Source organism: Pedobacter alluvionis, assembly GCF_003664035.1.
Lineage (GTDB): Bacteria > Bacteroidota > Bacteroidia > Sphingobacteriales > Sphingobacteriaceae > Pedobacter > Pedobacter alluvionis.
On the sequence record NZ_RCCK01000010.1, the window covers coordinates 519,043 to 1,441,788 of the forward strand.

Consider the following 922,746-nt stretch of genomic DNA (forward strand, 5'->3'; position numbering starts at 1 on the left):
AGGCTTTTGAAGAAAAAGGGATTATCCACAAAGTTCTAGATCAACAGGGAACCGCCAATTATGCCATCTGTTCTGATGGCTGCAGTGCGCACGAACATCATGATGAACATGTGCATTTTAACTGCGATAACTGCCACAAAATTTACTGTTTGGATACGGTTAAAATTCCGGCATTAAAAGTTCCAGCAGGCTTTAAAGTAGATCGCCTTAATCTAATTGCTACGGGTTTATGCGCCAGTTGTTCGGATAAGGTAAATTAAGAATTACTGTACCAAAAGATTACATCCCCTGATATCGGCATTGTCAAACCGGCCCAGTACTTCAAAACTTTGATCAGGATTGATCCTGCCCAGATCCTGTGTGGCAATAAATGAGCAAGAATTGAGATTAGCCAGATCAATTACATTAATGCCCCCGGTTCTGCCATTCGCTATCAAACTTAAAGGATCGTTGGTGTCGCGGATTAAAACCTGCATCCAGCTGGGGCAATTGAAAATGCCTTCACCTAAAGAATAAGCCTGAGAAAGTAACTCGGTCATTCCATATTCGCTATGAATGGCTTTTACGCCAAATCCTTTGGTTAATTGCTCGTGAAGTTCTTCACGGACCATTTCTTTACGTTTCCCTTTCATTCCGCCAGTTTCCATTACAATGAGTTCGGGAAAATCGATATCGAACTGTTCTATAAAATCCAGCAGGGCATAAGTAACACCAATTAAAACGGTTTTCTGTTTTTTTGATTTAAGATCCACGAGGGTTTTTAGCAATTCATCATGGTTGTATAAAAAGTAACCACTTTGTGGATGTCTGCTTTTTTCAATCAGATCGTTCACCATGTAGATCAAAGATGAACCAGAACGTTGTTGGTAGGATGGAAGTAGCGCTAAAAAGCAATATTCGGTAACATCTCCATAAAACTCCGTAAAAGCCTGCAGGTAACTTTGTTCGTATAGTTTTACATCGGTTACGTGGTGACTGCTTTGCACCATACCCGTTGTGCCAGAACTGCTAAAGCTAATCTCTACAGGATCACTATTACTCAGAATAGAATGGCCTTTAAAAAAACTGATGGGTAAAAAAGGTATCTGTGCAATTTCGGTTACCGCATCGGCATCAACACCTAAGTGAAAGATATATTCGCGGTAAACATTGCAATTTTGTGCCTGTAGCTTAAAAATACTTAAGGCTAGGGCGTTAAATCTATCTTTATCTTCTACAGAAAATATGTCGTTAGCGGTTAAATTCACAACGCAAAAGTACAAAGCATTATGCTATTTTCTCGTCAGTTTTTTTCGCCAGCATAGCCATCCGGAACTGATAACCACAATAACCGCTAATTCCGGCCACTAAACCACTTAATAGGCCGGTAACTAATAACAATGCCCACCACAGTTTTATACCCGTCATCACCGCTACACGGCCAGCGAGTACATTATCGTTAGGCAGGCTTTTGAATAAGGCATAACCGATCCAGAGTAAGAAAATAGCAAAGAAAGAGTGCCAGAAGGCTATTTTTCCTGTTTTGCCGATAATGCCACAAGTGGCAAAAGATATGACGATGATGATCCACCAGGGGGCAATCATTTGTAGAAGGAAACAGATTATTAATATAACAATGAAAACCATTTTAGCCTATTTAGAAATTTTTAAACGAGAAATAACCGTACCCGATTTATCATCAGGACTTTGCATATAAAACAGATCGTACAATTTACCATTTGCCCAGGTATCGATCATATTATCATAAAATTTACTTCCGGGATTACCCGATTGTCCGCCTGGATAAACACCATGCCCTTTTGGCGTTTTACCCAGTTCAATTACCATCCGCCATGAAGGTCCATTGGTTTCGTTCAGAGCATTAATAGTGCCTTTGTTGCCACCAATCTGTAAAACCTTTGAGCCGAATCCAGGTATTTTGGCCAGGTGTGGTACATTGGTCTGTTTTACATTTGCCCAGTCCCAATCTTTATTTATTGGCCCAAAGCGCCTTTCCAAACTGTCGCAGCTATATTTAAAAGCTTCGTTAACCAGATCAGATAATGTTTCTTTTTTGCTGGTCTTGATATTATCATACCAGGTTGCATTGGGTTCTTTCAAAATCATCTCTACCGTACGGTCTCTTGAGGGATAACGCATCGGAATGCCTTTCACTTCAAATTCATCTGCCCAGATATTGTACGATAAGCGTTTGGTCCATATTTCGAATACGCTGGCTGCAATTTCATCTGCATCATAACGTTTGTTCCATTTTTTCAGGTAAGCCAAAGCTTCTTTTTGTGTGGCATTTAACTGTTCATTGCTCAGTAAAGGCAATAATACAGGCACCAGGTTTTGCGCCACAATACTATAGTTGTCGGTCTGCATCAGGCGGATACTGTCTAAAGTGGCTTTGTTCATCGCCGATAAACGGTCGTTGATACGCTTGCCCCGCTCGTATGGTCCAAATTCCCAGTTAATGTAATATGGATAAGTGGTATCGGTAGAAGACTGGTTGGCTGAACTCACAAAACCGCGTGGCGGATTTTTAACCGTTGGATTCTGTGCATTTGGGATCCATCCCTGCCAATCGTACGCAGGGTCTGTTCCATCCAGTATAAATTTACCCTGATCTTTCCATTTTAAAGGAAATTTTCCATTTGGCGTAATGGCAATATCATTATCTATACTGGCAAAAACGAAGTTCTGAGCTGGTGCTGTATAAAAAGTTAAAGCCTTGCGATAGTCGTTATAGTTTTTGCCGCGGTTGAGGTAATAAAAAGTCATGAGTTCATTCGATTCATCATGCGCTATCCACCTCAAGGCATCGCCAATAGGTACATTGTCTGCCCTGCCGTATTTTGGTTTTTGAAAATATACCACCGGCCCATGATGGGTGTAGTAAACAGTATCGATTTCATCTTTTCCGCCGCGGATTTTAATCGTTTCCAATCTTTTAGTTGTGGCTTTCCATTTATTGTTGTACCAATACTCATTGTGGCTCGAATCCTTAAATTTGATCTGATAGAAATCGAGCACATCAGCAGCAACATTGGTTACGCCCCAGGCTATTTTCTGGTTAAAGCCAATAATTACCCCCGGGGCACCAGGTAAAGAAACACCATAAGTATTTACGCCAGGTGCATGTAGCTGAATCTGGTACCAGATTGACGGAAGTGTTAAATCTAAATGGGGATCGTTTGCTAAGATGGGATATCCTGATGCAGTTTTAGTACCAGATAATGCCCAGTTATTACTGCCAATACCTTCTACTTTTTCAGTTGTTTTAACCTCGCCGGTTTGAGCCTGAGTGAAGCTTTCAGGCGTTTTAGGGATTGGTAATGGAGAGAAATCCCATTTTGTGCCCACAGGTATAATCGGGTCTTCGCGGAAAGGGTAATCCGGAAAAAGATTTTTAGTCACTTCCGGGCCGAATTTTTTCAAGATATTGGTCATGTAAAATTCATCTGAACCCATGGCTAACACTGCCGACATCTGTTTTAACAATAAAGCACATTTTACAGGTGTCCAGTTTTCGGGTTTAAAATCGAGTATTTTATATTCTAAGGGATAATTGGCTTTAGAAAGTGTTTTGATGTAGGCATTGATCCCTTCGGTATAAGCCAAGATCATTTCTTTTGCTTTGGGATCGGCCATCATGCCTTTTAATGAGTTTTCTGCGCCATAAACCATGCCCATCCGGCGTTGATACCGGTCTACCTCTATCGCTTTGTCGCCCACAACTTCACTAATTCTCCCCGCGGCAAAACGGGTCTGGAAATCCATTTGCCAAAGGCGGTGCATGGCGGTTACATAACCTTGTGCCAGATAGAGATCGTGATCGTTCTGTGCAAAAATATGTGGAATCATGCGGTCGTCAAAAACAATTTCGATTTTATCTATGGCACCTTTAATCTTCGCTTTATGGTTAAACATAAAATGATTGTTCTCTGCATTTTGCCAGAAACCCATAAAAGGATTTAGAAATTTTAACAATGGAGGCGTACTGCCTAATTTGGTATTAAATAAAAAACCTAATGCTATCGGAATGACGATGCAGAAAATGGCTTTAATTTTATTCATAATGGCTAGCTAACAAGTCTTTTGCTAAGATAGGGCAAAATGACGGTTTATGTTTACTGCAAAATACAACAAACTGTATATCAATCAAAATTATAATTAAATTGAAAATTATTATGCTTACATAATTTGTTTAATTCAAAAAAAGAATTTAAGTTTATATAACTAATAATACAAATAACCAAATTAAATCGCGTATGAGCAGAGTTTTTACACAGATCTTCTATGTGTTAATATTTGTGTTTGCTGGTAATATGGCAACACAGGCACAGAGTATTACGGTAAGCGGAACCGTAAAGGATAAGCAATCTAAAGAAGGACTAGCGGGAGTTAGTTTAACCATCAAAGGCCAATCCGGCGGTACGGCATCAACAGCCAATGGAAGTTTCAGCTTTAGTACAACGGCAAAAGTGCCCTTTACTTTAGTCGCATCTTATGTAGGATATGGTACAGTAGAACAGCAGATTACCGGAAGTACTTCAGGTATTAATCTGGAAATAGAAACTGCAGTTGTATTAGGAGGAGATGTAGTAGTTTCTGCTTCGCGTACACCGGAGCGTATTTTAGAATCACCTGTTTCCATCGAGCGGATGAGTGCAGCCACCATCAGGGAAATCGCTGCACCTTCATTTTACGATGCTTTGAACAATATGAAAGGTGTAGAAAGCAGTATGCAGAGTTTAACTTTCAGGTCGATTAATACGCGTGGTTTTAATTCTAATGGTAATACCCGCTTTAATCAATATATCGATGGAATGGATAACCAGGCGCCGGGATTAAATTTCTCGGTAGGAAATATAGTAGGTATTACGGAACTCGATGTAGATAATGTAGAGCTTTTACCAGGTGCTTCATCTGCTCTTTATGGTGCGGGTGGTATTAATGGAACTTTGTTAATGACTTCAAAAGATCCGTTTAAATATCCTGGAGCTAGTTTTCAATATAAAACAGGGGTAAACCACGTTAATGACGATAACAGTAGTGTACAGCCATTTAATCAGTTGGATGTGCGCATGGCAAAATCATGGAACAATAAATTCGGGGTAAAGGCTGCTTTTTCATTTTTGCAGGCCAAAGATTGGTTTGGAAACAACTTTTCAAACTTTGATAGAGTATCAAGAACGGTAAAAAGTGGGGATCGGAGCGATCCGAATTATGATGGGATCAATACTTATGGAGATGAGTTAAGCCAAAATATGAGAAATGTGGCGCAAAGTGTGCTGGCTTCAGGAACAGCTGAATTTATTAAGAATTACGGCTTGCAGACAGGAGGAGGTGTTCCAACACAGTCTCAGATTACCAATTTTCTATCAACCAATACAAGGATGAGGCCTTTTTATGCGGGTCTTAATACCCCTGGCTTAATTCCTAATCAGAATATCACTAGAAATGGGTATCAGGAAGCTGATCTTGTAGATTATAACACCAAATCGTTGAAAGCTTCAGGTGCATTATATTACAATATCAGTAGCACCGTTCAGGCAACTTTACAGGCTAATTGGGGAACAGGGACTTCGGTTTACACAGGATCTGACCGTTATTCATTACGTAACTTCAATATCGGTCAGTACAAATTGGAGCTAAAGGGAGAAGATTTCATGTTACGTGGTTATACCACACAAGAACGTTCGGGTGATTCTTATATTTCTTCTATTTTGGGAAGTTACATTAACGAAAAATCTAAAATTTCTCAGGCTTGGTTCCCTGAATACGTAGGTAATTATGTTGGGGCAAGATCACTTGGGCAAACTGATGCACAAGCACAAATTACCGCAAGAACGGCTGCCAACTCTGCTTCAAGTGGTGGTAGTGCGTATTTTGCTCCTGGCTCACCACAATTTTTGCAGGCAAAAGATGAGATTATGAATACGACGATCAGTGCATCCGATCCGAGTAAAGGTATTTACGGTGCTAAATTTGACGATAAATCTAACTTATATCATTATGAAGGATTATATAATTTTACCAACCTTTTCAATAAAGTGGTAGAGTTTCAGGTAGGTGCATCTTATCGTTTATATGATTTAAATTCAGCAGGAACAATTTTTAACGATTTAAATGAGTCTATCGATATTAAGGAATATGGTGCATTTGGACAAATAGGTAAAAAATTCTTTAACGATAAAGTGAAATTTACCTTTGCCGGTCGTTATGATAAAAGTCAGAATTTTGAAGGCCGGTTTACCCCAAGGGTAACGGGAGTGTTTACAGTTGCTAAAAACAACAACATCAGGCTTTCTTACCAAACAGGTTACCGTAACCCAACTACACAGAACCAGTACATTGATCTGTCTGTTGGAGGTGGTTCGCAGAGATTAATTGGAGGCTTGCCAGAAATTATATTCAGCAAATACCACTTAGATACCAACAAACCCTATACTGATGTGAGTTACCGCGCATTCCTGGCTTCGGCAGCAACCACCGGAACACCAAATCCGGCATTATTACAGCAATATAATTTTGATGCAAAAGGCGTTCGTCCCGAAAGTGTTCAGTCTTACGAGTTGGGTTACAAAGGTTTACTTTTACCTAATTTGTTGCTTGATGCATATGGTTATTACAACATTTACAAAGATTTTATTACCGCAGTTGATGTATACCAGAATGTTGGAGGAAGTTTTGTGAAATTCGGCGTTCCGGTTAATGCAGAAGGTAAAGTAACTTCTTATGGTGCAGCTTTAGGTCTTGATTACCTTGTGGGCAAATGGAATGTAAGTGGAAACGTTTCTTACAACCAGATCGGAGATTTGCCGGTTAACTACATTAACGATTTCAATACGCCTAAAATCCGTTATAACCTGGGATTGGGTAATAAAGAAATTATTAAAAACTTTGGTTTCAATGTTTCTTACCGTTGGCAAGATCAATTCTACTGGAATTCTTCTTTCGCCTCAGGTCAGGTGCCTGCATACAGCTCGCTTGATGCACAGGTGAGTTTAAGAATCCCTTCAGTACAATCAGTTATTAAACTTGGTGGTTCTAATGTATTGAACAAATATTATTTTACTTCTTATGGTAACCCATCAGCAGGAGCAATCTACTACGTGGCCATTAGTTTTAATCCATAACCAGTTAATTGAGTTTTTAAAGGCCTTCTATGCTAAAAAGTATAGAGGGCTTTTTTGTGCTGTTTAAAAGGCTCGTTTATCATTATTGCTGTCAATCGCCTCGATAAGATCTTCTTTAATGAACTCCCAAACTTTTCCTTTTAAACATATTGGATCAAAGTCATTGTCTGCAGTGAAAAAATTAGTAAAGTTTCTTCTGATCATATCTTCATCGTGAGTCCATTCAAAACGTTTTTTATGAAGTTCAATCATATCATTTACGCTAGAATTATCTAGCAATTCATGCAAGTCCCAAAAATCTTTTTTTCTTCCGCCTCTTAGTACAATGTCCATCTTCATTGCAATAATTTCTGGTATGGATGCCATCCGGATGTTTTCTTGATACACAATCCATACTTTGCATCAGTAAAAAGTTCTATGTCAACTGATAAACGATGACCAAGATAAAGACTCAGTGCAGTTCCACCAACCAATCTAAACTCTGCTAATTCAGGAGCCTGTATCAGCTCTAGTAAAGTGTTTTTTAATAGTTGATTAACTGTATTCCAATACATAATTATTTATGTTAGGATTTTCTTAGGTTAAAGGCATTATCGGCAATTTTTACTTCATCTACCTTTTGTTTTCCATAAAATCTGATTATTTCATTTTTCTCATTATCATTTCCCCGCTCCATTACCCTTTTAATAACCGCTTGATATTGTTTTTGCCAGTTTATTTTTTCGAACTCAGTGTCCCAAAATAGAATCTGTCTAATAATTGACAAATCAGGTTTATCGTTTGAGGTTTTTTTGTCTTTTTCTTTTTGTATTTCATAATAAGCCTGAAGTAGAAACATCGTGCCTTCTTCCAGGCCGAGACTCTGGTCTAATTTAATCGAAAGAGAAGCAGTTATCCCTCTTTTACCTTTTGTAATGTCATTTAGAGTTTGTGGATATTCATTCAGTGAAAGTGCGAAAGGACCTTTTTTTAATCCTTTTCTTTTAAGTTCACGTTCCAAAATAATTCCAGGGTGGATTCCTTTGAATTTACTGATCAATTTTTCTATATTCAAAAATAAACAAAAATGTTTATAATTTTACATTTATAAGTTGATTTAAACGCTACTTTAATTGCTAAATTAAAATAGGATAAACGATTTTATTTAGTTTATCTTGCTATAAATTTACAGTTTTAAATGCCATGGCTATAATAATTTGATCATTCAGCTCAGCCATTTCCTTATTAAATGCCTTAGCTTAGTGTAAAATTCACACCATTAAACCATCTTTTCAAAAAAAGCTACATCCCTTTTGTAAAATATTTGTATTATAGTACTTTCTTAAGCACATCCCGGTTTAAGAGGTTATGAATTTAAAATTTGAATAAATAAGGATGGAAGCGCAAAACGACAAACCTAACGTGGCAAGTGATCTGATCGAAAAGGAACAGGAAGTACAGCATTTAAACAATCCAGTTGATATATCGGTAAAACCAATTGTTAAACAATACCTTGGTTCAGTTAAAAAGGTAAAAAAAGAGGGCAACCGCTTTTATTTTTCTGATGGTGATGCAAGAGTAGAAATTCGGGTGGTAAGCGATGATATGATCAGGGTTCGCCTGGCACCACATGGCGTTTTTCTTGATGATTTTTCTTACGCGGTACCTGAGGTAGACCAGAAAGTTTCTGTTTTTAAGATGCAGGAACATGATGATCATTATACCGTTTCTACCCATTCGGTAACCTGTAAAATAGAAAAGGCAAATTTCCATATTTCTTTCCACGATAATATTACCAATGTGATGATGGTTGATGAAGCCAACTCCATGCACTGGGAAGAAAATGTAGATTTTGGTGGTTATTATATCTACGCAACCAAAAAATGTCACCCTGAAGAGAATTTCTTCGGTTTGGGAGATAAATCCGGTAATTTTAACCTGCGCGGCAGGCGTTTCGAAAACTGGAATACCGATGCCTATTCTTTTGGCTGGAACCAGGATCCACTTTACCGTACGATACCTTTTTATATCGGTTTGCATAATCAGGCAGCATACGGTATCTTCTTCGATAATACCTTTAAATCGTATTTCGATTTCGGTTCGGAAGATGTAAATAAAACAAGTTTTTGGGCTGATGGAGGTGAACTTCAATACTATTATATCCATGGGCCACATATTATGGACGTGGTTAAACGTTATGCAACTTTAACCGGTACGCACCCGATGCCGCCAAAATGGACTTTGGGCTATCAGCAATGTCGTTGGAGTTATTATCCTGAAACAAAAGTTAAAGAAATAGCCAGGCAGTTCAGGGAGCGTAAAATTCCTTGCGACGCCATTTATCTGGATATCGATTACATGGATGGATATCGGTGTTTTACCTGGAATAAAAAGTACTTTCCAGATCCGCGGAGAATGATTAAAGAACTTTCTGATGATGGCTTTAAAACTGTGGTCATGATCGATCCGGGAATTAAGGTAGATGATGATTACTGGGTTTTTAAAGAGGGAAAAGAGAAAAGATTTTTCTGTCGCCGCAGCGACGATTATTATATGGAAGGGCATGTTTGGCCGGGCCGTTGTCAGTTTCCCGATTTTACCAATCCAAAAGTACGGAGCTGGTGGGGTAATTTATACAAGGAGTTGGTAGACATGGGGGTTGCAGGTTTCTGGAACGATATGAATGAACCAGCTGTGTTTGGTTCAGGAACTTTCCCTAACGATGTTCGTCATAATTATGACGGTTACCGTGGCTCGCACCGTAAGGCACATAACGTTTATGGCATGCAGATGGTACGTTCTACTTACGAGGGATTAAAAAAACTGATGCGCAATAAACGCCCGTTTACCATTACAAGAGCTGGTTATTCAGGCATGCAGCGTTATGCCAGTGTTTGGACGGGTGATAATATTGCTACCTGGGAACATTTAAAGATTGGAAATATTCAGTGCCAGCGTTTGTCGGTTTCTGGCGTACCTTTCTGTGGAACAGATATTGGCGGGTTTAGCGGCGAGCCGGATGGCGAATTATTTACCCGTTGGATCCAGCTAGGTACATTTTCTCCTTTTATGCGTGCACACTCTGCCGGTGATACCGCTGAACGGGAACCCTGGAGCTTTGGTCAGTTTTTCGAAGATATTAACCGTAAGTTTATCGAATTAAGATATCGTTTAATGCCATATCTGTATTCGGTATTTTGGGAACACCACCGTTATGGTTTTCCTATATTAAGGCCGCTGGTAATGCTTGAACAGGAAAATATCAGTAACAGTTTCCGTCAGGATGAGTTCTGTTATGGTGATAAATTGTTAATCTGCCCGGTTTTAGAACAGGGTGCAATCTCCAGAAAAGTTTATCTTCCAAAAGGAACCTGGTATAACTTCTGGACAAATGAAGTGTTGGATGGAGGTAACGAATACACCGTTGATGCCAAAATAGACAGTATGCCGATGTTTGTGCGTGCAGGTACAGTTTTACCAGAATATCCGGTAATGCAATATGTAGACGAAAAATCGATTACTGAAGTGATATTGAATATCTACCATAGCGATTATGAAGTAAATTCGTACATGTATGAAGATCATGGTGATACATTTGCCTATGAGCAGGATATTTATCTCGAAAAGAAATTTACGGTAAAAGGCGATACACAAGCCATTAAGGTTAACCAACGTAATGAAGGTTTGTACACGCCTAATTATGAATTTTACGTTTGTAATGTTATTGGTGTGAAATTCCAGGTTAAAAAGATCATTATCGATAATAAAGAGGTGAAAGATTTTTATAGCGATGATCAGAATATCCTGCATTTTCAATGCAATAAAAACTTTACCGATATACAGATTTTAAGTCTGTAAATCTTTTAGCCCCAAATACTGTTTAGTACTTGGGGCTTCATTTATCTAGCCAGAATACCTATGCCAGCAGTAAAAAAAGTTCCTGTAAAAAAAACATCTCAACCAATAATTGATAAACAGAAATCCGTTTGGGTACACAGTTTATTTACCGATTATGATATTGATCTTTTTCTTGTAGGAAAGCATTTTAGGCTTTATGAGAAAATGGGTTCACATTTAACTACTGTTGATGGGACAGCCGGAACTTATTTTTCAGTTTGGGCCCCAAATGCCATTCGTGTTAGTGTAGTGGGTGATTTTAATAATTGGAACAATAGTTCGCATCCGCTGAATGTGAGGTGGGATAAATCGGGTATTTGGGAAGGTTTTATTCCTGGTATTGCCAAGGGCCATGTTTATAAATATTTTGTTAAAGGCTTTGATGAATCGGAGCATTTAAAAGGAGATCCTTATGCCAGAAGATGGGAACTTCCTCCACAAACCGCTTGCATTGTTTGGGATACCGATTACACCTGGAAAGATAAAGCCTGGCTCAAAAAAAGAGCAAAGATAAATGCTTTGAACCAACCCATCTCGGTATATGAAATACATCTAGGCTCTTGGGAACGCGATCCGGCCGATCCGGAACGTATTTTAACCGCCAGGGAAGTCGCCGGCAGGTTAGTGCCTTATGTTAAGGAAATGGGTTTTACACATGTAGAACTAATGCCGGTAATGGAGTTCCCATATTTACCCAGCTGGGGATATCAGATTACAGGTTATTTTGGGGCAAGTTCACGCTATGGTTCTCCGCAGGATTTAATGTATCTGATTGATGAGCTCCATAAAGCAGATATTGCAGTGATATTGGATTGGGTCCCTTCTCATTTTCCAGGTGACAGGCATGGTTTGTATGAGTTCGATGGAACGCATTTGTACGAACACGCCGATATGCGTAAAGGCTTTCATCCCGATTGGAAATCATACATATTCAATTACGACAGAAATGAAGTGCGTTCTTTCCTCATCAGTAATGCTTTATTTTGGTTAGATCAATACCATGCTGACGGATTGAGGGTAGATGCCGTGGCATCGATGTTGTATTTCAACTTCTCCCGGGAAGATGGAGATGCCGCAACAAACGAATATGGAGGAAGTGAAAACCTCGGGGCAATACAGTTTTTGCAAGACCTGAATGTTGCCGTTTATGGAAATTTTGAGGGCGTACAAACCATTGCAGAGGAAAGCAGCACTTATCCTGGCGTAACCCATCCGGTACATGCCGGTGGATTAGGGTTTGGAATGAAATGGATGATGGGCTGGATGAATGACACATTAAAGTATTTTAAAGTTGAAACGCTCGGAAGGAAACATCACCACCATCAGTTGAGTTTTAGCATGACTTATGCTTTTACCGAAAACTTCATGTTACCTTTCTCTCATGATGAAGTAGTGCATGGTAAATCGCCAATGCTTTATAAAATGCCTGGCGACGATTGGCAGAAATTCGCCAACCTGAGAGCACTTTATGGTTACATGTTTACTCATCCGGGAGCAAAACTGCTGTTTATGGGCAATGAGTTTGGCGAAACCAATGAGTGGAACTTTACGCAATCATTGGATTGGCATTTATTACAATATGCGCCACATAAAGGCATGCAGGAAACAGTTAAGGCTTTGAACTTTCTGTATCGCAAAGAACCTGCATTGTATCATTTTAATTTTAGTTACGAAGGCTTTCAATGGCTTGATGCGGATAACACAAACGAATCTGTATTTGTGTATATGCGAAAAGGACCAAAGCCTAAAGATACTTTGGTTATTGCCATAAACTTAACTCCTGTGGTTCGGGAGAATTATAAAATCGGGGTGCCGTTTAAAACCAAATGGACAGAGATTTTTAATACCGATGATCTTGTTTATTATGGAGGCGGCATAAACAACAGAGGAGATATTATCCCTGATCTGGAAAATTATAATGAACAGGAATATTCAATAATTGTCGATCTGCCACCTTTGGCTGTAACAATTTTTAAGAGCAAGTAAAATCTTATTAACCTCATTTCGATTAATATTTATTCATACTGACTAATTTTAAGCTCATGAAACTAGAGCGATCGTCATGCTGATCCGCGATAGCTATCGGATTTATTTCAGCATCTTTCCTGTTAAACTGCCTTGCTATAAAGACCCTGAAACAAGTTCAGGTTGACGGCTATGAACTAAAAATGGATGTAGTGTGCCTTTAAAGGAATATCTTAATAATAATTACAACATATCAATTCACAAATGATAAATATTATCCGGATTTTGTAAAAAAGGAGATTATGGATGTGCTATTGGTGATTAGTCAGAAAACCGGATCAATTTAAATAAGAAAAGCTTCCCATTGCTGGAAAGCTTTCTTAAACCCTGGAGTGGAAGCTTCCAGAGAGGGTGCAAAGATACAATAACCTTTTTATCTTGCAAGTATTATTTTTAGAATAATATTTATGCTAACAAAGTTGTATGAGGTTTTGCTGTAAAGTGTTGATAGTTAGTGATTAATGTTTCTTTGTGTTAATATTTCTTCTTTCGGTATCGACCGAATATCATCGAATTTGGATTAAGGCTTGTGCCGTTAACCATAATTTGTATCTGTTCTGACAGGCATCAGTAAGTTTTGCATCGATAAACCAACATCTTAACATAATCATGGTTACTTTAACCTGAAAGTGATGCAAGCGGTTTTTCAATGTTCTTAAGTTAAGGATAAATCTGATGACGATCTTTCTATTGAGGCTGTCATTGATAGCTTATTCGAAGGGCATTTATTCGCGATTTGTCAATATTAAGAAGTCTTCGTCTACGCTGCCATTGACGTTATTTACAAATCATTATTAATCAAAATTTTAATTACTTTCGTATTTCCATACAGCTAGGCCATAGCATTGTATCCCCGTTCTACTTTAAATCGGCCTAACAAATTTTTGGGAATCCACAGGCCAGGCCTATGCAGAAACTTCACTACAAAAATTTTCAGCCGACACTTTTGTTTTTTCAAGGGCTTTTATGTTTTTAACGGCATTCAAGCTAGCTACGCTGGTCTTTTGGTGCCAAAAGAAAAAGGCCTGTCCGGCTAGGACAAATAGAACACTCCGTCCTACGGACACCCCTCTAAAAGAGGGGAATTATATACCAGCTGATATTTCAACATCATTTATATTTGGTCTTTATGAAATAAATTATCCCTCAGACTGACGACCGCAGTGCTTAGCTTAATGACATTGATCGGTACACAGGGTACGAAGGTTTAATAGTTGGCTAAAATTTCCATCCCGAAAGTAGACCCAATACCTGTAAGTAATTTATTTTGGTTGATAAATATTTATAAAACAGGTTTTTAGGTGTTGATTGAAAGGCTTTAATGAATAAAGTGAACGGATAATGTAGCGTTGGTTCGCAATACTTTTGTATTGCGAGTAAACAAACAAACTTAATTTTACGTTATCCCAAACTTACATTGAAAAGGCGCTCCGGTCAATTTTTATTGGTATTTGTGTTATTTTTTATGCCTGCGTATTTATATGCACAGTGTGAAAATACAAAGCGTACTTACGCAGATTTTCAGGGATCAATCCAATACGGATTTAAGGTATTGGGTGGGTCTTTAATTATGGGTGCCATTTCAGATGCAGGAAACGCTGTTAATGGACAGGTTAAAGATGCATCAACATTAGGCGTTGGACTTGGCCTGGAAGGATTGGCATCTTCGACCCAATTCTTACAGTTTAGCGCTGCTGGTGGTTCACCCAGATCAATTCCTGCCAATACTCCCGTTACCATAAAAATTTCACTCCCTACTGAAGTCTTAAGCGTTCTAAGCGGTGTAGAGATAGGAACATTTACAGGTTTGCATACTGTTGCTGCTGATTGGCCACTATTGGGATTGCTTGGTCCAGGTCATGATGCGGGATATGCGGCAACTACTGTCCCGATTTATAACTCAACCAATATAGCAGGTGTAATTAGCGGCTCTGGAGAGGTTGAGATTACACTCATGCCCAACCAGATATACAATGGGATTTACGTAAAAGTATCGGGCAATTTACTCTCGGTAGCATTGTCTACAAAGCTGTTTCATGCCTATGTTATGGAAACGACTACTGATAAGATTGATTGTGATGAAGTAATTGATGTTTTATCAGGAGTACAGCCTACTGTTATTGGCGGGGTGTTAAATGCAACCGGAAAGGTAACTGATCCTTTCAATTCGATAGATAACGATAAAGATAGCTATGCGCTGATGGATGTTGGGGCGTCGGTATTAAACAAAATATACCTTACGGCAATATTTAATAAACCTTCTCAGCCGAAAGATTCTGTGAGCATTATAATAGGTAAGCCAGGGGGCGGATTACTTAATCTGAATTTACTTACGGGATTTATCATTCAGCCTTATTTAAATGGGGTCAAAGCGGGCGATGCCTTCGATAATACAGGGACTTTTCTAAATCTTAGGCTTTTTCCGGGGTCAACAGATAAATATGTACTCACCTTTCCGATTACTGAGGTTTACGACCGTTTAGAAATCACTACCGGTGGATTGGCCGGTGTGCTGGGCTCACTTCAGATTTATGATATTAAAAGGAAATTAGCTAAACCACGCACATTGATTGATCCTATCGCTGAGGATACCAGAGCCATCTGTCAGGGAGAAACCACCACCTTTTCCGTTAACAATCCACAGGCCTGTACAGAATATAAATGGTATGATGCTGAAACAGGAGGTAATTTGTTGCATACCGGAGAAAATTATACTCCTCCATCCTCGCTACTTGCCGGAGATTATAGTTATTATGTACAAGGCAGCAGAACGTATTGCGTAACCGGAGTTTCTGAAAGACTCCGTGTAAAATTAAAGGTTAATCCATTACCTCCGCTTGATGTTCCGGGTACAACAATTTGCAGTGGAGCTACGGCTACGTTAGCGGTCAGCAATTCAGATATCGCCCAATATACATACAATTGGTATGCTACTTCCAATGGCGTTGCACCATTTAATACAGGAGCAACCTATACAACGCCCGCCCTTACTGCAAACATTACATACTACGTAGAAGCCATTAATACATTAACAGGCTGTAAGAATGCCGGGGGGCGCAAAGCAGTATTGGTAAATGTTAAGCCTATTGCTGTCGTAAATCCGATTATTGGCGTAAATACCATCTGTGCAGGAACTACCACAACTTTAACCAATAGTAATCCTTTGGGTGTTTGGAGTAGTAGCGATGTGGCCATTGCAACAATAGATGCGACAGGAAATGTCACAGCAATTGCGGCAGGAAGCGTTGTCATCAGTTACACCGTTGCCGATGATGTTACTTATTGTGGGAAGAAAGTGGATTTTAATTTAACCGTAAATCCACAGCCAAATTTGACTTTAGGGTCAGATCCGGGAATTTGCGAAGGACTTACTACAACTAAGATTGCTTATACCAATCCTGTTTTTAACCCGATTACCTATAGCATTTCTTGGGCGGGGAATTTACTCCCTGGCGTTTCAAGTCAAAGCTTGCCAGCAAATGAAATTACAATCAACGTTCCATCAAATACACCGGTAGCTGTATATCAAGGGGTATTGACCATTAAAAATGCAAATGGCTGCGAACGGGCTATCCCTTTTAGTTTTAGGGTAAAGCTTGTGCCACATAAACCAACAGTATCCATTAACTAAAAACAAAATAAATTATTCACTCAAACAAATTAAAATCATGGCAAAAAAAACTAAAAAACGTTATCTAAGAATCTTTGTATTCTTAATGCTCTTATTGCCACTGGGTGCCATTGCACAAACGCCACCAGATGCATATCTGTGCGGAACCGGTACAGTAAAACTTACCCCAACATTTACGGGTTATGCCCCTGCTGCTAACGATAAAATTATCTGGTCGGTCGATGGTACTCCGCAGGCTGCTGTTATATATACTACCGCTGCTGATGCAATTTACAACGTTCCCGCAACACTAGCCACTGGAAGGCATACTTACTCTGTTCAAGTTCAGCCAGCTGATGCGAATCTTTGTCCTAGTGATGCCTCTGATAATACGGTTGTAGAAAAATTACCTACCCCTCTTATCGATGTTGCAGCTCCTGGAAGTACTTATTGTACCGATCAAACAGCGAACACGGTAATTACGGCGAGTAAGGGTGCTTCAATAACATTACCAACTGGTGTAACTATGACTTATGTTTGGTCTGCAACTCTCGGTGGTACCGCAGTGGCTGATATTACAACTTTAGGTGCAGCCTCTGCTTCTGGAGATACTTTTACGCTTAAAGCAGGTGTAACTCCAGGTGCGTATGTTTTCACTGCTACTGGAAGTTATGCTACAGGTGGTGTTCAGATTGTGCCTGCAACAACTTGTACGGCAACTGAAAGTAAAGCCATAACTGTTACTGCTAAACCAGGTAAAGCAACTATCGCGGTAGCCCCATAGGTATTACTGCTGAGCTGGTTTAATCATTCTGATGTTTAACAGATTTGGAATAATTGTATTCAGTGTGCTGATGCTTGCTGCAGTGGCATGCTTTGCGCAATCTTCTAATCCAAACACGCTGAACCTTAAACCAGGTGTTGCCGTTAAACTTCGGGCTAACGGTACAGGTGCTACATCTTATCAATGGTTCAGAAACGGTCAGGCTATTCCTGGTGCTAACTTGCAAGATTATGTGGTAAATGCTGCCGGAAAATATACGGTTATTACTTTTAGTTTAGGTGGCTGTAGTTCAGACCTCTCCGAAGAGATGGAAGTGATTATGGAATCACAGATCTCAGCAGATGTTTCGATTGTTAAAAGGTCAGAAAGTAGGCAGGTAATAAATACAGAGACATTTAAATACAATTTATTGGTTCGCAACAATGGCCTGGGCATGGCTACCAATCTACAGGTGAAAGACGATCTTCCGGAAAATCTAACCTTTGTAAGTGTTGATCCTGCTGTTGTTGGTACTGCAAGTTATAACGATCAAACCAAAACAGTTTCCTGGGCTATACCATCACTTGCTAATGGCAGTTTTGTTGAACTGATTATTAATGTAAGGTCGATGAAACCTGGTAATGTGGTTAATCGTGCCACTGTTACGATTGATGAACCAGATCCCGATCCATCAAATAACATCTCTGTGGATACAAAGGAAATTACCGGACTTAAAATCCCAAATGTGTTTACCCCAAATGGTGATGGAAAGAATGAAACCTTTTTTATTGAGCGGTTGGACCTTTACAGCGAAAATCAGCTTACCATTATTAATCGCTGGGGAAGTACGGTCTATGAAAAGAAAGGCTATTTAAATGACTGGACAGCGAACGGTCTGGTAGATGGAACTTATTTCTATGTGATTAAGGTAAAAACGGCAAGTGCTCAATGGCAGGAATTTAAAGGCTACGTAACCGTAATGAGATAGATGAAAGTTAAAATGTGAGGATATGAAAAAGATAGTTTTAACGACATTGTTTAATTTATTCTGCCTTTGTCTGTTTGCTCAGCAGAATGCACAGTTTGGACAATATATGTTTAATGGTTTGTATATCAATCCGGCTTATGCGGGCTACAAGGAAGAACTCTATATGCAGGCTTTCGTCCGGGCTCAATGGACAGGTATTCAGGGCGCTCCCCAAACGCTTTCCATATCAGTAGATGAAGCAGTTAAAGAAGAAACTCTGGGTTTGGGTTTATTGGTATCTAAAGATAAAATTGGCGCGCAGAACTCGTTAAACTTATCAGGAAATTTTGCTTATCGCATTAAATTAGACCGTACTGAAACCAATGTACTTGCCTTTGGCGTTGGAATTGGTGTAATGCAGATGGGACTGAATGGGAGTTTACTAGATCCGACCGAAACTGGCGACAACCGGATTCCGACCGGATATGAAAGTAGGACTGTGCCGGATGTCAGGGCGGGGGTACATTACTCGAACGAGAAATTCTTTATCGGTTTCTCTGCCAATAACTTGCTTACACAGTATCTTCCAGTTTTTAGGGATAATAATCTCCTTAATATTGCTTCCAGGCCGCATTTTTATTTATCGGCCGGCATGATATTTCCAATGGATAATGATTTTATGTTCAAACCTACTTTTTTGATTAAAGATGATTTGAATGGGCCAACCTCATTAGATCTTAACGCTTTTTTAATGATCAGGGAAAAGCTTTGGTTAGGTGCAGCGTATAGAACCTCTGTAAAACTTTATCCTAAGCCTGTACTGCAAAACAATTTAAGGGCAAGAAGTGCCGTCGGACTGGTTGCCGAGTTCTTTGTCCGCGAAAACCTGCGGATTGGCTATGGTTACGACTACAGTTTAAATAAATTGCGTAACTATGATTATGGCTCACACGAAGTTTCCATCGGTTATTACCTGCAAACTGCAAAAAGCAGAAGACCAAAGTGTTACTTCTGATAGTTAAGCTCCTCTAAGCCTAACTCACTATTTTTTAGGCTAATCTAAATTTCGTTAAAAATATACTGCCTTGCTATTCGCTTTCTCTGGCAATCTTTGTTTTAAAGAGTTACCCTTCCAAACAAGTGTTGGTTATAAGATTGGTTTATCTGGCAATAAGCTCTTTTTACTACAGCAAAAGCGAATGATCATGCTACATTTAAAGCACACTCTACAAGAAGTATTCGGCAGCAATTTATGGTAATATCTTAAGGTGTGTAGGTGACGAAGAAAAAGCTAAATTAATTTTAGAACAAACATTCCGTGAAGCTTGGTATTATTTTCCGCAATTTGATGAGACTAGATTCAGAATTTTTACCTGGATAAATCAGTATGCGCTTAAAAACATTAGAAAATATACATTACAAAGCTTGGAGACAGCATAACGGGGTTATTAATCTACTTTATTTTTATATATCATTTAAAATTGCTATAATTAAGGGTCTAAAGTCTATCTCTGTTTATTTATGCTCGAATCCCGTAAGGTATTTTTGGTGAGCGCTGTATTAAGTTATTTCAGCGGTTTATGTCCAATAACCTCTGGATTTATCCAGGAAATAAAAAAAAATGTAGAGCCTCTTCTAGTCAGGAAGAATAAATACATTTTATCACCTCTCGATAATAATGATTATGTTTTTTTTGTAGTATCAGGTTTGGTAAGAGGTTTTATTAAAGATGGTAATAAAGAGATTACCACCTGGATTAGTTTAGGAAATGAATTGATTGGCGCGATTCAACATCCCGATGAATACCACAAGCCCTCTATTGAATATTTGCAGGCATTGGAAAATTCAGAATTAGTTGCCATTCCGCGCTTATTGATTAATAAGCTTTATGCCAATTACCAGGAAACGAATGTTATTGTCAGAAAGATTTTAGCGCTTCAGTATCATGTCGCCTCTGAGCGGGCTATAATCGCACGGATACCTTCGGCAGAAAGGCGTTATGAAAAATTCCTGGAACTAAATTCCGTTGATATATCTAGAGTACCTTTAAGGTGTTTAGCCAGTTATTTAGGCATGCGCTTAGAAACACTTAGCCGTATACGCAGTAAGTTGGTAAGGCAGCGCTGATGTAATGGGTAAAAATGTTTCTCAGTTGATTTCAATTATAACAGGTTAGGGCGATCCGCGAGGGAAATATACATACTTGAATTTATGCTCGCATATTACTATACACTTTTTTACCGGTTGATATTCAACATTTGTGTTTAGGTTACACGCTTCCCTAAAACCAAAACATATTTAGCGAAGAATTTTCGCTTTTTATTTCATTTAAATTCAAATCTTCATCAAATCTTAATCTTTCTGCCGTAATATTGTAGGCATAAGGGGTGAGAGCCTTATACCAACTTCATAAGTTGAGAGCGTTAATTTAGATAGGGGATGTAGCCAGTGGCTACATCCTTTTTTTGCGCTCATAATATTATTAAACAGAACAAGTCTTGGGCTTTCAATCAAAAATCTCTTATATGCCCATTTCTCAAAATAAAATAGTCAATGCATCAGATTAATGATACCATAATCAGATAAAAGCCAGCTTATTTAATCCATGGTCGTGTTGGTGCTCTGAGAAAGTATGGTGTCGGTGAAACCGAGATTATCTTCAACCCTATGGGTATATCAATAAAAAAATACTATGATTATCCAAAAGAAAACCAAAAACAACTGATAATTGATTTTTTTTAAACTTTTCGGTTGCAGGTTCGTGATTTCAATCATTTGCACTGATTCGCGGATTGTAGATAAGTTTCTTGTAATTACGGAATTTTTAAGGCTATTGGGTTACAAATACTCTTTAAATAAGAAAAGGGACAACTTATCCAAGCTTGTCCCTTTTTTCTAACCAAATATAAACCTGTTATGAGCCAGGCTTTGTCTTTAACTTTCTTTCTAAACCGGGGTCTATCCAGGAAGTGATTTATCTTTTTTCATTATTAACAAACATCGTTCCGTTTATTACTCTACAAATATAGTAAAAAAAATGATAGTGTAAAAAATACACTAAGAAAATTTTAAGTATTTTTTTTGTCATTTTTTATTTCCTGTTCTTTTTTCATGAGCTTTTGGGATTTAAAATGATGGTATTGCAAATATAAGGCTAAAATATGTTAACGAATTGTTAAATATTATCAATTTATGGTATTATTTAGTCAAATATTATTTAATTACTGGTAAAAAGTTTATTTGGCTTGATTTTTTTAAAATTATTTTAGTTTTTCAGTTTTATAAGTGGGTTTTGCAGGTGAAAATTTAATATAATTAATTTTCTTAGTGATTTTGAAATATGATTTTACAGGTGAAAATCTTGTTTAAAACAAAAAAGGCAACATTAATTGAATAATGTTGCCTTTTATATCGTTTGAAAATCGCTTAAAGCATTTTTTCTTTACAAACTTGCATAGTATTCTACAAATTTAGCTAATGCAGAAGAATATCCCCATTCGTTATCGTACCATGATACCACTTTAACGAAATTATCATTCAATGAAATACCAGCTTTAGCATCAAAAATCGAAGCGTGGTCATCACCAATGAAGTCAGAAGAAACAACTTCATCTTCAGTATAAGCCAACACACCTTTTAATTCGCCTTCAGAAGCTGCTTTCATAGCGGCTTTAATTTGCTCATAAGTAGCTGGTTTCTCTAAACGTACAGTTAAATCTACTACCGAAACGTCAGCAACAGGAACACGGAAAGACATACCAGTTAATTTACCTTTTAATTCAGGTAAAACCATACCTACAGCTTTAGCAGCACCGGTAGAAGAAGGAATGATATTAGAAAAACCACCACGGCCACCTCTCCAGTCTTTAGCAGAAGGACCATCAACTGTTTTTTGGGTTGCTGTTACGGCGTGGATTGTACTCATTAAACCTTCAACGATACCGAAGTTATCATTTAAAACTTTAGCGATTGGTGCTAAACAGTTCGTAGTACAAGATGCATTCGAAACAATAGTTTGGTCTGCAGTTAATTTATGGTGGTTAACACCCATTACATAAGTAGGGATATCGCCATCTTTAGCAGGGGCAGAGAAAACTACTTTTTTAGCACCGGCAGCGATGTGTTTTTCTGCATCGGCACGGGTTAAGAATAAGCCTGTTGATTCGATTACCACTTCTACACCTACAGCATCCCATTTCAAATCAGCTGGGTTTCTTTCTGCAGTTACGCGGATGGTTTTGCCATTAACAACTAAATTACCATCAACAACTTCAATAGTGCCATCAAATTTGCCATGTGTAGTATCATATTTTAACATGTATGCCATATAATCAGGCTCGATTAAATCGTTAATCGCTACAATATCCAATCCTCTTTTTAATGCGGCTCTGAAAACCAGTCTGCCAATACGGCCAAAGCCGTTTATTCCAATTTTGCTCATTGTTTTGTTAATTAGTGTAATGTTTTAATAAATTTTGTATTGGTTCTTTAATGATGCTTTTAATTTTTAAATCATATTTGCCAGCCACAAACCTTAAGCGGTCTTCGAGTTCGGCAGCCACTTTGCCTACAATATGCAGTTCACTATCTTTATGTTTCTGCGATGTAGGCAAGACATAGGTTTCAAAATATTTTTCGAAACCTTCGTCAATCAGTTTACTGATGTATTCGTGTTTGCTGTTATGGGTAATGAAATCGAAAAATGAGGTTAGAAATATATTCGCCTGTGGCTTATTATAAATACGTTCTAATATTTGAGGGCGGTCCAGATTGTGTGTTAATATAAATTTGGCCTCAATATCCTGTGGCATTTTTTTGCTTAAAAATTCTTTTAGGAGTATTTTTCCAAAATAATTCGAAGAACCTTCATCGCCCAATATATAACCTAACCCAAAGTTGTTGTTTATTGGCTTTTTCCCGTCGAAGTAAGCACAGTGTGCACCACTTCCCAGCATACCAACAATACCAGGTTGATCATAACAAGCTGCTTTAGCGGCGCCAAATAAGTCATTTTCTACTACAATTTTACTGTATTTAAAAAATGATGCCAGGGTTTTGGCCAATTCCTCTTTTCTGTCTGCTGATGATGCCCCGGCTGCAAAAAAATAAATTTTCTTTATATTTTCTGCATTGTTAACTAAGGTTACTTTTTTGTTTAAAATCTGTAAAATCGTTTTTGGATCAACAAAGCAAGGGTTCAGGCCCGTAGTATTACAATGTGCTACTACCTGTCCATTTTGTGTTATTTTCCAAAATGCTGTTTTCGATCCGCTATAAACAACTGCTACCATATTATATTGAAAGTACCTCTGTCATTTCCATTAAATCGGGCTCGAGTTTAAAAGAATGAGCAGTTAAAGCCTCTCTTATGCTGGTTAATTTTATTTCATTTCCTTTTAAACCGACCATTTGCTCCGTTTCGCCTGCAATTAACGCATTTACCGCGGCAAAACCTAAACGACTGCCTAAAATTCTGTCGAAACTGCTGGGGCTACCGCCACGTTGAAGGTGGCCAAGTATGGTTACTTTGGTGTCGTAATGATCAAAAGTTTCTTTTACCTTTTTAGCAATATCGTAAGCTCCGCCTTGTTTATGGCCTTCTGCCACAATAACGATACTTGATGATTTTTTTGTTGCTGCACCTAAGGCCAGTTTATTAATCAATTCATTCACGCTGGTTTCCCTTTCAGGCAACAAGACAGCCTCGGCACCACTTGCAATTGAACTCCTGAGCGCAATACAGCCAGAATCGCGTCCCATTACCTCTATGAAGAATAAACGGTCGTGCGCATCTGCTGTATCCCTTATTTTATCAATTGCTTCGATTACAGTGTTAATCGCTGTATCGTAACCTAAAGTAAAGTCAGATCCTACTAAATCGTTATCAATAGTCCCTGGTATACCGATCACTTTAACCCCAAAAGTTTCCGAAAAACGTTTAGCTCCGGTAAATGTTCCATCGCCACCAATGACCACTAATCCATCGATATCGTTTTTCTTTAAGTTATTGTAGGCAATCTGCTGACCTTCGTCTGTTTTAAATTCTAAACAGCGTGCAGTTTTTAATATGGTGCCGCCCAAGTGTAAAATATTACTTACAGAACGGGCGTCCATTGGTTTTATGTTGTCGGTTATTAAACCCTGGTAACCTTGCATTACACCAAACATATTAATGCCATGGTAAATTCCGGTACGAACAACAGCTCTGATTGCTGCATTCATTCCAGGGGCATCGCCTCCAGAAGTTAATACAGCTATATTTTTTATATTTGGCTCCATCTTTATAATACGAATATAGTGTGTATTTTTTACACTAAGTAATTTATTTTATTTTTTTTACTTAATATTGAAAGTCATACCTTTATCTGCTTAAAATAACTAAATTTTACTTTGGAACAAATTTTACCTCACTTAGATTCTGTATTCTCAATAGATTGTGTTTTGTTTGGATTTGATGGTAAGGAATTAAAAATCCTGCTAATTGAAAGGAATGAAGAACCATTTAAAGATTGGTGGGCACTGCCCGGTAACATTGTTGGCCCTGATGAAAGTTTAGATCAATCAGCCTCCCGGATTTTGTACGAGCTTACCGGTTTGCGCGGTATTTATATGGAGCAGTACTATGCTTTTGGCGATCCACACAGGCACCCACAAGGTAGGGTAATTACTTTGGCATACTATGCTTTGATTCGTTTGGGTGGAGATAAAGAATTACGCCCGATCAGTACTTATGCCAAACGGGCCAATTGGTTGCCAATCACCGATCTGCCTAAACTGGCTTTCGACCACCAGAAAATTTACGATAAAGGATTAGAAAAAATAAAACGACGGATTAAACACCAGCCTATAGCTTTCGAACTCTTGCCTGAGAAATTTACCTTAACACAATTGCAGCATGTGTATGAGCTTGTTTTGGGTAAAAAACTCGATAAAAGAAACTTTAGAAAGAAGATTGTAAGTTTCGGGGTATTAAAAGAACTCGACGAAAAACAAAAAGGTGTGTCGTACCGTGCAGCTACTTTGTACCGCTTTGATAAGCGTAAATACGCGAAACTTTTTGGTAAGGAGATTTCTTTCTAGCGGAGAGTGTTGAGCGGAGGGCGTTAAGCGTGGAGCGGAGAGTTGAAAGAAAGAAAAAATAATTAAACCTGTTATATAAAAAAATCCCGGTTTGAAATTTCAAACCGGGATTTTTTTTGCTAGTATATTATAATTTATACGACTCTGGACTAAAGACTCCAGACTTAGGACTGAAGCCTAAGCCTTAGGCGCTAACTCCAGGTGGTAATGTACCAGGTCATCTATAGGAGAGCGGATAATTTTACCCACACCCATTTCGTAACGGTCGGCTACAATACTTAAAATATCACGGAAACTATAGCCAACAGAACCCACACAGTTTAATTTATGGTCTTTGTAGTTAGGATAGTGGATGACCAAAGCTTCGAAAAATGCAGTAAAAGCATAATCAATGGTAGCAAAGGCATAATCCTCATAGCTATCTTTAAAATCGTATAAGAATTTACTAAAGCTTGCGCAGAAACGGTTTGGCAATGGCTTATTGTAAATGTTGTCGAAAATATCTTCGTTGGTTAAAGCATAATTATCATAAAAGGCTTCACGTAAGCCTTTCGGCATGTAACCTTTCATGTAATCGCTCAAAACGCGTTTACCGATGTACGAACCACTACCTTCATCACCCAGGAAATAACCTAATGAATCAATGTTCATGGTAATTTCAGATCCATCGTAAAGACATGAGTTGGTACCTGTACCTAAGATAGCGGCAAATCCTGGCTCGTTTCCAAGAAGTGCCCTGGAAGAGGCAAGTAAATCATGGCCTACAAAAATTGTTGCATTGATAAAGATTTGTTGCATGGCATCGGCCACAATCTTAACATTTGCAGGTGTAGAACAGCCGGCACCGTAGTAATAAACTGCTGTTAATTTCTCTCTTTCCAAGTGGTCTGGAAGAGTCTCATTCAAAGACTTTACAATGTACTCTCCTTTGGAAAAATATGGATTGTAACCTTCGGTGTTAAAGTAAATTTTTCTGCCGGCCTCGTTAATCAAACACCAATTTGTTTTGGTAGATCCGCCGTCTGCAATTACTATCATTTTATTTATTTTTGGTTTTAGCACGATAAAAGTATAAAAAGTCTTATATTTTGTATCCTTTTTTTTAATAATTTTTTAACAATTTGTTATTGTCGGAAATTAAGTGTGTAAAAAATACACTATATAGGTTCTTTAATCGCCGAAAAACCTTAAAATTATACCAGAAAAGGCATTGGTCTTTTTTTTAACGTCAAAAATATTTTACAATAAAATAGCGAAATGAACAATAGATTTTTAGATTTCAGGAGCGATACGGTAACCAGGCCAACGGCAGGAATGTTGGATGCGATGATGAATGCAAAAGTGGGCGATGACGTTTTTGGCGAAGATGAAACGGTGCATACATTGGAGACAAAACTGGCCTCGACCTTTAATATGGAAGTCGGATTATTTTGCCCATCGGGAACGATGACCAACCAGATTGCAATCAAGTGTTTTACCCAGCCTATGGACGAGGTAATCTGCGATCAGACTGCACATGTATACCGTTACGAAATTGGGGGCATTGCCTTCCACTCCGGCGCATCGGTAAGGCTGTTGCATGGCGAACGCGGAATTTTGACGCCAGAGCTGATAGAACCTGAAATCAACGAAGATAATATTCACTATCCCAACTCCAGTTTGGTTGTTTTGGAAAATACAGTAAATAAAGGTGGCGGAAGCTGTTATACCTTATCACAGATTGCGCCTATTCATCACCTTTGTAACATAAAAGGACTCAAGCTGCATTTAGATGGGGCGCGTATTTTTAATGCACTAACGGCCACAGGCGACAAGGCAAGCGAATATGGTAAATATTTTGATGGCATTTCTGTTTGTCTATCTAAAGGACTCGGCGCACCAGTGGGTTCGGTATTATTAGGAAGTAAACAAATGATCCATAAAGCACGTAAAATCAGGAAAGCTTTTGGTGGAGGCATGCGCCAGGCCGGATTTTTAGCCGCTGCCGGTATTTATGCGCTTGATAACCATGTAGAACGTCTAAAAGATGATCATGCACATGCGCAAGCTTTGGCTAATGCTTTAACTACCGCAAAATATGTAAAATCAGTAATGCCTGTTGAAACCAATATTGTTATTTTCGAAGTAGAAAAAGGATCAGCAGATAAAATTGTAAGCCAGTTAAAGGAAAAAGGGCTGCATTGCAATACCACCAGCGCGAGTACCATTCGTTTGGTAACACACCTGGATTTAAGCCCTGAAATGATTGATCAGGCTATTGAAATAATATTACATTTGTATTAGTCGGAGGTCCGAAGTCAATAGTTTTATAGTTCATGGTCAATAGTCAGGTAGTTCATTTACAATTTGCATATACACAAAGTCTAACCAAAATGCCCGAAAACTCCAAACTCCAAACCCCAATCTCCAAACTCTTAATCGCTAACCGTGGCGAAATCGCTTTACGTATTATGCGCTCGGCAAAGGAAATGGGGATTAAAACGGTTGCTGTTTTTTCTGAAGCAGACCGGAATGCACTGCATGTACGTTACGCCGATGAGGCAGTTTGTATTGGTCCGGCTCCCTCTAACCAGAGTTATTTGGTCGGTGAGAAAATTATCGATGCATGTAAACTAACGGGCGCTGAAGCCATTCATCCTGGATATGGCTTTTTATCAGAAAATGCAAATTTTGCACAAATGGTTGCCGATGCGGGACTCATTTTGGTTGGTCCTTCGCCGCAGGCTATGGAAACCATGGGTAACAAATTATCAGCAAAGGCAGCAGCACTAAAATATAACATCCCGATGGTTCCCGGAACGGAAGAAGCCATTCAGGATGTAAACGAGGCAAAACAGCGTGCAATTGAAGTTGGTTTCCCGATATTAATCAAAGCCGCTGCAGGTGGTGGGGGTAAGGGAATGCGTATTGTAGAGCGGTCTGAAGATTTTGAAGAACAAATGCAGCTTGCAGTAAGTGAGGCTACTTCAGCCTTTGGCGATGGGGCTGTTTTTATCGAACGTTATGTTACCTCGCCAAGGCACATCGAAATACAGGTTCTAGGCGACACTCATGGCAATATTGTTCATCTTTTTGAACGTGAATGTTCTGTGCAGCGGCGTCATCAGAAAGTTGTAGAAGAAGCCCCGTCAGCTGTTTTAACAGAAGAAATCAGGCAGCAAATGGGAAAATGTGCGGTAGATGTAGCCCGTTCGGTAAATTATACCGGAGCTGGTACGGTTGAGTTTATTTTGGATGAGAACCTCGATTTCTTTTTCCTGGAAATGAATACCCGCTTGCAGGTAGAGCATCCGGTAACTGAGCTGATTACAGGTATAGATCTGGTAAAAGAACAGCTAAAAATTGCTTCAGGAGAAAAATTGAGTTTTAGTCAGGAGGACTTAAAAATCAGTGGACATGCTATAGAACTTCGCGTTTATGCTGAAGACCCGGCCAATAATTTTCTGCCTGATATTGGTGTTTTACAGACCTACAGCACACCTAAAGGCAATGGAGTAAGGGTTGATGATGGCTTTGAGCAGGGCATGGAAATCCCAATTTATTATGATCCGATGATTGCAAAACTGATCACTTACGGCAAAGATAGGGAAGAAGCTATAGAGCGAATGGTGAGGGCTATTGAAGAATATGATATTACGGGGATAGAAACTACTTTGGGTTTTGGTAAGTTTGTCATGCAGCACGAAGCTTTTAAAACGGGTAATTTTGATACGCATTTTGTAGGCAAATACTTTAAGTCTGAAAGTTTAAAGGTACAGGATGAAACCGAAGCCTTAATTGCTGCGGTAATTGCTGCAAAACTGTTTGAAAAAAAGGATGTAAAGTTGGGGGATGCAGTTGTTAAAAGTACTTCGGATTGGAGAAAAAATAGATTGAAATACTAGAATAAAAAGAATCATCACGCGATAGATCGTCATTCCCAACTTGATTGGGAATCGTAATGTCTTAGTCGAGTTTGTATGTAGTATTAAGGTTCCCGCCTGCGCGGGAATGACGTGTAGAAAAAAGAGAAGTATAAAATGTTCACAGGAATTATAGAAACACTTGGCAAAGTTACTGCCATTAAAAACGACCATACCAATATCCACTTTACAGTTTCATCGGCCATCAGTCATGAGCTTAAAATAGACCAAAGTGTTGCTCATAATGGGGTTTGCTTAACGGTTGTGGCTTTAAATGATGGAACACATACGGTTACCGCAATTGATGAAACCCTCAACAAAACCAATTTAGGGGATTTAAAAGTAGGCAGTAAAATTAACCTGGAACGCTGTATGCAGATGAATGCCCGTTTAGACGGCCACATTGTGCAGGGACATGTAGACCAGACAGCAGTTTGTGTTAAACGCGAAGAACTGGATGGTAGCTGGGAATACCGCTTTAAATATGATGCCAGTGCCGGAAATGTAACCGTAGAAAAAGGTTCGGCCTGCGTAAACGGTATCAGCTTAACTGTCGTAAATTCAGCAGACGACGAATTTTCGGTATTTATAATCCCATATACTTTTGAACATACCAATTTACAAGAGGTTGAGATTGGCGATACCGTAAATTTAGAATTCGATATTATCGGGAAGTATGTTGCCAGATTAATGAATCGATAATTTTTATTACCTTTTTTAGGTTAATTGTTTGTTTTGTAGGTAGTTGATTGATAATTGGCGTTATTTTAACGCTTAATTTTTCATGACAGTGCAGGATGGTTGGTTGAATTATATTGCTGAATATAGTAGTGTTAAAATTAAAAAAATTAACGCTAACCATTTATGAACAGAATCTCCCGCATGTTAAGCGCAATGTTTACCATTGCCTTGCTATTTTTATTTACAGTGAACGCTTCAGCTCAAAAAATCTCCTTAAAAGATTTAACTGTTGAGTATTTAGTAAATCCTTTTAGTATTGATAACCCTAAACCCAGATTTAGCTGGAAAATTATTTCAACAGCAAAAAACACCAAACAAAACAATTATGAAATCAGGTTGGGTACCTCGCCAAAAATTGACAAAGTTTTATGGAAAACAGCTGTAAACAATAATCAATCGGTACTGATTGCTTATGATGGTCCTCAATTGTCATCCAAAACCAAATATTACTGGCAGGTTAGGGTAAAAGACAACCACGGAAATGTATCTGCATGGTCGCCTGTTCAGTTTTTTCAAACAGGTTTAAAACCTGAAGACTGGAGCGCGAAATGGATCGCAGTGGAAGGTAAAGATACTTCACTCGCTAGTCCACTGTTCAGAAAAGAATTTAACCTCAAAAAAGAAGTAAAATCTGCAATGGCTTATATTACCGCTAAGGGCTTGTATGAAGCCAGTATTAACGGCGGGCGTGTTAGTGATGCTTATTTTGCTCCAGGTTGGACAAGTTATAAAGATCATATTCAGTACCAGGTTTACGATGTTAAGCAATCGCTGAAGAAAGGCGCCAACGTAATTGGTGTTTCATTAGGCGATGGCTGGTATAAAGGGCGTATAGGCTTTAGTAATCAAAAACAATTTTATGGCGATACCAGGGCATTGTTAATGCAACTGGAAGTGGAATATACCGACGGAAGTAAAGAAACCATCGTAACGGATAATAGCTGGAAAACAGGTTATGGGCCGATACTGACCTCCAATATTTATGATGGTGAAACCTACGATGCCCGATTAGAACTCAGCGGCTGGAATAATATCGGGTTTAAAGAAAATACTAACTGGAAACCTGTGCAAGAACTGGCTATGGGGCCAGAGAAATTGATTGGAATGAGCGGGCCGCCGGTAACCAAACATGAAGAATTTAAAGCTTTAAAAATATTTAAAACGCCTTTAGGTGAAACTGTTGTCGATTTTGGGCAGAACTTAGTGGGCTGGGTAATGTTAAAAGCCAAAGGTGCAGCAGGTACGAAAATTACCATTAGCCATGCTGAAGTATTAACCAAAGAAGGGAATTTTTATACCACTAACCTCCGGTCGGCCAAGCAACAAAACAATTATATTTTAAAAGACGGAACCGAACAGGTGTTCGAACCTCATTTTTCTTTTCAGGGTTTCAGGTATGTAAAAATAGATGGTTATCCTGGTGAACTTAAATTGGAAAACCTTACCGCTGTAGCTGTTTATTCGGACATGAAAACCACTGGGAAATTCAGCACCTCCAATCCCTTACTAAATCAATTGCAGCATAATATTAGCTGGGGACAGAAGGGGAATTTTGTTGATGTGCCAACAGATTGTCCGCAAAGAGATGAACGTTTAGGCTGGACAGGGGATGCGCAGGCATTTGCCTCAACTGCGGCATATAATATGGATGTATCGGGCTTTTTTACCAAATGGCTAAAAGATGTTTCTGCAGATCAGCTTCCGAACGGTAGTGTTCCATTTGTAATCCCAAATGTGCTGAACCAAAATGATGCAGGTTCTGCAGGCTGGGCTGATGTGGCTACCATTGTTCCCTGGGATATGTATGTATCATACGGAGATAAAGGGATTTTGGAAACGCAATATGAAAGCATGAAAAAGTGGGTAAATTATATCTCATCAGTAGCAAAAAATAACCTTTGGAATACGGGTTTCCACTTTGGTGATTGGTTGTTTTACCGGCCAAATGATGATAATGATGGACGTGCCGCAGTAACTGATAAATACATGATTGCGCAAACATTTTACGCACACTCAACCCAGTTGCTGATAAATGCGGCAAAGGTATTGGGTAAAACAGACGACGTAACGAAATACAATGCGCTGTTAGAACAGATTAAAACAGCTTACATCAAAGAGAATATGACACCGAGCGGCAAATTGATCTCTAATACCCAAACGGCATACGTGCTCGCTTTACAGTTTGATATGCTACCTGAAAACTTACGTGCGCAGGCAGCACAACGACTGGTAGATAATGTAAGAGATTATGGAAACCACCTGACTACGGGTTTTTTGGGTACACCATATCTTTGTCATGTATTAAGCCGTTTTGGGCATGAAGATGTAGCTTACGATCTGTTATTGCAGGAAAGTTATCCTTCATGGTTATATCCTGTTAAAATGGGGGCGACCACCATTTGGGAGCGATGGGATGGCATTAAACAGGATGGCTCTTTTCAAACGGCAGATATGAATTCTTTTAACCACTATGCTTATGGCGCCATTGGCGATTGGATGTATAAAAATATTGCCGGGATTAATCCTGTATCAGCTCAACCGGGTTACAAAAACATTTTAATTGCACCGAGACCAGGTAGGAAGTTAACCAATGCTTCAGCAGAACTGGAAACGGTGTATGGTACGGTTAAATCATCATGGACCATTACAGGTGGCGTTTTTAAGCTGGATGTAACTGTGCCAGCCAATGCAAGTGCTACCGTAGTATTGCCTAAAGCAGATAAAAAAGAAGAAATAGGCTCAGGTAGCTATCATTTTGAATGCAAATATTAATCGCTAATATTGCAGCATTGTAAAAAGAACACGAAAGATCGTCATTCCCAACTCGATTGGGAATCTTAATGCGCTGAGTAGTAAGATTCCCGCCTGCGCAGGAATGACGATTTAGATTAATGATGATAAGGCCTCTATAGATGCGGCAAAAATAAATGTACAGTAAAGAAGAAGCAGCCCGTTTACGTCAACAGTTTTGGATCAGTTTTGGGCAATATATGAAACCTGTTCCTTCAGCGAGCGGTTCGACCGTAAACTGGACGAACTACAAGACTGGTGTGAAGAACATCTTCTTTAAAATGGATGTTGATGGTAAGAAGGCATTTATCAGTATTCAACTTTCGCATCCTGATTCCGAAATCAGGCACCTTATCTTCGAACAGTTTGAAGAATTTAAGCTCTTGTTTACCAATAGTGTAGGCGAAGAATGGGATTGGATTAAAGATGCAACCGATGATTTCGGAAAAACGGTATCTCAGATTTCAATTAGCATTACCGGAGTAAGCATTTTTAATCAACAGCACTGGCCAGAATTGATCTCCTTTTTTAAACCCAGAATAATTGCCCTGGATGAATTTTGGGATAATGTAAAACCTGTTTTTGAAGATCTGGTTTAATGCGTCACTTTTAATTGCGCTATCCGGTCTTTCGAAAATTTGATTTCTTCTTTATCATCTGTTAAGCTCGGTTTGCTTTTTAGATAAAGGTTATAATATTTAAGCGCATTTTTACCTTGTTTTAAGCGGGAATCGTAAAATACGGCTAAACGATAATATAGGGTGGGCGTTGCTTTAAACTGCAGTCCTTTCTTGTAGGCGGCGTTCGCGAATGTTAACTGGTTGTTTTCTTCATAAACCAATCCCAATAAAGAATAATAGCTGGAAGTATTGGGTGAAATGGCTTCATCTATGGTTTTCTTAGTGTAAATAGCCGCCTGTGGATAATTCTTTAGTGCGCGGTAACTAAGTGAAGTATAGTATAAAGTCGACTCGTTTTCCATAGCTAACGCCTCCAATAGTTTAAAAAGATCAATCGCTTTCTGATATTTTTTGGTGTAATAATAGGCCTTTGCTACATCTTTTATCACCCCCGCATCGGCTGCATCTTTCAATAATTTCTCTCCCGAGACAATTGCCTCACCGTACTTTTTAAGCTGGTTGGCAATAGGAAGTTTCGCTCTTTGCAGCACCAGGTTGTCACTATCTCCCTTAATGGCAACATTAAGTACATCATAAGCCTTTTCGTATTGCTGATAGGTGGAATGAACTTCAGCCAGATCGGCAGCAACATCCCCCTCTAAGGGATTAATCCGGTTTGCTTTAAGCAGGTAAACGAGTTTCATTGAATCTGTTGGCAATGGATACAGATTGGCTAACAGTTTGTAAACACTAAAATTATTGCTGTCTATCTGCACAATTTCCCCATAATACTTTTTGGCCTTTTCGGTATTCCCCCTTTTGTTGTTGATGCTACCCAAGCTAAAAAGAATAGGCAGGCTTTGTGGCTGCAGTGAATAGGCTTTGCTGTAAAATTTTTCGGCTTCTACATTATTGCCAGCCATTAAAAAACAATAACCAATCTGGCTGAGGGTTTTGAAATCTTTCACTTCTTCTCCATAAATACCCTTGAGGTATTGAGCAGCATCGCCATAGCGTTGGGTCTGATAGAAGTCGAAAAGTTTTTCTTTATCAATTACAGTTACGTTTTGTGCGTAAATACCTATACTTAAACAAAGCAATGCCAGTAATGTGAACAGGTTTTTCATAATGGTTAATATTTTAACTAATTTATTAGTTGTTTTTGATAATTCCAAATCCGTTTTTAAAAAATTAGGGAAACAAAACAAAATAGGGGGTAAGGGGTTTATACAGAATAGTTGAACTAAAAAATAAGACCTATGAATACTTTAAAGAAGTTTGAATTAATGGAAAAGATTGTGCGTGAACTGGAAGATTTACAAAATTCTCAGCAGGCACTTATTCAAAAAATTGGTAAAATTGAAGTAGATAATATCGAACTGGGTGATAGTCGCCTGGAAAAAGATTTACCAGATATTCATCAAAATTTAGCGGATAACTTAGACACTATCTCAGGAATTTTAGATTACTTTGCGGGTAAAACACAAAACTTTGGTGATAAAAACAATGTTGATGCTTTAAAAGAACAAGAAGCCATTAACAATGCCACCAGCTAAATTTAATCGCATATGAAATTTTTATCTTTAACCGTTGCCTTTTTGCTTGTTGGCTTATTTGCCAGCGCACAGGTATTACCGTCTTTCCAGCTGGGCATTAAAGCTGGTGCAAATTTTTCGAAATTTGATAGTGAAAACACTTTTAACAGCAATAACCGCACTGGTTTTTACGGCGGCCTTTGGGCTAGGGTAGGTGCAGCAGGCGTTTATTTTCAGCCAGAGCTTTATGTATCAGGAAAAAAAGCAGATTTAGTAAGTGATGCAACGGGAGAGGTAAATAAAGTGCGCTTTACAAGTCTTGATGTGCCACTATTGGTGGGTACAAAATTTGGTGCTGCCGGTATCGGACTCCGTTTAAACACGGGGCCAATGTTCTCATTGATATTAGATGAAAACCAAAGTTTTGGTCAGGCAGCAGGAAGTGTATTCAAGGCAGACTTTAAAAATCAAGCTATGGCCTGGCAGTTTGGTGCAGGTTTAGACCTGAAAAAACTAAGCTTTGATGCACGTTACGAACTTGGCCTGTCAAAAATAAACAAAGCAGGTTATCCTGGTACCAAGCTAAATTTGTTTACGGTTGGTTTAGGTTATAGGATTCTGTAATAAAAATTATTAAGAAAGAAAGGTGTTCATTAAAAATGGACACCTTTTTTTATGCCTTAGATTTCCTGGAGTGTATTTTCTGCCTATCTGGAAAGGCTATATCAGGATTTTTAAAAGATAAAATTTGCTTTTGTAAAATTGTTAATTACATTTGTATCGTAAACGATATAATCGTTTACGATACAAATAAAAAAATATAATATGAAAACGTTGTATGAAACAAGCGCTACCGTAACCGGCGGACGTAATGGAAAAATAACAAGTGAAAATGGTGTTTTAGAACTTGAAGTAAGAATGCCAAAGGAACTAGGTGGTACTGGTGAGGGTTATACTAATCCTGAACAGCTTTTTGCTGCAGGTTATGCAGCTTGCTTTGATAGTGCATTAAACTTAGTTATGCACCAGGATAAAGTTAAGCCTGAAGAACCATCTACAGTTAAAGCAAATGTTTCGTTGCACCCAGATGAAAAAGGAGGCTTCAAGTTAGGCGTTTCCTTACAGGTGCATATCCCAGGCATTGAAGCCACACAGGCTCAGCAATTGGTAGAGAAAGCGCATACGATCTGCCCATACTCAAATGCGACACGTGGAAACATTGATGTTAAATTGGAAGTAATTTAATTATTGAATTAAGCAGAGGCGTGATGACAGATGGAGGTGGGCCGTCATTTCGACCGTAGTGGAGAAATCTTTAAAATACCTTAAAGATTTCTCTGCTCTGTTCTAGCTAAATTAACAACCGATCTTTGTATTCAAAAGCAAGTTTCGGAGAAAATGATTTACTTAGCTGAATATTTTATTTTTAAAGAAAAACTTGCGATGGAAATAGACGAGTCTTTAAAGCTGGAAAATCAATTGTGTTTTCCACTTTATGCTGCTTCGAGGTTAGTAACCAAATGTTATCAGCCTGGGCTTGATGCCTTGGGCATAACCTATCCGCAATATCTGGTATTAATGGTGTTATGGGAAAAGGATTCGGTTAACCTAAGCCTGCTTTCGCAGAAATTGATGCTGCAATCGAATACTTTAACTCCTTTACTTAAACGCATGCAGGAAACCGGACTTGTAGCACGCGTTAGGTCACTAAAAGATGAAAGAAGCATCGTGATATCGCTTACAGAAAAGGGATTGGCATTGAAAGAAAAAGCACCGGTTTTACGGGCTCAGCTTGGCGATCATCTGGGTATAAACCTTGAAGAAATTATCCAATTGAAAACCCTGCTTGATAAACTGATCAAAAACCTGGCGGTATAAATTAGGTTTACCAATTAAAAAGGCTGCATTAGCCTTATTTTTCTGGTTCAACTTCGGTCAGCTCATAAGCAAACGACCCATTTTTCGGGATAATTGGAGTAGCCCTTCCAACGCTCAATGCTTTTATGAATGAAGCTCCGAAATAGAATATCAATGAAGAGTAGAATACAAAAAGCATAATTACGATAATCGATCCGGCCGATCCATAAATATTGCTGATGTTACTCAGTGGCAATAAAATCCTTAAAATATATTTTCCTACTGTAAAAAGGCAGCCGGTTAACAGGCCTCCGGAAATTGCTGCCCTCCAGGTTGGACGCCCGTTTGTTAAATACCTGAAAAGTATGGTAAACCAGGTGGTTACGATGACTACAAAAACCAATTGGTTGATGATTGAAGTTAAGACTAATCCGAAAGAAGGAGCACCGTCTTTTAGATAGGCGCCAATATAAGCCTGCACACTATCGGCCAGTAAACCGATGAAAAATAATATGCCTGCAAATAAGATAATTGTAACGGATATAGCCCTTGATTTAAGTGTATTAACAATCCCTTTTTTATCTTTCTGGCCTATATTCCAAATCTGTTCTAAAGAGTTTTTAATCACATTGAATAGCGTAGTAGCTACGAAAAGGAAAAATATAAAACTGAACAAAGTAACATACCAGGCTTGATCGATCCCGCGGATGTTTCTTAATGTAGTTCTAATCTGTAAAATACTTTCATTATCTAGAATACTAGCCAAACGTTCGAACAGGTGTGTAGCCAATAGCCGTCTATCAGTAAACATCCCGAATAGCCTGATGAGGATAATTAATATTGGAGGTAAAGCGAAATTGGTAAAAAAAGCAGTAGCACCGGCCAAACGTAAGGGATCATTCTGCTGAAATAAATTAAATGCTTTTCTTACGGTCGAGAAAAAAAACTTCAGATCTTGTATTATCGATGGCATTACTCCTGCGTTAAACTCAAAAGGCCGAAAATAGTAAAAATACTTTGTTCAGCCTTTTTTATAAATGTAAAGATTCTAGTGTGTTTTACTGAAAACCATTAAGGTTTTATCGCCGTTCAACAGATATAGTTTATTATCAGCTATTTTAGCGCTATTAACCTGATTAAGGGCGTGTAAGTATGCGCGTTCAGCAGCATCAGTTTCCTGACAGAACATTTTTGTGCTAAAAACGTTTTTAACGGTTATTTTATTATCAGTAATTTCTCCCTGACCACCGTAACTGTTGCAGAACGATTTTCCACTGATTCTAAGGCTGTCAGCAATGTTTAGCGTTGCTTTTGCTGTTGAGGGTAAAGTTAATCCTGGCAGTGCGGTTAATTCCCATTTAGTATTGGTAAAACTTGCCGGATCTAATTTTTCTTTACAAGAACTCAATAATAAGATCAACAATCCACAGTAGATAAGGTGTTTCATAACAAAAGGTTTATATGATTTCCTTTTTAACATCAAAAACTAAACCATAAAAGATAAAATTGCCTTTTGATTAAAACTATACTGATTCTTCAATCTTCATCCAATGGTGTTTTATGCCGTGGTAATCGAAAATAGAGATACGTTTTAAACCCACTTTTTCCAGCACGTGAATAGATCCGAAATTGCCAACATCCGCTATGCCGACAATCTCATTCAACTTTAGTTCATTAAAGCCATAGTTTCGCGCTGCAATTGCAGTTTCTGTAGCATAACCCTTTCCCCAAAACCGTTTACTAAACCGGTAACCAAGATCGTAATAATTAATATGGTTATTTGTAGCTTCTTTAATGAATTTTAAGCCCGACCAACCCACAAAATTACCTGTTGTTTTTTCGATAACAGCCCATCTCCCGATGCCATTTTCGGTATACTGTTTTCTGATAAATTCGATTTCTGCGATACTTTGTTCGATTGATTTTACAGGCCCGTTGCCAAGATAAAGATGAACATCGGGGTCAGTGTCCATTTCAAACATGCCCTCAGCATCTGTAGGCAATAATTCGCGTAAAATTAAGCGTTCGGTTTCAGCAAAAATCTTCATTTCTATGATCTTTTTTGATTAAAATTAGCATAAAATATGTAATATATGATGAAATGGGCTTTGCCTTGATCTGTGAAATTAGGGTGAAGCCATTAGCGTTTTGTTCCCGCAGATTTAAGAAGATTTGCGCCGATGGTAGAGAATGTAAAATGTAATGTGGATGATGGAATTAAACTTACATTTAACCCTGCGTGCTTGTGTCTCATCTTCGTGTTCTTTATGGTTAAAAAACTTGTACTTAAACTGCTTTTGCAACTATTGGTTTGACTGGTTTTCTTTTTAAGATCATTGAGGCAACAAATGAAATCAAAATACCTACTGGTAAAATTTCCATATAGGTAAACAATACCACCATTATTGGGTTTTTATATAACTCCTGACCTGAAGCCAATTCTTTAGCTTTGTTGGCAAGTTCTGTCGCAGATGCACCACTTTCTTTGGCTTCTCTTAACGCCTGAGCAACATACCTGTCCATAAAATCAGGAATAAATATATAAAAATCGATCAGCCATACTAAAACATATATACTAGAGGCAATCAAACTGATCAATAACCCGATTTTTAATGCTTTACTAAAGGTAATTGATCCATCGTTGTACTTATCACGATAATTTTTAATTCCTACAAAAATAAAAGAGAAAGCCAATATCATTGAAGCATAGCCAATAAGCATGCTGTGCTCAAGGTTCGGGTCGTTATAACACTTTGATATTGAGATTATCATTAATACTGATACTATTAAGCCGGCAATTAATCCGAATACAATTACATTCTTTTTCATGTCTGATTTTTTTATTGGTTTACAAGACAAAATTGGTTCAATTAATCTTTTTCACCTTCATACTTTAGGGTGATTTTTCTGAAAATCGGCTTATTTAGTACTAAAGTACAATGCGATTAAGCTATGAGGTTGAGTTTTTTAGCGGTTTCTACGGCTTGTGTCCGGCGTTTTACTTCTAGTTTTTCGAAAAGCCTGGCATTGTGTGTTTTAATGGTATTCAACGTAACAAATAACTGCTCTGCAATTTCCTGGTTGCTTAATCCTTCTGACATCAATTTTAAAACTTCTAGTTCTCTTTTGCTGATGTTTAGCTTGGCCAATGCTGTTTCGTTAAGAATGAAATTTTCAGGCTGCTCAATAAAAACCTCTTTTTCGATCAGTATAGTTTTTGGTTTGGTCAATTTTAGGGCCAGCCAAATGCCTAAAGCAGTAAAAATAATGGCGATTGAACCTGCGTAAATTTCAAGGGCATGGTTGATAATAAGAAAACGGAGTTCTAACCACTTCAATAAAAAAAGTAATACCGCGAGGAAAACCCCATATAAGATTATACTTTTATTTTTTGTGAGAAAGTTTGTTGAGCCCGGCATTGGATGATCGTTTAATCAAAAATAGGAAATTTAGTTTTAAGTCGGGAGTGTGCAAGTACAACGGTTAGGTTAAGGAGGAAGAATGGAAGATGGGAAATGTAATAGGGATGATGGAATGGGTTCTGCGGTGATCTGCGAAATCAGCTTAAGCCATTAGCGTTTTGTTCTCGCAGATTTAAGAAGATTGGCACAGATGAAATTAACTTGCATTTAACTCTGTGCGCTCTGTGCCTTTTCTTTTTGCTCTCTGTGGTAAAAAATGAGGGATTAGCATTTAGAGTTAATATCTGATTTTCGGTTAAAAAACTCGTCCAGTATCCCGCAAATCAAATTTTAGATGAAAGCCGTAATTTTTTGCTGATTTTAATAACAGAAAAATAATTAAAGATTTTAAATTAGCGAAAATATATAAATAGCTATACCCATGAAAATTACGCTTTATGCACTATTACTTTCCGTTGTTTTATCTGGCTGCGGAGGCAATTCTGAAAAAACTTTTAAAGCACGCGCATTTGCGGCGAGTGATGATTTTAATGTATTTCCAAAATCAACAAAAGACATATTAACCATTGTAAAAACCGATTCAGGAAAACTAGCCGCTGCCGATCGTTTTGCCATTAAATACAAGGATACTGTCATTACGATTGATGATGCGCCAAATGCTGAAACAAAGAAATTTAAGGTTGCTTCTTTTATCAATACGCAAAAAACAGCCGTATTGGTTCAGAGTGCAAATGAAAAAGATAAAATGGATCCTTTCTATATTGTTTATGTAAATGGCGGAAAAACAGAAGTGGTGAGTTTGAACAAGCCATCAAAAGGTGCTGAAGATAAAAAATATACAAATGGATTAGAGGAATTAACCAGAAGTAACCTGTTGGTGAACAACGATTTCTTTATCACAACAATCAACTCAAGGGTTTACCCGGTGAAGCGTCAAAAAGAAGTTGAGCGCATCCAGGGGAAATTCTTTATGTATTCTAGCGATAAAACTACATTGGCATTTTTAACAGCCAATGCTTTATATCAGGTAAATACGAAAACCGGAGAAACTTTTAACCTACCTTTGCCTGCATCGTTAACCAGTCAGCCCGAAACCTTGGTAGCAAATATTCAAAGAGACTATACTTGGGTACCAAATGAGCACGGAACCTCTTTCTTAAAGAAAAATGCTGATGATGACCGTATTGTAGATATTAAGGAATTTAAACACTAAGATTTTTGAAATTTATTGGTTAGGATTATACTATATCTTAACTCAATTAAACTCATTGTAAATTTGAGGGATGATTTGTTGTATGAAAATCGATATAAATTACTAGAGGTTAGTCGATTTTAAGCATCGTCATTTCGACCGTAGTGGAGAAATCTTTAAATTTGACTTCAATAACATAGTTTAAAGATCTCTCCACTCCGCTGTGCTTCGGTCGAGATGACGATTTTTTATTGGATTCTGTCATTTGAGTCTGTCGCAGAGCTTTTGTTAGTCGAGACAAAATATTCAGATACAATATGACAATACTTTTTGCTTCCCTTTTAATAGATTCCATTTAACCTACACCACCATTGTTCTAAAGGTAAGGTTTACCCTTGGCTGATTTACTTTTTTAGTAGGAGGAAGGCGGTGAAGCCAATTCGTTTGCGTTTCATCTTTCATCACCAACAAACTGCCGTGCTCTAAAAATAAAGTAACCGTTTCTTTGCTCTGCTTGTGTTTAAAAAGAAATCTCCTTTCGGCGCCAAAACTTAAAGATGCAATGGCAGAATTTTTCGCCAACGCTTTTTCATCATCACTGTGGTACGCCATGCCTTCATCTCCGTTATGATATAAATTGAGCAGACAAGAGTTGTAGGTCAGGCCTGTTTGTTCTTCCGAAATTCTTTTGAGTTCAAGCAGTTCTTTTGTCCACGGTAAAGCTGTTTTAGATTTATTAGAATAGGTGTACGAATAGGATTCATTCCCATACCAGGCCACTTTTCTTTTGGTAATAATGTGTTTGCCCATAATAAACGCTTCATCATTTTTCCACTCAATCGTATTCATTAATACATCGAAATAATGATCAGCTTCTTTTTTTGAAAATAATTTTCCGAAATAATTAACCGTCCCACCATGAGGAAGCAGGTTTTGGTTAATAGCTATTGTAGTGTTGAATAAATCCATTCTTTATATGCTGTTTTTAAGCAATGCCCACAGGGACGATAGCCATGTTGAATTGCTTCTTCTTCAGAACGAAAAAATATGCGGTTTTCTTTTTTCATCCGCTTTCCCGATCTACATTTAAGTAGTCCGTAAATTTTCAATCTGGCATTTCCGCCGAAGCAAATATCCTTGTTTTTAAAATGTTTTTTTAATTCTTCAGTTGAAATATCGACATGTTTGATCATGCGTGACTAAACATTGGTTTTTGCTGCTTCCCAACCAATCATGGCTGTTTTCCGGTTCACTCCCCAATGGTAGCCGCCCAAAGCACCGCTTGATTGTATTACCCGGTGGCAGGGAATGAGGAAGGCTACCGGATTATCGCCAATGGCTGTGCCCACCGCTCTGGATGCGTTTGGATTTTGTAATTGTTTGGCAATGTTGCCATAAGTAGCTAATTTGCCCATGGGGATTTTTAACAGCGCTTCCCAAACTTTTAACTGGAAATCCGTCCCTTTTAAATGCAGTTTAATCTGCTGCAGTTTGCTCCAATCGTGACTGAAAATGTATAAAGCATTTTGCTGTTCTTTATCCAATATCTGCTGGTATTGAGCCGCCGGGAACTGGCATTGCAGATTTGCAAAAGCAGTATTTTCATCGTCGTAAAAAGCGATATGGCAGATTCCTTTTGAGGTGCTGGCTACAATAACGTTACCAAACGGACTTTCTGCAAAACTGTAATTGATACAAAGGTTTTCGCCACAGTTTTTATATTCGCCGGGTGTCATGCCTTCAATGTTTACAAAAAGATCATGAAGTCTGCTGGTTCCCGATAAGCCTGTTTCTAGTGCGGTATCGAATAAACTTTGGTTTTCTTTCAGCATTTCTTTAGCATAACCAATGCTAATGTATTGCAAAAAACGTTTAGGGGTAGTGCCAGCCCATTCACTAAATAATCTTTGGAAATGAAAGGGACTGAGGTTTACTTTATTTGCAATTTCTTCTAAACCAGGCTGTGTTTTGAAATTCGCCTTGATATAGCTTATGGCTTCGGCTATCCGGTTAAAATTGATTTCTTCTTGTGCTTTCATGGTCTTGAATAATTTATATCCAAAAGTAGTTTGGAAAGAAACGGCAAACCACCCGAAACTTGCTAAGTTTAGATGGATTTTAAAATGCTGTTTATTGAATTCCGTTGTCAATTAATTTCTTCGCCCTTGCAAGATCGGTATTTCCATTGATGTCAATCTGAAGAAAATAAGGCGTTTGCCATTGTTGGGTTTTCTCTGCCTGTTTATTTGTTACTATATCCCAGGGTGGATAAACCCTAATCCCTCTTTTACCTTCTATTCCTTTTGCAGTAATAATTTTATGTTTTGCCAATATACCTTTTGGAAAAATGAACTGGCCTGAGTGTCCGGCACTATTAGCAGATATTATCAATAGGTCAAATTCATCCTGATCTGTAAATGGAGTAGTAATTCCAGCTTCATCCCGCTTCCATATGGTTACAAATTGCCCCGTCTTGGTTGGGGTGATTTTAGAAAGGCGGTGTTTAATTTTTAGTCCGTTTAACTCAAAAGTGCAAGCTGCGTATTCCTGACTTTCATTTTCAATTTGCAGATTGTTTATTTGATAATCAAGCGGGCTATAAACCAAATCGGATGCGGTTAGTAATATAGATGATAGCCGGTTTGTGAGATTTTCTTTTATAAGCATAACAATTGTAGAGAAATCTATTTATAACTAAGCTTATTGCTCTTCAATGATAGATTGTCCTTTCGATTGATCTCCGGATGTCCACTGCCAGGTTTCATGGAGTCTGATTTTGCCATTGGCTAATTGCTCCGGCTTTGAATTGCAGATTCCAGTCATTAATTCTCCTTGTTTATTTACCTGATGGTAGCGCATTTCGATATTGCCATTTTCATCTACCAAGCCAATCAAATGGCCAAAAATAATCTTTCCACCCTCATATTCTGCTGTCAGGATATTTCCTGCTTGTTTATATCTAAAAATGGTTTCATTTGATGTTTCTCCATTTTCTGTATTATTTACCGGTTTAAAAAGCTTGTTATTATAGTTTATCATATTTGATAAAACTAATCATCTCCATTAGAATAAAAAAATCACAGGCCTGGCTTCCGCAAATTTTAGGTGTTTATAGAGTAAACCGAAGCATTTTAATGAGGCTAACCTAACCTAAGCTTTCTTCTCTTTTTACCAGCAGATAGTTATCATCATTTAGCGTTAAATAACCGTATTCATAACAGAAAATATAGGTGTTCCCATTGTGGGTTTCATAACAATAGGTGTGATATTCAAAATTAAAGCCTGCTGAAACCAGCTTTTTACCAGTAGTCTTTGTTTTTCCATTTGGATTAAGCGCAACAAGGATAGCACGATTCTTTTTTAGAATGTTATTTACCCTTTTAATCACGAGGTTATCCTCAATCTTTAAACGATTGTTGTAATTGCTGCGGCAAGAATCATCGCAGTATTTTTTATCGGCCCTTCCTCTAATCAGGGTTCCGCAGTCTAAACATAAACGTTCCATAATAATTTCTTTTTTATTATGGGATGATGTTCTAATTTATAAAATAAAAGTGGTGAATGAAAAAAAATAAAACATCGTATTGAAGGTTCGGGGGTATATTATCCGTGTATAAACGTTTATAAACGACTATAAATGTTTACAATCCGACTAATTTTTGGTGCAGTTTGCAATTTTGTCCTGTCGGTTATCGAGGTGATGACTGTTCGTTAAACATTTAGAAACTTAAAATTTAAAGATCATGGAAAGTGCAACTAACAAAGTAGTATTGAGCGGATTTGCAGGAGCAGATGCAGAGATTAAAACTTTTGGAACTCAAAAATTGGCAAAGGTTAACCTGGCCATAAACGAAACCTATAGAAATTCTGATGGTGAGGAAGTAAAAAGAGTACAATGGTTTAATTTAATTTTCTGGAATGCAAAAGCCGAGCTTGCCGAAGCTCAGGTTAAAAAGGGTACAGGCTTAACTGTAGAAGGCAGGTTACAAACAAGAGTTTATGATGGTACAGACGGTAAAAAGCGCTATGCAATAGAAATAGTAGTTAATGATGTGACCATCAGGGAAAGAGAAAAACAAGAAGCTTTTTAGCTTATAGCATAATCGCATCATATAGATGTTCAATTTATATGATGCGATTTAAAGATTACAATTGAATAGAGAGGCCTGTATAAAAATTAATTCCCGCGGCTGGGTTAAAATACCTTCCATTGGCTGCGTTTAAGTCGTTGCCTAAACTGTATTTCACGTTGAGCAGATTGTTTACCCCCATAAATAGATCTAGATGAATTTTGTTGACGCTTAAATTTTTGATGCCGAATTTGCTTTCAACCAAATGATATCTTTTCGCAAAAACGGTATTGTTATCGTTTAAGGGGATTGAAGAGGTATAATTGTGTTGCACAAAAAGGTAAAATGACTTCGGAAAATTAAACTCCAAACTATTCACTAAAATGCTTTCCGGAACTCCGGTAAGTTTATTGCCGCTAAAATTAATTGTGCCGTTTACAAAATTTTCAAATCTAAAGTGGCTAAAAGTATAATTACTTCTCCATTGTAAACCTGTTAAAAAAGAGGAATTATTTCTGATGATCCAAAGGATAGTTTCCAGTTCAATTCCTTGCTGTTTGGTTCCCCCGGCATTGATAAAATACTCGGTATCGTTTTGATTTAACCTTCTAACAATAGCATCCTTCAAGCGGTAAGTGAATAAGTTTCCGGCAGCGTAAAAACGGTTATTTTTGGTTTTATAACGCAGGCCCAATTCATAATTCCAGCCTAGCTCTGCCTGTAAGTCATTATTGATATTGTTATCCGAAGACCTTACTTCTGCAATGGTTGGTGGCGAATAACCTTTACTGATTGATGCCCTGGCCGAAAAATCAGAAGTGATGAGATAAGATAATGCTGCCTTTGGCATAAACTGGGCATCGAATTTTCTTTGTTTTGAGGAAATAACGACAGGGAAATAACTCTCGTAATTATACCTGTAGAAATTTAAACTCGAAGCAAGTTCGATCAGGAATTTATTGAGGATATCGAAGTTTAACCTCAAATAAGCAAAATCCTGACTGGCTTTTAAGCGGTCTGAAGCTTGCATTGCGGTAGCCTCTCCTCCGTTATTATTGAAATTGTTGATCTGGCTTTTTGTGGCTGAACTTTCTAACCCGATCTGAGCGTTAAATTTGAAATTTTCTTTTGTCTGCGCGTACTCTAAAAATGTTCTTAAGCCAAATGTACTTTCATAGCGCTGTTCGTAATTGGTAATGAAAGGATTTTTGAAATCGGTATAAGAGGTGAATAAAGCAATCACGTGTTTTAACCGTTGGCTGATCTGATAGGAGTTAGCTATTCCTCCGTAAATAGTTTTATTGTAAATGGCAGCTTGCTGTGAAATGGCTCCTGGTAATGTTGATGTTGCGGGGCGGGCCAGTTTAGGGCTTAGGTCTAATTGTGCAGCTGTTAAGCCACCTGGAGTTTCGTAATTTAAATCGCTATAAAAAGCAAAAGCCTTTAAACTACCGGCATTGCTATAATTCCATTGCTGCAAAGTTTGAAAATATTTTCTGTCCATTGCACTGTTTTGTCGATAGCCATCACTTCGCTGATAGCCTTCGCTAAAACTGAAACTGTACTTTTTATATTGCTGTTTGATCGATGCGGTTTGATGGAAGAGACCATATGAACCGCCAGTCGCTGAAACACTAATTTCATTATTGTTTATGGTTGGGGGAGTAATTAAAATGGCACCACCTGTATTTGCACCAAAAATATTGGCTTCCGGCCCCTTATAAATTTCCATCATACCTACTGCAGAAACATCTAAAGCATTTAGGTAGGTATTTCCACCAGCATCAGTTAAGGGGAAATCATCGATGTAAATTTTAATATTTCGAATGCCAAAAGGAGACCGGAGTAAACTGCCACGGAGCGATAAACGATAGCTACCAGGCGAACGTTCTTCCATCCGTACCCCAGGTACAGTGTTTAACATGCTCACTAATGAACTGCTCGGTTGGTTTTTTATTAAGCTACTATCTATAACATTTACAGCCGATACTGATCTTATTAAGGTTTGGTTGTTATAATAGCCCTTAACGGTAACATCTTCGAGTTTTTTGATCGAGTCAGGTTTAAGCGTCTGCGCTAAGCTGGTAAAAAAAAATAAGGTAAACAGTAAGGTAAAGTTCGATTTCAAAATGGAAAGAGATTATTAGTTTAGCCACAAACCGGCAGATAAATTTACTACATATTCTGCTAGTCTGTGGCTGATGATAAATTATTTTGCAGCTACCTTCCAGATCACACCGCTAACATCGTCTGCAACCAGTAAAGCACCATCAGGCGTTAGGGTAACTCCAACCGGACGACCATAAACTTCAGCCTTATCTTGGTCGGCAATAAAACCAGTTAAAAAATCTTCAGGTTTTCCGGTTAGTTTGCCGTCTTTAAAGGGTACGAATGCTACTTTATAGCCAGAAATTGCCGACCTGTTCCATGAGCCATGTTGACCAATAAATGCACCTCCCTGATATTTTTCCGGAAATTTGTTGCCTTTATAAAAAGCCAATCCTAAAGAAGCCGTATGTGCACCAACCGCAACATCAGGAGCGATGGCTTTTTTAACCATTTCAGGATTTTTGCCTTTTAATCGGGGATCTTCATTCTGGCCAAAATATGAGTATGGCCAACCATAAAAAGCACCTTGTTTAACACTCGTAATGTAATCAGGAACCAGGTCGTCGCCTAGTCCATCCCGCTCGTTAACGGCTGTCCAAAGGATATTTGTAGATGGTGCCCAATCAATTCCAACGGGGTTTCGCAAACCACTGGCATAAATCTTTTCACCGGTCCCGTCTGGATTAATTTCTAAGATATTGGCTCTTCTTACCTCATTTTCCATTCCGTTTTCGCCAACATTACTGCCGGATCCAACAGTGATATAAATCTTGCTTTTATCGGCATTGGTAATGAGGTTTCTCGTCCAGTGGTTATTATAGCCTCCTGCCGGAAGGCTCAGGATTTTTTTACCTGTTGCAGTTATTTTGGTGTCACCTGTTTTATAAGGATATTGCCACAAACCATCAGTATTGGCTACATAAAATGAATTGCCAATAATCAGAATGCCGAAGGGTTGGTTCAGGCCATTTAAAAAGGTGGTAACCATTTCGGGTTTACCATCTTTATTTTCATCGCGGTACAGTAGAATGGTATTGGCACTTTTTCCTGGTACTTCTGATTTTGCCTTGCCTGTTACCGTATTAGCAACTGCTTCTACGGCACTTCTTTCTGAGTTGGAAAGTGCTACCAATACATCACCATTGGGCGCTATGTAGGTATTGCGTGGGCTTTTAATGTTCGCTGCAAATTTAGTTACCACAAAGCCTTCTGGTGCAACAGGGGTTTTTCCATCTGGCCAGCCAATTACCTTGCTGAATTTATTTTTAGCAGCATTGGTATCCGGAGCTGGCAAATTTACCGCCCCGGTTTTGGTTGTTATGGTGGTATCTTCTCCCTGTTTTTGTGAATTCGAACTGGATTGGCATCCAAAAAGGACGGCAGTAGAAAGCATTGATGCGTAAAAAATCTTGTTTTTCATGTTAACCGGTTTTTTGATTAAGAATTTATCTGAAAAATTATAACATCAAAAACGACGAGAAGTTTTTAGCTCTGGTATAATTGCCACAAGGCTAAAATAATAAAAGGAAAGCACCCGAGAGCACCTTCCTGGAGAGCGCATGTTATTTTTCCCTGTTTAATGCCATAATAATAACAAGGAAGTACTTTTATATTCCTTTAAATTGAGTTTTTGATTGATCTATAAAATCAGATCAGGAAATGATATAATTTGAGCTTGTGGGAGTGGAGTAAAGGAATTTGATCATAAAATTTTCCGGCGTTAATTTGAAAACCATTAATTAGAACTAAATTACAGTATTACACCTAATTTTTTAGTTAAATTTTGTTAAATCGTTTTTAACGCTAGGTTGATTTTTCCTGGTCTTTATTTAACATTGAGTTAATTTCATACTTCTCGTCCTCTCTAAAAATAAGGCCCCAAAATCTTTCTGAAGATCAAATAGCTTTTGCTCGTTCATAAGGCTTTGACTTTTAGGTATTCAGCCTTGCCACTAACGCTTTGGGTCTTGCGTTTAATTTTATGCGATATAACAGATTGAAGTTGGATTCTCCCTCCAATTTTGGCAAACCACTTGTTAGTGGCAGGTATTCTCGTATTTAGTTATAACACTAAGAAAAGAATTAAATAAATTCCGGTACAGTATTTACTCTAAAATTTGTAAGTATGACTATTGTGTTTGTTTGACAAATAATATATCAGATTTACAGTGAAATATTTGTTGTGTTTTATTCCAAAAGAATTCGGTATTAAGCCTATCTAGATCGATTGTAATAGTGTCTAAATGCTCATTTATTTTTTGTCTTAAAAAAACAATATTTCTCTTTAATTTCCAGCTGTTTGAAATGTCTGTTTCATCAGTTAGTACAAGAAAGAATCTATTTGATGCATCAAATCTTGCTTCACCTTGATTTTCATAAAACCAAATTTTTAATTCCTCAGGGTTAGCTTCAGCTTCTGAAATAATTTCCCTTTTTTGTAATTTTAATTCTGCAATAAATTGTTTTGCTTCATCTCTTTGGTCCTCATTAACTTTATTATATAGGTGAAGCTTCAGTGCTCTGTCCTTTAAATCATTAGGAATAAGTATATTCAATTTGCGGCATATTTGTTTCAATTTGGTTATCTCATTTCCATATCCTCTAATTCGTAATTTTTCAATAAGCAATTGTTCAGGGAAATAGGTCACCTTTAAATCAAACGGGATATTCTGGATAAAAAAATCAATTTTCTTTACTAACCCAACAGTAGGCAATACATTTGGATGATCCTTAAATAAATCCTCTATAAGTATTGATGTCCAATGATTATACCATGAATTTAAAGTATATCCCTTTAGGCTTGTGAGTATGCTTCCCTCGATCTCTTCACTGATTCTATCAAAAGATTGTATCTTTTTTACATAATTATCAACAATATTTTTTTCAAGACTATTGCCAAAAGACCCGCCCCAATCAAAATGTTGTAATCGACTTAATTGATCAACTAAATGTTCCTCGTTTTGAAGTCTACCAAGTCTTTCCTCTTGATATTTCTGATTAATGAATGCATTTATATGTTCATCTGTAATATTAGCAAGCTCAAAGATATGAGGGAAATATTGTCGTGATTGAAGTGTAGATATATCAATGTTGTGGACTGTACAAAATTCTTTCATAGCTTTACTACGAGACATACTTCTTAGTTTTAAAAACCTTGTACCTCGGTTATCCTTTTCTATACTTAGAAAATCATCTTTTCTGAAAAAATCATCCAGTTGCGCAAAACTCAAGTTTGTCATTTAATATCCATTTATTGCTATTGTCAAAACCGAAATTCTTAATTAAAATATCTAACAAATCTATATTTCCTATAATAAATTTTTTAGTGAAAATAATTTTCATAATTCTCAAAAATATTTCGTTTGTATCAAGAGGTTCTTGATACAACCAGCTTTCAATCTCATTTTTAAAAAGCTTTTCAGTTTGTGCTTCTGTAAGAATTATTGAATTCATACTTGGAGATTTTTCTAGTGTGATTAAAACATCACCTTTTATACTTTTCGCGCGATTTATCTGCCGAGGAGTAAACGATTTTTGAACTAACCAATCAAAATCCACTAGTTCAAAACCATTTTCTATGCACGCATTAGTGATGGCTTTCCATTCTAACCCAGACAATGAATGGTAAGTTAAAGAAAAATGGCCTCCTGATTTTAATACTCTTCTAATTTCTGAAAAAGCTTCATTAATTTCTGATTCAAATTTGGCGGTATTCTTGTTTCTAGATTTACTATCTGATATTACAATCTCTTCTTCATAATTTGGAGAAAATTTTAGCCATGAGTTCCAAATTATGCTTTGTTCAAAATATGGAACAGCATCGCCGTAAGGAGGATCCGTAAAAACATAATCTATTGATTCACTTGGTATTTTTAAACTTTTAGCATCATATTTAGTAACTTCATATTGACTATTTGCTTTAGTGAAAAGATGGTTTTCAAAATAACTTAAAAAATCCTTTTTTCCTTTTAATATTTTATTAAATCTATTTTCAAAATATTGGAGAACATTATTCTCCAAATAAGTATCTCCAATATAAAACCCAGTCATCCATGCCCCTTGAGACATATCACCTCTAGTCTTTATAGGAGGAACTAACTTTGAACAATTAGCAAGGTTAGCTGTAAAAGCTAGCTTGAATAAATCCCTTTCATTTCCAGAAGACTTTCTTTCAATTAATGCGAGAAGCCTAGCATGACAGGCTAACGTTCTTTTGGTGAATAAATCAGCAACTGTCATTCCTTTTTTGGCAGAAATTCTTGAGTTTTCAATCAATTTCACTGTTGGATACCAATCTTCAATTTTTTGCTCCTCTTCATACTTAAGATAATTTTCGATTTGGCTTTGCGTGAAAGTAATTTCTTGTGTTTTATTATTTTCAGTAGACTTGTACTTTGCTTTTACAGGAACATCTTTGTTATTTCTAAGAACATTAATAAGCTGGATTTCATTTGCTCCTAGTTTAAATTTAAACCATTCATTTACATACGAGCTAAATTCATTTTTTATTTCTACCCATTCCATTTCAAGTTTATTTAAATCAATTTCCTTTGTTAGCAATTGATTATTGATGAAATTTGCAATAGGGTTTAAGTCATTTGAGATAATGTTTCTATTTAACAAAAAAGCTTCACAACAGAATACACCATAGCCAGAGAACGGATCAAGAACTGTATCGCCTTCAACCGTAAACTTTTCTATTAAATCTTTTAAGTCATTAGATGGCTTTTTACCCCAGTACTTATGCATCTCATATCTATCTCTCTTCTGTTTTTCAGCCATCTTTATTCTTCTTATTAAATAAATTAAAATTAGCCCATCTAAACTAGTGAATAGGTAATTTTAATTTTATGCAATATAGTAGGTTAAGATGATTTTTTGAAACTTTAATTTTTAGATATTGAACCATACAATCTCTAGGTATATTGTAACATTGTGATTGCTTTTTAAATGATTTTATCTGTTTATCTTCAACTATTTAATTATTTATTTGCATTTTTTGCCACGCTTTTAAACTTTGGTTCCATTTAACATCAGTCAGTCTTTTATACGGCATTAAATCTGCGCTCTTTTCAAAAGAAACAGCAGTTCTATTTTGTTTTTTGTTCACAACTACTGCAGCATACCATATAAATTTTTCTTCATTTATCATTTCTCCCTCTGTTTTATCAGTAAAATTTTATCGTTTTCAAGGGGGAGGTATTCATATTCATAAACAAAAAATATAGATTACTATTTTTGGGTTGAAAAAGTATGTATTCGAATAGATTTAAACTTTTTCTAATCAGCTGATCACGTTTAATTAAGTTTTGCTTTCTGCATTTTATTCTTCAAAATCTTCCAATTCTTTTTGTAATCTGGATAATTTGCTTGATATACGAATAATCGTTGATTTTGATCTGTTAATAACAAATACCAATCAGTTTTTAAGTGGTACATTGTTTCAAAATATTTTTTTTGATCGGTATTGGGAAATTTTACTTATCGTAGATTATTTTACCAGGTTTTCCTGTAATTTTTTCTCGATGTCTTTAGCATTTAGTAACAATGCAGAGAATTGTGGATCGGATTTCACCAATAAGAATTTCCCATTAGGAAGCACAATGGCTGAAGTACCGCAGGTGGTTACCTCGTTAAATAATAATTTTTTTAGAAAACCGGAATCGGTTTCTATTTCCAAACCTTTGGATTTAACCGGGCTGAAACTTTTTCCTTCCTCCCGGTATTGGTAAATGGCAACATTTGATCTGGCCTCGGCTTTTTCCTGAATGTTTTTTTGAAAGGTCCATCTTACATTATTCAGGAATTCTGCGTTCTGGTATCTAAGGTCTCTCCAGCAGTCGTCTTTATTGAAATCGTATTTAATAATGATGGTGTCTTTTAAAGCAAGCCTTTCATTTTGTTTTAAGAAAGTATGCAGCGAATCGATCTGGGCTTCGGTTAATGTGCCCGCCTGATAACGTTTTTCTTCATTAATATAAAGTTTTGGGGAACAGGCATATAGAAAAATGGAAAGAAAGATAAAGGTAAATAACTGAGATTTGATTTTAGAGATAGGTTTCATTTTTGTGAGCATTAATGTCGAATTTCCTGATCAGATTTAGATTTCCTGATCAGGAGAATTCTTAAAAATAAATTTAAAACTAAAAATTTATTAGACAATACTTTTCAGTAGAAATTTCGTCATTTCGACTGAAGCGCAGCGAAATGGAGAAATCTACCTCTATAGATATCTCGCAGGCGGGAACCTTAAAGCTTATTGCATTAAGATTATTCACAAGTTTCCCTTGTTTCAAAGGCATTCATGAGCACTTCGTGGTTCCCAATCGTGTTGGGAATGACGCCCCTCGCAGTATGTCAATTCTCTAAAATCCAACTGTCATCCATGTATTTTTATGAAATAAATTGAAACTCAGCATTGACGATACCTTAAATCAATCAGCTACATTGGAGTTTCAACTCAACCTTTCAAAATCTTCACTTTCTCCGCATCAAATTCTTCCTGCGATAAAATTCCGGCGTCTAATAACTCTTTTAAATCTAACAAGGCCTGTTTTTTTGCAGCTATATCATTTTTTGGAGCTTCAGCAGTGTTTTCTGTTGATGCTGTGCTTGCAGTCTGAACACTTGAATTAGCCGCAGGGCCGTATTTCAATAGCAGTTCGGTGATTTCATTAAAGCCTTTAATATTCGAATAATCAATTGCCTTTTGCTCTTTCACATTCACAATGGAGGGATCTGCAGATTGTTCTAGTAAAAATTTAACCACATCTTTTTTACCGTTTGCTGCGGCATAATGTAAAGCTGTGTTTCCGCTTTCATCCTGAATATTCACATTAGCACCTTTTTCTAATAATAACTTTAACATGCTTAAATGCCCGCTTTTGGCCGCAACATGCAGCATGCTCTCACCACCATAATTATAATTATTATCGAAAGAGAAACTGGCCGAAATGGAAATGTTATTGGCGGTTTCTACCCACTCAAGGTACGAATACATTGAATCATCATTACCTGAAAGTGGTTTGGCATAATTTACATCCACACCATTGGCCAAAAACAAATCGACAATTTCTTTCTGGTTATTGGCACAGGCATACCAGATTGGCGATAATCCATTTTTTGAAGAGACAAATACATCTGCTCCTTTTTCTACCAGGATTTTGGTGAGCATCCGGTTGGCATCATAACAGGCAAGCAATAGTGCCGATTCGCCATCGTGGTTAACATGGTTGATGTTTGCACCTTTATCGAGGATCAATTCAACCATCGGTGTATTTTTAGATTTAACTGCAAAAATTACCGGCGAATCTCCATGTTTATTTGTTGTATTGATGTTGGCGCCAAATTCCAGTAGTTTCTGAACCACTTCTTTATTTCTCCAGGCAGATGCGATGAGTAGGGGAGTTTCTGCTTCGTTATTTTCACTGTCAACATCCAGGCCTTTATCAAGCAGCTTTTCCAAAACCTCAATCTGCCCGTTTTGAGCAGTTAAATGCAGCAGACTATTACCTTTAAGGTCTTTGATATCGACCCTTGCACCTTTATTTAACAGATATAGCGCCGTTTGTTTCTGTTTTTGAAGGCAGGCAAAATAAAAGGGTGTTTCGCCATCATGGTCCTCATAGTCTAAATCTGCACCGCGGTCGATTAAAATTTTTACCAGGTCTAAATATCCATGATGTGCAGCGTAGTGCAGTGCTGTTCGGCCTTTTTCATCCGTATAACCTACTTCTACTTCATTATTGGCCAATAAAAGTTCAGCTATTTTCCGTTTGCCGCTTTCGCATGCAATTATAAATGACATCGACATATATTAAGATTGTTTCATGAGCAGTTCAACAGTTTTTATTTTCAGGTTATCATCCGAGGCCAGCATTAAAGCCGTTTGGTCCTTATCGTTGCTTAAAGTAATATCTGCTCCGTTTTCGATCAGGAGTTTCACTTTACGATAGGTTTCTTTTGCCTTTTCAGCTTCGTGATTTACGTTATAGGCGCAAACTTTATGTAACAGGGTATTTCCCTGATCATCCGTTCTGTTGATATCTACCTGTCCACTTTCCAGTACTGCTTCTAAAATATTGGCCTGTTTTTCAGCAATTACATCTAATGGAGTTTTATTTGCGCTGTACCAGGTACTGTTTTGATATAAATCGGCACCATCGTCAATCAGTTTTTTAAGGAAGTTGATGCTACTTTCACTATTCGACATCATGCGTACATATTCGAAGAGCAAAGTTTCTCCTTTTTTACTTATCTGATCAAATGCCGGGGAGTCAAAAGTGCGGAGCGTGTCGTAAATGTTTTCACTTTGCGCATGTGCCACTGCATAAAAGAAAGCTGAATTTCCCTCCTGGTCAGTCTGGTTTGGATCTGCACCATTTTCAAGCAAGTGTGCGATTAAATTTTTCTTGTTAAATTTTATTGCGGTAATTAAAGGCGTTTCCTGTACAATATTGCCTTCGTTAATATCAACGCCTTCATTAACAAGAATATCGATATATCCTTTGAGTAATTCGCTGGTCTGCTCGTCGTTCAGATTGTATCTGCGGAAATTGCTTTTTACTACCTGATGGATGTAGTTTTCTTCGGCATTGTTTTTAAAATTAGTCGTGCATCCGGCATCGATACAGGCTTTTATTACGCCTAAACCAACTCCATTTTCGAAGAGATAGCTCAATAAAGTTTTTGCATTTACTTCATCGTTCAGGTTATCAAATTGTCCAATAAATTCGTTGAAGAAAGCAATGTCTTCATCTTCGTTCCCCAAATTGCGTACGATACTCTGAAAAATACTTTTATCAAAATTGTCGAATTCATAAACATCGGTTTCGATGGTTTTATCCTTCACCATCATGTTTAGGATTTCGTATTGTTTTTCTTTGATGAGGTTGTCGAAAATTGATGATTTCTGATGATCCTGGAGGTTTTTGGAGAGTTTTTCGCCGTTTTGCATTAAGCTTTTGGCTTCGTCAAATTTTCGGACATTTAACTGTTGATCTAAGGTAGTTTCGGTCATTTCAATTAAAAATTTTAAAATAGATAGATATATTTGCTTCACGCTACAAAAGTTTAGCCAAATAATTTGCGTGATCTAAAACTATCGGGAATGTTGCAGTGAATCAGAATGATAAAGAATGTCTTGTTAGTCGCTTATTTTTTGGAAAGCAATTGAAGTGTTCTATAGGTTAATTGCTTCCTGCTCTACCTGCTGCCATGAAAAATGGCATTCGTTCGATCAGGTTTAGTTGGGTAGTTTTCTGCTACTATGCTAATTTTCCGTGCCACAGTCCTAAGTTTCTAGCCCTGATCGGAGCGGGCATCCCGATTTTTCCATCGGGATAAAGCGGAGAGCAGGACTACCTTTAAAAATAGCGAACGACATTGCGCTCAAAGAATAACTGGCAAGCTTAATATAATATTGATAGTTTGTTTATTTTCAGGAAAGCAATTTTAGTATTGCATAGGTTAATTTCTTCCTGCTCTACCTTCTGCCACGAAAAATGGCATTCGTTCGATCAGGTTTAGTTTGGCTCTTCTCTGCTACTATGCCGGTTTTCCGTGTCAAAGGCCTAAGTTTCTAGCCCTGATCGGAGCGAGCATTCCGATTTTTTCCATCGGGATAAAGCGGAGAGCAGGACTAACTTTAAATATGGAGAATGACATTGCGCTCCAAAACAAAATTTAGTCATTAATGTTTTACTTGTCATCTGCAAAATAACGGTACATCCAAACCAGAAATAACATTGCGATGTTCCTTAATTCATTCGATTATTTTATCTTTAGGCGATTTTAAAAAGATCGGTTTACAAAGCCATAAACCGATCGGATCATTAAATAAATAAGCAAAATCAATATAACATGTCAAATACATCAAAAATTATCTACACCAAAACCGATGAGGCGCCAATGTTGGCTACTTATTCACTTTTACCTATCGTACAAGCTTTTACCGCATCAGCAGGTATTGATGTAGAAACCAGAGATATTTCTTTAGCAGGAAGAATTTTGGCCAACTTTCCGGAGTATTTAAAAGACGATCAAAAAATTGGTGATGCACTGGGAGAACTTGGTGCTTTGGCTACCACCCCAGAGGCAAACATCATCAAATTACCAAATATTTCTGCTTCTATCCCACAATTGGTAGGCGCAATTACTGAGCTTCAGGCGCAGGGCTTTACTATTCCAAATTACCCTGATAATGCGCAGAGCGATGAAGAAAAAGCGATTAAAGCTAAATATGCAAAAGTTTTAGGTTCGGCTGTAAACCCGGTTTTACGTGAAGGTAACTCTGACCGTAGGGCGCCTAAAGCAGTTAAAAACTACGCTAAACAAAACCCACACTCAATGGGTAAATGGTCTGCAGATTCGAAAACCAAAGTGGTAAGCATGACTGAAGGCGATTTTTATGGTTCGGAGAAATCTACAACTGTTGCTGAAGCAAGTCAGTTTAAAATAGAATTTGTAGCTGCAGATGGTGCGGTAACTGAATTAAAAGGTTTATCACCATTAAAAGCAGGAGAAGTGATTGATAGTTCTGCATTGAGCTTATCGGCATTGAAAACTTTTGTAGCTAAAGAAATTGCTGAAGCTAAAGCTGAAGGCGTTTTATTATCAGTGCACTTAAAAGCAACGATGATGAAGGTTTCCGATCCGATCATGTTCGGTGCCATTGTTGAAGTTTATTTCGCAGATGTTTTTGCTAAATATGCTGATCTTTTCAAAGAACTTAACATTGATACAAGAAATGGTTTAGGAGATGTATATGCAAAAATTGCTGGCAACCTGAAACAGGCAGAAGTTGAAGCCGCTTTGGCACAGGCCATCGAAAATGGTCCGGCTTTAGCCATGGTAAACTCTGATAAAGGAATTACCAACCTGCACGTACCATCGGATGTGATTGTTGATGCTTCTATGCCGGCAATGATCCGCACTTCTGGACAAATGTGGAACAAAGAAGGTAAACCTCAGGATACCATTGCGTTAATTCCAGACCGTTGTTATGCTGGTGTTTATACTGCAACTATTGATGACTGTAAAGCAAACGGTGCTTTTGATGTAACCACCATCGGTTCAGTACCAAATGTTGGTTTAATGGCTCAAAAAGCTGAAGAATATGGTTCACACGATAAAACGTTCCAAGCTACCGGAGCAGGAATTATCCGTGTTACCGATGCAGATGGCAAAGTTTTTTTCGATCAGAAAGTAGAAAAAGGCGATATCTTCCGCATGTGCCAAACTAAGGATGCACCCATTCAGGATTGGGTAAAATTAGCGGTAAACAGGGCACGTTTATCAGAAACTCCAGCTGTTTTCTGGTTAGATGATCAAAGAGCGCACGACAGAGAAATCATTACTAAAGTAAATACTTACCTAAAAGACCACGATACTGCAGGTTTAGATATCCGTATTTTGGCTCCGATTGAAGCGACTAAGTTTACTTTAGAGCGTATCCGCAAAGGTTTAGATACCATTTCGGTTACCGGTAACGTATTACGTGATTATTTAACCGATTTATTCCCGATTTTAGAGTTGGGAACTTCAGCGAAAATGCTTTCTATCGTTCCATTAATGAATGGTGGCGGTTTATTCGAAACGGGTGCTGGTGGTTCTGCTCCAAAACATATTGAGCAGTTTATCGAAGAAGGTTATTTACGTTGGGATTCGCTTGGTGAGTTTTTAGCACTTCAGGCTTCTTTAGAGCATTTATCTCAAACTCAAAACAATGCAAAAGCGCAGGTATTGGCGGATGCTTTGGATGAGGCTAACGCTAAATTTTTGGCAACAGATAAATCGCCAGGCAGAAAATTAGGAACGATCGATAACCGTGGTTCTCACTTCTATTTAGCCTTATATTGGGCTGAGGCGTTAGCGGCTCAGAGCAAAGATGCTGATCTGAAAGCCAGATTTGCACCATTGGCTAAAACTTTGTTAGAAAATGAAGCCAAAATCAATGAGGAATTGATCGGTTCGCAAGGTAAGCCTCAAAACATTGGCGGTTACTACAATCCTAACGATGAATTGGCAAGCAAAGCCATGCGCCCAAGTGAAACATTAAATACCTCTTTGGCTAGTTTATAAGCTGAGTTGTCAACTTTAATATGCTTCTAGCATGGAAGTTGACAATTCTTGAAATATTTAGCGTCCTGATTTAAAAATTGGGGCGCTTTTTTATGAGTTGTCAACTTTAATGTGCTCCTGTTACGGAAGCTGACAACTCTTTAATACCCATTTCTGTCTTTACGACACTATCTATTGGAGAATGGGTCTATTACTTCAGGCGATCTTGAGCCTCTATTAACCGACAGTTACAAATCACATTTTCCATGCGTGAGGATTTGCTTGTATAGCCCGACGCTTGCGCAGCTTGGAGCACGCCCAGATAATAACAAAATTCTTTTACTAAAGAAAAACCTTATCTACACGGCTTTGTTATAACACTATAAATTAAAGGAGACCCACACCATGGCAATTAACGAAAATAAAGGATCGCAGGATAAAATACATAGCACCACAGAAAATAGCGAAATCAACAAAGAAAATTTATCTTACGATAAAAATAAAGAGAGTTACGAACTCGATGTAAAGGGGACTGACAGCGAATATGATCACCCGATGGGATATGAAACTGTAGCTGCCGGTGCAAAAGATGATGATTCTACTTACGATGAGGCTAACCCTTATATTGGTGATGAATATGCCAGAGATGAAGATATAGCAAACGATGAGCTGGAAGAATTGGGAATGCATGTAGATAACGGAGAAAGTGTTAAACTAAGTCCTGAAGATGAAATTCTTGCCCGTACACCAGAGGATAACCGCGATGATTTAGACGAAGAAGGTTACCCAATTAATGATGAGAAAGAAAAATAGTCAGGAGATCACGTTGGTAAGATACTGATTTGACGAAACAACCATAAATAGAAAAGCAGGGTTATACTAAAAGTGTGATCCTGCTTTTTGCTTTGGTTAAAAAACTATTCATATTTACGGATTAATATCTAAATTAAACCTCCGGCGTAATTCGTCCAGCTTTGGATTTTTGTTTACGAGATAATCGTACTTTTCGCGATTTCCGTAGAGCCTGTTTTCTATCTTGCGCTCCATTAACTTATAAGTAACCTCAACACCAAAGTTTCTAAGCTCGTTCCGTAAAAAATTTAAAAGTTCAACAGACTCTTGTTGTACAAGATGCTCCTGCGTTTTACTCTCTACCGAAATCTCGATTAGCTGAGGACTTAAAAGTGTAGGGGCAAAATTGTTTAAGATGGTAAAAAGATTAATCCGGTCAGTGGCTTTCATCTTTTGGGTAAAGGCATTCCATACCTCCAGTAAACGGTCGTAACTGAATGGTTCTCTGGCATCGCCGGTAACTTTTTTGGGTCCATCATCATCATCTCCCTGGGCTACACGTTCCAAATCATTTAACGAAGGGATGAGTGTACTGATTGCGTTTGTCTTTGGAATATTGATGCTGATGGAAGTGGTAGATGGTGGTGGACCAACCCGTGGACTTTCCTTTGGCTTTTCTGTTACTGGTATATTAGGTGAAACAGGAGCATTAACAACAGGTGCTGCAGCTTGGGCCGTATTTTCAACCTCAACTTTAGGCTTTGGGCTTTCAGCTGGCTCAGCTACGACATTAGTTTTTTTTTTATCCTGATCTACGTCAGTTGCTGTGTTATTAGGGCTTAAAGGCTGTTGAGCTAGATTGACGACCGACCTGATATGGCACATCTTAATCAGTGCCAACTCTACCTGCAAACGCTGGTTTTTAGAATTCTTGTAATTCAGATCGCAGGTATTGGCCAAATTTAATGCCGTTAATAAAAACGATAATTCTGTTTGCCTGCACTGATCAAGGTACTTTTGTTTGATATTTTCACTCACCTCCAACAATTTAATGGTAGCGGCATCTTTACCTACTAATAGGTTCCGGAAGTGACTGGCCAAACCATTGATAAAGTTGTTGCCATCAAAACCATTGTTTAGAATTTCATCGAACAGGAGCAGGGTTTGGCTAACTTCTGCAGCGGTTAGGTAAGAAGTAAGTTTGAAAAAGTAATCGTAATCTAAAATGTTAAGGTTGTCGATTACTGCTTTATAGGTAATGTTCTTATTGGCATAACTGGCAATCTGATCAAACATTGAAAGCGCATCACGCAAACCACCATCTGCTTTTTGAGCAATAATGTGTAAACCATCACTTTCGAAAGCAATATTTTCGCGTTGGGCAATGGTTGACAGGTGGCTGGCAATATCTTCGACCTGGATACGGTTGAAATCAAAAATCTGGCAACGCGATAAAATAGTCGGCAGGATTTTATGTTTTTCGGTAGTGGCCAGGATAAAAATAGCATAAGAAGGCGGTTCTTCCAATGTTTTCAGAAATGCATTGAATGCACTCTGCGATAACATGTGAACCTCATCAATGATATAGATCTTATATTTTCCCGCTTGCGGCGGTATACGAACCTGCTCAATTAAGCTACGGATATCATCAACTGAGTTGTTTGAAGCCGCATCTAATTCGTGAACATTAAAGGAATGTCCGTTCTGAAAAGAAAGACAATTGTCGCATTGACCACAAGCTTCCATATCTGCTGTAGGGTTGGTACAGTTAATGGTTTTAGCAAGGATACGTGCGCAGGTTGTTTTACCCACTCCACGAGGTCCGCAAAATAAAAATGCCTGGGCAAGCTGATTGTTTTTAATGGCGTTTTTTAACGTACCGGTAATATGCTGCTGGCCAACAACGGTTTCGAAGGTGGCTGGGCGGTATTTACGGGCAGAAACGATAAAATTTTCCATCGGCACGAAAATAGGAAAAATTTAGGTGTTGTAAGATTGAAAAGTTGGAATGTGGAAAAGTTGAAATACTGAAATGATTTGTAAAAGATTGCGTAACATTTAATGATAAAATTAATCTAATTGTAAAACTTTATAAATGAGGATATTAATTTTTATTGGCGCGATAATGTTGTCTTTTGCAGGCACTTCGATGGCACAGGTTGATACTATAAATGCACAAAACCATAAATTGGTGATGAGCAATCTGAAAGAGGGAAAAAACAGTTACCTGGTTTATATGACTGATTCTCTTGAAGCGAAACGGACTATTGGAGATATATGGGAGAGAACAACTGCTTTTAAAAAAAGAGATAAAAATGAAGTTGTAGAATTTGGTTGGAAATGGCTTCACAACGATTCACTTTTCGCCACAGTAACAAACATCTGTGACCGAAAAACAATGTCTCCAATTTGTCATTACGCCAGTTATAAACGCAGAGGCGTTTTTGCATACGATTATAAAAATGGCTTGATGCAGCCATCTGACACCGTAAAAAATAATGATGCAATCAAAAAAGGTCCGGTTAAATTAGATATTCCGATCATTTCGTGGGAGCAGGATTTAGAAACTTACCCATTATTGCCAATTAAAAAAGTTGGCCAGCAGTTTGATATTTCCTTTTTCGATCCTAACGAAAAATCAGCATCCTATCATCGTTATGAAGTGGTTGGCAAAGATAATTTGAAATTGAATGCAGATATAACAGCTAATTGCTGGCTGCTTAAAATTAATTACAGCAAAGAAAGTTATGCTATTTTCTGGTTAACCGAGAAATCAAAAGAGGTAATTAAAATGAAAGAATATTATAAAGGTAACTACCGTATAAAAGTGAAGCAATATTGATTATATTAATGATACAGGTTGTAAAACTGTTTATATCTTTCTTCAAACTTGTCAAAACTGCCAAAAGTTAGTTCAATCGATTTTTCGGTATCGTAGCCTTGAGTGTTAAGTTTTATTATTTTTTTAAGCAGGTCTGTTCTTTTCGATTTTATAAAAAAGTAGATCATACTATAGGCTGTGTTGTAATTGTCGTCTATACCATGCCCGTAAAACGAACCGCTATATATTTTAAAGAAATTTTTTAACCTTTCGCTGTCTTTCGAATCTATTCCTGCTTTTATGCTCTTAATTCTGCTGCTTTGCGGGTAAGCGTATAAATTCCCCTCGCTGTCAAAATCCAGCGTTTCGAAAAACTCTGCTAATCCTTCGTTTAACCATTTGGGAGAATTTTTAAAATTAAACTGAAAAATACTGTGACTGGCCTCATGAAGTGCTACCGAAATGAAATCGCTGCTCTTGTATACAAAGGCTTCGTTAATTGCGGCAATATAAAATCCGGCACTATTTATTGGTGCGCTGTATGTTTTTTGCGCTAACCGGTAATCTTTATTTTTTCCATAGAGGTTTATTTTTACCGGGGCGGTAATGTTTTCTCTTGTCTCAAAAATTTCGTTGCAGAACATGCGTTCGTAAGCAATCAGTTTTTCTATTTTCTTTTGCTCGTTGTCGTTTATTTTGCAATTAACCAGATTGATCTCTACATATTGGGCGTAAAGAGATAGGCTGATGATATTTGCTATTACAAGCAGGATAAATTTGTTCATGTTCACCGTCTTAAGCCTCTTTATCACAAGTGTTTTTCTAAAAGTTTTTTGATCTGTCCTTTATCCAAAAATCCCAAAGCGGGGTTTACCACTTTACCTTCTTTATTAATCAGCACTTGATGCGGAATGCCTGTAATTTTAAATTTATCAGCTAAATAACGCCATTCATCATTTTTTAGCCTGTAATGCTGTCCTTTTATAGTGGGTACTAAATTCTGATAAGTAGCTAAAGGTGAGCTTTCATCGGTAATGTAAACAAATACCACATTGCTATCTTTCATTTCTTCTTTCAAAGGCCTGATTTCTGCAATTCCGTTAAGGCAAGGGCCACACCATGTTGCCCAAAAATCAACTAAAATAACCTTGCCTGCATGTTTGCTGATAATGTTATCTAAAATTTTATCCGCTTCTACTTTTGGTGTTTGATTTATAAAATATCCTCCATTTTTTTTATTGGCAATGAGCTGTTTCTGAGTTTCGTTGTTTTGGAGTTTGATATAATCTTTTAGAAATTGATTATTAATATCTGATAGGGCATAAAGTAAATTGTTCCCGTTAATTGGCGACAGTTGGGTAACAATTGGCCCGGAAATATCTTGTGCGTTCATCATGTCAACCAAAATCCCCTTGTTAATGTTAAACGCCGAATCGATTAATTTGAGGTAATAATTTGAAGCATTTTTAGTGTTAAAGATTTTAATAAAATCATCATGTTCTTTGAGCCATGCATCTTGTATGGGTTTCTCAGTACTATCTATTTTCAATGAAAGTCCGTCTGATGATATCAGTTTTTCGAAAGATTTATCCAGCTCGGTAAGCGTTATATTGTTGTCTTTGAGTGTATTAAACATAGCAGCATAATTATAAGTATAACTATATCTTTCAGGATTTATTCCTGGTAAAAATTTAAATCTGTTAATAAAAGTATTGTAGGCTCCGCTGATTACAGAAAGTTCATCGTTGATGATTTTCTGATCGAAAAAATTATAGTAGTCATCGGGATATTTTTCTGCCTTCTTTTTAGTGTCCTTATTCGCAGATTCATAATTCCAGTTGTACTCTATAATATGGCTGGCATAACCGCAAATAATATCTAACCTTTTGATCTGGTATGCTTTTTCTGAAAGGGTTCCAAGTTGGCGTACTGAATCTAATTTGTACAGTTCCGTATTTTGAAGGTCGAGTAAATAAGTTTTATAGTCGTTTGGTTTCATATCAACTATTCTTTTTTGGAGGTCCTCATAGTTGAATAAATCAGTTTTATTTAAAAGCGAAAGATCCTCATTTAATTGTGCCAGCTCACCTGCATATCTGGTTTTTTCATCACCGATAATAACAAAAAGATCTTTACCAGGCTCCAGATAGATGTCATTCTCATTGCCTATATCCGACCTCAGGAAAACTCTTTCGGGGTGATAAATCCCTACCTTGGTTGAAAAATAACCGTTTTTCTGGATTTCTATAATCTGGTTTTCCTGTTCTCCCGATATAATATTGTCTATGTACAACATCAGGGTTTTAGTAGCCAATTTCGGACTGTAGTTTTTAATATAACCACTAAAAATAGCGCTATCGTTTTTGAAGATAGGAAGTTTATAGGTTTCTTTTTGAATGATTCTTTTACAATCTGTCTGGTTTTTGCTTAACTGAACTGTTTTATTATCAATGGTAAGGTTGATCGTGTTGTTTTTTAATCCGCTAATTGAGAGCTGTTTTGTTTCTTTTCCGTTGGTAATAGATATAGTGGTATTAGCGCTGTTGGTTTTTTTAACGATATTTTTATACGACCAAATTTTATTATTGTAAACAATTTCTTTATTAAAAAAAGCAACTTCGAGATTACTGTTGTTTTTGTTATACCAGCTTGTATAAATAGCGTTTGGAAGTAAGCTTTTGCTTTCTGCTAAAGCGATGTCGTAAATCTTCCATGCATTGTCGCCTTCTTCTCCATAATCAATACTTGTGGCTTTTGCATTTACTTTTGGGAAAATGAGCTGATAGGACACTACACCCTCTTTTGGCATAAAATACTGTAATGCTAATGGTATCCCAATTGTTTTTTTGATATAATACTTAGCTGAGCCAACATTGTCCTGGAGGTAAGTATCTTTTGGTATCCTGATCCATTGGCCAGCAGGGTAGGTGATGGTGAACCATAACACAGTAGCGGTATCTGATGTTACTATTTTTGTGATTTTCAGCGTTGAACCGTTGCTGTTGAAGCCAACGGAAGGGCTGTTAATTGTTTTTTGAGCAGATACAGTAATTGTAATTAAAGATAAAAAGAAAGCCAGGGCGGTCTTTTTCAGTAGAGAGCTGTTTTTCATTGTTTTAGATTGAAAAACAAGTATAACTAAAAAACGGGTTATTGTCCGTTAAATTCTGTTAAATAAGAGTTGTAAACTATTTGATCAATGATTTTAATTCATGCCTATATTCTGAAGCACTTTTGCCGGTAAATTCTTTAAATAATTTATTGAAGTGGCTAAAGTTGTTAAAGCCACTTTCATAAGAAATATTGGCAATGCTGATGGGTTTTTCGGCCAGAAGCTTTGACGCATGCACTACACGATATTCGTTTACAAAATGTGTAAAGGTTTTTTTGGTGATTTTTTTAAAATAACGGCAAAAGGAAGGAACCGTCATACTCGACATTTCCGCCACGTGCTGTAAACTGATCTGTTCCTGGAAATGGTCTTTTACGTAGTTAAAAATCATATTAATGCGGTCGTTATCCTGCACCTGCATTTCCATCGAAAATCCGTCAGCATTTAAGATTTTATAATCTTTCGCGTGTTCAAGTTCCTTTAATACGCTGAGTAGCGTTAAAAGTCTTTCAAAAGGCGACTGATCGTCCATCATTTCTATGCTATCGCCAACGGCCCGCATGGTTTCGCTACCAAAGGCAATTCCCGCCTTTGCTTTGTCGAATAATTCATGGATGCCTTTGATTTCCTGCAGACCTAAAAAGATGTCACCCAAAAAATCAGGTTTCATCTGGATAACGGTTTCGTTTTTGTTTCCGGTATTGGTATCGGTAAAGCCACAATGGGGAAGATTGCTGCCAATGAGGATCAGATCACCTTCAGTATAATAGGATACATGACTGCCGATCTGCCTTTTGCCGGCCCCTCCGTTAACAAACACCATTTCAATTTCAGGATGGTAATGCCAAAGGTGGGCCATATTGTTGGCGTTCTCTACATATTTTGAATAATAAAATGAACTTCCAAAAGAAGGCTCAACAACTTCAAAACTTGGCTTCATATTTTGCAAAATTATTGTTCTAAAGTAGATAAAAAATATGCTTTATTATAGGTTTTGTTAAAATACCGAGTAATTAAAGGTAATATAGCATAGATATTGGCAAATATGCAATCGCCTATCTTTCAGAGGCCTCCGTACCTTAGTGGTATCATATAATGATTAACTCTAAAAAAATATTGGTTATGAAAAAGTTCTTAAAAATCGGTTTAATAGCAGCGTTATTTTTTACTGCTACGGGTGTACACGCTAACGATGATGATTTTACTTTAAAAGTAAAAGGTGAAAAAGAAAAATTTATTCGTTTCTCTGTAGATAAAGCAGAAAATGTTAATTTATCACTCATTGATGTATATGATGAAGTTTTATTTGAAGAAAACATCCATGCTTCAGCTGCCTCTAGTAAAGTTTATGATCTGAATGAGCTTCCTGATGGAAAATATACGCTTAAAGTAGAGTCGGATGTAAAAGTTGCAAAATATAATGTGGTAATCAAAAACGGCGAAGCGCTTGTTTCTGAACCGAAAATTTCTAACATAGTTAAACCTGTTTATACTAAAAAAGATCAGGTAATTACACTTAACCTTGAAAACCTGGAGAATAGTCCGGTGGAAGTTAAAGTGTATAACGAATACAATGATGTGGTTTATAATGAGGTATTCCAAGATAAATCGCAGCTGGTGAAGAAATTCAATGTTGGTAAAACAGATTCTAAAGAATTAACCTTCGTGGTGAAGTACAAGGAAGAAAGTTTTGTTAAAACGATAGATACATATTAAACATTTACAGCTAATTGATATGGGGAGATTGTCGGATAGATAGTCTCCCTTTTTCATTACGTAAGATGGAGGGATGTAAGATGGATGATGTGAGATGATTGGGTAGTGTGCATTGTTTACATTTTCCATCTTCCGTTTTACCTTATTACATTATACCTCATAAATTCTCATTAATCATTTGATTTTAAGAAATATATTGTTACTTTTGCATCCCCGTAATATACCTCGGGATTAAAAAATTAAAAACATAATTTATAACAATGAATCAGTACGAAACTGTTATCGTTCTAACCCCGTTGTTATCTGAAGAGGCTGCGAAAGAGGCATTAGCTAAATTCAAAGCAGTTCTGACTGATAACGGAGCCGAAATTATCCAGGAAGATAATTGGGGTTTGAGAAAATTAGCGTATCCAATTGAGAAAAAATCAAATGGATTCTTCAACTTAACTGAATACAAAGCTTCAGGAGATTTGATCGCAAAATTAGAGCTTCAATTAAAACGCGATGAGCGTGTGTTACGTTTCTTAACTATCCGTTTAGACAAACACGCTGTTGCTTACAATGAGAAAAAGCGTAGTGGTGCTTTTAACAAAAAAACTAAGGAGGTTGCAGCGTAATGGCAAGAGAACAAATACAATACGTAACAGCCCCTAAAGTAGAGGATAACCGTAAAAAATATTGCCGTTTTAAGAAAAACGGAATTAAATACATCGATTACAAGGATGCAAACTTCTTGTTGAAATTCATTAACGATCAAGGTAAATTATTACCACGCCGTTTAACCGGTACTTCGTTAAAATTCCAACGTAAAGTGGCTCAGGCTGTTAAACGCGCCCGTCATATCGGTTTGTTACCTTTCGTTGCTGATCAATTAAAATAGGAGGCTAGAGATATGGAAATTATTTTAAAACAAGATATTAAAGGCCTTGGTGAGAAAGATGATGTAGTTACAGTAAAGCCAGGTTATGGCCGTAACTATTTAATCCCTCAAGGATTTGGCGCATTAGCTACTTCTTCTGCTAAAAAAGTTTTAGCTGAAAATTTAAAGCAAGCTGCTTTTAAACAAGATAAAATTAAGAAAGATGCTGAAGGTGTTGCTGAACGTTTAACTGATGTTAAACTTTCAATCGGTGCTAAAGCTGGCGAAAGCGGAAAAATATTTGGAGCGGTTAACACCATCCAGATTGCTGAAGCATTAAAAGCTCAAGGCTTTGATGTAGATCGTCGTCGTATTACTTTCGAAACTGAACCTAAATTTGTTGGCGAATATGTTGCTAACTTAAACTTACACAAAGAAGTTAAAGTTCAGGTTCCTTTTGAAGTAATCGCTGAATAAGCATTCTTTAAAGAATCAATAAAAAGTCCCGATGAAAATCGGGACTTTTTTTATGGAAAATGGATAAGGTAAGAGAAATGATGGAGACGATTGAGTGAGCAATTTTATGTTTGATATTTCCATCGATTTAAGTTTTCTTCAATAGATCGTTTAAATGCCATTTTTGATAATTTTGTAACAAAGTCAACCCAAATTTATGTATTTTTTGTAACAAAGTCAGGGCATTTATTTATTTTGTTGTAACAAAGTCAACCCAATTAGTCGTATATTTTGTAACAAAGTCAGGGCATATTTATTATCAAATAATAATTACGAATATAAAATAGGCTAACATGGCATCAAATTAGCAAAGTCTACGGGAAACAATTAACGCTTCCCGCAGTAAAAAATAATGAACAATTTATTTATGTTGTACAATTAACAACATCTTCCATCATCCATCTCACATCATCCATCCTTACTATCCCTTTGGCGTAGTCGGTCTGATTTCCACTTTGCTTGGTAGTGTTCTTGCTGGCATGGCTAATAAATCAACAATCAATTTGCCCATATCCTCTGGTTGGATTTTCCAGGCATCATCTTCAGCATTCGGCTGATGATCGTTAAAATGGCTGGCAACAGATCCAGGCATAATGGTACTTACCTTTACACCATATTTTCTTAAATCGAGCATAACCGATTGGGTAAAGCCTGTTAAGCCAAATTTACTGGCATTGTAAGCCGATCCTCCGGCGAAAAAGTTCGTGCCTGCCAAACTGGAAATGGTGAAAATATGTCCCTTTGTTTTTTTGATCTCCTCTACCGAGGCTTTAATGCTGTAAAAAACACCTGTTAAATTGGTATCAATGGTTTCTTTCCATAAATTAATATCCAATTCATCAACCGGTTCAAAATGACCAACACCTGCATTGGCAATGAGTACATCCAATTGTCCCCATTTTTCAAGTATCAGATTTACAGCATCCTGCTGAGATTTAAAATCCACAACATCTGCTTCAATAGCCAATACATCACCATGTGCTACCAGCTGAGATGCAGCCTGGTTTGCGCTGTCTATTGTCCTGCTGGTAATGGCTACTTTATAGCCTTCTTTTAAAAGTGATTCGGCAATGCCGAAACCAATTCCTTTGCTTCCGCCTGTAATTAATGCAACTTTCATGTTGTTGTAACGTATGATATCGTAAAATGTTTAATTAGATTTTTTCTTGTTGTGATGAGGAAGCTCCATGATCTGGATATCTTTAAAATCTACCGGCTGTCCTTCACTTTGTAAGGCAATAAAACCCTGATTAAGGGCTTTTCCATCAATTTTAATTTTCGGATCGTAACGGTTAGCTACACCTCCGCCAATTTGTGGCTTGCTGTACTGCAGTACGGTATCGCCGTTGATAATATGTTTAACCAACGAATCGCCTAGAACAATTAATTCTGCAGATATCCATTGGTCGCCATCGTATGTTTTTGATTTGGAGTCCAGGCAATGTCCATCATATAATTTACCTTGATAAAAAATATCTGTACCTGGCGAACACATATTTCCTGTTGGGCGTGGACGGCCATCACTCAAGCCACCTAAAAACTGCATTTCGATCGAAATTGGCCAGTCTTGTTCTTTAGGCATCGTTTTCGGATCCTGTGAATGGAACATCACACCACTATTGCGCAGGGTGTAACTGGGTGCTCCTTTTTGCAGTTCGCCAACAAAACGGTACTTCAGTTTGAGGTGATAATAAGAAAATGGTGTTTTATAATAAAGATGGCCGAACTGATCATTGAAATCACCGTATTGATCATATCGAACCTGTATTGTTCCGTCTTCAACCCTAAAGGTATTTCCGTAATTTACATTGTAATCGTGGTGATGGATTTTAACATTCCAGTCTTTAATATTTTTTCCGTTAAAAAGTTTAATCCACTTTTCTGATTGGTTATTGATGTTCTTGCTTGTACTACAGCCCCACAGTGTTACAGCAATAAAAAGATAGCCTAGTTTTTTCATTTGGTTAATTCTGTTTGCGCTATTTTTAAAATGTGAATCACAAAATACGTAAACAAACTGATTTTAATGCAGGTTAAGGGTTTACCACAGGAATTTTGCATTTTGGTTTTTGTGATGACTAAAAAATTTCGCATCATTCCAGCACTCTGTATTTCCCAACTTCAGTCTCTTTAATTACCTTTGGGCCATGGCCAAAACCCGGACAACCAAAGCTAAAAGCAAGGCAAAACATCCTCTTTTAAAAAAGATTACCAATATTTTTACGAAAGTATTTTTATATTTTTTGTTTGTTTCGGTGTTTTGGGTAATCGCGCTGCGTTTTATCAATCCACCCATTACCCTTTTAATGGTACTACGAAACATTGAACGTAAAGCAGATGGGAAACCTTTTAAAACGGAAAAAAAATGGGTTAAGTTTGATGATATCTCTGATAATATGAAAAGGGCCGCCGTATCTGCTGAAGATCAGCTCTTTTTAACACATATCGGTTTTGATATGAAAGCTATTGAAAAAGCTTTTGCCAGTAACGCCAAAGGGAAAAAAGTAAAGGGCGGGAGTACCATTTCGCAACAAACTGCTAAAAATGTTTTCCTGTGGCCCGGACGATCGTGGATAAGAAAAGGTTTTGAAGCTTATTTTACTTTACTTATAGAGCTGTTTTGGAGTAAAGAGAGAATATTAGAAGTTTACTTAAACGTAATCGAAATGGGCGATGGAATTTATGGTGCCGAGGCTGCTGCACAGGAATATTATGGTAAATCCTGTACAAAATTAACCAAGAAACAAGCCGCTTTAATTGCTTCGTGTTTTCCAAACCCCAGAAGGTGGACACCCAAAAACGCAACCCCATACATCAGGCACCGCCAGTACCTGATTTTAAGAAATATGAATAGGTTAGGGCCGCTTGATTTTTAGTCGATAGTCCAAAGTCCTGAGTCAAAAGTCATTTATCGACTAAGGACTTTAGACTCCAGACTTAGGACTAACACTAATCGTGATCCTTATTCCACCTGATTTTTATTCCGCCTTTTTCGTCATCAATAGCTTTTATGTGCAATACGATTCCACGCATACGGGCTTCCCTTTTTTCCGATCTGGTTAGATTTTCATCTCCTTTCGGGTTTCTCAGTGGAATATCCATCTCTACATTTGTACCACTTCCTAAAGCGTAAATGCCTTTTACGTTAAAGTTTAAGGCGCTGGAGTTTACCTGCATTGGACTGATTTCTACTTTGTCGCCGCGCACGTTTAGTGTTCCATCAAGGTTTTTGATTTCTACGTTTGACAGGTTCCTGTTTGCAAAAGCAAATTTTCCAACCTTAACCAGCGGATCGAAATTAACCAGTGCGGCATTGTTCATATTGAACACCACTTTACCGTTTATTGATCTTGGAAGAATTTTTCCCGTGTGCGATATTTTTCCGGAAATGTTAGCCAACGCTGATAAATAACCTTTTAAATTTTTATTGGTAATGGTATTCTGTCCGAAATTATCAAACGAATAAAAGAAATCTTTCACACTTACATGGCTGATCTTTGAGTTGATCTTAAAACTATTTGAAGCCGTTTCCTGCATAATATTTCCGTTTAGCGATAACTGACCGCCGGCATGTGCCACGCTTATTTTGTTGAAAAATATCCCCCCGCCCCGCAAAGAAATGTCGGCATCAAGGTTTTTAGCCAGGAAATTATCATAAATGGCTTTATCAACCGTTAAACGAATATTCATTTTAGAAAGTTCCAGCACATTGCTCAACTCTTTGGAAACCACTTGCTTATTTCCATTCGATTTTTTCTTTGCTGTTCTCGGTCCTAAGAAAGGTAAAAACTCTTTTAGGTAGAGTTGAGGACTCGACATTTTTAAGTTCACCAATATTTTTTCGGGAGCAGTATAATATAAGTTGGCAAAATTGGCGATGCTACAACTTACATTAAGTTCGCTTTTGCCCAATTGGAAATGCCCGTTCTGGATCGATAAATCGTTCTGGTTAAAATTGATGTTTAAAGCGCTTTTAACCAGATGGAGTTTCCGGGGGATGTAAAGGATGTCGGCATCGGCAATCTGTATTTTACCCGAAACAACTGGTTTGGTGAAACTGAAATTATCAATATCAGCCTTGCAGTATAACCTTAAATTGGCCGTACCGTTTTTAAAATCAAAATCGTTCGTACCTAGTGAATTGTTTAAATTGGATAGGGGGAACTGCGAGGTTACTAATCCGGTGGCAATTGGACGGGCTAAATTATTTACCGTGAATGTATCGATCTTAAGCGGCGCATTAAAATATTTCGCGGTAAGCCTGTGGAACTTGATAGATGAGTTTTCATCACCAATAATACCGCCAACGGTATCCTGGTTGGTAAAGGAACCATCAAAATTACAAGCCGTTAATTTACCTGCCGGGATGGAAACGACATTATCTCTCACCGTTATGCCTACTTTAATCAACGGGTCTCCATATTTGCCTGATCCGTCATCAACAATATTTCCTCTGATATTGATTGGTTTTTCTATCCCGAACTTTAAGAGTTTGGAGGAGATATTGGGTGATAGGAGTAAAGCAACATCTCTGAATAAAATATCATCTACAGCTATACTAATAGCAAAAGCAGATTTATCTAATTCTATTTTAGCACCGATTTTAAAAGGATGGTCACCAATTTTTAAGATTTCGGGATTTAGTATCACTGCGTCAAGATCCCGGCTGTAACGGGCGTTTAAGGTTCCTTCCAGGGTTTTATCTTTCAAAAAGCTACCCTTTCGTGTATTAAAGGCGAAACTGTTTACCTTAGTCATTAACTTGATTTTACCTGTCCAGCCGCTATCAGGGTACTCCATTCTGCCCTTGATCTGATCGATATCGAAATTGAATAACTTGAACCTTTTTTTATTGTCCAATATCAAACTCACCTTGTTAAAATCAATCTTTTTAACCTCTAATGCGGAGGATTTTGGCGACGATTTTTTATCAGTTTTAGATTTACTTTTAAAAATACTGGTGTTGCTATAGCCTGTAGAATCGGTGTAGATGTAAATAGATGCATTGTTAATGGCAATCTGTTTAATGTTGATATTGCCCACAATAAGCGAAAGTACATTTAGCGATACATCTATATCCTGCGCTTTTAAAAGATCGTGTTTATGTTGGTTCCACAGACTATCTCTTAGTAAAACGCCATTTAAGGATACCGAAACGCCTGGAAAGCTTTTTAGAAGCGTAGGTTCCATACTGGTGGCCGTTATCTGTCCATTTAAATTTTTATTGAGTTGCGAGAGGATAGAAGCCAGCACTTCTTTCTTGTTGCGACTAATGTAAAACGCAGCCGCCAGCCAGGTTAATATAATCAGGACAACTAAAACGGATAAGATTTTTAAAGAGATTTTAAGCCAGCGCTTCATACACATTATTTGATTTAACAATATAATGTTTTTTGTTCGCTAATTGTTTGGCTTACAGTAAAAAATAGCTGCAATAGCAACAGGTCTCTTAAATTAGTTAGCCTAAAAGAGATTCCAGATCAGGATGGTACTGTGAGGTTAAGAAATGTGTAATCGTAAAAGCGGCCAAACGGTGTTTATAAAAGGGATCCTCCATCAGGATTTTTTTCAATTCAACCTCATCTTTAGCCAGGGCCAAAATGATTCCACCGGTTCGGGGCACCTTTCTTCCCGAAGCTACAAAAATGTTTTTTTTATAGTATTTCTTCAAATATTGTACATGCGCTTCCATATGTGCATCTAATTCGGTTAGCGGAACAATATATTTAAGATCTACGATGAACACAGGCTTAAAGTAAATGTGCAAAAACGGTAGAATGCCAGCTGTTTTGAAAAGGAACTTCCCACTTAGATTCAAGCTCAGCCAGGTTTTGAACCATATTGTTAAATACAATCGTTTCTGGCGTTACCTGCTTTATATTTACCAGCGTTTCAAAATCTTCCTTGCTGTTTACCACAACTTCTTCATTTACTTTATAGGCGATGTTGAAACGGTTAAAAAGGTCTACATGATACTCTTGCTCAATTTCTTTAATTAAACGAACAGAGCTATCAATAGAGCAACCGGTAACCCCCGCCTGACTTTCATCTACTGTTAGGATAATAAAAAAGCCATAGCGTATTTCTGCTTTTGCAAGCAATTCATTTCCATGCGCTTTCCACTGGTTAGTAAAAGCAGCCAATTTGTTTAAGATCTCAGTTTCTTCAGTAGAAGTAAATTTGCGATCGCTTTGGTATATCCAAACTCTTGATTGTGGAGAAAAACTCATATACAAATTTATGATTTTAATTAAATTGGTAGGATTAAAACGCTAACCTGATGAAAAAGTTTACACTGTGCTTGAAAATATCCCTTCTTTCGGCTTTTTGTATGTTTTTATGTGCTTTTTCAGACCCCGAATCCATGGAGCAGTATGCCATTTACCTTCATAAAACGCTTACCGATCATTATGACAGCAGCCAGGAAAGTGATCAGGTAAAACGTTATGAGTTAAATGTTACTAACAATGGTTTTTGCCGTTACAAGCGGTATTTTAATAACGGTAAAACGGAGTATTTCGCATTTAAGTTATCGAAATTTAAAGATATGGACTATTATGGTACCACTACTTCGGGTAAATTATATATTCATACCAAGGGTGATGACGTAATTGTGCAGACCTATAAAGACAGGGGAGGCGATGTAGACTCAATGGCTACCCAGCTGGTTATTCCGTTAAAAAATATGGAAGCTGAAGATTTAAACCTGATCCGCGATAATTTGAATAAAATTAATGCAGGGGGTTCAATTTCGCAGAAGCTATAGGTGAAGAAATTAACCTATTAAATAAGAGATATGAAGTAAAATCCATTCGCTTTTTTTAAGTTAGTCCTGCTCATCCGCTTTATCCCGATGAAAAATCGGGGATGCCGCTTCGATCAGGGCTATGAACTTAGGCATATGGCACGGAAAATCGACATAGTAGCAGAAAATGACTAAACTAAACCTGATCGAACGAATGCCATTTTTCGTGGCAGCAGGTAGAGCAGGGAGAAATTAACCTATGTAATACTACAATTGCTTTCCAAAAATAAGAAAACACTAAATCTTAATATTATTTAAGATGTAGGTTGATATTACATAAATATTAAGCTTTTCGGTTGTTTTTTGGAGCGCAATGCCATTCGCTTTTTTTATGTTAGTCCTGCTCATCCGCTTTATCCCGATGAAAAATCGGGGATGCCGCTTCGATCAGGGCTATGAACTTAGGCCTGTGGCACGGAAAACCGACATAGTAGCAGAAAATGACTAAACTAAACCTGATCGAACGAATGCCATTTTTCATGGCAGCAGGCAGAGCAGGAAGAAATTAACCTATGGAATACTGTTATTGCTTTCCTAAAAATAAAAAATCATCAAATCTTAATGTCAATAGCGATGAAGGTTGCAACAGTAGTATGTGATATGAATTAAAATATAGGCTACTTTTTTGGAGCGCAATGCCATTCGCTATTTTAAAGGTGGTCCTGCCCTCCGCTTTATCCCGATGGAATATCTTTGATGCCGCTCCGATGAACTCTGGTCTGTGGCACGAAACCCCTGCATATTAACAGCAAAAGAAACAACTTAAAACAGTATGAGGTTCAGGAAATTTTTGAATATAAGTTAAAAGACTTATATTCATTTATATTTAAACCATCTCATCTTGAAACGTAGAAACTTTATTTATTTAACTGGTGTAGGAGCAGCTGCGGCCATGCTTCCTGCTATTCCGGTTTTTGGGAAGGAGATTTCCCCCGAGCAGGCTTTAACGTATGTCGACCCTGCAGCTAAAAAAATCATGTCGGACGTGGCCTTAAATGCGGCACGATCAAAAGGTGCAACTTATACTGATGTGCGTGTAGGCAGATACCTTAACCAATATGTTGTTACACGCGAGGATAAAGTAGAGAATATTGTAAATACCGAATCGTATGGTATCGGCATCAGGGTAATATCGAATGGAAGCTGGGGATTTGCAGCAACCGACAAACTGGATAAGGATAGTATCGCCAAAGCAGCCGAACTGGCGGTAACTATTGCCAAAGAAAATGCCCGTTTGTTAAGAGAGCCTGTAAAGCTAGCCCCGCAAAAAGGATATGGTGAAGTAAGCTGGAAAGCACCGATTGAGAAAAATGTTTTTGAAGTACCTGTAAAAGAAAAGGTAGATTTATTGCTGGCAGTAAATGATGCAGCCATGAAGGGTGGTGCAGATTACATTAATTCCATCTTGTTTGCTGTAAATGAACAAAAATATTTTGCTTCCACTGATGGCTCTTATATCGATCAGGATATCCACCGCATCTGGCCAACTTTCTTTATCACAAAAATAGATAAGGAAACCGGTAAGTTCGAAACCAGAAATGCATTGAGTGCCCCAACAGGTAAAGGCTACGAATATTTAAATGCAAGGCCAGAGGATAAAATACAAACAGCTTCTGGTACGCTTTATAAAGGCCGGTACGATATGCTTGAAGATGCTACACAGGCGGCCAGGCAGGTAGGCGAAAAGATGAAGGCAAAATCGGTAGAGCCAGGCAAGTATGATCTGGTATTGGATCCTTCACATTTATGGTTAACGATTCACGAATCTTGTGGTCACCCAACAGAGCTTGACCGCGTATTGGGCTATGAAGCCAATTATGCGGGAACCAGTTTCCTAACCTTAGATAAATGGGAATCCAAAAAATTTAATTACGGCAGTAAGGAAGTTAATATTACTGCTGATAAAACCGAAGTTGGGTCGTTAGGGGCTGTTGGTTATGATGATGAAGGTGTGAAGTGTGGAAAATGGGATGTCATTAAAGATGGTATATTGGTAAATTACCAGGCCATCAGAGATCAGGCACATATATTAGGTTTAAATGCATCGCAAGGATGTTGTTATGCTGATAACTGGAGCAGCGTTCAGTTTCAGCGCATGGCAAATATTTCTTTGCAACCTGGTAAGGCCAAATTGAGTATAGCGGATCAGATCAAAAATGTTGAAAAAGGCATTTATATTGTAGGCGACGGATCTTTTTCTATTGATCAGCAACGTTATAATTTTCAGTTTGGCGGTCAGCTCTATTACGAAATTAAAGCCGGGAAAATAGTTGGTATGCTTAAAGACGTGGCTTATCAGGCCAATACCCAGGAATTCTGGAATTCGTGTGTGGCCATTTGCGATCAAAGCGATTATCGTTTAGGAGGCTCGTTTTTCGATGGTAAAGGCCAGCCTGGCCAGGTAAGTGCTGTATCTCACGGATCGGCAACCACACGTTTTAATAAAATTAATGTGATCAACACCGCTAGAAAAATCTGATAGAAATTATGCCAATCTTAACAAAAGCAGAAGCAAAGGCACTTTTAACCAAGGTGCTTTCTTACTCCAAAGCAGAACAATGTGAAGTCAATTTAAATTGCTCAGATAGCGGCAACCTGAGGTATGCCAGAAATGCAGTCTCTACCAGCGGTGGAATTAGCGCTAACAGTTTGGTGGTGAATTCGGCCTTCGGGAAAAAACTCGGTACCGCAACTATAAACGAGTTTGATGATGTTTCATTAGAAAAAGTAGTGCGCAGAGCAGAAGAACTTGCGCAGCTTGCACCAGAAAATCCTGAATTTATGCCTTTTCTTGGTCCTCAGGAATATGGTGCTGATTCACCTACATTTTCTCCGGCTACAGCAGCTGTTACCCCAAAAGAAAGAGCTGATGCAGTACAGGCCAGTTTAAAAGAGGCAATGGGTAATAAACTAAATGCTGCGGGATTTTTATCAAACAGTGTAGGCTGCTCTGCAATGATGAACAGTAAGGGTTTGTTTGCCTATAATACCTCAACCGATGTTGCCTTTAACATTACGGTAAGAACTGATGATGGCAAAGGATCGGGTTATGCCACCAGGGGATATAATGATTTTAGTAAGCTAAACGCAAAGGCCGATACGGCTATAGCAGCCAAAAAAGCAATGTCATCAGTAACTGCAAAAGCTATAGAACCAGGTAAATATACTGTTATTTTAGAGCCGACTGCAGTAGCAGTGATGCTGGAAAATTTATTCTTTTCTATGGATGCCAGGCAGGCTGATGAAGGACGGAGTTTTATGAGCAAAACAGGTGGCAAAACAAAGGTAGGGGAACAGTTGGTGGATGAGCGTGTAAATATTTATTCAGATCCCTGGAATCCTGAACTGCCAACTGCAACATGGTCTGGAGACGGACGGCCGCAGCAAAAAGTAAACTGGATAGAAAAAGGAGTGGTTAAAAATTTATACAGCTCGAGGTATTGGGCCCAAAAAACCGGGATTAAAGCGATCCCATTCCCGGGTGGTGCCATTATGCAAGGTGGAACTAAAACTTTGGAAGAATTGATCAAAGGAACAGAAAAAGGGATATTGGTTACTCGTTTATGGTATATCCGAACAGTAGACCCACAAACCTTATTACTAACCGGACTTACCCGGGATGGTACTTTTTACATTGAAAATGGAGAGATTAAGTTTCCGGTTAAAAATTTCCGTTTCAATGAAAGTCCGATTATTATGTTGAATAACCTGGATGAAATTGGAATAGCTGAAAGAACAGTTAGTGCCGAATCGGAAGCCAACTATCTTTTACCTCCATTAAGAATAAGAGATTTTACTTTTACCTCTTTATCTGATGCGGTATAACAAATCAAGAATTAACAATATGATAAAGCCTGAGCATCATCGATGTTCAGGCTTTATTTGTTTAGTTAAAAGTTGATGTTACAGTCCGTTTGCCCTTGCTGTAATCTCGGCAATATCCAACACCTTAACTTCCTGCTCTTTATCTTTTAGTTTAATACCGTCACTTAGCATGGTCATGCAGAAAGGGCAACCTGCTGCAATAACCTGTGGATTGGTTTGTAAAGCCTCGTCAATGCGTTCTACATTAATATCTTTATTCCCCTTTTCTGGTTCTTTAAACATCTGTGCACCTCCGGCGCCACAACATAGGCCATTACTTTTGCAGCGTTTCATTTCTACCAACTGTGCATCAAGTACTTCCAGCGCTTTTCTTGGCGCTTCGTAAATTCCATTTCCACGGCCCAAATAACATGGATCATGATAGGTGATTTTTTTACCTTTAAAACTTTCGCCACCTTCAGCTTTTAGTTTGCCCTCGTTAATTAAATCCTGGATCAATTGGGTATGGTGGATTACTTCGTAAGTGCCGCCTAAACCCGGATATTCATTTTTAATGGTATTGAAGCAATGTGGACAGCCTGTTACAATTTTTTTGATATTGTAAGCATTCAATACCTCAATATTGGTCATGGCCTGCATCTGGAAAAGAAACTCGTTACCGGCTCTTTTAGCAGGATCTCCGGTGCAACTTTCTTCTGTTCCTAAAACAGCGTATTTTATGCCTACATGATGTAAGATCTTGCAAATGTCGCGGGTAATTTTCTGCGCTCTTTCATCGTAACTTCCAGCACAGCCAACCCAAAATAATATTTCCGGTTCTTCACCTGCGGCCATTAACTCGGCCATTGTAGGGACTTTAAATTCCATTTGTCTAGTATCTATTTTCTAGTATCGAGTATCAAGTATCAAGACCTGATGTAATTATTATTTTAATTCAATGCCAACAAAACTGTCAATCTAGCTTTCTTGTGCCCAGTTAAAACGATCGGCTGGAGAGTATTTCCAGGGTGCCTGGTTGTTTTCAATATTTCCCATCATGGCGTTAATGCTGCCTGGTGCCTGCGACTCTTCCATCACGGCAAAACGGCGTAGCTCCATAATAATTTGTAATGGATCGATGTTTACCGGACAGGCTTCTACGCAGGCGTTACAACTGGTGCAGGCCCAAATTTCTTCTCTGCTAATGTAGTCATCCAATAAAGATTTTCCATCCTGATGTTCAGCACCATGTTTGTCAATATTTTGGCCCACTTCGGTAATGCGGTCGCGGGTATCCATCATAATTTTGCGTGGCGATAAAAGTTTACCTGTAATATTTGCCGGGCATACTGAAGTACATCTTCCGCATTCGGTACAGGTATAAGCATTCATCAGGTTTACCCAGCTTAAGTCGGTTACATCTTTTGCGCCAAATTTACCAGGTTCGGTTTCTGCAGGAACAAAAGAAGGATCGAGCATTGCTTTTACCTCATTGGTAACTGAGGCCATATTGGTAAACTCACCTTTAGGCTCCAGATTAGAAAAGTAGGTATTTGGAAAGGCGAAAAGAATATGGAAATGTTTTGAATAGGGCAGGTAGTTTAAAAACGCTAAAATCCCGATAATATGGAACCACCAGCAGCTGCGCTCAACGATTACCAAGGCATTTTCAGATGAAGGCAGGATATTCATTAAATATTGGCTTACCGGAAATGCCCCTGCATTAATATAATGGCTGGCACCCAACAGCTGTAATTTTGCATCGGCTGCATTCATGAGCAGGAAAGCACTCATTAATAAAATCTCAATGATGAGAATGTAATTGGCATCTGATTTCGGCCAGCTTTTCATCTCTACGCCACTAAAGCGCTTAAGTTTCAGGATATTCCTGCGCACAAGGAAAATAGCACACGAAACCCAAACGGTAAAGGCCAGGATTTCAAAAGACCCGATCAGAAAGTTATATAAACCACCCAAACCGTTAAAAATCCGGTGTGTGCCGAATAATCCATCGATCATGATTTCCAATACTTCGATATTGATAATGACGAAGCCGATGTAAACAAAAAAGTGGAGGAAGGCAGGGATAGGGCGAACAACCATTTTAGATTGCCCAAAAGCCACCCGAAGCATCGTCATTAATCTTTTTTGCGGTTGATCTTTTCGATCTACCGGTTTGCCTAAACGGATGTTGCGAATTATTTTACGCAGATTAACTGTAAACAGCGCAATTGCTGCAAGTGTAAGTACTAGAAAAAGGATCTGTGCTACCATGCAAAATTAGATTGTTATGCTAAATTAGGATATTAATCTAAATAAATTACTATGCATGCATAAAAAAATCAATAAAATTGTTTGTTTGTACTCATTCTAAGCAAGTATTAAGGCCTTCATTAAGAATCGTTAAAAATTAATTAATTGATAATCAGTATGGCAATGAAATAATCGAAAAAAAATTTTGCTTTTGAAAAAAGAACACTACATTTGCAATCCCAAACGGATGGTGCCATAGCTCAGTCGGTAGAGCAAAGGACTGAAAATCCTTGTGTCCCTGGTTCGAATCCAGGTGGCACCACTTCCAAAAGCCTTTCAGAAATGAGAGGCTTTTTTGGTTTACGGCATTCTTATTGAAATTGCCCTGGTTTATTTATTTGCAACAGATTAGTATAGTATTCTATTTGTTGACCACCTAAGCCACCTTAGATCATCTAAGTTATGCCATACATTCGAGAGAATCTTTATATTCCACATAAATGTTAAGTATTTTAGCATTTTTGCTTCATGCAGAAATCTACAGATGATATTATAACCCCGAGGCTAATCCTTCGTTTAATGAATAAGGAAATGATATCCAATTTCCTGAAAAATGATTTAGAAGGGGCAACGCTTTTACTGAAAGCTAAAATTCCTGTAGAAATGTTCGATCATCCAGGTAGTTTGCGATATGGTTTAAAGCAATTTGAAGATTCAGATTACTTGCCATGGTCGGCAAGGGCAATTATATTAGTGGACGAAGATCAAATGATAGGATTGGTGAGGTTCCATAGTAAGCCAAATCCTGAATATTTAAAAGAATATGCTACAAACGCGGTTGAATTAGGCTATCGCATTATTAAAGACTACCGGAAAAAGGGTTATGCAACAGAAGCTGCTACGGCTATAATGGACTGGGCAAACATAAATTTTGGAGTTGAAAATTTTATAGCTAGTGTTTCGCCGGGAAATAAAGATTCGCTTAAACTTATTTCTAGTTTAGGATTTGAAAAGATTGGTGAGGTAATGGATGATATAGATGGCCTGGAGTATGTTTTTCTTAGGAATATTATTAAGCATTTATAGGGATATGTTTTTTTTTGATTACCTAAGCCGCCTGAGTGCGTTATATAAAATAAAAATATTTTTTCAGTGCATCTTCTTGCTTATCAAAAAGATGAGGCTTTAAGGTCTTGTTTTGGCGAAAAAAACTGAAATCCTTTTTTGGAATTGAGAAAAAGAACACTACATTTGCAATCCCAAACGGATGGTGCCATAGCTCAGTCGGTAGAGCAAAGGACTGAAAATCCTTGTGTCCCTGGTTCGAATCCAGGTGGCACCACTTCCAAAAGCCTTTCAGAAATGAAAGGCTTTTTTGGTTTAGTGCCATTTAGAGAAAATTCCAAGCAGCACAATTTTATTTTTGGCTTTTGTTTCAAATTGAACTTTACAGGTGCTCACCGGAATTTTCAGCTATCTCTTTAACCTTATCCAGTGCTTTAGGCCATGTTTTTTCGAAATAATCTCTCCATTCATCGCTAATGCCCATATCAATGACGAGTTCTGTCTTGCCATCTCTTTCATTGAGGGTATAATTCTCAAGTGTTTCGCCCCAATTCCCACTGTAGTCTTCCTTGCCGTCTTTTATTTCGCCCAGATGTTTAATAGACATGTACTGGTTTGGGATACTGTCTTGAATCACAGCTACCATTCCATCTCCGTTTTCGCCCAGAAACAAAGCCTTGCTTCCTTTTTTCCAGTCGGTTTCTACACGCGATCCTTCCATAAAAGCAGCTGTCCACTTAGGGTAGGTTTCTACGCCAAACAGCGCATTCCAAACTTTTTCTGCTGTGGTATTAATTGTGGTTTTAAATTCGATCTTTTCCATGGTTTTTGGTTTTTAATCAGATAATTAGTATAACAAATTTACACAGGATCTGATTGACTTAAGCGGTGCAAAGGCGACAATTTGTGGGGGCATAAGGACTAATAGTGAAACACCGTTTAGCAGATCTTGTTAAAAATTGCTAAATATCTCAATGAAAAGTAATTTAATCGGTAGATTTACGTAATTCACCAATATATGCATGAGTGTACAATTTTGAGTTAAATTTTAGGTAGATAAAAGTTTATCTCCGAACAACTTAACGATTGCCTTATTCGTATATAGAGATAAAATTAGTATAATTCCAATGAGAAATAAGAAATTCTTTTACCTGGTAACGCTAGGTTTTTTAAGCTTTGGGGTTATTACCGGCTGTAAAAAGAGCAATACTATGCCTGATGAGCCTGTAACCCCACCGGTTGTGACAACGCCTAGCGGAACGCGGGATGAATTGACTAAAGATTCTATTTTTCTATACGGTAAAGAGCTTTATTATTGGAATACTTCGCTACCCACTTATGAGTTGTTTAAACCACGTGGATTTAGTTCGAATGAAGCGGAACTATATGCCATGACACAATATTCTTTAGATCCGGCAACAGGAAAACCATATGAATATGTAAGCACTTCCGGCGAGCCTAAATATTCGTTTTTCGACTATACTGCAGCTACTACAGGTAAAACAGGAGTGCTTAAGGCAGATGTAAATGGCTCGGCCAATGATTACGGTTTTTCTGTTCAGTATAATAATACTACAGATTTAAGGGTGAAATATGTTTATCCCAACTCGCCTGCAGCCTTGCAGGGTTTAACACGCGGTTGCAGGATAACGAGTGTAAACGGAAGAACAGATCTGACCTTCCCTGGTGCAGTTAATTTTTTAAATAATGCCATTTTTGGCACAAATGCAACGGTGACTCTTGCTTTTAATGATCTAGGCGGTAACCCGAAAACAGCTGTTGTATCCAGTAGCTTTTATAGTGTTAATCCGATCTTATTTACGAATGTTTATACGGTTGGCGCAAAGAAAGTCGGTTACATTGTTTTTAATAGTTTTACCAATAATGCTTCTGCGGCGATAAATACAGCCTTTGCTAATTTTGCTGCACAAGGGGTGAGTGAATTAATTATTGATTTACGTTATAACGGTGGTGGCTATGTTTCAACAGCTACACAAATGATCAATTTAGCGGCGCCAGCAGGCGAAACCGGTAATACAATGTTTACTTCTTATTACAATAACTACCTGCAGTCGATTACTACTGCTCAGCGTAAAGCATCCGTTCTGGCACACCAGCCGCTGTTGGATGATGACGGTAAATTACAGACTTTTACTGATGGGGTTAACAAACAATACGCCACTTATGCAGATTTAGATTATTCGCCTTCAGCTGCTGATAATATAGAGAAATTTGTAAAATCAGGTAGTTTAACATTAAACAGGGTTTATTTTATCGTAACGGGATCAACAGCCTCGGCAAGCGAGTTAACCATTAACAGTTTAAAACCGGTAATGGATGTAAAACTGATTGGTACAACAACTTACGGTAAACCAGTTGGTTTCTTTCCAATCAGAATAGATAAGGTGGATATGTACATCCCTGAATTTGAAACTAAAAATAAACTTGGCGTTGGCGGCTACTATTCTGGCCTAACGGTAGATAAAGAATCGGCAGAAGATTTAACAAAAGCCTGGGGTGATGAAACAGAAACATTGTTGGCCAACGCTCTTTCATACGCCAAAAATGGGACTTTTATAACTACAGCTGCAAAAACAGCTAGTTTAAGTACAACGACGACAGTAATGCCATCAAAATTATCGGTGACACAACTAAGAGCATTAGATGAAAAGTTAGATCCAAAAGGATTTAAAGGTATGGTGATGACGCCGGATAAGAAATTTTAATAAAAGCTAATAACGAAAATGCCCGCTTAACATATTTAGTTAAGCGGGCATTTTTATTGTGACGGTATTTACAATAATATTTTACTGCTGATATCTTTATTAATGGTGATATAACCTGGATATTTAACAGGTGTATTGCCCAGCATGAAGGTTGGCTTAATTTTTATAGTTAATAAACCTAGTTTTTCATCTTTTGACGATGATCCTTTTTGAGCAGCTTTGATAATATCATTAAATACATTGCCATTAGCTATTAATCCGTAAATGTTGCTCACCAATTGTACCGGAACGGTAACCGTTTGGCCTTGTGTAATGCTTACATTTTGATTAACGATGCCTTCTGCCAAATCAGTATTATTAACCAATATTTTATATTCGAACTGGTTTATAGCCGCTAAATTGCCCGACGGATTAGTTATTTCTAAATTCAGATTGGCTTTAAGCGGAATGTCTTTTCTGAGCAAACCCAATGCAACGCCAGGTAAACTGGTTAAACTGAAGCTTTGCTGGCCCATTAACTTTTTAACATCTGTGCCTGCAATCGATACCTGTTGTACCCCTGTAATTTTATAGGTGCAGTCTTCAAGGGCTTTTATCTGCTGTGCCTGCCTGTTTATTCCACAGCCAAAAATGCTTATGGTAAACAGGAAAAGCAATAGTTTTTCTTTCATGTTATTCATAACGCCAAAATAGTAAAACTATTTCAGCTGTAATATGCGTTTAACCAAAATTAACTAAGCACTTGGTGTAGCGGTTTCGATATCATCGCGTTTATCGTCGCTATCAGTTTTGTTTTCTTCGGCAGGTTTCTCCGTAGTATCTGCTTCTTCATCCTGATCATCCAATTTTTTCTCGTCCTTAACTTCCTCAGTTTTTAATGCCTCACTTGGTTTTTCGGTTTCCTTTTCCGTTGAAGGGATTACAGTTTCTATTTCCAGCTGTACATCATCTGTTGGTTTTGGGTGATTTGTGCCTGATGTTGTTACTGTTTTATTTTCTTCGTTTTCCATGGTGTAAATCTGTTTTAATACTTTATAAATGAAATTAGAAGGCATTTTGTTTGCTTTTATTAAAAAGCCACTACTCATTTTTTAACTTTGCATAAAATAATAAAAATAATAGTAATATGGACATCACCATCAGGAAGATAACTGCGCAAGATAACACTGCTACCGCTTCAATGATCAGAACGATTTTAAGAGAATTTAAAATAGACAAGCCTGGTACTGTTTATACCGATCCTACAACTGATGAGCTATCTATCGTTTTCGAACATCCGCAATCTGCTTATTGGTTGGCCGAAGAAGATGGAGTTATTATTGGTGGCTGTGGTATTTATCCAACGGAAGGCTTGCCAGATGGTTGTGTTGAGCTGGTTAAATTATACACCTCGGCATCTTCTCGCGGCAAAGGTATTGGCAAAATGCTCATGGAGAAAAGTATAGCATCGGCACAGCATTTTGGTTATAATGAGGTGTATTTAGAATCGTTCCCTGAGCTCTCTACAGCAATTGGAATGTACGAAAGGGCAGGGTTTAAAAAACTCGCTTCCCCATTGGGTAATTCGGGCCATTTTGCCTGTAATGTTTGGATGCTGCTGGTTTTATAGACGGTTAATTGTTGGGAATGGTTAACTGTCAAAATCGAAATCTCATCCAGTTAACCAATAAACAATTATACAATTAACCTTTCAAACTTAATTTTTGCCGACCCTGTTTTCCTCATCACTTGTTCCGGTTTTTCTACTGCGGGCGGTTTTGATTTTCATATTCCCGAATTTATAGGTAAAACTTAAGTTTATCCTGCGGCTTTCCCATTCGTTCTGCCAATAGGTTTTAATGTTATTGTATTCCAGGTTGGCTCTGAATTTACTGGTATTAAAAATGTCGTTTACTTTTAGGGCTAGTGTTGCATTTTTGTTCCAGAATGATTTTTTAGCACCAATATTTAGCTGGTAACTCCCTAAACTGCGGAAAAGGCCGGAAACAGAAGGAGAATCATAATAAGCATAAGATGATAAGCTATAGTTTTTGGGTAATGTGATCGTATTATCCATCAAGACCGACCAGTTCCACGAGAAAGCATTATAACCATTTCCCTGTACAGCTGATTCGGTGCGGTTAAATCCAGCCGAAACTTCAGTACTGTTGTTCCACCATTTGGTTACATCAAAAGGACTTCCGGTTGCCATGTAAAAGTTGGTGGTACGGCTTAGGTTTTCTGGTCGGGAGATACTTTCTTTAGTCGCATCATTTTGATAAACTACTTCCCATATCGACCCGTTATTAACTGAATAGCTCAATGTTAATATCCTGAAATTTTTAAAGGAGTAGTTAAATTCAAAGCTGTTGGCATACGAGGGCTGTAAAAACGGGTTCCCTTGCAAGGCAGTATAAGGATCGCTATAAAAAGTAAAGGGATTTAAACTGCTGTATGATGGGCGATTAATACTTTTGCGGTAGGCTGCCGTAATCAGGTTGTTCGAATCGAGTTTTAAAGAAATAAAGAGTGTTGGAAAAAGCTTCCAGTATTTTCTGTCAATCAGGGTATTCGTTCCTGATGAACTGCCATTGCCCAATGTCTGCTCCGCACGTAAGCCCGCTTTAATCTGTAAATTTTTGAAGTTTTGATCGAGTGAAAGATAACCTGCATTAATGTTTTCGTTGTATAAAAATAAATTCGTCCTTCCTGGATCGGTGATCCAGCCCGCGGTTTTAAGCGAATCAAAGCGCACATCGCTCTGCGATTTTACCCAACTACTTTTCCAGCCGGTTTCCATTTTTAGTGTTTTGTTAAAGTTCAGCGTGTAATCAGCCTTGATCGAATAGATCGATACTTTGCCCATCCCGTTATTGCGCAGATCAATTGGAATACCAATAAGCTGATCGTTTTCATCAAGGTAATTGTTGGTAAAAGTTTCGTTTTTACTATTGTCATAACGAACATAATCTGCATCAATGCCCAGTTCTCCACCCAAACTATCTGTTTTTAACCGGTAGTTTAGGTTTAAAGCGTGGTTTTTCTCGGTATTGTGCTGCGGATTGAACATGCTTGTTCCGCCCATTTTTGCGCCGGCGGCATTATAATTTACCGAATTACTGTTTACCTTGGTTTCTTCCGGAGCGGTATAACCTTTTACCATGATGCCCAGGGTATTTTTATCATCAATAAAATAATCTGCACCGGCAGAATAATTTAAACTATTCGTAATCGGGTGCCAAAAATTAAGCTGGTTATATTGTTCTTGTCCTATGGTTCTGTTTAAAGTTAACCTGTTGTATGAGTTATAATGTCCGGCGTCTAAGCGCAGATAAGTGCTCACTTTACCGATATTGTAATTCAGGTTGGTACCCGCATAAACTTTTTCATAACGGCCGTAACCACCACCCATATTCATGTTTCCGTTAAATCCCTGCATTTTATTTCTTTTGAGTTTTATGTTGATGATTCCTGCTGTTCCAGCTGCATCAAAAGAAGAAGGTGGATTGGAAATCAACTCTATTTTACTTAATACAGATCCGGGTAGCGATTTTAAATAAGTGGTTAATTCCAAACCCGTCATATAACTCATCTTACCATCAATCATCACATTAATTCCTTTTTTACCTTTTAATACAATGTTATCGTCCTTATCCAGCTTTACACCCGGCGACCTGCTGATTACTTCCAATGCATTATCACCTGCGGTATTCATCTGTTCTACGTTTACAATCACCCGGTCGGCTTTTTGATCAATTACGGGCATTTTTGATATAATGTTTACATCTTTCAGGTTTTGGGCCAAGTCTGTTAGTATAATTCCTGGAACTTTAACAGATACATCTTTCACTTCAAATGGTGCCGATTGGTTTTTGCCGTAACCCATCATTAATGCCTTAACAAGGTATCGGCCAGATTTAACATTGGCAAACTCATAAATTCCCTGTTGGTTGGTCGCCTGTAAGGCAACTGAAGCCGAATCGGGTAGGTGGATTAAAGCAACTGAAGCATAATCTAGTGCTTTATTACTTTTATCGGTAACAGTTCCTGAGATTTTAATGTTTTGAGCAATAGCGCTTTGAAGACTAAAAATAAGCAAAGCAAAAAGAGCAGATTTAAATAAGCGGTTCATCATTGTGTTTGTTTTATAATTGACGATTCAAAGATGAAGATGTCGCGTGGGTCTAAAAATTAAATAATCCCAACCCTTTAAAATATTATCCCAATGCTTTTTTTTGCAATAAAAGGTGTTGATCCTTAAATTGTAGAGGTTGGGATAATTATTTGCCGGTTTGGAATAAGAAAATAGGCAGTTAAAAAAGCTTTACATAGTTTTAGACCATGAAAACAATAAACACCATTTCCATCCATATTCTTTGCTGGATACTCGTATTAGGCTATTTTTATGGTGGTTATTTAATTGATGGTACAACATTTATCAAGGCCGCTTTGAGTATCTCTATGAATTTTATACAAGTGATAGAGTTCTACATCTGTTACTTATGGGTATATCCAAGATTTTTGAAAAAGAATAAAGTACTTCAGTTAATTGGTGGCATTTTGTTTACCATCGGGGTATTTATTGCACTTAGGTATTTAATAGAAGAAGTGCTTTTTTTAAAATGGCTTGGTTTTCATAACTACGACGACGGTACAACTGCCTGGGAATACATCTCAGATAATATTTATTGGAGTATTGGGTTCATTGTAACACCGGCTGCGGTTTATGGTATTGAGCAGAGTTTTAAATCGGAGCAGATGCATAGAAAACTTAAAGAAGAAGTGGTTAAAGCAGAACTCTCATTTCTCAAATCGCAGATCAATCCACACTTTCTGTATAATACTTTAAATTATGTTTATTCCCTGGCTATTCCCGTTTCTGATAAACTGGCCAATGCTATTTTGCGTTTATCAGATTTAATGCGGTATACACTGAACGATAGCCCGGATGGCAAAGTAAGTTTAGATAAGGAAGTGGAATATCTTGAGAGTTATGTGGCATTATTTAAAATGCGTTTTGAACCCAAATTTTATGTTGACTTTACGGCCGAGGGCATTGCCAATCAAAAAATAGCTTCGCTGATATTGATCCCTTTTGTTGAAAATGCTTTTAAACATGGTGTGGTGACTGATGAAGCTCAGCCAGTACGTATTAAACTCAAAGTACAGAACAAAAGATTAAGTTTCGAGGTAAGCAATAAGATCAGTCACGCACAAAAAGACCACTCAAGCGGTGTAGGTATGGTGAATATTCACCGTAGGTTAGATTTGATTTATCCCGAAAAACATGAGTTATTGATTTCTAATAACGGCAATACCTATAAAAGTACTTTGATCTTAAATCTGTAATGAATAATTTGTATCATTGAAACTATTCTAACATTAATTCAAGCTAATCGCCAACCCCTAACCGCTAAACCCTAACCATGATCCGTTGCCTTGCTGTTGATGATGAATCTTACGCTTCAGATATTATTGCTGCTTTTATTAATAAAACCCCTTTTTTAGAATTGGTTGGGACCACTACAAATGCTTTTGAAGCCCTTAATCTGGTTCAGGAGGGTAAGGTTGATCTCGTTTTTTTAGACATACAGATGCCGGAATTAACCGGGATCCAGTTTTTGAAAATCTGTGGCGGTAAATGCAAAGTAATTTTAACCACGGCTTATCCAGAATATGCTTTAGAAGGCTTTGATCTTGATGTGGTAGATTATCTGCTTAAACCGATCTCTTACGAGCGTTTTTATAAGGCAGCTACGAAAGCGCAACAGATTTTAATGCCTGTGGCACCTGTACAACAAGAAGTAGTTATTCAGCAGGTAACACAGGGGAATGATTTTATTTTTATCAAGGGCGATACCAAGAACAAGTTTATCAAGGTTAATTATGAAGACATTCTCTACATAGAGGGGTTGAAAAACTATGTTTCGGTGTATACCGCCAGCCAAAGGATTGTGACTTACCAGGCACTGCGTGAGCTGGAAACCGAACTGCCGCAACCGCCTTTTTACCGCATCCATAAATCTTATATTATTTCTATTGAAAAGATTAAGATGATAGATGGAAATACCGTTTATATTAACGATCAGGCTATTCCAATTGGGGAAACCTATAAGGAAGAGTTTTTTAAAGTGGTGAGGGAAGGGAAGAAGGGTGGTTAAAGGAACAGTTAAATATTGTTGAATTGTTAGATTGTTGGGATTGATCTCTGGTAAACCATTTTCTATCTTTATGTTCTTAATCCCTTAATTGTAGAAAGATAGCTAAAGTAAATTCCGTGTAATCTGTGTTTCCGTGGCAAAAAAATGGTTTAGATAGATTCTGAAATAAATTCAGAATGACTCCTCTCTTGTTTATCATCCATGTAAATTTGTGTTTCCGTGGCAAAAAAAATAGCCTGATAAATCAATCTATTGGCTCTCTGGTTAGTTTTTACAATTCAATAATAAAGCAATTCAACAATCAATTAACCAGTAACAATTCTCACCAGTTTTCAGTTGGAAAATTGCAGATAACAATTTAGCAATCTAACAATTTTAGCAATTACCACGGTACATTAAACCAGTTTCAACAATTAACCGATTAAACCAACTAATGATTAACCAATCTTGTGCACAAATTCTCCCCAATATTTCTTCTGTTTTCTTTAAGTTTGCTGCGTAAAGATTAAAATCAAAAATCACCATGCAAGAAACCAATTCGCTAAACCAGGTTGCAGAATTTCACACTACCTTTAAACATCCTATTTTAGAAAGTCCGGTTATTCCTTCAAAGCAGAGAGCCAATTTGCGCATATCGCTTTTAGCCGAAGAGCTGAAAGAATTACAGGAAGCCGTAGAAAATGATGATCTGGTAGAAGTTGCCGATGCCCTTTGCGATTTGCAATATGTTTTGGCCGGTGCCATCCACGAGTTTGGTTTGGGAGGAAAATTTAAGACTTTATTTGATGAAGTCCACCGTTCTAATATGAGCAAAGCCTGCAAAACCGTAGAAGAAGCTGAACAAACTATCCAGTTTTACTTAGATAAAGACCAGACTGAATCTTACTATAAAGAAATCGACGGGTTGTTTCTGGTGTTCAGAAAATCTGACGATAAGACCTTAAAATCGATCAATTATTCTCCGGCAGATTTAAAATCACATTTGGTTTAACCCATAAATAAGCTCGAATTGAAAAGACTAAAACAGATTGCAAACGAGCTGAAATTGACACAGGCAAATCCTGATGCAGCTTTAATGCGTGAGTTTATTTTTTACTCACCCAAAATGCCATTACGCCTACATCAGGAACAGCTTATTGCTGTATCAAAACAGTTTAGTCTCCAGGTTTTTGATACTTATTTCACCAATAACGAAGTAAGCATTAACTGTTTTAGTTGGGGAAATGGAAAACGTAAAGTTTTACTTACGCATGGATGGGCCTCAAAAGCTTTAGACTTTTATGAGTTAATTATTGAACTCCTGAAAATAGATGACCTGGAAATTATCGCTTTTGATGCACCGGGTAACGGAAGTTCAATCTCTGAATTTTCCAACCTGATGTTATATGCCGATTCGGTAAAATCTATTTCCTTAAATTATGCGCAGCCTGATGTTCTGATCGGACATTCGCTTGGTGGCATGGCCAACGTAATTGCTTTACAGGAATTAGGAATAACTCCCGATCTGTTGATCAGCATTGCGCCATTAATCAGACTGAAAGAAAACTTCGAGCAAAGTTTGGATTCGGTGAACATTGGTGCAAAACACCAGGAGATCTTCTTTTATAATTTTGCTCAAGAATTCCCTGTTCCTGCCAGCCACTTTAACCTGACCGAACTTTATCAGCTAAGTCCGGAGCTTGATCATTTTCTTGCATTCGATCCTGCTGATCATATCTCGCCATATTTATTTCTTAAAGAATTTTTGGATAAATATCCTGCCATCAACTCAAAATCATTCGAAGATGTAGGACATTACAAAATCCTCAGATCTATTAATGTGATCGAAGATATTGTGCAGAAAATATCGTCATTGATATAAGGGATCGTCCTTTCGACCGTAGTGGAGAAATCTATATCTAAAAATTACCACCAATAAATCTTACATGTTCTCAGGTAGCTTAGGTGGTCAAACAAAAAATGAAGCTATATTTTTTTCCATGAGAAGCGTTGTCAACTTTAATAGCAAATACGCTAGAAAGTTGACAACGCTAATACTATTCACTTGATATTCACTAGGTGTCAGATGATAACATCTTACACCACTCAAAAATCGGAAATGCACTAAGACTCGTTTTTTTGCTACACTATTGCTTCCGATCTCCGGACTTATCTAATTCCATCATCCATTTTACGTCTTCCATCTCTCATCCATAACAGTGCATAACAGTTAAAATTACTGTATATTCTATTTTAGAGCAACCAAATATATTAATAGCGCATGCAAGCAATTTTAGGTGTAATTTTTCATTTCTTCGGCGGCTTTGCCTCTGGAAGTTTTTATATTCCATACAAAAAAGTTAAAGGTTGGGCCTGGGAAAGTTACTGGATTGTTGGGGGAATCTTCTCCTGGTTAATCGTTCCGCCACTTGCCGCTTATTTAACCATCCCTAATTTTACGGCAATTATCACTAGTACCAACGGTAGCATTTTATGGTTAACCTATTTTTTTGGTGTGCTTTGGGGTATCGGTGGCTTAACCTATGGTTTAGGCGTTCGTTATCTGGGCGTATCGTTAGGAAGTAGTATCATTTTAGGACTTTGTATGGTTCTGGGTTCAATCCTGCCATCTATTTACTTCGATTTTTTTCCGCAGGCCGGTAAAGATACTTTTACCATGTTTCTACATACCGATTGGGGCCGTATGGTATTGCTTGGGCTTTTGGTTTGTGTTGTTGGGATTATCATCTGTGGTAAAGCAGGTATGATGAAAGAAAAGGAAATGAAATCTGGCATTACCGATCCGCATGGGATGGAGGTAAAAACAGAATATAAATTCGGACTTGGTTTATTCGTAGGGATTGTTTCGGGTGTTTTAAGTGCCTGTTTCAATTTCGGTATCGAGGCCGGAAAACCAATGGCTGATGCAGCGAATGCCATCTGGAAAGCAGCAAATCCTGCTGAAACCGGTAATTTTTTATTCCAGAATAACGTTACTTATGTAATTGTGCTTTGGGGAGGTTTAACTACCAACTTTATCTGGTGTATGGTATTAAATGCAAGGAATAAAACATTTGGTGATTATACCAATGCAAAAACACCGTTATTAAAAAACTATATTTTTTCTGCCCTGGCAGGTACTACCTGGTTCTTACAGTTTTTTTTCTACGGTATGGGCGAAAGTAAAATGGGCAATGGTGCCAGTTCATGGATTCTGCACATGGCCTTTATCATCCTCATCGCCAATATATGGGGCCTGGTATTAAAAGAGTGGAAAGGTGTATCAAGAAAAACGTTGACTACTGTTTTGGCGGGTATTTTAACCATCATCATTTCGGTACTCATTGTGGGTTATGGTAATTCAATTAAAGGTTAATAAATAAAAATTTAAATAGAATATAAGAATGTCAATCGATACGAAAAGTTATAAGCACGTAAGCTATCTATGGGATGAAGAGGAAGCCGCAAAACTGGCTGGAGATGAAGTTGCCCTATTAATTTATCGCTCTAATTTATTGGGTGCAGATTTACGCTTAACCAATTATGGAGGTGGAAATACCTCGTGTAAAGTATTGGAAAAAGATCCGCTTACCGGTTTAGAAACCGAAGTGATGTGGGTAAAAGGTTCGGGCGGCGATTTAGGTACTTTAAAGAAAAGTGGCCTCGCAGCATTATATGTTGATCGTTTACGCAGCTTGAAAAATATTTATCGTGGGGTAGAACATGAAGATGAAATGGTTGAACTGTTTAACCACTGCATTTTCGATTTAAGTTCTAAAGCACCATCAATCGATACGCCTTTGCATGGTTTCCTGCCATTTGCGCATATCGATCACCTGCACCCCGATGCGGCAATTGCTATCGCGGCGGCTAAAGACGGTAAAAAAATTACCGAAGAATTATTTGGAGGAACAATTGGCTGGGTGGAATGGAAAAAACCAGGTTTTGAACTGGGACTACAATTAAAACAGTGTTTAGATGAAAATCCGGGTATCCGTGGCATTATGCTGGGCTCACATGGTTTGTTTACCTGGGGAGATACCGCTTACGAAAGTTACCTGAATACATTAGAAGTAATCGAAATCTGTTCTGAATACCTAAGTCAAAATTATGGTAAAAAAGGCCCTGTTTTTGGTGGACAAAAGATTGAAAGTGCAGCAGCAAATCAGCGTAAACAACAGGCTGCTGCTTTAGCCCCTGTTTTGCGTGGTTTATGTTCTTCTAAACAGCACATGATCGGTCATTTTACAGATGATAGCCGCGTTTTAGAATTTATCAATTCTAATGATCTGGATCGCCTTGCTCCAATGGGAACCAGTTGTCCCGATCACTTTTTGAGAACTAAAATCAGTCCGCTGGTTTTAACACTAGAAAGTAATGCAGATTTATCAGATGTTAAGGCGCTAAAAGAAACATTGGAGCCTGCTTTTGAGGCTTATAGAGCAATGTATACGGCTTATTATGAAGCCTGTAAACATCCAAATAGTCCGGCTATCCGGGATACCAATCCGGTGGTTATTTTATATCCTGGAATCGGCATGTTTACCTTCTCTAAAGATAAACAGACCGCAAGGGTTGCTGCAGAATTCTATATTAATGCCATTAACGTAATGAAAGGTGCTGAGGCCGTTTCAGAATATACTTCGTTACCACACCAGGAAGCTTTTAATATAGAATATTGGTTGTTGGAAGAAGCGAAATTACAGCGTATGCCAAAACCAAAGCCTTTAACAGGAAAAATTGCCCTGATTACAGGTAGTGCGGGTGGCATCGGTAAGGCGATTGCTAAAAAGTTTGTTGCAGAAGGTGGTGTGGTGATCTTAAATGATATGAATGCCGAACGTTTGGAAGAAGCAGGTAAAGAGTTTGCAAACCTTTATGGCAAGGATTCTTATAGCACTGCAATTCTGGATGTAACCAGCGAAAACGATATTAAACAAGCTTTCGATGCTGCTGCTTTGGCTTTTGGTGGGGTAGATATTATTGTTAACAACGCAGGTTTATCAATTTCTAAAACCATTGCTGATCACACCGAAAAAGATTGGGATTTATTATATAATGTTTTGGTAAAAGGTCAGTTCTTTATTACCCAGGCTGCAACAAATACGATGCAAAAGCAGAATATTGGTGGCGATATCATTAATATTGTAAGTAAGAACGCCCTGGTAAGCGGACCTAACAATGCCGGTTATGGTAGTGCAAAAGCAGCGCAGCTACATTTAAGCAGGTTAAACGCTGCTGAATTGGGTGCCGATAATATCCGTGTAAATGTGGTTAACCCTGATGCTGTAATCAGCGATAGCAATATCTGGGCAGGCGGTTGGGCAGAAGGCCGTGCAAAAGCTTATGGAATTACCGTTGCAGAACTACCGGCTTATTACGCCAAACGTACCTTATTGAACCAGATCATATTACCGGATGATATTGCCAATGCCTGTTTCGCCTTTGTAGGTGGCTTGCTGCAAAAATCAACAGGAAATGTTTTAAATGTTGATGGTGGAGTAGCTATGGCATTTGTGAGATAATACAAAGAGAAATAATAACAATTTGTTCCTCGGTCTGTGTCCCCACAGGCCGAAACGAATAATTAAATTAATGGTCTGTGGGGACACAGACCACGGCGGTAAGAGTAGAACGAATTAAAAAATATTAACCACAGATAAAAAAGATTCACACAGATACAAAATCCGTGTTTATCTGTGTGAATCCGTGGCTAAAAAAGATGTGTTAATGGCACACTGACCATGGCAAAAAAATAAGTTTTTTAAGTTGTTTAACCGGTCTATGCCTGGCACAGACCGAAATGACTGTAATTTTATAATCGTCCTCGTTTGAAACGAGGATGAGCGAGAATGGCGATTGTATCGCCACAATGATTAACCTAACAAAAACCAAATATTCTTATGAATATCGAGCAGAACCAGATAGAAAAACATAACGACTCCCTTTTAACCTCGCATCAGCGTAAACTTTCATTTCTAAAAGAAGATTGGTCACAAGTTGACCTGGAAAGCGTAATCCAGAAATTGGTCGATTTTCAAATTGCCATTCCAAGCTGGGCATTAGGTACAGGTGGCACACGTTTTGGCCGCTTTGCCATTACAGGTGGTGAACCACGTACCATTGAAGAAAAAATTGAAGATGTTGGTCTGCTACATGGCCTTAACGGAGCAAGTGGCGCAATTTCGCTTCACATTCCCTGGGATATCCCTCAAAATGCAGAAGCGTTAAAAACTTTGGCATCAGGCTACGGTTTAAAATTCGACGCCATGAACTCAAATACCTTTCAAGATCAGAAAGGTGCTGCACATAGCTATAAATTCGGTTCATTGCAGAATGTAAATAAAGATATCCGCAAGCAAGCCATTGAGCATAATATAGAAGTAATTAAACATGGTATTGCTTTAGGATCTGATGCATTAACCGTTTGGCTAGCCGATGGTTCTTGTTTCCCTGGTCAGCTTAATTTTCGTAAAGCTTTCGAGAATACCTTAGAAAGTCTTCAGGAGATCTATTCAGCACTGCCGGAAGATTGGAAAATGTTTGTGGAGTATAAAGCCTTCGAACCTAACTTTTACTCAACTACGGTTGGCGATTGGGGACAATCACTGTTATACGCCAGTAAACTGGGTAAAAAGGCCTATACTTTGGTCGATTTAGGCCATCATTTGCCAAATGCAAACATCGAGCAGATTGTGGCTTTATTGTTAATGGAAGGGAAATTGGGTGGTTTCCATTTCAACGATTCTAAATATGGCGATGATGATTTAACGGCCGGAAGCATTAAACCATACCAATTGTTTCTGATTTTTAATGAGTTGGTAGAAGGTATGGATGCAAAGGGAATGAACCATGCAAAAGATTTGGGTTGGATGATCGATGCTTCACACAATGTGAAAGATCCATTAGAGGATTTATTGCAATCTGTTGAAGCCATTATGATTGCCTATGCACAGGCTTTATTAGTTGATCGAAAAGCATTAAACGAAGCACAGAACAATAACGACGTGGCAAAAGCACAGGAAATTTTGCAAAATACTTTCCGGAGCGATTTAAGGGCTTTAGTAGCCGAAGCCAGATTAAGAGTTGGAGCAGCTTTATCACCAATCGCTTTATACCGCGGTTTAGAAGTTAGAAACAAGTTAGTTAATCACCGCGGAAATACTGTTGCCACAGGTTTGTAAATAGAGAGATAGAAAATGCCTAAACCTGTTATTGCCATATTTGATGTCGGGAAAACAAATAAAAAACTGTTCTTGATCGACGAAAATTACAGTATTGTTTACGAACGGTCTGCACGTTTTGTAGAAACAGTTGATGAAGATGGCGAACCATGCGAAAATCTGGAAAGCCTGCGTTTATCCGTTTACGATTCCCTGCATCAGGTTTTGCAGTTAAAAGAGTTCGATGTTAAGGCCATAAACTTTTCTACTTATGGTGCCAGTTTTGTTTATCTTGATGAAAATGGCAATCCACTAACACCACTTTATAACTATTTAAAAGAATATCCCGAGGAGCTTAAAAAGGCATTTTATGCAAAATATGGAGGCGAGGAGAAGATTTCCTTAGAAACAGCTTCACCAATTTTAGGTAGCTTAAATTCAGGGATGCAATTGTACCGGCTAAAGCACGAAAAACCCGAAATTTTTAAAAAGGTGAAATGGGCTTTACATCTGCCTCAATACTTGAGTTATTTGATCACAGGTAAGGCCATGGCCGATATCACCAGCATTGGATGCCATACCCAACTTTGGGATTTCAAAAAAAGTGAGTACCACAGCTGGGTTACCACCGAGAAAATCGACCAGAAATTTGGTGCATTTACGCCTGCAGATTCCAGCCTGAAAACGAATTTCGAAGGTAGCAGTGTAAATGTTGGAGTAGGTTTGCACGATAGTTCTGCAGCATTAATTCCTTATCTGGCAAATTTTAATACGCCATTTGTGCTCATCTCAACCGGGACCTGGTGCATCAGTTTAAACCCTTTTAACCAGGAGCGATTAACAGCCGATGAACTTAAACAGGATTGCCTGTGTTACATGCACTTTAAAGGTAAGGCGGTTAAGGCTTCGCGGATTTTTGCAGGCTACGAACATGAAGTACAACTTAAGCGGATTGCAGAACATTTCGATCGTGCGGCTTATCTGTTTAAACATTTGAAGTTTAACCCGTCAATGATTCTGAAGCTGGCTAATAAAATTCCAGAAAACCAACAGGAACAACAGGGTTTTTCAGCAAGCTCAGCTTTTCCTGATCGCGATTTGAACCTCTTTCAAACGGCAGAAGAAGCCTATCATCAACTGATTTTTGACCTGATCAAACAGCAGATTTATTCGTTGAAACTGATTTTAAATGCAGGTGTAAAAAGAATTTTTGTAGATGGTGGTTTCGGTAAAAATGCAATTTATATGCATCTTTTAGCGATTTCTATTCCAAATATAGAGGTTTATGCTTCTTCAGTTTCGCAAGCTACAGCAATAGGTACAGCTTTGGCAATAAATGATGCCTGGAACGAAAACCCTGCACCAACGGATATGATCCAGCTAAAATACTATTCTGCCATACAACGAACCATAGATTTTTAGGGATTTCCGTATATTAGAATTTCCTACATCAATATAGTCAATTTGAAACCAGAAGATTTAATCCCCTATCTTAATGTCGACGAGTATTCGTCAACGCCAAAATACAAGCAGCTAACCAATGCCATTTTGGCGGCTATTGAAAGTGGTAAACTTCTGAAAAATAGCTTGTTGCCTTCTATAAATGAGCTGAGTTTTAGCCTGGAGATGTCGAGAGATACTGCCGAAAAAGGTTACCGTAATCTCCGGAAATTAGGGGTGGTTGATTCTGTGCCGGGCAAGGGTTATTTTGTTATCAATACTGATTTTTCGCGGAAACTGAAGGTTTGTTTGCTTTTTAATAAACTCAGTACACATAAAAAGATCATTTACGATTCCTTCACAAAAACCTTAGGAGAACGTGCCGCAATAGATTTTTATATCTACAACAACGATTTTGCATTGTTTAAAAAAATGATTGTGGCCAAGCGCGACGATTATTCGCACTTTGTGATTATTCCACATTTTTTAGAAGGAGGCGAAAATGCACACGAAATTATCAATACCATCCCAAAAGAAAAACTGGTTATTCTTGATAAATTGCTGCCAGGGGTAACCGGCGATTATGCTGCGGCTTATGAAAACTTTGCGCAGGATATTTATGCAGCTTTAGAGCAGGCTTTAGAACGCCTTTCACATTACCGCACCCTGAAAATTATTTTTCCAAAGAACAGTTATTTCCCTCATGAAATACTAACCGGTTTTTACAGGTTCAGCCAGCAATATGCTTTTGATCATAAGGTAATCCATAATATCAAAGACGAAGAAATTAATCCAGGTGAAGTGTACATTAACCTGATGGAAGATGATTTGGTGATACTGATTGAACGCTTAATTGCCCAAAAACTTAAAATCGGGAAGGATGTTGGCGTAATTTCTTATAACGAAACGCCTTTAAAAAAGATTATTTTAGATGGGATTACCACCATTTCAACTGATTTTAGCAAACTAGGTGTACAGGCTGCTGAATTTATCCTTAATGGAAAAACAGAAAAGATAGCAGTACCTTTTTATCTGAATTTGCGCAAATCGCTTTAATCTAATAGGTTCGTCTTCTCGACTGAAGCGTAGCGAAATGGAGAGATCTATCTAGACAGATTTGACTTCGCTGAGTCTTCGGGTTTTCGGCTGCGTTGCACCCCGCTACAATCTACAAATCTAAATAAAAAGGGTCGTCATTGCGAGACACGAAGGAATCTTAATGCACACAGCTATTAGCGATCGTTGTAAGATTGCTTCGTCGGCTGAAAAAGCCTTCTCGCAATGACGACTTCTCGCATCCTATTATTTCGCTAAAATCCCATTGTCATTTATATTGGTTTTTATGGAATAAACTTTTCCTCGAAATAACAATGCTTTTGATTAATTGTGCATAAAAACCCAAAAAGTCATTTTAGCTAAAACTTATTAATGATTACTTTTATCACTTAGCTATTTTAGTTTAAATGAGTGATCAGGTAACCGCGCATCAAGTATCAGAACAAAATCCTTACGATTATATCTTAAAAGATTTTAATCTGAAAAATCTGAGCCAGATTGTTATCCTTAAACATTTAAGCGGATTGATTCATACTGATGTTAAAGGTTTTTATCAGCTTTTTCCTGAGCAGATTGAAATTGATTTTGCAGCTTTTAGCGATGAAGCTTCCGGATTATCTTTTCCAATTGTTCAGGTACAGCAGAGTGAAAACGCAGTTAAACTTTCTTGTCGTTGTGCTACGCAGAAGCATAAATTGTGTGAGCACCAGGCAAGGGTTTTATACAATATCCTGCAACGGCAGGATCTGCTTATTTTTTTTGACAGCAACCTGAGAAAACAAAAGCTTGCCAAAATTGCAGTCGATTATGGATTGGAAAACGAAGATAATCTTGATCATCTTTTTAATCTTCGCTACGAAGATGGCCAGGTAACCATCCGGCCAAAAATGGATGCTCTTCAACCATTCAACAAAGAAGTCCAGCAAAATTTACAGGAACTTTTACTGCCAATAAGTAAACCCAAGCCAAAAGTGTCGGCCAAAAGCGATCCGGACAAAATGATCCTTGTTTTTGGGCAACACCGCTATTACAACAATTTAACAGTCGAATTATTCAAAGCCAAAACCACTAAAAGTGGCAAGGTTAAAAATCCTATCAAGGGAATCAATCCGGCTGATTTGCTCTTCAAAACAAATGATAATGATCAGGTAAAATTTTATAGTGGTATTACTACTTTTCAGCAGAATTACAATAATGATCAAAGCGAGGTAGAGATTGAAGCCTTAAAAGCAATCGTTAAAAATCCTCAACAGATTCCTTTTTACCTGCAGGATAGTAAACAGTCTGGGGCTATTCAAGCTTCGACCATTACGGCGGTTGATGCACATTTATTGGAGGTAGATCTGCATCTTTCGGTAAACCAGCGCGATGATTATTATGAAATTACGGGGCGGCTGATCATCGAAGGGAAATCCTACGAACTGGATAACCTGGTATTGGTACACCAGTATTTTGTTAAACTTAACCATCAACTTTATTTAATTGGCAGACTGGATTTTCTACGCGTAATTGGTTTTTTCAAAAAGCAGAGCAACAGGTTAATCCTGCATAAAACCAAATATCCGGAGTTTCAAAAAGTTATTCTGGTACCTTTAGAAGGAAGTATTCATGTCGATTATTCTTATTTAAAACCAGCTACCAAAATACAGATCGAAGAAAAAGGTTTCGATCTCGAAAATGAACAGTTGATCTATCTTTCAGAATCAGAAGATTATATTCTCCTTACACCAGTAATGCGTTATGGGAGCCTGGAAATACCTGTACTGTCTAAAAAGAAAATCCAGGCGCAAGATAAACTGGGCAATCTCTTTACCTTACATCGTGATGAAGATGCCGAACTGCAGTTTATTGGGAACGTTTTGAAACAGCACCCTTATTTCTATGATCAGGAAACCAACGATTCTTTTTATTTGCACCGCAAAAGGTTTCTGGAAGAAGCCTGGTTCCTTGATGCTTTTGAAGTATGGCGAAATAAAGGAATTCATATTTTAGGATTCAACCAGCTCAAAAACAACAAATTGAGTGAATTTCAGGCCAAAATCAATATTGAGGTATTGAGTGGAACAGATTGGTTTGAAACCAAAGTAAAAGTAAAGTTTGGCAAACAACAGGTTGCATTGAAACATTTGCATAAATCGATAAGGAACAAAAGTAAGTTTGTAACGCTTGATGATGGAACTCAGGGCATACTTCCACATGAATGGATCGAAAAATTTGTTGCTTATTTTAGTGCTGGTGAGGTAACCGAAGATGCCATTCTTACACCAAAAATTAAATTTGCTTCTATCAACGAACTTTACGAAGATGCTTTATTGGATGGTGATGTAAAAAGCGAATTGAAACTTTATAAGCAAAAATTTGAAGGTACTGATTCTATTCAAGAGGTAGAGGTGCCAAAAGGTTTAACCGCAACTTTACGGCATTACCAGAAAGACGGTTTAAACTGGCTCAACTTTTTGGATGATTTTAACTTTGGTTCTTGTTTGGCCGATGATATGGGATTGGGTAAAACCATCCAGGTTTTGGCTTTTATTTTATCACAGAGCGAAAAAGTAAAACACAATACAAATCTGGTGGTGGTGCCGGCTTCGTTAATATTTAACTGGAAGGCCGAAGTAGAGAAGTTTGCACCATCTATAAAAGTAAAAACCATTTATGCTGGCGAACGGACCAAAACAACTGATACTTTCGATGATTTTGAAATCATTTTAACCTCTTACGGAACGCTGCTTTCTGATATCCGTTTCTTAAAAGATTATCGCTTTAATTATATCTTTTTAGATGAATCGCAGCTGATCAAAAATCCGGAATCGCAACGTTATAAAGCAGTTCGGATGCTGCAGTCGCGAAATAAAGTAACGATGACGGGAACGCCGATAGAGAACAATACCTTTGATTTATATGGACAGCTGTCATTCGCTTGTCCGGGCTTGTTTGGCAGTAAACAGCAGTTTGCCGATTTATATTCAACGCCAATCGATCAGTTTAAGGATAGCAGAAGGGCAGAGGAACTGCAGAAGAAAATAAGGCCGTTTATTCTCCGCAGAACCAAAGAACAGGTAGCGAAAGAACTTCCCGATAAAACAGAAATAGTGCTGTATTGTGAAATGGGAGCCGAGCAGCGCGAAGTTTACGAAGCAAACAAAAAAGAAATTCAGGATTTTATTCTAGGCAAACAGGAAGATGAGCTGCCTAAAAGTTCGATGCACGTGCTGAAAAGTATTACCACCTTAAGGCAGATCTGCAATTCGGCTGCCTTACTGGCTGATGGAAAATCGTATTTGCAGGCTTCCTCAAAAATTGAGGTGTTGATGGAGCAGATCGAGGGTAAGGCTGGGAAACATAAAATTCTTGTTTTTTCTCAGTTTGTTACCATGCTCGATCTGATTAAAAAGCAATTGGAAAGTAAGGGAATACGATATGAATACCTTACCGGGCAAACACGTAAAAGGGCTGAAGCAGTTACCTCGTTTCAGGAGAATGCCGACATTCCGGTTTTTCTGATCAGTTTAAAAGCTGGTGGTACCGGATTGAACCTCACCGAAGCCGATTATGTCTACCTGGTCGATCCGTGGTGGAACCCCGCGGTGGAGAACCAGGCGATTGACCGTGCTTACCGGATCGGACAGCATAAAAATGTAATGGCCGTGCGTTTAATCTGCCCTGACACGATTGAAGAAAAAATTATGAAACTTCAGGCCACTAAAAAAGATCTGGTGAAAGATCTGATCCAGACTGAAGGTAGTTTATTCAAGAATTTAACCAAAAAAGAGTTGTTGGGGTTGTTGAGTTAGTATAAGTTCGCTAAATCCATTCGGATTGTCATCCTGAGCCTGTCGAAGGACCGATGTTCTATTCTCAATTGAAAAAGGTTGATGGCCCATTAACCACCGAGACCGAGTTGTTGGGCGGCCTATTGAATTAATTGTAGGTTCGTCATTGCGAGGCACGAAGATAACCGAACAAAGCGAGCTCATGAATGCCTTTAAAAACAACTGCACAGATGAATAATCTTAATGCGATCGCTATAGCCCATAGAGTGAGATTGCTTCGTCGTTCCTCCTCGCAATGACGAAGCAATAAATTAAATCCCAACCTCAAACGCATAACCCAAAAATTCAGGTACATTTACACTTTCTACAATTTTCCAATCTTTTTTTTCTGCAATAAAATTGGGTTCAGGAAGGCCCGCAGATTTAGCCGCATTAGTGTAAAATTCCATTTTTGCAGGGTGGTCTGGTGAGCAGGCATTATAGGTTCTGCCGAATGCCTGTTTTTCCAAAAGTTTTACCGCCACGCCTACCGCATCTGTTTGGTGAATCAGGTTTACAGGAGCTAAACCATTTGGTACATTACTTTTTCCGGCAAAAAATCTGCCTGGGTTACGGTCAGGGCCAATTAAACCTGCAAAGCGGATCACGGTGTAGTTTTCCGGAAATAGTTCCTTAAATAGTATTTCGGCAGCTAGAACAACCTTTCCCGAATCTGTATCTGGAGCTGTTTCGCTGGCTTCATTTACTGTTTTGTTTTCATCTGCATAAACACTGGTCGAACTGATCAACACCACGTGTTTTGATTTATCTTTTGCGGCTGCTAAAATTGAGTTAACCTTTTGAGGATAATCAAGAAGTTCAGTCGAACTACGCTTTGGTGGAATGCAGATAAACAATACATCTGCATCAAAAAAATCAGGATCTGCTGAAACCTGATCAGCCGTAAAATTGATCAGAAACGGCTGAATACCTTCCGCTGAAAGTTTTGATAACTTTTCGGGAGTTGTGGTAGAGCCTTTAACCTCATAAGACAATTGAATCAGTTTTCGGGCGAATGCCAGACCAAACCAGCCGCAACCTAAAATCGATATGGTTTGAATACTGTTTTTATGTGTTGTATTATCTTGAATCATTTGCGCTAAAGATAAACAGTTGGCTTTATAATTTCCTGTGATTCATGTCAATTCTGATTTTGATACATGGTTTACATATAAACATTATCAATAAATATTAGCCTTTATAAAGATTAATCAATAATGATTATCCCTTGTCAAGATTATAACAGGCCCTGCAACGTGGCTCATAACTTTCCTTTTCGCCCAATAAAACCGTAGCTTCATCAGCAACTGTTCGGTAACTATATAGGGCAGGGTTACCACAACAAACACAAACTGCATTTACCTTGGTAACATGCTCGGCAATGGCCATCAACGCAGGCATTGGTCCAAAAGGCTTACCTGTAAAATCCATATCGAGGCCGGCAACAATAACACGTATGCCCCTAAGGGCTAGTTTATTGCAAACATCAGGCAGTTCGTTATCAAAAAACTGAGCCTCATCTATACCCACCACCTGTGTATTGGTGCCTAGTAATAAAATGGCCGAAGCGCTATCAACAGGGGTAGAGTTTATTGAATTTAAATCGTGCGAAACCACGGCAGTTTCATGGTAGCGCGTATCGGTGCGGGGTTTAAAAATTTCGACATTCAGTTTAGCAATCTGGGCTCTTTTTAACCTGCGGATCAGTTCTTCTGTTTTACCGGAAAACATAGAGCCACATACTACTTCTATACTTCCCGAAAATTCGCCCCTTCTTCTAAAATTTTGTTCGCTAAATAACATGCCTGTTTTTTTATTCCCCTATATCCGTTCTATAATTTTTAAACCGAACAAATATGAGAATTATGTGTTATTTTTGAACACATAGTTACCAACATAAATCGACTAAAATTTCGTTTTAACTTTATGATGAACCAACAGGATATTTTCAGAAAGATCGGCAGCATTTTAACAGAATTAAATGAGCAATATCAGTTTTTAGCTCAAAATCCTCAACAATTGAACGATTTGGAACTGGAACTTTTTCTCGCTAACGCCCATTTTCTTTCTGATCATGTCAATATCGTCAAAAAATTAAATGCTACGTCAGAATATAAGCCAGCTGAAGCCGGAAACCATACGTTATTAGCCGAACAGAATACCATTATACTGCCAGAAGCTGAAAAAAGTTATGCGGCAGATGATGAATGTTTCGATCCGCAGGAACTTGAAGAGGTAGTAACAGCCCAGGAAGAGGAAGAACGTGTGGATGTAAAGCCTGAACAGGAGGTACTGGACGATGAAAGGATTGAAGAAGAAAAAGCTGCTTCGATTTTGGATAAAGATTTCTTTAAACCTGACCAGGACGACCATACTTTTGAGTTTGTACTAGGTACACATGATGAAAATGATCAGTTCGATTATGAAGCAAAATCTGTTGAAGAAATTTTTGATCGTCCTTTAAGCAAAGAAGAAGCAGAGATTTTAGCACGTAAAAAAATAATTCATGAGAAGGAAGAAGCTTCAGCTCTTCAGGAGGAGCCTCTGCCAACTGAAGAAGATGAAATTGGTCCGGAGCCTTTTTTAATTCCTCACGAAGAAGAAGCGCCTGAAATAATTGCAGATGAGGCGCCTGTTGTGGCTGCTCATGTAGAAGAGCCTATACCAGTAGCTGCTAATGAGCCTATTGAGGCACTGAAGGATGTGAAACTGGATGATCCTATTATTTCGCCGCCTGTTGAGCGTGAGCGTCCATTATTTACGCCTGAAGCAGTTCCTGTAAAACCAGCTCCACAACCCGAAGCAGCTAAACCTGCACCAAGTTTAAACGACTTATTAGCCAAAACAAACAGCCAGAATAATGAACCTGTTAAAGCTCCGATTGCTGATTTAAAACAGGCGATTAGTTTAAATGAAAAGTTACTTTTTATAAAAGATCTTTTTAATGGATATAATCTGGCCTATTCGGAAGTGATTGATATCATTAATAAGATGAGCAGCTTCGAAGCTGCAGATAGTTACCTTCAGCACAATTATGCAGCGAAAAATAACTGGGCCAATAAACAAGCAACCGTTGATCAGTTTTATGAGTTGCTTAACAGAAGGTTTAGTAGGTAGGGCGGAGAGCGATAAGTGTTTGGCGGATAGCGTTAAACATTAATTATAGGATCGTCATTTCGACTGAAGCGTAGCGAAATGGAGAAATCTGTTAATGTAGATTTCTCGGCTGCGTTGCACTACGCTCGAAATGACGTATCTTTCTTAATTACGCGAAATATCGACTTCGGACTAAAGACTTCAGACTCTTAAATAAATCCCATCCGGTTAGAATCGAGCTTTAAAAAGATAAACAGCAAGATCGTAAAGCTCCATAACGACGAACCGCCGTAGCTAATAAATGGTAGCGGAATCCCGATTACCGGAATAATACCAATGGTCATTCCGATATTGATGAATACGTGGAAAAAGAAGATGCAGGCCACACTGTAGCCGTAAACCCTCGAGAAGGTAGACCGCTGCCTTTCTGCCAGATTGATCAATCTCAATAATAAAAATATATATAAGCCGATTACAACTGAACAGCCTACAAAGCCCCATTCTTCGCCAATAGTAGAAAATATAAAGTCGGTGCTTTGAGCGGGTACATAACCATATTTTGTTTGGGTACCCTGTAAAAACCCGCGCCCCGTTGCCTGGCCTGAACCAATAGCAATCTGCGATTGGATTACATTATAACCCGCGCCCTTATTATCGGCTTTAAGGCCTAACATCAGCTCGATACGGCTGCGCTGATGCGGTGCCAAAACTTTTTCGTAGGCAATTTTAACCACAAATAAATAAGCAATGGCGATAATGGTTACCAGTACGGTAGAAATAATGATTTTCTGTTTTCGCCTGTTATTGTAGATGAAAAGTCCGCCAATAGTAGTTAGGATAAGAATCAAGATGTAAGTTGGTACCAGGAAATCTGCAACAAACAGTACAATCATCCCCAGAAAAATCAACAGGAAATAACCAGATAAGCCCTCTCGGTATAAAGGGAACATAAAGGCCAGGAAAACCAGTGCAGAACCCGTATCGGGTTGCAGCATGATCAATAAAAGGGGTGCTAATACAATCAATCCGGCAATTACAATTGATTTAATATCCCTGAATTTTGGATTGAAAGTGCTCACATACCTGGCTAAAAGTAAGGCTGTACCAAATTTGGCAAACTCTGAAGGCTGCAGCCTGAATGATCCTATGGGTATCCAGGCCTGGTTTCCACCTACATTTCTTCCTACAAAGAGTACCACAACCAACAGAAAAAGGGTAGCTCCGTAAATAAATGGTGCAAATACGTTAAATAACCTCCCGTCGAACAATAAAATCGATAAACCCAATATCAGCCCGGTAATTGCATAAATTAACTGTTTGCCATAACTGCTTGCAAAATCGAAAGTGGTTGCTCCTTCGTGATGTGGAATAGAGGCATAAACATTAATAAACCCGATAGTGCATAAAGCAATGTAGATTAAAACAGTAATCCAATCCACATTAAAAAAGAAACGGCTTCCCTGTTGTTGTATCATTACTTATTGGTTACAGGTTTACGGTTTATAATGGGTTGATTTACTTTCGGTTTGGTAGCAACGGTTTGTTTTAGTATTGCAGGTTTTATCTTTAAACTGTCTTTAACCCTTTTAAGCGAATCTGCCTTTTTTAGTTTTAAGCTATCTAATTTGGTCGGTTTAACTTTTTTTGTCTTATCGATTAATGCAGGTAAAAGATTGGTTTCGGAGAACGCTTTAACGGTATAACCATTCGAACGTGGCTTAATGCTGTCAGTTAGATATTTTTCAACCATAAAACTCGAGATTGGCGCAGCATACGAACCTCCAAAGCCACCATTTTCTACAATCACCGCAATGGCAATTTTCGGATTATCCATTGGTGCAAAACCGATAAAAACCGAGTGGTTTTTGCCATGTGGGTTTTGTACGGTTCCGGTTTTACCACACATCACAATATTTGGGATCTGAGATTCTTTTGCTGTTCCCCACGGACTGTTTACCGCATCGCGCATCCCATTAATTACAATCGGGAAATATTTCTCGTCTACACCTACATAGTTTTTAACTACATATTCTTTTTTTACTACATTTTTATCGCCTATACCTTTAATTAAGTGGGGCTTTAAATAATAGCCACGGTTGGCAATTGCCGCCATTACGTTTGCCATTTGCAATGGGGTAGAAGTAATTTCACCCTGACCAATGGCCTGCGAAATTACGGTGGTGTAACCCCAGCGTTTACCATAAATTTTATCATAATGATCAGCCTGATAAAATATCCCTTTTTTTTCGAAAGGCATATCTATGCCCAGTTTCTGGCCAAAACCCCATTTGGCAATCTGTTCATGCCAGTGTGTGTAGGTTTGACGCTGGTTTTTCATGCCATTTTTGGTGATGATGTTTTGAAAAACATGGCAAAAATAGGTGTTGCAGGAACGGGCAATGCCCCTTTGCATATTAATGGTTCCGTCTATGTGTTCGCACTTTACTTTGTGATTTCCGGCCATGTAATAACCCGGACAGAAAAAGGTCGTATTTGGATCGATTGCGCCATCTTGCAATGCCACAAGGGCATCAACCGGTTTAAACGATGATCCAGGTGAATATTGTCCTGCAATAGGTCTTACAATCTGCGGACGGTAAGGGTTTGCAATCAAACTCATGTAGTTTTTACCCCAGTCTTTACCTACCAATTGGTTAGGATCGTACCCCGGGCTACTTACAAAAGCCAGAATTTCTCCGGTTGAAGGTTCGATGGCAACAATTGCACCTACTTTATTTTTCATCAGTTCTTCGCCAAGGCGCTGGATTCTGATATCTAAAGAAGAAATTAAACGATCTCCCGATACGGCATTTATATCATATTTTCCATTGGCATAACTGCCCTGGGCAATGTTTTTTGCGTCGTATAACGTATTGATCACTCCCTTTTCGCCCCTTAAAAAATCTTCATAAGAACGTTCCAGGCCACTTTTCCCGATAAAATCGCCTGGTTTATAATATCCTTCCGATTTTTCAATATCATCAGGACTTACTTCTTTTACATAACCAAACAGCTGCCCTGCAATGCTGTCAGGATAATGCCTGATGGTTCTGTCCTGCGTTCTGAAACCCGGAAAACGGTACATAATTTCCTGTAGACGCGCGTAGCTCTGTACAGAAATCTGTCTTTCGAAAAATGTCGCCTGATAAGAAGATTGTGCTTTCGCTTTTTTTAGTTTTTTACGTACATCATCAATGGTGATTTCAAGGGCATTGGCCATTGCCAAAGTATCGAAGGGCTTAACTTCATTTGGGGTGACCATTAAATCGTAAACAGGTTCATTCTGCACAATTACCTTCATGTTACGATCAAGGATGGCACCACGGGCCGGGTACTTGTAAATTTTACGCAATACGTTACTTTCGGCAGAGCTGAAGGCCTTGTCGCTAATGATCTGGATATAAAATAACTTCCCCAGTAAAATTAGGGCGACTACAATAAATAATCCTTGAACGATATATTTTCGGTTAAATAACTGATCCATTAGCGCGGTGTTCTTCTATAGAATATAAACTCTACCAATAAAATAAGAAGCAGTGTAAAGATACAACTTAAACCGCATCTCATTAAGGTATAACCAATTTCGGTTAGCCTAAATGTTTCTAAAAAGAACAGCACCAGGTGGTGAGCAATAACGCAAAGGAAAGCATAAAGAGAAAACCACTGGAAACCCATATAACTTAACGATGGTTCCGGATCGTCAATGGCATCGCGGTTTAAACTGATAGCGATAAAAGAAATCCTTACAAAAGCCAGAACAACACAAGCTGTGGCATGTACGCCCATGGTATCATAAAAAGCATCGAGTGTTAGTCCTGTTATAAAGGCCAGTAAATACAATAAAATATTTGGAATGCCGAATGGAAGCAAGAGCAGAAATAGCACGTAGATAAATGGTGTGGAAAGGTCGTAAAACCCCATATTCTTGAGCAAAAATATCTGCACAAAAAGTAGTAAAAACCACCTGATCACATTTACAATTATGATTCTACTATTCATTCGGTTTAGCGATGCTTTCTAAAGCTTTTTGCTCATCAGCCTTTTTATCTTTAACCACATATACATATTGTAATGTGCTAAAGTCAGTAAATAAATTTAATTCTGCGGATAAGAAATTATCATTCGTGGCCACATTTGCCTTGCTGATCCTACCGACCAAAATCCCCGCAGGGAATGAGCCATAACCAGAAGTAATCACACTATCGCCAACATACATTTTAATGTGGTTGGGTACCTCTTTCACAAATGCCTTTTTAATATCGAAATTTCCGTCGCCCCAAACCAATGAGCCAAGCGCATTATTCTTTTTCAAGGTCACACTAATTTTGGTGTCTTTATGTAGTAATGACTGGATGGTGGCTAAATGTGCAGAAACATCACGGATAAAACCCACTACTCCGCGTTGAGGCGCAATAACAGCCATACCACTTTTAATCCCGTCAACTGTACCTTTATTAATGGTCATGATGTTATTGCGCAAAGTGATCGAATTTTTAATCACCTTGGCTGCCAGATAAGTGTATTGTTGATTGGTAATCGTATCTACCACTTTAACATCTTTAGCCGTATCTACCGTAGTTAATCCCAGTAACTGGCTCTTAAGCTTAGCGTTTTCGGCTGCAAGGCTATCATTAACCATACCCAGATTTAAATATCGTTTAAAAATATTTAACCTGTCGTACGCCGTTCCAATTACCTCATTGCTTGAGTTTAAGGTTACACTCCGCTGATAAGCGTTGTTTTTAACCGTTAGATAGATACCAACGATAAAAAAAATGATAAATAAGAAAAATGCGTTGTATCTGCTGATGAAAATCCAAAGGTTACGCATTGCTCATGAGATATGAGATACGAGATGTGAGATATGAGTTTGATAATTAGTCTCAAATCTCATATCTCACATCTCAAATCCAGGTTATTGCATTAAGAATTTATATCCGCCAATATTTTTAAGGGCGATGCCAGTGCCACGAACTACTGCACGAAGTGGATCTTCTGCAACGTGAACAGGTAATTTAGTTTTAGCAGCTACACGTTTGTCTAATCCTCTTAATAAAGCACCACCACCGGTTAAATAAATACCTGTTTGGTAAATATCTGCCGAAAGCTCCGGAGGAGTAATCTCTAAAGCTTTTAAAATCGCTTCTTCAATTTTAGAGATCGATTTATCTAAACAGTGTGCAATTTCGGTATAAGAAACGGTGATCTGTTTTGGTACACCCGTCATTAAATCACGACCCTGAACCGCGAAATCGGCAGGAGCATCCTGCAATTCAGGTAAAGCTGCACCAACTTCAATTTTAATTTTTTCAGCAGTACGGTCGCCAATCATAATGTTGTGTTGACGGCGGATGTAGTTTACAATGTCAGAGTCGAAATTATCTCCCGCAACGCGGATAGACTGATCGCAAACAATACCTGACAAAGCGATAACCGCAATTTCAGTAGTACCACCACCTATATCGATAATCATGTTACCCATTGGCTCTTCCACGTCAATCCCGATCCCTACAGCAGCAGCCATCGGCTCATGGATCAGGTATACTTCTTTTGCTCCGGCAATCTCTGCAGAGTCGCGTACCGCACGTTTTTCTACTTCAGTAATACCAGATGGGATGCAGATTACCATACGTAAAGAAGGAAACATCCAACCTTTACCACCGTTAAGCATACGGATCATTCCTTTAATCATTGCCTCAGCAGCATTGAAATCGGCAATTACTCCATCTTTTAGTGGCCGTACGGTTTTAATATTATCGTGGGTTTTACCCTCCATTTGCATTGCCTGACGACCTATAGCAATGACTTTGTTTGTAGTACGATCGAAAGCAACGATAGATGGTTCATCTACAACTACTTTGTCGTTATGTATAATCAGGGTATTCGCAGTGCCTAAATCGATGGCAACTTCTTGCGTAAACCAGTTAAATAATCCCATGTATAAGGTATGTTTTCTTTATTTTATCAAATCTATACTATTCCTAATGTAAAAATAGCTTTTTTATTGTTTTAAGTTTTATTTTCTTCAGTTATTAAATTGTTTTTAAGGCAATTAAAATGTTTGGAAAATAAAAAGCTAAAAGACCAAAGCTAAAAGACTAAAGTTTTTAAGTCATTAGGCTTTATCAGGATCTTCGCTTTAAGCTTTAGTCTTTCGGCTTTAAGCTCAAACTAGTGTTTAAAGTGTCTTATTCCAGTGGTTACCATGGCAATACCTTTTTCGTTTGCTTTTGCAACAGAATCGGCATCTTTAATCGATCCGCCTGGTTGCAAAACAGCCGTAATTCCGGCTTCGGCAGCAATTTCAACACAATCAGGGAAAGGGAAGAAAGCATCAGAAGCCATTGCAGCACCTTTAACGCTGAAACCAAATGAAGCAGCCTTTTCAATTGCTTGTCTTAAGGCATCAACACGTGAGGTTTGGCCAACACCACTTGCTATTAAAACATCATCCTTAACTAAAACAATGGTATTCGACTTAGTATGTTTTACAATTTTGTTGGCAAAGAACAAATCTTTTAGCTCTTGTGCTGTTGGTGCTTTATCGGTAACGGTTGTCATTTGCTCCGGACCTTCGATGATTAAATCTTTATCCTGCTCAATTACACCATTTAATAATGTTTTAAATTGTTTTTTACTCAATTCAACCTCATTGCGTTGTAAAATAACGCGGTTTTTCTTTTTGCTGAACAGCTCAACTGCTTCTGGCTGGTAAGAAGGAGCAATCAGCACCTCAAAAAACAAGTTATTAATTTCTTGTGCAGTCTCAAGGTCAACTTCCACATTGGTAATCAGTACGCCACCGAAAGCTGAAACAGGATCGCAGGCTAAAGCATCAACCCAGGCTTGTTTAACGGTAGGGCGTGAGGCAATACCACAAGCATTGGTGTGTTTTAATATCGCAAAAGTTGGATCTTCAAATTCATCGATTAAAGCAACAGCCGCGTCCACATCAACCAGGTTGTTATAAGAAAGCTCTTTACCGTTAAGTTTGGTAAACATGGCATCTAAATCGCCATAAAATACACCTCCCTGATGCGGGTTTTCACCATAACGTAAAGTTTTAGCTTCAGTTACACTTTGTTTAAAAACATCAAGTGGCTCTTCAGTATTGAAATAATTGAAAATTGCAGTATCGTAATGAGAAGAAGTATGGAAAGCCGTTTTAGCAAATGTTTTACGCTGTGCTAAAGTAGTTTCGCCATTTTGTTCTGCCAATTGCGCTTCTAAAGTAGGATAGTCGTTTTTTGAGGCGATAATCACAACATCGTTGAAGTTTTTAGCAGCGGCACGGATTAAGGAAATACCACCGATGTCTATTTTCTCAATAATTTCTTCTGGTGTTCCGCCTGCTTTTACAGTTTCTTCAAAAGGATATAAGTCAACAATAACCAGGTCAATCTCCGGAATTTCATATTCAGCAATCTGCTCCTGGTCGCCAGCCAATGCTCTACGGTTTAAAATTCCGCCGAATACTTTTGGGTGTAAGGTTTTAACACGTCCGCCTAAAATAGATGGATAACCAGTTAAATCTTCAACCGCCGTAACAGGAAGGTTTAAATCTTTGATGAATTGTTCTGTTCCACCGGTAGAAAATAATTGTACACCTTGAGCGGCTAACAATTTTACCAATGGCTCCAAACCATCTTTATAATATACTGAGATTAAAGCGTTTTTGATTTTAATGGATTGACTCATTCGACTGAAAATTTTGAGCCGCAAAGGTAGTAAAACAGGATTGTTTTTTAATGAGATTTACCGATCAATATTAAATTTTATTCCGCTATATATAATAAGGTAGCGTTGCCAGTCAGGTTAACTATGCTAAAGTTTATTTTAATAGCCTTATTAATCTGCGGCGAATCATTTATTTGCTGATCTTTTTAACAATGGTTTCTACCACACGAGGATAATGCTGGTGCTCAAGTTGCTGTCCTTTAAACTTTACCATTTCCAGGTTGTCGTTTTTGTCTATTCTGTAGCGGGCCTGGTAAATGTATTCACCTTCATCATAGCTTTCATTCACGTAATGAATGGTGATTCCGCCTTCGGTTTCGCCTGCAGCCATCACGGCATGGTGTACATGATCTCCGTACATGCCCTTTCCGCCAAATTTTGGAAGGATAGCAGGGTGGATGTTTACAATTCTGCCCGGGTAGGCGTGGATCAGGCTTTTAGGGATCAGCCAAAGGAATCCGGCCAGTACAATAAAATCAATTTCAAGATTTTTAAGCAGGTCTACTACCTCATCTGTGTGGTAGAACTCATTCCTGTCGAAAATATGAGTGGGGATTTCGAAATTATCAGCTCTCTGTAATACATACGCATCGGCATTGTTGGTCAATACCAAAGATATTTCTATTTCATTACTCCGCTTAAAATGCTCCATCAGCTTTTGGGCATTAGAGCCGGAACCTGATGCAAAGATGGCTATTCTTTTTTTCACTCAAAATCGTTTTGCCCAAAAATAGTATTTTTAAGACTGTTTTCTCTATCGAAAAGAATTTTTATTCATTTATGTTAAAGTATTATTAATGAATAATTTTAATGTATTTTTGCTGTTCGGAAATAGGGTTCAATTTTAATGAAAAAAAAGTTGAAAGTGTTTTGTAATTTAAAAACATTAATCCTATATTTGCAACCCGAATTATAGGAAACGAATAAGAAAAATAAAAGGCTAAATAGAAATGGCAAATCATAAATCTTCATTAAAAAGAATTAGAGCAAACGCAACAAAACGTTTACGTAACAGATATCAGGCAAAAACTACACGTACCTTTATTAAAAGATTACGTGCTGCAGAAGATAAAAAATCTGCATCTGATTTATTGCCAAAAGTAATCTCTATGTTAGATCGTTTAGCTAAAAAGAATATTATCCACAAAAACAAAGCGGCTAATAACAAATCAAAATTAACGAAATTCGTTAATGGTTTAAAATAAGCCAATTTTTTTACGATATTAAGGCATCCTAACCAAAAGTTAGGATGCTTTTTTTTGTCTAAAAAAATGAAGAATTACGAACAGAAAGTAGGGATAAAGTTATGGGCTGAAGAAGATCGGCCACGCGAAAAACTTTTATTGCATGGCCGAAGACATTTAACAGATGCCGAACTGATTGCTATTTTAATTGGCTCTGGAAGTAAAAATGAAACCGCTGTCGACTTAAGTAAAAAGATTTTGTCGTTTTACGATCACAATTTAACAAAACTGGGAAAAGCTTCTATTCTGGATCTTTCCAGGTTTAAAGGTATTGGAGAAGCCAAAGCACTAACTATTATTGCCGCTTTAGAGCTAGGTTTGCGGCGAAAGGAAACCACAGAAGAGGTGATTACACATGTAACTACTTCTAACGATGTTTATAAATATTTACATCAAACCTTTGCTAATCTCAATCATGAAGAGTTCTGGATATTACTGCTAAACAGGTCTAACCGGGTAATCGGTAAATTTTTGATCAGTAAAGGCGGGCAGGCAGGTACAGTAGCCGATCCGAAAATTATTTTTAAAACAGCTTTAGAAAACAATGCGGCAAATGTTGTTTTGGCACATAACCATCCTTCAGGAAATTTAAAGCCCAGCGAAAGCGACGATAAGTTAACCAGGGATATGGTTGCTTCAGGGAATTTGCTTAGTTTGTATGTGGTTGATCATCTGATTTTTGCCAATAACCGTTACTATAGTTATCGGGATGAAGATTTAATTTAAAAGATATTCGGTTGTTAAAGTACAATTAACGTTAAATTAGTATAATAGCGGCTTAAAATTAAATATCACTGGTTAGCCAGCATTAATTAAATTGTGTAATTATATTTATGAATACTCTAAAAATCATCCCTGTTTTTCTTTTATTAACGATTATGGCTTTCGCTCAGGAAAAAGCGGTTCCAATTAATATTATTACGTATAATATCCGCTTAAATGTAGCATCAGATGGTGTTAACGCCTGGCCAAACCGAAAAGACAATGTAAAAGCTTTAGTGAAATTTCACGATGCAGATATTCTTTGTGTACAGGAAGCCTTGCCTGAACAGTTTGATGCGCTTTTGGAGAATTCCAATTTCGATGTGGTAGGAGTTGGTCGTGAGGATGGTAAAAGAAAGGGCGAATTTTCTGCCGTTTATTTTGATAAAGATCGCTTCACTAAAAAAGATGGCGGAACGTTTTGGTTGTCAGAAACACCAGATGTCCCTTCAAAAGGATGGGATGCCGCACTGAACCGTGTATGCAGCTGGGTTAAATTGTACGATAAGCTGAATGCAAAAGAATTTATCGTTTTTAATACGCACTATGATCATATTGGGGTGAAAGCGAGAATTGAATCGGCTAAATTGTTGAAACAGAAAATACAGCAGATTGCACCAGCATTGCCTGTTATTTTTACCGGCGATTTAAATGTAACACCTGAAACTGAAGCCATTGCAACCATTAAATCTTTTCTCACCGATGCTAAAGAGATTTCTGTAGAGCCACCTTATGGTCCTGCAGGTACTTTTAATGGTTTTCATTTCGATAGCGACCTGAAAGACCGGATTGATTATGTTTTTGTAAACAAAGGTTTTAAAGTGCAAAAGTTTGCTGTTTTAACCGATAGTAAGGATAAAAGGTATTATTCTGATCACTTACCTGTATTTTGCCGTTTATTCTTTAAATAAATGCTGTTAAAATCTGCATCACCATTTCCTTTTCAATTCGAACTTTTCGGAGAACAATATCATTATCATTATATTTTCGAAACCCTGGCATTTATTGTTGGTGTAAGGATGTATTACTATTATAAAAAAGGCATCGTAGATCAGATTTCTGACGAAAACAGGCTTTGGATTATGTTGGGAGCCATGTTTGGCGCATTGATAGGATCTCGGGTGGTAGCTGTACTGGAAACTCCCGAGGTAATCAATCACCTAACGTTTTCAATTTTATATCAAAGTAAAACCATTGTTGGCGGCTTGCTTGGCGGTTTGTTTGGTGTCGAATTGATAAAAAAGATAATAGGTGTGAATATTGCTTCTGGAGACATCTATGTGATCCCCATTTTAGTGGCGCTGATTATAGGCCGTATTGGTTGCTTTTCCATGGGGATTGATGAACCAACTTATGGCGTTCCCACTCATTTTTTTATGGGTATGGATGTGGGCGACAGAATCCTTCGGCACCCGATAATGCTCTACGAGATGATTTATCTCCTGTTGTTAATTTTTCTTTTTAACAGATTAAAACTGGTGGAAATGATTAACGGGGATCGATTTAAACTATTTATGGTATTGTATCTTCTATTTCGCTTCTTAATCGAATTTATTAAGCCTTACCATTCATTATTTTTAAATTTAAGCAGTATTCATTGGTCTGCATTGTTTATTTTTATTTATTATTATAGATTCATCATCCGGATTTCTAAACAGATAGCTGCTAAAAAGTAAACACTATGGCCAATACCAGAGATTATATATACTACGATTATACCAAGAGCCTTTGTCCGGAATGTTTACAGCTTTGCGATGCGAAAATTGTTTTTCAGGATGCTAAAGTGTTTATGTTGAAAAACTGCAGAACGCATGGTGATAGTAAAGTGATGATTGCCGATGATGTTGAATACTACAAACAGATCCGGAATTACAATAAACAATCGGAAATGCCGCTTAAGTTCAATACCAAAGTGCATTACGGTTGCCCTTACGATTGCGGTTTGTGTACTGATCATGAACAGCATTCGTGCTTAACGGTAATAGAAGTTACTGATCGTTGCAACCTGGCTTGTCCGACATGTTATGCCATGTCGTCGCCAAGTTATGGCAGGCACCGTACGCTGGCAGAAATAGAACGCATGATGGATGTGGTAGTGGCGAACGAGGGTGAGCCTGATGTGGTACAACTCTCAGGCGGAGAACCAACGGTACATCCTGAGTTTTTTAAGATTTTAGATCTTGCCAAAACTAAACCCATTAAACACCTGATGGTGAATACCAATGGAATCAGGATTGCCAAGGATATTAATTTTGTGGAAAAACTGGCAACTTATATGCCTGATTTTGAAATCTACCTGCAGTTTGATAGTTTCAGTCCCGAGGTATTAACAAAGCTAAGAGGCGAAGACCTTACCGAAGTGCGAAGAAAGGCTATCGATCATTTAAATCAGTTTAATGTATCTACTACTTTGGTGGTAACCTTGCAAAATGGGTTGAATGATCATGAAATTGGTGATATTTTAGATTATGCATTAAAGCAGAAATGTGTTCGTGGCGTTACTTTCCAGCCTACCCAGGTTGCCGGAAGAAATGATGATTATAATGATCAGCAGGGAAGAATCACCTTAACTGAGGTACGCAGAAAAATTTATGAGCAATACCCAACCTTTACCCCACAAGATTTAATCCCTGTGCCATGTAATCCCGATGCACTGTGTATGGCTTATGCTTTAAAAATCGGTGATGAGGTGATTCCGATGACACATTTGATCAATCCCGAAGATTTGCTCAACAATTCAAAAAATACCATTGTTTTTGAACACGATGAAAAATTGAAAGAACACATGCTCAACTTGTTTAGTACAGGTGTTTCAGTAGATTGTGCCGAAGATACCTTTGGCGAACTGATGTGTTGCCTGCCCAGGGTAAAATCAGATAGTTTAAGTTATGACAATTTATTTCGGATCATTATCATGAATTTTATGGACCCGCTGGACTTTGATGTACGTGCAGTTAAAAAATCATGTGTACATATTGTGAGCGATAAATACAAAATGGTACCCTTCGAAACCATGAATATTTTTTACCGTGACAATAAAATAGATTTAATCAGGGAAAAATTAAATATGAACTAATATGGATGGTTTATTTGGCTTATTTGTAATTTATTGTCTTACCGCAATTGTACTTTTTGTAGTTGGCCTTATTCAGATTATTATTAAATCGTCCAGAAACGAACCCGTAAAACCCGGGCTAAAATTGCTTATTATTTCAGTAATTATGGTGGTAATCGGTTTTGGTGCTTGTGCAGTATTACTCGCCAACAGTTAATTTCAAAATAAATCATGGAACTTTTTATTGTATACTGGGTAATTGTCGGATTGTTATTTACAATTGGTATCATTCAAATCATTGTAAAAGCAGCTAAAAATCAACCTGTTAAGCCAGGACTTAAATTGGTTATTGCTTCAGTGATTATGCTGGTAATCGGAGCGGGGGCATGCGCGGTAATTCTATCTAATTTAAATATTGGCCATTAGTCATTTTTATTGTGTCAAGATTGCGGGTTTGGCTTTCTCCTTTAACCTTTAAATAATATCTTTGCGTTTTATAGAAATAGAGTATCAGTTCAGATTTGTCTTGATACCTGATACTCAAACTTGATACTCCAAAATGAAAATATCATATAACTGGTTAAAACAATTCGTACAGATTGATAAAACACCTCAGGAACTTTCCTTAATCCTTACCAATGTTGGTTTAGAAGTAGAAAGTGTAGAAAAAGTGCAGCCCGTTGTGGGCGGCTTGGAGGGTTTGGTTATCGGCGAAGTGTTAACCTGTGTTCAGCATCCAAATGCCGATCGTTTGCGCATTACTACGGTAAATGTTGGCGGTAAAGAAAACCTTCAGATTGTATGCGGTGCTCCAAATGTAGGCCCTGGTCAAAAAGTAGTAGTAGCCACAGTGGGTACAACGGTATATCCTTTAGAGGGAGAGCCTTTTAAGATAAAAGAATCAAAAATCAGGGGCGAACTTTCTCAGGGCATGATCTGTGCAGAAGATGAAATTGGCTTAGGAAAGTCTCATGATGGAATTATGATCCTTGACGAGGATACCGAAATTGGGATCCGTGCAAAAGACCATTTCAAAATGGATGATGATTTTGTTTTCGAAATCGGATTAACCCCAAACCGTGCCGATGCGGCTTCGCATTTAGGTGTGGCAAGAGATTTAGCGGCTTATTTCAGAAGTGAATATGAAATGCCTGATCTTTTAACTTTTAAAACAGATAACGAAAATCTGGTAATTTCCGTTGAAGTAGAAGATTTGGCCGCTTGTCCGCGTTACAGCAGCCTTACCCTTTCTGGCGTTACCGTGAAAGAATCGCCGGAGTGGTTGAAAGATAAATTAAAGGTAATTGGTTTACGTCCGATCAATAATGTGGTTGATATTACCAATTATGTACTTCATGGTTTAGGTCAGCCTTTACATGCTTTCGACGCCGATAAAATTACCGGAGGAAAAGTAATCGTGAAAAAAGTTGCTGAAGGAACACCGTTTATAACCCTTGATGATGTGGAGCGTAAGTTAAGTGCAGATGATTTAATGATCTGCAATACTGAAGCGCCAATGTGTATCGCGGGTGTTTTCGGTGGAAAGTCTTCTGGTGTTGACACCAATACCAAAAATATTTTCTTAGAAAGTGCTTACTTTAATTCGGTTTCTGTACGTAAAACATCAAAAAGACATGGCTTAAAAACCGATGCCTCTTTCCGTTACGAGCGTGGCACCGATCCGGAGATTACAGTTACGGCTTTAAAATACGCGGCTTTATTGATTAAAGAACTGGCTGGAGGCGAAATTTCTTCATCAGTTTCTGATATTTATCCAAGTCCTATCAAACCGTTCGAATTTGAAGTAAGTTATACCAATATCAATAAATTAATCGGTGCAAATATTCCTTCAACCGAAATCAAACACATTATTACAGCTTTAGGTATTTCAGCAACCAATACTTCTGATGATACTTTAGCTTTAAGAGTGCCATCGTTTAAAGTTGATGTGACGCGTGAGTGCGATATTACTGAAGAAGTGCTGCGTATTTATGGTTATGACAATATCGAAATTCCGGCAAAGGTAAATGCCTCACTTTCATATAGCGTTAAGCCTGAAAAAGAAAATACGCATAATGTAATTGCAGATATGCTTGCCGCTAATGGTTATGCAGAAATTATGTGTAACTCGTTAACTAAATCGGCCTATTCGAAAAATTTAGATGAAGCCGTATTTATTCTAAATCCTTTAAGCAGCGACTTAAATGTAATGCGCCAGAATTTATTGATGCCGGCATTAGAAAGCGTAGCCTACAACCAAAACCGTAAAAATGCTGATGTAAAGTTTTATGAATTCGGTAAAACCTACCATTTGATCAATGAGCAATATGTAGAGCGCCCAAGGTTGTTATTGTTGATTTCGGGCGCTAAACAAAGCGAGCAATGGAACCATAATGCTAAGTCATCTACTTTCTATAATTTAAAATCAGCAGTTGATGCAATCATATCACGTTTAGGTATTGCAAGCTATCAGTCTGACGATTTAAATGATGAAAACTTTGCTTACGGAATTAAATATTTCCGTGGAGATAAAACACTGGTAAGTTTTGGTGCGGCTTCAAAAGCGGACCGCAAAGTGGCTGATGTAAATGCGGAAGTATTTTATGCTGATTTCGATTGGGCAACCTTATTAGATATTGTAAGGAAAAATAAAATTGTACATAAAGATGTTTCTAAATACCCGCAGGTTCGTCGCGATCTTTCATTGTTGATTGATCAAAATGTAACTTTCGATACCTTAAAGGGTATTGCATTTAAAACCGATAAAAAGCTGATCAAGGAAATTGGTGTATTCGATGTATACGTTGGTGATAAATTGCCGGAGGGGAAAAAATCGTATGCCTTGAATTTTATTTTGCAGGATGAGGAACAAACCCTAACCGATAAGCAGATTGAAAACACGATGCAGAAATTAATCGCGAATTTAACGGCACAAGCTGGTGCAGAAATTAGGAAATAAAATATAAATTCGTATTTTTAGAAATAAATTCATGACTTCTGTTTCAGATCAGTTAGATAAGGTATTACAAAAAACAGCTCAGGTAATTGAGTTATGTAATGCGCTACAGGAAGAAAATGATTTATTAAAGCTTGAAAATCAATCGTTAAAAGTAGCACTCGATACAGCGAAAGGCAAAAATTTGGAACTTGACGAAAAATTAAGGGTTACAAAATTGGCTAAAAGTATAGAGGGAACAAGTGAAAAATCGCTTGACATTAAACAAAAAATTAACGATTTTGTGCGTGAGATTGATAAGAGTATTGCATTATTAAAAAAATAATGATGCAAAGAAATCAGAAACTAAGCTAAACAAATGGGAGAAATCTCGATTAAAATAACCATTTCCGACCGTATTTATCCACTAAAGGTGAATATGGAAGAGGAAGAAATTGTGAGACGGGCAGCAAAAATGATCAATGAACGCATAAAAGATTATCAGGATAATTATGCGGTTAGAGATAAGCAGGATCTTCTTTCTATGGCCGTGTTGCATTATGCAACAGCCGTATTAAGAACAGAAAACAAAGTACAAAGTCAGGATACTGCTGTTGCCGATAAAGTTGAAGAATTGGATGTTTTACTCAATAATTTCTTTTTAAAATAAGGTTCGTTCTTTCGGCAATTCGTCACTCTGAACTTGTTTCAGGGCCTGTTTAATAAGCTCCCGAAATAAATCCGGGAACTATCTGATCAGGATGACAGTGCCAATATTTAGCATTAAAACATAGCCGCGGCTAGTTTTTGAGTTTCAAATTTTATAAAACTTAACACTTCAATATCTATAGGGTTAAGAGGGCGTATTTCATCTGCTATGGCACCTGAAAATGGCTTAAACCCTAATTATGCTTAGTTGAGGTTTAAAATGTATGAGACTTTAAAGATTAGTTGCGGTTTTTTTTTACTTAAAAAACAAAATGGAAATAGTTGAAATATTAGGATATGTATTTGCCGTAATAGCGGGTATAGCTATCGGAGTAGTGGTAGGAAGATTCCTCCTGCGTAACTTGCTTAAACAGCAGGAAGTTGCCGCACAAAACAAAGTGAAAAAGATTTTAAAAGATGCAGAAAACAATGCAGAGATTTTAAAAAAGAATAAACTTTTAGAAGCAAAAGAAAAGTTTTTGCAAATGAAAGCGGAGCATGAGCAAGAAGTGAATGCCAAAAACAATAACATTAACCAACGCGAAAACACCATGAAGCAGAAAGAGCAATCGGTGAACCAGCGCATGGAAAACTTCAATAAAAAAGAACAGGAACTCGATAAGCACAAAAGCAACCTCGAAAAACAAACTGAACTTGCTATTAAAAAGCAAGAAGAGGTAGAAGTGCTTAAAAATCAACACCTAACACAATTGGAAACTATTGCAGGTTTATCGGCCGAAGAGGCTAAAAACCAGTTGGTAGAAAACCTAAAAGAAGTTGCCCGTACACAGGCCATGATCCAGATTAAGGATATTGTTGATGAAGCCAAGCTAACTGCGAGCAAAGAAGCTAAAAAAGTGGTTATCCAAACCATTCAGCGTACGGCCACCGAAGCTGCGATTGAAAACTCTGTTTCTATTTTTCATATCGAAAGTGACGAGATTAAAGGTCGCGTTATTGGTAGAGAAGGTAGAAATATCCGCGCTTTAGAAGCTGCAACCGGTATTGAGATTATTGTGGATGATACACCAGAAGCCATTATTTTATCCGGTTTCGACCCGGTAAGAAGAGAAATTGCCCGTTTAGCTTTACACCGTTTGGTAACAGATGGTCGTATCCACCCGGCGCGTATTGAGGAAATTGTAGCGAAGACCAAAAAACAGATCGAAGATGAGATTGTAGAAATTGGTGAACGTACCGTGATCGATTTAGGTATTCACGGTTTACACCCTGAACTGATCCGCATGGTTGGTCGTATGCGTTACCGTTCATCTTATGGCCAAAACCTGTTACATCACTCTCGTGAAGTAGCAAATTTCTGTGCTACTATGGCTGCAGAGTTAGGTTTAAATGCTAAAATGGCCAAACGTGCAGGTTTATTACACGATATAGGTAAAGTGCCCGATGATAATCCTGAATTGCCACACGCAATTTTAGGGATGCAACTGGCCGAAAAATATAAAGAGCACCCTGAAATCTGCAATGCCATTGGTGCCCACCACGATGAAATTGAGATGACTTCAATGATTTCTCCAATCATTCAGGCTTGTGATGCTATTTCTGGTGCCCGTCCGGGTGCCCGTCGTGAGGTAGTAGAAAGTTACATCAAGCGTTTAAAAGACCTTGAAGAACTGGCTTTATCTTACCCTGGTGTAGAAAAAACTTTTGCTATCCAGGCTGGTAGAGAGTTACGTGTAATTGTAGAAAGTGAACGCATTACCGATGCACAGGCAGAACTTTTAGCCGCCGATATTTCAACACGTATTCAAACCGAAATGACCTATCCTGGACAGATTAAGGTTACCGTAATTAGAGAAACCCGTTCTGTAGCATTTGCGAAGTAAAGAAAGCAATTTGCCGAATCGTCATCCTGAACTTGTTTCAGGATCTTAGTAGTAGGGGATGCTGAAATAAATTTACCTCTAACCTCGGTTCGTGTCCTCACGAAACGATACGGCAAAAAGTTAGTGAAGACACAAACCTTGGCGAATGAATTAAACAATATATTAAGCGATGGAATATCCATCGCTTTTTTTATTTTTACATAATGAGCAAGCAAACCATTCAAATTGAACCAAAGAGACCTGTAGATGTGCTTTTTGATAAGTACGCCGAAAGTCACCAAAATCCGACTAACAAACTGGTACACTGGATCTGTGTTCCATTAATTGTATTCAGTTTATTGGGTTTAATCTGGCAGATTCCTTTTCCGCATATTGGCTTTTTAGGTAGCTATAACGGTTTCTTTAACTGGGCTTCGTTCCTTTTGGCCTTTAGCTTATATTATTATTTCACTTTATCACCTGTATTGTTTTTTCTGATGATCTGGGTGGTCGGCCTAATGAGTTACATCATCGTCAAAATTGAGCAGGCGGTAGGCTTGGGTAGTGGGACGGCCTATGCCATTTATGCAGCAATATTTGTTGCGGCCTGGATTGGTCAGTTTATTGGTCATAAAATTGAAGGAAAGAAACCATCATTCCTGGATGATGTTAAGTTTTTGTTAATAGGTCCAATCTGGTTATTGCACTTCATTTGCAAGAAAGCGGGTATTCGTTACTGATTCTAAAAGTGATTAACATTTAGTTAACCTTAAAGTAAAGTAATATTAATTAATATCTAACTTGCAGTTAACACTGCGGTAATACTTTTGCCCTTATCAAATAAAGGCAAATTGGAATTACTAAACTCTTTTAAAAGAGCGGCACTTACTGTGTTAGCTTTGACGATCAGCATACTTTCGTATGCACAAACCGGAAAAATTTCTGGAACAGTTACCGATAAAAAAACGGGAGAAACCTTAATTGGTGTAACGGTTAAAATTAAAGGAACAACCAAAGGAATGGCCACAGATGTAGATGGTAAATACCTTATTGGTGGCCTTGCAACTGGAAAATATATTCTTACTTTTCAATATGTTGGCTATTCTGGTAAGGAAATTGCTGATATTGAAGTATTAGATAGCAAAATTACATCTTTTAATGTTATTCTGGAAGAGTCTAATTCTCAAACCCTTTCTGATGTTGTTATTCAGGGTTCTTTTAAAAAGGAAAGTATAAACGCTCTTTACGCACAACAGAAAAATAGCATCAGTATTTCGAGTGGTATTTCTGCTGAAATTATTCAGAAGTCACCAGATCGTAATACTTCTGAAGTATTAAAACGGGTAAGTGGTGCAAGTATTCAAAATAATAAATTTGTAGTAATCAGGGGGTTAGCGGATAGGTACAATACCTCAATGCTTAATAACTCAATTTTACCCTCAACCGAGCCAGATAAAAAAGCATTTTCATTTGATATTATACCGGCTAATTTAATAGATAATATTATAGTTTATAAAACAGCTTCTCCTGATTTACCAGGTGATTTTGCAGGTGGAATTATTCAGGTGGTCACTAAAGATGTACCTGATCAAAGTTACTTGAGTTTTTCTACCAGTTGGGGGTACAATACGCAATCTACATTTAATGATTTTACATCTAACAAAAGGGGAAGTCTTGATTATTTGGGTCTGGTTGAAAGCGGTCGAAAATTGCCTTCATCATTTCCAAAGTCCTTCCAAACCTATAATCCATTAACTGGACAAGAAAAGGTTAATTTTTCGAAATTATTGCCAAATGCATATGGTGAACAAACTTATACTGCATTGCCATCGCAAAACCATCAAATTACTTGGGGTAATCGCAAGGATTTTCAAAATGGTGGATCGTTAGGTAGCGTAATATCCTTATCTTATCGTAACTCTCAAAATATTAATCCAATTCAAAGAAATGATTATCAAAATGATTTTAGTGATATCTATTACAATTATAATGATACTCAAAATATTTTTAATACTAGTGTAGGGATATTAGCGAACATAACCTATAAAAAAGGTAAGAATAAGTTCGGATTTAAAAACTTGTTAAATAATGTACTCGAGGATACTTATACAGACAGAAATGGATTTAACACTAATGTTGACGCAAATTTACGATTTAATAACTCTGATCAAACGCGTAAAACTATTTACAATACACAATTAGATGGGGAACATCAATTTGGTAAAGCTGATCAAAAAATTAACTGGAATTTAAGTTATTCAAATATTACACGTGACCAGCCTGATTTGCGTTCAATTTATTATCGCCAGGTTGGTGGGGCTACTTCTAATGTTTATTCATTGGTGGATAGAAACAGTCGCCGTTTCTTTGCCGATTTAAAGGAAGATAACTATTCAGCTTTAGCAAATTATACATTACCATTTATTTTATTTGAAAAGAAAAGCACATTCAAGGCAGGGTATTTAGGTATGTATAAAACTAGAGATTTCAATGCTAGAATCTTTAATTATTTATACAATAGTTCTGGCTCAGCAGCATTTGATGACAGTATACTTACTTTGCCGAAGGGTAGCATTTTCTCTGAAGCAAATATGGCTACGACGGGTGGCTTCTATCTAAATGATTTTACAGGTAATACAGATTCATACAAGGCGCAAACTATGTTAAATGCTGGTTATTTTATGTTAGACAACCATTTGGGTGAAAAATCTAGGTTATCTTGGGGTGCAAGAGTTGAACAGTACTCTCAAAATATAGATTATACAGATTTAAGCGGTGTTTCTAGAAGCTTCGAACAAACATTTATTGATGTTCTGCCTTCTGCTAACTACACTTACTCGATAAATGATAAAAGTAATTTTAGAGTTTCTGCATCCAGAACAGTATCAAGACCTGAATTAAGGGAGTTGTCTCCTTTTACTTTTTATGATTTTGTAAGCCAAACTTCAACCTTGGGTAATCCAAACTTAAAAAGAGGAACGATTAATAATGCGGATTTACGTTATGAGATTTATCCAGCTGCGGGAGAAGCAGTCACCTTTTCCGTTTTCTATAAAGATTTCAACAACGCTATAGAGCAAACACTAGATGAGGGTGGTACACCAGAGCGTCGTCAAATCAATTATACTAATGTTTCAAAAGCCTATTCATTTGGAGCAGAGATTGATGTTAGAAAAAGATTTGACTTTATAAAGGATTCTGGTTTCTTTAACGATTTAACGTTTTTTGCAAATTTGAGCTACATCAAATCTGAAGTTAAATTAAATACTATTGGTCTGGCTGCACGTCCATTACAAGGTCAATCTCCATATTTAATTAATGCAGGCCTACAATATTCAAATACTCCATCAGGTGTTAGTTTAACAGCCCTTTATAATCGTATCGGACAAAGAATCTCATTTGTTGGAAATACTTTATTCCCAAGTATCTGGGAAAATTCTAGAGATGTTGTAGACTTGCAAATCAGTAAAAAACTTTTGAAAAATAGAGCCGAGTTAAAGCTTAATGCAGGCGATATTTTCAATCAAAAAAGTATCTTCTATCTTAATATGGATGATAAAACAAATTTTGATAAAAATATTGATAAAGAGTATGTCTCAACAAGATTTGGCAGCAACATTACTTTGAGTTTTAGCTATAATCTTTCATTCACTAAATAAATTAATTAATATAAATAACATGAATGTTAACGGCAAATTAATTTACTGATAACACAATGTACCTAACTTTTAAAAAATAACAAACATGAAAATTAAAAACTCATTATTAGCACTTGCAGTTATTGCACTTTCTTTTACTGCTTGTAAAAAAAGTGATAATGGAGAAACTGCAACAGGAAATGTAGAAATTGCAAATGGTGGTACACTTACAGGTACTTTCAAGGCAGGACAAAATGTTATTGTTCGCAAAGGTACAGTAAATTTATCTGGCTACACTTTTTTTGAGGATGGGTCAACTTTGACCATTGAGCCAGGTACCATTATTAAATCGAGTGTTACAAATAAAGGTGCACTAATTATTGAAAGAGGTGCTAAAATTATGGCAGAAGGTACCGCTGTTCAACCTATCATTTTTACATCTGGAAAAACTCCAGCCGAGAGAGCTCCTGGTGATTGGGGTGGTATAGTTTTGTTGGGTAAAGCAACTGTTAACGCCGCAAATCCAACAATTGAAGGTGGTATTGGCAAACAATATGGTGGCACAATAGATACCGATAACTCGGGTGTTTTAAAATATATTAGAATAGAATTTGCGGGCATAGCCGCCGACCCAGGCTCAGAAATTAATGGTTTAACATTGGGTGGTGTTGGTTCTGGTACAACAATCGATCATATCATGGTTTCGTATGGTAATGATGATGCTTTCGAGTTTTTTGGTGGAACTGTTAATGCAAAATATTTAATCGCTTATGGAACTGCTGATGATGATTTTGATTTTGATAATGGTTATAAGGGTAAAATTCAATTTGCTATGTCATTAAGAGATCCGAGTTTTGTTGATGGTGGTGATGCAGGTAATGGTATCGAATGTGATAATAATGCCTCAGGTTCTGATGCAAGTCCTAGAACTAGACCTAACTTATCGAACTTTACGATTTTAGGCCCTAATGGAGCAGCTAATACATTAGCCAACCACAATTTCGCCAACAGATGGAGAAGAAATACAGCATTTATCCTTAATAATTCAATTATGCTAGGTCACCCTAAAGGTGGTTTATCTTTAGAGTCAAATGGTACATACAGCGCGTTCATCGACGGCACTTCTCAATTCAATAACAATATTGTTTTTGCTTTAACAGCTCCATTTAAATTAGGAAGCGATGTAACAGTAGCCGGTGCCTCTGCAACAGCTATTGAAACCAAAGCATTGGCTTCGGGAACAGTTAGTATTGCTTCATCTAACGCAGCAGGTTTAACAGATGCATTTAACTTGACTTCACCTAATTTATTACCAGCTTCTGGTTCTATCGCATTAACAGGAGCAGCCTTTACTGGTGATCAAACAGATTCTTTCTTCGAAAAAGTAAGTTACAAAGGTGCATTCGGTACAACTAACTGGACTACTGGTTGGACTAGCTGGACACCCAAAACTAACGTTTACTAAGTAATAAGGTATAAAGAGTTAAACAAATAGGAAAGGCGAGAATTTAATTCTCGCCTTTTTTTATACTGTTTCTTTAACCTCTGCTTTTACTTTCTTTGCTACAGGCTTAACTGTTTTTACCTTCGGAGCTGCATGAGTAACCTTGCTCTTCTTTGATATATGGCGTTATAGAATCATCCTGAGTATGGAAAGTAACTTTTTTAGTTAATTGCTTTGCAAATTTTTCGATTACTTTTTCGATTTTTTTCGCTTTGCCGTACTGGATAACAAGTTCGTTAAATGCAAGGGCTAATTTCGATTTTAAATCTTTACGTAATTTTTTGCTTGTCGAATAATTTAGCTAACTCAATCTTTATCGGCTTTAAATTCGGAATCGATATCCTTGATAAAGAAACAGTTGATGCTTTAACTGATGGAACTTCATTGATCAAAAACAATATTCATCAATTATTTACTACAGGTAAAGATGTTGTTGCTGATGGTTCAACACCTTCATTCGCAAGCGCTGATATATTAAAAGCATATTTAACAGTTTAAGGAAATACAATTATTGATCAAGCTGCAGTATTATTAAATGTTCCTTTCAGCTAAGCTGCTCCTAACTTTACAGTTAAAAGTGGTTCTTCGGCTGCTACTGGTGCAACATTTTAAATTGTCTTATAGACTAATATACAAATTGAAAGTCCTTGTTAGGTCTGAATGAGTTCTATCGAATGTCGGTTGGACAATAGTCTTCCAAATAATTATTTGTTAGCCCTGACCATTAACCATAAAATTAATGGCTTCAGAGGATATAATTACCTTTTATGGTTACCAGATTATCCCCATAATAACTTCTCCTGTACCTCATGTTTACCAATCCTTTACCCTCTAGGTAATAAATAGGTAGAGAAAAGGTAAGCAAAGGGTAACCCTGGGGTTAACTTGGTGTACAGAAAGGGTAAACAACAGGTAAATAAAGGGTAAGCAATTTCATGTTGTTATACACTAATTTTAATCTATCAATGTTGTACTGTATTAAAATAGATGAAATGAATTAATATCTTATTAAAAATGCAGGTATATTGTTTAATTTAATGTATTTTTTGTTTGTTTGTTATTGGTGATATGTGTTGTGTAATTTGTATTTTTTATTAGATAAACTTAATGGTTTATTCATTGTAGCTTAACAATAAGATGGTTAACTTGTTTGAAGGAAAACCTAATTATGAAAAAAACATCTATTTTAAGCTCATTCTCCAGGAAAATGGGCTTGGCAGCGTTGCTGCTAACCTTAAGCATCTATTCATGTAAAAAATCTGAACCCTCTGTTATCGCGACCGAAAGCAAAGCAGAAGTTGACGCTACTGCACTCGCAAAAATCAAAGAAATGGGCTTTCAAACAGATGGTATTAAAGAATCTGGCGATTATTACGTGGTGGAAGGTGATATCCTGATTTCGAAGAAATCACTATCCACAGTTAAAAATATTGAAAAGGGAACAAATGCTGGTGGTAAAATAGCGCAGGGTAATACCAATCAGTTAATTCAGGGAAACCTCACAAATGTTATTATCACTCAGGAAGATTTCGATACCAGATGGTTCTATGCAATTAGGGACGCGATAACTGCCTGGAATGCGATAGGTAATTGCCGCATTAATTTAATCCATTCTTATAATCAATTTTATCCACCTTATACCAGTTCTGTTAGTCCTAATATTACCATTAGAAAAGTAAATATGGGGACAGGTGCATTTGGACAAGCGGATTTTCCAACCGATGCAGGACAGCCCGGAGCTAATATTTGGGTAAACCCTGTTACCAATAATGTTACCAGTACAAATGCTGACAATGGCATACCAAGAAGCCATGAGCAGGATGTATTTATGCTGATACACGAAATTGGTCACTGTTTGGGCTTGCGTCATACAGATTACAGTGGAGAAGTTAACTACGATGCTTATGGTAGGTATGTAGGCGTTAATGCTACACCTGGCACGCCCTCAACAGGCGCTCCGTCGGCAGATCCAAATTCAGTGATGAACTCTGGCAGACTTGGTACTTCAAGAACCTGGACCGATTTTTCATCATATGATGTAATAGCCGCTCAGTATTTATACCCGCCAGTAACCACGCCATTTGTAAGTACCTTTAAAAATGTGATTAATGGGCCATCTTCCAATTCAGCAGGTGCAACGGTGATTAGTACAGCTGGCGCCACATACAATGGTGGTTACTATGAATGGAGAATGTTAGACCAAAGTTTAAATGTTGTATTGCCGGTAAGCAGTTTTAGTGATTTTCCACAGCAGGAATGGTCGCACGGTACTCCTGGAACTTATTATTTAGAGTGTCGTTTGGTTGGTTTAGAGTGTGCAGGAGAGTGGGCAAGACAAACCGTAACTTTTAATTAAGTATCAGCTGATCAAAATAGATCAGTTGCAAAAAAAGCAGGATAATTTCCTTTAGAAAATTATCCTGCTTTTTTCTTTAAAACTGGTTATGCGCTAAAAAGCGATCTATTACCGTATGCGCTTAACTAAATTTTAATTTACTCGCTAACCGGCTCTTTTTTTACTGCTTTCTTTTCTGCAATAGGTTTAGCCGTTTTTGCCTTCGGAGCTGCAGGAGTAATTTGCTCTTCTTTGATATATGGCGTTATAGAATCATCCTGAGTATGGAAAGTAACTTTTTTAGTTAATTGCTTTGCAAATTTTTCGATTACTTTATCGGTTTTTTTCGCTTTGCCGTACTGGATAACAAGTTCGTTAAATGCAAGGGCTAATTTCGATTCTAATTCTTTACGTAATTTTTTGCTTGTCGAATGATTTTTCGACTTAGATTTATTCTTTTTCATTAAAACTTATGGGTTTTTCCAAAGATAAAGAATTGGAAAGTTAAATTAATATTATCATTATGTTAACGCGCAGCTAACTGCTTAACATATAAAATATTTATCATAACTTAGGTTAAATCGCATAGATTAGCATTTAATCGAACAAATATGAATTATCCAATAGTAATCGGCGTTGCAGTTCTGGTCATTATTTTAATTGCTTATCTGATCATCAGAAACCAAAAAGACAAAAAGGAGTTTGAAGAAGAGGTAATCCAATCAGAACTTCCCCCTGAGAAAGACGATAAAGAAAATACTTAAAAAGTATTTCCTGGTGCGATGCCTCCACCCAGATCTAGTGTATTCTGGAACCCTTCGAGGTATTGTAGTAAATGCCGCTCAGCATTTGCGTAAGAAGTAAATGTAGATGCCGGTTCATAGGCGTCAGCATCAGTTTTGCTTTTGTAAAATGAACTGATTTTGAAAACGAAAATTTTGTCGTCATTAATGGGCGACATAATTCTAGCCTTTATTGGGTGGCCGTTTACCTCAACAAAAAATTCTTTTATAACAGTATAGATAACAGCAGGCATAGATAAGATTTTAGATTTAACTTAAAATAAGAGGTCTAAATTACCTTAAATAGCTCATGAATCAACCTGTTATTGATAAGATAACATTTCGTTAACATTAAATTAACTTTTAATTAAGGTGTTGAATACTTATCGCCTGTTTAAAAATTGAATAAAATTATCTCGTATGTCAGTCTGAGCGTAGTCGAAGACCGTTTTCAACACATTGATAAAAGCAATCCATTACGTTCGGCGTGACAGCAAAAGGCTAAGTAATATTGCTATAAAAATTTAAATAGGCGCTAAATCTTTAGCGTTTTATGGGCTCGTAGGCATAAACCACTTCATATTTACTGTTCTTGAAATTTGAAGAAAGTTGCCCGATTTTTAAGTTTTGTGCCTGTGGTGTAGGCTCGCAGTACGAATATTTCCTGCCTTTATAAGTAATGGGTTCGCCAATTGGTTTATCGAACTGTACGGCGATAGTTAAATGTTTAGGGTAGAGCAGGGCAATCATCGGCAGGTTATATATTTCCTTTACCAGATAGAAAAATAATGCAGCCCGGTCATCGCAATCGCTGTAGGTACTTAATAAGGTTTGTTCAGGCGAGAAACGTTTTTCTTTGCCAAAGTTTTCATCGTCATCTTCGTATAAAAAACCATAACGGGTAAATCTCATCAGATAATCAACACCTTTTTTCTGATCCATCTGTTTCAGGTTTTCTTTCAGGGTAGGAATAAGAGAGCTATATGTTTCCCTGCTTAAAGGAATATTAAAATAACTCTCAAAATCTACTACCGGATAATTTTTAAAAATGGTTTGTACATCTTCATTAACTTTTAACTTAAAATGATGGACTTTTTGGCGGTAACTAAATTCGATATCCTTTTCCTGATAACTTTCCGGTTTAAAATCGGGCATTCTGGTGACCTTATAAGAGAAAGGATTTTTAGCCTCTGGTATTATAATTTTAACGGGCTTATAAGCATCAGCCTGTTTAAAAAGTTTGCCATAATCATGGTAATTCAAACACATAAACTTTTTGTTTTCGATCATGAAAAACGGAATATCGCTAATGTCCTCTTCGTTCTTTACATAAAAGATAACCTGATCATTACCCACGGCTAACCTTGCATCGTAACCGCATTTACTCAATAAAAACCATTTGTATAAAGTATAGCCAAAATAATTATCTGCTTTCGGACTAATCTGTTCCGCTGTCTTACGAATCAGTTGATAATAAATCCAGTCGTTTAAATGATATTTTTTCTGGTATTTTTCTAAAGAGGAAATAAGAGGCGCATACTGGCCGGAAGAGATGCGGCTGTAAAAGTTTGAAACGGCTGATGTTGTTGCTGTTTTTGGTATTGGAAAAACAACTGATGAATCTACGCTAAAGTTGAAAGTTCCGTCATAAAAATCGAAAGAATAATGCTGTCCCTTCGAGATAACGGTATTCATCATCAGGCAAACTAACAAAATGGTTCTCAAAACATATGTGTAAATCTCTCTTTTCAAACCGCTCCATATTTGGTTACATTAAATTTACTTATTATTAACATAAAAGCAACAATTTCTTTATGTGAACAATGGGGTAGCGCTTAACGGAAAATTAACATTGGATTTTCGTGAATTCAAATCGGGTTAATTTTTTAGTGCATAAAGCTCTTCTCTTAAATGTTTTAAAAGTGAGCTATTACAATCTTTACACGCTATTTCTTTCAAATGAATAGGTTTGCCGATACTGATTTTTAACTGGTGACCATTTTTGTTGAATAACTCTGAAATCAGCTTTGCTGTTTGTAAAGAAGGGTGTATAAATTTCAGCAGGCTAAAAAAGATGCCATTATTGCCGTGAAAATATACTGGTAGTATCGGTACATTGGCTTTGGAGATGATTTTTCCAACCACGGGATGCCATTCGCGGTCGGTAATCTGATTTTTTCTGAATTTATAAGAAGAAACTTCGCCTGCCGGGAAAATAGCAACCGGACAACCATCTTTTAAAGCTTTTAAAGTTGTTTTTAATCCGCTAATACTTGATGAATCCTGAACTTTTTCGAACGGATTTACCGCGATAATACATTTTTCAAGATTTGGGATTTTCTTTAACAGAAAATTCCCCATAAACTTGGTATCAGGTCGGTGATTGGCAAGGATACTTAATAATGCCAATGATTCTATTGCACCGTAGGGATGGTTTGCAATCGCAATAAATGCACCTTCTTTTGGAATGTTGGCTAAATCCTCATCGCTGATCTGAATAGTAACCCCCAGAACATTCAGGATATGATTGGCAAATTTTTCTCCTTCTAAAGTATTAGCATCTTTAATCATTCCATTAAACTCGTTAATCTTTAAGAACTTCATTAAAAAAGAAGCAAGACCAGGGATTGGAATATTACAAATGCCTGTTGCCTTTGAAAAATTCTCTTTAGAAATGACTGTCATAATTATAGTTCAAAATTGATTCCATTATAGAACCAACCTGATAAATGATTTTTTATTTGAGCTAAATATAAGGGTGGGAAACACTCCGTTCTCAAGAAGAAGAATGTTTATCATAGCTCATACAGAGTACATAAAGATAGAGGAATAATATGAATAAGAGTGTATTAATCAATTAAGAAATTGTAAGGAAGGGAATTCTATAAATAACATTTCATTAACATCAATTTAATAACATGAACCTACTTTTGTGGCATAAATATTTGGTTAGTATTTATAAAGTTTAGGTTAGTTGATAATAAAAAACCCAGATGGATGTCTGGGTTTTTTTATTGAATTAATTTACAGGTTTTTGCCAAGTTTTTCGAGCATTTCTGGTGGAATATTATGCGTATCAACCACTAAGAAACCATCCAGGCAGTCAGAGAATTTAGGATCGATATTAAATGAGATAATCTTTGCGTTCAGGTTCATATACTGCCTCAACAGCACTGGTACTTTAATATGTGAATTTTCAATGTCTCCGATTATGCTATCCAGATCTTTAAAAGACTCGCTGCTATCAACTAATGTATCCGTAGAAATTGGTAAAAGATCGGCTTTAAATTTGTTTCTTGGCTTCACATATTTGGCCATCTCATAATCGAAATGGTTTTTGGTAATATAATCGACAATTAAGGCCTTACTAAATTTCGAGAAATTGTTGCTGATACTTACCGGACCGAACATGTAACGGTACTGTGGGTTATCAATCAGGTATTTTAAAATTCCTTTCCACAGTAAGAACAATGGTAGCGGCTTACCCTGGTATTCTTTTCTGATCCACGATCTGCCCAACTCGATACCCTGCTTTAACATAGGGTAAAACTGATCTTTCATTTTAAAAAGTTCAGAAAGGTAGAAACCACGGCGACCCATGCTTTCTAAAATTTCATCACCTTTACCTATCCGGTAAGCACCTACAATATTTTCTAAATCTTTATCCCATATAAATAAGTGGTTATAGTAGATGTCGTAATTGTCTAGATCGATTTTTTTGTTGGTACCTTCACCCACTTCGCGGAAAGTAATTTCTCGTAAACGGCCAATTTCCCTTAAAATATTCGGGATTTTTAAAGTCGGAACAATATATACCTCATAATTTTTCTCCGTCCAAACCCTGAAATCTTCCAGAAGTGTTACTTCATTTTTAATCAAAAGCCTCGAAGTTTCTTCAATTACTTCGGCAGGTTTCTTTTTAATTTTAAATAAGTTTAATGGGTTAAAGAGTTTTTTCTCTGTATCTAAACCAATACCCAGTGCATATGTACGGGCTCTTAAAAAGTCCATCAGTTTATTGCTGCTGTTCATGTGCGAAATTTCAGATACGGCTATTGGTTTACCAATCCGTACTTTAATGGTACGCCCATGTTTATTTAAAAATTCTGAAGGTAATTTTGCTGTACGCAGGGTAGGGTGTATGAAGCTCAAAATGTTAAAGAAAACACCGTTGTTGCCATGAAAATAAATAGGTACAACTGGTACTTTTGCTTTAGCAATCAGTTTTCCAACAACAGGATGCCACATCCTGTCGGTTACCTGCTGAGCATCTAATTTAAAGGTAGAAACTTCTCCTGCAGGGAAAATACCAATTGGTATTCCATTTCTAAGCAAATCAAAAGTAGTTTTTAATCCGCTGATACTTGATGAATGCTGCACATTTTCGAAAGGATTTACAGCAACAAAAAATTCATCAAGGTTTGGTATTTTTTTCAAAATGAAATTTACCATTACCTTCGCATCCGGCCTAACCGTACACAATAGTTTAACTAAAGCCAAGCCTTCTACACCACCATAAGGGTGATTTGCGATGGCGATAAAAGGGCCTGTTTTAGGAATACTATTTAAATCATCATCATCAAATTCTATAGAAACGCCAATGGTTTCTAGTATCTTGTCTACAAATTCTAAGCCTTTAAAATGTTGATTTTGAGCAAATACATCATTAATGTCGTTCAGTTTCATGATCTCCATCATCAAGCCTGCTAAACCCGGTACACCTAGCTTATCTATCTTCGTTGCTTTCGCAAACTCAGATGTAGTTATGATCTTCATATAAATTCTTAGATTGTTGATAGGCAAAACCTATTCTGTTTTGCAATCCCAAAAATAAGATTTATATTTATAATACACATGTCATATCGCATCAATGAGAATTTGGTTTAACAAAAATTTTGGTGTTAGCAAAAGTGAATTCAACGGATTGTTGTTTCTCTTCTCTATTATTGTTGTAATTAAGGCCATTCCAACGATATATGGCTACTATCAGCCAATTTCGAACGATGATCCGAATCTTTTAGCACAAATTCAGCAGATCAGTATAACAGATCAGGCATATGCCAATGCTGTTCGCGATCGGATTGAAGACGCTAACCCTCGAAAAACAATTAAACTTTTTAAGTTCAATCCCAACACCTTAGATGCAGAAGGTTGGCAAACTTTAGGCTTATCTGCAAAACAGGCACAATCAATTATAAATTATACCAATAAAGGCGGCAAATTTTACAAAGCCGGAGATCTTCAGAAAATGTATACCATTTCGCCGGATATGTATAAAAGGATACTGCCTTATGTTAACATACCCGATCAGCCCGTCAATGCCTCAAGAAAGTACGTACCTTTTGAAAAAAAGGAATATGCTAAAAAAGCTGCGGTGATTGTTGATATTAATAAGGCAGATTCGATGCAATTGGATGAGATTAAAGGTATAGGTGGAACTTTTGCACTAAGGATTATTAAATACCGTGAACGTTTAGGCGGTTTTTACAAAAAAGAACAACTTCTCGAAGTTTATGGTTTAGATTCCGGTAAGTATGCTGAAATTAAAGATCAGATTGAAATCAGCAATACTCCATTAAAAACAATAAATATCAATACCGCAACTTTTAACGATTTAAAGCGTAATCCATATCTTTCTTTTAAACAGATCAATGCCATTATTCAATACCGCAAACAGCATGGTAATTATGCTAACCCATCCGATTTAAAAAAGATCATCATTTTAAATCAACAGGTTATTGATAAGATTACGCCTTATATTTCTTTTTAGCATCTTAAACTTAGCGCCTGTTTAAAATAAATAAAATTTATTTTGTCTGTCAGTCTGAGCGTAGTCGAAGACCATTTCAGCGCATTTATAAAAGCAATCCATTATGCTATCATTGATAGCTTCCAAAAATTCGTCATTGCGAGAAGGAACGACGAAGCAATCTATCATCCAGTGATCCATGCTATAAAGATTGCTTCGTCGGCTGAAAAAGCCTTCTTATAATGATATTTATGTAAACAACTGATATTCATTGTTTTTTTTTTGACCATATAAGACATTTAAGGACCATATAAGCTTGCATTTTCTTATATTCCTTATATGGTAGGATTATTTAATGAATTAGATGTTCTTAGGTGTCTAAGGTGGTTAATTAAACGTTATAAAAATTTAAACAGGCTCTTAAAAGCTTAAATTTAAATGTGATTTGGAAAGCAATGATTGTGCTAATCGGTTCCGAAAGCCCTGCTTTACAATTACTCTCCTGATTGAAGAAAACGAAGTGAAACGGAGTAAAGTGGAGAGCAGGGCTGAATAACGCTAAACGCTTCTGTACCTGATTTCCAAAAAAAGATAGCCAAGTTAAAAATATGTATTTTCTGTACAAGTTAATTATAGGAGTTAATTGTTTGCAAGGTTTAAAAAGAGTCCATTATGCACCATAATTAGCTTATTCGTCTATAGTTGTAAGAAAAATAGAAAAAAACTTTCTCCGTTAATTTCAAGGTTTAAAATTAACCGATAAACTAATTGAACCGAATACCATTTCATTCTGTAATTGCACAAATATTTAATGGTAACTAACTATCAAATAATTGTTTATAATTGCCTCAACTAACTATAAAATATAAATTTAATGAGCGTAAGCTTCGATTTTTCAGAAACAGAAACTCAGCAGAATGTAAAGGCCATGGTCCGCGATTTTGCAGAGAAAAACATTCGTCCACATATAATGGAATGGGATGAGGCACAGCATTTTCCTGTCGAATTGTTTAAACAGCTCGGAGAATTAGGCTTAATGGGCGTTTTGGTTCCGGAAGAATATGGAGGCTCCGGATTAGGCTATCAGGAATATGTTGATGTGATTGTAGAAGTGGCGCGGGTTTGCGGTTCAATCGGCTTATCATTAGCCGCTCATAACTCTTTATGTACCGGCCATATTTTGGCCTTTGCAACTGAAGAACAGAAACAAAGATGGTTACCGAAGCTGGCAACAGCCGAATGGATTGGTGCCTGGGGTTTAACAGAAGCAAACACAGGTTCGGATGCCTTAAGAATGATGACCACTGCTGTTGAAGATGGCGACGATTACATTATAAATGGTGCAAAAAACTGGATTACCCATGGCAAAAGCGGAGATGTTGCGGTTGTGATGGTAAGAACAGGGGAGCAGGGAAGTTCGAAAGGGATTTCGGCCATTGTGGTAGAACGCGGTACACCAGGTTTTACTGCAGGGAAAAAAGAAAATAAACTAGGCATGCGCGCATCAGAAACCACAGAAATGATTTTTGATAATTGCCGCGTACCGAAAGCCAATTTATTGGGCAATGTTGGTGAAGGTTTTAAGCAGGCGATGAAAGTTTTAGATGGTGGACGAATTTCTATTGCCGCATTGGCTTTAGGAATTGCAAAAGGTGCTTTTGATGCAGCAGTAGCCTATTCGAAACAACGGCAGCAGTTTGGACAGCCCATCGCCAGCTTTCAGGCCATTAGTTTTAAACTCGCTGATATGGCTACAGAGATTGAAGCAGCAGAATTATTGATCCGCCAGGCAGCAGATTTAAAGAACAGGCATTTACCTATGACAAAAGAATCGGCCATGGCGAAATATTTTGCCTCAGAGGTTTCGGTAAGGGTAGCAACCGAAGCGGTTCAAATATTTGGGGGTTATGGTTATACCAAAGACTTTCCGGTTGAGAAATTTTATCGCGACAGCAAGTTGTGCACAATAGGCGAGGGAACATCGGAAATACAAAAGATTGTAATTGCCAGAGAAATATTAGCCTAAGCTTAAAGACTAAAGCCGAAAGCTTGGTCAACGAAGAAACAACAAACCAAATATATTATGAGTAATCCGGATGGTTTAACTACCTCCGGATTTTTTGTTTTAAAATTTTCAAAACCAACTTTCAATTGTCGGTGTTTTGACTAAAGACTAAAGACTAAAGACTAAAGACTAAAGACTAAAGACTAAAGTAGTTTGGCGTTTGGCGTCAGTTAACCGATTTAAACAATTAATTGATTAGAGATACTAACTAATTAACTAAAGCTATGGCAAAGTATTCAGAAAAAGCTGGTGAGAAAGTAGAAAAAACCATGCACGAAATGAAAGAAGGTAAGCTAAAGAGCGGATCAGGTAAAAAAGTGACATCCAAAAAGCAGGCAATTGCTATTGGGCTATCTGAAGCCAAAAAAGCAGGGGCAAAGGTGCCTAAGAAAGATTAAAAACTTAAAGACTAAAGACCGAAGCAAATAGGTTTGGTGCGTAAACTATCTTCCCAGCGCTTTAGTCTTTGGGCTTTTCGCTCTAGCTTATTGCGGTATATCTTTCGAAGTTAAAATGCTGTCGACCACATAAACGCTAAATCCCCGCCATGGTAGGGAATGTTTATATTCTTTGTAGTGTAATTCGAAAAATTTACCACTGTTGGCCATCATTTTTTCAGCAATTTCCTGGTTAGCGATAGAGAATTCGAATTCGTTGTTCTGTAGTGTTCCTGTTTGTCGGGATTTTATTCCGCTCTGAATTAATTTGCCTTCATAGGTTTTAAATACGTAGCCTTTTTTTACTACATAGTTTAACTCTCCTGCTTTAACACCTTCACCAAAAACAAAGAAATAACGGTAGTAACAAATTGCGATTAATGCGATAACAACTATAACTGCGATAATTGAACCTACTTTTTTGCCTGTTGTCATATATGATTTTATATATAAATGTAGCTAAACAACACATAAGTTCTACTAATGATTTAAATAAAAATTCTTTTTATAAATCTTTCTATTTTTCAATATTTTGCTTACATTTGCAGCCCCGATAACACGGGAAATTTAAAAACCACGAGAGGAGGTATTTCAGCGTTATGATCATTATCAACATTAAAGACGGCGAATCATTAGATAAAGCCCTTAAACGTTTCAAGAAAAAGTTTGAAAAAACTGGTGTATTGAGAGAACTACGTAGTCGCCAAGCATACGAGAAAAAATCCGTTGCTCGCCGTACTGAAATTAAACATGCTGTTTACATTCAGAACATGAATCTAGATACAACTTCTTAGTTGTTCACGATATAAATACAAAAAGTCCTTCCGATGTTAAATTGGAAGGACTTTTCTTTTTTTAAAGAAATCAAAAACATTTCAATAAACAATTAATTAATGATTTCTTTATATCAAAACTATTTGTAACTTCATATCAATGCCCCGCAAAAAGATATTGAATGCTGCTAAAAAGTTTTATCACCTATTTAACTCACGAGAAGCGCTATTCTCCGCATACCATTACCTCTTATCAGGTAGATTTAGATCAGTTTGAAGTATTTATTAAGGCATTAGAACTGGATTTTCCTGAAGTAAAACATACTCACCTGCGCAGTTACCTGGTTGAGTTAATGGAAAAGAAAAATTCAGAAAATACCATTAACAGAAAAATATCTGCTTTACGAAGCTTTTATAAATTTTTACATCGAACCGGAGCGATTGATCAAAACCCTGCTGTTTTAATTAAGGCGCCAAAAATACCTAAAAGGCTGCCCGTATTTATAGATGCGCAGAAAATGGATCATTTGCTGGATTCTGAGCAATATTTCGATGAAAGTTTTCCTTCCCTTCGCGACCATCTGGTCATCGAACTGCTTTTTGGAACTGGTATCCGTTTAGCTGAACTGTTGCAATTAAAAGATACTGATATTGATATGTATTCAGGAACGATAAAGGTGCTGGGTAAAAGGAATAAAGAAAGAATTATTCCAGTAAATAAACAGCTTATCAATCAGGTAAATACGTATATTGACCTAAAAAAGTTGCAAAACTTTAATAACAATTTGCTTATATTAATCGTTACCAATACAGGTGCAGCGGCATATCCGAAATTAATATACCGTATTGTTACCTCATACCTAAACCATGTATCAACCAATGAAAAGAAAAGTCCCCACGTGCTGCGGCATAGCTATGCCACTAGCCTGTTAAATGCAGGAGCAGATTTAAATGCGATTAAAGAACTTTTGGGCCATGCCAGTTTAGCAGCAACCCAGGTTTACACCCACAATTCGATCGAAAGATTAAAAACAATTTATAAACAAGCCCATCCAAAGGCGTAAAAAAAGGAGGAAAAATGAAAATCGGAGTTCAATCAATCCACTTCAGTGCAGACAGTAAGTTGTTAGATTTTATACAAAAAAAAGCAAATAAGCTTGATCAGTTTTTCGACCAGATCATTAGCGGAGAAGTGTATTTAAAGTTAGAGAACGTAGAGGATGAGGCTAATAAAATTAGTGAGATAAAACTAATTGTACCCGGAGGTACCCTCTTCGCTAAAGAACAATGTAAATCATTTGAGGAAGCCACAGATCTGGCAATCGAATCGTTAAGAAAGCAGATTACGAAACATAAAGATAAAACACGTGCAAAATTAAGTGAGCATAAAGCAATTTTAAGTGAGAGCGAAGCCGCTGACTATTAGCAAAGCACAAAAAAAATATAATGCAAATGGGCGGTACAGTTAAATGTGCCGCCTTTTTTGTTTTGGTGATAACTTTCCTGGTTACCGTCAATCGATGAAAAATTGAAAAGATAATTCCCTTTGGCGGCGTCATCTCGAGCGGAGTGTAACGGAGCCGAGAGATCTATCTTGAGAATACTTTTTATTTAGATCTCTCCGTTTCGCTGCGCTTCAGTCGAGATGACGACTTTCTTTATGTCAGTTTCTTCAAATAATTTAAAGAAATTGGGAGCTATTCGTACAATTTCTATAAACCAATTTTAATTTTCTAAGCAATTCTCCGTGAAAAAATCGGCCTCATGATATAAATTTTAAATTTATTGAGATTAATCCATTTGTTATTTTCTGTTAATTATTGTGATTATAGATCGTAATCATGTTTATAAGGACAATAAGCAAAAAAAAATATTCGATTTTAAGAGATTGATTATTAAGCTCCTTCAGGTGTATGATGAACACTAACTAAAATAACTTCATTATTTTTTTCAAATTTATTTTGAAGTGAAATATAAGTGTGTATATTTGCATTCCCTTTCGGAAACGGTGTTACGCTAAGAAGAAAAGGGTTGTTCTTTAAAAAGATAAAAGTTTTAAAAAAACACGTTAATAGTATGAAAAATGAAGATTTTTCGTATCATTGCACAAAATTTAAAGCCTCCTTAGCTCAGCTGGTAGAGCAACTGACTTGTAATCAGTAGGTCATTGGTTCGATTCCGATAGGAGGCTCTTTTTATTTTAAAGTGTTAACATTTTGAAGTAAAAAATGGGGAGATTCCAGAGCGGCCAAATGGGACAGACTGTAACTCTGTTATCGCAAGATTTCGAAGGTTCGAATCCTTCTCTCCCCACACTTTAAATGAATGACCAAATGTTTTAATGATGGAATAATTCTCTCATTCTTTCATTCAATCAATCACTGATTTTTAAAAGCGGAAGTAGCTCAGTTGGTAGAGCGATAGCCTTCCAAGCTATAGGTCGCGAGTTCGAACCTCGTCTTCCGCTCCAATAAAAATTAGAAAGTGGGCAGTTATTGGTAACAGTTTTGATATAGTTAAAACTAAAGGCTGGAACTGGAAACTAAAAAGCCGACTTAGCTCAGCGGTAGAGCACTTCCTTGGTAAGGAAGAGGTCATGGGTTCAATTCCCATAGTTGGCTCAGGATAATAAAGCTTTGTTAAATCTGTTTAATATGCAGGGTAGACAAGGTTTTTTGTGTTGCATTGCATCAAAACAATAAATAAAAATTAATAAAAAGTTAACCTACTAATTAGTTATAAATAAAATGGCAAAAGAAAAATTTGACCGTAGTAAACCGCACTTAAACATCGGTACAATCGGTCACGTCGATCACGGTAAAACAACTTTAACAGCAGCTATTACAAAAGTTTTAGCTGATGCAGGTTTATCTGAGGCACGTTCATTCGATTCAATTGACTCTGCTCCAGAGGAAAAAGAAAGAGGTATTACTATTAATACTGCGCACGTTGAGTATTCAACTGCAAACCGTCACTACGCACACGTAGATTGTCCAGGTCACGCGGATTATGTTAAAAACATGGTTACAGGTGCGGCTCAAATGGATGGTGCTATTATCGTTGTTGCTGCTACTGATGGTCCAATGCCACAAACTCGTGAGCACATCTTATTGGCTCGTCAGGTTGGTGTACCTTCATTGGTTGTATTCATGAACAAAGTGGATATGGTTGATGATCCTGAATTATTAGAATTAGTAGAAATGGAAGTTCGTGAATTATTATCGTTCTACGATTTCCCTGGTGATGATATTCCTGTTATTCAAGGTTCTGCTTTAGGTGGTTTGAACGGAGATGCTAAATGGGTAGCAAAAATTATGGAATTAATGGATGCTGTTGATAGCTACATTCCAATTCCTCCACGTTTAACTGAGCTTCCATTCTTGATGCCTGTTGAAGATGTATTCTCGATCACTGGTCGTGGTACTGTAGCAACTGGTCGTATTGAGCGTGGTGTAATCAACTCTGGAGATCCGGTTGAAATCTTAGGTATGGGTGCTGAGAACTTAAAATCTACAGTTACTGGTGTTGAGATGTTCCGTAAGATCTTAGATTATGGTGAAGCTGGTGATAACGTAGGTTTATTGTTACGTGGTATTGAGAAAACTGATATCCGTCGTGGTATGGTAATCTGTAAACCAGGTTCAGTAACTCCTCACACTGATTTCAAAGCTGAGATCTATGTATTATCAAAAGCAGAAGGTGGTCGTCACACTCCATTCTTCAACAAATACCGTCCTCAATTCTATTTCCGTACTACAGATGTTACTGGTGAGATTTCACTAGCTGAAGGTACTGAGATGGTAATGCCAGGTGATAACGTTACCATCACTGTAAAGTTGATCAACGCTATCGCAATGGAAAAAGGTCTACGTTTCGCTATCCGTGAAGGTGGTAGAACAGTAGGTGCTGGTCAGGTAACTGAAATTTTAAAATAAAACCCAAAACCCCTTAATGGGGCTTCAGGTAAATAACTGAAAGCAAAGTGTTAGAGTTCACTTAAGCACTTTGCTTTCTAAATACGGGAATAGTTCAACGGTAGAATAGAGGTCTCCAAAACCTTTGATCAGGGTTCGAATCCTTGTTCCCGTGCTCAAAACAATGGTTGAGTAATTGAATGAGTGAATGATTGCATTTGAAAGTTTACTTTCGGATATTATCATTCACTCATTTACTCATTCAGTCATTCAATAAATTAAATATGGCTAAAGTAGTTGAGTTTATAAAAGAATCGTACGATGAAATGACCCAGAAGGTTACATGGCCAACCTGGGGAGAACTGCAAAGTTCTGCAATTCTTGTATTGGTAGCTTCTTTAATTATTGCATTGGTTATTTTTGCAATGGATAAAGGTTCTACATTTGTGTTAGATACTTTTTATAAATCACTTTCTAATTAATATTTACTAATGAGCGATCTAAAGTGGTACGTTGTAAGGGCTGTTAGCGGTAAAGAAAAGAAAGTAAAGCAGTACATTGATGCTGAGATCAGCCGTTTAGGTTTCTCTCATTTGGTTCCACAGGTATTAATCCCGATGGAAAAATACTACCAGATGAAAGATGGAAAAAAAATTGCCAAAGAGCGTAACTTTTATCCTGGTTATGTTTTAATCGAAGCTACTCTTGATGGTGAGCTAGAGCACATCATTAAAGGAATTAATAGCGTTATTGGTTTCTTAGGTGATAAAGCCGGTAATCCAATTCCAATGCGCCAGGCAGAAGTGAACCGTATTTTAGGTGTGGTTGATGAAATGAGCGAACAGGGTGAAACCATGAATGTGCCTTACTATGTTGGCGAAGGTATTAAAGTTATGGACGGACCTTTCAATGGTTTTTCAGGTATTATCGAAGAGGTAAACGAAGAGAAGAAAAAACTGAAAGTAATGGTTAAAATCTTTGGTCGTAAAACACCGCTTGAGCTTAACTACATGCAAGTAGAAAAAGAGTAATAAATGATTTAAAATATTAGAAGGCTTCAGGATTTATTTTCTGAAGCCTTTTTTGTTTTAGATCGATTTTAATTTATTAACCCTAGTGGTTTTAGTTTATCTTTAATATTAATAATAAAGGCTTATTCTTCGTATTCAGAAAGGAAATATTTTACGATAAGCCCATTTACTTGAAGGATTCCAAGATAAACTATACTGTTGAAACACGTTATTATTTGCATGGTAAATGGTAATAAGTTGATAAAAAGTATATCGAAGCCTAAGAGATCAGCAATAATATCCTATAGTGAAATAGAGAAAAGTTTAAAACAATTATTAGGTATATTAAATGGGAAATAGGGTTTAGCTCAAATTAATGTCTGCTGGTTAATTGATCCGGTAAATTTTAACACATTAGATATAATAAAAAATATATTTCTCTATATCTATTGTGTATCTATAAGATTATCCATATCTTTGCAGTCCTTTAAGCTTTATAGGAGCGCTAAGGAATTAAATGTTACATGCTTCCAATATTTAACATTGAGTTTTAAATAAACAAAAAACACAAAATGGCAAAAGAAGTCAGTGCAATGATCAAATTACAGATCAAAGGCGGAGCGGCAAATCCATCGCCACCAGTAGGACCTGCATTAGGTGCTAAAGGGGTGAACATTATGGAGTTTTGCAAACAGTACAACGCTCGTACCCAAGATAAAGCAGGTAAAGTATTGCCAGTTGTAATTACTGTTTATGCTGATAAGTCATTCGATTTCATCATCAAAACCCCTCCGGTAGCTATTCAGTTAAAAGATGCTACTAAATTACAGAGTGGTTCTGCTGAGCCTAACCGTAAAAAAGTTGGGTCGGTGACCTGGGACCAGATTAAAGTTATTGCTGAGGATAAAATGCCTGATTTAAATGCATTTACAATCGAATCTGCAATGAGTATGGTTGCTGGAACAGCACGCAGTATGGGAATCACCGTTTCTGGTGACGCACCCTGGAACAATTAATTAAAAAACAGTTTACAACAGTGGCGAAATTAACTAAAAATCAAAAAAAGGCACACGCTAAAATAGAAGCTGGTAAAGCTTATACTTTACAGGCTGCTGCTGCTTTGGTAAAAGAAATCACTACCACTAAGTTTGATGCATCAGTTGATATTGATGTGTCTCTAGGTGTAGATCCGCGTAAAGCGAATCAGATGGTACGTGGTATTGCTACTTTACCACACGGAACAGGTAAAACTGTACGTGTTTTGGCTCTAGTAACTCCTGATAAGGAAGAAGAAGCAAAAGCAGCTGGCGCAGACTTCGTAGGTTTAGACGAATATGTGGCTAAAATTGAAGGTGGTTGGACCGATGTAGACATTATTATCACAACACCAGCTTGTATGGCTAAGGTAGGTAAATTAGGCCGTGTTTTAGGCCCAAGGAACTTAATGCCTAACCCAAAATCTGGTACAGTAACTAACGATGTTGGTAAAGCTGTAACAGAGGTTAAAGCAGGTAAAATTGATTTTAAAGTAGACAAAACGGGTATCATACACGCCTCGATAGGAAAAGTATCATTCCCAGCAGACAAAATTTATGAGAATGCACTTGAAATTATTCAAGTAATTTCTAAATTAAAACCATCTGCTGCAAAAGGAACTTATTTTAAGAGCATTCACGTGTCTTCTACAATGAGTCCTGGAATTGCAATTGAAACAAAATCAGTAGCGGGGATTTAATCATGAACAGAGAAGAAAAAAACGAAGTAGTTTTAGAACTACAAGGACAAATGCAAGAGTATGGTAATTTCTATATTGCTGATACTTCTAGCCTTTCTGTTGAGCAGATTAATAACATCCGCCGCAAATGTTTTGAAGGTGATATCATCATGAAGGTAGCTAAAAACTCTTTAATCCGCAAAGCGATTGAAGGTTTAGATGGCGATGCTTCTGAGATATACGAAGCCCTTAAAGGTTCGTCATCATTATTATTCTCAAAAACAGCAAACGCTCCGGCTAAGTTGATTAAAGCTTTGAGAAGAACATCTGATAAACCATTGCTTAAAGCAGCATTTATAGATTCATCAGTATACGTTGGCGATGACCAATTGAATAACTTAGTAAGCTTAAAATCGAGAGAAGAGCTTATTGGCGATATCATTGGATTATTACAATCACCAGCTAAGAATGTTATATCTGCGCTTAAATCAAGCGGAGGCAAAATTGCAGGAATTGTTAAAACTCTTCAGGAAAGAGAAGGTTAACGAACACCTTAAGTTCGCAATAAAACAAAATTATTTTTACGTAAATTTTTAAAATCTTAATAAAATGGCAGATTTAAAATCGTTTGCTGAGCAATTAGTAAACTTAACCGTTAAAGAAGTTAACGAATTAGCTCAAATCTTAAAAGACGAGTATGGTATCGAGCCTGCAGCTGCTGCTGTAGTTGCTGGTCCTGCTGCTGGTGGTGATGCACCTGCTGCTGCTGCAGAAAAAACATCATTTGATGTTATCTTAAAAGAAGCTGGTGGCGCTAAATTAGCAGTTGTGAAACTTGTTAAAGACTTAACTGGCCTTGGTTTGAAAGAAGCAAAAGACTTAGTTGACGGAGCACCAAAAGAATTAAAAGCTGGTGTTACTAAAGACGAAGCAGAAGCTCTTAAAAAACAATTAGAAGAAGCTGGAGCAGTAGTTGAGATTAAGTAATCACTTAACTTAGCTAAGCTAAAAATGTATCAGACACCGACTGAAAATGTCGGTGTCTTTACCTGTTTATAAACATCTCATTTTGTTTGGTTAATGAGCATGGTTAGAACGAAACCAAACAAATAGTTTATTCTTAAACTAAAATCTTTTAGTCCATTGGCAAAGACAGTCGAACAAAGAGTAAATTTTGCAACTAGTAAGCACATTATAGACTATCCGGATTTTCTGGATGTGCAATTGCAATCATTCAGAGAATTTTTCCAGATAGATACCACATCAGACGATCGCTCTAGCGAAGGTTTGTTTAAAGTGTTTGCTGAAAACTTTCCAATAACAGATTCAAGAAATATCTTCGTATTAGAGTTTCTTGATTATTTTGTTGATCCACCACGTTACGATATACACGAGTGTATTGAGCGTGGATTAACCTACAATGTTCCATTAAAAGCAAAGCTGAAGCTTTCTTGTAATGATGTAGAACATGAAGATTTTGAAACTATTATCCAGGATGTGTACTTAGGTACGATCCCGTATATGACACCAAAAGGTACGTTTGTTATCAACGGTGCAGAACGTGTTATCGTTTCGCAATTACACCGTTCTCCAGGTGTGTTCTTCGGTCAAAGCCGTCACACAAATGGAACCAAATTGTATTCTGCACGTGTTATTCCTTTCAAAGGTTCATGGATCGAGTTCGCTACAGACGTTAATAACGTGATGTATGCGTATATCGATCGTAAGAAAAAATTCCCGGTTACCACTTTATTACGTGCTATCGGTTACGATTCTGATAAAGATATCTTGGAACTTTTCGATCTTGCTGACGAAGTAAAAGTTAGTAAATCAGGTTTAAAGAAATACATCGGTCGTAAACTGGCTGCAAGAGTATTGAAAAAATGGGTTGAAGATTTTGTTGATGAAGATACCGGTGAGGTAGTTTCTATCGACCGTAATGAAGTGATTCTTGAAAGAGAAACCGTTTTAGAAGACGAACACATTGATATGGTTATCGAAGCTGGCGTAAAAAGCATCATCTTATCTAAAGAAGATGGCGCAAGTCAGGCAGATTATACCATTATATATAATACATTACAGAAAGATACATCAAACTCAGAAAAAGAAGCTGTAGAAAACATCTATCGTGCTTTGCGTAACGCAGAACCACCTGATGAGGAAACAGCCCGTGGTATCATTGATCGTTTATTCTTCTCGGATAAACGTTACGATTTAGGAGATGTTGGTCGTTACCGTATCAACCGTAAATTAAAAATGAATACTCCTGATGAGGTTAAGGTATTAACAAAAGCAGATATTATTGCAATTGTGAAATACCTGATCAAATTGATCAACTCAAAAGAAGAGGTGGATGATATCGATCACTTGTCTAACCGTCGTGTACGTACGGTAGGTGAGCAATTGTACGCACAATTTGGTGTTGGTTTAGCCCGTATGGCCAGAACAATCCGTGAGCGTATGAATATTCGCGATAACGAGGTGTTTACACCAACTGATTTGATTAACGCCCGTACGTTATCATCAGTGATCAACTCTTTCTTTGGTACTAACCAGTTATCTCAGTTCATGGATCAAACGAATCCATTGGCAGAGATCACTCACAAACGCCGTTTATCGGCTTTAGGTCCAGGTGGTTTATCACGTGAGCGTGCCGGTTTCGAGGTACGTGACGTTCACTATACTCACTATGGTCGTTTATGTACTATTGAAACTCCAGAGGGACCAAACATTGGTTTGATTTCATCACTTTGTGTGCATGCAAAAATCAACAATTTAGGTTTCATTGAAACACCATACAAACGTGTTGAAGATGGTAAAGTAGTTGTAGATTCAGATGTTATTTATTTATCTGCAGAAGATGAGGATGGTAAAACCATCGCTCAGGCCAATGCAGAGTATGATGATAAAGGTAACTTTACCACACCACGTGTTAAAGCGCGTTATGAGGGTGACTTCCCGATTATTGAGCCTGAGAAATTAGACTTAATGGACGTTGCGCCTAACCAGATTACTTCAATCGCTGCTTCGTTAATTCCTTTCTTGGAACATGATGATGCGAACAGGGCTTTGATGGGATCGAACATGCAACGTCAGGCCGTACCATTGTTACGTCCTGAAGCACCAATTGTAGGTACAGGTTTAGAAGGTCGCGTTGCACGTGACTCAAGAACTTTGATCAACGCAGAGGGTGACGGTGTTGTAGAGTATGTTGATGCTAACGAAATTACCATTAAATATGAGCGTAACGAGGATGATCGTTTAGTCTCATTTGAAGGTGATAGCAAAACTTACCGTTTAATTAAATTCAAAAAAACCAACCAGAATACTTGTATCAACTTAAAACCAATCGTTAAGAAAGGTCAGAAAGTTACTAAAGGACAAGTGCTTTGCGAAGGTTATGCAACTGAAAATGGCGAATTGGCATTAGGTAGAAACTTAAAAGTGGCATTCATGCCTTGGCAAGGTTTCAACTTTGAGGATGCGATTGTAATTAACGAGCGTATTGTTCGTGATGACGTTTTCACTTCATTGCATATTGAAGAGTTTGAATTAGAAGTACGTGATACTAAACGTGGAGAAGAGGAATTAACACCAGATATCCCGAACGTTTCTGAAGAGGCTACTAAAGACCTTGATGAAAACGGTATTATCCGTATTGGTGCTGATGTAAAAGAAGGTGATATTTTAATTGGTAAGATCACTCCAAAAGGAGAATCTGATCCTTCACCGGAAGAGAAATTACTACGTGCAATTTTTGGTGATAAAGCAGGTGATGTTAAAGATGCGTCTTTAAAAACTCCTCCTTCAATCCAGGGTGTGGTAATTGATACTAAATTATTCAGCCGTGCTAAGAAAACTACAAAAGCTGAAGAGAAATCAGCAATTGAAAAATTAGACAAAGGATATAATAATATCACTGAGAAATTAAAAGCAGAATTAGTTGACAAATTATTCACCATCGTAAACGGAAAAACATCTCAGGGTGTATTTAACATTTACAAAGAATTATTAGTTGCTAAAGGCGCTAAATTTACTCAGAAAATTTTAGCTGAGCTTGATTATAATCACATTAGCCCTAACAAATGGACTACTGATGATGATAAAAACGAGATGATTAAAATGTTGCTTCACAACTACGGTATCCGTGTTAACGAAGAACTTGGTGCTTACAAACGCGATAAATTCGCGATCAGTGTAGGTGATGAGCTTCCTTCAGGAATCGTACAGATGGCAAAAGTTTATGTAGCTAAAAAACGTAAATTAAAAGTAGGTGATAAAATGGCGGGTCGCCACGGTAACAAAGGTATTGTTGCACGTATTGTACGTGATGAAGATATGCCTTTCTTAGCTGATGGTACTCCGGTTGATATCGTGTTGAACCCACTGGGTGTACCTTCGCGTATGAACCTTGGTCAGATCTACGAAACTATTTTAGCTTGGGCAGGCCAAGAATTAGGTGTTAAATTTGCAACACCGATTTTTGATGGAGCTACCCACCAAGAAGTAGAAGAATGGATCGCTAAAGCAGGAGTTCCTGCTTCAGGAAAAACCTACTTATACAATGGTTTAACAGGCGAGCGCTTCGATCAGACTACAACTGTAGGTATTATCTACATGTTGAAATTAGGTCACATGGTTGATGATAAGATGCACGCCCGTTCAATCGGACCATACTCATTAATTACACAACAACCATTGGGTGGTAAAGCCCAGTTCGGTGGTCAGCGTTTTGGTGAGATGGAGGTTTGGGCATTAGAGGCATTCGGTGCAGCTAATATTCTTCAGGAGATCTTAACCGTTAAATCGGATGATGTAATCGGAAGAGCCAAAACTTACGAAGCCATTGTTAAAGGTGAAAACCTACCAACGCCAGGTGTACCAGAATCGTTCAACGTATTGGTACATGAGTTACGCGGATTAGGTTTAGATATTACGTTAGACTAAGTATTAAGTATAAAGTATCGGGTATTAAGAGGGTTAATTCAATCTCGATACCTGATACTAAGTACTTGCTACTAAAAACAAAAAGATATGTCTTACAAAAAGGATAATAAATTAAAAAGCAATTTCACATCAATCACGATTAGCTTATCGTCTCCAGAAATTATTCTGGAACGCTCAAGCGGTGAGGTGTTGAAACCAGAAACCATTAACTACCGTACTTACAAACCTGAGCGTGATGGTTTGTTCTGTGAGCGTATTTTTGGTCCGGTAAAAGATTACGAATGTCATTGCGGTAAATACAAACGTATCCGTTATAAAGGTATTGTTTGCGATCGTTGTGGTGTTGAAGTAACGGAGAAAAAAGTACGTCGTGAGCGTATGGGACACATTGCTTTAGTGGTTCCTGTTGCACACATCTGGTACTTCCGCTCTTTACCAAACAAAATCGGTTATTTATTAGGTTTACCTACTAAAAAATTAGATTTAATTATCTATTACGAGCGTTACGTAGTTATTCAATCAGGCTTAATGGCTGAAGAAGGTATCAACTATATGGACTTCTTAACGGAAGAAGAATATTTAGATATCTTAGATAAATTACCTAAAGAAAACCAATACTTAGATGATAAAGATCCTAATAAATTCATCGCCAAAATGGGTGCTGAAGCATTAGAAGATTTATTAAAACGTATTGATTTAGATACTTTATCTTATGATTTACGTCACCAGGCAGCTAACGAAACTTCTCAGCAACGTAAAAATGAGGCTTTAAAACGTCTTCAGGTTGTTGAAGCTTTCCGTGGTGCTAATACACGTATTGAGAATCGCCCTGAGTGGATGATTGTTAAAATCGTTCCGGTTATTCCACCAGAATTACGTCCGTTAGTGCCATTAGAAGGTGGTCGTTTCGCTACTTCCGATTTAAATGATTTATACCGTCGTGTAATTATCCGTAACAACCGTTTAAAACGTTTGATCGAGATTAAAGCACCAGAGGTAATTTTACGTAACGAGAAACGTATGTTGCAGGAAGCTGTAGATTCGTTATTCGATAACTCACGTAAAGTTAACGCGGTAAAAACTGAAGGTAACCGTGCTTTGAAATCACTTTCAGATATTCTGAAAGGTAAACAAGGTCGTTTCCGTCAGAATTTATTAGGTAAACGTGTGGATTATTCAGCTCGTTCGGTAATTGTTGTAGGGCCTAGCCTTAAATTACACGAATGCGGTATTCCTAAAGATATGGCTGCTGAGCTTTACAAACCGTTCATTATTCGTAAGATGATTGAGCGTGGTGTAGTAAAAACAGTTAAATCTGCTAAGAAAATCGTTGATAGAAAAGATCCGTTAGTTTGGGATATCTTAGAAAATGTATTAAAAGGTCACCCGGTATTATTAAACCGTGCACCTACACTACACAGACTAGGTATTCAGGCTTTCCAGCCAAAATTAATTGAAGGAAAAGCAATCCAGTTACACCCATTAGTGTGTACTGCATTCAACGCCGATTTTGATGGTGACCAGATGGCTGTCCACTTACCGTTAGGTAACGCAGCAATTTTGGAAGCCCAGGTATTGATGTTGGCTGCACATAACATCTTAAACCCTGCAAACGGTACCCCAATTACAGTACCATCTCAGGATATGGTTTTGGGTCTTTATTATATTACTAAAGGCCGTAGAACAGATGAAACAAGGGTTGTAAAAGGACAGGATTCTAATTTCTATTCTCCGGAAGAAGTTATTATTGCTTATAACGAGAAAGAATTAGACTTGCATGCATTTATCAAAGTAAGGGTAAATGTGAAGCAAAATGATGGATCGATCGTTAATAAATTAACTGAAACAACCGTTGGTAGAGTATTATTCAACCAAATGGTTCCTGAAGAAGTTGGTTATATCAATGAGTTATTAACTAAAAAATCGTTAAGAGATATTATCGGTGAGGTAGTTAAAATGACGGGTATGGCACGTGCTTCTCAGTTCTTAGATGATATCAAAGAATTAGGATTCCGTATGGCATTCCAGGGAGGTTTATCGTTCAACTTACAAGACGTAAACATTCCGGTAGAAAAACATACTTTACTAGAACAGGCAGCTGCAGAAGTTGAAGAGGTAAGAAACAACTATAACATGGGTTTCATTACCAACAACGAACGTTACAACCAGATTATCGATATCTGGACCCGTATCAACAACAGGTTAACTACTTTCGTTATGACTCAGTTATCTTCAGATAACCAAGGTTTTAACTCAGTTTACATGATGCTTGATTCAGGTGCACGTGGATCTAAAGAGCAGATTCGTCAGCTTTGCGGAATGCGTGGTTTGATGGCAAAACCTCAAAAATCTGGTTCAGGTGGTGATATTATCGAAAACCCGATCTTATCAAACTTTAAAGAAGGTTTATCGGTATTAGAGTACTTTATCTCTACTCACGGTGCGCGTAAAGGTTTGGCGGATACGGCGTTAAAAACAGCTGATGCGGGTTACTTAACCCGTCGTTTACATGATGTTGCACAGGATATGATTGTTAACTCGGTTGATTGTGGTACTTTAAGAGGTATGTACACTACTGCGTTAAAAGATCAGGAAGATATTGTTGAGCCATTATACGACAGGATTTTAGGCCGTACTTCATTACATGATGTGTATAATCCTTTGGATAACACATTATTAGTAAGTGCAGGCGAAGATATCAACGAAGATGTTGCTAAATTGATCGAAGAGTCTCCATTAGAAGGTATCGAAATCCGTTCGGTATTAACTTGTGAGAACAAACGTGGTGTTTGCGCATTATGTTACGGTCGTAACTTAGCATCTGGTAAACGCGTTCAAAGAGGTGAGGCAGTTGGTGTAATTGCAGCACAATCAATCGGTGAGCCGGGTACACAGTTAACACTTCGTACTTTCCACGTGGGTGGTACTGCATCAAACATTGCTGCAGAATCAAACATCGTAGCTAAGTTTGATGGTGTAATCGAATTCGAAAATATCCGTACTGTTGATACACAAACAGAAGAAGGAACAGTTCAGGTGGTATTGGGTCGTTCAGGTGAGTTCAAAATTGTTGAGCCAGGAACCGGACGTATCATTGTAACCAACAATATTCCTTACGGTGCATTCTTGTTCGTAAAAGAAGGTGATAAACTTACTAAAGGTGATAAAATCTGTTCATGGGATCCGTACAACGCGGTTATTCTTTCAGAATTTGCCGGTAAAGCACAATTTGATGCCATTATTGAAGGTGTAACCTTCCGTGAAGAATCAGATGAGCAAACTGGTCACCGTGAAAAAGTAATTATCGATACACGTGATAAAACTAAAAACCCTTCAGTTCAGATCGTTGATAAGAAAGGTGAATTCATCAAAGGTTATAACATTCCGGTAGGTGCCCACGTTTCAGTTGATGAAGGTGAAGCAATCCAAACTGGTCAGATTATCGCTAAGATTCCTCGTGCAACTGGTAAAACCCGGGATATTACAGGTGGTTTACCTCGTGTAACGGAATTATTTGAAGCACGTAACCCATCTAACCCAGCTGTAGTAACTGAGATTGATGGTGTGGTAACTTTAGGTGGCGTTAAACGTGGTAACCGTGAAATCACAATCGAATCAAAAGATGGTGAAGTTAAAAAATACCTGGTTCCATTGTCTAAACACATCCTTGTACAGGATAATGACTTTGTGAAAGCAGGTATGCCTTTATCAGATGGTTCAATTTCTCCTGCCGATATCTTATCAATTAAAGGCCCTGCAGCGGTTCAGGAATACTTAGTAAATGGTATTCAAGAGGTTTACCGTTTACAAGGTGTGAAAATTAACGATAAGCACTTCGAGGTAATTGTTCACCAGATGATGCAGAAAGTTCACATTGAAGATCCGGGTGATACTATTTTCTTAGAAAACAATGCTGTTGACCGTTGGGATTTTGCTGACGAGAACGATGCCATGTACGACAAGAAAGTGGTTGAAGATGCAGGTGATTCGACAGAAATCAAACCAGGTCAGATTGTTTCATTACGTAAATTAAGAGACGAAAATTCTCAATTAAAACGTAAAGATTTAAAACAGATCACGGTTAGAGATGCAAGACCAGCAACTGCAAGTTCTATCTTACAAGGTATTACACGTGCGTCATTAGGTACTAAATCGTTCATTTCTGCGGCTTCGTTCCAGGAAACTACGAAAGTATTAAATGAGGCAGCTATTGCAGGTAAACGCGATAATATGTTAGGCTTGAAAGAAAACGTGATCGTTGGTCACTTAATCCCTTCAGGTACTGGTGTACGTGGTTACGAAAGAATCATCGTTGGTTCTCAGGAAGAATACGATAAATTATTAGCTTCGAAACAAGAAGAAGTAGAAGCTTAATAGCTAATCTTATTTAAATACTTTAAGTCCTCCCAAATGGGAGGACTTTTTTGTTTGGAATAGAATTTGTAGATTTAAATAAAAATTAGTAGCATGAGTGTTTCCGAAATACAACTCTTCCAGATATTAAAGGCGAAGTTAGGCGAGAATGAAGCAGAACAGCTGGTTTCATTTGTTAAAAATGAAGTGAAGGCCGAATTTGAGAACAAACGTGAAATTTTAGCCACAAAAGAAGACATTTCAGGTATGCAGAAAACAATCTATGTAGTTGGTTTGATTCAGTTTCTAGCTATTGTCGGCTCTGTAATTGGTATTGTAAATTTTATGATCAAATAATTTCCTTCCTCGTTTAATGAATCTTTTTATAAATCCGCTAATACACAGCGGATTTTTTTATTTTTGAGCTATTATGGAAGAACAACAAAACGAGAACCAATTAAATATAGAGTTATCTGAAGAAATTGCTGAAGGAATTTTTTCTAACCTGGCTATTATCACCCATTCAAATACCGAATTTGTATTAGATTTTATCCGCGTAATGCCGGGAATTCCGAAAGCAAAGGTAAAATCGAGGATTATTTTAACCCCAGAACATGCAAAACGCTTATTATCAGCGTTGGAAGATAATATTGAGAAGTTCGAGACGGTAAACGGCCGGATTAAAGCACAAGAGGAACCGCCTTTTCCAATGGGTTTTGGTGGGCCGACTGCCCAAGCTTAAAATGCTTGCAATTCTTACAAACAAATATTTGCTTACTATGTTAGCATAGTATATATTTGTGATATAACCATTTATAAATGAAAAAATTTTTATTGAGCGCATTACTTTCTGCTCCACTTTGGGTTTTGGGGCAGGGTTTCCAGGTTAATTTACAAGGTCAAAAGCAAATTGGTATGGCGGGTGCAGGTTCTGCATTGCCTTTAGATGAAGCGTCTGTATTTTACAATCCCGGTGCAGTAACTTTCTTAGAGAAAAACTCAGTTTCCGCAGGTGTAAACCCACTATTATTTAAATCAGCTTTTAAGCAGTCAGGTTCGAACATTACAGAAAATGTTAAGAATAAAATTGCTCCTCCATTTGAAGCTTATGCAGTATGGGGTCCTAAATCAAATAAATGGAAATTAGGATTAGGTGTTTATACTCCTTTCGGTGGTTTGGTAGATTGGGGCGATAACTGGTCTGGTAAGTATGCACTAACCTCATTAAATTTAAAAGCCATTTATTTCCAACCTACTTTGAGTATTAAAATTACCGATCGTATTGGTATAGGTGCTGGTTTTGTATACAATCATGGTGATGTAAATCTTCAAAGGGCATTACCGGTAAACTATCCCGATGGAAGATCCGGTCATGCGACATTAGAAGGCACAGGTAGTGGTTACGGTTGGAATGCAGGTCTGTACATTAAAACGCTAAGTAATATCACTTTCGCTGTTGTACACAAATCAAAAGTAGTCACCAAATTAAATGATGGAACTGCAACGTTTGATGTTCCTGAATCATTGAGAAGTGCATTCCCTGCAGGAAATACATTTAATGCTGAATTACCTTTACCTTCTACAACGACTTTAGGTATAGGTGTACCTTTGTCAAAAAGCACAACATTGGCCTTTGATGCCAGCTGGGTACAGTGGCATGTTTATCAAAATTTAACTTTTGATTATGCTATTAATACTCCTCAGTTAACGGATAAGCCTTCTGAAAGGAATTATCATGATGGTTCATCATTTAAGTTAGGTATCAATCACCAGGCATCAGAGAAATTGGCTTTAAGAGCTGGTTTAGGTTATGCTTTTTCTCCGGTTCAGGATGGTTATGTAACACCAGAAGCACCAGATGCTGATCGTTATATTTTAAGTGCAGGTTTAGGTTATACGCCTACCCGCCATTTCGAAGTTAATGCATCGTTCTTTTTTGAAGATGTTAAATCGCGTAAACAAAAGAATATCGAAACAGGCCTTGATGGTACCTTTAAAACTTTGGTTTATGCACCAGGTATTTCATTAACTTATAAATGGTAGGAGAAATTACAAATGAAAAAATATATATTAAATAGTTTCGTTGCTGCTGCCATTCTTTTTACCGCAGCCTGCAAACCAGAAATAGAAACACCTGCAGGTACAACTGCCGGACAAGCTAATTTTAGCAAATACATTGCCGTAGGTAACTCTTTAACTTCTGGCTTTGCTGATGGAGGCTTATATTTAGAAGGTCAAAAAGTTGCTTATCCAAACCTAATTGCAGCTAAAATGGCTTCAGTTGGTGGTGGAGCATTCACTTCTCCGTTTTTTAGTGAAGAACATTCAAATGGCTCAGGTTATATTTCTTTAACAGCACTGGTTAATGGTACGCCAACTTTAACTCCCATTATAGATAAATTAGCCTTTAGAGATCCTGCGAAACACTTAGATAAGTATAGTGGTGAAATTCAAAACTTAGGTATTCCGGGCATGCGTGTCGATTTATCTTTCGACCCAACGCTTACTTTTAGTGCTGCCAATCCGTATTTCGAGCGTTTATTAACAGATGCACAAGTGGGTAAAACCAATTACTTTCAGTATATACAAGGCAGAAACCATACTTTTTTCTCGCTTTGGTTAGGAAATAATGATGTATTGGGTTATGCTTTAAATGGTGCTGTTACCGTTACAGGTGATCCAACTACTGTATTAACAGATAAAGTAACATTTTCATCATTGTATGCTAATTTTTTAAATGCATTAACCGCCGGTGGTCAGAAAGGTATTGTGGCAACTATTCCTGATGTAACAGCTGTTCCATATTTTAATACGGTTACCGTAGCTGCTTTATTAAATGCTGCTAAAGCAATTAATCCTGCAGCGGCAGCTATTTATATTCAAACAGGAACAGGTGCGGTAAGGCCTGCAACTGCTGATGATTTAATTCGTTTGCCTTTCCAATCAGCTGGTTTGTTTGGTCAAGGTGCTATTCCTTATGGCTTACATCCCTTAAATCCAATTGAAAATAAATGGGTTTTGGATAAAGATGAAGTTGTTAAAGTGAAGGACTATGTAAACAGTTACAACAGCAGTATTAAATCTTTAGCTACCAGCAAAGGCCTGGCCATTGCAGATACTTATGCTTATTTTAATCAGGTTAAAACTGGTATTAATGTTCAGGGTGTTGGTATCAACGCTTCATTTATTACGGGTGGTGCATTCTCTTTAGATGGTATTCACTTAACGCCGCGTGGAAATGCAGCAATTGCCAATCTATTTATTGATGCCATTAATGCTAAATACGGTTCTACTGTACCAAACATTGATATTACTCAATATAGAGGCGTGAAATTCCCAGATGCGAAGTAAGATTTTAGTATTCATAAAAAAAGGAGCATTTAATGCTCCTTTTTTATTTTCTACCTATTTTGTTTTCAACAAAGTTGATAACTTCCGAGCTTTGATGAGGTTCAAACCAGTTGATTTCTTCATCTCTTCTAAACCAGGTGAGCTGGCGTTTGGCAAAGCGGCGGGTATTTTGTTTAATTGCCGAAACAGCGTCTTCAAGAGATAACTTTCCGTCCAGGTAATCGAAAATTTCACTATAACCTACCGTGTTTAAAGCATTGTATTTTTTAAATGGTATTAGCAATTTTACTTCATCTACTAAACCATCAGCAATCATTTGATCAACTCTTCTATTAATTCTGTCATAAAGTACAGCCCGATCGGTATTTAACCCAATTTTGATTATTTTAAACGGTCTTTCCTTTTTTGTAGCTGAAAGCATTGAGGAAAGTTTTTGACCTGTCGATAAATATACTTCCAGTCCCCTGATCATTCTTTGTGGATTTTGCTGATCTACTTTTGCGAAATATTCGGGATCTAACTCGGCCAGTTGGTTTTGTATAACTGTTAAACCTTCTTCTTCAAACTGTTTGTTTAATTTTTCCCTGATCGATAAATCGATCTCGGGCATTTCATCTAAACCATTTATTAAAGCGTTTACATATAATCCGGAGCCCCCGACCATAATGGCGAGATCATGCTTTTTGAAAATTTCTTCAAGTGTTTTTAAGCCTTCTACCTCAAAATCGCCGGTACTAAACAGTTGCGTTACGGAATGTGAGTCTATAAAATGATGTTTTGCTGCAACCAATTCCGCAGCATTGGGCTTTGCTGTACCAATGGCCATTTCCTTAAAAAATTGTCGTGAATCTGCAGAAATAATTTCTGTACCAAAATGTAGTGCCAGGTGAATAGCCAAAGCTGTTTTGCCAATTGCAGTAGGACCAACAATGGATATTAAGATTTTTGGTTGAGGCATGGGGTTTGTATAAAATAAAGGCTGCCAAATTTAAATATTTGGCAGCCTTTTGTAATATTATTTTGTTGCTAATTAATAGTCGTCTTTATGGCTATCATCTTCGAAGTTATCACTGTCAGAAAATTCATCTCCAAATTCGTCTTCTTCATTTTCTTCATCTTCATCCCGCTCTTCTTCGTTAATACCCATTTCGCCCATGGCTTCTAATTCATCGGTGTCTTCAGGTACAAAGTTCATTTCATTTAAGAAATCAAATTCACCTGCAACTGCACCAACAGCTGCGCCAGGATCGGCAATGGGTGCATTGTTGCTTTCGAAAATTTTTGGTGCTTCGCCAGTGCTTTTAGCTAAAAATGGATATTCGATATTAGGGTCGGCGTCAAGAATAATTTTTACCAGTTCTACATGGAAATCGTAAGGGCGATCGAAATTATAGATATAGTAAAATTTTTGATGTGGATCTTCAATAAAACCGCTCAGTTTAGAATTCTCCATTAAAACTACACGGTCTTTTTTACGTTCGTTTGGTAAATAGGCAATTTCATCACCTTTTAACCAATTGTCAGTACTCACATAAAAAGAAGAAGGTTTCTCGGCATTATAACCTGTAGATCTGTGAATAGCCTTATGGAGGTCTTCAAATGTTTGGTTTGATTTAATGTCGATCTCTCTCACAACATCATCAAAATCTTCAAAAGTAATTCTAAATTTATAAATAGCCATTATTGTATTTTGGAATCGTAAAAATAAAGTTAATTTATAATTACCACAAACATGATATGCCATAAAAACACCATATTCATATTGTTACGGCAATTAAATTATTTATTAACAGGATTTAATCCCATTTGTTTTGCCTGATTGAGCATAAAATTAAACGCTTCCTGATAATCGTTTGTGATCTCACCTTCCAATATGGCCTCACGAATGGCATTTTTAATTATGCCAACTTCTTTGCCTGCATCAAGACCAAAAGTTTCCATAATATCGTTGCCAGAAATCGGAGGTTGCCAGTTTCTGATTTTATCTCGTTCCTCTACGTCCTTTAGCTTTTGTTTTACCAGCTCAAAGTTATTTCTATATTTTGTTTTTTTGTATTCATTTTTTGTTGTTACATCGGCATTGCAGAGTAACATCAAGCTTTCAATTTCTTCTCCGGCATCAAAAAGTAATCGCCTTACAGCAGAATCAGTAACAGTTTCCTGTGCCAGAACAATCGGGCGTAAATGAAGCTGCACCAATTTTTGCACATACTTCATTTTTTCATTTAAAGGAAGTTTTAGCTGTGCAAATATTTTGGGAACCATGCGTGCACCGCGGTCTTCATGTCCGTGAAACGTCCAGCCGTGGCCTTCTTCGAAACGTTTGGTAGCAGGTTTGGCAATATCGTGCAAAATAGCTGCCCAGCGTAACCATAAATCATCGGTATCTGCACATATGTTATCCAGTACCTCTAAAGTATGGTAGAAATTGTCTTTATGTCCTTTTCCTTTAATAATCTCCACGCCATAAAGCTGTGCCATTTGAGGGAAAATGATCTGCAATAATCCGGTATCGAAAAGATGTTTAAAACCTATTGACGGTTTTTTAGATAAGATGATTTTATTCATCTCATCAGTAATCCGTTCCTTGGACACAATGTTAATGCGCTGTTTCTGGGTTTTAATGGCATTGAGTGCTGCCGGATCGATATCGAAATTAAGTTGTGAAGCGAAACGGATCGCCCGCATCATGCGCAATGGATCATCCGAAAAAGTAATTTCCGGATCAAGCGGGGTACGGATGAGCTTATTTTCGAGATCTTTAATCCCATCAAAAGGATCTAGCAGCTCACCAAAGTGATCTGCATTTAAATTGATCGCCAACGCATTGATGGTAAAATCCCTGCGGAGCTGGTCGTCTTCTAAAGTGCCGTCTTCAACAATGGGTTTACGCGAATCAGAACGATAAGATTCTTTTCTCGCCCCTACAAATTCAACTTCTAAATCCTGATATTTGATGTTTGCCGTACCGAAGTTCTTAAATACAGCCACTTTTGTGTTTAATTTTCGACCTACGGCTTCTGCATATTCGATTCCACTACCAACAACAACTACGTCAATATCTTTTGAAGGGCGATTTAAAAATAAATCGCGCACAAATCCTCCGATTACATAAGCTTCGGTATTGTTCTTATCTGCTATTGTTGATAAGGTTTTAAATATAGGGTTTTGTAGGTGTTGTTGCATCAAGTTAGTTATTTTGTCACGCCGAGATAGAAAGCGTCTGCGAGCTATGAAACAGATCCTTCGTGCCTCAGGATGACAATAAGAATTACAAAAGTAATAAAATTACTTGCGAATAAACTCAAACTGTCCACCAGGAGAAAGTTTCATAATAGTTGATGGCTTTTTACTGGTTCGATTTTCCTGTTCGAAATCTACTACATAATCAACAGCATCGATAATTTCAGGATCAATGTCGTCAAAGAATTTTGGCGAAGGTTGTCCACTTAAATTTGCAGAGGTTGAAACAATAGGTTTTCTGAAACGCTGGATTAATGGTGTGCAAAAATCGTGTTTAACAATCCGGATGCCTACACTACCATCAGCATTGATTACATTCTGCGCCAGATTTTTGGCATCCGAAAAAACGATGGTCAGTGGGTTTTCTGCATATTCGATCAGATCGTAAGCTACATCGGGTATTTCGGCAACATAACTTTGCAATTTGCTGTCTACATCCAATAAAACAATTAAACTCTTTTCGGCCGGACGGTTTTTTATTTTAAGCACTTTATTCACGGCTTCAGGATTGGTGGCATCACAACCTATTCCCCAAATGGTGTCGGTAGGATAGAGGATTACCCCGCCAGATTTTAATACTTCAAAAGCTTTGTTAATCTCGTCTCTTAGCATTTTGCAAAGTTAATTTATAAAGCGGAAGTTAAATAATGTTAGTGTGTATTTCCTGTGTTCTCAGATATTTCTATCTGACACTCGTAATATTGATAAAGGCATTTTTATGACCGTAACATATTCTTTATCTCAACTGATGTGTTTTAATGCGATAAACCTGTATTTTAGTAATAGGTTATTAAATAAAACATAAAATGAAACACACACTTAAATGGGGTATGCTGTTTACTATTGTAATGGCATTTACCAGTTGTATTACTGTGCTTACGGCATCAGATTACGACAAAAAGATCGATTTTTCTAAGTTAAAATCCTTTGCTTACTATGAAAAAGGAATTGATCATTTAGAATTAAACAACCTCGACAGACCCAGGATGTTAGATGCCCTTGAAACTGCCATGGTCAAAAAGGGCTTTACTAAAGCTGGCCAACCAGATTTTTTAGTTAATGTAGTGGTTTTGAGCAGCATTAATGCGCGGGCAGACTGGGGTTATAGCGGAGGCGGTTATCAATGGGATGCTGTTTCATCTTCGTACCAATGGAGAGATTCGCAATTCGGACCGCTCAACAGCAGCAAACAGTACCAATCTGGCACCATCATCATTGATTTTCTAAATCCCGAAACCAAAGCAATTATGTGGCACGGGGTAGGATCGGGCTTTAATTTTGATGATTATGAAAATAGAGAAGAAAGAATAAAACTGGCTGTAAAACAGATCTTATCGGAATACCCGCCTGTTTATTGATTTTCATGATTAATCCAATTATAAAATATTTAGTCTGAGTGATATAACGTAAAAACATAATCAAATAAAAATCGTTTTACAGATAACAATCTGATTGTAAAAAATGTTAAATGATTTGTCATTTGGTTTACAATATCGTTATATTTATGTCAGGTTATTTATACAACAGCGCACAAAATGAGAACAGCACAAAAATTATTAATGCTTTTTACAGTAGTATTGGCATTAGCAGGATGTACAACACTCCGCACCGCATCAGATTATGATAAAAATGTTGATTTAAGCGGTTACAAAACTTACAATTTTTACGATAAGGGTATTGCAAGGGTTAAGCTTAACAATTTGGACAAGCGCAGATTAATGGCTGCGGTTGAATCTGAAATGAATGCGAAAGGATTTACAAAATCAGATCGCCCGGATTTGTTGGTTAATTTGGTTGTAGTTGCCCGCGAAAAAACCGATGTGTATGGCCCAGGTTACTATGGTGGCTGGGGATGGGGCTGGCGCGGCGGATGGGGAAATCCTTTCTGGGGCGGCGGAACTTACGTAAATCAATATATTGACGGTACTATTGTCATCGATTTTCTGGATCCGGCTAAAAAGATTTTGTTCTGGCATGGACAGGGATCAGGTTTTAACCTTGATAACTTCAATAAAAGAGAACAACGTTTGTATACTGGTGTAAAGGAAATATTGGCGCAATATCCACCAGCTGCTACAGCTGCTAAATAAGTTGTAAATATTAAATTAAGAGCACTAAGGGGCTGTTGAATTTTTAAATAAATTCCGGCCCTTTTTCTTTTGTGGTTTTATAGCTTGTATTTCTTAATTGTTACTACAGTCTGCTCAATCTAAACCTGACATTCGCGGAAAGCCCGGAATCCGATCCTTCATCGGATGAGGACTTGCAGCATTGGCAGGACTAACGTTAACAGCAGCACTAACCTTGCTTTTCAAATATTAAAACTAAATTTCTGAAAATCGACCTGAATAAGTTACACATTTATTATGCGCTAAGCTATTATGAACGTAATTTAAGGATTATTAAAGAGATAAATAGCAATCCATTAACTGCTGCGTCACTAAATTGCTGTTGAATTTTTGAACAAATTCCAACCCTTTTTCCTTCATTTCTTTTTGGAGCTGAGGACTTTCCAGAATTTGATTAATGGCTTTAGCTAGTCCGTTAGCGTCGTTTGGCGAAATGTATAAGCTATCTGGTCCGCCTGCTTCTTCCAGGCAGGAGCCTGTTGCCGCAACCACCGGAACACCTGAATATAAGGCCTCTATAATTGGGATACCAAAACCCTCATAAAAGGAAGGATAAACAAAAACACTGGCCATCTGGTAAATGCCAGGCAGATCGGCAAAAGGGATGTTTTTTAAGAAGATAATCCTGTTTTTAAGACCAAGCTTTTCGATTTCTTTTTCTACAGTTTTAAAATAAGCCGTTTGTTTGCCTATCACCACGAGTTTATAATCTTCATTAAGCTCTTTTAAAGCCTGCACAGCCAATTTAAGGTTCTTACGCTCTTCGATGGTGCCAACGTTTAGGATGTATTTTTCAGGGAGTTTATAGGTTGCCTTAATGCGGCTTAAGGTTGCTGCAGCAAAAGCTGTTTTGAAACTATCATCGCAGCTTTGGTAAATAACCTCAATTTTTTCAGGACTGATCCCGTATAAATCTATGATGTCTTCTTTTGTTTTTTCGCTGATGGCGACAATTTTATTGGCACGTTTACAGGCTGATTTGCTTTTCCATTGGTATAATTTCCGGTCGATGAATTTATAGTATTGAGGGAAACGGAGAAAAATAAGATCGTGTATGGTAACGATTGATTTGATTCTTGTATGCTGTATGGCTAATGGGATTTCGTGACTGAGGCCATGAAAAATCTGGCAGCCATCCTGATTTAAGTCTTTCAGGATATTTAAAGTTCTCCATAAAAAAGGACCATTTTTAGGGAGTTTAAGTTCGATGTTATCTTTTTCAAAAAATGCATCAATCTGTCTGGCCGTTTTTACTTTTGGAGCATAAACAAGATACTCGTGTTCGGGATACTGACTTGCCAGATGCTCAATTAAAGACCGGCTATAATTGCCCAATCCGGTTAAATTATTGGCGGCGCGCTTGCCATCGTATCCTATTTTAAGTGGAAAGCTTAAAGCCGAAAGACCAAAGCTTGATTGCTCAAGTTCGTTACTTTCGGCTTTTTGTGTTTTAGTTTCGCTTTCAGCTTTCACCTTTGTACTTTCAGCTTAAACAGCTACATTATTTTCTCTCAACGCGTCGTTAAGCGAAGTTTTTTTATCTGTACTTTCTTTACGTTTTCCGATAATTAAAGCACATGGTACCTGAAATTCGCCGGCAGGGAATTTTTTAGTGTAACTTCCTGGTATTACCACCGAACGTGCAGGAACAACACCTTTATATTCTACAGGAGTTGGGCCGGTAACATCGATAATTTTGGTCGATGCGGTTAATACCACATTGGCACCAAGTACCGCTTCTCTTTCTACTTTAACACCTTCTACTACGATGGCTCTTGAACCTAAAAAGGCATCATCTTCGATAATTACCGGAGCAGCTTGTACAGGCTCTAAAACACCACCAATACCCACTCCACCACTTAAGTGAACGCGTTTACCGATCTGTGCGCAAGAACCTACAGTAGCCCAGGTATCAACCATGGTACCTTCATCAACATAAGCACCGATGTTTACATAAGATGGCATCATGATTACACCTTTTGCTAAAAATGAACCGTAACGAGCACTTGCCATAGGCACAACCCGTACACCAGTTGCTTTATAATCAGTTTTTAATTCCATTTTATCGTGGTAAACAAACGGACCGCTTTTAATCTCTTTCATCTCACGGATCGGGAAATATAAAATTACCGCCTTTTTTACCCATTCATTAATGCCCCAAGAGTTTAAAACTGGTTCAGCAACACGGATTTCACCTTTATCTAAACGCTGAATTACGGTTTCGATGGCTTCGCAATAGTTGCTATATTGTAAAAGGGTTCTGTCTTCCCAAGCGGCTTCAATTAATTTCTTTAAATCTGAATACATGATGTTTTTAAATTTTACGCAAAATAAATCAATTTTTGTTTATTAAAGGGCTAATTGTTTAAATTGTTTTGTAGTTGGGTGAGTGCAAAAGATTGTTGAATTTTTCGATTGTTCAGATTACTGGCCTTAACGGGTTTAAAATGATGAGAATGATTTAACAATAAAGCAATAAAACAATTTAACAATTCTTTACTTTTGAACCTTTATGACAGAGACAGAAAAACTTAGGATAGATAAATATTTATGGGCCATCAGGTTGTTTAAAACCCGGAGCCTTGCTACTGATGCCTGCAAAGCTGGAAGGGTGAAGTTGAAAGGGCAGAATATTAAGCCTTCAGCCATTGTAAAAGTTGGTGATGTTTATCAGGTATCGAAAGGGATTGAGAAGAAAATTATTGAAGTGGTAGAACTTTCATACAACAGAACTGATTCGCCAACAGCCCTAACAAAATATAAAGATTTAACCCCTGTTGAAGATACCCATGCCTTTAAATCGATGTTCCATGCGCCAAGCTTAAAACGCGATAGGGGTACAGGGCGTCCGACTAAGAAAGACAGACGTGAAACGGATGACCTGATCGGCGGGATGTTTGAGGAAGAGTAGTTAGTCTTGAGTCCAAAGTCTGTAGTCTGTTTGATAACTATAGACTTCAGATTAAAACCATCAATTTTCTTTCTCCAGTCTGAAATCACTGATTGGCTCATGACTCAAGACTACGGACTGAAGACTAAAATACCTCATTCTATAACTCATTATAGCAGTTTTGCCCAGTTTTTCGATCAGTTTATAATTGGCAACTGCTCCTACCGCTGCGCCAACAAAAGGCAACATCTGGGCAAGTTTAGCCAAATCGATATAATCGCGGTATTGCTGTTGAAAGGTAAGCCAATCAAATTCATCAATGTTGGTCGGTAACTGATGTGCTTTATCATCCCAATTCTGCATTTTATGAAATATATTCTGGCTTTCTTCTTTGCTCGAAAAGGCCAGTTGAAAAATGTGTAATATATATAAACGCTCGCGGTAATCTTTAACATCGTATCCGTAAACCGCGGCAATGTCAAAAAGCATCTTCATTTTTATGCCCAGCAATAACGGGAAATCCGCCAGGCTCATTAAAAAACCACCCGCTCCGGTAATTCCACCCTCTGCTGCACCGGTTTTTTTGTAATTATCAATTTTTTGTTTCACCAACGCTTCCCGGTGCATTAAGGTTAAATCGGTAATGGGTTTCGACGTGGTAAAGGTAGAACCAAAAAGAACCGCCTTAACCATTTGTTTAATCGCAGTAGTAATGGCATTGTGAACTTTATCGGGAATATAGCTGTTTATTTTTTTCTGCACTTTATCCGTCACCTTACTCAAAAGCGAAGGTTTCTGCAGAGTTTTAAACTTCCAGAAATCCAGTTCACTGTTTATTTTTTGTTCATAGGTCATATTCATTATCCTAAAATAATTATTCCTTAAAATTTAACTCAAATTGACGATTTTTTATTTGAATCTCTTTATAATAGCTTGTTAATAATCTACCCGCATTGCCGAAGTTTCCCAAAGCTTAAAAGCCGACAAAGCTTCATCCCGCATCAGTTGAATTACCGGAAGGCTCCTTTTTTCCATCGGTTTATCTAACTCTTCATAAATAAACTTATCACTAAAACCAATGTTTTCGGCATCTGCCTTGGTATTTGCATAATAAATGGTATCAATCTTCGCCCAATAAATAGCACCCAAACACATGGGGCAGGGCTCGCAACTGGTGTAAATTACACAGCCGCTTAAATCGAATGTATTCAATTCGCCACAAGCTATCCTAATGGCCGAGACTTCGGCATGTGCTGTAGGATCATTGGTTGAGGTTACCTTATTGGCTGATTTAGCAATCAATTTACCATCTTTCACCACCACAGCGCCAAAAGGTCCACCAATACTCTCGCTTACATTCTGTACAGATAGATCGATTGCCATCTGCATATATTCCTGATGTTGATTCTCCATTTTATATCTAATTAGCTCCTCTGTCATTAAAATTCTAAAATAACAGCACAAAAAAAATGCCCCGATTATTCGGGGCACCCTGGTTTAAATATCTTTTTAGCTTATTTTTTGCTGTATTCAGCATTTAAGCCTTTAATTACTTCCGATGTTACATCTAAACTTTCGTCAGCAAATAAAATAGAGCTGTTACCTTTTGAGTAAGTTAAAACCATTTTATAACCTTTTCCTTTAGCGTAACCTTTTAAATATTCTGCAACTTTATCATACAATTTTTCGTTTTCAGCAGCTTGCTCATTCTGTAAAGCACCGCCTGCATTTTGTTGGTAAGTTTGCAATTCCTGTTGCTTACGTGCTAAACGCTCTTCAGTGCTTTTACGCTGATCGGCAGATAAAGTTTGTGCCGATTGTTGGTATTGAGCAACTTCTCTTTGAAAAGCCTGACCTTTAGCCTGCATATCTGCCTGTGCATTTTTGGTCTTTCCTTCAAATTTCACTTTAAGATCTTTGAAGTATTCATATTTTGTAAGTAACGAGTCGGAGTTTACATACACAATTTTCTCAGTTGGAGAAACCGCTGCAGTAGTACCCTCTGTTTTTTTAGTTTCAGTAGTTTTAGTGTCTTTGTTCTGGCATGCAGAGAAAGCAGTTATCAAAGTTGCTGTTGCAAGTAAACCAAAGGTTTTAAAGGTTCTTCTTTCCATTCTTGTTTAATAAATTTTAGCAAACTTATATAAATTAGTTTTGATATGCAATTTAAAGAAACGCGTGTTGAGAAATGACATTTTTACGCTTGGCGTTTAATTTACTTAAAGCTGAGCGCCTAACGTGAGCTGCTCAATCTGAGAGAGATGATTTGAAAAGCAAAGCCTGTGTTTCAAACGGCTGTTAGTCCCGCTTTACTGCGTGCCGCTTCCATCGGGTTTAGGTGGCACGGCAGCTGCTACTATTTGGGGCTGCAGGGCGGCAAGAGCAAATTTTAAAACACCAAACGTTCCTACGGAACGAAAACGCTAATTAAACAATTAGCTACCGATGAACCGTCCCTAACGGGACGGCAGGGAAGTATTAGTTTTAAAAAAAACACTGTGGCATTTCATTAAGTTAATTCATCTGCGCAGATAATATATTTAACCACAGATAAAAAGGATGCACACAGCTATAAAATTGTATTTATCTGTTGTTGAAAACCGTTATCGTAATGACACTACGCAATGAAGCGGCGGGCAATTGTTTGTATTGTGAAAAAAAACGTCCCGTAGGGACGTATGCCCGGTAATTAGCTATCGATGAACCGTCCCTAACGGGACGGCAGGGGAGTATTAGTTTTAAAAAAACACTGTGGTATTTCATTAAGTTAATTCATTTGCGCAGATAATATATTTAACCACAGATAAAAAGGATGCACACAGCTATAAAATTGTATTTATCTGTTGTTGAAAACCGTTATCATAATGACACTACGCAATGAAGCGGCGGGCAATTGTTTGTATTGTGAAAAAATACGTCCCGTAGGGACGTATGCCCGGTAATTAGCTACCGATGAACCGTCCCTAACGGGACGGCAGGGAAGTATTAGTTTTAAAAAAACACTGTGGCATTTCATTAAGTTAATTCATTTGCGCAGATAATATATTTTAACCACAGATAAAAAGGATGCACACAGCTATAAAATTGTATTTATCTGTTGTTGAAAACCGTTATCATAATGACACTACGCAATGACGCGGCGGGCAATTGTTGGTATTGTGAAAAAAACGTCCCGTAGGGACGTATGCCCGGTAGAAAAAAAAATGTAATGTTTTTTTCGTTCCGTAGGAACGTTTGGTGGATAATCCGTTCATATTCAGTATTGTTTTGCCCACCTAAACCTGATTGAAATGAAAAGCTCACGCTTCTTCAGCGGGACTTGTAATGGAAAGCGGGAGGAGACATGGATTGGAATGCTGGTTTTGCTTTCCAAACCCCTTTTAATCCAATTAGAGAGGCTTTGTGTCAATCTCTTAACAGCTCAAAACTTATCCACATATTAGTTTAAATGCCAAAATTTCCGTATTTTTGATACTTATTGTTTTTAATTAAAATATGAGCGAAGAACAGGATTTAAAGTCAAATTATTCGGCAGATAATATACAGGTTTTAGAAGGTTTAGAAGCGGTGCGTAAGCGCCCTTCAATGTATATAGGTGATACTGGTGTTAAAGGTTTACACCATTTGGTTTACGAGGTTGTGGATAACTCTATTGATGAGGCTTTGGCTGGTCATGCAGATACCATCGATGTTCGCATTTTAGAAGGTAACTCTATCAGGGTTGAAGATAATGGTCGTGGTATTCCGACAGGAATCAATACAAAAGAAAACAAATCGGCGCTTGAAATCGTAATGACGGTTTTACACGCCGGTGGTAAATTTGATAAAGATACTTACAAGGTTTCGGGCGGTTTACACGGTGTGGGGGTAAGTTGCGTTAACGCCTTATCTACCGATTTAAAAGCAGAAGTGCACCGTGAAGGTAAGATCTGGATGCAGGAGTATAAAATTGGCGTTCCGCAGTATGATGTTAAAGAAGTTGGAACTACCGATAAACGTGGTACGATTGTAACATTCACTCCGGATGAAACCATTTTTACCCAAACTACAGAATACAAATACGATACTTTAGCCAGTCGTTTGCGTGAGTTATCTTTCTTAAATAAAGGGATTAAACTAACGTTAACTGATGAGCGTGAGAAACTGGATGACGGTTCTTATTTTTCGGAAACTTTCCTTTCAGAAGGTGGATTAAAAGAGTTTGTTGCCTTTTTGGATGATACCCGTACTTCTATTTTGGCCGAGCCGATTTATATTGAGGGGATCAAAAATGGGGTTCCTGTTGAGCTGGCTTTCCAGTATAACGATAGCTACTCAGAAAATGTTCACTCTTATGTAAACAACATCAATACCCACGAGGGCGGTACACACATTGCCGGTTTCCGTAGAGGCTTAACCCGTACTTTAAAAAACTATGCCGATAAGGAAGGTTTATTAAAGAACGTAAAAATGGAAATTACCGGTGATGACTTCAGGGAAGGATTAACGGCAGTAGTTTCGGTAAAAGTACAGGAACCTCAATTTGAAGGACAAACCAAAACCAAACTGGGTAACAGTGAGGTAATGGGGTCTGTTGATATTGCAGTAGGAGAGGCTTTAGGTAATTACTTAGAAGAGAATCCGAAAGAAGCTAAAATGATTATCAATAAGGTAATCTTAGCGGCTACAGCACGTGCAGCGGCCCGTAAAGCCCGCGAAATGGTACAGCGTAAGAGTGTAATGGGTGGTTCAGGTTTGCCTGGTAAACTTGCCGATTGCTCAGATAGTGATCCGGAAAGATGTGAGATTTACCTGGTAGAGGGTGACTCGGCGGGTGGTACCGCTAAACAAGGTCGCGATAGAAACATTCAGGCCATTTTGCCTTTAAAAGGTAAAATCCTGAACGTAGAGAAAGCGATGGAGCACAAAATTTACGAGAATGATGAGATTAAAAACATGTTTACGGCTATTGGGGTAAGTATTGGTACGCCAGAGGATAACAAAGCATTAAACATGACTAAACTGCGTTACCACAAGATTGTAATCATGACGGATGCGGATATCGACGGTTCACACATTACTACGTTGATCTTAACTTTCTTCTACCGTTACATGAGGGCATTAATCGAAGCAGGTTATGTTTATATTGCTTCGCCGCCACTTTATCAGGTTAAAAAAGGTAAAGAATTTGAATATTGCTGGAATGATGTACAACGCGATGCTGCTGTACAACGTTTAAAAGGTGCAGGTAAAGAAGATAGTGTGCATATTCAGCGTTATAAAGGTTTGGGTGAGATGAACGCAGAACAATTGTGGGAAACTACTTTAAATCCTGCAACACGTACTTTATTACAGGCTACAATCGAAAGTGCAGCAGAATGTGATCATACTTTCTCAATGTTAATGGGCGATGAAGTTGCTCCTCGTAGAGAATTTATCGAGCGTAATGCAAAATATGCGAAGATTGATGCTTAACCCCTAAATCCCAAAAAGGGGAATTTAAAATACAAACCCTCTTCAGGTTAAAATCTTGGAGAGGGTTTTTTGTTGTTATATTCGTCATCACTTTATCGTGGTGTAAGATGGTAACATCTTACACCATATTAAATTTTTCTAGCCTGGATGAACTATGTTGTCATAAGTCAGATGGAAGCAGCTGACTTCACCTGAAAATAGGTTATTAATTTATCGCTATGTTATGAATATGTCGCTTTTTATTTTGTAAATTTATTTACACACACAAATAAAATCAAAATGAAAAAAGCAGGAATTATTTTACTGCTATTATCGGGCTCGATAATAGTTAGTGCGCAATCACAGCGTAAAAGTCAAAAGGCCCCTCCATCGGCTCAATTGTTGAAATTGAAGGTTAGCCCTAAGCTAAAATCTTCAATGGATTGTAAGAACTCAATAGCGATGCATCCATATATTACACATTCAGTTTTTAGCAGCCCCGGAGATATTTCTACCATTGTTAATGCCAATGGAACCCATTTGACTGTGGTGAATAACGGAAATATGGCAACAATAGTTAATCCGGATGGCACGCATTCAACTGTCATCAAAAATGGTAACACATCTACTATTGTTAATCCAAATGGTTCGCATTCAACCGTGATCAATAATGGGAATACATCTGTTATTGTAAATCCTAACGGAACACATTCTACTGTAATTAATAATGGAAGCACATCAATAATTGTTAATCCAGATGGAACACATACTGTAGTTGTAAATTAATTTAGCAATATAAAAACAAAGCCATTCAAAAAAATGAATGGCTTTTGTATTATACACGATTGCAAATGGCCGCTCTTTATCCAAATAGAAACCACTGCGCTTAACTAACCATCTCAGTACTGAGATTTATTTTTAGGCTTTACGTTGACTACAAGATGTAGTAAGAGCCGACGGGAGCCAATTCTGTTTGAGGTTTGTCCTCATATATTTTATTATCGTCTAACATCTGGCAAAGATCGCGTTCAATAGTTCTGCAGATGGTTGTTGTCGGAGTATCCGTAGGTTTATTCTCGAAAGGATCCTGAAGATGAACGGCCATTTTTTCTACCAATAAAAAGAATGCTGCAATAGCAACCACTAAAGGAACTTCCATGTAACCAAAATATTCGATCAATCCGAAAGGCAACAATACGATGAATAAATGGATAGACATATTGATATACTTGCTATACGTAACGGGGAAAACGGTGTTTTTAATTCTTTCCGATCCACCCATGTGGTTACATAAACCTGTTATCGTTTTGTCTATTTCTATCTGCTGGTATTTATTGATCCAACCTTCCTGTAATGCCTTTTTTAAATCCATGGCATGTAACTCCAATATGGTTGTGGTTACATTTTTACGTTTCTTAACGAAGGCGACTTCTTCTGCAGAAAGGTATTCTTCCAAACCTTTTCGTGCATTAAAACCGCGCAACGATTGACTTAAGGCATAACACCAGGCAATCTGTCGTTTAATAAACCTGGCTTTAAATTCCTCAATTTCATCCAATCCATAAGGATTATCAACGAACGACAATATCTGACGGGAGACAGTTCTCGAATCGTTAACTATGGCGCCCCAAAGAATCCTGGCTTCCCACCACCTGTCATAAGCCTGGTTAGACCGAAATGCCAATAGAAGCGAAATAATTGTTCCTAATAAAGCTGGTACAGCAACAGGAATGGATATGCGGGTAACGTGAAAGTTCTCGTACAATACCACAATACCTATTGAATAACCAATAACAAATAGAAGTTCTTTTTTGATCTTTCCGAATATATAGGTGAGCGGAATATTATTTCGTAATAGCATAATATAAAGTTTGAAGATGATAATTAAGAATTTACTTCTTGCAACTGTGTTTCGTGTATTTTTGTGTCAATTAAGTTTTCGCTGGCATGAACTGTCAATGCGTTTAATTGAATTACTGCACAGCCTGCACGTTCCGTTAGTATTTTAGGGTCGATGCTATATTTGTTGATTGGCGTAAAATTGTATTCTTTTAAATAGGCAATACATTCTACGTCAAAAGCTTCGATAAAGTTTTTGAAAGCCGCTACTGTACTTCCGTAAAAATATTCGATCCCAATCGTATTGATCTGAGTAGGATATTTTGCTTTGGCTTGATTTATTTGCTGATAAAATTCGTCGCTCACATTTTCATAATCGCGGCTACGGCGACTCAACATTAACATATCAGTGATCGAATCTGATAGTTTAAAGGCATGTACAAAAATGATGTTCAGACTTTCATTTTTTTGATGCTGAACTAACGCATCAATAATTTTAATGCTTTCTAATTTAAAGTCGGTTGGAACTAATACTGTTTTCATCGCTATATCTTGTTTAAATGAATTGAAATATTATTTATACAAGTTTAGCAGGATGTTATTATAGCGAAATAAGAGCGAGATTAGAACGAGATTAGAGTGCACTCCTTTTTGGAGTGATAAGTTTATATTAATCGAACTTAGGTTACCAGATTGATTATTAACTAACCAATTTAAACAATTAAACCTATCGGAGAACTAACTGTTCATTGGCAATAAAACCTTAATCTCTGTGCCAACACCTTCTTGTGATTTAATGCCGATACTCCCTCTATGCAAACGGATGATATTGAGTGAAAGTGGTAGGCCAACGCCATAACCTTTAAAATCGGAAGTGTTTGATGCTCTGTAGAAAGGTTCGAATATGTGTTGAATATCAGTTTGTGGAATACCGATACCCCGATCGGTTACAGCGATAGAAAGCATATTGGCATTACTTTCTATACTAATGCTTACCAAATTCTCATTAGAATATTTGCAGGCATTATTTACAATATTGCTGATGGCCAGCTTCATCAGGTTTTTATTTACCCTAATCGAAAGCAGTTCCTCATCATCTGGAAGTTTGCTGAAATCGATCTCTATTTTACTATTGGGATGTACCTGGTTTACTGAATCTTTAATTTCCCATAACAGTTCATCCATTCTTACTTCTTCCCAGGGCTGGTTTTTTCCGTTGAAACCCGATTGTGCCAAACCTAATAAACTGGTTAAGATATGTTCCAGCCTTTCTGCCTCATCTTTAATTTTTGATAATGCCTTTTTCTGTTTTGCCGTATCTTCGATGGTTTTCATGGCCAGTTCTACCTCGCCGCTAATAATGGTTAAAGGCGTTCTCAGCTCGTGTGAGGCATTGCTGATAAAGTTATTCTGCGTTTCGAAAGCTGTTTCCAAACGGTTGAGCATATTATTGAAGGTTTGGGCCAATTGCGACATTTCATCATTTCCCTTTTTAACATCTAACCTTAAGTGTAAATTTTCGGCCTTTATTTTTTTTACACTTTTAATGATGTTTCTAAGCGGCATTAACATGTAATTAGAGAATTTCCATCCCACCACAAATGATAATATTACAGAAAGAAAAAAGCCAATAATTAAAATTCTCTGCAGGTCTTTTAACTCCCGGAAGCCGACAGGATCATTTGCAGAAACGATAACGATATATCCTCCATTCGAATTTTTAAAGAATTTACCGGCATAGAAGTGATTTTCGATGCGATAGCGGGCTACATAACCGGCCTTTATCCGGTTATAAAAACTTGCGGGTAATTCGCGGTCTAGTTTATTGGTTGGTTTGCCTGCTTCAATGATATACTCTTTTTCAGATGGCAAACGTTCCAGGTATCTATTGCGCATTTTTGCATACACCTTATTGTTGTCATCTTCGTATAGTTTAATCTGAGCGGCAATATTAACCCTGGCTTCCAGTCGTTTATAAAAATCTTCGAAGGCGAAGTCGTTAGAAAAATACCAAACAAAACCACTTAATAAAGAAATAATAATTGCCGATAAAATGGCAAAGAGTAAAGTGATTTTTTTTGCTATCTCCATTTATTTTTCCCTTAATATATAACCTAAGCCTACGGCAGTATGGATGAGTTTTTGATCGGAATTTTTATCTATTTTTTTGCGAAGGTAATTAACATAAACATCGACCACATTGGTGCCAAGGTTAAAATCTATATCCCAAACGTTTTCTAAAATATCTATCCTGGATAAAATTTTAGATTTGTTTTTGGCCATGTACTCAATTAGCCGGTACTCTGTTGCCGTAAGTACAATTTCCTGTTGGTTTCGTTTTACTGTTTTTGCACTTAAATTAATCTGGAGATCTCCTACAGAAATAATCTGATCTTGTGAAGCCGCGCCCTGATATCGCCTTAATAACATTCTTACCCGCGCAAAAAGTTCAGCAAATTTAAATGGCTTTATTAAATAATCATCTGCACCATTATCCAGTCCTTTTACCACATTTTCGGTAGTACCCAAAGCCGTAAGCATAATAATTGGCGTATTTGGTTTTTGTTCTTTAATGATTTTGCAAAGTTCCAATCCATTTATTCCGGGTAGCATGATGTCAAGAATAATCAGGTCGAACTGATTTTCTAAAGCCATCTGTTTTCCGATTAAACCATCAGGAGAAATACTTACGGTAAATCCCTCATCAGTTAAACCTCTCGAAATTACAGATACAACACTCGGTTCATCTTCTACAAGTAATAAATTCATTTGCTGGCAAATAATCTAAAAAAAAGGGAATTACAAAATCTTAATAGGTAGTTAGGCGGTTTTTAATGTTTTTTAACGCAAAGCCGACACAATTGTTTGAATTATTGCAAATTGAAGCAAAATGAATCTTACCATAAATAGAGATTTGTCATCCTGAGCTTGTCGAAGGATCTGTAAAATACTCTTTAAGGTGTTTCGACAAGCTCAACATAACAGCATTTGAGATGAAATCAGCATTATGATACAATATCAGTAATATTTTAACCACAGAGGTAACAAAGGGAAGGCACAGAGGACGCCAAGTTTTTATAGGGGCAGAGGTCATCCCGATCTGATAGCGATCGGATTGAAATGACGCCCCTGCATGGGGGCACACCATAGTTTCTACACTTTAGCCTCTGACTTCGGACGTCCGTATTTATGGCTAAAGATTTACTTGGGAGCCACTCAGCATAACAAATATTTCTTCAAAAATACTCCGTGTTTTCCGTGCTTCCGTGGCTAAAAATAAAAGTATTTGACTCATAAGTCTTCGACTTCGCTCAGACTGACAATGCTATATTACCGTGGCTAAAATTTCTAAACCCCTTTTTCCGATTTTTCTTTCAAATATTTTAACCCGTCTTCAAAATCTTTTCCGATCATTTGATCCATAAATAAGCCAAACCATTTATTGATTATTCCTTTGCTTTCTCCGCTCATAGTCCACGTTACTTTACTTCCGTTTCCGGCTTTTTCTATATCGAAACGGGTATCTGCAATACTTTCCATAGGTTTGATAAATTTTAATTCCATATCAACCATTTTATTAATTTCTACTTTATTAATCAGCATTTGTCCTGCGCCACTTTTTTTTCCATTCCATTGATAAAGATGGCCAGGCTGAGCGGTAGTTCCAGTAATGGTTATCTTAGCTTGTGGATCCATTTTCGACCAGGCATTCCACTTGTAGAATTCATTATAATCGGCAATGTTTTTATAAATAACACTGTCTGGTGCAAGAATCGTTATCGTCCGATTAACGGAGTAGCTTTTTGGTAGAAAAAAACTACCTCCAATAATGATTATTGCCAATACAGCAATAATACCGAGTAAGATTTTGAGAAATTTCATAACAATTTAGTTTGGTTAACTAAATTTATTAAGAAAGCAAGATAAATCAAAGTGAAATCAACTAAACAATTTTGATTTTCGATGGAGGCGAATTGATTTTAAAATGCATCAAATCAGCAATAGATTGCGCTTTTTGTTTAATCAGCTCTGCATTGGGACCTTCAAATAAATCGTCGACGTTCTGGAAAAAGAGATTTTTCCATGTCTCAAATTGCTCATGCTGTAGTGGCGTTCGTTCGTTCAGTGCAAAATGGCTAAGCATGGGATTGCCTTTATAAATGGCCTTTCCGAAGAGAATGCTTTCCCAGAAATCGTACATTTTTGGAAGGTGGTGCGACCAGTCTACCTTAGCGATGTCAGTGAATATTGGCCCAATCTGTTTGTTAACCGCAACATTTTGATAAAACGTATCCACTAAAACGATAATATCTACTCTATTGTCAATGTCTTTTTTCATTATACAGTGATTTTAAACTTAAAAAACCCAGAACAATCAATGACAGGAATTTTATCATGTCGATAATGATGTATAAAATATGGTGATAACTTTTGATTGGAGCATTGCCTGCCAAAACCAGTTTTGCCCTTTCATCAAGTACTGGTAAGAGCCAAAAAGTGTCTGCCATTAAAAGTATGGTAACCAAAAAAAGTAGAATACTACGGCTATTTTTTAAAGGTACGGGCAAGGAGCAGGCTAAAATGATGATAGCCAATACGATTTCAACTTTATTAAGGGCTTGGAAAACCAATTGACCGATGCCTAAACCAAGTGGGATTGTGATTCCTGGAGCCTGAAATTTTAAAGGCGCTTCCAAAAAACTAATTCCGGCGAGGAGCCCCGCCCAGAAAATAATGCAGAAAATTCCAATTAACTTTTTCATTTGATTGCAAATATCAGTTAAAGTGACACTCCAAAAATGACTAGCGTCACAAAGGTGAGGTTTTTACCTGTAAAGCCGCAATTGAAGTTTATTGTAATCTATAATCGCTTTGTATTGCATTAAAATATCGCCGCCAATAATGCCCATAATAGGAGGGTGGCCGAACTGTTGATAAGTGTCGCTAACCGATTGCAGGTCAAAAGCAACGGTTTCGTAGGCTTTGATTTTTAAGGTGCCGATTTTTACCTCTGGTATAGTGGCCTGGATGGTGGTTGTGGTGGTAAAAAGTGTGGCTGCGTTTATCTCGTCTGATACCTGAAGCGTTTCAGATAAGTGTTGTTCAATTAAAGATTTATCGAAAACACTCCGCGATGCACCAGTATCCAGAACAGCAAGGTGTTTTTCTTTAAAAACAATAATTTCCACCAAAAGGTGGAAGCCGTCGTCTTGTAAATTTATTAGTTTAAGCGGGATTGAAATTGATCTCATTGTTTTTTGTGTACTTTTATGCTTAGGTACGAAGCTGCTTATATATCCTCATAAATAGATGAATATAAAAGGACGGTTGTCATTCCCGCGCAGGCGGGAATCTTAATACAGTAGGCTTTAAGATTCCCAATCGAGTTGGGAATGACGAATCGAGGAAGGCTATTATTGTAATTTAATGCTTTCGCTAAAAACTAATTTACAGAATGATAATGATGTTAAACCAGCTTCATTTCGGCCAGTACACTATTCATATTTCTTACTGCATCGGCACTTTTATTAAATGCGGCCTGCTCGTCTTCTGTTAGTTTAAAATCAATAATTTTTTCCCATCCGCTACGGCCGATAATTACCGGCACACCTAAGCAGATATCTTGTTGTCCGTATTCCCCTTCAAGCGAAACGCAACAGGTAAACAGTTTTTTCTCATCACGTAAAATGGCTTCGACTAATGCGGCACCTGCAGCACCTGGAGCATACCAGGCCGAAGTTCCGATTAAACCTGTTAAAGTAGCACCTCCAACCATAGTATCTGCCGCCACTTGATCGAGCGTAGCTTTATCCAATAAATTGCTTACCGGTAAACTTTGGTAAGTAGCTAAACGTGTTAATGGGATCATAGTCGTATCGCCGTGACCGCCAATTACAAAACCCTGTAAATCGTTCGGGTTGCAGTTTAAGGCTTGCGATAAATAAAATTTGAAACGTGAACTATCTAACGTTCCGCCCATACCGATAATGCGGTGTTTAGGTAAACCTAACGATTTTAAGGCGAGATAAGTCATGGTATCCATCGGATTACTGATCACGATAAAGATCGCCTCTGGGGAGAATTTTAAAATATTTTCGGCAACACCTTTAACAATACCAGCATTAATGCCGATCAGTTCTTCGCGGGTCATTCCTGGTTTACGTGGCAAACCCGAAGTAATAACCACCACATCGGAACCAGCGGTTTTGCTGTAATCGGCAGTTACCCCTGTAATTTTGGTGTCGAAGCCCAAAAGGGTAGCAGTTTGCATCATGTCGATTGCTTTACCTTCGGCAAAACCTTCTTTAATATCCAATAAAATAAGTTCGTTCGCTAATTCTTTGCGGGCAATATTATCTGCACAAGTGGCACCAACTGCGCCTGCGCCAACAACCGTTACTTTCATATATTTATATTTTTAGTGGTTTGCTATCGTTAAATCTCTATCGAAGGTAGAAATAAATATAAGGTTTAAAAACGCTTTTCAAAACTTTATAATTTAATCGCGGTTTACTTAGTAAATACAAAACTGCGATTTTTTGTTCTAACAAATTATGGAAAACAAACCCATTTCTAATATCGATTACAAAGCCTTTGAGGGTAAATGGTATTCTTTATATTCTATTCCAACCTTATTAGATAAACATTGGAAACAGACTACTGAAACTTATACATTAGTAGATAACGATCATTTTGATGTATATACCACTTACCATAAAGATGGAAAGCCCGAAGAAAAATCGATCACTTCAAAACTATTTTTTGACGACAAAAAATCTGATGGTGATATGAAAGCCCAGTTTTTATGGCCTTTTAAAATCGGTTATTGGATTATAGAGCTGGCTGATGACTATAGTTATGTAGTTGTGGGGCATCCCGACGAAAAATACCTCTTTATTATGGCCCGTGAACCTAAAATGGAAGCTGATTTGTTGGTGCATATTATAGAAAGGTGCAGGCAGAAAGGATATGAGGTGAGTGAGTTGGTGAGCCAGGAGCATTTTTAAATAGTTTTCAGTTGGCGCATTACTAAAATGTTTGTCATTCTGAGCACAGCGAAGAATCTGTGATCATCATTTTAATTTCTAAAGATTTATCCATCTGGTATGGAAAGTAGTTGCAGCAGCATTTAGTTTAATTCAGTCCCGCCCCCGCTTCTGCCGATTGAAAAAATCGGCATCCCGCTACGGTCGGGTTTAGGTGGCGCTGACTGTGCTACTATCCGTAGTAAATAAACCCGATTGCAGTGAACATTCCGATCCTTCATCGGAATGTTCACTGCAATCGGGGCTGGAAACCGCCATGAAAAACCGAACCACTCATTTCCTAAAATAAAAGGATCAAAAAAGAAGAAACCGAATAATGAGTTAGGAATTAATGCTTTGAAAAGACCTCTCATATTTTTTAAGACCCGATGGGTTTGTCAACCGTATTTTGTTGATAAAATCCTGACAACTTCAACCCTCAAATTCCCTATTTTTGAAGAACCGTTATTATTCTAGCAACGGTTAATTCTTTGCCGCACAATATGTACTTAATTTTTGATACTGAAACCACGGGTTTGCCCCGCAATTACAATGCACCGATTACCGATACGGATAACTGGCCGCGTTGTATACAAATTGCCTGGCAATTGCACGATGAGATGGGGAGATTGGTTGAACATCAGGATTATCTAGTTAAACCAGAGGGATTTAACATTCCGTATGATGCAGAACGGATCCACGGTATTTCGACCGAACTGGCCGCAGAGCAGGGTATCAGTTTTGACGAAATGCTGGCCAAGTTTAATGAAGTTTTAAACAAAGCCAAATTTGTTGTGGGCCAGAATGTTGGCTTTGATGTGAATATTATGGGTTGCGAATTTCACCGTTTTGGTGTAGCCAACCGTCTGGCCGAAATGCCTGTTTTAGATACCTGTACCGAAGTTACCGCGCAGCTTTTACAATTGCCTGGAGGTAGGGGTGGTAAATTTAAACTGCCAACCTTAACTGAGTTGCACGCTTATTTATTTGGTGCTCCTTTTAACGAAGCCCACAATGCTACTGCCGATGTGGAGGCAACCACGCGTTGTTTCCTGGAACTGGTAAAAAGAGAGGTTTTTAAAAAAGAAGAACTGCTTGTTGATGTTGAATATTTCCCACGTTTCAGGGAAGTAAATCCTGGCACTATTGAAGGGGTTGGTTTAAAACACATCAACCTAAAAGCCGCATCTGATGAAATCCGCAGACGCCAGCAAAAAACGGAAGGCAGCGGGATTTCTAAACAAACGCTGGCAGGTAATAAACAGGAACTTACGGCAGCAACTTTTGTGCATTTGCATAATCATACCCAGTTTTCGGTATTGCAAAGTACCATCAGTATTCCCGATCTGGTAAAAGCGGCAGCTGCACAAAAAATGCCTGCGGTAGCCATGACCGATCATGCGAATATGATGGGAGCTTTCCACTTTGTTAACAATGTTTTAAACCATAACAAAGCTGCTGAAGCTAAAAACGCAGCTGCTATTGAAGCGGGCGAGCGCCCAACTGAAGTAGTAATGACGCCTATTGTTGGGGTAGAATTTTTTGTTTGTAATAACCATTTAGACCGTACCGCAAAAGACAACGGTTACCAGATGGTACTGTTGGCGAAGAACAAAAAAGGCTATCATAATTTAGCTAAAATGTCGTCTATTGCCTATACCAAAGGTTTTTATTACGTTCCACGTATCGATAGGCAGGTAATTGAACAGTACAAAGAAGATATTATTGTGCTTTCCGGAAACCTTTCAGGAGAGATTTCGAATAAAATATTAAACCTCGGTGAAAATCAGGCAGAAGAAGCTTTACTATGGTGGAAAGCCCAATTTGGTGATGATTTTTACGTAGAGGTAATGCGCCACAACCAGGAAGATGAAGATCGTGTAAACGAAACTTTGATTGCCCTGGCCAATAAACATGCGGTTAAACTGGTAGCCACCAATAATACCTATTACATTAATAAAAAGGATGCCAACGCCCACGATATTTTACTTTGTGTAAAAGACGGTGAAAAACAGGCCACGCCTATTGGTCGAGGTCGTGGTTACCGTTATGGATTGCCAAACCAGGAATACTATTTCAAATCGGGCGATGAAATGAAGGCGCTTTTTGCCGATCTGCCTGAGGCAATCACAAACATTCAGGAAATTCTTGATAAAATTGAAATTTACAAACTTGCCCGCGAAGTACTCTTACCTAAATTCGATATCCCTGAAGAGTTTTTGGTTGCCGAGGATGAAGCCGATGGTGGAAAACGCGGAGAGAATAAATTTTTACGTCACCTTACTTACGAGGGTGCCAAAAAACGCTATGGTACCTTGACGCCCGAGGTTACCGAACGTTTAGATTTTGAATTACAAACAATTGAGAAAACAGGTTATCCGGGTTATTTCCTGATCGTACAGGATTTTATTGCCGAAGCCCGGCGAAGAGATGTTTCTGTAGGTCCTGGGCGTGGTTCTGCTGCTGGTTCAGTGGTTGCCTACTGCCTGTGGATTACCAATATCGATCCGATTAAGTATGACCTCCTTTTTGAGCGTTTCTTAAATCCCGATCGTGTATCCATGCCCGATATCGATATCGATTTTGATGACGAGGGCCGTGGCCGCGTAATGGAATACGTAATCAATAAATACGGTTCCAGCCAGGTAGCGCAGATTATTACCTACGGAACCATGGCGGCAAAATCTTCTATCCGGGATACTGCCCGTGTATTGGATCTGCCACTTTTCGAGGCCGATAAAATTGCCAAGCTGATCCCGAACATGAAGCTGGCCAAAATCTTTACCCTCGATGAAAAGAGTTTAAAAGATGCTTTGCGCCCAGATGAATACGAACGTGTAGTAGAGCTAAAAAACTTAGGCAGTTTAAAAGATTTAAGTGCCGAAACCATACAACAGGCACAGATTTTAGAAGGATCGTTAAGAAATACGGGTATTCATGCCTGCGGGGTAATTATTACACCAAGCGATATTACTAATTTTGTTCCTGTATCAGTAGCCAAAGATTCTGATTTATATGTTACCCAATTTGATAACTCCGTTGTAGAAAGCGCGGGTTTATTGAAGATGGACTTCCTGGGGTTAAAAACCTTAACCCTGATTAAGGATACTGTAAAACTGGTAAAGAAACGACATGGCATCGACCTTAATCCGGATGATTTCCCGATTGATGATGTAATGACTTACGAGCTTTTCCAGCGTGGCGAAACCATCGGTATCTTCCAGTACGAGAGTCCGGGGATGCAGAAGTACATGAAGGAGCTGAAACCAACGGTTTTTGACGATTTAATTGCAATGAACGCACTATATCGTCCGGGACCGATGGAGTATATTCCAAGTTTCGTTCGCCGTAAAAATGGTGAGGAAGAAATCAAATACGATTTAGATGCCTGCGAAGAATACCTGAAAGAAACTTATGGTATTACCGTATACCAGGAACAGGTAATGCTTTTATCGCAGAAACTGGCCGGATTTACCAAAGGTGAGGCCGACGTACTGCGTAAGGCGATGGGTAAGAAACAGAAAGACGTTCTGGATAAAATGAAACCTAAATTTGTAAAGCAAGCGGCCGAAAAAGGTCATGATGCCGCAACTTTAGAAAAAATATGGAAAGATTGGGAAGCTTTTGCATCCTACGCTTTCAACAAATCGCACTCCACCTGTTATGCCTGGATTGCTTATCAAACAGCATATTTAAAGGCACATTACCCTGCCGAATATATGGCTGCGGTACTTTCCAATAACATGAGTGATATTAAACAGGTGGCTTTCTTTATGGAAGAATGTCGCCAGATGAGTGTTACCGTATTAGGTCCGGATGTTAACGAATCTGATCTTAAATTTTCAGTAAATGCCAAAGGCGAAGTTCGTTTTGGAATGTCGGCAGTAAAAGGTGTAGGCGAAAAAGCGGTAGAAAGTATTATAGAAGAAAGACTGGCAAATGGGCCTTATAATAGTGTTTACGATTTTGCCAAGCGATCTAATACCCGCATTGTAAATAAAAAGGCTTACGAGAGTTTTGTATACAGCGGGGCTTTCGATGCATTTGGCGGACACAGAGCGCAATATTTCTATATTGGCCCTAATGATAAAATGAATGGCATTGAAAAGATTATTAAATATGCCAACGATTTTCAGAACAATGAAAGCACTTCACAGGCTTCGCTTTTCGGTGGATCAAAAGCTGATCTGATTTTAGAGCCAAGTTTGCCTGTTTCTCCGGAGTGGGCTTTAATGGACAGATTGAAATATGAAAAAGATGCGATCGGGATTTTCCTTTCCGGTCACCCGTTGGATAACTATAAACTCGAACTCGATAAATTCTGCACCCATGGTGTCAGGCAGCTTAGTATCATTAACAAGGTACGAATGGGAGATAATAATGAAGAGGTTCTGGCCGAATTCGAAAAACTTAAAAACCGTGAACTTTGCGTAGGTGGTTTAGTGGTAGTGGCATCGCAACGCATTACCAAAACCGGTAAACCTTTCGGAACATTTGTTTTCGAAGACTATGATGATGCCAGCGAAATGGCCTTGTTTGGTGAAGATTTTCTAAAATTTAAATCATTTTTAACCGAAGGGTATTTCCTGCAGATCAGGGGAAGGGTAGGTGAACGTTTCGGAAAAGCAGGCGATTGGGAGTTTAAAATTACTGCAATCAACCTGATGTCTGAACTGCGGGATAAATTAGCGAAGAGTTTAACTATCCAGGTGCCTATTGAGCGGGTTAACGATCAGTTAATGAGAGAAATTGAGGCGATATTAGCAGACAATAAAGCAAACTCCGAACAGCAGAACTGCCAACTTAACTTCGCTGTTTTTGATAGCGAAAAGCAGATTATGCTCGATTTACCTTCGAAAAATTTAAAAATAAATCCCAACAACAAGTTCTTAGAACAATTGATGGGAATGAATGTTGTAAATTACAAGCTGAACTAGCGTTTGGTGTTTGGCGCTCAGCGTTTTGGGTTTATCGAACGCCTAGCGCTGTCCGCTTGGCGCTCACCGCTTTTACTAAAATAATGTCAAATTGACATTACAGATGTTATGGCATTACAATTGAATACATATATTTGAACATAAAAAAAATAATTATGGCATTAGAAATCACAGATGCAAACTTCGAGGAGCTTGTATTAAAATCAGATAAACCCGTATTAGTAGATTTTTGGGCAGAATGGTGTGGCCCTTGTCGCATGGTTGGTCCGGTAGTAGAAGAAATCGCAAAAGAATATGATGGAAGAGCAGTAGTTGGAAAAGTAAACGTTGATAACAATCCTCAAATCTCAATGCAGTTTGGTATCCGTAACATCCCTGCTTTATTATACTTTAAAGATGGTCAGGTTGTAGATAAACAAGTTGGTGCTGTTCCAAAATCAGTATTGGCTGAGAAATTAAATAAGCAATTGGCTTAGTTTAAGCTTAAAGCACAAAATCAAAGCCCAAGGGCTTGTAACATATTTAAAACCCAGGTTCATTTGATGGATTTGGGTTTTTTATTGCAAACATAATTTTGTTTCTTTAATAAAAAACTAACAATCATGTCTATTCACTTATTTAACAATAAAACTTTAGGTATTTTATTGGCAGGTTTAGCAATAAACTGTGCAAATATTGCCTGTGTATCGGCGCAGAATCCTGTTGAAACCAATGAGCCCTCGGCTGATTACAAGCCTGCTTTTGTCGGACAAACCAGAATTGCAGGTATAAAAACCAAAACTCCTTTGGATATTTCCATCATCAATGAAAAGTTGGAAAATCCATGGGCAATTTCAGTACTCCCCAATGGTGGTTTCCTGATTACCCAAAAACAGGGTACGATTTTGATCCTTACCCCGGACGGAAAATTAAGTAAAAAAATCACAGGTTTACCAAAGGTTGATCCATCTGGTCAAGGTGGTTTACTGGATGTAACATTAGATCCAAACTTTGCAAAAAATAGAATGATCTATTGGGCTTATTCAGAGCCTCAGGATAAAGGCGTTTTATTGGCCATTGCCAAAGGTAAACTGGCTGCAAACGAAACTTCGATAGAAAACCAGACCATTATTTACCGTGCTACGCCTGCTTATACGGGTAAACTTCAGTACGGATCGAGAATTGTTTTTGATAAAAACGGAAATTTATTTGTAAGTACAGGCGAACGTTCTGGTAACGATATCAGGATACAGGCACAATATTTAAATTCTTCATTAGGTAAAATTTTGCACCTTACCCCAGAGGGAAAAGCGGTTGCAAATGGTCCATTTGCTGGTAAAGCCGATGCCCGACCTGAAATTTATGCCTATGGACTCCGTAACCCGGATGGTTTGGCCATTAATCCCTCGACAGGCGATTTATGGGAGGCAGAGTTTGGACCAAAAGGTGGTGATGAGGTAAACATCATTAAGCCGGGTAAAAATTATGGCTGGCCAATTATTACCTATGGAACGGAATACAGCGGTAAAAAAGTTGGAGATGGTATTCAGCAGAAAGAAGGAATGGAACAACCGGTTTATTACTGGAATCCAAGTATTTCACCTGGTTGTATTGCGTTTTACAACAGTAATAGCATAGCCGAGTGGAAAGGCAATTTATTTGTAGGCGGTTTGGGCGGTTCGCACATTATCCGTTTGGTTATTAAAGATAATAAAGTTGTTGGCGAAGAGCGCTTGCTCGAAGGTAAAGGCGAGCGTTTCCGCGATATGGCAGAAGGAAAGGACGGAGCGCTTTATTCGGTAACCGATAATGGTCATTTGTATAGGATAGCAAAGAAATAATATTTAAGACCTATAAGGTTTTAAAAACCTCATAGTCTTTTAATCGGGTTATTTAGACCTCACAGGTTTCACAAACCTGCGAGGTCTTTTTTTTATCATTTTAAATCGGTAGGTTTTGCGTTAGGGATTGTAAGGGTTCCGTACCGATCCTTCATCGGTACGGGAGCGAAGCGCAGCCCTGCAAAGCCCGCCCCTTGGGTAACGCCCATATCAATTAACCGTTTGCAATTTTCGGTTTGCAGTTGGTTGTTGTTTTGCCTTTGAAACGTTGGAAGTCTTGGCTGATTTTTCATTTTTTTAATAAATCTTTTATTAGCTTTACGATATGCAGGCTGTAAACTACGAGAACGAAACAAGCTATGGTAACTTAGAATTGCTGGCCCAGCAAGTGGTAGAAGGTTTTATTACGGGTTTGCATAAAAGTCCGTTTCATGGCTTTTCGGTTGAGTTTGCGGAACACCGCCAGTATAATAATGGAGATAATGTTAAAAATATCGACTGGAAATTATACGCCAAAACCGATAAACTTTATAGTAAACGTTTCGAAGAAGAAACCAACCTGCGTTGTCAGTTTGTGATTGATGTTTCCTCATCGATGTATTTCCCTGAGCCGAAAAATAATAAACTGATTTTCTCGATACAGGCTGTAGCATCCTTAATGTACCTGTTGAAGAAACAGCGCGATGCCTTTGGTTTGAGTTTATTTACAGATGAAATACTATTAAACTCTCCGGCAAAATCGACTACGGTTCATCAAAAATATTTATTTACCCAATTAGAAGAACTGCTGCAGAAACCAAAGGTAAATGCACAGACCAATTTAAGCGAGGCACTGCACCAGGTGGCAGAACTAATCCACAAACGTTCTTTGGTAATTGTGTTCAGTGATCTCTTCAATACGCATACTAGTGCAGATAAAACCGATCAGTTTTTTGATGCGTTGCAACACCTTAAGTTTAACAAGCACGAGGTTGTGGTTTTTAATGTGGTTGATAAAACAAAAGAGGTGGATTTTAATTTTGAAAACCGACCATACCAGTTTATTGATATGGAAACCGGCGAAACTATTAAGGTACATACCAACCAGGTAAAGGAAAATTATACCGCAGCTGTTTCCAGTTACCGCCAGCAGGTTGCGCTAAAATGTGCTCAATATAAAATAGATATGATTGATGCCGATATGAATGAAGGATTTTATCCCGTTCTACAGTCATATTTGATTAAAAGGCAAAAATTAGGCTAAGCTTTTGTTTCAAAGCAAAAACAACAGTAAGGGTAGACTGTTAATTAATAAACGATTTAATTTAAACTCGATAATATGTTAGAAAAAGGCGCAACAGCACCAGATTTCGAATTGAATGCTACTCCCGATCAGAAAATAAAACTTAAAGATTTCAAAGGCAAAAATGTTATCCTGGCTTTTTATCCTGCGGATTGGAGTCAGGTTTGCAGCGACCAAATGGCACTTTATAACGAAATGTTAAAATATTTCAGCAAATATGATGCACAAATTTTTGGTGTTTCTGTAGACAGTGTCTGGTGCCACCTTGCTTTCGAAGAAAATAGAAAACTACATTTCCCGCTACTGGCTGATTTTGAACCAAAAGGTGCTGTGTCTAAAGCTTATGGTGTATATGATGATGAAGTTGGTGAAAGTAAACGGGCACTGTTTGTGATTGATAAAGAAGGAAAAATTGCCTGGAGTTATTTATCACCAGTAGCCGTTAACCCCGGTGCCGATGGTATTTTGGATGCATTGGAAGAATTAAGCAAGAAATAAAGCGATGAGTGTATTAAAACCCGAAATAAACAGTCAGGATCATATTCAAGGTGATGATTCGGCAAGTATTGCCATTGTTGAGTTTGGTGATTACCAATGTCCATACTGTGGAGATGCTTATCCCATCATGAAGGAAATTGAAGAAACTTTTGGTCATCAGATCAGATTTGTTTTCCGCCATTTTCCTTTGACAAATGCGCATGAATTTGCTTTTCCGGCTGCTATTGCTGCAGAGGCTGCAGCGTTACAAGGTAAGTTTTGGGAAATGCACGATGCCCTTTATGAAAACCAGTATCGCCTTGATGGTGAGCTGTTCGACGAACTGGCCGAAACGATTGGTTTAGATTTAGAGCAGTTTCAGAAAGATAGTGCTTCAGAAGAGATTAAACGGAAAATAGAAGATGATTTTGATAGTGGTGTACGGAGTGGTGTAAACGGAACACCTTCATTTTATGTAAACGGAACCAAGTTTGACGGAGGTGCAACCGATTTGTACCAGATGCTCAAGGAAAGTACAGAGTGATTTTAAAGAAGTGGCTGTCTCATAAATTGTAATTCGCTTCTAATTTGTCACGTTGAGCCAGTCGAAACGCCTTATGAGACATCTCAAATAGGTCCTTCGAATCTGCTACCATTGACGTTATTTTACAAATTATTATTAATCAGGATTTTAACTACTTTCGCATTTCCATCCAGCTAGGCCATAGTACGGTATCTCCGTTCTACTTAAATCCGGCCTAATAAATTTTTCGGGCTGCACTGCTTAAGCCAGCCTACTAGCTTAGAAAGAAAAATTTTCAGCCGGTGTTTTTTGTTTCTTTTTGACACCAAAAAGAAAGAGCCCTTCGGCGGCGGCAAGCCGAGGCAAGACAGCGCGTAGGATAAGAAAAGACAATTGTACGTCACTCATATTGATTTTAAACAATTAACTAATCCTCAGGATGACAATTTTATATTATGATACAGCTTCGACGACTATTATTAAAAATATCTATAAGAAACCTTCAAAATATTTCACTAATTCGAACTGATGTTATTGGCTAATTTAATAAAAAAACCTCATGTATTTTGCAATACATGAGGTATCAGATAAGGGTAACCGGAAAACTAAAAAACTAATTATGAGTTTTTAGAATTTAACAAAAATGAAATCGCTTCGTATTTTGTTATATCAAAGGTGCACTTCATTTATGAAGTTTTAGTGAAGAAACTTCATGCTGCTATTATAGCTTTACTTATGTTACAATTGATGGTATAAAGTCTTTGCAAGGTCAGATTGGTTCTTTTCTGCTTTAGTCTAAAACAATATATCTGCTTCCGCTATTTATTAGCTATATAAAATCCATCATTAAAAAATACTTTCATGGGTAAAAATGTTGCAGAACAACTGGTTGAAATGCTGGTAGAGGTTGGTGTAAAAAGAGTTTATGCCGTTACCGGAGACAGTTTAAATTATTTTAACGATGCTGTAAGAAGAAATGGCAAAATAAAGTGGATCCACGTACGCAATGAAGAGGTTGGAGCTTTTGCAGCGGCGGCCGAAGCTGAACTTGACGGGATTGCCTGTTGTGCGGGCAGCTGTGGTCCGGGCCACGTGCATTTGATTAATGGTCTTTACGATGCACACCGATCACATGTTCCGGTAATTGCCATTGCCTCAACCATACCAACAGGGGAATTTGGAATGGACTTTTTTCAGGAAACAAATACCATAAAATTATTTGATGATTGTAGTTACTATAACCAGGTAGCCACCACTGCGGAGCAAGTACCAAGAATGTTTCAAACGGCTGTTCAGCATGCTGTTCATAAAAAAGGTGTTGCCGTTTTTGGTTTGCCTGGCGATGTGGCACAACTGGATGCGGTAGAGAGCGTAACTGCAATGCAATTGTTCAACAATAAGCCAGTAATCCGCCCTTCCGACCAGGAGCTGAAAGATTTATCAGACCTGCTTAATGGCGAAAAGAAAATTATGCTTTACTGTGGCATAGGTGCCGCCGAAGCACATGATGAAGTGGTAGAATTAGCAGGTAAATTAAAAGCGCCTGTGGGGTTTTCGTTCAGAGGGAAAATGGGGATACAATACAATAATCCTTATGAAGTGGGAATGACAGGCCTTTTAGGACAGCCATCAGGCTATCATGCCATGCACGAGGCTGATGTAGTGCTTCTGCTAGGAACTGATTTTCCTTATGTAAATTTTATGCCTGTAAAAAATAAAATTGTACAGATTGATGAAAAACCCGAGCGATTAGGCAGGAGGGCTAAACTTACTATGGGTTTATGTGGGAGCATCAGCGATTCGATAAAAGCACTATTGCCACTTCTTACCGAAAAGAAAGACGAAGGTTTCTTAAAATCCCAATTAGAATTTTATCAGAAAGTGAAGGAAGCACAGCAGGTTTATGTTAAAGATCAGGGTGAGGAAAATAAAATTCAACCCGAATTTGTAGCTGAAACCATAAATCGTTTAGCAGCCAATGATGCCATTTTTACGGTAGATACGGGAATGTGCTGCGTTTGGGGCGCACGTTTTATCGATGGAACAGGCAAACGTAAAATGCTGGGATCTTTTAACCATGGTTCTATGGCCAACGCCATGCCAATGGCTATCGGAGCAGCCTTGGCGCATCCACAACAGCAGATAATTGCGCTTTGTGGTGATGGCGGCTTATCAATGCTCTTGGGCGATATGGCTACCATTAAACAATATAACCTGCCGATAAAATTGATTGTTTTTAACAACAGGGCCCTGGGAATGGTAAAGTTGGAAATGGAAGTTGATGGCTTGCCCGATAATGAGACCGATATGATTAACCCTGATTTTGCATTGGTTGCACAGGCCATGGGCTTTAAAGGAATAACCGTAGCCAGGCCTGAAGAAGTGGAAACAGCAATCAGTCATGCATTAAGTGAGGAGGGGCCTGTTTTGTTAAATGTGATGACGAATCCGAATGCTTTGGCGATGCCTCCAAAAATAGAATGGGCGCAGATCAAAGGCATGACAGAATCCATGACAAAATTAATGCTGGGAGGTAAAATGAGTGAAGTTTTGGATACGATAAAATCGAATTATAAACATTTGGGGGAAGTTTTGTAAACGTAAAATCTGTCATCTAACCAAGGTGCAGAATTCCATAAAAACGTCATCTCGACTGAAGCGAAGCGGAATGGAGAGATCTATCTAAACAGATCTCTCGACTACGTTGCACTCCGCTCGAGATGACGGAATTACTATAAATTGCCCCTTAATTCCTGCTCACGCTCTAACGATTCGAATAATGCTTTAAAATTACCGGCACCAAAGCTCTGCGCACCTTTACGCTGAATAATCTCGAAGAAAAGGGTAGGGCGGTCTTCAACAGGTTTGGTAAAAATCTGCAATAAATATCCTTCTTCATCGCAATCGACCAAAATGCCCAGGCTTTCCAATAAGGCTATTTCTTCGTCAATTTTTCCTACACGCTGAGGCATCATGTTATAATAAGCTTCAGGTGGAGCACTTAAAAATTCTACCCCACGTGATTTTAGTTCTTTAACGGTTTTAACAATATCTTTTGTTGCTACGGCAATATGCTGCACGCCTTCACCCTCATAATATTCCAGATACTCTTCAATTTGCGATTTCTTTTTGCCTTCTGCAGGCTCGTTAATCGGGAATTTCGAAAAGCCGTTTCCGTTACTCATCACTTTACTCATCAAAGCCGAATATTCGGTATTGATTTGCTTATCATCAAAAGATAGAATATTTACGAATCCCATAACATCTTCATACCATTGTACGGCTTCATTCATGCGGTTCCAACCCACGTTACCCACACAATGGTCGATATATAAAAGGCCCGCATCAGCTGGTTGATAATCACTTTCCCATACCCGGTAACCTGGCATAAATGTTCCGGTATAGTTTTTACGCTCAATAAACATGTGTACTGTTTCGCCATAAGTGTAAATACCGCTCATTTTAACTTCGCCATTTTCATCAGTTAAGGTCTTAGGCTCCATGTATGGTTTAGCACCACGTTTTGTGGTTTCTTCGAAAGCACTATAGGCATCGTCTACCCAAAGTGCAAGTACTTTTACCCCATCGCCATGTTTTTTTACATGCTCTGATATTGGATGATCAGATTTTAATGCTGTGGTTAAGATCAGTCTGATTTTACCCTGTTGCAATACGTACGACGAACGATCGCGTACGCCAGTTTCCGGTCCGGCATAAGCCAGGCTTTGAAACCCAAATGCCGTTTTGTAGTAGTGAGCCGCTTGTTTAGCATTGCCTACATAAAATTCAATATAATCTGTTCCGTTAATAGGCAAAAAATCTGGTGCCTTAGCTATCTTTTCTGCGAATGTTTGTGTTTCCATTTGTTTGTTGTTATTTAAGTCCGAGGTCAGAGATCCGAAGTCGGATGTGATATTGTTAAATATGTTGTTGTTAAAAATGTTTTAAGGTTGAATGTTGTAAAGTTTGAATGTTGGATAATTGCCCGGCATCTATTTCATCTGCACTTTATCTCCGGACTTCCGACTCAAGACTCCCAACTATCCTTCCTGCCAGCTCTTGTGGTAATTTTCGTCTTCAATATCCACGGCGTCCTGTGTAAGCATTAAAGGTTTAAAAGGATCGATCATTACCGCCAGCTCATCTGTTTTTTCTTTTCCAATCGATTTTTCTACAGTACCTGGATGTGGCCCATGTGGAATACCGCCTGGATGTAAGGTAATCTGACCTTTAACCACACTCTTGCGGCTCATAAAATCACCATCTACATAATAAAGCACCTCGTCGCTATCTACATTGCTATGGTTATAGGGTGCGGGAATAGAATCGGGATGGTAATCGTATTTTCGGGGAACAAACGAGCAAACCACAAAATTATGTCCTTCGAAAGTTTGATGAACCGGAGGCGGTTGGTGCAGGCGGCCTGTTATCGGCTCAAAATCGTGGATAGAGAAAGCGTATGGATAATGATAACCATCCCAGCCTACATAATCAAAAGGATGTGTACCATAAGTATAGGGATAAATTAACCCCTGTTTTTTAATGAGTACTTTAAAATCGCCGTACTCATCATGTGTTTGCAGGTTTTCTGGTAGTCTCAAATCACGTTCACAATAAGGAGCATGTTCCATTAACTGTCCAAACTGGTTTAAATATCTTTTTGGCGGTCTTAGCGGACTAAAACTTTCTACAATAAACAACCTGTTTTGTTCGGTATCAAATTCCATCTGATAGATGGTCCCCCTTGGAATGATCAGGTAATCGCCATAAGCAAACTTAATTTCTCCGAATCCAGTTTTCAGCTTTCCAGAACCTTCATGTATGAAGATCATCTCGTCGGCCTGACTATTTTTGTAGAAATAGTCGGTCATTGATTTTCTTGGCGCAGCCAGAACGATATGCAAATCGCTGTTTACCAGAACGGCTTTTCTGCTTTCTAGAAAATCATCTTCAGGTTTAATATTGAAACCGATTAAACTGGTGTGTTTCAGGTGTTTTTCGCGTGCAATTTTTGGCTCAACACTATAAGGCTCGCCCAAATGTTTTACCATGGTTGGCGGGTGACAATGATAAACCAACGAATATAAACTGGAAAAACCTTCGGTTGATACCAATTCTTCGGCATAAAGATTTCCATCAGGTTTACGAAAAACCGTGTGACGTTTAGCTGGAATCTGCCCCAATTTATGATAAATAGGCATAATGATATGATGTTATTATGGTTAGATAAGAAAAATCCTAATGAATTAACAATTAAAACGGCAAGGCGTTTCAATTAAAAAGAAAGGTGAATGAAATTACAGTGAATACTGAGCCATGATCAGCTTGGATAGCATCTTATAGCGACGAGCTGCAATAGCGTCGTTTACCAGATTAATATGTAATGCTTTTAAGATCATGGTTTTAATGGTACTAAGGTAAGTATTTTATTTAAAAGCTGAAATTTTAATGTGATATATATACACCTCAGAGAGAGCCGCACCGTTGGTTATTGCCAGAGGTTAACATTTTGTATTGGCTGTTAGTGCACAATAGGGATGCTGCGTAGGTTATTGATTGATTGATTACGCTCTAACAAAAACTGCAACCAAAGATTTTCCTTTCAATTAAATCTAACCTTCAGAATATATCTTTTTAAAATAATACCGCGTAAGTTTAATTTTGAATAGCCTAATTGCTTAGCTTTACCGCGTATTTAACCAAATCATATATGAAACTAGTATCCTATAAAACCGAAGACAGAGAGCATCTTGGTGTGTTTGTAAATGGGCATATCTATAATTTAAATAGCTGCGATAAGCTTATTCCTGACAACATGAACGAATTTTTGAAGGGAGGAGAGGTATTAATGGAAAGAGCAAAACGCATTGATGATCAGATTAAAGAAGGAAGCCTGGAGGCCAAAGAAGAAATTTTTTATGAGATTTTGGCGCCTGTTCCACATCCAACCAGCTGTCGTGATGGATACGCTTTCAGGCAACATGTTGCTGCTGCACGTAGAAACAGAAAGGTCGATATGATCCCTCAATTTGATGAGTATCCGATCTTTTATTTTACCAATCACAACGCTATTCAGGGTACGGGAGAGATAGAATGCATGCCAGATCATTTTGATAAACTGGATTTCGAATTAGAACTTGCTATTGTTATCGGTAAAAAAGGTAGAAATATTAAAGCTGCTGAGGCTGATGAATACATTGCAGGTTATATGGTAATGAACGATATGAGCGCCCGTACTTTGCAGATGGAAGAGATGTTGTTGAATTTAGGCCCTGCAAAAGGAAAAGATTTTTCTACCGTAATTGGTCCATGGCTGGTAACGCCTGATGAATTATTGCAGTATAAGGTTGCTCCTAAAGAAGGACATGTAGGTAATGCTTACGATCTTAAAATGACCTGCAGAGTAAACGGTATCGAAGTTTCGAAAGGAAATGCTGCTGATATGGACTGGACTTTTGCCGAAATTATAGAACGTTGTGCTTACGGGGTCGACATCCTTCCTGGTGATGTAATTGGTTCAGGAACAGTGGGTACGGGTTGTTTCTTAGAGTTAAACGGTACTGGTTTACTTAACGATCCAAATTATAAAGTACAATGGTTACAGCCAGGTGATGTTGTGGAGATGGAAATAACAGGGCTTGGTGCTTTGACCAATACGATTACGAAGGCTGGTACGGATTTTTCGATTTTAGCGTTGAAAAAAAAATAAAGTAAAGTCGTCTCTATCCGAGAGTTTCGGGTTTAGTTCAAATCTTATATAAAAGTCGTCATTTCGAGCGGAGTGCAACGAAGTCGAGAAATCTATTATAGATATCTCCATTACGCTACGCTTCAGTCGAGATGACGACATTTTTCGAGTTATAACTTCTTTTAAACTATTGCGTTCAACATTTAACTCAATAAAACCTTGCTGACCCTAAATACCTCCAATTTAACGCCTGTAGAGCTACAAAACTACCTGCAGTACGCTATCGCCCCGCGACCGATCTGTTTTGCCTCCACTATTGATGCCGAAGGAAATATAAATTTAAGCCCCTTCAGTTTCTTTAATATGTTTAGTACCAATCCACCCATCTGTATTTTTTCCCCATCGAGGAGGGTGCGCGATAATACGACCAAACACACTTTAGAGAATGTTCATCAGGTAAAAGAGTGTGTGATCAATATAGTAAACTACGATATGGTGCAGCAGATGAGCCTGGCCAGTACCGAATATGCCAAAGGCATAAACGAGTTTGAGAAAGCTGGTTTTACCATGTTGAAATCTGATCTGGTTCGGCCGCCAAGAGTTGCTGAGGCGCCAGTGCAGTTTGAGTGCGTGGTGAATGAAGTAATTTCGTTGGGCGATAAGCATGGTGCAGGAAACCTGATTCTGGCTGAAATAAAAGTAATCCACATCAACGAAGCTATTTTAGACGAAAACGGTAAAATAGATCAGCATAAAATCGATCTGGTAGCCCGTTTGGGCGGTGATTGGTATTGCAGAGTTACAAATGATAATTTGTTTAAAGTAGCAAAGCCCCTGGCTAAATTAGGTATCGGGGTTGATCGTTTACCACAATCAGTCCGCTTTTCTAAAGTATTAACCGGAAACGATTTAGGTATGCTCGGTAATGTTGAGCAAATACCCACTGATGAGGAAATTGATCTGATCAGTACAAATCCCGAAGTAAAAGAAGTACTCGATGCCACCATTGGCGACAGTACCAACCGTGAAAGGGAATTGCATGAACTGGCTAAAAAGTTTCTTTTTAATGGAGATGTAGAACTTGCTTTAAAGGTTGTTTTACTTTAAAAGTTTTAAATATGACTTAGTATTTTGCTATATTGGTACTAAAATTATAGTCGTATGGAGAATTTTTCACTGAATGAAAAGTATATTTCTATTATCTATAAGAAAATACGTCGACAGATTCCAAGTACAAATGAAATTGCATCATGGTCGCCAGAAAGACGTCCAGATGGAGAAGTAAGACTTATTTTTTCGGTTATAAGTAGATATATACATACTGATAGGATAGGCGCAGAAATTGTTACTTACCTGGTAAATCCAAAAAATAATGAACCTGGAATATTGCTAAAAATGGTGAAGTCAGGTATAAATTATACAATAGATGAATTTAAACCTTTTATTTTAAAAAGTTTTGGTTCTATAGGGTTTTCAGTCGGTGCAGAGATTGGTGTTAAAATGGAATGGGCTAAATACCTTAACAAACTGAACAACCGGCCTGATAAATTATTAAGAACTGCAAGTTATATCCGTAAAGGAACTGCAATTTCTAAAATAGCAAAATTTTCAGGCAAAGTAATGAAGAAATCAGGTATAGCATTGGATTTATTAGGTACTGCCTTTATTTATTATGATATTTTTAAGCGCAGGATCACCTTCCATAATTGATGAAGATAAAATAATTCAGTCTACAATAGATGAAATTTCCAAATTATGTCAAAAGAGCCGTCCATACAACCTATAATTTATAAATCTAATTACCCTATTAGCATTTATTTGCTTATTTTTCTACCTATTATAGGTATTTTACTTACAGTTTTTTACAATGCTAATTTTTTTGCATTGATAATCTATTTACCGATTTTCCTTATTATATTTTATACATTTTTCTCACGGTATGCTGCTAGGGTTGAAATAAATAATTCTTTCGAAATGAAAGTATATTATTTTTTTTCCTGGAATAGAAATTTTAGTGTAAATCTGTTTATTGTTAAAAGTTTTGACTATGCAAGAGGTTTTTATGATCCATTTGATGATAGAAGATTAGGCTATTTTGGCTTTTTAAGAAGGTGTTATGATCTGATTATGTTGTTCGAAAGTGATCAAAATAGGCAAAAGGAGTATAAAGTCAATTTTAGGATAGGGGTCTTTAAAAAAGTAATTAATATTTTAAATAAAGAGGCAAAGATTAATCTTATAAAATTAAAGAGTACAGAAAATATAATTTGGTGATTTTTCGGCTATGCACACAATTGCTCAGGTAGACCAGTACATTATCAATTCGGCAGCATTTGCCATACCGATTTTAGATCATTTAAGAAACCTGGTGCATAAAGCCGATGCTCGTATTGAAGAGAAAATTAAATGGGGGATGCCTTTTTTTGATTTCAAAGGCACGGTTTGTCACATGGCTTCCTTTAAGAATCATTGTGCCTTTGGCTTTTGGAAAGGCTCGTTAATGCAAGATGAGTATGGCATTTTTAAAGAACATTCGGAAGCCATGGGTTTATTGGGTAAAATAAAATCTTTTGACGATTTGCCACCTGATGAAATTCTGATCGCTTATATTCAGCAAGCCATTCAATTAAATGAGGATAATGTAAAACTGCCACCAAAAACAAAAGCTACTGAAAAGAAAGAACTGGTTATACCTGAATATTTTATGGAAGCTTTACAAGAAGACCCGGAAGCTTTAACGGTATTTCAGAATTTCAGTCCATCCAATAAAAAAGATTATGTATTGTGGCTTGATGAAGCTAAAACGGAAGCAACCAGAATAAAAAGATTGGAAACCACTCTGGCGTGGCTTGCAGAAGGCAAAACCAGAATGTGGAAGTATAAAAAATAATTAGAGGATACTTACAATTTTCATAAAACGGGCTTTATAATGACCTTCAAGATCGGTAATGGTTACCTGGTGCGCTTTACCTGAAGAGGCATGAATAAATTTAATTCCGTTTTCATCAATAGAATAAACAATCCCAACATGACCGATTCTTCTTATTCTTGAATTACTGCCTGTAAAAATCAATACGTCGCCTACTTTTGCATTTTCTAAACTGGTTTCTTTACCCGCATAGCTAAACTCTCTTGAAGAACGTGGAACTTTAAAGCCAAAATTACTGAACACGTAACTCACAAAACCAGAACAGTCGAAACCAACCTTCGGGTTGCTTGTAGCATAACGATAGGGGATACCTAACATACTTTTAGCAAAATCGATAAGGGTTGTGGAGTTTGTGGAAGAGTTATTTTCCGTAACTGTTGTATTTTTTGGAAGGCTTGCAACTAATTTCTTTACCAGTTCCTGGTATTGCGCGGGTAAGATTGTTTGGGCTTTTCCTGCTGTGGCAGACAAAATGAAAAACAAAATCGGGACTATTATTTTCTTCATATGTGGAACCAAAGATATAAAAAATATCTAAAGTCGGTTAAAATGTTGAAAATGAGTTAAAACAAAAAAGTCCGGGTTAACTTACCCGGACCTGATTAAAATATTTGGCTTCGATTAAATACTTGGGAACATAGTTTGTGCTTTGTCGCCGATTAACGGAAGCGGTTTTTGTTCACTATTATTCGCACTTATAGCACCTATGATGATCAAAATAATGTAGGCAATATAAACTACAAAACTTAAATAACCAATTAGAGCGATTGGCACAATCATGATCAATATAGTTACCGCTACATAAAGTACAATCATACCCAAATGAAGCAATAATGACTGTCTTAAATGATAACTTGACAGCGCTGTTTTGTTGTCTTTGTACATGGCAAAGTACGATATCAACCACCCGAGTAGAAAAATGTAGCTAACAACAGCAGCATTTTTTCCACTGTCGACTGTTTTAAAAGGGGAATTTGTTTCCATAGATTTTTTTAGTTTTTCAATTACTGCCGTAAATTACTAAAAATTATCATACTATGGTGTAGTAACTGCTACTGGTAAAATTTTTCCATTAAAAAATTTATGTCCGGTTTTTGCAAAATCAGCCACATATTTTCCCATTTCAAAAGCCATCACCGGGCTTTGATAGCCAGGGAAAGCTGCTTCCAGCATCTCAGTCTGTGCAGACCCTAATGCAAGGCAATTAATTTTAATTCCGGTTTCAGCTAATTCAAAAGCCAAACATTCTGTTAACGTGTGCAAGGCAGCTTTACTTGCCGAATAGGCAGAAAGCCCGGGGAATTTAACACTCCCTTGAAAACCACCCATACTTCCAATGTTTACAATGTGGCTTCCGCTTTGCATTAAGGGCAAAATATGCTGAATCATCCTAAAATGCGAAATCACATTGCTCTGTAACATCTCGCCCAGATCATTTTCTGTAGTTTCTAAAAAAGGTTTGTTAATTAAAGCACCCGCATTGTTGATCAGGATATCGATTGTACCCAAACGTTCTTTTAAAAAAGGTATCAGGGCAGTATAATCATCGTTTACAATGTCGAATTCTACCGGTAAAAAGGTGCAATCTGGATTAATGCCTTTAGCAATTTCTAAGAGTTTACGCAGCTTATCTGCAGAACGGGCAATGGCAACAATCTTGTTTTCTTTATGTAAGCTAAACTCTAAAGCCGTTTCGAAACCGATTCCGCTGCTGGCACCTGTAATTATAATGTTCATTAAAAGGAATTAAAGTTAAAAGGTTCTTAATTATAGTCCTCGTTTGTAACGAGGATTATCGAGAATGGCGATTTTATCGCCAATTATTGTATCTTATTTTGTAAACGAAAAAATATAACAAACTAAACAAAATCATTCCTTAAATTTTTTGGTAAAATACACTATTTAAGTTTCGTTGTAATTTGCCGAAATGTTTGCGTAAACTAGCAATTGGATGCTTAATTTCAATTATCATATTCTAATTTAATTAAAAAACGGCTTGTTGAATAGTAGTAATCACATTACAAATGTGATTCTCTTCCATCCTCGTTACAAACGAGGACGATAATCAATCTTCCACAAGCAGCTGGCTCACCGGGTTTTTAATCACATGTAAGCCATCATTAATCAGTTTGGTATGATCTAACTCTTTACCCGCTTTAATTTCCAGATAAACCTGAATTTCCTTTTCCAGCTGATGATAAATCTTTTTATGGTAAATAATCTCTAAAATTTCTAAGGTACAAAGCCAATCCTGGCGGTGGTTTGTTTTTAGTTGTAAGAAAATTTCTCCCAGCTGATCCAGGTTTTCATCACTTTCCCTGATCTCTCTAACCGTTTTGTATAAACCGTGTAGTTTTAAGGTTTTATTGTCGTAAGTAATCTGATGCGTTTTTTCCTTGCTAATTAATGTAATCTCCTCGTAAGCATCTTTATCGGCAGCTCCATTAAAAACTGAAACAATGGTTTCGCCTATGGCCATATCATAAATGCCCCATTCGGGTTTAAATAAGATATTCCCATTACGTTCTGTAACCGTACAATCGTTAAAAGCCATTAAAAGGAGCTTGTCGCTTTCCGTAATCATGTCCTTAACTACACCAATCACTTTAATGCCACTTTCGAATATAAGTTCAGCTTTTTCGCCTGTAATTATCCCTAAGGCCTGTAATTCAACTGCGCTATAATCTTCCAGTGCTTTTGCCGCATCTTTTAACCGACCAACGGGAGATGAAAAACCATCGGCATGGTAATCTTTTCCATGGCCCTTTAATTGTTTTCCGTTAAACGCCAATGCCGAAGCACCAGTTGTTTTAATAAAAGTTACCTCATCTTTTGTGCCGACACCTATATCAGTAAATACACCACTTACCTGTAAGCCTGAACTATAAACAGCTGTGGCTACGTTTTTACAGGCAATTGCTTTCATAATACTTTCTGTTCCACCTTTCCTAAAAGCCATGGTATTGGCAAATTCTTCCAAAACATCAATCAGGTTTTGGAATGTTTCGGTTACAAAAAGCTGCGGTTGTGGTTTGGTAATGTCGTAGGCATAATTAATCGTATCAATGTTGTACCAAAGTTTCGCTACATCATTTTGCATGCAGGTTGCACTTTCACCGATAGAGGAAAGCAAACCCGCGCCATAAATTTTTGGGTTTTCTAACGTACCAATTAAACCATATTCAACTGTCCACCAGTGCAAGCGACCAAGTAAAGCCATTTCAGAAGGCTCGCCCATATTTTCACTAATGTAGCGCAATTCTTTTTCTGCCCTGGCAATCTCAAATTCATCAGCATTTACAGCTTCTTTTAAAATCGATAATTTTCTGATGGCTTCGTAAAGTTCAAAATCTTTCGCCGAAAACATGGCTTTTGCACCAATCGAACCAAAATAACTTAAATAATTATTGTAGTCGGTATCGGCAATAATAGGTGCATGGCCAGCACTTTCGTGTATAATATCTGGTGCCGGTGTATATTCGATGTGATTAATCTGGCGGATATCTGCAGCAATTACCAGTACCCGATAGGCCTGATATTCCATAAAAGCAGCTGGCGGAATAAAACCATCAACAGTTACGGCGCCCCAACCAATTTTACCCAGGTTATCGTTCATGGTTTGCAGGTCGGGAATGTGCTCAATACTTAAACCCGCCCGTTGTAAGCCTTTTATATAAGGGTAATAAGCAACATTTTTAAGATAACTGTAATTCTGGCGCATTACATAACGCCACACCGCTTGATCGATTGGTGTGTATTTTTCGTAATTCTGGTCAACAATAAATTGTTTTAAATGATTGGGCAATTTTGCTACCTGCGCATTATTAAAATCATTAAAATGGCTCATGGTTATTTATGAAATAAGTTGGTCGGCAGCTAAGTTAGGATGTTGTTTTTATCTTAACAAGAAAGCAGCCGCATAAATTAACAGGTTAACGTAATAAAGGATTCGGGTGGTTAAAATGATGGATTAATAATTTGGAAAGGTGCTGTAGCATTTTATCGGGAGGCTCCGGTCGGGCTGTTCGCTATATTCCCGATGAAGAATCGGGGGATAGCGCTTCCATCCCGTTTATTCACTAGGGCTCGTGCTGGTTAACTTAGTTTTTTTAACGCTAGCTATATAAAACGAAAATAGAAGTAATGCTGGCCACCTAAACCCGACTGGAACGTAAAGCCCGGAACGAGGTACGTGAGGACTTGAATCGAAGGCGGGACTAAAGAAACCGAAAAGCTTGTGTCGCTGCTTTCCAAAAAGAAACAAGATTAATGATTAGGAAAGGTGCTGTAGTATTTCATCGGAAGGATCCGGTCGGGCTGTTCGCTATATCCCCGATGAAGGATCGGGGGATGCCGCTTCCATCCCGTTTATTCACAGGGGCTCCGTGCTGATTAACTTAGTTTTTTTAACGCTAGCTATATAAAACGAAAATAGAAGCAATGCTGTGGCCACCTAAACCCGACTGGTGCGTAAAGCCCGGAACGAGGTACGAATGAGGACTTGAAGCGAAGGCGGGACTAAAGAAACCTAAATGCTTGTGTTACTGCTTTCCAAAAAAAATAAAATTAATGATTAGGAAAGGTGCTGAAGCATTTCATCGGAAGGCTCTGTCGGGCTGTTCGCTATGCCCGTGGAAAACAATTATTAATCCTTCTTCCCATTTTTACCTCCAATTTTCTTTACACTAAATGTAAAGTAATGCTGGTAGAGGTAGCTGAAAAGCGCCATTAAGACTGAAACCAGTATTCTCGAAAGCATTGCCAAAGTTGGGTAATCTCTCAAAAGTTCCAGCAAAAACTTCAATAAAACATAGTTTGCAAGTATGTTTATAAACTGGAGGTTTAAAAACCTGAAAAGCTGAACCCTTCCCTTTAATTCACTATGTGTAAATATGACATATTTGTTAAGTAAAAAACTGGTTGGAATAGCAATGATATAATCTATTAATAAGGAGGCCGTTTCCCTTTGCAGAACAATTACCCCAAAGTTTACCTCCTCAGTTTTAAAAATGAAAAAGTAAGCAAAATAATAACTTAAAATTCCCAATAATAAAGTGCCACCACCCGTAGCCAGATACCTGAAATTATGGATGGAAATAAACTTTTTAAAAGGGGGGTAAAAAAAATCTATTATTGCTAAAATTGCTATACGCATTACTTAAACTATTCGTTGTTACTATTGGGGATACTACAAATTGCATAAGCGATCGTCATCCTGAATTTATTTCAGGATCTTTCCTGCGATAAAGATGCTGAAACGAGTTCAGCAGGACGTGGTGGCTTTGAAATATGCAATTTGTTGTAAAGCCGTTGTTATTGGGCGCAATTTACAATTAAATTTTTATTGCCGCCGTAATTAGATCATTTAAGCTTTTTATTGATTATTGGTGTAATATGCCGGTTGTGCTATAAAATCGATTACCGCGCACCAGGTGTAGGATGGATGTGGCTGGATGCTCACGCCAACAGTATTCAGTTTATACTTTTGATCGAGCAAATTAAACCGGTGACCAAGCGAAGGCACACCACAATCTAACAATAAATGGCAGACAATATCCAAACTGTTCGAATAGCCAAAGTCGATATTTTCGCTCATGGCCTTATTGGGGAAATAGCTGGATAAACGTTTCGAAAATTTATCGCCGTTGCTGCTTTCGTGTGTATCTAAATTATTCCTGTTTAAATCTTGCGCATGGCTACGGCTTAAAGAGGTCAGTTTATCGTTAGGGTAAAATACCGGTAGATTTTTTATTCCCCTTAAATGCTTTAATAAAGAAGTATAATAGCTATTGTTACGGGTAATCCGCAGTTCGTTATAGTTTCTATATTGCTTTACTTTAGCATTATAATTGTTAATATAATCTTCTAAAAACGTGTAATAAAACTTTTCGCCATCAATGCGGATCAGGTTCATGTACATTACTACATTTTTTTCTTCGTTGGTTAAATAAGAAACATTTGCTGCGGTATTGGCCCTTCTAAATTCGGCATCTGTCCATTTTTGAGCGCTTGCACCAGTAACAAAAGTTAAAAATAAAAGGGTAGGTAGAAATAGTTTAAGCATCTAATGGTTTTCATGGATAACGCCTTTTGATGCAGATTATTTTCTGGTTGTGGATTTGGATGGTGTTTAGCGCACAGCGTTTTGCGGTTAGTGTTGAGAAGCTACAACAAAAAATAACCACGGAGCCACGAAGACACAAAGAAAAATAACCTTCGTGTCTTGGTGCCTTTGTGGTTAAAAAAGTAGTAGATTATAAGAACATACCGCCGGATGCTTCAATGCGCTGTGCATTAATCCATCTTGCATCTTCGGTACATAAAAATGCTACTACACCGCCAATATCGTCTGGTAAGCCCACTCGGCCTAAAGCAGTATTAGCAGCTATTCCGGCGTTAAGCTGGTCGTTATCTCGTACCACGCCACCGCCAAAATCGGTTTCTATAGCACCTGGAGCAATAATGTTCGATCTGATTCCTCTTGCACCCAATTCTTTTGCCTGGTATTTTGTTAAGGTTTCCATGGCACCTTTCATTGAAGCATAGGCCGCATAACCTGGGGTTGCAAAACGTGCCAGTCCGGATGAAACATTAATGATTCCACTACCATCATTTAATAATGGCAAGGCTTTCTGGGTTAAAAAGAAAGCCCCCTTGTAATGGATATTAACCAGGGCATCAAATTGTTCCTCCGTAGTATCAGCAAATGAAGCATGGATCCCAATCCCGGCATTGTTGATCAGGAAGTCGAATTTTTCTGCATTAAAAACAGATTTTAGTACGGTTTTAACTTCTGTAAAAAAGGCATCAAAAGTTTTAGAATCGCCAACATTTAACTGTATTGCTGCTGCTGGTACACCGAGCGCTTTTATTTCGTTAACTGTATCTTCTGCTTCCTCTTTTTTCGATTGATAAGTAACAATTACACTAATTCCTTTTGCGGCAATTTTTAATGCTGCGTTTTTTCCCAGTCCACGGCTACCACCGGTTACCAGGGCAATTTTATTTTGTGTTTCCATTTTCTTTTTATTTGTTAAACAAAATTAGATGGAAATTGGCTGTAAAAATGGTGACAGCTTAAGTAAAAATGGTGACTGTTTAAGTTTTATATGGTGACAATTTCCTTATTGGTAGCTAAAGACTCGAAATAAGCCTCCCGATATTGTTTTGGTGTTTGGCCAGCGAAGTGTTTAAAAAACTTGGTAAAGTTAGATGGGTCATAAGTTAGTGTCCTTGCAATTTCAGCAATAGGCATACTTACATTCTGCAACATCGATTTCGAAATTTCCATTAAACGCTCTTCGAAAAAGAAACATGGCGAATGTCCGGTAGCAGCCTTAATCGTGTTACTTAAATGAGTAGGGTGTACATGGATTAAATCGGCAAAATCTCTTACTTCAAACATTTCTGTAGCACGGCCAGATATGATGTCGTCAAGGTGTTTATCTAATTCTTTTAAATAATCTGCCGCAATTTCATGTCGACGGGCAAAAAACTTCTGTGGAATTTTCATATTAAAGAAATTGCTGTTTAAACAAATATAATATCCGGATAAATGAATATGAAATCTAAAAGTTATTTGTGACCGAAGGATTATTAAAAGTAAAAACCATTGATTTTTAGAGCAACTGCTTTAGATTTTAAAAGTTAATACTTATTTTTTGCTAAAGGGTAGATCAAAAGTACCATCTGTAACCGTTACTGATGTATTAATCGTGGTATTTTCATTTGGTGCTTTAAATGCAAATGTTCCTTTTAATTTATCCCCAGCTTCACTTGTAATCACCAAAGTACCACTTGTAGACGTAAATGAGCCTGTAGGTTTTGGTCCTTCATATAAGCTCCAATTCCCTCGGTTACGAGATCGTATGTGCCAATGCCTTTATAATCTGTTACTGAAAGAATCATTTGTTTATCACCATTTATAGTTGCAATCGTAAGTAAATTTCCAATAATTGGAGTGTTGATTGATATTGCTTCACCGGTAAAACCAATTGTGGTACCATCTCCCTTTGCACTTAAATTATTAGTGCTGTTATTGGTTTTCTGGCAGTTTAACAGTAACCAAACTGATCATAAATTGCCCCTCGCTAATGGTTTTACTTGTTGAAGTCAGGATGTTTTCTCCCTTAAACTCAAAAGTACCTTTAATATACTGTTTAGCCAGGTAACTGGTTATCTTTATTGCTCCTGATGTATTGCCTATGTAATCTGATGATCCGGATGTATCCAAAAGGTAAATCGCCTTGTTATTATCCGATAAATTATAGGTGCCAGCACCTTTAAAATCGCTGATTATTAAACTAAAGACAGTATTAATTTCTTTTTTACCCGAGATTCGGACACTTATTTGTCCATCTTCATCATTAACCTGGGCAGTAGCTAATGTACATTGCACCAAAACACCATCAACTTTAGCACTCATGGTTGACAATTCCCATTTCTGATGATAATCAATTTCTTTTTTGCAGGAAGATGTAATTAAAAGGCATAGAAGTGCCAAAAGCGGTAATTTCACGAGCGTTAATTTATTGGGTTAATTAATATGCTAAGATAAAGAATTTAGTTAGCGCTAATGAAAATGTATGCAGCTTTTTAACGCATTTTCTGATCCTAAGTAATACCAGAACGATTATCTGCTTCTGAATCTATTAAATTGATCTATCGCATAATTTCCGGCAGCTATCTTAGCGGTTGATTCGGTATAAAGTTTATGATAATGCTATGCTGAATTCAGCTTTGATACAAAAAAGTCGCAGGGTTTAAGCCTGCGACTTGATGAAACGGTCGTCATCTCGACTGAAGCATCGCGGAATGGAGAGATCTATCTCGAGGCAGATCTCTCGGCTTCGTTGCTCTCCGCTCGAGATGACGGATTATACTTTATGCCAACAATGCCTTCCAACTCACCGCTGATCCTATGATGTTTCTTAAATCGGCAATGGCTACACGTTCCTGCTCCATGCTATCGCGGTGGCGGATCGTAACCGTATTATCCTCTAAACTCTGGTGGTCAACAGTGATACAGAATGGTGTACCCACTGCATCCTGACGGCGGTAACGTTTACCAATCGCATCTTTTTCTTCGTAAATACAGTTGAAGTCGAATTTCAAATCATCCATAATTTCGCGTGCTTTTTCCGGTAAACCATCTTTTTTGGTCAATGGGAAAATGGCTACTTTGTATGGTGCCAAGGCAGGGTGTAGGCGCAATAAAGTACGGCTATCCTGTTTATCTTCGGTGCTTAAATCCTGCTCTTCAAAAGCATTAATCATGGTTAACAGGAACATGCGGTCTAAACCGATCGAGGTTTCGATTACATAAGGAATGTAATTGCCATAAGGTTTACCATCTTCATTTAAATCGTTATCAAAATACTGCATTTTCTTACCAGAAAACTCCTGGTGTTGCTTTAAATCGAAATCGGTACGGCTGTGGATTCCTTCAACCTCTTTAAATCCGAAAGGGAATTCGAATTCGATATCCGTTGCTGCATTGGCATAATGTGCCAGTTTCACGTGGTCGTGGTAACGGTATTTCTCAGGATTGGTTCCTAAAGCTTTATGCCATTTTAAACGTGCTTCTTTCCAGTATTCGAACCATTTTGTGTCTTCACCCGGGCGAACAAAAAACTGCATTTCCATTTGCTCAAACTCACGCATACGCATAATAAACTGACGGGCAATTACCTCATTTCTGAAAGCTTTACCAATCTGTGCAATACCGAAAGGAATTTTCATCCTTCCTGATTTTTGAACGTTCAGAAAGTTAACAAAAATACCCTGAGCGGTCTCCGGACGAAGATAAACTTCATCACTGCCCTCAGCCATGGCTCCAAACTGTGTGCTAAACATCAGGTTAAACTGACGTACATCTGTCCAGTTAGAAGTTTTAGAAATCGGGCAGATTACTTTATAATCAACAATTAAATCTTTTAGCTGTGCTAAGTTTTCAGATTTAAGCGCAAGGTTCATTTCTACTTCAAGTGCTAAACCTTTTTTTACAAATCTCCAGCTTGCCTCATCAACAAATGGATATTTTGCATTGTCTAAAATGGTCGCCTCATCTTTAAAACTTGGAATCCAGGCGGCTTGCCCTTCATCACTTAAACCCAATATCTCTTGTTGAAACTCCTCAAATTTAGCTTTGTTTTCTGCACTGAAACTGGCTAATTCCGAATATAATTCGTCAATTTTATTCTCTAATAACTGATCGGCACGGTAACGTTTTTTCGAATCCTTGTTGTCAATCATCGGGTCGTTAAAACCATCAACGTGTCCGCTTGCTTTCCAAACCTTTGGGTGCATAAAAATTGCAGAGTCGATCCCCACAATGTTTTCGTGCATCTGTACCATGGCTTTCCACCAGTAGGTTTTAATATTGTTTTTTAACTCGGCACCCAATTGGCCATAATCGTAAACAGCACTTAAGCCATCATATATTTCGCTGCTCTGGAATACAAAACCGTATTCTTTAGCGTGTGATATTACATTTTTAAATTGTTCGTCGTTATTCTTTTGAGCCATAATGCAGCAAAGATAATAAATAAGGTAAAAGGTAAGAGGTAAAAGGTAAAAGGTTTTTGATCAGCGTTAAAGGAACAGTGAAATTATGGTCTACCATAAAACTTAGATGCACTTAGGTGGCTCAGGTGGTCAGGTGAGTCAGAGGGGGGAAGGTATAAGGCTTAAGGTTTTTGATCAAGCTAAAATGGGCTATAAATTTGAAAATGTTGGCATTTAACTCAAGTGTCCTTAGGTAACTAAGGTGTTAAGGTGCGGCAGAGGGTTTAAAGATATAAGACTGAAGTTTTTATAAACACAAAACCGATGCTATCGTCATGCTGAATTTATTTCAGCATCCTTTATGAAAGGAATCAGGTATATGATCAGTCAGCTTATATGTTCTTAAATCTCTTATGTGGTTCAAAAGATTGAGGAAAGCAATAGCAGAGCTTATCCGTTTCAGATTTAACATTCTATTTTAACGCTTCCATCTTCCATTTTTTCCTACTTTTGAAGCATGAAATTCCATCATTTGCTATTTTTGGTTATTGTTGCAGTTTTTATCTCATACAAACCAGAAGAAAAAAAACACCACTATATTAAATTTAATACACCTGCGGAATTACATCAATTCTTAAAATGGTCGCCAGAAAACCGTTTTCCATTAATCAGTGCTCATCGCGGAGGTCCAATGCCTGGTTTTCCTGAAAATTGTATCGAAACATTCGATAATGCTACTACTTATAATCCGGTAATAATCGAATTTGATATTGCTTACAGTAAAGATTCTGTAATGGTGATTATGCACGATGATCGGCTCGATCGGACTTCTACAGGGAAAGGGCCAATTGGCAATTATACTTACGAGGAATTGAAAGCCTTTAACCTGAAAGATGAGGAAGGCAAAGAAACAAAATTTAAAATCCCCACTTTGGATAGCGTGCTGAGCTGGAGCAAGGGAAAAGTTTTGTTAACCATCGATTTGAAAAAAGGCGTTTCTTATGCAAAGGTGATTGAAAAAGTAAGGCAATATAAAGTAGAAAGTAATTCAATTATCATTACCTATACCGCAGATCAGGCAAAAGAAGTGCATCATTTGGCGCCTGATTTAATGATTTCTGCATCTGTTCAAAAGAAAGCCGAATTAAAACGCTTAAATAATATTGGTATCCCAAATAACCGGATTGTAGCTTTTGTTGGTGTTTCTGCTCCAGATAAAGAATTATACGAATACTTACATAATAAAGGTATTACCACTATTTTAGGCACAATGGGCAATATTGATAAAAGTGCCATTGCCAGTCCGGTAAAAAATGTTTATTATCATTTGGTTAACAACGGTGCAGATATTTTATCGGGTGATAATTTACAACAGGCATCAGATGAGTTGGATAAATTTAGGTATAACAAAAAATTAAGTTCACCGCATATTAATTAGCCAAAGATGGGAAAGGATGCACACAGATCGGTTTAACCAATTATTAAATCTGTGTTGATCTGTGTAAATCAGTGGTAAAAAACACAAAATGAGTATTTCAGTTAAAAATCTTTCTAAACATTACGATAATCAAAAAGCGGTCGACTCCATCAGTTTTGAGGCTAGACCAGGTCGTATTTTGGGTTTTCTGGGGCCTAATGGAGCTGGTAAATCTACCACTATGCGTATGCTTACTGGTTATTTGTCGCCTACATCTGGCGAGGCTGAAATTTCTGGTAAAAGCATTCTTTCTGATGGCATTGAAGCTAAAAAGCATATTGGTTACCTTCCTGAAAATACGCCACTTTATACCGATATGTATGTAAAGGAATTTTTAAACTTTGTTGGTCAAACGTATAAACTTGCCAATTTATCGGCGAGGATTGACGAAGTCATCAAATTGGTAGGCTTAACACCAGAACAGCATAAAAAAATTGGGATGTTATCGAAAGGATATCGCCAAAGGGTTGGCCTGGCCCAGGCGATTATTCATAATCCGGAGGTTTTAATTTTAGATGAGCCCACTTCTGGTTTAGACCCAAACCAACTGGTCGACATCAGGCAACTGATCAAAACACTGGGCAAAGCTAAAACGGTGGTTATCTCTACCCACATTATGCAAGAAGTTGAAGCCATTTGTGATGACATTATCATTATTAACAAAGGTAAAATTGTAGCAAGCGATTCACTAGAGGGACTTAAAAAAGCACATCAGCAACAATCATTAGAAGATATTTTTAGAAAACTTACTGCTTAAATTCATGCATAGCATAAAAATCAAAATTACGTTTATTGCCTTTTTGCTTTCAAGTCCGGTACTTTTAAAAGCTCAAAATAGCCCGGGCATTGGCGTTGCGGCCGAAATCGGTTTACCATCAGGTAATTTTTCTAACCTTTCAGGAATTGGATTGGGTGCATCAGTAAAAGCTGATCTTCCGGTTGCAGAAAGTTTTGCCATAACTTTAAATGCAGGTTTTATGAATTTTTTTGGACGAAGTAACCAACTTTTCAATGTGCAGGATTTAACCTATATCCCTGTAAAAGCCGGACTGAAATACCAATTGAGTGAAAGCTTTTATGCGGAAGGTCAGCTGGGAGCAGCACTACCTTTAAATAAAGATCAGAGAACCTTATTTGCCTGGTCGCCTGGTATTGGTAATCAATTCAAACTTTCAGGAGGAAATAAACTCGATTTAGGGATCCGCTATGAGGCATGGACAGGTAGAAACAATATTGCCGGCTTAAACAAATCCGATAGTAAAGGATTTGTGGGAATTAGGTTTGCCTATTTATTTGGGCTGTGAAACAATTATTGCAGGCAATTGTTTGACTTATTTTCGTTAAAACCCTACATTTTTCCATTTCCTTATAACTTAATACAACTTTTTGGAATAAATGTTTTTAATTTAACATTCAGATAATCAATATCTTATAGTTGGTGCTTACTATTTTTTGTTTTGTTTGTAACGTTTTTGGCATCATGCTTGTCTAAAAACACAAAATAATTAAAGAACAATAATTTAAAAAACAATGAAAAAAGTATTACTATCTTTATTAATGGTTGCAGGCTTAGGTTTTGCGGCTTCAGCTCAAACAGAAGGCGCGGTTCAAAAATTAAGCATTGGTGCTGAGTTTGGTTTGCCAACTGAAAAAAATTCTAACACCTTAATCGTAGGTGGTTCACTACAGTATGAGCATCCGGTAGCCAAATCTTTAAGTTTAACTGGCTCTGCTGGTTATTTATCATTAATGCTTACAGGCGACACTAAAGACGTTTTTAAAGCATTAGGACTTCCAACAAGTACAGGTGTGGTTCCATTAAAAGCTGGTGCTAAATACTATTTTGGTGGTAATTTTTATGGTGCTGGTGAATTAGGTGCTGCAATTAGCACTGAAACTGGCGGTAGTACTTTGTTTGCTGTTGCACCAACTTTAGGCGCATCTTTCTCGGTAGCTGATAAATCTAGTTTAGATTTCGGTTTACGCTACGAAAACTGGTCAGGTAATGGCAGTTCTACTGGCTTTATCGGTTTGCGTGCAGCATTTGCATTTGGTTTGTAGTCAAACAACATAATTATTTCAAAGCCTCCAAGAAATTGGGGGCTTTGTTGTTTATCAGCTATTTAAGGTTTCATCGTTTACAAAATAATTTTAACTATCAAGTTAGTTTGTTTATCATTGTACTGTTTTTGCCAAAACAGGCAAAAGCACGGAAAATAAAAAACAATTTTTATAACAACTCTCAAAATTATGAAAAGATTAGTATTATCTTTATTAACAGTTGCTGGCTTAGGCTTTGCAGCTTCAGCTCAGACAGAAAAACCGGTAACTTTTGGCGTAAAAGCAGGTGTGGCTTTTCCAAACATGACCATCTCATCTGGCAGCACCTCGGTAAGTTTTGATGCCAAAACTTCATTTTATGTTGGCGGTACAGCAGAATTTGCGGTATCGGATGTAATTTCAATCCAACCTGGTTTAACCTTTATCAGCAAAGGAACAAAATTTAATAGTGACAGCTTCGCTTTTGAAGATAGCGATTTTGGAAGCACAGAGAAAGTTACCTTAAACTTTAATTACCTCGAATTGCCAGTAAATATATTGGCTAATTTTGAATTGAACGGTTCGGGTAAAATATTTGTTGGCGCCGGCCCTTATTTTGCTTATGCGTTAAGTGCAAATGGCAAGTATGGATCAATGAAAGAGGACATTAAATTTGGTGAAAATGATTCTGAATTTAAACGTACCGATTTTGGCTTAAATTTTCTGGCAGGTTACCAATTAAACAATGGCTTTAATATTCATGCTGGTTACGGATTAGGGCTAAGCAGTATAGCAGATACAGATATCTCAGATGAGATTACCTTTAAAAATAAAGTTTTCTCAGTGGGGGTAGGTTTTTCTTTCTAAACCAAACCGAGAAATAAAGAAGAGGTTGTATCATAAGACAATATCTCCTCAGATTTTGTCATGTTGAGCCTGTCGAAACACATAAAAGTTATTTAACTAAGTCCTTCGACAGGCTACCATTGATGTTATTTTGCAAATATTTACTAATCAGTACTTTAAATTCTTTCGCATTTCCATCCAACTAGGCCAAAGTACTGTATCCCCGTTCTACTTAAACCCGGCCTAACAAATTTTTCGGGCTGCACTGCCTAAGCCAACATACTAGCTTCAAAAGAAAAATTTTCAGCCGGCAGTTTTTGTTTCTTTTTGATGCCAAAAAGAAAGAGCCCTTCGGCGGCGGTGAGCCGAGGCAAGACTGCGCCGTAGGACAAGAGAAAACAATTGTACGTCATTCATATTGATTTTAAACAATTAATTAACCCTCAGCATGACAATTCGAAATATATGATGCGGCCTCTTTTTAAATTTAAATATTGCTGATTTGATAATACATTCATTTAATCAATTCCTTTTAAATTTGCAGGAATAAATGGTTAACTTCGGCGTTTTAATAGCAGATGTACGCAGTTTTTAAACGCGAGTTATTCAGTTTCTTAAGTTCGATGGTAGCATACATTACCATTGGCATTTTTCTGTTGGTTTCTGGCCTGTTGCTTTGGTTTTTTCCTGATACCTCAGTGCTTGATTATGGTTATGCCGAGCTTGATGGTTTTTTCAGTTTGGTACCTTATCTTTTCATGTTTCTCATTCCCGCCATTACGATGCGCTCTTTTGCCGAAGAAAGGAAAGAGGGAACCTTCGAACTTTTAATTACCCGGCCCATCCAAATCTGGCAGATTATTGTGGCAAAATATTTAGCGAGCCTGGTTTTAGTATTATTTGCCTTAATCCCAACCTTAATCTATTATTATAGCATCTCAAAATTGGGTTTTCCTGAAGGAAATATCGATTCGGGATCGGTTATTGGCTCCTATATCGGTTTATTTTTATTGGGTGCAGCCTTTACAGCAATTGGTATTTTCTCCTCTGCATTAACTAAAAATCAGGTTATTGCATTTGTCATCAGCGCGGCCTTATGTGCATTTGCTTTTTTAGGATTCGATTATAGCAGTCAGATTGCCGCATTTCAAAGTATGGAGAATATCATTCGCAACTTAGGCATTAATCAACATTATACTTCGATAAGCCGTGGTGTTTTAGACACCAGAGATCTGATCTACTTTATTTCCTTTTCAGTACTTTTTTTATTGTTCACCAAATTAATAATAGGAGGTAAACGATAATGAAGCTGAAGAATAAATGGATTAATTTAATTATCTTAATAACTACACTGGTTATTATAAATATTTTAGGTCAGTACGTTTTCTATCGTTTTGATTTTACAGCCGATAAACGTTTTACACTGAGCGAAAAAACAAAAACTTTACTGCAGAAAAATGAAAAACCGGTAATGATTACTGTATTTTTAGCTGGAGAGTTGCCACCTGCATTTAAACGTCTGCAAGCTGCCGTGTCGGATATTTTATCTGATTATAAAGCTTATGCTAAAACGGAAGTTAAAGTGGTTTTTGTCGACCCCATAGCAGGGCTTAATCAGGCTGATCAGGATACAGTGATCAATAATTTGTACGAAAGAGGAATTGAAGCGACCAATTTAAGTGTTAAAACAGAAAGTGGGTTAACGCAGAAACTCGTATTTCCGATGGCCATGATGGAAAGTGAGGGTAAGGAATTCCCCATTAAACTTTTTCAGAATTTAGATACCCGTGGGAATTACGAAGACAATATCAACCGCGCCATTGAAAATCTGGAGTATATCTTTACTTCAAGTTTAAAGAAGGTGCTTTCGGGTGATAATCCAAGGATTGGCTTCTCGGAATCAAATGGCGAACTTTCTGATTTGCAACTGGCAGATGCCATTCACACCCTATCCAATAGTTATTTGGTTGGCCGTATTGATTTAAATAGTATTGATAAGGCAGGGCTTGATAAATTGAAAATGCTCATTATTGCCAAGCCCAGGAAACCCTTTACAGAAGCTGAGAAATACAAAATCAACTATTTTGTAATGAATGGCGGGAGGGTACTTTGGAGTATCGACCAGGTAAATGCCGAATTGGATAGTTTACGTGGGAAAAGCGGACAGATAGCTGTTAATAGTAATCTGAACCTGGATGATATGCTTTTTATGTATGGTGCAAGGATTAATTATAATATCATTGCTGATCCGGCGAACAGTGCCGAAATTCCGGTTTCAACAGGAGTTGTAGGCGGACAGAACCAGATGCAACTATTGCCCTGGATTTATTACCCTGTTTTATTGCCTGACACGGCTGAAAGTGTAGTGAAAAAGCTGGATGGTGTAAAATCTGAATTTCCCAGCACGGTAGATACTATCGGGGTTAAAGGTGTGAACAAATCGTACATCTTAAATACCTCTCCTTATAACAAAGTATATAATGTGCCAAAATTGTTTAGCTTGCAAATGGTAAGCGAACAGTTAGATCCGCGTTCTTTCCAAAGTAAATCGCAACATGTTGGTTTGATGCTGGAAGGTCAATTTCCGTCGGTTTTTGCCGGGCGCCCCTTACCAGCTTCCATTACGCAGCCTTATACCTTACAAAGCACCAGTAAACCGGCTAAAATGATCGTGATGGGAGATGGGGATATTTTTAAAAACCAGGTATCAGCGCAAAACGGAACGCCCTTTCCATTAGGTTTCGATCGTTATTCGCAACGTACTTTTGGCAACAAGGCGTTATTGCTCAACATTGTCGATTATTTTACAGATAATGATAACTTAATTGCTCTAAGGAATAAAGAAGTAAAGATCAGATTGTTGGATAAAGCCAAAATTAAGCTCGAAAAAACAAAGTGGCAATTTATAAATGTGGTGGCGCCCTTGCTATTGTTAATATTCTTTGCGATTTTTCAACATTATTACCGCAAATACAAGTACGCTAAATAATTTTTATATTTTTGAAGAAGACTAAATAACATCATGAGATTTATTGTATCCACATCAACTCTATTAAAACACTTACAAACCGTAAATGGTGCATCAAGCAGCAGTACGGTTTTGCCTATATTAGAAAATTTTCTCTTCGAAATTAAAGATGGAAACTTAACTATCTCTGCTACCGATCTGCAAACCAGCATGACAACTGCTTTGGCTGTAGAATCAAAGGAAGAAGGTAAAGTGGCTGTTCCATCTAAAATTTTATTAGATACGCTTAAAACATTACCAGATCAACCGATCGCTTTCAATATCGATGATAGTACTTTTGCGATCGAGATCAGCGCCGGAGATGGTAAATATAAATTGAGTGGTGAAAATGGAGATGATTTTCCGAAGATTCCTGTAGTAGAAAATGCTTCTTCTGTAAATTTACCGGCATCAGTTTTAACCGAAGCCATAACAAAAACTATTTTCGCGGTAAGTAATGATGAGTTGCGCCCGGCTATGACAGGTGTATTTTGTCAGTTATCTCCTCAGCACATTACCTTTGTAGCTACCGATGCCCATAAATTGGTGAGATATCGCCGTATGGATAGCAAAGCAGATAAAGCAACCTCATTTATTCTTCCGAAAAAAGCCTTAACACTTTTAAAAGCTGCTTTACCTTCAACAGATATTAATGTATCAGTAGATTATAATGCAACGAGCGCTTTCTTTAAGTTCGAAAATATCAACTTAGTGTGTCGTTTAATAGACGAGCGCTATCCTGATTATGAGGCGGTAATTCCAACCAATAATCCTAACAAGCTAATTATCGATAGAAGTTTGTTTTTAAACACCCTTCGCAGGGTGGTAATTTTTGCCAATAAAACAACGCATCAGGTAAGATTGAAAATTAGTGGAAGTGAATTAAATATCTCTTCTGAAGATTTGGATTTTGCTAACGAGGCACATGAGCGTTTAAGTTGCCAATATGATGGTGAAGACCTTGAAATTGGCTTCAATGCACGCTTTTTAATCGAAATGTTAAGTAATTTAAGTGGTGATGAAGTTACTTTAGAACTTTCTACACCAAATAGAGCAGGACTTTTAATTCCGCAAACCAATGACGAAAATGAAGATGTTTTAATGTTGGTGATGCCTGTGATGCTAAACAATAGTTATTAAAAAACTAATTCATTAGTTTTGATGAGAAAGTGGCTTGGTTTTTGACCGAGCCATTTTTGTTTTAACCAACCAATCAATTAACACAAACTAATGAAAATCTATAACAATCTCCCGAAATTACTACTTTTGCTCGTGGCCTTATGCAGTACAGGTCTGTCATCCTGTAAAAAGAATAATCCAGGAGAAGTAGTTAATGGCCAGGCCAAGTTAAAAATGGTTAATGCTTCGCTGGCCGGGGATCATCAGGATTTTTATTTAGATAATGAGAAACTAACCACTTCAGCTTTAGCATTTGGCGAAACGAGCGAATATGTAAAAATACCTTCAGGCAGCAGAAGTGTTTCTTACACCGGAACAAATAATGCGAGTACAGATACTTCATTAAACTTTACGCCATCTATTACCTACACTACTTTTTTGGTTACCAATAAAAAAGGCGAACTGGAAATTGTGAATTATGAAGATAATCTGAGCAATACAGAATCAGCAAGGGCGAAAATTAAACTAATTAACCTTACACCCACTTTTGCAACAGGGATAAACGTTATGGTGCAGGGAGGCACACAATTTGTTAACGGATTGGCTTTTAAAGAAGCATCGAATTATTTTACGGTAGATACCAGCGTAAATTTAAGATATTCAGTGGTAGGTTCCGGTAGCATTAAAACGATTGAAAGCACAAACTTTGTAGGTGGTAAAATTTATACAATCTGGTTTAGTGGTACTACCGCTGCAACATTAACGGCACATATCATTACCGATAATTAATTTAAAAGTTTAATATGCTTTCTGCTATCTTTACGTTTTATTAGCATTGGCAATTTTATATGAAAAATACAGTATTGTTTTCCAAAATATTCCTTCTTTTTGCATGCGCTTTTTTAATCAGCTCTTGTATCAAAAACGATAATTTCATCAAAGGAGATGCGAAAATCCGTTTTTTTCAAGCGGCTTCTACCGATACCACTCAAAATTTTTATTTAAATGGAATACAGATTGGAACCTCGGTAGCTTATAATACAAATACAAGTTATGTTGTTATAGCTGGCGATTCTGTTTTTAACATCACAAGCAAAAACATAGGTACAGGTGTAGATGTTACTTCTTTGGCGAATCAGGAATTTAAAATTGGACAGAATTATTCTGTTTTTTATTATAAAGAAAAAACTGACGGTCCTGCAAAATTGAAAGTTTATACCGATGATGTAAAACCAGACCTGGACTCTGCTAAGTTAACTTTTTTAAACCTGGGTTACACACTTGGATCTAAAGTTGTGATTACAGATAGTACAAATACAGCTAACCCAATTGAATCTTTACTTGGTTATGGTGAGACTAAGACTTTTAAAGTAAAAGTCAATAACATCATGAAATATGCATTTAAATTATCTAGCCCTACAGCAACAAATCCACCACCTGTGGTAACACGTTTAGATTCTCTTACGATTAATAATGGAAGAGTTTACCTGATCTTGTTTGATGGTGACAAAAAAGGTGAGCTTAAAAATCGGATCATCTCATCTAACTAATTATTATTTGCTATTTTAAGCATTAATCCCTTTACTATTCATACTTTTGTCCAAAATCAGATAAATTGGAATTACTACATCAGCTTTTAGATTTTATTCTACACATTGACGTTCATTTAGCCGAAATTGTTAATGAATATCGTACCTGGACCTACCTTATTTTATTCCTGATCATTTTTGCTGAAACAGGTTTTGTGGTTACACCATTCCTTCCTGGCGATTCGTTGCTTTTTGCGATGGGTGCATTAATTGCAGGAGAACATGAAACCGGTTTGAATATCTGGATTATGCTCCTTATATTAATTGTAGCAGCGATTTTAGGAAATACAGTTAACTATAAATTGGGAAGCGTTTTGGGCGCCGGGGTATTTAAAGAAAAAAACAAAATCTTAAAACTTAAATATTATCATCAATCGCATGAATTTTTCGAAAAACATGGTGGTAAAGCCATTATGTTGAGCCGGTTCTTGCCGATTTTCCGGACAATTGCTCCTTTTGTTGCTGGTATAGCTAAAATGCCTTTTGGTCGTTTTACCTATTATAATATTATTGGTGGTGTTACCTGGATTTTCGCTTTATTAATTGGTGGTTACCTGTTAGGTCAGATTCCGGTAATCAAAAATAACTTCGAACTTGTTATCATTTTTATTGCTGTAGTTACTTTTGTGCCTGCTATTTGGGCTGCCGTTAGAAGCCGATTAGAGCCTAAAAAGGTTGAAAAAATTATTGAAGGAGAAGATCCTAAATCTTAACTAAAGTTCCCGGCCGATAAGTTTGCCATTTTGGTATTTCTTTTCGGTTTCTTTTTCTTCTTTTTGTTCATCTGGCAATATTTCGGTTTTAACCAGGTTTTTAAGCACTGGCTGTCCGGCATCTACCCAGGCAGAATACCAGAACGAACCTGTGGTTAATATGGCAGCACGCATCTGCTTTTCGACCATATTGTTCATCTTATCGTGATAAGCCTTTGAATATTCTCTGGAGTATTGTTTGAGCACGGCATTGTTCCGTTCTGAAAAACTATACTTTTGCCCGGAAGGAAATGATGTATTTAATTCTGCTTCAAAACTTAGAACGGTATCAACCAAACTATGGGTATGTTTAAGCACTTTCCAGATTTCTTGCAATGGGTTTTCGATATAATCTGCTTGTCCTACAACAAAATTGTAATTTGTAGAAAACAGTTCTGGCAAACGGCTTTCCCAAAAAGCGTGGATGCCAACCTGATTGGTGAGTTGCCCGTTATGGTTGGCTGTAGTGTGTAAAGGAACGTGTGCATCGCCAATATAATGGCCCAGATCTGCAGAATATTTTAAGATTTTTACTGAATCGTGCATTTTAAAGGCTTTAACCAAACTAAAATAGCTACGCTGTATTTGCCAGGGAATAATACCGTCGGTGTTCAGCTTTTTCAATCCATATTTAGCCAGGGCATCATCCCATTTTTTAGGAATGCTATCAATATCTTTCTCATAATTTTCCACATCCAGGTAATGTCGTGGCGCTTCAAGGGTGTCAGCATACCTCCGTTTATCCGGGTCAACAGCATGTTCGGTAATGTATTTGATATTCTTTTTATAGAAACCGATCATGTCAGAAGGCAAAGTGAAAACAGCAAGATTGTTTATCCTTTGATGCGCAAAGAAGCCCCAGGAGGTACAAAGAAATATAGGGATGATTAACGCGGTTAAAATCGTTAATCTTTTCATATCCTAAGATAAAAAAATATTTATTATTTGTCCTGATTAACTTAAGTTAATTTCATCCCGGTCGATATTGAAAATTTCTGATCCGATTTTATTTAACTTTTCACTGAAGGGCTCAAATCCATGATCTGTAATATATTTTCTTTCCTTTTCAGTAATGGGCACCATCCATAATATATTTACCTGACTATCACGGTAATTTTCAAGCTGTATATCAGGTAAGTGATTCAAATGTTTCACCAGTACTACCGAAGTCATTTTTGTGCGTTCAAGAATATTAAAAGTAACGGTGTGGCCGTTCCCAAGCCAGGAAATTCTCTTCCATGGAATGCCTGCCTGCCCGCTGATCCAACTGCCAATAAGGTTAAGTTCTGCCTGAGACAAACCTGCATTTAAGAGCAAGCCCAATTCTATTCTGTTTACCTCATTAGGGTCTTCGCTATACATTTCAGCCACTGGCATGGGTAGTAACGATAGTCCGACAGTCACAAATACATCCCTAATCTCTCCTTTCTTCAAAAATAAGCCTCTTGGCGGCCATTCGTTTCCATCTATTGCAAAATATTGATCACTTTTACCTAAATTATCTTCATATTGCTGGAGCAACTGAGGTTGAATCATCTGAAATGGATTAACTTCCAGATCCCACAATTGCCAATATTTTTTTGCTTTTCTAACCCTTTCTAACAAAATATTAGAAGATTTAAGTTCCCAGCAATATTCTCCTTCGCCGACGCAGTCTCTGGCATAACCCGAGAAACCATTCATACCAGCCCAGGATGGAATGATGGCAATAACTTCTCCCTTTTCTATTAAAGCAGCACCATCACCTTCCTCAAACCAGACAATTTCTAAATCATCTGTTTGCAGAGGTATTTGTCCTTCAGGGAACCTGCAATATGCTTTGATTAACATTGGCGGGATCCCTTCTTCCATTTGTTTTAAATCTGCATTTATCGGGGCTTCATCCAGATTTCTGATCCAGCAGGCTTTAACTCCGAAATCGGAATCTTCATCACCCCACAAATAAAAATAAGCAACCTGATTATCCTGCTCCACAATAGCGGTAATCGGACAAGCTGGACTTCTCAGTTCCATGAGCACTTCTGGTTTTTCCCTTTTAGGAGCGTTTGAACCAAATAACTTTTTTAATAAACTCATCTGATCATCTTAATTTTAAGAGTTAAAAAAACAATTTATAGATATATTAATTCAATCAGTTTAGACTTAAAGCTAAACCTTAAACAATGCATAACTTTTCTATTTCAAGTTTTATGCCAATGCTAAAGATCATCTGGTCTCATTTATTTCTGCAGGGCTTTTCTAACGGCGGGCGCAATCTGATTCCCGAAGAGTTCTATTGATTTCATCATTGCGGCATGAGACGGTCCGCCTACATCCATGTGTGCTGAAAAACGAGTTAAGCCAAATGTTTCTTCCATGGCTAAAATCTTCTCTACCGATTCGTTTACATCGCCAATAATTAAGGCTCCGCTATTGCTTCGGCCAGCGTCGAACTGGTTACGTTGATAAGGTGCCCAACCGCGTGATTTACCAATCCTGTTCATCTGGGCAGAATAAAGCGGGTAATAATAATCTGCAACTTCCTTACTGTTTTCGCCAAATAAGGAATGCATATGAACGCCTACTTCGAACTTGTTCATATCATGGCCATAGGCCTGGTACACTTTTTTGTAATATTCAAAAAGTGGTTTAAACTGTATAGGCTGACCTCCGATAATGGCAAACATCACCGGTAGGCCTAATCTCCCCGCACGCTCTACTGATTCTGGTGTTCCTCCAACAGCTACCCAAATTTTTAAATTATTGTTTACCGCCCTGGGCAAAACTTCCTGATTATTCAGTTCTGGTCTGAATTTACCTTTCCAGTTAATTTTGGGTTCTCTATTTATTTTAAGGAGTAATTCTAATTTCTCTTCATAAAGTTCGTCGTAATCTTGTAGGTTATAACCAAACAAGGGAAACGATTCGATAAAGCTGCCACGACCAGCCATTAATTCGGCTCTTCCATTTGAAATTAAATCTATCGTTGCAAAGTTTTGATACAGTTTAACGGGGTCAGATGAACTTAACACTGAAACTGCACTACTTAATTTAATGTTTTTAGTTACTGTGGCTGCAGCGGCCAGTATAATTTCAGGACTCGATACGGCATAATCAGGGCGATGGTGTTCGCCAATGCCATAAAAATCTAAACCAACTTCGTCCATTAGTTTTATTTCTGCTATAATTTCCTGAAGTCTTTGCTGGGCGGGTTGAATTTCACCTTTTGCATTGATCTGCAAATCGCCAAACATTCCGATACCTAATTCCATAGTGCTAAATAATTTTAACAAAGTTAATGGATAAAGGTGTAATGCTTTTTGATGTATGGTAAGAAAAAAGGGATATTAAACATTCTGTATGCACCCTGCAACCTGAATTTTTTATGCTGGCCCTAGTGAGTTAAACCCGATTATAGCGAGCATCCCGATCTTTTTCATCGGGATAAAGCGGTAAGCGGGGCTTTCGGAGCCGATTAGCATTGGTATTGCTTTCCGAAAAAAATCGGAATGAAGGTCTTAAGCAGATTTGAACCGTATAAGGAACATAAGGTCATATCAGCTTAACTTGGAAAGATTCTGAAACGAGTTCAGAATGACGTATCTATAGAAGCAAGTTCAGGATGGCGCAACCGTTAAAATCGGCAACTGTTAACTGAAAATTGCCAACTGAAATTACTCTATCTTCTTACCTTTCATTGCAGTAGAAATTGCGGCATCCATCACACGTTCTGCAAAAGGACGGGTAAATTCGTTTAACTCATCTGCTTTCTTTAAAATGGTATCTTTTTCCTGTGAGGCTAAAGCTGTTTTTAATGCTTCGATGTGAACTTTGGTATCTGCAATCTCAGTCTCTGTTAAATGCTCAGTATGTTTTTCAATAAAACGTTCAGCTGTGTAAAGCAATTGTTCTCCTTCGCTTCTTGCTTCAATCAGCATCCGTTGTTCTACATCGCTTTTGGCGTGGGTAATGCTGTCGATCAACATTTTTTCTACCGTATCGTCGCTCAAACCATAACTTGGCGTGATTTCGATTTCTTGTTTAACACCAGAACGTAACTCAATTGCCTGCACGGTTAAAATGCCATCGGCATTGAGTAAAAAGTTGATATCAACCTTTGGCAAGCCGGCGGGCATTGCAGGGATTCCTTTTAAATCGAATTCGGCAAGTTTTCTGTTTTCCTTAACTAAATCGCGCTCACCCTGGTAAACAGAAATCTTCATATTCACCTGTCCATCAATAGAAGTGGTGTATTGGCGACCGGCTTTAGTAGGCACTTTGCTGTTACGGGCAATAATTACATCCATTAAACCACCCATGGTTTCGATGCCCAAAGAAAGTGGGGTTACATCCAACAATAAGATATCAGAACGGTTTCCGGCCAAAACATCAGCCTGGATGGCTGCACCAAGTGCTACTACTTCATCAGGGTTGATATTATCTTGTGGTTTTTTACCAAAGAAATTCTCTACGGCCTGTTTTACATATGGTGTACGGGTAGAACCTCCTACCAAAATTACTTTGTCGATATCGGCAGCGGTTAAATCAGCATCTTTCAATGCATTTTTACAGGCTGTGATGGTTTCTTCCACTTTTGCGGCAATCAATTGCTCAAAAGTTTGTTTATCCAAAGTGCACCAGATTTCACCAACCTTTTCATTATATAAATTTTGGGTCGATAACGCTTTTTTAGCAGCTTCGGCCTGTAAACGTAAGGTTTGCATTAAAATGTTATCCTGAGCAACTACCATTACATCAAGATTGTTTTTCTCCAGCCAATAGTTTAAAATGGCCCTATCGAAATCATCACCACCTAAATACGTATTTCCGTTTGTGGCCAAAACCTCAAAAATTCCATTTTGAATCTGTAGAATAGATACATCGAATGTTCCTCCCCCTAAGTCGTAAACTGCAATCGTTTTTTGTTGCGAAGGATCTAAACCAATGCCATAAGCTAAACTTGCTGCGGTAGGTTCGTTCACAATGCGCATCACATCTAAACCCGCTAATTTTCCTGCATCACGGGTGGCCTGGCGCTGACTGTCGTTAAAGTAAGCCGGAACAGTGATTACAGCCCTGTTAACTGGTGTTTTTAAGGCATGTTCTGCTCTTGCCTTAAGTTCTTTTAAAATTTCTGCAGATAATTCTATAGGTGTATAAAAACGGTTACCAGCCTGGATTTTTACCAAAGCATCGGTATCGTCATCGATAATTTTGTAAGAAAAAATAGCGGCGTGTTCGGCTACATCTTTATAAGATCGGCCAAGAAGTCTTTTAACCGAAAAAATCGTGTTGGAAGGATCAGTAGTTAAGTATTCTTTCGCCTCGTTACCTACAATCGCTTCATTTTGGCCATTAAAATAGACCACTGATGGTACCAATATCCCTTTGCCAGCGTCGTTAATTACCTGCGGATTTTTATCTGGATTAATAAACGCCACCAAACTATTGGTTGTGCCTAAATCTATTCCAACTATAATTTCTTCCTTCTGAAACGAACCTGTAGCAAGGTTAATTGATATTTTTGCCATAGGAGCAAAAATATGCTTTTTAAATAAAGGTTATGTCATTCATTTGTTAGCAACAAATATAAACTTAAAGAAATTATGACTGAAAATAGCGTATAGTTTATTTCTAAAAACAAAATAATAACGATGTGATATTTTTGAAATTTATTATTTGTAATAAAATGTTTAATTTTTTTCTATCGGATCTGCTTGTTTGCTCGTTTTACGTTGTTTTTCTTTGAGTTTTAACATGTATTTTGTGTTTTAAGGTGTTTTTATATGAAAATTATCGCTACAATATTTATATTGCCTGTACATTTATCTAAATTAATATGAAAAAACATCTATTTTGTCTATTGCTTGGGCTTTATTTACTCCCAATAACCTCTTTTGCGCAAAATATTATAAAAGGTAAGGTCACAACATTGAAAGGAGAAGGAATTATGGCCGCTTCTGTTAAGGAGAAAGGTACAGGAAAGGGTATTGTTACCGATCAGAATGGAGATTTTCAGATTTCAGTTTCTGATAAAGGAACCTTAGTTGTAAGTGCTATTGGATATGAAACCAGAGAAGTAGTAACAACAGCCGGACCTTTAACAATTATTTTATCTGAAAGTTCACAAAATCTTGGCGATTTTGTGGTGGTCGGAACCCGTGGTAAAGGCCGCTCTTCTATTCTTACGCCTGTTCCCGTTGATGTGATTAAAATTAATCAGGTGAACATGCCTACTGCAAAAATGGATTTAACTTCAATTTTAAATGCTGCTTCACCGTCTTTTAATTTTAACAAACAAAGTGGATCAGATGGTGCAGATCAAATAGATTTGGCTACGCTCAGAGGTTTGGGGCCAGACCAGACATTGGTTTTGGTAAATGGCAAACGTCGTCACCAAACAGCCTTTGTTGCAGTATTCGGAACCAGGGGAAGAGGGAATTCAGGAACAGATTTAAATGCAATTCCGGAATCTTCGATAGACCGTGTTGAGATTTTACGCGATGGTGCATCGGCACAATATGGATCGGATGCAATTGCAGGGGTAATTAACTTAATATTGAAAAAGGATGTTGGTGTATTAAGTGTTAATACCGGGTATTCAGGTTATTATGATCCAAGAAACAACACCCATTATGCTAAAGAACTTGGGCAGTATCGCCACAGTGGCGCAATTGATGGGAATGCGTTTTCGTTAGGAGCCAATTATGGTGTTGCACTAGGCAAAAACAATGGTTTTATCAATTTTTCCGGGAACTTTTTTGCTAATGGAAAAACATTTAGGCAAAACCTGAATACAGATTTAAGTACCAAAGACGGCTTGCCTATTAATACTGTGAGGAGATCTACAGGAGATGGATCAGTAACCTCTGGCGGTTTAATGTATAATATGGAGCTGCCAATTGCAAATACAAAAACAGTCATTTACTCTTTTGGAGGTGGTAATGTAAAAGCTTCGGATGCTTATGCATATACCAGAAATTTATCAGAGCGGCCTGAACGTTTTCCTGACGGGGTTGCAGGAAATCCGATTTTACAAACCACTGTAGATGGAGAAACTTATTTTGATCCGATCATCCAGACTAAAATCCAGGATTTATCTTTTGCAGCAGGTGTAAAAGGTATCTGGGGTAAAGACTGGAACTGGGATTTAAGCAATACACTAGGCCGTAACAATTTCCATTTTTATGGCGATCAAACATTTAATGCCTCTCTTGGTGCGGGTAAAACCCATTTTGATGACGGGGGTTTTTCATTTTTGCAAAATACAGTCAACTTTAATTTGAGTAAGGCAATTCCAACTGTTGCATCGGGATTGAATTTGGCTTTTGGCTTAGAGCATAGATATGAAAACTATAAAATTTACGCAGGAGAAAAAGATTCATATTCTAACTATAACCCAGATAAAGCTACAGGTTCTCAAGGTTTTCCGGGTTATCAGCCAGGAGATGAGGTTAACGCGGGCCGATCTAATGTTGCTGCTTATGTTGATGCAGAATTGGATGCTACCGATAAGTGGCTTATAGGTGTTGCTGTTAGGGCAGAAAATTACAATGATTTTGGCTTCACCAGTAACTACAAATTTGCGACCCGTTATAAATTAACAAACAATTTTAATGTTCGTGGATCGATAAGTACAGGTTTTCGTGCACCATCACTACAACAAATTAATTTCAGCAATACGTTTACAAACGTGCAGGGAGGCAAGGTTTTCGAAGTTAAAATCGCGCCGAACTACAGCCCAATTACAAAAGCAGCCGGAATTCCAGACCTGAAACAAGAAAAATCTGTTAATGCAAGTTTAGGCTTTTCGTGGAAACCGGTTTCTGAAATTACGGTAACCCTGGATGGTTATCGCATTAATATTAAAGATAGGGTGGTTTTGTCAGGTCAGTTTGATGAAAGTATTCCAGCGTTGAAGCCGATATTAAATCAATTGAATGTATCACAGGCACAGTTCTTTGCAAATGCGGTTAACACTACAAATTATGGTTTGGATTTAGTTGTAGATTACACTAAACGCTTTGACAATAAAAGTATTAAGGTCTTATTTACCGGAAACTTAAATCATTTAAATATTGATAAGATTAACATTCCGAACGCTTTAAATGGTTCTTATGAAAATCAGCAGGCATTTTTTAGTGACAGGGAGCAAGCGTATATTAAAGCATCTGCTCCTCCTGTAAAACTGGGCTTAAACTTAGATTATGGGTTTGGTAATTGGATGGTTGGAACGCATTTTCTATACTATGGCAAAATTTCGATTTTAGGTTATGGTTATGCAAACACTTATCCACCATTGGTAGAACTGGATAATGATCCAAGCAAAACAGTTTTAGAACAGTTTAATTATTCAGGCAAAATGGTTACCGATATTTATGGTTCTTACAAAATCTCGAAAAAAGTGACGGTGTTTTTTGGTGCAGATAACGTTTTTAATATTCACCCTGATTATGGTTACGTACAAGGCGCAAAGCTTTCTGCCTACGATGGTGAAACAGGTGGTGCATGGGATGCGGTTCAGATGGGCTTTAATGGTCGGAGGCTCTTTACTAAATTGGCTTTTAATTTTTAAAAGGAACTGAACATAAATGCTAAAGAGGCTTTTGATCAGTTCAAAAGCCTCTTTTTTTTCTTTTTCCCCCACCAGATCAAAAATCCGGTAGTGGGCAAGGTTGCAATAATTAATGCAGCCATAAATGCCAGTATCTTAGTAGGCCAGCCAAATAAGCCACCATCATGAATATCAAGATTTGAATTTCGCCATTTTAAACCCAATGGCTTATTCTGATGTAACATTTGATCCGTAAGCAAACCCGTATTTGGATTGAAGTAGAAATAACTTAATCCCCGCCAGGCATCTCCTGAATTAATAATCTGAACGGTAGCCATCATACTTGCTTTTTCGTCTTCTGGATAATTTAGCAAGATCGCTTTGTAATTCCCTTTATTTAACCTGATCAGGGTATTTAAGGCCAGGTTACTGGCTAAGCTGTTTTTATGTTCAGCCGGAGATTGTACATATTCTCTTAACAGCTTCGGCTTTTTAGCTGTGCCCAATGACTTATAAATGCCCAGTTCCCACCATTTAAATGACCACACCAGGCCTGTGATAACGATTACAAATGCAAATGGAATCACATAAAAACCAAACGTACTGTGCAAATCCCAGTTAAGTCGTTTAAACCTTGCATTCCACTTAACTGTTAAGCGTTGCCTGATGTTTTTTAGCTTCTTAGGAAGCCAGATGATAAAGCCTGTAATAATGATCACCAAAAACAGGAGTACAGAAGAGCCTACGATAAAACTCCCAATAGGCTTCTTAAATAGCAAAAATTGATGAATCAGTCTGACTATACTGAAAAATTCATGTTTAAGATCAATAACACCGAGAACCTTTCCGCTAAACTGATCGATATACACATCTTTATTATATGCTACCTGACCAAGATAAAAAATTGATTTAGCCTTTTTATTGGCTTTAGAAGCTGAAAATATATAAGCGTACCGATCTGATTTTACTTCCACACGATTAAATTTTTCGTCAACTGGAAGTGCCTTCTGTGCCTTTTCTTCTAAGATATACAAAGGCAATGGTTTGCCCGCTGCCTTTGTATAAACAATATCCTGATGGAAAAAATTAAACAACTCCTCTTCGAAAACATATATACAACCTGTAAAGGCTACAATAGTAATGATAACACCACTAATCAGACCAAGCCACAGGTGTATTAAGGCAGCTGTTTTTTTAAATTTTTTCAAGATTTTAATTGAAAGTATAACCTAACGTAAATAAGTAATTTGATGGTGTACCCGGGAAAAGTCTTAAATAATCGTACCCGCCAACCCAGTGCACTTTATTCGTAATATTATTCATGTTAAACTGTACTTGTACCTTACCAACATTATAATAAAGTGCAGCGTTGAATAAAGTATAGCTTGGAATTGTTTGATTAAAATTCAAAGATAAAATTCTGGAATCTACATAATTTGAACCAGCACCAATCCCTAATCCTTTCAAAATACCATCATTAAAGTTATATTTTGCCCAAATATTGGCGGTATGATGAGGTGCATTTGGTTTCTGTATGCCAATTTCTGATGCAACAGGACTATCTGTAATCATTGCCTGATTATAAGAATAAGAAGCCAATATGCTCAATTGAGGAATAACGCGGCCAATAACATCAAATTCGATCCCTCTTGAACGTTCTTCGCCTACAGCACGCAAAAGATCTGGTTGGCCGGTAACATTTGCAGGATAAAGCACATTCGTTTGTTTAATCTGGTAAATGGCTGCAGAGGCTGTTAAGTGATCATCCAGCCAACTTGTTTTTGCACCAAATTCAATCATATTGCTTTTTAAAGGATCAAATGGTCCGCCGGCATTTGGGTTGGAAATTGCTGAAGCAGTTTGTGGCGTATAACCCATTACATAAGTTCCGTAAAGGTTAATGTTTTGTGTGGCTGAATAAACCAAACCGAATCTGGGCAATAGTGCTTTAGAGTGTGCTTTTGCTTCTGTTGGTTTAAGGTAATTGGCGAAATCGGTATAATACTCGTAGCGTAGTCCAATCAAGGCCTGTAATTTACCAAATTTGATATTGTCTTGTACGTAACCGGCGTGCAGAAAATAGTAGGTTGGATCATAAGCCGCCTGGGTAAAAAAGTTTTTGCTATCATCTTGCATGCGTTGTGATCCCATTACATCATTCAGGTTGAAAGCTGGCACGTTCGGAACAAGCTGACCGTTGTTAACTAAAAACCGTGCAATGTATTGAGTCGGATTTTTATCATAATCAGCTTTCACGAAATTTAAAGAACCCGTATTAGCCGCATTTCTATATGATAATGCGGTTAATTGTGATGCACCAACAGGTAGTTTCTCGCTGGCGAAATCATATCCGGCAACAATAGTTTGTTCTATTTTACCAGTTTTGAGCTTGTAGTTAATAAATCCGGAGAAGTTATCAATATATCTTTTACGGATTCGGTTAAAAATCTGCATGGCAACTAAATTGGTATTGGCAACTCCTGATGCATTGTAAACATAGTCATTGGCACTTCTGTGCTCATACAAATCTTCGCTGTATCCTGTCTTCATGTAAGAAGCTGTAAAATTCAGGTTCTCACTAAAACGGTGATTTAAGGAAAGTGCAACATTATAAGTTTTCTCATTCAGCCGATCGTTCCCTGTATTTAGTGAAGTTGATTGTGGCGTAGAATATAGGTTTCCATTTCCGAAAACGGATTGTCCACGATCTAAACGGCTTTTTGAATCATTGTAAACCAGGTCGAAGTTTAAACTGGTGTTTTTCGAAGGTAAAAACGTGAGTGATGGTGCAATAACCACATTTTTATCAAATTGTAAATCGCGGAATGAATTGGCATCCTCATAACCAAAGTTTAAGCGATAAAGCAATGTACTATCTTTATTTGCAGGTCCGGTAACGTCGGCAAGGGCACGGAAAGTATTGTAACTTCCCATAGAAAGGCTCAATGATTTACGGGTTTCTGCCAAAGGTTTTTTGGTTACGCGGTTAATTACACCACCCGGACTCGCATTGCCATAAAGTGCTGATGACGGGCCTTTTAATACTTCAACACGCTCCAGGTAATTGGCCAGGGGCTGTTTCCAGAAACCAGTGCTGGTACGCATGCCGTTGATTAACTGGGTATTGCTGCCGCCATTAATTCTGAAACCACGAATAGTGATGTCATCATAAAATGTGAACTGATTTACGCCGCTGAAGTTTTTAACCACTTCACCAACCCTTACTGCACCCTGATCTGCAATTAGTTCCTTACTTGCATAAGAAACCGATTGTGGTAAATCTTTTAATAAAATTTCTGATTTACTTCCAATAAATGTGGCGGTATTTTTATAGGTTTTCTCTTTCCTGCCAGTTATTTCAACCTGTTGTAAATCTGATTTTGTTGGAGATAAGCTCACATTCAAAGTGATTTTATCACGATTCAGATTAATATTTCTGCTGGTAGTGATGTAACCAACATAGCTGAATTTAATTGTAGATGTGGTTTTGCTCACAGATAAATTAAAATTTCCTTTTTGATCGGTGATTGTTTTTTCATTTCCATGATCAGCATATACATTAACTCCAGGGATCACTTCACCGGATTCATCGGTTACTTTACCATTAATGGTCACCACTTCCTGGGCCGAGGCAAGGGCATAAATACCCGTAAAAACAATCAGAAATAACAGTTTCTTATAAAGATTATACATTGAAATTTGTTTGGTTTTTATTTAGACTTATTTTAAATAATGCGCAAATCTAATATATTTCTGAAATGTTACAAAAGGAAAATAAAATAATTGGAGGATTAGGTGAGTTGGGAAGATGAGTGGTCGGTAAGATATAAGATATTCAAATAGACTATTTCTTGTTTTTTTCTTCAATCCAAAGCGACATGTATTTTGTACTTTGTACGGTGTGGTGATTTAATATCTGTCCGAAAAAGTTATTTTGTCGGTGTGTAGTTAGATCTGAAGCTAATCTTTCGATTTCTTTAATGAACTGATCAGCAAAATATTTTGCCGAATATCTTTGGTTAATGATTTGTACACCGTTCTGCTGTGCAACTTGCCAGGCATTTTTATCCTGATAAAGTTTTAGAGCTTCCTCTATAAAAAGTTCCAGATCATCTTCGATACTGCCATTCCAATCTAAATTACCTTTCATAGCTTCTGCGCCAACAGATGTAGTTACCGACGGTGTGCCAACCTGCATGGCATCTATAAATTTACCTTTTACACCTGCGCCAAACTGGATAGGGGCAAGTAATATCCGATGTTTAGCAATGGTTTTCTTAGCATCTACAGCTCTTCCTTTAATTAAGAACTTTTCGCTTTTGTTATCCAGTTGCAACACTTTTTGCGAGGAATAAGATCCGAATATATTCAAATTTGCACTTGGGAGCCTTTTTCTGAGTAGGGGCCAGACTTTGGTTTTTAAAACCTGAACGGTATTCCAATTGGGCTCATGAAGGAAATTGCCAATGAAAACAAAATCTGCCCGATCTTCAAAGGAATTCCATTTTTCGATCACCTGCTGATTGATTTCTTCTTCCAGAAATGGTAAATAATAAATCAGTGAAGGATCAATTTTGAATTGATTTTTCAGGATATCCATCTCCACTTCCGAAATAATTAAAGAGAAATCGCATCTTAAAATTGAAGCAATTTCTCTTTTAGCAGTATCTGAAAATAAATCTAAAACTTGTTTTTTTTTATCGCTTTGCTGGCGGGCATTTCTCAGGCAATGTAAATCTTCAGTATCTAAAATCCTCAATGCATGAGGGCATTCCTGTTGAACCCGCCAGCCATATTGTTCCTCAACCATAAAACGGTCGAACATGACAATTTCAGGGTTTAGTGTTTTTAAAAATGAATTAAAGCTTTCATCATTCAGCTTTATTTGCTGCTCAATAACAGGAGTTTGTGTGAAATCATAACTGAAATCGCTTTTTGATGCTGCAGAGGCAAAAGTGATTTCGTAATCTTTGTTCAAAAATAAATCGACCAGTTGAATCATCCGTGTTCCCGCTGCCGATGAAGTAGGCTCGGGCCAGACTAATCCAATAATCAATAATTTTTTTACGCTTCTAATCATTTCTACAAAATAAGCTCTTTTTTTTTGCTCCCTCAGATAAATGTGATTTTCGCAAATTAAAATCTAGATCTGCGATTATCCACTAAATCTGCGGGATATATAAACGTATCTTAAATATTCCTAATTTTGCAGCTCAATTACAAAGCACCGGATGTTAGGATTAAAATTATTGACAGACCCACGTTGGGCAAATATTGCAGAATCTAATTTAGAAGAAATTTTATCTGACCATGCCTGGTGTGAGCAAAAAGCAGCATCCAATGCGATTACTTTAATTACTCAAAATTCAGAACATCAGGATCTTGTAGATGAGTTAACAGCGATTGCCATTGAAGAGATGCAGCATTTCCAGATGGTTATTGAAATTATAAAAAAACGGGGTTATACTTTAAGTCGCGAGCGGAAAGATGACTATGTTGGTCGTTTGGTGAAATTCAGTAAAAAAGACGGAAGCCGTAATCAGGCTTTTATAGACAGACTTTTATTTGCAGCGATGATTGAAGCCCGAAGCTGCGAACGTTTCAGGGTACTTTCGTTAAATATTAAAGATCAGGAACTCGCCAAGTTTTATCATGAGCTGATGGTTTCAGAAGCAGGACATTACACCACATTTTTAAACTTTGCCCGTAAATACAGTACTGATGTGGATGTAGACAAACGCTGGAGAGAGTGGCTGGATTTTGAAGGGGAGTTGATTCAGAGTTTTGGAACTAAAGAGGCTATACATGGTTAATTCTCTATAAATGACTGATGAAGAATTAAAAGATTTTTTCAAATCTTATGACTTATTAATATCTGATTTCAAATTCTTAGCTAAAGGTATAATGAAAGATCAAACACCTATTAGCAAAGTAGACATAATAGCCTTAAGTATTATAAATAGAACAATTGCAATAGTTGAAGGATTTAGAACTTTAATTAATAATAATAATACCTACTCTGCACTACACTTGATAAGGATTCAAATAGATAATTTAATCCGCTATTTTTCAATATTGATTGCGGAAGATGATAATTATATAGATTACATTTTGAATGGTAATCAAATAAATAAGTTTAAAGATAAAAATGGTAAAATTTTTTCTGATAGATATTTAGTCGACAAAATTGAAAAATCCTATCAAGGTGTAAATCCTTTGTATTTAAAATACTGTGGGCATATTCATTTCGGAATAGAGCACATAGAACGTATAAAAATGTCATCTGATAATCTCGAAGCACTGTATACTGTTGTCGTTGGAGATTTAGAAAACTATTCCAATGAAGAAAAAAATGAGTATATTATTGATTTTACAGCGGTTTCACTTAAAATCCTAGAGATAATAGGCGATTGGTTAAAAACAAAAGAAAAGTATGTATATTAATTTTATATCTTTAATTCATTCTTATTTATATTCCAAAGCCAAATAACGATATCCTGATAGCTATCGATACCTTTTTTCTGGTTGTTCAGTTTTAAGAAACGATCGAAAGCGGCATCCATATAACCGAACATATCACCATTGTATTTTCTCCAGAATTCTTTTTCAATTTTAAAATCAGCTAAAACCCGGGGTGAAAGTTTTAAATAAAGTAATTTATAATCCTCTGGTGATTTCATCCTGATCTCGAATAAAATATACCGCAACATTTCATAATTAGCAGAATATTGATAGTTTACATCCGTGCTGTTACTTGCGGTCAGGTATCCCAAAAGATTAGCTTCATCTTCGTAAGCAATGCCTAATTGGTGCCCAATTTCGTGGCAGCTTACATAAGGTTTAACAAAGTCAGGCAAATTCATATTCATATTGGCTTCTCCAGAAAGCGGTGCATAATAACCCTCAATGCCAATTTTACTGATGATCCATGAATTTAAAACCGATTTTAAGCAAGGATTGGAATATCTGAATACTGAGTTTTTTTTCTCCATAAATGAGTAAGCAGCTGCAGATTTTGATTCGAGCTCATTAACCGTGTAAGCGGGCACTTTATTTTGTTTCAATTTTAAGGCATTGGTTTTATCAACGAAATAATTACCCAGAACAACCAATTCTTTAACATTATATTTTTCGTTGCCAATCCCTAACTCTTCGCTAATACTTGGTCGGCTATAATTTAAACCCCATACGATTTTGAAAATGATGTAGAGAATTAAGAAAAAATTTAAAATCTGTAAGGGGACAACAATTCTATCCTGCTTTTTTAGTGATTTACGCCTTTTGTAAAATCTAACGATTTTATAAAGTACAAAGCCAATCAATAAGGCATAAATGATATCGCCAATGGCGAAAGGAAAAATTGATGATATAAACCTTAATGCTGAAGAAATATAAGGATAAAAACCTGTTGAATAATATTTTTGGACAAGGGTAGGGAAGAAGCCAAAAAGGTAGATCAGCAAAGCAATTATTAAAACTGCAATGAATTTTAAATAGATAGATTTATTTTTTCGCATTTTATATTACCAGCTAAAAATAGCGACTATCATCAGGATAACAAATATAAATATCTTTCTTAACAGTTGTTGCTGGTTTGCTTTTCTTTCGAAACCATCTTTTCTAAGTTCCCAGGAAACCATAACCTCAAAAAACGTTGTTAAGGAACTAAATATAAAATAGAAGTATCAACCATTATTATTTGGTCCGCCATTCATTGATTGATTTTCTTGCTTCATCGATTTTTTGAATTTGTGTTTCAGAAAATACTGGTCCTTTTAATAAAAGATCTGAAAATTTTGTGCCATATTTTACAGCAGGCTCTTCAACTTTGTTGTCAGAAATTACATTTCTATTCTTCGCTTTTTCTTTCAATTGAGCAACAAAATCAGAAACCTCCTTCTTCATGTTTGAAGGGAGGGCTGAAATCTCCGAAAATAACTGTAAATCTGTCATTGCTAATTTCTTAAGCTAAACAAATTTAACAAATCTATCTCAAAAATGTCAAACGTTTTCCGATCTGATCGGTCGTGAATTTGCCATTTTGGTAAGCCAGGTTGCCTGATACAAAGGTATGTGTAATACTTGCCTGGAAAGTATCTCCGTCAAACGGACTCCAGCCACATTTATAGAAATTATTCAATTTGGTTACTTTCCATGAATCTTTGAGGTCTACCAGCACTAAATCTGCCCAGTAGCCTTCTCGGATGAAACCACGTTTTTCAATATCGAAGCAGATCGCCAGGTTATGTGCCGTTTTTTCAACAATTTTTTCTAAAGAAATTTTACCTTGTAAATGCATTTCTAATAATGCTGGCAAAGCATGCTGTACCAACGGGCCACCAGATGGAGCCTGCGAATAAGGCTGCTCTTTTTCTGCTAAAGTGTGTGGAGCGTGATCTGTCGCAATTACATCAATATAATCTTCCAGGACACCCTTTAATACACCTTTTTGATCATCTTCGGTTTTTACAGCAGGATTCCATTTAATGAAATTTCCTTTTGAAGCATAATCTTTATCGTTAAACCAAAGGTGATGTACACAGGCCTCAGCCGTAATTCTTTTATCCTTTAGCGGGGTAATGTTATCAAATAAGGCTATTTCTTTTGCTGTAGAAATGTGCAGGATATGCAAACGCGTTTGATAAGTTTTAGCCAGTTCGACCGCTAGTGATGATGATTTATAACAAGCCTCTGCACTGCGGATTAAAGGATGCATATCGATTGTTAAATCATCACCATATTGCGCCTTAAATTTGGCTAAGTTTTCGCGAATGGTTGCTTCATCTTCGCAATGCGTAGCTACCAGTATTGGCGCTTTACTAAAGATATTTTCTAAGGTTTTTTCGTTGTCAACCAGCATATTCCCGGTTGATGAACCCATAAAAACCTTAATTCCGCAAACATTTTTAGGATCGGTTTTTAAAACTTCTTCAATATTATCATTACTGGCACCCATGTAAAATGAGTAATTGGCCAGTGAAGTTTGAGCTGCAATTTCGTATTTATCAGCCAATAAATCCTGTGTTAAGGTATTGGGTACCGTATTGGGCATTTCCATAAAAGAGGTAATCCCCCCAGCTACAGCAGCCATACTTTCGGTAAAAATATCGGCCTTATGGGTTAATCCCGGCTCGCGGAAATGGACCTGATCGTCAATCATCCCTGGTAAAAGGTATTGTCCTTCTGCATTAATTTCCTGGGCATCAGGTGCGGATAAATTTTGACCAATTTTGGCAATTAATCTATCTTTTATCAATACATCAGCAACAATTTTTTGTCCTTCATTTACAATTGTCGCAGCTTTTATCAGGTAAGTATTCATGGTTTCAAAGGTAGTAATTTAGTGTTAAGTAGCGAGTATCAGGTATCAAGATTTTGATGCTGCGCTAATGGGGAATTATGTTTAATGCTACTGTTTTGGGTGAAATAAACCCGACAGCAGCGGGCACGAAGTAAAGCGGATGGCGGGACTTGCTGAAAGAAGAATTACTGAACTTGCTTTTCTACTAATTCTTATAAAAGAAACCTTGTTTTTTAGATGTTACTGAAACCTTCTGCCTTACACCTTCAAACCCTCAACCTTAATCACTATCTTTGTACGCTATGGCAAAATCGTTCGAAGAATTTAAGTTAAACAGGCAAATTTTAAATGCAGTTGCCGATGCAGGTTATACCGTTGCCACGCCGATACAGGAAAAAGCAATTGCTCCAGTGTTATCTGGACAGGATATTTTTGGTATCGCTGAAACTGGTACGGGAAAAACTGCTGCTTTTGTTTTGCCAATTTTAATGCAGTTGAAATATGCTCAGGGCGATCATCCAAGAGCACTGATTTTGTCGCCAACACGCGAACTTGCCATGCAGATTGCAGAGCAGGTGAAATTATTTTCTACCTATACTGATTTACGTTCTTTAGTTATTTTTGGTGGAATTGGTCCGAAAACACAGAAAGAGCAGATTGCAAAAGGCATTGATATCCTGATTGCTACGCCAGGAAGATTCTTAGACTTATATTTAGCTGGCGATATTAATACCCAGAGCCTAAAGTTTCTGGTATTAGATGAAGCGGATAAGATGATGGATATGGGCTTTATTGGTTCTATCCACCGGATTTTGGAGATTGTTCCACGTAAACGTCAGAATTTGTTGTTCTCGGCAACAATGAGCGACTTAGTTCAGAAAATTGCAGGCGATTTCTTAAATAATCCGCTTGTAATTGAGGCATCTGCACAAGCAACCCCTGCTGCAAATGTAACGCAGACTTTATATTACGTTCCGAATTTCAAAACGAAAATTAACCTGTTGCAGCATTTGTTGAAAAATGATGAGACTTTTAACCGTCTGATTATTTTTTGTAAAACAAAAACAGTTGCCGATAATATTTTCAGTTTTATTGAACGTAGGTATGGCGCTGAAAATGTTCGTGTAATCCATGCCAATAAAGGACAGAACACCAGGATTAACTCTATAAATAGTTTTAAAGAAGGTAATATCAGGGTTCTGGTGGCTACAGATGTGGCGAGTAGGGGTATTGATGTGAGTGATGTGAGTCATGTGATCAATTTCGATGTGCCGATTATTATTGAAGATTATGTACACCGTATCGGCCGTACAGGCAGGGCTTTTGCCAAAGGTGATGCGATTACCTTTGCAACTGATGCCGAAAAATATTATATCCGCAAGATCGAAAAATTGATTCGCCAATATATTCCTGTGGCCGAAATTCCGGAAGGTGTATTCATTGATGAAACCCCTTACGAAGAGCGCCAGCATATTGCAAAAGAAATCGATATGCAGAAACGTAAGGAAGATCCTGATTTTCAAGGGGCTTTCCACGAGAAAAAACATGCTGCGGCAATAGAAAAAAAGGTGAGGGAGAAAGCCAAAGCAAAGGCTGGTAAACAGGTAAAGAGTTTTAAAAAGGGCAAAAAATTCGATAAGAAAAAGTAATGAACCCGACACAATTAAAATAATTATTAATTTTCTAAATAATTATTTCAATTGTCAAAGGCTCCATCTGACAATTGAAAACAAATAAATAAACACAGATGAACTTTAGGGTTACGCCTTTAAATATTGTAAGTGCCATTGGTTTGGCTTTGGTGGTTGTAAATCTCTTTTCGGAGAAAAGTACAGCACCACGTCATGTAAATATGGATGGTTTTTACCTTCTTGTTTTAGGTTGCCTAATTCTTGTAACCTTTATTACAGATATGATTTTTCGCTTTACTTTGAAAGATATTAAGCGTATTTGGATAGTAGAATTGATATTTATCTTTATTGCAGCAATCTTGATGTTAATATTACAAAAAGTAGTTTAAAGCTGCAATGAAGTAAAACTAATATTAAGCATCTTTGCATCCGTAAAAATTAGTCGGTCTAAATCGGAGGAATCTGTTAAATCGGTGAAATCAATATTAATATGAAAAAAGCAGAAATAAAAATAACCGTTGAGTTAGATGAAGGCAATAACCCGGATAACATACTTTGGGAAAGCACAGATTCTGGTAACGCTGATAAAGTACCTGCAAAGGCGATGTTTTTATCCGTTTGGGACCACAATTATAAGAATACCTTAAAGATAGATCTTTGGACAAAGGATATGCCTGTTGATGAGATGAAACGTTTCTTCTACGAAACTTTGCAAACCATGGCCGACAGCTTTTTAAAAGCCACAAACGAAACTTTAATTGTTGAAGATTTACGCGATTACTGTGCCCACTTTGCAGATAAGATGGGGATTATTGAAGGGCAGTAGTTTTAGTCATTAGTCATTAGTCATTAGTCATTAGTCATTAGTCATTAGTCATTAGTCATTAGTCATTAGTCATTAGTCATTAGTCATTAAAAAATGCCAGGTAAGTTAGCAATTAACCATTAACTTCTATTACAAACAATTGCCAACCGGCGGAATCGTTAAAATCAGTGTAATCATTTTTAACTATGTTAGTATTAAATAAATTCAGGGCCTGGTTAGGCATTTTGTTATGCGTTATTGCAGGTTTCTGCCCCATGCTAAAAGTGCCCATTAAAGGCAATTGGAACTTGTATCAATCAGATGCGCGTTTGTTTTTGATTACTTATGCTATTATCGCCATTTCGGTATTGGTTCTATTTATCAGAAAAGTAGGGGCCTTTAGGTTTATGAGTTTTGTAATGGCTATCTGGTATGTTTTAGCGGTAATTGCTGTTTACTTTACAGCAAACAATTACACTAAATATGGCTTCGCAAATAAACTTATCGGTAAAGTTGTTCATTTCCAATGGGGCTGGATTGTACTTTTGGTAGGTGTTGTATTTATGCTTTTCAGTGTTAAACGTGGCGAAAAAATTACAGCTTAATCTTTTTCGTGTTGTTGCGAGGTTAGTTTACTTACCTCATACCCTTTAGCTTTACATCTGGCTACAATTTCATCATGGGTTTTCTTCGGCATCGTCTGATGGCGGCTCATGATGAACAAAAACTTATGATCGGGATGACCCACGACTACATAAGAATAATCGTCTGCAAGTTCGATAATCCAATAATCGACTTTGATCGGCCAGATAAATTGTCCCTGTAATTCTCCTTTATCACCATCTTCTGACGGAAACATTTTTGAAGTTCTGGAGTAAATCTTGTCATCTCCAGGTTTCTTATAAGTGGTGAGCACTTTGTAATAACCATCTTTATTCAAAGTATACCTGGTAGTTGTTTCACGACTCCCTTTATCAAAAATGGTCGGAATAGAATATAGCGAGTACCATGTTACTGCATATTTTTTTAAATTCAATTTGGCCACTGGAATATTTTTTTCCATCGGCACGTAAGTGAAGAGAACTAGCAGGAGGGAACAGACTGTTTTCATATAATCATAATTTGATATGACTTACAAAATTGACCTAATCTTGGTTTTGAGGATCTTAATCTGCAATAAAATAATCATCGGTATCTTCTTCCAATGGAATATAGATCCTTTCCCATTCATTGCCATCTATAACTTCCCAGGTATGTCCTTCTCCGGCAGTATCATTGGCAATAAGGATAATCCCAGGTTCAATCATAAAAGTTTCGCCATTGCTTACTGTAAACCGGAGTTTACCCTTAAGCGTAATTACAAATTGCCTCCTCGGTGCAGGGTGGGGGATTTTCTCTAAAGTTGATACATCAGTTTGGGCGAAAAAATAATTGGCATTGATATGCTGACGGATAGGGATTTTTCCAATTTCGAATGCACATTTGTTATCTTCTATATTAATTAAACGAATTGCTTTTAGATAATTATTTGGTGTTCCGGCTTGATCGTTATTCATCTGCTAAAATTATGGTTTTAAAATTTTAATTCGGTTTGTCCTTTTTTGGCAACCTCACGTTCATGTTGTAGCAGCCACTGTTTACGCCATAAACCTCCGGCATAACCCACCAGTTTACCATTACTGCCAATTACCCTATGGCATGGTACTGCAATCGCAATATTGTTTTTCCCATTTGCTGCAGCAATAGCCCTGATCGCTAATGGATTGTGTGCAGAAAATTTAGCGTATGAGGTGGTTTCGCCAAAAGGAATGGTCAATAAATTTTGCCAAACCTCCTGTTGAAATTCGGTTCCTTTTTGTTTCATTGGAAAATCGAAATCCCGAAGCTTTCCATTAAAATATGCTTTTAATTGGTTGGCAACTTTTATGGTCAGTTCGTTTTCTGTTAAACCAGCAATATCCTTTTCTTCAAAAGTAACGGCATGCACAAAATCCTCATCAGCCAGGATGCTTAATCTGCCAATAGGCGTTTCTATAACTGATGCGTAGTTCATATTTCTATTTTACCACAGATTTACACGGATGAACACAGATTTACTTTACAGGCTAAATTAAACTTTAAAATAATCTGAATTTTGGTTGGCTTTTAATAAACACCATCTGTGTTTATCCTCTACATCTGTGGTTAAAACTTTTTTATCCATCGCCTAAACCTGAAACAAAATTACAACAATACAACAATTTAAGCATGCAATATTTATCAATAAAAGTATCTTTGCGGTTATGCAATTGGCCAAAGAGGTTAAATATTTAATTCACAAGGAAGTATTGTTAGAGTGGCGCTCCAAATATACCATTAACGGTGTATTGCTCTATGTGGTTTCTACTATTTTTACCTGTTACCTGTCATTTGTAAGCCTTGGCGATAAATTAACCTGGAATGCATTATTCTGGATTATCATGCTTTTTGCCTCCATCAATGGTGTTTCTAAAAGTTTTCTACAGGAAACAAAGGGACAGCAGCTTTACAGTTACATTTTGGCTAGCCCGGCAGCGGTTTTGATTTCTAAAACAGTTTATAATACCCTTTTGATGTTGGTGCTTACCACCATAGCATTGGGCTTTTATACTTTGGTTTTCGATTCCTTTACGCCGCCTGATATGCTATTGTATTACGTGGCCGTGGTATTGGGCAGTATGAGTTTCTCTACTGTGTTTACCATGGTTTCGGCCATTGCAAGTAAGGCTGGTAACGGTGGTATGTTAATGGCTATATTGAGCTTTCCGATCATTATTCCGGTACTGATCCTTTTGATCAAACTGGCTAAAAATGCGGTAGACGGCCTGCCATGGGAGAACAGTTACGATGAAATTGCGATGTTGCTGGTGGTGAATGTGCTGATGGTGGCAACCTCTTTATTGTTATTTCCTTACCTTTGGAGAGATTAATATGGAAGATGTAAAACGGATGATGGAATCTACATTCAATACTCAATCATTCAATAATTAAATATAAATATGCATAAAATCTGGTGGAAAATTTTAGGTTCAATTTTGGTGATTTATACTGCGATTGCAGGATTGTTACTAGGTGTACCTCATTTAGCTATTTTAAATGAAACGATCCGCAACCTGTATTTCCATGTTCCGATGTGGTTTGCCATGATTGTTCTTTTTTCAATTTCAGTTTTTTACAGTGTAAAATCGTTGAGTAGCAAAAGCGAAATAGATGATATAAAAGCCGTAGAAAGTGTAAATGCGGGGATTATATTTGGCCTTTTGGGTTTGATTACCGGTGCGATCTGGGCTAAATATACATGGGGACAATTTTGGAGTTTCGATCCTAAACAGAATTTCGCTGCTATTTCTGTTTTATTATACTTTGCTTATCTCATTCTCCGGAATGCAATTGATGAAGAACAAAAAAGAGCAAAAATTTCTGCTATTTATAATATTTTTGCCTTCCCAATGATGGTGGTATTACTTTTTGTGTTACCCCGTTTAAAAGATTCATTACATCCAGGCAACGGTGGCAATCCTGGTTTTAACAGCTACGATTTGGATAGCCGCATGCGCATGGTATTTTATCCGGCATGTTTAGGCTGGATATTAATCGGCTACTGGGTATATACCATCCGTTTCAGAATTCGCAATATTGAAAACAAACAACAACATAACTAAAATGAAGAAGATATTTTTCTCCCTGATCTTAATGATGGCCACCATGCAGTTATTTGCACAGGATAATGGTGTAGAAATGGCTGATAGCCTTCGCAGCAATGGAAAGATATATGTTGTGGTAATATGTATCGTAATTATACTGGTTGGCCTCTTGGCTTATCTTTTCTCAATTGATAAAAGATTGAAAAAAATCGAAAAAGAAAACCACATCAATAAATAAAACCGGTCGTAATAACGATAGTCCACATGAGATTTAAAAGGAGATCAAAATTATATTGATCTCCTTTTTTATGTCTTATTTCTGATGCAAAATTTATGATATTCGTAATTTTAGGAGTGTTTCGGTTTGTTGATTAATGAGTTTAGCAATAAAATAGTCTTGTGGATATTTTTTTTATAATTTTTTTTTCATCCCGAATAACAATAAGAAAACCTATGAAAATAGTCGTTTTAATCCGGTTGAGGAATCAATATATCCTTGTTTAAACCTGTTTAAATATTGTTTTTGAACAGTTTGGTATAATCGGTATAAAACCTGTTTCAAAGCCTGAATAGGGTGGTGTTAGCTATACACTAAGTCTTTTTGCATTTGGATATGTGCAGATTTTTTAGGCAATTTTGCACTGAAAACTTATTCAATATAAAAAATAAATAATGGCTAATCTAGCAGACGAGAACAAGTTCTTTGCAGATGTTTGTAAAAACTTTGACAGTGCGGCTCAATTCACCAATCATCCGGAAGGTTTATTGAACCAGATTAAAACATGTAATAGTGTATATCGTTTCCAATTTCCAATCCGCCGCGGAAACGGTTTTGAAGTAATTGATGCCTGGCGTGTTGAGCACTCTCACCACATGAGCCCTACAAAGGGCGGTATCCGTTACAGTGAAATGGTTAACGAAGATGAAGTGATGGCGCTTGCTGCCCTAATGACTTACAAATGTGCTATTGTTAACGTTCCGTTTGGCGGTGCAAAAGGTGGTATCAAAATCAACACGAAACAATACAGTGTTGCCGAACTGGAAACCATTACCCGTCGTTATACCACAGAATTAATTAAGAAAAACTTTATAGGCCCTGGTATTGATGTTCCTGCTCCGGATTACGGATCTGGCGAACGCGAAATGAGCTGGATTGCAGATACTTATATGACTATGAATCCTGGTCAGTTAGACGCTTTAGGCTGTGTAACCGGTAAGCCAATTGCTTTACATGGTATTCGCGGACGTAAAGAAGCTACAGGCCGTGGGGTAGCTTACGCCGTACGCGAATGTGTTGAAGTAGCAGAGGACATGGCTAAAATCGGTTTTAAAGCTGGTTTAGGCGATAAAAGGGTGATTGTACAGGGGTTAGGTAACGTAGGTTATCACTCAGCTAAATTTTTAGCCGAATTTGGTGCTACAATTGTGGGGCTTTGTGAGTTTGAAGGTGCTATTTATAATCCTAATGGATTAAACGTTGATGAGGTTTTTGCACACCGTAAAAACACAGGTTCAATTTTAGATTTTCCTGGTGCTACCAGCTTTAAAAATTCGATGGAAGGTTTAGAGCAAGATTGCGATATCATTGTTCCGGCAGCATTAGAAAACCAGTTTACGGAGCTTAATATCCGCAATATCAAAGCAAAAATTATTGCTGAAGGTGCAAACGGACCAACTACGCCAGAAGCTGAAGCCATTTTTACTGAAATGGGCGGCATTATCATTCCTGATATGTATTGCAATGCAGGTGGTGTTACGGTTTCTTATTTCGAATGGCTGAAAAACCTTTCACATGTGGCATTTGGCCGTATGGAGAACCGTTATGCAGCTAACTCAAATGCAAATCTGATCAATACTTTAGAGAACTTAACTGGTAAAACCATCCTTCCGGAGCACCGTTTAATGATTGTTAAAGGCGCATCAGAAATGGAATTGGTAAACTCTGGTTTAGAAGACACGATGATCCATTCCTACCACGAAATCCGCGAAACATTGATGAACAAACCAGGCACGCAAACCTTGAGAACTGCTGCTTTTGTAAATTCAATCGATAAAATTGCCGTTTCTTATATGAATTTAGGCGTTTGGCCGTAATAAGGCCTGGGGTAGGAAGGCAGAAGGTTTAAGGCTTTCCCTCAAATCCATGTTTGGTGGCTCACCAAACAAAAAGGGATGGAATGATATTTCTAATAAGCCTTGCAGATTTAATAACTGCAGGGCTTTTTTATGGAGTAATTGTCATTTCGAGCGGAGTGCAACGGAGTCGAGATAATCTATCCAGATAGATTTCCCTTTTTAGTGACTGCAAGGTCTTTTTATTTGCTCCTGCAGATCTGGGCAGAAATTTTAGTATGCGTAAATCATCTTAGATCAGCGGGGATAAATATAACAGCGCATATTTCTGTTGTTTTATTTTGGAAATGATAGGGCTGTGTTTCATAGGAGTGGGTTAGTCCTGCTGTACCTCCTGCCAATTGAAGGAATTGGCATCCGTCCCATCAGGTTTAGGTACAATGGACAGTTAATCTGCGTAAATCACCTTGAATCTATGGGAAATACTCTACTTGTTTACCGGAATATCCACATTGGAATTAAAATTTAACGAGCTGTTGAATCCATTTTTAAACAAGTTTAAAAGTTGGATCAAGGCGTTACTATCCTCATTTAAAAATAAAAGTTCCGATTCTAGTTTGATTTTGTCTTTTTCTATACTTTTTGCTTTGATCTCCAGTTGACTAAAAGTACCCAGTTTATCCGCAATTAAGGGGATTGATGTTTGTTTGATCAATTTTTTAAAATCAACTTTAAAATAAAAGAAGTCGTCAGATGATGCCCTTTTTAAATCGGGTTTAGCGCTTTGAACTGTACTTAATTGAACAGTACCATTACTGCCTTTAAAATAAAACTGGTATAAAGGAATCATTGCGCTGCTAATCTTTCCGGTAGATTGATCTAATGCGCCAAGCGATTTAAGATAAGTATTCACTGCTTTATCGTCGGCATTTAGATTTATAGTAATCGAGGGAATCTTCCGGTCTTGAAGTATTTTTTTCTCCACCTGCTCAAAGTTATCATTGTACTCGTAGCCGACAATGGTATCTACCTGCGTAATGGTGTTTGTCCATTCAAAATCCACGTAATCTTTGTAAAATCTGAAAAAACTATCTTTTGAAAGTAGAGAAAGACTTCCAGCTGCATTTTTTTTAGACAAAGCAGGTTTAAACTTCCCATTTAGCCACATACTCACTGTACTTTGTGGATTTAAAATCCGATGCTTAGGTTCAGCAGCAGGTTCTATCCATCTATTCATCAATTCACTGTTAAAATCAATTTTTCCATCTGTAAAATTAACCTTGCTTAAAGTTTCTTCATTTTGAAAAGACAGGTGATCGGAAAAGCTGGCCATTTGCTCAAACTTGCTATCGCTAATTTTAACCATGTTTTTCTGAGCCTGTATTTCTTCCAGTATATTTTTTACCGGCTCCTTTTTCAGGGTAAATGCCAGGCTCACTGTTCTATTGTTAAACAGAAGGCAAAATGTTGAATCTGCAGACTGAAAAAAATGCGCTTCCTTTTTGATTAATGCAAGCTTTTTCAGAATAAAGCGGTTAAATGCCAAACTATCGGCTATTTCGAAACACGAGAAAAAAGTATTTTTAGCCCTTCCTTTTAACGTGTATATGTAAATGTTTGCTGGTATTTTTAGGCCTGTGTTTAAATCCGTTAACCTTTCTTTGATCCCTCTCTTGTCTGCTCCAGAATATTGACCAGGATGTTTCAGATAACTAACTGCAATGGTTTTGTATAGTTCATCAACATTAATTTTAAACAAAGCATCGGTAGAAACAGGGATGGATATCTTATTGGCCTGGATTTGTCTGTATTTGAAAAAGCCGAAATAACAAAGCAGCAGCAATATTACTATCGCTGCTGTTATTTTTAAAAATTTTTTCATGGAATATGGTTAACTGTTGCATTGCATACTGAAGGTTCCCAGCTGAAAACCGCAACTGATCTACTTTGCTGCATTTTCAATTAATGAGAATAAATATTTCAATGCATTTTCATGTCCGTTCGGAATTTCGGCGCTAATATCTGCTGAAACCAATCTGCCCTTAATCGGGTTAGATTTCATGTACACATTGCCCATTTTTTCTAAAGTACTGTTAAATTTCTTAGCGGTTTCTTCACCACCAATTTCCGAATCTGGCACTTTACCTACCAGGTTTTTAGCATTAAACAGGAAGCTGAAATTGTTTTTTCTCAAAAGGTCTTTGTGCAGTTTGTTGATTTTCTTGTTGTATTGATTATTACTGATGCTTTGCATCTCGCTTAAAGAATTGCCAAAAAACACAATTCCGTCTTTAATCATAAAGTAAATATCAATCGGGCTTTTCTTCTCCTGGATTTTATAGATATTATTTTCAACCGTTACCATATTTTTATGAATACCATATTTAATCAATTTATTGATCAACCTGGTATCTTCAGAAGAGAACATGAATAGGAAATCAGGTAAAGTTTCATTTTTGGTTTTTGTTACCTCTTTCTGATTATAATCATCATCATACTCATAAGTGGTATAAGTAACTTCTTTGGTTTTTAAACCGTTAATTACAAATAGCGCATCACCTTTAATTACCTTGCTTACTGCTTCTTCATCAAGCAAAAGACCGAATAACTCAGTGCCAAGATCAATTTCCTCTTCCATTTTACCACCCAAAAAAGAACCGTAAGTTTGTTTCATTAACTTCGGAAATTCTTCTAAATAAGCTTTCGTATCAATAGAATAGCTCATAAAACCAAGTGCTTTTTCGCTGTTTACATAATTCAGAAATTTTTTGTTCAATTTCCTGTTCATGATTTTTTTATAAGCGTCAGCTTGTTCCTGGGCCAGTTCCAAACCTGTAGAGATACGGAAACTTTTGTTATCCATAAAAAGTTTAGCGTTTAAGCTGCCATAACCTTTCATCAGTCCGGCTTTGCCATAAGTACCAAATTCTGGCGCAATAGAATTGTAAACATCCTGTAGGCTTGATACCCATAGTTCAGCAATAGCCTTGTTGTCCAAACTTGCGCTGTAAGATTTATTGGTTTCTATGGATTCGTAAGTGCCGTTAAAAATCTGATCGGCCTGTGCTGTCATCCAGGTAAAGGCCAGTCTTTTTTTCTTGGCATCCTGTTCTGCACGTTCTTGCTGATAAGCATCATATTGTTCATCAACCAAGCCATTTACCGGAGTCATGGCTGCCGCTGTATCGATAGCAAATTCCTGTTCTCTCGGTTCTTCAAAATCTGAGTCTATTTTGGCTGCTTTTTTAGATTTTTTAGCTGGTTTCTTTTTGCCGGTTTTTTTCGTTCCGACAGCTTTTTTAACCTTCTTTTTTGTGGTTGATTTTTTCTGAACCTTCGCTTTTTCAATAATCGGGGCTTCAACTACCTCAACCATAGGTTCAGCCGTAGTTGTGTAGGTAGAATCTGTAACTACAACACTACTATCTGCAATGGCTACATCATCATAATTGTTCTGAAACCTGATGTCTTTTATCCCATAACGGGCAGATTTAACCGAATCGGCAAAAAATGAACCCTTGATGCTTCCTGTTACAAAATAAAGCATGTTGTTGTTCCATTTGATGATGCTCGTGCTATCAGGTAAAACCATCGTACGGATATCGCCCTGCTGCGTAAATTTTTTCTCTTTGTTTTCAATTAAACTTTCAAATTTCTTGGCATCCTTTATCGGGATCAAAAAACAGTTGTAGGTAATGCTATCGCTCAACTGGTTAAAGTAATACATGTTTTTCTCCAGGTTGATGCCGAAATCTTCGATACTGGTGAAGTTTTTATCCAATGATTTGGAGGTTTCCGTTAATAATTTCTTGCCTACAAAAGATTCGTTAAAATCTTTTACGAACATAAGTTTAAAAACATTATCGCCTTTTATGGTAGCGACTGTGAAAGCATTTGATGGAATTTTTTTGACTAAATCCTGTGCCTGTGCAAAGTTTAGCGATAAAAATAGGGAGATGGCAATTAGAATTTTTTTCATTTAGATAGATTTTTTAGAGATAAGGATCATGTTTATTTTACCATTGAGGCTATATACATGATTTATTTAGATAGTTGTATAGTGTTTGATACGTTAATTTTTCCGTTAATTAAATCCATAATGCTGCTTTTTAACATCACGGCTTTTTTGGATTTCGACATGTTTGATACCGGATTGTTGCTACTTGTTACAGGAGATTCGAAACGATAGATGCTGGTATAAGTAGCACCGTTAAAAACCGCCTTGTCTTTTGCTTTTAATTTATTGAATTCTGTTTTAGCGGTACCGATTGCCTGGTATTTTCGGCTAAAGGTTTTGGTAGCCTTGTTATAGGTGTAGGATGAAGTATTGGTTGCCTTAATTTTTTGCTGCGCAAGAATATTTTTGGTGATGTTATTGATATTCGAAACGTCTTTGAAAGAAAAGCTGATGGTTGCGATGTAATTATTAAAATCACTCGTGCTTTTTACATTCGAAATTCCTTCTGATTTTCTCAGATAGGCAACCGCTTCATTTAATTCTTGTTGAATTTTCTGTTTACTAGGGACTTTATAGCCCTGTACACTATCTAACAGCATTACAGAAGCCACCTTTGTTTTACTCTGACTTAAGTTTATGGTGAGGATAACATCACCGGTACCATTGTTTTTTATCGAAATCTCTTCAATTACCTCAAAGCAGGAGCTTAAAATGGGTATTAAAATGATAAATAACAACAACTTATAAAACTGTTTCAAGTTCATATTAATCCGGTTTATGTTTACTAAGTGGAATGTAAAAAAGGGACAATTATCTGACAGGCCAAACTTAATAATTTCAGGCCGAACTTTTAAGCGATTTAAGATATTACTTAAGATCGGTTATAAATAGGGATCTAGAACAAATATTTCCCTTTCAAAAATCAGGTGATTGTCAATATAAAGACAAGAAAAATGTAAAAGAATGCTGGCTAAGCCTATTTTTCTATCTTTGTTGCCAGCTTTTACAACAAGTATAACCATGAAGAAAAGTGCAATCATTGGGTTGATTACCATCGCAATTTCCGTAGGGATTTTATTTAGCTTAAATGCAAATACCGACACCTATTCTAATTTCAAACAGGCAGCTCTTTCTGAGAAAGAAGAACATGTTATGGGCTATTGGGTAAAATCAATGGGTACTTACTACGATGCCGTAAAAGACGCGAACCATTTTTCATTCCACATGAAAGATGAAAAGGGAGAAGTGAGAGAGGTAATCTATGCCGGTACCAAGCCACAGGATTTTGAAAAGTCTGAAAAATTAGTGCTTATCGGTAAAATGGATCAGGACAAGTTTTACGCATCGAAAATTTTAATGAAATGCCCATCTAAGTATAACGATAACCTTGTTGAAATTAATAAAGACGGTAAGGTTGATACGGTAGGTAAGTACGGCGAAAAAAAATATAACTAAATTATTTAATGGATATTCAATTTGTAGGCGAACACCTGTTACCAGGTAAAATCGGACAATTTTTTATTGTGCTGGCATTTAGTGCATCATTACTATCAACAATATCGTATTTCTTTGCCAGTCGAGATAAAAAATTTGAAGAAAAATCCTGGAGAAACTTAGGGCGGATTGGATTCTTGGTTAATTTTGGCTGTATAATTGGTATCGGAGCAATTTTGTTCTATCTGGTACTGGGGCATTACAATGAATACAGTTACATTTATTGGCACTCCTCAAAACAGCTTCCAATTCATTATATTATTTCTGCCTTCTGGGAGGGACAAGAAGGAAGTTTCTTGCTCTGGGCTTTCTGGCAATCGTTTCTAGGTACGTTGTTGATTTGGAAAGCTAAAACCTGGGAGCGACCTGTAATGACAGTTGTAGCCTTCTCTCAAGTGTTTTTAACCTCAATGCTTTTAGGTGTAGAGATTTTTGGCGAACGCATCGGAAGTTCACCGTTTATCTTGCTAAGAGATTCGCTTGATTTAAAATCAATGGCTCCTGTTGTTTTCGCAAATCCTGAGAACTTCGCTAATTATTTAAAATTCATTACCGATGGTAGAGGATTAAATCCATTGTTGCAAAACTATTGGATGGTAATCCACCCGCCAACCTTGTTTTTAGGTTTTGCCAGTATGATTGTGCCTTTCGCTTATGGCATTGCTGCTTTATGGCAAAAAAGATATAAAGAATGGATTAAACCAGCTATGCCCTGGGCGCTTTTTGCGGTGATGGTTTTAGGTACAGGTATTATTATGGGGTCTTTCTGGGCTTACGAAGCGTTAAACTTTGGCGGTTTCTGGGCTTGGGACCCTGTAGAAAATGCTTCTTTAATTCCATGGTTAACCCTAATTGGGGCGGTACACGTAATGATTGCGTATAAAAATACGGGCCATGCTTATTTCACAGCTATTGCATTGGTATTCTTAAGTTTCTTATTGGTGCTTTATGCATCGTTTTTAACACGAAGCGGGATTTTGGGTGATACATCTGTTCACTCATTTACCGATATGGGTATGTTTGGCCACCTGATTTTATACAATGTGGTATTTGCTGTTTTAGCAATTGTATTAATTGTATTAAGATGGAAAGAATTGCCAATTACCACAAAGGATGAAGAAACTTATTCGCGCGAATTCTGGATGTTTATTGGCGCTTTAGTGGTAACCATTGCTTGCATCCAGGTCATATTCTCCACTTCGGTTCCTGTATTTAACAAAGCCTTTGGAACAAACTTTACACCGCCAATTGATGCGGTAAAATATTACAACCAATGGCAGGCTCCATTTGCGGTATTAATTACTTTGATTTCGGGTTTCTCTCAATATTTAAAGTATAAAAGAACCGACCCGCGTAAATTTTACAGCAGTTTGGTATCTGCAATCATCTTCTCGATCGTGTTAACAGCAGGTTTGGTATATGTCACAGGTATATACACCAATACCATGTACATTCTGATTACCTTTAGTTGTTTATTTGCAGTACTTTCTAACGCAGCTGTATTATATCAGGCTTTCGGTGGCAATGCAAAATTGGCCGGATCAGCAATTGCGCATATTGGCTTTGCTTTCCTGATCTTAGGTGCATTAATTTCTGCTGCGACCAACAAACCACTATCCATCAACGCGAATAATTTTATCCCGGTAAAAGATTTCGAGAAGACGGAAAAACCTGGTGAGAACATTATGTTATATAAAAACGAGCCCAAAAAGATGGGTAAGTATACTGTAACATACGTTGCCGATACTACTGTATTACCCAATACCATTTATACGCTTAATTTTAAAGTTTTAGATAAAGAAGGTAAGGTTAAAGAAGATTTTAATTTGCATCCACACGTGCAGGATAATGAAAAAATGGGTTTGATTGCTTCTCCTGATACCAAGCACTATTTAACTTACGATGTGTACACACATATTACCAGTGCAGCCATTAAAAAAGAATCGCATGATGACCATGAAGGTCATTCTGATGACGAAAATTATAAGGCACCACGTATTGTTAAGGTTTCGGTAGGGGATACCATTCATACCACAAGTGGTATTGTTACTGTTAAAGATTTAAACAGAAAACCTACTGCGAAAGATTTGGTTTTAGGACAAGGCGATTATGCGGTTGGTTTACCATTAGAAATTAATGCAGCCGGTAAAGTTTACAACACGGAGCCTATTTTCTTAATAAAAGGTAATAATACTTTTGATTTCGCCCGTAAAGTGGATGAATTAGATTTGAAATTCCGTTTTTCGAGGGTTTTGCCAGATGAGAAAAAAGTAGAGCTTCAGATTTTTGAAAAACCTCAGCAAGCTAAAGATTGGGTTGTTTTTAAAGCAATTGAATTTCCTTTCATCAATTTATACTGGGCTGGTACCATCGTAATGGTTGTGGGTTTCTTACTTTCAATTTTTAGAAGAAGAAAAGAGGCCAAAGTCGCATAAAATCATGAAAATTGTTTTATTAGGTTCTGGAAATGTTGCCACACACTTAGCAAAGGCTTTAAAAGGCAAGGGCGAAGAGATCGTGCAGGTGTACAGTCAACACCTGGATAATGCAACCATATTGGCGCAATCGATTGCAACTGAAGCCATCGGCGATTTAAATGAAATTAAGCAAAATGCTGATTTATATATCATCTCGGTAAAAGATGATGCGATTGAAAGCATTGCTAAATCATTGAAAAATGTAACTGGCTTGGTGGTACATACCTCTGGAACTACAGATATTAATATTTTATCATCACAAGTTACTAAAGCGGGTGTTTTTTATCCCTTGCAAACTTTTTCAAAAGAAAAAGAGGTTTCATTTGAAAATATTCCACTTTGTATTGAAGCGAACGATGACAGTCAATTAACGATTTTAAGCAATCTCGCTGCTAAAATTAGCCGGGAAGTATATAAGTTAAATGGCGAGAAAAGAAAAGTATTACACCTGGCAGCGGTATTTGCCTGTAATTTTCCTAACCACCTGTATGCTTTGGCGAATAAAATTTTAAGTCAGAACAATTTGGATTTCGAAATCATCAGGCCATTAATCGCCGAAACTGCCGATAAGGTAATGAGCAACCTGCCTGAAAATGTGCAGACTGGGCCCGCAGTTAGGGCTGATGAAAGCACTTTAAATAAGCATTTGAGCATGTTAACCGATATGCCCGAATTGCAGAACATTTATCAAACATTAAGCGATAGCATAAAATTAACGCTGAAATAGCATAATTACGGCTTCTGCTTATTACTTTTGCAAAATAATTATGAGCATTTTTAAACTAAAAATAAATTTTGAAGAAGCAGATCACGAATCTATTGAATTACCAATAGCAGCCGGCGAATCTGTTTTAGATGTTTGTCTGGATAATGGAATCGAATTACAGCACAACTGTGGTGGTGTTTGTGGTTGCAGTACCTGCCATGTATATGTAACAAAGGGCATGGATAATATCGAAGAGATTTCTGACAAAGAAGAAGACTTTATCGATAGGGCAGTCCGTCCGAAAATTACTTCACGTTTAGGTTGCCAGTGTGTGGTGATTAACGGCGATATCGAAGTGACCATACCAGACCAGTCTGATTTTATGGGACACTAGGTTGAGTCCAAAGTCCTTCCTTAGTCGGGAGTCGGTTAGCCAATTTAAACAGTTAACCGATTAACCAATTTCAACAATTAACTAACAAAACAACATGAATAACGATAAATTTGCTTTACCTTTTTATTGGAACGACTACGAAGATATAGCAATGTCTTTATATGAGAAATTTGGTGATGATTTTACAGAAGCCAAAATTTACCGTATCCGCTTTACTGAACTTTTAGAATGGGTTTTAGAATTGCCAAACTTTAAAGGTACTCGTGAGGAAAGCAGTGAAGGACATTTAGAGCAAATTCAATCTGCCTGGGTGTACGAATGGAGAGATAATCAGTAACTAGTCTTGAGTTCGGAGTCTTTAGTCCTGAGTCGGCGCCGAGCGCTTAACCCTAAACGCCAAACGCGCCAATGTTTCTCCAGAAATTAAAAGAGATTACCACTTTCATTTTTGATGTAGATGGTGTGCTTACAGATGGATCAGTTCAGGTTACTGATAATGGTCAGTCGTTGCGCACTTTTAACATTAAAGATGGCTATGCCATGCAATTAGCCGTTAAAAAAGGATATAACATCTGTATTATATCTGGTGGAGATGGTATTGCCATGGGCAAACGATTTTTTAATCTGGGCATAACAGATGTGTTCCTCGGAACCGGAAATAAGGTTGCCATTTTTAATCAATATCTTCAAGATAAGGGCATTACTTCAGGAGAAGTGCTCTATATGGGCGACGATATCCCTGATTTAAAAGTAATGAAACTAGTAGGGCTCCCAACATGCCCGGCAGATGCGGTAGAAGAGATAAAAGCAATTTCTACATTCATTTCTCCCTACAATGGAGGCAAAACCGCTGTGCGTGATATTATCGAAAAAGTAATGAAAGTACAGGGAAGGTGGCACGATGAAAATCCAAATGCTGCCGATTCGGGGAAATAGGTTTATTGGTTCACTTGTCATTAGTTCATTGGTAATTGCTAGTAGAGCATTGTTTATTACTCCTTCCGCGCTTGTCATCCTGAGCGTAGTAGAAGGATCTCTCTAAAAGTATTTTCAAGAAATAACTTAGCAATAGATTTCTCCGTTCCGTTTCACTTCAGTCGAAATGACGATACTAAGAAACAGAATGACGTTCTCGTTATAAATCTTCAGTTCAAAAATTTGCAATATATCAGATAATATGCGAAATTTACATTGATAAATTAATCAATCGATTGATTAATTTATCAATGTAAAAACATAATTTTTAATCATATGAGTACATACCTTGTACCTGTCGATTTTTCTAAAACAGCTGATCATGCTGCGAAATATGCGGCCAGGTTGAGTTTCGAGATGACGAACTCAAAAATTATACTGCTTAATGCCTACTATGTTTCTGAATATGAGAGCATTCTTCCTACACCTGATATGATCATTACGACTAATGAAAATATCGCCGACGAAATTACAAGAAGGCTCGAAGCACTCGAAAAACTGAAGTCAAAAATGCTGGAGATTAATCCCAATGCCGAAATAGAGGTTTCTTTAACAAGAGAAACCTTATTAAGGTCAATCATCGATCGGGTAAACAGGGAAGAAATCGAGGTCATTATTATAGGAAGTAACGGTAAAAAAGCGAAAGATGAAAGTGATATCGGTTCTAATGCGATTAAAATTTCTAAATCAAGTCCGGTTCCGGTTTTGGTTGTTCCGCCTAAGGCCGATTATCAATCGATCCGTAAAGCCATTTTAGCCTGCGATTTTAAAAAGGTTAAAGAGGTGATCCCTATGCACGCACTCAAAAATATCCTGAGCAAACATGTCCTCGAACTTTTGGTGCTCAATATTAATTCCGGTCATAAGATCGATTCCCAAGAAGAACATTTTTTACATGAGATGCTTAAAGATTTTTCTCCGGCTTATCATTATTCCGATCATCCCGATACGATTAAAGGAATCGTAAAATTTGCCAAAAGTGAAGATGCTCAGTTAATTATTGCACTTCCAAAGAAATATAGTTTTTTTGAAAGTTTGCTGCACGAAAGTGTATCTCAAAGGTTAACGATTAAATCGCATGTGCCGGTGTTATTGTTGAAAGATTGATATATTTTATTTCGCAACAGCTTAGTTACATAGCGACTTTAAACTTTCATTTTCTTTTACACTCCAACAAACTTAATTTGGACCAAAAACAACGAAAGAACAACATGAAAAAATTAATGATGATTTGCGGATTAATGCTAGGTATAGCTGGTTTCGCTAACGCGCAACAAGGTGGTGGACGGGGAAGAATGATGATGAAACCTGAAGAAAGAGTAAAACTGTTAGACGAAAAATTAAAGTTATCTGATGATCAGAAAACAAAGTTAACTACTGTTTTTACTGAGCAGGCTGAAACCATGAAAAAAATGCGCGAAGAAATGCAAGGTGGCGGGGATAGAGATGCGATGAGAGAGAAAATGCAAAAAATGCGTGCTGATAACGACGCAAAAGTTACTGCGGTATTAACTGACGATCAGAAAAAAGCTTACGAAGCCTGGCAAAAAGAGCAACGTGCTGAAATGGAAAAACGCAGACAAGGTGGTGGAAATAACTAATCCTGGTAAAATATGAAATAAGAAAAGCGGCTTTATGCCGCTTTTCTTATTTTAGCAAAAAATTAAAATATGCCTGCCAATTTCCCTCCCATTATTTTAGCCTCTAAATCGCCACGTAGACAAGAGCTTTTAACTCTTATGGGCTTAAATTTCAAAGTCGAGCTTAAAGATGTTGATGAAAGCTACCCTTCGGATTTAAGTCCGGCAGAAATTGCCGTTTACATTTCAGAACAGAAGGCTAAGGCTTTTACTGCCGATGGCGAAATAGTAATAACGGCCGATACCATTGTTGCCTTAAACGGTGAGATTTTAGGTAAACCTGAAGATAGGGCGCATGCTCAAGAAATGTTAAAAAAGCTGTCGGGAAGCAGGCATGAAGTTTTTACAGGTGTAACACTTGTTAAAGGCGATAAAATTCATTCTTTTTATGATAGGACAGAGGTTTACTGTAAACCTGTTACAGCTGATGAAATTGATTTCTACATTGATAATTATAAACCCTTTGATAAGGCCGGCAGTTACGGCGTGCAAGATTGGTGGGGTATTGTAGTGGTAGAGCGCATAGAAGGCTCTTATACTAACGTAATGGGCTTGCCAACAGAAAAGCTATATAATGAGCTGTTGCAGTTTATTTAAAACCTTTTTGTGGAATTCGCCTGAAAGTTTCATCATCTATGAAAATTAGCACGATGAAAACGAGAATTAACGAAGTTATCATAGCCGAGCCATGTTTACAGAACTGGGATGAAATGGATAAAGGAGAAGGTTTCAATTTCTGTAAAGCCTGTAGCAAAAATGTAATCGATTTCTCTGGCTACACCAATGCCGAAATTATCCAGCTATTGGCCAATTCAGGTTCTTCTGTATGCGGTCGCCTGAGCCAAAGCCAATTAAACCAGCTCAACTACCATTTGGCTATTGTTCCAACAAAAAATAGAAACTGGATGAAGTACCTTGGTGTACTAGCTATAGGCATGAATATTTTTGTGATGGATGCCAGGGCCGAAAATTTGAAGGAGCCCATTAAAATAACTAGAAGCATAAATAACAAAACCGCCGATAAAAACCCGGTTGTACCCAAAAAAGTATACGGTTATGTTATCGGTGCAGATAATAAGCCGCTTGCTGGAATAAGGTTATCCATTCTCGATACTAAATATGCCACTTTTACTGATAAAAATGGTCGCTACGAAATTCTTTTGGATAATAAGTTTGATTTCAGTAAAAACCAACTGATGGTTGAAAGCACCCGTTATTCAGCCTTTTTGACACTCGATTTTTCTAATGAGAAACAAAATAACCTCAAACTCAAAAAATCTGAACCCATGATTATGGGTAGAGTACTGATTGCGCCAAAAAAGAAATAATCCTAAATTAATATACGCTAAACTCTCTGTGAGGCTGTCTCATCAATATAGAATTGTCATCCTAAGGGATAATTTATTTATAAAATCAATATGAGTGACGTACAATCGTTTTTCCTTGTCCAACGGCTCGGTCTTGCCTCGGCTCGCCGCCGCCGAAGGGCTCTTTCTTTTTGGCATTAAAAAGAAAAAAAAATGCCGGCTGAAAATTTTTCTTTCGAAGCTAGTAGGTTGGCTTAGGCAGTGCAGCCCGAAAAATTTGTTAGGCCGGATTTAAGCAGAACGGGGATATCGTGCTATGGCCTAGCTGGGCGGAAATACTAAAGTGATTAAAGTGTTGATTAATAATAATTTGTGAAATAACGTCAATGGTAGCTTGTCGAAGGACCTGTTTTAAATGTCTTATAAGGCGTTTCGATACTTCGTGAAGCTCAGTACAGGCTGAGCTCAACGTGACAAATGCGATTGAATTACAATTTATGATACAGCCTCATTTTTTATATCAGGCTTGCCAGTACACCCATTTTCAAATCGTAAGTGGAAAGCGTTAAGCTGTTTATCTTCGATCTGCCCAAAACGTAATTGGTAATTAAAGCAGCAATTACAATCATATCAACCCTTAATGGAATTATTCCAGGCATTTCGGCCCTTTCTTTATGTGTGGCATTTATTAGTTTTATCGAGCTTGCAATATAGTCGTCGAAATTGAATGCAAAGGTTTTGGCTGTGTTGATATCTGCTTTAAGGTAGTTTTCTCTGATGATGAGTTCGGCAAAGGTTTCGAATGCTCCCGCAGATCCGATCAGCATTTTGGGCTGGTGTTTTTCACAGATGTTGAAAAGATCGGTGAGTTGGTTTTGAATATGAAATAAAATGGCGTTTTTATCCCCGTCATTTATGGGGTCTGATTTGAAAAATTGTTGCATTAAACGGGCTGCACCAATATTGTAACTTTTCTTCCAGATCAGGGTTTCTGTATCGCAAAGAATAAATTCTACACTTCCGCCACCAATATCCATAATCAGCGAAAGATCGGTAATGGCACCGCTCAGTTTAACACCCTGGTAAATTAATTCCGCTTCTTCATCACCTGTAATCGTTTCAATGGTTATTCCAGTTCTTTCATTTACCGCATCAACGAAATCTTTCCCATTTTCTGCACTTCTAACGGCAGATGTTGCCGTAGCCCTGATCTTATCAGCCTGGTAATCCGCAATAATTTGACTAAAATCTTTAAGACAATTTATCCCTCTTTCAAAGGCTGCTGGAATGATAATGTTATCGTTAATTCTTCCTTCGCCCAATTTAACGGGAACATTGGTTTTGTAGAGAATTTCCAATTCTTTACCTGCTTTTTCAGCAATAATCAAATGAAAAGTATTGGTTCCAAGATCGATAACGGCAACACGCATATTTTTTGTTTATATTTTTTTGGAAAGCTGAAGCAGTGCTTTATCGGAAACTGCAGTCCGGCTATCCATTAAATTTCGTTAATGTTGGTGCTAAATTAAAGCAAGTTCACCGAAATATCATTGCTATCAGGTTTATTTTAAACGTTAGCAACTTTTGGCAAAATAGCAAAGGGCATAAAATTATACTATTGCCGGGCTCCTTAAATAGTACCGCTAACCTTTCTTAATAAACGGGATAGTAGTGGCAGCCTCAGATTTTTTCAATCTGAGCTATAGCGTATAGCCCGGCTAACATTAAAATATACCACTGTCATTGCTTTTCCAATCCTATTTCACTAACTCCTGCAGTTGTTTCGCGTTACGTAATGCTCCAACTCCCCAGGTATTATTAAAATAAACAAAAACTTCAGTAACACCGTCTTTAATCTGATTTTTGAAGTCCGTAATTGTATTTATTTCATATTCAGATTTATATAATACAGGCTTACCGTGAAAACGGTAATAAACAGTTGCTGTATTTTGAATTACATTATCGGGTAGGGCAGATGGATAGCTTTGTCCGCTGAAGGTGATCTTATTTTTATTCAGTTTTCTATAAACTCCTTCATCAAACCAACTGGTGTGCCGAAATTCTACTACATTGTTAAACGCTGGTCTTAAATTTTCGATCAATAGATTTAACCTTTCAGCACTATAATCGAACTTCGGTGGGAACTGAAAAAGCACACAGCCCAATTTTTCCTTTAGTCCGGTTTGAATAGCCTCGTAAAAATCGTTGATAAGTTGCTCGCATTCATTCAACTGCTTGTAGTGTGTAATTAAACGCGGTGCCTTAATCGTAAACAAAAAATCGTCAGGACTTTCGTTGTACCATTTATCGAACGATTTTTGCGTTGGCATTTTATAAAAAATAGAATTAATCTCTATTGTATTAAAATGCTCGCAATAATACTTAAACCAATCTTTTTGTGCTAAACCTTTAGGATAGAAAACTTCTTTCCATTCGCGGTAATAGAAACCTGAACAACCAATTCTCCATTTCATGCATAGAAAACAGGTTATAAAGGGAAAGGTTTATCATCTGTTATAGATTGCACTGAAAATAATCAACGAGATACCAATGTAACCTGATAGTTTTGTCCGTGGTGTCAGATGTTACCATCTGATACGGTGAAAAATCAATTATCCATTTTATTTATATGGTTTTTATAGTCAGATGGTAACATCTGACTTCACAAAATCGGATCAGCATGACGATTTGCTGTAAAGCAAAAAACCGATACTTGCGGCACCGGTTTTTTAATCTATATTTATTAATTACTCGAAGTATTCTTTCATTCTTTCGAAGAAACTCTTATCATTTTTACCCGGTTGAGGCTTAAAGTTCGGGGATTCACGTAATTTCTCTAAAGCATTACGTTCGTCGCTACTTAAAGCTTTTGGGGTCCAAATGTTGATATGAATAATTTCATCACCTCTATGGTAAGAATTAACTTCTGGCAAACCTTTACCTTTTAATCGTAATAACTTTCCACTTTGGGTACCTGGTTCGATTTTAATTTTGGCTTTACCATCAATGGTTGGCACTTCGATGCTCATCCCTAAAGCAGCATCAACAAAGCTTAAATGTAAATCGTAAACAATATTATTTCCTTCACGTTTTAATGTTTCGTGAGGTGTTTCTTCAATTAAGATAATTAAATCGCCGGGGATGCCGCCATTAGGTGCTGCATTTCCTTTGCCACTCATGCTTAATTGCATACCTTCACTTACGCCTGCCGGAATATTGATGGTAATGGTTTCTTCACCACGTACAACACCATCTCCATGACAAACATTACATTTAGCGGTAATTTGTTGACCACTACCGTTACAGGTAGGGCAGGTAGATGCCGTCTGCATCTGGCCCAAAATCGTATTGGTTACTCTACGCACCTGGCCGCTGCCACCGCAGGTACCACAGGTACTTACCGATGATTTATCTTTTGCGCCAGAGCCGTCGCAGGTTTTACAAACGATTAGTTTATTAACCTTGATTTTCTTTTCGGCACCATGTGCAATTTCTTCAAGTGTTAATTTAACCTTTATACGTAGGTTAGTGCCTTTTGCAACACGACGACCGCCACGTTGCTGACCGCCACCACCACCGCCAAAAAAACTTTCGAAAGGATTGTGACCACCAAATACATCGCCGAAATTGCTGAAAATATCGTCCATGTTCATTCCGCCACCGCCATAACCGCCGCCACTCGCGCCTCCAACACCAGCATGACCATATTGGTCATAACGTTGTTTTTTCTCGGGACTGCTTAAAATTTCGTAAGCTTCAGCAGCTTCCTTAAATTTATCTTCAGCAGCTTTATCGCCAGGATTTTTATCCGGGTGATATTTAATCGCCATCTTGCGATAAGCTTTTTTTATCTCATCGGCGGCTGCGCCCCTGGTTACGCCTAATACGTCGTAATAATCTCTTTTACTCATCTTTATTTATAAAATGATTGAATGATTGAGTGATGGAATGAAAGAATATCAATTCAATCATTCAAAATTCAATCATTCAATAATTATTTCTTACGCCCCAACTACAACTTTAGCAAAGCGGATTACATTATCATTTAAGGTATAACCTTTTTCCACCTCATCGATCACTTTCCCTTTAAGGTCTTCGCTAGGAGCAGGGATATTGGTAATTGCTTCGTGGAAATCGGTATTAAAAGGTTGGTTAATGCTTTCTACATCTTTCAAACCTTTTTGCGCCAAGGTGTTTTTCAGTTTTGTGCTTACCAATAATATACCTTCTTTAACCGGAGCTACCTCAGTAGCCGTTTCCATTGCTTTTAATGCACGGTTAAAATCATCTAAAACAGGTAAAAGTGAAACAATTACATCCTTACCGGCAGTTTGCAATAATTCTACACGTTCTTTTTGTGTACGACGTTTATAGTTATCGAACTCAGCGTATAAACGTAAATATTTGTCATTAAGTTGCTGAACTTCCGCTTGCAATTTTTCTTCTGCAGATAATTCAGTTGCCTGCTCAGTTTCAACTGCAGGGGCATCAGTATTCTCTACATTCTCAGCAGTATTTTCTGATGTATTTTCAGGATTCATTATATTTTCTTCTTTATCGTTATTTTTCTTCTTATTAAACATAATACCGGGCTGAATTTTTTTGTGTTAATCTCAACTATTTTGCCATAAACGGAAATCAGCCAAGCTGTCAGATTTATTTGTATTTATCTGAACAGATTGGCTGATTAGCTGACGGATGTCAGAATTTTTTATACAATTTGTGCATCTTCGTGCACAACTCCATTCTCACATTTAATAATGCGCGAGGGGAAAGTTCGGATGATGTGGTAATCGTGCGTAGCCATTAATACCGCAGTTCCGGCCTGGCTGATTTGTTTTAGAAGGGTTACTATTTCTTCTGATGTTTCCGGGTCTAAATTCCCGGTAGGCTCATCAGCCAGGATTATTTCCGGATCGTTTAACAAAGCCCTTGCAATAACAATACGTTGCTGCTCGCCTCCGGAAATTTCGTGTGGCATTTTTTTTATTTTAGAACGTAAACCAACTTTGTCTAAAACATCTTTAATACGCTCGTTAATTAGTTTTTCATCTTTCCAGCCTGTTGCCTTAAGCACAAATTCAAGGTTTTTTTCGATAGTCCTATCAGTAAGTAATTGAAAATCCTGAAAAACTACACCCAATTTACGGCGTAAAAACGGAACCTGACTTTCTTTTAGGTTTTTAAGGTCGAAACCGGCAATATTGCCTTCACCATTGCCAATATGTAAGTCGCCATATAATATTTTAAGCAAACTGCTCTTACCTGAACCTGTTTGACCAATAAGGAATACAAATTCATCTTTTTCGATATGTAAATTTACGTTTGAGAGCACTAAATGTTTCTGCTGAAAAACATCAACATTACTTAAATGAATTACTGAGTTGCCTGCCATATTATATTTCCAATTTTGCAATCTGCCCGAAAGGCAAATCTTTAACCATTTCCATAATGTAATCTTGCTTGTCGCCAAGTCCGAGCTTTTCCAGCGATTTATCAGGTCTGTCTACCCTAAAATAAGCTAAAAGTGTAAACTTGTCATCTCTCAACTGCACGTAATCTGGAATTTTGGCTATGCCTTTAACTTTAACGATATACATTGTGTCCAAAAATAGCTATTTAAGCTGAAAGCCCAAAGGAGAAAGCTGAAAGACTAAAGTTGAGAAATTCAATTAAGGTTGTTTAAGAACTCAATCGTATTCACATTATCGGCATAATCCCAAAGTTTCGGGTGCTGACTTTGGCCAAAACCAAAAGTGTTAAAGCTTAACGGTGCTTTAGTAATAATGCATTGAATATTTTCTGATTTATCTTTTAACTTTTTTTCTACCTCTTGCAGATTATCATATTCTTCGTAAAAAATCACCGCTAAGGGAGAGGTTAAGCTCTCATCTTCTTTTAACAACAAAAAGCCATTGTCGAAGTGTTTAGCCGCATTAACAAGGTAAATAGATTTGCTATAATCGTAATTGTTATTGTATTTAAAATGGTTGATAATAGGCTGGAAACTTTCTATCCCTTCGTAAAAATTGGCGATATCATAACCTTTAGGGAAATAAAGTTTAGAAACGTTTCTGCAACCCAAACCAAAATAATCAAAAATATCATTGCCAAGGTGTTGAATATCTTCAAAACTTTCGGTACCATCTAAAACCGCCACGCTGTTTCTGTTTTTACGGATGATATTTGGAACTTTACTAAAATAATAATCAAAATAACGGGATGAATTGTTGCTGCCAGTAGCAATAACAGCGTCAAAATCTTTTAAGCGCTCTACATATTCTATTTGACCTTCAAAAGCGGGCTCTATTTTAATCAGTTCAGCAATTACAGCTTTAATCAATTGATCATCAGCTGAAGAAAGTTTAATCAGTGCAATGTTTCCAGTAGCCAATACACTTAAAATATCATGTAAACCCACCAATGGGATGTTGCCCGCCAGGATTAAACCCACCTTTTTTGGCGATGTACTAAACTTAACCGATTTGAACCAAATGGTCAAATCTGCCTCATTTAACATCTTGGCGAAAGATAAAATAGATTTTTTTATATTTTCAGCAGTAAACCATGCATTTGTACTTTCAGCACTATAAAACGCATTTCCTAGTATGTCAGTAGGCTTTGTAAGCAATAAGCCTAGTTTGTTAAACGCGATTATTATTTTTTCTTGAGTTAATGCTGACATATTTAGAATTATTATTAAATGATTATATCTTATATTTGCAAGCGCAAAGGTAAACTAAGCAAAAGAATTAGACGAAAACATGGCGATTAAAATAACAGATGAGTGTATAAATTGTGGGGCTTGCGAACCGGAATGTCCAAATAACGCAATTTACGATGCCGGTACTGCATGGCGTTTTTCTGATGGTACTAATTTAAATGGTATCATTGATTTTGGTAATCAACAAATCGAAGCAGACGCTGCCCAGGAAGCAGTTTCGGATGAAGTGTATTATATTGTATCCGATAAATGTACAGAGTGTAAGGGCTTTCATGACGAGCCTCAGTGTGCGGCAGTTTGCCCGGTTGATTGTTGCGTAGATGACGAAGATATCCGCGAAACGGAAGAAGAATTATTGGCTAAGAAAGCCTGGTTACACCAGGAAGGATAAGCTTATATTATATATTTAACTAGAAAAGTCTCACATAAGTGGGACTTTTTTAGTTAAAAAAAGTTTTTTATAGACCAAAAGTATAATCATGATCAATAAAATTACAATAGTTCCTTGTGGAAAGGAGAGTGTAAGCAAAATTGTTGATGGAATTAATCAATATAACTTAGGCAGGGTTCCTGCTCTTTCAGATATATGGACACCATTGGAATATATGGCTAAAAATGAAAATGGAGAAGAAATAGGAGGGGTTTTAGCGGGTATAGGTTATTGGAATGGGTTAGAAATCAATATTCTTTGGGTAAAAGATGAATATAGAAAGAAAGGAATAGGCACCCAAATTTTAAAATATGTTGAAGACGTTGCAAAAGCAAAAGGAGCAACAGTTGCTATGCTTGATACTTTTGACTTTCAGGCAGAAGAGTTTTATTTAAAAAACGGATATATGCCAATTGGAGAAATACCAAACTTTCCTGAAGGGCATAAAAGAATTTACTTTTCGAAAAGATTAGACCTTTAAATTAGTGTCTGATATATCTTCTGAAAACTATTATTACGGTCTTCAGTTTCCCCCAAACTAATCAACATCGAATTTATTAGGGATAATCAGCACCGGACAAGCCGATTTTCTCGCTACGTGTTCGGCAACGCTTCCCATTAAAAAATGATATAATCCTGTCCGGCCGTAAGTGCCTATTACAATTAAATCAGAACCCCACTCGTCTGATTGCTGGATAATGCCATGTGCAGCAGTATCAATAATGCTTAAATAGGTGGTTTTTATGCCTTTTCCGTATTTTGTCTCCATTTCTTTCAATAAGATATGGCTATTTTCTTCGCTGTTATCGTAGGTCTCTAAAAACACTGGCGCAAGCGTTAAATCGGGGTTTACATTGGCTGGGATAGGTTCGATAATATTTACGAGTGCTACTTCTGCTCCAAATTTTTCAGCCATGTCGTAACCGGCTTTTGCAGCTTTTTCTGAGCAGGTGCTATTATCAACGGCAATTAATATTTTTTTAAAATTCATGGCGCGTATATTTAAAAATTGATGATTATAAAAATAACAAATTTGTATGCAAAATGTTAGGCAATGGATGTATTTTATTAGTTTTACAATAGTTTAACGAGCAAGTTTAAATGGAAAATCAATACGGTATTTGTAGGGTTGCTGTGGCGCCTTTAAGAGCTGATGCATCAGATAAAGCAGAAATTGTTTCGCAACTTTTATTCGGCGATCACGTAGAAATTATTCAGAAGGAAGACCGGTGGTGGTTGATTCAGAATGGTTATGATGGTTATGAAGGCTGGATGGATTTCAGGCAATTGGCACCGATTACCCAAAATCAGTTTACAGAAATGCACGATTGTAAATTACTTGCCCCACTCAGCTTTAATAATGTGTTAACCGCGGTGGATGGAAGTTCTTATCATTTAAGTCCGGCCAGTAACCTTCCTTTTTTAAAAGACGGTTTTTGTTATGCAGGTGAAGAAAAGTTTAAACTGAATTTCGAAGCATACAATAATAGCGCTGTAAATTTTACGGATAGGGTTAGTGAAACGGCCAAATTTTTTCAAAATATCCCATATTTATGGGGAGGCAGGCATTTATTTGGTTTAGATTGCTCTGGTTTTGTACAAACCGTATTTAAAATGTTGGGAATCAAACTAAATCGTGATGCCTCACAACAAGCCGAACAAGGTGAACTGGTAGGTTTTCTGGCTGAGTGCAAAGCTGGCGATGTTGCCTTTTTTGATAACGATGAAGGCAGGATCACTCACGTTGGCATTATGCTGAGCCCAAATGAAATCATCCATTCATCAGCAAAAGTAAAAATCGATCCAATTGATGATCAGGGAATTTTTAATAAAGAACTGGGGAAATATTCGCATAAATTGAGAATTATTAAGCGATTTGTGGAATAGTAGTCAAAAATGTATCCTATATAAAAGATACATTTTTTATGCCATCTAAGTTTAAAATCCAGATCTCTAAACCTTGCCATGAAGAATGGGAGGGCATGCAAACCAATTTAAATGGTAAATTTTGCGGTTCCTGCCAAAAAACTGTAATAGACTTTACTTGCTTCACAGATGCAGCGCTGAAACATTGGTTTAATGAAAATCAGGGAAATAGTTGTGGGAGATTTAAACCTGAGCAGCTTGATCGTTTAATTCATGTGAAATCGGATTTTACAACTAGCCGATTTAAACATAGCCTGGTTGCCGCATCATTATTAGCATTGCTAAGCTTTCCAAAATTGGTTAATGCAAATATTTCTTCCTCGTACCCAACCTTCCAGACCGATAATAAAAAATCTTTAAAAGAGGATATTTTAGAAGGAAATTCTGAAGACGGATTTGTTACGGTACAAGGCAAGATTATCGATGGGGATGATAAACTCCCAATTATAGGTGCAACTGTAATGATAAAAGGCTCGAAAATTACAACGGTTACAGATCGAAATGGAAAATTCGAGTTTAAGCTGAATAGAAAGGAATTTAAGAAGAAGATTTTCCTGGATTTAAGATATATTGGCTATGAAACTAAACATGTAAAAGTAAAGCTGGTGAGAGATGAAGTTATTTTTATAAAAATGAAGATGGATAGTTATGTTTTAGGAGGATTGGCCATTATTAAGCAACCTACATTTTTAGAGCGAATAAGTCAATTGTTAAATGGCTAGGTTAAACCTACTCCATCTCCCAAACTATTACCTGCCGGTCATCACCTGTAGAAATCAAATATTTGCCATCATGGCTCCAGATAATTTTATTGATAGAATGGCTATGGCCAACACCTGCCTTTTCTAAGCTTAAAATTTTATACAATTTAAAATTTTCTGCATCCCAGAGTTTAATGCTTTTATCCTGACTGCTTGTTGCAAAATAAGGAAGGGTAGGGTGAAAGGCAATATCATACACGGTAAACATGTGCGCCGGAACGGTTTCCCTAAGTTCGTAATTCGGCAGATTCCATATTTTTAGTTGTGCATCCCTGCTGCCTGAAATCAAATATTTGCCAGTTGGATGATAAGCTAATGAAGTCACAGGTAAGGAATGGCTTTCTAGGGATTGTTTTAAACTATAATCTGCAAGGTTGTAAATCCTGATCAAATGATCTTTGCAACCAAATGCAACTTCGTTTTCGTTGGGTGCAATTGCAATTGCCCTCACGGTATCGTAAGCTACCGGGAAGCGGTAAATTTCCTTAAAATCATTTAAAGACCAAACCGCAACCGTACCATCTTCGCCAGTAGTTAAAAGCTCATTTTTACTTTTTACTGTTTGTATATTGAAAATAGGTTTGGTATGCGCATTAATCCTTAAAATTACCTTTTGTTCTTTCAGGTCGTAAACACTAAAAGCGCCACTCCGTTCTCCAACAAACAATTGCTCATTGTAGTAATGAAGGCAATAAACAGAACTTTGTACTGGCATTTTCACCTTCACAAAAGCCATGTTAAGTAGCGACCATTCTACCACGCCCTTATCATTTCCAGCACTGAAAAACATGTCGTCTTCACCAGCATTGGCTAAAGCGTAAACAGGGTTTTGATGTCCGGGTAGGGTGTGTAGGTATTTGAGCATTTCTTGAGGTTTATGGGTTTAGAGTTTAGTGTGTAGGGTTAGGCACATAGCACCTTAAACCTTATTTGTGTCTTTTCTCTAAATTTTTCGCTATATCCTGAATAGATAAACCTTTTTCTTTCAATAAAAACAACAGATGGAAAACAAGATCGGATGCTTCTCCAATAAGTTCTTCTTCCGATTCGGCTAATGCAGCAATTACGGTTTCTACGCCTTCTTCTCCAACTTTTTGCGCAATTTTATTTAAACCCTTATTGCGCATTTTGTTGATATAAGAACCCTCAACAGGGTTTTCATATCGATCATTAATGATATTTTCAAGCTCGAAAATAAAATTCTGGTTAAAATCTGTTTTAAAACAGCTGCGGCTACCGGTATGGCAGGTTGGGCCAACGGCATCAGCTTTGATTAGAATAGTGTCGTTGTCACAGTCTACAAAAAGTTCTTTAACAAACAAAAAGTTATTGCTGGTTTCACCTTTTGTCCAAAGGCGGTTTTTAGAGCGCGAAAAGAAAGTTACTTTGCCTTCGGCCTGGGTTTTTTCCAAAGCCTCAGCATTCATATAACCCAGCATTAAAACCTCTAAAGTTTTGTAATCCTGAATAATTACAGGGAGTAAGCCAGCTGTTTTATCCCAATCAAGGGTTGATATATTAATGTTCATATTTATGATGTTTCCATCATTGCTACTACGGAGCAACCTTACAACTTTGCAGGTTTCGAACCCATAGCATTAGGATTGCTTCGTGCCTCGCAATGATGAGTTAACTATTATATTCTAACAGGAATATGATTCCTTTTTAATTCTTGCTTTAAATCAGGAATCAGGATTTCGCCATAATGAAATACCGATGCTGCAAGTGCAGCATCAACATTGGCTTTTTGAAAAACCTCAGTAAAATGCTCCATACTGCCCGCCCCGCCTGATGCTATAATGGGAATATTGATCATCTGGTTTACTTTACTGAGCAATCCGCAATCAAAACCTGCTTTGGTCCCATCATGATCCATAGATGTTAACAGGATTTCACCTGCGCCTAAATCCTCAGCCTGTTTAATCCAGTTTTCGGTTTCCAGTTCGGTAATTAACCTGCCGCCATTTAAGTGGACCATGTTTTTGCCGTTTACATGTTTAGTATCGACTGCTAAAACCACAAACTGTACGCCGAAGGTTTTAGCCAGGTCTTCAATTAACTTCGGATTTCTAACTGCTGCTGAATTGATACTGATTTTATCCGCACCTGCATTTAATAAGGCTTCGGCATCGGCAATTTCAGTTATTCCGCCACCAATGGTAAAAGGAATATTTAATTGCCTGGCAACCGATTTAACCATTTCAGTCATCGTTTTCCGACGCTCGTGGGTAGCGGTAATGTCCAGGAAAACCAATTCGTCGGCACCTTGTTGTGCGTATTGGGCAGCCAGTTCAACCGGGTCACCTGCATCGCGTAAATCAACAAAATTTACGCCTTTTACCGTACGACCATCTTTAACGTCTAAACAAGGGATTATTCTTTTTGAAAGCATATTTTGTTTGGTTGTCATGCTGAGGAACGAAGCATCTTTTTCATTAGGTGCAGATCCTTCATTCTTCAGGATGACATAAATATTTATGGAATTAAATCGAACTCAAAGCCTTCAAATTCCACTCTTTAATTTCTTCGATGGTAATACGGTCTTCGTAAATCGCTTTTCCTACCACCACACTTCTAATCGGGTATTTAGCCAGTTCGTAGATATCGTCCATCGAACTTACACCACCCGAAGCAATTAGTTTGATCATAGGTGAGTGTTCCAGTAGTTTTTGGTACAATTCAATCGCTGCACCACCGAGTTTTCCATCTTTGCTGATATCGGTACATAAGAAACGGAAAAACCCTAACGAAAGACATTTGTCAACGTAATCCATCAGTTTAATTGGCGAACTTTCCATCCAGCCCGAATATTTAATTACCTCATCCAAAACGTCGATTGCAATCACAATGCGGTTGGCGTAATCGTCCTTTTTAGCAAAAGCTTCGCTCAATTGAGGTAAGAAATCAGGATTAGTGATGGCCTGTGTACCTACAATTACCCGGTGTATTCCTGCATCAAGCAAGTTAGTAACCTGATCAATGGTTCTTATGCCTCCACCATATTGCACTTTCATATCTGTTTTTTTGATAATCTCGAAAAGTGCTTTTTGATTGCTAAAATCGCCTTTAGCTCCATTTAAATCAATAATGTGGATGAAATCTGTACCATTTGAACGGTATTTTTCTATCATTTCTGGGATTGAAACGTCATATTCCGTTTTTTGGTTGTAATCGCCTTCACGAAGACGGACAACTTTTCCATCTAAAATATCAATAGCAGGTATTATGTACATTTTATAAGCTTAAGTTTGAAAAATTTTTTAATACTAGTTCGCCGGCTTTTCCCGATTTTTCAGGGTGAAATTGAACACCGTAGAAATTATCTTTTTGCACAGCTGCCGAAAATTTCAAACCATAATCAGCAGATGCGATATCAAAAGTAGGGTTATATTCAATAAAGTACGAATGCACAAAGTAAAATTGTGTATTATCTTCAACACCTTCAAATAATGAATTGTTTTTCGGGTTAACCGCATTCCAACCCATGTGTGGTATTTTGATATTCAGTGACTTATCGAATTTTTTGGTTTTAACCGGAACGACATTCAACAGGGAGGCATCACCTTCTTCTGAGTGTTCCGTAATGAGCTGCATGCCTACACAGATACCAAGAACGGGTTTCGTCAGTTTTTTAATGGCTTCAACCAGGCCCGTCCCCTTTAACTTTTCCATGGCGGCACCAGCATGGCCCACACCAGGAATGATGATATGGCTATATTTTTCGAGGTCATTTTCTGTATTTACCATGCCGTAGGTTACGTTTAAGCGGTCTAAAGCTGCGGTAAGGGAGAAGATGTTGCCTGCTCCGTAGTTTATAATTCCAACCATAGTTTTGTATTTCAGATTCCTTTTATTTATGAGGTTTGAAAATGAACGTCAGTTTTTAATGGGTGCTGTAGTCCCGCTATCGCTTATAGTCCTCTCTACGCTGCGGGCTATTCCGCTCTATCGGGTTTATTTAACAATGTTCCTGCTTTAAGGTTCTTTCCATTATCCATTATCCATCATCCATTTTACCTCTTACAACATTCCCTTTGTGCTCGGTAACACCATTTTCTCTGCATCACGTTTGATTGCCATTTTAATGGCTTTGGCGAAAGCTTTAAAAATAGCCTCAATTTTATGGTGTTCGTTATCGCCCTCAGCTTTTATGTTCAAATTGCATTTTGCAGCATCACTAAACGACTTAAAGAAATGATAAAACATCTCGGTTGGCATATCGCCTACTTTTTCGCGTTTAAATTCAGCATCCCAAACAATCCAGTTTCTTCCCCCAAAATCAATGGCAACTTGTGCCAGGCAATCGTCCATTGGCAAGCAAAAACCATACCTTTCAATGCCCAGTTTATTGCCTAAACCTTTGGCAAAAGCCTCGCCTAGTGCAATTCCGGTGTCTTCTATGGTGTGGTGTTCGTCTATGTGTAAGTCGCCTTTTGCAATTACCTCTAAATCTACACTTCCATGTCTGGCAATCTGATCGAGCATGTGATCGAAAAAGTTTAATCCGGTTTCGATTTTTGCTTTTCCGGTTCCGTCCAGGTCTAAATTAATGGTAATGTCGGTTTCGTTGGTTTTACGCTCGTGGTGAATTTTTCTGCTTCCTGCTTTAAGCAAGTTGTAGATATCTTCCCATTTCCTGGTTTCCAGAATAATCACATCCAATAAAGTTTCATGCTTATCTAGGGCTTCAGTAGAACCTAATGCATCATTCTGGCGGAGAAAAATTGCCTTGGCACCTAAATTCTTGGCCAAAACTACATCGTTCAAACGGTCGCCGATCACGAAAGAGTTTTTCAGGTCGTAATCTTCACTGAAGTATTTTGTTAATAAAGCAGTGCCCGGTTTACGGGTAGGGGCATTGTCTTTTGCAAAAGTTCTATCAATCACAATCTCGCTAAAATGAACGCCTTCCCCTTCAAAAGTATTTAACATGAAATTATGGATTGGCCAGAAATTTTCTTCGGGATTTGAAAGTGTACCCAGTCCATCCTGATTGGTTACCATTACCAGTTCATAATCCAGCTCGGTCGCAATTTTCGACAAATAATATAAAGAACGCGGATAAAATTTAAGCTTTGCAAAACTATCTACCTGCTCGTCATCAGGCTCAATATTTAATGTTCCATCACGGTCTATAAACAATACTTTTTTCATTTTAAAAATTTTCTAGAACAGTTAATAGTTTGTCGTTTTCTTCTTTTGTACCCACTGTAATCCTTAAACATCCTTCGCATAAAGTTACTTTAGAACGGTCGCGTACAATGATGCCTTGCTCCACTAAAGTATCGTAAATTTTTATGGCATCAGTAACTTCTGTCAGGATAAAATTGGCATCAGAAGGATATACTTTTTTAACAATGTTTAGTGCGGTTAGAGCCTTGCTTAAACGGTCTCTTTCTGCAACAGATTCTTTAATCCATTCGTTCACCTGAGCGATGTTTTTTAAAGCTTCAAAAGCTAAATCCTGCGTGGCCTGATTGATGTTATAAGGTGGCTTAATTTTGTTTAAAACATCGATCACTTTTGTTGAAGAAAATGCCATGCCCAAACGTAAAGCGGCAAGTCCCCAGGCCTTAGAAAAAGTTTGCAAAACTACCAGGTTTCCGTACTCGGTTAACTCCTGAATAAAGGTCTTCTGACGGGCGTAATTAATGTACGCTTCATCTACTACAACGATGCCATTAAAGTTGGCTAAAATGGTTTCAATATCTTCGCGGTTTATCGAATTTCCGGTCGGATTATTTGGTGAACAAATGAAGATTAATTTTGTGTTTTTATCAATCGTTTCTGCGATCTTTTCCATATCTAATTGGAAGTTTGGAAGCAAGCTAACTTTGCGTATTTCTACGTCATTAATATTCGCCGAAACTTCGTACATTCCGTAGGTAGGTGGCAGCACAATTACGTTATCTTTTCCAGGATTACAGAATGCGCGAAACAATAAATCTATCGCTTCATCACTGCCATTTCCTAAAAAAGTATTCTCGATTGGTACACCTTTTATTTTGCTGATTGCATCTTTCAAATCAAGTTGCAATGGATCAGGATAACGGTTATAATTAGCGGGTAATGGCGAACCATAACTGTTCTCGTTTGCATCCAAAAAAACAGATGCCTGACCTTTAAATTCGTCTCTAGCGGTAGAGTAGGGGCGAAGGTTTTTTATATTTTCTCTTACTAAATCGTTAATGTCCATGTTAATTAAAATGATTGCACAGATTACTTAATTCTTTTTCCTTCGGTTTGATTACACAGATTAGGTGATTACACCGATTTGCATTTTCTTTTATGTCGTTTTACCTTTGGACTTCGGACTTCCAACTCCGGACTCAAAGTTCAATCTAATACTAACAGCATTTTTATGCGCTTCCAGGCCTTCAGCGGCAGCTAGTATTTCAACTGTAGCGCCAATGTTATCTAATCCCTCTGCAGAAAGATGTTGAAAGGTGATCTTTTTCAAAAAAGCATCTGTAGATACGCCTGAATAAGCTTTTGCGAAGCCGCTGGTTGGTAAAGTATGGTTGGTTCCGGAGGCATAATCGCCAACACTTTCTGGGGTAAAATTGCCTAAAAAAACCGATCCTGCGTTGATAATCAATGGAATAAGGTTCTGAAACTGCTCCGTAGACAATATTAAATGCTCAGGAGCATATTCGTTGGAAAATTGCATTGCCTCATCCAGGTTTTCAACTAAAACGGCATAAGAATTGGCTATTGCTTTAGCAGCGATCTCCTTCCTTGGAAGAATAGCAAGCTGATTTTCAATTGCTTTTAAGGTTTCAGCGATGATCTGATTAGAAGTAGATACTAAAATAGCCTGACTATCAGCTCCATGTTCTGCCTGTGCAAGTAGATCAGCAGCAACAAATGACGGATTGGCAGTCTCATCAGCGATGACCAAAACTTCCGATGGTCCGGCAGGCATATCGATAGCGACTCTATTTTGAACCATAGTTTTTGCAGTAGTAACATAACGGTTGCCAGGACCAAAAATCTTATATACCTGCGGTACGCTTTCTGTTCCGAAGGCCATTGCGGCAACGGCCTGGGCGCCGCCAATTAAGAATACTTTTTCGATCCCCAGCAGCACTGCACAGTAAGCCAGATAACAATTGGTTTTGCCATCACTTTGTGGGGGAGAACACACCACGATTTCTTTACAACCTGCAATGATCGCCGGAGTGGCAAGCATTAAAAAAGTGCTCGGTAGAACGGCCGTGCCGCCAGGAATATACAGACCAACTTTTTCGATTGCCCTCGATTCTCGCCAGCACACAACGCCTGGCATCGTTTCGATTTTGTCCTCAGTTTTTAACTGCGATTGGTGAAAAGTTTTGATGTTTTGATAAGCCGTATCAATTGCATTTTTTGCTTCAGCTGGTATGGTAGATGCAATTGCTTTTAATTCTTCTGCATTTAAAAACAGCTTCTCCAAATCAACTTTATCAAATGCTTTTGCGAAGTTGAAAAGTGCCTGGTCGCCATTTTTTTTTACCGTGTTGATGATGTCGGTTACCCGTTCTTCAACCAGTTTATCGTCTTCAATCTGCCTAGAACAAAGTTCTTCAATTTTTGATTTAGATAAATCTGTATAATTGTAGATTTTCAATGTTTTATAATTTTAAATTAACTAATAGTTAATGTGAATTTAAACGATTTTACTTGATTATTTTCTCAATTGGCATAACCAAAATACCTTCAGCTCCGGCAGCTTTTAAACTGTTTATTTTATCCCAGAAATCTTCTTCGGCAATTACAGAATGAACAGCAACCCAGTTTGGTTCGAAGAGCGGAACTACTGTAGGGCTTTTTACACCAGGAAGTAAATCGACTACTTTTTGAAGGTTGTCTTTTGATACATTTAGTACCACGTATTTGTTAGATTTTGCACTGAGTACAGATCGGATACGTTGAAGCAATTCTGCAACTTCCGGATTGTCGGCTATCGATTTGTTTCCGATTAAAACCGCTTCAGATTGCATCACATCAGCGAATGGTTTTAACCCATTGCTCTTCAATGTTCCGCCTGTTGATACGATATCAAAAATGGCATCACTTAAACCTAAACCCGGACCAATTTCTACCGATCCGGAAATGGTTCTGATATCGGATTTAATACCCTTTTCCTGTAAGAATTTTTCGAGGATTACGGGATAAGAAGTAGCAATCGCTTTGCCGTTCAATTCTTCCAGTTTTTGAATATTGCTGGTGGCCTGAACAGCTATTTTTAAAGTACATTTTCCGAAGCCTAATTTTTGAAGATAATCTACTTCGGCTTTGGTTTCTACAATTACATTTTCACCAACTATACCCAGATCAGCAATGCCGTCTTGTACATATTCAGGAATATCATCATCGCGAAGAAAAAGGATTTCTAAAGGAAAATTGGTAACGGTTGAGATAAGGGAGCTTTTGTAGTTTTCGAAAGATAAACCACAATTTTTAAGTATTTCTACAGATTTTTCGTTTAACCTACCCGACTTCTGGATAGCGATTTTAAGTGTTTTCAAAGTATTGAATATAGAGTGAACAAGAAATTATTTTACGGAAAAAAGTTTTGAAGTACAAAACAAACATATCATATCGCCTATCGGCGATGGTGTAAATGTAAGTGATGGTTCAAAGTTAAATTCATAAATTATTTCTGCCAGTATCAATACGTTAGCTGATAAGCGATGGCAAATATAGTGTTTGAAATGGTAAAACAAAAAATAATGGCACTTAATTTGCCATTATGCTGTTTTTATTGCTAATAACCCATATTTTGTATTAAAATTTTACTCATTTGAAAAAGTTTCGCTTTGTAATTCTGCCATTTATTCTCTTCATTTCTGCCTGTGGGTGGTTTAAAAGCCCACCAGAGATTGGGAAAGTGCTTTCTGAGCATTTTAAGAATAAAATCTATAAAGATTTCGATACTGTAGCTTATGACAGCATTTTTGTGAAAACAATGGACAGTCTTTCGGGCAAGTTCGTTAACCCTAAAACTATAAAAGCATTTTATGCCAATAATAATGCTCAACCTAAGTTGGTTACGCAATTCTATATTAATGGAGAATTAGATTCATTAGTGAGTTATTTAGATCAAAGCAAGGTGCATGGCTTTAACCCAAAGATTTTTAAAGGGGATGAAATTAAAAGCTTGTTAGCAGTGTTAGCAGCCAATAAATTTAAAAAAGTTGAGGAAAGTTATCCTGTAATTGCCAAATTAGAGCTGCTATCGGCAAATGCTTATTTAAACTATAATAATTACCTTAAATACGGAGTCGTAAATCCCCGAACTATCTTTTCGCGTTATTACATTAAAGTAAAACGCCCGGACAGCTTGGGGATGATTAATCTTTTAAGTGGTAAAAGTCTTTTGGATACCTTAAGATCTGTTCAACCAAAATCGGTTCAATATAAAGCTTTACAGCGTGCCTATTTAAATACAGATGTGGAAAGTGATAAGCGGATTTTATTATTGAATATGGAACGTTTTCGTTGGGAAATGCCAGAGACGGGAGACAATTATGTGCAGGTAAATATTCCTGATTTTAGATTAACCTGGCTCGATAAAACAGATACCGTAATTACGATGAAAGTTTGTGTTGGTGGCAAGCGTGAGAATGGTTATGAAGATAAGCTAAAAGCCTTTGCAAAATCGGGTAATTTAGATGACAAACCGAAGAATCATGAGACACCATTATTGTTCAGTAAAATCAATTCCATTCAGGCTAATCCAATCTGGAATATTCCGGTAAGTATTGCCCAAAGTGAGATCTACTGGATGGCTCGAAAAGATCCTTATTATTTATCGAACAGCAACATTAAAGTTTACTATAAAGACAAGCTAATTGGTGAGCCTGATACCATCAATTGGAACAGGTATTCTCGTGATAAATTGCCCTTCAAATTTAAGCAGGGATCAGGTGGTGGAAATGCCTTAGGGAAGTTCAAATTTATCTTCGATAACAGCTCGAGTATTTACCTGCACGATACCAATAACAAGAATGGATTTAACCTGACTAACCGGGCCATCAGTCACGGTTGTGTGCGTATTGAAAAACCACTTGAATTTGCCGAACTTCTGGTGAAAGATTCTTACACTTACGACAAATTAAGAGCGGAAGTTGATTTGCCACCGATAGATAGTACACATGTAAAATGGTATAAAAAACGGATGGCTCAAAAGGCAGATACCACTAAGGCTTTTCAATTAAAACCAGCTTGGTTCGGGCCAAAAAAAGCTGTACCATTAATTATCACCTACATTACTGCCTGGTCGCAAAATGACAGGATCGAATACAGGCCTGATGTGTATGGTATGGATGAGAAACTTTGGACTGCAATGAAAAAATTCAGGTAGAATTTAATCAACAGTTTCGATCTTCTTGGTTAAAACGATTAACTTTGTGTTGTTTTAACACAAATTAAAGGATGATCGATCAAAATATTAAAATTGCTGTTGACGCCATTGTTTTTGGCTACGAAAAAGGAACACTTTATGTGTTGGCTGTTCAGCAGCGATTTGGTAAACTGGCCGATAGATGGGTTTTGCCAGGTGGATTTATTTTAAACGACGAGCCTTTGCTTATGGCAGTTGAGCGCGAACTTAAAGAAGAGGCTGGTATAACCGTAAATTACCTCGAGCAATTGGGTACATTTGGTGATGATATTAACCGTGACGAACGATTCAGGGTAATCTCTGTCGCTTATTTTGCCCTGGTTAATCCTAAAAATTTTGTGTTAAAAGCTGATACCGATGCCAAAGATGCAAAATGGTTTCCTATAACGGAGATTCCACAATTGGGCTACGATCATAACGCAATGGTTAATCTCGCTCATCAACGTTTAAAAAGCAAACTCACATACCAACCGATCGGTTTTGATCTGTTGGATCAGGAATTTCTCTTTTCCGATCTTGAAAATCTGTATTGCTCCATTTTAGAAAGAGATATAGACCGACGAAATTTCAGAAAAAAAATTCTAAGTTTTGGAATTGTTATAGAAACCGATAAAGTAGTTAAAATGGGTGCCAGCGGCAGACCAGGCAAACTTTTTACCTTTGATAAAACTAAATACAATCAACTTTTAAAGGGGAATTTCCAGTTCGATATTAGTTTTGCGTAAAATAAACACAAATTATTCTTTGTATTCTAAAAATGATTTTTATTTTTGTGTAAATAATACGCAAATATATGTTGAATCTTAATCCAAGTTTTACTCCGCTAGGCGAAAATAACTTAATCGAATACAAATCTTTCTTATTTGCAGGTGGCGAACCACACATTAAAATTTCAAATAATTTTGATGCTAGCCTTCCGGTTACCATTACACACCGAATAAATTCTTTTAATGATTTAGGTCTGATCTGCATTACGGTTGATGCCTTGAGAAGAATGGGTGTAAAAGAAATCGAACTTTTTATTCCATATTTTCCGGCAGCAAGGCAAGATCGGGTAATGATTCCTGGTGAGCCTTTATCGGTGAAAGTTTATGCTGATATCATTAATGCCATGGCTTTGGCAAGTGTTACCGTTTTTGATCCGCATAGCGAAGTAACACCAGCCTTGCTCAATAACTGTGTGACAGTTTCCAATCACGAATTTATAAAACAGGTAATTGCAAACATTGGAAATAACGTAAAACTGATTTCTCCTGACGGAGGTGCTTTAAAGAAAATTTATAAAGTATCTGAATTTTTAGGTGGTGCAGAAGTGGTAGAGTGCTCAAAAAGCCGCGATGTGAAAACAGGAAAACTTTCAGGATTTAAAGTATATGCTGAAGATTTAGCTGGTGCCGATTGTTTGATTGTGGATGATATCTGTGATGGTGGCGGTACATTTATCGGCTTGGCAGAAGCATTAAAAGCTAAAAATGTCGGCAAACTTTATTTAGCGATTAGTCACGGCATATTTAGCAAAGGCTTTGATGAATTAGGTAAATATTTCGAGCAAATTTTTACAACTGATTCGATCAAAGAAGTTGATCATGAAGGGGTAACACAAATAAAATTAATGGAAATTTTATAAAATAATATGAGAGCGATACTTCCACCAGCGATTATTGCACCATCAAATGTATCGGTATTCCTCGCAGGAACAATCGATATGGGGCATTCGATTGATTGGCAACAAAAATTTATTGATCGGGCAAATAAAGAAGAAACTTTGAACGATGTAGTCGTTTTCAATCCAAGAAGAAAATCCTGGGATCATACCTGGGCGCAGCGTATCGAAAATAAACAGTTTAGCGAGCAGGTGAATTGGGAATTAGATGCAATGGAAAATGCTGATGTGATTTTGTTGTTCCTTGAAGCGAATTCCAAATCGCCAATTTCGATGATGGAGTTAGGTTTATTTGCTGATTCTGGCAAACTAATGGTTTGTTGTGAAGAGGGATTTTGGAGAAAAGGGAATATCGATATCGTTTGTAAAAGGAAAGGAATTGACCATTACAATACCTTCGATGAGCTTAGTGCCGCTGTAATTGATAAGCTTAAAAAGTTGGCAAATATTAAATAAACTCAAAAAAGATGAAAACCACAGTTATCCATAGTTCAATATTCGGCCTGGTGGTTGGTGATGCATTGGGAGTGCCCGTAGAATTTAAGAAAAGGGATTTTTTAAAAAGATTTCCGGTAACGGATATGCAGGCGTATGGTGTTCATGATCAGCCGTTAGGTACCTGGAGTGATGATAGCTCGCTTACTTTTTGCTTAGCCGAAAGCCTGTGTAGTGGTTATAATTTAGATCATATCGCACAGAAATTCCTTCAGTGGTTTAATGCCGAGATTTGGACCCCTCATGGAAAAGTTTTCGACATCGGTATAGCAACAGCTGAAGCCATTAAAATGATAAAGCATGGCGCTGATCCGATTTTATGTGGTGGAGCATCTGAAATGGATAATGGAAATGGATCTTTAATGAGGATTTTGCCTTTATTGTTTTATTTGTAGGATGAAAAGGATCTTAAAGTTATTTTTAAACGCGTAAAAGAGCTTTCATCCATTACCCATGCCCATTTCCGTTCTGCTTTTGCCTGTTTTATATATATTGTTTATGGCTTAGAATTATTAAAAGGAATTGATAAAAGAGAGGCATATTTTTATATGCAGATTAAGCTTAGGAAGTTTATTGCAGAGAATGATTTTGAACAAAAGGAAATTGATCTGTTTAAAAGGGTTTTGATAAATGATATCTCTATAGTTTCAGAAAACGAGATTTATTCTTCTGGTTATGTGTTGCACAGTCTCGAAGCTGGTTTATGGTGTATCCTCAGTACCGAAACTTATCAGGATGCCGTTCTAAAAGCAGTTAATCTTGGCGACGATACTGATACAACTGGGGCAATTACAGGCAGTTTGGCAGGTTTAATTTATTGTTTTGAATCTATTCCTGAAAAATGGCTTAATACAATTGTTAAAAAAAATGAAATTGAAGAGCTCTGTAAAAAAATGAATGATGTTTATGGAAAAGCAGAAATATAGTGTTGCCGATATAAAAGACAGTACGGAATTCCTATTTTTTTGGGGACATCAAGCTCCGAAAAATGGAACGATTTCTAAAGCTTGTTTAAGCCAATGGTGGTCATCTCCATTTGTTGAAAATGATATCACCTATCAAACAGCAGAGCATTACATGATGGCACAAAAAGCGCTGTTGTTTCGTGATCAAGAGATTTTTGAAAAAATATTAACAAAAAATTCGCCGAAAGATGTAAAAGATCTGGGTAGGCAGATCAAAAATTTTGATGTAGAAAATTGGGATGCGCACAAATTTGATATTGTAAAACAGGGAAACCTGCTTAAATTTTCACAAAATCAGGCATTGAAATTGTTCCTTTTGCAAACCAAAAGTAAAATACTGGTAGAAGCCAGTCCGGTTGATGGAATTTGGGGGATCGGTTTGGCAGAAGACCATGCCGATGCAAAAATACCAAAGAATTGGATAGGGTTAAACCTATTGGGGTTCGCATTGATGGAAGTTAGGGATGAGATATCAACTAATAAAATTAATGATCAATGAAATGTTTTTTTAATCGAGCGTCATCTCGACTGAAGCGCAGCGGAATGGAGAGATCTATTTAGGGAGATTTTAGCTTTGCTGAGCACTTCGTGGTTCTCGACTGCGTTGTACTACGCTCGAAATGACGATGTTTTTAAGAAAGTTTGTGTTGGAACAGTTTATAAATAAAAATTCAAAAAATGATTTTAACCCTAATCAAAGCCGATATAACAACAATTAAAGCCGATGCGATTGTTAACGCGGCAAATAGTTCGTTGCTAGGTGGAGGTGGAGTTGATGGTGCCATCCACAGAAAGGGTGGTAAAGCAATTTTACAGGCCTGCGTAGCCATCAGAAATAAACAAGGGAAATGCAAGACCGGAAATGCAGTAATCACTACGGCAGGCAATTTACCTGCAAAATATGTCATCCATACTGTTGGGCCAGTTTGGAACGGAGAAAGTGAACAAAATAATGCTTTGCTTGCAGATTGCTACCGAAACAGTTTAACCTTAGCAGTTGAAAATGATGTTAAAATTATTGCTTTCCCTAATATCAGTACAGGAATTTATCATTTCCCTAAAGATAAAGCAGCAGATATTGCCATTAATGCAGTAAATAATTTTGCTCAAAAAGAAAAAATAGAAAAGGTCATCTTCGTTTGTTTCGACGATGAAAATTACCAGCGCTATGAAGAAAAACTTAATCGCATTAACTAATGAGATGAGTTGTTAACAGAATTATGTAATGAAAATAACAGTAAAAAAATATAAAGAACAGATATTAGAATGGCCAAAATCAGGATGCCATATTATGGCCCAATATGATGACGAAAAAATAATTGTTTATCAGGCTTACCGAAAAGAAATCGGTGGATTTGCAGTCAAAAATCAATTTTTCGGCGGTGAGTTCAGTTTAAACAGAATGACATGGATAAAACCCAATTTTCTATGGATGATGTACAGAAGTGGTTGGGGAACTAAAGAAGGGCAGGAAATTACTTTAGCCATACACCTTAAAGTGTCTGCATTTCGTAATTACCTGGAAAATGCAGTTTATACTTCATTCGATCAAACCGATGAAATTTCTCATGATGAATGGAGAAATTCTTTGGAAAACACTAATATCAGGTTGCAATGGGACCCAGACCACGATCCTTATGGTGCAAAACAGGTAAGAAGGGCTATCCAGATCGGATTAAGGGATAATTTTATCAGATCTTTTGCGAAAGATGATATTTTGTTAATTGAAGATATTAGTCAGTTTGTAGAAGAACAATATGAATTTGTTCGAAACAGCCAACTGGAAAATTTAATGACCCCTGTTGAAAAACCTTTCATTTTAAACGATGAAATATTGAACAGGAAGTTGAAAATAATAAAAGAGTAAGTCATGGATACTAAAATAACTAAAGGAATCAGCAAGCTGCTGAGCTATATTTTGAGACATTCGCCAGAAACCATAAAACTAAAGCTAGATGAGAATGGATGGGCAGATGTGAACGAGCTGATTGCCAAATTCGACCTTTATGATCTAACATTAGATTTTGAACTGCTTGAATACATTGTTGAAAATAACGACAAAAAAAGATTTGCCTTTAACGCGGATAAAACCAAAATAAGGGCAAATCAAGGACATTCTATTGCTGTTGAATTAAACTTAAATCAAGCAGAACCATTGGCACAACTGTATCATGGTACGGTTGAAAAGTTCCTGACGGATATTAAATTGCAAGGGCTGCAAAAAATGAGCAGACAGCACGTGCATTTAAGTGCCGACAGGGAAACGGCGAATAAAGTAGGTGGGAGAAGGGGAAAACCGGTTATCCTCACCATTAATAGTGGAGAGATGCACAAGGCAGGCTATAAATTTTATTTATCAGATAACAATGTGTGGCTTACAGATGTTGTGCCTGCTGAATATATCACGTTTTAAAATGGGCAGAACATTAGTAATAGGTGATATCCACGGGGGATTAAAAGGTCTCGTCCAGTTATTTGAGCGTGCAGAAGTAACAAAAGACGACAAACTGATTTTCCTTGGCGATTATGTAGATGGTTGGAGCGAATCGGCACAGGTAATCGATTACCTGATGCAGTTAGACAAAAGTCATCAATGCATCTTTATCAAAGGCAATCACGATGCCTGGTGTATCGACTGGTTGGAAAAAGATATTGTAGATGAGGTTTGGTTTGTTCACGGTGGTAAATTAACCATGGAGAGTTATCAAGACTTATCTGATGTGACTAGAAAGGAACAGCTGGATTTCTTTAAACGGATGCACGATTATTATGTAGATGGGCAGAACAACCTCTTTATCCATGCCGGTTTTTCTTCCATGCACGGACCAGAAAAGGAGCGCTATTCTTCCAATTATTCGTGGGACCGCACCCTTTGGGAAATGGCCCTGACCATGGATACCCGGATTAAAAAAGATTCGGCAATTTATCCGAAACGTTTATTGCTCTATCACGAAATCTACATCGGCCATACGCCAACGCTCTATTACAATGTTAATGTACCCATGCAGGGCTGCAATGTTTGGAATATCGATACCGGTGCTGCATTTACCGGAAAATTGACTTGTTTAGATATCGAAACAAAAGTATTTTGGCAGAGCGATACATTACAAAGCTTATATCCGAACGAAAAAGGAAGAAATAAATAATATTTAAATACATCAAAACCATGAATCCATTATTATTAACAGACGGTTATAAAGTTGACCACCGCAGACAGTACCCAGAAAATACCACATTGGTTTATTCTAACTGGACGCCAAGAAAAAGCAGGCTAGAAAACGTAAACCATGTGGTGCTTTTTGGTTTGCAGTATTTTATCAAAAAATACATTATTGAAGATTTTAACCAGAATTTCTTTAAACAGCCAAAGGAAGAAATTTTAAAGAAATATGCTCGCAGGATCAATAATTACCTGGGCGAAAACCTGGTAGGTACGCAACATATTGCCGATCTACATGATCTGGGTTATATCCCAATGGTATTTAAATCGCTGCCAGAAGGCGCAGAAGTGCCTTTGCGTGTGCCGATGTTTACGATGTATAATACCAAACCTGAATTTTTCTGGCTGACCAATTATTTCGAGACATTACTGTCAGCAGTGGTTTGGTTGCCATGCAATTCTGCTACTATCGCAAAACAGTACCGTACTATTTTGGATCGATATGCAGCAGAAACTTCATCCGTTCCCGAATTTGTAGATTGGCAAGGACACGATTTCTCTATGCGCGGCATGGGTGGGATAGAAGCTGCGGTAACTTCGGCAGCAGGGCATTTATTGAGTTTTACAGGTACCGATACCATTCCTGCCATTGATTTTTTAGAAGAGTATTACAATGCAGATTCGGATAAAGAGCTAATTGGTGGTTCAGTAGCTGCTACAGAACATTCGGTAATGTGTATGGGTACAAATACCGGAGAACTTGAAACTTTTAAAAGACTGATTTTAGAAGTGTATCCGAAAGGAATTGTATCTATCGTTTCCGATACCTGGGATTTATGGAAGGTGCTTACTGAATATCTGCCTATTTTAAAAGATGATATTATCGCCAGGCCAGGTAAAGTGGTGATCAGGCCCGATTCAGGAGATCCGGTTGATATTATTTGCGGAAATCCTGATGGCAAAAGCGAAAATGAGAAAAAAGGTGTAATCGAACTGCTTTGGGACGTTTTTGGTGGAAAAACCAACGACAAAGGATTTAAAGAACTGGTACCGCAAATTGGTGCTATTTATGGTGATAGCATCACTACTGAAAGGGCTACACAAATCTGCGAACGTTTAAAAGCGAAAGGTTTTGCCTCAACTAATGTAGTTTTTGGCATTGGCTCATTCACCTATCAATATAATACCCGCGATACTTTTGGTTTCGCGATGAAAGCCACCTATGGAGAAGTAGATGGTGAAGGTCGCGAGATATTCAAAGATCCAATTACCGACGATGGTACAAAGAAATCTGCAAAAGGTTTACTGCAGATTTTTAAAAATGCCAGCGGAGATTACGAATTGAAAGACCAATGCACCTGGGAGGAAGAAGCACAGGGCGAATTGAAGGAAGTTTTCAGAGATGGCAAATTGTTAATTGATTATTCTCTTGCCGAGATTAGAGAAAGGCTAAAGAATAGTTAACTTCGCCAAGTTTTTTAATCGATCGGCCTTTGGTTGGTCGATTAATTTTTTGAAAGATACCATGCAAAACAATTCCACATTTAACCATCAAGCCGATATTGTAAATAGTGCCATCAGATTTATAAACGCCTGGTTTAAACAATCGAAGGCCATTACAGACGAGCTGAATGATTTTTTCATTCTTCCAGGTAATAAAATTATTGGTAAGGATGTTATTATCGGTCGTTTGAAAGGTGTTTTCGGTCGGTCTGATGAATATGTTGGAGGCAGATACGATATCATCGATGTTAATTTTGAATTAATGAATGAGGGTAAAGGCATGGGCTTTGTTGAAGGGGTTGCAGGTTACAGAGATGTTATTCAAAAACAATCGAAAATTGTAAGCGGACCTTTTAAGCTGTATTTCGCGCTGTACAACGGTAGTTGGAAAATTGTAAATATCGAATTTCCGGGATTTAGTTATTGATTTGTTATCACTTAAATTTTTACCAATATTTAAGACTTAAAGTCGTCACCCTGATCCGATAGCTATCGGATTTATTTCAGGGGCCATTTTGTAAGAAAGATGCTGAAATAAATTCAGCATGACGATCGCATAGACTAAGAAACTGAAAAATAAGTCTAGCAGATTAACTCTAATCTATTCTAATTGATAATAATAAATAAGTAATATTATCCCCAATTCCATAATTTTTCTATCTTTGGTTTTTAATGAATTTCCTTTATCCGGGCTTTCTTTTCGCACTAATATCGGCTGCCATCCCGGTTATCATTCATTTATTCAATTTCAGAAAATTTAAAAAGGTTTATTTCTCTAATGTTCAGCTTTTAAAAGAAGTAGAGCAACAAAATTCTTCCAAAGAAAAACTTAAAAACCTGCTTATTCTTATATCGCGGATTTTGGCGATCATCTTTTTGGTGCTGGCATTTGCTCAACCCTATATTCCGGCGCACAACCAAAAAACTACTGCTTTAAAGAATATAGTGAGTATTTATATCGATAATTCATACAGTATGGAGGCCGTTAATAAAGATGGCAATCTGCTCGACGAAGCCAAACGCAGGGCAAAAGAACTGATTAAAGGTTTCGGTATGAACGATCGTTTTCAGCTTTTAACGAATGATTTCCAAGGGAAACACCAACGCTTGTTAAATGAGGAAGCATTTTTAAAGGCACTGGATGATGTAAAAATCTCGGCTGCCAATCGCAATCTCCAGCAGATATTAAACAGGCAAAGCAATGTTTTAACCGGAGGCGAAAATAAATACAGCTTTCTAATTTCTGATTTTCAGAAAAATATTTCATCCACAAAAAAACTCGAAACCAAAGCCGATATTCAGTATTCATTTTTGAAATTGAATGCCAATACCTTACCCAATGTTGCGGTAGATAGCGTTTGGACACTTTCTCCAAACCATCAGCCTGGCACGAATGAACGTTTGGTGATACAGTTAAAAAATTATTCTGAGGAAGAAGCAAAAAATATCCCGCTAAAATTAAGCATCAACAACCAGCAAAAAGGATTAGGCGCTGTAACCATTCCTGCAGGTAAAACTATTAAGGATACCCTAGATTTCTCAGGACTTAATGCAGGCTGGCAAAAAGGCATGGTTACCATCAAAGATTTTCCGGTAACTTTTGATGATACACTATCTTTCAGTTTTAAAGTAGATCAAAATTTCCCGGTTTTAAGCATTAATGGTACTAATGTTGGTAATTATATTAAAGCATTATTCGCAGCCGATGCTTATTATAAACTTACCGAAAACACCGAGAGTAATATAAGCTATAGCAATTTTGCCAATTATGGTTTGATTGTATTGAATGGATTGAAAAACCCTTCAACCGGTTTGGCGCAACAACTTAAAAATTATCTCAATGCGGGTGGCACAGTAGTGCTTTTTCCTGATCTCGATGCCGATATCCAGGGATACAACTCATTTTTAAGTGCATTATCGCTTCCAACAATCAAGTCGCTCAATACCACAGCTACAAAAGTTGACCAGATTGACCTTCAAAATCCTATTTTTAAGACTGTGTTTGAGGAAATCCCTAAAAATTTAGATCTTCCCTCAGTTTCACGTTATTATTCCTTTATAGAAAAAAATAGCTCCAATAAAGAGGATATCATGTCTTTACCTGGCAAGAAATCTTTTTTCTCTAAATACGGTTTAGGCAACGGCCAGGTATATTTATCTGCTTCTGGTTTAAATGCAAATGATGGTAATTTGGCCCGTCACCCGGTTTTTGTTCCGTTAATTTACCGTTTGGCACTGAGCGGAGGTAATGAAACTCCATTGTATTACAATCTGGGCAATGATAATGCATTAGCCAGTAGAAAGATTACTTTGGGTAAAAACCAGACTTTAAAAATCACTACCGACCATTTCGAAGCGATTCCTGAAATCCGTCAGGCAGATGGAAAAACATTGATTTATATTGCCGATCAGATTAAAAATGCTGGTTTTTACAACCTAAAACGTGCAGATTCGTTGCTTGCTGTTTATAGTTTTAACAATGGCAGAACCGAATCTGATATGCACTATTTAAGCAAAACAGAACTTGAGCAATTAGCTGGTAAAAGTAATCTGAAAATATTCGATACCGATAAAGATGCCGTTAAATTAATTGCCGGCGACAATAAAATCGGGCAGACTTTATGGAAACTTTGTCTAATTTTGTCGCTGATTTTTATTGCAGCAGAAATTTTACTCATCCGATTTTTTAACAACAAAAAAAAACAATATGAATCTCCTGGTTAAAAATGTAACCGTTGCCGATCCGCAAAGTAAATTCAATAGTCAACAATGCGATGTCAGGGTAGAAAATGGTAAAATTAAAAACATAGGTAAATTAACTGCCGATAAAAATGAAACCGTTTTCGATGCTCATGGTGCTTTTTTAACACCAGGGTTTTTCGATTTAAACTGTATAGCAGGCGATCCGGGTTTCGAAACGAAGGAAGATATTCAAACGCTAACGGCAACCGCAAAAGCAGGCGGTTTTACCGGATTGGCCTTATTACCACAAACCAGCCCGGTTGTACAGTCAAAATCCCAGGTAGAATATATTATTAACAAAGCCAAAAATAATTTGGTTGATGTTTTGCCTGTTGGTGCCATTAGTCAGAATCGCGAAGCAAAAGAACTTGCTGAATTATTCGATATGCAACAAGCAGGCGCTGTAGCTTTCTCTGATGGAGATAAAGCTTTGCAGGATGATGGTTTTATGAGCCGCGCCTTGCAGTATGCAAAAGGGTTCGATGCGCTGTTAATGGTTTATCCCGAAAATAAATCGATCGCAGGTAAATCGCAGATTAATGAAAGTAAAAATTCTGTGTTGTTGGGGATGAAAGGTTTACCGGCACTGGCTGAAGAAATGCATATTGCCCGCGATATTTTCCTGGCATCTTATAATGAAACTAAAATCCACATCAGCAATATTTCGACTGCAGGGGCTGTAGCTTTGATCCGTAAGGCAAAGAAAGATGGTGTTCAGGTTTCATGCGATGTAACGGCACATCATCTGGTATTTACAGAAGAGCTTTTAAGCGATTTTGATAGTAATTATAAGGTTAAGCCACCATTGCGTGGAAAAGCTGATGTAAAAGCATTAATTGCAGGTTTAAAAGATGGAACCATCGATGCCATTACTTCTCAGCACCGTCCGGAAGAAATCGAATTTAAAAATGTAGAGTTCGAAATTGCCCACTACGGCATTATTGCTTTACAAACCGTATTGCCACTTTTATTAAAAGCCGGACTGGATGTTGCTTTAATTGCAGAGAAATTGGCCATTAATCCGCGTAAATTATTAAATTTAGCTGTTGCGGTAATAGAAGAAGGATCAGAAGCCAACTTTACAGTTTTTAATACAGCCGAAAAATGGTTGTATAATTCCGCCAGCAACCACTCAAAATCGGCAAATAGTCCGTTATTGGGTACCGAGCTTACAGGGAAAGTAACTTTGGTTTATAATAATAATCAGTACTGGGAGAATTAAGGTTGAAGGTTAGAAAGTTGAGGGCATAAGGTTCTTAACCATGTCTCAAAAGATAGTAGTTCAAAAAAATATTGATAAATTAACAGGTTATAAGAATTTAAAGACTAAAGAAATAAATTACAATTTTGTTGTTCAGGTCATACAACTTATCATCCTAAAATCCTAAAAATCTTAATCATGGATAACAGAGTAAAAAAAGCACTAAGTGCAGCCATTAACAAATATGCTGAAGTTTCAGCTACTAATGTAGAAGGCTTTGAAACAGAGTTATTGGCTGCTTTTGAGCTTGATGTTAACTTTTTAGATAAAGCTACGGCTTTCGATGCGGTTTTCGATTCTCACCCAAAATTTGAAGAATTACGTGAAGTGTTTTTTGATTTATTGATGGTGAATTTCTTTAGCAGTGACGTACAGAAACTGGAAGACGATTACTTAGAAAGTGATGAATGGGCAAACATTGAAGAAGAAACTATTGACAGAGGAACCGAACTCTTAAATCTTTTACTTTACATTAAAGAGTGTAAGGACGAGGATTTAGATCCTGAATTGGGCGATTTCTTAAAAGAATTTTTATTGGTAGAAGACGATGAGTTTCAGGATGAATTTGAAATTTACGAAGAACTGATCAGTAACCAACAGCTGCCTGAAAGTAATGTTGAGGAAATTTGCAAAACAGCGATCAAGTTAAATATTAGTGAAGAAATGCAGGAACTGTTTGTGCCGTTTATGGTTTTCTTCCTGGATGTAGACGGTAGCAAAGAAACCGAAAAAGAATTAATTCAGTTTAGCAGTAACAAAGCTTTTGATGCTGCATCTTATACATTGATTACAACAATTAATAACTAAACTAAAATTTAAAATCATGGACAAAAGTGCTCTTATTTCCAAATTATCGCTTAAAAATGGATTTATGCTTGCTGCGGTTTCTATAGTATTATCGTTAACCCTGCATTTTATCGATCCGGTATTAGTATACACCAGTTTTATTGCCCAGGTAGGCATATTTGTGTTGTTTATTGCGCTACTGGTTGTTGTAGGGATTAATATACGTAAAGAAATAGGTGGTTTTTGGACGTTTGGTGAAGCTTTTAAAGCTTTTTTAATTATTTCCCTTATTTTGGCCTTAACTGCAACACTTTATAACGTTGTACTCATGAAATTGATTGATCCTGATCTTCCTGCAAAAGCAGCTGCAGCAATTGGAGATGCACAGCGTGCAATGATGGAAAAATTCGGTATGGCCAGCGAGCAGATTGATGAAGCAATGGCTAAAGCAGGTAATATGCAAGAGAAGCTTGAGCCTACATTTAAGAATATTTTTACAAGTTTTGGTGTTTCACTAGCCTTGTATGGCGTTCTTTCTTTAATCCTTTCGGCTATCTTAAAGAAAAAACAACCAGTTGTATTTGATTCATTCCCGAAAGAAGCTTAATTTCTTTTATAAAATTTTGAACGTGCAGGTTTTATCATTTAATTTGATGAAATTTGCACGTTTTAATTTAAACAAACCTCGCAGGTTTTTAAAACCTGCGAGGTTTATGCTTAAAAAATGGATATATCAGTTGTAGTACCCTTATTTAATGAAGATGAATCTTTGCCGGAATTAACGGCCTGGATTGATAAAGTGATGATTGATAATAATTTCAGCTATGAGGTTATTTTGGTTGATGATGGTAGTACCGATAGATCCTGGCAGGTAATTGAAGAATTAAGATCTCAAAACCCTGCTATAAAAGGCATTAAGTTTAGAAGAAATTACGGTAAATCTGCGGCACTGAACGTTGGTTTCGAAGCCACGCAAGGCAATGTTGTAATTACAATGGATGCCGATTTACAGGATAGTCCGGATGAAATTCCTGAATTGTACCGTCGCATTAAAGAAGAAAAGCTTGATATTATTTCAGGCTGGAAGAAAAAACGTTACGATCCGATTACCAAAACAATCCCGACCAAACTCTTCAACGCGGCTACCCGCAAAATGAGCGGTATAGAACTGAATGATTTTAACTGTGGCCTAAAAGCTTACCGTAGCGATGTAATCAAAACCATTGAAGTTTATGGCGAAATGCACCGGTATATCCCCGTAATTGCCAAATGGGCCGGATTTAGTAAAATAGCCGAGCAGGTGGTAGAACACCGTGCACGTAAATATGGTACAACAAAATTTGGTTTCAGCAGGTTTATAAACGGCTTTTTAGATTTACTATCTATTTTCTTCGTGGGTAAATTCGGCAAGCGCCCTATGCACTTTTTTGGTTCGCTGGGCGTATTGAGTTTCTTTATCGGTATCATTATGGCTTTATACATTTTATTCGAGAAGAAATATTTGATATGGCAGGGCTTAGCTTACCGTGATGTAACCGATCAGCCTTTGTTTTACTTATCGCTGGTTGCCATTGTGGTCGGTTCGCAGATGTTCCTAGCAGGTTTTATTGCCGAACTTTTATCGCGTAACGCACCAGAAAGAAATCAATATTTAATCGAGAAGAGGGTATAAGGTAAAGGTTTAAGGCGTAAGGTTTATGCGCCCAAACCTTCAACCTTTTACCTTCCACCTTTTTACCTCTATAAGCATGTTTTTCTCCATCATCATTCCACTTTACAATCGTCCACAGGAAATTGACGAATTGTTAAACACCTTAACCAAACAGACTTATTTACAGTTTGAAGTTTTGGTTATTGAAGATGGTTCGAAAAATGATGCAAAGGCAATTGTGGCTTCTTATGCAGATAAACTGGATATTAAATATTACTTTAAAGAAAATGCCGGACAGGGTTTTGCCCGTAATTTCGGCTTCGAAAGGGCTACAGGCGATTACTTTGTAATTTTCGATTCCGATTGTTTAATCCCCGCAAACTATCTCGAAACGGTTAAGAACTATTTGTACGAGCATCATTTAGATGCCTATGGAGGTCCGGATGCGGCGCACGATAGTTTTACGCCGGTGCAAAAGGCCATCAGTTATGCTATGACATCGCCTTTCACTACTGGCGGAATCCGCGGAAACAAACAACATGTTGGGCAATTTCACCCACGCAGTTTTAACATGGGCGTTTCACGTCAGGCCTGGGAAAAGGTGGGTGGCTTCATCCTTACCCGATTGGGTGAAGATATCGAGTATAGCATTCGCATTCACGAAAATGGTTTTAAGATCGGCTTGATTCCAGATGCAAAGGTTTACCATAAAAGAAGAACAAGTTTCAGTCAATTTTACAAGCAATTACACTTTTTCGGAAGGGCAAGGATTAATATTTATAAACATTTTCCAAAAGAATTAAAACCTGTACATTTTTTTCCAGCGCTATTTACATTGGGTTTTGGTTTCACCATTTTGTGTAACTTTATGTACCCTCCATTGGCATATGTTTGTAACTTCTTCTTATTGATTTACTTTATGTTAATATTTTTTCACTCCTGGTCAGTGAATAAATCGTTAAAAGTTGCATTTTTGAGCATTATATCTTCATTTATCCAATTAACTGCTTATGGTTTAGGATTTATACAGGATTTATTTAAACGAGTGGTATTTAAACAACAATGATCAATTATTTAAAAGAAAGTACGTTTGCCGTTAATGATGTAATTCAAAAGGCATGGAGCATAACCAAGAAACATTATTTCTCGATTGCTACCTTATGTTTTTTGATGTTTATTACGGCTAGTGCATCAAGTTTAATGGCCTTTTTCATTAAGGACGTAAGCAAAGCTTTAAGCGTTATCATGGTAATTATTTTTGTTTTGCTCTATTTTACCATTAATCTTTCATTGTTTAAGTATATTTTCCATTTAATGGACGATGAAGAAAGCGATGTGAAAATTGTAGATACGCTTCCAACCAGGCAACAGATCATCAGGTTTTTGGTTGCTACGCTATACTTTGTAGGTTGCATTCTTGGTGTTTACCTGGTAGTGATCTTAGTTGCCTTTCCTTTTATTTACACTGGAATTAATGTGTCAATCGTTAAAAATGTAGCCATATCAGTAGGTATAATTGCTATTTTCATTACCTGGTTAAGAATTTCTTTCTTCCCATTTTTTATTATTGATAAAGGTGCAACACCATTCGATTCTATAAAATTAAGTTTGGCTACTACTAAAGGAAATTTCACTAAGATCTTATTGCTATTGGTTGTTTTAGGTGGAGGATATTTAATTTATCTGTTGTTAAACTACCTGCAATGGCCGTTAATCGCTTTCATTGTGAATATTTTAAGTTCATTTATCATTGTTCCGCTTTCCAGTGTAGCTTTAACTGTTGCATACCGTAAAATTTCGAGCGAATATAAAGGCGATAAGCATCCGGATATTTTACATAATATCGTTTAACCCCCAGCCCCTGAAGGGGAGTTAAAAATCAGATTAAAATTTATGGGAAACGAAAAAAACGGTAGAAAGAAAAAGTCCCCAGGAGGGTGGGGGCTTAAGGCAGCATTAAGTAAACCCTTTGCGGCATTTGCAGTCTGGCAGATCAACAAATGGAAAAATAATGCGGTTAATGCCCAAAATAAGATCCTGAAAAATCTTATTGATAAAGCTAAACATACTGCATTTGGAAAGGATCATCATTTCGCTGAGATTAAAACCTATGTTGATTTTAAAAAATATGTTCCTGTTCAGGATTACGAAGGTTTAAAACCCTACATAGATCGTGTTGTAGCAGGTGAAGCTGATGTGCTTTGGAAAGGTAAACCGCTTTATTTTGCCAAAACCTCAGGCACCACTTCAGGTGTAAAATATATTCCACTTTCGAAAGAATCGATGCCAGAGCACATCAAAGCTGCCCGTAATGCCATTTTAACATATATTAATGAAACGGGCAAGGCTGATTTTGTAAATGGAAAAATGATTTTTCTTCAGGGGAGTCCGGTTTTAAATGTAAAACATGGGATCAATGTTGGACGTTTATCAGGAATTGTAGCCCATCATGTACCAGCCTATCTGCAAAAGAACCGTTTGCCTTCTTACGAAACCAATATTATAGAAGATTGGGAACAGAAAGTGGATGCCATTGTGGAGGAAACCATTAATGAGAACATGACTTTAATTTCTGGGATTCCACCCTGGGTACAGATGTATTTTGATAAATTGTCTGAGAAATCTGGAGGAAAGAAAATTGCTGAAATATTCAGAAATTTTAGCCTGTTTATTTATGGTGGTGTAAATTTTGAACCTTATCGCGCAAAGATTGAACAGAGCATCGGAAAAAAGATTGATGCCATTGAAACCTATCCAGCTTCAGAAGGATTTATTGCCTATCAGGATTCGCAAAAAGATAAAGGCTTACTATTATTGGCCGATGCGGGAATTTTTTACGAATTTGTTCCTGCTGATGAATATTACAACGATAAGCCAACGCGGTTATCGCTTGGCGAGGTTGAACTAGATACTAACTACGCATTAATTTTAAATACTAATGCAGGTTTATGGGGCTATAGTATTGGCGATACGGTGAAGTTTGTTTCGAAAAATCCATATAAAATTGTAGTTACCGGGCGGATTAAACATTTTATTTCTGCCTTCGGCGAGCATGTAATAGGAGAAGAGGTAGAACAGGCCATTTTAAGTGTGGCCAATGCAGAACAGGTAGAAATTACAGAATTTACGGTTGCACCTCAGGTTAATCCGGAAACTGGTCAATTGCCTTATCATGAGTGGTTTGTAGAATTTTCATCTGCACCAAAAGATCTGGCTGCTTTTAGCAAAAAGGTTGATGAAGCTTTGCAAAAGAAAAATATTTATTACTTTGACCTGATCGAAGGAAACATCCTTCAGCCATTGATTATACGTACTTTGCAAAAAGATGCTTTTGTAAACTATATGAAAAGTGAAGGGAAGTTAGGTGGACAGAATAAAGTGCCGCGTTTGAGCAATGATCGGAAACTGGCGGATGGGTTGGAGAAATATATTGTGTAATTAAGCTTCCCCGGTCGTGTTTTCACGAAACGAAATGAGAAAAAGTAGTTCGTGGAGACACGAACCACAGCATTGGTATATATTGATTAATTGCTACATTGTTGAATTGTTTAGTACTGGCGCCTTAACCATGGCGGTAGAATATTGTTGGATTGTTTAGCATTGTGCAGATGAAAATTGCTAAATTGTTGTTAATGATTACGTTCAACGATATGGAAAAGAATTATTTACAGTTAAATCAGATAACTGCTTATACAAAATCGTTTCATCTTAGCAATTTTGTATGGGATTTGGTATCTGGTTGGGATAGCTTTGAAAAGTATACCATCGGACAACAGTTTGTTGATGCTGTTGATTCTATTTCAGCTAATATTGCTGAAGGCTTTGGTCGTTATCATAAGAAAGATAAGATCAAGTTTTATTATTATAGCTTTGGTTCGGTTAAGGAGTGTTTAGACTGGAACGAAAAAGCAAGAGTTCGAAAGTTGGTAAATGAGGAAACGTATTCAAAGATTTTTGCAACTTTGGAAACTTTGCCGAAAAAAATTCATCAACTGATAAAATTTACAAACGAAAAATTGAAAATTTAATCGAATGATATTAAACAATTAAATTTTTAATACGAGAGAAAGAAAACAATTGAACAATATAACAATACAGCAATCTGTAAAAAGAATAACCATATTAGGTTCTACAGGGAGCATAGGTACACAAGCACTTGAAGTTGTTAGGGATCATCCTACAATTTTTAAAGTTGCCGTATTATCTGCACTAAAGAATTCAGCCTTACTGATTCAACAAGCAAAAGAATTTAAACCTGCAATTGTTGTAATCTGTGATGAAAGCAAATACAGCGAGGTTAAAGATGCTTTGTTTGGTCTTGATATTAAAATTTTAGCAGGCGAAGACGCTTTATCAGAAGTTGCCGCTTACGCTGATAGCGATGTAGTACTCACTGCATTAATGGGGTCTGTTGGGTTGAAGCCTACTATTGCTGCCATAAAAGCTGGTAAAAACATTGCTTTGGCTAACAAAGAAACTTTAGTGGTTGCCGGCGAACTGATTACACAATTGGCAACTGAACACCGGGTTAAAATTTTACCGGTTGATTCTGAGCATTCTGCCATATTTCAGTGTTTGGTTGGTGAGGAGCAAAATGAGATTGAGAAAATTTATTTAACGGCATCCGGCGGACCATTTTTGGGCAAAACAAAAGACTTCTTAGTGACCGTAAAAAAGGAGCAGGCTTTAAAACATCCCAATTGGGTGATGGGGTCAAAAATCACGATCGATTCTGCATCTCTAATGAATAAGGGTTTAGAGGTAATTGAGGCAAAATGGTTGTTTAACCTCGATGTAGATCAGATTGATGTAATTGTTCATCCTCAATCTATCATCCATTCCATCGTTCAGTTTACTGATGGATCGATGAAGGCACAGATGGGCGTTCCTGATATGAAACTGCCTATTCAGTACGCTTTAAATTATCCCGACAGGCTAAAAAACAATTTTAAGCGTTTTAACTTCTTAGATTATTCAAACTTTAGCTTTCAGAAGGCCGATATGGAAACATTCAGGAATTTAGACCTGGCATTTACTGCTTTACGAAAAGGAGGGAATATGCCTTGTATTTTGAATGCCGCGAATGAAATTGTTGTAGAAGCATTTTTGATGGATAAAATTGGTTTTCTGCAAATGAGCGAGGTTATCGAAAGGTGTATGGAAGAAATTAGTTTTGTTGAAAAACCGCAATTGAGCGATTATTTAGAAACTGACAAACATAGCCGTATCTTAGCCGGCGAATTAGTAACAAAAAGTATAGTTTAACATCTAACATAAAATTTTATAAGAAAATATGAATGGATTGATTATGGCGGGGCAGCTGCTGCTCGGATTGTCTTTATTGGTAATATTACACGAATTGGGGCATTTCCTGGCAGCCAGAGCATTTGGTATTAAAGTAGAAAAGTTTTATTTATTTTTTGATGCCTGGGGGTTCAAACTTTTTAGTTTTAAAAAAGGTGATGTTGAATATGGAGTGGGATGGTTGCCATTAGGTGGTTATGTAAAAATTGCCGGAATGATTGATGAGAGTATGGATACTGAGCAAATGGCCCAGCCAGCTCAACCCTGGGAATTCCGTTCTAAACCAGCCTGGCAACGTTTAATTGTAATGCTTGGTGGTATTATCGTAAATGTAATTGTAGGTATTTTTATCTTCTGGATGTTAACCTTCAACATCGGGCAGAATTATACGGTTAACAGCAAACTAAACGATGGCATTTCTGTAGGCACGATCGGTAAAGAAATCGGTTTGAAAAACGGAGATAAGATTTTGGCCATCAATGGGAACAAATTAATCCGTTTTGAAGATGCGATATCAAGCAAAGTATTGTTTGATGGTGCACAATTAACTATTTTAAGGGATAATAAAGCCCTTTATATTTCTGTTCCGGATACTATTTTAAACAAAATATCGAAAAACGATAAAGAGAATTTTATCTCGCCACGGTATATCATGGAGCGTGTAGATAAAGTAAGCGCACCTGATGAAAAAGCAGATAAACAATCATTTTTTGATAAGTTGTTTGGCAGAAAGTTTGAGAAACCATTATATCCTGCTTATGCTGCCGGCATTAAACCGGGCGATAGTATTTTATCGGTTAATGGAAAACAGATCACTTTTTTCGATCAGTTTAAAGAAGAAGTTTCTACAAATAAGCTAAAACCCGTTACCATTAAGGCATTGCGCAAGGGAAAAGAAGTAACATTCGATCTTAAAGTAAGTAAAGATGGAACAATTGGAATTATTCCTAACTTAAAGATGCCTGAAACTGCACATGTAGATTTTGGCTTTATAGAGTCGTTGCCAGTTGGTGCGAACATGGCATGGAGCACTTTTGTTGATAATGCAAAAGGCATTGGTAAAATGATCACCGGAAAGTTAAGTGCACGTAATATCAGTAGTCCGATTGGGATTGCTAAGGTTTATGGAAGTACTTTCGACTGGGTTAAATTCTGGACTTTAACCGGGTTAATTTCGATGGCGTTGGCATTTATGAATTTATTGCCTATCCCAGGCTTAGATGGAGGCCACGTCGTATTTCTTTTGATCGAAATGGTGCAACGCAAGCCGGTAAGCGAAAAAGTACTGGAAAAAGCGCAGATTGTGGGTTTTGTAATTCTGATCTGTTTAATGGTGTTTGCTTTTGGTAATGATATTCTAAAATCCTTCGGTAAATAAAATCAAATTTATATCATTGCCGCAGATGCGCAGATTTGACCATTCGATCTGTTCATCTGCGGCTTTTTAATTTAATATATAGTATGAGCGAAGCAAAACCAGATACTAATTATTTCGATTTTTACGAGTTACCGATCCAGTTTAATCCAGATCAAAATGCAGTAAAAACAAAGTTTTATGCTTTAAGCAAACAGTTTCACCCCGATTTTTATGCCAATGAAAGCGAAGGGAAACAGCAGGAAGTGCTAAATCTGTCAACTTTGAATAATAAGGCTTACCAGACACTGAGCAATGCTAAAAAACGCTTAAAATACGTGCTCGAGTTGAAAGGGATAGTAGAAACAGATGAAGCTTATCAACTGCCTCAATCTTTTCTCATGGAAATGATGGATGTAAATGAGGCTTTAATGGATCTGGATTTTGAGCCGGATGCAGAAAAGCTGGCACAGGTAAAAGGAGATGTTGATGCCATCGAAAAAGACTTAGCTAACGAATTGAATGATTTGATAGCTCGTTTTGATAGTAATCCAACAGCATCCGATGCACTACTGCCTTCGATTAAGGATAATTTTTACCGACAGAAATACGTTGATCGGATCAGGGAACGCTTGCCGAAATAGATGGAAGATCCCCGAAGCCGGGAGTGCGATGTCCGAGGATAGTGGTGTAAAAGAGATAGCGTCCAACTCTGTGCAATTGTGCCTTTTCTTTGTGTCCTCTGTGGTTAAAAGATGGGAAGCCTTAAACCTTTCGTCTTCAACCTCTTTAAAACACCTAATTGTAAAATCATTTTTTAGTTTTTGCCAGGCAAAAGCTTTGTTTTACTTTCGGAACAAACAATCAGATTTATGAATAGCTCCCTTTCTATTTTTCGTAAAGTAGCCGTAGCAGAAGGCATATCCTACCTGCTTTTGTTATTTGTAGCCATGCCCTTAAAGTATTTTGCAGACCTTCCTCTGTATGTAAAATATACTGGTTGGGCCCACGGATTATTATTTGTACTATACGCAGCTACCTTAGTTTTGGCCTGGCAAGAGCAAAAATGGAAGTTTGGTAAAGTAGTTCTCATTTTTTTAGCATCACTTTTACCATTTATGCCCTTTGTGGTAGATCGCAAATTAAAAGATGAAAGACCAAAATAATTGCTTTTCAGTTAGTTAAAATTAATTGAAAATAATTTTGTGAATTAAGGTTTCATTATCTACATTTGCAACCCCGTCTAAGACGAATGCCCGGATGGCGGAATTGGTAGACGCGCTGGTCTCAAACACCTGTGGGAAACCGTGCCGGTTCGACTCCGGCTCCGGGTACAAATCCCTCTCTAAATCATATAGAGAGGGATTTTTGGTTTTTAAATATCTTGTGATGTGCTTATTTGGCATCAAGCGTGATTCCTGGGATCCAAGCCAGAAAGTTGGGGAATTGAGAAGTTTATTTAATTTTGTACGACATTATTATTTTGGACATCTCATTTGGAACCGTCAAACATCAGATTTTGTAAGCGTTTATATCGTGCTGATGCGTTAATTTTTTTTAAGGAGGTTGTATTTAAATTTTAACCTTGTAACTTGTATGCGCTTAACTTAAATGCCTGCCATATGAAAAATCTGGGACACGGCTTCACGCTTGTAGACAGGAACATTTATCTGTATGATTCGGAAAAATTTACCAGCCTCAAAAAGACAATCGATTATGATTCGTTTGAGATGGTAGAAGCTTTTGAGGACAAGACTTTTTACTTCAGGGATAAAAATAGGGTGTATGTCACCAGCTATATGTGCAACGCTTCTGTTATTGAGGAAGCAAAGCCTGAAACATTTAAAGTTCTAAATGCCGAAGATGGCATTGGTTATGACGGGAACAATTATTATTGGTACGACCGGTGCCTGCCGTATGATTTCAGCAAGGCAGAAAAATATAATGAGTATTATCTGCGGGCAGGTGATAAAGTTTATTTTCTTAAAGATATTGTGGAAGGAGCTGATACAGAGACCTTCAGCATTATCTGGCAAAATGTTGCCCGGGACAGGGAAAGCCTGTTTTTTAGGGGCAGGAATGTGCCTGACGTGGATGTTGACACTTTTAAGAAAGTGCCTGGCTGTTTTGATGCTGATCATCTTGACCAAAGCCACACTTATTATGCAGCCGACCAGAACAATGTTTATTTTGTGAATACCGTAGGCAAAGCCCTGAAGAGGCTGACCGGTGTAAGGCCTTCGGAATTTTCGGTAAGGATTGTCGATAACAGGCTTTACGGTATAAGCGGTAAGGACATTTACTTTTTTGGCATTAAAAAGAAAGGCCTAGTGCTAGGATAAGGATGTTTAGGATGAGCATTTTCAAAAATGGTTATCTCGGATCATTAGTTTGGTCTTAAACTGGCAAGGCGCTAGCAATATACCAGCGCCCTTTTAAACATTAGCGTTTATCTATTTTATAGCATTCGATCTTTTTCATCAATGGCCAAATCATTGATGCTTGCGAACCGTTTCTCCATTAGCCCGAATTTATCAAATTCCCAAAGCTCATTGCCAAAGCTGCGGAACCATTGCCCTTGATGGTCATGCCATTCATATTCAAAGCGAACTGCTATATGGTTGTCAGTAAATGCCCAAAGTTCTTTTTTAAGCTTGTAATCAAGTTCATTCTCCCATTTTTTTGCTAAAAATACTTTGACTTCTTCACGGCCCGAAATAAATTCTGACCGATTGCGCCATTCTGTATTAAGGGTATAGGCCATGCATACTACTTCAGGATTGCGGCTATTCCATGCTTGCTCTGCAAGCATAACTTTCTTCACCGCTGAATCGTAGTTAAACGGTGGTACTGGGTTTTTAATTTCCATCAATCATTTGATTTATTTGTATTTGAAAAAAGAGGCCGTCTCATAAATACGAAATGTCATCCTGAGCCTGTCGAAGGACTCGTAAAAACTACCTTAAGGGCGCGTTTTGATACTTTGGCAAGCTCAGTACATGCTAAGCTCAACGTAACAACATCTAGGATAAATTGATTTATGAGACGGCCTCTTGCTTTATGCGTGTGTTTCCGATTTCTCAAGAGGCTCTACCGCTGTGATTAAATACACATAACCATCCTCTTTCAACCTGCCAACTCCAGGCACTAAGTCTTCACATTTAGGCCGTATTACACCCGAAAATCTTATTTCGGAAGGGTGGATAGAAACTTCAGTATTTCATTTCCTATCTCCTGTGCATGGGTTTCTAACGCAAAGTGGCCAGTATCATAAAATTTTACTATTGCGTTAGGAATATCTTTTTTATAGGCCTCAGCTCCGGCTGGAAGAAAAAATGGATCTTTATTTCCCCACACCGCAAGCAATTTTGGTTTATTGGTTCTAAAATACTTTTGAAACGATGGATACAGATCAACATTTGTTTTATAGTCTTTCAACAGGTCAAGCTGAATTTCTGCAGATTCTGGTCTATCCAGAAAATACTGGTCCAAAATGTAAGCTTCGGGAGCTACAAGCGATGAATCGGTAACACCAGTAAAATACTGGAATTTCGTTCCCTCCTTGCTATAAAAAGACCTTAGCGCATCTCTATTTTCCTGGGTGTCATTTTCCCAATATTTCTGAATTGGATTCCACCCCGTACTCAATCCTTCTAAGTATGCATTGCCATTCTGCGAAATAATCCCCGTAATTTTCTCTGGATTTGCAAGTGCCAGACGAAATCCGGTTGGTGCACCATAATCGAATACATAAATTGCAAACCTTTTTAAACCTAATTCATCAATAAAACCCTGCATTGTTTTGGCCAGATTTTCAAAAGTATAGGTATAAGTTGTACGATCTGGCAAATCTGTATTTCCAAATCCGGGAAGATCAGGAGCTACAACGTGATATTTTTTGTTTAACATCGGTATCAGATCGCGGAACATGTGTGATGATGTTGGGTAACCATGCAATAATAATATGGTGGGTGCTCCTGCCGGGCCTGACTCTCTGTAAAATACGCCAAGTCCGTTTACATTTACTTTGCGGTGATGAACAACTCCAACTTCTAAAGCAGGACTTGTTTTAACTGTGTTTGATTGTGCCATAGTTTCTGTTCTCCCTAATAAGCCAGTCATGATGATCGTGAAGGCTATTTTTAGTTTTTTCATTTTTCCTTTTTTTTATTCAAAAGTAAACCTGATATTTAATCTTTCAAAATGATTTATAAAGATATCATGTATCTCAATTTAAGATTTATGAATACGAATGACCTTAATTTATTTGAAGCCGTTGCACATTATGGCAGTTTTACCAAGGCTGCTGAAGCCATGTTTACCGTTCAATCAAATGTAACTACCCGTATAAAAAATCTGGAAGAGGAGTTTGGCGCACTGCTTTTTACCAGAAACAACCGCAAAGTCGAATTAACTCCGGAAGGCGAAAAACTGATTCGCTATACCAAGCAAATCAACCACATTCTGGATGAGGCAAAAAGGTCGATTGGTAAAAGTGACATTGTAAAGGGCCAGATTAAAATTGGATTTTTGGAAACCATGATGACCCTGAAAGGGCCTGAACTTGTTAATGAACTTGCCTCTAAATTCCCTTTTGTTGACCTTGATTTTAGATCCGCGATGAGAGCCAGCTTAATTAGTGATGTGTTGAATTATAAACTGGATGCAGCATTTATCCCTGCTCCACTTGACATTCCTGAACTCGAACAAATTAAAATAAAGGATGAACAGGTCGTAATTGTTGCTCCGGCAGATTGTGAAAACCTGGATGTTTTACTTAAAAAAAATCCACTTAAAACAATAGTTTTCGATCAAGGCTGCGTCTTTAGAGCTAAACTTGACTCCTGGCTTGTAAGCAAAGGTATTGCCGAATATCATAAAACAGTAATGAATTCCATTGAAGGCGTTGTAAATTTCATTGAATCTGGTATTGGATTTAGTGTTCTGCCAGAAGAAATCATAAGTACGTTTTATGGTAATAGAAATTTAAAAACATTCCCTCTGCCAAAGGAGTTGGGACTTATGACAACGATTTTGGTCTACAGAAAAGATGTGCCACTTTCCCCTGCTTTAAAAGCCTTTATCAGCATCAGTGGTGGAACAAAAAGTAACAATGTCGATAAATAAGATTGCACATTCAAGTTTCAAACTGGGTTTGAAAAGAGGAATCCGCATCGCAATCGTAAAGATATGAGTACTGTTACAATTTATGATTATTAAGCTGAAATGATGGATTCGGAATTACTCAAATAAGCTTATCGACATCACGGACTGCCAGGACAGTAGAAGGCTCTGTCCACTTGCGTCGTTTAACTTAATTTGGTACAACGCAGAAATTCGGAAACAGTTAAAAGCAGCAACAATGAAACTACATCTTTCCTCAAAATAGCGTGGTTATACTAGGGGTTCATAATTTTTTACTCTAGAGTATAGTTTAGGATACCCATAAAAAATAACTAACAAAGTAATTTCAAATTCAGGAAAGGGATGAAGTATTTATTTGTAAAGCAATAGGCCGTTAGCTGCGAAAAGATTACTTCATCAATTTCCAATAGAACATCTCTTGATCTTCTCCAACTTTCTTAAAATTAAGAAAGGTTAATATTTGTTGTGAAGCCAAATTTTCTTTTGAGCAATTCGCAGTAATGGCTTTGATTCCGTTCTGCTTAAATGCCCAATCTATTAGCCCTGAAGCTGCTTCTTTTGCATATCCTTTTTGAGTTTCACTTTTAATAATCCCATACCCTAGATCAATTTCACCATATTCATTAGGAAGGCCCTTAAATCCAATGTCTCCAATTAATGTATTTGTGCTTTTATGGAGAACCATCCAGGACTCAAATCCAGAAGGATATTTTACTTTATTCAAATGATTTAAAATTCTGGGTAAAGTATCCAAAGTCTCCAAATCCGGCCATCCGTACCCGGGTGTAATACCTAAATCTGCAAGAAATGAAGTTGAACAAGACAGTGCTTCCTCGCAAATCTGTATCGTAAACGGCAGCAATTTTAATCTATCTGTCTGGATCTGAAGTGACATAAACCTAAATGCCTTGTTGATGTTGATTAAATTTAATGAAGCACAATGTTAATCAATTATTCCCAATCGACTATATATATGCCATATTTTGTAAGATATTGAAGGAAAAACAAGTTGACTTTCTTCACCGCGGAATCGTAGCTAAACGGTATTACTGGGGGGTACTTCATTGCTACCAACTACAGCAATGAGATCGGTGTCGTTAAGAATAGCAGTATTATAGAACGATTTTACAGAAGCGGAATATACCTTCGCTTTCTATCAGATTAAACCAATTTTAATAACATTCTAGTTTAGTGGAATTGCCTCATTTGCTTCTTATGTGTATAAAATATCCCTAACCTGATTGTCATTTACATTTTAGTTCCGTTTTTTTAGAAAACATCGATTTGTTAGTAATACTATCATTTGTAATTATTTTGTAATTATAAATGATAGTTACGCTTTTTTACTTCTTGTTGTTTTATTTTGTGGTTTACTATTGATAATGGAAGTATTACTTAAATTTAAGCTAAACGAGCATCTCTATCTTCGCGATCCGGAACAGACCGCAATTGGAAAAGCTATTGTGAGTAACGCAATTGAACTCATCTTTGAGATTGGATTTGAGCAGTTTACATTTAAAAAACTGGCCAGCAGAATCAACTCTACCGAGCCTACTATTTACCGCTATTTTACCTCTAAGTATAAATTGCTTACCTACATCCTCAATTGGTACTGGACGTATCTCGAGTATGTCTGTAAAATGCATTTGGTCGAGGTAAATGATCCTACAAAAAAAATGATTTTGATTTTGGAGATCATTACCCACCATATCAATCATCATACCCAACTGCATGATTATAACCTTGATCATCTTCACCTTATTGTAATTTCTGAAAGCAGCAAATCATATCTGGTAAAAGAGGTGGATGAAATTAATAATGACATGATGTTTGCACCCTTGAAAAGCCTGTGCTTGTTTATCAGTGAGGTCATTCTTAAACTCGAGCCTCATTTTCCCTATCCGCGATCTTTAGCGAGTACGCTGTTAGAAACTGCTCACAATCAGCACTTTTTTAGCGAGCATTTGCCTAAACTTACCGATAATGCATCCAGGGAAAATCATAAAGATTATGTGCTTAAATATTTAACCCGATTAACTTTTTATACCGTTAAACCAGCTTAATATGTACCACGAAAAAGATTTTACGGTCAGCAGCAGAGCACTATTTAAATACATTACCAAAGAGAAGAAAGATGTTACAGCCATCTATGTATATGCCATTTTAAGTGGCTTGGTTCAGTTGAGCATTCCATTGGGTATACAGGCCATTGTAAGTTTTGTAATGGGGGCAACCATGGTAACTTCTCTTTACTTACTTATTGGTTTTGTAGTATTGGGCACTTTTTTAGCGGGTTTTTTTAGGGTTAAGGTGATGCAGATTATTGAGAAAATTCAGCAAAAAATATTTGTGGAATACTCCATTGCCTTTGCAAATAAAATCCCAAAGATTAACTTATCGTCTGCAAAAAAATACTTTCTTCCGGAGTTGGTTAACCGTTTTTTCGATACTCAAAATCTGCAAAAAGGAATCTCCAAGATATTGTTAGATATTCCAACGGCGCTAATTCAGATTTCGTTTGGTATTTTACTGCTGTCTTTTTACCATCCGTGGTTTTTGGTTTTTGGCGCATTGGTGGTCATCATTGTTATTGTAATCTTTAGGTTTACCATGAATTCGGGTATTCGCTCTAGTTTAGAGGAGAGCGATAAAAAGTACGAGGTGGCTTCCTGGTTAGAAGATGTAGCCAGCGCTATTAAGACCTTCAAAATTAACGCTAAATCCGATATGCACCTAACAGGTACCGATGAGCGGGTGGTGAGTTATCTCGAACATCGTACCGATCATTTTAAAGTGTTAGAGTTTCAATATAAAGCAATTATAGGTTTTAAGGTTGTTATCACCCTGGTTATGTTGGCTATTGGTACCTATTTATTGGTAGATCAAAAGCTAAACATTGGTGCGTTTATTGCCACAGAAATTGTGGTACTCACCATCATGAATGCGGTAGAAAAACTGATTATAAGTTTAGAAAGCTATTATGATGTAATTGCGGCATTGGTTAAGCTGAATAAGGTTACCGAGTTAGGAGAAGAGAACAGTGGCGAAATTGTACTGGAACAAGAAAACCGCGGCTTATCGGTAAAATTAAAAGATGTAAACTTTGCCTTCAACGATCAAAAACCCATCTTAAAAAATATTAATTTCGAAATTCAGCCCAATACCATTAACGTAATATCTGGTAGTTTGGGCGCAGGAAAAACAACATTGCTTAATGTAATGGCTGGTTTTTACGAAACCATTTCTGGCGTTATCATGTACGATAAGATCCCGTTCAAAAACCTCAATAAAATGGCTCTGCGAGATAGGATAGGACTATACACGCACGATATGGTGATTGTTAAAGGTACTTTGTTAGAGAATATTCTATTAGGCAGAAATGATATCAGTACCGAAGAGATCATGGATTTGTGTGAGCAAATTGGTTTAGAAAACTTATCAAGCCAGTTTAGCAATGGTTTTGATACGCAATTAAGCGAAACCGATACCGAAGTTTCTTACAGCGGGAAGAAAAAAATTACACTCTTGCGTGCTTTACTGGGTAAAAATAGATTAATTATGCTGGAAGATCCATTATATGGTATGGATGATGTATTTAAACGAAAGATGGTTAGTTACCTTAACAGTATCAAACAGCACACTACCGTTATCATTGTATCTAAAGCGCAAGAGCTACTTGCTATTGCAGATCAAAAGCTACGGTTAACCGATGGTACTATTGAAATCGATCAAATCTAATTTATTACATCATGAAAATCCAATCTTTCGATAAGATCTATCACATTCATAAAGATTCCCGTGTAAAGCGATGGTTTTACATTTTCATCATTTTGTGCGTGGTAGTACTTTTTTTACCATGGACCCAGAATATCCACTTAAGGGGTAATGTAAGCACGCTTTACCAAGAACAGCGTCCGCAACAGCTTAACTCACCAATTCCTGGCCGCATTACCAAATGGCACATTAAAAATGGCGATTACGTTAAAAAAGGCGATACCATTTTGCAGCTTGCAGAGGTAAAAGAAGATTATTTAGATCCTCAGTTACTTCAGCGTACCAGGGAGCAAGTTACAGCAAAGAAAGGCGTTAGAGATTATTACCAGGCTAAAATTGGTACAACCAACACACAGCTGGCGGCAATAAATGCATCCAGAACACTCAAACTAGCGCAGTTGAAAATTAAAATTGCCCAGTTAAATAACAAAGTTACGGCAGAATTGGCAGAGTTTGCCGCGGTAAACAACGAGCTTAAGCTTAGCGAAGACCAGTACAACAGGCAGAAGAAAATGTACGATGAGGGCTTGGTTTCACTTACTCAATTCCAACAAAGAAGTGTATCCTATCAAAATGCACTTGCTAAGAAAACTGCTGTAGAGAATAAGTTGGCACAAACACGTCAGGAAATTACTACCGTTAACATCGAGCAGAATGCTACCATTCAGGATTATATGGAGAAAGTAAGCAAAACCGAAGGTGAACGATTTTTGAGCATGGGGCAAATTCAGGGGAGTAGTGGAGAAATTGCCAAGCTGGAAAACCAGGCGGCTAATTATCAGGCCAGACAAGGATTGTACGCTATTGTGGCCTCGCAAGACGGGCAAGTGGTGCAACTAAATAAAGCTGGTATTGGCGAAATTTTAAAAGAAACCGAAAGCATTGGTACCATTGTGCCTAAAAAGGTAGATTATGCCGTAGAAATTTATGTTAAGCCAGTAGATTTACCACTACTGCGCATAGGGCAAAAGCTGATGTGTGTTTTCGATGGTTTTCCAGCTATTGTGTTCTCTGGCTGGCCAGATTCCAGCTACGGAACGTTTTCTGGCAAAGTAATCGCCATAGAAAATAACATTAATGCCAACGGTCTTTTCAAGGCCCTGGTTATAGAAGATAAAGGCCAAAAACCGTGGCCGCCCCAAATTAAGATGGGTGCGGGAGTAAAAGGTATTGCCATCCTTAACGATGTGCCTGTTTGGTACGAGTTGTGGCGGAATATTAACGGTTTCCCACCAGATTATTATGGTTTGAAAACAGAAAAATCGAAATCAGCAGATGAAAAATCTAAATAAAACATGGATCATCTTCCTTTTATGGAGTATTGCCCAGGTTTCTGCTGCGCAGGATACATTACGGCTTTCACACCCCGAGTTTTTATCCATTGTAAAAAAATACCATCCACTTGCTTTTAAATATAGGTTGCAAAATAACATTACAGAGGCAGAGGTTTTAAAGGCAAGGGGTAATTTTGATCCGGTAGTGGATGCCAAAAAGGGCGGGAAAACCATTGATGGAACGAATTATTACGAACAAAGTAATGCCGGATTGGTTATTCCAACCTGGTATGGAATAGAAGTAAGCGGGAGTTACAACTATATTGACGGGCAACGCCTAAACAATAGCGATACGCGTGGCGGATTATATCAATTTGGCTTAACTATACCTTTGGCTAAGAACTTAATTTATGATAAACGCAGGGCAATGCTCGATCAGGCGAAGTTTGCGCAGGTAATGACGGCAGCAGAACAGCAGGTGCTTACCAACGAGCTGTTTAGAGATGCCGAGAATGCCTATTGGCAGTGGGTAAAATGTTATGAATTATATTTAGTACAAAAAAGGGCTGTTGCCATTAACCAAAATCGCTTGTCATTAACTTTAAAAACTTTTCAGTATGGCGAGCGGGCAGCAATAGATACAACAGAAACGTTATCTCAATTGCGTGGTTTCGAACTGGAAAAGGAAGATGCCTATTTGCAGTATGTTAAAGCTACTATGGATCTTTCTGTGTATTTATGGAAAGAAGGTCAGCAACCATTTGAAATTACCAAACCCCTTTTGCCTTCTGAAAGCATTACCGTAAGCGAAGCATACGATCGCTATTCAGCGCTGATTGCGCAATTGAACGCTCAGCCTGTTAATTCGCACTTATCGTTAGTTTACTACCAGCAAAAGCAAAAAATACTGGAAAGCGAACGTAAGTTGAAATGGCAGAGCTTTTTACCAAAGATCGATTTTACCTACAACTTCTTTAATAAGGAAAATTATCAAACTACGCTTTTTCCCCTTTTCCAAAACAACTACCAGTATGGGTTAAAATTAGAAATACCGATATTTTTAAGGCAGGCAAGGGCAGATTATAGTCAGGCAAAAATGAAAGTGATGCAAAACCGGTTAGATGCCGATTTAAAACGCCAGGAGCTTAATGCAAAGATTAGCAATTATAGCAACGAAGTGGTTAATTACCGCAATCAAATTAAGATTGCACAACAAAATATCGGAAATTATAATCGCTTACTACAGGCAGAGGAAACAAAATATCAAAATGGAGAAAGTTCTCTGTTTTTGATCAATAGCCGGGAAAACAAATTGATAGATGCGCAGGAGAAGATGCTCGAGCTGCGGTTTAAATTCCTTAAAAGTTACAACGAACTTAAATTTATGAGCGCTAGTTTTGGCGGCTAGAGTCTTTAAAATACTCAAATTTCAATAACAAGTAAATCCTTTTAGAATTGAAGTCGACATCAGATCCAATGATTATTTGTTGTTAAATTCTTCCCGAAATGGAAAATAGCTCCGTTGATTTGCTTCTGCCTTTTAAAAGGTTATGTCCAACTGATGTTATGATGTAGTTATTGGGGAACTGAATTATTTTTGCCAGATCTTCAGATAAAAGCAGATCGGCATTGAAATGATTACAAAGTCCCTGGATCCTTGCTGAAGTATTGAGTACATCACCGGTAAAAATAATTTCTTTTTTAAGGGATCCGATCTCCCCGGTAGTTACCATACCGTAATGCAATCCCGCTTTGAAGCCTGGCAAACAACCATACCTGTTGTTGTACTTTTCAGTCTCCTTTTCCAAAACAAGTTTCATAGCAAAAAAGCACTCGATGCTATTATTGTTTTTTAACCCGTCTTTCAGCTTCCAGCATATAATCATTTCATCACCAGCATACTGATAAATCGTGCCAGCATATTTAATAACTGCACTTGAGAGGTCGAAGAAATATTCTCTTAACATTTCGAAGTATCGGACATGGCCCAGCTTTTCGGCAATTGTAGTTGATGACTTCATATCCAGAAACATAAATATCCTTTCTTCCTGCACAGGGTGATGGTATGTTCCCAAAAAAAAATTACGCAATGTGCCCTGGCCCAAACTAGCGCTAAATTCTGAATAGAATTGGGTAATCACAATTATTGCACCCATATAGATCATAATACCGATCATTGCGTAGTCAGTTAAAAATGCCAAAGCTGGCGATGAAAGGATTTTGAAAGTATATCCTTTCTGTATGTAAAGGGCATTAATTAGTGTAATGACAGTAAGGAAGATGATAACAATGACGAGATAAATAAATGATTTAGATACAATTTTCCTGGTGAAGCTTTTTTTGATGAACCACTTGCTAAAATAACCAATCTCCAGGATCCCGGTAAGTATCCCCATGAACATTCCTGCAGCCGGGATTGCAATTATACTTCTTCCGAAATTATAGGGGACACCGGTAGCTGGATAAGCGTCTAAATGGCCCAGAATACCTTTTTCCAGTATGCAATAAATGAGGCTAAAAATAAACCACAATACGCCGAAAGGAATAACGCGTCCTATATTTCTTTTCGTTTTTGGTGACAGCATAGAGTAGAAATTTATTTAAGCTTACCTAAAATACCTTTCCGACTCTTATTATATGTCAGAAGTACTGGTGGTAAGTTCAAGTTACTGAAATCTACGGAAAATATTTGTCAGCTGGCCGATATCCCTTAAGATATTGGTTTTTCTTGACTTTTGACAAAAGATGCGTCGGTAATCTATGGCTATTTTCGTATTTTAGATAGTCTGCGGGCAAATTAGAAATCCACTAGTGAGGATAAAAGGTTAAGACAAACATTCTACTGATATATCACAAGGAGATTTGTATAAATACAAAAGTCTGCCCGGCTAAATGCCAGGCAGACCCTGTCTTAAGGTATTAACCTTGCTAATCGAAAAGCTGTATCACTCTCTTAGAAGCTTTAGTAATATTGTACTTTTTCATTTGTGGCCAATTTAGTTAATACGTGCAACCGTAGAAACTTTTACCATTGGAACATCAATTTTTTGCGGACTTTTTATTTCCAGTAAGGTGTTTTTCTGAATTGGAAAAAATACCTCAGTCATCGCGGTAAGTCCATCGTCTGCAAACAGCTCTACAGATGCGGCATCAATAAAGATGACTATTTTTTTATAAGCTGCATTTGAAATCCGCGGAGAGAAATGCTTTTTAGCGAAATTTTTCTCAAATTCACCATTACCTGCATTACTGCGGTCAATAAAATAGCCTTTGTCCTGTTCGAAACCGATAATAAGCTTCTGGTTTTTTCCGTCTCCAAGTTCAATGCTGAAGTTACCCGGGCCATTAACCTGCATCTCAATCTTAGTGCCTTTTCCTTCTTTTAAACCTGCTGAAAGATCAAACGAATTGATTCCAGTCAATTCGTTGCGTTCAAATACCACTTTCTCTAACTTAGATATTTCATTAACAGGAGTTGAAGCAAGATAAATCTCTTCACCAACTTTTTTAAGTGTCAAATCGCGGGGAAGGGTAGTAGCGCCCCGCCAGGTTCCGGTAGGTACAACATTGGCGTAGTTCCAGTTGTTCATCCAACCCATCAGCACTTTTCTTGCTCCTGTATTGGAGAACGTAACACCTGCATAATTGTCGGTGCCATAATCCATCCATTTTTGCTTTTCAGCATCTGGTTTAAAAGTTTTTCCGTCGAAATCACCTGTAAAATACTGTGTGGCTGAACCACCGTTAGGCCCGCCCGGATTGATGCTTACCAGCAGCACCCAATGTGTTTTACCTTCAAGTTCAAGTGGAAATAAGTCAGGACATTCCCAAACGCCACCATGAGCACCCAGTTTTTCGCCAAACTCGCTTTCCTTGGTCCATTTCTTTAAATCAGGAGAGGAATAAAATGTGATCCGGTCTTTCGTGGCTAAGGTCATGATCCATTTTCCGGTAGCGGCATGCCACATTACCTTCGGATCCCTGAAATCCCAGATGCCAGGATTGGGAAGAACTGGGTTTCCAGCATACTTTGTCCAGGTTTTTCCTTCATCCGTACTGTAAGCCAAGCTTTGATATTGATGAAGTCCTGTCTTTTGATCTTCAATTTTCTTGTTGTGATGAGTAAAGATTGCGACCATCGCATTTTTACCAAATCCCGCCGTATTATCCTTATCTATGACCGCACTGCCAGAGAATATTGTGCCCAGGCTATCCGGATAGAGCGCTATCGGCTGCTCTTCCCAGTGAATCATATCCTTACTGGTTGCATGTGCCCAATGCATAGGTCCCCAAATTGTGGAATCTGGGTTATACTGAAAAAATAGATGGTATTTCCCATTCAAATAAACCATTCCATTCGGATCATTCATCCAATGGGCTTTAGGCGTAAAGTGGTATTTTGGGCGATAGGGTTCCGTATCTGAACTTTTTTGTTGCAACATCCTCGTCGATGTGCATCCATAAAAAAAAGATGCAATGATTAAACCGAAGTATAAATTTCTTTTTATTGACATTTCTGTAAGTTTAAAATAGGTTAAAAATTATTAGCGCTTACCATATGCTTTTGAGTTTCCATGCCTGGAGATTTAATTTTGTATTTCCATCCTCGGAAAAAGTTTCCAGACCAAGTTGAGTGTCAGCGGCAAATGTTGTCGCACTCACTACCTTTTCACCATCATTTGCAAATATTTCAATCGAAGAACGATCTACAAAGATATGTAAACGAAGGCTACCCTTATCCATAGCCAGGGGCAAGGCGTACTTTTTAGCGAAAGACTTTGTAAAAGCGGTATCCGTGATGAAGTTGGTACAGTTTCGGCGGTCTAAGGTAAGTTCACCAAGCTGCGGATCGTACCTTAGTTCCAGTTTTCTGCCTTCACCAACAAGCAGGTTAAATCCAAATGCCTTAGCGGTTCCAGGGGTGAATGTGGCGTCGAGTTCATAAGAATTCACGCCGGGCTTAAAGTTTTTTAAAGACTGAACACCTTTTAGCTGTAATTGTTGATGAATACCACTATCACGTAGTTGGGCAAGCTGCGGTATCGGTTGCTGAAAAACCCTCAATCCGGATGGTGTTTCTCTTAAAGTCATCACCCTGGGAATAGATTGAAATCCCTTTCCCCATTTTGATGGTGCCTTACGTGCATAGTCCCAGTTCCCCATCCAGCCTATGGCATGAACGGTGTCGGCCAGGCCATTTTTGTTGTCATAATCCCTCCAGGTTCTGGTGGCATAATAATCAGGCCCATAATCCAGCCATAAAGCATGTTCAAGGTGTTGATTGCTTAACTGATCAGAAAACAGGATATGATCTACAGCGATAAACCCGGTAGTCGTATCTTTGCTCAAATCTACAAGCTCCAGTTGTGCTTTCTTGCCTATCCAGGTGCGGACATCCCATCCGTTCCATTTAAATACCCTGGTATTATCTCCACTGGTTGTCCTTACTACCTTGCCATCTACTAAAAGATTTATACAGGTGCTGTCCGGATGATTTCCGCCCATGAGTAAAAAATTAATGGCTTTACTGCCTACGGTGAAAACCTGTGATTTTGATCGAATGACTCCATTAGAAACATTTGAAGTACTTAAGTAATGTTCACCCAAATAATCAGTAACACCAGATACTTTGTTTTTACTATTTTCAGGAAGCTTCGGCCATTTTGAGTTTTTGCCTTCAAAATCCTCAAAAACAGACCCGTTTATGCCTTTTCCAGAACTGAGGTAATCTTCAAGTTTTTTATCCGTTACGAAGGTCTTTCCGTTAAAATCACCTACAAAATACTGTACTCTATTCGGACCTCGTCCGATGATGAGCACCCATTTCTTCTTATTGCTTCCTTCAATCGGAAGTTCGAAAAGGTCAGGGCATTCCCAAAATGAGTTTTTTGCGCCCAAGCCTTCGAAGCTGCTGCAAAAAGTCCATTTTTTGAGGTCGGTTGACTGATAAATATGAATCTGCTGAACATCAGGTCTGGAAACGACCATTTTCCAACTTTTATCCTGTTCATACCAGAAAACCTGCGGATCCCTGAAAAACACTTTATTAATATCCAGAACCGGATTCTGCTGGTAATAGTCAAAACTCCGTCCCTCATTATTACTGATGGAAATAGCCTGCGTTTCGGGAAGGGAATCACCGGGAAGGTGTTTGGTATAGAAAGCGATCATACTATTCTTTCCAAATCCACCAGTGTTCATTTTGTCTACAACCACCGACCCGCTGAAGTAAGAAAATCCCATTCCCTCTTTCATAGGTCTTGGCATTTCCTGCCAATGGACCAAATCCTTCGAAACAGCATGACCCCACCAAAAAAGATGGTAAGTGCTATTATAATGAACAAGTCCATCCGGGTCGCCCATCCATCCTTTTGCCGGACTGAAATGATACATAGGTCGGTATTCCTGTGCTTTTCTATCGATTTCCTGGGCATGTACGCATCCGCCCACCAATAAAAACAGTCCGAGTATGCACCTCAAATCAAAACGATAACCAGATTTATTGTTCATCATCTTAACAATTAATGGGTTGATACTTTCAGATTAGTAACTTTTAGTTCTAAACTACTAGCAGTCAGCGACCATGGCGTTCCTTTTGCACTATAACTTCTGTTGGTTAGTGCAACCTGATCGTTTAGATAGAGTACGATGATCGATCCATCCACAATAACACTAAAGTCGTATGTTTTTCCCTGTTCGAAAACAAATGGAACACGGGTAACTTCCTGGCCATTATTATAGGCGGCAATACGATTTGATGCCGGTTCGAACCTGATTTGGTACGAGCCGCTAAGATCAGTTTTCGCATTAAAGTTTAAAGAGGCCGTTCCGCTAAGATTGCTTAAAGATAGTTTTCCTTTAACCATAGTTGTTCCGGTAACTGCTGCAAACCTGTATCCTGAAGGTGAAGAGCTTCCCGTTAAGGTATAGTTGCCAGCCGATCCGCTAATGGTGCCGATCTGAGTGCTTACTATAGCATCTGCATCTTTACTGAAGTAACTTTTTACGCTATTTGGGGCTTTCACCGCAAGCTTATCATTGCCCAGCTTAGTAATTTGCTGGCTGATGAGGTTTCCTCCCCAGGTGCGAACGCCATTGTCGTTTTCCGGATTTCGGCGGTGTGCCCAGCCGAAGGCATAACGCTCAGTACCATTACTTGCTGTTTTGCCTGCATAAAACTGATGCCCGTCAAACATATCCATTCCATCTGCCGGCTTTAACCATGGCCCTGCGGAGGATGATGCTACCCTATAATGCGTTCCCGGGCTGGTGCTCCAGTCCTCTGCAAAAAGCATAAAATATTTGTCATCAATCTTGAAAATATCTGCACATTCGAGCATCAGGTAATCGCCTTCTACAGAGAGAGGTCCTTTTAACTGCCAGTTATCACTTGCCGGATCGGTACTGGTGTAAACGAGAATTACACCTTTGTCGTCTTTTTTAGCGCTCACCATCATCCAGTAGGTAGAAAACTCGGTATTATAGAATACAGAGGGGTCTCTAAAGTCGGTTGTTGAATAACCGTCTGGTGCTTTAAGCGCAAAACCCGATTTCTTTGTCCAGCCTGTAGTTGTGCTGCTGGTGGCATACATAATCGCTTCGCGGGTGTTGCCTGAAACCAATGCGCTGTTCGTATTCTGCAACCAGCTGTTGTTTGAATTAAACCCCGTATAATAAAAGTAATTTGTGTTTCCGGCTTTTACCATAGAGCCTGTACCAATGAGGTTATCTTGGGTAGATTTATTGCCATAAGGAATCATTTCGCCATCATAGCTGAAATCGAGCAGGTTTTTAGAACTCAGCTTGTGGATAGCATGCTGACCAGTGCTACTTTGCTTCACTTGATCCGGGTCATCGTGCAGAAAAAACAGTTCGAACTGTCCGTTCACGTAGGAAGGCATCACATCACCAACCCAACCTGTTGACTGGCCTGTAGTGGAATTCGGGCTTATCTGTGGTTTCGGGAAGATGTTAAATTTCTCTTCGCTAAAAGGTTCAGCCGGGGTGTAGGTTTTTTCTTTGGTGCAAGACAGGAAAAGCGAAATCGCCATTCCTGCTAATAATATTCTTTTCAATGCCATATTAAATCACTATTTGATTGTGAATTTATTTTTTTAGATAGTCGATCGCATTTTTGGTGAGTCTGCGAATGTTCGTGATGAATCTATTACTGGTAGGCGCACCATTTTGAGGTTCTGAATACCAGTCATAAGCACCAAAGGTGATTACGACTACATTTCCCGGGCCATTTGTCTGAGGCCACTCAGCAATGCCAACGCGACCGTCGAGGTTATCGTCCCATGCTTCAGATGCCAGGTTTATTCCACCTGTCTGCTGACGCCATCCTGCACCATTCATGTAACCTCCCCAGTCCGGAAGAAACCACCATGCCGTGTGGTTAAGTCTAAATGTTCCTTTTTGCAAAAGATTAGCCTTTCCGGTATCATAAGTCTCCAGCCCTTGAAAGAGGGGATGAGATTCCTTGCCCTTGAAAGAGATACCCCAGTCGCTTCCGTTATCTATAAAACCAGCGCCAAGGGCAAAATCTCCAAAAACATTGTTTGGACCCTTACCGGCCGGCACCACGCCTAATGCTTCTACGTACCTACCCGCCATAGAGGTTAACAGCAAACTTCCGCCTCCATTTCGGTAAGCTTTCAGGGCTGTTAAACTTGCAGCGCTGGTTGCCTGAGCTGGGAGATCTTGTGCAGAATCGAAGTGCCACCAGATCACTTTGTAATTAGAAAGACGCTTTCCGGTTTCCAATGCACCAAATGAAATATAGTCTGCAGTAGGGTAGGTGGCAAAAAACCAGTCACTTGCTGCTTTTTCATCCGGGTTAGTTATTGCCGATCTTGAACTTGCTGTACCTAAAAACGCGTACTCGCTTACAGAATTGCTGATAAAGGTGACCTGGTAACTTGTGGTAAAATTACCCTTGGTAAAAGTGTAGGTTACCGGTTGATTGAAATCCTGTGCTGTGCCACTTAGCGGACTAACCACAATATCTTGCTCTGCTTCTATGATGGGTTTAATTGCAGCTAAATCTGTTCCGTCGGGAAGGATTAACGTTGCGGTACGGTTATCGTGATTTACCGATGCCTTTAAGCTGGCTACGGAAACGCTTTTGAGTGGAGGAGTAATTTTCACCGTTGTTGAATAATCCTTGAAGAGATTTCCATTCACTACCCTGAAATCTACTGCACCAGTAAAATTAACGGGTTTAGTAAAATTCATGGAACTTGTTGCGCCATCTGGCATTTCCACCTTAGGTATCAAATTTGAAATATCTGTACCAAAAGGAACATTAACGCTTATCGCACCCGTTTTTTGGTCGATAGTAGCAGCAATACCATTAATCGAATAAGACACAAGCTGTACCTGGCTGTCAAGTTTAAAATCATTGTTCTTATCCTTTTTGCAGCCTATGAATGGTAAGACCATTACAAAGACTAAAAATACCTTCAATATTTGCTTTAATTTCATTTTCTAATCATTTAGAGGTTTAGTAACCTGGATTTTGAACATAGTTGTTTTCACTGAAGAAGATTTGGTTTTGAGGAATTGGTAAGTATTCATCTCTTCCTTTTGTAAATCTTGCAGTCATGTAAATACTTCTGAAGCTCTTTTCTGAATCAAAAAACGAGTTGATCACCTGATCGGCCACACCCCATCGGATGAGATCAAAAAACCTTTCTCCTTCCAGTGCCATTTCTAAACGGCGTTCAAATCGCAAAGCTTTTCTGGCGTTTGCCTGATCCCAAACGATGTTTGTTCCCGGAACATATTGCTGAACATTGTATTTGGAGGTCGGCTGTCCGTTGGCCATCACCAGTTTTGCCGTACTTTTAGATGCCCGGTCTCTTATTGCGTTAATAATCGGTAAAGCCTCACTCTGTCTGCCCAGTTCAATTAGCGCCTCTGCTTTAAATAACATCACATCAGCTAACCTGATCATGATTCTGGCTTTTGTATTGCCAAAAAATGGAGCAACATTTATAAAACAGTCACAATCAGGTGATACATTTTCTTTCATGGAATTATAAGTTCCGTATAGTGGAATATTCCTGCTCCAGCTTGCTGTAACCACTCTTGCCGGATCATATTTCCATGGAGCGCCAGGTCTTGATATGGTATGATCTACTCTTGGATCGACTGTGTTTGTAGCAAAATCGACATTTTGTTGGTTAAAAGTATCGAATAACGGTATGCCTGTAGTTGTTGTTCTGAAAGCGTTCATCAGGGTTTGTGATGGTTTCTGGAAATCGCAGCATCCGATACCCTGTGGTACCGTGAGCATATCACCAAAGTTTACCCGGCCTCGTCCTGCGCCATCATTACTGGAAAACTGAACAGACATAATCGCTTCAGTACCATTCTCGAATGTTCCGGAGGTGAAATTGTTTGCAAAATCTGCCTGTAACTTATAGGATGAAGCCAGCACCTGATCGGATGCATCAATAACCTGTTGTAACCTGTTCTGGTCGATTCCTGTTACGGCATGTGTTGCATTCTGCGTGTAAGCCTGAAACAAACGTGTTTTCGCTAAAAAAGCATAAGCAGCAAATTTGTTGGCTCTTCCGATTTGTGGTTGGGTTGCTGGTAATGCTTCAGCAGCAGCCTGAAAGTCACCGGCAATCTTCTCCAGAATCTGATCTCTGCTTAGTGCATTGTTCTTTATATTTTTATATTCATCTGAAGGTACTGTATCATCAATATACGGGATATTCTTAAACAGGTTTTCTAACATCAGGTACCAGTATCCACGTAAGAAACGAAGCTCGGCTATACGGGTTTTAACCAAAGGGTATTCAGTTTCGCTAAATTTGCTTAACACCCTGATGCCTTCATTTGCCCGCCTGATGCCAACATAAATATTAAACCAAATGCCATCATAGTTCCACTGGTCAGGTCTGGAGGCGATGAAAGTCTCCATATTATGGAAAACATCCCCATCATTGATGCCACCACCGCCTTTATAGGCATCATCAGCACGGATATTTCCATACTGGTACATGCTAAATGCCCTGTTAATTTCATCGTTTCCTAATTGAGAATAAGCGGCGGTTACAAAACCCTCGGCCTGTGCCGGAGTTGCAACCTGGCTTTCGTTAAGCGAACCTTTAGGGCCAACTTCAAGTGCTTTTTTGCAGCCTGTGGCTAATATTAGCGAGGCAGCAAGGGTGATTATATATTTTTTCATAATAAAATCTTCAATTATTAAAATCTTACGTTAATTCCGGCTGTAACAACCAATGGATTAGGATAGCCAAATCCTGGGGTCTCCGGATCCAGACCGGTGAAGGACTTTGACTTCATTAAAATGGCTAAATTGTCTCCTCCGATGTAAACACGAAGATTCTGCATTTTTAACTTACTAATCAGCTGTTTGTTAAATGTATAGCCGATCTGAGCGTTTCTCAGTTTCAGATAAGATCCATTTTCTATAAAGTAGGTCGAAAGACGAGCCTCGAAATTATCATCTGTTAGCGCTACTGCCGGAATATCGGAGTTCGGATTGGAAGGTGACCATGCGTTTAATAACCTCGCTCCTTTATTTGAGGAAGATTCAACGGCACTCCAGAAATCCGTATAAGATTTGGCATCATTTTGTACGGCTACATCACCTATACCCTGCAGAAGAAAAGAGAAATCAAAATTTTTGTAGCTGATGTTCGCATTAAAGCCATAAGTATATTTAGGTAGGGGATTTCCAATCCAGGTACGGTCATTTACATCGATAACACCGTCATGGTTTAAATCCGCGTAACGGATTCTTCCAAGTCCCTTGTTGGGTTGTGCAGCATGATTATCTACTTCAGCCTGAGTCCTGAAAAGACCATCGGCAACATAACCGAAGAAAGATCCAATGGTTCTCCCCAGGATATTCTGTCCCTTGCCATCACCTCCGTAGGCGTTCACTACTGCCGGAGGCAAATAGGTAACCTTATTTCTAACCATATCGAAATTCCCGTTCACATCAATACTTAAATCATCTGTTAAGCGGCTTTTGTGCCCCAGGGATAGTTCAAACCCACGGTTTTGCATAGATGCACCGTTTACATAGGTATTACCGCCTTCTCCCAACACACCAATGTATGGAGGAAGCAACAATATGCCAGTGGTGTTTTTAAGGTAATAGCCAACGCTACCATAAAGTTTTTGTTTCCAGAGCGAAAAGTCGAGGGCGACATTGCTCATTTCTGTTGCTTCCCAACGCAGGTTTGGATTGGCATTCTGTGATAGATAAAACCCGGAAGGAAGTACGCCACTTTTGTTTCCATTGATATCATAAGAAGTGATATTGTAATTGGAAAGGTAAATGTTATAAATCGCGTTATTGTTAATCTCCTGATTACCGGTTTTTCCCCAGCCTGCATGAAGTTTCAGATCGTCAACAATTGAGGTATTATTCTTTACGAAAGATTCTTCGCTAATTCTCCAGGCACCTGAGAATGCAGGGAACCAACCATATTTATTATTCGCTCCAAACCTGGAAGAACCGTCTCTTCTGATGGTTGCAGATAGGAGGTAACGATCCATAAAAGAGTAATTCGCCCTGCCTATATAAGACATAAGCACGTTTTTTGCGCCACTGCCGCTGTTGTCTTTTATTCCCGTTCCGGCATCTAAATAAAGGTAGTCAGGATCTTCTAAAACAAATCCTTCCCGTGATGCCATAAAAGTATTGTTATTTTCAACAAAGTGTTCCGTTCCTGCAAAGGCGTTAAGGCGATGATTGCCTGATTCCAGGCTGTAATTCAGGGTGTTGGTCCAGGTGGTTTTCACATTGTGTGTCTGGGTGTTGATTACTTTGTTTACATCATTAACCAGGTAACCGCTCTGGTATTTTTTTTGCCAGTTCCGGCTGGTATAATCACTATAATCAATCCCGAAATTAGATTTGAATACGAAACCCTTAGCGATTTTAACATCTGCGAAGAAATTACCAAATAACCTCATGTAATCATAACCATTTTGTTGATTATCTTCCAGTACACGAACAGGATTCTGGCGATCGTTCATCCCGTCTACAGGCCCACCCCAGCCTATGCCGTCTACAGTATGCACCGGTATAATAGGTAATGCCTGTAGCGCAGAATTGATAATGTCGGCAGCAACTTCTTTTGTTTTGGTCACGCTTAGGTTCTGACCTATCGTCAAGCCACCATTAAATAACTTATAGTCTGAATTTATTCTCGCTGAAATACGGTTGAATCCGGTCGTTCTTACAATGCCTTTGTTGTCAAAGTAGCCAAGGGAAAGTAAATAGTGTCCGTTTTCAGTTCCGCTTGAAACCTGCGCATCATAATTCTGAATGATACCAAGCTGGGATATTTCTTTAAACCAATCTGTATTTGAGGTACGAAGGGTTTGTGTAGCGTTTAGAAATTCGGGTAAAAGCACCTTATTTAATACGGGCTGATTGGTGTTTGGATCAACTTTCCAGTCGAATTGATAACGCAATCCATTCGAATTAGGATCGAGGTTTTTGTTAACATAAGCCTGCCACAAAATTTTACCATAACCTTGAGCATCCAGCATATCCAACTTATTTACATAGGTAGAAAGCGATGAGTAAGCGTTCCCACTTAACTGGGTCTTGCCCGTTTTACCCTTTTTAGTGGTAATTACAATTACGCCGTTTCCTGCCCTGGCGCCATAGATACTGGCTGATGAAGCATCTTTAAGAATCTGCATCGATTCGATATCGGCCTGATTGAGTTCATGCATGCCTGACTTGGTAGGTACACCGTCGATTATATACAGAGGGTCGTTGTTATTTAAAGTTCCGATACCCCTGATTCGAATGGTTGCCGGAGCACTTGGCGCACCGTTTCCTGTAATGTAAACACCCGCTACCTGGCCCTGCAATGCTTTCATTGGATTGGCTACAGATTGCTTTTTAAGTTCATCTACATCCACAATGGCCACATCACCCGTCAAATCTTTTTTTCTTTCCGTCTGGTAGCCGGTTACCACCACATCGTTCAGGTTCGTAGCGGAGACTTCCAGTTGTGCGTCTACTACTGAAGTAGGGCCAACCTTGGAACTCACAGTTTGAGCACCCATGTAAATAAAGCGGAGGGTTTGCCCAGCCGCGGCCTGGATTATAAATTTCCCTTTTTCGTCTGTTTGTGTGGATTTACCTGTTTCTACATTATAGACGGAGGCTCCAGGAACAGGTTTTGAGGATTTATCGGTAACCGTCCCGGTAATGTTTCGGATTTGTGCGTATGTACTTGCCATAAAGCAAAACACAAGAACACAGCAAAGTATTACTTTTCTCATAAAATATGGTTTATAATGGTTAGTTTCTCTCTATATAATCAGCATTTGCCGGTTATGTAGTTTATTTGTTTTTTAACTTCTAAGCAGCAGTATGCGTACTGTTACTGGAAGATTTTGCAGTAAATAATTCGTTATAGAAAGCCTGGTATTCGTCAAAATTGTATTCAGGGCATCCGCCTTTCTTGGTTGCAATAAATGCACCCATCGCAATCGCTTTCTTAAGTATTTGTAGTGGCTGATCCTGACGATTATGGGCAGCAATAAAGGCAGCCAAAAAGGAATCTCCACTGCCAATCGTATCCTTTACTTTTACCTCATTTCCCCAAACATTATAGGTTTTATCTAAATTATAGTATGAGGCACCGAACTCACCTTTGGTTACAATAACCTCGGGGACTTTAAACCGGTCTTGTATAAACCGTACCTGATCAGCTTCTCCTTTTAAAGAACCACCAAACATGATTTGTACAATACCCAGCTCCGCCTCATTGAACTTAACAATATCTGCCTTAGATAATAAATGACCTAATTGTGCCTGGTTGATAAAGGGCGCACGAAGATTGATATCGAACACTTTAATCGCGTCATTATCCAAAAGATTATAAAGGGTATTCCTTGAGGTTTCGTTTCTGGATGCTAAACTTCCGAAAATAAAGTACGTTGATGGTTTTATATGTTTGATGAGTTGTTGACTTTGATCGATAAAATCCCAGGCTACCGGAAACACGATTTCATAACTTACTTCATTACCATTGTTCATTTTGGCCAGAACCTGGCTGGTTTCATATTGCTCATCAACTTGTAGCAGCCCGGTATCTATTCCCCAGTTTTCCATCAATTTAATGAGCTTCTGCCCATTTTCATCTTTCCCAATCCGGCTGATCAGGCTTGAGCCCATGCCCAGCTTATTGAGGTGATAAGCAACATTTAATGGTGCTCCTCCTGGCTGTGGTCCGTCTGGGAGTACATCCCACAGAATTTCTCCATAACATGTGGCTGGAGCAGAACTATAGTTTGGGTTATTTATCATATTATTCATATATCATTTAATGCATCAAAACAACATTTTCTCCGATCTGCTCCAGCGACTTGCCTTTTGTTTCCGGCATCATTTTCCATACAAAAATCAGTTGCAAGACCATCATCCCGGAGAAAAAGAAAAATATGTTTGCACCTCCAAATGATTCTGCCAGATAGGGGAAGCAGAATGCAATCAGTGCTGCCATCACCCAATGGGTAGAACTGCCAAGGGTTTGTCCTTTTGCTCTCACCTGATTTGGGAAGATCTCTGAAATGAATACCCAGATCACCGCTCCCTGAGAAAAAGCAAAGAAAGCAATGAAGACCATTACATAAATTGGGATTTCGAAACCGCTGGATGAACCGCCCAGAAAAGCAAATGCAACAAGTCCAAGAGATACGATAAGGCCTATTGAACCGATGAACATTAAAGTTTTTCGACCCACTTTATCGATGATATTGATGGCCAGTAGTGTAAAGATAAAGTTAACCATTCCAATACCTACAGTAGATAAAAGTGAAGAATGTGCACCAAGTCCTGCCATCTCAAAAATTCTTGGCGCGTAATAAATGATGGCATTTATTCCTGATACCTGGTTGAAGAAGGCAAACAGCACGGCCAGGATAACAGGTGTTTTGTACTTCCCTGAAAAAAGCCCGTCCGAAGATTTGTCTTTTTTCATATCCTCACCTGACTTCTGGATAGCGGCAAGCTCTTCATTGCAGTTTAATGGATTTATAATGCGCAGGATTTCCAACGCTTTATCATAAGCACCACGTTTGAGTATAAGCCATCTTGGACTTTCAGGAATAAAATAGATTAAAACCAGGAATATTATTGAAGGAAATGCCTGAACACCAAGCATCCATCTCCAGGATGCCTCGCCTCCCTGGCTGAGCAAATAGTTTGAAAGATAGGATATCAATATACCCAGTACAACATTGAACTGGAAAAGCCCTACAAGCCGTCCCCGTCTGTGTGCCGGAGATACTTCGGAAATATAAATAGGTGCGGTTACAGAGGATATACCTACGCCGAGGCCACCTAAAAAGCGGAATACTAAAAAGATATACCAGTTATCTGCCAGGGCGGTACCCAGCGAAGAGAGTAAGTATGCAGCAGCTACGAAATAAAGTGTATTTTTTCTTCCGAAATAATCAGATGGACGGGATCCTACAAGAGAGCCGATTACCGTACCAATAAGTGCAATGGAGATGGTAAGGCCATGTGAGAAAGCAGAGAGATTCCAAAACTGCTGTATTGATTTTTCAGCACCTGAAATTACTGCTGTGTCAAAGCCAAACAAAAAGCCGCCTAAGGCCACAACCATGGACCACGCCAGGACAGAATGTTTTTTCATAAAAAGTTTATTATTGGTTAACGATCGCAAATTAGGCCAAATGGCTTCGTGGCACTATTAAAAATCTTTCAAAAACGTTAAAAAATTAAATCAACATAAGTTGTTGTACATTAGTGATTTATGTTTGGTCTGCTTCGGCTGTTAAGTGCCACTTTAAATATTGTAACATCAGATGTTAAATTTGGTTACATGATGCCAGGCAAGGATTTACTCCTTATTTCCAATATTGAAAAGTAATCTATAGCTTTATTAAATGAATAATAAAATATTCCGGAAAATGGCTAATATCCAGGGTGTCAAACTTTGGCTTTTGGGTCTGATCACTACGCTGTTTTTCTTTAGTTCCTGTTCGGAAAAGAAACAAGAAAAAAAGTTTACCATCGGTTTTTCGCAATGTGTAGGTTCTGATTTGTGGCGAGAAACGATGCTTGAAGAAATGAAAATGGAACTTTCCCTTCGGTCGGGAACCAACTTCATTTATAAGGATGCTAACAATAGCAGCAAGAAACAGATTGAACAGGTAGAAGAATTGGTCGATAATCATATTGATCTGTTAATCATATCTCCAAATGAAGCATCTCCATTAACAGATATTGTTGAAAAAGTATATAATAAAGGAATTCCGGTAATTGTTCTTGACCGTAAGACTTCTTCTTCCCAATATACCGCCTATGTTGGTGCAGGGAATTACCAGGTAGGCAAGATGGCTGGCCAATACATCACCAAGCTGCTGAAGGGAAATGGCAAAGTAGTGGAAATATTGGGGCTGCCGGGATCTTCTCCTGCCATGGAGCGTGATAAAGGATTTTCTGAAGAGTTAAGTAAATCGCCGGGAATAAAATTGGCAGCCCAGGTTTATGGTAATTGGGTTGCCCGCAGTACACTCCAGGAACTGGAAAAGAATAAAGAAAAGATCCTGCAATCTGATGCTATTTTTGCACACAATGATGTTATGGCCGCGAGTGCAAAAGATTTTCTTCGCCATCACAAAGCCTCAGAACATATTAAGGTAATAGGAGTGGATGCACTTCCTGGTCCGGGTGGCGGACTACAGCTGATCAGTGAGGGGAAAATATCCGCCAGTGTGTTATATCCCACCGGAGGCAAAGAAGCCATTAGTATCGCTTTCAAAGTTTTAAATAAAGAACCTTTTTCAAAAGAAAATATCCTGCAAAGCTTAGTGATCGACAGTTCTTTGGTTCAACTTATGAAACTTCAATGGGCAAAGGTGTCGAGCCAACAAAGAGATATTGAACGGCAACAAACGATGTTATCCGATCAGCTTGAAATCTATGATAATCAAAAGCTGGTGCTCAATTTTATTGTGATCACACTGGTATTGGCCGTGATATTTGGCGGCCTGGCATTTTTCTCCTTATTGGAGAACCGCAAAATTAACAAAAGCCTTGAGCAGAAAAATGTGCAGATACTGGATCAGCGAAATAAGCTAATCGATGCTTCGGCTAAAATTGAGGAAGCGACTGAAGCCAAGCTTAATTTTTTTACCAATATATCCCACGAGTTCAGAACCCCGCTAACGTTAATCTTATCTCCATTGGAAGATCTCCTTGAAAGCGATAAAATCCAGAGCGGGGAAAAGCGGGAACTGACGATGATTCAAAAGAATGCGTATCGGTTACTGAAGCTGATCAATGAACTTATTGATTACAGAAAGATAGAACACCAGAAATTTCATGTGCAACCCACAAGCAATAACGTTCAGTCTTTCATGAATGAAATCATAGAAAGCTTCAGATACGGCGCGCTGAAAAAAGATATTGCCTTAAAATTTTCCTTTCCAAAGCATGATATCGTAGCCAATTTTGACGTAAATATCCTTGAAAAAGTCATTCTCAACCTGTTGAGTAATGCATTGAAATTTACTCCGGCTCATGGAAGAATACATGTGAATTTAACCACTGAGGATAATAATTTCATCATTTCAGTTGCTGATAATGGCAGTGGGATGAATCAAGAGGAATTGCAGCAGGTTTGGGACCAATTTTATCAATCCAATACCAGCGAATCGAGAGGATCTGGCCTTGGCCTTTCCCTTACCCGTGAACTGGTACATTTGCACGGTGGCAGTATTGAGGTACAGAGTAGAAAATGGCAGGGAAGTACATTCACAGTCACAATGCCGTGTGGTGAGCCAATAGATTCAAAGCTTTCTCCTGTAAGCGCAGATGACAGAAGTTTTTCACTAACTGAACAAGTAAAAGTTTATATCACAGAAGAGTTACCGGCGGAGAATAGGCAGATTGATCCGATAGGTGAGTATATCAAAGAATATTCCGTCCTGATTATTGAGGATAACCTCGACCTGTTAAATTATCTTCAGGAGAAATTTTCAGTCAATTATGAGGTTTTTACCGCCACAACCGGTAACCAGGGGCTTCATGAAGCTTTTGAAAAAATTCCTGACATCATTGTTTCTGATGTAATTATCCCCGGGATGTCGGGCAAAGAAATTGCAAAAAAACTTAAAACAGATCTGCGAACCTCCCATATCCCGCTTATTCTGCTCACGGCACAAGCTAGCCCTGAACAGCAGATCGAGGGTATAAACAGTATGGCCGATCTTTATATGACCAAACCTTTTCATTTTGACTTCCTTCAAGCAAATGTTCGAAACCTGCTTGCCAACCGTATGTTACTAAAGGAACATTACATCAGCGATATCAGCTCTGGTGCAGAGAAAAAATCAACGTTAAGCGTTCTTGATAAGAAGTTTCTGAATGATTTTGCAGGTATTGTAGAGCATCACCTGGGGAATGAGACACTTAATGTGGAAGACCTGGCGAAGATGATTGGTATTTCCCGTATTCAGCTTTATAGAAAGGTGAAAGCATTACTTGACTGCAGTATTACGGACTACATTTTGAACCGTAGACTGAAAAAGGCTACTTACCTGCTGACGAATGAAGATTATTCCATTTCCGAAATCGCCTTCAAAATCGGGATTTCCTCACCAACCTACTTTTCAACCTTGTTTAAGGGGAAATATGGAATGAGCCCCAGTGAGTTTAAGAAAAAACAGAATAATTGATGATGCATAGTTCCAGTATTATAAATTCCGGACTCTTTTAAATCATTGGTGAAGAATAATAATGATATAATTTTTCTTTGGTCAGGATGCTAAAACATGGAAAAAACATTTAAGAAGAATGATTTTTTAAAATATCTTCAATAAATTTGATAGGTTTTTTCGATGGATCTTAATCCACAATAATTATGATAAAATCAGCGCACCTGCCTGACCTCTTCACATTACAATCTATTTTTGAAGGCATTCAGGATGCCATATACTGTCATGACCTTGACTTCAGGATTACCAATTGGAGCCCGGCTGCAGAACGTATGTTTGGTTATACCGAACAAGAGATATTGGGCCAATCTGTTTTTATGCTGATTCCTGATGACAAGTATTCAGAGAAGGAAAGGCTGATGCAGGAGGTTTTGAACGATAAGCGTATCAGCCAGTACAGAACAGTGCGTCTTACCCGTTCAGGGATACAAATACCTGTTACCTTATCCCTTTCGCCGATTAAAGATGATAAGGGGCAAATTATTGGCATGTCTCAAATTGCCCATGACGTTTCCTTCGAACACCAGGCAGAGGAAAAACAATCCATGCTTGCCGCTATTATAGAAAGTTCTGAAGACGCCATTATCAGTAAGTCGCTTGATGGAATCATAACGACATGGAATAAAGGAGCAGAGCATATTTTTGGCTATACGGAAGAAGAGGCCGTTGGCCAGCCGATCACAATACTTCTCCCTGCTGATCGTTTGACCGAAGAAGAAACTATAATTGCAAGCCTGCGAGGTGGCGAAAAGGTAGACCACATACAGACCATCAGAAAAACAAAAGATGGGCGCCTACTAAATATTTCACTCACCGTATCTCCTATTAAAAATCGCGATGGAGTTGTTATTGGGGCATCGAAGATCGCCCGTAATATTACTTCGCAAAAGGAGTCTGAAAAATTAATTGCCAAGCATATTGAACGCCTGGAATTGTTAAATGTAGTGGGCAGGAGCATTAATGAATCGCTAGACCTTCAGCAAATATTACAGCAGGTAACTGATTCCACTACCAGGCTAACCGGTGCAGCCTTTGGAGCGTTTTTTTATAATCAGGTTAACCAGGAAGGGGAATCTTACTGGTTATACACCATATCTGGTGCTCGGGGGGAGGCTTTCGCGAACTTCCCGATGCCACGTAATACCGCTTTATTTCATCCTACTTTCAGCGGAGAAGGAATCGTCCGCTCAGACGACATCACCCAGGATGCCCGATATGGTAAAAATGCGCCATTTTTTGGAAAACCTTCCGGACATTTACCTGTGATCAGTTATCTGGCAGTTCCGGTTAAAACCAAATCAGGTGAAGTGATAGGCGGGCTGTTTTTTGGTCATCAGGAAAAGGCAATTTTTAAAGAAGAACATGAGGAACTTGTCCTTACGGTGGCTTCCCAGGCGGCCATTGCTATAGAAAATTCGATGCTTTTTAAAGAGGTACAGGAACTGAGTGCGAAAAAGGACGAATTCATTGCAATGGCTTCCCATGAACTAAAAACACCAATGACCTCTCTTTTTGGTTTTTTGCAGTTGGCCAATCGCAACACGGGTGAAGGTATTGCAAAAAATCTCCTTGAAAGGGCGATCAGACAACTGGAAAAAATGATCGTTCTGGTTAGTGATCTTTTTGATGTCTCCAAAATCCAGTCCGGAAAACTACAACTGAATACGGAATACCTTAACCTGGCCATCCTTATTCAGGAAATGAAAGAATCTTTTTTACAAGCCCATCCGGCGCATATTTTAATTATTGAAATGCCTGAAGAAAGCTTTGTTAATGCTGACCGGATGCGCCTTGAACAGGTACTCACTAATTTATTGAACAATGCAGTTAAATACGCACCTCAGGAAAAAACAATTGAATTGAAGGTTCAACATCTGGATAATGTGGTACTTACTTCGATTAAAGATTTTGGACCCGGTATTAGCGAAGAAAACCAGCGTCATATATTCAGCCAGTTTTACCAGGCCAAGGAAAATAAAGACGGTTCATCAGGATTAGGTCTGGGACTTTTTATATCGAAAGATATTATTGAACGCCATGGCGGCCAGATTTGGGTTGAAAGCGAGCCAGGTAAAGGTGCAACGTTTAATTTTTCTTTACCATTAGCATAAACGATTTGGGCTTAAATATGAAAGCTAACAAAGCCTTACTTCAGTCGAGATGTAATTATAAAGTGAAACCTACAGTATAAACCTGTTTTTTATAGACACTAGGGGACATGCCCGTAATTTTTTTAAAGGACTTTGAAAAGTAGGAGAGATTATCAAATCCGGTTTGTGTTGCAATATCCGAATAGGCAAGCCTGCTTGTGGCTAATAAATATTGCGCCCGTTCAATCCGTTTTTCAAGAATATAAGTAACTGGCCTCTGGCCGGTAAAAGTTTTGAATAAACGGGAGAAATAATCAGGGTGCTGATTTACACGTGAAGCCAGACTGGTTACGGATAATTCCTGCTGTAAATTTACCAGGATATAACCTACTGTTTCAGCTATTTTGGCTGGCGAATGCCGTTCCTCATGTTTCCGATGTAACTGTGGTTGAAGCAAACGTCCCATCAACTGAAGTAGTATACCTTGTGTTTCAAGGTAACTGGCTAAGCCCTGCATATTGTTCAATTCCTGGTATTCTTTATAGAAAATATTTTTCTCATAAATTTTTGGGTCATCAGACCGGTTAATGCCACGACCAGGATTTATTTCGAGCAGTCGCTTAAAAAGATCAATGTCCATCTGTGTCGCCTTAATTTTTGAAACATTGCGGCTTCGTGCAAATAGAGAAGTCCCGTTTGCAGATTCTTCAAAAAACTGCACAAAATACTGACTCAAATATCCGTTGCAATGCAGATTACAAAGTGTGAAACTGGGTATAATATACAGATATCCAGGTTCGAGTTTTAAAGATCCCGACGGGTCAGATACCTCACCGTTTCCATCATCTATATAATAAATCCGGAAATACGGACTGATTACGTTCAGGTAGTTCCATTTTTCTGTTAATTTCACATAATCTACATTGAGCAGCGAAAAGGTATTTTGCAAGACTCTTTTGATCATTTGCTAAATGTCGGATTTTTACAATAAAAAGTCTAATTTATTCAAAAATAGGTCGGATAAGATGTTTATTTTTGATTATAATACCAGGTATAAACCGTTTCGGGAGGCAGGAGTCTTGCAATTATTATTATCTGATTATTGCAACGGGATATTCATCAGCCCGATCTTCACCATATTGAAACCGGAATAGTAGCTTTTAAATGATCAAACAATGAAAAAAAGAATATTCTTAAGCATAATTACAATTTCCATGTTGTTAAATGCACAAGCTCAGCAAAAGACCACTACTACTGAGCAAGATAAATTCAGCCCTACTGATGAATCCTTAAAACAGTATAAATATCCTGATTGGTTCCGTGATGCTAAATTTGGTATCTGGTCGCATTGGGGTCCTCAGGCAGTTCCTCGTCAGGGCGATTGGTATGCCAAAAACATGTATTTACAAGGGAATAATCAGAATAAATATCATGTAGAGCATTATGGAACACCATCCAAATTTGGTTACAAAGACATTATTCCGCTATGGAAGGCAGAAAAATGGAATCCTGAACAATTAATGGCGCTTTATAAAAAAGCGGGTGCCAAATATTTTGTAAGCATGGCTTCGCACCATGATATGTTCTTTTTGTGGAATTCGAAGATACATAAATGGAATTCGGTAAATATGGGGCCGCATAAAGATGTAGTTGGACTTTGGCAGAAAGCAGCTAAAAAAGAAGGCCTCCGTTTTGGGGTTTCTGAGCATCTTGCTGCAAGTTTCAACTGGTTCCAGCCCAGCCATGGATCGGACACAACCGGCCAGTTTGCCGGTGTTCCGTATGATGGACGTGATCCTCAATATTCAGACCTGTATCATTTACCTGCCGACTCGAGCGACATCAAAGAATGGTTAACCAATAATCCTGCATGGCATAAAAAATGGTTAGAAAATGTAACAGAACTCATTGATCTCTATCACCCTGATCTGCTTTATTCTGATAGCAAAGTTCCTTTTGAAGAATATGGACGTAAAATGGTGGCACATTATTACAATCAGGATATGGCTAAAAATAAAGGTAAACTGGAAGCCGTTTACACGCCTAAAGAAGCTTCCGGAGGTAAATGGGCCCAGGATGTAGAACGTGGTGTTTTGGATTCGATCAGCCCTTTTCCGTGGCAGACCGATACATCAATTGGCGATTGGTATTACAGAACAGGGCAACGCTACAAGAGTGCAAATGAAATTGCCCAGCTTTTAATTGATGTGGTGAGTAAAAATGGAAATTTACTGATTAATGTTGTACAGACACCAGAAGGAGATTTAGAGCCTGATGTAATCAAAATAGTAACGGAAATAGGTGAATGGACCAAGACTTATGGCGAAGGGATTTATGCTACAAGGCCTTGGAAAGTCTACGGTGAAGGACCATCTACAATTAAATCGAACCAGAAAAAAGGCGTTTTCGGCGGATTGACAGACACCCGTGAATATGAAGCTACAGATATCCGTTATACAACAAAGGGACGCGACCTTTTTGCATTCTGTTTAGCTGTTCCCAAAACAGATATAAAAATGGAATTGTTGGGGAAAAATTCTAAATATCTGGATAAACCGATCAGTTCTGTTACCCTTTTGGGCAGTAAAGAAAAACTAGACTGGACACAAACAGATTCTTCACTAGTGATCAAAAAGCCGAAAAATTACCCAACCTGGGCGGTAACAGGATATAAAATAGAATTTAAGAAATAACACTATCATATTAAATCCGCTTTGGTGGAAATCGAACGCTCCACACTGGTGAGCTGGGAAGTAAATGAAATTTTATAATTACAAATGAAAAGATACTGTTTGGCTCTTGATCTGGTTGATGATGAAAAACTTATCGCAGAATATGAAGCGTACCATGTTAATGGATGGCCTGAAATTAAACGCAGCATAACTGACTCTGGAATACTGGATATGGAAATCTACCGCATTTCTAACCGCTTATTTATGGTGATGGAAACGCAAGACGATTTCAGTTTCGAAAAAAAGGCACTTATGGACGCTTCCAACCCACGGGTTGAGGAATGGGAAATGTTAATGTGGAAATATCAGCAGGCACTGCCTTTTGCAAAACCAGGTGAAAAGTGGGTGTTGATGAAAAATATATTTCAGTTAAATGGCTAGCGATAATAAAAGATAACCGCGGGCCGAAGTTGCCCCTGGTTATCTTTGGAACTAGTAGTTTGGTTGGTCTATATCAGGCTGTATATTAAGTTTTTAAAACTTGTAAAACATTCCTACAAATGCCAAATCGAATCCAATAAACTTGATTTGCAGTAGGAGGAGCGTTTTAAGCATTAATTTCAAGCCTGTATCCTTTAGACCGTATCACAACAATGTTGATCGCAGGATCGGCCTCCAGTTTTTTTCTAAGTTTTGATATAAACATATCCAGGCTACGGCCTACAATAACACCTTCGTCTTCCCATATTTCTTTCTGCAGCCGGCTTCTCTCTATAAGTTCATTAGGAGACCGCGCGAAGATGAGCAGTAACCTGGTTTCAGTCCCGGTTAATTCTATCATCTTTTCGTTTATGGTGAGTTTACGATTTTTCGCATCAAATAAAACCGACCCCAACGTAATCATGTCTGGATGCTGATCATCAATGGGTAAAGCTCTTCGCGGTTTAACAGATCTGAAAAAAATAAAACCAACAAAAGCTAAAAATGGCAGGCTGCCCAAAAGATATCCATTCTTTGCGGTATTTATGCCTGTCGGTTTCAGTTTAATGTCGATTATGTAACGTGCTCTTGGCTGTTTTCTTCCTATACACGCTATAATTTCATCTTTTTTATTTTTGGATATCGCGTAGGCATAGGCTACGCTGGAGTCGCTAAAGTTCAAAACTTTAACAACATAATCTTCTGCCAATGGGTCATTGGCCAACAAAAGTTTAGTGGTATTCACGAGGGAGATGGGGTCGAAAGTAAATTCCTTCTCAAATCTGATCTGGTACTCATTTTCAGCGACCTTTTTTATCGGAAGCACTCTTGATGTGCTGTCGCCCGACTGTAAAAGTAGTTCATGTCCGATCCGGCGGAGCAAAACTTCTCTTCTGGCGAAATCAAAGTCCTCGTTGCCGGTCATACTGAAAGCCGCACAGGTGACAGCGATAAACAAAACCAGTATGAATCCAAATAGGTATTTACCTTTCGCGTAGAAGTGATTTTGTCTATCAAGCATAGTGTCAGCTTTTTATTTACAAAGTTTACATTTTTATTTACAATTCAAATGTCTCAAGCTGGAAAATGTCAAAGTAATTTTGCTGCATCAACTTTGATAGCACATAAAAAAATAAAAGAATGTCTATCTGATTTGACTTATCAAGAGAATCTATATGTTATTTAGTAAACCCCAAAAATCATGAAAAAATTAATTTATGCACTGATGTTACCACTGGTTGTGGTGAGCGGACTAGTATTTGCTAATCGTGAAATCAAGACTGAAACTGCTAAAAAGCCGTCCTCAAAATCACTTTCTATTGCGGAAAGGAAAGCCGAAAGGAAAAAATGGGAGGCTACACCCGACGGCATAAAGTACAAAAAATGGGAGGCTTCTCCTGAAGGAAAAAAAGTGCTTGCCGGTGCCGTTAAAATAAGGAAGCATATACATGCTTTCACCAATATGGAGGCAGTTGTAACTTCTCTTTCTCTTCCGCCAGGATCAAGATTAGGTTTTGGTGTTATGGCCAGGATTAATGGTGAAGATTACATAGTAAAATTTGAGCCGGAAAAGTCTCAACTCGAGCAATTGCATAGCCTGAAAGTTAACGACAAAATAATGTTAAGGAGCCACAGCGTATCGCATGCGCCTAAGTATTCATATCCAATAATATTTTGCGAATATGTGGAACTTGATGGTAAAGTGATTTTTAAACGTGTTCCCCGAAAAGGAGGTTGCTAAGTAAAAATATATACATTGTTTTTAATGCTTGCTTTTAACATTTCTTCCAGGGGACATCTTAGCAAAAGCATCAGAATCCATAAAAAGTAAGTCCATAAGGTTTTGAACGGAATAGTTTTGGATTAAAGTAACATCGGGTCCATACCAGGAAGAAAGTTTTTCTAAACATTCTTCCTGGTTAACCTATCGAATGGACACATCTGTGCATTTTGGAGCGCCAATTATCCAAAACGCTTTGCTGTTTTCTCTTTCGTGGATGAAAAATACTCGTGCTGAAAAATCACACAATCAATTTTAAATATTTTTATCACTGACTGGGGATATATTGTATATTTGTTTAGCCACATCAAAATATTGCTTAACAGATTATTAACCAGACAATAAACAATATGAAAAAAGTAATTCCACTTACCGAATTATCTACTGAAGAATTATACAAGAAAAAACAGAGCATAAAGGGGGCATTAATCGGGCTTGGTTTGGTAATGCTTGCCGCATTTCTTGTTTTAATTTATCTTGTTATTACGGCTAAAGCGCCAAAAGTTCTGGCAACTATTCCCATATCCTGCATGCTGGCATTGTTACCAGCGTTTATTAGCCTTGGCCAGATTAATACTGAAATTAAAAACCGCAATTCAAAATAACGAATTTAATGTCATCCGATTGCCTAAATTGTACCGCTCCGGTAACACAGAATTTTTGCCCTAACTGTGGACAAAAATCTTCTACACACCGCTATTCTATCAAACATTTCCTGGCCCACGACTTTGTTCATGGTATATGGCATGTTGATAAAGGTATTTTATTTACCCTTAAAGCACTTTTTACCCGGCCAGGCCATAGCGTGCGCGAGTTTATCCAGGGCAAAAGGGTTCCTTATTTTAGTTTTGTTACGCTCATCCTACTTATCTTGACGGTATCAAGTCTCATTTCGCCGTATACCCACTTTAATATGTCTGATCTGATGCCGGAGGGAGGCAAGGCCGTGATGAGTAGTAGTGAAAAATTTATCTCCGAACATCCAAAGCTGATATTGATTGTAACCATTCCCATTTATTCCCTTTTATCTTTTTTATGGTTCAGGAAAGCGAAGCTTAATTATTCCGAACACCTGGTGCTAAATTCAAACCGTGTTATCGTAGAACTGATTGTGGGCCTGCTTATTTCGGTGGTTACTATTTTTTATACCGATACCAAAGTGATTGTTTTTTTTACTTATGGCATGGGTTTGTTTTTAGGGCTTTTTTATAGCATCTGGTTTTATTACCAGTTTTTTTCTGCTTTTAACTATAGCAAAACAGCCTTGATTTTAAGAAGTATTTTTGTTCCGGTATCGTACAACTTATTAACCTTTATAATTGGAATCGTTTTAGCTATTATTTCAAAGCATTGAATTTATTTCAGCATCTTTCCTGCTATATAAAAACCTCTTCCCGAGGTAATAATTGGTTCATATTTTGATAGCTTAAAGTTATGATTAATGTTAGCCCCGAAGTAAAGCAACAAGCGCTGTTATTTCTCTCAAGGAACCAGAAAATAGCTGCTGTTAAGGTTGTTAAAGATCACAGTGGCTGTGGTTTAAAAGAAGCAAAAGATTATGTAGACGACCTGGAAGAAGGAGTACAGCAACCTATAAGCAATCCGGCAGATCTGGATGCAGAGCTATTGGTTATTCTAAGTCAGGGCAATAAGTTAAATGCTATTAAACATTATAAGGATGCAACGGGCGCAGGCTTGGCCGAAAGCAAAGATTATGTTGAAAGGCTAATGCAGTTTAAGCCTGGCAGCAATACGGTGCAACAAAGCAGGGATACCGATATTAAAAATATCATCTCTGATAATTCCGGGAATAACCAAAATCCACTCAAAAATTTTATGATAAAACTGTTGCTCGTTATTTTGATTGCAGCAGCTTTAACCTATCTCATGTTCAAAATTTAGCAGGAACATAGTGCAATATTTCCGTTAGAATTTAAAAGTGGTGTTCAGAAATCTTATCTTGATTTCACACACAAATAAATCTTAAGAATATGAAAATCACATTAGACACAAAATCCCTTTTGCTGGGATTCTTGGGCGCTGGCTTAATGTTTACGGCCATCAGTTTTAAAAACGGACAAGATCAAACCGGGGGAAGGTACCACACCGAAGTAAATGCCAATAATATGGTCGTGATCGTGGATAGCGAAACCGGAAATTACATTATTGCCCCTCCGGTAGAGCAAACTGGAAAAACGACTTGGATAAAAGGCGAGTTTAATAAAACATTTAGTACGGCGGTAGACAATAAAAGAGAGCCAAAATAGTAAAGTTTTATTGTCGCAGTAGATCGTCATTGCGGGCGAACATTCAGCAATTCTTCATCTTAAAGTCGTCATTTCGACCGTAGCGGAGAAATCTATTTTCTAATAGCATAGATTTCTCCATTCCGCTGCGCTTCAGTCGAAATGACGATTTTTTGGATTGTCATCCTGAGCGGAGTCGAAGGATTTTTTAATTGTTTTTTTACCATATAGCTTTAGTTAAATTTTAAGATGTAATCTATGGGTATTTAAAATTAGAGCCGTCACCCTGAATTCATTTCAGGGGCTATTTTGCATAAAAGATGCTGAAATAAATTCAGAATGACGATCGCGTTAAAAAGGGTTACAAAAAATTAATCATTACGAATAACAAAGTCTACCCCAACTTCCTGCCCGTATTAATTACATTAATGCCATTAAAACGGGTAGTTGCGCTACCATGCGAAACAGCACTTGCTTGCCCTGGTTGACCTTTACCATCCGAAAATGTTCCGCCCAGGCGGTAATCGTTTTGATCACAGCATTGTACGCACGAGTTCCAGAATTCCTGTGTATTGGCCTGATAGGAGGCATCTTTAAACATACCAACAATCTTACCTTCTTTAATTTCATAAGCTAATTGTGCGCTGAACTGGAAATTATAGCGCTGTTGGTCGATAGAATAAGAATTGCGGCCAAACATATAAATGCCTTTTTCTACATTTTTAACCATATCGGCCGCGCTTAAAGGTGCATTTCCCGGAGCTAGCGAAACATTGGGCATCCGCTGAAACTGGATGCTGTCCCAACTGTCGGCATAACAACAGCCTTGCGATTCTTTTAAACCTAAAATATGTGCCTGATCACGGATGGTCTGGTAATTCACCAAAATCCCATCTTTTATGATGTCCCATTTACCACATTTTACGCCTTCATCATCGTAGCCCACTGCGCCTAAAGAACCCGTTTCCAATTTATCGCCGATAATATTTACTTCTTTGCTCCCGAAGTTGAATTTTTTCGATTCCCATTTATCCAGTGTTAAAAAACTTGTTCCGGCGTAATTGGCTTCGTAACCTAAAACGCGGTCGAGTTCTGTTGGGTGACCTACCGATTCGTGGATGGTTAAAAACAGGTGCGAAGGATCCAAAACGAGGTCGTATTTGCCTGGTGTTATAGGTTTGGCTTTTAGTTTTTCGTCAACATGCACCGCTGCTTCACGTACATCTTCCAGTATATCGTAGCGTTTTTTGTACATCGTAACCGGACCGCCTTTTATTTTTTCTTCTTCTTTAGGTTTAAGGTATTCAAAACCCATCCCCATTGGGGCGCTTAAGGCATTTCTGGTTTCGAATTTACCGCTTGCTGCATCGGTTTTGGTTAGGGTAAAGGTTGGCCAGATTCTGTGAATATCCTGATCAATGTAAGATCCGTCAGTAGAGGCAAAATATTTTTGCTCGTTGATCATAAAAAGGTTAGAACTGATATACTTTGCACCGCCTTTCATCGCCTCACTGTTTACTTTTAAGAGGAGATCAACTTTGTCGGCAACAGGTACTTCAAAGGCATTAATCTCAACCGGTGTTTTCCAGTTTACTTCGCCATATCCTTTTTGTGCCGCCAGTTGAACCGGTTCTTCCATCAGTTTGGAATTTCCTTTTGCAATGGCTACGGCAGCTTCAGCAGCTTTGGCAATGCTGGTATCGTCCATATTGTTGGTTGCTGCAAAACCCCAGCTTCCGTTGGCAATTACTCGCACGCCTAAACCGTAGGATTCAGAATTGGAGATGTTTTCTACGCGCGTTTCCCTGGTGGCCACAACCTGGTTCAGGTAGCGGCCTATGCGCACATCGGCATAAGTTGCGCCTCTGCTTTTTGCAGCGTTGAGCGCAACATCAGCCATTTTTTTCTTTAAGGCAACATCAACAGGCGTTAAAGATTCTTCAACAGAAATCATTTTGCCAAAGGCAGGAATATTGGGCAGCATACTTGCGCCAAGCCCAACACCTGTCATGTATAGGAAATCCCTTCTTCTCAATTTTTTGATTGTTTTTGTGTACGAAAGAGTTGTCATTCATAGTAGAATCGTCATTGCGAGGAGGAACGACGAAGCAATCTTACGACGATCGCTACCAGCGTGCGCATTAAGATTGCTTCGTACCTCGCAATGACGGATTTTTTTGGTGGGAACTGCTACCTTAAACCGCGTCTGATAATGAAGTAAACGTAAAATCCCTGATTTTCATTGGCGGGATTAATCCGCTTCCTGTTCTTACCGGTTTACCTAAAGCTTCTACATTGTTGAGCATAATTACCGGGCTTTCGTTAAACCTGAAATTTTTGATCGGGAATTTAATTTCTCCGTTCTCAATGTAAAAAGTACCGTCACGCGTTAAGCCGGTAAGTAATAATGTTTGCGGGTCTACAGAACGGATGTACCAAAAACGGGTAACCAATATACCTTTTTCAGTGCTCTTAATCAGGTCTTCCAAAGATTGTGTGCCACCTTCAATAATCATGCTGCGGCTAAATGGAAGTGGTTGAACATTTTTCTGTGCAGCCCAATATCTTGAATAAGACAGGTTTTTAACTACTCCTTTTTCTACCCATTGCGTTCTTGTTACCGGCAAACCTTCGCCGGTGAAGGTCGAAGATGGGATTTCGGTATTCATTGGATCGGAGTATATATTTACGTTTTCTGAGAACAATTGCTCTCCTAAACGGGTACCTCCTCCTTTTTTGCTCATAAAACTCCGGCCTTCGTCGGCACTTCGGGCATCAAATCCCCTGAACATATTGCCAATAATATCGCTGGCAGCAAGTGGTTCCAAAATAACGGTATACTTACCAGGCTCAATGGCTTTTGCGCCTGCAGAACCATTGGCTTTGCTAGCTGCAATTTTGCTAAGTGCCAGCGTATCCATTTTGTCGAGGTCATTAAAACCTTGCTCAACGTAGCCTGATCCTGTTCCTTGTTTGTTCCTAACGGTTACCGAAAAAGAAACATCGGTACCTTTATTGTAGGCGAACAAACCTTTAGAGTTCAAGATCGCGTTAAAACGGGTTGAGTTTTCCAGGAAACCGGCCGCGTCTAAACCAGCTGCTTTTGATACACTTAAACTTTTACCCACCATTTCGGCCCTGGTATCAGGCGTCATGGCAGCGGTTTTAGCATTAAAGGTATTTGATTCGGCAAAAGTCTGTGGACCTAACGGAGGCATAAACTCAGGATTTTCTGGTGCCAGCATGGCCAGTTCTTCTGCTCTTTTTACCACCTTTTGTAAGGAAGCATCATCAAATTCATTTATAGTTGCCGAACCTGTTTTTTTACCAAAAGTTGAGCTAACCCCTAAACTCATGGTACTGATCTGTCCTGCGGTAGAAACGGCGTTACGGGCATAACGGATATTCCCGCCATCAGAACCGTTTAAACCTACTTCGCAGAAATCGGCTTTAGAAAAACCGATTACTTTTTTTAATATCGCTTGGGCTTCTTCTTTACTTAATATGGCCATAATTATATTTTTCTTGCTGTATTGATAACATTAACTCCATTAAACCTGGTGGTGGCACTGCCATGCGAAACGGCACTGCTTTGAGAAGGTTGTCCTTTTCCATCATTAAACGAACCGCCTAAACGGTAGTCACTTTCGTCGCAAATGGCATTACACGAATTCCAGAACTCCTGCGTATTCGCCTGGTAGGCTACATCGTTGAGCATGCCTGCAATTTTACCATCCTTAATTTCGTAGAATATTTGTCCGCCAAACTGGAAATTGTAACGTTGCTGATCGATAGAAAAACTTCCATCGCCAATGATATAAATGCCTTTTTCAATATTTTTGATCATATCATCAACACTCAGTTTTTCTTTGCCTGGTTGTAGCGAAACATTTGGCATACGCTGAAACTGAACATCATCCCAGCCCTGTGAATAACAGCAACCATTCGATTCTGTTAAGCCGATAATGTGTGCCTGATCACGGATGGCCTGGTAGCTTGTTAGTATCCCATTTTTGATCAAATCCCATTTTTTACACTTTACGCCTTCATCATCGTAGCCAACAGCACCTAAAGAGCCTACCTGGGTTTTATCGGCTACAATATTTACTTTATCACTGCCAAATTTGAAATTTTTTGATTCCCATTTATCTAAAGTAAGGAAACTGGTGCCTGCGTAATTGGCTTCGTAGCCTAAAACACGGTCTAATTCTGTAGGGTGGCCAACCGATTCGTGGATGGTTAACCAAAGGTGTGAAGGATCTAAAACCAGATCATATTTACCTGGCTCAACCGATTTTGCCTTTACCTTTTCGCTTGCTACACGGGCTGCTTCTTTTACATCTTCCAGCATATCATAACGACCTTTATAACGCGTTACAATTCCAGTAACCTTATCTTCCGGGCGGGCATGCATATATTCATAACCTTTACCAGAAGGCGCACTTAATGCATTCCGTGTTTTAAATTTACCCGATTCGCGGTCAACTTTAGTTACGTTAAAAGTAGGATAGATGCGGTGAACATCCTGATCGATGTAAGAGCCATCAGTTGAAGCAAAGTATTTCTGCTCATTAACCGCGAAAATAACGGAATTTACAAAATTGGCTCCATTCTGCATGGCCACGTCGTTTACATTCAGAAGCAGGTCTACTTTCTCCTTTACCGGAACTTCGAAGGCATTGATTTCGATAGGCGTTTTCCAGCTTACCTCGCCGTAACCCTTTTGCGGAGCTAGCTGAACTGGTTCCCCCTGTATTTTGGCATTTGCTTTTGCAACGGCAACCGCTTGTTCGGCTGCTTTGGCGATGGCATCTTTGGTTACATTGTTTGTAGCAGCAAAGCCCCAGCAGCCATTGGCTAAAACGCGGATGCCTACACCATACGATTCGGTATTGGCTACGCCTTGAACACGTTTTTCGCGGGTGGCTACAAACTGGTTTAAATAACGCCCGATGCGGATATCGGCATAAGTTGCACCTTTTGATTTTGCTGCATTTAGTGCAACATCAGCCAGTTCTTTTTTAATTTTTACATCTACACCATCTAGCGCCTGTAAGGGATCTATGGGAGTTCCGAATGCAGAAAGGTCGGGAAGGAGCAGGGCACCCATACCCATTCCGGATAAGTAGAGGAAGTCTTTTCTTTTCAATTGGTTGAGTTTAGTTAGTTTACGATTTCAATATAGCCAATTATGAGGTGAAAACTGGAAATGGATTATAACATTTTAGTTTCAAAGGCAGAAAAAGGAGCTGTTTTTTCTATTAAGGTTTTTTTTAACCACAGATGAGCACGGGTAACCACAGATTTTTTGTTTTTTTCTTCGTTGTCATTCTGAACGTAGTGAAGAATCTTTTAATTATATGTTATTCTTGCTTGCGCTCATTTCCAGACTAGTACAGAAATAGTTACACGATTTCATCGTTGCAAACGATGTATTATTAAACGCTCGTTAAAAACGAGCGTGAGCGGAGTTTCGAATGACAGCAAGCGCGCGACTTATTTAACAGCCAAAATCCTGGCCTCGTACCATAAAAAGGCAGCAGCGAGTAAAAATCCGGCAAAAAACCACCAAAGTGATACTTCTTTCTCCAGAACAATGTCTGCTAATTTGTTTTTTGCCTCAGTAGTATTCAGCTTTTTGATAAACTGATGTGTTCCATCCAGCTTCTCCTGGTTTTTGAGTGCTTGCCAATCTGCTTTTCCATAAATATAAATCGACTCAATCGTTTGGTTTACCTGCAAGTTAGTCCAGCCTGATTTTTTAGGCCAATAAAAAGCATCCCATTGAAACGGAAGCTCCATGTTTTGCCTTGGACTGAGTAAAAAGCTATCAATTTTTAATGTTGGTACTTTGTCTGATGTTGCCAGATCTGCAATGATCCTTGTTTTTTGATTCACAACAGGGAATTGAGGAATAATGTTCACCGATTGAATATCGTGTCTTTTTCTTGCCGTATTGGCCAAAAGTTTAGACCAATAGGTTGCATAATCATTTTTTTGTCCTGAAAGTAACCAGTTGTATGTGGAAGAAAGTGTAGAGACCAGTATTTTACCATAACCGTTAATGGTGCTATTGACTATCGTTTTTCCGCTTGCCTCAATAATAACCGACTGCTCATTTTGCTTTGTCTTTAAAAATAATGCTTGTTCGAGCGGCAATGGATTAAACTTGAAATGATCTTCTGCAAGAATTAAATTAAGTGTTTTCCCTTTTAAAGGAACTTCATACCGGTTGGATTTACCACTAAGCGTTGTTAAAGCTTTTGAGCCTGCTACCTTGATCAGTAAGCCCATTCCATTATTAACAGCCATATTTATCGAGGACTTTTCACCTGGGCTTATGGCGGACAATTCTTCTTCATCAATGATCATAATGTCGAATTTTTTCAGGGATGAAGTATTGATCTGATTAAGGTTTACGCTATCCAGATTAAGGAAATTGAAAGCATATTTGTTTTTACTAATCTGACTTCTAAAAGCCAATGGATATTGGTTTTCATAGAGCCAGTTTTTTAAAAATTTATATTCGAAATCTGGAAAAGAAGCCAGTATTAGCACTTTCATAGGTGCCTGGTCACCAACTTGTACAGGAACCGGGTCTTTAGCCAGGGTATCTTTTTTTTGCAAACTGATCAATTCATAAACAGCTTTTCCTGTTTGTTTTGGGGCAGTTTTAAAAGAGAAGGCTTTGTTCGATTTTGCTTCAATAACGGTGGAGTCTACTGTTTTACCTAAACCTTTAAGGAAAAGTTTGACCGATTCATCGCCTGAATTTTGATAAGTGCCCTGAACCTGTAATAATTCGGTGGTTTTTAATTTGGCTGGCCAATTGGCAGCGATAATGCCGTTAGGATTTGGAGATGGATGGAAGTTGATCTGGTATCCTTTAAGCTGCTCCAATTCGGGTGCATTTAATCCATAACCGTAAATAGCCAGTTTTCGGATATTTGGATTCGATTTTAAGAAATAGGAGAGGTCGGAAAGAATTGCTGCCTTTTCATTTTTTAAATCTACCGATGGAAGTGCATATTTTTTCCCCTTTAGTTTTGAAACAGAATCAGGATTTGTGCCGTCGGTGAATAAAATAATTTCATCAGGATTTTGTTTTAGGTGTGTTTCATATCTGATCGGTACAATTAAAAGTACAAAACAGCTTACCGCGATGATATTGACTAAAATACGCCACATTAATCGTGCTCTATTTGCTCTGCGGATTTCTTTGTAAAGCAAAAAGACCAATAAAACTAAGCCAACCAGAACAGCGATGTATTTAAATTCCATATCTATCTGTTGGTTTTGTTAAGGTTATTAAAATAGTTTTGATACAATGCCGAAGCTGGTCCGGCACTTTGTATTTGTGGTTTGGCCAATTCGACATTGATCATTTTCTGTATGGCCTGCTGTACCAGATCAATCTCTTTAAGCATTGGTTTATTTGCTGCACCTAACCTTCTTAACCTTGTTAGGGCATTTAAATAAGTTGAGGGATGATCTGCAGCTGCACCAATCATGTATTTTTCTGTTTCGCTAAGTAAGAATTGATCTTGCCCACTAAACTTCTTGCCTGTTTTTCTGCTTTCCAACAAGGCGAGTGCTGCTTTTAAAGAAGCTGTTCGTTTTTCTTTTTGCTCAAACGACATTTTCTGCACAGGCTGTGTGATTTTGTCCAGCTCACCGCTTAAACGTTTCTCGGGTTTTAAAGCCGAAACTTTAACCGTGGTTTTTGCCACATAGGCCCGCGATTTCTGCTGCAGATCTTTGAGCAATCTCAATGCTTTATATTCGTAAGGTAATGCTTCCTGTGGTTTGTGAGTCCGTAAACGCAGTTCAGCATTCCACATTTCAGTTAAAACGGCTTTTAATTGCGCTTTCATTTCGGGTTCGAAAAAAGTGGCATCTTCAGCAATATCATGTTTATGGGCATATTTGTCCATAATGGCACTTACATCACCAAATTTTTCACCCTCAATTTTATGTTCCGCATGCTCATCGTGGTCGTCGTGATCACCGCCAATTTCAGTTTCATTCTCTTCGCCTAAAAACTGCCCGTAACGCAACCTTAATAACTTTTGATCAATCCCCAAGTCGTTACTTCTGGTTTTAAAAGTTGCAGCAGGCAATGTTGATTGTTCTTTCAATAATTTCTCGGTATCGATAATGATCTGCCTTTCGCTTCTGAAATATTCCGGAACCAGGTTAACGCCATTGGTCATCCCGGCTAAACTCATTAATTCGGTGGTATCAACAATTGAAACAAAATACACATCTGAACGGCTAGATTGGCCGTGGTTATCCATGGCTTTGATGAAAAAGTAAAGCTCATCACCCGGTTTCATACCAAGGCTTTTTAAGTCGATCAGTTTACTTAGCGTAAGGTTCCTTTTGTTATCAAAATTGGCATTAAACGGCAGCTTTTTTTCGGTAAAACTTACCCCTTCGCCTTTGCCACTAGCCATGGTTGCCGATATAAAAGCATCGTTGATCCCATAATCATCGGTGAATGATACATGGAGATTAAATTTTTGCGGCTGACCGATATCAATGGTAGTGTGCTGTTTTGGTTGCGTAATTTTAATGGTTACCGGCAGATCTGGAATCACTTCAATCTGGTAGAGGTCTGATTTTTTGTCATCAAGATCCAATTGGTAAAAACCTGATTTATTGATTGTTTTGCTGAAAGTCCATTGCGTATGTGCTGCATTTAGAGCTTTTAAAGGCACAATTTCTTTATCGTTAAAAATAAGTCTTAACTTTTTAATGCCAATATTCGTTTCGATTTTCCAGTTTATGCTTGCACCTGTTTCCGCAGCAATGGTAAACTGCTTTTGTTTCCGTTCCCCTTTTCTGGTATAGGCGGGCGGAATGATGGTGGCACTAAAAGTAGAAATCTCTGCCGGTATATTTTCTTTTATTGCAGGAACCGGATTTTTGGTTTCCTCAGCTACGGAATCTGTTTTGCTGATTTGAGGAATTTTTGTAATCCCAAAGCTGATCATCAATGCCATAACGAGTATCGATAAGCCAAAATATAACCTTTTAACAGGTTCTTTCGGCTGCGACAAATTCGGGATGATGTTTTCTATTTTGTTGCGCTGCAGTTGTTGCAGCATGGATAATTCTGTTTCGTTTTGAAGCAGTAAATCGGCACTTTCTTCCAATTCGGGGTAACGGTTATTAAGAAACCTCGAAACATCAAAATCAGTAATTTTCCAAACCGGCTTGCTGAACAATAAAATGGCGGCAACAATTGTGAAAATAATCGCAAAAATCCAGGCAGGTAAATGTAGCAGATAAAAACCTGTAACCGATAAAAGTAAAGCAATGCCAAAAGCAATGGCAAGAGTGCCGATCAGGTAAAAACTGATCCACCTTGTTTTCAGGTTACGTATCCAATTTTGTCCTTCAGTTTTTAACATCGTTTGGTTTTTTTCTGAATGATAAAATACGTTCGGTAACAAAAATCAACAATGCAGCGATCCAAAATAAAGTCCCAAGCGCCTTATTTTGGGTGGTTTTGATAGTCGATTTGGTTTTGTCAGGTTGAAAGAGGTCATTTTGCTTGGCCGATAAGCGCCTCTGATCGGAAGGGTGGTTTTCAAATCCGAAATCTGCTGTATTGTCCGCTCTGATTACAATTGGCATCAATGCTTTTACAAACAAACCATCCCAAACTAATTCATTCCATTGTGGATTAAACCGGCTGTAAAAGTGGAAGATGTGTAAAGCATTGGACTTTTCATTTGTTAATATTGCATTTCCAAAACCATCGGTCCATATTTTTTTAGCTCCATTTATTGAGGCAATTCTTTTACTCAATTCAATATGGCGGCCATCCAGGTTTATGAATGAAGATGAGGCGATTACTTTTCCTTTTTCATATTGAAATAAGGCTCCATTTGGCTTGATTGACGATTTAAAGACCGAAGAAACAGGATCATCCGACAACCAGAAACCAATATCTATTTTCCCGGAAGCAGGATTAATGATTATTTTTCGTTTTGTAAAGTTGCCAATAGCTTTTAAAGCAGCAATGAGATACTTGCCATCCGCAATTCCAGCAGCTTCGTGTATGGCAATATTTATCGGTACTTCATCTCCTGAATTTAAAGCCTGATAACTGGTATTGGACGGATTCGATTTTGCTTCATATTTTTTTCCTGCATACTCGGCAATCCAGCTGCTTAAAGTATCAGTTTGGTTTAGCGGAATGTACCTCAGTTTATAGTTAACTGTTGATAGTTCGTTGCCAAAATGGTTTAAGCGCCGATCTGCAAAAAGATAAACGCTTGCACCTACCGGAACAAAATGATTGGCCGCACTAAGTAAGGCTGTATAATTTAGACTATTCGTCTGTTTTGCTTGATTCCCAACGGTATCTTTTAAGGTTAACTGCGTAAAACCCACATTAAAATCGTGGATTTCATATCCCTTTTTTAGCAAGGAGTCAATCGTTTTTTTATGTGTTTTGAAAACCTGTTGAAAAGTAGCTTTATCTGCCAAAATCCATCCATTTTTAATATTCGCAGAAATATTTTTTTTAAAATAAGGCTGAGCCACAAGAAATGCCAGTATTACCAAAAGCAAACAGCGCAGCAATAACAAAAGCCAATCGTTAATTTTAAAACTTTTGGAACTTGCCCTCGAACTTTCACCCAGTAGTGCAATGCTACCAATCTTAACTGTTTTGCCCTGTTTTACATTCCACAGATGGATAATGAGCGGAACAATTAATCCTGCCAGCGCCAGTAAGCCTATGGGGTATAAAAAATGCACTGCTTAAATTCTAAGTTTACTTCTTTGTTTTAAAAAATCCCTTAATGCCTGATCCAGCGGTTCGTCAGTTGTAATTGTCCGGTAAAAAATCCTTCTATCCAGAAGCTTTATCCTGCTTTCTTCCAGGTAATCATTAAGTTTGTTTTGATAGTTGGTCCTTTCTTTCGTTTGATCAATCTGAATGGTTTCTCCTGTTTCCAGGTCTTCGAAAGTCGTATAACCTTTAAAATCAAGGTCCAGCTCATTTCTTGATAATACATGAAAAACCACGATTTCGTGCCTCAAAGTATTTAGCGTATCCAATAATTTGATGATTTCATCGTCTTTCTGGTAAAGATCGGTCACGAAAATCAGCAATTCGCGTTTTTGGGTACCTGCAAGCAACTCTTTATAATGGATAGGTTTGGTAAATGTCCCGTCGGGATGAATCTGCTCCAGCTGGTAAAACAACCGTGCCAAATGCTGGTAATCCTGCTTGGGTGTCATGGAGAAAATTCCCGAGTTTTTCAGTACATACAAACCAATCGCATCGCCCTGTAAATTGGCAAGGTAAGCTAAAGAGGCACCGAGGTATCTTGCATAATCTATTTTGGTAAAATCGCCATCACTATGGTTCATCGAAGCGCTGGCATCAATTAATATGCGCACAGCAATATTGGTTTCTACCTCCGATTCGCGGATATAATAACGGTCGGAACGGGCAAACATTTTCCAGTCGAGCGAGCGCAGATCGTCGCCAGGCTGATAACTCCTATACTGGCTAAACTCCAATCCCGGTCCCTTTACGGTACTTTTATTAATGCCGTTCATAAAACCATCAATCGTCATTTTCGCCGATAATGAAAGGTCTTTGATGGCCATCAATATTTTAGGATCGAGCAGTTTACTCATTAAATGTTAGCTTTTGGTTTAGAAATGGCTTTGATCAGTTCGTCAGTTACTTTGTCTGATGACACATTTTCGGCCTCGGCTTTAAAATTCATTAATACCCTGTGGCGCAATACCGGGTAAGCCATGGCTTGTAAATCTTCCATAATCACCGCATATCTGCCTTTAAATAATGCCCTTGCTTTTGCTGTTAAAATCAATGCTTGCCCGGCGCGTGGACCAGCGCCCCAGCGGACCCATTCTTTTACAAAATTTACCGTGGTGGTATCAGGTCTGGTGGCGCGGATAATCTCGCTTACATAAGTAATCAGATCATCACTAATACTTACTTCGCGGGTAATGGCCTGCAATTCCTTAATTTCTTCTGCACCGATAATCGGGTTGATTACCGCTTTTTTGCTACCTGTGGTACTGCTTAAAATCTGATTTTCCTCTGCCGCTGTAGGGTAACCGATTTTGATATATAAGAGAAAACGGTCTAATTGTGCTTCGGGCAGGGGGTAGGTTCCGGCCTGTTCAATCGGGTTTTGGGTAGCGAGGATAAAAAATGGACGATCCAAAGGATAGGTTTGTCCGCCATAAGTTACTTCAAATTCCTGCATGGCCTCTAAAAGAGCCGATTGGGTTTTTGGAGGCGTCCGGTTTACCTCATCGGCCAGGATAATATTGGCAAACAGCGGACCTTTATTAAACTTAAAAAAACGTTTCCCCGTTACGTGGTCTTCTTCCAGTATTTCGGTACCCACGATATCGGTAGGCATTAAATCGGGCGTAAATTGGATTCTTCTGAACGAAAGGTCTAAAGCCTGCGACATGGTTCTAACCATTAAAGTTTTCGCTAAACCTGGTACACCTTCCAGTAAACAATGTCCGCCCGCCATCAAAGCGATCAGCATTTCTTCAATGATCACATCCTGACCCACAATTACTTTCTGTATTTCGCTTTTTAACAGGGAGATCTTATTGATCAATATTTTTAGGTTGCTTTCTGAACGCTCCAAAACGGTTGATTTTTTAGTATGACGATATTGTGCTTCAATATAGCGCATATTGGCAGATAGTTTTAGTCGTGAGAAAAGAATATCAAAAAATTTACAAGATAATTTGGATTAAAAATGCAATTAATAAAAAATGAAGGTAATTTTAGGCTGTGCGAAGAGCTAAATTTACATTTGCGAGGTTAAAATATAATTCGGGCGATTGGGATACCGATCAGCGCATGCCATCTAATCTGTTAAATTCTCTGCTGGAGTATACCACCATTCCTTTAGACGAAGAAGAGAAAATTGTAGAATTGAGCAGTCGGGATTTATTTAAATATCCCTTTTGTTATTTAAGCGGGCATAAACTGGTTCAATTTAGCCAGCAGGAAGCTGTAAATTTTAAAACTTATGTGCATAACGGAGGCTTCGTTTTTGTGGATGATTGCAACCATGATATTGATGGTTTATTTGCCCGCTCGTTTGAAACACAGATGGGTAACCTTTTTGGCCCTAAGGCTTTAAAGAAAATCCCAAACAACCACGGTATTTACAACGCTTTCTTCAAGTTTGACAAAGGCCCGCCAACTACTTCTTTTGAACTAAACGGCTGGGGCGATGATCTGGTGCACGATTACCTGAAAGCAATTACAATTAATAATAGGATAGGGGTGCTCTACAGCAATAAAGATTATGGCTGCGAGTGGGATTACGATTTCAGGAACAAACGTTTTTTGGCCGAGGATAATACCAAGTTTGGGGTAAATATTATTTTGTATGCTATGGGTATAAACAGTTAATCCAAATCTATTTCGTGCTGTCAGATGTTATAATCTGATAGGTTTAGAACACTACATCAGGTGATAATGATCATCAAAAACCTCCATCACCGATGCTTTTATACCAAAGAATGCCAGTTTTTTACAAAACTCATTGCTGATATCTTTCGCAGAAACAATGCGGATTACTTTGTCGCAATCTTCCAGATCGATAGACCATTCTGAAATATTCTGCAACCCTGCAACGGCCAAAGCAATTAAACTGCTATCGCTGCCCGATTCTATAGTGGTAGAAATGATGGTAATGTATCTGGACATATTTTAGGAATAATAAAGGATTTCAAGATCAATTCATAGCTGCAACTGATCTTTTGTAAATGCAAACGTAGGAATAATTTGTAAACAAACCAAACGTTCGGTATCTTTGTGAAATGGAAAATCCCTATAAAAGAAAAAAAGAGCCTGAGGTAAGTAAACAGCTTATTTTAGAAGCAGCTGCAGAAATCGGCGCGTCAGATTGGCATCGCGTTACTTTTCAGGCCATTGCCGATAAAACGGGTTTGAGCAAGGGGGGCATTATCCATCATTTCCGAAACAAAGAAGATCTGCTAAAAGAATTGATGAACCAAAGTTTGGCAGAGCTTACCGAGTGGATTATAGAAGAAAAAAAGTCATCGGGCAATGAGGAAGGGAGTTTGGCTTACCTACGCTTTATTATTGGTAAAAGTAACGATTTACATTATCGGAGAACCATGAAAATTGTGATGCAGGTTGTACTCATTAACGAGGAGTATCGCAAAACATGGGATGAATGGTCTAATCTGTATATTGGAAATGGCGACGATACCAGACAGGGCATAAAACACCTGATTATGATGCTTGTAGCTGATGGGTTGTGGTATTCGGATAATCTTGGTATTTATAACATCAGCGATAAAAAGAAGCAACAAGTACTGGAAACCCTCATTAATCTTTAAACTGAAATATCTTTTGCTCCCCCAGTTATCAAACTATAATTTTATGGAAGAACCCATCGAAACTACCGTTCACCAAAATAAAACTTTTACCGATATCAATTATGCTGGTAAACAGCTGCTAAAGCGAGAATTTATTAAATGTGAATTTATAAGATGCGATTTTTCTAAAAGTGATCTGAGCCATAACGACTTTGTGGATTGTGAATTTAGCCATTGTGATTTCTCTCTCACTCAGGTAAAAGGCACAGGTTTTAGTAATATTACCTTCAAAGACTGTAAGATATTGGGTATTGATTTTTCTACCTGCAATAAATTTATGTTCTCTTTTTCTTTTAGTGGTTGTATTTTAGATTATTCTGTTTTTTATGGTGCCAAGCTCTGGAAAACAAATTTTATTAACTGCTCACTAAAGGAAGTAGATTTCGAATCAGCCGATTTAACTTCAGCTGTTTTTAATAACTGCGACCTTACCGCAACATCTTTTAACCGGACAATTCTGGAGAAAACTGATTTCCGCACGGCAAGTAATTTTTCTTTCGACCCTGCGCTGAACAAAATGAAAAAAGCCAGATTTTTGTCTGCTAACCTTTCTGGTTTATTGGATCACTTCAAACTGGATATTGAAGATTAGTCCGCTAATTTTGAATTGATTAACCAATTTCAATAATTTACCGGTTAACCAAGCTCCAACGCATAAGCTGTTTCGGCCTTTGATTGATTCAGGACCAAAAAGCTCTGGATATTTACTACATAAGCCAGTGCTCCTACATTGTCTCTGAGGAAATTGTTATAAGAAATCATATCGGGCATGGCGCCGAGCAGGATTATATGCATTGGCTGTAAAGCTGTTATATTGATTTTAACCATGGCGGTATTTCTTTGTTCTGGTTAATCAATTTACCTGTATGTAGAGTAAGTTTTATCTTTAATGATGTCTTTGTTGGTTGATTATAACAATTTCATTATCGTTAAATTTCATACTTTTGGGTTATTAACCAATTACACCCGATATGTTTATGAAATTGCTTTTTAAAGCTTGCACACTTTCTGTTTTAATCTGTTCATCTATTCTGGCAAGTGCACAAACTGTTACTTTAGATTATTTTTTTAATAGTGAAACCCGAAAAAATAAAGCGGGAGAGGTAGAGCGTTTTCATTACCTGTGGAATGAGCAGGCAATGAGTGGTTTTTCCATTTTTGGTAATGTATTTAAAAAAGAAGGATTTAAATTGGATTCGCTTGAAACAGCACCAACAATAGCTAATTTAAAAGGAAGTGATGTTTACTTAATTGTAGATCCCGATCGTCCGAAAGAAAATCCTAAACCGAATTACATAGAAGCTGACCACATTGCTGCAATTTCTGCCTGGGTAAAGCAGGGTGGGGCACTGGTAATGTTTGCTAACGATAGTGCAAACGTAGAGTTACCACACTTTAATAAATTGGCTAATGTATTCGGCATGCACTTTACCAACGAAATGCAAAATCATGTAATTGATGATGCACATTTTGAAGATGGCGGCATCGTGATCAAAAATAATCCGGTGTTTAAAACGGCAAAAAAAATATTCATGAAAGATGTATGCTCAATCGACACCAAAAACGGGGCAAAACCGGTTTTGAAAAATGCGGCTGGTGCAACGGTTATTGCCACTACCAGATTTGGTAAAGGAAATGTAATTGCCATTGCTGATCCATGGCTGTACGATGAATATGTTAATGGCCGTTTACCAAAAGAAATGGGCTTCGAAAACGATAAAGCTGCCTACGATCTGGTGGTTTGGTTAAAAAGCCTCGTTAAAAAATAATTGCTTAAAGTTTATCCAGTTTAAAATAGCCTAAATGAATCTCATCTTCTGGTAATCCTGAAGATGATTTTATTTCGATGTGGTATTTCTGTTTGGCCTCTTCACTTAAAATATCCTCAATTTTATAAATATCATCTACATCGATTCCATATTTTTCGTCGATGTGCGAATTGGCTCCTTCGATTGAATTGGTTTTAAAAAACACCGTTTTTTTGGCATCCTGAATGGCTTTAGCCCTTTCATCATGCACTGATAATACAATATGGTGCTGTTCGTATAATTTGTTTGATAAATAGCCCCCCAGGTTGATAAAGAACAATTTATGTAGCGATGGCGACGTATGCTCATCCCTTAATTTAATGCTGATCCCGTAATCATCAACTTTGGTTACTTCCCGCCATCCATCAATATGCAGGCTTGTACCTGTTCCTGGCCAAAATGCTTTAATTTCGGGCACAAGATCTTTTAGTGAATGGGCGATGCCGAAGAAATAATCGTGCTGCTCTACGTTTCTTTTGGGCGCTTTCGATCCCAGTAAAATCATATATAGTTTTAAATCGTTCATAAGTTTAATTGTTCACTGGTACATTAGCTCGATTAGTCATTCATTTAACACTGGTTGATTGACTCCAAACTCCTAATTCACTCACCTTTTAACAGCATTAATCAAAATAGGTTCTTAGAATTTTGTGATTTCCTTTATTTTTTCACCACCGAGAACACAAAGAAAGGCACAGAGGGCTAAGGGTTGAGGGCGAACTCCAATAGAATGGTCGTCATCTCGACTGTAGCGCAGCGAAATGGAGAGATCTATCTAGACAGATTTCTCGACTGCGCTGCACTCCGCTCGAAATGACGGTAACCCGAGGGGATTTACGAGGAGAAAATAAATTACTCCTCAGGATGACAACCGAGAAAGAGTATTCCTCGTTTCGTGCCTCCACGGCAATCAATTCCATCATTCCTCTTACATTTTCCATCGATTTAAAACAATTTCCTTTTTTTAGGATTGTATAAATTATAAATGGATACGAAAACAGCAAAAAAGAAAATTGCCATCATTGGTGGCGGCCCGAGTGGTCTGTTCATGTATAAAAGATTAATTGAATCTAAAGCTCCCAACTTCGAAATAGAGATATTCGAACGTAAAGATTATTTAGGAGCGGGTATGCCCTATAGTGCTGAAGGAGCAAATGTAGAACACATTACTAACGTGTCTGACAATGAAATTCCAGTCATATATAACTCAATTGAAGAGTGGGTGAAAATTGCACCGAAAGAAATTTTAGAAAAATTTGATATTAATGCGGATAAATTTAACGAGTATAAGGTATTGCCCAGATTGTTTTTTGGTGAATATCTTTCCGCTCAGTTTAAATTATTAAAAGAAGTTGCAGAAAATAACGGGATTAAAACCAATGTGCATTTAAATTGTATTGTGGAAGATATTATTGATTTACCTGGAGATAATCAGGTAGCGGTAAGTGTTAAAGGACGTGATCAAGCTCATTTCGACCAGGTAATCATCTGTACCGGTCATAATTGGCCAAAAAAATACGAAGGTAAAATTCCTCATTATTTCGATTCACCATATCCGCCCAAAAAAATTGCTTTAGAACTGAACCACACCGTTGGCATTATGGGCTCTTCGTTAACTGCCATTGATGCCTTAAGAACCCTGGCGCGACAAAATGGAAATTTTTCCGATAATGAAGATGGTACCTATTCGTACCACCTAAAGAATAAAGGTTTTAAAATCGTGATGCACTCCAGGAGCGGGCTATTACCAGCGATCAGGTTTCACCTGGAAGACTCGCATTTAGGGAAGGACGAAACGCTAAGTAAAACTGAAATCCAAAAAAGTATCAAGGTAAATGGGGGCTTTTTGCCTTTGGATTTTGTATTTGAGAAAAATTTTAAAGAGATGTTCATTGAAAAAGATCCTGTTTTTTATGAAAAGATCAAAGACATGAATCTTGAGCAGTTCGTAAGTGCGATGATGGACTACCGCGAAAAAATGGAACCATTTGATCTCTTCAAAAAGGAATATGAAGAAGCAGAAAAATCGATTGAGAAGAGAAAATCGATCTATTGGAAAGAGGCACTTGCCATTTTAAGTTTTGCGATGAACTACCCGGCAAAATACCTTTCAGCAGAGGATATGGAACGCTTGCAAAAAGTGTTAATGCCACTTATATCCATTGTAATTGCATTTGTACCCCAAAGTTCGTGCAGGGAACTATTGGCCCTACATGATGCTGGTGTATTAAATATTGTAGCTGTTGGCGATGATGCAGAAGTAAAACCCTTAAAAACCGGGGGTGCAGATTACCATTACAAAGTAGATGATAAAAAGGTTACTGTCCATTTCGATACCTTTATTGATTGTATTGGTCAACCGCATCTTTCTTTTGATGATTTTCCTTTTAAAAGTTTAATTAAAAATGGGACCATAAGTCCGGCAAGATTAAAATTCCAGTCGGCTGCTATTGGAAAGGAAGAAATGAAACATAATGATTTCGTGACCAAAAAAGGCGATAATTACCTTTTAACTGTTCCAGGTATCACCATCAACGATTATTTTCAGGTGGTAGATGAGGCTGGGCAGGCGAATAAAAGAATCTATATCATGGCCGTTCCATACATTGGTGGTTATAATCCCGATTATTCCGGAATCGATTTCTCTGAAGCAGCATCTGGAGCAGTGCTGGATCGTATTTTGAGCTAAAAACTTTTATTATTTTTTGGTTAAATATAGATAGTGTCTAATTTTAGACACTATCTATACAATTTTCTCAATACATTCCGGAAAGGTCCTGTTTTTAATTTACAGCTATTTGATGTGTTCTTTTATAAATGCCTGAGGATTATAAAACCTTTCGTTAAGTTGTTTATTATTAAATGTTAACCAGCTTGCACAACCATAATCATCAAATTTTTTCCTGATTTCTAAATGGAGATGGTGATAATCGCCTCCGTACTTTTTACTTTCCTGCGGTGTAAATAACCTGGCCAGTTTAGTGTTTTGATCAACATTTTGTCCGTTGCTAACATAAACCTCTTTAAGGTGTTTGTAGGAGGTAAACATCGTGTGGCCATTAGGGAGTTTATGCTTAACGACCACAGTACGTTGATTTTCGCCTAAATGTACAGAGCAAACTATTCCGTTCGCCATAGCGTAAACATTAACTAGTTTCGCTTTCGGCTGGGCAGGATTAATATCAATAGCGGTGTGGATATGGCCTTTAACATAACTATCCCGATGATCGCCAAAAATGCTGATGATTTTAATGTTATTTGCTTTTTTTCTGTTAGCCACATCAAAGGGTAGAAACCATTGATCTGCTGTTTTAGCCGGAGCAGTATCGGTATAATAAGGTTTCCAGCGATCCCGATCTTTTTCAATGGTCGGTGTTTCGAATAATAGTGTCGATAAAAAGATAAATAATAATGTTTTCATACCAGGGAGTAATTTAATGGCAAGATAATGATTTTATTAATATAAACTATTTTTATAGTTTAAAAAAATAGGGTCGTCATTGCGAGGAGGAACGACGAAGCAATCTTAATGCTCACGATAGTAGCGATAGTTGTAAGATTGCTTCGTCGGCTGAAAAAGCCTTCTCGCAATGACGAACTTTTTTCGTGGTGGCAGATGTATTCGTGATGGCAGATGTTACCATCTGCCACGGAGAAAAATTTATTTGATTTTTATAAAATCGTCTGGATTTACTCAAAGTCAGATCGTAACAGATGACTTCACATTACGCCAAAACATTCTCTTTCAAAGCTTCTGCCGCCGGGTTAACTAACGTACCAATCAATTCCGGAACCGGAACATCGGTGCTTTCGCTATAGCCATGGGTTAACAGTCTAACACGGTTAATACACACCCTGATAAATTCGGGTACAAACAAATCGAATTTTTGAAATTTAGGAGCAAGCTCCGGGTTTTCTTGTTGAAATGCTAAAATTACATCTGCCACCTGGCGCCAGAACTGCTTTTCATCCAGGCCAACATAACTGTGGAAAATATTGCTTAGGTATCTGAAAAGCGCATCAAATATTCCCGATAGGATAAATAAAGGTGCTAACTCATCGTTAATTTCCCTTAAAACATCTACCAGATCATTCGGTAATTTTGCTTTTGATTCTTCAGTCAGCACAATTTCTTCTACAAAATCTTTAATAATAATTCGCTCCGGCACACCGTTTTTCATTACCAAAATAGTGTTTTCGCCATGTGGACTGAAGAAAAAAGCATGTTTGTAAAAAATCCTTAACACTGGTTTAAGATAAGCCGATAAATAAGCGTTTAACCAGATTTCGGCAGTTAAACCCGATTTTTCGATCAGGGCCTCAACCATGCTTTTTCCATTATCATCTACATAAAGCAGGCTCGCCATAGTCATGATGTTTTCACCTTCTACAAGGTAATTTTCAGCACTCTCTCGCCAGATTGCACCTAAAAATTCTTGGTATTGATATGGTGAACCGGGTATTTCGCTATATTGAGGATGGGTATAAGCAACTGTAGCCACCTCGCCTAAGAGTACCACGCGGGTTTGTTTTAAGTATTCATCACCCTGTAACATGTCTTTTGCCCACTGTGTTACCTTTGGTGCAATAGCCAATTTTTTAGGCGAAAGTCCTCTGAAAATGGAGGTGTTTAAAATAGAAATGGCCGTTTTTACATAATGTTTTTTAGGTTCACTTACATTAAAAAAGGTACGGATACTGTTTTGACACATGTATTCATCCTTCCCGACACCAACTGGAATAATCAATTGATGGGCAATGTCATGCGCCAACTGCAATACGATTTTATTATTCCATTGCCATTCGTGCACGGGGATGAAAAAATAATCTTCAGGCTGCAGCTGCTGTTGGATTAATCCTTGATTAAAGTCGTGAACCTGTTTTAAACTCAGTTCTTCATTATAAAAGGAAAATGGAGAAATACTTTCGATACTTTTAAAGGCTGCCCTTGATTTATGAACAGCCAACCAGGCCAATTGCGTTTTCTGTCCTGCTTCTGGCGCATATTTACCTTGATCGCTATGGTTAAAACCGATCCGTCCTTTGTTAATGGTGGCCCATGGGTGACCGTCCATCTGGTGTTCGATGGTCTGGTAATCAGCATTAGCCAATTCATCAGCGGTTAACCGGCCTTTTTCGTGGATATATGCATCCGCATATAACGTATTTAAAGTTTCTTCCACAAAATGGGCCAAGGTAAAAGGTTTAATTCCAAAAGTTTGCTGTAGTTCTGTATAAAATGCCGGGGCGTTGTTAACGATTACACTTTCTCCGTTTACAAATTTTTTGATGCTTTGTTTGTCGATGTGCAAATAATCTAAAGTACGTTGCTGACCTGAAAAAGTATAATAGATCTCCTCAGAATCTGTTGCAATATGGAAATCAGAATTTCCTTGCTCGTCTGTATTGATCAGCGTTGGTTCTGCTAATTTCTCGTGCATCAACTCCACGATTGATTTTGAAATATAGTTTAGGTTTACCTTATCCCAAACTTCTTTTTTTAAAGGTTTTATGTGATTGAAATTGTTGTAATTCATGGTATTTAATTTTTTTATTTGTGTTAGTCCGGATTTTTAATCTGGACTTTTCGTGCTCCGGATTTTAAATCCGGCTCTCTATGATCGGGATTACAAATCCCGACCAGCATGCGGACCAACCTAAAGTTTAAGGCGTTTCGACAGGCTCAACGTGACAGTCCCGGATGAAATCCTGAGCCTGTTCAAGAACCTCTTGCTCGCCATTTACACTAAATTGTTGAAAGGCAATCCGTTTTTCTACCGGATAAATTTCGAAACCTAAAATGGCATTAATAATGGATGCATTGCGATAAGCACCCATACCCAAATCAGGGGTTACAAAACCATGTGTATGCAATTCGGCATTTTGAACAAAAATTTCGTTCCCGTTTACATCGATAGCGTAGTTGCGGTGTACATGAAACAGCCCTTCTGCATTACGTGCGATGCGGTCGTTTATCCCTGATAAGAAACCTGGCTCGTTGTACTTGTAACCAGTTGCTAATACCACAAAATCCGTTTCAACAGTAAAATCCTTTTCACTTTCGATATGAAAAAAATCGAGCTCGTATGTGCCGTCTGCTTTTACCATTAAATTGTTCAGCTGACAATTGGGCATCAATTCGGCATTGATTTTCTCGCCATCAACACTCAATTCATACAATTTATCGAAAATCTGGTTAATGAGTTCGAAGTTTATGCCTTTAAACAGCGAATTTTGTTTTCCTAAAAGCTGTTTGCGTTTGGCATCGCTGAGGTTGTAAAAATGGTCTACATACTCTGGTGAAGTGAGTTCCAATGTTAATTTCGAATATTCCATAGGAAAAAAGCGATCTGGACGTGTAAACCATTTTAGTTTTAAACCATTTTCCGTTTCAGGTAAAAGATCGTAGAAAATTTCTGCAGCACTTTGTCCTGAGCCGATAATCGTTACCGTTTTTTGATTCAACAGCGTGGGTTTGAACTTTAAATATTCTGAAGAATGTATGGTATTTTTATGCTCAGCTGGGCTAATAAAATCAGGTACTTTTGGTGCAGTTCCCGTTCCGAGCACTATTTTTTTAGTGAAAATGGTTTCACTGGTTCCGCTTGATTGATCAATTTTTTCTACCTGATAAACACCGTCAACGTAATTTATACTGATTACTTTTTGTCCGAAATGACAGTTTTGCAGATGGTTAATCGCCCATTTACAATACGCATTATATTCCTTTCGTAATACAAAAAAATCTTCTCTGATATAGAATTTATACAGACGATCTGTTTGTTTAAGATAGTTTAAAAAGCTGTACGGACTGGTTGGATCGGCCATGGTAACCAGGTCGGCCATAAATGGAACCTGTAAGGTTGCATCGCTTAGCATCATACCTGGATGCCAGTTAAATTCGCTTGCCTGATCTAAAAATAAGGTAGATAAGCTATTGATCGGGGCACATAAAGCCGCCAAACCTAAATTGAAAGGACCGATTCCGATCCCTACTATATCGTATGTTTTCTGTTCCTGCATTATATTTCCTCCGTTTCAAATTGTGCTGTTTTCATCATGGCATAAGTTTTGGCTTCAGGAAATTTATCCCAATACCAATCGCGGTAACAGAAAGTTAAATTGGCCATTTTATAAGGCATTTGGATCACTTTTTCTAATTTAAAACCTAGTCTGGTTACAAAAATGTGCATCGCACGACTTTCCACTGCTGCTTCACCGATGCATTTACCTACTTCGGGTTGTTCAAAAATGAAATCCATTAAGGCCTGGCCTGTCTCGAAACTGAATTTTTTATCCTTATCGGTAGGGGCAATCAATAAATGTGCACCGTAATCGGTAGTTAACGCTTCGTAGCAGGCACCCACACCATCACGCATTGGCCAATAAGGCTCAATCGTAAAGGTGGGTTCGCCGTTTATTTCACCAATAAAACTGTGCGATGAATCGTTAGGTAATAAAGTCCTGTAAAATAATTCTAAGTCTTTAATCGGACCATCCATTTTCCAGATCGGTTTGGCATGCTCCTGGTTAAACCAATCGTGAACCATTTCCAGATCGCGGTCGATATTAAAGGGACGGATGTTGATCGTCACATTTTCCTTTGGAAAAAACCTGCTGTACAATACCTCATTGGTTTTTGGTTTGATCAGATTTTCAGAGAAGAAATATTTAGACAGTGGATTTGGAAACTCACGGTAAATAGCCGGATTATCAATCGGCGCACTGGCTTCATCAATATTGCAAAGATTGGTCAGCAGGTTACCCTTTACTTCCCAGCTTCGGCGATTGATGATATAATTAATTAAACCTGTCGTATCGCTGTTTTCGAATTGTTTAAACTCCAGATAAACGAGATCGATTAAGGTTTTTTCATCGGCGAGGTTGTTGCTTGCAAGGGCATTTACTACACCTAATATATTGTTGATGAGCAGGTAATAGGTGAGTTTAGGGATAATGTATTCGTTTGGTACAATCGAACCACTTTCTGCGGCTATACCCGGATAAACCGCTTTTAGTTCCTCCGCTTTGGCATCACTAAAGAAATAACCCTGGTTATCCCTGAAATAAAGTTTGGCAGGATAATAATCTTTATCCAGTTCTACCATCACATTTTGCTGGTGGAACTCAAAAGCCATTCCAAAATTGTTGTACAGGCCAACAATCGGAGTTACACAAAGGTGCAGGTACTGTTTAAACCAGTTTACTGCAGTATAGGCAAGCGCTTTATTTTTGCTGATGGATGCCTCCTCGATTACATGGACAATCCTCGGTTTTTGGCCCAATAAGCCATCCTGACAAAGCGCCGCCAATAAACTTACATTTTTACCAGCATCTTCTCCTTTGAATGGATTATGCCTGATGCTGATGTTGAAACCATCAATAGTTTCACCTTTATAATTTACGGTGATAAAAGCAGGGTCGGTAATGAATTCAATTTCAGGGAATTCTGCTTTGGCTGCCTTACCATATTCTGTTTTCAAAAGTTTACTTACATCGTAACCGCGGTGAAGTTCCCGGACCAGGTTAACCCGTTCTGAATTGGTTATTTTTACATGTAATGAAAATTTAAGCATCCAATCACTCGATGCATTGTAGACCGTTCTTACGGAAGATGTTGGTGTATAGAGTTCTCCAAAATGTCCGAGATAGAAAAGGAGCTTTTCTTCCTGCATCGCTGTTACCTTAGGGAGAGTAAGCAAATATTCGGCTTCCCAAGGGTGCATAGGCACTACCTTATAATTTGGGTGTTTATCCAATAAAGCTATGACCTCAGCATTTCCGCTATCTAAAAGCTCAATCCTGAAAAAATCGGTCATGTCGAAACCTTCTGCATTTTTCTCAACAATATTTTCGGCAGAGATCAGGAAATACGCCAGTTGAAACTTTCCTTGTGTTTCTGGTGAATATTTAAACAGTTCATCCTTTTTGTTAAAACCAGATCTTCCTTTGGGTAGGGGATGGGCGTTATGACCTAAAATTAAAGATTGCTCGGCCTCAATAAAGCTCATTTTCGCAAAATTTACAGGTTTACCGTTTTGCTTAAAATAAGAGAGAAATGCTTCAAGGTTTTCTATACTGTTGGCTAAACGTTGATTTACGATATCAGCATCTGCATGCGGAAACTCCTCTGCACTGAATTGAATGGCGAGTTCCATAAACCTGTAAATACTGATCGGCTTGACCACATCGGTAGCAATATTCCGTTCAATTACCGGGAAATTAAACAGATGGCGGCCACTATCGGCATAAAATTTTAACGGTGCGTATACTTCGAAACCAATGGCTGTAAAGTCAAACCTGATATGCAAACGATCGCTTGTTGTAACCAGGTAATTGGCTAAAGATTCGTCATATTTAGGGATACCGACATAACGGCTCCAGTTGGTAAATTCTCTACAGTAACTGTTTAGAAGCGCATTAAAATTAGTTTCTTCTGAAATCTGCTGAAGCTTGATTGAGTCTAACGTATTCGTTTCCATGTTTTTTAATGATTTTAATAATGTTTTCAATATCGCTGATGGTAGTTAGCGGGTTAAGTAGGGTAAATTTGAGGTAGAACTGTTGGTTAATCTTGGTGCCTGCCACTAAGGCCTTTCCTTCATTAAACATGGCTTTTTTAATGTGCTGGTTCATGACGCAAACATCCAGGCGTACATTTTTTGGCCGGTAACGGAAAACCAGGGCGCTAATATCTGATTCATTCATCAGCTCAAAATCGCTGTCGAAATTTAAGCGATCGGCAATTTGGGCCGCCGTTTCAATAATCGTATCAAAATAACCACCCAGTTTGTTTCTGCCCATCATCCTGAGTGTAAACCAGAGTTTTAAAGCATCAAATCTGCGGGTGGTTTGTATCGATTTGTTCACCTGGTTCGGCAAACCATCCTCATCATGATCCTTTGGATTTAAGTAATCAGCGTGGTGCGTAATCAGGTTGAAAAAGTTTTTATCGCGTACCAGAAAACCGCTGCTGCTTACGGGCTGGAAGAATGATTTATGATAATCAACAGTAACCGAGTGTGCGAGTTCGATACCATTGAGTAAGCCTCTATATTTGTCTGTCAGCAATAATCCACAGCCATAAGCCGCATCGATATGGAACCAGGTATTGTATTTTTGACTTATCGACGCAAGTTCTTTAAGCGGATCAATATTGCCGAAGTCGGTAGTGCCGGCCGTGCCTACAATGGCAATCGGAATATTGCCCTGAGCAATTTCACGCTTAATGGCATCTTCCAGTAAAATGGTATTCATCCTGAAACTGCGGTCGGTTTTAATCTTGATCACCGATTTTTCGCCCAAACCTAACAGTGAAGCATTTTTCTGGATGCTGAAATGTGCCTTTTCTGAAACAAAAACCCTAAAGCGTGAGGCTTCCGGTGGCAAACCATTTAATTTGATATTGTGGTTCAGGGCGGTAATGGAATAATGATCCCTTGCCAATAAAAGCCCCATTAAATTGCTCTGTGTACCGCCGCTGGTAAAAATGCCGTCGGCTTTTTTGCAGTAACCAATCTGATCGCAGGTCCATTCGATTAGTTTTTGCTCAATTAAGGTACCGCCGGCACTTTGATCCCAGGTATCAATGGACGAATTGATGGCCGAAATCATTACTTCAGCAGCTACCGCCGGGATCACAATTGGGCAGTTTAAATGGGCAATATAAGCTGGGTGGTGAAAGGCAACCGCATGGCTGGTATAAAGCTGTTCAACTTCTTTAAGCAAAGCATCGTAGTTGTCGTGTGTTTTTTCAAATTCAATCGAATCAAACAGCGGCCTTAATTCCGACGGCGATATGCCACTAAAAGGTTGTTGATTATTGTTGAGGAATTTTTTTACCGCCTGGGTAACTTTTCCTACTGCATGCAGGTATTCTGCTTCATTTTCGTGGTGAAAAATTTCCTTTGTCGGACTTTCCGTAAGGAAATCAATTAGTTCATGTTTTTCTAGGTCTGATGTAAACATTAGTTTTTCAATTTTTCAAGGATTAAAGGTTTAAGTGGCAATAAACATCTGACCTTTTTAAGTCGATATTTTCATGAATAACTCTGGTTAGGTGAAATTAAACATGAGCTGTTTTTTATTAAAAACTTCGATTGCTAAGGTATATTTTTATTTAGATTGATTAAAAATAATATTCTAAATATTTTCAACATGTTGTTAGTAAGTAGGTAATAGATAGTTTTTGAAATATTTTAAAATCTATGCTGATAATTTTTAATTAAGTTTATTTGGATTTGATCTAAATAAATGATTGCTTTGCGCAAAAAAATAATAACCCTTAATGAAACCAAATAAATAAAAATGAAAAATCTATACTTAATTGCGATCTTAATCTGTGGATTTATCTTTAGCGGTAAAGCACAAACGGTTACCGGAAAAGTAATTGGAGAAACGGCACCGCTTGCAGGAGCAAATATTAAAGTTGAAGGCAAAGATGCCTCAGCTACAACAGGTGCCGACGGTAGTTTCGAACTGAAATTAACCGAAGGATCTTACAAATTACAGGTAAGTTATGTAGGTTATACCACCATATTACAAAAAGTGAGTTTGGCTAAAAATCAAACAGTTAACTTAACAGTTAACTTAAGTCCTACATCAAACATGCAGGAAGTAGTCGTGGTATCGTCACGTAAACCAACCAGAATCAGCGAAATACCGGGTACTGTTTGGGTGGTAGACGGCGCTAAAATCCAGGAACAGACAAGGGCCGGAATTCCGCTTAAACAAACATTAGCACAATTGATTCCGAGTTTGGATGCTGGTCCGGAGGGTCGTACTAACTACGGACAGAACCAACGTGGCAGAGATGCATTGGTGATGATTGATGGTGTATCGTTAAACAGTACCCGTGGCGTAAGTCGCCAGTTCGAATCAATAGATCCTTTCAATATTGAAAGAATTGAGGTTTTATCCGGAGCGAGTGCTGTTTATGGCGGTGGTGCAACAGGTGGTATCATCAATATCATTACCAAGAAAGGACAGGATAGTCAGCCAAGTTTTACCACACAGGTTGGTGTTCGCAGTGGTTTGAAAGAAAAAAGCGATCACGATGTCCGTGTGGCACAAGCTATTTCTGGCGGGAGCAAAGATTGGAATGGACGCATTGGTATGGCTTTCCAAAAAAATAATGCAGCCTATGGCGCCGATGGAAAACAGATTTTTACCGACATTACGCAAACCGATTTACAGTATAACCAATCGTTTGATTTTTTCGGAAGTACCGAATTTAAACTAACTGATTACCAAAAGTTATCGGTGAATGCCCAATATTACAATTCGGGTTACCGTGGTGATAAAGACCTGTTTTTAGGAGCCAATTATGCAGGATTGAGAACAACACCAGCGCTTTTGGAAATGAGAAACGGTTATTCATCAGACGTTGATCCAAAAACGAGCAGGGCGAATATCAATGTCAATTACCAGGCAAGCGACATTTTAGGCGGTCAAACATTATATGTACAGGCAGCTGCAAGAAATGAGCAGTTCAGCTTTCACCCATTTCCAGGACAAGCGTTAATACCTGGCGCACTTTATAGTGGTTCATCTATCCAAAATACCAATTACAGTGCTTTAAAACTGGTATTGAATAAAGATTGGAACAGACTGAATCTTACTTACGGTATTGATGCAGATAATGAGAATTTTAACGCACAGCAAGCTTTGTTTGATAGAGCAAAAGCCTTCGCATCTGGTGGTTTAAACAATACTACAGTGGCTACTATTACACGTTACCCAAACTTCAGGGTAAATGGTTTATCTGGTTTTTTACAGGCGCAGGTTAAAGTAACCGACTTCTTAAGCCTGTCGGGAGGTGTGCGTCAGCAACGTATGTTTGTTAAAGTTGGCGATTTTGTAGGTACTACTGCTTCTGTACCCTTGGCTTATGGTGTTGGCAGAACTGCTACGGCCATTGCTGGTGGTGAAAACCATTACGATGTAAACTTATTAAATGGAGGTTTAGTATTTAAAATCAATACAGCTCAACAGGCGTGGGTTAATTTCTCACAAGGTTTTAACCTGGCAGATCCGGCTAAATATTACGGACAGGGTAGTTATACCTTAGTAGGTACCAACTATAATTTAGGCAACTCAATTAATGTTGGAAGTTCTCCTTTAACAGGTATCAAAACAGAACAGTACGAAGCAGGTTACCGTTACCGCACAGGTGTATTTAATGCACAGGTAGCTGGTTTTTATGCCTTATCTGATAAAAACGTAAAAACGAATAGTACATTCAATATTGAAGTTTTCGATGAAAATGTTAGGAATTTAGGTGTTGAAGGTTCATTATCATTAAACCTGAAAAATGGTTTTGAAGCTGGCGTAAACGGTTTGTACATCAAAACACAAAAACAAAATGCCGATGGTACCTGGTCATTACAGGATGTAACTGTTGCAAGTCCATCAAAAATTGCAGGTTATTTGGGTTATAACGGAAAAGTTTTTGGTATAAAAGCCCAGGCTTTCCACTCATTTGATTCGAAAGGTTATGCTACAGTTGGAAATGTTGTAGTGCAAAATGAGTTAAAAGGCTTCACTACTGTTGATTTGTTGGGATCTGTAAAGTTATTTACCGGAAGTTTATCATTCGGTGTGCAAAACCTGTTGAACAAAAATTATCAGACCATTTGGAGTCAACGTTCGGTATTTTTATACCAGGCTTTGGCTAAACCGGAAACATTTAATTATGCAGGCCGCGGCCGTACGTATAATTTAACGTATACGCTTAATTACTAGGTGAATACATTGGTTGGTGACTCAGCAACCAATCGTTATTTCAATTAGTCTGTGGAATTTTTTTATCGGTCGTCATTTCGAGCGAAGTGCAACGAAGTCGAGAAATCTATCTATATAGATCTCTCCATTCCGCTGCGCTCCAGTCGAGATGACGACCTTTTTGTTGAAAGAATTGTAGGCAATGACGACCTTTTTTATTTCCGCTTCAGTTCAATTACCGTAATTTCCGGCCATATACCAATCCGCCCTGAAAAGCCCAGGAAACCGAAACCTCTGTTTACATTCAGATATCTTCCATTTTCGGTTTTGATGCCCGCCCAATGTTTATAACGGTATTTTATAGGGCTCCATTTAATGCCAAAAGCTTCAATACCGAACTGCATACCATGTGTGTGTCCGGCGAGCGACAGCTGGATTTTAGAAGGATAATTTTTTACCTGTGCATCCCAATGTGAAGGATCATGGGATAAAAGAATCTTAAAATCGTTTACATTCGTATTTTGAAGGGCTTTATTCAGATCGCCACGCTCTCCAAAACCTATACCCCAGTTCTCTATCCCGGCCAATATAATCTTCTCGCCATTTTTATGTAATTCAATATGCTCATCCAGCAAAAGTTTAAAACCCAGTTCTTTGTGATAAGCTTTCAATTGGTTTAAATTTTTGATTTTATCAATTTCGCTTGGCCATTTGATATAATCGCCATAATCGTGATTACCCAATACTGAAAATTGTCCGAAAGGCGCTTTAATCTGCGAGAAATGCCCGATGTAAGGCACAATTTCTGAAGACGCGTTGTTTACCAAATCTCCGGTGAAAACAAACAGGTCACTTTTTTGTGCATTAATCATGTCGATACCTTTTTGTACCGCTTTAGGGTTGGTAAAACTTCCGGAATGTACATCAGAAATTTGTGTTAAGGTAAAACCGTCAAAACTGGCAGGCAGATCATCAAAATACAAAGTATGTTTTATTACGCGGTAAGCATATTTTCCCTGCGTGATGCCATAAGCAAACAGGGCAATGGTTAAACAGAACATCACAAAGGCAAAATCTACCCAGTAATTACTACGGCCTGACAGCTGGAAACCTCCAGGCTGAAAATTAGTAGCCAGCGCGATTAATAAGCTGTAAACATCGCCTAGCAGCAGAAAAAAAGCAAAGACAATTTCTGCAGCAAAAATGATCAAAAATGCGTGACTGACAATCTGGAAAAACTTATTGATGCCCTGAATCCGCATCTGCTGAATGGCGTAAAGTAAAGCAAAAGTTAAACCGATAATAAATACCCAAAAAATTGGACTCAGTAAACTTGATTGATTGATGGTGCCCAAGCCCGATAATACGTACGCATTTAAGGCAAAAAACATAATTGCAACTATTAGGAGCGGCAGTAGATTGAGTTTTCTTTTCATTATTAAAAATCTGTAAATCAGAATAAAGGGTAAAAATAGAATTTAAACACCCGTAATTGCCAACTGTTACGGCTGGCGGTTATTTTTACGCTCGTTTGATTAATGCAATTTCTGTTATTATGCGTTATATTTATAAATATGATAGAATGTTGAATTAAAATCAACTTCCTGTTGCATATTTTATAATTTACTTTCTTTTATTAGCTTTGTGCGAATATGCTGTCCAAAAAAACAAAATATGCCATTAAAGCGCTTGTTGCGCTTGGTAAAAATTTAGATAAACCACCAATGCAGATTTCAAAGATTGCAGAGGAGGAGCATATTCCGAAAAAATTCTTAGAACAAATTCTGCTCGATCTGCGTAATGCTGGCTTTTTATACAGCAAAAAAGGTGCAGGCGGCGGTTATAGCCTAAATAAAAAACCTGAGGAGATTTTATTGGTACACGTGATGCGTGTAACTGATGGTCCTATTGCCATGGTTCCATGCGCAAGTTTAAACTTTTACCACAAATGTGATGAATGTGTAGATGAGAAAACCTGTGGAATTAGAAGTGCCTTTATTGATGTACGGGATGCTACACTTAAGGTTTTAACCGAAACCAGCATCGCAGATGTAATCGGTCGTGAGGATAACCTGAAGATCGGTATCGTTAATTTATAGTCTTTTTCTGTATCTAATCCGTCATGCTGATCCGATAGCTATCGGATTTGTTTCAGCATCTATTATGTATCTCTTAGACCTGTATAGTTTAAAATATTAATTCATTTATTGAGCTTGGTTTTTTTTTGGAAATGAAAGTTCCTTTTTCATAGTGGTTTTCAGTCCCGCTTTCCGTTTTATTCCGATGAAGGATCGGAATGTCCACTTCAATCGGGTTTATTTAACGGAGATGGTAGCACAATGCAGGTTTTTATAGTGATTCTCAAATTAAGATGAGTACCAAAGACTTAACGAATGGGATTAATACACTTCAATTTTTTAACTCGTTCAAAGTCGCTTAAATTGCGGGTATAGATTTCAAGGTTATGTACTAAAGCAGTAGCGGCAATAAGACTATCGCCAAGTTTAAGATTGTACTTTTTCCGAATTTCAATAGCCTTATCAAATATGTTTTGATCAGGAAGAATAATTGGTACATATTCAAAAATATCATTAAAGTACTTTTCTTCTTCTTTCTTCAATGCATGATAACCGAGTACTTCAACGCGAGATATTTCTGATACTATACAGGATTCATCAATAATTAACTCCCTTAAGTATTCGTACTCATTTGAATACGAATAAATAATTAAATTACTATCTAAAAGAAAAGCCATACCTATGAAAAAGGCAATTCACGGTCAGAACGTTGATGTTGTTGCCATTCAGCCGCATCGCCAAAAGACGAAGATGTTGTAGCTTTAAAATTAAGAATACGGTTTTTAAGATTAACCTTAACTGAATTATTAAAATCAATATCTTTCTTTTCAATAATCACATTTAATTTCTTAGCTAACGCAATAATCTTCGCAAGACTTTCTTCGTTATTTGATTTTAAAATGAGCTCCATGCTGAAATATATTATGATGAGATATAAACAAAAATACTAAAAATAAAGTTTTCAGTATATCAAAATAGAAGTAAAAACTTTCTTTCTTGACCCTTCTTTTCTACATGGATCATTATTTTAGATGAATCTGCCATATTGAAAAAATTATAAACATCGAACAGAAAAAACGAAAGTTAAATTTCAACTAATTAATAATTAGTAATTTATATTTTATTTTTAGCGTTTAGCTAATATCTATATCGTCAGGGTACATATATAATATTCTTCCTAAGTTTCAAGTTGGTATAAGTACGGGCTAAATCAATAGTCGAATAACGCGATCATTCCGCGTTAGGGATTGTAAGGGTTCAGTACCGATTTTTCATCGGTACCGTAGCGAAGCGCAGCCCTGAAAAGCCCGACCCTTGCGCCAGCTTGGGGAACGCCCAAATCAGTTAACAATTTTCAATTCGCAGTTTTCAGTTACTCTTGTTTAAGAATTTAATTTACAGATTTCTCCATTTCGCCACGCTCTACTCGAAATGACGTTTCTTTTATGTAAATTTTTTTATAATAAATTACTACTATTCCTATATACTTTATATATTTGATGTATGAACTTCAATTTTATACCTAACAAGTTAATCGTTATGCAAATGATGTATTGTTGTAAAACCCAATAACAGGAGCCTACAGTAATTTTAAGTATAAAATATGGAATGCTTCTCGGTTACAGGGAAGCATTTTTTAAATAAAGCTAACAACATATATGCAAAGTTTCAGAACAGAACTCGAAAATCCGATTGTCGAGCAGGACATTATCGATTTAGAGAATAAGATTAAAGCTTTTAGAGATGGAACCATCCACGACGAAAAGTTTAGAAGCCTCCGTTTGGCCCGTGGTGTTTACGGACAAAGACAACCTGGTGTGCAAATGGTGCGTATTAAATTGCCTTTTGGGAAGGTGACTTTTAAACAGTTATTGCGCATTGCCGATATTGCGGATGAGTACGGAAGCGGCAATTTACACTTAACCACCCGTCAGGATATCCAGATTCATTACGTGAGTTTAGATCGTACACCAGAACTCTGGGCCAAACTCGAACAAGATGATATTACGCTTCGCGAGGCTTGTGGAAATACGGTACGTAACGTAACCGCTTCTCCAAATGCTGGGATAGATGCAGAAGAACCTTTTGATGTTTCGCCTTATGCGCAGGCGGTATTTGCTTACTTTTTGCGTAATCCGATCTGTCAGGAAATGGGCAGGAAAATTAAAATCTCCTTTTCATCCAGCGATAGAGACACTGCGTTTAGCTACATTCATGATTTAGGTTTTATTCCAAAAATTAACGAAAAAGGGGAACGTGGATTTAAGGTGTTATTTGCTGGTGGTTTAGGTGCACAACCTTTTCTTGCAAATGCGGTTCATGAATTTTTACCTGAAGATCAGTTAATTCCTTTTACCGAATCTGTTCTTCGTGTATTTGACCGTTATGGCGAACGTACCAACCGTAACAAAGCACGTTTAAAATACCTGGTTCAAAAACTAGGTTTAGGAGAAGTTTTACGTTTGGTTGCCGAAGAGCGTATTGCCAACAAAGTAAAAACCTTTAAAATAGACATTAATACAATACCTCAGCCAACGTTACCTTTAGAACAAGAATATCCTGCGGTAGAAATATTAAATGAAGCCCATTATAAACATTGGTTAGCCACCAACGTAATTGAACAAAAACAGACCGGATTTTATGGCGTGTATATTAAAGTTCAGGTGGGCGATATCAAAACCGATAAGGCAAGGGCTTTTGTTGATGCTATCAGGTTATATGTGGCTGATGAAATCAGGATTACCCAGAACCAGGGATTGCTGTTAAAGTTTGTACTCAAAGAAGCATTACCTTCATTATATGCTGCCTTAAATAAAATTGGTTTTACTACAGCTGGCTTTGATAGTTTAGCTGATATTACCACTTGCCCAGGAACCGATACCTGTAATCTAGGAATTTCCAATTCAATGACCTTGGCTGAAGTTTTGGAAGAAGTAATCTATACCGATTTCCCTGAGTTTATCTACGAGAAAAGCATCAAGATCAAAATCAGTGGCTGTATGAACTCTTGCGGTCAGCATGGCTTGGCAGAGATTGGTTTCCACGGAAGTTCAGTAAAAGCTGAAGGGAAAGTGGTTCCGGCTGTGCAGGTAATGCTTGGTGGCGGTACTGTTGGTAATGGTGTTGGCCGTGTTGCAGAACGTGTAATTAAAGTGCCTTCTAAAAGAGCAACAAGTGTTTTACACTTCATTTTAAATGATTTTAAAGCCAATAACCTGGAGGATGAAAACTTTCACCAATATTATGATAGAAAAGGTAAAGACCATTTTTATCAGTTGTTAAAACCTTTGGCCGATTTAACCAACCTTAAAACAGAAGAATTTGTAGACTGGGGACACGTAGAAGAGTTTGTAACTGCAATTGGTGTAGGCGAATGTGCTGGAGTGGTGATCGATTTAGTAGCTACTTTATTATTAGAGGCCGACGAAAAATTTGGCTGGGCAAAGCAAAACTTAGATAAAGGTGCTTATGCTGATGCCATTTACCATACTTATAGCACTTTTGTAAGCGCCGCAAAATCTCTACTGTTAGATAAAGGCGTAAACAGTAGTACGCAGGTATGTGTGATTCGCGAATTTGATAACCATTATGTAGAAACCGGAGAATTTAATTTACCGACCAATTTCTCTGACCTGGTTTTACAGATCAATAAAAACGAACCAACAGCTGAGTTTGCACAAAAATATTTTGAAGAAGCCAATCAATTTTTAAATCAGATTAAGGAAAAAAGAGCGGTATTGGTGAAGTAATTGAAGGATAGAATTAGAGAATGATTGAGTTAAAGAATGATGATAAACACTTGCTATTAAACATTCACTCATTCAAAATTCAATAATTCCAAATTAAATATAAAGATGAGCGATCAGAAATTAAATATAGAATCAAGAATAACCCTTTTGGGCGCTGGTCCTGGCGATCCTGATTTGTTAACGTTGAAAGGTGTAAAAGCATTGCAAACTGCAGATGTGGTATTGTATGATGCCTTAACCAACGAAGCTTTATTGGAGCATGCTCCGGCAGAAGCCATTAAAGTTTATGTAGGAAAACGTTCAGGTGAGCATTCTTATCCTCAGGATACCATCAATAAATTAATGATCGATTATGCCTTAAACTATGGTCACGTAGTGCGTTTAAAAGGTGGCGATCCATTTGTTTTTGGCAGAGGTTACGAAGAACTTGATTATGCGGCATCATATAGCATTCCGGTAAGTGTAATTCCGGGTATTTCGAGTTCTATCGGTGTACCGGGTTTGCAGCAGATTCCGGTTACACACCGAGGCATGAGCGAAAGCTTTTGGGTAATCACTGGTACTACCACTTCTGGAGAGGTTTCTGCCGATATTTATCAGGCAGCAAAGTCAAAAGCTACGGTATTGGTACTGATGGGACTTAAAAAATTACCTAAAATTGTAGAGATTTTTAAAGCGGCTGGCAAACATCATTTACCAACTGCAGTGGTGCAGAACGGATCGGCAAAAGATGAAAAATTAGTAGTGGGCGTGGTAGAAACCATAGAAAGTTTAGTGCAGCAAGAAAATATTAAAGCTCCGGCTTTATTAATTTTTGGAGAAGTTGTATCATTACATCCATCATTTAAGAAATTAATTAAACAATATGCAAGTATTGCCTAACCAACCTGATAATGCAGCGTCTTTTTCTGAGGAAGAAAAAGGTAACCAGCTCTTTCCGGTTTTTGTAAAGCTGAACAAGCTGCGTACATTATTAATTGGTGCAGGAAATATTGGGTTAGAGAAATTAACCGCGATTGTAAATAACAGCCATAGTGCTACCATTACTATTGTGGCAGAGCTTGTATCTCCAGAAATTTATACGCTGATAGCAAATTATCCGCTCATAAAAATTAAGCAGAAAAGTTTTGACATAGACGACTTGAACGATATTGATATCGTTTTTGCGGCAACCAATAACAATATTTTAAATGAAGAGATCAGAAAGGTTACGCACGAGCGTGGTTTGTTGATCAATGTGGCAGATAAGCCAGAACTCTGCGATTTCTATCTGGGATCAATCGTTCAAAAAGGCGATTTGAAGATTGCCATTTCTACAAATGGAAAATCGCCAACCATAGCAAAACGTTTAAAGCAGATTTTAAATGAGGGTTTACCAGCAGAACTGGACGAAACCTTACAGAATATGAGTGCCTTGCGTCAAACCTTAAACGGCGATTTTTCAGCAAAGGTTAAAAAACTGAATAAGGTTACCAAAAGTTTAATTAACCCTAGAAAAAGTTTTGCCGAGCGGAACATTAAATGGTTAATCTGGGTGGCATCAGTTTTACTGATTGGAGCAATTGGTTTTTCTTTATGGAATACCGAGCCAGAATTTCAGACTTTCCTGATCAATATTGATCCTTTATTCTATTGGTTTTTAGGCGCCGGATTTTTATTTGCATTAATTGATGGCGCAATCGGCATGTCGTACGGGGTTACTACGGCATCGTTCTCGTTGGCGATGGGTTTACCTCCTGCATCAGCAAGTATGGCGATTCACATTTCTGAGGTAATGAGCAATGGAATTGCCGGCTGGATGCACTACCGGATGGGCAATGTCAACTGGAAATTATTCAAAATTTTAATTATTCCAGCGATAATTGGAGCCGTTTTAGGCGCCTACATCTTATCGTCACTTGAGCATTACAGTGCTTATGTTAAGCCTATTGTAGCGGTTTATACCTTGTTTTTAGGTGGAGTTATTTTAATGAAGGCCTTTAATATCAAGCGTAAAAAAGCCGATCAAAAAATTAAAAAAATTGGTTTATTGGGCTTTGTTGGTGGTTTTATCGATGCTGCCTTCGGCGGCGGCTGGGGTTCGATCGTATTATCGAGCTTAATTGCAGGTGGCCGACACCCCTTATTTTCTTTGGGTACAGTAAAAATCAGCCGCTTTTTTATTGCCACTTTAAGTTCGCTTACATTTTTCACCATGTTAGGTGGCAAACACTGGGAAGCCGTTTTAGGCTTAATTATCGGTAGTGCAATCGCATCGCCGATTGCTGCAAAAGTATCGAACAAAATTTCGGCAAAAACCATTATGGTTGCTGTGGGGATTATTGTAATGATTGTGAGCTTGCGCAGTGTGATTATGTTTATTTTAAAATTAATTTAGTGATGGAGAACCTAGAGGAGATAAAAGTAGCACTGGCAGGTTTAAGTACAGTAGATAAACTGAAATTTTTGGCAGATCAATATGCCGGCCGTATTATTTTTTCGACCAGTTTTGGTTGGGAAGACCAGGCGATTACCCATTTAATTTTTGCCAATAATATTCCAATCAAGGTTTTTACTTTAGAAACCGGACGCTTGTTTCCTGAAACCTATTACGTTTGGAACCGTACCTTAGAAATTTACAACAAACCCATTCATGCCTATTATCCGCTGAACGAATTATTACAGGATATGGTCAATACCAAAGGCCCGAGCAGCTTTTATGAGTCGGTAGAAAATAGAAAAGAATGCTGTTACATCCGTAAAATCGAACCTTTAAAAAGAGCATTAAAAGGAAACGAAATCTGGGTAACAGGCATCAGGGCCGATCAGAGTGCCAACCGTGAGGATATGCACGATTTAGAATGGGATGAAGGGAACCAGTTGATTAAATTTCACCCTATTTTCGATTGGACTTTAGATGATGTGAAAGCATACATTAAAGAAAACAACATTGTATACAATACGCTGCATGATAAGGGTTTTCCGAGTATAGGCTGCGCGCCATGTACAAGGGCAGTACAGCCAGGCGAAGATTTTAGGGCCGGAAGATGGTGGTGGGAAGATCAGAGCAAAAAAGAATGCGGTTTACACGCAGCTTCTTGAGGGAAGAAGTAAGATGGGAGATGGAAAATGGGGTTCAAACCTCCCAGCAATTTAACAACAACAACAAAGACAACATTTGATAATGAGTACATATAATTTTGATTATTTAGACGAACTGGAGGCCGAGGCCATTCACATTTTGCGTGAAGTAGCAGGTCAGTTTGAAAAACCGGCCCTCTTATTTTCGGGTGGAAAGGATTCAATTACTTTAGTTCGTTTGGCAGAAAAAGCTTTTCGTCCGGGAAAATTTCCTTTTCCTTTAGTGCATATTGATACAGGCCATAATTTTGAAGAAACCATCACTTACCGCGATCAGATGGTAGAACGAATTGGCGAAAGATTAATCATCGGTTCTGTGCAAGAATCAATAGATCAGGGTAAAGTTGTAGAGCAGACCGGTAAAAATGCCAGTAGAAATGCTTTACAGACCGTTACCTTACTCGATACCATTGCAAAATACCAGTTTGATGCCTGTATTGGTGGCGCGCGTAGAGATGAAGAAAAAGCAAGGGCTAAAGAACGTATTTTCTCTGTTCGTGATGAATTTGGTCAATGGGATCCAAAACGCCAGCGTCCTGAACTTTGGAACATCTATAACGGTAAAATCCACAAAGGAGAAAATATCCGTGTATTTCCGATCAGTAACTGGACAGAATTAGATGTTTGGAATTATATCCGCAGAGAGAAAATAGACCTTCCAAGCATTTATTTCTCGCACGAGCGGGATTGCATTACCCGTAATGGACAATTGATGGCTGCCTCGCCATTTTTAAACATGGATAGTGATGATATTGTAGAACGTAAACAGGTGCGTTTCCGTACAGTGGGCGATATGTCCTGCACTGCTGCGGTAGAATCGGATGCTACTTTGATTGATGACATTATTTCTGAAATCAGCGCTTCTAAAATTTCGGAGCGTGGTGCCCGTATGGATGATAAAGTTTCTGAAGCCGCAATGGAAGACAGGAAAAAAGGGGGGTACTTTTAAATTGAGTATCGAGTAGCTAGTAGCGAGTATCAAGATTGGATGCAAACTAAAAAACTTAACCTTTAAATAAACTAAGTATGAGTATGGAATTGATAGACTGCAGTATGTCTTGATACTTGATACTAATATCTTAATACTATAAGCATGAACATATTAAAATTTTTTACAGCAGGCAGTGTAGATGATGGTAAAAGTACCTTAATCGGCCGTTTGTTATACGATACAGATTCTATTTTGGCCGATCAGTTAGAAGCTTTACAGAGCTCGAACCGCAAAAATGACGATGGATCAATAGATTTAGCCATTCTTACTGATGGTTTAAGAGCAGAACGCGAACAGGGCATCACCATTGATGTAGCTTATAAATACTTTCAAACAGAGAAGCGTAAATTCATCATAGCCGATACCCCAGGACATATTCAGTACACCAGAAATATGGTTACAGGTGCTTCTACCGCTAACCTGGCGATTATCTTAATCGATGCACGTAACGGTGTAGTGGAGCAAACCATCCGTCATTCTTATATCGTTTCCCTATTGGGAATTAAACATGTGGTGGTTTGCATTAATAAAATGGATATGGTTGGCTATAACGAAACGGTTTATAGTGCAATTATAGAAAAGTACAAAGTTTTGGCTCAGCAATTAAAGCTGTCCGATGTAACCTATATTCCGGTAAGTGCATTAAAAGGAGATAACATTGTACAAAATTCTGGTAACATGGATTGGTATGAAGGAGAAAGTCTATTACATTTCTTAGAGAAAGTTGATACCGACAACCTGGACAAATCGCAATTGGCCCGTATGTCGGTGCAGTGGGTGGTGCGTCCGCAAACAGAAGAATTGCACGATTACCGAGGTTATGCCGGTAGGGTATTAAGCGGCACCTTTAATTTAAATGATAAGGTTACGGTATTGCCAGGTGGTGCAAGTTCTACTGTAGAGAAAATCGATTTTTTTGATCAAACGCTTGATGCCGCACACGCCGGCCAATCGGTTGTCATTCACTTAAAAGATGACGTAGACATTAGCCGTGGCGATACGATTGTAAATGCATCGGCTTTGCCACAGGAAACAAAACTGATTGAGGCTGATCTCTGCTGGATGGATACCCGTACCTTGGATACCTCGATAATGTACAACATTCAGCATAATAGCAAAATTACTAAATGTAAAATCAGCGAAATTCTGCATAAGGTAGATATTAACTCACTAGAGAAACATGCTGCAGAAGAATTTAAACTAAATGATATTGGCCGCGTGATTGTTAAAACCGCTGATGCTTTGGCATTTGACCTATACGACGATAACCGCGCAAATGGTTCTGCCATTTTGGTTGATACCCGTACTAACTTAACTGTTGGTGCTTTAATGTTCAGGGCGGCAGTTGAGTAGGATGGAAAATGGATAAGGGAAAATGAAAATCGACGAGATCATTATTTTATTCATTGATCCTACGATCCTGAAAATATCGATGTAGAGAACCACAACCAAATATAATAATGGAAGCTTTAGGAAAAATCTAAAGTGAAAGCAATTTCGACGGGGCGCCAAATGGTAGCCCCGTTTTTCTTTATAAAATTTTAAATGTTAATTATATTTTATTTAATAAGTTTACTTATTATATTTGTACTTATTAAATAAGTAATTATGATACAGAAAACATTTTCAGTAACCACTAAAGCAATCAGTAAAAAACAAATTTGGAAACTCATGTCGAATGTAGATGAGTGGAAAAATTGGGATAGCTCGGTAGAAAATTCGAAACTTAAAGGCAATTTCGAATCGGGATCGGGTTTTTTATTTAAACCAAAAGGCGGACCAAATGTTAACATCAAACTTGTTGAAGTTAAACCTGATGTTTATTTTAAAGATGAAACCATTTTTCCGTTGGCAAAAATGAATGGTGAGCATTGGTATGAAGAAACACCTGATGGTTTAAAGATTACTACCACAATGACCATGACCGGCGCATTAGCTTTTTTATGGAATAAAATAGTGATGAAAGATATTGTGGCAAACCTGGAAAGCGATATTCATCTGCAGATTAAAAATGCCTCGAAAAATTAAAATGGAAAACAACGAAAGATATTGGATCGTGGCAGCTTCCAAAGATCATGTAAAAAGAGGTGTAAGCGGAGGTTTTATGCAGGCTAATCATGGTAAACTGCCGCCGCTAAAAAGGTTAAAGCCCAACGATTGGGTAATTTTTTATTCTTCAAAACAATCAATGGGTGGAGAAGAAAAGTGCCAGGCTTTTACAGCAATAGGCCAGGTTAAGGTAGGCGAACCCTATCAATTTGAGTATTCTGAAGATTTTAAACCCTTTAAAAGAAATATAAATTTTATGAATTGTAACGAAGTTTCGATATTGCCACTAATTCCGGAACTTCAGTTTATAGAAAATAAGAAATCGTGGGGTTATCCTTTCCGTTTTGGATTTTTTGAAATAAAGAAAACGGATTTCGAATTGATCAATAAAGAAATGTTAAGAAAAGATGCCGGATAAAAGTTTTAGTGTTAAAAGTGCCGATGATAGTTCGGGCTTTTTGTTATGGCAGGTAACGGCATTATGGCAGCGGGGTATAAAAAAAGTGCTGGAGGTGCATAACCTTACCCATTCTCAGTTTGTGTTATTGGCAAGTTTGCTGTGGTTATCTGGCGAGAAAGAAAATGTTACGCAGATAGATTTATCTGCGCATAGTAAAATCGACCCAATGACAACCTCTACTGTTCTCCGTACCTTGCAAAGCAAGGGTTTTTTGGCGCGTAAAGAGCATAGTACAGATACAAGGGCAAAAATTGTTCAGCTTACCGATAATGGCATTTCGGTAACAAGGCTTGCACTGAAAACGGTTGAAAAGTTTGATGTTGATTTTTTTTCGGTATTGAAAAGTAAGCGACTGGATTTTAATGCGCTTGTGATTGATCTTATTGCTGAAAATAAATAGTAGAACTTTGATTATGGAAATAATTAAAACCTTTCATCTTCTTCATATATTGTATAATACAACCCAATTACAAATCACATGAAAAGAAATTTTTTATACCTCGTTTTTGCTACTGTTCCATTTATTTTTGCCTGTAACCAATCAGAAAAAAAGACTGATGCCGCAAAAAAGGATTCCGTGATCAATCAAACCTGTTATGCGGCTTTCTTCGAAAAAGACAGCGCGGCCATGATTGTAAAAACCATGGCATCTGGTAAGGTGACAGGATCCTTATTAGTGAAATATGCTGATAAACCTGAAAATAATGGTAAAATCGACGGCAAGTTTAATGGTGATACTTTATTGGTTGATTATCGCTTTAATACCGGTAAAGATTCCACCAAAGCTTTTACCAATCCATTGGCATTTTTAAAGAAAGATGGTAAACTCATTATGGGCGTTGCGCAGATTGAAACTACGCTGGGCAGGTCATATTTTGTTAAAGGCAAACCCATTAATTATGAAGCTGGCAAGTTTACTTTTGCCGAAGTGAACTGTAATAAGTACTCATATATTTTTTTGCCACGGAAGCACAGAAAACGCGGGTTTTTTTCTTCTTTGCTGTCATCCTGAACGCAGTGAAGGATCTTTAAATTGCTGCATTTCATCGTTAAGAGATTCTTCACTGCGTTCAGAATGAGAGGTAAAATTATTTTAAAATAAATTACTACAATTCCCATAGACTTTATATATTTGTGTAATTAAACAAACGTATAACGAGCATAAATTTTCTGTTATGATTTTGAATAAAGTAGAAAAAGCGAACATTGAACCCAAAATTACTTTAATAGGTGCTGGTCCTGGCGATCCGGATTTATTTAGTTTAAAAGGTGTTAAAGCATTAAAAACAGCCGATGTTGTGTTGTATGATGCAAATGTGAACGAAGCTTTATTGTGTCATGCGCCAGATGGTATTCCGAAAGTTTATGTGGGCAAACGTTCTGATGATGAATCTTTCTCTCAGGATGCAGTAAACAAGCTGATTATTGATTATGCTTTAAATTATGGTCATGTGGTACGTTTAAAAAGTGGCGATCCGTTTTTCTTTGCAAAAGGATATGAGGAAATAGATGCTGCAGAATCGTACAGCATTCCAACCGAGATTATTCCTGGTATTTCGAGCGCAACAGGCGCACCGAGTTTGCAAAAGATCCCGATGATTTATAAAGATCTTAGTGAAAGTTTCTGGGCAGTAACCGGAACAAATGCCAAAGGAGAAATTTCTGAAGATTTATACATTGCGGCAAAAACCAAAGCAACCATTGTTGTTTTAAACGGAATTGAAAAAGTAAAAGAAATCGCAGCAATTTTCCAGGCAGAAAATAAAAATCAGTTGCCTGTAGCCGTCATCCAGAATGGATCTACCCCACAGGAAAAAATTGCTATTGGCATTGTAGATACTATTGCAGAAATTGTTGAAGATAAAAAAATTGATGCACCTGCACTATTGGTGTTTGGAGATGTAGTATCCTTACATCCTCAATTTCAGCCAATACGCGATTTTTACGAAATCATCGCCGAAGAATATTAGCTATTTTTAAACCAAAAAAATATATTTGTTTTGTTGTTAAACCGCTTATGGATTTAAGCGGTTTTTTTAATTTTCAAACTCTGCGTGTATCTGCGACATTAGTAGGAAACTATTGGTCGTATTGTCCCGCAGATTTAAGATGATCATCGCTGAAATTTATGTTTCCTACGTTTGACAGGAACCAACTTTGTTTTTAAGCCAGATTGGAGCGGAAGCCCGGAGCGCAGCGAGGACTTATAGCGTAAAGCAGGGCTACAGGCCGCCACAAAGAATCAAACATTCACTTTCTAATAAAAAAAATACCTGAATTTTATCTCTCCATTCCGCTTTGCTTTAGTCGAGATGATGATTTTTCGTTTAAAATAATCAACTAAAATTATAATTTACATTATTTGCAAAGCTCAAAACAATTAGTAACTTACTTGGGTTATCTACACCAAATAGTTGATGGAAATTATACATATAAGCGCCGAGTGTTACCCTGTTGCAAAAGTTGGCGGTTTGGCCGATGTGGTAGGGGCTTTACCAAAATATCAGAATAAACTGGGCCATATTGCCAAAGTGGTTGTGCCTGCATACGATACCAAATTTATACGCGAAAGCGAGTTCGAAGTAACTTATGATGCATGGGCAAATTACGGTAATCACCACTTTCAGTACCGCATCTTAAAAGAAAAAACCAATAAATTAGGCTTTGATTTATACGTGATCCATATCCAGGGTTTAACAGACCGCCCTAATGTTTATGGTTACAGCGATGATACGGAAAGGTTTGTTGCCTTTCAGATTGCCACCCTCGATTGGATTGTACAATGGGAGCACCGTCCGGATGTGATTCATTGTCATGATCACCATACTGGTTTAGTGCCGTTTATGGTTGCCAACTCCATAAAATATAAGCCAATTAGTAATGTTCCAACAGTTTTGACCATTCATAATGCACAATATCAGGGACAGTTTGGATGGGAAAAACTTTATTATTTACCAGCTTTCGATTTATGGAAAGGCGGTTTGTTGGGCTGGGATGATGCGATTAACCCTTTAGCATCGGCCATTAAATGTGCATGGAAAGTAACCACGGTATCGCCAAGTTACCTGGATGAGATGATGAATAATGCCCGTGGATTAGAAAGTTTGTTAAGGCAGGAGCGCTGGAAATCGGTAGGCATCTTAAATGGAATCGACAGCGAGGTTTGGAATCCTGCAACAGATCCGATGCTGAGCAAAGGTTACAATTTAAAAACAGTTGAATCAGGGAAATTGGCAAACAAAACAGCACTCTGTGATGTTTTTCAATTAGATCCTTCTAAGCCACTGTTTACTTTTATTGGTAGATTAGTTGATGAAAAAGGTGCAGATTTATTGCCTGATATTTTTTATACAGCTTTACAACAGCATGGCGACAATATAAATATTCTGGTATTGGGATCAGGTGATGATTGGGTGGAAGGCCGGTTAAATCAATTGAAAGACATTTTTACAGGTAAATATAATGCCTATATTGGTTATAATGAGCAAGTTTCGCATGAGATGTATGCTGGTGCAGATTTTCTGATCATGCCATCGAGGGTAGAGCCTTGTGGTTTAAATCAGCTTTATGCATTAAGGTATGGAACTGTTCCGATTGTGCGCCGGATAGGCGGATTGAAAGATACGGTAACAGATATAGGTGATAACGGCTTTGGGATTTGCCATGATCAGACCAGTATTTGGGATGTTACCCACGCCATAAACCGTGCTGTTGAATTGTATCATGATAAAAAAGCTTTTAAAGCAGTTAGAAAAACGATGATGAAGATAGACCATTCGTGGGATAACGCAGCATTAAATTATATAGAATTATACCAAATATTAAAATAAGCTTAAACATGACTGACAAAGTTTTAGGCGTTATCCTTGGCGGTGGCCAGGGCTCTAGATTATCGCCACTAACACAAACACGTTCTAAACCGGCAGTTCCAATTGCTGGTAAATACCGATTGGTAGATATTCCGATTTCAAATTGCTTAAATTCCGGTATTCACCGAATGTTTGTGTTAACCCAGTTTAATTCAGCATCGCTAAATAAACACATTAAAAACACCTATCACTTTAGCCATTTCAGTACGGCCTTTGTTGATATTTTGGCTGCTGAACAAACTGTACAAAACTCAGGTTGGTTCCAGGGTACAGCAGATGCCGTTCGTCAGTGTATGCATCACATTGTTTCGCACGAATTCGATTACATCTTAATTTTATCCGGCGATCAATTGTACCAGATGGACTTTAAAGATATGATCGAAAAACATATCGAAGCCAATGCTGAAGTTACCATTGCCACTATTCCGGTAACGGCAAAAGATGCGACAGATTTTGGTATTTTAAAGGCCGATGAGGAAAACATGATTACCTCTTTTATTGAAAAGCCTAAAACGGGTTTAGAGGAATGGGTTTCGGATACCGGACAAGAAATGCAGGGCGAAGGACGGAACTTCTTAGCTTCGATGGGTATTTATGTTTTCAACCGCGAGTACCTGATCAATATTTTAAATGAGAATGAAGAGGAAAAAGATTTCGGTAAAGAGATTTTGCCAAGAGCGATTTCTCAGAGCAGGGTTTTAAGCTATCAGTACGAAGGTTATTGGACCGATATTGGAAATATTTCATCTTTCTTTGAGGCCAATTTAGGACTGACAGATGAAATACCTAAATTTAATATGTTCGATAGCAACCATGCTATTTTTACCAGGGCGAGAATGTTACCACCATCAAAAATTTCGGGTACTACCTTAGATAAAACCATTATTGCAGAAGGCTGCATTGTTCAGGCCAGCAGGGTAGAGCATGCCGTTTTAGGGATCAGGTCGAGAATCGGAAAGGACACGGTAGTTACCAATGCTTATATTATGGGAAGCGATCGCTATCAAACGCTTGAAGAAATTCAGGAAGAAACCAATAAAGGGAATTCATTAATTGGTATCGGAGATCGTTGTCATATCAACAATGCAATTATCGATAAAAACTGTCGCATAGGAAATGATGTTAAAATTAATGGTGGAGACCATTTAGAAGACGGCGACTTTGAACTTTATGCTGTTAAAGATGGTATTGTTGTGATCAAGAAAGGTGCAGTAGTACCTAGTGGAACGGTAATTTAAGATAATCATAACTCATAAATTAGGCCAGCCCCGATTTTTCGGGGCTGGCTTTTTTATTGCCTGATTGTCATACTGAGCGCAGCGAAGAATCTTTTATCAAACCTCTAAGGTTTTAAAACATAATCACAATTAAGGGAATTGCGAATATAAACCAGTAACTGATTTGGGCGTTCCCCAATCCCGTGAAATACTGGAAAAGGTCGGGCTTTTCAGGGCTGCGCTTCGCTCCGGTACCGATGAAGACCTGTGAAACAAGCAAGCATACCGTAATTAAATAAAAACAGATGCTTAATCGGCACTGAACCCTTACAATCCCTAACGCGGAATTATGGTGTATCTGCACCCAACTTCCGATTTGGCCCGAGTTAGTGCCCCTTTTAAACTTCTGAAGTTTTTCCCAATTAAACCTGCTATCGCTGGCCGCCATTAACACAGAACCATACATTTCAAAATGTAACCAGAATTTTCTTTCTGGAATCTTGTATCATAATATAGAATTGTCATTCTGAGCCTATCGAAGGGCCTGTTTTAGATGTCTTACAAGGCGTTTCGACAGGCTCAACATGACAAAACGAAGTGAATACAATTTATCATACAGCCTCTTTTTTAATCTTTACCCAACATTTTCCCAATAAGCTTGTTAGTAAATAAACAAAAAATATAGTCTATGGCCGAACAGCACCTTTATCAAACAGGAATTATAGGAAATTGCGCTTTCATTGCACACGTAAATAAAAATACTGATATCTCATGGCTTTGCTGGCCACGTTTCGATAGTCCGTTTGTTTTTGGGAGTTTATTGGACGAGAAAAAAGGAGGGGAGTTTTCGATTTTACCACAGGGTGAATTCACTTCTGACCAATATTATATCGAAAATACCAATGTTTTAAGAACAGAGATTACCGCCGAAGACGGGAAATACCGGATTACAGATTTTGCACCACGTTTTCGCCTATACGATCGCTATTTTAAACCACTAATGTTGATCAGAAAGATCGAACCTTTGGAGGGTAATCCACGCATTACCATAAAATGCGAACCGGTTTGTGACTACGGAAAAGGTAAAATGAAATCGAGCCGGGGCAGTAATCACATTGATTATCTGGGCTGTGATGAAAATATTCGTTTAAGCACCAATGTGTCGCTTACCTATATCATCGATGAAAAGGCATTTGTACTAAATGAGGCAAAATACCTCGTTATGACTTATGGACAAAACCTTGAAGCACCTGTAGTGAGTACGGCCGAAAATTTTCTTCGTGAAACCGTTTCTTATTGGCGCTTATGGATTAAACACTCTTCAATAGCGGGTTTTTACCAGCCCTTTGTTATCCGATCAGCCTTGGTTTTAAAAATTCACCAATACGAAGACACCGGAGCAATAATAGCCGCAAGTACAACCAGTTTACCAGAATCACCTGGGAGTACCAGAAACTGGGATTACCGCTATTGCTGGTTAAGAGATTCACATTATGTATTAACTTCGCTCAACCATATCGGTCATTTTGAAGAAATGGAGAAGTATTTTAATTACCTTTCTGATATTTCTCACGCGGAAGATACACGCTACCAACCTTTGTATGGCATTGCAGGAGAAAGGCAAATTACGGAGCATACGCTAAGTCATTTAGAAGGCTACAAAGGCGAACAACCCATCAGGATAGGAAACCAGGCTTACGAACATATTCAAAATGATATTTATGGACAGGTTTTAATTTCAATGTTACCACTTTATACCGATCACCGTTTTGTTTTTTCTGAACGAAGCGATTCGGTAAAGTGGATTGAAAGTGTACTCTCTAAAATTGAACGCACCATTGACGAAAAGGATGCCGGAATTTGGGAATTCAGAAATATTGCCAATGTACATTGTTACAGTAACTTATTTCAATGGGCAGGAGCGCAGGCGGCTTTAAAAATGGCTAAAACTATAGGAAATGAAGATTTTGAAAAACGGGCAAAGGTTTTAATCGACAAAGCTGCGGCACACATTGAAGCTTGTTATGATCCGCAAAGAAAGGTTTATACTAATGCCGTTGGAAGTCCACATTTAGATGCGAGTACTTTACAATTGATTATGATGAACTATCTTGATCCGGCTTCAGATCGGGCAAAGGATCATTTAATTGCTTTGGAAAAAGAATTGAAAACGGAGGACGGACTATTTTACAGATACTTGCATGCTGATGATTTCGGGAAGCCGAAAACAACATTTTTAATCTGCGCTTTCTGGTATGTGGAAGCGTTGGCTTGCGTTGGACGTACTGATGAAGCGATTAAGGAATTTGAAAACATCATTAAATATTGTAACCATCTACTGTTATTTAGCGAAGATGTTGATGCTAAAACAGGTAGTCAGTGGGGAAATTTCCCACAAGCTTATAGCCATGTAGGTTTAATGAATGCGGCTTACCGTATTGCTATTAAACTGGACAGGCCGATATTTTTGTAATATGTGGATTGCAAATCCACAATTAGAAGGTCTGGATTGCAAATCCAGACCAACAAAAAGCTTTGACAGCTTTAACACGCGCAACGCATATTAAAGTTGTCAAAGCTATTATAATTTATTGTACCGCAGATAAGAGATTTTCGAGGGCCAATAATCTGCGAAAATCATATTGCATCTGCGGGATTTATTTTTAACCTTATGAGATGAAAAAGGTCTGTGGGGACACAGACCTTGGAGTTAGATTTCAATAAAAGTGTCGTCATCTCGACTGGAACGCAGTGCAATGGATAGATCTATCTCAACAGATTTAGCTTCGCTGAGCACTCCGTGGTTCTCGACTACGTTGCACTCCGCTCGAAATGACGATATACTTCTTAACCCCGCTCCACAAATTCTTCCTTCACCAAACTCCAAAGCAACTTTCTTACTTCCTTAAAATCGTTTAAATAGTACTTCGCTTCAGAGATATTGTTGCCAACTTTTATGGTAAAAGCATCATCTGGTAATACCCTGAAAATATCTTCATCGGTATGGTCATCGCCAAGTGCCAAAATAAAATCTGGTTTCTTATCGTAAAGCCAATTTAAGGCTGCTTTGCCTTTGTTAACCTCCATGTTTTTAAACTCAATTACCTTATTGCCCGGCATCAATTGCAAGCCTTTATCTGCAGCAAGTATTTTCATGTGGCTGATAATTTCATTCGCCCTTAAATCGCCTAACCCTTCTTCTGCTTTTCGGTAGTGCCAAACTAAGGAATAACTTTTTTCTTCAATAAACGATCCTGGGGTGCGGTCTGTGTAGGTTTCTAATAAAGTCTTTATTTCCTGTTTCCATTGGTCGGTAAGTAATGGCAGGCTGTTCCATTTATCTCCGTACGATTTTTGCCAGGCTCCATGCTCTGCAATCAGGTCTACCTTTAAATGCCCAAACCACTGTTCCAGGGTTTCATTTCTTCTTCCGCTTATAATCACCACTTTGTTGGCGTTATCAATGGTTAGGTTTTCTATTAAATCGTAAAGTTCATCATCTGGAGAGGCATCATCAATATTTCCGGTAAAATCTACCAGTGTACCATCATAATCCAAAAACAGTACCCGATCGGTTGTTTTGGCATATTTTGCAGCAATTACTTCATTAATGGTATTTACCGCATGTTTCGTTAGTAACGATTTTTGAGAATCTTTCACTTCGTTTAATCTTAAAATAAAATTGTTTACCCAATGTTTCACATTGAATTTTTCTACAATTACCCGCATGGCTATCATGCGTTGCTGTTGCTCATCCAAAGGCATTTTTAATGCAGTTACAATGGCTTCCATAATGTCGCCAAGGTTGTTCGGATTAACTATTACGGCATCGGTTAATTCTTTAGAAGCACCGGCCATTTCACTTAATATAAGCACACCGTCATTATTGTTCCTACTGGCAATGTATTCCTTGCTTACCAGGTTCATGCCATCACGCATTGGCGTAACCAAACAGATATCTGCGGAGGCGTAAAGTGCCGATAATACCTCAATAGGGAAGGAACGGTAAAAATAATTCACCGGAATCCAATTAATAGAGCGGTAACGTGCATTTAAATTACCTACAAACTGATCAATCTGATCTCTTAACTCACTGTACTGAGGTACTGTATCACGAGAGGGTACCACGATCATAAAAAGTTCTATTTTCCCTATATACTCGGGATGGACCTGAAGCAAAAGTTCTAAAGCTTTTAACCTTTCTAAAATACCTTTGCTATAATCCAGGCGGTCGATAGAAAGGATTATTTTCATCTCTTCTTTTCCGGTCCTGAAATAATCAATTTCTTTTTTTACCTTTTCGGTAGCAGTTAAGCTCGAAAATTTATCATAATCAATTCCCATCGGGAAAGCTTCTACCACAATCTGCCTTTCGTTGCTATTGAGTACGTTTGATGATGAATTTACGGGGAGTAGGCGTGTTGCCGTGCTAATAAAGTGGCGAACATCATCAAAAGTATGGAAACCGATTAAATCAGCACCTATAAGTCCATTTAAAAGTTCTTCCCGCCAGGGGATTAACCTGAATATTTCGTATGATGGAAAGGGGATATGCTGGAAAAAACCGATGGTAGCATTAGGAAGTTTTTCTCTTAAAATTCCAGGTAGAAGGAGCAATTGATAGTCTTGAATCCAGATTTTATCTTTTCTGCCCAATACCTGCATGGCACTTTTTGCAAATTTCTCATTAACAGATTGGTAGCAGTCCCAATAACTTTGTTCGTAATGTGCGTAAGTAACCAGATAATGAAATACCGGCCATAATACTTCATTTGAAAAGCCTTCGTAATATAAATTGATTTCGTTTTGAGTGAGGAAAACCGGATATAGATTTAATTCAGCAAGTTTTTGTGTAACTTCTTCCTGACGTTCTTCCGGAACCTCGATTCCTGGCCATCCGATCCAGATGGAGTTGCCTGATTTGTACACGTCGCCAAGCCCGGTAGCAAGGCCACCTTCGCTGGGAATAAACGTGTATTCGTCGTTCTCTTCGATGATTTTAACGGGTAGTCTGTTCGATATTATAACTGTCTTCATGCTTGTATTTGATGTATCTATATCATTAAAAGCATATCAAATTGGTTTTGTTTGAATTTTTAGGTCAAAAAAACATTCAAATGATTAAACATAGTTAAACACCAATGAAAAAGTGGTACCACTTTCAGGAGTAGAAATTACTTCGATACTGCCTCTATGCATCTTCATAATGTTGCGACTGATCGTTAGTCCGATGCCCGATCCATTTTTCCTGGTGGTGTAAAACGGAACAAATATTTTTTCCAGATCACCGGCATCAATACCTTTTCCATTATCGGTTACATCAATATACAGTTTAGTGTTTTCTAAGCGATAATTCACGTTGATTTGTGGATGTGTACTATTTTCTACAGCATAAATGCTGTTAGTAATCAGGTTGATCAGCACTTGTTCCACTAATTTCAAATCAAGCTGGACCGTAATTTTTGAGGAAGTTTGTTCTACTTCCAAGACCACATTTTTTACCCTGGCAAATGGTTGCATTAATATTTTAATGTGTTTTAAAATCTCGCCGATGGTATGTGATTCGAGGTTAGGCGTTGGTAATTCTGCAATCAATCGATAGTCTTTCACAAAATCCAATAAACCCGAAGATCGTCTCTGTATGGTTTGTAAGGCTGTTTTTAAATCGTCCATTTCATCTTCAGTAAGTATTTTCTTATCGGTTACCATTTTGTTAATGGTATCAGATAATGAACTGATTGGGGTAATCGAATTTAAAATTTCATGAGAAATTACGCCAATTAATCTATTCCATGCTTCTGTTTCTTTTTGTTCAATTTCATCTTTAATGTTTTGAAAGCTGATAATGGTATAGTTTTTCCCGTAAAGGTTTAAGGGGATTACCTCTGTTGATAACTGGATCAGTTTATCCTGGATTTTTAGTTCCAAAAACCGCTTTCCGCCCGTTAAAATCTGCTCTATTTCTGTTCCAAATGCCGGGAGATGCTGTTTCAACCGGTGCCAGTACTTATAAGCGGGTACACCCAAAAGGTTTGACGCAGCCTGGTTGAAAAAGGCAATTTCCTCATCTTTTTCTTCTTTTGTATTGTTCACTACGATTACACCAACCGGAACCTGTTCTAAAATGGTTTTAATCAGTTGAAACATGGCTTCCTGTTCTAATCTGATCTGCTTGTGCACCTGTAAAATATCACTAAACGATTCGTATAATTCAGGAAAGCTTCCCCTCGTTACTTTATTTTTAAAGTTCAAGGTATGATCTCTCGTTTTAACAGCTAAGATAAAACGGTTAATATCCGATCGAATCTGATTGATATAATAGTAAAGTGAAATAATAGTACCCAAAAAAATCATTGCAACTCCTATTATAGTAAACCAGAGTTGAGTATTTTTAATCAGGTAAAACAGGAGATAGCCGAGTAAATTGATAATCAGCAGGCGGAATATTAAACGGAAGGTAAAACGTTGGTAAAACATGTTTTTAAAGCTAAAAGACCAAAGCTAAAAGACTAAAGCTTTAAGCTTTGGTCTTTTAGCTTTCAGCTTAGATTCCAAATTTCTCAATTCTTCTATACAGTGCTGCGCGGGTTAAACCCAATTCGGCTGCAGCTCTTGATATGTTTCCTTTGTGTTTATCAATGGCTTTTTGCACCATCATTTTTTCCATATCCTCGAGTGCCATTTCGTCGGGCATTGAATTGTTCTGTGCAAAACGCTGCGGACTCAACTGTAAATCATCTTCAGAAATTTCGTTTCCGTCGCTCATAATTACTGCACGTTCTAAAACATGCTGCAATTCGCGCACATTGCCCGGCCATTTATAATTTAAAAGTACATCTTCTGTTTTATGACTTAATTTACGGATTTCTTTGTGATATTTTGAACTGAAAACCTGCATAAAATGATTCGCCAACAGTAAAATATCGGTTCCACGTTTCCGTAATGGTGGCAATAAGAGTTCAACAGTGTTGATACGGAAAAGTAAATCTTGCCGAAACGTGTTTTTTGCTACCATTTCGTTTAGTGGCATGTTGGTGGCAGTGATTAAGCGTACATTTACTTTACGTTCTTTGCTTTCGCCCAAACGGGTAACCGTACGGTTCTGTAAAACGCTTAATAATTTGGCCTGAAGCGGTAGCGTTAAATTTCCAATCTCGTCTAAAAAAATTGTTCCTCCATCTGCCAGTTCGAACCGTCCGGGTTTATCTTCTTTTGCATCGGTAAAAGCACCTTTGGCATAACCGAAAAGCTCACTTTCGAACAAATTTTCGTTCAAGGACCCCAAATCAACATGCATAAAAACCTGATTTTTGCGCTGCGAGTTTCCGTGGATTTCATAAGCAAAAACCTGTTTTCCCGTACCATTTTCTCCTAAGATTAATACATTTGCATCAGTAGGTGCAACTTTAACCAAAGTGGCCTGTAGGTGTTTAATGCTATCAGCCTGACCAACGATATTTTCAAAACCACGGGTCAGGTCTTTTTGCAAGGAAGAATGTATTTTTTCCAGTTTTTTAACTTTTCTGGTCGATTCCCGTAGTTTTGAGGCCGCAGAAATGGTGGCGAAAAGTTTTTCATTTTCCCAGGGCTTTAAAATAAAATCAGTCGCACCTTTTTTAATTGCCTTAACGGCCAGTTCAACATTTCCAAAGGCTGTCATTAAAATGACTACATAATCTTTATCAATGGATAAAATGTGTTCGAGCCAATATAATCCCTCACGACCGTCACTCGCACCTTTTTGATAGTTCATATCAAGCAGGATGATATCTACTTCATTTTTGCTCAATAAAACATTGATCTCCTTAGGCGATTTACAGGTAATTACCTGCTTAACCTGCTGTTTTAAAAACAAACGGGCACTAAGCAGGATATCGTCGTCGTCATCGATAATTAAAACTGTGGCGTCTAACATAAATTTAAATTTGATGCGCTAAAGTAATAAAACTGTCCGCTCCCGCACATCAACTGTTCGATAATGAACATATAAAAATAATAAAAACTTTTAAATTATTGATTGCTAGTGTTTTAAATATGTTTTTAGGTTTTGGCACAAGCTTGGCATAAGGGAAATCGAACAGTACAACCGAACACATGGATAAGAAAATAGAGAAAAAAAGATTTAGCACTAAAACCCTGTTAATTATAGGTGGAGCAATTGCTTTTGTGGCAGTTGTAATTTATGGCTATACTTTGTCCCTCAAAAAAGTTTACAGTGCAGATGCCGATAAATTAACCATCAGTAAAGTAGAATATGGCGATTTTGAAGATGTGGTGCTATTAAATGCCAGTGTAGTGCCTTTAACTTCGGTAATTGTAAGTTCCTCAGAAGGAGGAACGGTTGCTGAAATTTTTACTGAGAATGGGGCTTCGGTTGTGAAAGGAACGCCATTATTAAGAATTTCCAACTCAAATGCCATGTTGAGTTATACCTCAAGTCAGACAGCAGCAACCGAGCAGATTAATCAGTTGCGGAAATCGCGGTTGGATCTGGAGCAAAATCAAAGGGTATTAAATCAGGATGTTTTAGATGTAGAAAATAGCTTGAGAACAGCAACCCGTCAATATAGATTAGATAGTTCACTTTTCGCCAAAAAAGTAATTACGCTACAAGAATTTAACAAATCGAGTCAGGATTTTGAATATTACCAGGGCAAGCTTAAAATTGTGCGTCAGGCAGTTAAGCAGGAAAACCAGAGTAGAAAAATGCAGCTGGCCCAGATTGATCAATCGATGGGGCAGATGAACGAAAGTTTGGAAATGATCCGTAAAAACATCGAAAATATGACGATCAAAGCTCCGGTATCTGGTAAATTGTCATCTTACGATCCGGTAATTGGTAAATCATATAATTCTAACGAAATGATCGGAAAGATCGACGTGTTGCAAGGTTATAAACTTCAGGCAGGAGTTGATGAATATTACATCAATCGGGTAAAAGAAGGACAAACCGCAAGTTGTGAATTTAATGGTAAAACTTATAACTTAACAGTAAGTAAAGTAATTCCTGAGGTTACTGCAGGGCAGTTTCAGGTAGAAATGGTATTTAAGGGCGCAGCACCCGAAGGTTTACGTCGTGGATTATCATTACAGACCAAATTGACCTTATCGGATAACAGCAAATCATTACTTCTGGCGCAAGGACAGTTTTTCCAGAGTACAGGCGGCTCTTGGGTATTTGTAGTAAACAATGGTAAAGCCACCAAGAAAAATGTTAAAATAGGGCGTAAAAACTATCTGTACTATGAAATATTGGACGGTTTGCAAAAGGGCGACGAAGTAATTACTTCATCTTACGATCAGTTTAACCAGTACGATCAGGTGGAGATTAATAAATAGGGTTAGCGTTAGACATTTAGCGTCAATTAACCAAATAGACAATAAATTAACAATATAATCGGGTCTCGATACCTGGTACTATATACTTGATACTAAAAAGCTATGATTAAAATAGAAAATCTGGAAAAAGTTTACAAAACAGAAGAAGTAGAAACTACTGCACTTAACGGAATTAACCTTAACGTGGCAGCAGGCGAATTTGTTTCCATCATGGGCCCATCAGGCTGCGGAAAATCTACCCTGTTAAATGTAATGGGTTTATTGGATAAGCCTGAAAGTGGAAGCTACAAATTTATCGATACAGAACTTTTAACGCTTAATGATAGAGAACGTTCAAATTTCCGTAAAAGAAATATGGGATTCGTTTTTCAGAATTTCAATCTGATTGATGAATTAACGGTTTTCGAAAACATCGAACTGCCCTTAATTTATAATAAAATTCCTGCCGCAGAACGCAAGAAATTGGTGAACGAAATTATCGAAAGAATGAATATTGTAAACCGCAGTGGTCATTTTCCGCAACAATTATCGGGTGGACAGCAGCAGCGTGTAGCAGTAGCAAGGGCTTTGGTAACCAAACCAAAACTGGTTCTGGCCGATGAGCCGACCGGAAATCTGGATAGCTCGCATGGTAACGAAGTAATGGAGTTGCTTTGCGAACTAAATGAAACCGGAACTACTATCGTGATGGTTACCCACTCTAGTCATGATGCCAGTTTTTCGAACAGAATCATCAACCTGAAAGATGGACATGTAATATCGGAGAAGATCAATAAAAGCAGGAATGAAGAACTCATATAGAGGCTTAGGGTAAAAGGTTTAAGGCGTATGGTTAAATCACACCTTAAATCTGCAGCCTGTACCAAAAAAGATTTTAGTTTAGTTAATAATAAGTCTGCCCAAAAATCTTCCTGGATGGGAAGATTTGGGAAGGCGAAATAGTAAAAAACACCAGATAGGCATTTTGAACGCCACACGCTGACCACCTATCTCCAAACAATAACAATATGTTCAAATTAAACTTTAAAATAGCCTTACGTAACCTCTGGAAAAACAAGGGTTTCTCTTTGATTAACATCGGGGGCTTAGCCATTGGCTTAGCCAGTTGTATGGTTTTGTTACTTTATGTTGCCTACGAGTGGAGTTATGATAAACAATTCTCCAATCACGATAAGACGTATGTAGTTTATCAAAACATGGAGGCAAGTGGTAAAACTTTTAGCTGGGCGTGGACACCCAATGTGATGGCTAAAGAAGTGCAGGAAAAAATCCCTGGCGTTAAGTATGCCACTCACACTACTTATCCGAGAAAACAACTCATTACCGTTGGTGATAATAAAATAAATAGCAGTGCAATATTTGCCGACCAAAATTTTATTAGAATATTGGACTATAAATTTCTTGAAGGTAATGCGGCCACAGTTTTAAAAAATGTAAACACCATTATTCTGACTAAGTCTTTCGCAACAAAATTATTTGGAAGTGAAGATCCTATTAATAAAATGGTAAAGCTGGAAAATCAGGAAGCATTAAAGGTTGAAGCGGTAATAGAAGATGCACCAGCAAATAGTAGTTTAACTTTTGAATGCATCATGCCTTGGACATTGTTCGAAAAACGAGAACCCTGGATGAAGGAAGGCAATTGGGGAAATAATATGTGTTTAACACTTGTTCAATTAAAGGATAATAATTTTTTTACTGCTGCAAATGATTTGATGCATGGTATTTACAAACGCAATCAGAAAGATAATACGGCCGTAGCTTTACTGCATCCTTTAACCAAATGGCACTTATACGATGATTTTGTTAACGGTAAATCCGTAGGTGGAAAAATAGATCAGCTTAAAATATTCTTATTGCTGGCCTTTTGTATCTTGTTAATTGCCTGTGTAAATTTTATGAATTTATCTACAGCACGTTCAGAGCGCAGGGCAAAAGAAGTTGGTGTTCGTAAAGCAATCGGATCAACACGTAAATCGTTAATTAATCAGTTTTTTTTAGAATCCCTGCTCATCACATTTATTGCCACCGTTTTAGCCTTTATCTTAATTGAGGTGAGTTTGCCATATTTTAATAGTCTGTTAGATATTAAACTAACAATTGATTATCATAACAGCCTGTTTTGGTTAACATTAGTGGGCCTAATGATTTTAACCGGATTAATTGCAGGTAGTTATCCGGCGCTTTATTTATCTTCTTTCGAGCCGATAAAAGTGTTAAAAGGTTTCACCCTTAAATCAGATTCATCCACTTCGGTGAGGAAAGTATTAGTGGTTGGCCAATTCGTTTTTGCTGCAAGTTTAATTATTTGCACAGCAGTAATTTATCAGCAACTTAATTATGTTAAAAACAAGCCTATTGGTTATGATCAATCCAATTTAATTCAGATAGCTGTAGTTGGTAAAATGAACGATGCAGCTAAGTTAGAATTGCTTAAAACACAACTTATAGCAGCTGGCGCAACAACTCATGTTACTTCTTTTAGTACAGATTTTACAGAAGGTGGAGATAATACAACGGGTATAGACTGGGAAGGTAAAAATCCGAATGAGAAAATTTCTTTTAACCATAGAACAATAGGGTATGATTTTGTTGAAACTATTGGCACTAAGATGATTAGTGGCAGGGAATTTTCTGCGAAATTTCCTAATGATACAGCCAGCGTATTGTTAAATGAGGCGGCTGTGCGAATGATGCAATTAAAAAATCCGATCGGCAAAGTAATTACTTTCTGGGGTGATAAAAAGCTAACTATAGTTGGTGTTGTAAAAGATTTCGTGGTAGAAAGTGTTTACCAAAGGGTGGCCCCAATGATTTTTAGGGCAAATGGAAAGTACGATGCGAGGGTTATCATTGCGCGGCTAAATCCAAATCAAAACATCAGTTCATCACTAGCTAAAATTGATGATATAGTAAAGCAAATGGAACCCAATTATCCTGTTAACCGCAAATTTGTGAACGAATCATTTGAAGTGAAATTTAAAAATGAAAAAATTCTAGGTTCACTTTCAAACTGGTTTGGTGGTTTCGCAATATTTATCTCGTGTTTGGGTTTATTGGGCTTAGCGCTTTTTATGGCAGAGCAACGTAAAAAGGAAATCAGTATCCGTAAGGTTTTGGGTGCCAGCACAGGCAATATCCTCGTATTGCTAAATAAAGATTTTATAAAACTGGTAGCCATTGCAAATATGATCGCATTTCCTTTAGCCTATATTATTATCAATAAATGGCTTTCAGGTTTTGAGTACCGTATTGCCATCTCATTTCTACCCTTTTTGCTGGCAATCCTGATTTCCCTTGTAATTGCAGTTTTAACGGTGAGTTTGCAATCGGTTAAAGTGGCCAAGGCTAACCCTATTGATGCGCTTAAATACGAATAACAGCTAAAAGCTTAAAGACCAAGGCTGAAAGCTCATGTCTCGATACCTGATACTAAATACTTGATACTACCATGTTCAGATTAAACCTAAAAATTGCACTACGCAACCTCTGGAGGAATAAAGGATTTACCTTAATAAACTTAGGTGGATTAGCCATTGGCTTAGCCAGTTGCATGGTTTTGTTGTTATATGTAGCTTATGAATATGGTTACGATAAACAATTTACAGATTATGATAAAACTTATGTTGTTTATAATAACTCGATTGCAAATGGTAAAACTTTTAGCTGGGCCTGGACGCCAGGAAAAATGGCTGATCAGGTAAAAGAGAAAATACCTGGAGTTGTTTATGCTGCGCAATCAAGTTATCCTCATCCACTATTAATTGAACATGATGCCAGAAAGCTAAGGGCTAAGGGTGTTTTTGTAGGTGCTGATTTTCTTAAAATTCTTGACTATAAATTTATAAGTGGCCAGCCTAAACAACCCTTAGAAGGACTCAATTCTGTTATTTTAACAAAAACACTGGCAGAAAAATTATTTGGTGGGGAAGATCCCATTAATAAAGTGGTAAAGCTGGATAACAATGATCTCTTAAATGTAGAAGCGGTAATTGAAGATGTTCCGGCAAACAGCAGTGTCAAATTTGATTATTTAATGTCATGGGCATTGTACGAAAAAAGAGAACCTTGGGTGAAAAATTCTCCTTTCGGAAATAATATATGTTTAACCTTGGTACAATTACAGAACCCGGACCAATTAGCTGAAGCCAATGCCGCTATAAGATATATTTATCAAAGAAATGATAAAGATGTAACTAATGAGGGATTTTTGCATCCTTTTGCTAAGTGGCATTTATATGGGGAATTTGCAAATGGTAAATCAATTGGCGGGAAAATAGATCAGTTAAAAATATTCCTGATGCTGGCATTTTGTATCTTATTAATCGCCTGCGTTAATTTTATGAACCTTTCAACTGCCCGTTCAGAGAAAAGAGCAAAGGAAGTAGGTGTCCGCAAAGCAATCGGTTCATCCAGAAAATCATTAATTGGCCAGTTTATGCTTGAGTCGGTTTTGCTTACGTTGATAGGTACCATACTTGCATTTGTACTTGCAGAAATAAGCCTACCTTATTTTAACAATTTATTAGGTATAAACCTGGTTATAGAATACCAGAACTGGAAGTTTTGGTTTGGGCTTTTGGTGTTAATCACTTTTACGGGATTATTAGCCGGCAGCTACCCCGCAATTTATCTCTCATCTTTTGAACCGGTAAAAGTAATTAAAGGGTTTAGTGCAAAAGTTGGCTCATCTGTTTCTATCCGTAAAATATTGGTTGTTTTTCAGTTTATTTTTGCGGTATGTCTAATTATTTGTACCATAGTTATTTATCAACAATTAAGCTATATTAAAAATAAGCCAATCGGATATGATAAAGGAAACCTTATACAGATAGCCGTACAAGGAAATTTAAAAGACCCCAAAAAAGCAGCACTGCTTAAAGAAGAACTATTAAAATCCGGTGCTGCAGCAAGTGTATCTACCTTTAGTATGGACATTAGTGAGGGAGGAAATAATACATCAGATATTACCTGGCAGGGTAAAAATCCAAAAGAAAAATCCCTGTTTAATTTCGGGGCTATAGGGACTGATTTTACAAGAACCATTGGAACTGAATTGATATCTGGTAGAGAATTTTCTGCCCAATTCCCTAATGATACAAATAGTGTATTGCTTAATGAAGCAGCAGTAAAAATGATTGGGTTTAAAGATCCTATTGGAAAAATTGTTAAATGGGGTACATCTGATAATACAGTAGTTGGTGTGGTTAAAGATTTTGTGATGGAATCGGCATATCAGAAAGTGGCACCGATGATTTTCTATGCTGGTATTAAAGATGGATTGGAAGTGATTCTGGTTAGATTAAACACTACAAAAAATATTAGTTCATCACTTTCTGATATAGATAATATAGTTAAGCGCATTGAACCTAACTTTCCTGTTGACAGAAAATTTGTTGACGAGTCTTTTGAAGTAAAATTTCAAAATGAAAAACTTTTGGGCACACTTTCAAATTGGTTCGGTGGTTTTGCTATCTTCATTTCTTGCTTAGGCTTGTTGGGATTAGCGCTTTTCATGGCCGAGCAACGCAAAAAAGAAATCAGCATCCGTAAAGTTTTAGGCGCTAGCACAGCCAACATCCTCACGTTATTGAACAAAGATTTTATCAAACTGGTTGCCATTGCAAACCTGATCGCATTTCCGTTGGCTTATATTATTATCAATAAATGGCTTTCGGGTTACGAATACCGCATTTCGGTTTCTGCACTGCCATTTATTGTGGCCATAAGCCTATCGGTTATTATAGCAATACTTACCGTAAGTGTGCAATCGGTTAAAGTAGCGAAAGCAAACCCTATTGATGCACTTAAATATGAATAAGCCATGCGCTTAGCGTTTGGCGATCAGCGTTGATTTACCGCTAACCGCCAAACGCTTTACGCTAAACCTCAATAATATGTTTAGACTTAACTTAAAAATCGCTTTGCGGAACCTTTGGAGAAACAAGGGATTTTCTTTAATAAATATTGGTGGCTTAGCTTTAGGGTTAGCCAGTTGTATGCTTCTATTATTGTATATATCCTACGAGTTTGGATTTGATAAGCAATTTAAGAATTACAGCACAACCTATGTTGCCCATACCAATATGAAAGCCAATAATAAAGTACACAGCTGGGCCTGGACCCCTGGTTTACTGGCACCAGAGCTTAAAGAAAAATATGCAGGTATTGTAAACGCAGCCAGATCTACTTACCCATTTGAGCAATTAATTAGCTATAAAGATATAAAGATCAAAAATAGAGGTTTGTTTGCCGATCCGTCTTTCCTGAAAATATTGGATTATAAATTTTTAAGTGGTAATGCTGTATCACCACTTAAGGATATTAACAGCGTTATTTTAACTCAATCATTATCCAGAAAATTATTTGCAAACGAAAATCCTGTAGGTAAAATTGTAAAGCTGGATAATAAAGACGGATTAAAAGTTGAAGCAGTAATTGCCGATTTACCTGCGAATAGTAGCATCAGATTCGATTATATCATGCCCTGGAGATTAAATGAAAAAAAGAACGAATGGGTAGCGAAACAGGGATGGGGGAGTAATTTCTGTTTAACCCTGGTGCAATTGCAAAATAGTAATTTGTTGGATAAGGTAAATGCCGAGGTTAAAACTATTTATAAAACCCATGATGGTAAATCGAATACTAACGAATTGTTTTTACATCCTTTATCGAAATGGCACCTGTACGATGAATTTGAAAATGGTGTAACTGTAGGTGGAAAAATAGGACAGCTGAAGATTTTCTTTATGCTGGCTATTTGTATTCTCCTCATTGCTTGTGTAAACTTTATGAATCTTTCTACCGCCCGATCTGAGAAAAGAGCAAAAGAAGTCGGCGTTCGCAAAGCGATTGGGTCCAGTAGAAAATCATTAATAGCTCAGTTTATCCTCGAAAGTACTTTACTCTCTTTAATCGGAACTGTTGTTGCCTTTACCCTGGTTGAAATTAGCCTGCCCTACTTTAACACTTTGCTAAATATTAACCTGATTATTCAATACAACGACTGGAGGTATTGGGCTGTATTAATTGGATTAATTTTATTTACCGGATTACTGGCTGGTAGTTATCCTGCATTTTATCTGTCGTCTTTTGAACCTGTAAAAGTGCTTAAGGGCTTCAGCTTCAGAGCTGGCTCAGCTATCTCAATAAGAAAGGTACTAGTGGTATCTCAATTTGTATTTGCAGCAAGCTTAATTGTTTGCACTGTGGTTATCTATCAGCAATTGAATTACATTAAAAATAAACCAATAGGTTATAATCAAGGTAACCTGATACAGATGGCAGCTATGGGTAATTTAATGAGTTCAAAAAAAATCGACTTATTAAAAACGCAGCTAATCAAATCAGGTGCCGCCCAAAATGTTTCGTTACTCAGTATGAATATTGATGAAGGTGGCAACAATACATCTGCTATTAATTGGAATGGCAAAAATCCCAATGAAAAAGTATTGTTTAACCAAAGAGGGATAGGATACGATTTTATAGCCACTACTGGTACAAAAATGATAGCAGGAAGAGAATTTAGTGTTGAATTTTCAGGTGATTCTAACAAGGTTTTGATAAATGAAGCTGCAGTTAAAATAATGGGACTTAAAAATCCGGTGGGTACAGTAATTGATTATGATGAATCCAAATCTACAATTATTGGCGTAATGAAAGATTTTGTTGCAGAATCTCCGTATCAAAAAGTTGCCCCAATGATTTTTAATCGAATTTATAAAGATGAAGGAGGAGTAATTTTAATTCGGCTAAATGAGACACAAAACATCAGCACTTCGCTGGCACAAATCGATGCGCTTGTAAAAGCTATAAACCCAGATTATCCCGTAGATAGGAAATTTGTCAGCGATTCTTTTGAAGAAAAATTTCAGAACGAAAAACTTTTGGGCACACTTTCAAACTGGTTCGGTGGTTTTGCCATTTTTATCTCCTGCTTAGGTTTACTTGGTTTAGCTTTATTTATGGCTGAGCAGCGTAAAAAAGAAATTAGTATCCGCAAGGTTTTGGGCGCCAGTACTTCAAACATCCTTACTCTATTGAATAAAGATTTTATAAAACTGGTTGCCATTGCAAACCTGATCGCATTTCCGTTGGCTTATATTATTATCAATAAATGGCTTTCGGGCTACGAATACCGCATTTCGGTTTCCGCCCTACCATTTATTGTGGCCATAAGCCTATCGGTGATTATAGCAATACTTACCGTAAGTGTGCAATCGGTTAAAGTGGCGAAAGCGAATCCGGTAGATGCTTTAAAATATGAATAAGCCATGCGCTTAGTGTTTGGCGATCAGCGTGGATTTACCGCTAACCGCCAAACACTTTACGCCAACCCTCAAAAATATGTTTAGACTTAACTTAAAAATTGCACTGCGTAACCTTTGGCGAAACAAGGTGAGCTCCTTTATTAACGTAATTGGCCTGGCCATTGGCTTGGCTGCCTGCCTAATGTTGCTCTTGTATGTTACTTACGAATGGAACTTTGATAAGCAGGCTAAAGAATCGGCTAACGTTTTTACCACCATGACCAATATTCCGGGAGATAACGGTAAGATTTCAGGAACTTTTGAAGGCTCAACTACTGCTTTCGGTCCGGTAATTAAACAAAGTTTGCCCGAACTTAAGTACATGGCGAGGATGGACTATGGGGGCAAGAATTTAATAGCGAACGGACAAAATGCCTTTAAGCGTCAATCTAAATTCGCCGAGCCTGATATCTTAAAAATGTACGATTATGAATTTATTTACGGCAATGCCAATACAGCTTTAAGTAATCCAAATTCTGTTATTTTAACTGAATCTACTGCTAAAGTACTGTTTGGAACTACTGATGTGTTGAATAAATCGGTGCGTTTTAAAGATCACTTCGATTTGAATATTACCGGAGTAATTAAAGACCAAGCCGACAACAGCTCAAACAAATTTGATTATTTAATGCCCTGGGCTTTTTATGAAACAATTGATCAAGGCGCTAAAGATCTCAACTGGAGAAATTATAGTTATGTGACGCTTGTGATGTTAAAAAATGGCGCAAATTTAGATTTGGTTAATCAAAAAATAATTCAGATAGAGAGAAAAAACAACATCGACAACCAGCAAACTCAAGTATTGTTTCCGTTGGCAAGCTTACATTTATATGGCAAGTTTGAGGGTGGCAAAAGTACTGGCGGTGCGATAGAGCAGATTTATCTGTTTGTTGCACTTGCTTTCGGCATCTTGTTGATCGCCTGTATCAATTTTATGAACATGGCTACAGCCAAATCAGAAAAACGAGCAAAAGAGGTTGGCATAAAAAAGACCATTGGTGCCAATAGAAGTTCGCTGATTCTACAGTTCTTAACCGAATCGATGATGCTGACATTTATTGCAGTGGTTTTCGCTGTTGCTATCCTCGAAATATTTTTGCCAACCTTTAACAATTTGCTGAATATAAAACTGGATATATCCTATTTCAATGGCAGCAGTTGGATCGGTATTTTAGGAATTGTTATCGCAACAGGTTTATTTTCAGGTAGCTATCCGGCATTTTATTTGTCGTCTTTCAATCCGATCCAAACGTTAAAAAGAAAAATTAAATCAAAGGGTTTCTTTACTGTTAGTTTGCGGCAGGTATTGGTGGTAGGACAGTTCTGTTTTGCCATTATCCTGATTATTTCCACGTTGGTGATTTACAAACAGATCCAGTATATTAAAAACAGACCTGTAGGTTTTGATGTGAACACCCTGGTAGAAATGCCACAGGATGGCGAACTGAAAACAAAATATGAGCTGCTGCGGTCGGGTTTGTTAAAATCAGGTGCGGTTACTTCGATGTTCCAATCATCAGTTAGCCTATCTCATCATGGTCGCAACTTTTCAGGTATCGAATGGGAAGGAATGTTAAAAGCGACAAATAACCAATTGTTTAACCAGGTAATTACCACTTACGATTTTATCAAAACAAATGGCATCAAATTAACTAAGGGAAGAGATTTTTCGGAAAAATTCGCTTCAGATACAAGTGCTGTAATGGTAAGTGCTTCGGCAGTAAAAATTTTTGACTATAAAAATCCGGTAGGCAAAACAATTACCATTTTTGGCGATAAATTTAACATCATAGGTGTTTTCGACGATTATGTTTGGGATTCGCCTTATAAATCGAATAACCCGATGGTGGTGTTTTTTGACAAGAAACAAACGGGAAACATTACGATGCGTCTAAATGAAAATAACAGCCTTCAAAGTAATATTGAAACCATCAGCAGGATTACAAAAGCTTTAAATCCGGCTTATCCATTAGAGATTAATTTTTTAAATAACGTTTATGCTGAAAAATACAATGCCGAAAAAACTTTGGGCATTCTTTCTAACCTTTTCGGCGGACTGGCCATTTTTGTTTCCTGTTTAGGCCTTTTTGGTCTCGTAGCTTATAGTGCTGAGCAAAGAACAAAAGAATTTGGGGTACGCAAGGTGTTGGGCGCCTCTTTACTTAATTTAATGCAATTGCTGTCGTTCTCTTTTGTAAAGATGATTGTGGTGTCCATCATTATCGCGATCCCTTTAAGTTACTTTTTAATGAATAAATGGCTGATGAAATTCGAATTTCACACCGAAATATCCTGGTGGATTATGCCGATAGCCGGGTTTGGTACTTTACTAATGGCATTGATTACGGTAAGTTTTCAGGCTTATAAAACTGCAAGAGCAAACCCTGTTGACGCACTTAAATACGAGTAATCCAGTTGGCAGTTTTCAGTTAACAATTTAACAATTAACCAGTTTAACAATTTATACAGTTAACCTATCATGTTTAGACTCAACTTAAAAATAGCCCTGCGTAACCTTTGGAAGAACAAAGGCTTTACTTTGATCAATGTTGGTGGATTGGCAATCGGCATGGCTTGTTGTTTGATGCTACTTTTGTACGTTAACTACGAATGGAGCTTCGATAAGCAATATAAAAATGCTGATAAGGTATATATTGCTGCATTAAATTTAAAGTTTAACGGCAAACTGGCTACTACCATGGCGGTTCCAAATAAACTAGCCAAAGCCGGCGCTTCAGAACTGCCGGGCATTAAAAGTGCAGCCCGCATGTCGATGAATAACGGAGAGAAGTTGTTCAGCCGAAATCAACATAATTTTAAACTTTCAGGGATGAATGTTGATCCCGATTTTTTAAAGATCCTCGATCACAAATTCATCTATGGAGATCCAAATACGGCTTTAAACGAACCGAATAACGTATTGATCAGCCAATCTACAGCTAAAAAACTATTTGGCGGGGAGAACCCGATCGGACAAAGCATTAAATATGATAACAGGATCAGTTTAAAAGTGACGGCCGTTATAGAAGACCTTCCCAAAAACCAGAGTATGCAATACGATGTGTTGCAACCATGGGCTTTTTTTGAACAGGAAAATCCTTCTGAAAAAGAAAATGCATGGGGCACCATTACCTGTTTAACTTTATTTCAGCTTAAAGATAATGCTTCTTTAGAGGCTACAAATGCGGCTCTAAAACATTTTATTATAGATAAAGAACCTGATTTAAAAGAAATGACTTATGAACCTTTTCTTTTTCCTTTGAGCAAACTTCACCTGTATGATGATTTTGATAATGGAAAAGTGGTTGGGGGTAAAATCGATCAGTTAAGGTTATTCGTTTTTCTGGCTATATGCGTGCTGTTTATCGCCTGCATCAATTATATGAACCTTTCTACAGCCAAATCTGAAAAACGGGCAAGAGAAGTAGGGGTGCGAAAAGCTTTAGGATCTACACGCAACACCATTATGGGGCAGTTTATGGTAGAATCATTCTTATTGTCGTTTTTAGCCATGTTGATCGCTTTCACGCTACTCGAGGTTTCATTGCCTTATTTTAACAACCTGCTCGATATTTCAATCAAAATTAATTATGGTGCAACCGGCTTTTGGGCGGTATTGCTTGCTATGATTTTGATTACCGGTCTGCTTGCCGGCAGTTATCCTGCATTTTACCTCTCCTCTTTTATCCCTGTAAAAGTACTTAAGGGATTTAAAGGCTCAACAGGTTCATTATCCATCCGTAAAATCCTGGTGGTGGTACAGTTTAGTCTTTCCATCTGCATGATTATTTCGGCAATTGTAATTTATAGCCAGATCCAGCACCTTAAAAATAAGCCTTTAGGTTTTGATGAAACGGCGTTAGCACAGATCGACCTGGAAGGGGAATGGACAAAACCCGAAAAACTCAAAACCTTTAAAAATGAGCTGGAAAGGGAAGGGGCTATTGTTGCCGGAACGGAATATGCTAACTCTTTTACCAATAGCGGTTCAATTACTGGCGATATTCAATGGCCCGGCAAACCTAAAAATGATGTCTCTATTATTAATTATAGAAGTACAGGTTTCGATTTTGCCAAAACAACTGGTGTAAAGATTCTTGCAGGGAGAGATTTTGATTCTAAATTTTCAGCTGATACGGCTACATCTCTGCTCCTCAATCAAAGTGCTGTTAAAATAATGGGGTTAAAAAATCCTGTGGGTACTGTTATCCATTGGGGCGATAACCCACCGCTTAAAGTGGTAGGAGTGGTGCAAGATTATTCTAACGAATCGCTTGCTTCTAAAATACAGCCTACAGTTTATTATTACAATGTTAAAACGAGTCGGGTTTTGCTACTTAAGCTCAATCCGAAACAATCGCTTTCAACTTCTATCGGAAAAATTAAATCGATAAGTCAGAATTTAAACCCAGCTTACCCTATAGAGGTGAAAATGGTTAGCCAGAGCATGGCCGAAAAACTTAGGAGCGAAAGGTTACTTAGTGTCCTTTCGAACATTTTTGGAGGATTTGCCATTTTTATCTCCTGCTTAGGTTTATTGGGTTTAGCACTTTACACCGCTGAACAGCGCAGCAAGGAAATCAGTATCCGTAAAGTATTGGGCGCCAATCTTTCTGATATCCTGGTTCTTTTGAACAAAGATTTTATGAAACTGGTAATCATTTCCAATGTGATCGCTATCCCGGTAGCCTATATTCTTGTTGCCAAATGGCTGGAAAAATATGATTATAAAATTACGATTAATCCATGGCCTTTTTTGCTTGCCCTTTTAACCTCTGTAATTATTGCCATTTTAACAGTAAGCCTGCAAACCTTTAAAGTGGCCAAAGCAAATGCTGTTGATGCACTTAAATATGAATAAAAGCTGAAAGCTAAAAGACTAAAGCGAATTGCTAGAGTCTTGATACCCGATACTAAATACTTGATACTAAAATATGTTCAAATTAAACTTAAAAATCGCATTGCGAAACCTTTGGAGAAATAGAGGTATTACTTCAATTAATGTTGGTGGTTTAGCCATTGCTTTGGCTGCTTTTATTTTAGTTGTGCTTTATTTTACTTACGAAACCAGCTTTGATAAAACCAATCCAAATTACAACAATATTTATGTAGTTGGACGGATTGAGCCTGATTTTAAAACGAATTACACTTCGCCGCCATTAGCCAAAGCCATTAAACAGAACTTCCCTGAAGTAGAAAATGCCGGGATTACCAAACGCGGTTTTTTCGAATTCACCATGAAGAATGGTAACAATACATTGTTTGCCAAAAACTTTATGCAAGCTGATTTCAATGCAGCTAAAATTCTCGATTTGAAACCTACAGGTGGATTAGAAAAACCTGCAGGTGTGGCTGACAGACTTTCTTATCTGAGTGAGGAAAACATGAAAGTGCTTTTTCCAAATAAAACAGATAACAAGCCTGAAATGGTAGGAATGGGACCAAGCAATTCGGGCATTACCAGTAAAATCAATGGTTCAATTGCAAATAATTTACATTCAAATATTACTTTCGACGGCATTTCAATCGGTAATGAAATAGGACAGGGAGAGAATTATGGATATAACAATTACACGACCTATATTCAGGTAAAACCTGGAACTGACGTCGCAAATCTGGAACAAAAAATTACAGACTTATACCGGAAAGAATTATTAAAAGGCGAAACTGACCAAAAAACAATAGAAGAAATAAAGGGTGTTTCAACATTTTTAGACCCGCTTGCAAACTTGCACCTCAGGCCAAAGGCCGGTAATGATGCGCCTTATAAAATACTAATTGCCCTTTTTGTACTTGGAATTCTGATCCTGGTCATTGCCTGTATAAATTTCACCAATCTAAGCATTGCTCAGGCCACAAAAAGGGCCAAAGAAGTCGGCGTAAAAAAAGTAATGGGTGCTTATCGTTTCCAGCTTACCACACAATTTCTTACCGAAATATTTATTCAATGTTTTGTTGCTACAATTCTTGCCTTAACAATAGCAGAATTAGCCCTGCCATATTTCAACAACCTTTTCCAGGTTAATTTATCCATCTGGAATATTGAAAATAACCTATTCTGGCAATTGCCTTTAATTTTATGCCTGATTACATTTGTCGCAGGCACTTATCCAGCCTTAGTATTGTCCGGTTTCAAACCTGCTTTAGTACTAAAAGGTAATTTTTCTACCAGTAAACAAAGCTCATGGCTGCGAAATGGCCTATTGATTTTTCAGTTTAGCATTGCGGTGATTTTTATAATCGGTTTGTTCATCATCAACGCACAATTGAAATATATGCGGACTCAGGATCTGGGTTTTACAGCAAATCAGGTTGTTTACATTAAAAACATAAGTCTTTTCCATAAACCTGAAAAATTTGCTCCGGTTAGAGATAAAATCTTAAAAATCCAGGGAATAAAATCAGTAACTGTAGCTACTGGTGTTCCTGATGGTAGCGAAAATGGAGGTAACGGTTATACAGTAAATGGTGTGCAGAAAAGCATTGATTTTGTCGATGTGGATTTTGATTACTTTGAAACACTTGATATTAAATTAAAAGAGGGGCGGTTTTTCTCAAAGTCATTCAGTACCGATACTACGAATTCTGTTGTGATAAATGAAAGTGCTGTTGCGAAATACGGAATTAAAAATCCAGTCGGACAAACAATAAGAGGCTGTAATATAGATTATAAGATTGTAGGGGTAGCAAAAGATTTTAAAGCACAAGGATTTGAAAGTGCCGTTCAGCCTACTATTTATGCAATTAAAAATCCTTGCGGAAATTCAAAAACGAAAATCATGGTTAAAATTGAGGAAAATAGAATGGCCGATGCTTTGGCTGCTTTGAAAGCACAATGGCCACAAATAAATCCTCAGGACGGCGAAGATTTTCGATATGAATTTTTAGATGAACTTTACGGCAAACTTTTCAAAAAACAGGAACAGTTACAATCGGTGTTTTTTGCAGCCGCATTGCTCACCATCTTCATTGCTATTTTAGGTTTGTTTGCCTTTGCAAAATACATCACCAACGGACGCATCAAAGAGATCGCAGTGCGAAAAATTTTGGGTGCAAGTGATATTCAAATTTTCAAATTAATTAATAGTTCATTTTTTATCATGGTACTCGTAGCTAACGTAATTTCCTGGCCGGTAGCTTATATCCTAACTAAAAAATGGCTCGAAACTTTTGCCTACCGGATTGATTTACCTGTGCTGCCCTTTGTTAGTAGCGCAACAATTACCATTTTATTAGCTGTAATAACCGTAAGCATTCAGGCGAAAAAAGCGGTTAAAGCAAACCCTGTTGATGCGTTGAAATACGAATAATAGCTGAAAACTTAAAGATCAAAGACTGAGGTAACTTGCTGGTGTCTTGATACCTGATACTAAATACTTGATACTACGAAAATGTTCAAACTTAACCTAAAAATTGCCTGGCGAAACCTCTGGAAAAACAAAGGTTATACGTTTATTAATGTTCTAGGCTTATCAATCGGGATGGCCAGTTGTATTTTGATCTTTATTTTTATCCGTTATCAAATGAGTTTTGATGAGGGATTTAAAAATGAGAACAGGATCTTCAGAGTTGTTACCAACTGGAAATACAATTCTTATGAAGACTTTTCCGCAGGTGTTCCAATACCTTTTTCTGCCGCCGCCAGAAATGAGATCGCAGGATTTGAAAAAGTTGGAACCATTTTAAAAAGGGGTGGTGTTATCAGCGTAAAAGATGCAGCTGGTAAAGAGAAACTTAAGTCACGAGAAGCTGTTTATTATACCCAGCCTGATTTTTTTGATGTTTTTAGTGATATAAAATGGATTTATAGTGCTCCGGAATTGGCATTGTCAAAACCAAATTCAGCTGTTTTATCAGAAAAATACGCGATTAAATTTTTTGGTAGCGTAAAAAGTGCTATCGGCAAAACCATAACTGTGGGAGATAAAACCAATTTGCTGGTTGCCGGAATAATTGAAGACCAGCCACAAAACAGTAGTTTTCCGCTTGGTGTTATAATTAGCTACGAAACCTATGCCGGCAGATTTAACGAGAACTGGGACTCTGTAAATTCAAGCACTTCGAGTTATGTATTATTAAAAGATGGACTAACAGCCAAAGATGTTCAGGCATCATTAACCAGGTTTAATCAAAAATATTATCCGATTCAGAAAATAACGGGTAATCAAACAAATAAGCTTCAGCCATTAAGAGATATACATTTTAGTGAGAAATACGACAACTTTGCAGATTCATCGATTAATAAAAGTGAACTCTATGGACTTGCTGTAATTGGCTTATTTCTCATCATCACAGCCTGTATAAATTTCATTAATTTAACCACGGCACAATCAGTTAACCGCTCAAAAGAAGTTGGCGTTCGTAAGGTGATGGGCAGTAAAAGAAAACAACTTGTAAGCCAGTTCCTGACAGAAACTTTCGCCGTGAGTCTGGTTGCCTTGCTCATCGCCTGTGTTATCACTGAACTGGCTATTCCGCCGATGCAGAATTTGTTTAAAGGCAGGATCGAATTCAGCCTGTTCGCTCATCCGGTAATATTCATTTTTATGGCCATTCTTGTTGCGTTTGTGAGTTTTCTGGCAGGTTTTTATCCGGCAATAATTATTTCGAAGTTTAATCCTGCGCTTGCCATCAAAAACAAAATTTCGCTCAATAACGGAGGTTTAAGTCTCCGGAAAATTCTGGTTGTGGTTCAGTTTTCAATAACCGTTATATTGATTATCGGAACTTTAGTAATCATTAGGCAAATGCAATATGTTCAGGAAAAATCCTTAGGATTTAATCCGAACGCTGTAGCGATGGTTGGCATACCGACTGATAGTTTAAGCAAAATCAAATACAATACTTTTAAGGAAAGAATACTTAGAATTCCGGGGGTAAAAGAAATGAGTTTTTGTCAGTCGGCCCCATTATCAAGCAATATTAATTCCAGTGATTTTACCTATAACGGAATAAAAAATGAGGATTTTGAATTGAGAAACATGCGTGCCGATGAAAATTTCTTCAAAGTTTTTGATTTGAAATTGATAGCTGGAAAAATCTTTCGTAAGAGTGATACGGCGAATGCTTGTGTCGTAAACGAAACTTTTTTGAAGAAGATGCACATCCTTAATCCGCAGGATGCGATTGGAAAAGTGATTCGTGCGAGTGGAAACACCGTTCCAATATCTGGTGTGGTGAAAGATTTTAACGACCAGTCTTTAAAAGAACGTATTTCCGGATTAGCAATTTTTCCTGGTAATGATCAATATTGGAATGTTGCGATAAAAATGGATGCTGAAAAATTGGTTTCTTCAATGAAAGAAATTGAAGCGGTTTGGAAAGAAAGTTTTCCCAATGGGATTTTCGATTCGGGTTTTGTAAATGAAAGTATAAATAGCTATTATGAAAGTGAGCAAATCATGGGAACATTATTTAAGGTTTTCGCAGGCGTGATCATCTTCATTTCCTTCATTGGTTTATTTGGATTAATTTCTTTTGTCGCTACACAACGAACCAAAGAAGTTGCCATTAGAAAAGTATTAGGCGCATCAACCATCGAATTGGTAAAAATGCTGAACGGTTCATTCCTGATTATGGTTTTTATCGCAAATCTTGCGGCATGGCCACTTGCATATTTATTCGTTTCAAAATGGCTCTCGGGCTTTGTCTATCGGGTTGATATCAGTGTCTGGCCATTTGCTTTGGCAATGGTAATATCAATGGCAATAACACTGATAACAGTAAGCATCCGCTCATATAAAGCGGCTGTCGCCAATACAATTAATGCACTTAAATATGAATAAAGCCGAAAGCTAAAAGACCAAAGCTGAAAGACTAAAGCGAGAACCAGTCTTGATACTCGATACTAAATACTTGATACTGAATTACCTGATACTAAATACTTGATACTACGAAAATGTTCAGACTCAACTTAAAAATCGCACTGCGTAGTCTATTTAGAAACAAAGTTTATGCAGCCATAAACATTGGTGGTTTGGCTATTGGTTTAACCTCTTGCTTACTACTGTTATTATATGCCGGTTATGAGTGGGGTTATGACCGGCAATTCAAAAACTCACCGCATATTTATCAGGCGATGATTAATTTAAATGACCAGAAAGGAGAGGTGATCAGAACAATAAACCAATCTCAGAATGTGATGTTGGCTGCACTTAAAGAAGAATTTTCTGAGGTATTATACGGGGCCAGAATTACCGATGTTTATAAAAGATTGGTGGCCAATGGACAAGAAAGTTTAAAATTAGATAGCAGGTACGTCGATCCCGATTTTTTAAAATTATTTGATTATCATTTTATCAGTGGAAATCCTACAAAGGCATTAAATGATCCCAATTCTATTGTTTTAACTGAAACAGCAGCAAAACGGATATTCGGTACAACAGATGTGCTTAATCAAAAAGTACGATTTGAAAATCAGGTTGACTTAAAAGTTACAGGTGTAATAAAAGACCTTCCTACCAATATTACCTATGGTTTCGAATCGTTAACCACATTTACTTTATATGAAAATTTAAACCAGTGGCCAAAAAAACCAAATTGGGGTAGTCATGATTATTACACTTTAATAAAATTAAATGAAAATACAGATATAGAAGCCTTTAATATAAAGTTAAAGGGTTTTGTAGGCAAACACTTTGCTGCTGCCAAAGAAGATGTATTTATTTATCCTTTAATAAAATTACACTTATATGGAACATTTTTAAATGGTAAAAGCATTGGGGGCAATATCAGGCAGGTGCAGCTGTTTGTTGGTTTAGCGATAGGCATCCTCCTTATTGCCTGTATTAATTTTATGAATTTGGCAACCGCCAGCACACAAGGCAGAGCAAAAGAAATTGGCGTCAAAAAAACTATGGGTGCATCCAGATCAAATCTGGTTTTTCAGTTTATGTTGGAATCATTCATTTTAACCTTAATAGGCATTCTGTTAAGCATTATTCTACTCGAATTCAGTTTGCCAATGTTTAACCGGCTATTAGGGATTGAAATTGTGTTTGATTACCTCAATCCAACCAATTGGATATTGATTTTTAGTGTTTTGGTTATAACCGGCTTCATATCAGGAAGCTATCCTTCATTTTACCTTTCTGGTTTTAACGTGATACAATCACTCAAAAAATCCTTAAATTTTAAAAAAGGATATGCCTTAACTTTCAGGCAGGTTTTGGTTGTCATACAATTTGGCTTTTCGGTGGTATTAATTGTGGCAACCATAACCATTTATAAACAAATCCAGTTTATTAAAAACATGCCTTTAGGTTACAGATCAAATGGACTGCTGGAAGTAGCTCACGAAGGATTGTTGTATGAAAAATTCAACCTGTTAAAAACAAGATTACTATCCAGTGGCGCTGTTGTAGGCGTAACACAATCATCTGGCAGTATTTCTAACAAAAACAGCAGTGTAAGAGGTCTGGGCTGGGTTGGGATGTCCGAAAGTGATAAAATGATCGATTTTGATCAGATCTACACCACTTATGATTTTACTAAAACGGTAAAAATCAGGTTGTTGGCAGGAAGGGATTTTGATCGGAAATTTGCTTCAGATACAGCGGCAATACTTTTGAGCAAAAAAGCGGTTGAAGTAATGCACCTGAAACGTCCGGTTGGTACCAGCATTGTATACCAGGGAACAAAAAGAAATGTGGTAGGGGTTTTTGATGATATTGTTTGGGATAACCCAAGTAAAGTTGCCGCACCTATGGTTATTGCTTATGCAGATATCAGTGATGTAATTACCATGCGCCTAAATCCCGACAAAAGTTTAAGTGAAAGCACTAGCATTATTAATAAGCTGGTAAAAGAATTAAACCCAAATTTCCCTGTCGAAATTAAATTTATCGATGGTTTAAACGAAATTAAACTAAAAAATGAAAAGATTTTGGGCACTTTGGCAAATCTTTTTGGATGTTTGGCCATTTTCATATCTTGTTTAGGTTTGTTCGGTCTTTCATCTTTTAGTACAGCGCAAAGAATAAAAGAAGTAAGTATCCGTAAAATCTTAGGCGCTTCAATTACAGAGTTGATGACTTTACTTTCTTTAAGTTTTTTAAAATTAATATTTATTGCAATCGTAATTGCACTGCCTGTTGCCTATTATATTATGAATAACTGGTTAATGCATTTCGAACTCAGAACAAGCTTAAATTTGTGGGTGTTTATGGCAACAGCAACACTCACACTGGTAATTTCAATTTTAACAATTACCTGGCAAACCTATCGCGCCGCAAAAACAAATGCAGTTGATGCTTTAAAATACGAATAACACCTGCGGATAGCGTTTGGCGTTCAGCGTGGATTTCTCGCTAACCGCCAACCGCTTTGCGCTCAACCTTAAAAATATGATACAATTAACCAACATCGAAAAATACTACGCAAACAAAGGCGTTAAAAATTATGTACTCCGTTTGGTAACCACAACCATTAAACAGGGAGAATTTGTTTCCATTATGGGGCCATCAGGTGCCGGGAAATCTACCCTGCTCAACATCATTGGCATGCTCGAAGAACCTACCTACGGTACTTACGAATTTTTGGGAGAAGATGTAACTTCACTTAACGAACGTAAACGCATTGAACTTTACCGCAATCACATCGGTTTTGTATTTCAGGCTTACCATTTAATTGACGAGATGACGGTGTACGAAAACATTGAAGCCCCTTTATTGTACAAAAAAATTGGTAGTTCTGAACGTGCCAGTAGGATTGCAGATCTTTTAGACCGTTTTAATATCGTGGCCAAAAAAGATCTGTTTCCTAACCAGCTTTCTGGCGGACAACAGCAATTGGTTGGCATTGCAAGGGCACTAGCTGCTCAACCATCAATTATCCTGGCTGATGAGCCAACCGGCAACTTGCAATCTGCACAGGCAGAAGAAATTATGACGCTGTTTAAAAAGTTAAATCAGGAAGATGGGATTACCATTATCCAGGTTACCCATTCAGAAAAAAATGCGCAGTATGGAAACAGGATTTTGCACATTGCCGATGGAGTGGTGAAGGAAGACTTAGCCGTATTAAGTTAGGCCAACATTAAAATATTAAGGGTAAATACAGCTTTGGAATTTAATAATTTCTATCTGTGTTTACCCTTTTTATCTGTGGTTAAATTAACTTTGCTTCATGCAAAAATCTTTTACCGATCAAATGGGCAGGGAAATTTCTATTAATTTCCCACCCAAACGGATTATCTCTTTGGTACCCTCACAAACAGAATTATTATTTGATTTAGGGTTGGACCAGGAAATTATCGGATTGACAAAGTTTTGTATCCATCCGATAGAAAAATTTGCAGAACGGACCAAGGTGGGCGGTACAAAAAAGCTGAATATCGATTTGATTAAAGATTTGCAACCCGATCTCATTATCGGTAATAAGGAGGAAAATACACAAAGCGATATAGAAGAATTAGCCGCATATTTTCCTGTATGGATGAGTGATATCTTTACTTTGGATGATGCCATGAAAACCATTGCACAGATAGGGGAGCTGGTAAACCGGCAGCCGGAAGCGAGTTACCTTAATCATTTAATATCGGCAGGTTTTAACGATTTAAAAACACTTGCCCTCCAAAATCATATTGATAAAAAGGTAGCCTATCTCATCTGGCGTAAGCCGTACATGGCCGCAGGAAAAAATACATTTATTGACGATGTTCTGCTGATTAATGGTATGACGAATGTGATTAAAGAGGATCGTTATCCTGCAGTAACGTTGGAAAAACTGAAAACCACAAATTGTGAACTTATTTTACTCTCATCAGAGCCTTATCCATTTGGAGAAAAACATATAGAAGAAATCAGGGAGACAATTCCTAATGCCAAAATTATGTTGGTTGATGGTGAGATGTTTAGCTGGTATGGAAGCAGGTTGGTTAAAGCCGTTCAGTATTTTTTCGAATTCCAAAAACAACTTTATTAATCATCCCGTTTTAATTTTTGTAAATTGTAGTATAAAATTAAATCAACCTATTTAAAAAATCATGAAAAGAATATTAGTATTATCCCTATTTGTTGCCGCAATATCTGGTTGTAGTGCGATGAAAGAAGGAAACCACACAGGTTCTGTTACTGCAAGCGGAACTATTGAAAAACTTGGGGTGAGCACCTTTCAATACGGTACACATTTATTAAAAGCCGACAATAAAACCTATGCTTTAAAAAGTGGTTCGATCAATCTTGATACTTATTTAGATAAAAAAGTTACGATTAAAGGAAAAAAGGTTGCTGGTTATCCTGTTGACGGTGGGCCGGAACTGATTGATGTAACGCTGGTGAAATTTTAGGTAAGATGGAATGCGAGAGGGATAGCGGGTTGAGTTTACTGCGTCTCACAGACCATCTCTGATCAAACTTTTATAAGTTATAAAAATTTGATTTTTCAATTTAGTTTCTATCTTTGCAATCCTTAAAACATCCTAACTGCGGAAGTGGCGTAATTGGTAGCCGCACCAGACTTAGGATCTGGCGCTTCACGGCGTGGGGGTTCGAGTCCCTTCTTCCGCACAAAAAGATAAACCGTTCCGATTTAAAAATCAGAGCGGTTTTTTATTGGCCTTAGCCCGTTAATCTTATGATGAGCGTTGCCACTCAGTTATTTTAACCAAAGATGTACACAGATAAACACAGATGGTATATTTTTTATCTGCCGTCAGTTATGTTACGCCTGCCTTTTATGCTTGAGGCTAAATTATGCTTCTTTTCCGTCCCAGAGGAGAATGTCATTATATTAAGGTTTTTAACCACAGATATATATAGATGGTATATTTTTTATCTGCCGTCAGTTATGTTTACGCCTGCCTTTTATGCTGGAGGCTAAATTATGTTTTATTCCCGTCCCAGAGGGACGTCTCATGGGTAGCCAATTGCAAATTGGCGTTTTCGTTCTGTAGGAACGTTTGGTGTTTTAAACATTAATCGCACTACCGGCTCTGCCATCTAAACCTGATCGAAGTGGTTCCGATTTTTCATCGGAAAGAACGGAGAGCAGGACTGCATTATCCTAAATGCCACCAGACCTGCTTTCCAAAAAGAATAAAGGCTTAAACAATGCCTATGTTTTATTCAGCAATCCCCTGCTTTAACCTACACAGTCTTCCGTGGTATGTGCCTCCTTACGCCATCGCAAAAGCGCCCGGCAAACCATCTGGATAAATTTTTCTCCTTAAAAACTAATTAGTTAGCCTTTTTTGATCAAAATAATCAATAAAATATCTTCAATGCCTTTTGATTATTCAATCTTGTTTCTATATTTGCAGTCCTTACAACATCCTAACTGCGGAAGTGGCGTAATTGGTAGCCGCACCAGACTTAGGATCTGGCGCTTCACGGCGTGGGGGTTCGAGTCCCTTCTTCCGCACAACAAGATAAAGGCCGTTCCGATTTAAACATCGGAACGGTTTTGTTTTTAAAAACATTGATTAATAAAAATTGATGTGCTGTGCCGGTTGTGGCGATATATGGTTTCTTCTTAAATCTCATATCTCATATCTCCCGTCTAACTGTACATCTTACTATATCTCAGAAAAAATGAATATTACACAGGAAAAAACCGGCAACTTAAATGCTGTTGTAAAAATCAAGATTGCACCTGCTGATTACACTGGAAAAGTAGAGAAAGCCATTAAAGATCAAGCTAAAAAAGCACAATTACCTGGTTTCCGTAAAGGAATGGTTCCTGCTGCCCATATTAAAAAAATGTATGGCAAAAGTATCCTGGTAGAAGAGGTTAACAACTTGTTAAACGATACCTTATCTAACTATATCGCTGAGCAAAAATTAGAAATTTTAGGTCAGCCACTTCCTAAAATGGACGATGAGCGTGAATTTAAATGGGACAATACAGATGATTTCGAATTTGATTATGAGTTAGGTTTAGCGCCGGCTTTTGATGTAAACCTTTCGTCTAAAGATAAATTTACAGAATACGTAATTAAAGCTGATCAGGAAACTTTAGAAAGCCGTATCAAAAATATCCGCCGTAGTTATGGTAAAATGACTAATCCGGAGGTTTCGGCTGATGATGATGTCCTTTACGCCGAATTAACTCAGGTAGCTGAAGATGGTGCCGTTGTTGAAGGTGGTATTACCAGTAATGCGAGTGTTCGTTTAGATCAAATTAAAGATAAAAAAATCCTTAAATCGCTTATCGGTTTAAAGAAAGATGACGAAGTTACCATCGATATTCAAAAAGCATTTGATGATGCTGCTGTAATTGCAAAAGCTTTAAATATTTCAGAAGAAGAGGCTACCGCTTTAAAAGCAAATTTCAAACTTCACGTTAAAAATGTTAACCGTTTAGAAGAGTCTGACTTAAACCAGGAGTTTTTTGATAAATTATTTGGTGAAGGTACTGTAACTGACGAAGCTGGTTTCAGGGCTAAAATTACTGAAGAAGTAGAAAGTATGTTTAAACAAGATGCTGAACGTAAATTATCAAACGATATTTATGAAGCACTTTTAACTAAACATACTTTTGAATTGCCTGATGAATTTTTACGTCGCTGGTTAAAAGCTACAAACGAAAAATTAACCGACGAAGAATTAGCTGAAGGTTATGATGATTTCGCTAAAAACCTTAAATGGACTTTAATCGAAAACAAAATCATTAAAGATAACAGCATTGAAATTAAATATGAAGATGTAGTTCAGGCGGCTAAAGCTAAATTGGATGCACAGTTCAGAATGTACAGCCCAAGCCCACTTCCTGAAGATCAACTGGCTCAATATGCTGTTCAGTTTTTACAGGAAAAAGAAAATGCAAACCGTGTTTTCGAAGAAGTGAAAGCATTAAAAACTTTCGAACAAATCAAATCTGTTGTTACTTTAGAGCAAAAAGATATTGATTACGATAAGTTTCTGGCGTTAGTGGAGAAAAAATAAAAGCGGTTGGCGTGTGGCGCTAAGCGTTTAGCATAGTGCCTAAGCTGTTTTGGAAATTATTGTGCCATTGCTATATTTAGGTATGGCTCAATTTAAATATCAATCGCTCGAAGTTTGGCAGTTATCAATCGCGTTAACTGATAAATTACTAGATATAGCTGACCGATTGTCAGTTGATAAAAAATATAAATTTGCAGAGCAGCTCAATGGGGCTGCTCTTAGCATATCCAATAATATCGCCGAGGGGTCAGGTTCGGTTTCCAATAAGGAATTCGCTCATTATCTGAATATTGCACATCGTTCTACGTTTGAGAATGCAAATATTTTAGTAGTTTTAGAACGGAGAAAATATATTTCTGACACAGAGTTGAATGATTATCTGGAAGAATTAGATAAATTGGCACGGAAATTAACCAACTTCAGAAAATATTTATTAAAGTAACCAGCGTTTTTGGAGGGTTTAACGCTCACCGCAAAACGCCAAACTCTATAATCATGAACATAGATTCACAAGAATTCAGGAAATTTGCCGTTAAACATCAGGGAATTGGCGGTTTACACGTAGATAAATTTATTGCTCAGGCTAATTTGGATCCTAAGAGCATGACACCATATATTATTGAAGAACGCCAGCTTAACGTAGCACAGATGGATGTTTTCTCAAGATTAATGATGGACCGCATTATCTTTTTAGGTGATGCCATTTATGATCAGAATGCCAATATTATCCAGGCGCAGTTGTTGTTTTTGCAATCTGCAGATGCTGATAGAGACATTCAGATTTATATTAACTCACCAGGTGGTTCAGTTTACGCAGGTTTAGGTATTTATGATACCATGCAGTATATCCAGCCTGATGTAGCAACCATCTGTACCGGTATGGCTGCATCAATGGGAGCCGTTTTATTGGTGGCAGGTGCAAAAGGTAAACGTGCTGCATTGCCTCACTCAAGAGTAATGATCCACCAGCCATCAGGAGGTGCACAAGGTGTGGCGTCTGACATGGAGATCAACCTGAGAGAAATGTTGAAATTGAAAAAAGAATTATACGATATTATTTCAGAGCACTCTGGCCAAACTTATGATTGGGTAGAGAAAGCTTCAGATCGCGATTACTGGATGACTGCCGATGAGGCAAAAGGTTTTGGTATGGTTGATGAAGTATTATCAAGAAACGCAAAGAAAGATGGCGAAACAAAATAAAGAATCCCGTTGCTCGTTCTGCCATTCTGGCAAGCATGAAACTTTAATGCTGATTGAAGGCATGGATGCATTTATCTGTGATAAATGTGTTACCCAGGCCAATCAGTTGCTTGCTCAGGAATTAGGAACCAAAGGGACTAAAAATATTCAAGAGGCGATAAATTTATTAAAGCCTCTTGAAATTAAACAACACCTTGATCAATATGTAATTGGTCAGGATGATGCTAAAAAGGTGCTTTCTGTTGCTGTTTACAATCACTACAAACGTTTAAATCAAAAAGTTGATAAAGACGAGATTGAGATTGAAAAATCGAATATCATGTTGGTGGGTGAAACCGGAACAGGTAAAACGCTTTTGGCTAAAACCATTGCTAAAATTTTGCATGTGCCTTTCTGTATCTGCGATGCAACTGTTTTAACAGAAGCTGGTTATGTAGGCGAAGATGTAGAGAGTATCTTAACGCGTTTGCTTCAGGCTGCTGATTATGATGTAACGGCTGCTGAACGTGGTATTGTTTACATCGATGAGGTAGATAAGGTAGCACGTAAAAGCGATAATCCATCCATTACCCGTGATGTATCAGGTGAAGGTGTTCAACAGGCCTTATTGAAGATTTTAGAAGGTACGGTAGTTAACGTTCCACCTCAGGGCGGACGTAAACACCCGGATCAGAAAATGATCCCGGTAAATACGAATAACATTCTATTTATCTGTGGTGGGGCATTTGATGGTATCGAACGTAAAATTGCCAATCGTTTACGCACGCAGGCTGTAGGTTATAAAGTAAAGAAAGATGAGACAGTTTTAGATCTTAAAAATCTTTATAAGTATATTACACCTCAGGATTTAAAATCTTTTGGATTAATTCCGGAATTAATTGGTCGTATACCAGTTCTTTCTCACTTAAATCCATTGGATAAAGAATCTTTAAGAAACATTTTAACAGCACCTAAAAACTCATTGATCAAGCAGTATGTGAAGCTTTTTGCTTACGAAGACGTGAAGCTTACTTTTGATGAGGATGTTTTAAATTTTATTGTAGATAAAGCAATGGAATATAAACTGGGTGCACGTGGTTTAAGATCGATCTGTGAAGCGATTATGTTGGATGCGATGTTTGATACACCAACGCAGACGGATGTCAGGGAACTGCACATCAATCTCGATTACGCGATAGAGAAATTTGAAAAGGCCGATTTTAAAAAGCTTCAGGCCGCTTAAAAAATCAAATCCTTCCCGTAATTCGGGAGGGATTTTTTGTAATATAGTATTGTTAACGCTATGCGCCATGCGCCAGGCTCTAAACCAAAAAGTATGAACGAAGAAAAAGATGTAAAAAAAAACGAGGAAATTGTAGAAAAATCTAAAAGAGTAAAAGAAGTAGAAAGTCCTGTTAAATCTGGATTAAAATCCAAAGATGAAATTGTTAAAAACTGGTTGCCACGTTATACTGGCAGGACCTTAGATCAATTTGGCGATTATATCCTGTTAACTAATTTCAGTAAATATGTAAGCATGTTTTCGGAGTGGAACGATAATGCGCCGATTATGGGTTTAGATAAGCCTATGCAAAGCGTTACCGCAAACGGCATTACGATTATTAACTTTGGTATGGGAAGTCCGCTGGCAGCAACCATGATGGACTTATTAACGGCCATTAAACCTAAAGCAGTTTTGTTTTTGGGTAAATGTGGCGGTTTGAAAAAGAAAAATCAATTGGGCGATTTAATCCTGCCGATTGCAGCAATCAGGGGGGAAGGTACTTCGAACGATTACCTGCCGGCAGAAGTGCCTGCTTTACCAGCCTTTGCGCTGCAGAAAGCGATTTCTACTACTATACGTGATCATGGTAGAGATTACTGGACGGGAACCTGTTACACTACAAACCGCAGGGTTTGGGAGCACGACAAAGAGTTTAAGAAATACTTGAAAACTTTAAGGGCGATGGCTGTAGATATGGAAACGGCAACGATTTTTACCACGGCCTTTGCGAATAAAATCCCGGCTGGTGCATTGCTTTTGGTTTCCGATCAACCTATGATTCCTGAGGGAGTTAAAACGGCAGAAAGTGATAGCACTGTGACCGAAAAATATGTAGAAACGCATTTGCGCATTGGTATTGATTCGTTAAAACAATTGATCAATAATGGATTAACGGTTAAACACCTGTTGTTTTAGTGTGTATTTAGTGTGTAATTAAGCTGACCACAAAGACTCAAAGCTCGCCAAGAATTTTCTTAGTGTGTTTAGTGTCTTGGTGGTAATTGGCCTATTTAAGCTTTAAAACCTGGCAAGTAGCCATGCGTCACCAGATCATCTTCATTATCGATGTTGTAATTACATTTGTTGTGCAACAGTACAATACGGTCAGAAACATCTAAAATAGACTTGTAGTAATGATCAGTAATAATAAAGCCTTTATCTGCTTTTGCTTTATTAATATGCTTTTTTAACTCTTCTATCCATAAAGGCGATAATTGCGAAAACGGCTCATCAAGAAGTATGTATTCCATATCGCTATAAATCATTAGTAAACATTCCATAAACCTTCGTTCTCCGCCAGATAGATTATAAAATCTGGTATTTAAATTACTGGCAACAAATTCAATTTGCTTTAATTCTGCATGTCCGCGTTTGCAAAAAGTATTAATGGCCTGCAAAATAGAAATCTTGCCTGGGATAAAGTTATCTTGAGGCAGATAGGACAGGTTTTTAGATAGGTAACCTTTTTCGTATACTTTGTTGTTTATATTAAGGTACTTGAAGTTCGCTTTGACGCTTCCAAAAATGATTTTTAATAAGGTTGATTTACCTGATCCATTCCTGCCCAATAAACCAACTACTTCGCCAATTTTACAGTTTAAGTAAACACTGCTTAATACTTCCCGGTCTGCAAAAGATTGGTTAACACTGTCGATAGAAAGTCCCTGCATGTTGATGATACAATTAAAATTCCGATAAAAACTATTAAATCATATAAAACCAGGTTTGTCATGATTTTTTTGAATCCTATGCCCTGATTTTTGAAATAATATGTAGTAGATTGATAAAACATAAAGTAGATGGCTATTGAAAATAACCAGCCAATAAATTTTATGAATAGGGCAAAGCTGTAAATCCCTGGCTCCTTAAAGCCATTTAAAATGAAAAATATCGATGTGAGTAAGCTAACCAATACATTCCATAAAAAAATGGGCTTGTATACAGTTAAGGATTTTTTGAGTAAACCAATCGACATGATTTAAAGATATAAAATCATAACGATAAATTTAGTTTTGCGTTTTAGTAATGGCCTCTTAACGATTGTATTTCTAAAATAATAATTTCGTTTTCAGATAAAATTTCATAGACTAATCTATGTTCTCTATTTATTCTTCTAGACCAAGAGCCTGCAAGATTATGCTTTAATGGCTCTGGTTTACCAATTCCAGCGAAGGGATTTAATTCAATTGCTTCTATCAAAGCTGATATTTTCTTTTGGATTAATTTATTTCCAGATTTTCGCCAATATTCTAGATCTTCAATTGCCTGTGGAGTATAAATTATTTCCACAGATCTGATGTTTTGATTTTAATTCCTTTTCCATCCTTAATGTCTTTTCTACCTTGCAATATCTTTTCTACAAATTCCGGATCATAAGGTGAATCTTCAGCTTTTCTAAAACTTACTTTCATTAGCTTTAATACTGCTTCGACAGCTGTTAGTTGCTCTGTATTTTTTGTTTCTACAATTAGTGTTGCCATATACAAATTTAACTATTATTTTTTAACCTGAGTTAAAAGTTGCTGTTAAACAAAAAAAGACCAGCCTTAGCTGATCTTTTAATACTGTATAAATCTAATCTCTTATCCTAAATAAGATTTTAAGATTTTGCTTCTTGAAGTATGACGTAAGCGTTGTAAAGCTTTATCTTTAATCTGACGAACACGCTCGCGTGTTAAGTTAAATTTCTCACCAATTTCCTCTAACGAAAGTGGGTGGTTAGAACCTAAGCCGAAGAATAAAACGATAATTTCTCTTTCTCTTTCAGTTAAAGTAGATAAAGAACGTTTAATCTCTTCAGATAAAGATTCGTTGATCAATGAACTATCCGTATTTGGCTCATGGTTTTCCAATACATCCAATAATGTATTTTCTTCACCTTGAACAAAAGGGGCATCCATAGATACGTGACGACCAGAGTTACTTAAAGTATCTGAGATTTTATCTACAGTTGTCTCTAAAATATCTGCTAATTCTTCCGGAGAAGGCTCACGTTCGTATTCCTGCTCTAGCTTAGAGAAAGCTTTACTAATTTTGCTTAAAGAACCTACCTGGTTTAAAGGCAAACGCACAATACGGCTTTGCTCGGCAATCGCCTGCAAAATAGATTGACGGATCCACCAAACTGCATAAGAAATGAACTTGAAACCTTTAGTTTCATCAAAACGTTTTGCTGCTTTAATTAAACCTAAGTTACCCTCATTGATTAAGTCTCCTAAAGTTAAACCCTGATTTTGATATTGTTTTGCAACAGACACAACGAAACGTAAGTTGGTTTTAGTTAAGCGCTCTAATGCGGCCTGATCGCCCTCACGGATTTTCCTTGCTAAAATTACTTCCTCTTCTGCTGTTATTAAATCTACTTTACCAATTTCGTGTAGGTATTTATCTAACGACTGACTTTCACGGTTGGTTATGGATTGCGTTATCTTGAGTTGTCTCATTTATACGTTTTGTGTGCTCTTTAATTATTGAAGTGTGCAAAGTTACGAAATTGTATGGCAATCCGAAAGGATAAAATGCTGAAAATGTTACCGTTTGCACATGTTTTTTACACTTTTACTTACAACAAAAATCATTCCAATAAAGTTTTTGACATATTTTCACCACCACAAGGGATTATAGCTGTATTTCGATTATTATTTATTGTAAATCAATAAATATATTTTGATTTGTAATAATTAATTTTTTATGTTTGTCTGGTAAATAATTAAATAAATATGACGTTTCTTAAATTTCTATTTCTCAGGTTAAAAAATGTGCCTGTCAATTATTGGGTGATTTTGGCCCTAAGATTTTTTGTCAGATTACTCGGCGTAATAACTGTGTTTTACTTTTTGGTCTGCCTGGATTCTGAAAGAGCGAATGGGACAAAGTATCTTTATAACTTAATTTCTACAGTTTTTTATGCACTATTTTTTGTGTTTTTAGAATGGTATTTAAAAGCTTCATTAAAAAATGATCAAAAGAATGAGGTGCTTAAATGGCTTAATATTTTAAAATGGGTTCCACTTTGTCTTACAGTAATTTTAGTATGTTTAACGGCGAAACTCAACTCCTTTATCTGGCCAAAAGAAACTGTTGAATATATAATTTATTCTTACACCCGGGTGTGGCCAATGGTTTTTATCCCAAATTTAAGTTTTATCATTATCACCCTGCTAATTTTTTATGCTTCAGCGATACTCGTTAGGAATAAGCAGCTAAAAGAGGAAAACGATTTAACGATATAACTATGAATAAACTTCTTAGAATTTTTAGGTATGCCGGATTTAGCCTGATTTTTATAGGACTGGTTTCTATAGCAAATCATTTAATTAATGCTGTTGATAATTACAACGCCGGACAGCTTTCGATTAACCTAACTGAAAATAGTGTTGTACAGCAAGTAAAAACCATTGGGGCAGCCAAGTTTACCAATAGTCATTTTGGCACTTATGCATTTAAACCGACTTTAAAGCAGGCCATTATTTTATCAGACAAGGGACTTGACGGCATTGGAGCCTATACTGCTTTTTACCTTATTATTGGAAGTGTGATTCTGTTTATAGCTTATACCAGACCAAAATGGCTTGAAAATATTACTGAAAATAGATTATGGCAATTGGTGGGAATAGGGGGGATTTTATTTTTTGCTTTAAAATTTCTGTTTTTTTTCCTGATGAAGGGTTATGTGGAGGATTTGACTGGTAAAGCATTTACATATCAGACTATGGATGCCGGAAATATCAATTTAGGTGTAATCTCGATCATTGCCATATTCAGTATTATTTATGAGTTGCTCTCGTACTCAAGGAAACTTAAACAAGAAAACGATTTAACCATTTAATATGAAAACGCAGAATCAAATTAAACTGATTAAAATAGGTTATCTGGCAACACTTTTAATCGTAGTACTGTTTTCGCTTAAAGATGCATCTAAGAGCTTTGAAGAAGGATATACAGATGCTGGCAAAGGCGGTCTGTTGGGTCTGATAGAGGGTTTATTTATATTGATTATTATGTTCTTTAGCTCAAGAGTATTGGTTTATCTCTATCGTTTTATTAATTCGATAGAGATGGGCAGTGTTTTTAGTGCCGAAAATACAGGACGGCTTACGCGTATGGGATGGTATTGCACTATGATTCCATTTCTGCTGTTTATTTACAATGCTATGGTTTATGCAAATCAATTAAATAATCGCCAGGATGTAGTATTTAAGATAATTGAAAATGTTGATTTTCAGATCTGGCTGTTGATTTTTGGTTTGACTCTTTTAACAATAGCATTTGTATTTAGAAAAGGAATTGAGTTGCAACAAGAAAACGATTTAACAATATAAGCCCATGCCTATAATTATAAATTTAGATGTAATGTTGGCCAGGCGTAAAATGTCGTTAACCGAATTAAGTGAACGGGTAGGGATTACGATGTCTAATTTATCGATATTAAAAACCGGTAAGGCGAAAGCAATCCGTTTAGAGACTTTGGAGTCTATCTGTGCAGTTTTAGATTGCCAGCCGGGCGATATCCTTGAATTTAGAGGAGAGTAAAACCTGCGAGGTTTGATCAAACCAAGGACCACAAACCTTTCTTATTAAACCTGATAGAGCGGAAAGCCCACAGCGCAGCGAGGACTTGAAGAGATAGCAGGACTGTCGTCTGCCATCAGCACTGAACCTTAAATTTCCAGAAAAAATGACCACCTAAGGCACTTTAGTACATTTAGGTCAAATTGCTATTAGATTTAGATCTATCGGGTTTTCTGACAATGATAGTTTAAGGAATACCCCGTCCTGCGGACACCCCTCTAAAAGAGGGGAATAAAAAAACCTTCCAGTTTTCACTGAAAGGTTTATGCGATATGATTAATGCTTTAGTCTTTTTTGCTTTAAGCTTATTACGCTTGTTCAGCCAATACTTTAGTTACTAAATCAGCAGCTTCTTTTAAAGCGATTGCTGAGTAAACCTGTAAGCCAGACTCATCGATTAATTTTTTAGCTTCTTCAGCATTTGTACCTTGTAAACGGCAGATAATTGGCACAGGGATATTACCAATTTCTTTATAAGCATCAATTACACCCTGAGCAACACGGTCGCAACGAACGATACCACCGAAAATGTTGATCAAAATTGCTTTAACGTTTGGATCTTTCAAAATAATGTTGAAAGCTGCTTTAACTGTTTGCGCATTTGCAGTTCCACCAACGTCTAGAAAGTTAGCAGGTTCACCACCAGCCAATTTAATAATATCCATGGTTGCCATTGCCAAACCAGCACCGTTAACCATACAACCTACGTTACCATCAAGGTTAACGAAGTTTAAGTTACTAGCACTTGCTTCAACTTCCATTGGATCTTCTTCTGTTACATCGCGCATTGCTGCGTAATCAGGGTGACGGAATAATGCGTTTTCGTCTAAATTAACTTTAGCATCAACAGCAATTACTTTGTCATCAGAAGTTTTTAATACCGGGTTAATTTCGAACATTGAAGAATCTGTAGCTTCGTAAGCTTTGTATAAAGCAGTTACAAATTTAACCATTTCTTTATGTGCGGCTCCGCTAACACCTAAGTTGAATGCTATTTTACGGGCCTGGAAACCTTGTAAGCCAACTTTAGGATCAATTTCTTCTTTAAAGATTAAGTGTGGAGTATGTTCAGCAACTTCTTCGATATCCATACCACCTTCGGTACTGTACATGATGATATTGCGACCTTTTGCACGATCTAATAATACAGAGATGTAAAATTCTTTGGTTTCAGAAGCACCTGGATAATAAACATCCTGAGCCACTAAAATTTTACTCACTAATTTACCTTCTGGGCCGGTTTGAGGAGTAACTAGTTGCATACCAATAATATCGGTTGCACGTTGTTTAACTTCTTCAAGGTTTTTGGCTAATTTAACACCACCACCTTTACCGCGGCCACCAGCGTGGATTTGCGCTTTAATTACAACCCAGTCAGAATTGTAATCTATTTTAAGTTGCTTAGCAGCCTCAACAGCTTGCTCAGGAGTATCGGCAACTATTCCTTCTTGAACGTTAACACCGAAACTTTTTAATATTTGTTTACCCTGGTATTCGTGAATATTCATTTGCTACAAAATTTGCCCAAAGCTACAATTTCAAACCCTTTAAACAAATAGCAATTGCCGATTTTTTTAGAAAATGAACGTTTTATGTTAATCGGGAAAAAGCCTGAAGTAAGGACGATGGTTATTTTGTTTGAACATCCTTTATTATATTAAATTTTTAAAATCAAAGCATGGTTTCTAGGTGTTCTACAACACTTTTTTAGCCAAATTTTTAATTTCATCTTTAATTTTTTGGTCAAAAACAGCTTTTAAAACTCCGGTTTTCAAGTTGTAAACAAAATATTCAACTTCATCTTTGTCGTTAAATTCTTTATCACCATTCGAATCCTTGACTAGATCCATTAATATTAAATCATGTTTGTCATCAATCTTCCAGCTGCTAAGGTCATAATTGTTTGGAGATATTCTTGTAAAAGACTTTCCTTGCAGGTTAGAGAGGTAAAGTTTTTTTGGATCTTTAGGGGTTAATTTTTTATCTCCATCATTATCCGAATCGGTAATGTTATAATAGATAAATTGGTCGGATAACGTTGTTTGTCGATTGTTGGGATTTTCTGAATGGCCAATGCTGAAAGAATTAATAATTATTTTTGCGTTTGTTAGCAATTCATTTTTACCTGAAATAATGTTGTAAAAGATGAGGTTCCAATGATTTGTACTCACTTCCCTTTTATAGCTTTCGTTGTCATCATTATCATTTAATTTTAGTGGGTATAGAAGGATATCTGTTTTGTTGATAATGATAGGAGAACCATATTGGATTTTGGGCTGACTCTTGGTTTGTGTGTTAGTGGTTTCATGTGTAGAGATGGTTTTGCTGTCTTCGGTACAGGCTGAAGCAAGTATGATTAGTCCTAATAATGTTGTTGTGATTACTTTTTTCATTGTCGTTAATTTTGTGAGTGTAATTTAAACAAAAATAAAGTTGTTGTGAATTTTGTCTCCCAAGGCACATAACATAGCAGAATGATAAAACGATAGTTGCATCACAATCTTAGTTTCCCGCAAACGGTGTCCCAAAAATACCAACCGCCAGTTCTGCCCAGATGAGAAATAGCAAAAGCAAAATGACAACAAGAAATATTGTTCTTAACGCGCCGGCTTTTAAATTTCTAATCACCAGTTCGATGGCCAAACCCGTGCTGAGCAATAAAATTCCTGCGGTTACAAAATCAGGTAGCGTCCAATCCACCTCATCGGTAAATTGCATAGCCACCAATGGAATGACCAATAAAAATGCCGTTACGCTTAAAATGATGATCATTCTTAGTTTACTTGAATTAAGTGTTACTTGATTTTTCATGATTTTTATAATATGATATATGATTTAAATCGTTAATAATTAAACCTTTGCTTCCCGGTGCGAAATTGCACCGGGAAAACTGAATCCAACAAAAGTTTAGTAAAGGCGAGAGGTTAATTGTAATTGTCTGTTAGTAATTTAAGCGATACCAGTTCTTTTCGATTTTAAAATTATTTTCTTTGGCTGTTGATTGAATTTCGTACTCCAGCCGCATAATTTCATTTGGATCATTTGTGTAAACAAATGCGGAATAGTGGTCCAAAAAGCCACGATTAATAAAAAAGGTTACTGTAAACTGATTTTTTGCATTTGCAAATACTAGAATATCGTTCCCCCCATTTGATAATAATGAATATTTGAATTCATCTAAATGAAGGGAAGGCTTTTCAGGATTATATTTGATACTTCGAATTTTAAGTTTTTCAATAATTTCTTCCCGCTGACTTTTTCTAAGGTGCCAATCAATTTTTTCGAAGAAATCCTCACTAAAGAGTGAAATTGTGCCTAAGGTGATACCGAAAATTAAAGCTGTAACATGAAATTTATTTGCTTTCACTCTTTTTGCAACAATCGTGTATAGTAGTAATGCTGAAAGAAAGAATCCAAAAAATATATACGGCACTAAGAATACGATAGCTTCAAACCCCGATATATAGAAGTATATAAATGGTCCTTGAAAAATAGCCAGAAGAATAACTGATAAAGCGAGCAGATTCTTTAACATATTCTATTTTTTTTGAAGATTAAGCCCAAAATATTCTGCAGTATTCCAGTCCTGTAAATTCCAAGATAACCAGCTTTGCTGCTCATAACGCTCTTTAAAATAACCAATCCTTTGATCTAATTTTCTCATCAATGCTTCTTCCGGCTGGTCTACTTTAGCAATTTCCGAGTCGTTATTCTTAGAAGGATGGATCTTTGACCGGTTTTTATCAAGAATAGGAAGTGTTTTTTCTGACAGAGAAGTTAAATAATAAGGATCGATAGAAACGGCATCAACATGATTCAGGTTATATTTCACGATTAAGACATCCCAGTTAATGAGCGTAAAAGTCAGCAATAATGCAAACCAGATATTTCCGTTCACCTTGAAAAGGTAGAATATTGTTTTCTGTCTGGCTACTTTAAAATAAACGGTTGCCAAACCAATGATACAAAGAGTGGCAAATACCAAAACACCGATTCTTTTATGCGTTAAGCCATGAAATTCGATATAATAGCCATCGCGGATGAAGACTGAGATGATCAGGATAAAATTCTGAATCATCCAGGTATAGGCCAATAACCTTAAGGTTTTACTTTTATGATAAAAGTTTAAGTTTCCCCTAAAATAATAGAGGATAACAACCATAGCCATTACAATACTGAAAATCAATGAATTTGTACCCTGATGCAGTTCTCCTGAAAAATTGCCCGAAGGTTCATAGCCAAACCAAAGTGTGGTAATATCAATGGTATTTAACATTAGCAATAAAAGGTTAAGTGCTGCGAATGAGATGATACCCACGATGTACTCCGTTTTTAGTGCCATTTTTCGGGTCAGCAAGTTGCCGGTAAATGTTTCTGCAACATTGTACCATATCGTTTTCTGACCTAAGCTTCTTCTCATCCGTATCAATTGCTCTTTACATTTCAACTCAGCTTTTTCGAGGCTTTTATCAAAAAATGCAAACAGTAAACCTGCAGTTAAAGCCAATCCAAAGCAAAAATGTATGATGCGATCAAAATTCAAGTCTTTAAAAAAGAAGTGAAATGCATTATCTAAAAAGTTGCCAATGCTCGTTAAGATTGTCTCTGCATAATGTGCAAAAACATCACTTGCAGCTGCATACAGACATGAAAATATGATTACAATGATGATGGGTATGAAAATATATTTAATCAAAGTAAAAACGGGCTTAAGGCTCACATTGCCAATACTGATTTGGCTGAGGTGTTTTATCGCATTAAACGGCACCGTTACCATCTGTAAAATGGCCGCTAAAAAAGCAGTAAAAATGGTCCTGATTTGTTGATGATGACCAAAACCAATAAATAATAGTAAGCTGATGTAATAGGTTGCCACAGATAAATCCGAATTGTTAATAACTACCAGTACTGCTGCCAGCAAATGTGCCAGGCCGTAAATTTTCAGTTTGGTGCTTTTGGCCACATCCGGATTAATAAAGGTGCTTACCAAGAGGTATATACTGTAAATAAGCAAATTGAGCGCAAGTCTTTCTTCCCAAAAGAGAAAAGTAAACAGCAGGCCGCCCACTAGGACGGAGAGTAGCAAGAGGTTGGACTTATTTTTCATTTTTAAAAGTTTTGATGATTAGTTTAGGACTAAAAAGCAATAAAATATGCTTAGGGGGATGTTTAGGAGCATGAAGAACATTATAGTCGCAATTTTTCGCCAATGGTTTTGTTGCCTGAAGCACTCGAGGAGGAGGACGAGGAAAAATACACCATTTATTACGGTAGCAAAATAAATGTAGAACAGTCCGACGAACATCAGTTCGTTAACTTTTAGCGCAAAGTATGCCAAAAGTATAATGGTGCCAATCGAGGCAGAACACACGGCCATCCATTTGCCAGTTTCAATGAGTTCAGGTCTTTTTATTTCTTTTTTTTTCATTTTTAAAAGTGCTTTGTATTTCAAAGTAAGTAGTTAAAAAAAAATAGCTTATAGCTTTCTAATCATTTTTTCAAGTGCATCTAAATGTGCTTTAAAGGCTTGTTTGCCCAACGCCGTAATAGAGTAGGTGGTGCTGGTTTTGCGGCCAATAAAACCTTTGTGTACTTTAATAAAATCAGCCTGTTCCAAAGTATTCAGGTGCGAGGCCAGGTTGCCATCAGTCAACTCAAGCATTTGTTTCAGGTCGTTAAAACCAATTTCATCATTTACCACCAGGACAGACATAACGCCCAACCTAATCCGGCTATCGAATATTTTATTTAAATCTGCTATTGGGTTTTTCATCCTTACTGACCTCTCTCATATTTAAAATACATTAAAAGACCATAAACAATGTGCAATACACCAAAGCCAAAAGCCCAAAAAAATAAGCCATAACCCACGTAAAACATGCATATCAATCCAAGTATTACCTCGCAAAGTCCCAGGTAGCGAATGTCGCTGTAGGTATATTTACTGGCATTAATAAGCCCTAAGCCATAAAAAATTAAACAACTCGGCGCAATAATGGCATAAGTGTTCGGATGGTTAATCAATAAGGCAATAATGAATAAACCTCCTGCAAACAATGGAATAAATAAGTTAATTAAAAGTGATTTAGAGGTTTTATCCCAGATGGGAAGATTATTTTTCTGACTTTTTCTATAGGTAAACAGAATGCCGCCGGCTAAAGCAATTACTAAAACAAAGATACCAAGTTTTATCAGGTTAAACTCCAGGTCCATTTCTCCATTTACACCATAACCGTAACCCCGTTTATTAATGAATTTGTTAATCTCATCATTTGCAAAATAAGCCCCGATTAAAGCGATAACGCCTGCAAAAACGCCAGATAATCCACTTAAAGAAATGAATCTTGATGACCTGTCCATCATCTGTCTGATATCTTTCAGGGTATTTAATTGTTCTTCCGGAGTGTTCATTTTAAAAGTGCTTTGTTTTCCAAAGTTAAATAAGAAAATGATATTTGCAAAATTATTTTTTCCCTTCGGTATGATTACACCGATTCAGAGATTACACCGATCCTAATAGCCCGGTCATTTGTGACTGGTTTTTCTAATTTTAGCTTTGGTCTTTAGTCTTTCTGCTTTGGCCTTTTCTCTTTAACCTTTTTTATTAAATTTGAGGCATGCTAAAAGCCACTGGAATAAGAAAATCGTACGGAAATCTGCAAATTTTAAAAGGCGTTAATTTTGAAGTACAAAAAGGGGAGATTGTAAGTATTATTGGGCCTTCTGGTGCAGGTAAAAGTACTTTGTTGCATATTTTAGGAACATTGGATAAACCTGATGAAGGATTCGTAGAATTAAAAGGTACGGTTATAAACAAATTGAGCGGCGATTTATTGAGTACTTTCCGAAATCAGAATATCGGATTTGTATTTCAGTTCCATCATTTGTTGCCCGAATTTAGTGCTATCGAAAATATCTGTATTCCTGCATTTATTGCCAAAACCAATAAAAAACAGGCTGAAAATAGGGCGCTTGAGCTGTTAGATCTGTTCGGACTTAAAGATAGGGGGCAGCATAAGCCCAATCAGCTGTCTGGAGGTGAACAGCAACGGGTGGCCATTGCCAGGGCGCTGATCAATAACCCTTCAATTATATTGGCTGATGAACCTTCTGGGAATTTAGACTCTGAAAATGCAGCAGGATTACATCAACTGTTTGTGACGTTGCGCGATAATTTCCAGCAAACTTTTGTAATTGTTACGCACAACGAACACCTTGCAAAAACCAGCGACCGTGTGGTAAGCATGAAAGACGGTTTAATTGTTTAAGGTCATGATCATTCTCTAATTCAGTCATTCGATCACTTAATCATTCATCAATTACTAATTTATTCATTCAATCATTATACCTTGAAAATACTGATAACAGGGGGGAACAATGCCAAGGCTTTGAAGCTGATGAAAGCTTTCCCCAGCCATTTTGTACTACTGGCTGATTATGGTGATGTGCCGGCGATAGTTACTGAAAACTATGCCTTTTCATCGCTGGGGCTGCTCAATAAAGATAGCATTGCTCATATTCTATTAAATTTTTGCATCACAGAAGCCATAGATTGTATTATCCCTTTACATGAGTATGAGGTTTTGCCACTGGCTAAATCTGCAGTGCTTTTCGGGGAATATGGAATCCAGGTACTTTTGCCCAATGCTGATGTAATTGCTGACTATTTAACTGCAGAAAAGATTACTCGTCAGAATTTTGCGGTGTTTATTCATGGTGACCGGATTTTTTCAACCGAAGAGGAGCTTGTTCCTAAAAATGGTTCTTCAAACCTGAATGGGGTTTTTGGCTTTAACAATGCTGATGATTTAAAACTATTTACAATTTAACATGGATGCAAACCAATACGTTAAAGATAAGCAGATCGTAATTTTTGAATTGGATGATGTGTTATTTCCAGAGAAAGATTATTTACTACAGGTTTATTATCTGTTTGCCCAGTTTATAGAGTACACCGAGCAAAAAAGCGCACAGCCCATTCTCGGGTTTATGCGTAGCGAATATGAAAATAATGGCGCAGAAAAACTTTTTGAAAAAACAGCAAACCAGTTCGGCATTGATCCAAAATATAAGTATAATTTCGACCTCCTGCATCAAAATGCACGCTTGACTTTAAAGCTTTTGCTTTATAAAAATATGCTCGAATTTATGCAGGAACTTATAGTAGACCGTAAACAAATTGTTATTGTAACGGCTGGCAACCCTGAGCAACAACTTAATAAAATTAAGCAAACAGAGTGGAATGGGCTGGAGCAATATCTAACCGTATACTTTGTTGATGAACTTGGTCAATCTAAAGCGGAAATTTTTCAGAACATACTAAACAGTAGTAATTTATCTGCAAATGAAGCGCTAGTTGTTGGTGCAAATAAAATTGATGAGCAACAATCTAAATTAATTAATTTGCCGTATATTGTGTCACTAGAAATTTACAAATAAGTATGCTTAGAAAATTTATTTCGCAAAATGCATTTTTATATGCTTTGCTTATTGTGGTTGGATTTACCTTGTCGTGTAAAAAATCGAATAATAATCCTGATGCCAATACAGATGTTGAATCCAATCTGTTGCAAACACCAACCAGCGATCGGACACTACTCACTAAAGACTCTATCTTTCTGTACGCCAAGCAAACTTATTATTGGAATAAGAGTTTGCCTACTTACGATAAATTCAATCCAAGAGCTTTTTCATCCAATGAGAAATTGCTGTATGCAATGACTCAGATTGCAATTAATCCGCAAACAAACAAACCATACGAGTATGTAGAGCGTTCAACCTCTCCTAAATATTCTTTTATAGATGATGGTTCTGTGGCTGGACAGTTAGGTGGCGTGAATGGTGATTTTGGATTTTCGGTGTTTTTTGCAGGAGATAACGATCTAAGGATTAAATATGTGTATGCTGCATCACCTGCTGCTGGTCAGGGACTAAAAAGAGGGTATCAGATTATAAAAATTAATGGTAATTCAACCATAAATACTAGTGATGCCAGTATTAATTATGTAGTGAATGCGATTTTTGGATCCAGTACTACTGTTGCCTTAACTGTTTTAAAACCTGATCAGACCACTCAGGATGTAACGGTAACTAAGGCTGAATATAATGTTGACCCAATATTATTTAGTAAGACATATACCATTGGCGCTAAAAAAGTTGGGTATATTGTTTTTAACACATTTACAACAAATTCTGCGCCTTTGCTAGATAAGGCTTTTACTCAATTTACTACAGACGGTATTACCGAACTAATTGTAGATTTAAGGTATAATGGTGGCGGATCGGTACAAACATCAGAGGCCTTTGCCAACCTCATTGCACCTTCTGAACAAAATGGAAAAGTAATGTATACCACTTACTGGACACAAACCATGCAGGATGATCAAGCCACAATTCTTCAGAACCAAAAGTTTTATGCTAAAGGCAGCGATAATGTTACCCGTTTGTATTCGTATTTCGATTATTCTTATAAACCTACAGTTGCAGCCGGAAACCAGGAGGTTTTTGCTAAACGTGGTTCGCTTAATGGCTTAACAAGGGTTTACTTTATTGTAACAGGTGGAACAGCGTCTGCCAGTGAGTTGTTAATTAATAATTTGAAACCTGTGATCGATGTTAAATTGATCGGCAAGAAAACTTATGGCAAACCAGTTGGCTTTTTCTCTATCCGTATTGATAAAAATGACTTATATATTCCTCAGTTTGAAACCAAAAATCAATTAAATCAAGGTGGTTACTTCGATGGAATGGCTGTTGATAAAGATATTTTTGATGATGTAACCAAAGATTTTGGAGATACCTCAGAAAAACTATTAGCACAGGCTTTATACTATTCGGCCAATGGAAATTTCTCTGCTTTACTGAAAGACAATGCCATTAGCAGTACCTCACCACTATCTAAAACCCGTGTTGAAGATTTATCTGGTAAAATGGACCATGAATTTAAAGGAATGGTTGAAACCAGAAAGCAGAAGTTTAAATAATTATTAATGTTTTTTTCAAAAGGGCCAGTTTTGTATTTCAAATCTGGCCTTTTTTTTATATTTATTACAATTTTTGAGTAAATAAGTATTGCTTTTTTTATAAAAAATTGATAAGCTTGTTTAACATTAATCGTTAAAGAGACTCATGCCAATAGAAATTGTAGAAAAGGAACATATCAGTTATTTAAATATCATCAATGCTAAGGAAGATCACTCCCGTGAACTGCAAACCAAACTTGATGAAGCGCAAAGGTTAGGTAATGAATTTAAATCAAAAGCCGTCATTACTTTTAATACTACCATCGGTCCAAAACGTGTTGATACCACCGTTTGGGCAGTAACAGAGAAATATATACAGCTAAAAAACAATATTCATATTCCGTTAAAAAGTTTAATTGACATTGATTTTTAAGCTTGCTTTAAGGAAATAAATCATCCCGAATTTATTTAACCTTATTACATTATGAGCACGCTACATAAAATTGCCTTAACCTTTATTAAATCTATTGGGCCGGTAACGGCCAAAAACCTTCTTGCCTATTGTGGAAGTGCTGAGCAAATATTTTCGGCAAATAAAAAGCAGCTTTTGCAGATTCCAGGCATTGGAGAAAAAACAATTGAAGCCATTCGTGGTACCGATGCCCTGGTCAGGGCCAGGCAAGAATTGGATTTTATTGAAAAACATGGGATAGAAGTATTGTTTTTTTCAGACGAGAGATATCCTAAAAGGTTAAAGAATTGTATCGATTCGCCCATCCTGCTTTATGCCAAAGGTACAGTTGATTTTAATCAGCAGCGTATAGTTAGTATAGTTGGAACCCGTAATGCAACAAATTATGGGAAAAATCTCTGTAAGGAATTGTGCGAAGTTTTAGCGCCATATGATGTTTTAATTGTTAGTGGCCTGGCTTACGGTATTGATGTAACCACCCATAAAGAATGCCTGGCAAATCATATTCCTACGGTTGGGGTACTTGGTCATGGTTTAGACCGGATGTATCCAAAAATTCATAAAACAGTTGCTCAGAAAATGGTTTTGAATGGAGGCCTGCTCACCGAGTTTCCAATCCTGACAAATCCCGATCGCTCTAATTTTCCGCAAAGAAACCGGATTATTGCCGGTATTGCAGATGTTACCGTGGTTGTTGAAGCGTCAATAAAAGGTGGTGCCTTGATTACCGCAGAAATCGCAAATTCTTACAATAAGGATGTATATGCTTTTCCGGGTAGAACAAATGACGTTTTTTCAGAAGGGTGTAATTTCCTGATCAAGACCAATAGGGCCGGATTAATCACCAATGCTAATGACCTGATTTATTACCTGGGCTGGGATGATGAGGTGAAGGTAAAGCATCATGTTCAACAAACCACCTTACAGCTAAGCCTTACGCCTAACGAGGAGCGGGTTATTAGCGCCTTAAAAAATGGTCAGCTTTCTATAGATGAACTTTGCATGCACTTGAATATTCAGCAAAGTAAACTGGCAATTGTAATCCTTACCTTAGAGATGCAGGGCGTTATTGTTTCGCTACCAGGGAAAATTTACAAGTTGGTGTAATGGGTCTAGATATTAGATTTCTCCATTCCGTTTCACTATAGTCGAAACGAACCTGATTTTGAAATTGCGTTTTACCCAATAATCAACCTATAATGCCTATCATAATTATAGATTATGCAATTAAATTCTTTTTAATTTTGATTTTCAAAATTATGTTTCAAATAAAATATAGTTTGTAAAATACTTAATGCCATTGCTTAGTTTTGTAATATGTGGTACAATAATATTTTAGAAACGATTGGCAATACGCCATTAGTTAAATTAAATACAATAACAAAAGGAGTTCCGGGAACAATTCTGGCGAAAATAGAGACTACTAATCCTGGCAATTCAATTAAAGACCGCATGGCGGTTAAAATGATTGAGGATGCCGAGAAAAGCGGAAAACTAAAGCCAGGTGGAACAATTATAGAAGGAACATCAGGTAATACAGGTATGGGCCTGGCTATGGCAGCCATTATTAAGGGTTACAAATGTATTTTTACTACAACTGATAAACAATCTAAAGAAAAGGTCGATGCTTTACGTGCTTTTGGAGCCGAGGTAATCGTTTGTCCCACAAACGTTGAACCGGAAGATCCCCGTTCATATTATTCTGTTTCTTCGCGTTTAGAACGTGAGGTTCCAAATTCATGGAAACCTAATCAATATGACAATTTAGCCAACTCACAGGCGCATTATGAGCAAACTGGTCCTGAGATATGGGCACAAACAGAAGGTAAAATTACACACCTGGTAGTTGGTGTAGGTACAGGCGGAACCATTTCGGGAACGGGGAAATATCTGAAAGAAAAAAATCCGGATATTAAAATCTGGGGAATTGATACCTATGGCTCAGTTTTCAAAAAATATAAAGAAACAGGTATATTTGATAAGGATGAAATTTATCCTTACATCACAGAAGGTATCGGCGAAGATTTCCTTCCGGCAAACGTAAATTTTGATGTAATTGACCTGTTTGAAAAGGTTACCGATAAAGATGCTGCTTTAATGACACGCGATATTGCACGCAAAGAGGGTATTTTCGTGGGTAACTCAGCCGGTGCTGCTATTGGTGGATTAATTCAGTTAAAAGATAAACTGAAGCCGGAAGATGTGGTTGTAGTCATTTTTCACGACCATGGCAGCCGTTACATGGGTAAAATGTATAATGAAGACTGGTTACGCGAACGTGGATTTTTACAGGACGAAAAATTAACTGCTAAATCAATTCTGGCTAAAAAAGAAAACACAGAGATTGTAACGCTTGATGCTCAGAAATCAGTACTCGAGGCTATTAATACCATTAAGTCGATGAATATTTCTCAAATTCCGGTAACACAGCAAGGAATGATTGTAGGTAAAATTGCCGAAAGTGATATTTTATCTGCCTTGCTTGAAAATCCTGGGCTAAAATCAGCTCCGATTTCAGAAATTATGACGGCTACTTTCCCATTTGTAGATTTGAATACGTCGATTGATAAAATTTCTTCGCTGATTAATAAAGAAAACTCAGCAGTTTTAGTTGAAGATGAATCTGGAAAGATCGAGATTATCACGCAGTACGATATTATTAATGCGATATCAGGGTAAGTGGATGTAAGATGGGAAATGTGAAATGGGTGATGGTGTAATTCATGCGACCGTCCTCCTGAACTTGTTTCAGGATCTTTCAAGGAGTTATCCCTTTCGATACGTCCTTTAGAGTGGAGTGCAACGGAACCGAGAAATCTGTCAAGTTAGATCTCTCCATTTCGCTGCGCTTCAGTCGAAATGACGAAAAACCATAAAAAAACGTCCGGTAATTATTACACGGACGTTTTTCATTATGCTATTTTCGCTTTAAGCTTTAGTCTTTCTGCTTTAAGCTTAATGACCAGGCGCATCAGCATTTACACGCTTAATTTGCGCACCTAAGGCACGTAAACGGGTGTCGATATCCTGATAGCCACGTTCAATCTGTTCGATGTTATAAATGGTCGATTTACCTTCAGCAGATAAAGCTGCAATTAACAATGAAACTCCGGCCCTGATGTCAGGAGAAGTCATGCTGATTCCGCGAAGTTTATATTTCTTATCAATACCATTAACGGTTGCACGGTGCGGATCGCATAAAATGATCTGAGCACCCATGTCAATCAGTTTATCCACGAAGAACAAGCGGCTCTCGAACATTTTTTGGTGAATGAGGACGTTTCCTTTTGCCTGTGTAGCCACAACCAAAACAATACTCAATAAATCAGGTGTAAAACCTGGCCATGGCGAATCGGCAATGGTTAAAATCGAACCATCAATAAAGGTGTCGATTTCGTAGTGTTTTTGCGATGGTACATAAATGTCATCGCCGCGACGCTCTAGTTTGATACCTAGTTTTTTGAAAACCTCTGGTATTACGCCAAGCTCATCGTAACAAACATTTTTAATGGTAATTTCCGATTCTGTCATCGCGGCCATACCAATGAAAGAGCCAATTTCGATCATATCAGGCAGCATTCTGTGCTCGGTTCCACCCAATACTTTAACGCCTTCAATGGTAAGCAGGTTTGAACCAATGCCTGAAATTTTTGCGCCCATGCGGTTAAGCATTTTACAAAGTTGTTGTAAATAGGGTTCGCAGGCTGCATTGTAAATGGTAGTGGTACCTTTCGCCAAAACAGCGGCCATTACAATGTTTGCCGTTCCGGTTACCGATGCTTCATCTAATAAAATATAAGCACCTTGTAAATTGGTGGCATCAACGTTAAAGAAAGCTTTTTTGCTATCATAAACGAATTTCGCACCCAGTTTTTCGAAACCGATAAAGTGGGTATCCAACCTTCTGCGACCAATTTTATCACCACCTGGTTTCGGGATTGCTGCTTTGCCAAAACGGGCCAACAATGGTCCTACAATCATAATTGAACCACGTAAACCACCACCTTTAGCCTTAAAAGTATCAGATTCAAAGAAATTTAAATCGATGTTTTTGGCTTCGAAGGTATAGGTGTCTTTATTAATGCGTTCAACAGTAACGCCCAAATCGCCCAATAACTCGATCAGTTTGTTTACATCTTTAATATCAGGGATATTGCTGATGGTAACTTTTTCTTCGGTAAGCAATACAGCAGATAAAATCTGTAATGCTTCGTTTTTGGCACCTTGGGGAGTGATTTCGCCTTTTAATTTAATTCCGCCTGTTATTTCAAATGCGTTCATATTTTTTTGTATTTAGTATCAGGTATCAAGTACTGATGTCGGTTTTTAACCTTCCACCTTATGCCTTTTGCCCTTCACCCTTAATATTTAGGTTTATTGTTGTTGTTACGCTGACGATTATTGTTGTTGTTGTTATTGTTCTGACGGTTTTTTCCGTTGTTGTTATTATTGTTGCTTCTGCCCCGGTTATTGTTATTATTGCTTTGACGAGGATTTTGTGCTCTAAATTCTACTTTCGCCAGGTTAACACCTTCATCAAGTGACAACAATCCGCCAGAAAGATATTTTAGATCTTTAATAATGGTATCATCGCTTACATTATCCTTATTCCAGGTAACATAAGCCATTTTCATGAAATTTGCGATGCTCTGAACCATTGCCTTCTTAATTTCGGCATTTTCTTCACGCATGGCTTTTTCAATCAGATTCTCAACCGTTTTACCATAGTGTTTATAGGTAATTCTTTGTTGAGGATAGGCTAGTGGTGCTGGTTTAATGTAAGCATTTTCAATTAATGGCTTAGGATAAGGACTGTCTACATCAATCTGATAGCCAGAAATAATGTGTAAGTGATCCCAAAGTTTATGCTTAAAATCGGCAACATCACGCAAATGTGGTTGCAAAAAGCCCATCAGGTCAATAACCGCCTGGGCATATTTATTACGTTCTTCAATGGTGGGTAATTCGCAAATATACTTCACCATATTTTGTACGTTACGGCCATATTCCGATAGAATTAAATGGCTACGCGTAGTATTATAATCAAAATTCATGTACAGATAAATTAATGGATAAATTTTCTGGCGATACGAATTATGAAATAACCAGAGGAGTTTAGGTTATGAATTCACCGAAATGTCTATTGCCAGATTTTCGTTTTATGTGTTCAAAGTTAATAAAATTATTTGATTTGTGATATTCTTATCGAATTTGTGATAATTTTTAAGTAGGGCGATCATCTATCGTCCTCGTTTGTAACGAGGAAGCAAGAGAATAGCGATTCTATCGCTTCTATGCACTTAATTTGCATTACAAATGCGTCTCTCACTAATCCTCGTTGCAACGAGAACTATTTAAAGATTATTTAATTTGTGATACGCTTATCTAAATTGTGATAATTTTTAAGTGGGGCGATCATCTATCGTCCTCGTTTGTAACGAGGATGCAAGAGAATAGCGATTCTATCGCTTCTATGCACTTAATTTGCATTACAAATGCGTCTCTCACTAATCCTCGTTGCAAAGAGAACTATTTAAAGATTATTAATTTGTGGTATGCTTATCTAAATTGTGATAATTTAAGTGTGGCGATTTTTTTGGAAATGTTCGTTCAGTAGTTCTTGGCTTCTTTAGCCCCGCTGTCCCTGCTGCCGAAGAAAAATCGGCATTCGTTCCCATCGGGTTTATTTAACTCTGGATTGTGCTTATCGCGAAAACATTTCTAGCGCCAATGAGCTAAAGCCGTTTTAAGTATTTATACAGTTGACTAAAGCCAAGCTTTACGTTAATGCAAACTCACAATAATTTCCGTGTAAATCGGTGTTTCCGTGGCAATTAATTAACTGGCTACTTACCTTAATAATCTTAATCCCTTAATGGTAAAAAGCCTTAAACTTCATCACTATTCTTAGGGTAATCAAAAAATACCAATTCTCCTGTTCCTTTGCTTACCATCTGCCACGAATCAAAAGGAAAAGAAATTAATACCATGCCTGCAGTTGGAATGTTGTAGATGTCTGCATCGCATAACTCGTTCGCAAAATCAGTAAAACCAGGATTATGGCCAAACATCACGATATGGTCTGCACCATTATTCAAATCGTTAACCACTTTCAGTAGGGCGGTGGTATTGGCCTCGTAAATAGATTCTTCGAACTGGATCTGATCAATTTGGTAAGCTTCAGCGAAAAATTTAGCTGTAGATTTGGCTCTTTTTGCAGGGCTACTAAGAATCAAGTCTATTTTAAAACCTTTATTAATCAGTCTTTCTGCCATTTCAGGAGCATTTTCTTTGCCACGTTTGTTCAACGGTCTGTCGAAATCTTTTAAATCTAAATTTCCCCAATCCGATTTGCCATGACGGACCAAAAGTAGTTGCTTAGCCATTTAATTTCTCTTTAATTTTATTTACAATTGTTTCAGGATGAATTAAATCTATACAGTTTTCAACACCACAAAGGCAGGGTTTGTTTCCATAAATAGAATTTGGCCTCGAAGGATGATCAACCTGGATACAATCACTTTCCAATTGTCCGTATCCCAAAAAGCCTGCGTAAGGATGTGTTGGCCCCCAAATGGATACCACAGGTACACCTGCAAGTGATGCCATATGCATGCCTGATGAATCCATGCTCAACATTACATCTAAATTAGAGATAATGGCAAGCTCTTCCGTTAAGTTAAAATTACCAATTAGATTATGGGTGTTTGTATATTTCTTCGCCCAATCTTCAGCTATATCCTGTTCGGCTTTTCCACCTCCAAAAATGAAAATTTCGTAACCTACCTTACTTAAGGAAGAAATTACTTCTTCCATTTTTTCTAAAGCATATACTTTATAAATATGCTGTGCGAAAGGAGAGATGCCGATTTTTTTTGTGGTTTTATCACTAAATAAAGCTTCGGCTTTTTTAGGTAGCGCCTGTGCTGATTTATTAATTTGGTGACTGAGTTTAATATTGAAACCCAATTCGCGGAAAACATCAGCATAACGCTCAACTGTTTGACGGAGCGGCTTAAAAACTTTATTGTGCTGGCGAGTCAGCGCTTTTTTCTCCGCCCTTCCTTTATTTATCCGCTTAATTTTTGTGCCTGTTAAACGGAAAAAAGTAGAAATAGCCCGGCTCCTTAAATTGTCATGTAAATCTGCTATAGCAGTTGGTTTATAGCTCCGAAGCTCCTGATAGAGTTTATACAGTCCGTCAATTCCCTTGTGAATGGTTTTAGGGTGGATAGGATGAAAGGTCAGATTGGGAATATGATCGAAAAATGGTTTAAAAGCAGGTCTGCTTACCATGATGATTTCTGCAGATGGGTTTTGCTCTGAAAATTCCCGTAAAACAGAGGCTACCATGGCCACATCGCCCATTGCCGAAAAGCGTAAAACGATAATTTTTTGGGTTGCGGCCATATTTATTGAAGTAGTTCGTTATTGGAGCTTCCTTGTCTGGTGACTCACCAGACATTAGAAATTTCTTTTGGTTGGTGCGCCACCAACCAATTAAAAGATTTGAACTGTTATGCTTTATTATACAACACCGGGTTTAAACTCGGGTCGTTATACATTTTCATTTGTTTATATACTTTCATGTATTTTTTGCCTGCTTCAATATCAGCCAATAATTCGTCAATACTGGTTGAAAGATCGTCGCGTTGCGATAACAATACATTGAGTTTGGTTTGGCATTGTGCACGGTGCTCAGCCGATGCACTTTCGCGTTCAGCTTCTTCCTGCATGTGGTAAATTTTTAGTGCCAATATAGAAAGCCTGTCTATTGCCCATGCCGGACTTTCTGTGTTGATTTTTGCATCTGGTAAAGCCGAAATTCCATGGTAAAGTTTTAAGAAATAACCATCAATAAACTCCACCATATCGGTACGTACCTGGTTTTGTGCATCAATGCGTCTTTTCCAGCTCAAACCTTCAACAGGATCAATCTGTGGATTACGCACTACATCTTCCATGTGCCATTGTGCTGTATCGATCCAGTTTTTAACGTAAAAGAGATGCTCTAAACTTTCAGCATCGTACGGGTTTTCAACCGGGTGGTCAATATCATCAAACTTGTGGTAGTCTGTAATTACCTGATTAAATATGCGGTTGGCAATTTCACTTATCATGGGGCAAAGATATTAAAAGATTCCTTACGGGTTGGTTACAATGATTATAAGATTATATAGGTTTTTCCTTACGGTTTGATTACACAGATTATAAGATTACAAAGATTTGCTCGTAAAATTTAAAACAGGTTAATTTATAGTATGTTTTCCGCCAACCGCTAACCCTTCTTGCTATCAAAATACGCCGTTATCTCTTCCAAAGAAAAAGCATTTAAACATTTATCGGCGCTTAGGCCACCTTTGCGGGCCACTAAAATACCGTAATGCATGTCGTGGAAACCTTCGGTACGGTGGGCATCTGGATTAACAGAAAGTAACACGCCTTTTTCCAAAGCATAACGGTGCCAGCGCCAGTCTAAATCCAAACGTAAAGGATTGGCATTGATTTCGATTACTACCTTATTGGCCGCACACGCATCAATAATCTTTTTATAATCTATCGGGTATCCGGCTCTGCTCAACAATAAACGGCCGGTTGGATGTCCTAAAATGGTGGTGTATGGATTTTCAATAGCTTTTAATAAACGTGCCGTTGCTTTTGCTTCGTCCATGCGTAAATTGCTGTGAACAGAAGCTACCACAAAATCAAATGTTTTAAGTATATCGTCTGAATAATCTAACGAACCATCGCTTAAGATATCGCTCTCAATACCTTTAAAAATTCTAAATGGGGCCAGTTTTTTATTCAGTTCATCAATTTCCTGGTGCTGGCCGAAAACACGCTGTTCATTCAATCCTTTGGCATAAACGGCCGTTTTAGAGTGATCACAAATCCCTAAATACTGAAGATTTAGATTTTCTTTACAATATACGGCCATCTGCTCTAAAGTATGCACACCATCACTCCAGGTAGAGTGATTATGCAAACTACCCTTTAAATCTTCATATTGGATTAAAGTTGGAAGTTTATTTGCTTTGGCCAGTTCTATTTCATCAAAATCTTCGCGTAGTTCGGGTTCGATAAAAGCTAATCCGGCCTTGCTGTAAATTTCTTCTTCATTTGCGAAAGGTCCATCGCCGGCTAAAGCCAACACTTTTTCAACATGTTCGGTGTTTCCGGTGAGTTTGAACCATTGCAAATAAAAATCAGCTTTTTCTACCAGGTAAATCTTGATTCTAAAACCTGCTTCGGTAGTGCAGATGAAAGCATTTTCAGCTTCGATAAGCGAAAGTGGACCGAAAGCAGGTAAGTTTTGTTTAAGGGGACCAATTTGTTCAGCACCGATCACAATTTCCAGTTCGTCGATAATTTCGCACGCCCTGCGGTATTGACCAGCAAACCCCAAAAGTGCACTGTTGTCAATTTTTCCAGTCCAATCAGCAAGTTGCGTAAATAAAGTTTTGGCAAAACCTTCTACCTGCGCATACAAAAACCGTCCGTTGGCTGCGAGTTTAAATTCGATGGCATTTTTAATTTCTTCCTGTGTTTTTAAACCGAAACCTTTAGCCTCAATTAAACGATTTTCGTTGCAGGCGTAGTAAAGTTCACCAATGCTCTCTATGCCTAAAGTACGCCAGATAATGAATATCTTTTTCGGTCCGATACCTTTTATAGCCAGCATTTCCACCACACCTTCGGGTGTTTTCTCCAGAATTTCGTTAAGTTCTTTTAATTCTCCTGTTTGGAGAAGTTCTATGATTTTGGAAGCCAGCCCTTTGCCTATACCATCAATTTTATCCAGTTCATCTAAAGGTTTGTCTTTTAACGCAAAAGGCAGTTTATCTACTTTAAAATAGGCATTTGCGACAGATTTAATTTTAAAAGGATTTTCTTCATGCAGTTCCATAAGCTGCGATAAGAGGCGTAAGGTGCGGGCGATGGTCTTATTTTCCATAAGGGGTAAAATTAGGAAATAATGCCTCAAATCCTTAAGGACCCACAAATTAAAACACAATTTTATTAAAATGTTGTTTTACACTCATGAAAAATATAAAATTTGTCTTTTTAGGATTAACTATAAGTTTTGCAGCATGCCAATCTGCCAATAAAAATGATCAGCACAAAACGGATTCGGTAAGTACCGTAAAATCGGCCACAACACAAGCTATGGATGAACGGTTCCTGATTGTAGCCGGTAAATCCATTGGCGAAATTTCTTTAGGAGAAAATATGGAACAGGTAGGAGAAAAACTTGGAAGACCTGATGCAGGAGATGCCGCAATGGGAAAAGCCTGTGGGATTTGGTACAGTAACGATTCTACTGGAAAACATCCTAACGAAATTGCGGTATATTCTTCTTATCGGGATACCAGTATGCTTGTAAAAGATGTAAAACAGATCAGGATTACCGCTAATAAGTTTAAAACAAAAGATGGTTTGGCAACAGGTACTACCCTTGAAGACACAAAACAGAAATTTCCTGCTATTGAAAAACTATCTTCTTATTTAAATGAAGATAAGGATACGGTTACAGTTTATGATGCCAAAAAAGAGGGGATTGGCTTTGAATTTTTAAAAGGGAAAAGTATTTCCATAACGGTTCATCCTGTAAATACTTCGGTTAACGCTACTTACCTTACTTTGCACCCCGGGTGGAAGTTGATTAATTAGGGGGAGATGTAAGAGGTAAAATGGATAATGGGCTCTTTAGCTCATGGTTTGATAGTTCATGGTTAATTGTTTGGTATGTTATACCTACGTGGCTATTAACCATTTAACTATGAACCATCAACCCTTTTATGCGAATTCTAGCCTTCCATCATCCATCTTACATAATTCCCTATTTAATAATTGCTTCAAATGGCATGCGGGCCTGAATTCCAGAGCTTGCAATTACCTTTTTCATTTGTTGGTAAAGCATATAATTATCGCCAAGTTCCTGTTTGGTATAATAAGTTTTAATCCTGTCTGTACCTTCATCCATTAGCGATTTCCATGGGTCAATTACATCCGGATATTCTACAACCTTATAATTCTTTATTTTAGCTTTTTTAGCTGCTGCTTTAATGGCATCATTAAAACTTCCAATTCTATCAGCCAGGCCAATTTGAACAGCATCAGTTCCAATCCAAACATGGCCACCGCCAATGCTATCAATATAGGCTTTACTTTTCTTTCTGCCATCGGCTACACGGCTTACAAAACCGCTGTAAATTCTGTTTAATTCATTCTGGATGATGAATCTTTCACCTGCAGTCATAGGGCGGTTGGTAGCCATAATATCGGCATATTTACCCGTTTTAACACCGTCAAATGTAATTCCGAGTTTGTTGGTCATTAAATTTTGAAAGTTCGGAATGATACCAAATACACCGATAGAACCGGTAATGGTATTCGGTTGTACAAAAATACTATCGGCAGCGCAACCAATATAATAACCGCCTGATGCGGCCACATCGCCAAAGGATGCGATAACCGGCTTTTCCTTTCTGGTAAGCACAACCTCTCTCCAGATCACGTCTGAAGCTAAAGCGCTACCTCCGGGAGAGTTTACGCGGAGTACAACCGCTTTAATGTCGTCATCTAAACGAGCCTTTCTGATCGCTCTGGAAATACGCTCTGAACCGATCTGGTTATCAGAACCTTCTCCTCCGTTAATTTCTCCATTGGCATAAATTACGGCAACTTTATCTTTTCCTTCGCCTGTGTGGCTATTGTTTTTGGCATAATCATTAATCGAAACTGCGCGAATATTCTCTCCTCTGGTTCTGCCAGACAACCCTTTTAATTCTTCTAAAATCTGATCTTTGTACTTTAAAGCATCAATCATTTTAAAGTTTACTGCATCCTGTGGCTGCTGCACTTTGTAATTATCGGCAATGTTATACAGACTATCTTTTTGGATATTTCTGCTTTGCGCAATATCGGTTAAGAAAGTATTGTATAAACCACCAACATAAGCGGTAACCTGTTTACGGTTGTAATCGCTCATTTTATCCAGGATGAAGGGCTCAACTGCACTTTTGTAATTTCCTACACGGATAACCTGCATTTCTACACCAACTTTTTCTAATGTTCCTTTAAAGAAAGTTAATTCAGAGCTAAATCCTTTGAATTCTAACGCTCCTTCTGGATTTAAATATACTTTATCAGCAACAGAAGCCAAATAATAAGCACCCTGGGTATATACTTCGCTATAGGCGATAATTTTTTTATGCGATTTTTTAAAATCGATCAGTGCATTTCTCACCTCACGCAAAGTTGCATATCCAGCATTCGGACTGCTCACATTCAGGTAAATACATTTAATGTTATCATCTGTTTTGGCTTTTTGCAATGCTTTTAAGAAGTCGTTTAAGCCTATGGCTTCTTTTTCTTCACCTCCAACAATTGGCAGGTTTCCGAATGGATTTTTAGGTGTACGCTCGGTAATGGCTTGATCTAAATTTAGAAATAATACCGAATTGTTAGACACAACAACTGTTTTGTCGCTATCAATTGAAGATATTAAACCCACTACAACTACGAAGCAGATAATAAATACAATTACTATCGATAAGAAAAAGCCCAACATAGAGGCAAATAAATACTTAAAGAATTCTCTCATTTAAATGTTTTAATTTTGTGCTGTAAAGATATAAAAATACATGATGCTTAATCAAGCTTTAGAGTACAGTACGGCTTATTTGTTACTGGGTGGAAATTTAGGTAACAGGGAGGCAAATTTGAAAAAGGCCATCGAACTATTGAACGATAAAATTGGTAAGGTGATAACCAGCTCATCTCTTTACGAAACGGCAGCGTGGGGCAAAACTGACCAGCCTGCATTTTTAAACCAGGCAATAGCTTTGCAAACTAATTTAAGTGCTTTGGAAGTTTTAGATCTTGCATTAAGTATTGAGCAGGAACTGGGCAGGGTTAGGAAAGATAAATGGGGGGAGCGCTTAATTGATATTGATCTGATCCTTTTTGGAGATCAAATCATCAATATTCCAGATAAACTTCAGGTACCTCATCCGCATATGCAAGATAGAAAATTTGTAATGGAGCCATTGGCTGAGATTGCACCAGAAGTGATACATCCTGTGCTGGGAGAAACGATTTTGTCTATCTGTCGCAATATTAATGATCCGCTTGAGGTTAAAAAGCTTTAATGTAACAGATTTTACTGCACAAGGAGGTGAGAAAGGTAATGTAAACATGTTGACACATCTTTTTTAAGTTAGTTTAGGCGTTTTGCTAACCAACTTTAATAAAGCACGGATTTTAACCAAGGACGCTGTCAATCCCAAGAGCCGGAGAAATCAAAAAAACAGGTGCACAAGAGTAAAAATGGTAGTAACAAACCTGAAACGCAGTGGTTTTGTGTTCATAACCGATGATTTAATTTTAAAAAATATTGAACACAAAACTAAGTGTCGCTGTTTTTTTGATGCGCATGGGATTGTGCAAAAGGCTCATTGCTGGATTGACAAAGCGCTTTGGGTACTTTGGCGCTCCAAAGTACCATGCCCCGCGGCATAGAGCGAAAAACAACAACATTTATCTCCAAAGTATAGTTTTTAAGATATCAAAGCTTGCTATTAGCACGAAAGATGCTGACCACGTAGTAGCTACAAGGCGATTGAAAACACTATTTCTACTTGTAAAATAAATTCAGCATGACGATCGACCTATGCAACGACGCTAAAAACAAATGTAAATTAACAGAGATGTGTTCACACGATAGGCGCAGGCGGGAACCACGAAGTGCTCAGCGAAGCTAATCTTAAAGCTTATCGCATTACGATTCCATACAATATATATCAAATTATCCCTTAGGGTAATTTATCTGGCGTTGCTCCCCTAAAATGCAGAAAAGACAAAGCAATATATAATACCAGTACAAAAGGGATTGCCGCAAATTTTAGAAAGGCAATTAATACTGCCGATAGGATGAGGAAAATAAATTTGATTTTGTTTTTCTTCCAGCTTAAATCGCTGAATTTTAAAGAGAATATTTTTATTTCGCTCACCAATAAAAAGCTTGTTATTACTGTAATGGCAATCAGCAACATGCTGGAAGCAATAATCTGTGGATAATCGTGCGCAATAAAAGGTAAAGAGCAGATAAACAAGGTATTCATCGGGGTGTTTAAACCGATAAAGTCTTCTGTTTGCCTTGCATCGTTGTTAAATTTTGCCAGTCTAAGTGCCGAAAAAACTGTAATGATAAAGCCGAAATAAGGAAGGTATTCAGATGAATAATCACTTGCCTTTAACAGGTGAAACATAATTACCCCGGGTAAAAACCCAAAACTTACCATATCTGCCAAAGAGTCAAGATCTTTTCCAATTGCCGATTTTACATTTAATAAACGGGCAACCATGCCATCAAAAAAATCGAAAATCCCGGATAAAATAACTAAATAAGCTGCAGTTTCTAAATTGCCTTTAAATGCAAAAACGATTCCGATACAACCAGATAAAAGGTTTGCACAGGTAATCGCATTAGGGAGATTTTTTTTTAGCATGGGGTTAGGCGCTAAGCGCATGGGGTTTGAAACGCATTACTCCAAACCCCAAACGCCAAACTTATTTAGCTGTTCATCGAAATTAAGAACTCTTCGTTACTTTTTGTTCCTTTTATTTGAGATTGAACAAATTCCATTGCTTCCTGGCTGTTCATATCAGCAAGGTGGTTACGTAGAATCCAAACACGTTGTAAAATATCCCTATCTAATAATAAATCATCTCTACGGGTACTTGAAGCGGTAATATCAATTGCAGGGAAGATACGCTTGTTAGATAATTTACGGTCTAATTGTAACTCCATGTTACCGGTTCCTTTAAATTCTTCGAAGATCACCTCGTCCATTTTAGAACCTGTATCGGTTAGTGCAGTAGCTAGAATAGTTAGTGAACCACCATTCTCTATATTACGTGCCGCACCGAAGAAACGTTTTGGTTTGTGTAAAGCGTTTGCATCCACACCACCAGATAATATTTTACCTGATGCTGGTGCTGTCGTATTATAAGCCCTCGCCAAACGGGTAATCGAATCTAAAAGGATCACCACATCATGTCCGCTTTCTACCAAACGTTTTGCTTTTTCTAAAACAATATTGGCAATTTTAACGTGACGTTCAGCCGGCTCATCAAAAGTTGAGGCAATTACCTCAGCCCTTACACTACGGGCCATATCGGTAACCTCTTCCGGACGCTCATCAATTAATAAGATAATTAAATAAACTTCAGGGTGGTTTTTAGCAATTGCATTGGCAACCTCCTTCAATAAATTGGTTTTACCCGTTTTAGGTTGTGCTACAATTAAACCACGCTGACCTTTACCAATTGGTGTAAATAAATCCATAATACGGGTAGAGTAATTGCTGTTATCCGTAAATAAATTTAATTTTTCAGTTGGGAAAAGTGGTGTTAAATAATCGAAAGGAACACGGTCGCGAACCTCGGCAGGGATTCTGCCGTTAATGGTTTCTACACGAACCAAAGGGAAGTATTTTTCGCCTTCTTTTGGCGGACGGATGCTACCTTTTACCGTATCACCTGTTTTTAAGCCAAAAAGTTTTATTTGAGACTGAGATACATAAATATCATCAGGAGAAGTTAAGTAGTTGTAATCTGCAGAGCGCAAGAAACCATAACCATCAGGCATAATTTCCAAAACCCCCTCATTTGTAATTACATTATCGAAATCCAGGTTAGAATAACTGTTTTCATTTTTGTGGTGATTGCCACCGCTCGGTTGTTTTTGCTGGCGGTTTTCGTCACGCTGCGGTTTTTCCTGTTTTTCTTTAGGCTCTTGTTTTTGTTTTGGAGCAACCGGAAGTACTTCTGCACTTTCTTCTATTAAAGCTGAGATTGGTTTTACACTTTCTTCTCCTTCAACAATCCTGTCAGGCTGTCTTTCCGGCTGTTGTTGGTGTTGAGGCTCGTCAAATAATGTTACCGCATCTCTTCTTCTTTCAACTGGCGCTGCAGGCTCATCTTTCGTTAACCTTGCTCTTTTTTTAACAGGCTTGTCGGCTGTGGTAGCAGCAGGCTTATCGGCTACTACCGTAGAAGCGGCGGCTGCCGCTGCAGTAGCAACTTTTGGTACTTTTGCAGCTTTGGTTTTAGGCGCAGGAGTAGCTGCAACAGGTTCGCTTTCGCTATAAGGGTCTGCACCAGCTTTAGCGGCATTTATAATTTCTTGCTGGTGTAAAAGTACTTCAACAAGGTCTATTTTTCTTAGGGAGTCGGCACCTTCAATGCCATAGCTTTTTGCTAGCTCACGTAATTCTGTTGTGAGCTTATCATTTAATTCTGTTTTACTAAACATTCTAAATATATATGTTTCAAGAAATTTTTCATTTGTTTATAACGGATGTTTTCTGTTATAAATTTGCACAGGCTTAAAAAAAATATTTGTGTTAGCGCAAGCCTGGCTTTTCATTGTGCATAAGTTCTTAAGGCTATAAAACATTAAATGAGTTCATTAGGGAATGCTCAAATTGTTTCATAATTGTTTACAAGCTGAATAAAAAGCAATATTTGCTTTTAAAAAATGGTAACAAAAAACAAGTCTTGATAAATTTTTCTGGGATATTCAGATAAACGGTTGAGAAATTATGGTGCAATTGTATGTATTTGAAACGTAATCTGCAAGCAAAAGTTTAAAATGTTTATAAAAATAATTAATGTGCGCATTATTTTGTCGCTCAGAAAACTTAAAAATCTTCATATTTGCAGCAAATAAGCCCATATATGACAAAGCAGCAACTTTTCGAGCAGATACAAAAAAAACGTTCATTTTTATGTGTCGGATTAGATTCTTCGTTAGATAAAATACCACAACACCTGTTGAAATACGAAAATCCGATTCTGGAATTCAATAAACAAATTATTGATGCCACAAAAGATTTGTGTGTAGCTTATAAACCCAATACTGCTTTTTATGAATGTTATGGCAAAAAAGGATGGGAAACCTTAATTGAAACCTGGAAATATATTCCACAGGATATTTTTTCTATTGCTGATGCTAAACGCGGCGACATTGGAAATACTTCTGCCATGTATGCCGAAACCTTTTTTAACGCTGCATCTTCTGACATGAGTTTCGATTCGGTTACCGTTGCACCTTATATGGGTAGCGATTCGGTAACACCGTTTTTAACTTTTAAAGATAAATGGGTAATTCTATTGGCTTTAACCTCGAATGCGGGGCATGCCGATTTTCAATTGCAGGAAATTGGAGCAGACAGACTTTTCGAAAAAGTGATTAAAACCTCAAAAACCTGGGCAACAGCTGAGCAGATGATGTATGTAGTTGGGGCTACACGCGGTGCGGCATTTGGCGATGTACGTAAACTGGCACCAGATCACTTTCTTTTAGTACCAGGGGTTGGCGCGCAGGGTGGAGATTTAAGTGAAGTGTGTAAATATGGGTTAAACTCGCAATGCGGATTATTGATCAATTCATCAAGGGGGATTATCTATGCCAGCCAGGGAGAAGACTTTGCCGAAAAGGCCAGAGAAGAGGCTTTAAAACTGCAACAGGAAATGGAGCAGATTTTGATTAAAGCAGGGTTGGTATAAAAAAAACTGAATATCGGTTGTTGCTTTGAGAAATAATTTATCGTACAAAATTCAATATTAATGTTAGGTTGATTGCTTTTTCTTTGTGTAAAAAATTCCTATATTTAATTGTTTATGACCAACCCTTTCGATGATATGGACTTTAAATCGTTACTTGAGCATGTAAAAAACCTTTCATCTGCCGAAAAAAAAGAACTGGTGAGGGTTTTAAATGAAGGCCAGCTTCCGGTGGTTAATGAAGAGCAGGTAGCTTATGTAAAGACACCCGCAACGCATAATTCTTTTGATGCGAAGTGGGAGGAAAGTTTATCGGCTTCTGAATTTAAAGCAGCAGCCATTCAGCATATTAATGCCTTGCCTTGGAAATAGTACGCTTCAGTCCCTCGGTTCTGCTTTATCTTAACGAACTGGTTGATGTGCTTTTTTACGAAAACTATTTCAGTATCCGCGAAAGTGCTATAGATTACGTGATCAGATTGATTGATGTCGCTGAAAGCAAAATCGTGAAGAAGCAATATTATAGTGCTCCAAAGGCTATTTCTCATCATGGCAGTTGGCTAATCCATTTTAATATCAGTCAGAAAACAACCTGGTACTTTGTATTCGAAAAAAGTGAGAATCGTTATTTGGTTACCTATGTGTTTAACAACTACTCCAAAGAAGCTCAAAATTTAAACTTATAAGTTAGTTGTAGCCAAATAAATTCATTATCTTCAAGGATGAATTTTCCGGAAGATTTTCTTCATTACGTTTGGCAATTCAGGTCGTTTGATTTTAACGATCTGCAAACCACACGTGGCGAAAATCTGAAAATCATAAACCCGGGCTTGCTTAATAAAAACTCTGGTCCCGATTTTTTCCATGCAAAAATCGAAATGGGTAATACCACCTGGGCGGGGAATGTAGAAATTCATTTAAAATCATCTGACTGGTTAAAACACAACCACCAGGTTAATCCTGCGTATGAAAATGTAATTCTGCATGTTGTTTACCAGCATGATGCCGAAATAACCAGGATGGATGGAACCATTTTGCCGGTTTTAGAACTGAAGAGTCGGATTTCAAAGGATCTGATCAGCAAGTACGAAAACCTGTTCCTCACCCTAACTGATTTTCCTTGCATTGCCCAAATAGGAAGGGTAGATGAGTTAATCGTAGATTCTTTTTTATCAAGAACATTGATTGAGCGTTTTGAGCAGAAAACAAATGCTGTTACGGAAACCTTAAATGAATTAAACGGGAATTGGGATGAGACTTTCTACCGTTTTATGGCACGTAATTTCGGATTTAAAATAAACGCTCTACCTTTTGAGTTATTTGCCAAGGCAGTTCCACAGCATATTTATGCCAGGCATAAAAACAATCCACACCAGATAGAAGCATTGGTTTTTGGTGCTGCAGGCTTTTTGAATGATCATTTTGAAGAAGAATACCCGCTAAAGTTAAAAGCCGAATTTCAGTTTCTACAAAAGAAATATAACCTTACACCCGTTGATGTTTCACTGTGGAAATTTATGCGCATGCGTCCACAAAATTTCCCAACCATTCGTTTGGCACAATTCGCAGCATTAATAGTAAAGGCCAATCATCTTTTTTCTAAAATTATGGAAATAAAGAATGTGGTTGAGCTGCGAACCTTATTTGAAAATCTGCCTGTAAGCGATTACTGGAAAACACATTATCATTTTAAAAAGGTAGCTTCCTCCGTAAATATCCAGATCGGAAAAACATCAGTAGATAATATCCTTTTAAATACCGTGGCGCTGTTTTTATTTACTTATGGAAAACATACGGCAACACAATATTTTATCAGCAGGGCAATAAAACTGTTGGAAAGTTTGCCTGCTGAGCAAAATGCCATTACCAGTAAATATACTGAAGCAGGCGTGAAGATGACGAACGCATTTGCCTCTCAGGGAATTTTGCAGCTAAAAAAGCACTATTGCGATGAGAAAAAATGCTTATCTTGTGGTATTGGAATTAAAATTCTAAAACAGGCCTAAGCTTTTCTGTTTTGTAGTAAAACTTTATACCCTATAATCTGTTTCCATATTATGGAATTTCCACACGAGCTAAAAGAACTATACCCTAATCAAATTATTGAGGTTAGGGGGAATGCAGATGCCTTAACCGTTATTTTAAACAGAGATGTCGATATCCATCAGTTTAAAGCAGAATTGATCAAAAAGTTTTCAGGATTGGAAGAACAACAAACGCTTTTTATAAAACATGAAGATAAGCAGGATTTCGAAAAATTAATTTTGGAATAAATGCGTTTTGGTTTGCCATTAAAATTTAACCAATTAAATTCCCTAAATTAGATTGCTGAAAGCAAATCCTATTTTCGGACAGTTTTAATTTAGTGTAGTGCAATTAAGATTTTTAAATAAGCTTAACATGTTCCAGAGAATTATAACTTATTTTGAACAGCAGAGTTTTGGAGTGTCTACCTATTTAGCCAGTAAGCTGAATATGAGTACTGCTAAAGTGCGTCTGTTTTTTATTTATTCGTCATTTTTGGCGGTAGGTTTTCCTATACTGTTCTATTTTTTGGCTGCTGTAGTGCTCGATATCAGGACGTACATGAAAAGAATGCGAATGCGGATCTGGGAATAAAATGTAAGAGGTATTATGGATGATGGAAAAGGGTTGCCAGATCAGACTTTTGACTAAAGACTCCAGACTAATTAATCATCATCTCTTAAAATTTCGGCAATTTCATTAAAGCCCTTTTCTGCGGCTAAATCTGCCGGCAGTTTTCCGCCTTCCATGCGTAAAGAAACTTCTGCACCGTGTTCCAACAATAAAATTATCAATTCAATATTTCCGAGTTGAGCGGCAGTATGTAAAGGGGCTAATCCTGCTTTCTGGCAAACATTTGGGTATGCACCCGCATCTAAGAGCATTTTAGTGATATTAAAATTATTGGCTGCAACTGCCGAGTGGATTGGAAATACATTGAAGCCATTTTTTGATGCCAGGTTAACCTCCGCGCCTTTTAAAACCAGAAAACGGGCTAATTCTTCATGTCCGAAATAGCAGGCTAAACCAAGCGGTGTAAAGCCATCTTCAGAAAATTCATTGATACTGGCAGGGTTTTGAAAAATCAATAGCGTAGCCGAGTCGAATTTACCAACGGCACAGGCCTCAAACAAGGTTAAGTGATCCACAAATTCAGCAATTAAATCAGCTATTTCTTGTTTTTTGTAATAACAAGCCAATAATAACGGCGAAATGTGATGAGAAGTATCAACATTTGCCAATTTTGGATTTTCAATTAAAATTTCTTTTACTGCTTGTAAATTCCCGGCCTCAATTTGTTGTTCGAGTTGCGCTATACCCATAATATTGTTTCAAAAATCGCTTTAAATTAACTAAAATTAAGGAATTGTAAACTTTAATGCCTAAATATATATAGTGTAAGGCAATCTACCAAGACCTCAACGGTTAAAAAAACTATTATATCTCCAAAAAGAACCGTCGGGTGAAAATTGCCAACTGAAAGCTGCCAACCCATTTGGGCGTTACCCAAGCTACGCAAGGGGCGGGCTTTACGGGGCTGCGCTTCGCTCCGGTACCGATGAAGAATCGGTACTAAGAAGTACCGTCATTGCGAGAAGGCTTTTTCAGCCGACGAAGCAATCTTACAACGATCGCTACTAGCGTGCGCATTAAGATTATTCATTTTTGCAGTTGCTTTTAAAGGCATTCATGAGCTCAATCGTTCGGTTATCTTCGTTCCTCGCAATGACGACAATTTTATTGGATTCTATCTATGATAGCTTGACGAAGGATCTGTTTAAATGCCTTACAGGGCAATTAGATATTTCGTCAAGCCCAGTACAGGCTTCGCAATTAGTCCTTAAGCCCAAGAACAACAGACTCATGTTAAATAAACCTGATAGAATGAAAAGCCCACAGCGAGGAGTGAGGACTTGAAGTGATAGCAGGACAGTCACAACCGAAGTGCACAGAACCCTGCTTTTCAAAATAATATAAATCATCTAAGTTAGCTGGTACCCGAGACCTTCCAGGTTTTTAAACGGCTTCAGCCCTCAACGAAACCGTTAAAAATAAATTAAACGAAGAGTTAAACCTGTAAGATCTGTAAATAAAAAATCCCGTTTAACCTCTCCAGGTAAAACGGGATAAAACCTAAAACAAAATCCGCTTCATTTGATAAAAACGTCACAACTTGTGTGTTGTTAAAATAATAGACAATAATTTCTGTTTAAGGTTTAATGCCTGATGAATATTTTTATTTAATTTAAGGCAGATTAAACATAAGGTAGAAGGATATATTTACTTTGGTTTAATTGCGTTGTTTTAAAAAGAAGAGCGTGACAGAAAGCTTGTAGCCATAATGGTTGCAATTTGTGATTTTTTTTTTTGTCAGGCTTTCGTTAATGCTGCGCAGTTTTATCTAAGTTTGTTCAATATTAAATTATTTAGGATAGAAAATGTCGGTAAGGGGTAACCAGTTTAAAACCAATACATTCAGAGATAAAGGTGCAGAAAGTGCACCCGGCAAATCATCATCAGGCAGGAAACTGAAAGAAAAAATAGATTTTTTGCCAAACTTCGATCTGGCAGATGGCCGTGCAGTTAAAATTGTAGGACTGTTTTTTGTAATATTGTCATTATATTTTCTAATCGCTTTTACCTCGTATCTGTTTACCTGGCAAGATGATCAGAGTTATGTAATTGATGCCAATGGCGGTTGGAGTAACCTTTTTAAAACCACAGAGGAATTAAAGGAAGCTGGCGTTTCCATACCTGTAGTTCAAAATTGGTTAGGTAAATTTGGTGCTTTATTATCGCACCAGTTTATTTACGAGTGGTTTGGTATTGCCTCTTTCCTGTTCGTTTTGGCCTTTTTTATCATCGGTTACCGTTTATTATTTAAAGTTAAAATCCTTTCCATCTCTAAAACATTAGGTTACAGCTTTTTCTTCTTATTGTTTATTTCCTTAACCTTAGGTTTTACACATAGTTTTTGGTCAGAATCGCCGCATTATTTGGAAGGTGAGTTTGGCTATTGGAGCAATAAATTATTAGGTGCTCAAATTGGCGCTGCAGGTGTTGCCGGGTTAATCGCTTTTGCCGGGTTAACCATATTAATCATTGCGTATAACATCGATTTTAAATTTCCGGAGCGCAAATCTAAAGAAGTTTACCTGGATAACGATACGCCAGATTATGTAAACGACATTAGAACGCAAGCTGTAAAAAACAAAACTTTCGAAGAACCTTCAGCATCTATTGAATTCCCTGTACGTGATAAACCGACGGGTGAACGTAAACAACAAAACGTGGTATTACAGCCAAGCCGTCACGAAGAAAAAGAAGAGGAAGAAACTGTAAAACCTGTGGTATTATCTCCATTGGCTGCTAATTTGCCATTGGCTACTGCAGCAGCTTCATCACTGCCTTTAGTGGTGGAACCACCAATTGAAGTAGAAAAGGAACCCGCTTTTACAATAGAAAAAACTGAGGAAGACAAAAAATCGGATGACCTGGTTGAGCAGTTTGGCAATTATGATGAAAAACTGGATTTATCTGGTTATAAATATCCAACCATTGATTTGTTAGAAAATTATGGCACCAATAAAATTTCGGTAAATGCTGAAGAACTGGAAGCCAACAAAAATAAAATTGTCGAAACGCTTAATCATTACAATATCGAAATTGATAAAATTAAGGCAACCATTGGCCCAACAGTTACCCTTTACGAAATTATTCCGGCACCTGGGGTAAGGATTTCGAAAATTAAAAATCTGGAGGATGACATTGCACTTTCGCTAGCTGCCCTGGGGATCCGTATTATAGCGCCAATGCCTGGTAAAGGTACCATCGGTATCGAGGTACCCAATCAACACCCTGAAATGGTACCCATGCGGAGCATTCTAAATACCGAAAAATGGAGCCAAACCACCATGGATTTGCCTATTGCATTAGGTAAAACCATTAGTAACGAGGTGTTTATCGCCGATTTGGCTAAAATGCCTCACTTATTGGTAGCAGGGGCAACCGGTCAGGGTAAATCAGTAGGTATTAACGCAATTCTGGTTTCGCTGCTCTTTAAAAAACATCCCGCGCAACTTAAATTCGTACTGGTCGATCCTAAAAAAGTAGAGTTAACCCTATTTAATAGAATTGAAAGACACTTTTTAGCTAAACTGCCTGGAGAGGCTGATGCGATTATTACCGACACTAAAAAAGTAGTCAATACGCTAAACTCACTTTGTATCGAAATGGATCAGCGTTACGATTTATTAAAAGATGCGCAGGTTAGGAATTTAAAAGAATACAACGATAAGTTTGTTAAACGCAAACTTAATCCAAACAACGGTCACCGCTTTTTGCCTTTCATTGTTTTAGTAGTAGATGAGTTTGCCGATTTAATGATGACGGCAGGTAAAGAGGTTGAGGCACCAATTGCCCGTTTGGCACAATTGGCGAGGGCTATTGGTATTCACCTGGTTCTGGCTACTCAGCGTCCATCGGTAAATATTATAACCGGTACCATTAAAGCGAACTTCCCGGCCAGGCTGGCCTTTAGGGTATTGTCGAAAATCGATTCGAGAACCATTTTGGATAGTGGTGGTGCCGATCAGTTAATTGGCCGTGGTGATATGCTTTTATCTACCGGGAGCGACTTAATCAGGCTACAGTGTGCTTTCGTTGATACACCTGAGGTAGACCGGATTTCTGAATACATCGGTAACCAGCGCGGTTATGCTGACGCCTATCAACTACCAGAATATATAGATGAAGCAGGAGAGGGAAGCAAGGCTGATTTTGATCCTAACGAGCGTGATAAGTTTTTTGAAGATGCAGCAAGGCTGATTGTAATGCACCAGCAGGGTTCAACTTCGTTAATTCAGCGTAAACTGAAACTGGGTTATAACCGCGCCGGCCGTATTATCGACCAACTGGAAGCTGCGGGAATTGTGGGGCCATTTGAAGGTAGTAAGGCCCGCGAGGTTTTATATCCAGACGAATATTCTTTGGAACAATTCTTGAATGGTATGGATAACAAGGATTAGATTAAACCATTTAATAATAATCTACTCTAACGTTTCAAAGAAAAACTTAAAAAAGAAAAGATGAAGAAATTAATTTCAGCATTAATGGTTGTAGTTGCTTTTACAACTTCAACTTATGCTCAAACTGATGCGAAAGCTAAAGCTATTTTAGCTGAAGTGAGTAAAAAATACAAATCGTACAACGTAGTTAAAACAGATTTTAGCTTTACTCTGGATAATCCAAAAGCTAAAGTAAAAGAAACCCAGCAAGGTACTTTATATGTTAAAGCGAATTCTAACAAATATAAAGTAGCCATGACTAACCAGGAATTGTTTAGCGATGGTAAAAGCCAATGGACTTATTTGAAAAAAGATAAAGAAGTACAGGTAAGCAATGTTGATAACAGTGGCGATGCCATTAATCCGGCTAAGATTTTTACAGTTTACGAAAAAGGATTTAAATACGTTTATACTGGCGAACAAAAAGCTGGTGCTAAAACCTATCAAATGATCGATTTAACACCAGTTGATGCTAAAAAATCGATTTTTAAAGTGCGTTTAAGTATCGATAAAGCAGCGAAACAAATTGCCAACGTGGTGTTGTTTGATAAAAACGGAAACAAATACACCTACAATGTAAAAACTTTTTCGCCTAACGTAAACATACCAGAAACTACTTTTGCTTTCGATGCCAAAAAATATCCTGGTGTCGAAGTGGTAGATTTGAGATAACAGATTCAGCAGGCAGCGCACGGTTTTAGCGCTATGCATGTAAGAAGCGATTTAATCAGGACATATCCCTGGTTAAGTCGCTTTTTTTTTATATGCATCTACGTTTATTTACATTAATGCGTACAAGCAAGAGATTGATGTTTGTAATTTTATTCCGTTTTTAGTTACGGGAACGATTGCATAGATATATATGATTTATTATACGTTTTTGTAGTTATATTCCTAATTTCATACTAATTAATAACCAAATATAATTCTACAATCATGAAAAAAAAATCAGGTATTCTCGTACTCGGGATGGCTATTGCATTATTCGGATGCAAGAAAGACAACACTACAATGGCTGATGTTGCAGGTGGTCAATCCATCGTTCAGCCAAACAAACTTGGGCTTGCAACTGCGGCGGTAAGTGCTACAGTAAGCACTGAAGCTGCTTTAAAAGCAGCCATATCAAACGCACAACCAGGTGATGTGATCACCGTGAGCGGTACCATTTACCTCACCAGCACCCTTCAGTTACTTAAAAGCGGTACATCGAGTTCTAAAATTAATTTTACCGGTGGTATATTGGATTGTTCAGGTATTTCTGGTGCCAACTGGGGGGTAAAAGTAAATGGAAGTTACTGGAATATTACCAATATGACCATCAGAAACGCACCCGACTGCGGGATTGTTTTCCAGACAGGTGGTTATAATTATGTTAATAAGGTAACTACAAATGGAAATAAAGACTCCGGACTTCAGATCTATAACGGCGGTCACCACAACAGCATCAATAATTCTACATCGTACGATAATTATGATGTGGCCAATGGTGGTGAAAATGCAGATGGTTATGCCTGCAAATTATCAGCAGGTGCAGGTAATAGTTTTAACTCGTGCAATGCTTACCACAATTCTGATGACGGATGGGATTTATACGGACAACCTTATACTGTTGTAATCAATAATTGTACTGCCACCAATAACGGTTATGGTTCAAACGGTGATGGAAATGGTTTCAAACTGGGTAGTGCCGGACAAAATGTTCCGCATACCGTTACCAATTGCAAATCCAATAACAACAAAGGAAGCGGTTACGACGGAAATGGAAACGCCGGCCACATCACTACCACAGGCAGCGGTGGTTCTGGTAATGTAAAAGGGCTTTTTAACCGAATTAATTAAGCGCGCTCTCTCCGTAAAAGGTTTAGCTGGAAACAGCTGAACCTTTTTTTGTTTTATTGAAGTAGATTTTTAGGTATAGCCTAGGGTATATATTGCCTTATTTCGAAAAGCATATGCAGTAATTCTTAGGTTGTAGCAGTCCCGCCATTCGCTATAGGCCCGATGAAAAATCGGGCGCTGCCGCTGCTGTCGGGTTTAAGTGGCTTGGGCCTTCTAAGGGACAGTGGGTTTCGAGGATCTGGATGACAGGCTACAATGAATCGTCCTCTCGACCGTAGCGGAGAGATCTTTTAATCCAGTTCAAAGATCTCTCCACTGCGCGTTGCTCCGGTCGAGATGACGCCGATTTTGGAATATTTCATTTATAGGAATGAGTCGGCGAGGGCTTTCGTAACCGATTGCTAACAGCATGCTAATTTTCTAGATGTTTTAGAAATGAACATTGCGCTACATTTTTTTTACTGCGGTATTTATGAATGCTGCGCAGATTTATCTAAGTTTGTTTCCAATGTCATTACCACTAACAAACCATACTTTAGAGAAATTAGAAGCCCTGCTTTTTGCCATGGGTTATAAGGTTCGTTATGAGAAAGGGAACTTTAAAACGGGTTCTTGTCTGCTCGAACACAATAAGGTTGTTGTAGTCAATAAGTTTTCAAATCTGGAAGGAAAAATTGCCGCATTAGTTACATTGGTAAAACAGACCAATGCCGGCGAAAACCTATTGGACGAGAAACAAAGGCAATTTTATCAATCTTTACAACAAACCGAATTATTTTAATGAAGATACAAAGCAAGGATTACTTATCTAGAAAGGAAAGTTTAAGCAGATGAAAGTTACTTTTTTAGGTACCGGCACATCACAAGGCGTTCCTGTAATTGCTTGTAATTGTGAAGTTTGCAGGTCTTCAGATCGGAGAGACAACCGCTTAAGAACATCTATTTTAATAGAAACAGCTGATAAAACCATTGTAGTAGATAGCGGCCCTGACTTCCGTTACCAGCTTTTGCGCGAAAAGGTAAAAGACCTGGATGCCGTTCTGTTTACGCACGAACACAAAGACCATATTGCAGGTTTGGATGATATCAGGCCATTTAATTACCTGCTCCATAAGGTAATTGATGTTTATGCTACCGAACGGGTGCAAACAGCATTAAAAAGAGAGTTTTATTACATCTTTGCCGAAACCAAATATCATGGTTTACCGCAGATTAATTTACACACGGTAACCAATGGCGAAGATTTTAAGATTGGCGAAACTACCATTATTCCATTTGAGGTAATGCACCATTTATTACCCATTACCGGATATCGGATAGGTGATTTTACCTATATTACCGATGCCAAAACGATATCGGAGCAAAGTTTTGAAAAAATAAAGGGTACAAAAATATTGGTGCTTAATGCTTTGCAGAAAGAACCACATATTTCGCATTTTACCTTGGGCGAGGCCATTGCCTTTGCAGAAAGGGTAGGGGCCGAAACCACCTATCTTACGCACATTAGCCATAATTTGGGTAAACACGCAGATGTAGAGCAAGAATTGCCGGCAAACATCAGGCTGGCCTATGATGGTCTTAGTTTTGAGCGTAATTAGATAAAGCCTATTTAAAATTAAGTAAAATTATTTCGTATGTCAGTCTGAGCGTAGTCGAAGACAATTTTTTATAGTTAAGAAAAGCACTTCGACTTCGCTACCACTGACGTTATTTTATAATTACTTATTAATGAGTGGATTAAAGCATTATGCATTTCCGTATAGCTTGGCCATAGCACCGTATCACCGTTCTACTTAAAACCGGCCTAATAAATTTTTCGGTCTGCACTGTTCTAGCCATAACACTGGCATTAAAAGAAAACGGCGAAGCCCTCATGAATGCAGCTGAAAACTATAACCACAAATGAATAAATTTTCAGCCGGCATTTTATTAATGGTTGTCTATTGTTTTTATCTGTATTAATGAGCTCGGCAATGCCTCGGTTTTGTTACTTTTTGATGCCAAAAAGTAAGAGCCCTTCGGCGGCGGCGAGCCGAGGCAAGACTGAGCTGTATGGCATAAGAAATCAGTTACGTCATCTATATTGGTTTTTATAAAATAAATTATTTCTTAGTGTGACAAACTAGTAGAAGTAATGTAATTTAATAAAATTTGAACAGGCTCTAAATTATTACCATTATTAAAAAACGAAACTGCCACAATAGGTACTCATTGATATTTCCATTCTATCATCTGAAATAAAAGCCATCCAGGTGTGAAATGCCCTTCCTTTATAAAAGGATGGAATTTCCAGGCTTTCCTTTTCTTTAAACCGCCTGGCTCCACCTGTTTCATAGATGGCCGTTTTGTTGTCCACATCATAAACCATTAACATCACCTGGTCATATTTCCTGGCATAATCGCCGTTAGCATTATCCGTCCAGCTGAAATGTACACCCGCATCGTCGTGTTCCAGCTTAACACCCTCCGCACCGCTGAGGTTTCCAAAGCTTAAACGCACAGCGGCATAGTCGATTTCGCCGGCGGCATTCTGGGCATTCAGCATGTTATAGGATTTTGCAACATTATGGGTGGTCATCATGCGTTTTTTCGACTCCAGGTTAAAACCAATCCGGATAAAAGCAATAATAGGACTTAAGAAGGTCTGCATCATGGTAAAACGGGATCTGCAGACCTTTTGATCAGCACTACCGGTTTTGTTTTTTATGGATTTTCTGCGTTTGCTCCTGATCACCCATTTCCCGTTCAGGTAATAACCGGTCACGGCGCCCACCGTCCCGGTGAAGCCTCCGTTAATTCCGTTTTCTATTTTTCCCATGATTGCATTAGCTGATGTTATGCAATATAATAAATTGCTGATTTATAAACAAATAAGTTGTATTTGCTTTTAATTTACGTCGGCTTTTATTCGGGTACAATTGTCATAAGTCCGACGAAACCCCGGCTTAAGTGCGTCGAAAGTCCGGCACAATGGTGTAACCGTTGTGCCGGTACCCAATACTGGAACAAGTTTACAATTGCCCCGATATTGGAAAAGGTTTACCATGTTAAGATTTGCTTTCCGGAATTTCAGTTCAAAAAATATTTTATGAATGTTGCATAGCACTATGGTTAATTTATATATTTGCAATTCTTCAAACCCAGGTGGCGATCCCGATAGTTATCGGGATGGTAGACGCCTTCGGGAATGATTATTAAATAGTAAATACCCAGGTGGCGAAATCGGTAGACGCACCAGCTTGAGGGGCTGGCGCCCGTACGGGTGTGGGAGTTCGAATCTCCTCTTGGGTACTTATCGGGATCTTGTCCGAAAATCGAAAGGATTGCTCATAATCGAGCAGTCCTTTTTTATTCATTTACAGTGCGTTAGTTATGAAGGTCGGGTCGATGAAATTAGTTCTAAATGCACCCCCACAGTAAGCAAGATTGTTTGAACAAGGCTCTGACTATTGAATGCTTCTGATATATATTACAAAGTTCGTAGATTTCAAAAAGATTTCTAAGACTTGGCAATACTCTCAGAATAGAGCTTTCGGTCTTGTCGTTTTTCTTATCCCTTGATTGCATGGTCAATTCAATAGCTGCCTTTTCTTTAAGTTTTTTGAACCAAGTCTTGTAAGTGATGTTTCAATTTCATTGTCCATATAGCGTTCCTCAAGTTTGAAGATTTTATCCTTAACAACCTTTATTGATTGGCTGATAAGCAAATGTCTTGTTCTCTATCGCAGTCCCGATGATATTTAACCCTTTACACATAAGGATACTATTTTTTGGAGTAATATTAATCAGATATATGTGTATATTTCAAGTCGTGATTCATTTCACCACTATTAAAAGTGGTTAATGAAAATTCCACAATTTGCCGGAATCTTTTTGAATTGTCCCGGACATAAACCCATAATATCTTGTATTAACATCAAATGGGAAAGCTAAAACTGTAAATTTTTAGATTTTATGCTAGATCATTTCAAGAATACTAGCGTCCCGATACACCTTAGTTTCGTCATTTAATTTTAAATCGAATTCTGAAGAAAATGCATTGACAAACATCTCTAAATCCGTGATAATATCATTTTCGATTAAATTCACTGAGGAAATATCTACATCAACGTAAGTCCCGAATCGCTTAGATGATAGTGATTGTGCAACTACCTGATCTATATTTATGACGAATACTTCACGGTAATCTTCTCCATCTTTTTTGTAAACTCCAAACTTTTCTCGGAAGGTAGTATGTTCGATAACTGGTTGTAAATTTCCCGGAAAAATAAGATTGTTTTGCCAAAGAATGTTGAACGGACTTTTTGAGACGGTATTGTCTTCATATTCTATGAAAGCTTCATTCCAACATCGTGAGATTTCGCCTAACCAATTAAATTCCAGTCTGATAGATATCTTGCTGTTTTTGTAAATCATAAATGGCATTTCTAAATTAATTGCAAATAGTTCTGACGTGGTTGCCGACCAGGTCATGAATGGACTGGTTTTAATTCGTTGTCTTATCGTGAACATTTTCTTGGTAAACGTTAAATCATCGAAATCGAAATAATGATCTATACTTTGGAAACCAGAAGGACGTAGATAACGTCTCAATATCAAGTTATTAAGGTTAGGTTCTTTTGAAAGAATAAGATCATCTAAGACTTTTCCCTCTAATCGATAAAGCTTATTTCTTAATCTCGAAAGTCCTTTGTCGTTAGATGGCTTGAGCCTTGCTTCATGTTCGAGGGATAGTTCATTAGGCTTTTCCTGGCTATTCCAAATTGTAGCAGGCCATTGGATGAGTTGATATCCACGTCGATCGATGTCCATTTTTGCATCGGCGATATTATGTAAGACCCAGTTACGATAGAACTCTAGTTCCTTAGGTGTGATTTCTGTCGTTATCTGTCTAGTTTTCATTTTTTAATTCTTGTAAACTCTTGCAAAAACGATCTAACCAAATAATTCCTTCTGCATAACATATCGCTGCAGATTCTAATCTATTTATTTTTTGCAATCTTCCAATAGGTAACCCTAATAAGTTTGACGCCATCCCAAGCTGATATCTTATCTCCCAATTTTCGTCACCGTTTTGGTTAGCAAATTTTTCAGCCTCGCCAAGACAGACGCTGACAATTTCATTCGTCCAATGCTGGTAGTCAGTCTTATAATCAAACGAATAACCACCCTCAATATCACTGATCAATACTTTTGGAGTATCATTTATAGGATGTTCAACAGGTCCGGTTACCGATATAAAGTGTGTCAGTTTGCATAAGTCGAAAAGATAATCTCCCGTTAACCAGTCTTTTGGATCAATCATCTTTAGATCCAAATCTGAACTATTAAGGTTTAATAGTATATTGCCTGGATTTGGATCGCCATGAACTATCGTGCTGAAAGGTGGATGTATCAATTGAAGTTTAGTTTGAGAAGATTCAATTAAATCTAAGTAATATCTCCATGGATTATATTCTACGTTGTTGATTATTAATCTGACCGATCTGAATCGGTTATCTTTGTTTGATGCCATAGTTAGGCGTTCCTTGATCCGCGATATGTAGTCTTGGTTTATATTAGGTATAAGTCGATTATTGATTGAACTCCTAGCACCGATAAATGAAATGCTCAGAAACCTTTCGACGCATTTACGGATAAAGATAACATCGCCTGTTTTTCCAAATTTCTTGTCATACATTAAATTTTCCATCGATACCCAGCCATCCGAAGGGTGGAAGTATTCCATAAGGTAAGCATAAGGTGCTTCGTACCTTATTGCATATATTTCTGGCCATGACTGCCTGTATTGAACTGGTAAATCTAAATTATTTTTTATGGTTCTGATGACTTTAGCTTCCTCAGATAATTTTTTCGTATTGGAGTCTACTTTCAATACAAATGGAACACTTAATGTGATTTCACCAACGAATTCTGCTGTGTTTCCTCCAGTTAATGATCTGTCTTTAAATTTTAATACACTAAGCTGAAGACCAGATGCCAAGGCCTCCCTGATCAAATCTTCCGCCACTATTCGTCCGCTTGCTTCGAGATTGATTTGTTTCGATTTACCGGAACTTGTTGGTGCTATGTCGGAATTTGGTACTGATGAATTGGGGTTGAATTGTTGATCTAATAAAACTCTAGATATTTGCTCCGCTAAAATTGAGACAATGTCGGCCATATGTATAATTATTAGATAGGTTTTTTATTCATTTATTCTCATGCCATTTGTAAATGTATGAAGAATGCACACAAAAACATAGATGTTGTAATCTTATTTGATCAGTTAAATAAATTTTTGGAAATGATTGACTGTTAGTAACTTAAATTTATCAACAATTTGATATCAACACAAAAATTGTGTTAATTTAGTTTTATCAACTAGCTCTCATCAGTCCAATGATTTTGGACATTACATGTGTAAAAATGGGTTTTATTGTTCCAAATGCATAATTAACTATATAATACTAAAACAATAATGAACAGTCTCATTGGTAAACTAGTTTTACCCTCGCAATTAAACGAACCGGAAAAATTTATTACTGCATGGATCTTCACAGATGACGGTCACCTTATAACAGCAGGCCATTCTTTTGATGAAAACCATTCCAGACTTGGCGATATTTTCCAAATTATTTTTCAAAATGATACCCTTTTTGAAGCGGAGCTTGTCGAATTTACATATGACCTTAACAAAGGTTTAGACTATGGTATTTTAAGGATTAAATCGGAAAATCCTTTTAAGAGATTTGATTTTATACCTATTGATAATTCTTGGTTTCATAAGGGTGAAAAATTTGAATTACGTGGGTATAGAGAAAATTTTCGTCCGGGTTTGATAACAACCGTTGTTGGAGAATTTATGGAGCCGATTGGATCGGGTAATTGGCGTTGGGCCCATCTTTCTCTTGCGGGTAGCAGGAAACTTGGTGGCATGAGCGGCGGAGTTGTTTTAAATATTAAGAGTGGAAAAGCGGTCGGTATTCAGGCACAACAAATTACTGATGATCAACACCTTGATTCATTAGCAACAATGATAAGTTTGATTCCTTCCGCAATCACTAAACAGGCAATTTCATCTGGTTTTCTATTTAAAAGCAAAGTTGCTCTGACGAATCCGAAACTTAATAGTTTTGATACTTCTGATCTGATCAATAGAATTTCGTTTATAATTCAAGATTTAAAGTCAACTGATATTGGTTTAAAGCAAGTTGCAGAAAGCCATGCCAATAGTTCACATCACAAAGAATTTGTCGAGGGTCTAGAATTAATGCTCAGCAATTTCGCTAGATATTTTAACAACATATTTCCACATGTCAAGTGGGACCTTACGCGTAGATCTACTGATGACCTGCAAAGAGCAAGCAAAAAAGGAGTAAATGAGTTGCTAAATAGCGATATAAGAATTTTAACAGATCTGTCTAATCATTTTATCCAAAAAGCAGATGCGGCACTAGTAGATATTGGTATAAATAACTCTCATATTCTGGCAATCACAACTGAAAAGGGTGATAAAAATTCGATAAATATAACTTCTGGCAATGGATTCGATTTGTTAATTGAAATTACTTATTATAACCCAAAATATGCGATCAATGCTTTAACGAACATTGTAACTGACGTATCTATTGATATCTCTGTTTTTTACTCGAATTATTTTCAAACAAGTCGTTTTTTATCTTTAATGCAAAAGAAAGACTTTTCATTTCAGAAAGTAACCTTTGTATTAAAATATGGTAAAGATTTAAAGTTTTACGGAAAAGATATTCCGAAGGGTATTTCATACCTGTCATTTGCATTTTTAGCGAGACCATCGATAGACGTTGATAATGCACACTTCGACATCAAAAAATACCTCGCTATATGGGAAGAATTTTATCTTGAAGGACCAAGCCCTTTAGCAGAACCTAAATCCACGACATCTGTTGTAACAGAAGCTGATGATTTAACCTCGCTAAATGGGGAGCCGGTAACAGAAGATGAATTGTTTAGAAGGATTAAGGCACAAAGGAAGTGGGGCAAACAAATTTCAGAGGCTAAACTACGCTCTCATATCCGCGCTCTTAACCACCAGAATTATGTGTTTGCGGTTTTAGTCAAGAAACCACAAAATAGGAAACAGGAAGATATGATTAGGGCAACATTTGGCGGAAAGCATTATAAGCTTTATATGTGGGCTTTTCTTCCTGGTACTTTAGCATTAGGTATAAAAAAATGCGTTCATTTATTTAAATTGTATAACATTAAAATTTATTAGTATGGCATTTTCAGGTATAATTGAGCTATTAGGCATAAAAGAATTAGCAGAATACAACACTGATGCCTTCACTAAGGAAGTAACTGATTTTAAATATAAAGTTAACCAGTGCGCCCAATTATATCCACCGCAAGAAGTAGGCAATATTTTTGTTTATAACTTTAGAGATTATTGCTATATACAGTCAATATCTTTAAAGAACTTAATAACGTTCCTTCGTCAGTTACAAATTGAAATATTAAGACTAACAGATTTTAATATCAGATGTGCATTAACTGAAGGGCAGTTGGGTTTTGAGGTAATAAAAGAAGGTGGTTTAAGTGATAGTCTTGACGACCTCATTACCACAGAAACAGTTGAAAATATCAATCAAGAAAACATAACCTATATAAGAAACATTGAGTATAGTGACACACCTGCTAGACTTTATGGTATTATAGAGAGGTTTAAGGGCATTGGCATATTCCTCGATCAAGACTTGATTGAATCACGAATTTCTCAAGAATTTTTAAATAAAGTAAAGAAGGAATTTTGCTTCGACAATTACTATTTGTCGGAAGCTCACAAGTTTAGGTACGAACATTTTATTGATTGCTGTATAAATTCTACTCAGTATTCAGAGGTGTTTGATTTAGAGAGTATTATGCAAAGAATACCGCAATCTGCTGCAAAACAACCGAAATTTAGCAGATATTATATTCCATTGTTGATAAATTTCGTCATCAGTTATGATCTTGAAAACTTTACACATCAAGACTATAAGAAATTTTTTGAACCGCTTCTTACAAAAATAAAGGGAATTGTTGGCCACGAATTAGTACTTGGTGCCATACTAAACAAATTTTTTGAGCCGGCATATCTCCATGAGTTTAAAATGGATACAGAACCTAAGCGCTTGGTTTTTGAAATGCAAAAGAAAATTGCTTTTTCAAAGATAGCTTACGCTATATTGAACGATGAGTCAAAAAATATCCAGGTACCACGCGAAATTCTACCATATTCGCGCAAAAAAAATATTAAGCAAAGATTATTTGAATTGGCTGGTTGAAATGTTAAAATAAGTATACTTTGCAAAATTGAGCCTGGTTTATAATGTCGTACCGCCTTTTAAAAATTCTACAGATATTTCAGTACGATGGTTGATCTACGGCTGGTGATGTAAAAATTTTTGATTTTTGTAATTCCATTAGGAGTTTTGCAAGAACTGTTTAATTTAGGAAATTTCAATAAAGGGGGGGCATCTATCTTTCCGTATTTCAGGAAATTGAAAAACCTGTGAAAACAGTAAAGATGTCTGGTCTTTCTGCATCTAAAGTGCTTATTCTCATTCTAAATCATTTTAGTGCCAGATTTATTCATTGTGATAAAATCTGGGAGTTTTTTAGCTCTTATTTTTAATAATTCAGCTGGTTTAATGAAAAAGATGCAGTTTGTCAACAAACTTACAGATCTTAAAAGCCGTTGAAAATTCTAGCCTGCCCGAAGGTATGACGGTTTTGAAAAATAAATCTCCAGAAGGACGCATTAAGCATTGACTTTTTAATAGCGTGTTGGTAATGTCTGGCATTTCAGCAAAAATGTCTATCCGTTCCACATTTAAGCTGTCGCCCTGAATAGTGGTGTTATTGGTCCAACTCAATGTCTGAGTCAGCCAAAACTCAGCCATCATATTTTATCAAAGATAATTTGGATAGTTAATAATTAATCGTAATATTGCAATGCATTATGGGACTTACAAAATCAGAAATATTCACCGATGAGCAGAACCAGCTTTCGACTTTGCTGAAAGCGATTGCACATCCTGCGCGTATCGCTATCCTGCAACGGATCATCATTTCCAATACGTGTATTTGCGGGGATCTGGTAGGAGAGCTGGGCTTGGCGCAGGCAACAATTTCTCAGCATTTGAAAGAACTTAAAACTGCTGGAATTATACAGGGTACAATTGAAGGGGTTAGTGTTTGCTACTGCATCAATCCCAAGACCTGGAAATTACTGGAAGATCAGCTGGGCGCATTTTTAGGCTCCTATAAAGGCGAAACCAGCTGCTGTTAACCTTTTTTTATTTACATTAATCGTTAAATTGCAATATTATGGAGACTACAGAACTAACCAATTGGCAAACGTTTAAAGCCACATTAGAACAACATCCGGAGCTGACCCTGCAATTCCAGTATGCGGAAGGCAAATGGGTAGATGCGTCTTATCACATTACTGAGATTAAACAGGCGCCGATTGTATCGGTTGATTGCGGAGGAAAGATGAATACCTGGACGGAGATCATCGTACAGCTTTGGGAGCCATTGGTACAGGAGAGCGAAAGAGCCATGCAGGTAAGTAAAGCGCTATCCATTGTAACGCTCGTTGAAAAATCCTTACCACTTAACCCGCTGGGTACAGTTAAAATAGAGTTTGGAAACTCTCAGTTTGATACCAGACAGATGTATCCCGGTGAATTCATCATTGAAGGCGACAATTTGATCGTTAACCTTGTGCCTGATTTTACGCAGTGTAAAGCCATCGGTCGCGGGGGAAGCTGCGGAACAACCGATACTGGTGAAGAGTGTTGCACTCCGTTAGTGAAGCAAGAAAAACCAAAGTTACAAATGCTGAACCTTGCCGATGCCGGACAGCGTTGTGAACCGGGTTCAGGCTGCTGTTAAATAGCGTATGGAGATCATCGAGTTACTACAGGGCCATTGGGAATCGGTAAGGACTATTTACCTGCATGGCATTGCGACGAAGCAGGCAACCTTTCAGACAGCAGCGCCAAGCTGGGAAGAGTGGGACAAGGGCCACTTGCCCAGCCTTCGATATGTTGCTGTCATTGAAGATGATATTGCCGGCTGGGCGGCGCTTTCTCCGGTTTCTTCAAGATGCGTGTATGCCGGAGTAGCGGAGGTAAGTGTTTATATCCATGAAGGACACCGGGCTAAAGGGGTTGGTACAGCGCTTTTACAAAGGCTGATTAGCGAAAGTGAGCAGGATAACATCTGGACATTGCAGTCGGGCATTTTTCCGGAGAATGTGGCGAGCATAGCCTTGCATGAAAGGCTTGGCTTTAGAAAAATAGGGTACAGGGAAAAGATCGGTAAAATGGACGGGGTATGGCGGGACACGGTGCTGATGGAAAGAAGAAGTAAAATAACAGGACAAGATTAACAATAAAATGAAGAAAATATTAGTACTCTGCACAGGAAACAGTTGCAGGAGCCAGCTGGCAGAAGGTTATTTGAGGCATTTTGCCGGAGATCAGGCAGAAATTTACAGTGCCGGAATTGAAACCCATGGTGTTAACCCAAAAGCCATACAGGTGATGGCTGAAGACCATATCGATATTTCAGGGCATACCTCTAACCATGTAGATGAATACCAGGAGATTGACTTTGATGCGGTGATCACCGTTTGTGACAATGCCAACGAAGCCTGTCCTTTCTTTCCCGGAAAAGTGGAACGTTTCCACTACAATTTCCCTGACCCGGCAAAAGCTACGGGAACACCTGAGGAAGTAATGGATGAATTCCGGCGCGTGCGCGATATGATCAAGGCCTATTCCCTGGATTTTGTCAATCAGTACTTAAACAAATAGCCATGAGTGCAAACAATTGCGCTCCGGTAGCTGAACGTAAGAAACTGGGTTTTTTGGACCGTTATTTAACGCTGTGGATTTTTATAGCGATGGCGATTGGTGTAGGTATCGGGTATTTTATCCCATCCTCATCGGGCTTTATCAATTCCTTTTCAAGCGGTACAACCAACATTCCACTAGCGATTGGCCTGATCCTGATGATGTACCCGCCGCTTGCCAAAGTGAAATACGAAAAGATGGGGGAAGTATTCAAAGACACCAGGGTGCTAAGCGTTTCTCTGGTATTAAATTGGGTCATCGGCCCGCTATTGATGTTTTTTCTGGCCATTACTTTTTTAAGGGATTACCCGGAATACATGGTGGGGCTGATTCTGATCGGTCTTGCGCGCTGCATCGCTATGGTAGTAGTATGGAACGAACTGGCGGAAGGCAACCGGGAATATGCCGCCGGACTCATTGCGCTGAACAGTATTTTCCAGGTGCTGTTGTATAGTGTTTTCGCCTACGTTTTCATTACCGTATTGCCCCCTTATTTTGGACTTAAGAGCCTTGAAGTGAATATAACCATTGGTGAAATTGCGAAAAGCGTGGGCATTTACTTAGGACTGCCTTTTGCCATGGGTATCATCAGCAGGTATACACTGATCAAGCTCAAGGGAGAAGATTGGTTCCAGAACAAGTTCGTGCCATTCATATCGCCCATTACTTTGATTGCTTTGCTGTTTACCATTGTCATCATGTTCAGCTTGAAAGGTAACCTGATCGTGCAGATACCAATGGATGTAGTTCGTATTGCGATACCACTGGTGATCTACTTTTCGATCATGTTTGTCATCAGCTTTTTTGCGGGCAAATACTTCGGGGCAGATTATTCCAGAAGTACTTCCATAGCTTTTACGGCAACCGGGAATAATTTCGAGCTGGCCATTCCTGTGGCCATTGGCGTATTCGGCATCAATTCCGGTCAGGCTTTTGCCGGTGTCATCGGGCCTTTGGTTGAAGTTCCTGCACTCATCGCCCTGGTAAACCTGGCTTTTTGGTTCAGGAAAAAGTATTATACAGTTCAGGAAACTACAAACTAAATTCACTCAGAGACATTTATCACGATGAAAATCGCACTCTTTTCAGATATCCATGCCAACCTTCTGGCTTTTCAGGCCATGTTGCAGGATATGGACGGCCAAAAGCCAGACGCAGTCTATTGCCTTGGGGGATTTGGTTGGATACCACATTTATCCCAATGAAGTGATCGATGAGATCCGAAGACGCGGGATTGCGACTTTAAAAGGGAATCACGATGAAAAGGTCGAAAATATCATTAGCCGGCCTGATCGCTTGAACGAGTCGGGTAAGAAATATGCCTATCACCTGATTCGGGAGGATAACAGGGAATACCTGAAAACACTTCCGGCTCATATTAAGTTGGAATACGTGTTGAACGGTGAAAAATTAAACCTTGTTTTTGCGCACGGCAGTACCAGGAGTATCGACGAGTATGTGCTTATCGATACGGATGAACAATATGTGATAGACATGATGGAAGAAGCCGATGCCGATCTGCTTTTCGTTGGACATTCACATAAGCCATATCATCGTACCATACCAACTTCAGATTGAGCCTTCAGGCATGTAGTCAATCCGGGCTCTGTTGGCAAGCCTAAAGATGGCGATCCAAGAGGGTGTTATGCAATACTGAGCATAGATAAAAATTCTTCGAACTCAAATAGCGAAAGCATTAAAGTTGAGTTCAGAAGAGTTGAATACGATGTGGAGACATCTGCAAAATCTATTCAAGACAGTCCGTTGCCAGATGAGTTTGCACAGGCATTAAGAATAGCAAGATAAAAGCCACGCCTGGCTTATTTACCAGTAAATATAGATCAATATGCACAGGAGCTGAGCTAAGGTTAGTATCGCTCATGTGAATAAGACCAGATTATCCGGACAACATAATCTAATCTCACAGATAGCCCCTGGGATTTGAAATAAAAATGAATCCGGTTTTTCAATAAGAAGTACGAACTTTAACCAAACCTTCGATAACCATGTTTCAAAAGATCGTAAATACTGATACAGATCGCACCACAATCATCATCCGATTAATGGTGGGAGCGGTTTTTTTTATTTCCTATTGATTTGCGCTTTATTAAGAATAATTAATTTATTGATTTGATTAATAGTGTTTTCTAGATTAAACAGAAAAGCCGTATCAATTTTTTTTGATACGGCTTGTTTATGGGATGCAACTTTCGCCTTTGTAGGGATAATAGCTATATCCTTAAATTAATAATTGGTTTTAGTTGCCAGGATCTTTCACTTTCTCCACCACATCCTGTATGTTCTGCGGTAAATTTGAAAGTAAATTATAACCCGTTGTACTTTCTATATCGCGAACAGACACAATATAGTTCTTCCAGCTTGGATTTGTGCTGTTGATGTTGGGTGTGTTGATGGCAATAACCCTTGTCGAACTACTCACGCGGCTGATATCATGATCTCCCGTTTTTAGAAGTACTGCCACTTTCCATACGTTTGCCGGAACGGTTACTTTGCCATTGTTGATGGTGTTCACTACCGATGCGCTTGCCGAACCGATGCCGCCTGTGCCATAACTTCCCATGATCACATAAACCTCGTATCCGTTCAATGCCTGGGTGCGGAGATAGCTTTCAAAAGATTCCCATGTTTTCTGGTTGTTTTTCGGCGCCTGAGGGATCATGTTGGTCATCAGGAAAGTTGCTGAATTGGCAGTATTTGAGCTTGTACGGTCACCGCTTGGACAGTTATGCCCCCTGTCAAAACCGGAATCTGAATAGCTGTTGCTCTGTACCTGGTACCAATTTGCCGGCAGGCCTGTAAATGAAGCGAAATCGTTTTTTCTGCTTGCTGCACCAGTAAAGTTGTTCGGATCCAGGTGCCAGCTTACCCAGTTCGGTGTTCCGCGGGTCATGCTGTAACTCTCGGTATAATATTTTTGATCGATCAGGTAATTTTCTGCTGAAACCAGGTTGGCCGTAGCGCCTGATGGGTTGCCGAAAAGTAGGTTGGAATTATCGCCGCCTGCCGGTGGTGCGTCCGCACCTGCATCCGGTGTGCCTCTTCCGGGGCTTGCTGTGGAGCCATCGTTATCCACAGGATCCGTATCCGCTCCACCTACGGTAATGCCCGGATCACCTGTACCTTTAAAGATGATATCATCGATATTGATCCTGGTTGTACCGGCTTTTTTGATCTGAAAGCGTATTTTGCCTGTTGTGGCCACTTTGAATGAATCGGTCACCAGTGTGGTGCTGGTTTCTGTAATATCCGTACCTAACTGCGTGAAGGTTTTACCGCCATCGGTAGAAGCCAGAAGCTGCCAGGTTGAAATGGCGTCTGTTCCATATTTAGCATGCGAAACGTAAATCATTTGAGTGCCTGCGATATCAAAGTTCATGGACAGGTAACCTGTTCTTAAGCGGACAGACTTCGCTCCGTCCCTGGCATCAGCTGCAAGATTGCCCAGCAGCGCATCGCTTAATGTCCATTTGCCGGTTAGTAGCTGAACACTATCTAATGTATAAGAGCCTTTGCTGCCGGATTCGAAAGTCTCCGTTATGGCATAAGCCATTGGCGCTTTTGGTGTTGTTGTTGGTGTTTCATCTCCGATGCTTGTTTTTTTTGAACAGGAGGATAGGATCAGGATGCCGATAAATCCTGAATAGGTAAGGATGTTTTTTAATTTCATGCTTTGATTTTAATGTCTAGTTGTTCGCGTTAACATAGATCATTTTTCAATGCGCCGCGAATGTATGGAGAAAAGATGTCTGTTGTGTTATGTTAATGTTAACATAAGGTGGGGTAATTGCAATTGGGTAGAATTCTGGTGTTTAATGCTCGTTTCGCCACGGTAACTACCTGTTTCACTACGTTCGATGATTGGTGTTGATTTCTTTGCCTGATTTCTTTGGCTAAATTGATGGGGAAGTCTCTATTAATCGGTACTTCACTGGAGTCCAAGTTTTTTAATCTTGGCTCCTGTTTTTTATTCTCTATTGATTTATGCTTTGATAAAATGATTATTATGAATAATTAATTTATTAAGTTTTGGAAAGCCCAAGTCAGCCACAACAGTTCCCAAGTGGCTAAGACTTGCGCCCAATGTCATTAAGTTAAGAGTTTTTAACACAAATGAGCACAGATAAACACGGATTTTCAAATCTGTGTGCATCCTTCCTATCTGTGGTTAAATTATTTTCTTGTGCCGTATGGCTTAACTTAATGACATTGGACTTGCGCCAGGAAAGGGTGGTAAAATGGTTTATAAGATGCGAAAAGCATATAAATATTGCTATTTTTATAAACTTAAACGATATCAATTGAAAAAAGGGAAAGAATACGAATTATTGATAGAGCAAATATACCGTGAACTCGGCGACAGTACCATTATAAAACAAGATGATCATGTTTGGGGTGAGGAAACGAATTCTTTCAGACAAATTGATTTGAGTATAAGATATAACGTTTCGGATATTGAGCTTTTAGTAATCGTACAGGCAAAAGACTGGAAGCACCCGGCCGACATCAAAGTGGTCGGAGAATTTAAATCAGTCATAGATGATGTTAAAGCACAAAAAGGAATCTTAATCTGTCGATCAGGATTTACTAAAAAGGCAATTGAGTATGCAAAAAAACTAAGAATAGACCTTCTATCTGCGCATACATCCATTAATGACGACTGGTCGTATAAACTATCCATCCCAGTAATAAATAAAAAACAGATTTTTGCTACAACATCTGATATAGTGTTACCTTGTGCTGGTGGAGAAAATATAACCGTAAATTCGAAAGGTGCGGTTTATAAAATTGGTGAAAAAATTTATGATTATGGTGGATTTTTAAGTGAAAGTATTGGAGGAACGGGCAATTTGGTAAAAAGTGGAAAAGAAATAAAAATTAGAATTCCACTACAGAACTGTTCCTCAAATTTATTCAATAATGAATGGCGAGATATGGTTGAATTGAATTTTTCTTATACTTACCTGAAAACAATATACCTAAAATCAGATCTTAAGCCAGAGGAATATAGAATTCTAAAAAGCCATACATCAGAGAAAGTTACACATTCCTTTGTCAACTTCGATAAACTGATGCCACTTATAAAAGAAAAGGAAAAGTGGAGAAGAATAGACAAATCGGAATATGAAAATTTTAGTAATAAAACCCATATTCGAATGAATTCAATTGAAATGGATTATTTCGGAACTTTCAATTTCGAATTTTTTAAATAACAGTATCTTTTATAACATTATTAATCTTATTTGCAAAATCTAACCAATTAATATTTTCTTCTAGGTTTTTGTAAATGCGATCTGCTTGAGACTAAGATTAGCCCGTTCAATAATTATATCGGAAATTAAATCCCAAAGCGTTTCTGGTGCTATAATATATTTTATCATACTAATTTTATTTGTTAAAACAAATCTGCTGCACTGATCACTTCCATTTTAAGTTTTTATGACATTAAAGACTCTTTTAAAAGCAAGTCAAAGAGTAACTTCAAATTACGTTTCTATCAGTTGTCTGTACAAGCGTGGCGTACTCCATTTCGACAACCATGATTAGAACGGGATCAGCATTATCAACCAATATGGCTACCTCTCTGGCAAACTCAATCCCTTTTTACCGACCTTCAGAGCCCTTAGAAACAGAGGGGGAGTAAATGAACTCATCAGGGATATGATGATTGATAACCAAAAGGCATCCGATAGATCCACGAAGGTTCCATACAATATCACCAAATCCACCTTCAGACTTTGTTTTGGCTCTGGCCAAGTCAATTACTTTACAGCCAGTTTTAAACAATGCCTTAGCCATATCATAAATAACTGAGTTAACATCATCCGACATCCATTTCTTTAATTCCGATTCTAAGAAGTCATTTGATAACATTGATTATTGCGTATTAAATTGTATGTTAATTTATTAATCCAGTTTTTTGTACTCTTGTAAAGAGTAGTGCGTTAGAAATCTTTTTGAATTTGTTAAATCGTTAATGTCTTACTAGGTAACATGTTAAGTGTTCCGCTCAGCAGGTAATTGAATTTTGGCATATTTTAAGCCCTCACCATCCGTAAGGGCTTAAATTTAGTTCAACCATTCCTCACTCAAAACTTCCTTTCCCATCAACACTATAACTGTAAATCACCATATATTCGGTTCCATTCTTTTGGAAATGTCCGATAGGAATATCACCTTTTTCAAAATAGGCCGATTTGCTTTCGAATGGAATACCGCAAAGCATTTTATTCGGTTCTGTTTGATGATAAACAACATCGTTTCTATGGTTTGCAATGGCGATTAATGCTGATAAACTTTTGCTCGATCCTTTTTGGTTACACTTTGGATGGTGCGGGTGCTGATTGGCCGATACCCAGGCACCAGGCACCATTGGTTTATAAAATTTGCCAAGTGGTATATCGAATCTGCGTGGCAAAAAACAAGAGGCTATTGTTCCATTTTTAGTAATGGTTCCGGTTTCTATAAAGAAATGGGTAATTCGAATCCAATGCCGGGTGAGTTGATACACATATTCCCTTATGGAATTTTGTCCATCTTCTAAAAATTCTGCCCAACCAGTGTAACGTGGCAAAGTCATCATGATTTCAGAAACATGGCCATCAATATGATGTAAGGTAGCCTTTACTGCACAAATTGCAGGTAATACATTCATGTTGGCTGTTTCAGCTGCAACCTGAGCAGGGAGCTGTGTGTTTTGATTTTTACTTTTGGTAGTTCGCATAACCGTAAAATAAAGTATCCTGGTCGCTGCGAACTACCAAATAACTCTTCACAGAGAAATTGAAAATGTGGGGCTACCACTCGACCAGGAATATTGTTAAAGAAATTTAATTGATTTTAGCTCTGTGTTTAAGTGAATGATGATATTAATTAGTAATTCGCATAGGCAATTTAGAAAAAACATCTCAAATCACAAAGAACTTTAATTATTAATTTGGTTTCTCATTAGCGTTCAAAGTAGCTTCGGTTATCCCATACTTTTTGTCCTATTGTAATCTTGCACTTTCAGTGCATAGTGGCCTAGTTTCTAATAATGAATTGGGAAAACAAATTGCAATGAAAGTCCAAAAAGACAAAGGAACGAATTCCGCTCCCTTTGTCTTTTGACTGCTCATCGGTTCTCGAAAAACCTTTTCTGTGCCATTAAGGCTTCATCTAAAGATTTTTGAATATATGCAATACCTTGTACGGCTTCCGGAGTAGAAGCTATTTGTCCAATTTCCTCTGGTTTGGTAAAGTCGATTTCCTCAATGCGTTGATTTATCCACCACAGGTTCCCAAATGGATCGAGAATCCTGCAAACCTTTTCTCCAAACCAAAGGGCGGTAATGTCGGTAACTGATGTAGCTCCAAGCTTTAGAGATTTTTGATAAACATCTTCAACATCGCTGACGTACAAATTTAGAAAACCTGGGGTCGGAGGCCAGCCTTCTCTTGAGTCAAAAAGCATAACTAATGCATCTCCAATTTTTACGACTACATGAATGATGGCTCCTTGTTCATTTGTAATTCTGCTATGAGGAACCTCTTGCGCATCAAAAGCAGTTGTTAAAAAATCAATTAACCTGGCTGAGGATGGAGAAATAATCCAGGGTGTTACTGTTGTGTAGTGCTCAGGCACTATATTAAGTTTTTTCACTTCCATAATACTCATTTTTTTATTCAAAGATATTTGCTCATACTGACAACCCTATGTCAGTTGTAAATCTTAAAGTGTAATTAAAGCAATGTTATTAACGCTGTATTTTGCTTGATCAGTTGTTAGCCTGGTTCTGGGAAGAATGAAATAAATGGAAATTAGGGTATAAATTACGATGGCTAGCCAGCTATTAACCCAGCTTAATCCAGCGCCTATCAAATAAACCACAGAAACATAAAATTACGAAAAGCTTACTAACGGTTTGCTGTTAAGTGCCTGTACCAGGCAGAAAAGCGCCAAAGCTCCGTAAACTAAGCCTAAGACTATAACCCATTTAATATCTTTGAGAAAATAATAAGCCACCAGCGGTAATACCTGCAGGGCATGCATCCCTACAAAATGCGCGATACGCAGATCGCCATATTTACGGCTCCAGTTAAGCAATGGTAAACCATCGCCATCGCCTGAACCGCCAACACTATGTGAACCGTTGGCCCCCATAATAGCGCCCTCAAACGCAAATATGACAAATAAAAATATGCCTAAACGGATAGCCCAGAGATAATAGTTGGGGAGTTTTGGAAATTCTCCCGTAAAAAATAAAATGCCGATATAGCCGTTGTACAAAGTGGCCGCAATGGCGGCAAAAGCCATGGCCGCGGTAAGCGAAGTATAAAGCGATGAACTCACATTATAGTGTGACAACTGACCACGGGCCGCCTGAAAAGTGATGTAGAACAATTCGAACCCCAGCAGGACAATGGTTGCAACAGGAACAACCGGAACAGGTTACTAGCTTGATTGTTGAATTTTTGCAAAACTCAAAATAGATGGCATATGATACTATTTCGCAGTATTTAAAGACTGATGAGACGCTAATGGCATGCAAACTTTTTCTCCAAATCGTGGACTTGGGGTTAGTGGAACCCTGTGCATGAAATCGGCTATCAATTAGATTTTGAATATCCGCAGTTGTTCAGTAAATTATAGGCTAAACCAACCTAACTCCAATGGAGTATAGGCAATCATTTAATTAAATTATTAGGGTTATGGGACTAACATCCTCCTTCTATTAACATTTGTGCTTATTATTCCCCTTCTTTGCAAGTCGCAAAACCGTTAAAGGGCATTTTATTCCCTCCGTTAATAAATGAAAAAGAAATCGAAAAAAAACGATAATGCAAAATAGCAGCCCAGCGTATACCAACTATCGCATCAATATTCCTGAAGGTTATGAAAAGGTATTTACCCACTTTTATTATGCCAAAAATAACACAGGTGAGATAATCACCAAAAAATTGATACCATCCTATCAAACTATTTTGATATTCAGTTTTGCAGAAAGCCCATATTTCAGATCGAAACAAAATCTATATTTAGAAGTAAACAAATATCTGATGCTGGGGCCTATCAAACATATCATCGAGTATGCTCTGCCCCCAAATGCAGAAATGCTATTGGTTAATTTTAAAGATGATGCCTTCTTTCGTTTCTTCGGAAATGCGACTATTGCCGAGCATTTACCTATGGTGCCAAATGAATCGGTGAACGAAGATCCTTTTATGATTTTGTGGCATGAACTAAATAACATCAATGATATTCAGGCAAAAGTTAACCATATCCTACAGTTCAGTGCACCATATTTTGAAAGCCAAAGTAAAATTGCAGAACAGCTAATAAACTTTAATGATGAAACATTAAGTCCCATCAAATCTATTGCCGGTCAAAATAAACAAACAGAACGCAATACCCAGCTTAACCATCAAAAACACTTTGGATATTCTGCCAAGGAATACAACCGATACACAAGATTTATAAAAGCCATAGCACTCATAGACCATATTGCTTTTACAAATGCTAAAATTGATTGGTTCGAAGTTGTTGGGCACTGTGGGTATTATGACCAAAGTCAGCTTATCAATGATTTTAAACACTTTATCGAGCTTAGTCCAACTAAATACCTTAAGTTTCAACAAGACATTTGCAATGCTAAATCCTGATTTCGTTTTCTTACAATTTTAACGAATAGCACTAAACTACCTTTGGTTCATCAATTAATAATAAAAACAATTTAAAAAATAAACTCATGAAACAGACAATTTTAGGCGCAGGTGGTGCAATAGGCATTGAACTTGCAAAAGCATTGGCCCAATATACCTCAGACATCCGCTTGGTTAGTAGAAATCCTGAAAAAGTAAATCAGACAGACAACCTGTTTCCGGCTGACCTTAGCAAAAGGGAGGAAGTGTTTAAAGCCGTGCAAGACTCAAAAATAACTTACGTGGCCATCGGATTTCCCTATAAAGCAAGTGTATGGAAAGAAAATTGGCCATCATTTATACAAAATGTGGTAGATGCCTGCCTTGAATATAATTCAAAGCTTGTATTTTTCGACAATGTGTATGCCATCGGTGGTAACAATGTTAACCATATTACAGAAAGCTCTCCAATAAGCCCAACAAGCAAGAAAGGTGAAGTTAGAGCAGAAGTTGACAGGATTATTTTGGAAAATATGGAGAAGAATAAATTGCAGGCACTTATTGCAAGATCACCCGATTTTTTTGGAGGTACGGCAAGACAAACCAGTGTAATGATGAACCTTGTTTATGACAATCTTATCAAAGATAAAAAAGCACAATGGTTTTGTAACGCCAAACATTGTCACAGTATGGGCTATGTACCAGAACTTGCCAAAGGAACGGCTATGTTAGGGAATACAGATGAAGCCTACAATCAAATCTGGAATTTACCCACTAGCCCAAAGCGGATAACTGGTGAAGAATGGATCAACCTTTTTGCCAAAGAACTGGGAAAAGAAAATAAATTTTCGGTTCTGCCAAATTGGTTAGTAAAAGGATTGGGATTGTTTGTGCCTGTTATGAAAGAATTGGCCGAGATGAATTATCAATATGACAGAGATTATTTTTTCGATAGTTCGAAGTTCAACAATTACTTCAATTTTACTCCGATAACCCATGCTGTTGCTGTTAAACAGGCAATAGCACAAATGAACGACATTAACAATAAAACAACGACAAGATAACAGCAACCTGGTGATATGGTAGCAACCTTTTCTAAAACCCTGCTCATCTTTTGGTAATTTATCAAACCACCACCATTCGCAAATATTTAAGCCATTTTTACCTGCAACCCTAAAAAGACCAGGATCTAACAGGTAAAATTTAAATTATTTGCCATTTGACAACTTCTAACAATAAGACACTAGCTATCTTGAGACAATGGAAAATCTGATAAATTATTTACTTCAATTTGGACAACTTAATCAGCAACAAATTGAACTAATTAAAAGCAAGGCGAAAGTAATTGAACTTAAAAAAGAAGATTATTTTTCAGAAGCAGGGAAAATCTCCCGACAGGTTGCATTCGTTGACGGTGGAATTTTACGGGTTTGCTATTACAATAATAAAGGCGAAGAAATTACAAGGTATTTTATAGACGAAAACAATTTTGCTGTTGACTTAAATAGTTTTTCTTATCAAATTCCATCTTCTGAATATGTGCAGGCGGTTACAGACTGCAAACTTTTAGTTTTTTCGGCAGAAGCTTTAAAAGACTTATCACTTACAATCATTGCTTGGAACAGCATTATTAGCGCAATAACGGCAAAGTCATTAATTGAGAAAGTAAATCGGATTAGTCCGATGCTTGCTGAAGATGCTAAGGCTCGATATATAAGTTTTCTTGACAAATTTCCCCAGCTTGCAAACCGAATACCACTTTCATTATTGGCTTCGTATTTAGGAATAACACAATCATCCTTGAGTAGAATAAGAAAAAATATTCGTTAGTTCAGTTTTTGCCATTTGGCAAATGTTGTTAAAAATTATGTTGTGAATTTTGCATTATAATTAAACTTAAATACAATGGCAACATTCTTAATGACAATCGGCATCGCAGGAATTGCTTTTGCTCAAAGCAAAAAGTTTCCACAGGCAAAAATCGTAGTGACGATTAACACACCTATTGACAGTGCTTTTAATTATATTGTTCCTGTTGAGTTATCACACATTTTTAAAAAACATAAAAATCTGCCGGCAATAATAAAGACAGATGAAAAAGAAAAGTGGTTTAAAGCAGGGTTGACAAGAACGGTTTACTTTGAAGATGGTTCTACCTCGAAAGAAACACTTTTGACAGTTGTTCCTCATACTTCATTCTCATACAGAATTGAAGATTTCACTTCTCAACTTCGCTTTTTAGCTAAAAGAATTGAAGGGGATTGGATATTTACAGACCTTGGTAATGGACAAACTAAAATTGAGTGGACTTATAAAATAGTCCCAAAAAATTTTTTTGCTCGTGGTATTATAAACTTAGTCTTGCTAAAAAATATAAAGGAACTTTTGAGAAACGCAATGACAATTTTAAAAACAGACCTGGAAGAAGACGAAAAAAAAGGTAGCAGGTAACAGCCGTTTTGCAAAAGCGGTGGTTTGGGATTTATGACAATGATTGCTAAATTTAATTTTTGTGCATCTAAGAAGTTTAGTGCTAAAAATCCCCACATTTAATATTAATTATAAGAAATGATTAGTTCTGTATGGCCGTATAATGGTCGGATAGTTGGGCATGGATGCAAAAGTATTTTGCCAAATTTTTTGTTCCGTTATAATCTGGTCAAGGTGATCTAAGTTAAAATCACCTTGATTTTTGATGCCAGACTAAATGAATTTTTTTCTCTCTAAATCTTCAATTATTGGTTCAATAAGTTATAAAAAGCGATTTAAATGTTCAAAATATTCTTTCTAAGGGCTGTTGCAATTAAGGGAGGATTAGCAGATTGTTTGAACGCTTTTGACCAGAAGATATATTGCGGAGACTATAGTATTTCGCTCGATATAGATTAATATATTCAACATTAGTGTTAAACCTTCATTTCAATATCTAAATCAGCCAAAGTCTGCCTCTTTTATATTTTGTTAAAAATAATTGGATAGTTAATCATTACAACATTGCCCGATAATAGCATAGTGAAAGAAAACCGCCTATCTTAGATGCGGCGGTTTTCTGATGTTGTGTGTCATCGTGCCATATATAGCCCAAAATATTATTCGGTCACATTTAGGGAATCGATAAGGTTGTCCTTAAAGCCAAAATTGAAATTCAGCTTTACCGGACTTCCCGGAAAGGTGCCCGAAACATTTGCTGTCAGTACACCGCTTAAGCCAGTCTGCTTATAGCTGAGTGGTTCCAGCTCAGATTTGTACGCATCCATTGCATGCTGGATCCATTGATGAATTTCTTGTTTGCCATTATGGGTTTTCCCCTCGTCATGAACGGTGGCAGATTCGGTGAAACAATCCGCAAAAGCCTTGCTATCGCAATTGTGCTGCGTTTCTATGAAACGCGATACTACTTGTGGTAATTCCATGATGATATGTTTAAGTGGTTAAATAGTTGGTACGGTTCCGCCATCGATGACGAAGTTTGTTCCTGTTAGGTAATTGGCTCTTGGCGAGACCAGAAAGCCGACCAATTCGGCCACTTCCTCTGGTTGGGCCGGCCTGCCGAAAGGTATTCCTCCCAATGCATCCATAACACTTTGCTGAGCCTGCTCTATAGTGCTATTGGAATTTCTGGCAATCTCACCCAGCCAGGCTTCCGATGCAGTAGTATTTATCCATCCCGGCGAAACGGTTAGCACACGTACACCTTTTGGCGTAACCTCATTTGATAAACTTTTACTGTAATTGATCAGGGCTGCTTTTGAAGCTGCATAGGGCAATGTGGAATCGTATAGCGGCAATTTGCCCTGGATGGAAGCGATGTGAATGATAACACCATCTTTACGATCGATCATCTGTGGTAAAAATCCCTTGTCAAGTCTCACTGGCGCAAGTAGGTTAGCTTGCAGGGTCGATATCCAATCTTCATTACTCAATGCTGAAAACCCACCGGCTGGTGTTGTTGAACTGCCAAGGTTGTTTACCAGGATATCCAGCCTGCCATAGGTTGACAGTACCTCGCTGATTACTTTTTCCGCATCTTCTGATCTGCTCAGGTCAGCAGAAACAAAATAAAGTTCCGGATCTGGTTGTTCGGCTTTGTTCCTCGCCGTAATGATTACTGTGGCACCAGCGGCCTTTAAACGTTCTGCAATTGCTTTGCCGGCACCTTTGGTGCCCCCTGTTACAAGGGCGATCTTTCCGGAAAGTTCATTGCTGTAATTGATTTGCTGTGTCATAATTTTAATGTTATTTTTGACTAAATGGCTTTTGTTTTTGTTTACAATACAAATCTAGGAACTGTGAATGCTTAGAAACATGGCCAGATACGGCCGAAATATGTTCAGATTTCCTTGCCATATTGATATCTTATTTCAGATGATATGATAAATTATTGTTATCTATGTCAACCTGCAGCAAATAGGAAAAACGCCTGGGATCTAGGCATATTGGTAATCATGAAAAATAAGAAAAAACGTATTGAGGAACTGACGCTTGATTTTCTAAAGTCCCGGCTGGATATCAATACCAAATTTAGGGGCCTGTACGTTTTTGATACCGATTCTCAGGAAATGGATACATCCTTTATCTCGCCATATCGTGCCGATCATAATTCGATTCACCTGATTACTGATGGAGAGGTGAATGTAAAGATCAATCTGCTGGACTACACGCTAAGAAAAAATGATCTTGTATTGTTTACGACCAATACTATCCGTCACTTTGGTACGGTTACCCCAGATTGTAAAGCGACCAATCTACTATTCTCAAATGACTACTTATTAAACTCAGCGATCCCGTCGAAGACCGCAGAGGCTTATGATTACCTGACAGGTATCATTAGCCCGGTGTCCAGGCTCAGCGAAGATCAGGTCGACTTGTTTAAGGCTCAACTCTCCGTACTAGCGCTAAAGATGAAGGACACGCGAGCGAATAGGTTTTATGCGGAGGATATCTTGCGGCACCTTTTTTCAGCGCTTATTTTCGAGGTTGGTGCATTGTATCAATCAGAAGTCCAGCCATACGTAGTACCTGGCAGCCGGAAGGAATATGTGGTTCATCAATTCCTTAAGCTTGTTATGAAGAAATTTAAAGAGGAAAGAAGTGTACAGGCTTATGCTGACATGCTAAATATCACCCCAAAATACCTGACTACTGCTACACGGGGGCTTACGGGTAAAACCGCGGGAGAACTAATCGATGAAATGCTCATTGTCGAGGCAAAGGTATTATTAAATGAGTCAGGGTTGCCGATCGCACATATCGCTGAATCATTGAACTTCAGTGACCAGTTCGTATTCAGTAAATTTTTCAAGAAACATTGTGGCCAAAATCCAAGCAGCTATCGTCGTAATGCCTGAGCGCATTCAATCGATTTCTAATTTACGTCGTCATTTCGACCGCAGTGGAGAACCCCAAGGCGCTGCGAAGCAAAATCTTTTAAGTAGAATCTAAATCAAAGATTTCTCCATTTCGCTACGCTACATCCGACAGCTATCGGATCGAAAGGACGATTTGACTAACGCCTCGCTTCCTGCCCATGAATTGAAAAATGTAGACGTAATGGTTCGTGACACCCTTTCCGTAGTCTTGTGTGATTACATTGTGTGTGGGCTGACTACGGATAGCTTTCACTGCACAAATGGCAGGTAATACATTCATGTTGGCTTATTCAGCTGCAACCTGAACAGGGAGCTGTGTGTTTTGGTTCTTAAAATTGTTGTTTCGCATAATAATGTTAAAAAGATCCTGGGGGCTGCGAAACAACAATAAACTCTTTTTAGGGAAAATTCAGATACGGTGCCAAACCTATAACCCAGGAATATTGTTAAAAATTGATTTACTTACTTAATTGCTTCTCTGTCTAAGTTGAAAATTCTGTTTATTATTATTTCGCATAGGCGATTTAGAAACAAAATCTCAAAACACAAAGAAAAATCTTAATTATTAAATTAATTCCCGGTTGCTGCAAACTGCCAGTTAAATTATTGAAAAATTAATTGGTGCGTCATCCCGAGGGTTAGTTTATTGCTTAAAATCAATGACAGAATATTTGACTTAAGCCGTATTTTATAATTAAAATAGCGGTTTAAGAAAAAAAGTTGCTTTTTTAGGAGCAACCTTTTCTTATTGGCTAGCCATTTAATGTATCTTTAGGATACAGGGGGCACGTATTATTTTTCAGATTTTGCAACTTCCTGGGCTTTATAGTATTGTTCGATAACAGCCTGGAAATTAGGCACCATTTCTGCCAGTATTTTTGCAAAATCTCCGGCCTCTTTCCTTCTCCAGTCTTTCATCAATTCAGGAAGCAACTCCACAATTCCAACTAACATCTAAATCATTTTTCTTCGATACTTAGGTCAAGGAATTTATTTATTAAAAAAATCCTCAGACCATGTCATACTATAAGGATCATATGAGCATTTTAGCGGCTTAAAAAATTCATCACCATCATCTTCTTGGAATGCCCTACAATCTGTACAAATGTACCTGAACTCACAGTCCTTACACGTTCGAATGTCATCTTTCTTTATCGACCATTTATTTATAAATCTATCATCTTGTAATACATCTGACAGATTAACCTGCTTGAAATGACCAAAACTTTGTTTGAGTGCTGGACAATTTTTAATGTTGCCTTTTACATCAATTGAAATTTTCCTGTTTAAACAACTATTATAGCTTTGAGACTCTAGAAACGTGCTCTTATTAATTGTGAAATATCCTGGGCTTATATATCCACAGTGAGTCTCATTGGAAACTTTTTGTTTAATGTAGTTAATTCTCTTAGTTTCCTCTTGAAAGGGATGAGATTCGTTAATGGGAGACGAATGAATTGTAATGCTTGTTAATCGGGACACTTTATTTAATAAATCTGCATACTTACTCTCTTGCACAGTCCTATCATAGCAAATCAATAACTGCACATTTCTAACAACACCTAGTCCGTTCTGAATTAAAAAGATTAAGTTACTTATAATAGATATAGGCAAAATTTGGAAGCATCTGATTTCTATCGTTTGGCATCCCATATTTTCAAGTTGTAGAATTACATTGGCTACTTCATAGTCAGAATCCGCGTCAAAGTCCAAAATTGCGTTGGTAATTAGATTGTGAACCTTAAATTCTTTTGAGATTTCAGGAAATAATTCAGGCTCCATTGTATAAAATGCATATTCTTGATCAATGAGGTGTTGAAAAAAAATTATTATCTCAGATTGATCTTCCGTACTATACGGAATCAAAAGATCATTTATGCTAGATTTATTTTCACTTGAAAGTAAAGATGCGATTTCAAGAGGTATAAAAATATAACTTCCTCTTTGTATATCGACTATAGTGGCTCGACTTGCGCCTTTCACAATTAAACAACATGCGAATAGGGATATGTAGTGATCATTCTTGTCCATAATCTACATATTTTGAAACAGGCCTATGAAACTTTATTACAGCAGACCCTTTATTGTGATAGAAATTACTCTTAAAAGTATGGGGATACTTTGATTTTCTAATATCTTTAGGAGTGATAGACAATATATTTATTGGCAAAAACCGGCGGAAAATTTTTGTAAGGTTATTCAACATCAATTTTTAATTTTTGAATAAGTGAAAGAGCAATTTTTTCTTCTAAATAATAATTGCAAGGCAATGAAACCATTCCAAACTGTCCTTTTGGATTAACCTCTAAAAAAACATACCTATTATCTATTGTTTTAATCATGTCAATCGAACCTGTATTTAAACCTACGGCATTCATAAATTTTATAACTTTATTTTCAATACTTTTCGGTAACTTAAACGGAACTACTCGATTTGGTTTTTCCTTATTATAATGTCTAAAATCAATCTTTGTCTTTTCATCTAATTGTGAAAAAATTGCCATTGTGTAGCAAATATCATCAAGGAAGAAAATTCTTAATTCAACATCTTTGTCCAAATACTCTTGTAAGAGCGAAGGAAAAAATCTTTTAGAAAAAATTTTTTTAAAAACATTCTTGTCTAGCAGTTTTGGTGTGATTTGGTATTGTTTTCGTTCATGCTTAATTATTTCGCTTTCTCCAATAGGTTTAGTTAGACATGACTTATACTTATTAAAAAACGTTTTAGCTATTTGCTTGTCATTTGTAACTAAAGTCGCTGGTATATCTAATTCTACTTCTCTTGCAATTAATAGTTGTTTGATTTTCGTTAGCCCTTTAATATGATTTGGGTCACAAAGCCATTTAACGTTATTGTGAAAATTCATATCAAAATAGCTCATAAATGCATTAAATTCAAGATTAAAAAAATCATGTAGCTTTCCTCCTAACTCATTCTTCGACAGTTTATCAACCGTAGATTCAACCATTAGTCCAAATTTCCTGTACCATACAGCTTTTGTATCTAGTAAATTAATCTTGTCCGGGAATTCAATTATTGTTCTTTCGTTATTTAAAAGGAAGTTTAATTTTTCATCCAGGATAATGTCATTATCATTTAATCTGACATGCTTTGCGCCGTAAAAATTTAACCAATCTATAACCACGTCACTGGAGTGGTCATGATGACCTGTTAAAATTAAAATCATTATAGGATACTTATCTTATGTTTTCTTATAATACGACCATTATTATCGACAACATGAACATTATATTCTCCAGCTTGCAAGGCGACTCCATATTTATAGATTTCATGTTTAACGATAAATTGATCTAAAGGGATATTATCATTTGGATTCAATGCCATAATCTGCACTAACTTTCCTTCGTCTCTTTTAGTAACTGTTATGATGGAAAATTTAGTTCCTTCTTTGGAAAGGAGATAATCTTTTCTGCCATATTTTTCCTGAGGTGTTGGCCACGTCACTAACATATCATAAGCTCCTTTAGCATCACCTCCAGAAACTCTAGGATTTTTATCCTTATCTAAAACGATATAAGGAACATCAGTATGCTTTAAGTTTATTGTAGAATCAAGTTTTTCCTTAAATTCATACATACTATTAATAGCCTGATTTATAGTGACTGGATCAATTCCGGATATAATCCTAAAATATTCAGCCATAAATATAATATTTCCACCTTTTTCCCAGATGTGACCATGGCCAGCATGCACGAGGATTTTTGCTTTAGGATCTTTTAGTAAAATATCATTCAAATTTTTAGCCTGATTAACTTCCCGGATATTATCCAAATATGATTCACTGTCACCCGTATATTCAGTTCTATCTTTACTTTCATATCGAATGAGCTTAAAACCTAATTTTATTGCTTTTTTCATTAAGTTACCCATATTTGGCTCTGCAGTATACATACCTGAATTAATTTGAGGGAAACCGAAATTTCTATATGCCAGGTCACTTTCTAAAGCTTCAACAGCCAGATATCTAAACCCCATCTTATAAAACTTATCTAAAAGATTATAAGTTAAAATTCTATGCTTTGGAGTGTTATGATCTTCGTTTATCATAACAACTTGTTTATTTGCACAATAATTAATTATATATGGAATTGCAGGAGTGAAATTGACTTGTTCACCTTTCGTAGCCCTTAACTTGCTTTTTTTCCAATTTAAATCTAATGTTTCGCCTAAAAAAGATTCGAATAAAGCTAATGATTGATCAACCAGGGTTGGTGGACTAATGCCTTCTATAAGATGATTCTCCTTATAGTAATTTTGCTTCATTTTTAAAACGGTATCTCTCGCGCCCAAATAGTTTCCCGAATCTATTAATTTGAATCCGATTTGAAATGGGTCTGCCACTTGTTGCGCAACAGTTTTAAAAGAGATAAGAGTTGTTAAAATAATTGATAAATTTTTTATATTTAATCTAATCATATCAAAATAATCCTAATTATTAACTATAAAATTAATATACCTTATAATTAATATAGTAACGTTTGTAACTGACAAAAAAGTTGTTTAACATATTGACTATGTAGTACCTTAATAAGACAATGTTTTGATAATTAATTGTTATTAAATAAAAGTTAATAAACACATTTAATTGCCAAAGAATCAGGTGGAGGGTTTAACTAAATAATAACAAAAGCAAAGTTTAGTTAAGAGCTGTTTATTATTTTTTTTAACACAAAGGGTCGTAAAATTAAAAGAAAAATTACGACCCTTTAGCATCAATGATCTACAGTGTTTGGCGAACCATCTCTGTGACCTGTTACTGATAGCTCAGTTTCAGCGGGCGGATCTACTACTGCATTGCCGCCTAAAATGTTCTTCATCTTATTCGCGTCTAGTGGCGAAAGATTTTCCAAATCGAATTTTTCGATTTTTTTCGTTGAGTTTTTCATATAGATTATTTTGAACTAAAATATGGTTTATATATTTAAAGGGTTTTAAAAAAAAAGTAACATAAGTGTTACTTTTCAATTTTTGCTTTTTCTCTTTAACCTTATCCATCGACCTAAATTCTTCTAAAAATCACTTGCAATTTATATTGTTTTAAATATCTACAGATGATAGCGTATCTCGTTGAGTTTAAATTAAACAATCCTGTTTGTCTACCGACTGAAAGGAATAAGCTTGCAGAACCTTTTTTTGATATATTTAAAACTTATTTCCCCGGACGAAACCACCTCGCCCTCTAACTTATCAGTAGATATTGTATTTGAGACGGATCCAGTGTGGCCATTGGCATTAATTTTGGACTCATTGATAGTAATTTTACTGGGAAAGCTGGTGCCATTCTTATATTGTATGTTTTAGTCCGAAGATCCAGATTGTTGGTTTTAAACAGGTTGGTGCCGATTTGCACTTTGAAAGTGCCTTTCTCAAGGTAGACTTGTGCCACACTTTTTGTATTATAAAAGCTGGCCTTCGCCAGTATTGTAATTAATACGACATATTGTGCTTTCTTAAGAGCTGTTGATGTATGCAAATATTGTGAAATATTTTAAAAGAAACGGGGAATGAACAATGCCCAATTCCCCGCTATCTAAATTAGCGCTCTCTAAGGCTAAAGTAGTATTACTAATTCTCAAAAAAGAACTTTATACATCACATCTCGAATGGGAGGCGATCGATTTTCCCATTTTACTGAAGGATCTAAAGATCGACGATCTCTCTCTTCAAGTGGAGGATGATGCGCCCAGAAAAGAACACTATCACTCTTTATACCTAATCTGCGCATCAGCCTGGCCACCCTGGGCCTTGAGATAATGATCCCTCTGGAACATAATTCGGCAGTAATACGCGGACTCCCGTAACACCCTTTACTCTCTGCGTAAATCTTGCTTATCTCTATCATAAGATGATTATCATCGATAAGCCGCTTACCCTGAGGGTTTTTTAACCAGTAATAAAAGCTACTGTTGCTTACCCTAAATACCCTACACATCCTTTCAACAGAAAATATCCTTCGGTGATCTTTTATAAATCCGAATATCTCCCGTCTCCCTTGGAAAAGATGCCTACAGCCTTTTTTAATATATCACGTTCTAGCTGGGCTTCTTTAAGCTCCTTTTGAAGCTTCCGGATCAATTGCTGGTCTTCGCTAAGGCTTGTAGCATCAGTTTTTGCAATGCCTTCGCGATCTTTCCATTTACTTAAAAGGTTCGAACTTATACCTAATTCTATTGCAACATCCTTTATCGAACCCCGAGCATGGGCCAGATCCAAAGCCATTCTTTTAAAAGGCTCATCAAATATTCGTCTGCTCATATTTTCAAATTTAAAGTTTAATATTTAAATCTGACAAATAAAACCCTCCAGTCAAATGTAGCAACTCCAGTACCTGCTGTGGTGATTGATGCAATTGTAATGGTAGTGGTATTCCGCAGGACACACCGGAGGAGGGGAAATAATTTACTTCATGTTGCCTTTAAAGATAGGGTTATCTGGAGGTGACAAATGCCAATGGCCTTACAGGTATCGAATATCAGAACTGTAGTATTCAATCTGGTATTAAAATATTTACACCAGATCGAAATAATAGCTAGCCGCTAAAAGAAAACTTTAAAAAGGATGAATCGTTTATAGAAATTTTTTAATCAATGAGTTGGCTATCTGTTAATGAAGTGGGCAAGAACAGCAAAGCTATAAATGTGAATATCTTAATGATTAATAATACATTTTTGTGTTATAATAATTACCGAGTATTAAGTATTTGAAAGTCAATAGTTAATGTTTATTTTTAATGGATTAATCACTCTACGTTATGGATAGCCTTGCCCTGGATGTAATCATCGGAGCCGTATCTGTTTGTTTCTTCTGCACTGTGCCTGAAATAGCCATTCAGGAATTTGTTGCAGGATTATTTGGTTTGCGGGCCAAAATACTCGAGAGAGGTATGGTACGCATACCTGGAGATCCATCAGGTAATAGAATTTTACCCAATAAATTCCATCGACATCGATCAACAACGTATCTCCTCCAAAATGATACTTTTTTAAGAAACACTCCCTTATATGATACGATGTTTGGTCAAACCTTCATTTATCTTTTCAGGGAGAATGAACGTAGTAGGTTTTTAGACCAGAGTGTTGTGATTGATGAAAGAAAAAAATAACAGAGCTCTGTACAAAACACAGTTCTGGGAAAGGCACGGGGGGGATGAATGAAGATATCTGTCACAATATTGGTATGATGAGACCATGTTTCAGCAGAGCAGAGCGTAAAAGTGGAATTAATATCCTCTAAATTTTAATAGCTATGAATTGGAAATACAGTGAACTTGCGAAAACACTTTCAGGATTATATTATAACCAATTAAAGATTGTACAGTTGTTGATCCGGGCAAGTTTGGCTCCGGGTGACTATGACCTAAACGAATCCGCATATATTTCTATTGTCCTGCTTTTAAAAAAATTGGATGATCAGGGCCTTATCAAGACTTTATTAACTGAAGTCATTAAAGACTATCCCAAGAATGACATTATACTGGATGTATTAGAAGATAAACCGATCCAGAACTGGCATGCAAGTGTTTATGCGGGAGTCGAACCACAGATAAATGCAGAAGAGCGGGACTTCAATTATGAGGCTCTAACCCAGAACCTAAGCACGCTCCTTCCCATTAGTTTTCTGGCTAAAGGATTAATTATGGCCAAATCTGTTGTAAGGATAGTCACAGCCGATAAAATGGGAACCGGGTTCTTGATAACAGCATCAAATATTCTACTTACCAATAATCATGTCATCCCTTCAGCCAAATCCCTTTCTGAAATTGATATCTACTTCAATTATCAGAAAGATATAAACGAAAGAACAGAACCGGTAGAAAAAATGAAACTCGATCATAATTTTTTCCATACCTCCGTTGCTGATGATTGGACTATCGTAAAGCTTTCGGGAAATCCGATCGGCTCTTATGGCTATATTGATCTATTGTCGGTTGACATCAGGAAAAATGATTTTGTTAATATTATCCAGCATCCGGGTGGAGAATACAAACAAATTAGTTTATACCATAACATGGTTTCATATACTGATGACAGTAGGATAAGATATCTAACAGATACGCTTCCAGGTTCTTCCGGGTCGCCCGTATTTAATTCAAAATGGGAGGTAGTTGCACTCCATAATAGCGGTGGATATTTCCCGATCAGGGATGGATCAAAGATTTTGTGTAACCAGGGTATAAATATCAATAGGGTTATTGATGGAATTAAGGATTTAATATGATGAGGAAACATCTTAAACCTGTTTTTTACAGCAGGCTTGTAGTTAAGCTGGCCGCATTTTATCCGACCCAGTTGACTGTTAGGCAGGTTCTAATCAATAGTGAGATACCTGAAGGGGCGATCAATCTCCAGGGAAGCGCAGTCAACATGTGGGATTCAGTTATTGGCTATGTTGAAAGCTGGGAAATGCTTACAGTTTTACTTTTTAATAGCTTGAGCAAATATGAAAATGACCAGGAGGTTTTTGAACTGCTGGATGCTGTCAAAACTGGCTGGGCCTTCCTGCCTGAACTGGATGAGTGGCAGTTTCTTCCCGGTAAGGTATCTAAAGATACCGTGAAAATTGCTATCATCAATTCCGCAGAAGATATTTTAGATTGCTCCGGATTGGTAAAACAGTTAAAAGTTTTGCAGTTGGAGGGGTTAGTGGAAGTAAATCAGGTTATTGTAGATTTTGAACCAGGTTCAGACGAAGTGGGTAGCTATCAAAAGCATATAGCTGACTCCTGCATCGTCCTGCTAATGTTATCACCTGCTTTTTTTAGTGCCGAGGATTGTCTCAAGCAGTGTTTCTTTGCTTATAAAGTTAAAAAACTGGTGGTTCCGATATTGCTAAAGGAATGTTTATATGGGAGGGTCAGGTTTTTGAAAAACATTATCCCGTTGCCCAAAGACCGCACCTTTATTCAATCATCTCCAAATAAAAACAAAGTTGAAATGGAAATATGTCAGGAGCTCGCTCTGCTGAGCGAAAAATTTATAAGGGAGGGCCTATGTCTTTAAATGCAGTTCAATGGGATTATTTTTTAAGGGAATTAAGCTTAGGGAATTGTTGTCTTATCATTGGTCCGGAGATAAAATGCCTGTTGGATTCCAAGGGCGAACTGACAACTGTTCTAAAAGAGTTCTCGATACACTTAAAGGGGAAAATGAACGAAAATGAAATCCTTAATGGCGATGAAGATGATTTTCATTTCCGTGCCAATCAGTTCCGGTCATTACGGTATACCAACAATCCCAATAGATTTGATGATGATATAAATGAATTTGTAAAACACCGCCTTAATTCTGTGCCGGATCTTTATAAATTATTGGCAAAATTACCTTTCAAAACAATCTGCAACTTGGTTCCCGATTTTTTTTTAGAAACCGCATTGTACAATACCGGACGTTTTTTTGAAAAAGAACATTACGATTTCAAGGTTCAGACAGAAAGGACAGTTTCACTCGAGAATGAAACCCAGTTTATCTACAATATTTATGGCACTTACAAGCATCCCGAATCGATAGCTGTAACCCATAAGGAACACCTGGAACAAGTTCGTAACATCGTTTCTGACGTTCCTAAAATCCCCAACGCAGTTATTAACAGGTTCACTGGTACAGGTAAAACATTCCTCTTTATCGGTTTTGATTTCAACGCATGGCATCATAGGCTTATCATGGAAAGTTTAAAGATCAAGAAACCGGAAATTGCCTATTTTCCCGAAAGCGGTCATTATCAGGTTGCGGTAGTGGCTAAAGATTTTTATGCCGGAAACTACGGTATGACTTTCCTGCCCATAGATACCGATGCTTTTATAAAAGAGATCGTGGATAAGTATGAAGATTTATTCGGAAAAGCCGATAGGAACCTCAATATATTCATTGATTATAGTGATCAGGAAGAAAAGCAATATTTAGCCTTAATACGCAATATGAAAATTGCCTGTAATGGACGGAATTTTACTTATTTCTCAAAGAATGATGGCTTTGGGGGATCGGTATTCAATATTGATGACATCTTTGCCATGACTGATGTTTATATACCTCTTTTAAGTGTTGATTTCTTGAGTGAGGAGTCCAATAACAACCGTGTTAAGCAAGCTGTTGGCAACACTAAGATTAAGACCATTTTGATTAACGCGAAGTTTGTGGCCTTAGAACGTTTATTGAATAATTTCACTAAAATGCCTAGTATTCTCCCCAGCCTCAAGACCCCACTATCCACATACAGTGAATCGGATAACAAAGTCTATGATCAGATATCAAATAAAATAAACTCTATTTTAATATAATGGAAGGTATAAAAGAAAAGGTCGTACAAACAGATCATGAAATTGACCGTTATCCAGGCCCTAAGCCATTTGACGAAAATTCAAACGCACTTTTTTTTGGCCGTTCTGCAGAGATTAAGGAGCTGTTCGAAGCAATAAATGTTCATCAGGTTTATCTTATACATGGAGAATCCGGATTGGGAAAATCATCACTGATCAATGCCGGTCTGATTCCTAAACTTAAAGAGGAAGGTTACCTTCCACTGCTCTTTAGGTTTAAACAGCGGGATAAAACGCTGATAGAAAATATTTTAAGCGAGTTGCATATAAGCTTTAACGGTGTTGAAGCCATAAATTCAGAACCGCTTCCAGCATTTCACATGTTGTGGTACTATATCAAACAGTACAATTTTGAAGGGAAAATACCTGTTTTTATATTTGATCAGTTTGAAGAGTTTTCGATATTTTCAAAGGATGAGCAACAGGAGTTTTACTCAGAGGTGGCCTCTATATTTTCCCCAGATAATAAACAGCTTATTGCAAAATTGTCAGATGGGGAAGATAAAGATCAGGATTGGTTCCTTCCGGCAAATGTAAAACTGGTATTCAGTCTGCGTTCAGATAATCTGATGGTGGTTGAAGATCTTTATAAATACTTGCCAGCCCTTCAGCGTAACCGCTTTAAACTGAAACCTATCCTTTGGGAATTTGCAAGACAATTGATTGTGCAGCCAGCCTTAATTGAATCAACTGAAAATCTTAAGTTTTATTCGCCACCTTTTATCATTGATCAGGAGGTTACCGAGAACATCCTTAAAGTTACACGGGATGGGAAAGCAGACTGTATTGAAACCACGCAGATGCAAATGATCTGCCAGGAAATTGAGTTGTTTGTTAAAGATAAACCAAATAAGAACCAAGGTAACAGCATTACCAATGATGATTTTTCTCTGGAAAAACTGTATGAAATTACCAGTCGCTTTTATCAGCGACAACTAGGTAAAATAAAGGATCTGCCGGAAGTATCTGAAATCGAGTTTAAGGCGATCAGGTTGATCATAGAAAGTAAGTTATTGGTTCGTGGTAAACGTACCCCCTTAACAAAAGATACCTTAACCGATTGCTTTATCGCTTATTTCAAGGAGAGAAAAAAAAGAACACCAGAATCAGGTGAACCTGATGAGTTGATCCTGATATATTCTCAGGATGAGAATAGGAGCATAGATAATATTATACTCAAACTATTAGAATTCCGGATTATAAGGGATCAGCCCTATGGAAACCAGGTATTTTATGAAATCAGCCACGATACGTTAATACCAGGGATATTAAATGAATTAGATGCACGGTTAAAGGAGGAGCACTTGGATCTGTTAAGGCAAGAAAAAGAAAAGATAAGTGAAGAAAATAGAGCCAAACAGGCATTTACCGACTTAAATAACAAAAAAATATTTTTAAGACGATGCCTTATTGCTTTTGCCGTATTAACAATTTTTTCTTTTGCTTTCTTTATTATTCGTAGCATAATAACCAGAAAAGAAAATGATCTGGTATTGACAGAGAAGAAAATTCTGCTTGGAGATGGTCTGATCAGAGAGGGTAAGCAGCATTATGAAAATAAGGTGCTTTCTCAGGCATTTAATTCCTTTCGAGATGCCGGACAAACCTACAATTCATTGCACGCTTATAAAATTATAGATTCCCTTCCATTTGCAGAACTCACCGCCAGGACCTTTTTTCCAAGTAGTGACAATAAGATCGTTGTTTCTTTTCTGCCGGGAAAAGCTTTCACCGTTTATGACATCATTAAGGCCATACCGAAGAAGATATTCTCTTCAAAAGGTATTGGTTATAGCCAGCCCAGTATTTCTCCCAAAGGCAAGTATCTTTATGTAACAGACCCAAGAAATACATCTTATCTGATCAGCCTCAAAAATGCCCATGTTTATGATGTTAATACAAAGAAAATTTCCGATTGGGGATATTTCAAAAATGAGTCGTGCTTTTACTATAAGACCGACCTTGGATATAGTTTTTATACTCTGCCTGGCTTTAATAAATCTTGGATAGCTGGTTTAGAGTTTTTAGGCAAACTTAATCCAATAGATAATCTGAATTTCTCATCTAACGGAAAGTATGTTTATGTGAAAAAGGGAAATCAGAATATCATTTATAATGTCGGTACATCCCAAAAAATAGCCACATTGCCAAAGAATATTTATGGCTTCAACTTTCACGATAAGCAGCCAGTATATTATTATTTCGAAAGCAATAATACATTGGTGGTCCATAATTTTGATACCAATTATGAAATGAAACTCCCAACGGCCAAGCATAGTTATGTTGGGGTTATTGGCGACCGTTTAATTGTAAAAAACAATAAAACCAGCCGAATATTCGGAATTGAACATGCATTCCAATTTTCTTACGCAATCAACCTTGCAACAAACAAGATATTTAAAGTACCCGACAACATATACAGGTCAAACATCATTGGCTTTTCGGGCGAAAAATATTTAGTCTATAAGAGGTTAAAGTCCAGGGTCTTATATAATGTAAGGAGCGGTAAAAATATTGAAATTGATTTAGCATCCAGCATCTATACAGATAACGAATCAAATTTGGTTTACTATTTAGATAGTGAAGGTTATTTAAATCAGTATAATCTAAATAACGATAGCATTCATGTATTCTCAGGGCACAAAATGGAAAAGTTCACTATAAATAATCTACGGACAAAAGTAGCTTTTCAGGATAAAGTAGGTGAAATCAAAGTCCTAGACCTTAAAAGTGGAGCAGTGAAATTAAGTGATTTTAAAGGTGAGGTCATAAGTTTTCTGGGGCCACTGGTCGAGATTCAGCCGGCCGTGGAACCATTTTCGGAATATCATGTTCTTGTAAATCCTGAAGGCTTTCAGCTTAAAGGTAAGGCGAAAGTAGATTTTTGGAGCAATGTATATAAAAAGAGGAATGACTAGTACAGTGTCGATTTCGTTTACACCTTACTGTCGGGTATATCAGTATTACAGACAAAAGTATCCTTGGCGGTGTATTTAAAATTCTCCAAACCATTCCCCAGCGCTGTCAACTATAAAACACGGGCGGCTGGACTGTTTGAAAGTAATTTGATACCATTTGTAAAAGGCTATTTTTTTAAAGCCTGATATTGCATTTTTACATAACCGTAAATAACATTTATATGGCATCTATCAACGAAAAAGATTTTATTATCAATGTAGGGCCTGGGGGCACCTTCCAAAAGTCAGGTAAGTACCAAACTGTCCCTGAAGATATTGATCGCATGTTCGAAAAATTTCAGCGCGAAGATGCAGGCAAAATTGCTGTTTTTTTTCACGGAGGACTGGTTGACGAAGCCAATGGTGTAAAAGCTGCTCGGAATATGTACCCGGTAATTTCGGAAGCCGGTTGTTCACCCGTCTGCTTTGCCTGGGAGACAGGGCTTGTGGAAACAATCGGTAACAATCTCACCAAGATCTCCGAGACTACTTTATATAATAAGTTGATAAAACTTATCCTCAAACGGGTGACAAAGAAATTGGGAATCATATCGGTTGTGGGCCGGGGCGGGCAAAATGGATTCACTGAAGAGCAGATACAGGTGGAGCTCATGAAACAGGAACCTTTTGCTGATTATAATCAGCCAGGCACTGCCGGGCGCTCTGGTAATATAAGTACCCCAGAGGAGCTTGCGGGCAGAGAGCCTTTCCTGGAAGCTGAGCTTGCACAGGAATTTGAAGCAGATGTAGCGGGTGACCTCGAATTACAACTCGCGATCCAGAAAACACAGGTTACCACGATGGAAACAGAATTGGTTACAGGGGGCAGGGGAGTAATTAGTTTTGTCGGTTTCGTTGCTCACGCCGTCAAGATTGCTTATCGGATCATCAACCGCTTTATCCAAAAACGTGATCACGGTCTGTTTCCTACCTGTGTGGAAGAAATTTTGCGCGAATTTTATATTGCCGAAATTGGGGCATGGGTATGGAAAGGCATGAAAGATAAAGCTGATGGGATGTGGGAATCTAATGAAGGGCGTACAGGTCTCAACCAGTTAGCAGGGCGCTATTTTCTGGATAAACTTGCCGCGTATAAAAAAGCTAAGCCCTTAACAAAAATTCATCTCATTGGCCACAGCGCCGGATCAATTGCCATCTGTCATCTGCTCCGTCATACCAGTACGATCAATGATAGTTTTAGATACAATCAGTTATTGTTCTTAGCACCGGCGTGCCGGGCTGATTTGTTTAAGAAAGAAGCAATTGATCATTTGGGACGTTATGATGATCTGCGAATTTTTACAATGACTGACGATAATGAATGTAGAGATAAGATGGTCCCATATTTTTATACCCATTCTTTATTATATCTGATTTCAGGGGTACTGGAAGATGAGGGCAAATCATTTGATGCCCACATCCTGGGCTTACAACGGAATATCGGGTTTGCTGATCCATATAATGTTCCAGAATTAAGTGCAATCCATGATTATTTGTATGAAGATGGGGCTTATCGTGTGTCATTTTCTGAAAACTTGGCAACTACACCTGCAGGCATGGGTACTTCAGCCCTGAAGCATGGGGATTTTGACGATGATGCGGCTACAAAGAACAGTATCACCACGATTTTGAGTTTATAATAGCTATGGCAAATTACGCGATTATTATTGGGATTAACCACTACACCGCGCCTGATAAGCAGGGGCTGAAAGCGTTGAAAGGTGCGGTAAACGATGCGCAAAAAATTTATGAATGGATTATCGGCCCTGGAGGTGTACCACCTGAGAACTGTCGGCTCATCCAGTCAGTTGCAGACCCGCTTAATCCAATAAAGAACCAGGTTGACCACGCGATCGCCGATATCGTCCGGATGGTTGTGACAAAGGATAATAAAAATGCAGACCGTTTGTATTTTTATTTTGCCGGACATGGGATGGGCGTGCAGATCGACCGTGAAAATAATGGGCTGTGTATGGCTGATTGGGATGAATACATGCGTGATTCCGCAACTTTGTCTTCCAGTGAATACAAAAAAAAGTTCATCAACGAAGGACTCTTTAAGGAAGTTGTTATATGGCTGGATTGCTGTCGTACGACTAAACTTTTCCTCTCTCCACAGCCTGGACCGGGCATTGTACCTCTCGGTCAAAATAATAATCCGCGTATGATGCTTGCTTTCGGTACCGAGTTCAAAAATGAAGCTTTTGAGGCAGAGTTTTCCATAGGCAATGATCTGGAAACCAGGGGGGTATTTACCAGGGTGCTTTTGGATGGTTTGATAGATCTTGCCCGCAATGAGAGGGGTAAAGTAGACGCAAATGATCTTATGGATTATCTGGATTTTTTTGTTCCCAGAGCAGCGCAGCAGGCAGGCTTCAGTCAGGAACCTGAGTTTTACACCAATTTAACAAAGGTCAAAACAATTATGTTTTAAAAGTTGAAATTATGTTACAGCCAACTAGTCCATTAAGACAAAGTAACCAAAGCACCTGTATTTCTTCAGAGAATAAGGAACTAACCGGAGAAGTCAACATCAGGATTTATCTTTCTGAAACATTTGCATATGTTACCCAGGTTACCCTCTTTACGGCGGGATTGAAAAAGATCGATGAACGTAATAATCATTATGGTTTTGATGATATCTTTGTCGACTATCGCGGTAAGCCAGGTCATTATGTTATCAGGCTCCAGGTCAACGGTAGGATAACAGACACAGATCTCTTGGTAGATGGGGACACAATATGTGCGGTCGGCACAATCAGGTATAAAGCTGATGTTATACTTCGGACCCCGGAACTTTATTCTGCAGCACTCTTAAATGGGGAAATGAGTTATGCCTCCTCACATGAATACTTCATGCAGCCTGCTGTCTCAATGAGCGACAGCGACACATTTACGAATTTCGACGACCCAAAACCTAATTGCGGACTTTTTATATTCTTGCGTTATCCAAATAGCGAGAGGTACAGTCAGGTGCCTTTAGCAGATGAGATCTGGTCCAAGTTTGAACTATTGGATTACAGGGGACTGCCACTGATCAGATTCCCTAACCACACCACGCAGCATGATGGACTAGGTGATTCACCTAACCAGGGCTGGCTGGCTTTTTCTGCTTTGCTGAGACCTGGTATGTATTTTTTGAAATATTCGGGAAGTGATCCACGGACAGTTCCCATCTATATTTACGAAAATTGGTATACACAGTTTTTTATGACCGTTAACGAAGCACCGCTCTATGGCTCTATCCGGATCTTTCTTGCTAAAAAACGCAAATTTAATCCCAATGATAAATTGCATTTTTACATTGATGTTTGCCTAGATAAGATTAGTAATGGTGACTTTAGCCTGAATCCGCATTTGCTAGATAAGATTGCTTATGGGAAATGGGAATCGCCTATGCTCGGAATGCTTGGTGCCTACCTTTATTTAAGCGGTAATGAAACCAAAAACGATAATTTATTTCAAAAGATCGTTTACAATCTTGAAAATGCCATCTTAAAAAATAGTAGCAATAGCCCTGATATCTGGGCGCTTAATCTTCTTAGTTACCAGCATTTCAATAAAACGTTACCCGGAGATCAGCCTGTGGCCTGTCCTGGCCTTCCCATGCTTCGTGTAGCTTTTGACACAACCCGACGCGCAGCAGCAATCTATCCCAGTCTAATTAAACAAGGTGATGTCAAGGATTTTGTAACAGAAAACCAGGTATTTGATTCACCTTATAACACATTTACCAGTCTGCCACAGCAACAGTTTAGCACGTTATTGGCGGATGAGAATTCGCTGGACATTTCTTTTGAAAATCTTAAATTAAATGCCTTTCCAGTCGTCAATAACTTAAAAGATTATCTTGATCAGCGGAATGACTCCGTTATTACATTAGAATCTATTTCACCACCTTCCAATTCAGATATTAATGAAAAGTTGCCTCAACTGTTAAAAAACCGTTCGAAGATTGGAAGATTTGGCGGCGCTGTTATCAATGCCTTGGTAAAGGATCCGTCTTTGAGCACTGAACAGATCGCTGAGCAATTGATGTTGCCTGTCAATACTGTGGCAAGGGTCCGTGAAAAATTAGGTATATAAGACTTGAACATCGTTATAGCTAGATAAACCATTGTTGTCGTGAAAAGGATTCCAAGCAAAAGCCCAACTATCAAATTGCTAGTTACTTATTCAAATACCGCCTAAAAATTTAAAGACTTATGTTCAAAGGTACCATCGCTCGAATAAAACGTTGGTATTTCGAGACAGTGAAAATAGATCTCAAAAAAATCTAATCATCCTGAATATTAATCAACTATTTCTTGAATTGAAATTTTTCTCGATTTTCTTTTTTGCGCTAACCTTTTTCTTTTTATCGACTATTTTTGGAATCGAAGCTTCATTTTCTTTTCTCAATTTCATCAATTTTCCAAGGTCATCATACTCTGTTATTTTAGTGTCTAATTCCGCAGTTCGCTTCAAATCAGCAAAAAATTTATTGCTGATTTTTAGTGTTGTTGATGCTTTATTGGGTAAAGACTTTTTAAGAAGTTTTTGACTGTTTTTTAAAAAAAAAAATATTTGTTTTTCAGATAGATATGTTCGGTGATTTCGTTTGCTAAAAATGCTCGATATCGACCTCCATCGTATTCCATTTTTTCTGGAAAGAGGCAGCTAACCAGGTATCTTTTGCATTCAAGGCTGGAATTTTTATAAAATAAATCAAGATTCGTTAATTTTTTATTGCCCTCCCTGCAATTGGCTTTATGTTCAAGATTGCCTTATTGTTGGTGTTAATCTCTGCGTGCGAAAATCTACCGTGTCAATTCAACTTCTTTTACTTTTTTTGGTCATGCCTTCGGCGAGGAAGAAGGAGATAAGGTCACCGTCCTTGAGTATCACAAATTTAATATCGGTAAAGACAATAAACTTCTGAAAGCTAAAATAAAAGAAGCGGTCGAAGAGCTGGTAATTAATGAAGTTTTAAGCAATCTCCGTGTTTCAGAAGTTCTTAGCAATATCGAGGCTCTGGAAAGCAATATCACTTCATCCAAGCGCTCGGAAGATTATAAGCAATATCTGGCTGCCGCAGGAAAAATGCTTTCAAAACTTTCACTCACCAGTTTTGCCGATGAAGTAAATGCCAGGTATTCATTTACCCAGCATGAGCACGCAGTAGAATCCAGATTTGAAACCCTGGAAACAAAATTTGCCGCATCCCCCGATAATGTATCTCCCAGTGAGGAATCGGTAGATTTTACGGGGAATAACGCAGGTTTTGAGGCTCAGATGGATGATGCGAAGAATTATTCAAAAGCTTCAACTGACTGTGCAGAGGAGATTTTTAGCGCAGTTAAAAACAGCAATGGCAGCAGATACTCATCTTTTTATGCAAAATACAAAGATGTAGTCGACAAGATTATTAAAAAAGGTTACAAGGAAACCGCAGGAAAGCTTGTGACAGAATTTTTCGATATGATTGGTGTCGATTTTCCTTTTCTCGATAAATTCATTGATCCGATTATCAATGAACCGATTGTGGCTTATATACAGGCTAAGACAGAAAAAATTTTTAAATATGCAGCAACCGACCAGGGTGAAAAGGCAGATGCTGAAATGAAGAATGTGGCGCCAGAATTCACCGAGCAATTCTCTCAGACGATAAACAACAGTTCAAAGTTCTCAGAGCTCGAAAGTGCAGTTTCTGCTGACCTCAGCCGGTCTGCGCGATTAAGTGAAATCACAAAAGCCCAGCTAAGAACAGAAGTAGCACGCGCAGATGCTCATCTTAAAATCATTTGTACTGAGAGCAGATGGGAGGGGCTTCGTCGCCAGTTTTCCCAGTTGCTAAAGGATGGGGAAGATTTTGGTTCCTTTACAAATGAACAGCTTAATCACTTTAACGATAACCTGAAAGCTTGGGAGGATTTTAAAAACAACCACAAAGTTGAGTGGTATCTATCAAGAGAAAATAACATTGAAGATCTCTTCTACACCTATTCAAGAGATAAAGCCACGATGAAAGCATGCTGGGGGGTCATTCTGCAGCAGCTTGACTTTGATAAAGCCGGATATTATTTTAGTATTATCAGTCCGGAAAAAGGAGTCATAGCCAAACCTTATAATCTTCTACGATACTACTATGGGAGTACCGGAAAAATTTCCCAGATGAATACCCTTTATGATGATGCGACCGATAATGCAGTAGGGATTGTCTGTCCTCCACACTAGACAAACGTTTTTTTCGCGATAAACTACTATCAGTTAGAATGTCAACTTTTTTGGTTCAAAGTTTTACGGTGATGGTTTCATTGAAGAGGTTATTTTCTAAAATTTTAGTTCAAATCATATAAATCCTTTCAACTTTAAATCGTCCACTGTGGGCTCAATAAGCAATAAAAAGGCTTTTAAATATTGAAAGTATTCCCGATTATCGGTACTTAACGGGAAATCAAGTTTTTTAATCCTGGCTCCGGTTTTTTTATTTCCTATTGATTTGTGCTTTAGTAAATATGATTACTAAAAATCATTAATTTATTAAGTTTTGAAAGCACAAGTCAGCCATAGCAGTTCCCCAACGACTAAGACTTGCGCCAGGAAAGGATAGATTTGCCTGCCTTAGCAGCAATCAACCAGATCTATGGGCTAAACCCGCAGTACCTATTCAAGATAAGCTAAATGTTTATGAAGAAAACAAAGCAGACTTTTTATTAGTTTAGCGTTATTAAAATCAAATCTCCGCAGATATCTTAACAACTGCTATTTATCTGATGGGCACAGACTTTATGAAAGAGCTTCTCAAACAAAATATCTCCAGTCACATATCCATTTCAGAAGATGAAAGAGATCTGTTCTGCGACCTCTTTGAGCATAAACTGATCAAAAAAAAGAGTTTTCTACTGGCAGCGGGTGAAATCTGCAAATTTGAAGGATTTGTGGTGAAAGGACTTTTTCGTGTATATCACTTAGATAAAAATGGTTTTGAAAATGTACTGTATTTTGCAATGGAGAATTGGTGGATCACCGATATTGATAGTTTTACCAATGAGAAACCTTCCCAGCTTTATATAGAAGCACTTGAAGATAGCGAAGTACAGCTCATTTATAAAAAGGATAAGGAATTTGCCTATACCAATCTTCCTAAAATAGAAAAACTATTCAGGATCATGACCCAAAAAACCCATGTTGCCCTGCAAAGGAGGATGATTGATAATTTAAGTAAAACTGCCGACCAACGCTACCTGGATTTTATTGAGAAATATCCGCAGTTATTGCAACGACTGACCAATCTTCAGATTGCTGCATATTTGGGCATCAGCCATGAATTTTTGAGCAAAATCAGAAAGAAAATAGTCAATGCCGGTTAGGTGCCGGTACATACCTTGAGGCTTGCCTCGGGGATAAAAGCGGAAAGTTTGAAAACGAAGAGTTTTCATAAAACAAAAAATTAAACGCTGTTCCACCGATACCTCAGGACTCAATGCCGTTATTTAAGCCATTGGCACAGGTAAAAAACCTTAAATAATAACATTGCCCCGGGGCTTGCCCGGGGTTATTTATTGAACTTGTTCAATCTTTTTGACCTGGGAAGGAGCGCATCTTTGTATTGTCAATTAAACAAAGGTATGAAATCAATTATCACAACATTATTCTTAACAATTTTAATCTCATCTACAATGGAAGCAAATGCACAAAGTTTCAAAACTGTTGAAACCCCTAATTTAAAACTGGAAGTTTATAACGCATCAGAAAATGCTTTTGGTGTAGCATCGGTAATCGTTTCGGGCAAAACAGATGCCGTATTGATCGACGCACAGTTTACCCTGGCAGATGCCGAAAAAGTAGCTTCGGAAATCAAAAAATCTGGAAAGAAATTAACCGTTATTTATGTTTCCCACGCCGATCCGGATTACTATTTCGGACTGGAAGTATTTAAAAAATATTTCCCGGAAGTTACTGCTTATGCATCACCTGCAACAGTAGAGGCGATCAAAGCCACTTCACAAAAAAAACTGGACGTTTGGGGTGAGCGGTTGGGTAAAGCCATTACTTCTAATGTGATACTGCCTCAGGTTTTAAAAGGAAATAACATTGACTTAGAGGGGCAGAAACTTGAAATATTAGGATTGGATGAATTTCCAGCCAAAACTTTCGTTTGGGTTCCTTCCATCAAGGCTGTAATAGGTGGTATTAATGTTTTTGGAACTACTTTTAACCTTTGGATGGCCGATGCGCAGACAGCAGATGCCCGCAAAAACTGGATTACTGTTTTAGATAAAATCGAAGCTTTACATCCTTCAATCGTTATTCCTGCACATGCCAACAATGCAAGCCCATTTGACGTTAGCGCAGTAAAACATACCAAAAGCTATATCCAGTTCTACGAAGAAGCATTAAAAACCAACAAAACTTCTGAAGAATTGATCAAAGCGATTAAGGCGAAATATCCGGCGCTTACTTTTGAAACTGCATTGCAAATTGGCGCCAAAGTAAATACTGGCGAAATGAAATGGTAAAACTTAAAATCATATTCAGCCTGATGGTGCTTTTTGCAGCGTCAGGCTGTTTATCAAATCAAAAGAAAATGACAAATCTTGAAATTGTAAAAAGCACTTATGAAGGTAAAACTTCGGAAGAAAATGGCAACAATCTTGCTAAATATGTAGCGGATGATATCTCTTGGACCGAAGCTAAGGGTTTTCCCTATGCAGGCACCTACATCGGACTGGCAGAAGTAACCAAAAACGTTTTCAGCAGATTAGGAAGTGAATGGATCGATTATAAATTCACACCTGAAGAATATGTAGCCAGCGCAGACAATGTAGTGGCCTATGGAACCTATACCGGAACCTATAAAATTACTGGTAAACCATTTAAAGCAAGAGTGGCCCACGTTTGGAAACTGAAGGACGGAAAAATAATCAGTTTCGAGCAGTTTGTAGATAGCCAGCTGGTAAATGATGCAATGAAATAAGCTCAAAATAATGGGCATTGTTCAATTATTCCTACTCATGCTTAGTTGGTAAGGGCGAATAGCAAATTAGTTTAGAACAACTTAGTTATTGTTGTAAATGAAGCTTATAGTTCAGCTATACGAAGCCTGTAAAATTGGAATTAATATTAATTACGGATAGCAATTAACCTTTGGGGTAGGGCTGTTAATTTAATGTTGGCTGGTGTCTTTAAACTGCCATAACACATTGATTATTTTCCAGCTTCCATTTAGTTTGACGATGTGCAGGTAGTCTATCCATTGATCAGCAATTAATTTTACGGATGCAGTCCGTTCTGAAACATCCAGCAATTTTACTTCTTTTTTTGGGGAGGGCGGAAACTTATCATTGTTTTTATTATAGCTTTCGGCCAGTAGAACCATAGATTCTGTGGTTGTTTCCCGAATATAGTCTTTTCCTGTTGCCTTATCTTTCCAAAATGTTCTCTTTACCATTCTTGGATGCAAGGCACCTTCCATTTGTGCTGGGTTTGGTTTGTGCTGTGATTCGATATAATCGAGGGCTGTTTGCCTTATTTCGATGCTGTCTTGTTTCGTTTGCGAAAAGATAGCGTTGCTTATGAAAATAAGTGTAATGGTAAATAAGAGGGATTTTACAGTCATTTATTTTGGATTTTTTGTTTAACAAACGGTTTTCATCAGTTCTGGCTTATTGGTCAGCATTCATCTTTAAATTTAATTTGTTGCAACTGGATGCAATACTGCCGGAAGAATATATTTTTCCAAAATCTGATCTGCCTGTTGATGGGCAAAAGAAGTTCCATACGCCGATGCATTAACCACTACCACCAGGTCAATTTGCTTAAAGATGTAAATTTTATTTCCACCATTTCCGGAGCTGTACCAGACTTCCAGATTTTTGCCGTCGATTTTAATGGTCTTATTCCAGAAAAGAAACCCATAAAAGCCCGGCCTATCCGCAGGGAGGGTTTGCAAATGGCGGAAGGACTTGTTTACCCACGATTTGGGAACAATTTGCCTGCCTTTCCAGAGGCCCTCATTGCAGTAAAGTTGCCCGAACTTCGCAAAATCTAATGCTTTTAGGCGTAGTCCTCCACCGGTGAATGGTTTACCCATAGGCGTACGTGCCCATTCGAGCGAGTCGATCCCCAGTGGGTCAAATAATTTCTTTTTCGCATAAGGCTCCAAACCGCCTGGTATCACTTTATCCATGATATCTCCGAGAAGCATTGTGCCAACAGTGAAATAAGACCATTGTTTCCCATTCTGCTTGTTTACTGCCATTGGCAGATCAAGCGCAAATTTGACGTAATCGGCAGTAGGATACATATTTTCTTCATTGCCGGGAGATTCCATCACTTCGTCATTTCCATCAAAAGCAGCGCTCATTGTTAACAGATCAACAAGTTTTACACTATCCTTTTTCGCAGATGGGTGGTCGTATTGCTTTAAATTGTAAAATTCACCCAATTTCTGCTGTTCTGATTTAAGGTACCCGTCTCTAATGGCCAAACCAAGTAAAGTACTTGTAAAGGATTTGCTAACTGAACGCGGATCGTGAAGGCTTGATCTGGAAGAACCGTTAAAATACTCTTCCAATAATAGGGAACCATTTTTTATCACAACAATTGAATTGATTTTTTTGTAAGACTGATCGAGTATTCTGGTATTGAGCTGTACAATTAGCTCCTGATTATACTTTCCTTTATACAACGGCCAACCGCTGTCTAGTTTAATCGGTTGGGGTTTTATTAATTCTGCATCAATGGGAGGAAGGATTCTGGTCATGTTAATATCTGCTGCAAGCAAAATCGGCGAATAGATTCTATGGCCTGCATCGATATAGACCCTGATTTGGATGCTCAGTTTTTTTGGTGTCTGTCCGAATAAACTTATGCCCGAATTAATCATAAAACGGTCCCACATATTCAGGCTCCACAGCCCGGATCTGCTCCCGCTAATTAAGACTACCGGGAGTGGTTTTCTAACGATTTTATCCTGTAAAAGAATGGCGCCGGGATGTAAATCTTCCTTATAAACGGGTTTGCCCTCTATCAAAAAGGAAAACTGAAAATTTCCGATTTTTAAGGCCGAATCGGCGGGTAGGCCGGGCGCCAGCTTTTCGAGTTCCTCAGCAAGTGATTTTCCGGTATTAAGCTTGAGGTAAAGGTCTTTATTACTTCCAATATTATAACTGGTAATAGCGGATTCTTTTGATATAGAATCAGTTAGGTTAGGCCGATGATCGAGAAACTCCAGGTTTTTTAATTGAGCGCTTGCGGTAAAGCAAAGGCCAATGGATGCGGCAAATACGGTTAAAAATAAAAATTGCTTCATAAGAAAATATTACCCGGCAAGGTTAGCTTTTTTGGATTCTAAAAAATAGTACAGAATTAACATGCAAAAACTTATTCTATTTTCATTTTAAGTAACGCTGATATTGATGTGGGGTAAACTGAAACTCTTCTTTGAAACACCGTATAAGATGAGCCTGGTCGTAAAAGCCACATTCAAAAGCAATCTGGATAGCAGATTTTTTTCCGGCATTGAGTTCGGCAGCTGCCCGGCAAAGCCTGATGCTTCGGATATATGCTCCAAGGTTACATCCAAAATACTTTGGAAAGTATCTGGATAGATGGACTGGGTGTATGCCTATGGTGCCGGACAAAGATTCGAGAGAATGACTTTGATTAGAAGTATCATGAAGGATTTGGTTAATTTTATCAACCCATTCCGGAGGTTGTTTATATCTGTGGTAATTCGTATTGCTGGAAAGCCTGTCTACCACATTAAGGGCGAGCGCATGAAGCGATAGTGGTGTGGTATCATCGGGGTTTTTAGTAGAAATTAAGATTTGATGGAAGAGTGATTTTATCAGGGGATTGATTACTTCAAGGCTGCCTTCGGCCATATTTTTGCCAGCAAATTCCAAAAGCCATTTAGCAGACAATTCCAGGTGCATTCCCCTGGTGTAGCCCTTAGGCTTTACATTGTAATGCGGTTCCTGGCAATTATGGAAAAGTAAAGTGCCCGGAACACATTTATGGTGATCTTTTTTATTTATTTCAGAAACCTTGCCAGCGATTAGGAAAGTAAAGTAAGCATTGTCATGATAGTGCCAATCAACGAATTCGTGAGTGTATTCCGTGTTGGTGATGATGAGCCCATCCAATTCGATGGTTTGATCAGTATTACCAAAAAAAATTCCCGATGTGAGCTGTTTCATTAATGATTTTAGCTTTAAGACACAAAAAACAGGTTGGAGTTACAAGTGATTTCTGTCTGTCAATTCCTACTGCCCTGGAGCTATGCCGTTCGAGAGTGATCTAAACGAAGATCACCTTGACAAGTCGTCGTTTTTTTAATGAACCTGCTCCTCTCCAAATCTTCAATCACAGGCTTTATAAGCAATAAAAAGCGATTTAAATGTTCAATTATTCCTGCTGACCGGTATAATCTTATTGGGTAAATCAGCTCCCCTCCTTATTTACAAGGAGGGGCTGGGGGTGGTTTTTTGAAATATGTTCTAATCGTCTCGCATATCAATTCTTCAGATTCAAAAACTTCAGCATTCTCAAATCTGATTACACTAATTCCCTTACTGTTTAAAAAATCAGTTCGTTCTTTATCGTATATTTCTGCTGAATAATCATCATGACTACTGCCATCAACTTCAATAGCTAATTTTTCTGATGGACAGTAAAAATCTAAAATATAATTTCCGACACTGTGCTGGCGCCTGAATTTTTTGCCATCAAGTTTTGAATTTTGCAGATACATCCACATGGTAGCCTCAGCAGGAGTGAGGTTGTTTCTCAGCTCCTTTCTTTTCTCTTTTAGCTGTTTAAGATTATGGATTGCCACATCACAATATAATCATTTTTAAATTAATTTTGCTCATTTACCACCCCCTTGCCCCTCCTAAACTAGGAGGGGAGTAGGAACTGCCGGGGCATGATTAGTTCCTGTTAATTGCGTTTGTATTTTGAACCCTTTAGGCTATACATTTTACAAGATAAAATAGCGTTACTCTTTATTATAAGGATGTGCTGAATAAAGGTTGGTTTCTGGTAATAAGATTTGTAGTTCGAATCTTTTGCTGTATTATCTTACTAGGTAAATCAGCTCCCCTCCTTATTTACAAGGAGGGGCTGGGGGTGGTTTTTTGAAATATGTTCTAATCGTCTCGCATATCAATTCTTCAGATTCAAAAACTTCAGCATTCTCAAATCTGATTACACTAATTCCCTTACTGTTTAAAAAATCAGTTCGTTCTTTATCGTATATTTCTGCTGAATAATCATCATGACTACTGCCATCAACTTCAATAGCTAATTTTTCTGATGGACAGTAAAAATCTAAAATATAATTTCCGACACTGTGCTGGCGCCTGAATTTTTTGCCATCAAGTTTTGAATTTTGCAGATACATCCACATGGTAGCCTCAGCAGGAGTGAGGTTGTTTCTCAGCTCCTTTCTTTTCTCTTTTAGCTGTTTAAGATTATGGATTGCCACATCACAATATAATCATTTTTAAATTAATTTTGATCAGTTACCACCCCCTTGCCCCTCCTAAAACAGGAGGGGAGTAGGAACTACAGGGGGTTGATATGCTAAATTGACCTTTTTTTGTGCTTCTATCGAAATTTGTATATTTACTGAACTAAGGTATCAAATCCCGCCCTTTGGCGATAACTGGCCCATTACCGGCAATTTTAAAGAACATGTTATGAGAAGAACATTTTTTCTGATTTCAATTGGACTGTTATTGTTTAATCTCACATTTGGTCAATCTGCGCAATATAAGCAACTTGACAGCTTATTTGGCGCGCTCTATAAACAGCAAATGTTCAATGGGAATGTGCTGATTGCAGACAAAGGGAAAATCGTATTTGAAAAAAGTTATGGCCTTGCCAATGAGCAAACCGGGCAAAAAATTAATAACCAAACCATATTTGAGTTGGCATCTGTTTCCAAACAATTTACTGCTATGGGAATTGTTTTGTTAGAAAAACAAGGAAAACTGAACTATGACGACAAAATTTCAAAATATATTCCCGAACTAGCTTTCTACGGAAATATTAGCATCAGAAATTTACTTAATCACACTGGCGGGCTTCCCGACTATATAGAATTTTTTGAACAAAAGTGGGATAAAACAAAAATTGCTACCAATCAGGATATTGTAAATGTCTTCGCGAAATACAAACCGGAAGTTATTTTTCAACCCGGCGAAAAATACGAGTACAGTGATACAGGTTATACTTTATTAGCGTTGATCATAGAAAGAGTATCAGGCAGGACATTTGGACAATTTTTGAGTGAAAACATCTTTCAACCATTAAAAATGAAAAATACGTTGATCTACAGAAGTAGATTTGAACCAAAAAAAATAGATAACTATGCTCTTGGTTATGTTACAGATAGCTTAGGACACAAAGTGCTTCCCAATAGTTTTGGGAAAGAATTTTACACTTATTATCTGGATGGAATCGTGGGCGACGGAACAGTAAACGCTACAACAGCAGACCTGTTAAAATGGGACAGAGCACTTTATACCGATAAATTGATAGATTCAAAAGATAAAGAACTCCTATTTAATTCTGTAAAAACCAACGATGGAAAAGAGACCAATTATGGATTTGGGTGGTTCGTAGGGAATTCGAAAAAATATGGCAAAATCGTCTATCATTCCGGAGGTTGGCCAGGGTATTCCACTTATATAGAAAGGCATTTAGATAATGATAAAACGATAATAATCCTGCAAAATCATTCGGAAGCAAAAATAAATTCATTTTTGCAAAAAGTAAGAACGATCTTGTATAATTAATCTTAAAACAAGAAAATGTATGCTTTTTAAGAGACGACCAGGATCGTTGATTCATCCAAATTTTAGTTTTTAGCACTTTCAAATACGCAACTCCTTTTTTTTGTTCGATATTCATCATCCATAATCTTTTACCCTGGTTGTATCCTGTAAGATACCTGAGCTTTTTCATCATTATCTTATCAATTCCGATGTCATATTTCTGCGTTATATGGTGGTATAAGGACTATTTTACCAGATCTTCCATAAACTAAAGGTTCGATCTGATCTTCTTTACATCATCGGGTGCCTCTGTCATTATCGTGCCTATATTGGCCATCACAATGACTGGTAGCTGTCTGCGCCAATTTCATCCTTTGTTGCCTCGGTGCTACTTCCCCCGTGCCGTGTTTTTCTCTGGCAATGGTAAACAGCGGGGAAGCTTAACTAGCAATATATCAATATTTTGCCGCTTTTAGTTAATATACGATCAGAATGGCCGCCTTTTGTGTTGTATATTTAAATATTACATATTTTTTATACAGCACTGTAATAAAATCCGGAATGAAGTGGGCCCACGCCTTACCAATTTATTCTGAATGCGGACGTGTATTGTAAAATCTTTTATTTAAGTATTAACACATCATAAAAATATTTTTCACGAACAGCCTGTCGATCTTCTGAGGGAATCAACCCCATAAAGATGAGTACGCTGTGTGATGAAATTTAATTAATCTATAAACCTAATCAACTAAAAAACCAAAATGAAAAAACAAATTTTATTCTTCCTGATCATTGTATCGTTATCAGGCTGTAAAAATGAATTCAACGCCATTCAGCCCACTAAGCTGCAAAATCAGGCCAGAATGGCAGCAGTTGCGCCCCAAGTTTATATTCCGCAGGCACTGAGCTCGAATGATTTTAATAATTCGGCCAGCACATGGAGTTGGTCAAGATCCCGCACTTCGGATCACTTTATTGTTTTCTGGGCCAAAGGCTATGGCAGTAACGACCCAAATTCAACTGCCGTGCCGGCAGCATATCGGGTGAACATTACTGATCTGCTGACCAAAGCGGAAGGCTTTTTTCAATTAAATGTAACTGAATTAGGTTTTGCTAATTTAGCTACATCCAATCTGAATACATATAAGATGATGATCTTTATCAATTATCAAACGGAATGGCTGGCTACTGGTTCTGGCTATGATAACGTAATTGGCGCCCTGTGGGTTAGCCCAGCTACCATGCAGCCGGTTGGTCATGTAATCGGTCATGAGATTGGACATAGTTTCCAATACCAGGTTTTTGCTGATCAGGGTGTTGGCGGGTTCCGCTATGGGTTTGGTGGCAATGGCGGTAATGGCTTTTGGGAGCAAACAGCTAATTTCCAGGGATTCCAGAGTTATCCGTCGACGGTTTTTACCGCTTATGATTTCACCGTTTATAAGGATAATTACCACCGCCATGTTCACCATGAATTTTACCGTTATGCCAGTTACTTTATCCTCTATTATTGGGAATTTAAAAGAGGGCGCAATTTTATCGGAAGATTATGGCGCGAGTCTCTCCAACCGGAAGATCCTATCCAGGCATATATGAGGCTCAATGGTATTAATATGGCTACTTTTAATGGAGAAATATATGATCAGGCTGTAAGATTTGTGACCTGGGATATTCCTTCACTCCGGACTTACGGTACCAATTACCATGGTGCTCAAACGTGGAATTATACCACGCTAAGTGACGGAAGCTACAAGGTAGCCTATAATCGTGCCCCGGGTACTACAGGTTACAATGTTATCCCTTTAACCGTTCCTGCCGCAGGTACGGTTGTATCAACCTTGTTTACCGGTATGGTTAATGCGGCCGGGTATAATCAGGTGGCAAATCCGGCAAGAGCAGGTTGGCGCCATGGATATGTTGCACTTTTAAATACCGGAGAACGCAGGTATAGCGGCATGTGGACCAACAACGCCACCAGTAGCTTTACTGTGCCGGCTGGTACTGTAAAATTATGGTATGTAGTAACCGGAGCGCCGACTACCTACGCACCACATCCATGGGATGAAAACGAAGCCAATGATGACCAATGGCCTTACAGGGTAAAATTTACGAACAGTTCCGTGTTGTAAGGCATCGCTAAATAATACGTTTTATGTAAATTAAGATTAGGCCGTCTCAAATTCGTTGAGGCGGCTTTTTTTATGTTAGCCTGGTAAATCTTTAAGAATGCTCAACCGAACACATATACACTAACTTGAGTTCGATTAATATTTGACTGTTTTTTTGATTTCTCTGGCCCTTGGGATTGACTGCGTTCTTCGGTAAAACCTGTAATTTATTAAAGCAAGCTAGCAAAACGTATAAAAAACCAAAAGATGTGTCCACAGGATAGGCCTGCGCGGGAATGACGACCATGCTAATGGATTCTGTCAATGAAGAGATTAGAATTTTTCAAATACATCGGAGGATTGATGACCGATATACAAGGGGCGTAATTTCGACCGCAGTGGAGAACCCGAAGGCTCTGCGAAGCAAAATCTTTTACATAGTTCAAAGATTTCTCCATTTCGTCCTAATAAGGTACATTAATTTTTAAACATTAATCGAACTCAGGTTAGTATGATTGTATTTAAATCCGGAACAAAAAAGGGGCAAAATTCTTTTAAAGATTTTTGCCCCTTTTTACTTTTCAAATCGCTGTTTATTTTTCTGGATCCAGCACCTGGTTTATTGTCCGTACAATATCCTGCAGGTGGTATTTCTCTAAACCCTCGCGTTTTGGAAGCACGGCTTCAATATCACCTTTGAGCGCTGTAAAATGCATTTTTACGAGTGTAGAAATGTCATTTGCCTGCACATCAACGATATTGTATTGCTGCATTTGTTGTGCGGTGTAGCCTCCTGCAGCTGTTGCTGTCAGCATTTTTTTCAGGTTATCTACATAAGCTTTCTGGAGGTTACGCCGGTAAAGGTCAATTTGCTGACCATCATAAAGCTCAGACCACACGCCTTTTTTCATATCAGAAAAAAGTTCGTCTATGGTATAAGTTGGGGTTTTGCTTAGCGTGGCATTGAGCAATTTATTTAATGAGCTTACTCCCATAACACTGCCGAGCATATCTTTTTGATAATTTAATATCAGCCGGGTCGGATCGGCAGCGATTTTGCCCGATAACGAACCCTCAATTAACCAGGTTGGGGTGCGGAACAACTGCTGGTTCAAAAAGGAAACGGCCTGCTTTTGAATCTGGGCCGGTACATTTTTATACACCAAACCTGGCTCATCAACAGTCTTTATATCCGTATAAACGCCGGCGATGTTTTTTGCCACGTGTCCCAGGTAGCGTCTGTACTGACTGGCGACTTCGGCATACATTTCTTTTGCATTTCCATAACCTTCATTTTCCTCTTTTGTCCATTCTATCAAATTGGGCAAAATGCGTTTCAGGTTTCTGATGCCGTACTCACTGGCCAGCATGGCATTGTCGCCCAAATCTTCGTTCTGGCTACGCGGATCATTTGCATCCATCTCATTTCCGAACCATAATCTCGGATTTGCAGCCACACGTTTACTGATCAGCTTGCTTAAAGGCCCGTGTTCATCCGCAGCTTTGGTGTACTGGGGCATCCATTTGTAGCCCCATTCAATTGCCCACTTGTCGTAATCTCCAATCCTCGGATAAATCCCTGCTTTCCCAATGTGATCTTCTGGCTGTGCCACGTAGTTAAAACGTGCATAATCCATAATCGAGGGGGTATGTCCATTGGCTTCTACCCATTGCTTGTTGCGCAATAGCTCAACAGGAACAGTAGAGGAAGAACCGTAGTTGTGCATCAAGCCCAAAGTATGGCCAACTTCATGCGAGGAAACAAAACGAATAAGATCACCCATCAGTTTATCGTCAAACTTCTTTCTAGCCCTTGGATCTACTGCTGCGGCCTGGATAAAATACCATTTACTAAGAATGCTCATGACGTTATGGTACCAGTTCACATGGGTTTCCAGGATCTCGCCACTACGCGGATCGTGCACATTAGGTCCGCTGGCATTTGCAATTACCGAAGGTTTATAAACGATGGCACTATGGCGCGCATCATCAATGCTCCAGGTAGAATCTTTCGGCGCTTCCTTTGCGATGATGGCATTTTTGAAACCTGCCTTTTCAAAGGCAACCTGCCAATCGTTCACACCTGCAATCAAATAAGGAACCCACTTTTTAGGGGTGGCAGGATCAATGTAGAAAATAATCTGTTTTTTAGGTTCTACCAGTTCTCCTCTTTTGTATTTTTCTACATCTGCAGCTTTGGGCTCCAGGCGCCAGCGTGTGATCATCACCTCACGTTTGATCCCTATCGGATTGGCATCAAAATCGACATAGTCGGCCGTAAAATAGCCAACCCTGGAATCTGAAAATCTTGGCTTCATAGGTATTTTAGGCAACAGCATGATAGAACTGTTCAGTTCCAGTGTAGCTGCTGAAGCACCGATTACTGCATCGCCGATAAGCGGGGATTTAGTATAGGTCTTTACGGCACGTACCTCAACATTAAGCGGGAAGGCTTTTACGCTTTCCAGGTACGACCTATCGGCGATGAGTGCACCTAGTGATAAACCTCTTTTCGTAATGGTGTTAAAGTAAAAGAGCTCATTGTCACTGTTAAGGATGTCTGTCATCTCTATTACAGTGCCTTTCATTCCTGAAATTGAATCCTTTGCATAAGCTTTGATGTCAAATGAACTCAGTATAGGTTGGATATTAGAATTCATGACAGACCGGTACATGCCGATACTGTCATTTGATCTTTCTGCAAAGGAGATGCTCCTGATAAATAATTTATGGTTTGGGCCCTTTTCAAATCTGATCACATTTTCATTAATCTGATCGCCTGCATATCCCATCATTAAGCCCCGTACGCCAGCGCCTGATTTACTGATGCGGCTAACAATCAAAATATCTCTCCCCAATAGGGAATCAGCAATTTCAAAAAAATACTTTTGCTCAATTTTGTGGACCTTAATCATGCCAGCGCTTGTGATCGCCTTATCTGTAATGATTTCTTTATAAGGTTTAGGTTCACTTACGGGTTTTGCCGCCTCTATGGTCTTCTTCGCCGGAATAGTGTTCTTCAGGGAGTCTTTGGTTGTTTTCGGAATCTTTTCCTGCCCTTTTACCAGGCTTGCAACCATCAGTAATGTTAAGCAGAGTATTGAAAATTTTTGCATCTAAATATAAGTAATTGGTCTATTGGAATTTAAAAGTAATTGCTCTGAAATATACTGAAGGCATTTCTCCCTGTTCCGCCAGGTACTCCCTTAACCACCAGCGAAATGTTCTTGAAATAGCCGGAAGTTGGCGTAAGTGTTAAGCTAAAATTTGCAATCAGCAATTCACCGGTTGCTGCATTTCGCACTTCAAAATTGTATACCGTTCTGGTGGCAGCTTTGGTTGGGTATTTACTCCATGGGGAAATTTCCCGGTAACCCAATGCTACAGGTGCTGTAACCGACGGAACATTTGCCCGGATAGGGGAGTCTGGCACATTTAACGCATCTTTTAAAATGACTTTCAGCACCGTGCTTTCCGACGACAGGTTCACAAACCGGATGTGCGAAACGCTGTCAGCAGCTACAGGTGTTCTATCCGTCTGGATATAAGGAATATCCACTTCCGCCCGCAATATTGTGTCAGGTTTTAAGGCCGTACCACAAAGATACATGGAGTAATTCATCGGTTTGAGGGTATAAGTCCCGGATAAAAGCACATCCTTACCATCTTTAGAGGAAACTGTTATCATTGCAGGAGATTCTGCCTTAGGGTAAATTAAAACACTGTTTGCAAAATTTAGCGGAGCGTTCAATTTTACGGCATCTTGCCCGGTCCATGCATTTACCACCCTTACTGTTGCAAACCTTTCTTTGCTTTCCTCCTTTTTGCAGGCTCCGATTGCCAGTACAAAAAGAAACATTAAGCTTAAATATCTTATATTCATTTTCTATCTCTTAATTTGACTTCGTGATTAATTTTGTGAAATGCCGGATTTCGTAATTTCATCTAATGGAATCGGCATAGCGTAACGCTTATCATTTGGTGGAAGCGTATAAACCACACCATCTATTTCTCTTGACAGGGTGATATTAGCGCCCTCTACATTCAGGCGCCGCACATCAAACCACCTTGCGCCGCGGTACAACAATTCCCTTCTACGCTCGAGTAAAACGAGGTCAAGTGCTGCTTCCGGAGTTGAGGCGCTGAGTACGGGAGCCAATCCTGCAGGAAAACGCTTTGTAGCCATCATATTCAAAATTTCAAGTGCCGGTTCTACTTCTCTCTTCCGTGCCAGGCACTCTGCCAAAATCAGGTAAACCTCGTCAGTTGCCAAACCGTTAAAGGGCACATAGCGTAAGGCTATATTCTGGTACAAAGCTTTGATATACTTAGCCGGATCGTTAGCACTCCTGATGAAAAAACACAGTTTTAATCTGAGGTCATCTTTATCGTAAAGGGCCATTTGCTTCGCACTCACCTTCGACTTGAAGGTATAACCGTAATCGGAGTAGTTTAAGGCATAAAAATCGTAGCCAACAGAAGCGTCGCCATGAAAAGTAGTATAAATCACTTCCGGATTCCCGCCCTCAAATGGCGTATTGGAATTTACGTCAAGGTTATTGTAGTCAAGCAGTGTTCCCTTGATCTTTAAAGCCTCCCGCGCGCTTTCCATCGCCTTATCGTAGTTCATCATGCCCAAATGAACCCTTGCCAGCAAAGCCAGGGCAGCCACTTTAGAGCCTAATGTCGGTTTTGTAGTGGACTCAGAACTAAAACTCATTTTTGCGGTTTCCAGATCAGACAAGATCTGAGCATAAGTAACCGCTAAGGATGAACGCTGCAAGGGATTATTGGCATTTACCTCCAAAGGCAAAGGGATGCCCGGTGTAACTGCTGCATTTTTCGGATCATAAGGCATTGCAAAAGCCTGTGCAATCTGAAAAAAAGTATGGGCGCGCAGAAAGTAGGCCTGCCCTTTAACATCCCCATATTTTGCCGCATTAGCAGGTGTTTTTGCCAATTCATTTAATCCTGTAATGATGGTGTTGGCGTATAGGAGCGTTTTGTAGGAATTGTTCCAGTCTAAAGAGGTTTGATAAACAGTCGGATTCCAGTTGTAACTGTTGCGAATGGGTTCATCTTTCGACTGCCAGATACTGGTAGATAAATATTCGTATTCATCGCCACAGAACATGGAAAAGCTCTGGGTATTGTTGATTACCGTGAAGTTGTTTAATAGGCCTTCAAAATCGGCCAGGCTTTCCGGGATCAGGTTGGCCATTACCGGCTTTTTATCCAGAAATTCCTTTTTACAGCTTCCTAACAAAACAGATGCGACCAGTACAATAACAAAAAGTGATTTATTATAAAAAAAAGGCTTTTTCATATGTGTAAATTTGTTTTTAATGGTTATGAAGCTATCATGATTTTTTCACAAGTTTCTATCGTGCTTTAGTGTTCAAGAACTCGCAAGCTCGGTTTACTAATTAGTGTTTGTGATTGGCAAAATCATGATGGTTTCATATCTAATTTTTTAATGGAGTAATTGATTACAATGTGGTTCTTAAGCCAAACGAATATTGTCTTGGTGATCTTGCTGAAGTCGGGAAATCCGGATCAATGGGAAGCTTTGTCGACTTCCACAACAGACCAATATTATTGGCATAGGCGTACACCTGGAGACTTTTGAAAGGCAGTCTTTTAAACTTTGTTTTGCTGATATTGTACGAAAGCTGGATATCCTGTAGCCTGAAACTGTCTCCTTTTTCTACCAGTGCATCCGACGAATCATAAGTGAGTTGTGCGTAGTTATTATAAGGATAATTCGTCATTGCCGGAACATTAGTGATCAATTCATCACCGGGTTTTTGCCATCTGTTCGCAAAATCAGAGAAGAAATAATTGCCAAAGAAAAGGCTGTTGTAGTCCAGCGCCTGACGTTTAAAATAATGACCCAGGCGGTAGGCAATTAAAAATGATAAGGATAGATTCTTGTAGTTAAAATCATTTCGGATACCGCCCGAAAATTTTGGAATATTATTTCCGATATATACAATATCCTGCTCATTGGCCGCATTAATTACTGAAGCGAGGTCAGTCGTGGCCACGCCATTGGAATAAATCATAGGTTGACCAAGTCCGTTTAAACCTGCGTAACGGTAAGTGAACAATGCGGAATAGGCATAACCCAACCTTGGAATAGTAGAATTGTTCAATACTGAATTTCTCGGGTTTTGTTTGAGGTCGAGTTTAGTGATCTTATCTATTGCAGAACTGAGATTCAAACTTGTTGACCATGAAAAATCTTTACCGGATATTTGTCTTGAATTGAGGGAGAGGTCGAAACCTTGTGTCTTTACGTCAGCAAAATTCCCGGTAAAATTTATTACACCAACCTGAGGGGCAACGCTCTGTCCGGATATCAAATCGCGGGCATTCTTCCTGAAAAACTCAATACTACCGCTAATCAGGTTGTTCTTGAATCCGAAATCTAATCCCAGGTTCGTTTGTTGTACTTTTTCCCATCTCAATTCTGCATTGGGTGGATTGTTGATCTGATAAAACGATCCCAAACCTGAATTATTTCCTGCTGATAGGCTGGCAATTGTTTTTGCTGAAGCACTAGGACTGGTATTTCCGCTGTAGCCATTAGTGAGGCGTAGCTTTAACATCGGAAGCCAGTCTATATGGTAAAATGATTCGCGGTTAATTATCCAGGCCACACCAGCGGACCAAAGCGGTACCCCTTTTTTATTTGACGCTACACCAAAAAGATTGGATTCGTCTTTACGGGCACTCGCTGAAATAATGTATTTATCGCGATAGGAGTAAGATGCGTTCGCAAATAGTGAAACAAACCGATTGGTGGTATTGTTATTTGCAAATTGTATAGGTATAGTGCTGTTTGCACCACTAAATATAGTTTGATAAATCATATTTTGGTTCACACGCTGATAGGTATCAAACTCTTTAATATAACCAAGCTCTTGCCTTATAGAGCCTACAGTGTTGGTGTTTCGGACTTCCGCTCCCGCCAGCGCCGAAATCTGATGATCAGCCCCCAATGTCTCATTATAAACCAAATTCGCCCTTACGTTGTTGTTATTGTATTTACTGTTTCTAATCAAATTGGTTCCACCATAGGGAAAATTCTGCGTAATTACTCCGGTGGCTGAATTGTAGGTGGTAAACATGTTGATCATTTCGCGTGTTTGAAACGATTCAACATCAAAAATGCTATTAGAGTTGGAAATTCCACTTCCATATTGATAAATGGCACTAAACTGTAAGGTCGGTGTAAAACTATAATTTACATCTGTTTTAATGCTATAATCCTGAATATGATTGGCATTCCTGCCATAATTATATTCATCAAGCGGGATAAAAGTCATATCAATCAGCTTGCCGCCTGCTAAGCCGGAAATTCGTGTTTTTGAATACTTATAAGGAATTTCCAGAGGATTTCCCTGGTCATCTGCCAACCTGGTATAGGGAAAAATTGCACCGGCAGGCAAGCTAAAGTTAGATCCATCCCGTCGCGTGTCAGAAAAAGAAATATCTGCACCAATTTGAAGTTTATTGTTGAAAAAACGGAATCGTTCGCTCAGCATAAAATTCTTCCGGCTTGAGTTGGATTTTTCTGCAGAATGCCCCTTATCAAAACTTCCCGATAGGTAGTATTGATTTTGTGGACCACCGCCCCTGATGCTTAAATTGTATTGCTGATTAAAAATATTATCCTGTGTATAACGGGTCAGGTCATCACGGATATCAGTATTTCTCAGTTGAGCGATCTGCCTTTCTGCTTCAATGGCGCTGATTTTATTACTGCGTTGCTGATCTAAGATACTGACCAATGGGGAAACCACACTCCCGGGATCTGAAAGGGAATAATCATAATAGCCTTTGCCGAACAAAAAGCTTTCTACATCAATAAATTCTGAAGAACTCAGCTGTGGAACAGAATACAGGTCGGACTTGCCAGCCATGGTAAAACTGGTATTTAAGGATACTTGTGGTTGTTGATTCAGTTTACCCTTTTTCAAAGTGATGACCAATACCCCATTTCCTCCTCTCGCGCCCCATATCGAAGTGGCTGCAGCATCTTTCAGAATGGTGACGCTTTCTACATCATTTGGATTGATGGAATTGATGTCTCCTTCAAAGGGATAGTTATCAACTACAACCAGAGGTTCTACTGCAGACCGAATCGTGCTTCGGCCACGAATAGAAAAACTTGCTTCATTGACAGAGTTGGAGGGATTACGCAGCGTCAAAATTCCAGGCGCCATGTTTTCAATCCTATCGATAATATTAGGACTAACCCCCCTGTTAATTACGCTGGAATCTAAAAATTCATAGGATCCTGTAGCCCGCTCTCTGGATATTTTCTGATAACCATTGGATACTACTGCAACTTCCTGTAAGCTTTCTGTATTTACAACCAAAACAATAGGTTGATCGGTAATCGCTTTAGCTGCGATCGTTTTAGCGGTATAGCCCGTGTAAGAAATGATAACCAGGGCATCTTCATCGACATTTTTAATTTCGAAAACGCCCAGTTGATTGGTGATCACACTTCTATTCAAATCTTTCAATTTTACACTTGCACCAGCCAGGGGATTTCCTTTCTCATCCACAACCTTGCCTCTGATGTCCATATTTTTAAAGACATTTATGAATGCGTCGAGCACAGTTTTTTTCTTTTCGGCTACTACGATGGTTTTGTCTTCAATAACATAGTTCATCACAGTGCCTTTTAAGCATACTTCCATGACTTCATCAAGCGATGCACCGCTAAATTTAGCCTGAATGGTTATTCCGGCGTTCAACTTATCGGGTTCCCAAAGCACATGGAAGCCGGTTTGTTTCCCAATTTCTTTAAACACCTGGGCAAGTGTGATTTTGTTTTGGTTTAAAGTAACCTTTTGAGCAAGTGCAGAGGCACTTACCTGCATGATGAAAGCCAATAATAATACAGCAACGAGTTTAATTCGCATGAGCCATTTTCTAAAAATGTGGCACGGAGGACCACATAAAACTTTAGTGGAAATTTTATACATTTGAGTAGGTTTGGTTTAGAAGTGCTTATACTTTAGCGAGCAGCGCACTTCATCTGTAGTTGATTAATTTATTAATCTTATAAAGCCAGATTATTAGGATTCCGATGGCCATCGGAATCCTTTTTTGTTGAGGCGTCGTGATTAATAGCTTTACATTTCCGTAGGTAGTTCTTTTTTCATGTTTGTTGGTTTGTTTGGTTTGGTTATGTTGATTTTGGTTATTTCATTAAAATTATAGTGTTGCCTTGTATCTCAAATCGAACGGAGCGGGTTAAGCTCAGCTTACTCAATACATGCGAAACTTTAACATACTTGGAGATGCTTCCACTAAACATCTTTTTCTTTAATTCTTCATCTTTAAACTTTACGTCTAAATCGTACCAACGGCCAATGTCGTTCATGATCTGTTCAAGTGGCTCATTGTCAAAATTAAAAAAGCCATTCTTCCAGGAAACAGCGTTGTCTGTATCCACATTTTTCACATCAATCCTGCCCGCTGTTAAAGTTGATTCCTCACCGGGTTTCAAAATGACCTGATTTACTTTAACACTTCCTTCCAGTAAAGTAGTGCTGGTACGCAAACCATTTTCATATACCTTCAGGTTAAAATGTGTTCCAAGCACCTCCACTTCCTGATGGATACTTTTAACGATAAAAGGATGTGCCTTATCTTTCGCTACTTCAAAATAAGCTTCTCCCTGAAGTTCTACATTTCGTGTTGATCCTTGAAACGATACCGGGAATTTAACGGATGATGCTGCATTAAGCCATATTTTTGTACCATCAACCAGTTGCAGCTGATATTGGCCGCCACGAGGGGTTGTGATCTGGTTTTGCTCCATTTCTGAATGTTTGCCCTGATCTCCAATAAAAGTATAAACCAGTTGTCCCGCCGCTGTAGTCGTAATCTTCACACCATTCTGTTCCGCCAATGAATCATTTACACCGTCTGCCAAAGAGATTTGTTTCCCGTTCGCAAGGGTAAGCACGGCTTTATTTGTACCCGGATCCACATCTTTTTCCATGCTCAGCGATGGAAGGTCTTGTTTAGATCTAAGGTAAATGAAAAGTGAAACTGTGAGGACCATCAGGGTCAGACAGGCTGCGGCAAGCCGGAGAAACCATATGCGTTTGTAGAGCGGAACAATTTTAGGCAGAGTCTGTTGATTGATGCGTTTTACGGACTTGAAAATCTGGAGCAGTTTAATTTCCTCTTCAACAGTAGGAGATCCTTCTTCAAAAGGAACCAAAAGCTCAGCATAGATCAAATCTTTCAATAAAAATTCATCTGCAACATCAAAATATGTCAGTAACTCCGATATTTCAGTTTCGGAGCATTGATTTTTGAGAAAATTTGAGTAAATACGCTTTAGCTTGTTTTGATCTTCCAAAATAATTGGCCTTTTTAAAGCTATTACGTTTCAAAAGTGATCAACATCTAGTCTAAACGAAAAAATATTTACTATTTATCCAGAAATGCGCTGCTGATGGCAACAAAAAACACAAGTGTGCCTGACTTTTTAAGATATTCTGCTACAGTTTTTGTTGCTTTAACAATGTGGTTATTCACTGTAGAACTGGAAATATTAAGCTCACGGGCAATATCATCATAACTTCTACCTTCAATTTTACAAGCCTGAAAGACACGCTTTTGCTGAGGTGGCAAAAGTTCTATCGCTTTTTGTATCATTTCTCCGGTCTCCCGGTAATAGATGTCTTCCTCGGTATGGGTATAAGCGTTAGTGCTGATCAATTGAACTGTTTTGGCAAGTAATTCATCCCGCGAAATTTTACGATAGGTATCATAAACCAGGTGCTGGGCGATACTGAACAAATAAGATCTGAAGGATTGATTGGAGTCGAGGAGGTGCCTTTTGGTCCAAACCTTCACAAAAACGTCCTGCGTAAGTTCATGAGCAATCACATCAACTTTTACCATTTTTAATAACTTTCTGTAAATCCTTAAGCTATAGATTTGATAAAGTTTGTCGAAAGCATACTCGTCCCCATTTCTCAGTTTAATGAGTAATTCCTTTTCAACCGTATTTTCAACAAGTGCTTCCTCCACTAATCCTAAAAAAATTTACCAGAGATGGTTATCAGGTTTATAAACAATAAGGCGGGCAAATTAACAAAAGATACTTATAATACCATATTTGTTTTTGTAGTATAAACTCGTCAAAATAAGTCTGATACAGCTTTAACAACTACTTCGGGCACCTCCTGCAAAAGAGGCTCAGTTCCAATCGCCGGAAGAGCGGGGCGGGCATGAAGCGCTTGGAAAAACCGCGTATTTCAATCAGCTCGTCTACAAAATGGTTCGAATTAAGTACCGCCACTGATCCCAAGTAGGACAAAGATTTTTTCGAAGGTCTTTGTCTCATTTTTTTGCTCCTAATTATTTGTCTTTAAGCATATATGCTCCGCGACTTCGTTGACTAAAAGTTTCCTATATCGATCCCCATTAATCAGCTGAAATAGGATTATTTTTTAACTAAATGGTAACAGTATGAAAAAGTTAAATTAGAAGAAGTAACTTTAGAGAGCGGAGAAGTACTTTCAGGAAATGAACTAAAAGACATCCTTTCAACCAGTGACGGTGGAAGTGGCGGAAGCTGCAGTGGAAGTAAGCCACCTCATTCAAAATATACCTATGATGATAATACGGGTGTAGTTCAAAGAGGATGCTGTATTTCATATCAGTTCTCTGATTTTTTTTTGCGCTAGCCCAGAAAACTAGTTGCTGGCCTGCGTAATAACAGACTAAAGGCTAAGATTGCGAACTTATCCGCAGACTTAGTATTAATAAATAATAACTTCCAGCATATTTGCGAAAATCTGCTGGAACCAATTAAAAATTACGATGTCCAGAGTATTTAAATCAAATCTATTTTACATGTTTAGCTTATTGTGTTTGCTGTTATGCAAACAATCTGTAAGTAAGATAGTTGATGTGCCCAAATTAGCGTTTGGCAAAGCGAAATTAACAGGAAGGTTAAGGGTGCCTGACGGAATAAATATAGACAGTGCATTCGTGAAAATCACCGTTTCTCATCCAATTTCGGGTGAGTTTGTCAAATATAAAGCGCTTGTCGACCGGTCGGGCAATTTTTCCATTGATGCTGATGTTGAAACAGCAGTTTCTTACATACGTTTTTCCACAAGTCTAAATCCCGGGAAACCCCTATTTGTCAAATTGAAATGCGCAGCTAATACCCGCCTTGATATTACTTATAATTCAGATTTAGATATCGAAAATATTACTGTTGAGCCTAGTATCGATCAAAATGATATGACCCGATATTATGGTCTCATTCGCAAAATGATTGAATATTCACCTACCAGAAAAAGGGAACCACTTTATGATAAAGGTACCGAGGATTTCTTGGAATATGCCAGATCTCTCTTGTCAGAAATATTAACAGTTGTAAAAAATGATACCTTGATATCAAAAGAATTAAAAAGTATGTTGAATAATGACTTTCGCCTATTTTTTTATAAAGGGGCAGTATTTGATTATGACAAAGCAATGATGGCTAACTATAGTATAACTAATGGTGATAAAGAAAAGAAGTTTGTTATCAAAGAGATTGACAGATCATATTACCGTTTTTTGAAGGAGTTAAAACTGAATGACCCCCAATACCTTTATACTTCTACATTCCTTGAATTTCAAAAACAAATTCTCTTGGACAAAACCCTGGCTGTTACCCAAATAGGAGAAACCGATATCTCCAATTGGTTGTCAAAAACAAAAATTATTTTATCTGACTTAGTTGGTTTTAAAGATGGCTTATACTATGATATTTTAGCAGCAAATGCTTATGGTAGACAGCTGACTGAAGAATTAAGGCCTTTAAGTGAAATACAGAAAAAAAATATTTTGAAATATTGGGGGAACAAAGAAATCGCGAAAATCCTATTTCGAAAAAACAAAGAGGTTGTGGTACTGGATAAATTGAAATCCCCGGCAGTTATAAACGATGCATCTCAAATTGCAGAAGATAGGATTATAGAAAGTATTGTCTCCAAACACAAAGGTAAAGTTATTTTGATCGACCTTTGGGCTACGTGGTGTGGACCTTGTTTGGAAGCAATGCAACGGTTCAGAACCACAAAAAATGAATTTCACGATAAAAATGTTGTGTTTGTATACTTAACAAACAGTTCGTCTCCCCGAAATCTGTGGGAAGAGAAAGTTAAAGGCATAGGTAACCAACATTACTATTTGAATGATGCGCAATGGACCTACGTTATGACATTCTTCGATTTTCAGGCAATTCCATCATATTTACTATTCAACAAAGAAGGGATACTCGTCAAAAAATTTACAGCTTTCCCAGAAAATGAATATGTGAAAAAGATGATTGATGAGCAACTAGATAGACCTAATAATTGACGCAACGTTCTCTTTACCCAAACTGGTCTTAGCATTCCATATGTAATTAATATAACAAATTTTCTACTTTTATTATCGTATCGCTAGTATTCTGACAGTGGTTGATTCCCTAAAACCAAAAAAATAATTTTAGCATGAAGATATATTTATCTAAATGTTTTGCATTTTTTCTAATTTTAAGCGGTAGCAGTTCCTAATTACATGCCAGAGCGCCTAAAGTACAGGTATTGGAAAGTTAGCCCTCACCATCCGTAAGGGCTTAAATTTAAATTATCAATTTCATTTTACCTCACTCAAAATTTCCCTTCCCATCAACACTATAACTGTAAATCACCATATATTCGGTTCCATTCTTTTGAAAATGCCCGATAGGAATATCGCCTTTTTCAAAGTAGGCTGATTTGCTTTCGAATGGAATGCCGCAAAGCATGATATTCGGTTCTGTTTGATGATAAACAACATCATTTCTGGTTCCTGCAATAGCCATCAATGCTGATAAATTTTTGCTCGATCCTTTTTGGTTACACTTTGGATGATGCGGGTGCTGATTGGCTAATACCCAGGAACCAGGCACCATTGGTTTATAAAATTTGCCTAAAGGGATATCGAACCTGCGTGGTAAAAAACAAGAGGTTACTGTTCCATTGGTGGTAACGGTTCCGGTTTCTATAAAGAAATGGGTAATTCGAATCCAATGCCGGGTGAGCTGATACACATATTCCCGAATGGAATTTTGCCCGTCCTCTAAAAATTCTGCCCAACCGGTGTAGCGTGGCAAAGTCATCGTGATTTCAGAAACATGGCCATCAATATGATGTAAGGTAGCCTTTACTGCGCAAATGGCAGGTAATATATTAGTGTTGGTTGATTCAGCTGCAACCTGAGCAGGGAGCTGTGTGTTTTGATTTTTACTTTTGGCAGTTTGCATAACCTAAAAATTAAAAAGCATCCTGGTCGCTGCAAACTGCCAAATAACTCTTTTCAGAGATATAGGAAATGTGGGGCTACCACTCGACCAGGAATATTGTTAAAAATTAATTGCTGTTTTTGGATCTCTGAGATTAATTGAAAAAATATATTATTTAACAGTTTGCACCACTAATTTAGAAAAATTATCTAAAATCACCTAGAAAAATCTTAATTATTAAATTAATTATACCGGTTGCTATAAACCGCCAGTTAGATTATTGGAAAATTAATGTTGTGCATGGCAGGATTACCAGCATGATAGATTGCTTCGTCGTTCCTCCTTATAATGATGTTTATGTAAACAACTGAATATTTATTGTTATTTTTTTGACCATATAAGACATTTAAGGACCGCATAAGCTTACATGTTCTTTATGGTGGAAAGCCTAAAGGATTATTGAATGAATTAGATGCTCTTAGGTGTCTAAGGTGGTTAATTAAACTGCCTGGTTTTTAATTTTTACAACCACCTTAGACATCTTAGCTCAATGAGTTTTACAGGATGCAAATTTTAAACCTAATAAGTTAGAAAGCACATATAGGACGTCATTCCTGTTTTTTTTAGGCCACAGACCTGATGGTTACTCGCAACGACGACCGGTTTTTACAATCGGTTATTGGCAATTTATTTCGGGATCTATTTAAGATGCTGACCAGAAAGTAGCTATTGTGCCTCTTTGTTTTTGCGGCCATCTCCCAAAAGTAATGTCTATCCGTCTGTTAGGTGCTTTTAAGTGTTTTAAACACCGTCTTAAAAATAAATAAGGGACGGCCTTTTTTGGGCGATACATTCATTTCGTAAATTCATTGTTTTTAACTAATTATGTGATTCAATAAATGCTTTATTTGCTTTACTGAATATTTTTCCTTTACCCTATGCTGAGTTCACTATCAAAGCGCATTTTTGATTTAATTAATGGAAGGAGAAGATAGTACAACACTCAATATCGATCAATTCGAAACGATGTTTCGCAGAAACCATCAATTTCTGTGTGCTGTGGCTATGCAATATGTTCATGATCAGTTTGCAGCGGAAGATATGGTGCAGGACTTTTTCATAGATTTCTGGCAGAGGCGCCATACCATTCAACTGACCACAGGTTTCGAAGCCTACGCGCGCAGGGCAGTAAAATATAAATGCATTGATTTTCTGCGTAAAAGTGCAGTGACTGAAAAGAGGAATTCTATGCTGGCCGCTCTGGAAGAGGAACAAGAACATCATGATGAGCAGGAATATAACGAAATCAGACATCAGCGCTATATCAAAATCGTAGAATTGATTCAAAAATTGCCGGAAAACAGGCAAAATATATTTATTATGCATGCGGTTGATAAAATGAGCTATGCAGAAATCGCTAAAAAGCAAAATATTTCAATCAATACGGTAAAAACACAATTAAGCAGGGCTTATTCAGCGCTTCGTAATCATGCAATTCTTGTTTTTATTGCCTTTTCTTCATTATCAGGGCGCTTTTAAATTTATTCTGAAAAAAAAGTAGCCATTTTATCTGTTTGCTGTCACCCATTTTCGATATAGCTACGACAGTGTATTGATATGGATAAAAATCTCAGTCCTTTTACTCCTGACTGGAACCAGCTTTTAGACAAACTGGAAGCAGATGAACAGTCATCAAATTCCTTGAGTGCCGATGAACAGGTGCTTTTAGCGGAACTTCGTGCCATCAGGGATGAATCTGCTGACGCATTGAAAACATACTCAACTTTTAATACCGATAAAAAGTGGGAGGAATTAAAAGTGCAGATTGACGTAACATCTGCTGTGCGGAGTAGGGGCAAGCTGCGTAAACTTTGGATCAGCATCGCGGCTGCGGCAGTTTTGCTCGTTATAGGGGGCAGCCTTATTTATCACAGCAATCAGCCACAGCCACAAAATATAGTTAATATCATCAGGAACGATATCGCTCCTGGCAAAAACACAGCAACACTCACCCTTGATAACGGCAAAAAAATAGTATTGTCTGCTGCTAATGAGGGTAAACTGGCGAGTGAGGCGGGGATAGTGATCAGTAAAACTGCTGATGGACAAGTTGTTTATACTGTGAAAGATGGTAAAACGGCCGCAGGTACACACATCCATACCTTATCGACTGCCATGGGCGAAACTTACCGCCTCCGGCTGCCAGACCAAAGTGAAGTATGGCTGAATGCATCCTCCTCTATCAAATTTCCTGCATCATTTGCATCGGCGAAATTACGCGAGGTTGAACTTACAGGTGAAGCCTATTTCCAAATTGCAAAAGACAAAACACACCCTTTTATTGTAAAAACCAACCTTCAGGAGGTACAGGTACTGGGTACACATTTCAATATCAACAGCTACGCTGATCATCACACAACAGTAACTACGCTGCTTGAAGGAAGCGTGCAGGTATCAAATCATGCGGAACAGGGAAAAATCATCAAACCGGGAGAGCAATCGATAGTACAGGATGGGCAACCTATTGCTGTTGCGCCTGCTGACATTAAAAATGTGATGGCCTGGAAAAATGGTTATTTCCGTTTCAGAAATGAATCGATTAAGGAGGTGATGGCAAAAATCATCCGCTGGTACAATATTGACGTAGTATATACAGGTAAAGTAACAGATGAGAAATTTAATGGTAATATTTCACGTCAAAAAAATATAAGCGAAGTACTAACTATGCTGAGCTATTCTAATGATGTTAAATTTAAAGTTGAGGGAAGGAGGGTGACAGTTATACAATAAAAATCTACTATATCTACTCTATAGGAAATTCAAAGTACATCCCTGGAACCACAGGAGGATGTGCTCCAGAATAAAATACCAGTCCGACGCTAATCGAACTGGCAAAAAAAGGCTGGGAATTAACAAAAATTGTCAAACTAACCGCTAAAAGCCGCGATCTCGAAAATACAAGGCTTGAAGCAACAACCTAACTTACCAAATGTACCAAATTTGCACTAAACCGGTGCGCTTTTTCAGCGCGCAAAATAACCTATGGAGAGTTATGAAGCTAACCACTTTACTCATGCTTGCTTTTTTTATGCAGGTAAGTGCGGGCACCTACGCACAGAAAATTACTTTGTCAGCCAGAAATGCTGAATTGTTTACCATTTTTGATCAGATCAGCGACCAGAGCGGTTACGATTTTGTGATTACGAATTCTATATTAAAGAATTCCAAAAAAGTGACGATAGATGTTAAAAATGAGGAATTAAGTGATGTTCTGGATCAGATATTTAAAAACCAGTCGCTGGAGTTCACCATCGCTAACAAATCTGTACTGGTTAGAAAGAAAGAGCCTGCATTCCTGGAAAAAATTATCAAACGATTTCAATCGATCGATATTACCGGAAAAGTGCTGGATGAAAAAAATCTGCCGCTTCCCGGCGCTACTGTAAGCATAAAGGGATTGAAAAAACAGGTAGTGACCAATAAAGATGGCGAGTTTACATTGAAGGATGTTGATGAAGATGCTGTGCTGATGATTACATTTTTAGGCTATCAAACCAGGGAAATCAAAGCTTCGGGAAACCTGGGCAATATCATCCTAACCATTCAAACAGGTCAGCTGGATGAAGTGACCGTTTCCACAGGATATCAAACCCTGTCAAAAGAGCGTGTAACAGGATCATTTTCTACGTTATCATCCAAACAACTGGATCAACAGCGTTTAAGCAGTATGCAATCGCTGCTGGAAGGCAGGATACCAGGTTACAACAATGGTCTGATCAGGGGAACCACTTCAATGAACAACGACTTGGTACAGCCTTTATACGTGATCGATGGCTTTCCTGTGGAAAACCTGAAACTGGATGCCAACAATAAGGTAGCCCAAGGCATACCGGGGCTTAACCTGGAAGATATTGAAAGTATTACGGTACTGAAAGATGCTGCTGCAGCATCTATCTATGGGGCACGTGCTTCCAATGGTGTCATTGTTATTGTTACCAAGAAAGCAAAAAAAGGCAAGCCACAAATTTCTGCTTCCAGTACATTTACGCTTTCTCCTTACAGGCAATACACGGATAACCTTACCAATTCTGCAGATATTGTTGAACTGGAGAAGGAATGGGCTGCCAATAATCCGAATTTACGAGGTGCAAATGCAGGCACCTACGCGGCCAACTTATTACAGAATGTGGCCTACCCAAGCCAGGGCATTAATGCCATTCTTAGAAATGCTGCAGGCACACTTTCACAGGCAGATCTCAATACAAAATTAGGCCAGTTGGCCTCGGGGGGATACCAGTATTATGATGATGTTGAAAAGTATAGTAAACGCAGTCCTTTTTATCAGCAATACAACCTGAGTATTGGCAATGCGACAGAGAAAAATGCATTGTACACTTCCGCTACCTACCGCAATAACAAAACGCAGGATAAATATGCGGGTGATGAATCGCTAGGCATCAATATCAACAATACCACTCAGATCAATACATGGCTGACCATGGAGTTGAGCACATTCCTGTCTTATAATGAAGGTACAACCCAACCTTACAACACCTTGTCGCCAGGTTATACCTTTTTACCGTATGACAGGCTGGTGAATGCAGACGGAAGCAACTTTACCTCTACTGCTGCATCCCGTTTATCAGCAAATAACATGGCACTGATTAATAACAACCGGCTGTACAATATGGACATTACGCCATTGGATGAACAGGCATTGAACATTGGTAAAACAAAGAATTTTACCAGCAGGTCGTTTGTCCGCCTGGGCGCAAAAATAACGGACTGGTTGTCTTACAAATCAAGTTTTCAATACGAGTATGCCACCAGCAGGCTCGATCAGTTGTATGATAAAAACTCCTATTTTGTTCGCAGCAAGGTAAATAGTTTTGCTTCTTTCAATCCTGTGAGTGGCGGACAGGCAATTTTTAATCTGCCTTACGGAAATATCAATTACAAGGAAAATCAGTTCAATAATGCCTATAACTTCCGCCAGCAGTTAAACGTTGATAAAACTTTTGGGGAGAAACATAGCCTTACCGCAATTTTAGGTTCTGAGATCAGGAACAGAAAAATTGAATATGATAATCAGTCGCTTTACAACTATAATCCAAATACATTAACCTACAGCCTGGTCAACCAGCCCTTATTGGGCAGCTACCCCGGTAATATTCTCGGCGGAGGAAATTTCACCGACAGGGATGCGGCTGTTAACAGGATCAGTACAGAGCGTTTTGTATCTTTCTACAGTAATGTTGGCTATGCCTATGATGAAAAGTATCTCTTTACAAGTAGTATCCGCTGGGACAGGTCGAACCTTTGGGGTACGAGCTCCAAATACCAGAATACACCAATCTGGTCATTTGGTGCCGGCTGGAATATCAATAAGGAATCTTTCTTTAATGCAGACTGGGTAGACAGGTTGAAATTACGTGCTTCGCATGGTATCGGCGGTAACGTTTACACCAACAGCGCACCGTTTACTACTTTCAATTTCAATCCGAACTACAACGTAGGCGGTTTGCAGGCTATTATAGGTAGCAGGCCAAACCCGTTGCTGTCATGGGAAAAAACTACGACCACCAATGCCGGTCTGGATTTCGCAATTTTCAAAAACCGTCTCTCAGGATCGGTTGATTACTACCATAAAAATGGCAAGGATCTGCTGGCCAACACTCAGGGTGTGCCAACCGAAGGCTTCGGTTATTCAACCTACGTGATCAATAACGGAGAGATGCTGAACCAGGGAGTTGAACTGGTCTTGTCTGGTGATATCATCCGTGGCAAAGACCTGACCTGGAATTTGGGGATGCAGTACGCCTTTAATAAAAACAAAGTTACCTATGTTAACGTAGAGGCACCTTTTTATGTTCTTCAGCTTGATTATCCGCAATCATTCCCACGTATCGGAAATCCATACAATGCCATTTACAGTTATCAATGGGCTGGTTTGAGTAATACAGGATTGCCACAGGTTTACAATGAAAAAGGAGAGAAGGTGCTGGCCTCACCAGCTACGCTGCAATCTATTGTGTACAGCGGATCGACCGTTCCAAAATACAGCGGATCATTAAATAGTACGCTTTCCTATCAAAACTTCAGCCTGTCTTTCCTATTGACTTTCGAGGGCGGTCATAAAATGAGGGATACATTTTTACCTGTGCTGGGATCGAGCTATAACAGTGCCCTGAACGGATACGTCACCCAAATTTCATCGGTAAATAAAGATATCGTAAACAGGTGGAGAAATCCCGGAGACGAGCTGAAGACTAATATTCCTAAAGTTGTTTTTGCTGAAGATCCTACTTATAACAGCCAGAGTGCCGATATCTACAGAAATGCTGACATCAACGTACTGGATGCGACTAATATGCGCTTGAGAAATATTTCCCTGGCTTATAACGTACCACAACTGATCGCTAAAAAAGCAGGATTGAGCAATATCCGTTTCCAGTTTAACGTGGAGAACGCCTTTACATTGGCCAAATCCAAAACTGCAAAATACCTGCTCAACGGATACCTTACTCCTAATTATGTATGGGGTGCTTATCTTAATTTCTAGGAAACCATTTTATACTGCATTTAGCAGCAAACAATATTTAAAGACATAAGTGATGAAACCGTCATGATTTTAAAAATCACAAAGTGGAATAAGTAAATCATGACAGCTTCATCACCATTAAAAACAAATTTATAAGGATGAAAAATATATTTTCAAACACCATAAAATTAGTTGCCCTCGCTTTAGTACTGAGCTTTAGCAGCTGCAAAAAATTTATTGATATCCTTCCTGTAGGAAATGGCCAAATCCCTACTACGCTGTCAGACTATGAAGCCCTGATCCGCGACGAGTATGGTAACCACCGTTCAGATATCACCCAGGCAGTGCTCTTGCTCAATGATAAATTTGAAACCAGCAGCAACCTGAATTACTATCCCCTTTACAAGGCGAATTACAACTGGAACGAATCGGCCGACAGGATTGCACTGAACAATGCCGATGAAGGTGCTTATTATAACAATTACAAAGGGATTAATACCAGCAACCTGATTATTGAAAAGGCAGCGGGAACAACAGAGGGGACGGAGGCACAAAAAGCGGAACTGATTGGACAAGCGAAAGTATTAAGGGCGATGGATTATGACATCCTGGCCAATTATTATGCAGATACTTATGAAGAAGCAAATGCAGCCACCAAATTATCTGTGCCGCTGATCCTCAGTGCTGATATTGGCGCGGCTTACACCCAGGTATCGATCAAAGAACTGTATGATTTTATGCTGAAGGATATCAATGAAGCCATTCCTGCTTTGAGCGCCACCAGCGCAACAGTACTGCATCCCAATCTCGGATCTGCGAATGCGCTGAAAGCAAGGATTCTTCTGCAAATGGGAAGATATGCTGACGCACTGGCTGCCGCAAATGAAGCCCTGAAGTACAACGATAAACTGTTTGACTGGACAGCATTTTATAATACCTACAAAACGCAGATAGAGGCTGTTAATATCTATAACAATGCGCCTTCGCCAATGGGCTTTAATTACGTGGAAAATTATTATTTCCGTCACGGTGCATCTAGCAATGCCGGACGGGAACAGGCGATCCGTGTTGACCGGGCAACCCGATTTGAACAGGGGGATGCAAGATTTGCTTCCCGCTGGAAACTCAGGACAGTTGGTGCAGATACCTATTATACCAGCATCACAACGGGTTTTTTCAACGTGGGTGGTTTAACAACCACTGAAGTGTACCTGATCAAAGCAGAATGCCAGGCACGCCTCAATGATGTTCCCGGTGCAATGTCTACATTGAACGCTGTGCGGGTGAAAAGAATCTTTGCTGCGAAATATGTACCGCTGAGCGCATCTAACACCATAGAGGCTGTAAAACTCATCCAGCGAACCAAAGGAAACGAGCTTATTTTAGGGATTACTCCTTTTGCTGATGCACGCCGCCTGAATAAGGATCCGAACTACGCTGTTACGCTGAGCAAAACAGAAGCCGGACAGGCCTTAACACTTGCCCCGAATTCCCATCTCTGGACGATGCCATTTCCACAGGGCGCCTCTAAAAATCCGGGTAATGGTACCATTAAACAAAATGTAGACAAGTAGGGAAAGTATCACTGGACAATATGAGCCTTGAAAATGTAATCACCAAGTTAAAAACAATATAATATGAACAGTTTATTTAAAAGAATATTAACCATGGTACTTGTAGCGCTGGCATGTTATGCAGGCCCGCTATTGGCCCAGAACGGAAAATATGTGTTGACCGGTAATATACCTGCTGTAAAAGATAAGATCTATCTGGGTCACGAAGTTGGAGATAAATATGTCGTTACAGATTCAGCCAAAGTTGTTAACGGTACCTTTATGTTTAAGGGAATGGTTAAACAACCGGGATTTTATAAATTGGAAAGCAAGGGCCTGAAAAACCCAATACTTTTTATATTGGAGAATTCTGCTATCCATGTGGCCAAACCAGATAGTTTGTCTCAGGCGGTTATTAACGGATCTGCTGCGCAGGATGTATATATGGGTTTTTATAATGGTCCCTGGAAAGCAATTACTGCTAAAGCAGGGGACATTTACGGCCGGCTTGATCAGGCTGAGAAAGCGGGCAAAAAAGACACCGCTACCCGTGCAGGTTTCGACCGGGAATTCAGGATCCTGGATACACTGAACATTGCAGCTGTAAAGGAGTATATTCTCAAACATCCTGCTTCGGCCGGATCTGCAGCAATCATTTATGACCGCTTTATCGGTTATCCGAATTTTCCGGTGGCCGAAGCGTTTTTTGGGCTGCTGACTAAAGACGCGCAGCAATCAGAAATTGGCGAACAAATAAGCACAGCGTTAAAAACTAATGCGAAAACCGCCAAAGGAAAAGTTGCTCCTGCCATTGCGATGGCTGATAAGAATGGAAAAATCGTGAAGTTGTCTGATTTTAAAGGTAAATATGTATTGGTTGATTTCTGGGCAAGCTGGTGCGCACCCTGCCGGAGAGAAAACCCCAATGTAGTGGCCGCTTACAAAAAATACCATGATAAAGGCTTTGAAATTTTAGGTGTATCCCTGGACTCCAAAAAGGATGCCTGGTTAAAAGCCATCGAGGCTGATGGCCTCACCTGGACGCATGTGTCTGATCTGCAGGCCTGGTCTAACTCCGCTGTTAAAGCTTATGGTGTAAAATCTGTGCCGGCAAGCTTTCTGCTTGATCCGGAAGGTAAGGTGGTAGGTAAAGATTTAAGAGGTGAGGAACTGAACAAAACCCTGGAAGGCATCTTCAAATAGGATTTACGTACACAATATAAAATAGCTGCGGCCTTTGGGTTTGCAGCTATTTTTGTTTTTAAGAAGGTTATAGGGATAAACATCTCCATGAATTTTCATTTAAGATGATCAATAATCTGCCTGATTGTGATAAAAAAATCAATCGCATCATGTTTGAAACTGCATTCAGGATACGCGAATTCGGATGGCATGGTGGTAACTCTGGCCTTAATTTTGAAAAAAATCAACTCAATTGGAAACCCTACCTGATCGGATAATTGAAATGTAGTAAGCCCTCTTTATGATCTGGGTCATAAAGAGGGCTTACTACATATATTATATTTGTCAAATAACTGAATTCCTAATGATGGTCGATAACTAATAAATCTGCAATTTAAACGCAAGTATAATCCGTGCATATAAAAAGCGTTATCGACATAAAAAGCAATCAAGTTGGCAGGCTAAGCGCTGGACGACAATGATTTATGTGTTTAAATAGGTTTACAGAGATTTATTATATTATTGAATTATAAATAAAACATTGGTGGTATTCTAAAAAAGAAATATGAAAAAAATTACATTTTTACTAGGTATGTTTTTTATCGCTTTAATGTCCTTTGCGCAAGAGAAAGGAAGCTTTGACGATTCTAAAGTAATAAAAAGTAAAATCTTGAATATGGATCGTAAATATTCGATTTATCTGCCACCTGGCTATGAATCTTCTAACCGTAGTTACCCAATACTTTACTTATTACATCCCGCTGGTCCTGCCAACACCATACCAAATCACAAATCGTGGGTTTCATACGGCGCGTTAGACCAGTATTTAAATACGGCTATTGCAAAGGGAGAAATCGTTCCGATGATTGTCGTTACACCTGATGCTAATTTCGAAAACAAACGCATCAGCTATTTTAATGATCCGGGAAATGACTTTAATTTTGAGGACTTCTTTTTCCAGGAATTTATACCACAAATAGAGAAGATGTACAGGGTAAAAACTGACAAGAATAACAGGGCTATTGCCGGTGCATCGCTGGGAGGAGCGGCAACGTTGCAATATGCTATCCGACACAAGAGTTTGTTTACGACAGTATGTGCATTGAGTGCAGCTGTAAGAGACTATGAAACGGATTACATGATTAAAAGATATCCGGGTATTCCTGAAAATAAACTCGTAGAGTGGTACAAGCCTTATAATGTTAAAAGTTATATAGATAATTTACCTTCGAAAGAAGAACTTGGACAAAAGTGGTATATCGCATGTGGCGATGATGACAAGCTATCGGTAAACAATTGTAATCTGCACATCAGCCTGGCGAATAAAGGTATCGCTCATGAGTTCAGGATACAAAACGGTGCCCACGACTGGAAGTACTGGATATCGGTAACACCTGATTTTTTGAACTTTGTTTCGGAAGGATTTAAAAAATAAACCATGGAAACACAAAGTAGTATTTAAGTCCTAAACTTCAGTTTTTTTATATCTAGCTTAAAACAGCTTTTATTGGACAAATCGCTAAGCGCTAAACAATATCGCTGAGAAAAGACCTTTACCTATTAATCAGGTTGCTATTTTAATCCGAGGGAATCGCATGATCTCCTGCTTTAACACGTACACTGCTCTGGCTTCAGGTGCATATAATGTGCATATTACCAGATCAATCACTATTTTATTACCTTTCATCATAAATCCAGGTGTTAAAAGAGAAACAAAAGAAGAGTTGATAACATATCAATTTGACCGGCCGGAAGTTTATAACAATTGCTGCTGGTGGGCAGCTGCTATCAGTTCGGCGACATTCTTGACTTCAAATTTCTGCATCAGGTTCCTCCGATGGGTATCTACTGTCAGCGAACTTAAAAAGAACTCCTGGGCAATATTCTGACTGGTCTTTCCCTGTGCCAGGAGCGATAGGATTTGCTTTTCCCTTCTGGTGAGCTGTGGCGTATTGCGCAACTGGTTTTTAGTTGGGCGGCTGATAATTTCTACTACTTCCTTACTGTAACATATATTTCCTTTTACTGCCGCAGCAATACACTGCCGAAGCTCCTCAAGTGAACTGTTCTTAAGGAGATAGCCACTGGCACCATTCTGTATGGTTTGCATAATAATGCTCCGCTCGGTATGGTTGCTGAGGATGAGTATAGTGGTAGCAGAGAATTGCGCTTTGATCATCTGGCAAAGTTCCATACCGCCAATATCCGGCAGTGTAACATCCAGGAGGACAAGATCTACAGGGTTTCTGTTTAAATAAGAAAGGAGCTGTGCACCATTTGAAAAGCCGCCTACAATTTCCAGATTGTCTTCATTTTTAAGTAGCGTCTTAAGCCCTTCAATAACAATGGGATGGTCATCTACGATAACAGTAAGCAGTTTATTCATCGATATTGGTTTTAAGTTCTATATCTATACTTGTTCCTTCGCCAGGAGCGGAATGCACTTCAAATTTCCCTTGCAGAAAGGCGATGCGGTTCTTAAGATTATCAAGGCCCATTCCTTTTTTATCAGAAAGGGTGTCCATATCAAAGCCCTGGCCATTATCTTCAAAAGTAATAAAAATAGTATTTTCGTTCTGGCTGCATTGCAGTATAAGATTGTCTGCATGGGCATGCTTGATCGCATTTGATATGAGTTCCTGCACGATTCTGTAGATGTTTAGCTGCACATTCATCGCAATATTTTTCTGAATGCCGAACATTTCTGAAGTGATACGTAAACCATCACGCATATAGAATTCGCAGAGGTCTTTTAGAGCGATTTCAAGACCAAACTTCAGTAAAGTCTCAGGCACCATATTGCGGGCAATGCGGCGCAGTTCCGTAACCGAGGTGTCCAGTTGTCCGATAATGCGGTGAAGGTCTTTATCTCCGGACATGCCGGGCTGTGTATCTGTCCAGCCTGAAAGCCCTATCTTAACTCCTGAAAGCATGCCGCCAAGTCCATCGTGAAGATCTCTTGCAACACGTTCCCTTTCAAGCTCTTCACCTTCAAGCATGGCTTTTGTAATCTTGAGCTGTTGCTTTTTTTCCATTTCGCTAAGCTGTTGCTTGTAATTAATCTCTTTTTGCTGTGCCAGCTTGCGCCGGCTCCGGGCTGTTAAAAGAACGAAAACGAGTAAAAGGAGCAGAAAAAGACATCCCAAACCAAGTATAAGCCTATACAAGTGGTCATTACGGGCATTAAGCTGTGCCTGCCTGTTCTCTGATTGAAGGGCCTGTATTTTTTGCTGGTTTCTTGCACTTCTGTATTTTGTCTCCAGCTCATTGATCTTTACTTTTGTTTGGTCGCTGTTGATACTGTCATTGGTCTGCCTGTATTTGTTCAGCCAGTGGTATGCCTCTTTATAATCCCTTAACTTTTCGCTCATTTTCGCCAGTTCCAAATAAATCTCTGCCCTGTCATTAATTTTAGCGGTCAAAGTTCCTTCCTTAACAATATCCAGTAAGATCTGTCGGGCTTCGGCATATTTTTTCTGCTGCTGATAGATGTCATATCTGCGGAAAAAAAATTGTTGGTAGATCTGTTTCTGGTTATACTTTTTAGCTAGCGGAATCCCCCTGTCTATACTCGCAAGTGCCTTATCGTATAATGTTTTAGTGGAATAGTAAAGCGCCTCATTATAATAGTATATCGGATAGTTTAAAGAGGAGGGGTATGGCTTCAGCAGCCGTTGTGCTTTTTGCAGAAGTACCTGGGCTTTGTCGGTTTTGTTGTCATAACAATAGATGCTTACCCCTGAAAGATAGGAAAACAACAGATCGGTAGAACCAGGGTTTTTGGTTTCCAGTAAGGCGATGGCTTTTTCATTATAGGCCGTCGCTTTTGAAAACTGGTAGTTGTTCATCAGAATAGTGGCGAGCTGCGTATAATAGTAAGCGATGCGTGCCGGATCGCCCGTCTTTTCTATAATAGGAATAGCTTTTTCCAGGGTTATTTTAGTCATAAAACCATAGCCCATTTTGTCTATATTCATCAAGGCATAATTAAACCATGATGCAGCCTGCTTTGCATAGGCGATTTTAGTGTTGAATGGAGAAAGTGCTTCTGCAGCTTTTTTAAAAGCATCGGATGCCTTCGCTTTGTTCCAGTTGAAATAATACTGCCCTTTAGAGAAAAGTGCTAGTGCATTTAAAAATTTATCGTTTTTAGCGGCAGCTGTACCTGCCTCAAGGTAGGCTTTACTCTTTAAGGTGTCTTTATATTTCCAGTATTCTACCAATAGAAAATTGGTGCTCGCTCTTGAGCTATCTGTAATTTTTTTCTGTAGAATGTGCTGCAGGCTGTCCAGATAATGCTGCTCATTAAGGGGAACCTGCTGTTGGCCAACAGATTTAAATGAAACCAAAATACCTATCAGGAATAGAAAAAATTTTGTCATGGTTAAAAAAGAAGTTTATTCATTGGCCGTAGATCAGGTTATATTTTCGGTAAGGAAAATTTACCTGTAAATATCAGACATAATTCCCAACTCATTGTCATTTCATCCATCTGTTATAGAAAATACCTAAAAACCAGTAGAAAAAAAACGATAAAAACCGGTATTTCTTTTGGTGGCCACATCCAATAGCTTTGCTCTTATACCAAAATTAGCATGAAACTATGAAAACATTACCCTCGAAAGAAGCTTTTTTAGCTAAATCTACCATTGTCCGACACGACAGCACTTAAACAGTGCTTTGTCTATACTATGTTTTATATTCATCTCCATGTGTCTTTCGGCAAGTAGGCAACAGGGCAGGAGAGGCAATTGACATTACCGATGGTACATTTAATCTTCCTTATGAAACCACTATTAATCCATAAAATGAAAATCATGAAGCTAAAAAAATATGTCCTTACACTTTTCTATGTGGTATCAGCAACAGCTATAGTTTCTGCACAATATAAAGAGCCTGAAAAGAAAGATAAGGTCGAGATCTTCCGTCCGGAGATCGCATTCGACTCCCTGCAGGCAAAAAAAATGCTGGCAAAAGGTACAGGTACGATAAAGGGAGTTGCTTTTACCAAAGCTAAAAACAATATGGGCTTTAAAGCCGGTCAGCGGATCTATGCCAATAAAATCAAAGTAACCCTTTTTCCCGTTACCCCTTATTTTGAGGCCTGGTACCAATTAAGAAAAGACAAGGAAAGCCTTAGAAGGAGGCGCTATGTTTATCTTTCCGACCAAGCCTACAGATATAGGCTCGAAGCAATTACCAATAGTGATGGAGAATTCACTTTTCCCGAGATGAAGCCGGGAAAATATTTTCTACAGGGGGTTCTTGGCTATACTCATTATGGTACATATAACCAATATACAGGCAGTGGCTACAATGGCTATGGACAGACAGATTATTATCAACAGAAAAACTATTCGGTTGACCATGAAGACAGGATTGAAGAGTTTGTTGAGGTAAAAGAAAACGGCGAAATCGTTAAGATCAAACTGCATTAATTTCACAAAACAATAAGCCTATATTATGCGAACAGATAAAAAAATTACAGGCGTGCTGCTCACACTAATGTTGATTTCCGGAATTGAGGCGCATGCACAGCTCGGCGGACTGCTCGACAAAGCAAAAGAGAAAGCCACAAAAGCCATTGAAAAAAAGATTGACACAAATAGTGCTTCAGGAAAATCCGGAGCTACCGTTAACTCAGGCAAAAGCAATATCGTGACTGGTGATTCGCTGGTTTTCGCGGAAGATTTTTCGGCATTTCAACCAGGGGCTACTGCCACAAGTTTCAAAACCAATGGAGCGGCTAATGTCGTTACAGTAAGGGGGCAAAAAGGGAAATGGCTTGATTTAAGGGATAAAGCGATCTACAAATTTTCCCACCAGCTCAACTATCTCCGTCGCTTTACCTTATCTTTTGATATTATCGCAAAAGCGGACCAGATTAAGGACATTGCTCCACTGTCGTTTGGTTTTGCAAGTGATAACAGCGTCAGGCAGTATGCAAGCAATATTGGTACCTACGTACAGCTGCATTATTACGATGCCAACCAGGTTAACATAGGCAGTAATAAGCCTGAAAAATTCGTAAATACGACCTTTGATCTTGAACCCTGGATTAACCGTCCGCTTCATATTGTTCTCTCGGTTGATGGAGAACGAATGGCTGTATATCTCAACAATATCAAACTTGCTGATACCGTTTTGTTTAGTCATGCTGCTGCTAAAAACTTTTATATAACGGCACCCTGGGAATATGCTAATGATGCGGGGGTGCTGGTTAGTAACTTTAAGGTTTCAGGATTTAGGAAGTAGACCTAAAATATAGCTCCAGTCTGTGCAAATTCATCAATCTATTGATATTTCATTGATAGGGAAGGGGTATCGTTGTAACCTCAATTTCCTTTTCTGCGTCTTAATCATAAATATCTATTATGACAAAATGTAAGTATTCCCTTTGCCGGATGGTGTTTCTGTTTTTGCTGATCAGCTCTGCGCTATCCTTACGCGCACAGCACCTTGAAAAGGGGATTGATAGTTTGATTGTAAAGGATTTTAATGATCCAAACGGACCAGGAGGTGTATTTATGGTTTCCAGGAAGGGAAATCCGATCTATCAAAAGGCTGTTGGTAAAGCGAACCTGGAACTGGGCGATAACCTAAGCCCTGAAAATGTTTTTGAACTGGGATCTATGACCAAACAGTTTACAGCAGTAGCTATTCTTATGCTGGAACAAGCGGGTAAACTTAAAGTGGAAGACCCTGTTCTAAAGTACATTCCGGATTATCCAAATGGAGAGAAAATAACCATACACCATCTTTTAACGCACACTTCGGGAATAAAAGATTTTACAAAAATGAAAGCGTTAGCAGATATTGCGCAAAAGGAAATGACGCCTAAAATGATGGTTGATTTTTTTAAAAATGAACCTGCCGATTTTGCACCAGGAGAAAAGTTTGAATACAATAATTCCGGATATGTACTTTTAGGTTATCTGATAGAAATCATTTCCGGAATGCGTTATGAAGATTTTATCAAAAATCAAATTTTCGATAAAGTTGGAATGAGCCGGTCATATTATGCAAGCGACAGGAAAGTTATCAATAAAAGGGCGTACGGGTACCACAAAAAAGAATCCGGATATGTCAACAAAACCATGATCAGTTTTAGTGTACCCTTTTCATCGGGTTCACTAATGTCGACAACAGGCGATATGTTGAAATGGCAAAAGGCATTAAACGGTCATCTCCTCCTTGATGCGAAAGAAACAAATAAGGCATTCAGCAAATACAAACTGAACAATGGAACGGAATATACTTATGGTTACGGATGGCATATCCGCGATATAAACGGAACTCCAACCCGTGAACATGGAGGCAGCATCTTTGGCTTTAAAACTATGGCGGTTTATATCCCTGGCGAAGATATTTATGTAATAGGACTGAGCAATTGCGACTGCAATTCGCCGACGAGGTTAGTAGGAGAGATAGCTGGATTTGTATTAAAGGGCGTTAAAGAAAAGCGCTGGTAATTAAATAGGCCACGCGCCATAAAAAAGTATTGGATGGATAAGACCGATCATAAAATTCTTAATTTAACATGAAATATAATTTTTATGAATAATTACAAGCAAATACTACTGCTTTGTGTTGGAATAATGGTTTTCACTATATCTGTTTACGCCCAACGCAATGCCGGAAGCAATAACATTGATAGCCTGATCGGTAAAAAGATGTCTGAAAGTGGGATTGTCGGACTCGCTGCAGCCATTATTGTTGATAAAAAAGTTGTCTGGAAAAAAGGGTATGGATTTTCCGATAAGCAAACTGGTGCAACTTTCACCACATCAACTTTGATGAATATTGCATCGGTTTCCAAAACGGTAACTGGTGCTTGTCTCATGAAAGCGGTAGAACAGGGGAAAATTTCACTGGATGATGATATTAATAGTTACCTTCCCTTCAAAATTCATAATCCTTATTTTGCGGAAGAAAAAATAACCCTTCGAAACTTATCAACCCATACTTCAGGGCTTACCGACAGGTATCCCTTCTATACCGATAGCCTTTACTTTAATGGTAAAGACTCGCCGGAGGCATTGGGTGATTTCCTAAAGAACTATTTTATTCCCGGTGGAAAGTACTACTCAAAAGAAAACTTCCTCAACCATAAACCAGGAACATTCCGTGAATATTCCAATATCGGAGCAGCACTCGCGGGTTATATCGTTGAAGTAAGGACAGGTCTAAAATTGAACGAATACAGTAAAAATTATCTGTTCGATCCCTTGAAAATGGAAGATACCGGATGGTTTATGGCTGAGGTAAACCTGAAAAAGCATACAAAACTTTACGAAAAGCAAGATGATAAAGTCAGGGAAATACCACTGTACGGTTGTACCACTTATCCGGATGGAGGTGTGCGCACATCTGTAGATAATCTTAGCAAATTTTTTATCTGTTTGTTAAACAACGGGAAGTTTAAAAACAGGCAGATATTAAAAGCTGAGACCGTAAAGGAAATGCTCAGGTTCCAGTTTAATGATGCTAACAAGCCGGAAAATGTAAAACCGCAATCACTCAATTCGGGTATTTTCTGGGCAACTAAGATGGGCGGTACCAGGATCGGGCACAATGGATCGGATCCCGGGGTAAGGGTTTTTATGCTTTCTGATTTAAAAAAGGAAGTTGGCGTCGTCCTGTTTATGAATACTTCGTTGAGTGAAAAGGAAGAGAATAAATTCTTTGAAATCTATGAAGATCTTTATCAATACGGCGTCAAACTTAAAAATAAAGATATACGAAACCGGTAAAAATAATGATAACTGAAATTTGTACAATCAAGATGAAACAAACATATAAACAGTTGATTAATTATGCTCTATTACTGTTTATGCTGGCCATTAGCAGTTGCAAAAACAGTGTGCGTGAAAATACTGCGGTAGATAAACGCGAAAAGAAGCTGCTAACAATAGTTAAGGAAAAATGGCATTGGAACAGTGGTAAAGATCAAGATACAACGGCGGGATATGCCCAGGTTGTTAAATCCGGTAAGGTAATTTACATATCAGGCGTTCCTACAAATGACCTGAGTCCAAAAGGGATCAGCGAGGTTTATGAAAAGCTCAATCAATGCCTCAAAGCCTTTGGTGCTTCCTCAAAAAACGTTGTTAAAGAAACGCTTTACACTACTGATATTGAAGCGATGAAAAAGTATAATGGTGCAAGAAAAGCGTTCTATAAAGACGACTTTCCTGCTGCAAGCTGGGTTCAGATAAACAGGTTATATGAGCCCGATGCAAAGTTGGAAATCGAACTAATTGCGCATCTTGAAGGTGCAGAGGAATAACTATAAATAATAGTCATTTCTTTGCAATGGCTTCAACGTTTATTATAAGTTGCCGGCCATTTGCAGCATGCTAAAATGCAAGCTTAAAAAGCCACAATACTGCTTTATCCGATATGATGAGGAAATAGAAAATCCGACTGTATCAGAAAAATCCCTGCTAAAACAAACACCATTTTTAATAAAAAAATATGAAGACTTTTCTAAAATGGACCAAACGTATAGGCTTGGGCTTAGTTACTTTGTTAATATTGTTACTCCTGATCGGATTTATTTTTGAAAGAATCTCACGGAATGCTGCTGAAAAAATTAAACCTGATGGCCAGTTTGTAGAAGTTGACGATCATCGTCTTCATGATTACAAAAAAGGGAACGGCGGACCAACGATTGTATTTGAAACTGCATTTGATCCTGCCGGACATCTGCAATGGTACAATATTCAACAAGAATTACCAAGCTCATACACGAGCATCTCCTATGACAGAGCCGGAATTTTATGGAGTGAGCGAGGCAAAAATCCAAAATCAGGTGAGGAAATGGCTAAAGAATTACATCTTTTACTGGAAAAAGCCAAGGCCCCAAAACCGTATATTCTTGTAGGCCATTCCTTTGGAGGCACATTGGTTCGTTTTTTTGTTAACAAATACCCTAAAGATGTCGCAGGTGTAATATTTGTAGATAGTCAATGCCCTGATGATGAAAGATATTTATCTCCTGAACTATTTAAAATGGTCAATCAGGGGCTGCCAGGTGGCTTTCTGAAATTCGCGAACACTTTTGGACTTGTGAGATTGATGTTTAAAGGTATGTTTCCCAATAACAAACAATATGAATATCAAAACACCATAATGCCGGCTTTGCTTTACAAAAGCGCTGATGCAGTGCTGGAAGAGCAGGATCAGATGCGTTCCATCAAAAAAGAAGCATCAAAAATAAAATCTTTTGGCAATATTCCGCTTTATGTATTGACCGCAGCAGATAAAAAGCGCTTTGATTCTTCCATTAAGGATCGAAAACTAAAGACAGAAATGCTAAGTGCATGGAATAAAATGCAAAAAGATTTTCTGCTACTTTCCACGGAAAGCAAACAGATCCTGGTACCGAACAGTGGTCATTATATTAACCAGGAACAGCCAAAAGTGATCGAATCTGCCATCAATGATATGGTGAATAAAATATTACCGCAAAAATAATCAGCAATTCAGAACAAAAAGTCATAATGGAACAAGGCTAATGAAGTAGACGTCGTTTCATTTAATAGCGTACAATACAGAAATCATTTCCGGGTTGCGATAAGGTTATTTATTGGAATTGCTTTGCCTGGCAGTCAATATACTTATTGCTAATTACAAAACATATACTCAAATCTGTCAAAAATAAGAACCCTTATAAGACCATGTATCAAGGTTAATTAGTATCTATGGTTTTGTTTTAGTGTCAAACTTCAATATGTCTTCAGTATCTTATGCCATATTTGCATATCATGAAGATTCTCATTATCGAAGACGAACCTGGCCTGCAGCGAAGTATAGCACAATATCTCCTGTCAGAAGGCAATTTGTGCAGTATGGCCTCAACCTATATTCAGGCACTGGAAAGACTTGGTGTATATGAATACGACTGCATTTTACTCGACCTTACGCTGCCCGATGGTGAGGGGCTTCAGATACTGAACTACCTTAAACGCATGAACCGGAACGAGGGGGTAATCATTATATCAGCGAGAAACTCCATAGATCAAAAGATAGAAGGTTTGAGTCTCGGTGCTGATGATTACTTAATCAAGCCCTTTCACCTCTCGGAGTTAAATGCCAGAATACTGGCCGTTGTTCGTCGCAAAAGCGCTCATGGCGAAAGGCATATTGAATTTAACGAAATCAGGATAGATCTGGATGCTAAGGAGGTGCTTGTAAATGGTAAAGTGCTTTACATGACCAAAAAAGAATTTGATCTGCTACTCTATTTTGTTTCCAATAAAGGTAAAGTAATCTCGAAATCTGCGGCCGTTGAGCACATCTGGGGCGATGATTCGGACATGGCCGACAGTTTTGATTTCATCTATACTCATATTAAGAACATCAGGAAAAAACTTACCGATGCCGGAAGCAGGGATTACTTTCAGTCAGTATATGGTATTGGTTATAAATTCACAGAAGTATGAAGTTATTTACCAGATATAACAGAATATTGGTAGTCATTAGTCTTTCGGGACTGCTGCTAATCGGATTTCTTTTTTACCGGATGCTTGTCTATTATCTCGACAGGCAGATTGACCATGACCTTGTGGAAGAGATCATGGAAGTAAAGGAATATTCGGCAAAAGGCAATTTCTACCAGCCGCATGAATTTGAGGATCTTATTGTTCAGTATAAAAAGGTAGAAAAAGTTAATTCTTCCAGCAGCTATGCCGATACCGTATTCTATAATCCGCTTAAGCACCGGAAAGAAACCGCGAGGTACCTTAAAACCGAATTCGAATTGGTTGGACAGCCTTACCAGGTCCTGGTCATCGCTTCGAAATTTGAACGGCAGGAGCAGATCAGGAATATCTGCCTCATTATCCTCATTCCGGTGCTGCTGCTTTTTGCCCTGGTACTATTGGTGAATAGGATTTTGCTCAAAAAAATCTGGGTACCCTTCGAGCAGCTCTTAGAGAATATTACGGCATTCAATATTAATCATGAGCGGCCGTACGAGCCTGTAGAAATGCCCGTGGCAGAATTCAGGCAATTAAACGAGGTTTTGGTAGCGCTTTCAGGAAAGGTGAAATCTGATTATAACGAAATCAAGCTTTTCACCGAAAATGCCTCTCATGAAATGATGACGCCCCTTGCTGTGATCAATTCGAAGCTCGATAACATGCTCCAGTCAAATGTACTGGGGAAAGAAGATGGCGAAACACTGGTTGAACTGTACAAGGCCACCTCCCGTTTAACCAAGCTTAACCAATCGCTACTACTCCTGGTTAAAATTGATAATAATTTATTGCAGGACGAAGAGCAGATTAATCTGAAATCGCTTATTAAAGAAAAGCAAGTTTACTTCCAGGAACTTATCTCTGAGCGCAATATCACTGTAGAAAGTACATTAGCCGATGTGAGCATTTCTGCAAGCCGTAGCTTACTTGAAATACTGATTAATAACCTTTTCAGTAATGTGATCAGGCATAATTACGATGGTGGTAAAATTGAAATCACTTTGGATGCAGATAAAATAGTATTTGCCAACACCGGGCACAATAAAGCGCTTGATCCTGAAAAAATATTTGACCGTTTTTATAAGGATAATGCCTCAGAAGGTACAGGGCTGGGGCTTGCCATACTGAAACAGATCTGCAACCGGCAACGTTACCAACTTGATTATTCCTATTATCAGGACCTGCACACCTTCACAATTACATTTAACCATCAATAAAATACATGTCCATTATCGAACCTGCCAATCGGGAAATCGGAGCAATCAAAAAAGGTAAGAAATATGCCCCTGCCACTCGTTTGTGGCACAGGCTAAATTTCATCATCATTTCCGGTTCACTATTCACCGTGCTGATCAACTCCACGCTCTTTGATGGAACGCAACGTAGCTTTGTGAAAAATGAACTGATAAATGCAGGAGTCTCAATAAGCGATAAACAGGCCGGTGCAGTTACCCATGGCCTGGAAGATCAGGTATGGGGGATACACATTTATTTTGGCTATGCATTAGCTGCGCTTTTTCTGTTCAGGTTAATTGCAGCGTTTTTTATGCCTCACTCGCAAAAACTCTTTCCCAAGCTCAAAAAAGCTTATCAGGCTTATGTTATCTTAAAAAAAGAACGTGAAACAGCAAAGCACGAACTGGTGGTAAAAGGACTTTATCTGATTTTTTATCTTTTGTTGTTGATCATGGTTGCTACTGGCTTATTGCTAGCCTTCGAAGATTACACAGGCATTCCTGAAAATATTAATCACAGCATAAAAGAATTTCATGGTTTCTGCATGTACCTGATACTGGGTTTTATTGTTCTTCACCTGGCAGGAGTTTTCTTTGCCGAGCGGAAGGATGGAAAGGGAATTGTTTCGGATATGATTAATGGGGGAGAAAATTAAGGCGGATGGATTATTTAATTTAACATAAACGCTAAACATATGGGTAAGTTCCATCATGAACAACATTTAAAAAGCTCAGCATTCATTTCCGATATCGTGATCGGCATGAGTGACGGGCTCACCGTTCCATTTGCACTTGCCGCCGGCCTGAGCGCCGCGGTAAGCAGCAATTCGATTATCATTACCGCCGGCATTGCCGAGATCATTGCCGGCTGCATCGCTATGGGGCTGGGCGGCTACCTGGCGGGAAAAACAGAGCAGGAGCACTATGAAAGTGAGCTAAAAAGGGAATACCTTGAGGTTGAAAATGTGCCCGAAAAGGAAAAAGAAGAGGTGAAGGAAATCTTTGCTGAATATGGCCTGGACAGTGAGGCACAGGATCTCATTGTAGATCAACTGAGCAAAAATAAAGACCATTGGGTAGATTTTATGATGAAGTTTGAACTTGGCCTGGAGAAACCGGATATCAACAGGGCACGCAACAGTGCCCTTACTATAGGTTTTTCTTACTGTGTTGGTGGTATGCTGCCCTTGTCAGCATATTTTTTTACTTCAATGCCGCAAGATGGACTTATCCTCTCCGCTATGCTGACCACCATCTGCCTTTTCGTATTTGGCTATTTTAAGAGCAGGGTAACTGGTCAGCCGCCTGTAAAAGGTGCTTTGAAAGTTACAGCGATTGGGCTGATTGCTGCCGGAGCGGCATTTCTGATTGCAAGACTTATTACTTAGGTTGTGTTTTCATTTTTCGCTCCTTAGATCATCATTAACAAATATTTAACAGATTTTGATTCAAAACTTCAGAATGTCTTCAGACTTTGTCTATAGTTTTGTTACAAGCAATCGGTTTTATCCCTATTCCCCGATGAAAGGATAGCCAAAGCCAACGAAACCCTAAAAACTTTTTATAGATAGAATTTTACACAGATTTTATTCAGTAAATCCCGTCGATAACGAAGGGCTATCCATCAGGATATTGACTGAATATTTTATTGCATTGCTCATTTTAACTATAAAAAGAACATGGACAGAAAATATTTTCTTAACAGCATCGGGATGAGTGCTGCGGCCTTTGCACTTATTAACTGTGTCGGTTGCAAAAAGACTGATGGCAGTAGTTCTACAGACACCACAGGCCCAACTGGTGTAAATTTTACACTTGATTTAAGCCGGGCAGCCAATGCAGCACTACTAAGCAACGGTGGCTCATTAGTGTCAAATGGGGTTATTGTGGCTAAAACAATGGTAGGGGCTTATATTGCCGTGCAGCGATCCTGCACCCATGAAAGTTATACCCTCATTTATCAATCTGCAAACAGCCGTTTTTACTGTTCCAACCACGGCGCAACCTTTTCTGAAAACGGAGCCGTAACCAATGGTCCGCCTTCACACTCATTAACCGTTTACAATACCCAGCTTAAGGGTAATACTTTAAAAGTTTATTCTTAAAAATTATGAAACTACTTTTTGTTGCCCTGTTTGGGCTATTTGCTATTCCTTTATCGTGGATGGGGAACTTTACTGAAGCACAAAAACAGGCAAAGATAACACATAAGCAAATCCTGATTAATTTTTCAGGTTCAGACTGGTGCGGCCCGTGCATTCGCCTGCGCAAAGAGATTTTAGAATCCGAAAGCTTTGAACAATATGCCGCTGCCAATCTTTTATTGGTAAGGGCAGATTTTCCAAGGCAGAAGAAAAACCAGCTTCCTAAGGAGCAAATTAAACTCAACGAATCATTAGCAGAGGTATATAACAAAGATGGTAAGTTTCCTTTTACTGTCTTGGTTGATGAAAATGGAAAGGTGCTCAAAAGCTGGGATGGATTTCCTGATGAAAGTCCGCAGGCTTTTGTTTCTGAAATTGATAGACTAAAAAAATAAGCTTCAATGGGCAAATCTGTTTCTGTAAACCGGATACTAAAACTCATGGGAAACCGGTTTGAGTTTACTTTGATTGCTGAGCATGAGCAGGAGGGTAATGCAGCGATAGACGCTGCCGTAGCGGAAGTGCGAAGGATAGAACACCTGCTCACCACTTTCAGTGATCTCAGCCAAACCAGCCTGATAAACGAACATGCCGGTTTAAGTCCGGTAAAGGTTGATGAAGAAGTGATCAGTCTTATTGAGCGGTCTGTCAGGATATCAGAAATTACCGATGGGGCTTTTGATATTACCTATGGGTCTATAGACAAGAGGCTCTGGAACTTTGATCCCGATATGACCAGTCTTCCTGATGAAGAAACTGCACTAAAATCTGTCGGACTGATTGATTACAGAAATATGATCCTGAATAAGGAGAAATCGACTGTGTTTTTAAAAAATAAAGGTATGAGGATCGGCTTTGGTGGAATTGGAAAGGGCTACGCAGCTGATAAGGCAAAGTTGGTGTTGCAGAAACTGGGTATCAAAAGCGGAATTGTAAATGCAGCAGGAGATCTGATTACCTGGGGAACCCAGGCCGGTGGCCATCCATGGACGGTAGGTATTGCAGACCCCGAACAGACCGATAGACCTTTTTCTGCACTAAAAATCAGTGATATGGCGATTGCCACTTCTGGCAGTTACGAAAAATTTGTGACGATTAATGGCAAACGCTATTCCCATACCATAGATCCCAAAACCGGACTGCCGGTAAGCGGCGTAAAAAGTGTGAGTATCATCTGCCCAAGTGCTGAACTTGCTGATGCGTTGGCTACACCGGTTGTGGTAATGGGCATAAAAATAGGGCTGGAGCTAATTAACCAGATTAAGCAAGTGGCCTGTATTGTTATCGACGATAATGATCGGGTATATACCTCAAACAATATTAATGTGATATAAATATGAAAATTTCAAAAACATTTTTCCTTTCGACGGTTACCGCGATTTCGCTGGGCAGCATGCTTAGCGCCTGTAGCAGCGTAAAGCCTTATCAAAAAAGTAAAGTTAACGATGCAGATATGATCCTTTCGGCGCGCAAGGCCCAAAAATTTGAGCAGAGTTTCCAGCTGTATCGTGAAGGTGCATCGGGCGCCAATGGCGGCAAAAGTGGAGGGGGGTGTGGTTGTAATTAATTAGCGGCGGAAATGAGAAAAATATATCTTCATGTGCTTTTTATGTACTTCGGTATCTTAAGCACTTATGCGCAAACCAGACCTGATCCTGCAAAAGCAGATAGTAGTAAATACCAATCACGCAAACTCAAAATTGATGAGATTAACCTGGTTTCGGCATATTACCACCAAAATGGGAATAATTCTGCCGTTACAGGCGGTATTGGTACTGAGAAACTGAGCGATTTTGCAAATACAATTGATTTGCAGATGTCGAAATTTAACAAGAATGGAAAGAAAAACACTTTTCTGTTCGAACTGGGCGTAGACCATTATACTTCAGCATCATCTGATAAGATTGATCCAAGTACCATTTCTTCAGCATCATCGGCGGATACCCGTATTTACCCATCCTTAAACTGGACACATTCTAATGAAGAAACCGGGAATTCCTTTGGCTTTACAGGATCTTATTCAACAGAATTCGATTACCAATCAATGGGAGCAGCCTTTAATTTAACACGTTTATCAAAAGACAAAAATACCCAGTTTGACTTTAAACTTCAGGCATTTTTAGATCAGTGGACGGTCATCCTGCCGATTGAACTGCGAACGGGCAATACAGGTAAGGGGCACGAACAATACGATAGCGCGCCGAGGAATTCATTCAGTGCATCCTTTTCGCTCTCGCAAGTAATTTCGCAGAAATTTCAGGCTTCACTAATTCTGGAACCGTCTTATCAGAAGGGTTTGCTAGCCACTAAATACCAGCGTGATTATTTTACTGATGGATCCTTGCGTTCAGAAACTTTACCGGATAAGCGTTACAAACTTCCTATTGGGCTGCGGATGAATTACTTTTTGGACGATCGTTTTGTGATCCGCACTTTTTACCGTTATTATATGGATAACTGGGGTATAAGGGCACACACTGCTGAGGTTGAAATACCGGTTAAGATTAATTCATTCTTTTCTATCAGCCCTTTTTATCGCTACAACAACCAGGTAGGAACCAAATATTTTGCAGCCTATGGCCAGCATTCGCCATCAGAACAATATTTTACCAGCGACTATGACCTATCTACACTCACCAGTGATTTTTATGGCGCAGGTATCCGTTTTGCTCCGCCGAAGGGTGTTTTTGGCTGGCAAAGACTCAACATGCTGGAATTGCGATATGGACACTATTCGCGGTCAACAAGTTTGGTCTCCAATATTGTTTCTTTAAATCTTAAATTCAAATAAGACCAAATAATTAAGGGGTGACAATCCAAAACGTTTGCCCTGTTTACCAATTTTATATTAGGTTAAATTCACTGGGAATAAAGGGCTATCATCTTGTTCCTGGTGAATTACTATTAATTGATGTTTAATTTATTCCTAGCCTATAAACACAATAAGGCATTAACCACAAATTATATTGATGCATTTAATGATCAGAAAACTCTTTACTGATTGATCCCAGCAAGTCATTATTATTTGATTTTTTAAAGATCACATCCTGGCATTTATTGAACAGGATAAACTCTTTTAAATTTTCTATAAATTTATCAATAGTTTTTTCATCAATTTCAACCGGCTCAAAATGGAGATTATGGATGATTAGTGTTTTCTGTTTGCGGTTGGCTTTAGCGTCCATCCTTGCGATAAATCTCTCTCCAGACAGAATCGGGAGTGAGAAATAACCAAATTTTCGTTTTGGAGCCGGTACAAAACATTCAATCTGGTAATCAAAGTCGAAAAAATCCTTTAAACGGGCGCGAAATACATTCAAGGTATCGAAAGGTGAAAGAATGAACACCTCATCTGCTATACCAATATTAATATCGGTGCCCGAAAGCATATATAATGGTCCTTTCACTCCATCTACAATAACCGTTTTAACTTCTCCCGACTGAAGCATCCTTTCCAGTTCTTTTTTTACCAGGTTACCTTTTACACGGCGTGAACGCCAGGCCATTTCTTTTACAGAAGAAATTCCCAGTGCACCGAGGGTGCGTTTGACCACATAACGTGCATAATCTTCATCTGTCGGCATGGTTTGATCGATATCATGGGGCACTACATCCAAAGGCAGGTGGTAAATTTTTTGGAAAGCGGTATTGCGGCTGATCATCAGTTTGCCTTCCAAATAAAGTTTTTCCAGTGCCACCTTTGCAGGCCGCCAATCCCACCAACCCGAACTGGCCTCTATACGGTCGTTCTCAAAATCGCCAACCATTACTGCTCCTTCACGTTCAACCTGATCTAAAATCTGGGTCATTAAATTCAATTCTCGTTTCGTAAGGGAAGTACCCAGTGTTTCAAATGCCTTTTTAACTGGTAATGAAAAGCGAAAATCGTGCATGGGCAGAAATCCGGCGTCAGAAGTGAAGTATTCAAAAATATCACCCTGTTCACCAAGTTCTGCAAGCCATTCTGTTTGATAATCAGGTACACGGGCAAACATGGCATGATGGTGGGCACGTTCAACCACATAGTTGGTATCTAACTGTATATATCCCAAATGGTCAATTACCCTGTAAACTGCCTCAATACCAGTTCCAAATTGTGCTTTTTTTGAGAGTCCTGCCGCGTGTAAAATGATTCTTCTGGCTTGCAATCTGTTCAGTACAATGGCTTCCATTTCACTAATATATCGATCATTTATCGGGCATCAAAAACAGGCTTAATCCTTTTGCCACTTCGATAGGCTTGATATTGCCATTTGACCTGGCATTCTCCACTTAAGTTCAGAAATCAGCGTTGCCAAAAATATCATTCCGCCACCAATTAATAACCTTGATGTAATTTCTTCTCCTAAAATAAAATGTGCTGCAAAAGCTCCGAAAATGGGTTCGAAAAGATAGATGATAGACACCCTTTCGGCGCTAATGTACTTTTGAGAAATATTAGATATGGTGTACATATATGCCGTTGAAAATAATGCGCAAAAGACAATCCCAATCCAAAATGTTTCTTGTTGAGGAATCCAGGTAGGGTTTCCTTGAATAAATGTTAATATAAAAGTTAAAATGGCACAAGTAGCAAACATAGGGACAATGGTAGGCACAATATCGTCGGCTTTCGATTCCTTTTCAATCTGGATTAAATATATGGCAAAACAAAAAGCACCGATAATGGTGTATAAATCACCGGTTCCGATACTGAATTTATCAGTAATAGAGATTACAAAAAGACCTATTAACGCGGTGCATGCGGCGATCCATATTTTGAGTGCAGCAGCTTTTTTGTAAATAATAAGTTTAATCACCGGAATCATTACAACGGTTATTCCGGCAACAAATGAACATTGCGATGCTGAGGTATGTGTAATGCCCAGTGTTTGCAAATAAATGCCCAGTACCAGCGGAATAGCCAAACCGGCGCCTCTTTTTATAGTGTTGGCATCGATATTTTTTACATGTTTCCAAAAAATAACCGATAATACCATTGTGGCCAGTAAAAAACGGTAGAACAAAAAGAGAACAGGCTGATGCTGCCCGATAGCAAGTTTAGTAACAGGAAATGAAACTCCCCAGAACGCGGTACCCAGTATTAGTAAAATCAAAAAGAGGTTTCTTTTTTCCATCAAGATACTTTTAATTCATTATCGCTAACCAATACTTTTTTCATCATCAAATCTGTTTGCTCATCACCTCCAAGCCAAAACTTATGTTTGCCGAAAGGAGTAAAGCCGTTTTTTTCGTAAAATCTTAAAGCCCTGTAATTTTCTTCCCATACGCCCAGCCACACATAACTGGCTTGCATATCAAGCGCAATATCAATGGCTTTTTGGAAAAGCAACTGCCCAACTTTCTGACCGTAAAATGCTTTCAAAAGGTAAATCCGCTCAATTTCAAGTGCATCAAGGTTTAGTTTTTCGGTTTGCGCTTGCCCAATGTTGATCTTTAAATAGCCGATAGCTTTTCCATCAAGCAGCGCGAAATAAAACTGAGAATCCTGATTACTCAGTTCCCCTTTCAGTTTTTCTTCCGAAAAGCCTTTTTCCAGGTAATCTTTCATGTTTTTCTCACTATTTACCTCCTCAAAAGCTTCAAAAAATGTTGTTCTCCCAATCTCCTGTAATTTTTTGATATCAGCTGCTGTTACCCTTTCAATGATGATCTGCTCCATGGCACGAATGTAACAACTCTTTAAATGTAATAAAATGCTATTTTTTCATTTATTAATGCGTATTTTGCATTAATGGATCTTCAGCGAATTAAGTATTTTCTGGCTCTGGCAGAACAACTTCATTATTGGAAAACGGCAGAAAAGGTAAATATTACGCAGTCGGCCCTCACCAGGCAGATTCAGTCGCTTGAAAATGAATTGGGTCTGCAGCTTTTCGAACGTAATAAACGTAACGTGAAGCTCACCCCAGCAGGTAAATTCTTAAGAGAGAAGTGGGAAGTCGAATTAAATGAACTCGAATATATCCATCAGTTTGCCAAACAGATCCATTTAGGCGAGCGCGGAACCATTACCATCGCACACCCTGACTCCATATCGGCTTCTATCATGCCTGATATTTTGGCGAAGATAACGCAGGCATTTCCACAGCTTCAAATTAAATTGGTACAGGTTTTATATGAAAATCAACTCGATTTTTTAAAAAATTATAAGATTGATCTGGCCATCACGAGGGATATCACCAGTGAGCAGGGTGTTAAATCAAAAAAAATATATCATGATCACCTGGCTTTAGTGGTGCCATTGGAACATGCTTTCAAAAATTTTGAGGATTTATCTAAGGAAAGCCTTAAAGCCCAGAAATTTATACTACCTACCAAGGATGAAGGCAGTAGCTACAGTGAAATTATTCAGTCACTTTTCAAATCTTACGATTTTGTTCCGGATGTATATCTCCATTCAGAATTTGGGTCTACAATTATCGCCCTTGTTCGGAAAGGTTTGGGAATAGCCATTTTACCTGATTCTTATATGCACCATCAAAGTCCCGGCTTACGTTTTATTCCCTTGCCTTTTAAAACCGATATATTGATTAACTGGCGTGCCGACGATCACAATCCTGTGCTTGCCAATATTCTAAAACTCGTTTTTGGAGATTAGAAGCATGATTTGGAATGACGTTTTTCCTTAGTTACCAAAAAAATAGTGCAAACACTTTTTAACTTGCCAGTGAAAAATAATTGTGCTGATAAACCTCTTGCATAACAATAGAAGAATAAAATGAAAGAATTAGTTGAACTTTCAGTGAAAACCATTATCATTAATAGAAATGAATTTTTAAGCGTAAAAGGAAGTATAGATACAAATGTGTATTATATCGAAAGTGGCAGCTTACGATTATTTGTTTTGGATGATGATGATGAGCAAGTAATCAGATTTGGTTACCAGGATAATTTAATTGTTTCGATGGATTCCTTTTTAACAGGTAAGCCCTCAAATTATTTTATCCAGGCTATTAAGAAAACAGTAATAAGGGTGATAACAAGGCAACAGGTTGATAATTTTATAAAAAATGAAAAAAATCAGATCTATTGGATAAAAATTTTAGAAAATCTTGCTTTACAACAGCTTGAACGTGAGATCGATATTTTAACAAACTCGCCGATAGAACGATACAACCGGGTTCTGAGCAGGAGTCCACAGCTCTTTCAGCAGATTCCGCTTAAACACATTGCAAATTATCTGAGGATGAGCGCTGAAACCCTATCGCGTTTAAAAAAATCTTGACCTCAATCAATATTTAATTATAAAAAACCAAACACCTTTGCATCATTACTATTAAAAAATATTGATGATGAATGCACAAAAAATTATTAAAACCTGCAGTCAGGTTTACATCGGTTTTTCAATCCTGAGTTTAGCTTATGTTAGTATTTCATCCATTTGGAATCCGCAGGCAACCATGGATTTAGTATCCATCCAATTGTCCAATACAGATGCTATAAGTTCTATAAGGGGCATATATGGAGGAGTTGGTTTACTGATTACTTTTTTGTTGGTTTATCTTTTGTTTAATGATGTTAGGAAAGCGCTTTTTTTTCTTCTACTCTTTTGGGCTGCCTATTCCATTTCGAGGTTGATAACAATTTGGGTTGATGGACCTTTGGGTAGTTTCGGTTCACAATGGTTAATTATTGAATCAACTTTTAGTATTTTAGCTTTCGTATTGCTGCTTTTGTATGCCAGAATCAAGAAAGAAGCAGAAAATGTTTCTCAGCAATAGTTTGCTCAGAAAATGATCGTTTTAATGCGACAGTTATTACCTTGTTTTAGCGTCCGTTTAAATTTTTATAACAAATATAAATGGCCTTTTGCTATCACAGCGAGTGTAGTCGATTGCTTTATTAATGGGTTGAAACGGTCTTCGACTACACCGGCCCACTAAGCAAATTATATTTTGATACATCGTCATTCCCAACCCGATGGCTATCGGGTTAATTGGGAATCCTAATGCTATTGTAGCGCGCTTTAAGATTCCCGCCTGCGCGAGAATGACGGGAAACGAAATAAAATTCTGACCTTAACTACTAGATTTTACTTTTGAGACAACCTCTTCTCTACTGCGGTCCAAATGATGCCCGTTGTATATCTGTCATCAACCCTCTTATGTATTTGAAAAATTCTAACTCCTGCCATTGACAGATCTTGTAATAAAGGTCGTCATTGCGAGGCACGAAGATAACCGAACAAAGTGAGCTCATGAATACCCTTTAAAAACAACTGCAAAAATGAATAATCTTAAAGCGCACGCTGTTAGCCGATCGTTGTAAGATTGCTTCGTCGGCTGAAAAAGCCTTCTTATAATGACGATTCTTAACGACTTGTTAATTCGTTAAAATCCCCTGTCACTAATATTGATTTTTATACAATAAATTAACCTTCAGATTGACATACGAAATAATTTTATTTAATTCTTAAACAGGCTCATCATCTTAATTGCAAAAATATTATCAGTGGATATAGTTAGGAATTATAGTTTTTTGATGATCATGCGGGCTGCCTTTATTTTAAAACAATATTAAAAGAAGAAGAAAGGTCTCTAGTCAACGCTATTTTTAATCAAAAAAAAATTTTATAGCAGTATATAATTTACATATTTTAAGCAAAAAAAGCATTCTGTTTAAATAACTTTGTTTTTCAACTAAAAAAATCGAGAAATCGATTTAGCCTATCTAAAACCAAATAATTTAAAATGCTTTTAATTATTCTCAACATTATTTTTTGCATCTCATTTTTAGGCTTTGCCTATGTAAATTTAAATGATAACGATGCCTTTCTTTGGGTGTCTATCTATTTGAGTGCTGCTATTTGCTGCGGATTGGCTGCGGCGGGTAAATTTTATCCTTTCGCTTATCTGTTTTTAACTGCTTTCTATTTAATTTATGCCATCATCCTGTTTTTTGCAAAAGATGGTGTTCGAGATTGGATTACTAAATACAGACGCGAGAGTCTCGTGCAGAGTATGCAGGCCACAAAACCTTACATCGAACAAACGCGGGAATTCTTTGGCCTGTTAATTATTGCTGGCGCACTATTGATCAACTATTTTATTTCTGCCGGGATTTCCGCATAAATGCCATTATACAATTTATCTTATTATGAGAGAAGATCATATGAAGGCGGTAAAGGAAATAATAGCGTCTGTTGTTAAAAACAATATCAATTTAGTGGCTGAAAATTGGCCGGAACAATTTATACTAGCTACAGACCAACCTGCACAGTTAGCTAAAGTATTTGTAATGCTGCCACGTAAAACAGGAAAATTACCGGTTGCAATTAACGATGATCAGCAAGAAATACTCCATACAGCAGGCTTTGGGTATATCGGTAACTGGACCATTGACAGGCTCTCCCGCGTTTGGTTGCTCAGCACTTTAAATTCAGAAGACAAAGATACATTCTATTCAACTGTTGATCGTTTATTCCCAGCCGCAGAAATAAATGAGGCGGTTGCCTTGTATTCGGCCTTGCCATTTTTAGCCCATCCTGAAATTTGGGTGAAACGTTGTGCTGAAGGCATTAGAAGCAATATCGGATCGGTTTTGGAGGCGATTATGGAAAATAATCCCTATCCTTCCGGAAATCTGGATGAAGCTGCCTGGAACCAATTGGTGCTGAAAGCGTTCTTTACCGAAAAAAACATCAGCTCCATTATTGGTTTAGATCAACGGGCTAATCCGGATCTTGCATTAACGTTGATTGATTACGCAAAAGAACGCTGGGCTGCCGGGCGAAAGGTAAACCCACAACTTTGGCGCCTGGTTGGTAAATTTATCAATGCCAAAATTTTTGAGACCCTTAAAGTCGGTTTGCAGCATTACGACCAGATTGAGCAACGTGCCATTGCCCTTGCCATTTCAGAGTCTGGTTACCAGCCGGCAAAAGATTATATCAATACTTTTCCTGAACTGAAGCTGGCCCTGGCCGATGGTAGCTTAAACTGGAATTCATTTTAACCCACAAAAATTTAACAAAAAGATATGTGTTGTAGTAGTTCAATACAAAGAGATAAAGCAATGATGGGAGCGCCTGAAGCTTTCGATATCAATGCGGTAAAGGGAATGAAGTTTTTCGATCCACATGTTCACATGACTTCGAGAACAACAGACGATTACCAGGCAATGGCCGATGCGGGAGTTGTTGCTTTGATCGAACCCGCATTTTGGTTAGGGCAGCCACGTACCGGACTGGATAGTTTTAGAGATTATTACAGTAGCCTGATTGGGTGGGAGCGCTTCCGGTCTTCTCAATTTGGCATTAAACATTATTGCACCATCGGTCTTAATTCAAGAGAGGCCAATAACGAAAGCCTGGCCGAACAGGTAATGGAAATCCTGCCGTTGTTTGTTTATAAAGAAGGTGTTGTTGGTATTGGCGAAATCGGTTTCGATGATCAGACTGCTGCCGAAGAAAAATATTACCGGTTACAGCTGGAACTTGCTAAAGAAGCAGGTTTGCCTGTACAGGTACATACGCCGCATCGCGATAAGAAAAAAGGTACACAGCGCAGCATGGACATTGCTTTGGAGCACGGCCTCGATCCTTATAGCGTAATTATCGACCATAATAATGAAGAAACGGTAAAAGAGGTGTTAGATAGAGGCTTCTGGGCTGCATTTACCATCTATCCGTTTACTAAAATGGGTAACGAGCGGATGGTAGAAATTGTAAAACAATATGGCGCAGAGCGGATTATGGTAAATTCTGCTGCAGATTGGGGTATCAGTGATCCATTAGCGGTACCAAAAACTGCGTCGTTAATGAAAATGCGTGGTTTAAGCGATCAGGATATTGAGTTGGTTACTTACCGCAATGCAATTACAGCTTTTGCGCAGAGCGGGCAGCTGAATGAAACAGATTTTAACGCACAGATAGATCTTACCGGGAAATTTGAAGGAAATACCATCTTGCGTGGCGGACAACAGCCAAAAACAGATAAATCGTCGATCATCATTAGTTAAAATATTGAAAAGAATAATTATCTATCTGCGCATGATGCGCCCTGCAAATATCGTGACTTCAGTAGCTGATATTTTAGCAGGAATTGCCATTTCTGATGTATTGGACAATGGAGTTTCCATTCCATGGTTATCTATTGTACTTTTGGTCGTATCAACAGCCTGTTTATATGGAGGAGGAATCGTTTTTAACGATGTTTTTGATGCCGATCTTGATAAAATAGAACGCCCGGAACGGGTCATCCCCAGTGGGAAAATCAGTTTGCAACATGCAACCATATTAGGAAGTATATTACTTTTTGCCGGAATTGCTTTGGCTGCTTTAAATAGTTTAACATCAGGCGTACTGGCCCTTTTGGTGGCCGTTTTTGCTTTGTTTTATAATAAATTTGGCAAACACCATTCTTTTTTCGGACCGTTGAATATGGGCCTGTGCCGTGGGTTTAACCTGTTATTGGGTTTGAGTATTGTGCCTGCAATGCTTCACAATCATTATCTGGCTATTATTCCGGTAATTTATATTTTCTCTATCACCATGACCAGCCGTGGCGAAGTACACGGAGGCCATGCTAAAAACTTGTACCTGGCCGCCTTTCTGTACGCAACCGTGATCTGTGCGATTGCTTATTTAGCTTTTGTAAACGAAAGGTTGTTGTTGTCGCTGCTGTTCTTGGTTCCTTTTGCCTTTATGATTTTCAGGCCACTTTTAAAAGCCATAAAAGAGCCTGTTGGTAAAAATATCGGAAGGGCAGTAAAAGCTGGTGTAATTTCCCTTATCTTGATGGATGCCGCATGGGCAGTAACTTTCGATGCCCTAATTTTGGCTTTTATAATTGCAGCGCTATTGCCATTATCCATCTGGCTTTCTAAATTATTTGCCGTTACTTAACCATCAAACACACACAATTGATATGGAACATTTACATCAATCCTTTACTGTACAATATAATTATAATATTTTCTTTACCTCATCGCTTTTTCTGCCTGAAAATGAATTGTTAAGCCGTTTTTTAGTGAATCTAAATCCTTCTGTAACGGTAAAGAAGATTTTATTTGTAATAGATGAAGGTGTAGCAAATGCACATAAAGACCTTAATACCCAGATTAAAACCTATTTTGCAAAATATAGCCAAACCCAGTTAATTCAGGATATTTTGGTTATCCCGGGAGGAGAACAGGTAAAAAATGATACTCAGTATTTTGATCAGGTATTGGAAGCCATTAATCTTCATGGCATCGACAGGCATTCGTTTGTTGCTGCCATTGGTGGTGGTGCTTTGCTCGATATGGTGGGTTATGCAGCTACAGTTGCACACCGTGGTATTAAACACATCAGGATTCCAAGTACCGTGCTTTCGCAGAACGATTCGGGCGTTGGGGTTAAAAACGGGATTAATTATTTCAATAAAAAGAACTTTTTAGGCACCTTTTCGCCACCGGTTGCAGTTTTTAATGATGAGGTATTTTTAAGTACTTTATCCGATCGCGATTGGCGTTCGGGCATAGCCGAAGCCATTAAAGTGGCACTGATTAAAGACCGCGAATTTTTTGAATGGCTGGAAGTAAATGCCATTGCCCTTGCAAACCGGGATCCTGCAGCCATGAACTACCAGATCTGGAGATGTGCAAAACTCCATATAGAGCATATCCGGAGTGCCGATCCTTTTGAAAATGGTTCGGCCCGCCCACTGGATTTTGGCCACTGGAGCGCGCATAAATTAGAATACCTGACGAATTTTGAAGTGAGGCACGGCGAGGCAGTTGCCATGGGCATTGCTTTAGATACCGTATATTCCAATTTATCGGGCAGGATTAGTGCCGAAGATGCACAAAGGGTAATTTTCCTGATTCAGCAACTTGGTTTCGAATTAACACATCCTTTGTTACAGGTTATCGAAGGGAACAGCCCGATTTTACAGGGATTGGAAGAGTTTAGGGAGCATCTTGGCGGCGAACTGACGATCACCTTGCTTACTGGGCTGGGCAGTGGCGAGGAAGTTCACGAAATTGATGCTGATATTTTAAAACAGGCTGCAGCAATATTAAATAATCAGGCCGCTATTATTCAACACTAAACTATGAAATTAACTTCCGGACATTTAACCTTCTGTACCAATATTTATGCAGGCGAAAACTGGATGGCGCATTTTGCCGTGTTAAAAGATAGTTTTCCAATATTAAAAGCACAATTATCGCCAGAGGCACCGATGGGTATCGGTTTGCGCCTTTCCAATCTCGCCAGTATCGAATTGCTGGAAGAAAATCACCTGGAAGCATTTAAACAATGGCTTACACAGGAAGGTGGTTATGTTTTTACCATGAACGGATTTCCATACGGAGGCTTTCACCATACCAGGGTTAAAGATCAGGTACATGCACCAGATTGGACAACAGGGGAACGTGTTGAATATACACTCCGTTTGGCCGAAATCCTCTCACAATTGCTTCCTGCTGATATGGATGGCGGCATTTCAACCTCGCCATTGAGTTATAAACCATGGTTTACAGCTACTGAAGCCAGAAAAAACGCCACAGCTGATGCAACAGCTAATATCTTAAAGGTGGCCGGGGCTTTACATTATATACAGAGCCAAAGCGGCAAAGTGATCCATTTGGACATTGAACCTGAACCTGATGGTTTTCTTGAATCGGGTCCGGAATTTATCGATTGGTACGAAAACGTGCTTTTACCTGCCGGGAATGAGGAAAGCCTGATCAAAAACCACATTCGTTTGTGTTATGATGTTTGCCATTTTGCAATCGGTTTTGAACCGCATACAGCCATCATTAACGAATTGCAGCAGAAAGGGATTAAAATTGGTAAAATCCAGATCAGTGCTGCACTAAAAGCTAAATTGCCGGCATCTGTTTCAGAAAGAACTGCGGTGTTAGATCAACTGAGCCGTTTTGATGAACCCACTTATCTTCATCAGGTAATAGCCAGAAAAGATGACGGTCATTTAATCCGTTACCCTGATCTTAAAGAGGCCCTTGCAGAAAGCGAAAATCCAGCGGTAGCAGAGTGGAGAGCACATTTTCATGTTCCTATTTTTGTTGAAGATATGGGCCTGGTACAATCTACACAATCAGATATTACCGAGGTACTAAACCTGCAAAAAAATAATCCTTTTACTGCTCATTTAGAAGTAGAAACCTATACATGGGAAGTTTTGCCAACGGCCTTAAAAGCGCCCCTGAACGATTCCATCATCAGAGAGCTGGCCTGGGTTAAAAATTTATTATAAATCATAAAATATGCATAAAACCGTTGTTATCGATATTGTAGCCTTATCTGCTTCTGTAATTGGAGCACATACGCCTTTTCTTCAGAAATATATTGCCGAAAACCATTTAACAACTATAGAACCCTTATTGCCGGCAGTTACTACGGCAGTACAATCAAGTTATTTGACGGGTAAATATCCTTCAGAAAATGGTATTGTAGGTAATGGCTGGTACGATCATGCGGATGCTGAAATTAAATTCTGGAAACAGTCTAACAAACTGGTAAATGCTGAAAAAATATGGGATCGGGCTAAAAAGGAAAATCCTGATTTTACCTGTGCCAATATGTTTTGGTGGTACAATATGTATTCAACAGCCGATTTTTCGGTCACACCACGTCCAAATTACCTTGCTGATGGCCGTAAATTACCAGATTGTTATTCGCAACCTGCCGAACTGCGCGATTACCTGCAGGATAAAATTGGTCAATTCCCCTTGTTCCAGTTTTGGGGACCTGGTGCAAATATTAAATCAACAAGATGGATTGCAGACGCTTCGATGGAAACTGAAAAGCTACATAATCCTACGCTTACTTTAATTTATTTGCCCCATTTGGATTATTGTCTGCAAAAGTTTGGCCCCGAGCTGGATAAAATCAGCACAGAACTCAAAGAAATCGATCAGGTTGTAGAAGAATTGGTGCGTTTTTATGAAAGTAAAGGCGCGCGCATCATTTTGCTTTCTGAGTATGGCATTGCACCTGTAAATAACCCGATCCATCTTAATCGTTTGTTCAGTGAGAACGGCCTGATCCAGATTCGTGAAGAAAGAGGATTAGAGTTGCTTGATCCGGGCGCTTCTAAAGCATTTGTAGTGGCCGATCACCAGGTTGCACACGTTTATATTAACGACAAAGGCGTAACTGAGCAGGTAAAAGCCTTATTGAAAAATGTACCTGGTATTGAATTGGTGCTTGATAAGACAGCACAAGAGAAACACCACATTAACCACGAGCGTTCGGGTGACCTGGTACTGGTTGCACAAGAAAACAGCTGGTTTACCTATTATTTCTGGTTGGATGATGCTAAAGCGCCAGATTATGCAAGGGTAGTTGATATCCACAAAAAACCTGGGTACGACCCTGTGGAAATGTTCATGACCTCTAAATTGAGGGCAGGCTACAAACTTTTAAGGAAAAAAGCCGGGTTCCGTTATGTGATGGATGTAATTCCGCTTGATGCTACGTTGGTTAAAGGATCACATGGCGGCATTAATGGCGCTGAAAAGTTTAAACCTGTTCTGGTTACTTCAAAAGCGATTGATAAAACCTTAAAAGCTCCAGATGTTTATCAGGTGATTTGGGATAGTTTAACGGTTTAAGTATGTTGATTCTTAATTTCGTCATTGCGAACTGAAGAGAGGAACTTGTGTAAAGGAGTGAAGCAATCTTTTTGATCATAAATACAGGATAGATTGCTTCTGCTCGTTCAGATCCAGTCTTATAATGAAATTTATGTAAGCGGCTGATATTCAGGTTGTTTTTTTTATATGGACCATATAAGACATTTAAGGGCCATACAAGCTTACCTGTTCTTAGGTGTCTAAGGTGGTTAATTAAACAGCGTAATCTTTAATTTTTACGACCACCTTAGACATTTTAGCTCACTTGAGCAATGACGAGATATTTATAATATTCTTCTAATTTTCCTTAAGATATAGGCTAAAATAGGATTAGCTATTTCTACTGTTCCCTCACGAAACGGTATCCACAACCCTCAATACAGGGAGGATTAAGTTCAAGGGATTTTGCCGAAACTTTGTAATAAAAAGTCAATGGCATTTGGTAATTGTTGCTGTAAACCTGCATTTTTACACTGTCCAAAATCCTGAATGAAAATAAATTTGGAAAGGCATCTCCTTTAAAATTTCCAGCTTTATCTGAAGATTTTTCTAAAGTAAGATATTTAATTTCACCGTTTACTTTTGTGTACTTACCCGTTCCATTGCCAATATCGGACATGGCTTCCGTTAGTTTCCATTTGCCGTAAACTTCGCCTGGCCCGTCATTATTGTTGTCTGATTTTTTGCAGGATACATCAATAATGCCTGCAACCGCTAAAAGGAGTAATACTATCTTTTTCATAAAGCTTTAATTTACAGCTTATACGTTACAAAAATCAAAAACGCTACTGAATAGTTGTTTTTCATTAATTAAACATTTTCCTAAAAGCCAGGGGCGATACCTTGGTTTTTGCTTTGAATAATTTATTAAATGATTGCGGATGTTCAAAGCCACGCGATGAACCAGTAATAAACCAAACTTTATAAGCTGGAGCGGTAGTATTGTCCTGATTTTCCATAATTTTCGACTTAAATAAATTGATAATCCAAAGGTGAGCATGGTTCAATGTCATTTTGTAGTCGAATTGAGGGCTTTTGTAGCCAAAATGAGAAAGAAACAGGGAGTAGCTTAGCTTGATTTTAAAACAACCAAAATGAGTATAACACTCAACATCAGAATAAAAAAAGAAAATTTAAAATAAACGGTAAGAAAAGGGAATTTTTTTTCTTGCGCACCATAATGGATTAAATTTTCCTGAAGTTGTTGTACGTATTTTTCGTTTTCCTGTTGATCCCGGCTCAGCTGGTTAAAATCTTTAAACTTTTTAAAATCCTGTGATGTTCCCGGCACCAGTATCCAAAGTTTTTGATCAGTTTGCAGGTAGATAACATTTAACAGCAAGGCATTTTTCCTGATCTGGTAGTGCTTAACATTGATGAGGTTATCAGCAACAACAGGGCCATTTTCCCATGTAATGTTAATGCGGTGATACGCATTGTAGATAAAAAGTATACCAATGGCTATTGCTATGGGCAAGATAATTTCTTTGGTAAGGATGGCATCTACAATTTTGGGATAGGGGAGTGAATTGTAAGGATCAAGTTCTCCAATCAGCATAACCAGCATTAAAATATTGATCAGGTTGAAAACAAGACTAATAATAAAATAAGCTTGTTTTAAATCAGCACATTTTAGGTGTACTGGAAACATTTTCTGACCAAGTCCATAGGCTTCGGGTAGTACAGTAGGGAAATTAGCAACTTCCTGTTGCATTTTTTTATTCCGATAACGGATAATAATGCCCAATACCACGATACAGAGAAACGCTATTCCGATAAAGAGGTAAATGGTGTATTGTGAATTCAAATGGCTAAAAGAGATTTAGATGTTACTGTTTCAAACTTTTGTAAAAGACAAATAAACAGGCATAAATGTTTTTCTGGCTCTTGCTTTTCGGTTGTTTAATATTAGGTTGTTTTTTAATCCGTGTCCTGTATCCTTACTGAACATTAAAACATATTTTATTTCGGTCTGTGGAGACACAGACCGAGGAGTTGGTTAATAACATTGGTGGGGACACGAACCATGGCGATGGAAAAATTCACGCTTTCGGTGGTAGTTTAATGATCTTTCATTTGGAGCGCAATCCCTCTGCAAAAGAAGAAGTATCTTCCCGTTTTCCGTTTTTACGCTTCGCTTCCTCGTGCCTCGTCGCTGCAGGGTAACACTTCAACCGGGGCTAGTTGGGCAAAACAGCATTTCATTTTTGGGGCTGCAGGGTGAAGAACCCTTGTTGATTAAACCTGATTGAGCGGAATAGCCCGCAGCGCAGCGAGGACTATAAGCGAAAGCGGGGCTGTAAACTGCCAAGAACCACAAGCCACTCATTTCCTAATTTTAATAAAACTCTTTCTTAATCGTCATTCTGAATTTATTCTATTTCGGTCTGTGGGAACACAGACCGAGGAGTTGGTAGTTTTTGGCAGATCAGTTTGTTTTTATTTGTGCTCAAGAATGCTGGCGCATTTTGGAGTGCCAAAGTACCCAAAGCGCTTTGCGTTAAGTTGAAAGTATATGTCGTTCCAGAAAGCTACTGTTTGAAAAAACAAAGGAGTTAGAATAGTAGTTCTTGTTCGTAGGCTCGTCATTTCAACCTTAGTGTAGTACCCGAAGACTATGCGAAGCAAAATCTTTGAACTTTCAATAATCATAGTTCAAAGATTTCTCCATTTCGCTGCGCTTCAGTCGAAATGACGTTCGGCTTTGGGATTCTGCCATTATTATTTGCCGGGAACCCAATGTTTAATAATGGGTATTTTAAGCTCCCCACTTTCGCGATAATGACGAATTTCCTATTGGGATCTATCCCAGGCATCTTCCATTTTACCTTCTCTATCTTCCATTGTTAAAGGCTTACACCTCTTTTCCATGGGATAAAGTCATCCTGGTTAAGCTGTACAGCTTTTGGGATTTCTTCGCCACTGGCCACTTTAATACAGTATTCTAATATATCTTCGCCCATTTCATTAATGGTTTTTTCACCATTAATTACTGGTCCGGTATCGATATCGATAATATCACTCATGCGTTTAGCCAGGATTGAATTGGTGGCTACTTTAATGGTTGGACAAACCGGATTTCCTGTTGGTGTGCCTAACCCTGTAGTAAATAAAATTAAGGTTGCGCCGGCAGCAGCTTTACCTGTAGTCGCTTCAACATCATTTCCTGGTGTACATACCAGGCTTAAGCCTGGTTTAGTGGCAGGTTCGGTATAGTCTAAAACATCTACCACAGGAGCGGAGCCGGCTTTACGCGCAGCACCAGCCGACTTAATCGCATCAGTAATTAAACCATCCTTAATGTTGCCCGGAGAAGGATTCATGTAAAAACCCGAACCCACTTTATGTGCTAAATCATCATACTCTGTCATTAAACGAATAAATTTTTCGGCAGTTGGCTGATCAATTGATCTATCGATCATTTCCTGCTCTACACCACAAAGTTCGGGGAACTCTGCCAATAGAACCTTTGCACCTAAGGCTACCAATAAATCGGCACAGTAACCAACCGCAGGATTTGCTGAAATGCCGCTAAAGCCATCACTACCGCCACATTTCACGCCCACACACATCTTGCTTAACGGCGCCGTCGCACGCTCTTGTTTATTAATGAACATCAATCCTTCAAAGGTATCGCGGATGGCATTTTGGATCAATTGCTCTTCGCTTTGTGCTTTTTGCTGCTCGAAAATTAAAAGTGGTTTATCAAAATCAGGATCAAGGGCAAACAGGTCGCGTTTAAAATCTTCTACCTGCAAGTGCTGGCAGCCCAAGCTTAAAACCGTTATACCGGCCACGTTGGGGTGATGGGCATAAGCAGCCAACAATTTGCTCAGCGTATCCGAGTCCTGTCGCGTTCCGCCACACCCCCCATTGTGTGTGAGGAATTTAATTCCATCTACATTTTTAAAGGTGCGGCTGGCTTTATCTACTTTAGGTTCAAAACTAATATGATTAATGTCTTCTCCGTTTTCATAGGCCTGAACCAGTTTGTGGGTGTAAGATTTATATTTATCATCTACGGCATAACCCAATTCACTATAAAGCGATTCTTTAATAATATCCAGATTTCTGTTTTCGCAAAATACAGTCGGGATAAATAACCAATAATTAGCGGTACCCACTTCGCCATTTTTACGGTGATAACCATTAAAACTGCGGTTGGCATATTTACTTACATCGGGCGCTTCCCATTTGTAATTAACATTACGATAGGCAAATGGCTCTGCAGCATGTTTGGTATTCTCCACATTCATCCGCATACCAGCCTTTACCTCAAATTGTACCTTTCCAACCAAAACGCCGTACATCATTACCTCATCGCCTGCTTTCATATCCTGCATAAAAAATTTATGCTTGGCAGGGATTTCATCAACAGTAACGTAGGTATTTCCTTCATGCACTATTTTGGTGTCCTGAGGTAAATCCTGTAACGCAACCAAAACATTATCAGCATTGTTAATCTTGATGACTAAATTTTTCATTGTCAATTTTATACTTCTAAACTAATTTCTTTTTCAATATGATTGGGTTTCCATCCTTTCCAGCCGAAGTAGAAAACCACTAAAAAGCATACAAATGGTACCAAATAGCCATATTGTATATTATGTGTGGCATCTGATATCAAACCTAATATCGGCGGTAAAAAGGCGCCACCAACAATAGACATCACAATTAACGATGAGCCCAGTTTTGTGTCTTTACCCAAACCTGCTATACCCAAAGAGAATATGGTTGGGAACATGATCGACATAAAGAAAGAGACACCGATTAAAGCATAAACGGTAACCATTCCACTTGCAAAAATAGACACAAGAGTAAGTACAGCACTGATTAAGGCATAAAGCATCAATAGTTTATGGGCAGCTACGTATCTCATAAAGAAGGTTCCGGCGAACCTGCCAATCATAAAAGCCAGGCCTGCAGCACCAGCATACCATTTTGCTGCATCCTGACTGATACCTGCCGATGAGGTAACAAAACTGATGAATAAACTCAATACGCAAACCTGTGCACCCACATAAAAAAACTGACCGATAATGGCCCAACGCAAATGGCTATGGCCTAACACATGTGAAAAACTACTTTTTTCCTGTGCATTTTCTTCTTCTTTGATATCGGGCAGCTTGGTAAAAATAAACAGGATAGCGACTACAATAATCAGGATGCCTAAAATTAGATATGGCGCTTTTACCGTCGATGCCTCTTCGAGTATATAAGCCTGTTTTTCTAAGGGCAACATTTTCGCCAATTGCGCATCGGTATATTTTACTTCGGTAAAAATAAATTTACCACCAAGTACTGGCGCTAAAAATGCAGCTAAACCATTAAATGACTGAGAGAAATTTAAACGCTGGGTAGCTGTTTCTGGCGGGCCTAACACGGTAACATAAGGGTTTGCAGCTGTTTCTAAAAAGGTTAAACCACAGGCGATAATAAAAAGTGCACCCAGGAAAAAGATGTATTGTGCGGTATTGGCGGCGGGTATAAATAATAAACAGCCGATAGCAAATAAAACAAGGCCTAATATTATCCCGCTTTTATAACCGTACTTACGCATAATGTAACCTGCGGGTAGCGCCAATAAAAAATAAGCGATAAAAACAGATGAATCGACCAGGGTAGATTCGAAAACGTTTAGCTGAAAAGCTTTACGTAAATGCGGAATTAATACCGGATCGAGATTGTGGACAAAACCCCAGAAGAAAAAAAGACTGGTGACCAAAATTAATGGGAATAAGTATGCTTTGCCATTTTTTGGCGTGTCAGATACCTGAAAGTTCGTTGATGGTGTGTGGCTCATGTTTTGTTTGGTTATAATGGTTTAAGCTTGTTCTTTTTGGTTAGTTACTGTATTACAAATTAAACCGATAAGTATTAATAAAAATTTAACTTTATGATCTAATTGTTAAATGATATTGGCTCTGTTTTTTACATTGCAAAATAATTTTGCATATTAGATTGATTTTTTTTAAATTTTATGAAACCGCATTTACTTAATGTAGCTACCAATTCAGTAGATTCTTTTAGCGCTCGAAGGGATGTTTTGCCCGATATCAACAACCGTTGGCATTACCATTCTGCTTTAGAACTAATCTACGTTAAAAAAGGCAGAGGTACGCAGTTTATTGGCGATAGCATTAAAAATTTTAAAGACGGCGATGTGGTTTTGCTGGGGAGCAATTTGCCACATTATTGGCGCTTTGACCCGGAATTTTTTGATGAAAAGGCTTGCGAACCGGTAGACGTTTATGCGATTCATTTTAAGGAAGATTTTTTGGGTAAAGATTTTCTCGATCTTCCCGAAAATCAGGAACTTAAAAAAGTTTTACTTCAATCCACACAAGGAATTCAGTTACAAGGAATTTCTAAAGAAAAAATTGCCGGTTTGATGCCGCAGATTATCGAATCAACAGGTACAATGCGGATCATAAAAATACTCGAGGTATTAACAGAAATAGCCAATTGCGAAGAAAAAAGCACATTGGTTTCGCTAGGTTTTAAACCAAACTTTTTGGAGAACGAGAAAGATAGGATCCAATCTATTTATAACTATACCATTAGCAATTACAAGAATAAAATTGAATTAAAGGAAATTGCTGCGGTAGCAAAAATTAGCCCCAATTCATTCTGTAAATTCTTTAAAACTAAAAGCAGAAAGACGTATACACAGTTTCTGAATGAGATTAGAGTAGGGCAGGCCTGTAAATTATTGATTGAAAATGATCTTACTGTGAAAGAAGTCTGTTACGACTGCGGATTTTATAATTTTACCAGTTTCCACAAATACTTTAGGGAAATAACGGGTAAAACTCCATTGAAATATCAACAGGCTTTTTCTAAACAATAATTACCGTTAACAATAGTCGATTATGGGCTTTCGTTTGTATTTTAACTAAATATTTTTCGGTAAAATCGCTAATCCGAAACCAGAAAAAAGATTAAATATTTTGACTTGAAAAGAGACGTTAATTTTGATGACGGGAAAAGAACTGATTAGAATTTTTCATCATCGCTGGGAATCTGCTCAGCGGAATAATAACAGTACAATATTGATCCAAAAGAGATAATATAAAATACGGCTGTGATTAAAAGGAATGTGTTCATATATAGATATTTGGTTAGTGTAATTATAAAGTTAAGTTATCTCAAATAGGAGAGGATACCGCATTTATTTTAAAATAATTACTAACATAGTTGATTTTTAATGTTGAAAACTATTTATTTAGTTTTTTTATTGCGCTAGTTTACCTGTCTACATACCTAATATTGATGATTTATCTGGGCTGAAATTTATCGCGGTATTGGGTTGGGGTCATCCCTACTGATTTTCTAAACACTTTTCTAAAGGCTTTTGGATCGTTGTAACCTGAATTATAAATCACCTCCGTCATTTGCTGTGCGGTTTGCTCCAGTAATTTTTTAGCGGCTTCGATACGGGTTTGTTGCAGATACTCAATAGGGGTAATCCCAATCACCTGCTTAAAACGGCGTACAATATTTCTTCTACTGGAAGGAATATCTTTAATCATCTCCTCAATAGTAGCCACATCCTGATAATTATTCTCGATTTTTTCTTGTGCAGAAGCAACAATATTATCATTGTGATGACGAATAGGCTGGAAGGTGCTAAAGTATAATTGGTTTACGCGGTCCATATCGATCGCAAAAATCTTCGCCACCTTAACAGCCATATCTTTTCCGCAATGAAGCTGTAGCAGGTGTAACAATAAATGAAAGGTAGAGGTGGCACCACCGCTTGTAAATAACCTGCCGTCTTGTGTTACCGTTTTTTCTGCCTTTAAATGCACTAAAGGAAATGCCATAGAAAAAGCAGAACAGGCATCAACATGTGTGGTCGCCGCTTTGCCATCCAACAATCCAGACGCAGCCAGTAAAAATGCACCAGTACAAAAAGTTGCGATTTCTGCCCCAGAGTAGTACTGTTTGCTCAACCATGGGATATAACTTTTATTGGCCGAAATACATTCCTTAATATCATTGGTGGCAAAAGATGGGATCAAAATAAGATCAACATCGGAAGCTTTTTGCAAGGGGATACAGGGATGTTCGCTAAAGTTATAATTTTTATCATCCGAGGTGATTAAACTGATATTAAAAGGCGTTTCGAGCTCATCTTTGCGATAAAAGCCATTTACGGTATCAAAAACATCTAAAATAGCTGCTACGCTTAATAATCTGAAGTTTTGGGGCATTAAAACACCTATTTGTATCATTTGGTTAAAAATTTAGGTATCATAAATATATAAAAATTGTCTGAAATGCCCCTTAATATTGACTTTTACGGCAAGGGTAGGCATCAATATTAAGCCATAACTTTATTCATATACTAACCACCTGATAAAATAATATGAAAAGCAAACCAACCAGTAGCAGAATGTACGGTATAATTGTATTGTACGAAATGCAAACAGATTTTTTATTGAGGGCTTTAGATGGGATAGACCAAAAAGATGCGCAAAAAAGATTAGATACAAAGGCAAACCATATTGCATGGATTACTGGTAGTATGGTGCAAGGACGGTATTTTCTGGCTAAATCGTTAGGTATCGATCTTCCATCCATCACCGACGAACTTTTTGCCAATAACAAGGGCATTATCGATGATGCGGTTTATCCGCCGCTTGCAGATTTTATAAAAGATTGGAAAGACATTTCTCCAAAGCTGCAGGAAGCTTTAACCCAGGCTACGGATGAAAAACTGGAAGAGAAGCTCAACATACCCGGAATGGAAATTACCCTTTTCGAAATGATCAGTTTCAGCACCTATCGGGATGCGAACTGCATCGGACAAATTGCCTTGTGGCGTAGGTTATTGGGCTATCCAGGAATGAATTATATGTAAGTTATGGAAAAAGTAATTAATGAAGCCAACGAAACCTTATTGGCACTGGAAAACGCTTTCTCAAAATTTGATACCTCATTGGTGAATAAAGTACCTTTTGAAGGCAGCTGGACCGCAGGTCAATTGGCTGAGCACCTTGTTTTGTCGAATTCGGGCTTTTTACAGGTTATTAATGGCCCTGTAAGGGAAACAGATAAACCAGCCGATTTTATGGTAGCGCAAATTAAAAAGGAATTTTTGAATTTTGATGTGAAGTACGATTCGCCTAAAGAGATTTATCCTGAAAATAGAGCCTACAACCCGTCTGAATTATTGGAAAATTTAAGGCAGATCAGGGTGGGGATATCGGAAGCGGCGGGAAACCTGGATTTAACTAAAACCTGTAGCGCTTATGAACTGCCCGGTTATGGTTTTCTTACCCGTTTGGAAGCTGTTTATTTTGTGATCTATCATACACAACGACACGTACATCAATTAAAGAATATTTATAGCCAGCTATATAAAATTGATTTTTAATTAAATTTATGAAAAACAACAGGCTTAACTTATTAAATCCATATATCGGTAAATGGAAAACAGAAGGTTTAACAAAATCGGGTGATGTAGTTGCCGGAACAGATATCTACGAGTGGGTTGATGGTGGCTTTTTCTTAACACATCAGGTAGATGTTATGTTCGGCGATAAAAAGGTAAGATCGTTAGAAATTACACATTACGACGATATGGAGGATGTTTTCAGGTCGCAGTCTTTCGATAATGCAGGTAATATTTCGATATCTACCCTTAAAATTTACGATGATATCATTTTAATATTTGCGGATAAAGAAAGGTTTAAAGGGAATTTTAAAGCCAATACCATCGAAGGGATCTGGGAGCAATTTGATGGCAAAAACTGGGTGCATTGGATGGATATCAAATTAACAAAAATTTGATCATAACATCATGCTGAACCTGTGTAAGTATTTAAAAGGCTGGTTAGATCTTGAAACAAGTTAAGGATGAGGCCAGTTTGTGGAATTTGTCATTCTGAATGCAATGAAGAATCTTTATTAAAAAAGTTTTTAAGGTCAGTTTTTCATAGGTGAACGATTCTTCGCTGCGCTACCATTGACAGACTCCAATAGAATGGTCGTCATTGCGAGGCACGAAGCAATCTTAAAGCGCACGCTATTAGCGATCGTTGTAAGATTGCTTCGTCGGCTGAAAAAGCCTTCTCGCAAAGACGATTCTTCACGCACTATTAATTCGTTAAAATTCCCTGTCATTCATATTGACTTTTATACAATAAATTATCCCTCAGAATGACAGCAAAACGTACTGTTTACTCCTTTCGAATCCGCCCAGGTGATAAATTAATCATCCTAGATGGGAAAAAAACAATATAAATAGTCAATGGCTCATTGTTAATAGGTTATTGTGTATTAACCATCAACCAAAACATATTGACTTATTATTATCTCCATGTACCAATAAACAAATGACTAATGAACAAATAATGAACCAATAAATTTTATTATTTTTAACTATAGAAACCAAAATTAATCAAATATGAAAATCGCAGTTATTATTGTACGCGTGCTTTTAGCCGCCATGTATCTTTTTGCTTCTGTAAGCTATTTTCTTAATTTAATGCCCAAGGCTCCTGAAATGACAGCGGCACAAACTAGTTTTATGACTGGCTTAATGGCATCTGTGTACCTTTTTCCATTGATCAAAATAACCGAATTGGTTGGTGGTATACTATTGCTTATCGGCCGTACAGCACCTTTGGCCGCATTGGTTATTTTCCCGGTTACCTTAAATATTTTTCTTTACCATGCATTTTTAGGTCCGAAAGATTTACCTATGGTTGGCGTGATGCTTATATTTAATTTATTCCTCTTTTATGCCTATCGCGCTAAGTATCTGCCAATCGTTTCAAAGTAAATTTTAAATTTTTTAAAATTTTTCATAATTTTCTCTTTATTTGGTGTTTCGATATAAGGTGTAATTCATTATCTTTAAAAACTAACTAGAAATAAAAAATATGAGAAAGTTCCCATTTTTAATGCTGCTTTTTGTTGCAGTATCGTTTTCTGCATTTGCACAAAACAAAGATGCTATTGTAGGCAAATGGCTTAATCCATCGGGTGAAGGGCAAATAGAAATCTACAAAAAAGGCGATAAATTTTATGGGAAACTGGCCTGGATAAAGGAGCCAAACATCAATGGTAAGCCTAAATTGGATGTTAACAACCCTGATGCCAATCTGAAGAAACGTGCCTTATTAAATCTGGAAATATTAAAAGATTTTGTTTATGATGATGGCAAATGGACAGATGGAACAATTTATGATCCCAAAAGTGGCAAAACATATAGCTGTAACATGTCTTTAAAGAGTAACGATGTGTTAAATATCCGCGGATATGTGGGTATCTCACTTTTAGGAAGATCGGAAACTTTTAGACGGGTAAAATAAGAACAGATGAAGAAATTAATATGGTGCCTTTTATTGGCACCTTTTTTTTGCGCTGCGCAGTCGTATTCGATAAAACCCTTAAATGAGCATACCAAAACCAGTTTACGCGGATTAAGTGTCGTATCAGATCAGGTTGTCTGGGTGAGCGGCAGTAATGGATCAGTAGGTAAAACCACTGATGGCGGCAAAACCTGGACCTGGGTAAAACCCAAAGGTTATGAAAAAATCGATTTCAGGGATATCGAAGCTTTCAACGATAAACAGGCGATTATTGTGGGCATTGCCTCGCCGGCCTATATTCTGAAAACCATTGATGGTGGCGAAACCTGGACAGAAAATTATAAAAATATAGATTCAGCAATATTTTTAGATGGTTTGAGTTTCTGGGATAAAAATAAAGGAATCATTTTCGGCGACCCTATTAATGATAAAATGCAGTTGCTTAAAACCGTAGATGCAGGTAAAACCTGGCAGGATATATCTGCAAACCTCAGAACTAAATTAACCAAGGGAGAAGCCGGTTTCGCAGCCAGCGGAACAACCATTAAAACATTGCCTGGAGGTAAAACCTGGATTGCAACTGGTGGTACAGTCGCTAACATTTACTTTTCTCCTGATTATGGCCAAACCTGGCAGGTATTTAAATGCCCTATTTTACAGGGCGAGGGAAGTACCGGTCCTTTCTCTATCGATTTTTTAAACGAAAGAACAGGTGTAACCGTCGGCGGTAATTACTTAAAAGACAAAGAAAATTCGAATAATGTGCTTTTAACGAATGACGGAGGCAAAACCTGGAAAAAGCCAGTTTCGCCTGTTTCAGGCTTCCGATCGGCCGTAACTTATATTAATGCTAAAACCTTGATTGCAACCGGTACTTCAGGCACAGATATTTCTACAGATGGTGGTCAGAACTGGAAACACATTTCAGATCAAAATTTTAATGCTGTTCAAAAAGCCAAAAAAGGTAAACAAATTCTTCTGGCAGGAGAAAAAGGTGCTATTTATCAGCTAACTACGAATTGATAAAGGAGGCATGACAAATTCATTTTTATCTCACCTCATCGTCCTGCTGAACTTGTTTCAGCATCTTTTTAGCAAGAAAGACCCTGACCACGAAGTAGCTATTAGACCTTTAAAACAATAAAAACTGCTAATAAAATAAATTCAGGGTGACGAGAGGTTGTGAAATTTGTCGTAAACCCATTAAAAAATTTCAGCCCTGTTACGTAACAGTTTTATTGATTAATTATCTAATCAGTGAAACGATACAAATAAATAAAAAAGATTGAAGCATTGAGATTGATAAAATTTTGTTTCTTTGCTGTCAACTAAAACTTTAATTTAAACATACACACTCGTTCAATGGATTTTTTGCATACAATTTTAGGTGATGATATACAGGCCGGATTATTAATTATTTTAAATTTAATTGTGATCGAAAGCTTGCTATCGGTAGATAATGCTGCTGTTTTGGCAACGATGGTAATGGATTTGCCAAAATCGCAAAGAGAAAAGGCTTTAAAATACGGCATTATCGGTGCTTATGTTTTCAGGGGTATTTGTTTATTCCTGGCAGCATGGTTGGTTAAAATCTGGTGGTTAAAACCACTTGGCGGTTTATACCTGTTATACCTTGCTTTCGATTATTTTAGAAAAAAGAACAGTAAAAAGAATGAGGAAGAAGAGGAAGTAGATAAAAGCAAAAGCTGGATTTATAAATCGACTGTTGGTTTAGTAGGTACCTTTTGGGCAACAGTTGCTTTGGTAGAAGTAATGGATTTAGCCTTCTCTATTGATAACGTTTTTGCTGCGGTAGCCTTTACCGATCATATCTGGTTAATCTATATCGGCGTTTTTATCGGGATTTTGGCCATGCGTTTTGTGGCGCAGGCTTTTGTAAAATTAATGGAAAAATTTACCTTTTTAGAAACGGTGGCTTTTATCGTAATTGGTGTTTTGGGTATTAAGCTTACCTCCTCATTATTTACGCATTTTTATCCCGGGTCGCCAATTTCTCACGTTATTGAAGGAGAAAAAACAGATCTTTTTGTGTCTATTTTTACCGTAGCGATTTTCATCATACCGGTATTAACCTCTGTTTTGTTCAACTATCCTAAAAAACACAAAAGCGACATTGTTATTTCTGAAGAAGCCGAAGAAGTATTGGATAAGTCTTAAGGCTTATCTGTCATAAATCTTACAATCAACCGTTTCTGATTATACAATCAAATTTGTAATATTAGAATCTATTAACAGATTAGTAAACAAGGTGCAATGGCTTTTTACAAACATTACTCATTCGATCTTTGGTTAACGTTGATTAAATCTAATCCAACATACAAGCAGGAACGGGTACAGTATTTTTTTAGGAATTTTAATGGCAAGCATAAAAGCATTGATGAAATTGCCATCACTTTCCGTCAGGTAGATTTAATGGTAAACGCCATTAATGAAAAAGCTGGTAAAAATGTTGATGCTGAAGAAATGTATTTAATGATTATCAGTATGATCAATGACTACGATTTCAACTTTAATGATGTAGACCTTAAAGTACTCGATCATGACATGGAGCAGATCGTATTTGCACACATGCCAAAGCTTTACTGTGGTGATTGTTTGGATGTACTGGCAAAAATTAAAGAATCGGGCAAAAGCTCTACCAATATATTGAGTAACACGGGTTTTATTAAAGGTAAAACCTTAAAAAAAGTAATTGAACATCTAGGTATTGGTCGGTTTATCGATTTTCAGCTTTATTCTGATGAAGTGCGAATGTCGAAACCCAGTACAGGTTTTTTTCAGTTAATGTTAGATCGCATCGACAGAACAAAACACCCCGAATTATTGTTAACAGATGTCATCCATGTTGGAGATAACCCCCATGCCGATGTTCGCGGAGCAGAAGCAATGGGAATTAACAGTATGCTGATCAATTCAAACAATTTATCTATCTCAAACCTACTCTATGATACCGTATAATTTCTCACTTCATAAAATAGACAATACAGCCGATTTTGGCTTTAGTGCCGACGATTATAGTCGCTTTAAGTTTGGCGATGACCTTGTTGCCCGATCTTTCGGGAAAGACCTCGCTGATGGTTTTATCAGGTATTACCTGGCCGATAATCTAATCACCGATCAGATTGTGGTCATTTCCAGTCCTTATAGTTTTATTCCTACAGCAACTTTTGCCATGAAAAACTATTTCGTTAGCCAGCTTAACCGTTGGCTGGTAGAAAATGGCAGTTTAGCGGTAGAGGAAACCAAAGTGCATAGAACCATTACCTACAAAGAAGATTACGGCGAACTAAGTGCTGAAGAAAGGCTTTCGCTAATCGGTAACGATTCGTTTCATATTGATAAAGATTTTCTGGTGGGCAAAACACTTTTGTTTCTGGATGATATCAGGATTACGGGAAGCCATGAACGCATGATCTTAAAAATGGCAAAAGAATATGGTTTAAATAACGAAATGCACATGCTTTATTTTGCCGAACTGGTGAATAAAAATATCCATCCCAATGTAGAGAACTTTCTGAATTACCATCAGATCAAATCTATTTTCGACCTGGAAGAAATTATCGATGGTGGAAATTTTTGTTTCAATACCCGTATTGTGAAATACATTTTAAATACTACTTCGAGCAGTTTTACCATTTTTTTAGAACGCCGGAGTACCGATTTTATCAATCAGCTTTACGATCTATCTTTGGGGAATAACTACCATACCATAGAGGCGTATTCGAAAAATTTACATCTTATAAAAGACTATATCAAAAACAATAATTATAAATTAATTTAAATATGGCTATTAATTTGCAAAAGGGGCAAAGAGAAAATATCGATGCACCTAAATTTACAATAGGTTTAGGTTGGGATACCAACAGCTCTTCAACAGGTTCTGCATTCGATTTAGATGCTTCAATTTTTTTACTAAACGATCAGAAAAAACTAATTTCAGACGAAAACTTTGTATTCTACAATAATTTGGTTTCTCCGGATGGTTCCGTAGAACATACAGGTGATAACTTAACCGGCGATGGCGATGGCGACGATGAGCAGATTAAAATTGATTTAACCAAAGCTGATGCTAAAGTAAGCGAGATCTGTATTGTGGTAACCATTCACGATGCTGACAACAGAAGACAGAATTTTGGTCAGGTTAGAAATTCTTTCATCCGAATTTTTGATGCGGTAACCAATGAAGTGATCTTAAAATATGAATTAGAAGAAGATTTCTCTATCGAAACAGCCGTAGAATTTGGAAGAATTTACAAACGTGAAGGCAAATGGAAATTTGAAGCCGTTGGCGTGGGCATGAAAGGTGGTTTACAGGATTATTTAAATAAATATCAATAATATTATGGCAATTAATCTTCAAAAAGGACAGCGCATCAGTCTGGAAAAAAGCAATGGCAGCAAACTTCAGAATGTTTGTGTAGGTATTAACTGGGGCGCTATTGAAAAGAAAGGCCTTTTCGGTTTCGGATCATCAAAAGAAGCTGTAGATTTAGATGGAAGTTGTGCATTATACAACGAAAATAAACAACTTTTAGAGGTAGTTTATTTCGGTAACCTAAAATCTAAAAACGGTTCTGTAAAACACAGCGGAGATGATTTAACTGGCGATATGGGTGGCGATGATGGTTTAGATAACGAGATCATCACTCTTGATTTTTCACAGTTGGATGCGAATGTAAACTATGTTGCCTTTGTATTGAACAGTTTTAGAGGTCACGATTTTGGCACAATTCCTTTTGCTTCCATTCGCATTTATGAAGGAACAACAAAACGTGTTAACGAGGTTTTTGCTAAATTCGATATTGCTAACGGAGCAAATTTTGCAGGTCACGTATCGATGGTAATGGGTGTTTTTTACAAGAAAAACGACGAATGGAAATTTAATGCCATTGGCGAACCAACCAAAGATAAAAAACTGGAAGATACCGTTAAAACCGTAACTCAAAACTATTTATAAGCCATAAAGCTGGTAATTAATCAAACTATGGAAACCAACCCAAACGTTACCCAAGCCCTTACTCCGGTTAAACTGGACAAGGACGGAAATGTTGACCTCGAAAAAATAACAACCGAGGAAACAGCAAAATACCAGGAGATTGGAAAATCTTTAGAACCATCAGATGTAAATTCTATCCTGAATTACGGAAGCGATGCCCAAAATTCAATGGAGAAATACAGTAACGAGTTTTTATCGTCTGTACGTACCTACAATAGTGGCGAAGTTGGCGGTTTAATTAACGAACTGCTAACTGAACTGAATTATATTGATGTTTCTGAATTGGAACAGAGTGGCTTTAAGAGTTTCATCTCTAAAATCCCGTTCTTAAAAAGTTTAGTGGTTGACGTGAAGAAACTTTTTCAGAAATATGATGTGGTGGTAAATAATATCGATAAAATTACCAACAAGATTAAAGCTGGAAGGTTAAATTCAATTAAAGACAACAGTTCGCTGCAAACCATGTTCGATAGCAATGTTGGTTACATCCACCAGATGGAAGAACTGATTATCGCCGGACAATTAAAATACAACGATCTGAGCATTAAATTAGCCGAAATGGAAGGTCGGCCGGCAGATTATCAGGATTATGAAATTGCCGATTTAAGGGATTTTATTAGCCGTTTGGACAAAAGACTGGCTGATATGAAGATCGTGCGATTCATTATGTTACAATCTTTGGCGCAGATCCGTGTGGTGCAAAACAACAATACTTCAATTGCAGAAAAAGCACAATCGATTGTTTCGACAACCATTCCGGTTTGGAAAAATCAATTAACGATTGCTGTTGCATTACAAAGGCAAAAGGCCAATGTAGAGATGCAAAAGAAAATTTCGGATACCACCAATACCATCTTACAGAAAAATGCGGAGATGCTGAAACAAAACAGTATTGACGTAGCCAAAGAGAATGAAAAAACTGTGGTATCTTTGGAAACCTTGAAACTAACCACTTCATCGTTGATTGAAACGCTTAATGAGGTGAAACAGATTCATGAAGCAGGTGCACAAAGCAGACGTGTGTTAGATGGCGAACTTAAAACCCTGGAAGCAGAGTTGAAAAAGAACGTAACGAGGGTGAATTAATGAAAATATGGATGAATACCGTTTAAATATTCTCAAAAAATCAAGCGCAGAGATCAACCGTTTACAGTTGCTCTCTGTGTTTTTTGATGATGAGGTGATTTATAAAATTTACTTACGTAGTCAGGTTATTCATCAGCTTTTTGCTAATAATGAAGAGCTGGAGATCGAAAAATTAGATCTTTTCCATCTTCAATTTACCGATAGTGTAGTCGAACTGCTCAAAAAGATTAAAAAGAGCAATGAGAAAAATGTATCGCTCATCTACGATGAAATTGACCTGAACGAAGAACTGATCGATCGAATGGCAAGCACGCTCGTTGATCAGAAAAGTTTTCAGCAGGATAAACAGAAACAGTCACTTAAAATTAACTTATCGTTGCGGAAGCTGTTCAGTGTATTGTCTGAACTCAGTTCCGATTTCCCATTTTCTAAAAATATCAACGTTTTTAGTTCTAAATACGCCAACGATTTTTATTTCGATCTCACTACGGATCAATTTGCTAAACTGATTGATTTTCAGGATAAACAAGTATATACCAATGTGTATGCAACCATCGAGAAAAAACTGATGGGTAAATTGTGTAAATACGATTTTCGGACTGAATTTTACATTGGTTTAAAATCAGGTGAGCTGGTTATAGAAGTATATAAATTTTTAGATATTGACAATTATTACCTGTTTTTCCCAAGCAGAAACCTGTTCTTGTTTTGCGATTTAACCATTTTTAAAGATTTGGATATGTCCAATAACCTTTCAGAACGGGAACGGATTATACAGGAACTTCAATATAAAAACGATAAACTGAAAAGTAACGCTGCGGTTTTAAAAACTGCCATTCCACACGAGGTTGTTAATTTATTAGAAGATAGTTACCATAAAATATCTGATATTAATTTCCTGAACCACCTCAATAATTTCGATGTGCAATCGAATATTTTGAAGACTATGTTGAAAACGGATTTGTTTTAGGCCGGTTTTTGCCACCTAAGACATCTGAGCGCAGCTTAGAAGTGTCTTGCCGATTAATTATCACTATCGCAAGAAATCGTCATTGCGAGGAGGAACGACGAAGCAATCTTACAACGCTGGATAATTGAACTGTCGCATTAAGATTGCTTCGTCGGCTGAAAAAGCCTTCTCGCAATGACGATCTTATGATAGAAATTATTATTACCGCGTCAACACCGCCAATTTCTGTTTAAACAAATCAATTGTTCTGCTCCAGGCTAGTTTTGCGGCAGCTTCGTTATATCTGGTAGGTGAAGTATTGTTGTTAAAGGCATGGTTTACACCATCGTAAATGTAAATTTTGTAATCAATTTTATTTTCTTTTAAAGCTTGCTCATAAGCTGGAATTCCGGCATTAATGCGTTCATCCAGGCCGCCATAATGCAGCATTAAACTCGCTTTAATTTTAGGAACATCTGCTACATTGGCCTGTGCGCCGTAATATGCCACAGCCGCCTGTAATTTAGGATCGTTTACCGCTAATTTATTGGCCATTCCACCGCCCCAACAAAAGCCCACACAGCCTACTTTACCATTGCCGTCTTTTCTATTGCGTAAATACTCCAGGCCTTTTAAATAATTCTGTAAGTTTTTTTCAGGATCTAATTTGCCTATCAGCTCGCGCCCCTTATCTTCATCTGTTGGTGTTCCGCCAAGTGGCGAAAGCGCATCAACACCAAGCGCCAGGAAACCTTCGGCGGCAACACGTTTGGTTACATCAATAATATGTGGATTTAAACCTCTGTTTTCATGAATTACCAGTACACAGCCTAAGTTCTTTTTGCCTTTTGGTTTGGCCAGCACAGCTTTCATTTCACCATCAACACCAGCGTAGGTAACATCTTTAACTTCGATATCATCAGTGTTAAAATCTGCTGCAGCAGCATAATTATTCTCTAGCATCGGCAGAATAGTCATGGCTAATGCTGTGCTGCCAGCCAGGACGGCCAGTTTTCTCATAAAATCTTTTCTGCTTACCTGACTGTGCGTATACTCATCGTACAGGCTAATTATTTTCTGATCCATCTTATTGATTTTGAATTGCCATACAAGATAAAAAAGGATTACGAGATTGTGGCAGCATTGCCTAAAAGTTACAATACATTTCTTCCCATTTTTTAATCAGTGTTACGCGGTGTTTCGTGTAACGAGGGGTTAAAAAAGCATTCGACCAATCATCGTAATTGTCGTAAAAAAACTTCAAAAAGAAAATATGGAAGGTAATACCCAGATAAGGAATGGCTTTTGATTCATCGTCAGTTAAAGGACGTACTTTTTGATAAGCATTTAGAAAGGTTTCGAAATCCTTATCAGCCTGTTCTTTGGAGATTAGCTTATTAAGCTGATGGAAGAAATAATGGTTAAGGAAAGTCATCAAATCATTAATCAGGTAGCCTTCCCCTGCAAAATCGAAATCAAAAAAGGTAATTTTTCCCGCTTCATCAAAATGGAAATTCTTTGGAAAGAAATCATAATGGCAATAGCCGTAGCTAAACTTTGAAGTATCAAATCCCTCGAACTTTTTAACAATCTTATCGGCAATGTTGGTTAGGTAGTCAAATTCTTCAGGCATTTCCGTGAAATGAGGTTTTAAATCGCGCAAAGGCTCAAATAAAGTCGTTTCAAAGTTGAATACCGGTCTTGGGTTATTCAGTTTTATAGAAGAAGTGCTTTTGTGCAAAGTGGCAATGTCCTGCCCCAATTGAATAAGCTGTGCATTTTCAAGATCTAAAATCACTTTTCCTTCAGCAAAGGAAAACAGTACACCGTTTCTTGTTCCTTCTATGGCATTAAACTGTTGGATTTGTTTCTCAAACACATCCGTTATCGGGTAGGAAACTGAGTTTCCATTTGTCTTTAAAATATTAAGCAATTCTACTTCAGCTTCAATTTCGTTGTGTTTACGGTGTGCATCGCGGTAAATTTTGAAGATATATTTCTGATTCTGATTTTCCAGAATATAAGTATCGCTTACATTACGGATGAGTAACCGGCATGTTGTGGATGGATCTAACTGATAAGTTTCAATTAAATAATCTTTTAAAGCAGCGGCTGATAAAGTGGAGTATTGGGCAGGGAAAATAGTTTGCATAATTAGCGCTTTGGGGTTTCAAATATAAATTTTAGAAATGACATCTTAGCCATTAATTAAGACTACCTTACGAACCTTAGGCATATCGTTTTAAGATTAATACAATCTGTTGAAAAAAATATTTGATTGCCTTATCGATAGTTTTATCGAGGATAAAGTGGGGATTGCCGAGAATTTTTTAAGTATTTCTTTAGCAGCACACCTTAAAGATAACCTGATCGGGTTATTTGAAAACAAAAAACTTTTAAATGCTGGTGTGGGTAATAATTTGGTTGTGAATCAGGATAAACTGATCAGAAGTGATATCATTTACTGGTTAGACAAAAAGCATAACAACCAATACGAAAATGATTTTTTCGATCTGATGGACGAATTTGTTGCCTACTTAAACCGTAGCTGTTATACGGGTATTACTGGCTATGAGTTTCATTATACACTTTACGAATCGGGTACGTTCTATAAAAAACATATCGATCAGTTTCAGAACAATGGAAGCCGGCAATATTCGATGATTATGTATCTGAATAGCGATTGGAAAATAGAAGATGGGGGAGAGCTGCGCATTTATCATGTTGATGAGGAACAGAATATCTCACCCAATAACGGTAAAAGTGTTTTCTTTAAAAGTTCAGACCTGGCACACGAGGTGTTGCTTACCCATAAACAAAGGATGAGTATTACAGGTTGGTTAAAGATCGGTTAGTCGCTAATCTTAAATATCGAACAGCTGCTTAATCATGCTTTTGAAATTTTTGCCGATGGGTACCTGCTGGCCATTTTTAAGTACAAAAGTATTGCCTTCCAGGTAATCGACGTATTTTTTATTGAGGATAAAAGATTTATGAATCCGGATGAAATCGATTGACAACTGATCTTCAAAACTACCCAATGTTCGTGGGGTGAGTAAAAAAATGCCGTCTTTCCAGACTTTCACATAGTTACCCAGGCTCTCTAAATATTGGATTTCATCGATTTTAATCAGGATATATTTCTTATCTACTTTAATCGAAACCTGCCCATTGTTTTTAGGTTCTGTTTTTTCAACTTGAATAGGGATTCCTGTTTGTTTTTTGAGGTTATAAAATTCCAGCGCCCGGTTAACGGCTTTTAAAAAACGATCGAATCGGAAGGGTTTTAAAAGGTAATCGCAAACGGCCAGATCAAAACTTTCTAAAGCGTATTCTTCGTATGCTGAAGTAATAATAACAAGTGGTTTATGTTGCAACGTTCTTAAAAAATCCAGACCGTTTAGTTTTGGCATCCTGATATCTAAGAAAATTAAATCTATCTGTTGTTTACTCAAAAAATCCAGGGCTTCTGTAGCACGGTAGCAGTGGCCTGTAATTGAAATAAAAGGAATATCTTTTGCATACTCAGTAATTACACCGTGTGCAAGAGGTTCATCATCTATTACTAAGCAACGTAAGCTCATGTTAGCTTGAGTTTTAATTCCGCCTTAAATATATCAGCAATGGTGGTAATTTCCAATGTATAACGGCTGGGGTAAATCAGTTCGAGTCTCTTTCTCAAATTATCAATCCCAATTCCTTTAATTTCGTTTACCTCTTCAGGATCGAAAGAGTTCTCGCAACTGAAAATAAGCGTGGTATCATTACTGATTAACGACAGTTTTAAAGTAGCCGCATCTTCTGCTGGTTCTATACCATGTTTAAATGCATTTTCGATAAATACAATAAGCAGCAGTGGGGCAATATCTATCTGATCGTTTGTAATCTGCTTTTCAAATTCGAAATGTAAGGTTTTGCGCAAACGGATTTGCTGCAGTTGAATGTAATCATTAATATAATCCAGCTCCTGCGAAAGTTTAACTGTTTTTTCCTGTCCTTTGTAAATGGTATAACGCATCAGTTCTGATAATTGCAAAATACTTTCTGGTGTTTTATCCGATTTTTGCAGGCTTAATGCATAAAGGTTGTTAAGCGTATTAAAGAAAAAATGTGGATTAAGCTGTTGTTTTAATAAATCGAGTTCAGTTTGTGATTTTTCTTTTTCTAAAGAGAGGATCCTGTTGTTCTGTTTCCCCCATTGCAACGCCAAAACTACTGGTAAACTGATGAGCATAATGGCAAAGGCCCCAAATGCATTTTCAAGCTCGAAAGGATTATTTACGAATATACTCCGGCTAAAAACCGTGTTTATTGGCAACAAAATTAACAATTGGGCCAATAGTGGATAAAGAACAGCAACAGTTGCTGAAAGTGATAAAAGGTAAACGAACAAACCTTTCTCTTTAAGGATTTTAGATACAAGTAAACGGCTATTGATCAGGAAAAGCAGGTATCCACATAAGTACATGATCAGGAATTGTGAAAAGAAGCCTAAAAATGTCCCAAAATTGAGCAAGAGTAGTTTAATGTCAAATTCGAAACCAACCAAACGGAACCCCTTTCTTTGGTAAACTGGATTGTCTAAACTAGAAACGGCCATTACTGATATCGTTGCTGCGAGTAAAATGATGGTAATGAGAACGGCATTCTCCAGGCCGATTTTTTTGATCCACTTAATGTGCTGTACTTTGTTTTGGTAGTATTGATTAGCAATCAGCATTAATTCGAGGCTTACTGCTGCCAAAGCGGTTAAAGTAAAAACACCATCATCAAGCTTAACGATTTGCAGGTAAAATGCAATAAGTGTAAACAGAGGAAGTGCGATTAAGAAACAAATACCCCAATAAATAGCATAATGTTTTTTGCTTAGCCTGTTTTTTAATCTGGCTTTAGCAAAAGAAAAAACAAATACGGGGAGCAAGCAGAAACCCAGAGCCAAAATGCAGCTGACATAGCTTAACCAAATATTGTTGGTTAAGCTGTAAGTGTTAAATATGGCTATCCATAACAAAAGGCCAATAAATATGAAAAAGTCCTGGTATTTATAACTGAATTTTAAATTCTTTGTATTGAGCATTTCGTATTTAATGTATCCGTGAGTTCACATACCACACTCGTATTATTATTTCGGTTCGTGGAGACACGAACCAATGCGATAATATTTTTTGTTTTAATCTTTCCATCGCCGTGGTCTGTGTCCCCACAGACCAATTTTTCCATTCTTTAAAATTAAGAAACTTTGCAGTTTGTTTAAAATATAGATGACGAAAGGTTCATTTTTCATGACGAAAGGAATATCAGGTTATTTTTTCCTTTCATCATCATTTCAGCTTCCTTCGTCACTTAAATTTAACAGATCGGTTTAATCGGTATAATTTGCTTCCATCTTATTTAAAATAAAATGGTACGGCTTAAAATACAGCAACTTACAAAATCTTATCAAAATGGGGTAAAGGCCCTTGATGATGTTACGCTGAACATTGCAAATGGCATGTTTGGTTTATTGGGACCGAATGGGGCAGGTAAATCTTCACTTATGCGTACGCTTGCAACCTTACAGCTACCAGACGCCGGTAAGGTTCATTTTGATGGAAATGATGTGCTGCAAAATCCCCAGGAAATGCGAAATAAACTGGGTTATTTGCCACAGGATTTTGGCGTTTATCCTAAAATTTCAGCGCTTGATCTGTTAAACCACCTGGCTGTTTTAAAAGGCCTGCAGCATAAAAACGAAAGAAAAGAACAGGTGACCTCACTCTTGCAACAGACCAATTTATTTGAAGTAAGAAAAAGGTCTGTCAGCACTTTTTCCGGTGGTATGCGACAGCGTTTCGGCATTGCGCAGGCTTTATTGGGTAACCCGCAGTTAATTATTGTCGACGAGCCCACCGCAGGTCTTGACCCACAGGAACGAAACCGTTTTCATGATCTACTGAGCGAGATCGGCGCTGCTCGTGTGGTTATTTTGTCTACCCACATTGTGGAGGACGTAAATGACCTTTGTCCTGAAATGGCGGTACTGGCCAATGGAAAGTTGATTTTACAAGGCAAACCTGCAGAACTGACCGGGAAATTAGATGGAAAAATCTGGCGAAAGATAATTGATAAGTCAGATCTGGTTCAATATTCGTCGGTTTTTAATGTAATTTCTACCAAAATTATATCGGGAAGGTTAAATGTATTCGTACTTGCAGATGAAATTCCTGCACCAGGTTTCGAACCTGTTTACCCTGGTTTGGAAGAGGTATATTTTTCTTCATTATTTGGCTCTGCCAATCAAAATCCGGAGGCGAGGTTATGATTATAGATTTACTAAAATTTGAACTGAAATACCATTTCGGGCAGATCTCGTTCAAAGTGGCCGCTCTTTTGTTTTTTATGCTGGGATATTTCTGTGTAGTGCAGGGTGGATTTGGTTCTGATGGGGTGTATAAAAATTCGCCCTATGTCATCACCAACATCATCGCTCTGCTTTCACTTTTCTCTATCTTTTCGGGTACATTATTTAGTGCCAATGTGGTGCTGAGGGATAGTATGTACAAAATGGAAGCAGTTGTTTTTACCACTTCGATAAAAAAGCTTCCTTATTTTATGATCAGGTTTTTAGGCCTGATCATTTCGGTTTTTAGTTTATTGGTATTGGTGGACCTGGGGATTTATGTAGGCACTTTTTTTGTTGATACCGATCGGTTAGGTAGTTTTCATCTCAGCTATTTTCTACAGCCACTATTAGTTTTTGCCTTACCCAATGTACTATTCTCAGCAGCAATCTTATTTTGTACGGCGATATTAACCAAAAGTGTACGTGCAATCTACGTAATGGGTGTGTTGATTTACATTTTGTATATGCTGGCTTCGATATTTGGCAATTCCCCTTTGTTAGCTACATCGACAATGAAAGCTGGCAGTCCAGATATTTTACCCCTACTTTTAGATCCTTTTGCGCTAGCCTCCTTTTTTGGCGAAACCAGAACCTGGACTGATCTACAGCGCAATCAACAATTGTTCCCTGTTGAAGGTGCATTTTTACTGAACAGGTTACTTTGGCTTGGTTTTACAGCCTTGCTAATGCTGGTTACCTATCGTTTATTCAATTTCCGATTGCAGCAGCGACGACAACTAAAAATTAAGACCGTTAAAGCAGAACAGATTGAGCTGATTCCTTACCGTGCTTTACCGGTATTATCAAATGGTTTTCGTTACCACATGAACACGTTCTTTGCGCAGTTTAAACTCGAAATGATATTCCTGTTTAAAAACATCCCGGTTATGGTAATGCTCCTGTTGTGGGTGTTTATATTCGGGGTGGATTTGAAAGACCAGCTGTTTAATGGTGTTTATGGTATTCATAGCTATCCGGCAACAGGCATCATTATCGAAGAAATACGCTCAATGAAATTCGGACTCATCCTGATTATTTTTTATGCTGCAGAAACCATTAGCAGAGAAAAATCAGTAAGTATTCATTCGTTGATTTACAGTACACCTGTTCAGAATTCAGCTTTTTGGATGGCAAAAGCCCTGAGTCTTTTTACGCTGGTTTTCATCCTCGTTACTTTAAATATTGGAATTGGTATTGTGCTGCAGCTTACTCATGGTTATTTTCAGATCGAATTGCCCTTGTATTTATCGTTGTACTATTACAGCGCATTCCCTTTGTTGCTTTTTGTGGTGCTCATTATTTTTATCCAGAATTTAAGTGTAAACAAGTATCTAGGTATGTTGCTGAGCATGATCGTTGTTTTCCTGATTTCGTATGCTGACAGGTTTGGCTTAACACATTACCTTTTTCGCTTTGCAACAGTACCTGATTTATTACATTCTTATTTTAACGGTTTTGGCTATTATACGGGTGCATTTAACTGGTATATGCTGTATTGGTCGGCTTTTGTAATGGTTCTTGTGGTTTTAACCGTTGGATTGTGGCAGCGTTCGGCTGAAAATAAGGCTAAAGCGAGATTTGCATCCATAAGTTTGGCATTGAAGCAGCATAAATGGATTACCGTTTTAGCCTTGCTAGTCTGGCTTTCCTGTGGCGCATTTATTTATCATCAAACCAATATCATCGGGAAGTATAAAAATAAACAGGAGCAGTTAGATTGGAGTTTGGCTTACGAGCAGAAATACAAAGCGCTGGCAAGCCAGCCTCAGCCTTTAATTAAAACTGTTAAAACGAATGTCGACCTATATCCAAATGAAGGAAAATATACCATTAAGGGCACTTACCGTTTAAAAAATGAATCTAAAATACCTATTGCCAAAATATGGACTTATGTGAGCCCTGCTATAAATTCATTTTCAATAACCATTATAGGAAGTGAAAAAAGCGAAAGAGATGAAACATTTAACCAACAGTTTATTACTTTAAAAACACCATTGCAACCTAATCAGGAAATAATAATGAATTTCTGTGTTGAAGTAATCAGAAATGGATTTACATCTTTTGACAGTGAAAATTCAATTGTGAAAAATGGGACTTACATCGAGATGGAGAAATTTGTACCTCAGTTGGGCTATTGTTATAATTTTGAGAGCGAAGATAAACGCGCCCGGAAAAAAGCAGGTTTAGCCGAAATAGCCAGCAAGCCCACTTTTAACAAAACATACGAACTGATCGATTTAGAAACCACAATTTCTACAGCCGTTGATCAGCAGGTAATTACTGTTGGTGAATTGCAAAAACAATGGATGGCCAATAACCGAAGGTATTTTAAGTACAAAACTTCGATCCCCATAAATTTTATGTTTGCGTTAAGCAGTGCGAGGTACGTAGTAAAAAAGGAAAAGCACAAGGGAGTAGAGCTCAGGGTGTATTATCAGTCTGGACAAGAGTATAACCTGAAAAGTATGTTTAAGGGACTTAGAGATGCCCTGGATTATGGTAATCTGAATTTTGCTAAATATCCGTTAAAACAATTAACCATTGCCGAGATTCCTCAATATAAGGGTGCTGCAACAGCTTATCCCGGATTAGTTTTCAGTGCAGAGAACATTAATTTCCTGAGGAATTATAGTCAGAAAAGTGCCATTGACCAAAGTTACACCATTGCCGCGCATGAAACTGCACACCAGTGGTGGGCAAATATATTGACCCCTGCAGATGCTGCAGGTTATGCCATGCTCACCGAATCGTTGGCTAAATATACCGAAAATGTGCTGATTGAAAAGGCTTTTGGTAAAATGTATTTGAGAAAATATTTAGCTTATGACAATAGCCTCTATTTTTTAAACCGAAATAACGGTGAAAAGGAATTGCCACTGGCCAAAACTTTAGATCAGGCTTATGTGCATTACCAAAAAGGAGGATTAACGATGTATGCGGTGAAGGAATTATTAGGAGAGGAAAAGTTTAATGCAGTATTAAGGCAACTCATTACCGATCATGAAAACCCGAAACCAAAAGCTACAGCTGCCGATCTGGTGAATGCGATTTTAAAGGAAACTTCGCCTGAACAGAAGAAATTTATAAATGATTGTTTTAATGAGGTGGTTACTTACAATATGGGGATCAAATTGCTTCGTTGCAATGCCTTGAATAATGGAAAATATAAAGTTGAACTAGAAATTGCTACTGAAAGAATAAGTGATGGTGCTAAACAAAAGCCTGATCTGGAAATAGATTTGGCCTGTTTTGATCAATTGGAAAGTGATTGGGATGCAAATACTAAATCAGTTTATTTTCAAAAGTATCACCTCACGCAGAATAAGACCAGGCTTTCAATTATAGTGAATCATAAACCGAAGACAGTTGTAATTGATCCTTACGGCTATGTGTTAGATGGTGATAGAAGTGATAATATCGTGGTGGTGGAATAAAGTAGCTTAGATTATTCTAGTTGTAGCATCTCGCTACAACATGCGATCATTTTTATAGGATCTTAGCTAGACGCTAAGACCAGATTGCGTCTAGATGAAGATTACTCAATTAGCTCTAAACACCTTTGGCGTACACTGCATCTGACGTTTAAAAAATATATTGAAATTTGCCGGATATTCAAAACCCAAACAATAGGCAATCTGTGCGATATTCCATTCTGTATGTTTCAGCAAGGCCACGGCTTCGGTAGCGATCCTTCTCGAAATGTGCTCAGAAGTTGTTTTTCCGGTCACTTCTTTTACGGCATGGTTTAAGTGATTTACATGTACCAACAAGCGGAAGGCAAAATCGTGCGCTGTTTTTAACTCCAGAATATGCTCTGTAGAGCCAATTGGGAACTGCCTTTCCAATAATTCAATAAATAATGAAGTTAGACGCACAGATGCATTATTCTGTTTAAAAACAATGTCTTGTGGTTTAACTTTTAGTGCTTCGTGAACAATAAGCTGCACATAGTTTCTCAACAGGTCGTATTTATGGATATAATCGCCATCCATTTCTTTCATCATTTTAGTGAAGACATCTGTTAAAATAACTTCCTGTTCTTCGCTAATGTGAATTACCGGACTATCATTAATGCGCCACAATAAAGAATCGCGGAGGGTTTCATTACGGTTATGGATAAAATTCTCTGTAAATAAACAGAAGAATCCGGCAGGTTTTGGAGAAGTACTTTCCCATGAATATGGAATATTCGGATTGGTAAATAATAATGCCCGTCCTTTAATTTCGATCTGCGCATCAGGGTAATGCAAAATTCCATTGCCAATGATCAGGGAAATTTTATAAAAATCTCTCCTGCTGAATGCAGATGGTACGTTGGTACAAACATTACCCCGGTTAAAAACATTAAAGTGCCCGATGTCGTTAATCATACCTAAACTTGGCGTAGGAATTTCGGGTCGGGTGATTTTTAATTTATTGTAAAAATCCTCTAATGTTTCCTTTTTTTGAAGGGTAGAAAGCTCTTGATTTTTTGATAACATATTTTAAGTGCTTAATACAAGTAAAGTTATGGTTTAATCGTCATTCCTTCATGCATTTCCTCAGTCGGTTCTGCAACTAATTTGTCACCTTCAGATAAATCTCCAAAAACTTCGACTTTATCGTCGGTCTCCCTTCCTTTTTTAACAGCTACTTTAACCGTTTTATTACCGGCTACTTTTAATACAAATAATCCTTCGCTGGTATCCAATAAAGCTTTTTTAGAGATGATAAAGGTACTGGCATTTGCCGGTAACGGGATGTTGACCTCTGCCACCATACCTGGTAATAAAACCTTTGAAGCATTTGGTACATCCATTTCAATACGTTCTGAACGTAAGCGTAGATCCAGGGCTCCTGATAAACGTTTCACTTTAGCTTTAAAGGTTTGGCTGGGCAAAGATTTAACCGTAAAACTAATCTCATCACCAGCTTTTAAATAACCGGTATAAACCTCAGGAATGGAAACAGCCAGACGCAGGTTTTTCTGATCCTGTAAAGTGAACAAAGGTAAATCTGAACCTTTACCTGTCGGACCAACATAGGCGCCTAAATTCACATTTCTTGCTGAGATAATTCCACTAAACGGTGCCCTGATGGTTAAATAATCCTGAACTGAACTCACCTCCTTATAGGCCGCTTTTGCTGCATCGAGCTGTGCAAGGTCTGCATTTTTTTTGGCCATCGCTTGGTCCAGATCGTTGGAAGAGATCGTTCCAGGGGTTTTACTGGTTTCGTACAAACGGTTGTAATTCGCTTTGCTGGCGGTATAAACAGCTTCCTGTGCTTTTATGCGCGATTGTGTTGCTGCCAGTTGTGAACTCATTTCAGGTGCTTCCAGCGTCATTAATAACTGACCTTTGCTTACTTCTGTGCCGATATCGACCTTTAAGGTTTTTACAAAACTGCTTACTTTGGCGTATAAATCAACTTGCTGCAAAGCAATTAGTTCGCCAGGTAAACTCAGTTTAGTGGATAGTTTCTCTTTTTTAAGATTGAAAGTGGCTATCGCTGCTTCTTTTTCTTTCTTAGGTGCTACTTTCGATTCGGAGTGCCCACAGCCATACATGGCTGTTAGCACTAAAAACCCTGTACTTAATAATCCTGTTGAAAATATCTTCGTATTCATTTGTGATGATGATTTATTTGTTTTCTGGTAAACCTTTAATGTAATGGATGCTTTCTTCGTCTTCCGGATCAAGCGACATCGAGTTGGTTGTCTGTTTTCCCTGAACCCATGCAAATACCAATGGCAATATAATGAGTACGGCGAATGTTGAGGCCAATAAACCACCAATAACTGCCCTGCCCAATGGCGAAACGGCTCCTCCGCCTTCACCATGACCGATAGCCATTGGCAACATCCCTGCAATCATCGCGATACTCGTCATGATAATCGGACGTAAACGTAATGCAGCAGCTTCGCGTGCCGATTCGAGTGCATTGCCATTGTGTTTTCGTAGTTGCTCTGCATTGGTGATGAGCAATACCGCATTGGCAATAGATACCCCCACCGACATGATAATCCCCATATATGATTGCAGGTTTAAGGTTGATCCGGTTATGGTTAATAACAATAATGAGCCTAAAATAACTGCCGGTACAGTGGCTAAAATAACCAATGGAACTTTAAAAGACTGGAAATTAGCGGCCAGCATCAGGAAAATTACCACAATGGCTACAAATAAACCCGATTGTAAGCTGCCTAAAGTGTCTGTTAATACTTTACTCAAACCAATTGCGGTCACATTTAATCCCCTTGGCAGTTCGCCAACGTCCTTAATGGCCTTTTCTACATCTTTTGATGCCGTACCCAAATCGGTATGGTAAAGGTTTGCCGTTACCGATAAGAAAGGCATAGCACCAATGTTGTCGTTTTCGCCGGCCGTGGTATCAGGCGTAATTTTCGCAACATCGCTTAATACTGGTCGTGCTGAATTTTTCAATAAAGGAATTTCGCCGATATCATCTTTACTGGTCATTTGATTCAGCGGTACCTGAACCTGCACACTATAAGGTAAAGATGCCTTTTCATCCAGCCAGACATTTTTATCCGTATAACGCGATGATGAGGTTGAGGCAATTAACGACCTCGAAATGTCGGCCATATCTACCCCGATCTGTGCTGCACGGGTTCTGTCGATATCAATATTTAATGAAGGATATTTAATCGGCTGTGCTAGCTGAACATCGCGCATGTAAGGGATTTCCTTTAATTCTGCCAGGATTTTATTTGCATACTTTTCATTCAGTTTTTTGTTTTTGCCTGCAATACGCACTTCAACAGGGGTAGGAGAGCCTTGACTCAATACCTTATCCGTTAACTCTATCGGCTCGAAAGAAAGTTTAACATCAGGCAGCACTTTTTTGATTTTCTCTCTGAACTGATCCTTAAAATCGTCCATATCTTCTTCAAAGTCTTTTAAACTTACCTGGAAAACAGCTTCGTGCGGACCTGCCATAAACTGGTAGATCGGATTTACAGAAAACTGTGCAGGGTGTTGGCCGACGTAAACGGAAGAAATGCCCATATGTTCTTCGCCAACCATCTTTTTCAACTCAGCTAATACCACATTTGCTTTTTCTTCGGTACGTTCTAAACGTGTTCCATCGGGTGCACGTAAACGCAACTGGAACTGACTTGAGTTCACTCTTGGTAGAACATCGCGACCAATATTAGCCAGTAATAGTGTTGCTAAACCGATAATGATCACCAAATAAACTAAAACAACAGATTTTCGGTAAGGCAGTATCCGATCAAGGAAACGCATGAAACGGTTCCTGAACCTATCGAAGAAACCAATTTTACCATTGCCATTAAAATCTTCACGTTCAACGAGCACTCTTTTCTGGTTCAGGGTATCTTTTTCCGATTCGAGTGTAATGCCGGTTGCTGCAAAATCAGCTTCATCCTGCGTAATATCAGGGTGATGTTCATTGCCTTTTTTAGGATGTGCAACCATCAGCCAGTTGGCCATGATGGGTACGAAAGTTTGTGATAAGAGGAATGAAACCACCATCGAAAAACCAATTGCCAATGCCAGAGGTAAGAATAACGCCCCTGGGATCCCAGTCATAGTAAAAGCCGGTGCAAATACGGCAAGAATACAGAAGAGAATTAACAGTTTAGGGAAGGCGATTTCTTTACAGGCATCCCAAATGGCCAGGGCCTTGGGTTTGCCCATATCAAAATGCTGGTGGATGTTTTCTATCGTTACTGTCGATTCATCTACCAGGATACCAATGGCCAAAGCCAGCCCGCTCAGCGTCATAATGTTGATCGTTTGTCCGAATAATTTCAGGAACAAAACACCAGCAATAATGGATGTTGGAATGGTGAGAATTACGATCAATGCCGCACGTTTATCGCCCAGGAAAAGTAAAACCATCAGGCCTGTTAATATTGCACCGATAGCGCCCTCACTAATCAGGCTTTTTACCGCATTGATTACATAAACAGATTGGTCGAACTCATAAGAAAGTTTGACGTCTTCTGGTAAAGTGTTTTGGATGTTCGGCAGATTTTTCTTTAAGTTTTTAACCACATCCCAGGTAGAGGCATCTCCTGATTTGGCAATACTTAAATACACCGAGCGTTTACCGTTGATTAAAGCATAACCAGCTACTAAATCGGCCCCGTCTTTAACGGTGGCTACATCGCGGAGTTGCAAATTTTGTACACTGCCTTTAAATAAGGGGATGTTTTCAAAATCTTTAACCTTTTTAATGGTATAATTGGTTGGTGTGATGTAGTTTTTATCGCCAATCCTCACATTTCCTGAAGGTGCAGTCTGATTATTTAGCCTAATGGCTTCAACCACCTGGTCTACCGTTAGGTTATGGGAACGCAAAAGTGACGGATTTACATTGATTTCTATCGTTCTGGGGCTACCACCAAAAGGGGCAGGAGAGAGCAAACCTGGTATAGCGGAAAAACTAGGCCGCACATAAGTATTGGCCAGATCCTGCAATTCGTTGTTGGTACGGATAGGACTGCTTAGTACCAATTGCCCAACCGGAAGGGAAGAAGCATCAAAACGGATTACAAACGGTGGTTGCGAACCTGGTGGGAAAATGGCCTGGGCTCTCGTAGAGAGGGCACTTAATTCTGCTGCTGCCTGGGCCATGTTGGTGCCTTCGTAATAGGTTAATTTCATTAACATTAAACCCTGGGTATTTTTGGTTTCGATGCTTTTGATACCATTTGCAAAAAGAAGGATGTTAACATATTGCTTGCCGAAATAAGCCTCCATCTGGTCGGGTGTGTAACCGCCAAAAGGGTGGGCAATATAAATTACCGGAAGGTTCATTTGCGGAAGGATATCAACCTTAATCTGATTGATGGCCCCAATACCGAAAAAGAACAGTCCAGCCACTAAAACTAAGATGGATATGGGTTTGCGAAGTGCGAAACGTATTAAATTCATTTATATAGCCAGATTAAAATTCGTTGATAAATATGTTGTAATTGCCTAATGCTGCCGATTTTAACAGCAAGGCCTGCCAAACATTGGTAAAGGCAATATCCCGATCGGTTTCGGCACGGTTTAAGGTAAAAAGGGCCTGTGTAAGGTCGACTAGTGTAGTGAGCCCGTTTTTATACAAAATGCTCCTTTGCAGATAAGCATCAGATGCCGCTTTTACCTGAACGGGTGCTTCCCTGTAATTGGCTAATGCATTGGTTAATTTAGTTTCAGCAAGGGCCAGCTGTGCTTTTAACTGTTGATCAACGAGGTTATACTCTTCCTTTAAGCCCTGACTAATATATTCCTGTGCACGTACTTGCGGACGGTTTTTAAGTAAGGTTGAAAGGTTCCAGGTCATTCCTATGCCAATCAAATAGTTTCCGCGGGTAGGATTGATACCATCGGCATAACTGGTTGAATAGGCAGCCTGATCTAAAGCATAGCCTGGGCTGAAACCGGAACCACGGCCTTGCATCACACCGAATAAGGTAAACGTTGGGTAATATAATTTTCTGAAATAATTAACCTGTTGCTGGCTAACATCAACACGGTTTTGGTAAAACTTTAACAATGGATGTGAGCTTTTGATCACTGTATCTTCGAGCAAATTGCCAGGGATACGTGTAATTGAAGCAGTGTCTAATTCGTATGATGTTGCGGTTAATCCCATTAAAACGCCTAAGCGATTAGCTTGTTCCTGTTCCAGATCTTTAGCTTTAGTGAGCGCGATTCTGGCATTAGAAACTTCAGCTTTTGCGAAAGAAGAATCAACTCCCGCAATTAATCCGTTTTTAGCTCTGATTACGGCCGTATTTTTAAAGGTAACTGCGCGATCAAGATTTTTCTGTTGCGATTTGCTTAACCTTTGTGCAGCCAGCAAATTTAAATAAGCGGCAGAAACACGGATTTCCTGTTGGAATTTTTCCTGTTCCAAGTCATTTTTGTCTCTCTGGTAAGCAGCGTCTGCAATTTTAATACGTTCTCTGATTTTTCCAAAAGTGAAAAAATCCCAGTTTACGTTGGCCAGGTAGAGTCCGCCAAAAGCGGCATTCCAGTTTTGTTTGTCTAAAGCAGGACCAGAGGAAGCGGTTCCCAAACCACCTAGACCATATTGTGGTCCGTTTTGCCCGTTTATGGTTCCATAATCTTGTTGGGCACTTAAATTGAAGTTGGGTAGATACTCTCTTTTGGCCTGTTGAATCGATGATTTTGACGCATTGGCATAATTATCTTTGGACTTAATGGTCCCGTAATTGGTAATTGCAGTGTTTACTGCTTGCTTTAAACTTAGCGTTTGAGCGCTTGCACCAATAGAGAAACTAATAAATAATAATAGTGAAGAATAAAATAAAGATATGCGTGGCATAGTGTATAATTTACACGGCAAATGTAAATTATGGCGGCAATTTCAAAGTATTCCGTTCAAATCAAAAATTATGCGAATCAAATAATAATAGAAATGTTACTTAAGGCTGCTATGTGGGCAATTTCTGTAAAATAAGAAGAGGCTGTATCATAAAAATGAAATTGTCATCCTGAGGGTTAATTAATTGTTTAAAATCAATATGAGTGACGTATAATTGTTTTCTCTTGTCCCAGGGCACAGTCTTGCCTCGGCTCGCCGCCGCCGAAGGGCTCTTTCTTTTTGGCATCAAAAAGACCAGCGAAGCTAGCTTGAATGCCATTAAAAACATAAAGACACATGAAAAAACAAAAACTGCCGGCTGAAAATTTTTCTTTCGAAGCTAGTAGGTTGGCTTGAACAGTACAGCCCGAAAAATTTGTTAGGCCGGATTTAAGCAGAACGGGGATATCGTGCTATGGCCTAGCTGGATGGAAATGCGAAAGCAGTTAAATGCTGATTAATAATTATTTGTAAAATAACGTCAATGGTAGCCTGTCGAAGGACTTGTTTAAATATCTCGTAAGATGTTTCGTCTGTTTGTCCCGATTCTTTGTATCGTATGGACACAATTGCATTCATCACGCATCACTCCCGTGAATACGGGAATCTTAAAGCTTCAGATATTGCTCATGAAACTTTCTTGTTGTATTAAGATTGCCAGTCAAGCTGACAATGACGGTCGATGCTAACAATATTGCATAAGATGCGTCCACACAGTAGGATTCTTGAGGAGTTTCAAGGTAACAAATTCGAACGGAATTACAAATATGATACAGCCTGTTATTAACAAGGCGTTATGATTCCTCTGTATAACTTTTAAAATTATCCAGAATGGCCTGCCATCCGCCACGTTGCATTTCGATGGGGGTTGGTCGATTCGGCATCGAAAGTTTCGGTTATCCTGGTTTGTTCGCTTAATGCATCAAAAGTAATGCTTACCGTTCTGCCATCTTCCATAGTATATTCTATTTTTCTATGCTGATCAACCGTAGTATAGGTTCCTCCGAAATCAAAACTCATGCTACCATCTTTTGCAGCCATGGTGCTTTTAAATTTACCGCCAACTTTTAAATCGTTTTCCGAATAAGGGGTATGCCAATCAGGCGAAGCAAAACTCCATTTCATGATGTGATCAGGATTATTCCAAAATTCCAAAACTTTTTCTACGGGTGCATTTATTGTCGTTTCTACGGTGATCGATGTTTTATTTTCCATGTTTTAAAGGGGTCTAATTTTTTAATAAAATTATGAGAACTTTAACAACTCAGAAAGCGTAAATGCGACAAAATAGGGGGTAATATCCCACTGTTCTCCAGTTGAGTTATGCTTAGGGAAATAGTAAGCGCATGTAAAAAGATTGCAGACAGATTAAGTACTGCGTGCAATCTCTATATGAATAATTCAGCAGAAATCACTGAAAGTAGGGGGGTAACTTAATATTAGTGCAAATCCGTATAAATAAAAGTAACCGTGTCTCTTGAAACCAGGCCGCTCATATTTCCGCCTGTGTAAACTGCTTTATAGCTTGATCCTTTTTTTAGATCGTAGGCCTTAAGTAAATCGGCATTTGCAACCAAGCTATCTCCCGGATTTACCTTTGTATAACTAGAGGCCGGAGGTGGCATTACTCTTTTGGCCATTGCACCTTTGTACTGCGCTTCTTCTCCTTTTTCATTGGTAATGCTTAAATAGCTGCTCATTAAAGGCTCAAAGGGGGTATGCCAGATACAGAAGCTTTTGGTGCTATCGGCATTGTTATGTACTACAAACCTCAGCAGCAGTGGATCGCCGGTAGCTACATTGCCATTTATTTTTAATTTAACTTCAAGCGAATCCGTTTTACCGGAGGTGGTTTGGGGCATACTGTCGCTTTTACCATTTGCTGTATTTCTGGTGGCCTCGCTGCAGGCAGAAAATAATACTAAAATTGCAGGGATAATTAATTTAATGTTTTTCATTGAAGTTTTTTTTAATAAGCAAATGAACGTTGATATTGTTTGAATTATTGAACTAAAACGATTAAGTGATGCAAGTATATTGAATTATTCGCAGTTTAAATAGATCTGGATTGCAAATCCGGGGCAGCAGAATAAATTAAAAGCTGATTTCCAAGTAGCAGGTACCATAGCAAGAGTAAGCTCGAACTCCATTGCGTGTACAGATCGATCATTTTTTCTTCTCCATTATCTATACGGTAATGGAGCGCACCGGCATCCGGACCAGATAAAATAGCAATCCCCATAGCATTGCCCTTAAAATCACATCGCAAGTACGAAATGAGTGAATATTTTTTCATCGAATTGTCCGTTTGTGCACAAACTTCGTTTATAAACCCGTTAACAGCGGCAGCCCCCGATTCTTCATTGGGGCTATAGCGAATAACGGGACTGCTGGTTCTGAAGAGCTACTGAACGATCGTTTTCAAAAAAATAATTATTAATATATGGCAAGTTTTTCTTTATATGGAGAGCAATTTGGTACAGCTATTATTGTTTCTCCCCGCTTTCCGTTTTGCTTCGCGTCCACTTCAATCGGGTCTAGGTGGCCCAGCTTGTAATAAGATTATAGGCTGGACGTCGTGGAAAACTGAACGATCGTTTTCGAAAAAAATATGAATTATTAATCTGCAGCCAGTTTTTTCTTTCTCCTAAACCTTTTCACCTGCCCCATATGCTCTGTCGGGATATTATCTCCCAGTAATTTACCCCAGGGTTTAAGTCCGTCAATACGATCAAAGATGATTTTCATTACCGCAATAAATGGAATGGAAAGGAACATGCCGGGGATACCCCAAAGTGCAGCGCCCATTAATACAATAACAATTGAAATAAGGGCGTTGATTTGTACTTTACTTGACACAATGCGTGGTACAAGAATATTATTATCAATAAACTGGATCAGCGCATAAGCGCCTATAATTAAGAGTTGGGTAGTAAAACCATCCTTGGTTAAAGTAGCCATTAACACCGGTAAGGCGATTGCGATAATGCCGCCAATGTAGGGCAATAGGTTTAGTATTGCGCCGATAACGCCAATTAAAATGGCATTTGGTACGCCAAGGATAAGCAGGGCGGCAGAGTTCATTACGGCAACAATAGAAGTTTCGATCAATAAGCCTACAATATAACTTTGGATGGCCGCTTTCGTTTCGCCCAAAATTTCGGCAACTTTTTGTTTATTTTCTTCTGAAAATACTTCATAAATGAAGTTTAAAATCAGCGTTTTGTATAATAAAATTAGAAAAGTATAAACCGGGATCAGGAAAACCACACTTAAAATTCCCATCAAACCACTAAGCGTTTGGCCGATCAATGCTTTACTGCCATTAGCTGCATCATTAAGCATTTGCGTTTGCTTTTGTGTTGAAATGCCGAAAGTAGTTTGTAACCAAGCCCTTATTTGCTCAAGCAACTGCGATAACTTTTGTTTAATGCTATCGAGGTCATCAAAAAAGTGCGCTACCTGCGATGACAAAAAATAAAGTACGGCAACCACCACCAGCAAACCAATCAGCATAGAAAGGATAATACTAACCATTTTGGGCATTTTTCTTTCGAAACGATTGCTTAATGGGTTTAGTAATATGGCAATCAGGGCAGCAAAAGCAAGCGGCACAAGAATATCTCTCAGCACACTCATTATAAATACCGTAATTACTAATCCTAAAAGAATTACAGGTGCTTTGATGTAAAATGGGTAGGTTTTAAGCATTTTTTAGATAAGTTAACCGTTCAACAACCTATAAAGTAATCAAATTGTTTTAAAGTTTTTAGCCGTTTAAGTAGTAAGTAAGAAAGGTATCATTTTTTTTGGTCTCAACTCGCAGAAATGGCAAGCAATAGCCATTTATTTTATAAATTTAACACCACATCATCATGATTAAAAATTACCCATGAAAAATAGCTTTTTGATAACCGCCTGTTTGTTTTTATTTAGCCATGTTTTAAGTGCTGCGGAAGTAGATACTGCTTTAACCTATAGCAAATCGATGAACAAAAGTATTAAAGCTGTGGTAATTAAGCCCGATAGTTATAAAAGCGGAAAAAGATATCCGGTGGTGTATCTGCTCCATGGAGCGGGGGGTAACTATGCTGAATGGGTTAAAAAAGTACCTGGGATTAAAAACCTGGCCGATCTATATCAATTTATAGTGGTATGCCCTGATGGGAATGTAACCAGTTGGTATTTCGATAGTCCGGTAGACCCTGAATGGAAATACGAAACCTATGTGGCTAAAGAATTGGTGAGCTATATTGACGAACATTATAAAACCATTGCTGAAAAAAAGGGCAGAGCCATAACGGGTTTGAGTATGGGCGGACACGGTGCGTTATACCTGGCCATTAAGCATCAGGATGTTTATGGTGCAGTAGGTAGCATGAGTGGTGGTGTAGATATTAAACCTTTTCCAAATGGATGGAATATTTCAAAAAGGTTAGGACCAGAGGATGAATTTCCGGAGCGGTGGAAACAAAACAGCGTAATTGATATGATTTATCGTATTAAACCCGGATCGCTTGCTATTGCCATTGAATGTGGGACTGAAGATTTCTTCTATAAAGTGAATGTACGTTTGCATGATGAACTTTTGTATCACAATATTCTTCACGATTTTAGCACCAGGCCGGGTGTGCACAATTGGGGTTACTGGGCCAACGCTATTAAGTTTCAGTCTCTGTTTTTAAGCAATTATTTTAATACAAAACCTTAACATTTAGGCTGCAAGTTGTGCATTTATTTTATTAATCAGGTTATTGACATCGAATGGTTTAGCGATGAAATCGTTAGGGGAGCAAACATTACCTTTGCTATCATTTAAGTTATGACTGGCCGAGATCATGATTACTGGTATGTGTAATGTTGATTGATCTGATTTAAGTAAATTGCAAAGATCTCTGCCATCGAAGGCGCCCAGCATCACATCAAGCAGAATTAAGTCGGGTTTAAATTCGTTGATCCGTTTGCTGAAATGGCTTACATCCATTAATCCACTTATGTCGTAGCCTTCCAGCTTTAAAATCAATTCTATTACCTCTAATATTTCCTCATTATCATCAACCACTAGTATTTTTTTCATTTTCTTGCTACCCATCAGGTTATTTAGTGCATTAATGTTTTGTAAATTACTGTCTTAACAAAATTAAACTTAAAAGGTTTCAATAAGTAAATAATAATCAATAATATTAAATGTTTCTGCTTTTGTGTGGCTAATTATACATGACGCATTAAAACCAATACATCATTTTATGTAAAAATTAACTTTTAGATTACATACAAAATAAAGACTTACCATATTTTTGACCGTTCTCGAAATCTTATTTATAAAACAGGAAACGAAGATTTAAAACCAAAAATGAAATACTTAGTCAAAGAAATCAGTGACGGAAACTGCGATATTACTTTGTTGCCAGAAAACCTGAATGATAGAAATCTTTTAGCCGAAACTACGAAAGGCCTTCAGCAAGATTATCAGGAAGCTATCCAATCGCATTATGAACATGCTTTAAAGAATGAAGTTCATGGCAATGCTGCATTTGTTTCTCTAAATAACGAAGAAAGCAATTATCCGAAAAGAGTAAATGTGAATTACCAGATTATTTTAAGCTAAATTAGCTTAATTTACTGGGTCAAGGCTTTCTTTAATGGTAAAGAAGGCCTTTTTTGTTTTATTTCTAATCTGTAATATGAATTTCTTCTCCAGCCCGGTTACATAAAAGCTTTTTTTATTGCATTAAGGTTTGAATATTTGATATTTGTTTATCATTATGAAATTAATGGCATTAAAAGAGAAACCTTTGGTTAAATGACCATATTTGAATCTAATTAGAACATCATTCTTATTGCTTAGTATATTTGAAATGAATTGTGTTTTCTGGATGATGCTTAGGCGAACACTAATTGATGCTAAAATAGTTAAGCGGAAACTTAAAACCATGAATATGCATTTTGTTTTTAGCCTGACTAACAAGCAAGAATATGCTGCTGATTAATAACAGAAAGGCTGATCAAAAGAGCAGCCAACACATTATGGCCACAGACAACTAAATTAAAAAACGCAAATAAATGATCACTTTAAACCACACCAATCTTGAACCCCAATATGCCATTGGGATTGATGTTGGCGGCTCTTCGCTCAAATGCGGTGTAGTAAGCGAGCGAGGAGAAATTTTGTATTCCACGCTGATTCCACTAAAAAAAGCAAAAACTCAGGGTTCAATTATCGCACTTATTGTGGAAGCGATCCAAACCTGCGCAGCAAAAGTGAAACATCCTGTTTTGGGTGTGGGGATAGGATTTCCTGGAACGATATACAATAATAGAATTATTGCCGGTGCCGATAATCTGCCGGGCTTTAAACAACTGGCCCTGGGCGAAATTCTTCAGGATGTAACCCGTTATAACGTTATTATGGATAACGATACCAATTTGATGGGGCTGGGTGAGATGTGCTATGGTGCTGCTAAAGATTGTGGTGATGTGGTTTTTCTTACCGTTGGTACAGGGATTGGGGGAGCTGTTATGATTGACAATAAACTGTATGGCGGATTTAGAAATAGGGGAACAGAATTGGGACATATTATTGTAGAACATAATGGTTTAGCCTGTGTGTGTGGCATAAAGGGATGTTTGGAAGCCTATGCTTCAGTAACTGCATTATTAAAACATTATCGATTTATTCATCCGGGCATACCCGAAACAGCAGAAGTTGATGGTCGTTATATTATAGAAAAATACCTGGCTGGTGAAGAGTATGCCATGAAAGCAATGGGTAGGCATTTCGATTACCTGGCAACAGGCATCACCAGTTTTATTAATATTTTTAGCCCTGAAAAAATTGTAATTGGGGGTGGCATAAGCGAATCTGGTGCCTTTTATGCGAGAGAAATAGAACGTAGGATCAAGACCTTAGCTGTTCCGGTATCATCAGCCAATGCCTTGGTTGTTCCGGCAAAATTGGGCAATAAAGCAGGTTTGCTGGGCTGTGCAGCAAATGTTTTCCGAAAATTTAAAGCATTCGATTACGCAACGACTTAAATTACGATAGAAGATTGGGATTATACATAAGGAATCTGCATCCTGACAGATGAAAGCTTATTTGCCGTTATTCCTTATCTTGTACTGTCCAAACCAGGTCTTTCGTTTGATACCCCAGATCATTTGCTTTTCTTAAGTAATCAGCCTTTACTGTGCACTGTCCTGAAAGTGGTGTAGAATAATCTGGACTATGTGTACGATTACAACTATACTTGACCTTGTATGAATATTAACAATAAAAAATTCAAAGGAACAAATTATGCAACGCTCCAAAACGCAAAGTTAAGAATGGCATGGGGAGATAAATTTACGATCCTTTGGGCCTCTATTAATTTTATTGTCGTTTAGCCATATTGGGAACCTTAATATTAAGTCCACGTTCATTATATAACGACACCAATAATTGGGATCAAAATATTTTCAAAGAAGATAACATTGCCCGAATTATTTTTTACCATTAGTGTAAATGAATGCTATTGCCCGACAACGGCTGTCTGGCATCATTAGCGGTATTAGCTGCTATCAGATTTTTGTCAGTTGTCGAAGATTCAGTCAATAATTTAAATTCGCTACCGGTTTGTGCAAGGAGAGGGCCTGGGAACGATTGTAAAAAGTTGGTAGGGATCAGATTTTTACTGATCCCTTAATTATCGGTTTTTGATTAGTGTTTAATGATAATCTGCTTTTTGGTAATTTCCTTTCCTTTATAGACATGAAGAAAATACCTCCCGTTGGGGAGATCTGCTGTTGTTAAGGTAAGCTTTGTCTGTTTCCCCTTATTGGGCAATGATTTTATGACTTTTCCCCGATCATCCAATATTTGGATTCTATCTGCAGTTTGAACTGTTAGATTTTTATCTGTTCCAACCTGCTCAACAGAAATCTCTTGGTCAGCGGGATTCGGATAGATACTTATGAGTCCCACGCCCCCGCAATGCTCCGTGGAAACGCCCAGATATACCGGATCTCCCAATCCACAGGCATTCACGCCACGGACAGAAATGAAGCTGGTAACCGGATCAGGTCCCGTTTTAATCTGGATAGAAAACCCGATAATACTTGGTGCATAGAACTGATTGCTCCCTCCGCCGTAATTGGGTGAACTCCAGCCTGGGGGAAGGACCCAATACCAATTGGTCAGGTAGCCGGTAGTAGTTGAGCCGGAGGCCTCGATTTGATAGGTGGTGTTCGGGCAAAGTCTGAAATTTCCATCCTGGGGATCCATGATATATAAATATTCTGGCGCAGGCGGCGTTCCATCTCCAACATATTTGGTAATGACTATCGGACAGTCGGTAACCCCACTAATTGTACAGGTGAGTGTTTGATAGCCCGATTCGTAATTACTTGATGCCAGGGTAATGCTGTTAGAGGTTGGGCCTGGGGAACTGGTAATGATAAAAGGAGAGGCGATTGACCAGCTATAGCTTGCTCCCGGGATACTGGGCAGCGAATAGTTTGCGGAACCGCCACAGGTAAGTTTGTCCGGTCCCTGCATCTCAAAAAAAGAACTGGCAAACAAGCACATTCCATAATTGTTAATGTGTGAGCTGATCGAACCGATCTCTGGCGTTGAGAAATATAGTGGGATGGCTTTGGTTCCCTGGCACATAATACTGGCGTTAGCCGTATTACAATTGACCCCATTTTCATGAACCGCGCCAAGATCGTGCCCGATCTCATGGGCGGTCGTTGCAAACAGATCTATCCTATCTCTGGTAAAGCCATAAGATTTACTTACATCTCTACAAATAGTGCCTATTTCATACACCCTGCCGGTTACCCCCGGTGCGTTGAAGGATCTGCCGGTAAATAGATGGACATGACTTCTGTTCACGTTTGCAAAATGGCTGTTCCAGTATCCGCGGAGTTGATCAACAAGGGTTTCAGATCCTGACTCTATGGTGGGGTCTCCTGAATAGGGATCCGAAGAAGTAGTCCATACATTTTGGTAAACAACCAATACCTCAAAGTTAAAAGTAGAAAGGTAGGCATCCTGGATCATGTTGATAATAGCCAGAATCTCCGCATTGGTGCCTGTTCCATAACTCTGGAAGAATTCGAAATCCGCTTCTGTTGCTATCCGGAGAAACCTACAGTTGGTTTCAAGTCCCTTAGGCTGTGGAGTTACCTTACTGTCGATGCTGTTCTTGAGGAAATCTTTCTCCATTTTGGTCGTAACGCCGCACAGTCCGTCATAACCGGCAATTATATCCTCCTGCTGGTAGATTATGGTTTTTGAGCGGTCTGCTTTTTCTGAAAGGCGGTACTTGCCAAGCTGTTCGATGAATAGCTTTTTGTTTCCCTGGGTGATATATCCTTTGATCATATCATCACTTATTGTGAGCCGCACTTTATTCTCGGGCCGGCCCAAATACCCCTTATAAGTTCTCACCTCGGGCTGTTGTTGGGATACCGGCTTACCATTTTCAGATGACTGGTAGTCAAATGAGATAACATTGGACGGTTCCAATATTAAGTTAAGGGCGCTATCTCCCAGCTTGAGGGTGAGTTGTAAATTGCCTTTAGCCTGGCGTTCAGCGCCAAGAGATTTTAGATCGAGATCAAAGAGTTGGAAAGATTTAAGATACTTGGCTAGTGTATCATGACTGGATTTGCTGATCGAAGCAGTCTTGGACGACAGGGTAGTCTGGGCTAGTGACCTGAAAGCTCCAATGGCTAATAAAAGGAAAAGAAACAATGATTTTTTTTTCATGAGAGTGCGTGTAAGAAGAGTTATTTTTATACTGAACTATAGTGTCTGGCTATATTGATGCACCATAAATCCTGAACAGCCTGTTCGCACAGATTATGGCAAACAAACAGCTGTTAGAAATAGGTTGTTTAAAAACGGATAGCTGTAAGTTCTGCGTTGATCGAAACAGCATCTGTTTCGGCCGGTAAAACTTCAACTTTTGCGCTAAACGTTAATGTTTTAGATTCCTTTGCCTTCAAGGGATATTTAGCCGCTGGATAATTGCAAAGCAGAAGGGGAAGCTTTTGACTGCCAGTAACAATTATATACCTATATTCTGTAAGTATAATACCGCTGACCTCATTGGTGAAATATACTGTGCCCTGTTGGGTTTCGATACCGGTGAGTTTGCCCGTTAGGTTACATTTTTCCAAAGCAATGGATTCAGAAGCTGGGATTTTGGAGCACTGTGTTAAAGAAAGGGACAGTAATCCCCAAATAAGAAGATAAGCGTTTTTCATTAGGATGTTATGTTAGTTCATGATTTAGTTTATTTTAGTTGGTTTCGAAACGCAATTGGTTGTTGGTGAGTTTTTTGCATAAAAATAAAAAATGTAGGGCGCATGGTCAACTTTTTTAATAATTGTTAAGGAAGTTCCTTCCACTCAAAAGATTTCTAGATTCGCAAAAAAAGTGTGAACTTCAAAGCGTTTGCCATGGGAGTTTTGTCAGGATTTGCAGCAATATACCCAATGTCAAGTGCCAGCCTGGAAAATACAATTCCCGTTCCTAAAGTCAGATATCTCCTATTGCCCTTGCTAGGGCTTTCATAAAAATAACCACCTCTTAGCGCAAATTTATTTTTAAAGAAAAACTCTATTCCTGTAGCAACGGATATTTCAGATATTTCCTCACTTATTCCACCATCGGCATCAGAAAATGAAGAGAAGATCGCGCTCGGTACAGATTTGTCGAGGTACGATCTGTTTTGCTGATCTGGTCCGTAATAATTGGGTGAGGGAACAAGAAGTTTGTTTAGGTCGAGAGAAAGGGTAAATTTATCAGCTCCTGCCATTGGCAGACAAAGCGAGGATCCAATCTTTAGGTTAGTGGGGAGAAACTCTTTTTGTTGGGCCGAGTAACTTATTTTTGGTCCAATATTGGAAATATCCATACCTACAGAAAAAAGGAGATTCCTATCCACCAAGGTGACTTCATTTTTATATATAGCTGATATATCCACGCCGAACCCGCTTGCATTACCGGCATTGGTATCACCAAGAAAACCAGATGACCTTAGACTGGAGTTAATGAACCGGCCTGTTAGGGCAATAGCCAGTTGATCTCCAAAAGTTTGTGCATATGATAAATCAATTGCCATTTCCCGGGGATTAAATGCCCCAACTGATTGTCTATCGTCATTGACAAGTTCAAAAGTACCCAGTGAGAGGTAACGTATTGTTCCTCCGATCGATTGTTTTGCGTTCACTCGGAAAACAGTACTCAAACTTGAAAGAGAGATTCCGTCAGCTAGCGATTTCATGATCGGGCTGTAGGAAACTGCAGAAACATTTCGTGCCTCGCTGAAGGCAATTTTGGATGGATTGCTGAAAAGGCTATTTTTGTCGTCCAAAAACGCTACGCCCGATTCCCCCATAGCGCCTGTTCTCGCATCTGAATTGATCAACAGAAAAGGAAAGGCGGTATGTATCGCTTTTTGAGGAATGCTGACAGATGTTGCAGCCTGCTGGCAAAAACAAGTCACTGATGAAAACACAGTCGCCAGTAAAGCAAAGGTAAATCTTATGTTTTTCATATTAATGGCGAACAATTACCTGTTTTTTTATCGTTTGCGTCCCATCATTGATATGTATAAAATAGGTTCCATTCGGAACTGACTCCACATTTATTTTGGTTGAGCCGGATGATGATGAGCCTGTCCTGATCGTTTTTCCCGTGTTGTCCAAAAGCGTAACCTGAAATGCCTGTTTCTGATCAACGGTTTTTGAGGAACCGCCAGAATTTTTTGACACTTCGAATTCTGTGCTGGATGGATTTGGGGAAATTAGCCAGGAGAAACCGCATGGTGGATAATAGGTCGCATCGTTAGCAAGTAATTTTGGCGAAATTCCACAGCTCGTTTTTACCCGAAGATTAAGGGTTATTGGGTTAGCAGGGAATTCATATATACTAAAATCGGGACTTGTACTCGGAGGATACTCGGCCCCATTGTATATCCAGATATATTGAAGGTTCGGCGTCACGGGGGTGATATCAAAAGACGCCTCCCAGTCACTTCCGCCAATACAGGCCGAATGATACATGCGTATGCTAACAGCGGGAGCAGGAACGCCGACTATAACTTTGTATTCGCGGAAAACAACATCATTCAGGGAAGCCCTGATATAACCATTTTCGCTTGAATTTATGCTTATAGGAGATACTGTAACCGATCCGGCGGTGCTCGAAACGATGTTTAATTGAGAAGAAACCGACCAGGTAATGGTATAGCCTGATGGCAGGTTTGGCATATTGTATGTCGCGTTCTGACCATAACAGATGTTGCTGGGACCAGTCAATAAACCTCTGTCAAGCGGAGCAATCTCAAACAAATCCTGATTAGGTGACAGCCAATACTTGAGCTGGGTATGGGCCAGCGGCTGTAGGTCCCATGATTTGCCGAATTTTCCAAACCGGTCGTTTAAAGTTGGGTTGCTACAACTTGACGAACCTCCCCTAAGCTGACCGATCACCTGTTTTGACTCGTTGAACAAAGGAGCACCCGATGATCCCCCTTCGGTTACCCCAAGGTTCCACTCAACTCCCCACATGTTTGCACTAAAAGTGCTGGTCTGTATCAATCCGGTAAATGAAATCTTCTGCACATCCCCTGAAGGATGGTGGATCGAAGCACCCCAATTTGGAGGGGTGTTGGATCTATTCCAGCCGTAAAGGCTCAAATTGGACTCAATTGGGAGTGCATTAAACAGTTCAACCAATGCAAAGTCCGTTCCTTCATATGCTGCACGCCAGGTTGCACCGTAAAACTGCCATACTGAATTCAGAACTGATCCCAGGCAGGTCTCTCTGCGGTAAAAGAACTGGAATGTATAATTACTGGTCGCATTGACTTCGTTTGCATTTAAAGTTCCATCATTATCACTATCCAGACAGTGGAAAGCAGTCAGAAAAAACGGCCTTCCATCGTTGTTTTCATTGTTGACCAATGCGCCGGTACACTGGGATCCACCAGTGAAGTATCTGGCCGTTGGTCCTCCGTCCCAATCCTCCCTGCAGGCAATGTCGACCATACATGGTTCTGAATCATTTAGACCCTTGGCGCTTTGCTGGCTTTTATAAACATCCCTGTATCCGATAATCACTTCTGATATGACAATCTGGCTAACAGTCTTTAAAGACTTTGTATCCTTTTCCCTTAATAGTACTGTAATCGCACCTCCCTTTAGCGGTGCAATCCCATAGGTTCCCTGTTTATTGTTTTCTTTGGATGTGATAGGACCCAGGATCATATCATGATCTTCATTGTAGATATATAACAGTGCTGATCCCGATAAAGCAAACTTGCTGAAGTTCAGACTCAGGGATGAAGCTCCCGGCGAACTGATTTTAAGCTCGGCATAACTGCTTTCTCCGTCGGACCATGAGGAGCCTTCCGAGATCGAAATACTTTTTGAAACTGGTTTTCCATAGAGAAACGGAATTTTTGCCGTATCGACAATGGCTTTTTCTTTTGAAAAGTCAGTGGTTACCACAATGGTTTTAATCATGCGTTTGATGTTTAGGTTTTTGGGCAGAAAGCTCATAATTAAAGAGGTATCGGTCGATTCCCTTAATAAAACCTGTGCATTTACGCTAATGGTGCCTATTAGGATCATCGTAAAAATGATCAGAGCTGTTTTTTTCATTTGTGAGACGTTAGATGAGTAGATAGGTTAATTTGTTAGGTCAGTTTGCTACACGTATTATATTTTTTAAACGGATTTTTAAAATGTTAAAATTTACTGGATCTGTGACGCTGCATTCCTGTTGGGTCGATTTTCCATCCAGATAAAATTCGAAAAGGTAGCGTTTGCCAACGATTTTGGAGGAGTCCGGAAGTTGATAGGTTTTGACAACATTGGAATATGCTTTACCGTTGTAGGTGATGTTTTCTCCATATGTTTTGTTTCCCGTGTTAGGTTCTGCAAATTGGATTAGCCATGCATTTTCGGATGGTATGCTTTGGCAGTTCTCTGAACCTATAACAGAACCAACAGCATTTTCATAATCCGGTTGAAATGGTGGCTTTTCTTTACAGCTGGAATAAATGAGGACCAGAAGTCCGAGTACATGTAGTTTTTTGAGCATAGATATTTAGTTAAATTCTGTAGTAATAAATTCCCTGTAAAAAGAAGGTGTGAAATCATATTAATACTACAATTGACGAAATTAAAAATACAAATAAAATAATTTTTTACGGCAATATTTTTTTGTCTTTATTTTCTGCTATCTGAATTGCCAAATCTTCTGTGAGAAACAACACAGATAATAATAAAGCTAAAATTCACATATTTAGTCTTATAGCTATTTTGTTAACCAATAAATGAGTCTTTTGTAGTTTCCGTATAGGTATTAAAGTCACTACTAATTTGTGTTCATACTTATAAAACGTATTAATTTTCAATACGCTACAGTTCAGCTTAATTATTTTCAAAAAGCTGTTATGGTTTTAAAGATAGTACTGGAAACCTTCATCTAGCATCTGTATCCCTGTTGCCAAACTTTATACAATATCAACTTGTAAATATAAATTTTGGTCTTGTCTGCTCATTCATGATATGAAATCAACCAAAGAGAAAATTACGGCATGTAGTTTCAACAACTTGCCAGGATTGAATCGGGGAACCTATAAGGGGGATTTTGCTAAAAACAGAAAAAACATTCGTAGAATCATTTCGACGAAAACGGATAAAAAGGCCGTGAATTTCGGGTGCATCTTCTCTGCGAGCGCGTAATGTTCAATTAACGGGTATGGAGCAGTTTAGGACACTCTTGCTAATAAAACTGGTCTGCAACGTTTCCACTTAAACTTTTTAAACTGAATTCTGGTTACGGGATCAGGAACATCCTGTAACCAGAGAACGATATTCTTTTCACAAAGGAATAGATATAACCGGCAAAAATGAAGTTTTCCAATTTGTTAGGGTTTGAGACTACACTTCATCCAAATATCGATCAAATCGAAATGATACCAGAATTTTGAAATCTGTCATCAAATTAAACAAGCTTTATTTTCCGTTATCCTTGTCTTGTACTGTCCAAACCAGGTCTTGCGTTTGGTACCCCAGATCATTTGCTTTTCTTAAATAATCAGCCTTTACTGCGTCTGGAATATATCTCGTCCGCGAAAGTATCCAAAGATAATCCAGGTTATTTCCGGCTACCAGGGCGTACTGGTAATCTTTGTCGATGTCAATTACATTGTAACCGGCGTAAAACGGACCGAAAAAGGAGACTTTTAACCTCGCTTCGTCATCACTTTTCACAAATTTGGCTTTTCCAATACTTTGTTTCCATTTGTTTTTCACCATGTCATATCCCTTATTGTCGACCTTGATAGACCCGTCATCATTTTTAGAATAGGTAGCAGTCACATTCTTCAGGTTTTTTTCGAACTTGAAATCCATTCTGGCAATTTCGTACCAGGTACCCAGGTATTTATCCTTATTAAATGGCTTAACTGCTGATGCCCCTTTAGGGATTGAAACCTTACAGCTTGCATAGGCAGCCGCTATGATCGCTAGTGTTGCTAACAAAAGCGTATTCTTGTATTTTGTTGTCATTATGGTGATTTAAATAACTGCAACAATGGGGAGGCACAAATGTTTGGGTCTTCAGATAAGATTGAGATTTATTCCGGTTTTGGTAAGCTTTTTGAGCGTGGGCATTTTTGACTGCAATAGATAACATGTTCTCAGTTCTTCGCTCATTTTGCACGCCACACAAACGGGCGTTACAGATTGGAAATGTTTTATGGCGTACCAGTACAATCGGTTGGCTATTCCAAGCGACCTGAAAGAGGGTGTCTGGTAAACGATCATTTAACCGTTTTTTTTAAAAGAACCTAAATGAAAAGGGTTGCCCTTTTTTGGAGCAACCCTTTTTATAATATGGGATAATCCCATCCGTACTCGGGGCGGGAATCGAACCCGCACGCCTTTGAAAGCACAGGATTTTAAGTCCTGCGTGTCTACCAGTTCCACCACCCGAGCATTAGCCTGTTCCGAAATCCTTCGGTAGGTTAACTTTAAAATAAATGCCTTCTGGTAGGAAGGCATTTTAGAGCGAAAGACGAGATTCGAACTCGCGACCCCGACCTTGGCAAGGTCGTGCTCTACCAACTGAGCTACTTTCGCAAATTAATACATCTGTTGTATTCCTTTGGGGTTGCAAATATAGGAATTAAACTTTTTGAATCAAAAAAATAAAATAAATTTTTAAAATAAAATTGTTAGTGCTTCAAAATCAATGAAATAAAAATAAAGTCTTAGCAAGGTGGATCACAACTTTAAACCTTCGCAATTCCAAATTTTTTGCTTAATCCCTTAAACAAAAAAACCTTTCATTTCTGAAAGGTTTTCGTTCGATTTTTTTGTGTGTACTCGGGGCGGGAATCGAACCCGCACGCCTTTGAAAGCACAGGATTTTAAGTCCTGCGTGTCTACCAGTTCCACCACCCGAGCATTAGCCGCTGCCGATCTCCATCGGCTTGGTTAACTTTAAAATAAATGCCTTCTGGTAGGAAGGCATTTTGGAGCGAAAGACGAGATTCGAACTCGCGACCCCGACCTTGGCAAGGTCGTGCTCTACCAACTGAGCTACTTTCGCATTTACAAAACTGATGTTGTTGTTTCGTTTTGGTGATGCAAATATAGGCAGATTTATATTTCTGTCAAGAGATTTCTTGTTAAAAATTTAATATTTAATTTAAATTGCTGGCTTTCAGTACCAGTAAAATTAAATCAGTTTCAAAACCTTTTGCCTGAAGGTAGCTCATCAGCTTATTTTTCCGTTTGAACGCATCATTTTCAGCCAGACTTTCTGCTTTTTTAACCGCTAATTTTTCTATCGTTTGCAAATAATCATCTTCATCGATACTGTAAATTGCTTTTTGTAAAATTTTATCAGGAACGCCTTTCAATTTTAAACCCTGTTTAATTTTAACCCGGCCCCAATGTTTAATGTTGAATTTGCCCGATGCATAACTTTTGGCAAACCTTTCTTCATTCAAAAAATTATTGATGATCAGGTCCGTAATAATTTCTTCCAGTTCATCTCCCCGCATGCCCCATTCTACCAATTTGTACCGCACCTCTTTTTGTGAACGTTCCTGGTAAACGCAAAAACTTTCGGCTTTGGCCAAAGCTTGTTTTTTATCTAATAATACTGCCTCTTGTTTACCGCTTTTCATAATTAATTACTGAAATTCGTAAAAATAAAAGCGATTACCGTATTTTTCTGAATATAATACAATGCAAAATCCAATATATACCGTTTCCAAAATAGCCGAAATTTTAAATGCCGCTCCCAAATTAGTTGATGGCGAGGCGATTATTCGTTACCTGATAATTGATAGCCGTTCCGTTTTAGTGCCAGAAAATTCTATGTTTTTTGCCTTGTCTTCACACCGCGATGGACATGAATTTATTAAAGATGCCTATGCAAAAGAAATCAGAAATTTTGTAATTACCGAAGCGAAATACATTAACGAATATCCAGACTGCAATTTTTTATTGGTACATGATGCCCTGGAAGCGCTACAAAAATTAAGTGCTTATCATCGGAATCAATTTGATTTAAAAACAATAGGTATTACGGGCAGCAACGGGAAAACTATTGTTAAAGAATGGTTATATCAGCTTTTGGCAACCGACTTTAATATTGTTAAAAGTCCGAAAAGTTATAATTCGCAAATTGGCGTACCGCTTTCGGTTTGGCAGATTGAGGCTGATGATACCTTAGGCATTTTTGAAGCTGGTATTTCTGCGGTTAACGAGATGCAGCATTTAGCCGAAATTATCCGTCCTGAAATCGGAATCTTAACCAATATCGGAGAAGCACATGCTGAAGGATTCGGTTCTAAAAAAGAAAAACTCACAGAGAAACTGAAGCTCTTTGCAGCATCTGAACTATTTATTTACTCGCCTGAATACGTAACCGAAGTACGTGCAAAAGATTTGCCCGGTAAGAAAAAGTTTAGCTGGAGCAGCAAGCAGCCTGCTGACCTGCAGATTACTACTGTTGAACCCATTGAAGGGAATTGCTATTTAAGGGCCATTTATCAGAATACGGAAATAGAGTGTATGCTGCCTTTTAAAGATAAAGCTTCGATAGAAAATGGCATGATCTGCTGGGCAACTTTATTGGCTTTAGGTTATACTCCTGAACAGGCCGATCTTCGTTTGGAGAAACTGAGCCATGTAAGCATGCGTCTTGAACTAAAAAACGGAATCAATCAGTGTTCCATTATTGATGATTCTTACAGTGCTGATATTTCTTCATTGGCCATAGCGCTGGATTTTTTAAATCAACAGAACCAGCATCCCAAGAAAACCGTTATCCTTTCCGAATTATTTGAAACCGGAAGGGAAGATCTTGATTTATATACCGAAATAGCCGGATTGCTCTCGCAGAAAAAGGTAAACAGGTTAATTGGTATCGGAACACATATTTCGCGTTATGCCGATCTTTTTAATTTCGAAACCCAGTTTTTTGAGGATACCAATGCTTTTGTGGAGGCTTTTCCGGGTTTACAGTTTAACCACGAAACCATATTGGTAAAAGGAGCCAGGCGCTTTGAATTTGGACGCATCAGTAAACTGCTCACCCAAAAGATACACGATACGGTTTTAGAAATCGACCTGAATGCCATGGTAGGCAACCTGCAGTTTTACCGTTCCAAAATTAAGCCTGGTGTTAAAATAATGGCCATGGTAAAAGCTTTTTCCTATGGAAGCGGAAGTTTCGAAATCGCCAATTTATTGCAGTTCCATAAAGTAGATTATCTGGCGGTAGCCTATGCCGATGAAGGTATTGCTTTGAGGAAAGCCGGAATTACGTTGCCCATTATGGTGATGAGTCCTGAAGAATCTGCTTTTGAAGCGATTATCAAACACAGGCTCGAACCTGAAATTTATAGTGTTGAGATTCTGAACAGCTTTTTAAATGCGCTATCCGATTATGATTTCGATTATCCGATCCACATTAAAATAGATAGTGGCATGCACCGCTTAGGTTTCGATCAGACTGAAACGGATACCTTATCGGATCTGTTAAAGGATTCGGCAAAGGTAAAAGTGCAGAGTATTTTTTCTCACTTAGTGGCTAGTGATGCTGCGGAGCATGATGGATTTACACAACAACAGATTGAAAGGTTTAAAACTATCGCTAATCAGTTGATAAATGTTTTAGGTTATAAACCGCTGCTTCATATATCCAATACTTCTGGTATTTCACGCTGGCCTGAAGCGCAGATGGATATGGTTCGTTTAGGGATTGGTTTATATGGTTTCGATTCTGCTTTGGCCAATAACCGTGGTTTACAGACGGTAATGGTGCTTAAAACTACCGTTACCCAGGTAAAAACTTTAGAAGCAGGCGAAACCGTAGGTTACAGCCGAAAAGGTATGATGCAAAATGGCGGAAAAATTGCCACTGTAAAAATCGGTTACGCAGATGGCTACACCAGGTATTTTGGCAATGGCGTAGGTAAAATGCTGGTTAATGGCTATTTAGTGCCAGTAATAGGCTCAATCTGCATGGATATGACCATGTTGGATGTTTCAGGGATTGACGTTAAACCCGGCGACGAAGCCATCGTATTTAATCAGGAGCATACCATTATGCAGCTCGCCAAAGATATCAATACCATTCCTTATGAAATTTTAACCAATATCTCGCAAAGGGTTAAAAGGGTTTATTTTTATGAGTAAGAGCTATGCTAAATTGTTTAATTGATATATTGTTGGCTGTATAGCGTTAACAATTGAGCAATTAAACAATTCTAACCATATTTTTCCTAATTTTGCACCATGAATAAAGTCGGGAAAGCTATTTTAAACTATCTGATTAAAGGTTTATTAATTGTTGTACCCATTGCCGTGAGTATTTTTATTGTGGTTTGGGCAGTTACAACAGTTGATAGCTGGTTGAATGTAAACAATATTTTAGGTGTAAATCCCAATACGGGCGAAAGCCGGAATATCCCGGGTTTAGGTTTGCTGACGGTTTTAGCCCTTATTTTGCTGGCCGGTATTTTTGTAACCAATTTAGTAACCGAACCCATGTACAATTGGTTTCAGCGGATGATGCAACGGTTGCCATTACTTAACTTCATTTATTCATCCATAAAAGATTTAACAGAGGCTTTTGTTGGCGATGAAAAGAAATTTAACCACCCGGTATTGGTAGAAGTGGAGGGCGGTTTGAAAAAGATTGGCTTTTTAACGCAGAATGATCTGCATAAACTCGATCTGCCTGATGAAGTAGCTGTTTACTTTCCACTTTCTTATTCTTTTGCCGGCCAGCTTTGCATCGTAAAAAGAGATAAGGTTGCCGATTTAAATATGACTGCTGCTGACGCGATGAAATTGGTAGTAAGTGGTGGTGTAAGCGGACTTTAATCATTTCTAATCTAGTCGTAGCGTCTCGCTACGAGACCGAATAATTCCATAAAGTTGAGATTAATACTTTTTATTGTCTTAGCGAGACGCTAAGGCCAGATTGGAGATCGTTTCGTCGTTATATCTGATGACTGCCCGCGCACAATAGCCCTGATGGAAATGAAAATCCCTTTTGGGTACCTGTAATTGTTGGTATAGAATAATTCCCAAAAGGATTGGAATGTACAGCAGGACCGGAACCGCCCTATTGATTACAGGTATTAGCGCTACAAAAAGAAACGACTTTAGCCCTAGTGTCTCGCTACGAGACTGAATAATTCTATAAATTGAGATTAATACTTTTTATTGTCTTAGCGAGACGCTAAGACCAGATTGGTTGTAGCGTCTCGCTATGGCATGTCAATAATTTTATTTTTATAGTGTCTTAGCGAGACGCTAAGACTAGATTGTTGGTTACAGATTCTTCGCTGCGCTCATAATGACAACTAAAAAATACTTTTAAAAGTAAGCATGCAGAATATAAAAATAATCAGGCCAAAAATCAGCCTCGAATAGTATTCTCTTATAAAAAGGCCACATAGTACCAGCATGTCATCATCAACATTGGTATGGATCAATCCATTTCCTGTTGATGCATTAAACAGGATCTGTTTGTCTTTATGGTTGTTTAAAGACCACCGACTTAACCAGCTGTTTTGATAACTCCAATCGAAATTTTCGCCGGAAGCAAACACTATCCTGGCTTTAAAACCAAGCCAGTCGTAAGTAATTAAGGCTAAAACCTTATTCTGGTTGTCTAGGATTTTAGTTTCTGGTTTAGAAAACCCTTCACTTTTCAACAGGTAAATGCCTGCCTGAGTAGTGGCTATTGCCGTATTTTTCCAGGAACCAAAATTGATTGAAAATTTTAAATAGCCATTGTTCATTACCTGATAATTACTATCAAATAAACCTTTTCTCCAATTTAATATCTGTTCCATCTCACAAAAGGGCTAAGTTTTTACTATTTATGGGCGAAGTGTTGTTATTGTGATGATCGGTATAAAACATGCAATAACTAAAATGGCCTGTTTGTTATAGATCTGCTTAATAAACAGACCTGCTATGATTAGTAGTTCATTATCCGTATCAGACGATAATGTACCACTGTTGCTGCTGGAGTTATACATAATATGCTCATCCTTATAATTGCTTACCGTCCATTGCGAACCCCATAAACTTTTTGATTTCCATTCATACTGCTCACCGGATTTTAAGCTGATTACCGCTTTTGACTTCCAGGTATCATAATTAATCACCGCAACTACTTCATTTGTTTTTCTATCGATTACCTTTGTTCTCGATTGCCAGAAACCTTCGTTTACAAATTGATAGTTTTTATCTTCAAAAATGCTTTCTGCATCGCTTCTCCAGCTGCTAAAAGAAATCATACCTTTTTGAACACCATCTGCAAAAAGCTGAAAGTTTCCGTTAAGCCAATTACTTTTCCAATTGATAAATTTCGACATATTAATTGCGTTTTATTTTAGATAGCAGTGTTCTTCAGTTGTTACAATAAATGAAGACATAAAAAAAGTGCTTATTGTTTGTAAGCACTTTTCAGTTATCAATTATCAGTTTGCAATTTTCAGTTAGCCATACTAATGAACCAATGGCTAATGAACCATTAAACCAACCTAAAAATTCGGTTTAAGTACATATTTATCGTAGAAACGGAAAATATGCTCTGCAGCTTCTTCTGCTGTATCTACCAACCTGAAAAGGTTTAAATCTTCTTCGTGGATATTGTGTTCCTTCTGCAGCATGGTTCCTTTAATCCAGTCAATTAATCCACCCCAATAATCAACGCCAACTAATACGATAGGGAAACGGGCGATTTTGCCGGTTTGGATTAGGGTTAAGGCTTCAAATAACTCATCCATGGTGCCAAAACCACCTGGTAATACGACAAAACCCTGGCTATATTTCATGAACATCACTTTGCGCACAAAGAAATAATCAAACTCCAGTAATTTATTATGATCGATATATTTATTGTGGAACTGCTCAAAAGGCAACTCAATGTTTAAACCTACCGATTTTCCACCGTTGGTATGCGCACCCTTGTTACCCGCTTCCATAATACCTGGGCCACCGCCGGTAATTACACCATAACCTCTATCGGTTAATAACTTACCGCACTGCTCGGCCAATTGGTAATATCGATGCGTTTGAGCGGTACGCGCTGAACCGTAAATGGTAACACATGGGCCAATTTTAGCCAGTTTCTCAAAGCCATCTACAAATTCGGCCATGATTTTAAAAATTTGCCAGGAATCTGTTACTTTAATTTCCTGCCAGTCTTTGTTTTCGAAAGCACTTCTAATTTTTTCTTCACTCGTCATATACTGTTATTCTAATATTAAAATTTGGTTTGCGCATCAGTTTTTTTACTGATGAACAACAAGCCTATAAATGTGATTAAACCGTTAATCAAAATCAGTTCAACACTAAAAACGTAACCGCCCAATAATTTGGTCGAATTCGTTGCAAGCAAGTAACATAAAAAAGGTGATAATAAGCAAACTATTGGGACTAATTTATCGTGAAGGCCACGTTTTTTTACAAATAATCCAAAACTATATAATCCTAAAAGCGGTCCGTAAGTGTAAGAAGCGATGGTAAAAATTAAGCTGACTACTGATGAACTGTTCAGCGCATTGATCACGAGAATCACCAGAAACATCAAAATAGAAAAGGCCACGTGTACGGTATGGCGTTTTTTTACGGCGTCTTTGGCATTTACATTTTCTGCCTTAGCCATGCCTAAAAAGTCGACACAAAAGGAGGTGGTTAAAGCCGTTAAAGCCGAATCGGTAGTGGCAAAGGTTGCAGCAGTTAAACCCAGCATAAATATAATTGCAGGTATAGCACCCAGGTTATTCAATGCAATTTCAGGAAACAATAAATCTGTTCGGGGTTTTCCGGTAATGTGATCTAAAGGAATATCGATGCCATTTTTTGTGGCGAAAATGTATAACAATGCGCCAACACTTAAAAAGAAAACATTCAGGATCACAAATACGCCAGTAAATGTGAACATGTTTTTCTGTGCTTCCTTGATGGTACCCATGCTCAGGTTTTTCTGCATCAGATCCTGGTCTAAGCCCGTCATGGCAATGGTCACAAAAATACCACCGATAAACTGTTTACTGAAATAGAACTTATTGGTCAGGAAATCATCTAAAAAGAATATTTTCGAATAACTACTGTTTTTTACTGTCTCAAATGCCTGCGGAATATTGAAATTCAGGCTGTTGCAGATGAAGTAAATGGTTAAAAAAACCGATAAAACGAGGAAAAAAGTTTGTAAAGTATCGGTAATAATGATGGTTTTTAATCCACCTTTAAAAGTGTACGACCATATCAATGCCAGCGAAATCAATACCGTTAACCAGAACGGAATGCCATAATTATCAAAAATAAAACGTTGTAAAACAATTACTACCAAATACAATCTTGTCGCTGAACCCAATGTACGGCTCAATAAAAAGATCGATGCTGCGGTTTTGTAGCTATAATGGCCTAGTCTCTTTTCGATATAGCTATAAATAGATGTTAAGTTCATCCGGTAGTAAAGCGGGAGCAAAACTGTAGCGATGATGATAAAGCCAACCGCATTCCCCAGCACAAACTGGAAATATTGAAACTGGTTTCCGCTGGGTGCGCCAACTTCTCCCGGTACGGATATAAAAGTAACCCCCGAAAGTGCAGTGCCGATCATTCCAAAGGCCACCAGGTACCATTTAGAATTTCTGTTGGCAACAAAAAAAGTGCTATTGTCTGACGATTTTTTTGAGGTTACAAAGGAAATGACAATCAGTAGCAGAAAGTAACCAATTAGAAAACACAAGAGTATGGTTGGTGACATAGTTTTATTTTAAGCTGATAAATGTAAAGAAAAGTATCAAATCAAGCAATATTCCTGAGTCGGAAGTCCGAAGTCGGAAGTCCGGAGTCCGAAGTCAGAAGAGAAATCAAGTCTCACTTCTAAAGGGGGTAGGGGGATGAAAATAATTCGACTGTCAACATCCAGATTTACTTTACCAATGAACCAATATCCAGTTTTCAGTTGGCAATTTGCGGTTACCAATGAACCAATGACTAATGAACTATTGAACTAACAAACCTTTTTACCTATTTTTGCACCATGAATTTTTCATCCAAACTGCTCGAAGATGCGGTAAACGAATTCTCAAAACTTCCTGGTGTAGGGCAAAAAACAGCTTTACGTTTGGTGTTACATCTTTTAAACAAAGAGCAGGAGGAGGTAAATCAGTTTGGCAATACTTTTATAAAACTTAAACAACAGATTAAACATTGCAGCACCTGCCATAACATTTCTGATTATGCGGTGTGTGAGATCTGTACTTCGATAAAACGCGATAAAGAAACCATTTGTGTGGTAGAAGATACTCGTGATGTAATGGCGATTGAAAACACCGGACAATATTTTGGCGTTTACCATGTTTTAGGAGGCTTAATTTCTCCAATGGACGGTGTTGGCCCTTCCGATTTGTTTATTGACGGATTGGTGGCCAGAATGGCAGTGGGTGGAATTAAGGAAGTAATTTTAGCGCTCAGTCCGAATATGGAAGGCGATACCACTTTGTTCTACCTCTATAAAAGACTAAAAGAATTTAATGTTCCGGTAACCACCATTGCGCGCGGAATTGCATTTGGCGGCGAACTTGAATATACTGATGAAATTACCTTGGGCAGATCGATTGTAACCCGCGTGCCTTATGAAACCGCGATGATGAAATAGTCATAATATAACCTATAACAAATTATAATAAAGTGGCATCCAGTCTTGATACTCAATACTCGCTACTCAATACCTGTTACTACAAATGAACCTAAAAAATAAAGTTATCATCATCACCGGGGCATCGAGTGGAATCGGAAAAGCCTGTGCCGAAGAATTTGCAAAACGTGGCGCCAATTTGGTTTTAGCTGCACGCCAATACGTAACACTTTGCGAAATCACTGCAGAACTGGAGAAAAAATATGGCATCAGGGCGGTGGCGGTTCAGGCTGATGTAAGTAAAGAAGCCGATTGCGAACTGATTATCAAACAGGCTTTGGTTTCTTTTCAAAAAATTGATATTCTGGTAAATAATGCCGGATTATCCATGCGTGCCCTGTTTAACGATCTGGATTTATCGGTGCTAAAAAACCTGATGGATGTGAACTTTTGGGGAACCGTTTATTGCACGAAATATGCCTTGCCTGAGATTTTAAAAACCAAAGGAACGGTGGTTGGCGTTTCATCAATTGCAGGTTACCGGGGTTTACCAGGTAGGACAGGTTATTCTGCCTCTAAATTTGCGATGAATGGTTTTATGGAATCATTACGTACCGAATTACTAAAAACTGGTGTAAACGTTTTATTGGCCTGTCCTGGTTTTACGGCTTCCAATATCAGGGTAACCGCTTTATCGAAAGATGGTGCTGCGCATGGCGAAACCAGTATGGATGAAGGTAAAATGATGACATCAGGAGAGGTAGCGGGCATTATTGCCGATGGTATTGAACAACGCAAACGTACGCTCATTATGACCGGACAAGGGAAATTAGCCGTTTGGATGAATAAACTTTTCCCTGCATTTGTAGATAAAAAGGTATTTGATTTATTCGCGAAAGAGAAAAAACCACTGATTAAGGCTTAAGGTAGAAGGTTTAAAGCGTAAGGTAAATAGATTAAAGGCAAAAGCCATGTCCAGATGATTAGTCAGATGATTTTTGGTGGGAACCAATTGTATAAGGATATTTTGGATTTTATACAAAAGACATCTTCGTAAGCGTTGTCAACTTTCTTGCCTCTTTGCTATTAAAGTTGACAATCCTGGCGTAATTTTAAGAGGTCTCGTCATTGCGAGGTACGAAGCAATCTTAATGCGGTAGCTGGGCTTTCTTTTTTCTGTTCCAGAAACCCAAGTTCACTAAACCCGGTAGAAGTGAAAATCCTTTTTGTTTGCAGCAACCTTGAATAGACTGTCATGCTGAGGCACGAAGCATCTGCAAGCTATGAAACAGATCCTTCGTGCCTCAGGATGACAGTATCACAAAAAGATTGAAGCGGATAACGGGACTATCGCAACCGATTAACACTGCAACCTGCTTTCCAAAAAACAAAACAATTTTTTAAAAGAGGAAAAAGACCTTTACACCGTCCGCGTAACCTTATCCAGTTTACTATAATCCATCACCATTTTGCCCTCTTCGTTATGGTAATACATTTTCTCAAACCTGGCATCCATTTCTATTTCTTCATCCTGATAACTGGTTCTGGTGTGGATGGTCTGCGAGAAAGTATCATCAAAAGCTTTTAGAATTACAAAAACTTCCACTTCGGCATGTTGCAGCTCGGTTAACGATTTTTCGAAAAACGGACTTTCTTCCGTAATCGGGTGTACCAGGGTCCAGTTTAAAGAGAGGATGCCGATTTTATTGCGCTCCAATGTCAGGGGATAGAATTTTCTTACATGCTTGCCGTCAACCGTTTCATTGTACGACATGACCATCTGCACTTCAACTTCGATAAGCTGATTACGACGCAGGTTAACCAAACGACACATTAAACCATGGCCTTTTTCGTAAGGGGCAATTACCATTTTTTTGCTGAAACTCACTTTAGAAGTAGGCCGGCTAAAACGGCCATACAATAAACCTGTTGCTAATGCAAAAGCAAGCAGGCCCAGCATACTTTCGAAGGCAGCCAGAATGCTTGTAACAAAACCCTGCGGAGAAATATGACCATAACCCACGGTAGAAATGGTTTGAGCAGAAAAGAAAAACGCATCAAAAAACTGATCGCGAAGGGTTACACCTTTGGCTCCTTCTAAGTTTTCGATACCCACTACGTTATATAAAACTGCGAATATAGTATTCACAATGAGGTAGGCCAGTAGAATGACGAAGAAAAAACGCGGCCAGCTCATGGTAACCAGGCGGGTATAGGTATCATCAAACTTAAACCAGGGCAGGCCGGTACGCTCAATATTTGCCGAACCATCGGGGTTAAGCATGCGCTGGTTTTTGGTTACCGGATTAGATCCGAAACCTAAATCATCATTAAAGTGTACTTTTCTTTTAAAGAAAGCCATATATTTTTAGAAAGATTTTGGAATTATAAAAAACTATGTCAATATTTGCTTTATACAAACATGATAATTAAAAACTTAAATAACAATTGGTGGTGGCATAACGAAATTCGTTAGGCAAATTCTATTGTTATATATTTTAAAATATTTTAAACACAACGAAGAGGATTGCCCAAAAAGCAATCCTTTTTTTATGCAATTTTTTTAACCATCGCCACGGTTCGTGTCTCCACGAACCGGAATAAATATAAATGGTTTGTGGAGACATAAGCCAGGGCGCAAAAAATGAATTTTTGAAGGATCGTCATGCTGAATTTAGTTCAGCATCTACGTGAAAGATTCTGAAACAAGTTTCAGAATGACGATAAGAGGTATACAAAACATGAAAAAAATATTAAACCATTTATTTGAGAACAAGAGTTTTAGCAGGGAAGAAGCTAAGAATATTCTAATCTCCATTTCAGAAGGCGCTTTCAATTCTTCGCAAATTGCCGCTTTTATTACCGCTTATGCCATGCGTAATATTACCGTACAGGAGCTACAGGGTTTTCGTGATGCGATGTTGGATATGTGCGTTAAAGTAAACTTATCGGGTTACGAGCTGATTGATCTTTGTGGTACCGGTGGTGATGGTAAAGACACTTTCAATATTTCTACCCTGTCCTCATTTGTAGTGGCGGGTGCTGGTCATCCGGTGGCCAAACACGGTAATTATGGCGTTTCATCTGGTTGTGGCTCCTCTAACGTAATGGAATACTTAGGCTATACGTTTACCAATAACGAAGATACTTTAAAACGTAATTTAGAAACTGCAGGGATCTGTTTTTTACACGCGCCGCTGTTTAATCCGGCGATGAAAATTGTAGCACCGATTCGCAAGGAACTGGGGGTGAAAACATTTTTCAATATGCTGGGTCCGATGGTTAACCCCGGACAGCCGAAATACCAGATGGTAGGGGTATTTAGTTTGGAACTGGCGCGTTTATATGCTTATTTATATCAGGATACTGATAAAAGTTATACTATTGTACATGCATTAGAAGGGTATGATGAAGTTTCGTTAACCTGCGATGTGAAAACCTTTTCGAACAAGGGCGAGCAGATTTTAACGCTTCAGGATATGGGCTTCGACAGGGTTGATGTGAATGCCATTAGAGGTGGCGATACGGTAGAGTCATCAGCCAAAATATTTGTGGATGTGTTAAACGGCGAAGCCACCGATGTACAGAACAATGTTGTGTTGTGTAATTCGGCATTGGCCATTAAAACAATAAAACCTGAGTTGTCTTTTGCCGATTGTTTCTATGAAGCGGAAGAATCTTTAATGAGCAAAAAAGCATTAAACAGTTTCAAAAACCTATTGGCATGTTAAAGTTGAAAGTTTGCGGGATGCGTTTGGCAGCGAATATTGCTACGGTTGCCGAATTGCAGCCAGATTATCTGGGTTTTATCTTTTATGAAAAATCGCCAAGGTTGATCAGTGATGTTTCTGCTGAATTGATCAAATACATTCCCTCAGAAATTAAAGCCGTTGGGGTTTTTGTAAATGAAGACCTCGAAAAAGTAAAAGATAAAGTAAACTTACTGAAGTTAAAAGCTGTTCAGTTACATGGCGGTGAGTCTCCTGAGTATTGTGAAGCATTAAAATCTGAATTTACTTTTTTAGAAGTGATCAAAGCTTTCGGAATAGATGAAGATTTTGATTTTTCTGTTTTGGAACCATATTTAAAGGTAGCAGACTTTTTCCTGTTCGATACCAAAACCAAAACATACGGGGGGGCGGGAAAAATGTTCAATTGGTCTGTTTTAGACCGATACACTTATACCAAACCTTACTTTTTGAGTGGCGGCATTGATTTAGAACATACATCGGCCTTAAAAGAAATAAATGATGAGCGCTTATACTCCCTGGATATCAATAGCAGATTTGAAATTGAACCTGGTTTGAAAGACGCGGAGAAGATTAAAGAATTTATAAAAGAAATGAATAAATAGACTGTCATACTGAGGTACGAAGTATCTGCAAGCGACGAAGAACTGCTGCCGATATTTAAAGATTCTTCGTTCCTCAGAATGACAAAATTTACGGATATGAAATACAAAGTAAACGAAAAAGGATATTATGGAGATTTTGGTGGCGCGTACATCCCCGAAATGCTTTATCCGAACGTAGAAGAATTGCGTCAAAACTATTTAAAGATTATTGATGATGCCGGTTTTCAAAAGGAATTTCATCAGTTATTAAAAGATTATGTTGGCCGTCCTTCGCCTTTATATCTGGCTAAAAGGTATTCGGAAAGATTTGGTGCCAATATTTTCTTGAAAAGGGAAGATTTAAACCATACCGGTGCTCATAAGATCAACAATACCATCGGACAGATTTTATTGGCCGAGAAGCTGGGTAAAAAAAGGATTATCGCCGAAACAGGCGCTGGTCAGCACGGCGTGGCTACGGCTACGGTATGTGCTTTGCGTAACCTTGAATGTGTGATTTACATGGGCGAGGTCGACATTGAGCGTCAGGCGCCGAATGTGGCCCGAATGAAAATGCTGGGTGCAAAGGTTGTTCCGGCTAGTTCTGGAAGTAAAACCCTGAAAGATGCGACTAATGAGGCGATGCGCGACTGGATCAATAACCCGGTTGATACGCATTATATCATCGGTTCAGTGGTGGGGCCGCACCCTTATCCTGATATGGTAGCAATTTTTCAATCGATCATCTCCGAAGAAACCAAAAAGCAATTATTAGAGCAAACGGGTAGCGACCAGCCTGATTATGTTTTGGCTTGCGTAGGTGGTGGAAGTAACGCCATGGGCATGTTCTACCACTTTATGGATGACGAAAATGTTAAACTCATTGCTGTTGAAGCAGCCGGAAAAGGGGTCTCGAGCGGATTTTCGGCAGCCACCACTTATTTGGGTAAAGAAGGTGTTTTACACGGCAGTAGAAGTATTTTAATGCAAACACCAGATGGGCAGGTGGTAGAACCACATTCGGTTTCGGCAGGATTGGATTATCCGGGTATTGGTCCACAGCATGCACATTTGTTTAAAACCGGCCGCGGACAATACGTTTCCATTACCGATGAAGAAAGTTTAGATGCCGGTTTACTTTGTACGCAACTGGAAGGGATTATCCCAGCTATTGAAAGTGCACATGCATTGGCTTACTTAGAAAAAATGGAATTTAAAGGTGGGGAAAACGTAGTGGTTTGCTTATCTGGCAGAGGTGATAAGGATCTGGACACTTATATTAAATATTTTAACTTATAGATGTGAGATAATAGATATGAGATATTAGACTTCCTGTCTGGTTCTCAAATCTCAAATCTCAGATCTCATATCTCAGAAAATGAATCGAATTAAACAACTCTTCGCATCGAAGAAAAATATATTATCAATTTATTATACCGCTGGTTATCCAAATACTGGCGATACTTTAAAAATTGCTGAATTACTAGAGAAATCAGGTGCTGATATGCTCGAAATCGGGTTTCCATATTCCGATCCTGTTGCAGATGGACCGGTAATCCAGGCCAGTAGTAAACAATCACTCGATCAGGGTATGACGCTTAACCTGCTTTTCGAACAGTTGAAAGACTTGCGTAAGACCGTTACCATTCCTGTTTTGTTAATGGGTTATGTAAACCCTGTTTTGCAGTTTGGCGTAGAAAAATTCTGTGAGGCCTGTGCCGAAGTAGGGGTAGATGGCTGTATCGTTCCCGATCTGCCTATGGTAGAGTACGAGGAATTTTATAAAGATTGCTTCGAAAAACATAACCTGAGCAATGTGTTCTTAATTACTCCTCAAACGGCTGAAGAACGTATCCATAAAATTGACGGTTTAACCAATGGATTTATCTATTTGTTATCATCGTCGGCTACTACAGGTAAAAATCTTGAGGTTGGTAATACTACCGAAGCTTACTTTAGTAGGATTAAAAACCTGAATCTGAAGAACCCAACCATGATCGGTTTCGGAATCAGCGATAAACAGACTTTTGATAAAGCTTGTTCGTATGCCAATGGAGCTATTATTGGTACGGCTTTCGTTAAAGCCATTGCTGATGGAAATTTGGAGGAAAGTGTAAGTACGTTTATGAAGAAGTTTAAGTCTTAGTATTTTTCTTTTCTTCCATAAATCGTCATTGCGAGGTACGAAGCAATCTTACAACTATGGCTACTATCGAGCGCATTAAGATTGCTTCCCCGAAAGTCGGGGCAGGCTTTTTCAGGTCGTCACCCTGAACTTGTTTCAGGTTCTTAATGGTTAAAAATTTACTAATTTCTTTTCACCATATAAGACATGTAAGAACATATTAGGTATTGCGCTTATATGTAACTTATATGTCTTATATGGCTCAGTCTTTTGACGGCTATTACTAAGGCACAATACTTTGTGTTCTTTGTGCCTTTGTGGTTAATCCTTTCTAGGCTACATCGTCATTCCCAACTTGATTGGGAATCGTAATGCTCTGGTAGGGTTTTTAGGTTGCATTAAGATTCCCGCCTGCGCGGGAAAGACGACCTTTTTTAGTAATCTTATCACTATAGGTATAGCGATCGTAGTATGATTGCCTGTCTGTTTCAGGTAGGCTTTATACATCGAAATGGCGGATTTTTTTGTACATTAGTCCCATTAAAATCTCTTTATAAAATATAACTCAAACAGAATTCAATTCTGACATGCCCATATCGTTCTGATCATGGGTATAAACTATTATTTTCTAAAATTTTATAAAGAACATCATGCAAGATTTAAAAATTGCTTTAATCGGTGCTACAGGTAAAGCTGGTATTTACATTTTAAAAGCGCTATTGGCGTAACAATTCAGGGTAAAAGCCCTTGTTAGGAATCCAGAAAAACTTCAGATCCATCATGCTGCGCTGGAAATTGTAACCGGCGATGTTAAAGATGTGGAAACGGTACATGCCTTATTGAGGGCTGCGATATCATCGTCAGCGCCCTGGGAATGGGACAACCTGCCAGCGAAAAAACAATCTTTACGCAATCAACAAGTAATATCCTAACGGCGATGAAAGCCCTTGATCTGAAACGTTACATCGTCATAACCGGTATCAATGTGGATACTACTTATGATCAAAAAGACGCTAAAACTCAATTTGCAACCAAATGGATGTACGATAATTATCCGGTTTCCACCGCAGACAGGCAAAAAGAATATGAACTATTGGTTGAAAGTGATCTCGATTGGACTTTAATCCGATTGCCTTTAATTATGCAAACTGACGAACAAACGGTTATAGGCACAAGTTCGGTTAATTGTGATGGCGATCAGATTAATGCTTCTAATTTGGCGCGGTTTATTATTGAGCAGTTCGGGGAGAAGGCCTTTGTAAAACAGGCACCTTTTATCTGGAATAGTTAGTTTTTTTTACCACTAAGGCATGAAGTCACTAAGAAATTTGCTTTGTGTTCTTTGTGACTTAGTGGTGAATCTTTTTCTTTTCTGAATCGTCATTGCTAGCAACGAAGCAATCTTACAACTATCGCTACTAGCGATCGCATTAAGATTGCTGCGTCGGCTGAAAAAGCCTTCTCGCATCCGATAGCTATCGGATGACGATCATTCTCAGACCGTCACCTTGAACTTGTTTCAGGGCCTTTTATGTAATAGATCTCTCCATTTCGCTGCGCTTCAGTCGAGATGACGACCTTTTTTATTTATTGAAATTTGTCAAGGAGAACTTTTAATGTATTTGTGGTCAATACTTAGGCGATGTTTTCTCCAATCCTCATAACCCATCTCAAATTTCACTTCACCTTTATTTACCATGCCCACATTTTTCCAGCCTTGCCGGGTATAAAATTCTTGTGCACGGGTATTGGGAGATGTACCCAACCAAACCATTTCTTTAGTTTGATCGAAATACCAATCCATCATTAAGCGGTGCAGTTCTTTGCCGATGCCCTTGCCTTCAAATTCTGGCCGAAGGAATAAAGCCCAGATATTATGTTCTTTTAAATCTACAATGGAGAAACCCACTACTTCTCCATCTACTTCGCAAACCCAGCCTTTACCACGTTGGGTAATAAATTCTTCACAATCCTGGTCAGTAACCAAAGCAGGATCGGACAAAATGTTCTCTTTTACGGTATGCCTGACAATTTGGATCGCAGGGATGTCAGTTGTTTTTGCTTCGCGAAAAATCATTTTTTATAAGTTCCTGAGAAAATTAATTTATTTGAAAAAGCCTTTTAAATGCTTTAATCGTTGATTATCACTCGTAAAGCTAAACAATAAAATGTTTATGACAAATGAATGATTGTGAATTCTGGAATTGGTTCTACATTTGCTTAACGGTGTTAGATTATTTACACCTAATATTCCAGTCATGGGAAGTAAAGAGAGAATTCTACGTTTAAAAGATGAAACCAGAACCAAAATTCTGGATGCTGCCTTGAACATTGTTCAAACAGAGGGATGGCAGGCATTGAGTATGCGTAAAATTGCCGACCAGATTGAATATACTGCACCAATTATTTACGAATACTTTTCCAACAAAGATGGCATCTTACTGGAACTCACCAGAAGAGGATACCTCATTTTGGCCAAAGATATCCGCGAAGCCAGGGATAAACACGAATCTCCGGAAGATAAAATGGAAGCCATGTGGATTGCCTACTGGAACTTCGCTTTTACCCACAAAGAATTTTATCAGTTGATGTATGGTGTAGACATGGTTTGTTGTAATGTTAAAAATTCGATGCCCGAAGCTGAAAACTTGAGTAGTATGTTAGGGGATGTAATCGAATCTTTATTTGATAAGAAACCCGTATCTGAGGATGACATCTGCAGAAAATATTACACCTATTGGTCGATCATTCACGGTTTGATTTCCATCAACTTGGTGCGCCCGAACGGAAGAACAACAGACGAACTAAATCAACAAATTTTAAAAGATGCCATCAAGGGCATTACATTATCGATTAACAGTTAAAATATTTTTTTTACACAGTAATTTAACACTGTTAGATTATTTATACACTATAATTCCAATTAAATTTAATCATATGAAATCTCTACACCGCTTGCACCCCTTACTTAACACTGTTAAATGGTTTAATAGTATTAAGTTGCTGTTAACAATTTCTCTTCTATCTATAATTTTGGTGAGTTGTAAGTCATCTCCTGATCAGGCTGCAGCTGCACCGCCACCACCAGCACTGCCTGTAAGCGCGATTAACGCCAGCACAGAAACTACCTATATTGAATATCCGGCTTCTATTCAGGGCGCTGTTGATATCGATGTGCGTCCGCAGGTAAGTGGTTATTTACAAAGCGTTTTGGTTAACGAAGGCGCTTATGTAACTGCCGGACAAACCCTGTTCAAAATTAACGAAAACCCTTACCGCGAGGCTTTAAACAATGCCAAAGCAAGTTTACATGCTGCAGAAGCGGCTATTTTAAACGCCCAATTGGAGGTTGATAAATTAACACCACTTGTTCAGAATAAGGTAGTTTCTGATTTCCAGTTAAAAACAGCTAAAACGGCTTACAAAATCGCACAGGCAAATGCCGAACAAGCTAAAGCTAGTGTGGCTTCAGCGCAGATTAACTTAGGTTATACCAATGTTAAGGCTACAGTAAGTGGTTACATCGGTCGTATTCCTAAGAAACAGGGAAGTTTAGTTTCTCCGACTGATCAGGTTGCTTTAACGCAGTTATCTGATATCCACGAAGTACATGTTTATTTCTCTCTTGCGGAAAACGATTTCAACAACTTTAATGCAAACTACCCTGGTAAAACACCTGCCGACAGGATTAAACATTTACCAGCGGTTGAACTTTTATTATCCGATAATTCAGCCTACCCGATTAAAGGTAAGATTGATATGATCGATGGTCAGTTTGATAAAAACACAGGTGCCATTACTTTAAGGGCCAGTTTCCCTAATGCAAGTGGCGTTCTTCGCTCGGGTAATACCGGTAAGATCCGTTTAGGTTTACAGCATGATAATGCCATTCTGGTACCGCAGTCATCAACAGTAGAAATGCAGGATAAAGTATTTGTATTTACCGTAGGCGACAGTAGTAAGGTGAAAAAACAAGCCATTACCATTGTGGGTAAAGCCGGCGAAAATTACCTGGTTAAAGACGGGGTAAAAGCTGGCGATCAGATCGTGTTAAGCGGGGTTGATAAGTTACAGGAGGGCATGGTGATCCAGCCTCAAAAAGCAGCAGATAAAGTAGCTGTTGCAAAAACAAAAAATTAACAAACCATTAAAGTTTAAGCAATCATGTTTCAGAAATTTATAGACAGGCCTGTACTTTCAACTGTTATTTCCATCTTATTGGTAATAGTTGGTATACTAGGCTTAACAAAGTTGCCCTTAGAGCGCTTTCCAAATATCGCACCTCCGTCGGTATTGGTAACAGCGGTGTACCCTGGGGCCAATGCCGAAACCATTTTACGTTCGGTAACTCCATCATTGGAGGAAGCAATTAACGGTGTGGAGAACATGACCTACATGACCTCCAGCGCCAGTAACGACGGTACCCTGGCCATCACGGTTTACTTTCAACAAGGTACCAACCCCGATCAGGCAGCTGTTAATGTGCAGAACCGGGTTTCGCAGGCCACCAGTCAATTGCCTGCAGAGGTTGTACAATATGGTATCACCACTACCAAACAGCAAAACAGTTTTATTGGGGCTATCGGGGTCTACTCTGAAGATCCAAAAAAATACGATGCCGTTTTTGTAAATAACTATGCGCAGATCAATATCATTCCCGAACTTAAACGTATTCCGGGGGTAGGTTCGGCCAGTGTATTTGGTGGTATTAAAGATTATTCGATGCGTATCTGGTTAAACCCAAGTCAATTGGCTACTTACAAAATTACACCTAACGAAGTGATCACTGCCATTCAGGATAAAAACCTGGAAGCGGCCCCTGGTCGGTTTGGGGAAAGAAGTAGTGAGGCCTTTGAATATATCATTAAATATAAAGGTAAACTGACCAAACCAGAGGAATATCAAAATATTGCGATCCGTTCTAATTCAGATGGTTCTATATTACGTTTAAAAGATGTGGCCCGTGTTGAATTAGGTGCCTATAGTTATGGTAGTGTAAACCGTTTAAACGGACACGATGGTATTACCATTGGTGTAATCCAGTTATCAGGCTCTAATGCCAACGAAATCCAGATTGCCATTGATAAACTGTTGGCAAAACTATCAAAAGATTTTCCGGCGGGCATTAAATACAATCAGTTTTACCGTACCAAAACCGATTTGGACGAATCCATTAACCAAGTGGAACACACGCTGATTGAAGCCTTTTTACTGGTGTTTATCGTGGTATTTATCTTCCTTCAGGATTTTAGGTCTACTTTAATCCCGGCTATTGCGGTTCCGGTGGCGATTATCGGTACCTTCTTTTTCATGCAGCTGTTCGGCTTCTCTGTTAACCTTTTAACCTTGTTCGCACTGGTGCTGGCCATTGGTATTGTGGTAGATGATGCGATTGTGGTGGTAGAAGCGGTGCATGCCAAAATGGAAGAAAACCCTTCGCTTAGTCCGAAAGAGGCAACCACCCAGGCGATGAGCGAAATTACCGGGGCCATTATATCAATCACATTGGTAATGGCGGCAGTATTTTTACCGGTTGGTTTTATGACCGGCTCAACAGGGATCTTCTACAAACAGTTTGCTTTAACTATGGCTATCGCCATCATTATATCAGCTGTTAACGCCTTAACCTTAAGTCCTGCATTGGCGGCCTTATTCTTAAAGAACAAACATGCAGAGGGCGGTCATACTTCGCCTAAAAAAGGTTTTGTAGAAAAGTTTTATGCAGGCTTTAATGGTGGGTTCAATTATATGACCAACCGTTATATTGGCGGCTTAAAAGTGCTTATCCGTAATAAATGGATCAGTATGGGCGGGCTTGCTTTAATCGTTCTGGTTACCGTTTTCCTGGTAAGCCGAACAAAAACAGGCTTTATCCCGACAGAAGATCAGGGTTTTGTGGCGATTGCTGTAGCCAGTCCATCGGGAACATCATTGGCCAATACCAATAAAATGTTAAAACAGGCTGAAGCAGAGTTGAGAGCGATGCCATCAGCAAGATTTGTGATGTCGCTGGCGGGTTATAACTTTTTAACCGCATCGAACAGCCCTTCGGCCGGACAGATTTTCTTATTGTTAAAACCAAACGACGAAAGAGGGGAAGTTAAAAACATCGATGAGATACAAAACATTGTAAGGGCCAAAATGGCAGCCATATCTGCCGGTACCTTCTTTGTATTCAGTTTCCCTACGGTTCCGGGTTTTAGTAACGTGGAGGCCATGAACGTGATGTTACAGGATAAAACGAATGGCAGGCTGGATAAATTTAGTGGTGTAGCGAATAACTTTATCGCTAAGTTAATGGCGAAACCAGCTATTGCTTATGCTTTTACTTCGTATAAAGCAGATTATCCGCAGTTACAACTGGATGTGAACGACGAAAAAGCCGATCAGCTGGGTGTAAGCAAAAAAGATATCTTACAAACCATGCAGACCTATTTTGGTACGGCACAGGCCTCAGATTTTAACCGCTTTGGTAAATATTATAGGGTAGTGGTTCAGGCAGATGTTGCCGACAGAACCGATCCTGCAAGTATCGATCGTGTGTTTGTGAAAAACAAGGCCGGTGAAAGTGTGCCAATCAGTACCCTGGTTAAATTAACCCGTGTATATGGTTCGGAAACGGCTTCCCGTTATAACCTGTTCAACTCTATCGAGGTAAATGCGATCCCTAAACCAGGTTTTAGTTCTGGTGATGCAATTAAAGCGATAGAAGAAACGGCTAAAGAACAATTGCCAACTGGCTATGCTTACGAATTCTCCGGACAAACACGTGAGGAAATTTCTTCAGGCGGACAGTCTACCGTGATATTCCTGCTTTGTCTGGTATTTGTGTACTTCTTATTATCAGCACAGTACGAAAGTTACATTTTGCCATTGGCGGTAATCCTTTCTATCCCTACAGGTGTATTTGGTGTGTTTGTGGTATTGGGTTTAACCGGTATCGAAAATAACATTTATGTACAGGTAGCGCTGATTATGCTAATCGGGTTGCTGGCTAAAAACGCCATCCTGATTGTGGAGTTTGCCGTGCAGCGACGAAAGGCAGGACTCAGTTTGGTTGATTCGGCGATAGAAGCCGCCCGATTAAGGATCAGACCGATTATCATGACCTCACTGGCCTTTGTATTCGGTTTATTCCCGATGAGTATTGCAACAGGTCCATCGGCACAAGGTAACCACTCCATCAGTATCGGTGCAGCAGGAGGGATGGTATCGGGTGTAGTTTTAGGTTTGTTCATCATACCGGTACTTTTTGTCATCTTCCAGGCTTTACAGGAAAAAATATCAAAAAAATCAAAAAATGAGGTTGTTCAGCACCATGGAGAACCTGTAAATAATAATCATGTAGTTTATGAAACGGTTTAATATTATTACCATTCTGCTCCTTGCTTTAATCTGGAGCGGATGTTCGGTTTCGAAAGATACAGCCTTGCCAAATGTAGCACCAGGTTTGTTCAGAAACGGATTGCCAAAAGATTCTTCAAGCATTGGCACGATGCCCCTGAAGAGTTTTATCAACGACCTTACTGTTCAGCATTTAATTGATACAGCGCTGGTTAAAAATTACGATATGCAAATTGCATTGAAAAATATCGATGCAGCTGAAGTATTGTTTAAACAATCGAAATTGGGTTATTTACCTGAATTGAAATTGCAGGTGGCGGCGAGTTCGAGCCGCCCGTCTGATAACAGTTTAAATGGTTTAAGCCTGAACCAGTTTACAGGCTCAACACACATAGAAGATTATAATGCCAATCTGGGTGTGGTTTGGGAAGCTGATATCTGGGGAAAGATCCGTAATCAAAAAGCTGGCGCTTTAGCCAGTTTTTTGCAGACAGAAGAAGCACGTAAAGCAGTTCAAACGCGTTTGGTTGCCAATGTAGCGCAAGGTTATTACAATTTGTTAATGCTTGATGCACAATTGGAAATCGCTAAAAAGAATTTAAAGCTTAACGACAGCACACTGAGGATTATCAATTTACAGTTTGATGCTGGTCAGGTAACCTCATTGGCTATTCAGCAGGCGCAGGCACAACAGCTAAATGCGGCACAGTTAATCCCCCGTTTGGAGCAGAATGTAACCTTACAGGAAAATGCTTTAAGTGTATTGATCGGTACGTTGCCTAAAGCCATTAACCGCGAAAGCCGTTTAGATAAAATGATTATCCCACAGGATTTAAACGCAGGTTTTCCTTCGGCGATGTTAAGCCGCAGGCCTGATATTAAAAGTGCAGAACTGGCTTTAACCATTGCCAATGCGAAGGTTGGTGTAGCGAAAGCAAGTTTATATCCATCGTTGGTGATTACCGCTAGTGGAGGCATCAACTCTTTTAAAGCGAGCAACTGGTTTAATGTACCGGCATCCTTATTCGGTTTGGTTGGGGCAGGGATTACCCAGCCGATTTTTCAGAGAGGTCAGTTAAAAACTTCTTTAGAACTGGCTAAAATCGACCGTGAGAAATCGGTGATTCAGTTCCGTCAATCGGTATTAAATGCGGTTGGCGAAGTGTCTGATGAGTTAACGAAAGTAGAAAAGTTAAAAGCACAATACAGCATCGCTGAAAAAAGAGCGCAGACTTTACAACAGGCTTCAAGAAATGCAAGTTTGCTGTTTAAGAGCGGTATGGCGAACTACCTGGAGGTAATTACGGCACAAGGCAATTTATTGCAAAGCGAACTGGAATTAACCACCATTAAAACAGAGCAGTTAAATGCAGTTGTTGGTTTGTACCGCTCGTTAGGAGGCGGCTGGAATTAATTTGCACAAACCTATAAGGCCTTAAAGACTTTATAGGTTTGTGTATAAATTTAGGCACTAAGGACGCGAGGTTCTTGGTGCTTTTTTATTTGATGCTGTTATCCTGAGCGCAGCGAAGGATCTTTTGATTGAAAGATTCTTCACTGCGTTCAGAATGACAATTAAAGATTTTCTTGCCCTTCGCGCAGTCTTGCCTCGGCTACCGATGAAAAATCGGTACAGGTCCACCGCCGCCGAGGGGCTCTTTCTTTTCTCTTGATAGAAAAGAAACAAACCTGAGCGCAGCGAAAGCATGCCTACCTTAAAAAACAACAACGAAAAGGCATAACTGAAAGGCTTGGATCTGATGTCGGATAAATTCGTCAAAGCTTTATTGGTCGTCAGCACAAGCCTCTCCCGAAGAATGTTCGGGACAAGCTTACGAAAAATCGGGGAGGGCGTGCTGCCTTCTGGGTAGTGGTAGGTTGAAAGGAGGTGCAAAAGCTTTAACGTTTTCTCCTTCCATCATCTCCTAGGCCGGATAGCAGGGTGCAGATAGCATGATATATAGGCATAATTTCTAATACGGTGGTCATCCGATGGCTCCTAAAATCCGCATGTTGGTCGTAATCTGAATATTACTAATTTCTAAAAATGAATATCACCTGATTTTATCCCTCGATAATTATATTTATATGCTGAAGTTCATTTTCTTCTTTGAACTACTTATATTTACAACAACTTACTCTCAATGAATTATGCTAATTTTACGTTGTAATTTGCTTTCCTTCTTTGAACTACTGATATTTACAACAACTACTTTTAAAAATATTTTATACCTTTTAACAGAAATCGGAAAACCGAAATATGTTTTTGAAGAGGAAGGGGATAACCGTGATGGATATTTTTTTTGTAGAAAAACAGATTTCAGAAAAAACTTACAAGTTTACAGCGTTAGCTCCGGAGTATCTTTGAGACGTAATGCGATTTATCAGAATGAGCGATTATGTTTCATCACTGATAAATATGGCCATGAATATGATTGCGACACTTTTTTAATTATCCCAAAATGGGAAACACAGGGCGATATTGCTAGTGTTGAATGTGAGTTTCAAACGGAAACAGTTGTCAAAAAAATAGCACACGGAACTACAATTACAACGGCTGAGATTTCAACAACGATTTAAATAACGACTATAATAATCAACAAAATGGCTAACAATGAAAATTTAAAAAACGCGATTTCGGCGGTAATAAAAAGCAACAGAAATAACGAAATCACGGGCGACATACTAAAAGACGCTTTCATATCAATTATTAATCAATTTGGAGCGGGTGCGATAATAGCAGGATGGGCAACACCGACAACGGTTCCGATTGATAGTGATATTAATGCGGTTTATTTTGCTAACACAAACGGTACTTACACAAATTTTGGAGGCTATGTTTTGACTAAAAATGAATTTGTTGTTTTTTCAAACAAAACAGGTTCTTATAGTCCTATTGGTATAATAGAGAAATCTGACCCTGCAATTGCAGCGTGGACGCCTATAGCTTTTTCAATTGGTTCACAAGTAACAAACGTTGGTAAAATTTGGAAAGCAAACGCAGCGACATTAAGTACGGATGTGCCAGGAACCAGCAGTAAGTGGGTTGAATTGGGCAGCGCTTATGTTGATGAAACGAATATAAAGAATTTGTTATCACTTTCACCACCTCCCGCACAAGGCAATATTATACTAAACGACCCAGGCACATACAATCAAGTCACATTCGATGGGTTTATCGGAACAAGGTACTACGCGTCGGTTAAACCAACTTACTACGCTGGTGCTTTTAACGGGGTCGTAAAAAGATTTTTTGTGGGCATGAAAGGTGCTGAAATTGGTAGGGTTGTTAGGTTTTACGTGTTAGGAAGAACGGGTACTACCTATCTTTGTAAATATGAAAGCGGTGACGTAGCGGCTGAACTTGCTGGCTTAAACTCATACAATCCAACAGTTATGCCCACTTACACAGTAGGGGATGTTATAGCAATAAAGGTTGTGGCCGCAGAGGGTTCAAACATAAAATTCTTAGACGCCGGCGCAACAGAAGAGTGTATAGTATTTTTCAATCCTCTTTCGGTTGGGAATTCTGTAACAGTATCATCAGGCTTGACAAGAAGGTACGATGTAGGTGCTGAAATTACAGAAGAAAACAATTTGGTTTCTTATAAATGGGGAAATCAGCCAAATGGCTATTCTAAACTAGATTCATCAGGATTCATAGAAAAAAAACAACTCCCTAATCAAATAACAGGAGATAAAGCCCATAACGAAACACCTACTACTATTTATTTACCAAATAAAAAATCTTATGCTATTGCGAGAATATCAGGAGGCGTTGAGAATTATAGCTTAACCAACAGCACAATTGGCGGTACAAAGGGTTCTGGTTTTAACAATATAATAATAATACCTTATGAAATTGCTAGTAAGGGTTTTGTTAATGGCGGCATCTTAAATGAGGTAAGAATAGGCGCAAACACAAATGTATTACCTACATCGAAACTTCAAGCTTGGATTGTTAGGGTAGTATCCGGTAGAATAAATTTGGTAGAAAAAGTTGGCGAAATAGACGGCTCTGTTGCCGGAAGGTGGCATGTATTTAAAGGCTTATCTGTTATTGTTCAATCAGGAGATTTAGTGGCAATAAGAGGGGTTAATCTTCCTATGGACTACTATTCAGGAAGCACAGGACAAACGCCATATTCTTCATATCTGTTGACGTCTAGCGCCATAACTGATATGACTTTGAACGTCTTTGACGAGCCTATAACGGCGCCATCATCGGGAGGAGGTGTGGGTTTTGCTATTGAAGCGGACATTTCTTTATCAAGTATGGGCGCAAAAGATAACCCTGGAGGATCGCCATCGCTTGATAATAATCTTCACTTTAAAAATAGTATAGGAAAAGCGCCCGATTTATTTTGGCAGGGAAAAAAAATAATTTGGGTTGGCACAAGTATTCCGGCTGGAAATGATGGTGGTTTCCTTTCGTACCCCGAAATCGCTGGCAGATATTTAGACGCAAATTTGACTAACGAATCGGTAGGTAGTAGTGGCATGGTTTGGGATGGCACGCGCGCGCTATCTTTATCCGCAAAAGCAGCCGAATTGGTTGCGGCTTTTGGAGTTAATAGCGGAACCTATAGTTACGAAACTAAATTGATAGGAAAAAATGCTGACCTTATTGTTTTCGACCACGGATATAATGATAGACTAAAAGTTACAGGATCATTTTTAGGCACATTACCTTTCACTTCAAGAACGGGTAAAACGTCTGGCTCAATTTCATCGCAAATACTAACAGGCGTTAACACTCTTTTTTCAACAGAATTTAAGGCAGGTGATAAGCTATATGATTTCAGGTTTAGGTACATAGGAAAGGTGCTGTCTATTGAATCAAATACTTCTATGACACTAACGGAAAACTCCTTAGTGGCCGTATCGAATGCCGATGTTTTTTACGGAACAAGTATGGATAGAACCACCTTTTACGGATCATTTAACTATGTTATAGATAAATGTTATGAAGATAAGCCATCGGTATCAATTATGTTTGTTACATCTCCAACTGCATACGCGTATCAGCAGACCGGAGCAGACGGTAGGGTTACCAATACTAACGCAAGGGATGCCGTTATTGCTTTAGCTAATGCTTATAATGCCCCGTGCTGCGACTTATTTAATCTTATGGGTTATAATGGTTCTAACTGGCCTGCTAAAATGGCAGACAGTGTACATCCTAACGGATCCGAAAGGGTTAAAATAGCTAATATACTGTATGGTTTTATTAAAAATTTTGTAGTTTAAATTTTTACGGGCTTAAAAGTTAAAAAAACAACATAAAATGGCGATAGAATTACCAAGTGCTGAACAAGTAGATTTGGCTGATAGTTGTGACTTGCTTTCCCTCTTTGAACTACTGATATTTACAACAACATCGGGGATGCCACTAATGGCCCCCGATACGTTGTGATTTGCTTTCCTTCTTTGAACTACTGATATTTACAACAACGGTCATGCTCTCCTATAATTCCCGCATTGGGTTGTGATTTGCTTTCCTTCTTTGAACTACTGATTGAAAAGTCTGCCAACATTTCAATTTATTTACACTTCTTTACGGTTTTCCGTATTCCGAATATTAAAATAAATTTTATCTTTGATATCGAAAGCAAATCACAATAAGGATTATTCCGTTGTGAAAACATTTGGGTTGCCTCTTGTACACAAATCAGGAGGCTTTTTTATGACCAAATTTTTTTAAAAAATATTCAAAGCAATATAAACACTTATTTATTTTCCTCAACTTAGCGGCATTAATAACCCATGCCTCCAGATAAAAGAACCCCAATAAATAAAAGTCCGGTTGCCAGAAAACCTGCCGTTAGGAAACCTGCAACCAGAAAACCCACAACAGGCAGAAAAAAGAAAGCTGTGCTTTCCGTTCAGCTTAAACTGGTTATTGCAGGTTTATTGTTGATTTTGCTTTCTCCATTTTATTACGGCTATGTATTAAGAAGTTTTGCGGCTACCTGGCGTTGGGTTAAAGACTGGGGGCAAGACCCGAATTACAGAACTTACGAAAGTTTTAACATCAAGATCCCAAAGAAATATACCGTTCACGGCATTGATGTTTCTTACTATCAGGGTAAAATAAACTGGCAAAAAGTAAAGGAAATGAAGGAAGACGAGGTGAGTATCCGTTTTGCCTTTATCAAAGCCACAGAAGGATTGATGCTGGTTGACCCGTATTTTCAACGCAATTGGCGTGAAGCCCCAAAAGCAGGGATTATTTGTGGCGCCTATCATTTTTTTAGGCCTAAAAAGGACGGTAAAACGCAGGCTAAATTTTTCTTACAAGTGGTAAATATTGAGAAGGGTGATTTACCACCAGTTGTGGATATTGAATCTTTAGATGGTGTTTCTCCGCTAAAAATGAGGGCAGAACTTTCTGATTTTCTCAATTATGTAGAAATGAAAACCAAGGTGAGACCCATTGTTTATACCGGGCTTAAATTTTACGAAGATTATTTAGCTGATCATTTTGATGATTATCCTTTGTGGATTGCCCATTATTATCAACCAAAGTTGAGAATGGATAAAAGCCGCTGGAAATTTTGGCAGCATTCTGATAAAGCTAAAATTAATGGTATAGGCCATGTGGTTGATTTTAATGCTTTTAATGGTGATAGTTTGGCGTTGGATAGGCTATTAGTTCATTAGGCGTGATGCATAACCGTTTTCGTCATTGAGAGTAACCTATTAGGCCAGTGGCCTGAAAAAAATAGGAATGAGGTCCTGTATGCGCTTTCTAACTTATTAGGGTTTAAGATTTTGCATCCTGTAAAACTCATTGAGTTAAGATATCTAAGGTGGTTAATTAAAGACTACGCTGTTTAATTAACCACCTTAGACACCTAAGAAAATCTAATTCATTAAATAATCCTTTAGGGATTAACACCATATAAGAAATATAAGAACATGTAAGCTTATATGGTCCTTAAATGTCTTATATGGTCAAAAAATAATACTGAATATCAGTTGTTTACATAGATATCATTATAAGAAGGCTTTTTCAGCCGACAGCCTGTCCCGATCTTTCAGGGAAGTAATCTGCTTAGCAGGTTCAATAGGTCGTTAATGAATCGGTAATTGATCTCATAACTTGATTGTTTAAATCGGTTAATCGACGCCAAACGCTCAACTCCAAACTATCATGCTAAACCGTCCAGCTTTCACATTTCTCTAAGAAAAACTCATCTGCTTCGGCGCCGATACCAATTTCTTCGGGAACATCAAGAAAGTAACCATTATAGGTTAGTCCACCAACAACCGGATCAACTAAATGCCCCAGTAGCGCTGTATCTAAGTCAAAAAATTCAACGTTAGGACTGGCCAAGGCAAAATGCAGGTTGGCACTTAAAGCAATCCTGGTTTCGAGCATGCTGCCAATCATACATTTTACACCATGTTTTAAGGCTTCTTCATGGATTTTTTGCGCTTCTAAAATTCCCCCGGATTTCGAAAATTTAATGTTTAAATAGGTTGTAGACTGGCTGTTGATCAGTTTTCGGGCATCGTGGTGGTTGTAACAGCTTTCATCGGCCATTAATTTAATTGGCGAATTTACATTCAGCTCGGGTAATTTATCATCATACCAGGTGCGCATGGGTTGTTCGCAGAACTCAATATTATATTTTTCCAGTTCGCCCAATGCAAATAAAGCGTCATCAAAACTCCAGCCCTGATTGGCATCCAGGCGTAAGGTTAAATCTTCACCTACCGCTTCGCGGATGTGTTTTACCCTTTCTATATCATCATGCACTTTTTTACCCAGCTTAATTTTTAAGATGCGGCAACCCTGGCTTTTATATTTCAGAGCTGTAGTGGCCATTCCCTCCGGTGTATCAATGCCAATGGTCATATCGGTTTCAATGGTGCGTTTTGTTCCACCAAGAAATTTATACAGGGGTAAGTTGGCATCTTTTGCTGCAATATCAAACAAAGCCATATCGAAAGCACTTTTAATGGTATTGTTATGATCGGCATAACCCAATAAATCGTTCATCCGCTCCGGAATTTCTAAAGGATCTTTACCTTTTAAAATCGCTGCGAAATCTTTGGCCATCGCAATACAGGTTTCCTGTGTTTCACCAACAATCATCGGGAAAGCAGAACATTCTCCAATGCCGTGGATACCTGTATCAGTATAAATCCTGATCAACACATTCTGTGCAAAATGCATGGTTCCGGTTGCAATAACAAAGGGCTCCATCGGTATGCTAAATCGGTATATTTCGGTATGGGTGATTTTCATTTTTTAGGGTTGAAGGTAAAAGGTGTGAGGTTTGTTAATCAAGGGTAGTACAGTTTGTCCGGTTCAATTCTTGACGCTTTGCGTCAATTTTTTGATTAAATAATTCGTTTTGCAACTAATTCCATTCATCTTATAGATTTCCAACTAAAGTATAAAAACAAAAACTAAATCGAAACAGGTTTGTAGAATATTAATAGATTTACGCCTCGAAATAAAAATTCCATTTTCCCGCTTACGTTTATATAACCCGTCATGTCTGAAACCAATAACTTAATCCACGCTTCATCACCATATTTATTACAGCATGCCCACAATCCTGTTAATTGGTATGAATGGGGGGCAGAAGCATTAGAAAAGGCCAAAGCAGAAAATAAGCTCATATTGGTGAGCATTGGCTATTCGGCCTGCCATTGGTGCCATGTAATGGAGCGCGAAAGTTTCGAAAACCATGAAGTAGCCGAAGTGATGAACCAGCATTTTGTATGCATTAAAGTTGATAGGGAAGAACGTCCGGATATTGATCAGATTTATATGTATGCCATTCAACTCATGACAGGTAGTGGCGGCTGGCCTTTAAACTGCATCTGTTTGCCAGATCAACGCCCAATTTATGGAGGCACTTATTTCCGGAAAAACGATTGGATTAATATTCTGGAAAATGTTGCTGCACTTTGGGCAAACGAACCCGATAAGGCCATTCAATATGCGGAGCGCCTAACTTCAGGCATTAAAGACAGTGAAAAGATAATTCCAGCGCTTGAAACAGAAGAATACACTAACGATCACCTTACTGAAATTATCGATCCCTGGAAACGCCATTTCGATATTGGTTACGGAGGTTATAATCGTGCACCGAAATTCCCCTTACCCAATAATTGGGTCTTTTTATTGCGTTATGGCTTTTTAAAAGATGATGAATCGGTTTTTACAGTTGTTTGTCATACGCTCGAAGAAATGAGCAGGGGAGGTATTTACGATCAGATTGGAGGAGGTTTCGCCCGTTATTCGGTTGATGATAAATGGCATGTACCGCATTTTGAGAAGATGCTTTACGATAATGCACAACTGATTAGTTTGTATGCTGAAGCTTATCAATGTACTAAGTTCGATTCTTTTAAACAGACCGTGGTAGAAACTGTAAATTGGGTTTCTGATGAGATGACTTCTGCAGATGGATTGTTTTATTCGGCATTAGATGCGGATAGCGAAGGAGTAGAGGGCAAGTTTTACATCTGGGATAAAGCAGAATTCGATCAGGTTTTAGGAGAAGATGCCCAATTAATCGGTGCTTATTACAACATTACCGAAGATGGTAATTGGGAAGAAGAACAAACCAATATCCTGCGCAAAACCATCAGCGATGATGATTTACTTGCGAAATTTGATATTACGGCTGAGGTACTTTATGATAAGGTAAACGCAGCTAAAACAAAATTAATGGCTGTGCGGAGTAAAAGGATCAGGCCAGGTTTAGATGATAAATGTTTAACAGCATGGAACGGTATGATGATTAAAGCACTGGCCGATGCGGCTCAGGTTTTAAGTCACAATCAATATTATGAAAAGGCCTCTGCTGCGGCTAATTTTATCTTAACTCACCTAAAATCGGAAAAAGGAGGTTTATACCGGAACTATAAAAACGGAAAAGCATCTATTACAGGTTTTTTAGATGATTACGCGTTTTTTATCGAAGCTTTAATTGCATTATACGAATATGATTTTGATGAAAAATGGCTGGAAGAAGCTAAATCGTTTACTGATTATGTAATCGCTAATTTTTATGATCCGGATTCACCCATGTTTTTTTATACCTCTGCCGAAAGTGAAGGTTTAATTGCCCGCAAACATGAAGTGATGGACAATGTAATTCCTGCTTCGAGCTCCGTAATGGCACAAAACTTAAAAAAACTGGGATTGCTTTTTGATATTGAAAAATATAATGAAAAAGCTTCTGAAATGCTTGCTGCGGTTCATCCGAAGATTAAAAGTTATGGCTCTGCCTATTCAAATTGGGCCATTCAATTACTGAATGAAATTTATGGCATAAATGAAATTGCCATTACCGGTTTAGAAACGGATGTTGTTAAATTAGAATTAAGCGGGCATTATATTCCGAATAAAATTACATTGGGTGGAACAAAAAGTAACTTACCGCTGTTAAAAGGTAAGCAAAGCAATGAAACAAAAGTTTATATTTGCCGAAATAAAGTATGCCAGTTGCCGGTTAACACTGTTGAGGACGCATTAGAGTATTTACAATAAATTAATTTAAATGAATATTTCACCAAACTCTGTAGTAGCGTTAACTTACGAATTGCATACTACTAACGAAGAAGGACAACAAGTTTTTGTAGAAAAAGCTGATGAAGAAAATCCTTTAGTATTTTTATATGGCGTTGGCATGATGTTGCCTAAATTTGAAGAACACTTAACCGGTTTAAAAACTGGTGATGAATATGGCTTCGAACTATCTGCTGCAGATGGTTATGGTGATATCGATCCGGGAGCTTTCGCCGATCTTCCAAAAACAATGTTTACCGAAGCTGGTGGCGAATTGCCAAACGTTGGTGATGTGATTCCATTGCAAGATAACAATGGTAACCAGTTTAGAGCTGGTGTTACTGCTGTTCACGACGAAACCATTTCAGTAGATTTAAATCACCCAATGGCGGGTAAAAATTTAGTGTTTAGCGGTGTGATTTTAAATGTACGCGAAGCTACTCAAGATGAATTGGCTCATGGTCATGCTCACGGAGCTGATGGTCATTCAGGTCACTAGTTAATATAAACGATTTTAAAGAAGTCAAGTTTTAAATAGCAGCTTTGCTATTTAAACTTGACTTCTTTCGTTTAAATATCCTTGTTCTAATCCTGAAAAACCTCTTCTAAAATAAGTTTAAAGCCTGGTATAATCGTTGTGATAACCTCTTCGCCCTCAGTGAGCAGTTTGGTAGGCTGAAACTTGCCACTATCATCAAGGATATACCTGAAAAATGTTTTATCCGAAGAACTCACAATCCAGTATTCTTTAACGCCTGCTTCTTCGTAAACTTCATATTTGTTGATCAGCTCTTTTTTATTGTTGCCAGGTGATAAAATCTCGACAACTATATCCGGTGCGCCAATACACCCACGTTTATCCAGTTTAGTCGGATCACAAACCACCACAATATCTGGTTGCACTACAGTGAAAACTTCTTTATCATCTACACTTTTCTTGGCTAAACGGACATCAAAAGGAGCGGAATAGACACGACAGGATTTTCCATTTAACGCATTGTAAATTGGTCCAAAAATATTGGCTAAAATACCCTGGTGAATTCGAGAAGGAGCAGGACTCATTTTGAACAAGTGTCCTTTAATAATTTCTAAGCGTTCCTCAAATTCGAAGCGCAAATAATCTGCATAACTGTAGGTTGCAGAAAAATCGACCTCGTTAAGCGTCTTAAATGTAGGTAGTTCATCTTCAGTTGGATATGGCTTCATGTTTTTTGTTTTAATCCTGAAAAACCTCTTCTAGGATAAGTTTTAAACCTGGTATAATCGTTGTGGTTACCTCTTCGCCCTCAGTGAGTAGTTTTGTCGGTTGAAACTTGCCTTTATCATCAAGGATATACCTGAAAAATGATTTATCCGAAGGACTTACAATCCAATATTCTTTAACGCCTGCTTCTTCGTAGACTTCATATTTGTTAATCAGTTCTTTTTTGTTATTGCCTGGCGATAAAATTTCGACAACAATATCTGGTGCGCCAATGCAGCCACGCTTATCCAGTTTAGTCGGATCACAAACCACCACGATATCGGGTTGCACAACAGTAAAAACTTCTCTGTCATCCTGAGTTTTCTTGGCTAAACGCACATCAAAAGGCGCTGAATACACTTCGCATTGATGACCATTCAATGCATTGTAAATTGGTACGTAAATTCTTCCTGATATTTTTTGGTGCATCCTGGAAGGGGCCGGGCTCATCTCAAAAATGTAGCCTTTAATAATCTCTAAGCGCTCTTCAAATTCAAAGCGCATATAATCTGCATAACTGTAAATAGCAGAAAAATCTACCTCATTAAGGGTTTTAATTGGAGGTAGCTCATCTTCGGTAGGGTATGGCTTGATATTTTTCATATGAGGTATTTAACCAAATATACTAAATATCTTAGTTTTTTAAAAATCAATTTTCAACCGCAGTCCACCATTGGTAAGGTTAAGGTTTTCTTTAGAGAAAGTTTTCATGGGCAACCTTAAAAAAGGCTCGATAGCAATGTTATTCTTTTTGGATATTTTTTGTTTGTAGCCCAAAGAGAAATTGTAGAATCCGATATATTTATCAGGATCTAAATTCGCTTCAGGTTGAGGCTCCACAGTTTTTTCTTTCACAATTAAGGTTTTCGAATCTGCATAACCATTTACTGCCGGAGAAGAGAAACTCTGAACCTGATTTATAATATAGCTGTTTTGCTGCGAATTATTTAAAACAGCAAGTGCAGAAACCCCAATATTGGTATAAAGTTTATCATTGATATTGTATTTTAATTCTAATGGAACATTAATTCCACGCACTTTGGCATCAACTGATGCCAGGTTTTTGCCTGATAAGGTTTGTGGTGCAGAAGCATCTAAAGATTCTGTTGTACTAATAGAGGCATACGATACGCCAGAACTTATTGATAATTTGTTGGCGATGGCATACGACAAAGAAAATCCATAATTCATGGTTACCTTATTGTCATTACCCATAGCAGGGGCAACGTATACATCAGGCTGCCATTTAGAGTTACCACTTACTTTATCGGCTGGTTTTTGTTGGTTTGCATAGCTATCCTGAGCAAGCAACTTTTCGAAATTTGTTTGTGTACCGGGTTGAGGTTTCTTGTTCTCCGTTAAAATATTGAACTGTTTGGATTTCAGGTTGGAAAGATTAACACCAGCAAGTTTACTATCCAAAAGATTATTATTTACGGGAGTTAATTCTTCTGCTGTATTAATAAGAGGATAACTGGTCTCCTGAGATAATAATGGGTTTAGGTTTTCCGTAATTTTTGTTGAACGAATGGTAGCTATATTATTTGCAGCAGTTGCATTGTTGTTTAATGATGTTGGATTGGTTTTAGTTTCAGTAACTACATTTGTATTTCCATCGGCTGCAGGGATTTGCTGCGCTTTAGGCTTAATTACCAAAACTTGTTTTTTCTGATCTATATTATTTTGTGCAAAAAATACACCTCCGAAGATTAAAATTAAGGCAGCAGCAGCCCACAAAGGCCAGTAAGCAATGCCTCGTCTCTTGTTTTTTTTCTCCGAAAAGCGCTCCCATGCACCATTAGAATAAGCTTCCTCATGGTTTTGGAGTTGCGCAGTAATATGCTCAATTAATTCCTTATCCATTTTTTTCGTATGAATTAACCATGGTATTTAGGTAAAGGGTACGTAACTTATTTTTAGAACGTGTAAGGTAAACACGACTGGAACTTTCAGGAATGTTTAACATCTTCGAAATTTCATCGTGGGCAAAGCCCTCAATTTCATATAAGTTAAATACCAGTCTCTGCGTATCTGGTAAATGATTTAGTAAATTCAAAATATCATTAACGTGTAGTTCCGAAGCAATCGAAACCTGGGTAGCCGGATGTTCGCTTTCTGCTAAATCATCAACATAGAACTGAACTTTCGAACTCCGAATCTTGTCTATCGCCGTCCGCGAAGCAATCTGGGCAATCCAGCCTTTAAATGATCTTTGTAATTCTTCCGGATTCTTTGGTGCTTTGAAGCCACCAACATGTTTGAAAATCTTGATAAAGCTATCATTTACAAGCTCTTCACTATCCGAAGTATTCTTGGTATACCTTAAAATTATGCCCATTAAATAGCCGTAAAATGATTTATACATCATTTCTTTACAGCTATTGTCGTTTTTTACACAGCCTTTTAAAATTTCCTCAAAACTGAGTATTTTTTTTATCACCCCCGTAAAGGACTATTTATTAAAGGTTTATCATGATTAATTATTGCAAATTTAAGAAAAATAACACCACCCAGTTTTTGGGCAGTGTCTATTTTCGCTTTCACAGGTAGAGTGAATATTTTATTTGTTCGTCATCACTGATAAGCCAACGCCCGTACTATCGGTTTTGCTTGATAAGCCCTTAGCCCAGATGGTATAAATTTTGCCTTTTTCGATTTTAACTGCTGGCAAGCTAACTTTAACTGTTCCGCCTTGTTTTAATTCAAAAGTGTAGCTGTCATTTGGTGTAATATTGCTAAAAGTAGTGAACTCTTTAAATGCTTTTGCGGCAAATAATGGTGTATCTGTACCTGCAATGCCCAAATCAAATGGTGCAGAACCCGGACTTAAGTTTACAAAACGAACTTTAGCCTTATCGGTTTCAGGTGCTTTTAAATCATCCTCAAGGATTAAAAGTTTTGTAGATTTTAAGGTATCTACTACGAAAACCGAATAAAATGATCCTGATTTTAAGGTAGCGTTAGCAGTGGTTAAATATTTTAAAGTATCCTTTTTTGCAACACCAACCAATCTTATTCCCGGATAAGCAGCATAATAGCCAAGATCTTTAGTATAGGTAAAGCTGTTTATTTTTTGGTTATCCAATATAAAATCAAGCGCAGCCGTTCCTGGTGATGCATGAATAAAGCCAATACCTGCAGCTTCTATCGGATCATTGTTAAAATCCTTTTTGCAGGCAGTTATGGTTAAAGTTATAGCCAGGAGAGAGAGTATAATTTTTGTCGTAGTGCTAAAATTTTTCAAATCCGTTTTCATTTTAATGTTTTAAATCAATCTTTAAACAAAGTTGGTTAATGGCCATTAACGCTTTTTTCTTGTAAAACGATTAACAGAATGAAAACGCTACACCAGTGCTGATTTTTTTTGCAAAAGAAAAGCCGCATGGTTTTCATGCGGCTTTAAACAATATTTTAAGCGTAAAATTAAGCGTACATTTCTTCCCTTAATTTGGCAACATCACTGCTGTTGATATATTCATCATAAGTCATCAACTTATCAATAGTACCTTTTGGTGTAATTTCGATAATGCGGTTGGCAACGGTTTCTGTTAACTGGTGATCTCGTGAGGTGAATAATATGGCACCCTTAAAATCTTTCATGCCATTATTCAGTGCCTCAATAGATTCAAGATCCAGGTGATTGGTTGGCTCATCAAACATTAATAAGTTAGCTTGTTGTAACATCATTCTGGAGAACATACAACGCATTTTCTCACCTCCTGAAAGCACTTTTACGTTTTTAAGTACTTCTTCGCCTGAGAATAACATTCGACCTAAAAAGCTGCGTACAAATTGTTCATCGGCATCGGTACCAGAGTACTCACGTAACCAATCTACCAGGTTTTCATCTTTACCTGCAAAATATTCAGAGTTATCATTCGGAATATCTGCGGTGCTAATGGTAACGCCCCATTTAAATTCGCCTCTATGGTCTGTATCTCTTCCCGTTAAAACATCATAAAATGCTGCGGTAGCTAAACTGTTTTGAGATATCACTGCAATTTTATCTCCTTTATTTACCATAAAGGTCACTTTGTCGAATAAAATACCATCATTTCCACTTTTGCCTAAAGCATCAACCTGTAAAATCTGGTCTCCAGCCTCGCGACCGGTATTATTGAATATAATGGCCGGATATTTTCTGCTCGATGCTTTAATTTCGGTGATATCTATTTTATCTAAAGCTTTTTTACGGGAAGTAGCCTGTTTTGATTTAGAGGCATTTGCACTGAACCTACGGATAAATTCCTGTAGCTCCTTTACCTTATCTTCCATTTTCTTATTCTGGTCGCTGCGTTGTTTTAATGCCAGCTGACTAGATTCGTACCAGAAAGTATAGTTACCGGTGTAGATGCTCATTTTGGCAAAATCGATATCTACGATATGCGTACAAACCGCATCTAAAAAGTGCCTGTCGTGAGATACAACCAAAACAATGTTCTGATAATCGGCTAGGAAGTTTTCTAACCAGGCAATGGTTTCGATATCCAAATCGTTGGTAGGCTCATCCAGTAATAAAATATCCGGATTGCCAAACAGGGCCTGTGCTAATAAAACACGTACTTTTTGTGTATTATCCAGCTCCTTTAACAATTTGTAGTGATTATCTTCAGTTATGCCTAAATTGCTCAACATCGTTGCCGCGTTGCTTTCCATGTTCCAGCCATCCATTTCTGCAAAAAGATTTTCAAGCTCTCCGGCGCGTTCACCATCCTTCTCAGAGAAATCTTCTTTCATATAAATGGCATCTTTCTCTTTCATGATGGCATAAAGTTCTTTATGGCCAATCATTACGGTTTCTAATACCGAAAACTCATCAAATTCGTAATGGTTTTGCTTTAAAACGGCCATTCTTTCACCTGGAGTAAAAGCCACACTGCCAGAGGTTTGATTCACTTCTCCTGATAAAATTTTAAGAAAAGTAGATTTACCTGCGCCATTAGCCCCAATTACACCATAGCAGTTGCCTTGGGTAAATTTTAGGTTAACATCTTCAAATAATGTGCGTTTGCCGTACCGTAATGATAAATTAGAAACTGAAATCATGCTATAATTGAAATAAGCCGCAAAGATAGGGAAAAAGGTTGAGGGTAGGAAAGTCTTTAATTGTTTGATTGTTTTATTGTTGAAAGGTTTGGAGGTTAGAATGTTGAAAGGTTTAAAGTTGAAATGTGTTTGAATGTTGAAAAGTTATAAAGTTTGAAGGATTGGGAAATGAAGGGCTAGGTACTTTGTGTCTCAGGCAGTCCCGTTATCCGCTTTACTGCGTTGCACTCCGTGTTCGCTACTACCGGGTTTATTTACAAAGGGGCGAAGCTTCTGGCCAATTGAAATAAATCTTTTATTACGGAACATTAATATATTGATTTTAGTAAACTGTTTCAAAGTGGGGGTACGTCATTCTCGCGCATGCGGGAATCTTAATGCAAGCTTTAGATTTCCAATCAAGTTGGGAATTACTACTTATCTTAAGGTAATTTGTAGCAAAAAAATAGAATTTCTGATAGGGATTTAATCTGTTTCTCTCCAGCAAAAAGTTTATTTTAGCTGCATGCTTAACCACTCCTTGCTCGAAACCATAAAAACCACCCTTCAGAAAAGCAAAGTAGAAAAATTAGCAGCCATCGCTTCAGAAGATACCTTTTCGGTAAAAGACCTGATCGATTTAAGTTTTTATCATGATGAGCAGATCGGGTTTCGGGCCGCATGGATTTTGGAAAATGTATTTGCTAAGCATCAGCAAAGATTTCTGCCCTATGCGCTTTATTTTTTGGAGAAATTTCCGCAACAAAGCAATTTATCTGCATTGAGGCATTATGTTAAAATACTGGCTTTTATGACCAGGAAAAATGCTTCTATGGAAATCAAGAAAATTCTTGCCGGTTATGATACCGATCATCTGGTAGAGGTTGTTTTTGCATGGTTAATCGACGAAAAGATTCCGGTAGCTGTTAAATCACATTGTTTAAACATTTTAGCTAATCTAAATACCAGGCACAATTGGATTAAGGAGGAGCTGTTACAAACTATGGATTTTCTGGTAGACAAAGAAAGCATAGGCTTCTTTGCGAAAGTTAAACAGATCAGGAAGCAATTATCAGTTCGCGGTTGACAGTTATCAATTTACAGTTTTAAAACGCTCACCCTTCCGGCTTCTATCTTATTTTCAGTTAACATAGCGTCAAATCTTTTAATTGATTTCAAATTTGTTTTTCTCTTTCAGCTTTAGTCTTTGAGCTTTTAGCTATTTTTACCAAATGAGTACAACATACGATACCGTTTCAAAAGTTATAAAAGAACGTCGCAGTATTTTTCCTGCCAGCTATATCAAAAAAGAAATTCCGGTTGAGGTAATCAACCAGATTTTAGAAACAGCCAATTACGCACCAACACATAAATTAACGCAACCATGGCGTTTTGTGGTCATCAGAAAAGCTGGATTGGCAAAACTTGGCGAGGAACTTGGTAAACTATATAAAGAGTTGGTTTCTCCTCAACATTTTCTTCAGAAAAAGTATGATAGTTTTGCCGAAAAAACGAGCCAGGCTGATTGTATTATTGCTATCAATATGCAGGTAAGTGGTAAAATACCTGAGTGGGAAGAGTTGGCTGCGGTTTCCTGCGCGGTTCAGAATATGGCCTTAACTGCAGAAAGTTTACAGGTTGGTGCATATTGGAGTTCCCCGCCATTAATTGACGATTTAGGTGATTTCTTAAGTCTGGGTGAAAATGAAAAATGCATTGGCTTATTTTACATGGGTTATCATAACGAAAAACCCTGGACGCCGAACCGAACTTCGATGGAAGAAAAGGTGAGGTGGATAGAGGGGTAGTCATTGAGTCTTTAGTCCTGAGTCTGCTTCTTGGTTAATGGTTTGATAGTTCATAGTCAATGGCTATTATAACTATGAAGCATGATGAACCATCAACCATTCTACATCACCCATCTTTCATTATCCATCTTATATCTTCCATTATACATCATATATGTCTGCATTAAAATCCAAACTTTATCAGCTTTGCTTAACATTTATTCAAAATAGGATAGAAAATATAGAATATTCCCTGCAACAGGCCCGTCAGGCCTCAAACGATGATACGAAAAGTAGTGCGGGTGATAAATATGAAACCACACGCGAGATGATGCAGCAGGAAATGGACCGTAATAGTAAATTACTGTACGAAGCCGGGCAGCAGAAAATTGCTTTACAGCAGATTGAAAATGTAGAATCAGATCGACTGGTTAAAAACGGAAGTTTGGTGCTCACTACCGAAGGTAATTTTTACATCAGCATTAGTGCAGGCGAATTAAATACCGATGGACAAAAATTCTTTGCGGTATCGCAGGCTTCGCCGATAGGGAGGTTTTTGATTGGAAAAGCTATCAATGAAAGCTTTAAGTTTAATGGTAAAGATTATATTGTAAAAGAAATACTGTAAAGCTTTTAGTTAGCAATTTGTAGTGAACAGTTCAATACTGAAGTGATAAGCGATTCTATATTATCGTTGGCACTGAAAATCTGCGTTTAAATTTGTGTCATCTGCGGGAAACCTTTTTCATATTTATTCCCGCTGATTTAAGATGATAAACGCAGATGATAAGTTTTCAGCTAACCAGTTCTAACAGTTAACCAATAATCAACTGAAAACTCCTAATTGTAAAGCTACTTAACCCCCATCCGTTGCGCAAAAGCCGGCACCAAATAAGCCTTTAAATCCGAATAAGGAATAAACACTACAATTTGCCCTTGAGCGTAACTTGCTACTTCGTATGGGTTATACATAAAAGCGATGCCGTTCGCATTGAAATAAAAGTTATTATTTGGCTTTATAAAATCATCAAAAAGCACAGTGCTTAAGGCATCTTTGGCTTTAATATTATATTCTTTGCGAAGATTGCGTTCTAAAATACCCTGTAAAGTATTCGAATCTATTTTAACAATGTCGCTCAACACCATTTGTTTTTTGTTCTTCACGTCCAAACAATACATTACGCTGCTATAATTACCATGTGCTCCGCCGGTATAAGCATCGGCCAGGAAATCGATTACCACATAACCATTATCATTATAATTAACCGATTGCTGACTGTTGTTGGTGTAGTTCATCCAGGCCTCATAATCATCACCATTGCTATTTTGTTCGGCAACCTGCAATTTATAATCTTTAAAATAGTCTGCAGCAATATTTTTAAAACCAATTGTCCGTTCAACCTGCGCTTTTATTCCCAATATCTTTTTAAGTTCAGTATTTAACCAGTTGCCATATTCATCTGAATTTTTACTTTCCAGGTATTCAAAGCTGATCTGCGCAGCTGGCGATTTGGCCTGGTTGGCAAAAGCTTTAACCGAATCTTCGTAAATGCCTGCATTGAACTGATAACTTCCTTCAGGATATTTTTCTTTCAGGGCAATCGGGTATTTTTTTGTTTCATCGCCACTTTCCCATGTGCCGTCAAAACCATTTCCATTCCATTTTAATTTTAAATGTGGTGATTTTGAATCCTGCGTAAAGTATGATTCATAAAAACTATACTCGGTAAGTACCATGCTATCTTTACCGATTAGCGTATCGGTTGAGAGGTTAAGCCATGAGCCATCGTAATAATAAAAACCGCTTACATCATCATCAACTTTTTGCAGATGCATGACTACCTTTTTGCCTGCAATGGTGCCCTCTAACCGCTTATAGAAACTCTCGGTAAGCCCGGCTTTTACGTTAACCGTACTATCAGTAGTTCCGGTGGTATTGGTTCCATTTTTAGGATTGTTACAGGCCGATACGATTAGTAATCCGAAAAGGCAAAAAAGAAAAGAATACTTCATAGGGCAGACAAATTAACTAATTTGGAAGATTGTAACATTGGGATTTTTATCATCCGATTGCGCCAACCTTCCAAATTTAAACCTCTTTACTAAGATTTTGTTTTGTTAAAACTCTTATTGATGCTGTAATATAAGTTTTTTGCCGTGTATCTTCCCGGATCAATTATTCTTCTGATGGTGTAAAGCGGGTATTTTTCATCCCTTGCCGTTGAAAGTATAAACGCAGCTTTAAAGCCATGTTCTTTTAACTTATGTAAGGTTGATGATTTGAAAACTCCGTAAGGAAAAGCAAAATATTCTATTTTTTTTCCAGTAATCTGCGCCAGTTTTTTTGTGGGTTCATCAATTTGAGTCGTCCAGTCGGCATCGGTAAACTGTGCAAAGTTTTTATGATCATAAGTATGGCTGGCGATGGTATTTCCTTCGTCAGCTAATTGTTTAATCTGCTCTTTAGTCATGTAACTAATGCGGCCTTTTTTGCCGATTGATACCGTCATGATAAAATAAACACCTTTAAAGCCGTACTTTTTCAATGTAGTGTTCCCAATGGTAAATTGGTCTTCATCCGTATCATCAAAAGTGATCATAATTGGCTTTTCGGGTAATTTAGCCCCGTAAACCAGGTAATTGTATAATTGATCAGGTAAAATAGAGTGATAGCCGCTATCAGCAAGCATTTTCATATGCTGCTTAAATTTATCAGGGGCAATAATATCGTCATGTGCTCTTTTACTATCACTGGCAATATTGTTCCTGATCTGGTGATAACACAGTACAGGGACCTCTCTTTTTGCCAAAATGGTTTTGTTATCGGCAGGTTTGGTATTTACTGAATCTATTTTGATTTCTTCAGTAGCAACTTTCGCAGCAGTTTTTCCTTTTGCACCATCAGATGACTGGCACGAGGCCAAAAATAATGTAGCAGCACCTAAGAGCAGAAAAGTCCTCATATTCGTTCAATAACGTTGTGCGCTTAGTTAAAAGCTATTTTTAATGCTGTTGCTTAATGTTTTTGGCGACCAGTAACCACTCGCAATAATCCGGCGGATGGTAAACAATGGGTCTTTTTCATCACGTTTTGTTGATAGTTGAAAAGCCATTCTAAAACCACGTTTTTTAAGCTCAGGGATGCCTTCTGCATTCCATAAGCCAAAAGGATAGGCAAATTCGGTCATTTTTTTGCCTGTAATTTCTTCCAGTTTTTTGGTTGGTTTGTCTAATTGTTCTTCCCAATCCTTACCTGCGTATTTTTTAAAGTTTTTATGGTCATAAGTATGGCTGCCAATCACATTTCCTTCGTCTGAAAGTTGTTTAATCTGCTCTTTGCTCATGTAATCTACAAATTTGCCTTTTTTGCCGATAGAAACGGTCATGATGAAATAAACCGCTTTATAGCCCAGTTTATCTAACGTTGGGCGTACAATGGTAAACTGATCCAGGTCTGTATCGTCAAAAGTTAACATAATGGGTTTACTTGGCAGGGCTGCACCGGTGTTCAGGTAGGCATAAAGCTGATCTGGTAAAATAGTGTGGTAACCGCTATCGGCCAGCATTTTCATCTGATCTTTAAAGTTCTGGATTTCTACAATATAGTCTTTACCCACTTTACCATCAGTTGGTTTCCAGTTTCTTACCTGGTGGTAACATAAAATTGGGACTTGTTTTCTGGCTAAAATGGTTTTAGCATCAGCAACTTTAATTTTCGAAACATCAACCGGTGTTCCGGTACTTGCTTCTGTTTTGGTACTTTGTGCGGCAGAATCTTTATTAGCAGAATTTTCTGTTTGAGATTTAGATTGGCAGCTGGCAAATAAGATTGCTCCGGCTGTTATTAAGGTTAAAAAGCTGTATTTCATTATTAGGATATATAACTACAAAACTATGAAATCCATTAATTATTTATCCATCAAAATAAATTGTGTTAATAATTAATTTCAGTTGCAGGAAATTATGCTAACTATCGCATTTATTACACATCAGGACCTGCTTAATATCCTTTAATTAAATAATTTAGCGGCTCAAACAAATTTTGATGAATAAACTTTACAAACTCCTGCTCGGCGCGCAGTTTTTATCTTTAACTGTAGCCGCACAAAACAAAACGTTTACCATAACCGAAAATATTCAGCCACAGCCTAAAGCCAATTATCAGCTTGCATCGCGTTTTTCGCCAAATAAGTTGAAAAAAATGGTTTATTCTACCACTGTAGATCCGCATTGGCTAAAATTGAGTAACCGTTTATGGTACACTTTCGAAAGTCCAAAAGGAAAATTCTGGTACCTGGTAGATCCGGCAGCAAAAAGTAAAAAACTAATGTTTGATAATGCTAAGCTGGCAGCAGATATTACACTAATTATTCGCGATCCGTTTGATGCCGAACATTTACCGCTCGAAAACTTAAAATTTGCTGCCGACGAAAAAAGCATTTCTTTCGAAATTAAAAGCAGTGTAGACGAGCTTAAGAAAGACAGGAAAGATAAAAAAGCTGCAGATTCTATGCAGAAAAAAATATTTTCCTTCAAATACGAACTGGCCAGTGCAAAATTAACTGAGGTACCAAATTTCAGTAAACCAAAGCCAAAACCATCATGGGGATCGGTAGCGCCCGATTCTTCAGCCATTATCTTCTCCCGTAACTACAACCTGTATTGGATGGATAAAGACAACTACAAAAAAGCAGTTAAAAATGAAGATGACAGCACTATTGTAGAGCATCAACTCACTAAAGATGGCGTTAAATTCTATTCGTACGGAAGTGATGGCGATGGAGAAAACAATGTGGAGAACGAAAAAAACAATAAAAAACGTCGCGGCGCTTATGTACTCTGGTCGCCGAATTCGAAATATTTTGTGTTAGACAGAACCGATTCCCGCAAGGTTAAAGATCTTTGGGTAATTAATAGTGTTACACCTGGTCGTCCAACTTTAGAAACCTATAAATACCAGATGCCGGGAGAGGCCGAAGCCCCTCAGGATGAAATTTTGCTGTTCGATTTTGCTGCAAAGTCTTATAAAAAACTGAGCGTTGCTGCATTTAAAGATCAAAGTATTTCGGTATGGGGCAAACCATCATTAAATAAAGACCGTGATAACGAATTTCGTCCGTCTATTTGGTTGGGTAACGATAGCAGGTTCTATTTTTCGCGTACCAGCCGCGATTTAAAACGTATCGACATCGGTACTGTTGATATTGCCACCGGAAAAGTTACACCTTTAATAGACGAACGCTTTAATACTTATGTTGAAGTTAACCGTCCGGGTTTGGTTAACGATGGTAAAGAGTTGATTCATTGGAGTGAGCGCGATGGCTGGGCACATTTTTATCTTTTTGATGGAAATGGGAAGCTTAAAAACCAGATTACCAAAGGTGCTTTCCACTGTGAGAGCATCGTAAATATCGACGAGAAAAAACGCATTCTTTATTTTACGGCAAATGGCAGGGAAGGCAAAGAAGATCCTTATTATTTACATTTATACAGCATCAATTTTGATGGCTCGAACATGAAATTGTTAAATGCCGGCGATTTTGACCATCTGGCGAATATGAACGATAACAATACTTTTTTTGTTGATAATTATTCGAGGGTAAATACTGCACCAAAAGCGACGCTTTATGATGGAACAGGCAAAAAAGTAATGGATCTTGAAACTATAGATCTTTCGTTGCTGATGACAGCAGGTTACAAATTCCCTGAACCTTTCAAAGTAAAAGCAGACGATGGAATAACTGATTTGTACGGTGTTATGTATAAACCTTTTGATTTCGATCCCAATAAAAAGTACCCGATCATCGAATATGTTTACCCAGGGCCACAAACAGAAGCGGTAAACAAAGCTTTCAGCAAAAGCATGGACCGTACCGAGCGTTTAGCCCAATTTGGTTACATCGTTATTACGGTAGGTAACAGAGGAGGAAACCCTTCGCGTTCTAAATGGTACCATACGTATGGTTACGGCAATCTGCGCGATTATGGTTTAGCTGACAAAAAAACTGCTGTTGAACAATTGGCCGCCAAATATTCGTACATAGACGAGTCGAAGGTGGGTATTACCGGTCACTCTGGCGGTGGTTTTATGTCTACAGCGGCCATGTTAGTTTATCCCGATTTCTTTAAAGCTGCGGTTTCGAACGCAGGAAACCATGATAATAGTATTTATAACCGCTGGTGGAGCGAGAAACACCATGGTGTAAAAGAAACCATTTCATTAAAAGGCGATACTTCATTTAAATACAGCATTGATAAAAACCCTGATTTAGCAAAAAACCTAAAAGGACATTTGTTATTGATGCACGGTGATGTAGACAACAATGTACATCCGGCAAATTCTATCCGTGTAGCCAATGCATTAATGAAAGCAGGTAAACGTTTCGATTTCCTGATTATTCCAGGTCAGCGCCATGGTTTTGGAGATATGACAGAATATGCTTTCTGGAAACTAGCCGATCACTTTAACAAATATTTAATTGGCGATTTTTCTGACCCGAGTGATGTTGATCTGGTAGAAATGGATAGAGATATCGAACAGAACGGAAAATAATTCATTTAACCACAGATAAAAAGGATGCACACAGATTCAATTCGTGTTTATTGGTGTCTATCTGTGGTTAAATATTTTTACTACAAGCCATCTGTTTTTTGGAAACAATTTTCCCGCCATGGTTTGTATCCTCACAAAGCATTTTTTATAACGATAAGTCGTCATTGCGAAGCTAATTTTTTATTAGCTGTGGCAATCTACTCAGTAAGTATTTGTTTTACTGTTAGATAGTTTTTTGGAAAGCAGGGCCTGGTAGTTCTTCGGTTATTTCAGCCCTGCTATTGCCTATAGTCCCGATTTGAATTTTCTTAAATACAATATTTTCTTAAATCGGGAGCTATTTGGCGCTATCAGGTTTAATTATTTTAGGGTTGTGTTCCAAATCTAAACCTTTCGATTGCAAAATTTTCCCTTTTCGCAATGGATTGTGCCCTCACAAACATTTTGTTATTTATTTAACCACAGATGCACACAGATCAATCCGTGTTGATTTGTGTGCATCTGTGATTAGTAGTAACTTGTTTAATAAGAGTCAAACAAAAAAGCCCCGAAAATTTCGGGGCTTCTGATCTGTTAAGGTAATCCGTTAAGGGGTTTTATTTGTAAAGGTAATTTACAGCAATTACATCATTTGCATTAAAAGTGCGGTTGCCGCCGTTAGAACAGGCTAACATGAATGAAGCTGCATCAGGATTAGAAGGCGTTCCTGGTATTCTTACAGCGCCAACATTCGATGCGCCTTCATTGCCTGCGCCACTTGCACCACAGCTAAAAGCACGGTTCATGTAATCTGTATGACGGAAACCAATGCAATGGCCAACTTCGTGCTGGATTACTGAAGCCAGGTACAGCAAATTAGGATTGGAACCATACGCAGCTGAATTGGTGTTCATTCTGATCTGGTTAAAAGGCTGACCTGAAGAAGTAGGGAAACCAGCAGAACCTAAGGTAATAAAACCACCGCTCGGACCTTCGTTAAAACCTATCACATTAATGTTTCCTGTTGTTCCGGCATTAGCCCTTCTGAAAGTGATACGTAAACCCAACGAGTTGTATCTCGAAATCATGGTGTTTACAGCATCGCTATATACCTGAGGTAAATTGGTTACCGACACCGTAATTACACGTGGCAAAGATTTAACCAGGTTTGTAGTTCGGTATTGTTCAGTTTCGGCAATATTTAGGTTTGCATCAGTAGATGGTTCAGCTAAATTGTCGTCAGTTAAAAGAATATCGCCTTCCACCAAATAACCTTCGTCTATCTTGCGGATATTGTCGGTACTGAAGCCTAAGGATTTGATCTGTGATAACTTGTCTGCTGAAATTTCAGTCTTGCTTTCTACTGCATTTTCTGTATTATTACTCTTACAAGAGTAGAGGTTCGTGAGTAGAAGACATGCTGCTGCAATCGATAAAAAATTAGTTGTTTTCATCTTAGTTAAAATTAATTTAGTTTAGGTTGAATTAGTTAGTTAATAATGTTTGTGGATTACCTTATAAATCCTAATTTAGGGAAGATAAACCATGTAAACAAAATTTTATAATAAAATAATTATTGAAAGTCATTACTGTATTTTTAGTTTTATCTTTTTGTCTGTCTGTTCTTAGTTTAAACGCACAGGTACAACCTGGTGGAATAGAGAAAAAAAATGAAAAATATATTTCAAGAACGGGTAACGCTTTAAAGTTAAGTAACGATCAACCTTTTTTGATCAGGTTCAACCGTACCTTAACAGCGGCCGAAATTCAATTATTGAAACCCCAAAAAAGTCTTTCAGGCGATTATTTTATCGTCGAAAAATCGAATATTTCTAACTTTTCCAACGATATAATTTACCAGGAACAAGCCAACGGACTTTGGAAGGTGAGTGATAGATTGATGAAAGTGCTGAATAAAAGCAATAAAAGAAACGATTCTATCCTGGTCCGACTGGCCTTAAAAAATATAAATGCGTTACCAGAGGCTGTTTCAGGTTCCAATATAAAATCAACTGATACTGTAAATCACATTTTTACTGTTTACCTATCATCAAGCGATTTAATGTTGTTGTTGGAGCTTAATGATGTTTTATATGCCGATATTTTACCTGTTGCCAAAGAGGAGGAGGTTATAAATGGCCTCGACCTGACTTTAAACCAAATTTCTAACGCCAGAAATCTTTTCCCTGGCATTGATGGTGCGGGTATAAATGTTTCTTTTAAAGAAGGGATGTACGATGCTACCGATCTTGATTTATTGGGCAAAACGGTAACCGGAGCTACTATTGGCAAAACGCCTACCACTCATGCTACCATTATGGCAACTTTAGCTTTAGGAAACGGTAATTCCTTTATCAGGGGTTTAGGTGCAGCACCAAAGGCCAAACTTGCCTATTCTGATTTCACTAATCTGATGCCCGACCTGATTACTGATTTAAATAAACTTCAGGTTAGCATCCAAAATCATTCTTATGGTACCGATGTTGATAACGATTACGGAATAGAGGCTGCAGCATACGATAAACAGATTTTCGAAACGGATACTTTGATGCATGTTTTTTCTGCCGGAAATAAAGGAACAAGCACACCTTCAGTGGGGTTTTACCAAGGTATTACTGCCCGTGCCAATTTAACGGGTAATTTTAAGCAGGCGAAAAATCTATTGGTGATAGGAGGGATCAACAGAGAAAATATTTCTGAAAATCTGAGCAGCAAGGGGCCTGCTTATGATGGTCGTGTAAAACCTGAACTTGTTGCTTTAGGCGAAGACGGAACATCAGGCGCTGCAGCAATTACAAGCGGGTCTATTGCTTTGCTCGAACAATTTTACCGGCAGAAACATAAAAAAGCCCCTTCTGCATCGCTCATCAGGGCAACAGTGATTAATTCTGCCGACGATTTAGGCACACCGCAGGTCGACTTCGTTTATGGCTATGGAAAACTCAATGTAGCCCAATCGTTAAAAACTTTAGATGAAAACAGGGCGTCATTGTACGAAGTGGCCAAAAATCAGGATTTTCTTGTTCCTTTGGCTATTCCTGCTAATGTAGCCGAAGTGAAACTGACTATTGCCTGGAACGATCCCCCTGCTGTTGTAAATGCAGCACAAAGTTTGGTTAATGGATTAGATTTAAGTCTTGAAATTCCCACAGGGAGCCAAATCCTGCCCTGGGTATTAAGCAGTTTTCCTCATTTAGATTCCCTCTCAAAACCGGCAGTGCGTAAGGCAGACATAATCAATAATGTTCAGCAGATTACCCTTGATAATCCATCCACCGGTGCTTATACTATTCATGTCAAAGGCAATAGGATTGAACAAGGTAATAACCAGCCTTTCGCATTGGCTTATCGTTACACATTCAAAAACACTTTTTCTTTTACTAGTCCTGGAAAAAACGAATACTTTTTTGCCAATGAAGATAATTATATTCGTTGGGAGAATACTTATACAAGCCAAACCGGAAATTTGTTGGTGAGTTATGATGGAGGTACTACATGGAAATCAATTGCTTCGGGTGTCGATTTAAGTACGGGCTTTTACCATTGGAATCCACCAGATTTGTTTGTTACAGCAATGATAAAAATGGAAGTGGAAGGAAATGTAATATTGAGTCAACCGTTTGTTATTTCCAGTCCCAGGATATTAAGCGTTGGCTATTTTTGTAAAGATGGTTTGGTGCTTAACTGGAACCCACAACCAGGTGCAAAAGACTACACTTTGTACAATGTCGTAGATAATATCCTTTCCCCGGTATTAACCCTTGCTGATACGATAGTAAAACTGGATACAAGCAAGATTAAGAGCAAATATTTTGCTGTGGCGGCAAACGGTACAGATTTTACGGGGCTGAAAAGTTATACGATCGATTATACACAGCAGGGGATCGCCTGTTATGTGAGAAATTTATTTGCATCAGTGGCTGATGATCAGCGGATAAGAATTGACCTGAGCATAGGCACTACTTTGGATTTAAAGAACATCATCTGGGAAAAACTGACAGGTCCAAATACTTTTAGTGTTTTAGAGCAGACAAAACCCATTTCAAATCAGCTTAATTATACCACCTTTGATGATAAACCGAAAGCAGGAATCCAGTTTTATCGTGTTACTTTCGAAACGGCTAACGGTCAGGTACAAAGCGACCTGGTATCGGTGGTTATCCTGAAAGAGGATGAATTTTCTTTTTTCCCTAACCCTGTAGCTGATTATTTAACCATTCTGAGCGGATCATTTGAAGATTATAGTCTGTCTGTTTTTAACATATTAGGGCAGAAAGTTTTCGAAGAAAAAGCCACGAGTTCGAATAAATTTGCACTCAATGCTTTATCAACAGGGGTTTATGTAGGGGTGATTAATAAAAATGGGCAACAATTGAAGAAATTTAAGCTGATTAAGAAATAACTCTAACTATACATGTTTTGCGTAAATCTTTGCGATGAGCGGGAGGATATGTTTTTTCCAGCAGATTTAAGATGATAAACGCTGAAATATAATAACAAAAGATTTTAAGCCCTATCTGCGTAATTTGTGAGATCCGCGGGAGACTAATTGCACGTTTATACTCACATTTAAGATGGAACTCCTGATTTCTTCGTAATTTTCAGAAAATGCGATTTATTTAAAAACAATCCTTTATAAATGAAAAAACTCCTCCTACTTTCCAGTTGCACACTTCTGTTCTTTGGTTCCTGCAAGCAAGGTGCAAAAAGCACTGGCGCTGGTGCCGATTCTTTAGCCATAAAAGCCATTAATGATTCGAGTTTAACCCAATATTTATCTGTTATTGCTGCTGATAGTTTGGAGGGAAGAAAACCCTTTACCAAAGGCGAAACCAAAACCATTAATTATCTAAAAGCTCAGTTCGAAAAACTAGGCCTGCAGCCAGGCAATGGAAATAGTTTCTTTCAGGAGGTGCCGATGGTAGAAATTAAATCGGTACCTGAAGATAAAATGGTATTGAAAGGAAAAAATGCTTCGCTAACATTAAATTATCTAACTGATTTTGTTGCTGGTACCCGCCGTGTGCAAGATGAAGTGAGCATGAGTAACTCACAGCTTGTTTTTGCAGGCTATGGCATTGTAGCTCCGGAATTTGGCTGGAACGATTATGCGAACCTTGATGTAAAGGGAAAAACGGTAGTGGTGTTGATTAATGATCCTGGTTTTGCAGATTCTACCTTATTTAAAGGTAAAAATATGACTTACTATGGCAGATGGACCTATAAATTTGAAGAAGCTGCCCGTCAGGGAGCAACAGGGATTATTATTGTTCATGATACCGAGCCAGCTGCTTATCCGTGGACAGTTGTTCGAAGTGGTTGGTCGAAATCTAAACTTACCCTGCAAAGCGAAGATAGTGGAATGAGCAGGGCTGTGGTAGAAGGCTGGATTACTTTAGATAAGGCGAAACAGCTATTTGCATTGGATGGGAAATCATTCGATCAATTGGCTTTAAGTGCCCGGAAAAAAGGTTTTAAGGCTGTTGATTTAAATATTACCACCTCACTAAAAGTCAAAAATACCATCAGGAAATCGGTTACGTATAATGTTCTGGCTAAAATACCAGGCGATAAACGTAAAGATGAAGCTATTATTTATTCGGCACACTGGGATCACCTGGGTGTAGGAGAAAAAGTACAAGGTGATTCTATTTATAACGGAGCTGTTGATAATGCAACAGGAGTAGCTGCTTTATTCGAAATTGCTTCGGCATTTAAAAAATTGCCTAAAGTACCTGGACGTACCATTTTGTTTATTTCCTATACAGCAGAAGAACAAGGTCTTTTAGGATCTGAGTATTATGCCAAACATCCTGTTTTTCCACTGGACAAAACCGTGGCCAACATCAATATGGATATGATGGGTATAGCGGGTAAAACGAAAGATGTTGTGGTGTACGGCTTTGGTCAGTCAGAATTGGAAGATTATGCTGCGGAAGCAGCTAAAAAACAAGGGCGGGTAATCGTGCCAGATCCTGTTCAATCATCTGGATTGTATTACCGTTCTGATCATTTTAATCTGGCAAAGGTTGGTGTACCTTCATTATTTACCGGTTCGGGTGTAGATAACATCAAAAACGGCAGAACATGGGGATTAAAGCAGGTGGCTGATTTTACCAAATTCCGTTACCATTCGCCACAGGATAATTTCGATGCCAAAAACTGGGATTTATCAGGTATTGTAGAAGATGTTCGAATGCTTTTTGATATGGGGTATCGTATCAGTAATGAAACTTCGTATCCGAAATGGAAAGACGGATCGGAATTTAAAGCCATTAGAGAAAAGAAGTAAACAAAAAGCGTCCCGATGGTAAACCGGGACGCTCTTCGAAAAAAAAAGTCATTTATTAAATTTCCCTTAAGGGAGAATTAATTAAAAGTAGAACTGTACACCTAATCTTGGTGCGAAAGTATCAGCGTTTAAACCGAAAGTATTGGTTTTAACTTTAGCGCCAGTTCCTTCAGCTTTAACAGTATAGTTGTCGTAGCTTAAACCTTTAACCGAAAGTTCGATACCAATTCTTTTTGTTGGGAAAAACGCAAATCCTGGAGCAAGTTCTACACCGATTTTAGTAGTAGTACCGGTTTTAACAGCGTTATCACCGTTCGCATCAGTTGTTTTTAACTGACCGAAAGCCAAAGGCACAGATAATTGTCCGAAGAATTTAAATTGATCCGATAAACCAACATAGTAACGTCCGAAAGGAGAAACTTTAAATGCACCATTCTCTGTTCTGCTGCTCACTTTTTTATCGTATTCGTAACCAACACCGGTACCAATTGCAAAATTATCGCTGATAAAATAACCAGCACTTGGTAATACGCTAAAGCTAAAATCTGCTTTTGGGGCGCCATCTACTTTTGTAGAGTTTACACCTACATTACCACCTAACATAAAATTTCCTTTTTCAGTTTGTGCTTGTGCACCATAAACTAAACCTGCTACTGCTACTAAAGATAATAATAGTTTTTTCATCTTTTTTATTATTTATTTGTGATTAAAATATAGTCAATTTTACTTTTTTAATTTTTGACTATATTTGAATAAAAGTCAACACTTGTGCCAGAAAACTTTGTCTGCGTCATCAAAAAATCAGTTTTTGCTCAACTGCTTAATGCACAAACAGATGTAAATTTAATGTTAATTCAATATTATTTTCGTGTGACGAAAAATCAATCGATTGATTAATTTTTTAGGCATGACAAATTGACAATCTGACTTTTTTTGTATAAATGTCAGACTTTACTTTGTCCAAAATGGCAGAATTTTAGGAGGAGTTATTATGGTAGTGGATTAAACCTTACAGGCCGAAATGAGGTTTTCTATTTTCTTTTGGATAATTGAGATTGTTTTTTCATCATTTAAATTTCCATCCGCATCGAATTTATTTTGAGCCTGGGCAATTAAAACTTCTGGCTGTAAAACCGGATTCATATTCAGGAATGTAAAAACAGGCAAAAATGCCATTTGCATTCTAACGGTTCCCCACATACCTTGGGTAGCACCCATTACCGCAACAGGTTTATGCATCAAAGGCGAATCTTTGCCACGGCTTGCCCAATCAATGGCATTTTTTAATCCACCTGGAATAGAATAATTATATTCAGGAGAAACAATGATAAAAGCATCAGCAGCGGCCAGGGCCTCCCTAAATTTCATTACGCTTGCAGGGCGTTCTTCGGTTTCTGGCAAATCATGGTCGGCGTTATAAACGGGGATGTCATCATAGGCCACAATTTCAAATTCGATACCTTCAGGGATCAATCCGCCTGCCACTTTAAGTAACATCGCATTGTAAGATCCTTTTCTTAAACTTCCACATAAACCAACAATTTTTCTGTTCTTTTCCATAGCTATTAAACCAGAACATTATCAAAATGTTTGGTTTTTGCAAGGATAATCGGTGTAGTTTAAAAATTTATAATAACTATTTTTGGCATGTAAGCTATTCGTTATGACTGAAAATACATCTACCACTTCCATTATTGAAAAAACCGTTTTTCCGATCCTTTTTGCTTTAAGTTTTTCGCATTTATTAAATGACACCATACAATCATTAATTCCTGCAATTTACCCGATCATTAAAACCAGTTATCATTTAAGTTTTTCGCAGATCGGGTTAATTACTTTAACTTTTCAGTTAGCCGCATCGCTGTTACAGCCTTTTGTGGGTTTATATACGGATAAAAAGCCTCAACCGTATTCTCTTGCAATAGGGATGGGATTTACCCTGATCGGTTTAGTTTCGCTTTCCCAATCTACTCATTTTTATACCATATTAATTTCAGTTTGTTTTATTGGGATAGGTTCTTCTATATTTCATCCGGAAGCCTCCAGGATGGCGCATGCCGCATCTGGAGGAAAGAGGGGATTGGCACAATCTGTTTTCCAGTTGGGAGGTAATGCCGGTAGTTCTTTAGGTCCACTATTGGCCGCCTGGATTATTGTTCCTTATGGGCAGTTCAGCGTGATCTGGTTTTCGGTAATTGCACTTTTAGCTATTATCATTCTAACCTATGTTGGCAATTGGTACAAAGGATTTATGCTTTCGAGAAGTAAAAAGATCAATATTCAAACTGTTGTTAATCAGTTTTCGAGAGGGAAGGTGATCTTTTCGGTGTGCATTTTACTCTTGTTAATTTTCTCGAAATATTTCTATATGGCGAGTTTAACCAATTATTTCACCTTTTACCTCATCGATAAATTTCATGTTTCGGTGCAAACCTCACAGATTTATTTATTTGTATTCTTATTCTCGGTAGCTGCAGGAACGTTGCTTGGCGGACCCATAGGTGATAAAATTGGACGAAAATATGTGATATGGGCTTCGATATTGGGTACAGCACCATTTGCATTATTGCTGCCACATGCCAGTCTGTTCTGGGTTGGTGTGCTCATTGTTCCAATTGGGATGATTTTGGCATCGGCATTTTCGGCCATTTTGGTTTATGCGCAAGAGCTCATCCCAGGAAAGGTAGGTTTAGTTGCCGGTTTGTTTTTTGGCTTTGCCTTTGGTATGGGGGGTATCGGATCGGCCTTGTTGGGTAAATTAGCAGATTCTACCAGTATCGAACATGTATTTAATATTTGTGCGTTTCTGCCTTTGATCGGTTTGTTAACCGGATTCTTGCCGAATATTGAAACGAAGAAGAAATAGAAAAGCCCATCCATTTTTAAGGGGATGGGCCAAAGCTTTGATAGTTGAAGAGGTTAAAATAGGATATAAATCTTAAAGCCCAGGTTATTGATAAATCCCTGGCTGCTTAAATTGAATGAGGTATATTCGCTTTTGGTAAAAGCGTTATTGGCGCTAACCTCATTTTGTTCTGTTTTGCTGTAGGCAATATCTGCCGATAACAAACTTGTTTCTAATGCAAATCTTTTAGAAACAAACCAGGTGATACCTCCATATGCGCCTACAGCGTATTGGTTGGAAGTATAATTGGTTACTTGTGGGTAAGTGTTAGTAAATTCGCTGTTATTTTTACTGTGTGTATAGCTGGCTTTCCCACCTGCATAAGCAAATAAGGTTTTTACAAGCGGGAAATAGTGCTGATAACTTAGGTTACCGCCATAGCTTTTTTGCTCCTGGTTATTTATATTGTCGTTCCCATAAGTATTTTTATTTAATCCATAAGTCAAATCCAACCCAATTTTATTGTTGTCTTTAAAAAAGTAACCATAACCCAATGTGAATGAGTTGTTTTTCACTTTGTTTTCATAGTTGTTTCCAGAGAGTTTGTTGGTAGTTGAATTAACGCCAAAGCTTAAAGCGTTTGTTCCTTTTGTTTGCGCGAAACCGCATAGGGAGATACCCACAGCCATAGCTGTAACTAATAATTGTTTTTTCATTTCATTTGTGTTTTTTGTGTATTCAATAATAAAATAAAAAAATGAAAGTAACTATTTTTTTAGTTTGTTTTTGTTTAAGCTGTTGATTATCAGTGATAAAAAAAAAACACCGATCTGATTTGTTAGATCGGCGTTCGATATATTAAGAATAATGGGATTGTATTTTACTTCGAATTTGCATTCAGTATGAAATAATACAGTTCAGTAGGAGAAAAATTGAAATCGCTACCTGTTTCGCCTGTAATTGATTTGAGCTTTCCATTTTCTTCTGGAAAAATGCTTCTGTAATATTCGATTTGGGCACCGCCAATTGATTTGATCTTCCCGTTTTCTTCAGGGAAAATGCTTCTGTAATATTCGATGGAGACATTACCAATTGATTTGATTTTTCCATCTTCCTCGGGAAATATACTTCGATAATATTCGATTGATATATCCCCGATTGATTTTACTTTTCCATTTTCTTCAGGAAAGATGCTTCTGGAATATTCAATTTTTTTATCACCAATAGATTTAATTTTACCATTTTCCTCTGGAAAAATACTTTTGTAATATTCAAATTTCTTATCTCCAATCGATTTAATCTTTCCGTTTTCTTCGGGAAAAATGCTTTTGTAGTATTCAAAATTGGTATTGCCAATAGATTTGATCTTTCCGTTTTCTTCAGGGAAAATACTTTTGTAATATTTTAATTCTGTGTTTGCTGTAGTTTGTGCTTTTACACAAAATGCATAAGTTAAAAGTAGGGTTAAGCTTAAAACCTTTAAGTTTAGCCGGCTGAATATATTTTTCATGAAATCTAAGGTTAGAAGTGAATATTGATCGTGAAAGTAGGTGTAAAGTTATCAAGTGCAAATCGCAAGTTGTTTTTCTTATCAAAGTTGTACAGCGATTCTTCGGCATAATAATTTTGATGGAAAAAACTTAAAATAGGAAACGAAAACTCGATACTCGAATCGTTGGAAAGCATATAAGCAAAACCTGGACTTAAACTTGCCCCAAAGCCTTTTGCACGCGCATCGGTACGGATAAGATAACCTTCATCGTCAATTCTATTGAATGTGTTAATTTGGAGCAGCAAATTAGCCTGTGCAAAAAACTTAAACCGATTTTTAACATCCACATATTTCCGTATGAAAGGAGATATGCCGAAGCTAAATTCTTTTGGACCAAAGCGGTCTTCGTATCTTCCATCTTCTTCGTCCCAGGAAATATAACTTTCGCTGCGTAGTTTGGAAAGATTTAAGGGAAGCTCTAAACCTACAGCAAAATTATTGGCAAAAAAATAGCCTCCCCTTGGTGTAGCGGTAAAAGTGTTTAGGGTTTGTGATGTGTTGTTTTGTTTTGAAGTTCCAAAACTTAGACTGATTCCGGCAAAGCCGGTTCCTTTTTCAGTTTGGGCATAGCTGCGCCAACTGACGGCGCATAACAGCGCCATGATGATTAATTTAGGTTTCATTTTATTTGTGTTTTTGTGTGTAATCAATAATAATCATTATTGAGACAAAATGCAAGAAAATGAACTATCATGTTAGTTACTTTTTAAATAAAAAATCCCACAGATTTAGCTGCGGGATAATATGCGTTAATGTGGTAAATAAGTAACGAATTCTTGCGGGATCCAGGTTTTATAGTGATGCATTTCTGCTTTTGCTTTTTCGCTCAACGGTATTTTCCATATTTCGAAAAACGACGATAAATTAGTATTGGTAGTTTTGCAGATGGTTGTATACCAGAGGTCTATCCGTTGTTGGTTGTCTAACCTATTTTGATAATACTTTCTAGGGTCCATTTCGCGGTATATTTTATTGGCTTTGATAATAGACTCCCATCCAAAATGTTCAATAATTTGGATGTACATGCATAAAGCGGTAAAGGGGCTCTTTCCCCATTTTTCAAAAGTAGGCTTGTTTTGAAGATAATTATGGATTTTCTCCTTTACTTTATCTCTACTTGCAATTCCATCGTGATTATATAAGCCCTTTTTTAATACTTTATCATATACATATATTGTATAAAGGTTAGTGGTTACTTCACTAACTTCATCCATATCAAGACCCCAAAATTGATGGCGATGGCCTAACTCGTGGAAATGGCCCCAGCTTCCTTTCTCTTTCAGTATTTTTTCGTTTAGCATCAATTCGCAACTTTCATCGTCGGGGGCCACAATTTTATCCCAAATCGTAAACATATAACCATAAGCAACCTGATTATCAATGATTATTCTTTCGGGATGTGTTCTGGTTTGACTAATAACGGCTAAATCGGCATCTGCATCCATTATTTGGTTCCATAATTTTAATAACGACTCAGGATTTTCTAAGTTTTTAATGCGATAGGTTGGTACGGTGAGTATAATTTTATCTGTAGCTAATTCTGTCCATGGCGCAGGATTATTTTTGATGCTTGCCCACTCGGTCAGATTATTTTTTTCTAGTTTGTAATAGGGAGCTTTAACCACACCATTTGCAATAATACTTATCGATTTAAGTGTAGAACTGTCTGGAATTCTAATGTACAACAATCCGCCATAAGGTGAAAAAACGGTTGTCGTATCTTTTTCCAGTTCAAATGATCTTGTTAGATCGAAACCTGATCTTACCAGGTTATCCGTATGTTTTAAATCGTCATTATGGATGCCGATTTGTGCCTTCAAATATTGGGTTTTATATTTGGGATCAATTACAACGCGAACTTTTTCGCCGGCCGGCACATAAACGCCTGTACTGTGTAACCTAAAATAGTTTGGATAAGGGTCAGCTAACCCTTGCGAACCTACTTTAACGGCAATATCAATAAACTCGGTAGTTCTTTTTGCGTTTTTAGGTACTTCGCCTGGAAAGACCTTACTTTCAGGATAAACAAAGTCTGTTGCTTTATCTACATTATGGCTTTTGTCAAAAAGATATTTTGAAAATTTATAACCTGCTTTTTTTGCTGGTGTGGAAATATCAAGTGGATTTTTGAGCGTTGGAACAGCTAATGTATCACTAATCACTAAAATGGATTTTAACTTTTTAATAATTTGACTGGTATCAGCATTGTTTGAAAAGGTAAGTTCAAGATTTGGCTCTATTCCATAAGCATACTCTGTTGGATCAATGTCTTTAAAAGCAGGGTTTGCCAACTGTTTAAAGATAGCTTTCACACTAAGATAAAAAGGAACATCTTTTAAATTCAAGGTATCGTTAATGTGATTTGCCTGAATTAAAGTATAAGCGTTAAATATCCCTGCCTTGCTGAGTAAACTGTTTATTTTAACCAGGTCGTTGAGGTAGGATTTGGTGTGGTCTCGATGTTTAAAAATACCTGGATAGGGGGAGCCATAAATGAGTTGACCGCCATCTCGTATATATTTTTCGATTTTTTGTTGTGCAGTTGTATTCTTAACATCTTCTGTTAAAAAAAATAAACTGGTATTGGGCTGAAATTTGGCGTTTTCAGTAAAATAAACTCTCGCTTTATTGGCTTTTAAGAAACTAATTAAGGCGGGGTCTGCAGATTTGGTTACAGCTACTTTAAGTTTGTTTGGTTGAGTGCTTGCATTTTCGAGTATGTTTTTTAATAGTTTTTGAACATTTTGATCGCTCAATAATTTGCTTTCAAAATATGCTGATGAGCCAATAGCAAAAATCTGTCCTTTACCTAAGGTACTGGTCATGATTATTGTAGTTAAAACTTCTACCTGTGGGGCAAGCCTGTGTGTTGCTACGATATTAGGTTCTTCATTCGTAGTATAAAACGCCGAAACAAATTTGCCTGTATCGGGCATGGGTAAAGACTTGATGTCTTTTAAAAGTGATGATTTTTGAAATTTTGCGCAGAGGCATAACTGGCGAGGAATACCAGAGTTAAGAGCAGATAGGTTTTTAGATTCATTTTCAAGAGCTTGTATATTACAATTTTAAGCATCTAAAATTGCTATAACAACATCGCGTATGTTAAAAAAAGCTAAATAACTTCTTATCTTAACTATTCAGGTTTTAAAATTATAGCAAAAAAGAACTTATATCATAAATATAAATTGTCATCTTAAGCCTGTCAGGACCTATTTAAATAATGTTTTTAGGTGTTTCGACAGGCTCAACATGACAGTATCTGGGACTGAATTGCCTTTATAATTTAACCTCTTTGATTTAAACTGTTTTAACCAGCGTTTTGGTTCAGGAATACAAATTTATGATCGAACATATCTAATTTAATTTTGCTGTCTTTATCGATCTTACCCGCCAATATCTCTTTCGACAACTCATTTAAAATTCTTTTTTGAATGACCCTTTTTAACGGTCTTGCACCAAACTGAGGATCGTAACCCAATTGTGCCAGCCAATCTAAAGCTTCATCACTGGCATCCATTTCTATACCCATTTCGGCCAATGTTTGCTGTACCTGTTTAAACTGTAAGCTTACAATATTTCTGATTTCGCTGCGGTTTAACGGGGTAAACATAATCAGCTCATCAATCCTGTTCAAAAACTCAGGACGAATGGTCTGTTTTAATACCTCAAACAATTCGTTTTTGGTTTTGGCAACTATCTCATCGCGGTTTTCGTCGCTTAAATTTTTAAAGTTATCCTGAATTAAATGTGCACCAATGTTAGAGGTCATGATGATGATGGTATTTTTAAAATTCACCGTCCTTCCTTTATTATCGGTTAAGCGACCGTCATCCAATACCTGTAACAGGATATTAAATACATCGGGGTGTGCTTTTTCAATCTCATCAAGCAATACTACAGAATATGGTTTACGTCTAACGGCCTCTGTTAACTGTCCGCCTTCATCGTAACCAACATAACCTGGAGGCGCCCCGATTAAACGCGACACGGCATGGCGCTCCTGGTATTCACTCATATCGATACGGGTGAGTGCATTTTCATCGTTGAATAAAAATTCGGCAAGGGCTTTTGCAAGTTCCGTTTTACCAACACCGGTAGTGCCTAAAAAGATGAAAGAGCCGATTGGTTTGCGTTTATCCTGCAAGCCCGCACGCGAGCGGCGGATGGCATCAGAAATGGCTTCAATTGCTTCGTCCTGACCAGCCACGCGCTGGTGTAACTCTTCTTCTAAGTGAAGCAATTTTTCGCGCTCACTGGCAATCAGTTTCGTAACCGGAATCCCGGTCCAACGGCCAACTACGCCTGCAATATCATCGGCTGTAACTTCTTCCTTAAGCATACGGCTATCGCTTTGCTGGCTTTCCAAATCGGCTTTAAGCTTTTCAACTTTATCCTGGGCTTCTTTAATTTTTCCATAACGGATTTCGGCCACTTTACCGTAATCGCCTGCACGTTCTGCCTGTTCGGCTTCTAACTTATAGTGCTCAATCTGCTCTAACTCGTTGTTTACCGCATCTACCAGATCTTTCTCGCCTTGCCATTTGGCTTTAAATTCATCACGCTCGGCTGAAAGGTTTGCAATTTCTTCTGAAAGTTCTTTAACCTTTCTATCGTCTTTTTCGCGTTTAATCGCTTCGCGTTCAATTTCTAAACGCATAATTTCACGGTCTAAAGCATCCACATGTTCTGGTACGCTGTCCATCTCCATTCGCAATTTAGATGCAGCCTCATCCATTAAATCGATGGCCTTATCTGGCAAGAAACGATCAGAGATATACCGCTGACTCATTTCTACAGCAGCGATAATGGCTTCATCTTTAATCCTTACTTTATGGTGGGTTTCGTACCGTTCTTTTAATCCACGGAGGATAGAAATGGCGTCCTGGGTGTCAGGTTCTTCCACCATTACCTTTTGGAAACGACGCTCCAGGGCTTTATCTTTTTCTAAATATTTCTGGTATTCATCTAAAGTTGTGGCACCAATGGCACGCAGCTCTCCACGGGCAAGGGCAGGTTTCAAAATATTCGCTGCATCCATTGCACCTTCACCGCCACCAGCACCCACTAAAGTGTGGATCTCATCAATAAACAGTACGATTTCACCGTCGCTTTGCGTAACTTCTTTAACTACAGCTTTTAAACGCTCTTCGAATTCGCCTTTATATTTTGCACCCGCAATAAGCGAACCCATATCAAGAGAATACACCACTTTGCTTTTTAAGTTCTCAGGCACATCACCTTTAATAATCCTAAAGGCAATTCCTTCGGCAATGGCAGTTTTACCCACACCTGGTTCACCAATTAAAATCGGATTGTTTTTGGTCCTTCGTGATAAAATCTGGATCACCCGACGGATTTCTTCATCGCGGCCAATTACCGGATCCAGTTTTCCACTTTCGGCATACTCGTTTAAATTCCTTGCATATTTGCTCAGAGCCTGATAAGTGGCTTCGGCATTCTGATCGGTTACCCGGTTATCACCACGTAATTCTACAATGGCTTTTTTAAGGTCTTTTTCATTAACGCCTTGCTCTTTTAATAATTTTGAGGTGCTATCGTTAACGGCTAAAATGCCTAATAATAAATGTTCTACAGACACAAATTCATCTTTAAACTCTTTTAAAAACGTCTGCGCTTTCTGTAAAACGCTATTTGCATTAGATGACAGATAGACATTACTTCCACTCACTTTCGGGAATTTAGCAATCTCTGCATCTAAGTTTTGATTTAGTGAATTAAGGTTAACGTTCAGTTTCTTTAAAACATAAGAAACTACATTTTCATCAACAGTGAGCAAACCTTTAAGCAGGTGTGCCGTTTCAATAGCCTGTTGCTGATTGCCCTGGGCTATTTCAGAAGCCTGTTGAATTGCTTCCTGGGCTTTTATGGTAAAATTGTTGAAGTTCATATTTCATTTTAGGTCAAAACAAATGCCATATCTGTTTTGATTTTACAATCGGAAATTTTGTCGGTAAGCTTTTGTTTTAAGTGACTAAATTGCTGGTTTTTAGTATTTTATGCTGAAATTTTGTCGTGCTTTCGCTTGCTGTCATTCTGAGCGCAGTGAAGAATCTTTAATAGATTGGTTTGTAGTGAGAATTGCCAACTGCCAATTGATTTGGGCGTTACCCAAGCTGCGCAAGGGCCCAGGCTTTTCAGGGCTCCGCTGTGCTCCGGTACCGATGAAGGATCGGTACTTAACCCTTACAATCCCTAACGCGGAATCATTGGTGTCATTCTGAACGCAGTGAAGAATCTTTATCCACAATGTAAAGACTTGAAGCAATATTAATCGATGAATCAGTAATCTATCGCTTAAAGATCCTTCGTGCCTCAGGATGACAGACATCCATAGAAATATCGGGGCCTTTCAGGGTTTCACTCCGGTACCAATGAAGGATCGGTACTTAACCCTTACAATCCCTAATGCAGAATCATTGGTGTCATTCTGAACGCAGTGAAGAATCTCTGTCCACAATACATGGACTTTGAAAGCAATATTAATCGATGAATCAGTAATCTATCACTTAAAGATCCTTCGTGCCTCAGGATGACAGCATTAAAAGAATAAAACCATTAAGAACCACCGAGATCCGAAACTATTTTCGGGCTTTATGTTCAATGATGTACTTACCAGCTGCTAAATCTATCTTCCCAATGTTGTTTATCTTACCATTTACATAAATACCCATGTCACGCGTAAGCGGTAGGTTAATGGTTGCAGTAGAGTTGGCCGGAATGGTGATATCATATCTAATTCCATCATTAGTTCTTTTCCAGGCGCTTATAATCTTTCCATAAGGACCAATATGACTGGCTTCGAAATTATCCAGGCCTTCCATGATATGTGGATCTAAAATGATATGTTTAAAACCAGGCTGTTTTTCATCAGGTTTGATACCACCCGGTGATTTATATAACCAGGCACCGATTTCGCCAAACATGATGTGGTTCATAGAAATGTCTGATTTTGCATCTATTGGCCAGTTCTCGTATAAAGTGGTGGCTCCATTTTCCATCCACCAACCCCAGCTTGGATAGGTTTTTTGTGCCGCAATTTTATAGGCAATATCGCTGTAACCATTTTCGCTTAACGCATTTAAAATGGCTTTCGTGCCTAATAATCCAACATCCAGGTGGAAACCATCGGCTTCAACACGTTTCGCTAAATTTTCGGCAACCAAAGCAACAGATTCTTCAGGAACAATTTTCCAATATAACGGAACACTCATTTCGGTTTGGATACCAGTGTTGTAAATCCCTTTTTCTTTATTCAGGTACTTTGCATTAAAAGCATCTTTTATTTTTTTAGCAAGTGCTGTATATTTAATGTGATCATCATTTTTACCTAAAATCTTGGCGGCTTTAGCCAATATCACTACATCGGCATAATAATAACAGGTGGAAGTGAGTTCTACAGGAGATTTAGATTTTACCGGGATCCAATCGCCCAAACCCCAGGTGGTTAAACCTGTTGGGTAGGTTTCATCAATATGGTTCACGTATTTTCTGATATTTTCGTAACAGTCGCCAAGTAGTTTTTTGTCTCCATAAAACAGGTAAACGTTCCATGGAATAATGGCAATGGTACTGGTCCAGTCTGGTCCGTTGCCCCATTCGTAACCCCAGCCATCTGTAGGGATTATGGATGGTAGTACACCATTTGGCTGTTGTTCATCCCTGTGATCGGCAAGCCATTTTTCGTAAATGGTAATGCCGTCAAAACCATAAAGACCTGTTTCTATGGCAATCTGGGCATCGCCCGTCCATCCATTTTTTTCTCTCTGTGGACAATCTGTGGGGTAGCCAAAGAGATTAGATAAGTAAGAATTATTGGTGGCATAGTAGATTTTATTAATGATCGGCTCCGAAGATTTAACATCACCAACAACCGGTACATCACTATGCATAAAATAACCTGTGAGATTTTCTTTTTTCAATTCAATGGGGGCAGAGCTGCTTACTTCTACATATTGAAAACCCTTATAGTTAAAATGCGGCATAAAACTTTGTGCACCTTTTCCGTTTAAAATCAGGATATCCGTTTGGAAAGGATCAGTATTATCAGTCGGACGGTAATGGGCATCTATATTGGAAATATCCACATGTCCGTTAGGATATAAACGCTCGCCGTGTTTTAATTTTATAACAGTTCCTGCCGCACCGCTAACTGTTATTTTACTTACACCCGAAATATTCCTCCCCAAATCAAAAAGGTAGGTGGTATCATTAAACTTTCTTAAACTTTTGCTGGCTATTTCTTCAACATTGCGGATAGGATGCATGGCCTGTGCAACAACGTTTTTAGATGGTACTGAACGGTAAATCACATTTTTCCAATCTGTATCATCAAAATCTGCGGTGTTCCAGCCTGTTTTTTCTAAACGTGCGTCGTAATGCTCGGCGGTATAAATACTATTAAAAATAATTGGGCTTAAAGCTGTTTTCCATTCTTTACCCGATTTAACGATTTCCGTTGTGCCATCTTCGTAAGTAATGCGTACATCAAGACAAAAAGCTGGCCTGTTGCGCCAAGGCGCGTGGTCGAAATCCCATACTGCGGTTGACTGGTGATTGTACCATCCATTGCCCAGCAGTACGCCAATCGCATTTTTGCCTAAAGTAATGGCATTCGTTACATCGTAGGTAACATACAAAGTACGCCTATCAAAGCGGGTGTACATTGGGTCCATACGGTGATTGCCTATTTTTTTGCCATTTATAGAAAGCTCGTATAAGCCAGCAGCAGCAATGTATGCTCTGGCTGACTTGATTTTTTTAATTGCGGTAAAGGTATTCCGGAAATAGGGTGCAGGCTTAAGTTTTGTATTTTCGTTATCCGAAATCCACGCACCACGCCAGTTTTCCATTTTCATCATGCCCGTTTCAAAGCTGGCGATATGTACTTTGTTTGGTTTTCTTTGACTTCCATCCGCAATATCAATCCTCCAATAATATTTGGTAAAAGGTTTTAGTAGTTGGCCCGAATAAATAACCAGATTATCATCTGATTTAACCCAGCCCGTATTCCAAAGTTTTGCCGAGGCATTAACAAGTGTGGCAGAATCGGTATCTAAAAGAATGCGGTAGGCTGTTTGTCTGGCTCCCTGGCTGGCATCGTTCATTTGCCATGTAAAACGCGGATTTGGATTGTCCAAGCCGATCGGGTTTACCAGATATTCGGTTTTTAAAGCGGTAAGCGATTGAGCAAATGTTTTGGAAAAAGGGGCAAGGGCAAAAACTAAAGCAGTTACCAGTAGAAATCTGAGTTTCATAGTTTAAAGGTTATTCAAAAACTAAGGTATTAAAATAATGTGCTGATAGGAGAACGCAATGGAATTTTTACGCATAAAAAAAGACGAGGTTCAACTCGTCTCATTTATCTGTGTAATCAAGGAAATCTGTGGTAATCAAATACTATCCTAAGATTTCTTTCAATTTTTCCGTTTGGTGATCGGCCAGCTTTTGTAGTGGACCTGATGCCAGCATTTTCATCATCATGTTTAAATCAGCTGAAATAATGTGTTTTGCTGTCGTTGTTCTGTTTCCGTTATCTGCTACAGTCCACTTTAATTCTACATCAAAAGGTGCTTTTTCACTCGGAATCGCTATTATTTCCTGGTTTTCAATCCGGCTCGAAATTTTGATGGCCAATTTTGCCATATTCTGGATGGTAAACCGTGCATCATCCTCAGTAGATTCCCAGTTGTAAATGTTTTCCGGCATCAATTGCTGATGATTATTCATATTGGATAGAAAAGTATAAACCTCAGCAACTGGTTTATTAACTTCTACTGTGCTTTCGATAACAGTCATTATATATTTGTATAGATTTTTTTTTTGCTCGAAACTTAGGACTCTGAACTCAAAACTCGGCCTTGTCCCCATTCTGAAGGATTTAAACGCCATTTGCTTAATAATTCCATATCACTCTTGGCAATTATGCTATGTTCGGCAGCATAATCGATTAAAGCGCCATAGCTTGATAAGGTTAGGTAACGACATTTTGCTGCTGCGAAATTTTCATCTGCTTTTTCGAAACCGTAAGTGAAAATTGCTGCTAAACCAGCAACCGATAAACCTGCAGCTCTCAGTGCTTCAACAGCCTGTAAACTACTTTTTCCGGTTGAAATTAAATCTTCGATAACCACCACCCGTTGGCCTTCAACCACTTCGCCTTCAATTAAACTTCCGGTACCATGTTCTTTAGCTTTTGCTCTAACATAGATAAATGGTAAACCCAGTTCTTGAGCCACTAAAACACCTTGAGGAATTCCAGCTGTTGCAACACCTGCAATAACATCTACCGAACCAAATTCTTCTTGTATGGCCTGTGCAAGTTTCTGGCGGATATAAGTTCTAACCTGAGGATGGGAAAGAGTAATTCTGTTGTCGCAATAAATCGGCGATTTCCAACCAGATGCCCAGGTAAAAGGATTATTTGGTTGTAATTTGATTGCTTTTATCTGTAATAAAAATTCCGCTACCTTTAATTCAATATCACTTTTATTATACATGGCTCAAAATTACAGATTTATTTGTGTTTGTCATAACGTTTATTAAGTCACTTTGTTTTTAGTGAGGGAAGAATATCTGGTTTTGAATTAACAACGACTTCCTAATGCTACAAATATCGGAAATTTTGATGGATGGTAAAAGTTATATTTTGCCATCACTTACTAATCAACACTTTAAATTCTTAGCTTTTTTAAAAACGCCAAATAAAGGTGACTGGTACATTTACTACTCTATTTGGGATTTTATTGAAGGTAAATGGAAGCCAGTCAAATTTTATACAAAACAATTAAATAATGCTGCAGCACTGCAGTTACCGTTAAAAAAAAGAACAGCAATGCGTTACTCTATAGGGTAATGATCAATCAAGCATTCAATGGTTACATCCAAAAAAGAGATGGTGAATTTCATAGGTTGGATGGAAGTGATATACACGATCTAATCTTTGCAAGAATTTGTAAACAGTTGGAGATATAAGTTATTTTTTCATTAATATTGGATTTATCTATAATCCATATTAGAATCTAATCTTACATTAATAATGAATATATATTATATAAATCAAGAACTAAAGTATGCACGTGAGGATTTTGAAAGTTTTGTAAACTCTTTTCAAAATAAAGTAAATTTCAATCCTTTAGATCCTGAAAGCTACAAATATTGGAATACATTTATTGATCATGTTTGTAATAGTTTCAATAAGGTTGAAAACCTAAACAAGACATCCAAAGGAGAATTTAGAAAGGTTGTCGGCGAAGCTATTAATCTTAAGAGAACTGATCCATTGTTGTTGTACGTTAGAGAGTGTAGAAACGCTTATCAACATTCAAATCAGGAAATGTGTACTATGGAAATTATAAGTAATATACCTGTTGATACCTTTGAATTAACAAGACTTGATACTGACGAAAATGGGAATGAATATCCAGTTGAAACTACAACTCATAATTTATATCCTTCAGCAATTTTACTGAAAACAGTGGTTAATAGAGGTGTCGCCTATATTCCTCCAGGCTATCATTTAGGTAATAGACTTAAAAAATATCGTGATCCAATAGAAGTGGGATTACTAACAATTAAATACTATGAAGGATTATATAATCAGCTAGAGAATTTATAACGTTAAGGTAAATAAACAATAATTTTCTCAACTCTAATCCACTAAGTATTTTTTATTTATAAAATTAAAGGGCTTATCTTTGATCTGAAGATTAGATTTAATTTTCTAGTTTAGCGAAAGATAAAATATAAGGATTTTTGTAGAAAATTTGTAGAAAATCCAAATAAAAATCCCTTTCAGATTGATTCTAGAGGGGTATATTTTTTCTACAGAAATAAAAAAAACCACTTTAAATACATTTTGAAATGGATGGCTCAAAATTACAGATTTATTTGTGTTTGTCATAACGTTTATTAAGTCACTTTGTTTTTAGTGAGGGAAGAATATCTGGATTTGAATTAACAACGACTTCCTAATGCTACAAATATTGGAAATTTTGATGGATGGTAAAAGCTATTTATTGTCACTTCCTGTAAATCAGCACGATAAAGAATAGCTGACTTTGAAAATAGATTATGAATAACTTACGATATGCTTAAAGTGTGTGCAGTGTAACAATCGATCGACTGGGCAGTCCTCACAACTCTATTTCAATAAATAATGATATTAAACGGGAAAACACCTGGTTAGTCCACCCAGCGCACTAATGTTTACCCCATCTTTTTTATAAAGATGATGCTGTTAAATAAATAGGTAAGCATTGTTGTTCTGATCAGTACCTTCGTCATCTTAATCTGTTACTGAATACACTGATAGCCCTTTTGACTCGAAATTGGTTAAATCTGTCCCATTGTAATTGGTAACTAAAATATTCACGAGTGATAAATCATTAAATTTTAAATACGATGTTTTTCCTATTTTGCTGGCATCACAAAGCATATAAACGCAATCGCTTTGCGATGCCATAGCCAAAGTATTCGAAGCTTCTTGCTCACTACCTGCATACAATCCTTCAGCAGTAATCCCATCTACACCTAAAAAGGCTTTAGAAGCATGGTATCTGGCAATATGTTCCTTTGCCATAGTTCCATGAACGGCCTGTCTGGCTGTATCAACCTCACCTCCAATAAGGTTTACGGCTACCGCGCTGTGCTGCAACTCATTTACTACCGGTAGCGAATTGGTAATTACCTTTATTTTTTTGTTTTTGATAAACTGGCATAACCTAAAGGCCGTGCTCCCGCAGTCGATGAATATAACATCGTTATCCATAATGTCTGCTGCAGCTCTTCTACAGATCGCATCTTTGGCTTTTAAATTTACTGCCGCTTTATTTGCAAATGAAACCGGCTTAATCACTTCACTTATTTTCATGGCACCACCATGTGTACGGTAGAGGAGCCCGTTAGCAGCCATAGTGGTCAGGTCTCTTCTTACGGTAACTTCAGAAACACCAATTTTAGAGCTTAACTGCCGAATCTCAACTTCGCCAAAAGCTTCTAAAAGTTCAAGAATTTTATGCGCTCTTTTTTGAAATGTCATATATAATGATTTAATTCGATCAAATTTAATCATAATCAATCAAAAATAATCATTATGAAACATATAAATATCCTCAATACCCAAATATTATCCGATAATTGGTACACACTCAAAAAAGTAACTTTTGAGATGACTGGAATGGATGGTGCTAAATCTGTTTTAGAACGTGAAACTTATGATAGGGGGAACGGCGCTACAATCTTATTGTATAATAGAGAAGCCAAAACGGTTGTACTTACCCGTCAGTTTAGGATGCCCACATTTATTAATGGTAATGATACAGGTTACCTGATTGAGTGCTGTGCCGGACTATTAGATCAGGATAATGCGGAAGATTGTATCAAACGGGAAACGGAAGAAGAAACCGGATTTAGAATCGATAAAGTAGAGAAGGTTTTCGAAGCCTATATGTCACCTGGCTCGGTTACCGAACTATTATACTTTTTTGTTGCAGCATATTCAAATGAGATGAAATTGCACGATGGAGGAGGACTGCAGGAAGAAAATGAAGATATAGAAGTTTTAGAAATACCCTTCGAAAAGGCGCTTGAAATGATGAAATCTGGTGAGATAAAGGATGGTAAAACGATTATGCTCCTTCAATATGCTCAATTAAATGAATTGATGCGATAATGCATTGTTTGAATTTTGCAATGATTTATTTGAATTGTATAACTGTTCATAACAAACTGCTGTTTACATTTGTTATGTCTAATTAATTTAAATTTTTATGATAGCAACAAAAGGATATGCGGCACAAAATGCCGAAACTGATCTCGCACCGTGGAATTTTGAGCGCCGGGAAGTAGGGCCTCATGATGTTCAGTTCGAAATACTTTTCTGCGGGGTTTGTCACTCAGATCTGCACCAGATTAAAAACGATTGGTTCCCGGGAATATTCCCAATGGTTCCTGGTCACGAAATTGTAGGCAGGGTGGTAAAGGTTGGAGATCACGTGAAGAAATTTAAGGTGGGTGATCTTGCTGGTACAGGATGTATGGTAGATTCTTGTCAGGTTTGCGAAAACTGTAAGCAGGATTTAGAACAATATTGTTTAGAAGGAAATACCCAAACATACAATGGTTTGGAAAGAGATGGTAAAACACCAACTTATGGTGGATATTCTGATACGATTGTAGTAAGAGAAGAATTTGTGCTTCATGTATCAGACAAATTAAACCTTGCTGCTGTAGCACCACTTTTATGTGCAGGTATTACCACTTACTCTCCATTAAAACACTGGAAAGTAGGGAAAGGTCATAAACTGGCTGTACTTGGCTTAGGTGGTTTGGGCCACATGGCGGTGAAATTTGGTGTAGCTTTTGGCGCTGAGGTAACTGTATTAAGTACTTCACCAAAGAAAGAAGAGGATGCTAAAAAGTTAGGTGCCCACCATTTTGTGGTAACTACTGATCCGGCGCAGGTTAAGGCCGCAAGGGGCACATTCGATTTTATATTGGATACCGTATCTGCAGAACATGATTTTAACATGTACCTTTCTTTACTGAGAACAAATGGTGTACACATTTGTGTAGGCGTTCCACCTAAGCCAGCGGAAATTGCAGCTTTCAGCTTATTGGGTGGCAGAAAAAGTCTGGCAGGATCAGGTATTGGCGGTATTGCTGAAACTCAGGAAATGTTAGATTTCTGTGCGGAGAACAACATCGTGTCGGATATTGAAATGATCGATATGAAAGATATTCACACTGCTTACGAGCGTATGGAAAAAGGTGATGTACGTTACCGCTTTGTGATTGATATGGCTACATTGTAGTTCAAGATCGTAACAAAAGTTATGGGGATTTAGAGATAGCAATATTTCTAAATCCCTTTTTTATTTAAGGATGGCTTAATAATCTAAAGCATCTCCATTTTTCTTTACGAATTCGGACAGAGTGACGTGGTGTTGGGATTCTACTTTCGCCAGTTGTCTTTCGTTTTCAGTTAATAGGTTCTCCAGCGTGTTCAGCGAATCTTTGAGATAAGATATCGATAACATACGTGAAATCCTGTTTTTGATTTTATCGGCAAGGAACAATTCGACCAATATCAAGCTGATCAGAAAAAGGTAATGGTTGAAGATAATATTATTGGTACTCTTGGAGAAAGTAGGGAGACCTATCATGCCAAAAAATAAATCTATAATTAAAGGAATACCGATAATAGCAAGAAGCGAAAATCTGCTAACTTTTAAAGTAATTCCTTTTTCAGCATTCTTGATCTGTTCGTTAAAGGCCGAAAATTTGCTTTTAAAAGGAGTTTCCCTGTTATTCTGTTGCTGCTCTAATTTTTGAAGTTCTTTACCGTGTTCGATATCGATTTTCCGTACCTGCTCTACAATATGAGTTTCGGCATTGTTCAGCTTTTCCTGATCTTCCACAATAGATTCCTGTTCGGCAATAATTTTGTCCATTACCAGCAGGTCTTCTGGAATGCCATGTCGAAGTTTCTGTTCTGCAGCTACAATCCGGTTATCCAGTTGTTTAAACTGTCTTTTAAGCTCAACAATTTCTTTGTTAAAATGCTCTTTTTTTGAGGTATAGCTACTTTCGAGGCTGTTAAGTGCCGAAACATATTCGAAATCTCTCAGGAGTTGTTCGTTACTGGCAAAACGCTGATAAAGCCCATTTAATTTGATGAAGAGCTCACCTGTTGATTTTTCCGGGTTAGAAAGATCATTTCGGTATGCTTCCAGATCTTTTTCTGATAATGAAGGTATGGGCATAGTAGATTAAAAAGCTAAAATTATGAAAAATATTTATCGTTAAAGGAATTATAAGTGCTGTTTTCCCTTCAAATATTCCATTATTACTATTAAACAATTTTTTTTACAATCTAGTGTATCAAGGTTTTGATGGAGGAAGGTTTTTTATGTAAATACAATCTTTTAGTATTCAGTTATTTAAAGTCAGTATTTTAATTTGGTTGAAATATTTTTTGATTTTTTTTTACTTTTTAATAAATTATTCTATATTTGCAGCAAGCAAGGGGTGAGAGCCTTGCATCAATCTTTGATTGAGAGCGTTAATTTAGATAAGGTTACAACATTAATTGTTGTAACCTTTTTTTATATCCTATAAATAACCCGACAATTTTTCTACTTTTAGCGCATTGCAAAATATATAGGTTTCGCAAAAAGAAATCTTAAAAAAGCAGCATCGCTATTTTAAAGTGTGTTAAAAATATATGCCAAGAAATTATAGAATTTACATCAACGATAACACTTTGTTTATCTCAGATTTTTTGCCTGAGCAAAAAGAAAAAATTCAGCAACTGGAATTTCAGGATTTTAATCTGGAAACATTCTACAAAAAACTAAAAAATGGCTCCAGAAAGAGTTATATTTTTTTGACGAAAAACCCTCAGGAAACCTTTAAAAAGTTAAAGAAAGATTGTACCATTATAAAAGCGGCTGGTGGTTTGGTAGAGAGTGCTAATGGTAATTTTTTGTTTATTTTTAGAAATAAAAAATGGGATCTGCCAAAAGGAAAGCTTGAAGAAGGCGAAAAAATGAAGGAAGCGGCTGTTCGTGAGGTAGAAGAGGAATGTGGAATCAGGGTTTTTAAACGCGAAGAAAAGCTTTGTAAAACCTATCATGTTTATCCGATGGGCAATAAAATGGTGATCAAGAAAACCAATTGGTACAAAATGAAGGTTAAAGGCGAACCAAAATTAGTCCCTCAAAAAGAAGAAGGCATTGATGAAGCAGTTTGGTTGGATAAAAACCATATTTCGCCGGTAGTTAAAAATACATTTCCATCTATTATGGATGTGTTGAGGTTCGGAGGAATATTGTAGCTGGGATCAGAAATTTTAACCACAGATCGTTTTTTGCCGTGGTGTCAGATATTACTATCTGACACAGATTAAAATAAAAAATCGGCGGTTAATATAGCTAGCTGTCAGATGGTAACACCTGACAGCACCAAAGCCATCTAAATTTTAGCCACAGATAAATGGGATGAACACAGATCTAATTGCGCAAATTATTCGTTATCCAGTTCATCAATTACTTTTTTAACCTGTTTCAGGTATTTTCCGTAATAAAACCATGCCCATAGTTCGGTAATGGCACCGATAATCAGGATGGTAATGAAACAGTTAAGCAGGATATATACTGGCGACAACTTGCCTAAAATGCTTGTAAAAAACCAAGCTTTTTCTATAAATAAGTAGGCAGCAAGAAACCCTACTGAAATAAAGGCCACAATGTAAGTTAAAGCTTTGTACAGCTCAATGTTCAGTTTCATTTCGTAATAGAACCAGAGGATGTTTTTGCGGGTGTCCATACTCATATCGTAAGAGTTTTTATAGAATACATAAAATTTAAAGAAATAGTAAGCCGTAAAACCACAGGTAATGGCATAAGTGATTAGGTATACCCGATTAACAGTAGTTGAAAAACCAAAAAAATGAGGTATTAAGGCCATAAACCCCAGGAAAAATAGTTGATAGAAAAATTCATGTTTCATTTTTGCCCTGATTTTATCGATAGGAGTGTGCGCCTGTTTTATTTTAAGCATATCGGTAGAAATGTTGCTTCCCTCAGGATTTTCAGCATTCCATTCGTTTTTTAAATCGTCAAAATTCATAGCCGTTTTTCTTTATGATGAATTGTAATTTTTCTTTGGTTCTGTTGAGTTTAACCCGTGCATTAACCTCACTTATTCCCAGGTTTTCGGCGATATCGCGATGGGATTGGTTTTCGAGAAAAAGGAAGATTAATGCTTTTTCAATAGCGTTTAATTCTTGAACGGCAGTGTATAAATAAGCCAGCTTTTCTTCTTTTCCTTCATTTTCGTTTACATCCATTATATCGATATTCTCATCCAATGGTGCTTTATCGACTTTTCTATTGTCTTTTTTAAAGTAGATTAAGGCTGTATTGAGGCATACGCGGTACATCCATGTGGTAAACTTGCTGTTTCCTTTAAAAGTAGGGTAGGCTTTCCATAGTTGCAGTACAATTTCCTGAAACAGATCACGTTGTTCTTCGGCATCTTTCATATACATTTTGGAAATCTTATGTATAATCCCTTTATGCTGATTGATTAAGTTGAGAAATATGTTTTCTGCTTCTTTCATTGTATACCAATAGGTAACCGATTTTTGAAAACGTTACAGGTTAAGTTAAAAATAATATTTAACCACAGATAAAGGGGGAAAGCAGATAAGATTCCATTAGATTGGTCGTCTTTCTCGCGCATGCGGGAATCTTAATACAAATAGCTTTACATATAAAAAATCGTGTTCAAGCGAGACGCTAAGACTAGTTGTTGCTAAGACCAGTTGTTAAAATACCCCGTACTGCGGACACCCCTCTGAAAGAGGGGAATAATGTAAATAAGATGAACCTGGATTTAAATCTGTGTTTATCCGTGCGCATCTGTGGTTAACAAAAGCTATAGAAAGTCAAGTGCCTCTTTGGGTACAAATGGGCTCACATCGCCGTGGTTTCTTAAAATATCGCGAACAATGGTAGAGCTAATGGCAGAATATTCGGGTTTGCTTAACAGTAAAATGGTTTCTACTTCAGGCATCATAGTTTGGTTGATCTGTGCAATAGCCCGTTCATATTCAAAATCAGCAGCTGAACGGATCCCACGTACCATATAGGTAGCACCTATTTTTCTACAGAAATCTACGGTTAAACCTTCATAGGTTTGGATTTCGATGTTTTGATAGCCTTTAAAAACAGTCTGTAAAATCTGAAGACGCTGTTCGGCACTTAAAAAATTCTGTTTAGAACTGTTTAGCCCGATACCCACAACAATTTTATCGAAAAGTGGGGTAGCACGTTGTAATATGTTTACGTGCGCAATAGTGATCGGATCAAATGAGCCTGGAAATAGCGCTATCTTCATGATTCAAATATAGATTTTTATGGTGGAATTATTTACCACAAAGATACGAAGAACACAAAGCGGGTTATTTTTTTGCCACGGAAACACGGATTGCACGGAATAGTCTTTGGTTTCGGATTTGATACCATTAAGAAATTTAGGACATTAAGGTGATTTATGGCACTATAGCTTGAGCAGACCGTCCATTTTAAGCCTGATTGCAATGGAAAGCCCGGAACCCGATCCTTTATCGGGTGAGGACTTGCAATGAAAAGCAGGACTGAAGACCGCCACAATACGCTGTGTGCTCAATTCTAAAAATAATTAACTATGCGCCGTTAAACAATGACTAATGAACAATTTAACTAAACTCAAAAAAACTGAAAGAAGAATTGCCGTATTTTCTGGTTTCGGTATAACCCGGCTGGCTGTTTAGTTTCATATTACTCTGGTGCTCTACAACGAGCAAGCCATCGGGTTTAAGCAATTGTTGTTCTTTAACCATCACCGGAATCTGCGGAATGTTTGGCATATTGTAGGGCGGATCCGCAAAGATGAGATCGTAAGCGCCGGTCATCTGTTTTAATAACTTGAAAACATCGCCTTTACGGACATCAACCTGATCGAACTGGTATTGTTTTGCGGTGTTTTTAACCCAGTTTACACAACCATAATCCATGTCAATAGCCAAAATATTTTCTGCACCGCGTGAGGCAAATTCGAAGGTTAAATTTCCGGTGCCGCAAAATAAATCCAATACGGTGCAGGTTTCGAAATCATATTTGTTGTTCAGGATATTAAAGAGTGCTTCTTTGGCCATATCCGTTGTTGGGCGTACCGGTAAATTTGCGGGGGGCTGCAAACGGATGCCCTTTAATTTGCCACCAATTATTCGCATAAATCTAAAGCAAGGAGACCGCTGAAATAGTGTTTAGGCATATCGGCCAGTAATTCGCTATTTTGTTTTCCAGCAGGGAAGAAGAAATAAAGTTGATTGAAATATTTTAACAAACAGTTGTAATGTTCGTCGTCGTCGTTAATAATACCCTGAATGTAAACAGGAATGGCATCATTTAAGCCCAATTGTTCAATCATTAACAAAAGGAAGTAATTAAACTCTTCCCCATTTTCTGATTCGTAATGGTTCTGAAAAACAACCTTTTTATCTTTGGTATACAATACGTTGAATGATACTGCAGTAAAATCGATCAGTAAAGATTCGTCAGCTAAATGGCTAAATAAAGCTACCAGCGGTTCTGATTGTGGAAATAAATCGGTTTCCTGTGGTAAATTTGCTTTTACTTCATCATTTAAACAAAAAACAGTGTTAAAACCAAGTTCTTTGTTGTGTTTGGTATAAACTTTAGCATCCGAACCGAGGTATTGGGCATAAACAGCTAAATTTTCATCATCAAACCACTCATCAGGGATGAAAATGAAATTGGAGGTATGTATTGCTGCTTTAACCGTTCCGTAATTTAAAGAAAGGTAGTGATCTGTTTCAAAAGCCAATTTGAGGTCTTTCTCAACATCTTCACAGCCCTGTTTATCAAAAATGAGGTTAATCTCCTCAGTATCCTTATTTACCACGGCATAAGAAAAGCTGTCATTCGTTATTTTTAACAATAAATGGCAGTTTGCAGATGCATTTGTGTTAAAGTTTGGGTCGACCAATAAGAGACTATTGTTACTCATTGAAACAAAAATAGAGTTTTTTAAGGATTAACGGTAAGATGAGGTTAAATTTTTGACTTTACCACAGAATTATTGGCTAATAGCTTAAAAGGAAGTTTGCTACTTTGTTTTTTTTACCACAGATAAAAAGGATAAACACAGATCATTTGTGTAAATTCTTAATTTAATAAGTAAACTGATATATCATTAGCCACGGAAACACGGAGCTCACGGAAACAATTCCTAGCCATTTTGCTTTGTAGTTGCCCAATGAATCTTTTTACCACCTGAGACACCTTAGTTCACTTTAGTGAATTCATATTCGCCAAAAAATATACAATTAACTTTGTGTTCTTTGCGCCTTTGTGGTTAAAAGAACATCAAATATATCTGTGAAGATCTGTGGTGAAAATGTCTGTGGTTTTTTTACCAAAATCAAACCTTTCAACTATTCAAAAATCGAAATATTCGGCTTAAATTCGGAACATGAGTTATAAGCCTACCTATAAAGCGGCAAACACGATTGCAGCAACGATAGAACAACATTTTGTTAAACTGCATAAAAATGCAATTGCACAAGGTGAGATAGATTTGGCTACTCAACCAGATCAAAAAATAATTGAAGCGATAATTGATGTTGCTTTTTGGAGCAGTCTGCGTAAGGAGGAAGGGCATTCGCCACGGATTTCGATTGCTTTTTTACCACCAGAGCAAACCTCGAAACCATTACGGTTTGCGAAAAAACTAGCGTTAAACGCGAATACATTAACCAAAATAGCACCTGGGATTGAACGTTCCGGAATTCATCTGGGCGTGTGGGAAGAGAATGGTGAACTTTATATCTGGGGTACAACCCTTAATATTCCGAACTTTTGTTTTGTAGTTGATGTTTCTGAACCTGGTTTAATTGTGATTAAACACCGGAGGATTTATGGCATTGGCAAGTTTACCAACGTTGCGGTACTAAAAGGGGAGCAGATCCGTATTGTTGACGATAGAAGCTGTACAAATAGAGATTGTCCGCCTATTTTGCAGGCTTTATTAGATCTGACTGTTTTGGCCAGCTGGAATGATCCGATTAATATTTTGATCCAGTTTTCGGTTTCGATGCGTGCGCATGGCAGGGGTGGGGCATTATTGATTATACCTAAAGGAGATACGAAATGGGAGGAATCCATTATCCACCCAATACAATATTTGGTAGATCCTCCATTTTGCGGACTATCAAACCTGGCGAAGCAGAACGGAAATCAAAGCGAAATTTTCTCTCAGGGCGCTGTTCGCCGTGAGGTAGAGCATTTGGCTGGTTTAACCGCGGTTGATGGTGCAACGATCATCAACGAAGAATTTGATCTGATTGCATTTGGTGCCAAAATCGGTCGCGCAAAGGGGAAACCTACGGTAGAGCAGATTGCTTTTTCAGAGCCGATTGTTGGTGGAGAAGACAAAATTCTTTATCCCGGACAACTTGGTGGTACCCGCCATTTTTCTGTTGCCCAGTTTGTAAACGATCAGCCTCAGTCTATTGGTTTAGTAGCCTCTCAGGATGGCCATTTTACCATTTTCAGCTACAGTAAAAAACAAAATATGGTAATGGCACATCGCATTGAAACACTACTTCTATAATTTAAATTGCTTAATTGTTACATTGTTTTATTGTTGAGGTAAGGAGCACTTAGAAAAGAGCATTACCTTTGCCACCTAAACCGTATTGCAGCGGCATCCCCCGATTTTTTCATCGGGGATATAGCGGAAAGACGGAAACCGGAACCGATTAGCATTGCAATTGCTTTTCAAAACAAAAAAAAGATTGTTTAAAACGGTAGTGGTAAACAGTTAACTGATTTATACAATTATCTATTCAGAAATTTCCCTTAAATGATTCAGAACAAAAGCCAGCTTATTGCCTCAGCATACGAACATACACCTACCAAAGAACAATTGATTTTTTGCGAACGGATGTCGGTGTTTTTGCAACAGGAGGATGAGTACCGCTGTTTTGTGTTGAAAGGTTATGCCGGTACGGGTAAAACTACTTCTGTAGCGGCCTTGGTTAAGGTACTGGCTAAATTTAACCTGCGTAGTGAACTGCTGGCTCCAACAGGAAGAGCGGCAAAAGTTATGAGCCAGTATTCGTACCGGAAAGCTTTAACCATACATAAAAGGATTTACCGGAAGCGTTCTGCCGCATCGCCAGAAATGCAATTTCAGCTGGCACCAAATCTCTCCGAGAATACGCTTTTTATCATTGATGAGGCTTCGATGATCGCTGATGAATTTAATGAAACAGGCTCTTCAATATTAAGAGATCTGCTGGAGTTTGTGTACAATACCAAAAACTGCTTTTTACTTTTTGTGGGCGATACGGCACAGTTGCCTCCTGTGGGGAGCTTAGATAGTCCGGCATTGAACGAACAATACCTAAAAGATAAATTTGCCTTAACGGTTTCGTCTGTAGAACTCAAAGAAGTGGTTAGACAGGGAAAGAAATCGGGTATTTTGGCCAATGCTACGATGTTGCGGAATCAGATTGCCAAAAATCCTGAAAATCCGATGCCTAAATTCCTGACTAAAAACTACACCGATATTTACAACATGGCTGGTGCACGTTTGGTAGAAGGACTGGAGTATGCTTACCGAAAATTCGGTATGGAAAATACCCTGGTGGTTTGCCGTTCCAATAAATCGGCCAATGTGTATAACCAGCAGATTAGAGCAAGGTTGCTGTACCGCGAAGAAGAATTAACAGGTGGGGATCAGATTATGGTGGTGCGGAATAATTATTTCTGGCTGCCTGAGAACGAGGATACTGCTTTTATTGCCAATGGAGATATGGCGAAAGTAATTCGCGTAAGGGGAGAAGAAGAACGTTATGGTTTCCGTTTTGCTGATGCTACATTGGAGTTTATGGATTTCCCCGCTGCAGGACAGATTAGTTGCAAAGTAATGCTGGATACACTCAATTTAGAAAGTGCGAATCTTCCATACGAACAAAATAAGAAACTTTTTGACGGGCTTAATGAAGATTATGAGCATATTGCCAATAAACGGCAACGGATGCTGGCCATTAAAGCCGATCCTTTTTATAATGCGCTGCAAATTAAGTTTGCTTATGCGGTAACCTGCCATAAAGCGCAGGGTGGACAGTGGGATGCTGTTTTTGCTGACCAGGGTTATCTTACAGAAGAAATGATCGATCTGGATTTTCTACGATGGCTATATACCGCTGTAACGAGAGCGAAAAAAGAGTTATATTTAGTCAATTTTGCGCCCCAGCTTTTCGCGAAGACAGCGCAGGAGGACTATTTTTAAAACCTGTCGTCATGCTGAATTTATTTCAGCATCTTTCCTGCTACAAAATCCTGAAATGAATTACCTTCGGTGAGCTCGCTAAGGCTCGGTTCAGGGTGATAGTCAAAGCAAGATGAAGCCAAGAGAAATTTAGATACTAACCAATTATACTATGAAATTTGCTTTTAGTCTTAAGAACAAGCTAAAAATAGCTTTCCTGCTTTTCTGCATCATGTGCTGCACTTTGCTGATCCGTTTTTTAGAGGATAAAAGTGTAGAGAAGATTAATGAATCTTTTATTTCAATGTACAATGACAGGCTTGTACCGGCAACAGACTTATATTTTATTGCTGAAAATCTGCATTATAAAAATGAGATTCTTCAGGAAATATTATTGGGAAATGGTGCTGTTCATCCCTCAACTGGTATGGTTAAAATGAATAAACACAACCGTAAAATAGATTCTATGATCAATAAATATGAACTTACTTTATTGGTAAAGCAGGAGAAAAGTTTTTTAAACGATTTTAAAAAGGCATTAACTGTTCAGCAAGGACTGGAGACTAAAATTTTGAACATGGCTGGCACAGAGGCTAAGGCAATTTATGAGTCCGCGGGTAGGAATGCAGCAAAACAGACTTTAGCTAAACTTTCCGCCCTCATTAAAATACAATCTAAAGTTGGGAATGAGCTGATTAAAGGATCAGAAATTTTTGTTTCAGGAACCAAGGTTTACTCTACTTTACAGGTTATTTTGGCAATAGTAATCGGAATTATGATCGTGGCCATTGTTTCGGCTTCTAATGCGGTGAAAATTCAGAGCGAGAAGTTTAATTTGAATTAGATTTTTAACGCTTTGAAAAGGCACGAAGCAATCTTAAAGCACACGCTGTAGCGATCGTTGTAAGATTGCTTCGTCGGCTGAAAAAGCCTTCTCGCAATGACGATTCCTCGCCGGAACATAGCAATAGAACCTATCCAGTGTTAATCTGTGTTTCTATTGCTAGTAACAAGTTTCGTCATCTCGACCGTAGTGGAGAGATCTGCGAGCAGATTTCTCCATTCCGTTTTACTCCATCGGATAGCTATCGGATCGAAATGACAATTTATGTAGGGTTGATTTTATTACTATTCAGCGTCTTCGTCTGTTAGTAACCTGATCGAATCGTCAGAAAGTACGATTAAACGCTCTTTATACAGTGAGCCAATGGTTTTTTTGAAAGCGCTTTTACTGATCTGGAAACGGTGATAAATATCTTCAGGAGAGCTTTTATCGCCCAGTTCAATTACACCGCCACTCTTTTTTAGCTCCCTTAACATCATCTCTTTGGAATCAAGGATATGTCCGTAACCGCTTGGTTGTAAGGTTAAATCGATCTTGCCTTCTACACGGATTTTCTTGATCCAGCCTTTACGCATTTCGCCTGGTTGGATATTATCGAAAACCTCATTGTTGTAAAGCAAACCGATATAAGTATTGTTGATAATGGCGTTGAAACCAAGATCGGTTTCTTCGGTAATCAATAAGCTTACTTCATCGCCCTCTTCAAAATCGAAGCCATCTTCTTCAACAAAATCATATAATTTAGAAGAAGCCAACAAGCGGTCGTTGCTTTCGTCTAAATACAGGTAAACCACATATTTATAGCCTTTTTGCATTGGCCTTTTTTGTTCGCGATCCGGAACATATACATCTTTATCAATACCGAGGTCCATAAAAACGCCATCATCACCATCAGAAACAACTTTTAAAAAGGCAAAATCGCCTACTTCAGCATAAGCTTTCTGGGTGGTTCCGGTTAAGCGGCCATCTTTCTGTACAAATACGAAAACCTTAATGTTATCGCCAATTTCTACACCATTCGGAACGTATTGGTAAGGCAGAATGACCAGTTTATCACCATCGGTTAAGTTTAATCCAGCTTCTGTTTTGCTTAAAATCCTTAACTCATTGTATTTTCCTATTTCAATCATGTTATTGGGGTTTAACCATTTTCTTCAATGGCTTTTCCTACAAAGGTAGCAATGTTTAGGCGCAAATTGGTTTTTAAATCTGTAGGAGTAGTTTAACCACAGATAAAAAGGATGCACACAGATATTAATATCTATGCATCTGTGATGAAAAAACTAACCTAATATTTGTTCCTCGCCAGGCTTACCATCGATAGATTCCAAAAGGATTGTCATCATTGCGAGAAGGAACGACGAAGCAATCTATCATGCTAGTGATCTTTGGTATAAAGATTGCTTAGTCGGCTGAAAAAGCCTTCTCGCAATGACGATTCTTCGTGGCCCATGCGCTATGGAATGTGGCTACTTCAAATAGGAATGAAAAAAAATATATATTTTAGCAACTTATCTAACATTAAATCTACAATATGAACAAGCAGATTCCTCCATTTTTTTTAAGCGACGAATATTTTATTGACGAGAAAGTAAACTTTTTAAAGTTTGCGAACGAGTACAAAGTTTATAACGATCAGGGTACTCAGATCGGAATTATTAAACAGCGTATTTCTGGCTGGCACAAGGTTCTAACCTTATTAGTTGATAAGCGCATGATGCCTTTTAAATTGGAAATTACTGATATTAACGATCAGTTACAGGCAACTATTACCAGAGGCTGGACATTCTGGATGTCGAAAATTTTTGTTACCGATCCGCTTGGTGTTGAAGTGGGTATTATTAAACAAAAATTTAAATTATTTAAACCAACGTTTACCATTTCGAGCCCAACTTCGGGAGAGGAGATTGCAAAAATATCCGGCGATTGGAAAGCCTGGAATTTTACCATCACCAACAATGCAGGTGCCGAAATGGGCAAAATAAGCAAAAAATGGGCTGGTGCTTTGAAAGAGGTTTTTACCACAGCCGATAAATACAATGTTTCTATCGATCCCAGTTATGCAGAAAGCAATCAAAAAGTCGCAATTGTGGCCACTGCCATTACCATCGATATGGTTTTGAAAGAGAGTAAATAAATGGGTTAATTGTATGAATGATTAACTATTGAATGGGGCGGGTAATTAATATCAATTACTCGCCTTTTTTACGTAACCTTCTTTAGCTATAACTTTCTTACAAACGATATCAATTAATTCGGCTAAATTTGGAACCTACAATTTAAGGTATCTTCTCATTGATATGGAAAAAACCAAAGAAGCCAAAAAGCCAAGTATTTTCAGTTTACTTGGAAATTACAGGGGCTTAATTTTTATGCTAATCCTGTTTGCGCTGCTCAGTAACGGTATCAACTTACTTTTACCAAAGATTATTGCCAGTGGCATCGATTCTTACACCAATAAAACTTTCAATCTTCAATCCATATTGCTTCAGTTTTCGCTGGCCATTGTTCTGGTTTTCATTTTTACTTATTTGCAGAGTATTGTGCAAACTTATGCTTCTGAACGTGTGGCAAGAGATTTAAGAACCAGGTTATCCGATCAGATTTCGAGACAAAGCCATGCTTACATCATTCAGGCTAACCCATCAAAACTGCTAACCAACCTTACTGCCGATGCCGATTCGATTAAAATGTTTGTTTCGCAGGCTATTGTTTCTATCTGTTCGTCTATATTTTTAATTGTTGGAGCAAGCATCCTGCTCTTAATGATCAATTGGAAATTGGCACTTTGTGTAATTGCGATTGTGCCAATTATTGGCGGCGCGTTTTTTTATGTATTAAGCAAGGTAAAAGTGCTTTTCAAAAAAAGCAGGGAAGTGATCGACTGGTTAAACAAAGTAATCAGCGAAAGTATTTTAGGTTCGGCTCTGATACGTGTAATCAATTCTCAAACTTTAGAATACCATAAATTTTTAGATGCAAATGCCAAAGCGAGAGATTTAGGGATATCTATCCTGCGAATGTTTGCAGCCTTGATTCCGGTTATTGTTTTTACAGCCAATTTATCTGGTTTGTGCATTTTGGTGCTGGGGGGACATTTTGTAATTACCAATTCGATGACCCTGGGAGAGTTTACTGCTTTTAGCAGTTACCTCACACTCATTATCTTTCCCATTTTGGTAATCGGTTTTATGAGTAATGTTATTGCACAGGCTACGGCATCTTATCAAAGAATAGAAAGTGTACTCAACGCGGCAGAGATCAACCATCCGGGTACATTAACTTCACAGTTAAAGGGCGATGTCGAAGTGAAAGATATTAGTATGAATTTTGGCCAGAAACCAATTTTAAAATCAGTTTCATTTTCTGCCAAAGCGGGTTCTAAAACGGCCATTATTGGGCCTACAGCTGCAGGAAAAACGCAATTGCTTTATATTTTAACAGGTTTGATTGATGCTGATTCGGGAGTGGTATTGTTTGATGGTGAAGAGATTAAACAATACAAGCAAGAGAATTTTCATCAACAGGTTGGTTTTGTATTTCAGGATAGCATCATGTTTAACATGAGCATACGGGAAAATATTGCCTTTAGCGATACTGTTACAGACGAATCGTTGGTGAAGGCCATAGCTACTGCCGAACTTAAGGATTTTGTAGATGCTTTGCCAGACCAATTAAATACGATTGTTTCAGAACGGGGGAACAGTCTTTCGGGTGGACAAAAACAGCGGATTATGTTAGCAAGAGCCCTGGCTGTAAATCCGAAGATTTTATTATTGGATGATTTTACCGCGCGTGTTGATACCAATACCGAGAAAAGAATTTTGGAGAACATCCAGAATAATTACCCTGGCTTGACTTTACTTTCTATTACCCAAAAAATAGCTTCTGTTGAACATTACGACAAAGTGATCTTGCTGATGCAGGGCGAAATCATTGCAGAAGGAACCCATCAGGAATTGTTGAAAAGCAGTCCTGAGTATGTTCAGATTTACAATTCACAACAGAGCACCAGTAATTATGAACTACAATCTTAACCAGCTTAGTGCCAGGCAGGAAAAGCAATCGACTTATAAAGCGCTGAAAAGCCTGCTTAAACTCATTTCAGCCGAACGTAAAAACCTGCGTTTGGCGCTTATTGCCATTTTAGTAAATTCAGGTTTATTGCTTTTAGGACCGTTATTGGTTGGTCATACGGTTGATACCTATATTCGCACCAAACAATTTCATGGTGTGCTTATTTTTGGCGGCATCTTGCTGGTGATGTATATGATGGCCATGGTTACCGGTTACATCCAAACCCGGTTAATGGGCGGAATAGGCCAGCGGATGTTATACACTTTACGCAATTCCATTTTTAATAAATTACAGGAATTACCCGTTTCGTTTTTTAACCAGAACAAAGCGGGTGATCTGATTTCGAGGGTGAATAATGATACAGATAAACTGAACCAGTTTTTTTCGCAATCGCTAATGCAGTTTATCGGTAGTATCGTAACCATGATTGGTGCCGGTATTTTCCTGCTTTCGATTAATCCTGAACTTGGCGCGGCAACACTTTCGCCAGCGGTGGTAATCGTTCTTTTTACAGTGGCTTTATCGCCCTGGGTAAAAGGAAAAAATGCTAAAAATTTAAAAAGTGTTGGCGGAATGAGTGCTGAAATACAGGAAAGCCTGAACAACTTTAAAGTAATTATCGCCTTTAACCGCAGGGATTATTTTAGGAAACGTTTTAACGAAGCCAATACCGAAAACTATAAAACAGCGATTGGTGCTGGTTTAGCCAATAATATTTTTGTTCCTATTTATGGATTATTATCTAGTATTGCGCAATTAATTACCTTACTATTTGGTATTTATTTAATTTCTAAGGGCAATTTCACCCTGGGTTTATTGGTGAGTTATATTTCTTACACCACTAATTTTTATAATCCGCTGAGGCAGCTGGCGGCTCTTTGGACCAGTTTCCAGGTCGCTATGGCTGGTTGGGACAGGATATCGCAAATCCTTTCGTTAGAGAGCGACTTACAACAGGTTAAAACCAACGAAAATATTACTTCTGATGCTTTGCTTGAGTTTAAAAATGTTCATTTTTCTTATGATGATAGTAAAGAAATCCTGCATAATATCAATTTAAGATTCGAAAAGGGTAAAACTTATGCTTTAATTGGACCAACAGGAGGTGGAAAAACCACAACTGCTTCATTAATTTCACGATTATACGATGCTACAAAAGGTACTGTTTTATTAAATGGCAAGGATATCAGGTCGTTTTCTGCTGAAGAACGAACACAAAAAATCGGGTTTATATTGCAAGAGCCATTTTTATTTACCGGAACCGTAAAAGAGAATATTTTGTACGGTAATAGTCAATATAAAGAGGTTAGCGATGAAAAGCTGGAGAAAATAATTGAAGAAGCTAACCTGAATGCACTTTTAGCCATATTTGATGAAGGGCTAAATACGCAGATTACTTCAGGATCAGACAGTATCAGTTTGGGCCAGAAACAGCTGATTGCTTTTATGCGTGCGGTGCTAAGAAATCCTGAATTATTGATTCTTGATGAAGCTACAGCAAATATCGATACGATAACCGAACAACTTTTGGGCAGTATTTTAAATAAACTTTCGAAAGAAACAACATTGGTAATTATAGCCCACCGTTTAAATACCATCGAAAATGCTGATGAAATTTATTTTGTAAATGAAGGTGAAGTGCAAAAGGCCGGAACGCTGAACGATGCATTAAATATGTTACTAAAAGGGAAGCGGGTAAGTTAATATCTTTACCGTATAAACCTATCAGGTTTTTGAAACCTGATAGGTTTATAAAAAAAAAAATACAAATGAAAAAATACTTCTTCTCTCTGGCCTTTTCGGCGATAAGCTTCGCTTCTTTTGCACAAAGTGCGGAACAAAACCTTTTTGTGCAGGACAGTTTAAAATTGATTTCAGCACAGTTTAAGTTTACTGAGGGTGCTTCGGTTGATAAACAAGGGAACGTTTTTTTTACTGATCAGCCCAACGATAAAATCTGGAAATATGATATTAATGGCAAACTGAGCCTATACATGGATAAATCAGGTAGGTCAAATGGAACTTATTTTGATAAGAAAGGGAACTTAATTGTATGTGCCGACGAAAATAACCAGATCTGGTCTATTGATAAAAACAAGAAAATAAAAGTGCTCTTCAGTGATTATGAAGGCAAAAAAGTAAATGGTCCAAACGACATCTGGTTGGATGCTAAAGGTGGTATATATTTTACCGACCCTTATTACCAACGTGATTACTGGATGAGGAAATCGCCAGAAATTCAGGGTCAAAAGGTGTATTATCTGCCGAAAGGAAAAAAAGAAGCAATCATTGTCGCTGATGATGTAATTAAGCCAAACGGTATTGTGGGTACGCCAGATGGTAAATTCCTGTACATTGCTGATATGGGGAACAATAAGACCTACCGTTATGGCATTGGCGCAGATGCCAAATTATCTGACAGGCAGCTGATCGTTAACCAGCATTCTGACGGGATGACTCTAGATAACAAAGGAAATATCTATTTAACCGGAAAAGGAGTGGATATTTACAAACCTACAGGTGAAAAAATAGGACATATTGATGTACCTGAAGAGTGGTGTGGTAATATATGTTTCGGTGGAAAAGATAAAAACCTGCTATTTATTACGGCCTCAAAATCATTGTATGTTATTCCAACTAGTGTAAGAGGAGTGGAGTAATATTTTATTAAGGCCGTTTAACTTGTATAAAGCCCAAATAATAACGATGAACTGAACTGAAAAAAAATCTGTTCACTTTATTCAACCTCTAAAAATATAAATCGCATTAAGTAGTTTTGAACTTCCTACTTATAGGGATAGACGACTATGAAAAAGCCCTCTCAGGATTGAAGGGCTTTTCTACTTTTTTATCTATATCATTTTCATTTCTAAATTGTATAGGTCCTGTTACAATCAATCTAACATGAAATAATTTTTTAAATTAGCATATATTAAAAAAACCTGATAAGCTTATGGAAAATCTAAAAGAAGAAACCAAAATCAAAGCTTTCCTCACCAGGATAAAAACAGAGTGGCCAGGAGTGGTAGAACGCTTTGAGCTTAAAACAGGCAGTGTAATATATGTTCATTTAAAGGAGGGTATATCAAGCATGGATTTTCTTGGTAAACTTTCCAGAAAGATAGAACGTTTTGTAGATTTCAGCATGCCTATTATCTTGTATCATATTGAAAGTGATGGCATGAATTTAAGGTCGCATCCGATAAATTGGTACTCTTCTATTACACAGAGAAAAACTTTTTAATGCGTTAAAACATGTTTTGTTAATACCTTAAACTGTAAAATGTCAGCCATAATCTTTGCCATTGTAATCTTTTTTTGCATAATTAACAATTTTGTTGGTCAGTAATTTGGGTTTTTGGGTTTTAATCCTATTTTTGGTTTTAATTTAAAACATCCAGTATAATGAAAAACGGAACAGTAAAATTTTTTAACTCAGAAAAAGGCTTTGGTTTTATCAAAGAAGAAAACGGATCTGAGATTTTTGTGCATGCATCAGGCCTGATTGACGAAATCAGAGAAAATGATACAGTTGAATATGAAGTTCAAGAAGGCAAAAAAGGCCTTAATGCAGTGAAAGTAAGAGTTGTTTAATTCTTCCCCAAAAGATTTTGAGCAGGATTTAGTCCTGCTTTTTTTTTGGCCCAAAATTCGGTATCCACCTATTTAATACTGTGATTTATTTATGGTCCAAAATGTCTAAAAAATTTCTTTCTCATTTCTAGCTAATTACCTTTTTAAAATATTTTAACCACTCTTTACATACTTGTTTTGTGGATTGGATTTTTATTTTTGCTATGGTCGATCTATCCGGCCCGAACCAAACAAATTAAATTTTTTGCAACTCTCTATTTTTTCAATTCAGGAACCTGTTAGCAGCAACAAAATTCTAGACCGGGGCACATTTATGGCCGCAGCACAATTTGTAACGGCACTTAACTTTGCTGACGAATTTGAGCTTTTAAGTTTATCGGCTATGAATACTCAGCCGGGCAATGTCAAAAAAGGCGGGCTGGTATTTGTACGCAATGGCAAACTGAAAATGCATCCCGAAATTTATGATCATTTAGCACTGATATCGATATCTTCTATCTGTGCAGGAAGTATTTATTTCCATGGCCGTGATAAAATTGAGGAAGAAATTATAAACCTCCCTTATAGTGATGGCCTTTTAAATTTGAAGGGTGCGGAAGAGGATTATATGGCTTTTAAACGTTTGTGCAGCCCTGTGTCGCGTTTTTTTTTGCTACAGGCTAAAAAAGTGCAATGGTCTGCAATCCTGTCTACCTTTCGGTTTTTTATGATGGAAGGCATTTGGGATGTGGTTAATTTTGTTGCCCAGGCACTCCACGAGGCTGATGCCGATGTACTTGCCTGTGCACAATTATTAGAAAATATGCAAAAAGAAAAATGGTATCCAGGTTTTTATCAGTCGCTTCAGAATTTTAGAGCCTCACGTTATCCTTTAAGTAAAGCTGGTTTAGCATCAGAATTGCCAGAAACGTTTTAAATTATTTCAGATAATTTTCTAATAAAGCACCTATGTCTTCTCCAAGCGCTCTATTGCCCATATTATTGAGTTTTTGTTGAGAAGAATTATGCTTTTCAATATAGGTAGCCTCTGTTTTATTAAATTTAAGATAACCCTGTTCAAAATAACGTTCTTCAATTTCGGTAGAAGAATCCATCGATCTGAACCATAATTTAATTAACGATCCTGTAATTTTATCAAAGTATAGCCAGTGGTAAATCGCCTCTGCATCTGCACCATCAGGCAGGCCAAGACGCTGAATTTCCACGATAGCAGTATCAGAATTTTGGAAAAAGTATAAAATCTTGTATTTAGACGACATGCGGCAAAAATAGAACTTAATTTTTTATCGCAAAAAAGATTTTGCTGTTTAGGTTTAATATTATTGAATTTGTGCCGGTCAGGATCTATGATCTTGACTATTGATTTCCGGATTTATAATCCGTGTATAGTTCTAAAGCATTGTTGCAAGAATTTGAAATCCTGTTTAGCTTAAAGATTCTTCACTGCGTTCAGAATGACAGATCAGTAGAGGATTGAAAATCCAGATTAACTCTGCTCGTTGGTCAGGATCTGTGATCTTGACCCTTGTTCTGCGGATTTGTAATCCGTGTATAGTAAGCATTGCTGCAAGAATTTGAAATCCTGTTCAGCTTAAAGATTCTTCACTGCGCTCAGAATGACAGATCAGTAGAGGAATACAAATCCCGACTAACAATAGGTATAATATTAATGTTTCTCTCCTTTAATCACCTTAAATAAATGCAAAACCTGGGGGAATAGGGCATCCATGCTTTCTTCTACACCACCTTTTGAACCTGGGAAAGTAAGCACCAGTGTTTCTCCTATAAAGCCTGCCACACCACGCGAAAGCATGGCATAAGGCATGCGCTCTTGTCCGTAACGACGAGCTGTTTCCATAATCCCTTCGATATTCCTATCAATTAAAGGTGCAATGGCTTCTGGAGTTACATCGCGGGGTGAAAGTCCCGTTCCTCCCGTGAAAATGATTAAATGATAACCATCTTTGCTCAATTCGCTTGCTTTATCGCGGATGATATTCATTTCGTCCGGTACGATTTCATATTTCTCTGCATTGATATCCCATTGAGTGAGCCTCAAAATAATGGCCTTGCCAGAACTATCCTGCGCTTTGTTTTCGAAAATAGAATCTGAACAGACCACAACAGCAGCTTTTAGTCCAGGAAATTTGGCATTTTTAAGGTCAGATTTTCCGCCGGATTTTTTTAAAAGCCTGATGTTCTCTATTTCAACACCTTTATCAATCGGTTTTAACATATCGTACATGGTTAAAGCCGTAACTGAGGCGCCATGCATGGCTTCAACTTCAACACCTGTTTTATAAATAGTATGTACTTCTACCGTAATAATAATGGTTAAACCCACAATTTCGTAGGTAATGGCGGTATATTCAATCGGAAGAGGGTGACAATCCGGAATTACATCACTCGTTTTTTTTACCCCGAATAAGCCGGCTGCACGGGCGAATTCAAATACATCGCCTTTGGGGATTTTGCGCTGTTCAATGGCATCTATGGTCTCTTGCTTCGATACCTTTACCGTAGCGGTTGCAATAGCAATCCTCAGGGTGCTGGATTTTTTTGTGATATTTACCATGTTAAATATTTTCTTTCCACTGATGGGTTTCGTCTTCGAATATTTCTTTTCCCCAGATCGGTAATTCTGCTTTTAACCGGTCTACCACTTCACTACAGGCCGCTATTGCCGGTTTACGGTGTGCTGACGAAGTGAAAACAAAAAGGCAGATTTCGCCTGTTTTAACTGTGCCTAAGCTGTGGTAAATATGCATGCAATGGAGTGGGTATTTTTCGAAGATTTCTTCTCTGATCTGATGCATTTTTTCGAGGGCAAGGTCTTCGTATGCGGTATATGCTATCGCTGCAACACATTTACCGTCAATTTCATCTTTTCTTACCTGGCCCATAAAAATACTATGACCACCAATAGCTGTTTTGCTGTTGTGTCTGGCAATACTGTTGGCTATAAAAGCAGGTTCGATTGGGCCATCTACAAATATGTTCTTTATCTTTTTTTCGCTCATGTCAGGGTTTGAGAAAATGATCTCTCCATTTTACAATACCACCTTTTAAACTGTATATTTTTTTTGCATCGCCATATTTTTCCTGCATGGCCTCTGCTGCAGCTACACTTCTAATACCGTGCTGGCAGATTAAAACGACATGTTTTTGGTAAAACTCTTTATTCATAAAAGCACCAAACTCAGACATCGGTACTTGTGTAAAAATCTGTTTGTCCAAAATTGGTACTTCGTGTTTTTCCCGTACATCGATTAAAATTATAGATTCTAATTGCTGAAGTTTCACCAGTTCGCTGGCATCAATTTCTATATATCCCTGTGGCCCTTCGCTGGTATCCTGATAATCCATATTTAAAAATTCATCAACAGTTTTGGGAAGGATATAACCTCCTCCGTGGCTAATATTGATGGTATATTGTTCTTGTGTAAGTAAGTTGTAGCTTAAAATTTTATTGGTTAACGGTTTCCCGATTCCGGCAATTAGTTTAATCGTTTCTGCAGCTGCCATAGTGCCCAATATGCCGGGTAATACACCTAAAACCCCATTTTCAGCACAATTGGTTACTTCTCCTTTTTCGGGCGGAATGGGGAAAAGATCACGGTAATTGGTACTGGCTGCTAAATGATCGGGGGTGTTAAATATGGCCAGTTGACCTTCAAAGCCGGAAACTGCCGCAAATATAAGTGGTTTGTTCAATAACGCACAGGCATCATTAATCAGGTATCTGGATTCGAAATTGTCTGTACCATCTAATATGTAATCGTATCTGGATAGAATATCGAGGATGTTATTTTTCTGCAACCGGATGGGGTGACGGATGATCCCGATCTGAGTATTCATTTCCTGCAGGCGTTTTGCTGCAACCTCTACTTTCAGCTTTCCGATATCAGCCGTAGTAAAAAGAATCTGTCTATGTAAATTAGATAATGAAATGGTATCATCATCAACAATTCCAATGTGGCCAATGCCGGCAGCAGCCAGGTATTGCAATGCAGGACAGCCTAAGCCACCGATGCCAATAACAAGAATTTTAGCCCTTAAAAGCTTTTGTTGTGCTTCCTCCCCAAATCCTTTAAGGATAATCTGTCTGTTGTAACGCTCTGCACTCATATTCCTTAACCCCCTGAAAATGGCGGCATTATGGCTATTGTAGCCTGGTTTGTAATTTCGGTATTCTGTTGAACAATATTTTTGTTCAGGGCAAGTTTATATTTTATGCCTTTCAAGGCTGGAAAACGATCTTCGAGATATTGTTTAAAAGCATCGGTATCAGCAATGCCATCAACTTCAATTTTTTGATTGCTGATAAACTCGGCGATTTTGCCAAAACTGATCATTTCGATTTTCATGCTGCTAATTTACCTGTAAGATGTTAATTTTACTCAATCCTTTTATAAATCTTCTTGTGTAGCGAAATGTCCGTTCGTGATGCTTATATTTCGATACTATTTGTATTGCATCTGGCAATTTAAAATTGCCAGATTATCCAGATTAACGAATTTATAAGCGCTTAAATTGTTTAAAGTGTTTGTTAATGGCTTTCTAACCCTTCATTCGATGGTATAAATTGCCTGCTCTCTTGTGCATTTACGGCAAAACTTAAAAATAATAAGCCGATGATCAGGAATTTCATATTATGCATGTGTAAAGAGTAATTTATAGGCAGCCAGGGCCAATACACAGGCCAGGACATTTTTTAAAACAGTTTGAGGGAATTTTAGCGCACCAAAATAAGCCCCACAAAGGCCACCAACGAAAGCCACGCCAACATAAGTGAGCATGTGGTTATTAAATTCGAAGCCTTTAATGAGTTGACCACCTAAGCCAGCAACCGAATTAACAAAGATGAATGCTGCGCTAATGGCTGCGGTTTGTTTTTGATCAGTCCATTTTAAAAGCAGCAGGATAGGAGAAAGGATAATCCCTCCACCGATACCAATCATGCCCGAAAGTAAGCCGATAATACCACCAATGGCAAGCGATAGCGGAATATTTGATGGTTTGAAGTCTTTTGGATCAGTATTTTTAAAGAAGAAAAAACGGATGACAGGGATAAGTAAAAGCAGTCCTAAAATCTTTTTATAAATGGAACTTTCGATTACCATCATACCGCCAACAAAGGAAAGCGGGATAGAGGCAAGTGCGAAAGGCCAGAAGCTTTTCCACTTAAAATGACCACCACGGTAAAACTGGATAAAGGAAGTGGAAGAAACAAACAGATTTAATAATAATGCTGTTGGCTTCATAATGGCTGGCGAAATGGCAAAAATAGCCATCAGCGCAAGGTAGCCGCTTGCCCCGCCATGCCCAACCGAGGCATATAAAAAAGCAACAATAAAAAGTAAACAGTAAAAGAGGATAAAGCCTTCTTGCATAGTTAGCCAGGTAAAATCAATACGCTTAGGATGTCGTTTTCTATGAATTGTTCTTGTGTTTCATCCAGGCAGATCAGGCAATTGGCCTGTGCAAAAGAGCTTAACCGGTAAGATTCTTGTGCGCTGAGTGGAGTAACTTTTCCGTTTTCATATTTGCCTTTCAGGAAATGCATTAGCCCTGAAGGTTTGGAATAAGGATGTGTGAGCTCGGCCTGGACCTCAATTACACTATTATTTTTATGGGATAATGCTTTAATAGCTGGTAACACATAATTATAATAGCAACTGAGAACAGATGAAGGATTGCCTGGAAGTCCGAATATTAATTTTTGATCTTTGGTTCCAAAAAACAAAGGTTTGCCGGGTTTCTGTTTCACTTTATGAAAAACCTGTTTGATGCCACAAGATGAAGCGGCTTCAATTACAAAATCATAATCGCCAACACTTACACCTCCGGTAAGTAGCACAACATCACTGTTTTCTACTGCATTTTGTAATATGTTTTTAAGGATTTCCAGATCATCATCTGCTTCATAAACAACAATCTGTTCAATGCCTTCATGTTTTAAAGCAGCAGATAGAGAATAGGAATTCGATTCATATACCTGCCCAAATTCGAGGGCTTTTCCCGGTTGCTGTAATTCTTTTCCAGTTACAATAACCGAAATCTTTGGCATGGGGTAAACACTGACTTCGTTGATACCAATGCCTGCGAGAAAGCCAATGGCAGCAGGACTAAGCAGATTTCCACGTTCCAGCGCCAATGCGCCAGCTGTAATTTCTGAACCTTTATCCCGCACATTTAAGCCGAATTTTAAATTGGGATCTTGTAAAGTGATTTTCCCGGCGGTGCGCGTAATTTTTTCCTGCATTACTACCGTATCGGCACCTTTAGGTAGTGGAGCTCCCGTAAATATTCTGCTGGTTTCGCCGTTTTGGATGGTCATAGTGGTTGCTGTTCCAGCCGCCATTTCGCCGGTTAAGGTGAGCTCTTGTTCGTGATCTGCAAACTTAATTGCATAACCGTCCATTGCAGATTGGCTAAATGCCGGGATATCGTATTTCGCATAAACATCGGCTGCAAGAATGTGCCCTGATGCCTTTGCCAAATCAATTGAAATGGGGTTTAATGTTGTGATGTGTTGAGAAATGAGATCTTTTGCTTCTTTAACGCTAATCATGAAAATTTTATCCTCCAATGGTAATCATACTTCTGTTTTGAATGGTCGTGGCATCAATTTTTTCGAAATTGCTTACCAACTGTCCACCCAATGCTTTCTTTTTGCTCGATATCGCCGATTGAATTAGTGGAAGCACGTCTTCATTTTTCCGCAATGCGGTAAGCAGATCAGTTTCACTATCCGAAAAAAGGCAGTTTTTGAGTTTGCCATCTGCAGTTAGGCGCATGCGGTTGCAGGTATCGCAAAAAGGACTGGTCATGGTGCTGATAATAGCAAATGATCCTTCGTGACCAGGAATCATAAAACTTTTGGCCGTATCGTGTGGCTCTCCTTTAACTGGCAGTACCGTGAAATCTTTTTCAATCACCGATAGGATTTCATCTAAAGAAAACATCTTGTTGCTCGTCCATTTGTTACCACTAAAAGGCATAAACTCAATAAACCTGATCTGGATGGGATTATGTTTGGTCCAACTGATGAAATCGGTTATCTCGTTGTCGTTGAGCCCTTTCATCACTACCATATTTATTTTTACTTTTATTTTATGCTGCAAAAGCAATTCGATATTACTTCGTACCTGATGGAAAACATCTCTTCTGGTAATCATAAAGAATTTCTCAGGTTGTAAGGTATCCAGGCTGATGTTAATGGTTTTAATTCCGGCTTCTTTTAATACAGGCAACATTTCTGCAATGCGGGTACCATTTGTAGTAATAACGAGCTCGACCGGAAGTTTACCCAATGCGGCAATAATTTGGGCTGCATCTTTTCTCACCAAAGGCTCTCCACCGGTAAGCCTGATTTTTTTTACGCCATTGGCCACAAAAACTTCTGCAAGCTTAATAATTTCGTCTGTTTGCATAAGCCTGGAGGCAGGAGTGAAGTCGTATTCTTCTTCTGGCATGCAATAAAAGCAGCGAAAGTTGCAGTTATCGGTAAGCGATATCCGCAGGTAATCGTGTATTCTTCCAAAAGAATCTGCTATCATTGCTGGCTGATTAAATTGTTATAATCTGTTTCTGTATCAATATCAATTCCTCGTTGTTCGAAAACGACTGTTTCCGGATCCTGCGGATACTTTTCCTTCATTGCTTTTTGATATCTGTAATTTCTTTCATTAGAGAATTAATGCAATAGAGGATGCAATTTAATGATAATCTGTCACAAATAAGCAAAAGGAAGATATCCCTTTTAAGAAGTATTATGAATAAAAAGCTTGGATTTTTTGATTCTATTGTGCAGTCAGATGTTACCATCTGACTGATAAGTAAATAAATGTTTATTTATCTCTTAGACTGGATTAAGTGTCGGATAGTAATATTTGACGGCACTGCAATATCATACCTACAATAATTACCGAATATTTCAATGTCAGGCTTACAAAGGCTCTGAATGAAAGATTTCAAGATTAATACAGCGCAAACCAATACTGTTAAAGAGTTCTGTAATTTCTTTTGTCCAATCTCTTGGCGAATCTACCCTGAGAATTTTATCAGAATCCCATAAATCAATATTCCATTTAATTTCTTTGAACTGGCTGTTCAGCAATGGGCTGATTACGTTTAACTCGTTATCCGAGGATACATTTGTTTTGAAAACGGCTATCATATAGAAAAGTTTTTAGGTTTGTTGGAACTGTAGACGTACAACTTTAGAAATTACTTTAAGTAGGAGTGATTTTTTATTTTTTTTATTTAGCTCAGTTAAACTAAACAAGCATTTCTAAAAACATTAAATAATTTGTAAGGATCTTTCATCTCGTACGACTAACAGTTTAAACATTATATTTATATAAGATATTACCAAACATGCAAAACGAAACGGACAAAGGCCTTACAGCCAAAAGTCTTCACTCAGATCCGATTAGTTGGGTAGAAAAATATGCCGATTATCTCTATGGTTTTGCGATGTCGAGATTAAGAGATGAGGATGTGGCCAAAGATTTGGTTCAGGATACCTTTTTGGCAGGATTGCAAAGACTAGATGGTTTTGAGGGGAATAGTAAAGAGAAAACCTGGTTAACCGCCATTCTTAAAAACAAGATAGCCGATTTTTACAGAAAACGTTCTGCTAACGGGCTAAGAGATTTGAAGTTAACAGATGCCGAAGACGAGCAGCAGGATTTCTTTGACACTGAATCTGGGCACTGGAATGAAAAATACCGTCCACAGGCCTTTGGTTTGGATGTGGGTAATCCTTTGCTGATGAAAGAGTTGGGTGATATATTAAATGAATGTCTGGCCAAACTTCCGGGATTATGGTTTTCGGTATTCTCAATGAAACATATGGACGATCTGGCTTCAGAACTGATCTGTACCGAACTTAAACTTACTGCGGCTAATTTCTGGGTAATTATGCACCGCACAAAACTTAACCTGAGGGCATGCCTTCAAAAAAACTGGAACTGATATGACGAGCGCGCTAAAAAATATAATCTATAATTGTAAACAGGCTACTTTTCTGATCGAAAAAAGAATCGCCGGAAAAATTACGGCTGCCGAAAAACTACAATTACATGTACATTTGAGAGGTTGTTCGGTATGCAAAATTTATCAGCAGCAGAGTATATTAATTAATAAGGTGTTTGTAGGCCTTGAAAACAGCGATTTTAAACTTGATGAAACCTTTAAAAAAACATTAAAAAATAAGATTGAAAAAGAAATGAATAAAAATTAATTTTCGCTGTAAGGTTAATGCTGCTGGTTCGACTAAGAGAAAAAAAACATAAAAACAAAATGAAAAGAATTATCTTATTTACAGCGTTAGCTGTTGTATTATCGCTGCAAACAAAAGCACAAAAGGGTTTAAAAGAAGGTGATAAAGCACCTATGTTTAGTGGAATGGATCAGAACGGGAAAATCGTGAGTTTGAAAAGTGTACTTAAAGCACACCGTTCTGTGGTATTATTTTTTTATCGCGGACAATGGTGCCCTTATTGTAATAAACACATTAAAGAGCTTCAAGATTCTTTAAGCTTGTTAAGTGGGAAAGATGCTTATGTGATCGGTGTTACACCTGAAACGAAAGAAAATATCGATAAAACCATCAAAAAAACCAGCGCTGGCTTTTCTATCCTTCAGGATAAAGACGACGCGATTATGAAAGCCTACAACGTTAATTTTATGATGGATGAAGCTACCTTTACCAAATACAAGGGCTATGGGATAAATTTAGAGGATAATAATGGTAATACGCGTCATACTTTACCTGTTCCTGCAACCTATATTATCGATCGTTCTGGTAAAATTAAATATGTTCATTTCGATCCCAACTATCAAAAAAGAGCTTCGGTAAAACTTTTGCTTTCCAAACTTTAGGTAGCGTATAGCATATTTTAAAATTTAATTGATCAATTCGAGATATCCATTTTGGTTTGGAAATGAAAGGGCAGTTATTCTGGCGGACAGCAGCCCTGCTTTTGGTACAATGCCCAATAAAGAATCGGGCGCTTTCCCCGTCAATCAGGTTTATGGTGAACGTTTTGCACCTCGTAATCAAAACTGAAATGTTGTTTAGCCATTTTGCCCTGGTGAAGTGTTACCCAATGTCATTAAGTTAAGTCATACGGCACAAGCGAAAATAATTTAACCACAGATAGAAAGGATACACACAGATATGAAAATCCGTGTGTAATCTGTGGTTAAAAGCTCTTATCTTAATGATATTGAGTGATAAATTTGGGTTATTGGCTTGTTTAATTGGTTGAACGATATGGTTTTAATGAATGAATAATAATCTCATCAAATTACCTCCGTTCCCCAATCTGTTGCCGCCACATGGAATAATACAAGCCTTTCTTTTCGAGAAGTTCTAAGTGGCTGCCCGTTTCAGATACCTTTCCTTTTTCCAGCACATAGATTTTGTCGGCATGCATAATGGTCGATAGTCTGTGGGCAATGAGGATGGTCATTTGCTCTCTTCTATCAGAGATTTCGCGAATGGTTGCCGATATTTCTTCTTCGGTAAGCGAATCTAGTGCCGAGGTAGCCTCATCAAAGATCAACAACCTTGGTTTTCTCAATAAGGCCCTTGCGATAGAGATCCGCTGTTTTTCGCCCCCAGATAACTTCATCCCATTTTCACCCAATACGGTATCAATTCCCTGCGCAGCTTTGGCAATAAGTGCTGTAGCTGAGGCCTTTCGTAATGCTTCCACGATCTCTTCTTCGCTTGCTGTAGGATTAACAAAACGCATGTTTTCCCTAATTGAACCTGCATAAAGCTGGGTATCCTGTGTAACAAAACCGATCTGTCTCCTTAATGGATTGTAACGTATGCGTTTGGAACTGGTTTCGTTGAAGAGGATTTCACCATCAACTGGAAGGTAGAGTCCTACTAATAATTTAACAAGGGTAGATTTACCAGAACCTGAAGGACCTACAAATGCCACAGTCTCACCATTTTGGATTTCGAAGGAAATATCATCAATAGCATTGTAACCAGCAGTTTTATGTCTGAAAACTACATTTTTGAATTCGAGCCTGTTAAGTGCATCAAGCTCTACGGCATCATCCGGACGGGTTTCTATCGGTTTTTGCATCAGGTTGTCGAATGTTTTAAGCGAGGCATCTGCTTCCCGGTACAGAATGATCATGTTGCCCAAATCCTGAAGCGGCGTAAAGATTGCCGTGGAGATAAATTGCATTGCAATCAGTTCTCCTGTACTCAATATTTTTCTGAAAATCAGCCATAACAGGATAAAAAGCACCGATTGCTTTAGCAAGTTGAGCAGATTGCCCTGTAAAAAAGAGAGCGTGCTCACTTTCCGGGCTTTTAACATTTCGAGATCAAAAATTTTCAGGGTCTGCACATTCAATCTTCTGATCTCGGCAAAGGTTAAGCCTAAACTTTTTACCAATTCGATGTTGCGCAGGCTTTCGGTAATTACGCCGGCCTGTTTATCAGCCTGTCGGTTAATGGACCGTTGGATAGCTTTTATTTTTTTAGAGAGCAGGCCGGTTAGAGAACCCAGTACCAATACCCCAATAAAAAATACAGGTACCAAAAGCCAGTTCTTGTTCAGGCTGTACCACAATAAGAAACCAATTCCCACTAGCGATGAAAAAAGGATATTGATAAATGCATTGATAAAACGTTCTGCATCTGTTTTTACTTTTTGAAGTACCGACAACGTTGTTCCGCTGCGGCTTTCTTCAAATTCCTGAAACGAGAGGCGGAGCGTTTGTTTGAGGCCATCATTAAAAATATTCATGCCAAAACGAGCCACAGCCTTCCTTGTCGTAAATTCCTGTATGGAGCGGCAAAGCCTGGCCACCAGTGCAATGGCTAGCGCAATGAGCAGCCAGTAGGAAACTTCACTAATAAGCTGGTGTTCGCTTAAATGATGTTTGTTGGTAGAATAATCGTCTATAATCTTTCCAAAAATAATGGGATCGAGCAGGCTTAAAAGCTGTGCTGCAGCGGCCAGTAACAGCGATAGTATAATGAGATTCCGGTGAGGCCTCAGGTATTTTAAAAGTATTTTCATCTTTAGCAGGAATACAGATAGGGTTAGGCAATTAATAAACGCTAATGGCTTACAATAGTTTCAATAAGATCGGCTTTAGGATACTGTTTTCTCTCCGGAATAAATTAAATTTGTAAGAATTTCAGCTAGCAGCAGATGGTAAATTGAAGGTAGAAACTATCGAGGTTAAGCTAGCAGATATTTCCGGTCTTTGGAACCTTGAGGTTGCGGACGTTAAACGTTTAGTGGTAATGATATAGGAACAAAATAGTTATGAACGATTTTGGATTTTTAAGATGATGATAAGCCTGGAAGGGTCGTCAGCAATGACGACTTTTCTTTGGATCTCTCCATTTCACTGCGCTTCAGGAAATGACAATACTTCCAATATAAGCTTCTCAGCTTACTTTCGTGTAAAATCATCCATTAATTGCATGGTAATCAATGCATCTTCGCCACTACATGGATTTTGTCCTTTGCCTAAAAAGTAATCGACTACTTTTTCGATCATAGGTTGTTGAACATGCTGTAAAGGCTCAAATACATATTCTTCAGTTGATTGATCGGTTGTAACCGTAATTTTATTGCCAAACATGGGGAAACTGATGTGACCTTTTGAGCCATATATTACGCAAATATCGGCTTGATCTTTTGAAGCAACAGAGAAACACCAGGTACCGCTGAAAACAATGCCATTTGCGAAAAGGATATTTCCTGCAACCAAATCATCAACTTCGGTATTTTCCTGTTGTCTGGTGGAAATACCCATGGCGTTTTTTACATCGCCGAAATAATAAGTCATGAGATCTAATTGATGCGGAGCCAGGTCATGAAATAAACCACCACCGGAAATAACTGGATTGATCCGCCAATTATCGGCTGTTTTGGCAATTAGCACAGGGTTAGGCGATTGGAGCATTTTTAACCGGACTAAACGAACATCGCCAATGGTATGTGTAGCCAATAGTTCTTTAACTTTTAAGAAAATTGGTTGGGCACGACGATAATGGGCCACGCAAAGTTTAACCTTTAAATTATTGGCTGCATCAGTCATGCGCTGAGCTGCACTGGCATCTAAAGTCATGGGTTTTTCTACATATACCGGCTTGCCAGCTTTTAAGGCTTCAATGGTATAAGCTTCGTGCTGTAGGGGTGGAGTAGCAATGTAAATGGCGTTAACCTCCGGATCGTTAATCAGTTGAGAAGCATTATCATACCATTTAGGTACCTGATGCCGTTTTGCATAATCGGCAGCTTTATCACCGTCGCGACGCATTACGGCAACAAGTTTGGAGTTGTTTACCTTATTAAAAGCTGGCCCGCTTTTTACTTCAGTCACATCTCCACAGCCAATAATGCCCCATCTGATTTCTTCCATAATGTAATCGATTTAAAAGGTTGAATTTAGAAAATATTGTCTGGAAAATTGCTCAATTGATAGAAAGCTTTGTAAAAAAGAAAAGGGATTCACTTTGGGAGTGATCCCTAATCAACTAACCAAACAAACTATTCCGGAAACCACGCCGGAATCAATTTATAAACGAAAGAACCGGGAGATTGTTTTAATGGATGTGTTTATTTGTTAATTTTTTAAAAAAAAGAAAATAAGACCATTTATCCGAAATTAGTCTCGCTTTTTTTAGCTTTGTATTATGCAAAATCTTTCCAAGAAGCTTCAGATTGATCTTATAGAACTTAAGGCAAAATATGCTTTTATTATGGATGAACTGGAAGTTACATTTGCCGATGCTTACCTTTCTAAATTACAAGCTAAACAACGCCTGGCGGAGCAGATGATGATAGAAATGGAAAGGATCCTGACTGGTGAGTCTTGAGGACATGAAAACTAATTGGTCAAGATAAAGAGATAGTTTTTGATCTAACCTTAAGGTAAAGAAGCACTATATCATTAATCTGGAACTGTCATACATGCGTGCCCCAATTTCAATCGTAATTTGCCCGAATTGAAAAAATAATGGAAACCATACGATTTAGGCTACCTCTTTTTTAAAGCAGGGGGTATGCTAAAGGTTGGTTTTTTGTCGGCGTCTTTAAAGTCTACTTCCATAAAATAGTGTTTTTGTTTAATGATGTAATTATCGATAAACCACAGAATATCAGGCAAGTTTTCAGTCATTGGTGATCCGGCTATTTCGTGCCCCATATTTTGTACATACTGAAAATAATACGGATATCCATTTTTTTTGAAAGTTTGCGCAAGATATTTAGAACCAAAAAATCCTCTGTTCAGTAATCTCACCTTATTATAAGGTACAAGGTTATCGGCTGTGCCATGGAAAAGCATGGTAGGTGCTGGTGGTATAGCATATTTTGGCGCGCCATGATAACTTAGTATTGCCCCGGCAAAAGAAATTACACCTTTGTACTGAAAGTGCTGTGGTAATTTAGCTGATAATGCGGTTGCATTCCGCTTGTTATAGTCGGCATGTAGCGCGGTAATAGCGCCAGCACTTGATCCTGATAAAATAATCATAGCCGTATCAATACCAAGTTCTTTCGCATTTTTGATCAGATAAGCTGTCGCGTCGAAAACATCAGTCGTAGCGGTATCAATAGCTGCTTTTAAATTTGAAGTATTAAATGGACTTGGAAATTTCTTCCCCTTAAGACCAAGTCGATAGTCAACTGAAACTACCTTATAGTGATGTGCTAATAAAGTGTTAAAATATTGATCAAATAATTTGCTATCTCTGCGGCCCATTACAAAGCCGCCACCAAATATAAAAAGTACTGTTGGCTTAGCTTCTGTTATTTTACCACTATAGTAAATATCTAACTTTAGTGCACCTGAATCGGTTTGCGAAAATGTTTTAGTATTTATGTGATATTTTTTATCCTGGAGTACAATTTGCCCTATGGAGGATAAAGAGCTGAATAAAATTGCCAGGAACAGCATGCTTAGTGGATATACTTTGTTATTGGGCATCATCTATTTTTTAAGAAAGAGGTTAGCTATCAGTAATTTGACAGGATTTTTTAAGCTAATTTATTGCTTTTTTAGCTTAGGTGCAATTAAATATACAAGATTCTGCACCACTGAATTAATCAGTTATAATTGCAATTGCACTATCTTCTATAGCCAGTTAACCTATATATTAAAATGTTTTTACAAATAACACCGTTTCTAAAAATAGGTGCAATAATTGGTGCTGTACAATTTCTAAATTGGGATTTGATAAAGTTTAAACTGTTTTCATCGTAAAGGTTAGAAGGTACAATATAATATGCATTTTCGCCAACAGTTAATTCCTGTTTGGTTTGATTCGACCAATAATACTGGTGAAGATCGAATATTTCTCCTATGCCATAGGTATGCAAACCAGTTTTAGCGCAAACATAAAAATCTAAATGAGCTGCAGGGAACCACTTTGTAATCACAATGGTATGGATTGGTTTATTCTTTATTGATGATTTATCCAATCGATAAATAGAATCAATTATTCTTCCTGTTTCTTTCCAGCTGTATAAATCTAAGGTGGGATCGCCCGCGCCCAAATTCTTGGAGCCTTTTTGTGGCGAAAACGTGCCCTTGTAAAAGTTAATTGTAATGAGACCTGCACTTACCACGAACAAGAAGAACAGCATACTTGCACCAATAATGGCTTTTGCTTTTGACAGACTAATAGATTCCAGTTTCAATGCAGAAAGAAATATTAAACAGCTATATGCCGGGCCTGACCAATGCGGTAATGTATCTCTAAAAATTGAAAGAAAAATCAGTGTTGCAATAAGAGGAAGCGCACAACATAATAACAGTCGTATTTCGCTTTGAAGGAGAAGATGGTTGGTTTTGATGAAACTAAAAATAGCTATCCAGGCCAGAAAAAAAACAATCGGATTGTTATAGAATATTTGTCCGCTAATTTCTCTGGCGAAGGCTAATGGGTTTATGCCAGCGTGAAACAGGCTAACCCGATTACTGTGGTAGGTGTAGGTAATGAAATGATGCTGGATATTCCAGATGATAAAAGGAGATACAATAATCAAACTAATTAAGGCAGAAACATACATGCCTTTTTGCACCATCAATTTCCTATTGCTAAACAGGGCGAACAATACAACGGCTACCCATAAGTAGATGCCATGAATCTTACACATCATACAAAGACCTGTTGCCACGCCGAACCAGCACCATAGACTTAATGTGGGTAAGCCCAGCTGAATAGATCTGGTGATTTTAAGTAACAAAAAGATGCTCCAGAGCCAGAAAACCATTTGAGGGCTATCTGGCAAAATAAATGTCCCAGCGATAATGCTGCAATAAAAAGACGAAGAATAAAGTAAAACGGCAAACCAACCTACTCGGGCATTAAGGAGTAATTTGCCTGTTTTGTATACGATTATTGTGCCAATTGTTGATGATATTATGGCGCCGAACCGAACAGCCAATTCGTTGTGAATGTATAAATTTATTGTGGTTGCTCTTATTAACCATGCCACAAAAGGGGGATGATCAAAATAGTTCCATTGCAGATTTAAAGCATAGGTCCAGTAATATACCTCATCGTTTCCGAGCGCTGTTGTTGAGGCTATGATCAGTTTGATCACAGTCATCGCCATTATAAAAAGCCAAAGTTTAACTGGAATTTCTTTCACTTAAATGGGGTTAACCTGATTGGTAATTTTAAGCTGTTTATATCTTCTGTTTAGCTTAGCTGATCTGAAAAGTTTAAGATCGTATACCTGATGATAGCTTAAGATTGCACAAGTTATACCGGTTATTGCACCAAAAATTACATCAATCAGAAAATGTTGTGCCAGGTATATGCGTGAATAACCAATTAAAAAAGCAAAAAATAAACAATAAGGAGAGATTTTCTTTTTTTTGAAAACCAGCACCAATACTGTGGTCAAGGCAAAAGCAGATGCAGTATGGCCAGAGGGAAAAGAATTATGATTATACATGCTCACTCCCTCAACAAAATGATTGTACTGAAATAAAGTCTGCTCAAAATAATATTTAGGCCTTGGCATGTGGAATATCCTTTTTGCGATTTGAATAAGCAGTCCTGAATAAATATAAGCAAGGGCCACGGTCATTGCTTTTTTCTTTTTTCGAATTGCAAGCAGGACTGTTGCGACCAGAATACTGATTAAACCATCTCCGAGATTAGTGATATACTTTAAAAAAATATCTAGCCAGGCTGTATGAAACCGGTTAAAAATGAGGAATCCATCTGTTTTAGAAAAGCTGAAATTAAAAATGAGTGCCAACAGCAGTATTGATATCGCAGTAAAAAAATAGTAATGGAGTTTGGTCAGTCTTTTTATTGTACGCATATCTAATTCTTTAACGCAAAACTATTAGCTATACGTCATCTAAAAGTTAAGCAAACATCATGTTTATGTCACGCTGACTGATTAAGAGTTTTTACAGGTCATGGTGTTAATTGAATTAACATTGATTATGAGCTCATAGGAGGTAGTTCTTTTGAAAAAACCCCATAGTTAACATTTCTTAATAAGTTAATATGAAACTACTGATAAGTTAAAATGCTTTGTGTTGCTTTGCTGCCATAGAACTAAATTAATTATGCAAAACAAACAGATAAAGGTGAGTCCAGATTTACAGCAGTTTATTGATAAGTTTGAACCCAGCAAATTTAAACTTATGTCGGGTGGGATTGAAATCAGGGGAATAAACGATATACATAGAAATGTTGCTCAAGCCAGAGAAATTATAGAAAGATTAAAACTTCGCTTAATTGTTTCGCATAACGCCGAGATGCTTAGTTATCGTGGTTTTGAAGTAAATAACCTTTAAACAACAAAAAATTGGAGCGTTTGCAAGGAAGATTTCTGTTATTAATAAATACTTGCTGCTGTTTCGTTTAATTATTGTGCCCAAAGAAAGGAAAATATGCAATCTTCTATAATTTGATATATTCCGCATGAAAATTATTGCGTATCACCAGCGAGGTTGATTGTGATTAACACTTCAAAATACTTGCCTTTCTGGCCAGCGGAGAGTTCTGCCTTTTCTGCATAGGTATGAAGCAACCTTTGCCGGATGTTTTCAAGGCCTGTATGAAACCCGGTATCATTAAGCCCCGTGTTAATCAGGTTACTTGTTTGAATGCTAAACAGTCCTTGCTGCAGTTTTACTATAATTTTTCCCGGATCTTCAGGTTGGCTGAGGTTACCATGTTTAACCATATTTTCGGTTAAACTAAGTAAAAGTAGTGGCATTACCTCTGTAGATTCGGTTTTCTGATCATAATTAAAATCTATAAATAAGTCGGGCTGCTTTATTCGGCTAAGCAGAAGTAGGTTTTCGACTTGACGGATTTCTGCTTCCAATGGCATAATTTCCGGACCATGTTCACATTCTAATGCGTAGCGCATCAGTTTTGAAAGATATCGCACCGCTTCTGCAGCCCTGGGCTCACTCTTATGTGTACTGTTATATATATAGGTTAAGGTATTGAACAAGAAATGTGGGTTAATTTGAGCTTTGAGGTAGGCATTTTTAGCGTTAGCCAGTTCAAGCGTTATTTGCTTTTGCTTTAACACTTCTTCAATTGCTTCTTTTTCCAGCTCTACCGTTCGCTGTTTCTGGTGGATATAACTTTTGATAAAATAATACGCTGTTGAGAATAGTAGAAAATAGATGCCCCGCCATACTGTTACAAACATATATTTCCAGTCTGTAATTGTCAATTTACCAACAGAAAAAGTTGCTGTTTTTGAAAGAGAACGGTCTGCAAGGTATGCGAAAACAGTGTGCAAAAATACTTCAAATACTGTCAATACAATTATGCTTAAATAAACAGGTTTTTGTGGTTTCAAACCTTTTCCTAAAACCAATTCGGCATGAATGTAGAAGAGTGTTATATTGATAATATAGTGAATACAATAGTCTAATATGGGAGCATTTATTTTAAGGATCAATGAGACAAGTACGTATTCATAAATAATGAAGGTAGCCCATGAAATAATATGCCAGCGATAATTTTTTAGCCAGTTTTTCATTTTGTTTTTAAGTTAAAATTTGGTTTTACAACAGTCAACAATTGCTTTACGTAATGTAGTCTTTTAGGGATTTTGGTGGGGCTAATTTTCGTTTATGAAAAGAATTACAGACTTAAAATCGACCCGGAAAACTGCGTTTGTTTTCCGTTCACAAAAAGCAGCTAATATGCGCTTTCAAAAGAGTGATCCAACAAATAGTACAATCACAGCGATTACAACATTTACAACTCAATCAAATTTGCAAATGTCAATCCCTTAAACGTTTTGAGACAAGGGTTTGGTTTTCAATAAAATCCATAAATGCCTCTTTGTATTGTGGAGTCATGAGTACTTCGTACTTTCCAAGGTCGATTTTGTGCCCATTGATTTCCTTTACAAAGTTGGTGTTAATCATGTACGATTTGTGAACGCGGTAGAAGTGCTCATTGTCCTGGAGTTTTTCCTCCATCTCCTTTATGGTCATGTATACTGAATAATCATTTGTTGGGGTATAAATGTGTACATGGTTATTTGATCCCTGGAGATAGATGATGTCCTTTTTGAGTACTTTGGTAAGTTTGCCGCGTTCACCATTTGTGCGTAAGAAAAATGCTTCTTCATTTTCTTGTACAAGACGCTGTGTATCATAACATTCTGAAAGTACCTCATTAACTACTTCTGCAAAATCTCCCATGTTAAAAGGTTTTAAAAGGTAATGTTTTGCCCTAACCTTAAAAGCATCCAGTGCAAATTCTGGATAGGATGTAGTAAAAATAATGTTATGTGATTTATGCTTGAGGTTATCAGCAAGTCGCAGGCCAGACATTGCTGGCATATCAATATCCAAAAAGATTAGCTGTTTATTGCTTTCAATACTGATTTCGCTTAGGGCTTCTATTGGTTTAGTGAAGATACGGTGGACTTTTAGCCTTGGCATTTCCGCAATATAGTCACTTAAAATGTTAATTGCGGTAGGATCATCATCAATGATGATGCATGAGATAGAATTTTTCATTAAGATAGATTTAAGTAGATAAAGGCAATTTAATAAATTATTCTTAAATGGAGTAGTTGGAAAATTAAGAATTTGATACTAAAATCTTAATATGAATCAATTATTCAGGGATGTTTTAGTATGGAGATATTAAAGAAATCAATAACATTTCTTGATCTTAAATAGTTTTTTGTGAAAATGACCTTAAGCATTACTGCCGGAATATAAGATCAACCATAAAAGATTCGTTGGGCTATATGATGGGTAGAGAGGGAAAAAGAAAAGGAAATCAGGCAACACGCTATCTTGTTATGTTATAAAATTTTAATGTATTTTAAACGATATAAATGATCAGATTTCAATAGTGTCCTAAAGGTATTTGTTTTGGTAAGGCTCATTTCAATTAGAAAATGGCGGTTTTTTCTGTGATTATTTAGAATAGAATCCCTTGTATAAAAAGATTAGGTTCAACTCTTGGTGGTTCATCGAATGGTTTATTGAACCATTTTTTGGAGGCCTATTTTAACAAAAAATATGAGGGTGTTTCGTAAACTGTGTCAGTAGTTGTAATTTTAAACTATCGACATACATTATGGCAACACAAGATAATTTTGATTTTGAATCCTTTAAAAAGGATGCTATAGCTGGCTTATATGCCGGCAAAAAGATGACTGGTACCGATGGGGTACTGGCACCAATGATGAAACATTTTTTGGAATCGATGATGACTGGTGAACTTGAACACCACATCTCCGAGAGTAAGCTTTCCGGCGAGGCTAACCGTAAAAATGGTAAGAGTAAGAAAACGGTACGGAGCTTTAACGCTGGGGAGTTTGAACTGGAAACCGGCAGCCCAATGTGATTTAGTTAAGGTTTATACTGCTCTGCGGTAGTTCGTAAACGTCTGATATTTACCTCTTTTTCTTTTTACTGTTGTTCTAACCACATGCCTTTCAGGTCGAACTGGCTCAATATTATTCATAAATAAGCGTTCTATTTCGGTCAGTATTTCCAAGCTGTTTCCAGTTTGCAAGAAGATCTTAAGAATTCTATACTTTAGCATCGCCCAGCTTACATTTCTATTTAACTTATACTTATAGGCTCGATTTTCTGAAATATGTTTTAGTTTCTCTTCACACTGTTTTTCAATAATGCTCTGCAGATTTGAGACAAATAGTCCTGCGAGATAATCCTGTTGAATACATATCACTTTATGTCCACTTAATATTTCCATCTGCATCTGGTTTTTTTGCCCTCCGAAAGCGGTATCGATCTTCCATCGCATAAAGTATAACTCCCTTAATTTTTTTTGTGTAAACCTTGTCTCATCATAAAGATTAGTAAGTAGCACCTCTGTTTCCCCATAGGTCAAAAGTATTTTGAGCATCCTAACCTTGATCCCTGTTCCAAGTGTTACAATGTGCCCCTGACCCTTTAATTTTTCAATCGCCTCATAATAAGGATAAATGGTTATGGTGATATCTCTTTGATTGCTGGAAACGAAATTTTTAACCTCTTTACTAAAGGTTGTTTTGCAGCGCATCAGGAAATGTTTGGGCCTTTCTTCGCTTATCAGTAAATACATTAAGCTATAGCTATGGTATCCACGATCAAATAATGTGATACTATTCCTCAGCAAGAAGGTTGATGTGATCTGTAATGATCGCGTTTTCACTATAGGACCTGGGAAAAATGTCACCCCACAGCGTTAATCCATTTAGAACATCATATATCTGCATTACCCTGGCCATCGGAACCCCGCCATGTTGATTGTCAGCCGAACCGAAATATGCTAATGCCTCAGGGCTGTTTGGTACACTAAAGTTCGAGCCATCTACTGCCAGCAACCTGAAGCCTTCCCAAAGCTGTACATCGCTACGAAATTGGTCATAGAAACATTCGATCAGCAAGTCGTTCCAAACCTTGCAGAATAAAGGATTGAGTTTAGTTCGCTGCAAACAGAAAGCACCCTTGGTACAAATTAAGTCAGCCTCGCCAATACTTCCAAAAAACGATTGCAACTCGATACTTAGACTGCGTTTAGGAAGATTGATCAACATACCTACAACCTTGGACAGAGGCAATTTCCGTTCACGGCTAAAATCTGATGGACTTTTTGTAAAGAGGGATCTGATTTCAGAATTGCTTGCCACCATGTTCAGGAACAATTTAAGTTGTTCGATAATCTTTATATTTGCTTTAACCATTGAGTATTGTTTTTAGTCGAACACAAAGAACTGAAAAAATCAGTTCTTTAACTCGATGGTTTTTAAAGCAATATCGCTTAACTAAATGACATTGCGCGACCGCCTGGTACCTTCGAGCCTCTTTCGGAGGCATAAATTTTGTTTTTGACTACTTAAACAAATTAGAAATTGATAAGCTTTGCCATGCACACCTGCCCTGCGTTGCTGCCCAAAGCAAGTATTCATGGAAAGATGTTTTCTACTCCCTTAAATCTGTTTTTCTCTGTGGCGGCGATAGTGTCGAAGATCTCCATACCCACTTAAAAAGTCATTTTGTCGACAATCCTTATCTTAGACTGGCAAGCCCCGATACTGTTTTGAGAAGACTCTCCGGGCTTACTGAAGAAACAAAAACCTGTGTAACCAAGCGAGGGGTGGTTACACATCAATATTGTACCAACCGGACCCTGGAGAACTTTAACCTGGAAGTCCTCAAAAAGATAGGGATCCTTGATTCCCGGGAACTTACCCTTGATTATGATAACACGATCATTTTCAATGAAAAACAGGACAGTAAAATGACCTACAAAAGAGATTATGGCTATCAGCCAGGTGTTTGTACCGTCAATGAGCAATTTGTACTTTATATCGAAAACAGAAATGGGAATTCTGATGCAAAGTCATTCCAAAGGGATACGCTCGAAAGAATTTTTAACCTGCTTGAAACAAAGAAAGTAAAAAAGATTAAAAACTTTCGGGCAGATGCAGCATCCTACCAGTATGACGTGGTTACTTTGCTGTAACAGAAGGTAGAACACTTTTACATAGGATGCAAAAACAGCTATGTCGAGAAATATTTTCCGCAAATTAGCAACTGGAAAGTGATGGAGGACAAAAATGGCCTGCTGGAAGTAGGATACACGGACATCATTCCCTTTATGAACCAGGCCAGGTAACAAAACCAACAGCCACAGACATATAGGCTGATTGCCAAACGAAGATTGAAAAAAGATGGCCAGGTAGATTTGATTACCCAGGATGCCTATGAATACAGGGGGATCCTAACCAACAATTTCGAAACGGATGTTGTTGCCCTTGTCCATTTTTATAACCAGAGAGGGAGGATGGAGCGGCAATTTGATATCCTTAAAAATGATTTTGGATGGAATAGCATGCCTTTCTCTACATTGAACAAAAACCTGGTTTTCCTATATTTTACAGCGATCTGCAGAAACATATATAATAAGGTCATTGATTATTTTTCACAAAAGGTAAAAACGCTGAAGCCATGTTTCAGACTAAAAAAGTTTCTTTTTAGGTTCATCATCCGGCCGGCCAAATGGGTTAGGCAGGGCAGACAGCTGAAATTAAGAATTTATTCAATAGACCGTAGCTACCCATAGCACCAAGACCACTAAAAGAAATAATAGCGCTAATATGTTACCTGAAATATAGCCAGGAGGGGATCCCTATTTCATTTTTATGCCCAAAATAAAATTTCGACCCCAAATCTGTTCAGAAATGCCAATCAAAAATGAACTTCCAGCTAAAAATACAATTATCACGGAATAAAATCAGGTGATATTCATTTTTAGAACGTAGTAATATTCAGATTACAACAGACATTAGGAGCTATCCGATCAGCATAACGGACAAGGATTATTATGGCTTCTTGCCAATATTTACCCTGATATTCACTTCAAAATCGCCATCGGTATAACCACTGATTGCTGAGGTTGCGGTATTGTAATAAGCCATGAAATATAAGGTTGATTTGTAATTCATGCCAAAACCAACGGTAGCATTTTGCGTATTGTGGTACATCGCCATTACATAGAGTTTATCGTTGGCAAAATTGGCATTTAAACCGGCATCCCATAGGTTATCATAATTTTTAATGCCCCTGTAAACACCTTTAGGTTCCAGGCTGATGCCATTAATGCCCGATCCCAGCATGAACTTATAACTTACCGCCGAATAAAATGTAGGTTTGTTGGCAAAGTTTAAATCGTCTTTTCTGAAAACGGAACGCATGTTAGGCACGGCACCCTCTACGGTTAATCCTTTCGAGGTATAAGAGATCCCGAAATCGCCATCAAGGTAATAACCCCGATCGTTAAAACGGGCAATGGACGGATCGTTAATATCGCTGTTTTTTACACTGCTTAAATCCAGTTTATCCTGACTTGCACCGAATGAAATCCCAAAGTTTAGTTTCTGATCGTCGCTATTTAAGGGAAGGTGATAGGCAAAGGTTCCAACGGCTTTGGTGCGCTGGATGCCGCCCGATTTCTCATTGTAGATGTTTATACCCCAACCCACTTTGTTTACCTGCTGATCTAAAGTAACGCTCTGTGTAATGGGTGCACCGGGAATGTTAGACCACTGCTTGCGGAAACTTCCGTTGATGTTAAATCCTTCGGTAATACCCGCCATTGATGGATTAACCAGGTAACGGTTCTGGAAATATTGTGCATTAAGCGGAAGGATCTGTGCTTTTACCGACCCTAAAAATAATGTACTGGCTGCAAATAGAAACGTTACGCGACGCATTTGCTTTATGTTTTTGGTAATTGCTCTCATGTCTGTAATTAGTCTCTGATGATGTTGATAAAACCTTTGAATGTACCGATGCCCTTACCGAGATCGATGATGTAGTAATAGGTGCCTTCGTTTAGCGGGCTTCCGTTTATGGTTCCATCCCAATCATTGGTATAAGTTTGCCTGGTATATAAAACCCGCCCGGCCTTATCAAATATTCTTAAGGTATTGTTTGGATAATAATCGATGTTTTTTACGATAAATTTATCATTATAGCCATCACCATTAGGTGTGATTACTGTACTGGCTTCTAACTTATAATCTTCGGTTACGGTTATTGAAATGCTCTGGTCACTTACACAGCCACTGGCATTGGTAACGGTTACTTTATAGGTGCCGCTTTGTTTTGGCCTGATGGTTACCGATGCCGTATTTTGCCCGTTGGTGATTTCGGCACCTGTCCAGCTGTATTGTACTCCGCCTGCAGCGGTTAAAATCAGGGCATCGCCTTTAGAGATCGTTACACCTTTATTGCTGCTGATGGAAACTACAGGTAAGGCATTTACGGTTACAGTAGCGGTTCCGGTTTGTGCCTGGCCGCAATTTGCATCTTTAACATTTACTAAATTATAGGCAAAGGTACCGGCTACATTAGTAGGTGCCGAAACCGTTACCGATGTGCTTGTTGCGGTTGTTGTTACCGTTTTACTAGTTCCGCCATTAATGTTATAGGTAAAAGTATAGGGTGCAGTTCCGTTTGCCCCGGTAAAGGTGATGGTTTGAGCGGCTCCGTTTAAGCAGACTGCTGATGTACCGGCAATACTTGCTGTAGCGGTTGAAGTAACCGTTAATTTGAAAGTTTTAGTGGTTTTATCCATGCCACCAAAATCTGTTCCGCCATTATCCATTACGGTAACGGTAATATTGGCAACACCGCTTACATTGTTTTTTAAGTGATAAGTAATCGTTCCTTTATCGGTACCGTTCGCTGCTGCGGTTAATACATCGAACAGGTTAGCGTTATCTGAAGTAACAGAAAGTGTAGTGTTTTGCGTGGTTTCAGCACCAGCAGAAATTCCGGTTGAGGCAATACTTTGGTTTTCTGGCGAATAACAAACCGCCTGGTTGGCTACTGCATCGATTGTGGGTGCACCATTGCCGAATAAATACCTCGTTTTAATCGGATAGTGATCTGTTGTGGTAGAACTGTAATTGGTCACCAGATTTTTAACGGCATCTAAAACCTCGGCCGAGGCGGGTATGTAGTTGAGGTTTAAGTTTTTCGTGATGATGACGTTATCGATTACGGTATTAAATCCGGCGGTAGATTGTTTTCCTGCCAAACTTAGTGGTAAGGTTACAGGGAAATAATTACTTGCATCCTGGGTGAAATCGGAATAGGAAGTGCCGGTACCTGCAGGCATTGGGGCAATGGTTTTATCAGCATCCAGTACATCGTTAAAATCGCCAAGAATAATCACTTTTTTACCGGCCAGGTTTGCATCCAGCCAATCTTTCAATTGTTTATTTCCGCCTTTCCTACGGTTATAGGCATCAATCTGATCCGCTGTTGGTCCTGTATTTGCTTTGGCATGAATTTCGACAAAATAAACCGTATCCAATTTATTATTGATCTTCACCTGTGCCTGCATCATGTAAGGGAAACGGCCTGACGACCAGTTTTTGTAGGCGGTACCATCAACACTGGTTGCGGGTACAGCAGGGTTATAGGTATCTCTTAAAATTCCTAAAGTAGAAATAGGCTTAATGAGATCGGTGCGGTACATAAAAGCCAGTTTTTGTGCCAATGGATAGTCGGCATCTGCTTTATTATCGGCATAAGATCCGAACTCGCTGAATAAAACATTGTATCCGGCGGGTAAAACGGTGTTTCTGAACAAAGTGGTATCTACTACCTCTGCAAAACCATAAATATCTGCATTGAGGTTGTTCACTATGGTTTTCACATTAGCCGCCTGTAATACATCGTTCGATGGATCCTGAGCCGGACTACCAAACCATTCGATGTTCCAGTTCACTACTTCTAAAGTGTTGGCAATATCGAAGGTATTTCCGCTAAAGGCAACGGTTTTGTTTGCCGAACCGGGAGTAGCAATGTTTACATTGCCGGTATAACTGGTATTCACCACAGTTGGTGAAAATTTAGCGTAAACTGTTGGCGAAGTATTGTTGATCTCGGCTTTTGGATAAGTGATGGTATTGCTATAGGTTCCGGTACTCGTTTTTGACAACGTAAAATTGGCCGGCGCGGTTAAGGTGACATCGCCCGTTAAGTTGCCTGCAGAGAAACCAAAGCTATTTGCAGCAGAAGTGGTATTAACCGCCTGGAAACCGAAACTAAGGCTCGATGGCGAAGTAGTAATGTCGACCGCTGGTGGCGTGCTTGAATTGGTTACTGCAAAATCATCAACCGTCCAACGGCTGGCCGAAGAAGTAGTAGAATTATACACAATGGCTACATAAACCGGACTTCCCTTGTATGCCGATAAGTCTATATTGTCAGATTTGGTCCATTTATCGCTACCCGTTTCAGGGAATTTACCATCTAAACTGGTCCATGTGGCCAGTGCAGGGTTACCCGAGCCGGTATAGTTTGTAGAAATTTTGAGTTGTAATTTATCTCCCGCGAAAGCAGATCTCGTCCAGAAAGATAAAATAGCGTAGTTAAACGAAGTGATATTTAAGGCCGGCGAAATCAACCAATCCTCATTTAAAACATTACCACCCGCATAACCATTAATCTGGAGGGCATTTCCTGTGCTTGCTGCACCATTTGGGTCGCTGGCATCATGTCCGAAAGTAGTGGTACAGCCCCAGGTTTGTGCACCGGTTACACTATATTGATAAAAACCATCAGATAAGGCTGCACTACCTACGGTGGTGCAGTTCTCAAAGCTGAAAGCTGTTTGGTTAGGGTCAACCGCCGCGCCGGTTAATGAAAGTGAAACCGAAGTTGCGCCAGCACTGGCATGTAAAACGGCACCACTTGCATTACCCACAGCTGTTGGGCTAAATTTTACATACACCGTTTGATTGGTGGCTAAATCGGCTACACTATAACTTAATGTGCTCGAAAAAGTAACGTTATCTTTAGAAATAGAATAAGGAGCTGTTGTTGTTAAAGTAGTGGCATTGGTTAAGTTTCCGGCAGAGAGTACATAGCTTTTTGAAGCTGATGTGGTATTTAATGCCTGGTTACTGAAAGCCAGGGTTTTTGGCGTAACAATTAAATAGGGGCCAGTTGTTGAAGCAGGCTCGGTTACCGAGCTATTTTGTGGATTTGGTGACCTCACTACAAAATCTGACGAATTTTCGTCACTATCGTATCCATTACCTACAAATTCTTCTGTACCGCCAATGCCCATGGTGGTGGCGTTTGATGTTGCGCTTGCTTTTCTTTCTATTGATGAAGTATTGGTTGTAGCCGGTGCCGGGGCAGTACCTTCAAAACCATTTGCTGTTCCATAACCAACTTTATCAATAATATTTGCACTAACCGGATTGGCACCTGTTTGAGGGGTAGCAGAATTGCTTAACAATACTTTTCCTGTTGTACCCGATAAGGTGAGTGTACCAATCTTATCAGGTGTTGGTAAATCTAATGTACCACCTGTACCCGCTGCCAGTTGGATCAGGTAAAAACCTTTTGTGGCGATAGAACCCGATAAGGTGCTTGCTGCCCAGTTACCCGTACCTGTAGCACTTGCATACTGCACGCTCCAGCCTGTTAAATCGACAGCTGAAAGTGTTGGGTTATATAATTCGATAAAGTCGTTTTTATAGGTAGCGCCGCTGTTACCGCCACCGCCATAAACTTCAGAAATAACCAGATGATTGGCACCGGTTGGTTCTTTTATCGTAGAGTTTTGTGGGTTTGGAGCCGTAACTACAAAATCGGTACTGTTATTGTCGGTATCGTAACCGTTTCCACTAAACTCTTCGGCACCCCCAATGGCTAAAGTAGCCGCTGTTGAAGTTGCACTTGCTTTACGTTCAATTGAAGTTGTATTGGAGATTACGGGGGTAGGTGCGGTTTCGAAACCGGTGGCTGTTGGGCCAAAGCCTACTTTATCAACTACTGCAGTGGTTGATGGGTTGGCACCGGTTAAAAGCACATTTGAATTGCTTAAAATTACTTTTCCGGTGGTGCCCGAAAGGGTTAAAATCCCAGTTGCATCTGGTGTAGGTAAATTAACGGTTCCACCTGCTCCAACAGCTTCCTGAACCAAATAGAAACTTTTTGCAGGTATACTGCCTGTTAAATCTGTTTTGGCCCAAGTTCCTGTTCCGGCTGCATTTAAATATTGTACGCTCCAGCCTGTTAAATCAACTGCGGTATTACCCGGGTTATATAATTCTATAAAGTCATTTTTAAAGGTTGCGCCGCTGTTTCCACCACCACCGTAAATTTCAGAAATGACCACGTGGGCTGGGGCAGCAGGTGGCGTTGTACCCAGGCCTGTGGTAGTAATGTTCTGCGTGGTTGCGCCGGTGCTTGCAATACTGATATTGCCCGAAACTGCGGTAGGTGTTGTTGGACTAAAACGTGCCGAAACTGTTTTGCCTGTAGCAAGCTCTGCCGCGGTATAAACCAAAGAAGTGCTGTAGGTAACATTATCTTTTGAAAGATAAAAAGGTGCTGTTGTGGTAATATTCACCACATCGGTTAAGCCCGTTGCACTGAGGTTGAAGCTTTGCGCAGTAGAATTGGTACCTGTATTTTGGGAGCCAAAATCGAAAGCAGTTTGGTTTACCGTTAAAATGGTTGATAGTCCATTTCCGCTTACCGCAACATTAACAGCGCTGGCACCGGTGCTTGTATTGGTAATATTGCTACTGGCATTGCCGCCTGCGGTTGGACTGAAGCGTACATAAACCAATGGAGATGCGGCAACCTCGCCTGCAGTATAACTGATGGAATTGCTGAAAGTAGTATTGTCTTTAGAAACAAAGAAAGGTGCTGTTGAATTTACTGAAACAGCAGCCGTTAAATTGGCTCCTCCTAATGTATAACTTTGTGATGTAGAATTTGAATTGATGTTTTGATCGCCAAAAAGCAATGTTGTATTTGAGGCTGATAAAACGGGTGTGGCTGTAGTACTGCCTTTTGGTGTGATGCTAAAATCGTCGATAGTGTAAATGCCATCGCTTCCTAAATCGTCGGTGTCTGTCCAGCGGATATAAAGCGTAGCGCCATCTGCCCAGGTAATTGTGGTGATGCTTCCCGAAATAGCCGTTTGATTTGCAGGTAAGTTGCCATCAATGCCAGCTGCTGTGGTAGTTGTTATTAGCTTTTCGTTAAGGTTCATGCCGGTAAGCGGGAGCCAGGTGGCCGATGCATCGGCAATACTTGCGGCATTAAAGCTGTATTCGAAATTTAGTTTTTCGTTAACAGTAGCATTTGAACCAGTTCTCCACTGCTCCATTACGCCCGATAAATCAATTGAAGTTACGGTTGCACCCGTGTTGTTTTGGAAACCAGCGCCAAACCTCGGCGTTAACGAGCCAGAGGCGAGACTTCCTAATGAACGGTCGGCCGCTCCGGCTGTTCCCGCGTTATAGGCAGCGCCACTATTTGACGAAGCGGTGTAAACTGTTAATGCTAAAGCCGAGCCAATGGCTGCATTGTTTGTGCCGCTCGCTTTAAGGGCACTCCATCCGGCAACTATAGAAGTTCCTGTTGCGGTTATGCCATCAAAATTTTCTGATTTTGCTGTATTTAATGCCGTTAATGAAACCTGGGCAGATAAATAGTTTGAGAAAACCAGAAAAAGTAAAATGAGAAGTAAAGGTCTTTTCATATAAGTTTTGTTTATAACAAATGTATAGGCAAAAGCCTTATAATCAGATTAACTTAATGTTAATTTGAATGATTGTGGAAAAATAAATGTAATAAGGAGTAATTTTCTGATTCGGCAGACGTTATTGGGCTTTTTTGAATATTCTGGTTTGAATATTCGAACTGCACCATCATTGACAGATTAGAATACAAGGGGCGTCATCTCGACTGGAGTGCAACGGAATGGAGAGATCTTTGGACTATGTTAAAAGATCTCTCCACTACGGTCGAGATGACGATACTTCGAGACCGTTTATCGCTTTAAAATCTACTGTTTTATGAAACAAACCATCATCACGACTTTGGTTGTTATCATGATATTGCTGTTTCCTACTGATTTAAAGAGATAAACGCAGATCTTATCATATAAAGGTTTGCGCCCGGTGGTTACAAGCATTGTTTATTAAGCCTGATTGGAACGGAAAGCCCTCAATCCGATCCTTTATCGGATGAGGACTTGAAGAGTAAAGCAGGGCAGGAGGCTGCCACAGCGAACCAGAACCTACACTTCCAAAAAAAATAACGCTAATATATGCCTGATAGACAAGTTGTCTAGCTTTACAATGCAGAAGATCTACAAATACTCTTCAATATTACCTTTGCCCTCACGGATGATTTCAAAGTCTCCTGTGGTACAATCAATTACGGTAGAGGCTTCGTTATCTCCATAACCACCATCAATTACCAGGTCGACCAAATCTTCGTATTTTTCATGAATCAATTCCGGGTCGGTAGAGTATTCAATAACATCGTCGTCATCTTTTATGGAAGTTGAGAGGATCGGATTGCCGAGTTCTTTCACAATGCAGCGTGCAATATTGTTATCGGGCACGCGGATACCGACCGTTTTTTTATTCGAACTCAATAACTTGGGTACATTGTTATTGGCATTAAAAATAAAGGTGAACGGTCCTGGTAAAGCTTTTTTTAACACTCTGAATGTAGTGTTGTCAATCGGCTTGATATAATCAGAAATGTGCTTTAAATCATGACAGATAAAAGAGAAATTAGCTTTCTCTGGTTTAATGCCCCTAATGCGGCAAATTTTTTCGATTGCTTTCGGATTGGTAATATCGCAGCCCAAACCATAAATGGTATCGGTAGGGTAGATGATTAAACCGCCTTTTTTCAGCACTTCAACAACTTGTTCAATGGCCCTTTCATTTGGGTTTTCTGGATAAATCTTAATAAGCATAGCGTAAAAATAACAAAATTAAACGTTTGTTGTTTAGAGAACATATTAATCATACAGATTCTAAATATGTACAAATAGTTGTACAGTTATTTTATAATCTTTACTTTTGATTATTATAATACATTACCATGGAGATCACAAATTATACCTCATTCAGGCAAAGTTTAAAGTCTTATTTAGATAAGGTTTTTACTAACCATACTCCCTTGTTTGTTACCAGAGCGAAAGGGGAAGATGTTGTAGTTCTTTCTAAGGCAGACTATGATAGTATGCAAGAAACTTTTTATCTGTTAAAAAGTCCAAAAAATGCGCTTAGGCTAGAGCAAGGATTAAAAGATTATGAGAGTGGTTTAGCTAAGGAGCAGGACCTGATTGATAATGATTAAATTATTTCTTGATGGATCATGGGAGGATTATCTCTATTGGCAATCGGTTGATAAATCGATTCTGAAGAAAATAAATGCACTGATAAAAGAAATCGAACGCACTCCTTTTGAAGGTGCCGGCAAACCTGAACCATTAAAACACCAATATTCCGGATGGTGGTCGAGGAGGATTAATTTAGAACACAGACTGGTATACAAAGTAGAAGATAACAAAATTATTTTTCTACAGTGCAGATACCATACCTAATAAATAACAAAACATGAGAAAAGCTTTCGTCGCGATTGCCGCATTTTTAATTGCCCTAACCATTATGCTGGGCTTATATCATCCCTTTTTATGGTGGACATTCATTTTTACAGGTCCTTTTGTGCTGCTTGGTGTTTATGATTTATATCAGCCTAAACACAGTATCGTAAGAAATTACCCTGTTTTCGGCCGTTTAAGGTATTTTATGGAAGAGTTGAGGCCGAAAGTATATCAATATTTCGTAGAAAGCGATACCAACGGTACGCCTTATAACAGGTTAAACCGCTCTTTAATTTACCAGCGCGCTAAAAAAGATAACGATACAATCCCTTTTGGAACGCAGTTAAATGTTTACGATAATGGTTATGAGTGGTTGAGCCATAGTATTGCGGCTATATCACACCATGAATTAAATTTAGATCCACGTGTTACCGTTGGCGGACCAGATTGTAAAAAACCTTATTCAGCCAGTATTTATAATATTTCGGCCATGAGTTTTGGTTCATTAAGTCAGAATGCCATTTTAGCTTTAAACGGTGGTGCTAAAATGGGCAACTTTGCACACAATACTGGCGAAGGTGGAATAAGCGATTACCACCGTAAGCCAGGAGGTGATTTAATCTGGCAGATTGGTACAGGGTATTTTGGCTGCCGTAATACCGATGGTACCTTTAATTATGATGCTTACGCTGAGCGGGCACAAACCGATCAGGTAAAAATGATCGAAATTAAACTTTCACAAGGTGCCAAACCTGGGCATGGTGGGATGTTGCCAGCTAAAAAAGTGACTTCGGAAGTCGCCAGGATTCGTTTGGTGCCCGAAGGTAAAGATGTCTTGTCTCCGCCGGCGCACTCGGCTTTTAATACACCTATCGGTTTACTGGAGTTTGTTAAAAAACTTCGCGATTTATCAGGAGGTAAACCAGTAGGATTTAAATTGTGTATTGGTCGTAAAAGCGAGTTTTATGCCATTTGCAAAGCCATGGTAGAAACCGGAATCTATCCTGATTTTATTACTGTTGATGGTGGTGAGGGTGGTACAGGTGCGGCACCACAGGAGTTTTCGAATTCGGTAGGTATGCCTTTGCGCGAAGGTGTGGCTTTTGTATATGATGTTTTAAATGGTTTTGATCTGAAAAAACACATTAAAATTATTGCTTCGGGTAAAGTGGCAACAGGTTTCGATCTGGTTAAAAACATAGCCCTTGGTGCTGATATGTGTAATGCTGCCCGCGGAATGATGTTCGCTTTAGGCTGTATTCAGGCTTTAGAGTGTAACAGCAATACCTGCCCAACAGGAGTAGCTACCCAGGATCAGAGTTTAATGAAAGGCCTTGTGGTAGAAGATAAAACAGTCCGCGTTAAAAACTTCCATAACCTAACCGTAGCTAGTGCGGTAGAATTGTTAGGTGCTGCGGGTTTAAGAGAAACACATCAGTTAAGCAGGGCGTATATCAACAGGCGCGTAAGCCCAAGTGTAATGCAGAGTTATCTGGAGACTTTTCCATATATCCCGGCAGGTAGTCTGTTACAAACACCTTATCCAACCCGTTATGAATTGGGAATGGCACTGAGCACTTCAGCCAGTTTTGCTCCGACAGATTATAAGGTTTCGGCAGTAGATTATTCGCACGCCAATCCGTATGGAGATACCATGCATGAGGATGGCAGATAAATAGTGGATGACTTCCGAAGTTTAAAAGGGTTAAGTGTAGGCAGAACTTCGTAAGTCTTTCCATGGCACTAAAAGAAGTCAAAAAACGAAACTGCCGCAATACGTACTCGCAGATATCGCCATTCTGTCGTCTGCAATGAAAGCCATCCAGGTGTGAAATGTCTTTCCTTTATAAAAGGAAGAAATTTCCAGGCTTTCCCTTTCTTTTGACCGCCTGGCACCACCCGTTTCATAGATAGCCGTTTTGTTGTCCACATCATAAACCATTAACATCACCTGGTCATGTTTCCTGGTGTAATCGCCGTTAGAATTATCCGTCCAGCTGAAATGTACACCCGCATCGTCGTGTTCCAGCTTAACCCCCTCCGCACCGGTGATGTTTCCAAAGCTTAAACGCACAGCGGCATAGTCGATTTCGCCGGCGGCATTTTGGGCATTCAGCATGTTATAGGATTTGGCAACATTATGGGCGGTCATCATGCGTTTTTTCGACTCCAGATTAAAACCAATCCTGATAAAAGTAACAATAGGGCTTAAAAAGGTCTGCATCATTGTAAAACGGGATCTGCAGGCCTTTTGATCAGCACTCCCGGTTTTGTTTTTTATGGACTTTCTGCGTTTGCTCCTGATGACCCATTTTCCGTTCAGGTAATAACCCGTCACGGCGCCCACCGGCCCGGTGAAGCCGCCGTTAATTCCGTTTTCTATTTTTCCCATCATTGCATTAACTTATGTTATACAATATAGTAAATTGCTGATTAATAAACTAATAAGTTGTATTTGCTTCTGATTTACGTCGGGTTTTATTCGGGTACAATTGTCATAAGTCCGACGAAAGTCCGGCTTAAGTACGTCGAAAGTCCGTCGCAACGGTTACGCTGTTGTATCTGTCTTATACAGTGTCCTATACTGGAATAAGTTTTGTAAGATTCTGTCAATGGTAGTTTATCTCAGGGTTTTAATAATGCAAAAAAAAGAAGTCAAGTTTTTAAAACTTGACTTCTTTGATAATGGGCTATTTGTTTTTCCCTAAACCCTAAACCCTAAACCCTAAACCCTAAACCCTCCTAAAACTCTGCATTTTTCGGGAATCTCGGGAAAGCGATTACGTCACGGATGTTGGTCATTCCGGTTACGAACAATACCAGTCGCTCAAAACCTAAACCAAAACCCGAGTGCGGTGCTGATCCAAAACGGCGGGTATCTAAATACCACCAAAGTTCTTCCTGTGGAATGTTTAAATCTTCCATGCGTTTCGTTAAGCGGTCTAAACGTTCCTCACGTTGCGATCCGCCAATCATTTCACCAATGCCGGGGAATAAGATATCCATGGCTGCAACCGTTTGTCTGCCTTCAGCATCTGGTTCATTCTGGCGCATGTAAAATGATTTAATGTCAGCTGGATAATCGGTTAAGATTACCGGTTTTTTAAAGTGTTTTTCTACCAGGTAACGTTCGTGTTCACTTTGTAAATCAGCACCCCATTCATCAATCAGGTATTTAAATTGTTTCTTCTGGTTTGGTTTAGAAGATTTTAAAATCTTAATTGCCTCTGTATAAGTTAAACGTTCAAATTCGTTGGCTAAACAGAAATCCAGTTTCTCTAACAAACTAAATTCGCTACGCTCGTTCTGTGGTTTTTGTTTATCCTCTTCCGCTAAACGGGTATTTAAGAATTCTAATTCATCTTTGCAGTTGTCTAAAGCATATTTAATAACATACTTCATCATGTCTTCTGCAAGCTGCATGTTGTCTTCTAAATCTGCAAAAGCAACTTCAGGTTCAATCATCCAGAACTCTGCTAAGTGACGTGTAGTATTCGAGTTTTCTGCCCTGAAAGTAGGGCCGAAAGTATAAATCTGTCCGAAAGCCATTGCTGCCAATTCACCTTCCAATTGTCCGGATACGGTTAAGTTGGTTGCACGGGCAAAGAAATCCTGCGAGAAATCTACTTTACCATCTTCCGTGCGTGGTGTATTGTCGAAATCTAAAGTGGTTACTTTAAACATTTCGCCAGCACCTTCCGCATCACTTGCGGTAATTACAGGGGTATGCATGTACACAAAACCACGTTCGTTGTAGAATTGGTGAATGGCAAAAGCCAAGGCATGACGCACCTTAAAAACGGCGTTAAAAGTATTGGTACGGAAACGCAGGTGAGCAATTTCGCGTAAAAACTCTAAACTGTGTTTCTTTGGTTGTAATGGAAACTTTTCAGGATCGCTATCACCCAAAATTTCTACCGTTGTTGCTTTAATTTCAACAGATTGACCTTTACCAAGCGATTCAATCAATTTACCGGTTGCAGAAATGGCCGCGCCGGTTGTTATTCTTTTCAACAGCTCATCAGGCAAATTATTAAAATCGATCACAACCTGGATATTGCTCATGCAAGAACCATCATTTAATGCAATAAACTGATTATTACGGAAAGTTCTAACCCATCCCATAACCGTTACTTCTGTGTCAAATGCTGTCGACTTTAATAAATCTTTAATTTGCTGTCTCTTAATCATATTGTTATTTGTAAAAGGCGCAAATTTAGAAAAAAAAATGTATCAGTTAGCAGTTTTCAGTATACAGTTTTCTGTTTTTTAGCATGAATCCGCTACCAACTGAAAATTGCGAACTGTTAATTGGGAACTGAAAACTGCCAACTGTTATCGTAAATTCTTATCTTGAAAAGATTTATAGATAAAATAATTTTAACATATCCATCTACAGCGCCTCATGAATAAGTTTGATATAGATAAACAAACCCTAACTGATTTAAATATATTTGAGGTTCATGGCTTAAATAAAAGTATTTTTTCGCTGTTCAACTTTACATTCACCATTAAAGGCAATGATAAATTATCTGAAATTTTCAAAATGCCTTCCACAGATATTCAGATCATTACAGAAAGACAAGGGTTAATCAGATATCTATCCAATTATAGCGACGATTTAAACTTTGACCATACCAACATAGACTTTATTGAAAGTTATCTGGTGCAAAATGGTAAAATCAAATTCTATTCAAAGATTTCCGCATTAACTAAGTCTATCAATTATTTCTTTTATCCAAATCAGGCATATTATGTAAAAGAAAAAGGCATAAAAGAAATTATTTCTTTGCTTAAAAAGCTTAAAGAAGTTTTTGCAGCATTAGATCAAGAGGTTAAACCTGTGCTGGTTAAAGAATTTAATGAGATTGTTGGGGTTTTATTTAAGCAGAAACTAATTAAAGCTATTGTTGATCGGGATGAGAAAAAGATTAACTTATTCGAATTAGAAGCGCTTGATTTTATGTTTAGGGGAACTGAGTTAAGGACAATCAAACGGTTTTTAGATTTAGTCTATCAGATTGATGCTTATTATGCTGTTGTTAAGGCATCCAGGAAATACAATTTGACCTTGCCAAATGTAAATGCAAAAGAGTGCCATCTGCGTATTAATGGTGTCTTTCATCCTTTTTTAAATCATCCGGTTGCTAATGATATTGAATTTGAAATTGGTAAGAATGTATGTTTCCTAACGGGAAGTAATATGGCCGGGAAATCTACTTTTTTAAAATCTGTTGGGGTTTCTGTCTATTTGGCTCATTTAGGTCTTCCGGTTCCTGCAGCATATATGGAAACAGGAATTTGGCAAGGATTGGTGTCGACCATAAACTTGCCTGATAATTTAAACGAAGGGTTTAGCCATTTTTACAATGAAGTTTTAAGGGTAAAACATGTTGCAGAGAAGATTAAAGTTTCTAAAAATATTTTTGTAATTTTTGATGAGCTGTTTAGAGGGACTAATGTTAAAGATGCATTTGATGGATCATTATCTGTAATTAAATCATTTTCTGCAATAAAAGACTGTTATTTCATGATTTCAACTCATATTATTGAGGTTGCCGAAATATTAAAGGAGAATGAAAGTATCATGTTTAAATATCTATCTACCAAAATGGAGCACAACAAACCTACATTTACCTATAATCTTATGAATGGAATTACCGATGAACGGATAGGTATGTGGATTATTGAAAATGAGAAAATCGATGAAATTTTAAGCAGCAGAGCTATTAGGTAAGGCCCTGCCGCTTTATTTTTTAGTCGATTGAATTGTTAACCGCCAACTGAAAACTGCCTACTGCTGTTGCTGCTGTTGCTGCATGGCTTCCATATACTGCTGATAGCTGTTTTTGGTTCTCTCGGTAGTTATTGTTCCTGTGGGCTTGCTGTAATTCACTTCTTTAGGCTGGAAATACGTTTCCTGATCGTTAAAATCTTCATCGTTATAACCTACAGATACATTTACTTCCATAATGTGTTCGAAACCACCTTTGTAAACCCCTTTTACAGGTGAGCAATCGGTAAAATTCCGGCCAACGGCCAAACGCACATGGTTTTCGTTTACAATGCAATTATTGGTCGGGTCTAAGCCCAGCCAGCCATATTCGGGCAGGAAAGCCTCTGCCCAGGCATGGGTTGCACCTTCGCCCCGCATGCCGTCTCTGTTCGGGCAGATATAGCCGCTTACGTACCGTGCAGGGATGCCTGTTAAACGCAACATGGCTGTTAATACATGGGCAAAATCCTGGCAAACCCCGGCTTTTAGTTTTAAAATTTCATCAATAGTGGTGTCAACTGCTGTTACCCCTTTAATGTAGTCGAAATTGTTGAACACATGAGCACAATATTTTATAGCGGTTTGGTAAGGCGTATCTTCAGTGTGCTTAATGTTTAAAGCTGTCTCTTTTAATTGAGCGATACCCTCAAAACTTTCCTGTCTTACATAATCGATATAGGGCACTTCGAATTTTAGGGCACTTAAACTGTTCCACTGCTCGCTGCTAAACATATCGTCTTGCGGCAATGGCTTCGGGAAGGTTTCTACACATACCTTCGAAAAGATTTTAAGTTGGGTGTGCGGTTCGTTTTGGGTAAAAGTGCCCACCTCGTTTCCGTAGTAATCGATAAAAATTTCAATTTCCGGGCTTCCGGAGATATTCAGGTCGTGTTTAACTACTTTCTGAAAATCATCTTTAATTGGAAATAGAATAATCTGATTCGCACTATCCCGAACAGGTAATTCGTATTTATAATTGGTGATATGTTTGATTTTGAAAATTGGCATATTGGTTTTTATTATTATAGGTTACCACAGATAAAAAGGATAAACACAGATGGGAAATCAATAAAAGAATAATATCTGTGTTAATCATGTCCATCTGTGGTTAAAAAAAACTTATGAATTCGCGAAATAATATTCATTTAACAGGTTTCCGATGCCGAAAAGTTCTGCCCTGATTTCTGTAAGGTAATGGTGTAATTGCTCTTCGTTCATGGTATTAACCGAGCTATAGGTAATCATACTTTTTAAACGTCCTATTTTAAAAGACAGGTTATTATAGTGTTCGATATTGCTTTCGCTCTTTAGCCGGTTAAAATACCGTTCAATATTGTTCATGGCATATAATGCTGAACGTGGAAAATCGTTGTTGAGCATCACCAGTTCGATAATGTTTTTCGCATCAAACCCTTGCCGATAGGTTTTCAGGTATAATTCATAGCCGCCTAATGATAATAACAAGTGTTTCCAGTAGGCGATATCGGTCAACAGATCAGGATTGCTGCTGATCGAACTGAATTTAATGTCGAGGATATCGATAGATTGAATACTTCTTTCTAAATGTTTACCGATTTTCATGAAACTTCTGCTTTCCCCGCGTTCCATTACGCTGTCGGCTGTGCCATGATATAACATTACCTGTTTAATCAAAACATCCAGGGCTGTTACAGGATCATCTTTTTGGACGTACCACAATAATTTTTCGTCTTTTACCGCATGGTAATATTCATTTAAACATTGCCATAAGTCTTTTGGGATGTGTTCCTGCACACTTCTTGCATTCTCACGGGCAAGGGTAACGACGTTTAAGATCGAATTCGGGTTATCGCGGTTTAACAAGAGGTATTCGATCACCGCACGGCTATCGTGCTGGATATTCAATAGTTCATTTTCGTCATCTGAGGAAAAAATCCTGATTACAGGTTTCCAGGTGAATTCCTGTATGGTATCCTGAGAGGAAGCGTAATTTATTTTTAACATGCGCAGCATACCGTCGCTGCGCTCAACGTACCTGCTTAGCCAATATAGGCTTGATGCCACTCTACTTAACATATGCTGTATTCTAAGAAGTTAAAACCCATGTATCTTTACTGCCACCGCCCTGCGAACTGTTTACCACAAGTGAACCTTCTTTTAAGGCTACCCGGGTTAATCCACCCGGAACAATCGAAATACCATCTGGCCCATTTAAGGCGAATGGACGAAGATCGATTCTGCGCGGAGCCAGTTTCCCATTAATAAAACACGGAGCAGAAGACAGGCTGATGGTAGGTTGGGCAATAAAGTTGCGGGGATCTTTTAATACCTCAATTTTGTATTCCTCTGTTTCCTGTTCAGTTGCCGCATGTCCCATTAACATGCCGTAACCACCACTTCCGTTGGTTTTTTTGATCACCATGGTATTGATGTTGGCAAAAACATAATCAAGCTCATCCTGATTGCTCAACTGATAGGTGGGTACATTTTTTAAAATGGGCTCTTCGTTCAGGTAATATTTAATCATATCCGGAACGTAGGTATATACCGCTTTATCGTCGGCTACACCATTGCCCACCGCATTTACTATGGCTACATTACCCTTACGGTAAGCGCCCATTAAGCCGGCAACACCTAAAACACTATTAGGGTTAAATACCAGTGGATCAAGATAATCATCATCTACGCGGCGATAAATTACATCAACCTGCTGCAGGCCTGTAGTGGTTTTCATAAATACCTTTTGGTTTTTAACCACCAGATCACGCCCTTCTACCAGTTCTACCCCCATCAAGCGCGCCAATGTAGTGTGTTCGTAATAAGCAGAATTGTACATGCCCGGACTTAAAAGAACAATTGTAGGATTCGAAATCGCCCTGGGGGAGAGGGCCATTAAATTTTTATACAATATGGCAGGGTATTCGGTTACGCTCCTTACGCCGCATTGCGGAATAAGATCAGGAAAGAGTCTTTTGGTGATTTCCCTGTTCTCGAGCATATAACTTACGCCTGAAGGTGTACGAAGATTATCTTCGAGCACATAAAAAGTACCGTCGTGATCCCTGATCAGGTCTATTCCGGCAATATGGATATAAATATCGTGTAATACATTTACATTGTGCATCTCTCTTAAAAAATGCGGACAAGAGTAAATTACATTTATGGGTACAATTTGGTCTTTTAAAATAAATTGATTGCTATAAATGTCTTTTAAGAAAAGATTTAATGCTTTTAGTCTTTGTTTTATTCCTTTTTCTATAAAAGACCACTCTGTTGAGGTGATAATTCTGGGGATGATATCAAAGGGAAAGATTTTTTCGATGCCTTCGCCGCTATCATATACGGTAAAGGTTATTCCCTGACTCATAAATAACTTTTTAGCGAGTTCTTCCTTTTTGTTTAGGTTTTCGAGCGACTCTTTAGAGAAATTGCTGATGAAGTTTGCATAGTGATTTCTGTAATTATCACCATTTAGAAACATCTCATCATAAGTTTTGGGATGATTTAAGTAATTTTTTATAAAATCTTCTATCATTTTTCTATAATATTTCCTTAAATTATAATTTTTTGAGTTAAAAACTAACTTTTATGTAGTAATATTTGTTTTTGTTATTAATTATGTGTGTTTATTTAATTTATTTGTGTCTTAATGTGTGTGTTTTAGTTTTTTTTATTAAAAATTTTAATTTTTTTAATAAAATTATTTGCTGATTTGAATAAAATTTGTACTTTTGTGATGCTCGTTAATTATTATTATATATTTGGTTTAAAAAAAGCGCTGGTAACGGCGCTTTTTTTATAAAACTTTCAAGACTTATTCATAATCAACATAAACCAAACAACCTAAACCAAGAAGCTCCAGCAAAACTGGGGCTTTTCTTTTTTATATCATGTCAATAACTATCGGATAAAGCGTGGCGGAAAGGGTAGTAGTTTCGTCATCCTTGCGCATGCGGGGATCTTGCTTAATGCTTTATACTTAGTAAAATCTTTTTAGATCAGCGGTCCATTTCTGCGCGATTAGCGGGAAACAAGTGAATTTGCCGTGTAAGGTTTTCCCGCAGATTTAAAGGGATAAGAAACGCAGATTTAACAGATATTGAGTTAAGGATTAAGAAATGTCGTCATCCTCGCGCATGCGGGGATCTTAATGCGATATGCTTTTCCTTTTATGACTTGTAAAATCTCTCTAGATTTGCGGCCCTTTTCTGCGCGATTAGCGGGAAACAAATGAATTAGCTGTGTAAGGTTTTTCCCTCAGATTTAAAGGAATAAGAAATGCAGATATCAACAGATATTGAGTTACGGATTAAGAGATGTCGTCATCCTCGCGCATGCGTGGATCTTAATGCTATGACTTAATAAAATCCTTTTAGATCAGCGGTCCATTTCTGCGCGATTAGCGGGAAACAAATGAATTAGCTGTGTAAGGTTTTTCCCTCAGATTTAAAGGAATAAGAAATGCAGATATCAACAGATATTGAGTTACGGATTAAGAGATGTCGTCATCCTCGCGCATGCGTGGATCTTAATGCTATGACTTAATAAAATCCTTTTAGATCTGCGGTCCTTTTCTGCGTCATCGGCGGGAAACAAATGAATTTGTGGTTTAAAGTTTTTCCGCAGATTTAAAAAGATAAGAGACGCAGATTAAGCAAGTATTGAGTTGAGGATTAAGAAATGTCGTCATCTTCATGCATGCGGGGATCTTAATGCGATATGCTTTTCTTTTATGACTTAATAAAATCCTTTTAGATCTGCGGTCCTTTTCTGTGTTATCAGCTGGAAAAGGATGAATTAGCCGTTTAAGGTTTTCCCGCAGATTCAAAGGGATAAGAAACGCAGATTAAACAGGTATTGAGTTAAGGATAATGTCGTCATCCTGGTTCATGCGGGTATCTTAATGCGATATGCTTTTCTTTTATGACTTAATAAAATCCTTTTAGATCAGCGGTGCTTTTCTGCGCGATTAGCGGGAAACAAATGAACTTGCTGTATAAGTTTCCCGCAGATTTAAAGGGATAAGAAACGCAGATTAACAGATATTGAGCTAAGGATTAAGAAATGGCGTCATCCTCGCGCATGCGGGGATCTTAATGCTCTAGTGTTGCTACTTCAACAAATTTTTTATTAAAAAAAAAGCTACCCGATTTGGATAGCTTTTCAATATATGTTTTGTTGTTGTTATGCTTCTGAATAAGTGATTTTATTCACATGTTTATCAATTTCCCATCTTCCTGTGCCTTCTTCGCCAATTACTTCGAATAATTCTAATGCCCTGCGTGCTTTATACTCTTCTTCGCGTTGCTCTTTCAGGAACCAGTTCAAGAATTCCATAGTTACAAAATCCTGTTCTTTATGGCATTTTGCCGCCAGGTTTTTAAAACTTTGGGTAATCGAAATTTCTGCTTCCAAAGCATCTTCGAAAACTTCTCTAAATCCGGCAAAATCGGTTTTGATGCCTGAAACTTCCGGAGATATTGCATTTCCGCCCATATCCAATACATATTTGAACAATTTCAATTGGTGTACTCTTTCTTCTTCAGATTGTTTTAAAAAATAATCTGCTGAAAAATCGAATCCATTTTGGTCGCACCAAGATGACATTGATAAATATAGTGATGAAGAGTGAGCTTCTTTTTTGATCTGCTGATTTAATAATGTTTCAATATCCTGTGATATTAAACATTTAATGCGCATTAAGTCTTTCATAATTTTCTTTGCTTAACTAATGATACAAAGATAACAGCAAATTAACCAGATTGTGTGATTTATTTGCTATATGAAATTAGTCTAAATTGCTGATAATTAGTTATTTATAATTAGTTTAAATAAGGCGAAAGGGATGTGAAATGTAAGAGGGAAAATGGAATAACGCGAGACGGATAGTTGTTGAGGATCAGAAGGATAAAGGGAGGTTTTTGGTTGACAGTTTTCAATTGGCAATTTTCAGTTTTCAATTGATTAAGTCCATGTGAATAACTGAGGATTAAAGAATGGCGTAGGATATTGAATCCAACTCGCGATCGTCATCTTGAGTTGGTCTCAGGATCTTTCTGGTAACAGATACTGAAACAAGTTCAGTATGACGCGCCGAATGGAATGACCTACCAATTTCTACGGTTAATCAATTATTCTGACCATTAAGAAGTTAAGGGAATTAAGGTTTAAGCGATGTTAGTGTGCAATTGTGGCCATAAACCATGTATTATCAAATTACTGTCCTTTAGGCGATTTGAACAATTAACCGATTAACCAATTTGAACTTACCAATAAACTAACGACTAATAAACCAACCTGTACAGGCAGTCGCTGATGATGTGGTTGAGTTTGAACATGGTGAAAGTACCATGCAACAGATCTTTTAAAGCGATAATTTCTAAAGCACTTAACAAATAGATGTGTTCGCAACCATTAAAGGTTACCAGTTCGAAATCAGCTTTCCGGGTATTTAAAAGGAGCGCTTCAATATCAATCTGTTCTACAACAGCTTTTAATTTTTGAAGAGACAGACAGTTGTAACGTGCAAACTTACCTCCAAAATCTACATAAAAGCAGTTTAATTTATCTGATTGATAAACAGAACCCTGGGTATTTGAGAATACGTTAACCAGTTCGTTAATATCGATACATGCTTTTTCCATCGGTTACAAAAATTGGCATTATTTAGATTAAATACAAATAAAAGAGAAAATAAATTTTGAAGGTGCTGAGTGCGGAATGTTTTTCGCGTTGCCAAACCGGCGCCATAAAATATTGTACGTTTTATTTTACTATTGGTAGAAGGCCAAAAGTGGTTTACTTGTTAGAATGTAGTAGCTTATAACAATTTCCGGTTAAAAGAAATGAGCTATAATGCCCTTATATTCCTTAAATGGTAAATATCTGAAGCTGGTACATAAAGTAAAATGTCAGAAAGTATATCGCATATTTAAACCATATAAGTTATGTAAGGAAATATAAGCAGCGTTATGCCTATCCCTAAAGTAATTTTAGTTACTTAAATTGGTCAATAACTGTGGTGATTATTCGCTAACAATTGATCTTAAAAACCATCTGATGGTATAATCCTCCCATAAATTGTTTTTCGTTCTGGATAACGAAATTCATTTTTTCGTAAAGCCTTAATGCATTTGGGTTATTTTGTTCCACCAATAAGCCAACGGTATGGTGGCCAAGTTGTTTAGCCCAGTCTATACCCGCTTTAATCAGCTGTTTTCCAATTCCTTTTCCCTGGGCAGAAGGAGCAACGCTGATACTGTCGAGATAAAACTCTCCGTTTTCGGTTTCAGTGTCTTGATTAAGGCCGCTTGCATGGTGGTGTTCGGCTACATAATGAAGAAATGGTTTGCGGAGTTCGTGCAGTTTTCCTCCATCATAAGCGTTCAGTGATCCCAGAACTTTCCCTTCTTCTTCAAAAACCAGCGTATTTTCATAACTGTATTGATTGCCCCGCTGCATAAAGAAGTGTTTTAAAATTTGATTGATCACATTTTCATCTTCAACATTGGTTAGTTTCTGTGCCAGTTTGCCCATCGCCTGGATAATCAATGGCACTACTGCTGTAGCATCTGAAGGGCTTGCTGGTCTGATCATTATATTTCACTTAACTTAAAGATTTCTGCCACGCGGATTCCCTTTTCGATGCGTTGCAGGGTACAACACTCGTTAATGGGATCGTGCTCTAAGTATAATATATAGTTGTTGTTAACCGCTTCTTCTAAAAAGGCTTGTTTTTCTGTCAATGTTTTTAAGGGGAACATGTCATAAGCCATAACGTAGGGCAGGGGCAAGTGACCTACTGAAGGTAAAAGATCAGCCATGTACACAATGGTTCTGCCTTTGTAATTGATTTTAGGTAACATCATGGCATCAGTATGGCCGTAAGCAAAGCTGATATTGATATCCTTTTGCCATTCGATATTTTCTTTTTCGGCCACAAATTTAAGTTGTCCGCTTTCCTGGATCGGTAAAATGTTTTCTTTTAAAAATGAAGCTTTTTCCCTCGCATTTGGTTCTACCGCCCATTGCCAATGCTTTTCATTGCTCCAATAATGCGCATTTTTAAACGCAGGCACCAGTTTGTCATTTTCTCTCACTATTGCCCCGCCTACATGGTCGAAGTGCAGGTGTGTAAGAAAAACATCAGTAATATCGGCTGTATTAAAGCCTAAACGCGCCAATGATTTTTCCATCGAATCATTCCCATGCAGATAATAATGACTGAAAAACTTTTCGTCCTGTTTGTTTCCAATTCCGGTATCCACTAAAATCAATTGCTCGCCTTCTTCTATTAACAGACAACGCATGGCCCAGGTACAAAGATTGTTCGCATCGGCAGGGTTGGTTTTTTGCCAGATGGCCTTGGGTACAACGCCAAACATTGCGCCGCCGTCTAATTTAAATAAGCCTGTGTTTATGGTGTGGAGTTTCATTTTTGTAGGATCAAGTATTGAGTATCAAGAAGCTAGTATTAAGTATCAAGATTGGAATTGGCTAAAAATAAGAAAACCCTTTAGGATTAGCTAAAGGGTTTCTATATATTTCGACTGTAGACTCTGGACTATAAGTGTATCACTTCGCCGTAGGCATCAGCGGCAGCTTCCATAATGGCTTCGCTCATGGTAGGGTGAGGGTGAACAGATTTAATCATTTCGTGACCAGTAGTTTCCAGTTTACGGGCAACTACTATTTCGGCAATCATTTCAGTAACATTGGCACCGATCATGTGCGCGCCTAATAATTCTCCGTATTTCGCATCGAAAATTAATTTTACGAAACCATCTTTAGCACCGGCAGCACTTGCTTTACCAGAAGCTGAGAATGGGAACTTACCAATTTTTAATTCGTAACCTGCTGCTTTAGCTGCTTTTTCAGTATAACCTACTGAAGCGATTTCCGGAGTACAGTAAGTACATCCCGGAATGTTGTTATAATCTAATGCTTCAACATGCTGACCAGCGATTTTTTCTACGCAGATAATGCCTTCAGCAGAAGCAACGTGCGCCAATGCCTGTCCGCCTACTACATCGCCAATGGCATAATAGCCTTTAACTGAAGTATTGTAAAATTCGTCGGTAACAATTTTGCCTTTTTCCGTTTTGATACCCGTTTCTTCTAAACCAATGTTTTCGATGTTGGCTACAATACCTGCTGCTGAAAGCACGATGTCGGCCTCGATAGTCTGCATGCCAGAAGCTGTTTTAACAGAAACTTTACAACCTGCACCGCTGGTATCAACCGATTCAACACTTGCAGAAGTCATTACGTCGATACCTACTTTTTTAAGGCTGCGCAATAATTGTTTAGAAACGTCTTCATCTTCCACCGGAACAACGTTATCCATAAATTCTACGATGGTTACTTTGGTACCCATAGTCGCGTAGAAATAAGCAAACTCTACACCAATTGCACCAGAACCTACCACTACCATGCTTTTTGGTAATTCAGGAAGTACCATTGCCTGGCGGTAGCCGATAATTTTTTTGCCATCCTGTTTCAGGTTAGGCAATTCTCTTGAACGGGCACCTGTAGCAATGATGATATTTTTAGCGCTTAGTTCCTGTTGAGAACCATCTGCACCTTTAACTTCTAATTTGTTTCCTGGTTTTACTTTACCAGTACCCATAATAACGTCAATTTTATTTTTCTTCATTAAAAATTGAACGCCTTTGCTCATGCCATCGGCAACACCACGGCTGCGTTTTACCACCGCAGCAAAATCTGCTGTTGCACCTGAAGTAGTAATTCCGTAATCAGCAGCATGATTAATATATTCGAAAACCTGAGCGCTTTTTAAAAGCGCTTTAGTAGGGATACAGCCCCAGTTTAAACAAATACCACCTAATGATTCACGCTCAACAATTGCAACTTTTAGTCCCAACTGAGAAGCTCTGATTGCAGCTACGTAACCACCTGGGCCGCTGCCTAAAACAATAACGTCGTAATTCATCTGTTTTTTAATCTATTTTAAAGAGATTTGTTTTTAATTGTTTTATACCTGTAATCTGCTTCATTATCCCTTACTATGGGTTGCCTACAACCTGATTACAAAAGTTAAAAGATTTTCATCCCGCAACAATCGCTCAAAACTAAAAAAAAAATGTCAATTGAATAGGGCAATGTTGAGATAGCTTTTAAAAATTACAATGGATGAATATTGCTTTGAATATTTTATGCTAAAACAGTAGCTATAATTAAGTTGATTTACAGAATAATATATTGGTTAGGTAACAAAAAGTTAAATAACCGGGATGTTATGGTTAAAAAAAGGCGTTAATATATATTATTCGAATAATACCAATATTAACATAAGTTTTATGCTTAAATTATAATCAACTGATTGTTTCTTTATTAAAAATTTAGCTTTATTGTCAAAGTGTTGATAAACTGAAAGTTATAATCTGCGCAATATGTGTTAAATGTTGAAAAGTTTTGCCTGACTTAATAATTATTTAACATTGAATGTTAAAATGTGTTAAATTTTATTGGGTACATTTGCAGCATAATATCATTAATTAGATTACTCAACAACAAAAAACATTTAAAAAAACAAAGTATGAAGAAATCTTTACTTTTAAGATTAGTACTGGTTATTGTTGCATTTGTAGGTATTACTTTTGGTGCTAATGCACAGGTAACCTCATCATCAATGGCAGGAACAATTAAGGACGCTAAAGGCGCCTTACCTGGTGCAAGTGTTAAAGCTACACATACGCCAACTGGTACAGTATATTCTGTGTCTACCAATAGCGATGGCCGCTTTACTATAGCCAATATGCGTGTTGGTGGTCCATATACTGTTGAAGTGAGTTTTATTGGTTATAATCCGGAAAAAATAACAGATTTAAATTTAAAATTGGGTGATCCTTATGTTTTAAATATTGTTCTTTCCGACAATAGTAAGCAATTAAATGAAATCGTGATTACTGGAAAAAATGATCCGGTATTTAACAGTAAAAAAACTGGAGCTTCAACGAATATTAGCAAGGAACAGATTCAAAATCTTCCATCACTTTCAAGATCTTTGACCGATTTTACACGTTTAACTCCTCAAGCAAATGGCAATTCATTTGCTGGTGCTAACAATAGATTCAATAACATTAGTATTGATGGTGCTGTAAATAACGATGTTTTTGGTTTAGCAGGTAACGGAGCACCAGGCGGTCAGGCTGGTACACAACCAATTTCTCTGGATGCGATTCAAGAATTACAAGTCGTTTTGGCTCCGTTCGATGTTACTTTAGGAAACTTTGCAGGTGGTGGAGTTAATGCAATTACACGCTCTGGAACCAATAAAGTTGAAGGCTCTGCTTACTTTTTTGGCAGAAACCAAAATACGGTTGGTAAAAGTGTAGATGGCTTAAATACAAAAGCTGCTCAATTTTATGATACACAATATGGTTTTCGTTTAGGTGCACCAATTATAAAAAATAAATTATTCTTTTTTATAAATGGTGAAATGGGCAGAAGACAAGAGCCAACATCATTAAATGTTGGTGACCCAGGTTCAGTTTTATCTTTAACAGATGCTCAGAGTATTGCAAATACTTTACAAACGAGATATGGTTATGATGCTGGTAGCTACGATGCGGTAAATAGACAAACTCAAAACAATAAAATTTTTGCACGTTTAGACTGGAATATTAATGCTAAAAATCAATTAACGATTCGTCATAATTATATTGATGCATTTGATGATAACATCAGCAGAAGTACTACTCAATTCCGTTTTGGAAACAATGCATACAAATTTAATAATACGCAGAATGTTTCTGTACTTGAATTAAGAAGTGCAATTTCTCAAACAGTTTCTAACAACTTAATTGTTGGTTACCAAAGAATAAGAGATTACAGATCAACTGCAGGATCTTTATTTCCTCAGATTCAAATCAACAATATGAATGGTATTTCTGGTAACTCAGTATTAGTGGGTTCTGAAAGGAGTTCTACTGCAAATGAATTGGATCAAGATATTATTGAATTCACTGATAACGTGAAGATTTTTGCCAACAAACACACTTTTACATTTGGTACGCATAACGAATTTTTCAAGTTTAGAAACCTGTTTATGAATAACTTCGCTGGAAGTTATACTTATAGTAACTTGAATGATTTTACTACAAATGCAAAACCAAATATTGCTGCAGCTACCTATTCAATTGTTCCAGGAGAAGCTTCACCATCGGCTAAATTTAGCGCTGCTCAATTGGGTTTCTATTTCCAGGATGAAATTGATGCCTTTAAAGGTTTTAAGTTAATTGCTGGTTTGAGAGTTGATGTACCATTGTTTTTTGATGATCCTGCTGCAAACCCTCTTATTCCTACATCTTTTCCTAACCAAAGAACAGATCAAACTCCAAGCGGTCAGATTTTGGTGTCACCGCGTTTAAGCTTCAACTGGGATTTAACAGGTGATAGATCTTTACAATTAAGAGGTGGTGCGGGATTGCTAACTAGTCGTGCTCCATTTGTATGGTTGTCTAATCAATTTACAAATAGCGGAATGTTATATGGTGCAGTAAATGCTACTAATGGTTCTGGTACTTTCATTGCAGATCCAGCAAATCAAAAAGCAGCTGGTGGTTCAGTACAAACCTACGAAGTGAACTTAGCTAATAATAACTTTAAAGTACCTCAAGTTTTTAGAACAAATATTGCTGCAGATTTTAAATTACCAGGTGGAATTACCGGTACTTTAGAAGCTTTATTTAGTAAAACTGTCAATAATGTATTGTACAGAAACATTAATATGAAACCTGCAATTGGGACGATTAATTCTAGTATAACAGGTGGTGCAGACACTCGTCCATTATTTAATTATCCAACAACTGCTGGAAAAGTAAATACAACTTTTACTAACGTATATTATTTAGACAATACTGATAAAGGAAGTACTTACAATTTAACAGCTCAACTTCAGAAGTCATTTAACTTCGGATTATTTGTATCTGGATCTTATACTTACGGAAAATCTAAAGATATCAACTCTGGAGCAAGCAGTACTGCTTCTTCGAACTTCGGATTTGTTCAAATTGTTAACGATCCCAATAACCCTGACTTAGCTTATTCTAACTTCGATGTAAGGCATAGAGTAACAGGTGCTTTAAATTATAGCGTGAAATATGGTAAGAGTAATTCATTTGGAACTACATTCTCATTATTTTATGTAGGTAAATCAGGTTCACCATTTACATACTTATACTTTGGTGATCTTAATCAAGATGGAAACAACCAAAATGATTTACTTTATGTGCCTAGAAGCGCTAGCGAAATTAAGTTAACAACTTTGACCGTAGGAACTGGAGCAACAGCGCAAACTTTTACCCCGGCTCAGCAATGGACAGCATTGGATGCGTTTATTAATAGTGATCCTTATTTAAGTTCTAAAAGAGGTCAATATGCAGAGCGTAATGGTGCAAGAATGCCATGGGAACATCAATTTGATGTTCGCATTATGCAGGACTTAGGTATTGTTGGAAGTAAAGGAACTAAAAACAGCTTACAGTTATCTCTAGATATCATTAATGTTGGTAATTTGATCAATAAAGATTGGGGGAGATTATATTCATTGTCTAACAATGCATCTACCTTAATTAATTATAACTATAATGCTACGACGGGTGGTGGATATACTTTCCGTGCTCCTACAGGTGGTACCGCATATCAAGTTTCTCCATTTGCTTCAAGATGGCAGGCACAAATCGGTGTTCGTTATAACTTTAACTAATACTTAATTCACCTTATATATTATAAAGCCCCGATCATTCGATCGGGGCTTTTGTTTTTTACTACTATTTTAAAACAAGCTGATTGTCTATTCAGGGAAGTTTTCGTGTAATAAAATAACTACTTCATGTAAAAAATAATAGTTGCTTAATAGTAGATACGTATTTTTATAAAGGAAAACAAAAAAGCTATTATGAAACGCACGCTCTCTACGAAAATATTCCTTTTCGCCAATTAGATTATAATGTTTTGCTTTTAAGCAATTCATCCCTCCAAATCTGATTCAATTTTAATACCTAAACTTTTGTGCTTTTTATAATAGATCATCCATTGTTTTACCTAACGATTAAATCTATATGAATTAAAACAGCTAAACATGAAAAAAATCTATTACGCTATTGCAGTACTCATTATTTTTTTGAGTGCATGTAAAAAAGAAACTTCTGTAAAGGAAGAACAATCTCAAAACACTCCAGGAAAAGTGATCACCTATCATCTAAAAAATGGTGGAGAAGTAACTGTATCGATTAACAACAAAGGAGAATACGTTGTTGGAGGTGATGTTATTTTATCAAAAGACCAGATTGCCTATTTGGAATATAATAAAGTAGGCAGTGGTAAAGAAACAACACCTAGGAGTACATTTACCGGAGAGTATCAAAAGTTATGGCCTGGTGGAATCATTTACTATGTGATTAATGATGCCAGTCATAGTTCAGATATCTTAAATGCGATGAGCGATTGGGAGGCCAGTACGCCAATACGTTTTGTACAACGAACTAATCAAGCTAATTATGTGAATTTTCAAGGAGCTCCACCCAATGGGGGAGGAGATTCTCAATTGGGTATGGTAGGTGGGCAACAGCTCATTAGATTATCCGCCGGTGCAGATAAATCTACGGTTATCCATGAAATTGGTCATGCCGTGGGGCTGATGCACGAACAAACCAGAACTGACCGCGATCAATATATAAATATCGATTTTTCCAATATCAATAATGATTGGAAAGATCAATACAAAACTTATGATGTGCTAGGTAGATCTGGATTTCAAATAGGAACATTTGATTATAATTCGGTGATGTTATATCCTTCAAGTGTGCCTGAAGCAAGAGTAGGTTCAAATACGTCACCACAAATGACCAGAAAAAATGGAACTACTTGGGGGTATAATTCTTATCTATCTCAGGGGGATATTGATGGTGTGAACTATTTATATAAAAAGTTATATATGAGACTAGTTTTTGAAAGTGTGAGCAATGAGCAAACAGACAATACTTATGCCTATGAAAGTGCAGTCTATTTGAAGTTTTATACTGATGAGACATGCACAATTCCAGCTATTCTCAACTCAAAATTAAAAATTTCCTATGGGATTATAGTGAGGACATATAATAGAAGTAATTTGATAGATAGACATCAGCTTTTAAATTATGTAACATTTGAGCCGGGAAAGGATAGCTATTATATTGATTCGTCTACTGCTAATCTTATAATAGATTACGGCCTTGAAAGTGGTACATACGAAGATGTTTTGCAACCAACGATATATCATCCAAATTACTTCTATACCTATTGGTAGATTTTTTGTAAACGAATAATTAGATAAAAAGCAAAAATAAATATCTAAAGACACGCGATTTACTTCTATAGTAGTACATAAAAAATAATACTTTTCAAGCCCAGTACGTTTCAAAAACCTGCTGGGTTTATTAATTTATTCCTCTCTGCCAACCAGTTCTATTGCAAATGTTGGAAGACACATCGCTATGTATTTACAAGGCAAAAAGGATTACTATACCTCATAGGTGATCCTTATTTTATTAATGTACTTTGCTCTTTCTCAAGTAAAATATTTCGTCATCGATTTCAAATTGTTTTTACCAAAGATTATATATTTGTTGGTTAAAGTATATTTAATAATCAGTAAAATACATATTAAGTTTTTGTTTTTTATTGCAGGTTTTTGTATATTATATGTAATAATACCCCTACAAATATGTGGGGGGCTAAAAAAGCAACTAGAATATATGGTTATGGACCAAGCTGGTGGTTACAAGTTCTAAGTAGTTTCCTATTTTACTTAGCGTCTTATCTCTTAATTATAAACAAAAGTCCCCTTTTCGCTTTCGATAGTTACCTGTTTCTGATCGCCTTTTTCTACACGACCGATGATCTGCGCATCGATATTAAAGCTTTTCGAAATTTCGATAATGTGATCTGCAATTTCTTGTGGTACATATAGCTCCATACGGTGGCCCATATTAAATACCTTGTACATTTCTTTCCAATCCGTGCCCGATTGTTCCTGAATCAGGTTAAACAGTGGCGGAATAGGGAAGAGGTTATTCTTGATGACATGGATATCATCATTGATGAAATGTAATACTTTAGTTTGCGCACCGCCACTACAGTGTACAATGCCATTGATCTGGCTGCGGTAGCTTTCTAAAATCTTTTTAATTACAGGTGCATACGTGCGGGTTGGCGATAATACCAGTTTACCAACGGTGGTTTTGCCAAAACCTTCAATCTCGATTTCTTCTGTTAATTGTTTCTTACCAGAGAAAACCAGGTCGAAAGGAACGGCCGGATCAAAACTTTCAGGGTAGTTATTGGCAATAGCTTTCTCAAAAACATCATGACGGGCAGAGGTTAATCCATTCGATCCCATACCACCATTGTATTCGGTTTCGTAAGTCGCTTGTCCGGATGAGGCTAAGGCCACAATTACGTCGCCAGGTTTAATGTTATCATTGCTGATAATGTCTTCGCGCTTTAAGCGACAAGTCACCGTAGAATCGACGATAATGGTTCTTACCAAATCGCCCACATCTGCCGTTTCGCCACCTGTTGAGTAAATAGAGATGCCCTGTTCGCGTAAGTCGGCTAAAATTTCTTCTGTTCCGTTAATTACAGCCGCGATTACTTCACCTGGAATCAGGTTTTTATTCCGCCCGATGGTTGAGGATAACAAAATATTATCGGTAGCACCCACGCAGATTAAATCGTCGATATTCATGATAATGGCATCTTGTGCAATGCCTTTCCATACGGAAATATCTCCGGTTTCTTTCCAGTATACATAAGCTAAAGAAGATTTGGTACCGGCGCCATCGGCGTGCATGATATTGCAATAGGCCTCGTCACCACCTAAAATATCTGGGATGATTTTGCAGAACGCTTTAGGGAAAATTCCTTTGTCGATGTTTTTGATGGCATTATGCACATCTTCTTTTGAGGCAGAAACGCCGCGTTGATTGTACCTGTTATCACTCATGTTGCCGCAAAGATAGTTTTTTAAGGTGGAAGGTAAAAGGGGAGAAGATAGAAAGGTGGTAGAAAGTCCGAAGTCTGGATTCCGAAGTCCGGAGTCGATGGTGCAGATATTAATTTGCGTTGGGTTTTACTTGCACGGGCTTTTCTTAACAATATAATTGAAAAAGGTTTTGGAAGTGAAAGTTAGTTTTCTATAGGAGCCTGTAGCCCCGCTTTTACTTCTGCTGTCTCTACTTTATATAGAGTGAACGCAAATATTTAATTATTTTTTGCTCCTATGCCGCAGGGCATCAAACTTTTGAGGCATCAAAAGTATGCAAAAATGCTTTGTCAATCCGGCAAGGTGGCTTCTCAATACCCACGCTCATCAAAAAAACAGCGGCACTTCGTTTTGTGTTCAATTTATATTAAACATTGATTCATTGCAAATGAACACAAAACCACTGCGTTTTAGGTTTGGTACTGCCGTTTGTGCTATTGAACACCTGTTTTTTTGATTCTACTGCCACTTGGGATTGACAGCGTCCTTCGGTAAAGCCTGTGGTTTTTCAAAGCGGGTCAGCATGATGCCCAAAACTATTCGTAAAAAAGTTATCGATAAACGGTAGGACTTTATATAAGGACGGTAAAATCGGGCTTAGGTACAGCGGGCTGATTCCTTGTGGCTGGGGTTTTCCCTGCACAGACCAATGTTAAATAAACCTGATTGTATAGATGCTGTAAACGATGAATTAAAGACATAGAAAAAATTTACAGCAGGAAGAAAAGCAGGACTGCTGTAACCGATGAGCACAGGTATTGCTTTCCAAAACAATTTGAACTAATAACATGAATGGTATACAAAGACCAGCTATTGCAAAATTAAGTTTCTGTTTTTTTTGGAAGTGAGCGTTCATTTTTCATGGCGGCTTTCAGTCCCGCTTTTCCTCCTGCCGTTTTAAATTTCGGGTATTAAAAAAACTGTCGATTAAAACGGCATCCGTACAATCGGGCTTAGGTACAGCGGGCTGATTCCTTGTGGCTGGGTTTTTCCCTGCACAGGCCTATCTAAAATAAACCTGATTGGATGGATGCTGTGAACGATGAATTAAAGACATAGAAAAAATTTACAGCAGGAAGGAAAGCAGGACTATTTTAACCGATGAGCACAGGTATTGCTTTCCAGAAAAAAGCCTTTGCCAACATAAAGCAATTTCGATTAGATCCTGAACCAAGTTCAGGAGGACGCTACTTCGGAATCGCAGCTGATGGGCTTACGTAGTAGCGATCGTTGTAAGATTGCTTCATCGTTCATCTTCGCAATGACGGATTTATGAAAACAAAAAAGGCGTAGAGTATAAACCCTACGCCTTAAACCTTTTAGCTTACGCCTTTCTTATTTCATGAATAATAATTCTCTGAATTTTGGTAAAGGCCAAACGCTATCGTCAACAATTTGTTCTAATTTATCAGCATGGTAACGGATGATATCGAAGTAAGATTTAACTTTCTCATCGTAGGCAATCGCTTTTTCGCGGGTATCTTCGATTTTGTTGGTTACTTTACGTTCTTCTAACATCGCATCGATATTGGTTTTCACAATTTCTAAATGCTCAGTTAATTTTTTAACGATATCAATAGAAACTTTGCTATCTACACCAATTGCTTTTAATCCCTGTACGTTTGCGATCAAAGAGTTTTGGTAAGCAATTGCAGCAGGAATGATAGCGGTGTTCGCTACTTCACCCATTACACGTGCTTCGATCTGAAGTTTTTTGTAGAAGTTTTCTAACATGATTTCATGACGGGCATGAATCTCACGTGCACTGTAAATACCAGTTGTAGCAAATAATTCAGCAGATTTTTCAGTTAAATAAGCATCTAAAGCTTTTGGCGTAGTTTTGATGTTTGATAAACCACGTGCTGCAGCTTCATCTTCCCATTCCTGGCTATAACCATTTCCTTCGAAACGGATGTTTTTAGATTCTTTGATGTATTTTTTGATCACGGTTAATAAAGCGATGTCTTTTTTATCACCTTTTTTGATCAATTTATCAACTTCAACTTTAAATTTAACCAATTGCTCGGCCATAATTGCGTTTAAGATCGTCATTGGAGCAGAAGAGTTTGCTGAAGATCCAACTGCTCTAAGCTCAAATTTGTTACCTGTAAATGCGAAAGGAGAGGTACGGTTACGGTCGGTATTATCTAATAAAATCTGAGGGATTTTAGGAATACCTAACCAAAGTGCATTATCTTCTTTGATTTTTTTGCTGATACGTGAGTGCTCAATCTCATCTAATACATCGTTCAGTTGTGAACCTAAGAAGATAGAGATAATTGCAGGTGGCGCTTCGTTAGCACCTAAACGGTGATCGTTGCTTACTGATGCAATACTTGCACGTAATAAATCGGCATGCTCACTAACTGCTTTGATGGTGTTTACAAAGAAAGCAAGGAACATTAAGTTATTTTTAGGCGTTTTACCTGGTGCCAATAAGTTTTTACCTGTATCTGTAATTAACGACCAGTTGTTGTGTTTACCTGATCCGTTGATACCTGCATAAGGTTTTTCGTGTAATAAAACACGGAAGTGGTGACGACGGGCAACTTTTTCCATCAAATCCATCAACAATTGGTTGTGATCGATTGCTAAGTTGATTTCTTCATAAATTGGCGCACACTCAAATTGAGATGGTGCAACCTCATTGTGACGGGTTTTTAAAGGAATACCTAATTTTAAAGCTTCGTTTTCGAAATCTACCATGTAGCTGAATACACGCTCAGGGATAGAGCCGAAATAATGATCTTCTAATTGCTGGCCTTTAGCAGACATGTGTCCGAATAAAGCGCGACCAGTTAACAATAAATCCGGACGGGCGTTGAACAACGACTCATCAACAAGGAAATATTCTTGCTCAATACCTAAAGATGCATTTACTTTAGTGATGCTTTTATCGAAATACTGGCAAACATCAACAGCAGCTTTATCTAATGCGGCTAATGCTTTTAATAAAGGTGCTTTATAATCTAACGCTTCCCCTGTGTAAGATACGAAAACAGTAGGGATGCAAAGGGTTTTACCTGCTTTACTTTCCATAATGAATGCTGGAGATGATGGATCCCAGGCAGTATAACCACGGGCTTCGAAAGTATTACGGATACCGCCGTTAGGGAAACTAGAAGCATCTGGTTCTTGTTGAACTAAAGCGCTTCCTGCAAATTTCTCGATAGCTCCATCTCCACTTGGCTCAAAAAATGAATCATGTTTTTCAGCTGTTGTACCTGTTAATGGCTGGAACCAGTGCGTATAATGCGTTGCGCCGGCACTCATTGCCCACGCTTTCATAGCGGTTGCAATTTGGTTGGCATCGTCTGAATTAATTAACTCACCCTGGTTGATAGATGATATTAATTTTTCATATACGTCCTTAGATAAGAAATCTCTCATTTTTTTCTTATCAAATACATTAGCGCCAAAAAAGTCAGAAATTTTTGCCGCTGGTGCTTTAACTTCTGGTGAAATTCTGTTTTGAGCCTCTTTTAATGCGATGGTTCTTAAGCTTTTCATTAATTCGTTATGTTTTTTGTCAAAAATAGTATATTTTATTAATTCTCGTAAAAGAATCGTGTTGTTTTTATGAATTTTATTGAAAATGAAATAAAAAAATGTTTTTCGGGTGAGAAATTTCATTTTTTGTAAAGAAAATAGATTTTTCGAATGTTTTATGGAATTGAAGATTTCGCTGCATCATGGTATAAAAATAAAAGCTATGTTCAACTCTTCAATTAACGTATACAAAACCGAGTGGCTCGATCTTGTATTTGCAAACCGCAACAAAAACTATGGTGCTTACGATTTAAGGTCAAAATCTTCAAAGATTATGACAAGGGCCCTTTTTGTATCTGGAAGTTTATTTGTACTTGCCTGTTTCTCTCCCTTAATTTATGCAAAATTGGTTCCTAAAGAAGAAGCGGTTGTAGAAACGGCAAAAGTTATAGACTTAACGAATGTGATTCACCAGATGAAACCGGATATGCCTAAACCAGAGGAGAAACCAGAGCCAAAAAAAGCAGAACCGGTAAAGGTAAAAACAGTAGCCTTATCTAATAATATAGTTGTCGTAAATAAAGTAAACCTTCCGGATCCGCCAACAATTAAAGAAATCGAGAATGCTGTGATCAGTGATAGAACACAAGATGGGCTAGTAGCTCCAAATTTGGTTATTCCAGATGCAAAAGGTAATGGAACAGGAACCGCTAAAGAAGGTACAGGAGAAAGTTCAAATGAAGTTGTTGGTTTAAATGGTGTTGACGAATACCCTGAATTTACCGGAGGGGCCAAAGCCTGGTCTAAATATATGGAGCGTAACTTAAGGTACCCGTCAAGAGCTCAGGATGAAGGCGCAGCCGGAAAAGTATTTGTGAGTTTTGTGGTGGAAAAAGATGGTTCAATTACTGATGTATCGGTAATTAAAGGAATCGGTTTTGGCTGTGATGAGGAAGCAATTAAAGTGATTAAAAAATCGCCGCTTTGGAAACCTGGAAAAAATAAAGGCGTTCCCGTGCGTGTAAGGTATAATATGGCCATTAACTTTCAGATTTCTAATTAGAAGGGGATGGATGATGTGCGATGGAAGATGTTGGATGGAAAATGGATGATGAATGATTTCTATTAACGCTCTTGGTTTTTAGGGGGATGTAGGGTTAGGTAAATTGAAACGGTTTGGGCGGTGCCCAGACCGTTTTTTTTCGATCCGTCGGGGTTGTTTCATAAATATGAAATGTCTTCCTGAGCTTGCCGAAGGACTTGTAAAAGTGCCTTTTTGGGCGTTTCGATAAGCTCAACGTGACAAAATCTAAAGATAATTGATTTATTAGACAGTCCCCTTATTAGCATGATAGATGCTGAAATAAATTCAGCGTGACGGTATTCCCCAGTTTGTCATTCTGAGGGTTAATTAATTGTTTAAAATCAATATGAGTGAGGTATAATTGTCTTCTCTTGTCCCACGGTGTGGTCTTGCCTCGGCTCGCCGCCGCCGAAGGGCTCTTTCTTTTTGGTGTCAAAAAGAAACAAAAAACACCGGCTGAAAATTTTTCTTTTGAAGCCAGTTGTTCGGCTAGAACAGTGCAGCCCGAAAAATTTGTTAGGCCGGATTTAAGCAGAACGGGGATATCATGCTATGGCCTAGCTGGGCGGAAATACTAAAGTAATTAAAGTTCTGATTAATAATGATTTGTAAAGTAAACATCAATGATAGTGCAGTGAAGAATCTTTAGCGATGAAATACCTCTATCGTCAATTTAACCATTGCAAAACCTTGATAAATTAAAAGATGTAAACACCTGTTAAAGATTCTTCGTTCCTCAGAATGACAGATTTTTGTAGAGAGATTTATCCGAATTAGATTTTCGATTCCGTTCGCAAGGAAAAAAAAATGGATGATGGTTTTTATTCCATCATCCATTTTACATCATCCATTAACTCTTATCCCTTGTTTTCAATCCACTTGCGTGCATTTACAAAGGCTTCCATCCATGGGGAAACTTCGTCTTTACGGCCTTGCGGATAATTTGCCCAGTGCCATTGGAATAATGAACGCTCAATGTGCGGCATCATCACCAGGTGGCGACCGCTTTCATCGCATAACATTGCGGTGTTGTAATCTGAACCATTCGGACTGGCCGGATAAGTTTCGTAAGCATATTTAGCTACGATTTTATATTTGTCTTCTGCGTATGGTAACGAGAATCTGCCTTCACCATGTGATACCCAAACGCCTAAAGTACTTCCAGCCAGGGTAGATAACATCACTGAATTATTTTCCTGTAAGGTTAACGATGTGAAAATACTTTCGTGCTTGCCGCTTTTGTTGTGCAGCATTTTAGGTTTTTCTGCGTGGTCTTTATTAATTAAGCCCAACTCTACAAATAACTGGCAACCATTACAAATACCTACTGATAAAGTATCAGGACGGGCAAAGAATTTCTCTAAAGCTACCCTTGCTTTTTCGTTGTATAAAAATGCTCCTGCCCAGCCTTTTGCTGATCCTAAAACATCAGAGTTGGAGAAACCACCCACTGCACCGATAAACTGAATATCTTCTAAAGTTTCTCTTCCAGTAATTAAATCGGTCATGTGTACATCTTTCACATCAAAACCTGCCAGATACATCGCATTGGCCAGTTCGCGTTCGGAGTTACTTCCTTTTTCACGAATAATGGCTGCTTTAGGTCTAGGTTTAGTTTCGTCGATTACCGGTTTTTTACCATCGAAAGTAAGTGGGAAATTGTAATTTAAAACGTGGTTTTTATAATTGTCGTAACGCTCTTTTGCTAAACCGTTACCTGTTTGTTTGTTATCTAACAGATAAGAAGTTTTAAACCAAACATCGCGTAAATGGTCGATATCAAAGTTGAAACTATCTGTAGCATTCTTAACTTCCAGCTTAGCTGATGTATTTACCTCACCAATTTTATGGAAAGTAACGCCAGCCTGAGCAAAAGTTTCTTCAACTGAAGCATCAGCCTGGAAAACGATACCGATATTCTCTGCAAATAATACTTTAATACTATCCGCTTCTGCTAAAGAAGACAAATCGATCGAAGCGCCTAAGTCGCGGTCGGCAAAACACATTTCCAATAGGGTTGTGATTAAACCACCACTACCAATATCGTGACCAGCTTGTATTTTATCAGCTTTAATTAACTGCTGCAAGGTATTGAAAGCTGTTTTAAATTGATCAGCTTCTTTTACATCAGGTGTTTCTGTACCTATTTTGTTTAAAATTTGTGCGAAAGATGAACCACCTAATTTATAAGTATCATTAGAAAGGTTGATGTAGTATATCGATCCGCCATCTTTCTGCAATACAGGTTCAACTACTTTGGTGATATCATCACAATTTGCCCCGGCAGAAATAATCACCGTTCCAGGTGCAATTACATCACCATCTTTGTATTTCTGTTTCATCGACAATGAATCTTTTCCGGTTGGGATATTGATTCCTAAATCGATGGCAAAATCAGAACAGGCTTTTACCGCTGCATATAAACGGGCATCTTCACCTTCATTTTTACAAGCCCACATCCAGTTGGCAGAAAGTGAAACACTTTTTAATCCATCTTTTAAAGGGGCCCAAACAATATTCGAAAGTGATTCGGCAATGGCATTGCGGCTACCAGCAGCCGGATCAATCAAGGCTGAAAGTGGCGCATGACCAACTGAAGTGGCAATCCCTTCTTTACCCTGAAAATCTAAAGCCATTACACCACAGTTATTTAATGGTAATTGTAAGGGGCCTGCACATTGCTGTTTGGCTACTCGGCCACCCACACAACGGTCTACTTTATTGGTTAACCAATCTTTAGCAGCCACCGCTTCTAATTGAAGCACTTGTTCTAAGTAAGTATTTAGTTGAGTAGTATCGTAATTAAGTGCACTGTATTTACGATCTACCGTGGTATCTTCCATTACAACTTTGGGCGAGCTGCCAAACATATCGGCCAACTCAAAATCCATAGGTTTTAAACCGGTAGTGGCCGATTTGAAGGTGAAACGGTGATCGCCGGTAACTTTACCTACAGTATACATAGGTGAGCGCTCACGGTCGGCAATTTTTTGTAAGGTTTCGATGTGCTCGTTGCCAATTACCAATCCCATTCTTTCCTGCGATTCGTTACCGATAATTTCTTTAGCCGAAAGGGTAGGGTCGCCAACTGGCAATTTATCCAGGTTAATTAACCCACCGGTTTCTTCAACCAGTTCTGATAAACAATTTAAGTGACCACCTGCACCGTGATCGTGGATTGAAATGATCGAATTGTGATCGCTTTCTACCATGCCACGAACGGCATTTGCAGCACGTTTTTGCATCTCAGGGTTGGATCTCTGGATGGCATTTAATTCAATGCCGCTTCCGTGCTGACCGGTATCAGCAGATGAAACTGCTGCACCACCCATTCCGATTCTATAATTTTCACCACCTAAGATCACGATATTGTCGCCTTCCTGTGGTTTAAGTTTTTGCGCCTGGCTGGCTTTACCGTAACCAATACCACCGGCAAGCATAATTACTTTATCGAAGCCAAGTTTTCTGTTGTTTTCTTCATGTTCGAAGGTTAAAACCGAACCTGTAATTAGCGGTTGCCCAAATTTATTGCCAAAATCGGTAGCACCGTTTGATGCTTTGATCAGGATATTCATTGGCGTTTGATACAACCATTGTCTTTCTTCAACGCCTTGTTCCCATGGGCGGTTATCTTCTAAACGCGAAAGCGCAGTCATATAAACGGCAGTTCCGGCTAAAGGTAAAGAACCTTGGCCACCAGCCAAACGGTCTCTGATTTCGCCACCAGATCCGGTTGCCGCACCGTTGAAAGGCTCAACTGTTGTCGGGAAATTGTGTGTTTCTGCTTTTAAAGAGATTACTGAATCGAAATCGCTAGTGGTGTAATAATCGGGCTCATCTGCACGTTTAGGTGCGAACTGCTGTACTTTTGGGCCTTTAATAAAGGCTACGTTATCTTTATATGCCGAAACAATATCGTTCGGATTTTCTTCAGAAGTTTTGCGGATGAGTTTAAACAATGAAGTAGGTTGCTCCACACCATCAATTACGAATTTTCCGTTAAAGATTTTGTGACGGCAATGTTCCGAATTCACCTGCGAGAAACCAAATACCTCAGAATCGGTCAAAGGTCTTTCTAGCTTTTTTGCTAATGTATTTAAGTACTCAACTTCTTCATCACTTAAAGAAAGGCCTTCCTGTTTATTGTAAGCCGCAATGTCTGTAATTTCTAAAATCGGTTCAGGTTTGATGTTGATGGTGTATACCTCCTGATCAAGCTTGTCGTATTTTTGAGAAAGCATCGGGTCGTAATCAGCAAAGTTTTCGTCTACCCGCTTAAATTCTTCAATCCTGATGATTCCCTGCATGTCCATGTTCTGGGTAATCTCTACAGCATTGGTACTCCAGGGGGTAATCATTGCTGCTCTTGGTCCAACGAAAAAACCTGTCAGGGCTGTTTCTTGCGAGATTTTGGCACCGCCAAATAACCATTCAAGTTTAGTAATATCAGTGGTAGAAAGCGCTTTGTCTGTTTGTAGAACAAAAATCGCCTGCGATTGACTAAGGAAGAAATGAATCATGCTTTTTTTTTGAAGTTGCAAAAATAGCGTTTAAAATTTAAAAAGCTTGTTGCAGCGTGCAATATAATTGCGCTTTTATTACTTTTGACGTTAATGTAACTCACAGATCGTCATTTCGAGCGGAGTGCAACGCAGTTGAGAAATCTGTTAAGATAGATCTCTCCACTCCGCGATGCTTCGGTCGAGAAGACGACTTTATTTAGAAGAAATTTTATAGAAATTGCTGCTGCAAATGTATTTTCTTATTAAATCAAATTTATGTTCAATAAAATCCATCACATTGCCATTATTTGTTCTGACTACGAAAAATCGAAAGACTTTTATGTAAATAAATTGGGTTTTACTGTTTTAGCAGAGGTTTACCGTGCGGAAAGGAAATCGTATAAGTTAGATCTTGCCGTAAATGGTGTATATCAGATCGAGCTTTTCTCTTTCGAAAATCCGCCTGCACGTCCATCCCGGCCAGAGGCACAGGGTTTGCGCCATTTGGCTTTTGAGGTGGAAGATATTGAGAAGGAGATTTCGCGGTTAAATGATCGGGGGATTGTGACCGAGCCGATCCGCATTGACGAATTTACGGATAAACGTTTTACTTTTTTTGCTGATCCGGATGGTTTACCACTAGAACTGTACGAGGTTTAAGATGAGTGTTTTTAAATTCAAGCAGTTTGAAGTAGACCAAACGGGCTGCGCCATGAAAATTAATACAGATGGGGTTTTAATTGGGGCTATGGTAAATCACCATGCGCCTAAAAACATATTGGATATCGGAACAGGTACCGGTGTGATTGCATTGATGTTGGCGCAACGTTTTCCTGACGCACATATACATGCAGTAGAAATAGACGGACTAGCAGCAGAAACAGCGGGAAGGAATTTCCAGTCGTCAGTTTTCAGTGAACGGTTAAGTATTAACCATATCGCAATTGAACAATATAACCATAATGAAAAATTTGATCTGATTGTTTCCAATCCACCTTTTTTTGTGAATGATTTAAAGAATGAGGAATTTAGGAAAGGAATAGCAAGGCATGCAAGTGAAGATTTCTTCAGCTTATTGGTTGAAAAATCAAACTCACTTTTGGCTGATAATGGGCAGATTTGGCTTATTTTACCGGTAAAACAGGCGGATGAAGTGATTGCAGTCGCATCACAATATGATTTATCGCTTGCTGAACGGATCAATATACATTCCGATGAAAATAAGCCAACTTTCAGGCAAATGATCTGTTTGAAAAAAGGCAAAACGCTTTTAAAAGAAAGTGATTTTAATATTTACCAATCTTTAAAGGAGCATACCAAAGCATATCAGCTTTTACTGAAAGATTTTTTTCTGGCTTATTAGAGTTGGTTTAAAATTAGATAAAATTATTTCGTTTGTCAGTTTATAAAGATTCTTCTAGCGCTCTATGCCGCGGGGCATGGTACTTTGGAGCGCCAAAGTACCCAAAGCGCTTTGTCAATCCAGCAATGTGGCCTCTCACCTTCCCACGCTCATCAAAAAAACAGCGGCACTTTGTTTTGTGTTCAATTCTTTTTAAAATTAAATTATCGCTTATGAACACAAAACCACTGCGTTTCAGGTTTGTTGGTGCCGTTTGTTTTATCCTGCAACTGTTTTTTTGATTCGTCTGCCACTTGGGATTGACAGCGTGCTTCGGTAAAACCTGTTTGTTTTCGAAAGGAAGTTAGCATAATGCCACAAAATCTATAAAAAAAATGTCCTAAGTAAATATGGGAACCACGGAATGTTCTGCCAAGCTAATTTTAAGCTTATTGCATAACGGATCGGAATTAATTCTCGATGACGACTCCTTGTAGCCTATCAATCCAAAAAACTCCCCAGTCATTTTAATTGATTTTTATGAAAAATTAAATAGGCTAATTTAATGGCTGAAAATTATGCCCTTTCTGATATAATTACAAATAATCTCATTATCATTTGTAATTTAGGAGGCATAATCTCACCTAAATTAAAATGAAACGTATTCTAAATGTGTTCTTGCTGTGTTTCATGGCAATATCTTCTCTTGCTCAATCCAAAAAACAAAAAACCGGCGATCCTTTAGCCGGGATTGATACTTTGCTAAACAGAATCTTGAAAGATCAGCAGGTAGCTGGTTTTGCAGTAGCTGTGGTAAAAGGAGATCAGGTTATTTATAGTAAAGGTTTTGGTTACCGCGATGTCGAAAACAAAAAACCAGTTACGCCTAATACACTTTTTGCTATTGGTTCCAGCACTAAATCTTTTACTTCAGCACTCATTGGATTGCAGCAAAAAGAAGGAAAGCTATCATTTGATGGCATTGCCACTTCTTATTTGCCGCAGTTAAAGTTTTATAATGATAATATGAACAACCAGATTACTGTGCGCGATATGATGTGCCACCGCACCGGTTTATCGCGTTATGATTTATCGTGGTTTATTTTTAATACTTCCAACCGCGATAGCATCATACAGAGGGTGCGTTACATGGAGCCAACTGCTCCTTTGCGCGAAAAATGGCAATACAATAACTTTATGTTTTTGGCGCAGGGTATGATTGTTGAAAAACTGACCGGAAAAACCTGGGAGCAGAACATTAAAGAAAAGTTTTTCGATCCTTTGGAGATGAACCGTTCCAATACTAATATTTTTGAATTCGAAAAGGATAATGATGCTTCTTTACCCTATACCATAAATGATAAAGGTGCTATTGAAAAGATCGATTATTTTAATATAGATGGAATGGGGCCAGCCGGAAGCATCAATAGTAGTGTAAACGATATGACGCATTGGTTAAAAGTGTGGATTAACGGCGGGACTTATAAGGGAAAAGAAATTTTACCCGTTTCTTATATTAGAGAGGCCGCAAGCTCTCAAATGGTAAGAGATGGAGGTCTGCCGGCAAAGGACAATGATATTTACCTGTCTACTTATGGTTTTGGCTGGATGATCAACTCCTACCGAGGTCATTATATGGTAGAGCATGGGGGTAATATTAATGGTTTCTCGGCTAGTGTATCCTTTTTTCCGACCGATAATTTGGGTATTGTAGTTTTAACCAATCAAAACACCTCAGGTGTTCCGGAAATCGTATACAGCAGTATTGCCGATAGGGTGTTAGGATTGAAAACTATCGATTGGAATGGGAGGGTTACTAAAGCTAAAGCAGAAGCGAAAGAAAGGGAGAAGGCAGCTAAAAAAACAGCTGAAAGTGCCCACGTTTTAAATACCAAACCTTCACATCCTTTAAAAGATTACGATGGGCTTTTTGATAATCCTGCTTATGGTGTAATCAATGTATCGTTTAAAAACGATACACTTTTTGCTATGATGGGAAAAGAGAAACTTTTGCTTAGGCACTATCATTATGATGTGTTCAGTATCAGCGGTATCGATAAAAAAGGGAAGATTGATACTGCAGAAAGTGATTTGCGTTTTAATTTTATCAGCGGACAAGACGGCAAAATTGAAGGGATCAGTATTCCGCTTGAGAGGGCAATGAAACCAATCATGTTTATATACAAACCAAGAACTGTTGAGTTGAGTGCTGCAGACTTAGAAAGTTATACCGGTACTTACGGCGAAAAGGGGATGGCTAAGGTGTATTTAAAAGGCAAAATTTTATTTGTTTCAGTGCCTGGTCAGCCAGAATATGAAACCATTTCGGTAGGAAATGATACTTTTAATTTTAAAAATCTAAAAGGCTTTAGTTTAAAATTCGAGAAAAAAGAGGGCATATCAAAAGCTTCGTCCGTTTCATTTATACAACCCAACGGAACATTTAAACAGTTAAGACAAAACTAGAAGAACAACCAGATCATCGGACTTGATTATGATCTCTTCGCGATGATAATATCCTATAATGAAAAATGATGATTTATTGGGATTTGTTTACCGTTTAAGCTAAAAAGCTTCTTTTTTATAGCTGTTTTTAAAAGGACGAAAAATAATTTACCCGCAAATAAAAGTGTAAAACACAATGGATATTAACTTTACATCATGAAAAAAATAGGATTAATTTCTGATACACACGGTTTTTTAGATGATGCGGTTTTTAAACACTTTGATGGGGTGGACGAAATTTGGCATGCCGGAGATTTTGGCCCCAATGTAGCCGAACCTTTAGCCGCGTTTAAGCCTTTGCGTGGGGTGTTCGGAAATATAGACGATGGTACGATCAGAGCGGAGTTTCCTGAGCAAAATCGATTTAGCTGCGAAAGTGTAGATGTATGGATGACGCATATTGGTGGCTATCCGGGTAGATATTCTTCTTTTGTAAAGCCGGAAATATACACTAACCATCCTAAATTATTTATTACCGGGCACTCGCATATTTTGAAAGTGATGTATGACGAAAAAATAAAATGTTTGCATATAAACCCCGGTGCAGCAGGTAAACATGGCTGGCACAAGGTGAGAACCCTGATTAGATTTTGCATTACTGATGAAAATATTCATACCTTAGAGGTCATAGAGTTATCGGGTAGATAATGTAAAATGTACACTAAGTATGGTTTGTGGCGTTAAAACACTAGGACAATTTATTATAGAAAAACAGGCAGATTTTCCTTATGCCAAAGGCGAACTCTCCAGGCTGCTAAGAGACATTGGTATTGCCGCAAAAATCGTAAATCGGGAAATAAATAAGGCAGGTTTGGTTGATATTCTTGGCGATATGGGCACTACGAATATCCAGGGAGAAGAACAGAAAAAATTAGATGTTTATGCTGATAAGCAGTTTATTGCTGCACTAACCAGTGGTGGTGAATGCTGTATAGTGGCAACTGAAGAAGAAGACGAGATTATTCATATTGAATCGCCGGTTTCGCAGAATGCCAAATATATTGTTTGTATCGATCCATTAGATGGCTCTTCAAACACGGATGTGAATGTAGCAGTTGGCACTATTTTTTCCATTTACAGAAGGAAATCGCTTGAGGGGAGGGCCAGTTTGGAAGATGTATTGCAAAAAGGTACACAACAGGTTGCTGCCGGTTATATTATTTATGGCTCATCAACCATGCTGGTGTACACCACCGGAAAAGGTGTTAATGGTTTTACGTTAGACCCATCAATCGGCGAGTTTTGCCTTTCGCACCCGCAGATGAAAATACCGGAAACGGGCTATATGTACTCGTTAAATGAAGGTAATTATGTGCATTTTCCTGATGGGGTTAAAAAGTATATTAAATACTGCCAGGTAGAAGATGAGGCGACCAAACGGCCATACACATCCCGTTACATCGGATCAATGGTAGGCGATATTCACCGGAATTTAATTAAAGGCGGGATTTATATTTACCCTACAACCTCACGTTCGCCAAATGGAAAATTAAGGTTGCTATACGAATGTAATCCAATGGCTTTTATAATTGAACAGGCTGGGGGCAAGGCCAGTACAGGTTTTGAGCGGATCCTCGAGATTAACCCAACTGAACTGCATCAAAGGGTTCCGATTTTTATCGGATCAAAAAAAATGGTCGAAAAAGCCGAAGAAATGATGTTGCTATACACGGCAAAATCGATCTCTGTTGAGGCTAAAGTAGATGCTAAACTGGAAGATTTAAATATTATCGGTGGATTGGATTAAAGCTGTGCTTTACTTCTTTCTACCTCAAAAAAAGTATCAATCGCTAAATTTTGCTTGTCTTGCGAAGCAAAAACAGCTAAACGGTCGCAACGCTCATTCTCCGGATGATCGTTGTGACCTTTAATCCAGATGAATTTAACTTTATGAAGTTTATATAATTCAAGGAAACGCATCCATAGGTCTTTATTTTTTTTGTCTTTAAAACCTTTGCTCACCCAGCCGAAAACCCATTTCTTCTCCACTGCATCTACCACATATTTTGAATCGGAGTAAACGGTTACCTGTTGATTTAAGCTTTTTAACGCTTCTAATCCTTTTATTACAGCCAATAGTTCCATGCGGTTATTTGTGGTCATTCTAAAGCCACCACTTAATTCTTTGTAGTGTTGTCCTGCTCTTAAAATTGTACCCCAACCACCTGGTCCGGGGTTACCGCTAGCTGCTCCGTCTGTATAAATTTCGATCATAAACGCTGTAAAGTTATGTTTTTAGGTTTAAAATAGCTTGTTTTATCTGCTGATGAAATTTTTTTTCAATTTCAAATAATTGAATGTTAAGGAATTAAAAATTTGTTGTAAAAACTTTGAAAAAAATATTTGCAACGAATATTAAAAGTTGTACTTTTGTGACACTAAAAAATACGGTGGTTGTAGCTCAGTTGGTTAGAGTATTGGTTTGTGGTGCCGAGGGTCGTGGGTTCGAGCCCCATCAGCCACCCTTTATGGGGCAAAGTCTTTAAAACAGATTTTGCCCCTTTTTTTAGCATGTAATTCTTTGTTTTTCAGGTAGATAAGCTCTGCCGCTTCGTTCATCTTTGTTGTTCGACATCCCCCTCAGAATAGGTCAATTTTTCTGGATATAACTCCCTACTAGGTATCTTTTGCCCTCTACGCCCGCATTTTCATAAAATTTGTCCAATTGCCGTAAGCCGTCAATTGCCTCTTGCGCTATTGGTTTGATGTCTAAAATCACGGCTGGTAGCCACAGGCCTGCAAGTTTTGGAGCTCTTGGACAATCAGCGGGTTGATTTGATTTTAATGGACATTCAAATGCCGGATATGGACGGGATAGAAGCCACTAGGCAAATTCGCAGGGAACAAAAACACCGGGTAATCATCTTGGCGATGACAGCAAACGCTATGGCTGAAGATGCGGTGTTGTGTCTGGCAGCGGGAATGGATCATTATATTTCCAAGCCTATAAGTATTGAAAAACTGATAACTATATTGCAGCAGGTATCGAGGGAGGTTAGGTAAAGACGATGATAACGTGTGAGGCGTAGACTTGTGTTGTGTTTACGATGGACTGGGAGGATCATAGTATCGGATGCCTTTTTGGCACCGACGGTTTGGGAACAGGGTACGCTTCGGAGCGCTAGGAATCGAGCGGGGCCTTGCCCCCTAAGATGGGCGAACAGATCGAGCAGGTTTGCAGTTTTCCCATAACTGGTGAATTTGCCTTACTGAACGGTTTGCCTGTTGTTTTTTGTTTGCCGTTGTCACCGCAGTTACTACAACGCTTGCCTTTGCAGGTGGGAGAACAATTGCGCATTGCCTTTTACGATGAGGCACTCAATCAGTTGGTATTGCACTTTCACGAGTTCTTTTCTTGAAAAAATAAGCGATCTTAAGATTTGCAGAAATTCGCTAGTTTGATTGCAAGTTGTTTCTAGAGTTTTTTTCTAATAATAAGTTATTGTTCTTTTGATTAAATTTTTAGATTCTCTGGTTGATTTACGATCAGTTGAAATTTTGTTGTTTTCTTCTGTTTTTTCTATCCAATTGTTGTTACAGTCGTATTTGTATGTTATTAATTTTATTTCTTTTTTAATTTCATCAGAAATTGAAATACCTGTCCTTTTTGTTAAATCTCCATTTTCATTATATTCATAAAAAAATTCGTAACCATCCGTGTAAATATCATTTTTGAATTCTCTTACCAGTTGATTTTTAGAGTTGTATTCAAATTTTATTTTTGTATAAATTTTATTTTCATTATCTATATAAATCTCTTCGGTTACTTTATTATTTTTATTTAATGTGTTTTCTTGACGATGTGAAAAAGTGAATGTTTTGCTATCTTCATTATAACGGAAAATCTGTTGTATTTCTTTATTCTTTTCATAAGAGTAGTCCACATAAAAACAGGTTTTATTTAAGATTTCTTTATCATCTTCTATGGCTTTGAAAATTTCTTTTTTACGTTTATTGTTAGCATCATATTCATAATTCCACTCTTTGTTTTTTGCACCGCCTCTTAATGCGCTAAAACCATTATTTTTTATCAAAACGTCATTTTTATAAAAAAATTCGTTTACTACAATTGCAGTGTCTTTTTCTTTTATATTTAAAACAATTGATTCTTTTATAAGATTCTCTTTTTTGTCATATTCATTGATTTTATCTTCTCCAAATGTATAGGTTCTTTCAGGTTTGGATCCAGAAAAGTCATAAAATGTTATGTTCTCAATTTTAATATGTGATTTTCCTTTAATGGGTATACAATCTGTTTTTTCTTGTCCATTACACGACATTATAAATGGCATATTAAGTAGTATTAAAAGTTGTTTCATCAATTGTTTCTTTAATCTGAATTTCGTTTTGGTTGTTGTAAATAATAATTCATTGTCTTACTTTTTAATCAGTTACTATTTTTTTTCTACCCGCTTGAATTGGTCGTTATCTACACTTCTGTTTCCACCTGAAAAAATAAAAATTATGGCTTCGTTTACCTTTCCGGTAACCAAAATTAAATTTCCATTGCAATCATTTCCAATAATTGTTTTAGTTTCATTGTTTAGATAAAATATGGGAAAAAATGGGTATAAAGTTTGTTTTTTGTCGATTGAAAAAAAATTATCTTTAATTTTTCCTTTTAGATTAAATTCTTCAATTACGTTTTCATCTGTCTCATTCAATAATTTTATATTGATGTTCTCATTGTCCAATAAAGTTAGTTTAACGTTATGATTTTCTTGGTTTAGTGTCGTTGGTTTATCGCTGTAACTTGATTTAAGTGTTGTCCACAATTTTTTTGGCAAACTATCTTTTAACCCATTACTGTAAATGCCGTTAAATTTATTCTTGTCAAAATCAGAAATTTTAAAATTATTTTCACGAATCAATTTTTTAGTCGAATAACAACTGGATAATGAAATCATAAAAATAAGCAGCATTATTTTGATTGTTTTCAATTCTGTTTTTTTAATGGTGAAATTTTTTTCGCTTTTTATTGTAATAATTACTTATTAATTTAAAAAATGGTTTAGGTATAGTTCTGTGATATATAATATTCCTATAAAAATTATTATTCCGATATTAGAAACAGCATATTTTACTTTATCATTACTAAATAATTTAAACATTTCAATCAATAGAAAAATCCCAAGTACTATCAATAAAATAAATGCTAAAAAAAGAGATTCATTTATTCCAATGCCACTATTTCCACTTTGGGTATCAGGAAAAAAAATTAAACTAGCAAGAATTAAAATGGGAATAATCCCAAATGCAGTTCTAATTAAAATGTGTTTTTTTAAATCTTGTTTCATTTTGTATTATTTTTAGTCGTTCCTGAAATTACTGCTAACCATTGTGGACTTGGAGATTTGGCAGATTAGAAAGCCTAAACTTTCAATCATCACTAAATTTTAATAAGTAATAAACTTATTTTATTACTTAACCCACCACATGAACAAACCGATTTTAGCAGTAGTTTTTATTTATCTATTTTTTTAGTTCTTTATATAGTTCAACAGGAAGTTGTTGTTTTTTTGTGTTTTTTTCATCATCTATGTCAATAAAAGCATTTACTCCACAATCGTCAACTTCAGTAATATTATTACTATTGCAAGACCAATCGCCAATGTTTTTTACTGTAATACCTAAATCGTCAATACAACCAGCGCTTTCGAGCATTCTAGAAAATTTCGTTTTTTTGTAGTTTGTTAATTTATCAAAATTGGTAGAAATAGAAAATCCGCGCATTTCAGGATTGGCAAATTTTACAATTCTATAAACTGGAACCCCACCCCAATCTATTGTTTTCCCTTCTGGCAATTCAATCATAATTAGTTTATTTTCATTCATTAACTTCTCTTGTTGGCCTTCTTTAAAAAAATGCTCATAAATCAATTTTGTGCCTTTTGGTACTAGAATCTTCTTAACAGTTATTTGTTCATTAGTAATAAAAAATGGATTCTCTGAATTTCTTCCTCCAGTAGGATTTCCCATGTTACTTATTCCACCTAATACATATGTAATGGTGTAATAAATGGCTATAATTAATACTATTCCACCTAAAATCAAATAATTTTTTTTGCTCATATCATTTTTGAATGTACTGTAATGTGTTATGAGTTCTGCCAAAGTCTTGTCGCTAGAAGATGGTTGCAACTTAGTAGCAGACTATTTCGTGCCAAGACGAATATATGATAAAATACGCTAATTCCACTAAAAATCTCCCTTACACTCAGGTTCGTTCGCTTAAGTTTAGAGGTTGTTTGAGTTAAAAATGTTTAAAGCTAAAACGATGTCTTTGTTAGCTTAGTGTGACGAAGCAGTTGAATTGTGTGCGTTCAGCTTTTCGAAATGGGTGCCATCTAATAGCGCTTTTTGACAAAAGAACGGGAAAGGATTGGGTATTAGGATCGTTTAACTGTTAGCCCGCAGTTAGGCTTTCGTCAGAGAATAATTAAATAGAGTTGTGTTTTCGGCTAACAAGGAAATCATCTGGGCTTATGACAATAGCAACGCTGGTGGTTCTACAGGGGGACTTTTTCATTATGATCCGGATTATGATATTGGTGGTCTGTTGATTCCGTCAGCAGAGTTTAAATCTCTACTGGCAGATAACGACTTACGTAAGACATTCCTGAAGATGAATGAGGTTTCTGGTTTTGTGGAAACTACCAAATACCTGTGCAACAATTACGATGAGTATACTTATGCACCAATGATTTATGTGCGATTGGCTGAGCTCTATCTGAACCGGGCAGAGGCATCTGCAAAACTCAATGATTTTGTAAAGGCGAGGGCGGACCTGAAAGCCGTGCATAGCAGGGCTGGCCTGTCTGGTGCTGATATTGATAATTTGACGAATTCCAGCATACTTGCTGCAGTACTGAAAGAGAGACGGATGGAGCTGGCCTTTGAAGGGCATGGAAGTTACGATTACTTCCGCAATGGCTTACCGATGACGAGGATTGCGGCAGACAATAACGGAACTGCTAGTACTGTTAGTCCGAATGATGCTGTAGTGGTCTTCCAAGTACCAAGAAACTAGTTAAATTAAAACCAAAATAACATGAAAAAATTAATAATTTCTGCTTTAATACTTCTACCCGCGCTGGGTTGGGCTCAAAGTGGCGGATACACTATAGCAGGTAAAGTAAAACCACTAGGCATTGCTTCAAAGGCCTATTTAATTTATGCTCCAGATGGTGCCAACAGTGTTAACAGATTCTGCTGAAGTAAAAAGCGGCACCTTTCTATTTAAAGGAATCCTTGCTCGGCCGGTGCAAGCGCAGGTGATCCTTGATCATGCTGGGAAAGGATTAGGAAGCATCGACCATAGCGTTGATGCAATAAATCTATATCTCGAAAAAGGAAACATCGTGCTTGCAGGTGCAGATTCCGTTAAAAATGCAACGATTTCCGGTTCTAAGCTGAACGATGAATATCTTAAATATATCTCAAATTTTGCTGCTCAAGAAAAAGCAATTCAAGCTTTGACTGAAGAATGGAAGACTGCGTCTCCGGATAGGAAAAAAGATCCTGGTTTTAGGCCAGGACTAGAAGAGAGATTTTCTGAAATTTCTGACGAAAAACGGGCAGCTCAAACCGCATTCATTAAAAAGAACCCGGACTCTTATTTTAGCCTGGAGGCCTTACCAGAGGTTGCCGGGTACGAGTTTGATCTTACTAAAGTAGAACCCTTATTTATGGGGCTTTCGCCTGCATTGCGTGCAAGTGCAGAGGGTGTAAGTTTTATGAAGTCTATGGATCGCAGCAGAGCGACATCTACAGGAGCTATGGCTCCCGATTTTATACAGAATGACGTAAATGATAAACCAGTAAAACTGTCGGATTTCAAAGGTAAATATGTGTTGATTGACTTCTGGGCTTCCTGGTGTGGACCTTGTCGCGCAGAAAATCCTGATGTGGTTAAGGCTTACAACGCGTTTAAAGATAAAAACTTCACTGTATTAGGGATATCGCTAGATAAACCTGGTAAAAAAGATGCATGGCTTGCTGCTATTGCTGCCGATGGCTTAACCTGGACACAAGTTTCTGATTTGAAATTTTGGAACAATGCAGTTGCCAAGCAATACAATATTCGTGGAATTCCCCAAAACTTCCTGGTAGACCCAACAGGGAAAATCGTTGGTAAAAGCCTTCGTGGAGCAGATTTATATAAAAAGCTTGAAGAACTTTTAGGGTCAAAAGGAAGGAAGTAGAAATTTTGTGGCTAATTTTCTTAAATGTAATATTTGCTATGGAGAAGCACAACGGTGTTTTCAGTGGAGCAGTTGTAATATTATATTGGTAAATTTCATTGAAATATTAACAGCAAAAAACAAGGAAAACTAGCGGAATTCCTGAAAATGTAAGAAAAGAAAAAATAACTTATTCATCAGACTACTAGATGAACTTAGGTTCAGTGGGATAACTGGTCATGCTGCAAGAAGCTTATATAAAGTTATTATTAACGAAACAAAATTCCAATTGTCGGGATACTACTAGGGATGATATAACATCCCTAGTAGTGATGAATTTCAGACGATATAAAATCATTTTCGTGGACTAAAATAGTTTAACTTTTTAGCAGCGTTCCAAGCTCATCCATTTTTCTTTTCAAATCCGCCAACCGCTTCAAATCACCAATAAAACGGGTTGAAGTTTGTACCATAAATGACCCCTAGTTTTGAGAAGCAGCCTGAAAAGGCTGCTTTTTTTGTTTATAGGGTTCGAGTCCCTTCTTCCGCACGCTATCTATGGGGTCGATCGATCAGTATCTTTTATAATCTTCAAAACGTCATGTAAATAATCTTTGCATGATTAAGTTGTCATGTATAGAAAATTAAATTATATTTACATGATAAAAGTCTCGGATATAAAAACTTTGCATGAAGAAATTGGCCAAATTGAGAAGTGATGTACCTTTTAATGAATTGCCGCCATTGCCTCCTGATCAAATTAAAGTGGAGACCATTCCTGTTTTAAGACAAGTCGTTCAATCTTCAATAGCCCTTTCGGAATTAAAAGGACTAGCCTATACACTCCCTAATTCTTCTATACTTCTGAACGCTGTAATACTTAAAGAAGCTCGTATGAGTTCTGAAATTGAGAATGTAATTACAACCCATGATAAGCTCTATCAAGCATTATCTGCAAGTGGCCCGCAGATAGATCATGCTACGAAGGAGGTTCTACGCTATAGGGAAGCTATGCTCGCCGGGTTTAAAATGATCGTTCAAAAAGGATTTTTGAATACAAACGGAGTATTGGCTATACAGGAAATACTGGAAGAGAACAAAGCAGGACTAAGAAAATTGCCTGGAACCTCATTAAAAAATGCGATTACTGGTGAAGTTATTTACACTCCACCCGATGATTATGATACAATCCTTACATTAATGAAAAACTTAGAGGAGTATATAAACGAAAGTGATGTACTTTCTCCATTGATTAAACTAGCGGTTCAACATTACCAGTTTGAAAGCATACACCCATTTTATGATGGTAACGGTAGGACGGGAAGAATTATTAATGTTCTTTATTTGTGCCTGCACGGGCTTTTAGATAGTCCTGTACTTTATTTAAGTGATTATATCATAAAACATAAACCTGATTATTATAGATTACTTGGAGAAGTTAAGACCAAGGATAATTGGGAGGAATGGATATTATTTATCCTAAAAGCTATCGAGGAAACTTCTAAACAAACCACTGATCAGATTAAATCAATCAATCAGCTCTTTTCAAAATTACAGAATAAAATAAAGGAAGAAGCATCTAAGCTATATAATAAGGACTTATTAGAGTTGTTATTTGAACAACCATACTGTAAAATAGAATTTGTTATCGATCGACTTAATGTTTCAAGGATAACAGCTTCTAAATACCTTAACGGATTAGAAAAGATCGGAATATTGCATTCTAAAAAAGTCTGGAAGGAAACCATATATATCAATATCGAGCTATTTGAGCTTTTGAAAAAATAAACTACTAGTGATGTTATGACGTCACTAGTAGTGATGAATTCAACCCATATGAAAATCATTTTAGTGGACAAAAATTGTTTAGCGCTTTAATAACTTTCCAATCTCGTCCATTTCATCCATTTTTCTTTCTAAATCGGTCAACCGCTTCAAATCAGCCACAAACAGCGTTGAAATTTGTACCATATTCCACCCGAAGGCCCTTTAAGATATCTTAAAGGGCTTTTTTATTTTTAGATCTTTTTCAAATCATTGAATAGAAAGGATTGAAGCCAATTTTTGGTTCGAGCCCCATTTTGGGATCAAGCAAAAAAGTTGGGGATTAATTCTAGGCATAAATTTTAGCTAATCTGAATAAGAAGAATTTTACATTTCTCACACCCCTGAACTGTGTTCTAAATGCTTTTATTTTAGCGTTGAAAGATTCAGCAGATGCATTTGTGCTTCTATTTGTAAAGTATTTTAATATCGTTTCGTAGTTGTTCTGGATTGTTCTTGAAATCTTGTTAAAGAATTTGAATCCGGCGGCTTCTACCTGATTATACCAAATAGCCAGCTTTTTAAAAGCAATTATCCTGTTTTCCTATAAATTATTAGCGCATTTATTATTTAAATTTGAATCTGATAACATTTATGTTGGAAAAGATTTAATTATCAAACAATGATAGAAAATGACACCAAACGACTTTCCAGACTGACTGCAATTCTGATCCAATTGCAAACGAAACGACTTTTGACAGCTTCGGAATTGGCCAACAAATTTTCGGTAAGTGTCAGGACAATTTATCGAGACATAAAAGCATTGCAGCACGCTGGTGTTCCTGTTTTAACAGACGAGGGTAAAGGCTACACCTTAATGGAAGGTTATCGAATTCCGCCAGTAATGTTTACCGAAAGTGAAGCGAATGCATTGATTACGGCTGAACAACTGATCCTAAAAAATAAAGACGCTTCTTTTGTAAAAGAATATTCAGAAGCGATTAACAAGATAAAATCTGTTTTACGCAACAACACCAAAGACAAAGTAAACTGGCTTTCCAACCGAATTGTATTCAGGCAAAACTCAGGCAACAACCGGACAAGCGATTATTTGTCAGCAATCCAATTGGCTTTGACAAATTTTAATCTGATTAAAATAAGATATCATTCGTATGATAATGGCCAAACAACAGAAAGAAACATTGAACCTTTTGCTGTTTACAGCACACAAGAAAATTGGTTACTTATTGGTTTTTGCCTTTTAAGACAAGACTTCAGGTCTTTTCGCCTGGATAGAATTCAAGATTTTACGATACTCAACGAAAAGTTTGAACCACATCAAATGACCTTGCAAGAATATTTTGAAATCTGCAAAGAAAAATATTCTTTGCAACCCCTGACATAGGGTTGTCTCTATCCATTTTTAATTTCGTGGCTTAACAAAAAATAGTTAAAAATGGACAGAATAGACATTGAGCCTTTTAAAGTAATCGGTATTTCGGTAAGAACCACGAATGAAAACAACCAGGCTGGAAAAGATATTGCAGATTTGTGGCACAAATTTATGAACGACAAAATTTTGGAGGCAATTCCAAACAAAATTGACAACACCATATATTCGATATATACGGATTACGAAAGTGACCATACAAAGCCTTATACTACCATATTGGGTTGCAAAGTAACTAGCTTAGAAACTATACCTGAGGGAATGGTAGGCAAATCGTTTGACGGCGGACACTATATAAAACTATCTGCTAAGGGAGATTTAATGAAAGGGTTGATTATCAATAAATGGTTGGAAATTTGGCAAATGAATTTGGAAAGGGTATTCACTGCCGACTTTGAGGTGTTTGGTGAGAAAGCACAAAACCCGGCAGCAGCAGAGATAGATTTTTTGATTGCAGTAAAATAGAGCAAGATGATGGATCAACTTCATAACTTTTATCTGAATAAAGAGGAGCCAAATAAGAGTTGTTTACTTGCATTACGCAATATTATTCTTAAACAAGACACAAATATTACTGAAACGCAGAAGTGGGGTATGCCCTGCTTCTGTTATAAGAAAAAAATGCTTTGCTATTTGTGGACAGATAAAAAAACGGACGAACCTTATCTGCTTTTAGTAGAAGGGAAATTTCTTGACCACCCCGAATTGGAAAAAGGCGAACGTTCCCGAATGAAGATTTTCAGAATTAATCCTCATATAGATTTGCCCATACATACAATTGAAATCATTTTACAACAAGCATTGGACCTATACCGGATGGGCATCATTAAAATCAAGGGTTAAGCCTTATTTCTTTAAAAGAATATCTACCTGTGCTTTAAAAAGCTTTCCAATGGGTACCGTGTAGTTATCAATAAATAACTGATTTCCCTCTATACGCTTGATGTGTTTTGGAACTACCATAAAAGATCTGTGTACCTGAACAAAACTATCAACAGGCATGAGCTCCGAGATGGAAGCTAGTTTTCCACGCGTGGTAATAATTTCTTCTTTGAGCACAATTTTTATATAGTTGCCCGAAGATTCAACAAACAAGATATCATCAATTACAATTTGTATATGTTTGTTATCTGAACGGAGAAAAATTCTTTCCTGCTTTGCATTGCTGACAGCATTTTGAATGTTGGATAGTGTTTTGGGAGTATCGACCCGTGCCTTGTTAACCGCCTTCAAAAAACGTTCGAACGAAAAGGGTTTCAATAAGTAATCAACAATGTTTAGTTCATAACCCTCTAAAGCGTGTTCTTTGTAAGCTGTGGTCACGATTACTTTTGGTAAATTGGGAAGTGTTTTTAAAAAATCAAAACCCTGTAATTTAGGCATATTCAAGTCCAGGAAAATTAAATCTACTGTATGCATACTGAGGTATTCAATGGCTTCGATGGCATCATAGCAGTCTTGCATTAATTGCATATTGGGCAACAACGAACAATATTTTTTGATGATCTCGTGAGCAATCGATTCGTCGTCTACTATAATGTATCTCATACTCATAAAATAAGTTTCAATCTAATTTTGTAAATAGCTGCATGGTTAGCTATTTCCAATTCATGTTTGTTCAAATAAACTAATTCTAGTCGTTTTTTCAAATTATTCAAACCAATACCTCCACTCGCAGACTTTTCTTCGGAATCAAAATTATTTTCTATTTCGAAATCGATGTAGCTTAAGCCAGCTTTTAAACGAATGTAAACAAATGCTCCTTTTCTAAGTCTTTCTACCCCATGCTTAAAGGCATTTTCAACCATAATAATCAATAACAATGGCATAATTTTAATGCCCGGGTCTTCTACATCTACGTCAAAGCGAATATCAATAGTCTTGTGATACCTCATTTTATGCAAATCCATGTAGTTTTCAAGGTAGGTAATTTCATCCGCCAGGCTAACCCAATCCTTTTGTCCTTCGTAAATGCTGTAGCGCATCATGTCTGATAATTTAAGGATTAACAGTTGCGCTTTAGCAGGGTTTAGTTCTACTAATCCGTATAAATTATTTAAGGTATTGAAAAAAAAGTGCGGATTAACCTGACTTTTCAGGTGCATTAATTCGGCCTGGGTTTTATCTTTTTTTAGGCGCAATATGATTTTGATCTGAATAACTAACCAGCGGATCATCCAGACAATCATCGATATGAAAAACAGTAAAATGTAAATGTGATAATCTTCTTCTTTTCCAAAAAAATCGTTAAACACCACAATTAACAGCGTGGTAACGAGGAAAAAGTAAGGCACTAGCTTTTTAATAAATTGCTTATTAACTAGTTTTTGGCGTAAAGTCATTTTACAAAACTACATAATAATTGAGGTGGTAAATAGAATTGTTGCAGACATATCTCATGGTGTGATGAATGCACGATTACTAGTGGCAAAGTGCTTTTGTCCCTCAGTACTGGCTTTTCAAACCCCCACGCCATTCATCTATCCCAGTTGTTCTTTTATCGATTTTATTGCGCATAATATTGGCTCAAAATTTAATCAATTATGCAAGAGCTCATTATTAGCAATCTTTCTAAAACATACAAAAACGGTGTAAAAGCACTTCAAGATATATCATTGCAAATACCCATAGGGATGTATGGCTTACTGGGGCCAAATGGCGCAGGTAAATCTACCTTGATGCGTACCATAGCCACTTTACAGGCAGCTGATTCTGGCAGTATCACGCTAGGTGGTATCGATGTTTTAGCACAGCCTAACGAATTAAAAAAGGTCTTAGGTTATCTGCCGCAACAATTTGGAGTCTATCCGGCATTATCTGCCGAGCTCTTATTAAACCATTTAGCGGTGCTGAAGGGGATTTTGAATAACAAAGAGCGTAAAGAAATGGTACAGGCGCTACTACATAAGGTAAACCTATATGAAGTGCGAAAACAAAAATTGGGCGGGTTTTCCGGAGGTATGAAACAACGTTTTGGCATTGCCCAGGCATTGCTAAACAACCCCAGGTTACTGATGGTAGATGAGCCAACAGCAGGCCTGGATCCTGTTGAACGCAACCGTTTTTACAATCTATTAAGTGAGGTGGGCGAAAATACCATTGTAATTCTTTCTACACATATTGTTGATGATGTAAAAGAACTGTGCTCCCGGATGGCCATTATTAACAAAGGAAAGGTACTTGTTCAGGGCAATCCCGTACAAATTATGGAAAACTTGCAGGGGCGATTGTATGAGAAAATGATACATAAAAACGAATTGGAACAATACAAAAAAGAATACCAGCTGATCAGTGATCGACTGTATTTGGGAAACCAGATAGTTCATGTGCTGAGTGATACACATCCGGGACCTGGCTTCAAACTTATTGATGCCAATTTGGAAGATGTTTATATGTCTCAAATTTTTAACGCTTAACCTACAAACTTATGTTTTACGAATTTTTCATCTTTGAAATTAAATACAGATTAAAGCGACCTGAAACTTATTTCTTCTTTCTGCTGCTATTTTTGTTCTCGGCAGTAGGCGTGGAGTTTGTTTTTCAGGGCATAGATTTAGGATTGGTAAAGAAGAATGCGCCATTGGTGATTGCCAAAACAATGGGTGCAATTACCGGATTATCGATGATTATTGCTTCGATGATTATGGGTGTTCCGGTACTGCGTGATTTTCAGTACGATGTTACTTCGCTCATCTATGTTAATCCAATCGCTAAAAGAGATTACCTGCTGGGTCGTTTCTTAGGGGCTTTTGTGATATTACTTTTTATTTTTAGTGCTGTGTTTTGGGGAATGATGATAGGAGAATTTCTACCTTGGAACAAGCCCAACGAATTTTTCCCTTTTGAATTTATTAATTACCTGCAGCCCTTTATATGGGTGGTTTTGCCTACGTTGTTTTTTGGTGCTGCGGTGTTTTTTGCGACTGGTGCACTCACTAAGAATTTAATGGTTGTGTATACGCAAGGTGTGGTCATTTTTGTATTGTTTATGATTACCAAAGGAATTACGAATGAAGCTTTACAGGCTTTGTTTGATCCCTTTTCACTCACTACCTTAACTCAAGCAACTAATGGCTGGAGCGTAACAGATAGAAATACCTCACTTATTCCTGTATCAGGTATTATGCTACTCAACAAATTTTTCTGGCTGGGTTTGGGCATTTTAGCTTTGACGATTGGCTACATCAAGTTTAAATTAATAGTCGTAAACGAAAAGGTTTCCAATAAAAAGCAACAACAAAAAGTTAAAACCATGCCGGTTATCTTTGCTAAGAACCTACCATCGGTTACACCTGTTTATCATTTAAAGGCACAATTTACCCAGCTATTGCTGAACACCTGGTTTCATAGCTTGTCAATTCTTAAACTCAAATCGTTTTGGGCCATTATTTCGTGTTGTTTCGTTGTTATTTCGGTTAATTCGGTAAGTTTAGGCACTTCTTATGGCGTAGATAGTTATCCAACCACGTATTTTATTATCGAAGAATTGCGGGAGATGTCCATTTACTTCTTTATGATCATTTTAGTTTTTTATGCTGGCGAAATCATGTGGAAGGAAAAAGATGTAAATCTTAATCTCATTCATGATGCTACACCGCTCTCTGGTTTTGTTAATCTGAGCAGCAGATTTATGGGATTACTGCTCATTTATGCCATTGTGATGCTTTCGCTCATTGCTGCTGGTGTGCTTTTTCAAACATTTAACGGCTACTATCATTACGAATTGGATGTCTATTTCTTCGGATTTTTCTTAGAGCTATTCCCATTTCTGGCCTTATACACATTTGCGGCCATATTCTTTCAGGCACTTACGGGTAACAAATTTATGGGGACGCTCGCCACCATCGCCTTTGCCATCATCAACGTGGCTATTGGCGTATTTGGTTTAGAACATGCCTTACTTAACTTTGGCGGACAGGCACTGGCCAGCTATTCTGATATGAATGGTTATGGTCACTTTTTAACGGCCTACATTTGGGTAAAAAATTATTGGGTATTGTTTGGTGTGCTGCTCTTGATTTTTGCGAGTATCTTGATGGCAAAAGGAAACGAAACGAGGTTGATCAGAAGATGGAAAATCGGATTAAAACAAATAGGAAAACCATTGAGGGTTTCCAGTTTAGTTTGTCTCACGCTCTTCATTTGTATTGGAAGTTACATTTTTTACAATACAAATGTGTTAAATGAATTTTGGACCAAGGGCGAGCAAATCGATTTTAGAGCTGGTTACGAAAAAACGTTGAAGCAATTTGAATATATTCCGCAACCAAAAATTACTGCTGTAAAGCTAAAAGTTGATTTGTTTCCTTCACAGAGAGCCTATCAAATTAAAGGTGAATATCTGCTTACCAATACATCTCGAGTTCCTATTGGGCAAATTCATGTGCAAAAGCTCCTCGAATCAAACGTATCATTAACTGATGTAAGTTTTGATCGTGCTGTAACAAGAAACAACAGGTATAAAAAATACCATTACACCATTTACCAATTGAGCCAAGCCTTAGCCCCGGGCCAAACGCTAAAAATGAATTTTAAACAAACCTTGCAATCAAAGGGTTTTGAAACCGATAACTCTGATATAGATGTAGTTGATAACGGTACTTTTTTTGACAATGCGGTATTGCCGGGTTTTGGTTATCAAAAAAAATATGAACTGCAGGATGAGGATGATCGAAAAGATTTCGCACTGCTACCAAGAAAGCAAAAAGCCACGCGTGATGATATAAGAGAATTGACAAATGCACGTAGTGGAAGTGATTCTGATGGCATCAACCTGGATATTCTCATTAGCACAGATGCGCCACAAACAGCACTCACTTCCGGCGACTTAGTGGCAAAATGGAATGCCAATTGTCGCAATTATTTTCATTATAAAACCAATCAACAAATCATCAATTTTTATCCTATGGTATCGTCTGATTATCAGCTGATTAGAGATGCTTATATCCCGATGGGAAATACTGTAAAAAAACCTGTTGATTTAGAGATTTATTACCAAAAAGGGCATGAGTACAACTTGAAACGCATGATGGAATCGATGAAAATGTCTTTAGATTATTACAGTAAAAATTTCAGTCCTTACCAATACCAGCAACTCCGTATTGTAGAGTTTCCAAGGTATAGAACCTTTGCCCAATCGCTACCTGGCATTATTCCTTTTTCGGAGGCTATTGGTTTTGTGATGAACATTGATGATCAAAAAGATGTGGACATGGCATTTTACGTTACTGCCCATGAGGTGGCGCACCAATGGTGGGGTTTACAACTGGAAGCTGCAAACGTACAGGGACAAAATATGATTTTAGAAACACTGGCACAATATTCGGCAATGATGGTGCTTAAAGAGAAATATTCCGGGAAAAAAGTGCAGCAATTTTTAAAGTTCCAATTGGATGAATACAACGAAGCTAAGTTAAAGTCCAGCAAGAAAGAGCTACCATTGGCCTTGGTTGAAAATGAAGAACATATTTACTACAACAAAGGCGCAATTGCGATGTATCAATTGCAGCAACAAATTGGGGAAGAGAACGTGAACAAGGCTTTACATGGCTTTTTGGCTGATTGGCGTTCTTTTAACAACCCGAAAAAGGTAAATCGTTATGCAACTACGTTAGATCTAATTCAGTATTTTCGGGAAGTGACGCCAGATGCGAAGCAACACTTTTTAACAGGTTTGTTTGAGCAAGTTGGAGATATGAAATAGGATGCTAGTTAACAGGTAAAAACATTTTCTTTTGTCAGTCTTGCAATGGTTGGGCTAGTTAAATGACTTCCTGTATTCAACTGGTGTTTTGCTTGTTTTATTTTTAAACAACCTGTTGAACGATTGAGAATATTCAAAACCTAACTGAAAAGCGATTTCACTCACGGAAAGTTCTGTTGTGGTCAGGAGGTCCTTTGCATATTCGATCAGTTTTTCATGAATCAGTTGTTGTGTGGTTTGCCCTGTAATTTGTTTAAGGCAGTCACTTAAATATTTGGTAGAGAGATTTAATTCCTGAGCAAGATCATTTGCTGTTGGCAATCCTTTGTTATTGGCATTTTCAAAATAGACATTCAATATTTGCTCTACCCTAACTAGCATTTCGCTGCTGTTTATTTTTCGGGTAATAAACTGCCTGTTATAGTAACGGTTACAGTAGGACAACAACAAATCGACATAAGCAATAACAACATCCTGACTAAAATTGTCTATGGGCAGCAGGTATTCCTTTTCAATACACTCAAATATATTTTCAAGTGCCTTTTGTTCTTCCTCGGAGACCAACAGTGCTTCGTTAACAGCATAATCAAAAAAGCCAAAGGTTTTTATTTTCTGACTTAGTGGATGAGGTCTTAAAAAGTTGGGGTGAATGGACAAGTGCCAGCCAGCAGTAGCAAAAGAAAAATCCTCATCAATAATACTCACCTGTTTTGGGGCAAAACAGGAAATGATACCTTCATCAAAATCAAATCTATTTTGCCCGTATTGGATCTTGCAGGGACAAGCTTTTTTCAAAGTAACCTGGTAAAAATCAGTTATTATCTTGGTGCGTTGGTTATTCTTGATCTTAGGGAAATCCTCGAAGCGTATCATACTGAACAGCGGATGCCTAGGTTTTGCAATTCCAAGCAGATCGTGCTGTTGCGACATCGTTTTAATGTGTATGGTTTGGTAATCGGCTTTCAATTCAAACTTGTTTTAGTCAAATTTACACATTATAGCCCTAATTTTTTGCGGTACATTTTCGCAAAAATACTTGTAATCAGTCTATTTGGTAGTATGGCTGTCAATTTTACAGTAAGGCGGTTCAATTTACCCGATATAGCGAAATTTTTTCTGCTGTCTAATGCATTTAACGCTTCCTGCGCAACTTGTTGGGGCGTTTGTGTGGGCGCATTTTTATAGTCAGCACTCAAACCCACTGCTTTTTCGTTGTCGATACCTGCTGCACTGTTAAAATTAGTTTTGGTTAGTCCGGGGCAGAACAGTAATATATGAACCTTGTGGGGTTTGCATTCTTGAGTGATGGCTTCGGTAAAAGACCGCACAAATGCCTTGGTGGCCGCATAAGTTGCCATATAAGGAACTGGTGCAAAGGCAGCCAAAGAGGCTATATTCACGATAGTGCCCTTTTTTCGCTGTTGCATTTGAGGTAAAAACAGATGCGTGAGCGCTACCAGGGATATGATATTTAGCTGTAGCATATTCAGTTCTGAAGGTAAGGATAGTTCCGAAAACTCACCTCCTGATCCGATGCCTGCATTGTTAATCAGCATTTCTACTTCCAATCCACGTTGCTGTGTTTCCTCAAAGACCTCTTCCGCAGCTCCGGTTTTTGACAGGTCGGCTGCAATAAACTGGGCCTGAATGCCAAATTGCCCGTGCAGTTGTTTGCAGAGTTTTTCAAGCTTTTCAGCATTCCGTGCAATAAGCAACAGGTTTTGTTTTCTTTGTGCGAACCCATTTGCAATGGCTTCGCCAATTCCGCCTGAAGCTCCAGTGATTAATGTTACTTTCATAATTACAATATTTTAATTACACAAAGATGGGCAGGCGAATTCGCTTAAATGTATCCGCAAGTCGGAAGCTTGTGTCTGAAAGGCGGTTCTGAAACCCGGATTTGCAACGCAAATGAAATTGCTAATTATAGTGCCCGCAAGAGTTGAAATTATAGATCATTCGCAAACGCATATATCAACTCATTTTCTAAATTCCAAACAGTAAAGATATGGAAGCTTTTAATGGTAAAATTGTAGCTATAAAAATAGACAATAAAATTACGGGGCTAAATGCTTTGGTCGCTGAAAAAAGGTTTATTGAAAAAAAGTCAATGAAATTAAACAAAGTAATGCGAAATAATAATATTTGATTTTTGAACGCCGTAAATATCTCAGATATTCGAATATTGGTAGTTTAGAGTGCTAATTAGTTTCTGTTACGGGCATAGCAAGTAACGAAAACTAAACCATAAACGTTTTGCAGCTACCCGAAGGTGGCGATTTCGAAGCAATCACTGTCAACCAAGCAGAAACTTTGATAGATGCATAAAGCTTGATTTAACCAATGAACCGCCACTTTTTGGTAGCTGCTGTTGGTGGTAATTATATTTTATATGAAATCATTATTGAGGTCTTAACTGTTCAATGATTTTAGCGTCAACCCAATAATCTTTAGTCTCCCAATATGTACTTCCATCCTCCTTTACTTTTTCTTCTGACCTTGTAAAAAGCAAATATTTTCCGTCAGGTGTTAACCTCGCACCATTTTCTACTAATTCTGAATTTATCTTATCTCCCATATTAATAGCTGAACCCCATGAACCATCTTGCTGTTGAAAACTGATATAAATGTCAGACTTACCATATCCATCTTCTCGTTCGCCATCCCATATTAAGTAGGATTCATCAGGTGCTATAAAAGGGTGGGCGACCAATTTCCCTGAGTTAATCTCCTTGCCGAGTAGTTTTGGTTCTTCACGTTTACCGTCTTTAATCCTTGATATACGGATTCCTTCATCGGTTTTATAATCATCAAAAACAATAGTCCCATTAGCGGATGTTGACAACACCATAATGCCCAAATCTTTTCTGTCGAACATTGGGCCCAGGCTTTTTAGCTTTGACCAACCAGAATCTGTACGTTCAATATAGTTATGCCTTGAGTATAAGATGTTGCTATTTTCAGCACCACTGGGTTGAAAAGTATATTTACTGGCTCTGTAATAATTTTCTTCCTGGCGATAAACAACAACAGCAGGCTGAAAAGGGTCATTACCTGAGTAAGTGAAGTAAAACTCTTCCATATCCAAAGAGTCCTCGTTTCCTAGTTTCCAATCTTCAGAAGTACTCTTTTTAGGAACAAAAACTTCAGGATTTAGTCCTGGTGGCTTATACCCAAAGTATAGATTTTCGGCTATCGAAGAATTATTCTTTTTTGTTTCTGGTTTCTTAGTGTTGCAAGCATTTGAGAATATTACAAATGCCAGTGCTAAAAGTTTAATTATGTTTTTGTTCATTGTTCAATTAGTTTTAATTGCCGCCAACTAACTTCTTTTTTACTTAATGATTTCTAATTTCTGAATCATTGCTTTTGCTGATTCTGAATTGGGATCTAATGCTAAAGCTTTCTTGTATGATTTTAGCGCGTTTTCTTTATCGCGGTTTATAAAATAGGCTTCACCTAAACTATCCCAGGTATTTGCATTATCTGGAAACAATCTTGCATTTTCTTCGAATACAATAATAGCATTATCAACTGATTTTTCCTTTAAAAAAGCATAGCCAATTTTATTTAAAAGAATATTCTTATTGCTCTTCGCAGTTTTGTTAATGGCATCTACATAAGCATTTACCAAAGCTGTTTTTTCATTTGTTTTAATGTCTGGATGTACACCTTTTCCTTCCCAATTGGTTTTTGTTACCGGATGAATGGCTTGGATGTACGGCATAGAAATTGTAAACTCATCGTTCAAATTAATTCGTTTGGTTCGGTTCGCACCTCCGCCCGTAACCTCACCAACTACGGTTGCTTTACCTAAATGTTTTAACGTGTAGGCAAATGCCTCAGCTGCAGAAAATGTTTTCTTGCTCGTTAAAATGTAAATAGGCTTACTCGTACTTCGTTTTCCAGCTACTTTAACCAGCGAATAAAGTTGGGTTTTTGTGTTAGTTTTTCGTTCATAAAAATCACTTAATAAAACAGGTGTTTCGTCAAAGAAATAACTGGATAATAATTGCATCATGTCGGGGACACCACCTCCATTTGTACGCAGATCGATAATAATTGCATTTGTATTGCTTAAAAAATTCATCGTAGCTGTTGCGGTTTCTTCAGCGTATTTTATATCTGCAAACATGCGTAAATTCAGATAGCCAATATTTCCCTCTAATATTTTTGCTTCTGTAAATCCATAATTAATTTCTGCCATTTGCATAGCCATTTTTTTCCCGGCTTCAATTTTCATTTCTTCCGAAACAACACGCCTTTCTTGTAAAATATGTTCTGGTTCAAATCGTACTTTAAGGTGTAGGTCTTTACTTATACGTTGTAAATCTTCGGTTAGTGTTTTAGAAAACACATCAGGATCGGTGATTTTATCATAATTCTTCGAATTCTTATCCAGCTCAATTACCATTTTCTTCGCTAAATCTGCATCAATATATGATTCTTGTAAATGTGTTTTTATAGAAGTAATAACAGTATTTTTTTCTTTCGCCTGCAATTCATTTTTTTTGTCTTGCGCTATTACGGCTTGGCTATTAACAACTAGCATTAAGAGCATTATTCTAAAATAGGTTTTCATCATCTTTGTAATTTTTCAACAAACTTATGGGCAAAAAAAATGGTGAAAAGTTTTTTTCATAAACATAGTGGTAACCGTCACATACAGTTGATTTATGCATACAAATCAGTTTGACGTAGAAATGAATATCGTTTGCGCTATTTTTGAGTGAGTTGGTGCTTATTGTAAAATAAACAGCGCAATTATCTTTAGTTTTGACTTATGATTGCATTTCTCAAAAAATACCGGGCCTTTATATATGGGTTACTGATCCATCGGTTATTGGTTGTTTTTTTATTGCACTTCAATTTAATTTATATAGACAATTCGGCAATATTGTCAAATGCCTTGAGTTTTATTATGAGTTGGTTACTCATTTCCTTGCCAATCCACTATTTTTCATTTTTAAAAAAGCATAAAACAGTTAGCTTAAAGTTGGCTGTACTGCTTTTAATTTTTTTTGCGATTATCGTAAATGATGCAAATTCTAAAATAGCCGACAATCCGATAACCTTTGTTGGATTGGTAGGCATTGGTCTATATTTTTTTTCCATTGTCGCAGCCTCATATTTCAAGAAAAATGCATTAATTATAGTCAGTTTTTACATTTTGGCATTAGGGTATTTCTATTATATAAGAGTTTACATCAATGATGAGCATACTTATCTGCAACAAGAAAAAGAGATTAAAATCATCTTAACTGCTCCTTTTTTTGTAATGCTTTTAACCTGGTTATACCAGCAATGGAAATGGTTAAAAACTGTAGAATCAAAGAAAGCTAAAGCAGAATTATCCTTATTAAAAAGCCAAATTAACCCACACTTTTTTTTCAATACTTTAAACAATTTGTATGGACTAATAATCGAAAAATCTGATGATGCCCCAACTGTTGTTTTAACATTGTCTGACCTGATGCGTTATACCATTTATATGGGCAAGGAAGATCTTGTACCCTTAAAAGATGAAATAGATTACTTAAAAAATTACATTGAATTGCATAAAATTCGATATAGAAAAGCTGTTGATATTGTTTTTAACTATGCTGAAGTTACGAATTGTCAGGTTGCACCACTACTATTCATTATTCCTTTAGAAAATGCATTTAAACATGGCGTAGAAAGTTTAACAGAAAATGCATTTATCCATATTCGAATGAGCGTTGATAATGGCATAATTGATTTTGAAATAGAAAATAACTTCGAAGAAACTGAAGTGAATAAAAGCGTTGGTATTGGAATAGATAATTTAAAACAGCGTTTAAAATTATTATATCCAGATAGGCATAACATTCAAATTGAACTTAAAGATTCTGTTTATAAATTCAATCTAAAAATAGAAACCAGATGATACGCTATTTAATTATTGATGATGAACCTATCGCACATCGGATTATTGAAAACTATGGTGAAAATTTGCCCCATTTGGTAAAGGTAGGAAATTGCTATAATGCCTTTGAAGCTATGCAGGTTTTAAATGAAAGTGCGGTTGACTTGTTATTTTTAGATATCAATATGCCCAAACTATCCGGTTTCGATTTTTTAAAATCACTAGCCAGTCCGCCCAAAATAATCGTCACTACAGCTTACAAAGAGTTTGCTTTAGAAGGTTACGAACTTAATATTTCAGACTATCTGCTTAAACCATTTAGTTTTGAGCGTTTTATAAAAGCAATTAACAAAACAATAGATGCTTCGCCAAATAAGAAAAGCATGGCAAACCTGATAACCGAAACTAAACCAGATGTGGGCAGCTTTTTTCTAAAAGGTGATAAAAAGCATCATCAAATTCATTTTGAAGATTTATTATTTGTAGAAGCTTATGGGCATTTTACTAAAGTGTATTTAAAGGATGATATGATTATTAGTTCCCAAAAAATTTCTGATTTTGAAAAAATGCTACCAACATTAGATTTTTTAAGGATTCATAAATCCTTTATTGTTTCAAAAAATAAAATTAGATATATAGAGGGCAATAGGGTATTAATCGATCAGCACAAAATACCCATTGGACAAACCTATAAAGAGAATATTAATAAATTTTTCTAAATAGTATGTTCAGTTAATTTGTTTGCCTTAAAGGCAATTGGTTTAATTGATGATCTCTATTAACGGATAATCTCTCCAAATCTGCCTATTTCAATCAATTCGTCCACAAAATGGTTCGAATTACGCACCGCTACTGACCCTAAGTTTTGAAAGCAGTTCTGAAAAGAGTTGCTTTTTTGTTTAAGCCGTTTATTTCAATTAATTATGTAATATTTGATCATATAAAAATCGTTAATTTACGAAATTAAGTGATTTTTGACGCCTGTTTTTAAGCGCTTTAACACTTAAGTTTTTGATTTACTAAAGTTGTAAAAACCCTTAATTTGTGATTTTCCAATCTCTTCATAAATTTGCGGACATGATGCGAAAACTTCTTCTACAATGTTTTTTAGTTTTAATTGTTACAATCCAGGCAAGTGTATCGTATGCGCAAAAAATATTTTCCATACAAACAGATCCCAGAGTTGAAGCACTAAGCATATTTTACACACTGGCTACCGCTGATACACTCGAAACGAAACCGACGCCATCAACTTACTATCGTGATGTTAAAGCCTATTTTAGAAAGTATAATGATAATCCGTCTTTAAACTGGTATAGAAAACTGGAAAATTGGGACGGACCTGATATGGCTTCGTTAGGTCTTTTTTTGTCAAAAGCGTATCCATTTAAATTAGTCATTAAGCCTGATGTCAATTACGTTAGGAATGCACCATTGGATACATTTCTATTTCGGTTCAATACTTTCTACAAAAATTGTCAGGTAGCAAAATTTATCAAAAAACATTTGCCAGAATACGATCGAATCAATAAGAAAGCAGAATTATATATCAGGAAAAGCGGGATACTTAATTCTGTGGATTCCTTTTATAGGTCGAACCGAAACGGTGAATATATCATTTACACTGATATCTTATGCAACCATGGCAGTAATGCGGTCTCCACAAAGGATAAGAGCTTTGCAGGAAAGATCATAACTAAAGCCGGTTATATTGAAGATAAATCAAAAAAGCTGACAGATGATGATCCGGTAAACTTTGAACCGGCATTAAATGTGGTTGCTCATGAATGTAGTCATATCTACCTGAAAAGCTTCGTAACTAAATATCATGATCGATTATCTAAAATCAAAAATAACTTCCTGACCACAGCTAAAGGAAAAAAAATGCCTGATGAGCAATGGGAAAATGAAATTGACGAATTGCTTGTGAGGACTTGTGTCGCAAAAATACTAGCTCAAAAATTTGGAAAGGAAAGCGGTGAAGCAGAGATTTCTAATCAGGCAAAGCATTTTAAATGGGCAAATGATTTATATCTGTTTATGGATAAATACACGGAGCATAGCGACCGATATAAAAGCATTGAAGATTTCTATCCTGAATTGGTTTCTTTTTTGGAAAACAAAACCAATAGCTAAATTTGAGGCTTTTAGAGGATGAAAATTCAAAACATCATACCATATTGATTTTTTTGTTGTTAGTATGCTGTGCAAATAATGGCAAAAAATTAAGTTGAGATGTTTAAGACATGAAATAACTTAAAATGTTAACGACCTATTTTGAAAAGAGAGAAAAGTAACACGCTTATTTAGCCAAAGAATTCAAAATATACGTTGATTATCTTCCTGAAATCATTTCCTGAAAAGAAATGCAGTGCTGGTGGGGGTATAAAATCCACATAGTTTGTTTAGTGTGAATTTGTATATGGCCTTAACTTTCAGTTTGTTAGCTGGTTTTTGGCCCACGAGCCAGAATTTCCTGTAACTATTGGCCAAAATCACCGTCTTTACCAGTATCTTATTAATACTTTTTTATATGAAAATTTCAGCACGTATTTTAATTATCCCGATCTTATTTAGTCTGGCCTTCACCTCAGCGCACGCGCAGGAATTATCTGCTTCTGACAGTATTGATGTTTTTCTGAAAACCAAAATGCGGGAACGCAATATTCCTGCGCTCCAGATAGCTGTGGTAAGAAATGATAAAATGGTTAAGGACACCACTTTTGGTGTCGCCAACCTGGAGTACAATATCAAAGCTAATAACGAAACTGTTTTTTCCATCAATTCTATTACCAAGGCCTTTGTTGGTATTGCCATTATGCAGTTGAGTGAAGCGGGTAAGTTGAAGATCTCTGATCCTATATCTCTACACTTGGATGGTTTGCCTGAAGCCTGGAAGAAAATTACCATTAAGCAGGCAATGAGCCATATTTCTGGCCTGCCAGATATGATGGATGCCGATGAGCAGGTTTTGGGACATAACGATGAGCGAGAGGCTATGGAAAAAGTTAAAGCTTTACCGATGGCTTTTAATGCTGGTGAAAAATTTAGCTATAACCAGACTGGCTATGTGCTTTTAGGACAGTTGATGACTAAATTAAGCGGCATGCATTTTACGCAATTTATACAGGAACGTCAATTTGATGTGGCGGGAATGCCCTTGACCCGATTTGGCGATTCGTATGATGTTATTCCGAACTATGCAGGTGCTTATACAATGACCAGGCAAATGGGCGATAACTTTGTCCGGAATAAAGTGCCGGGTCATGCTTATATGCAGTTTCCGGTCTTTTTTAGAACTGCCGCGGGTATTCAATCCACTGCAACTGATCTGGCCCATTGGATTATGGCTATAAATGGTGGAAAGTTACTGAAGAGACCGTCCAGTATTGATTCTTTATGGAAGCCGGCTGTGCTGAATAATGGTAAAATCGGCGGCTTCAACCACCTTACAAACGGCTATGCGCTGGGTTGGCCCACTGTTACCCGAGAAGAGCATCCTGCTGTTGGCCCGGTGGGCGGAGGAAGATCTGCTTTATTTGTTTATCTAAAAGACAACCTTTCTATTGTCGTACTCACCAACCTGATGCAGGGAAACCCGGATCAGTTTATTGATGAGATCGCAGGTTATTATATTCCGGAAATGCACCAGGTTAATGGCTTTGGTTTGCCATCAAACCTAAAAAAGCTGCGGGCTGAACTGTTAAAAAAGGGTTTTGAAAAAGGTGTTGAGGTGGTTTCTGAATTAAAAAAGAAAGACCGATCTTTTCAGGTTTCGGAAAATGAGCTAAACGGCTGGGGTTATCAGCTTTTGTCTCAAAAGAATTTTAAAGCGGCATTGTCTGTTTTTAAATTAAATGTGGCCCTATATCCTCAAAGTGCGAATGCTTACGATAGCCTGGCTGAAACATTTGAAATGTTGGATAGCAAGGCTGAGGCATTGGCAAACTATAAAAAGTCACTGGCACTAGATCCGAAAAATAAACACGCAGCCGAGCGTATAGATGCACTTGCAAAAAACTAGTTAATCTGTACTTGCCATATATAACCTGTTTTATTCGATAAAATATCTTGTATTAACTTTTATAAATATTAATATATCGAAGATAAACCCATGGGTGGGAATTTCAACAGAAAAGTCCTGGATAGTATTAAATTAATAACAATCTTAGCTTATGATGTAGTTTAATATGTTTTTCTTTGTATAAGAAAAAAAAGGTATTTTGCATTTTTGCACTTACATCTGTTGTGGATTTGCCAAGTATACACTAACTGCTACAAAATTTTAGGTAAAATTTTGTCTTTTTACATAAACGCAAAGTTACATTTCAAATAACAATTAATTATTAATCAACATTAAAATCTAAATTATGAAAAAGACAATTTACCATTTAACCTTATTCTTTACCATTATTCTCATTTTTTTGACGTCATGCTCAAAACGAGATAGTCAAATTGATAATATCATTACAAATGATGCTCTTGGCATCAGGGAAAAAGTAGCATTATTAGGCTTCGATACTACCAATATGATAATTAACAATAAAATTATCGTAGTTGAAGGGGATATCGTTTTAACGAAAGAAAATTTGATCAAGGCAACCCCCCGTCAAGCTACATCTGTTGACTTATCAAATGGGGGTTACCCAATAAATTATTCAAGGCATAGAGACCTTAAATATTACATCGCTCCAACGCTTTCTTCTTGGGTAACAGGAATAGAATCTGCTTTTAACAATTATATAGGTTTATCCGAAGTTAATCTTCGTTTTACGAGAACCTTAAATGTTAACGAAGCTGATTTGCGCATAGAACAAGGATTATCACCGTCATCGCCATCAGGAGCTGTAGCCGATGCTTATTTTCCATCCAATGGATTAATTGGTTTCAGAATTGGTGTTAATACATCTTTTTCCTCTCTAAGCGATTCTCAAAAGACTTTTGTTATATCACACGAAGTAGGCCATACCATCGGATTCAGGCATACGAATTGGTTTGCAGCTGAAAGTGCCAATGGAGTTAGCAATGGTATAACAGTCGGTGCGTATACAATCCCCGGAACTCCTAATTCCGGCAATAATCCTGATCCTAATTCTGTATTTAATTCTGGTGCAGGTTTGCAGCAGGTACCAAATTGGACTAATTTTTCTTCATTTGATCTGACTGCATTGAAAACTCTATATCCAAGATTTGGGTTTGCAGAACTAACAACGAATCCAAATGGTTCTTTTCCAGTTAGTGTAGGCACTCAAATATCTGCAAGTGTTTACATACCGAATTGGCGAGAAGGGGGATTGACATATGAATGGTTTGTTCAAGGAGCTACAATAGTAAGCAATAACGGATCTTCAATAGAAGCAATAGTAACAGATGCCGATTCTGCTGGTATCTATTGTAAGGTAACCAATAACCACGGAGAAAGTACTGCAGTATCAAGGTCATTTGGATCGATAGCGATCGATTAACGCTTAAAAGAACTCGTTTTTAAAATTGTTCATTAGCATTAAGCCAAAAAATCATCCGGTGAATAGCGGTAAGACCGGTATTCATCGGATGACTTTACATTTACCGAATGGTTTCCTATAGCAGCTTCGCCCTAATTATTTTTTTACAGCGATGAACATGCGTTGCCCGTAAGTGTTGCCCCTGCGCCGTTTGATGCCGTTACGGTAGATTTTACACTAGAAGCATTTAGTATAGTCAGGCTGTAAGGTGGCGTAAATGCATTTACACCATTACCTGAAGTATTTCCGGTTACGGCTGTAAAAAGATTATTTTTTGCCTGAACCGCTGTTGAGGTATTGTCCATCAAATCAATTGGGTTTTTCACGTTTTCAAAAACGTTTGATTCCACTAAAATATTGGCTTCAAATCCGGCCTGAATACAGCTTTTACTTACCGTACTGTTAAATAAATTATTTACAATATGCACTTTGCCAAATCTTACACGGGGCATTCTGGCTACAGCACCCTGTGCCCACCAGCAACGTACAAATGTAATCCGAAAGTGACCTCTGTCTGCAGTGGCGCCATCGCTTGATCCGATCAGGTTTGAGAAGCGGTGATCATTAGAACCGCCCGAACCACCTGATTTTGGTGGTTTGAGGTAAGAAAATTTGCAATAAGATACCGTGATGTAATCTGAAATGTTTTTGAGATCAAAATTGCCATCCACACCATCTCTAAACTCGCAATGATCAACCCAGATGTTATTGCAGGCATCAACGGTTACATTGTCTTGTCCGTCAATATCATAAGCACCGGGGCCTTCAAAAATGATATTTCTGATGATGATGTTGTTACATCTTTTAACATACATAATCCCTGAATTGTCTTTTGTTTGATCGGCCGAAACAAGTTTGGCACCTGATGAACCAAAAATAGTTTTTCCGCTCTGGTCCTGAAAGGAAATTCTCCCGCCGGATGGAATGGTAATGGTTCCGTTAACCTGGATCACCTTCACGCTGGCATTTTGAATGGCTGATTTCAGTGCGGTATAGGTGGTTACTACGGTGGCCGTTACTTCGCCGCCACCGGTTGTTCCACCGTTTTGCGATGCCCAGCCCTTTGATGGGCAAACGGCTTCAGTAACAGCCATTGGTGAAGCAACGTTTTTGTTAGTGATCTCATTGCTTTCAGATTGATTACTTTTTTTGCACGCGGGTAAAGAAAATGCCATGGCAATAGCCGTCAGGCATGTTAATAAATACTTGTTTCTCATGTTGAATTTAATTTGGTTAGAAGAATTGTGTTGGAATCATGCGGGCTTTCTCGGTGCGTCGGAATATATCATTCGGTATGTATTTGTTAAATTACAGTTAATGAATATATTATTGTCTTTTTGTATTGAATATATTTGTGCAATCGTTCACGGGATCGATTGCGGGATCATTGTGCTCGTAAAGTATTGGTCAATAATAGCGAAGTTTGTAGGGAGCTTTAACGTTTTCTCCTTTAATATTTCTTAGGCAGGATAGCAGGAAGGCATAAGAAATTCCCGCAAAATTATGCATTAAAAACATTCGCGGATCATTTTGGATCTGTAGTACTATTCCATAATGTAATAAATAATATTTATTATTGTATTACCGGGTATCCCGTAAAGTTTGACAATCAAATAATTTTTAACGCTTTGGTAACCGGGTGCAGATCATCTGTATTCGCTTGCCATTTCTCTCTTAAGCATGAAAAATAATGGCATTAGTGTGATCATGCCCACTTACAGGCATGGCGCATTTATCTCAGGTGCAATCACCAGTTTGCTGAACCAGGCATTTCAGGACTGGGAATTGATTATCATCATTGATGGAAGTACTGACGCTACCCGTGAGGTGGTAGAGCATTACCTCCACGATCATCGCATCAGGTACTTATATAGTACTGATAATGAAGGCCTGGGTGCTGCCATTAATAAGGGGCTTGAACAGGCATCATATACCTATATCAGCTATCTACCTTCTGATGATTTATACTTTAAGGATCATTTACAGTCGCTATGGAATCTGGCACTGGCTAATCCGGATGATGCTTTTTTCTGTTCGGGTGCAAAACACAATTATAAGGATGATCATACTGGCAGTAGCGGGCAGAAAAGTTTTGGCGCCTTTATAGATATAGGCTATCAGTTGGTACAGGTGATGCATAAAAAAACAGCTCACAGGTGGTTGGAAAGAAATGAGTTGGTGACCGATAGCCTGCATGATATGTTCTGGAATAAACTGCTGGATGGGGCAACGCCGAAGTTTACCATGGAAATTACAACAGAATGGGTTTCCCATCCGGGCCAGCGGCATAAAATCATCAGTGAGCGCTGGGGTGGGGGAATCAATCTATACAAGCAGTTTTACCAGGTCAATCAAAAAATCAGGTTTAAATCCGCTTTTGGCGGATTGATAGATGAAACTACTGAATACCTGGACTTAGAGGAGCTTCCTGTAGTATCAAGAGACCTGCCATTAAAAATTTTGCTCGTTGGCGAGTTGTCCTATAATGCCGAACGGGTTCTGGCTTTTGAAGAAAAAGGCCATCAGTTGTATGGTTTGTGGATGGATGAACCTTCTTTTTATAATGCAGTTGGTCCGCTTCCTTTTGGAAATATTACAGACATTCCAAAAGATAACTGGCAGCAGGCGGTTAAAGAATTGAAACCAGATATCATCTATGCACTCTTAAATTTCAGGGCGATACCATTCATTCATCAGGTGATGCGTGCAGATTTGGGTATCCCACTGGTGTGGCATTTTAAGGAAGGACCATTTTTCTGCAGGCAAAATGGCCTATGGAATAAAATGATTGATCTTTTTCAATATGCCGACGGAATAATCTTTTTAAATCCGGAAATTAAACGCTGGTATGAACAGTTTTTTCATTTTGAGGTGCCTTTCAGTATGATCGTAGACGGGGACTTGCCGCATATCTCAAGGTTTAAGGGAAAGCCAGGCAGACTGATTTCAGAACAGGATGGAGAAATGCATACCGTGGTTCCGGGAAGGCCGATGGGGCTTTTACCAGCTGATATACAAGAATTGGCTAAAAGAAAGATTCACTTACATCTCTATGGAGATTTTTACCATAGTGTTTATAAATCATGGATAGATGAGGCCAATGCATTGGCCCCGGGCTATCTCCATCTGCACCCGGCCTGTGTACCGCAAGATTGGGTAGAAGAACTCTCGAAGTATGATGCCGGCTGGCTGCACGTTTTTGATTCTGAAAATAACGGTGAATTAATGAAAGCGAATTGGCTTGATTTTAACTTTGCGGCGAGGATGTCGACATTAGGAGCAGCCGGACTTCCCATGATCCAGCGGGATAATACCGGGCATATCTGCGCTTCCCAGGCTTTCACCAGTAAAAATGGATTTGGAATTTTTTATCAGTCATACGATGATCTGGCTGCACAGCTTGGTAATAAGGCAGAAATGAACCGCATGCGGCAGGAAATATGGCATAAAAGAGAAGTGCTGAGCTTTAACCATTATGTTGATGATGTTTTATATTTCTTCAGAAAGGTAATAGAATCAAAGAAACACGTCTTTAAAAGCTGATTGAAGGATAATTATTCTTACGGGGAGGGTAGCCTTCCCTGGCTTTAATTAACTGTGTTAATTTTTTCTGCTCATAAAAATGCCCCATAATTAGCTAAATTTTGGGGGCAGTGCAATATGGTAACTTGCTTCATTTTTATTCCAAAGCCTGATTTTTAGTGTTTTTAATCAAATATTGAAGCAATATGTTGCTCGCAAAGCCCAAAGGAAAGCGTCATTCCATTTCCTCCTAATCCGTTGATGATAGTTACATTTTCTTCTGCTTTCAAAATAAGCTCTGTTTCGCCAGCGGTCATTTTAGGGTATATTCCGTTCCAGCTCTGAATAACCTGTGTGTCTTTAAAAGTGGCAAACGTTGCAAGGTATTTTAAGATGAGCTGGTTAATGAAATCCCGGTCAAAAGGATCATGGGTAAGTCCGTACTCATGCGAGTCACCAATGGTTATCTCTCCTGTATGATTCTGTGCAGCCATCACATGGATTCCCCATTTCAGGTATTCAGGATATTCCTGCTGATATCTGGCTTTCAAATCCGGCAATGAGTTTGCGGCCTGAAATCCCGGGTAGTGAATTAAGCTTAAACTGCCGCATAGCGCCGGTCCGATGCGCCAGTTTTGTGGCTGAGATGCGATGCGCATCATCTGCAGTTTACATTTCGTGATGCCGCTGGATTGAAATAATGCCGGGTAAAGGGTTTCAAATTCAGCCCCGCTGCAAATAAAAATCTCATCGGCCTGCCAGGTGTTGTTTCCGGAAAAGGCCATACTATTTTCTATATTACTGATTGCGGTATTCCAGTGAAAAACAACCTTGTGTTTTTCTGCAAGATATTTTGCAACTGCGCTTATAGCCTCTCGTGCTTCCAGAATCATCTCGGTTCCGCTCCAGAGCGCCCCTTTTAAACCATTGGGATTTACACCATCAGATTTTCCTAAGGTCTGCGCCGGACTAAGCATTGCGCAATCACGAAGTGTGCTATTTACTGCGGCATATTCTTCGAGTACCTGAAGTTCATCATCTTGATAGGCTAGATGCAGCGAACCCACTTCATCATGCCAGATACCGGCTTCATCGCAAATTTCTTTCCATATACTCCTGGACAGCATAGCTCTTTCAAATAGCGGGCCTGTGGGTTGACCGATTGGCCACACCATTCCGAAGTTTCTGATGGATGCACCTATAGCCCTTTCATTACGTTCAAATACGGTTACCTGGTAACCCCTTATTGCCAGGGCACGGGCGGTGGCGAGACCGACTATTCCTGCGCCGATGACGATTGCAGTTGGTTTTATCATATATGAGAAAGTTTTAATGCGGCGGGCAAGGACTTTTGTCGCCGTGCAGCCTGGTGAAAATAAATTAATGATAAAATGGCACACAGTGCGCCTGTGGAACCAACATAGAGAATTCCATGGGTGAAAAAATGTTCCCAGGAGATGCCTGGCCTTCCAAATTCCTTGGTAAGCAGAACCGTCACGCTGGTCAGGTAACCAATCGAATCTGCCAGATACATCACAAAACCAACGTTGCTTTTTACCCGAAAGGTGGCAATCATTCGTTCGAAAAAAATGGCATTATAGGGCACATAACCCAGGTAAAGACCGAGGCCAGCCATTGTCATCCAGGCAACAGGGCTCAGTAACTGCATCCTGAACAGAATTGTGGAAACAGCTATAAGCAGGCAGCCGCAGATGATCAGCAGGTGGATAATGCTGAATGCCCTGAGGTTCTTTTTAATCAAAAAAAGTAAAGCCATTGCAAACAGGACGGCTAAAGATATTTGCCCGTCAATTCTGGCGTAAATATTTTTATCCATGATTCCGATACCTCGCCAGATTTCAACTTCAAAATTATCACGGATATCCCGCATTACAGTTAAGAGTACATAGATAATTAACGTAAGGATAATGCCAGGTAAAAAACGAATAATGAAGCTTTTTCGCTCTTTGGCATTCATTGGTTTGCGCTCCGTTCTTGAAAGCGTATCTTCTTTTGTGGGTGGAGGAAGTATATCAAGCAGGGCGACAAATAGGGCAAGCGGGAGAAAAAATAGCGCTCCAACGCAAAAAGGCATCTGGTATTCGCTTATATGATAAGTGTGGATAAGGGTTTGGCCGACTGTTTTCACAAATCCGGAACCAAAAATTAAACTTATAGATAGGACGGAAGCCATAAATTCGGTTGAACGGCGACCTTCAAGATAGCCAAAAACCAGGCCCCATATTAAACCAAGTGGAAAGCCGTTTATGAAAAGAAAAGGAATATTATAAGGAGGAGGTATTAAGGCAAATCCCAGCAAAGCCAGCCAGGAAATACCCACTAATATCATTATTGTCAATCCCCTTTTTTTGCCTTTAAGTTCAGCAATAAATCGGATGCCATAAAATTTGCTCAAAGTATAGCCTAAAATCTGCGCAATAACCAGCCAAACCTTATAATCAATGTGCAGATAACTTTGGTCTCCAAAAGTCCCAGCAGCAAATGCTTTACGGAAGGCATACATGGAAGAGTATGCACCAAAAGCTGACACAGCTGCAAGTACCGAAGTCAGCCAGTACGGCCAGCGGGCAACAACTTCCTTAATTTTCATCAGGGTCATCTCTAATCGATAATATCAAGGATCTCTGCAATGTCGTCAATAATGTGCGTCGGCTTGTAAGGTTCAAGTTCGCTGCGGGTAAACGCACCTGTGGTAACCGCAATCACGTATTTGCAATTGGCGTTCTGCCCCTCTCTCACATCAACTTCTGTATCTCCAACCTTTGCCACTTCAAGCGGACTGGAAACCCCGCTAAGTTTCATCAAGTGGTTTATCATATCCGGGCTCGGGCGACCTTCTTCAACCTCATCTGAAGCAATCAGGAAATCAAAAAGTGCTTGTTCCCGCCAATACAAGCGTTCTATAATCGTTTCTGCAATATCTTTGGAAAAACCAGTATTGAGCCCGATTTTAATGCCGGCTGCCCGTAAAATGCGCATGGTGGACTCAACATTTGGCAATGCTTCCAGTGTATGTGTGCGCTGATAGTAATCGATCATCAGGCGGATAAATTCCTGATGAATTTCATTGATAAGATCAGGCGTTATTTTCTCCGCGGCAGGCTCATACTTATGCAGCATTTTGGTTATTGCTACGCTTTTTTTGTAACCCATTAAAGGATTTATCTCACTATCGGGAATCAGGTAGCCAAATTTAAATAAGGCTGTTCTGAAAGTTTCTGTAACTTTATTTTCATCTCTGACCGTTGTACCGGCCATATCAAACACAACAAGTTTAATGGACATTGCTAAATTATTTTGTTTAGCAATATTAAACTTAGTTTATTAAGGATAAACTAAAGTAATGTTAAGTTATTTTTAAATTTATTCCTCGTTTTCGAAAAAATAGATGACCAGCATAATTGCTTTAGTTTTGCCGAGATTCTTTGGGGTGTGGGGCATTCTCCCATCAAAGAGCATCGAATCTCCTTTGTTTAAAGTATAGGTTTTTTCACCAAAAATGTAGGCAATGCTTCCTTCTAATATGTACTTGTACTCAAAGGCTTCAGTTTCTACCTGCGGGCGGTATGCGTTTGGATCAAGTTCAAGCAGTACAATGTCTACAGTCGATTTTTTAATAGACTGGGTGAAGATTCTTTGGTAGTGAAAGCCTTCCGCATGCTCTTTTTCAAAATGCTCATATTCTTCCTGCTTTCTGATGATCAGTGGAAAAGGATTTGCGCCAGACTGGATATCTTTAAAGAAAATGTTAAGGTCAATTTCAAGTGCCTTTATGATATCAATCAGTACAATTAATGACGGAATTGTGCGGCTGTTTTCGATTTGTGAAATAAGTCCTTTACTCACCTTAGCCCTGGTGGCCAACTCCTGTACGGTTATGTTTTTTTCCCGGCGTCTTTCTTTGATACGGTTACTAATCTGTATCAGCACATCGTCTTCCATCTTATTTTTTATTTGGTGATCGGCGGAAATTAGATAATAAATTTAAACCCGCCAAGAATTTGTGTGCTTTTTATAAAGTTCAATGACATTATAGAAATTTAATGCTTAGCTAATATTAAACGACTTCTTTTGCATTTATTTGTTATGGAAAATTTTTTAAGCCCGGAAGATATTGTGAAAGAGGTTTTCGCATTGTATGAAAATCATGGTCACGAAGATTATATAGGAGAACCTGTTTCGCAGCTTGAGCACATGTCTCAGGCAGCAAGCCTGGCAGATGCTGAAGGTTACGATGATGAGGTTGTGCTCGCAGCCTTTTTTCACGACATTGGCCACCTGTGTGTTTCCGGGGCGAAGGCAGGCAGTATGGATGGTATGGGTAATATCAATCATGAGAAACTTGGCGCAGATTATTTGCTCGCCAGAGGTTTTTCTGCCCGTCTGGCCCGTTTGGTTAACGGACATGTTTTGGCCAAAAGATACCTCACTTATAAACATCCTGAATACTTTGATAAACTTTCTGAGGCAAGCCGGACAACACTCAACTTTCAGGGCGGCAGAATGACAGCGGCTGAAGCGGCTGAATTTGAGCGAGATCCAGATGCCACTTTAATCATTAGGATGAGGTATTGGGACGATGAAGCAAAGTTAACCGAGGTGCCCGTGAATAACCTTTACTACTTAAAAGAAATTGCCTTAAATCATTTAAATCAAAATTTATAGGTACTTATATTTCCATAGTGTTAAAATTGTTTTACCGAATTGTATTGGATTAGTTACCAAACAAATCGCTTTAATTTTAATTAAACATTTCATTAAAGTTTACTTAATCTAAACTTAGTTTACAAATAATAAACTTGTTCTAATATTGCTAAATAATTATAACTAAAATTATTTAGCAGAAAATGGAACATTTTTATCCTCATCTCAAAAGGCTCACACTCTTAATGGTGTATTGTCTTTGTCCTTTTATTCTCCTGGCCCAAACAAAAATATCGGGCACGGTTAACGATGGAACAAACCAACCGCTTCCAGGTGTTAGCGTAATGCTTAAAGGCACCAAAACCGGAACAACTACCGATATTTATGGTCGGTTTATCATTAATGCCAATGCCGGCCAGATCCTGGAATTCAGGTTTCTTGGTTTCGTATCCCGCGAGGTACCGGCTGACGCAACCAATCCTATGGTGATTACACTGATGGGTGATAATAAAAATTTAGGGGAGGTTGTGGTAACCGCGTTAGGTGTTAAGAAGGATAACCGCAAAATTGGTTATGCCGTTTCTACAGTAAAAGGCGAAGACCTGACACTAGCCCGCGATCCAAACCCGGTTACTGGTTTAATCGGAAAAGTAGCTGGTTTATCTGTAGGCCCGTCAGCAGAATTACTTGGTGCGCCAAATGTTTCCATCCGTGGAAATACAATCTCACTATATGTGGTTGATGGTTTTCCAATCAATACCGACACCTATAATATAAGCCCTGATGACATTGAGTCTTACACGGTTTTAAAAGGCCCGGCAGCAGCGGCACTTTATGGCAACAGGGCATCTTATGGTGCTATTTTAATCACCACAAAAAAAGGCAATAAAAATAAAAAAGGGCTTACAATTGATGTTAACAGTAGCACCGTATTTAATAAGGGCTTTCTGGCATTTCCGCGGGTTCAGCATGCTTACGGAGCAGGAGAAAATACTTTTTATCAGTTTGTCGACGGTAAAGGCGGTGCTAAGGGTGGGGTGGATGCAGATTATGATATCTGGGGTCCATACTTCAACGGACAGCTGATTGCCCAATATGACAGTCCGGTAATCAATGGTGTACGACAGCCAACGCCATATACTGCAAGGGGCGCAAATAATTTGAATAATTTCTTAAGGACGGGGTCGCAAACCAATAACAATATTGCGCTGACTTCTAATGGTGAAAATTATACGATTCGTTTCTCCGCATCCCAGCAACATCAGAATAGCTATATTCCTGAACAATACCTGGATATCGCCAACGCAAATATTTATGCGTCTTTCAATCCAAGTCCAAGGTGGAAGTTTGAAGGTAACATCAACTTTAACAGGCAAACAACTGATAATTTTCCTGATGTTCAATATGGTCCAAACAGTTTAATTTATAATCTTGCTATCTGGACAGGTGCAGACTGGGATGTAAATGCTCCTGACATCAAGGCGGTTTGGCAACCTGGAAAAGTAGGCATTCAGCAACAATTTGCAGAATATACCCGATACCATAACCCATGGTTTATGGTTGAAGAATGGACCCGGGGCCACCACAAAAACAATACAACGGGTTACCTTTTAGCAAACTATAAACTTAATGATCATTTAAACGCGACCATTCGTTCGCAGATTGATACTTATGGTATTTTACGTACTGAAAAAATGCCCTTTTCTGCTCACCCTTATGGAAGGGAAGGAAACGAGGGGGATTACAGGGAAGACCGACGCGACCTATTTGACAATAACACGGAGTTGATGTTAAACTATGACTATACGATTAAAAACTTTTTGAATTTAAGCGGTTTAATAGGTGGCAACATGCGCAACATGTCTTATAATTCGAGCTGGGTTTCTACTGATTATCTGAACGTGCCTGAAGTGTATGCATTTAGCAATTCTAAAAATCCGGTACAGGCAACAAGTTTTAGTTCCGATATGCGGGTTTTGAGTGCTTATTATTCATTGGATGCAAGTTTTGGTAAATATGCGACAGTGTCAACCACTGGCCGGATAGATAAATCTTCAGCTTTCCAGGTGCCAACAACTTATTTTTACCCGAGTTTGTCATTAGCAACAGTAGTTTCTGATTACATCAAAATGCCCTCTTTTATTAGCTATCTGAAAGCCCGGGCATCTTACTCAAATATCCGTTCTGACGCTACATCAACAACAATAGGCCCGGCGCCATTTAGTTCGATTACAGCATTCGGTGGCGGTACGGCTGCTTCGTTGTTTAATAATCCCCTGGGTTACGGTACAACCTATACCTCGCCGTACAACGGTCCGGATTACTCGCTAAATACTTCTTATGCAACCAGCAAACCCTACAACAACCAGACAGCAGGTTATGCATCTGATTACTTATATCAGAACGGTATCAAAACTTCAACCCGTATCAATTATGAAGAAGGCTTTGATATCAAGTTTTTAAAAAGCAGGCTGGGTTTTAGCGGGACTGCATTTCAGTATATTGATGGTCCAAGAATTTTGCCGAATGCAATTTCGACAGCTACAGGTTATACTATTGAATACCTGAATGCTTTAAAAACAAAGAAAACAGGTTATGAAGGTTCCTTAAGCGGAGATGTGTTTCAAAATCCTAACGGATTCAGCTGGAATGTATTAGCGAACATATCAACTTATAAAGAGGTATATAAAGAGCTTCCGCAAGGACAAAGTACTTATGCAACTTTCTTTAAAGAAGGGGATAGGACTGATAAACTATACGGAACGGCATTTGTTCGCACGCCGGATGGTAAAATTATTAATGATGCGGCAGGAAAACCGCTGGTGAATCCGACCGCACAGTTTTTAGGTAATGAAATCGGGAAATTCAGCTGGAGTATATACAATAAGTTCCAGTATAAAAATTATAGCCTGGGCGTTCAATTCGATGGCTCGGTTGGTGGCGTAATTATCGACTATATGCACAATAAAACTATGCGTGGCGGATCAAATGCCGAAACCGCAGAAGGGGCACTCGGTGCTGCCCGTTACCAGGATTGGCAGAATTTTGGTAAGGCCGGTTATAATGGTTCTTATATCGGAGAAGGTGTTGTGATCTCAAATGGTGGCTCAATAAATTACGATTCCAACACCGGTGCAGTACTTAACTACGGTGCTTTACAATATGCTCCGAATACCCAGGTTGCTTTTGTACAGGATTATGTAAGCAAGTATTATAATGTGGATGAAGCCAACCTGATGAGTAAAACTTTCACCAAGCTAAGGGAAGTAACACTGGGCTATACTTTTCCAAAAGAATTACTGGCTAAAACCTTTATCCAAAAAGCATCAGTATCTGTATATGGACGTAATTTGCTGTATTTCTATAAAGATAAACGCTTTAAAGATGTCGATTTAGATCAGTACAACTATGCCACTGCTTCAACAAGTTTACAATCACCAACCGTTCGAAGTTACGGTATCAATTTAAACGTATCATTTTAACTCAATTAGCTGACTATTTCAATGAAAAAGACAATATATGTGTGCTCGTTTGCCCTTGCCCTGATGGTGAGCGTAACGAGTTGTAAAAAGAATTTTGAAGAACTCACTTTAAATAACAATAAGCCAAATAGTGTGCCTGCACCACTATTGTTTAATGGTATATTAAATAACCTGCCTGATCTGCCTGATGGCCAGAAGGAAATTTATAGCCAGTACTATTTGTATAACTATGATTATTACGGTAACAATCGTTACGATTTCGGTAGTGGTGACGATTACTATGCCACTTTGAAAAACGTTTTGGCAATGGAAAAACAGGCAGCTGCTACAGGTGGTGCGGCAGTAAACCCTTATGAAGCACTGGGTAAATTTTTTAAGGCTTACTTTTTTAGTAAAATGAGCCTTGAGATGGGAGATATTCCAATGAGCCAGGCTTTGAAAGGCCTTGACGGACTTGAGCCCGTGTATGATAGTCAGAAAGCAGTAATGCAACAATGCCTTGCCTGGCTGGAAAGTGCAAATGCTGATCTTGACTTAATCATTAAAAACCCTTCGAGTGCAGGTACAGGAACAGGCGCAATACTGAGCAATGATATCTTTTTTAATAACGATTTAACCAAGTGGCAGAAAACAGTCAATGCCCTTAGAATTCGCCTGTTGGTACAGCTCAGTAAGAAAACTTCCGACAGTGACCTTGCCATAGCCACTCAATTTTCGACCATTCTGGCTAATCCTGCAAAATATCCGCTGATGAGCGGAAATGCTGATAATTTACAGTACACCTTTATTGCACCTACCAATTACTATCCGATGAATCCGAATAATTTCGGACAAAGTGGTTCAAGAAAAAACACTTCGGCAACTTATATCGGATTATTAACACAACTCAAAGACCCCAGGGTTTATGTGACTGCTGAGCCTTCGCGGGATAAGGTGGATAACCTAAAACAAAGCGCAACAGATTTTGCCTCCTTTGTGGGTGCAGATGCAAGCCTTGATTTGGGTGTAATGTATAACAACGCAGGCTTGCAGAAATATTCTTTTATCAATAGAAAACATTTTTATTCCACTTATACCGGAGAACCAAGTGTTCAGATTGGTTATCCTGAACTGATGTTAAATATTGCCGAGGGCATTAGTCGCGGATGGGCTTCAGGTAATGCTGAAACTTATTATATAGCAGGGATTAAAGCATCAATGGCATCTTATGGTATCCCTGAAAGTGGTAGTTTTACTGCTTATTTTTATCGTCCGGGATCAACCAGCGTAACTTCCCTTTCGAATTACGATACTTTTAATATTCCGGTAGATTTTAATAGTTATTATAATCAGTCGGGCGTAAAATACGTTCAAGGTGCTACGGGTATCAATCAGATTTTGCAACAAAAATACCTGGCCTTATTCAGGCATTCAGGGCTTGAATCCTATTTTACATATCGTAGAACAGGTATACCCGCTTTTACAACCGGTCCGGGTACTGGAAATGGAAACCGGATTGCCTTACGCTTTAAATATCCATCGGCAGAGCGTACCTCAAATGCTAAAAATTACCAGGCTGCGTTGAGTAGCCAGTTTGGCGGTAACGATGACATTAATGGGGTGATGTGGATACTTAAATAATTTACACGAGGCTGTCTCATAAATATAGAATTGTCATCCTGAGGGTTAATTAATTGTTTAAAATCAATATAAATGACGTACAGTTGTTTTCTCTTGTCCTACGGCGCAGTCTTGCCTCGGCTCACCGCCGCCGAAGGGCTCTTTCTTTTTGGCATCAAAAAGAAACAAAAAATGCCGGCTGAAAATTTTTCTTTTGAAGGCACTTCTGCAGCAAGAACAGTGCAGCCCGAAAAATTTGTTAGGCCGGATTTAAGTAGAACGGGGATACCGTGCTATGGCCTAGCTGGATGGAAATGCGAAAGTAGTTAAAATACTGATTAATAATAATTTATATTATAACGTCAATGGTAGCTTGTGGAAGAACCTGTTTAAATGTCTTACAAGGCGTTTCGATACTTCGTCAAGCTCAATACAGGCTAGGCTCAATGTGATAAATTCAATTACAATTTATGATACAGCCTCTAAATTAAACGAATATGAAAAAGTTAATGCTATTTATGCTTTGTTTTGGCGTATGGGCAGTTTGTTTCCCGCAGTCCGGAAAAACCAAAAACTTAATTATTGTTACTTTGGATGGAATGCGATGGCAGGAGGTATTTTCTGGTGCAGATTCTGTATTGATAAATTCTAAGTATACTGAGGATAAAGATGAGGTTAAAAAGAAGTATTGGTCTTCTTCTGCTCTGGAGCGAAGAAAAATGCTCTTTCCTTTTTTATGGACAACGGTAGAAAGCAAGGGACAGCTCTACGGGAACAGAACCCTGGGAAATACAGTAGCGCTTTCCAATCCCTATCATTTCTCTTACCCGGGCTATAATGAGTTGTTTACAGGTTTTCCGGATAAGCGGATGAATACAAATGATGCCATTGCAAATCCAAATTTAAATGTGCTTGAATTTATAAACAACCAGCAGGGTTTTAAGGGAAAAGTCGTTACTTTTTCGTCCTGGGAGCGGTTTCCTCAGATTTTAAATACAAAACGCTCTGGTCTCCCGGTTTATTCTGGTTATGTGCCGGTTAAAAATAAAGATGCAAATGCCAGGTTAAGTTATTTGAACGAAATGCAGCATGATGTGCCGCATTATCTGGGAGATTCTACCCGATTGGATTTTATAACCTACGAATTTGGAAAGGAATATTTAAAGCAATACAAACCGCGTGTGCTCTACCTTGCTTTTGATGAAACGGATGATATGGCTCATGCCGGGAACTATAAATTTTATCTTGACCGTGCGAGACAGGAGGATGGTTACATTAAATCACTTTGGGAGATGATTCAGAAAGATCCTTTTTATAAAAACAATACCACCTTGTTGATTACCTGTGATCATGGTAGGGGAAATGATCCTCTGGATAGCTGGAAGGATCATGGTGCAGATGTGAAAGGTTCGGAAAACACCTGGTTTGCTGTTTTAGGACCTGATACTCCAGAAACAGGTGAAATCAAGACGCCAACAACGATTTATCACAAACAAATTGCACAAACTATAGCGAGTTTGCTGGGGCTTGACTTTAAAGCTTTTGCGTCGCATGAGGTAGGAGATTCCATAAGAACAGTTATGAAATAAATAACTTCATTGCTTAGTGCTATTTATGTCTGGTTCTGCGTTTTTTTAAAAAGGCTGTATCATAAATACAGAATTGTCATCCTGAGGGATAATTTATTATTAAAAATCAATATGAATGATAGATTTTTTAGCGGATTATAGTGGAATTGCAATAGTCCAATAGACTGGTCGTCATCTCGACCGGAGCAACGCGCAGTGGAGAGATCTATCAAAAAACAGATTTCTCGACTGCGTTGCACCCGATAGCTCGGATCCGCTCGAAATGACGGCAACTCGAGGGAACTTTCGCTGATCCATTTATGGGGCACAAAGTCTTTAAAAGAGATTTTTGCCCCTTTTTTAGACTTGTAATTCTTATTCAAGTCGATATTAAGAGGACTGTCGATCAAAAGAACAAAAGGGACGAACACAGTACAATCGTCTTCTAATCCAATCAGTTTGGTTAGATGTGGTAAAGTTTAATAGCTGTTAAACAGTTGGCATCACAATAAAATGTAAACTATTCCCATAAATCCATTAAACTAACTATTCTGCGGTTGTTATTGTGTGATGATTTAATACATTTAGGCTATGGAAAATTTGAGCCAGTTAAAAGAGTTGAAATCGTCACCCGAGTTAGTGGAAAAACTCTACCAGCACAGTATAATTAAAACCTATGAGGCTGGCAGCATTATTCTTAATGAGGATGCACATATCAGGTCTATTCCTATTGTTGTTAAAGGCAGTATGAAAGTGATGCGCACGGAAGAAGATGGCCGGGAAATTTTATTATACTATATAAAAGCTGGCGAAAGCTGTATCATGTCTTTTTTAGGTGGTATGCACAATGAAACCAGTAAGGTAAAAGCAGAAGTGGAAGAGGATGCTGAAATCTTGTTTCTTCCGGTAGATAAAGCATCGCTTTTTATAAGAGAATATCCGCAGTGGCTAGATTATATTTTCCGTTTATACCACAAACGTTTCGAAGAACTTTTGGAGATGGTTAACGCCATTGCCTTTAAAAAGGTTGACGAACGTTTGCTTAACCTGCTCCATATAAAGGCAGAGCTCACTGCAAATAAAGCCATTGCCATTACCCACGAACAATTGGCTAATGAATTGGGTACGGCACGTGTGGTGGTTTCCCGACTGCTTAAACAATTAGAAGACCAGGGGGCAGTAAAGCTGGGCAGAAACAAAATTATGCTTGTGTAACCAAAGTAACCGTAATCGTTTTTCATTTGAACTAGCTTTGAAATTATAAAAGCAAAAAAATGGAAATTACAGGTTATTCAGCTTCGATCCTTATTGGCATATCACTTGGTTTAATTGGTGGGGGAGGTAGTATTTTAACGGTGCCTGTGCTGGTTTACCTCTTTACCGTAGATACAGTTCTGGCGACAACTTACTCTCTTTTTGTGGTAGGTTCTACCAGTTTAGTTGGCTCATTTTCTTATTTTAAAAAAGGACTGATAGCTGTTAAAACTGCAATATTTTTTGGCATACCATCTATCATTGCTGTTTCCTTAACCCGTCAATATCTGCTGCCCTCCATTCCGGAATATCTGATAAATTTCGGAAATTTTGCGCTTACCCGATCTGTTTTGCTGATGTTACTTTTTGCTTTCCTGATGATGATTGCCTCTTATAGCATGATTAAAAAGGAAACCGAAGAACAATCTGCAAGTCATCAACCTTCCAGCAGCATTTGGGTAATTGCACAAGGTATTATGGTAGGTATTGTAACGGGCCTAATCGGTGCTGGTGGAGGTTTTTTAATCATTCCGGCATTAGTTAACCTGTTGAAATTGCCTATGAAAACTGCTATTGGCACTTCATTGATTATCATTGCTGTAAATTCACTCATAGGCTTTGTATTTTCCTTGAGGCAAAGCCAAATCAACTGGTCTTTTTTGCTTACCGTTACCTTAATTGCCATCGTTGGCATTTTTATAGGCAGTTACCTATCTACCAAAATAGATGGTAAAAAGTTAAAGCCAGCTTTTGGCTGGTTTGTGCTGGTAATGGGCATTTACATTTTGCTTAAAGAAACCATATTAAAATAAATTCTTTATGTAACTAAAGTAACTTTATTACAAAATCATTAGTTGCAACTTTGTAGTCAGATTTAAAACCAAAATTTATGTTTTTTCAGCACGTATATGATAAAAGTTTAGCTCAGTCGAGTTATTTGATTGGCTGTCAGCTTAAAGGTGAAGCTATAGTAATTGATGCACAACGTGATATGGATATATATCTAAAGATTGCAGCGCAGAACAACCTTAAAATTACGCACATTGTAGAAACACATATTCACGCCGATTTTTTAGCTGGCTCCAGAGAATTGGCATTTGTAACTGGTGCTAAACTTTATTTATCAGATGAAGGTGGAGCAGATTGGCAATATCAATTTGACCACGTTGGCGCAAAGCATGGCGATGTAATCAAAGTTGGAAACCTTACTTTTGAAGTTTTGCACACCCCAGGCCACACACCAGAAAGCATCAGCTTTTTGTTAACCGACCATCCTGCAACGAGCGAACCTGTAATGATCTTTACCGGGGATTTTGTTTTTGTAGGCGATGTTGGCCGACCAGATTTGCTGGAAAAAGCAGCAGGAGTACTGGGCAGTCAGGAAAAAGGTGCCAAACAGATGTATCAATCTGTGCAGCGTTTTGCAGAACTTGCTCCGTTTATCCAGGTCTGGCCTGGCCATGGTGCTGGTTCGGCCTGTGGTAAAGCACTGGGGGCAGTGCCAAGTTCGACTGTAGGTTATGAGAAAATTAGAAATTGGGCTTTCCAATACGAAAATGACGAAAAAGGCTTTGTAGACTATTTGTTGACTGGACAACCAGAGCCACCAAAATACTTTGCCATGATGAAACACCTGAACAAGGTAGATCGGCCATTGCTTGTTGAAGTACCTCAACATGTGAAATTATCTGCGGAAGTATTTAAGAGGGCTTATAAAGACTGTATCAAAGTGATAGATACCCGGAATAAGGCAGATTTTGCTAAGGGCTTTATTGCAGGCAGCATCAATATTCAGCACAACAACAGTTTATCTACCTGGGCCGGTTGGGTCTTAAACTACCAGGAGCAATTTATCTTAATTGCCGATGCAGAACAGATGGAAGAAATTACCAGAAAACTAATGCGTATTGGCTTAGACAATATTTACGGTTTTGTGAGTAATGTTCATGATTTAGATATTGAGCTACAAACCGCTGATGTAATCGATCTGGATACATTTAAAACCTATGTAGGCAGTGAAGATGTTCAAATTGTAGATGTACGCGGTTTAACAGAATACAATGATGGACATATTGAAGGTGCAGAACATATTTTTGTAGGTACTTTACAAGATAACCTGGATAAAATTAGTAAGGATAAACAGGTGGTGATCCATTGTCAAAGTGGCGACCGTGCCGCCATTGCCTATTCTATTTTAAGGAAACATCATTTTAATCAGGTAAAAAACTATTCAGGCGGAATGAAAGAGTGGTTGGCAAATGGAGGTAAAACTGTATAGTTATCGGATTATTTCATCATTTTCGAAACAACAAATAGTATAAATTTAGTTAAGTATTAAATATTAATATGTTAGAATTTTTAAAACAACCCTGGCCCTGGTACATAGCCGGTCCGCTAATTGGGTTAACCGTACCAGCATTGTTGATACTCGGCAACAAGTCATTTGGCATCAGCTCTTCTTTAAGGCACATCTGTGCGGCCTGCCTGCCTGCAAACATCTCTTTTTTTAAATACGACTGGAAAAAAGAAGCATGGAATTTGTTTTTTGTGTTTGGAATTTTAATAGGTGGTGCCGTTGCAATCAGACTTCTATCTAATCCGAATCCTGTTGAAGTTAACCCAAAGTTAGCCGCAGAATTAGCAGGCTATGGCATTACCAATTACGATAACTTAATACCGCTAGACATTATGAATTGGCCAGCGTTAATTACATTGAAAGGTTTTCTGCTTATGGTAGTTGGTGGGTTTTTAGTGGGTTTTGGCACCCGGTATGCTGGTGGCTGTACGAGCGGGCATGCCATTATGGGTTTGTCTACTTTACAATGGCCGTCACTGGTAGCCACTATTTGCTTTATGGTTGGCGGCTTCATTATGGCCAATTTAATTTTACCTCACATTTTAGCCCTCTAAAAAATCACAATGGTACAACATAAAAACACAGATTTTGAAACCCGCTCTTTAGATGCGGTGTGCGTAAACGAAAGTCAATTAACACACAAATGGTACCACAATATCAAATACCTGGTTGTGGGTGTATTGTTCGGTATTGTCTTCGTTAAGTCGGAAGTGGTAAGCTGGTTCCGGATCCAGGAGATGTTTCGCTTGCAATCGTTTCACATGTATGGCATTATTGGAAGTGCAATAGTGGTAGGGATGATCTCTGTTTGGTTGATCAGGAAATTCAATATTAAAACCATTTATGGCGAAAGGATCGAATTTCATCCAAAGACTTTCAATAAAGGCCAGATATATGGCGGCTTGCTATTTGGCCTGGGTTGGGCAATTACAGGAGCCTGTCCGGGGCCACTTTTTGCACAAATTGGCACGGGTGCAACAGTTATTTTTGTTACACTGTTAAGTGCTATTGCAGGTACCTGGGTGTACGGATTACTCAGAGACAGGTTGCCACATTAATTTATCGGTATGCTAAGAAATAGGTTGTTACCGATGTAGATAATTGCTTAACCTTTCGATTCTTTATTGATCTAGATCTTTCTAAGTGCGAATCCCAAGCTGTTGCATAAGTTAAGTTACTAAAGAAATTTCACCAGGCTGATTCAGGGAAATGCGGGTCAGTTTATTGATGGGATTGCAGGTTAATGGCTTTGGCTAAACGACTGGGGTTATCAGTTTTTGTCTCAAAAATTACAACGCATGTATAAATGCGATTCTGCTGTTATTTTTGAACAGTTAGAGATGTAACCAGAAAGAAGCCTGTCCGAAAAATCGAACAGGCCATTTATGATGCAATAGCCCTTACTAAACTTTAATAAGAGACAAGTGTAGTAACGCTGGATGCAGCCAGGTTTATACCAAAACTACCGCCTGATACAGCGAAGTTGTTTGAGCTAAGATTGGCCGAGCTGGTTGTGAAATAGCGGTTAAATCCGCTCACTGTTATCCCTGAATAATTGAAATTTTGGTAGGTGGTTGATGGATTTTGGTTTACAATAACCAGTACTAGTTTTGTACCACTTTTATAAGCAGTAACATAAACACCTGTACTCGGATTTGATGTACAACTGATTTTTGTATATCCAGGACGAACATACCTGGCGTAGTGTGCCATAATGTAGCCAACTTTTTGAATATTGCCGCTTTCGCTGATTGGGCCATAACTTCTTCTGATGTACCACCATACATAGGCACTCCATCCGGAATTCATACAGTCGTGTATTTCTTTGGCAGCAGTCATGGCATTTGACCAGTCGTCTCCACTGATAGTTGAATTTGTATAGTGTTCTGTCATCCATACGGGTTTACCGATGTTGCCAAGGTTGTAAGGGGTTTTACCATATATATGTCCGCAAACGAAGCTGGTTTTAGATTTCGCCGTGGCATTGCTTAGGTAAGTGTTAATGTAGGTTTGATTCATCTGGAAGGGTTCAGGTGCCATAATCGGGGCACCACAATTGCTGCCCTGGGCAGCAACAAAGTCTGCTACTTCCGGAGCGGTGAGTTCCATAGATTCATAATTAACTTTATAATCTGGTTCATTTGTAGGACTAATCGCAGCAAGCCCGCCGACTGCGGTGTTAAATGCACTTAAATGTGCAGCATAATTTGCGTAAGATGCTGTTTTTATTTTGCCGCCTACAATACTTCCGTTGGTCTTCATTGATGCAGGTGCTGACCAGGCGGAGGCAATCGCTGAGCCGCCGAACGACTTGCAGGCATCTATGGTCGCTTTTTCAGCGGCAAATTCTGAACTGGAATTGGGAACCCGAACCCGGACGATGCTAAGTCCGATGCCACTTGTAGGTGAGAACGCGGTATTTCTTTGGGTGCTTGTCAGATCGCCGGTCCAGGCAACGATATTTGCTCCGCCAAAACCCTTGATGGTTTGTTGAACAGTTGAAGCATCAATTTGTGCTATGCCCTGAACGGCCAAAGCAGCTGTGGCTCTACCCATGGAGTCAGTTTTCATAGCGGCCAATGCTTGCTGAGTTAATTTTGGATCTGGGCTGTTGATCTCGTTTTTAGAACAGCCCGCAAACAATAGCGCTGATGCGAGCGCGCATAATAGTGTTTTTTTCATAATTAAATTCGGTTAGATGTTTAATTGTCAATTTTAACCAACCTGACGATTTTTAAATGCGTCAAATAGTTTTTTTTAAGGAAGAGATGTTGAAGAAAAGAATTATAATAGGTTTTATATTATGATTATTATTAATCTCCAGCATTTCATAACAACAAATCTATTCTTATTCTATTGCCAGACACATCATTGCTGATTTTGTACAAAACTGAACCCTTAAATAGGCGTTGGTAGCTGGTTTTCGACTCACCAAATACGATAGCTACACATCACCAATTCAAATAACAGGTAGATCAGGATGAAACTAAAAATGATTTACTTATTCCTTTTAACGCTCCTATACATTTCTGCAATCGCTCAAAAGAGGTTTAATGTGCAAAACCATCCTGGCATGTAGCTCTATAATCGCCGGATTGGCAAAAAAATGGAGATCAGAAGTCTGATAAAAGCTGCAGTCAGTTGGGTTTTAACAAACATGCTGCAGCTAATATTATGCTCGTGGTTAAATTTATCGGGGTTACTTTTTAGACTCAAAACCATACAAACCATTTTGGTAGAGGTATGATGCCATCTGGTAATTGGATATAGCCTCATTAATCAATTTCTGATCTGCTGGTATGGCTACAGCATTTCCATTAATAAAATCGGGTTTGTAAGTAGCCGCTTTTTTATTCGGATCGAGAATAACCAGTCTATTGTTTTTAATGTAACCTAAACTTTGGTAAGTGCTTATAAATGCCCTTTCTTCGCTATCTTTCATTCTAAATACATCCTGGCCAAAAAACTTACTGTCGTAGCTGAAATTCAGGTAGCCCAAAATGGTTGGGCCGATATCAATCTGTGCGGTAAGTTTTCCGAATTTGCCTGGTGCAATGTGCCCAGGGCTGTAAAAAATCATGGGAATATGATATTTATCTACCGGTAGTTGTACTTTACCAGCACTAGAAGCACAGTGATCAGCTACAATAACAAACAAGGTGTTCGCAAACCAGGGTTTTTGTTTTGCTTCGCGAATAAACTTACCGATAGCGTAATCAGTATATTTAACTGCCCCCTCTCTGCCCGTGTGCGATGGAATATCAATCCTTCCTTCAGGATAAGTATAAGGGCGGTGGTTAGAAACCGTCATAATCTGTGCGAAAAAAGGTTTCTTATTTTGATAATCCTTATCCAGCTCGCGTAACGATAGCGTAAATAAATCTTCATCGGCAACTCCCCAAATATTCGAATAATGGATTTCTGAATCCTGAAGTGAACTTCTGTCCGTTACCTGATAACCATTATTAGAAAAAAACTCGTTCATATTATCGAAATACCCATAACCACCATAAATAAACCTGCTGTTGTAGCCTTTAGAACGAAATATGCTGCCTAAGGTGAACAGGTTTTTATTATCCGGGCGTTTAACAATCGACTGCCCTGGAGTAGGTGGGATGCAAAGAGAAAGTGCTTCCAGACCACGTACAGTACGTGTTCCCGAAGCATATAAATTATTGAATAACAAACCATCTTTTGCTAACGAATCTAGCTGTGGCGTAATGTGTTGCGTATTGCCAAATGCACTCAAAAACTCAGCACTTAAACTTTCTACACTGATTAGTACCACATTCATTTTGTTTTCAGTACCGGTGTTGCCGATTGTTCTGGATGTATTTTTAAATGCTCCGTTTTTGGAAGTAGAATCTTGTTGCAGTAAATGACTTAGAATAGCTGCTGCATTGTTAATCGGTAGTGTTTTATAGAAAGTATTATAATCCAGTTGATTGTTCCAGAAAGCAAATCCAAAATCGTACATACCATTACCCGAAAGCTCATTTACATATTGATTTTTGCTGTAATACTTCCATTTGTGGCTTACCCCAAAATAAGTAAGCACAGGAAGGCACAAAAGAATCAGGGCAATTATGCTACGTTTGCCGAAACTGGTTTTATGGGTTGTAGAGGAGGTGATGAATTTTCTTAAGCAATAAACAATTAGCAATGTAGCAATAAACAGGCCTGCCATAATGCTGTTAATGGGGTAAGATTGGCGGATATTTCCAATAACTTCTGTTGTATACACCAGGTAATCGACCGCTATAAAATTATAACGGACCGAAAATTCTTCCCAGAAAAACCATTCTGAAATGCCATTGAAAATAAGGGTGAAAACAACAAAGAAAAAATAAATGAACAATATTACCTTGTTGAATTTACTGGCATACCATTTAGAAGGAACGAGCCATAGGTAAATTACAATCGGAATTACTGCAAAAGATGCAGCAGCAAGATCATAAAATAGGCCAATAAATATGATTTTAAGAAGATTCAGTACCGACCAATCAACACCAGATGCACTGTAAATTAACAAGGCCAGCCTCGTAATCAATGAAATGCTGAGCAATAGTACTGTGGCTAATAAAACAGGTCCGAATCTATGGTGGAATAACTTATTTGTTTTTTCTTTAATGCTCATAGTGAATGGTGGATCCAAGTTTGAATTTTTCTTGCCACACTTTGTTTAATAAATGGCGAAGGTAATTTTCAATTCTGAAGAAATCCTGAAGTTTGGTTAGGATTTAAAGGTATAATAAATATTGTACTTAATTACTACCGGATTTAGACTTTAGGAGGCTTGTAATAATATCTCGCCCTGTCCTCATTTTTGGATAGCCTGTGCCGATATTATTTGGAGGTTGTGGAAAGGTTTTTGGTTTCTTTTTTCTATAAATAATACTTTTATAATTATCTGAAAACGAGCATTCATACCTTCGTAGCTGTTGCAGTCCCGTTATGCACTTCAATCTTTTTATTGCAAATTTTACACGAATAGAAGGTGATTATGTTTATGCAATAAAAAGGATTTCCATTACTACTGGGTTTATTGTTGAATGGGGCTGTGGTATTTAGTACCACTTTATTTATAATAGTTGATGTTGATTTTATCAGAAAGTTGTGGTCGTATCATCCAACTCCCCTCCTTATTTTCAAGGAGGGGATGGGGGTGGTCTGCAATTAGTTCGTGCATTTTTTTGTCTGAAAATGAACATGCATACCTCCGTGGGTGCTGCAGCACCGTTATGCATTTCAATCTTTTTATTGCAAATTTTACACGAATAGAAGGTGATTATGTTCATGCAATAAAAAGGATTTCCATTACTACAGGTTTAAGAACAGAGTGCAGTTCCTGGATAAAAAGGAAGCTATTATGGCCTTCTATCATTCCCGTATATGCGGAAATCTTAATGTAAGCAACAAAATAAAAGCACAACAGGAAAATAAAGCGTGATGGTAAATGGAATTTTATTTACTAATATTTTTAGTAATTTTGTTGTAAAATTGAGTTATGAAACTAAAAGACTCAATACTGCATAACAAAACTAAAATTATTTATGAAAGAGTTAATTGAACTAATAAAACGCTATTTGTTGAAAGAGGCTGCAACTTTAAATCAAATTACTGATAAACCAAGAAAACCTAAGAAGAAGTAAAAATCTATATATTCTAGCAAAATGAAGCTTAAAGAACTTACAATAAAAAGTGAGTTAGAACAGAACTAGGAAAACTATAAATACGAAGAACAAGCTAAGCCATGTAACTTGCTTACCATCTATCAGGAAGCAAAAGCTGCCAAGCATTGGATATACGACCCGAAATTAAACGCGGGGAAACACCAGAAGAATTTTTAGAGCTTGAAGAGAGAATTACAGATGGCGAACCTAAGCAATTGGAGCGTCTGCAGATTAAAGATCCTATGGAAGGGATTAAAGCTGCCTATGAACAGTTTCAGTGGTTAAAGGATAGGATGGATGTGTTTGCTAAGAAAGTTATTGAATATTACAAACTTTGAAAAGGATAGATTCCAATGATCATATACATATGTGGGGTTTTTATTAAATTTGATTTTATCAAGCTGATGGATAAATGAAGTTAGGATAAAAATTTACTTAATGATATTGCAGCGTACTTTATAAAGTGTAATTTAAAGTTGGTTAACTATTATTTATAAAACTGAACAAATTTTAATCAAAGCTAAGTTTAATTTAAAATAAGAAAAATATGCAAGAAGTAAACTTAACTTCGGATGAGAGAGAATTCGATTATGCATTTAAGTTTAAAGGTGGAATTAGAAAGGATTTTGAAGTGCCGGTGGTCTTAAAAGGGGCTCAAAATGCGATTGATGTTTTAAGAAAATTGAAACCGATTCTTCCAGAAGCTAATATTAATATCGTGAATGATAGTACTTTTGGCGCATGTGCAACTAAGGTGGATATGAAATATTTTATCGGAATAAATTATGGAACATATATGCTTTTGTTTGCACTCTTTTGCAGGATGTTGGGAAATAAAGATATATTATCTAGTATTGGGAACTCTAGCAATGAAATTGATCAAGAAAAATTATTTAATATTCACATCCTTGATATTAATCTTTTGGCAGCGATTACGGAACCAGTTATTCCTGTAGACAGTACAAGAAAAGCACTTGCTTTTTGGTTAGCCAATAAAGCGTTGCACACCATAACGATACATGAGTATGCACATATTATAAATGGTCATTGTGATCTTATGTTGAATATTAATAGTAATGGTATAATAACTGAAAATTTACGGCATAATTCTATTGTTTCATCTGAAGATATGATGTTGAGCCAAACTCTTGAATTTGATGCAGATGCTTATTCCACATTAAAAGGTTTAACGTTATTAAATATGGAGTGGAATCAAAAGGCTTTTGTAGATGAGCTCAATAGCGTATTCAAATCCTTTACTGATATGCTTTCTATGTGGTCTTTTGCTAATTACTCGATTTGGAAGTTATTTGGAGTTGGTAATTACGATCTTGATAGGCTAAGCACCTATTCCCACCCGCCCCCAAGCATAAGGCAAAGATTAGCTTTAGATCTAATATCTACTATTCACCTAGATTCAAATAAATGTGATGAAGTAGTTAGTGCATGCCTAAATGCTGCTTTGGAAGCGGATCGATCATTTGAAAAATTATCACAAACAGTAGAAACTTTAGAAGGCTGGAAGATGAATCAAGATCCTAGGTGTGAAGAACATATGGAAAGTTTAAGGGGAAATTGGAAAAATGTAAGGCCATTATTAGTGACTTACTCCATTAATGGCCTGGCACCAATACAAGAATAATGTCAATATCAAGCCTTTGAAGGATATATTATTGATGTATTAATGTAAGTTGTTAATATTTTTCTTATCTTTATAGTGCAACCAACGTTGGAGAAATCCAGCAACTTTAATTATTTATTATAAGCCCAGGCATACTGGTGAAAGTCTAGCATCACTTCGGTTTTCCGACGTTGGTTGCAGTGACCTGGGCGCGTATTTAACTTTTTTCAAAATGCAACCAACGAAAAATCAAATTGCTTTAGCTGAGCTTAAGTTCAGTTATCAAGCGCTCAAACGGCCTTTAGAAGTAAGTAAGGCTAAGTTTTCTTTTAAATTTTTAAAACGTATAAGCGGTAAACCATTGTCCAATCATGAAAACGAACGGTACGTGTTATTTGTAAACGAAAAACAGCATGTTTTTTCTTGGTACAAATTTCAAGACTTTGGGATAGCGGGTAACTATATACAACAGGTAATAGGTTTAGCGCTAGCGTGTAATGCTTATGGTATAGTCATTTTGAAATACAATCACGAGAGACCTCTTTTTATAGATTCTGTTGATGAACTCTTTGTAAGCACTTGTTTTGATACCTGCGAAAAGGTAAAAATTGATATTATAGATTATATAATTTGTAACCCGAAAACATATTTGAGTTATAGAAAACAATGCCTTAAAGATTAAAATACAAGGGCTGTTTCAATTAAATCGAAACAGCCTTTGTATAAAAATAGATGCCAAATAAATGTGTTCTTTTCGTTTTACTATAAATGGACCAATGACTCAGTTTATAAGCTAATTTATAATCATAAATTATAAATTTCTGGAATTTATAGAGACCAAAAGAAACTTTTGCAGTGTTGTTCTAATAATAATTTTCCCAAAATTAATTCTTATTCTATTATCATTAAAGGAAGTTGGACTAAGATTATATCTTAACTATTCTTGTGCATTTGCAGACTCTAATCTAGATATCAATTTCTTCTGTAATTTAACTGTTTAAAGTAAATAACTGAAAGCATTAACAAGAGGTTAAGGCAGGGGTTAGTTTTTCCAAAATAAAACTGCTTATATAAAAATTACTCAATCGTTTGCGCAGATATTTATGTTGCAATGCTCATTTGCTTGTTCTACTTTTAAAATACAAATCCAGTAAACCCAAAAAACAGCACAAATGCTTACTCATTTGCTTCAAAAAACACTTGTTTTAAAGCTATTAACGGGCTTATGTTTAAATAGCTGGTCCCAGAAAGAAATAGCTGTCAAATCTTTTGAGCTTAGTGAAATGCAATATCTGATACGGTGGAGAGAAATGTATGTTGTGCAAATACAAAAAAACGGGTGGAAACAACGTTTGCAAACGGCCAAAGCAACGGGGTTAAATACGGTTTGTGCTTACTTATTTGGAATATGCATGAAAAACAGCCCGATCAGTTTACCTGGGTCAAAAACCTTTTAAAAATATTTAGCCCATTAATGCGCTGTAAGTAAACGGGTTTTGGTGTGTAAAAGTGCGAAAGAATAGCAAGTAAAACGTTTGTTCAGTATTAACCAGATCAATTAAAAACTAAACAATAATATTAAAAAACACAAATGGAACGTAGAGAATTTATCAAAAATGGTGCATTTACGGCTGCGGGTTTAACCATCCTGCCAACCGGGAGTTTATTTGCATCATCAGACAGTGGAAAAGTAAGATTAGGTTATATCGGTGTGGGAGCACGTGGCATGAGCCATATTTCTGAAGGTGCCTTAAGAGATGATGTAGAAATTGTTGCCATTTGCGATACGCAGGAAAGCTCACTTAAAATCTGTCGTAATTTTATTGCCAAAAAGGGCAGGCCTGCAGCAACAGAATACACTGGTGGCTTAGATGCTTATAAAAAACTTTTAGACCATAAAGATATTGATGCCGTAATTATAGCAACACCCTGGCAGTTTCACCGCGACCAGGCGATTGATGCCATGAAAGCAGGTAAATATGTGGGCTGCGAAGTAATTGCTGGTTTAACAGTTCAGGATCACTGGGATATTGTAAACACTTCTGAAAAAACAGGCATGCCGTATATGACTTTAGAGAATGTTTGCTACCGTAGAGATGTAATGGCGGCTTTAAATATGGTTAGGCAAGGCCTTTTCGGCGAGTTGGTGCATCTTGAAGGTGGCTACCAGCATAACTTAAGAAACGTACTGTTTAATAACGGTAAAGATTATTATGGCGGTGGGGTAGAGTTTGGTCCAAAAGCCTTAAGTGAGGCACAATGGCGTACGCAGTTTAACATCGATCAGGATGGTGATTTATATCCAACCCATGGTGTTGGCCCCTTAATGCAATATGCTAATATTAACAGGGGAAATAGTTTTACCAGCCTCGTATCGTTCAGCTCTAAAGCCAGAGGATTGTCCGCCTATGTAGAAGAAATGTCTCCCGGCCACCCTAATGCCAAAATTAATTATAAAAATGGCGATGTAACGACTACTATGATCAACTGTGCAAATGGCGAAACCGTATTGTTAAGCCACGATACACACTTGCCACGTCCATATTCGATCGGTTTCAGGGTGCAGGGAACAAAAGGTCTTTGGATGGATGTAAATAAATCAGTATACATCGACCATAAATCAAAGAAAGATGATGTATGGGATCCTGCTCAGGAGTGGTTTGCCAAATATGATCACCCACTTTGGAAAAAATATGAAACAGAGGCTGTGGGAGCAGGTCACGGCGGTATGGACTGGTTTGTATTTAACGGATTTATCCAGGCGGTAAAGCAGAAAAAGCAAACGCCGATTGACGTCTATGATTCAGTTACGATGAGTGTAATTACGCCACTATCTACCAAATCTTTAAAAGAAGGAAATATGCCACAGAAATTCCCTGATTTTACCAAAGGAAAATGGAAAGATCGTAAAAATACTTTCGCTTTAGATGATAGCGGTTTTTAGTTCTGTTTGGGGTAATGCCCAATGTCAATAAGTTAAGTCATTCGGCACAAGCAAAAATAATTTAACCACAGATAGGAAGGATGCACACAGATAGGAAAATCCGTGTTTATTTGTGCTCATCTGTGGTTAAAAGATTTTAACTTAATGATATTAGGGTAACGCCATATCCCTTACCCGCATAATTTAATAAGCAACTTAATCCAGGGGTTATTGTTATTAATTCCTGGAACAATTTTCATTCAAATAGACTACCATATTATGTTTCAAACAGTATTAGGTGCTTATGGACTTAACGCAGAAAAATTTAAAATTGAACCTTTCGGCTCGGGATTAATTAACCATACCTGGAAAGTTTATAGTGAAAAATTAGCCTATATCTTGCAAGAGGTGAATACAGCTGTTTTTCGCCAGCCTCAAAATATTGCTCAAAATATTAAGACCATAAAAAAATATCTCGATCAAACAGCCCCTGAATATCTGTTTGTTGCCCCAATAACCGCGGCAAATGGAGATGATTTTGTAGTTATTGATAATCATTTTTACAGAATTTTTCCATTTGTCGAAAATTCTTGCACTGTCGATTTTGTACATCAGCCTGAGCAGGCTTATCATGCTGCCAGGCAGTTTGGTAAATTTACCCGGATGCTTAGTGCCTTTAACGTACAAAAATTAAAGCCTACCATCGAAGATTTTCATAACCTGCCTTTACGCGTAGAACAATTTAAAAAAGCATTAGCACAAACTAGCGATGAAAGGATTAGTGAGGCAAAGTTTGCCATCGAAGAAATTATCAGACATTACAATATAGAAGAACAGTTTGTCAAAATGGTAGATAGCGGTGCACTTAATTTACGTGTGATACACCACGATACCAAAATTAGCAACGTATTGCTACAGGCCGAAACTGGCATAGGTTTATGCGTAATTGATTTGGATACCGTAATGCCGGGATACTTTATTAGCGATGTGGGTGATATGATGCGTACCTATCTCTCTGAGGCCAATGAAGAAGAACAGGATTTTAGCAAAATAGCCATCAGGACAGATGTTTTTGCCGCAATACATAAAGGTTACATGGAAGAAATGGACCAGGTTTTGGCCTTTACCGAAAAACATTTCTTTATTTATTCAGGTAAATTTATGATTTATATGCAGGCGGTAAGGTTTATAGCGGATTTTTTAAATGGCGACATTTACTATAAAACGAATTATCCTAAACACAACCTGTTGAGGGGCTTAAATCAGATCGATTTACTGAATAAATACATTGCCAAAGAATCTGAATTTGAAGGAATTATTAAAAAGATTAATGAAAGTAGTGTGAATGATGCTAAAACTACATTAAACTAATGTGGTAAGGTGTTCAGTTTTTTATGCTTCAGCGTTTAGGCTGGATATTCTTTAACTTTATAGTTTCATCCTCAATACTGTACGTAGCGAAATACCCTATGCTAGTTTGATTTAGCCTGGCTGAATAATCTGACTGCAATTCATCCAAATTAGGCGTTTTTTTGATTTATTATTTTTAACGAGTCTAAATAATGTTAGCTTTGCCGAAATTTAGAAATTGCATGAAACACCAATACATAAAATTTTTCGCCACTGCTTTTATTATGTTGTCAACAATTACCCTCTTCGCACAAACAGGGAAGGGAACAATTACCGGAAAAGTTGTCGATTCGTTAGGAAACAGTATAGCTTTTGTCAACATACAGGTTAAAAAACAAAATCTTAAAACCACTTCAGGTAAAACCGGAGCATTTAAGTTAATGGATGTACCAGCAGGAAACCAACAAATCAGGATTTCGATTACCGGCTACGATCAACTCGAACAAGTGGTGTCAGTTACAGCAAACGATACCACCCAGGTAACTTTTGTTTTAAAAGAGCAGCGCTCAGAACTCAATGATGTGATTGTTTCGGCGAGCAGAAGACCTGAATCTTTATCGCAAACACCATCTTCGGTAACGGTGCTTACCGCAAAGGAATTGAATACACAATCTGCAATCAGTCCAAATTTGGCCAATATCCTTTCGTATAGTGTACCTGGATTGGGTTTCTCTACCAATCAAACGGGTAATTCTGGCCAGACTTTGCGTGGTAGAAATGTTTTGGTATTAATTGATGGTATTCCGCAATCTACGCCGTTAAGAGCTGGAGGAAGGGATATCCGCAGTATAGATCCTTCAGTGATTGAACGTGTAGAAGTAATTAAAGGTGCCACCGCGATTTATGGTAATGGTGCAGAAGGAGGTTTGATTAATTATATTACTAAAAAGGCCGACCAGGGAAAATCATTCGGAGGTTATTCTCAAGCCGGGATTACAGGAAACTTAAAAGGCGATAGCACCATTGGCTATCGTTTTTCGCAACAGCTTTATGGTAAAACGGGTAAATTTGATTACCTGGTAAGTGGGATGTTCGAGAAAACCGGCGTTTACCGCGATGCTGAAGGTTTGGTTATCTCGCCGGAATATGGTTTGGGCGAAACCAGATCTTACAACGGATTTGTAAAATTGGGTTATAACTTTACGCCAAAACAACGTTTGCAGGTGATGTATAATTATTTCAGCTCCAGACAACACTCGAAATATATAACTAAAGATGGTGTTTACGGTCAATCGCCGGCTATTGGCATTTATGGAACAAGGCTGGGCGAAGATGAGGGAACCAGGTTTAACCACAATGCTAATTTACAATATACCAATCAACAGATTTTTGGTAAAACTGATTTAACGGCCAATGTATATTACCAGGACTTTTATACCATTTATTCCAACTCCGCATCATTTTTCGGAAGCGGCCAATCGGCTATTACCTCTACTAAAAAAGGTGCAAGGATAAACCTGAACACACCTTTTAAAGTTACGGATCAGGTACCTATGCAATTGAACTATGGTTTGGATTTAATGAACGATAAAACTGCTCAAAGTTTAACTGATGGTCGTTTATGGGTGCCAAATATGAATATGGTGAACTTTGCACCTTATTTACAGGCTTCTGCAACTTTAATCAATGATTTAACCATAAAAGGAGGCTTAAGGGTCGAAAATATTAACATTGATGTAGACGATTTTAATACCCTGGCTACCGGTGCAAACGGTGCAGGAAGTATAGCGGTACAGGGTGGCAAATTAAACTACAATGCTTTGGTGTTTAATGCCGGAGCACGTTACTCAAAATTTAAGTTTTTTAATCCTTTTATCAGTTATGCGCAGTCTTTCTCGGTATTTGAGTTGGGTAGGGTGTTAAGGGCGGCAAAAAGCAATACTTTATCGCAGTTAGAAACTAAACCAATTATCGTAAATAATTACGAAGCGGGTTTTAGCAGTAGCGTAGGTAAACTGAATTTTAGTGCCGCTTACTATTACAGCACTTCTAAACTGGGTGCCAATCTTTTAGAGGTAAATGGCACCTATATTTCTCAACGTATTCCTGAGCGTGTATATGGATTTGAAATCCAGGCTGATTATCAGTTACTACAGGAGCTAAGTATCGGTGGTAATTATGCACAAGTAGAAGGTAAAGGCGATGTAGACAATGACGGTAATTTTAACGGAGAGAAAGATGTGTATTTAAACACAACGCGTATCCCACCTTCAAAAACTACTGTTTATCTTAAGTATTCGGGAATTAAAAACTTAAGTTTGGATGTAAACTGGATGCGTGTCGGAAATCGCGACCGTTTTAAAACCAATGCTGCTGGTAAATATTTAATCGGCGAAGGTCCGGTTAAAGCCTTCAATTTATTTAATGTTGCTGCAGTATATCAGGTTACACAACCATTAAAACTATCGTTAGGAATAGAAAATTTATTGAATAAAGTTTATTACCCTGCTATTTCTCAGTTTTATGGCAGCAATGTAAATTATGTGAGAGGGAATGGACGCAGATTTAACCTCTCACTAGGCTACGCTTTTTAGGCAATGAAGAATAGGAAATTTAAAAATACCATCAGGACCGTTCATCTCTGGCTCGGCCTGGCAACTGGCCTGGTGGTATTTATGATTAGTGTAACTGGTGCGCTTTATATCTTTGAAGAAGAAATCAGGGATTTTACACAAAAAGATTTCCGCTATGTAGAGCATCAGGAGAAGCCTTTTGTAGGTTTAGATAAAGTTATTTCAGGATTCGAAAAACTTTCGCCGAAAGATGAATTAAGGCTGATCAGAATTGAAGATGCCTTACCAAATGCAACGGTAGAACTTACCAGTAAAAAGGGTAAGGTTTACTATTTTAACCCTTACGATGCCACTTTAGTTAAAAAAGGTGGCGAAGATTGGCTTCAGGTAGTAGAACATCTCCATATCTCGCTATTGCTGGGTAAAACCGGGAAATTCATCATACAATGGTCGGTGGTTATTTTTGTACTGATGCTGATAACGGGACTTATACTCTGGTTTCCTGGCCAAATGCGCTTGTTAAAACAATCCTTAACCATTAAACGAAAAGCATCATTTAAACGACTGAATTATGATTTGCATAATGTATTGGGTTTTTATGCTTCAGTTGTGTTACTGATTACCGCTTTGAGTGGTTTGTACTTTGCATTTAAAGAGGTGAAAAATGCAGCAAGCTTTTTTACGGGGAGTAAATTAGGACAGGGCAAAGCTATCGTTTCGGCCAAACCTACGCGTATCGATTCGGTACCTGTACGCTACAATAAAATTTATACCGAAGCCAAAATTAAATATCCTGGTGCTATTTCCACTAGTTTTTCGTTGCGTGGTAAAGGCGAACTGCGATTACGAATGATTTATCCTTACCGTTGGGCGCGCAAACAGAATACCTTTTTTTATGAGGAAGCTACTGGTAGCATGATCAGGGCCAAACTATATAAAGATTTTAACGGTGCCGATTTAATAGAAGCCACCAATTATGATCTGCACACGGGCAGGCTTTTGGGCCTTCCGAATAAAATTCTTTCTCTTCTGGCAGCTTTGGTAGCAGCAAGTTTACCCATTACAGGTTTTATCATCTGGTGGAAGAAAAGGAAAAAACACAAAAAGAAATCATGAAATTTTAAATGCTGATTCCGCATAGGCTTTAAGCTGATTTAGAACCGATTGGCAAAACTCATGTTGCATAGTCAAATCAAGGTTTGCAACGGGTTCAAAAATTTAAGTAAGCGTAACGGGGTTATCTCCTGTATAGATGATTAGGTTTTATAGCTTGTTGTCTAAAGTGTACGCAATTTACTTATGCTCAGTGTTTTGTTATAAGTTTCGATAAAATAAAAACTTTCATTTCCGTCTTTTTTGAGTATAATATACAAAAATCAAATTTAACTTTGGGTATTGTTTTTATTGGCATGAATTTTTGATTTCTATACTAAAACTTCGAATACCAGACATCTAACTTTCGGCCTTGTTCCATTTATCATTAAGGAATTAAGAACATTAAGGTTTATTGATTAATCCTGGAACGATCGCTATTGGTTATTGCAAACTGATCATTGGTTATTATTTTCCATGATCCCTTTTCCATCTTACATTTCTCATTCCTCGATCAAACAATTTTTCGGCAATGTCGTATACTAAGTCCTTAACTTCAAGCTTTACGTTTCTTATTGTAATAAGGTCATAAAATAATTCGTTGAAAAATAATATTATCTTTTGCCAAAAAAAAACTGTAATTTTCTTTTGGTATTTATCACCGTTTAAATCCTCTTTTAAATAGGTTAATTGCCTTGAAAAAATAACAAAAAAAAACGCTGTCATGACCTCTAAATCAGGCTTTACCAAACTTAGTATCTCCGAATTTGAACAATGGATCGCCAACTTAAAAGTGGCCAAAACGATTTTATATATTCAACAACACCATACCTGGAACCCGAGTTACATCTCTTTTAAAAATGATAATCATTTTGAGTTGCAGTTGGCCATGAAAAATTATCATGTTAACAATAATGGTTGGATGGATATTGGACAGCATTTTACAACCTTTCCTGATGGCAGTATTTTAACCGGGAGGAGTTTGGAACAAACGCCCGCATGTATTTTTGGTTTTAATGCTAATGCCATCTGTATAGAAAACCTTGGTAATTTTGATTTAGGTAAAGATACCATGACAGCTGCCCACAAAGAAACCATTGTAAGAATTACAGCAGCTTTATGTAAAAAATTTAACATCCCGGTTAATAGCAATAAAATTGTTTACCATCATTGGTTTAACCTCTCTACGGGTGAACGCAATAACGGCACTAAAAACAATAAAACCTGCCCGGGTACAAATTTCTTTGGAGGCAACAAAGTAGCCGATTGTGAAAAAAACTTTTTGCCGCTTGTTACCAATATATTAGGCACTGTTGCTCCCTCAACAAATGTTTCCGTATTAAAATATGTTTATGTTACTGCCGATACCTTAAATATAAGAGAGGAGGCGAATATCCAAAGCAATAAAGTAAAAGGTATGGATGCAGCTACTTTGGGGGCTATCCTCAGGGTTTACGAAATTAAAAACGGCTGGTATAAAATATCTTCTTCTACCAATAACTGGGTAAATGCCTCTTATACAAAAGATGTAAAACGCTATACCATAAATACCAATGCGCTAAACGTGCGCAGTGGCCCAGGTACCAACTATCCCAAAGTTGGTTCATTATCTAAAAACCAGGAAGTATTCGTAATCGAAGAAGAAAATAACTGGTTTAAAATTTCAGCAGATAATAAATGGGTCAAAAAAGAGTTTTTAACTATAATGAGGTAGATTAAGAATTTAAAAATAAGACTGATTATTAATATTACACATGGTATTATTTATTGCTCACTTTAACTGTTTTGTTTTAAGCAATATTTAATAGTTCAGTTTTAGTCTCGTTGTAAGTTGGTTTCTATTAACTTACAACTACCTTTTGGTTTTTAAAATTAGTCATCAACATATTAAACAGTGATGTTTATCCATGGCTTAAACGGCCCATGATGTTACTTGTGCGCTATTCTTATAACCGATTTTTACAAATGACACACATAATGAAAACCTATAATTGATCACACTCTATGCTCTCTACACAAGCACAAGCCAAAAAACTAATTATCTCAAACAGTGATTACATTCATGTTGTACAGTTTGATGAAATTGTTTTCTGCCAATCCGATGGATGTTATACCCATATTAACCTGCATAATGGACAAAAGCACACACTAGCCAAATCATTATCCAAAATCTGCGTGCAGCTTTCTTCCAACCAGTTTATCCGGATCAGCCAAACCTATCTCATTAATAAGGCTTTTGTAAATAAGATCGACCGGAAAAACAAGAATCTTTACCTTTTAGACCGCATTATTGTTCCTTTTACCATTTCCCTTAAAAATTTAATGGAACTCATCAGCGATTCCATCCATCCTAAAATTAATTTAACAGATGCGGATAATGGCTAGAAATATATCAATACTTAACGGTTAGCGTAGAATACTTAAACGTTGCTTTTTGCATTTCGGTTTGGGTACAATTCGATCTATTTTTAACTATTACTTTAAGCGAAAAAGCTTAAAAATGTAAAGTTAATCCAGAAACCGATGCCCGATCATTTTTGCCTGTATGGACCACCGTTTACCTTAAGTGGTGAAGTATATTTTAGCGACAATAATATTAGCTTTCAGGTTGATTTTAGTAACCCTGCTGATCAACAGAATATATTAGCATACGAATGGTATTTAAACGATACCCTCGTAATAGACGAGCGTAATGCCGGCTTTACAGGCAAAGTATATTGCGGCGGTCATAAAGTAGGGGTAAGGGTGTTAAGCAGCGAAGGCTGGTCGGGTATAAAAAGCCATTCTTTTTATACCTGCAAAGCACCTCTTGCAATCATTATTCAGGGACCTGATTTTATCAACGAAGGCGAATCAGGTACCTACCTCGTTTTACAGCAATTATCAGATAACACTGTAGAAGATCTAACTAGTAAATATACTTTTACAATTAACGGAGGAGCTAGTTTTAATGGCAATGTATTAACAACCATTAAAAATGAAGGCAGTTTCAGCGATGAAACCCTTACCATTACTGCTACTCCGGTTACAGGTAATCCGGTCACTAAAGAGGTAACCGTTAAAAATACTACTCAGTTTAATTCTGCTGTTCTGGTAGTAGATTTATTCAATGATACCAGTCTGAATGTAATTGGTTTGATCGATAATCCCGAAGTAACCGTTAACCACCAGCCTGTTTATACCGGAAATAACTTTTTACCTGTATCAGTAATTGCTGAAAACGCCTATATGCTGGCATCAGACCTGATACCGGGATCAGCCACCAACTGGCGCTTTGAGTTTAACTTAGCTAAACTGATAACACAATATCCGAATACAACCGATTTTGTATTTTACATTAAAGGCCGTGGTGCGGCAGATCAAAGCTTAAGCGGAGCTTTCAGCTTAAAAACCAAAGAAGCTAAAATGATTATGTCTGGTGGTACTGGTAGTTATGTTCCGGATGTAGTTGGCGGTAATACAAATCACTACACCAACTTTACTACCTATGTAGCAAAAGGTGCTAATGGAAGTTATTTAGAAGAAAATTTGCGGAACATTATCCGCTTCAACTATAATTTTCCAAGTGATACCTTAACTTTTACTGCTGAGCAGATCATTATACCTGATTTTGACTATATGGCTGTCCGCTATCATTGGCTGCAAGGTGCGGGGAAGGACCTGGATATATTCGTTGGTTTTGAACAGACCGGAACGCCTTTCGATGGCATGTATGTCGGCTTTGGCGGACAGAACCGTACGGTTCCCCACGATACGGTTCCACCAAGCGATGCTTATCTCTGGTGGGCATCTGATAACCGGGGGCTGTCGGGTATCGAGGCCGTACTCATTGGTATGAAGAAATTTGTGTCTGCACAACAAAATTCTACAAATATCATACAGGTTGGTCTGTATGCGATATGGTACGATCCAGTTGAGACAGGCGATTTTAGCATTGAACTGGTAACCTATAAAGGGGGTACAATGCAACTAGTAGACACCAACTTCGTTAATGATGGTGGAGTCCAGGTTTCTAACGATACGATTGCGTTAAACACAATGAAACATAGCAAGAGTGGTATGCTATCCAATTACTTTAAATTAGGAAGCCTGGTATATAATAAAACAACCAAAACCGCCACGCTTAATATAAATAATAGCAGTTTGTAGAGCAAAATACCACAAATTAAATTGTACAGCTTGCCAAGATATTTTTAAGCATGACTCCATTTATTCCGACATCACACTTTTTTACCGATCCTGCCACCATTACCCAATCGGCCGCGCAGGCCTTTGGTCCCGTCTCCGAAAACGAGTTTAACCTTACGGCCAAATTTACCAGTACCGGTGCACAGGCTTTTGCTATATGTAAAGGTGTGGTATTGGTACAGCCACAAGGTGGTGAGGTGGTAAACTTAATATTGCGGCCTTACGAGCAGCCCATTAACGGGCTTAATATCCGTTATTTTATTTACCGCGGATTAAAAAAGAGCGATTTCTTTAGCGGCGAAAATGTATTGGCCGATGGCAGCGAAGTATCAGGCTTTATTAAAGGTATCAATAAGAGTTTTGCAGGTTTTTACAAAAATGAAAATGTACCGCCCTTCCTGGCGAAATATATTGGTTTCGATCCTACACAGCAGGCGGCAAATTTACCACTCGACCAGTTTTTTTTTAAAGATTCTGAATATGTAGATAATGCCGGCCAGTTTGTAGAAAAAGCGGAGACTGCTTTCGAACTGCCCATGGTAGCCAAAGGTACCTCCTTGGGGCATTTTATTGCCGGCGAATGTGGCATTGATGTAGTGCTTAATTATGGCGACTACCAATTACCTGCCCCCAATGCCGAATTTAATTTCGACCTTAATTATGCCAGGGCAGCAGGAGCAAGCATCAGCCTGGTAACCATTACCGACGAATTTCAAAAGAAATTGGTGAAAGAGCAAATTACACAGTTTTTAGATGTTGCGGCTTTTTATGGTTTTCATTGTGGCAACGGCTCGGTTAACATTAACGGTACTGCTACCAAGGGCGAAGCCATATACACTGCTGCAGTAAGTAAGTTTAGTACCAAAAACAAACTTTACCTCTATATCCAAAGCGACCGCTGCCGTTCGTACAATTTTTATGGCAACTATTTAATTAACAGTACCGATAGCAAAAGCTTAAAACTGGGTACGGTAGAAACTACTTTAAACGAACAAGCTTACCAAACCAATGGCTGGCCTTTACTCATAGATGAGGCTGCACACACGCCTGCTACCGCAAACAACTCCTTGTTTTTGCAATTGGTTACCGATAATGGAGCCAATAGCATGTTGTATGGGCAGGTAGCCAACATGGTTAACGCCACCAAAGAAAACTTTTTTAATGCAGAAGGCTTAAAAGCCCCTAACGCTACTGATGGTACGCCCAGTTTATTTACCAAAACCATTGTACTGGCCAACCTTGCGGTGGGCGGAGATAATGGCAGCCTAAATATAGCCAGTTTTAATATCCTCATTTATCAAGGATCTGCTTATCCTTATATTTTAGGGCAGGAAACCGATGACCAGAATGTAACCACCAACATATTAGGCTTGCCCAATTTCTTTGATGATGTATTCGATCAGCTTAATGCCACACCATTATTAAAAGCCGCACAGGATAATGATTATGCGGTGCTTTCTTCGCAAAAAGTAAAACTCATTAGCCATTATCACAATAATACCCAGCTGGGTATTTCTGCCTTGCAAACCTTAAACATTAACGATGTAATTGAAACCGATGATCCGCTTACTCCGTTGTTAAAACGCGTAACCTATATTACCGAAGCCGTTGATGTACTCAACTCGGCACTTTCGGTAACCGGAACACTTACACCCGATACCAAATCCAACCCTTCGGTTTCGGGTGCGGTGGGCAGCAATAAAACTTACCAATTGCCTGATGCCTTTTATTATAGTTTGCAGCCATTTACCGATAGTGCTGAAATTATTAATGGGTTACAATTATTGGCTAAAGATGGCAGTACACCTAATAAAATTATCCTGGGGCTTACCCAGGTAGAAAACGATTTGCTTAAAGCGCTAATCACCACAAACAGCTTAATTAATGCCAGGCTTTTCCTGATTGATCTTTTCGAAGATGGAAACGAATTAATCTCTGCCGAAAATATTACCTATCAAAAATATAAAGCGGGTATAGTGGGAGACACAGTTGCTGGCGAACTGAAATTGTACCTGCCAGCAACTGATGTGATGGTGTATTCGATTGACCGGAAATATCATTATTCGAAAAGATACAGTAATTATATGCCAGATCTATTATTAGATTCTCAGTTTTCATTCATAAATGAGTTGATATGACAAAAGTTACAATATTAAGAACTGATGGGACGGCAGTACGTTTAGATGATAAATTCACTGAATTGAAATTTGACACAGAAGGATTTCTAATTGGCTTTACTTATGACCAGTCTACTTATAAATATCTTCAGAATATTGATTTTAATATTAAAGATAGAGGTAAGTCGAATAGACAGGGATATTACGCAGAAGTCAAATTTCAACTCTATATGGCGTCAATGTATAATGCGGGGTATCAGTCACCACCGATCAATTTCAAGCCTGGATTTCTCAAGGCTTTCGATTTTTCTGAATTTGAAGTGAAATCAAAAGATGAAATTACAGTTGAAATAACTGATTTTGGAGCACCTTTTAATTACTATTACAAGGAGAAAAAATATACTTTTTTTTTGGAGAATTCAGAGGGTGCGAATTTCTTGAAAAAATACAAGCGCGCAATTTTTGATGAAAATGCGAATTTAATAGGATTTAAAATTGATATTCCATCAAATGTTCCACCTCAGATTGTTGATCAGAATTTGATGAACAAGCCAAGTGGTTATTTTTTTGAATGGAATTATGGCGATAATGTAGATAACTGGCAGATCAGCAATACGGATAAGTCCACATACAAAAAAATCGTTACACTGGCTGCACATAAGACCTACTTTATAATTGAGGATATATTACGCAAAATTATTACAAGCAATTCATTAGGGAGGATATATGGGAATTCAAATTCTGGTACAGCAACTGATCCAGATCCGAACGAACTTGATTCCTTGGAAATCTTGGTGTTTAATCTATTGTGGAGCTGGGGCGAATTTTATGACCCATTAGCAGATTCAGAGTATATTTACAAACATGGTAGTGTAGTTTCTATTCAATCAGCAAGCTATTTAAAACCAATTTATCACGAATTTAATAACTATTTTCAGAGCCTCAGCCAATTCTACCTTACCTCATTTAATGAGCTTGAAGTTTTAAAAACATTGGATGATAGAGAGAAACTAGAAAAATTACTCTATATTTTGCCAGTAAGCGCTCTGAAACTTGTTCCTTATCCGTTGAGAATTCTTTCTTTACAGACATATATTGTAAATGGCCGTGTTTCTGAAGAGGATGAGCAGCATATGGTAAGGCTGATATTATCAATTGAGAATTTCAGGGCTGATAATTTTCTGGATTTTTTGTTAAAACGCACCAACGGGACAAACATTAATTTTGAAGTAATTTACAAATTATTAGATGATGCCCGCATCGAAAGATACCCTGTTATCGAGTGGTTTGTTGATGAACAGACCAACCGTAAGTACTATGCATATGCGGTTTACAAGTTATGGAAGGTTTCCAAATATAACTGGAATTATTTTCCGACAGGAACAGCGCATGATGCTGAAGAAATAAACGATCAATCCTATTTTAGGATAAATGATCAACTATACAATGAAAACAATATTTTAGAATTTTATGTTCCAAAAGGAGTTATACAAGAGGGAAAATTTTTAGAATTGAAAGATGCTAGAAAATATTTTACTGAAATGCAGGATATAGCTATCCATATAACCAGTAGAATCACAGGTTTAAAGCTTAGTTTAAACGGAAACAAATTAAATGATCAGAACTTTTCCGAGAGTAATGACCTTGGTTATTTTCATATCTATCATCCCATGACACTGACTGGATATCAAACTAACTTTGAACTAGAATTTCCGCAAGAAAGTATGGTGCCTGCATTTCTTTATCATTATGCTGAAGAGTATGATGAATTGGTAGATTTTGATGCTGGAATTGCACTGGCCATCAACGTCGGGCTTGAAATTGCACTTTTTTTTGCAACGGGAGGTGGTTCGATCCTTAACGATTTGAAATACTTAAAATATATTACAAAACTAGGCCAGGCCATTAGAGGAGGTATACTTCCTCCAACTGAATTGGTAACCATATGGCGAGCTGCGGAAGGGGTTTCTCAGGTCGTCGCAGTATCTGCTAGCACAATTAGTAGCTACCAAGGTTATTTAGCTACAAAGGCCAATGATGAAGCTACCAGAGCACATCATTTAGCGATACAGCGTTGGATGATAGGCCTGATGTTTACTTCGATAGGTGCTACCATCTATGCCCGCATCAGAGCTGTGAGAGAGGCTGACAAGATATTAAAGATTATTGAAAATTTCCCCGCAGGGGCACACGGGGTACCGCAAAACATAATCGATTTGCTTACAACTTTGCGAGGTAAGCAGGTTGTGCTGGCTGCTAATTTGGAGGCTAGGCTTGATGCCATTAACGCAAATGGTATTATAGACGATGTTATTGCAAAATTTAACCAGTTGGATAATAATGAAAAATACTTATTTTTTGAAGATTTTGGTAAACTTACAGAGGAAGGGTGGGTAAAACTAAATCAAAGTGCTAATACTAAAATAGATAATTGGCTACTTTTGAAGAATAACAATATTATCGAGGCTAAAAATCTCGAAGTGATATCAAGCCCGAGTTTTGTTAATGGGTTCTTGAGCTATTATGGTGAGTTTGGAACAACCTTAGAGAGTATAAATGATGTAAAAAGACTGAAAATTATAAAAGAGATTGCTGGTGATGTTAATCTTTTCAATAAATTTAAAAATAATGCAGGCTCGTTTGAAGCTTTTATAAAGTATAGGATTGAAACTAATTTCATTGAAAAATTTCAATCGCTGATTAAGACGGAAAACCAGACAAAATTGTTCGATTTTTTAAAGCGATATGGTAATACCTCAGATGAGGGGTTTAGGTCAATACGTGATAATCCAGACGATTATATTGAGCGATTAATGAAATTTCAAGAAGCGACACATCATATCGATTATTTCAATGTGAGGAGAACAGAAATGTTACCTCCAAAATTCATAGACGGAAGCACAGGGAAGCCAATTAGAATTCATGAAGTAGATAACTATATTGAATTAGAATTAAAAGTAAGTAAAAAATTAAGAGCATCGTTAGAGCATGAGGCGGGTGATTTGATAGATGATACTACTGATTTAAGTTATGATACAATGGGAGTCGAAAGTAATATTGAGGAATTATTTATAAGTGGCAAACAAACCTATAGCAAATGGTTAGGAAGATTAGGAGATAAACAAAATATAAAACCTAAAGGTTTTTTAGGTTCAATTGATGCTCATTTTAATAAAATTAGCAATCCTAAGGTGGGAAGGCCTCCTTTAGATTATGTCGCCATTGATTATAAATATTTTGATAATCTCTCGGCAGCAATAGGAGAAAGTAATCCTAATTATTTTAAGGATTATATTGATAATATTTTAACTACACATTTTTCACAATATAGTGATCAGATTATTAAACTAAATTATTAAAAAAATGGCGGATACTTTTGTTACTTACAAAAAAGGTGAAGGATTTTGGATACATGAAGATTTTATTCAACTAGCTTTATGCTACATAGTACAAGAAATTTCGAAGAATCAATATGATATTTCGAATAAACAAGAATTATTAGAAGACTTAAATGTTGACATTCAAGGTTACACCCATGGATATATGAGTATCGGATTATTTGAATACATTAATTCGATTTCAGAAGAACAAAAAATGATTCAAATCCTTCAAAATTTAATAATTATTATACAAAACAAAGGAACATATATTTCTGTAGCAGAGCTTCAATCGATTTCTACCGAAGATGAGGATTTTAAATTATTATACAGCAGAAAGCCATTTCCAACGTCTGAATTGATAAAGATTCTTGACGCACTTATAAAAATGTTACAAGGAACTTGGGATTCTACAAATTATAACATGGATATTAATTATCAGTACTAACATAGACTTGTTGTAGAGTTCTAATCAGGTCATGGCTTTTAGTTATGACCTTTTTTAATTAAAAACCAATGCTTTTCTATGTTGTTTTGAACCATAATTTATTGTTGCAGGTTTTGTATGTAAATAAAGATTGGTTTTGGCAACGCTACAGCGCAATAGATTACAGCGGAGACAAAGGACTGAGCTATTTTAGGAGGTGACAGACTGCAAAGCCTGAACTGTCGACTGCAACGTCTGAACTATGAACTGCAAGTATAGAACTATCAACTGCAAGTATAATGTTGTTAACTGCGCTGATAATGCTGTCATCGGCAGGTATAGAACTATCAACTGCAAGTATAATGTTGTTAACTGCGCTGATAATGCTGTCATCGGCAGGTATAAACCTATCAACTGCAAGTATAATGTTATTAACTGCGCCGATAGAACTGTTAACTGCAAGTTCTGAACTACCTTCATTTAGGCGTTTTCTGAGCAAAAACATTTTGTAGATTGATTTATTGTATTTATCTTGCCTATGCTAAATGATAATTAACATATTTTACTAATCTTAACAAGGGAAGCAATTAAGTAAGCAATTCAATTTTTAACAATATTCCTGAGACGAGCGGTAGTCCCGCATCTATATTTTCTCTGTAAAGAGTTAATTGTCGTTTAGCAGCGTCTCAGGATCTTTTTATCAATGTTATGCTAAACGACAATTGTAAAAACCCAAACACACAGCTCCCAAATCAGGTAGTAGCTGTAACAGAATTCCGTAAACTGATTGAAACCTATTTCGATATGATTAGTTTATCGGATGTGAATCAATTCCTTACTGAAATGCTTAGCGCAGCTATCGGGCCCGATCCGCGCTCTGGCAAACACAAACCCATTACCATTGCCAACGCCCTTTATGATGTAAACAATATCATCAGCCTGCTTACCAAAACAAAACTTTTAGCCAATGAAGAAACCTTTCAGCATGATGCCGTAAACCTGAGTTATCACCTACAGGCTGTTGGCCAATTTGATGTGGAGCATCTTTCTGAACTATTATATGTTGGATTAAATGCCTATATCTTTCAGGAGGATGATTTTGAAGGCGCAACTTTAAAATTTTCTGCCGAAATTACTGCCGCATATAAAATGATTTATGATTGGCTGTCAGAATGCGATGCCTGGTGTAAGTCTGTTGAGTGTTATGAATATAATGAAACTATCGGTTTAGCAGCTACACCATAAACGTTCAAATTTTAATTGGCCATTTAACTTATACAGCTATGAGGGAAAACTCCCCTCCTAATTTAGGAGGGGTGCCCAAAGGGCGGGGTGGTTGCTAGTGGTTATATCATTTAATTTCGGTAAGTGAGATACCAACCGATAGATAAATTTTTTTGCCGCTCTATGCCGCGGTGGCATGGTACTTTGGAGCGCCAAAGTACCCAAAGCGCTTCGTCAATCCGGCAATGAGCCTTTTGCACAATCCCATACTCATCAAAAAACAGTGGCACTTCGTTTTGTGTTCAATATTTTTTAAAATTAAATCATCGTTATGAACACAAAACCACTGCGTTTCAGGTTTGTTAGTGCCAGTTTACCTGAACCGCACCTGTTTTTTGATTTTCCGGGCTCTTGGGATTGACAGCGTCCTTAGTTAGAATCCGTGCTTTATTAAAGTCGGTTAGCAAAAAGCCTAAACTATTCTTAAAAAGATGTGTGTACACAGTAAAAAAGGCGGGGTGGTTACTAATGGTTATATCATTTAATTTCGGTAAGTGAGATACCAACCGATAGATAAAAAAACCTACTGTCATGCTGAGGTACGAAGCATCTGTAACCTATTAGTTTAAATACTAACGCTCATTGTTTAAGGTGTTTTTCGAGTATGTATTGGTTTATGTGGGGCCAACTGCAAGCTCCCAATTTTAATAAAATCCCTAATACTAGGTATTTCCCTGGATAGCGCACGCGTGCCACAAGAGTTGGATTACAGGTTAAGATAAATCGTCATCTCGACCGCAGTGGAGAGATCTTTTAAATATAGTCCAAAGATCTCTCCTCCGAAGAAATTCCTTTGGAACACTACGCGTTGCTCCAGTCGAGACGACGATTTTTAGTATCAGTCATTGATAATATAGTCAAAAGGTATTTACCAGCTCCCGCATCATCGACGCTTGACTTAGGGCTGAGGGTTTCTTCACTGCGTTCAGAATGACAGTATCTATTTGGTGTTTCTATTTCTTAAACCCGCATCATCGACTTTGGACTAAGGACTCTGGACTTAAAGACTTTAAGCTAAATTCCTATAAAATCCCCATTACTAGGTATTTCATTAGCGTTAACAATAACGTAACTTAGGTTTATTAATTTGCAGTAAGCTAAATGCTTGATCATTAAATCTAAATAAGCCCTTACCATGAGTACCGATATTGTAAAAACCTACATCCTGAACAGAAGTTCAGAAGAAATTAAATTAAGCCTCATTATTGGCGGCATTGAGCAAACCGGCACGAGTTTGATTACCCTTAATGAAGACATGGTTTTAAAAGATTATCAGGGCGACCTGCACCAAAAGGTAATCGGGCAGAATGATAACCTGCACCTTAAAAAACTAAACATCATTACCGTGGTTACCGATACTTCACCAAATCATAACCACACCGATTTATACGTGCTGTTAGAAGGCGGTTTTGTAACCAAGGGTTATAAAATGGAAGAAGAAGTACAGCCCGGTGCCTCTACAGTGTATACCGCAGAAATCACTTTTTATCAATTTTAACGCTTATGAAATATCTCATATTAATTGCCCTCAGCATATTTGGTACTACAGCCTTCGCACAACAAGCAGCTAAAAACGACGATAAAGAGATTAAACAGGTTAAATTCGACCTGCTTAAAGCACCCAGTTCGCCTGCTTCAGCACTATTGGGTTTCGCCGTGTCAGATATCGAAAAACCGACTGATTTAAGCGATTTTATGCTTTCGCTACAGTCAGCTACTTCATCTTATACTAAACTTCCTTCCAGTTATGCGATAGATATTGCACCCTTTTACCTGTTCCGTAATAAAGGGGCAGATTTTAGTACCACAGGTAAAAACGGCTTACAGTCAACTAAATTCAAAGATTATTTAAGGCAGAGTTTTGTGGTGTCGCTAGCCTTGCGCAATCCAGATTCGGCTTTTAATAACTTTAAACCAACCAGTACTTATGGTGCACTGGGTTTAAAATTTTCCATCATCAGGCCGCAATACAATACCGAAACCAAACAGAAATTAAATTCTATATATGAAAAACAGCGGGCATTGCTGATGATCTATAAAATAGGCCTCGAAGAAAAAAGAAAATCGGCACGTTACGAATTGCTGGGCATCAGAAATATTTACCTGCTCGATTCAATTTCTCACCTGCCTTACTTAACCGAAGAAGAAAAGAAAGCGCATGCGGTAGCCATGATGGAAGATACCTCCAGTGAGTTTGCTAAAAATGAATTGGAGAAAAGCGAACTGAACAAAGGTTTTAAAAAAGAAATACAGGCCGAGCTGGCTAAGCAGTCGAAACTGGAAGCCGATCTGCAGGAAGAAGCCAAAACTTTTACGGGTAACCGCGAAGGTTTATCGGTTGATATTGCCGGTGGTTTAAGTACAGAATTTAGGGAGAAAAGATTTGATAATTCTAAAATATTCAACTCGGGCGTATGGACAACCTTTGGTTACAACTGGGCCAACGGCAGTTCTATTTTGGGGCTGGCCCGTTACCTTTATAATCCGGATGAAATATTTGCATTGGATAATCTAAAAAATAACATTGGTAACATTTCTACCTTCGATACCGGTCTGAGATTTGTTTTTACAAAGAATAAATTCGGTGGAGGTGCAGAGGCACTTTACCGGAGCATTTTATCATCAGCCACTGTAAAACCTTCGTGGCGGGTAGTGGCAAATGCCGATTATGCCTTATCAGACAATCAAAAAATCATCTTCTCTTTCGGCCGTAATTTCGACGGAACAGTAACCAAAAACGGAAACCTCGTAGCCGCATTAACAGTATTGTTTGGCATTGGTACAAATAGGTAGGGTTTGTTAGTTCATTAGCCATTGGTTCATTAGTTCACTGGTGAATTGGTCATTGGCGAATTCATCATTGGTGAATTGCTATTTGTTTAATCGACTCTGGACTTCAGACTAGGGACTAAAGACTAAACTCTAAATAATGGGTCAAAATGTGCCAATACTTAACGGTTGCTTGCGAATACTTAAACAATGCTTTGCCGCCTTTCTTTTGGGTAGTATTCGCTGTATTTTTAGTTGTTGCTTTTGTTAATAACGGGTCTTGGTAATCCATTTTGGAGTAGGCTAAATTACAGGGCATGCCTATTTTTAAGAACCGAAGCATAAAATTAATTACATGCCAGCCAATCAAGTTGTAACCAGAAGATTTTATCCAGCCCTATCGGAAGTAATTACGGTAGATGACCTGCCGGAATTTTTACATTTTGCAGAAAATGGGTTGAACCTTTTGCTTGATAAGATTCATTATAAAAATCTTCAGTATTCAAAAAGTCAGCGCGGCGATTCGGCATTTTATAGTTTAGATATTGTAACCAGTAACATTGGCCTCGATTTACCTTTTGGTTTACGTTTGGTACTTAATCCTGATGAGGATGGCGATTCGAATATCTCGTCTTTCCCCATTTCCATACAGTACCAATGGGAGATGCTGGCCTTTTTACGTTCTTTTAAAGTTCAGAATTTCGCCTTCACACCGGAAGCATTTTATGAGCTGGGCCTTCAAATATTTAAAATTACCGAAGATGAGGTCATCGCACACATCCTGAATTATTTTGTTGAAGATAATGACACCGAAACCAAATTTGAGCAATTGCTCGATGCGGTAAATGTAGTTTATGGAACCAATTTAAGCCTTCCGCCAGATGAAGAGCCAACGGTTGATGCAGTGGTTGCCTTAATTAACAACGAGGTAAATATTCCTAAAAGTGTTTCTGCAGTGATGTTTGGTATTTACATCTTAGATACCGGAGAGAACGAAACCCGTGAGCGGTTACAGCAATTTTACAACCGATTAGTTCCAAATGGAATAGAAGATTATATTAAACAGCTGATTACGCCAAAACTTAAGGCTACTTTAAAATTATCGGCAGGTATAGAATTTCCTCGGAACATATTAAAACCTGTAAATGAAAATGGGGCTTTGATTGATGGGGAACCAACCTCAATGTTTACTTTTGGCGAGGCCACGTTTTATGCCGATACTGAATCGGGTATAGGTGCTGATGTAGAATTGGCAGGTAATCTGGTACCCGAATATGCCCAAATAGGCAATACAAACCTGTTTATCGGGATTAAAAAAGCCAAGCTCGACCTAAGCAAAAAAAGGAACATTGCTGAAGCAGATGCTGCAGGGTACGGACCAGATTTTACCGGCTTGTATATAGAGAGGGCTACTATTGGTTTAAGCCGTTTCGGCAAACAAAGCACCACAAAAACCAGCGTTGCTTTAATTGGTGAAGACATGCTGATCGGTACCGGTGGAGTTTCGGGTAAAATCTCACTGGAATCTAACGGCGCTTTATATCATGACTTTGGTTTGTTCGAGGCAGAATTGAACCTGTTTTCAGTCACCTTTAAAAAAGGTGCCATTGTAGAATCCGATATTGCAGGTAAACTCACCATTCCTGGTTTTAAGGATACTACCGGGCAGCAGGCCATAATCGATATTCGTGTACACATTCAGGATAATGGTGATTTTGAACTTACCGCCAAACCACAACAAGGCTTATTGCCGATTACACTGCCGAATGTTTTTACCCTAAATATCAGAAGTTTTAATCTTGGCAAAGAAGCCCGTGGTTTTTATATCCAGATAGCCGGAACGTTGGATTTTATAGCCGATATTCCAGGCTTAGGGCAGGTATTGCCCAAAGATATCGAGATTCAGAAATTAAGAATCTGGGATGATGGTGAAATTGAATTTGATGGTGGCAGTTTTGTCATTCAGAAAGCCTTTAAACTTAAAGTTGGTCCGGTTAACCTCGAAGTTAGCCAGATTGCTTTTGGTGCCTATACCAGGCAGTTAAAGGGTATAGAACGTAAATACCGTTTCTTTGGTTTTGATGGAATGATCAATACCGGTAATGCCGGTGTAAATGCCACTGGTAATGGTATAAAATATTACTTTACCATCGATCACAACGACACCGATAAATCTTTTGATAGCTTTACCAGTATAGATGGTATTGGGATCGACCTCACAATTCCGGGTAATGTAAGCAAAGAAAAAGCTGCTTTTATATTAAACGGTTATTTGAGCATGAGCAATCCCGATCCTGCCATTCGTGACTCTAAGGCCGGATCGGAATACACCGGTTCCATTAGCTTCTCTATGCCGAAACTCCGTTTAAGTGGTTCTGCTGCCATGACCTTAACACCGAGTGTGCCATCCTTTGTCGTCGATATTGGTATGGAACTGCCAGGCCCAATTCCGCTTGGGGCAACAGGCCTGGGTATATATGGTTTCAGGGGAATCATTGGCAGGCATTATATTGCATCTAAATCGGCCACCAAACCTCCATTGCCAGATACTGCCAGTTGGTGGGAATACTATAAAGCTAAAAGTAATACTACCGGCAGAGAGGGGATAGAACTGGATAAATTTGCTGATAAAGCGGGCTATTCCGTTGGGGCAGGGGTATCTATTGCAACCTCTTTTGATAATGGTTTTACCTTTTCTACCAAGCTCTTTTTATATTTAGGCTTACCCAACCTGTTTCTATTACAGGGACAGGCGGGAGTGCTGCGTTCACGTATTGGATTAAATAAAGATGTAGATCCACCGTTCAGCGCTTTAATTGCTATAGATGATAAGTCCTTTATTTCCAGTTTAGGTGTAAATTACCGCTTACCTGAAGGTGGCGCTTTTGATGGTGCTATATTTAGCCTAAGTGGTAAGCTCGAACTGGCTTTCTTTTTTAACAATGCTTCGGGATGGTACCTTAATGTAGGTAAAGATCAACCTGAAAGTGAAAGGATCAGGGCGAGGATACTTACCCTCTTCCAGGGTTATGCGTATCTCATGATCTCATCACGCGGTATTAAAGCGGGGGCAGGGGCAAGATTCGATTTTAAGGCCAATTTCGGTATTGTAGAATTTGGTTTTGGTGCCTTCGTTGACCTGGGCGGTTCCATTAGCTTTAAACCGATACAAATTGGCGGTTACATCAGAATGGGTGGCTATGCCTATATCCGGATCCTGAGATTTAAGTTTTATATTTCGATTACCGTAACCTTAGGTTTTGAGGCACCAAATCCATTTAACATTTATGGTGCATTGGAGCTCGATTTAGGCTTGCCGTGGCCGGTAAGAAAACTCGGCCGGATCAAAATAACGCTAAGCTGGAAATTTAATAACAATAGAGAACCATTGTTCGATCCGATACAGATATTAAGCCTGCCCGATCCTGCAACCGGCTATATGCCTGCTGCGGCAACCAACATGCTCTCAAGCGAAACTTTCCCGATCAACTATGTAAATTACGAAATTACAGGGAGCTCGGTAAATATTCCGGCGCCAGGGGCTGGCGGTTGGCAGTATAACTTTAATGACGAAAATGCGCTAACGCATGTAACCATACCATTAGATAGTTTTATCGATATCGATTTATTAAAACCGGTAAAACCAGTGGCAGGACTTATTGGTGGGGCAGGTAATCAATTGCCCGATGGTTATATAGAAATGCTGCCACCACAAAAAGGAATCAGTAGTCAGGTACGTCACGAATTACAGTTGCTTGGTCTCGAAATTTATGCCTGGAACGAAAACGGAAGTTGGCAGCCCTACAATATTTATGAAGCTGTTACCGTTATCCGTGCCGATAATACAGGTACTGGAGCCATCGACCTTAGTAAATTGAATAATGCGTACTGGCAGTTTAACGAACCTAACCGGTACAACAAGATCAGGGTATTATCGCAGAATATGTTTAGCTATAGTAATGGCATGAGCAATTCTACAGCCAATCTCGATGCTTTAAACTTTCAGCGGAAAGATCTATTCTGTTATGAAAATGTATCTAAGCTTAACGTCGTGAACTGGATCGGTCAGCCATTGAATAAAGTGTATCAGCCAGCCGAAACCTTTTACATTAAAAACGTTGCCTTTAGGTTTACCAACATTGAAGGGCAGGTACAGAACGACGCAGGCTTTGGTAATACCGTATTGCAGCTGGCCCAAAGTGGCGGTTCTTTAAGTGTAATTTTACCCGAAGCCGTGACTACCGTTTCGCTCGACTTTGGAGCCAACGCCAATGCGCTCCGTGTTGATTATGTACAACATCAGTACCGCATAGGTTATGATATAAACCCGCTAAAATATATGGGGCATAACTTCGGTGATATATTGGTGCCAAAAACGGTAAAATATAATGTGCAGGTATTAACGCAGTATCTGGGCGATACAGAAAGCAATACCAGTTTAAATTATAACAATTTAAACCAGCCCATTAACGAAGTGATGATCCATTTCGAAAGCAGGTATCCGTTAAATTTTGAAGGTGATATTGTATTGGGTGGTTACTTTAACTTACCTGCAAGCTACATTTCAACTACAGCTTTTCCAAATGGACATGAGTTTGATGCCGGTAAAGCATTGGTTTACGCAACCATTTACAATAAGGCTTTTACTGCAACGGAAGTATTAATTAAAGCATATAATAACCCGGTAGGGGTTGTGGGGCAGTGGCCATTGGATAACCGTGTGCCTATTGTAGGTAACCAGAATGCCCTTGTTGCCGGAAATCCCGGTATGATAAATGGTTTTTATGGAAAAACCAGCAGCAACGAGTGGCAGTTACATCAGGCCTATGATTATACCGCTAATAGCGATGCCCTTTTAATTCCTTTTGAGCCTGAATTAAAAGTTGAAGAAGGTAATTTTGCCTTCGAGGTTACTGCTGTTTTTAATCCTTTTGAAGCAGGTGTAAGTACGCTTTTCTCAAGGGTTACGCAAGATCCTACAACAGGTAAGAAAAAAGGTTATGCACTGCATCTGTATCAGGATGCACCTGGCAATGCAGATACTATTTATGGTGCCGAACAGCCTGTTCCATCATTCAAAATATGGTTTACCGCCTATCAGGATCTTGGTCATTATGGATTAAGTGCTTCAGAGAAATATACATTGAACTGTGATACTGGTAAACTGACTGAAAAACAATATAAACAGATCTTGATCTCGGTAAACCGTAGCGCCGGAACCATCGATATTTTTATTGATAAAGTGCTGAAAGCAAGTGAAGCCATCCCTTCCGAACTGGATTTTGTTGCTCCGGTAATTAAAATAACCAACCTAAACCAGCTAAGTTATTTAACAGAAGTATTACAGCGCAGGCTGGAAGAAAATAACATTACCCCCACCGGTTTTATTGATGAGGCAGAATTGTTAAGCAATAACTTAAATAAAACCATACAGCCGGTATGGCGCCCTGATACAACCTATGCCATTGTGGTTAAAACACGCGATGTGATACGCGATGTGATAGAAGAGAATGCAGAAGAAGAAGAAGAAAATGCAGACGCAGCCGTACAAAAGAACCATATTTATGGTTTTAAAACCGTTGGGCCGATTGGGCACTTTCAAAAGAAAAATGCCATTTATAAAGCACTGAAAGAACAGGATAAAGCAGCTGCATTTAAACTGGCTGATTTAAAGCACTACATTGATTACGAACGTTCTTTCCCTGATGCACAAAGCCGTTACGATTTAAGCAAACCTGTATTTTGCCATGATCCGAAAGTAAGCCTGTTGTTTGTTAAACCTTATCTTAATGCCATGTTCTCTGATTGGGATGGTTATTTAGGTCTGCCAACCGTTAAGAGTACTTTACAGCTGCAGCTGCTGGATCCTTATGGCGCAATTTTAAGCCCCGAATTAATCTGGGAGCAATTGCCTGATGAGGAAATTACCAATGCCAACTTTATGAAATTACCACCCGATCAGCAGCTGCTGTATTTCATGAACCGCGCAGCGCTCGAAGATTCTTGCAATGTAAACCCTGTAAGTATTAAAAAGCGTAAAAAACAGGGGGCATACCATTTCCCTAACCTTGAGCCGAACCGTTTGTATACCGCTTTATTTACCGCAGTATATCAACCGCTTGGTGAGGTAGAACAAAGGGCGGAGATTCACCGTTTTAACTTTAAAACATCCCGTTTCAGCACCTTTGCAGAACAGGCCGGAAGTTATGTGCTGAACAGTACCACTGGGTCTGAAAAATATGCGGTTTATCCACTAAAGGTAAGTTTTACACAGGCCGAAATTGATGGGACAATCAAAAAACTGATTGATGATAACCTTGAAAATGACGCTGCTGAAGTAATCAGGTATGCGGCAAAGTACGATCGTTTGGTGTATGGCGGTTTGACAATTAAAAACCTCGAACCGATTGAAACCACGGTGATCCATCCGGTAATCAATATTGATCCTTTGGATTCAGGTAAACGCTTATTGGGTATATTGATCAGGAACCCTGAACCTTTTAACAATCCAAAGCTACCGCTTGATTCTTTAAATAATACGGTTGGTTTATCGCTTAGCCCTTCGGGACAAGCCGTGCTGGCGCCAGAAGCATTTATTTATATCCATGCACAGGATACCTCAGCAGTGTTTATCAGCAATGCAGGATTAAATATGCCGGTTGGCGATACACAGTTACACTTTAAATACAAAATATTTAACGGTAATGATTATGAAACAGATTCTGAAAGTTATAATGGGCCGATCATCCGAATAACGCTTTAACAGTTTGCTGAATTAAAACATGAACAATAATTTATAAAAATACTTTCAAAATGGCGTCTGCGAACAACTTCAATGCTTATTCATCCGACTATACCCGTATAACAGATTGTCTTTTTGCTATACAAGCTTTAGAAGCGAGTGGAAGCTTAAATACCCAGACAGAATTGCTGCGGTTGCTGCGCCTGCTGGAGCAGGATGTATTAAAAAAATTATATGTAATAACCGTTAGAGTATTAAAAGTAGTAACCAACCCTGATAGTACCGTTTATATCGGGGGTGATTTTAGCGAAAAGAATTTTTCTGAAAAAGATTTTAACATAGGTGCTCTGGTGATCAACCCACCAAGCAATCGGGATTACTTTTATGGTGATTTTGATAGGGAAGATTTTCTGTCTAATGATTTTTATGTAGGCTACCTGGAAACCAGCGGTAAAGGTTACAGTACCATTTTTAAGAGCATTTTAAACATGCTTGATGAGATTAACAATTATCGTGAAGATACCTTTAGCGAGGAAGACCGTTATGCTTTAAACGAAGCATTGGAAGCATTATTGGCTGCCTTTAAAGTGATAAAGGATTTATTGACCCAATTGGCTTTGAACCCTTGTGGCCTGGATGATACTTATTTGAACAATACGGGTGGTATTTACCTTCAGGCAGCTGGCTCTGACGGTGCCAACGGCATTGCCCAGGGTATTCATTTAAGATGGAGCCTTACCGGTGTATTGGGAGATAACCATTTGCCCAAAGGAGACTACTATAATGCCCAGAACAGCCAGTTATCAGGCTTTAACCGAAAGGATGATTATGTCAAGGTATTCCGTACGCAATATATAAATGCGCCGACCATATCTATTGATTTTGAATTCAACCGTCCTGTTATAAATTTTAAAGACAGACAGTGGATATACACGGTTAACAATAATTTTAATGGACATAAAATTACCAACCGCGTAAAGCTGACCTTTGAGAATGCCAATGCTTATAGCGAATTGGGCAGAACAATTGACCCATTGCTGGATTATTATCGGTTTTTATCCTCCTACAATGAAATCATCACTTTAGAAATAGAAGGTAAAACCAGCTATTCAGTAGGGTTCCATTTTAATAATACCAGCAACGAAAAGGCAGTACTTAAGGTGAAAATGCTTTCGCAGATTGTTAATGAACCCGATAACACTATTGAAGTACGTAAAACTATGTTACTGGATACCCTTGGGGACATATTTGAATTCGCAAAAGCAGATAATATTGCCAAAATATCGATTAAAAAATCAGCAAATGCTGTCATTGAGAACTTTTATTTCTCAACCTACCATGATTTTTTAACTACCCGCCAAGAAACAGACTGGATGGAAGTAGGAGGTGGTTTTGGCCTTTCTTTAGATGATGCCGTGGTTTTCGATCGTTTGGAGGATGAAAACTATCCTATCGATCACCTCTGGCCACATTTTAATGATGGCACTACCGTAAAGGTGGCCAATTATCAGGATAAATGGTTAACTTCCAGAGCTGACAGCCTCTCGGTAAAAGAAGTGTTAAACAAATACCTTCAGTTAAGCCATACCAACCCAAGAGCAGAGGAAATGGTTTCTAATGTAGATCAGGGACAGCAGAATGAAGGTTTTATGATCAGTTACCTGGATATCATGAATATGCAGGCATTGGACTATCATTTCGCAAGGATGTTAGGCCTGGGACATATCGATACAGTAGATAACGATGGAGACTATTTTTATCAGGCACGTTATACTAATAAAAGTAGTTTAAACTCATCTGGCACCTCAACTTATGTGTATACCAGTTTACCCGTTACAAAAAGAGATTACCTGCTGCCCGAAAAACCTAAAATGCGACCAGTGGCTTATCAGTTTTTGGGCGATAACGACAGTATGAACGATATGCTTGATGGTAATGGTTATGCAAATTTCGATTATGCACGTGTAGTTAACATAGGCAGGATGCCTTTTACTGACGAACTGGTTGGTCATGATTTTTTTACTAATCTGAATGCCATCGAAAACCAGAATATTTTCGAAAATCCGAAGCCGGTATTTTATGGTTTGGAGTATCGGGCAGAAAATCAGTCAGCCTATGTGAAACCTGAAATTACCAGCGGTAGTTTTCCTGGCGAACATCAATATTATGCTTATGATAATGCCAATCCGCAGGGTGTATTAGAGACTCAGCCATTAAGAGATGATGTATTGAGTTTGTTTACTCATTTCGAAAAACAACCTGGTAAACATTTTTATGCCATTTATGGTATTAACTGGTTCTCCAGGGTTTCTGCACTGAGTGATGAGGTACATACTGATGCTACTGAATTTGCAGCGGTAAATACATTATTACCGCCAAGCGATGTTACTGTGCAATATGTTCAAAAAGAGGATCCTTTATTGTTTACCACTACTGCTGAGCAAAATTGGCTGGCCGGACGTAAACAGGTATTTGAAGGTCAGGATATTGGCTTTACGCGTGTCACTTTTAACTGGCTGGATATATTAGATGCCACCAGATTAATTGATCAGTCGGCTGTACAGCTTAATACATTGATTAAAGCAGACCATGTTAAGGCTTATTTTAATCCTGAATTACCCTTAATCATAACCGGACAGATAAAAGATATTATTCATGAATCTGATGAAAAAATGATCAGGTTAATTGTTGGTAGTTATAAACAGATTGATGGTACACTAATAACACCTAATGTAGCTTCTGGTGATTTTTTTAGGTTCAGCAATAGCTTATTAACTACGCCCAATGGTAAATACCGTGTGGAGAATGTCGTAAACGGAAGTACAGGGATAGAGATTATTATTGAGGGTATTAGTGAAAGTGGGGTAGTAGATGATGAAAACGAAGCTGGCTCTTATTCGACCCAAAAATTTGCAACTTTCCCCGAAATTGGAAGCAGATTTTCGGTTGCCGAAAACTTAAGTAATCCCGCAAACTGGGATCCGGTTACGGAGTCCGTTCAGTTAAAAAGTTTTGCCGATGCAAATAATCCGCGTATAGAACGTATTACTGATTCAGAAGGTAAAGAAACCATTTATTGGGTAGGTGGTATCCATAATCAGGCAACTGTTACACCATTGTTCGGCGCTGAGTATCCTGATGGCTTATTGGGTTATTATAAGATCAAATTTGATGGTACTGGAAATTTAAATGACCACCCACAAATTAACCTGCCTTTTGATGTCAACGATCCCAATAAAAACTCTCCCGATCAGTTAAGGCAGGCACATGTTGAATGGTATAAAGGATTGATCAGGATACCAACTGTAAATGCAGATCCTGAACCAAAACTGTTGGAGGTAATCAGGATAGAAGAAACACATCCGGTAGAGCTATATGTTTACGATCCAGGTTACCAGGAAGACCCTATCCGGGTTTCGGATCCTACCGCTTTAACCGTTTCGGTAAATTTCCATCCGGGTTACAGGGTATACTTTTTTCCGGAACCTGGACCTAATCATACCTTTAACGCCACAAATATACTTCCTTTTGGAAGCGATAATGATAAACGTACACAGCTTGGGCTACAAACAATAGATAGCAGGGCCGAAAGCAACAACAGTATTTCGGATGTTTCAGTACCTGCCATATTACTTGCCCATAAAATTGAAGAACCCGCACAGTTTGAAGCACCTGGTACATTTGGTTTAAAAGTACGCCCCGATGCCACAGGTAAGGCTTCATTTACTTTTGACGTTAAAATTGAACCAACGATAAATGGTATAAAACGTACTCCATTTGGTTTTATGTTCTACAGAACAACCAACGAGGATGTATTGGAAGCGCTATACAAACCAGCTACCATAACTCAGATTTTGAAAGCACTGGCAGATCTTGAAGAAGATCTGTTTTATAGTCAAAGGTATTTAGAACTGGTTAATTTAACTTTTAATCCAGCTAACACAGATTCATTTAAGATATTTCCTGCAATACCAAATGCTTATGGTTTTCCTAAACCTGATAAGGTGGGGCTTGTTGATGAAACACATGATAGTTTAGAACTTAAGAAATTAAAATATTTTGCTGCCATACAGGAAACGTTATTGCCCTTAACCGAGCAGCCCCCGATCCTGGCTTTTATTAAACAAGGCTTGCAGACCGAAAATGCGTTGCCTGTGATCCGGGATTTGGATGGGAATTTACTTGATGGCACAGATACGGCTTTTAATCCTTTCCCAATGATCAGGCAGTATAATAAGCCATCGCAGCCTAATACCACCTATATCCGCTTTACTGATTATTTTTTAAGCGGAGCTTCGCGAAAGTTATATTTCTTTGCCGGGGTAGAGGTAACCAATCAGTTAGAACCAAGCTTGCTAAGTCCTTTTGCCGGACCAGTAAGCATTCTGCAAACTTTACCTTCAGCACCGCCTTTGGTTACCAGGTTTGCCATTAATCTCGATTCTTTCTCTGCAGAAAGCGGTGCCTCAGTTGTTTTTAATATTGCACCAATCTCTCCTGAAGACCGTATTTCGAAAATCAGGATTTACCGCTCAAAAGATAAAGATAAGACTGTTACGCTTCAAGGTATGGAATACCATGTAGATCATAATATTCTAGCTGAGGATATGGAAGGTTATGAAATTAACGACGATTTTAGTGATTTAACTGTTGCCCCACTAGGTGATACTGTCTATTATCGCCTGGCCGGTATCCGCACCATTATCAATGAAAAAGAGCAGGAAGAAGAAGTATTATCATTAGGTACAGATATAATACCAATCACCTTGCCCGATTATCTAAATCCTGAAGCACCTGAGCTAACTTATCACGCTGCTGAAAATAAATTAAGCTGGCCGGCTACAGCTCACAATGCTAATTATTATGTATATAAACAAAATAACCGCGGTAATTGGGAAAAAGTGTATAGCGTTGAGCCACCGACCTCGTCTACAGAAATGGAATATATTTTGCCTGAGCCGTTATTAACTGTAGATGAAGATGGCGATAAACTTTATTACCGTTTTAAAGTACAGGTGCAAAATACCTCAGGTCTTGTTAATCTAACTGATAAAGAATTAACTGTATAATATTATTTAAAAATTAAACTAATGGCACAGATACCACCAATTACAGATGCTTATATAGATGAAATTGTTAAAGCATCAGATGCGTACAATCCAGCGTTAAATAAAAGCCAGGGAGTAAAACTTAGGGAACTGATCAAAAAATTAAGAGATTATTTTACGCAGGAAATCCAACAGCCTTCTAACGGAGATTATATTCAAGTGTCGCCAAGTGAACCACAAAATGCCAGTATCAATATTACAGGTGATTTAACTGCTGGTCAGTCTATTATCGCACATCAGGGGTTTTTAAAAATGGCCCTTCCGTATTATATACTATTAGTGATGCCAACGGTTACATTGGTTTATCGTTTGAAGCAAAAGATGGCCCTCAGGTACAACTTCGCTATCAGCCTAATGCCTTAGGGAATGGGCTGGTGATTTATGATCCTGCAAATCCAAACAATACAGGCTTGGGTAATTCTGATTGGCGGCGTATTCTGTAGATGGTGATGCAATTCAAGTGAATCCTTCAGTACCACAAAATGCCAATATCACTATTACTGGTTATTTAACTGCAGGCCAATCTATTACGGCTGAGGGTATTGAAATCACAGATGCTACTAGAGGAATTGTTTTGAAATCTCCAAATGGTAATCGTTGGAGGATCACTGTATCTGATTCCGGTGTTTTAACTACAGCTGCACTTTGATTAGAAAAGCAAATACATAGGAAAGATGGCATCAATATATATCTAACAAAATGATTTTTTATTTACGTCACATTAATGATCTCTAGCTACTTTTTTATCAAACTCAAATATCGTTCTCATGAAGAATTTTCTAAGAGTCCTTGCCGGCAGTTTTATTCCCGCTTTTGAAAAAGGAATATTTGAAATCCGTTTCAGCTTTAAACGTTTAACGGTAAGGACATTGGTTCACGATTTTATTTCGGTAGCCGCTACCATTGGTTTTGTTATTTTGCCTGCATTTTTAATTGGGTTTATCTTTCTGTTACTACCTCAGGGTAGAGATACTCTTTTACTCGTGGTAGAAAACTTATCTACCTTTAATTTTGGGCCGCTCTTTTTTTTACTATTGGGTATTGCAGCCTGGAGCATGGTATCGGAAATTAGTGTACGCTATGCGATTTATATTTCTGATAATTCGGGTAAAAATTTGAGTGATGATCGGGTGGCCTGGCGGAAAACTGTTCAAAAATTACTTGCTGCAGCTTTTTTGTTGTGGCCATCATTTATTGTTTTTGTGAGCATGTTTTGGTGCATGCTCAGCGCCACTTATATGGAGAAAGTACCACGGTTTTTATGTTTTGGCATCTGCTTTATCCTGATTTATTGGTTAATGTCTTTTTTATCCAATCAATACTTCCGTAAATCGGGTAAAGCAAGCGCCGGAGTTTATCTGAAAACGAAGCTGGGAGAACGGTCTTTACCTGATCGGGAGCAGAAATACCTTCGGAAATTATATGGCATCTATCAGGATTTTATTTATACCCTACCTAAGGCATCCAGTTTTCAGAAAAAATACAAGGAAGAGTTGCAGGATTTTTCAGATTGTTTTACAAAATCAACTAAAGATTTTACAGAGGGTTTTCCTCAAAATCCAAAAGTACTTATTGAAACACGCATTGTACCAGCCGAATTTAACCTAATTGACAGAGAGAAACTGTTAAAAGGAAGAGGTGAACTCTATAAGTGGACTTATCAGATTCCTGCATCATTTTATAACGGCTTACATCGCCAGATTAAACTATTTGCTGGAGTTTCATTTCTGTTATTCCTGTTAATAGCATTTATTCCTGGTTGGTGGCCTGTATTCTCATGGATTGGAGCTCCAGCCTTAATCTGTTTTGCTTTTGCATGTTACACAGGTATGTATACAGGACTCCTTTATTTAGATAAATCTCTGCTAAGAAAATGGAAAATTTCTGTCCGTTTTCTGCTGGTCATTATTCTGGTAATCTGCTCTTTCTATAATCAGGATCATCCTGTACGCATGAAAGATCATAAAACAAATGCACGTGAAACTGTTGTGAATCAGTTTGATAAGTGGTTTTCTGGCTACAAAGGAAATATTGATAAGCAAAAGGGAAAAGGAAACCAGCAAAAAAAATATCCTGTTATTTTTATTTGTGCCGAAGGTGGTGCTTTACGAACCGGTGCATATACCAGTTTATTCTTATCTAGTTTAAGTGCGAAATTGGAAAAAGAAAAAAATATTGATTTTAAAAAATCGGTATTCGCCATGTCAGGAGTATCAGGTGGAGCTGTGGGTTTAGGATTATACAATGCTTTAACTTTCGAAAATAATATTCAGATCCCCTCTAAAACATCAATTGAATTATCTAAAAGGTTTTTTCTGCATGATACTTTGTCGCCCATAGTAGGAAAAATGCTTTTTGGAGATTTTCTTAACTTATTCTTGCCTATACATATTGACTTACTCGACCGTTCGATTGCACTCGAAAAATCTTGGGAAGAATCTTATCAATCCATAATCGATAAAAATCAGGAGAATGTATTTTCCAGAAGTTTTGCGACAAGAAAAATAAAGCCAACACAACCCTTACTAATCATTAACACTACAGAAGTTGAAACAGGGTTACAATGCTGGGTGAGTAACCTTATTCCCGATAGTTTAGCATTTAAAAATCAGCGGGATTTATTGGCAGAAAAGGTAAATGATCTAAATTACAGCACAGCGATAAATTTTAGTACCCGTTTTCCTTTGTTTTCTCCGGCTGCAAAAGTTGGTGGGGTAAATGGTAAAGCTCGCTTACATTATCTGGATGGAGGTTACGTTGAGAATACGGGCAGTGCTTCCATGTTAGAGATACTTCAATTATTAAAAAGTAAGTCAACTTACTTTAATCAAATCACCCCGATAGTAATCACCTTACTTTTTAGCGAAGAAGATAAAACGGCGCCCAATATCAGATTTGGCAATGAGTTAGTAGAAATATTAAATGCATTAACTCATGCAAGATCTGGAAATAGTAAGATTAGCAGGTTTCGCATCAAACAGTTTTTAAATGAGGATAGCATAGGTTTTGCTATTGATGAGCCATTAACTGCTGAAGAAAAAAGTGTACCCATGAACTGGGTTTTATCTGCACAGAGTATGAACAATATCACGCGCGATGTACAAGATAAGTTAAATAATACTTCAGAAACGGGTATAATTACCAAACTGCTTAAGGATAATTTAAAATATCCGCAAATAAAGTAGTTGAAAAGTTATTTAACGATCATCCCGGTTTTCGTATTCTTGTAAAAAAAATCTATGGAAAAACCACTTGTTAATATCACTTATTGCCCTAAATGTGGCTGGATGTTACGTTCGGCTTACATGGCACAAGAAATTTTAACCACTTTTGTAGACGATGTGAAGGGTGTAACTTTAATTCCAAGTGAAACATCTGGCGTTTTTACGGTTCATGTTGGCGCGAAACTAATTTTTGATAGAAAGCAGATGCAAAGTTTTCCTGAAATTAAACAACTAAAACAGCTTATTCGTGATGAAGTCAATCCCACAAAAAATCTCGGGCATTCTGATGTTAAATGATTTCTGGTCAGTATACTGATTAATTTAAATAAGTTAATATACTGCGTTAATGTAGTGAAAATATTGCGCTATTAGCTATTTAATCCTAAATCATAGCAGCTAATGGAGTATGAGAAAATACGTATATTCGTTCCATACCAAATAATACTTCAGTACTGTTTTCTCTATGTTTCTTATACAAAAAAAAACTGCCTGCTTCATGCTATTTTTATGGATGGGCGCAGGTATTGGTTTTGCCCAGTCTTTAACTGTTCCACTTAAATATCTTGGGGTAGAAAGTGGTCTGTCAAACAACGTGGTAAATTCCTTGTATCTGGATCATTATGGTTTTATGTGGATGGGTACTTACGACGGATTAAACCGTTACGATGGTTATCATTTCAAGGTTTTTAGAAATGGGTGGGGAGACGAACATTCATTGGTAAATAACCATATTACGGTATTAAATGGAGATGAGAATAACAGGGTTTGGGTAGGTACGCAAAAAGGAATTTCATATTATGATTATGCAGATTCCAAGTTTCATCAATTGATTTATCTGGATAAGGGCATAAAAAGTGAAGTAAGTGATGCTATTAATTCAATTGCAATAAGTAAGGCTTCAGTTGTTTATGTGGCTACTGAAGAAAAAGGCCTGTTCATGCTTAAAAAGAATAGTGGCACAGCAGAACGGATCCCGTTTGGCAAAAATTTCGATTTTACGGTAAAAGCTTTATATGCAGATGAAAATCAAACCCTCTGGCTTTTTATAAAAGATGTTGGGCTTTGCAGATATGATCATGATAAAAACACACTTCGTTTAGTAACTCCTGCCGTACGCTCGGTAACTTGTATTACCAAAGGTGCTAACCAAATGCTTTGGATTGGAACAGAACACGGACTTTTTCAGTTTGATAAAGGCAGAGGTAGCCTGACCAGGTTCCACCAGCGTTTAAGTAATGAAAATATTATGAACTTGTTGTTTGATCGGAAACAAAAACTCTGGATTTCGACCGACGGGGGAGGAATTACCGTTTATGATACAAAAAATCAGAAAACGAATTACTTGTCTGCAGGAAAAGAAAAAGGCTTACTGAGCAGTAATTCTGTTGCACAGGTTTACGAAGACCGCGAATCCAGAAAGTGGATAGCAACCTTACGTGGCGGGGTGAATATCATTGATCCGGAAAGTGAGCAGTTTACCACGATTAAACATGATCCATTAAATAGAAATTCCTTAATTAACAATTTTGTGCTCTCCTTTAGTGAAGATGAGCACAAAAACATCTGGATCGGAACTGATGGCGGTGGTTTAAGTGTTTGGAACCGGAAGCAAAATGTGTTTACTAATTATGCTAAAAGCAGCGATCCGAATTCCTTAACCAGTAATTTTGTTACCAGTATTTTAAATGATACCGATCACAATGTTTGGGTGGCCAGTTTTAGCGGGGGGATAGACCGGTTTAATAAAACAACCGGAAAATTTATCCATTATAACTGTTATAATACTTTTAAAGGTATTGATGATATTAATATTTGGAAGCTTTATCAAGACAAACAACAAAATATTTGGGTAGGAACCACGAAAGGTGGTGCATTATACCGTTACAATAAAAGTGCTGATAAATTTGAACTTTTCGACCATAAATTAAAAGATATTCACAGCTTGTTCCAGGATTCGAAAGGCAGGCTTTGGGCTGGGAATTATACCGATCTGATTGAAATAGATCCAGTCAATAAAAGACATCATTATACAAAAATCAACTTTGCCATTAGGGCTATTCAGGAGGCTTTAAACCATCAAATATGGATTGGTACGGAAGGTGGAGGTTTACTGCTTTTTGATCCCGAGACCAAAAAAATAAAGCGATATATCCAGAGTGATGGATTGCCGGGTAATTCGGTACTCAATATCCTCCAGGATAAACAAGGCAATTTATGGTGCAGTACCTACAACGGCCTATCGAAATTTGATGTTATACACCATAACTTTAAAAACTATTATGCTACTGATGGTTTACAGAGCAATCAGTTTAATTATAATGCAGCACTAAAGCTTACTAATGGTGATTTTTTATTTGGTGGAATTGGCGGTTTCAACCTGTTTTCGCCCGATAGCATAAAGAAAAACAGAAGGATACCTAAAATGGTGCTCACAGATTTCAGAATCAATAATATTCCCCTCGACCAGGATTCAGGTTATAAGGATATCTCTATTGTTAATTTAGCCCATATAGAAATTCCATATAATGCTGCGGTGATTTCTATCGATTATGCAGCCATAGAATTCTCTTTTCAGGACCAGATTTCGTATGCTTATTACCTGGAGGGTTGGGACAGAGACTGGAATTATGTAAACAAATTGAGTACCGCTTATTATTCCAGATTAAGTGAGGGCGAATATAAACTGCACATTAAAAGTACTGATACGGAAGGTGCCTGGAGCAACAACGAAAAGATCGTGTTCATTCGGATTTTACCTCCCTGGTACCGTACCTGGTGGGCCTATACCATTTACCTCATCATAGGATCTTCCTTATTTTATCTTTTTCAAACCTATCGCAATCGCCAGAGAAGATTAAAACACGAAGTGGAGCTTACCAATTTTAAAATGGAGCGTGAAAAGGACCTGAATGAGAAAAAATTAAATTTCTTTACCAATATTTCGCACGAGCTGAGAACGCCGCTAACCCTGATCGTCAACCCGATTAAAGATATTATCCATAAAAAAGACCCGGGGCAGGAAAAGAACGATTTAAGTGTAGTTTACCGCAATTCGAGGCGTTTATTAAGCCTGGTAGATCAGTTATTGCTATTTAGAAAAACGGAAAGTGAAAATGATACCTTAAAAATTGTAAGGATCAACCTCTACAAATTTACAAACGAGATTTTCCTCTGCTTTAATTATCTGGCAAAGCAGAATCACATCGAGTATATATTTGAGTGCGAAGAAGAGGGTCTGGATATTTATGCAGATAAAGACAAACTCGAAATTGTTTTTTTTAATCTGCTCTCTAATGCGCTTAAATTTACCCCAAAGGGCGGTTTTGTAAAATTTAGTGTTAAAAGCCTTGGTATGCGTGTGCATATTGAAGTGAGCGATAGTGGTCCGGGCATACCAGCGCATGTGGGTGAAAAGTTATTCGATAAATTTTATAAGGTCATGTCGAACGAATCGCTGAAAATGGGTTTCGGTATTGGTCTTTACCTGGCCAAAAACTTTGTAGAATTGCATCAGGGTAAAATTTCGTTCCGCTCCAATAAGGGGATGGGTACGATATTTTTGATCGATATTCCGGTTGGAGAACCAAATTTGCAACAGAGTGGTGTTTTTCAAAACGAATTAACCTATGTAAATGAGCTTATTGCACAGGAGGAAGAAGCTGAAAATAATGACACCGAGAATGTAGGCAACCTCGAATTGCTCATCTCCGATTTACACTCTATTTTGGTTGTTGATGATAACCTCGAAATTATAGATTACATCAAGCAGATTTTTCAGGATAACTTCAAAATTTACAAGGCCGATAACGGTACCGATGGACTAAAACTTTGTAAAGAATATTTGCCTGATATCGTGATATCTGATGTAAACATGGATGGCCTCAACGGTATCGAACTCTGTAAGGCGATTAAAGACGATTCTGCCCTAAGCCATATTCCTGTAATTCTGCTAACCGGCGACCCTGGTCCGGAAGTAAAACTTAAAGGAATTGAAGTTGGTGCATACGATTTTATAGGTAAACCTTTTGATAAAGAGCTTTTTACAGCTAAGATTAATAGCATTATTAAAAACAGGACCAATCTTCAGTCTTATTTCTACAATGAAATAACCTTGAAGAGTGATGCCCACAAAGTCTCTCAGGAGGATAAGGGCTTCCTGCAAAAATGTATTACGATTATCGAAGAAAATTTGATGGAGGACAGCTTTAATGTAAAAACACTGGCATCTGATCTTGGAATGAGTCATTCTAATCTCTATAAAAGGATCAAAGCTACTTCAGGTCAATCGATAAATGGTTTTATCCGTTTTATCAGGTTAAGAAAAGCCGCCGAATTATTAATCAACACCAATTTAAATATTAACGAAGCTGCCTTTAGAGTTGGGATAAATGATAGTAAATATTTTAGAGAGCAGTTTCAAAAGTTGTTTAAATTAACACCATCAGAGTTTATAAAGAAACACAGGAAAAGTTTTCATAAATACTATAATGTTAATGCTACAACATAAAAGTTACGCTATTTTACGTTTTAAAAGGCATTTAGCTTAAAACACCCCCTGCAAAGTATGATTTAACCCCCTGTATAAAGCTTAAAAATTTCGGTACTTAGGCTTTGCCAAATGTAATACCGACCAGTGTAAACGTATAATGTATCAATACCTCAATAAAAATATATTTCTAATCTGTGTGTTCGTCAGTGTTAGTCTGATAAGTGTTGCACAAGAAACAAAGCTGAGTACTATTGCCAGCAACGGTTGGGCAAACAATTCAGTAAATACTGTTATTTTTCGTAAAAATGCTTTAATTAGCTTTAAAGATAGCCAGTATGCTGCATATTATGATCACGAACAAAATGTGGTATTGGCCAAACGCAAAATCAGCTCTAGTCGCTGGACGTCGGTTATTACACCTTACAAAGGCGATGCTACCGATGCGCATAAATCAATCAGTATCATGGTTGATGGGGATGGTTTTCTTCACGTTGCCTGGGGCCAGCATAATAATAATCTAAACTATGCCAAATCAGCTTCAGCGGGTTCATTAACTTTAGGCAATAAAGAAGTTATGCTTTCCACAAAGGAAAATAAAGTCAGTTATCCTGAGTTTTATAAGCTGGCTAATGGCGATCTTTTGTTTTTTTACCGCGATGGGGGCTCTGGAAACGGAAACCTGATGATTAATCATTATAGTTTAAAGACCAAAAAGTGGACACGGATACAAGATGGGATGATTGATGGCGAAAGACAGCGTAATGCCTATTGGCAGGTTGCAGTAGACCGGGTTGGAACCATTCATTTATCGTGGGTTTGGCGCGAAAGCCCTGATGTAGCCAGTAACCATGATTTATGTTATGCAAAATCAACCGATGAAGGCATCACCTGGTTAAAATCTACCGGCGAAAAATATCAGCTTCCCATTACCGCCACAAATGCAGAGTATACCGTAAAAATTCCACAGAAAAGTGAGTTGATTAACCAAACATCAATGTTTGCCGATGCGAAAGGTAAAGTATTTATTGCGGGCTACTGGCGCGGAGCGAATGAAACCGGGCCTCAGTATCACCTTGTCTTTAAAACAGATAGCAGCTGGAAAGTAAGTAACCTGAATTTTAGAAAAACAACGTTTAGCTTGAGTGGTACCGGTACCAAGCGGATTCCAATTTCGCGACCACAGATTATCGTTTGGCCAAATGGAAAACATTATGCCGCGGGTTTATTGTTTAGAGATGCCGAACGCGGAAACAAGGCATCTATTGCTTTAAATGATCATCTTGGATCAGAAAACTGGATAATTAAAGATCTGACCAAAACAAGCATGGGCGATTGGGAACCTACGTATGATACTGAACTTTGGAAAACTAAAGGTATATTGAGCCTATTTTTACAAAATGTTACCCAAATAGATGGCGAAGGAAAGGCAGATCAGGCACCAACAAAGGTCCAGGTATTGGATTGGAAACCAAAAAAATAAAATAACTACACGAGAAATGAAATATTCACCAACAAAATATGCTATTCTTTTATTGCTGATATGTTTATCAGGAAAAATAATCGCACAACCTAAAAAAACTTCTGGTCAAAAAGCCGGATCAAAAGAGAATGTGGCTTACTTATTTACCTATTTCACCGGAAATTCGAAAGCAGAAGAAGCCATTCGTTTTGCAGTGAGTACCGATGGTTATCATTACAGCGCATTAAATAACAATAATGCAATCATTTCTTCAGAAAAGATCAGCAGCACTGGTGGCGTTCGCGATCCACATATTTTACGCAGTGAAGATGGCAAAACCTTTTACATGGTGGCTACTGATATGGTTTCGGCTAACGGCTGGAACTCGAACAGGGCCATGGTATTGTTGAAATCAAATGATCTGATCCATTGGACATCAGCAGTTGTTAATATTCAAAAACGTTTTCCGAATAACGAAAACCTGCTACGCGTTTGGGCGCCGCAGACCATCTATGATAAAACTGCCAAAAAATATATGGTTTATTGGTCGATGAAGAACGGCGATGATCCTGATAAAATTTATTACGCTTACGCCAATGCGGATTTTACCGACCTGGAAAGCACTCCAAAGCAGCTCTTTTTTAGTCCAACCAATGGCTCTTGTATTGATGGAGATATTATTTATGATAAAGGAAAATACAACCTGTTCTTTAAAACGGAAGGTAACGGCAATGGCATTAAAAAAGCAGTTTCTGATAAACTAACAGAAGGTTATGTATTACAGGATAAATACCTTCAACAAACTAAAGAAGCGGTAGAAGGAGCCGGTGTTTTTAAACTGAACCATGGCGATGAGTATATCCTGATGTATGATGTATACATGAAAGGCCGATACCAGTTTACCAAAAGTAAAGATTTGGCAAATTTTAGTGTGGTAGATCAAGATGTTACAATGGATTTTCATCCAAGGCATGGAACTATTTTGCCGATTAATCAGCAAGAGTTAAGCCGGTTACTCAAACAGTGGTATACTGTGGGGTCTGTTCTACAGACCGTAAAAAACAAGGCAATCAACCCAAATAATATTGTGCTGGATAGTGTGAACCAAAAACTTTATCTCCCTGTAAATTATGGCACAGATCTAAAGGTTTTTGATCCGCAGTTTAATACCTTTAACCAAATCAGCATCCTGCCAAAAGGAAAACTGGATTTTTCTAAAGGACCTGTAAAAATTAAGGTGAGCATTCCTGGTCATCAAGCTAAAACCTACGAGGTAAGTGTTGCCGTAGCGAATAACCCTGTGCTAAAAGGTTATTATGCCGATCCAGAGATTTTATATTCCAATAAAACTGCTAAATATTATATCTATCCAACCAGTGATGGATTTAACAATTGGAGCGGTACTTATTTTAAAACTTTTTCATCAACAGATCTGGTTAACTGGAAAGATGAAGGCAAAATATTAGACCTTGAAAAAGACGTTTCATGGGCAAAAAGGAATGCCTGGGCACCTACTATTATCGAAAAGAAAGTAAATGGAATGTATAAATATTTCTATTATTTCACAGCTGCGCAGAAGATTGGTGTTGCTGTTGCTAACGATCCGGCGGGGCTATTTAAGGATAGTGGAAAGGCTTTAATTGCGGACAAGCCAAATGGAATTAAAGGTGGTCAGGAGATTGATCCGGATGTGTTTAACGATCCTAAAACCAATAAAAGTTATTTGTACTGGGGAAATGGCTACATGGCCGTTGCACCATTAAATGATGATATGATTTCGGTTGATACCAGTGCGATTAAAATTATTACCCCAAATAGTGATTTCAGAGAAGGTACGGAAGTATTTTATAGAAATGGGAAATATTACTTTTTATGGTCGGAAGATGATACCCGAAGCGAGAATTACAGGGTAAGATATGGTTTTTCTGACTCGCCTACAGGGAAAATAACCATCCCTGAAAACAATCTGATTTTGGCAAAAGATGCAACTCAGGGTATTTACGGTACAGGGCACAACAGTGTAATCAAAGTAAATGTCAGAGACGAATGGTATATGGTTTACCACCGTTTTACCCGGCCAAAAGGAATTTCGATGGGAGACGCTGCGGGCTTCAACCGCGAAGTTTGTATTGACAAGATGGAATTTAATCCTGATGGAACCATTAAACCTGTAAAACCAACTGTAAACGGCATTAAACCAATACACTAATGAATTTAAAATTATATAAAGTGCTTTTCTTACTCTTTTTCTTAACCAGCGGAGCGCTAAATGCCCAGAACCACCTGTCAAAAGAAGAAGTGCTGGAAATGATTAACCGGGCAAATACTTATTGGCAAAGCAACAATAAACCCGAAGTGCGTGCCTTTTGGGATCACGCAGCTTATCATACCGGGAACACGGAGGCCTATAAGGTTACCAAAAACGAAGCATACCGAAAATATTCGGAAGATTGGGCCGGATACAACAAATGGATGGGCGCAAAATCTACCGATAAATCCAATTGGAAATATAAGTATGGCGAAACAGATGAACATGTACTGTTTGGCGATTGGCAAATCTGCTTTCAAACCTATATCGATCTATATCACCTGAAACCCGAAGAATATAAAATTGCCAGGGCAAAAGAGGTAATGCAATACGAAATGAGTACACCTAACAACGACTATTGGTGGTGGGCTGATGGCTTGTATATGGTAATGCCAGTAATGACCAAACTTTACAAAGTAACTGGCGATCAAAAATACCTGGATAAACTCTATGAATATTTTATGTATGCCAACAGCATCATGTACGATAAAAAGGAAAAGCTTTATTACCGCGATGCCAAATATGTTTATCCAAAACATAAAAGTGCCAATGGCAAAAAAGATTTTTGGGCAAGGGGCGATGGCTGGGTGTTTGCAGGTTTGGCAAAAGTGCTAAAAGATCTGCCACTTACAGATCCACACCGGAATGAATACCTAACCAAATACCGCAATATGGCCAAAGCAATTGTTAAAAGCCAGCAGGCAGAAGGGTACTGGACCAGAAGTATTCTTGATCCGCAACATGCACCAGGTCCAGAAACCAGTGGTACAGCTTTTTTTACTTATGGTTTGTTATGGGGGATAAATAATGGTTATTTAAAAGAAAAAAACTATTTACCTGCAGCACAAAAAGCATGGTTATATCTGGCTAAAACAGCATTACAACCTGATGGTAAATTGGGTTATGTACAACCGATAGGGGAGAAAGCTATTCCGGGCCAGGTGGTTGATGTAAATTCTACATCGAATTTTGGTGTAGGTGCATTTTTATTGGCAGGAAGCGAAATGTACCGCTATTTATCAAACGAACACTAAATTTTAAAGAGAAAATGAGACTTAAAAATATCTTGATTACAGGCTTATTGATCATCATGGCTGGTGGATCTGTTTTTGCACAAAAGAAAGCCAAAAATACTAAAGGTGCGGCGCTAACTGACAGGCAGTTTTGGTTGCAGCAAATGGATAAGATGGTTAAGCCAGTTTTGTATAACCTGGCTAAAGACAGCTTGCGTATTGCGATGCCAAAAATTACTTCTGTTCATATCGATAATAAAGAACACCGCATTAAAGTACAATATGTGGAGGTTTTGGGTAGGGTTTTAAGTGGTATTGCACCATGGTTACAGTTAGAAGGAGGTTCAGATGAAGAAGTTGCCTTAAGGAAACAATATCGTGAATGGGCTATTCAGGGCTTAAAAAATGCATTAGATTCTAATGCCAAAGATTTTATGAACTTCGATATTGGCGGGCAACAACTGGTAGATGCCTCCTATGTGGCACTGGCTTTGGTACGTGCACCATGGCTATGGGAAAACCTGGATAAGAAAAACCAGGCATTGATGATGCAGTCTATTGTAACGACCAGAAGATTTAAGCCAGTTTTTTCTAACTGGTTACTGTTCTCAGCAATGAATGAGGCTTTTCTGGCTAAGTTCGGTTATAGTTGGGATCCGATGCGTGTTGATTATGCCCTGCAACAAATGGAGCAATGGTACATAGGCGATGGAATGTATAGTGATGGAACATCATTCGCCTTCGATTATTACAATAGTTATGTAATCCATCCTTATCTGGCAACTTTGGCCAACATCATTGGCACTAAAACGAGCAGTTATAAGGAAATGTTCGGGAAAATTAAAAAGCGTAATGAGCGATATGCTATCATTCAGGAAAGATTAATCAACGCCGATGGCACTTATCCTGCAACTGGTCGCTCTATTATTTATCGTGGAGCAGCATTTCATCATTTGGCTGATATGGCCTGGAGAAAAGCATTGCCTAAACAGTTAAGTGCGGCGCAGGTACGTTGTGCTTTAACAGCGGTAATCAGGAAAACTTTAGAGAGCCCTTCAACCTATAAAAATGGATGGTTAACCATCGGTTTATATGGCGATCAGCCCAATCTCGGCGATTTCTATAACAACCAGGGCAGCCCATATATTGCTTCAAATATCTTCTTGCCTTTAGGGTTGCCCGCATCAGATCCTTTTTGGGCTAACCCAGCAGAAAAATGGAGTGCACAAAAGATCTGGAGCGGCGAGAATTTTGAGAACGACCATAGTGCCAGTTTAAAATAAGTAATAGTTGGTATACAATTAAAAAGATGTAAGTAATCACTGCTATATACTATTAAAAATTAGTTAAAATGATGAATAAGAGAATCAGTTTTATTTTAGGATTTATCGCCTTTAGTTTGGGCTTCAGCAGTTTTGTTTCTGCCCAGCAAACCTATACTTCTTTTACCCCGGGTAAAATCTGGAAAGATGATAAGGGTGTTCATATCAATGCACATGGCGGTGGTATTGTCGTGTATAAAGGCATTTATTATTGGTTTGGAGAACATAAAATCGAAGGAGAAATAGGAAATACGGCACAGGTAGGCGTGCATTGTTATTCATCGAAAGATTTATACAATTGGAAAGATGAAGGCATTGCCTTGCCGGTTTTAAACGATTTGACCAGTGATATTGCCAAAGGCTGTATCCTCGAAAGGCCTAAAGTGGTGTACAACAAGAAAACTAAAAAGTTTGTAATGTGGTTTCACTTAGAACTTTTGGGTAAAGGTTATGCAGCAGCCAGATCAGGTGTAGCTGTTGCAGATCGCCCAACCGGGCCATATACTTTTATCAGGAGTTATCGCCCAAATCCAGGTAAAATGCCTTTTTATGCGTCAGGTACAGCCGAAAAAGATATAGTAAACTGCCAGCAACCAGCCAATAAAAGTGATGGCTTTTTCTGCAGGGATTTACCTGGCGGGCAAATGGCAAGAGATATGACCGTTTTCGTTGACGATGATGGAAAAGCCTATCATGTATTTTCTTCTGAAGAGAACTTTACCTTGCATTTAGCAGAATTAACACCAGATTATTTAGGGCATACCGGAAAATTTATCAGAATTTATGTAGGACAGCAAACAGAAGCACCAGCTTTGTTCAAGAAAAATGGAACTTATTATATGGTTGGTTCAGGCTGTACAGGCTGGGCGCCAAATCCGGCAAGATGGTTCAAAGCAAGCAATATCTGGGGGCCCTGGACTTATATGGGGAACCCTTGCCAGGGCGAAGGTGCTAAACTAACCTACGGTGGGCAAAGTACACATGTATTGCCAGCACCGGGTAAAAAAGGAGATTTTATTTTCATGGCCGATAAATGGGCACCAAAAAACGCAATTGATGGCCGTTATTTATGGTTGCCGATCAAATTTGAGAATGATAAAATTTCAATAAACTGGGCAGATGAATGGGATCTGAGCGTATTTAAAAAGTAAATAGAAAACAAAATTTTCATATAAAACCTGATGATTGGATTGCGTAAAGCAAGGCAAAAAGGGACTTTTTTGCCCGAAATTCGGGGCATCTTAAAAACAACTTTTAAAAAAAAATGAAAGCAAAATTACTATGGTTAATGGCGATATGTTTCTCCTTATCGGCTTTTGGCCAGCAAGCTAAACATACGTTTAAGCTGGGAGAAACAGACTTTTTACTAGATGGAAAACCTTTTCAGATTATCTCTGGTGAGTTGCACTATCCTCGTGTGCCAAAAGAAGCCTGGAGAGCACGTATGAAAATGGCCAAGGCAATGGGTTTAAATACCATTGGTACTTATGTATTCTGGAATTTGCACGAACCGCAAAAAGGAAAATTCGATTTTTCAGGTAATAACAACATTGCAGAATTTGTAAAAATTGCCCAACAGGAAGGCTTGTGGGTTATTTTAAGGCCAAGCCCTTACGTTTGTGCAGAGTGGGAGTTTGGTGGCTATCCTTATTGGTTGCAAACCGAAAAAGGTCTGGTGGTAAGAAGTACCGAACAGCAATATTTAGAAGAGTATAAAAAGTATATTATTGAAGTTGGTAAACAGTTGGCGCCACTGCAGATTAACCATGGTGGTAACATCATTATGGTGCAGGTGGAGAATGAATATGGTTCTTATGCTGCCGATAAAAACTATTTAGCTATCAACCGCAAAATGTTTATAGAAGCCGGTTTTGATGGATTACTTTATACCTGCGATCCTGCAGCAGATGTAAAGGATGGACATTTAGATGGGTTGCTACCCGCACTAAACGGCATTGATAATCCAGCAAAAATCAGGCAATTGGTAAATGAAAATCACAATGGCAATGGGCCATATTTTATTGCAGAATGGTACCCGGCGTGGTTCGATTGGTGGGGAACCCCTCATCACACTGTTCCAGCAGCACAATATACCCAAAAGTTAGACTCTGTTTTAATGGCAGGTATTTCGATTAATATGTACATGTTCCATGGAGGGACCACCCGCGATTTTATGAATGGTGCCAACTACAAGGATATTTCGCCCTACGAACCACAAACCAGCAGCTATGATTATGATGCACCTTTAAACGAGGCAGGAAATGTGACTGAAAAATTCAAGGCATTTAGAAGTGTGATCGAAAAACACCTTCCGGCAGGACAAAGTTTACCCTCAATTCCAACTGCAAAGCCCAGCATGGCCATTGCACCTTTTAAATTGGCGACAAAAGTAGCTTTGTTCAATGCATTGCCTAAAGCTGTGAAAAACAGTACACCTTTAACTTTCGAGGATCTAAGTCAGGATTATGGCTATGTATTGTACCGCACCACCATTCAGGGAGGTAAAAAAGGCGAACTGCAACTTCAACAATTGCGCGATTATGCGCTCATTTTTGTTAATCAAAAAAGGGTAGGTATTTTAGACCGCAGACTAAACCAGAATACATTAGCATTAGATCTTCCGGCAGGAGAGGTACAGCTTGATATTTTTGTGGAGAATATGGGCCGGATAAATTTTGGAAAGTATTTACTCGAAAACAAAAAAGGAATTACCGAACAGGTTACTTTTGATGGTACCGAGATTAAAAAATGGTCGATGTATGGCTTCCCTTTTAGCAACGATCACCTGACCATGACTGGTTCATCAAAAGCTAATGGAAATGGGCCAACATTGCAGAAAGGTTCCTTCCAGATTTCAACCGTTGCCGATACTTATTTAGATATGACCGATTGGGGAAAAGGAGTGGTATGGGTTAACGGACACAATTTAGGTAAATACTGGGCAATTGGTCCACAGCAAACGCTTTATATTCCTCAGGAGTGGCTAAAAAAAGGTAAAAACGATATTGCCGTTTTAGAACTGATTAAACCTGATCAGAATATTTTAAAAGCAATTGACAAGCCAATCTTAAACACGCTTAAAAAATTAAACGTAGACTAAACGTTTAAAAATCTTCAAATTAGGGGTTAAAAAGGAAATTTTGACAAAAAGTAACAATTTAACCCCTACTTATTACCGTATTACCCCTCACTGTACTGGGATTTTATGTTTACTTTGTTGCAATCAATCCTTCCTTATTCATGCACAATTTCTACATCCGGTCAGATTAAATATTTACTGAAATATTTTTAATAGACTACAATTTGAATTCCTCTCGCGGTTCAATTATTAACTAACCAAATAATCTTAAAAAATGAAAAGAAAACTACTAGACACATCTAAGTGTGCGGTAATGTTTTTGTTTGTTTTAATCCTATCCTTAGGTAATTCAAACAATTCAATTGCACAAACAATCGCTCAAATCTCAATTTCCGGAAAAGTAAAAGATAATAAAGGTAACCCCGTTCCAGGTGCATCTATTAGTGTTAAGGGAACTACTCAGGTGGTGGCCAGCGATGCCAATGGAAATTTCAAGATATCAGCCCAGAAAGGACAAAGTTTGGTCATTAGTTTTATAGGTTACGTAACCAATACAGTATTGGTAGCTAATGACACACAACTGAGCATCGTCCTTGCAGAGGATAAGGATAAAAACTTACAAGATGTAATTGTTGTAGGTTATGGTACGCAAAAGCGTTCTGATGTTACCGGTTCAATTGTTTCTGTACCTAAAGCAAGGTTGTCGCAATTACCTGTAACAAATGTTCTTCAATCCATTGAAGGTGCAGTAGCAGGGGTAAATGTTAGCACTACATCATCTGTTCCTGGAAGTCAGCCGAATGCGCTTATTCGTGGGCAAAACTCTATAACAGCCAATGCAGGTCCTTATGTAGTGGTAGATGGTGTTCCGCTAACTAAAACAGGTGGATCGTTAAACGATATTAACCCCAATGATATTGCATCGGTAGAGGTTTTGAAAGATGCGAGTGCTACCGCAATTTATGGTACCAATGGCTCAAATGGCGTAATCTTAATTACCACAAAAAGGGGAACAACTGGTAAACCGGTTATTCGCTACAGCGGTTATGCAGGTATCGATGATATTGCACATATTTTGCAGCCAGGAAGCGGTGTAGATTATGTTCAAAAATATGCTGATATGCTTAAACAAACCGGCCAGGTACAACAAAGACCAGTTCCAAATATCGGTGAACTTCCTGCTTATAATGCCGGTACCACAACCGATTGGGTTAAAGAAGCAACCCAACAAGGTGTAATTCAGGATCATAATGTTAGTATTTCGGGTGGATCACAGGATGTTAAATATTTCATTTCAGGCGATTATCTTAATCAGAAAGGTGTAATTAAAGGTTATGATTTTAAACGTATAGGTTTGCGTTCTAACCTGGATGTTAATGTAACCAGTTTTTTAACTATAGGTACATCATTATTCTTAACCAGTAATAACTTCGACGGTGGAAGGGCAAACCTGTTATTAGCAACGGCGATGAGTCCCTATGGTCAGGAATATAACGCAAATGGAACGTATGCGATTTACCCGATGAGTCCGGAGCAATTGTATACGAATCCACTGTTAGGTTTAAAAACTACTCAAATCAGAAGAACAACCAACATTAATGGAAACGGTTACGCTGAAGTTAAATTTCCCGGTGCTTTAACCGGTTTGAAATTTCGTTTAAATGCAGGTTACACTTACTTCCCTGAAAAAAGAGCAAGCTATATCGGCCGTTTAGCTAATGATTTAAATGGTACAGCAAGTAGTTTCAATGCCTCTACAAACAGTTATACTGTTGAAAATATCTTAACTTATTCTAAAGACATTAAAAAACACCACTTCGATTTTACGGCTTTATACAGTGCTCAGGAGCGTCAATACAGTTCTACTACAGCTGGTGCAGTTGGTTTTATCAATGATGAATTAGGTATGAATAATATGGGTGCCGGAGCTACACAAACTAGTGGGTCTAACCGGGATAGATATGGATTGAACTCACAAATGGGTCGTTTGTTTTATTCTTATGACAGCAAATACTTACTGACTTTAACTGCACGTAGAGATGGTTCTTCAGTTTTCGGCGCAAATACAACCAAATACGGTGTTTTCCCTTCTGCTGCAATTGGCTGGAATATCATTAACGAAGACTTTATGAAAAGCGCCAAGGTTTTCAATAACCTGAAACTAAGATTATCTTATGGTAAAACAGGTAATGAGGCTGTAGATGTTTACAGAACCATAACCACAGAAGGTTCTTTACGCTCCCCATTTAATGGGATAAGTACGATTGGTGTTGCTCCAAATAACTTAGGAAATACATCATTACAATGGGAAACCACAAAAACGGCAAATATTGGCTTAGATTTCGGTATTCTTAACAACAGGATTAATGGTAGTATAGAAGCATATCAGAATAAAACATCAGGTCTTTTATTAAACAGAGCTTTACCAATTATAACGGGTTACTCAAGAGTATTAGAAAATATTGGTAAAACAACGAATAAAGGTTTAGAGATCACTTTGAATACACAAAATATTGCTGGTAAAGATTTCCGTTGGGAAACCATGTTTGTTTTTGCGACTAACAAAAATAAAATTACAGATTTATATGGCGATGGAAAAGACGATTTAGGAAACAGATGGTTTATAGGTAAGCCAATTAGAGTAGTGTATGATTATCAAATGACTGGCGTTTGGCAAACGGGAGAGGACGTTTCTAAACAAGACCCAACAGCAAAACCAGGAAGCCTGAAATTTGCTGATTTAACCAGCGACGGTAAAATTACTGCTGATGACAGAACGATTCTAGGTCAAATTGATCCAAAATGGACCGGTGGTTTAACCAATACTTTCCACTACAAAAATATCAACCTGAGTATTTTTATTCAAACTGCGCAAGGTATGACTAGAAACAACCCGGATTTAAGTTATGGTGATGAAACAGGAAGAAGAAATACACCTGCTGAAATTGGTTACTGGACGCCTGAAAATATGAGTCAGACAAGACCAGCATTGTCTTACAACAACACTTTAGGATATGGCTATGCATCTGATGCAAGTTACACCAGAATCAAGGATGTAACTTTAAGTTATGTTTTCGCACAGTCAGTGTTAGATAAACTTCACCTTGGTGGCTTAACCGTATATGCAAGTGGTCGTAACCTGCACACTTTTACCAAATGGGTAGGTTGGGATCCTGAACAAACTACTTACAGTAGAGGATCAGGCGATGGCAATGCAAATCAGCAGGCATTCGCGGCAGACTGGACAAATAATTATCCTTTAACAAGAACTTTCGTATTGGGTTTAAATGTTTCATTACGTTAATTTACAATCATCATGAAAAAATATATAACCATAATTGCATCATTATCAGTGTTTTTTGTTGCGTTTTCATCCTGCAAAAAAGCATTTTTAGATGAGAAACCGTTTTCATCATATACACCATTAACGCTTACCGATTCACTTGGATTCGAAGCCTCGTTAATTGGTTTATATAACCATACAAGTACAATTTTTTCCTGGGCTGATCAGCAGGGCTGGCCAAGCGTTTGGCAGGTTGGAACTGATGTTGCAAATGCAACCAATAACCAGCAAGGCGTAGAAATTCCTTACTATAATTACGCAACGCTAACGCCAACGGACAATGGAGCTGCCCGTACCTGGAACAGAAACTACATCATGGTTAACTTAACCAATATTATTGTAGACGGAGTCGATAACCCCGGTTTAACAAGCTTAAGTGCAAAAGGTAAAAGCCTGGTAAGTGCCGAAGCTAAATTTTTCAGGGCTTATGCTTACAATAACTTAGCAACTTTGTTTGGTGGCGTGCCATTGATTGTGCATGCATTAGCGGGGCCTAAAATAGATTTTGTAAGGGCACCAATAGCTGATGTAAATAATTTTATCGTTTCAGATTTAGTGTATGCTGCGGCAAACCTTCCTGATATCGAATCAGTAAAAACAAACAGCAAAGGGAAAATGTACGGCAGAGCGAATAAGTTTATGGCGATGCAATTGCTTGCTGAGGTTTACCTTCGTATCGGCAAGCCTGATCTGGCAGAGCAACAAGCCCAGGCCATTATCAGCAGCGGCAAATTCAGTTTAATTAAAAACCGCTATGGTGTTAAAACCAGCCAGGCCGGAGATTATTATTCTGATATGTTCCAGTATGGCAACCAGAGAAGATCTCAGGGCAATACAGAGGCTATCTGGGTACTGGAACAGGAAAATCCGAATGTTGTTGTTGGTGGAATCACTGACAATCCCCAGCAAAGAAGGGTTTGGGGTGCTGCTTATTACAACATTGCAGGTATGGCTATTGCCGATTCGTTGGGTGGCCGTTCTATTGGTAGATTGCGTTTGAGCAACTGGGTGCTTTACGGTCTGTACAAAGGAAATGATATCCGTAACTCTCAATACAACATCCGCAGAAGATATTATTACAATGATCCGAATCCTACTTATGCAGCCAGATACGGAAAACAGGTGCCTTTCACAGGTCCGGATACTTTAATTAATATTTGTCCGAGTACAACCAAATGGGGTGCTTTCGATCCTAACGATACTTTTGGTTATGCAATGATTAAAGATTTTATTCTAATGCGTTTAGGCGAAACTTATTTATTACTTGCCGAAGCACAGGTTGCACAAGGTAAAACAGGGGATGCGGCAACGACAATTAACGTGTTGAGAACCAGAGCAAATGCTGCACAGGTTAGCGCTTCTGAAATGACAAAGGATTTTATTCTTGATGAAAGAGCCAGGGAATTAATTGGTGAAGAAAACAGAAGAATGACCTTGATGAGAACAGGTACTTTGGTAGAACGTGCACTTAGATTGAACTCGAACGATGCTTCAAAACCAATTACCGGCCTAACGACAAAAAACTTGTTATTGCCAATTCCTTTGAACGAAATACAGTTAAATAAGGATGCTGTATTAACCCAAAACCCAGGCTATTAGCCTATTTTGGTTAGTATGATTAATACGCTCTTCGGGTCTTTCTGTAAAGAAAGGTTCGGAGAGTTTTTATTTACAGCCGTTTTTAAAGCAGGGTAACCTGGTTAATCTGTTAAATCAATATTCATTTAAGAAAATGGATTATCGAATCTTTCTTTTCTGAAATTAACTTTAAATCAACGTTTAATTTCTACCCGAAAAGCAGAAAACGGTATAAAATGCCTTGAAGTCGAAGGGCAGAAACAAGTTCAGAAAAACGACTACACGCTAAATAAAAAAGGGCTATGAAAATTAAATCATGGCCCTTTTTCTTATATTTTAAGAACTAGTTCTGAACTTTTATTTCAGTTCTTCTGTTCAACATTCTACCTTCTTCGCTGCTATTGCTGCTAATAGGCTCTTTCTCACCATGACCAACAACAGTGAAATTATTTCCGTTTAAACCGGCGTTTATAAAGTATGATTTTACGGCATTTGCACGATCAACCGAAAGTTGCATGTTGTGCTCAGGTGTACCTTCTGCAGAGGAATGGCCATTAAGTATAAACTTTGTGTTAGGCGATTTTTTCATTTCTGCTACTGCTTTATCCAGAATTGAGAATGATGATGTTTTAAGTACAAATGAATTAAACTCAAACTGGATGTTATCTAAGTTAAAATTGGGCTTTTCAACTGGAGCAGGTGCTTCTTCTTTCTCTGGTACAGGCGCTGGTTTTTTCTCTTCTACTGGTGGTGCAGGCTTTTCAACAGGTGCCGGAGCAGGTTTTGCTGCCAGTTTTTTTGTTTTGCAAGAATACATGGTTAGCGTAAACAAAGCCAGGAGAGTCGTAAATAAAAGGTTTTTGGTAATGTTCATGTTTTAAGATTAATTTAAGTTTATTGTGTGTTTGTTGCCCAAACATACTAATAAATGATTATAGCTATAACGATGTTTTTTTTAAGAACTTATATTTAATGTATTAATCCTGTTAATAACTTCAGTTTTACTCAAACATATTTACATCAATTTTCCTTTATGTATTATAACATTTTTATATGGATCGTTTTGAAAACAAAATTGCTTTAATTACCGGAAGCAGTCAGGGAATTGGTGCTGCATGTGCCTTAAGGTTGGCCAAAGATGGCTGTGATATTATTTTAAATGGGCATAAATTTGATGAGCGGGGCGAAAAACTTATCAAAGAAATACAGGACATGGGTAGAAAGGCAACTTTTTTGGAAGCCGATTTAAGTAAAGCCAATGCAGCCACCAAATTGATTACCGATGCAGTTGCCGTATTTGGCCATTTGGATATTTTAGTCAACAATGCGGGGGTAGAAAAAAAAGCCAGCTTTTGGGAAGTTACAGAAGAAGATTACGACCTGATCATGAATACCAACTTAAAAGGTGTTTTTTTTAGCATCCAGTCGTTCGTAAATTATTGTAGAAAAAGCAAAGTGGCCGGAACGATAATCAACATGAGTTCTGTACATGAAGAAATCGCATTTCCGCATTTTGCTGCCTACTGCACGAGTAAAGGAGGTTTAAAGATGTTAACCAGAAATCTTGCTTCAGAATTAGCCCAGTTTAATATCAGAATTAATAATGTAGCTCCCGGAGCTGTTTCAACTCCGATCAATCAGAATTTATTGAACAATAAAGAACAGCTGGAAAAGGTACTTCAAAATATCCCGTTAAAACGAATGGGCAAGGCAGAAGATGTGGCCGCGGTAGTGGCATTTCTTGCTTCTGATGATGCGGCCTATGTAACCGGATCAACTTATTATGTAGATGGGGGATTAACCTATCATTATGAAGAACAATAGGCTAATCGTATTATAAATTAATTTAAACCTTTAAATTTGGCATTAAGTTTAAGAAAGCCTGCGAATTGGCATTATATTTCTTCTTATCTAATTTAAAATAGAATGCACCTTTTTTAGAACCTGTTCGGTCTTTTTCGGCCAGCTTAATTAATAAACCTGTAGAGGTAATTTTACGGCTAAAATTTCTGGTATCGATTTTAGTGTCGTTTACCTCCTCAAAAAGAATATGCAGCTGTGGAATCGTAAATTTTTTAGGCAGCATTTCGAATAATATTGGATGAAGTGCAGCTTTATACCTTAATTTTTTGCGCGCATCAGTAACCATTTGGTTATGATCGAAAATAAGTTTTGGCCGGTCGTTAATCAAAAACCATTCGGCCTCATAATCGTCATTTAACTGTGCCTCATATTTGTGGATATCAATGAGGGCAAAATATCCAACAGAAAGCGTTCTTTCGATGGGGTCGCGGCCAGGCTCTCCATAAATCTGCATCTGCTCCAGGTAAACGCCTTCTAAACCTGTCATTTTTTTGAGTACCCTATTTGCTGCATCATCCGGACTTTCATCGGCGCCTACAAAACCTCCCATTAAACTCCATTTATTTATTTCGGGTTCTAAACCCCGCTTAACCAATAGAATTTTAAGGTGTTCACCGTCAAATCCAAACACGATACAATCAACAGCAACAAGATAATGTGGCTGCCTGGAATATTCAATCATTTTTTATCAAGGTTTTAAAGGGCTTAATATGTTCAAATTTTTACTAAAATAAAAATTATTATTAATTGTCGTTTTGACAATTAATAATAATTTTATAATTTGGCCGACTAGATGGGAGAGCCACCTGGCCTTCTTTTTTCTAACCAGTTGAAAAATATAAAATGAACCAAACATTCGAACTTGACAGTAATCCACATACCCGGCTTAATATATTAACCGGCGAGTGGGTATTAGTATCACCACACCGCACCAAAAGACCATGGCAAGGTAAGGTTGAAGACATCGCACCAGATAACCGCCCCGAATATGATCCTAAGTGTTATTTATGCCCGGGAAACGGTAGGGCAGATGGCGATAGCAATCCAGAATATACGGAGAGCTTTGTTTTTAACAATGATTTCGCCGCTTTGTTGGAAGATACACCTGCCGGTGATATGAACGAAGATGATTTATTGGTGGCTAATAATCAGAGAGGGCTTTGTAAGGTAATCAGTTTTAGCCCTAAACATAATCTAACGCTTCCTGAAATGAGTGTCGAAGCCATAACTGCTGTGGTTAACGTTTGGCAGAACGAATTTAACAGCCTGGCTGAAAACGATTGGATTAAATACATTCAGATTTTCGAAAATAAAGGCGAAATAATGGGCTGTAGTAACCCACACCCGCATGGACAGATCTGGTCGCAGGGCGATATCCCTTTAGAAATTGCCAAAGAAACTGAGCGCCAGAAAACTTACTACGCCATCCATAGAAGAAGTTTACTTGCCGATTATTTAAAGCTGGAGCAAAAGAAAAACGAGCGCATTGTATTTGAAAACGATCATTTCGTGGTATTGGTACCTTTTTGGGCAGTTTGGCCATACGAAACCATGATCATTAGCAAACGACATGTAAACAGCATCAAATTGTTTAGCGAAGCGGAAAAGAAATCATTAGCCGAAGCGATTAAAGTATTAACAACCAAATACGATAACCTGTTCGAAACATCTTTTCCTTACTCTGCAGGCATGCACCAGGCTCCGGTAAACAATGGTTATTACCCAGAATGGCATTGGCATATGCATTTTTATCCGCCATTATTACGCTCCGCATCGGTTAAAAAGTTTATGGTAGGTTACGAGATGCTTGCCAACCCTCAGCGAGATATTACCCCTGAGTTTGCGGCAAACCGCCTGAAAGAAATGTCTACTATACACTATAAAATCAGCAAAACTGAAGTCTAAAATATTCATAATGAATGCACAACATTTAAAAAATACATTTAAAAAACTTTTCAATGCTGAACCCATTTTAGTACGTTCGCCGGGAAGGATTAATATTATAGGCGAGCATACCGATTACAATGGCGGTTTTGTAATGCCTGCTGCTATAGATAAAGCCATTTATGTAGCCATATCAAAAAGAGAAGACGATGAAATACATTTATTTTCTGAAAGTTATCAGCAATTTGATATTTCATCAATCAAAAGCCTGAAAAAATCAGAAAATAGTTGGGCCAATTACATTTTAGGTGTTGCCGATCAGTTAAAAGAAAGAGGTCACAAGTTGGGCGGCTTTAACTTTTATATTGATGGTGATGTGCCTTTGGGCGCTGGTCTATCGTCGTCCGCTGCTGTAGAATGTGCTACCGGATTTGCGCTTGATCAGCTTTTTTTGCTTGACGTTCCAAAAATAGATATTGCTTTAATTGCTCAAAAGGCAGAACAGACTTTTGCTGGTGTTAACTGTGGTATTATGGATCAGTTTGCCTCTGTATTTGGTAAAAAAGATCAGGCCATCATGCTTGATTGCCGATCAATGAAACATGTTTATATCCCTTTAAAGTTAGATGGCTACAAACTTTTGCTTTTAAATACAAATGTAAAACATGCTCTTGCTGATTCGGCTTACAATAAAAGAAGAGCCCAATGCGAGCAAGGTGTAGCCTGGGTAAAAGAACATTATCCTGGTGTTAATACATTACGCGATGTAGACCTTAGCATGTTAGAAGCGCACGTTAAGCCAAAAGATGAAGAGGTATTTACAAAATGCAGTTTTGTAGTGAAAGAAATAGGGCGTTTACTAACAGCGGCAGAGCAACTTGAAAACGGTAATCTGCAGGGTTTAGGAAACCTGATGTTTGAAACGCACGAAGGTTTAAGCAAAGATTATGAAGTAAGTTGTAAGGAATTGGATTTTTTGGTTGAAGCTGTTAAACCACTAGATTACGTATTGGGTGCCAGGATGATGGGTGGTGGTTTTGGTGGTTGTACCATCAATATTGTTAAAGAAGAAAAAATTGTGGGTTTAATAGAAGAGCTATCTTCAAAATATTTATTACAATTCGGGCTCAAGCTGGATGCTTATACCGTTCAAACCGATAACGGAACCAGTTTATTTAATTAAAATCTTTAATCATCATCGGCTTATTGGTCGCACTTTACAGTGTATATTGGTAAACGATTTAGATCAACAATTATTTACTTTGACAATCTTTTTGGGGTAATGCTTAGTAGATTGTCAAAGTTTATTTCTTAATGATAAATGCAATTAGTCCAAAAATTCAGGGATCGGGATGTCCGAAGTTTAAGGTAAAAAACGACTCTGTTTTCTCTGTGATTTCTTCTCTGTGAACTCGGTGGTTAAAAAAACAAAATTATCCTTCACCTTCCGTAGCCAATTTTTTCACCAGTCACGGTAAAGTAAGATACTGCCCGATAAGTGTGAAAAGGACCACCACTACAGAAATAAAGTTTATGTAAAATTAGCTAGATGGTAGAGGTCTTTCGCATAATGATTTGAGGGTATCGTCATCCTATGGCTATTAGATACGAAGCTGATCTTGCATTGGATAAATCAATCTTTATAGCAGGATAGCCAAAAAAGCAAGAAAGATTAACATTATTCTTGAGCCTTTCAGTAAAGGCAGATTTAATACACTAGCGTTGTAATCTGGGCCTTTTACTTTTAAAAGTTGGGTTGGGTTTTGGTTTTACTGCTTTAGCACCACCTTCCTCTTCGGATATTTTAACTGTAATGACATTACCTTTAAATGTTTCACCATTTAGAGTTGATACGATGTTTTTGGCATCGGGAAGACTATAAATTTCCAGAAAAGCGTAACCTTTACATTTACCCGTTGCCCTGTCTCGAACAATTTTAATTGTTTCTACCCTACCATGAAGGCTAACCAATATTGCCAAATCCATCTCTTGGATATTGTCAGGAAGGCCGCCTATGAAAATCTTAATCATTAATTCTTTTATTTGAGAGAACATTTGGGGCTATAACTATTAAATCCAGCGTTGTTCTTTATGAACTGCAAAATAAGTAAAATGATGTTCTTACCCAAAATAATTTGTATGAATTTTGTCTCATTAGCCATAAAATTTGTTTGAAGCAGACCTGTATATTGATGTTGACCGGTAGAAAACGTACATTCGTTTTCTAATCATCAAAAAATAGGTTAAAATATGAGCGCGCGCAGGTTAAGATCTATACTTCTCATCACACTACTACTTTGCATATCTCCCTTTATACAAGCTAAAATTTTATTACCCTCAGTTTTTAGCAATAACATGGTTTTACAGCAGAAAACCAATGCTTCAATCTGGGGCAAATCAGACGCAGGTAAAGCAGTTAAAGTAACGGTTTCATGGAATAAAATTAATTATGGCGCAATTGCCGATGTCAAAGGTAATTGGAAAATTAAAGTGGCAACGCCAGGCTACGGAGGACCGTATACCATCACCATATCAGATGGAGAACTGTTGGTGCTCAATAACGTATTAATTGGCGATGTATGGATCTGTTCAGGGCAGTCGAACATGGAAATGCCACTGGCAGGCTGGGGCAAAATTCTCAATAATGAAAAGGAAATTGCCGAAGCTAAATATCCCAATATCCGTTTATTACAGACGGAACATGTTACCAGTAATTTTCCACTTAATGATGTTAAAGTGGCCAATGGCGGTTGGCAGGAATGCAGTCCAAAATATATTGCGGAGTTTTCTTCTACCGCATATTTCTTCGCCCGCGAAGTGTATGAAAAAACTAAAATCCCTATTGGCCTGATCCATACTTCCTGGGGCGGTACAATTGCCGAAGCCTGGACGAGTGCAGAATCCTTAAAAAAGATGGCAGATTTTTCTGCTGCAGTTGATAAGATTCAGAAATCTGCTAAAAATCCATCTTCAATTTCTTATGAAGAAAAGCTGAAAAATTGGATTAAAATCACCAAAGATAAAGATTCAGGTAATCAAGACGGACAGATGAAATGGGCTTTAGTAGAAAGTAGCAATTGGAAAAATATGACTTTGCCGACCTTATGGGAGGACGCAGCACTTAAAGATTTTGATGGTGTGGTTTGGTTTACAAAAAAGGTTACCATTCCGGAAAACTGGAAAACGAACAGGGTAAAGCTTAATTTGGGTACTATTGATGATAACGATATTACTTTTATAAATGGTGTAAAAGTGGGCGAAACAGCAGGGTATAATGTTGCGAGAACGTATGCAATACCTGCTAATTTGCTCAAAGTTGGCGATAATACGATCACTGTAAGGGTTTTTGATAGTGGAGGCGGAGGTGGTTTATATGGTGACGCTAAAGATTTAAATTTAACAAATGGCGCTTCCGTGAAAATTTTACTGGCTGGTGAATGGAAATATAAGATAGGTTTGGATTTTAAAAATATTGAACCTAAGCCTTATGAAGAAAACGGCGCTAACCGCCCAACAGTTTTGTATCATGCTATGATTCATCCTTACCGCCAATTCTCCATCAAAGGGGCTATTTGGTATCAGGGAGAAGCTAATGCCGACAGAGCTTACCAATACCGTGAATTATTTCCAACAATGATCAAAGATTGGCGTCAAAAATGGGGGCAGGGCGATTTTCCATTTTATTTTGTTCAGTTGGCCAATTTTATGCAAGTTGATAATTTGCCAGCACAATCTGCCTGGGCAGAACTTAGGGAGGCACAGCAAAAAACACTCGCTTTGCCAAATACGGGCATGGCCACAATTATTGATATTGGCGATGCAAAAGATATCCACCCTAAAAACAAACAGGAGGTAGGCAGAAGACTGGCATTAATTGCCCTTGCCAAAACGTATGGACAAAAAATAAATTATTCCGGCCCCGTTTATCAATCAAATAAAATTGAAGGAAAACAGATTGTTTTAACCTTTAGCAATACAGAAAACGGATTAAAAGCCGCAGATGGCACGGCACTTACGGGTTTTGCCATCGCTGGAGCAGATAAGAAATTTTATTGGGCTAAAGCAAGTATCAAGGGAAATCAGATTCTTGTCAGTAGCGATCACGTAGCAAACCCTGTTGCTGTTCGTTATGCATGGGGAAATAATCCTGTTTGTAACCTGGTTAGTAACGATGGCTTGCCAGCGTCGCCATTTAGAACAGATACGTGGCCAGGTATTACCTTTGGAAAAAAATGAATTTTTCGTAAAGCAGGTTTAATGCTTTTCTGTCAGAACAGTCCTTCTTTTAGTTACTATCTTTTGTGAAGGTATTGCTCAATGTCATTAAGTTAGGGGGGAAATCGCAAAAATGTCATCCTGAGGTATGATTTATTATTAAAAATCAATATGAATGACAGATTTTTAGCGGATTTTAGACTCCGAGGAATCGTCATTCCCAACTTGATTGGGAATCGTAATGCAAGCGCTTTAAGATTCCCGCCTGCGCGAGAATGACGGCCGTACTAATAGATTCTGTCAATGGTAGTATAATCTAAGGGCATTCATTTGCGATTTACCAATCTCAAGAAGTCTCCGACTACGCTCAGATTAACGATCGTGGTGCTGAACTTATAATATCAAGGTAAGTTTCAGGCTGTTGCTTATGCTACAAAAGTCTAACTACCACATAAGGTTTATTTAACAGTTATACTACTCGAATATACGCTTACTAAATCGTTTTAATATTCATTCATTTTTATTAGTTTTATAAAATATTATCTAACCAATAATCCCTTTATGAAAAGAATAATCACTTCTATCTGTTTCGTGGTATCCTGTCTGTTTGTCCATACTTTACGTGCCCAAAATTTAACTGAATTTAATAAAGCACCTTTAAAACAGCACGTTTATGTGCAATTACCAATAGGCAGTATTAAAGCAAAGGGATGGTTGTTAAAACAGCTGGAACAACAAAGAGATGGTGCAACCGGAATGGCTGAAGAGTTGTATCCTGAAAAAGATAATCTTGGTAAAAATTCCGATTGGCTGGGAGGCGATGGAAGTGGATGGGAGCGCGTCCCTTATTATGTTAAGGGTTTAGTCGCATTGGCTTATACGTTAGATGATCCTATGCTAAAAGCGAAAGCGCAGAAGTATATCGATTGGACTTTAAGCAATCAACAAGCTAACGGATTATTTGGTCCACCGAAAATGAAAGACTGGTGGCCGCGCATGCCAATGATGTACGCTTTGCAAAGCTATTACGAGGCCACAAATGATAAAAGGGTTATTCCATTTCTCTCCAGATATTTTAAATATGAACTTGCCAATCTTGATGCTGATCCGTTAAAAGAATGGGGCAAAGCAAGGGCGGGCGATAACATGGAAATTGCCATCTGGCTTTACAATAAAACCGGTGATCAGGATTTATTAAAACTTGTAGAAAAGTTAAAACGACAGGCGTACCCCTGGATTGATATTTATAACAATAACGAATTTTACTTCTTCGGTGACGATTTTCAGCCAAAACACATGGTTAATGTGGCTCAGGCTTTAAAATTTCCTGTAGTTTATGCCCAACTTCAAGATCTTCCATCTAATCTTGAAGCACTCTCTAAAGGTATCGCACATATTATGCACGATCACGGTCAGCCAGAAGGTTTAGGTTCCGGAACTGAATTCCTGGCAGGCACAAGCAGCATAGAAGGGGTAGAAACCTGTACAGTAGTAGAATGGATGCAGAGTTTAGAAACTGCGGCAAAGGTTATTCATGATGTAAAAATTGGTGATCAGTTGGAAAAAGTGGCTTTTAATGCTTTGCCTGCACAGTTTAGCCGGGATTTTAAAAATCACTCCTATTACACATTACCCAATCAGGTGCAGAGTATTCATGGCGAGCATGGTTTTAATCAGGATTATGCTACAGGTATTGTTTCCAGTCCATATTCAGGCTATGGCTGCTGCCGATATAATATGCATATAGGCTGGCCTTATTTTGTAAAAAGTAGTGTAGTAGCTACTCCGGAGAAAGGTTTGGCGGTAATTACTTATGGTCCTATGGAAATAGAAACTGTAGTAGCAGAAAACAAAAAAATAAAAATTACCGAAGAAACCAATTACCCTTTCGAAGAACAAATCAGGTTAAAAGTAGAACTTGCCGCCAGTACATCATTTCCATTAATTTTAAGAATTCCAGCCTGGAGCGTAAAACCAGGTATTAAGTTAAACGGAGCAACATTAAAAGGCGTAAAAGCTGGAGAAATGTTTACTATAGGCCGCAAATGGAAAAATCAAGATCAGTTAGAACTGAATTTTCCAATGGAAATCACTACCAGGGCACAAGTAAACAATTCTGTAAGTGTAGAACGTGGACCTATTGTTTATGCACTGGAAATTAAGGCGGTAAATAAGGTAACCAAAACGTATCCAGTTACTGGCTTTGCAGATTACGAAATCCATCCGGAATCGGCATGGAATTATGGTTTAATGATCAATAAAAGTGGTTTAAGCAACGCTAACGTACTAAAGTCGGAAATGCCAGAGAACCCTTTTATTGCAGAAAATGCACCGGTTAAAATAAAGGTTCGGGCAAAAAAGATTCCGTCATGGGGTTTAGGTTACAATAAAGTGTCTGCTTTTGATGTGCCCTTTAGTCCAATTGCATCAGCTGAAAAACAGGAAGAAGTTATCCTGGTACCCTACGGGTCTGAAAATATCCGCCTAAGCTGTTTTCCTGTAATCGGTGAGCCAAAAAAAATAAATAAAACTTTGGTCGAAAACTTTGATGAGGGAATGGCCAGCAACTGGGTTTTTTATGGCGGTGGCTGGTTTTGGAAAGATGGACAGATAAACGCTGCGTCGAATGCAGGCTCTGGAGGCTACGGCATAAAGGGATCTAAATATGTGGCCAATGGAACAGACTTTAAAGATTTTGTTTATCAGGCAGATGTTAAAATCAATACCGCAGGTGATGCTGGTTTAATGTTTAGGGTTTCTAATCCTGCTATTGGTCCTGATGCCTACCATGGATATTATGTTGGCTTAGACCAACTTAATGGAACTGTAATATTTGGAAAAGCCAGCGGACAAAAATGGACCGTAATACGTTCAGGGAAATATCCTGTTGAAATGAACAAAATTTACACTTTAAAAATAGTGGCGAAGGCAGATAAATTTGATGTCTTTATAAACGGATCAGTTCAGCCTGTACTTTCGGCAACAGATAATCAATACCAATCGGGGAGTATAGGATTAAGAACATATAACTCTTTGGCAAGCTTCGATTCTGTAAAAATTAACACCTTTTAACATCAGCAGCAGCCGACGTAAAACTTTACGGCAAGGAATTTGCTAATGCAGTGGTAACAAATAAGGTAATATTATGAAATTATACAAATCAATTCCCATAATGCTCTTTGCCCTTGCACTTGTTGCAGGTTGCGTAAGCAATAAAAAGTATGCAGAACTTCAGGATACCTATGCTAAGTTAAGAGATAGGAATCAGGAGCTCAGTAACAAATACCAGGATAGCCAGCGTGAACTTAGCGGAAGCACCAGTAGGGTTAAGAGTCTGGAAGAGCAGATCGCATCAGAAAAAGCCAATGTAACGGCACTGCAAGATGCTTTAAACAAATGTTTAAATTCGAGTAACCAGGGAAATGTTAACATTTCAAAACTGGTTGATGAGATTAACAGTTCAAACAAATACATCAAACAATTAGTGAATGCTAAAAATAAAAGTGATTCACTTAATATGGTGTTAACTAATAACTTAACAAGGTCATTAAGCCGTGAAGAGTTGGGTGATGTTGATGTTCAGGTACTTAAAGGCGTAGTTTACATCTCTTTAGCTGATAACATGTTATATAAATCAGGTAGCTACGAAGTTTCTGATAAAGCTGGCGAAACTTTAAGCAAAATTGCCAAAATTATTAAAGATTACGATACTTATGATGTATTGATAGAAGGTAACACCGATAATGTGCCAATTGTTCAAACAAACATCCGCAACAACTGGGATTTAAGTGCCTTACGTGCTTCATCAGTAGTACAGGTATTGCAGACGAAGTATGCCGTTGATCCTAAGCGCTTAACCGCTGGTGGACGTGGAGAATTTAATCCAATTGCCGACAACAATACGCCAGGAGGAAAAGCCAAAAACAGGCGTACACAGATTATCATTACGCCTAAATTAGATCAGTTTATGGATCTGATTGGAAAAGCACCTGAGCAATCTCAAAAATAAAAGTTTAAAATAATTTAAGCACATAAAGGGTTGGAATTAAGTTTTCGACCCTTTTTTATTTGTAATGCTTTTCTTTTTGATATTTAAATAAATATATCCTGATAACCAGACTTCTATGACTGTTCTAACCATTAATAAAGGTATATTTGTTTATATCAGTAATACTATCACTTCTTTTCTCTCGCTGATGTACCATTGTAGTATTCGCTAATCTTATTTGGGTGAGTATTCCTTATTCCAGCCACCGAATTGTTTAAGCAATGATGATTGGTCTTAGCTAACAGTAAACATTTATTTTTATGAGTAGAGACAAAAAGAAAGAGGCCAGTCTAAATAAAAAGGCACCCTCAGATTATCAATCGGGAAAAGGTAAAACAGCAAAAACAGAAATTGATCCTTTCGCCAAAAAACCTGGTAAAAATGGCAAATAACGATCAAAAAGCTCAGGCTAAAGTTTTTTTGTATGAATTGAACAATACCAGGCACGAATATGGTTTTTCTGCAGACGAAGAGTGGACATTGGATTTAGCTACAGATAGTCAGCGAAAGGTTCTCGAGCATAAATATTACCCCATGTTATCTTTAACTGTGGTACCAGAAAACATTATCGGGATGCTTGATCTTTTGGAAGATAAACTTGGAAATGCAGTTGGCCATATTAAAGATAGCCTCAGCCGTAAAAAGATTTCAAAAGAATCAACACACCTTTTGGCTTATTGTATAGCGAGATTAAAACATTAAAACACGGAATTGGCTATTTGCTTGCATTAATTCGTTTTAGTATCAGTCATAATTGGGAGTTGTTCAAAAAAAAAGATTTGTGTATTTTTAATTATACGTAAATTAATTATAATTGCCTATTATTTATAAAAAAAATAAATTCTGCAATGGGAGTGAATAGAAAGGGAGACGTTATCCAGATTGACTTTGAAAATGGGCATGGGATCATTATTGATGAAAATGGCCAGGATATCCATTTTCAATTAGATGACGTGTCTGATCGAATTAATATAAACTCGAAAATAGTTTTTGAAATTGAATTACACGAGCGTGGCTTGGTGGCGGTTAACGTTAAATTAGCAATGGAAGAGATAAAAGTTTAATTCCACACCGACTGAATAGATATTCAGGGCATCAAATGGTCATTTGGGATGGGCAAGCTGAAATAAAATGTAGAACCTTGCCCCAACTTGCTTTCTGCCCAGATTTTTCCCCCATGCCTTTGAATTACTTCGGCACAAATGTACAGGCCAACTCCAAATCCTGCAATTGTTTTAGTATCAGGACTTTCTACACGGTAAAAACGGTCAAAAAGTTTGGGTATATTATCTTCTGTAATGCCTATACCTTCGTCTTCTACACTAACAACCAGATAATCCTTTTGTATTTCGCATTTTATTGCAATTAAAGATTCTTTTTTCGAGTATTTCGCTGCGTTGCCAATCAGGTTATTAATTACATTGCCAATTTTGTCCATATCAGCATGTAACATCATTTCTTCCGGACCAATTACCTGGATAAAATGGCTGGGTAAAACCATTCTGTTTTCTTCAGCAATAGTTTTAATCAAATCAACCAGATTAAAATTTGTTTTATTCAATAAAATTTTACCCGATTCTAATAAGGAGACATTTAAGAAACCATCGATCATTAATGACATTCTCTTTAACTGAACATTTATCTTATCCAGTATCTGAGTAGGGAAGTCGCTATCCGTTTCTTTGAATTTAAATTGTAAAAGCTGTACATAAGCGCTTAAAGATGTTAAAGGAGTTTTAAGCTCATGACTTACCATACCGATAAAGTCATTTTTTCTAATTTCATCCTGTTTATGTTCCGTAATATCCAGAACTGCTCCGGCAATATAAATGGCTTTTCCCTCCTCATTATAATAGGCTTTTCCTGCAGTTCTTAACCATTTACGCTTTGCACTTATACCATTCAAATTAATCTGGTATTCGATATTAAAAGCATTTCGGTGGTGTAATGCACGTCTGATACCGCTTGTAAGACGTCCAATGTATTCGGGGCTGATCAATGATTTGGCTTCCTCAATACTCAATCTGTTGTTCTCCAGTTCGTAAATATGTTGTGCCCTTTCTGACAGTAGGATCTGTTTGTTTTCTAAGTCGATATTCCACGAGCCCATTTCTGAAGCATCCATGGCTATTTTTAAAATATCTTTAGCCTTAAGTAGTTCTTTTTTAAAGTTTACCTGCTCTGTGATATCTTTGATGATCACTAAAATTCTGTTTACTTCGTTTTTATCATTTTTTAAAGGTTCATACAAAGCGATGAAATAACCGTCTGAAACTGCTGTGGAGAGTTTTAATTCGTTGAGTGTTAATGGTTGTTCGTTTTTGAAAATGTCTTTTACACGCTTTACAAGCGCCTGCTGTTTCTCAAATTCCGGCCGTGCCTCTTCTAAAGGTAATCCGATAACTTCTTTTCTGGATTTACCCCAAATTTTTAATATGTTATCGTTTGCATACTCTGTAATCAGTTCCGGACCTTTTAATACACACATGCCTAAAGGTGCCTGCTCAAAAAATCCCCTAAAACGTGCTTCACTTTCCGAAAGTTCAAATAAAATATGCTCAAGGTCATTTTCATCCATTGGAATTTCCCTTAATGAGCAAACGAGGTATTCAACCGGACGGTCATTTTGTAATACTGGAGAAAATTCCAATTCCCACTTCACGTTTGGTGAGTTGGAATAGATGGGATGAATAATTAGCGTACTTTTTGCCTTAAGCTCACTAACTTTCTGAACTGTTTTAATTAGAATATTCTTTTCAGCATCAGATAAGAGGTTTGGGATAATGTCAATATCATATAACTTTAATTTTCCACCCACGCGCTCAATTAAAGCCTGGTAAGCATCGTTATGTTCTACTACCACCAATATTGGCTTTACTTTAAAAATGATTATAGGACTTGTAGAATGTTTTAATAGTGCTTTTAAGAATGGAGAAGCTAAATCTATCATATATTTGAGTTGACACTTTCTCAAATATAATCCTTACACAGTTAATCGCCAACCGATTTTTAAGGAATATCTAACATTTATCAGGTAAATTGGTGTAAATGATAAGTGTAATAATTTTATTGTAAGCTGTTGCATTCCCTTATTTAATTTGGAAACCCTTTAAGCTATTATCAATAAAACATTTCAGATGTATGGCTTTGTTCTTATCTGTTCTAAAAATCTGCATACGATTTTTAAGATTTATAGATAAAATGATGTTATAGAAATATCAAAAAAATGTAAAGTTAAGGTTGTAAAGTGATAAGCAAAAACTTAAATTGAGTCATTAAAAGATAATTAAGACTGATTTATAAGACAATATTAAGCATCATTCTATTGAAAAGTGACCATTTTTAAGCATTAAAAAAGTTTTTGCCTATTTTTTTTAAAAATTATTAATCTGATAATCAGTTATTTGTGTTTAATTTTTGGGTTTAAAATTTGATTTAAGTGATTTAGCATTTCTCCATTACATTTTTTTAAAAATTTATATATATTTGTTCTTACCCTTTCGAGGGTATGTTTTTCATAGGTAGATGTAGGGTCAGAACATTGTTCTGGCCCTTTTTTGTTTGAATAGATTTAGAAAATTATTTTTGTGTTATGATGAAAAAGAAAGTGATTGTTGCAGTTACCGGTGCCAGTGGTTCAGTTTACGCAAAGGTTTTATTTGATCAGTTATTAAAATTAAAAGATCAGATTGAGGCTGTTGGTGTAGTGATGAGTGATAATGCGAAAGAGGTTTGGCAATTTGAACTCGGCAATCAAAACTATAACGACTTTAAAAACTTTACTTTTTATAATAAGAACGATTTTAATGCACCTTTTGCTTCAGGCTCGGCGAAATACGATACCATGATCATTGTTCCATGCTCAATGGGCACATTAGGACGTATTGCACACGGAATATCGAACGATCTGATTTCAAGGGCTGCAGATGTGGTACTAAAGGAGCGGAGAAAACTGATTGCCGTAGTACGCGACACACCTTTTAGCTTAATCCACATCAACAATATGAAAACAGTTACCGAAGCCGGTGGCATTATTTGTCCGGCTAATCCATCTTTTTATAGTCTGCCTAAAAGCATCGAAGAAGTAGCCGGAACGGTTGTGAGCAGGGTATTGGATTTAGCAGGTTTCGAACAGGAAAGTTACCGGTGGCGGGAGAAATAGGTTTCAGTTAGCAGTTTTCACCCGATCGTTTATAATGAGCTGAAAATCGAAAAACTAGAAACAGCATTGTTAATAAACTGTAATTTACCTTTAATCTCCAATCTCATATCATAATACTCACATCTATTTTATTATCTTTGCAGCCTCAATGAAAAAGGTCGCATTTTATACATTAGGTTGTAAACTCAATTTCTCCGAAACCTCAACCATCGGTCGTTTATTTACCGATGCAGGTTATGCTTTAGTAGAATTTCAGGATCAGGCCGATGTTTATGTGATCAATACCTGCTCTGTTACGGAGCATGCCGATAAAAAGTGCCGCAAAGTTGTTAAAGAAGCTTTAAAGTATTCACCAAATGCCTTTGTAACCATTGTAGGTTGTTATGCACAGCTAAAACCACAGGAAATTGCCGAAATAGAGGGAGTTGATATGGTTCTGGGTGCTGCAGAAAAATTCAGGATAGTTGAATATATTACCGATTTAACCAAACAGCCTAAAACGCTTATTCATCAGCAAAATATAGAGAAAGTAAACCATAATTTTATTGCCTCTTATTCAATTGGCGATAGAACACGTACTTTTTTGAAAGTACAGGATGGTTGCGATTACCCTTGTACATACTGCACCATTCCTTTAGCACGCGGTGCAAGCCGTAGCGATACCATTGAAAATGTGGTTAATCGTGCAAAAATGATTGCAGATAGCGGTGTTAAAGAAATTGTATTAACCGGTGTAAACCTTGGTGATTTCGGAATGAGAAATGGCCAGCGTGAAGATAAATTTTTTGACCTTGTTAAGGCTTTAGATGAGGTAGAAGGAATTGAAAGAATCCGTATTTCATCTATTGAGCCAAACTTATTGAGCAATGAGATCATTCAGTTTGTATCTACTTCTAAAAGGTTTGTTCCACATTTTCATATTCCCCTGCAATCAGGTTCTGATAAAATTTTAGGTTTAATGCGCCGTCGTT

The 922,746-nt window shown here is 38.0% G+C and carries 781 protein-coding genes, 16 tRNA genes and 3 pseudogenes (2 of these 800 cut by a window edge); 460 read left to right on the plus strand and 340 right to left on the minus strand.

The genetic code is table 11. The features are described from left to right. Positions 1 to 260 carry the 3' portion of a Fur family transcriptional regulator gene (locus BCL90_RS02275; protein WP_121282329.1) on the plus strand. The gene continues 178 nt to the left of window position 1, outside the view, so 260 of the gene's 438 nt are visible here — the last part of the coding sequence; its start codon lies off the left edge, out of view; it ends in the stop codon at positions 258 to 260. A 3-nt stretch (positions 261 to 263) separates the two neighbouring features. Here BCL90_RS02275 and BCL90_RS02280 read toward each other — a convergent pair whose 3' ends face one another. The 3 genes from BCL90_RS02280 to BCL90_RS02290 are packed head-to-tail and all read right to left on the minus strand — an operon-like array spanning position 264 to position 4,062. Further along, positions 264 to 1,247, minus strand: coding sequence for a LuxE/PaaK family acyltransferase (locus BCL90_RS02280; RefSeq protein ID WP_121282330.1), 984 nt, complete (start codon positions 1,245 to 1,247; stop codon positions 264 to 266). Positions 1,248 to 1,266: 19 nt separating this feature from the next. Continuing rightward, complete coding sequence (locus BCL90_RS02285) at positions 1,267 to 1,626, minus strand: hypothetical protein (protein ID WP_121282331.1); 360 nt, start codon at positions 1,624 to 1,626, stop codon at positions 1,267 to 1,269. Between the two features lie 6 nt (positions 1,627 to 1,632). Then, complete coding sequence (locus tag BCL90_RS02290) at positions 1,633 to 4,062, minus strand: penicillin acylase family protein (protein ID WP_121282332.1); 2,430 nt, start codon at positions 4,060 to 4,062, stop codon at positions 1,633 to 1,635. 194 nt (positions 4,063 to 4,256) lie between these two features. On the opposite strand from BCL90_RS02290, the gene BCL90_RS02295 reads away from it, so the two are divergent. Then, the gene (locus tag BCL90_RS02295) at positions 4,257 to 7,127 is read left to right on the plus strand and encodes a TonB-dependent receptor (protein ID WP_121282334.1); all 2,871 of its coding nucleotides are present in this window, start codon (positions 4,257 to 4,259) and stop codon (positions 7,125 to 7,127) included. 63 nt (positions 7,128 to 7,190) lie between these two features. On the opposite strand, the gene BCL90_RS25985 is transcribed toward BCL90_RS02295, so the two are convergent. Genes BCL90_RS25985 through BCL90_RS02305 form a run of 3 tightly spaced genes read right to left on the minus strand, consistent with a single transcriptional unit; the run spans position 7,191 to position 8,181 of the window. Beyond that, complete coding sequence (locus BCL90_RS25985) at positions 7,191 to 7,493, minus strand: nucleotidyl transferase AbiEii/AbiGii toxin family protein (RefSeq protein ID WP_244095036.1); 303 nt, start codon at positions 7,491 to 7,493, stop codon at positions 7,191 to 7,193. Then, on the minus strand, positions 7,463 to 7,681 hold the full coding sequence (locus BCL90_RS25990; protein WP_244095037.1) for a nucleotidyl transferase AbiEii/AbiGii toxin family protein: 219 nt from the start codon (positions 7,679 to 7,681) through the stop codon (positions 7,463 to 7,465). Before BCL90_RS25990 ends, BCL90_RS25985 begins: the two co-directional genes overlap by 31 nt. 11 nt (positions 7,682 to 7,692) lie before the next feature. Then, the gene (locus BCL90_RS02305) at positions 7,693 to 8,181 is read right to left on the minus strand and encodes a helix-turn-helix transcriptional regulator (RefSeq protein ID WP_244095038.1); all 489 of its coding nucleotides are present in this window, start codon (positions 8,179 to 8,181) and stop codon (positions 7,693 to 7,695) included. Positions 8,182 to 8,501: 320 nt separating this feature from the next. Between BCL90_RS02305 and BCL90_RS02310 the strand changes: the two genes are divergently transcribed. The 7 genes from BCL90_RS02310 to BCL90_RS02345 all read left to right on the plus strand — a co-directional run bounded on the left by BCL90_RS02310 (position 8,502) and on the right by BCL90_RS02345 (position 20,495). Next, entirely contained in the window at positions 8,502 to 10,964 is a 2,463-nt protein-coding gene (locus tag BCL90_RS02310) for a glycoside hydrolase family 31 protein (protein WP_121282335.1), read from the plus strand. 60 nt (positions 10,965 to 11,024) lie between these two features. After that, a complete protein-coding gene (gene glgB, locus BCL90_RS02315) occupies positions 11,025 to 12,989 on the plus strand; it encodes a 1,4-alpha-glucan branching protein GlgB (protein WP_121282336.1) in 1,965 nt (654 codons plus the stop codon). A 1,504-nt stretch (positions 12,990 to 14,493) separates the two neighbouring features. Then, the gene (locus tag BCL90_RS02325; protein WP_121282339.1) at positions 14,494 to 16,659 is read left to right on the plus strand and encodes an Ig-like domain-containing protein; all 2,166 of its coding nucleotides are present in this window, start codon (positions 14,494 to 14,496) and stop codon (positions 16,657 to 16,659) included. Between the two features lie 37 nt (positions 16,660 to 16,696). Next, positions 16,697 to 17,422: a hypothetical protein gene (locus BCL90_RS02330; protein ID WP_121282340.1), complete on the plus strand. Its 726-nt coding sequence runs from the start codon at positions 16,697 to 16,699 to the stop codon at positions 17,420 to 17,422. Positions 17,423 to 17,453: 31 nt separating this feature from the next. Beyond that, complete coding sequence (locus tag BCL90_RS02335; protein WP_121282341.1) at positions 17,454 to 18,389, plus strand: T9SS type B sorting domain-containing protein; 936 nt, start codon at positions 17,454 to 17,456, stop codon at positions 18,387 to 18,389. 22 nt (positions 18,390 to 18,411) lie between these two features. Then, positions 18,412 to 19,383 (plus strand): PorP/SprF family type IX secretion system membrane protein, encoded by a 972-nt coding sequence (locus BCL90_RS02340; protein ID WP_121282342.1) that lies wholly within the window; start codon positions 18,412 to 18,414, stop codon positions 19,381 to 19,383. 506 nt (positions 19,384 to 19,889) lie between these two features. Next, entirely contained in the window at positions 19,890 to 20,495 is a 606-nt protein-coding gene (locus BCL90_RS02345) for a Crp/Fnr family transcriptional regulator (protein ID WP_121282343.1), read from the plus strand. 1,315 nt (positions 20,496 to 21,810) lie between these two features. On the opposite strand, the gene gap is transcribed toward BCL90_RS02345, so the two are convergent. From gap to pfkA, 3 genes are read right to left on the minus strand one after another with little or no spacing between them, the layout of a single operon-like run. Next, complete coding sequence (gene gap, locus BCL90_RS02350; protein ID WP_121282344.1) at positions 21,811 to 22,809, minus strand: type I glyceraldehyde-3-phosphate dehydrogenase; 999 nt, start codon at positions 22,807 to 22,809, stop codon at positions 21,811 to 21,813. Between the two features lie 7 nt (positions 22,810 to 22,816). Then, positions 22,817 to 23,659 (minus strand): hypothetical protein, encoded by an 843-nt coding sequence (locus BCL90_RS02355; RefSeq protein ID WP_121282345.1) that lies wholly within the window; start codon positions 23,657 to 23,659, stop codon positions 22,817 to 22,819. A 1-nt stretch (position 23,660) separates the two neighbouring features. Then, on the minus strand, positions 23,661 to 24,647 hold the full coding sequence (gene pfkA, locus BCL90_RS02360) for a 6-phosphofructokinase (protein ID WP_121282346.1): 987 nt from the start codon (positions 24,645 to 24,647) through the stop codon (positions 23,661 to 23,663). A gap of 111 nt (positions 24,648 to 24,758) precedes the next feature. On the opposite strand from pfkA, the gene BCL90_RS02365 reads away from it, so the two are divergent. After that, positions 24,759 to 25,448 carry an NUDIX hydrolase gene (locus BCL90_RS02365; protein WP_051692040.1) on the plus strand — a complete coding sequence of 230 codons (690 nt, stop codon included), beginning with the start codon at positions 24,759 to 24,761 and terminating at the stop codon, positions 25,446 to 25,448. Between the two features lie 177 nt (positions 25,449 to 25,625). Here the strand turns inward: BCL90_RS02365 and BCL90_RS02370 are convergent, their stop codons facing one another. Further along, complete coding sequence (locus BCL90_RS02370; RefSeq protein ID WP_121282347.1) at positions 25,626 to 26,486, minus strand: N-acetylglucosamine kinase; 861 nt, start codon at positions 26,484 to 26,486, stop codon at positions 25,626 to 25,628. A 219-nt stretch (positions 26,487 to 26,705) separates the two neighbouring features. Between BCL90_RS02370 and BCL90_RS02375 the strand changes: the two genes are divergently transcribed. The 5 genes from BCL90_RS02375 (at position 26,706) to BCL90_RS02395 (ending at position 33,480) form a co-directional block, all read left to right on the plus strand. Next, entirely contained in the window at positions 26,706 to 27,731 is a 1,026-nt protein-coding gene (locus BCL90_RS02375; protein ID WP_121282349.1) for a threonine aldolase family protein, read from the plus strand. Positions 27,732 to 27,820: 89 nt separating this feature from the next. Next, entirely contained in the window at positions 27,821 to 29,332 is a 1,512-nt protein-coding gene (gene accC / locus BCL90_RS02380) for an acetyl-CoA carboxylase biotin carboxylase subunit (RefSeq protein ID WP_121282350.1), read from the plus strand. 135 nt (positions 29,333 to 29,467) lie between these two features. Further along, entirely contained in the window at positions 29,468 to 30,052 is a 585-nt protein-coding gene (locus BCL90_RS02385; RefSeq protein WP_121282352.1) for a riboflavin synthase, read from the plus strand. A gap of 162 nt (positions 30,053 to 30,214) precedes the next feature. Further along, positions 30,215 to 32,863 (plus strand): glycoside hydrolase family 78 protein, encoded by a 2,649-nt coding sequence (locus BCL90_RS02390; RefSeq protein ID WP_121282354.1) that lies wholly within the window; start codon positions 30,215 to 30,217, stop codon positions 32,861 to 32,863. A 155-nt stretch (positions 32,864 to 33,018) separates the two neighbouring features. Then, positions 33,019 to 33,480: a DUF4268 domain-containing protein gene (locus tag BCL90_RS02395; protein WP_121282356.1), complete on the plus strand. Its 462-nt coding sequence runs from the start codon at positions 33,019 to 33,021 to the stop codon at positions 33,478 to 33,480. On the opposite strand, the gene BCL90_RS02400 is transcribed toward BCL90_RS02395, so the two are convergent. Next, positions 33,477 to 34,628, minus strand: coding sequence for a tetratricopeptide repeat protein (locus BCL90_RS02400; RefSeq protein ID WP_134380535.1), 1,152 nt, complete (start codon positions 34,626 to 34,628; stop codon positions 33,477 to 33,479). The two genes, BCL90_RS02395 and BCL90_RS02400, sit on opposite strands and share 4 nt — an antisense overlap. Before the next feature lie 132 nt (positions 34,629 to 34,760). On the opposite strand from BCL90_RS02400, the gene BCL90_RS02405 reads away from it, so the two are divergent. From BCL90_RS02405 to BCL90_RS02420, 4 genes are all read left to right on the plus strand, one after another. Beyond that, on the plus strand, positions 34,761 to 35,057 hold the full coding sequence (locus BCL90_RS02405) for a hypothetical protein (RefSeq protein ID WP_121282359.1): 297 nt from the start codon (positions 34,761 to 34,763) through the stop codon (positions 35,055 to 35,057). Positions 35,058 to 35,069: 12 nt separating this feature from the next. Continuing rightward, the gene (locus BCL90_RS02410; protein WP_121282361.1) at positions 35,070 to 35,660 is read left to right on the plus strand and encodes a porin family protein; all 591 of its coding nucleotides are present in this window, start codon (positions 35,070 to 35,072) and stop codon (positions 35,658 to 35,660) included. Positions 35,661 to 35,861: 201 nt separating this feature from the next. Then, positions 35,862 to 36,281: an organic hydroperoxide resistance protein gene (locus BCL90_RS02415; RefSeq protein ID WP_121282362.1), complete on the plus strand. Its 420-nt coding sequence runs from the start codon at positions 35,862 to 35,864 to the stop codon at positions 36,279 to 36,281. 153 nt (positions 36,282 to 36,434) lie between these two features. Next, positions 36,435 to 36,914: a MarR family winged helix-turn-helix transcriptional regulator gene (locus BCL90_RS02420; RefSeq protein ID WP_244095039.1), complete on the plus strand. Its 480-nt coding sequence runs from the start codon at positions 36,435 to 36,437 to the stop codon at positions 36,912 to 36,914. A 34-nt stretch (positions 36,915 to 36,948) separates the two neighbouring features. Here BCL90_RS02420 and BCL90_RS02425 read toward each other — a convergent pair whose 3' ends face one another. From BCL90_RS02425 to BCL90_RS02445, 5 genes are all read right to left on the minus strand, one after another. Continuing rightward, positions 36,949 to 37,866 carry a YihY/virulence factor BrkB family protein gene (locus BCL90_RS02425; RefSeq protein WP_121282364.1) on the minus strand — a complete coding sequence of 306 codons (918 nt, stop codon included), beginning with the start codon at positions 37,864 to 37,866 and terminating at the stop codon, positions 36,949 to 36,951. Positions 37,867 to 37,941: 75 nt separating this feature from the next. After that, positions 37,942 to 38,340, minus strand: a complete 399-nt coding sequence (locus BCL90_RS02430) for an META domain-containing protein (RefSeq protein ID WP_166792159.1) — start codon at positions 38,338 to 38,340, stop codon at positions 37,942 to 37,944. Between the two features lie 76 nt (positions 38,341 to 38,416). Beyond that, positions 38,417 to 38,941, minus strand: a complete 525-nt coding sequence (locus tag BCL90_RS02435) for a GNAT family N-acetyltransferase (RefSeq protein WP_121282368.1) — start codon at positions 38,939 to 38,941, stop codon at positions 38,417 to 38,419. A gap of 238 nt (positions 38,942 to 39,179) precedes the next feature. Then, positions 39,180 to 39,722, minus strand: coding sequence for a DUF4199 domain-containing protein (locus tag BCL90_RS02440; protein ID WP_121282370.1), 543 nt, complete (start codon positions 39,720 to 39,722; stop codon positions 39,180 to 39,182). A 116-nt stretch (positions 39,723 to 39,838) separates the two neighbouring features. Continuing rightward, positions 39,839 to 40,312, minus strand: a complete 474-nt coding sequence (locus tag BCL90_RS02445; RefSeq protein ID WP_121282372.1) for a response regulator transcription factor — start codon at positions 40,310 to 40,312, stop codon at positions 39,839 to 39,841. Positions 40,313 to 40,736: 424 nt separating this feature from the next. Between BCL90_RS02445 and BCL90_RS02450 the strand changes: the two genes are divergently transcribed. Beyond that, complete coding sequence (locus BCL90_RS02450; RefSeq protein ID WP_121282374.1) at positions 40,737 to 41,528, plus strand: hypothetical protein; 792 nt, start codon at positions 40,737 to 40,739, stop codon at positions 41,526 to 41,528. A 339-nt stretch (positions 41,529 to 41,867) separates the two neighbouring features. On the opposite strand, the gene BCL90_RS02460 is transcribed toward BCL90_RS02450, so the two are convergent. From BCL90_RS02460 to BCL90_RS02485, 6 genes are all read right to left on the minus strand, one after another. Then, the gene (locus tag BCL90_RS02460) at positions 41,868 to 42,476 is read right to left on the minus strand and encodes an alpha-ketoglutarate-dependent dioxygenase AlkB family protein (protein WP_121282377.1); all 609 of its coding nucleotides are present in this window, start codon (positions 42,474 to 42,476) and stop codon (positions 41,868 to 41,870) included. Next, positions 42,452 to 42,700 (minus strand): Ada metal-binding domain-containing protein, encoded by a 249-nt coding sequence (locus BCL90_RS26090; protein WP_121282380.1) that lies wholly within the window; start codon positions 42,698 to 42,700, stop codon positions 42,452 to 42,454. The genes BCL90_RS02460 and BCL90_RS26090 overlap by 25 nt, the downstream gene beginning before the upstream one ends. Positions 42,701 to 42,706: 6 nt before the next feature. Then, positions 42,707 to 43,546: a bifunctional helix-turn-helix domain-containing protein/methylated-DNA--[protein]-cysteine S-methyltransferase gene (locus BCL90_RS02470; RefSeq protein WP_121283431.1), complete on the minus strand. Its 840-nt coding sequence runs from the start codon at positions 43,544 to 43,546 to the stop codon at positions 42,707 to 42,709. A 91-nt stretch (positions 43,547 to 43,637) separates the two neighbouring features. Continuing rightward, complete coding sequence (locus tag BCL90_RS02475; protein WP_121282381.1) at positions 43,638 to 44,174, minus strand: MepB family protein; 537 nt, start codon at positions 44,172 to 44,174, stop codon at positions 43,638 to 43,640. A gap of 33 nt (positions 44,175 to 44,207) precedes the next feature. Then, the gene (locus tag BCL90_RS02480) at positions 44,208 to 44,546 is read right to left on the minus strand and encodes a n-acetylglutamate synthase (protein ID WP_121282383.1); all 339 of its coding nucleotides are present in this window, start codon (positions 44,544 to 44,546) and stop codon (positions 44,208 to 44,210) included. Positions 44,547 to 44,652: 106 nt separating this feature from the next. Beyond that, complete coding sequence (locus BCL90_RS02485; RefSeq protein WP_121282386.1) at positions 44,653 to 45,012, minus strand: hypothetical protein; 360 nt, start codon at positions 45,010 to 45,012, stop codon at positions 44,653 to 44,655. A 238-nt stretch (positions 45,013 to 45,250) separates the two neighbouring features. Here BCL90_RS02485 and BCL90_RS02490 point away from each other — a divergent pair, with 238 nt between their 5' ends. After that, positions 45,251 to 45,598: a single-stranded DNA-binding protein gene (locus BCL90_RS02490; RefSeq protein WP_121282388.1), complete on the plus strand. Its 348-nt coding sequence runs from the start codon at positions 45,251 to 45,253 to the stop codon at positions 45,596 to 45,598. A 55-nt stretch (positions 45,599 to 45,653) separates the two neighbouring features. On the opposite strand, the gene BCL90_RS02495 is transcribed toward BCL90_RS02490, so the two are convergent. The 8 genes from BCL90_RS02495 to BCL90_RS02525 all read right to left on the minus strand — a co-directional run bounded on the left by BCL90_RS02495 (position 45,654) and on the right by BCL90_RS02525 (position 56,747). Then, the gene (locus BCL90_RS02495) at positions 45,654 to 47,705 is read right to left on the minus strand and encodes a TonB-dependent receptor (RefSeq protein ID WP_121282391.1); all 2,052 of its coding nucleotides are present in this window, start codon (positions 47,703 to 47,705) and stop codon (positions 45,654 to 45,656) included. Between the two features lie 81 nt (positions 47,706 to 47,786). Then, positions 47,787 to 49,106 carry a PQQ-dependent sugar dehydrogenase gene (locus BCL90_RS02500; RefSeq protein ID WP_121282393.1) on the minus strand — a complete coding sequence of 440 codons (1,320 nt, stop codon included), beginning with the start codon at positions 49,104 to 49,106 and terminating at the stop codon, positions 47,787 to 47,789. A 709-nt stretch (positions 49,107 to 49,815) separates the two neighbouring features. Then, positions 49,816 to 50,925: a hypothetical protein gene (locus BCL90_RS02505; protein WP_121282395.1), complete on the minus strand. Its 1,110-nt coding sequence runs from the start codon at positions 50,923 to 50,925 to the stop codon at positions 49,816 to 49,818. Further along, positions 50,894 to 52,468 (minus strand): DNA methyltransferase, encoded by a 1,575-nt coding sequence (locus tag BCL90_RS02510; protein ID WP_121282396.1) that lies wholly within the window; start codon positions 52,466 to 52,468, stop codon positions 50,894 to 50,896. Before BCL90_RS02510 ends, BCL90_RS02505 begins: the two co-directional genes overlap by 32 nt. 196 nt (positions 52,469 to 52,664) lie before the next feature. Further along, positions 52,665 to 52,838: a hypothetical protein gene (locus BCL90_RS25555; RefSeq protein ID WP_166792160.1), complete on the minus strand. Its 174-nt coding sequence runs from the start codon at positions 52,836 to 52,838 to the stop codon at positions 52,665 to 52,667. A 339-nt stretch (positions 52,839 to 53,177) separates the two neighbouring features. Then, complete coding sequence (locus BCL90_RS02515; protein WP_121282397.1) at positions 53,178 to 53,750, minus strand: hypothetical protein; 573 nt, start codon at positions 53,748 to 53,750, stop codon at positions 53,178 to 53,180. A gap of 396 nt (positions 53,751 to 54,146) precedes the next feature. Further along, positions 54,147 to 55,493, minus strand: a complete 1,347-nt coding sequence (locus tag BCL90_RS02520; protein WP_244095042.1) for an ankyrin repeat domain-containing protein — start codon at positions 55,491 to 55,493, stop codon at positions 54,147 to 54,149. A gap of 9 nt (positions 55,494 to 55,502) precedes the next feature. Further along, the gene (locus BCL90_RS02525) at positions 55,503 to 56,747 is read right to left on the minus strand and encodes an ankyrin repeat domain-containing protein (protein WP_208529833.1); all 1,245 of its coding nucleotides are present in this window, start codon (positions 56,745 to 56,747) and stop codon (positions 55,503 to 55,505) included. A gap of 800 nt (positions 56,748 to 57,547) precedes the next feature. On the opposite strand from BCL90_RS02525, the gene BCL90_RS02530 reads away from it, so the two are divergent. Together BCL90_RS02530 and BCL90_RS02535 are read left to right on the plus strand one after the other, a co-directional pair. Next, on the plus strand, positions 57,548 to 59,767 hold the full coding sequence (locus tag BCL90_RS02530; RefSeq protein ID WP_121282402.1) for an NADP-dependent isocitrate dehydrogenase: 2,220 nt from the start codon (positions 57,548 to 57,550) through the stop codon (positions 59,765 to 59,767). Between the two features lie 384 nt (positions 59,768 to 60,151). Then, positions 60,152 to 60,559, plus strand: coding sequence for a hypothetical protein (locus BCL90_RS02535; protein ID WP_121282405.1), 408 nt, complete (start codon positions 60,152 to 60,154; stop codon positions 60,557 to 60,559). A 114-nt stretch (positions 60,560 to 60,673) separates the two neighbouring features. Here the strand turns inward: BCL90_RS02535 and BCL90_RS02540 are convergent, their stop codons facing one another. Continuing rightward, positions 60,674 to 62,497: a DNA polymerase III subunit gamma/tau gene (locus tag BCL90_RS02540; protein ID WP_121282407.1), complete on the minus strand. Its 1,824-nt coding sequence runs from the start codon at positions 62,495 to 62,497 to the stop codon at positions 60,674 to 60,676. Between the two features lie 136 nt (positions 62,498 to 62,633). Between BCL90_RS02540 and BCL90_RS02545 the strand changes: the two genes are divergently transcribed. Continuing rightward, complete coding sequence (locus tag BCL90_RS02545) at positions 62,634 to 63,380, plus strand: DUF3108 domain-containing protein (RefSeq protein ID WP_121282408.1); 747 nt, start codon at positions 62,634 to 62,636, stop codon at positions 63,378 to 63,380. A 5-nt stretch (positions 63,381 to 63,385) separates the two neighbouring features. On the opposite strand, the gene BCL90_RS02550 is transcribed toward BCL90_RS02545, so the two are convergent. The 3 genes from BCL90_RS02550 to BCL90_RS02560 form a co-directional block, all read right to left on the minus strand. Further along, positions 63,386 to 64,144 carry a DUF1570 domain-containing protein gene (locus BCL90_RS02550; RefSeq protein ID WP_121282409.1) on the minus strand — a complete coding sequence of 253 codons (759 nt, stop codon included), beginning with the start codon at positions 64,142 to 64,144 and terminating at the stop codon, positions 63,386 to 63,388. Between the two features lie 23 nt (positions 64,145 to 64,167). Continuing rightward, the gene (locus tag BCL90_RS02555; protein WP_121282411.1) at positions 64,168 to 66,471 is read right to left on the minus strand and encodes a TlpA family protein disulfide reductase; all 2,304 of its coding nucleotides are present in this window, start codon (positions 66,469 to 66,471) and stop codon (positions 64,168 to 64,170) included. A gap of 76 nt (positions 66,472 to 66,547) precedes the next feature. Beyond that, the gene (locus tag BCL90_RS02560; protein WP_244095043.1) at positions 66,548 to 67,411 is read right to left on the minus strand and encodes an AraC family transcriptional regulator; all 864 of its coding nucleotides are present in this window, start codon (positions 67,409 to 67,411) and stop codon (positions 66,548 to 66,550) included. Between the two features lie 182 nt (positions 67,412 to 67,593). Here BCL90_RS02560 and BCL90_RS02565 point away from each other — a divergent pair, with 182 nt between their 5' ends. The 4 genes from BCL90_RS02565 (at position 67,594) to rplI (ending at position 69,523) form a co-directional block, all read left to right on the plus strand. Beyond that, a complete protein-coding gene (locus tag BCL90_RS02565; protein ID WP_134380538.1) occupies positions 67,594 to 68,187 on the plus strand; it encodes a hypothetical protein in 594 nt (197 codons plus the stop codon). A gap of 260 nt (positions 68,188 to 68,447) precedes the next feature. After that, the gene (rpsF, locus tag BCL90_RS02570) at positions 68,448 to 68,804 is read left to right on the plus strand and encodes a 30S ribosomal protein S6 (protein WP_029283098.1); all 357 of its coding nucleotides are present in this window, start codon (positions 68,448 to 68,450) and stop codon (positions 68,802 to 68,804) included. Then, a complete protein-coding gene (gene rpsR, locus BCL90_RS02575) occupies positions 68,804 to 69,067 on the plus strand; it encodes a 30S ribosomal protein S18 (RefSeq protein ID WP_010599582.1) in 264 nt (87 codons plus the stop codon). Before rpsF ends, rpsR begins: the two co-directional genes overlap by 1 nt. 12 nt (positions 69,068 to 69,079) lie before the next feature. Beyond that, complete coding sequence (gene rplI, locus BCL90_RS02580; protein ID WP_025144599.1) at positions 69,080 to 69,523, plus strand: 50S ribosomal protein L9; 444 nt, start codon at positions 69,080 to 69,082, stop codon at positions 69,521 to 69,523. A gap of 460 nt (positions 69,524 to 69,983) precedes the next feature. On the opposite strand, the gene BCL90_RS02585 is transcribed toward rplI, so the two are convergent. After that, a complete protein-coding gene (locus BCL90_RS02585) occupies positions 69,984 to 70,682 on the minus strand; it encodes an SDR family oxidoreductase (RefSeq protein WP_121282418.1) in 699 nt (232 codons plus the stop codon). A gap of 30 nt (positions 70,683 to 70,712) precedes the next feature. After that, positions 70,713 to 71,522, minus strand: coding sequence for a 3-keto-disaccharide hydrolase (locus BCL90_RS02590; RefSeq protein ID WP_121282419.1), 810 nt, complete (start codon positions 71,520 to 71,522; stop codon positions 70,713 to 70,715). A 187-nt stretch (positions 71,523 to 71,709) separates the two neighbouring features. Between BCL90_RS02590 and mtgA the strand changes: the two genes are divergently transcribed. Next, positions 71,710 to 72,438, plus strand: coding sequence for a monofunctional biosynthetic peptidoglycan transglycosylase (gene mtgA, locus BCL90_RS02595; RefSeq protein ID WP_121282422.1), 729 nt, complete (start codon positions 71,710 to 71,712; stop codon positions 72,436 to 72,438). A 73-nt stretch (positions 72,439 to 72,511) separates the two neighbouring features. Here mtgA and BCL90_RS02600 read toward each other — a convergent pair whose 3' ends face one another. The 3 genes from BCL90_RS02600 to BCL90_RS02610 form a co-directional block, all read right to left on the minus strand. Continuing rightward, entirely contained in the window at positions 72,512 to 74,923 is a 2,412-nt protein-coding gene (locus BCL90_RS02600; protein ID WP_166792161.1) for an AsmA family protein, read from the minus strand. A 97-nt stretch (positions 74,924 to 75,020) separates the two neighbouring features. Continuing rightward, positions 75,021 to 75,308 carry a YciI family protein gene (locus tag BCL90_RS02605; protein WP_121282426.1) on the minus strand — a complete coding sequence of 96 codons (288 nt, stop codon included), beginning with the start codon at positions 75,306 to 75,308 and terminating at the stop codon, positions 75,021 to 75,023. 4 nt (positions 75,309 to 75,312) lie between these two features. Continuing rightward, positions 75,313 to 75,792, minus strand: coding sequence for an ABC transporter ATPase (locus tag BCL90_RS02610; protein WP_121282429.1), 480 nt, complete (start codon positions 75,790 to 75,792; stop codon positions 75,313 to 75,315). A gap of 50 nt (positions 75,793 to 75,842) precedes the next feature. Between BCL90_RS02610 and BCL90_RS02615 the strand changes: the two genes are divergently transcribed. The 3 genes from BCL90_RS02615 (at position 75,843) to BCL90_RS02625 (ending at position 80,192) form a co-directional block, all read left to right on the plus strand. Next, a complete protein-coding gene (locus BCL90_RS02615) occupies positions 75,843 to 76,328 on the plus strand; it encodes a hypothetical protein (protein WP_121282431.1) in 486 nt (161 codons plus the stop codon). Positions 76,329 to 77,208: 880 nt separating this feature from the next. Then, positions 77,209 to 78,846 (plus strand): TldD/PmbA family protein, encoded by a 1,638-nt coding sequence (locus BCL90_RS02620; protein ID WP_121282433.1) that lies wholly within the window; start codon positions 77,209 to 77,211, stop codon positions 78,844 to 78,846. An 8-nt stretch (positions 78,847 to 78,854) separates the two neighbouring features. Next, positions 78,855 to 80,192 (plus strand): TldD/PmbA family protein, encoded by a 1,338-nt coding sequence (locus BCL90_RS02625; RefSeq protein WP_208529834.1) that lies wholly within the window; start codon positions 78,855 to 78,857, stop codon positions 80,190 to 80,192. A 78-nt stretch (positions 80,193 to 80,270) separates the two neighbouring features. Here BCL90_RS02625 and BCL90_RS02630 read toward each other — a convergent pair whose 3' ends face one another. Then, positions 80,271 to 81,059 carry a (Fe-S)-binding protein gene (locus BCL90_RS02630; RefSeq protein WP_029277013.1) on the minus strand — a complete coding sequence of 263 codons (789 nt, stop codon included), beginning with the start codon at positions 81,057 to 81,059 and terminating at the stop codon, positions 80,271 to 80,273. Between the two features lie 90 nt (positions 81,060 to 81,149). Further along, positions 81,150 to 82,445, minus strand: a complete 1,296-nt coding sequence (locus BCL90_RS02635; protein WP_121282437.1) for a (Fe-S)-binding protein — start codon at positions 82,443 to 82,445, stop codon at positions 81,150 to 81,152. A 228-nt stretch (positions 82,446 to 82,673) separates the two neighbouring features. On the opposite strand from BCL90_RS02635, the gene BCL90_RS02640 reads away from it, so the two are divergent. From BCL90_RS02640 to BCL90_RS02650, 3 genes are all read left to right on the plus strand, one after another. Next, positions 82,674 to 82,746: transfer RNA gene (locus BCL90_RS02640), tRNA-Phe, on the plus strand. A gap of 206 nt (positions 82,747 to 82,952) precedes the next feature. Next, positions 82,953 to 83,510 carry a GNAT family N-acetyltransferase gene (locus tag BCL90_RS02645; RefSeq protein ID WP_121282439.1) on the plus strand — a complete coding sequence of 186 codons (558 nt, stop codon included), beginning with the start codon at positions 82,953 to 82,955 and terminating at the stop codon, positions 83,508 to 83,510. A 183-nt stretch (positions 83,511 to 83,693) separates the two neighbouring features. After that, positions 83,694 to 83,766: transfer RNA gene (locus tag BCL90_RS02650), tRNA-Phe, on the plus strand. 105 nt (positions 83,767 to 83,871) lie between these two features. Here the strand turns inward: BCL90_RS02650 and BCL90_RS02655 are convergent. After that, positions 83,872 to 84,312: an SRPBCC family protein gene (locus tag BCL90_RS02655; RefSeq protein WP_121282440.1), complete on the minus strand. Its 441-nt coding sequence runs from the start codon at positions 84,310 to 84,312 to the stop codon at positions 83,872 to 83,874. Between the two features lie 304 nt (positions 84,313 to 84,616). Here BCL90_RS02655 and BCL90_RS02660 point away from each other — a divergent pair, with 304 nt between their 5' ends. After that, positions 84,617 to 86,215, plus strand: a complete 1,599-nt coding sequence (locus tag BCL90_RS02660) for a S41 family peptidase (RefSeq protein ID WP_121282442.1) — start codon at positions 84,617 to 84,619, stop codon at positions 86,213 to 86,215. Positions 86,216 to 86,283: 68 nt separating this feature from the next. On the opposite strand, the gene BCL90_RS02665 is transcribed toward BCL90_RS02660, so the two are convergent. Continuing rightward, on the minus strand, positions 86,284 to 86,886 hold the full coding sequence (locus tag BCL90_RS02665) for a hypothetical protein (protein WP_121282444.1): 603 nt from the start codon (positions 86,884 to 86,886) through the stop codon (positions 86,284 to 86,286). A gap of 63 nt (positions 86,887 to 86,949) precedes the next feature. Then, positions 86,950 to 87,270, minus strand: a complete 321-nt coding sequence (locus BCL90_RS02670) for a hypothetical protein (RefSeq protein WP_134380544.1) — start codon at positions 87,268 to 87,270, stop codon at positions 86,950 to 86,952. 71 nt (positions 87,271 to 87,341) lie between these two features. Between BCL90_RS02670 and BCL90_RS02675 the strand changes: the two genes are divergently transcribed. Beyond that, positions 87,342 to 87,824 carry a GNAT family N-acetyltransferase gene (locus BCL90_RS02675; RefSeq protein ID WP_121282448.1) on the plus strand — a complete coding sequence of 161 codons (483 nt, stop codon included), beginning with the start codon at positions 87,342 to 87,344 and terminating at the stop codon, positions 87,822 to 87,824. An 87-nt stretch (positions 87,825 to 87,911) separates the two neighbouring features. Here BCL90_RS02675 and BCL90_RS02680 read toward each other — a convergent pair whose 3' ends face one another. Continuing rightward, the gene (locus tag BCL90_RS02680; RefSeq protein ID WP_121282450.1) at positions 87,912 to 90,329 is read right to left on the minus strand and encodes an outer membrane beta-barrel family protein; all 2,418 of its coding nucleotides are present in this window, start codon (positions 90,327 to 90,329) and stop codon (positions 87,912 to 87,914) included. Between the two features lie 206 nt (positions 90,330 to 90,535). On the opposite strand from BCL90_RS02680, the gene BCL90_RS02685 reads away from it, so the two are divergent. The 10 genes from BCL90_RS02685 to BCL90_RS02730 all read left to right on the plus strand — a co-directional run bounded on the left by BCL90_RS02685 (position 90,536) and on the right by BCL90_RS02730 (position 105,787). After that, a complete protein-coding gene (locus BCL90_RS02685; RefSeq protein WP_121282452.1) occupies positions 90,536 to 91,543 on the plus strand; it encodes a sensor histidine kinase in 1,008 nt (335 codons plus the stop codon). Between the two features lie 77 nt (positions 91,544 to 91,620). Then, positions 91,621 to 92,355 (plus strand): LytR/AlgR family response regulator transcription factor, encoded by a 735-nt coding sequence (locus BCL90_RS02690; RefSeq protein WP_121282453.1) that lies wholly within the window; start codon positions 91,621 to 91,623, stop codon positions 92,353 to 92,355. Positions 92,356 to 92,878: 523 nt separating this feature from the next. Continuing rightward, on the plus strand, positions 92,879 to 93,346 hold the full coding sequence (locus BCL90_RS02695) for a pyrophosphohydrolase domain-containing protein (protein WP_057932530.1): 468 nt from the start codon (positions 92,879 to 92,881) through the stop codon (positions 93,344 to 93,346). Between the two features lie 18 nt (positions 93,347 to 93,364). Beyond that, positions 93,365 to 94,216, plus strand: a complete 852-nt coding sequence (locus BCL90_RS02700) for an alpha/beta fold hydrolase (RefSeq protein ID WP_121282455.1) — start codon at positions 93,365 to 93,367, stop codon at positions 94,214 to 94,216. A gap of 399 nt (positions 94,217 to 94,615) precedes the next feature. Beyond that, positions 94,616 to 95,710: an L-rhamnose/proton symporter RhaT gene (gene rhaT, locus BCL90_RS02705; protein WP_121282456.1), complete on the plus strand. Its 1,095-nt coding sequence runs from the start codon at positions 94,616 to 94,618 to the stop codon at positions 95,708 to 95,710. A gap of 28 nt (positions 95,711 to 95,738) precedes the next feature. Then, the gene (locus BCL90_RS02710; protein ID WP_121282458.1) at positions 95,739 to 97,859 is read left to right on the plus strand and encodes a bifunctional aldolase/short-chain dehydrogenase; all 2,121 of its coding nucleotides are present in this window, start codon (positions 95,739 to 95,741) and stop codon (positions 97,857 to 97,859) included. A gap of 378 nt (positions 97,860 to 98,237) precedes the next feature. After that, entirely contained in the window at positions 98,238 to 99,518 is a 1,281-nt protein-coding gene (locus BCL90_RS02715; protein ID WP_121282460.1) for a sugar isomerase, read from the plus strand. A gap of 15 nt (positions 99,519 to 99,533) precedes the next feature. Next, the gene (locus tag BCL90_RS02720; RefSeq protein WP_121282462.1) at positions 99,534 to 100,919 is read left to right on the plus strand and encodes an FGGY-family carbohydrate kinase; all 1,386 of its coding nucleotides are present in this window, start codon (positions 99,534 to 99,536) and stop codon (positions 100,917 to 100,919) included. A 42-nt stretch (positions 100,920 to 100,961) separates the two neighbouring features. Next, positions 100,962 to 101,993, plus strand: coding sequence for a GntR family transcriptional regulator (locus BCL90_RS02725; protein ID WP_121282463.1), 1,032 nt, complete (start codon positions 100,962 to 100,964; stop codon positions 101,991 to 101,993). A gap of 407 nt (positions 101,994 to 102,400) precedes the next feature. Continuing rightward, positions 102,401 to 105,787 (plus strand): DEAD/DEAH box helicase, encoded by a 3,387-nt coding sequence (locus BCL90_RS02730; RefSeq protein ID WP_121282465.1) that lies wholly within the window; start codon positions 102,401 to 102,403, stop codon positions 105,785 to 105,787. A 290-nt stretch (positions 105,788 to 106,077) separates the two neighbouring features. On the opposite strand, the gene BCL90_RS02735 is transcribed toward BCL90_RS02730, so the two are convergent. Beyond that, the gene (locus tag BCL90_RS02735; RefSeq protein ID WP_121282467.1) at positions 106,078 to 106,899 is read right to left on the minus strand and encodes an SDR family oxidoreductase; all 822 of its coding nucleotides are present in this window, start codon (positions 106,897 to 106,899) and stop codon (positions 106,078 to 106,080) included. A 127-nt stretch (positions 106,900 to 107,026) separates the two neighbouring features. After that, complete coding sequence (locus BCL90_RS02740; protein WP_121282468.1) at positions 107,027 to 107,608, minus strand: thymidine kinase; 582 nt, start codon at positions 107,606 to 107,608, stop codon at positions 107,027 to 107,029. Between the two features lie 123 nt (positions 107,609 to 107,731). Between BCL90_RS02740 and BCL90_RS02745 the strand changes: the two genes are divergently transcribed. Continuing rightward, complete coding sequence (locus BCL90_RS02745; protein WP_121282470.1) at positions 107,732 to 108,922, plus strand: hypothetical protein; 1,191 nt, start codon at positions 107,732 to 107,734, stop codon at positions 108,920 to 108,922. 188 nt (positions 108,923 to 109,110) lie between these two features. Here BCL90_RS02745 and rodA read toward each other — a convergent pair whose 3' ends face one another. The 7 genes from rodA to purN all read right to left on the minus strand — a co-directional run bounded on the left by rodA (position 109,111) and on the right by purN (position 117,347). Next, positions 109,111 to 110,376 carry a rod shape-determining protein RodA gene (gene rodA, locus BCL90_RS02750; RefSeq protein WP_121282472.1) on the minus strand — a complete coding sequence of 422 codons (1,266 nt, stop codon included), beginning with the start codon at positions 110,374 to 110,376 and terminating at the stop codon, positions 109,111 to 109,113. Next, positions 110,376 to 112,385: a penicillin-binding protein 2 gene (gene mrdA / locus BCL90_RS02755; protein WP_121282473.1), complete on the minus strand. Its 2,010-nt coding sequence runs from the start codon at positions 112,383 to 112,385 to the stop codon at positions 110,376 to 110,378. The genes rodA and mrdA overlap by 1 nt, the downstream gene beginning before the upstream one ends. Continuing rightward, positions 112,385 to 112,900, minus strand: coding sequence for a rod shape-determining protein MreD (locus tag BCL90_RS02760; RefSeq protein WP_121282474.1), 516 nt, complete (start codon positions 112,898 to 112,900; stop codon positions 112,385 to 112,387). The genes mrdA and BCL90_RS02760 overlap by 1 nt, the downstream gene beginning before the upstream one ends. Further along, positions 112,893 to 113,732, minus strand: a complete 840-nt coding sequence (gene mreC / locus BCL90_RS02765) for a rod shape-determining protein MreC (RefSeq protein WP_121282476.1) — start codon at positions 113,730 to 113,732, stop codon at positions 112,893 to 112,895. Before mreC ends, BCL90_RS02760 begins: the two co-directional genes overlap by 8 nt. Before the next feature lie 84 nt (positions 113,733 to 113,816). Further along, positions 113,817 to 114,839 carry a rod shape-determining protein gene (locus BCL90_RS02770; protein ID WP_010601761.1) on the minus strand — a complete coding sequence of 341 codons (1,023 nt, stop codon included), beginning with the start codon at positions 114,837 to 114,839 and terminating at the stop codon, positions 113,817 to 113,819. Between the two features lie 233 nt (positions 114,840 to 115,072). Continuing rightward, on the minus strand, positions 115,073 to 116,599 hold the full coding sequence (purH, locus tag BCL90_RS02775; RefSeq protein WP_121282478.1) for a bifunctional phosphoribosylaminoimidazolecarboxamide formyltransferase/IMP cyclohydrolase: 1,527 nt from the start codon (positions 116,597 to 116,599) through the stop codon (positions 115,073 to 115,075). Positions 116,600 to 116,768: 169 nt separating this feature from the next. Then, positions 116,769 to 117,347 (minus strand): phosphoribosylglycinamide formyltransferase, encoded by a 579-nt coding sequence (gene purN, locus BCL90_RS02780; RefSeq protein WP_121282479.1) that lies wholly within the window; start codon positions 117,345 to 117,347, stop codon positions 116,769 to 116,771. A 241-nt stretch (positions 117,348 to 117,588) separates the two neighbouring features. Here purN and rpsT point away from each other — a divergent pair, with 241 nt between their 5' ends. The 16 genes from rpsT to BCL90_RS02860 all read left to right on the plus strand — a co-directional run bounded on the left by rpsT (position 117,589) and on the right by BCL90_RS02860 (position 134,663). Then, a complete protein-coding gene (gene rpsT, locus BCL90_RS02785) occupies positions 117,589 to 117,843 on the plus strand; it encodes a 30S ribosomal protein S20 (RefSeq protein ID WP_029277289.1) in 255 nt (84 codons plus the stop codon). A 66-nt stretch (positions 117,844 to 117,909) separates the two neighbouring features. Further along, positions 117,910 to 118,608 carry a RadC family protein gene (radC, locus tag BCL90_RS02790; protein ID WP_121282481.1) on the plus strand — a complete coding sequence of 233 codons (699 nt, stop codon included), beginning with the start codon at positions 117,910 to 117,912 and terminating at the stop codon, positions 118,606 to 118,608. 107 nt (positions 118,609 to 118,715) lie between these two features. Continuing rightward, the gene (locus BCL90_RS02795) at positions 118,716 to 119,555 is read left to right on the plus strand and encodes an endonuclease/exonuclease/phosphatase family protein (protein WP_121282482.1); all 840 of its coding nucleotides are present in this window, start codon (positions 118,716 to 118,718) and stop codon (positions 119,553 to 119,555) included. Further along, positions 119,556 to 120,320 (plus strand): prolipoprotein diacylglyceryl transferase, encoded by a 765-nt coding sequence (locus tag BCL90_RS02800; protein ID WP_121282484.1) that lies wholly within the window; start codon positions 119,556 to 119,558, stop codon positions 120,318 to 120,320. It begins immediately after the preceding gene. 5 nt (positions 120,321 to 120,325) lie between these two features. Next, the gene (locus tag BCL90_RS02805) at positions 120,326 to 121,720 is read left to right on the plus strand and encodes a radical SAM protein (protein ID WP_121282486.1); all 1,395 of its coding nucleotides are present in this window, start codon (positions 120,326 to 120,328) and stop codon (positions 121,718 to 121,720) included. Position 121,721: 1 nt separating this feature from the next. Next, on the plus strand, positions 121,722 to 121,916 hold the full coding sequence (locus BCL90_RS02810; RefSeq protein ID WP_121282488.1) for a hypothetical protein: 195 nt from the start codon (positions 121,722 to 121,724) through the stop codon (positions 121,914 to 121,916). Positions 121,917 to 121,930: 14 nt separating this feature from the next. Then, a complete protein-coding gene (locus tag BCL90_RS02815) occupies positions 121,931 to 122,125 on the plus strand; it encodes a hypothetical protein (RefSeq protein ID WP_121282490.1) in 195 nt (64 codons plus the stop codon). A 133-nt stretch (positions 122,126 to 122,258) separates the two neighbouring features. Then, on the plus strand, positions 122,259 to 124,658 hold the full coding sequence (gene pheT / locus BCL90_RS02820; protein WP_121282491.1) for a phenylalanine--tRNA ligase subunit beta: 2,400 nt from the start codon (positions 122,259 to 122,261) through the stop codon (positions 124,656 to 124,658). Between the two features lie 31 nt (positions 124,659 to 124,689). Then, positions 124,690 to 124,980, plus strand: coding sequence for a hypothetical protein (locus BCL90_RS02825; protein ID WP_121282493.1), 291 nt, complete (start codon positions 124,690 to 124,692; stop codon positions 124,978 to 124,980). A 33-nt stretch (positions 124,981 to 125,013) separates the two neighbouring features. Then, on the plus strand, positions 125,014 to 125,304 hold the full coding sequence (locus tag BCL90_RS02830; protein WP_121282495.1) for a cell division protein ZapA: 291 nt from the start codon (positions 125,014 to 125,016) through the stop codon (positions 125,302 to 125,304). Positions 125,305 to 125,614: 310 nt separating this feature from the next. Beyond that, on the plus strand, positions 125,615 to 127,186 hold the full coding sequence (rny, locus tag BCL90_RS02835) for a ribonuclease Y (RefSeq protein WP_121282496.1): 1,572 nt from the start codon (positions 125,615 to 125,617) through the stop codon (positions 127,184 to 127,186). Positions 127,187 to 127,389: 203 nt separating this feature from the next. Beyond that, the gene (locus BCL90_RS02840; RefSeq protein ID WP_121282498.1) at positions 127,390 to 127,905 is read left to right on the plus strand and encodes an Mpo1 family 2-hydroxy fatty acid dioxygenase; all 516 of its coding nucleotides are present in this window, start codon (positions 127,390 to 127,392) and stop codon (positions 127,903 to 127,905) included. Between the two features lie 111 nt (positions 127,906 to 128,016). Next, entirely contained in the window at positions 128,017 to 130,824 is a 2,808-nt protein-coding gene (locus BCL90_RS02845; protein ID WP_134380547.1) for a TonB-dependent receptor, read from the plus strand. 85 nt (positions 130,825 to 130,909) lie between these two features. Beyond that, positions 130,910 to 132,268: a T9SS C-terminal target domain-containing protein gene (locus BCL90_RS02850; RefSeq protein ID WP_121282501.1), complete on the plus strand. Its 1,359-nt coding sequence runs from the start codon at positions 130,910 to 130,912 to the stop codon at positions 132,266 to 132,268. Between the two features lie 324 nt (positions 132,269 to 132,592). Further along, a complete protein-coding gene (locus BCL90_RS02855) occupies positions 132,593 to 132,805 on the plus strand; it encodes a hypothetical protein (RefSeq protein ID WP_134380550.1) in 213 nt (70 codons plus the stop codon). A gap of 670 nt (positions 132,806 to 133,475) precedes the next feature. Next, positions 133,476 to 134,663, plus strand: a complete 1,188-nt coding sequence (locus BCL90_RS02860; RefSeq protein ID WP_121282505.1) for a M57 family metalloprotease — start codon at positions 133,476 to 133,478, stop codon at positions 134,661 to 134,663. A gap of 137 nt (positions 134,664 to 134,800) precedes the next feature. Here the strand turns inward: BCL90_RS02860 and BCL90_RS02865 are convergent, their stop codons facing one another. After that, positions 134,801 to 135,106: a hypothetical protein gene (locus BCL90_RS02865; protein ID WP_121282507.1), complete on the minus strand. Its 306-nt coding sequence runs from the start codon at positions 135,104 to 135,106 to the stop codon at positions 134,801 to 134,803. Between the two features lie 147 nt (positions 135,107 to 135,253). On the opposite strand from BCL90_RS02865, the gene BCL90_RS25560 reads away from it, so the two are divergent. Beyond that, positions 135,254 to 135,406, plus strand: a complete 153-nt coding sequence (locus BCL90_RS25560) for a hypothetical protein (RefSeq protein WP_166792162.1) — start codon at positions 135,254 to 135,256, stop codon at positions 135,404 to 135,406. On the opposite strand, the gene BCL90_RS02870 is transcribed toward BCL90_RS25560, so the two are convergent. The 4 genes from BCL90_RS02870 to BCL90_RS02885 form a co-directional block, all read right to left on the minus strand. Next, entirely contained in the window at positions 135,403 to 135,678 is a 276-nt protein-coding gene (locus tag BCL90_RS02870; protein ID WP_121282509.1) for a hypothetical protein, read from the minus strand. The two genes, BCL90_RS25560 and BCL90_RS02870, sit on opposite strands and share 4 nt — an antisense overlap. 289 nt (positions 135,679 to 135,967) lie before the next feature. Continuing rightward, positions 135,968 to 137,149 (minus strand): hypothetical protein, encoded by a 1,182-nt coding sequence (locus BCL90_RS02875; protein WP_317126826.1) that lies wholly within the window; start codon positions 137,147 to 137,149, stop codon positions 135,968 to 135,970. 153 nt (positions 137,150 to 137,302) lie between these two features. Beyond that, a complete protein-coding gene (locus tag BCL90_RS02880; protein WP_121282512.1) occupies positions 137,303 to 138,109 on the minus strand; it encodes a lysophospholipid acyltransferase family protein in 807 nt (268 codons plus the stop codon). Positions 138,110 to 138,448: 339 nt separating this feature from the next. Beyond that, a complete protein-coding gene (locus BCL90_RS02885; RefSeq protein WP_121282514.1) occupies positions 138,449 to 140,200 on the minus strand; it encodes a lysophospholipid acyltransferase family protein in 1,752 nt (583 codons plus the stop codon). A 94-nt stretch (positions 140,201 to 140,294) separates the two neighbouring features. Between BCL90_RS02885 and BCL90_RS02890 the strand changes: the two genes are divergently transcribed. From BCL90_RS02890 to BCL90_RS25565, 3 genes are all read left to right on the plus strand, one after another. Continuing rightward, positions 140,295 to 141,194, plus strand: coding sequence for a ComEA family DNA-binding protein (locus BCL90_RS02890; RefSeq protein ID WP_121282515.1), 900 nt, complete (start codon positions 140,295 to 140,297; stop codon positions 141,192 to 141,194). An 853-nt stretch (positions 141,195 to 142,047) separates the two neighbouring features. After that, a complete protein-coding gene (locus tag BCL90_RS02895; RefSeq protein ID WP_121282517.1) occupies positions 142,048 to 143,199 on the plus strand; it encodes an acyl-CoA dehydrogenase in 1,152 nt (383 codons plus the stop codon). A gap of 263 nt (positions 143,200 to 143,462) precedes the next feature. Further along, the gene (locus tag BCL90_RS25565; protein WP_166792163.1) at positions 143,463 to 143,636 is read left to right on the plus strand and encodes a DUF6496 domain-containing protein; all 174 of its coding nucleotides are present in this window, start codon (positions 143,463 to 143,465) and stop codon (positions 143,634 to 143,636) included. Between the two features lie 87 nt (positions 143,637 to 143,723). On the opposite strand, the gene BCL90_RS02900 is transcribed toward BCL90_RS25565, so the two are convergent. Next, positions 143,724 to 144,110: a hypothetical protein gene (locus tag BCL90_RS02900; protein ID WP_121282519.1), complete on the minus strand. Its 387-nt coding sequence runs from the start codon at positions 144,108 to 144,110 to the stop codon at positions 143,724 to 143,726. Between the two features lie 164 nt (positions 144,111 to 144,274). On the opposite strand from BCL90_RS02900, the gene rpsU reads away from it, so the two are divergent. The 21 genes from rpsU to BCL90_RS03005 all read left to right on the plus strand — a co-directional run bounded on the left by rpsU (position 144,275) and on the right by BCL90_RS03005 (position 163,737). Beyond that, positions 144,275 to 144,469, plus strand: coding sequence for a 30S ribosomal protein S21 (gene rpsU / locus BCL90_RS02905; RefSeq protein ID WP_025143268.1), 195 nt, complete (start codon positions 144,275 to 144,277; stop codon positions 144,467 to 144,469). Between the two features lie 161 nt (positions 144,470 to 144,630). Then, entirely contained in the window at positions 144,631 to 145,512 is an 882-nt protein-coding gene (locus tag BCL90_RS02910; RefSeq protein ID WP_121282520.1) for a tyrosine-type recombinase/integrase, read from the plus strand. Positions 145,513 to 145,526: 14 nt separating this feature from the next. Continuing rightward, positions 145,527 to 145,874 (plus strand): ribosome hibernation-promoting factor, HPF/YfiA family, encoded by a 348-nt coding sequence (hpf, locus tag BCL90_RS02915; protein ID WP_025143266.1) that lies wholly within the window; start codon positions 145,527 to 145,529, stop codon positions 145,872 to 145,874. A gap of 692 nt (positions 145,875 to 146,566) precedes the next feature. Beyond that, positions 146,567 to 146,639 (plus strand) — tRNA-Thr (locus BCL90_RS02920). A gap of 39 nt (positions 146,640 to 146,678) precedes the next feature. Continuing rightward, positions 146,679 to 146,761 (plus strand) — tRNA-Tyr (locus tag BCL90_RS02925). Positions 146,762 to 146,842: 81 nt separating this feature from the next. After that, positions 146,843 to 146,918: transfer RNA gene (locus BCL90_RS02930), tRNA-Gly, on the plus strand. Between the two features lie 79 nt (positions 146,919 to 146,997). After that, a tRNA-Thr gene (locus BCL90_RS02935) sits at positions 146,998 to 147,069 on the plus strand. A 126-nt stretch (positions 147,070 to 147,195) separates the two neighbouring features. After that, positions 147,196 to 148,383, plus strand: coding sequence for an elongation factor Tu (gene tuf, locus BCL90_RS02940; protein WP_029279334.1), 1,188 nt, complete (start codon positions 147,196 to 147,198; stop codon positions 148,381 to 148,383). 83 nt (positions 148,384 to 148,466) lie between these two features. Continuing rightward, positions 148,467 to 148,537 (plus strand) — tRNA-Trp (locus tag BCL90_RS02945). Positions 148,538 to 148,646: 109 nt separating this feature from the next. Continuing rightward, positions 148,647 to 148,844: a preprotein translocase subunit SecE gene (gene secE, locus BCL90_RS02950; protein ID WP_029279332.1), complete on the plus strand. Its 198-nt coding sequence runs from the start codon at positions 148,647 to 148,649 to the stop codon at positions 148,842 to 148,844. A 9-nt stretch (positions 148,845 to 148,853) separates the two neighbouring features. Beyond that, on the plus strand, positions 148,854 to 149,393 hold the full coding sequence (nusG, locus tag BCL90_RS02955) for a transcription termination/antitermination protein NusG (RefSeq protein WP_025143263.1): 540 nt from the start codon (positions 148,854 to 148,856) through the stop codon (positions 149,391 to 149,393). A 551-nt stretch (positions 149,394 to 149,944) separates the two neighbouring features. Continuing rightward, positions 149,945 to 150,388 carry a 50S ribosomal protein L11 gene (rplK, locus tag BCL90_RS02960; RefSeq protein WP_010601094.1) on the plus strand — a complete coding sequence of 148 codons (444 nt, stop codon included), beginning with the start codon at positions 149,945 to 149,947 and terminating at the stop codon, positions 150,386 to 150,388. Positions 150,389 to 150,408: 20 nt separating this feature from the next. Continuing rightward, the gene (gene rplA, locus BCL90_RS02965; RefSeq protein ID WP_029283242.1) at positions 150,409 to 151,107 is read left to right on the plus strand and encodes a 50S ribosomal protein L1; all 699 of its coding nucleotides are present in this window, start codon (positions 150,409 to 150,411) and stop codon (positions 151,105 to 151,107) included. 2 nt (positions 151,108 to 151,109) lie between these two features. Further along, the gene (gene rplJ / locus BCL90_RS02970) at positions 151,110 to 151,631 is read left to right on the plus strand and encodes a 50S ribosomal protein L10 (protein WP_029279314.1); all 522 of its coding nucleotides are present in this window, start codon (positions 151,110 to 151,112) and stop codon (positions 151,629 to 151,631) included. Positions 151,632 to 151,695: 64 nt separating this feature from the next. After that, on the plus strand, positions 151,696 to 152,073 hold the full coding sequence (gene rplL, locus BCL90_RS02975; RefSeq protein WP_029279312.1) for a 50S ribosomal protein L7/L12: 378 nt from the start codon (positions 151,696 to 151,698) through the stop codon (positions 152,071 to 152,073). 156 nt (positions 152,074 to 152,229) lie between these two features. Beyond that, entirely contained in the window at positions 152,230 to 156,033 is a 3,804-nt protein-coding gene (rpoB, locus tag BCL90_RS02980; protein WP_121282522.1) for a DNA-directed RNA polymerase subunit beta, read from the plus strand. Positions 156,034 to 156,120: 87 nt separating this feature from the next. Further along, the gene (rpoC, locus tag BCL90_RS02985; RefSeq protein WP_121282524.1) at positions 156,121 to 160,407 is read left to right on the plus strand and encodes a DNA-directed RNA polymerase subunit beta'; all 4,287 of its coding nucleotides are present in this window, start codon (positions 156,121 to 156,123) and stop codon (positions 160,405 to 160,407) included. Positions 160,408 to 160,500: 93 nt separating this feature from the next. Further along, positions 160,501 to 160,743, plus strand: coding sequence for a hypothetical protein (locus BCL90_RS02990; protein WP_121282526.1), 243 nt, complete (start codon positions 160,501 to 160,503; stop codon positions 160,741 to 160,743). A 73-nt stretch (positions 160,744 to 160,816) separates the two neighbouring features. Beyond that, on the plus strand, positions 160,817 to 161,128 hold the full coding sequence (locus tag BCL90_RS02995; RefSeq protein ID WP_121282527.1) for a DUF3467 domain-containing protein: 312 nt from the start codon (positions 160,817 to 160,819) through the stop codon (positions 161,126 to 161,128). 77 nt (positions 161,129 to 161,205) lie between these two features. Next, a complete protein-coding gene (locus BCL90_RS03000) occupies positions 161,206 to 162,429 on the plus strand; it encodes an OmpP1/FadL family transporter (RefSeq protein WP_121282529.1) in 1,224 nt (407 codons plus the stop codon). Positions 162,430 to 162,441: 12 nt separating this feature from the next. Continuing rightward, positions 162,442 to 163,737: an SGNH/GDSL hydrolase family protein gene (locus BCL90_RS03005; RefSeq protein ID WP_121282531.1), complete on the plus strand. Its 1,296-nt coding sequence runs from the start codon at positions 162,442 to 162,444 to the stop codon at positions 163,735 to 163,737. 43 nt (positions 163,738 to 163,780) lie between these two features. On the opposite strand, the gene miaA is transcribed toward BCL90_RS03005, so the two are convergent. The 4 genes from miaA to BCL90_RS03025 form a co-directional block, all read right to left on the minus strand. Beyond that, complete coding sequence (gene miaA, locus BCL90_RS03010) at positions 163,781 to 164,695, minus strand: tRNA (adenosine(37)-N6)-dimethylallyltransferase MiaA (protein WP_121282532.1); 915 nt, start codon at positions 164,693 to 164,695, stop codon at positions 163,781 to 163,783. A gap of 72 nt (positions 164,696 to 164,767) precedes the next feature. Beyond that, the gene (locus BCL90_RS03015; protein WP_121282534.1) at positions 164,768 to 165,418 is read right to left on the minus strand and encodes an IS1096 element passenger TnpR family protein; all 651 of its coding nucleotides are present in this window, start codon (positions 165,416 to 165,418) and stop codon (positions 164,768 to 164,770) included. Between the two features lie 98 nt (positions 165,419 to 165,516). After that, the gene (locus BCL90_RS03020; protein WP_121282536.1) at positions 165,517 to 166,923 is read right to left on the minus strand and encodes a CCA tRNA nucleotidyltransferase; all 1,407 of its coding nucleotides are present in this window, start codon (positions 166,921 to 166,923) and stop codon (positions 165,517 to 165,519) included. 102 nt (positions 166,924 to 167,025) lie between these two features. Beyond that, on the minus strand, positions 167,026 to 167,592 hold the full coding sequence (locus tag BCL90_RS03025) for an L-threonylcarbamoyladenylate synthase (RefSeq protein ID WP_121282538.1): 567 nt from the start codon (positions 167,590 to 167,592) through the stop codon (positions 167,026 to 167,028). A 194-nt stretch (positions 167,593 to 167,786) separates the two neighbouring features. Between BCL90_RS03025 and BCL90_RS03030 the strand changes: the two genes are divergently transcribed. Both BCL90_RS03030 and BCL90_RS03035 read left to right on the plus strand, forming a co-directional pair. After that, positions 167,787 to 168,338 carry a DUF4136 domain-containing protein gene (locus tag BCL90_RS03030; RefSeq protein WP_121282539.1) on the plus strand — a complete coding sequence of 184 codons (552 nt, stop codon included), beginning with the start codon at positions 167,787 to 167,789 and terminating at the stop codon, positions 168,336 to 168,338. A 177-nt stretch (positions 168,339 to 168,515) separates the two neighbouring features. Next, on the plus strand, positions 168,516 to 169,070 hold the full coding sequence (locus BCL90_RS03035) for a DUF4136 domain-containing protein (RefSeq protein ID WP_121282542.1): 555 nt from the start codon (positions 168,516 to 168,518) through the stop codon (positions 169,068 to 169,070). Between the two features lie 312 nt (positions 169,071 to 169,382). On the opposite strand, the gene BCL90_RS03040 is transcribed toward BCL90_RS03035, so the two are convergent. Together BCL90_RS03040 and BCL90_RS03045 are read right to left on the minus strand one after the other, a co-directional pair. Further along, positions 169,383 to 170,582, minus strand: a complete 1,200-nt coding sequence (locus BCL90_RS03040; protein WP_121282544.1) for a glycosyltransferase family 4 protein — start codon at positions 170,580 to 170,582, stop codon at positions 169,383 to 169,385. Between the two features lie 15 nt (positions 170,583 to 170,597). Further along, on the minus strand, positions 170,598 to 171,416 hold the full coding sequence (locus BCL90_RS03045; RefSeq protein ID WP_208529835.1) for a 2,3,4,5-tetrahydropyridine-2,6-dicarboxylate N-succinyltransferase: 819 nt from the start codon (positions 171,414 to 171,416) through the stop codon (positions 170,598 to 170,600). 205 nt (positions 171,417 to 171,621) lie between these two features. Here BCL90_RS03045 and BCL90_RS03050 point away from each other — a divergent pair, with 205 nt between their 5' ends. After that, on the plus strand, positions 171,622 to 172,020 hold the full coding sequence (locus BCL90_RS03050) for an RNA-binding S4 domain-containing protein (RefSeq protein WP_121282548.1): 399 nt from the start codon (positions 171,622 to 171,624) through the stop codon (positions 172,018 to 172,020). Between the two features lie 60 nt (positions 172,021 to 172,080). Here the strand turns inward: BCL90_RS03050 and BCL90_RS03055 are convergent, their stop codons facing one another. From BCL90_RS03055 to BCL90_RS03065, 3 genes are all read right to left on the minus strand, one after another. Further along, complete coding sequence (locus tag BCL90_RS03055; RefSeq protein WP_121282549.1) at positions 172,081 to 172,854, minus strand: EcsC family protein; 774 nt, start codon at positions 172,852 to 172,854, stop codon at positions 172,081 to 172,083. Positions 172,855 to 172,935: 81 nt separating this feature from the next. Next, positions 172,936 to 173,412: a nucleoside deaminase gene (locus tag BCL90_RS03060; protein ID WP_121283432.1), complete on the minus strand. Its 477-nt coding sequence runs from the start codon at positions 173,410 to 173,412 to the stop codon at positions 172,936 to 172,938. Positions 173,413 to 173,513: 101 nt separating this feature from the next. Then, positions 173,514 to 174,113 carry an OmpH family outer membrane protein gene (locus BCL90_RS03065; RefSeq protein WP_121282551.1) on the minus strand — a complete coding sequence of 200 codons (600 nt, stop codon included), beginning with the start codon at positions 174,111 to 174,113 and terminating at the stop codon, positions 173,514 to 173,516. 1,381 nt (positions 174,114 to 175,494) lie between these two features. On the opposite strand from BCL90_RS03065, the gene gyrB reads away from it, so the two are divergent. Together gyrB and BCL90_RS03075 are read left to right on the plus strand one after the other, a co-directional pair. Next, positions 175,495 to 177,453, plus strand: a complete 1,959-nt coding sequence (gyrB, locus tag BCL90_RS03070) for a DNA topoisomerase (ATP-hydrolyzing) subunit B (RefSeq protein ID WP_121282553.1) — start codon at positions 175,495 to 175,497, stop codon at positions 177,451 to 177,453. A 279-nt stretch (positions 177,454 to 177,732) separates the two neighbouring features. Beyond that, positions 177,733 to 178,218, plus strand: a complete 486-nt coding sequence (locus BCL90_RS03075) for a hypothetical protein (protein WP_121282555.1) — start codon at positions 177,733 to 177,735, stop codon at positions 178,216 to 178,218. A gap of 148 nt (positions 178,219 to 178,366) precedes the next feature. On the opposite strand, the gene BCL90_RS03080 is transcribed toward BCL90_RS03075, so the two are convergent. The 9 genes from BCL90_RS03080 to mdh form a co-directional block, all read right to left on the minus strand. Beyond that, the gene (locus BCL90_RS03080; protein WP_121282556.1) at positions 178,367 to 179,293 is read right to left on the minus strand and encodes a bestrophin family protein; all 927 of its coding nucleotides are present in this window, start codon (positions 179,291 to 179,293) and stop codon (positions 178,367 to 178,369) included. A 23-nt stretch (positions 179,294 to 179,316) separates the two neighbouring features. Beyond that, on the minus strand, positions 179,317 to 179,814 hold the full coding sequence (locus BCL90_RS03085; protein WP_121282557.1) for a hypothetical protein: 498 nt from the start codon (positions 179,812 to 179,814) through the stop codon (positions 179,317 to 179,319). A 195-nt stretch (positions 179,815 to 180,009) separates the two neighbouring features. Continuing rightward, positions 180,010 to 181,362, minus strand: coding sequence for a sensor histidine kinase (locus BCL90_RS03090; protein ID WP_121282559.1), 1,353 nt, complete (start codon positions 181,360 to 181,362; stop codon positions 180,010 to 180,012). Then, positions 181,363 to 182,040, minus strand: coding sequence for a response regulator transcription factor (locus BCL90_RS03095; protein WP_121282560.1), 678 nt, complete (start codon positions 182,038 to 182,040; stop codon positions 181,363 to 181,365). 579 nt (positions 182,041 to 182,619) lie between these two features. After that, a complete protein-coding gene (locus BCL90_RS03100; protein ID WP_121282561.1) occupies positions 182,620 to 183,153 on the minus strand; it encodes an SRPBCC family protein in 534 nt (177 codons plus the stop codon). Positions 183,154 to 183,214: 61 nt separating this feature from the next. Then, on the minus strand, positions 183,215 to 183,610 hold the full coding sequence (locus BCL90_RS03105) for a group III truncated hemoglobin (RefSeq protein WP_121282562.1): 396 nt from the start codon (positions 183,608 to 183,610) through the stop codon (positions 183,215 to 183,217). Then, positions 183,594 to 184,034 (minus strand): hypothetical protein, encoded by a 441-nt coding sequence (locus BCL90_RS25890; RefSeq protein WP_208529836.1) that lies wholly within the window; start codon positions 184,032 to 184,034, stop codon positions 183,594 to 183,596. The genes BCL90_RS03105 and BCL90_RS25890 overlap by 17 nt, the downstream gene beginning before the upstream one ends. A 63-nt stretch (positions 184,035 to 184,097) precedes the next feature. Further along, a complete protein-coding gene (locus BCL90_RS03115) occupies positions 184,098 to 184,523 on the minus strand; it encodes an aspartyl protease family protein (RefSeq protein ID WP_121282563.1) in 426 nt (141 codons plus the stop codon). Positions 184,524 to 184,738: 215 nt separating this feature from the next. Continuing rightward, a complete protein-coding gene (gene mdh / locus BCL90_RS03120; protein WP_121282564.1) occupies positions 184,739 to 185,677 on the minus strand; it encodes a malate dehydrogenase in 939 nt (312 codons plus the stop codon). A 148-nt stretch (positions 185,678 to 185,825) separates the two neighbouring features. On the opposite strand from mdh, the gene BCL90_RS03125 reads away from it, so the two are divergent. Further along, positions 185,826 to 186,278 (plus strand): lipocalin family protein, encoded by a 453-nt coding sequence (locus tag BCL90_RS03125; RefSeq protein ID WP_121282565.1) that lies wholly within the window; start codon positions 185,826 to 185,828, stop codon positions 186,276 to 186,278. A gap of 122 nt (positions 186,279 to 186,400) precedes the next feature. Here the strand turns inward: BCL90_RS03125 and BCL90_RS25570 are convergent, their stop codons facing one another. Then, on the minus strand, positions 186,401 to 186,670 hold the full coding sequence (locus BCL90_RS25570) for a hypothetical protein (protein ID WP_121282566.1): 270 nt from the start codon (positions 186,668 to 186,670) through the stop codon (positions 186,401 to 186,403). A gap of 129 nt (positions 186,671 to 186,799) precedes the next feature. Between BCL90_RS25570 and dnaE the strand changes: the two genes are divergently transcribed. The 3 genes from dnaE (at position 186,800) to BCL90_RS03145 (ending at position 193,053) form a co-directional block, all read left to right on the plus strand. Beyond that, on the plus strand, positions 186,800 to 191,233 hold the full coding sequence (gene dnaE, locus BCL90_RS03135) for a DNA polymerase III subunit alpha (protein WP_121282567.1): 4,434 nt from the start codon (positions 186,800 to 186,802) through the stop codon (positions 191,231 to 191,233). A 155-nt stretch (positions 191,234 to 191,388) separates the two neighbouring features. Further along, positions 191,389 to 191,709, plus strand: coding sequence for a thioredoxin (gene trxA / locus BCL90_RS03140; protein ID WP_121282568.1), 321 nt, complete (start codon positions 191,389 to 191,391; stop codon positions 191,707 to 191,709). Between the two features lie 126 nt (positions 191,710 to 191,835). Then, positions 191,836 to 193,053, plus strand: a complete 1,218-nt coding sequence (locus tag BCL90_RS03145) for a PQQ-dependent sugar dehydrogenase (RefSeq protein WP_121282569.1) — start codon at positions 191,836 to 191,838, stop codon at positions 193,051 to 193,053. A gap of 95 nt (positions 193,054 to 193,148) precedes the next feature. Here the strand turns inward: BCL90_RS03145 and BCL90_RS03150 are convergent, their stop codons facing one another. Further along, positions 193,149 to 193,346, minus strand: coding sequence for a hypothetical protein (locus tag BCL90_RS03150; protein ID WP_121282570.1), 198 nt, complete (start codon positions 193,344 to 193,346; stop codon positions 193,149 to 193,151). 32 nt (positions 193,347 to 193,378) lie between these two features. Between BCL90_RS03150 and BCL90_RS03155 the strand changes: the two genes are divergently transcribed. The 4 genes from BCL90_RS03155 to BCL90_RS03170 all read left to right on the plus strand — a co-directional run bounded on the left by BCL90_RS03155 (position 193,379) and on the right by BCL90_RS03170 (position 197,933). Beyond that, on the plus strand, positions 193,379 to 194,296 hold the full coding sequence (locus tag BCL90_RS03155; RefSeq protein ID WP_121282571.1) for a DUF58 domain-containing protein: 918 nt from the start codon (positions 193,379 to 193,381) through the stop codon (positions 194,294 to 194,296). A gap of 75 nt (positions 194,297 to 194,371) precedes the next feature. Continuing rightward, on the plus strand, positions 194,372 to 194,833 hold the full coding sequence (locus tag BCL90_RS03160; protein ID WP_121282572.1) for a redoxin domain-containing protein: 462 nt from the start codon (positions 194,372 to 194,374) through the stop codon (positions 194,831 to 194,833). A 4-nt stretch (positions 194,834 to 194,837) separates the two neighbouring features. Beyond that, positions 194,838 to 195,356 carry a DsbA family protein gene (locus BCL90_RS03165; RefSeq protein WP_121282573.1) on the plus strand — a complete coding sequence of 173 codons (519 nt, stop codon included), beginning with the start codon at positions 194,838 to 194,840 and terminating at the stop codon, positions 195,354 to 195,356. 840 nt (positions 195,357 to 196,196) lie between these two features. Beyond that, positions 196,197 to 197,933 (plus strand): thiamine pyrophosphate-dependent enzyme, encoded by a 1,737-nt coding sequence (locus BCL90_RS03170; RefSeq protein WP_121282574.1) that lies wholly within the window; start codon positions 196,197 to 196,199, stop codon positions 197,931 to 197,933. A gap of 134 nt (positions 197,934 to 198,067) precedes the next feature. Here BCL90_RS03170 and hppD read toward each other — a convergent pair whose 3' ends face one another. Together hppD and BCL90_RS03180 are read right to left on the minus strand one after the other, a co-directional pair. Beyond that, entirely contained in the window at positions 198,068 to 199,198 is a 1,131-nt protein-coding gene (hppD, locus tag BCL90_RS03175) for a 4-hydroxyphenylpyruvate dioxygenase (RefSeq protein WP_121282575.1), read from the minus strand. Between the two features lie 177 nt (positions 199,199 to 199,375). Then, the gene (locus BCL90_RS03180) at positions 199,376 to 200,536 is read right to left on the minus strand and encodes a homogentisate 1,2-dioxygenase (RefSeq protein ID WP_121282576.1); all 1,161 of its coding nucleotides are present in this window, start codon (positions 200,534 to 200,536) and stop codon (positions 199,376 to 199,378) included. A 509-nt stretch (positions 200,537 to 201,045) separates the two neighbouring features. On the opposite strand from BCL90_RS03180, the gene BCL90_RS03185 reads away from it, so the two are divergent. The 5 genes from BCL90_RS03185 to BCL90_RS03205 all read left to right on the plus strand — a co-directional run bounded on the left by BCL90_RS03185 (position 201,046) and on the right by BCL90_RS03205 (position 204,913). Further along, positions 201,046 to 202,044 carry a fumarylacetoacetate hydrolase family protein gene (locus BCL90_RS03185; protein WP_121282577.1) on the plus strand — a complete coding sequence of 333 codons (999 nt, stop codon included), beginning with the start codon at positions 201,046 to 201,048 and terminating at the stop codon, positions 202,042 to 202,044. A gap of 198 nt (positions 202,045 to 202,242) precedes the next feature. Next, on the plus strand, positions 202,243 to 203,130 hold the full coding sequence (locus BCL90_RS03190) for a flavin reductase family protein (protein ID WP_121282578.1): 888 nt from the start codon (positions 202,243 to 202,245) through the stop codon (positions 203,128 to 203,130). A 54-nt stretch (positions 203,131 to 203,184) separates the two neighbouring features. Next, complete coding sequence (locus BCL90_RS03195; protein WP_121282579.1) at positions 203,185 to 203,733, plus strand: hypothetical protein; 549 nt, start codon at positions 203,185 to 203,187, stop codon at positions 203,731 to 203,733. Between the two features lie 264 nt (positions 203,734 to 203,997). Then, the gene (locus tag BCL90_RS03200; RefSeq protein ID WP_134380553.1) at positions 203,998 to 204,297 is read left to right on the plus strand and encodes a hypothetical protein; all 300 of its coding nucleotides are present in this window, start codon (positions 203,998 to 204,000) and stop codon (positions 204,295 to 204,297) included. A 10-nt stretch (positions 204,298 to 204,307) separates the two neighbouring features. Then, positions 204,308 to 204,913 (plus strand): YdeI/OmpD-associated family protein, encoded by a 606-nt coding sequence (locus BCL90_RS03205; protein ID WP_121282581.1) that lies wholly within the window; start codon positions 204,308 to 204,310, stop codon positions 204,911 to 204,913. On the opposite strand, the gene BCL90_RS03210 is transcribed toward BCL90_RS03205, so the two are convergent. From BCL90_RS03210 to BCL90_RS03255, 10 genes are all read right to left on the minus strand, one after another. Continuing rightward, positions 204,914 to 205,459 carry a C40 family peptidase gene (locus tag BCL90_RS03210; protein ID WP_121282582.1) on the minus strand — a complete coding sequence of 182 codons (546 nt, stop codon included), beginning with the start codon at positions 205,457 to 205,459 and terminating at the stop codon, positions 204,914 to 204,916. Between the two features lie 114 nt (positions 205,460 to 205,573). Further along, the gene (locus BCL90_RS03215; protein WP_121282583.1) at positions 205,574 to 205,936 is read right to left on the minus strand and encodes a DUF4870 domain-containing protein; all 363 of its coding nucleotides are present in this window, start codon (positions 205,934 to 205,936) and stop codon (positions 205,574 to 205,576) included. A gap of 51 nt (positions 205,937 to 205,987) precedes the next feature. After that, positions 205,988 to 206,689 carry an SDR family oxidoreductase gene (locus BCL90_RS03220; protein WP_121282584.1) on the minus strand — a complete coding sequence of 234 codons (702 nt, stop codon included), beginning with the start codon at positions 206,687 to 206,689 and terminating at the stop codon, positions 205,988 to 205,990. Between the two features lie 328 nt (positions 206,690 to 207,017). Continuing rightward, entirely contained in the window at positions 207,018 to 208,799 is a 1,782-nt protein-coding gene (locus tag BCL90_RS03225) for an aromatic amino acid hydroxylase (RefSeq protein ID WP_121282585.1), read from the minus strand. Between the two features lie 798 nt (positions 208,800 to 209,597). Continuing rightward, complete coding sequence (locus tag BCL90_RS03230) at positions 209,598 to 210,107, minus strand: GtrA family protein (protein ID WP_121282586.1); 510 nt, start codon at positions 210,105 to 210,107, stop codon at positions 209,598 to 209,600. A 219-nt stretch (positions 210,108 to 210,326) separates the two neighbouring features. Continuing rightward, positions 210,327 to 211,016: a CAP domain-containing protein gene (locus BCL90_RS03235; protein ID WP_121282587.1), complete on the minus strand. Its 690-nt coding sequence runs from the start codon at positions 211,014 to 211,016 to the stop codon at positions 210,327 to 210,329. A 190-nt stretch (positions 211,017 to 211,206) separates the two neighbouring features. Further along, on the minus strand, positions 211,207 to 211,971 hold the full coding sequence (locus tag BCL90_RS03240) for an SDR family NAD(P)-dependent oxidoreductase (RefSeq protein WP_121282589.1): 765 nt from the start codon (positions 211,969 to 211,971) through the stop codon (positions 211,207 to 211,209). Between the two features lie 86 nt (positions 211,972 to 212,057). Beyond that, positions 212,058 to 212,465: a helix-turn-helix domain-containing protein gene (locus BCL90_RS03245; RefSeq protein WP_121282590.1), complete on the minus strand. Its 408-nt coding sequence runs from the start codon at positions 212,463 to 212,465 to the stop codon at positions 212,058 to 212,060. A gap of 522 nt (positions 212,466 to 212,987) precedes the next feature. After that, the gene (locus BCL90_RS03250) at positions 212,988 to 213,470 is read right to left on the minus strand and encodes a DUF6252 family protein (RefSeq protein ID WP_121282591.1); all 483 of its coding nucleotides are present in this window, start codon (positions 213,468 to 213,470) and stop codon (positions 212,988 to 212,990) included. Between the two features lie 365 nt (positions 213,471 to 213,835). Continuing rightward, positions 213,836 to 215,479: a glycine--tRNA ligase gene (locus BCL90_RS03255; protein WP_121282592.1), complete on the minus strand. Its 1,644-nt coding sequence runs from the start codon at positions 215,477 to 215,479 to the stop codon at positions 213,836 to 213,838. 496 nt (positions 215,480 to 215,975) lie between these two features. On the opposite strand from BCL90_RS03255, the gene BCL90_RS03260 reads away from it, so the two are divergent. From BCL90_RS03260 to BCL90_RS03310, 11 genes are all read left to right on the plus strand, one after another. Continuing rightward, a complete protein-coding gene (locus BCL90_RS03260; protein WP_121282593.1) occupies positions 215,976 to 216,896 on the plus strand; it encodes a glycerophosphodiester phosphodiesterase family protein in 921 nt (306 codons plus the stop codon). Between the two features lie 88 nt (positions 216,897 to 216,984). Further along, the gene (locus tag BCL90_RS03265) at positions 216,985 to 217,692 is read left to right on the plus strand and encodes an ATP-binding cassette domain-containing protein (protein WP_121282594.1); all 708 of its coding nucleotides are present in this window, start codon (positions 216,985 to 216,987) and stop codon (positions 217,690 to 217,692) included. 4 nt (positions 217,693 to 217,696) lie between these two features. Continuing rightward, the gene (locus BCL90_RS03270) at positions 217,697 to 218,239 is read left to right on the plus strand and encodes a hypothetical protein (RefSeq protein ID WP_121282596.1); all 543 of its coding nucleotides are present in this window, start codon (positions 217,697 to 217,699) and stop codon (positions 218,237 to 218,239) included. A gap of 226 nt (positions 218,240 to 218,465) precedes the next feature. After that, positions 218,466 to 218,996 (plus strand): hypothetical protein, encoded by a 531-nt coding sequence (locus BCL90_RS03275; protein WP_121282597.1) that lies wholly within the window; start codon positions 218,466 to 218,468, stop codon positions 218,994 to 218,996. 189 nt (positions 218,997 to 219,185) lie between these two features. Then, the gene (locus BCL90_RS03280) at positions 219,186 to 219,842 is read left to right on the plus strand and encodes a porin family protein (RefSeq protein ID WP_121282599.1); all 657 of its coding nucleotides are present in this window, start codon (positions 219,186 to 219,188) and stop codon (positions 219,840 to 219,842) included. Between the two features lie 557 nt (positions 219,843 to 220,399). Continuing rightward, a complete protein-coding gene (gene gldF, locus BCL90_RS03285; RefSeq protein ID WP_121282600.1) occupies positions 220,400 to 221,125 on the plus strand; it encodes a gliding motility-associated ABC transporter permease subunit GldF in 726 nt (241 codons plus the stop codon). Beyond that, positions 221,125 to 222,810, plus strand: a complete 1,686-nt coding sequence (gldG, locus tag BCL90_RS03290; protein WP_121282601.1) for a gliding motility-associated ABC transporter substrate-binding protein GldG — start codon at positions 221,125 to 221,127, stop codon at positions 222,808 to 222,810. The genes gldF and gldG overlap by 1 nt, the downstream gene beginning before the upstream one ends. Before the next feature lie 33 nt (positions 222,811 to 222,843). After that, on the plus strand, positions 222,844 to 223,968 hold the full coding sequence (gene dnaN, locus BCL90_RS03295; RefSeq protein WP_086545224.1) for a DNA polymerase III subunit beta: 1,125 nt from the start codon (positions 222,844 to 222,846) through the stop codon (positions 223,966 to 223,968). Positions 223,969 to 224,058: 90 nt separating this feature from the next. After that, on the plus strand, positions 224,059 to 224,736 hold the full coding sequence (locus tag BCL90_RS03300; protein WP_121282602.1) for a DUF4397 domain-containing protein: 678 nt from the start codon (positions 224,059 to 224,061) through the stop codon (positions 224,734 to 224,736). A gap of 59 nt (positions 224,737 to 224,795) precedes the next feature. After that, entirely contained in the window at positions 224,796 to 225,497 is a 702-nt protein-coding gene (locus tag BCL90_RS03305; RefSeq protein ID WP_121282603.1) for a DUF4397 domain-containing protein, read from the plus strand. 65 nt (positions 225,498 to 225,562) lie between these two features. After that, entirely contained in the window at positions 225,563 to 226,249 is a 687-nt protein-coding gene (locus tag BCL90_RS03310; protein ID WP_121282604.1) for a DedA family protein, read from the plus strand. Here BCL90_RS03310 and BCL90_RS03315 read toward each other — a convergent pair whose 3' ends face one another. From BCL90_RS03315 to dnaK, 4 genes are all read right to left on the minus strand, one after another. After that, entirely contained in the window at positions 226,250 to 227,206 is a 957-nt protein-coding gene (locus BCL90_RS03315; protein ID WP_121282606.1) for a zinc dependent phospholipase C family protein, read from the minus strand. Between the two features lie 36 nt (positions 227,207 to 227,242). Further along, complete coding sequence (locus tag BCL90_RS03320; RefSeq protein ID WP_121282608.1) at positions 227,243 to 228,364, minus strand: suppressor of fused domain protein; 1,122 nt, start codon at positions 228,362 to 228,364, stop codon at positions 227,243 to 227,245. Between the two features lie 143 nt (positions 228,365 to 228,507). Continuing rightward, on the minus strand, positions 228,508 to 229,539 hold the full coding sequence (locus BCL90_RS03325; protein ID WP_121282609.1) for an Atu2307/SP_0267 family LLM class monooxygenase: 1,032 nt from the start codon (positions 229,537 to 229,539) through the stop codon (positions 228,508 to 228,510). A gap of 402 nt (positions 229,540 to 229,941) precedes the next feature. Then, the gene (dnaK, locus tag BCL90_RS03330) at positions 229,942 to 231,798 is read right to left on the minus strand and encodes a molecular chaperone DnaK (protein ID WP_121282610.1); all 1,857 of its coding nucleotides are present in this window, start codon (positions 231,796 to 231,798) and stop codon (positions 229,942 to 229,944) included. Between the two features lie 308 nt (positions 231,799 to 232,106). Between dnaK and BCL90_RS03335 the strand changes: the two genes are divergently transcribed. Then, complete coding sequence (locus BCL90_RS03335) at positions 232,107 to 234,842, plus strand: TonB-dependent receptor (RefSeq protein WP_121282611.1); 2,736 nt, start codon at positions 232,107 to 232,109, stop codon at positions 234,840 to 234,842. A 35-nt stretch (positions 234,843 to 234,877) separates the two neighbouring features. Here BCL90_RS03335 and BCL90_RS03340 read toward each other — a convergent pair whose 3' ends face one another. The 3 genes from BCL90_RS03340 to BCL90_RS03350 form a co-directional block, all read right to left on the minus strand. Next, positions 234,878 to 236,029, minus strand: coding sequence for a PepSY-associated TM helix domain-containing protein (locus BCL90_RS03340; RefSeq protein ID WP_166792164.1), 1,152 nt, complete (start codon positions 236,027 to 236,029; stop codon positions 234,878 to 234,880). A 4-nt stretch (positions 236,030 to 236,033) separates the two neighbouring features. Next, positions 236,034 to 238,514 carry a TonB-dependent receptor gene (locus tag BCL90_RS03345; protein ID WP_121282613.1) on the minus strand — a complete coding sequence of 827 codons (2,481 nt, stop codon included), beginning with the start codon at positions 238,512 to 238,514 and terminating at the stop codon, positions 236,034 to 236,036. A gap of 151 nt (positions 238,515 to 238,665) precedes the next feature. After that, positions 238,666 to 239,901, minus strand: a complete 1,236-nt coding sequence (locus BCL90_RS03350) for a glycosyltransferase (protein ID WP_121282614.1) — start codon at positions 239,899 to 239,901, stop codon at positions 238,666 to 238,668. A gap of 151 nt (positions 239,902 to 240,052) precedes the next feature. On the opposite strand from BCL90_RS03350, the gene miaE reads away from it, so the two are divergent. Both miaE and BCL90_RS03360 read left to right on the plus strand, forming a co-directional pair. Beyond that, positions 240,053 to 240,634 (plus strand): tRNA-(ms[2]io[6]A)-hydroxylase, encoded by a 582-nt coding sequence (gene miaE / locus BCL90_RS03355; RefSeq protein ID WP_121282616.1) that lies wholly within the window; start codon positions 240,053 to 240,055, stop codon positions 240,632 to 240,634. 10 nt (positions 240,635 to 240,644) lie between these two features. Then, entirely contained in the window at positions 240,645 to 241,265 is a 621-nt protein-coding gene (locus tag BCL90_RS03360; RefSeq protein ID WP_121282617.1) for a hypothetical protein, read from the plus strand. A 2-nt stretch (positions 241,266 to 241,267) separates the two neighbouring features. Here the strand turns inward: BCL90_RS03360 and BCL90_RS03365 are convergent, their stop codons facing one another. The 3 genes from BCL90_RS03365 to BCL90_RS03375 form a co-directional block, all read right to left on the minus strand. Next, positions 241,268 to 242,338, minus strand: a complete 1,071-nt coding sequence (locus BCL90_RS03365; RefSeq protein WP_121282618.1) for a DUF3810 domain-containing protein — start codon at positions 242,336 to 242,338, stop codon at positions 241,268 to 241,270. Between the two features lie 178 nt (positions 242,339 to 242,516). Beyond that, positions 242,517 to 242,726, minus strand: a complete 210-nt coding sequence (locus tag BCL90_RS25895) for a hypothetical protein (RefSeq protein WP_208529837.1) — start codon at positions 242,724 to 242,726, stop codon at positions 242,517 to 242,519. Positions 242,727 to 242,808: 82 nt separating this feature from the next. Next, on the minus strand, positions 242,809 to 244,143 hold the full coding sequence (locus BCL90_RS03375; protein WP_121282619.1) for a dihydroorotase: 1,335 nt from the start codon (positions 244,141 to 244,143) through the stop codon (positions 242,809 to 242,811). 281 nt (positions 244,144 to 244,424) lie between these two features. Here BCL90_RS03375 and BCL90_RS03380 point away from each other — a divergent pair, with 281 nt between their 5' ends. The 4 genes from BCL90_RS03380 (at position 244,425) to BCL90_RS03395 (ending at position 247,163) form a co-directional block, all read left to right on the plus strand. Continuing rightward, the gene (locus BCL90_RS03380; protein WP_121282620.1) at positions 244,425 to 245,771 is read left to right on the plus strand and encodes a DEAD/DEAH box helicase; all 1,347 of its coding nucleotides are present in this window, start codon (positions 244,425 to 244,427) and stop codon (positions 245,769 to 245,771) included. Between the two features lie 98 nt (positions 245,772 to 245,869). Next, on the plus strand, positions 245,870 to 246,142 hold the full coding sequence (locus BCL90_RS03385; protein ID WP_121282621.1) for a hypothetical protein: 273 nt from the start codon (positions 245,870 to 245,872) through the stop codon (positions 246,140 to 246,142). A gap of 101 nt (positions 246,143 to 246,243) precedes the next feature. Then, positions 246,244 to 246,579, plus strand: a complete 336-nt coding sequence (gene gldC, locus BCL90_RS03390) for a gliding motility protein GldC (RefSeq protein WP_121282622.1) — start codon at positions 246,244 to 246,246, stop codon at positions 246,577 to 246,579. A gap of 185 nt (positions 246,580 to 246,764) precedes the next feature. Next, positions 246,765 to 247,163 carry a hypothetical protein gene (locus BCL90_RS03395; protein ID WP_121282623.1) on the plus strand — a complete coding sequence of 133 codons (399 nt, stop codon included), beginning with the start codon at positions 246,765 to 246,767 and terminating at the stop codon, positions 247,161 to 247,163. On the opposite strand, the gene BCL90_RS03400 is transcribed toward BCL90_RS03395, so the two are convergent. From BCL90_RS03400 to BCL90_RS03410, 3 genes are all read right to left on the minus strand, one after another. After that, a complete protein-coding gene (locus BCL90_RS03400; RefSeq protein WP_244095044.1) occupies positions 247,160 to 247,621 on the minus strand; it encodes a lipocalin family protein in 462 nt (153 codons plus the stop codon). The two genes, BCL90_RS03395 and BCL90_RS03400, sit on opposite strands and share 4 nt — an antisense overlap. Before the next feature lie 103 nt (positions 247,622 to 247,724). Beyond that, positions 247,725 to 248,114, minus strand: coding sequence for a cupin domain-containing protein (locus BCL90_RS03405; RefSeq protein ID WP_121282625.1), 390 nt, complete (start codon positions 248,112 to 248,114; stop codon positions 247,725 to 247,727). 17 nt (positions 248,115 to 248,131) lie between these two features. Next, a complete protein-coding gene (locus tag BCL90_RS03410; protein WP_121282626.1) occupies positions 248,132 to 248,611 on the minus strand; it encodes a methylated-DNA--[protein]-cysteine S-methyltransferase in 480 nt (159 codons plus the stop codon). Between the two features lie 229 nt (positions 248,612 to 248,840). On the opposite strand from BCL90_RS03410, the gene BCL90_RS03415 reads away from it, so the two are divergent. The 4 genes from BCL90_RS03415 to BCL90_RS03430 all read left to right on the plus strand — a co-directional run bounded on the left by BCL90_RS03415 (position 248,841) and on the right by BCL90_RS03430 (position 252,314). Beyond that, entirely contained in the window at positions 248,841 to 249,506 is a 666-nt protein-coding gene (locus tag BCL90_RS03415; RefSeq protein ID WP_121282627.1) for a heme exporter protein CcmB, read from the plus strand. A gap of 69 nt (positions 249,507 to 249,575) precedes the next feature. After that, a complete protein-coding gene (ccsA, locus tag BCL90_RS03420) occupies positions 249,576 to 250,238 on the plus strand; it encodes a cytochrome c biogenesis protein CcsA (RefSeq protein ID WP_121282628.1) in 663 nt (220 codons plus the stop codon). 1 nt (position 250,239) lies between these two features. Next, the gene (locus BCL90_RS03425) at positions 250,240 to 250,458 is read left to right on the plus strand and encodes a CcmD family protein (RefSeq protein WP_165902533.1); all 219 of its coding nucleotides are present in this window, start codon (positions 250,240 to 250,242) and stop codon (positions 250,456 to 250,458) included. Positions 250,459 to 250,892: 434 nt separating this feature from the next. Next, entirely contained in the window at positions 250,893 to 252,314 is a 1,422-nt protein-coding gene (locus BCL90_RS03430) for a Glu/Leu/Phe/Val family dehydrogenase (protein WP_121282630.1), read from the plus strand. Between the two features lie 466 nt (positions 252,315 to 252,780). Here BCL90_RS03430 and BCL90_RS03435 read toward each other — a convergent pair whose 3' ends face one another. The 3 genes from BCL90_RS03435 to BCL90_RS03445 all read right to left on the minus strand — a co-directional run bounded on the left by BCL90_RS03435 (position 252,781) and on the right by BCL90_RS03445 (position 257,015). Continuing rightward, positions 252,781 to 254,175, minus strand: a complete 1,395-nt coding sequence (locus BCL90_RS03435; protein ID WP_121282631.1) for a hypothetical protein — start codon at positions 254,173 to 254,175, stop codon at positions 252,781 to 252,783. A 60-nt stretch (positions 254,176 to 254,235) separates the two neighbouring features. Continuing rightward, on the minus strand, positions 254,236 to 256,272 hold the full coding sequence (locus BCL90_RS03440) for a hypothetical protein (RefSeq protein ID WP_121282632.1): 2,037 nt from the start codon (positions 256,270 to 256,272) through the stop codon (positions 254,236 to 254,238). Positions 256,273 to 256,334: 62 nt separating this feature from the next. Then, a complete protein-coding gene (locus tag BCL90_RS03445; RefSeq protein ID WP_121282633.1) occupies positions 256,335 to 257,015 on the minus strand; it encodes a hypothetical protein in 681 nt (226 codons plus the stop codon). Between the two features lie 256 nt (positions 257,016 to 257,271). Between BCL90_RS03445 and BCL90_RS03450 the strand changes: the two genes are divergently transcribed. The 10 genes from BCL90_RS03450 (at position 257,272) to BCL90_RS03495 (ending at position 265,265) form a co-directional block, all read left to right on the plus strand. Next, a complete protein-coding gene (locus BCL90_RS03450; RefSeq protein WP_121282635.1) occupies positions 257,272 to 257,706 on the plus strand; it encodes a cytochrome c maturation protein CcmE domain-containing protein in 435 nt (144 codons plus the stop codon). A gap of 8 nt (positions 257,707 to 257,714) precedes the next feature. After that, entirely contained in the window at positions 257,715 to 260,180 is a 2,466-nt protein-coding gene (locus BCL90_RS03455) for a heme lyase CcmF/NrfE family subunit (RefSeq protein WP_121282637.1), read from the plus strand. A gap of 4 nt (positions 260,181 to 260,184) precedes the next feature. Then, entirely contained in the window at positions 260,185 to 260,949 is a 765-nt protein-coding gene (locus BCL90_RS03460) for a Rossmann-like and DUF2520 domain-containing protein (protein ID WP_121282638.1), read from the plus strand. A gap of 40 nt (positions 260,950 to 260,989) precedes the next feature. Then, positions 260,990 to 261,322, plus strand: coding sequence for a 2Fe-2S iron-sulfur cluster-binding protein (locus BCL90_RS03465; RefSeq protein ID WP_029275355.1), 333 nt, complete (start codon positions 260,990 to 260,992; stop codon positions 261,320 to 261,322). Positions 261,323 to 261,416: 94 nt separating this feature from the next. Continuing rightward, a complete protein-coding gene (iscX, locus tag BCL90_RS03470; protein ID WP_088300868.1) occupies positions 261,417 to 261,659 on the plus strand; it encodes a Fe-S cluster assembly protein IscX in 243 nt (80 codons plus the stop codon). A 71-nt stretch (positions 261,660 to 261,730) separates the two neighbouring features. Next, positions 261,731 to 262,258: a KdsC family phosphatase gene (locus tag BCL90_RS03475; RefSeq protein ID WP_121282639.1), complete on the plus strand. Its 528-nt coding sequence runs from the start codon at positions 261,731 to 261,733 to the stop codon at positions 262,256 to 262,258. 315 nt (positions 262,259 to 262,573) lie between these two features. Beyond that, positions 262,574 to 263,404, plus strand: a complete 831-nt coding sequence (locus BCL90_RS03480; RefSeq protein WP_121282640.1) for a universal stress protein — start codon at positions 262,574 to 262,576, stop codon at positions 263,402 to 263,404. A gap of 104 nt (positions 263,405 to 263,508) precedes the next feature. Beyond that, positions 263,509 to 263,898, plus strand: coding sequence for a hypothetical protein (locus tag BCL90_RS03485; RefSeq protein ID WP_121282641.1), 390 nt, complete (start codon positions 263,509 to 263,511; stop codon positions 263,896 to 263,898). Positions 263,899 to 263,967: 69 nt separating this feature from the next. Next, positions 263,968 to 264,534: a Maf family protein gene (locus tag BCL90_RS03490; RefSeq protein WP_121282642.1), complete on the plus strand. Its 567-nt coding sequence runs from the start codon at positions 263,968 to 263,970 to the stop codon at positions 264,532 to 264,534. A 53-nt stretch (positions 264,535 to 264,587) separates the two neighbouring features. Continuing rightward, positions 264,588 to 265,265 (plus strand): carboxypeptidase-like regulatory domain-containing protein, encoded by a 678-nt coding sequence (locus BCL90_RS03495; protein ID WP_134380556.1) that lies wholly within the window; start codon positions 264,588 to 264,590, stop codon positions 265,263 to 265,265. 494 nt (positions 265,266 to 265,759) lie between these two features. On the opposite strand, the gene BCL90_RS03500 is transcribed toward BCL90_RS03495, so the two are convergent. The 7 genes from BCL90_RS03500 to BCL90_RS03530 form a co-directional block, all read right to left on the minus strand. Next, positions 265,760 to 266,674 carry a Ppx/GppA phosphatase family protein gene (locus BCL90_RS03500; protein WP_121282644.1) on the minus strand — a complete coding sequence of 305 codons (915 nt, stop codon included), beginning with the start codon at positions 266,672 to 266,674 and terminating at the stop codon, positions 265,760 to 265,762. A 327-nt stretch (positions 266,675 to 267,001) separates the two neighbouring features. Then, the gene (locus tag BCL90_RS03505) at positions 267,002 to 267,718 is read right to left on the minus strand and encodes a DUF72 domain-containing protein (RefSeq protein ID WP_121282645.1); all 717 of its coding nucleotides are present in this window, start codon (positions 267,716 to 267,718) and stop codon (positions 267,002 to 267,004) included. A 273-nt stretch (positions 267,719 to 267,991) separates the two neighbouring features. Then, positions 267,992 to 269,155: a molecular chaperone DnaJ gene (gene dnaJ / locus BCL90_RS03510; protein ID WP_121282646.1), complete on the minus strand. Its 1,164-nt coding sequence runs from the start codon at positions 269,153 to 269,155 to the stop codon at positions 267,992 to 267,994. Between the two features lie 90 nt (positions 269,156 to 269,245). Further along, positions 269,246 to 269,827 (minus strand): nucleotide exchange factor GrpE, encoded by a 582-nt coding sequence (locus BCL90_RS03515; protein ID WP_121282647.1) that lies wholly within the window; start codon positions 269,825 to 269,827, stop codon positions 269,246 to 269,248. A gap of 128 nt (positions 269,828 to 269,955) precedes the next feature. After that, positions 269,956 to 270,639 carry a cell division ATP-binding protein FtsE gene (locus BCL90_RS03520; RefSeq protein WP_029278680.1) on the minus strand — a complete coding sequence of 228 codons (684 nt, stop codon included), beginning with the start codon at positions 270,637 to 270,639 and terminating at the stop codon, positions 269,956 to 269,958. Between the two features lies 1 nt (position 270,640). Continuing rightward, the gene (locus BCL90_RS03525) at positions 270,641 to 270,844 is read right to left on the minus strand and encodes a hypothetical protein (protein WP_039476747.1); all 204 of its coding nucleotides are present in this window, start codon (positions 270,842 to 270,844) and stop codon (positions 270,641 to 270,643) included. A gap of 68 nt (positions 270,845 to 270,912) precedes the next feature. Continuing rightward, positions 270,913 to 271,929 carry an acyl-CoA reductase gene (locus BCL90_RS03530; protein WP_121282648.1) on the minus strand — a complete coding sequence of 339 codons (1,017 nt, stop codon included), beginning with the start codon at positions 271,927 to 271,929 and terminating at the stop codon, positions 270,913 to 270,915. Positions 271,930 to 272,008: 79 nt separating this feature from the next. On the opposite strand from BCL90_RS03530, the gene BCL90_RS03535 reads away from it, so the two are divergent. Continuing rightward, on the plus strand, positions 272,009 to 272,359 hold the full coding sequence (locus tag BCL90_RS03535) for a 4Fe-4S dicluster domain-containing protein (RefSeq protein ID WP_025143125.1): 351 nt from the start codon (positions 272,009 to 272,011) through the stop codon (positions 272,357 to 272,359). An 88-nt stretch (positions 272,360 to 272,447) separates the two neighbouring features. Next, positions 272,448 to 272,879, plus strand: a complete 432-nt coding sequence (locus tag BCL90_RS03540; RefSeq protein WP_121282649.1) for a GNAT family N-acetyltransferase — start codon at positions 272,448 to 272,450, stop codon at positions 272,877 to 272,879. Between the two features lie 57 nt (positions 272,880 to 272,936). Here BCL90_RS03540 and BCL90_RS03545 read toward each other — a convergent pair whose 3' ends face one another. Then, the gene (locus tag BCL90_RS03545) at positions 272,937 to 273,389 is read right to left on the minus strand and encodes a universal stress protein (protein WP_121282650.1); all 453 of its coding nucleotides are present in this window, start codon (positions 273,387 to 273,389) and stop codon (positions 272,937 to 272,939) included. Between the two features lie 110 nt (positions 273,390 to 273,499). On the opposite strand from BCL90_RS03545, the gene BCL90_RS03550 reads away from it, so the two are divergent. Continuing rightward, positions 273,500 to 274,285, plus strand: coding sequence for a C40 family peptidase (locus BCL90_RS03550; protein WP_121282651.1), 786 nt, complete (start codon positions 273,500 to 273,502; stop codon positions 274,283 to 274,285). Between the two features lie 95 nt (positions 274,286 to 274,380). Beyond that, on the plus strand, positions 274,381 to 275,046 hold the full coding sequence (locus BCL90_RS03555) for a carboxypeptidase-like regulatory domain-containing protein (protein ID WP_166792165.1): 666 nt from the start codon (positions 274,381 to 274,383) through the stop codon (positions 275,044 to 275,046). 7 nt (positions 275,047 to 275,053) lie between these two features. On the opposite strand, the gene BCL90_RS03560 is transcribed toward BCL90_RS03555, so the two are convergent. The 9 genes from BCL90_RS03560 to hisG all read right to left on the minus strand — a co-directional run bounded on the left by BCL90_RS03560 (position 275,054) and on the right by hisG (position 283,595). Further along, positions 275,054 to 275,950, minus strand: coding sequence for a WD40 repeat domain-containing protein (locus BCL90_RS03560; protein WP_121282653.1), 897 nt, complete (start codon positions 275,948 to 275,950; stop codon positions 275,054 to 275,056). Positions 275,951 to 276,011: 61 nt separating this feature from the next. Continuing rightward, positions 276,012 to 276,614, minus strand: a complete 603-nt coding sequence (hisIE, locus tag BCL90_RS03565) for a bifunctional phosphoribosyl-AMP cyclohydrolase/phosphoribosyl-ATP diphosphatase HisIE (RefSeq protein WP_121282654.1) — start codon at positions 276,612 to 276,614, stop codon at positions 276,012 to 276,014. 107 nt (positions 276,615 to 276,721) lie between these two features. Further along, entirely contained in the window at positions 276,722 to 277,477 is a 756-nt protein-coding gene (gene hisF / locus BCL90_RS03570; protein WP_121283433.1) for an imidazole glycerol phosphate synthase subunit HisF, read from the minus strand. A 91-nt stretch (positions 277,478 to 277,568) separates the two neighbouring features. Beyond that, positions 277,569 to 278,318, minus strand: coding sequence for a 1-(5-phosphoribosyl)-5-[(5-phosphoribosylamino)methylideneamino]imidazole-4-carboxamide isomerase (hisA, locus tag BCL90_RS03575; RefSeq protein WP_121282655.1), 750 nt, complete (start codon positions 278,316 to 278,318; stop codon positions 277,569 to 277,571). A 1-nt stretch (position 278,319) separates the two neighbouring features. Beyond that, on the minus strand, positions 278,320 to 278,913 hold the full coding sequence (hisH, locus tag BCL90_RS03580; protein ID WP_121282656.1) for an imidazole glycerol phosphate synthase subunit HisH: 594 nt from the start codon (positions 278,911 to 278,913) through the stop codon (positions 278,320 to 278,322). Positions 278,914 to 279,105: 192 nt separating this feature from the next. After that, a complete protein-coding gene (gene hisB, locus BCL90_RS03585) occupies positions 279,106 to 280,239 on the minus strand; it encodes a bifunctional histidinol-phosphatase/imidazoleglycerol-phosphate dehydratase HisB (protein WP_121282657.1) in 1,134 nt (377 codons plus the stop codon). Position 280,240: 1 nt separating this feature from the next. After that, the gene (gene hisC / locus BCL90_RS03590; protein ID WP_121282658.1) at positions 280,241 to 281,281 is read right to left on the minus strand and encodes a histidinol-phosphate transaminase; all 1,041 of its coding nucleotides are present in this window, start codon (positions 281,279 to 281,281) and stop codon (positions 280,241 to 280,243) included. Positions 281,282 to 281,371: 90 nt separating this feature from the next. After that, the gene (gene hisD / locus BCL90_RS03595) at positions 281,372 to 282,694 is read right to left on the minus strand and encodes a histidinol dehydrogenase (protein WP_121282659.1); all 1,323 of its coding nucleotides are present in this window, start codon (positions 282,692 to 282,694) and stop codon (positions 281,372 to 281,374) included. A gap of 49 nt (positions 282,695 to 282,743) precedes the next feature. Next, on the minus strand, positions 282,744 to 283,595 hold the full coding sequence (gene hisG, locus BCL90_RS03600) for an ATP phosphoribosyltransferase (RefSeq protein ID WP_029278663.1): 852 nt from the start codon (positions 283,593 to 283,595) through the stop codon (positions 282,744 to 282,746). 275 nt (positions 283,596 to 283,870) lie between these two features. Between hisG and BCL90_RS03605 the strand changes: the two genes are divergently transcribed. The 27 genes and pseudogenes from BCL90_RS03605 (at position 283,871) to BCL90_RS03735 (ending at position 308,698) form a co-directional block, all read left to right on the plus strand. Further along, positions 283,871 to 285,433 carry a L,D-transpeptidase family protein gene (locus tag BCL90_RS03605; RefSeq protein WP_121282660.1) on the plus strand — a complete coding sequence of 521 codons (1,563 nt, stop codon included), beginning with the start codon at positions 283,871 to 283,873 and terminating at the stop codon, positions 285,431 to 285,433. Positions 285,434 to 285,504: 71 nt separating this feature from the next. Continuing rightward, positions 285,505 to 286,197, plus strand: coding sequence for an NUDIX hydrolase (locus BCL90_RS03610; protein WP_208529838.1), 693 nt, complete (start codon positions 285,505 to 285,507; stop codon positions 286,195 to 286,197). A 68-nt stretch (positions 286,198 to 286,265) separates the two neighbouring features. After that, complete coding sequence (gene prs, locus BCL90_RS03615) at positions 286,266 to 287,099, plus strand: ribose-phosphate diphosphokinase (protein ID WP_121282661.1); 834 nt, start codon at positions 286,266 to 286,268, stop codon at positions 287,097 to 287,099. 6 nt (positions 287,100 to 287,105) lie between these two features. Further along, entirely contained in the window at positions 287,106 to 287,591 is a 486-nt protein-coding gene (locus tag BCL90_RS03620) for a nucleoside 2-deoxyribosyltransferase domain-containing protein (RefSeq protein WP_121282662.1), read from the plus strand. 11 nt (positions 287,592 to 287,602) lie between these two features. Beyond that, positions 287,603 to 288,556 (plus strand): annotated as a pseudogene (locus BCL90_RS03625) (ADP-ribosylglycohydrolase family protein). Then, positions 288,537 to 289,094: an NADAR family protein gene (locus BCL90_RS03630; protein WP_121283435.1), complete on the plus strand. Its 558-nt coding sequence runs from the start codon at positions 288,537 to 288,539 to the stop codon at positions 289,092 to 289,094. The pseudogene BCL90_RS03625 and the gene BCL90_RS03630 overlap by 20 nt, the downstream one beginning before the upstream one ends. 179 nt (positions 289,095 to 289,273) lie before the next feature. Continuing rightward, positions 289,274 to 289,792, plus strand: a complete 519-nt coding sequence (locus tag BCL90_RS03635; protein WP_121282663.1) for an O-acetyl-ADP-ribose deacetylase — start codon at positions 289,274 to 289,276, stop codon at positions 289,790 to 289,792. A 28-nt stretch (positions 289,793 to 289,820) separates the two neighbouring features. Then, the gene (locus tag BCL90_RS03640) at positions 289,821 to 290,462 is read left to right on the plus strand and encodes a DUF4291 domain-containing protein (RefSeq protein WP_121282664.1); all 642 of its coding nucleotides are present in this window, start codon (positions 289,821 to 289,823) and stop codon (positions 290,460 to 290,462) included. A gap of 3 nt (positions 290,463 to 290,465) precedes the next feature. Continuing rightward, complete coding sequence (locus tag BCL90_RS03645) at positions 290,466 to 291,008, plus strand: RNA 2'-phosphotransferase (protein ID WP_121282665.1); 543 nt, start codon at positions 290,466 to 290,468, stop codon at positions 291,006 to 291,008. A gap of 1 nt (position 291,009) precedes the next feature. Next, on the plus strand, positions 291,010 to 291,741 hold the full coding sequence (locus BCL90_RS03650; protein WP_121282666.1) for a metallophosphoesterase family protein: 732 nt from the start codon (positions 291,010 to 291,012) through the stop codon (positions 291,739 to 291,741). Positions 291,742 to 291,761: 20 nt separating this feature from the next. After that, positions 291,762 to 293,219 carry a nicotinate phosphoribosyltransferase gene (locus BCL90_RS03655; protein WP_121282667.1) on the plus strand — a complete coding sequence of 486 codons (1,458 nt, stop codon included), beginning with the start codon at positions 291,762 to 291,764 and terminating at the stop codon, positions 293,217 to 293,219. A 61-nt stretch (positions 293,220 to 293,280) separates the two neighbouring features. Beyond that, positions 293,281 to 293,685: a hypothetical protein gene (locus BCL90_RS03660; RefSeq protein WP_121282668.1), complete on the plus strand. Its 405-nt coding sequence runs from the start codon at positions 293,281 to 293,283 to the stop codon at positions 293,683 to 293,685. Positions 293,686 to 293,930: 245 nt separating this feature from the next. After that, positions 293,931 to 295,982: a BatA domain-containing protein gene (locus BCL90_RS03665; RefSeq protein ID WP_121282669.1), complete on the plus strand. Its 2,052-nt coding sequence runs from the start codon at positions 293,931 to 293,933 to the stop codon at positions 295,980 to 295,982. Beyond that, positions 295,966 to 297,222, plus strand: a complete 1,257-nt coding sequence (locus tag BCL90_RS03670) for a dihydroorotase (RefSeq protein WP_121283436.1) — start codon at positions 295,966 to 295,968, stop codon at positions 297,220 to 297,222. Before BCL90_RS03665 ends, BCL90_RS03670 begins: the two co-directional genes overlap by 17 nt. A 177-nt stretch (positions 297,223 to 297,399) precedes the next feature. Next, entirely contained in the window at positions 297,400 to 298,068 is a 669-nt protein-coding gene (locus BCL90_RS03675; protein WP_121282670.1) for a hypothetical protein, read from the plus strand. A 16-nt stretch (positions 298,069 to 298,084) separates the two neighbouring features. Beyond that, complete coding sequence (locus tag BCL90_RS03680) at positions 298,085 to 298,654, plus strand: DUF4199 domain-containing protein (protein ID WP_121282671.1); 570 nt, start codon at positions 298,085 to 298,087, stop codon at positions 298,652 to 298,654. 117 nt (positions 298,655 to 298,771) lie between these two features. Further along, positions 298,772 to 299,719, plus strand: a complete 948-nt coding sequence (locus BCL90_RS03685) for a glycosyltransferase family 2 protein (RefSeq protein WP_121282672.1) — start codon at positions 298,772 to 298,774, stop codon at positions 299,717 to 299,719. 76 nt (positions 299,720 to 299,795) lie between these two features. After that, positions 299,796 to 300,764: a glycosyltransferase gene (locus BCL90_RS03690; RefSeq protein ID WP_121282673.1), complete on the plus strand. Its 969-nt coding sequence runs from the start codon at positions 299,796 to 299,798 to the stop codon at positions 300,762 to 300,764. Then, positions 300,761 to 301,549, plus strand: a complete 789-nt coding sequence (locus tag BCL90_RS03695; RefSeq protein WP_121282674.1) for a hypothetical protein — start codon at positions 300,761 to 300,763, stop codon at positions 301,547 to 301,549. The genes BCL90_RS03690 and BCL90_RS03695 overlap by 4 nt, the downstream gene beginning before the upstream one ends. A gap of 42 nt (positions 301,550 to 301,591) precedes the next feature. Continuing rightward, positions 301,592 to 303,136 carry a GH3 auxin-responsive promoter family protein gene (locus tag BCL90_RS03700; protein ID WP_121282675.1) on the plus strand — a complete coding sequence of 515 codons (1,545 nt, stop codon included), beginning with the start codon at positions 301,592 to 301,594 and terminating at the stop codon, positions 303,134 to 303,136. 212 nt (positions 303,137 to 303,348) lie between these two features. Next, positions 303,349 to 303,726 carry a four helix bundle protein gene (locus BCL90_RS03705; protein WP_121283437.1) on the plus strand — a complete coding sequence of 126 codons (378 nt, stop codon included), beginning with the start codon at positions 303,349 to 303,351 and terminating at the stop codon, positions 303,724 to 303,726. A gap of 49 nt (positions 303,727 to 303,775) precedes the next feature. Continuing rightward, positions 303,776 to 304,963: a 1-deoxy-D-xylulose-5-phosphate reductoisomerase gene (locus BCL90_RS03710; protein ID WP_244095045.1), complete on the plus strand. Its 1,188-nt coding sequence runs from the start codon at positions 303,776 to 303,778 to the stop codon at positions 304,961 to 304,963. A 28-nt stretch (positions 304,964 to 304,991) separates the two neighbouring features. Beyond that, positions 304,992 to 306,380: an RIP metalloprotease RseP gene (rseP, locus tag BCL90_RS03715; RefSeq protein ID WP_121282676.1), complete on the plus strand. Its 1,389-nt coding sequence runs from the start codon at positions 304,992 to 304,994 to the stop codon at positions 306,378 to 306,380. An 83-nt stretch (positions 306,381 to 306,463) separates the two neighbouring features. Continuing rightward, entirely contained in the window at positions 306,464 to 307,000 is a 537-nt protein-coding gene (gene hscB, locus BCL90_RS03720) for a Fe-S protein assembly co-chaperone HscB (RefSeq protein WP_121282677.1), read from the plus strand. Positions 307,001 to 307,228: 228 nt separating this feature from the next. After that, complete coding sequence (locus tag BCL90_RS03725) at positions 307,229 to 307,522, plus strand: DUF3817 domain-containing protein (protein WP_121282678.1); 294 nt, start codon at positions 307,229 to 307,231, stop codon at positions 307,520 to 307,522. An 88-nt stretch (positions 307,523 to 307,610) separates the two neighbouring features. After that, a tRNA-Leu gene (locus BCL90_RS03730) sits at positions 307,611 to 307,690 on the plus strand. 288 nt (positions 307,691 to 307,978) lie between these two features. After that, positions 307,979 to 308,698, plus strand: coding sequence for a DKNYY domain-containing protein (locus BCL90_RS03735; RefSeq protein WP_121282679.1), 720 nt, complete (start codon positions 307,979 to 307,981; stop codon positions 308,696 to 308,698). Positions 308,699 to 308,814: 116 nt separating this feature from the next. On the opposite strand, the gene BCL90_RS03740 is transcribed toward BCL90_RS03735, so the two are convergent. Together BCL90_RS03740 and BCL90_RS03745 are read right to left on the minus strand one after the other, a co-directional pair. Then, positions 308,815 to 309,225, minus strand: coding sequence for a nuclear transport factor 2 family protein (locus tag BCL90_RS03740; RefSeq protein ID WP_121282680.1), 411 nt, complete (start codon positions 309,223 to 309,225; stop codon positions 308,815 to 308,817). Between the two features lie 317 nt (positions 309,226 to 309,542). After that, entirely contained in the window at positions 309,543 to 310,511 is a 969-nt protein-coding gene (locus tag BCL90_RS03745; RefSeq protein WP_121282681.1) for an alpha/beta fold hydrolase, read from the minus strand. Between the two features lie 48 nt (positions 310,512 to 310,559). On the opposite strand from BCL90_RS03745, the gene BCL90_RS03750 reads away from it, so the two are divergent. After that, a complete protein-coding gene (locus BCL90_RS03750; protein WP_244095046.1) occupies positions 310,560 to 311,483 on the plus strand; it encodes a LysR family transcriptional regulator in 924 nt (307 codons plus the stop codon). Positions 311,484 to 311,889: 406 nt separating this feature from the next. On the opposite strand, the gene BCL90_RS03755 is transcribed toward BCL90_RS03750, so the two are convergent. Beyond that, on the minus strand, positions 311,890 to 312,396 hold the full coding sequence (locus BCL90_RS03755) for a GNAT family N-acetyltransferase (protein WP_121282682.1): 507 nt from the start codon (positions 312,394 to 312,396) through the stop codon (positions 311,890 to 311,892). A 487-nt stretch (positions 312,397 to 312,883) separates the two neighbouring features. Between BCL90_RS03755 and BCL90_RS03760 the strand changes: the two genes are divergently transcribed. The 4 genes from BCL90_RS03760 to BCL90_RS03775 are packed head-to-tail and all read left to right on the plus strand — an operon-like array spanning position 312,884 to position 317,957. Next, the gene (locus BCL90_RS03760; RefSeq protein WP_121282683.1) at positions 312,884 to 313,564 is read left to right on the plus strand and encodes a TetR/AcrR family transcriptional regulator; all 681 of its coding nucleotides are present in this window, start codon (positions 312,884 to 312,886) and stop codon (positions 313,562 to 313,564) included. Position 313,565: 1 nt separating this feature from the next. Further along, positions 313,566 to 315,239 carry a peptidase domain-containing ABC transporter gene (locus BCL90_RS03765; RefSeq protein WP_121282684.1) on the plus strand — a complete coding sequence of 558 codons (1,674 nt, stop codon included), beginning with the start codon at positions 313,566 to 313,568 and terminating at the stop codon, positions 315,237 to 315,239. A gap of 11 nt (positions 315,240 to 315,250) precedes the next feature. Next, positions 315,251 to 316,567 carry an HlyD family secretion protein gene (locus BCL90_RS03770; protein ID WP_121282685.1) on the plus strand — a complete coding sequence of 439 codons (1,317 nt, stop codon included), beginning with the start codon at positions 315,251 to 315,253 and terminating at the stop codon, positions 316,565 to 316,567. Beyond that, positions 316,551 to 317,957 carry a TolC family protein gene (locus BCL90_RS03775; RefSeq protein ID WP_121282686.1) on the plus strand — a complete coding sequence of 469 codons (1,407 nt, stop codon included), beginning with the start codon at positions 316,551 to 316,553 and terminating at the stop codon, positions 317,955 to 317,957. The genes BCL90_RS03770 and BCL90_RS03775 overlap by 17 nt, the downstream gene beginning before the upstream one ends. Positions 317,958 to 318,039: 82 nt before the next feature. Here the strand turns inward: BCL90_RS03775 and BCL90_RS03780 are convergent, their stop codons facing one another. From BCL90_RS03780 to BCL90_RS03820, 9 genes are all read right to left on the minus strand, one after another. Further along, on the minus strand, positions 318,040 to 319,134 hold the full coding sequence (locus BCL90_RS03780; RefSeq protein ID WP_121282687.1) for an adenylate/guanylate cyclase domain-containing protein: 1,095 nt from the start codon (positions 319,132 to 319,134) through the stop codon (positions 318,040 to 318,042). A gap of 411 nt (positions 319,135 to 319,545) precedes the next feature. After that, positions 319,546 to 321,063, minus strand: coding sequence for a glycoside hydrolase family 32 protein (locus tag BCL90_RS03785; RefSeq protein ID WP_121282688.1), 1,518 nt, complete (start codon positions 321,061 to 321,063; stop codon positions 319,546 to 319,548). A 37-nt stretch (positions 321,064 to 321,100) separates the two neighbouring features. Continuing rightward, positions 321,101 to 323,062: a glycoside hydrolase family 32 protein gene (locus BCL90_RS03790; RefSeq protein ID WP_121282689.1), complete on the minus strand. Its 1,962-nt coding sequence runs from the start codon at positions 323,060 to 323,062 to the stop codon at positions 321,101 to 321,103. An 8-nt stretch (positions 323,063 to 323,070) separates the two neighbouring features. Continuing rightward, positions 323,071 to 324,630, minus strand: coding sequence for a glycoside hydrolase family 32 protein (locus BCL90_RS03795; RefSeq protein ID WP_121282690.1), 1,560 nt, complete (start codon positions 324,628 to 324,630; stop codon positions 323,071 to 323,073). Positions 324,631 to 324,655: 25 nt separating this feature from the next. Beyond that, entirely contained in the window at positions 324,656 to 326,035 is a 1,380-nt protein-coding gene (locus BCL90_RS03800) for a DUF4960 domain-containing protein (protein ID WP_121282691.1), read from the minus strand. 19 nt (positions 326,036 to 326,054) lie between these two features. Beyond that, on the minus strand, positions 326,055 to 327,752 hold the full coding sequence (locus BCL90_RS03805) for a RagB/SusD family nutrient uptake outer membrane protein (RefSeq protein ID WP_121282692.1): 1,698 nt from the start codon (positions 327,750 to 327,752) through the stop codon (positions 326,055 to 326,057). A gap of 17 nt (positions 327,753 to 327,769) precedes the next feature. Beyond that, the gene (locus tag BCL90_RS03810; protein WP_121282693.1) at positions 327,770 to 330,841 is read right to left on the minus strand and encodes a SusC/RagA family TonB-linked outer membrane protein; all 3,072 of its coding nucleotides are present in this window, start codon (positions 330,839 to 330,841) and stop codon (positions 327,770 to 327,772) included. Between the two features lie 79 nt (positions 330,842 to 330,920). Further along, complete coding sequence (locus BCL90_RS03815; protein WP_166792166.1) at positions 330,921 to 331,871, minus strand: carbohydrate kinase family protein; 951 nt, start codon at positions 331,869 to 331,871, stop codon at positions 330,921 to 330,923. 16 nt (positions 331,872 to 331,887) lie between these two features. Next, the gene (locus BCL90_RS03820; RefSeq protein ID WP_121282695.1) at positions 331,888 to 333,222 is read right to left on the minus strand and encodes a sugar porter family MFS transporter; all 1,335 of its coding nucleotides are present in this window, start codon (positions 333,220 to 333,222) and stop codon (positions 331,888 to 331,890) included. Positions 333,223 to 333,475: 253 nt separating this feature from the next. Between BCL90_RS03820 and BCL90_RS03825 the strand changes: the two genes are divergently transcribed. Both BCL90_RS03825 and BCL90_RS03830 read left to right on the plus strand, forming a co-directional pair. Next, positions 333,476 to 336,271, plus strand: coding sequence for a substrate-binding domain-containing protein (locus tag BCL90_RS03825; protein ID WP_244095047.1), 2,796 nt, complete (start codon positions 333,476 to 333,478; stop codon positions 336,269 to 336,271). 185 nt (positions 336,272 to 336,456) lie between these two features. Next, positions 336,457 to 338,421: a sensor histidine kinase gene (locus BCL90_RS03830; protein WP_121282696.1), complete on the plus strand. Its 1,965-nt coding sequence runs from the start codon at positions 336,457 to 336,459 to the stop codon at positions 338,419 to 338,421. A gap of 55 nt (positions 338,422 to 338,476) precedes the next feature. Here the strand turns inward: BCL90_RS03830 and BCL90_RS03835 are convergent, their stop codons facing one another. Beyond that, positions 338,477 to 339,364, minus strand: coding sequence for a helix-turn-helix domain-containing protein (locus BCL90_RS03835; RefSeq protein ID WP_121282697.1), 888 nt, complete (start codon positions 339,362 to 339,364; stop codon positions 338,477 to 338,479). Between the two features lie 211 nt (positions 339,365 to 339,575). Between BCL90_RS03835 and BCL90_RS03840 the strand changes: the two genes are divergently transcribed. Together BCL90_RS03840 and BCL90_RS03845 are read left to right on the plus strand one after the other, a co-directional pair. Continuing rightward, on the plus strand, positions 339,576 to 341,093 hold the full coding sequence (locus BCL90_RS03840; protein ID WP_121282698.1) for an alpha-L-fucosidase: 1,518 nt from the start codon (positions 339,576 to 339,578) through the stop codon (positions 341,091 to 341,093). An 84-nt stretch (positions 341,094 to 341,177) separates the two neighbouring features. Continuing rightward, complete coding sequence (locus tag BCL90_RS03845) at positions 341,178 to 341,513, plus strand: L-rhamnose mutarotase (protein WP_121282699.1); 336 nt, start codon at positions 341,178 to 341,180, stop codon at positions 341,511 to 341,513. A 166-nt stretch (positions 341,514 to 341,679) separates the two neighbouring features. Here BCL90_RS03845 and BCL90_RS03850 read toward each other — a convergent pair whose 3' ends face one another. Next, positions 341,680 to 342,573 carry a winged helix-turn-helix domain-containing protein gene (locus BCL90_RS03850; RefSeq protein WP_121282700.1) on the minus strand — a complete coding sequence of 298 codons (894 nt, stop codon included), beginning with the start codon at positions 342,571 to 342,573 and terminating at the stop codon, positions 341,680 to 341,682. A gap of 180 nt (positions 342,574 to 342,753) precedes the next feature. On the opposite strand from BCL90_RS03850, the gene BCL90_RS03855 reads away from it, so the two are divergent. From BCL90_RS03855 to BCL90_RS03875, 5 genes are all read left to right on the plus strand, one after another. Next, on the plus strand, positions 342,754 to 343,293 hold the full coding sequence (locus BCL90_RS03855; protein WP_121282701.1) for a hypothetical protein: 540 nt from the start codon (positions 342,754 to 342,756) through the stop codon (positions 343,291 to 343,293). Positions 343,294 to 343,682: 389 nt separating this feature from the next. Continuing rightward, on the plus strand, positions 343,683 to 343,937 hold the full coding sequence (locus tag BCL90_RS03860; RefSeq protein ID WP_121282702.1) for a hypothetical protein: 255 nt from the start codon (positions 343,683 to 343,685) through the stop codon (positions 343,935 to 343,937). Between the two features lie 8 nt (positions 343,938 to 343,945). Further along, positions 343,946 to 344,686, plus strand: a complete 741-nt coding sequence (locus BCL90_RS03865; protein WP_121282703.1) for a DUF3667 domain-containing protein — start codon at positions 343,946 to 343,948, stop codon at positions 344,684 to 344,686. Positions 344,687 to 344,766: 80 nt separating this feature from the next. Then, positions 344,767 to 345,234: a ribosomal protein L7/L12 gene (locus BCL90_RS03870; protein WP_121282704.1), complete on the plus strand. Its 468-nt coding sequence runs from the start codon at positions 344,767 to 344,769 to the stop codon at positions 345,232 to 345,234. Positions 345,235 to 345,323: 89 nt separating this feature from the next. Further along, on the plus strand, positions 345,324 to 345,599 hold the full coding sequence (locus BCL90_RS03875; protein ID WP_134380559.1) for a hypothetical protein: 276 nt from the start codon (positions 345,324 to 345,326) through the stop codon (positions 345,597 to 345,599). A gap of 373 nt (positions 345,600 to 345,972) precedes the next feature. Here the strand turns inward: BCL90_RS03875 and BCL90_RS03880 are convergent, their stop codons facing one another. The 8 genes from BCL90_RS03880 to BCL90_RS03915 form a co-directional block, all read right to left on the minus strand. Continuing rightward, positions 345,973 to 347,613, minus strand: coding sequence for a TldD/PmbA family protein (locus BCL90_RS03880; protein WP_121283441.1), 1,641 nt, complete (start codon positions 347,611 to 347,613; stop codon positions 345,973 to 345,975). Between the two features lie 160 nt (positions 347,614 to 347,773). Beyond that, positions 347,774 to 349,090, minus strand: a complete 1,317-nt coding sequence (locus BCL90_RS03885; RefSeq protein WP_121282706.1) for a TldD/PmbA family protein — start codon at positions 349,088 to 349,090, stop codon at positions 347,774 to 347,776. A 2-nt stretch (positions 349,091 to 349,092) separates the two neighbouring features. Continuing rightward, complete coding sequence (locus BCL90_RS03890) at positions 349,093 to 350,727, minus strand: TldD/PmbA family protein (protein WP_121282707.1); 1,635 nt, start codon at positions 350,725 to 350,727, stop codon at positions 349,093 to 349,095. Positions 350,728 to 351,074: 347 nt separating this feature from the next. Next, a complete protein-coding gene (locus BCL90_RS03895) occupies positions 351,075 to 352,859 on the minus strand; it encodes a hypothetical protein (RefSeq protein ID WP_121282708.1) in 1,785 nt (594 codons plus the stop codon). Between the two features lie 2 nt (positions 352,860 to 352,861). Beyond that, entirely contained in the window at positions 352,862 to 354,994 is a 2,133-nt protein-coding gene (locus BCL90_RS03900) for a DUF4175 family protein (protein WP_121282709.1), read from the minus strand. Then, a complete protein-coding gene (locus tag BCL90_RS03905) occupies positions 354,981 to 356,351 on the minus strand; it encodes a BatA domain-containing protein (RefSeq protein WP_121282710.1) in 1,371 nt (456 codons plus the stop codon). Before BCL90_RS03905 ends, BCL90_RS03900 begins: the two co-directional genes overlap by 14 nt. Positions 356,352 to 356,354: 3 nt before the next feature. Then, positions 356,355 to 357,242: a DUF58 domain-containing protein gene (locus tag BCL90_RS03910; protein ID WP_244095048.1), complete on the minus strand. Its 888-nt coding sequence runs from the start codon at positions 357,240 to 357,242 to the stop codon at positions 356,355 to 356,357. Further along, positions 357,242 to 358,288 (minus strand): AAA family ATPase, encoded by a 1,047-nt coding sequence (locus tag BCL90_RS03915; RefSeq protein ID WP_121282711.1) that lies wholly within the window; start codon positions 358,286 to 358,288, stop codon positions 357,242 to 357,244. The genes BCL90_RS03910 and BCL90_RS03915 overlap by 1 nt, the downstream gene beginning before the upstream one ends. A 101-nt stretch (positions 358,289 to 358,389) precedes the next feature. Between BCL90_RS03915 and BCL90_RS03920 the strand changes: the two genes are divergently transcribed. Beyond that, positions 358,390 to 359,019 (plus strand): DUF4159 domain-containing protein, encoded by a 630-nt coding sequence (locus tag BCL90_RS03920; RefSeq protein ID WP_121282712.1) that lies wholly within the window; start codon positions 358,390 to 358,392, stop codon positions 359,017 to 359,019. A gap of 51 nt (positions 359,020 to 359,070) precedes the next feature. On the opposite strand, the gene BCL90_RS03925 is transcribed toward BCL90_RS03920, so the two are convergent. Further along, complete coding sequence (locus BCL90_RS03925) at positions 359,071 to 359,316, minus strand: hypothetical protein (protein WP_121282713.1); 246 nt, start codon at positions 359,314 to 359,316, stop codon at positions 359,071 to 359,073. Between the two features lie 113 nt (positions 359,317 to 359,429). Here BCL90_RS03925 and BCL90_RS03930 point away from each other — a divergent pair, with 113 nt between their 5' ends. Both BCL90_RS03930 and BCL90_RS03935 read left to right on the plus strand, forming a co-directional pair. Further along, positions 359,430 to 359,975 carry a TetR/AcrR family transcriptional regulator gene (locus tag BCL90_RS03930; protein WP_121282714.1) on the plus strand — a complete coding sequence of 182 codons (546 nt, stop codon included), beginning with the start codon at positions 359,430 to 359,432 and terminating at the stop codon, positions 359,973 to 359,975. Positions 359,976 to 360,018: 43 nt separating this feature from the next. Continuing rightward, positions 360,019 to 360,606 carry a pentapeptide repeat-containing protein gene (locus tag BCL90_RS03935; protein WP_121282715.1) on the plus strand — a complete coding sequence of 196 codons (588 nt, stop codon included), beginning with the start codon at positions 360,019 to 360,021 and terminating at the stop codon, positions 360,604 to 360,606. A gap of 44 nt (positions 360,607 to 360,650) precedes the next feature. Here the strand turns inward: BCL90_RS03935 and BCL90_RS03940 are convergent, their stop codons facing one another. Next, entirely contained in the window at positions 360,651 to 360,842 is a 192-nt protein-coding gene (locus BCL90_RS03940; protein WP_121282716.1) for a hypothetical protein, read from the minus strand. Between the two features lie 149 nt (positions 360,843 to 360,991). Between BCL90_RS03940 and BCL90_RS03945 the strand changes: the two genes are divergently transcribed. Next, positions 360,992 to 361,783 carry a lacto-N-biose phosphorylase central domain-containing protein gene (locus BCL90_RS03945; RefSeq protein ID WP_121282717.1) on the plus strand — a complete coding sequence of 264 codons (792 nt, stop codon included), beginning with the start codon at positions 360,992 to 360,994 and terminating at the stop codon, positions 361,781 to 361,783. 4 nt (positions 361,784 to 361,787) lie between these two features. On the opposite strand, the gene BCL90_RS03950 is transcribed toward BCL90_RS03945, so the two are convergent. Beyond that, positions 361,788 to 362,348, minus strand: a complete 561-nt coding sequence (locus BCL90_RS03950) for a DUF1543 domain-containing protein (protein WP_121282718.1) — start codon at positions 362,346 to 362,348, stop codon at positions 361,788 to 361,790. 459 nt (positions 362,349 to 362,807) lie between these two features. Here BCL90_RS03950 and BCL90_RS03955 point away from each other — a divergent pair, with 459 nt between their 5' ends. Beyond that, a complete protein-coding gene (locus tag BCL90_RS03955; protein ID WP_121282719.1) occupies positions 362,808 to 364,511 on the plus strand; it encodes an FAD/NAD(P)-binding protein in 1,704 nt (567 codons plus the stop codon). A gap of 105 nt (positions 364,512 to 364,616) precedes the next feature. Here the strand turns inward: BCL90_RS03955 and BCL90_RS03960 are convergent, their stop codons facing one another. From BCL90_RS03960 to BCL90_RS03980, 5 genes are all read right to left on the minus strand, one after another. Beyond that, positions 364,617 to 365,243: a M23 family metallopeptidase gene (locus BCL90_RS03960; RefSeq protein WP_121282720.1), complete on the minus strand. Its 627-nt coding sequence runs from the start codon at positions 365,241 to 365,243 to the stop codon at positions 364,617 to 364,619. 304 nt (positions 365,244 to 365,547) lie between these two features. Then, entirely contained in the window at positions 365,548 to 367,359 is a 1,812-nt protein-coding gene (locus BCL90_RS03965) for an IucA/IucC family protein (RefSeq protein WP_121282721.1), read from the minus strand. Positions 367,360 to 367,486: 127 nt separating this feature from the next. After that, a complete protein-coding gene (locus tag BCL90_RS03970) occupies positions 367,487 to 368,845 on the minus strand; it encodes a lysine N(6)-hydroxylase/L-ornithine N(5)-oxygenase family protein (protein ID WP_121282722.1) in 1,359 nt (452 codons plus the stop codon). Then, on the minus strand, positions 368,845 to 371,304 hold the full coding sequence (locus BCL90_RS03975) for a GNAT family N-acetyltransferase (RefSeq protein ID WP_121283443.1): 2,460 nt from the start codon (positions 371,302 to 371,304) through the stop codon (positions 368,845 to 368,847). The genes BCL90_RS03970 and BCL90_RS03975 overlap by 1 nt, the downstream gene beginning before the upstream one ends. Continuing rightward, positions 371,249 to 372,790, minus strand: coding sequence for a pyridoxal phosphate-dependent decarboxylase family protein (locus tag BCL90_RS03980; RefSeq protein ID WP_121282723.1), 1,542 nt, complete (start codon positions 372,788 to 372,790; stop codon positions 371,249 to 371,251). The genes BCL90_RS03975 and BCL90_RS03980 overlap by 56 nt, the downstream gene beginning before the upstream one ends. A gap of 339 nt (positions 372,791 to 373,129) precedes the next feature. Here BCL90_RS03980 and BCL90_RS03985 point away from each other — a divergent pair, with 339 nt between their 5' ends. Next, on the plus strand, positions 373,130 to 375,565 hold the full coding sequence (locus BCL90_RS03985; RefSeq protein ID WP_121282724.1) for a TonB-dependent receptor: 2,436 nt from the start codon (positions 373,130 to 373,132) through the stop codon (positions 375,563 to 375,565). 194 nt (positions 375,566 to 375,759) lie between these two features. Here the strand turns inward: BCL90_RS03985 and BCL90_RS03990 are convergent, their stop codons facing one another. After that, on the minus strand, positions 375,760 to 376,980 hold the full coding sequence (locus BCL90_RS03990) for a metallophosphoesterase (protein ID WP_166792167.1): 1,221 nt from the start codon (positions 376,978 to 376,980) through the stop codon (positions 375,760 to 375,762). A gap of 216 nt (positions 376,981 to 377,196) precedes the next feature. On the opposite strand from BCL90_RS03990, the gene BCL90_RS03995 reads away from it, so the two are divergent. Beyond that, on the plus strand, positions 377,197 to 377,643 hold the full coding sequence (locus BCL90_RS03995) for an RrF2 family transcriptional regulator (RefSeq protein ID WP_029275042.1): 447 nt from the start codon (positions 377,197 to 377,199) through the stop codon (positions 377,641 to 377,643). A gap of 287 nt (positions 377,644 to 377,930) precedes the next feature. Here BCL90_RS03995 and BCL90_RS04000 read toward each other — a convergent pair whose 3' ends face one another. Both BCL90_RS04000 and BCL90_RS04005 read right to left on the minus strand, forming a co-directional pair. Next, positions 377,931 to 378,299 carry a type II toxin-antitoxin system VapC family toxin gene (locus tag BCL90_RS04000; RefSeq protein WP_121282725.1) on the minus strand — a complete coding sequence of 123 codons (369 nt, stop codon included), beginning with the start codon at positions 378,297 to 378,299 and terminating at the stop codon, positions 377,931 to 377,933. A gap of 2 nt (positions 378,300 to 378,301) precedes the next feature. Continuing rightward, complete coding sequence (locus tag BCL90_RS04005) at positions 378,302 to 378,532, minus strand: hypothetical protein (protein WP_121282726.1); 231 nt, start codon at positions 378,530 to 378,532, stop codon at positions 378,302 to 378,304. Between the two features lie 748 nt (positions 378,533 to 379,280). Between BCL90_RS04005 and BCL90_RS04010 the strand changes: the two genes are divergently transcribed. From BCL90_RS04010 to BCL90_RS04080, 14 genes are all read left to right on the plus strand, one after another. Next, a complete protein-coding gene (locus BCL90_RS04010; protein ID WP_121282727.1) occupies positions 379,281 to 381,371 on the plus strand; it encodes a HEPN domain-containing protein in 2,091 nt (696 codons plus the stop codon). A 105-nt stretch (positions 381,372 to 381,476) separates the two neighbouring features. Beyond that, entirely contained in the window at positions 381,477 to 382,253 is a 777-nt protein-coding gene (cobA, locus tag BCL90_RS04015; protein ID WP_121282728.1) for a uroporphyrinogen-III C-methyltransferase, read from the plus strand. After that, positions 382,237 to 383,748, plus strand: coding sequence for a TSUP family transporter (locus BCL90_RS04020; RefSeq protein WP_121282729.1), 1,512 nt, complete (start codon positions 382,237 to 382,239; stop codon positions 383,746 to 383,748). Before cobA (BCL90_RS04015) ends, BCL90_RS04020 begins: the two co-directional genes overlap by 17 nt. A gap of 2 nt (positions 383,749 to 383,750) precedes the next feature. Further along, a complete protein-coding gene (locus BCL90_RS04025) occupies positions 383,751 to 384,452 on the plus strand; it encodes a phosphoadenylyl-sulfate reductase (protein WP_121282730.1) in 702 nt (233 codons plus the stop codon). 82 nt (positions 384,453 to 384,534) lie between these two features. After that, positions 384,535 to 385,440 carry a sulfate adenylyltransferase subunit CysD gene (gene cysD / locus BCL90_RS04030; protein ID WP_121282731.1) on the plus strand — a complete coding sequence of 302 codons (906 nt, stop codon included), beginning with the start codon at positions 384,535 to 384,537 and terminating at the stop codon, positions 385,438 to 385,440. Positions 385,441 to 385,584: 144 nt separating this feature from the next. Next, positions 385,585 to 386,835 carry a sulfate adenylyltransferase subunit 1 gene (locus tag BCL90_RS04035; RefSeq protein ID WP_121282732.1) on the plus strand — a complete coding sequence of 417 codons (1,251 nt, stop codon included), beginning with the start codon at positions 385,585 to 385,587 and terminating at the stop codon, positions 386,833 to 386,835. Between the two features lie 255 nt (positions 386,836 to 387,090). Beyond that, a complete protein-coding gene (locus tag BCL90_RS04040; RefSeq protein WP_121282733.1) occupies positions 387,091 to 387,510 on the plus strand; it encodes an SRPBCC family protein in 420 nt (139 codons plus the stop codon). Between the two features lies 1 nt (position 387,511). Next, complete coding sequence (locus tag BCL90_RS04045) at positions 387,512 to 387,949, plus strand: EVE domain-containing protein (protein ID WP_121282734.1); 438 nt, start codon at positions 387,512 to 387,514, stop codon at positions 387,947 to 387,949. Further along, a complete protein-coding gene (locus tag BCL90_RS04050) occupies positions 387,939 to 388,391 on the plus strand; it encodes a MarR family winged helix-turn-helix transcriptional regulator (protein ID WP_121282735.1) in 453 nt (150 codons plus the stop codon). Before BCL90_RS04045 ends, BCL90_RS04050 begins: the two co-directional genes overlap by 11 nt. Positions 388,392 to 388,469: 78 nt before the next feature. Next, positions 388,470 to 389,003: a hypothetical protein gene (locus BCL90_RS04055; RefSeq protein WP_208529840.1), complete on the plus strand. Its 534-nt coding sequence runs from the start codon at positions 388,470 to 388,472 to the stop codon at positions 389,001 to 389,003. A 163-nt stretch (positions 389,004 to 389,166) separates the two neighbouring features. Continuing rightward, on the plus strand, positions 389,167 to 389,961 hold the full coding sequence (gene cobA / locus BCL90_RS04060; RefSeq protein ID WP_121282736.1) for a uroporphyrinogen-III C-methyltransferase: 795 nt from the start codon (positions 389,167 to 389,169) through the stop codon (positions 389,959 to 389,961). Positions 389,962 to 390,408: 447 nt separating this feature from the next. After that, positions 390,409 to 391,821 (plus strand): glycogen synthase, encoded by a 1,413-nt coding sequence (locus tag BCL90_RS04065; protein ID WP_121282737.1) that lies wholly within the window; start codon positions 390,409 to 390,411, stop codon positions 391,819 to 391,821. Between the two features lie 8 nt (positions 391,822 to 391,829). Further along, positions 391,830 to 393,098 carry a glucose-1-phosphate adenylyltransferase gene (locus BCL90_RS04070; protein ID WP_121282738.1) on the plus strand — a complete coding sequence of 423 codons (1,269 nt, stop codon included), beginning with the start codon at positions 391,830 to 391,832 and terminating at the stop codon, positions 393,096 to 393,098. 667 nt (positions 393,099 to 393,765) lie between these two features. Beyond that, on the plus strand, positions 393,766 to 395,550 hold the full coding sequence (locus BCL90_RS04080; RefSeq protein ID WP_121282740.1) for a glycoside hydrolase family 15 protein: 1,785 nt from the start codon (positions 393,766 to 393,768) through the stop codon (positions 395,548 to 395,550). Positions 395,551 to 395,924: 374 nt separating this feature from the next. Here BCL90_RS04080 and BCL90_RS04085 read toward each other — a convergent pair whose 3' ends face one another. The 3 genes from BCL90_RS04085 to BCL90_RS04095 all read right to left on the minus strand — a co-directional run bounded on the left by BCL90_RS04085 (position 395,925) and on the right by BCL90_RS04095 (position 400,992). Then, positions 395,925 to 398,114, minus strand: coding sequence for a bifunctional alpha,alpha-trehalose-phosphate synthase (UDP-forming)/trehalose-phosphatase (locus BCL90_RS04085; RefSeq protein WP_121282741.1), 2,190 nt, complete (start codon positions 398,112 to 398,114; stop codon positions 395,925 to 395,927). A gap of 84 nt (positions 398,115 to 398,198) precedes the next feature. Continuing rightward, complete coding sequence (locus BCL90_RS04090) at positions 398,199 to 399,554, minus strand: sensor histidine kinase (protein WP_121282742.1); 1,356 nt, start codon at positions 399,552 to 399,554, stop codon at positions 398,199 to 398,201. A gap of 67 nt (positions 399,555 to 399,621) precedes the next feature. Beyond that, positions 399,622 to 400,992 carry a sigma-54-dependent transcriptional regulator gene (locus BCL90_RS04095; RefSeq protein ID WP_121282743.1) on the minus strand — a complete coding sequence of 457 codons (1,371 nt, stop codon included), beginning with the start codon at positions 400,990 to 400,992 and terminating at the stop codon, positions 399,622 to 399,624. Positions 400,993 to 401,171: 179 nt separating this feature from the next. Here BCL90_RS04095 and BCL90_RS04100 point away from each other — a divergent pair, with 179 nt between their 5' ends. The 20 genes from BCL90_RS04100 to BCL90_RS04195 all read left to right on the plus strand — a co-directional run bounded on the left by BCL90_RS04100 (position 401,172) and on the right by BCL90_RS04195 (position 430,990). Continuing rightward, on the plus strand, positions 401,172 to 402,416 hold the full coding sequence (locus BCL90_RS04100) for an efflux RND transporter periplasmic adaptor subunit (protein ID WP_121282744.1): 1,245 nt from the start codon (positions 401,172 to 401,174) through the stop codon (positions 402,414 to 402,416). Between the two features lie 102 nt (positions 402,417 to 402,518). Then, positions 402,519 to 403,217 (plus strand): ABC transporter ATP-binding protein, encoded by a 699-nt coding sequence (locus BCL90_RS04105; protein WP_121282745.1) that lies wholly within the window; start codon positions 402,519 to 402,521, stop codon positions 403,215 to 403,217. A 206-nt stretch (positions 403,218 to 403,423) separates the two neighbouring features. Next, the gene (locus BCL90_RS04110) at positions 403,424 to 405,796 is read left to right on the plus strand and encodes an ABC transporter permease (protein WP_121282746.1); all 2,373 of its coding nucleotides are present in this window, start codon (positions 403,424 to 403,426) and stop codon (positions 405,794 to 405,796) included. Positions 405,797 to 405,867: 71 nt separating this feature from the next. Next, positions 405,868 to 408,237 carry an ABC transporter permease gene (locus tag BCL90_RS04115; protein WP_121282747.1) on the plus strand — a complete coding sequence of 790 codons (2,370 nt, stop codon included), beginning with the start codon at positions 405,868 to 405,870 and terminating at the stop codon, positions 408,235 to 408,237. Positions 408,238 to 408,313: 76 nt separating this feature from the next. Continuing rightward, positions 408,314 to 410,686 carry an ABC transporter permease gene (locus tag BCL90_RS04120; protein WP_121282748.1) on the plus strand — a complete coding sequence of 791 codons (2,373 nt, stop codon included), beginning with the start codon at positions 408,314 to 408,316 and terminating at the stop codon, positions 410,684 to 410,686. 76 nt (positions 410,687 to 410,762) lie between these two features. Next, the gene (locus BCL90_RS04125; RefSeq protein ID WP_121282749.1) at positions 410,763 to 413,135 is read left to right on the plus strand and encodes an ABC transporter permease; all 2,373 of its coding nucleotides are present in this window, start codon (positions 410,763 to 410,765) and stop codon (positions 413,133 to 413,135) included. A 69-nt stretch (positions 413,136 to 413,204) separates the two neighbouring features. After that, on the plus strand, positions 413,205 to 415,586 hold the full coding sequence (locus BCL90_RS04130; RefSeq protein ID WP_121282750.1) for an ABC transporter permease: 2,382 nt from the start codon (positions 413,205 to 413,207) through the stop codon (positions 415,584 to 415,586). Between the two features lie 73 nt (positions 415,587 to 415,659). Next, positions 415,660 to 418,035 (plus strand): ABC transporter permease, encoded by a 2,376-nt coding sequence (locus BCL90_RS04135; RefSeq protein WP_121282751.1) that lies wholly within the window; start codon positions 415,660 to 415,662, stop codon positions 418,033 to 418,035. Between the two features lie 81 nt (positions 418,036 to 418,116). Continuing rightward, positions 418,117 to 420,510, plus strand: coding sequence for an ABC transporter permease (locus BCL90_RS04140; RefSeq protein WP_121282752.1), 2,394 nt, complete (start codon positions 418,117 to 418,119; stop codon positions 420,508 to 420,510). Between the two features lie 113 nt (positions 420,511 to 420,623). Beyond that, on the plus strand, positions 420,624 to 422,993 hold the full coding sequence (locus BCL90_RS04145) for an ABC transporter permease (RefSeq protein ID WP_121282753.1): 2,370 nt from the start codon (positions 420,624 to 420,626) through the stop codon (positions 422,991 to 422,993). Positions 422,994 to 423,069: 76 nt separating this feature from the next. Then, positions 423,070 to 423,753 (plus strand): ABC transporter ATP-binding protein, encoded by a 684-nt coding sequence (locus tag BCL90_RS04150; protein WP_121282754.1) that lies wholly within the window; start codon positions 423,070 to 423,072, stop codon positions 423,751 to 423,753. 97 nt (positions 423,754 to 423,850) lie between these two features. Continuing rightward, complete coding sequence (locus tag BCL90_RS04155; RefSeq protein WP_121282755.1) at positions 423,851 to 424,648, plus strand: helical backbone metal receptor; 798 nt, start codon at positions 423,851 to 423,853, stop codon at positions 424,646 to 424,648. Between the two features lie 61 nt (positions 424,649 to 424,709). After that, the gene (locus BCL90_RS04160; protein ID WP_134380562.1) at positions 424,710 to 425,012 is read left to right on the plus strand and encodes a hypothetical protein; all 303 of its coding nucleotides are present in this window, start codon (positions 424,710 to 424,712) and stop codon (positions 425,010 to 425,012) included. A 138-nt stretch (positions 425,013 to 425,150) separates the two neighbouring features. Further along, positions 425,151 to 425,232 (plus strand) — tRNA-Leu (locus BCL90_RS04165). Between the two features lie 771 nt (positions 425,233 to 426,003). Further along, positions 426,004 to 426,085: transfer RNA gene (locus BCL90_RS04170), tRNA-Leu, on the plus strand. 170 nt (positions 426,086 to 426,255) lie between these two features. After that, positions 426,256 to 427,608 carry a trigger factor gene (tig, locus tag BCL90_RS04175; protein ID WP_121282757.1) on the plus strand — a complete coding sequence of 451 codons (1,353 nt, stop codon included), beginning with the start codon at positions 426,256 to 426,258 and terminating at the stop codon, positions 427,606 to 427,608. A 49-nt stretch (positions 427,609 to 427,657) separates the two neighbouring features. Next, positions 427,658 to 428,050, plus strand: a complete 393-nt coding sequence (locus BCL90_RS04180; protein ID WP_208529841.1) for a four helix bundle protein — start codon at positions 427,658 to 427,660, stop codon at positions 428,048 to 428,050. 53 nt (positions 428,051 to 428,103) lie between these two features. Next, entirely contained in the window at positions 428,104 to 428,811 is a 708-nt protein-coding gene (gene clpP / locus BCL90_RS04185) for an ATP-dependent Clp endopeptidase proteolytic subunit ClpP (protein ID WP_025142954.1), read from the plus strand. Further along, entirely contained in the window at positions 428,795 to 430,033 is a 1,239-nt protein-coding gene (gene clpX / locus BCL90_RS04190) for an ATP-dependent Clp protease ATP-binding subunit ClpX (RefSeq protein ID WP_121283445.1), read from the plus strand. Before clpP ends, clpX begins: the two co-directional genes overlap by 17 nt. Positions 430,034 to 430,126: 93 nt before the next feature. After that, positions 430,127 to 430,990 (plus strand): AMP nucleosidase, encoded by an 864-nt coding sequence (locus tag BCL90_RS04195; protein WP_208529842.1) that lies wholly within the window; start codon positions 430,127 to 430,129, stop codon positions 430,988 to 430,990. Positions 430,991 to 431,085: 95 nt separating this feature from the next. On the opposite strand, the gene BCL90_RS04200 is transcribed toward BCL90_RS04195, so the two are convergent. From BCL90_RS04200 to BCL90_RS04215, 4 genes are all read right to left on the minus strand, one after another. Further along, the gene (locus BCL90_RS04200; RefSeq protein WP_121282759.1) at positions 431,086 to 431,745 is read right to left on the minus strand and encodes an ATP-binding cassette domain-containing protein; all 660 of its coding nucleotides are present in this window, start codon (positions 431,743 to 431,745) and stop codon (positions 431,086 to 431,088) included. Positions 431,746 to 432,094: 349 nt separating this feature from the next. Next, on the minus strand, positions 432,095 to 432,364 hold the full coding sequence (locus BCL90_RS04205) for a Txe/YoeB family addiction module toxin (RefSeq protein WP_121282760.1): 270 nt from the start codon (positions 432,362 to 432,364) through the stop codon (positions 432,095 to 432,097). After that, a complete protein-coding gene (locus BCL90_RS04210; protein WP_121282761.1) occupies positions 432,355 to 432,555 on the minus strand; it encodes a DUF2683 family protein in 201 nt (66 codons plus the stop codon). Before BCL90_RS04210 ends, BCL90_RS04205 begins: the two co-directional genes overlap by 10 nt. Positions 432,556 to 432,657: 102 nt before the next feature. Beyond that, positions 432,658 to 433,518 (minus strand): sigma-70 family RNA polymerase sigma factor, encoded by an 861-nt coding sequence (locus BCL90_RS04215; protein ID WP_010601359.1) that lies wholly within the window; start codon positions 433,516 to 433,518, stop codon positions 432,658 to 432,660. A gap of 791 nt (positions 433,519 to 434,309) precedes the next feature. On the opposite strand from BCL90_RS04215, the gene BCL90_RS04225 reads away from it, so the two are divergent. The 3 genes from BCL90_RS04225 to BCL90_RS04235 are packed head-to-tail and all read left to right on the plus strand — an operon-like array spanning position 434,310 to position 435,607. After that, on the plus strand, positions 434,310 to 434,903 hold the full coding sequence (locus BCL90_RS04225) for a hypothetical protein (RefSeq protein WP_121282763.1): 594 nt from the start codon (positions 434,310 to 434,312) through the stop codon (positions 434,901 to 434,903). 1 nt (position 434,904) lies between these two features. Further along, on the plus strand, positions 434,905 to 435,396 hold the full coding sequence (locus tag BCL90_RS04230; RefSeq protein WP_121282764.1) for a DUF2975 domain-containing protein: 492 nt from the start codon (positions 434,905 to 434,907) through the stop codon (positions 435,394 to 435,396). Between the two features lie 4 nt (positions 435,397 to 435,400). Then, on the plus strand, positions 435,401 to 435,607 hold the full coding sequence (locus tag BCL90_RS04235) for a helix-turn-helix domain-containing protein (protein WP_121282765.1): 207 nt from the start codon (positions 435,401 to 435,403) through the stop codon (positions 435,605 to 435,607). A gap of 347 nt (positions 435,608 to 435,954) precedes the next feature. On the opposite strand, the gene sucC is transcribed toward BCL90_RS04235, so the two are convergent. The 7 genes from sucC to BCL90_RS04275 all read right to left on the minus strand — a co-directional run bounded on the left by sucC (position 435,955) and on the right by BCL90_RS04275 (position 442,057). Beyond that, positions 435,955 to 437,154, minus strand: coding sequence for an ADP-forming succinate--CoA ligase subunit beta (gene sucC / locus BCL90_RS04240; RefSeq protein ID WP_121282766.1), 1,200 nt, complete (start codon positions 437,152 to 437,154; stop codon positions 435,955 to 435,957). 186 nt (positions 437,155 to 437,340) lie between these two features. Beyond that, positions 437,341 to 438,039, minus strand: coding sequence for a hypothetical protein (locus tag BCL90_RS04245; protein ID WP_121282767.1), 699 nt, complete (start codon positions 438,037 to 438,039; stop codon positions 437,341 to 437,343). A gap of 109 nt (positions 438,040 to 438,148) precedes the next feature. Next, positions 438,149 to 438,457 (minus strand): hypothetical protein, encoded by a 309-nt coding sequence (locus BCL90_RS04250; protein WP_121282768.1) that lies wholly within the window; start codon positions 438,455 to 438,457, stop codon positions 438,149 to 438,151. A gap of 130 nt (positions 438,458 to 438,587) precedes the next feature. Further along, positions 438,588 to 439,181, minus strand: a complete 594-nt coding sequence (locus tag BCL90_RS04255; protein ID WP_121282769.1) for a hypothetical protein — start codon at positions 439,179 to 439,181, stop codon at positions 438,588 to 438,590. A gap of 3 nt (positions 439,182 to 439,184) precedes the next feature. Beyond that, entirely contained in the window at positions 439,185 to 440,753 is a 1,569-nt protein-coding gene (locus tag BCL90_RS04260; RefSeq protein ID WP_121282770.1) for a DUF4153 domain-containing protein, read from the minus strand. A 369-nt stretch (positions 440,754 to 441,122) separates the two neighbouring features. After that, on the minus strand, positions 441,123 to 441,419 hold the full coding sequence (locus BCL90_RS04270) for a winged helix-turn-helix domain-containing protein (RefSeq protein WP_121282772.1): 297 nt from the start codon (positions 441,417 to 441,419) through the stop codon (positions 441,123 to 441,125). A gap of 2 nt (positions 441,420 to 441,421) precedes the next feature. Beyond that, positions 441,422 to 442,057 carry a hypothetical protein gene (locus tag BCL90_RS04275; protein ID WP_121282773.1) on the minus strand — a complete coding sequence of 212 codons (636 nt, stop codon included), beginning with the start codon at positions 442,055 to 442,057 and terminating at the stop codon, positions 441,422 to 441,424. Positions 442,058 to 442,263: 206 nt separating this feature from the next. Between BCL90_RS04275 and BCL90_RS04280 the strand changes: the two genes are divergently transcribed. From BCL90_RS04280 to BCL90_RS04310, 7 genes are all read left to right on the plus strand, one after another. Next, complete coding sequence (locus BCL90_RS04280; RefSeq protein ID WP_121282774.1) at positions 442,264 to 442,914, plus strand: ABC transporter ATP-binding protein; 651 nt, start codon at positions 442,264 to 442,266, stop codon at positions 442,912 to 442,914. An 81-nt stretch (positions 442,915 to 442,995) separates the two neighbouring features. Next, on the plus strand, positions 442,996 to 443,475 hold the full coding sequence (locus BCL90_RS04285) for an ATP-grasp domain-containing protein (protein WP_121282775.1): 480 nt from the start codon (positions 442,996 to 442,998) through the stop codon (positions 443,473 to 443,475). A gap of 1 nt (position 443,476) precedes the next feature. Then, positions 443,477 to 444,085 (plus strand): HAD family hydrolase, encoded by a 609-nt coding sequence (locus BCL90_RS04290; RefSeq protein WP_121282776.1) that lies wholly within the window; start codon positions 443,477 to 443,479, stop codon positions 444,083 to 444,085. Between the two features lie 2 nt (positions 444,086 to 444,087). Next, positions 444,088 to 445,629, plus strand: a complete 1,542-nt coding sequence (locus tag BCL90_RS04295) for a S41 family peptidase (protein ID WP_121282777.1) — start codon at positions 444,088 to 444,090, stop codon at positions 445,627 to 445,629. A 145-nt stretch (positions 445,630 to 445,774) separates the two neighbouring features. Further along, positions 445,775 to 446,041, plus strand: coding sequence for a hypothetical protein (locus BCL90_RS04300; protein ID WP_121282778.1), 267 nt, complete (start codon positions 445,775 to 445,777; stop codon positions 446,039 to 446,041). Between the two features lie 51 nt (positions 446,042 to 446,092). Then, positions 446,093 to 447,187 (plus strand): DNA-processing protein DprA, encoded by a 1,095-nt coding sequence (gene dprA / locus BCL90_RS04305; protein ID WP_121282779.1) that lies wholly within the window; start codon positions 446,093 to 446,095, stop codon positions 447,185 to 447,187. A gap of 210 nt (positions 447,188 to 447,397) precedes the next feature. Continuing rightward, on the plus strand, positions 447,398 to 448,759 hold the full coding sequence (locus BCL90_RS04310; RefSeq protein WP_121282780.1) for a pyridoxal-phosphate dependent enzyme: 1,362 nt from the start codon (positions 447,398 to 447,400) through the stop codon (positions 448,757 to 448,759). A 276-nt stretch (positions 448,760 to 449,035) separates the two neighbouring features. Here the strand turns inward: BCL90_RS04310 and murA are convergent, their stop codons facing one another. From murA to BCL90_RS04340, 6 genes are all read right to left on the minus strand, one after another. Next, entirely contained in the window at positions 449,036 to 450,361 is a 1,326-nt protein-coding gene (murA, locus tag BCL90_RS04315) for a UDP-N-acetylglucosamine 1-carboxyvinyltransferase (RefSeq protein ID WP_121282781.1), read from the minus strand. A gap of 80 nt (positions 450,362 to 450,441) precedes the next feature. Beyond that, positions 450,442 to 451,134: a DUF4290 domain-containing protein gene (locus tag BCL90_RS04320; RefSeq protein ID WP_121282782.1), complete on the minus strand. Its 693-nt coding sequence runs from the start codon at positions 451,132 to 451,134 to the stop codon at positions 450,442 to 450,444. Positions 451,135 to 451,968: 834 nt separating this feature from the next. Continuing rightward, the gene (locus BCL90_RS04325; RefSeq protein WP_121282783.1) at positions 451,969 to 452,466 is read right to left on the minus strand and encodes a SixA phosphatase family protein; all 498 of its coding nucleotides are present in this window, start codon (positions 452,464 to 452,466) and stop codon (positions 451,969 to 451,971) included. After that, positions 452,459 to 453,490: a glycosyltransferase family 9 protein gene (locus tag BCL90_RS04330; protein WP_121282784.1), complete on the minus strand. Its 1,032-nt coding sequence runs from the start codon at positions 453,488 to 453,490 to the stop codon at positions 452,459 to 452,461. The genes BCL90_RS04325 and BCL90_RS04330 overlap by 8 nt, the downstream gene beginning before the upstream one ends. 107 nt (positions 453,491 to 453,597) lie before the next feature. Beyond that, a complete protein-coding gene (locus BCL90_RS04335; RefSeq protein WP_121282785.1) occupies positions 453,598 to 454,200 on the minus strand; it encodes a DUF4254 domain-containing protein in 603 nt (200 codons plus the stop codon). A 158-nt stretch (positions 454,201 to 454,358) separates the two neighbouring features. Then, positions 454,359 to 456,035 carry a DNA polymerase/3'-5' exonuclease PolX gene (locus tag BCL90_RS04340; protein WP_121282786.1) on the minus strand — a complete coding sequence of 559 codons (1,677 nt, stop codon included), beginning with the start codon at positions 456,033 to 456,035 and terminating at the stop codon, positions 454,359 to 454,361. Between the two features lie 86 nt (positions 456,036 to 456,121). Between BCL90_RS04340 and BCL90_RS04345 the strand changes: the two genes are divergently transcribed. After that, positions 456,122 to 456,751, plus strand: coding sequence for a hypothetical protein (locus BCL90_RS04345; RefSeq protein ID WP_121282787.1), 630 nt, complete (start codon positions 456,122 to 456,124; stop codon positions 456,749 to 456,751). Between the two features lie 169 nt (positions 456,752 to 456,920). Here BCL90_RS04345 and sppA read toward each other — a convergent pair whose 3' ends face one another. Then, on the minus strand, positions 456,921 to 458,687 hold the full coding sequence (gene sppA / locus BCL90_RS04350) for a signal peptide peptidase SppA (protein WP_121282788.1): 1,767 nt from the start codon (positions 458,685 to 458,687) through the stop codon (positions 456,921 to 456,923). A gap of 40 nt (positions 458,688 to 458,727) precedes the next feature. On the opposite strand from sppA, the gene folK reads away from it, so the two are divergent. Next, positions 458,728 to 459,234, plus strand: coding sequence for a 2-amino-4-hydroxy-6-hydroxymethyldihydropteridine diphosphokinase (gene folK, locus BCL90_RS04355; RefSeq protein WP_121282789.1), 507 nt, complete (start codon positions 458,728 to 458,730; stop codon positions 459,232 to 459,234). A 663-nt stretch (positions 459,235 to 459,897) separates the two neighbouring features. Here folK and pssA read toward each other — a convergent pair. Together pssA and rho are read right to left on the minus strand one after the other, a co-directional pair. After that, positions 459,898 to 460,593: a CDP-diacylglycerol--serine O-phosphatidyltransferase gene (gene pssA, locus BCL90_RS04365; RefSeq protein ID WP_121282791.1), complete on the minus strand. Its 696-nt coding sequence runs from the start codon at positions 460,591 to 460,593 to the stop codon at positions 459,898 to 459,900. Positions 460,594 to 460,658: 65 nt separating this feature from the next. Continuing rightward, positions 460,659 to 462,401 carry a transcription termination factor Rho gene (gene rho / locus BCL90_RS04370; protein ID WP_121282792.1) on the minus strand — a complete coding sequence of 581 codons (1,743 nt, stop codon included), beginning with the start codon at positions 462,399 to 462,401 and terminating at the stop codon, positions 460,659 to 460,661. Between the two features lie 425 nt (positions 462,402 to 462,826). Here rho and pyrF point away from each other — a divergent pair, with 425 nt between their 5' ends. The 6 genes from pyrF to BCL90_RS04400 all read left to right on the plus strand — a co-directional run bounded on the left by pyrF (position 462,827) and on the right by BCL90_RS04400 (position 466,273). Then, positions 462,827 to 463,657 carry an orotidine-5'-phosphate decarboxylase gene (gene pyrF / locus BCL90_RS04375; protein WP_121282793.1) on the plus strand — a complete coding sequence of 277 codons (831 nt, stop codon included), beginning with the start codon at positions 462,827 to 462,829 and terminating at the stop codon, positions 463,655 to 463,657. Between the two features lie 114 nt (positions 463,658 to 463,771). After that, positions 463,772 to 464,026, plus strand: coding sequence for a hypothetical protein (locus tag BCL90_RS04380; protein ID WP_121282794.1), 255 nt, complete (start codon positions 463,772 to 463,774; stop codon positions 464,024 to 464,026). Further along, positions 464,017 to 464,340, plus strand: coding sequence for a hypothetical protein (locus tag BCL90_RS04385; RefSeq protein WP_121282795.1), 324 nt, complete (start codon positions 464,017 to 464,019; stop codon positions 464,338 to 464,340). The genes BCL90_RS04380 and BCL90_RS04385 overlap by 10 nt, the downstream gene beginning before the upstream one ends. A gap of 36 nt (positions 464,341 to 464,376) precedes the next feature. Continuing rightward, a complete protein-coding gene (locus tag BCL90_RS04390; protein WP_121282796.1) occupies positions 464,377 to 465,660 on the plus strand; it encodes a DUF2851 family protein in 1,284 nt (427 codons plus the stop codon). 51 nt (positions 465,661 to 465,711) lie between these two features. Continuing rightward, positions 465,712 to 465,927: a hypothetical protein gene (locus tag BCL90_RS04395; protein WP_121282797.1), complete on the plus strand. Its 216-nt coding sequence runs from the start codon at positions 465,712 to 465,714 to the stop codon at positions 465,925 to 465,927. A 127-nt stretch (positions 465,928 to 466,054) separates the two neighbouring features. Next, on the plus strand, positions 466,055 to 466,273 hold the full coding sequence (locus BCL90_RS04400; protein WP_121282798.1) for a PspC family transcriptional regulator: 219 nt from the start codon (positions 466,055 to 466,057) through the stop codon (positions 466,271 to 466,273). A 71-nt stretch (positions 466,274 to 466,344) separates the two neighbouring features. On the opposite strand, the gene BCL90_RS04405 is transcribed toward BCL90_RS04400, so the two are convergent. Next, positions 466,345 to 467,001: an ankyrin repeat domain-containing protein gene (locus BCL90_RS04405; RefSeq protein WP_121282799.1), complete on the minus strand. Its 657-nt coding sequence runs from the start codon at positions 466,999 to 467,001 to the stop codon at positions 466,345 to 466,347. A gap of 1,116 nt (positions 467,002 to 468,117) precedes the next feature. Here BCL90_RS04405 and BCL90_RS04410 point away from each other — a divergent pair. The 5 genes from BCL90_RS04410 (at position 468,118) to BCL90_RS04430 (ending at position 474,182) form a co-directional block, all read left to right on the plus strand. Continuing rightward, positions 468,118 to 470,706, plus strand: a complete 2,589-nt coding sequence (locus BCL90_RS04410) for an FtsK/SpoIIIE family DNA translocase (protein WP_121282800.1) — start codon at positions 468,118 to 468,120, stop codon at positions 470,704 to 470,706. Between the two features lie 60 nt (positions 470,707 to 470,766). Then, the gene (locus BCL90_RS04415) at positions 470,767 to 471,417 is read left to right on the plus strand and encodes a LolA family protein (RefSeq protein WP_121282801.1); all 651 of its coding nucleotides are present in this window, start codon (positions 470,767 to 470,769) and stop codon (positions 471,415 to 471,417) included. Positions 471,418 to 471,681: 264 nt separating this feature from the next. After that, entirely contained in the window at positions 471,682 to 472,584 is a 903-nt protein-coding gene (locus BCL90_RS04420) for a right-handed parallel beta-helix repeat-containing protein (RefSeq protein WP_121282802.1), read from the plus strand. A gap of 508 nt (positions 472,585 to 473,092) precedes the next feature. After that, positions 473,093 to 473,365 carry a hypothetical protein gene (locus BCL90_RS04425; protein ID WP_121283447.1) on the plus strand — a complete coding sequence of 91 codons (273 nt, stop codon included), beginning with the start codon at positions 473,093 to 473,095 and terminating at the stop codon, positions 473,363 to 473,365. Positions 473,366 to 473,414: 49 nt separating this feature from the next. Next, positions 473,415 to 474,182 carry an MBL fold metallo-hydrolase gene (locus BCL90_RS04430; protein ID WP_121282803.1) on the plus strand — a complete coding sequence of 256 codons (768 nt, stop codon included), beginning with the start codon at positions 473,415 to 473,417 and terminating at the stop codon, positions 474,180 to 474,182. Positions 474,183 to 474,763: 581 nt separating this feature from the next. On the opposite strand, the gene BCL90_RS04435 is transcribed toward BCL90_RS04430, so the two are convergent. After that, positions 474,764 to 475,402 carry a DUF6266 family protein gene (locus BCL90_RS04435; RefSeq protein WP_121282804.1) on the minus strand — a complete coding sequence of 213 codons (639 nt, stop codon included), beginning with the start codon at positions 475,400 to 475,402 and terminating at the stop codon, positions 474,764 to 474,766. A gap of 389 nt (positions 475,403 to 475,791) precedes the next feature. On the opposite strand from BCL90_RS04435, the gene BCL90_RS04440 reads away from it, so the two are divergent. Then, a tRNA-Leu gene (locus tag BCL90_RS04440) sits at positions 475,792 to 475,875 on the plus strand. 666 nt (positions 475,876 to 476,541) lie between these two features. On the opposite strand, the gene BCL90_RS04445 is transcribed toward BCL90_RS04440, so the two are convergent. Together BCL90_RS04445 and BCL90_RS04450 are read right to left on the minus strand one after the other, a co-directional pair. Further along, the gene (locus BCL90_RS04445) at positions 476,542 to 477,486 is read right to left on the minus strand and encodes a hypothetical protein (protein WP_121282805.1); all 945 of its coding nucleotides are present in this window, start codon (positions 477,484 to 477,486) and stop codon (positions 476,542 to 476,544) included. Beyond that, the gene (locus tag BCL90_RS04450) at positions 477,476 to 478,747 is read right to left on the minus strand and encodes a phosphotransferase (RefSeq protein WP_121282806.1); all 1,272 of its coding nucleotides are present in this window, start codon (positions 478,745 to 478,747) and stop codon (positions 477,476 to 477,478) included. The genes BCL90_RS04445 and BCL90_RS04450 overlap by 11 nt, the downstream gene beginning before the upstream one ends. A 297-nt stretch (positions 478,748 to 479,044) precedes the next feature. Between BCL90_RS04450 and BCL90_RS04455 the strand changes: the two genes are divergently transcribed. Both BCL90_RS04455 and BCL90_RS04460 read left to right on the plus strand, forming a co-directional pair. After that, on the plus strand, positions 479,045 to 480,823 hold the full coding sequence (locus BCL90_RS04455) for a S1 family peptidase (protein WP_121282807.1): 1,779 nt from the start codon (positions 479,045 to 479,047) through the stop codon (positions 480,821 to 480,823). Between the two features lies 1 nt (position 480,824). Continuing rightward, the gene (locus BCL90_RS04460; RefSeq protein WP_121282808.1) at positions 480,825 to 481,871 is read left to right on the plus strand and encodes a hypothetical protein; all 1,047 of its coding nucleotides are present in this window, start codon (positions 480,825 to 480,827) and stop codon (positions 481,869 to 481,871) included. A gap of 363 nt (positions 481,872 to 482,234) precedes the next feature. On the opposite strand, the gene BCL90_RS04465 is transcribed toward BCL90_RS04460, so the two are convergent. Further along, entirely contained in the window at positions 482,235 to 482,492 is a 258-nt protein-coding gene (locus BCL90_RS04465; RefSeq protein ID WP_121282809.1) for a hypothetical protein, read from the minus strand. 56 nt (positions 482,493 to 482,548) lie between these two features. Here BCL90_RS04465 and BCL90_RS04470 point away from each other — a divergent pair, with 56 nt between their 5' ends. Genes BCL90_RS04470 through BCL90_RS26000 form a run of 6 tightly spaced genes read left to right on the plus strand, consistent with a single transcriptional unit; the run spans position 482,549 to position 486,029 of the window. Further along, positions 482,549 to 482,878: an ArsR/SmtB family transcription factor gene (locus BCL90_RS04470; protein WP_121282810.1), complete on the plus strand. Its 330-nt coding sequence runs from the start codon at positions 482,549 to 482,551 to the stop codon at positions 482,876 to 482,878. 38 nt (positions 482,879 to 482,916) lie between these two features. Next, entirely contained in the window at positions 482,917 to 483,486 is a 570-nt protein-coding gene (locus tag BCL90_RS04475; protein WP_121282811.1) for a DUF6428 family protein, read from the plus strand. Positions 483,487 to 483,493: 7 nt separating this feature from the next. After that, positions 483,494 to 483,985, plus strand: a complete 492-nt coding sequence (locus BCL90_RS04480) for a GNAT family N-acetyltransferase (RefSeq protein WP_121282812.1) — start codon at positions 483,494 to 483,496, stop codon at positions 483,983 to 483,985. A gap of 7 nt (positions 483,986 to 483,992) precedes the next feature. Then, positions 483,993 to 484,412 carry an arsenate reductase ArsC gene (locus tag BCL90_RS04485; RefSeq protein WP_121282813.1) on the plus strand — a complete coding sequence of 140 codons (420 nt, stop codon included), beginning with the start codon at positions 483,993 to 483,995 and terminating at the stop codon, positions 484,410 to 484,412. 2 nt (positions 484,413 to 484,414) lie between these two features. Next, the gene (gene arsB, locus BCL90_RS04490; protein ID WP_121282814.1) at positions 484,415 to 485,494 is read left to right on the plus strand and encodes an ACR3 family arsenite efflux transporter; all 1,080 of its coding nucleotides are present in this window, start codon (positions 484,415 to 484,417) and stop codon (positions 485,492 to 485,494) included. Between the two features lie 52 nt (positions 485,495 to 485,546). Continuing rightward, positions 485,547 to 486,029 (plus strand): metallophosphoesterase family protein, encoded by a 483-nt coding sequence (locus tag BCL90_RS26000; protein WP_394341695.1) that lies wholly within the window; start codon positions 485,547 to 485,549, stop codon positions 486,027 to 486,029. A 679-nt stretch (positions 486,030 to 486,708) separates the two neighbouring features. Here BCL90_RS26000 and BCL90_RS04500 read toward each other — a convergent pair. Then, on the minus strand, positions 486,709 to 488,139 hold the full coding sequence (locus BCL90_RS04500) for a DNA/RNA non-specific endonuclease (RefSeq protein WP_244095049.1): 1,431 nt from the start codon (positions 488,137 to 488,139) through the stop codon (positions 486,709 to 486,711). 631 nt (positions 488,140 to 488,770) lie between these two features. On the opposite strand from BCL90_RS04500, the gene BCL90_RS04505 reads away from it, so the two are divergent. Continuing rightward, a complete protein-coding gene (locus tag BCL90_RS04505; RefSeq protein ID WP_166792168.1) occupies positions 488,771 to 489,682 on the plus strand; it encodes a restriction endonuclease in 912 nt (303 codons plus the stop codon). A 391-nt stretch (positions 489,683 to 490,073) separates the two neighbouring features. Here BCL90_RS04505 and BCL90_RS04510 read toward each other — a convergent pair whose 3' ends face one another. The 4 genes from BCL90_RS04510 to BCL90_RS04525 form a co-directional block, all read right to left on the minus strand. After that, positions 490,074 to 490,343, minus strand: a complete 270-nt coding sequence (locus tag BCL90_RS04510) for a hypothetical protein (protein ID WP_121282816.1) — start codon at positions 490,341 to 490,343, stop codon at positions 490,074 to 490,076. 211 nt (positions 490,344 to 490,554) lie between these two features. Next, complete coding sequence (locus tag BCL90_RS04515) at positions 490,555 to 491,193, minus strand: hypothetical protein (protein ID WP_121282817.1); 639 nt, start codon at positions 491,191 to 491,193, stop codon at positions 490,555 to 490,557. A 390-nt stretch (positions 491,194 to 491,583) separates the two neighbouring features. Then, a complete protein-coding gene (locus tag BCL90_RS04520; protein ID WP_208529843.1) occupies positions 491,584 to 492,117 on the minus strand; it encodes a VOC family protein in 534 nt (177 codons plus the stop codon). A gap of 234 nt (positions 492,118 to 492,351) precedes the next feature. Beyond that, positions 492,352 to 492,852: a hypothetical protein gene (locus tag BCL90_RS04525; RefSeq protein ID WP_147438311.1), complete on the minus strand. Its 501-nt coding sequence runs from the start codon at positions 492,850 to 492,852 to the stop codon at positions 492,352 to 492,354. Positions 492,853 to 493,289: 437 nt separating this feature from the next. On the opposite strand from BCL90_RS04525, the gene BCL90_RS04530 reads away from it, so the two are divergent. From BCL90_RS04530 to BCL90_RS04545, 4 genes are all read left to right on the plus strand, one after another. Beyond that, complete coding sequence (locus BCL90_RS04530) at positions 493,290 to 494,111, plus strand: helix-turn-helix domain-containing protein (RefSeq protein ID WP_121282820.1); 822 nt, start codon at positions 493,290 to 493,292, stop codon at positions 494,109 to 494,111. A gap of 86 nt (positions 494,112 to 494,197) precedes the next feature. Further along, a complete protein-coding gene (locus BCL90_RS04535; protein ID WP_121282821.1) occupies positions 494,198 to 495,154 on the plus strand; it encodes an NAD-dependent epimerase/dehydratase family protein in 957 nt (318 codons plus the stop codon). A 196-nt stretch (positions 495,155 to 495,350) separates the two neighbouring features. Beyond that, positions 495,351 to 495,920 carry a Crp/Fnr family transcriptional regulator gene (locus BCL90_RS04540; RefSeq protein WP_121282822.1) on the plus strand — a complete coding sequence of 190 codons (570 nt, stop codon included), beginning with the start codon at positions 495,351 to 495,353 and terminating at the stop codon, positions 495,918 to 495,920. A gap of 75 nt (positions 495,921 to 495,995) precedes the next feature. Further along, positions 495,996 to 496,541 carry an SRPBCC family protein gene (locus BCL90_RS04545; protein WP_121282823.1) on the plus strand — a complete coding sequence of 182 codons (546 nt, stop codon included), beginning with the start codon at positions 495,996 to 495,998 and terminating at the stop codon, positions 496,539 to 496,541. Between the two features lie 638 nt (positions 496,542 to 497,179). Here the strand turns inward: BCL90_RS04545 and BCL90_RS04550 are convergent. Together BCL90_RS04550 and BCL90_RS04555 are read right to left on the minus strand one after the other, a co-directional pair. Next, the gene (locus BCL90_RS04550; protein ID WP_121282824.1) at positions 497,180 to 497,503 is read right to left on the minus strand and encodes a nuclear transport factor 2 family protein; all 324 of its coding nucleotides are present in this window, start codon (positions 497,501 to 497,503) and stop codon (positions 497,180 to 497,182) included. A gap of 18 nt (positions 497,504 to 497,521) precedes the next feature. Next, positions 497,522 to 498,316: an SDR family oxidoreductase gene (locus tag BCL90_RS04555; protein WP_208529844.1), complete on the minus strand. Its 795-nt coding sequence runs from the start codon at positions 498,314 to 498,316 to the stop codon at positions 497,522 to 497,524. Between the two features lie 219 nt (positions 498,317 to 498,535). Between BCL90_RS04555 and BCL90_RS04560 the strand changes: the two genes are divergently transcribed. Continuing rightward, the gene (locus tag BCL90_RS04560) at positions 498,536 to 499,438 is read left to right on the plus strand and encodes an AraC family transcriptional regulator (RefSeq protein ID WP_166792169.1); all 903 of its coding nucleotides are present in this window, start codon (positions 498,536 to 498,538) and stop codon (positions 499,436 to 499,438) included. A gap of 813 nt (positions 499,439 to 500,251) precedes the next feature. On the opposite strand, the gene BCL90_RS04565 is transcribed toward BCL90_RS04560, so the two are convergent. The 7 genes from BCL90_RS04565 to BCL90_RS04595 form a co-directional block, all read right to left on the minus strand. After that, entirely contained in the window at positions 500,252 to 500,413 is a 162-nt protein-coding gene (locus BCL90_RS04565; protein ID WP_208529845.1) for a hypothetical protein, read from the minus strand. Between the two features lie 36 nt (positions 500,414 to 500,449). After that, positions 500,450 to 501,490, minus strand: coding sequence for a grasp-with-spasm system SPASM domain peptide maturase (gene gwsS, locus BCL90_RS04570; protein WP_121282826.1), 1,041 nt, complete (start codon positions 501,488 to 501,490; stop codon positions 500,450 to 500,452). A gap of 164 nt (positions 501,491 to 501,654) precedes the next feature. Continuing rightward, positions 501,655 to 502,647, minus strand: a complete 993-nt coding sequence (gwsG, locus tag BCL90_RS04575; protein ID WP_121282827.1) for a grasp-with-spasm system ATP-grasp peptide maturase — start codon at positions 502,645 to 502,647, stop codon at positions 501,655 to 501,657. Continuing rightward, positions 502,647 to 503,897, minus strand: coding sequence for a hypothetical protein (locus BCL90_RS04580; RefSeq protein ID WP_121282828.1), 1,251 nt, complete (start codon positions 503,895 to 503,897; stop codon positions 502,647 to 502,649). The genes gwsG and BCL90_RS04580 overlap by 1 nt, the downstream gene beginning before the upstream one ends. A gap of 296 nt (positions 503,898 to 504,193) precedes the next feature. Next, the gene (locus tag BCL90_RS25575) at positions 504,194 to 504,367 is read right to left on the minus strand and encodes a hypothetical protein (RefSeq protein WP_166792170.1); all 174 of its coding nucleotides are present in this window, start codon (positions 504,365 to 504,367) and stop codon (positions 504,194 to 504,196) included. 686 nt (positions 504,368 to 505,053) lie between these two features. Continuing rightward, the gene (locus BCL90_RS26200) at positions 505,054 to 505,413 is read right to left on the minus strand and encodes an IS3 family transposase (protein WP_121282830.1); all 360 of its coding nucleotides are present in this window, start codon (positions 505,411 to 505,413) and stop codon (positions 505,054 to 505,056) included. Positions 505,414 to 505,445: 32 nt separating this feature from the next. Continuing rightward, the gene (locus BCL90_RS04595; protein WP_121282831.1) at positions 505,446 to 505,736 is read right to left on the minus strand and encodes a transposase; all 291 of its coding nucleotides are present in this window, start codon (positions 505,734 to 505,736) and stop codon (positions 505,446 to 505,448) included. A 496-nt stretch (positions 505,737 to 506,232) separates the two neighbouring features. Here BCL90_RS04595 and BCL90_RS04600 point away from each other — a divergent pair, with 496 nt between their 5' ends. The 12 genes from BCL90_RS04600 to BCL90_RS04655 all read left to right on the plus strand — a co-directional run bounded on the left by BCL90_RS04600 (position 506,233) and on the right by BCL90_RS04655 (position 521,709). After that, positions 506,233 to 506,583: a hypothetical protein gene (locus BCL90_RS04600; RefSeq protein WP_121282832.1), complete on the plus strand. Its 351-nt coding sequence runs from the start codon at positions 506,233 to 506,235 to the stop codon at positions 506,581 to 506,583. 143 nt (positions 506,584 to 506,726) lie between these two features. Further along, positions 506,727 to 507,698, plus strand: a complete 972-nt coding sequence (locus BCL90_RS04605; RefSeq protein ID WP_121282833.1) for a trypsin-like serine peptidase — start codon at positions 506,727 to 506,729, stop codon at positions 507,696 to 507,698. Beyond that, on the plus strand, positions 507,695 to 508,480 hold the full coding sequence (locus BCL90_RS04610) for a TIR domain-containing protein (RefSeq protein WP_134380568.1): 786 nt from the start codon (positions 507,695 to 507,697) through the stop codon (positions 508,478 to 508,480). The genes BCL90_RS04605 and BCL90_RS04610 overlap by 4 nt, the downstream gene beginning before the upstream one ends. Before the next feature lie 146 nt (positions 508,481 to 508,626). Continuing rightward, entirely contained in the window at positions 508,627 to 509,754 is a 1,128-nt protein-coding gene (locus tag BCL90_RS04615; RefSeq protein ID WP_166792172.1) for an SIR2 family protein, read from the plus strand. Beyond that, complete coding sequence (locus tag BCL90_RS04620) at positions 509,754 to 512,711, plus strand: ATP-binding protein (RefSeq protein ID WP_121282836.1); 2,958 nt, start codon at positions 509,754 to 509,756, stop codon at positions 512,709 to 512,711. Before BCL90_RS04615 ends, BCL90_RS04620 begins: the two co-directional genes overlap by 1 nt. Positions 512,712 to 512,932: 221 nt before the next feature. Further along, positions 512,933 to 514,390: an alpha/beta hydrolase gene (locus tag BCL90_RS04625; protein WP_121282837.1), complete on the plus strand. Its 1,458-nt coding sequence runs from the start codon at positions 512,933 to 512,935 to the stop codon at positions 514,388 to 514,390. A gap of 5 nt (positions 514,391 to 514,395) precedes the next feature. Further along, positions 514,396 to 515,184: a caspase family protein gene (locus BCL90_RS04630; RefSeq protein WP_121282838.1), complete on the plus strand. Its 789-nt coding sequence runs from the start codon at positions 514,396 to 514,398 to the stop codon at positions 515,182 to 515,184. Between the two features lie 11 nt (positions 515,185 to 515,195). After that, positions 515,196 to 516,836 (plus strand): hypothetical protein, encoded by a 1,641-nt coding sequence (locus BCL90_RS04635; RefSeq protein ID WP_121282839.1) that lies wholly within the window; start codon positions 515,196 to 515,198, stop codon positions 516,834 to 516,836. A 996-nt stretch (positions 516,837 to 517,832) separates the two neighbouring features. Further along, on the plus strand, positions 517,833 to 518,966 hold the full coding sequence (locus BCL90_RS04640; RefSeq protein WP_121282840.1) for a hypothetical protein: 1,134 nt from the start codon (positions 517,833 to 517,835) through the stop codon (positions 518,964 to 518,966). Between the two features lie 554 nt (positions 518,967 to 519,520). Beyond that, positions 519,521 to 520,102, plus strand: coding sequence for a Crp/Fnr family transcriptional regulator (locus tag BCL90_RS04645; RefSeq protein ID WP_121282841.1), 582 nt, complete (start codon positions 519,521 to 519,523; stop codon positions 520,100 to 520,102). 258 nt (positions 520,103 to 520,360) lie between these two features. Beyond that, positions 520,361 to 521,251, plus strand: coding sequence for an MBL fold metallo-hydrolase (locus BCL90_RS04650; protein ID WP_121282842.1), 891 nt, complete (start codon positions 520,361 to 520,363; stop codon positions 521,249 to 521,251). Positions 521,252 to 521,319: 68 nt separating this feature from the next. Further along, complete coding sequence (locus tag BCL90_RS04655; protein WP_121283450.1) at positions 521,320 to 521,709, plus strand: nuclear transport factor 2 family protein; 390 nt, start codon at positions 521,320 to 521,322, stop codon at positions 521,707 to 521,709. A gap of 189 nt (positions 521,710 to 521,898) precedes the next feature. Here the strand turns inward: BCL90_RS04655 and BCL90_RS04660 are convergent, their stop codons facing one another. The 5 genes from BCL90_RS04660 to BCL90_RS04680 form a co-directional block, all read right to left on the minus strand. Continuing rightward, positions 521,899 to 522,351, minus strand: a complete 453-nt coding sequence (locus tag BCL90_RS04660) for a nuclear transport factor 2 family protein (protein ID WP_121282843.1) — start codon at positions 522,349 to 522,351, stop codon at positions 521,899 to 521,901. A 72-nt stretch (positions 522,352 to 522,423) separates the two neighbouring features. Then, positions 522,424 to 524,046 (minus strand): serine hydrolase domain-containing protein, encoded by a 1,623-nt coding sequence (locus BCL90_RS04665; protein WP_121282844.1) that lies wholly within the window; start codon positions 524,044 to 524,046, stop codon positions 522,424 to 522,426. Between the two features lie 82 nt (positions 524,047 to 524,128). Beyond that, positions 524,129 to 524,935, minus strand: coding sequence for a helix-turn-helix transcriptional regulator (locus BCL90_RS04670; protein WP_121282845.1), 807 nt, complete (start codon positions 524,933 to 524,935; stop codon positions 524,129 to 524,131). 257 nt (positions 524,936 to 525,192) lie between these two features. Then, positions 525,193 to 525,573 (minus strand): endonuclease domain-containing protein, encoded by a 381-nt coding sequence (locus tag BCL90_RS04675; RefSeq protein ID WP_121282846.1) that lies wholly within the window; start codon positions 525,571 to 525,573, stop codon positions 525,193 to 525,195. Positions 525,574 to 525,843: 270 nt separating this feature from the next. Further along, positions 525,844 to 526,224: an endonuclease domain-containing protein gene (locus tag BCL90_RS04680; protein WP_121282846.1), complete on the minus strand. Its 381-nt coding sequence runs from the start codon at positions 526,222 to 526,224 to the stop codon at positions 525,844 to 525,846. A gap of 214 nt (positions 526,225 to 526,438) precedes the next feature. Between BCL90_RS04680 and BCL90_RS04685 the strand changes: the two genes are divergently transcribed. Together BCL90_RS04685 and BCL90_RS04690 are read left to right on the plus strand one after the other, a co-directional pair. Further along, the gene (locus BCL90_RS04685; RefSeq protein WP_121282847.1) at positions 526,439 to 527,539 is read left to right on the plus strand and encodes a serine hydrolase domain-containing protein; all 1,101 of its coding nucleotides are present in this window, start codon (positions 526,439 to 526,441) and stop codon (positions 527,537 to 527,539) included. 740 nt (positions 527,540 to 528,279) lie between these two features. Beyond that, positions 528,280 to 529,647: a DUF6055 domain-containing protein gene (locus BCL90_RS04690; RefSeq protein WP_121282848.1), complete on the plus strand. Its 1,368-nt coding sequence runs from the start codon at positions 528,280 to 528,282 to the stop codon at positions 529,645 to 529,647. Between the two features lie 572 nt (positions 529,648 to 530,219). On the opposite strand, the gene BCL90_RS04695 is transcribed toward BCL90_RS04690, so the two are convergent. From BCL90_RS04695 to BCL90_RS04720, 6 genes are all read right to left on the minus strand, one after another. Further along, the gene (locus BCL90_RS04695) at positions 530,220 to 532,742 is read right to left on the minus strand and encodes a zinc-dependent metalloprotease (protein ID WP_121282849.1); all 2,523 of its coding nucleotides are present in this window, start codon (positions 532,740 to 532,742) and stop codon (positions 530,220 to 530,222) included. A gap of 29 nt (positions 532,743 to 532,771) precedes the next feature. After that, positions 532,772 to 533,509, minus strand: coding sequence for a hypothetical protein (locus BCL90_RS04700; RefSeq protein ID WP_134380571.1), 738 nt, complete (start codon positions 533,507 to 533,509; stop codon positions 532,772 to 532,774). Positions 533,510 to 533,536: 27 nt separating this feature from the next. Then, on the minus strand, positions 533,537 to 534,952 hold the full coding sequence (locus BCL90_RS04705) for a RagB/SusD family nutrient uptake outer membrane protein (RefSeq protein WP_121282851.1): 1,416 nt from the start codon (positions 534,950 to 534,952) through the stop codon (positions 533,537 to 533,539). 163 nt (positions 534,953 to 535,115) lie between these two features. Next, positions 535,116 to 538,565, minus strand: a complete 3,450-nt coding sequence (locus tag BCL90_RS04710) for a SusC/RagA family TonB-linked outer membrane protein (RefSeq protein WP_166792173.1) — start codon at positions 538,563 to 538,565, stop codon at positions 535,116 to 535,118. Positions 538,566 to 538,846: 281 nt separating this feature from the next. Next, positions 538,847 to 540,019 (minus strand): FecR family protein, encoded by a 1,173-nt coding sequence (locus BCL90_RS04715; protein WP_121282853.1) that lies wholly within the window; start codon positions 540,017 to 540,019, stop codon positions 538,847 to 538,849. Positions 540,020 to 540,090: 71 nt separating this feature from the next. After that, entirely contained in the window at positions 540,091 to 540,696 is a 606-nt protein-coding gene (locus tag BCL90_RS04720; RefSeq protein WP_166792174.1) for an RNA polymerase sigma factor, read from the minus strand. Between the two features lie 828 nt (positions 540,697 to 541,524). Here BCL90_RS04720 and BCL90_RS04725 point away from each other — a divergent pair. Beyond that, a complete protein-coding gene (locus BCL90_RS04725) occupies positions 541,525 to 543,027 on the plus strand; it encodes a TlpA family protein disulfide reductase (RefSeq protein ID WP_166792175.1) in 1,503 nt (500 codons plus the stop codon). Positions 543,028 to 543,316: 289 nt separating this feature from the next. Here the strand turns inward: BCL90_RS04725 and BCL90_RS04730 are convergent, their stop codons facing one another. Then, positions 543,317 to 543,955: a hypothetical protein gene (locus BCL90_RS04730; RefSeq protein WP_121282856.1), complete on the minus strand. Its 639-nt coding sequence runs from the start codon at positions 543,953 to 543,955 to the stop codon at positions 543,317 to 543,319. Between the two features lie 957 nt (positions 543,956 to 544,912). Between BCL90_RS04730 and BCL90_RS04735 the strand changes: the two genes are divergently transcribed. The 6 genes from BCL90_RS04735 (at position 544,913) to BCL90_RS04760 (ending at position 554,645) form a co-directional block, all read left to right on the plus strand. After that, a complete protein-coding gene (locus BCL90_RS04735; protein ID WP_121282857.1) occupies positions 544,913 to 545,473 on the plus strand; it encodes an RNA polymerase sigma-70 factor in 561 nt (186 codons plus the stop codon). 78 nt (positions 545,474 to 545,551) lie between these two features. Beyond that, entirely contained in the window at positions 545,552 to 546,724 is a 1,173-nt protein-coding gene (locus tag BCL90_RS04740; protein WP_121282858.1) for a FecR family protein, read from the plus strand. A 262-nt stretch (positions 546,725 to 546,986) separates the two neighbouring features. Then, positions 546,987 to 550,496, plus strand: a complete 3,510-nt coding sequence (locus BCL90_RS04745; RefSeq protein WP_121282859.1) for a SusC/RagA family TonB-linked outer membrane protein — start codon at positions 546,987 to 546,989, stop codon at positions 550,494 to 550,496. 137 nt (positions 550,497 to 550,633) lie between these two features. After that, positions 550,634 to 552,049, plus strand: coding sequence for a RagB/SusD family nutrient uptake outer membrane protein (locus BCL90_RS04750; protein WP_121282860.1), 1,416 nt, complete (start codon positions 550,634 to 550,636; stop codon positions 552,047 to 552,049). A gap of 63 nt (positions 552,050 to 552,112) precedes the next feature. Further along, positions 552,113 to 553,231 carry a TlpA disulfide reductase family protein gene (locus BCL90_RS04755; protein ID WP_121282861.1) on the plus strand — a complete coding sequence of 373 codons (1,119 nt, stop codon included), beginning with the start codon at positions 552,113 to 552,115 and terminating at the stop codon, positions 553,229 to 553,231. A 544-nt stretch (positions 553,232 to 553,775) separates the two neighbouring features. Continuing rightward, on the plus strand, positions 553,776 to 554,645 hold the full coding sequence (locus tag BCL90_RS04760; protein WP_121282862.1) for an alpha/beta hydrolase: 870 nt from the start codon (positions 553,776 to 553,778) through the stop codon (positions 554,643 to 554,645). Between the two features lie 321 nt (positions 554,646 to 554,966). Here the strand turns inward: BCL90_RS04760 and BCL90_RS04765 are convergent, their stop codons facing one another. Further along, complete coding sequence (locus BCL90_RS04765) at positions 554,967 to 555,596, minus strand: response regulator transcription factor (protein WP_121282863.1); 630 nt, start codon at positions 555,594 to 555,596, stop codon at positions 554,967 to 554,969. Then, positions 555,589 to 557,592 carry a tetratricopeptide repeat-containing sensor histidine kinase gene (locus tag BCL90_RS04770; protein WP_121282864.1) on the minus strand — a complete coding sequence of 668 codons (2,004 nt, stop codon included), beginning with the start codon at positions 557,590 to 557,592 and terminating at the stop codon, positions 555,589 to 555,591. Before BCL90_RS04770 ends, BCL90_RS04765 begins: the two co-directional genes overlap by 8 nt. 402 nt (positions 557,593 to 557,994) lie before the next feature. Here BCL90_RS04770 and BCL90_RS04775 point away from each other — a divergent pair, with 402 nt between their 5' ends. The 15 genes from BCL90_RS04775 to BCL90_RS04845 all read left to right on the plus strand — a co-directional run bounded on the left by BCL90_RS04775 (position 557,995) and on the right by BCL90_RS04845 (position 570,863). Continuing rightward, positions 557,995 to 558,648 carry a carboxypeptidase-like regulatory domain-containing protein gene (locus BCL90_RS04775; protein WP_208529847.1) on the plus strand — a complete coding sequence of 218 codons (654 nt, stop codon included), beginning with the start codon at positions 557,995 to 557,997 and terminating at the stop codon, positions 558,646 to 558,648. Positions 558,649 to 558,673: 25 nt separating this feature from the next. Continuing rightward, on the plus strand, positions 558,674 to 559,465 hold the full coding sequence (locus tag BCL90_RS04780; protein WP_121282865.1) for a hypothetical protein: 792 nt from the start codon (positions 558,674 to 558,676) through the stop codon (positions 559,463 to 559,465). A 119-nt stretch (positions 559,466 to 559,584) separates the two neighbouring features. Beyond that, the gene (locus tag BCL90_RS04785; RefSeq protein WP_121282866.1) at positions 559,585 to 560,682 is read left to right on the plus strand and encodes a serine hydrolase domain-containing protein; all 1,098 of its coding nucleotides are present in this window, start codon (positions 559,585 to 559,587) and stop codon (positions 560,680 to 560,682) included. An 84-nt stretch (positions 560,683 to 560,766) separates the two neighbouring features. Then, positions 560,767 to 561,963 (plus strand): serine hydrolase domain-containing protein, encoded by a 1,197-nt coding sequence (locus tag BCL90_RS04790; protein ID WP_208529848.1) that lies wholly within the window; start codon positions 560,767 to 560,769, stop codon positions 561,961 to 561,963. Between the two features lie 32 nt (positions 561,964 to 561,995). Next, positions 561,996 to 562,499 (plus strand): RidA family protein, encoded by a 504-nt coding sequence (locus BCL90_RS04795; RefSeq protein WP_208529849.1) that lies wholly within the window; start codon positions 561,996 to 561,998, stop codon positions 562,497 to 562,499. A 188-nt stretch (positions 562,500 to 562,687) separates the two neighbouring features. After that, positions 562,688 to 563,689: an alpha/beta hydrolase gene (locus BCL90_RS04800; RefSeq protein ID WP_121282868.1), complete on the plus strand. Its 1,002-nt coding sequence runs from the start codon at positions 562,688 to 562,690 to the stop codon at positions 563,687 to 563,689. Between the two features lie 290 nt (positions 563,690 to 563,979). Continuing rightward, complete coding sequence (locus tag BCL90_RS04805; protein ID WP_121282869.1) at positions 563,980 to 564,657, plus strand: response regulator transcription factor; 678 nt, start codon at positions 563,980 to 563,982, stop codon at positions 564,655 to 564,657. Next, positions 564,654 to 565,910 (plus strand): sensor histidine kinase, encoded by a 1,257-nt coding sequence (locus BCL90_RS04810; protein ID WP_208529850.1) that lies wholly within the window; start codon positions 564,654 to 564,656, stop codon positions 565,908 to 565,910. Before BCL90_RS04805 ends, BCL90_RS04810 begins: the two co-directional genes overlap by 4 nt. A 5-nt stretch (positions 565,911 to 565,915) precedes the next feature. Continuing rightward, entirely contained in the window at positions 565,916 to 566,584 is a 669-nt protein-coding gene (locus BCL90_RS04815) for a cytochrome b/b6 domain-containing protein (protein ID WP_121282870.1), read from the plus strand. A 39-nt stretch (positions 566,585 to 566,623) separates the two neighbouring features. Beyond that, on the plus strand, positions 566,624 to 567,316 hold the full coding sequence (locus tag BCL90_RS04820; protein WP_121282871.1) for a VIT1/CCC1 transporter family protein: 693 nt from the start codon (positions 566,624 to 566,626) through the stop codon (positions 567,314 to 567,316). A 291-nt stretch (positions 567,317 to 567,607) separates the two neighbouring features. After that, on the plus strand, positions 567,608 to 568,033 hold the full coding sequence (locus BCL90_RS04825) for a QcrA and Rieske domain-containing protein (RefSeq protein WP_121282872.1): 426 nt from the start codon (positions 567,608 to 567,610) through the stop codon (positions 568,031 to 568,033). A gap of 5 nt (positions 568,034 to 568,038) precedes the next feature. Beyond that, positions 568,039 to 568,467 carry a thioredoxin family protein gene (locus BCL90_RS04830; RefSeq protein ID WP_121282873.1) on the plus strand — a complete coding sequence of 143 codons (429 nt, stop codon included), beginning with the start codon at positions 568,039 to 568,041 and terminating at the stop codon, positions 568,465 to 568,467. Between the two features lie 6 nt (positions 568,468 to 568,473). Then, positions 568,474 to 569,406, plus strand: coding sequence for an FAD:protein FMN transferase (locus BCL90_RS04835; RefSeq protein WP_121282874.1), 933 nt, complete (start codon positions 568,474 to 568,476; stop codon positions 569,404 to 569,406). Positions 569,407 to 569,408: 2 nt separating this feature from the next. After that, positions 569,409 to 569,639, plus strand: coding sequence for a DUF4266 domain-containing protein (locus tag BCL90_RS04840; RefSeq protein ID WP_121282875.1), 231 nt, complete (start codon positions 569,409 to 569,411; stop codon positions 569,637 to 569,639). 12 nt (positions 569,640 to 569,651) lie between these two features. Continuing rightward, positions 569,652 to 570,863: a DUF3570 domain-containing protein gene (locus BCL90_RS04845; RefSeq protein ID WP_121282876.1), complete on the plus strand. Its 1,212-nt coding sequence runs from the start codon at positions 569,652 to 569,654 to the stop codon at positions 570,861 to 570,863. A 184-nt stretch (positions 570,864 to 571,047) separates the two neighbouring features. On the opposite strand, the gene BCL90_RS04850 is transcribed toward BCL90_RS04845, so the two are convergent. Genes BCL90_RS04850 through BCL90_RS04860 form a run of 3 tightly spaced genes read right to left on the minus strand, consistent with a single transcriptional unit; the run spans position 571,048 to position 573,734 of the window. After that, positions 571,048 to 572,244 (minus strand): winged helix-turn-helix domain-containing protein, encoded by a 1,197-nt coding sequence (locus BCL90_RS04850; protein ID WP_121282877.1) that lies wholly within the window; start codon positions 572,242 to 572,244, stop codon positions 571,048 to 571,050. Positions 572,245 to 572,286: 42 nt separating this feature from the next. Next, a complete protein-coding gene (locus BCL90_RS04855; protein ID WP_121282878.1) occupies positions 572,287 to 573,189 on the minus strand; it encodes a DMT family transporter in 903 nt (300 codons plus the stop codon). Continuing rightward, positions 573,189 to 573,734, minus strand: a complete 546-nt coding sequence (locus tag BCL90_RS04860) for a GNAT family N-acetyltransferase (protein ID WP_121282879.1) — start codon at positions 573,732 to 573,734, stop codon at positions 573,189 to 573,191. Before BCL90_RS04860 ends, BCL90_RS04855 begins: the two co-directional genes overlap by 1 nt. Before the next feature lie 72 nt (positions 573,735 to 573,806). On the opposite strand from BCL90_RS04860, the gene BCL90_RS04865 reads away from it, so the two are divergent. The 10 genes from BCL90_RS04865 to BCL90_RS04910 all read left to right on the plus strand — a co-directional run bounded on the left by BCL90_RS04865 (position 573,807) and on the right by BCL90_RS04910 (position 583,636). Next, on the plus strand, positions 573,807 to 574,673 hold the full coding sequence (locus BCL90_RS04865; protein ID WP_121282880.1) for a LysR family transcriptional regulator: 867 nt from the start codon (positions 573,807 to 573,809) through the stop codon (positions 574,671 to 574,673). Positions 574,674 to 574,793: 120 nt separating this feature from the next. Beyond that, a complete protein-coding gene (locus tag BCL90_RS04870; protein ID WP_121282881.1) occupies positions 574,794 to 575,300 on the plus strand; it encodes a Crp/Fnr family transcriptional regulator in 507 nt (168 codons plus the stop codon). 64 nt (positions 575,301 to 575,364) lie between these two features. Beyond that, positions 575,365 to 575,796, plus strand: coding sequence for a DUF4345 domain-containing protein (locus BCL90_RS04875; protein ID WP_244095050.1), 432 nt, complete (start codon positions 575,365 to 575,367; stop codon positions 575,794 to 575,796). A 969-nt stretch (positions 575,797 to 576,765) separates the two neighbouring features. After that, entirely contained in the window at positions 576,766 to 577,146 is a 381-nt protein-coding gene (locus BCL90_RS04880) for a transmembrane 220 family protein (RefSeq protein ID WP_121282883.1), read from the plus strand. A 25-nt stretch (positions 577,147 to 577,171) separates the two neighbouring features. Further along, complete coding sequence (locus BCL90_RS04885; RefSeq protein ID WP_121282884.1) at positions 577,172 to 578,029, plus strand: EboA domain-containing protein; 858 nt, start codon at positions 577,172 to 577,174, stop codon at positions 578,027 to 578,029. Positions 578,030 to 578,089: 60 nt separating this feature from the next. Beyond that, complete coding sequence (locus BCL90_RS04890) at positions 578,090 to 579,034, plus strand: TatD family hydrolase (RefSeq protein ID WP_244095051.1); 945 nt, start codon at positions 578,090 to 578,092, stop codon at positions 579,032 to 579,034. Positions 579,035 to 579,038: 4 nt separating this feature from the next. After that, positions 579,039 to 579,920 (plus strand): UbiA-like protein EboC, encoded by an 882-nt coding sequence (gene eboC, locus BCL90_RS04895; RefSeq protein WP_244095052.1) that lies wholly within the window; start codon positions 579,039 to 579,041, stop codon positions 579,918 to 579,920. Continuing rightward, positions 579,907 to 581,106 (plus strand): 3-dehydroquinate synthase, encoded by a 1,200-nt coding sequence (locus BCL90_RS04900; protein ID WP_262707544.1) that lies wholly within the window; start codon positions 579,907 to 579,909, stop codon positions 581,104 to 581,106. Before eboC ends, BCL90_RS04900 begins: the two co-directional genes overlap by 14 nt. 3 nt (positions 581,107 to 581,109) lie before the next feature. Continuing rightward, on the plus strand, positions 581,110 to 582,276 hold the full coding sequence (gene eboE / locus BCL90_RS04905; RefSeq protein ID WP_121282887.1) for a metabolite traffic protein EboE: 1,167 nt from the start codon (positions 581,110 to 581,112) through the stop codon (positions 582,274 to 582,276). Positions 582,277 to 582,286: 10 nt separating this feature from the next. Beyond that, positions 582,287 to 583,636, plus strand: a complete 1,350-nt coding sequence (locus BCL90_RS04910; protein ID WP_121282888.1) for an alkaline phosphatase family protein — start codon at positions 582,287 to 582,289, stop codon at positions 583,634 to 583,636. 361 nt (positions 583,637 to 583,997) lie between these two features. On the opposite strand, the gene BCL90_RS04915 is transcribed toward BCL90_RS04910, so the two are convergent. The 4 genes from BCL90_RS04915 to fucP all read right to left on the minus strand — a co-directional run bounded on the left by BCL90_RS04915 (position 583,998) and on the right by fucP (position 589,460). Beyond that, the gene (locus BCL90_RS04915) at positions 583,998 to 584,399 is read right to left on the minus strand and encodes a hypothetical protein (protein WP_121282889.1); all 402 of its coding nucleotides are present in this window, start codon (positions 584,397 to 584,399) and stop codon (positions 583,998 to 584,000) included. A gap of 327 nt (positions 584,400 to 584,726) precedes the next feature. After that, positions 584,727 to 585,464, minus strand: a complete 738-nt coding sequence (locus BCL90_RS04925; protein WP_134380574.1) for a hypothetical protein — start codon at positions 585,462 to 585,464, stop codon at positions 584,727 to 584,729. Positions 585,465 to 586,503: 1,039 nt separating this feature from the next. Continuing rightward, complete coding sequence (locus BCL90_RS04935; RefSeq protein WP_121282893.1) at positions 586,504 to 588,141, minus strand: UxaA family hydrolase; 1,638 nt, start codon at positions 588,139 to 588,141, stop codon at positions 586,504 to 586,506. 8 nt (positions 588,142 to 588,149) lie between these two features. Further along, positions 588,150 to 589,460 carry an L-fucose:H+ symporter permease gene (gene fucP / locus BCL90_RS04940; RefSeq protein ID WP_121282894.1) on the minus strand — a complete coding sequence of 437 codons (1,311 nt, stop codon included), beginning with the start codon at positions 589,458 to 589,460 and terminating at the stop codon, positions 588,150 to 588,152. Between the two features lie 177 nt (positions 589,461 to 589,637). On the opposite strand from fucP, the gene BCL90_RS04945 reads away from it, so the two are divergent. Continuing rightward, the gene (locus tag BCL90_RS04945; RefSeq protein ID WP_121282895.1) at positions 589,638 to 590,507 is read left to right on the plus strand and encodes an AraC family transcriptional regulator; all 870 of its coding nucleotides are present in this window, start codon (positions 589,638 to 589,640) and stop codon (positions 590,505 to 590,507) included. 427 nt (positions 590,508 to 590,934) lie between these two features. On the opposite strand, the gene BCL90_RS04950 is transcribed toward BCL90_RS04945, so the two are convergent. Then, entirely contained in the window at positions 590,935 to 591,894 is a 960-nt protein-coding gene (locus BCL90_RS04950) for a GlxA family transcriptional regulator (protein ID WP_121282896.1), read from the minus strand. Positions 591,895 to 592,028: 134 nt separating this feature from the next. On the opposite strand from BCL90_RS04950, the gene BCL90_RS04955 reads away from it, so the two are divergent. The 13 genes from BCL90_RS04955 (at position 592,029) to BCL90_RS05015 (ending at position 602,054) form a co-directional block, all read left to right on the plus strand. Then, positions 592,029 to 592,523 (plus strand): DinB family protein, encoded by a 495-nt coding sequence (locus tag BCL90_RS04955; protein WP_121282897.1) that lies wholly within the window; start codon positions 592,029 to 592,031, stop codon positions 592,521 to 592,523. Between the two features lie 3 nt (positions 592,524 to 592,526). Continuing rightward, positions 592,527 to 593,039, plus strand: a complete 513-nt coding sequence (locus BCL90_RS04960; RefSeq protein WP_121282898.1) for a DinB family protein — start codon at positions 592,527 to 592,529, stop codon at positions 593,037 to 593,039. Positions 593,040 to 593,047: 8 nt separating this feature from the next. Beyond that, positions 593,048 to 593,455 (plus strand): hypothetical protein, encoded by a 408-nt coding sequence (locus BCL90_RS04965; RefSeq protein ID WP_121282899.1) that lies wholly within the window; start codon positions 593,048 to 593,050, stop codon positions 593,453 to 593,455. Positions 593,456 to 594,071: 616 nt separating this feature from the next. Then, complete coding sequence (locus tag BCL90_RS04970; RefSeq protein ID WP_121282900.1) at positions 594,072 to 594,449, plus strand: DoxX family membrane protein; 378 nt, start codon at positions 594,072 to 594,074, stop codon at positions 594,447 to 594,449. 100 nt (positions 594,450 to 594,549) lie between these two features. Beyond that, positions 594,550 to 594,981, plus strand: a complete 432-nt coding sequence (locus BCL90_RS04975; RefSeq protein ID WP_121282901.1) for a DUF2147 domain-containing protein — start codon at positions 594,550 to 594,552, stop codon at positions 594,979 to 594,981. 6 nt (positions 594,982 to 594,987) lie between these two features. Continuing rightward, entirely contained in the window at positions 594,988 to 596,004 is a 1,017-nt protein-coding gene (locus BCL90_RS04980) for a WD40/YVTN/BNR-like repeat-containing protein (RefSeq protein ID WP_121282902.1), read from the plus strand. A 339-nt stretch (positions 596,005 to 596,343) separates the two neighbouring features. Continuing rightward, positions 596,344 to 597,159: a TerC family protein gene (locus BCL90_RS04985; protein WP_121282903.1), complete on the plus strand. Its 816-nt coding sequence runs from the start codon at positions 596,344 to 596,346 to the stop codon at positions 597,157 to 597,159. A 96-nt stretch (positions 597,160 to 597,255) separates the two neighbouring features. Further along, entirely contained in the window at positions 597,256 to 597,960 is a 705-nt protein-coding gene (locus BCL90_RS04990) for an HAD family hydrolase (protein ID WP_121282904.1), read from the plus strand. Further along, a complete protein-coding gene (locus BCL90_RS04995; RefSeq protein WP_121282905.1) occupies positions 597,947 to 598,783 on the plus strand; it encodes a phosphoribosyltransferase family protein in 837 nt (278 codons plus the stop codon). The genes BCL90_RS04990 and BCL90_RS04995 overlap by 14 nt, the downstream gene beginning before the upstream one ends. Positions 598,784 to 598,785: 2 nt before the next feature. Continuing rightward, entirely contained in the window at positions 598,786 to 599,340 is a 555-nt protein-coding gene (locus BCL90_RS05000; protein ID WP_121282906.1) for a TerD family protein, read from the plus strand. 4 nt (positions 599,341 to 599,344) lie between these two features. Next, positions 599,345 to 599,959, plus strand: coding sequence for a TerD family protein (locus BCL90_RS05005; protein ID WP_121282907.1), 615 nt, complete (start codon positions 599,345 to 599,347; stop codon positions 599,957 to 599,959). 27 nt (positions 599,960 to 599,986) lie between these two features. Further along, on the plus strand, positions 599,987 to 601,084 hold the full coding sequence (locus BCL90_RS05010; protein WP_121282908.1) for a toxic anion resistance protein: 1,098 nt from the start codon (positions 599,987 to 599,989) through the stop codon (positions 601,082 to 601,084). A 7-nt stretch (positions 601,085 to 601,091) separates the two neighbouring features. Beyond that, entirely contained in the window at positions 601,092 to 602,054 is a 963-nt protein-coding gene (locus BCL90_RS05015) for a hypothetical protein (protein ID WP_121282909.1), read from the plus strand. A 201-nt stretch (positions 602,055 to 602,255) separates the two neighbouring features. Here the strand turns inward: BCL90_RS05015 and BCL90_RS05020 are convergent, their stop codons facing one another. Then, positions 602,256 to 603,119 (minus strand): dienelactone hydrolase family protein, encoded by an 864-nt coding sequence (locus BCL90_RS05020; protein WP_121282910.1) that lies wholly within the window; start codon positions 603,117 to 603,119, stop codon positions 602,256 to 602,258. 61 nt (positions 603,120 to 603,180) lie between these two features. Further along, positions 603,181 to 604,185 carry a phosphotransferase enzyme family protein gene (locus tag BCL90_RS05025; RefSeq protein ID WP_121282911.1) on the minus strand — a complete coding sequence of 335 codons (1,005 nt, stop codon included), beginning with the start codon at positions 604,183 to 604,185 and terminating at the stop codon, positions 603,181 to 603,183. A 109-nt stretch (positions 604,186 to 604,294) separates the two neighbouring features. Here BCL90_RS05025 and BCL90_RS05030 point away from each other — a divergent pair, with 109 nt between their 5' ends. Next, positions 604,295 to 604,888: a 2OG-Fe(II) oxygenase gene (locus BCL90_RS05030; protein WP_121282912.1), complete on the plus strand. Its 594-nt coding sequence runs from the start codon at positions 604,295 to 604,297 to the stop codon at positions 604,886 to 604,888. A 9-nt stretch (positions 604,889 to 604,897) separates the two neighbouring features. Here BCL90_RS05030 and BCL90_RS05035 read toward each other — a convergent pair whose 3' ends face one another. Beyond that, positions 604,898 to 605,617, minus strand: coding sequence for a LytR/AlgR family response regulator transcription factor (locus tag BCL90_RS05035; protein WP_121282913.1), 720 nt, complete (start codon positions 605,615 to 605,617; stop codon positions 604,898 to 604,900). Continuing rightward, positions 605,614 to 607,110 carry a sensor histidine kinase gene (locus tag BCL90_RS05040; protein WP_121282914.1) on the minus strand — a complete coding sequence of 499 codons (1,497 nt, stop codon included), beginning with the start codon at positions 607,108 to 607,110 and terminating at the stop codon, positions 605,614 to 605,616. The genes BCL90_RS05035 and BCL90_RS05040 overlap by 4 nt, the downstream gene beginning before the upstream one ends. Positions 607,111 to 607,434: 324 nt before the next feature. Here BCL90_RS05040 and BCL90_RS05045 point away from each other — a divergent pair, with 324 nt between their 5' ends. Continuing rightward, entirely contained in the window at positions 607,435 to 608,334 is a 900-nt protein-coding gene (locus tag BCL90_RS05045; protein WP_121282915.1) for an ABC transporter ATP-binding protein, read from the plus strand. Beyond that, complete coding sequence (locus BCL90_RS05050; RefSeq protein ID WP_121282916.1) at positions 608,331 to 611,849, plus strand: ABC transporter permease/M1 family aminopeptidase; 3,519 nt, start codon at positions 608,331 to 608,333, stop codon at positions 611,847 to 611,849. Before BCL90_RS05045 ends, BCL90_RS05050 begins: the two co-directional genes overlap by 4 nt. A 105-nt stretch (positions 611,850 to 611,954) precedes the next feature. Here BCL90_RS05050 and BCL90_RS05055 read toward each other — a convergent pair whose 3' ends face one another. The 8 genes from BCL90_RS05055 to BCL90_RS05095 form a co-directional block, all read right to left on the minus strand. Beyond that, positions 611,955 to 612,896 carry a helix-turn-helix domain-containing protein gene (locus tag BCL90_RS05055; protein WP_121282917.1) on the minus strand — a complete coding sequence of 314 codons (942 nt, stop codon included), beginning with the start codon at positions 612,894 to 612,896 and terminating at the stop codon, positions 611,955 to 611,957. Between the two features lie 26 nt (positions 612,897 to 612,922). Next, the gene (locus BCL90_RS05060; RefSeq protein WP_121282918.1) at positions 612,923 to 614,023 is read right to left on the minus strand and encodes an efflux RND transporter periplasmic adaptor subunit; all 1,101 of its coding nucleotides are present in this window, start codon (positions 614,021 to 614,023) and stop codon (positions 612,923 to 612,925) included. A 13-nt stretch (positions 614,024 to 614,036) separates the two neighbouring features. Beyond that, positions 614,037 to 617,321, minus strand: coding sequence for an efflux RND transporter permease subunit (locus BCL90_RS05065; RefSeq protein ID WP_121282919.1), 3,285 nt, complete (start codon positions 617,319 to 617,321; stop codon positions 614,037 to 614,039). 13 nt (positions 617,322 to 617,334) lie between these two features. Continuing rightward, a complete protein-coding gene (locus BCL90_RS05070) occupies positions 617,335 to 618,726 on the minus strand; it encodes a TolC family protein (protein WP_121282920.1) in 1,392 nt (463 codons plus the stop codon). Between the two features lie 861 nt (positions 618,727 to 619,587). Further along, positions 619,588 to 619,980: an SRPBCC domain-containing protein gene (locus tag BCL90_RS05080; RefSeq protein WP_317126828.1), complete on the minus strand. Its 393-nt coding sequence runs from the start codon at positions 619,978 to 619,980 to the stop codon at positions 619,588 to 619,590. Positions 619,981 to 620,204: 224 nt separating this feature from the next. Then, on the minus strand, positions 620,205 to 620,723 hold the full coding sequence (locus tag BCL90_RS05085; protein WP_121282922.1) for a protease: 519 nt from the start codon (positions 620,721 to 620,723) through the stop codon (positions 620,205 to 620,207). 95 nt (positions 620,724 to 620,818) lie between these two features. After that, positions 620,819 to 621,061: a hypothetical protein gene (locus BCL90_RS05090; protein WP_134380577.1), complete on the minus strand. Its 243-nt coding sequence runs from the start codon at positions 621,059 to 621,061 to the stop codon at positions 620,819 to 620,821. A 323-nt stretch (positions 621,062 to 621,384) separates the two neighbouring features. Continuing rightward, positions 621,385 to 622,476, minus strand: a complete 1,092-nt coding sequence (locus tag BCL90_RS05095) for an AI-2E family transporter (protein ID WP_121282924.1) — start codon at positions 622,474 to 622,476, stop codon at positions 621,385 to 621,387. A gap of 181 nt (positions 622,477 to 622,657) precedes the next feature. Between BCL90_RS05095 and BCL90_RS05100 the strand changes: the two genes are divergently transcribed. Continuing rightward, positions 622,658 to 623,476 carry an alpha/beta hydrolase gene (locus BCL90_RS05100; RefSeq protein ID WP_121282925.1) on the plus strand — a complete coding sequence of 273 codons (819 nt, stop codon included), beginning with the start codon at positions 622,658 to 622,660 and terminating at the stop codon, positions 623,474 to 623,476. 3 nt (positions 623,477 to 623,479) lie between these two features. On the opposite strand, the gene BCL90_RS05105 is transcribed toward BCL90_RS05100, so the two are convergent. After that, a complete protein-coding gene (locus BCL90_RS05105; protein WP_244095053.1) occupies positions 623,480 to 623,842 on the minus strand; it encodes a response regulator in 363 nt (120 codons plus the stop codon). Between the two features lie 276 nt (positions 623,843 to 624,118). Here BCL90_RS05105 and BCL90_RS05110 point away from each other — a divergent pair, with 276 nt between their 5' ends. Both BCL90_RS05110 and BCL90_RS05115 read left to right on the plus strand, forming a co-directional pair. Beyond that, the gene (locus BCL90_RS05110; protein WP_121282927.1) at positions 624,119 to 624,373 is read left to right on the plus strand and encodes a hypothetical protein; all 255 of its coding nucleotides are present in this window, start codon (positions 624,119 to 624,121) and stop codon (positions 624,371 to 624,373) included. Between the two features lie 455 nt (positions 624,374 to 624,828). Continuing rightward, positions 624,829 to 625,800, plus strand: coding sequence for an ROK family protein (locus BCL90_RS05115; protein WP_121282928.1), 972 nt, complete (start codon positions 624,829 to 624,831; stop codon positions 625,798 to 625,800). 661 nt (positions 625,801 to 626,461) lie between these two features. On the opposite strand, the gene BCL90_RS05120 is transcribed toward BCL90_RS05115, so the two are convergent. The 11 genes from BCL90_RS05120 to BCL90_RS05170 form a co-directional block, all read right to left on the minus strand. Further along, positions 626,462 to 628,516, minus strand: a complete 2,055-nt coding sequence (locus BCL90_RS05120; protein ID WP_121282929.1) for a T9SS type A sorting domain-containing protein — start codon at positions 628,514 to 628,516, stop codon at positions 626,462 to 626,464. A 128-nt stretch (positions 628,517 to 628,644) separates the two neighbouring features. Further along, the gene (locus BCL90_RS05125; protein ID WP_121282930.1) at positions 628,645 to 629,016 is read right to left on the minus strand and encodes a hypothetical protein; all 372 of its coding nucleotides are present in this window, start codon (positions 629,014 to 629,016) and stop codon (positions 628,645 to 628,647) included. A 155-nt stretch (positions 629,017 to 629,171) separates the two neighbouring features. After that, on the minus strand, positions 629,172 to 630,311 hold the full coding sequence (gene porV, locus BCL90_RS05130; RefSeq protein WP_121282931.1) for a type IX secretion system outer membrane channel protein PorV: 1,140 nt from the start codon (positions 630,309 to 630,311) through the stop codon (positions 629,172 to 629,174). A 1-nt stretch (position 630,312) separates the two neighbouring features. Then, complete coding sequence (locus BCL90_RS05135; RefSeq protein ID WP_121282932.1) at positions 630,313 to 632,421, minus strand: T9SS type A sorting domain-containing protein; 2,109 nt, start codon at positions 632,419 to 632,421, stop codon at positions 630,313 to 630,315. Between the two features lie 40 nt (positions 632,422 to 632,461). Continuing rightward, positions 632,462 to 632,863, minus strand: coding sequence for a hypothetical protein (locus BCL90_RS05140; protein ID WP_121282933.1), 402 nt, complete (start codon positions 632,861 to 632,863; stop codon positions 632,462 to 632,464). A 920-nt stretch (positions 632,864 to 633,783) separates the two neighbouring features. Beyond that, complete coding sequence (locus BCL90_RS05145; RefSeq protein WP_121282934.1) at positions 633,784 to 634,338, minus strand: lipocalin family protein; 555 nt, start codon at positions 634,336 to 634,338, stop codon at positions 633,784 to 633,786. 345 nt (positions 634,339 to 634,683) lie between these two features. Next, positions 634,684 to 634,767 (minus strand) — tRNA-Leu (locus tag BCL90_RS05150). Between the two features lie 71 nt (positions 634,768 to 634,838). Further along, a tRNA-Gly gene (locus tag BCL90_RS05155) sits at positions 634,839 to 634,911 on the minus strand. A gap of 243 nt (positions 634,912 to 635,154) precedes the next feature. Beyond that, positions 635,155 to 635,238, minus strand: a tRNA-Leu gene (locus tag BCL90_RS05160). Positions 635,239 to 635,307: 69 nt separating this feature from the next. After that, positions 635,308 to 635,383: transfer RNA gene (locus tag BCL90_RS05165), tRNA-Gly, on the minus strand. Positions 635,384 to 635,477: 94 nt separating this feature from the next. After that, positions 635,478 to 635,966 carry a regulatory protein RecX gene (locus BCL90_RS05170; protein WP_121282935.1) on the minus strand — a complete coding sequence of 163 codons (489 nt, stop codon included), beginning with the start codon at positions 635,964 to 635,966 and terminating at the stop codon, positions 635,478 to 635,480. A 61-nt stretch (positions 635,967 to 636,027) separates the two neighbouring features. On the opposite strand from BCL90_RS05170, the gene BCL90_RS05175 reads away from it, so the two are divergent. Both BCL90_RS05175 and BCL90_RS05180 read left to right on the plus strand, forming a co-directional pair. Beyond that, positions 636,028 to 638,487, plus strand: coding sequence for a bifunctional UDP-N-acetylmuramoyl-tripeptide:D-alanyl-D-alanine ligase/alanine racemase (locus tag BCL90_RS05175; RefSeq protein ID WP_121282936.1), 2,460 nt, complete (start codon positions 636,028 to 636,030; stop codon positions 638,485 to 638,487). 99 nt (positions 638,488 to 638,586) lie between these two features. Beyond that, positions 638,587 to 639,177: a DUF502 domain-containing protein gene (locus BCL90_RS05180; RefSeq protein ID WP_121282937.1), complete on the plus strand. Its 591-nt coding sequence runs from the start codon at positions 638,587 to 638,589 to the stop codon at positions 639,175 to 639,177. 485 nt (positions 639,178 to 639,662) lie between these two features. On the opposite strand, the gene BCL90_RS05185 is transcribed toward BCL90_RS05180, so the two are convergent. The 4 genes from BCL90_RS05185 to BCL90_RS05200 form a co-directional block, all read right to left on the minus strand. Next, positions 639,663 to 640,157, minus strand: a complete 495-nt coding sequence (locus BCL90_RS05185; RefSeq protein ID WP_121282938.1) for a hypothetical protein — start codon at positions 640,155 to 640,157, stop codon at positions 639,663 to 639,665. A gap of 27 nt (positions 640,158 to 640,184) precedes the next feature. After that, positions 640,185 to 640,685: a hypothetical protein gene (locus BCL90_RS05190; protein ID WP_121282939.1), complete on the minus strand. Its 501-nt coding sequence runs from the start codon at positions 640,683 to 640,685 to the stop codon at positions 640,185 to 640,187. A gap of 168 nt (positions 640,686 to 640,853) precedes the next feature. Beyond that, positions 640,854 to 641,561, minus strand: a complete 708-nt coding sequence (locus BCL90_RS05195) for an LOG family protein (protein ID WP_029278019.1) — start codon at positions 641,559 to 641,561, stop codon at positions 640,854 to 640,856. A gap of 17 nt (positions 641,562 to 641,578) precedes the next feature. Continuing rightward, positions 641,579 to 643,087 (minus strand): sodium:solute symporter, encoded by a 1,509-nt coding sequence (locus BCL90_RS05200; protein ID WP_121282940.1) that lies wholly within the window; start codon positions 643,085 to 643,087, stop codon positions 641,579 to 641,581. Positions 643,088 to 643,366: 279 nt separating this feature from the next. On the opposite strand from BCL90_RS05200, the gene recR reads away from it, so the two are divergent. Then, positions 643,367 to 643,984, plus strand: coding sequence for a recombination mediator RecR (recR, locus tag BCL90_RS05205; RefSeq protein ID WP_121282941.1), 618 nt, complete (start codon positions 643,367 to 643,369; stop codon positions 643,982 to 643,984). An 85-nt stretch (positions 643,985 to 644,069) separates the two neighbouring features. Continuing rightward, positions 644,070 to 644,888, plus strand: a complete 819-nt coding sequence (locus BCL90_RS05210; RefSeq protein WP_121282942.1) for an SDR family oxidoreductase — start codon at positions 644,070 to 644,072, stop codon at positions 644,886 to 644,888. A 495-nt stretch (positions 644,889 to 645,383) separates the two neighbouring features. Here BCL90_RS05210 and BCL90_RS05215 read toward each other — a convergent pair whose 3' ends face one another. Continuing rightward, the gene (locus tag BCL90_RS05215) at positions 645,384 to 646,325 is read right to left on the minus strand and encodes an ion channel (RefSeq protein WP_121282943.1); all 942 of its coding nucleotides are present in this window, start codon (positions 646,323 to 646,325) and stop codon (positions 645,384 to 645,386) included. 379 nt (positions 646,326 to 646,704) lie between these two features. On the opposite strand from BCL90_RS05215, the gene trpD reads away from it, so the two are divergent. The 5 genes and pseudogenes from trpD to BCL90_RS05240 all read left to right on the plus strand — a co-directional run bounded on the left by trpD (position 646,705) and on the right by BCL90_RS05240 (position 651,712). Then, on the plus strand, positions 646,705 to 647,694 hold the full coding sequence (trpD, locus tag BCL90_RS05220) for an anthranilate phosphoribosyltransferase (protein ID WP_121283456.1): 990 nt from the start codon (positions 646,705 to 646,707) through the stop codon (positions 647,692 to 647,694). Further along, entirely contained in the window at positions 647,688 to 648,317 is a 630-nt protein-coding gene (locus tag BCL90_RS05225; protein WP_244095054.1) for a phosphoribosylanthranilate isomerase, read from the plus strand. The genes trpD and BCL90_RS05225 overlap by 7 nt, the downstream gene beginning before the upstream one ends. A 96-nt stretch (positions 648,318 to 648,413) precedes the next feature. Then, positions 648,414 to 649,595 carry a tryptophan synthase subunit beta gene (gene trpB / locus BCL90_RS05230; protein WP_121283455.1) on the plus strand — a complete coding sequence of 394 codons (1,182 nt, stop codon included), beginning with the start codon at positions 648,414 to 648,416 and terminating at the stop codon, positions 649,593 to 649,595. Between the two features lie 79 nt (positions 649,596 to 649,674). Beyond that, the gene (gene trpA, locus BCL90_RS05235; RefSeq protein WP_121282945.1) at positions 649,675 to 650,442 is read left to right on the plus strand and encodes a tryptophan synthase subunit alpha; all 768 of its coding nucleotides are present in this window, start codon (positions 649,675 to 649,677) and stop codon (positions 650,440 to 650,442) included. A 767-nt stretch (positions 650,443 to 651,209) separates the two neighbouring features. Continuing rightward, positions 651,210 to 651,712, plus strand: a pseudogene (locus BCL90_RS05240) (NAD(P)-dependent oxidoreductase). A gap of 309 nt (positions 651,713 to 652,021) precedes the next feature. Here BCL90_RS05240 and BCL90_RS05245 read toward each other — a convergent pair. Then, positions 652,022 to 652,498, minus strand: a complete 477-nt coding sequence (locus BCL90_RS05245) for a GNAT family N-acetyltransferase (protein WP_121282947.1) — start codon at positions 652,496 to 652,498, stop codon at positions 652,022 to 652,024. 181 nt (positions 652,499 to 652,679) lie between these two features. Between BCL90_RS05245 and BCL90_RS05250 the strand changes: the two genes are divergently transcribed. From BCL90_RS05250 to BCL90_RS05280, 7 genes are all read left to right on the plus strand, one after another. Continuing rightward, the gene (locus tag BCL90_RS05250) at positions 652,680 to 653,285 is read left to right on the plus strand and encodes a TetR/AcrR family transcriptional regulator (RefSeq protein ID WP_121282948.1); all 606 of its coding nucleotides are present in this window, start codon (positions 652,680 to 652,682) and stop codon (positions 653,283 to 653,285) included. 73 nt (positions 653,286 to 653,358) lie between these two features. Beyond that, positions 653,359 to 654,561, plus strand: coding sequence for an efflux RND transporter periplasmic adaptor subunit (locus tag BCL90_RS05255; protein ID WP_121282949.1), 1,203 nt, complete (start codon positions 653,359 to 653,361; stop codon positions 654,559 to 654,561). A 24-nt stretch (positions 654,562 to 654,585) separates the two neighbouring features. Next, positions 654,586 to 657,786, plus strand: a complete 3,201-nt coding sequence (locus BCL90_RS05260) for an efflux RND transporter permease subunit (protein ID WP_121282950.1) — start codon at positions 654,586 to 654,588, stop codon at positions 657,784 to 657,786. After that, the gene (locus BCL90_RS05265; RefSeq protein ID WP_121282951.1) at positions 657,773 to 659,179 is read left to right on the plus strand and encodes a TolC family protein; all 1,407 of its coding nucleotides are present in this window, start codon (positions 657,773 to 657,775) and stop codon (positions 659,177 to 659,179) included. The genes BCL90_RS05260 and BCL90_RS05265 overlap by 14 nt, the downstream gene beginning before the upstream one ends. 737 nt (positions 659,180 to 659,916) lie before the next feature. Beyond that, positions 659,917 to 660,345: a hypothetical protein gene (locus tag BCL90_RS05270; protein WP_121282952.1), complete on the plus strand. Its 429-nt coding sequence runs from the start codon at positions 659,917 to 659,919 to the stop codon at positions 660,343 to 660,345. A gap of 24 nt (positions 660,346 to 660,369) precedes the next feature. Then, the gene (locus BCL90_RS05275; RefSeq protein WP_121282953.1) at positions 660,370 to 663,015 is read left to right on the plus strand and encodes an SGNH/GDSL hydrolase family protein; all 2,646 of its coding nucleotides are present in this window, start codon (positions 660,370 to 660,372) and stop codon (positions 663,013 to 663,015) included. Between the two features lie 516 nt (positions 663,016 to 663,531). Then, the gene (locus tag BCL90_RS05280; protein WP_121282954.1) at positions 663,532 to 664,428 is read left to right on the plus strand and encodes a glycoside hydrolase family 25 protein; all 897 of its coding nucleotides are present in this window, start codon (positions 663,532 to 663,534) and stop codon (positions 664,426 to 664,428) included. Positions 664,429 to 664,924: 496 nt separating this feature from the next. Here the strand turns inward: BCL90_RS05280 and BCL90_RS05285 are convergent, their stop codons facing one another. Next, positions 664,925 to 666,022, minus strand: coding sequence for a mandelate racemase/muconate lactonizing enzyme family protein (locus tag BCL90_RS05285; RefSeq protein ID WP_121282955.1), 1,098 nt, complete (start codon positions 666,020 to 666,022; stop codon positions 664,925 to 664,927). A 252-nt stretch (positions 666,023 to 666,274) separates the two neighbouring features. On the opposite strand from BCL90_RS05285, the gene BCL90_RS05290 reads away from it, so the two are divergent. Continuing rightward, positions 666,275 to 668,284 carry a thioredoxin domain-containing protein gene (locus BCL90_RS05290; RefSeq protein WP_121282956.1) on the plus strand — a complete coding sequence of 670 codons (2,010 nt, stop codon included), beginning with the start codon at positions 666,275 to 666,277 and terminating at the stop codon, positions 668,282 to 668,284. Positions 668,285 to 668,294: 10 nt separating this feature from the next. Then, entirely contained in the window at positions 668,295 to 668,801 is a 507-nt protein-coding gene (locus BCL90_RS05295) for an FKBP-type peptidyl-prolyl cis-trans isomerase (protein ID WP_055905862.1), read from the plus strand. A gap of 86 nt (positions 668,802 to 668,887) precedes the next feature. On the opposite strand, the gene BCL90_RS05300 is transcribed toward BCL90_RS05295, so the two are convergent. The 6 genes from BCL90_RS05300 to BCL90_RS05325 all read right to left on the minus strand — a co-directional run bounded on the left by BCL90_RS05300 (position 668,888) and on the right by BCL90_RS05325 (position 674,591). Next, positions 668,888 to 669,508, minus strand: coding sequence for a Uma2 family endonuclease (locus tag BCL90_RS05300; RefSeq protein WP_121282957.1), 621 nt, complete (start codon positions 669,506 to 669,508; stop codon positions 668,888 to 668,890). 10 nt (positions 669,509 to 669,518) lie between these two features. Further along, positions 669,519 to 670,148 carry a Uma2 family endonuclease gene (locus BCL90_RS05305; protein ID WP_121282958.1) on the minus strand — a complete coding sequence of 210 codons (630 nt, stop codon included), beginning with the start codon at positions 670,146 to 670,148 and terminating at the stop codon, positions 669,519 to 669,521. A gap of 39 nt (positions 670,149 to 670,187) precedes the next feature. Further along, positions 670,188 to 671,408, minus strand: coding sequence for an outer membrane beta-barrel protein (locus tag BCL90_RS05310; RefSeq protein ID WP_121282959.1), 1,221 nt, complete (start codon positions 671,406 to 671,408; stop codon positions 670,188 to 670,190). Next, the gene (locus tag BCL90_RS05315; protein ID WP_121282960.1) at positions 671,401 to 671,985 is read right to left on the minus strand and encodes an RNA polymerase sigma factor; all 585 of its coding nucleotides are present in this window, start codon (positions 671,983 to 671,985) and stop codon (positions 671,401 to 671,403) included. Before BCL90_RS05315 ends, BCL90_RS05310 begins: the two co-directional genes overlap by 8 nt. Positions 671,986 to 672,105: 120 nt before the next feature. Then, a complete protein-coding gene (locus BCL90_RS05320) occupies positions 672,106 to 672,801 on the minus strand; it encodes a DUF4397 domain-containing protein (RefSeq protein ID WP_121282961.1) in 696 nt (231 codons plus the stop codon). 167 nt (positions 672,802 to 672,968) lie between these two features. After that, a complete protein-coding gene (locus BCL90_RS05325; RefSeq protein ID WP_121282962.1) occupies positions 672,969 to 674,591 on the minus strand; it encodes an ABC-F family ATP-binding cassette domain-containing protein in 1,623 nt (540 codons plus the stop codon). A 505-nt stretch (positions 674,592 to 675,096) separates the two neighbouring features. Between BCL90_RS05325 and BCL90_RS05330 the strand changes: the two genes are divergently transcribed. From BCL90_RS05330 to BCL90_RS05340, 3 genes are all read left to right on the plus strand, one after another. Further along, on the plus strand, positions 675,097 to 675,657 hold the full coding sequence (locus BCL90_RS05330) for a hypothetical protein (RefSeq protein WP_121282963.1): 561 nt from the start codon (positions 675,097 to 675,099) through the stop codon (positions 675,655 to 675,657). A 145-nt stretch (positions 675,658 to 675,802) separates the two neighbouring features. Continuing rightward, a complete protein-coding gene (locus BCL90_RS05335; protein ID WP_121282964.1) occupies positions 675,803 to 676,378 on the plus strand; it encodes a nitroreductase family protein in 576 nt (191 codons plus the stop codon). 154 nt (positions 676,379 to 676,532) lie between these two features. Then, positions 676,533 to 676,985, plus strand: coding sequence for a 3-oxoacyl-ACP synthase (locus BCL90_RS05340; RefSeq protein WP_121282965.1), 453 nt, complete (start codon positions 676,533 to 676,535; stop codon positions 676,983 to 676,985). Between the two features lie 224 nt (positions 676,986 to 677,209). Here the strand turns inward: BCL90_RS05340 and BCL90_RS05345 are convergent, their stop codons facing one another. From BCL90_RS05345 to BCL90_RS05355, 3 genes are all read right to left on the minus strand, one after another. Beyond that, positions 677,210 to 678,370: a DUF3298 and DUF4163 domain-containing protein gene (locus BCL90_RS05345; RefSeq protein ID WP_121282966.1), complete on the minus strand. Its 1,161-nt coding sequence runs from the start codon at positions 678,368 to 678,370 to the stop codon at positions 677,210 to 677,212. Positions 678,371 to 678,459: 89 nt separating this feature from the next. Then, complete coding sequence (locus BCL90_RS05350) at positions 678,460 to 679,320, minus strand: polysaccharide deacetylase family protein (RefSeq protein ID WP_121282967.1); 861 nt, start codon at positions 679,318 to 679,320, stop codon at positions 678,460 to 678,462. 27 nt (positions 679,321 to 679,347) lie between these two features. Next, positions 679,348 to 680,226 carry a polysaccharide deacetylase family protein gene (locus BCL90_RS05355; RefSeq protein ID WP_121282968.1) on the minus strand — a complete coding sequence of 293 codons (879 nt, stop codon included), beginning with the start codon at positions 680,224 to 680,226 and terminating at the stop codon, positions 679,348 to 679,350. 176 nt (positions 680,227 to 680,402) lie between these two features. Between BCL90_RS05355 and BCL90_RS05360 the strand changes: the two genes are divergently transcribed. Then, a complete protein-coding gene (locus BCL90_RS05360; RefSeq protein ID WP_121282969.1) occupies positions 680,403 to 682,910 on the plus strand; it encodes a S9 family peptidase in 2,508 nt (835 codons plus the stop codon). A 596-nt stretch (positions 682,911 to 683,506) separates the two neighbouring features. Here the strand turns inward: BCL90_RS05360 and BCL90_RS05365 are convergent. After that, positions 683,507 to 684,343, minus strand: coding sequence for a M57 family metalloprotease (locus BCL90_RS05365; RefSeq protein WP_121282970.1), 837 nt, complete (start codon positions 684,341 to 684,343; stop codon positions 683,507 to 683,509). A 122-nt stretch (positions 684,344 to 684,465) separates the two neighbouring features. On the opposite strand from BCL90_RS05365, the gene BCL90_RS05370 reads away from it, so the two are divergent. Further along, positions 684,466 to 687,291, plus strand: coding sequence for a S8 family peptidase (locus BCL90_RS05370; protein ID WP_121282971.1), 2,826 nt, complete (start codon positions 684,466 to 684,468; stop codon positions 687,289 to 687,291). Between the two features lie 237 nt (positions 687,292 to 687,528). Then, positions 687,529 to 689,181 carry a M28 family metallopeptidase gene (locus BCL90_RS05375; protein ID WP_121282972.1) on the plus strand — a complete coding sequence of 551 codons (1,653 nt, stop codon included), beginning with the start codon at positions 687,529 to 687,531 and terminating at the stop codon, positions 689,179 to 689,181. Between the two features lie 81 nt (positions 689,182 to 689,262). Here BCL90_RS05375 and BCL90_RS05380 read toward each other — a convergent pair whose 3' ends face one another. Together BCL90_RS05380 and BCL90_RS05385 are read right to left on the minus strand one after the other, a co-directional pair. Next, positions 689,263 to 689,865, minus strand: coding sequence for an outer membrane beta-barrel protein (locus BCL90_RS05380; protein ID WP_121282973.1), 603 nt, complete (start codon positions 689,863 to 689,865; stop codon positions 689,263 to 689,265). Between the two features lie 318 nt (positions 689,866 to 690,183). After that, positions 690,184 to 690,741, minus strand: coding sequence for an NADPH-dependent FMN reductase (locus tag BCL90_RS05385; protein WP_121282974.1), 558 nt, complete (start codon positions 690,739 to 690,741; stop codon positions 690,184 to 690,186). A gap of 103 nt (positions 690,742 to 690,844) precedes the next feature. Here BCL90_RS05385 and BCL90_RS05390 point away from each other — a divergent pair, with 103 nt between their 5' ends. Next, the gene (locus BCL90_RS05390) at positions 690,845 to 692,047 is read left to right on the plus strand and encodes an MFS transporter (protein WP_121282975.1); all 1,203 of its coding nucleotides are present in this window, start codon (positions 690,845 to 690,847) and stop codon (positions 692,045 to 692,047) included. Between the two features lie 53 nt (positions 692,048 to 692,100). Here the strand turns inward: BCL90_RS05390 and BCL90_RS05395 are convergent, their stop codons facing one another. The 8 genes from BCL90_RS05395 to pyrE form a co-directional block, all read right to left on the minus strand. Further along, positions 692,101 to 692,742: an outer membrane beta-barrel protein gene (locus tag BCL90_RS05395; RefSeq protein ID WP_121282976.1), complete on the minus strand. Its 642-nt coding sequence runs from the start codon at positions 692,740 to 692,742 to the stop codon at positions 692,101 to 692,103. A 164-nt stretch (positions 692,743 to 692,906) separates the two neighbouring features. Further along, complete coding sequence (locus BCL90_RS05400; protein WP_121282977.1) at positions 692,907 to 693,536, minus strand: hypothetical protein; 630 nt, start codon at positions 693,534 to 693,536, stop codon at positions 692,907 to 692,909. An 11-nt stretch (positions 693,537 to 693,547) separates the two neighbouring features. Beyond that, complete coding sequence (locus tag BCL90_RS05405) at positions 693,548 to 694,201, minus strand: outer membrane beta-barrel protein (protein WP_134380580.1); 654 nt, start codon at positions 694,199 to 694,201, stop codon at positions 693,548 to 693,550. A gap of 126 nt (positions 694,202 to 694,327) precedes the next feature. Next, positions 694,328 to 696,514 (minus strand): M60 family metallopeptidase, encoded by a 2,187-nt coding sequence (locus tag BCL90_RS05410; protein ID WP_121282979.1) that lies wholly within the window; start codon positions 696,512 to 696,514, stop codon positions 694,328 to 694,330. Positions 696,515 to 696,888: 374 nt separating this feature from the next. After that, a complete protein-coding gene (clpB, locus tag BCL90_RS05415; protein WP_121282980.1) occupies positions 696,889 to 699,489 on the minus strand; it encodes an ATP-dependent chaperone ClpB in 2,601 nt (866 codons plus the stop codon). 691 nt (positions 699,490 to 700,180) lie between these two features. Continuing rightward, a complete protein-coding gene (locus BCL90_RS05420) occupies positions 700,181 to 702,856 on the minus strand; it encodes an alpha-L-rhamnosidase (protein WP_121282981.1) in 2,676 nt (891 codons plus the stop codon). A 142-nt stretch (positions 702,857 to 702,998) separates the two neighbouring features. Beyond that, positions 702,999 to 703,397 (minus strand): SRPBCC family protein, encoded by a 399-nt coding sequence (locus BCL90_RS05425; RefSeq protein WP_121282982.1) that lies wholly within the window; start codon positions 703,395 to 703,397, stop codon positions 702,999 to 703,001. 35 nt (positions 703,398 to 703,432) lie between these two features. Continuing rightward, on the minus strand, positions 703,433 to 704,098 hold the full coding sequence (pyrE, locus tag BCL90_RS05430) for an orotate phosphoribosyltransferase (RefSeq protein WP_121282983.1): 666 nt from the start codon (positions 704,096 to 704,098) through the stop codon (positions 703,433 to 703,435). A 104-nt stretch (positions 704,099 to 704,202) separates the two neighbouring features. Between pyrE and BCL90_RS05435 the strand changes: the two genes are divergently transcribed. Continuing rightward, positions 704,203 to 704,454 (plus strand): hypothetical protein, encoded by a 252-nt coding sequence (locus BCL90_RS05435; protein WP_121282984.1) that lies wholly within the window; start codon positions 704,203 to 704,205, stop codon positions 704,452 to 704,454. 183 nt (positions 704,455 to 704,637) lie between these two features. Further along, positions 704,638 to 705,216 carry a hypothetical protein gene (locus BCL90_RS05440; RefSeq protein WP_121282985.1) on the plus strand — a complete coding sequence of 193 codons (579 nt, stop codon included), beginning with the start codon at positions 704,638 to 704,640 and terminating at the stop codon, positions 705,214 to 705,216. Between the two features lie 669 nt (positions 705,217 to 705,885). Here BCL90_RS05440 and BCL90_RS05445 read toward each other — a convergent pair. Then, on the minus strand, positions 705,886 to 706,638 hold the full coding sequence (locus BCL90_RS05445; protein WP_121282986.1) for a DeoR/GlpR family DNA-binding transcription regulator: 753 nt from the start codon (positions 706,636 to 706,638) through the stop codon (positions 705,886 to 705,888). Positions 706,639 to 706,692: 54 nt separating this feature from the next. Here BCL90_RS05445 and nudK point away from each other — a divergent pair, with 54 nt between their 5' ends. Continuing rightward, entirely contained in the window at positions 706,693 to 707,271 is a 579-nt protein-coding gene (nudK, locus tag BCL90_RS05450; RefSeq protein ID WP_244095055.1) for a GDP-mannose pyrophosphatase NudK, read from the plus strand. A gap of 97 nt (positions 707,272 to 707,368) precedes the next feature. Continuing rightward, the gene (locus BCL90_RS05455) at positions 707,369 to 708,412 is read left to right on the plus strand and encodes an NAD(P)-dependent alcohol dehydrogenase (protein WP_121282988.1); all 1,044 of its coding nucleotides are present in this window, start codon (positions 707,369 to 707,371) and stop codon (positions 708,410 to 708,412) included. 75 nt (positions 708,413 to 708,487) lie between these two features. On the opposite strand, the gene BCL90_RS05460 is transcribed toward BCL90_RS05455, so the two are convergent. Beyond that, a complete protein-coding gene (locus BCL90_RS05460; protein WP_121282989.1) occupies positions 708,488 to 709,363 on the minus strand; it encodes a hypothetical protein in 876 nt (291 codons plus the stop codon). A gap of 461 nt (positions 709,364 to 709,824) precedes the next feature. Here BCL90_RS05460 and BCL90_RS05465 point away from each other — a divergent pair, with 461 nt between their 5' ends. Beyond that, positions 709,825 to 710,436, plus strand: coding sequence for an NUDIX hydrolase (locus BCL90_RS05465; RefSeq protein ID WP_121282990.1), 612 nt, complete (start codon positions 709,825 to 709,827; stop codon positions 710,434 to 710,436). Positions 710,437 to 710,624: 188 nt separating this feature from the next. On the opposite strand, the gene BCL90_RS05470 is transcribed toward BCL90_RS05465, so the two are convergent. From BCL90_RS05470 to BCL90_RS05490, 5 genes are all read right to left on the minus strand, one after another. Next, positions 710,625 to 711,230, minus strand: coding sequence for a hypothetical protein (locus BCL90_RS05470; RefSeq protein ID WP_121282991.1), 606 nt, complete (start codon positions 711,228 to 711,230; stop codon positions 710,625 to 710,627). Continuing rightward, positions 711,220 to 711,723, minus strand: coding sequence for an RNA polymerase sigma factor (locus BCL90_RS05475; protein ID WP_121282992.1), 504 nt, complete (start codon positions 711,721 to 711,723; stop codon positions 711,220 to 711,222). Before BCL90_RS05475 ends, BCL90_RS05470 begins: the two co-directional genes overlap by 11 nt. 317 nt (positions 711,724 to 712,040) lie before the next feature. After that, complete coding sequence (gene coaD, locus BCL90_RS05480) at positions 712,041 to 712,502, minus strand: pantetheine-phosphate adenylyltransferase (RefSeq protein WP_121282993.1); 462 nt, start codon at positions 712,500 to 712,502, stop codon at positions 712,041 to 712,043. Between the two features lie 340 nt (positions 712,503 to 712,842). Continuing rightward, positions 712,843 to 713,379, minus strand: coding sequence for a 16S rRNA (guanine(966)-N(2))-methyltransferase RsmD (gene rsmD / locus BCL90_RS05485; RefSeq protein WP_121282994.1), 537 nt, complete (start codon positions 713,377 to 713,379; stop codon positions 712,843 to 712,845). Further along, the gene (locus tag BCL90_RS05490) at positions 713,370 to 714,176 is read right to left on the minus strand and encodes a DUF3822 family protein (RefSeq protein ID WP_121282995.1); all 807 of its coding nucleotides are present in this window, start codon (positions 714,174 to 714,176) and stop codon (positions 713,370 to 713,372) included. Before BCL90_RS05490 ends, rsmD begins: the two co-directional genes overlap by 10 nt. A gap of 465 nt (positions 714,177 to 714,641) precedes the next feature. On the opposite strand from BCL90_RS05490, the gene BCL90_RS05495 reads away from it, so the two are divergent. From BCL90_RS05495 to BCL90_RS05505, 3 genes are all read left to right on the plus strand, one after another. Next, complete coding sequence (locus BCL90_RS05495; protein WP_121282996.1) at positions 714,642 to 715,781, plus strand: putative sensor domain DACNV-containing protein; 1,140 nt, start codon at positions 714,642 to 714,644, stop codon at positions 715,779 to 715,781. A 252-nt stretch (positions 715,782 to 716,033) separates the two neighbouring features. After that, entirely contained in the window at positions 716,034 to 717,467 is a 1,434-nt protein-coding gene (locus tag BCL90_RS05500) for an ATP-dependent DNA helicase (RefSeq protein ID WP_121282997.1), read from the plus strand. Between the two features lie 151 nt (positions 717,468 to 717,618). Further along, entirely contained in the window at positions 717,619 to 718,290 is a 672-nt protein-coding gene (locus BCL90_RS05505; RefSeq protein ID WP_121282998.1) for an MCP four helix bundle domain-containing protein, read from the plus strand. Positions 718,291 to 718,574: 284 nt separating this feature from the next. Here the strand turns inward: BCL90_RS05505 and BCL90_RS05510 are convergent, their stop codons facing one another. Beyond that, complete coding sequence (locus BCL90_RS05510; protein WP_121282999.1) at positions 718,575 to 719,420, minus strand: CvfB family protein; 846 nt, start codon at positions 719,418 to 719,420, stop codon at positions 718,575 to 718,577. Between the two features lie 404 nt (positions 719,421 to 719,824). Here BCL90_RS05510 and BCL90_RS05515 point away from each other — a divergent pair, with 404 nt between their 5' ends. From BCL90_RS05515 to BCL90_RS05545, 7 genes are all read left to right on the plus strand, one after another. Next, positions 719,825 to 720,427 carry an LURP-one-related/scramblase family protein gene (locus tag BCL90_RS05515; protein ID WP_121283000.1) on the plus strand — a complete coding sequence of 201 codons (603 nt, stop codon included), beginning with the start codon at positions 719,825 to 719,827 and terminating at the stop codon, positions 720,425 to 720,427. A gap of 163 nt (positions 720,428 to 720,590) precedes the next feature. Then, positions 720,591 to 722,327, plus strand: coding sequence for an ABC transporter ATP-binding protein (locus BCL90_RS05520; protein ID WP_121283001.1), 1,737 nt, complete (start codon positions 720,591 to 720,593; stop codon positions 722,325 to 722,327). After that, the gene (locus BCL90_RS05525; RefSeq protein ID WP_121283002.1) at positions 722,311 to 724,071 is read left to right on the plus strand and encodes an ABC transporter ATP-binding protein; all 1,761 of its coding nucleotides are present in this window, start codon (positions 722,311 to 722,313) and stop codon (positions 724,069 to 724,071) included. Before BCL90_RS05520 ends, BCL90_RS05525 begins: the two co-directional genes overlap by 17 nt. 65 nt (positions 724,072 to 724,136) lie before the next feature. Continuing rightward, complete coding sequence (locus BCL90_RS05530; protein WP_121283003.1) at positions 724,137 to 725,027, plus strand: SMP-30/gluconolactonase/LRE family protein; 891 nt, start codon at positions 724,137 to 724,139, stop codon at positions 725,025 to 725,027. Between the two features lie 293 nt (positions 725,028 to 725,320). Next, positions 725,321 to 725,611, plus strand: a complete 291-nt coding sequence (locus BCL90_RS05535) for a hypothetical protein (RefSeq protein WP_121283004.1) — start codon at positions 725,321 to 725,323, stop codon at positions 725,609 to 725,611. A gap of 161 nt (positions 725,612 to 725,772) precedes the next feature. Next, positions 725,773 to 725,961, plus strand: a complete 189-nt coding sequence (locus BCL90_RS05540) for a cold-shock protein (protein WP_090503206.1) — start codon at positions 725,773 to 725,775, stop codon at positions 725,959 to 725,961. Positions 725,962 to 726,274: 313 nt separating this feature from the next. After that, positions 726,275 to 726,877: a hypothetical protein gene (locus BCL90_RS05545; RefSeq protein WP_208529851.1), complete on the plus strand. Its 603-nt coding sequence runs from the start codon at positions 726,275 to 726,277 to the stop codon at positions 726,875 to 726,877. A 1-nt stretch (position 726,878) separates the two neighbouring features. On the opposite strand, the gene BCL90_RS05550 is transcribed toward BCL90_RS05545, so the two are convergent. From BCL90_RS05550 to BCL90_RS05590, 9 genes are all read right to left on the minus strand, one after another. Further along, positions 726,879 to 727,220, minus strand: a complete 342-nt coding sequence (locus BCL90_RS05550) for a hypothetical protein (RefSeq protein WP_121283006.1) — start codon at positions 727,218 to 727,220, stop codon at positions 726,879 to 726,881. Positions 727,221 to 727,627: 407 nt separating this feature from the next. Then, the gene (gene moaCB, locus BCL90_RS05555; protein WP_121283007.1) at positions 727,628 to 728,536 is read right to left on the minus strand and encodes a bifunctional molybdenum cofactor biosynthesis protein MoaC/MoaB; all 909 of its coding nucleotides are present in this window, start codon (positions 728,534 to 728,536) and stop codon (positions 727,628 to 727,630) included. Position 728,537: 1 nt separating this feature from the next. Further along, positions 728,538 to 728,981 carry a molybdenum cofactor biosynthesis protein MoaE gene (locus BCL90_RS05560; protein WP_121283008.1) on the minus strand — a complete coding sequence of 148 codons (444 nt, stop codon included), beginning with the start codon at positions 728,979 to 728,981 and terminating at the stop codon, positions 728,538 to 728,540. 1 nt (position 728,982) lies between these two features. Then, a complete protein-coding gene (locus BCL90_RS05565; RefSeq protein WP_121283009.1) occupies positions 728,983 to 730,089 on the minus strand; it encodes a ThiF family adenylyltransferase in 1,107 nt (368 codons plus the stop codon). A 5-nt stretch (positions 730,090 to 730,094) separates the two neighbouring features. Continuing rightward, positions 730,095 to 730,328: a MoaD/ThiS family protein gene (locus BCL90_RS05570; RefSeq protein WP_121283010.1), complete on the minus strand. Its 234-nt coding sequence runs from the start codon at positions 730,326 to 730,328 to the stop codon at positions 730,095 to 730,097. Positions 730,329 to 730,613: 285 nt separating this feature from the next. After that, positions 730,614 to 731,354, minus strand: a complete 741-nt coding sequence (locus tag BCL90_RS05575) for a sulfite exporter TauE/SafE family protein (protein ID WP_121283011.1) — start codon at positions 731,352 to 731,354, stop codon at positions 730,614 to 730,616. Positions 731,355 to 731,356: 2 nt separating this feature from the next. Next, complete coding sequence (locus tag BCL90_RS05580; protein WP_121283012.1) at positions 731,357 to 732,535, minus strand: molybdopterin molybdotransferase MoeA; 1,179 nt, start codon at positions 732,533 to 732,535, stop codon at positions 731,357 to 731,359. 7 nt (positions 732,536 to 732,542) lie between these two features. Beyond that, positions 732,543 to 733,523 (minus strand): GTP 3',8-cyclase MoaA, encoded by a 981-nt coding sequence (gene moaA, locus BCL90_RS05585; RefSeq protein ID WP_121283013.1) that lies wholly within the window; start codon positions 733,521 to 733,523, stop codon positions 732,543 to 732,545. Positions 733,524 to 733,912: 389 nt separating this feature from the next. Then, positions 733,913 to 734,143, minus strand: a complete 231-nt coding sequence (locus BCL90_RS05590) for a hypothetical protein (RefSeq protein WP_121283014.1) — start codon at positions 734,141 to 734,143, stop codon at positions 733,913 to 733,915. Between the two features lie 200 nt (positions 734,144 to 734,343). Here BCL90_RS05590 and BCL90_RS05595 point away from each other — a divergent pair, with 200 nt between their 5' ends. Genes BCL90_RS05595 through BCL90_RS05605 form a run of 3 tightly spaced genes read left to right on the plus strand, consistent with a single transcriptional unit; the run spans position 734,344 to position 735,852 of the window. Then, a complete protein-coding gene (locus tag BCL90_RS05595; RefSeq protein WP_121283015.1) occupies positions 734,344 to 734,943 on the plus strand; it encodes a sigma-70 family RNA polymerase sigma factor in 600 nt (199 codons plus the stop codon). A gap of 1 nt (position 734,944) precedes the next feature. Continuing rightward, positions 734,945 to 735,211 (plus strand): zf-HC2 domain-containing protein, encoded by a 267-nt coding sequence (locus tag BCL90_RS05600; protein WP_121283016.1) that lies wholly within the window; start codon positions 734,945 to 734,947, stop codon positions 735,209 to 735,211. 59 nt (positions 735,212 to 735,270) lie between these two features. Then, positions 735,271 to 735,852, plus strand: coding sequence for a peroxiredoxin family protein (locus tag BCL90_RS05605; protein WP_166792176.1), 582 nt, complete (start codon positions 735,271 to 735,273; stop codon positions 735,850 to 735,852). Positions 735,853 to 736,280: 428 nt separating this feature from the next. On the opposite strand, the gene BCL90_RS05610 is transcribed toward BCL90_RS05605, so the two are convergent. Both BCL90_RS05610 and BCL90_RS05620 read right to left on the minus strand, forming a co-directional pair. Further along, entirely contained in the window at positions 736,281 to 738,023 is a 1,743-nt protein-coding gene (locus BCL90_RS05610) for an ABC transporter ATP-binding protein (RefSeq protein ID WP_121283018.1), read from the minus strand. 382 nt (positions 738,024 to 738,405) lie between these two features. Further along, the gene (locus BCL90_RS05620; RefSeq protein ID WP_121283019.1) at positions 738,406 to 739,380 is read right to left on the minus strand and encodes a Gfo/Idh/MocA family protein; all 975 of its coding nucleotides are present in this window, start codon (positions 739,378 to 739,380) and stop codon (positions 738,406 to 738,408) included. A 274-nt stretch (positions 739,381 to 739,654) separates the two neighbouring features. Between BCL90_RS05620 and BCL90_RS05625 the strand changes: the two genes are divergently transcribed. Then, positions 739,655 to 739,837, plus strand: coding sequence for a hypothetical protein (locus BCL90_RS05625; RefSeq protein WP_121283020.1), 183 nt, complete (start codon positions 739,655 to 739,657; stop codon positions 739,835 to 739,837). 161 nt (positions 739,838 to 739,998) lie between these two features. On the opposite strand, the gene BCL90_RS05630 is transcribed toward BCL90_RS05625, so the two are convergent. The 3 genes from BCL90_RS05630 to BCL90_RS05640 form a co-directional block, all read right to left on the minus strand. Further along, on the minus strand, positions 739,999 to 740,952 hold the full coding sequence (locus tag BCL90_RS05630) for an alpha/beta hydrolase (RefSeq protein WP_121283021.1): 954 nt from the start codon (positions 740,950 to 740,952) through the stop codon (positions 739,999 to 740,001). Positions 740,953 to 741,089: 137 nt separating this feature from the next. Continuing rightward, complete coding sequence (locus BCL90_RS05635) at positions 741,090 to 742,619, minus strand: ArnT family glycosyltransferase (protein WP_121283022.1); 1,530 nt, start codon at positions 742,617 to 742,619, stop codon at positions 741,090 to 741,092. After that, entirely contained in the window at positions 742,620 to 743,303 is a 684-nt protein-coding gene (locus tag BCL90_RS05640; protein ID WP_121283023.1) for a phosphatase PAP2 family protein, read from the minus strand. Between the two features lie 253 nt (positions 743,304 to 743,556). Here BCL90_RS05640 and BCL90_RS05645 point away from each other — a divergent pair, with 253 nt between their 5' ends. Continuing rightward, positions 743,557 to 743,787, plus strand: a complete 231-nt coding sequence (locus BCL90_RS05645; RefSeq protein WP_121283024.1) for a hypothetical protein — start codon at positions 743,557 to 743,559, stop codon at positions 743,785 to 743,787. 134 nt (positions 743,788 to 743,921) lie between these two features. On the opposite strand, the gene BCL90_RS05650 is transcribed toward BCL90_RS05645, so the two are convergent. After that, on the minus strand, positions 743,922 to 744,995 hold the full coding sequence (locus BCL90_RS05650; protein ID WP_121283025.1) for a sensor histidine kinase: 1,074 nt from the start codon (positions 744,993 to 744,995) through the stop codon (positions 743,922 to 743,924). Between the two features lie 247 nt (positions 744,996 to 745,242). Beyond that, positions 745,243 to 745,989 (minus strand): LytR/AlgR family response regulator transcription factor, encoded by a 747-nt coding sequence (locus BCL90_RS05655; RefSeq protein ID WP_121283026.1) that lies wholly within the window; start codon positions 745,987 to 745,989, stop codon positions 745,243 to 745,245. 571 nt (positions 745,990 to 746,560) lie between these two features. On the opposite strand from BCL90_RS05655, the pseudogene BCL90_RS05660 reads away from it, so the two are divergent. Beyond that, a pseudogene (locus BCL90_RS05660) lies at positions 746,561 to 746,815 on the plus strand (IS256 family transposase); the annotation flags it as partial. 27 nt (positions 746,816 to 746,842) lie between these two features. Here the strand turns inward: BCL90_RS05660 and BCL90_RS05665 are convergent. Beyond that, on the minus strand, positions 746,843 to 747,553 hold the full coding sequence (locus BCL90_RS05665; RefSeq protein ID WP_121283028.1) for a hypothetical protein: 711 nt from the start codon (positions 747,551 to 747,553) through the stop codon (positions 746,843 to 746,845). Between the two features lie 40 nt (positions 747,554 to 747,593). Further along, positions 747,594 to 748,175 carry a hypothetical protein gene (locus BCL90_RS05670; RefSeq protein ID WP_121283029.1) on the minus strand — a complete coding sequence of 194 codons (582 nt, stop codon included), beginning with the start codon at positions 748,173 to 748,175 and terminating at the stop codon, positions 747,594 to 747,596. 356 nt (positions 748,176 to 748,531) lie between these two features. Here BCL90_RS05670 and BCL90_RS05675 point away from each other — a divergent pair, with 356 nt between their 5' ends. Together BCL90_RS05675 and BCL90_RS05680 are read left to right on the plus strand one after the other, a co-directional pair. Then, positions 748,532 to 748,957, plus strand: a complete 426-nt coding sequence (locus tag BCL90_RS05675; RefSeq protein WP_244095056.1) for a hypothetical protein — start codon at positions 748,532 to 748,534, stop codon at positions 748,955 to 748,957. A gap of 198 nt (positions 748,958 to 749,155) precedes the next feature. Next, on the plus strand, positions 749,156 to 749,557 hold the full coding sequence (locus BCL90_RS05680) for a transposase (RefSeq protein WP_166792177.1): 402 nt from the start codon (positions 749,156 to 749,158) through the stop codon (positions 749,555 to 749,557). Positions 749,558 to 749,816: 259 nt separating this feature from the next. On the opposite strand, the gene BCL90_RS05685 is transcribed toward BCL90_RS05680, so the two are convergent. From BCL90_RS05685 to BCL90_RS05695, 3 genes are all read right to left on the minus strand, one after another. After that, positions 749,817 to 750,737 carry a PorP/SprF family type IX secretion system membrane protein gene (locus BCL90_RS05685; protein ID WP_121283032.1) on the minus strand — a complete coding sequence of 307 codons (921 nt, stop codon included), beginning with the start codon at positions 750,735 to 750,737 and terminating at the stop codon, positions 749,817 to 749,819. Positions 750,738 to 750,745: 8 nt separating this feature from the next. Beyond that, complete coding sequence (locus tag BCL90_RS05690) at positions 750,746 to 756,517, minus strand: lamin tail domain-containing protein (protein WP_121283033.1); 5,772 nt, start codon at positions 756,515 to 756,517, stop codon at positions 750,746 to 750,748. A gap of 612 nt (positions 756,518 to 757,129) precedes the next feature. Then, positions 757,130 to 757,750, minus strand: coding sequence for an L-threonylcarbamoyladenylate synthase (locus BCL90_RS05695; protein WP_121283034.1), 621 nt, complete (start codon positions 757,748 to 757,750; stop codon positions 757,130 to 757,132). 128 nt (positions 757,751 to 757,878) lie between these two features. On the opposite strand from BCL90_RS05695, the gene BCL90_RS05700 reads away from it, so the two are divergent. Genes BCL90_RS05700 through BCL90_RS05710 form a run of 3 tightly spaced genes read left to right on the plus strand, consistent with a single transcriptional unit; the run spans position 757,879 to position 760,058 of the window. After that, entirely contained in the window at positions 757,879 to 758,136 is a 258-nt protein-coding gene (locus BCL90_RS05700; RefSeq protein ID WP_121283035.1) for a type II toxin-antitoxin system Phd/YefM family antitoxin, read from the plus strand. Then, positions 758,129 to 758,383, plus strand: a complete 255-nt coding sequence (locus tag BCL90_RS05705) for a Txe/YoeB family addiction module toxin (RefSeq protein WP_121283036.1) — start codon at positions 758,129 to 758,131, stop codon at positions 758,381 to 758,383. The genes BCL90_RS05700 and BCL90_RS05705 overlap by 8 nt, the downstream gene beginning before the upstream one ends. Before the next feature lie 13 nt (positions 758,384 to 758,396). Continuing rightward, positions 758,397 to 760,058: an FMN-binding glutamate synthase family protein gene (locus BCL90_RS05710; protein WP_121283037.1), complete on the plus strand. Its 1,662-nt coding sequence runs from the start codon at positions 758,397 to 758,399 to the stop codon at positions 760,056 to 760,058. A 78-nt stretch (positions 760,059 to 760,136) separates the two neighbouring features. Here the strand turns inward: BCL90_RS05710 and BCL90_RS05715 are convergent, their stop codons facing one another. Together BCL90_RS05715 and asnS are read right to left on the minus strand one after the other, a co-directional pair. Beyond that, positions 760,137 to 760,778 carry a DUF6266 family protein gene (locus tag BCL90_RS05715; protein ID WP_121283038.1) on the minus strand — a complete coding sequence of 214 codons (642 nt, stop codon included), beginning with the start codon at positions 760,776 to 760,778 and terminating at the stop codon, positions 760,137 to 760,139. A 347-nt stretch (positions 760,779 to 761,125) separates the two neighbouring features. Next, positions 761,126 to 762,574, minus strand: a complete 1,449-nt coding sequence (gene asnS / locus BCL90_RS05720; RefSeq protein WP_121283039.1) for an asparagine--tRNA ligase — start codon at positions 762,572 to 762,574, stop codon at positions 761,126 to 761,128. Positions 762,575 to 762,788: 214 nt separating this feature from the next. Here asnS and BCL90_RS05725 point away from each other — a divergent pair, with 214 nt between their 5' ends. Next, positions 762,789 to 764,120: a MutS-related protein gene (locus tag BCL90_RS05725; protein ID WP_121283040.1), complete on the plus strand. Its 1,332-nt coding sequence runs from the start codon at positions 762,789 to 762,791 to the stop codon at positions 764,118 to 764,120. 57 nt (positions 764,121 to 764,177) lie between these two features. On the opposite strand, the gene BCL90_RS05730 is transcribed toward BCL90_RS05725, so the two are convergent. The 8 genes from BCL90_RS05730 to lpdA form a co-directional block, all read right to left on the minus strand. Then, complete coding sequence (locus BCL90_RS05730) at positions 764,178 to 765,167, minus strand: transglutaminase family protein (RefSeq protein WP_121283041.1); 990 nt, start codon at positions 765,165 to 765,167, stop codon at positions 764,178 to 764,180. 111 nt (positions 765,168 to 765,278) lie between these two features. Further along, a complete protein-coding gene (locus tag BCL90_RS05735; protein WP_121283042.1) occupies positions 765,279 to 766,214 on the minus strand; it encodes an alpha-E domain-containing protein in 936 nt (311 codons plus the stop codon). 10 nt (positions 766,215 to 766,224) lie between these two features. Next, entirely contained in the window at positions 766,225 to 767,673 is a 1,449-nt protein-coding gene (locus tag BCL90_RS05740) for a circularly permuted type 2 ATP-grasp protein (protein ID WP_121283043.1), read from the minus strand. Positions 767,674 to 769,322: 1,649 nt separating this feature from the next. Then, a complete protein-coding gene (locus BCL90_RS05745) occupies positions 769,323 to 769,850 on the minus strand; it encodes a ferritin (protein WP_121283044.1) in 528 nt (175 codons plus the stop codon). 572 nt (positions 769,851 to 770,422) lie between these two features. Next, the gene (locus BCL90_RS05750; protein WP_121283045.1) at positions 770,423 to 770,782 is read right to left on the minus strand and encodes a hypothetical protein; all 360 of its coding nucleotides are present in this window, start codon (positions 770,780 to 770,782) and stop codon (positions 770,423 to 770,425) included. A gap of 388 nt (positions 770,783 to 771,170) precedes the next feature. Next, positions 771,171 to 771,734, minus strand: a complete 564-nt coding sequence (locus BCL90_RS05755; RefSeq protein ID WP_121283046.1) for a GNAT family N-acetyltransferase — start codon at positions 771,732 to 771,734, stop codon at positions 771,171 to 771,173. Continuing rightward, positions 771,734 to 772,573, minus strand: coding sequence for an MBL fold metallo-hydrolase (locus BCL90_RS05760; protein ID WP_121283047.1), 840 nt, complete (start codon positions 772,571 to 772,573; stop codon positions 771,734 to 771,736). The genes BCL90_RS05755 and BCL90_RS05760 overlap by 1 nt, the downstream gene beginning before the upstream one ends. Before the next feature lie 128 nt (positions 772,574 to 772,701). Next, positions 772,702 to 774,090 (minus strand): dihydrolipoyl dehydrogenase, encoded by a 1,389-nt coding sequence (gene lpdA, locus BCL90_RS05765; protein WP_121283048.1) that lies wholly within the window; start codon positions 774,088 to 774,090, stop codon positions 772,702 to 772,704. 606 nt (positions 774,091 to 774,696) lie between these two features. On the opposite strand from lpdA, the gene BCL90_RS05770 reads away from it, so the two are divergent. Continuing rightward, positions 774,697 to 777,867 carry a TonB-dependent receptor gene (locus tag BCL90_RS05770; protein WP_121283049.1) on the plus strand — a complete coding sequence of 1,057 codons (3,171 nt, stop codon included), beginning with the start codon at positions 774,697 to 774,699 and terminating at the stop codon, positions 777,865 to 777,867. 375 nt (positions 777,868 to 778,242) lie between these two features. Beyond that, on the plus strand, positions 778,243 to 779,448 hold the full coding sequence (locus BCL90_RS05775) for a M12 family metallopeptidase (RefSeq protein WP_121283050.1): 1,206 nt from the start codon (positions 778,243 to 778,245) through the stop codon (positions 779,446 to 779,448). A gap of 516 nt (positions 779,449 to 779,964) precedes the next feature. On the opposite strand, the gene BCL90_RS05785 is transcribed toward BCL90_RS05775, so the two are convergent. Together BCL90_RS05785 and BCL90_RS05790 are read right to left on the minus strand one after the other, a co-directional pair. Then, positions 779,965 to 781,146: an AIR synthase related protein gene (locus tag BCL90_RS05785; RefSeq protein ID WP_121283052.1), complete on the minus strand. Its 1,182-nt coding sequence runs from the start codon at positions 781,144 to 781,146 to the stop codon at positions 779,965 to 779,967. Between the two features lie 1,374 nt (positions 781,147 to 782,520). Continuing rightward, entirely contained in the window at positions 782,521 to 784,695 is a 2,175-nt protein-coding gene (locus BCL90_RS05790; RefSeq protein WP_121283457.1) for a glutamine synthetase III family protein, read from the minus strand. Between the two features lie 202 nt (positions 784,696 to 784,897). On the opposite strand from BCL90_RS05790, the gene BCL90_RS05795 reads away from it, so the two are divergent. Beyond that, on the plus strand, positions 784,898 to 785,737 hold the full coding sequence (locus BCL90_RS05795) for an energy transducer TonB (RefSeq protein ID WP_166792178.1): 840 nt from the start codon (positions 784,898 to 784,900) through the stop codon (positions 785,735 to 785,737). Between the two features lie 878 nt (positions 785,738 to 786,615). Here the strand turns inward: BCL90_RS05795 and purL are convergent. Continuing rightward, a complete protein-coding gene (purL, locus tag BCL90_RS05800; protein ID WP_121283054.1) occupies positions 786,616 to 790,278 on the minus strand; it encodes a phosphoribosylformylglycinamidine synthase in 3,663 nt (1,220 codons plus the stop codon). A 258-nt stretch (positions 790,279 to 790,536) separates the two neighbouring features. On the opposite strand from purL, the gene gloA2 reads away from it, so the two are divergent. From gloA2 to fbp, 5 genes are all read left to right on the plus strand, one after another. Next, positions 790,537 to 790,920, plus strand: a complete 384-nt coding sequence (gene gloA2, locus BCL90_RS05805; protein WP_121283055.1) for an SMU1112c/YaeR family gloxylase I-like metalloprotein — start codon at positions 790,537 to 790,539, stop codon at positions 790,918 to 790,920. Position 790,921: 1 nt separating this feature from the next. After that, positions 790,922 to 791,623, plus strand: coding sequence for a tRNA1(Val) (adenine(37)-N6)-methyltransferase (locus tag BCL90_RS05810; RefSeq protein WP_121283056.1), 702 nt, complete (start codon positions 790,922 to 790,924; stop codon positions 791,621 to 791,623). Positions 791,624 to 792,256: 633 nt separating this feature from the next. Continuing rightward, positions 792,257 to 794,068, plus strand: a complete 1,812-nt coding sequence (locus tag BCL90_RS05815) for a serine hydrolase (RefSeq protein WP_121283057.1) — start codon at positions 792,257 to 792,259, stop codon at positions 794,066 to 794,068. Positions 794,069 to 794,263: 195 nt separating this feature from the next. Then, positions 794,264 to 794,755 (plus strand): metallophosphoesterase family protein, encoded by a 492-nt coding sequence (locus BCL90_RS05820; RefSeq protein ID WP_121283058.1) that lies wholly within the window; start codon positions 794,264 to 794,266, stop codon positions 794,753 to 794,755. A gap of 19 nt (positions 794,756 to 794,774) precedes the next feature. Next, positions 794,775 to 795,854: a class 1 fructose-bisphosphatase gene (gene fbp / locus BCL90_RS05825; RefSeq protein ID WP_121283059.1), complete on the plus strand. Its 1,080-nt coding sequence runs from the start codon at positions 794,775 to 794,777 to the stop codon at positions 795,852 to 795,854. On the opposite strand, the gene rnhA is transcribed toward fbp, so the two are convergent. Next, the gene (gene rnhA, locus BCL90_RS05830; RefSeq protein ID WP_025146124.1) at positions 795,851 to 796,321 is read right to left on the minus strand and encodes a ribonuclease HI; all 471 of its coding nucleotides are present in this window, start codon (positions 796,319 to 796,321) and stop codon (positions 795,851 to 795,853) included. The two genes, fbp and rnhA, sit on opposite strands and share 4 nt — an antisense overlap. 176 nt (positions 796,322 to 796,497) lie before the next feature. On the opposite strand from rnhA, the gene BCL90_RS05835 reads away from it, so the two are divergent. The 3 genes from BCL90_RS05835 (at position 796,498) to BCL90_RS05845 (ending at position 797,466) form a co-directional block, all read left to right on the plus strand. Then, positions 796,498 to 796,571: transfer RNA gene (locus tag BCL90_RS05835), tRNA-His, on the plus strand. Positions 796,572 to 796,828: 257 nt separating this feature from the next. Further along, positions 796,829 to 797,110: a response regulator gene (locus BCL90_RS26205; protein ID WP_121283060.1), complete on the plus strand. Its 282-nt coding sequence runs from the start codon at positions 796,829 to 796,831 to the stop codon at positions 797,108 to 797,110. 149 nt (positions 797,111 to 797,259) lie between these two features. After that, the gene (locus tag BCL90_RS05845; RefSeq protein ID WP_121283061.1) at positions 797,260 to 797,466 is read left to right on the plus strand and encodes a hypothetical protein; all 207 of its coding nucleotides are present in this window, start codon (positions 797,260 to 797,262) and stop codon (positions 797,464 to 797,466) included. Between the two features lie 69 nt (positions 797,467 to 797,535). Here the strand turns inward: BCL90_RS05845 and BCL90_RS05850 are convergent, their stop codons facing one another. The 4 genes from BCL90_RS05850 to BCL90_RS05865 form a co-directional block, all read right to left on the minus strand. Continuing rightward, positions 797,536 to 798,426, minus strand: a complete 891-nt coding sequence (locus tag BCL90_RS05850) for a hypothetical protein (RefSeq protein ID WP_134380586.1) — start codon at positions 798,424 to 798,426, stop codon at positions 797,536 to 797,538. A gap of 75 nt (positions 798,427 to 798,501) precedes the next feature. Beyond that, positions 798,502 to 799,047, minus strand: coding sequence for a hypothetical protein (locus tag BCL90_RS05855; protein ID WP_134380589.1), 546 nt, complete (start codon positions 799,045 to 799,047; stop codon positions 798,502 to 798,504). 54 nt (positions 799,048 to 799,101) lie between these two features. After that, positions 799,102 to 799,404: a hypothetical protein gene (locus tag BCL90_RS05860; protein ID WP_121283064.1), complete on the minus strand. Its 303-nt coding sequence runs from the start codon at positions 799,402 to 799,404 to the stop codon at positions 799,102 to 799,104. Positions 799,405 to 799,579: 175 nt separating this feature from the next. Further along, positions 799,580 to 800,179, minus strand: a complete 600-nt coding sequence (locus tag BCL90_RS05865) for a hypothetical protein (protein ID WP_121283065.1) — start codon at positions 800,177 to 800,179, stop codon at positions 799,580 to 799,582. A 379-nt stretch (positions 800,180 to 800,558) separates the two neighbouring features. Here BCL90_RS05865 and BCL90_RS05870 point away from each other — a divergent pair, with 379 nt between their 5' ends. From BCL90_RS05870 to BCL90_RS05880, 4 genes are all read left to right on the plus strand, one after another. Then, positions 800,559 to 801,137: a RagB/SusD family nutrient uptake outer membrane protein gene (locus BCL90_RS05870; protein WP_121283066.1), complete on the plus strand. Its 579-nt coding sequence runs from the start codon at positions 800,559 to 800,561 to the stop codon at positions 801,135 to 801,137. Positions 801,138 to 801,158: 21 nt separating this feature from the next. After that, entirely contained in the window at positions 801,159 to 801,323 is a 165-nt protein-coding gene (locus BCL90_RS25580; protein WP_166792180.1) for a hypothetical protein, read from the plus strand. Then, on the plus strand, positions 801,292 to 802,311 hold the full coding sequence (locus BCL90_RS05875; RefSeq protein ID WP_166792181.1) for a TlpA disulfide reductase family protein: 1,020 nt from the start codon (positions 801,292 to 801,294) through the stop codon (positions 802,309 to 802,311). The genes BCL90_RS25580 and BCL90_RS05875 overlap by 32 nt, the downstream gene beginning before the upstream one ends. A gap of 669 nt (positions 802,312 to 802,980) precedes the next feature. Further along, positions 802,981 to 804,078 (plus strand): Fic family protein, encoded by a 1,098-nt coding sequence (locus BCL90_RS05880; RefSeq protein ID WP_121283068.1) that lies wholly within the window; start codon positions 802,981 to 802,983, stop codon positions 804,076 to 804,078. 325 nt (positions 804,079 to 804,403) lie between these two features. Here BCL90_RS05880 and BCL90_RS05885 read toward each other — a convergent pair whose 3' ends face one another. Further along, positions 804,404 to 804,649 carry a transposase gene (locus BCL90_RS05885; protein WP_208529867.1) on the minus strand — a complete coding sequence of 82 codons (246 nt, stop codon included), beginning with the start codon at positions 804,647 to 804,649 and terminating at the stop codon, positions 804,404 to 804,406. A gap of 87 nt (positions 804,650 to 804,736) precedes the next feature. On the opposite strand from BCL90_RS05885, the gene BCL90_RS05890 reads away from it, so the two are divergent. Genes BCL90_RS05890 through BCL90_RS05900 form a run of 3 tightly spaced genes read left to right on the plus strand, consistent with a single transcriptional unit; the run spans position 804,737 to position 806,347 of the window. Then, positions 804,737 to 805,459: a helix-turn-helix transcriptional regulator gene (locus tag BCL90_RS05890; RefSeq protein ID WP_121283069.1), complete on the plus strand. Its 723-nt coding sequence runs from the start codon at positions 804,737 to 804,739 to the stop codon at positions 805,457 to 805,459. A 51-nt stretch (positions 805,460 to 805,510) separates the two neighbouring features. Continuing rightward, on the plus strand, positions 805,511 to 805,969 hold the full coding sequence (locus BCL90_RS05895) for a GyrI-like domain-containing protein (RefSeq protein ID WP_121283070.1): 459 nt from the start codon (positions 805,511 to 805,513) through the stop codon (positions 805,967 to 805,969). Between the two features lie 6 nt (positions 805,970 to 805,975). Continuing rightward, complete coding sequence (locus BCL90_RS05900) at positions 805,976 to 806,347, plus strand: DUF1801 domain-containing protein (RefSeq protein WP_244095058.1); 372 nt, start codon at positions 805,976 to 805,978, stop codon at positions 806,345 to 806,347. Between the two features lie 3 nt (positions 806,348 to 806,350). Here BCL90_RS05900 and BCL90_RS05905 read toward each other — a convergent pair whose 3' ends face one another. Next, positions 806,351 to 807,052, minus strand: a complete 702-nt coding sequence (locus BCL90_RS05905) for a LytR/AlgR family response regulator transcription factor (RefSeq protein WP_121283071.1) — start codon at positions 807,050 to 807,052, stop codon at positions 806,351 to 806,353. Positions 807,053 to 807,054: 2 nt separating this feature from the next. Next, entirely contained in the window at positions 807,055 to 807,798 is a 744-nt protein-coding gene (locus BCL90_RS05910; RefSeq protein ID WP_208529852.1) for a sensor histidine kinase, read from the minus strand. 249 nt (positions 807,799 to 808,047) lie between these two features. Between BCL90_RS05910 and BCL90_RS05915 the strand changes: the two genes are divergently transcribed. Together BCL90_RS05915 and BCL90_RS05920 are read left to right on the plus strand one after the other, a co-directional pair. Continuing rightward, on the plus strand, positions 808,048 to 808,920 hold the full coding sequence (locus BCL90_RS05915; protein WP_121283073.1) for an ABC transporter ATP-binding protein: 873 nt from the start codon (positions 808,048 to 808,050) through the stop codon (positions 808,918 to 808,920). Positions 808,921 to 808,931: 11 nt separating this feature from the next. Then, positions 808,932 to 812,207 (plus strand): M1 family aminopeptidase, encoded by a 3,276-nt coding sequence (locus BCL90_RS05920; RefSeq protein WP_121283074.1) that lies wholly within the window; start codon positions 808,932 to 808,934, stop codon positions 812,205 to 812,207. A gap of 54 nt (positions 812,208 to 812,261) precedes the next feature. Here the strand turns inward: BCL90_RS05920 and BCL90_RS05925 are convergent, their stop codons facing one another. Together BCL90_RS05925 and BCL90_RS05930 are read right to left on the minus strand one after the other, a co-directional pair. Then, on the minus strand, positions 812,262 to 813,173 hold the full coding sequence (locus BCL90_RS05925) for a helix-turn-helix domain-containing protein (protein ID WP_244095059.1): 912 nt from the start codon (positions 813,171 to 813,173) through the stop codon (positions 812,262 to 812,264). A gap of 29 nt (positions 813,174 to 813,202) precedes the next feature. Beyond that, positions 813,203 to 814,006 carry an SDR family NAD(P)-dependent oxidoreductase gene (locus BCL90_RS05930; RefSeq protein WP_121283075.1) on the minus strand — a complete coding sequence of 268 codons (804 nt, stop codon included), beginning with the start codon at positions 814,004 to 814,006 and terminating at the stop codon, positions 813,203 to 813,205. A gap of 209 nt (positions 814,007 to 814,215) precedes the next feature. On the opposite strand from BCL90_RS05930, the gene BCL90_RS25585 reads away from it, so the two are divergent. After that, positions 814,216 to 814,356, plus strand: a complete 141-nt coding sequence (locus tag BCL90_RS25585; protein ID WP_166792182.1) for a hypothetical protein — start codon at positions 814,216 to 814,218, stop codon at positions 814,354 to 814,356. 252 nt (positions 814,357 to 814,608) lie between these two features. On the opposite strand, the gene BCL90_RS05935 is transcribed toward BCL90_RS25585, so the two are convergent. Both BCL90_RS05935 and BCL90_RS05940 read right to left on the minus strand, forming a co-directional pair. Beyond that, on the minus strand, positions 814,609 to 815,502 hold the full coding sequence (locus tag BCL90_RS05935; protein ID WP_121283076.1) for a PD40 domain-containing protein: 894 nt from the start codon (positions 815,500 to 815,502) through the stop codon (positions 814,609 to 814,611). Between the two features lie 39 nt (positions 815,503 to 815,541). Then, the gene (locus tag BCL90_RS05940; protein WP_166792183.1) at positions 815,542 to 816,759 is read right to left on the minus strand and encodes a S41 family peptidase; all 1,218 of its coding nucleotides are present in this window, start codon (positions 816,757 to 816,759) and stop codon (positions 815,542 to 815,544) included. A 369-nt stretch (positions 816,760 to 817,128) separates the two neighbouring features. Between BCL90_RS05940 and BCL90_RS05945 the strand changes: the two genes are divergently transcribed. The 5 genes from BCL90_RS05945 (at position 817,129) to BCL90_RS05965 (ending at position 823,559) form a co-directional block, all read left to right on the plus strand. After that, the gene (locus BCL90_RS05945) at positions 817,129 to 818,115 is read left to right on the plus strand and encodes a sensor histidine kinase (protein WP_166792184.1); all 987 of its coding nucleotides are present in this window, start codon (positions 817,129 to 817,131) and stop codon (positions 818,113 to 818,115) included. Continuing rightward, a complete protein-coding gene (locus BCL90_RS05950) occupies positions 818,112 to 818,813 on the plus strand; it encodes a LytR/AlgR family response regulator transcription factor (RefSeq protein WP_121283079.1) in 702 nt (233 codons plus the stop codon). The genes BCL90_RS05945 and BCL90_RS05950 overlap by 4 nt, the downstream gene beginning before the upstream one ends. A gap of 358 nt (positions 818,814 to 819,171) precedes the next feature. Beyond that, positions 819,172 to 820,230, plus strand: a complete 1,059-nt coding sequence (locus tag BCL90_RS05955) for a DUF4932 domain-containing protein (protein ID WP_121283080.1) — start codon at positions 819,172 to 819,174, stop codon at positions 820,228 to 820,230. A 397-nt stretch (positions 820,231 to 820,627) separates the two neighbouring features. Continuing rightward, complete coding sequence (locus BCL90_RS05960) at positions 820,628 to 822,118, plus strand: serine hydrolase (protein WP_121283081.1); 1,491 nt, start codon at positions 820,628 to 820,630, stop codon at positions 822,116 to 822,118. A 346-nt stretch (positions 822,119 to 822,464) separates the two neighbouring features. After that, complete coding sequence (locus BCL90_RS05965) at positions 822,465 to 823,559, plus strand: M57 family metalloprotease (protein WP_121283082.1); 1,095 nt, start codon at positions 822,465 to 822,467, stop codon at positions 823,557 to 823,559. 143 nt (positions 823,560 to 823,702) lie between these two features. On the opposite strand, the gene BCL90_RS05970 is transcribed toward BCL90_RS05965, so the two are convergent. Continuing rightward, on the minus strand, positions 823,703 to 824,815 hold the full coding sequence (locus tag BCL90_RS05970; protein WP_121283083.1) for a pectate lyase family protein: 1,113 nt from the start codon (positions 824,813 to 824,815) through the stop codon (positions 823,703 to 823,705). Between the two features lie 463 nt (positions 824,816 to 825,278). On the opposite strand from BCL90_RS05970, the gene BCL90_RS05975 reads away from it, so the two are divergent. Further along, entirely contained in the window at positions 825,279 to 827,141 is a 1,863-nt protein-coding gene (locus tag BCL90_RS05975) for a glycosyltransferase family 2 protein (RefSeq protein ID WP_121283084.1), read from the plus strand. A 164-nt stretch (positions 827,142 to 827,305) separates the two neighbouring features. On the opposite strand, the gene BCL90_RS05980 is transcribed toward BCL90_RS05975, so the two are convergent. The 4 genes from BCL90_RS05980 to BCL90_RS05995 form a co-directional block, all read right to left on the minus strand. Continuing rightward, positions 827,306 to 828,436 carry a TIGR03364 family FAD-dependent oxidoreductase gene (locus BCL90_RS05980; protein WP_121283085.1) on the minus strand — a complete coding sequence of 377 codons (1,131 nt, stop codon included), beginning with the start codon at positions 828,434 to 828,436 and terminating at the stop codon, positions 827,306 to 827,308. Further along, a complete protein-coding gene (locus tag BCL90_RS05985; RefSeq protein WP_244095060.1) occupies positions 828,433 to 829,731 on the minus strand; it encodes a DUF5690 family protein in 1,299 nt (432 codons plus the stop codon). Before BCL90_RS05985 ends, BCL90_RS05980 begins: the two co-directional genes overlap by 4 nt. An 11-nt stretch (positions 829,732 to 829,742) precedes the next feature. Further along, positions 829,743 to 830,426 carry an HAD-IA family hydrolase gene (locus tag BCL90_RS05990; protein ID WP_121283087.1) on the minus strand — a complete coding sequence of 228 codons (684 nt, stop codon included), beginning with the start codon at positions 830,424 to 830,426 and terminating at the stop codon, positions 829,743 to 829,745. A 78-nt stretch (positions 830,427 to 830,504) separates the two neighbouring features. Then, complete coding sequence (locus tag BCL90_RS05995; RefSeq protein ID WP_121283088.1) at positions 830,505 to 831,083, minus strand: helix-turn-helix domain-containing protein; 579 nt, start codon at positions 831,081 to 831,083, stop codon at positions 830,505 to 830,507. Between the two features lie 144 nt (positions 831,084 to 831,227). Here BCL90_RS05995 and BCL90_RS06000 point away from each other — a divergent pair, with 144 nt between their 5' ends. The 10 genes from BCL90_RS06000 to BCL90_RS06045 all read left to right on the plus strand — a co-directional run bounded on the left by BCL90_RS06000 (position 831,228) and on the right by BCL90_RS06045 (position 843,102). Then, positions 831,228 to 831,806: an HD domain-containing protein gene (locus BCL90_RS06000; protein WP_121283089.1), complete on the plus strand. Its 579-nt coding sequence runs from the start codon at positions 831,228 to 831,230 to the stop codon at positions 831,804 to 831,806. A gap of 182 nt (positions 831,807 to 831,988) precedes the next feature. Then, positions 831,989 to 835,267: a SusC/RagA family TonB-linked outer membrane protein gene (locus BCL90_RS06005; protein ID WP_121283090.1), complete on the plus strand. Its 3,279-nt coding sequence runs from the start codon at positions 831,989 to 831,991 to the stop codon at positions 835,265 to 835,267. Between the two features lie 21 nt (positions 835,268 to 835,288). Next, complete coding sequence (locus tag BCL90_RS06010; protein ID WP_121283091.1) at positions 835,289 to 836,887, plus strand: SusD/RagB family nutrient-binding outer membrane lipoprotein; 1,599 nt, start codon at positions 835,289 to 835,291, stop codon at positions 836,885 to 836,887. A gap of 72 nt (positions 836,888 to 836,959) precedes the next feature. Beyond that, positions 836,960 to 837,196: a hypothetical protein gene (locus BCL90_RS06015; RefSeq protein ID WP_121283092.1), complete on the plus strand. Its 237-nt coding sequence runs from the start codon at positions 836,960 to 836,962 to the stop codon at positions 837,194 to 837,196. Between the two features lie 167 nt (positions 837,197 to 837,363). Beyond that, positions 837,364 to 838,455 carry an alkaline phosphatase family protein gene (locus tag BCL90_RS06020; protein WP_121283093.1) on the plus strand — a complete coding sequence of 364 codons (1,092 nt, stop codon included), beginning with the start codon at positions 837,364 to 837,366 and terminating at the stop codon, positions 838,453 to 838,455. Between the two features lie 570 nt (positions 838,456 to 839,025). Next, positions 839,026 to 839,649 (plus strand): Crp/Fnr family transcriptional regulator, encoded by a 624-nt coding sequence (locus BCL90_RS06025; RefSeq protein WP_121283094.1) that lies wholly within the window; start codon positions 839,026 to 839,028, stop codon positions 839,647 to 839,649. Between the two features lie 59 nt (positions 839,650 to 839,708). Then, positions 839,709 to 840,500: a sulfite exporter TauE/SafE family protein gene (locus BCL90_RS06030; RefSeq protein ID WP_121283095.1), complete on the plus strand. Its 792-nt coding sequence runs from the start codon at positions 839,709 to 839,711 to the stop codon at positions 840,498 to 840,500. Positions 840,501 to 840,577: 77 nt separating this feature from the next. After that, entirely contained in the window at positions 840,578 to 841,966 is a 1,389-nt protein-coding gene (locus BCL90_RS06035; RefSeq protein WP_121283096.1) for an MBL fold metallo-hydrolase, read from the plus strand. 68 nt (positions 841,967 to 842,034) lie between these two features. Continuing rightward, entirely contained in the window at positions 842,035 to 842,598 is a 564-nt protein-coding gene (locus BCL90_RS06040; RefSeq protein ID WP_121283097.1) for a YeeE/YedE family protein, read from the plus strand. A gap of 9 nt (positions 842,599 to 842,607) precedes the next feature. Further along, a complete protein-coding gene (locus BCL90_RS06045) occupies positions 842,608 to 843,102 on the plus strand; it encodes a DUF6691 family protein (RefSeq protein ID WP_121283098.1) in 495 nt (164 codons plus the stop codon). A 352-nt stretch (positions 843,103 to 843,454) separates the two neighbouring features. Here the strand turns inward: BCL90_RS06045 and BCL90_RS06050 are convergent, their stop codons facing one another. Next, positions 843,455 to 844,726, minus strand: coding sequence for a glycoside hydrolase (locus tag BCL90_RS06050; protein WP_121283099.1), 1,272 nt, complete (start codon positions 844,724 to 844,726; stop codon positions 843,455 to 843,457). 517 nt (positions 844,727 to 845,243) lie between these two features. Continuing rightward, entirely contained in the window at positions 845,244 to 847,181 is a 1,938-nt protein-coding gene (locus tag BCL90_RS06055) for an LTA synthase family protein (RefSeq protein ID WP_121283460.1), read from the minus strand. 1,161 nt (positions 847,182 to 848,342) lie between these two features. On the opposite strand from BCL90_RS06055, the gene BCL90_RS06060 reads away from it, so the two are divergent. The 7 genes from BCL90_RS06060 to BCL90_RS06095 all read left to right on the plus strand — a co-directional run bounded on the left by BCL90_RS06060 (position 848,343) and on the right by BCL90_RS06095 (position 857,800). Next, positions 848,343 to 848,555: a hypothetical protein gene (locus BCL90_RS06060; RefSeq protein WP_121283100.1), complete on the plus strand. Its 213-nt coding sequence runs from the start codon at positions 848,343 to 848,345 to the stop codon at positions 848,553 to 848,555. A gap of 209 nt (positions 848,556 to 848,764) precedes the next feature. Further along, the gene (locus BCL90_RS06065) at positions 848,765 to 849,859 is read left to right on the plus strand and encodes a hypothetical protein (protein WP_121283101.1); all 1,095 of its coding nucleotides are present in this window, start codon (positions 848,765 to 848,767) and stop codon (positions 849,857 to 849,859) included. Between the two features lie 211 nt (positions 849,860 to 850,070). Then, entirely contained in the window at positions 850,071 to 850,520 is a 450-nt protein-coding gene (locus BCL90_RS06070; protein WP_121283102.1) for a JAB domain-containing protein, read from the plus strand. Positions 850,521 to 851,429: 909 nt separating this feature from the next. Next, positions 851,430 to 852,782 (plus strand): Gfo/Idh/MocA family protein, encoded by a 1,353-nt coding sequence (locus tag BCL90_RS06080; RefSeq protein WP_121283104.1) that lies wholly within the window; start codon positions 851,430 to 851,432, stop codon positions 852,780 to 852,782. A gap of 258 nt (positions 852,783 to 853,040) precedes the next feature. Continuing rightward, positions 853,041 to 854,132, plus strand: coding sequence for a phosphotransferase enzyme family protein (locus tag BCL90_RS06085; protein WP_121283105.1), 1,092 nt, complete (start codon positions 853,041 to 853,043; stop codon positions 854,130 to 854,132). A gap of 221 nt (positions 854,133 to 854,353) precedes the next feature. After that, complete coding sequence (locus tag BCL90_RS06090; protein WP_121283106.1) at positions 854,354 to 856,705, plus strand: TonB-dependent receptor; 2,352 nt, start codon at positions 854,354 to 854,356, stop codon at positions 856,703 to 856,705. Between the two features lie 3 nt (positions 856,706 to 856,708). Beyond that, positions 856,709 to 857,800, plus strand: coding sequence for a PepSY-associated TM helix domain-containing protein (locus tag BCL90_RS06095; RefSeq protein ID WP_121283107.1), 1,092 nt, complete (start codon positions 856,709 to 856,711; stop codon positions 857,798 to 857,800). Positions 857,801 to 858,244: 444 nt separating this feature from the next. On the opposite strand, the gene BCL90_RS06100 is transcribed toward BCL90_RS06095, so the two are convergent. Beyond that, a complete protein-coding gene (locus BCL90_RS06100) occupies positions 858,245 to 858,502 on the minus strand; it encodes a hypothetical protein (RefSeq protein ID WP_121283108.1) in 258 nt (85 codons plus the stop codon). Here BCL90_RS06100 and BCL90_RS06105 point away from each other — a divergent pair. From BCL90_RS06105 to BCL90_RS06130, 6 genes are all read left to right on the plus strand, one after another. Further along, the gene (locus tag BCL90_RS06105; RefSeq protein WP_121283109.1) at positions 858,501 to 859,490 is read left to right on the plus strand and encodes an SH3 domain-containing protein; all 990 of its coding nucleotides are present in this window, start codon (positions 858,501 to 858,503) and stop codon (positions 859,488 to 859,490) included. The genes BCL90_RS06100 and BCL90_RS06105 overlap by 2 nt on opposite strands. A 290-nt stretch (positions 859,491 to 859,780) precedes the next feature. Further along, the gene (locus BCL90_RS06110; RefSeq protein WP_121283110.1) at positions 859,781 to 860,161 is read left to right on the plus strand and encodes a LytTR family DNA-binding domain-containing protein; all 381 of its coding nucleotides are present in this window, start codon (positions 859,781 to 859,783) and stop codon (positions 860,159 to 860,161) included. 138 nt (positions 860,162 to 860,299) lie between these two features. Continuing rightward, positions 860,300 to 861,925 (plus strand): hypothetical protein, encoded by a 1,626-nt coding sequence (locus BCL90_RS06115; protein WP_121283111.1) that lies wholly within the window; start codon positions 860,300 to 860,302, stop codon positions 861,923 to 861,925. A gap of 50 nt (positions 861,926 to 861,975) precedes the next feature. Continuing rightward, on the plus strand, positions 861,976 to 864,102 hold the full coding sequence (locus BCL90_RS06120) for a hypothetical protein (protein WP_121283112.1): 2,127 nt from the start codon (positions 861,976 to 861,978) through the stop codon (positions 864,100 to 864,102). Beyond that, the gene (locus BCL90_RS06125; protein ID WP_121283113.1) at positions 864,099 to 867,440 is read left to right on the plus strand and encodes a hypothetical protein; all 3,342 of its coding nucleotides are present in this window, start codon (positions 864,099 to 864,101) and stop codon (positions 867,438 to 867,440) included. The genes BCL90_RS06120 and BCL90_RS06125 overlap by 4 nt, the downstream gene beginning before the upstream one ends. Before the next feature lie 4 nt (positions 867,441 to 867,444). Next, positions 867,445 to 867,906 (plus strand): hypothetical protein, encoded by a 462-nt coding sequence (locus BCL90_RS06130; protein ID WP_121283114.1) that lies wholly within the window; start codon positions 867,445 to 867,447, stop codon positions 867,904 to 867,906. Positions 867,907 to 868,090: 184 nt separating this feature from the next. Here the strand turns inward: BCL90_RS06130 and BCL90_RS06135 are convergent, their stop codons facing one another. Further along, the gene (locus tag BCL90_RS06135; protein ID WP_121283115.1) at positions 868,091 to 868,390 is read right to left on the minus strand and encodes a hypothetical protein; all 300 of its coding nucleotides are present in this window, start codon (positions 868,388 to 868,390) and stop codon (positions 868,091 to 868,093) included. Positions 868,391 to 868,593: 203 nt separating this feature from the next. Here BCL90_RS06135 and BCL90_RS06140 point away from each other — a divergent pair, with 203 nt between their 5' ends. The 18 genes from BCL90_RS06140 (at position 868,594) to BCL90_RS06230 (ending at position 905,624) form a co-directional block, all read left to right on the plus strand. Then, positions 868,594 to 869,130, plus strand: a complete 537-nt coding sequence (locus tag BCL90_RS06140; RefSeq protein WP_121283116.1) for a hypothetical protein — start codon at positions 868,594 to 868,596, stop codon at positions 869,128 to 869,130. A gap of 1,174 nt (positions 869,131 to 870,304) precedes the next feature. Beyond that, positions 870,305 to 870,667, plus strand: a complete 363-nt coding sequence (locus tag BCL90_RS06145; protein WP_121283117.1) for a hypothetical protein — start codon at positions 870,305 to 870,307, stop codon at positions 870,665 to 870,667. Positions 870,668 to 870,672: 5 nt separating this feature from the next. Beyond that, complete coding sequence (locus tag BCL90_RS06150) at positions 870,673 to 871,962, plus strand: hypothetical protein (protein ID WP_121283118.1); 1,290 nt, start codon at positions 870,673 to 870,675, stop codon at positions 871,960 to 871,962. A gap of 331 nt (positions 871,963 to 872,293) precedes the next feature. Next, positions 872,294 to 878,701, plus strand: coding sequence for a hypothetical protein (locus BCL90_RS06160; protein WP_121283120.1), 6,408 nt, complete (start codon positions 872,294 to 872,296; stop codon positions 878,699 to 878,701). Between the two features lie 50 nt (positions 878,702 to 878,751). Then, positions 878,752 to 883,749 (plus strand): hypothetical protein, encoded by a 4,998-nt coding sequence (locus BCL90_RS06165; RefSeq protein WP_121283121.1) that lies wholly within the window; start codon positions 878,752 to 878,754, stop codon positions 883,747 to 883,749. A 21-nt stretch (positions 883,750 to 883,770) separates the two neighbouring features. After that, the gene (locus BCL90_RS06170; protein ID WP_121283122.1) at positions 883,771 to 884,151 is read left to right on the plus strand and encodes a hypothetical protein; all 381 of its coding nucleotides are present in this window, start codon (positions 883,771 to 883,773) and stop codon (positions 884,149 to 884,151) included. 61 nt (positions 884,152 to 884,212) lie between these two features. Then, positions 884,213 to 884,437 (plus strand): hypothetical protein, encoded by a 225-nt coding sequence (locus BCL90_RS06175; RefSeq protein ID WP_121283123.1) that lies wholly within the window; start codon positions 884,213 to 884,215, stop codon positions 884,435 to 884,437. A 118-nt stretch (positions 884,438 to 884,555) separates the two neighbouring features. Then, positions 884,556 to 886,973: a patatin-like phospholipase family protein gene (locus tag BCL90_RS06180; protein ID WP_121283124.1), complete on the plus strand. Its 2,418-nt coding sequence runs from the start codon at positions 884,556 to 884,558 to the stop codon at positions 886,971 to 886,973. A gap of 54 nt (positions 886,974 to 887,027) precedes the next feature. Then, positions 887,028 to 887,309, plus strand: coding sequence for a SelT/SelW/SelH family protein (locus BCL90_RS06185; protein ID WP_121283125.1), 282 nt, complete (start codon positions 887,028 to 887,030; stop codon positions 887,307 to 887,309). Positions 887,310 to 887,508: 199 nt separating this feature from the next. Then, positions 887,509 to 891,519, plus strand: a complete 4,011-nt coding sequence (locus tag BCL90_RS06190) for a hybrid sensor histidine kinase/response regulator transcription factor (protein ID WP_166792185.1) — start codon at positions 887,509 to 887,511, stop codon at positions 891,517 to 891,519. A gap of 178 nt (positions 891,520 to 891,697) precedes the next feature. Beyond that, positions 891,698 to 892,981: a BNR repeat-containing protein gene (locus BCL90_RS06195; protein WP_244214188.1), complete on the plus strand. Its 1,284-nt coding sequence runs from the start codon at positions 891,698 to 891,700 to the stop codon at positions 892,979 to 892,981. A 16-nt stretch (positions 892,982 to 892,997) separates the two neighbouring features. Beyond that, entirely contained in the window at positions 892,998 to 895,169 is a 2,172-nt protein-coding gene (locus tag BCL90_RS06200) for a family 43 glycosylhydrolase (RefSeq protein ID WP_121283461.1), read from the plus strand. Next, a complete protein-coding gene (locus BCL90_RS06205) occupies positions 895,169 to 896,302 on the plus strand; it encodes a glycoside hydrolase family 88/105 protein (protein ID WP_121283128.1) in 1,134 nt (377 codons plus the stop codon). The genes BCL90_RS06200 and BCL90_RS06205 overlap by 1 nt, the downstream gene beginning before the upstream one ends. Positions 896,303 to 896,316: 14 nt before the next feature. Then, positions 896,317 to 897,564, plus strand: a complete 1,248-nt coding sequence (locus tag BCL90_RS06210) for a DUF2264 domain-containing protein (RefSeq protein WP_121283129.1) — start codon at positions 896,317 to 896,319, stop codon at positions 897,562 to 897,564. A gap of 68 nt (positions 897,565 to 897,632) precedes the next feature. After that, on the plus strand, positions 897,633 to 898,754 hold the full coding sequence (locus tag BCL90_RS06215; RefSeq protein WP_208529853.1) for a glycoside hydrolase family 43 protein: 1,122 nt from the start codon (positions 897,633 to 897,635) through the stop codon (positions 898,752 to 898,754). 113 nt (positions 898,755 to 898,867) lie between these two features. Next, positions 898,868 to 900,703 carry a glycoside hydrolase family 35 protein gene (locus BCL90_RS06220; protein ID WP_121283130.1) on the plus strand — a complete coding sequence of 612 codons (1,836 nt, stop codon included), beginning with the start codon at positions 898,868 to 898,870 and terminating at the stop codon, positions 900,701 to 900,703. A 253-nt stretch (positions 900,704 to 900,956) separates the two neighbouring features. After that, positions 900,957 to 903,986: a SusC/RagA family TonB-linked outer membrane protein gene (locus BCL90_RS06225; protein WP_121283131.1), complete on the plus strand. Its 3,030-nt coding sequence runs from the start codon at positions 900,957 to 900,959 to the stop codon at positions 903,984 to 903,986. Positions 903,987 to 903,998: 12 nt separating this feature from the next. Next, positions 903,999 to 905,624: a RagB/SusD family nutrient uptake outer membrane protein gene (locus BCL90_RS06230; RefSeq protein ID WP_121283132.1), complete on the plus strand. Its 1,626-nt coding sequence runs from the start codon at positions 903,999 to 904,001 to the stop codon at positions 905,622 to 905,624. Between the two features lie 322 nt (positions 905,625 to 905,946). Here the strand turns inward: BCL90_RS06230 and BCL90_RS06235 are convergent, their stop codons facing one another. Further along, complete coding sequence (locus BCL90_RS06235; RefSeq protein WP_121283133.1) at positions 905,947 to 906,477, minus strand: OmpA family protein; 531 nt, start codon at positions 906,475 to 906,477, stop codon at positions 905,947 to 905,949. 179 nt (positions 906,478 to 906,656) lie between these two features. On the opposite strand from BCL90_RS06235, the gene BCL90_RS06240 reads away from it, so the two are divergent. Next, positions 906,657 to 907,427 carry an SDR family NAD(P)-dependent oxidoreductase gene (locus BCL90_RS06240; RefSeq protein ID WP_121283134.1) on the plus strand — a complete coding sequence of 257 codons (771 nt, stop codon included), beginning with the start codon at positions 906,657 to 906,659 and terminating at the stop codon, positions 907,425 to 907,427. Positions 907,428 to 907,449: 22 nt separating this feature from the next. On the opposite strand, the gene BCL90_RS06245 is transcribed toward BCL90_RS06240, so the two are convergent. Next, complete coding sequence (locus BCL90_RS06245) at positions 907,450 to 908,148, minus strand: NUDIX hydrolase (protein WP_121283135.1); 699 nt, start codon at positions 908,146 to 908,148, stop codon at positions 907,450 to 907,452. 161 nt (positions 908,149 to 908,309) lie between these two features. On the opposite strand from BCL90_RS06245, the gene BCL90_RS06250 reads away from it, so the two are divergent. Beyond that, positions 908,310 to 909,371 carry a UDP-glucose--hexose-1-phosphate uridylyltransferase gene (locus tag BCL90_RS06250; RefSeq protein ID WP_121283136.1) on the plus strand — a complete coding sequence of 354 codons (1,062 nt, stop codon included), beginning with the start codon at positions 908,310 to 908,312 and terminating at the stop codon, positions 909,369 to 909,371. 10 nt (positions 909,372 to 909,381) lie between these two features. Further along, positions 909,382 to 910,533 carry a galactokinase gene (locus tag BCL90_RS06255; RefSeq protein WP_121283137.1) on the plus strand — a complete coding sequence of 384 codons (1,152 nt, stop codon included), beginning with the start codon at positions 909,382 to 909,384 and terminating at the stop codon, positions 910,531 to 910,533. Positions 910,534 to 911,066: 533 nt separating this feature from the next. Here the strand turns inward: BCL90_RS06255 and BCL90_RS06260 are convergent. Beyond that, entirely contained in the window at positions 911,067 to 911,381 is a 315-nt protein-coding gene (locus BCL90_RS06260; RefSeq protein ID WP_121283463.1) for an RNA recognition motif domain-containing protein, read from the minus strand. Between the two features lie 324 nt (positions 911,382 to 911,705). Between BCL90_RS06260 and BCL90_RS06265 the strand changes: the two genes are divergently transcribed. The 6 genes from BCL90_RS06265 (at position 911,706) to BCL90_RS06285 (ending at position 918,677) form a co-directional block, all read left to right on the plus strand. Next, on the plus strand, positions 911,706 to 913,586 hold the full coding sequence (locus BCL90_RS06265) for a sialate O-acetylesterase (RefSeq protein WP_166792186.1): 1,881 nt from the start codon (positions 911,706 to 911,708) through the stop codon (positions 913,584 to 913,586). A 540-nt stretch (positions 913,587 to 914,126) separates the two neighbouring features. Next, positions 914,127 to 916,637, plus strand: coding sequence for a beta-L-arabinofuranosidase domain-containing protein (locus tag BCL90_RS06270; RefSeq protein ID WP_121283139.1), 2,511 nt, complete (start codon positions 914,127 to 914,129; stop codon positions 916,635 to 916,637). Positions 916,638 to 916,710: 73 nt separating this feature from the next. Further along, positions 916,711 to 917,574, plus strand: coding sequence for an OmpA family protein (locus BCL90_RS06275; RefSeq protein ID WP_121283140.1), 864 nt, complete (start codon positions 916,711 to 916,713; stop codon positions 917,572 to 917,574). Positions 917,575 to 917,873: 299 nt separating this feature from the next. Further along, complete coding sequence (locus tag BCL90_RS26100) at positions 917,874 to 918,005, plus strand: hypothetical protein (protein WP_255512139.1); 132 nt, start codon at positions 917,874 to 917,876, stop codon at positions 918,003 to 918,005. Next, complete coding sequence (locus BCL90_RS06280) at positions 917,995 to 918,315, plus strand: hypothetical protein (RefSeq protein WP_121283141.1); 321 nt, start codon at positions 917,995 to 917,997, stop codon at positions 918,313 to 918,315. The genes BCL90_RS26100 and BCL90_RS06280 overlap by 11 nt, the downstream gene beginning before the upstream one ends. A 146-nt stretch (positions 918,316 to 918,461) precedes the next feature. Then, positions 918,462 to 918,677, plus strand: a complete 216-nt coding sequence (locus BCL90_RS06285) for a hypothetical protein (RefSeq protein ID WP_121283142.1) — start codon at positions 918,462 to 918,464, stop codon at positions 918,675 to 918,677. A gap of 23 nt (positions 918,678 to 918,700) precedes the next feature. On the opposite strand, the gene BCL90_RS06290 is transcribed toward BCL90_RS06285, so the two are convergent. Further along, positions 918,701 to 920,563 (minus strand): PAS domain-containing sensor histidine kinase, encoded by a 1,863-nt coding sequence (locus BCL90_RS06290; RefSeq protein ID WP_121283143.1) that lies wholly within the window; start codon positions 920,561 to 920,563, stop codon positions 918,701 to 918,703. Between the two features lie 642 nt (positions 920,564 to 921,205). Between BCL90_RS06290 and BCL90_RS06295 the strand changes: the two genes are divergently transcribed. Beyond that, a complete protein-coding gene (locus BCL90_RS06295; protein ID WP_121283144.1) occupies positions 921,206 to 921,775 on the plus strand; it encodes a UbiX family flavin prenyltransferase in 570 nt (189 codons plus the stop codon). 148 nt (positions 921,776 to 921,923) lie between these two features. Next, a protein-coding gene (gene mtaB, locus BCL90_RS06300; protein WP_121283145.1) for a tRNA (N(6)-L-threonylcarbamoyladenosine(37)-C(2))-methylthiotransferase MtaB crosses the window boundary here: on the plus strand, positions 921,924 to 922,746 show its 5' portion. The gene runs 500 nt beyond the window's last position; only the first 823 of its 1,323 coding nucleotides appear in the window; the start codon lies at positions 921,924 to 921,926; its stop codon lies off the right edge, out of view.

Coding starts and splice junctions, on each gene's coding strand:
- BCL90_RS02285 (WP_121282331.1), bottom strand. CDS start 1,626: ATGGTTTTCATTGTTATATTAATAATCTGTTTCCTTCTACAAATGATT.
- BCL90_RS02290 (WP_121282332.1), bottom strand. CDS start 4,062: ATGAATAAAATTAAAGCCATTTTCTGCATCGTCATTCCGATAGCATTA.
- BCL90_RS02295 (WP_121282334.1), top strand. CDS start 4,257: ATGAGCAGAGTTTTTACACAGATCTTCTATGTGTTAATATTTGTGTTT.
- BCL90_RS25985 (WP_244095036.1), bottom strand. CDS start 7,493: ATGGCATCCATACCAGAAATTATTGCAATGAAGATGGACATTGTACTA.
- BCL90_RS25990 (WP_244095037.1), bottom strand. CDS start 7,681: ATGTATTGGAATACAGTTAATCAACTATTAAAAAACACTTTACTAGAG.
- BCL90_RS02310 (WP_121282335.1), top strand. CDS start 8,502: ATGGAAGCGCAAAACGACAAACCTAACGTGGCAAGTGATCTGATCGAA.
- glgB (WP_121282336.1), top strand. CDS start 11,025: ATGCCAGCAGTAAAAAAAGTTCCTGTAAAAAAAACATCTCAACCAATA.
- BCL90_RS02325 (WP_121282339.1), top strand. CDS start 14,494: ATGCCTGCGTATTTATATGCACAGTGTGAAAATACAAAGCGTACTTAC.
- BCL90_RS02330 (WP_121282340.1), top strand. CDS start 16,697: ATGGCAAAAAAAACTAAAAAACGTTATCTAAGAATCTTTGTATTCTTA.
- BCL90_RS02335 (WP_121282341.1), top strand. CDS start 17,454: ATGTTTAACAGATTTGGAATAATTGTATTCAGTGTGCTGATGCTTGCT.
- BCL90_RS02340 (WP_121282342.1), top strand. CDS start 18,412: ATGAAAAAGATAGTTTTAACGACATTGTTTAATTTATTCTGCCTTTGT.
- BCL90_RS02345 (WP_121282343.1), top strand. CDS start 19,890: ATGCTCGAATCCCGTAAGGTATTTTTGGTGAGCGCTGTATTAAGTTAT.
- gap (WP_121282344.1), bottom strand. CDS start 22,809: ATGAGCAAAATTGGAATAAACGGCTTTGGCCGTATTGGCAGACTGGTT.
- BCL90_RS02355 (WP_121282345.1), bottom strand. CDS start 23,659: ATGGTAGCAGTTGTTTATAGCGGATCGAAAACAGCATTTTGGAAAATA.
- pfkA (WP_121282346.1), bottom strand. CDS start 24,647: ATGGAGCCAAATATAAAAAATATAGCTGTATTAACTTCTGGAGGCGAT.
- BCL90_RS02370 (WP_121282347.1), bottom strand. CDS start 26,486: ATGATAGTAATTGCAGACGGCGGATCTACCAAAACAAATTGGTGTTTG.
- BCL90_RS02375 (WP_121282349.1), top strand. CDS start 26,706: ATGAACAATAGATTTTTAGATTTCAGGAGCGATACGGTAACCAGGCCA.
- accC (WP_121282350.1), top strand. CDS start 27,821: ATGCCCGAAAACTCCAAACTCCAAACCCCAATCTCCAAACTCTTAATC.
- BCL90_RS02385 (WP_121282352.1), top strand. CDS start 29,468: ATGTTCACAGGAATTATAGAAACACTTGGCAAAGTTACTGCCATTAAA.
- BCL90_RS02390 (WP_121282354.1), top strand. CDS start 30,215: ATGAACAGAATCTCCCGCATGTTAAGCGCAATGTTTACCATTGCCTTG.
- BCL90_RS02395 (WP_121282356.1), top strand. CDS start 33,019: ATGTACAGTAAAGAAGAAGCAGCCCGTTTACGTCAACAGTTTTGGATC.
- BCL90_RS02400 (WP_134380535.1), bottom strand. CDS start 34,628: ATGAAAAACCTGTTCACATTACTGGCATTGCTTTGTTTAAGTATAGGT.
- BCL90_RS02405 (WP_121282359.1), top strand. CDS start 34,761: ATGAATACTTTAAAGAAGTTTGAATTAATGGAAAAGATTGTGCGTGAA.
- BCL90_RS02410 (WP_121282361.1), top strand. CDS start 35,070: ATGAAATTTTTATCTTTAACCGTTGCCTTTTTGCTTGTTGGCTTATTT.
- BCL90_RS02415 (WP_121282362.1), top strand. CDS start 35,862: ATGAAAACGTTGTATGAAACAAGCGCTACCGTAACCGGCGGACGTAAT.
- BCL90_RS02420 (WP_244095039.1), top strand. CDS start 36,435: ATGATTTACTTAGCTGAATATTTTATTTTTAAAGAAAAACTTGCGATG.
- BCL90_RS02425 (WP_121282364.1), bottom strand. CDS start 37,866: ATGCCATCGATAATACAAGATCTGAAGTTTTTTTTCTCGACCGTAAGA.
- BCL90_RS02430 (WP_166792159.1), bottom strand. CDS start 38,340: ATGAAACACCTTATCTACTGTGGATTGTTGATCTTATTATTGAGTTCT.
- BCL90_RS02435 (WP_121282368.1), bottom strand. CDS start 38,941: ATGAAGATTTTTGCTGAAACCGAACGCTTAATTTTACGCGAATTATTG.
- BCL90_RS02440 (WP_121282370.1), bottom strand. CDS start 39,722: ATGAAAAAGAATGTAATTGTATTCGGATTAATTGCCGGCTTAATAGTA.
- BCL90_RS02445 (WP_121282372.1), bottom strand. CDS start 40,312: ATGCCGGGCTCAACAAACTTTCTCACAAAAAATAAAAGTATAATCTTA.
- BCL90_RS02450 (WP_121282374.1), top strand. CDS start 40,737: ATGAAAATTACGCTTTATGCACTATTACTTTCCGTTGTTTTATCTGGC.
- BCL90_RS02460 (WP_121282377.1), bottom strand. CDS start 42,476: ATGGATTTATTCAACACTACAATAGCTATTAACCAAAACCTGCTTCCT.
- BCL90_RS26090 (WP_121282380.1), bottom strand. CDS start 42,700: ATGATCAAACATGTCGATATTTCAACTGAAGAATTAAAAAAACATTTT.
- BCL90_RS02470 (WP_121283431.1), bottom strand. CDS start 43,546: ATGAAAGCACAAGAAGAAATCAATTTTAACCGGATAGCCGAAGCCATA.
- BCL90_RS02475 (WP_121282381.1), bottom strand. CDS start 44,174: ATGCTTATAAAAGAAAATCTCACAAACCGGCTATCATCTATATTACTA.
- BCL90_RS02480 (WP_121282383.1), bottom strand. CDS start 44,546: ATGATAAACTATAATAACAAGCTTTTTAAACCGGTAAATAATACAGAA.
- BCL90_RS02485 (WP_121282386.1), bottom strand. CDS start 45,012: ATGGAACGTTTATGTTTAGACTGCGGAACCCTGATTAGAGGAAGGGCC.
- BCL90_RS02490 (WP_121282388.1), top strand. CDS start 45,251: ATGGAAAGTGCAACTAACAAAGTAGTATTGAGCGGATTTGCAGGAGCA.
- BCL90_RS02500 (WP_121282393.1), bottom strand. CDS start 49,106: ATGAAAAACAAGATTTTTTACGCATCAATGCTTTCTACTGCCGTCCTT.
- BCL90_RS02505 (WP_121282395.1), bottom strand. CDS start 50,925: ATGACAAACTTGAGTTTTGCGCAACTGGATGATTTTTTCAGAAAAGAT.
- BCL90_RS02510 (WP_121282396.1), bottom strand. CDS start 52,468: ATGGCTGAAAAACAGAAGAGAGATAGATATGAGATGCATAAGTACTGG.
- BCL90_RS25555 (WP_166792160.1), bottom strand. CDS start 52,838: ATGATAAATGAAGAAAAATTTATATGGTATGCTGCAGTAGTTGTGAAC.
- BCL90_RS02515 (WP_121282397.1), bottom strand. CDS start 53,750: ATGAAACCTATCTCTAAAATCAAATCTCAGTTATTTACCTTTATCTTT.
- BCL90_RS02520 (WP_244095042.1), bottom strand. CDS start 55,493: ATGTCATTTATAATTGCATGCGAAAGCGGCAAACGGAAAATAGCTGAA.
- BCL90_RS02530 (WP_121282402.1), top strand. CDS start 57,548: ATGTCAAATACATCAAAAATTATCTACACCAAAACCGATGAGGCGCCA.
- BCL90_RS02535 (WP_121282405.1), top strand. CDS start 60,152: ATGGCAATTAACGAAAATAAAGGATCGCAGGATAAAATACATAGCACC.
- BCL90_RS02540 (WP_121282407.1), bottom strand. CDS start 62,497: ATGGAAAATTTTATCGTTTCTGCCCGTAAATACCGCCCAGCCACCTTC.
- BCL90_RS02545 (WP_121282408.1), top strand. CDS start 62,634: ATGAGGATATTAATTTTTATTGGCGCGATAATGTTGTCTTTTGCAGGC.
- BCL90_RS02550 (WP_121282409.1), bottom strand. CDS start 64,144: ATGAACAAATTTATCCTGCTTGTAATAGCAAATATCATCAGCCTATCT.
- BCL90_RS02555 (WP_121282411.1), bottom strand. CDS start 66,471: ATGAAAAACAGCTCTCTACTGAAAAAGACCGCCCTGGCTTTCTTTTTA.
- BCL90_RS02560 (WP_244095043.1), bottom strand. CDS start 67,411: ATGAAGCCAAGTTTTGAAGTTGTTGAGCCTTCTTTTGGAAGTTCATTT.
- BCL90_RS02565 (WP_134380538.1), top strand. CDS start 67,594: ATGAAAAAGTTCTTAAAAATCGGTTTAATAGCAGCGTTATTTTTTACT.
- rpsF (WP_029283098.1), top strand. CDS start 68,448: ATGAATCAGTACGAAACTGTTATCGTTCTAACCCCGTTGTTATCTGAA.
- rpsR (WP_010599582.1), top strand. CDS start 68,804: ATGGCAAGAGAACAAATACAATACGTAACAGCCCCTAAAGTAGAGGAT.
- rplI (WP_025144599.1), top strand. CDS start 69,080: ATGGAAATTATTTTAAAACAAGATATTAAAGGCCTTGGTGAGAAAGAT.
- BCL90_RS02585 (WP_121282418.1), bottom strand. CDS start 70,682: ATGAAAGTTGCATTAATTACAGGCGGAAGCAAAGGAATTGGTTTCGGC.
- BCL90_RS02590 (WP_121282419.1), bottom strand. CDS start 71,522: ATGAAAAAACTAGGCTATCTTTTTATTGCTGTAACACTGTGGGGCTGT.
- mtgA (WP_121282422.1), top strand. CDS start 71,710: ATGGCCAAAACCCGGACAACCAAAGCTAAAAGCAAGGCAAAACATCCT.
- BCL90_RS02600 (WP_166792161.1), bottom strand. CDS start 74,923: ATGAAGCGCTGGCTTAAAATCTCTTTAAAAATCTTATCCGTTTTAGTT.
- BCL90_RS02610 (WP_121282429.1), bottom strand. CDS start 75,792: ATGAGTTTTTCTCCACAATCAAGAGTTTGGATATACCAAAGCGATCGC.
- BCL90_RS02615 (WP_121282431.1), top strand. CDS start 75,843: ATGAAAAAGTTTACACTGTGCTTGAAAATATCCCTTCTTTCGGCTTTT.
- BCL90_RS02625 (WP_208529834.1), top strand. CDS start 78,855: ATGCCAATCTTAACAAAAGCAGAAGCAAAGGCACTTTTAACCAAGGTG.
- BCL90_RS02630 (WP_029277013.1), bottom strand. CDS start 81,059: ATGGAATTTAAAGTCCCTACAATGGCCGAGTTAATGGCCGCAGGTGAA.
- BCL90_RS02635 (WP_121282437.1), bottom strand. CDS start 82,445: ATGGTAGCACAGATCCTTTTTCTAGTACTTACACTTGCAGCAATTGCG.
- BCL90_RS02645 (WP_121282439.1), top strand. CDS start 82,953: ATGCAGAAATCTACAGATGATATTATAACCCCGAGGCTAATCCTTCGT.
- BCL90_RS02655 (WP_121282440.1), bottom strand. CDS start 84,312: ATGGAAAAGATCGAATTTAAAACCACAATTAATACCACAGCAGAAAAA.
- BCL90_RS02660 (WP_121282442.1), top strand. CDS start 84,617: ATGAGAAATAAGAAATTCTTTTACCTGGTAACGCTAGGTTTTTTAAGC.
- BCL90_RS02665 (WP_121282444.1), bottom strand. CDS start 86,886: ATGAAAGAAAAACTATTGCTTTTCCTGTTTACCATAAGCATTTTTGGC.
- BCL90_RS02670 (WP_134380544.1), bottom strand. CDS start 87,270: ATGCCTTCTAATTTCATTTATAAAGTATTAAAACAGATTTACACCATG.
- BCL90_RS02675 (WP_121282448.1), top strand. CDS start 87,342: ATGGACATCACCATCAGGAAGATAACTGCGCAAGATAACACTGCTACC.
- BCL90_RS02680 (WP_121282450.1), bottom strand. CDS start 90,329: ATGATGAACCGCTTATTTAAATCTGCTCTTTTTGCTTTGCTTATTTTT.
- BCL90_RS02685 (WP_121282452.1), top strand. CDS start 90,536: ATGAAAACAATAAACACCATTTCCATCCATATTCTTTGCTGGATACTC.
- BCL90_RS02690 (WP_121282453.1), top strand. CDS start 91,621: ATGATCCGTTGCCTTGCTGTTGATGATGAATCTTACGCTTCAGATATT.
- BCL90_RS02695 (WP_057932530.1), top strand. CDS start 92,879: ATGCAAGAAACCAATTCGCTAAACCAGGTTGCAGAATTTCACACTACC.
- rhaT (WP_121282456.1), top strand. CDS start 94,616: ATGCAAGCAATTTTAGGTGTAATTTTTCATTTCTTCGGCGGCTTTGCC.
- BCL90_RS02710 (WP_121282458.1), top strand. CDS start 95,739: ATGTCAATCGATACGAAAAGTTATAAGCACGTAAGCTATCTATGGGAT.
- BCL90_RS02715 (WP_121282460.1), top strand. CDS start 98,238: ATGAATATCGAGCAGAACCAGATAGAAAAACATAACGACTCCCTTTTA.
- BCL90_RS02720 (WP_121282462.1), top strand. CDS start 99,534: ATGCCTAAACCTGTTATTGCCATATTTGATGTCGGGAAAACAAATAAA.
- BCL90_RS02730 (WP_121282465.1), top strand. CDS start 102,401: ATGAGTGATCAGGTAACCGCGCATCAAGTATCAGAACAAAATCCTTAC.
- BCL90_RS02735 (WP_121282467.1), bottom strand. CDS start 106,899: ATGATTCAAGATAATACAACACATAAAAACAGTATTCAAACCATATCG.
- BCL90_RS02740 (WP_121282468.1), bottom strand. CDS start 107,608: ATGTTATTTAGCGAACAAAATTTTAGAAGAAGGGGCGAATTTTCGGGA.
- BCL90_RS02745 (WP_121282470.1), top strand. CDS start 107,732: ATGATGAACCAACAGGATATTTTCAGAAAGATCGGCAGCATTTTAACA.
- rodA (WP_121282472.1), bottom strand. CDS start 110,376: ATGATACAACAACAGGGAAGCCGTTTCTTTTTTAATGTGGATTGGATT.
- mrdA (WP_121282473.1), bottom strand. CDS start 112,385: ATGGATCAGTTATTTAACCGAAAATATATCGTTCAAGGATTATTTATT.
- BCL90_RS02760 (WP_121282474.1), bottom strand. CDS start 112,900: ATGAATAGTAGAATCATAATTGTAAATGTGATCAGGTGGTTTTTACTA.
- mreC (WP_121282476.1), bottom strand. CDS start 113,732: ATGCGTAACCTTTGGATTTTCATCAGCAGATACAACGCATTTTTCTTA.
- BCL90_RS02770 (WP_010601761.1), bottom strand. CDS start 114,839: ATGGGATTATTTAACTGGTTTACGCAAGAAGTTGCCATCGATTTAGGC.
- purH (WP_121282478.1), bottom strand. CDS start 116,599: ATGAGTCAATCCATTAAAATCAAAAACGCTTTAATCTCAGTATATTAT.
- rpsT (WP_029277289.1), top strand. CDS start 117,589: ATGGCAAATCATAAATCTTCATTAAAAAGAATTAGAGCAAACGCAACA.
- radC (WP_121282481.1), top strand. CDS start 117,910: ATGAAGAATTACGAACAGAAAGTAGGGATAAAGTTATGGGCTGAAGAA.
- BCL90_RS02795 (WP_121282482.1), top strand. CDS start 118,716: ATGAATACTCTAAAAATCATCCCTGTTTTTCTTTTATTAACGATTATG.
- BCL90_RS02800 (WP_121282484.1), top strand. CDS start 119,556: ATGCTGTTAAAATCTGCATCACCATTTCCTTTTCAATTCGAACTTTTC.
- BCL90_RS02805 (WP_121282486.1), top strand. CDS start 120,326: ATGGCCAATACCAGAGATTATATATACTACGATTATACCAAGAGCCTT.
- BCL90_RS02810 (WP_121282488.1), top strand. CDS start 121,722: ATGGATGGTTTATTTGGCTTATTTGTAATTTATTGTCTTACCGCAATT.
- BCL90_RS02815 (WP_121282490.1), top strand. CDS start 121,931: ATGGAACTTTTTATTGTATACTGGGTAATTGTCGGATTGTTATTTACA.
- pheT (WP_121282491.1), top strand. CDS start 122,259: ATGAAAATATCATATAACTGGTTAAAACAATTCGTACAGATTGATAAA.
- BCL90_RS02825 (WP_121282493.1), top strand. CDS start 124,690: ATGACTTCTGTTTCAGATCAGTTAGATAAGGTATTACAAAAAACAGCT.
- BCL90_RS02830 (WP_121282495.1), top strand. CDS start 125,014: ATGGGAGAAATCTCGATTAAAATAACCATTTCCGACCGTATTTATCCA.
- rny (WP_121282496.1), top strand. CDS start 125,615: ATGGAAATAGTTGAAATATTAGGATATGTATTTGCCGTAATAGCGGGT.
- BCL90_RS02840 (WP_121282498.1), top strand. CDS start 127,390: ATGAGCAAGCAAACCATTCAAATTGAACCAAAGAGACCTGTAGATGTG.
- BCL90_RS02850 (WP_121282501.1), top strand. CDS start 130,910: ATGAAAATTAAAAACTCATTATTAGCACTTGCAGTTATTGCACTTTCT.
- BCL90_RS02860 (WP_121282505.1), top strand. CDS start 133,476: ATGAAAAAAACATCTATTTTAAGCTCATTCTCCAGGAAAATGGGCTTG.
- BCL90_RS02865 (WP_121282507.1), bottom strand. CDS start 135,106: ATGAAAAAGAATAAATCTAAGTCGAAAAATCATTCGACAAGCAAAAAA.
- BCL90_RS25560 (WP_166792162.1), top strand. CDS start 135,254: ATGAATTATCCAATAGTAATCGGCGTTGCAGTTCTGGTCATTATTTTA.
- BCL90_RS02870 (WP_121282509.1), bottom strand. CDS start 135,678: ATGCCTGCTGTTATCTATACTGTTATAAAAGAATTTTTTGTTGAGGTA.
- BCL90_RS02880 (WP_121282512.1), bottom strand. CDS start 138,109: ATGACAGTCATTTCTAAAGAGAATTTTTCAAAGGCAACAGGCATTTGT.
- BCL90_RS02885 (WP_121282514.1), bottom strand. CDS start 140,200: ATGAAGATCATAACTACATCTGAGTTTGCGAAAGCAACGAAGATAGAT.
- BCL90_RS02890 (WP_121282515.1), top strand. CDS start 140,295: ATGAGAATTTGGTTTAACAAAAATTTTGGTGTTAGCAAAAGTGAATTC.
- BCL90_RS02895 (WP_121282517.1), top strand. CDS start 142,048: ATGAGCGTAAGCTTCGATTTTTCAGAAACAGAAACTCAGCAGAATGTA.
- BCL90_RS25565 (WP_166792163.1), top strand. CDS start 143,463: ATGGCAAAGTATTCAGAAAAAGCTGGTGAGAAAGTAGAAAAAACCATG.
- BCL90_RS02900 (WP_121282519.1), bottom strand. CDS start 144,110: ATGACAACAGGCAAAAAAGTAGGTTCAATTATCGCAGTTATAGTTGTT.
- rpsU (WP_025143268.1), top strand. CDS start 144,275: ATGATCATTATCAACATTAAAGACGGCGAATCATTAGATAAAGCCCTT.
- BCL90_RS02910 (WP_121282520.1), top strand. CDS start 144,631: ATGCTGCTAAAAAGTTTTATCACCTATTTAACTCACGAGAAGCGCTAT.
- hpf (WP_025143266.1), top strand. CDS start 145,527: ATGAAAATCGGAGTTCAATCAATCCACTTCAGTGCAGACAGTAAGTTG.
- tuf (WP_029279334.1), top strand. CDS start 147,196: ATGGCAAAAGAAAAATTTGACCGTAGTAAACCGCACTTAAACATCGGT.
- secE (WP_029279332.1), top strand. CDS start 148,647: ATGGCTAAAGTAGTTGAGTTTATAAAAGAATCGTACGATGAAATGACC.
- nusG (WP_025143263.1), top strand. CDS start 148,854: ATGAGCGATCTAAAGTGGTACGTTGTAAGGGCTGTTAGCGGTAAAGAA.
- rplK (WP_010601094.1), top strand. CDS start 149,945: ATGGCAAAAGAAGTCAGTGCAATGATCAAATTACAGATCAAAGGCGGA.
- rplJ (WP_029279314.1), top strand. CDS start 151,110: ATGAACAGAGAAGAAAAAAACGAAGTAGTTTTAGAACTACAAGGACAA.
- rplL (WP_029279312.1), top strand. CDS start 151,696: ATGGCAGATTTAAAATCGTTTGCTGAGCAATTAGTAAACTTAACCGTT.
- rpoC (WP_121282524.1), top strand. CDS start 156,121: ATGTCTTACAAAAAGGATAATAAATTAAAAAGCAATTTCACATCAATC.
- BCL90_RS02990 (WP_121282526.1), top strand. CDS start 160,501: ATGAGTGTTTCCGAAATACAACTCTTCCAGATATTAAAGGCGAAGTTA.
- BCL90_RS02995 (WP_121282527.1), top strand. CDS start 160,817: ATGGAAGAACAACAAAACGAGAACCAATTAAATATAGAGTTATCTGAA.
- BCL90_RS03000 (WP_121282529.1), top strand. CDS start 161,206: ATGAAAAAATTTTTATTGAGCGCATTACTTTCTGCTCCACTTTGGGTT.
- BCL90_RS03005 (WP_121282531.1), top strand. CDS start 162,442: ATGAAAAAATATATATTAAATAGTTTCGTTGCTGCTGCCATTCTTTTT.
- miaA (WP_121282532.1), bottom strand. CDS start 164,695: ATGCCTCAACCAAAAATCTTAATATCCATTGTTGGTCCTACTGCAATT.
- BCL90_RS03015 (WP_121282534.1), bottom strand. CDS start 165,418: ATGGCTATTTATAAATTTAGAATTACTTTTGAAGATTTTGATGATGTT.
- BCL90_RS03020 (WP_121282536.1), bottom strand. CDS start 166,923: ATGCAACAACACCTACAAAACCCTATATTTAAAACCTTATCAACAATA.
- BCL90_RS03025 (WP_121282538.1), bottom strand. CDS start 167,592: ATGCTAAGAGACGAGATTAACAAAGCTTTTGAAGTATTAAAATCTGGC.
- BCL90_RS03030 (WP_121282539.1), top strand. CDS start 167,787: ATGAAACACACACTTAAATGGGGTATGCTGTTTACTATTGTAATGGCA.
- BCL90_RS03035 (WP_121282542.1), top strand. CDS start 168,516: ATGAGAACAGCACAAAAATTATTAATGCTTTTTACAGTAGTATTGGCA.
- BCL90_RS03045 (WP_208529835.1), bottom strand. CDS start 171,416: ATGTATTCAGATTTAAAGAAATTAATTGAAGCCGCTTGGGAAGACAGA.
- BCL90_RS03050 (WP_121282548.1), top strand. CDS start 171,622: ATGACAGAGACAGAAAAACTTAGGATAGATAAATATTTATGGGCCATC.
- BCL90_RS03055 (WP_121282549.1), bottom strand. CDS start 172,854: ATGACCTATGAACAAAAAATAAACAGTGAACTGGATTTCTGGAAGTTT.
- BCL90_RS03060 (WP_121283432.1), bottom strand. CDS start 173,412: ATGGAGAATCAACATCAGGAATATATGCAGATGGCAATCGATCTATCT.
- BCL90_RS03065 (WP_121282551.1), bottom strand. CDS start 174,113: ATGGAAAGAAGAACCTTTAAAACCTTTGGTTTACTTGCAACAGCAACT.
- gyrB (WP_121282553.1), top strand. CDS start 175,495: ATGAGCGAAGAACAGGATTTAAAGTCAAATTATTCGGCAGATAATATA.
- BCL90_RS03075 (WP_121282555.1), top strand. CDS start 177,733: ATGAAAAAAGCAGGAATTATTTTACTGCTATTATCGGGCTCGATAATA.
- BCL90_RS03080 (WP_121282556.1), bottom strand. CDS start 179,293: ATGCTATTACGAAATAATATTCCGCTCACCTATATATTCGGAAAGATC.
- BCL90_RS03085 (WP_121282557.1), bottom strand. CDS start 179,814: ATGAAAACAGTATTAGTTCCAACCGACTTTAAATTAGAAAGCATTAAA.
- BCL90_RS03090 (WP_121282559.1), bottom strand. CDS start 181,362: ATGGAGATAGCAAAAAAAATCACTTTACTCTTTGCCATTTTATCGGCA.
- BCL90_RS03095 (WP_121282560.1), bottom strand. CDS start 182,040: ATGAATTTATTACTTGTAGAAGATGAACCGAGTGTTGTATCTGTAATT.
- BCL90_RS03100 (WP_121282561.1), bottom strand. CDS start 183,153: ATGAAATTTCTCAAAATCTTACTCGGTATTATTGCTGTATTGGCAATA.
- BCL90_RS03105 (WP_121282562.1), bottom strand. CDS start 183,610: ATGAAAAAAGACATTGACAATAGAGTAGATATTATCGTTTTAGTGGAT.
- BCL90_RS25890 (WP_208529836.1), bottom strand. CDS start 184,034: ATGAAAAAGTTAATTGGAATTTTCTGCATTATTTTCTGGGCGGGGCTC.
- BCL90_RS03115 (WP_121282563.1), bottom strand. CDS start 184,523: ATGAGATCAATTTCAATCCCGCTTAAACTAATAAATTTACAAGACGAC.
- mdh (WP_121282564.1), bottom strand. CDS start 185,677: ATGAAAGTAACGGTTGTTGGCGCAGGCGCAGTTGGTGCCACTTGTGCA.
- BCL90_RS03125 (WP_121282565.1), top strand. CDS start 185,826: ATGGAAAACAAACCCATTTCTAATATCGATTACAAAGCCTTTGAGGGT.
- BCL90_RS25570 (WP_121282566.1), bottom strand. CDS start 186,670: ATGAGAGGTCTTTTCAAAGCATTAATTCCTAACTCATTATTCGGTTTC.
- dnaE (WP_121282567.1), top strand. CDS start 186,800: ATGTACTTAATTTTTGATACTGAAACCACGGGTTTGCCCCGCAATTAC.
- trxA (WP_121282568.1), top strand. CDS start 191,389: ATGGCATTAGAAATCACAGATGCAAACTTCGAGGAGCTTGTATTAAAA.
- BCL90_RS03145 (WP_121282569.1), top strand. CDS start 191,836: ATGTCTATTCACTTATTTAACAATAAAACTTTAGGTATTTTATTGGCA.
- BCL90_RS03150 (WP_121282570.1), bottom strand. CDS start 193,346: ATGAAAAATCAGCCAAGACTTCCAACGTTTCAAAGGCAAAACAACAAC.
- BCL90_RS03155 (WP_121282571.1), top strand. CDS start 193,379: ATGCAGGCTGTAAACTACGAGAACGAAACAAGCTATGGTAACTTAGAA.
- BCL90_RS03160 (WP_121282572.1), top strand. CDS start 194,372: ATGTTAGAAAAAGGCGCAACAGCACCAGATTTCGAATTGAATGCTACT.
- BCL90_RS03165 (WP_121282573.1), top strand. CDS start 194,838: ATGAGTGTATTAAAACCCGAAATAAACAGTCAGGATCATATTCAAGGT.
- BCL90_RS03170 (WP_121282574.1), top strand. CDS start 196,197: ATGGGTAAAAATGTTGCAGAACAACTGGTTGAAATGCTGGTAGAGGTT.
- hppD (WP_121282575.1), bottom strand. CDS start 199,198: ATGGAAACACAAACATTCGCAGAAAAGATAGCTAAGGCACCAGATTTT.
- BCL90_RS03180 (WP_121282576.1), bottom strand. CDS start 200,536: ATGCCTATTTATCATAAATTGGGGCAGATTCCAGCTAAACGTCACACG.
- BCL90_RS03185 (WP_121282577.1), top strand. CDS start 201,046: ATGAAACTAGTATCCTATAAAACCGAAGACAGAGAGCATCTTGGTGTG.
- BCL90_RS03195 (WP_121282579.1), top strand. CDS start 203,185: ATGGAGAATTTTTCACTGAATGAAAAGTATATTTCTATTATCTATAAG.
- BCL90_RS03200 (WP_134380553.1), top strand. CDS start 203,998: ATGAAAGTATATTATTTTTTTTCCTGGAATAGAAATTTTAGTGTAAAT.
- BCL90_RS03205 (WP_121282581.1), top strand. CDS start 204,308: ATGCACACAATTGCTCAGGTAGACCAGTACATTATCAATTCGGCAGCA.
- BCL90_RS03210 (WP_121282582.1), bottom strand. CDS start 205,459: ATGAAGAAAATAATAGTCCCGATTTTGTTTTTCATTTTGTCTGCCACA.
- BCL90_RS03215 (WP_121282583.1), bottom strand. CDS start 205,936: ATGGAAACAAATTCCCCTTTTAAAACAGTCGACAGTGGAAAAAATGCT.
- BCL90_RS03220 (WP_121282584.1), bottom strand. CDS start 206,689: ATGAACATTATAATTACAGGTGCCAGCAGCGGAATCGGTTTCGAAACG.
- BCL90_RS03225 (WP_121282585.1), bottom strand. CDS start 208,799: ATGAGCCATTTTAATGATTTTAATAATGCGCAGGTAGCAAAATTGCCC.
- BCL90_RS03230 (WP_121282586.1), bottom strand. CDS start 210,107: ATGCGTATAGCAATTTTAGCAATAATAGATTTTTTTTACCCCCCTTTT.
- BCL90_RS03235 (WP_121282587.1), bottom strand. CDS start 211,016: ATGCTTAAACTATTTCTACCTACCCTTTTATTTTTAACTTTTGTTACT.
- BCL90_RS03240 (WP_121282589.1), bottom strand. CDS start 211,971: ATGGAAACACAAAATAAAATTGCCCTGGTAACCGGTGGTAGCCGTGGA.
- BCL90_RS03245 (WP_121282590.1), bottom strand. CDS start 212,465: ATGAAAATTCCACAGAAGTTTTTTGCCCGTCGACATGAAATTGCGGCA.
- BCL90_RS03255 (WP_121282592.1), bottom strand. CDS start 215,479: ATGGCTCAAAAGAATAACGACGAACAATTTAAAAATGTAATATCACAC.
- BCL90_RS03260 (WP_121282593.1), top strand. CDS start 215,976: ATGAAATTCCATCATTTGCTATTTTTGGTTATTGTTGCAGTTTTTATC.
- BCL90_RS03265 (WP_121282594.1), top strand. CDS start 216,985: ATGAGTATTTCAGTTAAAAATCTTTCTAAACATTACGATAATCAAAAA.
- BCL90_RS03270 (WP_121282596.1), top strand. CDS start 217,697: ATGCATAGCATAAAAATCAAAATTACGTTTATTGCCTTTTTGCTTTCA.
- BCL90_RS03275 (WP_121282597.1), top strand. CDS start 218,466: ATGAAAAAAGTATTACTATCTTTATTAATGGTTGCAGGCTTAGGTTTT.
- BCL90_RS03280 (WP_121282599.1), top strand. CDS start 219,186: ATGAAAAGATTAGTATTATCTTTATTAACAGTTGCTGGCTTAGGCTTT.
- gldF (WP_121282600.1), top strand. CDS start 220,400: ATGTACGCAGTTTTTAAACGCGAGTTATTCAGTTTCTTAAGTTCGATG.
- gldG (WP_121282601.1), top strand. CDS start 221,125: ATGAAGCTGAAGAATAAATGGATTAATTTAATTATCTTAATAACTACA.
- dnaN (WP_086545224.1), top strand. CDS start 222,844: ATGAGATTTATTGTATCCACATCAACTCTATTAAAACACTTACAAACC.
- BCL90_RS03300 (WP_121282602.1), top strand. CDS start 224,059: ATGAAAATCTATAACAATCTCCCGAAATTACTACTTTTGCTCGTGGCC.
- BCL90_RS03305 (WP_121282603.1), top strand. CDS start 224,796: ATGAAAAATACAGTATTGTTTTCCAAAATATTCCTTCTTTTTGCATGC.
- BCL90_RS03315 (WP_121282606.1), bottom strand. CDS start 227,206: ATGAAAAGATTAACGATTTTAACCGCGTTAATCATCCCTATATTTCTT.
- BCL90_RS03320 (WP_121282608.1), bottom strand. CDS start 228,364: ATGAGTTTATTAAAAAAGTTATTTGGTTCAAACGCTCCTAAAAGGGAA.
- BCL90_RS03325 (WP_121282609.1), bottom strand. CDS start 229,539: ATGGAATTAGGTATCGGAATGTTTGGCGATTTGCAGATCAATGCAAAA.
- dnaK (WP_121282610.1), bottom strand. CDS start 231,798: ATGGCAAAAATATCAATTAACCTTGCTACAGGTTCGTTTCAGAAGGAA.
- BCL90_RS03335 (WP_121282611.1), top strand. CDS start 232,107: ATGAAAAAACATCTATTTTGTCTATTGCTTGGGCTTTATTTACTCCCA.
- BCL90_RS03345 (WP_121282613.1), bottom strand. CDS start 238,514: ATGTATAATCTTTATAAGAAACTGTTATTTCTGATTGTTTTTACGGGT.
- BCL90_RS03350 (WP_121282614.1), bottom strand. CDS start 239,901: ATGATTAGAAGCGTAAAAAAATTATTGATTATTGGATTAGTCTGGCCC.
- miaE (WP_121282616.1), top strand. CDS start 240,053: ATGTTAGGATTAAAATTATTGACAGACCCACGTTGGGCAAATATTGCA.
- BCL90_RS03360 (WP_121282617.1), top strand. CDS start 240,645: ATGACTGATGAAGAATTAAAAGATTTTTTCAAATCTTATGACTTATTA.
- BCL90_RS03365 (WP_121282618.1), bottom strand. CDS start 242,338: ATGCGAAAAAATAAATCTATCTATTTAAAATTCATTGCAGTTTTAATA.
- BCL90_RS25895 (WP_208529837.1), bottom strand. CDS start 242,726: ATGAAGAAGGAGGTTTCTGATTTTGTTGCTCAATTGAAAGAAAAAGCG.
- BCL90_RS03375 (WP_121282619.1), bottom strand. CDS start 244,143: ATGAATACTTACCTGATAAAAGCTGCGACAATTGTAAATGAAGGACAA.
- BCL90_RS03380 (WP_121282620.1), top strand. CDS start 244,425: ATGGCAAAATCGTTCGAAGAATTTAAGTTAAACAGGCAAATTTTAAAT.
- BCL90_RS03385 (WP_121282621.1), top strand. CDS start 245,870: ATGAACTTTAGGGTTACGCCTTTAAATATTGTAAGTGCCATTGGTTTG.
- gldC (WP_121282622.1), top strand. CDS start 246,244: ATGAAAAAAGCAGAAATAAAAATAACCGTTGAGTTAGATGAAGGCAAT.
- BCL90_RS03395 (WP_121282623.1), top strand. CDS start 246,765: ATGTTAGTATTAAATAAATTCAGGGCCTGGTTAGGCATTTTGTTATGC.
- BCL90_RS03400 (WP_244095044.1), bottom strand. CDS start 247,621: ATGGAAAAAAATATTCCAGTGGCCAAATTGAATTTAAAAAAATATGCA.
- BCL90_RS03405 (WP_121282625.1), bottom strand. CDS start 248,114: ATGAATAACGATCAAGCCGGAACACCAAATAATTATCTAAAAGCAATT.
- BCL90_RS03410 (WP_121282626.1), bottom strand. CDS start 248,611: ATGAACTACGCATCAGTTATAGAAACGCCTATTGGCAGATTAAGCATC.
- BCL90_RS03415 (WP_121282627.1), top strand. CDS start 248,841: ATGCAATTGGCCAAAGAGGTTAAATATTTAATTCACAAGGAAGTATTG.
- ccsA (WP_121282628.1), top strand. CDS start 249,576: ATGCATAAAATCTGGTGGAAAATTTTAGGTTCAATTTTGGTGATTTAT.
- BCL90_RS03425 (WP_165902533.1), top strand. CDS start 250,240: ATGAAGAAGATATTTTTCTCCCTGATCTTAATGATGGCCACCATGCAG.
- BCL90_RS03430 (WP_121282630.1), top strand. CDS start 250,893: ATGGCTAATCTAGCAGACGAGAACAAGTTCTTTGCAGATGTTTGTAAA.
- BCL90_RS03435 (WP_121282631.1), bottom strand. CDS start 254,175: ATGAAAAAATTTTTAAAAATAACAGCAGCGATAGTAATATTGCTGCTG.
- BCL90_RS03440 (WP_121282632.1), bottom strand. CDS start 256,272: ATGAAAAAAATTCTAATTGCCATCTCCCTATTTTTATCGCTAAACTTT.
- BCL90_RS03445 (WP_121282633.1), bottom strand. CDS start 257,015: ATGAACTTGAAACAGTTTTATAAGTTGTTGTTATTTATCATTTTAATA.
- BCL90_RS03450 (WP_121282635.1), top strand. CDS start 257,272: ATGAAGAAAAGTGCAATCATTGGGTTGATTACCATCGCAATTTCCGTA.
- BCL90_RS03455 (WP_121282637.1), top strand. CDS start 257,715: ATGGATATTCAATTTGTAGGCGAACACCTGTTACCAGGTAAAATCGGA.
- BCL90_RS03460 (WP_121282638.1), top strand. CDS start 260,185: ATGAAAATTGTTTTATTAGGTTCTGGAAATGTTGCCACACACTTAGCA.
- BCL90_RS03465 (WP_029275355.1), top strand. CDS start 260,990: ATGAGCATTTTTAAACTAAAAATAAATTTTGAAGAAGCAGATCACGAA.
- iscX (WP_088300868.1), top strand. CDS start 261,417: ATGAATAACGATAAATTTGCTTTACCTTTTTATTGGAACGACTACGAA.
- BCL90_RS03475 (WP_121282639.1), top strand. CDS start 261,731: ATGTTTCTCCAGAAATTAAAAGAGATTACCACTTTCATTTTTGATGTA.
- BCL90_RS03480 (WP_121282640.1), top strand. CDS start 262,574: ATGAGTACATACCTTGTACCTGTCGATTTTTCTAAAACAGCTGATCAT.
- BCL90_RS03485 (WP_121282641.1), top strand. CDS start 263,509: ATGAAAAAATTAATGATGATTTGCGGATTAATGCTAGGTATAGCTGGT.
- BCL90_RS03490 (WP_121282642.1), top strand. CDS start 263,968: ATGCCTGCCAATTTCCCTCCCATTATTTTAGCCTCTAAATCGCCACGT.
- BCL90_RS03495 (WP_134380556.1), top strand. CDS start 264,588: ATGAAAACGAGAATTAACGAAGTTATCATAGCCGAGCCATGTTTACAG.
- BCL90_RS03500 (WP_121282644.1), bottom strand. CDS start 266,674: ATGCGTGTTGCCGTTATCGATCTTGGAACCAATACTTTTCATTTGATT.
- BCL90_RS03505 (WP_121282645.1), bottom strand. CDS start 267,718: ATGAAATGGAGAATTGGTTGTTCAGGTTTCTATTACCGCGAATGGAAA.
- dnaJ (WP_121282646.1), bottom strand. CDS start 269,155: ATGAGTAAAAGAGATTATTACGACGTATTAGGCGTAACCAGGGGCGCA.
- BCL90_RS03515 (WP_121282647.1), bottom strand. CDS start 269,827: ATGTTTAATAAGAAGAAAAATAACGATAAAGAAGAAAATATAATGAAT.
- BCL90_RS03520 (WP_029278680.1), bottom strand. CDS start 270,639: ATGGCAGGCAACTCAGTAATTCATTTAAGTAATGTTGATGTTTTTCAG.
- BCL90_RS03525 (WP_039476747.1), bottom strand. CDS start 270,844: ATGTATATCGTTAAAGTTAAAGGCATAGCCAAAATTCCAGATTACGTG.
- BCL90_RS03530 (WP_121282648.1), bottom strand. CDS start 271,929: ATGTCAGCATTAACTCAAGAAAAAATAATAATCGCGTTTAACAAACTA.
- BCL90_RS03535 (WP_025143125.1), top strand. CDS start 272,009: ATGGCGATTAAAATAACAGATGAGTGTATAAATTGTGGGGCTTGCGAA.
- BCL90_RS03540 (WP_121282649.1), top strand. CDS start 272,448: ATGATCAATAAAATTACAATAGTTCCTTGTGGAAAGGAGAGTGTAAGC.
- BCL90_RS03545 (WP_121282650.1), bottom strand. CDS start 273,389: ATGAATTTTAAAAAAATATTAATTGCCGTTGATAATAGCACCTGCTCA.
- BCL90_RS03550 (WP_121282651.1), top strand. CDS start 273,500: ATGGAAAATCAATACGGTATTTGTAGGGTTGCTGTGGCGCCTTTAAGA.
- BCL90_RS03555 (WP_166792165.1), top strand. CDS start 274,381: ATGCAAACCAATTTAAATGGTAAATTTTGCGGTTCCTGCCAAAAAACT.
- BCL90_RS03560 (WP_121282653.1), bottom strand. CDS start 275,950: ATGCTCAAATACCTACACACCCTACCCGGACATCAAAACCCTGTTTAC.
- hisIE (WP_121282654.1), bottom strand. CDS start 276,614: ATGAACATTAATATATCAACCCTTGATTGGGATAAAACAGCTGGCTTA.
- hisF (WP_121283433.1), bottom strand. CDS start 277,477: ATGCTTTCAAAAAGAATAATCCCTTGTTTAGACGTTAAAGATGGTCGT.
- hisA (WP_121282655.1), bottom strand. CDS start 278,318: ATGTACATAATACCTGCTATTGATATTTTAGATGGAAAAGTTGTCCGT.
- hisH (WP_121282656.1), bottom strand. CDS start 278,913: ATGGTTGGAATTATAAACTACGGAGCAGGCAACATCTTCTCCCTTACC.
- hisB (WP_121282657.1), bottom strand. CDS start 280,239: ATGAAAAAAGTATTGTTTATAGACCGTGATGGAACATTAAATATTGAG.
- hisC (WP_121282658.1), bottom strand. CDS start 281,281: ATGGACATTAACGATTTAGTAAGAGAAAATATAAAAAACCTTCGCCCC.
- BCL90_RS03610 (WP_208529838.1), top strand. CDS start 285,505: ATGATCGATCAAAATATTAAAATTGCTGTTGACGCCATTGTTTTTGGC.
- prs (WP_121282661.1), top strand. CDS start 286,266: ATGTTGAATCTTAATCCAAGTTTTACTCCGCTAGGCGAAAATAACTTA.
- BCL90_RS03620 (WP_121282662.1), top strand. CDS start 287,106: ATGAGAGCGATACTTCCACCAGCGATTATTGCACCATCAAATGTATCG.
- BCL90_RS03630 (WP_121283435.1), top strand. CDS start 288,537: ATGGAAAAGCAGAAATATAGTGTTGCCGATATAAAAGACAGTACGGAA.
- BCL90_RS03635 (WP_121282663.1), top strand. CDS start 289,274: ATGATTTTAACCCTAATCAAAGCCGATATAACAACAATTAAAGCCGAT.
- BCL90_RS03640 (WP_121282664.1), top strand. CDS start 289,821: ATGAAAATAACAGTAAAAAAATATAAAGAACAGATATTAGAATGGCCA.
- BCL90_RS03645 (WP_121282665.1), top strand. CDS start 290,466: ATGGATACTAAAATAACTAAAGGAATCAGCAAGCTGCTGAGCTATATT.
- BCL90_RS03650 (WP_121282666.1), top strand. CDS start 291,010: ATGGGCAGAACATTAGTAATAGGTGATATCCACGGGGGATTAAAAGGT.
- BCL90_RS03655 (WP_121282667.1), top strand. CDS start 291,762: ATGAATCCATTATTATTAACAGACGGTTATAAAGTTGACCACCGCAGA.
- BCL90_RS03660 (WP_121282668.1), top strand. CDS start 293,281: ATGCAAAACAATTCCACATTTAACCATCAAGCCGATATTGTAAATAGT.
- BCL90_RS03665 (WP_121282669.1), top strand. CDS start 293,931: ATGAATTTCCTTTATCCGGGCTTTCTTTTCGCACTAATATCGGCTGCC.
- BCL90_RS03670 (WP_121283436.1), top strand. CDS start 295,966: ATGAATCTCCTGGTTAAAAATGTAACCGTTGCCGATCCGCAAAGTAAA.
- BCL90_RS03675 (WP_121282670.1), top strand. CDS start 297,400: ATGGATAACAGAGTAAAAAAAGCACTAAGTGCAGCCATTAACAAATAT.
- BCL90_RS03680 (WP_121282671.1), top strand. CDS start 298,085: ATGGACAAAAGTGCTCTTATTTCCAAATTATCGCTTAAAAATGGATTT.
- BCL90_RS03685 (WP_121282672.1), top strand. CDS start 298,772: ATGGATATATCAGTTGTAGTACCCTTATTTAATGAAGATGAATCTTTG.
- BCL90_RS03690 (WP_121282673.1), top strand. CDS start 299,796: ATGTTTTTCTCCATCATCATTCCACTTTACAATCGTCCACAGGAAATT.
- BCL90_RS03695 (WP_121282674.1), top strand. CDS start 300,761: ATGATCAATTATTTAAAAGAAAGTACGTTTGCCGTTAATGATGTAATT.
- BCL90_RS03700 (WP_121282675.1), top strand. CDS start 301,592: ATGGGAAACGAAAAAAACGGTAGAAAGAAAAAGTCCCCAGGAGGGTGG.
- BCL90_RS03705 (WP_121283437.1), top strand. CDS start 303,349: ATGGAAAAGAATTATTTACAGTTAAATCAGATAACTGCTTATACAAAA.
- rseP (WP_121282676.1), top strand. CDS start 304,992: ATGAATGGATTGATTATGGCGGGGCAGCTGCTGCTCGGATTGTCTTTA.
- hscB (WP_121282677.1), top strand. CDS start 306,464: ATGAGCGAAGCAAAACCAGATACTAATTATTTCGATTTTTACGAGTTA.
- BCL90_RS03725 (WP_121282678.1), top strand. CDS start 307,229: ATGAATAGCTCCCTTTCTATTTTTCGTAAAGTAGCCGTAGCAGAAGGC.
- BCL90_RS03735 (WP_121282679.1), top strand. CDS start 307,979: ATGAAAAATCTGGGACACGGCTTCACGCTTGTAGACAGGAACATTTAT.
- BCL90_RS03740 (WP_121282680.1), bottom strand. CDS start 309,225: ATGGAAATTAAAAACCCAGTACCACCGTTTAACTACGATTCAGCGGTG.
- BCL90_RS03745 (WP_121282681.1), bottom strand. CDS start 310,511: ATGAAAAAACTAAAAATAGCCTTCACGATCATCATGACTGGCTTATTA.
- BCL90_RS03750 (WP_244095046.1), top strand. CDS start 310,560: ATGATTTATAAAGATATCATGTATCTCAATTTAAGATTTATGAATACG.
- BCL90_RS03755 (WP_121282682.1), bottom strand. CDS start 312,396: ATGTCACTTCAGATCCAGACAGATAGATTAAAATTGCTGCCGTTTACG.
- BCL90_RS03760 (WP_121282683.1), top strand. CDS start 312,884: ATGGAAGTATTACTTAAATTTAAGCTAAACGAGCATCTCTATCTTCGC.
- BCL90_RS03765 (WP_121282684.1), top strand. CDS start 313,566: ATGTACCACGAAAAAGATTTTACGGTCAGCAGCAGAGCACTATTTAAA.
- BCL90_RS03770 (WP_121282685.1), top strand. CDS start 315,251: ATGAAAATCCAATCTTTCGATAAGATCTATCACATTCATAAAGATTCC.
- BCL90_RS03775 (WP_121282686.1), top strand. CDS start 316,551: ATGAAAAATCTAAATAAAACATGGATCATCTTCCTTTTATGGAGTATT.
- BCL90_RS03780 (WP_121282687.1), bottom strand. CDS start 319,134: ATGCTGTCACCAAAAACGAAAAGAAATATAGGACGCGTTATTCCTTTC.
- BCL90_RS03785 (WP_121282688.1), bottom strand. CDS start 321,063: ATGTCAATAAAAAGAAATTTATACTTCGGTTTAATCATTGCATCTTTT.
- BCL90_RS03790 (WP_121282689.1), bottom strand. CDS start 323,062: ATGATGAACAATAAATCTGGTTATCGTTTTGATTTGAGGTGCATACTC.
- BCL90_RS03795 (WP_121282690.1), bottom strand. CDS start 324,630: ATGGCATTGAAAAGAATATTATTAGCAGGAATGGCGATTTCGCTTTTC.
- BCL90_RS03800 (WP_121282691.1), bottom strand. CDS start 326,035: ATGAAATTAAAGCAAATATTGAAGGTATTTTTAGTCTTTGTAATGGTC.
- BCL90_RS03805 (WP_121282692.1), bottom strand. CDS start 327,752: ATGAAAAAATATATAATCACCCTTGCTGCCTCGCTAATATTAGCCACA.
- BCL90_RS03810 (WP_121282693.1), bottom strand. CDS start 330,841: ATGAGAAAAGTAATACTTTGCTGTGTTCTTGTGTTTTGCTTTATGGCA.
- BCL90_RS03815 (WP_166792166.1), bottom strand. CDS start 331,871: ATGATAAATAACCCAAACTATAGTTCTGCTCCAGCCACATGTTATGGA.
- BCL90_RS03820 (WP_121282695.1), bottom strand. CDS start 333,222: ATGAAAAAACATTCTGTCCTGGCGTGGTCCATGGTTGTGGCCTTAGGC.
- BCL90_RS03825 (WP_244095047.1), top strand. CDS start 333,476: ATGAATAATAAAATATTCCGGAAAATGGCTAATATCCAGGGTGTCAAA.
- BCL90_RS03830 (WP_121282696.1), top strand. CDS start 336,457: ATGATAAAATCAGCGCACCTGCCTGACCTCTTCACATTACAATCTATT.
- BCL90_RS03835 (WP_121282697.1), bottom strand. CDS start 339,364: ATGATCAAAAGAGTCTTGCAAAATACCTTTTCGCTGCTCAATGTAGAT.
- BCL90_RS03840 (WP_121282698.1), top strand. CDS start 339,576: ATGAAAAAAAGAATATTCTTAAGCATAATTACAATTTCCATGTTGTTA.
- BCL90_RS03845 (WP_121282699.1), top strand. CDS start 341,178: ATGAAAAGATACTGTTTGGCTCTTGATCTGGTTGATGATGAAAAACTT.
- BCL90_RS03850 (WP_121282700.1), bottom strand. CDS start 342,573: ATGCTTGATAGACAAAATCACTTCTACGCGAAAGGTAAATACCTATTT.
- BCL90_RS03855 (WP_121282701.1), top strand. CDS start 342,754: ATGAAAAAATTAATTTATGCACTGATGTTACCACTGGTTGTGGTGAGC.
- BCL90_RS03860 (WP_121282702.1), top strand. CDS start 343,683: ATGAAAAAAGTAATTCCACTTACCGAATTATCTACTGAAGAATTATAC.
- BCL90_RS03865 (WP_121282703.1), top strand. CDS start 343,946: ATGTCATCCGATTGCCTAAATTGTACCGCTCCGGTAACACAGAATTTT.
- BCL90_RS03870 (WP_121282704.1), top strand. CDS start 344,767: ATGATTAATGTTAGCCCCGAAGTAAAGCAACAAGCGCTGTTATTTCTC.
- BCL90_RS03875 (WP_134380559.1), top strand. CDS start 345,324: ATGAAAATCACATTAGACACAAAATCCCTTTTGCTGGGATTCTTGGGC.
- BCL90_RS03885 (WP_121282706.1), bottom strand. CDS start 349,090: ATGGCCATATTAAGTAAAGAAGAAGCCCAAGCGATATTAAAAAAAGTA.
- BCL90_RS03895 (WP_121282708.1), bottom strand. CDS start 352,859: ATGGAATTTAAATACATCGCTGTTCTGGTTGGCTTAGTTTTATTGGTC.
- BCL90_RS03900 (WP_121282709.1), bottom strand. CDS start 354,994: ATGTTAAAAACTGAAGGACAAAATTGGATACGTAACCTGAAAACAAGG.
- BCL90_RS03910 (WP_244095048.1), bottom strand. CDS start 357,242: ATGAGTAAACTGCTCGATCCTAAAATATTGATGGCCATCAAAGACCTT.
- BCL90_RS03915 (WP_121282711.1), bottom strand. CDS start 358,288: ATGCGCTATATTGAAGCACAATATCGTCATACTAAAAAATCAACCGTT.
- BCL90_RS03925 (WP_121282713.1), bottom strand. CDS start 359,316: ATGTCCAGATACATTACCATCATTTCTACCACTATAGAATCGGGCAGC.
- BCL90_RS03930 (WP_121282714.1), top strand. CDS start 359,430: ATGGAAAATCCCTATAAAAGAAAAAAAGAGCCTGAGGTAAGTAAACAG.
- BCL90_RS03935 (WP_121282715.1), top strand. CDS start 360,019: ATGGAAGAACCCATCGAAACTACCGTTCACCAAAATAAAACTTTTACC.
- BCL90_RS03940 (WP_121282716.1), bottom strand. CDS start 360,842: ATGGTTAAAATCAATATAACAGCTTTACAGCCAATGCATATAATCCTG.
- BCL90_RS03945 (WP_121282717.1), top strand. CDS start 360,992: ATGAAATTGCTTTTTAAAGCTTGCACACTTTCTGTTTTAATCTGTTCA.
- BCL90_RS03950 (WP_121282718.1), bottom strand. CDS start 362,348: ATGAACGATTTAAAACTATATATGATTTTACTGGGATCGAAAGCGCCC.
- BCL90_RS03955 (WP_121282719.1), top strand. CDS start 362,808: ATGGATACGAAAACAGCAAAAAAGAAAATTGCCATCATTGGTGGCGGC.
- BCL90_RS03960 (WP_121282720.1), bottom strand. CDS start 365,243: ATGAAAACATTATTATTTATCTTTTTATCGACACTATTATTCGAAACA.
- BCL90_RS03965 (WP_121282721.1), bottom strand. CDS start 367,359: ATGAATTACAACAATTTCAATCACATAAAACCTTTAAAAAAAGAAGTT.
- BCL90_RS03970 (WP_121282722.1), bottom strand. CDS start 368,845: ATGCAGGAACAGAAAACATACGATATAGTAGGGATCGGAATCGGTCCT.
- BCL90_RS03975 (WP_121283443.1), bottom strand. CDS start 371,304: ATGGAAACGAATACGTTAGACTCAATCAAGCTTCAGCAGATTTCAGAA.
- BCL90_RS03980 (WP_121282723.1), bottom strand. CDS start 372,790: ATGTTTACATCAGACCTAGAAAAACATGAACTAATTGATTTCCTTACG.
- BCL90_RS03985 (WP_121282724.1), top strand. CDS start 373,130: ATGAAAAATCTATACTTAATTGCGATCTTAATCTGTGGATTTATCTTT.
- BCL90_RS03990 (WP_166792167.1), bottom strand. CDS start 376,980: ATGAAAAGAAAACTCAATCTACTGCCGCTCCTAATAGTTGCAATTATG.
- BCL90_RS03995 (WP_029275042.1), top strand. CDS start 377,197: ATGCTGTCCAAAAAAACAAAATATGCCATTAAAGCGCTTGTTGCGCTT.
- BCL90_RS04000 (WP_121282725.1), bottom strand. CDS start 378,299: ATGGCTTTTCTTTTAGATAGTAATTTAATTATTTATTCGTATTCAAAT.
- BCL90_RS04005 (WP_121282726.1), bottom strand. CDS start 378,532: ATGGAGCTCATTTTAAAATCAAATAACGAAGAAAGTCTTGCGAAGATT.
- BCL90_RS04010 (WP_121282727.1), top strand. CDS start 379,281: ATGCAAAGTTTCAGAACAGAACTCGAAAATCCGATTGTCGAGCAGGAC.
- cobA (WP_121282728.1), top strand. CDS start 381,477: ATGAGCGATCAGAAATTAAATATAGAATCAAGAATAACCCTTTTGGGC.
- BCL90_RS04020 (WP_121282729.1), top strand. CDS start 382,237: ATGCAAGTATTGCCTAACCAACCTGATAATGCAGCGTCTTTTTCTGAG.
- BCL90_RS04025 (WP_121282730.1), top strand. CDS start 383,751: ATGGAGAACCTAGAGGAGATAAAAGTAGCACTGGCAGGTTTAAGTACA.
- cysD (WP_121282731.1), top strand. CDS start 384,535: ATGAGTACATATAATTTTGATTATTTAGACGAACTGGAGGCCGAGGCC.
- BCL90_RS04035 (WP_121282732.1), top strand. CDS start 385,585: ATGAACATATTAAAATTTTTTACAGCAGGCAGTGTAGATGATGGTAAA.
- BCL90_RS04040 (WP_121282733.1), top strand. CDS start 387,091: ATGATACAGAAAACATTTTCAGTAACCACTAAAGCAATCAGTAAAAAA.
- BCL90_RS04045 (WP_121282734.1), top strand. CDS start 387,512: ATGGAAAACAACGAAAGATATTGGATCGTGGCAGCTTCCAAAGATCAT.
- BCL90_RS04050 (WP_121282735.1), top strand. CDS start 387,939: ATGCCGGATAAAAGTTTTAGTGTTAAAAGTGCCGATGATAGTTCGGGC.
- BCL90_RS04055 (WP_208529840.1), top strand. CDS start 388,470: ATGAAAAGAAATTTTTTATACCTCGTTTTTGCTACTGTTCCATTTATT.
- cobA (WP_121282736.1), top strand. CDS start 389,167: ATGATTTTGAATAAAGTAGAAAAAGCGAACATTGAACCCAAAATTACT.
- BCL90_RS04065 (WP_121282737.1), top strand. CDS start 390,409: ATGGAAATTATACATATAAGCGCCGAGTGTTACCCTGTTGCAAAAGTT.
- BCL90_RS04070 (WP_121282738.1), top strand. CDS start 391,830: ATGACTGACAAAGTTTTAGGCGTTATCCTTGGCGGTGGCCAGGGCTCT.
- BCL90_RS04080 (WP_121282740.1), top strand. CDS start 393,766: ATGGCCGAACAGCACCTTTATCAAACAGGAATTATAGGAAATTGCGCT.
- BCL90_RS04085 (WP_121282741.1), bottom strand. CDS start 398,114: ATGAAGACAGTTATAATATCGAACAGACTACCCGTTAAAATCATCGAA.
- BCL90_RS04090 (WP_121282742.1), bottom strand. CDS start 399,554: ATGTTTTACCAACGTTTTACCTTCCGTTTAATATTCCGCCTGCTGATT.
- BCL90_RS04095 (WP_121282743.1), bottom strand. CDS start 400,992: ATGTTAGACGCCACAGTTTTAATTATCGATGACGACGACGATATCCTG.
- BCL90_RS04100 (WP_121282744.1), top strand. CDS start 401,172: ATGGATAAGAAAATAGAGAAAAAAAGATTTAGCACTAAAACCCTGTTA.
- BCL90_RS04105 (WP_121282745.1), top strand. CDS start 402,519: ATGATTAAAATAGAAAATCTGGAAAAAGTTTACAAAACAGAAGAAGTA.
- BCL90_RS04110 (WP_121282746.1), top strand. CDS start 403,424: ATGTTCAAATTAAACTTTAAAATAGCCTTACGTAACCTCTGGAAAAAC.
- BCL90_RS04115 (WP_121282747.1), top strand. CDS start 405,868: ATGTTCAGATTAAACCTAAAAATTGCACTACGCAACCTCTGGAGGAAT.
- BCL90_RS04120 (WP_121282748.1), top strand. CDS start 408,314: ATGTTTAGACTTAACTTAAAAATCGCTTTGCGGAACCTTTGGAGAAAC.
- BCL90_RS04125 (WP_121282749.1), top strand. CDS start 410,763: ATGTTTAGACTTAACTTAAAAATTGCACTGCGTAACCTTTGGCGAAAC.
- BCL90_RS04130 (WP_121282750.1), top strand. CDS start 413,205: ATGTTTAGACTCAACTTAAAAATAGCCCTGCGTAACCTTTGGAAGAAC.
- BCL90_RS04135 (WP_121282751.1), top strand. CDS start 415,660: ATGTTCAAATTAAACTTAAAAATCGCATTGCGAAACCTTTGGAGAAAT.
- BCL90_RS04140 (WP_121282752.1), top strand. CDS start 418,117: ATGTTCAAACTTAACCTAAAAATTGCCTGGCGAAACCTCTGGAAAAAC.
- BCL90_RS04145 (WP_121282753.1), top strand. CDS start 420,624: ATGTTCAGACTCAACTTAAAAATCGCACTGCGTAGTCTATTTAGAAAC.
- BCL90_RS04150 (WP_121282754.1), top strand. CDS start 423,070: ATGATACAATTAACCAACATCGAAAAATACTACGCAAACAAAGGCGTT.
- BCL90_RS04155 (WP_121282755.1), top strand. CDS start 423,851: ATGCAAAAATCTTTTACCGATCAAATGGGCAGGGAAATTTCTATTAAT.
- BCL90_RS04160 (WP_134380562.1), top strand. CDS start 424,710: ATGAAAAGAATATTAGTATTATCCCTATTTGTTGCCGCAATATCTGGT.
- tig (WP_121282757.1), top strand. CDS start 426,256: ATGAATATTACACAGGAAAAAACCGGCAACTTAAATGCTGTTGTAAAA.
- clpP (WP_025142954.1), top strand. CDS start 428,104: ATGAACATAGATTCACAAGAATTCAGGAAATTTGCCGTTAAACATCAG.
- clpX (WP_121283445.1), top strand. CDS start 428,795: ATGGCGAAACAAAATAAAGAATCCCGTTGCTCGTTCTGCCATTCTGGC.
- BCL90_RS04195 (WP_208529842.1), top strand. CDS start 430,127: ATGAACGAAGAAAAAGATGTAAAAAAAAACGAGGAAATTGTAGAAAAA.
- BCL90_RS04200 (WP_121282759.1), bottom strand. CDS start 431,745: ATGCAGGGACTTTCTATCGACAGTGTTAACCAATCTTTTGCAGACCGG.
- BCL90_RS04210 (WP_121282761.1), bottom strand. CDS start 432,555: ATGGCAACACTAATTGTAGAAACAAAAAATACAGAGCAACTAACAGCT.
- BCL90_RS04215 (WP_010601359.1), bottom strand. CDS start 433,518: ATGAGACAACTCAAGATAACGCAATCCATAACCAACCGTGAAAGTCAG.
- BCL90_RS04225 (WP_121282763.1), top strand. CDS start 434,310: ATGAATAAACTTCTTAGAATTTTTAGGTATGCCGGATTTAGCCTGATT.
- BCL90_RS04230 (WP_121282764.1), top strand. CDS start 434,905: ATGAAAACGCAGAATCAAATTAAACTGATTAAAATAGGTTATCTGGCA.
- BCL90_RS04235 (WP_121282765.1), top strand. CDS start 435,401: ATGCCTATAATTATAAATTTAGATGTAATGTTGGCCAGGCGTAAAATG.
- sucC (WP_121282766.1), bottom strand. CDS start 437,154: ATGAATATTCACGAATACCAGGGTAAACAAATATTAAAAAGTTTCGGT.
- BCL90_RS04245 (WP_121282767.1), bottom strand. CDS start 438,039: ATGAAAAAAGTAATCACAACAACATTATTAGGACTAATCATACTTGCT.
- BCL90_RS04250 (WP_121282768.1), bottom strand. CDS start 438,457: ATGAAAAATCAAGTAACACTTAATTCAAGTAAACTAAGAATGATCATC.
- BCL90_RS04255 (WP_121282769.1), bottom strand. CDS start 439,181: ATGTTAAAGAATCTGCTCGCTTTATCAGTTATTCTTCTGGCTATTTTT.
- BCL90_RS04260 (WP_121282770.1), bottom strand. CDS start 440,753: ATGAAAAATAAGTCCAACCTCTTGCTACTCTCCGTCCTAGTGGGCGGC.
- BCL90_RS04270 (WP_121282772.1), bottom strand. CDS start 441,419: ATGAAAAACCCAATAGCAGATTTAAATAAAATATTCGATAGCCGGATT.
- BCL90_RS04275 (WP_121282773.1), bottom strand. CDS start 442,057: ATGAACACTCCGGAAGAACAATTAAATACCCTGAAAGATATCAGACAG.
- BCL90_RS04280 (WP_121282774.1), top strand. CDS start 442,264: ATGCTAAAAGCCACTGGAATAAGAAAATCGTACGGAAATCTGCAAATT.
- BCL90_RS04290 (WP_121282776.1), top strand. CDS start 443,477: ATGGATGCAAACCAATACGTTAAAGATAAGCAGATCGTAATTTTTGAA.
- BCL90_RS04295 (WP_121282777.1), top strand. CDS start 444,088: ATGCTTAGAAAATTTATTTCGCAAAATGCATTTTTATATGCTTTGCTT.
- BCL90_RS04300 (WP_121282778.1), top strand. CDS start 445,775: ATGCCAATAGAAATTGTAGAAAAGGAACATATCAGTTATTTAAATATC.
- dprA (WP_121282779.1), top strand. CDS start 446,093: ATGAGCACGCTACATAAAATTGCCTTAACCTTTATTAAATCTATTGGG.
- BCL90_RS04310 (WP_121282780.1), top strand. CDS start 447,398: ATGTGGTACAATAATATTTTAGAAACGATTGGCAATACGCCATTAGTT.
- murA (WP_121282781.1), bottom strand. CDS start 450,361: ATGAACGCATTTGAAATAACAGGCGGAATTAAATTAAAAGGCGAAATC.
- BCL90_RS04320 (WP_121282782.1), bottom strand. CDS start 451,134: ATGAATTTTGATTATAATACTACGCGTAGCCATTTAATTCTATCGGAA.
- BCL90_RS04325 (WP_121282783.1), bottom strand. CDS start 452,466: ATGGCTAAGCAACTACTTTTGGTCCGTCATGGCAAATCGGATTGGGGA.
- BCL90_RS04330 (WP_121282784.1), bottom strand. CDS start 453,490: ATGGCCGCAACCCAAAAAATTATCGTTTTACGCTTTTCGGCAATGGGC.
- BCL90_RS04335 (WP_121282785.1), bottom strand. CDS start 454,200: ATGATAAGTGAAATTGCCAACCGCATATTTAATCAGGTAATTACAGAC.
- BCL90_RS04340 (WP_121282786.1), bottom strand. CDS start 456,035: ATGGAAAATAAGACCATCGCCCGCACCTTACGCCTCTTATCGCAGCTT.
- BCL90_RS04345 (WP_121282787.1), top strand. CDS start 456,122: ATGAAAAATATAAAATTTGTCTTTTTAGGATTAACTATAAGTTTTGCA.
- sppA (WP_121282788.1), bottom strand. CDS start 458,687: ATGAGAGAATTCTTTAAGTATTTATTTGCCTCTATGTTGGGCTTTTTC.
- folK (WP_121282789.1), top strand. CDS start 458,728: ATGATGCTTAATCAAGCTTTAGAGTACAGTACGGCTTATTTGTTACTG.
- pssA (WP_121282791.1), bottom strand. CDS start 460,593: ATGCTAAAAAAAAATCTCCCTAATGCGATTACCTGTGCAAACCTTTTA.
- rho (WP_121282792.1), bottom strand. CDS start 462,401: ATGTTTAGTAAAACAGAATTAAATGATAAGCTCACAACAGAATTACGT.
- pyrF (WP_121282793.1), top strand. CDS start 462,827: ATGACAAAGCAGCAACTTTTCGAGCAGATACAAAAAAAACGTTCATTT.
- BCL90_RS04380 (WP_121282794.1), top strand. CDS start 463,772: ATGACCAACCCTTTCGATGATATGGACTTTAAATCGTTACTTGAGCAT.
- BCL90_RS04390 (WP_121282796.1), top strand. CDS start 464,377: ATGAATTTTCCGGAAGATTTTCTTCATTACGTTTGGCAATTCAGGTCG.
- BCL90_RS04395 (WP_121282797.1), top strand. CDS start 465,712: ATGGAATTTCCACACGAGCTAAAAGAACTATACCCTAATCAAATTATT.
- BCL90_RS04400 (WP_121282798.1), top strand. CDS start 466,055: ATGTTCCAGAGAATTATAACTTATTTTGAACAGCAGAGTTTTGGAGTG.
- BCL90_RS04405 (WP_121282799.1), bottom strand. CDS start 467,001: ATGGGTATAGCGCAACTCGAACAACAAATTGAGGCCGGGAATTTACAA.
- BCL90_RS04410 (WP_121282800.1), top strand. CDS start 468,118: ATGTCGGTAAGGGGTAACCAGTTTAAAACCAATACATTCAGAGATAAA.
- BCL90_RS04415 (WP_121282801.1), top strand. CDS start 470,767: ATGAAGAAATTAATTTCAGCATTAATGGTTGTAGTTGCTTTTACAACT.
- BCL90_RS04420 (WP_121282802.1), top strand. CDS start 471,682: ATGAAAAAAAAATCAGGTATTCTCGTACTCGGGATGGCTATTGCATTA.
- BCL90_RS04425 (WP_121283447.1), top strand. CDS start 473,093: ATGTCATTACCACTAACAAACCATACTTTAGAGAAATTAGAAGCCCTG.
- BCL90_RS04430 (WP_121282803.1), top strand. CDS start 473,415: ATGAAAGTTACTTTTTTAGGTACCGGCACATCACAAGGCGTTCCTGTA.
- BCL90_RS04435 (WP_121282804.1), bottom strand. CDS start 475,402: ATGGGAAAAATAGAAAACGGAATTAACGGAGGCTTCACCGGGACGGTG.
- BCL90_RS04445 (WP_121282805.1), bottom strand. CDS start 477,486: ATGAAAACTAGACAGATAACGACAGAAATCACACCTAAGGAACTAGAG.
- BCL90_RS04450 (WP_121282806.1), bottom strand. CDS start 478,747: ATGGCCGACATTGTCTCAATTTTAGCGGAGCAAATATCTAGAGTTTTA.
- BCL90_RS04455 (WP_121282807.1), top strand. CDS start 479,045: ATGAACAGTCTCATTGGTAAACTAGTTTTACCCTCGCAATTAAACGAA.
- BCL90_RS04460 (WP_121282808.1), top strand. CDS start 480,825: ATGGCATTTTCAGGTATAATTGAGCTATTAGGCATAAAAGAATTAGCA.
- BCL90_RS04465 (WP_121282809.1), bottom strand. CDS start 482,492: ATGATGGCTGAGTTTTGGCTGACTCAGACATTGAGTTGGACCAATAAC.
- BCL90_RS04470 (WP_121282810.1), top strand. CDS start 482,549: ATGGGACTTACAAAATCAGAAATATTCACCGATGAGCAGAACCAGCTT.
- BCL90_RS04475 (WP_121282811.1), top strand. CDS start 482,917: ATGGAGACTACAGAACTAACCAATTGGCAAACGTTTAAAGCCACATTA.
- BCL90_RS04480 (WP_121282812.1), top strand. CDS start 483,494: ATGGAGATCATCGAGTTACTACAGGGCCATTGGGAATCGGTAAGGACT.
- BCL90_RS04485 (WP_121282813.1), top strand. CDS start 483,993: ATGAAGAAAATATTAGTACTCTGCACAGGAAACAGTTGCAGGAGCCAG.
- arsB (WP_121282814.1), top strand. CDS start 484,415: ATGAGTGCAAACAATTGCGCTCCGGTAGCTGAACGTAAGAAACTGGGT.
- BCL90_RS26000 (WP_394341695.1), top strand. CDS start 485,547: ATGCCAACCTTCTGGCTTTTCAGGCCATGTTGCAGGATATGGACGGCC.
- BCL90_RS04500 (WP_244095049.1), bottom strand. CDS start 488,139: ATGAAATTAAAAAACATCCTTACCTATTCAGGATTTATCGGCATCCTG.
- BCL90_RS04510 (WP_121282816.1), bottom strand. CDS start 490,343: ATGTTATCAAATGACTTCTTAGAATCGGAATTAAAGAAATGGATGTCG.
- BCL90_RS04515 (WP_121282817.1), bottom strand. CDS start 491,193: ATGCGAACTACCAAAAGTAAAAATCAAAACACACAGCTCCCTGCTCAG.
- BCL90_RS04520 (WP_208529843.1), bottom strand. CDS start 492,117: ATGGAAGTGAAAAAACTTAATATAGTGCCTGAGCACTACACAACAGTA.
- BCL90_RS04530 (WP_121282820.1), top strand. CDS start 493,290: ATGCAAAATAGCAGCCCAGCGTATACCAACTATCGCATCAATATTCCT.
- BCL90_RS04535 (WP_121282821.1), top strand. CDS start 494,198: ATGAAACAGACAATTTTAGGCGCAGGTGGTGCAATAGGCATTGAACTT.
- BCL90_RS04540 (WP_121282822.1), top strand. CDS start 495,351: ATGGAAAATCTGATAAATTATTTACTTCAATTTGGACAACTTAATCAG.
- BCL90_RS04545 (WP_121282823.1), top strand. CDS start 495,996: ATGGCAACATTCTTAATGACAATCGGCATCGCAGGAATTGCTTTTGCT.
- BCL90_RS04550 (WP_121282824.1), bottom strand. CDS start 497,503: ATGGAATTACCACAAGTAGTATCGCGTTTCATAGAAACGCAGCACAAT.
- BCL90_RS04555 (WP_208529844.1), bottom strand. CDS start 498,316: ATGACACAGCAAATCAATTACAGCAATGAACTTTCCGGAAAGATCGCC.
- BCL90_RS04560 (WP_166792169.1), top strand. CDS start 498,536: ATGAAAAATAAGAAAAAACGTATTGAGGAACTGACGCTTGATTTTCTA.
- BCL90_RS04565 (WP_208529845.1), bottom strand. CDS start 500,413: ATGTTAGTTGGAATTGTGGAGTTGCTTCCTGAATTGATGAAAGACTGG.
- gwsS (WP_121282826.1), bottom strand. CDS start 501,490: ATGGACAAGAATGATCACTACATATCCCTATTCGCATGTTGTTTAATT.
- gwsG (WP_121282827.1), bottom strand. CDS start 502,647: ATGATTTTAATTTTAACAGGTCATCATGACCACTCCAGTGACGTGGTT.
- BCL90_RS04580 (WP_121282828.1), bottom strand. CDS start 503,897: ATGATTAGATTAAATATAAAAAATTTATCAATTATTTTAACAACTCTT.
- BCL90_RS25575 (WP_166792170.1), bottom strand. CDS start 504,367: ATGAAAAACTCAACGAAAAAAATCGAAAAATTCGATTTGGAAAATCTT.
- BCL90_RS26200 (WP_121282830.1), bottom strand. CDS start 505,413: ATGTGTAGGGTATTTAGGGTAAGCAACAGTAGCTTTTATTACTGGTTA.
- BCL90_RS04595 (WP_121282831.1), bottom strand. CDS start 505,736: ATGAGCAGACGAATATTTGATGAGCCTTTTAAAAGAATGGCTTTGGAT.
- BCL90_RS04600 (WP_121282832.1), top strand. CDS start 506,233: ATGGATAGCCTTGCCCTGGATGTAATCATCGGAGCCGTATCTGTTTGT.
- BCL90_RS04605 (WP_121282833.1), top strand. CDS start 506,727: ATGAATTGGAAATACAGTGAACTTGCGAAAACACTTTCAGGATTATAT.
- BCL90_RS04610 (WP_134380568.1), top strand. CDS start 507,695: ATGATGAGGAAACATCTTAAACCTGTTTTTTACAGCAGGCTTGTAGTT.
- BCL90_RS04615 (WP_166792172.1), top strand. CDS start 508,627: ATGAACGAAAATGAAATCCTTAATGGCGATGAAGATGATTTTCATTTC.
- BCL90_RS04620 (WP_121282836.1), top strand. CDS start 509,754: ATGGAAGGTATAAAAGAAAAGGTCGTACAAACAGATCATGAAATTGAC.
- BCL90_RS04625 (WP_121282837.1), top strand. CDS start 512,933: ATGGCATCTATCAACGAAAAAGATTTTATTATCAATGTAGGGCCTGGG.
- BCL90_RS04630 (WP_121282838.1), top strand. CDS start 514,396: ATGGCAAATTACGCGATTATTATTGGGATTAACCACTACACCGCGCCT.
- BCL90_RS04635 (WP_121282839.1), top strand. CDS start 515,196: ATGTTACAGCCAACTAGTCCATTAAGACAAAGTAACCAAAGCACCTGT.
- BCL90_RS04640 (WP_121282840.1), top strand. CDS start 517,833: ATGCTTTCAAAACTTTCACTCACCAGTTTTGCCGATGAAGTAAATGCC.
- BCL90_RS04645 (WP_121282841.1), top strand. CDS start 519,521: ATGAAAGAGCTTCTCAAACAAAATATCTCCAGTCACATATCCATTTCA.
- BCL90_RS04650 (WP_121282842.1), top strand. CDS start 520,361: ATGAAATCAATTATCACAACATTATTCTTAACAATTTTAATCTCATCT.
- BCL90_RS04655 (WP_121283450.1), top strand. CDS start 521,320: ATGACAAATCTTGAAATTGTAAAAAGCACTTATGAAGGTAAAACTTCG.
- BCL90_RS04660 (WP_121282843.1), bottom strand. CDS start 522,351: ATGACTGTAAAATCCCTCTTATTTACCATTACACTTATTTTCATAAGC.
- BCL90_RS04665 (WP_121282844.1), bottom strand. CDS start 524,046: ATGAAGCAATTTTTATTTTTAACCGTATTTGCCGCATCCATTGGCCTT.
- BCL90_RS04670 (WP_121282845.1), bottom strand. CDS start 524,935: ATGAAACAGCTCACATCGGGAATTTTTTTTGGTAATACTGATCAAACC.
- BCL90_RS04685 (WP_121282847.1), top strand. CDS start 526,439: ATGAGAAGAACATTTTTTCTGATTTCAATTGGACTGTTATTGTTTAAT.
- BCL90_RS04690 (WP_121282848.1), top strand. CDS start 528,280: ATGAAAAAACAAATTTTATTCTTCCTGATCATTGTATCGTTATCAGGC.
- BCL90_RS04695 (WP_121282849.1), bottom strand. CDS start 532,742: ATGCAAAAATTTTCAATACTCTGCTTAACATTACTGATGGTTGCAAGC.
- BCL90_RS04700 (WP_134380571.1), bottom strand. CDS start 533,509: ATGAATATAAGATATTTAAGCTTAATGTTTCTTTTTGTACTGGCAATC.
- BCL90_RS04705 (WP_121282851.1), bottom strand. CDS start 534,952: ATGAAAAAGCCTTTTTTTTATAATAAATCACTTTTTGTTATTGTACTG.
- BCL90_RS04710 (WP_166792173.1), bottom strand. CDS start 538,565: ATGCGAATTAAACTCGTTGCTGTATTATTATTGGCTTTCATCATGCAG.
- BCL90_RS04725 (WP_166792175.1), top strand. CDS start 541,525: ATGTTTAGCTTATTGTGTTTGCTGTTATGCAAACAATCTGTAAGTAAG.
- BCL90_RS04730 (WP_121282856.1), bottom strand. CDS start 543,955: ATGCAAACTGCCAAAAGTAAAAATCAAAACACACAGCTCCCTGCTCAG.
- BCL90_RS04735 (WP_121282857.1), top strand. CDS start 544,913: ATGGAAGGAGAAGATAGTACAACACTCAATATCGATCAATTCGAAACG.
- BCL90_RS04740 (WP_121282858.1), top strand. CDS start 545,552: ATGGATAAAAATCTCAGTCCTTTTACTCCTGACTGGAACCAGCTTTTA.
- BCL90_RS04745 (WP_121282859.1), top strand. CDS start 546,987: ATGAAGCTAACCACTTTACTCATGCTTGCTTTTTTTATGCAGGTAAGT.
- BCL90_RS04750 (WP_121282860.1), top strand. CDS start 550,634: ATGAAAAATATATTTTCAAACACCATAAAATTAGTTGCCCTCGCTTTA.
- BCL90_RS04755 (WP_121282861.1), top strand. CDS start 552,113: ATGAACAGTTTATTTAAAAGAATATTAACCATGGTACTTGTAGCGCTG.
- BCL90_RS04760 (WP_121282862.1), top strand. CDS start 553,776: ATGAAAAAAATTACATTTTTACTAGGTATGTTTTTTATCGCTTTAATG.
- BCL90_RS04765 (WP_121282863.1), bottom strand. CDS start 555,596: ATGAATAAACTGCTTACTGTTATCGTAGATGACCATCCCATTGTTATT.
- BCL90_RS04770 (WP_121282864.1), bottom strand. CDS start 557,592: ATGACAAAATTTTTTCTATTCCTGATAGGTATTTTGGTTTCATTTAAA.
- BCL90_RS04775 (WP_208529847.1), top strand. CDS start 557,995: ATGAAACCACTATTAATCCATAAAATGAAAATCATGAAGCTAAAAAAA.
- BCL90_RS04780 (WP_121282865.1), top strand. CDS start 558,674: ATGCGAACAGATAAAAAAATTACAGGCGTGCTGCTCACACTAATGTTG.
- BCL90_RS04785 (WP_121282866.1), top strand. CDS start 559,585: ATGACAAAATGTAAGTATTCCCTTTGCCGGATGGTGTTTCTGTTTTTG.
- BCL90_RS04790 (WP_208529848.1), top strand. CDS start 560,767: ATGAATAATTACAAGCAAATACTACTGCTTTGTGTTGGAATAATGGTT.
- BCL90_RS04795 (WP_208529849.1), top strand. CDS start 561,996: ATGAAACAAACATATAAACAGTTGATTAATTATGCTCTATTACTGTTT.
- BCL90_RS04800 (WP_121282868.1), top strand. CDS start 562,688: ATGAAGACTTTTCTAAAATGGACCAAACGTATAGGCTTGGGCTTAGTT.
- BCL90_RS04805 (WP_121282869.1), top strand. CDS start 563,980: ATGAAGATTCTCATTATCGAAGACGAACCTGGCCTGCAGCGAAGTATA.
- BCL90_RS04810 (WP_208529850.1), top strand. CDS start 564,654: ATGAAGTTATTTACCAGATATAACAGAATATTGGTAGTCATTAGTCTT.
- BCL90_RS04815 (WP_121282870.1), top strand. CDS start 565,916: ATGTCCATTATCGAACCTGCCAATCGGGAAATCGGAGCAATCAAAAAA.
- BCL90_RS04820 (WP_121282871.1), top strand. CDS start 566,624: ATGGGTAAGTTCCATCATGAACAACATTTAAAAAGCTCAGCATTCATT.
- BCL90_RS04825 (WP_121282872.1), top strand. CDS start 567,608: ATGGACAGAAAATATTTTCTTAACAGCATCGGGATGAGTGCTGCGGCC.
- BCL90_RS04830 (WP_121282873.1), top strand. CDS start 568,039: ATGAAACTACTTTTTGTTGCCCTGTTTGGGCTATTTGCTATTCCTTTA.
- BCL90_RS04835 (WP_121282874.1), top strand. CDS start 568,474: ATGGGCAAATCTGTTTCTGTAAACCGGATACTAAAACTCATGGGAAAC.
- BCL90_RS04840 (WP_121282875.1), top strand. CDS start 569,409: ATGAAAATTTCAAAAACATTTTTCCTTTCGACGGTTACCGCGATTTCG.
- BCL90_RS04845 (WP_121282876.1), top strand. CDS start 569,652: ATGAGAAAAATATATCTTCATGTGCTTTTTATGTACTTCGGTATCTTA.
- BCL90_RS04850 (WP_121282877.1), bottom strand. CDS start 572,244: ATGGAAGCCATTGTACTGAACAGATTGCAAGCCAGAAGAATCATTTTA.
- BCL90_RS04855 (WP_121282878.1), bottom strand. CDS start 573,189: ATGGAAAAAAGAAACCTCTTTTTGATTTTACTAATACTGGGTACCGCG.
- BCL90_RS04860 (WP_121282879.1), bottom strand. CDS start 573,734: ATGGAGCAGATCATCATTGAAAGGGTAACAGCAGCTGATATCAAAAAA.
- BCL90_RS04865 (WP_121282880.1), top strand. CDS start 573,807: ATGGATCTTCAGCGAATTAAGTATTTTCTGGCTCTGGCAGAACAACTT.
- BCL90_RS04870 (WP_121282881.1), top strand. CDS start 574,794: ATGAAAGAATTAGTTGAACTTTCAGTGAAAACCATTATCATTAATAGA.
- BCL90_RS04875 (WP_244095050.1), top strand. CDS start 575,365: ATGATGAATGCACAAAAAATTATTAAAACCTGCAGTCAGGTTTACATC.
- BCL90_RS04880 (WP_121282883.1), top strand. CDS start 576,766: ATGCTTTTAATTATTCTCAACATTATTTTTTGCATCTCATTTTTAGGC.
- BCL90_RS04885 (WP_121282884.1), top strand. CDS start 577,172: ATGAGAGAAGATCATATGAAGGCGGTAAAGGAAATAATAGCGTCTGTT.
- BCL90_RS04890 (WP_244095051.1), top strand. CDS start 578,090: ATGATGGGAGCGCCTGAAGCTTTCGATATCAATGCGGTAAAGGGAATG.
- eboE (WP_121282887.1), top strand. CDS start 581,110: ATGAAATTAACTTCCGGACATTTAACCTTCTGTACCAATATTTATGCA.
- BCL90_RS04910 (WP_121282888.1), top strand. CDS start 582,287: ATGCATAAAACCGTTGTTATCGATATTGTAGCCTTATCTGCTTCTGTA.
- BCL90_RS04915 (WP_121282889.1), bottom strand. CDS start 584,399: ATGAAAAAGATAGTATTACTCCTTTTAGCGGTTGCAGGCATTATTGAT.
- BCL90_RS04935 (WP_121282893.1), bottom strand. CDS start 588,141: ATGAAAAATTTAGTCATCAAGATTAACAATGCTGATAATGTTTTGGTT.
- fucP (WP_121282894.1), bottom strand. CDS start 589,460: ATGAGCCACACACCATCAACGAACTTTCAGGTATCTGACACGCCAAAA.
- BCL90_RS04945 (WP_121282895.1), top strand. CDS start 589,638: ATGAAACCGCATTTACTTAATGTAGCTACCAATTCAGTAGATTCTTTT.
- BCL90_RS04950 (WP_121282896.1), bottom strand. CDS start 591,894: ATGATACAAATAGGTGTTTTAATGCCCCAAAACTTCAGATTATTAAGC.
- BCL90_RS04955 (WP_121282897.1), top strand. CDS start 592,029: ATGAAAAGCAAACCAACCAGTAGCAGAATGTACGGTATAATTGTATTG.
- BCL90_RS04960 (WP_121282898.1), top strand. CDS start 592,527: ATGGAAAAAGTAATTAATGAAGCCAACGAAACCTTATTGGCACTGGAA.
- BCL90_RS04965 (WP_121282899.1), top strand. CDS start 593,048: ATGAAAAACAACAGGCTTAACTTATTAAATCCATATATCGGTAAATGG.
- BCL90_RS04970 (WP_121282900.1), top strand. CDS start 594,072: ATGAAAATCGCAGTTATTATTGTACGCGTGCTTTTAGCCGCCATGTAT.
- BCL90_RS04975 (WP_121282901.1), top strand. CDS start 594,550: ATGAGAAAGTTCCCATTTTTAATGCTGCTTTTTGTTGCAGTATCGTTT.
- BCL90_RS04980 (WP_121282902.1), top strand. CDS start 594,988: ATGAAGAAATTAATATGGTGCCTTTTATTGGCACCTTTTTTTTGCGCT.
- BCL90_RS04985 (WP_121282903.1), top strand. CDS start 596,344: ATGGATTTTTTGCATACAATTTTAGGTGATGATATACAGGCCGGATTA.
- BCL90_RS04990 (WP_121282904.1), top strand. CDS start 597,256: ATGGCTTTTTACAAACATTACTCATTCGATCTTTGGTTAACGTTGATT.
- BCL90_RS04995 (WP_121282905.1), top strand. CDS start 597,947: ATGATACCGTATAATTTCTCACTTCATAAAATAGACAATACAGCCGAT.
- BCL90_RS05000 (WP_121282906.1), top strand. CDS start 598,786: ATGGCTATTAATTTGCAAAAGGGGCAAAGAGAAAATATCGATGCACCT.
- BCL90_RS05005 (WP_121282907.1), top strand. CDS start 599,345: ATGGCAATTAATCTTCAAAAAGGACAGCGCATCAGTCTGGAAAAAAGC.
- BCL90_RS05010 (WP_121282908.1), top strand. CDS start 599,987: ATGGAAACCAACCCAAACGTTACCCAAGCCCTTACTCCGGTTAAACTG.
- BCL90_RS05015 (WP_121282909.1), top strand. CDS start 601,092: ATGGATGAATACCGTTTAAATATTCTCAAAAAATCAAGCGCAGAGATC.
- BCL90_RS05020 (WP_121282910.1), bottom strand. CDS start 603,119: ATGGATCAGAAAATAATTAGCCTGTACGATGAGTATACGCACAGTCAG.
- BCL90_RS05025 (WP_121282911.1), bottom strand. CDS start 604,185: ATGCAAACTATTTTCCCTGCCCAATACTCCACTTTATCAGCCGCTGCT.
- BCL90_RS05035 (WP_121282913.1), bottom strand. CDS start 605,617: ATGAGCTTACGTTGCTTAGTAATAGATGATGAACCTCTTGCACACGGT.
- BCL90_RS05040 (WP_121282914.1), bottom strand. CDS start 607,110: ATGCTCAATACAAAGAATTTAAAATTCAGTTATAAATACCAGGACTTT.
- BCL90_RS05045 (WP_121282915.1), top strand. CDS start 607,435: ATGGTACGGCTTAAAATACAGCAACTTACAAAATCTTATCAAAATGGG.
- BCL90_RS05050 (WP_121282916.1), top strand. CDS start 608,331: ATGATTATAGATTTACTAAAATTTGAACTGAAATACCATTTCGGGCAG.
- BCL90_RS05055 (WP_121282917.1), bottom strand. CDS start 612,896: ATGTTATCAAAAAATCAAGAGCTTTCTACCCTTCAAAAAAAGGAAACA.
- BCL90_RS05060 (WP_121282918.1), bottom strand. CDS start 614,023: ATGAATACGAAGATATTTTCAACAGGATTATTAAGTACAGGGTTTTTA.
- BCL90_RS05065 (WP_121282919.1), bottom strand. CDS start 617,321: ATGAATTTAATACGTTTCGCACTTCGCAAACCCATATCCATCTTAGTT.
- BCL90_RS05070 (WP_121282920.1), bottom strand. CDS start 618,726: ATGCCACGCATATCTTTATTTTATTCTTCACTATTATTATTTATTAGT.
- BCL90_RS05080 (WP_317126828.1), bottom strand. CDS start 619,980: ATGGAAAATAAAACATCGATCACCGTAGAAACGACAATAAATGCACCC.
- BCL90_RS05085 (WP_121282922.1), bottom strand. CDS start 620,723: ATGAAAAACATTAAATTAATTATCCCTGCAATTTTAGTATTATTTTCT.
- BCL90_RS05090 (WP_134380577.1), bottom strand. CDS start 621,061: ATGAAAAAATATTCACTCATTTCGTACTTGCGATGTGATTTTAAGGGC.
- BCL90_RS05095 (WP_121282924.1), bottom strand. CDS start 622,476: ATGCTTAAAACCTACCCATTTTACATCAAAGCACCTGTAATTCTTTTA.
- BCL90_RS05100 (WP_121282925.1), top strand. CDS start 622,658: ATGAAAAATAGCTTTTTGATAACCGCCTGTTTGTTTTTATTTAGCCAT.
- BCL90_RS05105 (WP_244095053.1), bottom strand. CDS start 623,842: ATGAAAAAAATACTAGTGGTTGATGATAATGAGGAAATATTAGAGGTA.
- BCL90_RS05110 (WP_121282927.1), top strand. CDS start 624,119: ATGAAATACTTAGTCAAAGAAATCAGTGACGGAAACTGCGATATTACT.
- BCL90_RS05115 (WP_121282928.1), top strand. CDS start 624,829: ATGATCACTTTAAACCACACCAATCTTGAACCCCAATATGCCATTGGG.
- BCL90_RS05120 (WP_121282929.1), bottom strand. CDS start 628,516: ATGAAAAAAAAATCATTGTTTCTTTTCCTTTTATTAGCCATTGGAGCT.
- BCL90_RS05125 (WP_121282930.1), bottom strand. CDS start 629,016: ATGAAAAACGCTTATCTTCTTATTTGGGGATTACTGTCCCTTTCTTTA.
- porV (WP_121282931.1), bottom strand. CDS start 630,311: ATGAAAAACATAAGATTTACCTTTGCTTTACTGGCGACTGTGTTTTCA.
- BCL90_RS05135 (WP_121282932.1), bottom strand. CDS start 632,421: ATGAAAAAAACAGCTCTGATCATTTTTACGATGATCCTAATAGGCACC.
- BCL90_RS05140 (WP_121282933.1), bottom strand. CDS start 632,863: ATGCTCAAAAAACTACATGTACTCGGACTTCTGGTCCTCATTTATTCC.
- BCL90_RS05145 (WP_121282934.1), bottom strand. CDS start 634,338: ATGACAACAAAATACAAGAATACGCTTTTGTTAGCAACACTAGCGATC.
- BCL90_RS05170 (WP_121282935.1), bottom strand. CDS start 635,966: ATGAAAAGCGGTAAACAAGAGGCAGTATTATTAGATAAAAAACAAGCT.
- BCL90_RS05175 (WP_121282936.1), top strand. CDS start 636,028: ATGCAAAATCCAATATATACCGTTTCCAAAATAGCCGAAATTTTAAAT.
- BCL90_RS05180 (WP_121282937.1), top strand. CDS start 638,587: ATGAATAAAGTCGGGAAAGCTATTTTAAACTATCTGATTAAAGGTTTA.
- BCL90_RS05185 (WP_121282938.1), bottom strand. CDS start 640,157: ATGGAACAGATATTAAATTGGAGAAAAGGTTTATTTGATAGTAATTAT.
- BCL90_RS05190 (WP_121282939.1), bottom strand. CDS start 640,685: ATGTCGAAATTTATCAATTGGAAAAGTAATTGGCTTAACGGAAACTTT.
- BCL90_RS05195 (WP_029278019.1), bottom strand. CDS start 641,561: ATGACGAGTGAAGAAAAAATTAGAAGTGCTTTCGAAAACAAAGACTGG.
- BCL90_RS05200 (WP_121282940.1), bottom strand. CDS start 643,087: ATGTCACCAACCATACTCTTGTGTTTTCTAATTGGTTACTTTCTGCTA.
- recR (WP_121282941.1), top strand. CDS start 643,367: ATGAATTTTTCATCCAAACTGCTCGAAGATGCGGTAAACGAATTCTCA.
- BCL90_RS05210 (WP_121282942.1), top strand. CDS start 644,070: ATGAACCTAAAAAATAAAGTTATCATCATCACCGGGGCATCGAGTGGA.
- BCL90_RS05215 (WP_121282943.1), bottom strand. CDS start 646,325: ATGGCTTTCTTTAAAAGAAAAGTACACTTTAATGATGATTTAGGTTTC.
- trpD (WP_121283456.1), top strand. CDS start 646,705: ATGAAAAAAATATTAAACCATTTATTTGAGAACAAGAGTTTTAGCAGG.
- BCL90_RS05225 (WP_244095054.1), top strand. CDS start 647,688: ATGTTAAAGTTGAAAGTTTGCGGGATGCGTTTGGCAGCGAATATTGCT.
- trpB (WP_121283455.1), top strand. CDS start 648,414: ATGAAATACAAAGTAAACGAAAAAGGATATTATGGAGATTTTGGTGGC.
- trpA (WP_121282945.1), top strand. CDS start 649,675: ATGAATCGAATTAAACAACTCTTCGCATCGAAGAAAAATATATTATCA.
- BCL90_RS05245 (WP_121282947.1), bottom strand. CDS start 652,498: ATGATTTTTCGCGAAGCAAAAACAACTGACATCCCTGCGATCCAAATT.
- BCL90_RS05250 (WP_121282948.1), top strand. CDS start 652,680: ATGGGAAGTAAAGAGAGAATTCTACGTTTAAAAGATGAAACCAGAACC.
- BCL90_RS05255 (WP_121282949.1), top strand. CDS start 653,359: ATGAAATCTCTACACCGCTTGCACCCCTTACTTAACACTGTTAAATGG.
- BCL90_RS05260 (WP_121282950.1), top strand. CDS start 654,586: ATGTTTCAGAAATTTATAGACAGGCCTGTACTTTCAACTGTTATTTCC.
- BCL90_RS05265 (WP_121282951.1), top strand. CDS start 657,773: ATGAAACGGTTTAATATTATTACCATTCTGCTCCTTGCTTTAATCTGG.
- BCL90_RS05270 (WP_121282952.1), top strand. CDS start 659,917: ATGCTAATTTTACGTTGTAATTTGCTTTCCTTCTTTGAACTACTGATA.
- BCL90_RS05275 (WP_121282953.1), top strand. CDS start 660,370: ATGGCTAACAATGAAAATTTAAAAAACGCGATTTCGGCGGTAATAAAA.
- BCL90_RS05280 (WP_121282954.1), top strand. CDS start 663,532: ATGCCTCCAGATAAAAGAACCCCAATAAATAAAAGTCCGGTTGCCAGA.
- BCL90_RS05285 (WP_121282955.1), bottom strand. CDS start 666,022: ATGAAAATCACCCATACCGAAATATACCGATTTAGCATACCGATGGAG.
- BCL90_RS05290 (WP_121282956.1), top strand. CDS start 666,275: ATGTCTGAAACCAATAACTTAATCCACGCTTCATCACCATATTTATTA.
- BCL90_RS05295 (WP_055905862.1), top strand. CDS start 668,295: ATGAATATTTCACCAAACTCTGTAGTAGCGTTAACTTACGAATTGCAT.
- BCL90_RS05300 (WP_121282957.1), bottom strand. CDS start 669,508: ATGAAGCCATATCCAACTGAAGATGAACTACCTACATTTAAGACGCTT.
- BCL90_RS05305 (WP_121282958.1), bottom strand. CDS start 670,148: ATGAAAAATATCAAGCCATACCCTACCGAAGATGAGCTACCTCCAATT.
- BCL90_RS05310 (WP_121282959.1), bottom strand. CDS start 671,408: ATGGATAAGGAATTAATTGAGCATATTACTGCGCAACTCCAAAACCAT.
- BCL90_RS05320 (WP_121282961.1), bottom strand. CDS start 672,801: ATGAAAACGGATTTGAAAAATTTTAGCACTACGACAAAAATTATACTC.
- BCL90_RS05325 (WP_121282962.1), bottom strand. CDS start 674,591: ATGATTTCAGTTTCTAATTTATCATTACGGTACGGCAAACGCACATTA.
- BCL90_RS05330 (WP_121282963.1), top strand. CDS start 675,097: ATGCTTAACCACTCCTTGCTCGAAACCATAAAAACCACCCTTCAGAAA.
- BCL90_RS05335 (WP_121282964.1), top strand. CDS start 675,803: ATGAGTACAACATACGATACCGTTTCAAAAGTTATAAAAGAACGTCGC.
- BCL90_RS05340 (WP_121282965.1), top strand. CDS start 676,533: ATGTCTGCATTAAAATCCAAACTTTATCAGCTTTGCTTAACATTTATT.
- BCL90_RS05345 (WP_121282966.1), bottom strand. CDS start 678,370: ATGAAGTATTCTTTTCTTTTTTGCCTTTTCGGATTACTAATCGTATCG.
- BCL90_RS05350 (WP_121282967.1), bottom strand. CDS start 679,320: ATGAGGACTTTTCTGCTCTTAGGTGCTGCTACATTATTTTTGGCCTCG.
- BCL90_RS05355 (WP_121282968.1), bottom strand. CDS start 680,226: ATGAAATACAGCTTTTTAACCTTAATAACAGCCGGAGCAATCTTATTT.
- BCL90_RS05360 (WP_121282969.1), top strand. CDS start 680,403: ATGAATAAACTTTACAAACTCCTGCTCGGCGCGCAGTTTTTATCTTTA.
- BCL90_RS05365 (WP_121282970.1), bottom strand. CDS start 684,343: ATGAAAACAACTAATTTTTTATCGATTGCAGCAGCATGTCTTCTACTC.
- BCL90_RS05375 (WP_121282972.1), top strand. CDS start 687,529: ATGAAAAAACTCCTCCTACTTTCCAGTTGCACACTTCTGTTCTTTGGT.
- BCL90_RS05380 (WP_121282973.1), bottom strand. CDS start 689,865: ATGAAAAAACTATTATTATCTTTAGTAGCAGTAGCAGGTTTAGTTTAT.
- BCL90_RS05385 (WP_121282974.1), bottom strand. CDS start 690,741: ATGGAAAAGAACAGAAAAATTGTTGGTTTATGTGGAAGTTTAAGAAAA.
- BCL90_RS05390 (WP_121282975.1), top strand. CDS start 690,845: ATGACTGAAAATACATCTACCACTTCCATTATTGAAAAAACCGTTTTT.
- BCL90_RS05395 (WP_121282976.1), bottom strand. CDS start 692,742: ATGAAAAAACAATTATTAGTTACAGCTATGGCTGTGGGTATCTCCCTA.
- BCL90_RS05400 (WP_121282977.1), bottom strand. CDS start 693,536: ATGAAAAATATATTCAGCCGGCTAAACTTAAAGGTTTTAAGCTTAACC.
- BCL90_RS05405 (WP_134380580.1), bottom strand. CDS start 694,201: ATGAAACCTAAATTAATCATCATGGCGCTGTTATGCGCCGTCAGTTGG.
- BCL90_RS05410 (WP_121282979.1), bottom strand. CDS start 696,514: ATGCCCGATACAGGCAAATTTGTTTCGGCGTTTTATACTACGAATGAA.
- clpB (WP_121282980.1), bottom strand. CDS start 699,489: ATGAACTTCAACAATTTTACCATAAAAGCCCAGGAAGCAATTCAACAG.
- BCL90_RS05420 (WP_121282981.1), bottom strand. CDS start 702,856: ATGAAACTCAGATTTCTACTGGTAACTGCTTTAGTTTTTGCCCTTGCC.
- BCL90_RS05425 (WP_121282982.1), bottom strand. CDS start 703,397: ATGACTGTTATCGAAAGCACAGTAGAAGTTAATAAACCAGTTGCTGAG.
- pyrE (WP_121282983.1), bottom strand. CDS start 704,098: ATGTATAATAAAAGTGATATTGAATTAAAGGTAGCGGAATTTTTATTA.
- BCL90_RS05435 (WP_121282984.1), top strand. CDS start 704,203: ATGCTACAAATATCGGAAATTTTGATGGATGGTAAAAGTTATATTTTG.
- BCL90_RS05440 (WP_121282985.1), top strand. CDS start 704,638: ATGAATATATATTATATAAATCAAGAACTAAAGTATGCACGTGAGGAT.
- BCL90_RS05445 (WP_121282986.1), bottom strand. CDS start 706,638: ATGACATTTCAAAAAAGAGCGCATAAAATTCTTGAACTTTTAGAAGCT.
- nudK (WP_244095055.1), top strand. CDS start 706,693: ATGAAACATATAAATATCCTCAATACCCAAATATTATCCGATAATTGG.
- BCL90_RS05455 (WP_121282988.1), top strand. CDS start 707,369: ATGATAGCAACAAAAGGATATGCGGCACAAAATGCCGAAACTGATCTC.
- BCL90_RS05460 (WP_121282989.1), bottom strand. CDS start 709,363: ATGCCCATACCTTCATTATCAGAAAAAGATCTGGAAGCATACCGAAAT.
- BCL90_RS05465 (WP_121282990.1), top strand. CDS start 709,825: ATGCCAAGAAATTATAGAATTTACATCAACGATAACACTTTGTTTATC.
- BCL90_RS05470 (WP_121282991.1), bottom strand. CDS start 711,230: ATGAATTTTGACGATTTAAAAAACGAATGGAATGCTGAAAATCCTGAG.
- BCL90_RS05475 (WP_121282992.1), bottom strand. CDS start 711,723: ATGAAAGAAGCAGAAAACATATTTCTCAACTTAATCAATCAGCATAAA.
- coaD (WP_121282993.1), bottom strand. CDS start 712,502: ATGAAGATAGCGCTATTTCCAGGCTCATTTGATCCGATCACTATTGCG.
- rsmD (WP_121282994.1), bottom strand. CDS start 713,379: ATGCGAATAATTGGTGGCAAATTAAAGGGCATCCGTTTGCAGCCCCCC.
- BCL90_RS05490 (WP_121282995.1), bottom strand. CDS start 714,176: ATGAGTAACAATAGTCTCTTATTGGTCGACCCAAACTTTAACACAAAT.
- BCL90_RS05495 (WP_121282996.1), top strand. CDS start 714,642: ATGAGTTATAAGCCTACCTATAAAGCGGCAAACACGATTGCAGCAACG.
- BCL90_RS05500 (WP_121282997.1), top strand. CDS start 716,034: ATGATTCAGAACAAAAGCCAGCTTATTGCCTCAGCATACGAACATACA.
- BCL90_RS05505 (WP_121282998.1), top strand. CDS start 717,619: ATGAAATTTGCTTTTAGTCTTAAGAACAAGCTAAAAATAGCTTTCCTG.
- BCL90_RS05510 (WP_121282999.1), bottom strand. CDS start 719,420: ATGATTGAAATAGGAAAATACAATGAGTTAAGGATTTTAAGCAAAACA.
- BCL90_RS05515 (WP_121283000.1), top strand. CDS start 719,825: ATGAACAAGCAGATTCCTCCATTTTTTTTAAGCGACGAATATTTTATT.
- BCL90_RS05520 (WP_121283001.1), top strand. CDS start 720,591: ATGGAAAAAACCAAAGAAGCCAAAAAGCCAAGTATTTTCAGTTTACTT.
- BCL90_RS05525 (WP_121283002.1), top strand. CDS start 722,311: ATGAACTACAATCTTAACCAGCTTAGTGCCAGGCAGGAAAAGCAATCG.
- BCL90_RS05530 (WP_121283003.1), top strand. CDS start 724,137: ATGAAAAAATACTTCTTCTCTCTGGCCTTTTCGGCGATAAGCTTCGCT.
- BCL90_RS05535 (WP_121283004.1), top strand. CDS start 725,321: ATGGAAAATCTAAAAGAAGAAACCAAAATCAAAGCTTTCCTCACCAGG.
- BCL90_RS05540 (WP_090503206.1), top strand. CDS start 725,773: ATGAAAAACGGAACAGTAAAATTTTTTAACTCAGAAAAAGGCTTTGGT.
- BCL90_RS05545 (WP_208529851.1), top strand. CDS start 726,275: ATGGCCGCAGCACAATTTGTAACGGCACTTAACTTTGCTGACGAATTT.
- BCL90_RS05550 (WP_121283006.1), bottom strand. CDS start 727,220: ATGTCGTCTAAATACAAGATTTTATACTTTTTCCAAAATTCTGATACT.
- moaCB (WP_121283007.1), bottom strand. CDS start 728,536: ATGGTAAATATCACAAAAAAATCCAGCACCCTGAGGATTGCTATTGCA.
- BCL90_RS05560 (WP_121283008.1), bottom strand. CDS start 728,981: ATGAGCGAAAAAAAGATAAAGAACATATTTGTAGATGGCCCAATCGAA.
- BCL90_RS05565 (WP_121283009.1), bottom strand. CDS start 730,089: ATGAGTGCAGAGCGTTACAACAGACAGATTATCCTTAAAGGATTTGGG.
- BCL90_RS05570 (WP_121283010.1), bottom strand. CDS start 730,328: ATGAAAATCGAAATGATCAGTTTTGGCAAAATCGCCGAGTTTATCAGC.
- BCL90_RS05575 (WP_121283011.1), bottom strand. CDS start 731,354: ATGCAAGAAGGCTTTATCCTCTTTTACTGTTTACTTTTTATTGTTGCT.
- BCL90_RS05580 (WP_121283012.1), bottom strand. CDS start 732,535: ATGATTAGCGTTAAAGAAGCAAAAGATCTCATTTCTCAACACATCACA.
- moaA (WP_121283013.1), bottom strand. CDS start 733,523: ATGATAGCAGATTCTTTTGGAAGAATACACGATTACCTGCGGATATCG.
- BCL90_RS05590 (WP_121283014.1), bottom strand. CDS start 734,143: ATGATAGCCGTTTTCAAAACAAATGTATCCTCGGATAACGAGTTAAAC.
- BCL90_RS05595 (WP_121283015.1), top strand. CDS start 734,344: ATGCAAAACGAAACGGACAAAGGCCTTACAGCCAAAAGTCTTCACTCA.
- BCL90_RS05600 (WP_121283016.1), top strand. CDS start 734,945: ATGACGAGCGCGCTAAAAAATATAATCTATAATTGTAAACAGGCTACT.
- BCL90_RS05605 (WP_166792176.1), top strand. CDS start 735,271: ATGAAAAGAATTATCTTATTTACAGCGTTAGCTGTTGTATTATCGCTG.
- BCL90_RS05610 (WP_121283018.1), bottom strand. CDS start 738,023: ATGAAAATACTTTTAAAATACCTGAGGCCTCACCGGAATCTCATTATA.
- BCL90_RS05620 (WP_121283019.1), bottom strand. CDS start 739,380: ATGGAAGAAATCAGATGGGGCATTATTGGCTGTGGAGATGTGACTGAA.
- BCL90_RS05625 (WP_121283020.1), top strand. CDS start 739,655: ATGCAAAATCTTTCCAAGAAGCTTCAGATTGATCTTATAGAACTTAAG.
- BCL90_RS05630 (WP_121283021.1), bottom strand. CDS start 740,952: ATGATGCCCAATAACAAAGTATATCCACTAAGCATGCTGTTCCTGGCA.
- BCL90_RS05640 (WP_121283023.1), bottom strand. CDS start 743,303: ATGCGTACAATAAAAAGACTGACCAAACTCCATTACTATTTTTTTACT.
- BCL90_RS05645 (WP_121283024.1), top strand. CDS start 743,557: ATGCAAAACAAACAGATAAAGGTGAGTCCAGATTTACAGCAGTTTATT.
- BCL90_RS05650 (WP_121283025.1), bottom strand. CDS start 744,995: ATGAAAAACTGGCTAAAAAATTATCGCTGGCATATTATTTCATGGGCT.
- BCL90_RS05655 (WP_121283026.1), bottom strand. CDS start 745,989: ATGAAAAATTCTATCTCATGCATCATCATTGATGATGATCCTACCGCA.
- BCL90_RS05665 (WP_121283028.1), bottom strand. CDS start 747,553: ATGTATTTACTGATAAGCGAAGAAAGGCCCAAACATTTCCTGATGCGC.
- BCL90_RS05670 (WP_121283029.1), bottom strand. CDS start 748,175: ATGGTTAAAGCAAATATAAAGATTATCGAACAACTTAAATTGTTCCTG.
- BCL90_RS05685 (WP_121283032.1), bottom strand. CDS start 750,737: ATGAGAGCAATTACCAAAAACATAAAGCAAATGCGTCGCGTAACGTTT.
- BCL90_RS05690 (WP_121283033.1), bottom strand. CDS start 756,517: ATGAAAAGACCTTTACTTCTCATTTTACTTTTTCTGGTTTTCTCAAAC.
- BCL90_RS05695 (WP_121283034.1), bottom strand. CDS start 757,750: ATGCTTATTAAGATTTATCCAGAAAACCCAAATGAAAGGGCCATTGAA.
- BCL90_RS05700 (WP_121283035.1), top strand. CDS start 757,879: ATGGAGATCACAAATTATACCTCATTCAGGCAAAGTTTAAAGTCTTAT.
- BCL90_RS05705 (WP_121283036.1), top strand. CDS start 758,129: ATGATTAAATTATTTCTTGATGGATCATGGGAGGATTATCTCTATTGG.
- BCL90_RS05710 (WP_121283037.1), top strand. CDS start 758,397: ATGAGAAAAGCTTTCGTCGCGATTGCCGCATTTTTAATTGCCCTAACC.
- BCL90_RS05715 (WP_121283038.1), bottom strand. CDS start 760,778: ATGATGGGAAAAATAGAAAACGGAATTAACGGCGGCTTCACCGGGCCG.
- asnS (WP_121283039.1), bottom strand. CDS start 762,574: ATGATTAAGAGACAGCAAATTAAAGATTTATTAAAGTCGACAGCATTT.
- BCL90_RS05725 (WP_121283040.1), top strand. CDS start 762,789: ATGAATAAGTTTGATATAGATAAACAAACCCTAACTGATTTAAATATA.
- BCL90_RS05730 (WP_121283041.1), bottom strand. CDS start 765,167: ATGCCAATTTTCAAAATCAAACATATCACCAATTATAAATACGAATTA.
- BCL90_RS05735 (WP_121283042.1), bottom strand. CDS start 766,214: ATGTTAAGTAGAGTGGCATCAAGCCTATATTGGCTAAGCAGGTACGTT.
- BCL90_RS05740 (WP_121283043.1), bottom strand. CDS start 767,673: ATGATAGAAGATTTTATAAAAAATTACTTAAATCATCCCAAAACTTAT.
- BCL90_RS05745 (WP_121283044.1), bottom strand. CDS start 769,850: ATGAAAGACTTAATGCGCATTAAATGTTTAATATCACAGGATATTGAA.
- BCL90_RS05750 (WP_121283045.1), bottom strand. CDS start 770,782: ATGGAAAAAGCATGTATCGATATTAACGAACTGGTTAACGTATTCTCA.
- BCL90_RS05755 (WP_121283046.1), bottom strand. CDS start 771,734: ATGATCAGACCAGCAAGCCCTTCAGATGCTACAGCAGTAGTGCCATTG.
- BCL90_RS05760 (WP_121283047.1), bottom strand. CDS start 772,573: ATGAAACTCCACACCATAAACACAGGCTTATTTAAATTAGACGGCGGC.
- lpdA (WP_121283048.1), bottom strand. CDS start 774,090: ATGAATTACGACGTTATTGTTTTAGGCAGCGGCCCAGGTGGTTACGTA.
- BCL90_RS05770 (WP_121283049.1), top strand. CDS start 774,697: ATGAAGAAATCTTTACTTTTAAGATTAGTACTGGTTATTGTTGCATTT.
- BCL90_RS05775 (WP_121283050.1), top strand. CDS start 778,243: ATGAAAAAAATCTATTACGCTATTGCAGTACTCATTATTTTTTTGAGT.
- BCL90_RS05785 (WP_121283052.1), bottom strand. CDS start 781,146: ATGAGTGATAACAGGTACAATCAACGCGGCGTTTCTGCCTCAAAAGAA.
- BCL90_RS05790 (WP_121283457.1), bottom strand. CDS start 784,695: ATGAAAAGCTTAAGAACCATCGCATTAAAAGAGGCTCAAAACAGAATT.
- BCL90_RS05795 (WP_166792178.1), top strand. CDS start 784,898: ATGTTCAACTCTTCAATTAACGTATACAAAACCGAGTGGCTCGATCTT.
- purL (WP_121283054.1), bottom strand. CDS start 790,278: ATGATTCATTTCTTCCTTAGTCAATCGCAGGCGATTTTTGTTCTACAA.
- gloA2 (WP_121283055.1), top strand. CDS start 790,537: ATGTTCAATAAAATCCATCACATTGCCATTATTTGTTCTGACTACGAA.
- BCL90_RS05810 (WP_121283056.1), top strand. CDS start 790,922: ATGAGTGTTTTTAAATTCAAGCAGTTTGAAGTAGACCAAACGGGCTGC.
- BCL90_RS05815 (WP_121283057.1), top strand. CDS start 792,257: ATGAAACGTATTCTAAATGTGTTCTTGCTGTGTTTCATGGCAATATCT.
- BCL90_RS05820 (WP_121283058.1), top strand. CDS start 794,264: ATGAAAAAAATAGGATTAATTTCTGATACACACGGTTTTTTAGATGAT.
- fbp (WP_121283059.1), top strand. CDS start 794,775: ATGGTTTGTGGCGTTAAAACACTAGGACAATTTATTATAGAAAAACAG.
- rnhA (WP_025146124.1), bottom strand. CDS start 796,321: ATGATCGAAATTTATACAGACGGAGCAGCTAGCGGTAACCCCGGACCA.
- BCL90_RS05845 (WP_121283061.1), top strand. CDS start 797,260: ATGGGCGAACAGATCGAGCAGGTTTGCAGTTTTCCCATAACTGGTGAA.
- BCL90_RS05850 (WP_134380586.1), bottom strand. CDS start 798,426: ATGAAACAACTTTTAATACTACTTAATATGCCATTTATAATGTCGTGT.
- BCL90_RS05860 (WP_121283064.1), bottom strand. CDS start 799,404: ATGAAACAAGATTTAAAAAAACACATTTTAATTAGAACTGCATTTGGG.
- BCL90_RS05865 (WP_121283065.1), bottom strand. CDS start 800,179: ATGAGCAAAAAAAATTATTTGATTTTAGGTGGAATAGTATTAATTATA.
- BCL90_RS25580 (WP_166792180.1), top strand. CDS start 801,159: ATGAAAAAATTAATAATTTCTGCTTTAATACTTCTACCCGCGCTGGGT.
- BCL90_RS05875 (WP_166792181.1), top strand. CDS start 801,292: ATGGTGCCAACAGTGTTAACAGATTCTGCTGAAGTAAAAAGCGGCACC.
- BCL90_RS05880 (WP_121283068.1), top strand. CDS start 802,981: ATGAAGAAATTGGCCAAATTGAGAAGTGATGTACCTTTTAATGAATTG.
- BCL90_RS05890 (WP_121283069.1), top strand. CDS start 804,737: ATGATAGAAAATGACACCAAACGACTTTCCAGACTGACTGCAATTCTG.
- BCL90_RS05895 (WP_121283070.1), top strand. CDS start 805,511: ATGGACAGAATAGACATTGAGCCTTTTAAAGTAATCGGTATTTCGGTA.
- BCL90_RS05900 (WP_244095058.1), top strand. CDS start 805,976: ATGATGGATCAACTTCATAACTTTTATCTGAATAAAGAGGAGCCAAAT.
- BCL90_RS05905 (WP_121283071.1), bottom strand. CDS start 807,052: ATGAGATACATTATAGTAGACGACGAATCGATTGCTCACGAGATCATC.
- BCL90_RS05915 (WP_121283073.1), top strand. CDS start 808,048: ATGCAAGAGCTCATTATTAGCAATCTTTCTAAAACATACAAAAACGGT.
- BCL90_RS05920 (WP_121283074.1), top strand. CDS start 808,932: ATGTTTTACGAATTTTTCATCTTTGAAATTAAATACAGATTAAAGCGA.
- BCL90_RS05930 (WP_121283075.1), bottom strand. CDS start 814,006: ATGAAAGTAACATTAATCACTGGAGCTTCAGGCGGAATTGGCGAAGCC.
- BCL90_RS25585 (WP_166792182.1), top strand. CDS start 814,216: ATGGAAGCTTTTAATGGTAAAATTGTAGCTATAAAAATAGACAATAAA.
- BCL90_RS05935 (WP_121283076.1), bottom strand. CDS start 815,502: ATGAACAAAAACATAATTAAACTTTTAGCACTGGCATTTGTAATATTC.
- BCL90_RS05940 (WP_166792183.1), bottom strand. CDS start 816,759: ATGCTAGTTGTTAATAGCCAAGCCGTAATAGCGCAAGACAAAAAAAAT.
- BCL90_RS05945 (WP_166792184.1), top strand. CDS start 817,129: ATGAGTTGGTTACTCATTTCCTTGCCAATCCACTATTTTTCATTTTTA.
- BCL90_RS05950 (WP_121283079.1), top strand. CDS start 818,112: ATGATACGCTATTTAATTATTGATGATGAACCTATCGCACATCGGATT.
- BCL90_RS05955 (WP_121283080.1), top strand. CDS start 819,172: ATGATGCGAAAACTTCTTCTACAATGTTTTTTAGTTTTAATTGTTACA.
- BCL90_RS05960 (WP_121283081.1), top strand. CDS start 820,628: ATGAAAATTTCAGCACGTATTTTAATTATCCCGATCTTATTTAGTCTG.
- BCL90_RS05965 (WP_121283082.1), top strand. CDS start 822,465: ATGAAAAAGACAATTTACCATTTAACCTTATTCTTTACCATTATTCTC.
- BCL90_RS05970 (WP_121283083.1), bottom strand. CDS start 824,815: ATGAGAAACAAGTATTTATTAACATGCCTGACGGCTATTGCCATGGCA.
- BCL90_RS05975 (WP_121283084.1), top strand. CDS start 825,279: ATGAAAAATAATGGCATTAGTGTGATCATGCCCACTTACAGGCATGGC.
- BCL90_RS05980 (WP_121283085.1), bottom strand. CDS start 828,436: ATGATAAAACCAACTGCAATCGTCATCGGCGCAGGAATAGTCGGTCTC.
- BCL90_RS05985 (WP_244095060.1), bottom strand. CDS start 829,731: ATGAAAATTAAGGAAGTTGTTGCCCGCTGGCCGTACTGGCTGACTTCG.
- BCL90_RS05990 (WP_121283087.1), bottom strand. CDS start 830,426: ATGTCCATTAAACTTGTTGTGTTTGATATGGCCGGTACAACGGTCAGA.
- BCL90_RS05995 (WP_121283088.1), bottom strand. CDS start 831,083: ATGGAAGACGATGTGCTGATACAGATTAGTAACCGTATCAAAGAAAGA.
- BCL90_RS06000 (WP_121283089.1), top strand. CDS start 831,228: ATGGAAAATTTTTTAAGCCCGGAAGATATTGTGAAAGAGGTTTTCGCA.
- BCL90_RS06005 (WP_121283090.1), top strand. CDS start 831,989: ATGGAACATTTTTATCCTCATCTCAAAAGGCTCACACTCTTAATGGTG.
- BCL90_RS06010 (WP_121283091.1), top strand. CDS start 835,289: ATGAAAAAGACAATATATGTGTGCTCGTTTGCCCTTGCCCTGATGGTG.
- BCL90_RS06015 (WP_121283092.1), top strand. CDS start 836,960: ATGACGTACAGTTGTTTTCTCTTGTCCTACGGCGCAGTCTTGCCTCGG.
- BCL90_RS06020 (WP_121283093.1), top strand. CDS start 837,364: ATGAAAAAGTTAATGCTATTTATGCTTTGTTTTGGCGTATGGGCAGTT.
- BCL90_RS06025 (WP_121283094.1), top strand. CDS start 839,026: ATGGAAAATTTGAGCCAGTTAAAAGAGTTGAAATCGTCACCCGAGTTA.
- BCL90_RS06030 (WP_121283095.1), top strand. CDS start 839,709: ATGGAAATTACAGGTTATTCAGCTTCGATCCTTATTGGCATATCACTT.
- BCL90_RS06035 (WP_121283096.1), top strand. CDS start 840,578: ATGTTTTTTCAGCACGTATATGATAAAAGTTTAGCTCAGTCGAGTTAT.
- BCL90_RS06040 (WP_121283097.1), top strand. CDS start 842,035: ATGTTAGAATTTTTAAAACAACCCTGGCCCTGGTACATAGCCGGTCCG.
- BCL90_RS06045 (WP_121283098.1), top strand. CDS start 842,608: ATGGTACAACATAAAAACACAGATTTTGAAACCCGCTCTTTAGATGCG.
- BCL90_RS06050 (WP_121283099.1), bottom strand. CDS start 844,726: ATGAAAAAAACACTATTATGCGCGCTCGCATCAGCGCTATTGTTTGCG.
- BCL90_RS06055 (WP_121283460.1), bottom strand. CDS start 847,181: ATGAGCATTAAAGAAAAAACAAATAAGTTATTCCACCATAGATTCGGA.
- BCL90_RS06065 (WP_121283101.1), top strand. CDS start 848,765: ATGCAAGAAGTAAACTTAACTTCGGATGAGAGAGAATTCGATTATGCA.
- BCL90_RS06070 (WP_121283102.1), top strand. CDS start 850,071: ATGCAACCAACGAAAAATCAAATTGCTTTAGCTGAGCTTAAGTTCAGT.
- BCL90_RS06080 (WP_121283104.1), top strand. CDS start 851,430: ATGGAACGTAGAGAATTTATCAAAAATGGTGCATTTACGGCTGCGGGT.
- BCL90_RS06085 (WP_121283105.1), top strand. CDS start 853,041: ATGTTTCAAACAGTATTAGGTGCTTATGGACTTAACGCAGAAAAATTT.
- BCL90_RS06090 (WP_121283106.1), top strand. CDS start 854,354: ATGAAACACCAATACATAAAATTTTTCGCCACTGCTTTTATTATGTTG.
- BCL90_RS06095 (WP_121283107.1), top strand. CDS start 856,709: ATGAAGAATAGGAAATTTAAAAATACCATCAGGACCGTTCATCTCTGG.
- BCL90_RS06105 (WP_121283109.1), top strand. CDS start 858,501: ATGACCTCTAAATCAGGCTTTACCAAACTTAGTATCTCCGAATTTGAA.
- BCL90_RS06100 (WP_121283108.1), bottom strand. CDS start 858,502: ATGACAGCGTTTTTTTTTGTTATTTTTTCAAGGCAATTAACCTATTTA.
- BCL90_RS06110 (WP_121283110.1), top strand. CDS start 859,781: ATGCTCTCTACACAAGCACAAGCCAAAAAACTAATTATCTCAAACAGT.
- BCL90_RS06115 (WP_121283111.1), top strand. CDS start 860,300: ATGCCCGATCATTTTTGCCTGTATGGACCACCGTTTACCTTAAGTGGT.
- BCL90_RS06120 (WP_121283112.1), top strand. CDS start 861,976: ATGACTCCATTTATTCCGACATCACACTTTTTTACCGATCCTGCCACC.
- BCL90_RS06125 (WP_121283113.1), top strand. CDS start 864,099: ATGACAAAAGTTACAATATTAAGAACTGATGGGACGGCAGTACGTTTA.
- BCL90_RS06130 (WP_121283114.1), top strand. CDS start 867,445: ATGGCGGATACTTTTGTTACTTACAAAAAAGGTGAAGGATTTTGGATA.
- BCL90_RS06135 (WP_121283115.1), bottom strand. CDS start 868,390: ATGTTTTTGCTCAGAAAACGCCTAAATGAAGGTAGTTCAGAACTTGCA.
- BCL90_RS06140 (WP_121283116.1), top strand. CDS start 868,594: ATGCTAAACGACAATTGTAAAAACCCAAACACACAGCTCCCAAATCAG.
- BCL90_RS06145 (WP_121283117.1), top strand. CDS start 870,305: ATGAGTACCGATATTGTAAAAACCTACATCCTGAACAGAAGTTCAGAA.
- BCL90_RS06150 (WP_121283118.1), top strand. CDS start 870,673: ATGAAATATCTCATATTAATTGCCCTCAGCATATTTGGTACTACAGCC.
- BCL90_RS06160 (WP_121283120.1), top strand. CDS start 872,294: ATGCCAGCCAATCAAGTTGTAACCAGAAGATTTTATCCAGCCCTATCG.
- BCL90_RS06165 (WP_121283121.1), top strand. CDS start 878,752: ATGGCGTCTGCGAACAACTTCAATGCTTATTCATCCGACTATACCCGT.
- BCL90_RS06170 (WP_121283122.1), top strand. CDS start 883,771: ATGGCACAGATACCACCAATTACAGATGCTTATATAGATGAAATTGTT.
- BCL90_RS06180 (WP_121283124.1), top strand. CDS start 884,556: ATGAAGAATTTTCTAAGAGTCCTTGCCGGCAGTTTTATTCCCGCTTTT.
- BCL90_RS06185 (WP_121283125.1), top strand. CDS start 887,028: ATGGAAAAACCACTTGTTAATATCACTTATTGCCCTAAATGTGGCTGG.
- BCL90_RS06190 (WP_166792185.1), top strand. CDS start 887,509: ATGCTATTTTTATGGATGGGCGCAGGTATTGGTTTTGCCCAGTCTTTA.
- BCL90_RS06200 (WP_121283461.1), top strand. CDS start 892,998: ATGAAATATTCACCAACAAAATATGCTATTCTTTTATTGCTGATATGT.
- BCL90_RS06205 (WP_121283128.1), top strand. CDS start 895,169: ATGAATTTAAAATTATATAAAGTGCTTTTCTTACTCTTTTTCTTAACC.
- BCL90_RS06210 (WP_121283129.1), top strand. CDS start 896,317: ATGAGACTTAAAAATATCTTGATTACAGGCTTATTGATCATCATGGCT.
- BCL90_RS06215 (WP_208529853.1), top strand. CDS start 897,633: ATGATGAATAAGAGAATCAGTTTTATTTTAGGATTTATCGCCTTTAGT.
- BCL90_RS06220 (WP_121283130.1), top strand. CDS start 898,868: ATGAAAGCAAAATTACTATGGTTAATGGCGATATGTTTCTCCTTATCG.
- BCL90_RS06225 (WP_121283131.1), top strand. CDS start 900,957: ATGAAAAGAAAACTACTAGACACATCTAAGTGTGCGGTAATGTTTTTG.
- BCL90_RS06230 (WP_121283132.1), top strand. CDS start 903,999: ATGAAAAAATATATAACCATAATTGCATCATTATCAGTGTTTTTTGTT.
- BCL90_RS06235 (WP_121283133.1), bottom strand. CDS start 906,477: ATGAACATTACCAAAAACCTTTTATTTACGACTCTCCTGGCTTTGTTT.
- BCL90_RS06240 (WP_121283134.1), top strand. CDS start 906,657: ATGGATCGTTTTGAAAACAAAATTGCTTTAATTACCGGAAGCAGTCAG.
- BCL90_RS06245 (WP_121283135.1), bottom strand. CDS start 908,148: ATGATTGAATATTCCAGGCAGCCACATTATCTTGTTGCTGTTGATTGT.
- BCL90_RS06250 (WP_121283136.1), top strand. CDS start 908,310: ATGAACCAAACATTCGAACTTGACAGTAATCCACATACCCGGCTTAAT.
- BCL90_RS06255 (WP_121283137.1), top strand. CDS start 909,382: ATGAATGCACAACATTTAAAAAATACATTTAAAAAACTTTTCAATGCT.
- BCL90_RS06260 (WP_121283463.1), bottom strand. CDS start 911,381: ATGATTAAGATTTTCATAGGCGGCCTTCCTGACAATATCCAAGAGATG.
- BCL90_RS06265 (WP_166792186.1), top strand. CDS start 911,706: ATGGTTTTACAGCAGAAAACCAATGCTTCAATCTGGGGCAAATCAGAC.
- BCL90_RS06270 (WP_121283139.1), top strand. CDS start 914,127: ATGAAAAGAATAATCACTTCTATCTGTTTCGTGGTATCCTGTCTGTTT.
- BCL90_RS06275 (WP_121283140.1), top strand. CDS start 916,711: ATGAAATTATACAAATCAATTCCCATAATGCTCTTTGCCCTTGCACTT.
- BCL90_RS26100 (WP_255512139.1), top strand. CDS start 917,874: ATGAGTAGAGACAAAAAGAAAGAGGCCAGTCTAAATAAAAAGGCACCC.
- BCL90_RS06280 (WP_121283141.1), top strand. CDS start 917,995: ATGGCAAATAACGATCAAAAAGCTCAGGCTAAAGTTTTTTTGTATGAA.
- BCL90_RS06285 (WP_121283142.1), top strand. CDS start 918,462: ATGGGAGTGAATAGAAAGGGAGACGTTATCCAGATTGACTTTGAAAAT.
- BCL90_RS06290 (WP_121283143.1), bottom strand. CDS start 920,563: ATGATAGATTTAGCTTCTCCATTCTTAAAAGCACTATTAAAACATTCT.
- BCL90_RS06295 (WP_121283144.1), top strand. CDS start 921,206: ATGATGAAAAAGAAAGTGATTGTTGCAGTTACCGGTGCCAGTGGTTCA.